Source organism: Micromonospora sp. WMMD1274 (assembly GCF_049179035.1).
Lineage (GTDB): Bacteria > Actinomycetota > Actinomycetes > Mycobacteriales > Micromonosporaceae > Micromonospora > Micromonospora tulbaghiae.
Genome location: NZ_JBMHMG010000001.1, coordinates 3,063,092 through 3,961,745 on the forward strand (window position 1 = coordinate 3,063,092; position 898,654 = coordinate 3,961,745).

General features: G+C 71.1%; 898 protein-coding genes, 6 tRNA genes, 25 pseudogenes and 2 riboswitches (2 of these 931 cut by a window edge). Of the genes and pseudogenes, 483 read left to right on the plus strand and 446 right to left on the minus strand.

Annotated elements, in window-relative coordinates; genetic code table 11:
* Nucleotides 1–1,263, minus strand: the 5' portion of a protein-coding gene (locus ACN27D_RS14180) for an NHL domain-containing thioredoxin family protein (RefSeq protein WP_421499267.1). Its footprint begins 576 nt before the window's first position; the window shows 1,263 of its 1,839 coding nt (coding positions 1–1,263); the start codon lies at nt 1,261–1,263; its stop codon lies beyond the left edge, outside the window.
* 633 nt (nt 1,264–1,896) lie between these two features.
* Between ACN27D_RS14180 and ACN27D_RS14185 the strand changes: the two genes are divergently transcribed.
* Both ACN27D_RS14185 and ACN27D_RS14190 read left to right on the plus strand, forming a co-directional pair.
* Nucleotides 1,897–3,141 (plus strand): IS256 family transposase, encoded by a 1,245-nt coding sequence (locus ACN27D_RS14185; RefSeq protein WP_421498797.1) that lies wholly within the window; start codon nt 1,897–1,899, stop codon nt 3,139–3,141.
* Between the two features lie 19 nt (nt 3,142–3,160).
* Nucleotides 3,161–3,649, plus strand: coding sequence for a hypothetical protein (locus ACN27D_RS14190; RefSeq protein WP_421499268.1), 489 nt, complete (start codon nt 3,161–3,163; stop codon nt 3,647–3,649).
* Between the two features lie 88 nt (nt 3,650–3,737).
* Here ACN27D_RS14190 and ACN27D_RS14195 read toward each other — a convergent pair whose 3' ends face one another.
* Entirely contained in the window at nt 3,738–3,983 is a 246-nt protein-coding gene (locus ACN27D_RS14195; protein WP_421499269.1) for a hypothetical protein, read from the minus strand.
* Nucleotides 3,984–4,324: 341 nt separating this feature from the next.
* On the opposite strand from ACN27D_RS14195, the gene ACN27D_RS14200 reads away from it, so the two are divergent.
* Entirely contained in the window at nt 4,325–4,570 is a 246-nt protein-coding gene (locus tag ACN27D_RS14200) for a hypothetical protein (protein ID WP_421499270.1), read from the plus strand.
* Nucleotides 4,571–4,675: 105 nt separating this feature from the next.
* Here the strand turns inward: ACN27D_RS14200 and ACN27D_RS14205 are convergent, their stop codons facing one another.
* From ACN27D_RS14205 to ACN27D_RS14230, 6 genes are all read right to left on the minus strand, one after another.
* Nucleotides 4,676–5,140 carry a hypothetical protein gene (locus tag ACN27D_RS14205; protein ID WP_421499271.1) on the minus strand — a complete coding sequence of 155 codons (465 nt, stop codon included), beginning with the start codon at nt 5,138–5,140 and terminating at the stop codon, nt 4,676–4,678.
* Nucleotides 5,133–5,381 carry a hypothetical protein gene (locus tag ACN27D_RS14210; protein ID WP_421499272.1) on the minus strand — a complete coding sequence of 83 codons (249 nt, stop codon included), beginning with the start codon at nt 5,379–5,381 and terminating at the stop codon, nt 5,133–5,135. Before ACN27D_RS14210 ends, ACN27D_RS14205 begins: the two co-directional genes overlap by 8 nt.
* A 254-nt stretch (nt 5,382–5,635) precedes the next feature.
* Nucleotides 5,636–6,127 (minus strand): hypothetical protein, encoded by a 492-nt coding sequence (locus ACN27D_RS14215; protein WP_421499273.1) that lies wholly within the window; start codon nt 6,125–6,127, stop codon nt 5,636–5,638.
* Between the two features lie 65 nt (nt 6,128–6,192).
* Entirely contained in the window at nt 6,193–6,396 is a 204-nt protein-coding gene (locus tag ACN27D_RS14220) for a hypothetical protein (protein WP_421499274.1), read from the minus strand.
* A 403-nt stretch (nt 6,397–6,799) separates the two neighbouring features.
* Entirely contained in the window at nt 6,800–7,396 is a 597-nt protein-coding gene (locus ACN27D_RS14225) for a hypothetical protein (RefSeq protein WP_421499275.1), read from the minus strand.
* 269 nt (nt 7,397–7,665) lie between these two features.
* Complete coding sequence (locus tag ACN27D_RS14230; RefSeq protein WP_420891099.1) at nt 7,666–8,985, minus strand: IS701 family transposase; 1,320 nt, start codon at nt 8,983–8,985, stop codon at nt 7,666–7,668.
* A gap of 1,788 nt (nt 8,986–10,773) precedes the next feature.
* Here ACN27D_RS14230 and ACN27D_RS14235 point away from each other — a divergent pair.
* Both ACN27D_RS14235 and ACN27D_RS14240 read left to right on the plus strand, forming a co-directional pair.
* Nucleotides 10,774–10,947 (plus strand): hypothetical protein, encoded by a 174-nt coding sequence (locus ACN27D_RS14235; protein WP_421499276.1) that lies wholly within the window; start codon nt 10,774–10,776, stop codon nt 10,945–10,947.
* A gap of 288 nt (nt 10,948–11,235) precedes the next feature.
* Nucleotides 11,236–11,376 (plus strand): hypothetical protein, encoded by a 141-nt coding sequence (locus ACN27D_RS14240; protein ID WP_421499277.1) that lies wholly within the window; start codon nt 11,236–11,238, stop codon nt 11,374–11,376.
* A gap of 100 nt (nt 11,377–11,476) precedes the next feature.
* Here the strand turns inward: ACN27D_RS14240 and ACN27D_RS14245 are convergent, their stop codons facing one another.
* Nucleotides 11,477–11,878: a hypothetical protein gene (locus tag ACN27D_RS14245; RefSeq protein ID WP_421499278.1), complete on the minus strand. Its 402-nt coding sequence runs from the start codon at nt 11,876–11,878 to the stop codon at nt 11,477–11,479.
* 795 nt (nt 11,879–12,673) lie between these two features.
* On the opposite strand from ACN27D_RS14245, the gene ACN27D_RS14250 reads away from it, so the two are divergent.
* A protein-coding gene (locus tag ACN27D_RS14250; RefSeq protein WP_421501148.1) for an IS5 family transposase occupies nt 12,674–13,539 on the plus strand; the annotation gives its coding sequence in 2 pieces (ribosomal slippage) (nt 12,674–13,013 and nt 13,013–13,539; 867 coding nt in all).
* Between the two features lie 82 nt (nt 13,540–13,621).
* On the opposite strand, the gene ACN27D_RS14255 is transcribed toward ACN27D_RS14250, so the two are convergent.
* From ACN27D_RS14255 to ACN27D_RS14305, 11 genes are all read right to left on the minus strand, one after another.
* On the minus strand, nt 13,622–15,169 hold the full coding sequence (locus ACN27D_RS14255; RefSeq protein ID WP_421499279.1) for a recombinase family protein: 1,548 nt from the start codon (nt 15,167–15,169) through the stop codon (nt 13,622–13,624).
* Nucleotides 15,170–15,213: 44 nt separating this feature from the next.
* Nucleotides 15,214–15,336: a hypothetical protein gene (locus ACN27D_RS14260; protein ID WP_421501232.1), complete on the minus strand. Its 123-nt coding sequence runs from the start codon at nt 15,334–15,336 to the stop codon at nt 15,214–15,216.
* A 119-nt stretch (nt 15,337–15,455) separates the two neighbouring features.
* Nucleotides 15,456–18,236: an LppU/SCO3897 family protein gene (locus ACN27D_RS14265; protein WP_421499280.1), complete on the minus strand. Its 2,781-nt coding sequence runs from the start codon at nt 18,234–18,236 to the stop codon at nt 15,456–15,458.
* 346 nt (nt 18,237–18,582) lie between these two features.
* Entirely contained in the window at nt 18,583–18,720 is a 138-nt protein-coding gene (locus ACN27D_RS14270; protein ID WP_013283356.1) for a hypothetical protein, read from the minus strand.
* 223 nt (nt 18,721–18,943) lie between these two features.
* Nucleotides 18,944–20,407 carry a dihydrolipoamide acetyltransferase family protein gene (locus ACN27D_RS14275; RefSeq protein WP_421501149.1) on the minus strand — a complete coding sequence of 488 codons (1,464 nt, stop codon included), beginning with the start codon at nt 20,405–20,407 and terminating at the stop codon, nt 18,944–18,946.
* Between the two features lie 5 nt (nt 20,408–20,412).
* Nucleotides 20,413–21,402, minus strand: a complete 990-nt coding sequence (locus ACN27D_RS14280; protein WP_030269708.1) for an alpha-ketoacid dehydrogenase subunit beta — start codon at nt 21,400–21,402, stop codon at nt 20,413–20,415.
* Nucleotides 21,402–22,580 carry a pyruvate dehydrogenase (acetyl-transferring) E1 component subunit alpha gene (gene pdhA / locus ACN27D_RS14285; protein WP_013283359.1) on the minus strand — a complete coding sequence of 393 codons (1,179 nt, stop codon included), beginning with the start codon at nt 22,578–22,580 and terminating at the stop codon, nt 21,402–21,404. The genes ACN27D_RS14280 and pdhA overlap by 1 nt, the downstream gene beginning before the upstream one ends.
* Before the next feature lie 611 nt (nt 22,581–23,191).
* Entirely contained in the window at nt 23,192–23,818 is a 627-nt protein-coding gene (locus ACN27D_RS14290; RefSeq protein ID WP_421499281.1) for a hypothetical protein, read from the minus strand.
* Nucleotides 23,819–24,029: 211 nt separating this feature from the next.
* A complete protein-coding gene (locus ACN27D_RS14295; RefSeq protein WP_120572386.1) occupies nt 24,030–25,256 on the minus strand; it encodes a hypothetical protein in 1,227 nt (408 codons plus the stop codon).
* A gap of 52 nt (nt 25,257–25,308) precedes the next feature.
* A complete protein-coding gene (locus ACN27D_RS14300) occupies nt 25,309–26,967 on the minus strand; it encodes a GTPase (protein ID WP_421501150.1) in 1,659 nt (552 codons plus the stop codon).
* A 136-nt stretch (nt 26,968–27,103) separates the two neighbouring features.
* A complete protein-coding gene (locus tag ACN27D_RS14305) occupies nt 27,104–28,921 on the minus strand; it encodes an ABC transporter (protein WP_421499282.1) in 1,818 nt (605 codons plus the stop codon).
* 210 nt (nt 28,922–29,131) lie between these two features.
* Between ACN27D_RS14305 and dnaK the strand changes: the two genes are divergently transcribed.
* The 5 genes from dnaK to ACN27D_RS14330 all read left to right on the plus strand — a co-directional run bounded on the left by dnaK (nt 29,132) and on the right by ACN27D_RS14330 (nt 33,892).
* Nucleotides 29,132–30,994 (plus strand): molecular chaperone DnaK, encoded by a 1,863-nt coding sequence (gene dnaK, locus ACN27D_RS14310; protein WP_071097240.1) that lies wholly within the window; start codon nt 29,132–29,134, stop codon nt 30,992–30,994.
* 48 nt (nt 30,995–31,042) lie between these two features.
* Nucleotides 31,043–31,780 carry a nucleotide exchange factor GrpE gene (gene grpE, locus ACN27D_RS14315; protein WP_120572383.1) on the plus strand — a complete coding sequence of 246 codons (738 nt, stop codon included), beginning with the start codon at nt 31,043–31,045 and terminating at the stop codon, nt 31,778–31,780.
* A 79-nt stretch (nt 31,781–31,859) separates the two neighbouring features.
* Nucleotides 31,860–33,044, plus strand: coding sequence for a molecular chaperone DnaJ (gene dnaJ, locus ACN27D_RS14320; RefSeq protein WP_357898308.1), 1,185 nt, complete (start codon nt 31,860–31,862; stop codon nt 33,042–33,044).
* A 24-nt stretch (nt 33,045–33,068) separates the two neighbouring features.
* Entirely contained in the window at nt 33,069–33,509 is a 441-nt protein-coding gene (locus ACN27D_RS14325; protein WP_091413778.1) for a heat shock protein transcriptional repressor HspR, read from the plus strand.
* Between the two features lie 176 nt (nt 33,510–33,685).
* Nucleotides 33,686–33,892 carry a hypothetical protein gene (locus ACN27D_RS14330; RefSeq protein ID WP_013283368.1) on the plus strand — a complete coding sequence of 69 codons (207 nt, stop codon included), beginning with the start codon at nt 33,686–33,688 and terminating at the stop codon, nt 33,890–33,892.
* 53 nt (nt 33,893–33,945) lie between these two features.
* Here the strand turns inward: ACN27D_RS14330 and ACN27D_RS14335 are convergent, their stop codons facing one another.
* The 3 genes from ACN27D_RS14335 to ACN27D_RS14345 all read right to left on the minus strand — a co-directional run bounded on the left by ACN27D_RS14335 (nt 33,946) and on the right by ACN27D_RS14345 (nt 36,264).
* The gene (locus ACN27D_RS14335; protein ID WP_013473407.1) at nt 33,946–34,374 is read right to left on the minus strand and encodes a hypothetical protein; all 429 of its coding nucleotides are present in this window, start codon (nt 34,372–34,374) and stop codon (nt 33,946–33,948) included.
* Between the two features lie 166 nt (nt 34,375–34,540).
* Nucleotides 34,541–35,758, minus strand: coding sequence for a cation:proton antiporter (locus tag ACN27D_RS14340; protein ID WP_421499283.1), 1,218 nt, complete (start codon nt 35,756–35,758; stop codon nt 34,541–34,543).
* 5 nt (nt 35,759–35,763) lie between these two features.
* Complete coding sequence (locus tag ACN27D_RS14345; protein WP_091416018.1) at nt 35,764–36,264, minus strand: cation:proton antiporter regulatory subunit; 501 nt, start codon at nt 36,262–36,264, stop codon at nt 35,764–35,766.
* 316 nt (nt 36,265–36,580) lie between these two features.
* Here ACN27D_RS14345 and clpB point away from each other — a divergent pair, with 316 nt between their 5' ends.
* The 14 genes and pseudogenes from clpB (at nt 36,581) to ACN27D_RS14415 (ending at nt 48,975) form a co-directional block, all read left to right on the plus strand.
* Nucleotides 36,581–39,172, plus strand: a complete 2,592-nt coding sequence (gene clpB, locus ACN27D_RS14350; protein ID WP_350814376.1) for an ATP-dependent chaperone ClpB — start codon at nt 36,581–36,583, stop codon at nt 39,170–39,172.
* 264 nt (nt 39,173–39,436) lie between these two features.
* Nucleotides 39,437–39,814 carry a hypothetical protein gene (locus ACN27D_RS14355; RefSeq protein WP_174532844.1) on the plus strand — a complete coding sequence of 126 codons (378 nt, stop codon included), beginning with the start codon at nt 39,437–39,439 and terminating at the stop codon, nt 39,812–39,814.
* 85 nt (nt 39,815–39,899) lie between these two features.
* Nucleotides 39,900–40,538, plus strand: coding sequence for a DUF4178 domain-containing protein (locus ACN27D_RS14360; RefSeq protein WP_302904760.1), 639 nt, complete (start codon nt 39,900–39,902; stop codon nt 40,536–40,538).
* 1 nt (nt 40,539) lies between these two features.
* On the plus strand, nt 40,540–41,034 hold the full coding sequence (locus tag ACN27D_RS14365) for a DUF2617 family protein (protein ID WP_120572373.1): 495 nt from the start codon (nt 40,540–40,542) through the stop codon (nt 41,032–41,034).
* Nucleotides 41,031–41,456, plus strand: a complete 426-nt coding sequence (locus ACN27D_RS14370; protein WP_421499284.1) for a DUF4247 domain-containing protein — start codon at nt 41,031–41,033, stop codon at nt 41,454–41,456. The genes ACN27D_RS14365 and ACN27D_RS14370 overlap by 4 nt, the downstream gene beginning before the upstream one ends.
* A 31-nt stretch (nt 41,457–41,487) precedes the next feature.
* Nucleotides 41,488–41,910, plus strand: coding sequence for a DUF350 domain-containing protein (locus ACN27D_RS14375; protein ID WP_030269725.1), 423 nt, complete (start codon nt 41,488–41,490; stop codon nt 41,908–41,910).
* A complete protein-coding gene (locus ACN27D_RS14380) occupies nt 41,910–42,683 on the plus strand; it encodes a hypothetical protein (RefSeq protein WP_350814373.1) in 774 nt (257 codons plus the stop codon). Before ACN27D_RS14375 ends, ACN27D_RS14380 begins: the two co-directional genes overlap by 1 nt.
* Nucleotides 42,680–44,248: a polyamine aminopropyltransferase gene (locus ACN27D_RS14385; RefSeq protein WP_358170752.1), complete on the plus strand. Its 1,569-nt coding sequence runs from the start codon at nt 42,680–42,682 to the stop codon at nt 44,246–44,248. The genes ACN27D_RS14380 and ACN27D_RS14385 overlap by 4 nt, the downstream gene beginning before the upstream one ends.
* A 64-nt stretch (nt 44,249–44,312) precedes the next feature.
* Nucleotides 44,313–45,311: a hypothetical protein gene (locus ACN27D_RS14390; protein ID WP_199733234.1), complete on the plus strand. Its 999-nt coding sequence runs from the start codon at nt 44,313–44,315 to the stop codon at nt 45,309–45,311.
* Between the two features lie 67 nt (nt 45,312–45,378).
* On the plus strand, nt 45,379–46,155 hold the full coding sequence (locus tag ACN27D_RS14395; RefSeq protein ID WP_421499285.1) for a hypothetical protein: 777 nt from the start codon (nt 45,379–45,381) through the stop codon (nt 46,153–46,155).
* A gap of 72 nt (nt 46,156–46,227) precedes the next feature.
* Nucleotides 46,228–46,875 (plus strand): annotated as a pseudogene (locus ACN27D_RS14400) (hypothetical protein); the annotation flags it as partial.
* Between the two features lie 161 nt (nt 46,876–47,036).
* A complete protein-coding gene (locus ACN27D_RS14405) occupies nt 47,037–47,846 on the plus strand; it encodes an SDR family NAD(P)-dependent oxidoreductase (RefSeq protein ID WP_421499286.1) in 810 nt (269 codons plus the stop codon).
* A 154-nt stretch (nt 47,847–48,000) separates the two neighbouring features.
* A complete protein-coding gene (gene pyrE / locus ACN27D_RS14410) occupies nt 48,001–48,540 on the plus strand; it encodes an orotate phosphoribosyltransferase (RefSeq protein WP_091413808.1) in 540 nt (179 codons plus the stop codon).
* 57 nt (nt 48,541–48,597) lie between these two features.
* On the plus strand, nt 48,598–48,975 hold the full coding sequence (locus tag ACN27D_RS14415; protein ID WP_007454255.1) for an ArsR/SmtB family transcription factor: 378 nt from the start codon (nt 48,598–48,600) through the stop codon (nt 48,973–48,975).
* A 173-nt stretch (nt 48,976–49,148) separates the two neighbouring features.
* Here the strand turns inward: ACN27D_RS14415 and ACN27D_RS14420 are convergent, their stop codons facing one another.
* The 4 genes from ACN27D_RS14420 to ACN27D_RS14435 form a co-directional block, all read right to left on the minus strand.
* Nucleotides 49,149–49,931, minus strand: a complete 783-nt coding sequence (locus ACN27D_RS14420) for a DedA family protein (RefSeq protein ID WP_393156960.1) — start codon at nt 49,929–49,931, stop codon at nt 49,149–49,151.
* An 80-nt stretch (nt 49,932–50,011) separates the two neighbouring features.
* Nucleotides 50,012–52,528, minus strand: coding sequence for a polynucleotide kinase-phosphatase (locus ACN27D_RS14425; protein WP_421499287.1), 2,517 nt, complete (start codon nt 52,526–52,528; stop codon nt 50,012–50,014).
* On the minus strand, nt 52,525–54,012 hold the full coding sequence (locus ACN27D_RS14430) for a 3' terminal RNA ribose 2'-O-methyltransferase Hen1 (protein ID WP_421499288.1): 1,488 nt from the start codon (nt 54,010–54,012) through the stop codon (nt 52,525–52,527). The genes ACN27D_RS14425 and ACN27D_RS14430 overlap by 4 nt, the downstream gene beginning before the upstream one ends.
* A 78-nt stretch (nt 54,013–54,090) precedes the next feature.
* Nucleotides 54,091–54,300 carry a hypothetical protein gene (locus ACN27D_RS14435; RefSeq protein ID WP_120572362.1) on the minus strand — a complete coding sequence of 70 codons (210 nt, stop codon included), beginning with the start codon at nt 54,298–54,300 and terminating at the stop codon, nt 54,091–54,093.
* A 138-nt stretch (nt 54,301–54,438) separates the two neighbouring features.
* Between ACN27D_RS14435 and ACN27D_RS14440 the strand changes: the two genes are divergently transcribed.
* Both ACN27D_RS14440 and fbaA read left to right on the plus strand, forming a co-directional pair.
* Nucleotides 54,439–54,822 (plus strand): phage holin family protein, encoded by a 384-nt coding sequence (locus ACN27D_RS14440; RefSeq protein ID WP_073826809.1) that lies wholly within the window; start codon nt 54,439–54,441, stop codon nt 54,820–54,822.
* Nucleotides 54,823–54,984: 162 nt separating this feature from the next.
* Nucleotides 54,985–56,007: a class II fructose-bisphosphate aldolase gene (fbaA, locus tag ACN27D_RS14445; protein WP_120572360.1), complete on the plus strand. Its 1,023-nt coding sequence runs from the start codon at nt 54,985–54,987 to the stop codon at nt 56,005–56,007.
* Nucleotides 56,008–56,061: 54 nt separating this feature from the next.
* Here fbaA and ACN27D_RS14450 read toward each other — a convergent pair whose 3' ends face one another.
* A complete protein-coding gene (locus ACN27D_RS14450) occupies nt 56,062–57,276 on the minus strand; it encodes an LOG family protein (RefSeq protein WP_421499289.1) in 1,215 nt (404 codons plus the stop codon).
* A 262-nt stretch (nt 57,277–57,538) separates the two neighbouring features.
* On the opposite strand from ACN27D_RS14450, the gene ACN27D_RS14455 reads away from it, so the two are divergent.
* Nucleotides 57,539–57,967: a DUF3151 domain-containing protein gene (locus tag ACN27D_RS14455; protein WP_349879615.1), complete on the plus strand. Its 429-nt coding sequence runs from the start codon at nt 57,539–57,541 to the stop codon at nt 57,965–57,967.
* Between the two features lie 57 nt (nt 57,968–58,024).
* On the opposite strand, the gene ACN27D_RS14460 is transcribed toward ACN27D_RS14455, so the two are convergent.
* Both ACN27D_RS14460 and ACN27D_RS14465 read right to left on the minus strand, forming a co-directional pair.
* On the minus strand, nt 58,025–60,103 hold the full coding sequence (locus tag ACN27D_RS14460; RefSeq protein WP_421499290.1) for a chromosome partitioning protein: 2,079 nt from the start codon (nt 60,101–60,103) through the stop codon (nt 58,025–58,027).
* Nucleotides 60,104–60,177: 74 nt separating this feature from the next.
* The gene (locus tag ACN27D_RS14465) at nt 60,178–61,176 is read right to left on the minus strand and encodes a diacylglycerol kinase family protein (RefSeq protein WP_421499291.1); all 999 of its coding nucleotides are present in this window, start codon (nt 61,174–61,176) and stop codon (nt 60,178–60,180) included.
* Nucleotides 61,177–61,297: 121 nt separating this feature from the next.
* Here ACN27D_RS14465 and ACN27D_RS14470 point away from each other — a divergent pair, with 121 nt between their 5' ends.
* The 3 genes from ACN27D_RS14470 (at nt 61,298) to purD (ending at nt 65,094) form a co-directional block, all read left to right on the plus strand.
* Nucleotides 61,298–62,587 carry an adenylosuccinate synthase gene (locus tag ACN27D_RS14470; protein WP_120572356.1) on the plus strand — a complete coding sequence of 430 codons (1,290 nt, stop codon included), beginning with the start codon at nt 61,298–61,300 and terminating at the stop codon, nt 62,585–62,587.
* Nucleotides 62,588–62,832: 245 nt separating this feature from the next.
* Nucleotides 62,833–63,756 carry a type IV toxin-antitoxin system AbiEi family antitoxin domain-containing protein gene (locus tag ACN27D_RS14475; RefSeq protein ID WP_358170761.1) on the plus strand — a complete coding sequence of 308 codons (924 nt, stop codon included), beginning with the start codon at nt 62,833–62,835 and terminating at the stop codon, nt 63,754–63,756.
* Nucleotides 63,757–63,846: 90 nt separating this feature from the next.
* Nucleotides 63,847–65,094, plus strand: a complete 1,248-nt coding sequence (gene purD, locus ACN27D_RS14480) for a phosphoribosylamine--glycine ligase (protein WP_121684971.1) — start codon at nt 63,847–63,849, stop codon at nt 65,092–65,094.
* Here the strand turns inward: purD and ACN27D_RS14485 are convergent.
* The 4 genes from ACN27D_RS14485 to ACN27D_RS14500 form a co-directional block, all read right to left on the minus strand.
* Nucleotides 65,078–66,598 carry a N,N-dimethylformamidase beta subunit family domain-containing protein gene (locus tag ACN27D_RS14485; protein ID WP_421499292.1) on the minus strand — a complete coding sequence of 507 codons (1,521 nt, stop codon included), beginning with the start codon at nt 66,596–66,598 and terminating at the stop codon, nt 65,078–65,080. The genes purD and ACN27D_RS14485 overlap by 17 nt on opposite strands.
* A 77-nt stretch (nt 66,599–66,675) precedes the next feature.
* Nucleotides 66,676–68,241 carry an AMP-binding protein gene (locus ACN27D_RS14490; RefSeq protein WP_120572353.1) on the minus strand — a complete coding sequence of 522 codons (1,566 nt, stop codon included), beginning with the start codon at nt 68,239–68,241 and terminating at the stop codon, nt 66,676–66,678.
* A 167-nt stretch (nt 68,242–68,408) separates the two neighbouring features.
* Nucleotides 68,409–69,623 (minus strand): acyl-CoA dehydrogenase family protein, encoded by a 1,215-nt coding sequence (locus ACN27D_RS14495; protein ID WP_357385148.1) that lies wholly within the window; start codon nt 69,621–69,623, stop codon nt 68,409–68,411.
* 1 nt (nt 69,624) lies between these two features.
* Nucleotides 69,625–70,077 carry an SCP2 sterol-binding domain-containing protein gene (locus ACN27D_RS14500; protein ID WP_120572351.1) on the minus strand — a complete coding sequence of 151 codons (453 nt, stop codon included), beginning with the start codon at nt 70,075–70,077 and terminating at the stop codon, nt 69,625–69,627.
* 79 nt (nt 70,078–70,156) lie between these two features.
* On the opposite strand from ACN27D_RS14500, the gene ACN27D_RS14505 reads away from it, so the two are divergent.
* Nucleotides 70,157–70,795, plus strand: coding sequence for a TetR/AcrR family transcriptional regulator (locus tag ACN27D_RS14505; RefSeq protein WP_199733199.1), 639 nt, complete (start codon nt 70,157–70,159; stop codon nt 70,793–70,795).
* A gap of 6 nt (nt 70,796–70,801) precedes the next feature.
* On the opposite strand, the gene ACN27D_RS14510 is transcribed toward ACN27D_RS14505, so the two are convergent.
* From ACN27D_RS14510 to ACN27D_RS14545, 8 genes are all read right to left on the minus strand, one after another.
* Complete coding sequence (locus ACN27D_RS14510) at nt 70,802–71,419, minus strand: DedA family protein (RefSeq protein ID WP_121684967.1); 618 nt, start codon at nt 71,417–71,419, stop codon at nt 70,802–70,804.
* 24 nt (nt 71,420–71,443) lie between these two features.
* On the minus strand, nt 71,444–72,703 hold the full coding sequence (locus ACN27D_RS14515) for an adenylosuccinate synthetase (protein ID WP_421499293.1): 1,260 nt from the start codon (nt 72,701–72,703) through the stop codon (nt 71,444–71,446).
* Entirely contained in the window at nt 72,700–73,659 is a 960-nt protein-coding gene (locus ACN27D_RS14520) for a hypothetical protein (protein WP_421499294.1), read from the minus strand. Before ACN27D_RS14520 ends, ACN27D_RS14515 begins: the two co-directional genes overlap by 4 nt.
* Nucleotides 73,660–73,669: 10 nt before the next feature.
* Nucleotides 73,670–74,617 carry a serine/threonine protein kinase gene (locus tag ACN27D_RS14525; protein ID WP_421499295.1) on the minus strand — a complete coding sequence of 316 codons (948 nt, stop codon included), beginning with the start codon at nt 74,615–74,617 and terminating at the stop codon, nt 73,670–73,672.
* Nucleotides 74,614–75,372 (minus strand): NUDIX hydrolase, encoded by a 759-nt coding sequence (locus ACN27D_RS14530; RefSeq protein ID WP_358170771.1) that lies wholly within the window; start codon nt 75,370–75,372, stop codon nt 74,614–74,616. Before ACN27D_RS14530 ends, ACN27D_RS14525 begins: the two co-directional genes overlap by 4 nt.
* Nucleotides 75,373–75,452: 80 nt before the next feature.
* Nucleotides 75,453–76,514 (minus strand): MaoC/PaaZ C-terminal domain-containing protein, encoded by a 1,062-nt coding sequence (locus ACN27D_RS14535; RefSeq protein ID WP_421501151.1) that lies wholly within the window; start codon nt 76,512–76,514, stop codon nt 75,453–75,455.
* Entirely contained in the window at nt 76,514–77,872 is a 1,359-nt protein-coding gene (locus tag ACN27D_RS14540; RefSeq protein ID WP_350814356.1) for a 3-oxoacyl-ACP reductase, read from the minus strand. The genes ACN27D_RS14535 and ACN27D_RS14540 overlap by 1 nt, the downstream gene beginning before the upstream one ends.
* Before the next feature lie 9 nt (nt 77,873–77,881).
* Nucleotides 77,882–78,172 carry a helix-turn-helix domain-containing protein gene (locus tag ACN27D_RS14545; RefSeq protein ID WP_421499296.1) on the minus strand — a complete coding sequence of 97 codons (291 nt, stop codon included), beginning with the start codon at nt 78,170–78,172 and terminating at the stop codon, nt 77,882–77,884.
* Between the two features lie 114 nt (nt 78,173–78,286).
* On the opposite strand from ACN27D_RS14545, the gene ACN27D_RS14550 reads away from it, so the two are divergent.
* The 21 genes from ACN27D_RS14550 (at nt 78,287) to ACN27D_RS14650 (ending at nt 92,213) form a co-directional block, all read left to right on the plus strand.
* The gene (locus tag ACN27D_RS14550) at nt 78,287–78,484 is read left to right on the plus strand and encodes a helix-turn-helix domain-containing protein (RefSeq protein WP_421499297.1); all 198 of its coding nucleotides are present in this window, start codon (nt 78,287–78,289) and stop codon (nt 78,482–78,484) included.
* A gap of 98 nt (nt 78,485–78,582) precedes the next feature.
* Complete coding sequence (locus ACN27D_RS14555) at nt 78,583–79,014, plus strand: hypothetical protein (RefSeq protein ID WP_421499298.1); 432 nt, start codon at nt 78,583–78,585, stop codon at nt 79,012–79,014.
* Nucleotides 79,011–79,382, plus strand: coding sequence for a hypothetical protein (locus ACN27D_RS14560; RefSeq protein ID WP_421499299.1), 372 nt, complete (start codon nt 79,011–79,013; stop codon nt 79,380–79,382). Before ACN27D_RS14555 ends, ACN27D_RS14560 begins: the two co-directional genes overlap by 4 nt.
* Entirely contained in the window at nt 79,379–79,831 is a 453-nt protein-coding gene (locus ACN27D_RS14565) for a hypothetical protein (protein WP_421499300.1), read from the plus strand. Before ACN27D_RS14560 ends, ACN27D_RS14565 begins: the two co-directional genes overlap by 4 nt.
* A gap of 97 nt (nt 79,832–79,928) precedes the next feature.
* A complete protein-coding gene (locus ACN27D_RS14570) occupies nt 79,929–81,173 on the plus strand; it encodes a DUF7666 domain-containing protein (protein WP_421499301.1) in 1,245 nt (414 codons plus the stop codon).
* A complete protein-coding gene (locus ACN27D_RS14575) occupies nt 81,173–81,451 on the plus strand; it encodes a hypothetical protein (protein WP_421499302.1) in 279 nt (92 codons plus the stop codon). Before ACN27D_RS14570 ends, ACN27D_RS14575 begins: the two co-directional genes overlap by 1 nt.
* Nucleotides 81,448–82,812 (plus strand): ATP-dependent DNA helicase, encoded by a 1,365-nt coding sequence (locus ACN27D_RS14580; protein ID WP_421499303.1) that lies wholly within the window; start codon nt 81,448–81,450, stop codon nt 82,810–82,812. The genes ACN27D_RS14575 and ACN27D_RS14580 overlap by 4 nt, the downstream gene beginning before the upstream one ends.
* Nucleotides 82,809–83,441, plus strand: a complete 633-nt coding sequence (locus ACN27D_RS14585) for a hypothetical protein (protein ID WP_421499304.1) — start codon at nt 82,809–82,811, stop codon at nt 83,439–83,441. Before ACN27D_RS14580 ends, ACN27D_RS14585 begins: the two co-directional genes overlap by 4 nt.
* A complete protein-coding gene (locus ACN27D_RS14590) occupies nt 83,438–84,643 on the plus strand; it encodes a hypothetical protein (protein ID WP_421499305.1) in 1,206 nt (401 codons plus the stop codon). Before ACN27D_RS14585 ends, ACN27D_RS14590 begins: the two co-directional genes overlap by 4 nt.
* A gap of 25 nt (nt 84,644–84,668) precedes the next feature.
* Entirely contained in the window at nt 84,669–85,370 is a 702-nt protein-coding gene (locus tag ACN27D_RS14595; RefSeq protein WP_421499306.1) for a hypothetical protein, read from the plus strand.
* Between the two features lie 80 nt (nt 85,371–85,450).
* Nucleotides 85,451–88,285 carry a hypothetical protein gene (locus ACN27D_RS14600; protein ID WP_421499307.1) on the plus strand — a complete coding sequence of 945 codons (2,835 nt, stop codon included), beginning with the start codon at nt 85,451–85,453 and terminating at the stop codon, nt 88,283–88,285.
* Entirely contained in the window at nt 88,282–88,461 is a 180-nt protein-coding gene (locus tag ACN27D_RS14605; RefSeq protein WP_421499308.1) for a hypothetical protein, read from the plus strand. Before ACN27D_RS14600 ends, ACN27D_RS14605 begins: the two co-directional genes overlap by 4 nt.
* The gene (locus ACN27D_RS14610; RefSeq protein WP_421499309.1) at nt 88,458–88,769 is read left to right on the plus strand and encodes a hypothetical protein; all 312 of its coding nucleotides are present in this window, start codon (nt 88,458–88,460) and stop codon (nt 88,767–88,769) included. The genes ACN27D_RS14605 and ACN27D_RS14610 overlap by 4 nt, the downstream gene beginning before the upstream one ends.
* Entirely contained in the window at nt 88,766–89,284 is a 519-nt protein-coding gene (locus ACN27D_RS14615) for a hypothetical protein (protein ID WP_421499310.1), read from the plus strand. Before ACN27D_RS14610 ends, ACN27D_RS14615 begins: the two co-directional genes overlap by 4 nt.
* Before the next feature lie 10 nt (nt 89,285–89,294).
* The gene (locus ACN27D_RS14620) at nt 89,295–90,116 is read left to right on the plus strand and encodes a hypothetical protein (RefSeq protein WP_421499311.1); all 822 of its coding nucleotides are present in this window, start codon (nt 89,295–89,297) and stop codon (nt 90,114–90,116) included.
* Between the two features lie 3 nt (nt 90,117–90,119).
* Nucleotides 90,120–90,356 (plus strand): hypothetical protein, encoded by a 237-nt coding sequence (locus ACN27D_RS14625; protein ID WP_421499312.1) that lies wholly within the window; start codon nt 90,120–90,122, stop codon nt 90,354–90,356.
* Nucleotides 90,353–90,532 (plus strand): hypothetical protein, encoded by a 180-nt coding sequence (locus ACN27D_RS14630; protein WP_421499313.1) that lies wholly within the window; start codon nt 90,353–90,355, stop codon nt 90,530–90,532. Before ACN27D_RS14625 ends, ACN27D_RS14630 begins: the two co-directional genes overlap by 4 nt.
* A complete protein-coding gene (locus ACN27D_RS14635) occupies nt 90,529–90,765 on the plus strand; it encodes a zinc finger domain-containing protein (RefSeq protein WP_421499314.1) in 237 nt (78 codons plus the stop codon). The genes ACN27D_RS14630 and ACN27D_RS14635 overlap by 4 nt, the downstream gene beginning before the upstream one ends.
* Before the next feature lie 8 nt (nt 90,766–90,773).
* Nucleotides 90,774–91,442, plus strand: a complete 669-nt coding sequence (locus tag ACN27D_RS14640; protein ID WP_421499315.1) for a hypothetical protein — start codon at nt 90,774–90,776, stop codon at nt 91,440–91,442.
* Between the two features lie 331 nt (nt 91,443–91,773).
* On the plus strand, nt 91,774–91,941 hold the full coding sequence (locus ACN27D_RS14645) for a hypothetical protein (protein WP_421499316.1): 168 nt from the start codon (nt 91,774–91,776) through the stop codon (nt 91,939–91,941).
* Complete coding sequence (locus ACN27D_RS14650) at nt 91,938–92,213, plus strand: hypothetical protein (RefSeq protein WP_421499317.1); 276 nt, start codon at nt 91,938–91,940, stop codon at nt 92,211–92,213. The genes ACN27D_RS14645 and ACN27D_RS14650 overlap by 4 nt, the downstream gene beginning before the upstream one ends.
* Nucleotides 92,214–92,369: 156 nt before the next feature.
* On the opposite strand, the gene ACN27D_RS14655 is transcribed toward ACN27D_RS14650, so the two are convergent.
* Nucleotides 92,370–92,546: a hypothetical protein gene (locus ACN27D_RS14655; protein ID WP_421499318.1), complete on the minus strand. Its 177-nt coding sequence runs from the start codon at nt 92,544–92,546 to the stop codon at nt 92,370–92,372.
* 104 nt (nt 92,547–92,650) lie between these two features.
* On the opposite strand from ACN27D_RS14655, the gene ACN27D_RS14660 reads away from it, so the two are divergent.
* The 22 genes from ACN27D_RS14660 (at nt 92,651) to ACN27D_RS14765 (ending at nt 112,173) form a co-directional block, all read left to right on the plus strand.
* Nucleotides 92,651–92,848: a hypothetical protein gene (locus tag ACN27D_RS14660; RefSeq protein WP_421499319.1), complete on the plus strand. Its 198-nt coding sequence runs from the start codon at nt 92,651–92,653 to the stop codon at nt 92,846–92,848.
* A 48-nt stretch (nt 92,849–92,896) separates the two neighbouring features.
* Nucleotides 92,897–93,022: a hypothetical protein gene (locus ACN27D_RS14665; protein WP_276469463.1), complete on the plus strand. Its 126-nt coding sequence runs from the start codon at nt 92,897–92,899 to the stop codon at nt 93,020–93,022.
* A 212-nt stretch (nt 93,023–93,234) separates the two neighbouring features.
* A complete protein-coding gene (locus ACN27D_RS14670; RefSeq protein ID WP_421499320.1) occupies nt 93,235–93,717 on the plus strand; it encodes a helix-turn-helix domain-containing protein in 483 nt (160 codons plus the stop codon).
* A complete protein-coding gene (locus ACN27D_RS14675; protein WP_421499321.1) occupies nt 93,714–95,012 on the plus strand; it encodes a PBSX family phage terminase large subunit in 1,299 nt (432 codons plus the stop codon). The genes ACN27D_RS14670 and ACN27D_RS14675 overlap by 4 nt, the downstream gene beginning before the upstream one ends.
* Before the next feature lie 15 nt (nt 95,013–95,027).
* A complete protein-coding gene (locus tag ACN27D_RS14680) occupies nt 95,028–95,336 on the plus strand; it encodes a hypothetical protein (RefSeq protein ID WP_421499322.1) in 309 nt (102 codons plus the stop codon).
* Complete coding sequence (locus tag ACN27D_RS14685) at nt 95,336–95,593, plus strand: hypothetical protein (RefSeq protein ID WP_421499323.1); 258 nt, start codon at nt 95,336–95,338, stop codon at nt 95,591–95,593. The genes ACN27D_RS14680 and ACN27D_RS14685 overlap by 1 nt, the downstream gene beginning before the upstream one ends.
* 12 nt (nt 95,594–95,605) lie before the next feature.
* Nucleotides 95,606–97,177, plus strand: coding sequence for a phage capsid protein (locus tag ACN27D_RS14690; RefSeq protein WP_421499324.1), 1,572 nt, complete (start codon nt 95,606–95,608; stop codon nt 97,175–97,177).
* Between the two features lie 6 nt (nt 97,178–97,183).
* Nucleotides 97,184–99,325, plus strand: a complete 2,142-nt coding sequence (locus ACN27D_RS14695; RefSeq protein WP_421499325.1) for a phage minor capsid protein — start codon at nt 97,184–97,186, stop codon at nt 99,323–99,325.
* Between the two features lie 62 nt (nt 99,326–99,387).
* Nucleotides 99,388–100,230, plus strand: coding sequence for a hypothetical protein (locus ACN27D_RS14700; protein ID WP_421499326.1), 843 nt, complete (start codon nt 99,388–99,390; stop codon nt 100,228–100,230).
* Between the two features lie 10 nt (nt 100,231–100,240).
* Complete coding sequence (locus tag ACN27D_RS14705) at nt 100,241–101,209, plus strand: major capsid protein (protein WP_421499327.1); 969 nt, start codon at nt 100,241–100,243, stop codon at nt 101,207–101,209.
* Between the two features lie 114 nt (nt 101,210–101,323).
* A complete protein-coding gene (locus ACN27D_RS14710) occupies nt 101,324–101,767 on the plus strand; it encodes a hypothetical protein (protein ID WP_421499328.1) in 444 nt (147 codons plus the stop codon).
* A gap of 65 nt (nt 101,768–101,832) precedes the next feature.
* The gene (locus ACN27D_RS14715) at nt 101,833–102,201 is read left to right on the plus strand and encodes a hypothetical protein (protein ID WP_421499329.1); all 369 of its coding nucleotides are present in this window, start codon (nt 101,833–101,835) and stop codon (nt 102,199–102,201) included.
* Nucleotides 102,202–102,207: 6 nt separating this feature from the next.
* Nucleotides 102,208–102,555, plus strand: coding sequence for a hypothetical protein (locus tag ACN27D_RS14720; protein WP_421499330.1), 348 nt, complete (start codon nt 102,208–102,210; stop codon nt 102,553–102,555).
* A gap of 3 nt (nt 102,556–102,558) precedes the next feature.
* Nucleotides 102,559–102,912, plus strand: coding sequence for a hypothetical protein (locus ACN27D_RS14725; protein WP_421499331.1), 354 nt, complete (start codon nt 102,559–102,561; stop codon nt 102,910–102,912).
* Between the two features lies 1 nt (nt 102,913).
* Nucleotides 102,914–103,360, plus strand: a complete 447-nt coding sequence (locus tag ACN27D_RS14730; RefSeq protein WP_421499332.1) for a minor capsid protein — start codon at nt 102,914–102,916, stop codon at nt 103,358–103,360.
* A gap of 15 nt (nt 103,361–103,375) precedes the next feature.
* On the plus strand, nt 103,376–104,113 hold the full coding sequence (locus ACN27D_RS14735) for a phage tail tube protein (RefSeq protein ID WP_421499333.1): 738 nt from the start codon (nt 103,376–103,378) through the stop codon (nt 104,111–104,113).
* 5 nt (nt 104,114–104,118) lie between these two features.
* Complete coding sequence (locus ACN27D_RS14740) at nt 104,119–104,664, plus strand: DUF7426 family protein (protein ID WP_421499334.1); 546 nt, start codon at nt 104,119–104,121, stop codon at nt 104,662–104,664.
* A 182-nt stretch (nt 104,665–104,846) separates the two neighbouring features.
* Complete coding sequence (locus ACN27D_RS14745) at nt 104,847–107,222, plus strand: hypothetical protein (protein WP_421499335.1); 2,376 nt, start codon at nt 104,847–104,849, stop codon at nt 107,220–107,222.
* A 145-nt stretch (nt 107,223–107,367) separates the two neighbouring features.
* Nucleotides 107,368–109,539 (plus strand): hypothetical protein, encoded by a 2,172-nt coding sequence (locus ACN27D_RS14750; protein WP_421499336.1) that lies wholly within the window; start codon nt 107,368–107,370, stop codon nt 109,537–109,539.
* 18 nt (nt 109,540–109,557) lie between these two features.
* Nucleotides 109,558–110,013, plus strand: a complete 456-nt coding sequence (locus ACN27D_RS14755) for a hypothetical protein (RefSeq protein ID WP_421499337.1) — start codon at nt 109,558–109,560, stop codon at nt 110,011–110,013.
* A gap of 5 nt (nt 110,014–110,018) precedes the next feature.
* On the plus strand, nt 110,019–111,659 hold the full coding sequence (locus tag ACN27D_RS14760) for a peptidoglycan-binding protein (RefSeq protein ID WP_421499338.1): 1,641 nt from the start codon (nt 110,019–110,021) through the stop codon (nt 111,657–111,659).
* A 274-nt stretch (nt 111,660–111,933) separates the two neighbouring features.
* On the plus strand, nt 111,934–112,173 hold the full coding sequence (locus ACN27D_RS14765; protein ID WP_421499339.1) for a hypothetical protein: 240 nt from the start codon (nt 111,934–111,936) through the stop codon (nt 112,171–112,173).
* Here ACN27D_RS14765 and ACN27D_RS14770 read toward each other — a convergent pair whose 3' ends face one another.
* Nucleotides 112,174–112,491 carry a hypothetical protein gene (locus ACN27D_RS14770; RefSeq protein WP_421499340.1) on the minus strand — a complete coding sequence of 106 codons (318 nt, stop codon included), beginning with the start codon at nt 112,489–112,491 and terminating at the stop codon, nt 112,174–112,176.
* A 29-nt stretch (nt 112,492–112,520) separates the two neighbouring features.
* Here ACN27D_RS14770 and ACN27D_RS14775 point away from each other — a divergent pair, with 29 nt between their 5' ends.
* Complete coding sequence (locus ACN27D_RS14775; protein WP_421499341.1) at nt 112,521–112,769, plus strand: hypothetical protein; 249 nt, start codon at nt 112,521–112,523, stop codon at nt 112,767–112,769.
* A 146-nt stretch (nt 112,770–112,915) separates the two neighbouring features.
* Here ACN27D_RS14775 and ACN27D_RS14780 read toward each other — a convergent pair whose 3' ends face one another.
* Nucleotides 112,916–113,197, minus strand: a complete 282-nt coding sequence (locus tag ACN27D_RS14780) for a hypothetical protein (RefSeq protein ID WP_421499342.1) — start codon at nt 113,195–113,197, stop codon at nt 112,916–112,918.
* 66 nt (nt 113,198–113,263) lie between these two features.
* Nucleotides 113,264–113,455: a hypothetical protein gene (locus ACN27D_RS14785; protein WP_120572301.1), complete on the minus strand. Its 192-nt coding sequence runs from the start codon at nt 113,453–113,455 to the stop codon at nt 113,264–113,266.
* A gap of 142 nt (nt 113,456–113,597) precedes the next feature.
* Here ACN27D_RS14785 and ACN27D_RS14790 point away from each other — a divergent pair, with 142 nt between their 5' ends.
* Nucleotides 113,598–113,798, plus strand: coding sequence for a helix-turn-helix domain-containing protein (locus tag ACN27D_RS14790; protein ID WP_421499343.1), 201 nt, complete (start codon nt 113,598–113,600; stop codon nt 113,796–113,798).
* A 60-nt stretch (nt 113,799–113,858) separates the two neighbouring features.
* On the opposite strand, the gene ACN27D_RS14795 is transcribed toward ACN27D_RS14790, so the two are convergent.
* From ACN27D_RS14795 to ACN27D_RS14820, 6 genes are all read right to left on the minus strand, one after another.
* Entirely contained in the window at nt 113,859–114,347 is a 489-nt protein-coding gene (locus ACN27D_RS14795) for a hypothetical protein (RefSeq protein ID WP_421499344.1), read from the minus strand.
* On the minus strand, nt 114,347–114,868 hold the full coding sequence (locus ACN27D_RS14800) for a hypothetical protein (RefSeq protein ID WP_421499345.1): 522 nt from the start codon (nt 114,866–114,868) through the stop codon (nt 114,347–114,349). Before ACN27D_RS14800 ends, ACN27D_RS14795 begins: the two co-directional genes overlap by 1 nt.
* Before the next feature lies 1 nt (nt 114,869).
* Nucleotides 114,870–115,103 carry a hypothetical protein gene (locus ACN27D_RS14805; protein ID WP_421499346.1) on the minus strand — a complete coding sequence of 78 codons (234 nt, stop codon included), beginning with the start codon at nt 115,101–115,103 and terminating at the stop codon, nt 114,870–114,872.
* Nucleotides 115,103–115,456: a hypothetical protein gene (locus ACN27D_RS14810; protein ID WP_421499347.1), complete on the minus strand. Its 354-nt coding sequence runs from the start codon at nt 115,454–115,456 to the stop codon at nt 115,103–115,105. Before ACN27D_RS14810 ends, ACN27D_RS14805 begins: the two co-directional genes overlap by 1 nt.
* A gap of 78 nt (nt 115,457–115,534) precedes the next feature.
* The gene (locus ACN27D_RS14815; protein WP_421499348.1) at nt 115,535–115,777 is read right to left on the minus strand and encodes a hypothetical protein; all 243 of its coding nucleotides are present in this window, start codon (nt 115,775–115,777) and stop codon (nt 115,535–115,537) included.
* Nucleotides 115,774–116,682, minus strand: a complete 909-nt coding sequence (locus tag ACN27D_RS14820) for a DUF2637 domain-containing protein (protein ID WP_421499349.1) — start codon at nt 116,680–116,682, stop codon at nt 115,774–115,776. Before ACN27D_RS14820 ends, ACN27D_RS14815 begins: the two co-directional genes overlap by 4 nt.
* Before the next feature lie 104 nt (nt 116,683–116,786).
* On the opposite strand from ACN27D_RS14820, the gene ACN27D_RS14825 reads away from it, so the two are divergent.
* Nucleotides 116,787–117,023, plus strand: a complete 237-nt coding sequence (locus ACN27D_RS14825) for a hypothetical protein (RefSeq protein ID WP_421499350.1) — start codon at nt 116,787–116,789, stop codon at nt 117,021–117,023.
* Between the two features lie 68 nt (nt 117,024–117,091).
* Here the strand turns inward: ACN27D_RS14825 and ACN27D_RS14830 are convergent, their stop codons facing one another.
* The 4 genes from ACN27D_RS14830 to ACN27D_RS14845 all read right to left on the minus strand — a co-directional run bounded on the left by ACN27D_RS14830 (nt 117,092) and on the right by ACN27D_RS14845 (nt 118,939).
* Nucleotides 117,092–117,268 (minus strand): hypothetical protein, encoded by a 177-nt coding sequence (locus tag ACN27D_RS14830; RefSeq protein WP_421499351.1) that lies wholly within the window; start codon nt 117,266–117,268, stop codon nt 117,092–117,094.
* A gap of 62 nt (nt 117,269–117,330) precedes the next feature.
* On the minus strand, nt 117,331–117,516 hold the full coding sequence (locus ACN27D_RS14835; protein ID WP_421499352.1) for a hypothetical protein: 186 nt from the start codon (nt 117,514–117,516) through the stop codon (nt 117,331–117,333).
* Nucleotides 117,517–117,781: 265 nt separating this feature from the next.
* On the minus strand, nt 117,782–118,606 hold the full coding sequence (locus tag ACN27D_RS14840; RefSeq protein WP_421499353.1) for a tyrosine-type recombinase/integrase: 825 nt from the start codon (nt 118,604–118,606) through the stop codon (nt 117,782–117,784).
* A 117-nt stretch (nt 118,607–118,723) separates the two neighbouring features.
* Nucleotides 118,724–118,939: a hypothetical protein gene (locus ACN27D_RS14845; protein ID WP_421499354.1), complete on the minus strand. Its 216-nt coding sequence runs from the start codon at nt 118,937–118,939 to the stop codon at nt 118,724–118,726.
* Between the two features lie 195 nt (nt 118,940–119,134).
* Here ACN27D_RS14845 and ACN27D_RS14850 point away from each other — a divergent pair, with 195 nt between their 5' ends.
* Nucleotides 119,135–120,427: an acetyl-CoA C-acetyltransferase gene (locus ACN27D_RS14850; RefSeq protein ID WP_121682931.1), complete on the plus strand. Its 1,293-nt coding sequence runs from the start codon at nt 119,135–119,137 to the stop codon at nt 120,425–120,427.
* 54 nt (nt 120,428–120,481) lie between these two features.
* Here ACN27D_RS14850 and ACN27D_RS14855 read toward each other — a convergent pair whose 3' ends face one another.
* Complete coding sequence (locus ACN27D_RS14855; RefSeq protein WP_421499355.1) at nt 120,482–122,773, minus strand: PKD domain-containing protein; 2,292 nt, start codon at nt 122,771–122,773, stop codon at nt 120,482–120,484.
* Nucleotides 122,774–122,976: 203 nt separating this feature from the next.
* On the opposite strand from ACN27D_RS14855, the gene ACN27D_RS14860 reads away from it, so the two are divergent.
* The 3 genes from ACN27D_RS14860 (at nt 122,977) to purB (ending at nt 125,753) form a co-directional block, all read left to right on the plus strand.
* Nucleotides 122,977–123,492, plus strand: a complete 516-nt coding sequence (locus tag ACN27D_RS14860) for a SigE family RNA polymerase sigma factor (protein ID WP_357796429.1) — start codon at nt 122,977–122,979, stop codon at nt 123,490–123,492.
* A complete protein-coding gene (locus ACN27D_RS14865; RefSeq protein ID WP_421499356.1) occupies nt 123,489–124,241 on the plus strand; it encodes a hypothetical protein in 753 nt (250 codons plus the stop codon). Before ACN27D_RS14860 ends, ACN27D_RS14865 begins: the two co-directional genes overlap by 4 nt.
* An 87-nt stretch (nt 124,242–124,328) precedes the next feature.
* Complete coding sequence (gene purB, locus ACN27D_RS14870) at nt 124,329–125,753, plus strand: adenylosuccinate lyase (RefSeq protein WP_421499357.1); 1,425 nt, start codon at nt 124,329–124,331, stop codon at nt 125,751–125,753.
* A 96-nt stretch (nt 125,754–125,849) separates the two neighbouring features.
* Here the strand turns inward: purB and ACN27D_RS14875 are convergent, their stop codons facing one another.
* Nucleotides 125,850–126,425, minus strand: coding sequence for a YbjQ family protein (locus ACN27D_RS14875; protein WP_421499358.1), 576 nt, complete (start codon nt 126,423–126,425; stop codon nt 125,850–125,852).
* Nucleotides 126,426–126,437: 12 nt separating this feature from the next.
* Nucleotides 126,438–127,121, minus strand: a complete 684-nt coding sequence (locus ACN27D_RS14880; RefSeq protein ID WP_120572283.1) for a S1 family peptidase — start codon at nt 127,119–127,121, stop codon at nt 126,438–126,440.
* A gap of 470 nt (nt 127,122–127,591) precedes the next feature.
* Between ACN27D_RS14880 and purS the strand changes: the two genes are divergently transcribed.
* The 4 genes from purS to ACN27D_RS14900 all read left to right on the plus strand — a co-directional run bounded on the left by purS (nt 127,592) and on the right by ACN27D_RS14900 (nt 132,065).
* Nucleotides 127,592–127,855, plus strand: coding sequence for a phosphoribosylformylglycinamidine synthase subunit PurS (gene purS / locus ACN27D_RS14885; RefSeq protein ID WP_013473439.1), 264 nt, complete (start codon nt 127,592–127,594; stop codon nt 127,853–127,855).
* Nucleotides 127,852–128,535 (plus strand): phosphoribosylformylglycinamidine synthase subunit PurQ, encoded by a 684-nt coding sequence (gene purQ, locus ACN27D_RS14890; protein WP_120572282.1) that lies wholly within the window; start codon nt 127,852–127,854, stop codon nt 128,533–128,535. Before purS ends, purQ begins: the two co-directional genes overlap by 4 nt.
* Before the next feature lie 64 nt (nt 128,536–128,599).
* Entirely contained in the window at nt 128,600–131,305 is a 2,706-nt protein-coding gene (purL, locus tag ACN27D_RS14895; RefSeq protein ID WP_421499359.1) for a phosphoribosylformylglycinamidine synthase subunit PurL, read from the plus strand.
* 10 nt (nt 131,306–131,315) lie between these two features.
* The gene (locus ACN27D_RS14900; protein WP_421499360.1) at nt 131,316–132,065 is read left to right on the plus strand and encodes a 2-phosphosulfolactate phosphatase; all 750 of its coding nucleotides are present in this window, start codon (nt 131,316–131,318) and stop codon (nt 132,063–132,065) included.
* Nucleotides 132,066–132,156: 91 nt separating this feature from the next.
* Here the strand turns inward: ACN27D_RS14900 and ACN27D_RS14905 are convergent, their stop codons facing one another.
* A complete protein-coding gene (locus ACN27D_RS14905; RefSeq protein WP_421499361.1) occupies nt 132,157–134,427 on the minus strand; it encodes a carboxypeptidase-like regulatory domain-containing protein in 2,271 nt (756 codons plus the stop codon).
* Between the two features lie 160 nt (nt 134,428–134,587).
* On the opposite strand from ACN27D_RS14905, the gene ACN27D_RS14910 reads away from it, so the two are divergent.
* The 5 genes from ACN27D_RS14910 (at nt 134,588) to amcA (ending at nt 139,250) form a co-directional block, all read left to right on the plus strand.
* Nucleotides 134,588–134,941, plus strand: coding sequence for a sterol carrier family protein (locus ACN27D_RS14910; protein ID WP_421499362.1), 354 nt, complete (start codon nt 134,588–134,590; stop codon nt 134,939–134,941).
* A 168-nt stretch (nt 134,942–135,109) separates the two neighbouring features.
* Nucleotides 135,110–136,627, plus strand: a complete 1,518-nt coding sequence (gene purF, locus ACN27D_RS14915) for an amidophosphoribosyltransferase (RefSeq protein WP_091414138.1) — start codon at nt 135,110–135,112, stop codon at nt 136,625–136,627.
* 57 nt (nt 136,628–136,684) lie between these two features.
* Nucleotides 136,685–137,839 (plus strand): phosphoribosylformylglycinamidine cyclo-ligase, encoded by a 1,155-nt coding sequence (gene purM / locus ACN27D_RS14920; RefSeq protein ID WP_120572279.1) that lies wholly within the window; start codon nt 136,685–136,687, stop codon nt 137,837–137,839.
* A gap of 126 nt (nt 137,840–137,965) precedes the next feature.
* Entirely contained in the window at nt 137,966–139,057 is a 1,092-nt protein-coding gene (amcB, locus tag ACN27D_RS14925) for a cyclophane-forming radical SAM peptide maturase AmcB (protein WP_205776150.1), read from the plus strand.
* Complete coding sequence (amcA, locus tag ACN27D_RS14930) at nt 139,038–139,250, plus strand: multiple cyclophane-containing RiPP AmcA (RefSeq protein WP_120572278.1); 213 nt, start codon at nt 139,038–139,040, stop codon at nt 139,248–139,250. The genes amcB and amcA overlap by 20 nt, the downstream gene beginning before the upstream one ends.
* 145 nt (nt 139,251–139,395) lie before the next feature.
* Here the strand turns inward: amcA and ACN27D_RS14935 are convergent, their stop codons facing one another.
* Together ACN27D_RS14935 and ACN27D_RS14940 are read right to left on the minus strand one after the other, a co-directional pair.
* Nucleotides 139,396–139,611 (minus strand): DUF3073 domain-containing protein, encoded by a 216-nt coding sequence (locus ACN27D_RS14935; RefSeq protein WP_013283429.1) that lies wholly within the window; start codon nt 139,609–139,611, stop codon nt 139,396–139,398.
* 290 nt (nt 139,612–139,901) lie between these two features.
* Nucleotides 139,902–140,984, minus strand: a complete 1,083-nt coding sequence (locus ACN27D_RS14940) for a Glu/Leu/Phe/Val family dehydrogenase (RefSeq protein ID WP_120572277.1) — start codon at nt 140,982–140,984, stop codon at nt 139,902–139,904.
* A gap of 174 nt (nt 140,985–141,158) precedes the next feature.
* On the opposite strand from ACN27D_RS14940, the gene ACN27D_RS14945 reads away from it, so the two are divergent.
* Nucleotides 141,159–141,998, plus strand: a complete 840-nt coding sequence (locus tag ACN27D_RS14945; protein ID WP_013283431.1) for a hypothetical protein — start codon at nt 141,159–141,161, stop codon at nt 141,996–141,998.
* A 256-nt stretch (nt 141,999–142,254) separates the two neighbouring features.
* Entirely contained in the window at nt 142,255–142,464 is a 210-nt protein-coding gene (locus ACN27D_RS14950; protein WP_007073996.1) for a BldC family transcriptional regulator, read from the plus strand.
* 55 nt (nt 142,465–142,519) lie between these two features.
* Here ACN27D_RS14950 and ACN27D_RS14955 read toward each other — a convergent pair whose 3' ends face one another.
* The gene (locus tag ACN27D_RS14955; RefSeq protein ID WP_120572276.1) at nt 142,520–142,918 is read right to left on the minus strand and encodes a PPOX class F420-dependent oxidoreductase; all 399 of its coding nucleotides are present in this window, start codon (nt 142,916–142,918) and stop codon (nt 142,520–142,522) included.
* Nucleotides 142,919–142,973: 55 nt separating this feature from the next.
* On the opposite strand from ACN27D_RS14955, the gene ACN27D_RS14960 reads away from it, so the two are divergent.
* Complete coding sequence (locus tag ACN27D_RS14960) at nt 142,974–143,750, plus strand: class I SAM-dependent methyltransferase (protein ID WP_120572275.1); 777 nt, start codon at nt 142,974–142,976, stop codon at nt 143,748–143,750.
* Nucleotides 143,751–143,792: 42 nt separating this feature from the next.
* On the opposite strand, the gene ACN27D_RS14965 is transcribed toward ACN27D_RS14960, so the two are convergent.
* Nucleotides 143,793–144,080, minus strand: a complete 288-nt coding sequence (locus ACN27D_RS14965) for a hypothetical protein (RefSeq protein WP_013283434.1) — start codon at nt 144,078–144,080, stop codon at nt 143,793–143,795.
* 163 nt (nt 144,081–144,243) lie between these two features.
* Here ACN27D_RS14965 and ACN27D_RS14970 point away from each other — a divergent pair, with 163 nt between their 5' ends.
* A complete protein-coding gene (locus ACN27D_RS14970) occupies nt 144,244–145,101 on the plus strand; it encodes a 3-hydroxyacyl-CoA dehydrogenase family protein (protein ID WP_120572274.1) in 858 nt (285 codons plus the stop codon).
* The gene (locus ACN27D_RS14975) at nt 145,098–145,841 is read left to right on the plus strand and encodes an enoyl-CoA hydratase/isomerase family protein (protein WP_120572273.1); all 744 of its coding nucleotides are present in this window, start codon (nt 145,098–145,100) and stop codon (nt 145,839–145,841) included. Before ACN27D_RS14970 ends, ACN27D_RS14975 begins: the two co-directional genes overlap by 4 nt.
* Before the next feature lie 58 nt (nt 145,842–145,899).
* Here ACN27D_RS14975 and ACN27D_RS14980 read toward each other — a convergent pair whose 3' ends face one another.
* Nucleotides 145,900–147,237 carry an ABC transporter substrate-binding protein gene (locus ACN27D_RS14980; RefSeq protein WP_120572272.1) on the minus strand — a complete coding sequence of 446 codons (1,338 nt, stop codon included), beginning with the start codon at nt 147,235–147,237 and terminating at the stop codon, nt 145,900–145,902.
* Nucleotides 147,238–147,403: 166 nt separating this feature from the next.
* Here ACN27D_RS14980 and ACN27D_RS14985 point away from each other — a divergent pair, with 166 nt between their 5' ends.
* A complete protein-coding gene (locus ACN27D_RS14985; protein WP_120572271.1) occupies nt 147,404–147,793 on the plus strand; it encodes a hypothetical protein in 390 nt (129 codons plus the stop codon).
* Nucleotides 147,794–147,838: 45 nt separating this feature from the next.
* Entirely contained in the window at nt 147,839–148,543 is a 705-nt protein-coding gene (locus tag ACN27D_RS14990; protein WP_120572270.1) for a DUF2786 domain-containing protein, read from the plus strand.
* A 6-nt stretch (nt 148,544–148,549) separates the two neighbouring features.
* Here ACN27D_RS14990 and ACN27D_RS14995 read toward each other — a convergent pair whose 3' ends face one another.
* Nucleotides 148,550–149,062, minus strand: a complete 513-nt coding sequence (locus ACN27D_RS14995) for an SRPBCC family protein (protein WP_162959239.1) — start codon at nt 149,060–149,062, stop codon at nt 148,550–148,552.
* Between the two features lie 282 nt (nt 149,063–149,344).
* On the opposite strand from ACN27D_RS14995, the gene ACN27D_RS15000 reads away from it, so the two are divergent.
* A complete protein-coding gene (locus ACN27D_RS15000; protein WP_358170788.1) occupies nt 149,345–150,376 on the plus strand; it encodes a hypothetical protein in 1,032 nt (343 codons plus the stop codon).
* A 149-nt stretch (nt 150,377–150,525) separates the two neighbouring features.
* On the opposite strand, the gene ACN27D_RS15005 is transcribed toward ACN27D_RS15000, so the two are convergent.
* Together ACN27D_RS15005 and ACN27D_RS15010 are read right to left on the minus strand one after the other, a co-directional pair.
* Entirely contained in the window at nt 150,526–150,894 is a 369-nt protein-coding gene (locus tag ACN27D_RS15005) for a winged helix-turn-helix domain-containing protein (protein WP_120572268.1), read from the minus strand.
* 2 nt (nt 150,895–150,896) lie between these two features.
* On the minus strand, nt 150,897–151,643 hold the full coding sequence (locus tag ACN27D_RS15010; protein WP_120572267.1) for a hypothetical protein: 747 nt from the start codon (nt 151,641–151,643) through the stop codon (nt 150,897–150,899).
* Nucleotides 151,644–151,807: 164 nt separating this feature from the next.
* On the opposite strand from ACN27D_RS15010, the gene ACN27D_RS15015 reads away from it, so the two are divergent.
* Entirely contained in the window at nt 151,808–152,245 is a 438-nt protein-coding gene (locus ACN27D_RS15015) for an ArsI/CadI family heavy metal resistance metalloenzyme (RefSeq protein ID WP_120572266.1), read from the plus strand.
* 57 nt (nt 152,246–152,302) lie between these two features.
* Here ACN27D_RS15015 and ACN27D_RS15020 read toward each other — a convergent pair whose 3' ends face one another.
* The 5 genes from ACN27D_RS15020 to ACN27D_RS15040 all read right to left on the minus strand — a co-directional run bounded on the left by ACN27D_RS15020 (nt 152,303) and on the right by ACN27D_RS15040 (nt 155,995).
* The gene (locus ACN27D_RS15020) at nt 152,303–152,932 is read right to left on the minus strand and encodes a hypothetical protein (RefSeq protein ID WP_120572265.1); all 630 of its coding nucleotides are present in this window, start codon (nt 152,930–152,932) and stop codon (nt 152,303–152,305) included.
* Nucleotides 152,929–153,525, minus strand: coding sequence for an RNA polymerase sigma factor (locus tag ACN27D_RS15025; RefSeq protein WP_120572264.1), 597 nt, complete (start codon nt 153,523–153,525; stop codon nt 152,929–152,931). The genes ACN27D_RS15020 and ACN27D_RS15025 overlap by 4 nt, the downstream gene beginning before the upstream one ends.
* A gap of 95 nt (nt 153,526–153,620) precedes the next feature.
* Nucleotides 153,621–154,607 carry a hypothetical protein gene (locus ACN27D_RS15030; RefSeq protein WP_358170792.1) on the minus strand — a complete coding sequence of 329 codons (987 nt, stop codon included), beginning with the start codon at nt 154,605–154,607 and terminating at the stop codon, nt 153,621–153,623.
* A gap of 153 nt (nt 154,608–154,760) precedes the next feature.
* The gene (locus ACN27D_RS15035; RefSeq protein ID WP_358170794.1) at nt 154,761–155,171 is read right to left on the minus strand and encodes a RidA family protein; all 411 of its coding nucleotides are present in this window, start codon (nt 155,169–155,171) and stop codon (nt 154,761–154,763) included.
* Nucleotides 155,171–155,995: an NAD(P)-dependent oxidoreductase gene (locus ACN27D_RS15040; RefSeq protein ID WP_358170795.1), complete on the minus strand. Its 825-nt coding sequence runs from the start codon at nt 155,993–155,995 to the stop codon at nt 155,171–155,173. The genes ACN27D_RS15035 and ACN27D_RS15040 overlap by 1 nt, the downstream gene beginning before the upstream one ends.
* A 79-nt stretch (nt 155,996–156,074) precedes the next feature.
* Here ACN27D_RS15040 and ACN27D_RS15045 point away from each other — a divergent pair, with 79 nt between their 5' ends.
* Both ACN27D_RS15045 and ACN27D_RS15050 read left to right on the plus strand, forming a co-directional pair.
* The gene (locus ACN27D_RS15045; protein WP_358170796.1) at nt 156,075–156,971 is read left to right on the plus strand and encodes a LysR family transcriptional regulator; all 897 of its coding nucleotides are present in this window, start codon (nt 156,075–156,077) and stop codon (nt 156,969–156,971) included.
* 272 nt (nt 156,972–157,243) lie between these two features.
* Entirely contained in the window at nt 157,244–157,570 is a 327-nt protein-coding gene (locus ACN27D_RS15050) for a hypothetical protein (RefSeq protein ID WP_120572259.1), read from the plus strand.
* A 7-nt stretch (nt 157,571–157,577) separates the two neighbouring features.
* Here ACN27D_RS15050 and ACN27D_RS15055 read toward each other — a convergent pair whose 3' ends face one another.
* Nucleotides 157,578–158,063: a tyrosine-type recombinase/integrase gene (locus tag ACN27D_RS15055; RefSeq protein ID WP_120572258.1), complete on the minus strand. Its 486-nt coding sequence runs from the start codon at nt 158,061–158,063 to the stop codon at nt 157,578–157,580.
* A gap of 29 nt (nt 158,064–158,092) precedes the next feature.
* Nucleotides 158,093–158,311 (minus strand): hypothetical protein, encoded by a 219-nt coding sequence (locus tag ACN27D_RS15060; RefSeq protein ID WP_244933153.1) that lies wholly within the window; start codon nt 158,309–158,311, stop codon nt 158,093–158,095.
* A 627-nt stretch (nt 158,312–158,938) separates the two neighbouring features.
* Between ACN27D_RS15060 and ACN27D_RS15065 the strand changes: the two genes are divergently transcribed.
* Nucleotides 158,939–159,265, plus strand: a complete 327-nt coding sequence (locus tag ACN27D_RS15065) for a hypothetical protein (protein WP_120572257.1) — start codon at nt 158,939–158,941, stop codon at nt 159,263–159,265.
* Here the strand turns inward: ACN27D_RS15065 and ACN27D_RS15070 are convergent.
* The 9 genes from ACN27D_RS15070 to ACN27D_RS15110 form a co-directional block, all read right to left on the minus strand.
* On the minus strand, nt 159,262–159,588 hold the full coding sequence (locus ACN27D_RS15070) for a tyrosine-type recombinase/integrase (protein ID WP_358170798.1): 327 nt from the start codon (nt 159,586–159,588) through the stop codon (nt 159,262–159,264). The two genes, ACN27D_RS15065 and ACN27D_RS15070, sit on opposite strands and share 4 nt — an antisense overlap.
* A 256-nt stretch (nt 159,589–159,844) precedes the next feature.
* Nucleotides 159,845–159,918 (minus strand) — tRNA-Phe (locus ACN27D_RS15075).
* Between the two features lie 76 nt (nt 159,919–159,994).
* Nucleotides 159,995–160,068, minus strand: a tRNA-Asp gene (locus tag ACN27D_RS15080).
* A gap of 33 nt (nt 160,069–160,101) precedes the next feature.
* Nucleotides 160,102–160,174 (minus strand) — tRNA-Glu (locus ACN27D_RS15085).
* A gap of 143 nt (nt 160,175–160,317) precedes the next feature.
* Nucleotides 160,318–161,106, minus strand: coding sequence for a polysaccharide deacetylase family protein (locus tag ACN27D_RS15090; RefSeq protein WP_358170799.1), 789 nt, complete (start codon nt 161,104–161,106; stop codon nt 160,318–160,320).
* A 76-nt stretch (nt 161,107–161,182) separates the two neighbouring features.
* Complete coding sequence (locus ACN27D_RS15095; RefSeq protein ID WP_358170800.1) at nt 161,183–162,130, minus strand: MerR family transcriptional regulator; 948 nt, start codon at nt 162,128–162,130, stop codon at nt 161,183–161,185.
* Nucleotides 162,120–162,713: an isopentenyl-diphosphate Delta-isomerase gene (gene idi / locus ACN27D_RS15100; protein ID WP_358170802.1), complete on the minus strand. Its 594-nt coding sequence runs from the start codon at nt 162,711–162,713 to the stop codon at nt 162,120–162,122. Before idi ends, ACN27D_RS15095 begins: the two co-directional genes overlap by 11 nt.
* Nucleotides 162,710–164,191 (minus strand): phytoene desaturase family protein, encoded by a 1,482-nt coding sequence (gene crtI / locus ACN27D_RS15105; RefSeq protein ID WP_358171369.1) that lies wholly within the window; start codon nt 164,189–164,191, stop codon nt 162,710–162,712. Before crtI ends, idi begins: the two co-directional genes overlap by 4 nt.
* A gap of 29 nt (nt 164,192–164,220) precedes the next feature.
* The gene (locus ACN27D_RS15110; RefSeq protein ID WP_358170803.1) at nt 164,221–165,375 is read right to left on the minus strand and encodes a polyprenyl synthetase family protein; all 1,155 of its coding nucleotides are present in this window, start codon (nt 165,373–165,375) and stop codon (nt 164,221–164,223) included.
* A 64-nt stretch (nt 165,376–165,439) separates the two neighbouring features.
* Between ACN27D_RS15110 and ACN27D_RS15115 the strand changes: the two genes are divergently transcribed.
* On the plus strand, nt 165,440–166,366 hold the full coding sequence (locus ACN27D_RS15115; protein WP_128136589.1) for a phytoene/squalene synthase family protein: 927 nt from the start codon (nt 165,440–165,442) through the stop codon (nt 166,364–166,366).
* The gene (locus ACN27D_RS15120) at nt 166,363–167,685 is read left to right on the plus strand and encodes a cryptochrome/photolyase family protein (RefSeq protein WP_358170805.1); all 1,323 of its coding nucleotides are present in this window, start codon (nt 166,363–166,365) and stop codon (nt 167,683–167,685) included. Before ACN27D_RS15115 ends, ACN27D_RS15120 begins: the two co-directional genes overlap by 4 nt.
* A gap of 350 nt (nt 167,686–168,035) precedes the next feature.
* On the opposite strand, the gene ACN27D_RS15125 is transcribed toward ACN27D_RS15120, so the two are convergent.
* Complete coding sequence (locus ACN27D_RS15125) at nt 168,036–169,136, minus strand: serine hydrolase domain-containing protein (protein WP_358170807.1); 1,101 nt, start codon at nt 169,134–169,136, stop codon at nt 168,036–168,038.
* 92 nt (nt 169,137–169,228) lie between these two features.
* Here ACN27D_RS15125 and ACN27D_RS15130 point away from each other — a divergent pair.
* Nucleotides 169,229–170,713, plus strand: a pseudogene (locus ACN27D_RS15130) (dihydrolipoyl dehydrogenase family protein).
* Nucleotides 170,714–170,717: 4 nt separating this feature from the next.
* Here the strand turns inward: ACN27D_RS15130 and ACN27D_RS15135 are convergent.
* Genes ACN27D_RS15135 through ACN27D_RS15145 form a run of 3 tightly spaced genes read right to left on the minus strand, consistent with a single transcriptional unit; the run spans nt 170,718 to nt 172,154 of the window.
* Nucleotides 170,718–171,482 carry a crotonase/enoyl-CoA hydratase family protein gene (locus ACN27D_RS15135; RefSeq protein ID WP_120572247.1) on the minus strand — a complete coding sequence of 255 codons (765 nt, stop codon included), beginning with the start codon at nt 171,480–171,482 and terminating at the stop codon, nt 170,718–170,720.
* 40 nt (nt 171,483–171,522) lie between these two features.
* Entirely contained in the window at nt 171,523–171,948 is a 426-nt protein-coding gene (locus ACN27D_RS15140) for a PIN domain nuclease (protein WP_358170809.1), read from the minus strand.
* Nucleotides 171,945–172,154: a type II toxin-antitoxin system VapB family antitoxin gene (locus ACN27D_RS15145; RefSeq protein ID WP_030500628.1), complete on the minus strand. Its 210-nt coding sequence runs from the start codon at nt 172,152–172,154 to the stop codon at nt 171,945–171,947. The genes ACN27D_RS15140 and ACN27D_RS15145 overlap by 4 nt, the downstream gene beginning before the upstream one ends.
* Before the next feature lie 110 nt (nt 172,155–172,264).
* Between ACN27D_RS15145 and ACN27D_RS15150 the strand changes: the two genes are divergently transcribed.
* Nucleotides 172,265–173,116 (plus strand): Rieske 2Fe-2S domain-containing protein, encoded by an 852-nt coding sequence (locus ACN27D_RS15150; protein WP_120572245.1) that lies wholly within the window; start codon nt 172,265–172,267, stop codon nt 173,114–173,116.
* Between the two features lies 1 nt (nt 173,117).
* On the opposite strand, the gene ACN27D_RS15155 is transcribed toward ACN27D_RS15150, so the two are convergent.
* Genes ACN27D_RS15155 through ACN27D_RS15210 form a run of 12 tightly spaced genes read right to left on the minus strand, consistent with a single transcriptional unit; the run spans nt 173,118 to nt 182,067 of the window.
* Entirely contained in the window at nt 173,118–174,134 is a 1,017-nt protein-coding gene (locus ACN27D_RS15155; protein WP_358170810.1) for a LysM peptidoglycan-binding domain-containing protein, read from the minus strand.
* A 15-nt stretch (nt 174,135–174,149) separates the two neighbouring features.
* Nucleotides 174,150–174,581: a pilus assembly protein TadG-related protein gene (locus ACN27D_RS15160; RefSeq protein WP_120572243.1), complete on the minus strand. Its 432-nt coding sequence runs from the start codon at nt 174,579–174,581 to the stop codon at nt 174,150–174,152.
* Nucleotides 174,578–175,051: a TadE/TadG family type IV pilus assembly protein gene (locus tag ACN27D_RS15165; RefSeq protein WP_358170812.1), complete on the minus strand. Its 474-nt coding sequence runs from the start codon at nt 175,049–175,051 to the stop codon at nt 174,578–174,580. The genes ACN27D_RS15160 and ACN27D_RS15165 overlap by 4 nt, the downstream gene beginning before the upstream one ends.
* Nucleotides 175,048–175,530, minus strand: coding sequence for a TadE family protein (locus ACN27D_RS15170; RefSeq protein ID WP_120574049.1), 483 nt, complete (start codon nt 175,528–175,530; stop codon nt 175,048–175,050). Before ACN27D_RS15170 ends, ACN27D_RS15165 begins: the two co-directional genes overlap by 4 nt.
* Nucleotides 175,530–175,739, minus strand: coding sequence for a hypothetical protein (locus ACN27D_RS15175; protein WP_013283462.1), 210 nt, complete (start codon nt 175,737–175,739; stop codon nt 175,530–175,532). The genes ACN27D_RS15170 and ACN27D_RS15175 overlap by 1 nt, the downstream gene beginning before the upstream one ends.
* Before the next feature lie 23 nt (nt 175,740–175,762).
* On the minus strand, nt 175,763–176,608 hold the full coding sequence (locus ACN27D_RS15180) for a type II secretion system F family protein (RefSeq protein WP_120574048.1): 846 nt from the start codon (nt 176,606–176,608) through the stop codon (nt 175,763–175,765).
* 17 nt (nt 176,609–176,625) lie between these two features.
* Complete coding sequence (locus ACN27D_RS15185) at nt 176,626–177,579, minus strand: type II secretion system F family protein (RefSeq protein WP_374668778.1); 954 nt, start codon at nt 177,577–177,579, stop codon at nt 176,626–176,628.
* Nucleotides 177,522–179,060 carry a CpaF family protein gene (locus ACN27D_RS15190; RefSeq protein WP_120572241.1) on the minus strand — a complete coding sequence of 513 codons (1,539 nt, stop codon included), beginning with the start codon at nt 179,058–179,060 and terminating at the stop codon, nt 177,522–177,524. The genes ACN27D_RS15185 and ACN27D_RS15190 overlap by 58 nt, the downstream gene beginning before the upstream one ends.
* Nucleotides 179,050–179,883 (minus strand): ParA family protein, encoded by an 834-nt coding sequence (locus ACN27D_RS15195; RefSeq protein WP_421499363.1) that lies wholly within the window; start codon nt 179,881–179,883, stop codon nt 179,050–179,052. The genes ACN27D_RS15190 and ACN27D_RS15195 overlap by 11 nt, the downstream gene beginning before the upstream one ends.
* Complete coding sequence (locus ACN27D_RS15200) at nt 179,883–180,551, minus strand: SAF domain-containing protein (protein WP_121685431.1); 669 nt, start codon at nt 180,549–180,551, stop codon at nt 179,883–179,885. The genes ACN27D_RS15195 and ACN27D_RS15200 overlap by 1 nt, the downstream gene beginning before the upstream one ends.
* Entirely contained in the window at nt 180,548–181,507 is a 960-nt protein-coding gene (locus ACN27D_RS15205; protein ID WP_421499364.1) for a hypothetical protein, read from the minus strand. The genes ACN27D_RS15200 and ACN27D_RS15205 overlap by 4 nt, the downstream gene beginning before the upstream one ends.
* The gene (locus ACN27D_RS15210; protein ID WP_358170817.1) at nt 181,501–182,067 is read right to left on the minus strand and encodes a hypothetical protein; all 567 of its coding nucleotides are present in this window, start codon (nt 182,065–182,067) and stop codon (nt 181,501–181,503) included. Before ACN27D_RS15210 ends, ACN27D_RS15205 begins: the two co-directional genes overlap by 7 nt.
* A 570-nt stretch (nt 182,068–182,637) precedes the next feature.
* On the opposite strand from ACN27D_RS15210, the gene ACN27D_RS15215 reads away from it, so the two are divergent.
* Complete coding sequence (locus ACN27D_RS15215; RefSeq protein WP_358170819.1) at nt 182,638–183,414, plus strand: A24 family peptidase; 777 nt, start codon at nt 182,638–182,640, stop codon at nt 183,412–183,414.
* A gap of 109 nt (nt 183,415–183,523) precedes the next feature.
* Nucleotides 183,524–185,899 carry a glycoside hydrolase family 65 protein gene (locus ACN27D_RS15220; protein WP_358170821.1) on the plus strand — a complete coding sequence of 792 codons (2,376 nt, stop codon included), beginning with the start codon at nt 183,524–183,526 and terminating at the stop codon, nt 185,897–185,899.
* Here the strand turns inward: ACN27D_RS15220 and ACN27D_RS15225 are convergent.
* Entirely contained in the window at nt 185,872–186,354 is a 483-nt protein-coding gene (locus ACN27D_RS15225; RefSeq protein WP_358170823.1) for a hypothetical protein, read from the minus strand. The genes ACN27D_RS15220 and ACN27D_RS15225 overlap by 28 nt on opposite strands.
* A gap of 116 nt (nt 186,355–186,470) precedes the next feature.
* Between ACN27D_RS15225 and ACN27D_RS15230 the strand changes: the two genes are divergently transcribed.
* Entirely contained in the window at nt 186,471–187,241 is a 771-nt protein-coding gene (locus ACN27D_RS15230) for an SAM-dependent methyltransferase (RefSeq protein WP_421499365.1), read from the plus strand.
* A gap of 10 nt (nt 187,242–187,251) precedes the next feature.
* Here the strand turns inward: ACN27D_RS15230 and ACN27D_RS15235 are convergent, their stop codons facing one another.
* On the minus strand, nt 187,252–187,545 hold the full coding sequence (locus tag ACN27D_RS15235) for a hypothetical protein (RefSeq protein ID WP_121686276.1): 294 nt from the start codon (nt 187,543–187,545) through the stop codon (nt 187,252–187,254).
* 26 nt (nt 187,546–187,571) lie between these two features.
* Nucleotides 187,572–188,453 (minus strand): RNA polymerase sigma-70 factor, encoded by an 882-nt coding sequence (locus tag ACN27D_RS15240; RefSeq protein WP_358170825.1) that lies wholly within the window; start codon nt 188,451–188,453, stop codon nt 187,572–187,574.
* Nucleotides 188,454–188,620: 167 nt separating this feature from the next.
* Between ACN27D_RS15240 and ACN27D_RS15245 the strand changes: the two genes are divergently transcribed.
* The gene (locus tag ACN27D_RS15245; RefSeq protein ID WP_358170826.1) at nt 188,621–189,106 is read left to right on the plus strand and encodes a carboxymuconolactone decarboxylase family protein; all 486 of its coding nucleotides are present in this window, start codon (nt 188,621–188,623) and stop codon (nt 189,104–189,106) included.
* A 9-nt stretch (nt 189,107–189,115) separates the two neighbouring features.
* Here the strand turns inward: ACN27D_RS15245 and ACN27D_RS15250 are convergent, their stop codons facing one another.
* Nucleotides 189,116–190,207 (minus strand): epoxide hydrolase family protein, encoded by a 1,092-nt coding sequence (locus tag ACN27D_RS15250; RefSeq protein WP_358170828.1) that lies wholly within the window; start codon nt 190,205–190,207, stop codon nt 189,116–189,118.
* A 93-nt stretch (nt 190,208–190,300) separates the two neighbouring features.
* On the opposite strand from ACN27D_RS15250, the gene ACN27D_RS15255 reads away from it, so the two are divergent.
* The 5 genes from ACN27D_RS15255 to ACN27D_RS15275 all read left to right on the plus strand — a co-directional run bounded on the left by ACN27D_RS15255 (nt 190,301) and on the right by ACN27D_RS15275 (nt 193,500).
* Nucleotides 190,301–190,762, plus strand: a complete 462-nt coding sequence (locus ACN27D_RS15255) for a MarR family winged helix-turn-helix transcriptional regulator (RefSeq protein ID WP_120572229.1) — start codon at nt 190,301–190,303, stop codon at nt 190,760–190,762.
* A gap of 71 nt (nt 190,763–190,833) precedes the next feature.
* Nucleotides 190,834–191,436 carry a helix-turn-helix domain-containing protein gene (locus tag ACN27D_RS15260; protein ID WP_244933151.1) on the plus strand — a complete coding sequence of 201 codons (603 nt, stop codon included), beginning with the start codon at nt 190,834–190,836 and terminating at the stop codon, nt 191,434–191,436.
* Nucleotides 191,436–191,807: a hypothetical protein gene (locus ACN27D_RS15265; RefSeq protein WP_120572227.1), complete on the plus strand. Its 372-nt coding sequence runs from the start codon at nt 191,436–191,438 to the stop codon at nt 191,805–191,807. Before ACN27D_RS15260 ends, ACN27D_RS15265 begins: the two co-directional genes overlap by 1 nt.
* Nucleotides 191,804–192,709, plus strand: coding sequence for an ABC transporter ATP-binding protein (locus ACN27D_RS15270; protein ID WP_120572226.1), 906 nt, complete (start codon nt 191,804–191,806; stop codon nt 192,707–192,709). The genes ACN27D_RS15265 and ACN27D_RS15270 overlap by 4 nt, the downstream gene beginning before the upstream one ends.
* The gene (locus ACN27D_RS15275; protein ID WP_120572225.1) at nt 192,706–193,500 is read left to right on the plus strand and encodes an ABC transporter permease; all 795 of its coding nucleotides are present in this window, start codon (nt 192,706–192,708) and stop codon (nt 193,498–193,500) included. Before ACN27D_RS15270 ends, ACN27D_RS15275 begins: the two co-directional genes overlap by 4 nt.
* Here ACN27D_RS15275 and ACN27D_RS15280 read toward each other — a convergent pair.
* Both ACN27D_RS15280 and ACN27D_RS15285 read right to left on the minus strand, forming a co-directional pair.
* A complete protein-coding gene (locus tag ACN27D_RS15280) occupies nt 193,493–196,846 on the minus strand; it encodes a helicase HerA domain-containing protein (protein ID WP_358170829.1) in 3,354 nt (1,117 codons plus the stop codon). The genes ACN27D_RS15275 and ACN27D_RS15280 overlap by 8 nt on opposite strands.
* Nucleotides 196,843–197,499, minus strand: coding sequence for a hypothetical protein (locus tag ACN27D_RS15285; protein ID WP_358170831.1), 657 nt, complete (start codon nt 197,497–197,499; stop codon nt 196,843–196,845). The genes ACN27D_RS15280 and ACN27D_RS15285 overlap by 4 nt, the downstream gene beginning before the upstream one ends.
* Before the next feature lie 388 nt (nt 197,500–197,887).
* On the opposite strand from ACN27D_RS15285, the gene ACN27D_RS15290 reads away from it, so the two are divergent.
* Together ACN27D_RS15290 and ACN27D_RS15295 are read left to right on the plus strand one after the other, a co-directional pair.
* Nucleotides 197,888–198,205, plus strand: a complete 318-nt coding sequence (locus tag ACN27D_RS15290) for a CU044_2847 family protein (RefSeq protein ID WP_036345426.1) — start codon at nt 197,888–197,890, stop codon at nt 198,203–198,205.
* Nucleotides 198,206–198,220: 15 nt separating this feature from the next.
* The gene (locus tag ACN27D_RS15295) at nt 198,221–202,324 is read left to right on the plus strand and encodes a hypothetical protein (protein WP_421499366.1); all 4,104 of its coding nucleotides are present in this window, start codon (nt 198,221–198,223) and stop codon (nt 202,322–202,324) included.
* A gap of 16 nt (nt 202,325–202,340) precedes the next feature.
* On the opposite strand, the gene ACN27D_RS15300 is transcribed toward ACN27D_RS15295, so the two are convergent.
* Nucleotides 202,341–203,255, minus strand: coding sequence for an NADP-dependent oxidoreductase (locus ACN27D_RS15300; protein ID WP_358170834.1), 915 nt, complete (start codon nt 203,253–203,255; stop codon nt 202,341–202,343).
* A gap of 116 nt (nt 203,256–203,371) precedes the next feature.
* On the opposite strand from ACN27D_RS15300, the gene ACN27D_RS15305 reads away from it, so the two are divergent.
* The 3 genes from ACN27D_RS15305 to ACN27D_RS15315 all read left to right on the plus strand — a co-directional run bounded on the left by ACN27D_RS15305 (nt 203,372) and on the right by ACN27D_RS15315 (nt 205,990).
* The gene (locus ACN27D_RS15305) at nt 203,372–203,803 is read left to right on the plus strand and encodes a winged helix-turn-helix transcriptional regulator (protein ID WP_121686290.1); all 432 of its coding nucleotides are present in this window, start codon (nt 203,372–203,374) and stop codon (nt 203,801–203,803) included.
* 289 nt (nt 203,804–204,092) lie between these two features.
* A complete protein-coding gene (locus ACN27D_RS15310; RefSeq protein ID WP_358170835.1) occupies nt 204,093–205,559 on the plus strand; it encodes an endo-1,4-beta-xylanase in 1,467 nt (488 codons plus the stop codon).
* A gap of 131 nt (nt 205,560–205,690) precedes the next feature.
* Nucleotides 205,691–205,990 (plus strand): hypothetical protein, encoded by a 300-nt coding sequence (locus ACN27D_RS15315; RefSeq protein WP_252452001.1) that lies wholly within the window; start codon nt 205,691–205,693, stop codon nt 205,988–205,990.
* A 15-nt stretch (nt 205,991–206,005) separates the two neighbouring features.
* Here ACN27D_RS15315 and ACN27D_RS15320 read toward each other — a convergent pair whose 3' ends face one another.
* The 3 genes from ACN27D_RS15320 to ACN27D_RS15330 form a co-directional block, all read right to left on the minus strand.
* The gene (locus ACN27D_RS15320; RefSeq protein WP_358170836.1) at nt 206,006–206,524 is read right to left on the minus strand and encodes a cupin domain-containing protein; all 519 of its coding nucleotides are present in this window, start codon (nt 206,522–206,524) and stop codon (nt 206,006–206,008) included.
* Nucleotides 206,525–206,621: 97 nt separating this feature from the next.
* Nucleotides 206,622–207,359, minus strand: a complete 738-nt coding sequence (locus tag ACN27D_RS15325; RefSeq protein ID WP_358170837.1) for a class I SAM-dependent methyltransferase — start codon at nt 207,357–207,359, stop codon at nt 206,622–206,624.
* Nucleotides 207,360–207,494: 135 nt separating this feature from the next.
* Nucleotides 207,495–207,998, minus strand: coding sequence for a winged helix-turn-helix transcriptional regulator (locus ACN27D_RS15330; protein WP_013473486.1), 504 nt, complete (start codon nt 207,996–207,998; stop codon nt 207,495–207,497).
* A 119-nt stretch (nt 207,999–208,117) separates the two neighbouring features.
* Here ACN27D_RS15330 and ACN27D_RS15335 point away from each other — a divergent pair, with 119 nt between their 5' ends.
* The gene (locus tag ACN27D_RS15335) at nt 208,118–208,786 is read left to right on the plus strand and encodes a DUF899 domain-containing protein (RefSeq protein WP_355111279.1); all 669 of its coding nucleotides are present in this window, start codon (nt 208,118–208,120) and stop codon (nt 208,784–208,786) included.
* Nucleotides 208,783–209,307 carry a pyridoxamine 5'-phosphate oxidase family protein gene (locus ACN27D_RS15340; protein ID WP_187690094.1) on the plus strand — a complete coding sequence of 175 codons (525 nt, stop codon included), beginning with the start codon at nt 208,783–208,785 and terminating at the stop codon, nt 209,305–209,307. The genes ACN27D_RS15335 and ACN27D_RS15340 overlap by 4 nt, the downstream gene beginning before the upstream one ends.
* A 433-nt stretch (nt 209,308–209,740) precedes the next feature.
* Here the strand turns inward: ACN27D_RS15340 and ACN27D_RS15345 are convergent, their stop codons facing one another.
* Nucleotides 209,741–210,040: a hypothetical protein gene (locus ACN27D_RS15345; protein WP_091330427.1), complete on the minus strand. Its 300-nt coding sequence runs from the start codon at nt 210,038–210,040 to the stop codon at nt 209,741–209,743.
* A 1,057-nt stretch (nt 210,041–211,097) separates the two neighbouring features.
* Here ACN27D_RS15345 and ACN27D_RS15350 point away from each other — a divergent pair.
* Both ACN27D_RS15350 and ACN27D_RS15355 read left to right on the plus strand, forming a co-directional pair.
* Nucleotides 211,098–212,354 carry a nitric oxide synthase oxygenase gene (locus ACN27D_RS15350; RefSeq protein ID WP_358170839.1) on the plus strand — a complete coding sequence of 419 codons (1,257 nt, stop codon included), beginning with the start codon at nt 211,098–211,100 and terminating at the stop codon, nt 212,352–212,354.
* Entirely contained in the window at nt 212,318–212,782 is a 465-nt protein-coding gene (locus ACN27D_RS15355) for a hypothetical protein (protein WP_358170841.1), read from the plus strand. The genes ACN27D_RS15350 and ACN27D_RS15355 overlap by 37 nt, the downstream gene beginning before the upstream one ends.
* Before the next feature lie 112 nt (nt 212,783–212,894).
* Here ACN27D_RS15355 and ACN27D_RS15360 read toward each other — a convergent pair whose 3' ends face one another.
* The 5 genes and pseudogenes from ACN27D_RS15360 to ACN27D_RS15380 form a co-directional block, all read right to left on the minus strand.
* Nucleotides 212,895–213,890, minus strand: coding sequence for a hypothetical protein (locus ACN27D_RS15360; RefSeq protein ID WP_358170843.1), 996 nt, complete (start codon nt 213,888–213,890; stop codon nt 212,895–212,897).
* Nucleotides 213,887–214,252, minus strand: a complete 366-nt coding sequence (locus tag ACN27D_RS15365; RefSeq protein WP_421499367.1) for a PadR family transcriptional regulator — start codon at nt 214,250–214,252, stop codon at nt 213,887–213,889. The genes ACN27D_RS15360 and ACN27D_RS15365 overlap by 4 nt, the downstream gene beginning before the upstream one ends.
* 79 nt (nt 214,253–214,331) lie before the next feature.
* Nucleotides 214,332–215,585, minus strand: coding sequence for an MFS transporter (locus ACN27D_RS15370; RefSeq protein WP_421499368.1), 1,254 nt, complete (start codon nt 215,583–215,585; stop codon nt 214,332–214,334).
* An 80-nt stretch (nt 215,586–215,665) separates the two neighbouring features.
* Entirely contained in the window at nt 215,666–216,247 is a 582-nt protein-coding gene (locus ACN27D_RS15375; protein ID WP_358170847.1) for a hypothetical protein, read from the minus strand.
* 16 nt (nt 216,248–216,263) lie between these two features.
* A pseudogene (locus ACN27D_RS15380) lies at nt 216,264–216,641 on the minus strand (amino acid permease); the annotation flags it as partial.
* A 65-nt stretch (nt 216,642–216,706) separates the two neighbouring features.
* Here ACN27D_RS15380 and ACN27D_RS15385 point away from each other — a divergent pair.
* Nucleotides 216,707–217,557: pseudogene (locus ACN27D_RS15385) on the plus strand (IS5 family transposase).
* Here ACN27D_RS15385 and ACN27D_RS15390 read toward each other — a convergent pair.
* On the minus strand, nt 217,540–217,911 hold the full coding sequence (locus ACN27D_RS15390; protein WP_358170848.1) for an amino acid permease: 372 nt from the start codon (nt 217,909–217,911) through the stop codon (nt 217,540–217,542). The pseudogene ACN27D_RS15385 and the gene ACN27D_RS15390 overlap by 18 nt on opposite strands.
* The gene (locus tag ACN27D_RS15395) at nt 217,908–218,432 is read right to left on the minus strand and encodes a MarR family winged helix-turn-helix transcriptional regulator (protein ID WP_358170849.1); all 525 of its coding nucleotides are present in this window, start codon (nt 218,430–218,432) and stop codon (nt 217,908–217,910) included. Before ACN27D_RS15395 ends, ACN27D_RS15390 begins: the two co-directional genes overlap by 4 nt.
* A gap of 291 nt (nt 218,433–218,723) precedes the next feature.
* On the opposite strand from ACN27D_RS15395, the gene ACN27D_RS15400 reads away from it, so the two are divergent.
* Both ACN27D_RS15400 and ACN27D_RS15405 read left to right on the plus strand, forming a co-directional pair.
* Nucleotides 218,724–218,972: a hypothetical protein gene (locus ACN27D_RS15400; protein ID WP_358170850.1), complete on the plus strand. Its 249-nt coding sequence runs from the start codon at nt 218,724–218,726 to the stop codon at nt 218,970–218,972.
* Nucleotides 218,973–219,579: 607 nt separating this feature from the next.
* Complete coding sequence (locus tag ACN27D_RS15405) at nt 219,580–220,011, plus strand: hypothetical protein (protein WP_358170851.1); 432 nt, start codon at nt 219,580–219,582, stop codon at nt 220,009–220,011.
* 508 nt (nt 220,012–220,519) lie between these two features.
* Here ACN27D_RS15405 and ACN27D_RS15410 read toward each other — a convergent pair.
* The 3 genes from ACN27D_RS15410 to ACN27D_RS15420 form a co-directional block, all read right to left on the minus strand.
* Nucleotides 220,520–220,867 carry an STAS domain-containing protein gene (locus ACN27D_RS15410; protein WP_358170852.1) on the minus strand — a complete coding sequence of 116 codons (348 nt, stop codon included), beginning with the start codon at nt 220,865–220,867 and terminating at the stop codon, nt 220,520–220,522.
* The gene (locus tag ACN27D_RS15415) at nt 220,864–221,385 is read right to left on the minus strand and encodes an ATP-binding protein (RefSeq protein WP_358170854.1); all 522 of its coding nucleotides are present in this window, start codon (nt 221,383–221,385) and stop codon (nt 220,864–220,866) included. The genes ACN27D_RS15410 and ACN27D_RS15415 overlap by 4 nt, the downstream gene beginning before the upstream one ends.
* Before the next feature lie 644 nt (nt 221,386–222,029).
* A complete protein-coding gene (locus ACN27D_RS15420) occupies nt 222,030–225,899 on the minus strand; it encodes a hypothetical protein (RefSeq protein ID WP_358170856.1) in 3,870 nt (1,289 codons plus the stop codon).
* Between the two features lie 147 nt (nt 225,900–226,046).
* On the opposite strand from ACN27D_RS15420, the gene ACN27D_RS15425 reads away from it, so the two are divergent.
* Together ACN27D_RS15425 and ACN27D_RS15430 are read left to right on the plus strand one after the other, a co-directional pair.
* The gene (locus ACN27D_RS15425; RefSeq protein WP_358170857.1) at nt 226,047–227,960 is read left to right on the plus strand and encodes a DUF7380 domain-containing protein; all 1,914 of its coding nucleotides are present in this window, start codon (nt 226,047–226,049) and stop codon (nt 227,958–227,960) included.
* A 109-nt stretch (nt 227,961–228,069) separates the two neighbouring features.
* Nucleotides 228,070–228,672: a hypothetical protein gene (locus ACN27D_RS15430; protein WP_358170859.1), complete on the plus strand. Its 603-nt coding sequence runs from the start codon at nt 228,070–228,072 to the stop codon at nt 228,670–228,672.
* Between the two features lie 600 nt (nt 228,673–229,272).
* Here the strand turns inward: ACN27D_RS15430 and ACN27D_RS15435 are convergent.
* Nucleotides 229,273–230,802 (minus strand): helix-turn-helix domain-containing protein, encoded by a 1,530-nt coding sequence (locus ACN27D_RS15435; protein WP_358170860.1) that lies wholly within the window; start codon nt 230,800–230,802, stop codon nt 229,273–229,275.
* 153 nt (nt 230,803–230,955) lie between these two features.
* Nucleotides 230,956–231,684 (minus strand): TIGR02391 family protein, encoded by a 729-nt coding sequence (locus ACN27D_RS15440; protein WP_358170862.1) that lies wholly within the window; start codon nt 231,682–231,684, stop codon nt 230,956–230,958.
* A 324-nt stretch (nt 231,685–232,008) separates the two neighbouring features.
* Here ACN27D_RS15440 and ACN27D_RS15445 point away from each other — a divergent pair, with 324 nt between their 5' ends.
* Nucleotides 232,009–233,097, plus strand: coding sequence for an IS630 family transposase (locus ACN27D_RS15445; RefSeq protein WP_358170864.1), 1,089 nt, complete (start codon nt 232,009–232,011; stop codon nt 233,095–233,097).
* Here the strand turns inward: ACN27D_RS15445 and ACN27D_RS15450 are convergent.
* Nucleotides 233,094–234,203 (minus strand): helix-turn-helix domain-containing protein, encoded by a 1,110-nt coding sequence (locus ACN27D_RS15450; RefSeq protein ID WP_358170866.1) that lies wholly within the window; start codon nt 234,201–234,203, stop codon nt 233,094–233,096. The genes ACN27D_RS15445 and ACN27D_RS15450 overlap by 4 nt on opposite strands.
* Complete coding sequence (locus ACN27D_RS15455) at nt 234,200–234,898, minus strand: hypothetical protein (protein WP_358170868.1); 699 nt, start codon at nt 234,896–234,898, stop codon at nt 234,200–234,202. The genes ACN27D_RS15450 and ACN27D_RS15455 overlap by 4 nt, the downstream gene beginning before the upstream one ends.
* A gap of 201 nt (nt 234,899–235,099) precedes the next feature.
* Here ACN27D_RS15455 and ACN27D_RS15460 point away from each other — a divergent pair, with 201 nt between their 5' ends.
* Genes ACN27D_RS15460 through ACN27D_RS15480 form a run of 5 tightly spaced genes read left to right on the plus strand, consistent with a single transcriptional unit; the run spans nt 235,100 to nt 240,467 of the window.
* The gene (locus ACN27D_RS15460) at nt 235,100–235,687 is read left to right on the plus strand and encodes a hypothetical protein (RefSeq protein WP_358170870.1); all 588 of its coding nucleotides are present in this window, start codon (nt 235,100–235,102) and stop codon (nt 235,685–235,687) included.
* Nucleotides 235,684–237,831, plus strand: coding sequence for a DEAD/DEAH box helicase family protein (locus tag ACN27D_RS15465; protein ID WP_358170872.1), 2,148 nt, complete (start codon nt 235,684–235,686; stop codon nt 237,829–237,831). The genes ACN27D_RS15460 and ACN27D_RS15465 overlap by 4 nt, the downstream gene beginning before the upstream one ends.
* Nucleotides 237,824–238,105, plus strand: a complete 282-nt coding sequence (locus tag ACN27D_RS15470; RefSeq protein ID WP_358170874.1) for a hypothetical protein — start codon at nt 237,824–237,826, stop codon at nt 238,103–238,105. Before ACN27D_RS15465 ends, ACN27D_RS15470 begins: the two co-directional genes overlap by 8 nt.
* Nucleotides 238,102–240,057, plus strand: coding sequence for an AAA family ATPase (locus tag ACN27D_RS15475; protein ID WP_421499369.1), 1,956 nt, complete (start codon nt 238,102–238,104; stop codon nt 240,055–240,057). The genes ACN27D_RS15470 and ACN27D_RS15475 overlap by 4 nt, the downstream gene beginning before the upstream one ends.
* Complete coding sequence (locus tag ACN27D_RS15480; RefSeq protein ID WP_358170877.1) at nt 240,054–240,467, plus strand: hypothetical protein; 414 nt, start codon at nt 240,054–240,056, stop codon at nt 240,465–240,467. Before ACN27D_RS15475 ends, ACN27D_RS15480 begins: the two co-directional genes overlap by 4 nt.
* On the opposite strand, the gene ACN27D_RS15485 is transcribed toward ACN27D_RS15480, so the two are convergent.
* The 6 genes from ACN27D_RS15485 to ACN27D_RS15510 all read right to left on the minus strand — a co-directional run bounded on the left by ACN27D_RS15485 (nt 240,464) and on the right by ACN27D_RS15510 (nt 245,536).
* Entirely contained in the window at nt 240,464–241,504 is a 1,041-nt protein-coding gene (locus tag ACN27D_RS15485; protein WP_358170879.1) for a DNA-methyltransferase, read from the minus strand. The genes ACN27D_RS15480 and ACN27D_RS15485 overlap by 4 nt on opposite strands.
* Before the next feature lie 1,699 nt (nt 241,505–243,203).
* Complete coding sequence (locus ACN27D_RS15490; RefSeq protein ID WP_358170881.1) at nt 243,204–243,611, minus strand: Imm1 family immunity protein; 408 nt, start codon at nt 243,609–243,611, stop codon at nt 243,204–243,206.
* Nucleotides 243,608–244,048 carry a DddA-like double-stranded DNA deaminase toxin gene (locus tag ACN27D_RS15495; protein ID WP_421499370.1) on the minus strand — a complete coding sequence of 147 codons (441 nt, stop codon included), beginning with the start codon at nt 244,046–244,048 and terminating at the stop codon, nt 243,608–243,610. Before ACN27D_RS15495 ends, ACN27D_RS15490 begins: the two co-directional genes overlap by 4 nt.
* A 158-nt stretch (nt 244,049–244,206) precedes the next feature.
* Entirely contained in the window at nt 244,207–244,734 is a 528-nt protein-coding gene (locus tag ACN27D_RS15500; protein ID WP_358170884.1) for a DUF6244 family protein, read from the minus strand.
* A 243-nt stretch (nt 244,735–244,977) separates the two neighbouring features.
* Nucleotides 244,978–245,274 carry a hypothetical protein gene (locus ACN27D_RS15505; RefSeq protein WP_358170885.1) on the minus strand — a complete coding sequence of 99 codons (297 nt, stop codon included), beginning with the start codon at nt 245,272–245,274 and terminating at the stop codon, nt 244,978–244,980.
* A gap of 64 nt (nt 245,275–245,338) precedes the next feature.
* Entirely contained in the window at nt 245,339–245,536 is a 198-nt protein-coding gene (locus ACN27D_RS15510) for a hypothetical protein (protein ID WP_358170887.1), read from the minus strand.
* A gap of 432 nt (nt 245,537–245,968) precedes the next feature.
* Here ACN27D_RS15510 and ACN27D_RS15515 point away from each other — a divergent pair, with 432 nt between their 5' ends.
* The gene (locus tag ACN27D_RS15515) at nt 245,969–247,060 is read left to right on the plus strand and encodes an ATP-dependent DNA ligase (protein WP_421499371.1); all 1,092 of its coding nucleotides are present in this window, start codon (nt 245,969–245,971) and stop codon (nt 247,058–247,060) included.
* A gap of 448 nt (nt 247,061–247,508) precedes the next feature.
* Nucleotides 247,509–247,895 (plus strand): histone-like nucleoid-structuring protein Lsr2, encoded by a 387-nt coding sequence (locus ACN27D_RS15520; protein WP_358170891.1) that lies wholly within the window; start codon nt 247,509–247,511, stop codon nt 247,893–247,895.
* A gap of 311 nt (nt 247,896–248,206) precedes the next feature.
* On the opposite strand, the gene ACN27D_RS15525 is transcribed toward ACN27D_RS15520, so the two are convergent.
* Both ACN27D_RS15525 and ACN27D_RS15530 read right to left on the minus strand, forming a co-directional pair.
* Nucleotides 248,207–250,420, minus strand: coding sequence for an ATP-dependent RecD-like DNA helicase (locus tag ACN27D_RS15525; protein ID WP_421499372.1), 2,214 nt, complete (start codon nt 250,418–250,420; stop codon nt 248,207–248,209).
* 121 nt (nt 250,421–250,541) lie between these two features.
* On the minus strand, nt 250,542–251,240 hold the full coding sequence (locus tag ACN27D_RS15530) for a peptidase A24 (protein WP_358170894.1): 699 nt from the start codon (nt 251,238–251,240) through the stop codon (nt 250,542–250,544).
* 454 nt (nt 251,241–251,694) lie between these two features.
* Here ACN27D_RS15530 and ACN27D_RS15535 point away from each other — a divergent pair, with 454 nt between their 5' ends.
* From ACN27D_RS15535 to ACN27D_RS15595, 13 genes are all read left to right on the plus strand, one after another.
* Nucleotides 251,695–252,294 (plus strand): hypothetical protein, encoded by a 600-nt coding sequence (locus ACN27D_RS15535; protein WP_358170895.1) that lies wholly within the window; start codon nt 251,695–251,697, stop codon nt 252,292–252,294.
* Complete coding sequence (locus ACN27D_RS15540; protein WP_358170897.1) at nt 252,288–253,151, plus strand: hypothetical protein; 864 nt, start codon at nt 252,288–252,290, stop codon at nt 253,149–253,151. The genes ACN27D_RS15535 and ACN27D_RS15540 overlap by 7 nt, the downstream gene beginning before the upstream one ends.
* A gap of 47 nt (nt 253,152–253,198) precedes the next feature.
* Nucleotides 253,199–253,819 carry an SAF domain-containing protein gene (locus tag ACN27D_RS15545; RefSeq protein WP_421501152.1) on the plus strand — a complete coding sequence of 207 codons (621 nt, stop codon included), beginning with the start codon at nt 253,199–253,201 and terminating at the stop codon, nt 253,817–253,819.
* Nucleotides 253,820–253,844: 25 nt separating this feature from the next.
* Nucleotides 253,845–254,591, plus strand: coding sequence for a hypothetical protein (locus ACN27D_RS15550; RefSeq protein ID WP_358171370.1), 747 nt, complete (start codon nt 253,845–253,847; stop codon nt 254,589–254,591).
* Nucleotides 254,588–255,898, plus strand: a complete 1,311-nt coding sequence (locus ACN27D_RS15555) for a CpaF family protein (RefSeq protein ID WP_421499373.1) — start codon at nt 254,588–254,590, stop codon at nt 255,896–255,898. The genes ACN27D_RS15550 and ACN27D_RS15555 overlap by 4 nt, the downstream gene beginning before the upstream one ends.
* Before the next feature lie 2 nt (nt 255,899–255,900).
* Nucleotides 255,901–256,743, plus strand: a complete 843-nt coding sequence (locus ACN27D_RS15560; RefSeq protein ID WP_358171371.1) for a type II secretion system F family protein — start codon at nt 255,901–255,903, stop codon at nt 256,741–256,743.
* Complete coding sequence (locus ACN27D_RS15565; protein WP_358170903.1) at nt 256,740–257,609, plus strand: type II secretion system F family protein; 870 nt, start codon at nt 256,740–256,742, stop codon at nt 257,607–257,609. Before ACN27D_RS15560 ends, ACN27D_RS15565 begins: the two co-directional genes overlap by 4 nt.
* Before the next feature lie 14 nt (nt 257,610–257,623).
* Nucleotides 257,624–257,830: a hypothetical protein gene (locus ACN27D_RS15570; RefSeq protein WP_358170905.1), complete on the plus strand. Its 207-nt coding sequence runs from the start codon at nt 257,624–257,626 to the stop codon at nt 257,828–257,830.
* Between the two features lie 56 nt (nt 257,831–257,886).
* Nucleotides 257,887–258,243 (plus strand): TadE/TadG family type IV pilus assembly protein, encoded by a 357-nt coding sequence (locus ACN27D_RS15575; protein ID WP_358170907.1) that lies wholly within the window; start codon nt 257,887–257,889, stop codon nt 258,241–258,243.
* Between the two features lie 36 nt (nt 258,244–258,279).
* A complete protein-coding gene (locus ACN27D_RS15580; RefSeq protein WP_358170908.1) occupies nt 258,280–258,747 on the plus strand; it encodes a TadE/TadG family type IV pilus assembly protein in 468 nt (155 codons plus the stop codon).
* A complete protein-coding gene (locus tag ACN27D_RS15585) occupies nt 258,744–259,187 on the plus strand; it encodes a pilus assembly protein TadG-related protein (RefSeq protein ID WP_358170909.1) in 444 nt (147 codons plus the stop codon). Before ACN27D_RS15580 ends, ACN27D_RS15585 begins: the two co-directional genes overlap by 4 nt.
* Before the next feature lie 41 nt (nt 259,188–259,228).
* The gene (locus ACN27D_RS15590; protein WP_358170911.1) at nt 259,229–262,333 is read left to right on the plus strand and encodes a BTAD domain-containing putative transcriptional regulator; all 3,105 of its coding nucleotides are present in this window, start codon (nt 259,229–259,231) and stop codon (nt 262,331–262,333) included.
* A gap of 107 nt (nt 262,334–262,440) precedes the next feature.
* Nucleotides 262,441–263,412 carry a DUF2637 domain-containing protein gene (locus tag ACN27D_RS15595; protein ID WP_421499374.1) on the plus strand — a complete coding sequence of 324 codons (972 nt, stop codon included), beginning with the start codon at nt 262,441–262,443 and terminating at the stop codon, nt 263,410–263,412.
* A 293-nt stretch (nt 263,413–263,705) separates the two neighbouring features.
* Here ACN27D_RS15595 and ACN27D_RS15600 read toward each other — a convergent pair whose 3' ends face one another.
* The 20 genes from ACN27D_RS15600 to ACN27D_RS15695 all read right to left on the minus strand — a co-directional run bounded on the left by ACN27D_RS15600 (nt 263,706) and on the right by ACN27D_RS15695 (nt 280,187).
* Entirely contained in the window at nt 263,706–264,167 is a 462-nt protein-coding gene (locus ACN27D_RS15600) for a DUF4262 domain-containing protein (RefSeq protein ID WP_358170914.1), read from the minus strand.
* Nucleotides 264,164–264,553 carry a hypothetical protein gene (locus ACN27D_RS15605; RefSeq protein WP_358170916.1) on the minus strand — a complete coding sequence of 130 codons (390 nt, stop codon included), beginning with the start codon at nt 264,551–264,553 and terminating at the stop codon, nt 264,164–264,166. Before ACN27D_RS15605 ends, ACN27D_RS15600 begins: the two co-directional genes overlap by 4 nt.
* Before the next feature lie 143 nt (nt 264,554–264,696).
* On the minus strand, nt 264,697–265,290 hold the full coding sequence (locus ACN27D_RS15610; protein WP_358170917.1) for a hypothetical protein: 594 nt from the start codon (nt 265,288–265,290) through the stop codon (nt 264,697–264,699).
* A gap of 239 nt (nt 265,291–265,529) precedes the next feature.
* Nucleotides 265,530–266,555 (minus strand): hypothetical protein, encoded by a 1,026-nt coding sequence (locus tag ACN27D_RS15615; protein WP_358170918.1) that lies wholly within the window; start codon nt 266,553–266,555, stop codon nt 265,530–265,532.
* A gap of 47 nt (nt 266,556–266,602) precedes the next feature.
* Nucleotides 266,603–266,896, minus strand: a complete 294-nt coding sequence (locus ACN27D_RS15620) for a hypothetical protein (RefSeq protein ID WP_421499375.1) — start codon at nt 266,894–266,896, stop codon at nt 266,603–266,605.
* A 266-nt stretch (nt 266,897–267,162) separates the two neighbouring features.
* Nucleotides 267,163–269,262 carry a hypothetical protein gene (locus ACN27D_RS15625; protein WP_358170920.1) on the minus strand — a complete coding sequence of 700 codons (2,100 nt, stop codon included), beginning with the start codon at nt 269,260–269,262 and terminating at the stop codon, nt 267,163–267,165.
* Nucleotides 269,263–269,412: 150 nt separating this feature from the next.
* Nucleotides 269,413–269,844, minus strand: a complete 432-nt coding sequence (locus ACN27D_RS15630; RefSeq protein ID WP_358170921.1) for a DUF3085 domain-containing protein — start codon at nt 269,842–269,844, stop codon at nt 269,413–269,415.
* 27 nt (nt 269,845–269,871) lie between these two features.
* Entirely contained in the window at nt 269,872–271,047 is a 1,176-nt protein-coding gene (locus ACN27D_RS15635) for an FAD-dependent monooxygenase (RefSeq protein WP_358170923.1), read from the minus strand.
* A gap of 253 nt (nt 271,048–271,300) precedes the next feature.
* Nucleotides 271,301–271,777, minus strand: a complete 477-nt coding sequence (locus tag ACN27D_RS15640) for a hypothetical protein (protein ID WP_358170924.1) — start codon at nt 271,775–271,777, stop codon at nt 271,301–271,303.
* A gap of 312 nt (nt 271,778–272,089) precedes the next feature.
* Nucleotides 272,090–273,688, minus strand: a complete 1,599-nt coding sequence (locus ACN27D_RS15645) for a VWA domain-containing protein (protein ID WP_358170925.1) — start codon at nt 273,686–273,688, stop codon at nt 272,090–272,092.
* 28 nt (nt 273,689–273,716) lie between these two features.
* Nucleotides 273,717–274,832: an AAA family ATPase gene (locus tag ACN27D_RS15650; protein ID WP_358170926.1), complete on the minus strand. Its 1,116-nt coding sequence runs from the start codon at nt 274,830–274,832 to the stop codon at nt 273,717–273,719.
* Nucleotides 274,833–274,953: 121 nt separating this feature from the next.
* Entirely contained in the window at nt 274,954–275,535 is a 582-nt protein-coding gene (locus ACN27D_RS15655) for a hypothetical protein (protein WP_358170928.1), read from the minus strand.
* A 334-nt stretch (nt 275,536–275,869) separates the two neighbouring features.
* Nucleotides 275,870–276,262, minus strand: a complete 393-nt coding sequence (locus ACN27D_RS15660) for a hypothetical protein (protein ID WP_358170929.1) — start codon at nt 276,260–276,262, stop codon at nt 275,870–275,872.
* A complete protein-coding gene (locus ACN27D_RS15665; protein WP_358170930.1) occupies nt 276,249–276,914 on the minus strand; it encodes a hypothetical protein in 666 nt (221 codons plus the stop codon). The genes ACN27D_RS15660 and ACN27D_RS15665 overlap by 14 nt, the downstream gene beginning before the upstream one ends.
* A complete protein-coding gene (locus ACN27D_RS15670; RefSeq protein WP_358170931.1) occupies nt 276,914–277,198 on the minus strand; it encodes a histone-like nucleoid-structuring protein Lsr2 in 285 nt (94 codons plus the stop codon). Before ACN27D_RS15670 ends, ACN27D_RS15665 begins: the two co-directional genes overlap by 1 nt.
* Nucleotides 277,199–277,319: 121 nt before the next feature.
* Entirely contained in the window at nt 277,320–277,586 is a 267-nt protein-coding gene (locus ACN27D_RS15675; protein ID WP_358170933.1) for a hypothetical protein, read from the minus strand.
* The gene (locus ACN27D_RS15680; protein WP_358170934.1) at nt 277,579–278,688 is read right to left on the minus strand and encodes a DUF4314 domain-containing protein; all 1,110 of its coding nucleotides are present in this window, start codon (nt 278,686–278,688) and stop codon (nt 277,579–277,581) included. The genes ACN27D_RS15675 and ACN27D_RS15680 overlap by 8 nt, the downstream gene beginning before the upstream one ends.
* Entirely contained in the window at nt 278,685–279,251 is a 567-nt protein-coding gene (locus tag ACN27D_RS15685) for a hypothetical protein (RefSeq protein ID WP_421499376.1), read from the minus strand. The genes ACN27D_RS15680 and ACN27D_RS15685 overlap by 4 nt, the downstream gene beginning before the upstream one ends.
* 8 nt (nt 279,252–279,259) lie before the next feature.
* A complete protein-coding gene (locus tag ACN27D_RS15690) occupies nt 279,260–279,478 on the minus strand; it encodes a hypothetical protein (protein WP_421499377.1) in 219 nt (72 codons plus the stop codon).
* A gap of 205 nt (nt 279,479–279,683) precedes the next feature.
* Nucleotides 279,684–280,187 carry a hypothetical protein gene (locus tag ACN27D_RS15695; RefSeq protein WP_358170936.1) on the minus strand — a complete coding sequence of 168 codons (504 nt, stop codon included), beginning with the start codon at nt 280,185–280,187 and terminating at the stop codon, nt 279,684–279,686.
* A gap of 99 nt (nt 280,188–280,286) precedes the next feature.
* On the opposite strand from ACN27D_RS15695, the gene ACN27D_RS15700 reads away from it, so the two are divergent.
* The gene (locus ACN27D_RS15700; protein ID WP_358170938.1) at nt 280,287–280,673 is read left to right on the plus strand and encodes a hypothetical protein; all 387 of its coding nucleotides are present in this window, start codon (nt 280,287–280,289) and stop codon (nt 280,671–280,673) included.
* Between the two features lie 22 nt (nt 280,674–280,695).
* Here the strand turns inward: ACN27D_RS15700 and ACN27D_RS15705 are convergent, their stop codons facing one another.
* From ACN27D_RS15705 to ACN27D_RS15785, 17 genes are all read right to left on the minus strand, one after another.
* Nucleotides 280,696–281,808 carry a C40 family peptidase gene (locus tag ACN27D_RS15705; protein ID WP_421499378.1) on the minus strand — a complete coding sequence of 371 codons (1,113 nt, stop codon included), beginning with the start codon at nt 281,806–281,808 and terminating at the stop codon, nt 280,696–280,698.
* A complete protein-coding gene (locus tag ACN27D_RS15710) occupies nt 281,805–282,314 on the minus strand; it encodes a hypothetical protein (protein ID WP_358170941.1) in 510 nt (169 codons plus the stop codon). The genes ACN27D_RS15705 and ACN27D_RS15710 overlap by 4 nt, the downstream gene beginning before the upstream one ends.
* A 51-nt stretch (nt 282,315–282,365) precedes the next feature.
* The gene (locus tag ACN27D_RS15715) at nt 282,366–282,614 is read right to left on the minus strand and encodes a hypothetical protein (protein WP_358170943.1); all 249 of its coding nucleotides are present in this window, start codon (nt 282,612–282,614) and stop codon (nt 282,366–282,368) included.
* Nucleotides 282,611–283,192 (minus strand): hypothetical protein, encoded by a 582-nt coding sequence (locus ACN27D_RS15720; RefSeq protein ID WP_358170944.1) that lies wholly within the window; start codon nt 283,190–283,192, stop codon nt 282,611–282,613. Before ACN27D_RS15720 ends, ACN27D_RS15715 begins: the two co-directional genes overlap by 4 nt.
* 94 nt (nt 283,193–283,286) lie before the next feature.
* A complete protein-coding gene (locus tag ACN27D_RS15725; protein ID WP_358170945.1) occupies nt 283,287–283,928 on the minus strand; it encodes a GGDEF domain-containing protein in 642 nt (213 codons plus the stop codon).
* 98 nt (nt 283,929–284,026) lie between these two features.
* Nucleotides 284,027–284,797: a MarR family transcriptional regulator gene (locus ACN27D_RS15730; protein ID WP_421499379.1), complete on the minus strand. Its 771-nt coding sequence runs from the start codon at nt 284,795–284,797 to the stop codon at nt 284,027–284,029.
* Between the two features lie 128 nt (nt 284,798–284,925).
* Nucleotides 284,926–285,846 (minus strand): hypothetical protein, encoded by a 921-nt coding sequence (locus ACN27D_RS15735; protein ID WP_358170948.1) that lies wholly within the window; start codon nt 285,844–285,846, stop codon nt 284,926–284,928.
* 294 nt (nt 285,847–286,140) lie between these two features.
* Entirely contained in the window at nt 286,141–286,710 is a 570-nt protein-coding gene (locus ACN27D_RS15740) for a hypothetical protein (RefSeq protein WP_358170949.1), read from the minus strand.
* 128 nt (nt 286,711–286,838) lie between these two features.
* The gene (locus ACN27D_RS15745) at nt 286,839–287,672 is read right to left on the minus strand and encodes a hypothetical protein (RefSeq protein ID WP_358170950.1); all 834 of its coding nucleotides are present in this window, start codon (nt 287,670–287,672) and stop codon (nt 286,839–286,841) included.
* A gap of 548 nt (nt 287,673–288,220) precedes the next feature.
* On the minus strand, nt 288,221–289,171 hold the full coding sequence (locus tag ACN27D_RS15750) for a replication-relaxation family protein (protein WP_358170952.1): 951 nt from the start codon (nt 289,169–289,171) through the stop codon (nt 288,221–288,223).
* Nucleotides 289,172–289,434: 263 nt separating this feature from the next.
* A complete protein-coding gene (locus ACN27D_RS15755; RefSeq protein ID WP_358170954.1) occupies nt 289,435–291,924 on the minus strand; it encodes a helicase HerA domain-containing protein in 2,490 nt (829 codons plus the stop codon).
* Nucleotides 291,921–293,717 (minus strand): VirB4 family type IV secretion system protein, encoded by a 1,797-nt coding sequence (locus ACN27D_RS15760; RefSeq protein WP_421499380.1) that lies wholly within the window; start codon nt 293,715–293,717, stop codon nt 291,921–291,923. The genes ACN27D_RS15755 and ACN27D_RS15760 overlap by 4 nt, the downstream gene beginning before the upstream one ends.
* A complete protein-coding gene (locus ACN27D_RS15765; protein WP_421499381.1) occupies nt 293,714–294,688 on the minus strand; it encodes a PrgI family protein in 975 nt (324 codons plus the stop codon). Before ACN27D_RS15765 ends, ACN27D_RS15760 begins: the two co-directional genes overlap by 4 nt.
* A gap of 180 nt (nt 294,689–294,868) precedes the next feature.
* Nucleotides 294,869–295,048, minus strand: coding sequence for a hypothetical protein (locus tag ACN27D_RS15770; RefSeq protein WP_358170956.1), 180 nt, complete (start codon nt 295,046–295,048; stop codon nt 294,869–294,871).
* A gap of 39 nt (nt 295,049–295,087) precedes the next feature.
* Entirely contained in the window at nt 295,088–296,005 is a 918-nt protein-coding gene (locus ACN27D_RS15775; protein WP_358170957.1) for a hypothetical protein, read from the minus strand.
* A gap of 7 nt (nt 296,006–296,012) precedes the next feature.
* Entirely contained in the window at nt 296,013–296,396 is a 384-nt protein-coding gene (locus ACN27D_RS15780; protein WP_358170958.1) for a pilin, read from the minus strand.
* A gap of 648 nt (nt 296,397–297,044) precedes the next feature.
* The gene (locus ACN27D_RS15785) at nt 297,045–297,914 is read right to left on the minus strand and encodes a hypothetical protein (protein ID WP_421499382.1); all 870 of its coding nucleotides are present in this window, start codon (nt 297,912–297,914) and stop codon (nt 297,045–297,047) included.
* A gap of 774 nt (nt 297,915–298,688) precedes the next feature.
* On the opposite strand from ACN27D_RS15785, the gene ACN27D_RS15790 reads away from it, so the two are divergent.
* The 9 genes from ACN27D_RS15790 (at nt 298,689) to ACN27D_RS15830 (ending at nt 305,139) form a co-directional block, all read left to right on the plus strand.
* Entirely contained in the window at nt 298,689–299,564 is an 876-nt protein-coding gene (locus ACN27D_RS15790; protein ID WP_358170960.1) for a hypothetical protein, read from the plus strand.
* A gap of 34 nt (nt 299,565–299,598) precedes the next feature.
* Nucleotides 299,599–300,537 (plus strand): TRM11 family SAM-dependent methyltransferase, encoded by a 939-nt coding sequence (locus ACN27D_RS15795; RefSeq protein WP_358171376.1) that lies wholly within the window; start codon nt 299,599–299,601, stop codon nt 300,535–300,537.
* A complete protein-coding gene (locus ACN27D_RS15800; protein WP_358170961.1) occupies nt 300,534–301,412 on the plus strand; it encodes a hypothetical protein in 879 nt (292 codons plus the stop codon). Before ACN27D_RS15795 ends, ACN27D_RS15800 begins: the two co-directional genes overlap by 4 nt.
* 19 nt (nt 301,413–301,431) lie before the next feature.
* The gene (locus ACN27D_RS15805; RefSeq protein ID WP_358171378.1) at nt 301,432–301,953 is read left to right on the plus strand and encodes a DNA cytosine methyltransferase; all 522 of its coding nucleotides are present in this window, start codon (nt 301,432–301,434) and stop codon (nt 301,951–301,953) included.
* Nucleotides 301,922–302,803, plus strand: coding sequence for a hypothetical protein (locus tag ACN27D_RS15810; RefSeq protein WP_421499383.1), 882 nt, complete (start codon nt 301,922–301,924; stop codon nt 302,801–302,803). The genes ACN27D_RS15805 and ACN27D_RS15810 overlap by 32 nt, the downstream gene beginning before the upstream one ends.
* Entirely contained in the window at nt 302,800–303,810 is a 1,011-nt protein-coding gene (locus ACN27D_RS15815; protein ID WP_358170963.1) for a DNA-methyltransferase, read from the plus strand. Before ACN27D_RS15810 ends, ACN27D_RS15815 begins: the two co-directional genes overlap by 4 nt.
* Nucleotides 303,699–303,950 (plus strand): site-specific DNA-methyltransferase, encoded by a 252-nt coding sequence (locus tag ACN27D_RS15820; protein WP_358170964.1) that lies wholly within the window; start codon nt 303,699–303,701, stop codon nt 303,948–303,950. Before ACN27D_RS15815 ends, ACN27D_RS15820 begins: the two co-directional genes overlap by 112 nt.
* On the plus strand, nt 303,947–304,399 hold the full coding sequence (locus ACN27D_RS15825) for an XF1762 family protein (RefSeq protein WP_358170966.1): 453 nt from the start codon (nt 303,947–303,949) through the stop codon (nt 304,397–304,399). Before ACN27D_RS15820 ends, ACN27D_RS15825 begins: the two co-directional genes overlap by 4 nt.
* Before the next feature lie 161 nt (nt 304,400–304,560).
* Nucleotides 304,561–305,139, plus strand: coding sequence for a hypothetical protein (locus ACN27D_RS15830; RefSeq protein WP_358170967.1), 579 nt, complete (start codon nt 304,561–304,563; stop codon nt 305,137–305,139).
* 106 nt (nt 305,140–305,245) lie between these two features.
* Here the strand turns inward: ACN27D_RS15830 and ACN27D_RS15835 are convergent, their stop codons facing one another.
* Entirely contained in the window at nt 305,246–305,539 is a 294-nt protein-coding gene (locus tag ACN27D_RS15835; protein WP_421499384.1) for a hypothetical protein, read from the minus strand.
* A 68-nt stretch (nt 305,540–305,607) separates the two neighbouring features.
* Between ACN27D_RS15835 and ACN27D_RS15840 the strand changes: the two genes are divergently transcribed.
* Together ACN27D_RS15840 and ACN27D_RS15845 are read left to right on the plus strand one after the other, a co-directional pair.
* Nucleotides 305,608–305,913, plus strand: coding sequence for a helix-turn-helix domain-containing protein (locus ACN27D_RS15840; protein WP_421499385.1), 306 nt, complete (start codon nt 305,608–305,610; stop codon nt 305,911–305,913).
* A gap of 85 nt (nt 305,914–305,998) precedes the next feature.
* Nucleotides 305,999–307,477, plus strand: coding sequence for a site-specific integrase (locus ACN27D_RS15845; protein WP_421499386.1), 1,479 nt, complete (start codon nt 305,999–306,001; stop codon nt 307,475–307,477).
* Between the two features lie 958 nt (nt 307,478–308,435).
* Here ACN27D_RS15845 and ACN27D_RS15850 read toward each other — a convergent pair.
* From ACN27D_RS15850 to fxlM, 7 genes are all read right to left on the minus strand, one after another.
* Nucleotides 308,436–308,511 (minus strand) — tRNA-Lys (locus ACN27D_RS15850).
* Nucleotides 308,512–308,749: 238 nt separating this feature from the next.
* Nucleotides 308,750–309,652: a protein-L-isoaspartate O-methyltransferase family protein gene (locus tag ACN27D_RS15855; RefSeq protein ID WP_421499387.1), complete on the minus strand. Its 903-nt coding sequence runs from the start codon at nt 309,650–309,652 to the stop codon at nt 308,750–308,752.
* Between the two features lie 225 nt (nt 309,653–309,877).
* Nucleotides 309,878–310,285 (minus strand): hypothetical protein, encoded by a 408-nt coding sequence (locus ACN27D_RS15860; protein WP_358170973.1) that lies wholly within the window; start codon nt 310,283–310,285, stop codon nt 309,878–309,880.
* A gap of 183 nt (nt 310,286–310,468) precedes the next feature.
* Nucleotides 310,469–310,999, minus strand: a complete 531-nt coding sequence (locus ACN27D_RS15865; RefSeq protein WP_421499388.1) for a hypothetical protein — start codon at nt 310,997–310,999, stop codon at nt 310,469–310,471.
* Nucleotides 310,996–311,880 (minus strand): phosphotransferase, encoded by an 885-nt coding sequence (locus tag ACN27D_RS15870; RefSeq protein ID WP_421499389.1) that lies wholly within the window; start codon nt 311,878–311,880, stop codon nt 310,996–310,998. The genes ACN27D_RS15865 and ACN27D_RS15870 overlap by 4 nt, the downstream gene beginning before the upstream one ends.
* A 124-nt stretch (nt 311,881–312,004) precedes the next feature.
* Entirely contained in the window at nt 312,005–312,634 is a 630-nt protein-coding gene (locus ACN27D_RS15875) for an AAA family ATPase (protein ID WP_358170978.1), read from the minus strand.
* A complete protein-coding gene (fxlM, locus tag ACN27D_RS15880; protein ID WP_421501153.1) occupies nt 312,631–313,896 on the minus strand; it encodes a methyltransferase, FxLD system in 1,266 nt (421 codons plus the stop codon). The genes ACN27D_RS15875 and fxlM overlap by 4 nt, the downstream gene beginning before the upstream one ends.
* 515 nt (nt 313,897–314,411) lie before the next feature.
* Here fxlM and ACN27D_RS15885 point away from each other — a divergent pair.
* Together ACN27D_RS15885 and ribD are read left to right on the plus strand one after the other, a co-directional pair.
* Nucleotides 314,412–315,563, plus strand: coding sequence for a hypothetical protein (locus ACN27D_RS15885; RefSeq protein ID WP_358170981.1), 1,152 nt, complete (start codon nt 314,412–314,414; stop codon nt 315,561–315,563).
* Nucleotides 315,563–316,477: a bifunctional diaminohydroxyphosphoribosylaminopyrimidine deaminase/5-amino-6-(5-phosphoribosylamino)uracil reductase RibD gene (gene ribD / locus ACN27D_RS15890; RefSeq protein ID WP_358170983.1), complete on the plus strand. Its 915-nt coding sequence runs from the start codon at nt 315,563–315,565 to the stop codon at nt 316,475–316,477. The genes ACN27D_RS15885 and ribD overlap by 1 nt, the downstream gene beginning before the upstream one ends.
* Before the next feature lie 355 nt (nt 316,478–316,832).
* Here the strand turns inward: ribD and ACN27D_RS15895 are convergent, their stop codons facing one another.
* From ACN27D_RS15895 to ACN27D_RS15975, 17 genes are all read right to left on the minus strand, one after another.
* Nucleotides 316,833–317,615 (minus strand): 3-deoxy-manno-octulosonate cytidylyltransferase, encoded by a 783-nt coding sequence (locus ACN27D_RS15895; protein WP_421499390.1) that lies wholly within the window; start codon nt 317,613–317,615, stop codon nt 316,833–316,835.
* A gap of 101 nt (nt 317,616–317,716) precedes the next feature.
* Nucleotides 317,717–319,420, minus strand: a complete 1,704-nt coding sequence (locus ACN27D_RS15900; protein WP_421499391.1) for a hypothetical protein — start codon at nt 319,418–319,420, stop codon at nt 317,717–317,719.
* A gap of 3 nt (nt 319,421–319,423) precedes the next feature.
* Entirely contained in the window at nt 319,424–320,125 is a 702-nt protein-coding gene (locus tag ACN27D_RS15905; RefSeq protein WP_421499392.1) for an HAD family hydrolase, read from the minus strand.
* A gap of 171 nt (nt 320,126–320,296) precedes the next feature.
* Nucleotides 320,297–321,094, minus strand: coding sequence for an aminoglycoside phosphotransferase family protein (locus tag ACN27D_RS15910; RefSeq protein ID WP_358170990.1), 798 nt, complete (start codon nt 321,092–321,094; stop codon nt 320,297–320,299).
* The gene (locus ACN27D_RS15915; protein ID WP_358170992.1) at nt 321,091–321,744 is read right to left on the minus strand and encodes a histidine phosphatase family protein; all 654 of its coding nucleotides are present in this window, start codon (nt 321,742–321,744) and stop codon (nt 321,091–321,093) included. The genes ACN27D_RS15910 and ACN27D_RS15915 overlap by 4 nt, the downstream gene beginning before the upstream one ends.
* A gap of 16 nt (nt 321,745–321,760) precedes the next feature.
* A complete protein-coding gene (locus ACN27D_RS15920) occupies nt 321,761–322,501 on the minus strand; it encodes a phosphotransferase (protein ID WP_358170994.1) in 741 nt (246 codons plus the stop codon).
* A gap of 12 nt (nt 322,502–322,513) precedes the next feature.
* On the minus strand, nt 322,514–323,017 hold the full coding sequence (locus ACN27D_RS15925) for a topology modulation protein (protein ID WP_358170996.1): 504 nt from the start codon (nt 323,015–323,017) through the stop codon (nt 322,514–322,516).
* A 50-nt stretch (nt 323,018–323,067) separates the two neighbouring features.
* A complete protein-coding gene (locus ACN27D_RS15930) occupies nt 323,068–324,102 on the minus strand; it encodes a hypothetical protein (RefSeq protein ID WP_358170997.1) in 1,035 nt (344 codons plus the stop codon).
* Complete coding sequence (locus tag ACN27D_RS15935; protein WP_358170999.1) at nt 324,096–325,814, minus strand: carbamoyltransferase; 1,719 nt, start codon at nt 325,812–325,814, stop codon at nt 324,096–324,098. Before ACN27D_RS15935 ends, ACN27D_RS15930 begins: the two co-directional genes overlap by 7 nt.
* Entirely contained in the window at nt 325,811–326,767 is a 957-nt protein-coding gene (locus ACN27D_RS15940; RefSeq protein WP_358171001.1) for a thymidylate synthase, read from the minus strand. The genes ACN27D_RS15935 and ACN27D_RS15940 overlap by 4 nt, the downstream gene beginning before the upstream one ends.
* Nucleotides 326,755–327,774 carry an NAD-dependent epimerase/dehydratase family protein gene (locus tag ACN27D_RS15945; protein WP_358171002.1) on the minus strand — a complete coding sequence of 340 codons (1,020 nt, stop codon included), beginning with the start codon at nt 327,772–327,774 and terminating at the stop codon, nt 326,755–326,757. The genes ACN27D_RS15940 and ACN27D_RS15945 overlap by 13 nt, the downstream gene beginning before the upstream one ends.
* Nucleotides 327,775–328,831: 1,057 nt before the next feature.
* Nucleotides 328,832–329,065: a hypothetical protein gene (locus ACN27D_RS15950; protein ID WP_358171004.1), complete on the minus strand. Its 234-nt coding sequence runs from the start codon at nt 329,063–329,065 to the stop codon at nt 328,832–328,834.
* 34 nt (nt 329,066–329,099) lie between these two features.
* Nucleotides 329,100–329,558 carry a PPC domain-containing DNA-binding protein gene (locus ACN27D_RS15955; protein ID WP_358171005.1) on the minus strand — a complete coding sequence of 153 codons (459 nt, stop codon included), beginning with the start codon at nt 329,556–329,558 and terminating at the stop codon, nt 329,100–329,102.
* On the minus strand, nt 329,551–330,636 hold the full coding sequence (locus ACN27D_RS15960) for an asparaginase (RefSeq protein ID WP_358171006.1): 1,086 nt from the start codon (nt 330,634–330,636) through the stop codon (nt 329,551–329,553). Before ACN27D_RS15960 ends, ACN27D_RS15955 begins: the two co-directional genes overlap by 8 nt.
* Before the next feature lie 40 nt (nt 330,637–330,676).
* Entirely contained in the window at nt 330,677–332,236 is a 1,560-nt protein-coding gene (locus ACN27D_RS15965; protein WP_421499393.1) for an XRE family transcriptional regulator, read from the minus strand.
* Between the two features lie 255 nt (nt 332,237–332,491).
* Nucleotides 332,492–332,713, minus strand: coding sequence for a DUF397 domain-containing protein (locus tag ACN27D_RS15970; RefSeq protein ID WP_358171008.1), 222 nt, complete (start codon nt 332,711–332,713; stop codon nt 332,492–332,494).
* Nucleotides 332,710–333,597: a helix-turn-helix domain-containing protein gene (locus tag ACN27D_RS15975; protein ID WP_358171010.1), complete on the minus strand. Its 888-nt coding sequence runs from the start codon at nt 333,595–333,597 to the stop codon at nt 332,710–332,712. The genes ACN27D_RS15970 and ACN27D_RS15975 overlap by 4 nt, the downstream gene beginning before the upstream one ends.
* 500 nt (nt 333,598–334,097) lie before the next feature.
* Between ACN27D_RS15975 and ACN27D_RS15980 the strand changes: the two genes are divergently transcribed.
* From ACN27D_RS15980 to ACN27D_RS16050, 15 genes are all read left to right on the plus strand, one after another.
* Complete coding sequence (locus ACN27D_RS15980; RefSeq protein ID WP_358171380.1) at nt 334,098–336,617, plus strand: nitrate- and nitrite sensing domain-containing protein; 2,520 nt, start codon at nt 334,098–334,100, stop codon at nt 336,615–336,617.
* Nucleotides 336,617–337,027 carry a roadblock/LC7 domain-containing protein gene (locus ACN27D_RS15985; RefSeq protein WP_358171012.1) on the plus strand — a complete coding sequence of 137 codons (411 nt, stop codon included), beginning with the start codon at nt 336,617–336,619 and terminating at the stop codon, nt 337,025–337,027. Before ACN27D_RS15980 ends, ACN27D_RS15985 begins: the two co-directional genes overlap by 1 nt.
* A gap of 22 nt (nt 337,028–337,049) precedes the next feature.
* Complete coding sequence (locus ACN27D_RS15990; protein ID WP_358171013.1) at nt 337,050–337,643, plus strand: hypothetical protein; 594 nt, start codon at nt 337,050–337,052, stop codon at nt 337,641–337,643.
* Nucleotides 337,644–337,670: 27 nt separating this feature from the next.
* Nucleotides 337,671–339,017, plus strand: coding sequence for an ABC transporter substrate-binding protein (locus tag ACN27D_RS15995; RefSeq protein WP_421499394.1), 1,347 nt, complete (start codon nt 337,671–337,673; stop codon nt 339,015–339,017).
* A gap of 19 nt (nt 339,018–339,036) precedes the next feature.
* Nucleotides 339,037–339,852, plus strand: a complete 816-nt coding sequence (locus ACN27D_RS16000; RefSeq protein ID WP_358171016.1) for a class I SAM-dependent methyltransferase — start codon at nt 339,037–339,039, stop codon at nt 339,850–339,852.
* 27 nt (nt 339,853–339,879) lie between these two features.
* A complete protein-coding gene (locus tag ACN27D_RS16005) occupies nt 339,880–340,758 on the plus strand; it encodes a branched-chain amino acid ABC transporter permease (protein WP_358171018.1) in 879 nt (292 codons plus the stop codon).
* Entirely contained in the window at nt 340,755–341,747 is a 993-nt protein-coding gene (locus ACN27D_RS16010) for a branched-chain amino acid ABC transporter permease (protein ID WP_358171019.1), read from the plus strand. Before ACN27D_RS16005 ends, ACN27D_RS16010 begins: the two co-directional genes overlap by 4 nt.
* Entirely contained in the window at nt 341,744–343,255 is a 1,512-nt protein-coding gene (locus ACN27D_RS16015) for an ATP-binding cassette domain-containing protein (RefSeq protein WP_358171020.1), read from the plus strand. The genes ACN27D_RS16010 and ACN27D_RS16015 overlap by 4 nt, the downstream gene beginning before the upstream one ends.
* Nucleotides 343,256–343,454: 199 nt before the next feature.
* Complete coding sequence (locus ACN27D_RS16020) at nt 343,455–343,898, plus strand: hypothetical protein (protein WP_421499395.1); 444 nt, start codon at nt 343,455–343,457, stop codon at nt 343,896–343,898.
* Complete coding sequence (locus ACN27D_RS16025; protein WP_358171023.1) at nt 343,895–344,647, plus strand: class I SAM-dependent methyltransferase; 753 nt, start codon at nt 343,895–343,897, stop codon at nt 344,645–344,647. The genes ACN27D_RS16020 and ACN27D_RS16025 overlap by 4 nt, the downstream gene beginning before the upstream one ends.
* Nucleotides 344,648–344,660: 13 nt before the next feature.
* Entirely contained in the window at nt 344,661–345,575 is a 915-nt protein-coding gene (locus tag ACN27D_RS16030; RefSeq protein WP_421499396.1) for a hypothetical protein, read from the plus strand.
* A gap of 137 nt (nt 345,576–345,712) precedes the next feature.
* Nucleotides 345,713–346,357 carry a GNAT family N-acetyltransferase gene (locus ACN27D_RS16035; RefSeq protein WP_421499397.1) on the plus strand — a complete coding sequence of 215 codons (645 nt, stop codon included), beginning with the start codon at nt 345,713–345,715 and terminating at the stop codon, nt 346,355–346,357.
* 19 nt (nt 346,358–346,376) lie between these two features.
* Nucleotides 346,377–347,345, plus strand: a complete 969-nt coding sequence (locus ACN27D_RS16040) for a tetratricopeptide repeat protein (protein WP_358171026.1) — start codon at nt 346,377–346,379, stop codon at nt 347,343–347,345.
* Between the two features lie 784 nt (nt 347,346–348,129).
* On the plus strand, nt 348,130–349,296 hold the full coding sequence (locus ACN27D_RS16045; protein WP_358171028.1) for a sensor histidine kinase: 1,167 nt from the start codon (nt 348,130–348,132) through the stop codon (nt 349,294–349,296).
* Nucleotides 349,293–349,955, plus strand: coding sequence for a response regulator (locus ACN27D_RS16050; RefSeq protein ID WP_120572150.1), 663 nt, complete (start codon nt 349,293–349,295; stop codon nt 349,953–349,955). Before ACN27D_RS16045 ends, ACN27D_RS16050 begins: the two co-directional genes overlap by 4 nt.
* A gap of 59 nt (nt 349,956–350,014) precedes the next feature.
* On the opposite strand, the gene ACN27D_RS16055 is transcribed toward ACN27D_RS16050, so the two are convergent.
* Complete coding sequence (locus tag ACN27D_RS16055; protein WP_120572149.1) at nt 350,015–350,398, minus strand: DUF6223 family protein; 384 nt, start codon at nt 350,396–350,398, stop codon at nt 350,015–350,017.
* 183 nt (nt 350,399–350,581) lie between these two features.
* Between ACN27D_RS16055 and ACN27D_RS16060 the strand changes: the two genes are divergently transcribed.
* Nucleotides 350,582–350,881, plus strand: a complete 300-nt coding sequence (locus ACN27D_RS16060) for a hypothetical protein (RefSeq protein WP_120574039.1) — start codon at nt 350,582–350,584, stop codon at nt 350,879–350,881.
* 36 nt (nt 350,882–350,917) lie between these two features.
* A complete protein-coding gene (locus ACN27D_RS16065) occupies nt 350,918–352,000 on the plus strand; it encodes an NAD-dependent epimerase/dehydratase family protein (RefSeq protein WP_120572148.1) in 1,083 nt (360 codons plus the stop codon).
* Between the two features lie 389 nt (nt 352,001–352,389).
* On the opposite strand, the gene ACN27D_RS16070 is transcribed toward ACN27D_RS16065, so the two are convergent.
* The 5 genes from ACN27D_RS16070 to ACN27D_RS16090 all read right to left on the minus strand — a co-directional run bounded on the left by ACN27D_RS16070 (nt 352,390) and on the right by ACN27D_RS16090 (nt 357,095).
* Entirely contained in the window at nt 352,390–353,538 is a 1,149-nt protein-coding gene (locus ACN27D_RS16070) for a hypothetical protein (RefSeq protein ID WP_358171381.1), read from the minus strand.
* A gap of 139 nt (nt 353,539–353,677) precedes the next feature.
* Nucleotides 353,678–354,427, minus strand: a complete 750-nt coding sequence (locus tag ACN27D_RS16075) for a ZIP family metal transporter (RefSeq protein WP_120572146.1) — start codon at nt 354,425–354,427, stop codon at nt 353,678–353,680.
* Between the two features lie 39 nt (nt 354,428–354,466).
* Nucleotides 354,467–355,666, minus strand: a complete 1,200-nt coding sequence (locus tag ACN27D_RS16080; protein ID WP_421499398.1) for a GNAT family N-acetyltransferase — start codon at nt 355,664–355,666, stop codon at nt 354,467–354,469.
* Between the two features lie 52 nt (nt 355,667–355,718).
* On the minus strand, nt 355,719–356,438 hold the full coding sequence (locus ACN27D_RS16085; RefSeq protein ID WP_099162983.1) for a PP2C family protein-serine/threonine phosphatase: 720 nt from the start codon (nt 356,436–356,438) through the stop codon (nt 355,719–355,721).
* 93 nt (nt 356,439–356,531) lie between these two features.
* Nucleotides 356,532–357,095, minus strand: coding sequence for a helix-turn-helix domain-containing protein (locus ACN27D_RS16090; RefSeq protein WP_120572144.1), 564 nt, complete (start codon nt 357,093–357,095; stop codon nt 356,532–356,534).
* A 58-nt stretch (nt 357,096–357,153) separates the two neighbouring features.
* Between ACN27D_RS16090 and ACN27D_RS16095 the strand changes: the two genes are divergently transcribed.
* A complete protein-coding gene (locus tag ACN27D_RS16095; RefSeq protein ID WP_358171030.1) occupies nt 357,154–358,365 on the plus strand; it encodes a benzoate/H(+) symporter BenE family transporter in 1,212 nt (403 codons plus the stop codon).
* 66 nt (nt 358,366–358,431) lie between these two features.
* Here the strand turns inward: ACN27D_RS16095 and ACN27D_RS16100 are convergent, their stop codons facing one another.
* From ACN27D_RS16100 to ACN27D_RS16120, 5 genes are all read right to left on the minus strand, one after another.
* Nucleotides 358,432–359,157, minus strand: a complete 726-nt coding sequence (locus tag ACN27D_RS16100) for a DUF3800 domain-containing protein (RefSeq protein WP_349879498.1) — start codon at nt 359,155–359,157, stop codon at nt 358,432–358,434.
* A 79-nt stretch (nt 359,158–359,236) separates the two neighbouring features.
* The gene (locus ACN27D_RS16105) at nt 359,237–359,602 is read right to left on the minus strand and encodes a hypothetical protein (RefSeq protein ID WP_357823109.1); all 366 of its coding nucleotides are present in this window, start codon (nt 359,600–359,602) and stop codon (nt 359,237–359,239) included.
* A 29-nt stretch (nt 359,603–359,631) separates the two neighbouring features.
* Nucleotides 359,632–359,880 (minus strand): hypothetical protein, encoded by a 249-nt coding sequence (locus ACN27D_RS16110; RefSeq protein ID WP_121684401.1) that lies wholly within the window; start codon nt 359,878–359,880, stop codon nt 359,632–359,634.
* Nucleotides 359,881–359,958: 78 nt separating this feature from the next.
* Entirely contained in the window at nt 359,959–360,429 is a 471-nt protein-coding gene (gene mscL, locus ACN27D_RS16115; RefSeq protein ID WP_013283518.1) for a large conductance mechanosensitive channel protein MscL, read from the minus strand.
* Between the two features lie 40 nt (nt 360,430–360,469).
* A complete protein-coding gene (locus ACN27D_RS16120; protein ID WP_358171032.1) occupies nt 360,470–361,153 on the minus strand; it encodes a FadR/GntR family transcriptional regulator in 684 nt (227 codons plus the stop codon).
* Between the two features lie 49 nt (nt 361,154–361,202).
* On the opposite strand from ACN27D_RS16120, the gene ACN27D_RS16125 reads away from it, so the two are divergent.
* Entirely contained in the window at nt 361,203–362,471 is a 1,269-nt protein-coding gene (locus ACN27D_RS16125) for an MFS transporter (protein ID WP_358171033.1), read from the plus strand.
* A gap of 10 nt (nt 362,472–362,481) precedes the next feature.
* On the opposite strand, the gene ACN27D_RS16130 is transcribed toward ACN27D_RS16125, so the two are convergent.
* The gene (locus tag ACN27D_RS16130; RefSeq protein WP_091414301.1) at nt 362,482–362,838 is read right to left on the minus strand and encodes an STAS domain-containing protein; all 357 of its coding nucleotides are present in this window, start codon (nt 362,836–362,838) and stop codon (nt 362,482–362,484) included.
* Between the two features lie 159 nt (nt 362,839–362,997).
* Here ACN27D_RS16130 and ACN27D_RS16135 point away from each other — a divergent pair, with 159 nt between their 5' ends.
* From ACN27D_RS16135 to ACN27D_RS16180, 10 genes are all read left to right on the plus strand, one after another.
* On the plus strand, nt 362,998–363,858 hold the full coding sequence (locus tag ACN27D_RS16135; protein WP_357898176.1) for an STAS domain-containing protein: 861 nt from the start codon (nt 362,998–363,000) through the stop codon (nt 363,856–363,858).
* Entirely contained in the window at nt 363,858–364,268 is a 411-nt protein-coding gene (locus tag ACN27D_RS16140) for an STAS domain-containing protein (RefSeq protein WP_421499399.1), read from the plus strand. Before ACN27D_RS16135 ends, ACN27D_RS16140 begins: the two co-directional genes overlap by 1 nt.
* Nucleotides 364,265–364,684, plus strand: a complete 420-nt coding sequence (locus ACN27D_RS16145) for an ATP-binding protein (protein WP_121684395.1) — start codon at nt 364,265–364,267, stop codon at nt 364,682–364,684. The genes ACN27D_RS16140 and ACN27D_RS16145 overlap by 4 nt, the downstream gene beginning before the upstream one ends.
* Nucleotides 364,681–365,694 carry an ATP-binding SpoIIE family protein phosphatase gene (locus ACN27D_RS16150; RefSeq protein ID WP_358171383.1) on the plus strand — a complete coding sequence of 338 codons (1,014 nt, stop codon included), beginning with the start codon at nt 364,681–364,683 and terminating at the stop codon, nt 365,692–365,694. Before ACN27D_RS16145 ends, ACN27D_RS16150 begins: the two co-directional genes overlap by 4 nt.
* Nucleotides 365,691–367,037 (plus strand): ATP-binding protein, encoded by a 1,347-nt coding sequence (locus ACN27D_RS16155; protein ID WP_421499400.1) that lies wholly within the window; start codon nt 365,691–365,693, stop codon nt 367,035–367,037. The genes ACN27D_RS16150 and ACN27D_RS16155 overlap by 4 nt, the downstream gene beginning before the upstream one ends.
* A 2-nt stretch (nt 367,038–367,039) precedes the next feature.
* Nucleotides 367,040–368,578 (plus strand): SpoIIE family protein phosphatase, encoded by a 1,539-nt coding sequence (locus ACN27D_RS16160; RefSeq protein ID WP_358171035.1) that lies wholly within the window; start codon nt 367,040–367,042, stop codon nt 368,576–368,578.
* Between the two features lie 98 nt (nt 368,579–368,676).
* Complete coding sequence (locus ACN27D_RS16165; protein ID WP_030273517.1) at nt 368,677–369,243, plus strand: TIGR03086 family metal-binding protein; 567 nt, start codon at nt 368,677–368,679, stop codon at nt 369,241–369,243.
* A 73-nt stretch (nt 369,244–369,316) separates the two neighbouring features.
* Nucleotides 369,317–369,853 carry a PadR family transcriptional regulator gene (locus ACN27D_RS16170; RefSeq protein ID WP_120572135.1) on the plus strand — a complete coding sequence of 179 codons (537 nt, stop codon included), beginning with the start codon at nt 369,317–369,319 and terminating at the stop codon, nt 369,851–369,853.
* On the plus strand, nt 369,850–370,551 hold the full coding sequence (locus ACN27D_RS16175) for an ABC transporter ATP-binding protein (protein WP_421499401.1): 702 nt from the start codon (nt 369,850–369,852) through the stop codon (nt 370,549–370,551). The genes ACN27D_RS16170 and ACN27D_RS16175 overlap by 4 nt, the downstream gene beginning before the upstream one ends.
* A complete protein-coding gene (locus ACN27D_RS16180) occupies nt 370,548–372,059 on the plus strand; it encodes an FtsX-like permease family protein (protein WP_421499402.1) in 1,512 nt (503 codons plus the stop codon). Before ACN27D_RS16175 ends, ACN27D_RS16180 begins: the two co-directional genes overlap by 4 nt.
* A 4-nt stretch (nt 372,060–372,063) precedes the next feature.
* Here the strand turns inward: ACN27D_RS16180 and ACN27D_RS16185 are convergent, their stop codons facing one another.
* Together ACN27D_RS16185 and ACN27D_RS16190 are read right to left on the minus strand one after the other, a co-directional pair.
* Nucleotides 372,064–372,204 carry a hypothetical protein gene (locus tag ACN27D_RS16185; protein WP_252451919.1) on the minus strand — a complete coding sequence of 47 codons (141 nt, stop codon included), beginning with the start codon at nt 372,202–372,204 and terminating at the stop codon, nt 372,064–372,066.
* Nucleotides 372,205–372,219: 15 nt separating this feature from the next.
* The gene (locus ACN27D_RS16190) at nt 372,220–374,313 is read right to left on the minus strand and encodes a S9 family peptidase (RefSeq protein WP_421499403.1); all 2,094 of its coding nucleotides are present in this window, start codon (nt 374,311–374,313) and stop codon (nt 372,220–372,222) included.
* 100 nt (nt 374,314–374,413) lie between these two features.
* On the opposite strand from ACN27D_RS16190, the gene ACN27D_RS16195 reads away from it, so the two are divergent.
* Nucleotides 374,414–375,916, plus strand: coding sequence for an FAD-binding oxidoreductase (locus ACN27D_RS16195; RefSeq protein ID WP_350814294.1), 1,503 nt, complete (start codon nt 374,414–374,416; stop codon nt 375,914–375,916).
* Nucleotides 375,917–376,377: 461 nt separating this feature from the next.
* Here ACN27D_RS16195 and ACN27D_RS16200 read toward each other — a convergent pair whose 3' ends face one another.
* A complete protein-coding gene (locus ACN27D_RS16200; protein WP_421499404.1) occupies nt 376,378–378,438 on the minus strand; it encodes a SpoIIE family protein phosphatase in 2,061 nt (686 codons plus the stop codon).
* A 170-nt stretch (nt 378,439–378,608) separates the two neighbouring features.
* Here ACN27D_RS16200 and ACN27D_RS16205 point away from each other — a divergent pair, with 170 nt between their 5' ends.
* Together ACN27D_RS16205 and ACN27D_RS16210 are read left to right on the plus strand one after the other, a co-directional pair.
* Complete coding sequence (locus ACN27D_RS16205) at nt 378,609–382,973, plus strand: HAMP domain-containing protein (RefSeq protein ID WP_120572130.1); 4,365 nt, start codon at nt 378,609–378,611, stop codon at nt 382,971–382,973.
* Nucleotides 382,970–383,527: a response regulator gene (locus tag ACN27D_RS16210; RefSeq protein WP_013473514.1), complete on the plus strand. Its 558-nt coding sequence runs from the start codon at nt 382,970–382,972 to the stop codon at nt 383,525–383,527. The genes ACN27D_RS16205 and ACN27D_RS16210 overlap by 4 nt, the downstream gene beginning before the upstream one ends.
* A gap of 4 nt (nt 383,528–383,531) precedes the next feature.
* On the opposite strand, the gene ACN27D_RS16215 is transcribed toward ACN27D_RS16210, so the two are convergent.
* Nucleotides 383,532–384,056 carry a GbsR/MarR family transcriptional regulator gene (locus ACN27D_RS16215; RefSeq protein WP_244933140.1) on the minus strand — a complete coding sequence of 175 codons (525 nt, stop codon included), beginning with the start codon at nt 384,054–384,056 and terminating at the stop codon, nt 383,532–383,534.
* A 53-nt stretch (nt 384,057–384,109) separates the two neighbouring features.
* Between ACN27D_RS16215 and ACN27D_RS16220 the strand changes: the two genes are divergently transcribed.
* Together ACN27D_RS16220 and ACN27D_RS16225 are read left to right on the plus strand one after the other, a co-directional pair.
* Complete coding sequence (locus ACN27D_RS16220) at nt 384,110–385,036, plus strand: ATP-binding cassette domain-containing protein (protein WP_421499405.1); 927 nt, start codon at nt 384,110–384,112, stop codon at nt 385,034–385,036.
* Entirely contained in the window at nt 385,033–386,625 is a 1,593-nt protein-coding gene (locus ACN27D_RS16225; RefSeq protein WP_393156871.1) for an ABC transporter permease, read from the plus strand. Before ACN27D_RS16220 ends, ACN27D_RS16225 begins: the two co-directional genes overlap by 4 nt.
* A 93-nt stretch (nt 386,626–386,718) precedes the next feature.
* Here the strand turns inward: ACN27D_RS16225 and ACN27D_RS16230 are convergent, their stop codons facing one another.
* Entirely contained in the window at nt 386,719–387,051 is a 333-nt protein-coding gene (locus tag ACN27D_RS16230; RefSeq protein WP_013283540.1) for an STAS domain-containing protein, read from the minus strand.
* Nucleotides 387,052–387,196: 145 nt separating this feature from the next.
* Here ACN27D_RS16230 and hemL point away from each other — a divergent pair, with 145 nt between their 5' ends.
* From hemL to ccsB, 6 genes are read left to right on the plus strand one after another with little or no spacing between them, the layout of a single operon-like run.
* Nucleotides 387,197–388,534, plus strand: a complete 1,338-nt coding sequence (hemL, locus tag ACN27D_RS16235) for a glutamate-1-semialdehyde 2,1-aminomutase (RefSeq protein ID WP_421499406.1) — start codon at nt 387,197–387,199, stop codon at nt 388,532–388,534.
* A 4-nt stretch (nt 388,535–388,538) separates the two neighbouring features.
* Nucleotides 388,539–389,186 (plus strand): histidine phosphatase family protein, encoded by a 648-nt coding sequence (locus tag ACN27D_RS16240; protein WP_013283542.1) that lies wholly within the window; start codon nt 388,539–388,541, stop codon nt 389,184–389,186.
* Nucleotides 389,186–389,761 (plus strand): TlpA family protein disulfide reductase, encoded by a 576-nt coding sequence (locus tag ACN27D_RS16245; RefSeq protein ID WP_421499407.1) that lies wholly within the window; start codon nt 389,186–389,188, stop codon nt 389,759–389,761. The genes ACN27D_RS16240 and ACN27D_RS16245 overlap by 1 nt, the downstream gene beginning before the upstream one ends.
* Nucleotides 389,761–390,597 (plus strand): cytochrome c biogenesis CcdA family protein, encoded by an 837-nt coding sequence (locus ACN27D_RS16250; protein ID WP_120572125.1) that lies wholly within the window; start codon nt 389,761–389,763, stop codon nt 390,595–390,597. Before ACN27D_RS16245 ends, ACN27D_RS16250 begins: the two co-directional genes overlap by 1 nt.
* Nucleotides 390,597–392,213 carry a cytochrome c biogenesis protein ResB gene (gene resB, locus ACN27D_RS16255; RefSeq protein ID WP_421499408.1) on the plus strand — a complete coding sequence of 539 codons (1,617 nt, stop codon included), beginning with the start codon at nt 390,597–390,599 and terminating at the stop codon, nt 392,211–392,213. The genes ACN27D_RS16250 and resB overlap by 1 nt, the downstream gene beginning before the upstream one ends.
* Entirely contained in the window at nt 392,213–393,187 is a 975-nt protein-coding gene (gene ccsB, locus ACN27D_RS16260; protein ID WP_421499409.1) for a c-type cytochrome biogenesis protein CcsB, read from the plus strand. Before resB ends, ccsB begins: the two co-directional genes overlap by 1 nt.
* Here ccsB and ACN27D_RS16265 read toward each other — a convergent pair.
* Nucleotides 393,156–393,380, minus strand: a complete 225-nt coding sequence (locus ACN27D_RS16265) for a hypothetical protein (RefSeq protein WP_047891625.1) — start codon at nt 393,378–393,380, stop codon at nt 393,156–393,158. The two genes, ccsB and ACN27D_RS16265, sit on opposite strands and share 32 nt — an antisense overlap.
* A gap of 44 nt (nt 393,381–393,424) precedes the next feature.
* Nucleotides 393,425–393,895, minus strand: a complete 471-nt coding sequence (locus tag ACN27D_RS16270) for a MarR family winged helix-turn-helix transcriptional regulator (RefSeq protein ID WP_421499410.1) — start codon at nt 393,893–393,895, stop codon at nt 393,425–393,427.
* 62 nt (nt 393,896–393,957) lie between these two features.
* Here ACN27D_RS16270 and ACN27D_RS16275 point away from each other — a divergent pair, with 62 nt between their 5' ends.
* The 3 genes from ACN27D_RS16275 to mqnP are packed head-to-tail and all read left to right on the plus strand — an operon-like array spanning nt 393,958 to nt 396,925.
* Nucleotides 393,958–394,515: a carboxymuconolactone decarboxylase family protein gene (locus ACN27D_RS16275; RefSeq protein ID WP_421499411.1), complete on the plus strand. Its 558-nt coding sequence runs from the start codon at nt 393,958–393,960 to the stop codon at nt 394,513–394,515.
* Nucleotides 394,516–394,562: 47 nt separating this feature from the next.
* The gene (locus tag ACN27D_RS16280; RefSeq protein WP_030273542.1) at nt 394,563–396,020 is read left to right on the plus strand and encodes a menaquinone biosynthesis decarboxylase; all 1,458 of its coding nucleotides are present in this window, start codon (nt 394,563–394,565) and stop codon (nt 396,018–396,020) included.
* Nucleotides 396,020–396,925 (plus strand): menaquinone biosynthesis prenyltransferase MqnP, encoded by a 906-nt coding sequence (gene mqnP, locus ACN27D_RS16285; protein ID WP_091414355.1) that lies wholly within the window; start codon nt 396,020–396,022, stop codon nt 396,923–396,925. Before ACN27D_RS16280 ends, mqnP begins: the two co-directional genes overlap by 1 nt.
* A 27-nt stretch (nt 396,926–396,952) precedes the next feature.
* Here the strand turns inward: mqnP and ACN27D_RS16290 are convergent, their stop codons facing one another.
* On the minus strand, nt 396,953–397,918 hold the full coding sequence (locus ACN27D_RS16290; protein WP_421501154.1) for a terpene synthase family protein: 966 nt from the start codon (nt 397,916–397,918) through the stop codon (nt 396,953–396,955).
* A 143-nt stretch (nt 397,919–398,061) separates the two neighbouring features.
* Here ACN27D_RS16290 and ACN27D_RS16295 point away from each other — a divergent pair, with 143 nt between their 5' ends.
* Complete coding sequence (locus ACN27D_RS16295) at nt 398,062–398,706, plus strand: UbiX family flavin prenyltransferase (protein ID WP_421499412.1); 645 nt, start codon at nt 398,062–398,064, stop codon at nt 398,704–398,706.
* A gap of 56 nt (nt 398,707–398,762) precedes the next feature.
* On the opposite strand, the gene ACN27D_RS16300 is transcribed toward ACN27D_RS16295, so the two are convergent.
* Complete coding sequence (locus ACN27D_RS16300) at nt 398,763–399,029, minus strand: BldC family transcriptional regulator (protein WP_013473529.1); 267 nt, start codon at nt 399,027–399,029, stop codon at nt 398,763–398,765.
* A gap of 257 nt (nt 399,030–399,286) precedes the next feature.
* Here ACN27D_RS16300 and ACN27D_RS16305 point away from each other — a divergent pair, with 257 nt between their 5' ends.
* From ACN27D_RS16305 to ACN27D_RS16315, 3 genes are read left to right on the plus strand one after another with little or no spacing between them, the layout of a single operon-like run.
* Complete coding sequence (locus ACN27D_RS16305) at nt 399,287–399,745, plus strand: Lrp/AsnC family transcriptional regulator (RefSeq protein WP_120572118.1); 459 nt, start codon at nt 399,287–399,289, stop codon at nt 399,743–399,745.
* A gap of 42 nt (nt 399,746–399,787) precedes the next feature.
* Nucleotides 399,788–400,630, plus strand: coding sequence for an SDR family NAD(P)-dependent oxidoreductase (locus ACN27D_RS16310; RefSeq protein WP_421499413.1), 843 nt, complete (start codon nt 399,788–399,790; stop codon nt 400,628–400,630).
* A 10-nt stretch (nt 400,631–400,640) separates the two neighbouring features.
* Nucleotides 400,641–401,735 (plus strand): PLP-dependent cysteine synthase family protein, encoded by a 1,095-nt coding sequence (locus tag ACN27D_RS16315; RefSeq protein WP_120572116.1) that lies wholly within the window; start codon nt 400,641–400,643, stop codon nt 401,733–401,735.
* Nucleotides 401,736–401,751: 16 nt separating this feature from the next.
* On the opposite strand, the gene ACN27D_RS16320 is transcribed toward ACN27D_RS16315, so the two are convergent.
* Together ACN27D_RS16320 and ACN27D_RS16325 are read right to left on the minus strand one after the other, a co-directional pair.
* Nucleotides 401,752–402,372 (minus strand): putative glycolipid-binding domain-containing protein, encoded by a 621-nt coding sequence (locus tag ACN27D_RS16320; protein ID WP_120572115.1) that lies wholly within the window; start codon nt 402,370–402,372, stop codon nt 401,752–401,754.
* 94 nt (nt 402,373–402,466) lie between these two features.
* A complete protein-coding gene (locus ACN27D_RS16325; RefSeq protein ID WP_036311366.1) occupies nt 402,467–402,682 on the minus strand; it encodes a helix-turn-helix transcriptional regulator in 216 nt (71 codons plus the stop codon).
* Nucleotides 402,683–402,869: 187 nt separating this feature from the next.
* On the opposite strand from ACN27D_RS16325, the gene ACN27D_RS16330 reads away from it, so the two are divergent.
* Nucleotides 402,870–403,121 (plus strand): flavin reductase, encoded by a 252-nt coding sequence (locus tag ACN27D_RS16330; protein WP_421499414.1) that lies wholly within the window; start codon nt 402,870–402,872, stop codon nt 403,119–403,121.
* Nucleotides 403,114–403,335, plus strand: coding sequence for a hypothetical protein (locus ACN27D_RS16335; protein WP_355111335.1), 222 nt, complete (start codon nt 403,114–403,116; stop codon nt 403,333–403,335). Before ACN27D_RS16330 ends, ACN27D_RS16335 begins: the two co-directional genes overlap by 8 nt.
* Nucleotides 403,336–403,411: 76 nt before the next feature.
* Here the strand turns inward: ACN27D_RS16335 and ACN27D_RS16340 are convergent, their stop codons facing one another.
* The 3 genes from ACN27D_RS16340 to ACN27D_RS16350 form a co-directional block, all read right to left on the minus strand.
* Nucleotides 403,412–405,298, minus strand: a complete 1,887-nt coding sequence (locus tag ACN27D_RS16340) for a DEAD/DEAH box helicase (RefSeq protein ID WP_421499415.1) — start codon at nt 405,296–405,298, stop codon at nt 403,412–403,414.
* A gap of 190 nt (nt 405,299–405,488) precedes the next feature.
* Nucleotides 405,489–407,354 (minus strand): hypothetical protein, encoded by a 1,866-nt coding sequence (locus tag ACN27D_RS16345; RefSeq protein WP_421499416.1) that lies wholly within the window; start codon nt 407,352–407,354, stop codon nt 405,489–405,491.
* A 109-nt stretch (nt 407,355–407,463) separates the two neighbouring features.
* Nucleotides 407,464–409,104, minus strand: a complete 1,641-nt coding sequence (locus ACN27D_RS16350; protein ID WP_421499417.1) for an NlpC/P60 family protein — start codon at nt 409,102–409,104, stop codon at nt 407,464–407,466.
* Between the two features lie 222 nt (nt 409,105–409,326).
* Between ACN27D_RS16350 and mqnE the strand changes: the two genes are divergently transcribed.
* The 3 genes from mqnE to ACN27D_RS16365 are packed head-to-tail and all read left to right on the plus strand — an operon-like array spanning nt 409,327 to nt 411,231.
* Nucleotides 409,327–410,496: an aminofutalosine synthase MqnE gene (gene mqnE, locus ACN27D_RS16355; protein ID WP_421499418.1), complete on the plus strand. Its 1,170-nt coding sequence runs from the start codon at nt 409,327–409,329 to the stop codon at nt 410,494–410,496.
* A 7-nt stretch (nt 410,497–410,503) separates the two neighbouring features.
* On the plus strand, nt 410,504–410,932 hold the full coding sequence (locus ACN27D_RS16360; RefSeq protein WP_120572109.1) for a hypothetical protein: 429 nt from the start codon (nt 410,504–410,506) through the stop codon (nt 410,930–410,932).
* A gap of 26 nt (nt 410,933–410,958) precedes the next feature.
* Nucleotides 410,959–411,231, plus strand: a complete 273-nt coding sequence (locus ACN27D_RS16365) for a DUF4229 domain-containing protein (protein ID WP_091414468.1) — start codon at nt 410,959–410,961, stop codon at nt 411,229–411,231.
* Nucleotides 411,232–411,303: 72 nt separating this feature from the next.
* Here the strand turns inward: ACN27D_RS16365 and ACN27D_RS16370 are convergent, their stop codons facing one another.
* Nucleotides 411,304–412,644 (minus strand): C39 family peptidase, encoded by a 1,341-nt coding sequence (locus ACN27D_RS16370; RefSeq protein WP_121682971.1) that lies wholly within the window; start codon nt 412,642–412,644, stop codon nt 411,304–411,306.
* Between the two features lie 205 nt (nt 412,645–412,849).
* Here ACN27D_RS16370 and ACN27D_RS16375 point away from each other — a divergent pair.
* The 4 genes and pseudogenes from ACN27D_RS16375 to ACN27D_RS16390 all read left to right on the plus strand — a co-directional run.
* Nucleotides 412,850–414,172: pseudogene (locus ACN27D_RS16375) on the plus strand (M14 family metallopeptidase); the annotation flags it as partial.
* A gap of 120 nt (nt 414,173–414,292) precedes the next feature.
* Nucleotides 414,293–414,386: riboswitch (cobalamin riboswitch) on the plus strand.
* Between the two features lie 106 nt (nt 414,387–414,492).
* Nucleotides 414,493–415,425, plus strand: coding sequence for an ABC transporter substrate-binding protein (locus tag ACN27D_RS16380; RefSeq protein WP_374538383.1), 933 nt, complete (start codon nt 414,493–414,495; stop codon nt 415,423–415,425).
* Nucleotides 415,426–415,511: 86 nt separating this feature from the next.
* Nucleotides 415,512–416,594, plus strand: a complete 1,083-nt coding sequence (locus ACN27D_RS16385; RefSeq protein ID WP_374538386.1) for a FecCD family ABC transporter permease — start codon at nt 415,512–415,514, stop codon at nt 416,592–416,594.
* The gene (locus tag ACN27D_RS16390; protein ID WP_120572105.1) at nt 416,591–417,370 is read left to right on the plus strand and encodes an ABC transporter ATP-binding protein; all 780 of its coding nucleotides are present in this window, start codon (nt 416,591–416,593) and stop codon (nt 417,368–417,370) included. The genes ACN27D_RS16385 and ACN27D_RS16390 overlap by 4 nt, the downstream gene beginning before the upstream one ends.
* A gap of 339 nt (nt 417,371–417,709) precedes the next feature.
* Here ACN27D_RS16390 and ACN27D_RS16395 read toward each other — a convergent pair whose 3' ends face one another.
* The 3 genes from ACN27D_RS16395 to ACN27D_RS16405 form a co-directional block, all read right to left on the minus strand.
* On the minus strand, nt 417,710–418,468 hold the full coding sequence (locus ACN27D_RS16395; protein ID WP_120572104.1) for a VOC family protein: 759 nt from the start codon (nt 418,466–418,468) through the stop codon (nt 417,710–417,712).
* A gap of 94 nt (nt 418,469–418,562) precedes the next feature.
* Nucleotides 418,563–419,300, minus strand: coding sequence for an ABC transporter permease (locus ACN27D_RS16400; RefSeq protein WP_421499419.1), 738 nt, complete (start codon nt 419,298–419,300; stop codon nt 418,563–418,565).
* 9 nt (nt 419,301–419,309) lie between these two features.
* Nucleotides 419,310–420,197 carry an ABC transporter ATP-binding protein gene (locus ACN27D_RS16405; protein WP_120572102.1) on the minus strand — a complete coding sequence of 296 codons (888 nt, stop codon included), beginning with the start codon at nt 420,195–420,197 and terminating at the stop codon, nt 419,310–419,312.
* Between the two features lie 148 nt (nt 420,198–420,345).
* Between ACN27D_RS16405 and ACN27D_RS16410 the strand changes: the two genes are divergently transcribed.
* Genes ACN27D_RS16410 through ACN27D_RS16425 form a run of 4 tightly spaced genes read left to right on the plus strand, consistent with a single transcriptional unit; the run spans nt 420,346 to nt 422,570 of the window.
* Nucleotides 420,346–420,666, plus strand: a complete 321-nt coding sequence (locus tag ACN27D_RS16410) for a type VII secretion target (protein ID WP_120572101.1) — start codon at nt 420,346–420,348, stop codon at nt 420,664–420,666.
* A gap of 10 nt (nt 420,667–420,676) precedes the next feature.
* Nucleotides 420,677–421,603 carry a WXG100 family type VII secretion target gene (locus tag ACN27D_RS16415; RefSeq protein WP_421499420.1) on the plus strand — a complete coding sequence of 309 codons (927 nt, stop codon included), beginning with the start codon at nt 420,677–420,679 and terminating at the stop codon, nt 421,601–421,603.
* 9 nt (nt 421,604–421,612) lie between these two features.
* The gene (locus ACN27D_RS16420) at nt 421,613–421,966 is read left to right on the plus strand and encodes a YbaB/EbfC family nucleoid-associated protein (protein ID WP_120572099.1); all 354 of its coding nucleotides are present in this window, start codon (nt 421,613–421,615) and stop codon (nt 421,964–421,966) included.
* Between the two features lie 4 nt (nt 421,967–421,970).
* On the plus strand, nt 421,971–422,570 hold the full coding sequence (locus ACN27D_RS16425; protein ID WP_421499421.1) for a hypothetical protein: 600 nt from the start codon (nt 421,971–421,973) through the stop codon (nt 422,568–422,570).
* Nucleotides 422,571–422,609: 39 nt separating this feature from the next.
* On the opposite strand, the gene ACN27D_RS16430 is transcribed toward ACN27D_RS16425, so the two are convergent.
* Nucleotides 422,610–424,655 (minus strand): HelD family protein, encoded by a 2,046-nt coding sequence (locus ACN27D_RS16430; protein WP_421499422.1) that lies wholly within the window; start codon nt 424,653–424,655, stop codon nt 422,610–422,612.
* Between the two features lie 345 nt (nt 424,656–425,000).
* On the opposite strand from ACN27D_RS16430, the gene ACN27D_RS16435 reads away from it, so the two are divergent.
* From ACN27D_RS16435 to ACN27D_RS16450, 4 genes are all read left to right on the plus strand, one after another.
* Nucleotides 425,001–425,321: a helix-turn-helix domain-containing protein gene (locus ACN27D_RS16435; protein WP_120572095.1), complete on the plus strand. Its 321-nt coding sequence runs from the start codon at nt 425,001–425,003 to the stop codon at nt 425,319–425,321.
* 55 nt (nt 425,322–425,376) lie between these two features.
* A complete protein-coding gene (locus tag ACN27D_RS16440) occupies nt 425,377–425,958 on the plus strand; it encodes an ArsR/SmtB family transcription factor (RefSeq protein WP_120572094.1) in 582 nt (193 codons plus the stop codon).
* A gap of 40 nt (nt 425,959–425,998) precedes the next feature.
* A complete protein-coding gene (locus ACN27D_RS16445) occupies nt 425,999–427,252 on the plus strand; it encodes an MFS transporter (RefSeq protein ID WP_421499423.1) in 1,254 nt (417 codons plus the stop codon).
* Between the two features lie 68 nt (nt 427,253–427,320).
* A complete protein-coding gene (locus ACN27D_RS16450) occupies nt 427,321–428,172 on the plus strand; it encodes a menaquinone biosynthetic enzyme MqnA/MqnD family protein (RefSeq protein ID WP_120572092.1) in 852 nt (283 codons plus the stop codon).
* 33 nt (nt 428,173–428,205) lie between these two features.
* Here the strand turns inward: ACN27D_RS16450 and ACN27D_RS16455 are convergent, their stop codons facing one another.
* Both ACN27D_RS16455 and ACN27D_RS16460 read right to left on the minus strand, forming a co-directional pair.
* Entirely contained in the window at nt 428,206–429,144 is a 939-nt protein-coding gene (locus ACN27D_RS16455; RefSeq protein ID WP_421499424.1) for a hypothetical protein, read from the minus strand.
* Nucleotides 429,144–430,124: a hypothetical protein gene (locus ACN27D_RS16460; protein ID WP_120572090.1), complete on the minus strand. Its 981-nt coding sequence runs from the start codon at nt 430,122–430,124 to the stop codon at nt 429,144–429,146. The genes ACN27D_RS16455 and ACN27D_RS16460 overlap by 1 nt, the downstream gene beginning before the upstream one ends.
* A 359-nt stretch (nt 430,125–430,483) precedes the next feature.
* Between ACN27D_RS16460 and paaA the strand changes: the two genes are divergently transcribed.
* The 5 genes from paaA to paaE are packed head-to-tail and all read left to right on the plus strand — an operon-like array spanning nt 430,484 to nt 434,190.
* Nucleotides 430,484–431,548 (plus strand): 1,2-phenylacetyl-CoA epoxidase subunit PaaA, encoded by a 1,065-nt coding sequence (gene paaA / locus ACN27D_RS16465; protein ID WP_421499425.1) that lies wholly within the window; start codon nt 430,484–430,486, stop codon nt 431,546–431,548.
* Nucleotides 431,545–431,832: a 1,2-phenylacetyl-CoA epoxidase subunit PaaB gene (gene paaB / locus ACN27D_RS16470; protein ID WP_013283588.1), complete on the plus strand. Its 288-nt coding sequence runs from the start codon at nt 431,545–431,547 to the stop codon at nt 431,830–431,832. The genes paaA and paaB overlap by 4 nt, the downstream gene beginning before the upstream one ends.
* Nucleotides 431,833–431,852: 20 nt before the next feature.
* Nucleotides 431,853–432,611: a 1,2-phenylacetyl-CoA epoxidase subunit PaaC gene (paaC, locus tag ACN27D_RS16475; RefSeq protein ID WP_421499426.1), complete on the plus strand. Its 759-nt coding sequence runs from the start codon at nt 431,853–431,855 to the stop codon at nt 432,609–432,611.
* Complete coding sequence (gene paaD, locus ACN27D_RS16480) at nt 432,605–433,081, plus strand: 1,2-phenylacetyl-CoA epoxidase subunit PaaD (protein ID WP_120572087.1); 477 nt, start codon at nt 432,605–432,607, stop codon at nt 433,079–433,081. Before paaC ends, paaD begins: the two co-directional genes overlap by 7 nt.
* A complete protein-coding gene (gene paaE / locus ACN27D_RS16485) occupies nt 433,078–434,190 on the plus strand; it encodes a 1,2-phenylacetyl-CoA epoxidase subunit PaaE (protein ID WP_252454315.1) in 1,113 nt (370 codons plus the stop codon). The genes paaD and paaE overlap by 4 nt, the downstream gene beginning before the upstream one ends.
* A 12-nt stretch (nt 434,191–434,202) precedes the next feature.
* Here the strand turns inward: paaE and ACN27D_RS16490 are convergent, their stop codons facing one another.
* The 3 genes from ACN27D_RS16490 to ACN27D_RS16500 all read right to left on the minus strand — a co-directional run bounded on the left by ACN27D_RS16490 (nt 434,203) and on the right by ACN27D_RS16500 (nt 436,023).
* Entirely contained in the window at nt 434,203–434,853 is a 651-nt protein-coding gene (locus tag ACN27D_RS16490) for a hypothetical protein (RefSeq protein WP_244933139.1), read from the minus strand.
* Between the two features lie 155 nt (nt 434,854–435,008).
* Nucleotides 435,009–435,536 (minus strand): hypothetical protein, encoded by a 528-nt coding sequence (locus tag ACN27D_RS16495; RefSeq protein WP_120572084.1) that lies wholly within the window; start codon nt 435,534–435,536, stop codon nt 435,009–435,011.
* Nucleotides 435,537–435,570: 34 nt separating this feature from the next.
* Nucleotides 435,571–436,023, minus strand: a complete 453-nt coding sequence (locus ACN27D_RS16500; RefSeq protein ID WP_421499427.1) for a hypothetical protein — start codon at nt 436,021–436,023, stop codon at nt 435,571–435,573.
* Between the two features lie 122 nt (nt 436,024–436,145).
* On the opposite strand from ACN27D_RS16500, the gene mqnC reads away from it, so the two are divergent.
* From mqnC to ACN27D_RS16595, 19 genes are all read left to right on the plus strand, one after another.
* The gene (gene mqnC, locus ACN27D_RS16505; RefSeq protein ID WP_013283595.1) at nt 436,146–437,336 is read left to right on the plus strand and encodes a cyclic dehypoxanthinyl futalosine synthase; all 1,191 of its coding nucleotides are present in this window, start codon (nt 436,146–436,148) and stop codon (nt 437,334–437,336) included.
* A gap of 387 nt (nt 437,337–437,723) precedes the next feature.
* Complete coding sequence (locus ACN27D_RS16510; RefSeq protein ID WP_350816367.1) at nt 437,724–438,434, plus strand: demethylmenaquinone methyltransferase; 711 nt, start codon at nt 437,724–437,726, stop codon at nt 438,432–438,434.
* 74 nt (nt 438,435–438,508) lie between these two features.
* Complete coding sequence (locus ACN27D_RS16515) at nt 438,509–438,727, plus strand: hypothetical protein (RefSeq protein ID WP_018787811.1); 219 nt, start codon at nt 438,509–438,511, stop codon at nt 438,725–438,727.
* Between the two features lie 134 nt (nt 438,728–438,861).
* Nucleotides 438,862–440,136, plus strand: a complete 1,275-nt coding sequence (locus ACN27D_RS16520) for a geranylgeranyl reductase family protein (RefSeq protein ID WP_421499428.1) — start codon at nt 438,862–438,864, stop codon at nt 440,134–440,136.
* A gap of 133 nt (nt 440,137–440,269) precedes the next feature.
* Nucleotides 440,270–440,635, plus strand: a complete 366-nt coding sequence (locus ACN27D_RS16525; protein WP_013283601.1) for an NADH-quinone oxidoreductase subunit A — start codon at nt 440,270–440,272, stop codon at nt 440,633–440,635.
* Nucleotides 440,636–440,646: 11 nt separating this feature from the next.
* A complete protein-coding gene (locus tag ACN27D_RS16530) occupies nt 440,647–441,327 on the plus strand; it encodes a NuoB/complex I 20 kDa subunit family protein (protein WP_013283602.1) in 681 nt (226 codons plus the stop codon).
* The gene (locus ACN27D_RS16535) at nt 441,324–442,058 is read left to right on the plus strand and encodes an NADH-quinone oxidoreductase subunit C (protein WP_252454321.1); all 735 of its coding nucleotides are present in this window, start codon (nt 441,324–441,326) and stop codon (nt 442,056–442,058) included. Before ACN27D_RS16530 ends, ACN27D_RS16535 begins: the two co-directional genes overlap by 4 nt.
* A 55-nt stretch (nt 442,059–442,113) precedes the next feature.
* Nucleotides 442,114–443,439 (plus strand): NADH-quinone oxidoreductase subunit D, encoded by a 1,326-nt coding sequence (locus ACN27D_RS16540; protein WP_120572080.1) that lies wholly within the window; start codon nt 442,114–442,116, stop codon nt 443,437–443,439.
* Nucleotides 443,436–444,548 carry an NADH-quinone oxidoreductase subunit NuoE gene (gene nuoE, locus ACN27D_RS16545; protein WP_421499429.1) on the plus strand — a complete coding sequence of 371 codons (1,113 nt, stop codon included), beginning with the start codon at nt 443,436–443,438 and terminating at the stop codon, nt 444,546–444,548. Before ACN27D_RS16540 ends, nuoE begins: the two co-directional genes overlap by 4 nt.
* Nucleotides 444,545–445,861: an NADH-quinone oxidoreductase subunit NuoF gene (gene nuoF / locus ACN27D_RS16550; RefSeq protein ID WP_252454323.1), complete on the plus strand. Its 1,317-nt coding sequence runs from the start codon at nt 444,545–444,547 to the stop codon at nt 445,859–445,861. The genes nuoE and nuoF overlap by 4 nt, the downstream gene beginning before the upstream one ends.
* Nucleotides 445,862–445,916: 55 nt before the next feature.
* A complete protein-coding gene (locus tag ACN27D_RS16555; RefSeq protein ID WP_421499430.1) occupies nt 445,917–448,358 on the plus strand; it encodes an NADH-quinone oxidoreductase subunit G in 2,442 nt (813 codons plus the stop codon).
* Nucleotides 448,355–449,710, plus strand: coding sequence for an NADH-quinone oxidoreductase subunit NuoH (nuoH, locus tag ACN27D_RS16560; protein WP_120572076.1), 1,356 nt, complete (start codon nt 448,355–448,357; stop codon nt 449,708–449,710). Before ACN27D_RS16555 ends, nuoH begins: the two co-directional genes overlap by 4 nt.
* A gap of 1 nt (nt 449,711) precedes the next feature.
* The gene (gene nuoI / locus ACN27D_RS16565; RefSeq protein ID WP_120572075.1) at nt 449,712–450,359 is read left to right on the plus strand and encodes an NADH-quinone oxidoreductase subunit NuoI; all 648 of its coding nucleotides are present in this window, start codon (nt 449,712–449,714) and stop codon (nt 450,357–450,359) included.
* On the plus strand, nt 450,356–451,126 hold the full coding sequence (locus ACN27D_RS16570) for an NADH-quinone oxidoreductase subunit J (protein WP_120572074.1): 771 nt from the start codon (nt 450,356–450,358) through the stop codon (nt 451,124–451,126). The genes nuoI and ACN27D_RS16570 overlap by 4 nt, the downstream gene beginning before the upstream one ends.
* A 55-nt stretch (nt 451,127–451,181) precedes the next feature.
* A complete protein-coding gene (gene nuoK, locus ACN27D_RS16575) occupies nt 451,182–451,481 on the plus strand; it encodes an NADH-quinone oxidoreductase subunit NuoK (protein WP_013283611.1) in 300 nt (99 codons plus the stop codon).
* A gap of 7 nt (nt 451,482–451,488) precedes the next feature.
* Nucleotides 451,489–453,450 (plus strand): NADH-quinone oxidoreductase subunit L, encoded by a 1,962-nt coding sequence (gene nuoL / locus ACN27D_RS16580; RefSeq protein WP_120572073.1) that lies wholly within the window; start codon nt 451,489–451,491, stop codon nt 453,448–453,450.
* A 64-nt stretch (nt 453,451–453,514) separates the two neighbouring features.
* Nucleotides 453,515–455,047, plus strand: coding sequence for an NADH-quinone oxidoreductase subunit M (locus tag ACN27D_RS16585; RefSeq protein ID WP_120572072.1), 1,533 nt, complete (start codon nt 453,515–453,517; stop codon nt 455,045–455,047).
* Nucleotides 455,044–456,597, plus strand: a complete 1,554-nt coding sequence (nuoN, locus tag ACN27D_RS16590; protein ID WP_120572071.1) for an NADH-quinone oxidoreductase subunit NuoN — start codon at nt 455,044–455,046, stop codon at nt 456,595–456,597. The genes ACN27D_RS16585 and nuoN overlap by 4 nt, the downstream gene beginning before the upstream one ends.
* A gap of 89 nt (nt 456,598–456,686) precedes the next feature.
* Nucleotides 456,687–457,727 (plus strand): polyprenyl synthetase family protein, encoded by a 1,041-nt coding sequence (locus ACN27D_RS16595; protein ID WP_421499431.1) that lies wholly within the window; start codon nt 456,687–456,689, stop codon nt 457,725–457,727.
* 159 nt (nt 457,728–457,886) lie between these two features.
* Here the strand turns inward: ACN27D_RS16595 and ACN27D_RS16600 are convergent, their stop codons facing one another.
* On the minus strand, nt 457,887–459,065 hold the full coding sequence (locus tag ACN27D_RS16600; RefSeq protein WP_421499432.1) for an MFS transporter: 1,179 nt from the start codon (nt 459,063–459,065) through the stop codon (nt 457,887–457,889).
* Nucleotides 459,066–459,218: 153 nt separating this feature from the next.
* Between ACN27D_RS16600 and ACN27D_RS16605 the strand changes: the two genes are divergently transcribed.
* Entirely contained in the window at nt 459,219–460,001 is a 783-nt protein-coding gene (locus ACN27D_RS16605; protein WP_120572069.1) for an IclR family transcriptional regulator, read from the plus strand.
* A 117-nt stretch (nt 460,002–460,118) separates the two neighbouring features.
* Here ACN27D_RS16605 and ACN27D_RS16610 read toward each other — a convergent pair whose 3' ends face one another.
* Nucleotides 460,119–462,245 (minus strand): PhoX family protein, encoded by a 2,127-nt coding sequence (locus tag ACN27D_RS16610; protein ID WP_421499433.1) that lies wholly within the window; start codon nt 462,243–462,245, stop codon nt 460,119–460,121.
* Nucleotides 462,246–462,414: 169 nt separating this feature from the next.
* On the opposite strand from ACN27D_RS16610, the gene ACN27D_RS16615 reads away from it, so the two are divergent.
* Nucleotides 462,415–462,984, plus strand: a complete 570-nt coding sequence (locus ACN27D_RS16615) for a sigma-70 family RNA polymerase sigma factor (RefSeq protein WP_013283619.1) — start codon at nt 462,415–462,417, stop codon at nt 462,982–462,984.
* Nucleotides 462,981–463,670 (plus strand): anti-sigma factor family protein, encoded by a 690-nt coding sequence (locus tag ACN27D_RS16620; RefSeq protein ID WP_120572067.1) that lies wholly within the window; start codon nt 462,981–462,983, stop codon nt 463,668–463,670. Before ACN27D_RS16615 ends, ACN27D_RS16620 begins: the two co-directional genes overlap by 4 nt.
* A 106-nt stretch (nt 463,671–463,776) precedes the next feature.
* On the opposite strand, the gene rarD is transcribed toward ACN27D_RS16620, so the two are convergent.
* The 4 genes from rarD to eccE all read right to left on the minus strand — a co-directional run bounded on the left by rarD (nt 463,777) and on the right by eccE (nt 467,548).
* Nucleotides 463,777–464,712, minus strand: coding sequence for an EamA family transporter RarD (gene rarD, locus ACN27D_RS16625; protein WP_421499434.1), 936 nt, complete (start codon nt 464,710–464,712; stop codon nt 463,777–463,779).
* Nucleotides 464,709–465,197: a GNAT family N-acetyltransferase gene (locus ACN27D_RS16630; RefSeq protein ID WP_421499435.1), complete on the minus strand. Its 489-nt coding sequence runs from the start codon at nt 465,195–465,197 to the stop codon at nt 464,709–464,711. The genes rarD and ACN27D_RS16630 overlap by 4 nt, the downstream gene beginning before the upstream one ends.
* 104 nt (nt 465,198–465,301) lie before the next feature.
* Nucleotides 465,302–465,688, minus strand: a complete 387-nt coding sequence (locus ACN27D_RS16635) for a phage holin family protein (RefSeq protein WP_013283623.1) — start codon at nt 465,686–465,688, stop codon at nt 465,302–465,304.
* Nucleotides 465,689–465,745: 57 nt separating this feature from the next.
* A complete protein-coding gene (gene eccE, locus ACN27D_RS16640; protein ID WP_421499436.1) occupies nt 465,746–467,548 on the minus strand; it encodes a type VII secretion protein EccE in 1,803 nt (600 codons plus the stop codon).
* A gap of 245 nt (nt 467,549–467,793) precedes the next feature.
* Between eccE and ACN27D_RS16645 the strand changes: the two genes are divergently transcribed.
* Nucleotides 467,794–468,111: a WXG100 family type VII secretion target gene (locus ACN27D_RS16645; RefSeq protein WP_120572063.1), complete on the plus strand. Its 318-nt coding sequence runs from the start codon at nt 467,794–467,796 to the stop codon at nt 468,109–468,111.
* Between the two features lie 20 nt (nt 468,112–468,131).
* A complete protein-coding gene (locus tag ACN27D_RS16650; protein WP_120572062.1) occupies nt 468,132–468,425 on the plus strand; it encodes a WXG100 family type VII secretion target in 294 nt (97 codons plus the stop codon).
* A 61-nt stretch (nt 468,426–468,486) separates the two neighbouring features.
* Here the strand turns inward: ACN27D_RS16650 and mycP (ACN27D_RS16655) are convergent, their stop codons facing one another.
* Nucleotides 468,487–469,701 carry a type VII secretion-associated serine protease mycosin gene (gene mycP / locus ACN27D_RS16655; protein WP_421499437.1) on the minus strand — a complete coding sequence of 405 codons (1,215 nt, stop codon included), beginning with the start codon at nt 469,699–469,701 and terminating at the stop codon, nt 468,487–468,489.
* 152 nt (nt 469,702–469,853) lie between these two features.
* On the opposite strand from mycP (ACN27D_RS16655), the gene ACN27D_RS16660 reads away from it, so the two are divergent.
* Together ACN27D_RS16660 and ACN27D_RS16665 are read left to right on the plus strand one after the other, a co-directional pair.
* Nucleotides 469,854–473,192 carry an SseB family protein gene (locus tag ACN27D_RS16660; protein ID WP_421499438.1) on the plus strand — a complete coding sequence of 1,113 codons (3,339 nt, stop codon included), beginning with the start codon at nt 469,854–469,856 and terminating at the stop codon, nt 473,190–473,192.
* On the plus strand, nt 473,189–473,554 hold the full coding sequence (locus tag ACN27D_RS16665; RefSeq protein ID WP_121684991.1) for a hypothetical protein: 366 nt from the start codon (nt 473,189–473,191) through the stop codon (nt 473,552–473,554). The genes ACN27D_RS16660 and ACN27D_RS16665 overlap by 4 nt, the downstream gene beginning before the upstream one ends.
* 1 nt (nt 473,555) lies before the next feature.
* Here the strand turns inward: ACN27D_RS16665 and ACN27D_RS16670 are convergent, their stop codons facing one another.
* The 7 genes from ACN27D_RS16670 to acs form a co-directional block, all read right to left on the minus strand.
* A complete protein-coding gene (locus tag ACN27D_RS16670) occupies nt 473,556–474,488 on the minus strand; it encodes an alpha/beta fold hydrolase (RefSeq protein ID WP_120572059.1) in 933 nt (310 codons plus the stop codon).
* 126 nt (nt 474,489–474,614) lie between these two features.
* Nucleotides 474,615–475,943 (minus strand): vanadium-dependent haloperoxidase, encoded by a 1,329-nt coding sequence (locus ACN27D_RS16675; protein ID WP_358191775.1) that lies wholly within the window; start codon nt 475,941–475,943, stop codon nt 474,615–474,617.
* Between the two features lie 110 nt (nt 475,944–476,053).
* On the minus strand, nt 476,054–476,890 hold the full coding sequence (locus tag ACN27D_RS16680; protein WP_421499439.1) for a helix-turn-helix transcriptional regulator: 837 nt from the start codon (nt 476,888–476,890) through the stop codon (nt 476,054–476,056).
* Between the two features lie 187 nt (nt 476,891–477,077).
* Nucleotides 477,078–477,473 carry a hypothetical protein gene (locus tag ACN27D_RS16685; RefSeq protein ID WP_358191777.1) on the minus strand — a complete coding sequence of 132 codons (396 nt, stop codon included), beginning with the start codon at nt 477,471–477,473 and terminating at the stop codon, nt 477,078–477,080.
* Between the two features lie 179 nt (nt 477,474–477,652).
* Nucleotides 477,653–480,079: an immune inhibitor A domain-containing protein gene (locus ACN27D_RS16690; RefSeq protein ID WP_421501155.1), complete on the minus strand. Its 2,427-nt coding sequence runs from the start codon at nt 480,077–480,079 to the stop codon at nt 477,653–477,655.
* Between the two features lie 356 nt (nt 480,080–480,435).
* The gene (locus ACN27D_RS16695; protein WP_233585896.1) at nt 480,436–483,219 is read right to left on the minus strand and encodes an immune inhibitor A domain-containing protein; all 2,784 of its coding nucleotides are present in this window, start codon (nt 483,217–483,219) and stop codon (nt 480,436–480,438) included.
* 231 nt (nt 483,220–483,450) lie between these two features.
* Nucleotides 483,451–485,439 (minus strand): acetate--CoA ligase, encoded by a 1,989-nt coding sequence (gene acs, locus ACN27D_RS16700; RefSeq protein ID WP_421499440.1) that lies wholly within the window; start codon nt 485,437–485,439, stop codon nt 483,451–483,453.
* A gap of 201 nt (nt 485,440–485,640) precedes the next feature.
* Here acs and ACN27D_RS16705 point away from each other — a divergent pair, with 201 nt between their 5' ends.
* Entirely contained in the window at nt 485,641–486,387 is a 747-nt protein-coding gene (locus ACN27D_RS16705; protein ID WP_421499441.1) for an oxidoreductase, read from the plus strand.
* 12 nt (nt 486,388–486,399) lie between these two features.
* On the opposite strand, the gene ACN27D_RS16710 is transcribed toward ACN27D_RS16705, so the two are convergent.
* From ACN27D_RS16710 to ACN27D_RS16720, 3 genes are all read right to left on the minus strand, one after another.
* On the minus strand, nt 486,400–487,206 hold the full coding sequence (locus ACN27D_RS16710; RefSeq protein ID WP_120572053.1) for an HAD family hydrolase: 807 nt from the start codon (nt 487,204–487,206) through the stop codon (nt 486,400–486,402).
* Between the two features lie 334 nt (nt 487,207–487,540).
* A complete protein-coding gene (locus tag ACN27D_RS16715; RefSeq protein WP_421499442.1) occupies nt 487,541–488,506 on the minus strand; it encodes a phosphotransferase enzyme family protein in 966 nt (321 codons plus the stop codon).
* Between the two features lie 42 nt (nt 488,507–488,548).
* Nucleotides 488,549–489,244, minus strand: coding sequence for a hypothetical protein (locus ACN27D_RS16720; protein ID WP_421499443.1), 696 nt, complete (start codon nt 489,242–489,244; stop codon nt 488,549–488,551).
* Between the two features lie 246 nt (nt 489,245–489,490).
* Between ACN27D_RS16720 and ssd the strand changes: the two genes are divergently transcribed.
* The 7 genes from ssd (at nt 489,491) to ACN27D_RS16755 (ending at nt 494,508) form a co-directional block, all read left to right on the plus strand.
* The gene (gene ssd / locus ACN27D_RS16725) at nt 489,491–490,594 is read left to right on the plus strand and encodes a septum site-determining protein Ssd (protein WP_421499444.1); all 1,104 of its coding nucleotides are present in this window, start codon (nt 489,491–489,493) and stop codon (nt 490,592–490,594) included.
* Nucleotides 490,591–491,793, plus strand: a complete 1,203-nt coding sequence (locus ACN27D_RS16730) for a TadA family conjugal transfer-associated ATPase (protein WP_421499445.1) — start codon at nt 490,591–490,593, stop codon at nt 491,791–491,793. Before ssd ends, ACN27D_RS16730 begins: the two co-directional genes overlap by 4 nt.
* Nucleotides 491,790–492,698 (plus strand): hypothetical protein, encoded by a 909-nt coding sequence (locus ACN27D_RS16735; RefSeq protein ID WP_421499446.1) that lies wholly within the window; start codon nt 491,790–491,792, stop codon nt 492,696–492,698. Before ACN27D_RS16730 ends, ACN27D_RS16735 begins: the two co-directional genes overlap by 4 nt.
* On the plus strand, nt 492,698–493,426 hold the full coding sequence (locus tag ACN27D_RS16740) for a type II secretion system F family protein (protein ID WP_421499447.1): 729 nt from the start codon (nt 492,698–492,700) through the stop codon (nt 493,424–493,426). Before ACN27D_RS16735 ends, ACN27D_RS16740 begins: the two co-directional genes overlap by 1 nt.
* Nucleotides 493,427–493,448: 22 nt before the next feature.
* Nucleotides 493,449–493,616 carry a DUF4244 domain-containing protein gene (locus ACN27D_RS16745; RefSeq protein WP_013283643.1) on the plus strand — a complete coding sequence of 56 codons (168 nt, stop codon included), beginning with the start codon at nt 493,449–493,451 and terminating at the stop codon, nt 493,614–493,616.
* Between the two features lie 116 nt (nt 493,617–493,732).
* A complete protein-coding gene (locus tag ACN27D_RS16750) occupies nt 493,733–494,107 on the plus strand; it encodes a TadE family type IV pilus minor pilin (RefSeq protein WP_421501156.1) in 375 nt (124 codons plus the stop codon).
* Nucleotides 494,108–494,115: 8 nt separating this feature from the next.
* The gene (locus ACN27D_RS16755) at nt 494,116–494,508 is read left to right on the plus strand and encodes an Rv3654c family TadE-like protein (protein ID WP_421499448.1); all 393 of its coding nucleotides are present in this window, start codon (nt 494,116–494,118) and stop codon (nt 494,506–494,508) included.
* Between the two features lie 54 nt (nt 494,509–494,562).
* On the opposite strand, the gene ACN27D_RS16760 is transcribed toward ACN27D_RS16755, so the two are convergent.
* The 3 genes from ACN27D_RS16760 to ACN27D_RS16770 form a co-directional block, all read right to left on the minus strand.
* Entirely contained in the window at nt 494,563–495,141 is a 579-nt protein-coding gene (locus tag ACN27D_RS16760; protein ID WP_013283646.1) for a hypothetical protein, read from the minus strand.
* Between the two features lie 115 nt (nt 495,142–495,256).
* Nucleotides 495,257–495,463: a hypothetical protein gene (locus ACN27D_RS16765; RefSeq protein ID WP_013283647.1), complete on the minus strand. Its 207-nt coding sequence runs from the start codon at nt 495,461–495,463 to the stop codon at nt 495,257–495,259.
* Between the two features lie 255 nt (nt 495,464–495,718).
* The gene (locus ACN27D_RS16770; RefSeq protein WP_421501157.1) at nt 495,719–498,301 is read right to left on the minus strand and encodes a DEAD/DEAH box helicase; all 2,583 of its coding nucleotides are present in this window, start codon (nt 498,299–498,301) and stop codon (nt 495,719–495,721) included.
* A 91-nt stretch (nt 498,302–498,392) separates the two neighbouring features.
* Between ACN27D_RS16770 and ACN27D_RS16775 the strand changes: the two genes are divergently transcribed.
* The 6 genes from ACN27D_RS16775 to topA all read left to right on the plus strand — a co-directional run bounded on the left by ACN27D_RS16775 (nt 498,393) and on the right by topA (nt 506,198).
* Nucleotides 498,393–498,743, plus strand: a complete 351-nt coding sequence (locus tag ACN27D_RS16775) for an STAS domain-containing protein (RefSeq protein ID WP_013283649.1) — start codon at nt 498,393–498,395, stop codon at nt 498,741–498,743.
* Nucleotides 498,743–499,180, plus strand: a complete 438-nt coding sequence (locus tag ACN27D_RS16780) for an ATP-binding protein (RefSeq protein WP_013283650.1) — start codon at nt 498,743–498,745, stop codon at nt 499,178–499,180. The genes ACN27D_RS16775 and ACN27D_RS16780 overlap by 1 nt, the downstream gene beginning before the upstream one ends.
* A gap of 320 nt (nt 499,181–499,500) precedes the next feature.
* Nucleotides 499,501–501,849: a sodium-translocating pyrophosphatase gene (locus ACN27D_RS16785; RefSeq protein WP_421499449.1), complete on the plus strand. Its 2,349-nt coding sequence runs from the start codon at nt 499,501–499,503 to the stop codon at nt 501,847–501,849.
* Between the two features lie 101 nt (nt 501,850–501,950).
* On the plus strand, nt 501,951–502,493 hold the full coding sequence (locus ACN27D_RS16790) for a hypothetical protein (RefSeq protein WP_091414621.1): 543 nt from the start codon (nt 501,951–501,953) through the stop codon (nt 502,491–502,493).
* Entirely contained in the window at nt 502,484–503,092 is a 609-nt protein-coding gene (locus ACN27D_RS16795) for a hypothetical protein (protein WP_421499450.1), read from the plus strand. Before ACN27D_RS16790 ends, ACN27D_RS16795 begins: the two co-directional genes overlap by 10 nt.
* Nucleotides 503,093–503,360: 268 nt before the next feature.
* Nucleotides 503,361–506,198, plus strand: a complete 2,838-nt coding sequence (topA, locus tag ACN27D_RS16800) for a type I DNA topoisomerase (protein WP_421499451.1) — start codon at nt 503,361–503,363, stop codon at nt 506,196–506,198.
* Between the two features lie 46 nt (nt 506,199–506,244).
* On the opposite strand, the gene ACN27D_RS16805 is transcribed toward topA, so the two are convergent.
* Together ACN27D_RS16805 and ACN27D_RS16810 are read right to left on the minus strand one after the other, a co-directional pair.
* On the minus strand, nt 506,245–507,165 hold the full coding sequence (locus ACN27D_RS16805; protein WP_421499452.1) for a DUF559 domain-containing protein: 921 nt from the start codon (nt 507,163–507,165) through the stop codon (nt 506,245–506,247).
* A 123-nt stretch (nt 507,166–507,288) separates the two neighbouring features.
* Nucleotides 507,289–508,605, minus strand: coding sequence for a D-arabinono-1,4-lactone oxidase (locus ACN27D_RS16810; RefSeq protein ID WP_421499453.1), 1,317 nt, complete (start codon nt 508,603–508,605; stop codon nt 507,289–507,291).
* A gap of 219 nt (nt 508,606–508,824) precedes the next feature.
* Here ACN27D_RS16810 and ACN27D_RS16815 point away from each other — a divergent pair, with 219 nt between their 5' ends.
* On the plus strand, nt 508,825–509,400 hold the full coding sequence (locus tag ACN27D_RS16815; protein WP_013473587.1) for a TetR family transcriptional regulator: 576 nt from the start codon (nt 508,825–508,827) through the stop codon (nt 509,398–509,400).
* Nucleotides 509,401–509,478: 78 nt separating this feature from the next.
* Here the strand turns inward: ACN27D_RS16815 and ACN27D_RS16820 are convergent, their stop codons facing one another.
* On the minus strand, nt 509,479–510,687 hold the full coding sequence (locus ACN27D_RS16820; RefSeq protein ID WP_421499454.1) for an amino acid deaminase/aldolase: 1,209 nt from the start codon (nt 510,685–510,687) through the stop codon (nt 509,479–509,481).
* Between the two features lie 217 nt (nt 510,688–510,904).
* Between ACN27D_RS16820 and tmk the strand changes: the two genes are divergently transcribed.
* The 6 genes from tmk (at nt 510,905) to ACN27D_RS16850 (ending at nt 516,862) form a co-directional block, all read left to right on the plus strand.
* On the plus strand, nt 510,905–513,061 hold the full coding sequence (gene tmk / locus ACN27D_RS16825) for a dTMP kinase (RefSeq protein WP_421499455.1): 2,157 nt from the start codon (nt 510,905–510,907) through the stop codon (nt 513,059–513,061).
* On the plus strand, nt 513,058–514,326 hold the full coding sequence (locus tag ACN27D_RS16830; protein WP_421499456.1) for a DNA polymerase III subunit delta': 1,269 nt from the start codon (nt 513,058–513,060) through the stop codon (nt 514,324–514,326). Before tmk ends, ACN27D_RS16830 begins: the two co-directional genes overlap by 4 nt.
* Before the next feature lie 128 nt (nt 514,327–514,454).
* On the plus strand, nt 514,455–514,784 hold the full coding sequence (locus ACN27D_RS16835) for a YbaB/EbfC family nucleoid-associated protein (RefSeq protein WP_013473591.1): 330 nt from the start codon (nt 514,455–514,457) through the stop codon (nt 514,782–514,784).
* A 1-nt stretch (nt 514,785) separates the two neighbouring features.
* The gene (locus ACN27D_RS16840) at nt 514,786–515,091 is read left to right on the plus strand and encodes a hypothetical protein (protein WP_120572036.1); all 306 of its coding nucleotides are present in this window, start codon (nt 514,786–514,788) and stop codon (nt 515,089–515,091) included.
* On the plus strand, nt 515,091–515,759 hold the full coding sequence (locus ACN27D_RS16845; RefSeq protein WP_120572035.1) for a hypothetical protein: 669 nt from the start codon (nt 515,091–515,093) through the stop codon (nt 515,757–515,759). Before ACN27D_RS16840 ends, ACN27D_RS16845 begins: the two co-directional genes overlap by 1 nt.
* Nucleotides 515,760–516,019: 260 nt before the next feature.
* Nucleotides 516,020–516,862, plus strand: coding sequence for a PSP1 domain-containing protein (locus ACN27D_RS16850; RefSeq protein ID WP_151015791.1), 843 nt, complete (start codon nt 516,020–516,022; stop codon nt 516,860–516,862).
* A 130-nt stretch (nt 516,863–516,992) separates the two neighbouring features.
* Here the strand turns inward: ACN27D_RS16850 and ACN27D_RS16855 are convergent, their stop codons facing one another.
* The gene (locus ACN27D_RS16855; protein WP_421499457.1) at nt 516,993–518,723 is read right to left on the minus strand and encodes a metallophosphoesterase family protein; all 1,731 of its coding nucleotides are present in this window, start codon (nt 518,721–518,723) and stop codon (nt 516,993–516,995) included.
* Between the two features lie 133 nt (nt 518,724–518,856).
* On the opposite strand from ACN27D_RS16855, the gene ACN27D_RS16860 reads away from it, so the two are divergent.
* Nucleotides 518,857–518,930, plus strand: a tRNA-Thr gene (locus ACN27D_RS16860).
* 76 nt (nt 518,931–519,006) lie between these two features.
* Here the strand turns inward: ACN27D_RS16860 and ACN27D_RS16865 are convergent.
* Both ACN27D_RS16865 and ACN27D_RS16870 read right to left on the minus strand, forming a co-directional pair.
* Nucleotides 519,007–519,699: a hypothetical protein gene (locus ACN27D_RS16865; protein WP_421499458.1), complete on the minus strand. Its 693-nt coding sequence runs from the start codon at nt 519,697–519,699 to the stop codon at nt 519,007–519,009.
* Between the two features lie 82 nt (nt 519,700–519,781).
* Nucleotides 519,782–520,642: a helix-turn-helix transcriptional regulator gene (locus tag ACN27D_RS16870; protein WP_421499459.1), complete on the minus strand. Its 861-nt coding sequence runs from the start codon at nt 520,640–520,642 to the stop codon at nt 519,782–519,784.
* A gap of 96 nt (nt 520,643–520,738) precedes the next feature.
* Between ACN27D_RS16870 and ACN27D_RS16875 the strand changes: the two genes are divergently transcribed.
* Entirely contained in the window at nt 520,739–521,461 is a 723-nt protein-coding gene (locus ACN27D_RS16875) for an SDR family oxidoreductase (RefSeq protein ID WP_421499460.1), read from the plus strand.
* Between the two features lies 1 nt (nt 521,462).
* Nucleotides 521,463–521,885, plus strand: a complete 423-nt coding sequence (locus tag ACN27D_RS16880) for an Atu4866 domain-containing protein (protein WP_421499461.1) — start codon at nt 521,463–521,465, stop codon at nt 521,883–521,885.
* 52 nt (nt 521,886–521,937) lie between these two features.
* Here the strand turns inward: ACN27D_RS16880 and ACN27D_RS16885 are convergent, their stop codons facing one another.
* Nucleotides 521,938–522,765 carry a TrmH family RNA methyltransferase gene (locus tag ACN27D_RS16885; protein WP_421499462.1) on the minus strand — a complete coding sequence of 276 codons (828 nt, stop codon included), beginning with the start codon at nt 522,763–522,765 and terminating at the stop codon, nt 521,938–521,940.
* A gap of 238 nt (nt 522,766–523,003) precedes the next feature.
* Here ACN27D_RS16885 and ACN27D_RS16890 point away from each other — a divergent pair, with 238 nt between their 5' ends.
* Nucleotides 523,004–525,163 carry an acyltransferase family protein gene (locus tag ACN27D_RS16890; protein ID WP_421499463.1) on the plus strand — a complete coding sequence of 720 codons (2,160 nt, stop codon included), beginning with the start codon at nt 523,004–523,006 and terminating at the stop codon, nt 525,161–525,163.
* Between the two features lie 5 nt (nt 525,164–525,168).
* Here ACN27D_RS16890 and ACN27D_RS16895 read toward each other — a convergent pair whose 3' ends face one another.
* Complete coding sequence (locus ACN27D_RS16895) at nt 525,169–525,789, minus strand: pyridoxamine 5'-phosphate oxidase family protein (protein ID WP_120572027.1); 621 nt, start codon at nt 525,787–525,789, stop codon at nt 525,169–525,171.
* Nucleotides 525,790–525,956: 167 nt separating this feature from the next.
* Between ACN27D_RS16895 and ACN27D_RS16900 the strand changes: the two genes are divergently transcribed.
* The 3 genes from ACN27D_RS16900 to ACN27D_RS16910 are packed head-to-tail and all read left to right on the plus strand — an operon-like array spanning nt 525,957 to nt 528,125.
* The gene (locus ACN27D_RS16900; protein ID WP_120574022.1) at nt 525,957–526,463 is read left to right on the plus strand and encodes a DUF2231 domain-containing protein; all 507 of its coding nucleotides are present in this window, start codon (nt 525,957–525,959) and stop codon (nt 526,461–526,463) included.
* Entirely contained in the window at nt 526,460–526,996 is a 537-nt protein-coding gene (locus tag ACN27D_RS16905) for an Hsp20/alpha crystallin family protein (RefSeq protein WP_421499464.1), read from the plus strand. The genes ACN27D_RS16900 and ACN27D_RS16905 overlap by 4 nt, the downstream gene beginning before the upstream one ends.
* 7 nt (nt 526,997–527,003) lie before the next feature.
* The gene (locus ACN27D_RS16910) at nt 527,004–528,125 is read left to right on the plus strand and encodes a glycosyltransferase family 9 protein (RefSeq protein WP_350816738.1); all 1,122 of its coding nucleotides are present in this window, start codon (nt 527,004–527,006) and stop codon (nt 528,123–528,125) included.
* Here ACN27D_RS16910 and ACN27D_RS16915 read toward each other — a convergent pair.
* Both ACN27D_RS16915 and rfaE2 read right to left on the minus strand, forming a co-directional pair.
* Nucleotides 528,100–528,972, minus strand: a complete 873-nt coding sequence (locus ACN27D_RS16915) for a glycosyltransferase (protein ID WP_421499465.1) — start codon at nt 528,970–528,972, stop codon at nt 528,100–528,102. The genes ACN27D_RS16910 and ACN27D_RS16915 overlap by 26 nt on opposite strands.
* Nucleotides 528,969–530,840: a D-glycero-beta-D-manno-heptose 1-phosphate adenylyltransferase gene (rfaE2, locus tag ACN27D_RS16920; protein ID WP_421499466.1), complete on the minus strand. Its 1,872-nt coding sequence runs from the start codon at nt 530,838–530,840 to the stop codon at nt 528,969–528,971. Before rfaE2 ends, ACN27D_RS16915 begins: the two co-directional genes overlap by 4 nt.
* A gap of 123 nt (nt 530,841–530,963) precedes the next feature.
* Here rfaE2 and ACN27D_RS16925 point away from each other — a divergent pair, with 123 nt between their 5' ends.
* Together ACN27D_RS16925 and ACN27D_RS16930 are read left to right on the plus strand one after the other, a co-directional pair.
* Complete coding sequence (locus ACN27D_RS16925; protein WP_121685807.1) at nt 530,964–531,521, plus strand: type 1 glutamine amidotransferase domain-containing protein; 558 nt, start codon at nt 530,964–530,966, stop codon at nt 531,519–531,521.
* A 54-nt stretch (nt 531,522–531,575) separates the two neighbouring features.
* Complete coding sequence (locus ACN27D_RS16930) at nt 531,576–533,243, plus strand: MDR family MFS transporter (protein WP_252449878.1); 1,668 nt, start codon at nt 531,576–531,578, stop codon at nt 533,241–533,243.
* 7 nt (nt 533,244–533,250) lie between these two features.
* Here the strand turns inward: ACN27D_RS16930 and ACN27D_RS16935 are convergent, their stop codons facing one another.
* Nucleotides 533,251–533,742 (minus strand): NUDIX domain-containing protein, encoded by a 492-nt coding sequence (locus tag ACN27D_RS16935; protein WP_393159361.1) that lies wholly within the window; start codon nt 533,740–533,742, stop codon nt 533,251–533,253.
* A 100-nt stretch (nt 533,743–533,842) separates the two neighbouring features.
* Here ACN27D_RS16935 and ACN27D_RS16940 point away from each other — a divergent pair, with 100 nt between their 5' ends.
* Nucleotides 533,843–535,477, plus strand: coding sequence for a fatty acid--CoA ligase (locus ACN27D_RS16940; protein ID WP_421501158.1), 1,635 nt, complete (start codon nt 533,843–533,845; stop codon nt 535,475–535,477).
* Between the two features lie 180 nt (nt 535,478–535,657).
* On the opposite strand, the gene ACN27D_RS16945 is transcribed toward ACN27D_RS16940, so the two are convergent.
* The 4 genes from ACN27D_RS16945 to ACN27D_RS16960 form a co-directional block, all read right to left on the minus strand.
* Nucleotides 535,658–536,671, minus strand: a complete 1,014-nt coding sequence (locus ACN27D_RS16945; RefSeq protein WP_318332036.1) for an NADPH:quinone reductase — start codon at nt 536,669–536,671, stop codon at nt 535,658–535,660.
* 51 nt (nt 536,672–536,722) lie between these two features.
* Nucleotides 536,723–537,391 carry an HAD family hydrolase gene (locus ACN27D_RS16950; RefSeq protein WP_421499467.1) on the minus strand — a complete coding sequence of 223 codons (669 nt, stop codon included), beginning with the start codon at nt 537,389–537,391 and terminating at the stop codon, nt 536,723–536,725.
* A gap of 31 nt (nt 537,392–537,422) precedes the next feature.
* Entirely contained in the window at nt 537,423–538,271 is an 849-nt protein-coding gene (locus tag ACN27D_RS16955) for an SCO6745 family protein (protein ID WP_199733279.1), read from the minus strand.
* 139 nt (nt 538,272–538,410) lie between these two features.
* Nucleotides 538,411–539,067, minus strand: coding sequence for an FKBP-type peptidyl-prolyl cis-trans isomerase (locus tag ACN27D_RS16960; RefSeq protein WP_421499468.1), 657 nt, complete (start codon nt 539,065–539,067; stop codon nt 538,411–538,413).
* Nucleotides 539,068–539,223: 156 nt separating this feature from the next.
* Between ACN27D_RS16960 and ACN27D_RS16965 the strand changes: the two genes are divergently transcribed.
* Nucleotides 539,224–539,616, plus strand: a complete 393-nt coding sequence (locus ACN27D_RS16965; RefSeq protein WP_120572015.1) for a PPOX class F420-dependent oxidoreductase — start codon at nt 539,224–539,226, stop codon at nt 539,614–539,616.
* 48 nt (nt 539,617–539,664) lie between these two features.
* Here the strand turns inward: ACN27D_RS16965 and ACN27D_RS16970 are convergent, their stop codons facing one another.
* Entirely contained in the window at nt 539,665–540,684 is a 1,020-nt protein-coding gene (locus ACN27D_RS16970) for a Ku protein (RefSeq protein ID WP_421499469.1), read from the minus strand.
* An 87-nt stretch (nt 540,685–540,771) separates the two neighbouring features.
* Between ACN27D_RS16970 and ligD (ACN27D_RS16975) the strand changes: the two genes are divergently transcribed.
* From ligD (ACN27D_RS16975) to ACN27D_RS17010, 8 genes are all read left to right on the plus strand, one after another.
* On the plus strand, nt 540,772–541,710 hold the full coding sequence (ligD, locus tag ACN27D_RS16975) for a non-homologous end-joining DNA ligase (protein WP_121685815.1): 939 nt from the start codon (nt 540,772–540,774) through the stop codon (nt 541,708–541,710).
* A complete protein-coding gene (gene ligD, locus ACN27D_RS16980) occupies nt 541,700–542,614 on the plus strand; it encodes a non-homologous end-joining DNA ligase (protein ID WP_357899496.1) in 915 nt (304 codons plus the stop codon). Before ligD (ACN27D_RS16975) ends, ligD (ACN27D_RS16980) begins: the two co-directional genes overlap by 11 nt.
* 76 nt (nt 542,615–542,690) lie before the next feature.
* Nucleotides 542,691–543,410 (plus strand): TIGR03089 family protein, encoded by a 720-nt coding sequence (locus ACN27D_RS16985; RefSeq protein ID WP_421499470.1) that lies wholly within the window; start codon nt 542,691–542,693, stop codon nt 543,408–543,410.
* A gap of 353 nt (nt 543,411–543,763) precedes the next feature.
* On the plus strand, nt 543,764–544,621 hold the full coding sequence (locus tag ACN27D_RS16990; protein ID WP_357899502.1) for a GNAT family N-acetyltransferase: 858 nt from the start codon (nt 543,764–543,766) through the stop codon (nt 544,619–544,621).
* Complete coding sequence (locus ACN27D_RS16995; RefSeq protein WP_357899505.1) at nt 544,614–544,910, plus strand: hypothetical protein; 297 nt, start codon at nt 544,614–544,616, stop codon at nt 544,908–544,910. Before ACN27D_RS16990 ends, ACN27D_RS16995 begins: the two co-directional genes overlap by 8 nt.
* 78 nt (nt 544,911–544,988) lie before the next feature.
* Entirely contained in the window at nt 544,989–545,204 is a 216-nt protein-coding gene (locus ACN27D_RS17000) for a toxin HicA (protein WP_047892551.1), read from the plus strand.
* On the plus strand, nt 545,204–545,545 hold the full coding sequence (locus ACN27D_RS17005) for a type II toxin-antitoxin system HicB family antitoxin (protein ID WP_047892552.1): 342 nt from the start codon (nt 545,204–545,206) through the stop codon (nt 545,543–545,545). The genes ACN27D_RS17000 and ACN27D_RS17005 overlap by 1 nt, the downstream gene beginning before the upstream one ends.
* Before the next feature lie 142 nt (nt 545,546–545,687).
* On the plus strand, nt 545,688–546,647 hold the full coding sequence (locus ACN27D_RS17010) for a zinc metalloprotease (protein ID WP_421499471.1): 960 nt from the start codon (nt 545,688–545,690) through the stop codon (nt 546,645–546,647).
* An 821-nt stretch (nt 546,648–547,468) separates the two neighbouring features.
* Here ACN27D_RS17010 and ACN27D_RS17015 read toward each other — a convergent pair.
* Complete coding sequence (locus ACN27D_RS17015) at nt 547,469–549,181, minus strand: hypothetical protein (RefSeq protein ID WP_421499472.1); 1,713 nt, start codon at nt 549,179–549,181, stop codon at nt 547,469–547,471.
* Between the two features lie 270 nt (nt 549,182–549,451).
* On the opposite strand from ACN27D_RS17015, the gene ACN27D_RS17020 reads away from it, so the two are divergent.
* On the plus strand, nt 549,452–550,027 hold the full coding sequence (locus ACN27D_RS17020; protein ID WP_421499473.1) for a tetratricopeptide repeat protein: 576 nt from the start codon (nt 549,452–549,454) through the stop codon (nt 550,025–550,027).
* Between the two features lie 4 nt (nt 550,028–550,031).
* Nucleotides 550,032–551,297: a glycosyltransferase gene (locus ACN27D_RS17025; protein WP_421499474.1), complete on the plus strand. Its 1,266-nt coding sequence runs from the start codon at nt 550,032–550,034 to the stop codon at nt 551,295–551,297.
* A 30-nt stretch (nt 551,298–551,327) separates the two neighbouring features.
* Here the strand turns inward: ACN27D_RS17025 and ACN27D_RS17030 are convergent, their stop codons facing one another.
* Nucleotides 551,328–553,007, minus strand: a complete 1,680-nt coding sequence (locus tag ACN27D_RS17030; RefSeq protein WP_350816728.1) for a DNA repair helicase XPB — start codon at nt 553,005–553,007, stop codon at nt 551,328–551,330.
* A 194-nt stretch (nt 553,008–553,201) separates the two neighbouring features.
* Between ACN27D_RS17030 and ACN27D_RS17035 the strand changes: the two genes are divergently transcribed.
* Together ACN27D_RS17035 and ACN27D_RS17040 are read left to right on the plus strand one after the other, a co-directional pair.
* The gene (locus ACN27D_RS17035; RefSeq protein WP_421499475.1) at nt 553,202–554,077 is read left to right on the plus strand and encodes a L,D-transpeptidase family protein; all 876 of its coding nucleotides are present in this window, start codon (nt 553,202–553,204) and stop codon (nt 554,075–554,077) included.
* 121 nt (nt 554,078–554,198) lie between these two features.
* Entirely contained in the window at nt 554,199–554,435 is a 237-nt protein-coding gene (locus tag ACN27D_RS17040) for a hypothetical protein (RefSeq protein ID WP_091414684.1), read from the plus strand.
* Between the two features lies 1 nt (nt 554,436).
* Here ACN27D_RS17040 and ACN27D_RS17045 read toward each other — a convergent pair whose 3' ends face one another.
* Nucleotides 554,437–556,902, minus strand: a complete 2,466-nt coding sequence (locus tag ACN27D_RS17045; protein ID WP_364806154.1) for a helicase-associated domain-containing protein — start codon at nt 556,900–556,902, stop codon at nt 554,437–554,439.
* Between the two features lie 37 nt (nt 556,903–556,939).
* Between ACN27D_RS17045 and ACN27D_RS17050 the strand changes: the two genes are divergently transcribed.
* A complete protein-coding gene (locus ACN27D_RS17050; RefSeq protein ID WP_121686356.1) occupies nt 556,940–557,563 on the plus strand; it encodes an HAD family hydrolase in 624 nt (207 codons plus the stop codon).
* Between the two features lie 28 nt (nt 557,564–557,591).
* Nucleotides 557,592–557,978 carry a cold-shock protein gene (locus ACN27D_RS17055; protein ID WP_026267952.1) on the plus strand — a complete coding sequence of 129 codons (387 nt, stop codon included), beginning with the start codon at nt 557,592–557,594 and terminating at the stop codon, nt 557,976–557,978.
* Here the strand turns inward: ACN27D_RS17055 and ACN27D_RS17060 are convergent.
* Both ACN27D_RS17060 and ACN27D_RS17065 read right to left on the minus strand, forming a co-directional pair.
* Nucleotides 557,939–558,769, minus strand: a complete 831-nt coding sequence (locus ACN27D_RS17060) for a 1,4-dihydroxy-6-naphthoate synthase (protein WP_013473740.1) — start codon at nt 558,767–558,769, stop codon at nt 557,939–557,941. The two genes, ACN27D_RS17055 and ACN27D_RS17060, sit on opposite strands and share 40 nt — an antisense overlap.
* 34 nt (nt 558,770–558,803) lie before the next feature.
* On the minus strand, nt 558,804–559,514 hold the full coding sequence (locus ACN27D_RS17065; protein WP_421499476.1) for a TetR/AcrR family transcriptional regulator: 711 nt from the start codon (nt 559,512–559,514) through the stop codon (nt 558,804–558,806).
* A gap of 116 nt (nt 559,515–559,630) precedes the next feature.
* Between ACN27D_RS17065 and ACN27D_RS17070 the strand changes: the two genes are divergently transcribed.
* Nucleotides 559,631–560,614: an NAD(P)-dependent alcohol dehydrogenase gene (locus tag ACN27D_RS17070; protein WP_421499477.1), complete on the plus strand. Its 984-nt coding sequence runs from the start codon at nt 559,631–559,633 to the stop codon at nt 560,612–560,614.
* A gap of 58 nt (nt 560,615–560,672) precedes the next feature.
* Here the strand turns inward: ACN27D_RS17070 and ACN27D_RS17075 are convergent, their stop codons facing one another.
* On the minus strand, nt 560,673–561,377 hold the full coding sequence (locus tag ACN27D_RS17075) for a futalosine hydrolase (RefSeq protein ID WP_421499478.1): 705 nt from the start codon (nt 561,375–561,377) through the stop codon (nt 560,673–560,675).
* The gene (locus ACN27D_RS17080; RefSeq protein WP_047892540.1) at nt 561,374–562,990 is read right to left on the minus strand and encodes an MFS transporter; all 1,617 of its coding nucleotides are present in this window, start codon (nt 562,988–562,990) and stop codon (nt 561,374–561,376) included. The genes ACN27D_RS17075 and ACN27D_RS17080 overlap by 4 nt, the downstream gene beginning before the upstream one ends.
* 87 nt (nt 562,991–563,077) lie before the next feature.
* Here ACN27D_RS17080 and ACN27D_RS17085 point away from each other — a divergent pair, with 87 nt between their 5' ends.
* Complete coding sequence (locus ACN27D_RS17085) at nt 563,078–563,917, plus strand: DUF3027 domain-containing protein (protein ID WP_120571996.1); 840 nt, start codon at nt 563,078–563,080, stop codon at nt 563,915–563,917.
* Between the two features lie 4 nt (nt 563,918–563,921).
* Here ACN27D_RS17085 and ACN27D_RS17090 read toward each other — a convergent pair whose 3' ends face one another.
* Nucleotides 563,922–564,185, minus strand: coding sequence for a DUF2530 domain-containing protein (locus ACN27D_RS17090; RefSeq protein ID WP_421499479.1), 264 nt, complete (start codon nt 564,183–564,185; stop codon nt 563,922–563,924).
* A 94-nt stretch (nt 564,186–564,279) separates the two neighbouring features.
* Here ACN27D_RS17090 and ACN27D_RS17095 point away from each other — a divergent pair, with 94 nt between their 5' ends.
* The 5 genes from ACN27D_RS17095 to thpR all read left to right on the plus strand — a co-directional run bounded on the left by ACN27D_RS17095 (nt 564,280) and on the right by thpR (nt 568,768).
* Nucleotides 564,280–565,761, plus strand: a complete 1,482-nt coding sequence (locus ACN27D_RS17095; RefSeq protein WP_421499480.1) for an NCS2 family permease — start codon at nt 564,280–564,282, stop codon at nt 565,759–565,761.
* Between the two features lie 61 nt (nt 565,762–565,822).
* Nucleotides 565,823–566,272 carry a MarR family winged helix-turn-helix transcriptional regulator gene (locus ACN27D_RS17100; RefSeq protein ID WP_030274920.1) on the plus strand — a complete coding sequence of 150 codons (450 nt, stop codon included), beginning with the start codon at nt 565,823–565,825 and terminating at the stop codon, nt 566,270–566,272.
* 68 nt (nt 566,273–566,340) lie between these two features.
* Nucleotides 566,341–567,627 (plus strand): MFS transporter, encoded by a 1,287-nt coding sequence (locus ACN27D_RS17105; protein WP_120571995.1) that lies wholly within the window; start codon nt 566,341–566,343, stop codon nt 567,625–567,627.
* A 75-nt stretch (nt 567,628–567,702) separates the two neighbouring features.
* A complete protein-coding gene (locus ACN27D_RS17110) occupies nt 567,703–568,212 on the plus strand; it encodes a hypothetical protein (protein WP_013283716.1) in 510 nt (169 codons plus the stop codon).
* 4 nt (nt 568,213–568,216) lie between these two features.
* On the plus strand, nt 568,217–568,768 hold the full coding sequence (gene thpR / locus ACN27D_RS17115) for an RNA 2',3'-cyclic phosphodiesterase (RefSeq protein ID WP_421499481.1): 552 nt from the start codon (nt 568,217–568,219) through the stop codon (nt 568,766–568,768).
* Nucleotides 568,769–568,944: 176 nt separating this feature from the next.
* Here the strand turns inward: thpR and ACN27D_RS17120 are convergent, their stop codons facing one another.
* The 4 genes from ACN27D_RS17120 to ACN27D_RS17135 form a co-directional block, all read right to left on the minus strand.
* A complete protein-coding gene (locus tag ACN27D_RS17120; RefSeq protein ID WP_120571993.1) occupies nt 568,945–569,931 on the minus strand; it encodes an aldo/keto reductase in 987 nt (328 codons plus the stop codon).
* A gap of 63 nt (nt 569,932–569,994) precedes the next feature.
* Entirely contained in the window at nt 569,995–571,083 is a 1,089-nt protein-coding gene (gene sepH / locus ACN27D_RS17125) for a septation protein SepH (protein ID WP_421499482.1), read from the minus strand.
* A gap of 191 nt (nt 571,084–571,274) precedes the next feature.
* Nucleotides 571,275–572,402 carry a phosphoserine transaminase gene (gene serC, locus ACN27D_RS17130; RefSeq protein ID WP_421499483.1) on the minus strand — a complete coding sequence of 376 codons (1,128 nt, stop codon included), beginning with the start codon at nt 572,400–572,402 and terminating at the stop codon, nt 571,275–571,277.
* Between the two features lie 249 nt (nt 572,403–572,651).
* Nucleotides 572,652–573,758: a citrate synthase 2 gene (locus ACN27D_RS17135; RefSeq protein ID WP_013283721.1), complete on the minus strand. Its 1,107-nt coding sequence runs from the start codon at nt 573,756–573,758 to the stop codon at nt 572,652–572,654.
* 273 nt (nt 573,759–574,031) lie between these two features.
* Between ACN27D_RS17135 and pdxH the strand changes: the two genes are divergently transcribed.
* From pdxH to ACN27D_RS17170, 7 genes are all read left to right on the plus strand, one after another.
* Entirely contained in the window at nt 574,032–574,661 is a 630-nt protein-coding gene (pdxH, locus tag ACN27D_RS17140; protein ID WP_421501159.1) for a pyridoxamine 5'-phosphate oxidase, read from the plus strand.
* Entirely contained in the window at nt 574,658–575,950 is a 1,293-nt protein-coding gene (locus ACN27D_RS17145; protein ID WP_350816720.1) for an MFS transporter, read from the plus strand. The genes pdxH and ACN27D_RS17145 overlap by 4 nt, the downstream gene beginning before the upstream one ends.
* A gap of 16 nt (nt 575,951–575,966) precedes the next feature.
* Nucleotides 575,967–576,893 carry an aldose 1-epimerase family protein gene (locus ACN27D_RS17150; RefSeq protein WP_358171146.1) on the plus strand — a complete coding sequence of 309 codons (927 nt, stop codon included), beginning with the start codon at nt 575,967–575,969 and terminating at the stop codon, nt 576,891–576,893.
* Between the two features lie 2 nt (nt 576,894–576,895).
* On the plus strand, nt 576,896–577,498 hold the full coding sequence (locus tag ACN27D_RS17155) for a nitroreductase family protein (RefSeq protein ID WP_421499484.1): 603 nt from the start codon (nt 576,896–576,898) through the stop codon (nt 577,496–577,498).
* 53 nt (nt 577,499–577,551) lie between these two features.
* The gene (locus ACN27D_RS17160) at nt 577,552–577,857 is read left to right on the plus strand and encodes a type II toxin-antitoxin system VapB family antitoxin (RefSeq protein ID WP_013283726.1); all 306 of its coding nucleotides are present in this window, start codon (nt 577,552–577,554) and stop codon (nt 577,855–577,857) included.
* 31 nt (nt 577,858–577,888) lie between these two features.
* Nucleotides 577,889–579,049 (plus strand): acyl-CoA dehydrogenase family protein, encoded by a 1,161-nt coding sequence (locus tag ACN27D_RS17165; protein ID WP_091414735.1) that lies wholly within the window; start codon nt 577,889–577,891, stop codon nt 579,047–579,049.
* 115 nt (nt 579,050–579,164) lie between these two features.
* The gene (locus ACN27D_RS17170) at nt 579,165–579,941 is read left to right on the plus strand and encodes a DUF4230 domain-containing protein (protein WP_120571985.1); all 777 of its coding nucleotides are present in this window, start codon (nt 579,165–579,167) and stop codon (nt 579,939–579,941) included.
* 83 nt (nt 579,942–580,024) lie between these two features.
* Here the strand turns inward: ACN27D_RS17170 and ACN27D_RS17175 are convergent, their stop codons facing one another.
* Entirely contained in the window at nt 580,025–580,228 is a 204-nt protein-coding gene (locus ACN27D_RS17175; RefSeq protein ID WP_013473752.1) for a PspC domain-containing protein, read from the minus strand.
* A 529-nt stretch (nt 580,229–580,757) separates the two neighbouring features.
* On the opposite strand from ACN27D_RS17175, the gene ACN27D_RS17180 reads away from it, so the two are divergent.
* The 6 genes from ACN27D_RS17180 to ACN27D_RS17205 all read left to right on the plus strand — a co-directional run bounded on the left by ACN27D_RS17180 (nt 580,758) and on the right by ACN27D_RS17205 (nt 589,425).
* Complete coding sequence (locus ACN27D_RS17180) at nt 580,758–582,128, plus strand: L-serine ammonia-lyase (RefSeq protein WP_421499485.1); 1,371 nt, start codon at nt 580,758–580,760, stop codon at nt 582,126–582,128.
* 66 nt (nt 582,129–582,194) lie between these two features.
* Entirely contained in the window at nt 582,195–583,022 is an 828-nt protein-coding gene (locus ACN27D_RS17185; RefSeq protein ID WP_120571984.1) for an ABC transporter permease, read from the plus strand.
* A complete protein-coding gene (locus ACN27D_RS17190) occupies nt 583,023–583,766 on the plus strand; it encodes an ABC transporter ATP-binding protein (protein WP_030503547.1) in 744 nt (247 codons plus the stop codon).
* On the plus strand, nt 583,763–585,757 hold the full coding sequence (locus tag ACN27D_RS17195) for a DUF5941 domain-containing protein (RefSeq protein WP_421499486.1): 1,995 nt from the start codon (nt 583,763–583,765) through the stop codon (nt 585,755–585,757). The genes ACN27D_RS17190 and ACN27D_RS17195 overlap by 4 nt, the downstream gene beginning before the upstream one ends.
* Nucleotides 585,758–585,773: 16 nt before the next feature.
* Nucleotides 585,774–587,957, plus strand: coding sequence for a bifunctional glycosyltransferase/CDP-glycerol:glycerophosphate glycerophosphotransferase (locus tag ACN27D_RS17200; RefSeq protein ID WP_358171150.1), 2,184 nt, complete (start codon nt 585,774–585,776; stop codon nt 587,955–587,957).
* Nucleotides 587,958–588,114: 157 nt separating this feature from the next.
* Nucleotides 588,115–589,425, plus strand: coding sequence for an ABC transporter ATP-binding protein (locus ACN27D_RS17205; RefSeq protein ID WP_120574019.1), 1,311 nt, complete (start codon nt 588,115–588,117; stop codon nt 589,423–589,425).
* Nucleotides 589,426–589,458: 33 nt separating this feature from the next.
* On the opposite strand, the gene ACN27D_RS17210 is transcribed toward ACN27D_RS17205, so the two are convergent.
* Nucleotides 589,459–589,791, minus strand: a complete 333-nt coding sequence (locus ACN27D_RS17210; RefSeq protein ID WP_091414746.1) for a hypothetical protein — start codon at nt 589,789–589,791, stop codon at nt 589,459–589,461.
* Entirely contained in the window at nt 589,788–590,048 is a 261-nt protein-coding gene (locus ACN27D_RS17215; RefSeq protein WP_421499487.1) for a hypothetical protein, read from the minus strand. Before ACN27D_RS17215 ends, ACN27D_RS17210 begins: the two co-directional genes overlap by 4 nt.
* A 158-nt stretch (nt 590,049–590,206) precedes the next feature.
* Here ACN27D_RS17215 and ACN27D_RS17220 point away from each other — a divergent pair, with 158 nt between their 5' ends.
* Genes ACN27D_RS17220 through ACN27D_RS17230 form a run of 3 tightly spaced genes read left to right on the plus strand, consistent with a single transcriptional unit; the run spans nt 590,207 to nt 592,094 of the window.
* On the plus strand, nt 590,207–591,007 hold the full coding sequence (locus ACN27D_RS17220; RefSeq protein ID WP_350816712.1) for a helix-turn-helix domain-containing protein: 801 nt from the start codon (nt 590,207–590,209) through the stop codon (nt 591,005–591,007).
* The gene (locus ACN27D_RS17225) at nt 590,998–591,186 is read left to right on the plus strand and encodes a DUF397 domain-containing protein (protein ID WP_350816711.1); all 189 of its coding nucleotides are present in this window, start codon (nt 590,998–591,000) and stop codon (nt 591,184–591,186) included. Before ACN27D_RS17220 ends, ACN27D_RS17225 begins: the two co-directional genes overlap by 10 nt.
* The gene (locus tag ACN27D_RS17230) at nt 591,183–592,094 is read left to right on the plus strand and encodes an aminoglycoside phosphotransferase family protein (RefSeq protein WP_421499488.1); all 912 of its coding nucleotides are present in this window, start codon (nt 591,183–591,185) and stop codon (nt 592,092–592,094) included. The genes ACN27D_RS17225 and ACN27D_RS17230 overlap by 4 nt, the downstream gene beginning before the upstream one ends.
* Before the next feature lie 11 nt (nt 592,095–592,105).
* On the opposite strand, the gene ACN27D_RS17235 is transcribed toward ACN27D_RS17230, so the two are convergent.
* Together ACN27D_RS17235 and ACN27D_RS17240 are read right to left on the minus strand one after the other, a co-directional pair.
* Nucleotides 592,106–592,489 carry a nuclear transport factor 2 family protein gene (locus tag ACN27D_RS17235; RefSeq protein ID WP_357899768.1) on the minus strand — a complete coding sequence of 128 codons (384 nt, stop codon included), beginning with the start codon at nt 592,487–592,489 and terminating at the stop codon, nt 592,106–592,108.
* Between the two features lie 21 nt (nt 592,490–592,510).
* Nucleotides 592,511–593,221, minus strand: a pseudogene (locus ACN27D_RS17240) (hypothetical protein); the annotation flags it as partial.
* Here ACN27D_RS17240 and ACN27D_RS17245 point away from each other — a divergent pair.
* Nucleotides 593,220–594,176 (plus strand): sulfotransferase family protein, encoded by a 957-nt coding sequence (locus tag ACN27D_RS17245; RefSeq protein WP_421499489.1) that lies wholly within the window; start codon nt 593,220–593,222, stop codon nt 594,174–594,176. The pseudogene ACN27D_RS17240 and the gene ACN27D_RS17245 overlap by 2 nt on opposite strands.
* A gap of 13 nt (nt 594,177–594,189) precedes the next feature.
* Here the strand turns inward: ACN27D_RS17245 and ACN27D_RS17250 are convergent, their stop codons facing one another.
* The 3 genes from ACN27D_RS17250 to ACN27D_RS17260 form a co-directional block, all read right to left on the minus strand.
* A complete protein-coding gene (locus ACN27D_RS17250; RefSeq protein WP_358171155.1) occupies nt 594,190–594,477 on the minus strand; it encodes a hypothetical protein in 288 nt (95 codons plus the stop codon).
* Between the two features lie 104 nt (nt 594,478–594,581).
* Nucleotides 594,582–595,106: a hypothetical protein gene (locus tag ACN27D_RS17255; RefSeq protein ID WP_421499490.1), complete on the minus strand. Its 525-nt coding sequence runs from the start codon at nt 595,104–595,106 to the stop codon at nt 594,582–594,584.
* 87 nt (nt 595,107–595,193) lie between these two features.
* Nucleotides 595,194–596,372 carry a Fic family protein gene (locus ACN27D_RS17260; protein WP_350816707.1) on the minus strand — a complete coding sequence of 393 codons (1,179 nt, stop codon included), beginning with the start codon at nt 596,370–596,372 and terminating at the stop codon, nt 595,194–595,196.
* Nucleotides 596,373–596,503: 131 nt separating this feature from the next.
* Between ACN27D_RS17260 and ACN27D_RS17265 the strand changes: the two genes are divergently transcribed.
* From ACN27D_RS17265 to ACN27D_RS17275, 3 genes are read left to right on the plus strand one after another with little or no spacing between them, the layout of a single operon-like run.
* Nucleotides 596,504–596,971, plus strand: coding sequence for a DUF4442 domain-containing protein (locus ACN27D_RS17265; protein WP_091414765.1), 468 nt, complete (start codon nt 596,504–596,506; stop codon nt 596,969–596,971).
* 47 nt (nt 596,972–597,018) lie between these two features.
* Nucleotides 597,019–597,771, plus strand: a complete 753-nt coding sequence (locus ACN27D_RS17270) for an HAD family hydrolase (protein ID WP_269696001.1) — start codon at nt 597,019–597,021, stop codon at nt 597,769–597,771.
* Nucleotides 597,768–600,140 (plus strand): glycoside hydrolase family 65 protein, encoded by a 2,373-nt coding sequence (locus tag ACN27D_RS17275; RefSeq protein ID WP_393159410.1) that lies wholly within the window; start codon nt 597,768–597,770, stop codon nt 600,138–600,140. The genes ACN27D_RS17270 and ACN27D_RS17275 overlap by 4 nt, the downstream gene beginning before the upstream one ends.
* A gap of 42 nt (nt 600,141–600,182) precedes the next feature.
* On the opposite strand, the gene ACN27D_RS17280 is transcribed toward ACN27D_RS17275, so the two are convergent.
* From ACN27D_RS17280 to ACN27D_RS17290, 3 genes are all read right to left on the minus strand, one after another.
* On the minus strand, nt 600,183–600,362 hold the full coding sequence (locus tag ACN27D_RS17280) for a hypothetical protein (protein ID WP_120571974.1): 180 nt from the start codon (nt 600,360–600,362) through the stop codon (nt 600,183–600,185).
* A 101-nt stretch (nt 600,363–600,463) separates the two neighbouring features.
* Entirely contained in the window at nt 600,464–600,811 is a 348-nt protein-coding gene (gene trxA, locus ACN27D_RS17285; RefSeq protein ID WP_228531255.1) for a thioredoxin, read from the minus strand.
* A complete protein-coding gene (locus ACN27D_RS17290) occupies nt 600,781–601,173 on the minus strand; it encodes a MerR family transcriptional regulator (RefSeq protein ID WP_013283752.1) in 393 nt (130 codons plus the stop codon). The genes trxA and ACN27D_RS17290 overlap by 31 nt, the downstream gene beginning before the upstream one ends.
* A gap of 370 nt (nt 601,174–601,543) precedes the next feature.
* Between ACN27D_RS17290 and ACN27D_RS17295 the strand changes: the two genes are divergently transcribed.
* Entirely contained in the window at nt 601,544–602,197 is a 654-nt protein-coding gene (locus ACN27D_RS17295) for a dienelactone hydrolase family protein (RefSeq protein ID WP_421499491.1), read from the plus strand.
* A gap of 154 nt (nt 602,198–602,351) precedes the next feature.
* Here ACN27D_RS17295 and ACN27D_RS17300 read toward each other — a convergent pair whose 3' ends face one another.
* Complete coding sequence (locus tag ACN27D_RS17300; protein ID WP_421499492.1) at nt 602,352–603,503, minus strand: AI-2E family transporter; 1,152 nt, start codon at nt 603,501–603,503, stop codon at nt 602,352–602,354.
* 130 nt (nt 603,504–603,633) lie between these two features.
* On the opposite strand from ACN27D_RS17300, the gene ACN27D_RS17305 reads away from it, so the two are divergent.
* A complete protein-coding gene (locus ACN27D_RS17305) occupies nt 603,634–603,816 on the plus strand; it encodes an antitoxin (protein WP_073825939.1) in 183 nt (60 codons plus the stop codon).
* A gap of 119 nt (nt 603,817–603,935) precedes the next feature.
* Here the strand turns inward: ACN27D_RS17305 and ACN27D_RS17310 are convergent, their stop codons facing one another.
* The 8 genes from ACN27D_RS17310 to eccB form a co-directional block, all read right to left on the minus strand.
* A complete protein-coding gene (locus tag ACN27D_RS17310) occupies nt 603,936–604,547 on the minus strand; it encodes a C39 family peptidase (protein WP_120571971.1) in 612 nt (203 codons plus the stop codon).
* A 146-nt stretch (nt 604,548–604,693) separates the two neighbouring features.
* Nucleotides 604,694–605,107: a pyridoxamine 5'-phosphate oxidase family protein gene (locus ACN27D_RS17315; RefSeq protein ID WP_120571970.1), complete on the minus strand. Its 414-nt coding sequence runs from the start codon at nt 605,105–605,107 to the stop codon at nt 604,694–604,696.
* Between the two features lie 12 nt (nt 605,108–605,119).
* A complete protein-coding gene (locus ACN27D_RS17320) occupies nt 605,120–605,464 on the minus strand; it encodes a YkvA family protein (protein ID WP_357899551.1) in 345 nt (114 codons plus the stop codon).
* Between the two features lie 170 nt (nt 605,465–605,634).
* Nucleotides 605,635–606,465: a hypothetical protein gene (locus ACN27D_RS17325; protein WP_121684456.1), complete on the minus strand. Its 831-nt coding sequence runs from the start codon at nt 606,463–606,465 to the stop codon at nt 605,635–605,637.
* A 156-nt stretch (nt 606,466–606,621) separates the two neighbouring features.
* Entirely contained in the window at nt 606,622–607,077 is a 456-nt protein-coding gene (locus tag ACN27D_RS17330) for a hypothetical protein (protein WP_421499493.1), read from the minus strand.
* A 161-nt stretch (nt 607,078–607,238) separates the two neighbouring features.
* Complete coding sequence (locus ACN27D_RS17335) at nt 607,239–608,525, minus strand: WXG100 family type VII secretion target (RefSeq protein ID WP_252449933.1); 1,287 nt, start codon at nt 608,523–608,525, stop codon at nt 607,239–607,241.
* On the minus strand, nt 608,518–608,856 hold the full coding sequence (locus ACN27D_RS17340) for a hypothetical protein (RefSeq protein WP_233585692.1): 339 nt from the start codon (nt 608,854–608,856) through the stop codon (nt 608,518–608,520). Before ACN27D_RS17340 ends, ACN27D_RS17335 begins: the two co-directional genes overlap by 8 nt.
* Nucleotides 608,857–609,005: 149 nt before the next feature.
* Nucleotides 609,006–610,475, minus strand: coding sequence for a type VII secretion protein EccB (eccB, locus tag ACN27D_RS17345; RefSeq protein ID WP_121684412.1), 1,470 nt, complete (start codon nt 610,473–610,475; stop codon nt 609,006–609,008).
* A 162-nt stretch (nt 610,476–610,637) separates the two neighbouring features.
* Here eccB and ACN27D_RS17350 point away from each other — a divergent pair, with 162 nt between their 5' ends.
* The gene (locus tag ACN27D_RS17350) at nt 610,638–611,810 is read left to right on the plus strand and encodes a type VII secretion protein EccE (RefSeq protein ID WP_121684413.1); all 1,173 of its coding nucleotides are present in this window, start codon (nt 610,638–610,640) and stop codon (nt 611,808–611,810) included.
* On the opposite strand, the gene eccD is transcribed toward ACN27D_RS17350, so the two are convergent.
* Complete coding sequence (gene eccD / locus ACN27D_RS17355) at nt 611,794–613,191, minus strand: type VII secretion integral membrane protein EccD (RefSeq protein ID WP_358171167.1); 1,398 nt, start codon at nt 613,189–613,191, stop codon at nt 611,794–611,796. The genes ACN27D_RS17350 and eccD overlap by 17 nt on opposite strands.
* A gap of 170 nt (nt 613,192–613,361) precedes the next feature.
* On the opposite strand from eccD, the gene eccCa reads away from it, so the two are divergent.
* From eccCa to ACN27D_RS17390, 7 genes are all read left to right on the plus strand, one after another.
* Nucleotides 613,362–617,327 (plus strand): type VII secretion protein EccCa, encoded by a 3,966-nt coding sequence (gene eccCa, locus ACN27D_RS17360; protein WP_121684414.1) that lies wholly within the window; start codon nt 613,362–613,364, stop codon nt 617,325–617,327.
* 73 nt (nt 617,328–617,400) lie between these two features.
* The gene (locus ACN27D_RS17365; protein ID WP_358171168.1) at nt 617,401–617,811 is read left to right on the plus strand and encodes a YbaB/EbfC family nucleoid-associated protein; all 411 of its coding nucleotides are present in this window, start codon (nt 617,401–617,403) and stop codon (nt 617,809–617,811) included.
* Nucleotides 617,812–617,829: 18 nt separating this feature from the next.
* On the plus strand, nt 617,830–618,123 hold the full coding sequence (locus ACN27D_RS17370; protein ID WP_421499494.1) for a hypothetical protein: 294 nt from the start codon (nt 617,830–617,832) through the stop codon (nt 618,121–618,123).
* A 31-nt stretch (nt 618,124–618,154) separates the two neighbouring features.
* Nucleotides 618,155–618,883 carry a hypothetical protein gene (locus ACN27D_RS17375; protein WP_121684416.1) on the plus strand — a complete coding sequence of 243 codons (729 nt, stop codon included), beginning with the start codon at nt 618,155–618,157 and terminating at the stop codon, nt 618,881–618,883.
* A 12-nt stretch (nt 618,884–618,895) separates the two neighbouring features.
* Complete coding sequence (locus ACN27D_RS17380; RefSeq protein ID WP_252449938.1) at nt 618,896–619,165, plus strand: hypothetical protein; 270 nt, start codon at nt 618,896–618,898, stop codon at nt 619,163–619,165.
* Nucleotides 619,166–619,379: 214 nt separating this feature from the next.
* Entirely contained in the window at nt 619,380–619,688 is a 309-nt protein-coding gene (locus ACN27D_RS17385; RefSeq protein ID WP_013283772.1) for a WXG100 family type VII secretion target, read from the plus strand.
* Nucleotides 619,689–619,716: 28 nt separating this feature from the next.
* Nucleotides 619,717–619,998, plus strand: a complete 282-nt coding sequence (locus ACN27D_RS17390) for a WXG100 family type VII secretion target (RefSeq protein ID WP_013283773.1) — start codon at nt 619,717–619,719, stop codon at nt 619,996–619,998.
* 60 nt (nt 619,999–620,058) lie between these two features.
* Here the strand turns inward: ACN27D_RS17390 and mycP (ACN27D_RS17395) are convergent, their stop codons facing one another.
* On the minus strand, nt 620,059–621,297 hold the full coding sequence (mycP, locus tag ACN27D_RS17395; RefSeq protein ID WP_233585693.1) for a type VII secretion-associated serine protease mycosin: 1,239 nt from the start codon (nt 621,295–621,297) through the stop codon (nt 620,059–620,061).
* Between the two features lie 56 nt (nt 621,298–621,353).
* Nucleotides 621,354–621,695, minus strand: a complete 342-nt coding sequence (locus ACN27D_RS17400) for a helix-turn-helix transcriptional regulator (protein ID WP_120571957.1) — start codon at nt 621,693–621,695, stop codon at nt 621,354–621,356.
* Nucleotides 621,696–621,861: 166 nt separating this feature from the next.
* On the opposite strand from ACN27D_RS17400, the gene ACN27D_RS17405 reads away from it, so the two are divergent.
* On the plus strand, nt 621,862–622,515 hold the full coding sequence (locus tag ACN27D_RS17405; RefSeq protein WP_120571956.1) for a carbonic anhydrase: 654 nt from the start codon (nt 621,862–621,864) through the stop codon (nt 622,513–622,515).
* 57 nt (nt 622,516–622,572) lie between these two features.
* Here ACN27D_RS17405 and ACN27D_RS17410 read toward each other — a convergent pair whose 3' ends face one another.
* The 4 genes from ACN27D_RS17410 to ACN27D_RS17425 all read right to left on the minus strand — a co-directional run bounded on the left by ACN27D_RS17410 (nt 622,573) and on the right by ACN27D_RS17425 (nt 625,963).
* Nucleotides 622,573–623,601, minus strand: coding sequence for a coiled-coil domain-containing protein (locus ACN27D_RS17410; RefSeq protein ID WP_120571955.1), 1,029 nt, complete (start codon nt 623,599–623,601; stop codon nt 622,573–622,575).
* Between the two features lie 4 nt (nt 623,602–623,605).
* A riboswitch (cyclic di-AMP (ydaO/yuaA leader) is annotated at nt 623,606–623,736 on the minus strand.
* A 154-nt stretch (nt 623,737–623,890) separates the two neighbouring features.
* A complete protein-coding gene (locus ACN27D_RS17415; protein WP_121684420.1) occupies nt 623,891–625,165 on the minus strand; it encodes a YibE/F family protein in 1,275 nt (424 codons plus the stop codon).
* Between the two features lie 163 nt (nt 625,166–625,328).
* Nucleotides 625,329–625,508, minus strand: a complete 180-nt coding sequence (locus tag ACN27D_RS17420) for an SHOCT domain-containing protein (RefSeq protein ID WP_357797555.1) — start codon at nt 625,506–625,508, stop codon at nt 625,329–625,331.
* A 155-nt stretch (nt 625,509–625,663) separates the two neighbouring features.
* Nucleotides 625,664–625,963, minus strand: a complete 300-nt coding sequence (locus ACN27D_RS17425) for a metal-sensitive transcriptional regulator (RefSeq protein WP_013283780.1) — start codon at nt 625,961–625,963, stop codon at nt 625,664–625,666.
* An 80-nt stretch (nt 625,964–626,043) separates the two neighbouring features.
* Here ACN27D_RS17425 and ACN27D_RS17430 point away from each other — a divergent pair, with 80 nt between their 5' ends.
* The 4 genes from ACN27D_RS17430 to ACN27D_RS17445 are packed head-to-tail and all read left to right on the plus strand — an operon-like array spanning nt 626,044 to nt 629,771.
* Nucleotides 626,044–626,250: a heavy-metal-associated domain-containing protein gene (locus tag ACN27D_RS17430; RefSeq protein ID WP_421499495.1), complete on the plus strand. Its 207-nt coding sequence runs from the start codon at nt 626,044–626,046 to the stop codon at nt 626,248–626,250.
* Nucleotides 626,251–626,285: 35 nt separating this feature from the next.
* Nucleotides 626,286–627,257 carry a hypothetical protein gene (locus ACN27D_RS17435; RefSeq protein WP_421499496.1) on the plus strand — a complete coding sequence of 324 codons (972 nt, stop codon included), beginning with the start codon at nt 626,286–626,288 and terminating at the stop codon, nt 627,255–627,257.
* 17 nt (nt 627,258–627,274) lie between these two features.
* Nucleotides 627,275–629,539, plus strand: a complete 2,265-nt coding sequence (locus ACN27D_RS17440; protein WP_421499497.1) for a heavy metal translocating P-type ATPase — start codon at nt 627,275–627,277, stop codon at nt 629,537–629,539.
* Nucleotides 629,540–629,597: 58 nt separating this feature from the next.
* Nucleotides 629,598–629,771 carry a CsbD family protein gene (locus tag ACN27D_RS17445; RefSeq protein ID WP_013283784.1) on the plus strand — a complete coding sequence of 58 codons (174 nt, stop codon included), beginning with the start codon at nt 629,598–629,600 and terminating at the stop codon, nt 629,769–629,771.
* Between the two features lie 66 nt (nt 629,772–629,837).
* Here the strand turns inward: ACN27D_RS17445 and ACN27D_RS17450 are convergent, their stop codons facing one another.
* The 3 genes from ACN27D_RS17450 to ACN27D_RS17460 all read right to left on the minus strand — a co-directional run bounded on the left by ACN27D_RS17450 (nt 629,838) and on the right by ACN27D_RS17460 (nt 632,735).
* Nucleotides 629,838–631,088, minus strand: a complete 1,251-nt coding sequence (locus ACN27D_RS17450; protein ID WP_421499498.1) for an RNA polymerase sigma factor — start codon at nt 631,086–631,088, stop codon at nt 629,838–629,840.
* Entirely contained in the window at nt 631,085–631,444 is a 360-nt protein-coding gene (locus tag ACN27D_RS17455; RefSeq protein ID WP_233585707.1) for a YciI family protein, read from the minus strand. Before ACN27D_RS17455 ends, ACN27D_RS17450 begins: the two co-directional genes overlap by 4 nt.
* Before the next feature lie 100 nt (nt 631,445–631,544).
* The gene (locus ACN27D_RS17460; RefSeq protein ID WP_358171178.1) at nt 631,545–632,735 is read right to left on the minus strand and encodes a DUF2786 domain-containing protein; all 1,191 of its coding nucleotides are present in this window, start codon (nt 632,733–632,735) and stop codon (nt 631,545–631,547) included.
* 204 nt (nt 632,736–632,939) lie between these two features.
* On the opposite strand from ACN27D_RS17460, the gene ACN27D_RS17465 reads away from it, so the two are divergent.
* The gene (locus tag ACN27D_RS17465) at nt 632,940–633,722 is read left to right on the plus strand and encodes a DUF3152 domain-containing protein (RefSeq protein ID WP_421499499.1); all 783 of its coding nucleotides are present in this window, start codon (nt 632,940–632,942) and stop codon (nt 633,720–633,722) included.
* Between the two features lie 42 nt (nt 633,723–633,764).
* Here ACN27D_RS17465 and ACN27D_RS17470 read toward each other — a convergent pair whose 3' ends face one another.
* Both ACN27D_RS17470 and ACN27D_RS17475 read right to left on the minus strand, forming a co-directional pair.
* A complete protein-coding gene (locus tag ACN27D_RS17470; RefSeq protein ID WP_120571945.1) occupies nt 633,765–634,190 on the minus strand; it encodes an ATP-binding protein in 426 nt (141 codons plus the stop codon).
* 38 nt (nt 634,191–634,228) lie between these two features.
* The gene (locus ACN27D_RS17475) at nt 634,229–634,984 is read right to left on the minus strand and encodes an SAM-dependent methyltransferase (RefSeq protein WP_421499500.1); all 756 of its coding nucleotides are present in this window, start codon (nt 634,982–634,984) and stop codon (nt 634,229–634,231) included.
* An 85-nt stretch (nt 634,985–635,069) separates the two neighbouring features.
* Between ACN27D_RS17475 and ACN27D_RS17480 the strand changes: the two genes are divergently transcribed.
* Nucleotides 635,070–635,288 carry a hypothetical protein gene (locus tag ACN27D_RS17480; protein ID WP_120574013.1) on the plus strand — a complete coding sequence of 73 codons (219 nt, stop codon included), beginning with the start codon at nt 635,070–635,072 and terminating at the stop codon, nt 635,286–635,288.
* A gap of 8 nt (nt 635,289–635,296) precedes the next feature.
* Here the strand turns inward: ACN27D_RS17480 and ACN27D_RS17485 are convergent, their stop codons facing one another.
* The gene (locus ACN27D_RS17485; protein ID WP_120571943.1) at nt 635,297–636,007 is read right to left on the minus strand and encodes a GAF and ANTAR domain-containing protein; all 711 of its coding nucleotides are present in this window, start codon (nt 636,005–636,007) and stop codon (nt 635,297–635,299) included.
* Nucleotides 636,008–636,152: 145 nt separating this feature from the next.
* Entirely contained in the window at nt 636,153–636,545 is a 393-nt protein-coding gene (locus tag ACN27D_RS17490; protein WP_233585696.1) for an STAS domain-containing protein, read from the minus strand.
* A gap of 195 nt (nt 636,546–636,740) precedes the next feature.
* Between ACN27D_RS17490 and ACN27D_RS17495 the strand changes: the two genes are divergently transcribed.
* From ACN27D_RS17495 to ACN27D_RS17555, 13 genes are all read left to right on the plus strand, one after another.
* A complete protein-coding gene (locus tag ACN27D_RS17495; protein ID WP_121684427.1) occupies nt 636,741–637,445 on the plus strand; it encodes a GAF and ANTAR domain-containing protein in 705 nt (234 codons plus the stop codon).
* A 74-nt stretch (nt 637,446–637,519) separates the two neighbouring features.
* Nucleotides 637,520–638,479, plus strand: coding sequence for an ATP-binding cassette domain-containing protein (locus ACN27D_RS17500; RefSeq protein WP_421499501.1), 960 nt, complete (start codon nt 637,520–637,522; stop codon nt 638,477–638,479).
* An 86-nt stretch (nt 638,480–638,565) separates the two neighbouring features.
* Entirely contained in the window at nt 638,566–639,108 is a 543-nt protein-coding gene (locus ACN27D_RS17505) for a hypothetical protein (RefSeq protein ID WP_421501160.1), read from the plus strand.
* A gap of 451 nt (nt 639,109–639,559) precedes the next feature.
* On the plus strand, nt 639,560–639,940 hold the full coding sequence (locus tag ACN27D_RS17510) for a hypothetical protein (RefSeq protein ID WP_421499502.1): 381 nt from the start codon (nt 639,560–639,562) through the stop codon (nt 639,938–639,940).
* A 184-nt stretch (nt 639,941–640,124) separates the two neighbouring features.
* Entirely contained in the window at nt 640,125–640,214 is a 90-nt protein-coding gene (kdpF, locus tag ACN27D_RS17515; protein ID WP_036343797.1) for a K(+)-transporting ATPase subunit F, read from the plus strand.
* Nucleotides 640,214–641,869 (plus strand): potassium-transporting ATPase subunit KdpA, encoded by a 1,656-nt coding sequence (gene kdpA / locus ACN27D_RS17520; protein WP_121684430.1) that lies wholly within the window; start codon nt 640,214–640,216, stop codon nt 641,867–641,869. Before kdpF ends, kdpA begins: the two co-directional genes overlap by 1 nt.
* Before the next feature lie 20 nt (nt 641,870–641,889).
* Nucleotides 641,890–644,064 carry a potassium-transporting ATPase subunit KdpB gene (gene kdpB, locus ACN27D_RS17525; RefSeq protein ID WP_421499503.1) on the plus strand — a complete coding sequence of 725 codons (2,175 nt, stop codon included), beginning with the start codon at nt 641,890–641,892 and terminating at the stop codon, nt 644,062–644,064.
* The gene (locus ACN27D_RS17530) at nt 644,064–644,945 is read left to right on the plus strand and encodes a potassium-transporting ATPase subunit C (RefSeq protein ID WP_421499504.1); all 882 of its coding nucleotides are present in this window, start codon (nt 644,064–644,066) and stop codon (nt 644,943–644,945) included. The genes kdpB and ACN27D_RS17530 overlap by 1 nt, the downstream gene beginning before the upstream one ends.
* A gap of 71 nt (nt 644,946–645,016) precedes the next feature.
* Entirely contained in the window at nt 645,017–647,563 is a 2,547-nt protein-coding gene (locus tag ACN27D_RS17535; protein WP_120571938.1) for a sensor histidine kinase, read from the plus strand.
* Nucleotides 647,560–648,240 (plus strand): response regulator, encoded by a 681-nt coding sequence (locus ACN27D_RS17540; protein ID WP_091414872.1) that lies wholly within the window; start codon nt 647,560–647,562, stop codon nt 648,238–648,240. The genes ACN27D_RS17535 and ACN27D_RS17540 overlap by 4 nt, the downstream gene beginning before the upstream one ends.
* 58 nt (nt 648,241–648,298) lie before the next feature.
* On the plus strand, nt 648,299–649,405 hold the full coding sequence (locus ACN27D_RS17545; RefSeq protein WP_121684433.1) for a magnesium and cobalt transport protein CorA: 1,107 nt from the start codon (nt 648,299–648,301) through the stop codon (nt 649,403–649,405).
* A gap of 180 nt (nt 649,406–649,585) precedes the next feature.
* Entirely contained in the window at nt 649,586–650,464 is an 879-nt protein-coding gene (locus ACN27D_RS17550; RefSeq protein WP_255498983.1) for an ion transporter, read from the plus strand.
* A gap of 111 nt (nt 650,465–650,575) precedes the next feature.
* Nucleotides 650,576–650,845 (plus strand): GlsB/YeaQ/YmgE family stress response membrane protein, encoded by a 270-nt coding sequence (locus ACN27D_RS17555; protein WP_073825816.1) that lies wholly within the window; start codon nt 650,576–650,578, stop codon nt 650,843–650,845.
* 49 nt (nt 650,846–650,894) lie between these two features.
* Here the strand turns inward: ACN27D_RS17555 and ACN27D_RS17560 are convergent, their stop codons facing one another.
* From ACN27D_RS17560 to ACN27D_RS17575, 4 genes are all read right to left on the minus strand, one after another.
* Nucleotides 650,895–652,478 carry a DUF4139 domain-containing protein gene (locus ACN27D_RS17560; RefSeq protein WP_421499505.1) on the minus strand — a complete coding sequence of 528 codons (1,584 nt, stop codon included), beginning with the start codon at nt 652,476–652,478 and terminating at the stop codon, nt 650,895–650,897.
* Nucleotides 652,479–652,514: 36 nt separating this feature from the next.
* Complete coding sequence (locus ACN27D_RS17565; protein WP_358171196.1) at nt 652,515–653,360, minus strand: hypothetical protein; 846 nt, start codon at nt 653,358–653,360, stop codon at nt 652,515–652,517.
* A complete protein-coding gene (locus tag ACN27D_RS17570) occupies nt 653,357–653,866 on the minus strand; it encodes a SigE family RNA polymerase sigma factor (protein ID WP_252449960.1) in 510 nt (169 codons plus the stop codon). The genes ACN27D_RS17565 and ACN27D_RS17570 overlap by 4 nt, the downstream gene beginning before the upstream one ends.
* Nucleotides 653,867–653,950: 84 nt before the next feature.
* Nucleotides 653,951–655,369: a PLP-dependent aminotransferase family protein gene (locus ACN27D_RS17575; protein ID WP_421499506.1), complete on the minus strand. Its 1,419-nt coding sequence runs from the start codon at nt 655,367–655,369 to the stop codon at nt 653,951–653,953.
* A gap of 108 nt (nt 655,370–655,477) precedes the next feature.
* Here ACN27D_RS17575 and ACN27D_RS17580 point away from each other — a divergent pair, with 108 nt between their 5' ends.
* The gene (locus ACN27D_RS17580) at nt 655,478–656,761 is read left to right on the plus strand and encodes an MFS transporter (protein ID WP_421499507.1); all 1,284 of its coding nucleotides are present in this window, start codon (nt 655,478–655,480) and stop codon (nt 656,759–656,761) included.
* Between the two features lie 83 nt (nt 656,762–656,844).
* A complete protein-coding gene (locus ACN27D_RS17585) occupies nt 656,845–657,195 on the plus strand; it encodes an STAS domain-containing protein (RefSeq protein WP_421499508.1) in 351 nt (116 codons plus the stop codon).
* Here the strand turns inward: ACN27D_RS17585 and ACN27D_RS17590 are convergent.
* Nucleotides 657,178–658,449 carry a PP2C family protein-serine/threonine phosphatase gene (locus tag ACN27D_RS17590; protein WP_421499509.1) on the minus strand — a complete coding sequence of 424 codons (1,272 nt, stop codon included), beginning with the start codon at nt 658,447–658,449 and terminating at the stop codon, nt 657,178–657,180. The genes ACN27D_RS17585 and ACN27D_RS17590 overlap by 18 nt on opposite strands.
* A 203-nt stretch (nt 658,450–658,652) precedes the next feature.
* Here ACN27D_RS17590 and ACN27D_RS17595 point away from each other — a divergent pair, with 203 nt between their 5' ends.
* From ACN27D_RS17595 to ACN27D_RS17615, 5 genes are read left to right on the plus strand one after another with little or no spacing between them, the layout of a single operon-like run.
* Nucleotides 658,653–660,251 carry an ABC transporter substrate-binding protein gene (locus ACN27D_RS17595; RefSeq protein WP_421499510.1) on the plus strand — a complete coding sequence of 533 codons (1,599 nt, stop codon included), beginning with the start codon at nt 658,653–658,655 and terminating at the stop codon, nt 660,249–660,251.
* Nucleotides 660,248–661,252: an ABC transporter permease gene (locus ACN27D_RS17600; protein ID WP_120571929.1), complete on the plus strand. Its 1,005-nt coding sequence runs from the start codon at nt 660,248–660,250 to the stop codon at nt 661,250–661,252. The genes ACN27D_RS17595 and ACN27D_RS17600 overlap by 4 nt, the downstream gene beginning before the upstream one ends.
* A complete protein-coding gene (locus ACN27D_RS17605; RefSeq protein WP_421499511.1) occupies nt 661,245–662,111 on the plus strand; it encodes an ABC transporter permease in 867 nt (288 codons plus the stop codon). Before ACN27D_RS17600 ends, ACN27D_RS17605 begins: the two co-directional genes overlap by 8 nt.
* A complete protein-coding gene (locus ACN27D_RS17610) occupies nt 662,108–663,076 on the plus strand; it encodes an ABC transporter ATP-binding protein (protein ID WP_421499512.1) in 969 nt (322 codons plus the stop codon). The genes ACN27D_RS17605 and ACN27D_RS17610 overlap by 4 nt, the downstream gene beginning before the upstream one ends.
* Nucleotides 663,073–663,783, plus strand: coding sequence for an ABC transporter ATP-binding protein (locus ACN27D_RS17615; protein ID WP_421499513.1), 711 nt, complete (start codon nt 663,073–663,075; stop codon nt 663,781–663,783). Before ACN27D_RS17610 ends, ACN27D_RS17615 begins: the two co-directional genes overlap by 4 nt.
* A gap of 7 nt (nt 663,784–663,790) precedes the next feature.
* Here ACN27D_RS17615 and ACN27D_RS17620 read toward each other — a convergent pair whose 3' ends face one another.
* The 3 genes from ACN27D_RS17620 to ACN27D_RS17630 all read right to left on the minus strand — a co-directional run bounded on the left by ACN27D_RS17620 (nt 663,791) and on the right by ACN27D_RS17630 (nt 666,469).
* Nucleotides 663,791–664,231: a hypothetical protein gene (locus ACN27D_RS17620; protein ID WP_358171210.1), complete on the minus strand. Its 441-nt coding sequence runs from the start codon at nt 664,229–664,231 to the stop codon at nt 663,791–663,793.
* A 110-nt stretch (nt 664,232–664,341) separates the two neighbouring features.
* A complete protein-coding gene (locus ACN27D_RS17625) occupies nt 664,342–665,139 on the minus strand; it encodes a S1 family peptidase (RefSeq protein ID WP_357793836.1) in 798 nt (265 codons plus the stop codon).
* 169 nt (nt 665,140–665,308) lie between these two features.
* Nucleotides 665,309–666,469: a peptidoglycan DD-metalloendopeptidase family protein gene (locus ACN27D_RS17630; protein ID WP_121684446.1), complete on the minus strand. Its 1,161-nt coding sequence runs from the start codon at nt 666,467–666,469 to the stop codon at nt 665,309–665,311.
* A gap of 168 nt (nt 666,470–666,637) precedes the next feature.
* Here ACN27D_RS17630 and ACN27D_RS17635 point away from each other — a divergent pair, with 168 nt between their 5' ends.
* Complete coding sequence (locus tag ACN27D_RS17635; protein ID WP_421499514.1) at nt 666,638–667,129, plus strand: TspO/MBR family protein; 492 nt, start codon at nt 666,638–666,640, stop codon at nt 667,127–667,129.
* On the opposite strand, the gene ACN27D_RS17640 is transcribed toward ACN27D_RS17635, so the two are convergent.
* A complete protein-coding gene (locus tag ACN27D_RS17640) occupies nt 667,130–667,996 on the minus strand; it encodes a helix-turn-helix transcriptional regulator (RefSeq protein WP_421499515.1) in 867 nt (288 codons plus the stop codon). It abuts the gene before it with no gap.
* Between the two features lie 132 nt (nt 667,997–668,128).
* On the opposite strand from ACN27D_RS17640, the gene ACN27D_RS17645 reads away from it, so the two are divergent.
* The 3 genes from ACN27D_RS17645 (at nt 668,129) to ACN27D_RS17655 (ending at nt 670,526) form a co-directional block, all read left to right on the plus strand.
* Nucleotides 668,129–669,034 carry an oxidoreductase gene (locus ACN27D_RS17645; protein WP_421499516.1) on the plus strand — a complete coding sequence of 302 codons (906 nt, stop codon included), beginning with the start codon at nt 668,129–668,131 and terminating at the stop codon, nt 669,032–669,034.
* Between the two features lie 87 nt (nt 669,035–669,121).
* Entirely contained in the window at nt 669,122–670,189 is a 1,068-nt protein-coding gene (locus ACN27D_RS17650; RefSeq protein ID WP_421499517.1) for a DUF2855 family protein, read from the plus strand.
* Nucleotides 670,190–670,307: 118 nt separating this feature from the next.
* Complete coding sequence (locus ACN27D_RS17655; protein ID WP_358171219.1) at nt 670,308–670,526, plus strand: hypothetical protein; 219 nt, start codon at nt 670,308–670,310, stop codon at nt 670,524–670,526.
* A 22-nt stretch (nt 670,527–670,548) separates the two neighbouring features.
* On the opposite strand, the gene ACN27D_RS17660 is transcribed toward ACN27D_RS17655, so the two are convergent.
* Nucleotides 670,549–671,841, minus strand: a complete 1,293-nt coding sequence (locus tag ACN27D_RS17660) for a GAF domain-containing protein (protein ID WP_421499518.1) — start codon at nt 671,839–671,841, stop codon at nt 670,549–670,551.
* A gap of 180 nt (nt 671,842–672,021) precedes the next feature.
* Between ACN27D_RS17660 and ACN27D_RS17665 the strand changes: the two genes are divergently transcribed.
* Nucleotides 672,022–673,407 (plus strand): glycoside hydrolase family 6 protein, encoded by a 1,386-nt coding sequence (locus ACN27D_RS17665; RefSeq protein ID WP_421499519.1) that lies wholly within the window; start codon nt 672,022–672,024, stop codon nt 673,405–673,407.
* A 54-nt stretch (nt 673,408–673,461) separates the two neighbouring features.
* On the opposite strand, the gene ACN27D_RS17670 is transcribed toward ACN27D_RS17665, so the two are convergent.
* The 3 genes from ACN27D_RS17670 to ACN27D_RS17680 all read right to left on the minus strand — a co-directional run bounded on the left by ACN27D_RS17670 (nt 673,462) and on the right by ACN27D_RS17680 (nt 675,297).
* Complete coding sequence (locus tag ACN27D_RS17670) at nt 673,462–674,136, minus strand: NADPH-dependent F420 reductase (RefSeq protein WP_421499520.1); 675 nt, start codon at nt 674,134–674,136, stop codon at nt 673,462–673,464.
* A gap of 10 nt (nt 674,137–674,146) precedes the next feature.
* Entirely contained in the window at nt 674,147–674,545 is a 399-nt protein-coding gene (locus ACN27D_RS17675; RefSeq protein WP_421499521.1) for an ester cyclase, read from the minus strand.
* Between the two features lie 65 nt (nt 674,546–674,610).
* Nucleotides 674,611–675,297, minus strand: coding sequence for an SDR family NAD(P)-dependent oxidoreductase (locus tag ACN27D_RS17680; RefSeq protein WP_421499522.1), 687 nt, complete (start codon nt 675,295–675,297; stop codon nt 674,611–674,613).
* Between the two features lie 115 nt (nt 675,298–675,412).
* On the opposite strand from ACN27D_RS17680, the gene ACN27D_RS17685 reads away from it, so the two are divergent.
* Nucleotides 675,413–676,036, plus strand: a complete 624-nt coding sequence (locus ACN27D_RS17685; protein WP_358171224.1) for a TetR/AcrR family transcriptional regulator — start codon at nt 675,413–675,415, stop codon at nt 676,034–676,036.
* 160 nt (nt 676,037–676,196) lie between these two features.
* Nucleotides 676,197–677,249, plus strand: a complete 1,053-nt coding sequence (locus ACN27D_RS17690) for a sporulation protein (protein WP_421499523.1) — start codon at nt 676,197–676,199, stop codon at nt 677,247–677,249.
* Nucleotides 677,250–677,471: 222 nt separating this feature from the next.
* Here the strand turns inward: ACN27D_RS17690 and ACN27D_RS17695 are convergent, their stop codons facing one another.
* From ACN27D_RS17695 to ACN27D_RS17705, 3 genes are read right to left on the minus strand one after another with little or no spacing between them, the layout of a single operon-like run.
* Nucleotides 677,472–678,308 carry an LLM class flavin-dependent oxidoreductase gene (locus ACN27D_RS17695; RefSeq protein ID WP_421499524.1) on the minus strand — a complete coding sequence of 279 codons (837 nt, stop codon included), beginning with the start codon at nt 678,306–678,308 and terminating at the stop codon, nt 677,472–677,474.
* 58 nt (nt 678,309–678,366) lie between these two features.
* Complete coding sequence (locus tag ACN27D_RS17700) at nt 678,367–679,035, minus strand: response regulator transcription factor (RefSeq protein ID WP_358171229.1); 669 nt, start codon at nt 679,033–679,035, stop codon at nt 678,367–678,369.
* Nucleotides 679,032–680,189 (minus strand): sensor histidine kinase, encoded by a 1,158-nt coding sequence (locus ACN27D_RS17705; RefSeq protein WP_421499525.1) that lies wholly within the window; start codon nt 680,187–680,189, stop codon nt 679,032–679,034. The genes ACN27D_RS17700 and ACN27D_RS17705 overlap by 4 nt, the downstream gene beginning before the upstream one ends.
* A gap of 169 nt (nt 680,190–680,358) precedes the next feature.
* Here ACN27D_RS17705 and ACN27D_RS17710 point away from each other — a divergent pair, with 169 nt between their 5' ends.
* Entirely contained in the window at nt 680,359–681,132 is a 774-nt protein-coding gene (locus tag ACN27D_RS17710) for an ABC transporter ATP-binding protein (protein ID WP_421499526.1), read from the plus strand.
* Complete coding sequence (locus ACN27D_RS17715) at nt 681,126–683,549, plus strand: FtsX-like permease family protein (RefSeq protein ID WP_421499527.1); 2,424 nt, start codon at nt 681,126–681,128, stop codon at nt 683,547–683,549. The genes ACN27D_RS17710 and ACN27D_RS17715 overlap by 7 nt, the downstream gene beginning before the upstream one ends.
* Before the next feature lie 441 nt (nt 683,550–683,990).
* Here the strand turns inward: ACN27D_RS17715 and tsaD are convergent, their stop codons facing one another.
* Nucleotides 683,991–685,175 carry a tRNA (adenosine(37)-N6)-threonylcarbamoyltransferase complex transferase subunit TsaD gene (tsaD, locus tag ACN27D_RS17720; protein ID WP_421499528.1) on the minus strand — a complete coding sequence of 395 codons (1,185 nt, stop codon included), beginning with the start codon at nt 685,173–685,175 and terminating at the stop codon, nt 683,991–683,993.
* A 3-nt stretch (nt 685,176–685,178) separates the two neighbouring features.
* A complete protein-coding gene (gene def / locus ACN27D_RS17725) occupies nt 685,179–685,724 on the minus strand; it encodes a peptide deformylase (protein WP_421499529.1) in 546 nt (181 codons plus the stop codon).
* A gap of 42 nt (nt 685,725–685,766) precedes the next feature.
* Between def and ACN27D_RS17730 the strand changes: the two are divergent.
* A pseudogene (locus ACN27D_RS17730) lies at nt 685,767–686,282 on the plus strand (alanine--tRNA ligase-related protein); the annotation flags it as partial.
* Nucleotides 686,283–686,328: 46 nt separating this feature from the next.
* On the opposite strand, the gene ACN27D_RS17735 reads toward ACN27D_RS17730, so the two are convergent.
* The gene (locus ACN27D_RS17735) at nt 686,329–686,781 is read right to left on the minus strand and encodes a Fur family transcriptional regulator (protein ID WP_421499530.1); all 453 of its coding nucleotides are present in this window, start codon (nt 686,779–686,781) and stop codon (nt 686,329–686,331) included.
* An 85-nt stretch (nt 686,782–686,866) separates the two neighbouring features.
* Here ACN27D_RS17735 and ACN27D_RS17740 point away from each other — a divergent pair, with 85 nt between their 5' ends.
* The 4 genes and pseudogenes from ACN27D_RS17740 (at nt 686,867) to ACN27D_RS17755 (ending at nt 689,558) form a co-directional block, all read left to right on the plus strand.
* Nucleotides 686,867–687,481 (plus strand): superoxide dismutase, encoded by a 615-nt coding sequence (locus ACN27D_RS17740; RefSeq protein WP_421499531.1) that lies wholly within the window; start codon nt 686,867–686,869, stop codon nt 687,479–687,481.
* Nucleotides 687,482–687,485: 4 nt separating this feature from the next.
* Entirely contained in the window at nt 687,486–687,752 is a 267-nt protein-coding gene (locus tag ACN27D_RS17745; protein WP_421499532.1) for a superoxide dismutase, read from the plus strand.
* Between the two features lie 586 nt (nt 687,753–688,338).
* Nucleotides 688,339–688,785 (plus strand): annotated as a pseudogene (locus ACN27D_RS17750) (IS110 family transposase); the annotation flags it as partial.
* A gap of 236 nt (nt 688,786–689,021) precedes the next feature.
* The gene (locus ACN27D_RS17755; RefSeq protein WP_421499533.1) at nt 689,022–689,558 is read left to right on the plus strand and encodes a transposase; all 537 of its coding nucleotides are present in this window, start codon (nt 689,022–689,024) and stop codon (nt 689,556–689,558) included.
* 2,634 nt (nt 689,559–692,192) lie between these two features.
* On the opposite strand, the gene ACN27D_RS17760 is transcribed toward ACN27D_RS17755, so the two are convergent.
* Together ACN27D_RS17760 and ACN27D_RS17765 are read right to left on the minus strand one after the other, a co-directional pair.
* Nucleotides 692,193–692,474, minus strand: coding sequence for a hypothetical protein (locus tag ACN27D_RS17760; protein WP_421499534.1), 282 nt, complete (start codon nt 692,472–692,474; stop codon nt 692,193–692,195).
* 570 nt (nt 692,475–693,044) lie between these two features.
* Entirely contained in the window at nt 693,045–693,428 is a 384-nt protein-coding gene (locus tag ACN27D_RS17765; RefSeq protein WP_244933126.1) for a hypothetical protein, read from the minus strand.
* A 509-nt stretch (nt 693,429–693,937) separates the two neighbouring features.
* Here ACN27D_RS17765 and ACN27D_RS17770 point away from each other — a divergent pair.
* A complete protein-coding gene (locus ACN27D_RS17770) occupies nt 693,938–694,138 on the plus strand; it encodes a hypothetical protein (RefSeq protein ID WP_120571900.1) in 201 nt (66 codons plus the stop codon).
* An 813-nt stretch (nt 694,139–694,951) separates the two neighbouring features.
* Here the strand turns inward: ACN27D_RS17770 and ACN27D_RS17775 are convergent.
* From ACN27D_RS17775 to ACN27D_RS17790, 4 genes are all read right to left on the minus strand, one after another.
* The gene (locus ACN27D_RS17775) at nt 694,952–695,113 is read right to left on the minus strand and encodes a hypothetical protein (protein WP_421499535.1); all 162 of its coding nucleotides are present in this window, start codon (nt 695,111–695,113) and stop codon (nt 694,952–694,954) included.
* 59 nt (nt 695,114–695,172) lie between these two features.
* Nucleotides 695,173–695,310, minus strand: coding sequence for a hypothetical protein (locus tag ACN27D_RS17780; RefSeq protein WP_421499536.1), 138 nt, complete (start codon nt 695,308–695,310; stop codon nt 695,173–695,175).
* 986 nt (nt 695,311–696,296) lie between these two features.
* Nucleotides 696,297–696,536, minus strand: coding sequence for a hypothetical protein (locus tag ACN27D_RS17785; RefSeq protein ID WP_421499537.1), 240 nt, complete (start codon nt 696,534–696,536; stop codon nt 696,297–696,299).
* Nucleotides 696,537–696,952: 416 nt separating this feature from the next.
* Nucleotides 696,953–697,189: a hypothetical protein gene (locus ACN27D_RS17790; RefSeq protein WP_358171242.1), complete on the minus strand. Its 237-nt coding sequence runs from the start codon at nt 697,187–697,189 to the stop codon at nt 696,953–696,955.
* A 504-nt stretch (nt 697,190–697,693) separates the two neighbouring features.
* Here ACN27D_RS17790 and ACN27D_RS17795 point away from each other — a divergent pair.
* Nucleotides 697,694–697,939: a hypothetical protein gene (locus ACN27D_RS17795; protein ID WP_421499538.1), complete on the plus strand. Its 246-nt coding sequence runs from the start codon at nt 697,694–697,696 to the stop codon at nt 697,937–697,939.
* A gap of 752 nt (nt 697,940–698,691) precedes the next feature.
* A complete protein-coding gene (locus ACN27D_RS17800) occupies nt 698,692–698,937 on the plus strand; it encodes a GntR family transcriptional regulator (RefSeq protein WP_120571895.1) in 246 nt (81 codons plus the stop codon).
* Between the two features lie 462 nt (nt 698,938–699,399).
* Here the strand turns inward: ACN27D_RS17800 and ACN27D_RS17805 are convergent, their stop codons facing one another.
* A complete protein-coding gene (locus ACN27D_RS17805) occupies nt 699,400–700,206 on the minus strand; it encodes an APH(3'') family aminoglycoside O-phosphotransferase (RefSeq protein ID WP_421501161.1) in 807 nt (268 codons plus the stop codon).
* A 289-nt stretch (nt 700,207–700,495) separates the two neighbouring features.
* Here ACN27D_RS17805 and ACN27D_RS17810 point away from each other — a divergent pair, with 289 nt between their 5' ends.
* The gene (locus tag ACN27D_RS17810; RefSeq protein ID WP_420891099.1) at nt 700,496–701,815 is read left to right on the plus strand and encodes an IS701 family transposase; all 1,320 of its coding nucleotides are present in this window, start codon (nt 700,496–700,498) and stop codon (nt 701,813–701,815) included.
* 347 nt (nt 701,816–702,162) lie between these two features.
* Nucleotides 702,163–702,459: a hypothetical protein gene (locus tag ACN27D_RS17815; protein WP_421499539.1), complete on the plus strand. Its 297-nt coding sequence runs from the start codon at nt 702,163–702,165 to the stop codon at nt 702,457–702,459.
* 140 nt (nt 702,460–702,599) lie between these two features.
* Here ACN27D_RS17815 and ACN27D_RS17820 read toward each other — a convergent pair whose 3' ends face one another.
* The 5 genes from ACN27D_RS17820 to ACN27D_RS17840 all read right to left on the minus strand — a co-directional run bounded on the left by ACN27D_RS17820 (nt 702,600) and on the right by ACN27D_RS17840 (nt 709,054).
* Complete coding sequence (locus tag ACN27D_RS17820) at nt 702,600–703,235, minus strand: GNAT family N-acetyltransferase (protein WP_421499540.1); 636 nt, start codon at nt 703,233–703,235, stop codon at nt 702,600–702,602.
* A 427-nt stretch (nt 703,236–703,662) separates the two neighbouring features.
* Nucleotides 703,663–703,785 carry a hypothetical protein gene (locus tag ACN27D_RS17825; RefSeq protein WP_421499541.1) on the minus strand — a complete coding sequence of 41 codons (123 nt, stop codon included), beginning with the start codon at nt 703,783–703,785 and terminating at the stop codon, nt 703,663–703,665.
* Nucleotides 703,782–704,189, minus strand: coding sequence for an IS110 family transposase (locus tag ACN27D_RS17830; protein WP_421499542.1), 408 nt, complete (start codon nt 704,187–704,189; stop codon nt 703,782–703,784). The genes ACN27D_RS17825 and ACN27D_RS17830 overlap by 4 nt, the downstream gene beginning before the upstream one ends.
* A gap of 494 nt (nt 704,190–704,683) precedes the next feature.
* Entirely contained in the window at nt 704,684–705,436 is a 753-nt protein-coding gene (locus ACN27D_RS17835) for a hypothetical protein (protein ID WP_421499543.1), read from the minus strand.
* Nucleotides 705,437–708,505: 3,069 nt separating this feature from the next.
* Entirely contained in the window at nt 708,506–709,054 is a 549-nt protein-coding gene (locus ACN27D_RS17840; RefSeq protein WP_421499544.1) for a low temperature requirement protein A, read from the minus strand.
* A 7-nt stretch (nt 709,055–709,061) separates the two neighbouring features.
* On the opposite strand from ACN27D_RS17840, the gene ACN27D_RS17845 reads away from it, so the two are divergent.
* The gene (locus tag ACN27D_RS17845) at nt 709,062–710,462 is read left to right on the plus strand and encodes an IS1380 family transposase (RefSeq protein ID WP_421498291.1); all 1,401 of its coding nucleotides are present in this window, start codon (nt 709,062–709,064) and stop codon (nt 710,460–710,462) included.
* A 117-nt stretch (nt 710,463–710,579) separates the two neighbouring features.
* Here ACN27D_RS17845 and ACN27D_RS17850 read toward each other — a convergent pair whose 3' ends face one another.
* Nucleotides 710,580–711,455: a low temperature requirement protein A gene (locus ACN27D_RS17850; RefSeq protein ID WP_421501162.1), complete on the minus strand. Its 876-nt coding sequence runs from the start codon at nt 711,453–711,455 to the stop codon at nt 710,580–710,582.
* 613 nt (nt 711,456–712,068) lie between these two features.
* Between ACN27D_RS17850 and ACN27D_RS17855 the strand changes: the two genes are divergently transcribed.
* From ACN27D_RS17855 to ACN27D_RS17875, 5 genes are all read left to right on the plus strand, one after another.
* Nucleotides 712,069–713,091: an FUSC family protein gene (locus ACN27D_RS17855; RefSeq protein ID WP_421499545.1), complete on the plus strand. Its 1,023-nt coding sequence runs from the start codon at nt 712,069–712,071 to the stop codon at nt 713,089–713,091.
* A gap of 255 nt (nt 713,092–713,346) precedes the next feature.
* Complete coding sequence (locus tag ACN27D_RS17860; protein ID WP_421501163.1) at nt 713,347–713,835, plus strand: orotidine 5'-phosphate decarboxylase / HUMPS family protein; 489 nt, start codon at nt 713,347–713,349, stop codon at nt 713,833–713,835.
* Nucleotides 713,836–713,871: 36 nt separating this feature from the next.
* A complete protein-coding gene (locus tag ACN27D_RS17865) occupies nt 713,872–714,204 on the plus strand; it encodes a hypothetical protein (protein WP_421499546.1) in 333 nt (110 codons plus the stop codon).
* A 274-nt stretch (nt 714,205–714,478) separates the two neighbouring features.
* Nucleotides 714,479–714,733 carry a transposase gene (locus tag ACN27D_RS17870; RefSeq protein WP_421501164.1) on the plus strand — a complete coding sequence of 85 codons (255 nt, stop codon included), beginning with the start codon at nt 714,479–714,481 and terminating at the stop codon, nt 714,731–714,733.
* A 175-nt stretch (nt 714,734–714,908) separates the two neighbouring features.
* Nucleotides 714,909–715,037, plus strand: a complete 129-nt coding sequence (locus ACN27D_RS17875) for a hypothetical protein (protein WP_421499547.1) — start codon at nt 714,909–714,911, stop codon at nt 715,035–715,037.
* Here ACN27D_RS17875 and ACN27D_RS17880 read toward each other — a convergent pair.
* Both ACN27D_RS17880 and ACN27D_RS17885 read right to left on the minus strand, forming a co-directional pair.
* A complete protein-coding gene (locus ACN27D_RS17880; protein ID WP_421499548.1) occupies nt 715,027–715,323 on the minus strand; it encodes an STAS domain-containing protein in 297 nt (98 codons plus the stop codon). The two genes, ACN27D_RS17875 and ACN27D_RS17880, sit on opposite strands and share 11 nt — an antisense overlap.
* 197 nt (nt 715,324–715,520) lie before the next feature.
* Nucleotides 715,521–715,871 (minus strand): hypothetical protein, encoded by a 351-nt coding sequence (locus ACN27D_RS17885; RefSeq protein WP_421499549.1) that lies wholly within the window; start codon nt 715,869–715,871, stop codon nt 715,521–715,523.
* A gap of 680 nt (nt 715,872–716,551) precedes the next feature.
* Here ACN27D_RS17885 and ACN27D_RS17890 point away from each other — a divergent pair.
* Nucleotides 716,552–716,779 carry a hypothetical protein gene (locus tag ACN27D_RS17890; RefSeq protein ID WP_421499550.1) on the plus strand — a complete coding sequence of 76 codons (228 nt, stop codon included), beginning with the start codon at nt 716,552–716,554 and terminating at the stop codon, nt 716,777–716,779.
* Nucleotides 716,780–717,611: 832 nt separating this feature from the next.
* Nucleotides 717,612–718,010 carry an ATP-binding protein gene (locus ACN27D_RS17895; RefSeq protein ID WP_421499551.1) on the plus strand — a complete coding sequence of 133 codons (399 nt, stop codon included), beginning with the start codon at nt 717,612–717,614 and terminating at the stop codon, nt 718,008–718,010.
* Between the two features lie 619 nt (nt 718,011–718,629).
* Here the strand turns inward: ACN27D_RS17895 and ACN27D_RS17900 are convergent.
* The 4 genes from ACN27D_RS17900 to ACN27D_RS17915 all read right to left on the minus strand — a co-directional run bounded on the left by ACN27D_RS17900 (nt 718,630) and on the right by ACN27D_RS17915 (nt 721,779).
* Nucleotides 718,630–718,968, minus strand: coding sequence for a hypothetical protein (locus ACN27D_RS17900; protein ID WP_421499552.1), 339 nt, complete (start codon nt 718,966–718,968; stop codon nt 718,630–718,632).
* Between the two features lie 652 nt (nt 718,969–719,620).
* Nucleotides 719,621–720,424: an SAM-dependent methyltransferase gene (locus ACN27D_RS17905; protein ID WP_421499553.1), complete on the minus strand. Its 804-nt coding sequence runs from the start codon at nt 720,422–720,424 to the stop codon at nt 719,621–719,623.
* Between the two features lie 750 nt (nt 720,425–721,174).
* On the minus strand, nt 721,175–721,342 hold the full coding sequence (locus tag ACN27D_RS17910; protein ID WP_421499554.1) for a hypothetical protein: 168 nt from the start codon (nt 721,340–721,342) through the stop codon (nt 721,175–721,177).
* A gap of 194 nt (nt 721,343–721,536) precedes the next feature.
* Entirely contained in the window at nt 721,537–721,779 is a 243-nt protein-coding gene (locus ACN27D_RS17915) for a hypothetical protein (protein WP_421499555.1), read from the minus strand.
* Nucleotides 721,780–721,987: 208 nt separating this feature from the next.
* On the opposite strand from ACN27D_RS17915, the gene ACN27D_RS17920 reads away from it, so the two are divergent.
* The 3 genes and pseudogenes from ACN27D_RS17920 (at nt 721,988) to ACN27D_RS17930 (ending at nt 724,354) form a co-directional block, all read left to right on the plus strand.
* Nucleotides 721,988–722,209, plus strand: coding sequence for a low temperature requirement protein A (locus ACN27D_RS17920; RefSeq protein WP_421499556.1), 222 nt, complete (start codon nt 721,988–721,990; stop codon nt 722,207–722,209).
* Between the two features lie 31 nt (nt 722,210–722,240).
* Nucleotides 722,241–722,974: pseudogene (locus tag ACN27D_RS17925) on the plus strand (low temperature requirement protein A).
* A 153-nt stretch (nt 722,975–723,127) separates the two neighbouring features.
* On the plus strand, nt 723,128–724,354 hold the full coding sequence (locus tag ACN27D_RS17930; RefSeq protein ID WP_421499557.1) for a low temperature requirement protein A: 1,227 nt from the start codon (nt 723,128–723,130) through the stop codon (nt 724,352–724,354).
* Between the two features lie 561 nt (nt 724,355–724,915).
* On the opposite strand, the gene ACN27D_RS17935 is transcribed toward ACN27D_RS17930, so the two are convergent.
* Complete coding sequence (locus tag ACN27D_RS17935; RefSeq protein WP_420891099.1) at nt 724,916–726,235, minus strand: IS701 family transposase; 1,320 nt, start codon at nt 726,233–726,235, stop codon at nt 724,916–724,918.
* Between the two features lie 603 nt (nt 726,236–726,838).
* On the opposite strand from ACN27D_RS17935, the pseudogene ACN27D_RS17940 reads away from it, so the two are divergent.
* The 3 genes and pseudogenes from ACN27D_RS17940 to ACN27D_RS17950 all read left to right on the plus strand — a co-directional run.
* A pseudogene (locus tag ACN27D_RS17940) lies at nt 726,839–727,240 on the plus strand (copper transporter).
* A gap of 199 nt (nt 727,241–727,439) precedes the next feature.
* Nucleotides 727,440–727,682: a copper transporter gene (locus ACN27D_RS17945; RefSeq protein ID WP_421499558.1), complete on the plus strand. Its 243-nt coding sequence runs from the start codon at nt 727,440–727,442 to the stop codon at nt 727,680–727,682.
* 250 nt (nt 727,683–727,932) lie between these two features.
* Nucleotides 727,933–728,549 (plus strand): annotated as a pseudogene (locus ACN27D_RS17950) (IS5 family transposase); the annotation flags it as partial.
* A 77-nt stretch (nt 728,550–728,626) separates the two neighbouring features.
* Here ACN27D_RS17950 and ACN27D_RS17955 read toward each other — a convergent pair.
* Both ACN27D_RS17955 and ACN27D_RS17960 read right to left on the minus strand, forming a co-directional pair.
* Nucleotides 728,627–729,034 carry a hypothetical protein gene (locus ACN27D_RS17955; RefSeq protein ID WP_421499559.1) on the minus strand — a complete coding sequence of 136 codons (408 nt, stop codon included), beginning with the start codon at nt 729,032–729,034 and terminating at the stop codon, nt 728,627–728,629.
* A 1,466-nt stretch (nt 729,035–730,500) separates the two neighbouring features.
* Nucleotides 730,501–731,278: pseudogene (locus tag ACN27D_RS17960) on the minus strand (transposase family protein).
* A gap of 351 nt (nt 731,279–731,629) precedes the next feature.
* Here ACN27D_RS17960 and ACN27D_RS17965 point away from each other — a divergent pair.
* The 5 genes from ACN27D_RS17965 to ACN27D_RS17985 all read left to right on the plus strand — a co-directional run bounded on the left by ACN27D_RS17965 (nt 731,630) and on the right by ACN27D_RS17985 (nt 736,299).
* On the plus strand, nt 731,630–731,809 hold the full coding sequence (locus tag ACN27D_RS17965; RefSeq protein WP_421499560.1) for a hypothetical protein: 180 nt from the start codon (nt 731,630–731,632) through the stop codon (nt 731,807–731,809).
* Between the two features lie 267 nt (nt 731,810–732,076).
* Nucleotides 732,077–734,554, plus strand: coding sequence for a nitric-oxide reductase large subunit (locus ACN27D_RS17970; protein WP_421499561.1), 2,478 nt, complete (start codon nt 732,077–732,079; stop codon nt 734,552–734,554).
* Entirely contained in the window at nt 734,551–735,213 is a 663-nt protein-coding gene (locus ACN27D_RS17975; RefSeq protein ID WP_421499562.1) for a hypothetical protein, read from the plus strand. Before ACN27D_RS17970 ends, ACN27D_RS17975 begins: the two co-directional genes overlap by 4 nt.
* Nucleotides 735,210–736,025 (plus strand): slipin family protein, encoded by an 816-nt coding sequence (locus ACN27D_RS17980; RefSeq protein WP_421499563.1) that lies wholly within the window; start codon nt 735,210–735,212, stop codon nt 736,023–736,025. The genes ACN27D_RS17975 and ACN27D_RS17980 overlap by 4 nt, the downstream gene beginning before the upstream one ends.
* Nucleotides 736,015–736,299, plus strand: coding sequence for a hypothetical protein (locus ACN27D_RS17985; RefSeq protein ID WP_421499564.1), 285 nt, complete (start codon nt 736,015–736,017; stop codon nt 736,297–736,299). The genes ACN27D_RS17980 and ACN27D_RS17985 overlap by 11 nt, the downstream gene beginning before the upstream one ends.
* Before the next feature lie 133 nt (nt 736,300–736,432).
* Here ACN27D_RS17985 and hemG read toward each other — a convergent pair whose 3' ends face one another.
* From hemG to ACN27D_RS18020, 7 genes are all read right to left on the minus strand, one after another.
* Nucleotides 736,433–737,797 carry a protoporphyrinogen oxidase gene (gene hemG / locus ACN27D_RS17990; RefSeq protein WP_421499565.1) on the minus strand — a complete coding sequence of 455 codons (1,365 nt, stop codon included), beginning with the start codon at nt 737,795–737,797 and terminating at the stop codon, nt 736,433–736,435.
* Nucleotides 737,798–737,890: 93 nt separating this feature from the next.
* Complete coding sequence (locus ACN27D_RS17995) at nt 737,891–738,586, minus strand: YwiC-like family protein (RefSeq protein WP_421501165.1); 696 nt, start codon at nt 738,584–738,586, stop codon at nt 737,891–737,893.
* A gap of 74 nt (nt 738,587–738,660) precedes the next feature.
* Nucleotides 738,661–740,037, minus strand: coding sequence for a multicopper oxidase domain-containing protein (locus tag ACN27D_RS18000; protein WP_421499566.1), 1,377 nt, complete (start codon nt 740,035–740,037; stop codon nt 738,661–738,663).
* Complete coding sequence (locus ACN27D_RS18005; RefSeq protein WP_421499567.1) at nt 740,034–741,272, minus strand: hypothetical protein; 1,239 nt, start codon at nt 741,270–741,272, stop codon at nt 740,034–740,036. Before ACN27D_RS18005 ends, ACN27D_RS18000 begins: the two co-directional genes overlap by 4 nt.
* Entirely contained in the window at nt 741,269–742,414 is a 1,146-nt protein-coding gene (locus tag ACN27D_RS18010; RefSeq protein WP_421499568.1) for a hypothetical protein, read from the minus strand. The genes ACN27D_RS18005 and ACN27D_RS18010 overlap by 4 nt, the downstream gene beginning before the upstream one ends.
* Nucleotides 742,411–743,121, minus strand: coding sequence for a helix-turn-helix transcriptional regulator (locus ACN27D_RS18015; protein WP_421501166.1), 711 nt, complete (start codon nt 743,119–743,121; stop codon nt 742,411–742,413). The genes ACN27D_RS18010 and ACN27D_RS18015 overlap by 4 nt, the downstream gene beginning before the upstream one ends.
* A gap of 53 nt (nt 743,122–743,174) precedes the next feature.
* Complete coding sequence (locus ACN27D_RS18020) at nt 743,175–743,318, minus strand: hypothetical protein (RefSeq protein ID WP_421499569.1); 144 nt, start codon at nt 743,316–743,318, stop codon at nt 743,175–743,177.
* 360 nt (nt 743,319–743,678) lie between these two features.
* Here ACN27D_RS18020 and ACN27D_RS18025 point away from each other — a divergent pair, with 360 nt between their 5' ends.
* On the plus strand, nt 743,679–743,966 hold the full coding sequence (locus ACN27D_RS18025) for a DUF2249 domain-containing protein (protein WP_421499570.1): 288 nt from the start codon (nt 743,679–743,681) through the stop codon (nt 743,964–743,966).
* A 303-nt stretch (nt 743,967–744,269) separates the two neighbouring features.
* Here ACN27D_RS18025 and ACN27D_RS18030 read toward each other — a convergent pair whose 3' ends face one another.
* The 3 genes and pseudogenes from ACN27D_RS18030 to ACN27D_RS18040 form a co-directional block, all read right to left on the minus strand.
* Nucleotides 744,270–745,277, minus strand: coding sequence for an Acg family FMN-binding oxidoreductase (locus ACN27D_RS18030; RefSeq protein ID WP_421499571.1), 1,008 nt, complete (start codon nt 745,275–745,277; stop codon nt 744,270–744,272).
* Between the two features lie 249 nt (nt 745,278–745,526).
* Nucleotides 745,527–746,784 (minus strand): annotated as a pseudogene (locus tag ACN27D_RS18035) (aminotransferase class V-fold PLP-dependent enzyme).
* Between the two features lie 70 nt (nt 746,785–746,854).
* Nucleotides 746,855–748,273, minus strand: coding sequence for a nitronate monooxygenase (locus tag ACN27D_RS18040; protein ID WP_421501167.1), 1,419 nt, complete (start codon nt 748,271–748,273; stop codon nt 746,855–746,857).
* 635 nt (nt 748,274–748,908) lie between these two features.
* Between ACN27D_RS18040 and epsC the strand changes: the two genes are divergently transcribed.
* Nucleotides 748,909–749,499, plus strand: a complete 591-nt coding sequence (gene epsC / locus ACN27D_RS18045) for a serine O-acetyltransferase EpsC (protein WP_421499572.1) — start codon at nt 748,909–748,911, stop codon at nt 749,497–749,499.
* A gap of 35 nt (nt 749,500–749,534) precedes the next feature.
* On the opposite strand, the gene ACN27D_RS18050 is transcribed toward epsC, so the two are convergent.
* The 3 genes from ACN27D_RS18050 to ACN27D_RS18060 form a co-directional block, all read right to left on the minus strand.
* Nucleotides 749,535–750,008 carry a hypothetical protein gene (locus ACN27D_RS18050; protein ID WP_421499573.1) on the minus strand — a complete coding sequence of 158 codons (474 nt, stop codon included), beginning with the start codon at nt 750,006–750,008 and terminating at the stop codon, nt 749,535–749,537.
* 82 nt (nt 750,009–750,090) lie between these two features.
* Nucleotides 750,091–750,393 carry a putative zinc-binding protein gene (locus ACN27D_RS18055; RefSeq protein ID WP_421499574.1) on the minus strand — a complete coding sequence of 101 codons (303 nt, stop codon included), beginning with the start codon at nt 750,391–750,393 and terminating at the stop codon, nt 750,091–750,093.
* 128 nt (nt 750,394–750,521) lie between these two features.
* Nucleotides 750,522–751,760 carry a TIGR04053 family radical SAM/SPASM domain-containing protein gene (locus ACN27D_RS18060; RefSeq protein WP_421501168.1) on the minus strand — a complete coding sequence of 413 codons (1,239 nt, stop codon included), beginning with the start codon at nt 751,758–751,760 and terminating at the stop codon, nt 750,522–750,524.
* 494 nt (nt 751,761–752,254) lie between these two features.
* On the opposite strand from ACN27D_RS18060, the gene ACN27D_RS18065 reads away from it, so the two are divergent.
* On the plus strand, nt 752,255–752,473 hold the full coding sequence (locus ACN27D_RS18065; protein ID WP_421499575.1) for a pyridoxamine 5'-phosphate oxidase family protein: 219 nt from the start codon (nt 752,255–752,257) through the stop codon (nt 752,471–752,473).
* Nucleotides 752,474–753,524: 1,051 nt separating this feature from the next.
* On the opposite strand, the gene ACN27D_RS18070 is transcribed toward ACN27D_RS18065, so the two are convergent.
* The gene (locus tag ACN27D_RS18070; protein WP_421499576.1) at nt 753,525–754,076 is read right to left on the minus strand and encodes a hypothetical protein; all 552 of its coding nucleotides are present in this window, start codon (nt 754,074–754,076) and stop codon (nt 753,525–753,527) included.
* A 567-nt stretch (nt 754,077–754,643) separates the two neighbouring features.
* Here ACN27D_RS18070 and ACN27D_RS18075 point away from each other — a divergent pair.
* Nucleotides 754,644–754,832: a hypothetical protein gene (locus ACN27D_RS18075; protein ID WP_421499577.1), complete on the plus strand. Its 189-nt coding sequence runs from the start codon at nt 754,644–754,646 to the stop codon at nt 754,830–754,832.
* Between the two features lie 257 nt (nt 754,833–755,089).
* On the opposite strand, the gene ACN27D_RS18080 is transcribed toward ACN27D_RS18075, so the two are convergent.
* Entirely contained in the window at nt 755,090–755,701 is a 612-nt protein-coding gene (locus ACN27D_RS18080; protein WP_421499578.1) for a hypothetical protein, read from the minus strand.
* 70 nt (nt 755,702–755,771) lie between these two features.
* Between ACN27D_RS18080 and ACN27D_RS18085 the strand changes: the two genes are divergently transcribed.
* Nucleotides 755,772–755,975, plus strand: coding sequence for a hypothetical protein (locus tag ACN27D_RS18085; RefSeq protein WP_421499579.1), 204 nt, complete (start codon nt 755,772–755,774; stop codon nt 755,973–755,975).
* Nucleotides 755,976–756,047: 72 nt separating this feature from the next.
* Here ACN27D_RS18085 and ACN27D_RS18090 read toward each other — a convergent pair whose 3' ends face one another.
* From ACN27D_RS18090 to ACN27D_RS18135, 10 genes and pseudogenes are all read right to left on the minus strand, one after another.
* Nucleotides 756,048–758,102 carry a cytochrome c oxidase assembly protein gene (locus ACN27D_RS18090; protein WP_421499580.1) on the minus strand — a complete coding sequence of 685 codons (2,055 nt, stop codon included), beginning with the start codon at nt 758,100–758,102 and terminating at the stop codon, nt 756,048–756,050.
* A gap of 237 nt (nt 758,103–758,339) precedes the next feature.
* Nucleotides 758,340–758,897 (minus strand): copper resistance CopC family protein, encoded by a 558-nt coding sequence (locus tag ACN27D_RS18095; protein WP_358171397.1) that lies wholly within the window; start codon nt 758,895–758,897, stop codon nt 758,340–758,342.
* Between the two features lie 26 nt (nt 758,898–758,923).
* Nucleotides 758,924–760,156, minus strand: a complete 1,233-nt coding sequence (locus ACN27D_RS18100; protein ID WP_421499581.1) for a Dyp-type peroxidase — start codon at nt 760,154–760,156, stop codon at nt 758,924–758,926.
* Complete coding sequence (locus ACN27D_RS18105; RefSeq protein WP_421499582.1) at nt 760,153–760,740, minus strand: copper chaperone PCu(A)C; 588 nt, start codon at nt 760,738–760,740, stop codon at nt 760,153–760,155. The genes ACN27D_RS18100 and ACN27D_RS18105 overlap by 4 nt, the downstream gene beginning before the upstream one ends.
* 87 nt (nt 760,741–760,827) lie before the next feature.
* Nucleotides 760,828–761,580 (minus strand): zf-HC2 domain-containing protein, encoded by a 753-nt coding sequence (locus ACN27D_RS18110; RefSeq protein ID WP_120571874.1) that lies wholly within the window; start codon nt 761,578–761,580, stop codon nt 760,828–760,830.
* A gap of 78 nt (nt 761,581–761,658) precedes the next feature.
* Entirely contained in the window at nt 761,659–762,219 is a 561-nt protein-coding gene (locus ACN27D_RS18115; protein WP_421499583.1) for a sigma-70 family RNA polymerase sigma factor, read from the minus strand.
* A 226-nt stretch (nt 762,220–762,445) separates the two neighbouring features.
* Nucleotides 762,446–763,100 (minus strand): annotated as a pseudogene (locus tag ACN27D_RS18120) (nucleotidyl transferase AbiEii/AbiGii toxin family protein).
* A 2-nt stretch (nt 763,101–763,102) separates the two neighbouring features.
* A complete protein-coding gene (locus ACN27D_RS18125; RefSeq protein WP_358171276.1) occupies nt 763,103–763,669 on the minus strand; it encodes a hypothetical protein in 567 nt (188 codons plus the stop codon).
* 384 nt (nt 763,670–764,053) lie between these two features.
* Entirely contained in the window at nt 764,054–764,842 is a 789-nt protein-coding gene (locus ACN27D_RS18130) for an ABC transporter permease subunit (RefSeq protein ID WP_421499584.1), read from the minus strand.
* Nucleotides 764,835–765,749 carry an ABC transporter ATP-binding protein gene (locus ACN27D_RS18135; protein ID WP_358171280.1) on the minus strand — a complete coding sequence of 305 codons (915 nt, stop codon included), beginning with the start codon at nt 765,747–765,749 and terminating at the stop codon, nt 764,835–764,837. Before ACN27D_RS18135 ends, ACN27D_RS18130 begins: the two co-directional genes overlap by 8 nt.
* A gap of 81 nt (nt 765,750–765,830) precedes the next feature.
* On the opposite strand from ACN27D_RS18135, the gene ACN27D_RS18140 reads away from it, so the two are divergent.
* Nucleotides 765,831–766,283 (plus strand): GbsR/MarR family transcriptional regulator, encoded by a 453-nt coding sequence (locus ACN27D_RS18140; protein WP_421499585.1) that lies wholly within the window; start codon nt 765,831–765,833, stop codon nt 766,281–766,283.
* Nucleotides 766,284–766,532: 249 nt separating this feature from the next.
* Here the strand turns inward: ACN27D_RS18140 and ACN27D_RS18145 are convergent, their stop codons facing one another.
* The 3 genes from ACN27D_RS18145 to ACN27D_RS18155 form a co-directional block, all read right to left on the minus strand.
* Nucleotides 766,533–767,093, minus strand: coding sequence for a hypothetical protein (locus ACN27D_RS18145; RefSeq protein WP_358171284.1), 561 nt, complete (start codon nt 767,091–767,093; stop codon nt 766,533–766,535).
* 63 nt (nt 767,094–767,156) lie between these two features.
* Nucleotides 767,157–767,333 (minus strand): hypothetical protein, encoded by a 177-nt coding sequence (locus ACN27D_RS18150; protein WP_358171402.1) that lies wholly within the window; start codon nt 767,331–767,333, stop codon nt 767,157–767,159.
* A gap of 230 nt (nt 767,334–767,563) precedes the next feature.
* Nucleotides 767,564–768,397, minus strand: coding sequence for an SAM-dependent methyltransferase (locus ACN27D_RS18155; RefSeq protein WP_358171285.1), 834 nt, complete (start codon nt 768,395–768,397; stop codon nt 767,564–767,566).
* A 455-nt stretch (nt 768,398–768,852) separates the two neighbouring features.
* Here ACN27D_RS18155 and ACN27D_RS18160 point away from each other — a divergent pair.
* Nucleotides 768,853–769,566, plus strand: a pseudogene (locus ACN27D_RS18160) (S-adenosylmethionine synthetase N-terminal domain-containing protein); the annotation flags it as partial.
* Nucleotides 769,567–769,851: 285 nt separating this feature from the next.
* On the plus strand, nt 769,852–770,178 hold the full coding sequence (locus ACN27D_RS18165; RefSeq protein ID WP_421501169.1) for a methionine adenosyltransferase domain-containing protein: 327 nt from the start codon (nt 769,852–769,854) through the stop codon (nt 770,176–770,178).
* Here the strand turns inward: ACN27D_RS18165 and ACN27D_RS18170 are convergent.
* The 8 genes from ACN27D_RS18170 to ACN27D_RS18205 form a co-directional block, all read right to left on the minus strand.
* Nucleotides 770,142–770,486 carry an antibiotic biosynthesis monooxygenase family protein gene (locus ACN27D_RS18170; protein WP_358171286.1) on the minus strand — a complete coding sequence of 115 codons (345 nt, stop codon included), beginning with the start codon at nt 770,484–770,486 and terminating at the stop codon, nt 770,142–770,144. The two genes, ACN27D_RS18165 and ACN27D_RS18170, sit on opposite strands and share 37 nt — an antisense overlap.
* Nucleotides 770,483–770,734 (minus strand): acyl carrier protein, encoded by a 252-nt coding sequence (locus tag ACN27D_RS18175; protein WP_358171287.1) that lies wholly within the window; start codon nt 770,732–770,734, stop codon nt 770,483–770,485. Before ACN27D_RS18175 ends, ACN27D_RS18170 begins: the two co-directional genes overlap by 4 nt.
* Before the next feature lie 96 nt (nt 770,735–770,830).
* Nucleotides 770,831–771,826: a Gfo/Idh/MocA family protein gene (locus tag ACN27D_RS18180; RefSeq protein ID WP_358171289.1), complete on the minus strand. Its 996-nt coding sequence runs from the start codon at nt 771,824–771,826 to the stop codon at nt 770,831–770,833.
* Complete coding sequence (locus ACN27D_RS18185; protein ID WP_421499586.1) at nt 771,823–773,196, minus strand: NDP-hexose 2,3-dehydratase family protein; 1,374 nt, start codon at nt 773,194–773,196, stop codon at nt 771,823–771,825. The genes ACN27D_RS18180 and ACN27D_RS18185 overlap by 4 nt, the downstream gene beginning before the upstream one ends.
* A 40-nt stretch (nt 773,197–773,236) precedes the next feature.
* Nucleotides 773,237–773,974, minus strand: coding sequence for an SDR family oxidoreductase (locus tag ACN27D_RS18190; RefSeq protein ID WP_358171292.1), 738 nt, complete (start codon nt 773,972–773,974; stop codon nt 773,237–773,239).
* Nucleotides 773,975–774,025: 51 nt separating this feature from the next.
* Nucleotides 774,026–775,243: a ketosynthase chain-length factor gene (locus ACN27D_RS18195; RefSeq protein WP_358171294.1), complete on the minus strand. Its 1,218-nt coding sequence runs from the start codon at nt 775,241–775,243 to the stop codon at nt 774,026–774,028.
* Nucleotides 775,240–776,541, minus strand: coding sequence for a beta-ketoacyl-[acyl-carrier-protein] synthase family protein (locus ACN27D_RS18200; protein ID WP_358171296.1), 1,302 nt, complete (start codon nt 776,539–776,541; stop codon nt 775,240–775,242). Before ACN27D_RS18200 ends, ACN27D_RS18195 begins: the two co-directional genes overlap by 4 nt.
* 8 nt (nt 776,542–776,549) lie before the next feature.
* Nucleotides 776,550–777,797 carry a cytochrome P450 gene (locus ACN27D_RS18205; RefSeq protein WP_358171298.1) on the minus strand — a complete coding sequence of 416 codons (1,248 nt, stop codon included), beginning with the start codon at nt 777,795–777,797 and terminating at the stop codon, nt 776,550–776,552.
* Nucleotides 777,798–777,994: 197 nt separating this feature from the next.
* On the opposite strand from ACN27D_RS18205, the gene ACN27D_RS18210 reads away from it, so the two are divergent.
* Both ACN27D_RS18210 and ACN27D_RS18215 read left to right on the plus strand, forming a co-directional pair.
* The gene (locus tag ACN27D_RS18210) at nt 777,995–778,435 is read left to right on the plus strand and encodes an anthrone oxygenase family protein (RefSeq protein WP_421501170.1); all 441 of its coding nucleotides are present in this window, start codon (nt 777,995–777,997) and stop codon (nt 778,433–778,435) included.
* Between the two features lie 68 nt (nt 778,436–778,503).
* Nucleotides 778,504–778,926, plus strand: a complete 423-nt coding sequence (locus ACN27D_RS18215) for a hypothetical protein (protein ID WP_358171302.1) — start codon at nt 778,504–778,506, stop codon at nt 778,924–778,926.
* Nucleotides 778,927–778,981: 55 nt separating this feature from the next.
* Here ACN27D_RS18215 and ACN27D_RS18220 read toward each other — a convergent pair whose 3' ends face one another.
* Nucleotides 778,982–779,824: a class I SAM-dependent methyltransferase gene (locus ACN27D_RS18220; RefSeq protein ID WP_358171304.1), complete on the minus strand. Its 843-nt coding sequence runs from the start codon at nt 779,822–779,824 to the stop codon at nt 778,982–778,984.
* A gap of 28 nt (nt 779,825–779,852) precedes the next feature.
* Nucleotides 779,853–780,629, minus strand: a complete 777-nt coding sequence (locus ACN27D_RS18225; protein ID WP_358171305.1) for an AfsR/SARP family transcriptional regulator — start codon at nt 780,627–780,629, stop codon at nt 779,853–779,855.
* A 613-nt stretch (nt 780,630–781,242) separates the two neighbouring features.
* Between ACN27D_RS18225 and ACN27D_RS18230 the strand changes: the two genes are divergently transcribed.
* From ACN27D_RS18230 to ACN27D_RS18240, 3 genes and pseudogenes are all read left to right on the plus strand, one after another.
* The gene (locus tag ACN27D_RS18230) at nt 781,243–781,596 is read left to right on the plus strand and encodes a hypothetical protein (protein WP_358171403.1); all 354 of its coding nucleotides are present in this window, start codon (nt 781,243–781,245) and stop codon (nt 781,594–781,596) included.
* Nucleotides 781,580–781,654: pseudogene (locus ACN27D_RS18235) on the plus strand (hypothetical protein); the annotation flags it as partial. The gene ACN27D_RS18230 and the pseudogene ACN27D_RS18235, both read left to right, overlap by 17 nt.
* Nucleotides 781,655–781,779: 125 nt before the next feature.
* Nucleotides 781,780–782,393, plus strand: a pseudogene (locus ACN27D_RS18240) (acetyl-CoA carboxylase biotin carboxylase subunit); the annotation flags it as partial.
* A gap of 118 nt (nt 782,394–782,511) precedes the next feature.
* Here ACN27D_RS18240 and ACN27D_RS18245 read toward each other — a convergent pair.
* The 4 genes from ACN27D_RS18245 to ACN27D_RS18260 are packed head-to-tail and all read right to left on the minus strand — an operon-like array spanning nt 782,512 to nt 784,071.
* On the minus strand, nt 782,512–782,841 hold the full coding sequence (locus tag ACN27D_RS18245) for an antibiotic biosynthesis monooxygenase family protein (protein ID WP_358171307.1): 330 nt from the start codon (nt 782,839–782,841) through the stop codon (nt 782,512–782,514).
* The gene (locus tag ACN27D_RS18250; protein WP_421499587.1) at nt 782,838–783,323 is read right to left on the minus strand and encodes an SRPBCC family protein; all 486 of its coding nucleotides are present in this window, start codon (nt 783,321–783,323) and stop codon (nt 782,838–782,840) included. Before ACN27D_RS18250 ends, ACN27D_RS18245 begins: the two co-directional genes overlap by 4 nt.
* Nucleotides 783,320–783,715, minus strand: coding sequence for a cupin domain-containing protein (locus tag ACN27D_RS18255; RefSeq protein WP_358171308.1), 396 nt, complete (start codon nt 783,713–783,715; stop codon nt 783,320–783,322). Before ACN27D_RS18255 ends, ACN27D_RS18250 begins: the two co-directional genes overlap by 4 nt.
* A gap of 14 nt (nt 783,716–783,729) precedes the next feature.
* Nucleotides 783,730–784,071 (minus strand): TcmI family type II polyketide cyclase, encoded by a 342-nt coding sequence (locus tag ACN27D_RS18260; protein WP_358171309.1) that lies wholly within the window; start codon nt 784,069–784,071, stop codon nt 783,730–783,732.
* 116 nt (nt 784,072–784,187) lie between these two features.
* Between ACN27D_RS18260 and ACN27D_RS18265 the strand changes: the two are divergent.
* Together ACN27D_RS18265 and ACN27D_RS18270 are read left to right on the plus strand one after the other, a co-directional pair.
* A pseudogene (locus ACN27D_RS18265) lies at nt 784,188–784,562 on the plus strand (AfsR/SARP family transcriptional regulator); the annotation flags it as partial.
* A gap of 241 nt (nt 784,563–784,803) precedes the next feature.
* A complete protein-coding gene (locus ACN27D_RS18270; protein WP_358171311.1) occupies nt 784,804–785,094 on the plus strand; it encodes a BTAD domain-containing putative transcriptional regulator in 291 nt (96 codons plus the stop codon).
* A gap of 61 nt (nt 785,095–785,155) precedes the next feature.
* Here ACN27D_RS18270 and ACN27D_RS18275 read toward each other — a convergent pair whose 3' ends face one another.
* Together ACN27D_RS18275 and ACN27D_RS18280 are read right to left on the minus strand one after the other, a co-directional pair.
* Nucleotides 785,156–786,778 carry an FAD-dependent monooxygenase gene (locus ACN27D_RS18275; protein ID WP_421499588.1) on the minus strand — a complete coding sequence of 541 codons (1,623 nt, stop codon included), beginning with the start codon at nt 786,776–786,778 and terminating at the stop codon, nt 785,156–785,158.
* A 39-nt stretch (nt 786,779–786,817) separates the two neighbouring features.
* A complete protein-coding gene (locus ACN27D_RS18280) occupies nt 786,818–787,858 on the minus strand; it encodes a methyltransferase (protein ID WP_421499589.1) in 1,041 nt (346 codons plus the stop codon).
* A 280-nt stretch (nt 787,859–788,138) separates the two neighbouring features.
* Between ACN27D_RS18280 and ACN27D_RS18285 the strand changes: the two genes are divergently transcribed.
* Together ACN27D_RS18285 and ACN27D_RS18290 are read left to right on the plus strand one after the other, a co-directional pair.
* Nucleotides 788,139–789,116, plus strand: a complete 978-nt coding sequence (locus ACN27D_RS18285; RefSeq protein ID WP_358171314.1) for an aldo/keto reductase — start codon at nt 788,139–788,141, stop codon at nt 789,114–789,116.
* A gap of 76 nt (nt 789,117–789,192) precedes the next feature.
* Nucleotides 789,193–790,296: a nucleotide disphospho-sugar-binding domain-containing protein gene (locus ACN27D_RS18290; protein WP_358171399.1), complete on the plus strand. Its 1,104-nt coding sequence runs from the start codon at nt 789,193–789,195 to the stop codon at nt 790,294–790,296.
* Between the two features lie 3 nt (nt 790,297–790,299).
* On the opposite strand, the gene ACN27D_RS18295 is transcribed toward ACN27D_RS18290, so the two are convergent.
* On the minus strand, nt 790,300–791,031 hold the full coding sequence (locus ACN27D_RS18295) for a PIG-L deacetylase family protein (protein ID WP_358171316.1): 732 nt from the start codon (nt 791,029–791,031) through the stop codon (nt 790,300–790,302).
* Nucleotides 791,032–791,201: 170 nt separating this feature from the next.
* Between ACN27D_RS18295 and ACN27D_RS18300 the strand changes: the two genes are divergently transcribed.
* Nucleotides 791,202–792,440: a cytochrome P450 gene (locus ACN27D_RS18300; protein WP_358171317.1), complete on the plus strand. Its 1,239-nt coding sequence runs from the start codon at nt 791,202–791,204 to the stop codon at nt 792,438–792,440.
* A 49-nt stretch (nt 792,441–792,489) separates the two neighbouring features.
* A complete protein-coding gene (locus ACN27D_RS18305; protein ID WP_358171318.1) occupies nt 792,490–792,834 on the plus strand; it encodes a DUF6176 family protein in 345 nt (114 codons plus the stop codon).
* Here the strand turns inward: ACN27D_RS18305 and ACN27D_RS18310 are convergent.
* Both ACN27D_RS18310 and ACN27D_RS18315 read right to left on the minus strand, forming a co-directional pair.
* The gene (locus ACN27D_RS18310; protein WP_358171319.1) at nt 792,782–794,227 is read right to left on the minus strand and encodes a M20/M25/M40 family metallo-hydrolase; all 1,446 of its coding nucleotides are present in this window, start codon (nt 794,225–794,227) and stop codon (nt 792,782–792,784) included. The genes ACN27D_RS18305 and ACN27D_RS18310 overlap by 53 nt on opposite strands.
* An 11-nt stretch (nt 794,228–794,238) precedes the next feature.
* Nucleotides 794,239–795,474 carry an activator-dependent family glycosyltransferase gene (locus ACN27D_RS18315; RefSeq protein WP_358171321.1) on the minus strand — a complete coding sequence of 412 codons (1,236 nt, stop codon included), beginning with the start codon at nt 795,472–795,474 and terminating at the stop codon, nt 794,239–794,241.
* 247 nt (nt 795,475–795,721) lie between these two features.
* On the opposite strand from ACN27D_RS18315, the gene ACN27D_RS18320 reads away from it, so the two are divergent.
* From ACN27D_RS18320 to ACN27D_RS18345, 6 genes are all read left to right on the plus strand, one after another.
* Nucleotides 795,722–796,882 carry a hypothetical protein gene (locus tag ACN27D_RS18320; RefSeq protein WP_358171322.1) on the plus strand — a complete coding sequence of 387 codons (1,161 nt, stop codon included), beginning with the start codon at nt 795,722–795,724 and terminating at the stop codon, nt 796,880–796,882.
* A gap of 70 nt (nt 796,883–796,952) precedes the next feature.
* Nucleotides 796,953–798,182: a hypothetical protein gene (locus tag ACN27D_RS18325; RefSeq protein WP_421499590.1), complete on the plus strand. Its 1,230-nt coding sequence runs from the start codon at nt 796,953–796,955 to the stop codon at nt 798,180–798,182.
* Between the two features lie 3 nt (nt 798,183–798,185).
* Nucleotides 798,186–799,490, plus strand: coding sequence for a lipopolysaccharide biosynthesis protein RfbH (gene rfbH, locus ACN27D_RS18330; protein WP_421501171.1), 1,305 nt, complete (start codon nt 798,186–798,188; stop codon nt 799,488–799,490).
* 53 nt (nt 799,491–799,543) lie between these two features.
* Complete coding sequence (locus ACN27D_RS18335) at nt 799,544–800,704, plus strand: DegT/DnrJ/EryC1/StrS family aminotransferase (RefSeq protein WP_421499591.1); 1,161 nt, start codon at nt 799,544–799,546, stop codon at nt 800,702–800,704.
* The gene (locus ACN27D_RS18340) at nt 800,701–801,423 is read left to right on the plus strand and encodes a class I SAM-dependent DNA methyltransferase (RefSeq protein ID WP_358171325.1); all 723 of its coding nucleotides are present in this window, start codon (nt 800,701–800,703) and stop codon (nt 801,421–801,423) included. Before ACN27D_RS18335 ends, ACN27D_RS18340 begins: the two co-directional genes overlap by 4 nt.
* Complete coding sequence (locus ACN27D_RS18345; RefSeq protein WP_358171326.1) at nt 801,420–801,998, plus strand: dTDP-4-dehydrorhamnose 3,5-epimerase family protein; 579 nt, start codon at nt 801,420–801,422, stop codon at nt 801,996–801,998. The genes ACN27D_RS18340 and ACN27D_RS18345 overlap by 4 nt, the downstream gene beginning before the upstream one ends.
* 50 nt (nt 801,999–802,048) lie before the next feature.
* On the opposite strand, the gene ACN27D_RS18350 is transcribed toward ACN27D_RS18345, so the two are convergent.
* Together ACN27D_RS18350 and ACN27D_RS18355 are read right to left on the minus strand one after the other, a co-directional pair.
* A complete protein-coding gene (locus ACN27D_RS18350; RefSeq protein ID WP_358171328.1) occupies nt 802,049–802,873 on the minus strand; it encodes an ABC transporter permease in 825 nt (274 codons plus the stop codon).
* 14 nt (nt 802,874–802,887) lie between these two features.
* Nucleotides 802,888–803,787 (minus strand): ATP-binding cassette domain-containing protein, encoded by a 900-nt coding sequence (locus tag ACN27D_RS18355; protein ID WP_358171330.1) that lies wholly within the window; start codon nt 803,785–803,787, stop codon nt 802,888–802,890.
* Nucleotides 803,788–803,969: 182 nt separating this feature from the next.
* Here ACN27D_RS18355 and ACN27D_RS18360 point away from each other — a divergent pair, with 182 nt between their 5' ends.
* Nucleotides 803,970–804,470, plus strand: coding sequence for a MarR family winged helix-turn-helix transcriptional regulator (locus ACN27D_RS18360; protein ID WP_120571825.1), 501 nt, complete (start codon nt 803,970–803,972; stop codon nt 804,468–804,470).
* Between the two features lie 11 nt (nt 804,471–804,481).
* On the opposite strand, the gene rfbA is transcribed toward ACN27D_RS18360, so the two are convergent.
* Nucleotides 804,482–805,363, minus strand: coding sequence for a glucose-1-phosphate thymidylyltransferase RfbA (gene rfbA / locus ACN27D_RS18365; protein ID WP_358171332.1), 882 nt, complete (start codon nt 805,361–805,363; stop codon nt 804,482–804,484).
* A gap of 181 nt (nt 805,364–805,544) precedes the next feature.
* Between rfbA and ACN27D_RS18370 the strand changes: the two genes are divergently transcribed.
* Together ACN27D_RS18370 and ACN27D_RS18375 are read left to right on the plus strand one after the other, a co-directional pair.
* Nucleotides 805,545–806,144 (plus strand): malonic semialdehyde reductase, encoded by a 600-nt coding sequence (locus tag ACN27D_RS18370; RefSeq protein WP_120571823.1) that lies wholly within the window; start codon nt 805,545–805,547, stop codon nt 806,142–806,144.
* A gap of 999 nt (nt 806,145–807,143) precedes the next feature.
* Nucleotides 807,144–808,208, plus strand: a complete 1,065-nt coding sequence (locus ACN27D_RS18375; RefSeq protein ID WP_358171334.1) for an IS110 family transposase — start codon at nt 807,144–807,146, stop codon at nt 808,206–808,208.
* Nucleotides 808,209–808,675: 467 nt separating this feature from the next.
* Here the strand turns inward: ACN27D_RS18375 and ACN27D_RS18380 are convergent, their stop codons facing one another.
* The gene (locus ACN27D_RS18380) at nt 808,676–809,989 is read right to left on the minus strand and encodes a reverse transcriptase family protein (RefSeq protein WP_205775926.1); all 1,314 of its coding nucleotides are present in this window, start codon (nt 809,987–809,989) and stop codon (nt 808,676–808,678) included.
* A 285-nt stretch (nt 809,990–810,274) separates the two neighbouring features.
* On the opposite strand from ACN27D_RS18380, the pseudogene ACN27D_RS18385 reads away from it, so the two are divergent.
* The 8 genes and pseudogenes from ACN27D_RS18385 to ACN27D_RS18420 all read left to right on the plus strand — a co-directional run bounded on the left by ACN27D_RS18385 (nt 810,275) and on the right by ACN27D_RS18420 (nt 815,708).
* Nucleotides 810,275–810,810 (plus strand): annotated as a pseudogene (locus ACN27D_RS18385) (RNA polymerase sigma factor).
* Nucleotides 810,807–811,592: a zf-HC2 domain-containing protein gene (locus ACN27D_RS18390; protein WP_421499592.1), complete on the plus strand. Its 786-nt coding sequence runs from the start codon at nt 810,807–810,809 to the stop codon at nt 811,590–811,592. Before ACN27D_RS18385 ends, ACN27D_RS18390 begins: the two are co-directional and overlap by 4 nt.
* Nucleotides 811,589–812,344, plus strand: a complete 756-nt coding sequence (locus ACN27D_RS18395) for an ABC transporter ATP-binding protein (protein WP_358171338.1) — start codon at nt 811,589–811,591, stop codon at nt 812,342–812,344. The genes ACN27D_RS18390 and ACN27D_RS18395 overlap by 4 nt, the downstream gene beginning before the upstream one ends.
* A 77-nt stretch (nt 812,345–812,421) precedes the next feature.
* Nucleotides 812,422–812,730, plus strand: a complete 309-nt coding sequence (locus ACN27D_RS18400) for a hypothetical protein (protein ID WP_358171339.1) — start codon at nt 812,422–812,424, stop codon at nt 812,728–812,730.
* A 71-nt stretch (nt 812,731–812,801) separates the two neighbouring features.
* The gene (locus ACN27D_RS18405) at nt 812,802–813,614 is read left to right on the plus strand and encodes a hypothetical protein (RefSeq protein ID WP_358171340.1); all 813 of its coding nucleotides are present in this window, start codon (nt 812,802–812,804) and stop codon (nt 813,612–813,614) included.
* A pseudogene (locus tag ACN27D_RS18410) lies at nt 813,611–814,247 on the plus strand (hypothetical protein). Before ACN27D_RS18405 ends, ACN27D_RS18410 begins: the two are co-directional and overlap by 4 nt.
* A gap of 37 nt (nt 814,248–814,284) precedes the next feature.
* Nucleotides 814,285–814,866, plus strand: coding sequence for an RNA polymerase sigma factor (locus ACN27D_RS18415; RefSeq protein WP_358171342.1), 582 nt, complete (start codon nt 814,285–814,287; stop codon nt 814,864–814,866).
* Nucleotides 814,863–815,708 carry a hypothetical protein gene (locus tag ACN27D_RS18420; RefSeq protein WP_358171343.1) on the plus strand — a complete coding sequence of 282 codons (846 nt, stop codon included), beginning with the start codon at nt 814,863–814,865 and terminating at the stop codon, nt 815,706–815,708. The genes ACN27D_RS18415 and ACN27D_RS18420 overlap by 4 nt, the downstream gene beginning before the upstream one ends.
* Before the next feature lie 41 nt (nt 815,709–815,749).
* On the opposite strand, the gene ACN27D_RS18425 is transcribed toward ACN27D_RS18420, so the two are convergent.
* Entirely contained in the window at nt 815,750–816,310 is a 561-nt protein-coding gene (locus ACN27D_RS18425; protein WP_421499593.1) for a hypothetical protein, read from the minus strand.
* A 541-nt stretch (nt 816,311–816,851) separates the two neighbouring features.
* Between ACN27D_RS18425 and ACN27D_RS18430 the strand changes: the two genes are divergently transcribed.
* Nucleotides 816,852–817,373 (plus strand): IS110 family transposase, encoded by a 522-nt coding sequence (locus ACN27D_RS18430; RefSeq protein WP_358177800.1) that lies wholly within the window; start codon nt 816,852–816,854, stop codon nt 817,371–817,373.
* On the plus strand, nt 817,370–818,041 hold the full coding sequence (locus ACN27D_RS18435; RefSeq protein WP_358177802.1) for a transposase: 672 nt from the start codon (nt 817,370–817,372) through the stop codon (nt 818,039–818,041). Before ACN27D_RS18430 ends, ACN27D_RS18435 begins: the two co-directional genes overlap by 4 nt.
* Nucleotides 818,042–818,311: 270 nt before the next feature.
* Here the strand turns inward: ACN27D_RS18435 and ACN27D_RS18440 are convergent, their stop codons facing one another.
* Both ACN27D_RS18440 and ACN27D_RS18445 read right to left on the minus strand, forming a co-directional pair.
* Nucleotides 818,312–819,457, minus strand: coding sequence for a DUF4238 domain-containing protein (locus tag ACN27D_RS18440; protein ID WP_358177805.1), 1,146 nt, complete (start codon nt 819,455–819,457; stop codon nt 818,312–818,314).
* 195 nt (nt 819,458–819,652) lie between these two features.
* The gene (locus ACN27D_RS18445; protein WP_421499594.1) at nt 819,653–820,828 is read right to left on the minus strand and encodes a hypothetical protein; all 1,176 of its coding nucleotides are present in this window, start codon (nt 820,826–820,828) and stop codon (nt 819,653–819,655) included.
* A 222-nt stretch (nt 820,829–821,050) separates the two neighbouring features.
* Here ACN27D_RS18445 and ACN27D_RS18450 point away from each other — a divergent pair, with 222 nt between their 5' ends.
* Both ACN27D_RS18450 and ACN27D_RS18455 read left to right on the plus strand, forming a co-directional pair.
* Nucleotides 821,051–823,753 carry an AAA family ATPase gene (locus ACN27D_RS18450; RefSeq protein ID WP_421499595.1) on the plus strand — a complete coding sequence of 901 codons (2,703 nt, stop codon included), beginning with the start codon at nt 821,051–821,053 and terminating at the stop codon, nt 823,751–823,753.
* A gap of 113 nt (nt 823,754–823,866) precedes the next feature.
* Nucleotides 823,867–824,349: pseudogene (locus ACN27D_RS18455) on the plus strand (transposase); the annotation flags it as partial.
* An 18-nt stretch (nt 824,350–824,367) separates the two neighbouring features.
* On the opposite strand, the pseudogene ACN27D_RS18460 reads toward ACN27D_RS18455, so the two are convergent.
* The 3 genes and pseudogenes from ACN27D_RS18460 to ACN27D_RS18470 all read right to left on the minus strand — a co-directional run bounded on the left by ACN27D_RS18460 (nt 824,368) and on the right by ACN27D_RS18470 (nt 826,344).
* A pseudogene (locus tag ACN27D_RS18460) lies at nt 824,368–825,218 on the minus strand (IS5 family transposase).
* Nucleotides 825,219–825,268: 50 nt separating this feature from the next.
* Nucleotides 825,269–825,736: pseudogene (locus ACN27D_RS18465) on the minus strand (transposase family protein); the annotation flags it as partial.
* 128 nt (nt 825,737–825,864) lie between these two features.
* Nucleotides 825,865–826,344, minus strand: coding sequence for a hypothetical protein (locus tag ACN27D_RS18470; protein WP_358177814.1), 480 nt, complete (start codon nt 826,342–826,344; stop codon nt 825,865–825,867).
* 798 nt (nt 826,345–827,142) lie between these two features.
* Between ACN27D_RS18470 and ACN27D_RS18475 the strand changes: the two genes are divergently transcribed.
* The 4 genes from ACN27D_RS18475 to ACN27D_RS18490 are packed head-to-tail and all read left to right on the plus strand — an operon-like array spanning nt 827,143 to nt 833,766.
* Entirely contained in the window at nt 827,143–829,173 is a 2,031-nt protein-coding gene (locus ACN27D_RS18475; RefSeq protein ID WP_421499596.1) for a hypothetical protein, read from the plus strand.
* Complete coding sequence (locus ACN27D_RS18480; RefSeq protein ID WP_421499597.1) at nt 829,151–830,662, plus strand: hypothetical protein; 1,512 nt, start codon at nt 829,151–829,153, stop codon at nt 830,660–830,662. The genes ACN27D_RS18475 and ACN27D_RS18480 overlap by 23 nt, the downstream gene beginning before the upstream one ends.
* Entirely contained in the window at nt 830,548–833,235 is a 2,688-nt protein-coding gene (locus ACN27D_RS18485) for an RHS repeat-associated core domain-containing protein (RefSeq protein ID WP_421499598.1), read from the plus strand. The genes ACN27D_RS18480 and ACN27D_RS18485 overlap by 115 nt, the downstream gene beginning before the upstream one ends.
* Before the next feature lie 54 nt (nt 833,236–833,289).
* Entirely contained in the window at nt 833,290–833,766 is a 477-nt protein-coding gene (locus ACN27D_RS18490; protein WP_421499599.1) for a hypothetical protein, read from the plus strand.
* Nucleotides 833,767–834,327: 561 nt separating this feature from the next.
* On the opposite strand, the gene ACN27D_RS18495 is transcribed toward ACN27D_RS18490, so the two are convergent.
* The gene (locus tag ACN27D_RS18495) at nt 834,328–835,146 is read right to left on the minus strand and encodes an ISAs1 family transposase (RefSeq protein WP_421499600.1); all 819 of its coding nucleotides are present in this window, start codon (nt 835,144–835,146) and stop codon (nt 834,328–834,330) included.
* A 396-nt stretch (nt 835,147–835,542) separates the two neighbouring features.
* Here ACN27D_RS18495 and ACN27D_RS18500 point away from each other — a divergent pair.
* Nucleotides 835,543–836,325, plus strand: a pseudogene (locus ACN27D_RS18500) (transposase family protein).
* Between the two features lie 7 nt (nt 836,326–836,332).
* Here ACN27D_RS18500 and ACN27D_RS18505 read toward each other — a convergent pair.
* On the minus strand, nt 836,333–836,662 hold the full coding sequence (locus ACN27D_RS18505; RefSeq protein WP_358177826.1) for a GNAT family N-acetyltransferase: 330 nt from the start codon (nt 836,660–836,662) through the stop codon (nt 836,333–836,335).
* 197 nt (nt 836,663–836,859) lie between these two features.
* Between ACN27D_RS18505 and ACN27D_RS18510 the strand changes: the two genes are divergently transcribed.
* Together ACN27D_RS18510 and ACN27D_RS18515 are read left to right on the plus strand one after the other, a co-directional pair.
* Nucleotides 836,860–837,030 (plus strand): hypothetical protein, encoded by a 171-nt coding sequence (locus ACN27D_RS18510; RefSeq protein ID WP_358177829.1) that lies wholly within the window; start codon nt 836,860–836,862, stop codon nt 837,028–837,030.
* A gap of 696 nt (nt 837,031–837,726) precedes the next feature.
* On the plus strand, nt 837,727–838,071 hold the full coding sequence (locus ACN27D_RS18515; RefSeq protein WP_358177832.1) for a hypothetical protein: 345 nt from the start codon (nt 837,727–837,729) through the stop codon (nt 838,069–838,071).
* A gap of 633 nt (nt 838,072–838,704) precedes the next feature.
* On the opposite strand, the gene ACN27D_RS18520 is transcribed toward ACN27D_RS18515, so the two are convergent.
* A complete protein-coding gene (locus ACN27D_RS18520) occupies nt 838,705–839,589 on the minus strand; it encodes a replication-relaxation family protein (protein ID WP_421499601.1) in 885 nt (294 codons plus the stop codon).
* A 390-nt stretch (nt 839,590–839,979) separates the two neighbouring features.
* A complete protein-coding gene (locus ACN27D_RS18525) occupies nt 839,980–840,642 on the minus strand; it encodes a hypothetical protein (protein WP_421499602.1) in 663 nt (220 codons plus the stop codon).
* Nucleotides 840,643–841,438: 796 nt separating this feature from the next.
* Here ACN27D_RS18525 and ACN27D_RS18530 point away from each other — a divergent pair.
* Complete coding sequence (locus tag ACN27D_RS18530) at nt 841,439–841,930, plus strand: DNA-binding protein (RefSeq protein WP_421499603.1); 492 nt, start codon at nt 841,439–841,441, stop codon at nt 841,928–841,930.
* Nucleotides 841,931–841,999: 69 nt separating this feature from the next.
* Here ACN27D_RS18530 and ACN27D_RS18535 read toward each other — a convergent pair whose 3' ends face one another.
* Entirely contained in the window at nt 842,000–842,446 is a 447-nt protein-coding gene (locus ACN27D_RS18535; RefSeq protein WP_421499604.1) for a hypothetical protein, read from the minus strand.
* A gap of 4 nt (nt 842,447–842,450) precedes the next feature.
* On the minus strand, nt 842,451–843,329 hold the full coding sequence (locus tag ACN27D_RS18540; RefSeq protein ID WP_421499605.1) for a hypothetical protein: 879 nt from the start codon (nt 843,327–843,329) through the stop codon (nt 842,451–842,453).
* A gap of 274 nt (nt 843,330–843,603) precedes the next feature.
* Between ACN27D_RS18540 and ACN27D_RS18545 the strand changes: the two genes are divergently transcribed.
* From ACN27D_RS18545 to ACN27D_RS18560, 4 genes are all read left to right on the plus strand, one after another.
* Nucleotides 843,604–845,064, plus strand: a complete 1,461-nt coding sequence (locus ACN27D_RS18545; RefSeq protein ID WP_421499606.1) for a site-specific integrase — start codon at nt 843,604–843,606, stop codon at nt 845,062–845,064.
* Nucleotides 845,065–845,145: 81 nt separating this feature from the next.
* Nucleotides 845,146–845,970, plus strand: a complete 825-nt coding sequence (locus ACN27D_RS18550) for a class I SAM-dependent methyltransferase (protein WP_421499607.1) — start codon at nt 845,146–845,148, stop codon at nt 845,968–845,970.
* A gap of 527 nt (nt 845,971–846,497) precedes the next feature.
* Nucleotides 846,498–847,862 (plus strand): DUF4365 domain-containing protein, encoded by a 1,365-nt coding sequence (locus ACN27D_RS18555; RefSeq protein WP_421499608.1) that lies wholly within the window; start codon nt 846,498–846,500, stop codon nt 847,860–847,862.
* The gene (locus tag ACN27D_RS18560; protein ID WP_421499609.1) at nt 847,859–849,292 is read left to right on the plus strand and encodes an argonaute/piwi family protein; all 1,434 of its coding nucleotides are present in this window, start codon (nt 847,859–847,861) and stop codon (nt 849,290–849,292) included. Before ACN27D_RS18555 ends, ACN27D_RS18560 begins: the two co-directional genes overlap by 4 nt.
* Before the next feature lie 61 nt (nt 849,293–849,353).
* Here the strand turns inward: ACN27D_RS18560 and ACN27D_RS18565 are convergent, their stop codons facing one another.
* The 3 genes from ACN27D_RS18565 to ACN27D_RS18575 all read right to left on the minus strand — a co-directional run bounded on the left by ACN27D_RS18565 (nt 849,354) and on the right by ACN27D_RS18575 (nt 852,700).
* Nucleotides 849,354–850,064: a hypothetical protein gene (locus ACN27D_RS18565; protein WP_421499610.1), complete on the minus strand. Its 711-nt coding sequence runs from the start codon at nt 850,062–850,064 to the stop codon at nt 849,354–849,356.
* 138 nt (nt 850,065–850,202) lie between these two features.
* Nucleotides 850,203–851,816, minus strand: a complete 1,614-nt coding sequence (locus tag ACN27D_RS18570) for a hypothetical protein (protein ID WP_421499611.1) — start codon at nt 851,814–851,816, stop codon at nt 850,203–850,205.
* Complete coding sequence (locus tag ACN27D_RS18575) at nt 851,813–852,700, minus strand: DEAD/DEAH box helicase family protein (RefSeq protein ID WP_421499612.1); 888 nt, start codon at nt 852,698–852,700, stop codon at nt 851,813–851,815. The genes ACN27D_RS18570 and ACN27D_RS18575 overlap by 4 nt, the downstream gene beginning before the upstream one ends.
* Before the next feature lie 226 nt (nt 852,701–852,926).
* Between ACN27D_RS18575 and ACN27D_RS18580 the strand changes: the two genes are divergently transcribed.
* A complete protein-coding gene (locus ACN27D_RS18580; RefSeq protein WP_421499613.1) occupies nt 852,927–853,373 on the plus strand; it encodes an NUDIX domain-containing protein in 447 nt (148 codons plus the stop codon).
* On the opposite strand, the gene ACN27D_RS18585 is transcribed toward ACN27D_RS18580, so the two are convergent.
* From ACN27D_RS18585 to ACN27D_RS18640, 12 genes are all read right to left on the minus strand, one after another.
* Nucleotides 853,356–853,943, minus strand: coding sequence for a histidine phosphatase family protein (locus tag ACN27D_RS18585; RefSeq protein ID WP_421499614.1), 588 nt, complete (start codon nt 853,941–853,943; stop codon nt 853,356–853,358). The genes ACN27D_RS18580 and ACN27D_RS18585 overlap by 18 nt on opposite strands.
* Entirely contained in the window at nt 853,940–854,686 is a 747-nt protein-coding gene (locus ACN27D_RS18590) for an SDR family NAD(P)-dependent oxidoreductase (protein WP_421499615.1), read from the minus strand. Before ACN27D_RS18590 ends, ACN27D_RS18585 begins: the two co-directional genes overlap by 4 nt.
* On the minus strand, nt 854,683–855,816 hold the full coding sequence (locus tag ACN27D_RS18595) for a hypothetical protein (protein ID WP_421499616.1): 1,134 nt from the start codon (nt 855,814–855,816) through the stop codon (nt 854,683–854,685). The genes ACN27D_RS18590 and ACN27D_RS18595 overlap by 4 nt, the downstream gene beginning before the upstream one ends.
* On the minus strand, nt 855,813–856,889 hold the full coding sequence (locus ACN27D_RS18600; protein WP_358176694.1) for a glycosyltransferase family 9 protein: 1,077 nt from the start codon (nt 856,887–856,889) through the stop codon (nt 855,813–855,815). The genes ACN27D_RS18595 and ACN27D_RS18600 overlap by 4 nt, the downstream gene beginning before the upstream one ends.
* Nucleotides 856,886–857,440, minus strand: coding sequence for a phosphoribosyltransferase (locus ACN27D_RS18605; RefSeq protein WP_047893060.1), 555 nt, complete (start codon nt 857,438–857,440; stop codon nt 856,886–856,888). The genes ACN27D_RS18600 and ACN27D_RS18605 overlap by 4 nt, the downstream gene beginning before the upstream one ends.
* Nucleotides 857,437–859,344 (minus strand): hypothetical protein, encoded by a 1,908-nt coding sequence (locus tag ACN27D_RS18610; protein WP_421499617.1) that lies wholly within the window; start codon nt 859,342–859,344, stop codon nt 857,437–857,439. The genes ACN27D_RS18605 and ACN27D_RS18610 overlap by 4 nt, the downstream gene beginning before the upstream one ends.
* The gene (locus tag ACN27D_RS18615; protein ID WP_358176688.1) at nt 859,341–859,781 is read right to left on the minus strand and encodes a DUF4254 domain-containing protein; all 441 of its coding nucleotides are present in this window, start codon (nt 859,779–859,781) and stop codon (nt 859,341–859,343) included. The genes ACN27D_RS18610 and ACN27D_RS18615 overlap by 4 nt, the downstream gene beginning before the upstream one ends.
* A 195-nt stretch (nt 859,782–859,976) precedes the next feature.
* Complete coding sequence (locus tag ACN27D_RS18620) at nt 859,977–861,104, minus strand: hypothetical protein (RefSeq protein WP_421499618.1); 1,128 nt, start codon at nt 861,102–861,104, stop codon at nt 859,977–859,979.
* A gap of 24 nt (nt 861,105–861,128) precedes the next feature.
* Nucleotides 861,129–861,722: an N-acetyltransferase gene (locus ACN27D_RS18625; RefSeq protein ID WP_421499619.1), complete on the minus strand. Its 594-nt coding sequence runs from the start codon at nt 861,720–861,722 to the stop codon at nt 861,129–861,131.
* Nucleotides 861,723–861,806: 84 nt separating this feature from the next.
* The gene (locus tag ACN27D_RS18630) at nt 861,807–862,487 is read right to left on the minus strand and encodes a GOLPH3/VPS74 family protein (RefSeq protein WP_047893056.1); all 681 of its coding nucleotides are present in this window, start codon (nt 862,485–862,487) and stop codon (nt 861,807–861,809) included.
* Between the two features lie 9 nt (nt 862,488–862,496).
* Nucleotides 862,497–863,501, minus strand: coding sequence for an acetamidase/formamidase family protein (locus tag ACN27D_RS18635; protein WP_421501172.1), 1,005 nt, complete (start codon nt 863,499–863,501; stop codon nt 862,497–862,499).
* Nucleotides 863,502–863,506: 5 nt separating this feature from the next.
* Nucleotides 863,507–864,913: an APC family permease gene (locus ACN27D_RS18640; protein ID WP_358176674.1), complete on the minus strand. Its 1,407-nt coding sequence runs from the start codon at nt 864,911–864,913 to the stop codon at nt 863,507–863,509.
* A gap of 377 nt (nt 864,914–865,290) precedes the next feature.
* On the opposite strand from ACN27D_RS18640, the gene ACN27D_RS18645 reads away from it, so the two are divergent.
* The 4 genes from ACN27D_RS18645 (at nt 865,291) to ACN27D_RS18660 (ending at nt 868,259) form a co-directional block, all read left to right on the plus strand.
* Nucleotides 865,291–866,760: a helix-turn-helix domain-containing protein gene (locus tag ACN27D_RS18645; protein ID WP_421499620.1), complete on the plus strand. Its 1,470-nt coding sequence runs from the start codon at nt 865,291–865,293 to the stop codon at nt 866,758–866,760.
* 13 nt (nt 866,761–866,773) lie between these two features.
* Nucleotides 866,774–867,406, plus strand: coding sequence for a 2'-5' RNA ligase family protein (locus tag ACN27D_RS18650; RefSeq protein ID WP_421499621.1), 633 nt, complete (start codon nt 866,774–866,776; stop codon nt 867,404–867,406).
* A gap of 499 nt (nt 867,407–867,905) precedes the next feature.
* A tRNA-Arg gene (locus ACN27D_RS18655) sits at nt 867,906–867,978 on the plus strand.
* Between the two features lie 20 nt (nt 867,979–867,998).
* Nucleotides 867,999–868,259, plus strand: a complete 261-nt coding sequence (locus ACN27D_RS18660) for a hypothetical protein (RefSeq protein ID WP_135243089.1) — start codon at nt 867,999–868,001, stop codon at nt 868,257–868,259.
* 618 nt (nt 868,260–868,877) lie between these two features.
* On the opposite strand, the pseudogene ACN27D_RS18665 reads toward ACN27D_RS18660, so the two are convergent.
* Nucleotides 868,878–869,333 (minus strand): annotated as a pseudogene (locus tag ACN27D_RS18665) (recombinase family protein); the annotation flags it as partial.
* On the opposite strand from ACN27D_RS18665, the gene ACN27D_RS18670 reads away from it, so the two are divergent.
* Nucleotides 869,223–870,038: a hypothetical protein gene (locus tag ACN27D_RS18670; protein ID WP_421499622.1), complete on the plus strand. Its 816-nt coding sequence runs from the start codon at nt 869,223–869,225 to the stop codon at nt 870,036–870,038. The pseudogene ACN27D_RS18665 and the gene ACN27D_RS18670 overlap by 111 nt on opposite strands.
* Nucleotides 870,039–870,468: 430 nt before the next feature.
* Here ACN27D_RS18670 and ACN27D_RS18675 read toward each other — a convergent pair whose 3' ends face one another.
* The 3 genes from ACN27D_RS18675 to ACN27D_RS18685 all read right to left on the minus strand — a co-directional run bounded on the left by ACN27D_RS18675 (nt 870,469) and on the right by ACN27D_RS18685 (nt 872,251).
* On the minus strand, nt 870,469–871,338 hold the full coding sequence (locus ACN27D_RS18675) for a hypothetical protein (RefSeq protein ID WP_421499623.1): 870 nt from the start codon (nt 871,336–871,338) through the stop codon (nt 870,469–870,471).
* Nucleotides 871,326–871,910 carry a hypothetical protein gene (locus tag ACN27D_RS18680; RefSeq protein ID WP_135243090.1) on the minus strand — a complete coding sequence of 195 codons (585 nt, stop codon included), beginning with the start codon at nt 871,908–871,910 and terminating at the stop codon, nt 871,326–871,328. Before ACN27D_RS18680 ends, ACN27D_RS18675 begins: the two co-directional genes overlap by 13 nt.
* A gap of 98 nt (nt 871,911–872,008) precedes the next feature.
* The gene (locus ACN27D_RS18685) at nt 872,009–872,251 is read right to left on the minus strand and encodes a hypothetical protein (protein ID WP_135243091.1); all 243 of its coding nucleotides are present in this window, start codon (nt 872,249–872,251) and stop codon (nt 872,009–872,011) included.
* Between the two features lie 458 nt (nt 872,252–872,709).
* Between ACN27D_RS18685 and ACN27D_RS18690 the strand changes: the two genes are divergently transcribed.
* Genes ACN27D_RS18690 through ACN27D_RS18745 form a run of 12 tightly spaced genes read left to right on the plus strand, consistent with a single transcriptional unit; the run spans nt 872,710 to nt 883,584 of the window.
* A complete protein-coding gene (locus tag ACN27D_RS18690; protein ID WP_135243092.1) occupies nt 872,710–873,357 on the plus strand; it encodes an SAF domain-containing protein in 648 nt (215 codons plus the stop codon).
* A gap of 1 nt (nt 873,358) precedes the next feature.
* Nucleotides 873,359–874,057, plus strand: a complete 699-nt coding sequence (locus tag ACN27D_RS18695; RefSeq protein WP_135243093.1) for a hypothetical protein — start codon at nt 873,359–873,361, stop codon at nt 874,055–874,057.
* Nucleotides 874,058–874,116: 59 nt separating this feature from the next.
* Nucleotides 874,117–875,382 carry a CpaF family protein gene (locus ACN27D_RS18700; protein ID WP_421499624.1) on the plus strand — a complete coding sequence of 422 codons (1,266 nt, stop codon included), beginning with the start codon at nt 874,117–874,119 and terminating at the stop codon, nt 875,380–875,382.
* 2 nt (nt 875,383–875,384) lie between these two features.
* A complete protein-coding gene (locus tag ACN27D_RS18705; RefSeq protein WP_421499625.1) occupies nt 875,385–876,209 on the plus strand; it encodes a type II secretion system F family protein in 825 nt (274 codons plus the stop codon).
* Complete coding sequence (locus tag ACN27D_RS18710) at nt 876,206–877,114, plus strand: type II secretion system F family protein (RefSeq protein WP_135243095.1); 909 nt, start codon at nt 876,206–876,208, stop codon at nt 877,112–877,114. The genes ACN27D_RS18705 and ACN27D_RS18710 overlap by 4 nt, the downstream gene beginning before the upstream one ends.
* A 56-nt stretch (nt 877,115–877,170) precedes the next feature.
* Nucleotides 877,171–877,365: a hypothetical protein gene (locus ACN27D_RS18715; RefSeq protein WP_135243096.1), complete on the plus strand. Its 195-nt coding sequence runs from the start codon at nt 877,171–877,173 to the stop codon at nt 877,363–877,365.
* The gene (locus tag ACN27D_RS18720; RefSeq protein ID WP_135243097.1) at nt 877,362–877,754 is read left to right on the plus strand and encodes a TadE/TadG family type IV pilus assembly protein; all 393 of its coding nucleotides are present in this window, start codon (nt 877,362–877,364) and stop codon (nt 877,752–877,754) included. The genes ACN27D_RS18715 and ACN27D_RS18720 overlap by 4 nt, the downstream gene beginning before the upstream one ends.
* 59 nt (nt 877,755–877,813) lie before the next feature.
* Nucleotides 877,814–878,275, plus strand: a complete 462-nt coding sequence (locus tag ACN27D_RS18725) for a hypothetical protein (protein ID WP_135243098.1) — start codon at nt 877,814–877,816, stop codon at nt 878,273–878,275.
* Nucleotides 878,272–878,700 (plus strand): pilus assembly protein TadG-related protein, encoded by a 429-nt coding sequence (locus ACN27D_RS18730; protein ID WP_135243099.1) that lies wholly within the window; start codon nt 878,272–878,274, stop codon nt 878,698–878,700. Before ACN27D_RS18725 ends, ACN27D_RS18730 begins: the two co-directional genes overlap by 4 nt.
* A 13-nt stretch (nt 878,701–878,713) precedes the next feature.
* Nucleotides 878,714–881,449 carry a BTAD domain-containing putative transcriptional regulator gene (locus ACN27D_RS18735; RefSeq protein ID WP_421499626.1) on the plus strand — a complete coding sequence of 912 codons (2,736 nt, stop codon included), beginning with the start codon at nt 878,714–878,716 and terminating at the stop codon, nt 881,447–881,449.
* Nucleotides 881,446–882,165, plus strand: coding sequence for a prepilin peptidase (locus ACN27D_RS18740; RefSeq protein ID WP_135243101.1), 720 nt, complete (start codon nt 881,446–881,448; stop codon nt 882,163–882,165). The genes ACN27D_RS18735 and ACN27D_RS18740 overlap by 4 nt, the downstream gene beginning before the upstream one ends.
* 42 nt (nt 882,166–882,207) lie before the next feature.
* On the plus strand, nt 882,208–883,584 hold the full coding sequence (locus tag ACN27D_RS18745; protein ID WP_135243102.1) for a hypothetical protein: 1,377 nt from the start codon (nt 882,208–882,210) through the stop codon (nt 883,582–883,584).
* Between the two features lie 185 nt (nt 883,585–883,769).
* Here the strand turns inward: ACN27D_RS18745 and ACN27D_RS18750 are convergent, their stop codons facing one another.
* From ACN27D_RS18750 to ACN27D_RS18775, 6 genes are all read right to left on the minus strand, one after another.
* Nucleotides 883,770–884,216 (minus strand): hypothetical protein, encoded by a 447-nt coding sequence (locus tag ACN27D_RS18750; RefSeq protein ID WP_135243103.1) that lies wholly within the window; start codon nt 884,214–884,216, stop codon nt 883,770–883,772.
* Between the two features lie 483 nt (nt 884,217–884,699).
* Nucleotides 884,700–885,314: a hypothetical protein gene (locus tag ACN27D_RS18755; protein ID WP_209310394.1), complete on the minus strand. Its 615-nt coding sequence runs from the start codon at nt 885,312–885,314 to the stop codon at nt 884,700–884,702.
* Between the two features lie 61 nt (nt 885,315–885,375).
* Nucleotides 885,376–888,018: an HsdM family class I SAM-dependent methyltransferase gene (locus tag ACN27D_RS18760; RefSeq protein ID WP_421499627.1), complete on the minus strand. Its 2,643-nt coding sequence runs from the start codon at nt 888,016–888,018 to the stop codon at nt 885,376–885,378.
* 934 nt (nt 888,019–888,952) lie between these two features.
* Nucleotides 888,953–889,330 carry a hypothetical protein gene (locus ACN27D_RS18765; protein WP_135243106.1) on the minus strand — a complete coding sequence of 126 codons (378 nt, stop codon included), beginning with the start codon at nt 889,328–889,330 and terminating at the stop codon, nt 888,953–888,955.
* A 127-nt stretch (nt 889,331–889,457) separates the two neighbouring features.
* Complete coding sequence (locus ACN27D_RS18770; protein WP_421499628.1) at nt 889,458–890,384, minus strand: IS3 family transposase; 927 nt, start codon at nt 890,382–890,384, stop codon at nt 889,458–889,460.
* A complete protein-coding gene (locus tag ACN27D_RS18775) occupies nt 890,381–890,692 on the minus strand; it encodes a transposase (RefSeq protein WP_067308719.1) in 312 nt (103 codons plus the stop codon). The genes ACN27D_RS18770 and ACN27D_RS18775 overlap by 4 nt, the downstream gene beginning before the upstream one ends.
* Before the next feature lie 417 nt (nt 890,693–891,109).
* Here ACN27D_RS18775 and ACN27D_RS18780 point away from each other — a divergent pair, with 417 nt between their 5' ends.
* The 3 genes from ACN27D_RS18780 (at nt 891,110) to ACN27D_RS18790 (ending at nt 893,712) form a co-directional block, all read left to right on the plus strand.
* Nucleotides 891,110–891,493: a hypothetical protein gene (locus ACN27D_RS18780; protein ID WP_135243109.1), complete on the plus strand. Its 384-nt coding sequence runs from the start codon at nt 891,110–891,112 to the stop codon at nt 891,491–891,493.
* Nucleotides 891,494–891,614: 121 nt separating this feature from the next.
* Nucleotides 891,615–892,487, plus strand: coding sequence for a hypothetical protein (locus ACN27D_RS18785; RefSeq protein WP_135243110.1), 873 nt, complete (start codon nt 891,615–891,617; stop codon nt 892,485–892,487).
* Nucleotides 892,488–892,938: 451 nt separating this feature from the next.
* Complete coding sequence (locus ACN27D_RS18790) at nt 892,939–893,712, plus strand: hypothetical protein (protein WP_135243111.1); 774 nt, start codon at nt 892,939–892,941, stop codon at nt 893,710–893,712.
* A 57-nt stretch (nt 893,713–893,769) separates the two neighbouring features.
* Here ACN27D_RS18790 and ACN27D_RS18795 read toward each other — a convergent pair whose 3' ends face one another.
* Together ACN27D_RS18795 and ACN27D_RS18800 are read right to left on the minus strand one after the other, a co-directional pair.
* On the minus strand, nt 893,770–894,615 hold the full coding sequence (locus tag ACN27D_RS18795; RefSeq protein ID WP_135243112.1) for a hypothetical protein: 846 nt from the start codon (nt 894,613–894,615) through the stop codon (nt 893,770–893,772).
* 368 nt (nt 894,616–894,983) lie between these two features.
* Entirely contained in the window at nt 894,984–896,189 is a 1,206-nt protein-coding gene (locus ACN27D_RS18800) for an IS110 family transposase (RefSeq protein WP_421499629.1), read from the minus strand.
* 244 nt (nt 896,190–896,433) lie between these two features.
* On the opposite strand from ACN27D_RS18800, the gene ACN27D_RS18805 reads away from it, so the two are divergent.
* Both ACN27D_RS18805 and ACN27D_RS18810 read left to right on the plus strand, forming a co-directional pair.
* Entirely contained in the window at nt 896,434–896,631 is a 198-nt protein-coding gene (locus ACN27D_RS18805; RefSeq protein ID WP_135243113.1) for a hypothetical protein, read from the plus strand.
* Between the two features lie 380 nt (nt 896,632–897,011).
* Nucleotides 897,012–897,353, plus strand: coding sequence for a hypothetical protein (locus ACN27D_RS18810; protein ID WP_135243114.1), 342 nt, complete (start codon nt 897,012–897,014; stop codon nt 897,351–897,353).
* A gap of 7 nt (nt 897,354–897,360) precedes the next feature.
* On the opposite strand, the gene ACN27D_RS18815 is transcribed toward ACN27D_RS18810, so the two are convergent.
* The gene (locus ACN27D_RS18815) at nt 897,361–898,380 is read right to left on the minus strand and encodes a C40 family peptidase (RefSeq protein ID WP_135243115.1); all 1,020 of its coding nucleotides are present in this window, start codon (nt 898,378–898,380) and stop codon (nt 897,361–897,363) included.
* 79 nt (nt 898,381–898,459) lie between these two features.
* Nucleotides 898,460–898,654 carry the 3' portion of a hypothetical protein gene (locus ACN27D_RS18820; RefSeq protein ID WP_167796855.1) on the minus strand. The gene runs 147 nt beyond the window's last position, so only the last 195 of its 342 coding nucleotides appear in the window; the start codon falls outside the window, past its right edge; its stop codon occupies nt 898,460–898,462.

Genomic DNA, 898,654 nt, shown 5'->3' on the forward strand with positions numbered 1-898,654 from the left:
GGCGATCAGGACCGAGCCGTCGGGCAGCGCGCACACGCCCAGCGGGTGCTGGAGCAACGCCTGGTCGGCCGGGCCGTCCACGTGCCCGAAGTCGAACAGGCCCTGACCGACGGCGGTGTGCATCTCACCGCTCTCGACCCAGCGGATCGCGCTGGTCTCGCTGTCGGCGACCCAGAGGCGGGCGCCGTCGGCCGACACGGACAACCCGGACGGCTGGGCCATCCACACGTCCGGCAGCGGGCCGTCGCGCAGCGCCTCGACAGTCGTTCCGGCGTACATGCCGGTGGTCCGCTTGATCGGGTCGAACCACCAGAGCTGGTGGATGCCGGCCATCGCCACGATCACCCGGTCGTCGTACCAGGCCACGTCCCAGGGGGAGGACAGGTCGACCGCGCGGGCGTCGTGCGCGTGGTCGTCGACAGTCGAACGCCACTGCCGCCCGGTGCCGGCCACGGTGACCACCTCGCCGGAGGACAGCCGCACGCCGCGCAGCAGGTGGTTGACCGTGTCCGCGACGACCACGTCGTAACCGGCGACCTCGGCCACGTGCGGCGGCAGCAGGCAGAGCCCCTGCGGCTCGGCGAACGTGGCGGCGGAGGCCGGGCCGTCCGTCCGGCCCCGGGAACCGGCGCCGATGCGGCGGACCACCGTCTCGCCGTCGGCGGCCAGCTCGACCAGAGAGTGCCGGGCCGAGTCGCTGACCAGCAGGTTCCCGCCGTCGAGCGGCAGCGCCTTGCCGGGGAAGCGCAGGACGGTGTCCGGCTCGGCCGGCGGCACGTACGGGCCCTCGCCCCGGTGCAGCGTGCCCTTCGCCTCGTGGGTGGAGATCAGCTCGTCGATCAGCCGGGCGAGCCCTTCGGCGTGCCCCTCGCCGGCCATGGTGGCGACCACGTACCCCTCGGGGTCCACCACGGCGAGCGTCGGCCACGCCTTGGCCGCGTACTGCTGCCACATGTCCATCTCGGCGTCGTCGAGCACCGGGTGGTGCACGCCGTACCGCTCGACGGCCGCGGCCAGCGCCGCCGGGTCCTTCTCGTGCTCGAACTTCGGCGAGTGCACGCCGATCACGACCAGGACGTCGCCGTACTTGTCCTCGAGCGGACGCAGCTCGTCGAGCACGTGCAGGCAGTTGATGCAGCAGAACGTCCAGAAATCTAGGATGACGCAGCGACCTCGAAGGTCCCGCAATGTCAGGTTTCGTCCGCCAGTGTTCAGCCAGGCGCGGCCCCGTAGCTCGGGCGCGCGGACGCGGGGTCCGGTCATACCGTCCAGCCTGCCACGGCGTCGCCGGGGACTTCCGCCAGGTCGATCAGGCCGGATCGGGCGAATCGCACGTAGCCGGCAAACGGCCCGGCCGAGAGCGTCTAGTCGGCCCTTTCCTCGGCGAGATCCGGGCGGTGCTGCCTGATCCATCGCTCTACCCTGCGACCTGACGGACCGCTTCCTCGGCTGGGCGCGCACGCAGCGGAGTAGCACGCGGCCGGGAACTGGTCGCTCACGCGGCCTGAGCGGGCCCATTCCGCTACTGGGTGCGACGGCGGCCGTCCGGCACGGTCGTGGGCCTCGCTTGCGGTCGGCGGCTACAGTCTCGCGGGTGGCCTAGGGAGGTCCCGTGAACTGGCGTCAATTTGCGGTCGCGATGGTTCAGGCGCTTGCATGGCCTGCCGTGGCGGTTTTGGTTCTTACGCTGTACCGCCGTCGAGTCTCCGACCTACTCGGAGACGGCCTCCGTAGGTTGAAGGCAGGTCCTATTGAGGCCGAGTGGGAACGGGTAGCCGGGTCGCGTCCACGGGAGTGGTGTACGACTTGCCCGTGATGGGCGTGTTGCGTAGATGAGAGACGGCCATCGCGTCGATCCTTCAAGACGACCAAGTCAGAGAAGGAAGAGAGAACGCGATGGCCGCATCAGAAAGTGTGAACCCTGTTGACCTGCTGCGCGAGCAGATCGCGGGCGCGTCGCCGGACGTGTTGCAGGCGATGATCAAGACGTTCGCGCAGGCGGTGATGTCCGCCGAGGCGGACGCGATCTGCGGCGCCGGTTACGGGCAGCGCAGCGACGAGCGGGTCAACTCCCGCAACGGCTACCGGCAGCGAGAGTGGGACACCCGTGCCGGGACGATCGACCTGGCGATCCCGAAGTTGCGCCAGGGCAGCTACTTCCCGGACTGGCTGCTGACGCACCGCCGGCGGGCCGAGCAGGCACTCGTGTCGGTCGTGGCGACGTCGTACCTGCTCGGGGTGTCGACGCGGCGAGTGGAGAAGCTGGTCGAGCAGCTCGGGATCCGCCAGCTGTCGAAGTCGCAGGTCTCGGAGATGGCCGCGCACCTGGACGCCCAGGTCGAGGCGTTCCGCAACCGGCCGCTCGACTCAGCGCACTACACGTTCGTGTGGATGGACGCGTTGACGATGAAGGTCCGTGAGCACGGGCGGACGGTCAATGTCCACGCGCTGATCGCTGTCGGGGTCAACGCCGATGGTCAACGCGAAGTGTTGGGCGTGGACGTCGCCTCCGACGAGGACGGCGCTGGCTGGCTGGCGTTCCTGCGGTCGCTGACCGCCCGCGGCCTGTCCGGTGTTCGCCTGGTCATCTCCGACGCCCATCCGGGCCTGGTGCAGGCCATCGGTGCGGCGCTGCCAGGGGCGTCCTGGCAGCGGTGCCGGACCCATTACCTGCGCAATCTGCTGACGAAGGTCCCGAAGTCAGCGCAGCCGTGGATCGCCACCCTGGTCCGCACGATCTTCGACCAGCCCGACGCCGACGCCGTCCGCGCCCAGTTCCAGCGGGTCGTCACGACGATCGAGGCGAAGTTCCCGACCGCGGCCGAGCACCTCGACGCCGCCCGCGACGACCTGCTCGCCTTCACTGCCTTCCCCCGCGAGATCTGGCGTCAGATCTGGTCGAACAACCCGCAGGAACGCCTGAACAAGGAGATCCGCCGTCGCACCGACGTCGTCGGGATCTTCCCCAACCGCCCGGCAATCATCCGCCTCGTCGGCGCGGTCCTGGCCGAGCAGACCGACGAGTGGACCGAAGGCCGCCGCTACATGGGCCTCGAACTACTCGCCAAAGCCCGCCTCGTCACCGTTGACGCCGACCAACGTGACACCGACCAGACCGGCCCCGCCCCGATCGCCGCATAACATCAGACCGGATCCCGCGATGGCCGTCTCCTACACCACCAACGCGGACGTGACCGGTAGCGCCGAGGAGGCTCGGGCCACCATTGAGGCTGTAGAGGCCGCGCCGAGCGAAGAGCCAGAGGGGCAAACCAGTCCAGAGGAAAATCTCTCCATTGCTCGGTTGGTTGTTGGCCGTCAGCCGTCGGTCGCCGTCGACTATGCCTGGCAAGCAGCGGAAGAGCTGGTGATTTCCTTGCTGCCTGCCGAGGAGCGGGTCCAGATGGTAACGGCGCGACAGCTTGTCCAAGCTGTGAAGGCACACAGGATGCTCAATCCGGGGGCCGTAGTGGTTCTCGAGCGGCTCGCACACCTGCGTGACATCGCGACCAATAAGCCCCCGACCACCGATCAGGCAGAGGGGTACATACAGCTCGTTGAGGAATTCTTAACCCTCATAGGCGAGCGTCGGAAGGACTCCCGCTCCATGCCGGTCGCTAACGCCTCTGAGAGTCGGCAGTCAGCGGGTTAAAGGGGCCGCCGCCCCCAAACAAGCGGACGGGAGCGTGTAAACGCACGAAGGCCCCCGCCGCCGGGCGCGGTCCGGCAGCGGGGGCCTTTCACTTGAAGAGCGCGATGATCGCGGCGACGGCGGCGACGAGCGCGAGGAGGGTGCTGGACCAGGCGAGCCAGTAGGCCCGGCGCGCGAGGCGGTCGGACGCCTCGATCGCGCGCCGGCGCTCTCGCCGTTCCAGCTCTTGCATGTAGTAGTCGGTACCGACGACGGTGTGGCGGGCATGTGCGTCATGCTCGGCTATGAGGACTTCGTCGGGGGTTTCGCGGAGTGCCTTGATGCTTCTAACCACGCTGTCCACGCTAGACGGCCTGTCACCCGCTGCGGTACGCCGAGGGGGCGGACGCCCGAGAGGCGCTGGCGACGGTACGTCAAGGGCGAGGCCGTCGGGCACCGGCGGACCAGACGCGCGACCCCGAGTAGGCCACGCGGGCGCGCCCGTTCCCCCGAGGGGCGACCGTAGGCGGCCGAGCGGGAATCGGCGGTAGTCCGGGGCCGGGGTGAATGTCCTAAGCCGACCTAGGGCGTGTTAGGCGAGCCGAATAGGACGACGGGAATGCTCGGGCACGGTGGCATGTTGTCGATCAACAGCGATTCACTGATGCCGCTCGGCGCGGCGACAAGGAGGAAGACATGTATCAGTTGCGACAGTCGGTTGAGGCTGTGCGGTATAGCAAGGAAAGCGAGCGGCAGGTTGCCGAGCTGGGCAAGCGCACGCGCCCTCGGGCGAGCTATGGACCCCACTTGGGTTCCTTCAGGTTTTTCAACGACGGGCCTGAAGTTTCTGTGGAGCCTGGGCAGTGGCTTGTCAAGATTGGAAACTCTCTCATTGTCGTCGACGATGACGAGTTCCTGGAGCTGTTCGAGCCGGTGGGGTAGGCCCTTGCGACCTCTATGCCCGTACGGACAGGGAGGCGCTATGCCGCTTCGGTGAGAGGCCCGACTGATCTCGGGCCCTCCCCCAGGTAGGTCACCGCCGCCGGGTCAGTGCGACGCTCCGATGCGTTGGGCAAGCTCTCGGGGATCGTAGGCGCTTTCGGCGACGTCGTTGGCCGCACGTCCCGGGGTGAGCCGGGGCTTCGGAAGCTCGGGCATCTCGGGGGCCGTCTGCGTGGCGGCGCTGAAGTCCGCGGCGACCTTCGCCGCGCTGGCCTCGATCTCCTCGGCGTTGTTCCCGGTGATGTATCCGGCCAGGCTCGCCGGGACGCCGTGCTTCGTGACGGCGGCGACGCGGGCGTCGGCGAGGTCGCGCGAGGCGACGACCTTCTCCAGTTCGGCGGCGCGCTCGCGCTCGGCGCTGAGGGCGCTCTTCGCCTCGGCCAGGTCGCGACGCAGCGCGGCGACCAGGCGGCCGGCGCGCTCGGGGTCGAACTCACCGTTCCACTCGACGGCGGGGGCCTGCTCGGGGGTGGGCGCGGTCTTGGCGGCGGCGTGGGCGGTTTCAGGCATTTGTGTTCTCCATCTCGTGTTGCGGGGTGAGAAGGGTTGGCGTGAGCGCGTGCCACGCCGCAATTTGCTCGGGCGTGCCGTTCTCTTGCAGGAAGGCGTACAGGCGGGCGTACTCGCGCTGACCGGCGAGCCGGCGGCGCTCTTCGCTGGCCCGTGCACGGTGGCTGTCCGAGCAGAACCGGCGGTGTGACCGTGATCCGTCGGGTAGCGGGGCGTTGCAGTACTCGCAGAAGTCGGCCACTGCCTATCTCCTTCGTAAGTTCGATTGGTGGGCAAGAGGGGGTCCGCCCCGGACGCCGGTTGGAGAGGCAGCTACTGACGCCCGGGGCGGAAGGAAGGTCACGAGGCGGTCAGGACCCGCACGGCCCCGGCGTTCGGGGTCAGGGTCACGGCCCCAGTGGTCTCGTTGACGAGCGGCAGAGGCATCGCCTTCGCGCCGACGAAGGTAGCCAGCAGCGACCGATCGGCGGCCTGAGTGCTGAGGTAGTCAGCGACCTACCGCAGCGCGAAGCCGTTCGCCGCGAAGCTGCGGCCGGTGGTCGCGCCCTGGGGAACGACCGGGGCTCGGACGGCGAGCGTGAAGGCGTTCGGGACGAACGCGATCACCTCGTCACCGGCGAGGCGGTTCGACTCGTAGACCGCGATTCCGCGCACCTTGCCCAATGCCTTGCCGGCGTCGGCGGTCGCGTTGCCGTCGGCGTCCCAGGTGCGGGCCGGGCCGTCCAGCAGTGCGGCGGCCACGTCAGTGCCAACCACGGCGCGGATCGGCATAGACGCCGGGACGCCGCTGTTTCGCAGGGTGGTCCGGATCTTCGTGAAGAGCTTCGCCGGGGCGGCGGCGTCCAGGGTGATCCCGACGCTCTCCGGGGTGGCCTGCATCGCGCCGAGGATGGAACGCTCGCAGTAGGCGACCAGCGCGTCAGTCTGGGGCTTCAGGACCTGACGGCCGAAGTCCTCCAGGTTGAGACTCATGTCGCTCTCGGACATCAGGACCGAGCTATACGCGAGGGTGTTCAGGGTGACCGGGATGGACTGCTCGGCGATCTCGTCATCTACGAGCGCGGTGGTCTTGTCGCTGCCGGCGCGGGTCCCGCGGGAAGGGCGCCAGGCACACGTACGCGAATGGTCTCGCCCGTGCCGCCGCCGAACTCGGCCGCGTAGTCACGGTGGACCAGGTCGCCGAGGACGAGATCCTTCTTCACCAGCTCGACCGCGAGCGCGGCGATGTGGTCGGCGTTCAGGAAACTGTTAGCCATGGGAAGTTCGCTTTCAGGTTGAGGTGAAGGGGCCGCCCAACCTGGGATCAGCCGTCGCGGAACGCTCTGCGCAGCGCGCGGAAGGATCGAAAGGGCGTCGGGGGTGCCCGGTGCCGGCGCTCTGCGCTGGCGGTGGAAGGAGGTGGGCGGCGTCCCGGCTCGCGGGTGACGAGTCCAGTCGTCACCGGGACGCCCTGGCCTCCCTTGGAAAGGCCCTCCCGCCGGAGGGGGAGGTTTTCGGGTTCAAGGGATGGCGCGTACCCGGGACCAACTGAAGCCGGCCCCGGCGGCACGCGACGACACCCTCGCGACCCTCCCGCCCACACGGGGCGGGAAGTTGTTTCGCGGGCGACCGGCCCAGGCCGAGCACAAACCCTGGGGAGCCTCGGCCAGTCGCACCGCTCTACCTGTAGACGAACTCGGACGCGCCTACCCGGTCGCCCAGCGGCGGCCCCATGTCCGGCGAGGTCTGTCCCTCGTCGCGCCGAGTGAGCCGGCGGGGGTCGCGGGTGCCAGGAACGTCGCCTTCGAGGCCGAAGCCGAACCCATACAGCGCGCCGCCGGAAAGCTGGGAGATCGCGCGCTCAATCGGCGACCGGCGCACGCCTCGGCGGCCAGGGGCGATTCCCAACGGCCATTCCTCGATCAGCTCGACCAGGCCGGCGGAACCGTTGCGGACGGCGTCGGCGTCCGCGGCCAGGGCGCGAAACTCGGCCAGCAGCGCGGGTGCCCATTCCTCGAACACTCCCGTCAACGGCGACCAGTCGTCGGGCTGTGGCGTGTCCGGCTCGCCGAAGAGGTAACCCATCACGTCGCCGAGGCTGGCGGCCCCGGCCGCCTGCGTGGCCTCGCGCCCACGCTTCTCAGCGCGTTCGAGCTTCTTCCGGTGGGCCTCGGAGCACGTCCGGCCGATCGGCCCCGACGGGCGCGGGGTGAAGGTGTTTGGGCAACCCGGCGCTCGGCACGGGCGCGGCGTGGAACGGTCGGGGTAGGTCGTCACGGCGGGTCCAATCGAGGGAGGAGGGGCGGTCGCCGTGGTCACCGGCGACAGCAGCGGGCGCGACGCCGCCGGGGGTCTGTGCGCCAGCGGCCGGCGGACTGTTCGCTTTCCTCCTTGTTAGTAGGCCAGCGCGGGCCTACCTGTTCACATGTCGCCGGCATCGGCGGCCCGGTGGGCCGTCGAGTGACGCAGTGACGCTCGTTTCGTCACTCCCGTATCTATGTCTAGGACGACTCCTCCTCCTCTAGTACGGCAGCCGCCGTTCGGGATCATGGCTGGAGTTCGAGGTTGAGGCGTCGGGCGTAGTGGGCTTGGCGGGCTCGGGCTTGATGGCGGCGGCGCCAGTCTGACCAGCGCAGACGGTGGGTGAGGTCGCGGATCGGGCGGAGTACGAGGGTGTTGATCAGCCGGCGGGTCTCGTTGACGGTCAGCTTGATCAGTCCTGTGTCGGTGGAGTCGTCGTCGGCGTCGGCGGCGCAGATCGCCAGAACGGCGAGGGCGGCCAGGGCCAGGGTGGTGAAGCGGTGCCAGGAGTCCCAGCGGCGGACCTGGTGCTGGTCGAGGCCGACCTGGCCCTTGGCGGCTTGGAAGCTTTCCTCGACTGTCCAGCGGATGCCCGCGACCCGCACGAGTTGGGCAAGAGTGGCCTGTTGCGGGGTCCAGCAGCGGTAGAAGGCCAGCTCGCCGGTGGTGGTGTTGCGGCGGATCAGGAGGCTGTGGTGGCCGCCGTCGTCGGGGTCGGCATCGGTGCAGACGTCGTCGAGCCAGGCCCAGTCGTAGAAGCGTGGCCCTTTCGACCCGGCGCCTGCGCTGCGGCGCTGCCACACCGAGGCCGGTAGGTCGGCGGCGACCCGGTCAGCCCGCACCCGAGTCTTGCCGCCGTCGAGAGGGACCAGGTGACTGCGGGAGACGCCCAGGACATAGCCCAGGCGGTGTTCGCGCAGGTGAGCGCGGAAGACGCTGCTGTTGCCGTAGGCCTCGTCCGCAGCCGCCCACGCGGCGGGGACGCCGGCGTCGACCGCAGCGGTGATCATGTCGGCGGCCAGCTCGGACTTCGTGGCGAAGACGACCTCATCGGGAACCCCGGCGGCCTGGCATCTGTCCCGGTCATCGGTCCACGACACCGGCAGGTAGACCCGGCGGTCGATCAGCGTGTGCCCGTGCCGGCTGGCGTAGCCGCAGAACACCCCTACCTGCGCGTTCTCGATCCTGCCGGCGGTGCCGGTGTACTGGCGTTGCACCCCGACCGAATGCGTGCCCTTCTTCAGGTCCCCGGTCTCGTCGACGACCAACACCGCGTCCGAGTCGCCGAACCGGGCCACGACCACGTCGCGCAGATCGTCGCGGACGGCGTCGGCGTCCCACACCGCCCGATACAACAGCCTCTGCATCGCGTCCGGCCGGGCATGCCCGGCCTGCTCCGCCAACTGCCAACACGTCTTGACCTCGACATCCGAGAGCAGCCCGGCCACGAACGCCGTCGCCGTGCGCCGCGGCTCGACCCGCCCGAACCGTCCCGCGAACGCCTCGCACACCCCGGCCAGAACCTGCCGCCACCGGGCAGGGTTTACGCTGTGGCACGCGGCCACCGCCAGATCTGAAGTTATGTCCACAGCAGACAGACGATCACGCGGTGGCCGCACCTCGTCTACCCGGCCCCACCAGCGACATCTCAAACGGCGGCTGCCGTACTAGAAGAAGTAATAGGGAGTGACGAAACGTCCGTCACTTCGTCACTCGCCCGCTCCGCGTCGCCCCGGCGGTTGGGCGCTGCCCGCCACCTAGCGCGGCGTGCATGGCCGGCGTGGGGGTCGAGAGAGGGTCAGGGACGGCCGTAGCGTGGCCGAGGGTGGTCCCGGTAGGGGTTGGTCCCACCGGGGCGTCTGAGGTCGTCCCTTGGGGGGCGACGGGCGTCAGGCTTTCCTCGGCGGCGGTGGGTTGCTCCCAGTACCGAAGCTCCCTGCGTTCGAATTGCCCGTTGACATACATGGCGAACGGCGGTCTAGACCGCCGTTTTCAGTGTTGCTCCGTGTTGCTCCATCCTGCTCCTGGTTGCTCAGTGATCCGGAGGGCGGCCAGCTCACCGGTGGACGCGCCGGACACGCCGGTCAACTTGAAAAACCGCACCGCGCACCCACCAATTGAGAAGGTGATTCGGAGTCGGACGGGCGTAAGTCGCTTGCAGGCTGGGTGCACCTACCGGCCGAGAGACAAAGGGCGTCGAGCACCGTTGGGCTCTATAGAGGACGGGACACAAGATCGATTAGGGCGGGTGCCACGGGATTGATGGTTCGGCGGGCTAGGCTCGCCGCGCACGGCATTAACCACGAGACTCCAAGGCTCGTCCCCAGCGCGCGCGGGGACGACGGAAGGTCCGTAGTCCCTGGACCTTGGGAGGTGGTTAGTGGGAAAACACAGGGCCCGCCCGTCGGGCCGTGGTCCGCGATTCAATGCCGACTGGCTGAGGAGAGCGGGCGAGGTAGCAGCAACCGCAGTGAAGATCGTCTACTACGTGGTGATGTTGGTCGTTACCCTGACCGACTCATCCGGGGGTGGGCCCACCTGACCCAACAGGTCGGCAGACCCACCACCACCAGCGTCAAGCCGTCGCCTGGGCCTGGAAAACTTCGGCGTCGGCCTTCGTGTCGCTCCGCCTCGTTGTAGCGCGTCCTAACGATTCGGACGATACATCGAGTGTAGGTCTAGACCTACGCCGAGGGCGAGAAGTGCACGTCGCCGTGACGGACATTTTTTGTACGGCACGGCTGCACGGGCCGGGGGCGGCAGTTTCGCCGTCCCCGGTTCCCGCTGCCGCCTTCTTCCGGCGACGTGATCGCTGCCGGGGCCGAGAGGCTAGGGCAACCAGGAACGAGAGGGTCGGGGCGTGGACGCCTTCGAGGAACATGCCGCCGCGATTAAGGCCAATCCAGATCAGTACCGTGAGCTTGATCGACTGACGTGTGACTGTTCGCAGCCACGCACCACGATCGCGGTCCTGTACGCAGCTGCGGACGGCCAGGTCTGGCTGTGGACGCCTAACGGCCGGGGCCCCATGAACCACTCCGACCAGCCCGCAGCTGGTCCGATCGCACCTAAACGAAGGCCTCCACGCGCGGTTCCGCTCCCGCGTCATCCAGGGGACGTTGCCTATTCGGCGCTGGCGATTTGCTCGCGCTGCCGGGCTGGCCGCTTGCTGTTGCCCGACATTGGCGTCATCCGCCAGGTTCCCCTTGGCGCGCCGACCTGGTCCCGTGTCGCCGAGTAGGTGCCGGGGCTGGGGTAGCCTGGGGATAGAACTTCATGCCTGACCGGGATCGGCGAACCTGACTCGCGTGCCTTGGCCGCCGCGAGGTTGACCCCAAGGGGGTTGCTTCGCCGTGCCTGCTCTTGAGCCATTTCTCACCGCTGGACCCTGGGCCCTGGTCACCGTTGCGCTGGTCTATGCCGTGCCGCGTCTCGTTGTTGCCCTCGTCGCGCTGTTCAGGGTGCCGCCGGACAAGCTGCCCGCCGTGCTGCGTGCGCTGGCCGAACTGTTCCGCCTCCGGCGCTGACCCCTGGGCCTGAATACACGAAGCGCCCGTCGCAGGGAGGGGCGGGCGCTTCCGCATGGAACGACGCGCAAGGCATAGCGCTTCGCGCGCCCGAATGCGCAGAGTCTGCGCGGCGAACGGCTAATCGGGCGCGTCACCCGAAGGGATAGATCAACTGAACTGCTGTGACTAGTTGTGAATAGCTCTCCGGCGGCAGTGACCGAGCGCGTTACGGCGTGAGTCCAGCGCGATGCACAGCGCAAATGGGCTGCGGGACAGTAACCCGGAAGCGCCCTACCGTCGGACAGCGTGACAACCGAAGAGCAGACCGGTGGCGGCCGGCACGCGATCATCCTCGAATACATGCGAACCGTCCCGGGCGTCCTCGCGGGACTGAGCGGCCTCCTCGCTGCGGTGACCGGGTTTGTCGTCGCACTGGCCGCACGATGACGGAGACCAGCTACCCGGCGGCCTCCTGGGCGTCGCGTCGCCGAAGGTACGCATCCCATACGGCGTACCCGGCGTCGTCGGGCGGCAGGTGAACGACACGTTAGGCGGCGGATACGACGGCGGCCCGGGGCCAGTGACGCTGACACGTACGGACCGACAGGCCGAGGGCGGCGGCGGCACGGGCGGGCGTCGCCCCCTGCTCGGCGGCGGCGGCCCGGATCGCATCGGCCGACGACTGGCGCGGCGACGACGCGGCGGCGACATGGGCGACCGCCGGTGACGGCGATACGTCGACCTCGGCGGGTGACATCGTGGCGGCCCGCCAATCGCCCACCCGGCCGGAATCTCGCACAGTGGTCACCACCTGCGGTCGAGCGTGCGAGGGCGTGAAACTCCCCGCCAGGGCGTCCCGGTTCGCGTCGGCGATATTGTCGGGCGACGCCTTGGCGACAGGGGCGACATGCTGGCGCGTCACGTCGGCGGCCGTCGCGGCAGGCGACACGTCGCCGGCCCATCGCCAGCAACGCCCCGGCGGCGATCAGCGCCAGGCCGTCCACGGCCAGCGGTCCGACCGTCGCCGTGATGACGTCCTCACCGTAGGCGGTCAGCAGGCCCGACAGGTGGCGGTCCGACACCGGGGCGGCGACCAGGGCCACCGGGAGGGCCCCGCCGTCCCGCAGCGCGGTCCAGCCTCGGCCGGACGGCCAGGCGACACGGGCCAGGATCTCCACGCAGACGAACAGGGCGACCGGCCAGAAGATCGACCCGACCACGGCCCCGTGCTGCCGGTCCAGTCGGCCGGGGCGTCCTTGGGGCGGACGTAGGAGTGTGCGACGTTCGCGGCGACGGACACGGCCCCGCCGAGGGTGGCCCCGATATAGGCCCAGCCTCGGCCGGCGGCGCGCTGTGGGGCGGTCGCGGCGGTCATCGGGTCACCCCCGAGAGCGTCGGCCAGGGTGACGACCGGGACACCGAACAGGGCCGGGTGAACGGCGGCCTCCGGGGGAGTCCTCAGCACGGGGGAGGGTCACCACAACGTCAGCGGTGCGGGCGGCGTCCATGTCGTCGGCGACCAAGGCGAGGAGGTCGTCAACATCGGCCGCCTCGGCGGCGGTCGCCGTGGTGACCAGGAAGCCAGCGGCGACCAGGGCGGCGGCCATGCCGTCGGCGGCGCGGGCGGGCCCGGCGAGGTAGGCGCGGAGGTGGGTAGGGTTGTGCGTCATGGCGGAAGCTCCGTTTCCGTCTAGGGCGTGTCCTGCCGATCTTGTAGTGGTTGATCGTTGACGATGTGTCGGTGGTGCGTCGTGGTGAACTGACCGATGAGGCGTGGGCGGTGATCGCGCCGCTGCTACCGGAGCCGGGCGGTGCTCGTGGGCGGTGGCGGGATCACCGTCAGGTGATCAACGGGATTTTGTGGAAGCTGCGCACGGGTGCGCCGTGGCGTGACCTGCCCGAACGTTTCGGACCGTGGAAGACCTGCCACGAGCGCCTGCGTCGGTGGAGCGCCGACGGGACATGGGATCGGATCCTCTCGGCGGCGCAGGTGTACGACGACGGCACACCGGTGCAGTGGACGATCAGCATCGACTCGTCGATCGTGCGGGCGCATCAGCATGCCGCTGGCGCCCGCAAAAAAGGGGCTCCCCGACAAGTGCGGCGACGCCTGGTACGCAAGATGGCGAGGCCATCGGCCGATCACGCGGAGGACTGAGCACGAAAATCCACCTCGCTGTCGACGGACGCGGCCGGCCGTTGTCGATCCTGCTCACCCCGGGCCAGGCCGGCGACAACCCCCAGCTTCTCGCCCTGCTCGATGCGATCCGCGTCAACGAGCCCGGACCGGGCCGGCCCCGCAAGCGCCCTGACGTGCTGATCGCGGACAAGGGCTACGCCCATGACTCCACCCGTCGAGCCCTGCGCCAACGCGGGATCCGGCACGTCATCCCCGAACGCGCCGACCAGATCGCCCGCCGCGCCGCCAAGGGCAGTACCGGCGGGCGACCACCCGCCTTCGACAAGGCGATCTACCGCAAACGCAACGTCGTAGAACGCTGCTTCAACCGACTCAAGCAATGGCGTGACCTGGCCACCCGCTACGCCAAACGCGCATCCCTCTACCGAGCCAGTCTGATCCTCATCGCCGCTGTCATCTGGCTTCCATGATCGACAGGACAGGCCCTAGGGCCTCGGGGGCGTTGCAGTCGCCTTTCCGGGGCCCGCCTTATTTGGTTGTCGGGGTGAGGTCTTAGGCGTCCGGGGACGCGGGATCGGGTTCGTCGGCCCACGTGAAGCGCAGGCGGGTGGCGGGGTCGAATCGCACGCCCCGGCGGCCGTTCGCGGGGGCGACGGTTACGGCGTTCAGGGCCAGGCCGAGGAGGTCGCGGCGGTCAGCGACGCTGGCGGCGTCCCACGCTTCCCGGGCCAGGACCGGGTCTAGTAGCGGGGAGATATCGGCCTCGGGCAACGGGAAGTCGGCCAGGTTGCGGCGCAGCCCCGCAACCCGGGCGGTCAGCCGTTCGTGTAGACGGGTCCACCGCTGGACGGCCTCGGGTCCGACGAACTCACCGCGCAGATAGCGGGCGTCCTCTAGGTCGACCAGGGCGGCGTTAGCTTCGTCCAGCGCGGTTGTGATCGTCGCCCGCTCGCGGATCACTTCCGGGTCATGTCGGGCTACCCAGCGTTCGGCGACGGCGTCTAGCAGGGTGTCCCCGGGCTCGGTCGCGGCCAGGCGGTTAATGAAGGCGTCGACTACGGCGCGGTCTACGGCGGGGACCATTGCCGTGGTGTGCGCCGGGCACGGGTGGCCGAGGCGACGGGCCTGGCAGACGTAGGACTGACCGGCGGCCGACATGCGACCCCCGCAGCCCCCGCACCGCAGATAGCCCGTCAGGAGGTGAGACGTTTGGGCCCGGACGCCCCGGGCGCGGCCCGTCGGGTCGGCGACGGTGCGGGCTTCCAGGAGGCGGGCGACCTGCAGCTGCTCGGCGGGGGTGATGATCCCCCGACCAATCTCGACGGTCTCGCCGGTCTCGGGGTCGCGCCAGGGGACGACCTTCCCCGTGTACTTCCCGTCGCGCTTGACGGTCTCTGGCAGTAGCCCGGCGAACGCAGGGGACTTGAGCAGAACCGACAGGGACCCGACGCCCCACTTTCCGCCGCGAGTCGCGGGGATCTCGCGGGCGTTCAGGTCACGGGCGATCTTCACCAGCGGCTCGCCGGACAGAGCGCGCTCGGCGATCTCACGGGCGGTCGGCGCGGTACGCGGGTCGTGGTCTAGGCGTCCGTCCTCGGTGACGGCGAGGCCGTACGGCGGCTGTCCGCCGATCCATCGGCCGAGGTTGCGTAGGTGGGCCTTCGCCGAGGCGACGCGAAGGCCGATGTTCGCGGATTCGCTGCGGGCGACCTCGGACAGGAGGGCCAGGACCAGGCGGGATTGCTGGTGCGACGTGTCGAGGCCGTCCCGTACGAAGACGATTCGCCCACCGACTTTCTCGACCTGGTCCAGGACCTGCCCGACCTGGCCCATGCCACGCCGGGACAGGCGGTCGACCTTCCAGACGACCAGGGTCCCGACGGTGCCGGTCGTGAGCGCGGACATCGCGGAGTCGAAGCCAGCGCGGTCGACGGCCTTGTAGCCGGAGCGGCCCCGGTCGATATGCACGGCGCGGACTTCCAGCCCGTTACGGGCGCACCAGGCTCGGCAGTCGGCCTCCTGGCGTTCGATCGCGGTTTTGCCCTCGCGGTCGAGGGATAGACGCAGATACAGGTCAGCGAGGTGTTCATGGTGAGACATGTCGAGGACGTTAGGACCCTCGGCGGGGAAGTTGCAAGCTTCTTCTAGGACTTCCAGAAGTCGAGCATAACGATCTTGCCCCGCAGGTCGGCCAGCGTGACGGCCCTGCCGCCGGTGTTCAGCCGGGCCCGACCCCGCAGTTCCGGTGCCCGTACGCGTGCGCTCATGCCCCCATCGTGCCGCACCGGCCCGGCGCGCTCCCGGCGATCCCGGGGTGAACAGACGCACACCGGAACGGCGCGGAGCGCCCACCCCGGCGGGGGATGGGCGCTCCGCGTACGTGCGGTTACTGGCCGGCGGGCTTCAGGCAGAGGACCCGGGTGGTCCCGCCGCCCTCGACCGACACCGAGGGCTGCGACAGATCGGCGCACTTGTCCTTGTTGTCCACCTTCGACACCACGCTGAACGCGCCCGGCTCACCGCAGTCGGCGGCCACCGCGCTCGTGCCGGACTGCTTCACGCAGGAGCCGACCGCCGGGTCGAAACCGGCCGGCTTGTCGTCGCCGACCTTGCCGAGCAGCGTCAGCAGACCGAGCGGCACGGCGAGGATGAGTACCGCCGCGACCAGCACGGCGGCGAGCACCCGGCCGTTGCGCACCTTCGGCGGGGGCGCCTCGGTCTGCGACTCGGTGGCATCCGGCTTGAACGCGTCGAAGCGGCCCTGCTCCGGCTCGGTGCCGGGCCCGTCCTGCGACCAGGCCGGCGGCGCCTGCTGGGGCGGCGGCGGGAAGGCGTTCGCGCCACCCGCCGGACCCTGGCCGGGTACCGCGACCGAGGCACGTCCACCGGCCGACGGGCCGAACCGGTCCGGCTCGCCGAACGGCTCCGGCCGACCGGCCGGGCTGCCGAACGGCGCCTGCTGCCCGCCGGGGCCGCCGAACGCGTCCTGCTGGCCGCCGGGGCCGCCGAACGGCTCGGGCTGGCCGCCCGGCGCGCCGAACGGGTCCGGCCGGCCACCCGGGCCGCCGAACGGGTCCTGGCCGCCGGGAGCGCCGTACGGGCTCTGCTGGCCGCCGAACGGGTCACGGCCGGCGTCGGGCTGCTCGCCGCCCGGGTGCACGCCGTTGGCGGGACGGGTGTTGCCGGGCGGGTCCACGAAGGACGGCACCCCGACCGGGAACGACGGCGGCGCGGCGGGCGAGGAGGGCGCGCCGGCGTACCCGTGCGGGCCGTCGGCGTCCTCGGAGCGCGACTGCGGACCGGGGAAGCCGTTGCCGGGCGCCCCGTCCTGGCCGGGGAACCCGGGCTCGTCCTGCTCGGGGGCGTCCTCGGGCTCCGGGCGGGCGGGCCGGCCGTACACCCGGGGCTGCGGCGTGGGGCCGCTGGTCGGCAGCGGCTGGTCGGACGGCGGGGTGACCCGGCTGGCCACCGGGACCGACGCGCTCGCCGAGACCGGGCCGCCCTCCGGGGAGGTACGCGGTCCGGGAACGGCGGGCGACTGCGGCTCCTCGGCACGGGACGCGCCCCAGGCACCGTCGCCGCGCTCCGGCTCGTACCCCTGGGGTTCGGTGCCCGGGTGGTCGGTGGGCGGCGACGCGGCGAGCGCGGCGCCCGGCACCCGCTGCTGCTGCGCCGGAAGCGGCACGGCGTTGCCGGGAGAGATGCCCGGCGCGGGGGCGGGCTGGTAGGCCGGGGCGGAGTCCTCGGACCGGCCCCACGCCTCGGCCGGCGACCACGGCTCGGGGGCACGCTCGTCCTGGTTGCCGCCCCAGCCGGCGGGTGCGTCGGTCGACGGCACGGACACGCTCGCGCGGGCCTCGGCCGGCGCGGCGGCGCCCCAGGCGGGCTGCGCCGGCTCGTCCGACGGCCGCCCGGGCTCGTGCTGCTGCGGTACGGAGGCCGCGCCGCTCCAGGCGCCGGCCTGCTCGCCGGAGTCACGCTGCTGCGGTACGGCGGCGCCGTCGCCCCAGCCGCCGGACTGCCGGTTCGGTTCCCAGCCGCCCGGCTGTGCCGGCTCGGCGGGGTTCGCGGCGCGCCCGGCGGCCCAGCCGCCGGAGCGGTCCGGGTCCTCGGTGCGGGCCGGCTCGTCCCAGCCGCCGGACCGGTTCTCGGCCTGCGGTGCGGGCCAGCCGCCGGAACGCTGTCCCTCGTCGTGCTGCGGCCCAGCGGTCGCCCGCCAGCCACCGCTGTCCTCGGTGGAGCGGTTGTCCTGATCGGACTGCTCCGGAGTGGACCAGGCGTTGTCCGGCCGGGCGGTGCCGGGCACCGAGACCGCGGCGGCGGCACGGGCGGGCGGGTCGGCCGGCGGCCAGGTGGCGCCGGTCTGCTGGCCCGGCGCCCAGGCCGGCTGGCTCTCGCGTGGGGTCCAGCCGCCCGAGCGGTTCGGGTCGTCGGGCGCGGCGGGCTGCTCGTCGCGCGGGGTCCAGCCACCGGAGCGGTTCGGGTCGTCCGGCGGCGGGGTGGCGGCCCAGCCACCGGCGCGACCGGAGGCGTCCTCGTGCTGCCCGCCGGTGGGCGCGAAGCCGCCGGAGCGGTGCGGGTCGTCCGCGGGGGCGGGCGTGACCCAGGTCTCGTTCGGCACGGTGGCCGGGGCGGGCACGTATCCGGTGCCGCGGGCGGCCGGGTCACCGGACGGAGACCAGCCCTGCTGCTGTTCGCCGGAGTTCCATCCGGGACGGTTCTGCTCGGCGGCCCAGGGGGCCTGCGACGGCTCGGCCGGGCTGCCCGGCGGCGTGGCGGCCCAGGCGGGCGGAGCCTGCTCGGCGCCGCGGTCCGGGCCGGACTGCTCCTGGCTGCCCCAGGCGGGGCCACCGGAACCGGCCCAGGCGGGACTGCCCTGGTCGGTGCCGCCCCAGGCGGGCTGCGGGACCTGGGCGGTGGCCCGCCCGGTCACCGGCTGGCCCGCGGGCGGGGCCCACGCGGGCGGCTGGTCGTCGTTCGCGGCCCAGGCCGGGGCCGGCTGCGCGGGCCGACCGGCCGGCGGGGGCGGTGCCCAGCCGAGGTCGGGCGCGCCGTTGTACCCGTTGTCCTGCTGCGCCGGCTGATCGCCGTACGGCACCGGTCCGCCGGTGCCCGGCGACACCTCGCCCGGCTCCTGGCCGGGGCGGTGCGGAGCCTCGGACGTCATGGGTGCGCCTCCTCCATCACAGGTCGGCCGCCGATGCCGGTCGGGGAACCGTCGGCATGGCTACCGGCGTCGCCGGCGGGTACCGGCCGTGCGGGCTCCCCGCACCGTATCCGGTGGTCGCCCGGAGCCGCCCGGGGAGCATCAGCCGTCACCGTCGGTCACCGGACGACGTCGATGGGTTTCACTTGCCCGCGTCGGCCCGGAACCAACCGGTTGGCGACCGTGCCAACCGTACCGGGCGGTGGAGCGAGGTGGAATCCCGGTGCCGACCGATGCCGATACGCCGAAGACCCGCCCGGTGCCGGGCGGGTCTTCGGACTGGAGGAGGTGAGAAAGGTCGATGGCGTCAGCTCATGTGACGCTGGGCGATGGCGAGAAGCTCCTCGCGGACCGCGGGCGAGTTGGCGGAGCGCAGCGCGTGCTCGATGGCGCGGGCGCGGCGGTTGGCGTCGCGGCGGGTGCGGATTCGCTCGATCATGCTCATCTTGGGTCTCTCCTCCTGGCTATTCGGTTGTCAGCCCCTTGATGTCTCTATTTAAGCGCACCGGGACGCCCATCGCCATCGATTATTAGGTGAGCTGAACCACGTACCTACGGATCGTAGGTGTTCACACCCTCAGATCCGACGAATCCGTTCCCAAAAAAGTCACGGCCGGTGTGCCGGGCGTTCACCCTTGGCACACCGGCCGTGACCGGAGCGTGGTGCGTCAGGTCCAGGCGAGCAGCGCCGCCTCCGGGTCGGCCAGGAAGTCGCCGATGTCGCGGAGGAACTTCGAGCCCAGCTCACCGTCGATGATCCGGTGGTCGAAGGACAGGCCCAGCGTGGTCACCAGGCGCGGCTTCACCTTGCCCTTGTGCACCCACGGCTGCTCCCGTACCGCGCCGAAGGCGAGGATCGCCGACTCGCCCGGGGGCAGGATCGGCGTACCGGTGTCCACGCCGAAGACGCCGACGTTGGTGATGGTGAGCGTGCCGCCGGACATGTCCGCCGGGGACGTCTTCCCCGACTTCGCGGTCTGCACCAGATCCGTCATCGCGTCCGCCAGCTCGCGCAGCGAGAGCCGCCCGGCGTCCTTGATGTTCGGCACGATCAGGCCACGCTCGGTGGCCGCCGCGATGCCGAGGTTGACGTACTCCTTCACCACGATCTCGTCGCCGGCCCAGGTCGAGTTGACCATCGGGTGCCGCTTGACCGCCAGCAGCACCGCCTTGGCGACCAGCAGCAGCGGCGAGACGCGCACGTCGCGCCACTCGCGCCGGTCGCGGAGCCGGTCCAGCGCCTTCATCGCCCGGGTCACGTCGACGGTCAGGAACTCCGTGACGTGCGGCGCGGTGAACGCCGAGCGGGCCATGTTCTCCGCGGTGAGCTTGCGTACCCCCTTGACCGGGATGCGCTGCTCGCGGTCCGCGCCGAAGCTCGCGGCCGCCGCGGCCGGTGCCGCGACCGTCAGCGGCTCGGCCGCCGCCGGGGCCGCGCTCGCCGCCCGCTGTACGTCCTCACGGGTGATCGAGCCGAGCGGACCCGAGCCGGTGAGCGTGGCCAGGTCGATGCCGAGATCCTTCGCCAGCTTGCGGACCGGCGGCTTGGCCAGCACCGGGCCGGAGACCCGGCCGTTGCCGTTGACCGCCGGCGCGGGGGCGGGCGCCACCGGGGCGGGAGCGACAGGAACGGGTGCCACCGGGGCGGCGGCCTGAGCCGGTGCCGGCGCGTCGCCCTTGCGCGGGCGGCGCTTGGCCGGGGCGTTGCGCGGGCCGTAGCCGACCAGCACCGCGGTACGCCCACCCGGGGCGACACCGCCGATCAGACCCGGCTCGACCATGCCCTCGGCGGGCGCGACCTGGACCGCGGCCAGCGACGCGGCCGACGGGGTGGGCAGCTCCGACGCCGGGGTGGCGGTGGTCGACTCCTCGATCGGCCCGGCGTTCGGGTCGGTGTCGATCGCGATGATCGGCACGCCGACCTCGACCGTCGACCCCTCCGGGTGGAAGATCGCCTGCACCCGGCCGGCCCACTTCGCCGGGATCTCGACCGCCGCCTTGGCGGTCTCCACCTCGACGATCGGCTGGTTCAGCTCGATGTCGTCGCCGACCTTGACCAGCCACGCGAGGATCTCGCCCTCGGTCAGGCCCTCGCCCAGGTCGGGAAGGTTGAACTCCTTGATCCGGGACATGCCGCTCACCAGCCGAACGTGCGGTCGACGGCGTCGAGCACCCGGTCCAGGTCGGGCAGGTACTCCTCCTCCACCCGGGCGGCCGGGTAGGGGGTGTCGAAGCCGGTCACCCGCAGCACCGGGGACTCCAGGGAGTAGAAGCACTCCTCGGTGATCCGGGCCGCGATCTCCGACCCGAGACCCAGGTTGCCCGGGGCCTCGTGCACGACCACGCAGCGGCCGGTACGCCGCACCGACTCGTACGCGGCGGTCAGGTCCAGCGGCGAGATCGTGCGCAGGTCGATGACCTCCAGCTCACGGCCGTCCTCGGCGGCGGCGGTGGCCGCGTCGAGCGCGGTACGCACCATCGGGCCGTACGCCAGCACCGTCGCGTCGGTGCCGGGCCGCGCGACCCGGGCCGAGTGCAGCGGGTACGCGTCGGCGATCGGCGCGTCCAGGTCCACCGGACCCTTCTCCCAGTAGCGCCGCTTCGGCTCCAGGAACACGATCGGGTCGTCCGACGCGATCGCCTGCTGGATCATCACGTACGCGTCCTGCGGGTTCGCGCAGCTCACCACCTTGAGACCGGCGGTGTGCGCGAAGTACGCCTCGGGCGACTCGGAGTGGTGCTCGACCGCGCCGATGCCGCCGCCGAACGGGATGCGGATGACCATGGGGATCCGCACCTTGCCCTGCGAGCGGTAGTGCATCTTCGCCACCTGCGACACGATCTGGTCGTACGCGGGGTAGACGAAGCCGTCGAACTGGATCTCGCAGACCGGCCGGAAGCCGCGGATGGCCAGGCCGACGGCGGTGCCGATGATGCCGGACTCGGCCAGCGGGGTGTCGATCACGCGCTGGTCGCCGAAGTCCTTCTGGAGGCCGTCGGTGATCCGGAACACGCCGCCGAGCTTGCCGACGTCCTCGCCCATGATGACGACCTTGGGGTCGTTCTCCAGGGCCCGCCGCAGGCCGGTGTTGAGCGCCTTGCCGAGGGTGAGCGTCTCCGTGGCCATCAGTGCGCGCTCCCCTCGAAGGACTCCATGTACTGCGTGAACCGGGCCCGCTGCTCGTCCAGCTCGGGAGAGCCGTTGGGGTAGACGTGGTCGAACATGGTCACCGGCTGCGGGTCGGGCATGGCGAGCACCCGCTCGCGCAGGTGCACGGACTCGGTGCGGGCCTGCTCGTCGACCTCGGTGAAGAACGACTCGTCGGCGATCTTCTGCTTGGTGAGGAACGCCTTCATCCGGGCGATCGGGTCCTTGGCCTGCCACGCCTCGACCTCGCTGGCGATGCGGTAGCGGGTCGGGTCGTCGGAGGTGGTGTGCGCGCCCATCCGGTAGGTGTACGCCTCGATCAGGCTCGGGCCCTGGCCGTTGCGCGCGTTGTCCAGCGCGTGCCGGGTCACCGCGTACGACGCGAGCACGTCGTTGCCGTCCACCCGGACGCCGGGGAAGCCGAACCCGCCGGCGCGCCGGTACAGCGGCACGCGGGTCTGCCGCTCCAGCGGCTCGGAGATGGCGTACTGGTTGTTCTGGCAGAAGAACACCAGCGGGGCGTTGAAGACGCTGGCCCAGACGAACGACTCGTTGACGTCGCCCTGGCTGGTGGCGCCGTCGCCGAAGTAGGCGATGACCGCCTCGCCGTCCTCGCCGCCGGTCTTGCCGTCCATGGCGACACCCATGGCGTACCCGGTCGCGTGCAGGGTCTGCGCCCCGATGACGATCGTGTACATGTTGAACTTGAACTCGTTCGGGTCCCAGCCGCCCTGGTCGACGCCGCGGAACAGGCCCAGCGGCATGATCGGGTCGATGCCGCGGCAGTAGAGCACGCCGTGCTCGCGGTAGGTCGGGAAGGCCATGTCCTGGGTGCGCAGTGCCCGGCCGGAGCCGACCTGCGCGGCCTCCTGGCCCAGCAGGCTGGCCCACAGGCCCAGCTCGCCCTGGCGCTGCAGGGCGGTGGCCTCGGCGTCCAGCTTGCGGACCAGCACGAGGTCGCGGTAGAGCCCGCGGTACTCCTCGTCGGTGAAGTCGACGCGGTACTCGGTCCCGTCCGGGCCGAGCGCGCTCTCGATCCGCTCACCCTCGGGGGTCAGCAGCTGTACGAGTTCCGGTTCACCGGTCGCGGCGGCGCGTCTGGTGCGGGGTGCGGCCCGCTTGCTGCGGGTGGCGGCCCCGGGGTCGCCCTTTGCCATCCGTCTCTCCCTGTCTGTCTGCGCCGGCGCCGGGGGTTACCCGAGCCGAGCACCTCGTGCGCCCGCCCGGCTGGTGCCGGGTCGGTCCCTGGCGACCGCGCCTGACCCCGGTAGGGGTTGCCGCGCGGCGTGAGCCGGAGTCGGTCGGTGACAGACCCAGGCCCGGGAGCGCCGGCGCCGTTCCGCACCAGCCGCGGGGTACGCGGAGGTGGCGGCTGCGTTGCCGTCGTGTCTGAATGATTGCAGAGGAGGTGAGCGGGCCCACAGTATGGCCTCCCTCGCCGGTGAGGTTCCATCGGGTTCATGACGGATAAGCGCTTTTGTCCGCAGTGGCGGGTGCGGCCGACGTACAAAATGTGTGTCGACACGCGGTTGCGGCTGGTGAACTGAGCGTCACTGGGTCAAGCTGGCGATGAGCCTCCGCGCGGCATTTGTCCTAATATCCGCGCGTGCTCTCCCGTCCCGTCCGTCGTGAGGAGTGTGCCGGTGTCCGAACCAGAGGGTCCGCCCGGTACGCCCTTCCTCGGCCGGCACCGGGCGCTGCCCGCCTCCCCGTACCGTCGGGTCGTGGGCGCGCACCGCGCCCCCGGAACAGGCGGCCCCAGCCGCGGCTACCTGCTCACCGTGGCGTTGCTCGCCGGCACCGCTTCGATGCCGATCCTCGCTGCGATCAGCACCGGATCGGCCAGCGTCGGCAACAGCGCCCTCCCCGACACCAGCACCCCGTTCCTGCCGACCCCCTCGGTCGGCCCGGTGGTCATCCCGATGCCCCGGGGCACCCAGGCCCCGGCGCCGTCCACGCCCACGCCCGCCGTCGACGTGACCTCGGTGCCCCCGGCCCGGCCGGTGCTCCCGGCGGCGCCGGCCCTGCCCGACGACAGCGACCTCGGCGCCCGGCACCGGTCCCGCCCGGTCGCCGCGCCGCCACCGCCGTCCGCGCCGGTCCGGCCCACCCCGGTCCGCCCGCCGCGTCCGTCCCCGGTGCCCTCGCCGACGCCGTCGCCGTCGCCGTCGGATCCGGGTACGCCGAGCCCGAGCCCGAGCCCGGAGCCGTCCGTCACGACCGCCGAGCCGACGGCCACCTCCGAGCCCTCGTCGGAACCGACGTCCGAGCCCTCCGGCCCATCGGGTACGTCCGGTCCACCGGATCCGTCCGGTCCCGCCGATCCGTCCGGTCCCGCCGGTCCGTCGAGCTCCGCCGATCCGTCCGGCCCGGCCAGCCGGTCGGTTTCCCCCACCTCATGATCGACACCACTTCGCCGTGGTGGTGTGGTTCCGACCGGCCCGATGCAGCCACTTCGCCGAGCTGGTGTGGATCAACGAGGGCGTGAGGTGGCCCGGGGATTGGCAGGGCGCATGATCGACACCATTACGGCGTGGTGGTGTGGTTCCGGTCGGGCTGATGCAGCCACCTCGCCGAGGTGGTGCCGATCATGCGGGCGCGAATGCCTAGGCCGGGTCGTCGGTGAGGCGGTGGCGGTTCGCCTCGATCCAGGCGTTCAGCGCCTCCGGGTCGTCCGGGTCCACCCCGTCCGCCATGAGCTGGGCCACCGCCGCGGTGGCCGGGCTGCGCCGCTCGCCGGTGCTGTAGAGCCGCGCGAACTCCGGGACCATCTCGGTGATCGCCTCGTCCGTCCGGGCGGCCGCCGACTGCGACAGCCCGCGCTGCCGGGCCGCGTACGCCGCCCAGGCGCGTAGCACCCGGGGCAGCATCGCCGCGTCGTCCATGTCCAGCACGGCCCGGCGGTGCACCCAGTCGAGCAGGAACAGCTCGGCGACCATCGGGCTCCACCGCATCGGGTCGGCGTCCGGGAAGCTGGCCGCGTGGTCGAGCAGTAGGCCGAGGCAGAAGTGCAGGGAGGCCAGCTCGCCGTCGGCCACCTCGGGCAGGCCGAAGCGGGTCGCCTCGGGCGAGTCGAGGAAGGCGCGGACCAGGCGGGTGCGCTCCTCGTCGGTGGGCGGCGGCACGACCGCCGGACCGGCCGGCGGGGTCGGCCCGGGCAGTGCGGCGAGGCGGGCGCCCACGAGCGCCCGGTCGGTGGCGAGCGAGCCCTGCGCGGGCAGCTCGGCGAGGTCGTCGGTGACCGCCAGGTGGCGGCTCACCTCGGCGTGCATCCGGGCCGGGTCCTCGGTGCGGAACCAGGTGAACTCGTCCTCGGTGCAGATCTCCCGGGCCTGCTCGACGATCCGTCCGGCCGGGCCGCCGACGAAGACGTCCTTGGTGATGCCGATGTTGTGGTCGACGAGGGCCACCAGGGCGTGCTCCGGGCCGCCCTCCTCCTCGTCGTCGTACGCGAACGTGGCGAGGTAGGAGGTCTGGTCGCCGTACACGTCGCCGTAGGCCCAGGCGCCGGTGACGCGCACCCGGCCGAGCTGGCCGGCCCACGACGGGGCGTACGCGCCGGGCCGGACCCGGGCGGCGCCCTCGGCGTCGGGCACCAGGGCGGCGAAGACGGCCCGCAGTGTGGTCGCGGCGGCGCTGCGGCGCCGGGACGTGGCGGCGAGGAAGCCGGTGACGAACTCGCGGACGGCCTGCTCCCGGTCGTGCTCCGCGACGGCGTAGACGCTGCCCAGCAACGCGGCGCCGAGCATCTCCGCGTCCAGGGCCGAGTCGAGCCTCGTCACGTCGCGCGCGGCGTGCAGCACCGCGTCGTAGGGGGTCTGTGGCGTGGCCATGCATCGACCCTACGCCGCACCGGCCGCCCCCACACCGGTCAGCACGCCGGGTTCAGCGCGGTCGCGCCTCGCGCAGCGCCTCCCGGGCCGTGCCGTAGCGCGCCAGCACCGCCCAGACCGGGTCCAGCACGTACTTCTCCCCGACGCTGCCCACCGAGGTGAGCAGGCGCTCCTCGGCCCGCCGCCGGGCCCGCCGCGCGGCCCACCCCACCACCGGCCGGGTGACCGCCGCGACGAGCAGCCCGGCCAGCAGGCCACCGAGCAGCAGGACGGTGGGCCAGGGCACCACGCCGAGCGTCGGGTGTTCCAGCTCCGGCAGGCCGAGCAGGCGCAGCGCGTACCCCAGGACCAGCCAGGCCAGGCCGGCCAGCGCGGCGAGGGTGACCACCCACTGGATCACGCCCACCACCCGCCACCAGGCGGGCCGCCGGTCCATGCCCAGGTCGGTCGCGGCGACCGCGTGGTCGAGCGCGCCCGGCAGGTCGGCCTGCCGGGCCCGGGCCGCGGCGGTCACCGCGGCCGGCCACGGCGCCGGCAGACCGGCGCCGGACCGGTCGGCCACCGCGCGGATCGCCAGCGTCAGCGCCGAGCGCTGCGCGGCTGTCGGATCGGGTACGGAGGTCGCCGCGACCAGGCTCTCCGCCGGCGCGTCCGGGTCCCGCCCGGAGAGGTGCAACCGGCGCAGCGGATCCGGCCGCAGCTTGCGCCAGCTCCGCAGCATCGGCCAGCCGGTGTTGCCGACCGCCCGGTGCCGGTACGCGCCCTCGACCGCCGCCGCCACCGTCGGCACCCCGGCCGCCCCGGCGAGGGCCCGGGTCAGCTCCTGCGCCGATGCGTCACCGGGCCGGGTGCGCGGCGGCTCCGGCCCCACGAGCGGTTCGAGATCGGCCACCACGGCGTCCACGTCGCCGGAGAGCCGGCGCAGGGCGGCCTGCCGTTCGGCGACCGTACGCTCCAGTTCGGCCCGCAGCCCGTCCAGCCCGTTCGGGTCCACCGCGACGGTCGGCAGCAGCGGCACCCCGCCCAGCCCGTCGGCGTCGAGCAGCCGGCGCAGGTCGTCGAGAACCTTCGGCAGCTCGGTCGGGTGCAGCCGGTCGGCCTGGTTGAGCACCACGACCGTGACGTCCTTGTGCCTGTGGAACTCGCGCAGGTAGCTGGTGTGGATCACGCGGTCGGCGTACTTCTGCGGGTCGACCACCCACACCACGAGGTCGACCAGTCCGAGCAGGCGGTCGACCTCCAGCCGGTGGCCGTGCTGCACCGAGTCGAAGTCGGGCAGGTCGAGCAGGACGAGGCCGTGCAGGTTCGACTCGTCGTCGGCGTCCAGCGGGCTCTCCCGGACGAACCGGTGCCGGGGCAGCACCCCGACCCAGTCGAGCAGCCGGACCGCGCCGTCGAGCGGGCCCCACACGCAGGCGTGCGCGACACCTGTCGTCGGCCGGCGTACGCCCACCGGCGAGAGGTCGAGCCGCGCCAGCGAGTTGAACAGGCTCGACTTGCCGCTGCCGGTCGCACCGGCCAGCGCTACCACCGTGTGCCGGCCGGAGAGCGCGAGCCGGTCACCGGCGCGCTCGACCACCGTGTGCGCGGCGACGAGCTGGGCGTCGGGCACGTCGCCGTCCACCGCCGCGAGGAACCGCTGGATCGCGGTCAGCCGTTCGATCAGGGTGTCCGGGTCGACCCGTTGCTCACCCCGCATCGCCTCGCGCATCCGTCCCACGATGTTGCTCACGGTGCCTTCCTTGCTCGCGACTGCGGGGCTCGCAGAACCGGCTCACTCCTCGCGCTCACGGGGCCGGTTTCTGCTCGCGACTGCGGGGCTCGCAGAACCGGCTCACTCCTCGCGCTCACGGGCGACCGTCCTGCTCGGGGCCCGGGAACAGACCGCTGCGGTGCCGGGCCCGCTCGACCTCTACGGCGGCCCAGCGCAGCGCCGCACCGGCGTTGGCGGCCGGGCGCTCGGCCTCGGTGCGGCTCAGGTAGCGCGCGGCCTCCTCGGCCAGCAGCTTGCCGACCCGGTCGAGCAGGTCGACGCGGGCCTTGCGGGCCAGGTTGCGGACCGCCTGGTCGCCGAAGATCGCCTGGAGCACGGTCTGCCCGGCCACCGCCGTGCCGGTGCCTGCGGCGACCTCCAGCCCGGTGGGGATGAACGCGGTGGAGGCGAACACGCCGATCATGACCGCGAGGCCGGTGGCGTTCACCGCGTATGCGGCCGTGCGGGCCACGAACCGCCGGTCGCCGCCCTCGACCCGGACCAGCTCCAGCACGCCGCGCTGCCAGTCGCGGACCAGCTGCTCGGCCCGCTGCGGCAGGTCGGCCGAGGGGTGGGCCAGGTCCGGCTCCAGCAGCGCCGCGCCCGCCGGGTGCGCCTTCCAGCCGGTGTACGCGTTCTCCGCCGCCTCGGCGGCCACCCCGCGCAGCAGCGTGACGAGCTGGGACTCGATCGCGGTACGCAGTTCCGAGGCGGGAGCGGGCCGCCCGGTGACCGCCGCGACCACCCGGTCGCGCAGCCGCCCGATGCGGGCCTCCAGCCCACGGAAGAAGTCGCCGGTGCCGATGAACTCCTGCCACCGGGCCAGTACCTCGCCGCGCAGCAGCCGGCCGTCCTTGAGCCCCTGGTCGACGCTCCGCTCCGCGCTCCGGTACGCGGCCTGGACCCGCTCGTCCAGCGCGTCGGCGGCGGTGACCTGCTCGTCGGCGGCCTCGGCCAGCGCCTCCACCACCGGCTGCAGTGCGGCGAGCGCGCCGTCGAGCGTCTGCCGGACCACAGCGGCGCGGGCCCCGGCGTCGGCGGCGAGCCGGGCGAACCAGTCGCTCAGCGGCGCGGTGATCCGGTCCGGCAGCAGCCCCTGCCCGTCCACCCAGGTCTCCGGGAGCACGAACAGCGGCGAGGCGCCCAGCTCCTGCTCGGCGAGCATCTCGGACAGGTGGGTGGCGATCTCGTCGGCGGCCTCCGGGGGTACCCGGTCCAGCACCATCGCCACTGCGGTGCCCCGGGCGCGGGCGCTGCGGAGCAGCTCCCAGGGGACGGCGTCGGCGTACCGGGCGGCGGTGGTGACGAACAGCCAGAGGTCGGCGGCGGCGAGCAGCTGACCGGCGAGCGCCCGGTTGGCGTCGACCACCGAGTCGATGTCGGGCGCGTCGAGGAACGCCAGGCCGGGCGGCAGCGCCGGTGCGGTGACCAGGTGCAGGGTGCCCGGCTGCTCGCTGGGCTCGGTGGTCCGGGTCAGGCCGGGCAGCAGCTCGCCCTGCCGGAACCAGGCCGCGTCGGTCGGGCTGCACACCAGCACCGGGGAGCGGGTGGTGGGGCGGAGCACCCCCGCCGCGCTGACCCGCGCCTTGACCAGGCTGTTGACGAGCGTCGACTTGCCGGCGCCGGTGGAGCCGCCGACGACCACCAGGAGCGGTGCGTCGAGCCGGGCCAGCCGGGGCAGCAGGTAGTCGTCGAGCTGGTCGGTGAGGCTCGCGGCGGCGTGCCGGGCCGGCTCGGCCGAGGGCAGGGCGAGCGGGAAGCGGGCCGCACTGATCGCCGCGCGCAGGCCGGTGAGCGCGGCGGGCAGGCCGTCGGCGGCGTGAGCAGGCTGGTCGTCGCCCGTGGTGGCTCCGGTGCGGGCTGCGACGGCGGGCGCGCCGGCACGGGTGGCGGAATCGCCATGCGTCGTCACCGCTAAAGCGTGCCCGACCGACGCAAGGTAAGACAACCAGACAGTAGTAACGGTCGGGTTGCGCCGGGTCGGCTCAACCTCGACTTGCGGATTGGCGATCGCGTGGCACTATTGAGTCAAGTTCACTCAACTTGTGGTGCGGTCGCTTCCGGGCGACCCGCCGGGCAGGCCGTCTGACCTGCTCACCCGTTACGAAGCGAGGAAGCGAACATGGCACGTGCGGTCGGCATCGACCTCGGCACGACGAACTCCTGCGTCAGCGTTCTCGAGGGCGGTGAGCCCACCGTCATCGCCAACGCCGAGGGCTCGCGTACGACTCCCTCGATCGTCGCGTTCGCCCGCAACGGCGAGGTGCTCGTCGGTGAGGTCGCCAAGCGCCAGGCGGTGACCAACCCCGACCGGACCATCCGGTCGGTCAAGCGTGAGATCGGCACCAACTGGACCGTCGACATCGACGGCAAGAAGTACACCCCGCAGGAGATCTCGGCGCGCACGCTGATGAAGCTCAAGCGGGACGCCGAGGCGTACCTGGGCGAGCAGATCACCGACGCGGTGATCACCGTCCCGGCCTACTTCAACGACGGGCAGCGCCAGGCCACCAAGGAGGCCGGTGAGATCGCCGGCTTCAACGTGCTGCGGATCGTGAACGAGCCGACCGCGGCGGCCCTGGCGTACGGCCTGGACAAGGGCTCCAAGGAGCAGACCGTCCTGGTCTTCGACCTCGGTGGCGGCACCTTCGACGTGTCGCTGCTGGAGCTGGCCGAGGGCGTGGTGGAGGTCAAGTCCACCAGCGGTGACAACCAGCTCGGTGGTGACGACTGGGACCAGCGCATCATCGACCACCTGGTGAAGACGTTCCGTGGCGAGCACGGCATCGACCTCTCGCAGGACAAGATGGCGATGCAGCGGCTCAAGGAGGCGGCCGAGAAGGCCAAGATCGAGCTGTCCGCCGCCACCACCAGCAACATCAACCTGCCGTACATCACCGCCGGTTCGGCCGGCCCGCTGCACCTGGACGTGACGCTCAGCCGCGCCGAGTTCCAGCGCATGACGCAGGACCTGCTGGACCGCTGCAAGGGCCCGTTCGAGCAGGCCGTCAAGGACGCCGGCATCAAGATCTCGGACGTCGACCACGTCATCCTGGTCGGCGGCTCGACCCGTATGCCGGCCGTGACCGACCTGGTCAAGCAGCTCACCGGCCGCGACCCGAACAAGGGCGTCAACCCGGACGAGGTCGTCGCCGTCGGCGCCGCCCTCCAGGCCGGTGTGCTCAAGGGCGAGGTCAAGGACGTCCTGCTGCTCGACGTGACCCCGCTGAGCCTGGGCATCGAGACCAAGGGCGGCATCTTCACCAAGCTCATCGAGCGCAACACCACCATCCCGACCAAGCGCTCCGAGGTGTTCACCACCGCCGACGACAACCAGCCGTCGGTGCTGATCCAGGTGTTCCAGGGCGAGCGGGACATCGCCGCCTACAACAAGAAGCTCGGCACCTTCGAGCTGACCGGTCTCCCGCCGGCCCCGCGCGGCGTGCCCCAGATCGAGGTCACGTTCGACATCGACGCCAACGGCATCGTGAACGTGCACGCCAAGGACCTGGGCACCGGCAAGGAGCAGAAGATGACGATCACCGGCGGCTCCTCGCTGCCGAAGGACGACATCGAGCGGATGCGCCGGGACGCCGAGGAGCACGCCGACGAGGACAAGCGTCGCCGTGAGGAGGCCGAGACCCGCAACGTGGCCGAGGCGCTCCAGTGGCAGACCGAGAAGTTCCTCGCCGAGAGCGGCGACAAGCTGCCCAGCGAGAACCGTGACCAGCTCAACGAGGCGCTCGGCGAGCTGCGCAGCGCCCTCGGCGGGCAGGACATCGAGAAGATCAAGTCCGCCCACGAGAAGCTGGCGCAGGTCTCCCAGCAGGCGGGCTCGCTGCTCTACGCCCAGCAGCAGGAGGGCGAGCAGACCGCCCCGGGCGCGGCCGGGCCGGGTGCCGGCGCGGGTGCGGCCGGTGGCCCGAAGGCCGGTGGCGACGACGACGTGGTCGACGCGGAGATCGTGGACGAGGACAAGAAGTGACTTCCGGTCCCGGACACGATTCGCACGGCAGAGGGATGAGGTAACCGCATGACGGACAAGCCACGAGCGGCCGACCCGGGTGCCACCGGGTCGGCGCCGGGCGCCGGCAAGGACACCGGCGACGAACCCCGGGTCGTCATCCGCGACAAGCGCAAGCTCGGCAAGGTGACCGAGCAGCCGGCGAACGACGCCTCGGCGGCCGACGCGGCCGCCGACGCGCCCGCCGAAGGGCTGGTCGAGGAGGCCGAGGTCGTGGTCGACGAGATCGGCGGCGAGGCCGAGGTCGGCGGTCCGACCGTGGTCGACTCGCCCGCCGAGCCGAAGGGCGGGACCGGCACGGACGCGCCGCTCGGCGCCGAGCTGGAGTCGCTCCGCACCGACCTGGAGGAGCGCACCCGCGACCTCCAGCGGGTGACCGCGGAGTACGCCAACTACCGCAAGCGGGTCGACCGGGACCGCAACCTGGTCCAGGAGCAGGCCACCGGGGCGGTGCTCACCGCGCTGCTGCCGATCCTCGACGACCTGGACCGGGCCCGCGAGCACGGCGACCTGGTGGGCCCGTTCGGCAGCGTGGCCGAGCAGCTCACCGGCGCGCTCACGAAGTTCGGCCTGACCGCGTTCGGCGAGAAGGGTGACCCGTTCGACCCGACCCGGCACGAGGCGGTGGCGCACCAGACCTCCGCCGACGTGACGGAGCCGACCTGCGTGCAGGTCATGCGGCGCGGCTACCAGCTCGGCGAGCGGCTGCTGCGGCCCGCCATGGTCGCGGTCGCGGACCCGGAGTAGTGCCGACCCGTGACGTCCCGCCCGCCCGCACCGGGCGGGCGGGACGACCGGGATTCGACCCGTGGAAGGGGGTGGACCGGTGAGTTCCAAGGACTGGATCGAGAAGGACTACTACGCCGCGTTGGGCGTGGACAAGTCCGCCTCCTCGGACGAGATCAAGAAGGCGTACCGCAAGTTGGCCCGGGAGTCGCACCCGGACCACAACCCCGGCGACACCGGCGCGGAGGAGCGGTTCAAGACCGTCTCCGAGGCGTACGCGGTGCTCGGTGACGAGAAGAAGCGCCGCGAGTACGACGAGATGCGCTCGCTGTTCGGCTCCGGCGCCTTCCGGCGCAACGCCCGCGGCGCGGGCCAGCCGGGCGGCATGCCGTTCGACGTCTCCGACCTGTTCGGCGGCGCGGGCGCCGGCGACAACCGGTTCAGCGGCGGCGGCTTCACCGACCTGTTCAGCTCGATCTTCTCCGGCGGCGGAGGCGGCGGCGGTCCGGCGCGGCCGCGCGGCCCGGCGCGTGGCCGGGACGTCGAGACCGAGGTGGCGCTCGACTTCGAAGACGCGGTACGAGGCGTCACGCTGCCGCTGACGCTGCGAGCTCCCGGGGTCTGCGACACCTGCCACGGCAACGGCGCGAAGCCCGGCACCCAGCCGGTGGCCTGCCCGGTCTGCCACGGCGCCGGGGTGACCACTCGCAACCAGGGGTCGTTCAGCTTCTCCGAGCCGTGCCGCAACTGCCAGGGCGTCGGCACGATCGTCGAGGAGAAGTGCCCGGAGTGCCACGGCACCGGCGGGGTCACCAAGACCCGCACGCTGAACGTGCGCTTCCCGGCCGGTGTGGCCGACGGGCAGCGGATCCGCCTGGCCGGCCGGGGTGAGCCCGGCGAGCGGGGCGGTGCGGCGGGTGACCTGTTCGTACAGGTGAAGGTCCGCCCGGACGAGCTGTTCGGGCGTACCGGGGACGACCTGACCCTGACCGTCCCGATCACGTACGCCGAGGCGGTTCTCGGCACGGACCTGCGCGTACCGACCCTGGACGGGACGGTGACCCTGCGGGTGCCACCGGGTACGCCCAGCGGGCGGGTGCTGCGCGCCCGCGGCAAGGGCGTCGTACGCAAGGACGGCCGCGCCGGTGACCTGCTGGTCACGCTCGACGTGGTGGTCCCGGCGAAGGTGTCGGACGAGGCGCGGGCGGCGCTGGAGACCTTCGCGGCGCAGACTCCGCCCGCCGCGCGGGAACATCTCGACGCGCGGGTACGTCGATTCAGTTGAGGTCGGCAGCGGAGGTGAGCGGGCATGTCGGAGGAGTACGTCGGCTCGGGTGACCCGGCCTACGAGGCCAAGGTCTTGATGATCTCGGTGGCCGCGCGGATGGCGGGGATGCACCCCCAGACGCTGCGCCAGTACGACCGGCTGGGCCTGGTGCAGGCCGGCCGGGCGTCCGGTGGCGGTCGCCGGTACAGCGTCCGGGACGTGGTGCTGCTCCGCGAGGTGCAGCGGCTCAGCCAGGACGACGGGATCAACCTGGCCGGGGTCAAGCGGATCATCGCGCTGGAGCGGCTGCTCGAAGAGGCGCAGCAGCGGGTGGCCCGGCTGGAGGCGGAACTCGACGCCGCGTACCGGCGGATCGCCGAGCTGGAGTCGCTCGGCGGCTTCCCCCGTGGCGACCTCGTGCCCACCAACCGCACGTCCACCGCGCTCGTCGTCTGGCGTCCGCGCCGCGCTCCCGACCGCTGACCTCGTACCTGAAGGCCGGCGCGCCCCGCTCCCCCGGGGCCGCGCCGGCCTTCGTCGTCCCCCGGGCGGTTCGCGGGCCGGGTCAGGGGAAAGCGGCGTACGGCAGGGTGGGGTCAACTACGCTTTTCCGCAGGGGCAAAAGCCCCAAAGCGGATTCCGGGCTGGCGGGGGGAGTCATGACGGAACCGGCGAAGAAGGTGGCCGAGCGCGCGGAGGAACGGCTGGAGAAGGTGGCCGAGAACGTCCGCGAGCGGTTCGACCGGGTCACCGAGGGACGCTTCAGCGACAAGGTCAAGGAAGGGCGCTTCGCCGACCAGACGGACCACGGCGTGGACCGGGCGCGGGACGACGAGCGGCGCAAGAAGCAGGGCGGGTCGACCTGACGATCCGCCGACGTGCGGGCCGGGATCCACGGGGGATCCCGGCCCGTTCGCCGTCAGAGGCGGCGGTTCTCGCGGACCAGGCCGCCCTCGCACCAGTCCCGGTAGACGAAGAGATCCGGCCGGGCGAGCAGCACCCGGCTGTTGTGCGCCCAGTTGCGCATCAGGTCGTCGCCGGACTTCTCGGCCTGCTCGACCAGCTTGCGGAACCGGCGCTTGGGGTGGGCGCGGAAGTTCGTCCGGATGCCGTCGGCGGCGTAGATGTAGAGGCAGTGCAGCGTGAACCGCCGCGCCGGGCAGCCCTGGTCCATCGCCAGATCGAACAACGTCTGCACCAGGTGGTCACCGGCGACCAGCAGGTCCCAGTCGGGCGGCATCGAGGTCAGCGGCACCGAATCCGGTTGATAGGCCCACGCCCGAAGCTCGGCGGGCGAGGGATCGACCGGATTGGCGAAGCCGCGGAACGTCTCTTCCTGCACGCTCACCGGCCGACCTTCCGCTTGCGCTGGCGGGGGCGCAGGCCACCCGCGGACCCTGGCTGCTGGGCCGAAACGTTAACGCGGTTGGACGGAGCAGGGGTAGACCTTCCCGGGATCAATTTGACAACGCCGGGCCGGATCTGCCCCACGGCTGATCCGGCCCGGCACCGGGTCAGTCGCCGGCGGCCAGGGGCAGCGGCGCGGGCGGCCGTGCGGCGGCGGCGCGGCTGCGCAGCCACTGCTTGAACCACGGGGTGTCGGGCAGCCGGGCGAGCAGCGGCCCGGTCACCACCGTGATCAACACGTACGCGGTGGCGAGCGCGGCGAGCTTCGGCTCCACCGGGTAGATGGCCGCGACGGCCAGCCCGGCGATGACGATGGAGAACTCGCCGCGCGGGGTCAGCGCCAGGCCGGCCCGCCAGCGGCCGGGCTCGGCGATCCCGGCCCGGCGGGCGGCCAGGTAGCCGGTGGCCACCTTCGTCGCCATGGTCACCACTGCCAGCAGCAGCGCGGGCAGCAGTACCGGCGGCATGTCCAGCGGGTTGGTCACCAGCCCGAAGAACACGAAGAAGACCGCGGCGAACAGGTCACGCAGCGGGGAGAGCAGCTCGGTCGCGTGGTGCGCCACCGGCCCGGACAGCGCGATACCCACCAGGAACGCACCGACCGCCGCGGACACCTGGAGCTTGGCCGCGACACCGGCGACCAGCAGGGTCAGGCCGAGCACCCCGAGCAGGAGTGCCTCCGGATCCTTGGCGGAGAGCGCGGCGGAGATCAGGTGGCCGTACCGGATGGCCACGGCCAGCACCACGACGACGGTGAACACCGCGATGGCGAGCGCGATGCCACCCTTCATCAGGCCGACCCCGGCGAGCAGCGCGGTGACCAGCGGCAGATAGAGGGCCATCGCCAGGTCCTCGATCACCAGGACGGAGAGGATCACCGGGGTCTCCCGGTTACCGACCCGGCCCAGGTCGCCGAGCACCTTGGCGATCACGCCGGACGACGACACCCAGGTCACGCCCGCGAGCACCACCGCCGCCACCCAGCCCCAGCCGAGCAGGAGCGCGAAGGCGAACCCGGGCAGCGCGTTGAACACCGCGTCGATCACGCCGGCCGGCGCGGCTGACCGGAGGTTGCCCACCAGTTCGTTGGCGCTGTATTCCAGGCCGAGCATGACCAGCAGCAGGATCACGCCGATCTCCGCGCCGACGGCGAAGAACTCCTCGCTGGCGTTGAGCGGCAGCAGCCCGCCGTGCCCGAACGCCAGGCCGGCGAGCAGGTACAGCGGGATGGGCGACACGCCGAAGCGACGGCTCAGCCGGCCGAGCAGGCCGAGCAGGAGCAGCAGCGCACCGACCTCGATGAGCAGGATTGTGGTTTCGTGCATACGCGTCAGCCGTCCGGATCGGTCTCGGCGAGGATCGCGGTCACGCCGTCGAGCCCCTGACGGGTACCGACCACGACGACCACATCGCCGGCCTCGAACCGGAAGGTGGGATCGGGCGAGACGTTCACGGCGCCCTGACGCAGCACGGCCACGATGGACGCGCTGGTCCGGGTGCGTGCCTTGGTGTCCGCGAGCCGCTTGCCGACGTACTTCGACCCCGCCGGGATGGCGATCTGCTCGGTCAGCAGCCCGGCGGCCTGCTCGCGCAGCCCGGAGAGCTGACCCAGCATCAGCGACGCGCCGAGGATGTCGGCCAGCGCCTCCGCCTCGTCGTCGGTCAGGGGTATGTCGTGTTGGCAGGAGTCGGGATCGTCCGGGTCGTAGAGGACCAGGTCGCGACGGCCATTGCGGTGGGAGACCACGCCGAGCCGGCGGCCGGACTCCGTCATCAGATCATGACGTACGCCGATCCCGGGCAGGGCGGTCTGTTCGACACGTACTCGCACGCGGGTGAGGCTACTCCGGGCGCGCACCTGCCGCGTCCGGGGTGGATCGGGCGCCCGGTGGTGCGGGATCAGGGGGCGTCGTCGCGAGCGGTGACATAGGTGCCCTTGCCCTGATGTCCCTCGACCAGACCTTCGGCCGCGTCTACCGCGTCGCTGAGATCTTGGTACGAAACGGCCCTTGGAGGGGCCGTTTCGTACCAAGATCTCTCCGGCCGGGCCGGAGGACGGTGACTCAGGTCACAGGGGTGGAGTTGAGCGGAATAGACTCAACTCTGGTTGTGTCATGTCCAGTGGACACGCCGATCCGGGGGAGCCCATGAACACGGAACGTCTCACCACCAAGAGCCGCGAGGCCATCACCGGTGCCGTCGCGCTGGCGAACCAGCGCGGTCACGCCACCGTGGAGCCCTGGCACCTGCTGCTGTCACTGCTGGACACCGAGGGCTCGACCGCCGCGGGCCTGCTGCGCGCCGTCGGGGCCGACCCCGCCGAGCTGCGCCGCGTCGCCCAGCGCTCGGTCGACGCGCTGCCCGCCGCGCGCGGGTCGAGCATCGCCGAGCCGACGCTGGCCCGCGAGTTCGTCAACGCCATCGGCGCCGCCGAACAGATCGCGCGGCCGCTGGGCGACGAGTACACCTCCACCGAGCACCTGCTGGCCGGGCTGGCCCGGGTCGGCGGCGCCGTCTCGGTCGCGCTGAAGAACTCCGGCGCCACCGAGGAGAACCTGGTCGCCGCGTTCCCGACCGTCCGCGGCGGGGACCGCCGGGTCACCACCGCCGACCCGGAGCAGACCTACCAGGCCCTGTCCAAGTACGGCGTCGACCTCACCGCCAGCGCCCGCGACGGCAAGATCGACCCGGTGATCGGCCGGGACTCGGAGATCCGCCGGGTGATCCAGGTGCTGTCCCGGCGTACGAAGAACAACCCGGTCCTGATCGGCGAACCGGGCGTCGGCAAGACCGCGATCGTGGAGGGCCTGGCCCAGCGGATCGTGGCCGGCGACGTGCCGGAGTCGCTGCGGGACAAGAAGCTGGTCTCGCTCGACCTCGGTGCGATGGTGGCCGGCGCGTCGTACCGCGGTCAGTTCGAGGAGCGGCTGAAGTCCGTGCTGGAGGAGATCAAGAACTCCGACGGCCAGGTCATCACGTTCCTCGACGAGCTGCACACCGTGGTCGGCGCCGGCAAGGGCGAGGGCTCGATGGACGCCGGCAACATGCTCAAGCCGATGCTGGCGCGCGGCGAGCTGCGGATGGTCGGCGCGACCACGCTCGACGAGTACCGCGAGCACATCGAGAAGGACCCGGCCCTGGAGCGCCGCTTCCAGCCGGTGCTGGTCGGCGAGCCGACCATCGAGGACACCATCGGCATCCTGCGCGGGCTCAAGGAGCGCTACGAGGTGCACCACGGCGTACGGATCACCGACGCCGCGCTGGTCGCCGCCGCCGCGCTCTCCGACCGGTACATCACCGACCGGTTCCTGCCGGACAAGGCGATCGACCTGGTCGACGAGTCCGCGTCCCGGCTGCGCATGGAGATCGACTCGCGCCCGGTCGAGGTGGACGAGATCGAGCGGGCGGTACGCCGGCTGGAGATCGAGGAGATGGCGCTGGCCAAGGAGCCGGACGCCGCGTCCGCCGAGCGTCTGGAGCGGCTGCGCAAGGAGCTGGCCGACAAGCGCGAGCAGCTCACCGCGCTCTCCGAGCGCTGGCAGACCGAGAAGAGCCACATCACCAAGCTCTCCACCGCCAAGGAGGAGCTGGAGCGCCTCGGCGGCGAGGCCGAGCGGGCCGAGCGCGACGGCGAGCTGGAACGCGCCGCCGAGCTGCGGTACGGCCGGATCCCCGCGCTGCGGACCGAGTTGAAGCAGGCCGAGGAGGAACTGGCCCGGCTCCAGGCGGACGGCGCGATGCTCAAGGAGGAGGTCGGCGCGGACGACATCGCCGCTGTGGTCGCCTCCTGGACCGGCATCCCCGCCGGGCGGCTGCTCGAAGGCGAGACGGCCAAGCTGCTCCGGATGGAGGAGTCGCTGCGCGGCCGCGTCGTCGGTCAGGCCGAGGCGGTCGGCGCGGTGTCCGACGCGGTCCGCCGCGCCCGGGCCGGCGTCGCCGACCCGGACCGCCCGACCGGCAGCTTCCTGTTCCTCGGCCCGACCGGCGTCGGCAAGACCGAGCTGGCCAAGGCGCTCGCCGAGTTCCTCTTCGACGACGAGCGGGCCATGGTCCGCATCGACATGAGCGAGTACGGCGAGAAGCACTCGGTGGCCCGCCTGGTCGGCGCCCCGCCCGGGTACGTCGGCTACGAGGAGGGCGGCCAGCTCACCGAGGCGGTACGCCGCCGCCCGTACTCGGTGATCCTGCTGGACGAGGTGGAGAAGGCCCACCCGGACGTCTTCGACGTGCTGCTCCAGGTGCTCGACGACGGCCGGCTCACCGACGGTCAGGGCCGCACCGTGGACTTCCGCAACGCGATCCTGATCCTCACCTCGAACCTGGGTTCGTCGGTGATCAGCGACCTGACGCTCACCGAGAACGAGCGCCGGGAGGGTGTGCTCGCGGTGGTCCGGTCGCACTTCAAGCCGGAGTTCCTCAACCGGCTCGACGACATCGTGGTGTTCGCCGCGCTCCAGGGCGAGGACCTGCGGTCGATCGTGGACATCCAGCTCGACCGGATGCGAACCCGTCTTGCGGACCGCCGGTTGGCACTGGACGTCAGCGACTCCGCACGCACCTGGCTGGCCGAGCACGGGTACGACCCGATCTACGGCGCCCGGCCACTGCGCCGGCTGGTGCAGTCGGCGATCGGCGACCAGCTCGCGAAGGCGCTGCTGGCCGGCGAGATCCGCGACGGCGACACGGTTCGCGTCGACCTGTCCGACTCCAAGGAGTCCCTGGCGGTGACCGCCGCCTGACCCGCACCACCCTTGCGAAGGCCCGGCCTCCGGCCGGGCCTTCGCCGTCCCACCGCACTCCGCCTGCTGCCGCCCCACCCGCCGGGCTCGCCTCAACCTCCACCTGCGTTGATCAAGGAGTTTGTGTCCTGTGGAGGCGCCGGCGGGGACACAAACTCCTTGATCAACGGGGAGAGCCGAGGGGGGAACCGAGGGGAGAGCCGAGGGGAGAGCCGGGGCGGGCGGCAGGGGTGAGGGGTTGGCGGGGTGGGCACATAGTGAGGCATGAGCGGGAGCTGGGAACGGGAACTGGACGCGGCCGTGCGGGAACTCGACGGTGCGGACACCCTCGCCTTCGGCGGGGTGGGGCTGGCGGGGCAGATCCTGCCCGCGACCGAGGCGTACCGGACGCTGGAGCAAGCGCTGCGGGAGCACCCGGAGGCGGCCCGTAAGCGCGTCGACAGGTTGCTCCGCAAGGGTTCGCCGGCCGGCCGGGCGTACGCGGCGACGCTGCTGGAAGCCGTCGACCCGGCCGCCGGGCGGGACGCCTGGGCGCGGCTGCGCGGCGACGACGGCGAGTTCACCACGTTCTCCGGCTGCCTCATGGGTCGCGCCACGCTGGGCGAATACGCCGCCGAGCGGCTCGCCGGCGGCGCACGGTAACTGAGCGCACACTCAGCGAACAGGACTTCATCAGGCGTGCGTGCGGTTGTTACCGTTCCCGCCGAGCAGGTTGGGGGAGGCGGTCGTGAACGGTTCGTTGGCGTACGTGGTGACCACGCTGGGGTGCCTGGTGGGGGTGGCCGGTGTGGTGATCGCCGTCATCGCGGTACGGAAGTCCCGATCGGCGTCGCGCCCGAAGACGAAGGCGGCGCCGGGTGACCCGTTCCGGGACCGGGACGCCGACGCGCTGCGTGGTGACCCGCGCGCGCTCAAGCCCGGCGACATCGTCGAGATCCGCACGGTGCCCTACACCGTGCGCGGCTCGGTGCACCTCGTCGAGGGCGGGTGGAGCTGGGCGGAGCATCTGCTCGACGACGCGGGCGGCGTGAAGCGCTGGCTCTCCGTGGAGACCGACCCGGACCTGGAGATGGTGCTCTGGACCAGCGAGCCGGGGGCCACCGTCACGCCGGGCGCCCCGACGCTGGAGATCGCCGGCCGCCGCTACAACTGGGACGAGTCGGGCCAGGCCCGGTACACCGCGACCGAGGGCACCGGCCTCGACCCGAGCGGCACCATGCGCTACTACGACTACCAGGCGCCCGGCGGCGCGCGGCTGTCGTTCGAGGCGTACGGGGAGGCCGGCTGGGAGGTCAACCTCGGCGAGGAGCTGCGCCGCGCCGAGGTGATGATCTACCCGCAGGGCGGCCCGGACACGGTGCGCTGACGTGCTCGTCTGTCTGGACGCGCCCTACGTGGACACCAGCGCCGCCGACCTGAGCCTGGCCCTGGGCGGCCCGGAACTGCCGGCGCTCGCCGTACGCGACATCGACCTGCCCGGCCTGCCCCGGCTGCGGCTGCGCCTGCTCGGCGCCTCCCACCAGGTCGTGCTCGGCACGCTCACCGAGACGGTCGCCTGCCTGCCCGGCCGCCCGCCGCACCTGCCCGGCACGCTGCACGACGAGACGGCCGGCTACCGGTTCCTCGCCACAGTGCTCCGGCCGGAGGGCGACGGCCTGCGCACCCGGGTCGCGGCGCTGCGCGCCGAGCTGGCCGAGGACCCGTACGCGCTGATCGGGGTCTTCCCCGGCGACGAGGACGCGGTCACCGCGCTCTCCGTCCGGCCCGGCCCGCCGGACGGCGCGCTCGCCTGGCGCACCTGGCACGCCTACCCGCAGACAAACGAGCTGGTCCTGACCGAGACCGTGGTGGAGGAGCTGTGACGTACCGACGGTGGTTCGTGGTGGGCGTGGCGGTCGCCGTCATCGGCGCGCTCATCGCCGCCTTCACGATCTTCTACGGCAACTTCTCGCCCCGGGGCTACGTGGAGGACAACTTCTCCCGCGCCACCGGGCGGGACATCGGCTCGAACGCGATCGCGTACACCTCGAACAAGGCGCCGAGCGACGTGTCCAAGCAGATCACCGACGCCTGGAAGCCGGCCGACCAGTACGTCGACGGCAGCGGCGTCTACCTGCGCTACGACGACGACTCGGTGGTCATCCTCCCGCTCGCCATCGGCTCGGTGATCCTGCTGGAGAAGATGACCACCGCCTACCCCCGGTACCACAGCGTCGTCGGCAACAGCTGGGGCTGGGGCCGAGGCAGCACGGTCCGGGGCGGCGGCCCCGGTTCCGGCAAGTAGCCCCTCCGACCCCCTCACCCTGGAGTCTCCTGTGCAGCATCTCGTCACCGACCTGCTGGTCACCCTGGCCTACGGCGCGGTCGGCGTCGTCCTGATGGCGATCGGCTACGTCCTGGTCGACCTGGCCACCCCCGGCAAGCTCCACGAGCTGATCTGGACCGAGCGCAACCGCAACGCGGCGCTGCTGCTCTCGTCCAACCTGCTCGGGGTGGGCACGATCGTGGTCGCCGCGATCGTGGCCAGCGACGACGACTTCACGCTGGGACTGGTCGGCGCCGCCGCGTACGGGATCCTCGGCCTGGTGATCATGGCGGCGGCGTTCGTGCTGCTCGACGTGGCCACCCCGGGCAAGCTCGGTGAGCTGCTCGTGGACCCGGAGCCGCACCCGGCGGTGTGGGTCTCCGCCACCGTGCACCTCGCCACCGGTGCGATCATCGCGGCCGCGATCATCTGATGAGCGGCAAGCCCGCCAAGCACCAGGTGGGGAAGGACAAGCGCACCCAGACGGTGATCTGGTCCGTGGTCGTGGGAGTCGTGGTGGTCGTCTGCGCCATCGGCGCGTTCAGCGGCGACTCGGACACCTCCGTCCCCGCGCCGGCGGCCGACGAGCGCTCCGGCACCGTGCCGATCCTCCGCGCCGCCGCCGACAGCCAGGGCATCTGCTACGGCTGGGAACTGCTCGACGTGTACGACGAGGTGAGCGTCGGCTCCAACCTCGGCGACGGCACCACAGTCGTCGACGCGCCCGGCTGCACGCGCTGGCTCGCGGTCTCCGCCAACGTCAGGTACACCTCGTCGAGCAGCGAGTCGGAGGACTCCGCCACGATCCGGATCAAGGGCTCGGACGACATCGACTTCGCCGACCTCGCCGCGATCGAGACCCGGCTGGGCCGGTTCGGGCTGGACGAGGACGCGTTCGTCGACGACCCGGGCTGGGCCGTCACCCGGGCCGCCACGATCCTGCCGCTGCTCGCCGCCGAGCGCGGCCTCGCCGAGCCGGCCGCGACACCCACCGCCGCGCCGTCGACAGCCGCCGCCCCGCTGCCGGACGCCGGCAACGACTTCTGGCGGGACCGCTGGATCTACGTGCTCAGCTCGGTCGGCCTGTTCCTGCTCGCCGCGCTGTTCCTCGCCGTGGGCGTGCGACAGCGCCGCAACCACCGGGTACGGGTGCCCGCGCAGCGCGCCGGGGCGGGAGCCGCCGGACGTACCCGGAGCAGACGGTGACCGCCGACGTGGCCGCACGGCCGCGGTGGCGCCTGGCCCGCGCGGCGGTCCTGCTCGCGGTCTTCGTGTGCGCGGCCTGCGGCCTGGTGTACGAGCTGGCGCTGGTCGCGCTCGGCAGCTACCTGATCGGCGACACGGTCGGTCAGGCGTCGATCGTGCTCGGCGTGATGGTCTTCGCGATGGGCGTCGGCGCGCTGGTGGCGAAGCCGTTGCAGTCCCGGGCGGTGGTGTCGTTCGCGGTGATCGAGCTGACGCTGGCACTGCTCGGCGGCCTGTCAGTGCTCGGGCTCTACGCCGCGTTCGCCTGGCTCGACCTGTACGGCCCGGCGCTCGTCGGCACCGCGTTCGTGCTCGGCCTGCTGATCGGCGCGGAGATCCCGCTGCTCATGGTGATGCTGCAACGCATCCGGGAGCAGTCCGCGGGCAGCGCGGTGGCCGACCTGTTCGCCGCCGACTACGTGGGCGCACTGCTCGGCGGGCTGGCCTTCCCGTTCCTGCTGATCCCGGTCTTCGGCCAGCTCAAGGGCGCGCTCGTGGTGGGCGCGGTGAACGCGGTCGCCGGGGTGGTGCTCGTCTTCACCGTGTTCCGCGCCGAACTCAGCCGCCGGGCGCGGGCCGCGCTGGGCGCGGCCACCGTCGTGGTCGGCCTGCTTCTCGGGTACGCGTGGGTGACCGCCCACGACTTCGAGGTGACCACCCGCCAGCAGCTCTACCGCGACCCGGTGGTGCACGCCGAGCGCAGCCGATACCAGGAGATCGTGCTGACCCGCTCGGTGCGCGAGCCCGGCCACTCCGACACCGACCTGCGGCTGTTCCTCAACGGCGACCTGCAGTTCAGCTCGATCGACGAGTACCGCTACCACGAGGCGCTCGTGCACCCGGCGATGCGCGGGGCGCACGGCGACGTGCTGGTGCTCGGCGCCGGGGACGGGCTGGCCGCGCGGGAGATCCTCAAGTACCCGGACGTGCGCTCGGTGACGCTCGTCGACCTCGACCCGGCAGTGGTCGAGCTGGCCCGCCGCGAGCCGCAGCTGCGTGAGCTGAACCGGGAGTCGCTCACCGACCCCCGGGTACGCGTGCTCAACCTGGACGCGTTCGCCTGGCTGCGTACCGCCACCGACCGCTTCGACGTGGTGATCGCCGACCTGCCCGACCCGGACGAGACGGCCACCGCGAAGCTCTACACGATCGAGTTCTACACGCTGGTCCGGCCGGTGCTGGCCCCCGGCGGGCGGCTCGTCGTGCAGTCCGGGTCGCCCTACTTCGCGCCCCGGTCGTACTGGTCGATCGAGCGGTCGGTGCGCGAGGCGGGCTTCGCCACCGTGCCGTACCACGTCGACGTGCCGAGCTTCGGCGACTGGGGGTTCGTGCTCGCCGCGCCGGGTGACGTCGCGCCGGAGCTGGCGCTGCCGGCCGATCCGCCGCCGCTGCGGTTCCTCACCCCGGAGGTGCTGGCCGCCGCCGGCACGTTCCCCGCCGACCGGGCCCGGCTGGACGTGCCGGCCTCCACGCTATTGCGGCCCAGGGTGCTGGACTACGCCCGCGAGGAGTGGCGCGGCTACTAGGTTTCGGGACATGCCACCCGAATCGCCGCGCCACCGACCGGGCATCGGCTGGCTGGTCCGCCGGCTGCCGACCCGGGCGGTCGAGGCGGCGTCCTACCTCCAGGCGTTCGTGCTCTCCGGCGTGGTCACCGTGCTCGCCGTACGCGCGTACCTGAAGGCCACCGACTATCCGCAGCTCGGTGGCGGCGGGCTGCACATCGCACACGTCCTCTGGGGCGGCCTGCTGCTCGCCGTCGGCCTGGGCGTCCCGCTCGTCTTCCTCGGCGGCGGCGCCCGCACCGGCGGCGCGGTGATCGGCGGCATCGGGTTCGGGCTGTTCATCGACGAGGTGGGCAAGTTCGTCACCACCGGCACCGACTACTTCTACGCCCCCGCCGCCGCCATCATCTACGTCGCGTTCGCGCTGCTGGTCCTGCTCACCCAGGCGGTACGCGGACGGACCGGCCGGTCCCGGCTGACCCCGGCCGAGCGCACCGCGAACGCGCTGGACATGGTGCTCAGCGGCCTGCCGGGCGGGCTGACCGATCGCCGTCGCATCGCCGTGCTGCGGCTCGTGCAGGGCACCGGGCCGGCCACCGAGACGGCGATGGCGCAACTGCTGGACGCCGTACCCCATCGGGAACCGCCGCCGGTGCCGCTCTGGCAGCGGGCGGCCGATCGGGCCCGGCGCCTCGCCGTCTGGGCGGCCGGACGCCGCTGGCTGGTCTGGCCGGTGGTGGTCTACCTGGTGGTGGAGCCGGTGCTCACAGTGGTGGCGGTGTTCGTCGACGGCGTGACCGGGAAGCTGGACCAGGAACGGGAGTGGGGCGCAGTGCTCGGTGTCAGCGCCACCGCGCTGATCACCGCCGTGCTCGGCCTGTGGGCCGCCTGGCTGCTGCGCCGCAACCGGACCGAGGCGTTCCGCCTGTTCAAGCTGGCGCTGCTGGTCGACCTGCTGTTCGGGCAGGTCTTCAACTTCACGGTGAACCAGTTCGGGGCGGTCTCCGCGGTCGCGCTCGATCTCGCGCTGCTCGGCGTGGTCACCGCCGAGCACCGCCGGTTGCGGCGCGCCGCCGAGAGGTGACCCGTTCCGGCGTGCTGAGCTGGTCGAAGATCGCTACGGTGGGCTTCTCATCCAGGAAGGGAGAATCATGGTCGATGCTCCGGGCACCCCGCCCCGCACGCGTCCCGGCGTGGTGTCGCTCTCCAGTTGGCTGCTCATCCTCGTCGCCGCGATCCAGGTGCTGAACCTGATCGTGGCACTGAGCGTCGTCGGCAAGATCCGCGACGTTCTCACCGACGCGTACGCGGGCACCTCGGCCGAAGGGGCCGCCGACATCGCGTACGCGTTCAGCATCATCACGGCGGTCGTGTCGCTGCTGATCGCGGCCGGGCTCGTCGTCCTCGCGCTGTTGAACAACCGGGGCAAGAACGGCTCCCGGATCACCACCTGGGTGCTGGGCGGCATCCTGTTCTGCTGCACCGGCGGCGGCCTGCTGACCGGTCTCACCGGCGGCATGACGGGCGGCGGCACCACCGGTGACGTGCCCAGCTCGGAGGAGATCCAGCGCCGGCTGGAGGACGCGCTTCCGTCCTGGTACACCCCGGTCAACCTGCTGCTGGGCCTGGTCGCGCTGCTCGCCCTGCTGGCCGCGCTGATCCTGCTGGCGCTGCCGAAGGCGAACGAGTTCTTCCGCAAGCCCAAGGCCGGCTGGGAGCCGCCGGTGCCCGGTGGCGCCTACCCGGCGTACCCGTCGCACCCGGGCCAGCCGGGGGATCCGGCGTACCCGTCGTACCCGCCGGCTCCCGGCACGCCGCCGTCGACGCCCGGCGGTCAGCCGCCGTCCGCGCCGGGTGGTCAGCCGCCGTCCGCGCCCGGCGGTCAGCCGGGTGAGCGCCGCGACCCGGAGCCGCCATCCGGAAGTTGACGTCCGGATTACAGCGACGCCGACGATCCCTCCGAGTAGGTTGCAAGCCGACGCCTACCGGAGGGATCAGTCGTGTCGTACCCCGATCGGGCCGCACCCCGCCGGCCGGGCACTGTCCTCGCCGCGGCGGCGCTGCTGCTGGCGATGGCGGTCGGCGCCGTGGCGTACGCGGTGGCCAACCTGGCCGTCGGCGGTGGCACGGTGGACCGGTTCCGGGACGCGGCGGCGGAACGGACCGGCGCGAGCGGTGGCGACATCGACCAGGTGGCCGGCCTGCTGCGCGGCTCCACAGTGCTGGCCGCCGTGCTCGGTGTGCTCGCCGCGCTGCTGCTCGTCGGGCTCGCACTCGGCCTGCTCGCCGGTCGTTCCGGCGCCCGCACGGCGACCTGGGTGGTCGCCGGGACGGGCCTGCTCTGCGGTTGCTGCGGGCTGGCGGTGCTGGTCGGCCAGCGAGCCGCCCCGCTGCGGCTCGGCGCGGACGACCGGATCACCGCCGACCTGCTGGGGCTCGTCGGGGACGCCTACCCGTCGTGGTGGATCCCGGTGAACGCGACGGTGTCGGTGGCGCAGATCCTCGGCTACCTGGTGGTCGCCGTGCTGCTCGCGCTGCCGTCGTCCGGCGCGTTCCTGCGCCGCCGCACCGCGCCGCTGCGGCTGTCCGGCTACGGCTCGACCGTGTCCGGCGCGACCGCCCCCGGTCCGACGCCCTGGGGACCGCCGCCCGGCCTGAACCCGCCCGCCTCCGCCCCACCGGCCTCCGCGCCGCCCGTCTCCGGTCCGTCGCCGTACGAGCGGCCCGCACCGCCCCCGTCCGCACCGCCCCCGTCCGCACCGCCCGCGCCGCCGCCGGGTGGGTTCCCGCCGCCTCCCGAGGACCGCCGATGACAGGTGACACCGACCCCTCCCGGCGCCGTGCCCTGGTCACCGGCGCCAGCCTGGGCATCGGCGAGGCGTTCGCCCGCCGGCTCGCCGCCGACGGCTGGGACCTCGTCCTGGTGGCCCGGGACGCCGCCCGGCTGGACGCGCTGGCGGCCGAGCTGTCCGGCCGGCACGGCGGCGACGCCGAGACGATCGCCGCGGATTTGTCCACCGAGGACGGATGTGCGGCGGTCGAACGACGGCTCACCGCCGGTACGCCGATCGAGCTGCTCGTCAACAACGCCGGCATCAGTCTGAACACGTCGTTCGTCCGCTCGTCGGTGGCGGACGAGGCGCGGCTGGTCCGGCTCAACGTGCTCGCGGTGCTGCGTCTGACCCATGCCGCCCTCGGTCCGATGATCGAGCGAGGCCGCGGGGCAGTGATAAATGTCTCTTCCGTTGCCGGCTTCGGTGTCCCCATGCCGGGATCCACGTACTCGGCCAGCAAGGCGTGGATGACGAATTTCAGTGAATCGATCGGCCAGTCCGTCGCGCCGCTCGGCGTGCGCGTGATGGCGCTCTGCCCCGGCTACACCCGAACCGGAAATCACGAACGGGCGGGCATCGACATGTCCCGCCTACCCGCCTGGGCCTGGCTGCGGGCCGACGATGTGGTTGCCGAAGGGCTGCTTGACCTGCATAAAGGTAAGTTCGTGAGTGTCCCGGACTGGAAGTACAAGGTGGCGGTGGCCGGGCTGCGGTACGCGCCGAAGCGCCTGCTGCGCGGCTTCCGGCGGGACAGCCGGGGTGCGGTCGGCCGGCAGGGCGGCTGACCGGCGACCACCCGTACGCGGGCCGGTACGGCGGCCGGCCGGGATGGACGGTCGCACAGCGTAGCCGCTCCTCGCCACCCGCCCGTCGCCCGCAGGGTTGACCAGGGCAGACCCGAAACACGGCGCTCAGACTTGCGAAGTACGCTCTTGGGCCATGGGCGACCACGACGACCTGCGCAAATTCATCACTGACCTAGCTGTGGTGCACGGCCGGGTGGTGCTCTCGTCGGGCCGCGAGGCGGACTGGTACGTGGATCTGCGTCGCGTCACGCTCCATCACGAAGCGGCTCCGTTGATCGGCCGGGTCATGCGTGACCTCACCGCCGACTGGGCGTACGACGCGGTCGGTGGGCTGACCCTGGGCGCCGATCCGGTGGCCGCCGCCATGCTGCACGCCTCGGCGGGCACCGGTCGCGCGGTCGACGCCTTCGTGGTCCGCAAGGAGGGCAAGGCCCACGGTCTCCAACGCCGGATCGAGGGGCCGGACGTCTCCGGGCGGCGGGTGCTCGCGGTCGAGGACACCTCCACCACCGGTGGAAGTGTGTTGACGGCGGTCGAAGCATTGCGTGAGGCGGGGGCCGAGGTGGTGGGTGTGGCGGTTATTGTTGATCGAGGTGCCGGCGACACGGTGCGAGCCGCCGGATTGCCCTATCGGGCGGCCTATACGTTGGCTGACCTCGGCCTTGTGGCGTAAAAGTTTGCCGATTCGGATCTGCTGATATGCAGGCGGATCGATGCTGCTGGTGGAAGGATGGAATACGTGGGAACTGCGTTGGCTGAAATGACCATGCCTCAGATCTCGCCGCTTGCCGGCGAGCCGATCGAACGCGCCGACGCCGAGCGGCTTGCGGGGGTCCTCAAGGCCCTCGCTGACCCCGCCCGGCTGCGGCTGCTCAGCCTGATCCAGTCGGCTCCCGAGGGGGAGGCGTGCGTGTGTGACCTCACCGCGCCGCTCGGCCTCTCGCAGCCGACGGTCAGCCACCACCTGCGAATCCTCACCGAGGCCGGCTTGCTGGAGCGGGAGAAGCGCGGGGTCTGGGCGTACTACCGGCTGGTGCCGTCCGCGATCGCCACGATCGCGGATCTGCTCACCCCGCCGCGGAAGCGGGCCACCAAGAAGGCTCGCTGAAACCTTTCGGGCCGGCCCGAGCGAGGGTCGTTCCGACCGGGTGACCGGTGGCGTGCGAGGGGTGGCGCCATCAGCGCACGGTGACGGCTGTCGTCGTCCGTGTGACCCGGCGAGATCAGTGATGTCGAAGGCCGGTCCTCGTCCGAGGGCCGGCCTTCGGCGTCCGTACGCGCTCAGCGGCGGTGCTGCCCGCCGTCTCCGTGCCCGGGCCGGTGCTCCTCGATGCCCTCCCGGGCTGCCTCCACAGTGCCGGCCACCGTCGCCGCGGTGATGACGGCGACCGCCTCGCCGCGCTTGCGCGCCCGCCGGTCGCGGAGGAACTCGAAGAAGATCGGCAGCACCGAGATCACGATGATCAGCGCGACCACCGGCAGGATGTACCTGTCGATCTTGTCGCCGATGGCGTCGTAGATCTGGCGGGCCAGCAGGTAGCCGATCAGCAGGATGCCGTCCACCCAGAGGATCGCGCCCACCACGTTCCACACGAAGAACTGGCGGGCCGACATGCCGAGCACCCCGGCCACCGGGTTGAGGAACGTCCGCACGATCGGGATGAACCGGGCCAGCACCACGGCCTTCGCCGGGCCGAACTTCTGGAAGTAGTACTCCGCCTTCTCCACGTACTCCCGCTTGAACAGCCGGGAGTTGGGCTTCTCGAACATCCGTCGGCCGTACCGGGCGCCGAGCCAGTGCCCGAGCTGGGCGCCGGCGATCGCGCAGAGCGGACCGCCGATCATCAGCCCGGCCAGGGACAGGCGGGTGCCGTCGCCGAAGATGGCGTCGGCCACCGGGGAGGCGGCCACCCCGGCCAGGAACAGCAGCGAGTCGCCGGGGAAGAAGAAGCCGACGAGCAACCCGGTCTCGGCGAAGAGGATCACCCAGACGCCGATCATGCCGAAGGTGTGGATGAGGTCCTTCGGATCGAGCGGGTTCAGCGCCACGCTCTCGGAGAACATCCGGGTCTTCTCTGCTGTGTCCACGGCCACACAGGGTACCCCGGCCCGGTCCGGCATTTCGGCCGGACCGGGCGTCCTCGTCAGAGGCGGGGGTCGACCGGCTCGGACTCGCAGGCGAGGATCGCGAACACCAGCTCGTGGCGGCGCCAGAGCGGAGCGTCCTCGGCCAGCGCGTCCAGGGCGGCCAGGCCCAGGCCGTGCTCCCGCAGGGCGAGCCCGCGCTTGCGTCCCAGCGAACGGCGGCGCAACGCGGCGAGCTGCGCCGCTTCGGTGTACCCGGGACCGTAGATGATCCGCAGGTACTCCCGCCCCCGGCACTTGATCCCCGGCTGGAGCAGCGAGCCCTTCGGCGACCGGGCGGCCAGGCCCGCGTACGGCTTGACCACCATGCCCTCGCCGCCGGCCGCGGTGAGCGTCAGCCACCACTGCGTGGCGTCGGCCACCGCCGACTCGTCGGCCAGGTCCACCACCCGCCGCCGGGTCGGGGTGAAGAACTCCGGGTCGGCGGCGCAGAGCCGGTCGGCCAGTGCCAGGTGCCAGCCGTGGTCGCGGTCGGCGTAGCTCACCCCGGCCCCGGCCAGCACCGCGAACGGCGCCAGCGTCACCCCGCGCAGCCCGTCGGTCGGCCGGACGTACGCCCGGTAGGCCGCCGAGTAGGCGGTGACCTCGGCGGCCCGCCCGGCCATCCGGTCGCGCAGCGCGTCCACCGGCAGCCCGCGCCCGGCGGCGGTGTCCAGCGCGGCGAGCACCGCCGGCAGGGCGGCCCGCCCGGCCGCGCCGACCCCGGCGTACTGCTCGCGGATCAGCCCGCCCGCCTTCGCCGACCAGGGCAGCAGCTCGGCGTCGAGCAGCAGCCAGTCGGTGTCCAGCTCGGCCCAGAGGCCGGCGGCGGTGACCGCCGCGCTCACCCGGGCCAGCAGCTCGTCGTCGAGCGGCGGGCCGAAGAACGGCCTTCCGGTACGGGTGTGCACCACGCCGCCGCCGAAGCGGCCCGGCTCCCGCTCCACGAGCACCACCGCCCGCGAGCCCATGTGCTTCTCCTCGCAGACCACCCGGTCGACGCCGGCCGCGCGGTAGTCGGCGAACGCCTCGGCCGGGTGCTCCAGGAACCCGTCCACTGTCGACGTCGAGCAGGGCGCCATGGTCGGCGGCAGCCACACCAGCCGGCCCGGATCGACCGCGAAGCGGCTCATCACCTCCAGCGCGGCGGCGGCGTTCTCGGCCGGCACGGTCAGCGACCCGTACGCGTGGGTGAGGTGCCGCCGCCCGGTCACGTCCGCCAGGTCCAGCACGGTGTCCGGACGCGCGGGCGCGACCGGGAACAGCGGACGGGCCGGGGCGTACCACTCCTTCACCGCCGGAACGGCCACCAGCTCCTTCTCCGGGTAGCGCAGCGCGGTGAGCTGCCCGCCGAACACGCAACCGGTGTCCAGGCAGATGGTGTTGTTCACCCACTCCGGCTCGGGCGTCGGCGTGTGCCCGTACACGACCATCGCCGAACCCCGGTAGTCCCGCGCCCACGGGTAGCGCACCGGCAGGCCGTACTCGTCGGTTTCGCCGGTGGTCTCGCCGTAGAGCGCGAACGACCGCACCCGGCCGGACGCCCGCCCCTGGTACGCCTCCTTCAGACCGGCGTGCGCCACCACCAGCCGCCCGCCGTCGAGCACGTAGTGGCTGACCAGGCCGTCGATGAACGTCTCCACCCCGGCGACGAACTCCGGCGGCTCGGCGGCGAGCTGCTCCATCGTCTCGGCCAGGCCGTGGGTCAGCCGGACGTCCCGGCCGCGCAGCTTGCGCAGCAGCTTCTGCTCGTGGTTGCCCGGCACGCAGATCGCGTGGCCGGCCGCCACCATGCCCATCACCAGGCGCAGCACGCCGGGCGAGTCCGGGCCGCGGTCCACCAGGTCACCGACGAACACCGCGGTACGCCCCGACGGGTGCGCCGCGTCCACCGGGCGGCCCGCGTCGTCGTGCCGCAGCACGTAGCCGAGCCGGGACAGAAGCGCCTCCAGCTCGGTCCGGCAGCCGTGCACGTCCCCGACCACGTCGAACGGGCCGGTCAGCTCCCGCCGGTCGTTGAACAGCTTCTCGTAGCGGACCTCCGCGGCGTCGATCTCCTCCACCCCGCGCAGCACGTGCACCTTGCGGAAGCCCTCACGGGCCAGCCGTCCGTACGACTGCCGCAGGTCGCGGCGCATCCGGTTGAGCACCTGCCGGCCGTGCGTCCGGTCGGCGCGCGCCTCCGTACGCTCCCAGGCCACCGTCTCCGGCACGTCCAGCACGATCGCCACCGGCAGCACGTCGTGCTCCCGGGCCACCCGGATCAGCCCGGCGCGGGCGTGCGGCTGGAGGTTGGTCGCGTCGACCACAGTCAGCAGTCCCCGCCGCAGCCGGATGGCGGCGACGTGGTGCAGCGCGTCGAACGCGTCGGCGGACGCTGACTGGTCGTTCTCGTCGTCGGCCACCAGGCCGCGGAACGTGTCCGAGGAGAGCACCTGGCTGGGCGCGAAGTGCCGCCGGGCGAACGTGGACTTGCCGGAGCCGGAGACGCCGACGAGCGCCACCAGTGCCAGCTCGGGGATGTCCAGGACGGTCATCGGTTCGTCGCCTCCTTCCGGTCGGTGCTGTCGGTGCTGTCGTTGTTGTCGCGCTGGCCGGAGCGGTCGTCGCGGGTGAGCACCGCCATCTGGGTCGGCGTGCCCACCTCCGGGTCGTCGTCGCCGACGCCGCCGAGCACCGCCGTGTAGCCGTGCGCCGCCGCCACCCGGTCCACCCAGGCGGCGAACTCCGCCCGGGTCCACTCGAACCGGTGGTCCGCGTGCCGGAACCGGTCCGGCCCCAGCCCCTCGTAGCGCACGTTGTACTCGACGTTCGGCGTGGTCACCACCACCGTGCCGGGCCGGGCGTGACCGAACACGGCGTCCTCCAACGCCGGCAGGCGCGGCGGGTCGAGGTGCTCGACGACCTCCATCAGCACCGCCGCGTCGTACCCCCGGAGCCGGTCGTCCCGGTAGGTCAGCGCGGACTGCCACAGCCGGATCCGGTCCCGCTGCCGCTCCGGCAGACGGTCCAGGCGCAGCCGCCGGGCGGCCAGGCCGAGCGACCGGTCCGACACGTCGACGCCCACCACCTCGGTGAACCGCCGGTCGGCGACGAGCGCGGTGAGCAGCGCGCCGCCACCGCAACCCAGGTCCAGCACCCGGCTCGCGCCGCTGACCCGCAGCGCGGCGAGCACCGCCTCCCGCCGCCGTACCGCAAGCGAGGCGCGGCGGACGTCCTCCACCGCCGCGACTTCTCCGGTGGCGGGCTCGATGCTGTCGTCGGCGGGCGGCTCGTCGGCCAGCCGCAGCTCGGTCAGCCGGGCCATCGCCTCGCCCGCGAGCGCGCGGCGGTGCGCCAGGTAGCGGCGCGTGATCAGGCCCCGCTCCGGGTGACCGGCCAGCCATCCGGCGCCGGCGCGCAGCAGCTTGTCCACCTCGTCCGGCGCCACCCAGTAGTGCTTGGCGTCGTCGAGCACAGGCAGCAGCACGTACAGGTGGTTGAGGGCGTCCGCGAGCCGCAGCGTGCCGGTCAGCGTCAGGTCGACGTAGCGGCTGTCACCCCACTCCGGGTACGTCTCGTCGAGCGGGATCGGGGTGGCCGTCACGGTCCAGCCCAGCGGCCCGAAGATCCGTACCGCCAGGTCGGCGCCGCCCCGGCAGCGCAGCACCGGCACCCGTACGGCCAGCGGGATCGCGCTCGCGGCCAGCTCGGGACGGTCGCGCGACTCGCCCCGCAGGGCGGAGCGGAACACCTTCGCCAGCGCCGACGAGAGCAGGCTCGACGCCGCGTACGGGCGGTCGTTGACGTACTGCCCGAGCGCGAATCCCTCCGGCGCCCGGTTCTTCCGGCCGCCGCCCAGCTTGAGCGGATCGACCTCGACCAGCAGCGCCGCGGTGCAGCGCGCCTCGTCCGCCTCCGGGTAGAACACATGCGCGGCACCGGCGGGCAGGTCGAAGCTCTGCACGCGGTCCGGATGCTTCACCAGGAGGTGTCCGAGGTCGGTCGCCGGGCGATGGGTCGTGGTCAGGGTCAGCAGCACCCATCGATGATCTCGTGATCGCCTGGTTCCTGTCGCGGGGGTTTCCGGCCGAACCGCCCGCGGTGACCGGGCGCCGGATCAGCGGTAGTCGTCCTCGTCGGCGGTGACGACGCGGGCCTGCTCCATGGCGTCCCAGTCGTCGACCTCCATGCCCCGGTGCGGCTCACCGTCTGTCTCGTCGGTCACCGTGGTGGCCTGCTCGACCGCGTCGGCCGGCTCGGCCTCCAGATCCCGCTCCTCCGGGGCGAGGTGGTCACTGGGGGCGAAGTCCTCGTCGGGCTGACCCATCGTCCCTCCCTGTTCTCCGTGCGGGCATCGTCCCCACCACCGTACGGGCTGCTCCGGGCCGCCGCTGGGTGGCGGGCGGAACGGCGGAGTCGGCGATTGTCCCGCTCCCGGCGCGCGGCCGGTGCCAGGATGGGAGGCATGGGCTTCCTGATCCGACTGGCGATCACCGCGGTCGCGTTGTGGATCGCGACGCTGATCGTGCCCGGAGTGGAGGTGAGCGGCCGTAACACCGGCAACAACGTGCTCACCCTGATCGTGGTGGCACTGGTCTTCGGTGTGGTCAACGCGGTGCTCAAGCCGCTCATCAAGGTGTTCGGCTGCGTGTTCTACCTGCTCACACTCGGCCTGTTCGCGCTCGTGGTGAACGCGCTGCTGTTCCTGCTGACCGACTGGATCGCCGGGGTGCTGAAGCTCCCGTTCCACGTGGACGGCTTCTGGGCCGCCTTCTGGGGCGCCATCGTGGTCGCGGTGGTGAGCTGGCTGATCAGCGTCGTCGTACCGGACCGGCTGGAGAATCGGTGAGTGGCGTCCGGGCCGGTTGTGCCCCTCTCGCGCTCCTACGGGATACTGCCCGCGGTGGACAGCGCGGTCCGGCGCAACCGTGGACGTGAGCGACCGGAACGGTCGCGCCCATGGAAGACAGCGGCCTGCACGGCCGAGAGCGGTAAGTAAGGAGCGTTCGACATGCCCATCGCTTCCCCCGAGGCTTACGCGGAGATGCTGGACCGGGCCAAGGCCGGCCGGTACGCGTACCCCGCGATCAACGTGACCTCCTCGCAGACGCTGAACGCGGCGCTCAAGGGCTTCGCCGACGCGGAGAGCGACGGCATCATCCAGGTCTCCACCGGCGGCGCGGAGTACCTGTCCGGCCCGTCCGTGAAGGACATGGTGACCGGCGCCGTGGCGTTCGCCGCGTACGCGCACGAGGTCGCCAAGAAGTACCCGGTGAACATCGCGCTGCACACCGACCACTGCCCGAAGGACAAGCTGGACAAGTTCGTCCGGCCGCTGATGGCCATCTCGCAGGAGCGCGTCAAGGCCGGCCAGGAGCCGCTGTTCCAGTCGCACATGTGGGACGGCTCGGCCGTGCCGGTGGCGGAGAACCTGGAGATCGCCGAGCAGCTCCTCACCGAGGCCGCCAAGGGCAAGATCGTCCTGGAGATCGAGGTCGGCGTCGTCGGCGGCGAGGAGGACGGCGTCGAGAACGCCATCAACGACAAGCTCTACACCACCGTCGAGGACGGCCTGGCCATGGTCGACGCGCTCGGTCTGGGCGAGAAGGGCCGCTACATGGCGGCGCTGACCTTCGGCAACGTGCACGGCGTCTACAAGCCGGGCAACGTCAAGCTCCGCCCCTCGGTGCTGCACGACATCCAGGTGGCGGTGGGCGCCAAGTACGGCAAGGACAAGCCGCTCAGCCTGGTCTTCCACGGCGGCTCCGGCTCGCTGCTGTCGGAGATCCGGGAGGCGCTGGACTACGGCGTGGTGAAGATGAACATCGACACCGACACCCAGTACACCTTCACCCGCCCGGTCGCGGACCACATGCTCCGCAACTACGACGGCGTGCTGAAGGTCGACGGCGAGGTCGGCAACAAGAAGATGTACGACCCGCGCGTCTGGGGCAAGGCCGCCGAGGCCGGCATGGCCGCCCGCGTGGTCGAGGCCTGCGAGCACCTGCGCTCCACCGGCACCACCATGAAGTGACGCCTCGCGCGTGAACGGAAGGCCGGCACCCGGACGGGGCCGGCCTTCCGTGTGTCACCCGGCGGTCAGCACCCGGACGGCGTCGCGGACGTCGTCGGTCAGATGGATCGTGTGCGACAGGTCGCCGAACGGGGACGCCGCGAACAGCGGCCGCAGCAGCGACTCCACCGGCAGCTCCGTGGTCCAGTACGTGCGGTCCAGGAAGACGTAAGCCCCGCTCGCCCCGTCGGTGCCGTAGAACGTCTTGGTGGCCGCCTGGAACACCTCCTGCACGGTGCCGGCCTTGCCGGGCGCGAACACGATCCCGCCCCGGGCCAGCCGCAGGATCGTGTCCTCCCGGATGGCGTTGGAGAAGTACTTCGCGATCCGGCCCGCGAACAGGTTCGCCGGCTCGTGGCCGTACAGCCAGGTGGGGATGGCCAGCCCGCCGGACCGGGCCCACTCGGTGCCGGGTGCCGACGGGCGGGGCGAGGGCAGCGACGGGCCGTCCGCGTACCGCTTGCGCACCGCCAGCGCCGCCGCCGTGTACCGGTCGTGGTCGGTGAAGTCCGGCGCGACGGCGAGCACGTCGATCGCGGCGGTCAGCTCCTCGGCCGGCCAGGCCGCGAGGAACGCGCCGAGGTTCGCCGCCTCCATCACGCCCGGACCGCCGCCGGTGACCACCAGGCGGTCGGCCCGCGCCAGCTCCCAGCCCAGCACGGCGGCCATCCGGTACGCGACGCTGCCGCGCGGCACGGCGTGCCCGCCCATCACGCCCACCACCGACTGCGGGCCGTGCGCGGCCAGCCACGACCGGGTGGCGTCGGCCAGCGCGTTGTCCACGCCGTGGTCGTGCAGTCGCTGACCGAGCGCCTCACGTACGTCCGGCAGCGCGCCGCCGTGCGCCCGGAAGTGCGCGTACACCCGGGTGTCGTACATCTCGGCGAACCCGCCCTCGGCGAACCCGGCGGCCAGCTCGTCGGCGGTGTAGAGGTGCGACGGCTGGGTCGGGTAGGGCAGCCCGGAGAACGGCGGGACCACGTTGGCGCCCCGGCGGACCAGGTCCGCGCCCACCTCGCGACCGGCGAAGCGGCAGCCCACGAAGAGCGTGCCGGTGACGTCGACGTCGCGCAGGTCGGGGACCGGGTCGAGGTCGAGGCGCAGGCCCTGCACGGTCAGCCCGGCCAGGGTGCCCCCGGCCAGCCGCTGCTCGAACGCGGTGCGGGTCTCGATCTCGTTGGCGTGGGGCGCGTGCGGCTCGATGACGTCCGCGGGTGGTGGGGTCGGCACCAGGTCATCCTGCCCCCGCACGGCAAGTGCCGAAACCGGGGGCGCGAACGACAGGAGCCCGGCGGGCACGCCGCCGGGCTCCTGCGTAACCGGGTCCTGGGGAGGCTCCGGATCTGTATTTGTAGTGCAAGAACCACGGCTGCGGCATGGGCCGCGGGTACGTCCGCTCCCGCCGCAGGCGTGACGAAACCCTCAGCCGTTCAGCCAACCGTACGGGCGAGGCCCCTCGCGTACCCGAGGGCGAAGCGGGTTGAATGGGGCGATGCAGAACCTGTTGCCTGAGCCACCGGCCACCCTGCTCCCGGCCCACGAGGAGGCCGACGCCGCGCTGGCGGCGGCGGCCGAGCAGGGCACCGACGAGGCGTACGCCGAGGTCGCGGCCCGTTTCCCGACCTACAGCGCGGCCTGGGCGGCGCTGGCCGGCCGCGCGCTCGCCGCGGATCAGGTCGTCACGGCGTACGCGTACGCCCGCACCGGCTACCACCGGGGCCTCGACCAGCTGCGCCGCAGCGGCTGGAAGGGCCACGGCCCGGTGCCGTGGTCGCACAAGCCCAACCGGGGCTTCCTCCGCTGCCTGTACGTGCTGTCCCGCGCGGCGGGGGAGATCGGCGAGGCGGACGAGGCGGCCCGGTGCGCCCAGTTCCTCCGCGACTGCGACCCGGCCGCCGGCGACGCGCTGTCCGGCGACTGACCACTGCCGCGACGGCCGGCCCTCTCGGGGGTCGGCCGTCGCGCCCGTCCTACAGTCCTACAGCCCCTCCGCCACCGACGCGGCGATCTTCAGCCAGGCGTCCCGGGTGGCGGAGGAGAGCTGCCCGTACCGCAGCGGCTCGCCGGTGTCGATGAGCCGCTCGTACGGCGCCAGCAGCACCGCCCGGGTCCGCGCCGCGAAGTGGGCCTGGATCGCGGGCAGGTCGATCTCCTTGCGTGACGGCGGCATCGAGACCACCGTGACCGCCTGCCGGACCAGCCGCTGCCGGCCGCTCTGCTCCAGGTGGTCGAGCATCCGGGCGGCCGTCTCGGCCGAGTCGTTACGGGCCGACATGGTGACCACGAGCTGATCGGTGGCGTCCATCGCGGCCTGCCAGTTCTGCGCCCGGACGTTGTTCCCGGTGTCCACGAAGATCAGCTTGTAGAACCGGCTGACCACCTCACGGATCTCCGCGAACGCGGCGGCGGTGAGCATCTCGCCGCCGGTCGCGGACTCGTCCGAGGCGAGCACGTCGAACATGCCCTCGCCCTGCGAGCGGACGTACTGCGACAGGTCACCCACCCGGCCGTGCGGCCCCTGGAACTGGGCCAGGTCGCGCAGCATGTCCCGCACCGTGCGGGCGTGGAAGTCCTGCTGCGCCCGCATGCCGAGGGTGCCCTGGGTCTCGTTGTTGTCCCAGGCCAGCACGTATCCGCCGCGCTTCTGACCGAACGTCATGGCGAGCAGCAGGATCGCCACCGTCTTGCCGGCGCCGCCCTTCGGGTTGACCACCGTCACCTGGCGCAGGCCGCCGAAGTTGCGGCGGACCATCTCGATGTCGCGCTTCATCTCCTGCTCGTGCCGCCCGGGCGCGAGCCGGACCAGCCCGATCTTGTTGACCACCGCGCGTACGCCCATGGTGGCCACCGGGTCGACCGGCCGGGCCTGGCGGCGGCGGGCGAAGTCCTCGGCGGTCGGGGGCACCGCCTGCTGCGGCGTCCAGCCCTGCTCCGGGTGGGCGGGAGGCTGGTGCGCCGGCGGGGATGCCACCGGGCCGGACACCGGCGCCTGCGGGGGCACCGGGCCGCCCGGCTGTGGCACGCCGGTCTGGGGCGCCCAGCCGGGCGGCGGGTACCAGCCGGGCTGACCGGGTTGCGGCTGGTACCCGGGCTGACCGGGTTGCGCCTGGTAGCCGGGCGGCGGGTAGCCGTTGCCGTACGGGGACGGCTGCGCCGGCACGCCCGGCGACGGCGGGAACGGCCCGAGGCGGGGCGGCGGCTCCGGCGCGGGCTCGCCCGGCCCGGCCGGTCCGGTGCCGGATTCCGGCGACGGCTGGTTCGGCATCCCTGCGACAGTGGCCCGGCCCGCGGCCACGCCGTCGGTGGGAAGGGCGTCGGACGGCATGGGCGGTGCCACGGCGGCGCAGCCGGATGCGGTGCCGTCGGTGGGGAGGGCGTCGGACGGTGGAGGTGGTGCCACGGTGGCGCGGCCGGAGGCGGTGCCGTCGGCCGGGAGGGCGTCGGACGGCAAAGGCGGTGCCACGGTGGCGTGGCCGGCGACGGTGCCGTCGGCCTCCGCCGCGTCGGGCGGCGGAGCCGTGCCGTCGGTGGGGTCCGGCGTGGTGGCGGGGTCCGACCCGGCCCGCTGCGGCGGCTGTGCCCACGGCGAGGTGGTCCGTCCGTTCCCGGCGGCCTCGCCGGCAGAGCCCGAGCCGGTAGAACCCGAGCCGGTGGCGGGCGTTGTCGTCGGTGCGGGAGCCGCCTGCGGCGGCGGGCTCACCGGTGCCGTGGCCGGCGAGCCGGCCGTCGCCGGTACACCAGGCGCCGTCGGCGCATCGGGCACCACCGGGGAGCCGGACGCCACGGGCCCCGGCGGGGCCGGTGCCGGGCCGGACGTCGCCTGGTCGAGCGTGAACGGCAGGTCGAGGTCGACAGCCGGCGCCTGGGGCGCCGGGACGTCCGTCGCCGCGGGTGTGGGAGCGTCGGCCGGCGGGAGCGGCCAGGGCACCGACGCCCACGGCGGGATCGTGGCCGCCGCCGCGTCGGTCTCCTCCGGCGGCCAGAGCGGCTCGACGTCCCGCTGCGGCACCTGCGGTCGGCCCGGTACGTGGGCCCGGTCGTCGTTCTCGTGCGCCACGGTTCCTCCCCATTCCTTCCGCCGAGGATAGGCGGTCCGGCCAGCGCCGCGAGCCGGGTGGGAATCGACCGAGGTCAGCCCGTCCAGACCGCCCAGGCGCCCGGCTCGGTCCACCAGGAGCGCTTGCGGTTCAGCTCGCCCTCGACGCCGTCGTCGAGGAAGGGCACCTTCTCGTCGCGGGGCACCACCGCCACCGCGCGGCCCCGCGCCCGGCGTACCTCCAGCCGGACCTTCTTCCGGCCCAACGCCGACCGGGTCACCACTGGTACGGCGACGCCCACCGTCACCCGCCCGTCGGCCGGATCCGGACCGCCCAGCAGGTCGACCTCGCCCAGGCGCGCGTACCCGCCCGCGTTGCCGATCGCGCACGCGGTGATCGGCTCGGAACCGTCGCTGAGCACCGTGCCGTCGACCTCGACCCGGGCCCGCCAGTGCAGCGGTCGGCCGCCATCGTCGGCGGCGCCGAGCAGCGCCCCGTCGAGCGTCACCGAGCCGCCGTCGTTGCGCAGCAGATCCAGCCGCCGGGCGGTGCCGTCCAGCACCGCGGCGGCCACGCCCGCCGGATCCCGGGGCAGCCCGAGCTGCGCGGCCAGGTCCCGCGCCGTCCCGGACCGGGCCGGATCGAGCGGGAGTACGCCGACCGGGGGCAGATCGGGCACCGTGCGGTTGTCGGCCAGGTCCGCGGGGCGGCGACTCGGCGGCGGAGCGTACCGGCGGACCAGCCGGCGCAGGACGGCGCGCAACTGACCGTCACTGGCAGTGGCGACGATCAGCCGGGTCTTGCCGTCGGAGTCCGGCCAGGTGAGGCCGTCGGCGCGCGGCGGACCGTCGAGGCGGGCCAGCACCTCGTCGATCTCGGAGTCCGACCGGGCGGTCACGGTGGTCACCCGGGCACCCCGGGCGGTCAGCTCGTCCGCGCAGGCCAGCACCGGTACGCGCGGCGTCTCGCAGCGCTCCTCGCCGGTCCCCGCGGAGGTGTCTTCCGCGCCGCCGCAGCAGGCGCCGCCGCTGCCGCAGCCACCACCGGGAGCGTCCCGCTCCGAGCCGAGGGTGAGCAGCACCACGTCGTACACGAAGGAGCCTCCCGCTTTCCGACCAACCCCTGCTGGTCCCGCCGTCACTACTTGTTAGCCTGACACCCCGGGCTCGCTGACCGGTCGCCACCTGGCACCCGAGCCTTCTGGAGGCGAGAAGATGCCAGCGATCGTGCTGCTCGGCGCCCAGTGGGGCGACGAGGGCAAGGGCAAGGTTACCGACCTGCTGGGTGAGCGGGTCGACTACGTCGTGCGCTACTCCGGCGGCAACAACGCAGGCCACACGGTGATCACGCCGGACGGCCAGAAGTACGCGCTGCACCTCATGCCGTCCGGGGCGCTGTCACCGAGCGCGATGATCGTGATCGGCAACGGCGTGGTGGTCGATCCGAAGGTGCTGCTCCAGGAGATCGACGGGCTCGCCGAGCGCGGCGTGGACGTGTCCCGCCTGCGCATCTCCGGCGACGCGCACCTGATCATGCCGCACCACCGGGCGCTGGACCGGGTGGTCGAGCGCTACCTGGGCAGCTCCCGGATCGGCACCACCGGCCGGGGCATCGGCCCCGCGTACGGCGACAAGGTCGCCCGGATGGGCATCCGGCTCCAGGACCTGCTCGACCCGGGCATCCTGCGCAAGAAGCTGGAACTGGCGCTCCGCGAGAAGAACCAGCTGCTGTTCAAGATCTACAACCGCAAGGCGATCGACGTCGAGGAGACCGTCGAGGAGTACCTCCAGTACGCCGAGCGGCTGCGCCCGTACATCGCCGAGACGCGGGTGATGCTCTGGGACGCGCTCGACCGTGGCGAGACCGTGCTGCTGGAGGGCGCCCAGGCCACCATGCTCGACATGGACCACGGCACCTACCCGTTCGTGACCTCGTCGAACCCGACGGCCGGCGGGGCGTGCGTGGGCGCGGGCATCCCGCCGACCGCGATCACCAAGGTCATCGCGGTGAGCAAGGCGTACACGACGCGGGTGGGCTCCGGCCCGTTCCCCACCGAGCTGTTCGACGACAACGGGCAGCACCTGCGCAAGGTCGGCCACGAGTACGGCACCACCACCGGCCGGGAGCGCCGCTGCGGCTGGTTCGACGCCGTGGTGGCCCGGTACGCGTGCCGCCTCAACGGCGTCACCGACCTGGTGGTCACCAAGCTGGACGTGCTGACCGGCCTGGCCAAGGTGCCGATCTGCGTCGGGTACGAGATCAACGGCGAGCGCTTCGACGACATGCCGATGACGCAGACCGACTTCCACCACGCCACGCCGATCTACGAAGAGCTCGACGGCTGGTGGGAGGACATCACCAAGGCGCGGACCGAGGACGAGCTCCCGGAGAACGCCCGCCGCTACATCGCCCGCATCGAGGAGCTGACCGGCACCCGGGTGAGCGTGGTAGGCGTAGGCCCAGGCCGAGAAGAAAACGTCCTCCGCCACCCCCTCCTCCCCTAACTCCCCGCGCGGTACCCCCTCCCGCCCCCCTCCCCTCCGGCTCCCACTCCGGTGATCAAGGAGTTTGTGTCCAGTTCGGCGTCGGATCCGGACACAAACTCCTTGATCACCGGGGCGGGCACCGGGGCGAGCGCCGGGGCGGGCGCCGGGGCGGGTGGAGGCGGGACGGGCTGTGGGAGGGCGATTGTCCACAGGGTTGTCCACAGGGGTGTCGGCTGTGGGGCGGCGCGGGGGAGCCTGCGCGTGTGGGTGAATTCGACGAGCTGACGCGGCTGGCCGCAACGCAGGGCGGGTTCGTGACGGCGGGGCAGGCGTTGCGCCTGGGCCTCGGCCGGGAGCAGATCCGGTATCTCGTCCGGTCCGGGCGATGGACCCGCGTCTCGCGCGGCTGCTACCTGCCCTCCCCGGCCGGGCCCGCGCCGGTAGCGCTGCGACGTGCCATCATCCGCGCCACGATCGCGAGCCTCGGGCAGGGCGCGGTCGCCGTGCTGGGTACCGCCGCGGAACTGCACGGCATCGCCGGCCTTCCATCGACGGCGGCGATCCACGTCTCGGTGCCGCCGGATCGACCGCACGTGCAGCGCCGAGCGGAGCCGGGCCTGACGGTGCACCAGTTGACGCTCGCCGACGCGGACGTGTGCCGGGCCGGCGATGTACCGGTCACCACACCGGCGCGCACCGTCGCCGACGTGTTGCTACGCGCCCGGCGCTACCCGGCGGTGTGTGTCCTCGACTCCGCGCTCAACCAGGGGATCCTGGCCGAGAGTGACCTGTCCCTGGTGCTCGCGCACCTTGCCGGACGCCGAGGGGCGGTCGCCGCGCGGGGATACCTGGCCGAGGCGGACGGCCGGGCCCAGTCGCCCCTGGAGACCCGCGCCCGGCTCCGGTGCGTCGACGGTGGCGTCCCGCCGGACGTCCTGCAACTGCCGGTACGGGACGAGGACGGTTACCTGCTCGGCATCGGGGATCTGGCCTGGCGGGGCGCGCGCCTGATCGCGGAGGCGGACGGCCGGGCCCCGCACCTGACGCCCCAGGCCGTCTACGCCGACCGCTTCCGGCAGAACCGCCTGGTCAACGCCGGCTGGCGGATCCTCCGCTTCACCTGGTCCGACACACTGCGCCCCGACTACATCCCCCAGACGGTCAAGCACGCGCTGAAGCGCCGGTGATCAAGGAGTTTGCGGACCCCATCACGTCAATCTGAGACGCAAACTCCTTGATCGACGGGGTGGGGTGGGGTGGTCAGTAGGATGCCGGTCGTGCGCGTACTTCTTGTGGGTGGTGGTGGGCGGGAGCACGCTCTCGCGCTCGGACTCGCCGGGGATCCGGCCGTCGAGGCGCTGTTCGCGGCTCCGGGGAATCCGGGGATCGCGGCGGTGGCGCAGCTGCGGGAGGTGACACCCACCGACCCGGCAGCCGTGGCGGCCCTCGCCGTCGAGGTCGCGGCCGACCTGGTGGTCATCGGGCCGGAGGCGCCGCTGGTGGCGGGCGTCGCCGACGCGGTACGTGCCAAGGGCATCGCGGTGTTCGGCCCGAGCGCGGAGGCGGCCCGGCTGGAGGGCTCGAAGACGTTCGCGAAGGACGTGATGACCGCCGCGGCGGTGCCGACCGCCCGTGCGTACACCTGCGAGGACGCGGCTGCGGTTGCGCGCGCGCTCGACGAGTTCGGCGCGCCGTACGTGGTGAAGGACGACGGGCTCGCCGCCGGCAAGGGTGTGGTGGTCACCGACGACCGGGCCGAGGCCGAGCGGCACGCCGCGGAGTGCGGCCGGGTGGTGATCGAGGAGTACCTGTCCGGCCCCGAGGTCTCCCTGTTCGTGGTCACCGACGGCGAGGCGGCCGTGCCGCTGCTGCCCGCGCAGGACTTCAAGCGGATCGGTGACGGCGACACCGGGCCGAACACCGGCGGGATGGGCGCGTACACGCCGCTGCCGTGGGCCCCGCCCGGCCTGGTGGACGACGTGATGCGCGACGTGGTGCACCCGACGCTGGCGGAGCTGCGCCGCCGGGGCACCCCGTTCGCCGGCCTGCTCTACGTGGGCCTGGCGATCACCCCGTCCGGCCCGCGCGTGATCGAGTTCAACGCGCGCTTCGGCGACCCGGAGACGCAGGTCGTGCTCGCCCTGCTGGAGACGCCGCTGGGCGGGCTGCTGCACGCCGCCGCCACCGGCACGCTGGGCGCGCACCCGCCGCTGCGCTGGCGCGACGGCGCGGCGGTCACAGTCGTGGTGGCGGCCGAGGGCTACCCGGCGGGCCCGCGTACCGGTGACGTGATCACCGGCGCGGACCGCGCCGGGATCATCCACGCCGGCACGCGCCGGGACGCCGACGGCACGTTGCGGTCCGCCGGTGGCAGGGTCCTCTGCGGTACGGCGACCGGACCGGACCTGGCCGCCGCGCGCGACGCCGCCTACGAGCTGGTACGCGAGGTCGAGCTGGCCGGTTCCCACCACCGCACCGACATCGCTTCGGCGGCGGTGGACGGCCGGGTCACGATCCCGGGCTGACCGAGCCGGGGCGGCGGCCGGCCATCCGGTTGAGCACGTTCGCCGTGGCCCGCTCGATGCGCGGGTCACGGTGCCCCTGCCGGTCCAGCGCCAGGGTCCAGCCGAGCGTGCCGCTGGCGAAGACCACAGCGCCGCGTGCCGTCTCGTGGACGTGGCTGTTCTGGACCCGCCGCCCGCCCTGCTGGGCCGGGTACGGCGACGAGCTGAGCGTGGTCCCGGCGGGCCGGGGTAGGGCGGCGTGCACCCCGTCCGCCTCGCCCGCGATCACCCCCGGGATGCGGTCGCCGTCGGCGACGCCGGTGCCGGCCCACACCCAGTGGTCGGCGGCGCGCACCACGAGCGGCTGCGGGGTCAGCACGATGCCGTTGTACTGCACGCCGAGCAGCGCCTGTTCCGGCTGGTCGAGGCTGCGCCAGGTCAACGTCGGGTCGCTGCCGTCGGCACCCCGGCTGGGGTCGGTCTTGGCGCACTCGACGACCCGCTCGGGGCGGCCGTCGGCGGCGGGGTGGATGCGGGCGTGCCAGTAGACGCTGTTCGCGCCGAGGAACGCGAGGCTGGTGCCCCCGGCCAGCCCGGCCTCGGTGGCCCGGCGCATCTCGGCCGACCAGTACTCGTCGTGCCCGCAGAAGACCAGGCCCCGGTACCGGGCCGGATCGAGCCGGCCGGAGTGCAGGTCGAAGCTGGTGGCGTAGCTGACGTCGTACAGGTTGCGTTCCAGCCACCGGATCGCGGCCTCGTCGCGGTCGAAGTGGAAGGGCCGGCCGGCACCGGAGTAGGGACGGTCGAACGTGACAGCGCGGGCCCGCAGCTCGGGGTCGCGCCGCCCGTCGGGCCGGTAGCCGCCGTACAGGCTCTTGCCGACCCGCCGGTCGCGCGGCCACTGGTTGTACGCCTGCCAGGTGGTCACCGGCAGCACCACGCACAGCGCGGCCGGGCGCCGGTCGTCGCGCACCACGAACGGCGTGCAGGCCCGCCAGCCGTCGGCCGAGGTGAAGACCGCCTGGTAGACGCCGGAGGGCCAGCCGTGCGGGACGGGCAGCCGCCAGGACACCGGCCACCGGCAGTCGAGGACGCCGGTGTCGGGGTCGGCGATCGGCACCGGATGCGGCACGCCGCGCAGCTCGGGGCTGGTCAGCATCGTGCGGGCGCCCGCGCCGCCGTACCAGCCGAGGCGGTGCACGCTGATCCGGAACCGTCCGGCCGGGTTGACCGCGACGTGGAACTCGATCTCCTCGCCGGGGGCGACGCTCGTCGTCGACGCGTACCCCTGGATCTGGCGCCGCCGGTCGTCGGCGGCCCGGCCGTCGTCTTCCGGCCACCACGGCTCACCGGGGGCGCGGTTCTCCCGCTCGACCGGCGAGACCGGCGGGATCGGCGGGATCGGCAACCGGTTGGGTGAGTCGCCGGGCCGGCCGCCGAAGACCGGGTCGAGCGGGCCGAAGGCGGCGGCGGACGCGCCGCCGACGAGGAGGCCGAGCGCGGTACGCCGCCGAAGTCGGTCCATTGTGGTGCTCCCCGTCTCCCCGTTCGATCGGGGGAGACGGTAGCACCGGGAGGCCCGAGCTGTCTGACCGATGTGGATCAGTCGAAGTAGCGGCGCAGCTCCCGGCTGAGCACCTTGCCGGTGGCGTTGCGCGGCAGGTACTTGACGAACACCACGTCGCGGGGCACGGAGAAGCGGGCCAGGTAGCGCCGGACGTACTCGCGGACCGCCTCCGGGTCGAGCGTCTCGCCGGTGCGCAGCGCCAGGAACGCGGCCAGCCGCTGGCCGTAGTCGGGGTCCGGCACACCGATCACGGCGACCTCGCGGACCTGCGGCAGCCGGGCGATCAGGTCCTCGACCTCGGACGGGAAGACGTTCTCGCCACCGGAAACGATCATGTCGTCGGCGCGGCCGTCGACGAAGAGCAGGCCGTCGGCGTTGAGCCGGCCCAGGTCGCCGGTGTCCAGCAGGCCGTCGCGGCTCTCCCGGCCGGCGCCCGAGGTGTAGCCCTCGAACAGCATCTCGTTGCCCACGAAGATCCGCCCGACCTCACCGTCGCGGACCGGCCGGCCGTTCTCGTCGAGGATGGCCAGCCGGGTGCCGTGCGGCGGCCGGCCGGCGGTGGTGGGCGCGGCGCGCAGCTCGCGTGGGCCGGCGATGGAGGCCCAGGAGACCTCGGTCGAGCCGTACAGGTTGTAGAGCACGTCGCCGTAGCGGTCCATGAAGGCGACGGCCAGGTTGCCGGGCAGCGCGGATCCGCTGACCGCGACAACCTTGAGCGGCGGCAGGGGCTGCGGCGGCGCCACCTCCATCAGTCGTTGCAGCATCACCGGTACGGCGAACATCGCGTCGCACCGCTGGTCGACGAGTGCGGCGAGCGTGGCGGCCGGGTCGAAGCGCCGGTGCAGTACGACCGTGGCGCGCAGCGCGAACGAGACCTGGAGCGCGGCGTACCCCCAGGTGTGGAAGATCGGCGCGGCGATCATCACGGTGTTCTTCGCGTGCAGCGGGATGCGGTCGATGATGGACACCAGCGGGCCGAAGCCGTGCGGGGTGGGCCGGCGGGCGCCCTTGGGCGCGCCGGTGGTGCCGGAGGTGAGCACTATGGTGCGCCCGTCGCGCTCCGGGGGCTGGAGCTTCTCGCCGGGGACCGCGGCGGCGATCAGCTCCTCCTGCCGCCGCTCGTCGACCCGGTGCAGCTCGGCCGGGAGGCCGAGGACGCGCTCGGTGAACTCGCCGTCGTGCACGAGGGCGCGCAGGCCCTGTTCCTCGGCCACCGTCACCAGTTGCGCGGCGGACAGGCCGGTGTTGACCAGGACGGCGTCCGCGCCGAGCAGCATCGCGGCCACTATCGCCTCGATCAGCCCGTGGTGGTTGCGGCAGAGCACACCCACCCGGTCGCCGGTCTGCACGCCGAGGTGGGACCGCAGCGACCGGGCCAGCCGCTCGGAGCGGTCGAGCAGTTCCTGGTACGTCATGGTGGCGCCGCGCTCGTCGACGACGGCGATGCGGCCGGGGTCGCGGGCGGCGGCCTGGCGCAGCTCCCCGGCGAGGCTCCAGCCCCACCGGCGCAGCGCGTTGAGCTGGGAGACCACGCGGATCGGTCCGCCCGGGGTGAGCAGTCCACGTCGGGTCAGCGTGGCGGCGATGAACGGCAGGTCCAAGGCGCAACTCCTTCGCGTTCGTGGTTCGTCGACCAGGCTCCGGACGGTCGGCCGTCCGGTTCGGCATGATCTTGTGCCCGATCGCGGTTCGGGTCGGCCCGGGAGCGGCGGCCCGGCCCGCGACGGCGCGAGGCGTCGTCACGGGTCGGGCCGCGGCCCGCCGGCGGTCAGCGGATCTGCATCCCGGAGATGGCCCGGGAGATGACCAGCCGCTGGATCTCGGAGGTGCCCTCGAAGATGGTGTAGATCTTGGCGTCGCGGTACCACCGCTCGACCGGGTGGTCGCGCAGGAAGCCGGCGCCGCCGAGGAGCTGGACCGCCTTGTCGGTCACCGAGACGGCCACCTCACCGGCCTTGAGCTTGGACATCGAGCCCTCGCCGGCGGTGAACGGCCGGTTGTTGCGGCCCATCCAGGAGGCGCGCCAGACCAGCAGCCGGGCCGCGTCGATCTCCATCTTCATGTCGGCGAGCGCGAACGCGACCGCCTGGTTGGAGATGATCGGCCGTCCGAACTGGACCCGCTCCTTGGCGTAGTCCAGGGCGTACTCGTAGGCGGCGCGGGCCACGCCGAGCGCCTGCGCGCCGACCGTCGGGCGGGACAGCTCGAACGTCCGCATCGCCGCCTGGCCGGAGGCGCGCTGCCCGGACCGGGCGCGGGCCAGCCGCTCGTCGAGCGCGTCCTTGCCGCCGAGCAGGCAGCGGCCGGGCACCCGGACGTCGTCGAGGAAGACGTCAGCGGTGTGCGAGGCCCGCAGGCCGAGCTTGCGCAGCTTGCGGGTGGCGGTCAGACCGGGCGTGCCTGGGGGTACGACGAACGCGGCCTGGCCGCGCGAGCCCAGCTCGGGCTCGATCGAGGCGGTGACCACGTGCACCCCGGCGATGCCGCCGTTGGTGGCGTACGCCTTCTGCCCGTTGAGCACCCACTCGTCGGTGGCCTCGTCGTAGACGGCGCGGGTACGCATCGAGCCGACGTCGGAGCCGGCTTCCGGCTCGCTCGTGCAGAACGCGGCGACGGCCGGGGAGTCGACGTCGCCGAAGCACTGCGGCACCCACTCGACGAGCTGGTCGGGGGTGCCGGCGCCGTAGATCGCGGCGACCGCGAGGGAGGTGCCGAAGATGCTCAGGCCGATGCCGGCGTCACCCCAGAAGAGTTCCTCGCTGGCGATCGGCAGGGAGAGGCCGGTGGGGTCGGCCCAGCAGGTGGCGAGGAACTCGAACCCGTACAGGCCGACCTTCGCGGCCTCCTGGATGATCGGCCAGGGAGTCTCCTCCCGGGCGTCCCACTCGGCCGCGGCCGGGCGCACGACCTCGGCTGCGAAGCCGTGCACCCAGTCGCGAAGGTCCCGCTGTTCCTCGTTCAGGTCTAGCGAGAACTCGGCCATGTCAGGCCTTGGGGATGTCGAACAGGTTGGCGATGTTGGCGGCCAGACCCAGGTCGCCCTTGGCCTTCAGCTTGCCGGTCATGAACATCATCACCGGGTTGGCGCCACCGGAGACGATCTTCAGGAACTCGACCGGGCCCATGGTGAGGCTCAGCTTCGGGTCGCGGGTCGCGGTCTCCGAGGCGGTGCAGGTGCCGTTCTCGATGACGATCTCGTAGGTGTCGGTGCCACCGTCCGGGCGGCCGGTGATGTTCCAGTGGATGACCGCGTTGGTGGAGCCGGCGCGGTCGGCGCGGAACAGCGCGGGCATCCGGTTGAAGACCTCGCTGAGGATCTTGCCGCGCGCCTCGCCCGACATGATCTCGGCGATCTTGGCGTCCGGCGTGGTCTTGACCAGCTGCGCGAACTCCTTCGGGCCCACGTTCGCGAAGTTGGCCGGGTCGAAGTCAGTCATGGGGGATTGCACCTCTCGGGCGGAGCCGACTTTGGTTACTCTGGCGTAACCTTACGCACGGGTAGGTATGCTCGCAAGGGTGTCCAGCACGCCGACCTTCAAGCGCCTCCCTCGAGCCGTACGCGAGCAGCAGATGCTCGACGCGGCGGTGAAGGTGTTCTCCCGCCGCGGCTTCCACGCCGCCAGCATGGACGAGATCGCCGACGACGCCGGCATCTCCAAGCCCATGGTGTACGCCTACCTCGGCACCAAGGAGGAACTCTTCATCGCCTGCCTGCACCGGGAGAGCACCCGGATGATGGAGGCGATCGCCGGCGCCGCCGCCCCCGACCTGCCCGCCGACGAGCGGCTCTGGCGCGGGCTGCGCGCGTTCTTCGGCTTCGTCGGCGCACACCGGGACGGCTGGGCGGTGCTCTACCGGCAGGCCCGCGGCTCCCAGCCGTTCGCCGCCGAGCTGGCCGCCATGCGGGGCCGGCTGGTCGAGGTGGTCGCCGGGATGCTCGACCACGCGCTGCGCGCCTCCGGCCGCGAGGTCGGCGCCACCGACCTGGAGGTGGTCGCGTACGCGCTCGTCGGCGCCAGCGAGTCGCTCGCCGACTGGCTGGCCGACCACCCGGAGGCCGACGCCGGCAAGACCGCGACCCGGATGATGAACGTGGCCTGGCTCGGCGCCGACCAGTTGCTGCGCGGCGTCAGCTGGCATCCGCCGGTGGCGTGACGCCGGTCAGCGGCGGGCGGCGGCCCGCCGGCGGGCCCGCCGACGGCCCCAGCGGACTGCCTCGAACAGGCCGGTGACGGCCAGCGAGATCGCGACGCCGGCGAGCAGCCCGGACAGCGGGTTGTGCTCGAACGCCAGGCCGCCGAAGTAGCCGAGCAGCCCGCAGTAGATCCCCCAGGTGGTACACGCCAGGCCGTCGTAGAGCAGGAACGTGCGCGCCGGGTAGCGGACCGCACCCATGGTCAGCGTGACGGCGGTCCGGCCGCCGGGGACGTACCGGGCGGTGGTCAGGATCATCCCGCCGCGCCTGTCGACCGCCCGGCGGGCCCACTCCGAGCTGGCCCGCCGCCTGCTGTCCGCCGGGAAGCGGGCCAGCCGGTGCGCGCCGCCGCCACGCCCGATCGCGTACGAGATGTGGTCGCCGAGGAGCGCGCCGAGCGCGGCGGTCACGATCACGAGCACCAGGTTCGGCTCGCCGCCCGCCGCGAAGACGCCGGCCGTGATCACCACCGTCTCGCCCGGTACCGCCGGGAAGAACGCGTCGACCGCGGTGACCGCGATGATCAGCAGATACACCCACGGCGACGTCACCGTGTGGTGCAGCAGGTCGAGCACGTCCCCCATGCACCCATGCTCGGTGGTGCGGTGTCAGGCAGGGGCGCTTCTCAGGCAAAAGGCGTCGAGCAGGGGCCCTTCCTTCGCCTCGGCCGTGGGGCCGCGCGAGGTGAGCACCACGGGCGCCCCCAGCGCCTCCGAGACGGCGGCCGGCCAGTCGTCCGGCGCCTCGTCCAGCACCGGCCGGGCGCGCAGCAGCCGCCGGGTGAGCGCGGCCTGCCGGTCCAGGTCACCGGCCGGGCCGGGGACGAGCCGGTCGGTGTCCTCGTACCGGCGGCAGATCCGCAGCTCGGGACCGGCCAGGTCGAGGTGGGTGAGCGCCAGCCCGTCCACGCCGCCCGCCACCTCCAGCGCGTACCGGTGGGCGACCGCGTCGAAGTGCCCGAACCGGAACCGGCCCTGCCAGGGATTCGCCGAGTTGTGCCGGTCGGTGAACGGCAGCGCCGCGTCCTCGGTGACCAGCGGCCCGGGACCGTGCCGGGTGGTGGTCGTCCGAAGCACGCCGAGCCGCTGCGCGGTCCCGGCCATGCCCGCCTCGGCGAGCAGCGTCTCGGCGTTGGCGAACGTCGTGGTGCTCCACGTCGTGTACGGGTGGAAGCCGTGCCACTCGTCCAGCAGCACCCCCTGCGCGCCCTCGAACACGCAGGTGCCCTCGCGCAGCGCGCCCGCGAGCCAGGTCCGGTCGACGATCGCCACCCGGCGCGCGAAGGCCGCGTACGCGGGCAGGCAGTCCTCCACCGGCGGCGCGTCGAGCGGTCCGAGCTCGGCGGTGAGCCGGTCGCGCAGCGCGGTCAGCCGCCGGCGAAGCACCGCCGGGCGGCGGCAGTCCGCCACCCGGGGTGCCTCGTCGGGGTGGGCGAGGCCGTACGACACCGCCTCGCCCACCCCGAGCCCGCAGGAGCCGTGCCGGTCGGCTCCCCGGGCGATCTCCCGGGCGCGGTTGGCGGCCCGGTGGTACGGGGTGGCGAGCAGCGCCTCCCCGTCCACTGTCAGACGGTCGAGCGCGTCGGGCACGCCGACCGCCGCGAGGTGGTCGGCCTCGGCGGCCAGCGCCAGCGGGTCCACCACCACGTGCCGCGCCAGGTGCGTCCGTACGCCCGGACGGAACGTCCCGGCGCCGAACTGCGCGAACGTGTGGTGCCGCCCGTCGCGCAGGACGACGTTGTGCGCCGCCTGCGCGCCCCCGTTGAACCGGACCACCGTGTGGACCTGCCGGGTGGCGCAGAGCAGGTCCACCACTGTGCCCTTGCCGGCGTCGCCGTACCCGAGGTCGACCACCATCACGTGGTTCACAGCCGGGTGACCCCGCTTCCGCCGCCGGCCGGGCTGAACGGCAGCGTCGCCACCGCGCGCCGGCCGGAGCCGAGCCGGGCCAGCGCCTTCGACACCGTCCGGGTCGCGGTGGAGCCGGCCCGGTCCAGGTCGCGCAGCCCGGCGTCCAGGTCGATGGCCTGCTCGCCGAGGCCGACGGTGAGCGCGATCGTCTCGCAGACCGCGTCCAGGTCGTCCAGCTCGACCGCGTTCTGCCCGAGCAGACCGCGCCAGAAGTCGAGCACCTTGCGGTTGCCCGCGTAGTGGCTGCCGGCGGGCAGCAGGTAGTAGGTGTCCCAGCGCGCGGTGGCCTCGTCCACGATCTGCCGGACCGGCACGTCCTCGCGCAGGTCGTCGCCGATCAGCCGGGTCACCTCGGCGGTCTTCACCGCCGGGTACGCCAGCTCGTCGCCGATGATGAACAGGTAGCCGCGCCGGCCGCGCTTGTCCCAGCTGTCGGTGGCCGTGTGCCGGGCCATGAAGTACAGCGCCAGCTCGTACGACTCCATCATCTGGCCGCCACCGCCGCCCTCCAGCACGATCCGGCCGAGGTCGTCGTCCATCCGGTTGTCGGACTCGAACTGCCCGACCTGCAACGGCACCCGGTCGCAGGTGGCGTCGCCGATGGCGCCGAACATGACCTGCGGGTCCTTCGCGTACCCCTGGCGCAGCAGCAGGCCCAGCAGCTGCGGCAGCTTGCTCTGCAGCACCCGGGGCACGTGCCCCATCGAGCCGGTGACGTCGAACAGCACGGCGATCGGCGTCGACTGCGGGTGCTCGGCGGAGTCGCGGCTCTCCCGCAGCGCGTCGCGCGGGTCGAGCGCCGGGTGCACCTTCCGTGCGCCGCTGTCGCTGTACGAGAACGCGCTCTTGCCGGTGCGGCGCCGGTAACGGTCGGCGGCGTCGTACACGTCGGTGGACCAGATTCCACTGCCCATGGCAGCCTCCCTACGGGTTGAGGGTGAAGGGTCGGAAGGTGCGCGGCCCGTACAGCCGGTGCAGCACCTCGTCCAGTTCGCGCAGCAGCCGCCAGGCGTCGTCCGGCCGGGTGGCGAGCGCGGTGCCCCGGCAGCCGTCGGCGAAGGCGCGCAGCTCGCGCGGCGCGCGGTCGCCCATCAGCCAGGTCATGCAGCGGGCGGCCATCGCGATGTCGGTGCCCGGGCCGCACTGCCGCTTCGCGGCGACCTCCGGCGGATACCAGTCCTCGTGGCCGGGCACCAGCGCCGGCACGAGCCCGCCCGGCTCGGCCGAGAAGCACCAGTCGACGAGCACCACGCCGTGCGCGTCCGGCTCGATCAGCACGTGCCGGGGCAGCACCGCGCCGTGCACCACGCCGGCCCGGTGGGCCAGGCCGAGCGCCACCAGCAGCCGCCGCCACATCCAGGCCGCGTCGCGCGGGTCCAGCCCGTCCGGGTACGCGCGCCGCACGTCGTCGAGGCTGTGCAGCCCGGGTACGGTCACCAGCTCGTTGACCTGCCGTTGTACGCCGGTCGACGGGTCACGCGCCGGGTAGGAGTCGACGAGCCGGGGCACGTACGCGAGGTGCCGGGCGTCGCCGTGCTCGGCGATCCGGCGCAACGCGCGCGCCTCGCGGGCCATCAGGTCGTTGTCGCCCGGGTGCCGGGCCACCTTGAGCAGCCGCCCGTCCCCGTGGTCGTGCAGGTCGGCGACGTCGCCCGCGTACATCGGGGCGGGGGTGCGCCACCGGGTGGTGACGGTGACGAGAGCGTCGGCGGCGGCGGCGGCGGCGCGTACCCCCGGGTCGGCCGCGCCCAGCCGGTCGGGGTGCAGCGCGCCGACCAGCTCGCGGTAGCGGCGGGCCGGCTCCTGCGTGCCGAACAGGTCGGCGTCGGTGCGCGCGGCGGTGACCAGCCGGATCGCCTCCTCGGTCCTCACCGCACCGTCTCCTCCCGGGCGGGGCGCAGCAGCGCCGGGTGCAGCAGCCGGGCGTCTCCGGCGCGGTAGAGCTTGGCCCGGGGGCCGCCGCGCGCGCCGCCGCGTTCGGTGCTGGCGCCGGTGCTCTCCACGAAGCCGGGCACGGAGAGCACCTTGCGGTGGAAGTTGCCGGCGTGCAGCGGGTGGCCCCAGACCGTCTCGTAGACCTCCCGCAGCTCGGTGATCGTGAACTCGGGGGCGAGGAACCGGGTGGCCAGCGGCGTGTACTCCAGCTTGGAGCGGGCGCGCTCCAGGCCGTCGTCGATGATCCGGCCGTGGTCGAAGGCGAGCTGCCGGCTGGTGAGCGCGGTGACCGGCAGCCAGATCGCCTCGTCGGCGTCGGTGTCGGCGACCGGGTCGGGCAGGTCGGGGGCGAACGCCAGGTGCGCGACCGAGACCACCCGCATGCGGGGGTCGCGGTCCGGGGCGCCGTAGCTGCCGAGCTGTTCGAGGTGCACCCGGCGCAGCCGCTCGCCGCCGAGGCCGGTCTCCTCGGCCAGCTCGCGCCGGGCGCCTGCGGCGAGGTCCTCGTCCGGCTGGACGAAGCCGCCGGGCAGCGCCCAGTGCCCCGCGTAGGGCGGCGCGCCGCGGCGGATCAGCAGCAGGTGCAACGCGCCCTCGCGGATGGTCAGCGCGACCACGTCGACGGTGACCGCGACCGCCGGGTAGTCCCGGGGGTCGTACCCGGCGAGGAACTCCTGCTCGTTCACGGCCACTCACTCTCTCATCTTGAGAACAACTCAATCTGAGAACAACTTAGCGCCGAAAAGAGGGGACGGCAAGTCCCCTCTTTCACTCAGCGCACGGAGCCGGCCAGATGCGGTCTCCCGTCCCGGGCGCTGTGCAGCGCGAAGTCCCAGCCCGCGCCCGCCGCCGAGGCGCTGAACGCCACAGTCGACGGCAGCGGCACCGGCAGCTTGAACGACACGTCCACGGTGTACGCCTCGGGCAGCCGGGGCTCCAGCGCGGCCAGGCAGCGGGCCTTGCTCCACATGCCGTGCGCGATCGGGCGCGGGAAACCGAACAGCCGCGCGCCCAGCTTCGAGGTGTGGATCGGGTTGTGGTCGCCGGAGACGCGCGCGTAGTCCGTACCCACCCGGGGCGTCACCCGCCACCGCGCCGAGGAGTCCGGCGGCGCCGGGCGGTCACCCCGGTCGCGCCGCGGGCCGCCGCCCGCGGCGCGCTCCTTCCCGAGGTACGTGGACACGCCGCGCCACACCTCCTCGCCGCCGATCGACCCGATCAGCACCACGTCGAGCTGACGGCCCCGCTCGTGCGGGCGCAGGTTCTCCGCGTACGTGTGGAAGTCGACGCGCTCGCCGACCTCGACCGGCCGGTGCACGGTGATCCGGTTGGCGACGTGCACCACGCCGGTCAGCGGGATCGGGAAGCCCGGATCCGTCATCAGCCGCAGCGACAGCGGGAACCCGAGCACGTGCAGGTATGTCGCCGGCAGCCGGTCGGTCAGCCGGAACCCGCACACCCGGTCGTAGTCCGCCAGATGCCCCTGGTCCACCGAGACCCCACCGACGGCGAGTTCCAGCGCCGGCACGTCCGTCCCGCGCCGCCCCCCAACCCCGGGCACCGCCCTCAGAAGCGCCCGCCGGTAGAGCCCTCCACTGGCAGGCAGCCCGTCCAGCTCCACCCGCCGCCGCCCCGCCAGCCCCGCCCCTTCGCTCGGTCGATCATGAAGTTGGCTGCCTTGTGGATCTCCAGAAGTGCCGTCAACTTCATGATCGTCGGAGGTGGGGCGGGCGTTGGTCTGGGCGAGGGCGGCGGCTCGGGCTGAGGTCAGGTCGCGGGTGGGGCCCTCGATCAGGTCGTGCAGGGTCAGGTCCTCCTCGTGGTCCTTCGCCATCACGCCCCCAGCAGACTCTGGCCGCAGACCCGGACCACGTTGCCGCTCACCGCGCCGCTCGCCGGCCAGGAGAGCCAGCCGATCGTCTCGGCCACGTCCACCGGCAGGCCGCCCTGGGCCATGCTGTTCATCCGCCGTCCCGCCTCGCGGATGGTCAGCGGGATACGCGCGGTCAGCCGCGTCTCGATGAAGCCCGGCGCGACAGCGTTCAGGCTGATCCCGCGCTCGCGCAGCACCGGGGAGAGCGAGTCGACCAGGCCGATCACGCCGGCCTTGCTCGTCGCGTAGTTGGTCTGCCCCCGGTTGCCGGCGATCCCGGCGATCGACGAGACCGACACGATCCGGCCGCCGGCCGGGATCAGGTCGCGCTCCAGCAGGACGTCGTTGATCCGCTCCTGGCTGGACAGGTTCACGTCGATCACCGAGTCCCACCGGTCGGCGTCCATCCGGCCCAGCGTCTTGTCCCGGGTGATGCCCGCGTTGTGCACCACGACGTCGACCCGGCCGTGCCGGGACGCCAGATGCTCCGCCAGCCGGGTCGGCGCATCAGGCGCGGTCAGGTCGAGCTGCACCGCGCTGCCGCCGATCTCGTTGGCGACAGCGGCCAGCTCGTCCCCGGCCGCCGGGATGTCCAGCGCCACCACCTGGGCGCCGTCGCGGGCCAGCACCTTCGCCAGCGCCGCGCCGATGCCCCGGGCCGCGCCGGTCACCAGCACCACCTGCCCGTCCAACGGCCGGTCCCAGTCGGCCGGCGCGACCGCGGTGCCGGTGCCCACGCGTACGACCTGGCCCGAGACGTACGCGGAGCGGCCGGAGAGCAGGAACCGGAGCGTGGACTCCAGGCTCACCGGGGTGCCGGCGTCACCCTCGCGGGTCACGTAGACGAGCTGGGCGGTCACGCCCCGGCCGAACTCCTTGCCGATGCTGCGGGTCAGGCCCTCCAGCGCGCGCTGGGCGGTAGCCTCCCGGGGAGAGCCGCACTCGGCTGGCGGGGTGCCCAGCACGATCACCCGGCCGCTGGGCAGCAGCGACCGGGCCTGCGGGTGGAAGAAGTCGTAGAGCTGGCGCAGCCCGGCGGAGTCGGTGATCCCGCTGGCGTCGTACACCAGGGCCGCGAAGCGGCGGTCGGCGTCGTGGGCGGCGACCGGGTCGGCCAGCTCGACCCCGGCGGCGGTCAGGATCTTGCCGGCCGGCTCGGCGATCCGGCCGCCGGCCGAGGAGCCGAGCAGGACCGGCCCGGGAACGAGCGGGTCACCGGGCGTGTGCCGGCGCAGTCGGGGCGGGTCGGGCAGCCCGAGGCGCTTGACCAGCGCGCGACCGGCCCCCGTCTGGACGAAGCTCGCGTACCTGTCGGTCATAGGCGTAGCCTACTGGCGAGTAGGTACGCCGTCACCTCCGCTGCCGCCATCCGGCCCGAGCAGCAGCCACAGATAGTCACAGCCCGTCTCGGTGCTGATCTGCTTGGCGACGGTTCTGATGCGATGCGGCTCTCGGCCGTCCAGCTCCCAGGAGCGCCATGTAGCTGCGGGTAGACCACATGCCCGGGCGGCTTCCTTGATGTTCCATCCCATCCTCAGCCGGACCAGCGCGAGGCGTGCGCTGAACGTCGAGTCGTCGACCGTCCACCCCGTGGATGCGCGCTGCGCGGTAATCGTCATGGGACACAGCATACAGCTATTGACACAGTAGGCAACTAAAGCGGACGTGCCGGTCTTTACGCGCCGAGACTTGTCCTTGACACAAGTGACGGCAGTTGCCTAGCGTGGTTGTCCATGGAACAACTTCCGGACCTCATGACCGTCGCTGAGGTCGCCGAGGTACTGCGGCTCAGCGACGAGACCATTCACCGCTGGGCGCGCATCGGGAAACTGCCGTACATCGACGTCCTGGGCGTGAAGCGGTTCCGCCGGGACGTGATCGAGGACCTCATCAGCGGTCAGCCGCAGGCGGCCAGCCGCGCCACCGCATGAGAGCGCTCTCTCGCCTGCCGTAAAGCGAGCCCCCAGCCGCGCGAACGACTGAGGGCTCCGCACCCGGACCAGCCAACCCGAACAGAACTGGAGTCCAGATGCAAGACCAGACCGTACCGCAGACCACCGCCACCGAGCCGGCCACGCCGGACTACTGGGTGACGATGGCGGCCGACCTTCGCGCCGCCGCCGACCACATCGCCAGCCTCGCCGGCACGCCAATGCCCCACGGCTTCCTGCCGCCGCACCTCTCGATCGCCTACGCCTTCGACGAGCACAAGGCCGAGAAGACCGTGCCGGTCATCGACGCCATCGCCGCCGCGTTCGGGTTCACCGCCGAGACCAAGACGGAGGGACGCGGCCGGGCCCGCGAGCAGACCCGGCATGCCTCGGGTCGGGTCGGCCGACTCTCCGTCAACGCGAAGGCCAACATGCCGGTCCCGCCGACCCGGGCCCAGACCCGGGCCGAGCTGGAGGCCAAGGTTGCCGAGCTGGAGGCGCAGCTCGCGCAGGGCGGCGGCACGCGATGAGTCAGCCGATCGGCCTGACCTACCCCGGCCCGAACCCGCCCACCCTGGCCGGCCCGTGCCACAGCGCGCTGCGCTACGACCGCGCCGACCTCGACGACACCATCCCCGTCCCGCCCGGCGTCCAGACCGTCCCGTGCGGCACCCGCCACCACGCCACGATCGCCGTCGCGGATCCGCTGTGCGGGCACCTACCCGGCGAGCCTCACGACGACGAGTGCGCGTACTGGCGCGGAGTGGCGCTCGGCCAGTACCCGGCCCCGGACGGCCTGCCGGGCCCGGTGGCGCTGCCGCCGTTCAACCTGCGGCAGCTCGCCACCCAGCATGTCACCGCCGCCGAGCAGGACCGCCGCGAGCGAGGCGCCGCATGATGGACCTCTTCCCGACCCCGGCCCGCCTTGACCTGCTTGACCAGGTCAACGCCGGCAACGTCTTCCGCGACGCGATCGGCGAGTCATACATCTCCGGCGACCGCAAGGTAACCCACGCGATCCACGAGATGCAGGCCGCCAGCTGGGTCACCCTCGACGCTGCCGGATCCCTCGATTACTGGCGGTTGACCCGGCTCGGTCGCGCCGTGCGCGCTGTCCGGCTCATGGACTACGGCACTCACGTCGTGGCCGAGACCGGCCCCACCGACGACCCGACGTTCATCGGCGAGGTGCGTCCCGACCTGGCCGACCCGGGCCGGTGGGTGGTCCTAGTGGGCGCGGACACGGCCACCGGCCTGCGCCGTCAGGTCGCGGTCGCCTCGCTGCGCGGGATGGCCGTCCAGGCGCTCGTCGACCTGGAGCACGACGCCCTGGACGGCGCCGCATGACCCGCCGCCGCACGTGGGGCCTGGCCCTGCTCGCCAGCCTCACCCTCTGGGCCGCCCTCTTCCTCCTCACATCCACCGCCATCTAGGAGTCCTGATCATGTCCTGCATCACCGTGACCGACCAGCAGCAGCTCGACGCCGCGCTGGCTGATGCCTCCACCACCTGTGTGCATGTCGAGTCGGAGCGGGGGGTGTGGCTGCGGGTGTCGTCCGACTCGGCCACCGTCCGGGCGTACGGCTCGGCCACCGTCCGGGCGTACGACTCGGCCACCGTCGAGGCGTACGGCTCGGCCACCGTCCGGGCGTACGGCTCGGCCACCGTCCGGGCGTACGACTCGGCCACCGTCCGGGCGTACGGCTCGGCCACCGTCCGGGCGTACGACTCGGCCACCGTCCGGGCGTACGACTCGGCCACCGTCCGGGCGTACGACTCGGCCACCGTCGAGGCGTACGGCTCGGCCACCGTCGAGGCGTACGACTCGGCCACCGTCCGGGCGTACGACTCGGCCACCGTCCGGGCGTACGGCTCGGCCACCGTCCGGGCGTACGACTCGGCCACCGTCCGGGCGTACGGCTCGGCCACCGTCCGGGCGTACGACTCGGCCACCGTCGAGGCGTACGACTCGGCCACCGTCCGGGCGTACGACTCGGCCACCGTCGAGGCGTACGACTCGGCCACCGTCGAGGCGTACGACTCGGCCACCGTCCGGGCGTACGACTCGGCCACCGTCGAGGCGTACGACTCGGCCACCGTCCGGGCGTACGACTCGGCCACCGTCGAGGCGTACGACTCGGCCACCGTCGAGGCGTACGACTCGGCCACCGTGCACGCCCACCGCTGCGCGACCGTCACCGCCGGCAGCCACACCGCCGTGCACCTGCACTCCGGCCAGGCCACCGTCACCGGCGGCGTCCTCATCGACGTCACCCAGCTCGACCTCGCCAACCCGGCCGCATGGTGCGACCACCACGGCGTCACCGTCACCGACGGCACCGCCGTCCTCTACAAGGCCCTCGGCGACGACCTCACCGCCGGCCAGGAGTACGGCAAGCCGACCGTCTACACCGTCGGCCAGACGGTCACCTGCGACGACTGGTCCGACACCAACGACTGCGGCGGCGGCCTGCACTTCTCCCCCACCCCGCACCAGGCCAGCCAGTACTGCTTCGACGCGAGCCGCTGGCTGGCCGTGGAGGTCGATGTGGCGACGCTGCGCCCGATCGACGGCGGTACGCCGAAGGCGAAGGCGAAGAGCTGCCGGGTGCTGCGGGAGGTCGACGCGTTCGGCCGCCTCATCGCCGGTGAGGTCACCGCCACCGCGACGATCACGCGGGAGGGCTGATGACCACCACCGAGCCCCGCCGCATCACCACCATCCAGTACCTCAAGGCCGCCGTCGCCGCCCGCCTCGGCCTGGAGGCGGAGCACCAGGGTGCGACCCCGGAGTGGGCCGAGCTGCTCCGTACCGGCCTCAACGATCGGCCCGCCCGCCACCGCCCGCCGACCGCGATCGCCGCCGTCCCGCACCGCGAGGTCGTCGACGAGCACCTCGGCGTCATCCGCGTCGCCGGCCAGGAGCCCGCCCGCATCCACGACGAGATGACCGGAGCCACCGCATGACCGACACCGACCTGCGACTCACCGACCTCGTCGGCACCGAACCGCCACCCCCGCCACCAGCGCCGACCGTCACCGATGAACTCGAGTTCGCCCCGCAGCAACAGGAGGCCATCGACCGCATCACCGACTGGTACGCCGACGAAGCCAGCCAGGTGTTCCGGCTGTTCGGCTACGCCGGCACCGGCAAGACCACCCTCGCCCGGCACATCGTCGAAGGCCTCGGCGTGTCTGCCCTGTACGCCGCGTTCACCGGCAAGGCCGCCTACGTCCTCCGGTCGAAGGGCTGCGACGGGGCGTCGACCGTCCACAGCCTGATCTACCAGCCTGTGGAAAAAGCCCGCAAGCGGCTCGACGAGCTCAAGGCGAAGCTGCGTGACACCGACGACCCGACCGAGCGGGCCGAGCTGGCCCGGCACATCGCCGTCGAGCAGGCGAAGATCGACAGCCCGGACTGGATCCTCCGCGACGAGACCGAGCTGACCGCCGCCAACCTCCTCGTGCTCGACGAGGTGTCGATGGTCGGCGAGCGCATGGCCTACGACCTGCTCTCCTTCGGCACGAAGATCCTGTGCCTGGGTGACCCGGCGCAGCTGCCCCCGGTCGACGGCGGCGGCTACTTCATCAACCACGCGCCCGACCACCTGCTTACCGAGATCCACCGCTCCGCCCTCGACAGCCCGGTCACCCGCATGGCCACCGCCATCCGCAACTCGGAGCCCGGCGAACGCTCCTACGGCATCGCCGGCCGCGACGGCGACTCCGGCCGCTTCGACCGGCTGTCCATCGCCGACCTGCTCGCCTTCGACCAGGTCCTCGTCGGCCGCAACGCCACCCGCTGGCAGGCCGTGCACCTGCTGCGCGGGCTGCGCGGCCTCGTCGGTGCGCCGCAGGCCGGTGACCGGATCATCGCCCTGGCCAACTCCGGCGAGGCCGAGGTGTTCAACGGCCAGCAGTTCGACGTCCTCGACACCCTCCCCTCCGACCGGGAGGACCGGCATCGCCTGGTCGTCCGCGACGACGAGGGCGGCGAGCGCTACCTCACCGTCTGGGCGTCCGGCTTCCGGGACCTGGAAGGCGAGAAGCAGGCAAAGCGGGACGGCCGCGGCACCGTCGTCGCCGCCACCTTCGCCCAGGCCATCACCACCCACAAGAGCCAGGGCAGCCAGTGGCCCCGCGTCCTCGTCGTCGACGAATCCTCCGTCTTCTACGGCGCCGCCTACCGGGAACACGCCAAGACGCTCGGCCCGGCCGCCGCGTCGATCGAGGGGCACGTCAACGGCCGCCGCTGGCTCTACACCGCCGTCACCCGCGCGGCCGAGCGCGCCGTCATCGTCCCCAGCCTGAACGGAGTCCTCGCATGACCGCCACCACCGTCGACGTCGGCGACCTGCGCCGCGCCCTCCGGGTGACGCTGCCCTTCACCGACCGCGGCGGCATGCCGGTCATGGAGTGTGTGCACCTGGAGGCCGCCCACAACAACCTGGTCGCCACCGCCACCGACCGCTACACCCTCGGGCATCTGCGGATCCTCGCCGCCGGCGACCCGCTGCCGTCCACGCTGCTCAACCGCCGCGACGCCCGGCTCCTCCGCCGCGCCCTCGACGACCAGCCCGGCCAGCACACCGCCCGGATCCGCCGGGTACGCAAGCTCGACGGCCCCGACCGGCTGGAGGTGGAGACCGAGCGACTGACCATCCGCCTGGAAGTGGTCAAGGGGAAGTACCCCGACGTCGCCCACCTCTTCGAGGTCAAGGCCGACGACCCGAGCGGACTGGACGCCCCGGCCAACCTCAACCCGGAACTGATGCGCCCGTTCGCCAAGGCGGCCAAGGTCCTCAACGTCCCCGACGTCGTCCGCTGGACCTTCCGCGGCACGAAGAAGCCGGTGCGGGTCGAGATCGGCCGCACGTTCGTCGGCCTGATCATGCCCCGGTCTTTCCCCCACAACTTCGACCCGGCTCCGGTGCCGGTCGGGCTGGTGAAGGCATGACCTCCGCCGTCGACACCGAGCTCGCCGCGCTCATCGCCTCGCTCCGGATCGAGCAGCCGCCCGCGGCCGCCGCCCCGGCCGAGCCGCGCTGCGCGGTCACCGAGCTGCTCGTCGCGCAGTGCTCGCACTGCCGCCCGGCCGCCGAGGAGCCGAGCCGCCTCGGCCCGTGGATCAGCGCCACCTACCGCGGCCGGTGCGGGAACTGCGGCACCACGATCGAGGAGCTCGACGACATCCGCGCCGACGGTGACGGCGGATGGCTCTGCCACCGTTGCGGCCAAGCCGCCGAGAAGCCGTCCACCGTGCCGAGCGCTGACGAGCTCATCGCGCCGCCGTCGACCGCGAGCGAGATCGCCCCGGCCGTGGCCAAGCTGGTCGGTCCGGCCCTGACCGGACCGCCGCCTTCGACGGTGGCCGAGATGCGCGAGGTCTTGGGCGACCTCGACGCTTCCCGGCCCCGCAGCCAGCAGGTCCGGCTCGGCCCGTCCGAGCTGGGCACGCCGTGCCAGCGGCAGATCGCCATGAAGCTCGCCGGCATCGTCCGGCAGCCGGAGGACAAGCGGCCGCCGTGGGCGCCCATGCAGGGCACCGCCATGCACGGGCTGATGGAAGAGGCGCTGCGCTTCCACAACGCCCAGCTCGGCCGCGAGCGGTGGCTCGTCGAGGAAGCGCTCGTCGTCGACCCGGGCCTGCCCGACGTCGACCCGATCACCGGCCACGGCGACGCCTACGACACCGACCACGGGATGGTCGTCGACTGGAAGTACGTCGGCGTCACGACGCTGCGAGAGGTCAAGCGCAAGACGATCCCCAACGAGCAGCTCGTCAAGCCCGAATACCGGGTCCAGGCACACCTGTACGGCCGCGGCCACGAACGCGCCGGCCGCGACGTCCGCTACGTGCGGCTCGTGTTCCTCGCCCGCTCCCACGACTACGCCGACAGCGCGGAGTGGACCGAACCGTACAAGCCGGAGATCGCCGAGTGGGCGGTCGACCGGTTCTACGCCACCCACGACCTCATCGGCCCGCACGGCCTCGACCTCGCCACCAACCCCGAGCTGTGGCCGGCGGTGCCGGCGGCGCCCGGGAAGGCGTGCGATTGGTGCCCGTTCCGCCGGGTCGGCGGCCCCGCCGACGCCACCGGCTGCCCCGGCAACACCGACCAAAAAATCGACAAGCAGCTTTCCGGCCTCATCGCCTAACCAACCAGAAGGAGCACAACAACCCATGGACGCCAACGACCTGCTCATGAGCGGCGGCATCAAGTCCATCAAGTGGAAGGACGAGCCGATCGGATACACCGTCATCGGCACCATCGTCGACCAGCCGAAGGTCGAACAGATGAAGAAGTACGACTCCGACGAGCTGGACTTCTGGCCCTCCGGTGACCCCAAGATGCAAATCGTCGTCACCCTCGGCACCGAACTGCGCGACCCGGCCAACGCCCAGGACGACGGCAAGCGGAAGCTGCACATCTCTCCGCGCATGATGAAGCCCGTTCGGGAAGCGGTGCAGCGCGCCGGCGCGCCCGGCCTGGCCATCGGCGGCCGGCTCGCCGTACGCCGCACCGGCGGCACCGGCGCCACCGGCTCTCCATTCGAGTTCGCCGCCGAGTACGCGCCTCCGGCCGTCGACCCCGGAAGTCTCCTCGGCGGCAACGCGGCTGCCGCACCTGTCAGCCCCGCCCCGCCCGCGGCACCCATGCTCACCCAGCCCCAGCCCCAGCCCCAGCCAGCTACAGCGCCGGCATCGGCGGCGGCCCAGTCCCTCGGCATCACCGGGCCAGCCCAGCCGATGACGATCCCCTGCCCCCAGGGCATGGACCCGGTCAAGTGGGAGGCCCTGCCGCTCACCCAGCAGCAGGCCATCGTCGCCGCCATGGCCCCGGCCCCAGCCGCCGCCGGGGCCGGTCAGATCCCGCCGTTCTGATCCTCATCGCTTCGCCTGTTCCACCGCCGGCCCCGCCCCAGCCCCGGGGCGGGGCCGGACCCCCCAAGATCGGAGCATCGATGACCATCACGGCGAACCGGCAGGCCGCGGCCCCCGTCTTCGACCCGGCCGCCGTCCGCCAGTGGCTCGGCATCCTCCACGGCGACAGCCCGGGCCACGTCCACATCTGCTCCACCGACGACTGGGCCGGCCGCCTCTTCGGCGACCTCGACGCCGCCACCAAGTACGTCACCTACCTCGACCAGCAGGGCCGCGAAGGCATCTACCTGCGCGTCACCACCCTGCGCACCGACCGGACGATCGGCGGCCGCGGCGGCGCCGCCGACTCCGCCGCGCTGCCCGCCCTGTGGGCCGACCTCGACCTGGCCGGCCCCGGCCACGCCGAGCAGGACCTCCCGCCCGACGAGGCCGCCGGCCGCGCCGTCATCGACGCCACCGGCCTGCCCGAGCCCACCATCTGGGTGCACTCCGGCGGCGGCCTCTACCCGATCTGGCTGCTCGACCAACCCCACACCCTCACCCAGGACAACCTCGACCAGGCCAAGGCCCTGGCCAAGGACTGGCAGCGGGTCATCGAGCACGCCGCCGCCTCCCTCGGCTGGCGGTACGGCCGCGGCGTCGGCGACCTCGCCCGCGTGCTGCGCATCCCCGGCACCGTCAACCGCAAGGAAGGCCTCGCCCGCCCCTGCCGCATCATCGCGGCCATCCCCACCCGCTACACGGTGCAGCAGCTCGTCGACGCCCTCGCCGCCGCCATGCAGCGCATCGCCCCCGCCGAGCCGGCCGGTCCCGCTGACGTCGGCAACGCACTGGTCGGCACGCCCGCCGGGCCCCGCCCGGACGGCCAACTGGCACCGGGGGAGGACTTCAACCAGCGCGCCGAGTGGCCGCAGATCCTCAGCCCGGCCGGCTGGCGCGAGCACTACCGCTCCGACGACGTCACCTACTGGACCCGCCCCGGCAAGCCCACCGGCACCTCGGCGTCGACCAACGCCCTCGGCACTGACCGGCTATACGTCTTCACCACCAACGCCGACCCCCTAGAAGGCAACGAGTCCTACTCGAAGTTCGGCGCGTATACGGCCCTGCACTTCGGCGGCGACCACAAGGCCGCCGCCCGGGCACTCGGCCAACAGGGCTACGGCAGCCCGCTCCCGGACCCGGCCACCGAGCAGGCCGCGATGATCCGCGACCTCATCGGCCATCTCGACCAGCCCGGCCTCAGCATCACCCAGCCGCCGGCGACCACGCCGGCTACCGCGCCGGCCGCCGACCATCCCGCCCCGGCGCAGCGGCAGCCGCCGCGGATCTGGGCGCCCGAGATCGACGTGTCCAACAGCGCGGTCGCTGCTGACTGGCTGCGAGAGGAAGCCGGCCGCGGACGGCTCGCCGGGCTCTTCAAGCGCCTCGACGCCGTCGTGCACACCCCTCGCGAGGGTGAGGACGGGTACGTGCCGCTCACCGACGACGACGCCAACGACGACGGGCCTGCCCAGATCCGACCCGTCAACGATTCCAGCCTGGCCAGCCGCATCACCTACACCTACGGCTGCTTCCGCTGGACGAAGAAGGGCGACCAGGACATCCCCGTGCAGGCCCTGTTCCCGCGCCCGGCCGCCCGCACCGCCCTTGACGTCCCCGACATGCTGCCCAACCTCCGCACGCTGCGAGGCGTCATCCACACCCCTGTCGTCCGCGCCGACGGCAGCCTCATCGAGGCGCCCGGCTACGACCCCGCCACCGGCCTGCTGCACCTGCCCGAGCCGGGCCTACACGTCCCGCCCGTGCCGGACACCCCCGGCCCCGGCCAGGTCACCGACGCGGTCAAGCTCCTGCTGGAAATGATCGACGGATTCCCGTTTGTATCCGAGCACTACCGGGCCAACTACCTCGGCGCCATGCTCACCCCGCTACTGCGCGCCCTCACCCCGCCGCCGTACAAGCTCCACGCCATCGAAGCCCACCAGCCCGGCAGCGGCAAAACCCTGCTCGCCAACCTGGCCAGGCACATCCACGGTGGCGTGTTCCGCGCCGAGATGCCTGAGGACGACACCGAGCTGCGCAAGCAGATCACCGCCATCCTCGGCATCACCACCGGCCCCGTCGTCGTCCTCGACAACGTCTCCGGGCAGCTGCGCTCCAGCACCCTCGCCGGCCTGCTCACCACCGACCTGTGGGACGACCGCCCACTGGGCTCCACCGCCTGGACCCGCGCCACCAACGACCGCGTCTGGACCATCACCGGCAACAACATCGCCATCGGCGGCGACCTGCCACGACGCACCATCCGCACCGTCATCGACCCGGGCCGCCCCAATCCGGAACTGCGCACCGGATTCGCCATCTCCAACCTCGAAACGTGGGTTCGGGAACGGCGCGGAGAACTGCTGCACGCGCTTCTCACCCTCGTCCGCGCCTGGGTCGCCGCCGGTAAACCGCTACCACCGGAGCGGGCCAGTGATTCGTACGCCCGCTGGGTTCGCACCGTCGACGGCATCCTGCGGATCGCCGGAATCGAAGGGCAATTCGACCACCCCTCCACGCAGATCGACGTCGGCACCGACGACGACGAATGGGGCATCTTCCTGACCGCCGCCTATCAGGCATTCAAAGAACGGGAATGGACCGCCAAGGATCTGCTCGGCCAGGTCGACACCGGCGCGCTGCTCACCCCCGGCCAGATCCCCGGGGACGCCCTGCCGGACGAGCTCGCCGCCAAGGCTAATCGGCACCCGAAGGGTCCGACCGGCATCGCCAAGTCCCTCGGATGGTGGCTGCGCAACCGAGAGGGCCGCTGGGCCGGCGGGTTCGCCGTGCGTCGCGCCGGGCTCGACGTCCACAAAACTCAGCTCTGGCAAATCCACACAAGTCACGGCGGAACGGACGCCCCATGAACAAGATCATCCGGGTTTCGGGGTTTCCCGGGTTTCTCTCCGTCCCCCGCGCGCACCTGTCTGACGAAGCGAATACGGAGCGTAACGAATTCGTGGATGAGGTTTCACAGACCGGCGACAGAAAACCCGGGAAATCCCGAAACCCGGATGATCTTCAAACCGAGGAAACCCGATGACCCGCCACCTCATCTCCACCGTCGCCACCGACCACCGCTGCGACCGCTGCCACACACCGATCATCACCGCCCTCGACGACGGCATCCCCGCCCGAGTCGACGCCACCCCACTCCCAGACCGCCAAACAGAAATCGACGCCCTCCTCAACGGCAAATTCACCTACACCCTCACCCTCAACCGACACCTCATCCACCGCGACGCAGACCGCATCACCGCCAACACCCTCACCGGCACCATCCACGCCGAACACAAATGCACCGCCCCCGCCCAACTCACATTCGACGACCTAATGAACGGAGCACAATGAACACGCCGCGCGTAGTGGGACTCGACCTTTCGATAACCGCCACCGGAATCGCATGGTGCGACGGCACCACCTACACCATCACCCCGAAACGAGACGGCGACGCCCGTCTCCTCGAAATCGAATCCGAAGTCGCCCGCGCCATCGACGGCCGCGCCATCGACCTGGTCGTCATCGAAGACCTGCCCATCAACGCCAAGTCCGCCGGCATCACCGGCATGGTCCACGGCACCATCCGAACCTGGCTACGCCGCAACGCCATCCCCTACGCCCTGCTCAGCCCCGCCACGCTCAAGAAATACGCCACCGGCAAAGGCAACTGCGGCAAACCCGAGATGGCAGTCGCCGCCTACAAGCGGTTCACCCGCGAACCCGCCGACGACAACCAGGTCGACGCGCTCTGGCTCCGCCACGCAGGCCTCGACCACCTCGGCCACCCCGACACCGCCATGCCCGCCGCCCAGCGTGCCGCCCTCGCCACCGCCAAGTGGCCCGCCCGACTCAACACCACCGTCTGAGGAGCCCGCCGTGACCACCGACCACACCTTCGCCGCCCACCTCACCGCCACCGCGTCTGGCCTCGGTTCCCCGTGTCGCGCGCAGGGAATCCGTCCGGCCGACTGGCAGCAGAAGGCAGTCGACGCCGCCCGAGACGCCCTCACCCAGGCGTGGGGGTGGTCCGACGACAGCGTGATGCCCGCCCGGATCGCTGAGGTGGCGGTCAGCGCGATCATCGACGCCGGGCTGGCCGGTGCGGGCGGACGCTGCCCGACGTGCGGGGAGACGTACCCGCGGACCATGCCGGCGGGTGAGGACCAGCGGTGCTGGACGTGCTCGACGGAGGAGGTTGCCGGGCTGCCGGAGTACGGCGGCGGCGAGCAGAGCCTCACCGACCGGCTCGCGGCTGCCCTCAAGCGGCTGATGCACCTACTCGACCAGCACGCCCAACAGCAGCAACTTCCCGAATACCACTGGGGCCGCGCCTGGAGCCCCACCCAAGACGAGGCCACCTGCCCCTGCCCGAAAGCGCCCTGCGGCTACGTCATCCGCTCCAGCGAGCCGACCGGGTGTGAGCTGCACGGGCCGATGCAGACGATGCGCGGTGGTCACCCCGCCGACCGGTGCCCGGCGAAGTCGGCCGAGGCGACCGCCGTTTCCAGCGTCATCGCCGTCCCCAGCCGGTTCGCGCGCGCCGCCGGCGCCGCCCACGGCCAGAACGACGCCCGCGACTGGGTCCGCCTGTACACCGGCTCCGGCCGCCAGTACGAGGGCTACCGCAGCGCGTCGTGCCCGGGTGACGGGGTTGCCGGGCACCAGCACGACGTCCGCTGCGTCGACCGGGAGGGCTGACCGGTGATCTGCGACGTGTGTGGCCTCCCCGACCCGTACAACGGCGACGGCGACGGCATCGGGTCCTGCGACTGCCCCCGCTGCGACCACGGCTGCGGCGTCGCCCGCAGCTCCTACCTGTGCCAGGGCCCGGACGACGACGACCCCGACGCCGGCTGGCCCGACGACGACGAGCCGTGGCCCGACGACGTCGTCCCCCGACCCGTCGAAACCGTCGAGCTGCCAGGAGTCAGCCGATGACCTGTCGAGCATGCCGCGGCACCGGACGATGCCCGCTCTGCAAGGGCCAGTCCGCCGGGATCCTGTTCGTCTGCGGAGCCTGCGCAGGCACGAACCGGTGCTACATGGAGTGCCGCGACGAGCAGCTACCGCTGTTCGAGGTGCCCGTCGAGCTGCCCCGCCGGATCAGCCGATGACCCGAGCCCGCCCCGCCACCCGCCGCGACCAAGCCGTCAACAGTGCGCTCGCCACACCACCACTCGCCACCAAGCCCATCCCCCGCGCCTGCCCGAAGTGCGAGGCCCCCGCCGGGAAGCCCTGCCGCCGCTGGATCGCCGGCAGAGTCCGCGGACAGGACATCGGCGGCGGCTACTGGAAGCCACTCAAGGGCGTCCACGCCGAGCGTAAGAACCACCGCACAACCCGCTGAGGAGCACCGTGACGCCCCACCACCTCCACGCCCTGGCCGCCGCCTGGTCCCTCCACACGGCCCGCCAAGTGCTCGCCGTCCACGTCGACCGGGAGAGACGCCACAACGCCAACGGGCTCCTCGACGCCGCCCCCATCCTCCGCAGCCCCACCTACGGCACCCGGCACGCCCCCGGCGACCACGGCGACCCCACCGGCACGCTCCTCCTCGACACCCGCCCCACCCGGGACACCACCTGGAGCGACCTCCACCGGCGGCTCACCGGCAAGCTCCGCTGGCTCGCGCAGCAGATCGACGCGCCCGGCGCAGGCCTCGGCCTCGACCCGCTCGCGCTCCTGATGACCGCCCTGCCGCGCCTCCAGCCCGGCACCGCCGCCGCCATCGGCCGCCACCTGGTCGACGAGGAGCGGTGGGTACGCGACGCCATCCGCCAGCCGCGCCCCACCCAGCCGCTCGTCGGCATCCCCTGCCCCCACTGCGGCGAACGCCAGCTGGTGGTGCAGACCGCCGGCCCCATCGACGCCTGGACCGTCGTGTGCGCCACCGGCCGCCACTGCACCGGCCCGGACTGCCGGTGCGGGATGCCGGGCGCTGTCGAAGGCGTCACGCACATCTGGCCCCGCAGCGTCGTCCTCGGTCCGGTCGCGGGAAGCGCGCCGACCACTGGGGCAGGATGAACTCATGCCGAAGATGTACAGAGCTGAGGAGAGACCGCACCACCTGGCGAAGAACTGCCCCGAATGCGGGGAGCAGGAAGTCACCCGAGGCTGGACGGAGGACAGCCGGCTGGTGGGCACCTTCTACCTGCCGAACGATGTCTGCACCAACTCCGATTGCTCACGGGGCGCACAGACCAGCGCCTTGTGATCATCCCGGCCCGGAGCGCGCACTCCCGCGCTCCGGGCCATTCGCTGTCCGATGTGCCCGAAACGCGCTACACCATAACCACCGCTATGGTGTAGCGCTCGCGCGCGGGCAGGTATCAGCCTAGGAAGGTACGATGAGGACGTGACCGAGCCGCACGACGACCTCGCCGACGACCAGGCGATCGCCGAGCTATTCGCCCGCGCCTTCTGCACCTGCCCCAACCCTGTGGAGATCACAACCTCAGCCGACGCCGACCGGAGATACCTCTGCCCGGCCTGCGGAGACCAGTGGACTGAGCGGCGACCATGATCTACCACCACGGCCACGAATACGGCACCGCCGCCGACATCGCCCACCGCCTCGGCCCCGACATCACCCCCGCCAAAGTCCGTGACTGGGCCACCCGCGCCACCAACCCCGACGACCGGCTCCACGGCCTCCTCGACCGCCACCACATCCCCGGCCGAGGCCGCGGCACCACCTACTACCGCCTCGACCAGGCCGCCACCGTTGAGCGCATGACCCGCACGTCGACGCGCGGCGCGACCCGCCGGCTTGACAGCAGCCTGCTCGCTGCCTGATCATTTCCGTCATCCACCAACAGGTGGGGTGTGCCCTCAGCCCGGTCGAGCCTTACAGCTCCCGGGCTGTTGTGCGTCCAGGGTCGGGACGCCGAGGGTGCGGGGAGAGCGGGCAGCCTGGCCCCCGCGAAGACCAGGCTGCCCGCATACCCGACGTCAGCTCTTGCTGGCCGGCGCCTCACCCGGCAGCTTGCCGTAGTGCAGGATCGCGTAGCCCGTGGCGAAGTCCAGCGCCGACTCGTGCAGCCCGGCCTCCGCCGCTTCCTTGGCCGCCTCCAGAAACGACTTCTTGGTCTCGGTTACGAGCTGAATCTCGTCCTGCTCACGGTTCATCGCCATCTTTGTACTCCTCATCGGACTTCGCCCGGCCAGCCGCCGAACACTGAAGGAGATCAACCTCCCCGCCAGCCGGGGAATTCCCAGTCCTCGGAGCAGCCGTGCCCGACCCACCCGCCTCGGTCAAGGTGGATATCACCGTCGCCGGCCACACCGTCATCGTCGAGGCCACCGAAACCCTGGACGTTGTCGCCGCGAAAGCGCTCGACCTGTTTCGGCAGACCACCGACGAAGCCCGTCGTAGCCCTACCGGCTTCACTGCCCCGCCGGCACACGTCGAGTTGTCACCCGACCTCTGACGCGCCCGCTACGGCGTCGACGTCGGTGACGCCCCACCATCCACACCCGTGACCGCCCCAATCGTGCCGCTGAACATGCAACCCGCACAGCACAACAAGACCACCACCAGCGGCCCCACAAGCCACGCCACGATCACCCAGATCCCCACCGTCGCCGCCTTACTCGTCTGCTGATTGACGACCACAGCCGGCGGCGGAGGCAGCGCGTGCGGCCCCATCGGAGGTGGAGGCGGAGGGTACTGCTGCGGCGAATACGGCTGGGGCTGCTGGTATGGGTCCTGTGGATGCACGTCGGTCATGGTCCCGGCGATGCACTGCCAGCGGATATAGCAGCTCACCGTCCGATTTCCTGATGACCTGGCGAGGTGAACGCCGTGAGGTGACCCGTGGCCCCCTTCACCGACCGCGAACGCGAACTCGTCACCCAGCTACACGCCGACGGCAAAGGCCGCAACGCAATCAGCCGCGAAACCGGCATCCACCAAAAACGCGTCTCCGCCATCGCCGCCGAACTCGGCCTCAGCTTCCAGCGCGGCGGCGCCCGCACCGCCGCCGCCACCGAAGCCCGCAAAGCCGACGCCGCCACCCGCCGAGCCGCAATCGAAGAACAAGCACTCGCCGCCGCCGAAAAACTCCTCGACCAAATGTTCTCCAAGGCCAAGGTCTTCAACTTCGGCGGCAAGGAGAACGACTACAACGAGCGTGACTTCGACGAGCCGCCCTTCGCCGACAAGCGGGCCATCGCCACAAGCGTCCAGGCGCTCATGCAGACCGCCCTGAAGATCGCCGAACACGACCGCGCCGACGTCGCCACCTCCGGCGTTGATGCCTGGCTGGAGCACATGACCGAAGACGGCACCGACGAATGACGTACAAGCCGCTCAGCGGGAAAGCCAAGCGCAGCGTCCAGCTGGCCACCGCCCGCTTCAACATCTGGGAGGGCGCCGTCCGGTCATCGAAGACCGTGGCCTCCATCGTCCGCTGGATGAAGTACGTGCGGACCGGACCCGGCGGCAACCTCGTGATGATCGGCAAAACCGAACGCACGCTGAAGCGCAACGTCATCGACCCGATCATCGAGATGGTCGGCACCAGACGCTGCCGCTACCTGGCCGGGGCCGGCGAGGTGTACCTCTTCGGCCGGCGGATCTACACCGCTGGCGCGAACGACATCAAGGCCGTCGAGAAGATCCAGGGCCTGACGCTGGCCGGCGCCTACGGCGACGAGATCGCCAACTGGCCCGAGGCGCTCTGGGACATGCTCGGCACCCGCCTCAGCGTGCCGGGCGCCCAGGTCTTCGCCACGTGCAACCCGGCCGGCCCCGTGCACTGGCTCAAGCGGAACTGGCTCGACCGGTCCGCCCTGTGGATCGGCCACGACGGCACCACCTCCACCGGCCACGCATCGGACCCGGTCGACCTGCACCGCTTCTCGTTCACCCTCGACGACAACCCGCACCTGTCCCCGGACTTCGTCGAGTCGCTGAAGCTCCAGTACGTGGGCCTGTTCTTCAAGCGGTACATCCAGGGCCTGTGGGTGCCCGCCGAGGGCGCCATCTTCGACATGTTCGACGAGAAACGCCACGTCACCGACGGTCTACCCGCGATCTCCCGGTGGATCTCACTCGGCGTCGACCACGGCACCCGCAACCCGTTCCACGCCGTCATCCTCGGCCTCGGCGCCGACCGGAAGCTGCACCTCACCCGCGAATGGCGGTGGGACTCCGCGCAGAAACGCCGGCAGCTCTCCGACGCCGAATACTCCCGCGAGCTGCGGCAGTGGCTGACCAGCGTGCCGGTGCCCCGCTCCGACCTGACCGGCGTCGCCCCCGAGTACACGATCGTCGACCCGTCGGCGGCCAACTTCCGGGTGCAGCTGCACAACGACGGCGTGTCCGCCCGTCTGGCCGACAACAACGTCCTGCCCGGCATCTCCACCCTGTCCACCCTGTTCGCTCTGGGGCTGCTCGACGTGCACGAGTCGTGCCGGCATCTGCTGCTGGAGCTGCCCGGCTACTGCTGGGACGACAAAGCGGCAGAGAAGGGCGAGGACAAGCCGATCAAGGTCGCTGACCACGGCATCGACGCCGCACGGTACGCGGCGCACACGACCCGCGCGGTGTGGCGGCCGATCGTCCGCCCCGGCCTCCCAATCGCCGCCTAACCGAAAGGAGCCACCATGCAGCCCACCATCGGCGACATAGTCCACTACCGGCTGAACGACGCCGACGTCGCGGCCATCAACGCCGGCCGCGACACCATCGCCGTCCAGAAGCACCGCAACCCGGTCAGCCCGGGCCAGGTCTACCCGGCGACGATCACCGCCGTCTTCGATCCGGCCTCCGGCACCGCCAACCTTGTCGTCCAGCTCGACGGCCTCCAGCAGCACTGGGCGACCTCACGCAAGAGGGGCGAGCCGGCGGACGGAAACGAGCCGACCGGCGGCACGATCCCGCCGGGCACCTGGCGCCGGATGCCGAGCATCTGATGCGCCCCACCAGCATTCCCGACGAACAGGTCACCGCCCATCCCGGATCCATCAAAGGCGTCATCGCCGGCCCACCCGGCGTCAGCCCCGTCGAAGCCCTCTTCGACGGCCTCGTCGACGGCGGCTTCGAACGCGCCATGATCCGCTGCGCCCTCGAACCCGGCGACATCGAAAAACTCCAAGCCGGCGGCCACGTCTGGCTCATCTTCGCCGGCCCCATCCCCGTCTTCGCGCTGAACGTCACCCCACCCGAGTAGGAGGGATCCGCCATGCCGCTGCCCTCCGACACCCGGCAGGCATGGCCGCCCCGGGACCTGGCCCCCGTCTTCGCGAAGATCGACGAGTGGACGGCCTGGTACGCCGGACAGCCCGACCAGCTCGCCCACACCTACGACCGGTCGAAGCCCCGCGACCGGCCCGCCCAGTACCGCGGCGGCATGGTGGGCCGGGCCGCCCGCTGGTGGTGGGGCGAACCCACCCCGGAAGGCGAGCGGCGGGCGAAGCTGCACATCCCCCTCGCCGCCGACATCGCCCAGACCAGCGCCCGGCTGCTGTTCTCCGAGCCCCCGACCCTGACCGCCACGAACGTCGACACGCGGAAGCGCCTCGACGAGCTGGTCGACGACGGCGCCCACGCCACACTCCTCGGCGCGGCCGAGACCGCTTCGGCGAAGAGCGGCACCTACCTGCGGATCGTCTGGGACCGCAACCTGCGGCCCCGCCCGTGGATCGCCCGCGTCGACGCCGGCCAAGCCGTTCCCGAGTTCCGGTGGGGTGTCCTCACCGCGCTGACGATCTGGAAAGAGCTGGAGCGCAGCAACAACACGGTCGTGCGCTACCTGGAACGTCACGAGCAGGGCGTGATCTGGCACGGCGTCTACAAGGGCACCCTCGACCAGCTGGGCGACCTGGTCGACGTCGGCGGCTGGCCGGACACCTCCTGGCTGAAAACCCTCGAAGGCGTCCAATGGAGGGGCCGCGCCGTAGCCGTACCGACCGTCCAGGGCCGCCTCACAGCCGTGTACGTCCCCAACGTCACCCCGACCCGCATCTGGGCGAACATCCCGGCAGCGGTCGACTTGGGCCGCTCCGACTACGACGGTGTCGAGCCGATGCTCGACGGCCTCGACGAGGCCTGGTCGAGCCTGATGCGGGACCTGCGCCTGGGCGTCGCCCGCCTGTACGTGCCGGAGGAATACCTCGTCAACCTCGGTGTCGGCAAGGGCGCCGCGTTCGATGCGGCCAAGGAGATCCTGGTCGGCTTCAAGACGCTCGGCGACGACGACCGCGGCCTGAACATGGAGATGGTGCAGCCGGACATCCGGGTGGAGCAGCACCTGCGCATCGCCGACCAGCTCACCCGCAACATCGTCGAGACGGCCGGCTACTCGGCGGAGTCGTTCGGCATGAAGGACGGCGGGCAGGCCATCACGGCCACGGAGGTGGGGGCGCGGCGTAGCGAGTCGTGGGTGGGCCGCGACGCGAAGATCATCCACTGGCGTCCGGCGCTCGGCGAGATCTTCGAAACCCTCCTCATGATCGACGCCACTGTTTTCGGTACCTCGGTCACGCCGGAGGTGCCGCAGGTCGACTTCGGTGACACGGTCTCCGTGGACCCTGAGAAGCAGGCACGCACTCTGGCCCTGCTCGACGGAGCTGGGGCCATCTCGACCTGGCTGAAGGTCAAGACCCAGCACCCGGACTGGGACGACACGCAGATCGCCGTCGAGGTCGACCGGATCCGCGCCGAACGTGGCGGGCAGGTCGAGGATCCAGACACCTTCACCGGCGGCAACCCGGGCGGACAGGGCGACCCGGCACAGCCGCCGCCGGAGGAGTGATGACGCATGCCGGTCAGCCGCACCATCGCCGAAGACCTGGCCCGCGTCCTTGTCGAGCTGTACGCCGCCGCTGAAACCCAGCTGGCCATCGACATCGCGCGCCGTCTCAGTGAGGGCATCGACTCGCCCGACTGGGCAGACCGGAAGCTGACCGCACTCGGAACGCTGCGACGGTGGGCAGAGCAGCTGCTCCGACGCCTCAACGGCGCGATGGCCGACGAGGTCGCCCAAGCGATCGTCTTGGCCTACATCCGCGGCGGTAACGCCGCCATGCAAGAACTGGCCCGGCTCCAGTCCACCCACCCGGAGTGGATACGCCTAGCCCGAGTGACCAGCGTTTCGCCAGCACTTCAAGAAACGATCACAGCGCAGACGGCCCTGACCGCTGCCGCCCTGGCTCAGGTCAGTGTCGCGCTCCCTGGCGTCGAGGCATCACAGAGCCTGGCTTTCAGCCTCGTCAGCAAGCTACAGGGCACCCATCTGCGAATCCTGCGATGGGACCTCGACGCCTACCGGGAAGTTGTCGCCCGAGCCTCGCAGGACGTGCTGCTCGGCACCGCAACCCGCCGCCGGGCGGCCCAGGTGGCGTGGGAGCGGCTCTTATCCCGCGGTGTGACCGGCTTCGTCGACAAGTCCGGCCGCAACTGGGAGCTGGCCTCGTACGTGGAGATGGCCGTACGCACCACCGTCGCCCAAGCGGCCGTGCAAGGCCACCTCGACCGGCTCGCCGCCGCTGGCCTAGACCTCGTCATCGTGTCCGACTCCCCGCAGGAGTGCATCAAGTGCCGCCCGTGGGAGGGCAAGGTCCTCGCCCGCGTTGGTGTCGGTGCTCGCACGCTGAAGGTGCCGCACACCACCCGGGCCGGTCAGACGGTCACTGTCGAGGTGGCTGGGTCGGTCGCCGAGGCGATCACCGCCGGGCTGATGCACCCCAACTGTTTCCCGGCTGAGGTGCTGGTCTCAGCGCCCAGCGGTGTCGTAGCGGCGGACGCTCGACGGTATGAGGGTCCGCTCGTCGTCATCCACACAGCCAGCGGCGATGAGCTGCCCGTCACCCCAAACCACCCGGTACTGACGCCGGAAGGATGGGTTCCGGCGGGACAACTCCAGGTAGGCCAGAGCGTCCTGCGCTACTGCGGCGACGTCGAGCGTTCGGCCCTGGGTGCACCAGACGATGAGCAGGTTCCAGCCCGCATCGGCGATGTATTCGACGCGCTGCGGAAGGCGAGCCCGGTGCCGGCCGTCCGCGTGCCAGTTACCTCCGAACAGTTCCACGGCGACGGGCTCGGCTCCGATGTCGATGTTGTACTTACCGATGGCCTGCTGAGGGACGGCCCTGGGCAGGAGTGCAGCCACCGCCAACTCATCAGAGGTGGCGTGCGCGCGCGTTCGCTGCTTGCCGGCGGCACGCTTGACGAGATCTTCCTCGGTGCGCTCCACCCCGCGCACGGCCTCATGGGCGGCAGCGAGCTGGGCAGTGCGCTGCTCGGGGCTCATATGAGCCCACTTGCGGCGCTCAGCCTCGCCCCGGTCGGTGCGGTAACCACGACGAATGAGGGCGGCACTGACGGTCGGCTGCTTACGGCCAACCTGGGCGGCGATCTCGGACTGCGGCACCCCGTCCAGGTGGAGCCGGATGGCGGTCTCGATCCAGTCGCCGGTGCGCCGGGTGGGGACGCCAGCCGCGCGCAGCTTCCGGTCGAGGGTGGCGCGGTTGACTCCCATGGTGGCCGCGATCTCGTTGGGGCTCTCTCCGGACTGGTAGCGGCGGATCGCGTCGTCGAGGTTGAACAGCGGCGAGAGTGGGCGGGGCATGTCTACAACCTCCAGACGCGCGACGGCTGGTACGTCGCTGGCGGAATTGTAGTGCACAACTGTCGGCACAGCCTCAGCGCCTACCTGCCCGGGATCACCCGTGCGCCCACCAACACTGAAGACCCGGAGGGTGACCGGGCCCGGCAGCATCTGCGCTACCTGGAACGGCAGGTTCGTGCGTGGAAGCTGCGCCAGGAAGCCGTCATCGACCCGGCCGCCGCCAAGACAGCCGGCGTGAAGGTCCGCGCCTACCAGGCCAGGATCCGCGATCACGTCGCCGCGACCGGCCTCATCCGGCAGCCGGCCCGCGAGCGCATCGGCACCGCCCGATAAGACGTCCGCCGCAATCCTGCGACGGCAGCACCACCCCAACCCGAGAGCCTTGGAGGCTCACTGTGACCCAGCCCGCCCAGCAGCCGCAGACTGCGCCGCCCGCCGCGCCGGCTGCCCCCCAGCAGGGGCAGCCCGTCCAGCAGCCGCCCAGCCAGCCGCCCGCTCCGCCGGCACAGCCCACCCAGCCAGCGCAGGCATGGCCCGGCTACGCGCCGCCGCCCGCGCCCCCGCAGCAGCCTCAGCCCGCCGTCCCGGCGTGGCTCCAGCAGCCTCAGGCGCCCGGTCAGCCGCCCACCCAGCCCGGTCAGCCCGCACCCCAGCCGTACGCGCCGCAGCCGTACCCGCAGGGCCAGGGGTATCCGCAGCTCCCGGCCACCTACCCGCCACCGCCGGCCCCAGCCGACGGTGACGACGGTCAGGGCGGCTACGACTTCACCCGCCTGCCCAAGGGCGCGCGGGAGGAAATCGAGCGGCTACGCGCCCGCGACCAGCAGCACACCACACAGCTGAAGGTCGCGGCCGTGTCCCAGCAGGCGTGGGCGCTCGCCCCGCAGCTGGGTGTCAACCCGCAGGCCCTGGTCGGGTCGATGGCCTGGCAACAGGCCGCGGCACAGCTGGACCCGAACGCTGCGGACTACGCGCAGCGGCTGCCCTGGACCATCCAGGGTGTCCTGGCCGCGAACCCGTGGATGGCCGCCCCCACCCAGCCGGCACCCGGCCAGGGCGGGCAGCCGGCGCAGGGCCAGCCGACCGCACCACCGCCGCAGCCGCCGCCGGCGCCGCAGCCCACCGGGCCGGCGCGCTCCGGAGGCGACTTCAGCGGCGCACCGGCGGGCGGCGCAACGCAACACGTCGGAACAGGCATCGACCGGCTCCGGCACGCCTACAGCCAAACCTCACCCTAGGAGTCCACCCATGGCGGTGACCCTCGCGCAGGCCGCGCTCCTGTCGCAGAACGATCTTCAGCGTGGCGTCATCGAGACGTTCGTCCAGGCCTCGCCGATCCTCGACCGCATCCCGTTCATGGACATCGAGGGCAACGCGTACGCCTACAACTCGGAAGGCTCCCTGCCCGGGGTCGAGTTCCGGGCCGTCAACGACCAGTACACCGAGTCGACCGGCGTGATCAACCAGGCCACGGAGTCTCTGGTCATCCTCGGTGGCGACGCCGACGTCGACACCTACATCGCGAAGACCCGTGGCAACCTCAACGACCAGCGGGCCGTCCAGACCGCGATGAAGGTCAAGGCGGCCTCGTACCGGTTCCAGGACGCCTTCTTCAACGGCGACGTCGCCGGCGGCGGTGACGCCTCGAAGGGCTTCGACGGCCTGCGTAAGCGGCTCGTCGGCGCGCAGGTGTTCGCCCCCGACGCCAACGGCATCCCCGTCATCGGCAACGGCGGCTCGGACGCTCACGTCTTCTTCGACGCCCTGGACAACCTGCTGTCGCGGGTGCCGGGCATCAACGCGGAGAACGGCGCGATCTACGCCAACAGCTTCATCAGCGCGAAGATCCGCAGCGCGGGCCGGCGCATCGGTGGCGTCGACATCGTCAAGGAAGACCTCACCAGCAAGCGGGTCCTCACCTACAACGGCATCCCGGTCCTCGACCCGGGCGACACCGCCGCCGGCGTCAACATCCTGCCGCAGACCGAGACGCAGGGCACCGCTGGCGCCACCACCAGCTCCATCTACGCGGTCAAGTTCGGGCAGGACGAGGGCGACAAGGGCGTCACCGGCCTCACCAACGGCGGCGTCGACGTCCGCGACCTCGGCGAGCAGCAGGTCAAGCCGGCCTACCGGACCCGTATCGAGTTCTTCTGCGGCGTCGCGGTGTTCGCCGGTAAGGCCGCCGCTCGTATGACCGGCATCAAGAACCTGTGATCGAGGACATTTCGCGGGTCCGCAAGGTCTTCGGGATCCGCAGCCACGACGAGGCAACTGCGTACGTCGTCGACGAGGCGTACCTCACCGACTTCGACTGAAGGGAGGGCGGCCATGCCGGCTGCCAAGACCACCAACAAGTCCGAGCAGGGCTCGGACAAGCCGACCGCGCAGGAAGTGGCGGACAAGGTCGCCGCCGAGGGCCACACCCCGGGGGAGCGGCCCAACGTCACCATCGTCGAGGGCCAGCAGCCGGGCGACCCGTCGGCGGTCGCGCCGGGAGACGCTCCGGCCGACACCACGGACCCCCGGGAGCGGGTGTCCACCGTTCCGGTCGACGCGGCCAAGGCGGCGGAGGCGGCGAAGGCCGGTCAGGGGCCGGTGGCCGCGTACGTCAAGACCGGTGACACGCCCGTGACCGGGCAGGCGGACCCGGACCGGGACGTCAAGAAGGACCGGTACGAGGAGTACGAGCACCAGGGCGTCAAGCTCCGCCGCAACATGGAGACCGGCAAGTCTGAGCGGGTCAGCCCGAAGGGTGAGTCGAAGCCCGAGTGATGCAGGGGGCGGCCGGGGACTGACCTGGCCGCCCCTCGCACAGATCTCCGCCCGAGGGAGGGCACGTGGCGTACGCGACCATCACCCAGCTCAACGACAAGCTGGGCCGCACCCCCAGCAACGCTCAGCAGCTCCTCGACCGGGCTTCCCGCGACGTGGACCGGGCACTCCTGTGCGCCGTCTACGACGCGCAGGACCCGGTCGTGGTCACCGCGCTGCGCGAAGCGACGCTGGAGCAGATCGCCGCGAACCTCACCCATGGCAACAGCACCGGCCTCGGCGGCACCCGCCGCGGCGGCTTCTCCATCGGCCGGCTGAGCGTGCAGGCCGGCAGCAGCGACGACCCGCCGGTGAAGATCGGCACCCTGTGGGAGCAGGCGTGGACGATCCTCCAAGCCGCCGGGCTGACCGGCCATCAGCCGCAGAGCCGGTGAGCAGCCGTGAACTGGGCCGAGTTCATCACGGAGTGCATTCCCGAGCCACGCACGGTCAGGGTGGAGGCGTACGAGGGCTCCGGCGCGTACGGCGACACGTACGCGGCCCCCGTCGACGTGGCCCCGTGCGTCGTCGACGACACCAACCGCCGGGTCGTCGCGCAAACCCAGGGCGCCCAGGGCGGCGAGGTTGTCTCGTCGACCACCGTTTTCGCGCCGCCCGGCACGGTGGCCCCGCCGGGCTCCCGGGTCACCCTGCCGTGGTCGGGACGCGTCACCAAAGTCCTAGCCACCTCCGTGCTCGAAGATCACGGTCTTGACCTGCCCGAGCACGTCGAGCTGTCCCTGGAGTGACCCGTGGCCGATGACGTGGACGTCGACTGGAACGGCCCGGAACTCGAGACCCTCATCGAGGGCGCGGAACCCGCCGGGCTGCTCCTGGCCGCCGAGCACCTCCTCCAGGTGTCCCGCACCGAAGTGCCCCTCGAGGAAGGAACGCTGGAGCGTTCCGGGACCGCCACGGTCGACGAAAGCGACCGCGTCGCCGCCGTCTCCTACGACACCCAGTACGCGGTCCCGCAGCACGAAGAGATGGACTGGCGGCACGCCGCAGGCCGCAAAGCGAAATACCTGGAAGACCCCATGAACAACGAGCGCGACACCATGCTGGAGTTGGCCGCCGCGCCCATCCAGCAGGCGCTGGGAGGCTGACATGGCCACAGGTGACGGCTGGACGTCCCGGCTCCTGACCGGCCTCGCCCAGCACATCCACGCCGCCGGCGTCGCCGTGTGGCGGCCGACCGGCGGCTATCAGCCCACCGAAACCGGCATCGTCGTGCGTGGCATCCCCAGCAGCCCTGACCGGATCATCACCCTCGCCCCTTACCCGGTCACGACCACCCCCGGCGTCGCCGATGTGACGCAGGGCGTGCAGCTGCGCCTACGCGGCACCACCGACCCGCGCGTCGTCGAGGACCTCGGCGACGCCCTGTTTGACCTGCTGGACTCCGCGACCGGACTCGTCTGGTCGGGGATCCCGGTCGTGCACGTGTACCGGCAGTCCTACGCGGCGCTCGGCGCCGACGGCAACGGCCGCTGGGAATCGAGCCACAACTACTACGTCGACGCGATGCGCCAGACACCTAACCGCACCATCTGAGCCGGGAGGCACCTGATGACCCAGCCCGTCGACTACGTCACCGCCCTCGCGCGCCGGTTCGCCGTCGAGGTCGACCTCAACCCGTCCGGCGTCGCGAATTGGCAGCCGCTGATCGGCGTCGAGGATTTCAAGCCGGGCCGCACGCAGCGTAAGCAGGCCGACGAGGCGTATGACGACGCCGGCGCGGAGCGGCAGGCGATCACCGGGTCGTCCTGGACGATCGACATGAAGCTCATCCACAGGACGGGTCTGGATGGGGTGACGTTCAACGCCGTCCAGGAGCACCTGCGGGTCAAGAGCGAGGCGTCCGACGCCCTGACGGGTGAGGCGCACGTCCGATGGTTCGACCGGTCCGGTGTGGGTGAGGCGTGGGAAGGCCGCTGCCTCGTCGACTGGGTGCCGGACGGCGGCAACGGCGGCGCCCGCGACACGATCAGCGTGAAGCTGAACGGGCAGGGCGCCCGGGTGGCGATCACCAACCCGAACGCGTCGCCGCTGCCGGTGGTGGCGGGTCTCGCGCCGACCGGTGGCGGCGTGGCCGGCGGCACCCTCGTCGAGATCCGGGGCCGCAGGTTCACGGGCGCGACGGCCGTCACGTTCGGCGGCACCGCGGCCACCAGCTTCCGGGTCGTGTCGGACACCCTCATCGTGGCCGTGGCCCCCGCCAAGGCCGCGTCCACGGTTGACGTGCTGGTCACCACCCCGGGCGGCACCAGCGCCAACACCGCCGCCGACAACTACGTCTACGCCTGATCCGCATGGCGAAGTTCGACGATGTCACCCAGTACTTCGATCCCGGCCTGACCCTGACCGTCAAGGGCCGGGACTACCGTGTGCCGCTGCCGTCGGCGGAGCTGGGGTTGTGGTGCCGCACCATGACGGTGGTCAGCGACCTCGACAGCGACTCCACCGAAGAGCAGATGCAGGCCGCCGCCGAGCAGATCGCGAAGCTGCCCCCGCTGCCGGGCCCGAAGACCATGCCGGAGCACCTCCTCGGCGACGTGCACGCCCGCATGGTCGCCGACGGCGTCGAGGATCCGTACATCGAGTTCTGCGCGATGACGGTGTTCTTCTGGATCATGGGCGGCGAGCAGGCCGCCCACCGGTACTGGACCACCGGCGGAGGCCACCCGGAAGCCAGGGGCCCGGACAACCGGGCCTCCCGCCGGGCGAAGAGCACCCGGAAGACCGCTACGGCCGCGGCCAGCGGGACCCCCACACCGGCCTCTACGAGTGGTACGAGTTCCCGCCCGAGATCCGGCAGGAACGGCAGGCGGGGCGGGTCACGTGGGCGCAGATCCTGACCCACTGGGTCCTCGTCGAGTGTGACCTCCAGGACGCCGGCGTCGACGCCGGAGACCCCGACCTGATGCGGTCCCGGTCGTGGCGGTGGCTGGAGGTCCGCATCCTCGGCCTGCTGTCAGCCGACACGCGGCTGTCCAGGGCACTCAAGCCCGATCCGCCCGACTGATTGTGGAGGTGGCCCGTGTCGCTCAAGCTCGGCGAGCTGGTCGCCTACCTCAAGACCGACAACAGTGGCCTGAAGCAGGGCCTGGCGGCCGGGAAGGCCGAGGTTGACGGCTTCACCCGGGACATCAACGGCAAGCTGCGTGACAGCCGTGGCCGGTTCGTGCGCGAGGGTGAGCAGATCGGCCGGGGTGTCGGTGAAGGCCTGGGCCGCGGCGTCAAGGGCCACACCGGCTGGCTGGGGGCCGTGCAGTCCGCGGTACGGTCCCTGGCCAGCAACGTCGGGGAGGCCGGCAGCTGGCTGCGGTCCACCGGCCAGCGCGCCTCAGACCTGTTCGGCATCGTCACCTCAGGCGTGGGGAGCCTGTGGACGTTCGTCACGGTCCTCGGCGCCCTCGCGGCCGGCGCCGCGGTCGCGATCCCCGCGATCAGCCTCCTCGGCGGGGTGCTCGGTTCCCTGCCCGCGCTGGCCGGCGGCGCCGGCGTCGGGATCGGTGCTCTCGCCATCGGCTTCGCGGGTCTGGCTGATCATTTCAAGGAGACGGCGTCTGCTGGTGGGGCGGCGGTCGACCGGACGTGGCAGGTCCACCAGGCGGTTCGGGCCCTCGCTAACGCGCAGCGGGAGGTGCGGGCCAGTCAGGAGGCGTTGACGCGGGCCCGCGCCGCCGAGGTCGAGCGCCTGTCGGACCTGAACCGGGAGCTGCGTGAGGCCCGCCTCAGCGCGGAAGAGGCCGCGCTCGACGAGGAGGACGCCGAGCGGCGTCTCGCTGACGCCAAGAACGCCGTCCAGATCGCCCAGGACAAGGTCAACCGGGCTAAGGCGTCCGGTGACCTGGATGAGGTGCGGCGCGCCACCCAGGAGCTCCTGGACGCGCAGCGGCAGCAGCCGGGCGAGATCCGCCGCGCCGAGCTGGCCTACGAGCGGGCGAAGCTGGCCACCGAGTCCGCGAAAGACTCCGTCGACGACCTGACCGTGGAGCAGCGCCGCGCCGCCCAGGTGGGCGTGGAGGGCTCCGATCAGGTGCGGGCGGCCCGGGAGCGGGAACGCCGCGCGGTCGAGGCCGTGGAGGCCGCTGAGCATGCGCTGGCCGAGGCCCGCAAGCCCGCCGGCGGCGGTGGGGGCGCCGGTCAGGAGCTCACCAGGCTGGCGCCGGCCGCGAAGGAACTGGTCGACACCCTCAAGGCGCTGAAGCCGGCGTGGGAGGACCTGCGCCTGGACGTGCAGCAGCGCCTGTTCGCCGGTGTGGGCGGGGAGGTGCGGGACCTGGCGCGGGCGTGGCTGCCCACCCTGAAAGACAAGCTGGGCCAGTCCGCCGACACCGCGAACAGCCTGTTCAAGACGTTCTCGAAGAGCGCCCAGGAACCGGAGTTCATCAAGAACATCTCGACCGGGTTGGACGCGGTGGACCGCCTGGTCGGCAAGATCGGCAAGAGTCTTGCCGGGCCTGGCGTGGACGCCTGGGGGCGCCTGTCGGCCGCCGCGGCCCCGTTCCTCGACGTGGTCGGTGACGAGGTAGCCGGCCTGGTCGAGGACTTCGCAGCGTGGATCAAGAAGGCCGACGAGTCCGGCGCCCTCGAAGACTTCTTCGAACGTGCCGGTGACTTCTTCCACGACGTGGTCGACATCGGCAAGGACGTCGGCGGGATCATCGGTGAGATCGTCTCCGCGATTTTCACCGACCCGGAGAACGCCGACGGCGGCGACGCGTGGACCGGTTTCAAGCAGACGCTCAAGGACGTGCGGGCGTGGTTTGAGGATCCGAAGAACAAGGAGCAGATCCGGGATTGGTTCCACAAGCTGGAGACCGCCGCGAGGATGCTCGGGAAGATCACCGGTTGGCTGATCGCGCTGATCCTGTGGTTCGACCGGACTGACACGAAGCTACGCGACTGGGCCATGTCGATGAAGAAGCGGGCCGGTGACCTGGTCGACTGGATCGACGACCGGTGGGACAAGCTCGTGCGAGGGGTGGGCCGGCTGCCGGGCCGGATCGGCCGGGCGGCGCGGGGCATGTGGGACGGCGTGAAGAGCAGTTTCCGTTCCGCGCTCAACTGGATGATCGGCCGGTGGAACGGGCTCAGCTTCACCATTGGTGGCGGCTCATTCCATGGCATTCCGGTGCCCTCGCACACCTTCCACACCCCAGACATTCCGATGCTGAAGGACGGCGGTGTCGTCCGGGCCACGCCGGGCGGGCGGATCGTCGGCGTCGGCGAGGGTGGCGAGGACGAGGCCGTGATTCCGCTGTCGAAGCTGAGCAGTGTGCTCGGCGGGATGGTCCGGATCGAGGTGAGCGGGAAGCTGCGGGCGGAGGGCCGGGACCTGGTGCTGGTGCTGCGCGAGGACATCGCGCAGGCCGGCGGGAATGTGCAGAAGCATCTTGGCGAGGAATGACCGTTCCCGGCGCGACGACTCCGCCGGGACGGGCCGAGCAGGCCATGTTTCGTAGGTCTGGTGCGGCCACTGCGGAGGCCGCGGCTGCGGTTGTTTCACCGGCCCAGTGTCGTAACGGCAACCAGAGGAAGAAAAGGGGGTAGCGGTGGCGTATACGGACGGCGACCCCCTGGTGGTGCGGATTCGGATCGCGTTCGGGGCCTCCATTGCTGCCGACCCGAACACGTGGGCATGGACGGATGTCACCGCCTGGTGGCACGCATCCGACGAAATCCGGATCGAGTGGGGGCGTTCACCTGGGGCGCAGCAGGCAGAGACATCGAAAATGTTCTTCACGCTGAAGAATCCTGACCCCCGGTTCACAGCTTTCGACGCCCGATCTCCGTACTGGCCGAACGTCCGAAAATGGACACCCATCCAATATGACATCGACTTAGGTGATGGCTCGGGGTGGCGTAACCGATTCTCCGGCTACATCCGGAAATGGCCGCTGACGTGGCCGGGTGGTTCCGGGAAAATGGCGCTCGCCAAGATCGAAGCGGTGGGTGTACTCGGTCGCCTCGCCCGGGGGAAGCCACCTCGCCGGTCAGCGCTGCGTCGCACCATCGCCGCCACCTCGCCGGTTGTCTACTACCCGGGCGAGGACGGTGTTGTGGCCGGGCAGGCCGGTTCGGAAGTCGCTGGTGCGGGCCCGCTGGCAGTATCCGGCGTGGTCGAGTTCAAGCCGGTCGATGACTACAAGCTCAGCACTAGCACCGTCCGCTATGGCACGTCCGCAGTTCCGGACCTGTCTGGCGGAGGCACGCTGTCGGCGACGTTCCCCGGCATCGCTGCGGCGACCGGCAGCCAGTGGACCGTCCACGCCATGGCCAAGATCGAGCCGTCTAACGCGTCCGACAAGATTGTCGTAATGGAGTGGACGACTCCAGGGGGCACCAGCGGTAGATGGCAGCTGGTGGTCACGAAAACCAGCCGGATCCAGGTGTTCGCATTCGACGCGGCCGGAGCGAGCACAATGGTCGTCGACTACAGCGGTGTCATCATCACTTTCACCAGCATCGCCGTGTCCGCCCAGCAGGTCGGCGGGAACGTCCAGGTGACGGCGCGACAAACCGGTTTCGACCTCGCTACCGGCACCATCGCCGGCACCATCGCCGGGGTCACCTCCATCACCGTCAACGCCACAGGCACCACCTCCACGGCGCCGATGCCCGCCGGACACATCGCCGTCTGGGCCACCACCAACGTCCCTTACCGGACCTCCAGCGCCCAAGACAGCTACGTCGCCGAGTACGTCAGCGAACCGGCCAAGTCGTATCGGCAGGAAGCCGCAGTGAACCGGCTGGCCCGGCTCACCGCCGAGGACGGGGTGCGGCTCACCGCTCCGCCCGTGCCGGCCAATATGGTGACCCGCATGGGTTGGCAGGCACCCGACGTGCCCACCGCCCTCTACCAGGAGTGCGAAGACGCCGACCTGGGCCTGCTGTACGAGACCGGGTTCGGGCTCGGCTACCTGCCCCGGGCCGCCCGCTACAACGCTCCGGTCGCCCTCACCATCGACGCTGCGGTCCGCCAGCTCGGGGCGTCGTTCGAACCGGTCGACGACGATCAGATGCTGCGGAACCGGTGGACTGTGGAGCGCCGGGAGGGCTCCACCGCCACCGCCGAGGACAAGGACTCCATCGACAAGCAGGGCGAGCTGGAAGGCACCAGCAACAACCTCAACCTGGCCACCGACCTGACCCTGCAAGACCAGGCCAGGTTCCGGCTCCGTCTGGCCACCGTCCAGGAGCCCCGCTACCCGAACATCAGCTTCACGCCGAGCAACAGCCGCGGCCTGGCCGCCGCATGGTGCGCCTGCAAGCCCGGCTCCCGCGTTCAGGTGATCAATCCCCCGGCGCAGCACGTACCCGGGGTCGTGGATCAGCTGATCGTCGGGGCGACGGAAATTTACGACGGGCGGCGGTCGTGGAAGGTCACGTTGAACACGGTGCCCGCCAGGCCGTGGGACGTGGCCACGGTCGACGGCCCCCAGCGTGTCGCCGCCGACGGCACCACCCTTACCTCCGACGTCACCGCCGCCGCTCTGTCGGTGCAGATCACCAGCACGGCGGCGAACGGCCGTTGGACCACCAGGCCGGCAGCGTTCCCGCTGGACATGCTGATCGGCGGCGAGCACGTCATCGCCACGGCGATCACCGGCACCGGACTCACCCAGACCGTGACCCTGTCCGCGCGGGCCGTCAACGGGGTCGCCCGGTCGTGGCTGGCCGGCACTCCGGTCACCGTGCTCCGGCCGGCAGTGCTCGCACTCTGACACGACAGGAGACCCCCGGTGCCCCTGTACTCCGGTGACTACATCACCCCTGCTGAGGCCAATGTCGGCCGGCGGGTCGGTGACCCGACGGTCCGCACGTCCGACTCGGCCGCGTTCACAGGGGAAACAGTGATCGATTCGGTCACTGTGCCTGTTGTGTCCGGGCGCACGTACAAGATCCGGTGGACGGTGGCGTGGGGGTCCACCGTCGCTGGTGACAGCGTGTTCAGCCGGATCCGGGTAGACGACCTGGCCGGCGCCCAGTTGCAGATCATGCGGGTCAGTGTCGTCGCTACGGGCGGCGCGGGCACCCGCTGGGACGGCACGGTCGAAGGGGAGTACACGGCCGTGTCTACCGGCAACAAGACGTTCGTGGGTACGGGGGCCAGGGCGACTGGCACAGGGAACATCAGCGCGAAGGCGGCGTCCGATTTCCCGATCCGGCTCTATGTCGAGTGCGTGGCGGTGGGGTGATGGCGGTGACGTTGGTCGGTTGGTGTCCGGGTGGGCGGCCGGTGGCGGAGATGCTGGCCCGCTTCGAAGGCACGGGCGTGGGGCGGATCTTCGTCGGCCCTGGTGATCCGCTGCCGTCGTGGGACGGGCCGGTCCTCGGCCCGCTCGTCGCGGCCGGCGCGGTCGTGCACCTGTCGTACAAGACGAATCCCCTGGCGGACGTGCTGGCCTGGGTGGCCCGCAAGCCGCCGGGACTGCTGCTGAAGCTGACGCGCAGCCACGAGCCGGAGCAGCAGCGCGGCGGCGACCCGACGGTCGCGCAGTTCCACGCCGCGTGGGCGGAGCTGGTGGCGGCGCTGGCCGACGTACCGGGCCGCGACGAGATGCTGCTCGGCCCTGTCTACACCCGGTACTGGTGGGAGAAGCACCCCGGTGACCGGCGGTGGCTGCTGCGTGTGCCGGTCGATTTCGTCGGCTGGGACGTGTACTCCGACCTCGGCTACCGCAGCCCGGCGGATCTGCTGTCGATTCCCCGGCAGGTGGCCGTCGAGACGGGGCTGCCGTATCTGGTGGCGGAGCTGGGGGCGTTGCCGGGTGCGGGGCGGGCGGCGTGGATGCGGGCGATGGTCGCGGCGATCGCGGCGGACGGCGGGCTCACGGCGTGTTGGTACCACCGGGAGGGCTGGGATCTGACGGGCCAGCCGGACCTGCCGGTCTGGCAGGCGATCATCAAGGAGGCGACCGTGACGACTGCTCCACCGAATCTGCTCGCTGTCCGCGCGCTGTTGCTGGCCGAGTTGGGCCCGCACGGCCTGGCTCCGGGCGAGGTGGGCATCGTGGGCGACCCGGCTCACCGGGGCGGGTACCACTGTGGCCGGGACCGGGTGGTGTCCGGCGACTACTCGGTGGTCGAGTCGTCCCGGGACCGGGCCGGCCTGTCGGGCTACGCGTGCGCGTTGGACGTCGGCCAGTTCGAGGTGACCACGCCGAAGGGCCGCTTCGACCTGCCCCACTACTCCCGCTGGCTGGTCGCGCAGTGCGAGGCGAACACGCCGGACACCCGGGACATCCGGGAGGTCATCTACTCCCCGGACGGGCGTACGGTGCGCCGCTGGGACCGCCTCGGCAAGCGCAGCAGCGGCGACGACTCGCACCGCTGGCACACGCACCAGAGCTACTTCCGCGACGCGATCAAGGCGGGCCGGGACCAGACCGCCGTGATCCGCCGCTACCTGGCCGAGATCGGCCTCACCACCAGCGAAGGGACCGCCCAAATGTTCTGCAAGCACGGTGACCGGGGCGAGAACGTGCGCGCCCTCCAGTACGCCCTCCACAACATCGGCTTCCCGGTCGGGACCATCGATGGCGTCTACGGTGACGCGACCGCCGCGGCGTTGAAGAAGGCCGAGGCGTCGATCGGGGTGACCTCCGACGGCAGGACCTACGACGCCGACTCGTACACCCGGATCCAGGCCCTGTTCGTCAAGCGGTTCGCTGGCGGCGGTGCGCAGGGTCCGCAGGGTGAGCCGGGGCCGCGCGGTCCGGCCGGTCCGGAGGGACCGCAGGGTCCGCAGGGTGAGCGCGGCGAGCCGGGCCCGGCTGGCGGTCTCACGATGGAGCAGGTTGCCGCAGAGATGGCCGCCCGCCTGGGGCAGGCACGTGGGTGACCGGCGAGCGCATCAGGCAGGCAGTTCGGGACTGGTGCTGCGTCCTGCTTGGCCTGGGCATCATCGCGCACCAGGCGTTCATCCTGCCTCCGGGCAAGGCGTCGGAGCTGCTCATCGTGACCGGCATGGCGCTGGTCACGGGTCCGGCCCTCGGCGGGGCAGTGCAGCTCCGGCGGGAGGCCAGTGGGGACGCATCTGGCTCTCCGCCGTCGCCCTCGCCGTCGCCGTCGCCATCCTCGTCCTGTCCGCCGTCGTCCGGGGCGGGTGAGCCGTCGTGACGTGGAACGGATGGCGGGTGCTGGTGCTCTGCCTCGTCGCGTCGATGGCATCGGGGGGCGCGGCGATCCTCTACACCAACGCGTCGGCGCGCCAGTCGGAGCAGCAGTGGTGCGAGGTCCTCACGACTCTCGACGACATCTACCGGGAGATCCCGCCTCGCACGCCGCAGGAGAGGAAGCTCGCGGCGGCGATCCACCAGCAGCGCGCGGGGTTCGGCTGCCCGCCGGGCCGGTAGCTACTCGTCGGGGTAGCGGACGCCCTGCCGTCGCATCCGCTCCCGCACCTCCACCGCGTGCCCGGCCGCGACCGCCATGTCCGCGCCGGCCGCCTTCAACAACCTCGCCGTCTCCCCGCTGATCCCCTGCGGATCGGCCAATGCGACCCCCGCCTGGATACCGAGCAGCCGCCCGTCGGTCGTCACCGCGCGGATCGCGGCGATCGCCTCATCGCGGGGCCGGTCGCGGTCGACGCCGGTGCCGTAGCGGCCGGCGACGCCGGACAGCTCGGCGAGGATCAGCCGCTCACGCTGCGGCAACGACGGCACATGCACCATGCCGAGACCGTACCGAGGAGGTACCTCTGATGAGTCGTCCCCGTCCTGTTCTCTACCTCACCATGGCCTTGGCTGGCCTCGCCGCCGTGACCGGGTTCGCCGGCCTCGCCGATCTGCTGCCGAAGGTGGCCATCCTGTGGCTGCTGCTGGTCCAGGCCGTCGCGGTCGCGGTGGCTGGCGTGTACCTGCAGTCGGTGGTGACGCCGCTGTCGGACCCGCGTGACAATGACGGCCGCCGGCTGAGGCCCTCCGGCGCGGGTCGCATCGACGGCCGGTAGGATCGTCGGCGCGGTGCCCCGGTGACGTCCCGGCCAGCACCGACCAACATGCGAGCGGCCCCGTCCTCCTTGGGGAGGGCGGGGCCGTTTTCGGCGTGAGCGTGGGAGCGCTCCCGGAAGGGTGAGGGGGTGGAGCCCTTGCCCCCTCACCCCCAGGTAATCAGGTGGTTGTCCTGGCCGCCGTACCGCACCGCGTACATCCGCGCCGTCGCGGTCAGCGTCTTCTGGTTGCTCTCCGGGGCGATGATCACCCGCCGGTCCGTGCGGGCCAGGTGGCGGATGCCCTCGGCCATCTCGGCGGGGGTCAGGTCCACCCGCTCGGCCAGGCGGGCGATGGCGGTCCAGTCGCGGCCTCCGTGCTGGGTGGCGGCCACGTCGTAGGCCCGGCGGATCTCCTTGGCGGCGTCCTCGGCGGTGATCTCGCGCATGTCCGTCTCCGTTGCTCGGTCTGGGCTGGCTGGCTGGGGCCCGGTTTCCCGGGCCCCTCGGGGCTTTCAGGCGGTGGCCTGCCACTCGGCGCTGGCGGTCCAGCTGCGCTCCCGGTGGGCTTCGCGGACTGCCTGGGCCTGCGACATGTTCGGGTTGGCGCGGAGCTTGTCGAGGGCGACCTGGGTGTCGGCGTCGGCCTCGGCCCGGTGCATCTGGAAGATTCTCTCGCTCTTCTGGGCGATGGTCTTGAGGTTCATCTCTGGCTCCTTCTCTCGCTCCCTTGTGACTTCAGTCTACGGGGATCGGTTGACGTTTGTCAACCAGAATTAGCAGGGAGGGGTAACTTTCTCTGCACGAGGCCAGTTGACGCATGTCAACCGTGCTGCGTACCCTCTACCCATGAGCACCGAGCCCCGCGATCCGCGCATCCCCGACCTCATCTCCCTCCAGGAGGCCGCCGACATCCTCGGCATCAGCAAGCAGGCCGTCCACAAACGCGCCGAGCGTGGCCAACTCCTTGGCGCCCGCGCCGGTAACGCCTGGGTGTTCCGCCGCGCCTTGGTCGAAGCCGCCCGCCAGCCCGCACCGGCCGATCAATAGCCCCACGCACAACAGCGCCCCCGCACCGGCCGGAGCCGAGCAGGGGCGCTTCCCCGTCACTCAGCCGCCCTGCCGGACAGCCCGCACCTCCCGGATCCGCCGCTTCGCCGTCGCCTCCGACACCCCGTACACCTCCATCACCCGGCGCACGATGTCCATGTACTGCACGCCCTGCCGGTCCATCCGGTCGACGGCGGTCTCCAACGTCTCCGGCGCCGATCCCGGATCGGCCAGGTCGAGGTCCACGTCGTGGTCGCGGGGCAGCTCGTCGACGCGGATCCGCCGGCCCCGATGCTCGACGATCCGCCCCCACCAGCCGGTGTCACGATCGGTGTCATCGGTGTCTGACACCGCGCTGACCTGCGCGTTGACACCAGTACCGGTGTCATCCTCGTCGGTGGGGGAGGGGAGACCCCGGCGCTCACGCCACATGTAATGCAATGTGGCTCCGGCGATGTAGATGGCCGCCACGATGGCCAGGGCGATCGGTCCGCCCCACCCCCGGCCGGGTTCCTCGGTAGCGGCGGCGGCGATGGTCGTGGTCAGCATCAGGCAGCTCCGAACAGCAGGGCGGGAAGAGGCGCGACGAGGCTGGTCACGATCTCCAGCAGCGTGCGGGTGAGGTCACCGACGAGACCGTTGGGCAGGTCAGACATCATGCCGAGCAGCGCGGCGACGGTCCACATCTTCCAGTTGATGCGGTACAGCGGGCTCTGCGGCCAGCTCAGCGTCGCGAAGCGGCCGAGTTTCTTGCTGCTCTTGATTGGCAGGAGGCAGCCGATGGCGTAGATCCACAGCAGGCCGATGGCGACGCCGAGGATCGCGTTGACGCTGGCGCCGGCGATATAGGCGCCGCCGGTGGAGTCGAGCAGGCTCTGGATGGCGCCGCCGGCGGCCGCCACGGTCTTCTGGTCGGCCGGGCTTCCGTCGAAGCCCTCCTTCAGGGCGGGGACGGCCATGACGAACGCGAGCCGGTCCCGCAGGCTGTTGGGGCCGATGCTCATGTAGTCGACGATCAGGGCGAGGAGCAGCAGGATCGCGACTGCGGTAGGGGACATGGTGTGTGCCACGTCAGGCTCCGTTCCAGTCGAGCAGGATGGCACCGGTCTTCGGGTCGCAGATTTCCAGCCGAGGCGCGTCCATCGGCTCGTTCTCAGCCGTGCTGGCCAGCCGGGTGAGGGCCTGGAGGAGCCGGTCGAGGGCACCGTCGACGCCCGGGCCTTCCAGGTCGAGCTGGTAGGTGAGGGTGCGCTTGTGCAGCACCTCGTACGCGCCGTCGAAGACGTGCACCCGGTAGATGGGCATCAGGCGTTGTCCTCCGCCTCAAGGTGGGTGAGCACCGGGAACAGGCTCAGGCCGAGCAGCAGCATGCCGCCGGCGGCGACCAGCGCCGAGGTGTGGTGGCCGGTGAGGATCGCGGCGAGGGCGGCGACCAGCTCGGCGAGCACCCCGGCGGTGAGCGCGACGGCGATCCGGGTCCAGTTCACCGGCCGGGGCACGGCGACGACGAACGGTCTCGCGCCGGCGGTGCGGAGTTCGCCGATCCGGTCGGCGAGCTGCGCCAGGCCGTGCGCGGGCAGGGTGACGACGTGTCCGGCGAGGGCGCGGGTCGGCGAGTTCGGGGGGATGTAGCCGCACACGTGGTGGGTAGGGGGCATGATGAGGGCTCCTTCCTTGCGAGGGGAGGACCCGGGGGCGCGGCTCACTGTCCAGGCTGGAGCCGCGCCCTCGGGGCGCTACGGGGTGAGGGTGTCGGCGGGGCGGCGGATGGCGCGGTCGCCGTCGGCGAGGACCGCAGCGTCGATGAGCCGCACGCCGATCATTCGCGCCTCGTCGGGGGTCAGCTCCCGGCCGTCGAGGATGACCTGCGCGGAGGCGGTGTCGACCTCGATCGGTACGGGTGAGCCGAGAATGTCGGCGTTCAGGCGGGTGGGCGTGGCGCCCTGCCGCCAGCGCGTGTAGTTGCGCAGCACGGTCACTGTCCCTTCGTGGTGGTTGTGGCGGCCAGCTCGTGTGAGTGGCCGTTGGTCTGCTGCTGGAGTCGGGTGCGCAGCGTCGACTCCGGGACGTCTTCCGCGCGGGCTGCCGCGCGCTGCTTCTCGCCTGCGCGGACCCGCGCGATCGCGCGTTGCAGGGCTGCTTCGCGCTGCTCGGCGGTGGGCTCCGTGGAGGGTTCGGCGGGGGTGCGCGATACGACGTGGCCGCGCCGCGCGGGGGCGACGTCTACCCGCGCGACTTGCGGTAGTGCCATCTGCGCGGGGATGCGCAGCGCCAGTGGTTCGGGTGCGCGGTGCGGCTGCGCAGCCTGCGCGGCCGTTCCGGCGGGCGGCTGGTCGGGCTGCGCGGAGGCGAACGTTTTGCGCGGGTCGGTGACGTCGAGGGCGAGCCGTCGCCAGTCGCGCAGCGTCGACCACGGCGCGAGCGCAACCCGGATGAGACGTGGTGGTGTGACCGCGACCGGGCCGGGTTGACCGCGTCGGCGGAGCACCTGTCGGCGCACCTCGGCGAGGAGCACTTCGAACGCGATCATCGCGACGACGGGCACGCCTGCGGCGAGGACGACGGTCTGCTTGTCGCCGGCGGAGCGGGTCCAGGCCCAGGCGCCGTTGCTGGCGGAGCTGGCCGCGATCGCGATGGCGGTGGCGAGGCGTGCGAACGTGGCGGGTCGGGCGTCGAGGCTCGCGGCCCAGGACACGGCGGCCATGGCGATGGCCATGCCGTCGAGGACGAGGGCGAGCAGCTGGGGGATGTCGAAGCCTTTGGCGTCGGCGTAGCGGGTTTGTTCGTCGAAGGACCAGACAGCGCCGGCTACCCAGACTGCGGCGATCAGCAGGAGGGCGATGCCGAGGGGGACGTGTCGGGTCCATGGTCGACGGTCACTCATGACGGCAGTATGCCACACTTGCATCGCACGCCACAGTTGCCACACTACGGAGGATGATCGTGCCGGTACTCGCCACGCAGGCCACAGCCGCTACGATCACCACGATGGCCGGCACAGCTGAAGAGCTCGAAGCCCGCCTCGACCGCGGCGACTGGTTGCTCCCCGGCGAGGTGGCGAAACTGCTCGGCATCGACCGGACCACGGTCATCCGCGCCTACCTCAACCCGGACCCGCCGAGGATCCGCTACCGGCGGCGGGCCGGCGCCGGCGGATACCGGGAGTGTCACCCCGACGATGTTCGCCGAGAGCTGAACGCCCGCCGCCAGGTACACGGCGAGTAGCCCCGCTGACGGCGGAGCGCCCCCACCCGTGCGCGGGTAGGGGCGCTCCTATTTATCGGCCAGGGCGTCTATCGGGTCTCGATACCCTGGCCGGCCTGTTGGCACCGCTCGACGTCCCGCAGGCACTCCCTGAGTTCGTCGATCTGGCGCTGGCGGCGTTCCTCCTCGGTGGCCGGCCGCACGGTGCGGGCCGGGGTCTGCTCGGGCCGGCGGTCCGCGCCTCCACCGCCGAGAAGCATCAGCATGACGCCGATGATCACGGCGACGAGGGCGGCTTGCACGGCTGTAGCGCGCCGGGCGCGGCGGGTCACTGGTCGCCTGTCCGCTGGTGGGGGATGCGGGCACGGGACTGCTCGCGGTAAGCGGCGAGAGTTCGGGCGGCGTAGGCGCCGGTTTCGCACTGCCCCGCGGCGCAGGCCTCGCAGCCCTGGTGGGTGGCTACGAGGAACGCTGCGACCGCCGGATCCCCGCCGGGTTCGTACATGGAGGTCACCGGCGGGCTCCTGACGTCGGCATGGGTGAGCTGATGCCGGTGCGGGTGCGCTGGTGGGCCGGCCCCCCGCCCGGCCGGGTTGCCTTCCGCGTGACGCCCGGGCCAGCCGGAAGGTAACCCGCTGTCCAAGCTAGGTCACTCTGTGGCCATTAGTCAAACAGTGCGTGAGGTCTCTCGGCCTACGTGTTGAACTCCTCCCGAAAACGACGAAAACGCATCCCCGCCCCCTGGGGAATTGGGGGCGGGGATGCTGTACTGGTGGCGCCTAGTTGCTCGTAGCAGGGTGCTGGGTGAGCGGAGTGGGCAGCGACCGGATGGCGAGTCTGCGCTGTCCACTCCGCACCTTCGTGTAGATCTGCGTCGACGTGACCGACGAGTGCCGTAGCGCCTCTTGGACGGTCCGCAGCGACGCCCCGGAGTCCATCAGCGTGGTGGCGAACCAGTGCCGGAAGCGGTGCATGTGCAGTCCGGGCAGGCCGATGCGGCGGAAGTGCGCGGCCTGGTGCTGGGATAGCCACCGGCCGGTGATGTCTTGTCCGGAGGGTCCGCGAACGAGCCGGCCTGGTGGCCGGTCCTTGACGTGCTTCCAGACCACCGGGTGGGTGTAGACGATCTCGGGGTCGCCGCCTTTGCCGATGAGCCGGATGTGGTCCTCGCTGACGTCGGCGCGGGTGAGTCGGCAGATCTCGCTGGCCCGCAGGCCTTCGTGGGAGGCGAGGAGGATGGCGGTGTACCAGGGGTCGGTGGAGCGGTTGAGGGCCTGGATGAGTTCGTCGTCGGTGACGGGGTGGGGCAGGCATTTGGGGTTGCGGGGTTTGGCCATGTCGATGCTGGGGTCGCCGTCGAGGTGGCCGCCGGCGGTGGCCCAGCGGTAGAAGCCGCGGATGTGCATGGCGTAGGTGGCTCGGGTCCAGCGGGACCAGCGGGGGTGGGCTAGGAAGTGGTCGAGTTCGTTTACGCTGGCCCAGGCGAGGCCGTAGGGGAGGTGGTCGTGGAGGCGGCGGATGATCTGGTCGCGGGCTTCAATGGTGCGGTCGCTGTGGCCTTTGGCTCGTAGGTGGGCGATGTGCTCGGCGATGAGTTCGCTCATGGCTCGATCGTCGGGGCTGCAACTTGCAGGATGCAATACGCGTAACATATTAGTGACTCTCTGTAGCTGACTTGCTGCGTAACAATCAGTTCGCCGTGCACAGCCTGTTAACGCCGATCAGCAATCTGAGACAGACTCTCCCGCATCGTGGGCGGCCTGAGCACACGCTTTCAGCAGGTCACGCAACTGTTGCTCCCGCCACTGCCGCTCCTCATCCGGCGTCGACAGCCTCACCTGCTGCACGTTGTGCCGCGGTGCCGGCGCGACCAGCTCGGCAACACCCTGAGCGACGAACCATCCCCCTGTGAGCGTCAGCGCGACCAGGTAGACCACGGCGCTGACCGTCCCGGGCCGGCGGCGCCTCACGCCGCGCACGCCTGACCGCGGCGAGCCGACGTGATGGGCTGCGTACGGCGCACCGGGCGGCGAGATGACCGCTGCTCGTCTGCGCCCATGGTGGCGACCAACCGGGCCCGTCCGAAATACTGGCGAGTAGGGTTCGGGCAACAGTTTCGAGGGAGGCCGATCGTGCAGAGTGTCCGGCGGGTCGCGGTCATCGGGGGCAACCGCATCCCCTTCGCCCGGTCCAACTCGCGCTACGCGCACGCGTCGAACGCCGACATGCTCGGCGCCGCGCTCGACGGGCTGGTCGCCCGGTTCGGGCTGGCCGGCGAGCGGGTCGGCGAGGTCGTGGCCGGCGCGGTGCTCAAGCACTCCCGCGACTTCAACCTCACCCGCGAGGTGGTGCTCGGCTCCCGGCTCGACCCGCACACCCCCGCGTACGACATCCAGCAGGCCTGCGGCACCGGGCTGGAGGCCGCCATCCTGGTCGCCAACAAGATCGCCCTCGGGCAGATCGAGGTCGGCATCGCCGGTGGCGTCGACACCACCTCGGACGCGCCGCTCGCCGTCAACGAGGACATGCGGCGCACCCTGATCCAGCTCAACTCGGCCCGCACGCTCGGCGAACGGCTCAAGATCGCCGCGAAGCTGCGCCCGCACCAGCCGTTCAAGCCGGACATCCCGCGCAACGCCGAACCCCGTACCGGGCTGTCGATGGGTGAGCACGCGGCCCGGACCGCGCTGCGCTGGAACGTCGACCGCACCGCGCAGGACGAACTTGCGCTGCGCTCGCACCAGCGGCTCGCCGCCGCGTACGACAAGGGGTTCTTCGACGACCTGATGACCCCGTACCTGGGGCTCACCCGCGACCAGAACCTGCGGCCGGACACCAGCCTGGAGAAGCTCGGCTCGCTCAAGCCGGTCTTCGGCGCCTCCGGCGCGGACGCCGAGCGGGCCACCATGACCGCCGGCAACTCCTCGCCGCTCACCGACGGGGCGTCCACCGTGCTGCTCGCCTCCGAGGAGTGGGCCAAGGCGCACAACCTGCCGGTGCTGGCCTGGTTCTCCTGGTCCGAGGCCGCCGCCGTCGACTTCGTGCACGGCGACGAGGGCCTGCTGATGGCCCCCGCGTACGCCGTGCCCCGGATGCTGGCCCGGGCCGGGCTGAGCCTCCAGGACTTCGACTTCTACGAGATCCACGAGGCGTTCGCCTCGCAGGTGCTGGCCACGCTGGCCGCCTGGGAGTCGCCGGAGTTCTGCAAGGAGCGCCTCGGCCTGGACGCCCCGCTCGGCTCGATCGACCGGGACAAGCTCAACGTCAACGGCTCGTCGCTGGCGGCCGGGCACCCGTTCGCCGCCACCGGCGGCCGGATCGTCGCCACGCTGGCCAAGCTGCTGGATCAGAAGGGGAGCGGGCGCGGCCTGATCTCCATCTGCGCGGCCGGCGGGCAGGGCGTGACCGCGATCCTGGAGCGCTGACGGGCGACGCCCGCCCGGCGAGCAGCCGGGCGGGCGTCGGGTGTCGAGGACGGCTCAGCCGCCGACCGTGAACTTCTCCCAGAGACCGATGGTGGTCCGGTTGGCGATGAGCGGGTTGGTGCCGACGTTGTCGGCGCTGACGTACCTGCTGTTGATCGTCGCCTTGAGGCTGGTGGTGCCGTCCGCGTTGCGGGTCACGGTGAACTTCTCCCACGCGCCGGCGCTCGTGCGGTTGGCGATGAGCGGGTTGAGGCCGACGTTGTCCGCGCAGACGAAGCGGCTGTTGGCGTGCGAGAAGACACCCACCTGCCCGGAACCGAGATCCGCGAGGTCGAACGTCTCCCAGGGGCCGGCGGTGTCGCGGTTGGCGATCAGCGGCTTCGCGCCGGCGCTCTCCGCGCTGACGTACTTGCCGTTGACGGCGGCCTTGAGCGTGCGGTTCGAGTCGGCGACGTTCACCCGGTAGAACTTCTCCCGGGTGTTGATGGTGGAGGCGACAGCGGTGAGTGCGGTGCTCGACGAGACACCGACGTAGCCGCCGTTCTCCCCTCGCAGACTGACCGTGCCGTCGGCGTTGCGGAGCAGCTCGAACGTCGAGTTCGAGGCCACCGTGGGGAAGAGCGGCTTGATCGCGTCGCCGTTGTTGCTCAGATATTTACCGGTGGCACGGGAGAAGAGGGCGATCCGCCCGTTGCCCGCGTCCATCAGGTCGAACTGGCCGCCCGCACCCATCGTGGCCTGGTCGGCCTGCACGTCGGATCCGGCGGTGGGCGCGTTCGCGAAGCGCAGGTTGTGCAGCGACAGCAGACCGATCGACCCGGTACGCGGCAGCACGCTGACCAGCAGGCCGAGCGAGCCGCCGACGCGGCCGTCGCTGCCGGAGACCTTCACCGAGACGGTGAACGTGCCGGTCCGCGTGTAGGTGCGGGAGGCGACCGGCTTGTCCTGGGTCACCACGGTGCCGTCACCGAAGTCGAACACGTACGTGGTCAGGGGGACGTAACCGGGAGTCGACGCGGACGCGTCGAGCGTGACCGAGGAGGTGTCCGGGTCGTACCTGATGTCGAGGACGGCCTGCGGAGTGCCGAGGAGTTCGGTCGGTCCCCGGTCGGCCCACGGGACCGGGCCCGCGCCGGTGTTCGGCACCGCCGGGTTGTCCGCCCGGCCCGCTCCGGTGCGGTCCGTGGCCGGGTAGCCGGGCGCGGCCGAGTTCGCTGAGTCCTCCCGGACAGCGGCCCCGCTGCCCTCCCTGTCGTGAGCGGCCTGCCCGGACACCGTCCGGAAGCGGGCCAGATCCATCGTGGTGCCGTTCCAGGAGTAGCTCGACGCGCTCGGGACGAATGTCTGAGCGGTGTTGTTGTAGTCCACGGTCACCCGCTTGCCGGAATCGTCGTACAGCTCCAGCACCGGCTTGTCGGAGCAGGTCGTAGCGACGTTGCTGACCAGGACGTTGTTCTGCACCGACGCGCCCGCCGACGAGCCGTCGACGCGGACGGCCCCCGAACAGCGGCCCTGGACCTCGTTGTTGCTGATCGCCGTCCGGGCGGCCCCGTTGTTGTGGATCCCGATGCCGTCACCTTCGGACACCTGGTTGTTGACGACCTCGGTGTCGGCGGCGTCGGGGCCGACCAGGACGGCCGCGCCGTCGAAGCCCGAGATGGTGCTGCTCGACACCTGGTTTCCCGGCCCGTCGACCCGGGCACCCGTGCCGGGCCCGACGTCGGCGCCGAGCCTGCCCCCGGACAGCACCAGGGACCGGAGGGCGACGCCGGTCGTCGCGGCGTCGAGGACGATGCCGTTGCCCGGTGTGGTGATCGTCGTCTGCGACAGGGTCGACCGGGTGACCCCGGCGAACCGGACGACGGGCGTGGCGGACCTGCCCGACATGGCGTACCACCCGCCCTGCACAGTGATTCCGCTGGAGTCCCGCAGATCGAGGCCGGGCACGTCGGCGAGTGCGGTCATCCACAGGTCGCGGAGCACGACGTCGTGCTGCCCGTCGACCAGCACCCCGGCCTCCGGCCCGCTGATGCGGCCGTTGCTGCCGGCGGTGTTCCGGATGGTGATCGGCTGGTCGGGCGTGCCGGAGCGGGCGAGCGTCACGCGCTCGGCGTACGTGCCCGCGCCGATGTCGACTGTCTGCCCGGCGTCGACCCGGGCCACCGCCGGACCGATCGAGCAGAACGGAGCGGCCTGGGTGCCGGGCCCGGTGTCGGAGCACGCGGCCGAGTTCTGCCGGACGTAGAGCGTCGTCGCGTCGGCTGCCTGGGCCGGTGTGGCCAGGGGCAGCAGGGAGCCGCCGGCCAGTGCGGCTACGGTCAGCCCGGCCAGGGACGGTCTGCGCATCTGGATCCCCCATGAAGAAGAGAACGGTCCGGATCGATCCGGACCGGACGATCGTCGCGTGAGCCGCCCGGCGCGGCTGTCCCGCCCGACATGTCGGAACGGCCGGATCACGATCAGCGGCGGGGATCGGTGACGGTCGCCGGCAACCCGTCCGGTGCTCCGTTCCGTCCCCTGGGTATGAGGCGAACGAGGGGCGGCACTCCGTGACCGGGCGTGACGAGGAGTTCCGCGACTACGTGACCGCCCGGCTGGAGCCGCTGCGCCGGACGGCGTACCTGCTCTGCCGGGACTGGCACACGGCGGACGACCTGGTGTCGATCACGTTGAGCAAGCTCTACCGCAACTGGCGGCGAGCGCTCGGCGCGGACAACCTCGACGCGTACGTCCGGGGGATGCTCACCAACGCGTGGCTGGACGAGCGGCGCCGGCCGTGGCGGCGGGAGCGCAGCACCGACGATGTGCCGGACCGGGTGGACCTGGCAGCCGGGGAGCCGGCGGTCGGTGAGCGGGAGATGCTGCTGGAGATGCTGGGCCGGCTCGCGCCGCGGCGACGGGCGGTCGTGGTGCTCCGCTTCTACTGCGACCTGTCAGTCGAGGAGACCGCGCGAATTCTCGGCGTCAGCACCGGCACCGTGAAGAGTCAGGCCGCCCGTGCGCTGGAGACGCTGCGGCTGCTCGCCTCGCACCATTCGGCAGTGGAGAGCGGGAGGCAGAGATGACGTACCGGCAGATCTTCGACGAGGCGATCGGTGACGCGCCGCCGACGGCGGTGGACGTGGACGCCCTGGTGGCGCGGGAGGGCCGGCGTCGGCGGCTGCGGGTGGGGACGTACGCCTCGGCGACGGCGGTGCTGGCACTGGCACTCGGCGCCGGCGTGGTCGTGCAGCCGGGTGCTTCAGGTGGTCCGGCGCCCGCCTACTCGGCCGCGTCCGCCACCGCCCGGACCCAGCCGGAGCGCCTGCGGTCGGCGATGCTGGCCGCGCTCGACCGGGAGGCCGCGGACCTGCGGTGGGTACGGGGCGCCGATCCGGTCACCGACCACAAGACCTGGAACGGCCCGCTCACCGACGACCCTCAGTGGTCGGTGAAACCGTTCCGGTGGGAGTCCATGACCGGCTGGTTCGGGGTGGGTGTCGCTGCCCGGGGCACCGTTCGGTCCTACCTGGCGGTCAACGTCGGGCGGCCGCTTCCGGGTCGGGCGATCGGCCCGGACGAGTGCAGGGAGGGCATGATCGATTGCCGGTCCTTCACCGGGCCCAACGGCGAGCGGGTGCTGACGTACGACGTGGAGGGCTACCGTGCGCCACCCGCGTCGCCACGGCAGCGGGTCGCCGTCCGGTACGCGCACGTCGAACGGACCGACGGCACCCAGGTGACAGTGCAGGCGCACTCGTCGAGCGACCGGCACCTGCTGACGGCCGAGGAGATGGCCGCGGTCGCGCTGGACCCGGAGATCCGGCTGGGCTGACGGCGCCCCCGGTCCGGCCTGCCCACAGGCCGGACCGGGTACCGGCGTCGCCGGAGCCGGCCCGGGCGTCATGAAAGACTGAGGTACGTGACGACGATCCCGAACGTGCTCGCCAACCGGTACGCCTCGCCCGAACTGGTCGCTCTCTGGTCGCCGGAGGAGAAGGTCCGGATGGAGCGCCGGCTCTGGCTGGCGGTGCTCAAGGCCCAGCGTGATCTCGGCGTGCCGGTGCCGGACGGGGTGGTCGAGGCGTACGAGCGGGTGGTCGACCAGGTCGACCTGGCCTCGATCGCGGCCCGGGAGCGGGTCACCCGGCACGACGTGAAGGCCCGGATCGAGGAGTTCAGCGCGCTCGCCGGGCACGAGCACGTGCACAAGGGGATGACCTCCCGCGACCTCACCGAGAACGTCGAGCAGCTCCAGATCCGGGCCTCGCTGGAGCTGATCCGGGACCGGGTGGTCGCCACGCTGACCCGGCTGGGCTGGCACGCGGGCGAGTACTCGGCGCTGGTGATGACCGGCCGGTCGCACAACGTCGCCGCGCAGGCCACCACGCTGGGCAAGCGCTTCGCGTCGGCGGCGGAGGAGCTGCTGATCGCGTACGAGCGGCTGGAGGACCTGATCGGCTGGTTCCCGCTGCGCGGGATCAAGGGGCCGGTGGGCACCGCCGCCGACCAGCTCGACCTGTTCGACGGCGACGCCGGCAAGGTGGCCGAGCTGGAGCGCCGGGTGGCCGAGCACCTGGGGTTCAGCCGGGTGCTGGACAGCGTCGGCCAGGTCTACCCGCGCTCGATCGACATGGCTGTCGTCGCCGCGCTGGCCCAGGTGGCCGCCGCGCCGTCGTCGCTGGCCACCACGATCCGGCTGATGGTCGGTCAGGAACTGGTCACCGAGGGCTTCAAGCCGGGCCAGGTCGGTTCCAGCGCGATGCCGCACAAGATGAACACGCGCTCGTCGGAGCGGGTGAACGGCTTCGCGGTGATCATCAGGGGTTACCTGTCGATGGTCGGCGAGCTGGCCGGTGACCAGTGGAACGAGGGTGACGTCTCCTGCTCGGTGGTGCGCCGGGTCGCGCTGCCCGACGCGTTCTTCGCCGCCGACGGGCTGTTCCAGACGTTCCTCACCGTGCTGGACGAGTTCGGCCCGTACCCGGCGGTGATCAACCGGGAGCTGGAGCGCTTCCTGCCGTTCCTCGCCACCACGAAGATCCTGGTGGCGGCCGTACGCCGGGGTGTGGGCCGGGAGGTCGCGCACGAGGTGATCAAGGAGCACGCGGTCGCCGTGGCGCTGGCCATGCGGGAGAAGGGCGCGCCCGAGAACGACCTGTTCGACCGGCTGGCCGCCGACGGCCGGCTGGGCCTGACCCGGGCCGAGATCGACACCCTGGTGGCCGACCGCAACGCCTTCGCCGGCGCCGCCACCGACCAGGTCGCCCGGGTGACCGCAAGAATCACCAAGGTCGTCGAGTCCCACCCCCAGGCCGCCGCCTACTCCCCACCCCCCATCCTCTGACCTGTTCTGGTCGATCATGAGGTTGGCGGCACTCAGGGAGATCGTTCCTGCCGTCAACTTCATGATCGACCCGGTGAAGGCGGCAGGCAGCGTTGGTCAGGGGCCGGTGGGGGTCTCGGCTGCGGAGCTCAGGTTGGGGGCGCTGGCCGGTTCGGCGATGCCGCCCGGGGCGGAGGCGATCTCCGGGTCGTGGGCGGTCTCGGCCGCGATCGCCGGCTGGTCCGGCGGCATGACGTCCGGCATCTTCGGCGCGACGATCACCGCCGTGCCGTACGCGCAGATCTCCATCCACATCTCGCCGCAGTCGCGGCTGTCGAAGCGCATGCCGATCACCGCGTTCGCGCCCAGGCGGCGCGCCTCCTCGCCGAGGCGCGCCACCGAGTCGGTACGCCACCGCGTCAGGTTGTCCGGCGCCAACGGGTCGTAGGCGCCACCGCGCAGGTTCTTGACCCCCTCGCGGTACGGGTTGCGGGTCCTCGCCATCGAGGAGACCACTTCGCCGAGGATCTGGCGGATCTCGTAGCCGGGCAGTTGATCCGTCGTCACGACCAGCACGCTTCCGATGCTGTCAGTCCCCGGCCGGGTGGTTCGCGAGCCGTGTTCAGCTGACCGGATGCTGAAAAACGGCGCGGCGCGGACGGTCGGGTCGCACCCGGCCGATCCGCGCCGCATCGGCATCAACCGTCAGACACCGGCCGTCGAGGTGATCCAGGACCGGTTGTACGCGACACTGCCGTAGTTCTGGATGCTCTGGCCGTCGGCGGTGGAGGCGACGCCGACCTGCCGGCCGTTGTAGAACTGCGGGCCGCCCGAGTCGCCCCGCCACGCGTTGCCGTTGATCCGGGTGCTCCGGATCGCCTGGCCGCCGTACGCGTCGGTGGCGCTGTTGCTGGTCACCTGGACGCTGGCGGTCTTGAGCTGCGACGACGCGCTGCAGCCGCTGTAGCAGGTCATGCCCCAGCCGTAGATGGTGTTCGTCGAGCCGACCGGCGGGTTGCTGCTCGCCAGCGACACGGCGGAGGTGCTGACCGTGCTGGACAGGCGCAGCAGGGCCAGGTCGTAGCGGGTGTAGGAGGCGCTCACGGTGCGGGTGACGCCGCCGGAGGCGCGGTAGACGCTGCCGACCCGGACCGACATGGTGCCGCTGACGCAGTGCCGGGCGGTGAGCACCCACTGGGGCGCGATCACGCTGCCGGAGCAGGTGAACGAGCCGTTGCTGAACACGGCGGCGGCCCACGGGGCGGACGAGACGGTGCCGCCACCGATGATCGGCTGCGGGCCGGCCGGCGCGGCGGTGGCGCCGGAGGCGGTGGCCAGGACGCCGGCCAGCGCGGTGGTCAGCACGGCGAGCAGGGGACGGAGGCGCATGTCGGGGCTCCTTCTGCGCGGACGCCCGGGGGTGCCGGGCGGGGGGTGACACCCGCCGGATGGGGTGGGCCGGCGAGGGACGTCGATCTAACTCATCGACGTCTGACGATGCATGCTACGGCCGCGCTGCCCTCTGTCACAAGATGCGGATCGAATCAGGCCGATGGCGTGACGCGCGCCGCGTGCCCCGCGGGCCCGCTGTCGGATACCGGTCCAAGGTGGGGTGTTTCGCGGCAGAATGCCTGCTGGGAGGCGTTGCTGAGGGGTGCCCACGAGCACGGAGCGCAACGAATTCGCATCGACGCCGCAACGAACGGGCAACGGTGTCCGTCCGGCGCCGCCGGCGGGGCCGATCGGTGCCGGAACTGCCCCCGGCCGGTGCGGGCCGGGCGGTATCTGCCAGGTAGGCTGGCTGCGCTCGCCCGATTGTTGGGCCGGCACCCAACTGCGTACACAGTCAGGAGTGCCCAGTGCCTCGCGTCGTAGTCGACGTCATGCTCAAGCCCGAGATCCTCGATCCGCAGGGCCAGGCCGTCGCAAACGCGCTGCCCCGCCTCGGCGTCAGTGACGTCGCCTCGGTTCGGATCGGCAGGCGGATCGAGATCGAGTTCACCGGCGAACCGGACCTGGACCGGGCCCGGGAGATCGCCGACAAGCTGCTGGCCAACCCGGTCATCGAGGACTTCACCGTCCGCGTGGTCACCGCCGACGAGACCGCGGGCGCGCAGTCGTGACCGCCCGGGTCGGTGTGGTCACCTTCCCCGGCTCCCTCGACGACGGGGACGCGGCCCGGGCCGTACGGATCGCCGGCGCCGAGGCGGTCCGGCTCTGGCACGGCGACCCGGACCTGCACGGGGTGGACGCGGTCGTCCTGCCCGGTGGCTTCTCCTACGGCGACTACCTGCGCTGCGGCGCCATCGCCCGGTTCGCCCCGGTGATGGAGACGATCGTCCAGGCCGCGCGTGGTGGCCTGCCGGTGCTCGGCATCTGCAACGGCTTCCAGATCCTCTGCGAGGCGCACCTGCTGCCCGGCGCGCTCACCCGCAACCAGCACCTGCACTTCCGCAACCGGGACCAGGTCCTGCGGATCGAGAGCACCGGCACCGCCTGGACGAACGCGTTCCAGCCGGGCCAGGAGGTGCTCGTCCCGGTCAAGAACGGCGAGGGCTGCTACGTCGCCGACACCGCGACGCTCGATCGGCTGGAGGGCGAGGGCCGCGTCGTCGCCCGCTACGTCGGCGGCAACCCCAACGGATCGCAGCGCGACATCGCCGCGATCACCAACGAGGCCGGCAACGTCGTCGGCATCATGCCGCACCCCGAGCACGCGGTGGAGGCGCTCACCGGCCCCTCCCTGGACGGCCTCGGCTTCTTCACCTCGGTGCTCAAGCATCTGGTGGGAGCGCCGGCGTGATGGTGGCCGGGAACATCGGTCGGCCCATCCGCCGCACCGGCGGCGAGCGCAGCAAGGAGACGTCATGACCACCCATCCGGACCCGGCCCTGCGCGAGCCGCAGGGCGTGGTGCCGCAGGCCGGCCCGACCGACGACTGGGCGCTGGGCGTGGACACCGTTCCCCGGGCCGCCGACTCGCCGGAGGAGCTTCAGCCGTACGCCGAGCTGGGCCTCCGCGACGACGAGTACGACCGGATCCGGCACATCCTCGGCCGCCGGCCCACCCAGGCCGAGCTGGCCATGTACTCGATCATGTGGAGCGAGCACTGCTCCTACAAGTCGAGCAAGGTGCACCTGCGCCAGTTCGGCGAGAAGGCGCCCCCGAGTGACCGGCTGCTCGCCGGCATCGGCGAGAACGCCGGCGTGGTCCGGGTCTCCGACGAGCTGGCGGTGACCTTCAAGGTCGAGTCGCACAACCACCCGAGCTTCGTCGAGCCGTACCAGGGCGCGGCGACCGGCGTCGGCGGCATCGTCCGCGACATCCTCGCCATGGGCGCCCGCCCGGTCGCCGTGATGGACCCGCTGCGCTTCGGCGCGGCCGACCACCCGGACACCGCCCGGGTGCTGCCCGGCGTGGTCGCCGGCGTCGGCGGCTACGGCAACTGCCTGGGCCTGCCCAACATCGGCGGCGAGGTCGTCTTCGACCCCTGCTACCAGGGCAACCCTCTGGTCAACGCGCTCTGCCTGGGCGTGCTGCCGGTCGACCGGCTCCAGAAGAAGGACGCCACCGGCCCTGGCAACATCGTGGTGCTGATGGGTGCCAAGACCGGCCGTGACGGCATCGGCGGCGTGTCGGTGCTCGCCAGCGCCACCTTCGACGAGGGCAGCGAGCAGCGCCGCCCGTCCGTGCAGGTGGGCGACCCCTTCATGGAGAAGCTGCTCATCGAGGCGTGCCTGGAGCTGTACGACGCCGAACTGGTCGTCGGCATCCAGGACCTCGGCGGCGCCGGCCTGACCTGCGCGCTCACCGAGACCGCCGCCTCCGCCGGCACCGGCATGCGGGTCTGGCTGGAGCGGGTGCCGCTGCGCGAGCCGTCGATGGAGCCGCACGAGATCCTGGCCAGCGAGTCCCAGGAGCGGATGCTGCTGGTCGTCTCGCCGGACAAGCTCGACGCGGTGCTCAAGACCGCCGAGAAGTGGGGCGTCTGGGCCACCGCCATCGGCGAGGTCACCGCGCCGTCGGCGGACGGCCAGCCGGGCCGGCTGATCATCACCTGGCGCGACCAGCTCGTGGTGGACGTGCCGCCGGGCTCGCTCGTCGACGACGGCCCGGTGTACGCCCGGCCGATGCGCGAGCCGGCCGACCTGATCCTGCTCCAGGCCGACCGCGCCGAGACGCTGCCCCGGCCGAGCACCCCGGAGGCGCTCCGGGAGACCGTGCTGCGCATGATCGCGTCGCCGAACCTGGCCGACAAGACCTGGGTCACCGAGCAGTACGACAGGTACGTGCTCGGCAACACCGTGCTCGCCCAGCCGGAGGACTCCGGCGTGATCCGGATCGACGAGCGCAGCGGCCTCGGTGTCGCGCTCTCCGTCGACGGCAACGGCCGGTACGCCCGCCTCGACCCGTACCACGGGACGAAGCTGGCGCTGGCCGAGGCGTACCGGAACGTGGCGGTGACCGGCGCGAAGCCGATCGCGGTGACCAACTGCCTGAACTTCGGCTCGCCGGAGGACCCGGGCGTCATGTGGCAGTTCGCCGAGGCCGTGCGCGGCCTGGCGGACGGCTGCCTGGAGCTGGGCATCCCGGTGACCGGCGGCAACGTCAGCTTCTACAACCAGACCGGCGCCGCGGCCATCCACCCCACCCCGGTGGTCGGCGTGCTGGGCGTGCTGGACGACGTCGCCGACCGGGTGCCGATGGGCTTCGTGCCGCGTCCGGCCGGCGACCACGACCAGCTGTTCCTGCTGGGTGAGACGCACGTCGAGCTGTCCGGCTCGGAGTGGGCCTGGGTGACCCACGAGCACCTGGGCGGCATCCCGCCGCAGGTCGACCTGGCCCGCGAGCGGCAGCTCGCCGAGCTGCTGGCCGAGGCGGCCCGGGTCGGGCACCTCAGCTCCGCGCACGACCTGTCCGACGGCGGCCTGGCGCAGAGCCTGGTCGAGTCGGCCCTGCGCCGCGGCGTGGGCGCCCGGGTCGTGGTGCCGGAGCACTTCGCCGGTGGCTCGATGCCGTTCGTCTTCCTGTTCAGCGAGTCCGCCGGCCGCGTGCTGGTGTCGGTGCCCCGCGGCCACGAGAAGGCGTTCACCGCCCTCTGCGCCGAGCGCGGCGTGCCGTGGGAGTTCATCGGCGTCACCGACCCGGCCTCCGGCGCGCTGGAGGTGCACGGCCAGTTCCGGATCGGCCTGGACGAGCTGCGCGAGGCGCACACCGGTACGCTCCCGCGCCTGTTCGGCGCGGCCGAGGCGGCCCGGGTGGAGGTCGAGGCGACCCGTACCGGGACGACCACTGTGCTTCCGGCCACGGCCGAGCAGCCGGTCGGCGTGGACCCGGCCGCTGTCGACGCCGAGCCGATCGCCAAGGCCGGCCGGGACACCCCGCCGGCCGACGCCGAGTCGTCCGCGCCCGTCGCCGCGGCGGAGTCCGAGTCGCCCGCTGCGGCGTCCGACGAGGCGACGCCGGCCGACGGTACGGCGGCAGTCGACGGAACCCCGGCCCAGGACGAGTCGGCGGCTGCCGACGGGTCCGACGGTCCGGCTTCCGGTGAGCCGGCGCCGGGTCAGCGCTGAGGCGCTGGCCTTGGCCGTCTTCACCCAACCCGGCTCAGGTGCCCGGTTCGACTGGGGACTGACCGGGGCGGCGGAACTCGGCCGGGTCTGTGCCGCCCTGGTGGTGGTGGACGTGCTGTCGTTCACCACCGCCGTGGAGGTGGCGGTGAGCCGTGGCATGCGGGTGCACCCGTTCCCGTGGGGCGAGCAGGCCGCCGACTACGCCCGCCGGGTGGGTGCCGTGGCCGCTGTGGGCCGCCGGAAGACGACGGCGGAGCACCAGTGGTCGCTGTCCCCGGCGGCGCTGCGGGCCGCGCCGGTCGTCGCCGACCTGGTGCTGCCGTCACCGAACGGTTCGGCGATCAGCGCCGCCGCGAGCGCCACCGGACTGCCGGTGGTCGCGGCGTGCCTGCGTAACGCACCCGCCGTCGGGCGCTGGCTGCGCGCCGAGGGGTACGGCTCGAAGGACGCGCCGGTGGGCGTGGTGGCGGCCGGGGAGCGCTGGCCCGACGGGTCACTCCGGCCGTGCGTGGAGGACCAGCTCGGTGCGGCGTGCGTGCTAGACGCGCTCGCCGGGGTGCCCGGCGGGCTCTCGGTGGAGGCCGCGATGGCGCTCGCCGCGCTGGCGAGCACGCCGGACGTGCCGGCGGCCGTCCGGGGATGCGTCTCCGGGCGGGAGCTCGCCGAGGGCGGCTTCGCCGAGGACGTCGCGGTCGCGACCGAGGTCGGTGTCTCCGACGTGGTGCCGGTGCTCCGCCAGGGCTACTTCGCCCCCGCCTGAGCGCCGCTTCCGCTCCCGTCCTGCGGGGTTCGCTGACGACTGTGGCCGCCCGCTGTTCGCGGGCGGCCACAGTTCTCACATCTGGTGGCTGTCAGTCGTCCAGCCAGTCGAGGCGTCGTCCGCCACGGTCCGCCTGCCCGTCCGGGCGCGCGCGACCCGCCTGCGCCGGGTCGTTCGGGTAGGCGTTGTCGTAGCCGCCCCCGCGCTGCTGCGGCGGCTCCTGGCCGTAGCCGCCCTGCTGGCCGTAACCGCCCTGCGGGGCCTGGCCGTAGCCGTCGCCGTACCCGCCGCCCTGCTGACCGTAGCCACCGGACTGGTGGCCGCCGTCGTAACCGCCACCGGCGTTGCCGTAGCCGCCGGCCGGGTCGCCGTAACCGCCCGGCTGGCGGCCACTGTCGTACCCGCCGGTCGCGCCGCTGTCGTAGCCACCCGCGCCCTTGTCGTAGCCACCCGCGGGGGCGTCGCCGTATCCACCCTGCTGACGGCCACTGTCGTAGCCGGCCGGGGCGTCGCCGTAGCCACCCGTGGGGGCGCTGTCGTAGCCGCCGGTCGCGCCGTCGCCGTACCCGCCGCCCGCCGCGCGACCGCCGCCGTAGGCCGGGGCGTCTCCGTATCCGCCGGTCGGGTTGTCGCCGTAGCCACCGCCCGCGGCGTTGCCGTAGGCGCCGGCGGGCTCGCCGTACCCGCCCTGCTGACGGGTGCTGTCGTAGCCGCCGGTCGCGCCGCTGTCGTAGCCGCCCGACGCGGCGCCGTAGCCACCGCCCGCGCCGTAACCGTCGCCCTGCTCCGGGCCACGGCCGTACGGGGCCGCGCCGGCCTGGTCGTAGCCGCCGCGGTCCTGCTCCGGCTGGTAGGTGCTGGTCGGGTACGGGTCGGCGGCCGGCGCGTACTGCGTGCTGTCACCGGTGTAGCGGCCGGTGGGCTCGTCGAAGCGCTCGTTGCCGTAGCCGGCGCCCTGGGCCGCGTAACCGGCCGCGCCGGCCGCGGCACCTGCCGCGTAGTCCGGGCTGCCGTAGCCGGCACCGGAGGAGGGGCCGTTGCCGTAGCCGCCGCCCGAGGAGGGCGCGTTGCCGTAGCCGCCCGCGCCGCCGTAACCGCCCTGGCCCGGTGCGTCGTCGCCGTAGCCGTAGCCGCCCTGGCCACCGGCGCCGTACGCCGGGCCGGGAGGTGCGCCGTACGGGTCCGGCGGGACGTCGTCCACGACCGGCCGCTGGAGCATGGTGGGGGCGTCGCTGATCGAGGGGCCGCCGACCATCGTCGGGGACGGCCCGGCGCCCATGCCGTTGACGACCCGGGTCTGGTCGTCGGTCCCGTGGTAGGCGCCCCGGGCGCCCGGGATCGCACCGCCCGCGCCGGGGCCACCCGGACCGGTCGGGCCACCCGGGCCGTCACCGTAACCGTCGTCGCCCTCGTTCTTGCGGCGCATGTAGAGCAGCACGATGGTGCCCACGCCGGCGGCGACGAACAGGCCGCCGAGCAGGATGAGCAGCCAGGAGCCGAAGCCGCCGGAGTCCTCGTTCGCGGCCGGCTGCTGCGCGGCGGGCGCCTCGGCCGACGGGGTGTCGGTCGCCTCCTCGTCGAGCGGCTCTTCGGACGGCGGGGCGGACTCACTCGCCGACGGGCTGGCGCTCGGACTGGCTGAGGCTCTCAACTGGATGCTGAGCCGGACGCCGGTCACCGACTGGCCGGCGTTCGCGTTGATCGACCGGGCGACGGGCGAGGCGCCGCCGGTGGAGGCGCCGAGGTCGATCCGGCCGGGCGCGATCGGGTTGGACCCGGAGCCGCTGAAGCTGAAGTTGCCGTTGCCGCTGGTGTTGGTGCGGCGTTCCTTGCCCGCGCTGTCGCGGAGCATGACGAGGGCGCCGGAGATCGGCTCGCCGTCGGCGTTGACCACCTTGCCGGACACCGTCTTGACGGTCTGCGGCTGCTGCGGCGCTTCTGGACCGTTCACCGTCATGTTGCGCGAGTCGCCACCCTGGTCTCCGCCGGCTCGTGCGGAAACCCGGACCTGCCCGGACTTGTTGGCGCCCGGTGCAAGGTTGTCGGCGATCAGCGTGACGTTGAACTCTGCGCTTTCCTGTGCGGGAATGGTCTGCGCTGGCACCCGGCACTGACCCTGACACCTCAGCCCGTCGAATACATCCACGTTGACGCTGAAGACGCTCGTCGTGTTGTTGTTGTTCGTGACGGTGAACTTCATGGGCGTCGATTGACCGCTGGACAAGGCGCCTGTCGGCAGGCTGGTGATCTGCACGCCCGGGTTCTCCGCGAAGGCGGGAGCGGGGACGGTGAGCAGGGCGCCGAAGACCAGCGCTACGACCACACCGGCCCGCTGCTTCCAGGCACGTCGGTGTGTTGACACGTCCACCGCCTTCCGGGTCTGATCTCCCTGCCGGCCACTTGGCCGAGGTTGATCACTCACGGTACGAATAACGCCGTCGGCAACTATGCCTTGTCTGACCGGATTATCTCTACCCAGGGCCGCCGTCGGGCGGCCTTCTGTCGGGTCGTATTGTCCCGCTGTGTCCTCTTCGTACGATTATTCGGAAGCGGTACTCGCCGCACTGGAGGCGCTGGACGAGGGGCGTACGCCCGAACGGCCGGTGCTCCGGGAGGCGGTCCGGGCTCTCTTGGCTGCCCTCGCGGCTCGCGCCCCCGGTCGGTCGGTGGAGGTGCGCGTGCCACCCTACGGTGCGGTCCAGTGCGTGAGTGGTCCACGACACACCCGCGGTACGCCGCCGAACGTGGTGGAGACGGATCCGGAGACCTGGCTGGCGCTCGCCACCGGGCGCCGGGGATGGGCGGAAACGGTCACTGAGGGTCGCGTCCGGGTGTCCGGAAGTCGGGCTGACCTCTCCCCGTACCTCCCTATTTAGGCCTCAAGCAGCGCAAACTCTGCTCACGCTGAGCGGACGCTTCGTGACTGTCGGTATCGACTGCTGGTCGCGTACACTGAGACCCGACGACGGTCCCGGCCCATGCGTGCGGAGCTGACCCCCCGACTCCGCCAGGCCAGTCCAGACCCCACTGCGAGGGAGCGGCAGGTGCCCCGAGGCGATGGCCGGCTGAGCCACGACCTTGACCCCCAGCGACCCGGCCCACAGGACGCGTGCGGCGTCTTCGGCGTCTGGGCGCCGGGTGAAGAGGTCGCCAACCTCACCTACTTCGGGCTCTACGCCCTCCAGCACCGCGGTCAGGAGGCCGCGGGCATCGCGGTGAGCGACGGCTCCGGTGTCGTGGTCTACAAGGACCTCGGCCTGGTCGCCCAGGTGTTCGACGAACCGACGCTGGCGAGCCTGCGCGGGCACGTCGCGATCGGGCACGCGCGCTACTCCACCACCGGCGGTTCGACCTGGGAGAACGCCCAGCCGACCATCCGGGCCACGAGTGCCGGCACCACAATCGCGCTGGCGCACAACGGCAACCTGGTCAACACCGCCGAGTTGCAGCGCGAGGCGGCCGTGCGAGGGCTCGACTCCGACGGCTCGACCAACGACACCTCGCTGGTCACGATGCTGCTGGCGAGCCGGCCCGACCTGTCGGTCGAGGCGGCCGCGCTGGAGGTGCTGCCGCAGCTGCGCGGCGCGTTCAGCTTCGTCTTCATGGACGAGTCGACGCTCTACGCGGCGCGTGACGCGCACGGCGTACGCCCGCTGGTGCTCGGCCGGCTCGAACGCGGCTGGGTGGTGGCGAGCGAGACCGCCGCGCTGGACATCGTCGGCGCGAGCGTGGTCCGCGAGGTCGAGCCGGGCGAGCTGATCGCCATCGACGAGAACGGGCTGCGGTCCAGCCGGTTCGCCTCGCCCGAGCCCAAGGGCTGCCTCTTCGAGTACGTGTACATCGCCCGGCCGGATGCCACCATCGCCGGCCGCAACGTGCACGCCGCGCGGGTGCAGATCGGCCGCCAGCTCGCCAAGGAGCACCCGGTCGAGGCCGACCTGGTGATCCCGGTGCCGGAGTCCGGCACGCCGGCCGCGATCGGCTATGCCGAGGAATCCGGCATCACCTACGGCCAGGGCCTGATGAAGAACCCGTACGTCGGGCGCACGTTCATCCAGCCCTCGCAGACGCTGCGCGCGCTCGGTGTCCGGCTGAAGCTGAACCCGCTGCGGCAGAACGTCCGCGGCAAGCGCCTGGTGGTGGTGGACGACTCGATCGTGCGGGGCACCACCCAGCGGGCGATCGTCCGGCTGCTGCGCGAGGCGGGCGCGCTGGAGGTCCACGTCCGGATCTCCTCGCCGCCGGTGAGCTGGCCCTGCTTCTACGGCATCGACTTCGCCACCCGCGCCGAGCTGCTCGCGAACGGGCTCGACAACGAGGGCATCCGGCGGTCCATCGGCGCCGACTCGCTCGGTTACGTATCGCTGCCCGGCCTCATCGCCGCGACCGAGCAGCCGAAGAGCCGGCTCTGCCGGGCGTGCTTCGATGGGGAGTACCCGATCGAACTGCCGGCCGGGAACCTGATCGGCAAGCACGTGCTCGAAGGAGTGGGACGCCGGGTCGCCGCCGAGGCGGCCGGGCCGACCGGTCCGCTCGTCGCCACACCGACCCACCACCCGTAGCACCACCGACGCGGGTCCGGCCGCTCCGGGCCCGCGGGAACCACAAAGGGGAGAACCGTGACGCACGTGTCCGAGCGCAGCGGCGCAGGATCCAGCCCGACGGGCGCCGGCGGCGACCGCCAGCCCTGGTCGGCGGGGTCCGGCCGGACGCAGCGCAAACGCTCGGTCTCGTACGCCGACGCCGGGGTGTCGATCGAGGCGGGCGACCGCGCGGTCGAGCTGCTCAAGTCCAAGGTCAAGGAGACCCGGCGCCCCGAGGTCATGGGTGACCTGGGCGGCTTCGCCGGCCTGTTCCGGCTGGACACGAAGAAGTACAAGAACCCGATCCTGGCCTCCTCGACCGACGGTGTGGGCACCAAGCTGGTGATCGCCCAGCAGCTCGACATCCACGACACGGTCGGCATCGACCTGGTCGCCATGGTCGTCGACGACCTGGTGGCCTGCGGTGCCGAGCCGCTGTTCCTGCTCGACTACATCGCCACCGGCGAGGTCGTACCGGACAAGGTCGCCGAGATCGGCGCGGGCATCGCGGACGGCTGCCGGTACGCCGGCTGCGCGCTGCTGGGTGGCGAGACCGCCGAGCACCCGGGCGTGCTGCGCCCGGACGAGTACGACATCTCGGCCACCGGCGTCGGCGTGGTGGAGGAGAGCGAGATCCTCAGCCCGGAGCGGGTCGAGGTGGGCGACGTGGTGATCGCGATGCGCTCGTCCGGCCTGCACTCGAACGGCTACTCCCTGGTCCGGCACGTGCTGCTCGGCGCCGGCCGGATGCGGCTGGACGTGGTGATCGACGACTTCGGCCGCCAGCGGACGCTCGGCGAGGAGCTGCTCACCCCGACCAAGATCTACGCGCAGGACTGCCTGAAGCTGATCGCCGAGGCCGAGGTGCGGGCGCTGGCCCACGTCACCGGCGGCGGCATCCCCGGCAACCTGGTCCGGGTGCTGCCTGAGAACGTCGACGCGGTGGTGAACCGCTCCACCTGGAAGCCGCAGCCGATCTTCGACCTGATCCAGTCCAAGGGCCGGATCGAGGACCCGGAGATGGAGGCGACGTTCAACATGGGCGTCGGCATGTTCGCGATCGTCTCCGCCGAGGACGCCGACCGCGCGCTGGCCACCCTGACCGGCCGGGGCGTGGACGCCTGGCAGGCCGGCGAGATCATCGAGGGGTCCGGCAACGTGCAGATGGTCGGGCAGCACACCCGAGGCTGATCACCCTGCGCCGATCGGCCGGGCACGTGATCGGGGGTTCACCCGAGCGGTCGCCGCGGCCTAGCCTGGAGGTTCGGTTTCAGGCAGGCGGGGGAGGTGCTGATGGCTGCGCGCGCGCCCGAAGGGATGCGGGGGATCGCCGCCGTCCCGTCGTACGTGGTGATGCAGCCGACGACGCTGTGCAACCTCGACTGCGCCTACTGCTACCTCCCCTTCCGGGCGGCCGACAGGCGGATGCCGGTGGCCGTCGCCGAGGCGGTGGCGGCGTCGGTGAACCCGTGGGCGGCGGGCGGCCGCTTCTCCGTGGTCTGGCACGGCGGGGAGCCGCTCGCGGCCGGCCGGGAGCACCTGGCCGCGCTGCTGGCGCCGTTCGGGCCCGACGTCGAGCACCACGTGCAGACCAACGCCACGCTGATCGACGACGCCTGGTGCGCGTTCTTCGCCGAGCACCGGGTGCGGGTCAGTGTCAGCGTGGACGGGCCGCGGGCGCGCAACGGCGAGCGGGTCACCCGGGGCGGGCGGCCCGCGTACGACCGGATCGTGGCGGGCGTGGCGGCGCTGCGCCGTCACGGCCTGCCGTTCTCGGCGCTCGCTGTGGTCTCGCGGCCGGAGCCGGGTCTGGCGACCGAGCTGTACGACTACTTCCTCGACCTGGGCTGCGACGTGCTCGGCGTCAACATCGAGGAGACCGAGGGCGTCAACACCCGGACGAACGCCCGCGACGAGGGCGCCGTCACCGGGTTCTGGGCGGAGCTGGTGGCGGCGTGGCGCCGGGATCCGCGGATCCACCTGCGTGAGGTGGAGTGGTCGCTGCGGTACGCGGGCGCGGTCCTGGCCGGCACCGCCGACGACCTGCTGCCCCGCAGCCTCGACCCGATCCCGACGGTCGGGCACGACGGTGCGGTGGTGGTGCTCTCGCCGGAGCTGGCCGGCTTCACCGACGCCCGGTACGGCGACTTCACCAGCGGAAACGTGCTCACCACGCCGCTGCGCGACATCCTCGCCGGCGCGGCCGGCACACCGTGGGTGGGCGAGTTCCTCACCGGTGTGGAGGCGTGCCGGGCGTCCTGCGCGTACTTCGGGTTCTGCGGCGGCGGGCACGCCGCCAACCGTTACTTCGAGCTGGGGCGTTTCGACGGTACGGAGACCGAGCACTGCCGTAACAGCAAGATCCGCCTACTGGAGGGAGTGTTGGAGCATGCCCGAGACCATCAGTGACACCGACCGGGAGGCGGTCGCCGACCGGGTGCGGGACGCCGCTGCGGGGCTTACCGCTCTGCTCCACGAGGCGGAGGCGGCGCGGCTGCTGCGGGCGGAGGTGTCCGGCGGGGACGGCGCCCACGCGGTCTGCGCGTGGAACCACTTCGAGAACATCCCGACGTTCTACAACTGGAACAACCGGCCGCGCTGAGGGACGGTCCGCGATCAAGGACCTGCCGACGCGTCGGAGCGTGCGCCCCGGGGCGGCAGGTCCCTGATCGTCGGTCGTACGCCGGCTCAGCAGAGCACATGCGTGAGCACGCGGGGGTTACCGCGTGCTCAGATGTGACCGGAGGTCAGCGGGTCGGACGAGCCCAGGTGTCCGGGTCGTCGTCCGCGTGGTCCTCGTCATCGTCGTCGACATACTCTTTGTAGTCGTCGTCGAAGTTGTGCTCAGACTTTCCACTACCCGCCAGTTCGCGCTGCAAGGCGGTTAGGTCGGTGTTCGGGGAGTGGTACTTCAACTCCCGGGCCACCTTCGTCTGCTTGGCCTTAGCACGGCCGCGCCCCATGGCTCGACCCCCTCGCACAGAATGCGGGGCAGCCCGAAGGCGGGCCCCGATGACGTCAGGCATCTCTCGTGGCTCTTACGGTACATGGGGATGCCATCGTTCGGCACCTCGGGTCACCGTCGACCGGACCTGCGCGTCGCAGTGGTCCAGCCGTCACAAAGTGTACCGGTAAGGGGTAAGCCCCGGGGCTGGCCGTGACACCGGACATACCGGTACGAACAAGCCCGAGAATCAGCTTAACGCGCGTCGCCTCCGGGGGTGGAGCACCGCCCCGCCCCCGGAGGTGAGCTTCACCGCAGATGGATCGCGCGCAGCCGGCCGACCTCGACCATCCGGCGCTCGGCGAGCCGGTCCGCGGCGACCGCCGGCGGCACGCCCTCGTCGTCGGCGAGCTGGAGGATCTGCCGGGTGGTGTCGAAGATCCGGGTGGCGCGCAGCTTGGCGCGGTCGAAGTTGAAGCCCTCGATCTCGTCGGCCACCTGGATCACCCCACCGGCGTTCACCACGTAGTCCGGCGTGTAGAGGATGCCCCGGTCCGCGAGCACCTTCTCGATGCCCGGGTGGGCGAGCTGGTTGTTCGCCGCTCCGGTGACCACCTTCGCCCGCAGCACCGGCACGGTGTCGTCGTTCAGCGCGCCGCCGAGCGCGCACGGGGCGTACACGTCGATGTCGGAGGCCACCAGCGCCTCGGTGTCGTCGACCAGGGTGACCTGCGGGTGGGTGGTGCGCGCCCACTCCTGGGCGCGCGGGTTGACGTCGGTCGCCACGACCTCGGCGCCGTCGTCGAGCAGGTGGGCGGTCAGGTACTTGCCGACCTTCCCCAGCCCGGCCACGCCCACCCGGCGGCCGGACAGCGTCGGGCTGCCCCAGACGTGCTCGGCGGCGGCCCGCATGCCCTGGAACACGCCCCAGGCGGTGAGGATCGAGGAGTCGCCCGCGCCGCCGTGCTCCACGCTGCGGCCGGTCACGTAGCGGGTCTCCCGGGCGATCACGTCCATATCCGCCACGTAGGTGCCCACGTCGCAGGCGGTGTAGTAGCGGCCGTTCAGCGACTCGACAAAGCGACCGTACGCGCGCAGCAGCGCCTCGCTCTTGATCTGCTCGGGGTCACCCCAGATGACCGCCTTGCCGCCACCGAGGTCGAGGTTCGCCAGGGCGTTCTTGTAGGCCATGCCGCGCGAGAGGTCGAGCACGTCGGCGAGCGCCTCGGCCTCGCTGGCGTACGGGTAGAACCGGGTGCCGCCGAGCGCGGGGCCCAGCGCGGTGGAGTAGATCCCGATGATCGCCTTCAGGCCGGACTGCTTGTCCTGGCAGAACACGACCTGCTCATGCCCTGTGGAGACGGGGTCGTCGGTACTGGCGAATACGCCCATGGCTGACTCCTGTGTCGGTGTGCGCCCTTGTGGGGCGCGGAACCTGGTGGCACGCCGGCGGGATGCTGCCGGTGTCGTCGAGCCTAATATCGGCCCGAACCGTACTGTCGCGCATGTCACGCCACGGGCCCGAGGGCGGCGACGGGCGGTCCCGTCTCGTGGGAGGATCGCGCCGTGCCGTCGCTCTTCGCTTCATACCTGCGCGTGTACGAGCCGCTCACCGCCTTCGACCGGGACCGGCAGTCGTACTGGCGCCGGTACGTCAGCGAGGGCCGCGCCATCGCTCCGCTGGAGGGGCCGGTACGGCAGCGGACCGCGGTGATCGAGGCGCTCGGCGCCGGCTGGACCCGGCTGCCCGACCTGCCAGACGAGGCGTACGTCCTGGAGTCCGACGACGCGCTGCTGGTCTGCCCGTGGAACCTGCGCATCCGGGTCGCCGAGGCCGCGCTGAGCGCCCGCGACGGCGTGCCCTCAGTGCTGGCCGACGCGTTCGTGCCGCCGGTCCTCGCCGGGCAGGCCAAGGCCGTGGTGGAGGACTGGCGCAGCGGCGCCCGGGTGCTGGAGCACGGGGTGCCCCGGGTGCACGAGCAGATCGCCACCTGGGGCGTGCCGCTGCGCTGGTTCGTGCTGTTCGAGGCCGGCGAGCGGCACCTGGTGACCGAGCCGGAGCGGCGTGCGCTGCGCTACCGCACCGAGATCTCCAAGGCGCGCCGCCGGGCGTCGCGGGCGCTGTCGGTGCTGCGCAAGTCGATCGGCGAGGCGCCCATCACCGAGGCCGTCGAGGAGGCGGCCCGGTGGCTGGAGGAGTTCCACCCGCGCTCGGTGGTCGAGCTGGACTACGGCGGCCTGGTGCAACTGCTGCCGGACGAGACGCTCGAAGCCGACGACTCGACCGAGCTGGTGGCCACCGGACTGTCCGGACTGGGCCGGGGCGAGGCCGAGGAGGCGTCCGCCGCGTACGACAAGCTGGTCGCCCGCTGGCGCGCGGTGCAGCTGCTGGAGCGCTGCAACTGACGCCCGGTTTGCCCGGCTAAGTGGCCTTGGGCACGAGAGTGTCTCGTAGCTGATGCGTCACGAACCGTGATCATGAGTCCGAATAAGGTACTTTCTGCGGCATAAAAGTCGTAAAAATCGGGCATGGTTCATCCGTCCGTCTAGCGACCTTCAGCCGTTCGGCCCATGTCGGACATCGGGGACTAGCCGGACCATGGGAGACGCGTCGGCCGGCGGGACCCCGGCCGATGTCTATACATGTGGAGGAGTGACCCCGATGGCATCGCGAACGCACGAACCTGAGCCGCTACTCACACCGGCCGAGGTGGCGTCGATGTTCCGTGTCGACCCGAAGACGGTGACCCGGTGGGCCAAGGCTGGCAAGCTCAGCGCCATCCGGACCCTCGGCGGTCACCGCCGCTACCGCGAGTCGGAGGTTCGGGCCCTGCTGCAGGGGCAGATCCCCCAGCAGCGCCAGGGAGACTGACGAACCGGCGTTCTCCGGCGTTCCGATCAGGGGCGGTGCCGTCGCGGCGCCGCCCTTAATCGCGTCCGGGGCCCGGGCCGTCCAGCACGATCCGCAGCCCCACGGTGCCGCGCTCACCCCGGCGCAGCCGGCTGCCCAGCAGGCTCAGCCGCCCGATCAGCCGGTACTTCTGCTTGAGCAGCCCCCGGACCCGGTTCGTGCTCTCCGGGTCGGCGATCGTCGCGTGGCCCGGCACCGCCTCACCGTGCGGCCGGCCGCGCACGTCGCACGGCGCCACGGTCACACGACCGTCGCGCCGGATGCGCTTCACCTTGCCGGAGTCGGCCACGGTCCACACCGCCAGCCCGTCACCGTCGCGCACCGCCCACACCGGAGTCGGCACCGCCCGGCCGTCCTTGCGGAACGTGGTGAGCAGGACGTACTTCTCCGCCGCCAGGCGGTCCAGGTCGGTCACGCCGCCAAGGATACGGCGGCGACGGCGCCGCCGACCCCCGGATAGCGTTGCGGGCATGACCGGGGAACCCGAGATCGGCGACGTGTTCGGCGAGATGATCCGCGACGCGTACGCGGTCGCCACCGGGATCGGACCGCGCCCGATGGCCGGCGGCCGTCTGCCCCGCCCGGTCATCGAGATCATCGAGCGCGACGACGGGCTGATCAACGGCGCGCCGGCCGAGCACTACCTGGACCCGCCGCAGCGGTGGCAGCCGCACGACCACCGGGCCGTGGACCGGGTACGCGGGCACGTGCTCGACGTCGGCGTCGGCGCCGGCCGGATCGCGCTGCACCTCCAGGAGCGCGGCGTGCCGGTCACCGGGCTGGACACCTCGCTCGGCGCGCTGCGGGTCAGCCGTCACCGGGGCGTACGCGACCTGGTGCACGGCACCGTCGACGAGCACGCCGCCGACGGGCCGCGCTACGACACGTTCCTGCTGCTGGGCAACAATCTCGGGCTGTTCGAGGGGCGGGAACGTGCCCCGGCGATGCTGGCCGCGCTCGCCGCGCTGGCCCGACCCGACGCCCGGGTGATCGCCCACGGCACCGACCCGTACGGCACCACCGACCCGGTGCACACCGCGTACCACGAGCGCAATCGCCGGCGGGGCCGGATCGGCGGGCAACTGCGGCTGCGGCTGCGCTACCGGCTGCTCGGCACCGAGTGGTTCGACTACCTGGTCTGCTCGCCCGACGAGTTCGCCGAGCTGGTCCACGGCTCACCGTGGCGACTGACCGACGTGGACGACGCCGACCACCCCTACTACCTGGCCACGCTGACCCTGCGGTGAGCGGCGGAGCCGCCGGGATCCCCGGCGGCTCCGGCGCACCACTCAGACCTGGACGGTGGGGGTGGTCTGCTCCGGGGGCAGCCCGCCGTCGCCGTCGACCACCTCGTCCGGCGTGCCGTCCTCGTCGATGTCCACCATGGTGATGTCCACCTTGCCGTCACCGTCGGTGTCGAACTGGAACAGGTCGGCCTTGCCGTCGCCGTCGGTGTCCACCACCCAGACGTCGGTCTTGCCGTCGTTGTTGGTGTCCGCACGGAGCAGGTCCACCCGCTCGTCGCCGCGGGTCTCGACCGTCTCGGTGCTCTCCGCGCTCTCCGGTGCCTGGCTCATCTCGTTCCTTCCTTCGGCGTTGACGGCCGTCCTTACCCCGTCCGCTCCGCCCCCACGCATCCCCGGCGGCCCGGCCATGCATAGGGTCGCATGCAGGAACGAGCGAGCGGACGGGCCCGGCGGCGGACACCCCGCGCGCCCCCGCCGCGGCGAGGGGACGTGGATGAGTGGTCGTTTTGTGGTCGTCGGGGCCGGCACCATGGGCCTCGGCATCGCGTACGTGGCGGCCGGCGCCGGGTACGCGGTCGAACTGGTCGAGGTCGACCCCGCCCGGGGCGCCGAGGCGCTGCGCCGGCTCGGCGAGCTGTGGGACCGGGGCGTGCAGCGCGGCAAGCTGACCGAGGAGGCCGCCACCGCCAACCGTGAGCGCGTCACGCTCCGGGCCGGGCTCGCCGAGGTGGCCGAGGGCGCCGACGTGATCGTGGAGGCGGTGCCCGAGCGGCTCGACCTCAAGCGCGCCGTGCTGCGTGAGGCGGAGAGCCGCCGGCCCGCGCTGCTGGGCAGCAACACGTCCAGCATTCCGATCGCCGAACTGGCCGCCGGGCTGGAACGTCCCGCCGACTTCGTCGGGTTGCACTTCTTCAATCCGGTGTGGGCGATGGCGCTGCTCGAGGTCGTGGTCGGCCCGGCCACCGCGCCGCCGACCACCGAGGCGGCCGTCGCGCTCGCCGCCCGGCTGGGCAAGGACCCCGTCGTCGTACGCGACATGCCCGGCTTCGCCACCTCCCGGCTCGGCGTCACGCTCGGCCTGGAGGCGATCCGGATGGTGGCCGACGAGGTCGCGAGCCCGGCCGACATCGACAAGGCGATGGTGCTCGGCTACCGGCACCCGATCGGCCCGCTGGAGCTGACCGACCTCGTCGGGCTGGACGTGCGGCTCGACATCGCGCGCACGCTCCAGGCCGCGTACGGGGACCGCTTCGCGCCGCCGCCGCTGCTCGTCGAGATGGTCGCCGCCGGGAAGCTGGGCAAGAAGTCGGGTCAGGGCTTCTACACGTGGAAGGACGGCCAGAAGAAATGAGCGGGCTGCGGATCGAGGAACTGCCGGACCGGCTCGTGGTGACGCTGGACCGGCCGGAGAAGAGCAACGCCATCGACGCCGACCTGGTGGGCGAGCTGCACGCGGTCTGCGCCGACCTGGAGGCGCGTCCCCGGCTGCTGCTGCTCACCGGCGGGACGGCGGGCATCTTCGCCGGCGGCGCCGACATCGCCCAGCTCCGCGAACGCGGCCGGCTGGACGCGCTGGCCGCCATCAACCAGGGCGTCTTCGCCCGCATCCGGGCGCTGCCGATGCCCACTGTGGCCGCCGTCGACGGGCCGGCGCTGGGCGGCGGCGCCGAGCTGGCGTACGCCTGCGATCTCCGGGTGTGCACGGACCGCGCGGTGTTCGGTCAGCCCGAGGTGCGGCTGGGCATCCTGGCCGGCGCCGGCGCGACCTACCGGCTGCCGGCGCTGGTCGGTGAGGCCCGGGCCAAGGAACTGCTGTTCACCGGCCGGCGGGTGGACGCCGAGGAGGCGCTGCGGATCGGGCTGGTGAACCGGGTGGTGGCCGACCCGGACGAACTGCTGCCCACCGCGCACGGCCTGCTCGACGAGATAGCCAAGGGCTCCGCGCTGGCGCTGCGGTTGACCAAGATGGCGGTGGACGCCCCGGCGGCCGCGCACCCGCAGCTCGACCTGCTCAGCCAGGCGGTGCTCTTCGAGGACGAGGAGAAGCACCGGCGGATGACCGAGTTCCTGGACCGGCGCCGGGCACGCTGAGCCGAACGACGAGGGCCGCACCGGTGTCTTCCGGTGCGGCCCTTCGCGTCGGTGCGGCTCAGTGCTTGATATCGACTCCCGCGTCGTCCAGCGCGGTGATCGCCGGCGCGGACTCGGCGAAGCCGATGAGCAGCAGCGCCTCCGGTCCGAACGCCTTGATCTCCTTGGCGGTGCCGGTGAAGTCGACAGGCGTCTTCGGGTCGGCCGGCGGATCGTAGGTGAGCAGCTTGATCCGGTCCGCGCCGATCCCGGCCTTCTCCAGCTCCGAGCGGACGTTCTCCTGGAGGCCCTCGCCGTAGGAGTCCTTGCGGGCCAGGATCGCGATCTTGCGCGGCCCGTCCCGGAGCATCACGTCGGCCAGCGCGCGACCCTGGAGGCTGTCCGGCGGGGCGGTACGGAAGTAGAGGCCCCTGTCGTCCACAGCGCTCAGCCCCGCGTCGGTGTTCGACGGGGAGAACAGGATCCGGCCGGCGGCCACCACGTCCGGTAGCACGGCCCGCGAGATGCCGGAGCCACCCGCGCCGATGATGACCTGGACGCCCGTGCTGACGTGCGAGGCGACCGTGGCCTTGGCGACCTCGGGGTTGGTGCCGTCGTCACCCTCGATCCACTTCACCGGCTCACCGAGCACCCCACCGGCGGCGTTGACCTCCCGGATCGCGAGCGCCGCCCCGGCCGCCAGCGGCGGGTTGGCCAGCGCCAGGTCACCGGTCTTCGGCAGCAGCCCACCGAGGACCAGCGGGGCGTCCTTCGCCTTCCCGTCGCGCAGCTTGCGGCCATGCGGCGGCGTCTTGGTGCTCGCCCCGGACTCCTCACCGGCGCCGACGAACTCAGTTTTGCTGTCGTCGATCTTCTGGTTGTCGAAGTGCATCGTGCCGTAGCTCGCGGTGGCCGGCTCGCCGGTGTCGGTGAACCCGGCGCGGGTCAGCGACACACCCCGGTACTCGATGTCCCGGCCCGCGCGGGCGAGCAGGAGGCAGGCCGCCACCTCGTCGCAGCGCTCGCCGCCGGTGGTCACCCCGACGATCTGCTCAGCGATCGCGGCCGGTGCCGTGGTGCCGGCGAGCTGGGCGGCCAGCGCGCTGATCACGACCGCGTCGTACGACTCGCCGGCGTAGAGGAAGTCGCCCAGCTCCGGGTCTACGGCGAGTAGTCGTTCCTTGAAGCTCTCGGCCAGCGGAGTGAGGGGTGTGGTGCCCTTCATCCCGTTCACCAGGTCCGCCCGGTCCTTGAGCTCCGCAGCGTACGAATTGAGCATGTTGCCGTCGGTGCCGTAGAGGCGTACCTGGGTGGCAGGCGTTTCCTCCGGCTCGTCGCTCCCGCAGGCGCTCGTGGCGAGCAGGAGCGCCGCGCAGGCCATGGACAGGGCCGCGCGCGACGTGCGTGTTCTCAGCATGGTCGTCCTTCCTCCGGCGAAGGTCCGCTGCGCACCTTAGCGTGCTCGCGCAGCGTGCGGGACTGTGGAGTCGCCTCCGTAGGCATCCCGACTGCGGGTATTACTCTGCGTGTTCGACGGGCCGTTTCCTGGTCACCGCTTGACCCCCGGCGATACTGTTCCGCGGGTGAACGACGAAGCACAGCAGACGCTCGACGACGCGACCGCCGTGCTCCGTTCCGCCCTCACCGGTGACGGTGCCGGCGTGGTGGGCACGTTCGACGCGGTGGTGGACCGCTCCGGCCTCGCCGGGGCGTACGGAGTGGCGTGGTGCCTCGCCGCCACCATGCTCGGCGACGACACCCCGGGCGGCGGCGCCGCCCTCGACTTCCCCGGCATCGACCAGGCCGACTACGACACCCGCTGGGTGGCCCGCTTCGTCAGCGCCTGCGCCAACGACGACGCGGACACCGGCGAGGCGCTGTTCGGGGCGGCCGCGGCCGACGGGCTGCTGCCCGACTGCCTGCTCACCCTCGCCGGCTCGACCATCGCCACGCTGCGCAGCCGGTCGGACTGAGCCCGGCGCGCCGCCCCGCGCCCCGGCTGTGGTAGCTCTGGGTGCATGTCCGAGGCGATGCTCAGCAAGGTGCGCAAGCTGCTCGCCCAAGCAGAGGACCCGGCGTGCACGCCCGCCGAGTCGGCCGCCTTCATGGCCAAGGCCACCGAGCTGATCGCCCGCTACGGCGTCGACCGGGCGCTGCTCGCCGCCCGCGACCCGGCCGTCGACCCGGTCGGTGACCGGACCGTCGAGGTGGTCGCGCCGTACGCCCGGGACAAGGCCGGCCTGCTCGCGGCGGTCGCCGAGCCGCTGCGCTGCCGATGCGTACGTCGCCGGCAGGGCAACTGCTTCGTCATGCACCTGTTCGGCTTCGCCAGCGACCTGGAACGGGTCGAGCTGCTGTTCACCTCGCTGCTGGTGCAGGCCGCACACGGGCTGGCGGGTGCCGTCGTACCGGCCGGGGACCACCCGGCGGCGTTCCGGCGTACCTGGCTGGCCGGGTTCGCGTACGTCGTCGCGGAACGACTGCGCGCGGCCGAGAGCAAGGCGGTGGCGGAGGCGGGTGGACCCTCGACGGCACTGGTGCTCGCCGACCGCTCCGATCGCGTCCAGCGGCGGGTCGCCGAGGCGTACCCCCGGTTGCGCACCGCCCCGCGACGGCGGCTGGCGGGCGGTGGCTTCGGTTCCGGCGCGGACGCCGGCCGCCGGGCCGACCTGGGCGGCACCGGCGTGGGAGGAACCGGCGCGGTGCCCGGTATCGCCGGCTGACCGATCTCAGGCGGTGCGGGCGACGGTCGCCAGGTAGCGGCAGAGCAGTTCGTGCCAGCCCGCGGTGAGCGCCTCGCGGTAGCCCTCGGCCGCACTGCCGTGCCGGTCGAAGTAGCGGTGCTCGACGTCCACCCGGGTCCGCTCCGGACCGTCGGCGTGGAACAGGACCTCCACCTCGCTGGCCCGCGCCGGATCCGGCACCGGCACCCGGTCCGGGCCGATCTGCCAGGTGAAGACCAGGCGCCGCGGCGGATCCCAGGTCAGCACGCGGCCCCAGTCGTTGCGGAAGCCGTACGGGCCGATCTCGTAGAGCATGCCGCCGGCCCGCGGCTCGATGCCGATCGCGGCGAGCGCATCCGGGCCGGACCAGGTGTATTCACGCACCCACCAGTCGGCGAGCGCGCCGGTGAAGGCGGCGTACGCCCGCTCGGCGGACGCCGGGACGAGCAGGCTGCTGCGGAGGGAGAAGCGGTCGGATTCCTGCCGGACCTCATCCGGATCGGCCATCTCCTGTCCCATAGGTCCGGACCATACCGGCTCATGTCTCGGTGTGCAGCTTCCGTACGGCCCGCTTCCGGACACCGGGAACTCCGGTTCCCGACAGCGGCATCCGGCGGGATCGGCGGCCCACGGGAGGCACCGTTCGGCGCATCCGCGCGGCGCTGAGAGGGCTTCCGCGCGGTGCCGGCGGCGCTTCCGTGCGGGCGCGGGCGGAGCGGGCGTCGTCGGCCGGGGCGCGGCGGATGCCGTACCGGAAAGCGGGTATGCGCCGCCGACCGGACCGATGGGAGAGCGGGGAGCATGAGCGACAGCCGAGCCACCGAGCCAGTGCCGGACCCCGGCTACGAGCGGCCCACCTCGCCGGCCGGCGCGGAGCCGGAGCCGGACGTCCTGCTGGACGTGCCGGAGCTGACCGTCGACGAGATCCGGCTCACGGTCGACAGGCTCGACGCCGACCTGTCGCTGCGCGCCCGGCTGGCCAACCTGCTCCAGCTCGACGCCGGCGTCCGGGTGCACCTGGAGGGCGTCGAGCTGGACATCACCGGGGTGCGCGCCGAGGCGCTGCTCAAGGTACGGCTGGAGAAGCTGGTGCAGATCCTGGACCGGGCGCTGACCACCATCGACCGCAACCCGCAGCTGATCGACGCGCTGGCCCGCTCGGCCGGGGTCGCCCTGGAGGACGTGCACCGGGTCGCCGCGCCGGTGGTGGACCAGACCGGACGTACGGTGGCCGCGGCCGGCGAGGTGGTCGGGCGCACCGCTCCGGCGGTGGTCGACCGGGCGGCGCCGGCGGCCGGTGAGGTGGTCGACCGGGCGGGTCATGCGGTGCCCGGCCCGATCGAGGCACCCGAACCGCCCCAGCGCCCGGCCCGGACGGAGTCGCCACCGGCGGCCGGTGGTGATCGCGAGAGGCCCTCACCGGCAGCCGGCGCCCGGCGCCCGGAACCGCCACCGCCGTCCAGCGGCGATCGGCCGAAGCCGTCACCCGCACCCGGTGCCGGGCGGACCGAGCCGCCGCCCAATGCCGGGCGGACCGAGCCGCCCAATGCCGGACGGGCGGAGCCGTCACCGTCGTCCGGTGCCGGGCGGGAGGGGAAGGCGCAGTCCGAGCGTGCCGCCGGATCGCGGCCGGACGCCGGCGAGGGCTCGTCGGCCGACCGGTCCGGGGAGAAGAAGCGCGGCTCGGAGCGAACCGGCCAGCCGGCGAGCGCCGCCGCCGAGGCGGCACAGCTGGCGGGACAGGCCGGACAGGCACTCCGGCAGGCGGGCCGAAGCGTCTGGGAGGCGATCCAGGGCAGCCCAGGCCAGAACCGCCGCCCTCCCAAACCCTGACCGCTCGGTCCCTCCCGCCCGGCCCTCGCCCAGCCCACCCTCAGCCCGTTGATCAAGGAGTTTGTGTCCGGTTCACCCGCCCTTGATGAAACAAACTCCTTGATCAACGGGGCCGGCGGGGCCGAGCGCGGGCGGGCGGGGAGATGGCGTTACGCGGGTGGGAGGTTGTCCGGAGCTGCGGTGGCGGCCTGCTGGTGGCGGCGCAGCAGCTCCTGGAGGGCGGCGATCTCGGAGTGCAGGGCCTGACGGCCCTCCCGGGTGATCCGGATCCACGTCCGTGGACGACGGCCGTGGTAACCCTTCTCCACCTCGATCAGGCGTGCCTCCTCCAGCACGGCGAGGTGCCGGGACAGGTTGCCCGCGGTGAGTTCGAGGGCCTCCCGGAGATAGGCCACCTCCACCCGTTCGCCTTCGGTGGCGATGGTCAGGATGCCGAGCCGGTGCCGTTGGTGGACCGTGTCGTCGAGGCCGTTCGTCGGGAATTGCCCGCTCGCTCGAGGATCGTCCACGGTGCTCACGACTACCGATTGTGCTGCTTCTTCGCGGCGGCGAGCGCCAGACCCCCGCCGATCAGCAAGATCGGTGCCGGAAGCATGGCGGCGAGCATGAAGCTGAACCGGGTCAGATCACCCGGTTGCAGGTCGGATACCTGGAACCAGGCGTTCACGGCGACGAGCACTACTGAGTAGAGGCCGACCACCACCCACAGGCGCCGGCTGCGTTCCAGGCGGGCGAGAACCGCCAAACCCACGGCGATCACGAGGTGCGGCAACATGCCCCGGTTGGCGAGGCCGAGCAGCGGACCGGTCAGCCAATTGGTGCCGCCCTGCACCGGTCCGCTGGTGTTGAACAGCAGGAACTCCAGGACGATCGGAAGGGCGAGGCCGACGAGCGTGCCCGCGATGCCGGCGACGACGTACGCCCGGGTTGGGGTCTGGACGCCGGCTCGCCGGCCGTGCCAGCGGTACCAGGCCAGGCCGGCCAGGTAGCCGCCGACGAGCGCGGCCAGCCAGTACCAGCCCAGCGCGACCGACTTCTCCAGGAAGCCGCCACCGAGACCGGTCAGGGCGGGGCCGTCGGACCCGGCGCGCAGCGCGGGTGGCTCCACCGACTCGACGTACAGCGGCGCGGCCGCCGCGATGAGCACCCCGAAGAGCAGGAGCGGCAGCCAGTACGCCTGACGGGCCGCCCGGGCCTGCCGGCGGAGTGTGGTCATCGAGGCGAGCAGTTCCTGAGCACTGTCCTCGCGTGGTGACTCGGACGGCATGGTTCCTCCCGGCAGCCGATGCGCTGTGACCCAAATAGGTTTGCATCGCAAACCTAGATAACGCAAGCGACAGCTCTTGCTTCGACATTCCTCTAGGTTGACAGACGTCAAAACAGGAGGCAAAGTTGGCCCTGCTTCGATAAACATCTAGACAGGGAGTTCACATGTCCCGCGTCCAGCTCGCCCTGCGCGTGTCCGACCTCGAAGGCTCCGTGGCCTTCTACAGCAAGCTGTTCGGCGTCGAGCCGGCCAAGCGCCGCCCCGGCTACGCCAACTTCGCGGTGGAGAACCCGCCGCTGAAGCTCGTACTCCTCGAAGGTGAGCCCGGCCTGCCGACGGTGATGGACCACCTCGGGGTCGAGGTGTCCACCACCGACGAGGTCAACGCGGCGACCAGCCGGCTCACCGAGTCCGGCCTGATCACCCTGGAGGAGAACGACACCGAGTGCTGCTACGCGCTCCAGGACAAGGTCTGGGTGCGCGGCCCCGGCGACGAGCCGTGGGAGGTCTACACGGTCAAGGCCGACTCGCCGCAGCTGGAGAAGGTGACCGAGAGCGCCTGCTGCGCCTCGGACACGGCGGCGCAGCCCGCCGCTGTCTGAGCCGAATACCGCGAGGTCCCCACCGGCTCGTCTGCCGGTGGGGACCACGCCGCCGGCTCAGCCGCCGTTGCGGGAGAAAACCGGACCGGGAACTAGCTCACACGGGGAGACCGGCCCAACGGCAAGTTGGGAGTGACCCGCCGCGCTCCACGCGTCGTCGCCCGGGTCTCCGACGATCGTGGTCGTGTAGACGAAGGTCCGGCCTTCCCCGATCTTGTCGGGGTGCAGGCGCCAGTACGCGCCCTGCGGGCTGTCGCTGTCCTCCGGGTCCATCACCGTGAGCAGACCCTCCGGGTGTTGCGTCGGTGGGACGTAGGTCGCCCGGGGCTCACGGCACTGCTTGCCGTTCGGCACGTAGTCGATGACGGCGGGGACGCCGAGCTGGCGCAGCCGCGCCTCCAGACCCTTCGGGTCGCGGTACTCCCGGATGTAGATGCGGATCGAGCCGTCCGGGTCGCGCTCGGCGGCGTACGCCGGACCGTTCCCGGTGCCGAGCAGCGCGGGGACGCCGACGCCCGCCGCGACAGCGAGAACCGCCGCTGCGGCGAGCCCGATCGCGATGCGGTTGCGGTAGCGGTAGCGCAGGGTCGGGGTCTGCCGGGGCACGGCGGCGCGCTCGGCGACGACACCCTTGAGCTCGGAGAGCAGGCTCTCCTCGTACGGGGCGAGGGAACGATGCGTCGTCATGATGCTCCTTCGATCAGCTGCTGCGCGAGAGTGGGAACCGGGTGCCTGGTGAGGGCCTGCAATCTCCTTCGGGCGCGGAACATCCGGGCGCGGGCCACGAGCGGCGTGAGACCGACCGCTGCTGCCGCCTCGGTGACGCTCAACCCGTCCACCGCGACCAGTTCGATGAGCTGCCGGGTCGACTCCGGCATGCCGCTGAGCGCCTCATACGTCCGGCGGGCCGCCGCCTCGGCGTCGGCGCGGTCCTCGATGCGCTCGACGTCCTCCGTGCCGAGTGTCCGCCGTCCGCCGGCCCGCCACGCGGCGTTCTGCTCGCGGGCCTGCCGCTTCGACTCCCGGGCGATGACGTGACGGGCCACCCCGTGCAGCCAGCCGGCGACACTGCCGCGCTCGGGCCGGTAGGTGTGCGCGGACGTGATCACCGCCAGGAACACCTCGGAGGTAAGGTCGGCGACCGTGTGTGGATCGGATACCCGCCGGGCGATAATGCGGCCCACGAGGTCCGCATGGGCTCGGTAGAAGCGTTCGAACGCCTCCGGATCACTCCCGACGGCGCTGATGTCCTCAGCGCTCTCCTGCTTGATGTCTGCCATGGATGTCCTAGGTCTGGGTGGCGTCTTACCCGTACTTGAGCCGCTGAGCGGCTCGCGTTACGCCCTGATCCCGAATTCCTCGACCCGGCCGGAACCTACCGTGCTTCGGCGAACCTCAGCCGTCTGAAGCCCTCGACGTAGACGAACCGCTTGCCGTCCGGAGAGAAGCTCGGGTCGTCCGCGCGGGCGCCGTCGGCGATCCTCGTCTTCTTCCCGGTGCCGACGTCGACCGACCAGACCCCGCCCACGTGGTCCGACGAGACGGCGGCGATCACCGACCGGCCGTCCGGCGACACCGCCAGGCCGGCGAGGCCGGGAAGCTCCGTGACGAACCTGGCCGTGGCCGATCCGACGTCCCACTCGGTCAGGTGCCAGGTGAGATCGTCCGGACTCACCTCGGGAGGCAGCGGCAACCTGCCGAGGGAGTCGGGTGCGGTGATGAAGAACAGCCGGTCACCCAGCGCCGCGGGCGACCGTGCCAGCACCGTCGCCTCGCAATCCGTGTCACCGCCACTGAGGTTGAAGGTCGCCCCGCCCACCGTCACCGGAGAGCCGAACTCGTACGCCTTCCCGTCGGCGAGCAGCTGGATTCCTCCCGGACCGCACTCCCGGGGTGCCTGCACAAATCCCCGGTCGGCACCGTGCACGAGTGCGGCGTCGACGAGGAAGGGTGTCGACGCCAGCGGCTCGAACGTCTTGTCGGCGGGCGAGTAGCTGAGCAGTTCGGTGCCGTCCCAGCCGCATTCGAGGCCCACCCCGAGGTCGCCGCCGGGGCCTGCGAACAGGAAGCTGAACAAGCCCGCTTCGCAGGTGGATACCTCGGGCGCGCGCGTGAGAACGGGTTCCTCGGCGCTCCCGTCGGGTCGCTGCCGCCACACCTCGGCTACCCCCGAGCCCGAGGTCGAGGTCACCTCCCGCAGGTAGTAGACCCAGCCGTCGGCGGCCCAGACCGGATGGAACAGGGAGACACGGTCCAGGAGCCCCGAGACCCGGCCACACCCGCCGAGCAGGATCACGGCCAGTACGAGGACCGGCGCCAGAGCCGTACGCAGCGTCCGCACATGCGACCTTCCGGTGCCCACCTGCCTCATTCCGTCAGTCGCTCAGCGGGCTAACCATAGGCGCCGCCGCCGTTGCCGGGGTGCGTACCGTACACCCGGCAGGTATTCCGGCGCAGCGACCCGTGCCGGCCGTGGATCCGGCCCGTCGACCGGGAAGCGCAACCGTCGCGACCCCTAGCGGGACCGGACCACGGCCGTCACCTCGACCTCGAGCACAGCGCCCGGCAGGAAGAGTCTGCTGATCTCGACAGTCGTGCTCGCCGGCGGCGGTGTCCCCGGGAAGAGACGGCGCCGGACGGCCGCGTACGCCGGAAGGTCAGCCAGGTCCGTCATGAACGTGCGGATGTGCAGCACGTCGTCGAAGCTCGCCCCGTGCGCCGCGAGCACGCCGCCCACGATCTCGAAGATCCGTTCGGCCTGGGGGCCAGGGTCTCCGGGGGCCACCACCTCGCCGTCGTCGTCGACGGCGACCTGTCCGGCGAGCATCAGCAGCGCGCCGCCGCCGACATCGATCCGGGCGACGTGCGCGAAGCGGTCGCCGAACGGAGCCGCGACGGATGCGGGGTTGTCCAGGGTGAGGTGCATCAGCATCCCTTCAGGAAGTCGGCTGAGACGAGGCAGGAGAGATCCGCGTCCTGGTCCGGCGCGGCCCGCATCAGGTCGAGGGCGGCCTCCAGCACGGGAGCCGGCACCGGGCGGCGCAGCGCCAGCCGTGCGTCCTTCGCCGCCAGCGCGACTGCGAACGAGGCGCCCGGCGCGGTGACCCGCCCGACCGCACCGCTGAGGGCCCCTCGGCCGAGCACGTCGAGGGCGGTCTGTCTGTCGACACCGAGCGCTGCGGCGACAGCCAGCGCGTCGTGCAGCGCGGCGACACCCGTCACCAGGCCCGTGTTCGCGACGAGTTTGACGGCGGCACCTGCGCCGATCGGCCCGCAGTGACGGACCGAACCGAGTTGTTCCAGCACCGGAGCCGCCCTCTCCACGGCATCGGCGGTGCCGCCTGCGAAGATCGTCAGCGTGCCGGCCCGGGCGGCGTCGACGCTGCCGCCGACGGGGGCGTCGAGGAGTGAGACGCCCGCCGGAAGCCGGCCGGCCACTGCTCGGACTTCGTCCGGCCCGATCGTCGACATCTGCACCACGACCGTTCCGGGCCGGAGCGCGGCGGCGGCGCCGTCCGGCCCGAACAGCACCGTCTCGACCGCGCCGGCGTCGGCGAGCATGACGACGGCGACGTCGGCTCCGTCGATCGCGGCGGACGGGCTCGCGGCCACCGTCGCGCCGACTGCGGCCAGCGGCTCCGAGCGCTCCGGGCTGCGGTTCCACACTCTGACCCGGTTGCCGCCGGCCAGGAGGCGGCGCGCTGTCGGCGTACCCATGTGTCCTGTCCCGAGGACCGCGATGATCTTCACGCGGTAACGCTAGGCCGGGGAGAGCGATGCGACCAACGAATGTCTCGCATGTCTGCCATGCGTGATTACCATGCCTGCCATGGAGACTCAGCTGCTGGAGGTGTTCCGCACCGTCGCGCGGTACGGCTCGATCACTACCGCCGCACGCGCCCTCAGCTTCACCCAGTCGGCTGTCTCCCGGCAGATCGCCGCGCTCGAGGCCGACATCGGCGCTCGGCTCTTCGACCGGCTGCCCCGCGGCGTCGCCCTCACCGAGGAGGGGCGAGAGCTGCTCCCGCACGCCGAGGCGGTCCTCGACCGGCTCGACGCGGCCCGGCGTGACCTCGACGACCTGCGCGGGCTCGGCCGAGGGCGGCTGCGTGTGGGCGCCTTCCCGACCGCTGTCGCGGCTCTCGTACCCCGGGCGATGGCGTCGTTCCGCTCGGCCCATCCCGAGATCTCGCTGTCGCTGGTCGAGGGCGTGACGCCGCGGCTGCTGGAGCGCCTGCTCGCGGACGAGGCGGATGTGGCAGTGGTCAGCACCTCGCCCACGGGCGAGCTGGATCGCGAACGATTCGACCTGCGACATCTGCTCGACGAGCGGCTCCTGGTCGCGGTCGCGCGCGACCACCGGCTCGCGCGCCGCCGCTCGGTGCGCCTGGCGGACCTCGCCCAGGACGCGTTCGTCGTGGGCTCGGCCACCGCCGAGAACAGCCTGCTCCGGGCAAGCCTGCCCAGCGGCTTCTCGCCGCGCATCGACATCGTCGCCGCCGAGTGGACCGGCAAGCTGGGATGCGTCGCCGCCGGGCTGGGGGTGGCCCTGGTTCCGGCCCTGGCGGTACGCGGAACCCCGCCGGACATCGCCCTGCTACGCCTGCATCCGGACGACGAGTCGGTACGGCAGGTATTCGCGGCGACCGTGCGGGGCAGGACGCCGTCGCCGGCCGTCACGCACTTTCTCGAGCATCTGCGGGCGGAGGCGGCCCACCTGGGCTGACCACCTCGCGTCGTCCACGCCCGGACCGGACGGACGGGCGGGCGTGCCGGGAGAAAGCAGAACGCCGACCTGCGTCTCCGCTGATCGGCGTTCCTGTAGCCCGGCGAAAGGCTATGTGGCCAGGGGCGGGGTCGAACCGCCGACCTTCCGATTTTCAGGCACCCGCATTTCCGCAGCCCAGCGACTCGCGGCAGTCCGTTGTGCAACGGGTGTGCAACTAGCGCCGCGGTGGTGGACCCTCAGACCGCCGTGCGACATGGGACGATGACTTGATGAGCCTGCGTGACACGAACGGGACGTTTGTTGCCATCCAACTTGCGCTCGCGGCGCTGGGCGTCCTGCTGCTCGTCTTCGGCCTTCGGCTAGCGGTGACGCGACGGCCCTACAAGGTTGAGTCCAGCTCCGGACAGCCGACGTCAAGCGAGCAGATCCAAGCATTTCGCCTCAGTAGCGGTATCGCGTTGTTGGGCGCAGGTCTCCTTGCCGGGCAAGTCGTTGTGGCTTTGGACATGCCCTATCTGGGTCAGTACGTTCTTTTCGGAGTAGCGCTGCTCACGACCCTTGGTGCAGTGGGTTTGTTCCTGCCCTCTCGGAGCTAACCGTCACTCAGCCACGCATCGTGATGTGCCGGGGCAGCCGTGCAACGTCGCCATGCGCCGCCAGATCGGAGAGGGCTTTCGCGATCTCCCGATCACGCCCGTCAACGGCGTGCAGGTAGCGACGTGCTGCCGCCATGGACGAGTGGCCGAGCCGCTTCATCAGGTCCGCCAGCGTCGCGCCAGTCTGAGCGGCCAGAGTCTGACCTGTGTGCCGCAGGTCGTGGAAGGTCAGATCATCTAGACCTACCTTCTTCCTCGCCCGAACGAACGCCTGATACAAAGTGTCCCCCCGCAGTGGTGATCCGTCACGGCTGATGAACAGGCGATCTTTGCCCGCGTACTCATCTAGATGCAGGCGGATCAGCGGTACGACGTGCGGCGGGATGGCAATCGTGCGCTTCCCCGCCTCAGACTTGGGATCTTTGTCGAACGCCCTTCCCCACGGTGTGGTGGTGGTGTGGTGTGGGTCGGCGGCAGACAGTGAGGATGGCAGATATGAGGTTGTCGGAGCGTGAGGTGCGCCTACAGGCCGATGCCACCGTCGGGCATCTTGTTCCTCTCCGAGATGCCGGACGCTAAGTGACGCTTTGCGTCGTGCCGATGCTTGTCGCTGGCAGCTTGGCGGGAAGCAGTCGAATCCACATCCGAAGCGAGCTGATTGCGCTGCCGCCGATCCAAGAAAGCGATAATCCCGCCCACCAGCACCAATAACACCACGAGAGAAACCACCACCGTCGTCATACCATTGACGCTACGTTACGCGCGCCAGCTCTGGCCACGACCGGTAGCCGTACAGCCAAGGCCACCCGCTCACGCCGACGCCACCCGACAACACCAGAAGGGCTGACCAGGCGCGCAACCACCTGACCGGCCATCCGCGATCTTCTTCTAACAGGTCGTCAGCTAGTCCTAGCGGTCCGCATCCAGTCCGCAAGAGGTCGACGACGGCGGGGGAGTGGTGAGAGATGCCGAGAGGTGTTTCCGCTGGTAGAGGCCCAGGTGTCCAGGTCGCCGGGTCGCTCATTTTGATCTCATAACTCTTCGGTCGCCAAGCCGAATGCTCTACTAGCAGGACGGCCGGCCGTGCGATCCACGTGCGATAAGGGCCGGCCCCGAGCGGGATTCCGGGGTCAACGAGGGTCAGACCGGACAGGCGGGACCGTGAGGCGCAAAGCAGAACGCCGACCGGCGTTTCCGCTGGTCGGCGCTCCTGTAGCCCGGCGAAGGGCTATGTGGCCAGGGGCGGGGTCGAACCGCCAACCTTCCGATTTTCAGGCATCTACATTTCCGCAGTTCAGAGTGCCACCCGAGGTCGTCGTGCGATCTGTCGGACGATTGCGGCCTTGACGTGCCTTCGATGATGGGCGCATGAGTCTGGATGACGGTGACCCGGTCTTGACCGGTTTGAGCCTTGCGGCCGTGGTCCTCGGCCTCGCCTGGGTTGTACTCGGCGTGCGTGTGGCTGTGTCACGACGGTTTCCCGCAGTCTGGATTCGGTTGGCACGCCCGACGCCGAGCCAGCGGGCCCAGCCCGTACGTATGGGCTGCGCCCAGGCCATGAGCGGTGCGGGCCTGGTCGGTTTTGGGGCCACGTTCCTCATCCCTATGCCCTATCCAGTTGGAGTTGCCCTGATCGCGGTGTACCTGTTGCTTCTACTGACTGCGGCGGGATCGGTGGCGCTGCTCCGCCGCTAGCCGCGCATGGTGATGTGCCGGGGCAGTCGCGCGACATCACCGTGCGCGGCCAGCTCGGACAGGGCCTTGGCGATTTCGCGGTCGTGGCCGTCGACGGCGTGCAGGTACCGGCGGGCCGCCGCCATGGACGAGTGCCCGAGTCGCTTCATCAGGTCGGCCAGGGTCGCGGTCTGCGCGGCGAGGGTCTGCCCGGTGTGCCGTAGGTCGTGGAAGGTCAGGTCATCAAGGCGGCCCGCAAGCGGACCGCGCCGGCCCGGCCCCGGCCTGCTGGCGACCTCCGGCCGGGCATCGGCCGGGCCGGCCGGCCACGCTGACGGATGCAAGAGCTGTTTGCCCTCCGGGCGGGGATCTTCGACAGAGATGGGGGATTTCCGTCCGGATGGTGCGGTGGTCAGTGGTTGCGCGGGTCGCCGTGTGAGGAAGGGCACGCGTGCGATCTACGTGCGATAGGCGGCGGCAATCAGCGGCCAAGAGGGTCAGCCACGGGCAACACCGCTCGATGCCGGACGAGGGCATAAAACAAGGTCCCCACCGGCGTTTCCGCTGGTGGGGACCTTTGTAGCCCGGCGAAAGGCTATGTGGCCAGGGGCGGGGTCGAACCGCCGACCTTCCGATTTTCAGTCGGACGCTCGTACCAACTGAGCTACCTGGCCGTGGTGCTCGACACATGCTACCGCACGGGCCGATACGCAGAACGCCGCGCATCGAGCTGCGCGGCGTCAGCGCTTGCGGTCCTGACGGGACTTGAACCCGCGACCTCCGCCTTGACAGGGCGGCGAGCACTCCAACTGCTCCACAGGACCTGGCTGGTGTTGCATCCGGCGCGAGCCGGACCGTGCCCCCAACGGGATTCGAACCCGTGCTACCGCCTTGAAAGGGCGGCGTCCTGGGCCGCTAGACGATGAGGGCGGCCCCGCCATCATTGCACACTCGCAACTTCAAGCGGACTTGCTCCCATCCGGCCCCGCCGGAGGCAGGAGAAGCATATGTCATGCCTGCGCGGACGACCAAACCGGTATGGGCCTGGCCGTGGAGCGGCGTAAAACCGCAGTTCAGCGCGGTAGGGCGATGCCGAATCTCCGCTTCAGGTCCGGAATCAGGTGCCGGCAGGCGGCCATCGTCTGGGCCCGGTCGCCGCCCGCGTCGTGCATCAGCACGACCGAGCCGTGCCGGGTGGCACCCTTCACCCGCTTGATGATCGTCTTCGCCGGTGGGTGGTCCCAGTCCTGCGGGTCCACGCTCCAGTGCAGCGGGCGCAGGCCCATCTGCTTGGCGATCGTGACCTCCTCGGCCGTCCAGCGGCCGCCGGGCTGGCGGAACCAGGTGATCGGCGCCTTGGGCGCGGCGGCGTGGATGGCCTCGTTCGTCCGTTCCAGGTCGGCCCGGATCTCGGCGGCGGAGCGCCGGCCCAGGTTCACGTCATGGTGCCAGCTGTGGTTGCAGAGCTGGTGCCCCTCGCGGACGATCCGGGCGACCAGCTCCGGGTAGCGCTTGGCCTGCTGCCCGACGACGCAGAAGGTGGCCTTCACGCGGGCTGCCCGGAGCTGGGCCAGGATCTGCGGGGTGTAGCGGGGATCCGGCCCGTCGTCGAAGGTGAGCGCCACGCCGTTGCTCCCGCTGGCTCGGTGCAGGCCCGCCGGCAGCTTCTTCGGCGCCGGGCGCAGCTTCGGCTTCGCGGGAGTGGTGGGGGTCGGTGAGGGCTTCGTCACCGGCGTCGGGGACGGCGACGCCGAGGCCGACGGCGGTGCGGCGGCCTTTTCGAGTGACTTGCCGGCTTCGCCGCAGCCGGTGATGAGGAGCACCAGGCCCAGAACGAGCGCCGACAGGGCGCGTGGACGCATTCGTCGCTCCCGGAGGGGTCGGGGTCAGACGGACTTTCCGACCGTAGCGGACGCCGACCCGGAACGGGAGAGGGGCTCAGCTCGTCGTCGACTGGTCCAGCGAGTCCCGTACCGCCAAGGCCAGCGACAACGCCTCGGCCAGGTCCACCGGCCGGACCACCCCGGCCGGCAGCGAGTCGGCCCGCCAGCCGGGCCCGGCGGCGAGCACCAGCAGCGGCCGGCGCGGGACGGTCAGCAGCGCGGTGAGCTGGCAGGGGTCGGCCGTCGCGCGGGTGTGCGACCAGAGCACCACGGCCGCCGGGCCGGTCCGGTTGACCGCCTCCACCAGGGCGGGTACCGGCACCCGGGCACCGAGCATGCGATAACTCACACCGGCCTCGGCCAGTGCGGCGGCGAGCGCCTCCAGCGGCAGCGAGTGCTGCTCCTCGTCGGCGCAGGAGAGCAGGATCCGGGGCGGCCCCGTGGTCGGGTGGGCCCGGGCCACAGTGGCGAACGCCACCGAGACGCACCGGGACATGAGGTGTTCCACCTCGATCAGCGCGGAGGTGGCGGCGTGCCGCTCCCCGATGCCGGCGAGCACCGGCCGCAGCAGCCCCTCCCAGGTCGCCACCACCCCGTCGGTGGCCAGCGCGTCGGCGATGGTCCGGCCGATGGTCACCGAGTCCAGTCGCATGGCGGCACGGGCCAGCCCGCGCGCCGCCGGACCGGCCCGCCCGACCGGGATGGTGGTGCCGCCGCCGTCGCGTACCGTCGAGGCCCTCGCCTTGAGGCCGCGCCGCTCCGGAGGCAGCACGGCCGGCGCCTGCCGGGCCCAGCGGGCGGCCTCGGCGGGTGCCACCCCCTCGGCGGTCAGCCGGCGCATGATCTCCAGCTGGGCGAGGTCGGCCGGCGTGTAGCGCCGGTGGTGGCCCGGCACGTGCTCGCTGGGGCCGAGACCGTAGCGCTGGTGCCAGGTACGCAGCGTGGTGACCGCCACGCCCAGTCGGCGTGCGACGGCCCCCGCGCTCAGCGCCTCATCGGCCACCCGACCGCTCCGGTGCCTCGGTGGCCGGTACGCCCGGCCGGGACGCGTCGGTCGGGTGCAGCAGCCGGTTGACCACGCCGCCGAGCCACGGGGCGTACTCGCGGGGGTTGGCGTCCAGGTCGGCCACCACCGCGCCGGGGTCGACCCAGCGCAGGTCGGCCACCTCGTCCGGGTCGGGCCGCGTGACCAGGTCGGCCGGTACGTCGGCGCGCAGCACGTGGTCGTACTCGAACTCGACGCGTCCGGTGGCCGGGTCCTCCGCGTAGTAGAGGTAGACGCCCACCTCGGTGAGGTCGACCGGGTCGACGCCGAGTTCCTCGGCGAGCCGCCGGTTGGCGGCCTCGGACAGCGACTGGCCGGGCAGCGGATGGCCGCAGCAGGAGTTCGCCCAGCGCAGCGGGAACCGCGTCTTGACCGCGGCCCGCTGCTGCAACAGCACCCGCCCCTCGGGGTCGACGAGGAGCACCGAGAAGGCGCGGTGCAGCCGTCCGGGTGGCTGGTGGGCGGTCGCCACGGTGGTCTCGCCGACCACCCGGCCGTCGTCGTCGACCAGCTCGACCAGGTGGGTCTCCCGTTCGCTCACGACATCGTCCCGGTGATCCGGGCGGCGGCGAGCTTGCCGCTGATCAGCACCATCGGCACGCCGACGCCCGGCTGGGTGCCGGAGCCGACGAACACCACGTTGTCCAGCGTGCGGTGCAGGTTGGAGGGGCGGAACGGGCCGGTCTGGAAGAGGCTGTGCGCGGCGGCGAACGGGGTGCCGGCGGCCATGCCCTGCGCCGCCCAGTCGGCCGGGGTGACGGCCTCCATCACCTCGATGCCGTCGCCGAAGCCGACGTAGCCGCGCTCCTCGAGCGTGGTCACGAGCTGCTCGGCGTACCGCTGCGTCAGGTCACCCGTCCAGTCGAACGGCGCGCGTTCGAGGTTCGGCACCGGTGCGAGCACGTAGTAGGTGTGCTTCCCGGCCGGCGCCACCGACGGGTCGGTGCGGCTCGGGTTCGTCACCAGCAGCGACGGGTCGGTCATCAGCTCGCCTCGGCGGATCACCTCGTCGAACGTCCCCTTCCAGGAGCGCCCGAAGTGGATGTTGTGGTGGGCGATCTTGCCATAGCCCTGCGTCGAACCGATGTGCAGCACCACGCAGGACGGCGAGTAGGTCAGCTTGCGCTGCCGGCTGGGCGGCAGCAGATCCTGGTAGGCGACCGGCAGGTCCGGGTTGAGCACGACCGTGTCGGCGGGGACGAAGTCGCCGTCCGCGGTGACGACGCCGGTGGCGCGGCCGTTGGCGGTCTCCACCCGGGTCACCGTGGTGCCGTACCGGATCTGCACGCCGTGCTTCTCCGCCGCGCCGGCCATCCCACGCGAGACCGCGTGGATGCCGCCGCGCGGGAAGCACACCCCGGCCACCGAGTCGAGGTACGCGATGACCGTGTAGATCGCCAGCGCGTCGTGCGGCGACAGGCCCGCGTACATGGCCTGGAAGGAGAAGATCCGCTGGGTACGCGGGTCACGGAAGAACTGGTTGATCTTCGTCTGGAGTCGCCGGAAGGCGCCGTTGGCGAACAGCTTCAACAGGTTGCCGGTGAGCAGGTCGGTCGGCGCGTCGAGGTTGCGCTCGATGAAGTCGGCCCGTTCCCACTGCCACAGGTTGCGCGCGTAGTCGACGAAACGCAGGTAGCCGTCGGCCTCCCGGGGGCCGCAGACGCGGGCGATCTCGGCGGCCATCCGGGTGGTGTCGGTGATGACGTCGAGCGTCGACCCGTCCGGGTAGTAGGCGCGGTACGCCGGGTCGAGCGGGCTCAGGTCGAGCCAGTCGGTCAGCTCCTCGCCCACCGCGCCGACCGCCTCGGCGATCAGGTCGGGCATGGTGAGGACGGTCGGGCCGGTGTCGAACTCGTACCCGTCGACGCTGAGCCGCCCGGCGCGCCCGCCCGGCACCGGCTCGCGTTCCAGCACCGTCACCTGCCGGCCGCTGCCGGCCAGGTGCAGCGCGCAGGCCAGCCCACCCAGCCCGGCGCCGACCACTACCACCCGGTCGGTCCGTCCCTTGACGGTACGCATTCCGGCCCCCTTGCTCACGAAGTTGCTCATCATGCCCGCCGCGCCGTGGCGGCGGTGGCGAGGCCGGTCAGCGCGGTGCGCGCCGTCTCGTCGATCGGTGCGGTGCCGAGCGCGGCGAGCGCCTCGGTCACCCGGTCGGAGATCATCCGCTCCACCCGGGCCGTGGCCCCGGTGTCGCGGACCACGTCGGCCAGCCGGTCCACCTCGCGTGCCGAGGTGACCGAGCCGGCCCGCTCCAGGGCGCGGCGCTGCGCCGGGTCGGCGAGCTGCCGGGCCAACATCAGCAGCGCGGTCGGCTTGCCGGTACGCAGGTCGTCCCCGGCCGGCTTGCCGGTGGTCTGCGGGTCGCCGTAGACGCCCAGCAGGTCGTCGCGGAGCTGGAACGCCTCGCCGACGGCCAGCCCGTACCGGGTGTACGCGGCGATGAGCGGGTCGTCCGCGTCGGCGCCGGCCAGGCAGGCGCCGAACAGCAGCGGACGCTGGACGGTGTAGCTGGCGGTCTTGTACCGCGCCACCCGCAGCGCCCGGTCGACGGTCCAGTTCGCCGAGTCGTTCTCGCCGAGCACGTCCAGGAACTGCCCGGCGACCGTCTCGACCCGCATCTGGTCGTAGCAGCGGCGCACGTCGAGCAGCCGGTCCGCCGGGACCGCCGCGTGTGCCATCAGCCGGTCGGCCCACACCATGCAGAGGTCGCCGATGAGGACGGCGACGGCTTCGCCGTACCGGTCGGGGTCGCCCGTGTGTCCGGCGGCCCGGTGCCGGGCGGCGGCGGCCCGGTGCGCGGTGGGCAGTCCTCGCCGGGTGTCGGAGGCGTCCATCACGTCGTCGTGCACCAGCGCGAACGTGTGCAGCAGTTCGAGCGCGGACAGGGCCGGGAGCACCGAGCGCAGCGGTTCCTCCCCGCCGACCACGCCCCGCCATCCCCAGTACGCGAACGTGGGGCGGACCCGCTTGCCGCCGGCCAGCACGCAGTCGCGCGCCGTCGCGGCGAAACCACCCATCGCTGCGTCGATCTCGGTGAGCGATTCGACTTCCGCGGCCAGGAACGCCGCGAGCGTCTCATCGACCCCTTTGATCAGGTCTTTCGTGAACGCGGCCAGTACGCCGCGGACCGGATCGTCCGTCGCCCCGGGCTGAGCCGGCGCGACGCGGAGCGCATTACCCGCAACTGCGTCGTTGGCCATGTGGGCGAGCGTACCCTAGGGTTACGAGTTGCGTCGATTGCTGCGTCGAAACTGAGGAGGGCCGATGGACACGGATCTGACCGCTGCCTATGACCGCTGCCGCGAGCTGCACCGGCGTCACGGCCGTACCTACTATCTCGCCACCCGGCTGCTTCCCGCCTGGAAACGGCGGCATGTGCACGCCTTGTATGGATTCACCCGCTACGCGGACGAGATCGTCGACCGCACCGAGGACCTGCCGCCGGCCGAGCGAGCCGCCAGGCTGCGCGAGTGGTCGGATCGATTCGTCGCCGGGCTGCACGGTGCGTCGGTCGACGACCCGCTGCTGCCGGCCGTGCTGCACACCATCGCCGTGTTCGACCTGGACCGCGACGACTTCGCGTCGTTCCTGCGCAGCATGGCGATGGACCTGACGGTCATGTCGTACCCGACCTACGACGACCTGCTCGACTACATGGAGGGCTCGGCCGCGGTCATCGGCACCATGATGCTGCCGATCCTCGGCAGCTCCGACCCGGCCGCCGCCCGCGAGCCCGCCCGTCAGCTCGGCTTCGCGTTCCAGCTCACCAACTTCATCCGGGACGTCTCCGAGGACCTGGACCGGGGCCGGACCTACCTGCCCGACGAGGACATGGCCAAGTTCGACCTGACCCGTGACGACCTGCTCGCCGCCAAGGCCGCCGGCCGCACCACGCCGCGCATCCGCGAGCTGATCGAGTACGAGGTGACCCGCGCCCAGGCCCACTACGTCGCCGCCGCGCCGGGCATCCCGCTGCTCGATCCCGCCTCGCAGGCGTGCATGCGCACCGCGTACGCGCTCTACGGCGGCATCCTCGACGAGGTGGCCGCGCAGGACTACGACGTCTTCGTCCGCCGTGCCCTGGTGCCGCGGCGGCGCCGGATGGCGGTGGCCGCGCGGGCGCTGCTCACCCCGTCGGGCACGCCGGTGCGGGTGCCCGGCCCGGCACTGGAACCGGCCCTGGCCGGATGACCGGCCGGACGGCGGTGGTGCTGTTCACCCGCGACCTGCGGGTGCACGACCATCCGGCGCTCGCCGCCGCCTGCTCCGCATTCGACCGGGTGGTGCCGCTCTACGTGCTCGACCCGGCGTTGCAGAGGCTCTCGCCCAACCGCACCCGGTTCCTGCACCAGAGCCTGGCCGACCTGCGCGAGGCGCTCCGCAGGCGCGGCGGCGACCTGGTGATCAGGCGCGGCGATCCGGTGGCCGAGACGGTCGCGCTGGCGCGGAAGGTGGGCGCCGAGGGCATCGGGCTCTCCGCCGACGTGAGCCGCTACGCCCACCGCCGGGAACGCCGCCTGCGTGCCGAGTGCGAGCGGCACCGGATGTTCCTGCGCGTGTTCCCCGGCCTCACGATCGTCGAGCCCGGTGCGCTGCGCCCCGGTGGCGGCGACCACTACCGCGTCTTCAGCCCCTACTTCCGGGCCTGGCAGGGCGTGCGGTGGCGCGACGAGCTGGCCGCGCCGAAGCGGGTCCGGCTGCCCGACGGCGTCGACCCCGGCCGGCTGCCCGACCCGCCGAGGGGCGACAGCCCGGATGCCGCCGTCGGTGGCGAGACCGTCGCCGGGCGCCGGCTCACCGCCTGGCTGCCCACCCTCCATCGGTACGACGACATCCACGACGACATGGCCGGCGACGAGACCTCGCGGCTCAGCCCGTACCTGCGCTTCGGGTGTGTGTCGCCGCTGGCGGTGGCGAACCGGGCGGGTGACCGGGACGGACCCTTCGTCCGGCAGCTCTGCTGGCGCGACTTCTACCACCAGGTGGTCGCCGGTTTCCCCGACCTGTCCACGGTCGCCTACCGGCGCGGTGCGCGCGAGGACTGGCGCGACGACCCGCACGCGCTCGACGCCTGGGCCGAGGGGCGGACCGGCATGCCGATCGTGGACGCCGGCATGCGCCAGTTGCGCGCCGAGGGCTGGATGCACAACCGGGCCCGCCTGATCACCGCCGGCTACCTGACCAAGCACCTCGGACTGGACTGGCGGCCCGGCCTGGAGGTCTTCTTCCGGTGGCTGCTCGACGGCGACCGGGTCAACAACTCGGGCAACTGGCAGTGGGTGGCCGGCACCGGCAACGACACCCGGCCGTACCGGGGCTTCAACCCGGTACGGCAGGCCGAGCGCTACGACCCCGACGGCGCGTACGTACGGCGCTGGGTGCCGGAGCTTGCGTCGGTGGCGGGCAAGGCGGTCCACCAGCCGTGGCGGCTGCCCGACGAGGTGCGCCGCACGATCGACTACCCGCCGCCGTTGGAGGTGTCCGGCACCGACCCGGTCTGGCTCCGCTGACGCTGACGCTGCCGCTCGCCGCTCGCCGCTCGCCGCTCGCCGCCCGCCGCCCGCTGGTCGCGGCCCGCCCCCCGGTCGCGGCCCGCCGCCCGCCGGGGTAACGCTCAGTGATTCCCTGCCCGCCGCGGCCTGCTGCCTCTCGTCCCCTTTGCTCTGCAGCCATATCCGCATCGGTTGCAGAAAGTGACCGTCCCGGTCTTGCGCGGGTTTCGGACCTGCGAGGAAAGCCCTGCTCGGCGCCGTGCTGCGCCGATGGCTGCAGAGCAAAGGCGGAAAAGGGAAGACACCGCCGCCCGGCCGGCCGAATGCGCTGCGTGACGACGCCCCGGATCACCGAACGTGACGGGAGATCAGAGGCAGGAGTGCAACGCCTCCACCAGCTCCTCCACCCGGTCGTGGTCGGCCAGCCGGGCTGTCGCGTACGCGAAGGTGTAGCCGCGCTCCGGGTCGGCCCAGGCGCTGCTGCCGCCGATCCCGCCCATGCCCCAACTGCCGTCCGGCTCCCACTGCATGCCGAGCGTCCAGTCCACCGGCCGGTCCAGCAGCAGGTCCGGGCCGGAGTACTGCACCCGCGTCGCCTCCGCGACCAGCTCCGGGCTGAACAGCCGTACCCCGTCGAGGGTGCCGCCGGCGAGCAGGCCCGCGTACAGCCGGGCGAGCCCGGCGGCGGTGGCGTGCAGGTTCACCGCCGGGATCTCGGCGGCGCGCCACAGGTCGCTGTTCACCATCGCGACATCCAGCCCTCCCGGCGGGTTGTCCAGCGCCCGCGCCCGCAACGAGCCCGGCTCGCCGCGCATCGCGTCCGGCCAGGCCGGATCGGCGTACGACAGGTCGGCGCACCGCCGCCGGTCCGCCTCGTCCAGCCCGAAGGCCAGGTCCAGACGCCACGGACCGGCGATCTCCTCGGCCAGGAACCGGCCCACCGGCCGCCCGTCCACCCGGCGGACCAGCTCGCCCACCAGGTGCCCGTACGTCCAGGCGTGCTCGCCCGCGACGGCGCCCGGCGTCCACTCGGGGTCGGCGGCGGCCAGGTCGGCGCAGAGCAGGTCCCAGTCGGCGATCGCGGTGGCGGGCCGGGGCACCGGGAAGGCGGGCAACCCGGCGGTGTGGGCGAGCACCTGCCGCACGGTGGCCGGGGCGCGGAATTCCGGCCAGTACGCCGACACCGGCGCGTCCAGGTCGACCCGCCCTCGATCGACGAGCAGAAGCAGGCAGAGCGCGACCACCGGCTTGCCGACCGAGTAGACGTCGACGAGCGTGTCCGGCAGCCACGGACAATCTGCCCCGGCGGCCGGTACGACAGTGCCGGGCGGCACCGCGGCGGTGGTGCCACCCACCAGTTCGATCACCGGTACGCCGTCGTGCCACACCGACAGCGACGCGCCGGTCTCGCGGCCGGTCGAGAACAGGCCGTGGAAGCAGTCCCGGACCGGGGCGAAGCGCGCGCGCATGCGGCCACGGTAGGTGGTCGCATGCGTTATCGGCGCGGGAATTCCGGGCCGGTGCGGTGGCCGGTGCCCCGCAGGTGCGGAATGCTTGCGGAATGGCGGAGCCGGAACTGGTGGACGTAGTAGTGGTCGGGCTCGGCGTCGGCGGCGAGGAGGTGGCCGGGCGGCTCGCCGAGGCCGGCCTCACCGTGGTCGGCATCGAACGGGACCTGGTCGGCGGCGAGTGCCCCTACTGGGGATGCGTGCCGAGCAAGATGATGATCCGGGCGGCGAACGCGCTGGCCGAGGCGCACCGGGTCAACGAGCTGGCCGGTTCCGCCCAGGTGCGGCCCGACTGGGCGCCGGTGGCGAAGCGGATCCGGGCCGAGGCCACCGACACCTGGGACGACAAGGTGGCGGTGGACCGGTTCACCGGCAAGGGCGGCCGGTTCGTCCGGGGCAGCGGGCGGCTCGACGGCCCGAACCGCGTACGCGTCGGCGACCAGGTGTTCCAGGCCCGCTACGGCGTGGTTCTCGGCACCGGCACCCGGCCCTCGGTCCCGCCGATCGACGGGCTGGCCGACACGCCGTACTGGACGAACCACCAGGCCATCGAGGTGGAGGAACTGCCCGGGTCGCTGCTGGTGCTCGGCGGCGGCGCGATCGGGCTGGAACTCGCCCAGGTCTTCGCCCGGTTCGGCGTCCGGGTGACGGTGATCGAGGCGGCCGACCGGGTGCTCGCCGTCGAGGAGCCGGAGGCGTCCGCGCTGGCCGCCGACGCGCTGCGCGCCGACGGGGTGGAGATCCGCACCGGGGTCAAGGCCGGCCGGGTCGGCCACGACGGCGACACGTTCACCGTGCACGCCGACGGCGCCGAGTTCACCGGCGAGAAGCTGCTCGTGGTGACCGGCCGCAAGGCGCACCTGGAGGAGCTGGGCCTGGACACCGTCGGGGTGGACGCCGGGCAGCGCTACCTGCCGGTGAACGACCGGATGCACGTCACCGACGGGATCTAGGCCGTCGGCGACCTCACCGGCGAGGGCGCGTTCACCCACATCGCCATGTACCAGGCCGGCATCGTGGTGGCGGACGTGCTCGACCACATGCGGCGTACCAAGGGAGGCCCGGACGCCAGCGGCACCGCGAGTGTGGTCGGCGGCGCGGCCGGGGTGGTCAGCGCGGTCGGCGGCGCGATGAGCGCGGGCGGATCGACTGCCGCGCCGGGCAGCGTCCCGGTGGCCGACTACCGGGCGCTGCCCCGGGTCACGTTCACCGACCCTGAGGTCGGCGCGGTCGGCCTCACCGAGCAGCAGGCCCGCGAGCGCGGCGTCAACGTCCAGGTCGGGTACGCCGACCTCACCTCGTCGGCCCGGGGCTGGATCCACAAGACCGGCAACGCCGGGTTCATCAAGCTGATCGCCGACGCCGACCAGGGCGTCCTCGTCGGTGCCACGTCGGCCGGACCGGCCGGTGGCGAGGTGCTCTCCGCGCTCGTCGTGGCGGTGCACGCGGCGGTGCCGATCAGCCAGCTCCGGCACATGATCTACGCGTACCCGACGTTCCACAGGGCCATCGAGGACGCGTTGCGCGCGCTGAAGTGACGCCTCAGCCGGCCGGCGCGCCGTGCCGGCCGGCGCCGTCGGCGAACCGGCCGGCGCCGCGTACCCCGTCCACCGCGAGCGACTCCAGGCCGTAGGTCAGCTCGGCCGCCATCGCCTCCGGCTCCGGCAGCCCCGTGCCGGCCAGCACCGCCGCCCGGTCGTTGCGCAGGCACGTCTGCGGGGACCGGGCGATCCCGGCGGCCAGTTCCTCGGCCGCCGCGCGAGCCTCACCGGGCGCGACCAGCCGGTTGACCAGACCCATCGCGTCCGCCTCGTCGGCGCGCACCGGACGGCCGGTGAGGATCAGGTCCATCGCGCGGCTCTCGCCGATCAGCCGGGGCAGCCGGACCGTCCCGCCGTCGATCAGCGGTACGCCCCAGCGTCGGCAGAACACGCCGAGCGTCGCGTCCGACTCGGCGACCCGCAGATCGCACCAGAGCGCCAGCTCCAGCCCGCCGGCCACCGCGTACCCGGAGATCGCGGCGATCACCGGCTTGGACAGTCGCATCCGGGTGGGGCCCATCGGCCCGTCGCCGTCGGGCTCGACCCGGTTGCCGCGCGGCGTGCCGACGGCCTTGAGGTCGGCACCGGAGCAGAACGTGCCGCCCGCGCCCCAGAGCACGGCGATCGCCGCGTGCGGGTCGGCGTCGAACGCGCGGAACGCGTCGGCCAGGGCTCGCGCGGTCGGCCCGTCCACGGCGTTACGTGCCTCGGGCCGGTCCAGGATCACAGTGGTCACGGCACCGGCGTGCTCGACGCGTACCCCCATGGGCTCAGCATGCCCGCGACGGCGTCGTCGTGGCTACCGCCTATTTGATCGTGCCGGGCCGGGTCAGCCAGCGCATCGGCTGGCCGGTGACGGCTCCGACCTGGTCGAGGTCCCGGTCGTAGTGCAGCAGCGAGAGCCCGTGGTGTTCGGCGGTGGCGGCGATGACCAGGTCGACGGCGCCCGCCGAGCGGTGGGTGCCCCGCGCGGTCAGGTCGCCCTGGATCTCGGCGGCGCGCTCGTAGATCCGGTCCGGCATCACCACCCAGCCGAAGGCGGCCCGGAGCTGCTCCGCCAGGCGCGTCCGGTCGGCGACGGACCGGGCGGTGTAGAGGAACTCCAGCTCGACCAGGGGGCACACGGCGAGCAGGCCCGCTGTCACCTGCTGCTCCCAGCGCGCCAGCACGTCCGGATCACGCAGGAGCCGGACGAGGGCACTGGTGTCGATCAGGTAGTCGGCCAGCTTCACGAGCGGTAGGCGCCCTTGTCGAGCAGTTCGTCGAAGTCACCGGCCTGCCCGCGCTCGGCCAGTTCCGCCAGCGCGCGGGCGCGGCGCAGTCTCGCCGCGCCCTCGCGGAGCGCGACGTTCACCGTGTCCTTCTTGGTCTTCGTGCCGAATGCTTCGGCGGCATCCGCCAGCGCCTCGTCGTCGACGTCCACCAGGATCTTGGTCACCGCGGCTCCCTATATACGGTCGACCGCCTGAGTATATCCGGCGGGGGTTCCGTGCGAGGGAATTCCGGGGCGTCCGGTTTGGGGGCTCTCCTGCCGGGAAGTCGGAACAGGTGCGCGAACTACTGACGAAGATCGAACAGGCCACCGGTCTCGACCGGGTGGGTGACCGGTTGCAGCGCGCCGTCCAGGGCACGCTGCGCTCGCAACGGGTGCGCGACGCGCTGCACGGGGTGTGGCTCGGCCATCCGCTGCACCCCGCGATGGTGCAGGTGCCGGTCGGTGCCTGGATCTCCGCCGCCGTGGTGGATCTGCTGCCCGGCCAGCGCCGGGCCGCCACCGCGCTGGTGGGTCTCGGTACGGTCAGCGCGGTGCCCGCGGCGGTCGCCGGGCTCAACGACTGGGCCACGCTCACCCGCGACCAGCGCCGGATCGGGCTGGTGCACGCCGCCGCCAACACGGTCGGCCTGGCGCTGTACGCCGGCTCCCTGGTGGCCCGGCTCAACGGGCGGCACGGGCTCGGCCGGACGCTGTCCTATCTGGGGCTGTCCGCCGCGAGCGGTGGGGCGTACCTGGGCGGGCACCTCGCGTACAAGCAGGGTGCCCAGGCCAGCCAGAGCGTCTCCGAGATGCACCTGATCAGCGACGGGTGGCACCGGGTCGGCGACCTGGGCAGCCTGCCCCGGCACGAACTGGTCACCAAGAAGATCGACGACGTCCCGGTGATCCTCTACCGGGACGGCGACGACGTCAGCGTGATGCTGGAGCGCTGCCCCCACCAGAGTGGCCCGCTCGGCGAGGGCAAGGTGGAGCAGATCGACGGCCACGCCTGCGTGGTCTGCCCCTGGCACGGCAGCGCGTTCCGGCTCGACGGCGGCGAGGTGGTGCACGGCCCGGCCGCCAACGACCAGATCGTGCTGCCCAGCCGCGTGGTGTCCGGCCAGGTCGAGGCCCGGCTGCCCTGAGTCAGTCCCGTCGGTGCCGTCCGCTCGACAGCGCGCGGGCGGGCACCGGCCGCTTGCGCAACCCGAGCAGCGCGCCGATCTGCGCACCCACGATGCTCGCCACGGCCAGCACCGCCGAGATGGCCAGCGGACGGTTGATGCCCTCCTCGGCGGTGGCCCGGGATGCGCCCGCCGACATGGCCGGCGGCTGACCGATAGGCGCCTCCACGGTGGGCGTCGCGTCGCGCGGCGTGGGCTTGGGCTTCGCCTTCGGGGTGGTCGAGGAGGCACCGCCGCCACCGGGCTTGACGGGTGCCGTCTCGGCCGGCTCGGTGACCACGATCCGTCCGGTGGCGTGCCGCCGGGCACCCGAGTCCGTCGCGCCGTCCGGCAGCGTGATGAGCTGACCCGGGCGGATCCGGTCCGGGTCGGCGAGCCGGTTCAGCCGGGCCAGCTCCTTGTATCTGTCGAAGTCGTCCAGGTAGCGGTCGGCCACCTCGCCCAGGTAGTCGCCCTTGGCCACCCGGTACACGGCCGGTTCGCTCGCCTCCGCCGCGACCGGGGTCGACGGGGTGACCTGGCTCGCGGTCACGGCCGGCGAGGTGACGGCGGCGACCACCGGTTGCGGGGCGGTCAGTGCGGCGGCGCTCGCCGCGGCCGGGCTCGCGACCAGGATCAGCGCGACCGAACCGACGAGCGCGGCTGCGGCCTTCTGCTGGCGGTGCATGCCGGGCAGCTTCGGTGCCGGCCGGCGTACCGCCGCGGCGAGCAGCTCCACCACGACGGAGAACGCGAACGTGGCCCAGCCGAACCAGCCCACCACGGCCAGCGCGCGCAGGAAGAGTTGACCGTCGTCGCGGCTGGTCAACGCCGTACCGACCTCGGCCAGCGTGGGCAGATGATCCGGCAGCGGGTTGCCGGCGAACGCCAGCAACGCGACCGGCCCGCCGGCCAGCACGCCGACGAGCACGACGAGGGCGCCGAGGCCGGTGAGAACCTGGCCGGCGCGGCGGACGGGGGAGCGTCGGGGTGCGCCCATGGCGGCCTTCCCTTCCTACGGTGGGCCGGTGAGTGCCCGAGCGGTGGCCTCACCGGTGACGGTGGCGGTCTTCTGTGCGCCGAACAGACTCAGCAGGTCCCGGCTGTAGGTGATCTGCACGCGTACCCGGATCTGGGTCTCGGTGCCGACCACGGGGAAGTCGACCTCGTGGTCCTGGACGCCGCCGGCGGCGCCGAGGTAGGCGGCGACCGCGGCGCGGGCGGCGACCTGGTCGATCCGCTTCGGGCCGCCCTCGATGGCCCGCGCGCGGTCGATCATCTGGCCGCCGGCGCGGGCCGCCTCGGCGGCCAGGTTGTCCGCGCGCTGGAGTGTGCGCAGTTGACCGGCGCCGTCGTAGGCCAGGCCGATGATCGCCAGTACGCCGGTCATCGCCACGGCCAGGAACAGGCTCACCCGGCCGCTCTCCGCCTCGCGCCGCCCGGTCATCCGCGACTCCGGTAGGTGTCCAGCGGCGAGGTGAACCTCGCCGAGACGGTCTTGCCGCCCGGCACGCCGGGCAGGCCGGGCGCGCTCAGGTCGTCGAAGGAGACGGTGCAGGTCACCGTGACCGTCACGGTCGCCGGCACGCCTGCGGCGCTCTGGTACGCGGCGGCGAAGCTCGTCGTCGTCCCGGCCACCGAGCCCGCGAGATCGATCCGGGGTGGGCCGGTGCAGTTCAGCCCCGCCCAGCCGAGCTGGTCCTGGGCCGCCGCCTCGGCGGCCTCCGCACCGTCGTCGGCGTTGCGGGCCAGCGAGGCGGCCCGGGCGGCGTCGTGGGCGGCCGACTCCACCGCCTCGTCCGCGACCGCGGTCCGCCCGGCCACGCCGGCCAGCATCATCAGGCCGATGAAGGCGGGCGCGAGCACCGCCACCTCGATCGACACGGAACCCCGGTCCCGTCGCGGCCCGGCGTTCATCCGGTGGTCCAGCGTTCGGCCGGGCCGTGCGCGGTCTGCGTGACCTCGAACGAGACGCCCGGGATGACCGACAGGGAGCGTCCCTGCACCGTGCAGGTGACGCCGGTGGCGGTCTCGACGCAGGTCGGGCCGGTCTGCTCCCAGCCGACCAGCCAGTCCCCGGACTGTTGCAGGAAGCTGATCGCCCGCTGCCGTCCGGCGTCCGGCCCGGCGTCGATCGTGCGCTGGGCGTTGACAGCGGTCTGCGCGGCGTTCAGCGCGGTGGACCGGGCCACGAACCAGACGGCGACCTGGATCGAGCCGAACAGCATCACCAGGATCACCGGCATCACCACGGCCAGCTCGACCGGGTTGGCGCCCCGCTCACCCTCGGCCAGGCGGGCGCGCAGGGCAGCGGCGAACCGCCCCGGACCGGGCGGGCCGGCGGGCCGGCCGGCAGACGCCGGCCGGCTCCGGACCGTACGGGCGGGGCTGGGCATCACGGGGCCTGCGGCGCCGTGTTGTTCGGGATGGCGTTCATCCAGTTGTTCGCCTTGGCCAGGGCGAGCCCGGTGACCGCCATGGCCACCGCGACCAGGCCGAAGATGATCACCGCGGTCGGCACCGGGCTGTCGCCGCGCTCGGAGTCCCGGCGCAGCTCGGCGAGGCGGGTGCTCACCGCCACGTACAGGTAGGCGTAGAGGTGCATGGTCGTCTCCTTCTCGGGTGGGTTCACAGGCGGGCGAGGAACGGATAGACGGCGAAGCCGAGCAGGACGAACACCAGCAGCGAGCCGGGGATGTCCAACTTGCTGGTGACCCCCTCGGCCCGGGCCAGGTTGTCGGTGCGGATCTGGTCGCGCAGCGAGTCGGCGCGGGACCGCAACGTCTCGTGCACCTGGGCGCCCTCGCTGCCGGAGGAGCGCATGATGGCGCCCACGTCGCCCAGCTCCGGGATGCCGATCCGCTCGGCCAGCTCCTGCAACTCGTCCCAGGGCGAGTGCATCTGGAGCTGGGCGAGCCGCAGCGCCTCCCGGATCCGGTCGAAGACCCAGCCGTCGCAGACCGCCGCCGCGCGCTCCAGCGACTGCACCGGGCCGTGCGCGGCGGAGAGCTGCAACGCCACCAGGTCGAGGTAGGTGCAGACCGCCTGCCGGAACTCGTCCCGGGCGGCGTCCGCCTTGGCGAGCACCGCGCGGTGCGCGAGCAGTCCGGCGCCGAGCGCCAGGCCCAGGCTGGCCACCACCGGTACGGCCACCGGCAGCGCCACCCCGCCGACGAAGAGCACCGCCGAGGCGACCGCCGGGGTGGCGAACCCGACGAGCGCCGACAGCAGCACGGACAGGGCGTACTGCTCGGGGGTGCGGTCGAGCAGCGCGAGCTGACGGTGCGGCGGGCGCAGCCAGCGGGCGAACCCGCCGAGCCAGTCCGGTCCGGCGCCGGCGGCCGGGGGCTGGCCGGGTGGCTGGTGCAGCCGGCGCAGCGCCGGGCCGAGCGCCGGGGTGGCCGGCAGCGCCTCGCGCACGACCAGGAACAGCCCGAGCCCGACCGCGCACCCGCCGAGCACCCCGATCGCCATCTGCCAGTTGAGGACGCTCACGCGATCGCCTCCTCCGGGTCGGGCGCCGGCAGGAACCGCGCGGGCCGGGGCGGCTGGCTCATCGAGCGCACCCAGACCAGCAGCCCGACGAACGCGGCACCGAGCACCGCCATCACGAGCTGACCCGTCACCGTCCCGTACGGACGGATGTATTCGCTGTTCACCAGCCCGTACGCGAGCGTCGCCAGTGTCATGCCGGTGAGGAAGCGGACCGCGAACCGGGGCTGGGTGCGCTTCGCCTCGACCTCGCGCCGGGTCGCCACCTCGGCCGAGGCGGCGGTGGCGATCGACCCGAGCACGTCGCCGAGGCGCTCGCCCCGGTCGGTGAGGTGCAGGATCAGCGCGGCCACCACCTGGTCGGCGACCGGGTCGGCGATCTCGTCGGCGAAGGCGAGCAGCGCGGAGCGGGCCAGCCAGCCGGCCTGGAGGCGGGCGGCGAGCGTGCGTACCTCCTCCTGGATCTCCTCCGGCGCGGTGGCGATGGTGCCGATGATCGCCTGCTGGAGTCCCTGGCCCGTGGCCGAGATGTCCTTGAGCCGGCGGGTCCACTCGCCTACGGCTTCGACCCGGGCGATGGCCCGCTGCTCGGCCCGGCCGACCGCGAACAGCCACGGCACGCCCGGCACCGCGAGCGCCACCAGCAGGCCGACCACCGGCAGCCCGGTGAGCAGGAACGCCACCGCACCGGCGACCACCGCGGCGCCGAGCAGGAGCTGGTAGCGGCGCTGGTCGGCGCGGCTCGCGCCGGAACCGGTCCAGAGGCGGCTCAGGCTCGGCCCGGCACCGGGCGCCGGACCGGGCGGGCGGCGGGTGCCGACGAGCGCGACGACGGTCAGCACCAGCCCGGCCACGCAGGCCGCGCCGGAGACCAGGGCGATCAGTTCGATCTGCGTCACGCCGGGCCTCCGCTCGGCCGCGCCCCGAGGCGGGTGTGCCGGGGGCGCCGCCACGCGCCCACACCGGCCTCGACGAACCGGGTGAGCAGGCGGGCGTCGTAGCCGACGCGCAGCAGCTGGTCGCGGATGCGTTCGGGCAGGTGGCGGGGGACCGCGCGGCCGTCCGGCCCGGGGCCGAAGACGGTCGTCGTGGTGATCCGGTTGCCCTCGCCGACGCCGATGACCTCCTCGACGTGCGAGACGAAGCGGTGCTTGCGTCCGCCGATCGCTGTCTCGTCCTCGACCGTGACGTAGACGATCAGGTCGAGCGCGTTGCCGGCCATCCGGCGGGCCTGGTCGACTGTCATCTCCCGGCCGTGCGACAGCGCCAGCTCGATGATGCGCTCGCTCACCCCCGAGGGGGTACGGGCGTGGATGGTGCACATCGACCCGCGGCTCGTGGTCATCGCCTGGAGCATCGGCACGATCTCCCGGGACCGCACCTCACCGACGATGATCCGCAGCACGCCCATCCGCAGCGACACCGGGATCAGGTCGGCGATGCTGACCTCACCCGCCGGCCGCCCGTCCGCGCCGCGCTCGCCGTGCCCCTCCCGGGACTCGAAGCTCATCACCGCACGGTGCTTGTGCCCGCGCCGGGCCGGCAGGAGTTCCCGGCTCTCCTCCAGCAGCACGTACGGCTCGTCGGCCGGGATCTCGTCCATCAGCGCGCGGATCACAGTGGTCTTCCCGGCCCCGGCGAGCCCGGCGACCATGATGTTCAGCCCGGCGCGCATGGACGCGCGGAGGAAGTCGCGCAGCAGCGGGTCGATCATCTCGTCCAGGTCGGGCCGGCCGCCCGCGATGTCCTCCAGGCTCACCTCGAGCGTGTTGTGCTTGCGGATCACCGCGTACGGGCGGTGGCTGACCAGGAACACCGCGGCGAGCCGGCTGCCGTCGGGCAGTTGCAGGTCGAGCGTGGGCTTCGACGTGGACAGCGACCGTTCGGTGGCCCCGGCCCGGCGGGCCGCCGCCTGAAGGATCTCCACCAGCTCGTCGTCGGTCTCGGCGATCGGCTCGGCCCAGTCGACGCCGCCGCCGTGCCGGGTGATGCGCACCTGGTCGCAGCCGAGGATGTGCACCTCCTCGATGCTGTCGTCGACGAGCAGCGTCTGGAGGCGGCCCAGCCCGACGAGTTCGGCGGTGACCTGGTCGAGCAGCACCCGTTCCGAGTCGGCGGCCATCGGCGTGCCGGCCCGGCGTACCGAGTCGGCGTACGCGGACACCACGGCGACCGCCAGCCGGGCGCGCTCGACCTCCTCGGCGTCGGCGTCGAACTCGCGTCCGCGCTGCCACTGGGTGAGCCGTTCGCTCAGCTCCCGGCGCAGCTCGCGGACCACCGCGAAGTCGACCCGGGGGCGCGGCGGTGGCGGGGGCGCGGCGGGCACGGGTCCGGGGACGTGGTGCCGCCCGTTCGGCGGGGCGAGCGGCGGCACGGTGGAGACGACGCCCGGCTGCTGCCCGCGTGGGTCGTGCGAGACCGGCTCAAACCGCACCGGACACTCCCGGCACGCTCGGCGCGGTCACCGCGCGCGGTGCGGTCGTCCCGGGCCAGTCCAGCCGGGCGCGCCGCCGGTCCAGCAGCGCCCGGACCGGCACCTCCAGGGCGCCGGCCGCGCGCATCAGCGGCCGGTTCGCGCGTACGGTGCCGCCGTGGGCGAGCACCTCGGCGGTACGCGGGTCGTGCGGCAGGCGGGCGATCACCGGCAGCCGCAGCGCCTTGCTGATCTCGCTGGTGCCGTGCCCGTCCCCGACCACCAGCAGTCGCAGCGTGCCCGGCGGTACGCGGTGCTCGGTGAGGTCCCGCTCGATCGCGCGGGCGGTGGCCCGGGTGGCGGAGAGGTCGGGCAGGTGCGCGCGGGTCACCAGCAGTACCACAGCGGCGGCCCGCAGCAGCGGCCACGGTGGACCGCCGACCGCCAGCCGGCCGCAGTCGACGAGCACGTCGTACGGCGGTTCGCCCCGCTCCAGCCCGGTGAAGTAGTCGGCGAAGCGCTGCCAGAGCGGGATCACGCTGCCGGCCTGGGCCGGGTCCACCACACCGGGCAGCAGCAGCCGTTCGCGGCGGGGCGCGTCCAGGTCGACCAGCTGGGACCAGAACGCGTGTTCCAGGCTGCCGTCGCGCAGCTCGCCCACGGCCAGCTCGCCGATGCCGCGCGGCCCGTCCAGCGCCCCGCCGAGGTAACCGGCGAGGATCGAGCCGCCCGCCGGGTCGCACTCGGCCAGCACCAGCCGCCGGTGCCAGCTCAGCGCGGCGGCGAGCGCGGCGGTGGTGACGCCCGGCGACCCCTTCGCCGAGACCAGGGCGATGATCGCCATCAGGCCGCCTCGGTGAGCACGAGCGCGATCCGGTCGTCGGCGGCGAGCGCCACGACCGCCGGCACGTCCCGTACGGCCAGTGCCAGGTAGACCACCACGTCACCGTTCTGCGGCGTGGCGGTGTCGATCACGGTCCCCTCGAATCGGGTGCCGCCGCCACGGGACGCGTCGGAGCCGCCGCCGGTGGCGTTCGAGGGCGTGCTGACCAGCAGCACCTTGTCGCCGGGGTGCAGTTTGCGGGCCGGCACCTGCTCGGGCTCCAGCCCCAGCGCGAGCTGCTGCTGACCGGCGCCGAGCAGCGGGGCCTCGGTGAGCTGCGCCGGGGTGAGCAGCGTGCCCGGGGTGAGCCGGACGGCCGCCCGCAGCCCGAGCACCTCGTCCATCCGGTCGGCGGACACCGGCTGGAGTTCCCGTCCGCCGGATACGCGTACCGGCACCAGGTCGTCGGCGGTGAGCTGCTGTCCCACGTCGACGGGCCGGGCCACGGCCAGGTACGTGCCGGTGGAGCGGACCGACGTGACAGCGAACGCCGCGCCCAGCCCGCCGAGCGCGATCAGCAGGACCGCCAGGCCGAGCAGGCCGGGGCGGACGCGTCGTTGCCGGACCACCTTCGGCGGTGCGACGGGTGCCTCCACCGGGGTTCCGTTGCGGGCTGCCACGACACTCATCGGGTCACCACCTGAAGCTCGTTGATCTGTACCGAGATGACGCCGCTGGACCGGCTCTGGGCGATCACGCCGCTCCCCCCGCCGCCGGACCACTCGACGGTCCAGAACGTCGTGGCGCTCACCTGGTAGGTGCCGGCCTCCGGATAGCCCTGGTCGAGACCGCAGTCGGGCGAGGTGGACCCGGCTCTCGGCCCGTTCGCCCGGTACGGCGTGCCCGGTCCGTCGCAGGGGACGTCGATGTCGTCGGACATGTGCCAGACGATCCGGTCCACCTTCGCGGTGATCTCCACGGTCAGCCCTCGGTCCGAGGCGGACGCGGACAGCGGACCGAAGTAAGAGGCGCCCGGGCTGGCCCACATCCAGACGGGCAGCCCGACCAGGCCGGGGCCTTGGCTGCGCCGGGGCGCCACCGAGGCCCGGGGCGGGAGCAGCGAGATCGAGGCCAGCGCGCGGCGGGCCAGTTCCTCCGGGTCCGGCGGTGCGCCGTAGCCGGGCGGCGGGGCGTCGAGGAGTTCCTGGCGCATGCTGCCCGGGCCGGTGTCGCCGCCGTTGCAGGTCAGTTGGTACCACTGCTTGCCGGGAGGCGCCTCGTCCTGCGGCTCGGCGAGCTTGTAGTAGCAGCCGTCGGCGTTGTTGAACCAGCCGAGCGCCGCGTTGTAGCAGGGGATGGCCCGGCCGTTCCACTGGCACTTCGGCGTGCCGCCGCCGTTGCCGCCCCCGCCGCCGTTGTCCCCGCCGCCACCCGGTCCGCCCGGGCCGCCCGGCGTGCCGGGGTCGTCGTCCCAGACGTCGCAGTCGGTCTGCTCCGGCGGGCAGGAGCCGCCCGGGTCGGCGGCGCGTGCGGGTGCGCCGGTGAGCGTCAGCAGCGCGGCCAGGCCGGCGGCGAGCAGCAGCCGGCGGGGCGTCCCGGCCCGGGTCGGGCGGGCCGGGACACCCCTTCCTCCCCAGGTCAGCACGGCTGGTCCTGGTGCGCGGTGCCGCCGTTGACCAGCCACCGGCCGTCCGGGAAACGGACCGCTGTGGCGGTGGCCAGGTAGCGCCCGCCGCGGGTGCCGGGCACGACCTTGCGGTTCTTGGCGTAGACGAGCCGGTAGCCGCTCGCGTCCAGGCAGTCCTGGATCTCGACCGTGGGCGGGCGGGCGGTCAGGTCGACCGATACGACCTCGGGGTCGGAGAGCAGTTTCCCGGTACGCATCGCGCCGTGCTCCTTCGCGTCGAGAATCGCCATTCGCACCCGAGTCAGCAGCGGATCAGCCAGAAATCGGGTCAGAGCGGGATGGGACGGATCGCTGCGCGCACTGGCTGCCCGGGACGCGTCGAGATAGCCGGAATAGGCGGCCAGGGCCGCTTTCCCGGCGGCGTCCTCCTCGGCGCTGGAATGGGCGGCGGGTGCGGCGGCGCGGCCGGTCAGCGGACGGGTGGCCGCCTCCGGCTCGGTGCCGCAGCCGGCCGGGCCGACCACCAGCACGACGCTGAGCAGGAAGATTTCCCATCGGCGGGATTGCCGTGTGCGCAACGCCGATCCCTCCTCGGTGCCGGCCCGGGGCGATCACGCCGACCCGCCCCGGGCATGCGGAAGCGCGCCCGGAACTGTCACTCCGGGCCCCCGTCGCCACCACTTGTATTGACCTGTACTGATCGCTGCGGATTCTGTGCTCTGGTGCCTCCGACGCCAATTGATCGGGGGTTGCGTCGTACCCAAGGGGCGAGCATAGGCTCACGTCCGCCGATGCAACAGAGGTAATTCACGTGAACACGGTGAGTGAAGACGGGAGGTGGTGGCCGGTGTGTGTCGTCACGATGACGAGCGGGCTTCCGCGCGGCTCCGGGCCGGCGGGCGTGTGCTCACCCGCACGCGCCGCGACGGCGGTGACGAGCCGTCGGAGCGCCGCCGGTATGGGTGGGGAGCATGCCGCTCGTCCGATCCGTCCCGCCGGTTCGCCGAGGGTCACGCCACGACCCGCCCCGGCCGCCGCCGCGTCGCATCAGACGCCCCGATGCGCCTCAGCCGTCACATCCGCGCGAGCGAGAACTCACTCTGCGTGCTCCACGATGGAACGCACGGCCACCGGACAGGGGAGCCGGCATGACGGCTGAACGGGTACGGCGCACCGGCCGGGTGACCGATGCCCGCCGTCCGAGCGCCCGGCTGATCGCCGCTCTGACGGTCGTACCCCTGCTCCGGCTGGCGGTGGCGCGCTACGCCGTACCCCCGGGGTCTCCGGACCGGACGGGGTGCGGCGGCTGCGGCGCCCCGATCGGGCTGGACCGGCCGCTGCCGGCGCTCGGCCCCGCCGCCCGCTGCCCGGCCTGCCGGGCCCGGGTCGGCGCGGCACCCGCAGTGGTGGAGGTGGCACTGCTGCTCGCGGTGCCGGTGCCGGTGCTCGCCGGCGGCGCGCCCGCCGCGCGCCTGGCACTGGCCTGGTGGCTGGTCTGGGCGGTGCCGATGACGATCGTGGACGCGATGGCGCACCGGCTGCCCGACCGGCTCACCTGGCCGGCGGCGGCCGGCGCCTGGGTACTGCTCGGGGTGGCCGCACTGACCGGTCCGGGCGCGGACCCGTGGATCCGCGCGGTCCTGGCCGGGCTGGTGCTCGGCGGCGGGTTCGCCGCCACCACGCTGCTGCTCGGACGACGTGGCTTCGGCCTCGGCGACGCCAAGCTGGCGCTGGGGGCGGGCGCGCTGCTCGGCTGGTACGGCTGGCCGGTGCTGGTGGCCGGGCTGGTGCTCGCGCTCCTCCTCGCCGGGCTGGCCGGGGTGGTGCTGCTCGCCGCCCGGCGGGTCCGCTGGTCCGGGCATCTGCCGTTCGGGCCGTTCCTGGTGCTCGGCACCGCCGCCGCGCTGGTGCTCGTCACCGTGTGATCGGCCACCCGCAGGTGCGGGCGGGCGTCGCCACGGGTATCGGAGTCCCAGCCACCTCCCAGCCGGGTCTGGTTCGGTGGCGGTCCAGGCTTCGGACTCGGGAGGGCACGTGCCGCACGGCGACGACGGTTGGCGGATCCGGCGCACGAGCGCGGACCTGGACCGGCTGGGCGAGACCGAGTCCGTCTTCGCGCTCGCCAACGGCTGGGTGGGCTGGCGCGGGACGCTCGACGAGGGCGAGCCCTGCGGGATGCCGGGCAGCTACCTCAACGGGTTCCACGAGCAGCACGACCTGACCTACCCGGAGAGCGGGTACGCGTTCCCGGAACGCAGCGACACCGTGATCAGCGCGCCGAACGCCGCCCTGATCCGGCTCTGGGTCGACGACGAGCCGCTGGACCTGCGGACCGGCACGATCCGGCGGCACCACCAGGAGCTGGACCTGCGTGCCGGGGTGGTCCGCCGGGAGACCGAGTGGGTCTCGCCCGGCGGCCGGGGCGTGCGCATCCGCAGCACCCGCCTGGTCTCGCTGACCCGCCGTCCGGTCGCCGCCGTCGACTGGACGGTCGAGCCGCTGGACGAGACGGTCCGGCTGCGGATCGGCGCCGACCTGCTCGCGAACCAGCGGGTGCCGGAACGCGCCGACGACCCCCGGGCCGCCTCGGTGATCCACGACCCGCTCACCAGTGAGATCCGCCGCGACGACGGCCTCGACGGTGTGCTCGTGCACCGCACCGGGCGCAGCGGCCAGCGGGTCGCCGTCGCCGTCGCGCACCGGGTCGAGGCGCCCGACGAGATCGCCACCGACACCGAGCTGACCGCCGACCGGTTCCGGCTGGCGCTGTCCGGCCCGGTACGCCCCGGCGACCGGATCCGGGTCACCCGGTTCGCCGCGTACGAGTGCGCCGACGTCGACGGCACCCCGGCCGGTGAGCTGGCCGACCTGGTCGTCGCGGAGGCGGACACGGCCCGGGACGACGGGTTCGACGCGCTGCTCGCCGAGCAGCGCGCCGCCCTGGACGGCGCGTGGGCCACCGCCGACGTCGAGCTGGACGGCGACCCGGAACTGCAGCTCGCGGTCCGGTTCTCAGTGTTCCACCTGCTCCAGTCCGGCCGCGCCGACGGCGACCGGACCATCCCGGCCAAGGGACTGACCGGCAACGGCTACGACGGGCACGTGCTCTGGGACACCGAGGGCTACGTGCTGCCGGTGCTGACGTACCTGGCGCCGGAGCTGGCCCGCTCGGCGCTTCGCTGGCGGCACGCCCACCTGCCCGAGGCCCGCGAGCGGGCGGCCGAACTGCGCCTGACCGGCGCCACCTACCCGTGGCGGACGCTCAGCGGCCGGGAGTGCTCCGGCTACTGGCCTGCCGGCAGCGCGGGCCTGCACGTCAACGCCGACATCGCCGACGCGGTGCTGCGGTACGTCGCGGCCACCGGCGACACCGCGTTCCTCGCCGAGTGCGGCGCCGAGGTGCTGATCGAGACCGCCCGGCTGTGGCACGGGTACGGCCACTTCGACGACGGCGGCGCGTTCCACCTGACCGGCGTCACCGGCCCGGACGAGTACTCCGCGCTGGTCGACGACAACGTCTTCACCAACCTGATGGCCCGGCGCAACCTGCGCGGCGCCGCCGACGCCGCGCAGGACTGCCCGGAGGTGGCCGCGCGGCTCGGCGTCGACGCCGCCGAGGTGGCCGGCTGGCGGGCCGCCGCCGACGCGATGTCCGTCCCGTACGACGGCAAGCGCGGCGTGCACGAGCAGTCGGCCGGTTTCACCGCGCAGCCGGAGTGGGACTTCGCCGGCACCGGCGAGGACGACTACCCGCTGCTGCTGCACTTCCCCTACCAGGAGCTGTACCGCAAGCAGGTGGTCAAGCAGGCCGACCTGGTGCTGGCCATGCTGCGCTGCCCGGGGGAGTTCACCGCCGAGGAGAAGACGCGCAACGTCGCCTACTACGAGGCGCGGACCGTCCGGGACTCGTCGCTGTCGGCGTCCGCGCAGGCGATCCTCGCCGCCGAGGTCGGGCACCTCGACCTGGCGTACGACCTGTTCGCCGAGACGGCGCTCCAGGACCTCGCGGACCTCGGCGACAAGACCGCCGACGGGCTGCATCTGGCGTCCCTGGCCGGCGCCTGGCTGGTGGTGGCGCAGGGCTTCGGCGGGCTGCGCGACGACCGGGGCGTGCTCGCGTTCGAGCCGCGCCTGCCCCGGCCGATCACCCGGCTCGTGTTCCACCTGCGCCGGCACGGGCACCGGCTAAGGGTCACGCTCACGCCGCGGGAGGCCCGCTACGAGCTGCCGGACGCCGGGCCGGGCGACGCGGTGGAGCTGTGGCACCACGGCGAACAGCTCCGGGTCACCGGCGACGAGCCGGTCACCCGGCCGATGCCGCCGGTGCCCGATCCCGGCCCCGAGCCGCAGGCCCCACCCGGCCGCCGTCCGGAACGGCGCGCTCAGGAGGCGGCCGGCGGCGACGACTGAACCAGCGGGCCGGACATCCGGGCGACGACCTCCTCCAGCGCCTCGAACGCGTACGCCCAGTTGTGGCACTTGAAGCTGCGCAGCCCGGTGATCGGGGTGCGGCAGTCGGCACAGTGGACACCGGGGATCCCGTCCGGCACCTCGGTGTTCACGTACTTGCGCTCGCCGAGGATCACCCGCGCGATCATCGTGTGGTCGTGCACGCCGTGCAGCGCGGACGCGACGATGTCGTACCAGGTGACCCGCCGCCCGCACTTCGGGCAGTCCGGCTCGTCGCCGCTGACCCACAGCGGCGCGCCGATGCTGCGCGCCGGCATGTTCAGCAGCTTCTCCAGCCGTCGCACGTCCGCCTCCGGGGTGGTCCACTGGTGCCGCCCGGGCAGTGACGCGGGCGAGTCGTAGACGGCGCGGAACACCACCGGCTCGACCTCCACGGTTTCCCGTCCACCTGTCATCGGGTACCTCCTCGCGCCGGTGTGTCCCACCGTCGTACCAGGTGGAGACCGGGATCGGCCGGATCATCGACACGACGGGTCAGCGGTGTGTCGCCCAGAGTGCTAGACATCGAGGGGTGACGGAGGCTGAGAACCGACCCAATGTCGCCCGCATGTACGACTACTACCTCGGCGGCTGCCACAACTTCGCCGCCGACCGGGCCGCGGCCGAGGAGATCCTGAAGATCTTCCCGGACACCGGCGTCGCCGCGCAGAGCAACCGCGCGTTCCTGCGCCGGGTCGTGCGCTGGGCGGCCGAGCAGGGCGTACGCCAGTTCCTCGACATCGGCGCCGGCCTGCCGACCCAGGGCAACGTGCACGAGGTGGTCCGCGCGATCCGCCCCGACGCCCGGGTGGTCTACGTCGACCACGACGAGGTCGCGGTCGCGTACGCCCGGCGGTTGCTGCCCACCGACGGCCGCACCGTGGTGCTCCAGGGCGACCTTCGGCGTCCCGGCGAGCTGCTGGCCGACCCGACGCTGCGGGCCACCATCGACCTGAGCGAGCCGGTCGCGGTGCTGCTGCTCGCGGTGCTGCACTTCGTGCCGGACGCCGACGACCCGTACGCGGCGGTGGCGAAGCTGCGTGACGCCACGGTGCCGGGCAGTGTGCTCGCGCTGTCCCACCTCACCCTGGACGGCCTGCCGACGCTGCCCACCGAGCAGGGCACGGCGATCTACCGCCGCAGCTCCCCGCTGGTGCCGCGCAGCCGCGACGAGGTGGCCCGCTTCCTCGACGGATACGAGCTGGTCGAACCGGGCCTAATCAAGGTGGCGGCCTGGCGGCCCGACGGGGAACCGCAGGCGGCGGTGTCGCACGGGTACGGCGGGGTGGGCGTCCGCCGCTGACCCGTCGTCGTCAGTCCAGGCCGCCGTGCGCGGCCCACAGCGCGGCGGCCCGGTCGGCCGCCGCCGCCACGAGCGCAGCCAGCTCCGGCCGGTCGGGTACCCGGAACGACACGTACGCGCCGCGTCCGCCCGCTGTGGGCCGGCCGTACGCCTTCGCGGCGAGGCGCCCGTCCGGCAGCAGCCGGATGTTGAGCGTGGTCAGCGTGAACTCCTCGCCGCGCCGGGTGTCGGTCCAGCGCAACTCCTCCGGCACCGTCACGTTGATGGCGAGGGCGCTGACGTCGGGGGAGTCGGGGCTGCTCATCCGGCGATGGTCGCACGATCGCGTGCTCACCGGCGCAGCGTGGTCTCCCGGGTCATGTGGGACAGCTTCTCCGGGTTGCGCACCGCGTAGAGCCCGCTGATCAGGCCGTCGTCGAGGCGTACCGCGACGACGGTGTCCAGCTCGCCGTCGAGGCGTACCAGCAGCGCCGGGTAGCCGTTGACCTGCGCCGGCTCGATCGACGCCACGGCGGCGACCCGGCGCCAGCCGCCCGCGAGCAGCCGGGCCACCTTGTCTCCGCCGGTGACCGGCCGGGCGATCGCCTGCTTGATCCCGCCGCCGTCGCCGACGAGCACCGCGTCCGCCGACAGGACGCGGAGCAGCCCGTCCAGGTCGCCGGTCTCGACCGCCCGCCGGAACGCGTCCAGGGCGTCGCGGGCCTCGGCCGCCGGGACCGTACGCCGGGGGCGGCGCGCCGCGACGTGGGCCCGCGCCCGGTGCGCGATCTGCCGCACGGAGACGGGACTCCGCTCGACCGTCTCGGCGATCTCGTCGTAGCCGACGTCGAACACCTCCCGCAGCACGAACACGGCCCGCTCGGTCGGCGTCAGCGTCTCCAGCACCAGCAGCATCGCCATCGACACGCTCTCCGCGAGCGCCACGTCGTCGGCCACGTCGGGCGCGGTGAGCAGCGGCTCGGGCAGCCACGAGCCGACGTACGACTCCTTGCGCCGGCCCAGCGTGCGCAGCCGGGACAGCGCCTGCCGGGTGGTGATCCGGACCAGGTAGGCGCGGCGGTCCCGAATCTCGTCGAGGTCGACGCCGGCCCAGCGCAGCCAGGTCTCCTGCACCACGTCCTCCGCGTCGGCGGCGGAGCCGAGCATCTCGTACGCGACGGTGAAGAGCAGGTTCCGGTGCGCCAGGAAGTCCTCGGTGGCCGGGTCCGCCATGGCTGGCTCCTTCGCTGCTCGGCTGCGTTCTCCACCAGACGCCGGCCACCGCCGCCGTGTGACATCCGGTCGCTGTGGCGGTCCTCACCCGGCGTCGCCGTCACGCCGGACGCGTCCCCGGCATCTCGTGTTCGTCCCACCTCCACCCCAGCAGAGAGGGCGCAACCATGCAGACCCGATTCAACCTGTTCGAGAACCCGGTCTCGGCGACGTTCATGAAGCGCTTCGCCGGTGCGGGCCTGATGATCCACCAGTCGTCGCTGCCCCGCACCGTGCAGGAGCTGGTGTCGCTGCGGGCCAGCCAGATCAACGGCTGCGGCTGGTGCATCGACATGCACACCAAGGAGGCGGTGGCCGGGGGCGAGAGCGCGGTCCGGCTGAACCTGGTCGCCGCCTGGCGTGAGTCGACAGTGTTCACCGAGGCCGAGTGTGCGGCGCTGGCGTTCGCCGAGGAGGGCACCCGGCTCGCCGACGCCCATCAGGGCGTGCCCGACGAGACGTGGGAGCAGGTGCGCAAGCACTACGACGACGACCAGGTCGCCGCGCTGGTCTGCCTGCTCGGGCTGATCAACGCGGCGAACCGGTTCGCGGTGCTCGTGCACCAGCGTGGCGGCTCGTACGAGCCGGGCATGTTCGCGGCGGCCATGGGCTGAGCACCGCTGTCATCGCAGGTTCCAGAAGAACGACCGGACGTCGTCGGCGAACAGCTCCGGCACCTCCAGGGCGGCGAAGTGACCACCCCGGTCGAACTCGCTCCACTGCCGGATCGTGTACGTCAGCTCGGCGATCGGCCGTACGGCCCGGGTGATGTCGTGCGCGAACACGGCGACGCCGAGCGGGGGCGGGCAGGGCGCGGGCGGGCCACCGAACGCGCTCTCCCGCACCAGCCGCGCGGACGAGGCGGCCGTGCGGGTGAACCAGTAGACCGAGACGTCGGTGAGGACGCGGTCCACGCTGATGCTGGATCGGGGGTCGGCCCACTCGGTGAACTTCTCGGCGATCCACGCAAGCTGCCCGACGGGTGAGTCGTTGAGCGCGTACGACACGGTCTGCGGCCGGCTGGCGTAGAGCACCTGGTGGGGGTGCCGCTGCGTCTTGAGCCGCATGATCCGGGCGAGCCGGTCCCGGTCCCCGTCGGACAGGCCGGCCTCCCCGGTCCAGCCCGGTGGCGGGGGCGTCGGCAGGTAGTTGAGGTGCACGCCGACGACGTGCTCCGGGTCGATGCCGCCGAGCCGGGTGGAGATGACCGAACCCCAGTCGCCGCCCTGTGCGCCGTACCGTCGGTAGCCGAGCCGCCGCATCAGCTCGGCCCAGGCGCGGGCGACGCGGTCGACGTCCCAGCCGCGTTCCCGGGTCGGGCCGGAGAAACCGAACCCCGGGATCGACGGTACGACCAGGTGGAACTGTTCGGACAGCGGGCCGAGCACGTCGAGGAACTCCACGACCGAGCCGGGCCAGCCGTGGGTGAGGATCAGCGGCAGCGCGTCCGGGTCGGCGGAGCGTACGTGCAGGAAGTGGATGTTCTGCCCGTCGATGGTGGTGGTGAACTGCGGATACCGGTTCAGCTCGGCCTCGGCCTCCCGCCAGTCGTACGCGGTGCGCCAGTGCTCGGCCAGCTCCCGTACCCGGGCCAGCGGGATGCCGTAGTCCCACCCGGCGCCGGGCAGTTCGTCGGGCCAGCGGGTGCGGGCCAGGCGGTCGGCCAGGTCGTCGAGGTCGGCCTGGGGGACGTGGACGCGGAAGGGCTCGATCACGGAAGCTCCGATCGTTGGTGCCACTAACGTTGGCGCGACCAACGATAACGCAGATCGTTGGGGGCGCCAACGTTTTACGGTTAGGCTGGGCACGTGGAGAACCCGGAGCCGGACCTCGTACCGACCCGTCTGGCCGGCCTGCCGAGCTGGCTGATCACCCAGACCGCCGTACGCGCCGGCCGGCTGGTCGCCGACGGCCTCGCCGCCGTCGACGCGCGGGGTTACCACTTCCGGCTGCTCGCCACGCTCGACGAGTTCGGGTCGGCCAGTCAGGCGGCGCTCGGCCGGCGCAGCGGCATCCACGTCAGTGACGTGGTGGCGGCGCTCAACGAACTCGCCGAGCGGGAGTTCGTCACCCGCAGCCCGGACCCGGCCGACCGGCGGCGCAACGTCGTCACCGTCACCGCGGCCGGGCGGCGGCAGTTGCGGCGGCTGGAGAAGCGGCTCGCCGCCGTCCAGGACGACCTGCTCGCGCCGCTGTCGCCGGACGAGCGCGCGGACCTGACCCGGCTCCTGTCGCGAGTGCTGGCCCACCACACCCGCCCGCCCGCCTGACCGCCGCCTTCCGGCGCGATTCTCGCCCACGCCCTATCATTATCGTTCTCGATAGTGATAACGTCTGTGGCGTGACGACGTCGATGGAGCGGTGGGCGGAGACCGCACTGCACCCGGTGCGGATCCGCATCCTGCGCGCGGCCGCCGGAGCCCGGGTGACCACTCACGACCTGGTCGAGCTGCTGCCCGACGTCCCGCAGGCCACGCTCTACCGGCACCTGGCGACGCTCGTGAAGACCGGAATGCTCGACGTGGTGGAGGAGCGCAAGGTCCGCGGCGCCGTCGAGCGGGTGTACGCGCTGCCCGCGCACGGCGCCGCGCTGGACCCGGCGGCCCTGGCGGCGGCGACGCCGGAGGACCACGCGCGCTACTTCACCGCGTTCGTGTCGAGCCTGCTGTCCGAGTTCTCCCGCTACCTGGCGCGGGACTCCGTCGACTTCGTCGCCGACGGCGTCGGATACCAGCAGCTCGTACTGCACCTGACCGACGCCGAGCTGCACGAGTTCGCGGCCGGGCTCAACGCGCTGGTCGGCCCGTTGCTCGCCAGAGGGCCCGGCGACGGACGGATCCCCCGGCTGCTGGCGACCATCCTGATGCCCGCCGACCGCCAGGCGACCCCCGGCGACACGCACACATCAGCGCACGACTCCGACACGACGAAGGGCGACGACTGATGGCCACCGTAATCCTCGACGGCGATGTGATCGACATCCGGTTCACCGGATGGGAACGGATGTGGGTCGGGCGGGAGCGGTTCGCGCTACGCCTGGCCGCCGTGCGGCACGCCGCACCGGTGGACGAGCCGATCCGGCTGGCCCGTGGCGCCCGGCGCGGGTACGCGGTGTCCGGCTTCGCCAAGATCGGCGTCTGGGGCATCTTCGGCGGCCCCCGGCAGCTCGTGGCGGCCCGGCGGGGTCAGCCCGGCCTGCACCTGGTGCTGGACCGAGCGGCGGCCGGCGGAGAGTTCGACGAGGTCGTCGTCTCCGACCCGGCCGCAGCGGGCCTCGCCGAGACGATCGGGCGCGCGACGAGGAGCCGGCCGTGACCGGCGACCACCTGTCGATCGAGGCGTCGGGCCTGACCAAACGCTACGGCGACGTCACCGCCGTACACGATCTGACCTTCACCGTGCGGCCCGGCGCGGTCACCGGCTTCCTCGGCCCGAACGGTGCCGGCAAGACCACCACGCTGCGCATGCTGACCGGACTGGTGACGCCGACCAGCGGCACCGCCACGATCGGCGGGCAGCCCTACGGCCGGCTGACCCAGCCGTCGCGGACCGTCGGCGCGGTGTTCGACCGCAACGCGTTCCACCCCGGCCACACCGCCCGTGACCACCTGCGCCTCTACGCCGCGATGGCCGGCTGCCCGGACAGCCGCGTCGCGGAGCTGCTGGACCTGCTCGGCCTCGCGCACGCCGCCGACCGTCGTACCCGGGGGTTCTCCACCGGCATGCGCCAACGGCTCAGCCTCGCCACGGCGCTGCTCGGCGATCCTCGCGTCCTGCTGCTCGACGAACCGTCGAACGGCCTGGACCCGGAAGGCATGTCGTGGCTGCGCGGCCTGCTGCGCCGGCTCGCCGACGAGGGCCGCACAGTGCTGGTCTCCAGCCACGTCCTGCACGAGGTCCAGCAGGTGGTGGACGACGTGGTGGTGATCCGGCGCGGCGAACTCGTCGCCGCCGGGCCGTGGTCCCGGCTCACCGGCCCCCCGACGGTGCTCGTCACCTCGCCGGACGCGACAGCCCTGGCCGCCGCACTGGCGGCCGCCGCCGGGTCCGTCGAGGCCGCCGGGCCCGGCCGGCTGCGGGTACGCGGACTGGACGCGCCACGCGTCGCCGACCTCGCCGCGGACCACCGTCTGCGGATCCATGAGCTGGTCACCGAGACCACAAGCCTCGAACAGCTCTTCCTCGACCTGACCACCGACCCGGCGGAGGCCCGATGAACCTGCTCAGAGCGGAACTGCGTCGGGTGCTGGCGACCCGGATGTGGGGCGGGCTGCTGCTCACCGCCGTCGCGCTCGGCGGCGGCCTGGTCGGGCTGATGGCGCTCGTCGGACCGGAGAACTTCGACCCGCCGATGCCCGGACTGCACACCGAGGAGGGCCTGCGGTCGATCCTCGGCATCCTCGGCTTCACCGCCTTCGTGCCGGCCGCCGCCGGCGCCCTCGCGGCCACGTCCGAATACCGGCACGGCACCGCCGCCGTCACGTTCCTGTTCGCGCCGCGCCGAGGGCGGGTGCTCGCCGCCAAACTCGCCACCCACGCGATCGTCGGCCTCGGCTACGGGATCGCGCTGGCCAGCTCCGCCGCGGTGGCCCTGTTCGCGGTCGCCGCCGTGCGTGGCGTGTCGCTTGGCCTGCCCGCTCCCACGGTGCTGGCGCTGCTCGCCCGCATCGGCGTCGCGATGGCGGTCTACCTGCTCGTCGGCACCGGCGTGGGCGCCCTGCTCCGCAACCAGATCGCGGCCGTGTGCGTGGTCGTCGGCTACCTGTACCTGGCCGAGCCCGTCCTGATGATGATCCCCGGCGTCAACGCGATCTACCCGCTCCTGCCCGGCGGAGCCACCGCCGCGCTCACCGACTTCACCTACGTCGCCGACGCGATGTCCGCGCAGCTCGGAAGCGACGCCGTCGCCCTCCTGCCACCGGCGGCGGGTGCCCTGCTGCTGACCGGGTACGCGGTCGCCGCCGCCGCGATCGCCGTGGTCGTGCCGATGCGCCGCGACATCACCTGAGCGTCGCGAGCCGGACGATCTCCTCCGCGGTCAGCGGGCTGCGCGGATGGTGGGTCAGGCACATCGGCGCCTGCATCTTGACGAACCGGGCACCCTCCACTGTGGCGTAGAACTGGCCGGTACGCAGCTTGCCGATGTCCGGGACGTCGGTGCCCTTCGCCCTGGCCACGTCCCGGGCCGCCTCGATCTGCACCGGCACGGTGAGCAGGCCGAAGAACTGCGTGGCGGCGTTACCGGGGATCTGGTTGTGCAACGCCTTCGGCGCCTGGGTGGCGAAGACCAGCCCGAGCCCGTACTTGCGGGCCTGCGAGGTCAGCGCGAGCGTGCTCTGGGTGCAGGCGGTCACGGCACCGGACGGGGCCAGTGTCTGCGCCTCGTCCATGACGAAGAGTCCACCGAGTGGCCGGTCCCCGGCCGGATGGCGCTTGATCCAGGTGAACAGGGCGAGCTGCAACTGGTTGACGAAGCTTTGCCGCTGATTCTCCTCGGACAGCCCGGCGAGGTTGATCACCGAGACCCGGGCGCGGCGACCGGGCGGCGGGGTGAGCAGTTCGCCCGGGTCGACAGGCGTTCCGACGCCGCCCAGGAGCGGGTCGTTGATCAGGGCGGCCTTGAGCAGTTGTGCCATGCCGGCGGCCAGCTTGGGCGCGCTGTCGAGCTGACTCACCCCGTCCGGGAGGTCGTTGAGGACGTCGGTGAACTCACGCAGGTCGCTTGCGCCGCTGCGGGCGTAGCCGATCAGCGCCTCGCGCAGCACGGCGCGGCCGAGCCGGGCCTTGTCGGTTCCACCGTCCACCCGGGCGTGCGGGGCGAGCGTGGCGACGGCGGCGTTGACGGCCGAGGTGAACCCGTCCGGGTCGTCGAGCACGTCGGCGAAGGCCGGCAACGGCTGGAAGCTCAACGGTCGACCGGCCTGCCGTCCCGGCGTCCAGACGACCACGTCGGTGCCGGCCAGATATTCCGCCGCGCGGCGGGCGTCGTCGGTGCCCCAGCCCGGCGGCGGCTCGGGCCAGGCCTCGCCGAGCCGGGCCAGGTCGTTGTTGGGGTCGAGCACGATGGCCGACACGCCGCGCAGGGCGCACTCCTCGATCAGGCGGCGGATCAGGACGGTCTTGCCGGAACCGGAGCCGGCGAAGATGACTGTGTGCCGGCGCAGCGCTTCGAGGTCGATGCCGACCGGGTCCGGCCGCCCGGTGACCGTGCCGATCTCCATCCGCTCCGGGTCGATGCCCGCCACCGGCGGCAGGGCAGCGATCATCGGCGGCACCGGGCCGGAACCGGCCGAGCGCGGCGGAGGGACGGACCGGACGGGCCGCGGCGGAGGGACGGACCCGACGGTCTGCGGCGGAGGGACGGAACCGGCGGAGCGCGATGCAGGGACGGGACCGGCGGAGCGCGGCGCAGCGGTGACCGGCGGTGGCGTCCCGACCGAGGGCCGGTCCGGCGCCTCCCCCGGCCGCTCCTCGGCCCGGACGGCTTCCGGCACGCCCGGCCAGTCGCCCAGCGCCTCCCGCAGACAGGTGATGTCGGAGGCCGGCCGCCGATCGGCGAACCAGGGCCGCAGCGTCTCCCGCCCGTAGTCCTGGATGAGTTGTTCGAGTGCGGCCAGCCGGGCGACATCCGGTGCGTCCAGGCGAAGCCGCCGGCCGCCGGCCCGCTCGAACGCGTCCAGCACCTCCCGGGTACGGGCGCCGGTCGACCAGTCCGCGCTGCGCAACAGGAAGAGCCGTCGTTTGGCGACCCCCTCGGTGAGTCCGGCGGTCGTGATCGCGTTGCGGATCCGGTTGAGCACCGCGATGTGATGCGGTGCGGAAATCGCCCGGAACGACCAGTGCTCCTCGTCCTCGCTGTCCTCACTCAGGCTGTGCCGTAGCCGCGCGTGCAGCGCCGGCTTGGTCCCGGCGGGAATCGGATCGAGGCTGAACGCCTCGACGGCCGCGCCCTGCGCGGCGATCCACGCGGTCAGGCCGGCTTCGAGCAGGCGTGGGACGCGGGCATCCTCCGACTGCGGGGACAGGGCGGAGGCGGTGTCGGCGGCGGCGACCAGCTCCGCGTACCGGGCGTCGATCTTGCCGAATCCGTTCGCCCGGTTCTCCGGCGGCGGCCCGGTGACCGGGGCGTGGACGAGCCCGTCGGCGACGCGATCGCCGCTCGCGTGCAGCAGGTGCCGCAGTTCCCGCGCCTCGCCGTCGGCCAGGCAGGCCCGGACGTGTGTGTCGATCCGCCGCAGCAGCTCGCGCGGGGTGAAGCCGACGACCTCCTGGAACGCGTCCGGGTGGACCGGCCAGGTGGGGTGGGGCGGCGTGAACCCGAGGCCGTCGAAGAGCACCGCGAACCGCTTCTCGACCAGCTCGCGGCCCACCTCGACGGACGGGATCTCCTTGAGCGGGGCGGCCTCCCGGAACCGGTCCTGGACGGTGTCCGTCGCCTGCTGCTGGATGCTGCGCCACGTCTGCGGGAGGCAGGAGACGACGGACAGGGTCCGGCGCGTGGTCTCGCGCAGCGCCATCAGGCCGCTGGCGACCTGTTCGAGCAGGAGCGACGTCTGCCAGTCCGCCTCGCCCCGGGCGTCCTGGTTGGTCGCCTTCACGGACTGGGCGATCATCAGGTCGATCTGGTCCACCGCGATCACCGTCGGACCGACGACGGCGAGCAGCCGGGAGATGTCCCGGACCACCTCCTGGGGGGCCCGTCGGTTGCGCCGCAGCCCCCACCCGGCCCGCTGGCCGGGCTCCTCCTCGTCCATCGAGGACAGGAAGTCGTAGCCGATGTCCTGCACCGCGGACTGCTCGGCCGCGTAGAGCACCAGGGCCCGCGCGGTGTCCTGGCACTCCGTGCCGATCTGCCGGTCCTTCTTGCGGATCAGGTCGGCGAACGCGTCGAGCGTCGGACGGCTGAGTTCGGTCTCGCCGGCGACCGCGCGCCGTACCGTCCGGGGTGCCCCCACCTCGTCGGCCAGCCGGCGCAGGAACGTCCGTAGCTGGGTCGTGTCGTCCGGCATCGGCCGGACCAGACCCTCCAGCATCGAGATCGCGGTGCGTTGCCAGAACGTCCGGGCTTCGAGCAGCTCGACCAGGAAGAAGAACCCACCGCGGCCCTGTACCTGCTGGCGGACCGTGCCGATGAGGTGGGTCTTGCCGGTGCCGCGCTGGCCGAGGATGGCCACGCCCACCGGACTGGAGTCGGTGCTGGCCTGGGCCTCCGCGAAGCTGTCCAGAACCGTCGTGACGACGTCGTGGTGCAGGCCCTCCACATGGAACGGTGTGGGTTTCCAGACGTCGTCCGGGGTCGGAGCCCAGTTGAACCTCAGCGCCGCCAGGGCGCGGCGTTGCTCGTCACCGATCATGACGAGATGGCGACCAGATGCTTGTCCTGGTTGCCGATGGTCACCGCCGCCGCCCGCTCCTGCGGCTTCAGCACCTTCTGGTTGGACTCGGGCACCAGGTGTACGCCGCGCTCCCGGTTGAGCGTCAGGAGCGCGGCGTCGAACTCGGGGCGGGACAGGTCGGAGAGGGCGTCGCGAAGATCGGCCAGCATGACGTAGTCACCGGGCTTGGCGGCCAGCTCGTGGTACGCCTGCCGGATCAGCGCGACCGCGTCCGCGGCCGGGGAGGCCGACGACGCCACCGGCGGTGCGACTACCTCGTCCCGGTTGATCTGCATCCGGAACAGGTCGTCGGCGCGGGTCCCGGAGTGGTCGATCAGCCGGCGCAGAAAGTCGAGCGCCACATAGAGCGTGCCACCTGCGGTACCGGCGCCCTTTGGCGGTTCCGCGCCCAGCTCCTCGGTGGCCCGATCCCATCCCTTGTCGGTGAGCGCCAACGTGATCGGCTTCTCCGTGACCTCGATCAGACCGAGTGACTGAAGTCGACGGCGGTGATCCGCCTTCAGCCCGATACCGGCCACATTGGTGAAGTAGGTCTGCGGCAAAGGCGCCGCCTTCACCATCAGCGTGACAAGAATGCACCGGTCGACGAGGGTCAGTTCCTTTTCCGGCATGCGGATGCTCCTCTGCGGCACGAGCTCTCACCGCGTCGACGGTGTGATCGAAGGCTCGGAAGGGGTGGCCATGATCGAGGTGAGCAACGGGGACGGCCCCGGCGCACGGGCCGATTCTGCCGACGGTGCCGGACGCGCGCAAGGTCACCGATCTCGCTGACGAAAGCCGACAGGACCGCGCAGTTGATCTCCAGCGGTCCTGCGTGGACGCACCGATTGAAACGCCTGTTCGGGCGCTTCGGCGCGGTTCGCCGGCCGGACCATTGCGAAGTGACAAGGACAACGGGCAGCATGGCAGACCGGCGAGAGGGCCGGAGTTTCCGCTCCGCCGCGACCCCTCCCGCCTGTTCTCCTGAAATACGTCACGGAGGTGACCGTGCAGTCTGAGGTGGTCCGCTACCAGGTCGACGACGAAACGGTTGCCTTGATCGAAGTCGAGCCGACGCCCGGTTTCCAGCCCGCCGGCTTCGGCGACGTCGCCGGCTGGGTACGCGAATCCGCGGCGCCGGCGGTCGCCGCCGCCCGGGAATTGCTGGAACAGGTCAAGACCGTCTCTCCCGATGCGGTGGAGGTGCGCTTCGGGATCAAGGCCACCGGCACGGCGAGCTGGGTGGTGGCGAAGGCGACCGGAGAGGCGAACTTCGAGGTCACACTCGCCTGGCAGCCGGAGGGCCCCACCGACCGCGGCGCCGGCCCACGGCGCTGACGGACGGGCCGGCCCGTGACAACGGCCCCGGACGAGTGCTCGTGGGCGGTGGCTCTGCACCGTGAGGCGGACCCGCACACGGCGCTCGGCACCGGCATCGTCATCGCCACCAACCTGGTGCTCACCTGCCACCACGTGGCGTTCACCGCCGACGGCACCCTCCGCCCCGATCTCACCGTCGCCTTTCCGCGCGCACCCAAGGTCGCCTACTTCGACCGGCGCAAGGTCCGGCAGTGCCGGCACGACGGCATGCGGGAGGCGTACGTCGACCTGGTCGTCCTCGAGCTCGTCGAGCCGGTGCCGGCGACCGTCACGCCGGCCCGGCTGCGCTGCCTCGCCCCCCAGCCGCTGCTCGACCGGCCCTTCTGGGCGTACGGCTTCCCGGCCGGAGTGGTCGGCGGCCTCCAGGCGACCGGTTCCGTCGTCGAAGCCGGCGGGTACGGCCACGTCACCATCGACAGCGGCGCCGCCGGGCCGCTCAGCAAGGGGTTCAGCGGGGGCGCCGTGTGGTCCCCGGAGTATCAGGCGGTGGTCGGCGTGGTCGTCACGGCCGACGGCAAGGGAAAGGGCCAGGCGGTCACCCTGAGCCACGCCGACGAACAGGTGCCGGCCATGACGTTGGGCGCGTTGTCGGCCTGGCGGGTCGAGGACGCCGACGACGCCGCGCTCTCGGCCTGGGGGTGGACGTTGAGCACCGACGGCGAGGCCGGCCGGCACTGGCTGCCCCGGGCGCGGGGCGTCGCCGTGGACACCGAGGGTGGCGCGCGGTTCCGGGGGCGTGCGGCCGCGCTCCGGCGGATCGTCGACTTCATCGACGGGGAGGCGCCCGTGACCGGGCCGCTGATCGTCACCGGCTCACCCGGGGTCGGTAAGTCCGCCGTCCTGGGACGCGTCGTGACGACGGCCGACCAGCAGATCCGGGACAGCCTGCCGGGCGGCGACAACGCCGTGCGGGCCACTGTCGGCTCGGTGTCCTGCGCCGTGCACGCCAAGGGCAAGACCGCGCTCGAGGTGGCGGTCGAGATCGCACGGGCCGCCGCCGTCGACCTGCCGGCTGCGCCGGCCGACCTGATGCCGGCGGTACGTGACCGGCTGGCGCGTCGTCCGGCTCGCTTCGCGCTCGTCATCGACGCGCTGGACGAGACGGCCGACCCCGGTCAGGCGCGGCAGGTCGTCGACGACCTCCTGCTGCCGCTGGCCCGGGAGTGCGGCCGGTACGGCGCCCGGGTGGTCGTCGGCACGCGGCGCGGCGACGACCGGGGCGACCTGATCTCCTGCTTCGGTGGCCCGGTCGAGCTGGTGGATCTGGACACGCCCGAATACTTCGCCGAGGCCGATCTGGTGAACTACGCCCTGGCGACCCTGCGGCTGCTCGGCGCGGAACGGCCGGGCAATCCGTACAACGATCCGGCGGCGGCTGCCCCGCTGGCCCGCCGCATCGCCGAGCTGGCGAAGGGAAACTTCCTGGTGGCCGGTCTCGTCGCCCGGGCACACGCGCTGCGCGACATCGCGCCGGTCGACCCGGCCTCGGTGTCGTTCACCGCGACAGTGGCCCATGCGCTCGACTCCTACCTGGCCGGGTTGCCGGCCGCCGGCTCGGCCTCCGCCCGGCTCGCCCTCACCGCCCTGGCGTACGCCGAGACGCCGGGTCTGCCGCTGTCGCTCTGGCGGACCGCGGTGACCGCGCTCGGCGGCACGGTCACCGAGGACGAACTCCTCGCGTTCGCCCGTACGTCGGCGGCGAACTTCCTGGTCGAGACCGGCGGCGGTAGCGAGCCCGCGTACCGCCTGTTCCACCAGGCCCTCAACGACGCGTTACTGGCCGGGGCGACCCGCCGGGACGACCAGCGACGGCTGGTCGCCGCCTGGACGGACCTGGCGGCCGAGGTGGGATGGGCCTCGGTGCCCGACTACCTGCGGCGCTCTCTGCCCCAGCATGCCTCCCGCGCCGGGCTCGTGGAACGGCTCCTCGCCGACGAGGGCTACCTTCTGCACGCGCACCTGGAGCGGTTGCTCTCGGTCGTCGACGTGGAGAGACCACTGGAGCCGCTGTCCCGATCACGGGTGCGGCTGCTGCACCGCACGCCGCTCGCGGTCGCGGCGGCGCCGGCGGAGCGCGCCGCTCTCTTCTCGGTGGTCGACCGGCTCGACGGGTTGGACAGCGGGATCGAGGCCGACGCCGCGCCGTACCGCGCGCGCTGGGCGCACACCCCGCCCCGGCAGGAGCGCAGCGTGCTGGACGGGCATTCGCAGGCCGTCTACGACGTGGCGGCCGTCGAGCTGGACGAGCGGTGGTTGCTCGCATCCGCCGGGGACGACGGCACGGTCCGGCTCTGGGATCCGTTGACCAACCAGGCCGTGGCGGTCCTCACCTGTCACGACGACACGATCCGCGGGCTGTGCGCCGTCCGCACCGGGGCCGGCGAGACGCTGATCGCCACCGCCAGCCACGACGGGACCGTCGGCCTGTGGGATCCGCGTACCGGTCAGCGCCGGCACGAACTGCGCGGGCACGACGACTGGGTCCGCAACATCTGCGTCATCCCGTTGCCGGACGGCGACCTGCTCGCCTCGGCGGGCGACGATCGGACGGTCCGGATCTGGGATCCGGTGACCGGGACGCAGCGCTACGCGTTGACCGGGCACTCGGGCTGGGTGACCGCCGTGACGTACGTCCCGGCGGGCGGCCGGCACCTGCTCGCGTCCACCGGTTTCGACGGCGTGGTACGGGTCTGGGAGCCGACATGCGGCACGCGCCCGACGCTGACTCTCACCGGACACGTCGGCTGGGTGACCACCCTCTACGCCGTTCGTGCGCCGGGCGGCACGTTGCTCGCCTCGGCCGGCTACGACGGCACGGTCCGGCTCTGGGATCCGCAGAGCGGCGAATGCGTCCACGTCCTGGAAACCGGCGGGCCCGTCACCGATCTCTGCACGGTCGAGGTCGACGAGGGCTGCCTGCTCGTGTCGACGGGTGAGGACGGGCTCATTCGTGTCTGGGATGTGCCGACCTGGACCAGCCGGCCGAGCCTGCGGGGACACGCGAGCTGGATCCGTGCGGTCTGCGAGCTGCGCACGGCGAAGGACCGGATGTTGGCGACGGCGGGTGACGACGGCACGGTGCGGCTGTGGGACCCGGCCGGCGGCCGACCCGACGCGGTCGCCGAGCGGGACCGGCTCGGGCCCGTGCACAGCCTCTGCGCGGTCCCTGACGAGCGACCGGGCCTGGTCGCGTCCGGCGGTGCCGACGGCCGGGTGCGGATCTGGGACGCCGCCACGGGCGAGCGGCTGAAGGAGATTCCGACTCCCGGAGGGCCGGTCAACGCGATGTGCGCGGTCGACGACGTCGAGGAGCCGCTGCTCGTCACCGCGCAGGACGACAACACGGTCGGGACGTGGAGTGTGCGGCACGGCGTTCAGGAGGGGGCGATGACCGAGCACCACGCCCCGGTGGCGGCGGTCTGCCCGATCGTCATCGGCGGTGAGACGCTCGTCGCGTCGGCCGGCGACGACCAGGCCATCCGGCTCTGGCACCCGCAGACCGGCGTCGTCCGGGCGGTCCTGCTCGGGCACGTCACGCGTGCCTGGGTGACCGCCCTCGCGACGGTCCGGTGGCCCAGCGTGGAGGCGCTCGCGTCGGCCGACAAGAGCGGCACGGTGATGCTGTGGGGCGGTGGTGACACACCGGTTTGGACCCGGCAGGGACACCAGGATGCGGTCACCGCGCTCTGCGGCCTCGTCGTGGCGGGTCGCCGGATGCTGGCGTCGGCCAGCGCCGATCACACGATCCGTCTGTGGGACGCCGAGTGGGGCGAACCTGTGGGCGTGTTCACCGGCCACACGGCTGCCGTCACCGGGTTGAGCCTGGTGCGCGTCGGTGGCCGGGATCTGCTCGCCTCGACCAGCCGGGACCGGACGGTGCGGATCTGGGATCCGTCCACCGGACGGGCAGTGCACACCATTCCCGTCTATCACCCGGCGCTCACCTGCTGCACGGTCGGCGGCACGTTGCTCGTCGGCCTTGACCAGGGCCTGCTGGCGTTGGACGTCGGCGGTCAGAGCGACCTGCCACCCGAGGCCGCCGACCGTGCGGTCGCTCGGGTGGCGGTGCGCTGCTGATCGGCGTCGCCGCTGGTCAGGGGCGCAGCACGTAGCGCCCGCGTACCCCGCCCTCGGCCATCGACCGGTGCGCGTCCGCCGCCCGGTCCAGCGGCAGCACCGCGTGCACCCGGGCCGGCAGTTCACCGGCCGCAGTGCGGGCGAGTAGGTCGGCGAGGCGTACCCCGTCGGCGCGGGTCTCGATCACGCGGACGGTGACGCCGCGCTCGGCGGCCGGCTGCGCGTTGGGCCGCACGCCGACGAACGCGCCGCCGTCGCGGACCAGGGCGAGCGCCTGCTCCTGCCACGCGGCGGCGTCGGCGACCGCGTCCCAGCCCGGTTCGGCGGCGGTGGTGAAGTCGGCGCCGAGGCTGCGGACGAACTTCTCGTCCGCGGCCCGCGCCAGGCCGGTCACCCGCCATCCCCGGGCCGGGGCGAGCGCGAGGACGTAGCCGCCGACCGCGCCGGCCGCGCCGGTGACCAGCAGCCGGCCGCCGGCGGGCGGCTCGCCGAGCAGATCGACGACCTGCGCCGCGGCCAGGCCGTTGAGCGGCACTGTCGCCGCCACCACCAGGTCCAGATCATCGGGTACGACGGCGAGGTCGGCCGCGGGCACGACGAGCTGTTCGGCGTACGTGCCGTAGTCGCGGTCGAACCCGACCACCAGACCGGCGACCCGGGTGCCGGCGGTCAGGCCCACGCCCGGGCCGACAGCGTCGACGGTGCCGGCGAAGTCCCAGCCCAGGCCGGTGTGGTGCGGCTGGTCGATCAGCCCCAGCGAGTGGAAGAAGCCGCCCGCCACTCCGAGGTCGACGGGGTTGACCGCCGCCGCGGCGACCGCCACCCGGACCTCGCCGGCCCTCGGCTCGCGCTCCGGGACGTCGACGATCTCGATCGCGTCGGGTCCGCCCGGGGTGCGGACGACGGCGGTGCGGAAGGTACGCGTACCCATGGTCGGGTCTCCTTTGTTCTTGAGGGGTGACCTGCTCCACGATGGAGGGGTAACTTTCTTTCGGGAAGTACGCACTTCGGAGTGCGTTGGGTACCCCGGGGTGGGAGGCGCGGACGATGCCGACGCAGACGGCGGCGCAGAAGCGGGCGCAGGCGCGGGCCGAGTACGACGCGTTCCTCGCCGGCTGCCCGAGCCGGCAACTCCTGGACCGGATCTCCGACAAGTGGGTGGCGCTGATCCTGGCCGCGCTCGGCCGCGACGGTCCCGATCACAATGTCGAACCGCAGGTCATGCGCTACTCCGAGCTGTCCCGCCGGCTGGCCGGGGTCAGCCAGAAGATGCTCACCCAGACGTTGCGCTCACTGGAGCGCGACGGCCTGGTCACCCGCACCGTGACGCCGAGCGTGCCGGTGACCGTCACCTACGAGCTGACCGACCTGGGCCTGTCGCTGCACCGCTTGACGTACGGCATCAAGGTGTGGGCCGAGGCGCACATGGACGAGGTGCACGCCAACCGTGAGCGCTACGACGCCGCGGTCGATCGCTGACCGGTCGCGCCGGTATTTTCCGAAACTTTCGGTCTTCGCCGCGGCTCTCGTCGCGCTTCGTTCTCACGGACATCTGTGGACTCCCGCGCTGATCAGCCGGTTGAGTCCATGTTCGCGTTGACATCGACATTGACCGATCGTGCCGTCGCGGATATCTTCCCAGGGAAGTTACCGGTACAGCTTCGAAAAGTTTCAGGGCAGTGACGCGGGGGTGGGCGCACCGCCGGCTCCCACCCGCGTCCAGCCGGGCATCGCCAGCGCATCATCGTCCGATATGCAGAGGAGTGTCATGAAACATCTACCGAGGCGCAGCCACCGCGTGGTGCTGGCCGCCGTCACCAGCGCGCTGGCACTTGCCGGTGCCGCGCTCGTGGTGCCCAGCCTGGCCCAGGCGGCGGCGAGCACGCTCGGTGCCGCCGCGGCACAGTCGGGCCGTTACTTCGGCACCGCCATCGCGGCGAACCGGCTGGGCGACTCCACGTACAGCACCATCGCGGCGCGTGAGTTCAACATGATCACGGCCGAGAACGAGATGAAGCCGGAAGCGCTGCAGCCCAACCGGGGCCAGTTCAACTTCTCCTCCGGCGACCAGATCTACAACTGGGCGACCCAGCGCGGTCTCCAGGTCCGCGGCCACACGCTGGCGTGGCACGCGCAGCAGCCCGGCTGGATGCAGAGCCTGAACGGCAGCAACCTTCGTCAGGCCATGATCGACCACATCAACGGCGTGATGGCCCACTACCGGGGCAAGCTCGCCGCGTGGGACGTGGTCAACGAGGCGTTCAACGAGGACGGCAGCCGCCGCAGCTCCAACCTCCAGGGCACCGGCAACGACTGGATCGAGGTCGCGTTCCGCACCGCGCGGGCCGCCGATCCGTCGACCAAGCTCTGCTACAACGACTACAACATCGAGAACTGGTCGTACGGCAAGACGCAGGGCGTCTACAACATGATCCGGGACTTCAAGTCCCGCGGCGTCCCGATCGACTGCGTCGGCCTGCAGACCCACTTCACCGGGGGTAGCTCGCTGCCCGGCAACTTCCAGACCACGCTGCAGAACTTCGCGGCCCTCGGCGTCGACGTGGCGCTGACCGAGGTCGACGTCACCAACTCGTCCACCAGCCAGTACGCCGGGCTGACCCAGGCGTGCCTGAACGTCCCGCGCTGCATCGGCATCACCGTCTGGGGCGTCCGCGACAGCGACTCGTGGCGCTCCAACGAGAACCCGCTGCTCTTCGACGGCAGCGGCAACAAGAAGGCCGCGTACAACTCGGTCCTCAACGCCCTCAACGCCGCGACGCCCAACCCCACCCCGACCGTGACGCCGACCGTGACCCCGACCGCCGGGCCGACCACGCCGCCGCCGACCAACGGCGCCAGCCGGATCGTCGGCAACCAGTCCGGCCGGTGCATCGACGTACCGAACTCCTCGCAGAGCAACGGCACCCGGGTGCAGCTCTACGACTGCCACGGCCAGACCAACCAGCGGTGGACCTACACCTCCAGCCGGCAACTGACCGTGTACGGCTCGATGTGCCTGGACGCCGCCGGCTCCGGCAACGGCTCGGCCGTCCAGATCTACAGCTGCAACGGCCAGACGAACCAGCAGTGGAACGTCAACTCCAACGGCACCATCAGCGGAGTCCAGTCCGGCCGCTGCCTCGACGTCTGGGGCACCGGCAACGGCCAGCAGGTGCAGATCTACGACTGCAACGGCCAGGCCAACCAGCGGTTCCAGCTCGTCGCGGCGAGCTGACCCCCTCGTACGGAAGGCGCGCGACGGGCGGGCCCGGTCTGAACACGATCGGGTCCGCCCGTCGCGTCTCTGAGCATTAGCCTGGCTCGGAGTGTGTGCGGCGGCCGCGCGCGAGGGGAGCGGAGACGGCAGTGGTCATCGTGGTCTTCGACGCCGACCGGGAGTGGTACATCCAGGGCCGCGTCTACGCGAACATCATCGAGTCGGTGCCGGCCGGGATGCTCCAGGACGACGACCTGGAGCTGCACATGTGGCCTGCCCGGGCGATGGGCCTGCTGAGGCTGCCGGGCATGGAACCGGACCGAGCCGAGCGAATTGCGGCCGCGCTCGCCGAGGGCGCGGCCCGCCGCCTGCGGACCATCGACCAGAGCGACACCGAGCTGGTCACGTTCTACGAAGGCCTGCGAGAGATCGCCGCCCGGCACGCCTGATTCGTGCCCGCCAGGTCAAGGGACAAGCAACTCCGAGCGGTATTCGGAGGCCAGCGCGGCGGCCCGGTTCCGGCGCTCGGCCTGCTCCTCGTCGGTGAGAGCCGGCGGCGGCGAGGTGGGACCGTCCACTCGGTCGCCCACGCGCAGGAAATACTCGTCCTGCCCGGCCGGCGTGCACATGCACAACAGCCGCGCGGGCTGGTCGAACGAGTTGCGGAAGAAGTGCGGCGCGTTCGCCGGGATGTTGATCGTCTCCCCGGCCCGCGCGACGGTCTGCTCGCCCCGGAACGTGAACTCCACCGCCCCGTCGAGTACCGTGAACATCTCCTCGAAGTCGTGCCGGTGCGGAGGCGGCCCACCGCCCGGCGGAACGCGCATGTCGATCAGGCAGTACCGGCCGGCCGTCTGCTCGCCGGTGACCAGGATCGTGTAGGTGCCGCCCGCGATGGCGAGGTGCGCGAGGGCGGGGTCGTCGGGACGGGCGTGGACGAGGGTACGGGTCGGATCGTCGGACGGGATCGCAACGCTGGCCATCGGCTCTCCTCGCTCGCGGGCCTGCTCATGGGGTCGCGGATCGATACCCCTCATAGCCATCCGGAAAGCCGCTAAACCTGGGTGCCTTGGTGGACCGTCACGCCGGTCGGCGGGCGACCACCGCCAGGGCCATGCCGAAGAACTTCAGCGGCGATCGCTCGACCGCGTCAGTCACCGGCCGGATACGACGCCCGAAGCCGGACCGGTCGAACGGCGGCATGATGTAGTCCACCGCTACCGGCTCCAGCCCGGCCCGCCGGAGCTGCGCGGACAAGCCGCGGGCGGTGAAGCAACGGGCATCTGCCAGCCGCCGGTGCAGCGGCACGATCCACGGCAGGAACGGACCCCGCGCGGGCCGGTACCGCTTCCCGCGGATCAGGAATCCATGAGTCTCGAACGGGAACCACCGGTTGGGCGTCGTCAGGGCGAAGCAGCCGCCGGGAACGAGCACGCGATGGACCTGCCGCAGGGCGGCATCGAGGTCGTCGATGTGCTCCACCACCTCGATGGCGGTGACCAGGTCGAAGCTCTCGTCCGGATAGTCCAGCTCGGTAGCGGACAACTCCCGCACGTTGATCTTCTGGGCCGCCGCCGGATCGTCGGCCAGCCGCTCCCGGAACAGCGCCAACCGATCATGCTGGATATCCACGGCCTCGATCTGCTCGAACGCGCCGACCAGCCGCATCGTGTACGTGCCGTCCCCGCAGCCGATCTCCAGTAATCGCCGGCCGGTCAGTGATGTGTGCCGGCTCAATGTGCCCAGCCGCTTCGCCACCCCACGCTCGCCGAACGCGCTGCCGTGCCCCAGTCCCAGGTTGCGACTCGTATTCACCATAGCCGCTGACCTTAGGCCTAACGAGCGTTTATGTGGGGGCACCGTTTTCGATGCGACGACCGCTGAGTGCGGTCGATGGTCGACCGGGTGACGAAGCTCGGCCGGCTTCCGGCGTGGCCTCGCGGAGACAGGCGCTCATCCGGGCTGCCGGCGTTCGTCTCGGTCGGGTAGTCCATCTTCGTCGCGCGAGTCTGCGCCGGGGCCGGGTAGTAGGTCGATGTCCGTGGCGTGCATGGGTTGTCCACACGCCGAGCACCGCAGTTCCACCTGGCTGGTCCGGCCGCAGGCGTGGTGGCGGTAGAGCACCGGCGGGCCGGCTTCGCCCGCCGTCCACCGGTCGCCCCACCGCACCATGACCAGGAGTAGATCGCACAGCTCCATGCCCTTGTCGGTGAGCAGGTATTCGTGGCGGACCGGCCGGGTGGAGTACTCACGCCGGGTCAGCACACCCTGGGTGACCAGCCAGTTCAGGCGCTCGGCGAGCACCTTGCGGGACACGCCGAGGCCCCGCTGGAGTTGCTCGAAGCGGTGTGTGCCGGCGTAGACGTCGCGCAGGATCAGCGGCGACCACGGTTCACCGATGACGTCGAGGGTGCGGGCGATCGAGCACGCCATCGCGCCGAACTGCGTTCGCTGCATGGCCCCACGATACTCATGATGGTTCCTTCAGGGAACGGACTCTGTTAACGTCACATCGGCATCGTTCCTTAAGGGAACGGGCAGACCTGATACCGCTGACGAGACGGGGAAGAGGCCGCATGAACCATCCACCGATCGTGCCGACCGAGGACTGGCAGACCGCGCTGGACACCCTGCGCAGCCGCGAGAAGATGCTCACCCGCCAGCTCGACGCGCTTGCCGCGGCGCGTCGCCGGCTGCCGATGACGCTGGTCGAGCAGGAGTACGTGTTCGAGGGCCCGGACGGGCCGGTCGGTCTGGCCGACCTGTTCCAGGGCCGCCGCCAGCTCATCGTGTACACCTTCATGTGGCACGGGGCCGATGACATCTGCTCGGGCTGCTCGATGTTCACCGACAACGTCGGCCACCCGGCCCACCTCAACGCCCGCGACGTCACCCTCGCGCTGATCTCCGGTGGCCCACTTGCCGACCTCATGGCGCTACGGCACCGGATGGGCTGGACCCTGCCCTGGTACTCGTCGCTGCACAACAGCTTCAACGCCGACATGGGAGCCGGCGACGGGTTCGCGCTGAACGTCTTCCTCCGCGCCGACGACCGGATCTTTCGTACCTACTCCACCACCGCCCGCGGCGTGGAACGGCTCGGCAGCAACTGGACCTTCCTCGACCTGACGCCGTACGGCCGGCAGGAGACCTGGGAAGACTCACCCGAGGGCTGGCCGCAGACCCAGCCCTACCAGTGGTGGCAGCTGCACGACGAGTACGACGACTCCACGGATCCGTCATGACCGTCAGTACGCCGATCGCCGAGCTGCTCTTCCGGCCGAAGGACGCGACACCGTTCGACACCGACGTGGCAACCATCAAGCCCTGGAGCCAGGCGTTGTCATGCCTCCGATCGGCGCACCGGGGCTGGCTGTCGACGGTGCGGCCGGACGGTCGCCCGCATGCCGCCCCGGTGATGCTGGTACTGGTGGACGGCGCGCCGTGCGTCGCGAGCCGCCCGGCCTCCCGCAAGGGCCGGAACCTGGCCCGCAACCCGCACACCGTCCTCACCGTCGGCGGCGAAGACCTCGACCTGGTGGTGGAGGGCAAGGCCCACCAGGTCGCAGGCGATGCCGCGCTGCGCGGGGTGGCCGCCGCCTTCGCCACGAAGTACGGCTGGGCATTCGACATCCGCGACGGTCGAGCCCACGACGAGAGTCTGCCCGGATCACCCCGGTACGCCTTCTACGAGATCTCTCTGGTCCGGGCCTTCGGCTACGGCTCGGACGGACTGACCGCGACCCGCTGGCGGTTCCACCACTGACGGGCCAACCCGCGACGGTCACTTGGCGTTGACGCTCTCAAGCGGCTCGGCAATGCGCTCGACCGATGACACCCCCTGTGTCAACCTCAGGCAGCGAGCAAATCGTTTTGTTCGGGTTGATTGAGACGTACTGCGTTGCCGTGCCGGGCCGGGTCGTAGGCGACACGGTCTTGCCAGCAGCGCCAGATCACGCGGATCCACGCTCGGGCGAGGACGCCCGAGTTCATCCGCTACCGCACGAACCTCGTCGAGCACGACGCCATGGGGTTGGAACACCGCGTCGATGTCCCGAGTCGCGCGTCGTAGGCCAGAGCCATGGCCGCCCCGCCGAAGATGTAGAGGTCCGCGACCACACCTCGCCTCGCCAGCCGGTCCCCGAGCCGGCGGAAGGCGTCTTCGATCGCGGGGCGGTCCAACAGTGAATCATCGAGGCTCACGCGACGTTCAACTCCTGCGCCGACACGTACACGCCTCGACGACGGAATGCTGCTGGCGCGTGTACCACCGCGTCGACCCGGGCGGCACGGGTGTTGAAGGGAAACCAGAACCGCCGGAGCGACCGCGTCTCGACCCACGGCGGCGCACCACGCCCGTCCTTGGCGGCCAGGTGCTCCGTCAATGCCGCGAGGAACACATCCCAGCGCTCGTCACCGGTAGAAGCTGGTTCCTGGTCCAACAGACCGGCGCGCACCTCGGCCGGTTCCCAGCGGTACTCCTCAAGGAACTCCGCCACCAGCCGCCACCGTCGCGTTTCGTCGGATCCAACGAGCAGAGCACCCAGGCGCGCCACCGTCAGTGGCTCGTACCTCGCAGCGCGGTTCCTCACCCCCCTGACGCTAGTACACACCGAGGCGGATCCGTGTCCAGCCGCAGCCCGCAACGAGCAGCCACGCAGGCCGTCGCGAAGCGTCGCGGCCGGCCGGTTCGCATGGAAGATCAACAAGGTGGGCCGCCAGGGACTCGAACCCTGAACCTATGGATTAAAAGTCCTCAGGCCGGCGCTCATCACATCGCCGATCTTCGATAAGATTGCGCCGTGAGCAGTACCTATTTCAGGGCTTCGACTCATTCATGCATCAGATACGGACGCTGGGTGATCCTGGGCTGATCGTCTGTCCGATGCCGTGCCAGTCCACGTCCACACCCGGGGTGTCCAGGACCGTGGGCACCAGTCCGGCCGTCGCCGGTATCAAGCCTGAGCCCCGGAGGGGTCACTCCGTCCGGCGTCTCGACGTTGTAGTTCGGTCGTGATCGAAAGGAGTCGCGGCTTCGACGTCGCTCCGGGCACGCCACAGACGACGAGCACCCCATGGAGTGCACCGAGTTAACCCCCGTTGCTACACGCGCCTCCAATGGATGCACGGTAGCGACGACGTCGCGGCGAAGAGTGGTTAGATCGCGCCGGCCAGCAGCGTGTAGCCAACTCCGACGACGAGGGCCAGCTCGAGGCGGTTGAGACAGGCAAGTCACCCAGGCCGGGCTTCTGGTCGAAGTCACCTCGGAGCCAGTAGAAGCCGATGTTGCATGGCGCGAGCGGACAGTGCGAGTGAAGGGCAGCGTTAGTCCGCCATCAGAGGCGTCGCCAAGTCCGACGAGCTGAGCACGGGGCGGTGACCGTGCCCGTCCGATCGGTTGCTCAGGTGATGTACACCCTACTAACTGCTGGTAGCTACTCGCACACCCAACGTGGATATCCTGGTGTCCCGATAGGGCACCCCCTACCTCCTGCACAGCCGCGACAGCGCCGTCTTCGCAAGCCGTGACCACATCACCGCGGGCAACGAGCGCTCATGACCACCGCGATGATCCCGCCGCACCCGGCCGACACCGTCGACGACCTGCTCGTGCAGGCGCACGATTTTCTGCGCCAGTGCCACGACGAGACCGGCACACCAGGGCTCACCCAGCGGTGGCGGACCGTGTGCGCCGAGATCAACGCCACCGGAACGTGGCGGCCCACCTACGAGGAACTGGCCTACGCGGCGCGGGTGGCCTGGCGTAACGCCGGCCGCTGCATCGGGCGGGCCCGCTGGTCCAGCCTTCTTGTCCGCGACCGCCGCCACACCACTCATCTGCCCAGGCTTCGGCGGGAGCTGATCGGGCACCTCGACGAGGCCACCAACGGCGGCCACGTCCGCTCGGTGCTCACCGTCCTCGCCCCCGCCGTCGGATCCGCCCCAGCCCCGTTGCGGGTGGTGAACCCGCAGCTGGCCCGCTACGCCGCCTGGCCCACCGACGGCGGCATCATCGGCGACCCCGCCAACCTGACCCTGACCGCACTGGCCACCGACCTCGGCTGGCCCGGCCCCGCCTACCGCAGCGACTTCGACCTCCTACCCTGGATCGCCGCCACCGCCGACGGGCGGCTGCACCTGCTGCCGACAGATCACCGGCACATCCAGGAAGTGCCGATCCATCACCCCGCTCACCCGTGGATCGCCGACCTCGGACTGCGCTGGCCCGCCGTGCCGGTCATCAGCAACATGACCCTCGACTTCGGTGGGCTGCGGTTCCCGGCACCGTTCAGCGGCACCTTCATGGCCAGCGAGATCGCCACCCGCAACCTCGCCGACCACCACCGCTACCACCAACTCCCTGCCATCATCGCCGGCCTCGGCCTGCCCGAACGCGACCGGCTCCGCACCGACAAAGCCCTGCTCACCCTCCACGAAGCCGTCCTGCACAGCTTCGAGACAGCAGGCGTGTCGATCACCGACCACCACCGCGAGAGCCGGTCCTTCGCCCGATTCGTCGAACACGAGGAAGCCGCCGGGCGCGCTGTGGCAGGCGACTGGAGCTGGCTCAACTCGTATCCGATGACGCCCCAGGACCCCTCCTGGAGCCGCTACTACGACACCAGCCAAACCCTCCCGGCGCTACGGCCGGACCCGTACGGCCTCGCCCTCACCGCCGGTGACCCGTGTCCCGGCCACGAACCCTCACCGCGTCAGCACGCCGCCGTCCCCCCGGCCGCTGCCGCCACACCCAACCGAACCAGCAGCGAGGACACATGTCCGCACGCACCACCGCACGACCGCACCGCCTGAGGAGCAGCCTGGCCGCGGCGGCCGTCACCCTCATGACCGTCACCGCCGGCCTCGTCGCCGCGTCCGCGCCCGCGCAGGCCGCCGGCTGCCGCTACGCCCCGTACAGCGCGAAACTGTCCGCTGCCGATGTGTTCATGCAGTACAGCGGCCCGGAGGTCATCAGCTACCCGACGTATCCCAGCTATTACCGCACCACCAGCCAATGCCGTGACATCCAGATCCGCAACACCGGCAACGGCACGGACTGGGGCCCCTTCGATGCCTGCATCAATTTCTACGGCCGTGCCACCTGCAACTACTGGACCCACGTGCCCGTCGGTCAGTGGCGCAACCTCGCCACCAACGTCAAGGACGGCACCAAGTTCTACGTCTGGGTCCGTATCGACATGGGCCGCTACTACGGGTTCACCGCCGTCGGTGACTGGTGATCGTCGGCTGGGGCCGCTACAGCGGCCCCAGCCGGCTGCGCTGCTGCGACTCGCAAGGCGCGGACCGACCCGACTGGTCTGCGCACGCCCTGTGGGCCGCGGTCCGTGAGCGCTATCTGCCACAGGCCGGGCACCGGTCGTGCACGGGTACTGCCGGTGTAGTGGCCGTCGCGCTGGAGCGTGCTCGAATCGCGATCGCCGCGGCCAGCGCGACGGCGCCGAGAATGACTATGGCGGCGGCCGTCGCGGTGATGACGCCGAAGTCGGCATAGCTGGCGTCGAATACGGGCGCGATGTTCTCGGTCAGGGGGTACAGAGCCAGCAGTCCGACCGGGGTGAGCAGGACAAGAAGAGCCCATATGCCTCGGGCGTCGCCGCGCAGGGACAGCACGGCCGCCGCGAGCATGGCGGTGACCAGCAGGACCGCGCCGGTCTCGGGGAGGAAGGCGCCGCCATAACTGAACCGGTAGAACCAGGTGCTTTCCCCGGACAGGACTCCGATTGCGATGAGGGATGTCGCTGGCGCTGTCGCCAGGGGGATGAGGCGGTGGGGTTGCGGCGTGTGGGACGGAATCGCCAGTGCCAACAGGCCCAGCGCAGCTTGGGGAAGCAGAACGAGCAAGAACGGGCGAGGTAGGTCGAGCACGGCGGCGACGGGCACCACGGCGACGGTGAGCATCAGGGCGAGTCCGATGGCGATGCGTCTCCACCGGGCCGGGGCAAGGACGTGAGCGACTGCGGCCAGCAACCAACCAGCCCACACGACGATGCCGGTGGTAGCGAAAGGCCCGAAGGCTGGCGCGCCCCACCCGTCTGCGGTGGTGACCACCTCGGCGGTGGCCCAGAAGCCAGCGAGAGCGGTCGCGGTGATGTAGCTCAGGACACCGGCGAGGCGCACGCCGGGGATGAGGTCGGCGGGGCCGGCGGCGCGCAGGCGCTCACGGACAGCGCCGGCCAGCACGTCGGCCACGTCAAGGATTGACGGCCAACGGCGCTCGGGTGCGGCCAGGTCGAGATACGTTCCCACGATCTCCGCGCCGCGTGCCTGCCGGTAGCCGGCGGGATCGAGCCGTAGCAGTTGTCGGTAGCGGCGCTCCAAGTCCCTCATGCCAATCCTTCCAAGGCACGCGGGGTGATGGGCCGGGCGGCGGGCGTCAGGGTGCCCAGACGAGTGGTCGCTACCGCCACGTTGTGCCGCAAGCGCTCCGTCTCGGCGGCGAGGGTCGCGCTACCACTGCGCGAGAGGCGGTAATAGCGACGCAGGCGACCGTCAACGACTTCTTCCCCGTCGACCTCGATGAAGTCGGTGTCTACCAACCGGTCGAGCGCGCCGTACAAGGTGCCGGGCCGCATCGACAGCCGGCCCCCGGACAGCGACGCCACCTCGCTGATGATGCCGTAGCCATGCAGTGGCCGACCGGCAAGAGCGGTGAGAATCCAGAAGGTCGGCTCCCGCAGCGGCGTATCCACCCCCGCAATATATTGACTACAAAGGTATGACAGGGACAAATTGCCCGAGCTGATCGGCCATGCTGGGTCTCCTTACCGTTCACGCGCAGGTCGTGCCGTCGGCAGGGCTGCGGCGGCGCCAGGCCGCAGGAAGGACGGCGACGGCCGCGAGTGACACGGTCGGCCCCCACGCCTGCCATAAGGAAGCGCACAGCGCGGCACCGCACCCGCCGCCGAGGAAGGTTGCGAGGGTGAGGAGGCCGATCGCGCCGCCGCGAGCGTGGACCGCGGCGTTGTCGGTGGTGCGCGCGGTGAGCAGTATCTGCGCGACGGCCGAGGCGGTGAACGCCGCCGTGCAGGCTGCCGCGACCGGCAAGGTTCGCGGGTCGACCGCGGCGTAGCAGAGCGCGGCGGCCACCAGCACGTTGACCCCGGCCAGCAGACGCCCAGCGGGCGGGCGGCGGGCTACCCGTGCGGCGAGCCGCGCCAGCACCGCACCGATCACCGCGCCGGGAAGGAGCAGCGCACCGATGCTCATGGTGCTGTGCCCCTGTCGGCTGAGTAGGTGAGGAGCGGCGTAGAGAACGGCGAACAGGCCCGCGTACACGCCGGCACCCGTGATCGCCGCACGCCAGAACCAAGCGGCGGACAGGATCCCCCGGGGCGGGATCCCGAAGGGGCGGCTGCGGTGGCGTACCGCGAGACTCGCGGCGGCGGCTGCCGTGGCGACGGCGGCAATCACCGTGCCTTCCCAGGCGGCCTGTTGCGCGGCGGTCTGTACGGTCAGGAGCAGTCCCGCGGCGACGGCCGCGAGAAGACCCGCGGCGAGCCAGTCCACCCGATCGATGCGCCGAGAACCGGCGGTCAGGGACCAGCACAGGGGAACAGCGGCGAGGGACAGCACCGGCAGCACTATCGCCGCCCGCCACGACCCGTACGCCGCGACCGCTCCAGCCAGCGGCGCGGTCGCGGAGAATCCGGCGAGGCAGGCGCCGAAGGCGGCGAGGGCCTTCTGGCGCCGGGCAGCCAGCTGGGCCACCCCGGCGAGCGCGGTGACCATGAGCGCTCCGGAGCCGACCGCGAGCAGGACACGGCCGATGACCACAGCGGGCAGGGTGGAGGCGACGGCGCAGACCAGGGCACCGACGGTGAGCGATGCCGCGCCGGTCAACAGGACCGGCCGGCTGCCTCGCAGGTCGACCAACCGCCCGGCGGTGACCGCGCCGACACCGACGCCCGCGGCGTAGGCGGACAGGAGCCAGGCCAACCCGGACCCGCGGACGTCCAAGTGCTCGGCGGCGTCGGGCAGGGCGACAGCGGCAGCGCTGACTCCATAGACGGCCGGCCCGTACAAGACACCCAGCCGCCATCCCGACGCGGACCTGCCCGTCACAACGCTGGCGGCCGACCTGGCTACGGCCAGCGGGCGAGTGGTCATCGGAGCCGGGCCAGCATCGCCAACGGGTGCGCATGCAGGCCGCTGACAGCGTCCTGCCGCGCCCTGTCCGTGACCGGCGACGGCGGATCGGTCGGGGGTGTAGGGGTGTGGCGTCGCCGCAACACCACCGCGATGGCCACGGCAGCGGGGGCTAAGAGGAACGGACCGCTGAGCGCGGCGACGGCGGCGACGGCGAGCGCGGCCACCGCGGCGCAGGCACGCTGGCGCGGCAGGGGCAGCAGCCGCACCGCCGCGACGAGACCGACCAGGGTGACGCACGCCAGCAGCGCCGCGAACAGACGCATCAGCGTCTCGACGGTAACCACGTGCGGTGCCCCGGTGGCGGCTACCGCGACGATCGCGGCGGCGGCGCCCTGCACCGCGACGCTGCGCCGGGGCTCGCCATCGCGACCGGCAGCGGCGAGGGTGGCGGGCAGGACGCGGTGGCGGGCCAGTGACATGCCGGCGCGGGCGCCGGCGGCGACGAAGGTGACGCTGGCCGCCACGGTGAACAGTACCGCCGCCACCGCGACCACCCCGGCTGCCCACGGCCGGTCGGAGGGGGCGAGCAGGCGCATCAGCGGTACCGCGGTGTCACCCGCCTCGTCGCCCGAGGACCCCGACCGTGCACACGGCCAACCCGGTGTAGAGCGCGACAACGACCGCCAGGCTCGCTCCGGCGGCCCGCCGCACCTGTGCGGGATGGGTGAACTCCGCGGACAGGTTGGCCGTGGCCTCCCACCCACAGATCGCCACGAACAGCACGGCGACCGCGCTGCCGACGCCGGCGATGCCGTGGGGCGCGAACGGGGTGATCCGCTCGGCGTCGACGCGCGGCCCGGCCATGGTGACCACCGCGATGAGCAAACTGACCAGCACGCCGGTCATACCCAGCTGCACCCGCGCGGACAGCCGCAGCCCGACCATGTTCGCCGAGAACACCGCGGCCAGCAGCGCCACCGCCATCGCGGCGGTCGCCGTCGCCGAGTTCCCTAGGCGGTGTCTTCAAAGGATCTTGGTGTCGGATGATGTAGCGCGTGGGTCGTCGCTACGAGTTGTCTGACGTCGAGTGGGAAGCGTTGGCGCGGTATCTGCCGTCGGCGGTGACCGGTGGCAGGCCGCGGGTTGATGACCGGCGGGTGCTCAACGGGATCGTATGGAAGATCCGGGCCGGGGCGGCGTGGCGGGATGTGCCCGCCCGTTACGGGTCGTGGCAGTCGATCTATACCCGTTTCCGTAGGTGGGCCCTGGATGGCACGTTCGAGCGGATGCTCGCCGGGGTCCAGGCCGACGCGGACGCGGCCGGGGACATCGACTGGCTGGTGTCGGTCGACTCCACGATCGTGCGAGCTCATCAGCACGCAGCCGGCGCTAAAGGGGGCGCCGGGAATCGGACGAACCACAAGATCACGCCCTCGGTCGAAGTCGAGGTGGACTGACCACCAAGATTCACCTCGCCTGCGACGGCCTCGGCCGAACCCTGGCGTTCGTGCTCTCCGGCGGCAACGTCAACGACTGCACCCGCTTCGCCCACGTCATGGCCGCCATCCGTGTCGGACGGCCAGGTCCCGGCCGGCCTCGGGTCCGACCCGAGCACGTCATCGCCGACAAGGGCTACAGCTCCAAGGCCATCCGAGCCGACCTGCGTCGACGCGGCATCGGGCACACCATTCCCGAACGCGCCGACCAGCAGGCCAACCGCCGCAGGCGCGGCAGCCGAGGCGGCCGACCACCGGCCTTCGACAAACAGCTCTACAAGCGGCGCAACGTCGTCGAGCGCTGCTTCAACCGGCTCAAGCACTGCCGCAGCGTCGCCACCCGCTACGACAAGACAGCCACGTCGTACCAGGCCACCGTCACCATCGCCGCGCTACTCCAATGGTTGTGAACCTTTGAAGACACGGCCTAGCGCGGCGGAGGTGTAGCGGGCGCCGGCGATGGCGCCGGCCACGACGCCTGCCGGTACGGCCGCGTAGAGCCAGCAGCCGACTACCGCGGCGGCGCGGTCGCCAAAGGCTCGCTGGGTGAACGCGGCGACGCCGCCGGCGTCCGGGTAACGGGCCCCCAGGGTCGCGAACGATGTCGCGATCAGCGCGGAGACACACAGCAGCGCCGCCCACGCCAACAGGGACGCCGGTCCCGCGGCGCGCACCGCCATCGCCGGCAGGACCAGCACCCCGGGACCGAGAACGGCGCCGACGCAGAGGGCCGCACCCCGCGCGGTGCCGATACCGCCGGTCACCGGATCGCCTCCGGACCTGCGTAGCCGCCGTCTGGGCGGAACCGGTCGGCCAGGACCACGAGCGCGGCGGCGAAGTCGTCCTCGCGAGGCATGCCGGGGGCGGCGAACATCTGCGCCTGCCGCGCCTCGACCCGGCGCCTCAGCATCCCCGCCAGCGCAGTGCCCGCCTGGGTGGGCCGTACTACCACCCTCCGCTGGTCATGCTCGTGCGACTCACGCTGCACCAAGTTCCGGTCGCTCAACAGGGCGAGAGCGCTGGTCAGGGTTGCCCTGGCGATACCTGCCTGCGCCGCGATGTCCGGAGGTTCGATCACCTGGCGGGCGCAGACGAGCACCAGCACGTCGTAGGTCGTCCACGTCATCCCCGCCTCGCGCAGCACCGTGCGCTCCAGATGCGCGCGCACCGTGTTGGCGGTGCGGCACAGCTGCGCCACCGTGTCCGGCTCCGCCCGCGGGGCGGCGCGGCCCGTCACCGGCGGCCGGTACACCCCGACAGTGCGGCGGCGCGCACCCGCGCTCACCGCGACCACCTCAATTGACGAGGGCGACGTACGGTCTGTCGATCACGGCGCCGGCCACGGTCACCGCGCCGATCGGCGGGCATCGGCGCCCGCGGCAGCACCCCGCGTGACTGGTGGGACTGTTCCGAATGCATGCGTGGACCCCGTTCCTCGCGGTGAATTCGTAGGACTGCGGTACCTGGCCGCTGAAGCCACACCTGCCGGGCGCGGCAATGCGGCGCTGCGGCCTCGTGAAGGCGGCGCTGCGGGCGAGATGCCGACGATATCAGCCCTGCCGACACCACCTCAGTGATGCTGCGGCTCGTCACCTCGCACAGGCGGCGCACCGAGCGCGGCGTTGACTCGCTGACCGAGCAGGCGCAGCTGGTGATGTACCTCCACCAGCGCCGCCCGACCCGACACGGTGGTCTCGCGGCCCGCCGCGTTGAGGAGAACCTCGATGTCGCCGCGCAGTCGCTGCAGGCTCCGACCGGCGGCGGTCAGCGGCAGCGCAGCGCCTCTGGTTTTTACGCTGCTGCGACGCCGTCTGGTGACACGTGACGCCGCTACCCGTCGCCGGCCTAGCCGACGATCATCCTCAGCCGCGTCCACCTGTCGTAGTTTGACCACTGCTGCCTCATCTCCTTGTCTCCACGCTTTGCCTGCATGCCCCTGCGCCTGCGGTGAGGGCGCGCGAAGGCAGGAAGCCGTCCGGGCTCAGATGGATCGCTGTGTGGGATGGGGGACCCGCGGCAGAGCCCTCACTCCGCCTGCCGGGTCCCCCCACTCGCCGCTGCCGCCCCCACGGGGGTGAAGGACGGGACGGTGAGCTAGGCGGCATGGTCACAAGCCCTCCCCCGTCGCCTCTTCTTGCGGCGTGACGGCAGCGGGCAGCGTCAGGGTGACGCAGGCCAGGTCAGGCGGTGCTGCCGCGAGACGTGGCGGACAGATGACACATGCGCCCAAGCGACGACAGGTCCCCCTCTGGCAGTCGTCGCCCGCAGTCGGGGCGCCTATCGCGCACGGCTTCCCGATCCGCTACGCTCCAACAAACTTCAGTTCGGTCTACCCGAACCGCAGTTGCCGAGGCGATACCGAGAGCTAAGCACGGGCCGCCGCTCGCGTCAACCACAGTTTGCAGGTCTTCAACCGTAGTTGGGAGGGCTTCGTGAGTGACACGCCTGCCGACCAGGCCGAGGACGTCACCTCCCGGCTGATCCAAACCCGCCTTCGAGAGCTCTTCCAAGCCCCCGGCGAAGACCGGCCGCCCTACACCGAGGCCGAAGTCGCCCGCGAACTCACCGCACGCGGCCATCGCATCACCGCCGAAGGCATCCGCAATCTCCTGCGATCGCCCCGGATCAACCCCAAAGCCACAACGCTGCGCGCCCTCGCCGAGTTCTTCAACGTCCCCGCCGGTCACCTCCTGGGCGATGACGAGCCCGAAGCGGCAAGCCGGGAGGCGCGAATCATGGCCCGGTCTTTCGAGAGGCTGAACCCCAGATCCAGGAGGAGCCTCGCTCGGGTCATCGACGAGTTCCTACAACTGGAAGAAGCCGCCCGCGATAGTGCATCGGAACCTCCGCACCCGGCTGAATGAAGGACCACACCGCCAGCGGTGCGCTCCAGCTCACCGTAAATATGAAAGAGGTCCGCCAACCGAGGCGGGGGCAGTCTCACCGAGACGACCAATCGCACCGGTAGCGCCCCGTGATCTCCCCAGCCCAGAAATCACTGGATGCAAAGCCACCCGAACGAGTGGCCGGCCCAACACCAGCGGGCAAAGCCAGCGCAGATCGATAGAGTCGCGAGCGTTGGAGCGGCGGGCACACCACAAGGGGAGCGGCTTTTGCGTGCCGTGCCCGCCGCTTCCACCTATCGCCCCGAGGGAGGATTAGCTTGGCACAGCCGGGCTTCCTGCCGTCCGCTCAGGACGTCGTGATGGGGCGACGAGCTAACCCGGGACCGCGGCAGCGACGGATTAGCCCGTCGCTCCGTTGCCAATTCACCGCACCCGATACCGCCTCTCAAGAGCCGCGCGGATGGTCGGCACCGCTTCGGCGCGGTGGTGCTCGGGGGGTAGGTGCTTGATCGCCGCGTAGACCGCCTCATTGGCCAGCGCCGAGATTGCCGAGGCCGTCCTCAGCAGACAGAGTGTCCAGTACGCCGGTGATCTGAAGAGTGCGGCGGACGCGGCCGGCGGGGTTGACCAGAACGATTCGGCGGCCGGATGCCCTGGCCGTGTTCCGGGCGGTGATCAGGGCGCTGATGACGGTCGAGTCGATGAACTCCACAGCCTGGATGTCGACCTCGACCAGGTCGGCAGTGTCGATTGTCCCCTTAAGGAGGTCCAGCAGTCCGGCGGCGGCGTTCATATCGATCTCCCCAGACAGCGTAACGACACGGCGATCGTTTTCAACGCGCACCGTGTGCTGCCATGTGGGGGTGGGCATCATCGCTCGCCGTCCTCCGCTCGCTCCGTGAAGTAAGCCTCGAACGCCTCAGCGCCTGCCGCCCGGGGGATCGTCCTGCCTGCGGGCGAGAGGCGAGCGGTCACTGAGGCGGTCATGCCGTCGGGCCGACGGTGCAACGTCAACCCCCCGGTCAACTCTTCGGCCAGCCACAGCCCTCGCCCCCCGGCCACATCTGCCGCCGGTAACCGCACCGGCATGCTGCCGGCGGCGGCGCCGTGGTCACTGACCTCGCAGACCAACACGTCATTCCGCTGGCGCAGCTCGACGTGCCCATGTCCGCCGCCGTGGCGCACCGCGTTGGCGACCAACTCGTGCACGGCGAGTACGAAGTCGTAGCCGGCGTCCTGCGGCATCCCCACCGCGGACACCAGCGCCTCCAGCGCATGCCGCACCTCGGTGACCGTGGCGGCGGTGAAATCCTGCGACATCAGCGCCAGGTCGACGGTGACGGGCCCCCGCGCGCCGACATCCCACCCAGGGAGCTGGCGGTGGCCGCTCATGCGAGGCAGGTTACCCAGTGACGACGGATCCGCGACCCTTGCTCAACAGCAAATACACGTCTCACCGACGGGCACCCCCCACCTCGATACCCGGCTCAACAGCGGCGGGCCGCGCCATGTAACGGCGGCACCCGGCGCAGCGCCAGATGATGGGAGGCCGGGGTGCGCGGTCTGCCCGGCCCGGGCGGAACTCTCCGCGCCCCCTCGGATCCCGGAGTCCGCCCGGGCACCCACGACCCCAACCCGACGCCCGGAGAAGGCCATGGCCTCGCCCCCTCGATCCACCCCGCCCGAAGGGCCACCGCCCGCCGGCAGCCTCCCTGCGACCCCACCGCCGGGCTGGCACCTGCCGCACCCCCCGGCCGAGGCTGCACTGCCGCGAACCGGCCAGTGGTGGCCCTATGCCATGTTCGGCGGAATCACACTCCTCATCGGCTGCCTCGCACTGATCGTCGTTGCCGCGAGCAGGTGAAACGAGGCAGACCCGCCAGCGTGGATGTCGAGGGCTGTCGGCATGGCAGCCTTCAACGTTCCTCTGGCACAGGGTGCATGAGCGTGGTTCGGCGGATGCCGTCGGGGAATGAGACCTCTCTGCTGGCGCATGAGCGAGTCCTGACCAGAGGCAGCACTGGTCAGGGCTTCGCTTATTCCGCGCGCGAAGGACCCCGTTGGCCACGAGGAGGATATGCGGGCGCAGGGCCTTCTACCGGGTCGATCGGATTTTGGAGGACCTCAGATAGTTGATACGGCACAGTAAACGCGACCTTCGGATTCTGGACGTAGGCCGCGGGCTCAACGTGACGGGTCACGATCAATGGCACTACCCGCCAAGGATGTACTTCGGTAACACCGCAGGCGAGTGCGACGGCGTGAACGTGCCGCTGAATTTGTTCCGCTTTCTCAAGGAGCTTGCGCACAAACCGCTTTCCATAGGTGAACTGGCGGATATGGTGTCGCATTGCCGCGACGCTTTGGGGCGTCGCGAGGTCCTTGACTTCGCAGATCCACAGTCGCGAGTTGACGGGATCGGCGATCAGCACGTCGATCTCACCAATGGGGTTTCGGATGCCAAGGTTGGCCTGTTCGCCTTGATTAAACTGGAATCGATGCGGCAGGCCGAGGTCCACCGCGATGTCGCGGACCGTCGTTTCCAACTCGTCGTTGCGGCCCTTGCGGTGCTTGATCATCGCGTCGGAGACACCCGGAGGCAGCACGTTGGCCGGATGCGGCAGCCGGGCCGCTGCGAGGTAGCTGTTGTGGAGTTCAAGGGCGGTATGGATCAGCCACGGAATAACCAGGATCCGGCCGTCGATCATCGGCAGTGGCCGTGCCAGCAGGCGATGGGATCGCTGCTCGACGTTGAGGAACCGCCGGGCACCACCTTGCTGGAGTTCGACAGGGTCGATCTGGAGTAGTTGGAGGGCAGCTCGGATCTGGACGTCGGGGAGGGCGGACCAGTCGGCGGCCTCACGGATGAGGTCGCCCGGGTTGACAGTGGCGATACCGTCCCCGTCGGTTGGCCAGTCGGCGGCGGTGCCGAGCACGGCCGCGAGGCCGTCGAGCCCGGTGCCCCATCCGCAGGCGAGCAACGCATCGGCCTTGAGCAGGGATGGCTCGGCGAACGTGGCCAGCCGCTCGAAGGGGACGCGGTCGCGCTGTTGGACGGCGTGGGGAAGCCGGGTGCCCTCCTGGCTGGCCTGGTGGGCGAGGTCATCGATCGTCCACGGGTCTTTGGCGGCTACCGCGATGAGGTGGTCGAGCTGGGCGCGGTGGTATGCCGCGAGGTCGAGGTCCAGGGGCGGATCGCTGCTGATGTCTCGTTGGTCGGCGATCACAGGCACGCCCTGTACGACGAAGACGCCGTCGTCGTTGATGTCGACCTGGAGACCGTGCAGGTCCCGTTCGTACCCGTAGTCGGCGGCAGCGGCGAGGACGAGCAGTTCAGCGAGGGCAGCGAGTTCACCGAGGTCGAGCGCGTCGACAGTCCGGATCCCGGTGGGCGGGTCTGCCAGCGCTGCCTCGAACAGCGCCTGCAGCGAGGTCATGGTGGCAGAGCGGTCGCCGTCGCGGGCTGCGTCGTGCCAGTTGGCCGCCCACGGCCCAGCGAGCGAGTGCATGATCTGGTGGCTTCGGCGCAGGTACGTGGCGCAGGCGGCGTTGAGCCGAACCGCGAGCTTGTACAGCAGGGACGGGTCGCACGCGGCGATCCGTTCACGGAGCGTCTCCTCGATCGTGGGCAGAATCGTGTCCTGGCAGATGGTGTGTGCGCGCGCGTCGCTGTAGGTACCAGGGGCGACACGGTGGCGGATGCGATCGGCCACGGCGCGCAGCGCCCGCGCCCGAATCGCCGGCGTCCGCGGCAGGGTGTCGACCGGAGCCGCCGCTGGCCGGCCACTCGCTATAGCGTGCAGCGTCATCAGCGGTCCCACCTGCTCCCACGCATCGAGGAACGTCTCCGCCGATGTTTTAGGGTCTGCGTCCCGGTCTACGCGGATGCGACGGACGAGTTCGTGCAGGGCGCCACCGAGCACGTTGTGGCCGGTCATCGGCTCTGTATGGAGCAGTTCGAGGACGTCGGGTCCGATGATGACGCTCAGCATGGCGCGCTCCGCCGCGTAGGCGACCCGCAGGCCGTATCCGCGGCTGGGATCGGGGGCCGGGTCGTCGGTGAGGCCGAGCATGATGGTGAGGGGTGTGTCGTGGAGCCGGAAGTGTGACGCGACGTCGTTCCGGCGGGTGATGCAGTAGCGGACGGCGTCGGCGAGCTGGAAGTACATGTCCGCGTCAAGGTTCAGTGTCGCGGCGTCCGAGCCGTCGATGAGGATGACCAACGCCGGGTCGGTGTTGACCAGAGCGATCTCCGCGTAGGGCGTGGTGAACAGGTTTGCGGTGCCGTCGGCGTCGCTGATCGCGATCGGCCAGTCGCGATGCTCCGGCATGCCTGCGGCAGCCAGAATCGCGTCGATCGCCTCCCATCCGGCGGCCTGGACCCAGGTGGCGTCGTATTCGGCTGCCACGACGTGCAGCACTGTCTCCTCGTCGGCGTCCTCACCCGCGTCTTTGCCTGGCCGCGTCTCGTCAACCGGGCCGGGGTCGTCCTGGTCGGCGGGAGAACCGATGCGCCCCCAGTCCCGCCAGGCCGTCCACACGTCCAGGATGTCCTGGAAGACGACAACGTCATGCCCGGCGTGTTCGCCGAGATCCTGAAGGAAGCATTCGACGGTGGCCCAGTCACCGCCAGCCGCGTCAACGAGTTCGACGAGCTCCTCGATGTGAAGCACGATTACATCCCGTACCTGGTGCAAGTTGATGACCGGCGGGCCCCCGTACACGACCACCTTGACGAGGTGATCAACGCGCAGAGAAGCGGTTACCAAGGCCGACTGATCGCCCATGGCGTGCCAGATGTCGGTCTCGACCTGCCGCCGATCGAGGAGATCAGTGGCGTGCTCGATCGCCTCGATGAGCATGCCCGGATTCAAGGCGCTGACGACCGTAGCCACCGTTCGTGGGCCGACGATGATCGGCGGCGTGCCGAGGTCGATCTCTAACGGCGCCGACCGGTCGACCCACCGCTTGTTGAACACCGCGAAGGCGTGGCCGCACGTCAGCGCCTGGAGACGGACGGCGTCGGCGCCGCCAATCTCGGGACGCCGGAGCAGCATGTCCGCAGCCGCGTTCAACACGTCCAGTGTCAGACTGGCCGGAACCGGGAACACCGCGTCGCCCGAACGCACCCGGAGAACGGGTCCGAGCATCGGGAGCCCGGGTGTATCGGCGACGGTTACCTGCATGGCGTCGCGGGTGAGCCAGTCCAAGGCCCGGGCGGCGCGTTCGGGATGGCTGCACCGGTTGGTGATGGGGCGTGGGTCGCCCAGCCTTGCTATGGATTGTCGGACTGCGTCGACCTCGGTCGTCGACACGGCCGCAGCACGGGCGGCGGTACTGCCGGCGTCGTCGCCCGTCGCCTCGTCGGCCACGGCGCTCCACGCCTCGGCTAGCCCTTTCAGGATGTCGGCGCCGTGCGCCAGCACCACTTCGATCACATCGGTCAAGGTGAACCCGACGGCGTCGAGCAGCGTGGGATCGACAGCCTGTGCCGTGGTGGCAAGCCGCCGCAGCATCATCAGCGGGTAAAGATAGTCGCCGGGATGGATCCGGCACCGACGTCCGGCGATCATGAATCCGACCGGCTGCCGTGGATCACTCGACACGCCCGGCGGTAGCACGGGGTACCGGGCGACCTCCACGGCGGCATTCACCAGTACGGCGAGGTCCGGGTCTGTGGCCGGTCGGCTCCCGGCCGGTGGCACGCCAACAGCCCGCAGCCACAGCAGCGTCAGGTGCTGCTGCCACGGCCGCGACCACGGAGCGTCGATCGCGGCGCCCAGCAGCGGAATCACGGACGCAGCCGTGAACCTGCCCAGCGCCTCGTCGATCGCTGCCCAGTCGTCAGGCCCCATACCCTCGACACGGTCGGACTGGCCGCCGTTGCCGCCGCTCTCGGAAAGCACGGCGTCTATCGTCTCGTGGACGGGCCCGGTTTCCCGACCCATTTACCGACGGCCGGCGCGGCGGTGAACTCCCGAAAGTCGGTTGGCGTTCGAGCCGGCGGTTGCTTGACTGGGTAACGGCCACCGACGAGGGGGATAGGGATCCACATGAGCGGGCACGGGAATCCCGCACCGGCTACGGATGACAGCAGTGACGAGCCCGACGACACAGGCCGGCCGGTGTCGTACCGGTATGACCCGACGGTGATTCCCGCGTTGGCGCGGCTGGCCGACCTGGCGTGCGATGGCGTCGAAGATCCTCATGATGCCGGCCTGCGGGTCGAGGGTCTCGCGATGCAAGCGGACCCACCGATCGAGCCTGCCGCTGCGAAAGCGCTGTTCACGACCTTCATGTACCTCATCCAGGTAGCTTCGCCCGACGAGCCGCCGGACGCCCGGCTCGGCCCTGCCAATGGGCCGTCCCTCTTCCCGGTGGCCCTCCGCGAGGCCAGCGGCGACCTTCGCCAACTATGGCTCGGCCTGGCTGGCGAGGTCCGGCACCCGGTGGCACGTGCCCGGTGCTGGGACATCGTGTTCACGCTGCACCTCATGCCCAACCGGCGAGACGCTGGCGAGCGCGCCGTTCGCGCCTACCTCGACTCGACGAGCACGCCGCTGACACCTGAGGAAAAGGCCAACGGCCTGTTGCGGGCGTGGACCATGGCTCGGCTCGTCCGCCTCACCGATCTTGAGTCGGAGATCGTCGCTGCGATGACGGCCGTCGCCGAAGCCGCAGTGGATCAGAAGGAGAATCCCTACGCGGCAATGACGGTCCTCGGCGCGTTGACCGCCCCGCCGCTGGGCAGGGCGGCTCGTGTCGCCGATCCCGCCGTGGACGACCTCCTCGATCGGGCGCTCACCACGTACGCCCAGGTCCACATCATTCAGGGGTTCGCGATCCTGGTGCGCAAGAGCGCCGGGAGCGGGTCCGCCCGTATCGAACGTGCCAATCGGCACGAGGTCGAGGCGATGATCGCCGAGGCCGAGGCCGCCACCGACCCGATGATCATCAGGACCCAGTTCAGCAACGCGGCCTCGGCGGCGCGGCGTTACGGCGTGGCGGACCTCGAACGGGTCGCCGTCGCCCGGCTCCAGGTAGCCCCACCGGTGAGCTGGGAACGCACCGAGTGGTCGTTCGTCACCCCGAAGGCGTTCTTCAACCTGTACTTGCCCGGTTTCAGCGCAACGACCGACTGGCGTCGCGCGCTGTCGATCTGGTTGCATTCCGGCCCGCCAAGCGGGAACAAGGAGACGAACGAGGCCACCGCCCGACAGGCCATGGGCCAGTCGATCATTCGCTTCCTGGCCACCACGGTTCTGTTCCGGGACGGCGACCTGCCCAGCCGCACCGTCACCGGCGACGCCGCCGCGTTCGACCGCGAACTCGTCCGTGCCGAGCAGCACGCCCTCGCCATGAACGGGCGGTTCCTCGCCAGAGCCCTGTGGCAGATTCGGGAGCGGTTCGGGATTCCGTCCCACGACGACCTGACCGAGTTTCTCCGCTTGTTCAACGCCGATCCGGGGATGGTGCACGATCTGGCTGCGGCGCTGCAGTTGTACTGGATCGGCGAGTACGACGCCAGCTGCCACCTCGTGGTGCCCAAGGTGGAGGCCGCCGCGCGTGCGCTGCTTCTGCAACTGAACGAGCCGATGTACCGCACCGCCATCGGCGACAAGGCCGGGCAGTTTCCGGGGCTCGGCGTCCTCCTGCCGTTCCTGCTCGACAACACCTTCGACCCCGACTGGGAACGCTTCCTACGGACCTTCCTGCTCAACGATGGCGCGAACGTCCGCAACCTCATCGCTCACGGGTTCGCCCGCAACGTCGGCCCCATCGAGGCCGCCTTGGCACTTCGGGCCGGCGCGGTGCTGATCCTGCTCACCACCGACCGTGCAGTAACCCGGGATGTCGAGGCTGTCCGAGCCGCCGTCGCCGCGCCTGTGGGTGGCACCCGTCACCGCCCGTGGCGCCAGCGCCTCGTCGCCGCTGTCTGGGCGGCCCGCCGTGAGCTCCGCAACTAATTAGAGCTGCAGCTCGGCGTCGTCACCGCCATGGCAACGGTTCGGCGTCCGAGAATGTCGCTCCTCCCACCTACCCTCACGACGAAGAATGGCAGGAGGAATGTGGCCGATGTCGGAGCAACTCGACAAGCTGCTGCAGCACCGCTACATCTACGTGCCGCGGGGCCAGACCAAGGACACGATCGAGCCGGGTAAGCGGCTCGGCCTCGCCGTGGCGCGAAGTCGCCGCGCTCGCCTGACGGTTGTCGCACCCCAAAAGAACTCGGCCACCCATCACCCCGAGCTGGCCAAGTTGGAGATCGTCACCGAGCGGAGCGGCTCTCCACGAGACGGTGGAGTAGTTCTCGCCTGGTGTCCGACCTACAAGGTCATGGAGAAGGTCCAGCGCCTGGAGAAGAGCGTGGTGGTCCTGGTCGAGTGGATTCCCGGCGAGTTCGACGCATGGGCGAAGCTGCGCGGCGCGTACAACGTCGTGACGCGCCAGGTCATGGACTCCGGTCTCCGACCGGAGGCGATCAAGGTGCTTGAAGGCATCGTGTACGAGGGCTACAACGGCTGGCACGGCGACATCGCCGCCCGGATGACGCGAAGCCATCTCGAAGACCTGACCAACGCCGGCGCCTACGACAGAGAACTGGTGCTCGCCTACGCCCGTCAGACCAAGTCCGAGACGAGCATCAAGCGGCTCAAAAAGATAATCGACAGGTCGTAGGCGCGCCGGCGGCGGTCTTCGATGGCGTCAGCCGGCGGTCCAGAACGCCGTAGTGAGTGGATAGCTACGTACGCCGTGGGATTCGTACAGTCACCCACCCACCTCCAGCGGTCATCGAAGTCATTGGTGATTACGCAGCGCTGAGGGCCTACGGGGCTCCGTCCGCTGCCAGTTGACGGTTGGCGCCGAGGGGATGCGGGGCGTCGCTGCTGCAGGTACAGCCGGGCCGGGTCGACGTTGCTGCCGACGATGGCGGCACGTGCCTGTTGCAGGGCAGCGATGAGTTGGTCGACGCCAAGAACGTTGGGATCGGCGCCTTCGCCATTTGTGTTACACGTATGGCGGGCGGTTCCGGTCGTCCTCGTGCTCCAACGCGACCTTGACGTACGACTCACGGCGACCCTCGCCTGGCACACCGTCGATGACCATGGAGTGTATGAGGATGTTGCCTGGTGTTCGTGCGTCCAGGGGGTCGGCCGTCCGGGCGGGAGAGCGCAGCGGCACGCGTCAGTTCCGCCGAAACTACCGGGGAGCAGTTCGGACGGGGCAAGGGCGCAGCGGAGCGGCATGGGCAAGCGCCTGACCTGTTGTATCTGACTCCTACGTCGTGTTCGTGGCGTGCTGGGCGAGGTAGGCCATAACGGCTGGGTTGTTGGTGTAGGCGAATCCTTCCCAGCCGTCGTAGCGGAACCCGGCCCGTCGGGCCATCGCGTCGATCGCGACCATCGCGTCAGCGAGTCGCTTGTCGTTGCCACCGACGAGTTGTTGACGCATCACCGGGTCGCCGACGAGGTCGACGAAGATCTGCTCAGTGCGGTGGTGGCGGTACCGCGCGAAGTTCGGGTGGTAGCTGGGGCTGCCGGAGCCGTCGGGGTCGGCGAGGAAGACGATGCCGGTCAGTGCGTCGAATTGGCAGAGGCTGTCGAGTACTCGGTCGGACTCTGACGGCGCGTCGGTGTGCAGAGCGGGGGATTCACGGATGATGTTGTGGGCCCGGCCAATGATGTCGACGTTGGGCTGGTCGAGGAGGTTGGCACGGGAGGCGTAGAGGATGGCGTGGCGCAGCCAGTTGCGGTAATAGTCGAACTCGGGCCCCTGGGGCTTCCGGTCGGCGAGCGTCCGGACCGCAGTCCAATTTTTGGCGCGGACCGCCTGCCCGCCCAGCGAGTAGGCGTGGGCGGCGATCAGCAGCCGCCGGTGGAGGGCGCTGAGCTGGTCGGCCGTTAGCGAGGGCGATTCGTAGATGCGCACCAGAGCGGTGACCGCCTCGGTGAACCATGGGTCTTGACCGTAGGTCAAGGCGAGCGCGGCGATGCTCGTCACTCGATGCAGCAGGGTACCGATCTCCGCTAGATCGGACGGTGAGATCTCGGCCGCGTCGGTGATGGCTTGCAGTAAGGCGCGTCGCAGGGGGATGTCGTCGTGGCGGCGCATCAGTTCCAGCGCCAGTTCGTCGAAGGCGCTAGCGTCGAGCCGCCAGGTCATCGCGGAGGCCGGCAGTTGTTGCAGGTTGTGCGCAGCGAGCCGGACGCTGATCAGTGCGCTCATCTCTTCGCGGTACTCGGCACGCCACTGTTCCTTCTGCCGTCCGACGATGGCTGCGATGAGCCGCTCACGATCGGCGGGTTCCCACACCACGCTCGAGGTTCCCCGCCGGACGTACACCTCGCCCCGGCGGAACTCGAACCCCTTGCGCTTGCCGCCTTTGGCCTGCGGGTCGTCAATCTCGTACTCGCCGTTGCGGGTGAAGATGTGGAAGCCGCGGGGACTGGCCGCGACGTAGAGCAGCACCATCGGGCACCCGTCGATGGTGTGCCGGGCGACGCCGAGTTCGAGCGGTTCGGTGATGTATTTACCAATTTTCGCGCGGAGGCGGGACTCGTCGAACAGTTCGAGGTGTCGTCGGGTCAGACCCGTCACTGGGGTGCCATCGTCGGCGACCCCGATGATGATGTAGCCGCCCTGATCGTTGCCGAGCATCGCCGCGACGTCTTTGACCAGCGCGACCGTGTCGTATGTATGGCTGAGATCGCACATGGTTTTGAAGTCCAGGCAGGACTGCTCGCAGCCCTCGGCCAGCAGTGACCGGAGTTTCTCCTCCGTCAGCACTGGCTCCACCACCGCTGCCACGAACCCTCCTCGTCGCGAAGCTGAGCGCCGCCGGGTGTCGGTGGTGCCCTGTCATTCATCCGGATGGTGCCTGCGGTACCTGTTGCGGCGTGGGCTCGTGGCTGTCCGTGGGGCCAACTGCCCGGAGTGTGTCGGCGCGCTGCGTCGCTCTGGTCAGGTCCGGCCGAGCCGGACTGCGGTGCGGTCGAGCATTCGCAGCAGGAGGTCGCCGAAGAGCACGACCTCGGAGGCGACGGTGGGATCGGCGTACTCGACCTGTCGGTGCGAGCTGGGGTTCTTGAACACGCCGATGGCCCCGGCGAACAGGGCGCCCAGCGCCTCGCGTTCGCCGGGGTCGAGGGCAGGGTCCGCCAGCGGCCCTTGACTGCCGAAGGCCTGCCGCATCAGCTTGACCCCGATGTCGGAGTCGGTGGCGCCGGCAAGTTCCCGCACGCGGATCTCCACCTCGCGCAGAGTCGCGAAGGCCGCCAATTCGTACTCGCCAAGCAGGAACTGGGTGCGCACCGTGGTCGCGATCCGCGGATGCAGCTCCACGTTCAGCCGCTGCTCGGCACGAACGAGAGCTATCCCGTCAGATGCTTCGATGACCGCTCGCCCACGTCGGGTTATGTAGCAGTGCGCGGGACTCTGCTCCGGGTCGGCGGCCAGCAGTCCATGGGTGCGCAGCCAGTCGAACGCCTCGCCGAGGGCGCGCAGCGCCTCGGCGTAGTCGCTGACGCGGTTCGCCGCGTACGCCTGCTTCGCGCCTTGGATCATGCTGTTGCGCTGGAAGAGTCCTCCGGTGCTCGCGGCGAAGTGCTTCAGCAGGACGAGAGCCAGGCGGTCGACCGGCAGGTTCAGCGCCTCTTCCACCGACGCCGGTGGGGTGTAGGTGATCTGCACCTCGGCGAAGGTATCTCCAACCGACGGAGAGGACAACTTGGTTCCACCTCTCCCGGGTCGGGTTATCCAGGTCGGCGCTGCAGTGCGTCAAGCCGCAGGCGGCCTGGTGTGGCGCCCATCGGCCGAGGCGTCAGGTGTCTCGGTGGCGTGAGGTGTCTCGCCGTTGGTCATCGGCCGGGTTTCCATGGGCCCAGCCATACGCAGAGGAAGGCTGATGTGTGCAACCACCTCGTCGCCCAGTGGCGTGAACTTCACCCCGGTGTGGCTTGGCACTGCCGGCACCCCGCTAGTGTCCTGAGTCGTTAATTCGCCTACACTTTGTTTATACCAGGGAAGGCGCAGGGGTCGTTGGTGCTGTCCGACGACGAGCGGCAGACACTGCTGCGGTGGACGCGACGGGCGAAGTCGTCGCAGGCGTTGGCGATGCGGGCGCGGATTGTGTTGGCGTGTGCGGACGGGACGCCGAACACGCGGGTGGCCGCGCAACTCGGTGTGTCACGGGACATGGTGGGTAAGTGGCGGTCGCGGTTCATCGCCAGGCGGCTGGAGGGCTTGTCGGACGAGCCTCGCCCGGGCGCGCCGCGCAAGGTGACCGACGACGTGGTCGAGGCGGTGGTGGTGGCCACGTTGGAGCAGGCGCCGCCGCGCGGCGACAGCCACTGGTCGACACGGTCGATGGCCAAGGCGGTCGGGTTGAACCAGACCGCGGTGTCGCGGATCTGGCGGGCTTTCGGGCTCAAGCCGCACCTGGTGGACGACTGGAAGCTGTCCACCGACCCGCGGTTCATCGAGAAGGTCCGCGACATCGTCGGGTTGTACCTCGACCCGCCGGTCGGGGCGATGGTCCTGGCGGTGGACGAGAAGAGCCAGATGCAGGCCCTCGACCGCACGGCGCCGGTGCTGCCGATGATGCCGGCCGCGCCGAGTCGCCAGACCCACGACTACGTCCGTCACGGCACCACCAGCCTGTTCGCCGCGTTGGACCTGGCCACCGGCCGAGTGATCGGGCAGACCCAGCGCCGACACCGGCATCAGGAGTTCCTGCGGTTCCTGCGCACGATCGACCGGGCTACACCATCGGATATGGACCTGCACCTCATCCTCGACAACTACGGCACCCACAAGACGCCGCAGATCCAGCAGTGGCTGGTCAAGCATCCGAGGTTCCACCTGCATTTCACGCCGACCTACTCGTCATGGCTCAACATCGTGGAACGCTGGTTCGCCGAACTGACCAACCGGAAACTGCGCCGTTCCACCCATCGCAGCGTCGCCGCTCTCGAAGCCGACGTGCGCGCATGGATCGACGCCTGGAACGCCGACCCGAAACCGTTCGTATGGACCCGCACCGCCGACGAGATCCTCGAATCCCTCGCCGCGTACTGCAGACGAATTAACGACTCGGGACACTAGCCCTGAATGGTCACGCGTTCCGCCCTGTCCGAGCCTGCCGACAGCACGACGCGCAGCAGGTCGATCGACATCCCCGCCTGGGCCGCGACGGTATCAGCGCTGCACTGTTGCTCGGCTAGCAGATCTGCGGCCTTGCCCAGCAGGGAAGGCTGTTCGCGAGGGCCCAGATCACCAGGTTCTGGGTACCCCCAGTCGGCGAGCATGGTCATCGCCCGCCGATAGGTGTGGTCCCGGTAGATGCCCATGGCGTGCCCCCGGTAGACGAGCGCCTTGAGCGACAAGCCCCACCGCCCTTTCATCTGCTGCAGGCGCTCGAAGTCGAGCCGGCCTGGTAGTTCATCGCGCAGGCGGCTGCTCGGCGCGAGGAACTCCGAGCCGAAGGCGGTGGCCTGCCGCTCGAGAATCTGGCTGCCGGGTTCGGCGTCGTGGTGTAGCAGCAGGTGCGCAAGCTCGTGAGCGGCGTCCATCCGGGAGCGGGCCTTATCGTTCTTGCTCGGGTTGACAAAGACGAACGGCCGTGTCCCGTACCAGTGGGAGAAGGCGTCGACCCGGTCGGAGACGTCGGGCAGGGTGAGTACCACAACGCCTCGGGCTTCGAGCAGGCGAACCATGTGTGGCACGGGCTCTTCGCCCAGGCCGCAGGCGCGGCGTGCGGCGAGAGCCGCGACCTCAAGGTCGCGGCTGTGGGCGTCCTCGGGTAGGTCCACCGAGGGCAGATGCAGCTCGGGCAGATGAAGGTGTCGTTCCATGACGTCGACGACCCGCCAGGCGATCTCCCCGAAGGCGAGGGCCTGGTCCCGCTCGGCCTGAGTGGTGGTACGTAGGCTGCGGAAGTGGGGCTGGCCTGCCATAGCGGGGGCGGGGAAACCGGCGGCGAAGAACTGGACCGGCGTGGCGAGGGCGAGTGCGAGGCGGGCCATCACCGCGGGCGAGGGCCGCGACTGTCCCAGCTCGTACTGGCTCACCGCGGCTGCGGTGACGCCTACCTGCTGAGCCAGTTCCTTTTTGCGCATCCGGCGCCACCGTCGCGCGAGCGTCAGGGCGTGTGGCTGGAACGCCGCCACCGCCAGCGCCGGAGCTTCGCTCCGGCTGCCGGCCGCCCTCACGCCGACGCTGACAGCGAGCCGCGCGCCCCGCGCCGCTGCGGGCGAACCTGCACGTCGAGTTCGGGTATCGGCGTCTCGCCGGGAAGCCGCAGGGCGTCGTTCACTCGCCTGTCGTTGACGACGTGCGGGACGGCCGGCGCCGGCTGTCCGAACCAGAGCTGCACCTGGAACCAGGGCGACCCGCCGTCGCGGTTGTCCCTGGGCAACCCGAGGTAGGCCACGGCTTCGCCGGTGTCGATGTCGCCCGCGTGTGCGATGCGCACGTGCCGCCTGCGGGGAACCACCCCGGCGAAGGTGTCGGGGAACTGCTCTTCGTCGTCGAGGGCGAGCTGGCCATGCCGGCTGTTCTCCACCGCGCCGCCGAGCCGGGCCTCGCTGCCCTCCCAACGGATCGACTCCACGCTCGCACCGGTGCCGCCCTGCAGGGAGTACAGCCGCACGATATAGCCCGCGCAGAGGATCTCCAGGGAGTTGTCCTCAATTCGCGCGTCCACCCCGGGGAGCCCGGCGAACTGCGCCACACCCAGGTTCGTGAGGTTCCGCCAGACCGTGGTCCCAAAGCTCATCGCGTCGTCGCCCAACTCGGGTTCGTGCCGGTCGGCCGCCCGCCGGTACACCTGCCGAATCAGGTCCGCCAGAGGGGTGAGGGCGCCGCCCTCATCGAGGATGGCGACGGCTTCGCTCAGATGATCCACGAACGGAAACATAGCAGCAGCGGCTGTTGATGTTGCGGAAGTCAAGTGCTGGTACGTCCTCCTCGCCGCCCTCGGACCGCCGCAGCTGCACTCCAGCGCGGTCTGCCGGTCGCTCTTGTGCCAGCAGTTTGTCCGACGGGACCTGTAGGGTTCGAACGTCCAGACGTCGTGCTATCGCGATCGAGCCATTAGCCTGTGTCGGTGAGGGAGTGGACACCCAGTGAGAAGCGGCGGCTGCCCTCGCTGCATCGGTTCTTCGGCGAGAGCCTCGGTGACATGTTGATCACCGACCTCTCGACCGCTCCGCTGGACGCCAAGCCGTTGGACTTGACGTGTCGGCCGCCATTGCCGCCACATCTGCGGCTGTACCTGTTCAACTGCACCGACCACCCTTCCGAACGCAGAGCCGGCGACTTTCGGATTCAGCTGCGGCTTCCCGGCCAGGAGCGACGCCAGCGGGGCCAACTCGCCCGGGCCCCGGGGGCGCTGCTGGTCCTGGCGGGGTTCGTTGTTGAGTTCGACGTCTTTGTCCTGTGGGATGCCAATGCGCACCAGGACTTCCCCTACTCGAAGGGCGTCCAGGTGGCCGCATCCACGGTTCACCATGCCGCCATTCATGGCTTGGCGGAGCAGCAGCGAGACGTGCGCGGCAACGGGTATCGCGAACAGGTGGTAGCGGCACGTGCTGATCGCCTCGCTGAGGGTGTACGTCGACGGGAGGAGTTGAGCCGGCAGGCGCTCCTCGGTGATCCCCCGTCGCAGCCGGCATCCTCAGGGGAGGCGATATGAGCACCCTTCGCGATCGGGAGTACGCCCCGAGCTATGACAAGAGCGTCGATAACATCGCTGAGGAGTTCTACCTGCCGTGTATGCGGGCAGCGTTGCGCTACGACCGGATCTCCGGTTACTTCTCCTCCGCAATTTTCTCCATCGCATGGCCAGCACTGAAGGAGTTCGTCAAGGCGGGCGGCCGGATGAGGCTTATCTGCTCCCCGGTGTTCTCCAGCACTGACGTGGGTGCACTTCGGCAGGGGTATCAGGCCCTCACCGACGCGGAACTCAGCGCGGCGCTCATTGCCGAGCTGCGCGTGCTGCTCGACGCAGAGCGGTCCCGCAAGCCCGCGCAAGTCCTAGCCGGCCTGATCGCCGCCGGCGTCGTTGACGTCCGCCTGGCAATCCTGACCGCCGCCGCTGGGCCCGGGGATCGTAGGCTGTTCCATGACAAGGTCGGCTTGTTCACCGACACCGTCGGCGACGCCGTCGGCTTCCGCGGTTCGATGAATGAGACCTACCTGGGGCTGTCCCCCGACGGAAACCTGGAAAGTATCGATGTTTTCCCGTCTTGGAGCGGTGGCCGGGATGCCCAGCGCGTCAGCGACGCTCAGCACCGATTCGACGCGCTCTGGCGTAACGAGATCGACGCCGTTGATGTCCGCCGAGTACCCGACAGTGCCGCGCAGGTAATCAGAGACGCAGGACCGGCGGACTGGGAGGTGCTAGTCGACGAAGTGCTAGCCGAAGCTGCGGTCCGACATCTGACGCCCGACAACGCGCGTCCACTGAGGGATCACCAGGTGCAGGCACTGGCCACCTGGGAGTTACACCACCGCCGCGGGCTCCTCGAACACGCGACCGGCAGCGGCAAGACATATACCGCGGTGCAAGCCGTGCGCACTGTGCTCGGAGAGGGTGGCATCGCCCTCGTACTTGTCCCGAGCGCCCTGCTACTGCAGCAGTGGCATCGGGAGCTGAAACAGCATCTGGCCGATCTCGCACCCCAGATCCTCCTCGTCGGAGCCGGCAACGACGCCTGGCGCAGCGAAGAACTGCTGCGACTGTGGAGCGCACCGTCGAGCGCCCGACCGGCGCCCCGCATCATCGTGGCGATGATCCCCACTGCCGCCACGGACGCCTTCCTGACACGGATGACCCCCAACGACCGCCTGCTAGTCGTCGCTGACGAGGCCCACCGGCTCGGCAGTCCCAGCGCCCAGCGGCTCTTCGAACTGAGCGCACCGTGGCGCCTCGGCCTGAGTGCCACGCCTGTCCGCGCCGGCGACCCAGATGGCACAGCCCTGCTCATGAACTACTTCGGAGGCATCCTGCCGCCGCCGTACACGCTGCTGGACGCCATCCGCGACCGAGTGCTGACGCCCTACAACTATGTGCCGCACGAGGTCGAGCTTGAGCCGGCCGAACAGGCCGGCTACGACGACCTGTCTCGCAAGCTGCGCCGAGAGGCCGGGCGACGAGGTGACGCCCTCGACGATCTGAACAGCAACGAGAGACTGCGGATGCTCGCCATCGCCCGCGCCCGCATCCTCAAGCGCGCCGCCGGGAAGGTACCGCTAGCCGTCCGAGTGCTCTCTGAGCATTACCAACCGGGCCAGCGGTGGCTCGTGTACTGCGACGGCCTCACGCAGCTCCGGCAGGTGCGACAGGCGCTGGCGACAGTGGGCCTGGAGTCACTTGAGTACCACACGGCGATGGCCGGTGACCGACAGGCAACACTGGCGGAAATGGACATCAATGGCGGGATTCTGGTGAGTGTGCGCTGCCTCGACGAGGGCGTCGACCTACCTTCTGTGAGCCACGCGCTGATCCTGGCGAGCAGTCGTAATCCCCGCGAGTTCATCCAGCGTCGGGGTCGGATCCTGCGCCGCTATCCAGGCAAGACGCTCGCCTTCCTGCACGACGCAATCGTCGTACCGGCCCCGGATGCTGACCGGCCCGCAGTCGGCGGCGACCGCCTGCTAGCCGGTGAACTGCACCGTGTGCTGGAATTCGCGCATGGGGCCGCCAATCCCCACGCGCTCACGCAGGTCGAGGCGCTCTGCATCCGCTACGGTGTGCCGATCGAGTTGACTACCGACGCCGCTGGCGCAGCCGGACTGGAAGACGACACCGACGGAGACGAGGGCGACAATGCCTGAGCCGCTAGTACCCGATGCCACCGGACAACCGCTCCTGTCGGCGGCTCGGGTCGAAGATGTCTTCGCCGCCACCGAGGAGCTGCGCGCAGCCGAATTCCCAAATGTCCCCGCCCAGCTACTCGCGGACGTCCTCGCCGCCGAGCGGGACAACCTCGACAACCGGCCGGCTGCGGCACGGGCCGTGGGCCGCGTCGTCGACGGCTATCTGATCAGCGCGCCCGCGCCCACCTTCGTATCAACCGGTGAGCCCGCACAAGAGGGGGACAGCGCGTGAGACTTGTGGCGCTCGAAGTCACGGACTTCGGTCCCTACCGCGGAACCCAGCGGTTCAGCTTTGCCTCCGAACCTGGAGTGGAGCTCGTGTGGGGAGAGAACGGACGCGGCAAGACCAGCTTGCTCAACGCGGTCCGGTGGGCATTGTTCGGCGTCGTCCTGGGACGAGCATCTAGCAAGATCGATCCGAGTACCGTGGGGAATCGTGATGACACCGACACCTCAACAGTTCGGCCCTTCAAGGCGACGTTGACCTTCACGCACGGCGGGCACACCTACAAGCTGACTCGGGCCTACCTCGAGGAGCCGGACTGGACGGGCGCCGGGGCTTTTCGGCAGCGAAAGAGCCTAGTCAAAGACGGTGACGTCCTGGGCCCTGAGGACCGCGACCGAGAGCTGGCCAGGCTCCTACCCGAGCAGATCGCGCGGTTCTTCCTGTTCGACGCGGAACTGTTGCAGGAGTACGAGCAGCTACTAACACCGGGCAGCGACGCTGGCGAAAAGCTTAAGGCGTCGATCGAACGCGTCCTCGGCCTGCCAATACTCACTCAAGCCCGCGATGATATCGCCGCTCATCTCGCGGTCGCCCGCACCGAACAGGCCAAGGCAGCGCAGAAGGACAAGACGACGCTGAATCTTGGCAACGACCTGCAACTAGCCTCCGACGAGGCCGAGAATGCCCGCAAAAACGTCGCGGCACTTGCGGAACTACTCGAAGGCCTGCAGAACGACGTCAACGAGATGGAAAAGCAGCTCACCTCCAGCAACCGGTTCCGCGGGCTCCTCGCCACCCGCAACGCCAAACGCGAGGAAGTCGAGCGACTCGCCGTGCGGAGCAAGGATCGCAACGACGAACTGGACGCCGCCGCAGGCGACGTCTGGCGTGCTGTGCTTGCGCCGCTGGTAGCGCAGGAGCTGGCCTCCATCGAAACGCAGACTGATGCGGTGAATTACCGCTTAGTGGCAGCGCTCGCCGCCCACCAGGCCGCCCGCGCGGTATCGACGGGAGTGTGCCCGACCTGCCAGCAGACGGTCGACGCCGACCTTGCCCGAACCCTGCATGATCATGGCTCTGCCGAAGACCCCGACACGGTGCAGGCCGAACTGACCACGCTTCGGGCGCGGCGGGACGTCCTCCGCAAGCTGCGGGCCGACGGCAATCGGATCGCGCGCCTCGAGGAGGACGCCAACCAGGCCCGGGTGGACCTGTCCGATGCTGAAGGGCAACTACGCGACCTGCAGGCACAGATGGACGAGGCGCCTGCGGGTACCGCCGAGGCCGTAGGTGCACTGATCGACATGCTCGGACAGAAGAACGTGAGCCTGGCGAACACCCGGAGCCGGCTGAAGGAGAGCCGCGAGGACTTGCAACGCAAGGATCAGGCTGTGGTCGCGTTATCGGAGAAGTTACGCAGGCTCGGGACGGCGAGCACCGGTGCCGAAGACCGCAAGGTGAAGCTGCTCGTCGAACTGCAAGCGCTTCTATCCGCCGCCGTCGCGGAGTTCCGGGACCGCCTTCGGGACCGCATCGAAGACGAGGCGAGCAAAGTGTTCCGCGCGCTGTCGGCGGAGAAGGACTACGACCGGCTACGTATCAACGACAACTACGGCCTGACAATCCTTTACGCCGACGGCACAGAGGTCCTCAACCGGTCCAGCGGCTACGAACATGTCGTTGCGCTGTCGCTGATCGCCGCCCTGCAGCGCTGCTCACCCATGGCCGGCCCGATCATCACTGACTCCCCATTCGGACGTCTCGACGCCACCCACAAGAAGCACGTCCTCCAAGCGTTGCCTCAAATCACCGACCAGGTGGTGCTGCTCGTGCACGACGACGAGCTCGACCGCCAGAGCGCGGTGAACGAGCTCAACACCCATCTTGTCGGCGAACATCACCTACGACGAGTGTCCGGCCGGCACACCGAGATTGAGGCAGGAGCGCACCCGCGATGACGCAGTCCGCTAACACCGCCCGGACCGGGGGCCGGGTTAACATCGCTTTCACAGCCGCTGCTGAACAAGCTGCCCATCGGCTGGTCGCCCGGTTTCCCTTTGCCAGCCCTCTGGATGTGGCACGAGTCGGGGCAGCGTTCGCATTACGCGAGAGGCTACCCCTCACACGGCCCGGCGACTTCGGGGCAGCCAACGGATCGAACTACAACGTCGGCTCGGTCGACCCGCAAGGCGAGCTGAGGGATCTACTGCTCGCACTGCATCCTGAGATCGACGAGGACCCCTACCGGATTATTGAAACCTTGATGAGCGTCGGCACGATCGAACTGGACAAGCGCGTCGCCGAAGGACAAATCCTTTCGCTCCGGGACCTCATCACCCCACCCGCGGCCGGAACACCGGTCAACTAGTCATTCGGACTGACCCACGAACTCGGCTCCTTCGCGGGCTCACCGCCGTGACCGCGCGAGTGCAGCCGCGCGGTAGTGCCGGTGTTCATCGTCTCCAGCACGGCGCGAACCGCGTCCAGGTCTTCGCCTTCCAAGAAACGCAGAGCTGAGAGTGCGGCGAAGTCTTTGTCCAGCTCAAAGGACAGCCAACGCCGATCAGCAAGTTCCGCGACATGACCGGTCGTATTCGACCCGGAGAAGATGTCCACGACGAGATCACCTGGGTCGGTCAGCATCTGAATGAAGAACCGCGGCAAGCCGGCCGGAAACCGTGCGGGATGGCTCTGAAGTTCGAGCTGCTTGCAGGTGCGCAGGTAGTAGGAGTTGCTCTCCGTGTTGGACATGGTTAGCAGGTTCGGCGGGATCGCTCCGCCGTTATTGCGGCGAAATCCTTTGCTGATGTCGTGGCCTGACGGTCGCAGGCGAGGTGAGTAAAAGCTCTCCGCGCCCTTGAGTAGCTGCTCCATGCGCGGCGAGTAGGGGCCAAGGACCTTACGCACGTCCGCTTTCGGGTGCTCAGTCTTCGACAGCCACCAAACCGTGTTTACCGAGTCCTTGACCCGGATTTTGCGCTTGTTTACCCACTCGATGGGAGAGGGCAGCTTGGCCGGGTTGTGCCAAAAAAACTCCTGCGCGAGGTGATAACCGAGATCATCGACGAAGGTGATCAGTACCTTGTAGTTGTACAGGCTGCGCACAGGGACACCACGCTGGTAGGCGTGCCCGAGATCCAGTACCAGGCTGCCGCCTGGCTTGAGGACCCGCAGCGCCGCCTTACCAAATCCGGCTAGCCACTGGACATAGGCCGCTTGAGGTTCGTTACCGTAACTCTTCTCCCGCAGCAGAGAAAACGGCGGACTGGTCACGATGAGATCCACGGACTCTTCCGGCAACAACGGGAGAAGATCCAGGCTGTCCCCGACAACCTGCGCACCCAGATGCGTGCCGTACAACACCGAGCCGGGCTCGAACACATCCAGCGGGGCATGAGCGGTCAACAGGCCAGGTGCGACAGCTTCCTCGCCCGCCGCATCTGCTGCCGGTCGCCGTCGCCGAGTTCCACCCACAGTACAAGCCTCCCGGCTACGTCGTCCGTAAGCAAGTTGACGCACTGGTGCACACCCCCGCGCGAGCAGGCGCTGGGGCGATCCCGCTCACTCGACAGCACCCCGGATCAACCGCGGCGTATCGCTACTTCTCGCACCCGTTGCGAAGATCTTTTCCTAGACCCTCGCGGCCGGTCAACCTACCGCTCCGGCTATCAGCGTGCTCGCCGTAGCAGTGATAGTCGTCTAGCCTGCCCGTGTCAACGCAGACGACGTGTTAGGCACGGCACGGCACGGAGCGTCCGTGCGTCCACTGCCGGTCCGCCCCCCCCCGGGACTCTGTCCTCGTCCTGTCCGGCCGACTGGTCGGAGCGGGCTACCAGAGGACCGCCTTGACCAAGGCCAGATCCACGATGCCCCTCATCAGTTCCGCTTACGGGTCCTAGCCGACCCCGGGCCTGGGGACAGGGGCTTGCGACGTCAGGAGCTCCCCGGCCGAAGGGTTCCACAGCCACTTCGGGGCGGATGTCCAGAGTGTCGGCGGCTCCGGCCAGGCCTCGTCAAAAGGATCGCTGCCATCGCTGAGTTGTCCGCTGATCCGATTGATGTAGGGGCCCCAGCCGGGCGTGGGCTGCCAAGAGCTGTCGCCGATAAGGATCGCGGCTACGGACTGGGGCGTCAACGTAAGGTAAGGCTGCTGCGGAGCAAGGGGGACGCGCCATTCGCGCTCATGAGTCCAGTCAGACCAGCCCTCGCCCGGGTCCGCCTCGAGCCGGACGGCGAAGGGCTTGTCCTGGCGCTGCCGTGCGTCCCATCGCGCCTTCCGCATGTAGGACACAGGTTCGCCTCCCTGGTCGTACACCCACTGGCGAGGGAAAAGCAGCCCCCAGGGCTGCCAACCACGCTCCAGCAGATGGATCAGGTGCGGTAGTGGGCTTTCAGAGAAGCAGACTGTGGGCTGATCGGCCTCAGCGCCGAACGGAGGGAAGCCCTTTATCTGGCCAGTCGTTAGAATCCGGTCAAGCCGAGCGGCGGCTGACGCACTAACGATGTCCGGCGGCACGTGCGGAGTCTGACGCGTGTTGGAAGGACGGCCGCACAAGTGCACGAGAAGGTCAGACTGCGCCGGGCCAGTCCAACCCAGACCACCTTGGCTCACAACGACCGCCTCGCGTTCCTGCCTGCCGTGCTCGACGCTTCGACGGCCTGCCTGTTCCAATTTTACGGAGACGGCCGCCAGCGGCAGTATCGGTACCAGATTCGAGCCGCGAGCTCGCAGGGTAGCAAGCATGCCAAGGCTCGACCGTCGGCTCCACCACCGCCTTCTGAGCACCCACCACGCCATGGTCAGGCGGCCGGCCCTTCGCGGGCTAGCCGACTACTTTCAGGATCCATAGAAGCAGCGCCAGGCGAGACAGTCGTCGAGGGCAGGCGACGCGCTCCCGCCGCGGCCGTAGGCCGGAACAACCTGCGAAGGGGCCTAGACGCACCGGCCGGGTGGCCGTCACCTCGTAGAAGCTCGCGTGTTCAGGGCGGGGCATCCGGCGCTGGAGCGGCATGGACGGAAGGTGTGGTCGGCCGACTACGTGCACCAATCAGACCAGCGGGGAAGGAATCTCTATGCGATCGCCGCTACTAGATCATGTGCGGCCTACGACGCAACCGACTCCTCGTACTTCCATGGCACGTTCGCAGGGCGTCGACCAGTGGCCACGTATTTCACGACTGCATCCCGGGCTGTCGCCACGGCCACCCGCGCAAAGTCGGCAGGAACGTCCAGCAAACCTGTGTCGGGCGACTCGTAGACGGTGATTGACGTGTCGGGCTCCAGGTCGGCGGCATAGGCGCCGTCGGGCAACCAGCGCACCGCCGCCCGGTCGGCGTCGATGTCGATGTCGATCCGCAGCACGGGCTGTTCGGCGGGGCCAATCGTCATGGTCTGCCCGCACCCCCCATGGGGCATGATCGTCTCAACCTGCTCATCGAAGCGATGGCCGGCCTCATCAGGGCTGCCCAAGGGGTACGGATGGCCGTGGTAGTCACGAAGCAGCAGCGTCATCGTCTGATCCTTTCTCCGGTTCCGGTGTAGGTACGGTGCCACCAGGTGTGCCCGCCGTCACGGGTGACCCACAGTCGCAGGCGACTTCCCGAGGGAAGAATGGCCGGGAGGATCCTGTCGCAGGTCCAGGAGTAGCTCCGGTCACGGTCGTTGGTGCCGCAGACGGTGTTGTCGATCGCCAGGTCGGCCTCGGCCGCGGCGGTGCGGCGCAGGTGGGCGGCGGCCTTCGACTCCACATGGTCGTAGAAGGTGACCGGGGGGCCTCGCAGCGGGTCGTGTACAAGGTCGGCAGCCAGCGACCGGTCTCCTCCTCCGGATGTAACGGCCTCGTCGTTGAGCAGGCCGGCAGTGGGGCGAGTGCTGCCGGCCGGCCGTGGCTCGAACCGGCCGATCGCACGCCGGAGCGTGTCGGGCAGGGCGGCCGGGTCAACTCGCACCCAGACGGGGTCGGCCGGCTCCGGAATGTCGGCGAGTCCCTCATGCACCTGCCCGCCGCTCGTCGTGGCGGGGTCGGACCCAGTGCGATCGGGTGCTGGCGACAGATTCTCAGTGGCGTCACGGGCGGCGGGCGGTCGGCAGATGCCGCCGCCCGTCGTTAGTTTCCCAGGTCACCCACCTGCCGAGCTTGCGCCAGCGCCGCTTCGACATGGTGCCGCGCCTCGCCTCCTCGCGTCTTGACGGCCGTGAGGGTTTGGCCGAGTTGCTGCAGGCGCGCCAGGGTGGGGCCGGGTTGACCTCCCTGCAGCGCCGTTGCAGCGAGGCGCCGTGCTTCCTCGATTCCGGCCGCCGCGGCTGTGACGGCGGAGTCAACGGTCGAGAGGGCGGCCACGACGGGCGTGAGCGCGCTGATGGTTTCCTGCGGTGATGGCTGCTGCGGCACCGCAGCGATCGAGCGCGACGCCTCGCCCAGGACTGCACCGACCGTCGTCAGCCGTGTCCGGACCTGCCCGACCACCTCGCGTACCCGTGTCAGCCCCACCGCGATGCCCGCGAAGCCCGCAGCGACGGCCCGAGCGGCGATCTGCTCAATGGCGTGGTCGACCGCGGCGGCTTCCTGCTGCGCGGTGCTGACGCCTGCGCCGATCGCCTGCAGGTTCTCACTGATGTTGTCGGTCAGCGACATTCATCCTCCCCCGCCCTGGCGCCGCCGAACGAGTGGCAGCCTAAAGATCGTGCTCTATCCGGCACAACCGCCGTCCTGCCGCTGTAGCACGAGCTTCGCCAGCTTTCGTTAAGTGGCGAGCTGCAGAGGTCGCAGCAGCGATGTGGGGGGGAAGGACGGGCGCAGCGGAGTGAACGTGTCGGGCAGGACCGTGCAGACGAATCGCGGTTTCAGCCGCTTCGACTCATGCCGGTATTGGGCTCTTCACTCGCGGCTTCCGGGGGAAGGCGGCCTGCTGCCGGGCTCATCGTTGACGACCGCTTGGGGCGTGGCCCTGGGCTGTTGTTCACGCCACTGCCCGGCGGTGTCGGCGCGAAGGAGGCGCTCCACCATCAGGCCGGCGTCCCGCTGCGTGTCGAAATCCCACCGCAGCACCTTGCCTGTCTCGCTGTCTCCGGCGCGGGCAATCACGCTCCAGCGCGTCTGGCGGACCAGCCAGACGTCGCGGCGCGCGAGGCGCCCCCATCTGCCGTTCCACCACCTCCGAACCACCTCTTCCACTCCGCGATCGTACGCATGTTCGACTAACTGTCGTCCGGGTGCCGGTGAAGGCGAGGCACTGGGGCTATTCGCAGCGGTCCTGAGCACCTCGGCCGTAGGGTTCGCAGCAGTCGCCGTGGTGCCGGTAGACGCGCAGGTCGCGGCCGTGCCGATGCTCGAACTCTGACGTGATCTCGTACAAGCAGGCCTGCCACACAACGATCTCCCCGCCGCCAGGCACTTCCTGCCCGTCGCCGGGTCCACCGCGCAGCAGCACCTCCATGCTCCGACCGTACGTCCGCTCAAGCCCCCGAAGCCGCGTAGGAGACACTGGCACTGGAGTGCGCGGCGCTGCGCGGGCAACGGGGCTGGTCCCCGCGAGCAAGGCCGCGGAGACCAGCCGTCGGTGGCCTGCGGCCGAAGCTGCTCCACCTGCCCGTGGCCGTGGCCAGCAGATGAGCGGTGGCCTCGCCGACGGGATTCAGGTTCGCTGCCGGTTCCGTCGTTCGCCAGCGGCCGGCGACGCGCTGTGGATAAGTGCGACGTTTGTGGATAACCCCCTGATCATGGCCGAATGTGGTAGCGGCCTCGGGATGTCCAGGCCGAACCGCAGCCCCGCTCTGCTCCTCACTGACTCATCCGTTCTTGCGGATCTCCGCCCGACGTAGCCCGCCTGCCTCCCACGATGACGTGGGGAGGCCAAGATGAGCGGCACATGCGGCCGATGCAGGTGCGGCTGGCAATGACTCCCAACCGCCCAAGCCCAAGGAACGCGCCGCCGGTGTTGCGGCGGCCGGTCGTGCCCATGTTGGCGGCCCCGGTCGACGCCGTGCCTGAGGGGCCGGGCTTGGTGCACGAGCCGAAGTGGGATGGGTGGCGATGTATCGCCTTCCGCGACACCGACGGGGTGTATTTGCAGTCGCGGGCTGGCCGGAACCTCACCGGGTACTTCCCGGACATCACCCGTGCGATCGGCGCGGGTATCCCGCCCGGTGCCGTGCTCGACGGTGAGTTGATCGTCTGGGATCGTGGCCGGACCAACTTCGCGCAGTTGCAGCGGCGTGTCACCGCAGGCCGTGAGCTGCCGCAGCTGGTGCGTGAGTGCCCCGCTCACTACGTGGTGTTCGATCTGCTCGCGGACGCCGGTGGTCGGGTGATCCTGGATCGGCCGTTGTCACAGCGGCGTGCGTGTCTGGTGCGGATGCTGGCTGAGGCGCCCGCGGCACTTACCGCGACTCCGCAGACGGTCGACATTCGGGAGGTGTCGGACTGGTTGCTGTACTGGACCGTTGCGGCCGGCATCGAGGGTGTGGTCAGCAAGCGTCAGGGCGGCCGATACCAGCCGGGGCGGCGGGGCTGGGCGAAGTTCCGTACCCGGATGGTCACCGAAGCCATCGTGGGTGGCGTGACCGGTAGCGTCAGCGACCCGGAGACCGTGCTGCTCGGTCGGATCGATCGGCGTGGGCGTCTGCGGTACACCGGCCGCTCCCACCCGCTGGCTCGGGATCAGCGGGTCGCGTTGGCCGAGTTGCTCTCACCGCCGCCCATGTCGGGCCGCGGCGCGGTCGCGCACCCGTGGCCGCAGCCGCTGCCGGCGTCGTGGTCCGGACAGCTCGACCGGCCTGAACCGACGCGCTACGAACAGGTGGACCCTGCCGTGGTGGTGGAGATCGCCGCCGACACGGCCTTCGAGCACAGTCGCTGGCGTTACCGAGTTCGGTATACGAGGATCCGGCCGGACTTGTCGCCCTCCGACGTGCCATTCCTGCTCGGCGAGGAGGAGGGCTACTTCGGCGATCGCAGCTGAACGTCCGGGCGCCTGCTCCCGACTTCTTCGCGACCGGAAGCGGCGCGTCGAGCGCCAGCGCAGATTACTCAACGGCTGCTGAGGGCTGCGCACCATCCGGCGTGGGCGGCCCGTTGCTGTCGCGGTTTCCGCGCGGGAGTTGGGTTCGGAGACACACGGTGAGCAGGTGTCGCACGGAGGGTTCACGACGTGGTGGTCAGGCACGTCCGAAGCGACGTGGGCTCGACGGCCGAGGCGGGCAGGGTGGGTCGATGGAGACTCCTTGTGGCCGTCCACGCACTCGTTGACGACAATTAGCATCTTGGAATTTGAGCGGTTGTCTAATCCCTCTTAGGCGCCGCGCTGCTGCCGCCTGGTTGATTGCCGCATTCCTCTTTGGCGCCGAGCATGTAACCCGTTACTGTGCAGGTTGTTCCCCGCGCCGCTCGGGGCTGAGAGGAATGAAGACATGGCCAAGCAGATCATTCACAAGCTGGTTGACGACCTGGACGGCGGGGATGCCGACGAGACCGTCAGGTTCGCCCTTGACGGCGTCAACTACGAGATCGACCTGTCCGTGGCGAATGCCAAGAATCTGCGCGAGGTATTCGCGCCGTACACCGCCAACGGCACCAAGGTTGCCCGCGGTAGCGTCGTCGGCGTGGGCAGGACCACCCGTGGCATGGTGGGCGTTAGCGAGGGGCGCACCGCCCGCGCCAGCAGGGGCGCGGCTGCCGACAAGGAGCAGAACAAGGCCATCCGGGATTGGGCCAAGAAGGCCGGCAAGGACGTCTCCGATCGGGGCCGCATTCCGCAGAACATCGTGGACGAGTACCACTCGAACGCTAGCCGCTAATCCAGCCATCAACGTGGGGCTGCCTGGCCGCGCTTGATCTCCACGTCGATCGCGTTGGGGCATCCTCTACGGCACCGAACAATCGCTGGGAGCAGCGGTAGACGAAGAGTGCGTTTCTCTTGCCGTCCATCGCCTGCGACCTCACCGGCAGTCACCCTGTCGGCCAGTCCGGGCCACGCGTTCGTCCGTGGTTGCCCACGGTCCCTGTGGTGCCCGCGATGGCGGTGCTGCCTGCTGAGGATGATCAGTAGGAGCCGGCGCAGGCGGAGTAGCGGGACGGGCGTTGGGGGAACGCCAGGCCCAGCCACGCCTCAGGTGAGGCGGTGGTCGAGGGCGGTGTGGCGGCGTCCGGCGCCGACGGTGCGTACGGCGGCGGCGAGGGCGCGGCGGGAGCCGACGAGGACGACGAGTTGTTTAGCGCGGGTGACGGCGGTGTAGAGCAGGTTGCGTTGCAGCATCATCCAGGCGCTGGTGGTCAGGGGAATGACCACGGCGGGGTACTCGGAGCCTTGGGAGCGGTGGATGGTCATGGCGTAGGCGTGGACGAGTTCGTCGAGTTCGTCGAAGTCGTAGTCGATGCTCTCGTCCTCGTCGGTGCGGACCGTCAGGGTCTGCTCTTCGGTGGACAGGGATGTGACGATGCCGAGGGTGCCGTTGAAGACCCCCGCTTGGCCCTTGTCGTAGTTGTTGCGGATCTGGGTGACCTTGTCGCCGACGCGGAACACCCGACCGCCTATGCGCCGCTCGGGCTGGCCTTCACGGGGCGGGGTGAGCCGCTGCTGCAGTAGGTTGTTGAGGGCGCCAGCGCCGGCGGGGCCGCGGTGCATGGGGGTGAGGACCTGCACGTCCCGGCGCGGGTCGAGACCGAACTTGGCGGGGATCCGGGTGCAGGTCACGTCGACGGTGAGGGCGGCGGTGGCGTCGGTGTCGTCGCAGGCGAACAGGAAGAAGTCCGGCAGCCCTTGGAGCAGGGGTGGGCGGCCGGCGTTGATGCGGTGAGCGTTGGTGACGACACCGGACTGGGACGCCTGGCGGAAGATCTGGGTCAGCCGCACTCGGGGGACGGTGGGGGCGGCGAGCAGGTCGCGCAGGACCTCGCCGGCGCCGACGGAGGGCAACTGGTCGACGTCGCCGACGAGAAGCAGGTGCGCACCGGGTGGGACGGCTTTGACGAGTTTGTTGGCCAGGATCAGGTCGAGCATGGAGGCCTCGTCGACGACGAGCAGGTCGACGTCGAGGGGGTTGTCCCGGTCGTAGGAGGCGTCCCCGCCGGGGCGGAGCTGCAGCAGCCGGTGCACGGTGGCGGCGGGGTAACCGGTCAGCTCGGACAGGCGTTTCGCGGCCCGGCCGGTCGGGGCCACGAGGGTGACCTTGGCCTCCTTCGCGGCGGCAAGTTCGACGATCGAGCGGACGGTGAAGCTCTTGCCGCAGCCCGGCCCGCCGGTGAGCACCGCGACCTTCGAGGTCAGCGCGAGGCGGACCGCCTGTTCCTGCTCCGGGGCGAGGTCGTTGCCGGTGCGGGCCTTCAGCCAGGTCAGGGCTTTGGCCCAGTCGACGCCCGCGAAGTGGGGTAGCCGGTCGGCCCGGTCGCGGAGCAGCCGGGTCAGGGAATTGGCGAGGGACTGCTCGGCGCGGTGAAACGGCACCAGATACACGGCCTGCACCGGCTGGCCGTCGGCTGCGGGCAGCGTCTCGCGGACGACGCCTTCGTCGGCGACGAGGTCGTCGAGGCAGCGGGTGACGAGGTCGGCGGGCACGTCGAGGATCTTGGTGGCGTCGGCGACGAGGTCGGGTTCGGGTAGGTAGCAGTGGCCGTTGTCGGTGGCCTCAGACAGGGTGTACTGCAGGCCGGCCATGACCCGCTGTGGGCTGTCGTGCGGAATGCCGACGGCCTGGGCGATGGTGTCGGCGGTCTTGAAGCCGATGCCCCACACATCCGCGGCCAGCCGGTACGGCTCCTTGGTGACAACGTCGGTGGATGCGTCGCCGTACTGCTTGTAGATCCGCACCGCCAGAGATGTGGAGACGCCGACGCCTTGCAGGAAGACCATCACCTCCTTGATGGCCTTCTGCTCCTCCCATGCCGCGGTGATCTTCGCGGTGCGTTTCGGGCCGAGCCCGGGCACCTCGACGAGGCGGGCGGGCTCTTCTTCGATGATCCGCAGGGTGTCCAGGCCGAAGTGCGCGACGATCCGCTCGGAGAACACCGGGCCGATGCCCTTGACCAGGCCGGAGCCGAGGTAGCGCTGGATGCCTTGGATGGTGGCCGGCAGCACGGTGGTGTAGGAGTCGACCTCGAACTGCCGGCCGTACTTCGGATGCGAGGACCACCGCCCGTGCAGCCGTAGCGTCTCGCCCGGTTGCGCCCCGAGCAGCGCGCCCACCACGGTGAGCAGGTCACCGCTACGGTCGGTGGCGACGCGGGCGACGGTGTAGCCGGTGTCCTCGTTGACGTAGGTGAGCCGCTCCAGCACCGCCTCGAGCGTCGCCGAGGTGGGACGGGGAGCGGCGGTCACGTCCGACATCCTGCCGTATGGCAGTGACAGGAAGACATGTGCGATCCGGTGGTGCGTCGGCGGGATATCTAGGCCTGGCCTGGCGTCGTCGGCCTTGGTGGCGTTGCCGTCCCGAGCCGCTCCGTTGCGGTCAATGGTCAACGAGGGCGATCGCCAGGAGGGCGCCTGCCAGAAGGTACGGGCCGAAGGCGAGGTCGTGCGGTCGGCGCAGCACGAGCCGGGCAAGGGCCTCGGGAACGGCCAGCAAATGGGGCAGCAGGCCGCCGCACAGCACCGCGGGCCATCCGAGAGCACCCAGCGCCGCGCCGAGCAACGCCGCCAGCCGGACATCGCCCAAGCCGACCGCGCTGCCGCCGACGATGGCCAGAAGCAGGTAGCCGCCTCCCAGCACGCCGGCCGCCGACAGCGCGGTGACCAGGACGTGCGTCTGGCCGGTGGCCAGCGCGTGGCCGGCAAGTGCGATCCCCACGGCGAGCGCCGCGACACCGATGACAGGTGTGGGGAGCCTGCGCGTCGCGATGTCGACGACGGCGAGCAGCGCGCCCGCGTACAGCACGAGCAGCCACACGGCGACCAGCAGCGGCCCGCCGGGCCGGTCTCCCACCAGCCACGCGATGCCAGCCGATGCGGCAGCTGACGCGAGGGCGCTCCCACCCGCAGCCAGCAGCGGCCACCACCGGCGGCCGGCGGCGCGGCCGGGCTGCGTAGGTGCGGTCCGGTCGGTGTGGGGGTGCGGTCGCAGCCTGGCCGTTGTTCGAGCGCAGGCGTGTGGCAGGGCCGCGCCGGTCAGCACTCCGCACAGGGCGCCACACCAGATCAACTCGTTCATGGCAGAACGCCATGCGTCCCGGGCATGCCCGCGCGGGGAGAGGCTCCCGACGGAACCCGACTGGCCCGTTCCGCGCGCCGGCCGGCAGCGGCAGCGCGTTGGAGGTCTGCGGTGTCTGGGGACTGCGATGGGTGTGACATCACGGCTCGATACGACACAACCATGGAAACAACCATAGTTTGCTGGACGCAAACTGCGGTTGACGCCTCGTGGAAGTGTGTGCTTAGCTCGCCATAGCGCCTTTCAACTGTGATTCGGGATCGCTTAACCGTAGTTGGCGGACGGGATGCGGTGGGTGCCTCGCCGCCCCTGCGGCGGGACTACGTGTCGCTTCCTTCGCAGGCGGGGCCCTCGCGGTCCGGCCAGCCAGCCCTGAGGCGAGCCGTTCGTCAGGTACCGAGACGTCCAGACCGCGAGACCGCCGTCTCGCCGTCACGAGGAGACACGATCACGCATGACGACACGCATCCTGCACAAGCACCGCCGCGCCGTCCGGCCGGGAGGCCGGTGGGCGCGCCTCGTCGCGTTTCCTCTCGGCCTGTGCCTCGTGGCGGCGATCGGCGCCTGCGACGGGGGCGAGGCCGGCGAGGACTCGGCGCCGACAGCGCCCGCATCGCCGAGAGAGCTGGACGCGGGACCGACCGGGAGCCCTGAGGAGGCGGCGCTGGCCGCCTACCGGGGGATGTGGCAGGCATACGCCAAAGCCGGGCTCACCGCGGACCCGAACGAGTCGGACCTCGCCAGGTTCGCCAGCGGTGACGCGCTGACAACGCTCAAGAAGGGCTTGTCCTCCTACCGGAGCAAAGGCCACATCCTCAAGGGCGACTACGCCCTGAGCCCCCGTGTGGCACAGGTGTCGCTGACGTCGACCTCGCCGAGCGTGACAGTGACGGACTGCCTCGACGACACCCACTTCCTCGTCTACACGGCATCGGGCGAGCCGATCAACGACGAGCCCGGTGGCCGCCGAGCCACCCGCGCGACCGTGACCGACCTCGGCGCGCAGGGGTGGAAGGTCGCCACCTTCGGCGTGCGGGAGGTCGGGACATGCTGAGACGTAGCCGTGCTCTGGCCCTGGGCGTCGCCGCTGCTGCCGCTGTCATGGCCTCCGCGGGAGTCGCCGAGGCGGATGGAGGGTTTGGCGACGTCGACTGCACGCAGAACCCGTCGGCGTCGGGATGCGAGGTCACTGCCGGCAACCCCGGTGGTTCAGGGGTGTCGGACGGCGGTTCCGGCGATGGCAGCGGCGGCTCCGGCACCGGCTCCGGAGGCGCCGACGACACCTGCTATTGGGCGCCGGTTGCGGGCAATCGCCCGCCGCCTGTCGGGAAGGGGCCGGAGGGCGGCTGGTACGCACGCACCTGCAACACCAACGGCATCGGCTCGCAGGGCACTGCGGTGTGGCTCGACCAGCCACCAGGGATAAGCGTGGCGGCGCTGGCGCAGACGGCCCGGTCGCGGCTGCGCCTGCCCGCACCGGCGATCCGCACGAATCCCGACGGTACGCCGTTCGTGCTGGTGCGGGTCCCGGTCTGGTTGTGGGTGGATCCGGTGACATGGGGCGCCCGCTCGGCGACGGCGACGGTGCCTGGGGTGACGGTGACCGCGACGGCGACACCCACGAGCGTGCGGTGGTCCTTCGGCGACGGCACCGCGGATCTGACCTGCGCGGGCCCGGGTAAGCCGTGGAAGCCCGGGACGGACCCGCGGGCGGCTTCGCCGTGCGGGCACACCTACACCCGCTCGTCGGCTGCCGCGCCGGGTGAGGTGTTCCGGTTGCGGGCGACGGTGACCTGGTCGGTGGCCTGGTCCGGGCCGGGCGGCGGGGGCACGCTCGCGCCGTTGACGACGACGTCGACGACGGCGGTGCGGGTCGCGCAGTCGCAGGCGATTGTCGAGAGTGCCCGGTGAGCGTCACGACGGCCCGCCCCCAGACGGCCGATGCCTCGCCGGCGGCGGTGCCACGGCGGGCGGGGCGGCGCAGTGGTCGGCGGGTGGCTGCCGGGGTGCTGCTGGTGCTCGCGACGGTGGTCACGTTCTGGCAGGTCGACCTGCGCCGGCATGCCGAGCAGCGGTTCCTGGCAGTGGCGCGGCCGGTGCCCGCGGGGGCGGTGATCGGCGACGCGGACGTGCGGGTGGTGCGGGTGGCGAGCCCGTCGGGCCTGGCGCTGGTTGGCGCGGATCGCCGTGACGAGGTGGTGGGGCGTACGGCGGCGGTGCCTCTGGCGGTCGACAGCTTGGTGGTGTCGTCGCAGGTGGGGCCGCCGGTGTGGCCGCCGGTCGGGCAGGCGGTGATCGCCGTGGCGGTCAAGGCGGGCCGCGCGCCCGCCGGCCTGGCGGCGGGGGCGCGGGTCGTGGTGCTCGTGGCGCCGGAAGCCGGCGCCGATCAGGCGGGTGGGAGCCCGCCGGCTGGGCAGCCGGCGGGGACGCGGCGGGCGGTGGCCAGCGTGGTGTCGATCGCGGGCGCGGATCAGGCCGGCGCGGCGGTGGTGACGCTGTTGCTGGCGGCTCAGGAGGCGGAGGCGGTGGCCTCGGCGTCGGGGGACGTGGCGCTGGTGCAACTGGGGCCGGGCCAGTGAGAGACGCACGGGGAGGGTTCGCGTGATGTTGGTGATGGTCGCGTCGGTGTCCGGCGCCCCAGGGGTGTCGACGGCTGCCGTGGGGGTGGCCGCGCTGTGGCCGAACATGCCTGGCCTGTTAGTGGAGGCCGACCCGTGCGGCGGGGTGGTCGCGGCGCGGTTCGGGGTGCCGCAGGAGCCGGGCTTGGCCGCGTTGGCGGCGGCGGCCCGCCACGGCCTGCCGGCGGCCGGCCCTGCCCAGTTCGTGCAGGCGCTGCCGTTGGGAGTGCACGCGGTCGTGGGGCCGGGCGCGGCCGAGACCGCCGCGGGGGCGGTGTCGGTGCTCGCCGGCCAGCCGGAGGCCCTCGCCGGGTTGGCGCCGGTCGTGGTGATCGATGGCGGCCGTCTCTATCCGGGTAGCCCCGCGCACGGTTTGTTGCGGCGGGTGGACGCACTGGTCGTGGTGACGGCCGGCGACACCGAGCACCTCGATCACGTCGACACCCGGTTGGCGGGCCTGCGCGCCAGCGTGCGGACGTCGCAGGTGGGCGTGGCGATGGTCGGCAAGTGCGCCTACGAGCCGCAGGAGATCAGCGGACGTCTCGGCGTGCCGGTGTGGGCGCACCTGCCCACCGACCGGTGGGGCGCGGCGGTGCTGGCGGGGCGGTTAAGCGGGCCGGCGTGGACGCGCACGAGGCTGGCGCAGGCGCTGCGCAGCCTGGCCGCCACCCTCGCGGCGCACCCGCCCCCGCAGCCGCAGCCGCCCCGGGCGGTACTGGAGGTCGTCCGGTGAGCGCCCCTACGAGCAGCAGCGAGACCACCGCGGTGGCGCCGGAGCTGGTGGCGCGGCTGCGCGCCCGGGTCAGCGACCGCCTCACCGGACACGGCGCGCAGCTTCCCGACGCACAGCGCCAAGCGGTGATCGCCTCCTACATCGCCGAGGAACTCCTGGCACACGCCCGCGAGAACATCAGCGCGGGACGCGAGCCACTGACCCCGCACGCCGAGGCGGCGCTGGCGCGGGCGCTACGCGACAGCTTCACCGGCCTGGGCGGGCTGCAGCGGTTGCTCGACGACCCGCAGGTGGAGGACATCTTCGCCAACGGCTGCGACAACGTGTGGGTCCGCACCACCGGGGGTCGAACGCTGCGGGTGCCGCCGGTCGCCGCGTCGGACGAGGACCTCATCGATCTCGTGCGCGTCGCGGCGGCGCGCAGCGGCCAGGAGGAGCGGCGCTTCGACCGCGGCTCCCCCGGCCTGTCACTGCGCTTGCCCGGCGGGCAGCGGCTGTTCGCGGTGATGGCCGTGGCCAAACGCCCGTCGGTGTCGATCCGCCGCAACGTGCTGCACCAGGTCACCCTCGACGACCTCGTGCGCCGCGGCGAACTCACACCCGGATTGCGGGAACTGATCGCGGCGATGGTGCGCGCGCGCAAGAACCTGGTGATCTGCGGGGGCACCGGCGCCGGCAAGACCACCCTGCTGCGCGCCGCCGCCGGAGCGATCGACCCGCACGAGCGGATCGTCACCGTCGAGGACGCCTTCGAACTCGGCCTCGACGAAGACATTGGCGCGCACCCGAACACGACCGCGCTGCAGCAGCGCGAACCCAACCTCGAAGGTGTTGGGGGAATCGACATGGCGACCATGGTCAAGTGGGGGCTGCGGATGCGCCCGGACCGGGTCATCGTCGGGGAGTCCCGCGGCGCTGAGGCCGTGCCGATGCTGCTGGCCATGTCGCAGGGCAACGACGGGTCAATGTGCACCCTGCACGCCTCCTCCAGCAAGCAGGCGCTGACCCGCCTGGCGATGTACGTGATGCAGGCACCGGAGAAGCTGACCTTCGACGCGGCGAACGTGCTCATCGGCCAGGCCGTCGACTTCGTCCTGCACCTCGACGTGGCCACCGACGGCACCCGCGTCCTGTCCTCGATTCGGCAGGTCCTGGAGACCGACGGCACCCAGGTGCCCTCGAACGAGATCTACCGGCCCGGGCACGACCGCCGCGCGGTCCTGGCCGCGCCGATGCGCACGGACACGTTCGAACAGCTCACCGCAGCCGGTCTCGACCCCGGCGCGCTCGCCCGGGACCGGTGGTGACGATGAACCTCCTGCCGATCGTGCTGGGCTTGGGGTGCGCCGCCGGGCTCGTCCTGATTGTCGACGGGCTGCGCCGGCGCCCGCGCGGTTCCCTGCCGGCCGGTCGACGGCGAGCGTGGAGCAGCGCTGACCGGAATCGGCTGCTGGCCGCCGCTGGGGGCGGGGTGGTGGCGGCGGCGGTGACCCGCTGGCCGGTGGCGGCGCTGCTGTCCGCCGCCGCGGTGTGGGCGCTGCCCCGCGTGCTCGGTCCCGACCGCGAACACCAGCGCGCCGTCGCCCGCATCGAGGCGATCGCCACCTGGGCGGAGCTGCTGCGTGACACCCTGTCGTCCGCGGCCGGGTTGGAGCAGGCCATCACCGCCACCGCCCCGGTCACCCCGCAGCCGATCCGCCCCCAGGTGCAGGCCCTGGCCGCCGCCGTGCGGGGCGGCGCCCGGCTGCCCGACGCGCTGCGCGTGTTCGCCGCCGACCTCGCCGACCCGACCGCGGACCTCGTGGTGCGGGCGCTGACGCAGGCCGCCGGCTACCACGGCGGGCAACTGTCGCAGTGCCTGACCAGTCTGGCCGTCACCGCCCGCGAGCTGGCCGGGATCCGGATGCGGGTGGCGACGAAGCGGGCCGCGACGCGCACCGCCGCGCGGGTGATCACCGGCACCGCGGTGGCGATGGTCGCCGGGCTGATCGTGCTCAACCGCGGGTTCCTCGCCCCCTACCGCAGCGTCACCGGGCAGATGGTGCTGCTCGTTGTCGGGGCGGTGTTCGGCGCGGGGTTCTGGTGGCTGGCCCGCGCCTCTCGCCTCCCGCAGCCACCACGGGTGCTCTCGAAAGCGGGGAGCCCGTCATGAGCATGGTGCTCGCCTGCGGGCTCGTCGCCGGACTCGGCCTGCTCCTCATCGGCACCGGCCTGCTGCCGGCTCGGCCCAGCCTCAATGAGGCCCTCGACGCGCTGCGCCGCTCACCGGCGGCACCGGAGCAGTCGACGCCGGCGAGGGCCCGCCTGCTGGCCGCGCCGCTGCGCGCCCTCGGCCTGCCTCGGCGGCGGATGCGCGCTGACCTTGCCGTCCTCGAACGCCCCGTCGCGTTGCACCTGGCCGACCAGATGCTCGCCGTTCTCGCCGGACTGGTCCTACCGCCGGTAGCGATGGCTGTGCTCGTTACTAGTGGGGTCACTTTCGCCTCCGGCATGCCGGTGTGGGCGTCCCTGGCCGGCGCGGCGGGGGGCTGGTGGCTGGCCGAGTCAACTGTGCACGCCGAAGCCGGGCGGCGCCGCGACGAGCTGCGCTACGCCCTGTCCGCTGTTCTCGATCTCGTCGTGATCTCCCTCGCCGGCGGCGCCGGCCTCGAACAGACCCTCGACCACGCGTGCGCCGACAGCCACGGCTGGGCCGCGCAGCGGCTACACCGTGCGGTCGACACGGCCCGGCTGCTGCGGGTCGCGCCCTGGCAGGCCCTCGGCCAGCTCGGCGCGGACACCGGCGTGATCGAGCTGCAGGAGCTGGCCGCGACGATGAGCCTCGCCGGATCCGAAGGCGCCCGCATCCGCGACTCCCTGACCATCCGCGCCGCCACCCTGCGCGCCCACCAGGCCGCCGCCCTCGAAGCCCGCGCCAACGCCGCCACCGAACGCATGTCGATGCCGGTCATGCTGCTGGCCGCCGCCTACATGCTGTTCCTCCTTTACCCGGCTGTCACCGCCGTCGACACGTTCTGACAAGGAGGCCGACCATGCGTCTGAGCAGACTGCTCGCCCTGCTGACCATGCTGCACCTGACCATGACCGACCGGATGCGCAGGCTGCGCGAGGGCGGCGACAGGGGCAGCGAGACCACCGAGAAGGTCATGTGGATCGCCTTGCTGGTCACCCTGGTCCTGACCATCTTCGGCATCTTTCGCTCCAAGATCCTCAGCAAGATCAACGGGATCAGCCTGTGACGACTCCCCGAGCGCGTGGCCACGGCGGGCGCCGGCGCGGCGGGGACCACGGGTCGGTGAGCACCGAGGTAGTGCTCTACGCCCCGCTGCTGTTCCTGCTCGTGCTCATCGGTGTGCAACTGGCGCTGTGGGCGCTGGCGCAGCTCGGCATTCAGCACGCCGCCAACCACGCCCTGCAGACCACCCGCGTGTCCGGCGGCACCGCCGCCGCCGGGCACGCCGACGCCAACGCCGTGCTCGAGCAGGTCGCCGGCCGAATCGTCACCGACCCGCGAGTGTCGGTGGGCCGCACCGCCGACACCGCCACCGTCGCGGTGTCCGGCCGCGCCCCCGCCGTGCTGCCGTGGCTGCGCCTGCCCGTCAGCACCCAGGTCAACGCGCCGGTCGAGCGTTTCCGGCCTGACACCGAATAACACCCACCACGTCCGCCATCGGAAGGAGGCAGCACGGTGACCAGGCGAAACCTCAACGGTCATACCAGCTCGGGCCCTCGACGGCGCGCCGGCCCGCCCGCGGATCGAGGGTCGGTCAGCGTCGAGATGGCCCTCGCATACGTACCCCTGATGGTGCTGGCCATCCTCGCCGTCGTGGCCTGCGCCCGGCTGGCATCCGCCGCGATCGACGTGCGCTCCGCCGCCGCGGCCGCGGCACGGCAGGCATCGGTGGCCCGCACACCCACCGAGGCGCGCACCACCGGCGGCGACGCAGCCTCGTTCACGCTCACCGGACGCGGGGTCACCTGCCAGCCGTCCACCGTCACCGTCGAGCCCGGCTCGTTCCTTCCCGGCGGGCAGGTCAGCGCCACAGTGACCTGCAGCGTCCGGCTCGAAGACCTCTACGGGCTGGGCCTGCCCGGCGCGGTCACCATCACCAGCACCTCCCGCCAGCCCCTGGACGCGTTCCGGAGCCAGCCGTGAGCGCCCGCCTCACCGCCTGGGCATTCCGGGCGCGCCGCAATGATCGAGGGCAGATCACCCCGTGGACCGTGGTGGGGACCCTGATCGTGCTCATTCTCGCCGGACTCGTGTTCGACCAGGGCATGGCCATGGCCACCAAGGTGTCCGCGTACGACACCGCCCAGGCCGCCGCCCGCGCCGGAGCCCGCGAAATCGACCTGGACCTGCACCGCACCACCGGCGCGACGCAGCTCGACCCCGCCGCCGCGACCACCGCCGCCCGGACCTTCCTCGCCCAAGCCGGCCAACCCGGCAGCGTGTCGGCCACCACCGAGCAGGTCACCGTCACGGTCACGACAGGCCACCAGACCCAGCTGCTGCACCTCGTCGGCATCACCGAGATCCCGGTGTCCGCCACCGCCACCGCCACGCCGGCCACCGGCGTCACCACCGCCACCTGAGAAGCCGAGCCCTCGCCCTACGCCCCGGCGAGATCGTCATCGTGATCGCGACGCTATCCAAGGCCGCCAGCCGCGCCGTCGGCGGCGCGGCCCTGGCGCTGCTGCTCGCCGGCGCGCCGTACGCGCTGCTGCGCTACCTCGACGCGCCGCTGCCCGAGCAGCCACCCACCTGGCACACCGTCACCACCGCGCTGACCAGCCCCCTGACCGACGAGATGATCGGCACAATCCTCACCGCGCTGCTCTGGGCCGCCTGGGCATCGTTCGCCTGGTCGGTGCTCGCCGAACTCGCTGCCGCCCTGACCGGCCGGCGGCTGCCTCAACCTCGGGTCCTCACCCCCGGCCGTGGCCTCGCCGCGCTGCTCGTCGCCGCGGTCACCGGCGGAGTCCTCGCCACCGCCGCGCAGGCCGCCACCCCACCCCTGACCGGGTCCGCCCACGCGAGCGCTTCCGGCGTAGCCGCGGCCACGGTGATTGCCACGCACCACGAGCCTGTCCCCGTCACCGCCAGCACCCCGCTGGCGCGGGCCGTCGCGGCGCCGGAGCGGACACTGGACCACGGCGAGGTCACCCTCGTCGCGAACGGCCGCGAGTACACCCACACCGTCAAACGCGGCGACACCCTGTCGAAGATCGCCGAGCAGTGGCTCGGCGACGCCAACCGCTGGCCGGAGATCTTCGCCCTCAACCGGGGCACCCACTTCGCCGACGTCGGCGGCACCCTGCGCAACCCGAACGTCATTTACCCCGGCTGGACACTCGACCTGCCCGCCGACGCCGCCCCACCCGCCGGGCAGCAGCCACGACCGCCAGCCGCCCCTGCGTCAAGCCAGCCCGATGTAGATGACGCGTCGCCCAGCACGGGGACGCCCCCGTCCCCAACGACGCCCTCGGCCGTCACACCGGGCCAGCAGGGGCCTGCGCAGACGGCCCCGGCACCCGCTGGCACGTCACCCGGCGACGGCGCCACTGTCCCCGCACCCGCAGCATCAGCAGCGGATGCGGCCAGGCCACAGACCAGCGACACCGTTCAAGCCGAGCGGGCTAACCGAGGTGTCTGGCTGCCCAGCGGCAGCTGGGTCGACCTTGGCCTGGCCCTCGCGATCGCCGCCGCAGTCGCGCTGGTCTGGGCTCGCCGGCAACACCGCTACGTGCCCCGAAAGCCTTCGGCCGGGCCCCGCCTTGACGACCCGTCCCTTGCCCCCATGCCTGCCACGGTGCAACAGATCCGCCGCGGCCTGCGCCGCGCCGCAGCCGGCCACCCCGACCCCTACGAGCCCACCGAACTGCCCACCGTCAACGCCGACCGGCCGGACCCCGACGAGGAAGAGGAACTCGGCGCCGAGGCCAGCGGCAGTGCGGACCCCACACCCGAGGACCCTGACGACGTCGCACCGACCACTGGCGGCGACGTCAACGGCAGTGCACCGGTGCCGGTGTCGCCGGCGCTGGACAACCCGCTGTCGACGCTGTGGCCCGCCGCAGGCCTGGGCCTTACCGGGCCCGGCGCGGAAGCCGCCGCCCGAGGGTTCCTCACCGCCGCGCTGGCCTCCGGCGGGGTGGAGCATCCCGAATCGCGCACCGAGGTCGTCATCCCGTCGATGACTGCGGCGACGCTTCTTGGCGCTGCGGCGGTGACCCTGCCCCGCACACCCCGGCTGACCGTGACCGCCGGGCTTGAGGACGCCTTGGATCTGTTGGAGGCGCAGACGCTGGAGCGCACACGCCTGGCATACCGCCATGAGGTTGACAGCGTGGCCGAGCTGCGCCGCGCCGATCCCTACGAGCAGCCTCTCCCGCCGGTCATGCTGCTGGCCGACGTCACCAGCAGCCACGAACGCGCCCGCGTCGCTGCCCTGCTGGCGCAGGGCCAGCGGCTGGACATCCATGGGGTCCTGCTCGGCGCCTGGCCTGACGGAAACACCGTTGCCGTCGCGCTTGACGGCACTACCGCCTGCGGTGACGGTGACGGTGCCCGCCACGGCGCCCACCCCGCCGATGTCGGCCGGCTGACGGTGCTCGACCCGATCGAGGCCGCCGACGTACTCGCCACACTCGCGGAATCCCACACCGGCTTGCCGCCCACCCCCGCTCCCACCGAAACCACGCCCGCTGCAGCCGTCCATACGCGCGGCTCCTCCACAGTCGAGGATGCCGGCGACATCCAGCCTGCCGGCATCACTGAGTCAACCGCCGAGCAGCAGCAACCGACCGAGAGCACTCCGCGCCCCGCTGATTCACCGGCGGAGCACCCCGAAGAGCCCATCGCGCCAGCTAGCGACGTCGAGGAGCCGCACACGTCAGGAGGACTGAGCACCGAGATCGCCTCCAGCGGGCAAGCGGAGGACGACGCCGACGGCGTGCAGCAGGTGCGGGTGCGGGTCCTCGGGACGCCCGGTGTCGTGGACGGCGATCCGCAGCGCACGCCGCGCGCCAAGTCTCTGGAACTGCTGGTGTACCTCGCGGTGCACGACGGCGTCGCTTCGAGCGAAGCGATCCTCGATGATCTGCTTCCCGACGCCCCATCCAGCAAGGCTGCCGCCCGGCTCTACACCTACGTGTCCGGATTGCGCGCTGTCCTACGCCACGCAGGCGGATCCGGTGGACATATTCAGCACCCCGATCACCGATACCTACTCAACCGGGACCTGCTCGACGTAGACCTGTGGCGCATGCGCGAGGCCATCCGCGACGCCGCACGAGCCACCGACGCAGAGGACCGCCTCGCCGCGCTGCGCCGGGCGGTCGACGCCTACGCCGGACCCCTCGCCGAGGACTGCGACTACGAATGGGTCGAGTCCTACCGAGAGGCGGTACGCCAAGAGGCCCTCGACGCGTCGCTTGCCCTCGCTGACGCCCTCACCGGTCAACCCGCGCAGCAACTCGCCGTCCTCGACGCCGCGATCGTCCAGAACCCGCACCACGAAGCCCTCTATCAGGCGGCCATGCGCGCTCGCGCGGACCTCGGCCACGCCGACGGCATCCGTCAGCTGCGCCGCACCCTGACCCGGCGTCTCAGCGAGATAGACGCCGAGCCCGGCGATGACACCATCACCCTCGCCGACCGGCTCATCGCCGACCTACGCCGTCAAGGCGGCGCCGCTGGCACCCGCCGCCCACCAGACAAGGACGGCCCCACGCCATGACCGCAAGCGCCACCAGCATCGACGCCCCGCTGGACACGTCAGATAGCGGCGCCGGCACACATCTGCGACGGCTGCGGTGGGCGGTTCGGGCCACACTCGCCCTCGGCGTGGCCGCGTCGGTGGCGGCGAACGTTCTGCACGCCCGTCCGAACCCGATCAGTCAGATAATCGCCGCGTGGCCTCCCTTGGCGCTCCTTCTCACCGTAGAGCTGATCTCCCGGGTACCCCACCACCGGCGCCTGCTCGGCGCGATCCGCATCGCCGCGACCGCTGTCATCGCCGCCATCGCCACCTGGGTGAGCTACTGGCATCTCGCCGGGGTGGCCGCCCGCTATGGAGAAACCGAACACGGCGCCGCGCACCTGCTGCCCATCTCCGTAGACGGGCTTGTCATCGTCGCCAGCGTCAGCCTCGTCGAGATCACCGCCAAGATCCGGACCGCGGCTCGCCCACCAGTTGCGTCCGCGCTGACCCCCTCCTCGCCCATGAACGCACCGGCAGCGGCGGTCTCCATCTCCCCAGCGCTGACAGGTGGGGCAACCGCGGGCACCACGACCGGCGCGCCGACCAGCGTCGAGCAGGCCGCGCAGGCCGACCAGGACCTAATCGACCGCTCTACCTCTGCGTCGACAACGTCCTCACACGGCGACCCAAGCGCGGAGGAGTCGGCCGCCGACGGCACCGGGGTCCCTCCATCTACCCACCGACACCACCCGCACCACGACAACCACCCGCACGAGGCGGATGCACCCACCGCCACCCCCAGGCCCGCGCCCTACCTCAAGGCAGACAACGGCGACCTGAGCGACTACGCATCGGCGCAGGCATCACCTCCACCACCAGGCACGAGCCACGCCGAGGCGGCGGGCACTGCAGACGACGAGCGAACAGATGACGTTCCGGCCGACACCGCCGCCGCCGTGGCCTACTGGCGCCGCCGCGACCCAGATCTACTCCCGGCGGACATCGCGGCTCGGATTGGCAGGTCGGAACGCACCGTCTACCGCTACTGGTCGCCGCCAGCAGCAGACGGCACCGTAAACCTCAACGGGCGCCCCGCCGACAGCAACAGCCACTGACAGCAGAAATGACTTCCCCACCCACGGCGTCAAGGAAGCACCTGCAAGCACGACAGCCGCAGGCTCTGGTTCACCCACTCGCAACAGGGCCCGGCACCCGAGGCAGCAGCCGCTGGCCGAGCCGGCACGGCTCCCAAACGACTGAAGGACCTCGACACCTGCTCCGGAGGGCGCGGAGGTGGCTACCGAAGGAGCGCCGTCAGGCTGGCAGACGCGCACGCGGCGCCGGGCCGGGCAGAACCGATCCGACGCCACGTCGCGCGCTGAGGGTGGACGCCGCCAATGTCCCTGGCTTACGGCCGCCCTATCAGCGGCTGCACCGTCGACGGGTACGCGTAGCCGTCTTCCCAGGGGAAACGGCCCGCCGGGTCCGGCCAGACGATCTGCTGCACGCGGACCTGCTGGGGGCCGTATCGGGCGATCGCCGCACCCAGGTGCAGGTGACCGGCGGGAAAGCCGTCGATGATCGCGGCGTCGTAGCCGTCGATGAGGTCGCCGACGCGCTGGCCGTGGCTGAACCGTTCGGCGCGGTCGTAGACGCGGGCAGCTAGGTCGTTGAGCAGGTGATGCGCGATGGCGGGATCGAGTCCTGCGATCAGCAGCTCGGGGCAGCCGTGGGCGGTGAGACCGACGGTATAGGCGAACGGCCCGCTGTCGTCGGTGTCGTCCGCGCCGGGGTGCACCAATGTCACCGCCCAGCCGACCCGGTCGATGATCTCGCTCTGGCGGCGAAGGAACGCCTCCTTGCCGGTCACCGGTCAGTTCCTTCCGCGGTGTCGTGACGCTCGGTCAGAGAGGGTGGATCGACTTCGACAAAGCCCCAGAGCCGCTCGATGATTTCCAACGCCTGGGTGCGGTAGCGGTCGGCGAAACCGCGGCAGATCGCCGGCTTCGCCTGCGGGTGTCGGTAGTGCGGCAAGGTGTCATGACAGATGATGTAGCTGCCTCGCTCGCGGGCGTCGGCGACGAGGTCGCGGAGCTGCCCTGGCTCGAGGTGCATCCGGTTGCCGGGGGCGAAGATGCAGGTGTCGCATTGTCGCGACAGCAGCCGCGACCTCCCGAGGACCGGGTCGCCGACGTTGAGGGATTCGTCGAGGTACGGCTCGACGGGATCGTCGCCGGGGTGGGGCATGTGTTTCATAGTGTCTGCCTTGTTCAACGGGCAGGGGGCGCCGCCTGATGGCGACGCCCCCTGGTGTCGGATCGTGTTGTGGTGGGATCGGTTGCTGCCGCCGGTGGTAGATCGGGTCAGCTGCGTCGTGCTCGCCGGTGGTCGAGGCGCGGTCACTGCCTCGTGACGGGCGCGTGGACGGCGAGCAGGAGCCGGTCGGCCGGTGGCCACCCGTCGGCGGCGGGCTGCCAGGCGTCGGCGGCGTCGATGGTGGGAAACGGTCCGACGACGGCGATTTGGGCGCGGTCGCGGTCCAGCATGGCCAGCGCGACGCGGTCGGCGTCGAGGGTGGTGGTGCGGGCGGCGTGGGCGATGTCCGGTGGTACGGAAGTCCACTCCTCGTCGCTGACGTGTGGTTCGTCAGGGTCGTGCAGGGAGACCGGTGTGGTGGCGGCGATGTCGGCGTCGTGCATGGCTAGGTGGGGCGCGTAGTCGGCGGTGGCGGCCCGGCCGGGGATCGGTCCGTGCAGGGACAGGGCGTTGGTGGTGGTGACGGCGAGCAGGGCGTGGGGCTGCTGGTCCTCGGCGGTGTCGAGCAGGGCGAGGCTGAACGCGTCGCGGCTGCCGATGTCGATCAGGGTGATCATGGTCGGTCGTTCGGTGTCGGCGTTGTTCCAGCCGACGATCTCGAAGTGGTCGCTGGCGAGGGTGAGGAAGCGCTGGTAGGCGCGGTTGCTGGTGTCGAAGGGGTATCCGATGTCGTTCACTGGTTCTCCCGGTTCCAGACGCGGTGCACTTGGCGCCGCGCGAGTCGTGAGGCAGATGGAAGGGTTCGAGGCGTGGGGGTGCAGCCACTGATGACTCGGCACCGGCCGTGTCACTACCTACGGCGCACATGGCAAGCGGCAGGAGCAAGGTCGCCGGCTACGGAGGTGACAGGCGCTCGTCATCGGTGACTGCGCTCATAGCGGTACGGGTAGAGGTTCGTTGGGCCTGCCCGACGGGGTTATCGGGCGAGGACGGAGACGGTTTCGCCGAGGAGCAACGGCGCTCCGTCAGGGCCTTTGATGTGGGCGTGGATCCAGATGCGGTAGGGCTGCCCGTCGGTGTTGGTGAGGCGCCGCCAGTGGCCGCGCACGACGAACCGCACCCGGTAGTGCCACTTCGCCTCGCCGGTGGGTTCGGTGGCGGGTGTGGTGCGCCGGAGCATGACCACGCGGGTGTCGTGGCGGAGGTGGGCACGCAGGGCGCGCCGGCGGGCGGGCCGGTCCAGGGGCGGTCGGGCGACGGTGGCGAGGGGCTGTTCCTGGATGCGCCAGAACGCGTAGAGCACGGCGGCGACGGCTCGCATCCGCAGTGATGTTTCGTCGATGCAGAAGCGCCCGTCGGGGGCGGTCTCCCAGTCCCGGTCGACGGCCTCGGCTGCTTTCCCGGCAGCGGTGATCGGGACGCCGATGGGGATTTCGGCGAAGGAGTGCAGCACGTAGGGGCCGAACTGTGCGGCGAGTTCGGGGGCTTCGGTGAGTTGGCGGCGGCGGCGGGCGGCGGCGGGGTCGAGGGGGTCGTCGCGGTCGGCCCAGCCGGTGATCCACCAGCCGGTGCGTCCGTTGCTGGTGTTGTGGAACTTCGCCCAGGCGATCGCGCCGATCGAGGTGACCTGGCCGTGAACGCCGCGTTCGTAGATGGGCTCGGGAAGGAACAGCACGCCGGCGTCGCTGGGGGCGACGTCGTTGCCGATGATGTCGCCGGTGAGGTCGAGGGCTTGGGCCGCTGCGGCGATGATCGCGGTCATGGCGGGGGCGAGAACGTAGGGTTCGCCGTCTTGCCACGGCTGGTGAGCGGCGCGGCTGAACGCTTCGGTGGCGCGTCCGCCGGTGTCGGGGCCGCTTCTGGCCGGGTCGACGGCGGGTTCGAGGAACGCCTTCAGGTACTGCTGGGCGAAGCGGCTGCGGGTGTAGTCGGTCATGCGGGCGCGCAGGTCGACCGCTGCGCGGGCGTAGCCGGCGAGGGTCGACTCACTCCGGAAACTCACGGTACCTCGCTGGATGTGGTGATAGTCGGGTGTGGGAGTCGGCGCTGTCAGGCGACGCGGGGCTGGGTGCGTGAGGGCTGGAACCAGCCGGTGGTTGGGGCTGGCGCGGTGACCCGGGCGCGGCCTTGCGCGCGGGGTTGGGGACGGGTGGCGGCCTGTTGGGCGCGGTGGGCGTCGCGTGCTGGCGGGCAGGGGTATGCCTGGTCGGTGCAGCGCGGGTTGGCGCAGCGGTCAGGGTGGTGCGGCTGGGGTTGGTGGGCGGTGGCGACGTCGCTGGCGAGCAGCCACAACAAGACGTCGGTGACCGTGCGCGGTATCGCGCGGCGGTGCCGGGTAGTCATGCGCTGGTGTCCTCTCCGGTTGTGATCGGCGATGTGGGCCGCCACCGCCCATGCGTGGCGGTCGCGTTCGGGTACGCCGCGGGCGGTGGCGGGCCGGGGTGCAGTCACGCTCGACTTCGCGTATTGATCAAGTCGCCGGCTGGTAGGCGGGCCACGACGATGCGGGAGTTGAGTGCTGTGCCGGCCGAGGTGCCACCGCCCGCCTGGCGGGCGGTGGCGTGTCCTTGGGGTGTCGCCCTCAGGGAATCTGGCTGGCCGGGGTTGGGTCAGGTGGTGAGGTTGAGGCGGCGGCGTTCGGTGGCCAAGAGGGCGCGGGCGGGCTGGTGCCAGGTGTCGTCATCGAGCAGGGCTGCGGTGGTGCCGTCAGCGAGAGCATTCAGCGCGGGTACCTGCTCGGCGTAGGGGCCGCCGAGTGCGGTCAGGTCGGTGCAGGCGCGTGCAATGTCGGCGCGGGTCTTGGGGGTCCAGGGTCCGGGTCGGCCCCAGGTTTCGCGTCGGCGTCCGCGGATGGGGCCTTCGCAGAGGTGGTAGCCCAGCCACACCACGGGTGGGTGCAGGCCGGCGGCTTCGGCGAGCAGGGCGACGTTGTCGTAGTCGCCGGCCTGGTCACCGCGGATCGGACGGTAGCCAACGGGACGGGGGTTGGTGAGCAGCCGCCAGTAGCCGGGGTACACGGCGGTGGAGGCGACGAGGTCTTTGGCGTCGCGGAACCCGCCAGCGGTCAGGGCCTGCGGGAGTTGGTCGAGCAGCAGGTGGGCCAGTTCGCGGCGGACGGCCGGCACGCTCGGGTCGTCGGCCCGCCAGTGCCGGCCCCGCCTGCCTGCCGTGGTGGCCTTCGAGGTGCCGATCTGACCGTCGGCGCTGACGGTTTCGGTGTCGAGGGGTGGTAGGCCGTTGCCGTCGGCGAGCTGGCCGAGCAGGCGGGCGGCGAAGTCGGAGAGCATCTGCTCGAAGCCGCGGCTGCGGTCGTAGTAGTCCTGCACGGGTGTCCAGTGGCCGCCGCCGCGGTGCGCGACGCGGTGCGCGGCCTCGTGCAGGAGTACCAGCCGGGTACGGTGTCGGTCGGTGAGCGCGTCGCGGTGCACGGCCACGTCTCCGGTCAGCGGGCGGTAGAAGCCCTCGGCGCACGGTGACTCGTCGCTGTGGTCGTACACCTTCACCCGGTCCAAGGCGAACGGGCCGATCGCGCGGCGCACCAGCTCGCAGCCCTCGCGCAGCACGTCGCGCTCGGCGTCGGTCAACGCCTTCAGCGTCACCCAGCTGGTGCGGTTGCGGTTACGGGCGTAGTGGCGCTGCTGGCGGGCTCTGGCCATCTCCACGCCCAGCAGACCCATCACGGCGGCCTGCTGGTGCCCGGCGAGGCCGGTGGTGATCAGCTCGGTGTAGCCGTTGTCCTTCAGGTCCAGCGCCGCCTCCTCACCGCCGGGGACCGTGTAGTAGGTCTGCTCAGGTAGGTGGGCGCGTCCCCAGGTCCGCCACGCGGCGCGAGGACGGGGCAGTCGCACTTCGGTGAAGAACTGTTCCTGCTCGCGGAGTTTCCCGCCGCCGAGCACGTGCCGGGCGAACAGGCCGATGAGCGAGGGGTCGTCGCTGCTGGCGAGGATGTCGCGGACCGCGGTGCGCAGCGCGGCGGCTTCCACGACGGTGCGGTCGCGGTTCTGCAGCGCCTTGTGGTTCAGCGACAGGTCGTAGGAGGCGAGGAAGCCGGGCATGCGGGTGACGAGCACTCCGCCGATCCACATCCGTCCCGGTTCGCCGTCGCGTACGCACACGCCGGGCGATGCGGGTGGCTGGTAGCCGGGCTCGGCCAGGGCGCGGAACCGTCCGATGGCCTCCTGCGCCAGGTCGCGGGAGCATTCGATGGTGAACGCGGTGCCGCCGGTGCGGGTGTTGGGGTGGAAGTGGTAGACGAGGACCTCGCTGCCCTGCTGGGTGCGCGATGGGATGAGCCCGCCGAGGAGCTTGCGGCGCTCGACGGTGGGCACGAACCCGTAGGACACGGTCTCGCACCGCACGGCGCCGATCTCGTGGCTGCGTGCCAGCACGAGGCAGGCGAGCTTCTTGCCCTCACCGAACTGGCCGATCTGCTCGTCGGTCTTGCTCGACATGCCGAGGATGAGGCCTTCCTCGGGGATGCCGGGGCCGTCGTCGGTGATGGTCAGGACGCCGTCGGCCCAGCTGACCGCCGCGTGGGGGTCTTCATCGAGGGCGTTGGCGATCAGTTCGGAGATCGCCCGCACGGGCGTCCACGACTTCACATACTCCGGTGAGATGGGGTAGGCGAGGCTGTCGGCGTCCGCCGCGGTCTGGCTTGAAGAGGGCGCTGTGGCACGTCGGGTGCCGGTGGCGCCGGTGGTGTCGGACACGAAATTCCTCCGCGGAAATGGAGAGATCCGCGACCGGGATCGGTCACGGATCAGCGATGTGGGAGAGGCTCTGGTCGATGTGGGGTGTCGGGTGGAGCGGTGATCGGGCGGCCCTGCCGCTGCATGCGGCGGGGCCGTCGGCTGGGTTGGTCAGGCGAGGCGGGGCGTGCGGGTGAACCGCGTGGTGAAGGTGTCGGCGCTGACCACCAGGTCCAGCCACTGGTAGCCGAAAGCGTGGGCGCCGCGCAGTTCCTCGATCAGCGCACCGGGTCGCTCGGTGAGGTGCAGGTGCTCGACGAAGTCGTCGCCGCCGAGGTCGAGGTCGCTGCGGTGCCCGTCGAGGCGGGGGTTCCAGCCGTAGGCGTAGACGGTGAGGTTCGCGCCGGGCCGGTTTGGGTCGGTCAGTCGGGGAAGGCCGTTGGACATCAGGTACACGCCGTCGTCGTGGACCCACTCCAACGCCCCCGCACAGGGGATGCCGTCCTCTGTCTCGGTGAGGCTGGCGACGTGCTCGCCGGCGGCGACGGCGTGTTCGGCCAGCCGCAGCGTCTCGGTCAGGTCGAAGTACAGGTGCAGTGCCATGAGGGACTCCTGTGTCGGTTTCGGTGGTCAGGGTTGGGTGGTGCCGAGGTGGGCGCCGAGGCGCGGTCCTTGCTGCACGGCGGCGATGGCACCGGGGAGTTGGCGGCGTTGCCAGCCGTGCAGCGCGGTGGCCAGGTCGGCGCCCCACCGGTGGTGCTGTGTCAGGGCGGTGGTGAGGGCGGCGGCCTGCTCGATGCCGTTGTTGGCGCCTCTGCCGGTGTGTGGGCGGACGGGGGCGAGGGCGTCGCCGATCAGCACCGCCCAGCCGGCGCCGACGGGCCAGGCCATGCGGGTGGGTGCGTCGATGTCCATCACCGGCGCGGCCATCCGTTGGGTGGTGGCGTGCACGGTCGCGGCGTGCGGCGCGGGTAGAACGAGGGCGGCATGGGCGTCGACCAGGGCGCGGGCGATGTCGGAGGCGTGGTGGGGCAGGGCGAACGTGCGCCGCTGCGGTGGCGCGCCGAAGCAGCGGGTGTAGTCGGCGGCGCTGCAGGTGAGGTACAGCGTCCAGTCGAGGCCGTCAGGAATCGGGGCGACGGTGTACTGGCAGCCGGGTCCGGGTTCCAGGCGCAGGAAGTCCCGCACCGGCGCAAGCCCGCTGGCGGCGTGTCCGCGGTGGGCGACGTAGCCGGCGTAGTGAAGCCGGCGCCCGGAGTCGAGCAGCCGGCGCCCTGTGGAGGCGCGGCCGTCGACGAACACCACCAGGTCCGCGGCCGCGTAGGTGCCGTCGGCGAACACCAGGTGCGGGCGCCCGCCGCGCTCCGCGAGGCCGGTGACGCGCCGCCCGGCCTGCAGGACGCCGCCGGGTAGGCGGCGGGTCAGGGCGTGGTGCAGCAGCGTCCAGGTGGTGTTGCGCCCCGGATACAGGTGCCGGGCGGTGTGGATGGGCTGCCGGTGGCGGACGGTGATTTCCAGGACGGTCTCGGAGGGATGCGCGACGACCTCGTCCTGGTCGATGCCGAGACGGTCGAGGACGTCCAGGGCGGGGTGTTCCAGGCCGATCAGCCCGCCGCCACGGGGCGCGGCGGAGTGGGCTGCCTCGTAGACGGTGACCTGGAAGCCGGCGTGCAGCAGGAGCAGGGCGGTGGTGGCGCCGGTCAGGGAGCCACCGACCACCGCGATGCGTGGTCGCGGCGGCGTCCCGACTGATCGGGCGGGGACGGGCCTCGGTGGGTTGGCGGGAGGGGTGTGCGGCTGCGTCATCCGGGTTTCCTTCCGATGAGGGGGAAGCCCGGGCACGGCCGTACGGCCGTGCCCGGGCGGGTGCGCGTGGTGCGCGAGGCCGGGCATCGGCCGTGATGGGTGTGGTTCAGGTCAGGTCAGCGCCCACGGGCGGCCTGGTCGGCGCGCCTCGTGGTGGGCGTGACGGGAGCGGAGGTGCGGGACAGGTTCACCGTGAGGGGCCGCTCAGGTGCTGATGCGGGTTCGCGGCGGGGTGTGGCGGCTGCCAGACCGCTCAGGTACCGGGATGCAGCATCCGCGCCAGCGAGCGCAGCAGGTCGAGGACCTCGCTGGCGCCGGCCTGCGGCTCCTCGTCGACGGCGATGAGCCCTTCGGGTTGGTCGCGGAAGCGGGTGAGGACGTAGGCGGTGCCGTCGGCGTCCACAGCCTCGACGTAGCGGACCATTTGAGGCGGGTCCACGGCGTCGGTGACGGCGGCGTGCATGAACACCCAGGCCACGATGCGGACTGGACCGGTGGCCGTGACGAGGTTGGCCTGCACGACCGGGTTGTGCAGCTCGGCGGCGGCGTGACGCAGCACCGCGACGGCGTCGTCGATGTTCGCCTCGTCGGCTGCCGCGGTAGGCGCGGTGGCGACGCTGACGTGCCGGGCGGTCGGGTCGGGATGCCCGGGGACCGGGGCTTCCCGCAGCACCGCCAGCACGGTCGGACGGCCACGGATAGGCGCGGTCAGCGTGCTGGTCCATGCCACGCAGGCAGTACGAGATGGCTTGTTGTCGTGGGGTGAACACTTTGTCTCCAATCGTGGTGACGAGACCACTGGACTTGTGGGTCATCTGGGAGGCGTAGGCGTTGGTGAGGTGGGCCGCGACTCCGCATGGCGGGTCGCGGCCGGCGCCGCACAGTGGCGCTGTCTGGTGTCGTTGTCATCGGCGTCGGGTGGTGGGGCGCAGTTTGGCGGCGTATCGACGGGCGCAAGCGGTGACCGACGGGACCGGCGCAGCGATCAGGTTGAGCAGCCGCCCGCGGTCGGCGTTGGCAGCCGCAGCGGGCATCCGATGGGTTACGCCTGTTCGAGTGCAGTGACGGCGGCGTCGGCGATCGCGTCGACGGCCGCAACGGGGTCGTCGACGAGCAGGGTGGTGGTGTGGCCGAAGGTGTGTCCGCTGAGGTCGGCGGGGCGTAGCCACAGCACCGCGCAGCCGGATTGGTGCAGGGTGGTGATCAGCCGTTGCGCGGGTTCGATGTCGGGCAGGTCGCCGTCGGAGACGACGGCGAGCATCCGCAGCCGTCCGGGTTGGCGCAGGTGCAGCAGTTGGTCGGCGAGTTTGACCGCGTCGCCGAACGCGGTGGTGCCGCCGACCGCCGGCATGTCCAGGACGTGGGTGGGGTGCTGACGGGGCGGCACGAGCAGCGTTGCGCTGCTCCCGAAGCCGATCATGGTGGTGATGGCGTGGTTGGTGCGGGCGGCCTGAGCGAGTATCCAGCCGGCCGAGGACATCGGCGCCGCGTAGGAGTGCATCGAAAAGGACGTGTCGACGAGTACGGCCAGGTGCAGGGTGGGCTTCGGTGGCGGGATCTGGGAGCGGCGCTGCCAGGGTGTGGCGGTGGGCAAGCTGCCGGCGGCAATCTGCGCTTTCGCGGTGATGGCGTGGCGGGTGCGCAGCCGCCCGGGCGGGATCGGACTGGGTCGGCTGTCGGGCTCGGGTACGTGAGTGCGGGCTCGGCGCAGCCTGGCGGCGAGGTGGCGGGCCGCGGTCCGCTCCGTGTCGGTGGGGTCGCGGCGCGTCCACCACGCGGGCGCACCGTGCTGGGACTGGATCTGCTGGGCGGCGTACTCCGCCGGTGTGACGCCAGTAGCGTGCGCGAGGTAGTCGGCCAGGGCCTGGGCGAGCTGGCCGGCGAACGCGCCGGGGTCCGGCTGCGGCGGTTCCGGCCGCTGGTGCGGGTCGATGCCGAGGATGCGGCACCACCGCCAAGCCAGGTCGATCATCGCGGTGGCGTCGGTGTCTTCGACGGTGTGCGCCTCGCGCCACACGTCACGCAGCTGCCGCAGTGTCTTGCGGCCGAGGACCGCGGTGACGGCGGCCCGGACGCCCTTGATGTCTTTGGCGGTGATGATGCGCGCGTCCACGCGGGCCAGGAGCAGGCCGGCGAGGTGGGCGGCGTGCCAGGCGTCGTCGACCGGCGCGTCACCGGGGTCGAGCAGGGCGGTGACGGTGTGGCGCAGCCACCGGCGGTCGCCGCGGCGCCTGCCGCGCTGCCGGTTCTCGGCGCGGGATTCCTCGAGCAGGTCGGCGACGGCGGCCACGACCGGCGGCGTTCCGACGGGTGCTGTCCACAGGCTGTGGGCGGCGTGCGCGGCTTCGTGCACGAGCAGCCCGTAGGCGGTCGGCACCAGCCGCTTGTGGCCGGCCTTGTGCGGGTCGGCGACATCGGGTGCGCCGATGTGGGTGGCGTCGACCTCGACGCGGCGGGCGTGCGGGTAGAAGCAGGCCGGGGCGCCGCCGCCCGCACCGGGGGCGACGGTGACGCTCAGGTCGTGCCGGCCGGTCAGGGTGGGGATGTGCCGGGTCCAGGCGTCGCTCCACGCGTGCCAGTCCGGGGCGCTGGCCGCCGTGGTGCCGGAGCCGGCACTGCGGTGGCTGGAGGGATGCGGCATCGGGTTGTTCTTCCTTTCGAGAGGGGGGTTAGCGCTGTTTGCCGAGGGTCAGTGGGGTGATGTCCGCGCCGAACTGCTGCTTGAGGGCGGCCAGGACCTGCTCGCGGTCCTCGAGTGGGGCACGGCCGACCAGGTTCGCCACCGCCGCGGCGGAGCCGAGGGTTTTGCTGACGCGGGTGAAGCCGAGTAGTTCGCGTAGCTGCGGCGCCCAGCTGACCCGCCCGGCGGCGAGGTCGGTGTTCAGCGCGATGGCGGCCTCGACGGCGGGTCTCGGGACGCCGAGGTGGCGGGCGAGGTCCCAGTCGGTGGTGACCTCGATGTGCACGTCGAAGCGCGACGCGAGCGCCTCGGTGAGGATCGCCCCGTGCACGCCCGGGTTGTGCCCGGCGATCACATAGAACCCGTCGGCGGCTTCGACGCGTTCGTTGCGGTAGCCGGGGATCGTGATGACGCGGCGGCCGTCCATCGCCGGGTAGAGCACGGCGAGGACCTTCGGTGTGATGAGGGTGGCGTCGTCGACCAGCAGCGCCCTGCCTTCGCGCATCGCCACGACGAGGGGGCCGTAGACGAACTCGAACCCGCCGTCGGGCAGGGGGATGAAGTTGCCGAGGAAGTCCTCCACGACGGTGTCGCCTGTTCCGGCGACGGTGAGCAGGTCACCGAAGGCGGCCTCGACGAGGGCGGTTTTGCCGGTGCCGGGTGGGCCGTAGAGCAGCACGGGGATGCGCTTGTCGCGCAGCCGTCGCAGCACGTCCACGTCGGTGGCCCCGGCCAGCCTGCGCGGGAAGTACAGGTCGCCGTTCGGGCGCGGCACCGGTTGGCGCCGGGTGGAGCGGGTGCCGCCGGTGCCGGGAGCACGCGGGGCGGGCGGGGGCATCGTCCCGGCGGCGTCGATCCCGGCCTGCGTGATCTGGTACCGGTGCGGGCCGGTCAGGTGCGTGGCGTAACCGGCCTTGGCCATCTTCTTCAGCACCTCGGAGACCGCGCCGGTCGAGGGGACAGCCAGCGCTTTCGTGATCTCTCCGACCGTGAGCAGCCGATCGGGGTGAGCGGCGAGGTGCGAGGCGACCTTGTGGTACAGGTAGCCGGGGCGCCTGCCATCGGCCGCGGTCGGCGTGGTGGCAGGTGCGGTGGTGGGGTCCATGCGGGTCCTCCTGACGTCAGGGATGGGCCCGCGCACCCGTCTCCGGGTGCGCGGGCAGGAACGAAGTCCGCGCAGCGGAGACAGGAACAGTCAGAGCGGCGTTACGGCAGGGCGCCGGGTGTCATCGGTCGCGAGCCAGGTGCGCCAGCCGGGTCAGTCCGGCCGCGATCCGGGATCCGGCGACCCGCGGTGGCGCCGCTGCCCATGCCTCGACGGTCGTGGTGCTGGCCCCTCGGACTCGCATGACCCGGTAAGTGCGCAGGTCGATGTCGACGGCCGCGACGACGCGGGTCTCGACGCGGGCGGTCGCGGGGGCTTGGGCGAGGTCGCCGTGCCGGTAGCCGGACGTGACCTGGCCGGCCCACGCTTCGAAGACCATGGCGAAGCCGATGCACCGACGTCCGTTCTGGTGCAGCCAGGCGCGCAGCGTGTCGCGCATCGGGGCGCTGCCCATGGTCGTGACCAGGTGGTGCAGGACCACCGCTGGTGGGAGGTTCTCGTCGCCGCCGGCACGGCTCGGGTCGTGCCAGACGCTCGACTCGACCAGGTCGGCGTCGACATGGACGCGGTGCGGGTCGGCGGACATTGGCCGGTCGAACAGGCCGATCAGCTCAGGCGACAGGTCCCAGCCGTGCTGCTCGTGCAGCGCTTCGACGTCGGTGAGCGTGCGGGTGAGCGCGTCCTGAGTACGTGGATGAAGCATCAGGCCTCCTTGAGAGATTTCAGGGGTGTGGCTGCTGCCGGTTCGCGGCAGCCGGTCGTGGTGTGCGTGATCTCGCCGTGCAAGGGCTGCTGAGGCGGGTTGCCTGCAGGGCAGCCGCCGGCGAGGGTCTTCCAGCGGTAGGGCTGCCCGGCGGCATGACGGATCCCCGGGTGGCGGCCGTGCGGCCGTACCCGGGGAGCTCGGGTGGTGCGGGAAGGTCTTCCTCATGTGGCCCTGTGACCGGGGGGCGACAAGCCACAGCGGAGGGGGTTAGTCCCTGTCGCTCCGCTGCGCGAGGCGGCCCTAATGGGGAGGAAGTAGGTCTACTTCCGAGTTAGGCGTGTCCGACGACGCGGTCGCAGCGTCGGGGGTCGACGGGCAGCCAGGACAGTCCCCAGCCGATGCGGTAGCGCCCGGCGGTGGGTTCGACGAGGTGGACGCCGCCGCCGAGGGACAGCGGGCGGGCGATGGTGAGAACCTCTCCGTCGAAGCTGGCCGTGCGCCAGTCCCCGCCCACGTACTCGGCCATCTCGTCGAGGGTCTGGGCGAGGGCGGCGACCGCCTGTGCGTCGATGCTGAGTTCGAAGGTGCCGTTCCACCGGCCGATCACCGTGGCGGTGTAGCCCTGGTAGTAGCGGTGGGATCCGCGCGTCGGTTCGTAGCGCAGCCAGGACCCGGAGAAGACCGCAGTATCGCCCCGCCGCAGGTGCTGGTCAGGAGTGGGCATCGACGACCGCCACCGACCAGTCGGCCGGTGTGAACCGGGCGTGGCGTTGCCGTGGGCGGCCTGGATGCCGCCACGGCGGGGACCAGTCGGCCGGGGTGGGCCTGCGCCGTGATGACGCCAGGGTGGGGTCGGGGTTGCGTCGTCCGGCCACTAGGTCGGCGAAGACCGACCGCAGGCGTGGTGGGACCGCGCCGGTGTCGGTGCCGGTGAGGATCGCCTCGTCGACGCCGAGCCACACCACGCCGGCCAGGTCGACCCACGCCGATGGTGTGCGGCCCGGCGGGAACCGCCAGCCGGGGTGCAGCAGCCTCGGCAGCCCCACGATGTCGCCGGGGTACCGTGCCCAGTCGGTGTAGCTGAAGGGCAGCACGGTGCCGGGCCGACGGCCGGCCGCTACGGCGTCAGCGCATGCGGGGCACTCGACATCCTGGACCCGGGTGGTGGCGCCGCACGTCTGGCAGGTGTGCCAGTTGCGAGGCTCGATGTCGGGCTTGTAGTCGGTGCTCCACGCTCCGGTTACCTGCCCGCCGAGCCGGTAGGCGTCGATGAGGCCCGCGTGCAACAGGGGACGCATCGGCTTGATCAGGTGCGCGTCAACGGTTGCCACGCTCGCGGAGGCGCGGACGAGGACCGCGAAGAGACGGTGTCCCATCAGCGCGTCCCCCGACCCGTCTGCTGCTCGTGGGTGGCCTTGCCCTGATGGGCGTCGGCCGGGCGGCCGGCGCGGGTGGCGGGGCCACGCCGGCGGGCGGTGGGGCGCGGGAGGCGGCGTCCTGCCGCGACGTACGGGGCGAGTGCCTCGCGCATCCGCTGTTGGTTGCTCGGGGACAGGTCGATCTCGTACTCCACGCCGTCCAGGGCGAAGCGGTAGGTCCGTACGTTGTCGGTGCTGTGGTCCAGGTCGTCGGTGACCACCACGATGGTTCTGGTTGCCATCAGCCTGCTCTCCTTATCTTGGACATGGCGAAGCCCCGACGCGGGCAGACGGCGTCGGGGCTGGTGTGAACGGGTGCCGGCGTGCAACGAGGTGGGCGCCGCGCCGGAGCCGGGGGTGCCGCTAACCGGCGGTGTAGGCGGCCTCGCCGTCGGCGTCGGTCACGCGGATGATCGACAGCGGCGCCGCGGGGATGAGGTCCTTGCGGTGGACGTTGGGCCACTGGTAGCCGTCGCCGCCCAGGCGGGCGACGGTGTACCGGGGATCGAGGAATCCGTCGACCACGACGTACAGGTACCGGCCCATCTCCGCAGCCAAGGCCGATGCGACGGTGACGATCTCGCCTGGCTGCAACGACCGCTGGTTCTCCTCCGACAGATGGTCAGTCATCGGTCACGTCCTTGCCCCGGAGGCCCTGGTCGGCATCGGCAGGTGGGGCGGGGGTGGTGCCGGCGATGCGGTCACAGTCGTAGGGATCCACGAGGGTCCAGGTCCACGACCGGCCCATCACGATGTATCGGCCGTCGGTGTCCGGGCCGATCCGCTCGATCGCGTCCGGGTCATCCTGCACGCGGGTCTCGTCGGCGACGATGACATCGCCGTCGAAGAACATCCGCCCGACGGACTGGTCCGTCCTGCGGTCCAGGTCCGCCTCGGGGCAACCGGCCTCGGCCAGGGACTGGCGGAAGCGGTCGCGGACAGCCTGCTGGTCGGCGACGATCGCCTCGGCGACGTCGCGGGTGCAGGTGAACACCGCCCACCCGTTCCACCGGTCGACCAGGGTGCCGACGAACCCGACCGGGACCCGCATCTGCCCGTCGGCGTTGGGCTGCCACGCCCAGTCGCCGGCGAACACCCCCGGCCCGCCCAGGCGCACCCGGTCAGGACGCAGGTGGGTGAGGTCCCGGTCGTCGCCGTCCGGGTGCAGGAGCATGCGGCACTGGCGGGCCGCCTCGGCGTTCGCGGCGTCGTCGTAGCCGTCGCACCACGCCCACCGCGCCTGGTCGCACTGCCGCGCGGTCAGATGCTCCCAGGGCGGCGCGTCGGTCGGGGCGTGCTCGGCGTACCGGTCGGCGTCCTCGGCGAGGTGGTAGCGGTCGGCGGCCGGCAGCCCGTCGAGGACCGCCGGGTCGACGTCCTCGACACCGTTCAAGACCTGTCGCGCGACGGCGCTGACGTCGCCCCGTGCGCGGCCTCCCAGACTGTGCTGCGCCCACCAGCCGGCGGCATCGCGCCCGGCATCCGCCCCCGCGGCACGTAACGCGTCCAAGACCCGCTGCCACCCGTCAGCGGTTACCGGGGCGGGCAGGATCCGGACCCGGTCGCCCTCGGCGAGCAGAAGCGACAGGCGGGAACCGCTGTCCCAGGCCACATCGAGAACCTGGCCCTGCGGGTCGTAGCGGCGCACGGTGCCTTCGTCGCCGGGGCGCAGGAGAGTGTGCGGGTCGGTGGTGTGTTCCAGGGCTACGCGGTCGCCGGGCTGGTAGGTCACTGGTTCTCTCCCTTCCCCGGGGTGGGCAGGAGCCACCACGACCAGTCAGGCACGGCGACGTCGAGCAGGAGCAGCCCGTCGGCGTCGCGGCGCAGCCGGTGCGGACCCCGACGGTCGGGCCACACCAGGTCGAACTCGACCCCCACTCGGCGCAGCCACGGCTCACGCCGTGCGGCCTGCTCCTCGGTGGGGGCGGTGGCAGCGCAGATGGCCTGCGCGGTGGCATCGGTGAACCGCCATACCGGCGCGTTGTGGGGGTGCCGGGCGAGGCAGATCTCGGCGGCCAATCCGGTGCGCGCGTCTGGCAGCCACAGGTGCGCCGGCTGCCAGTGGTGCCCGTGCAGGGTGTAGCCGCCGCAACCCAGCACCGGTTCGGCGGCGTCGGGGTCGAGCGGGGCGGTGCTGTGCCGCAGCCACCGGCCGCGGCGGGTCGCCTCGTACACCTGCACCGATTCGGTGGCGACATCGACCAGGTACATGCGCTCCAGCCGCTCGTCGACTGGTGCGTCAAGCCGCTCGCGGCGGATGCCGTCCAGCGGGGCGGTGTCACTGACATCAGCCACCGGATGGGTTACGCCGGCCCGGTCGGGACGGCCAGCCGCGGGGTGCGGCCACGCCCAGTCGTGTCGCAGCACGTGTCGGCCAGAGCCTTGGTGTTGCCGTTGAGGGTGTACTGCCAGACGAGCCGCAGCAGCGGGATCACCGCCTGAGGGTGGCTGTCCGGGTGCAGCAGCCGAGCGGCGTAAGCGCCCTCGAGGGCGGTGACGCCGATCAGGGTTAAACGATTCACGACGGTCCTCCGTTGAAGATGGATGACGCCGCCCGGCTGGCCGGACGGCGTGAAGGGTGTGATGGGTGGGGCAGCGCCACAACAGGCGGGTGCCGCCCCGGAGCGTCCAGCCGACGTCGACCTGGTCGGCTGGCGCGCGGCGGCGGTGAGGAAGCGGCGTGGCCGCGTGCTGCCGGTGTCGCTCACCGCAGTGCGGGGATGGTGGTCAATCCGCGCAGCCTTGGATGCAGCCGTCCGGGCTGCACTGCAGGCCCTCGGCCATCCGGGCCAGCATCTGCCGGTCTCCGGGATCGTCGAGGAGGTCGGTGATCGGCCAGCCGAGGCCGGAAGCGAACACGCTCACCTTCGGCGCCCCGTACATGGGGTAGCCGGCGGCGTCCATCGCGGCGGCGACGTCGTCGCGGCCGAGCAGCCACGCTAGCTCCGCGAGCTTGGTGACCGAGCGGCTCGCCGAGCCACTGCGGTGGTCGAGGATCTTGCCGATCGCGAACTCGAGGTACCAGCGGGCGTAGTTCTCGGTGTCGCTGTGCTCGCTCCACCGCTGCTGGTCCCACTGCGCCGCGGTCGTTGCGGGGAAGAGGAACTGCTGGGCGTGTTCGAAGTCCAGCGCCTCCATGAGGACCTCTTGGGCGAATCCGAGCAGGTCGTCGTCGCTGGCGCGGATCGCGTGGATCCGCGCGGCGATGTCCTGCGGCGATCGCATCGTCATGGCAGGTACTCCTTCAGTAGTTGGTTGGTGTGTCGTGGATTTGTTGGCTGCTGACGCGGTGCGCGTCGGGCATGCTGGTGACCCGAATGGGGATGGGGTGTGGACGTGCATCGGGCGCTGCTGGCGTACGGCTACGACGGCGAGTTCGACGTCGATGAGGCGCGGGCGCTGCTGCTCACGGCCGCCCAGTTGGAGGGTCGGCTGCACCAGGCCAGCGCGGACGGGCTGCTCGACGGCCCGGACGCCCGCGACCCGCAGTACCAGCTGTCCCTGCTCGGCCTGCACGTCGAGCGGTGGGGCGACGGGCACAGCGACCAGGCAGTGATCGCCTGCCGAGTCGACATCGCCGAGCTGGACGACCTCGTCGGCCTCGACCTCGCCGATCCGGTCGCCGACGGCGAGCGCGAGAGGCTGAACTGGGCGATGAAGACCCTCGGTCTGCCCGCTGACGACGAGCCGGGGTGGATGCTGGCCGTGCAGGCGTGAGGCTTGCACCGGCGGCGCATCATCAGCGCTGAGCGACGATCCGCCGGACGGCAGCCAGTTGACTGGCCCACGCGGACAACTTGCTGATCTTGACGACGTCGCCGCTGTGCGGGGCCTGCACGATCAGTCCCTGCCCGAGGTACATGCCGACGTGGCCGGGGCGGGTGGCGCTGCCGCGGCTGCCGGCGATGAACAGCAGGTCCCCGGGCCGCAGATCCCGGTGGTCGCCGACGGCGGTGCCGGCGTGGATCTGCTCGCTGGTGGTGCGGGGGATGCCGATGCCGGCGGCCCGGTAGGCCTGTTGCATCAGCGACGAGCAGTCGCACTGGTGCCGGGCGATGCCGGAGTGCGGGGCGGTGCAGTCGCCACCGAAGGTGTAGGGCGAGCCGAGTTGCTGCAGGGCCCACCCGATGGCGGTGACCACCTGCGGCGGGGTGCCTGGTGGCAGGGTGAATCCTGCTGGCAGGGGCACCTGTTCGGCGCCGGGTTGGCCGTCGCCTGCGTCGAACAGGCACAGCGGGTTGCTCATCGCCTGTTCCAGGTCGGCGGCGACAGGCCCGGCGGGGGTGCCGCCGGTGAGGACGCGGACCAAGGCGATGGCGTCGTCTTCCCATTTGGCGTAGGCGCCGGGGTAGGCGGATCGCTGCACTGCCTGCGCGGCGTCGGTCAGCGCCATGGCCTGCCACCCGTCGACGGCCAGCAGGGCGGTGTAGAACTTCCCGGCCGCGTAGGCGGGGTCCTGCAGTTGCGCAGGAGTGCCCCATCCTTGCGAGGGGCGCTGCTGGAACAGCCCGACAGAGTCACGGTCCCCGCCGGGCAGGTTGCGCAGGGTGGATTCCTGCATCGCGGTGGCCAGGGCGACGACCCAACCCCGCGGTGGCACCTTCAGCCGCTCGCCGACGGCGACGAACGCGGCGGCGTTGCCGGTCTGCTCGCGGTCCCACCCGCCAGTGCCGGCGGCGGGCGGGGACACGGCCAGGGTGGGCAGCAGCGGCTGCCCGTCCGGGCCGACCGCCCCGTAGCAGGCGGCCGATGCGGTGCCACCGCCGGTGAACAGGGCGCCGATCCCGCCCGCGCAGAGCACCAGCACGGCGATGACTCCGGCGGCGACCGCGGCGAGGGCGCGGGCGCTCACCGCGGTGCTCCCGCCGCCACCGGCGACCCGCACGACTCCTGGTCCGGACCGCTGCTGGCGGGGTGCAGGCAGCTGATGAGCTGGTAGGTGGCGATGCGGGTGCCGTCGCTGGTGTGCACGCCGATGGTGGAGGTACCGGCCCCTATCAGGTACACCCATTCGACGTCGAGGTGCCCGGCGTGGCAGAGCGGGAACACGGTGACCGGCTCCGGCGCGTCGATGACGCCGTCGGTGCTGCTGGCAAGGGTCATCCCGACGCCCGGCACCGGCTGCTGACCGGCGAAGCCGGATGCGGTGGCGGCGGTGGTGTCCGGGTCGAGGTGCTCCCAGTCGTGGGCGAGGACCGCGCTGATCAGCGCGGCGGTGTCGTGGTGGGCGTGGCGGGACCAGATCGCGGCCAGGGTGGGCAGCACCACGGTGGGGTGCCCGTCGAAGAGCACGTACCGGGCGTGCACGAGGTGTGGGGCGTCGGCGCTGGTGGCGCCGATGAAGCAGGAGGTGCTCACGAGACTGGACTCCTTCAACGATGAGGCGTGCGAAAGCAGCGGGTCTGGCTGTCAGTGCTGGTGGTGCTCGTCCGGGCCCGGCCGGGTGGCGGGCGTGGCGCGCCAGCCGAAGATCGGGTCGGTGGTCTCGGCAGATCCGCAGCGGTTGCAGCGCGCGGAGGTGTCCTCGCCGAAGCCGGCCATCGACGGCAGTTCGGTGAAGGTGACCTCGTCGACCGCGCCGCAGATCAGACAGCGAATCGACGCCCCGTCCGGCCCGCACGTGCCGAACACCGGCTCGTCCGGGTCGAGGCCGGTCATGACGCGCCGCCTGCGTGACCGGCCGCGGTGTAGCCGACGGTGGCGGCCAGCAGCGCGGCCAGCCCTGGGTGGGTGGCAGGGATGTCGGCCGGGTCGGGGGTGCCGTCGACCAAGACGAGGGGGTGGTCCTCGCCGCGCAGGTGGGTGAGCTGGTAGAGGCGCCCGTCGATGTCGACAGCGTCGACCCGGCGAACCTGCCGGGGTTCGCCGTCGCGGGTGTGGATGTCGTCGTAGCAGGCGGCCCAGGCCAGCAGCCGCGCGTCCGGGGCGGTCGCGCGCACCCGGGCGATCATCGTGTGGAGGATTTTCTGGTAGGGCGTGGGCGTCGCTGGGTGGCGCAGGCTGTCGGCGAGGCGGTGCAGCAGCGCGGGTAGCCCGGCCGGGTCGGTGAGCAGGTCCTCGGGGTGCAGCGGGAACTGCAGGCTGCGCATCTGGCGTCGCCGTGGGGATGCGGGGTTGAGGGGCCAGTCGTGGACGAGTAGCAGTGTCGGGGTTTGGCCCCAGCCGAGGTGTTCCGCGTCGGCGTCAGCGTCGACGAGGCCCGCGGTGAGGGTGTGGACGGCGGTGAAGGACAGCACGGGGGTCTCCCATCTCAAGGTGCAAGACGTCAAGGACCCCGCGGCCGAAGTGGCTGCGGGGTCCTTGACGTGTGAGGTTCGGGCGGGGATGGGTTCAGTGGCGCTGGCGGTCGCGGCTGCGCACCGTCGCGGTGCGGTGGGGCAGGTACTCGCGAACCCCACCGTCAGCGGTCTTGGCCTCGTACATCGCGCTGTCGGCCTGGGTCAGCAGCTGCCGCGTGCTCATGGTGGGGTGGTGGGTGTGAGTGTGGGTGTAGCCGACCGAGGCCGTCACGTGCAGGTCACCGTTGACCACCCGGATCGAGTCTGCGGCGATTGCCTGCCAGGCGGCGTTGGCCGCGGCGGCGGTGTCCTCGCGACCGCCGGTGACGAGCAGCGCGAACTCGTCGCCGGAAAGCCTCGCGGCGATTCGCATGGGGCTGGGGAGGCTGGCCAGGCGACGGCCGACCTGGTCGAGCAGGTCGTTGCCCACCTCGTGGCCGAGGGAGTCGTTGACGGTCTTGAAGTTGTTGAGGTCCAGCAGCACGACCCCGGCCGGTGTGTTGTCGGCCAGCGCGGCGCGCAGATGGGTGAGGAACAACCGCCGGTTGGGCAGGCCGGTGATGTCGTCGTGGGTTGCCACCCAGCGAGCCCTCATGAGGGCTCGCTGCTGTCGCCACAGCAGGGGGACGGCGAGGGCGAGACCGGCGAGGATTCCGCCGACGCAGGTGAGCATCTGTTGCACGATTTGCGACACTGGTATGGCTCCTTGTCTGTGAAGGAGCACCGGGGGCGGGCGAGCAGCGTCCAACTTCACGCCCGCCCCTGGGCTGCCTGACGAGTGGGTGCAGCCGGCTATTCGGCGGGGGCGAGTTGGAAGGTCGCGGGCTTGTCGACGGTCTGCACGACCTTGCCTTCGCCGACCAACTTGACCGCCGCGTTCACGACCGCGCCCGGGCGGGCCTTCAGCACACCGGTGCCGGCCTCGGCGGCGTCGATGAGCTTGCACAACTCGCCGGTCTTGTAGGCCCGGTCGGGGTGCGCTTCGAGGATGTCCAGCACCGCTGCACGCAGGGAGCCCTTGGCGCGGCGGCTATTCGCCGTCGACGGTCCCGTCGAGGCGGTTGCGTCCGGCTCGGCGTCTTGGGACGCCGCGGCACGGGGCCCGCTGTCGTCGGGGGCCGCGTCGGGTTGGTGCGCGTCGGGGTCGGGCGCGGTCGGTGCTGCCGGCGGGGCTGCCGTGGCGGCGGGTTCGGTGTCGGTGGGGTTGGCGGGCGGCTCCTCGTCGGTGGTGTCGGCCGGCTCCGGCAGGTCCTCGTCGGGGGCCTGCGCCGGCGTCACGGGTGGCGTGTCGGTGCTTGTGTCGGCGGCTGGCGGCGGGGTGCGATCGGCGCCGACGGTGGTCCGGCCGGCGTCGGTTAGGCGCCACACCGCGCGCTTGTCCTCGGTGCGCACCGGCTCGGCCTGCCCGGTGTGCTCCAGCGCGCGCAGTTTCGCGGTGGCGGTGGAGTAGCCGAGCCCGGCCTTGTCGGCGACGGCGGCGGCGGTGGCTTCACCGAGTTCCGCGAGTGCTGCCAGGACCTTGAACATGGCGTGTGGCGATACCGGTTCGGGGGCGTCGCTCATGGGCGTCTCCTTGTGTGAGGTGGGTTCGGCACTGATCCACGCTTCATCCGCTGCGCGGATCAAGTGCGATGGCCGGATCTCGGGACTCCGAGATCCGGCCAGGGGGCAGGTTGGGCGGGGTCGCCGCATCAGAACGGCGGGTCGTCGTGCGCGGCGGGCGCGGGCCGTGGTCGGCGATGGTTAGGGGCGCGCTCGCGCAGCCGTGCGGACAGGGCGGTCAGGTGCAGCCGCAGCCGATCCCGCGCGGGCATCGCGGCAACGACCGGTGAGGTGTGCCAGGGCCACCGGTAGGCGCCGATGCTGTAGTAGCCGTCCCGGTCGGGGTAGTAGCGGTCGTCGACGTCGAGCCGGATCCCCGCACCGACGTCTTCCTCCTCGAGCAGCAGTACGGTGGTGCCGTCGAAGCGCAGCAGCGGGCACTCTCCCGGCATCATGTACGCGCGCCACGGCCCGGCGAGGTCCGCGGCCATCTGCCGGACCGCCCGCGGATGGAACCGGCAGATCAGGCGGTCGTCTCCGCCCGCGACGTACCCGTCGGCGACCAGAGCGGGGTAGTCGCGGCCGTCGATCACCGATGAGGTCACCATGACCGGCCGCCACCGCGCGCCCGGTGGTGCGATGTCCGCGCGGTGGTCGAACAGTTCCACGTGTTGGGTGCCCAGCGCGCATCCGGGCACGGCGTCGGTGTCGATCGCGACCCAGGTGCGGCCGAGGGCGCGGCCGGCGCGCAGGACGTCGATCAGCCGGCGCCCGTCAGGGCCGGCGTGCCGCAGCGGCAGGTACAGGTGCTCATCCGGCTCCGCAGCCGCGTCGAGGCGCCGCCACGAGCCGCCGTAGGCGAATTGCTCGCCGTTGTGGGGGGTGTACCAGAGCGGTGCGCCGTTGGAGCGCAGTTCGCCCTTGAATCCAGAGCGGCGCAAGATCAGGGCGGGGGTGTTGTGCTCCCCGGCCGCGACTTGCGCTCGGGTGAGGCGGTGGGTGGGGCAGGCGAGGGCGTGTTCTGCCAGGGGCAGCACGTCCTCGACCCGGAACCACAGTCGTGCGGACATGGTGAAGGGACCTCCTCAGATGAAGGGGAAGGGCTGGAAGAGGAACAGGGCGGCCTGTCTCAGGCCGGGTCGGTGCGGGCGCCCCATGCCCGGGGCGCCCGGCATAGCCAATGCCCGCTGCCGCGGCCAGAGCGGCGACACCCCTGGCTCAAGGGGGCGTGGCGGGCAAGCGGTGAGCGGTTCGCCGCGATGGGGACTGCGGCGCGGGGCGCGTGCGGGTGGGCGTGGTGACCCGAGCAGGCGCAGGTGTCAGCGGATCGGAGGCGGTCTGCGGTGAGGCCGACTCGGCTGTGGTCAGGCGCGGGCTGCGGTGAGCAGGCGTCGCAGGCTCGCCGCGATGACGCTGGGATGCATCTGCGAGGTCGGGCCGTCCATAGTGACGCTCGTGGTGGCAGCGCCGCGCTTACGCACCAGCTGGTAGACGCGGCCGTCGAGGTCGTAGGCGGTCACCGCGCGTACCGGGATTCCGTCGGGGTCGGCGGGCAGTCCGAGGGCGGCGGCGGCTTGGCGGCCGTTGTCGCTGGTGTCGAGTCCCTCGCCGAGGAACGCCATGGCGACCAGGGGTCCCAGTTGCGCGCGGGTCCACTGCCTCAGTTCGAGGGCCTTGACGGTGGTCAGGGTTTCGGCGGTGGCACCAAGGCCGATCCAGTAAGGCAGTGACACGCGGGCGCCGGGCGTCGCGTGCAGCTGCCACACCGATGGGTCGATGGGCAGTTCCTCGACGTCGAGGCTTCCCACGCCGGTGTGGGCGGTGGTGTCGAACAGGCCGAGCAGCGCGGGGTGCGCATCCCAGCCCTGAGCGTCGGCTAGGGCTTCGACGGCGCTCAGCGCGGCCGTGACAGCGGCGGCGTGGTCTGGCTTCATGATGTGGCCTCCTTGGCATAGACGGGGAACAGGAGCGGTCAATGCGCCTGTGAGGAACCGGCACCGCCGGGCGGCGCGCCTCGATGTCCCCTGGGTGCAGGGATCAGGGCGCGCCGTCCGGACGGGTGTCATGCGGTGGTGTCGAGGGCGACCGTGAGGAGCCGCTGGCCGGGCTCGAGGGTGTCGAGGTGGCGCAGGGCCTGCTCGAGGTAGGTCACCCGGTGGGTGAGGGCGTCGCTGGTAGGGGCCAGCTTGCGGCCGTCGATGGTGAGCATCGCGTCGCCGACGACGGCGCTGGCGGCCCGGTAGTGCTGGTAGGCCATCTGGCCTGCCTGATACATCTCCAGTTCTCCGACGCCGGGTTGGCCGGTGCCGGGGGTGGCGGCGGCGTGCAGTCGCATGGCGTTGACGCGGGGCTGGGCGTGGAAGTCGGCCACGGCCGTGTCGTACGGGTACTTCTGCGGGTCGGTCAGGTGGCGGGTTTCGAAGGTCGGCCACGGGGTGGCCGCTCGGGTGCCGTGCACCGCCTGCTGCCACATCTGGTAGCGGATCGCGGCGCCGATGGCGGCGGCGTGACGCATGCCCTGCAGGTCGAGCAGCCGCACGGGTCCTCCCGCGCAGGAGGCGGGGCGGCCCTTGCGCAGGCCGATCATCTGGTGGCGCTGCCACAGCCGCAGCTGCGGAACTGCCCAGAACAGCGGGGTGAGGGTGCCGGTAACACCGAAGTGGGTGCGCAGTTGGTGCGCGGTGAGCGCCTCGGCGGGCAGCTCGTCGGGCAGGCAGATGACCATCGTGGCGATGGTCGGCGCCGGCGTGACGGGCGTGCGAACGACACTGCTGACCCGGGCGGGGGCCGGTGGGCGCGCGGGCGCTGCGGTGGCCTTCGCGGGGGCCTGTCGGGTGGGGGTGGCGGGCACGCGGCTGCCGTGACGGGTCAGCGGGGTGCCGTTGACAGCGGACATGGTGGGGTCCTCCTTCGGGTTGGGTGGTGCGTGTTGGGGGCGCGCGGATCTGACCGGCTCACTGGGTTCGTGGGTCGGGTCAGGTCGGCAAGGGGATGGAGATCGCGCGTGGCGCGCGGGGCGACCGGGCCATTGGGTGCGTGGCGCGGGCGGTGGTGCGGGTGGCTGGGTGCGACCGTCAGGGGGTCGCCGCGGGTGCGCGTGCCGACCGGCGTAGGCGGGTGGGCGGGGCGTACCGGGTGGTGCGGCGAGGATCCCTGGGGTGGGACCGAACCGGGTGGAGCGATATGTGGGGTGTGGTAGTGCCGAAACGATAGCGGGAGGGTCTGTCAGCGGCTTTTGCCTCGTGTGGTCGCCGAGACGCGCTCTGAGCTGGGCTGTTAGACGCTCGGGGCGTGTTGCGGGCGGTGCAGGCGGGTGGTCTGTCAGACCGGCCGGATCTGACAGGGGCGCGAGGTGTCTGACAGAGACTCCCTGTGCAGGTCACCGCCGAGGACTCATCGTTGCTGGCGGTGACCTGCCCCTGTTAGGTCATGGTTCGGGTGGTGTCAGTCGTCGTCGGGGTGGGTGAAGCGGTGGGGGTTGGTGGCGGGGTTGTCGGGGCCGTGGTCGCTGGGCAGTTCGTGCAACCAGCGGCGCAGGCCCGGCTCGGTGGTCAGGGTCCAGGCCGGTCCGGCGGGGTGTTCGTCGTGGACGCCGGTGGCTACCGGCATGGCGGTGGGAACGCCGGCCAGGGCGCGTAGGAGGTTGTCCTCGCGGCGGCGGCTGCGTACCCGCAGCAGGACCGGGTAGCGGGGTCCGAACTGGGCGAGGCGTTCGTAGGCGCGCAGCTTGCGCAGCACCCGGTTGAGGTTCTCGGTGTTGTTGTCGTGTTCGAGGAAGAACCCGACACTGCGCTCGCCGACGGTCCAGACGCCGTGGGCGTCGGGGCGGATGTCGGCGGCGGCGTAGGCGGCGGTGGCGTGCTGTTCGGACCACCACCGCTGCAGGCGGGCGTTCGGGTCGGTGTGGGTGTAGGCGTACAGGTCGACGAAGAGTTGGTTGACGCCGAGCAGGTGGCGCAGCTTGGCGCTGCCGATGATGCGTTCGGTGCGTTCGATGCTGCTGCGCGGTGGGCGGGCGGTGGGCCGGTCGGGGTCGGTGTAGGCGGTGGGGTGCAGCACGGCGCCGAGCGGTCCGAGGGCGTAGAGGTACTGCTGGGTGCCGGTGGTGACGTCCACGAAGCGGGTGACCGCGCCGATGTGGCGCAGGGTTGCCAGGCGCAGCAGGGCCGAGCGTCGGGAGGTGAACAGCGCGGTGGTGATCTGGTCGGTGGACAGCAGGTAGTGCTCGGCGAGCCAGCTGAGCAGGGTGCGGTCGCGCAGGGTTAGCCGCCTCAGGTGCTCCAGGCGCTCCGGTCGCGACGGCGGACGTGTAGGCGGCGGGGATGAGTCGGGTGAGCTTCGCGGATTGGATTCGCGGGAGTCGGGGCAGGTCGGGTCGTCGGATTCGGCTGACATGATGGGTTTTCCCTTCAGGGGACAGTGGAGGACCCCTCTGTGGGAGGGGTGTCTGGATTCGGCGGTGACTGAGGCGGCGGGCGCTCAGGGCTGGTGTGCGGCGCTGACAGATGTATTCGGGGGATCTGTCAGCTGCGGTTCGCGCTTCGGTGGTGAACGGGAGGCGAAGGGCCCGGCGAAGGGGCGGTGAAGCCCCGCACCGATGGCGGTGACAGATACGCCGGACTCGCTACCGTCTCGGTTTTGCCGTCGGGAAGGGCGCGTCAGCGCTTGCCTCTGGTACCCCTGCCGTCTGTGGCTGGGGTGTCACCTACGGGTTTGGACAGGCGGTCGGCCAGGGCGTCGATGGCGGTGCTGTCCTGCGGGTCCACAGTTCGCGCGGCGCGTTCGCGGATCGCGGTGGCTTCGCCGACGACCGGCTGGGGCGGGCGGGTTTTGAGGGTGAATGCTGGTGTCTGCCGGCCGTCGACGACCAGGCGCGTCGCGGCGGTGTAGGCGTCGAGGTGGGTCAGGTCGTGCTCGTCGAGTTCCGGCAGGGTGTGGCGGGCCAACACGCGGGCGTCCTCCGGCGCGCACGAGAAGTAGATCTTGTTGCGGGCGTTGGCGGAGACGGCGGCCAGGAGGTCCTTGGGGAACTGGGCGAGGTCCTGGTGGGCGAGGACCATGGACAGCCGGTACTTGCGGGCTTCGGCGAGCATCGTGTCCAGGCTGTTGGCGAGGGTGAGGAAGTTCTGCGCCTCGTCGATGATCAGGGTGGCGTCTCGGCGCTGGTCGGGGGCGACGCGGGCGCGGGCGGTGGCGGCCTGCCACACCTGTGCCAGGATCAGGGAACCCAGCAGCTTGCTGGTGTCCTCCCCGAGCTGGCCCTTGGGGATGCGCACGAGCAGTGCCCCTCCGTCGAGGACCTTGCCCATGTCGAAGCTCGACTGGGGGTAGCGCATGGTGCGTTTGACGAAGTCGCGCAGCAGGAACGCGCGCAGCCGCGCGAGGACGGGTCCGATGACCTGGGAGCGCAGGGCGGGGTTGAGTTCGTCGTACCACTGCCAGAACCCGGAGAGGCCCGCCGGGTCGTCGAGGTCGACGGTCATCGCCGAGCGGAACTGCGCCGAGTTGAGCAGCGGCGGGATGTGTTGCAGGGTGACGTTGGCGTGACGTAGCAGGGTCAGGCAGGCCACGCGCATGACGTCGTCCATCCGCGGTCCCCACGCCTTGGCGAAGATGTTGCCGAAGATCGACACGATGTTGTCCACGACGAGGTCGGGGTCGGTGCCGGACAGCGGATTGATCGTCGGCGGGTTGGGCTGGTCGGGATCGAAGAGCACCACCCGGTCGGCGACCGATGCCGGGAGCCGGTCGAGGATGTCCAAGACCAAGTCGCCGTGCGGATCGATGACGACGGTGCCGCGGCCGGCCTTGATGTCGTCGACGGCCATGTTCACCAGCAGGGTCGTCTTGCCCGAGCCGGTGGATCCGACGACGTGCAGGTGGTAGCGGGCGTCGGGCACCGACAGGGCGATGCCGTGGCCGCCGACCTGCGCGTCACCGATCATCTTCGTGCCGCGCCCGCCGGTGGGTACGGCGACGGGGCTGGGCATGGACTTCGCGCGTGCCCGGTCCAGGCCGGGCACAGCCAGGTCGCGAGGCAGCGCGGCGAGCGCGGCCAGTTCCGGGGTGCAGGTGAGGAACCCGACGCCGAGGCGCCGTTGGGCGAGAACGGCAGCCGGCTGCGGCATACGGGTGCGGTGGGCGAGGCGGTTGCGGCCTGAGTACACCGCGAAGGCCGCGGCGATGGTGTCGGCGACGCCCCGCAGCCGGGGGCGCTGGTCGGTGTCGGCGCGTCGGCTGTCCTTGCCGACGCCGTAGCGCACCGCGGTCTCCCACAGCGGGTGGGAGGTCTTGTCGAGGATGGCCCGCACATCGCGTTCGATGCCGGGATCTCGTCGGCTTGCCCGCGCAGGCTGCCCGGGGCTGGAGGCGCGCCCGGGTAGGAACGCCTCGATGAGCCACAGCAGCGGCGCGGCCGGGTTGATATTCGGCAGGGCGGTTCTGCCGTCGCGTAGTCGCGTCGCGGCGCGTCGGGCGCGCAGCGCGCGGCGGCCGGTGGCGGGGCGGGCGAGGATCTGCACGCAGGCGTGCTCGTCGGCGCGCAGCCCAGACCCGGCCGATATTAGGGCGCGCAGCGGGTCGTTGTCGTGGTCGGTGGCGAAGGGCAGCCATTCGGCGGCGGTGGGCAGCAGGTGCCCGCCCACCGCGGTCGTGTCGGCGGGAATCGGTGGGTCGGGGTTGTCGTCGGTGGTGCAGGCGGCGCCGGGCCAGGCGGCGCGCACGGCGGCTTCGACGGCGCCGGGTGGGACGGTGCCCGGCACCCACACGCTGATCAGCAGCCGCCGACCTGTCCAGACGTACTGCCAGGCCACGTGGGGGCTGCCGTAGAGCAGCCGGCGGTGTCGGGACGTGGTGAGGATTCCGGTGAGGTTGGCCCACAGCGCCGGCGCGCTGTGCGGGTCGACCTCGGGTGGCGGGGCGATGGTGATGAGCCGGGCGCCGTCGGCGTGCCGGCGGTGCCGCCACAAGGCGAGGAGGTTACGGCCGGCGACGTGGGTGATCAGAATGGTCGCGGCGACGGCGAGCAGCCAGGGCCGTTGCACGGCCCAGGCGGCGGCGTCGAGCAGCCACCGCGCGGGGTCGGTCGCCGTGGTGGGCACGTCGGTCTCTGGCAGGGACGGGGGCGAGGTGGTGAGGGGCGGTGTCATAGGTCGTCTCCTTCGGTGTCGAGGTCGACCAGGTCACTCGGGCGGGTGGTGCAGAGGTGGTGCTCGGCGTCGGAGGCGACGGCGTCGAAACTGGTCCGGTTGGTCCCGGAGATCAGCAGGCCGGTGCCGACCCGGGCGGCGAGCAGCAGCCGCCGCTCGCCGGCGGTGAGACCGAACGCGTCGCCGACGGCGTCAATGGCCTGCGGCGCCTGTTTGAGCAGCACCTGGGTCGCGGCGTTGGCGACGACGGCTTGGCCGAGGTCGGTGCCGAGGACGTCGGCGACGTCCTGGGTGATCACGGCCAGGCCGGCGTGGCGTTTGCGGGCGGCCTTGGACATGCGAAGCAGGAACCGTGCGCCCTCGCCGTCGCGCATCAGCAGCCACGCCTCGTCGACCACGACGAGGCGTCGTGCCGGTGACCGGCTGGGGGCGTCGACCTGCCGCCAGATCGCGTCGAGGGCGAGGAGGGTGCCGACGGCGCGCAGTTCGTCGGGCAGGTGCCGCAGCGACCACACCACCAGGTGCCCGTCGGGACGGGTGGTGGTGGGGCCCTCGAACAGGTGCGAGAACGAGCCGTGTACCCATGGGGCGAGGCGTGCGGCGAGCTGCCGCGCGGCCGGGTCCTCGTCGGCGCGCAGGCAGGCTTCGAGGTCGCGCAGCAGCGGCGCGGGCCGGTGATGGGTGGCCGGGTCGGCGGTGATCCCGGCGTGGCGGTAGGCGGCGAGGATCGCCCGGTCCAGCGCCGCACGCTCGGCCGGGGGTGGCTGCTGGCCGAGTAGAACCGCGATGAGGGTGTGCAGGAACAGCCCGCGGCGGGTGAGGACGTCGGGTCGGCGGTCACCGGTGGGCAGGTCCAGGGGGTTGATCTTGACGCCAGCCACACCGAGGCGCACCGCGGTGCCGCCGACGGCGTCGGCGAGGCGCAGGTACTCGTCTTCGGGGTCGATGACGGCGACCTGGACCTGCTGGTAGAGGTTGCGCAGGATCTCCAGCTTGACGAAGTAGGACTTCCCGGCGCCGGAGCGGGCCAGGACCACGGAGTTGTGGTTTTCCTGCGCCCAGCGGTCCCACCACACGATGCCCTGCGAGTCGGGGTTGACCCCGTAGAGCACCCCACCGTCGGCGGGTGGCTCGCCCGGCAGTGGGGCCGGCAGGTCCGCCGAGGCGAGGGGAAACGCGGCGGCCAGGGCGGCGGTGTCCATGGTGCGGCGCATCCGCAGGCTGTCGGTGGCCAGCGGCAGGGTGGTCGTCCACCCGGCCAGGTGCCGCCACGTCGCCGGCTGCACTTCGATGAGGGTCGACGCGGCGGCGGCTTTGACCTGCGCGCAGGCTTGCAGCAGTTCGTCCTCGGTGCGGGCGTGTACGGTCAGGTACAGCCCGACGCGGAACAGTTTCGCCGCGCCGCGGGCGAGCCGGTTGGCCAGGTCCGCGGCGTCCTCAGCCGCTGCCTCCACCATCGGGTCGGCCAGCTTGCCGCGCTCGGCGTCGGCCCGCCGGGATGATTCGTAGCGGGCCCGCTGGTTGCGCAGCCGCGTGGCGGCGACCGGCGCGGGCAGCGGATCGATGTGCAGGGCGAGGTCGAGACGACCAGGCCAGGACAGCAGAGGCTCCAGCCAGGCCGGGCCGACCTCGGCGGGGTAGCCGGTCACCACCAGCGTGGCGGCGTAGCCGTCGCCGACGCGCAGCATCCGCGGGGTCACCTCCACCGAGGCGGGGGCGACGGTCGCGGCCAGCCGGTGAGGCTTCCGCCGGTCGTCGTGCTCGCCGAGCGGGGTACGAGAGCGCAGTTTCATGGGTGTTGTCTCCTTGCGGGTCGATGCCCTGGTCGCGGCTTGAGCGAGGTGATGACGGCGTCCGGTGCGGCAAGACTGCCGGGCCGGTGCGGCCGGTAGGGGTCGGCGGCGGCGGCGATCGCTGAGGTCACCGCCGCCCCGTCCAGGGCGCGGGTGGTGACGCCGAGGCCGGACAGCGCGCGAACGGTGTCATCGGCGCGGCGCCTCGCGGCGTGCTCGCCCCGCTCCCCGTCGCTGGTGCGGGTGACGATGAGGACCTGCCGGCGCAGCGGATCCCGACGCTCGGCCAGGTCGTTCAGGAACCGCGCGTGGTCGGCCGCCGCGTCCGCCAGCGCCGGATGTTCGAGGTGCTCTCCGGCTTTGGCGAGAGTGCGGGCGGCGGAGCGCAGGTCTACCGGCTGCGCGGACACCACGATCTGCGTCGGGGTGGACAGGCTGTTGAGCCAGCGGCCGAACGTGTCGATCAGCGCGGCTTGCTCGTCAGCGGTGCGCAGCGCCAGGTTCACGTTCGACGCGGCGACCATCGCCGCCCGCCCGCCCCCAAGAGAGATCTCGCCGCCGTCGTCGATCGCGTCGGCGGGCAGCCGCAGTGGCGCTGGCAGCATCACCGCGCTATTCGGTGCTTGCACCCAGTGCGGCGTCGTTGAGGTCGTGTCCGTCGTCGACAACGCGCGAGGCGCCCGCGCGTGGCGCACGGCGGCGAGCAGCCACACATCCAGCGGCAGCCCGTCGCGGCGGCCCACGGCGATGCCGAACGCGAGACCGCCCATCACCACGGCGGCGCCGACGAGCACGGGCACCGGCACCACCTGGTGCAGGGCCCGCCACGCCCCGTAGAAGGCCAAGGCGGCGACAGAGAGAATCGCCAGTTGCCGGAACGTCAGCCCGTAGGCGACCGTGTCGGGGGCGTCGACGTCGGCGGGGATACGAGTTCTATAGGACTCCGTTGCCGAGTTCTTCGTTGGGTTCATCGGTGGTTACGCATCCTTTCCACCGGTAGGCGGGTGATCAGTTGCCGGTGTCGGGCACGGCCGAGATGGCCGGGCCGGATCGCGTCGTGAGAGGCGGGCCGTTCGACACCGAGCCGCGTGGATTCGCCCGGTTCGACATGCGTCGCGACGCAGAACGCCGGGCTTCTGGTCCGGTTGCCGTCACGGCGAGGTCGACGCGAGCATCGGAGTGAAGGTGTCCCAGCTGACGAGCTGGCTCGACTCATCGACACGCTGCTTGAGCAGCGTCGACGACATGAACGACCTGCCGGATCGACTGATGACCGCGGAGGGGGCCATCTGCATCTGGTCGCGAGGCCGCGTGAGAAGGACCGTCGACATCAGCGCTCACCCGACTCGGTACGGTGCGGTCGTGGGCGCTCATCGGCTCACCGCTCGCAGTCCGCGACCCAGGCCGGGAATCGCGCGGGTGGCCTGCTGCACGACGACCACCCGCACCGCCGCGCCGATCATGTTCGCGCCCCGACCGTTGCCGGTGGAGACGAGGCGCCTCATCATCGCGGGCACCCGCAAGGTGGTCCAGAGCATGACCATCACCACGAACAGGTTGATCACCCCGCCCGGGTCCACCGGCAGCCCGAGCACGGGCAGCAGGTTGTCCGGGTCGGTGAGCATCCACTGCCCGGCGTAGAGGGTGAAGCCCTGCACGATCGGCACCGCGAGGGTCCCGGCGTACGCCTTCCACCACAGCCGGGCGATCGCGTCGGTATGCGGCAGGGCGTGACAGGCCAGCGCGAGAGGCGCGAACGCGGTCAGGACCAGTACGGTCGCGAAGCGCACGATCACGCTGAACGCGGTGGCCGCCAGCAGGACCGCGATGATGGCCACGCAGATCACAAACAGCAGCACCGCGGTCTTGTCCTGTCCCGCGCTGATGTGGGTCTTGATCGCCCGCAGCGCGCCGTCGCTGTCCCCGTCGCCGGTGGTGAGCGCACCGGTCAGGGCGTTAGCGAGGCCGATGAGCATGCCGCACCACAGCTGTGAGAAATGCGCGGCGACGAACCCCACGATCAGCCTCGGCGCGAGGTCCTTGATCGTGTAACGGGAGGTTTCGCTGCCGCCGGCGGTCATGGTGAGCACACCGGCGGCCAGGAAGGCCAGGACGAAGACGGTGTCGACGACGAAGACCGAACGGCCGGTCAGAGCCTGCACCTGGGGCAGGGCGGTGACGTCCGGGGTGATCAGCAGCGCGCTGCTGATCACCCCGATCAGCGCGTCCAGGGTCGCGAGGATCGCCGCCGCCAGCCAGTCGAGAATTTGGTTCAGCACGTAGCCCATGACGGCATCAGCCTCCGACGATGCCCTTGGCGATCTGCAGCAGGATCGGCGCCAGCACGGCGAGGGCGTAGCCGATCAACGCGTTGCGGAACGTGCTCTTCGCCTTCTCGACCTGGGCGGTGTCACCGCCGGCCGTGGCCCAGTAGACACCGGACAGGACAAGGAACAGGGTCGCGATCGCGAAGAGAATTCCCATCAGCCAGGCCTGCAGATTCGCGATGACGACCGGCAGGGAATTCGCCGCCAGCAGCGGCGCGCCGCTGTCGGCGTACGCGGCGGCGGGCACAGAAAGCACCAGCAGCACCTGCCCGGTGACGGCGGTGACGCGGCCGGTTACGCGGACCGCGCGGGAATGGGTGAGGGCACGAAGTCGTGCCGGGATGCGGGACATGAGCGGGTTCACCTCCGGCCCCGCGTCGGCTGACGGCGGGGCGGTAGTCGGCGGTCAGTGGTGGACCGCCGCCGAAGGGGCGCAGACGCGCACAGCGCCACGAACACGGGCCGTCTCCGGGAGGAGCACGTCCTCCCTTGTCGGGTAGCGATGTTCGATGAGGTGTCAGCGCACCAAACTGCGCGGCACCCGGAGACGTCCGGTACGTGGGGCGGTCACGAACTCGGCCCCTTCGGCGGCGGACGGAAGCCCTCGCATGCGCGGCCAATGAAGGCCCTGCTGGGGAACTTCCGCACCCTCAAAACGGGTCTTGTCAGCTCTGGCGAACGCCCCTCGGGTCTGACACCGGTCTGACAGGCCCTTTTCGGTTCTGACACCGATCTGACGGGACCTCTGACAGGACGATCAACGGGACCGCGCGGCGGAGCGCACTCGCCATACGAAAAGCGCGACGTCGCACAGGGCAGCACGCCCAGCTCACGTGGGGCTGCGGCCTCCAGCCACCGGCGTAGCTCACGATGAACGTCGGCGTCGGCGCCGGCGCCGGTGGGTCGCGACATACGGGAGCGTCCGAGCGGTGCCGCACCAGCATGGCCACCAATGGGGGCGGGCCCGACCAGGAGGTCGGGCCCGCGCGGATCCTGGTGCTTAGGCGGCCAGCCGGGCCGGCTCTTCGGGTGTCGGGTCGGTGCTGGTGGCGACCGCGGTGCGGGTCCGTTGCCGGTGTGAGGCGTTCGCGGCCAGTTCGGCGGCGGCCTGCGGGGATGCCACACCGGTGAGCAGTCCGTTGGCCAGCGCCCGTGCGATGCGCTCGTCGATGCGCCGCAGCCGCATCCGTAGGGCGTCGACGGTGATGCCCATGGCCGCGGCGATCGGCTCGATCGCCCTACGGCCCAGCCTCAGGTCGATGTAGGGCTGCTCGTCGCAGGCATCCAGCAGACCCAGCTGGACCGCCCGCTGCACCAGCAGGTCGGGATGGCCGTAGGGAACGCTAGGGGTGCGAGGTCCCACTATGCGTTCCACATCGTCGATGGGCACCGCCTCACCGACGCTTTGGCGTAGCTCGAATCCGGCCCGCCACGCAGCCATGCACAACGACGCGTACGGCGCCGGCTGGGACAGATCCACTCGGTCGCGCAACGCCGCCAGGAACCCGGTGAGGATCTCCGAGTCGATGTCATGAGCATCGCCGGACCATCCGACGCGCAGCTGCCCTGCGCAGCGGCGCAGGGCCGGCAGGGCCATTCCCGCCGCCGCCACCACCCACGTGGGCCCGTCCAGGCGCGCCCGTAGGATCAACTCACGCCACACGGCGGCGCGAGCCTTGTAGGCGTGCGGATGCGCCAACAGCCAGTCGCGCAGCGCCGACAGAGTCATGTCCCCCCGCGGCAGACCGGTGCCGACGCCGCACCTGTCAAGATCGAATGTCATCGGATCGGGCTCGCAGGTCAACGCCACGAAGGCCGCGTCGAGGGCGTCCAGCGGCGAGTGGGGCCAAGCAGTGTCAGACGAAGCCATCTCCACAACTCCATGTCAACGAAGGAAGTCGATGACACGTCGGTGCGTGTCATCGCCGCGAATGCGGTGACAGCGATTGCGCCACGACGACCTCACAGACCTCTGACACCGCAGCTCAGCGCAATCTGCGCCGCTATGCACCGGCGTCTGACACGATCTGACAACGACCAGCGCACCAGGACCGCCGCGATCTGACAGAGCGCACTGACCTGCGGATTCACCGATGCCGGCCCGCTTTCGCGCCACCAGACGCGGGGGCGCGACACCCAACCGGCGCGCAGCCTCACAACACGGTCGCCCGGTCTGACAGGTACGACTGTCAGACTCACAGCGGCACCGGATGCCAGGCTCCTGTCACCACGGCAGGAGACCGGACAGACGATCCGCGCGACGCACTTCGGCGTCGTCCGACACGGCGCGATGACCGTGACAGACAGGCCCCGGCGCAGGAGCGCGGTGTCGACAACCGTCCCCGCGATGCGTCTGGAGCGTCGCTGTGACAGACACGGCGGCACTCTGACAGCACCGCGGCGATCACGGTGTCACCGCCGCCGGTGGCTCACCCGCCAATGCCTGTCGTCACGCTCGACGGCGGACAGCCGCGTCTCTGTCCGTCCCAGCGAAAGTCCAGCGGCGAGGACGCGCGCCGAGGCTGTCAGACCATCAGAGGTCGCTGTCAGAGTGCTGTCACACCTGGGGGCGTTCGCCAGAGCTGACAAAACCCGATTTGAGGGTGTCAGCGCACTACATGCGCGGCGCGGAGCCGACATCCACATGAGCGAGCACACGCCGCAGCACCACAACGACCCTATCCACCCGCTCGGCCCGCCCGCGGCCGACCCGACCCTGATCGACCTGATCGCCGGCGACCCGCCCGTGCCGGTCACCGTGTGGCGCACCACCCACAGCGCGGCCGACGCCGGGCGCAGCATCGGCGCCCGCCTGGCCTACCGGCTCATCGCCGCCTACACCCGCCCCGGCGAGACCGTTGTCGACCTCACCGCCGACCACGCCCTGACTACTGTCAGCGCGGCGGGCAACCGGCGGCACCACCCGGGCTGGTTCACCGACGCGTCCAGCCTGATCATCGGACCGGCCACGCCCGCGGCCCACCCCGACCCCGCCGCGCTCGGCGAGGACGGCGACAACCTGCCGGACATCACCGCGTGGTTCGGTGACGACCTCACCGACCCCGACCTGACCACCGAACCTGCCACCACCGTCGCCGGGCACGCGTCCCTCACCGGGGCGACGAGCCTGGTCGTGGCCTGCTGGCCGCTGAACCCCGACGACGCCACCAACCGGATCCGGCTGGCGTGGCTGCTGACCGCGTGCGCGCGGCTGCTGCGCCCCGGCGGCTGCCTCGTCCTCGTCGTCACCGTGCCCACCGCCGCAGCCGGCGCGCCGGAGGACTTCACCCCAGTGGCCACCGCCGCCGCGCAGGTGGGCCTGGGCTACCTGCAGCACATCGTCGCCGTCGCCGCAGACACCGGCGGCGACGCGTTCGTCTACCACGTCACCGACGAGGAACTGTTCACCCTGGCCCACCCGCAGTGGGTGGCGCACCTGCGGGTCCACGCGGACCTGCTGGTGTTCTCCCCCACCGCGCCGCGACAGCAGCGCCGGGACGGCGGTGAGCGCCGTGGCTGAGCACACCCCATTCCCCACCGACCCGCACCAGCCTATTAGGGACACCGCCCAGAGCCAGGACAGGCAGCGCGGCGCGGCTCAGCCGGAAGTCCTATCGGTGTGGGCGACCGCCCAGCGCACCGGACCGGTGCAGCGCCGCGGCCGGTACGTCCCGGAGTCGGTCAAGCATCCGGCCAGGATGCTCCCGGCGATCGCCGCCCACGCCGTAAACGCCTACACCCGCCCCGGCGACCTCGTTCTCGACCCCATGTGCGGGATCGGCACCACCCTCGTCGAGGCCATCCACGCCGGCCGCGACGCCATCGGCGTGGAGTACGAGCCGCGCTGGTCCAACATCGCCGACGCCAACATCACACACGCCCACCGCCAAGGCGCTGCGGGGCGGGCGTCGGTGGTCCGCGGCGACGCCACCCGCCTGTCCGCTCTCCTGCCCACCGCCCTGGCGGGACAGGTGTCTCTGGTGGTCACCTCTCCGCCGTACGGGCCGACCGTGCACGGACTGGTCCGACCCGGCGAGGACGGGGTGGCGAAGTTCGACAACGCCTACAACGACGGCACCGACCGCGGCAACCTCGCCTACCGCGACCTCACCGGCCTCGCCGACGGGTTCGAGCAGATCCTGCGCGGCTGCGCGGGGCTGCTGCGACCCGGCGGCACCGTCGTGGTGACCGCCCGGCCGTGGCGCGAGAACGGGCAGCTAGTCGACCTGCCCAGCGCCGTGATCGCCGCCGGCGTCCGCGCCGGCCTGATGCCCACCGAACGGTGCGTCGCGCTCCTCGCGGCGGTGCGCGACGGGCAGCTCGTCGCCCGACCGTCGTTCTTCCAGCTCCAGGCCGTGCGCAAGGCCCGCGCCGGCGGCACCCCGCTGCACCTGATCACGCACGAGGACGTGCTGATCTTCCGCCGCCCGCTGGCGGTGGACCACTGGGGTTCAGGAATCCTGAACGCCGGCGAGGGCGGGGTGATCGCGTGAGCGCACCCGCCCACCGATACTTGAGCCTCGGCGCCGGAGTCCAGAGCTCCACCCTGCTACTGCTCGCTGCGCGCGGACAGGTCCCCACCTTCGACGCGGCGATCTTCGCCGACACCGGATGGGAACCCGCTCCGGTCTACGCCCACCTGCGACGGCTGGAGGAGCTCGCCGCCCGATCGGGGATTCCGGTCGTGCGGGTCGCGGCGGGCGACATCCGCCGCGACGCCCTCGACCCGGCCCACCGCTTCGCCTCGATGCCTCTATTCACCCTGGGACCCAACGGCGAGCGGGGTATGGCACGCCGGCAGTGCACGGGCGAGTACAAGATCAAACCAATCAAGGTGGAGGTGCGGCGCCGCCTCGGCTACCCGCACCCCGCCCGGGTCCCCGCCGGTGCGGTCGCCGAGATGGCGATCGGGATCAGCCTCGACGAGATCGGCCGGGCCCGCGACGCCGACGTCGCCTACATGCGCAACACCTTCCCGCTTCTCGACCTCGGCTGGCGGCGCCAAGGACTGCCTGGGCTTTCTAGCCGCGCACGGGTGGCGGACACCCCACGCAGCGCGTGCGTCGGCTGCCCGTTCCGCACCGACGCGGAGTGGATGCGGCTGCGCCGCGACGACCCGACCGGGTGGACGGACGCGGTGGCGTTCGACGCGGCGATCCGCCACGGGTCGGCGCGGGCCAACGCCGCCGGACAGCCGTTGCGGGGCCAGTTCTTCCTGCACCGCCAGCGCGTCCCCCTCGACCAGGTCACCCTTCGCCCGAGGACTGAGGCGGGGATGGATGTGCCGGGGTGCGGGCCGTGGACCTGCCCGCACACCGACCCACCGATCGACGCGGCGGCGACGCCGGGACGGGAGGTGCGCCATTGAGCAGCACCTTCCGCCCCGGATCGGGTCGGTCTGCACCGGCTACGGCGGCCTCGACATGGCCGTCGAGCTGGTGCTCGGCGGCCAGCTCACCTGGTACGCCGAAACCGACCGACACGCCGCCGCCGTCTGCGCCCACCACTGGCCCGGCGTGCCGAACCTCGGCGACATCCGCGCCGTCGACTGGAGCAGCGTCGCACCCGTCGACATCCTCACCGCCGGCTTCCCCTGTCAGGACATCAGCAACGCCGGCAAGCGCGCCGGAATCACCGGAGCGCACTCCAGCCTGTGGAGCGCTGTCGCCGACGCCGTTCGCGCGCTTCGACCGCCGCTCGTCTTCGTGGAGAACGTCGCCGCGCTCCTCCGACGCGGCTTCGACGTCGTCGAAGCCGACCTGGCCGCGCTCGGGTACGACACGAGCTGGACGTGCCTACGCGCATCCGACATCGGCGCCGCCCACCGCCGCGACCGGCTGTTCCTGCTGGCCACACCCGCCCAGCGGTGGACAGGGGGTGCGGACGTTGCCGACGCCGTGCGCCCGTGACGGCAAAGGCCCTGGCTACGAGTACGGGCTGCCCGACCTGATCGAACCGTCCGGCACCCGCCACGGCCTGCTGCCCACCCCGACGGCGGTGGCGTACGGGTCGAACAAGTCCCCGTCGGCGGGAGCGGCCCGCCGGCCCGGCCTGGCCGGCGTCGCCGGGCAGCTCCTGCCCACCCCGACGGTGGCCGACAGCCGATCCTCAGCCAACGTCACCGCCGGCCGCGTCACCCCGATCGATCACCAGGGCCGGACGCTGACCGACGCCACCCGGCTACTGCCCACCCCGCGGGCCAGCGACACCGGCACCCCCGGACGCAAGGCGGGGGCCGGCTTCCGGCCCCCGCTATCGCAGGTACTGCTGCCCACCCCGCGCGCCACCGACGGGGCGAAAGGCTGCCCCGGCCAACGCGGCAGCCACGGCGACCTCACCCTCCCGTCGGCGGCGGTGCGGGTACCCGCCCGCACCCTGCCCACCCCCCGCGCGTCCGACGCCCACGGACCCGGACGCCACGGCGACGGCGGCGCGGACCTGCGCACCACCATCGCCGGCCTCGGTCACCTCGACCAGGACCGGTGGGGCGGCTACGCCACCGCCGTCGCCCGCTGGGAGCTGCTGCTCGGCCGGGCGGCGCCCGAGCCCACGCAGACCGGGCAACACGGCAAACCCGTGCTCGCCCCGCCGTTCGTGGAATGGCTCATGGGCCTCAACGACGGCCACGTCACCGACCCCGTGTTGGGGCTGCCACGCACCCTCGCTCTGCGGGTCCTCGGCAACGGCGTCGTCCCCCAGCAGGCCGCAGCCGCGCTACGGGTGCTGCTATGCCCTCACCGCTGGCAGGTGCCGACGTGAGCGGCGGTCTGCGCGACCAGCGGCCAGACGGCCTGACCGGTTACGAGTACCACCGGGCCGGTCCGGTCACCCTCTACCTCGGCGACGCGCGGCGGGTCCTCGCGGCCATGCCCGACGCGTCCGTCGACGCGGTCGTGACCTCACCACCCTTCTGGTCACTGCGCGACTACGGCACCGGGCGTTGGGTCGGCGGTGATCCCGGCTGCCTCCACGCCGCGACGCAAAGGCTCCTCAACGGCGCACCTTGCGGTCGCTGCCCGGCGGTGTGGAGCGACCCGCAGTACGGCCTGGAGGCCACCGTCGAGCAGTACGTCGACCGGCTGGTCGGCGTGTTCGACGAGGTCCGCCGCGTGCTGTCCCCTACCGGCACCTGCTGGCTCAACTTGGGAGACAGCTACAGCGCGCCAGGTCGGCGCGCTGAACAGACCCTTGGCGTCAATCCGGTCCCCGGCAGCGCGTCGACGCTGCCGGTGAAGAACCTCATCGGAGTGCCCTGGCGGGTCGCCTTCGCCCTGCAAGCCTCGGGCTGGTGGCTGCGCAACGCCGTCATCTGGTCCAAGACCAACCCCATGCCGGAGTCGGTCCGCGACCGGCTGTCCACCACCTACGAACTGCTGTTCCTGCTCACCACGTCACCGACCTACTACTTCGACCTCGACCCGATTCGCCTGCCGCTGGCCCGGCCCGAAGCCGTAGACGGCACGCGGATCATTGGTGGCGCCCGGAAGGGCGCCACGGGCGGCGTCGGAGCCACCGCCCGCCGGCGTGGTGCCACCGCCTACGGCGGCAATACGCCACCGACACCGCAACCGAACCGCGTGCGGCTGCGGGCAACCTCAAGCCGCTCGGGCACGCCCACACCGCCGCGCACCCGCGGGGCCGCAACCCCGGGGACGTGTGGCGCATCGCGACTCGCCCCTACCGCGGCTCCCACGTCGCCCCTTTCCCCATCGACCTTCCCCTGCGGGCCATCGCCGCCGGTTGTCCACCCGGTGGCGTGGTCCTAGACCCGTTCTCCGGTGCCGGCACCACCGGCCTGGCCGCCGTTCGACTCGGCCGGCGCTACATCGGCGTCGACATCGCCGAGGGGTTCCACGACGAGGCGATCACTCGGCTGGGCCCTGACCTTTCCGGGGGCGCCGGATGAGCCTTCGGCTCGTGCCGGTGACCTTCGCCCAGGCGGCGGATTTCATCGGCGACTGGCACCGCCACCACCGCCCACCCCAGGGACACAAGTTCTCCCTGGGCATCGCCGAGCACGAGGTGCTCGTCGGGGTGGCGGTGGTAGGCCGGCCCGTAGCCCGGCTGCTCGACGACGGGCACACCCTCGAAGTCACCCGCGTCGCCGTCGCCGACGCCATCCCCAACGGCTGCAGCATGCTCTACGCCGCCGCATGGCGGGCAGCTAAGGCACTCGGCTACCGCCGCCTAGTCACCTACACCCAGCACGGCGAATCCGGTGCGAGCCTGCGCGCGGCCGGCTGGCGCGTCATCGCCACACGCCCCCCGACCGCCGGCTGGTCGCGCCCCGCGCGGCCCCGCGCCGACCACGGCGTCGACCACATCGCCCGCCTGCGCTGGCAGCCAATCCCCTAACCCGCAGCGCACCGCCTCGGGCAGGGGTGGACGCCAGTGACGCGCGGACGACCACCCCTGCCCGTCCTACGACCCATGGAGCAACCATGCGTTCCCGTCCCGCACACCCCCTAGCCGCCTTCACATCTACCGCACCCCCGACCAGGACAGTCGCCTTCCGGGTGCCGGTCGCCGCCCGCGTGAACCACGAGGACGACGAAACCGACATCGGCGTGTTCGAGAACCTCCTCGAAGAGGCACTCGACAGCACCATCCACTTCGACGGCTGCCCCGACGGACACACCCTCACACCGCCAGGACCCGCCGACCCGTACACCGAACGCCGCCTCCGCGTGGTGGCGGCCGACGCGCGCGTCACCGTCACCAGTCGCGGTAGCGACCTGACCGGTGATCCCACCAAAACTCTCACGGCTCGTCTCAAGAGCCTGCGGGATCACGGCCTGCGACTGCTGGAAGCGCCCACCTTGTGGCACGACAGAGAGTCGGTCCCCGACGAGCAGGTCCTGCTCAACCCCGACCACCCCGACCACGACGTTCCCGGCGACAACGTGCTCGACGACAGCGACATCGAGGAAGACGACGCCCTCGCCCACTGCGTCGTGTTCCTCGGCGGACTGGACCTGCTCGCAGCAGACGACCGCCGCGGGGGCGAGGAGCCGGGCTACGACCGCGAGGACGACCCCGCCGACCACACCTACCGACGCAGCGGTTTTACCCGGCGAGACGAACCCCGGCCGTGACAGGCGATGCCGTCTACCCCGACAACGCCCTGCGCCAGCCCCCACCCGCTCACACCTCCCGACAGAAACCGCCGCGCCCCGACCCGCGATCCCACGCCGCCGAGTGTCAAAGCCAGGCAGTGGCGGTCCAAGCGGACACAAACCGGCCGCCGCCGCCCTGGCCGCCGAGGTCCGCGTCCGAGACCGCACCATCCGAAGGCCAGCGCGGCGGCTGCGGTACGCCGCCGAGAGCCTGTGCCAGTCGGCCGACGGCATTCACCTGAACGATGTCCCGCCACAACCTGCCGCGATTGCTGTCCTGGCCCGACCAGGTCAGCCAGACCGGCGACACCTGACCCGCGGGCAGGCCCTGACCCCGTGCGGGCGTGCGCCGCGCCGGCGCGGCAGCGCGCCGTGCCATGCCGTTGGCCTATCCCAACCCGGCCGGCGGCTTCTCTCACCCCACGTCCTCGAAAGGACCGCACTGCCATGACCAAGCCCAACCACAACCTCACCGACCACCCCAGCCCAAGGAGCGGGCAGCCCGACACCGCCGCCTGGACCGTCGAGCGGATCCGCGCCCTCGGCCTGATCACCGACATCGCCACGGCGGCGCAAATCTTCGGCCTGTCCCGCGCCGCCGCCTACGAACTCGCCAAACGTGACCAGTTCCCGGTCGCCGTCCTGCGCTTCGGCAGCCGCTACCGCGTACCGGTCGCGGCGATCCTGCACGCCCTGCACCTGCCCACCGACGACGAGCAACCACCCGACCCACCCCCGGCGCCGGCGACTTGACCTGTCCGCCGAAGGCACGCGTCGATCACCTGGAACGAAATCCGCAGCCACCGGCTGCCCCATAACCCCGAGGAGCCACAGCACCATGGCGGAAGGATCCATCCACAAAATCTGCACCTGCCGCGACCCCGACGGTAAGAAACTCGGCCCACGGTGCCCCCAGCTCCGCCGCGCCGGAGGGGCATGGAACTCCCACCACGGCAAGTGGGGATACCAACTCGAACTGCCGAGAAGGATCGACGGCTCCCGTCGGTCCCCGCTACGCCGCCACACCTTCGACAGCCGTGACGACGCCGCCAAGGACCGCAGCCAGGCCATCGCGCTGCTGGCGCTCGCCGGCGACGACACCGCTCTCGCAACCGAGATCGCCGACCTGCTCCAGCAGGTCAAGGCCGGCGCCCCAATGCCCGACCGCGACACCATCGCCAAGCGGGTCAACGCCGGCCTCCCCGCCAGCGTCGACATGACCGTCGGCACCTACCTGCGGCAGTGGCTGGAGTCCCGCCGCAACATCGAGCCGAGCACCAAACGCCACTACGGCTGCCACATCCGGGTGCACCTCATCCCGCACCTCGGCGACATCCCCCTGGTGAAGCTGCGGGTCGAGCACATCTCGGCGATGTTCACCGCGATCACCGACCGCAACGCCGCCATCGAGATCGCCCGGCACAATGAGGACCCGCAGATCCGCGCCACCGTCCGAGGGATACGGACCACCAGCCCGGCGACCATGCAGCGTATCCGTGCCACCCTGCGCAAGGCACTCAACGACGCGATGGCACGGACCAACAACCGGCTGATCGACTTCAACCCGGCCAAGCATGTCGAACTGCCTTCGGCGAAGCAGCCTAAGCCCCGAGTGTGGACGGACAAGGCCGTCGCGCGGTGGCGCGAGACCGGGGAGAAGCCCAGCCCGGTCATGGTATGGACCCCGGATCAGGCCGGAGTCTTCCTCGACTACGCCCAGGATCACGACATCGCCCTCTACCCGGTGTTCGTGGGCATCATGCACCGCGGGATGCGCCGCGGCGAGGCACTCGGCCTGCGTGACACCACCGTCGACCTCGACGGTGCCCTGGTGACCGTCGACCTGCAGCGCACCACCGTCGGCTACGAGGCGGTCGACAAGAAGGTCAAGTCCGAGTCCGGTAACTGCACGTTCGCGCTGGACAGCTTCACCGCCGCCGCCTGGCGCGCCTACCTCGCCCGCCGGGCCCGCTGGCAGCTCGTCAGCGGCAGCAAGTGGCCGGACACCGGGTGGTTCTTCGTTCAGCCCAACGGCGACAAGTGGCACCCGGACACCGTCAGCAAGCGTTTCGACAGCCTCGTACGCGACGCTGGACTGCCCCCGGTCCGGCTGCACGACCTGCGGCACTGCGCCGCGACGTACCTGAAAGCCTCCGGCGCCGACCTCACCGACGTCAAGGAACTCCTCGGGCACTCCACCATCACCATCACCAGCAACACTTACACCTCCGTCATCGTCGAACTCGAAGTGGAACGGGACAAAGCGGAGGCCGCCGCCGCGCTAGTTCCCCGCCGCCTACGCCCACGGGCCGCCTGACCGGCACGATCAGCTGACACGACATCCCGTCCTCGACCCGGTCCCCGCACAGCTGACCCGCGGGATCGCTACGCCACACCACGCCCTCGGTCGGGCTGTGACCCATGGCCAGTGCCGGATGCGTCCGACCACCGCAAGGCCGACCGCATCCGGCTCGCCACAGGGGCAGAAGGGCCGACGCCACACCTGAAGCCAGACCACGCTTACCCGTCCAGCTCCGCACGGCCCGCGGGGTGGCTCGTTGTCGCTCGCCGTCTTGGCTGGTGCGAAAGGCCGATGCGGTCCCAATCCCGGCGCACGCTTCGTGCCTCCACGGCGAGCATCAGCAGCTCGCAGCAGGTGGCCCACGCCTACCGGCTCGCGCGGCATCACGCGGATCGAGGTGGTCACCGAAGGCCTGTTGAACCGCAACTGGCGCGCCACCACGACAACCGACGAGAGGGCGATCACAGGTCCTCCACGTCGACTCCGCCGTAGCCCGCCAACAGCACCGCGCCACCGTGGCCCCGGCGCGCCTCAACCTGCCCGCACCCGTACCGTCACCACTGGCGACGACACGGTGGCCGTCGTCGGCGGCGCTGTCGGCGCGGTCCTGCCCGGGCCTGGGCGGTGTCGACCCCTGCTACGGCCAGCGCGGCAGCGCGAGTCGTGAACCCACCAGTCGGCGCCCACATCAACCACCAGCGCTGCCCAGCCGCGCAGGCGAGCCACCCTGATCACCTGGTGGAGGCACTTACATCACGGCGCGGACACCAGCCGGACCAGAAGACGGTTCATCCGGGGCGTAGGCAAGCGACGCGCACGGTGAGATCGACATTCGCACGGCCGGTCACGACCACTTCAGCGCCGACCGTCACCGCGACACGTCGCCCATCGAGACCAGACGCCAACGCGTTCACCGCATTCGATAGACATCGACTGGATGAACGCCTATATTCGCAGGTCAGGAGCTATTCTTTGGTGGGCCGCCGGGGGCTCGAACCCCGAACCTACTGATTAAAAGTCAGCAGCTCTACCGATTGAGCTAGCGGCCCGCTGCGCCCCAAGGCTACCCGAGGTCCTGCCGAGAAGGCACCCGGCTTACCTGCCACGTGCCTCAAGCTGTTGCGGGGCGAGCAGGGCCCGGGGCGACGGCGCGCATCCCGGGATGGGTGCCGTTCGCGTCGAGTCCGCGCTACGGACGTCTGGCAGCGGTCGCCTGACCAGCTCGCGCCTTGCTGCGCTACACGTCTCGACTACCTCAGCTGCTCGCAGGCGTACGAGCCGCCAACCTCAGCCGGCGGTGATCTGGAGGTCCCAGCCGGGCAGTTCGTCCTCTTCATTGGGGACGAGGCTTATGCCGAACCAGTCCGGGCCGGGTCGGCCTGCCTGCTCCCAATGATTCAGCCAGGTCCGCAGGGCGGCCAGGGAGGGAGAGTCGGCGGTGTCGGCGAGGATGGTGCCGTCGGCCAGGATGATGGCCGCGGTGCTCGCGGTGGTGTGCCCGATGCCGCGTCTGCCGTCGTCGAGGGCAACGAAGCTGCGTTGTGATCCGCCGACGATGACGGAGTAGGCGGTCCACGACAGCCAGTCCAGAGGCGCGCGTTGGTAGGTCTCGGTGTGACCAGGGCGCCGCAGGAGGTTGAGGGCCGCGCGAGCGCCGGTGTGGTGCGGGTCGTCGTGCTCGCGCCAGCCGATGGATACCCATGCCGGTTGGGGGTGGCCGGTGTGGTGATCGACCCAGCGGCCTGGGAGTGTCAGGGCGTCGTCGACGGCGGTGGCGGTGCTCTGGGCGTAGCCGCCGAAGGTGACCGTTTCGACGTGTGGTTGTCCCGCGCTCAGGGTGATGGTGGCGATCAGTGTGGTACACGGCTGTTCGGCGATGGGCAGGCAGGCCACGATCCGGCCGTCCGGGGTGAGTTGTTCCACCCACGCTCGGGGCAGCCGTGGGGGCGCGCACCAGGCCGCGATGCGCTGGTATGGGGCGTGCGGCGGGTAGCCGTTCAGGCCGTCGGCGGTGTGGCAGGTGATTGTGGTGACGCCGCGTCGCTGGTGCAGACGGGTCGCCCACCCGACGAGGTCCTCGCTGATGTCGACGCTCGTCACGCGCCCCGACGCCCCAGCTCGGATGGCGAGCAGCGCCCCGGAGTATCCGGTGCCGGTGCCGATCTCCAGCACCTGGTCGCCTTCGCGCACGCAAGGGCGAGCACGTCGCGATGGATGGCTTCCGCCGCAGAGCGGTGCAGTGTCTCCCCGCGTTCCTCGTTGTGGACGTACATCTGCTCGGGAACGCTGGCGAGCAGCGGGTCGGTAGCGGTCACAACACTCCTTCGGCGCGGCGGACAGTGGTGACGGCTGAGCCATGGGATGAGCAGCAAGCTGCGGCCCGCTCGGGGCGTGTCGCTGACAGGCGGGCGCGGTTCATCGAGAGTGGTGCTTGGGTGTGGCTACGATGCGTTCGAGTGCCGGGTTGCCGGGCTCTGGCGTCCATGGCTGGAGGCGGTGCGCGAGGTAATCGCTGAGCGACGTTGCCTGTGGCACGTCCGGATCGGTGGTGGCCCCGGCGGGGACGTAGTGTGTGTTCCGCAGTTCGACCACGAGCTCGGGCAGCGGCGCGCCGGCCTGCAGACTGGTGGTGATCGCGGTGGACAGCGCCTCGGTCAGGCCGGCCAGGGTCGAGCCATGTTTACCGACGCGCAGATCGACGTAAGCGAGCCGCCCATCTGAGCCGGCGGTGAGGAGGCACCCCGGGGTGCCGCCGAGCACAAAGTCGACCGTGATGCCTGCGTGACGGCGGCTTGCCCGCCCGTGAGTGCTGCCATCGTTCATCCTGTGCTCTCCCTCGGGTTGGGATTGGGGTTGTCACGACGGTAGGCGCGTAGCTGGACGCCCCACCTGAACGACACGCGCTGAATTGGTACATGTGATCGAAGAGGGATGGGCGGTGTGCGACGGCGGACACGTGCGGAACTGGACGGGGGCGCTGTCGCCCGGCTGGTCGTTCGCCGCTGGTCACCTCCTGGTGTTGTCCGTCTTGACGAGCGGCGTGAAGTCGCCTGTCGCGCTGGGCTCCGTAATGCGGTCACTGGGCGCCGCGGTGGTGGGCGGCGCCGGGGCAAAAAAGTGCGATGTCGTTGCCGGGGGACTGGCCTCGGTTGCTGTCCAAGGCAAGAACGCGGCGCTGGCGATGGTCAGGGCGGCGGCTGCGGTGAGGGCGGTGCGGGCGTTGGTGGCGGCGTAGCCCAGCAGGTCGGCGCCGACCATGACGGGCCGCATGCGGCGGATTTCGATGAACGGTCCCAGCGGCAGGATGATGACCGCTGCGGCGAGGCCGGAGACCACCGCGAGTAGGGGCACCTGCAGGCTGGAGGCGTCCAGTAGCAGGATCGCGATCAGTGGCAGCGCGCCGGCCCCGACGGCGGAACCCAGCTCGCTCAACGAGTGGGCGCCCCACAATCTGCCGAAGTCGGGGCCCAGGAGAGGCGACGTGCTGGTGCCGCTGTCGCGTATCGGCGGGCCGGTTACTGGCTGGTTGCTGGTCATCGGGCGAGCGCCCGAACCTGTCGGCGAGCCTGGTCGGCCAGCTGCCGCAGGAACGCCAACCGGGAGGTGGCTGGATCCTCGGGTGGCAGGCTGGTGTGCAGGCGAATCTCCCGGCAGGTCAGTAGGAGCAGGTTGACCTGGTAGGCGGTGGCGATGCCGGCGGTGCGCACGCGTGCGGTGACCGCGGCGGCCAGGGTCGGGCTGGCGGCGGCGCCGACGATGTGTAGCAGCGCCAGGTCGTAGCCGGGCAGGTAGCGGCCGGTGTGCTCGAAGTCGACCAGTGCACATTGCCGGTCGTCGAGGAGCAGGTTCGTCGGCAGCGGGTCGCCGTGGGCGGTGATCCGGGCCGGGCCGAGTTGCTCGACGAGGGCGTGCAGGGCGGACCGATCGTCCTGGTCGAGGAGGCCGGCGGCGTGTTCGGCGTCGATGCGGCCGTGGTAGTCGATCGCCGCCGGCAGGCCCGGTGTCGGCATCCACGCAGCGAGGGTGTCGAGGGTGTCTAGGAGCTGCCGAGCGGTGCAGGCGCTGACGTCGCGGGTGAGGTGACGGGCATCGTGCAGACGCCGCCCGGGCAACTGTGTCAGGACGGTCAGATGCTCGTCGGACCACAGCGCCTGCGGCACCGCCACCGGTGGCGGCTGCGCGGCGAACAGTTCATACAGGCGCAGTTCGTGGCAGCGCCGACCCACCCAGTACGGATCGCGGGTGCCCAGCAGCTTGACGATCACGGGCCGGCCGTCGAGACGTCCGGTAGCGACGACGGCCTTGTCGGTGCGGTGCAGAACCCGGCCGACACCCACCCCGGCCCGTCCGGCGCGGGCGACCAACGCCGCGAACTGCTCGGCCGCCGTGCCTGCCGTGCCGCTCGCGTTGGCCCGCATCGGCGGGATATGGCGCGGTTACGCGACAGTCGGGCACAGGGTGTGGTTGTGGCACTTGGAGGTCCTCCTTCGGGCCGCCTCGCATCGTCGAACGGCCCCGCTGGTCGAGTAGCGCAGCAACGGGCTAATGGGTGGTGGCAGGGGCACCGTTTTCGGCTTTGCGCGCGCAGTGCCGACACCGCCGGGGACACGGAGTCTGCGGCGCCGCCGCGGTGAGGCCGCTGATGTGCAGGATGGTTGTGACCGTTTGCTCGAAGGTGCTTGGCTCGGGGATGACGGTCTCACCGGCAACACCGAGCAGGTCGCGGTGGCTGTACCACTCGCGCATCTGCTCGGCGGTGACGGGAATGGGTTCGGCGCGGGTGAGGTGCCGGCGGACGGTTTCGTCGTAGGCCACGTCGAGGTAGAAGACGGCGACCGGCCCGGGATGACTGTCGATGAGCTGGTGCAGGGTGTCGGCGTAGCGTTCGGTGTGCAGGATCCCTTCGAGGACGACGTGGTAGCCCAGGTCGAGGGCGGTGCGAGCGGTCGCGGTGATGAACGCCGGCGCGACCGGGTCGATGTGGGCGCTGTCGTGCTCGCGCAGGATGGTCCGGCGCAGGTAGTCCTGCTCCAGCAGCGCCGCCCCGCGGCCGTAGCGACGGCGAACCTCCCGCGCGGCTGACGTCTTCCCGCTGCCTGAATTGCCGCGGATGATCACGAGGGTTGGCAACTGCGGGGAGAACCGTTCGACGTGCGACGGGTCGGTGGTCACCGTGGTTGCTCCGAGGCGGACCAGGTGACCATGATCGCGGCGTGGCGGCGGGTTACGAGCAGTTGGGGGCCATCGGGTTCGGGCGGGTGCGTGCCGGTGGGGTGCACGGTGATTTTCGGGCCGGGGCTGTGCCGGTGATGGTGGTCCCAGACCGTGATGAGGTCGAGCATGTCGGTGGCGAGGGTGTCGGCATCGGGTCCGAAGCCGTGGGTGCCGAACTGCCAGGTGGTGTCATCGAGCTTGCGCATCGCGAGGTAGGCGAAGCTGTCGGCGGTGAGCAGGGTGGGGCAGACGAACCGGTCTTGAGGGTCGACCAGTCCGGCGGAGCGCTCGCGGTCTACGGCGAGAGTGCCGAAGGGCCGGGGTTGGCTGGCCAACCACAGGTGCAGCGACTCGAAGGAAGAGCCTTCCTCCATCGTGATGGTGACCGGCGACCAAGCTTCCAACCGCTGCGTGTGCAGCGCCGCGGCCAGTGCGTCCAGGCTCACCTCGGCGGTGGTGTCGTCCAGGACCACGACGACGTCGTCGCCGCGTAGAGCCAGACGGCGGGCCGGGCTGCGCCCGTCGCCCTGCATCGGCACGAACCCGCATTGCAGCGCGGCAGCAGCGAGAAGGTGATCCTCGTGGCGTCGCAGGGTGAGGCACCGAGTCATGCCGCGCATCCGCAGCGGCACGATCAGAACACCGGCCGGGGCGAGTTGGTCGAGCCAGGCCGGTGGAAGATCCGGTGTCTCCACGGTGACGATGATGGCGTCATACGGGGCGCCGGGCTGGTGTCCGTACTCGCCGTCGCCGTGTACCGCCGTCACCTGCTGATAGCCGGCACGGTCCAAGCCGGTGCGGGCACGCTCGATGACGTTGGCGTCGATGTCGATGGTGACGACCGTCCCTTCGGGGCCGACGACGTCGGCGATCAGCGCGGCGTTGTAGCCGCCGGAACCGACTTCAAGGACCCGGGCGCCGGGCCGCAGCCCGGCCTGCTCCAGCATGTAGGCCTGCAGCCACGGCGCGGAGATCGAACTCGTCGCGCGCCCGTCCGGACCGCGACTGGTGATGACAACGTCGTCGGCGTACGCGGCGTCGATGCTGATGCCGTGGGTCGCGAACAGATGTCGCGGCACTCGACGAAACGCCGCCTCCACCGCTGGCGAAGTGACCCACCGGCGGGCGAGCAGCTGGTCGGCGAGCCGGGCGCGGGCCTCATCGGTGGAGCTGGTGTCGAGCGCGGAACCAGCCATGGGTTGACCTCCGTGAACGGGCATCGGCGGGAATGCGGATGTGCGGCGACAATATCGGGCGCATGTGACAAAATGCGCCCGGCTGAGGTTGTCTCGTAGGGAGGTCCCCGGCCTCCCGCCAGGGAAGGCTGTGAGCGCCTGGCTGCCCCCACAAGCCTCGGAGGCGACGAGAGCGGCTCCGTTGTACACCGTGGACGCCTTATCCGGGTCGTGCTCGCGTTGGGCGGTCTCGGCGAGCTCGGCGAGGCGTGCGACCGGCTGCCGCCTAAGCCTTACCGGCTACGCCTCACACGATCAGTCATCGTGAGAAGTACGGGAATACCGACTTGCGGTCCGACTTCGCTGTGACTGATGTGCATCAGGGCGGGACAGCGTGAGAGCTGGATCATCTAGACAAGCGGTGGCATAGTCGGCAGGGGTCGGCATGCTGGGTAGAGGGAGAGTCGGTGCCTCGTCATCCGGACACCACCATCAGCCCAAACCACGTGCTCTGTGGTGCCCGGCGGCGTCTGCCCTCGCCGAGGCGACCGGGTCAGTGCATGTCCCGCAGTGAACTGGCCGAGGCGATCAACGCGGCGCTCGACCGGATTTGCTCGGGCCGTGATGTCACCGCCCATTACGTCGACTTCCGGTGGGTTGGCAAGCTGGAGCGCGGTGAGCATCGGTGGCCCAGTGAAGCGCGGCGAGCAGCGCTGCGCCAGGTGCTTGGCGCCGCCACGGACGCGGATCTTGATCTTTACAGTCCCCGTCGGAGCGATGAGGCGTACCTCGGTGCTGGTATGGCCGAGCATCGACCAGGCAGCTTTGATGAGACCATTTATCTTCTGCGTGAGCAGTGGCATCTCCTGGTGCAGAACGACAAGATGTTCGGTCCCGAGTACGCGCTGTTGGGCGTCACCAGACAACTGGCGAGGATTGAGGACCTTCCGAATGAGGTGCCCCAGGCGCTACGCCCTGCAGTCATCCGCCTCGCTGCCCAATACGCCGAATCCGCGGCCTGGCTTCACCAGTCCCTCAACGACCACGCCGCAGGCCACCGCTGGACACAACAGGCACTCGCCTGGGCAGGCCAGATCGCTGACCCGACCATGACCGCCTGGGCCACCTACCGCAGCAGCCAACAATGGTTGACCAGTGGACACCCCGCCCAAGCCGTCAAGCAGGCCGAAGCGGCGCTGCTCTACGACCAGAAGCTCCCCGGACCGATGCGGGCGGCGCTGCGTGTTCAGCACGCGCACTCCCTCGCCGCCACCGGCGAGCATCGCGCGGCGATGCGCCTACTCGACGCCGCGCACCGCTGGGCAGCAGACCGCTACCCGGGAAAGCCGGAAGGTGAGCACGGCTCCTACTGCACGAGCGGCTACATCGAGGTGCACCGAGGGGCATGTCTTCGGCTGGCGCAGAGGCCACAGGAGGCAATCAGCGCAATTGACGAAGCTCTTCCTGCGATTCCACGCGGGCATCGCCAGGACTTCGCGTCCGCCCTGCTGAACAAGGCGATGGCCCAGGCCGCAGCGAGCCAACCAGGCCAGGCAGCGGCGACGGCACACCACGCCTTGCCGATCGTGCGTCGAGCGGGATCACGACGGCTCCTGCAACAGCTCGCGCACCTCGGCGCCGCAGTCGACGGGCACCAGCAACTGCCAGAGGTCCGCGACTTCCTCCACGATCTCCAGAGGAGACCTGACTGATGGCATCGGACGTCGAGCTAGCCGCGATGCGACAGGCGATCGCCCTGTCGTCATTCGGCCTCGGTACGGCAAGCCCCAACCCGCCCGTCGGCTGCGTGATCCTCGATCGCCACGGTGTGGCTGTCGGTGCCGGCTACCATCGACGCAAAGGAGAATCCCACGCCGAGGTCAATGCGCTCAAATCAGCCGGCGCGGCAGCGCGAGGTGGCACCGCCGTCGTCACGCTCGAACCCTGCAACCACACCGGCGTCACTCCGGCCTGCCGCCAGGAGCTCATCAACGCGGGCATCACCCGGGTGGTCATCAGCGTTATCGATCCGACATCCCGAGGCGACGGAGGTGCCGCCATGCTCACCGCCCACGGCATCGACGTGGAAACCGACGTGCTCCCCAACGAGACTCTGACCGTCCTCGGCCCCTGGCTTACCGCCACCCGTCGCCGCCGGCCCCATCTGACTTGGGCCTATGCCCTCGACGATCAGGCCTGCCGCTACGTCAACGGCAAACTTGCCGCGGAACTGCGCAGTAGGGCAGACCTCGTGCTAGGCGAGGAGGCCCTTGAGGAGGGCACCTCAGGTGGTCACGCTCCTGAACATTTCGCGCTGCCTGGCGGCCCAATCGGCGATCTCCGCCAGTGGCTCTCCGCCTGCTACGTCGCCGGCGCGCGCGTCGTTCTCGCCGTTGGCGCTGACGCTGGCGCACTTCGCGACAATCTGGACTGCGTCGACGAAATTGTGATCGCCGTCGGGAAGCCTCCGCCGACGAGCGGTCTCGGGGCAGCCGCCGTAGACCTCGCGCCGGCCTGTTTCGAGTTGGTCGACATCTCGCCCGGCAGCACTGGCGTGCAAATTCGCCTTCGCCGGGCCGAGCCTTCTTCTATGCAAGCCAATAGCGCACAAACAGCGACGTCCTGATCCCCGTCTTAACCGATTGCTTGTTCGCGCGGAGCGAGCCGCCAACTCCCGTTCGGCGGGAACCCGCAGTAACGAGAGATAGCCGCAGGCGGCAGCGCCGTCGGCTGGGCCTACGGCGGCGGGGCTGACGCGTGACAGGGAGATCATCGCCGGCCCGGCGTGCGCTGTCACCGATCAGCCGTGACCGACGGCGGTGAGCGCACGGCGCGTAAGGGTGGTGAGACCAGCGTTGTGCGAGGCCGTCTTCGTGTGCGTCGAAGGCCCTCAACCTGCCTAATGGTATGGCCAGGGACGTGGCTGCGCCGGCGTCGCGTTCGCCGGGGGTCACGGGGACGGGTGTCCTGCTGATGCGCGATCATTGTGGCGCTGAATGCCGCATTGATTGGCGCAGTATCTTCTGGGCGGCGAGTAGGTCACTGGGTGTGTCAACAGAGGGCCCTGCGTGTCGCGCCAAAACCATTTTAATTGCGTGGCCGTGCTCGAGGAGCCGAAGCATTTCTATAGATTCTGCTCGCTCAAGTGGGCCTCGGGGCAACGAGGAGAACGTCTGCAGGGCATCTGCCGTCATGCCGTAGAGCCCGAGTTGCCGGAGGTAGCCCGGATGGTCGCCACAGTCGTAGGGTATTGGGTGGCGAGAGAACATCAAGACCCGCCTGTCGTCCCCGTGAACAACCTTGACCACACTCGCACTCCGAATATCGGCAGTGTCCTCGATGTAGGAGCAAGCGTTGACTGCGGCGACCGAATCGCCATGCTGTGCTAGTGCTTGGGAAACCGCGTCGATAGCCAGCGGATCGATGAAGGGCTCGTCGCCTTGAACGTTGATGTATCCGTCGGCTGCAATTCGACGGGCGCATTCGGCAACGCGATCGGTTCCCGTTTCGTGTGAATCAGTGAGCACATGCGGAACGCCCAACTCTTCGCTCGTCGTGGCGATGCGGCGGTCGTCGGTAGCCACCACGGCCCCTACGATCGATCGGGACTGGAGGCACCGCTGGTAGACGTGCCAGAACAGCGGCTTCCCGCCCAGCGCTGCAAGGGGTTTGCCGGGGAATCGAGTTGACCCCCACCGGCAGGGGATGACGGCGAGGTGGTTCGGCACTTTGGGCCTCGTGGTGTCGGGCGCGAAGCTGTTCATGACTGCTCCTATCGATGCGCGGCTTAAGGGTGGTACGGCTATGGACTCTCGCCCACCGTGTGGCGGTCGTGCTCGGCCCCAGACCGTGCCGCTTGGCTGCCTCATGAAGCGTCCGGCCGCTCGGAGTCGACGATCCGGAGAATGAGGTCTGCGATGTCCCGGGCGGTGGTGCCTCTCCATCGACAAACCGCATCTTTAACCCGGACGGGTGTCTCATGGCGAGATCGGGTGATTGTGTTGAGCGCTGCGTTGATGTCGTCGCTGGTGCGGCAGGCGAGCGCGGCGCCGTGGTCAGCAAGACCCAGGGTGGGTTCATCGCCGGTGATGATTTCGAGTACTGGTAGACCCAGCAGCATCGCTTCCACCCCGCAGGTGGATGAGACGCTGGCCAGGGCGTCGGCGCCTCCGAGGCAGCCTCGTGCACCGACCTGCGCGTCGGCGAGAACTACAGGTACTTGAGCTGGCCTGATCAGGTTCTGCAGAAGGGCTGGTTCCTGCGCGGGATGGGGTGCGAGCACCAGGCCCCATCGCTCCTGAGCCTTCCTGAGCCCGTCGACAAGGAGCGCGATGTGTCTGTTGATGCGTTGAGGCATGGCTGGCTGACAGGCGAGGACAATGACGTGGTCTACCCGGGCGTGGCCGGCGGACTGCAGCAACTGCAGCAGGTAGCGGCGTTGCCTGCCGCGATCGATCGCCTTGAGGGTGTCGAAGCGGGGTTGCCCGAGCACGTGGATCTCAGCTGCGGGGTGTCGCACCCATGAGCGCGCGAGGACGGCGTCTCGGTCCCCTGTGACGATCTGAATTCGTGCATGCAGGGCGGGACGCGATATCGCGTCGGCTGTCCAGGCGCCGTGCTGCACGTTCGTAGTGGCGACGCTCAGACGTTCGGCGACGTGGACCGCGAGCGCTCCGAGGGGACCGATGTCGTCGGCGACCATCAGCACCTGAGCCTTGGCGGACGTCAGCAGGTTAGTCAGCCAGCTCTCGATCGCGACGGTTGCCAGCCACGATGGTTGTGTGCAGCCGGCGCTCATCTGGACGAGGGTGGCTGCCAGCCGCTCAAGTCGGCCGAGACACACGGGATGCCCGGCGGTGACGAGGTACTGATTAACTGAGTCCGCCCGATCGCTGATTAGGTAGGGAATGCCTCCGTCCAACTGCAAGAGGGTTGTGGGCCCACGGTGAACTGGCATGCCGGACGGGAGTATCTGTTGTGCCGGGTCGGTGGCCAGGTCGAGGAGCATGGTGCTTTGTCCCAAGCGGCGCAGCTCAGCCAGCACTGGGAGCAAGGTGTCGGCGTGTCGAGAGGACCAGGTTAAGGCGACCACCTCGGCCTTCTCATTGCCGGGCTCGGTGAGACGACTACTGGTCTGCCGTGCGGCGGCTGTGGCGAGCTTGAGTGGATGCGGTTCTTGTAGGGGGTCGCGGCGCGTTGGTGCGCCGAGGATGTACGCCAGGCCGGACCAGCTGATGGTGTAGTAGACGTACTCGCGTGCGTTGCCGGCGCGTGTGGTGATCAATCCTTCGTCGACGGCAGAACGAGTGAGTTCGGGCGGTACGGCGATGGGTGTGTGGGAATGAAGCTCTAGCAATTTCCGGACGACCTGTCCGAGTAGCCTACGCACCGGAATGTGATGGATGTGCAGCCACGAAGCGCGTCCGGGAGTAGTGACTCCGGCTTTGACGAATCCTTCGAGCGCCGTCATGAGCTGCTCGGTGAGTCGGCGGACGGTCTGACGGTCGGCGGACTCGATCTCAAGCTCGGTCGCCGGCAGGGCCTCGCGTCCTTGTTCCTCCTGTGCCATTGATCAGGCTCCGAGAACTGTGGCCGACATCGCATCGTGCGGCGACAGCAGGCGCAGCAGATCTGCGGGGGTGTGGGCAAGGGCTGGGGGCGGTGGGTCTGCCTGACCGTAGCCCCATCCAGCGTGTACGAAGCCGACGCCGGCACGGTAGGCGGATTCCTTGTCAACGTTCATGTCGCCCACATAGGTCGCCTGGCTGGGATCGATGCGGAGATCAAGGAGTGCGAGCAGTATGGGGTCGGGGGCGGGCTTGCCTCTCTCGGCGCCGGGCGTGCGAACCGTAGCGAACGGGACGTCAATGCGATCGAGCAAAGGTGCTGCCCTGTGCAGCGGTTTGGAGGTGACGACGCCGAGCAGCCAGCCACGGGCGGCCAAGGCTTGCAGGGCGTCCTCGATTCCGCCGCATACCTCAACCTCGTCGGAGGCGGCGCACGCGGCTTCGTCGTACGTTGCTTGCAGTTGCTCGGGGTTGGGCAGTCTCAGCAGGCGCATGATGTCGGGGAAAGTGCGGCCCAGGTGTTGTTGGTATGCCGCGAAGGGCAGGTCAACGTGGTGCGCGCTGGTAACCGCCGTCCATGCCTTCCGCATGACGGGCAGGCTGTCGACCAGAACGCCGTCCAGATCGAGTAGCAGCGCGTGGACGGACTCGGAGTGGTCGTACATCGCCGCACCTTGTCGATCTTCCAGCGGTATGCGTTCCGGCATCAGCACTCCTTAGGCGAGTGGCGGAGTCGAGATACGTCGAGATGAAATTCGGTTGGAAATCGCGTTCGCAGTCATATGGCAGCGGTCGAATTCCCTCCGGTGCTAGGTCCGCAGAATTTGTGAGGGGTTCGCCGGGGTCGACGGCGAACCGACGGGTAGCACATTGATCGTCTAGCTGCGCAATCTTTGATGTGCACGTACGGCGAGGGTGAGTCGGTCGAGGTAGGTGCAGTGTTCGATGACCTGTCGGTCGAGGTCTGTGAGCTGTCCGAAGCCGTCGAGGAATGCCTCTTCGAGGTCGGGACGGGTGGGCCAGATCCGATCGGCGAGGCGTACGAGGTCGCGGGCGGCTAGGTCGTAGCGGCTGTGCTCGAAGTCGATCAGGGCGAGCCGCCGGTTGGGCTGCAGGATCATGTTGCGGGGCATGAAGTCGAGATGGCAGGGGACGGCCGGGACGGAGGGAAGTCGGGTGAGGGCGCTCAGGTGAGCGCGGATTTCGGCTTGTAGCGGCGCTGCCATGAAGGCTTGGGCCTGGTGTAGCCAACGCTCGCCCCGTTCGGCGATCGTCAGCGTCATGGCGAGATCGGCTCGTGGCGGCGTGGCGCGGTGGAGGCGGCGCAGCAGCTCGCCGGCCTGTCTGTGTGCGGTCGCTTCGTGGTGCGGTGCCTGCGCCGTCTCGGCCAGCGTGTCTCCCGGCAGAGCGGTGATGATGATCGCTTGCGGGTCGGCGCAGACGGCGAGTAGGCGCGGTGCGCGGTCGTCGAGTGTCATGGTCCAGTGCCGGTAGGCGTGCACCTCGCGGTGATGGCGCTCGGGGCTTCGGTGTGCCTTGACGATGACAGTGCCCGCGGTGGTTCGTGCGCGCAGGGCGATGGTGCTGTCATGCCCGGGGTGCACGGCGATCGTGTGGGCGTGTGGGTCGAGAGATCGCTGGCAGATACCCAAAAGCGTCGTGGCGGACGGGTTCACCGGGAACGCTCGTGGAGATGGCTGGTGTCGTTGTGCGTGACGAGTTGCCAGGTCCGCCGGTCGAATCGGTTGAGTTGCTGCTGCCAGCGGCTGATGCAGGCGTGATCGGTGACGTAGGCGATGCCGGTGCGGACGTCTGCAGGTGGTTGGAGGAGCAGGGTGTGGGCGGCCTCGATGGTCTCGCCGTGAGCGACGATGAGGATTCTGCGCTCGGCGTGCCGATCGAGTATGTAGCAAAGAGCGCTCGTGGCGCGGTCGAGGTACTGGTTCCAGGTCTCAGAGCCGGTCGCGTAGGGCTGGTCTGGCTTGTGCTGTGGGGGTCCGCCGAACGCGGTCTTGATCTCCCGCCACGTTTGGCCGTCGGCTGCGCCGTGGTCGGGCCCGCGCAGATCGTGCTCCATGATCGGGTGCATCTGTAGGGCCTTGCCGACGATCTCGATGCTTTCGCGAACGCGACGCCGGGGTGTGCCGTAGAGGACGTCGAAGGGCCGGGATCGGTGTTCGGCCGCCAGCCGGGCGGCGACCTGTGCGACCTGGTGACGCCCGTGAGGGCTGAGGCCGGTGCAGCCGATTTCTCCGCCGACGGTTCCGGTGACGTTGTTGTTGGCCTCGCCGTGGCGGACCAGGACGAGTTCGGTGGTGACGGGCATGTGGCGTCCTCCAGCGTCAGGTCGGTTCGGACCGCACTGTCGGCCAGGCGTGGTGGTAGCCGTTACGGTGCAGGTAGGGGACGGTGAGCAGGTGATGGATTTCGCAGTAGCGGGCGAGGTCGCCGTTGGTGCAACCGATCCGCGGGCCACCGTTCATGGCCAAGGTGCGGTTGTAGGCGGCCAGGGCTGTTTCGATCGAGGTGCCACTGAGCCGCCCGTGGGTCATGGCGGTGGAGACCACGAGTTTCGCGAGGTCGTAGCCGAATGGTGCGAGGGTGAGGTCGTCGAAGTCCACGACGGCGACTCCGTCGGGGGTAAGGAGGAAGTTGCGCAGGTTGGCGTCCTTGTAGAACGCGACGGGTGCCAGCGGAGGGTCGATTTCGCACTTGATAAGAGTCTGGCTGCGTCTGCGGTGGAAGTCGGCGATGGTGACGCCGTCGCTGCCGGCGAAGGGCTGATCGAGGCGGGCGGCGTACAGGTACCTGCGGTATGCGCTTGCGTGAAGTTGGCCGAGCGCAACGGCCACCTCGGTGAGGTCGCCAGGTCCTGGGTGTCGACCGGGGAGGCGTTCCATGACCATGTGGGCGGCGGTTCCTGGGTAGAGGTGGGGGAGTCTGACGCCGGACGCGAGGCTGTGCAGCCAACGCAGGTGTCGGCTGGCGGCAACGCCGCGGGCGGGGTCGGTGTAGTGCTTGACGAACACGGTCGACGTCGTGGCCGGGTGTGCGGTGCGGTGGTCGCGGTCTGTGCTCGTCATGGCGCCTCCAGGTCAGTGGGTGCCGAGACGACGCAGGAATCGGTTGGTCTGCGTTCGGCTGGTGAGGGTCACGTACTGGGTGTGTTGTCCGTGCTCGCGGACGATGGTGGCGACGCGGGGTCTCATCTTCTTGCGGTAGCCGATGACGTATCGGATGAAGGAGAGGGTGATGCGGTCGTAGACCCCGTCGGGGTGTTGGCCGCCGCGGTAGCGCCAGCGGCGCTGGAGGATGCCCCAGAGACACGTCCTGGCGGGCAGGTCGAGGAAGATGACGGTGTCGGCCCGCTTCACCCGGATGTGCAGGGTGGATGCGTGGTTGCCATCGATGATCCAGCGGTCGGCGGTCACCATTTCGCACTGGATGGCCGCGAACTCGTCCTTGGTCTTTTCTTGCCAGTTCTCGTCGTAGTAGATGGCGTCGAGGTTGATGACTGGGAGGTCGAGCAGAGCGGCGAGGCGGCTGGCCAGAACAGTCTTTCCGGCGCCCCCGCAGCCAATGATGGCGATTCGCTTCATGGCCGGCGACGGTAGTGACGGTGCCGGAGCGGCGGGTGGAGGCAGGCCGTTCATGTGGCGACGCAGCCGGCGTGGGCGTCGAGGACGCGGTCGATGACCTCCAGCTGTCGGGACAGGCGGAACAGGTCGAGCTGGTCGAGGCAGCCGCGCAGTAGGTCCGCGTGTCTGGCCGAGCCGGCGATGTTGCGGAGCTCGGTGATCATGGTGGCGGTGTGATCGCCGCCGGTGACGTGCAGGGCGGGTGGTGTGAATCGGGCGGCGTCGCGGATGGTGGTCGGTGTCAGTGGCAGGCAGCCTGCGAGGACGGCCTCGGCGAGGCGCTGGGTCATTTGGCCGGTGCGCTGGTAGCGGTCGGGTAGGAGCAGTACGGTGCTCAGCGCCTGGCGGTAGAGCCGGTCAACGTGATCGAACCCGAGCCGACCGAGGTAGTTGACGTGTGGCCAGCGTTCGGTGCGGGTCCACTTCCCTGCGACAACGTGTTCGTGGCTGCGGGCTGCTGGTGCGAAGTATTGGTGGAAGGCTTCGTCGCGGTCGTACTGGTTACCGATGTAGACCAAGGGGAGATTGCGGGACAGGCCGATCAGAGCGTCGGGGTCGGCCGTGTCGAGTGTGTGGTCGTCGACGGGAAAAAGCAGCCGAACGGCGCCCGAGGTGGGGTGCAACGCCGCCTCGCAGACAGTGACAGTGTTCATCGCCCGTAGCCGGTGGTGTGCGGGTAGTTGCTGGTCTTTGTCCCAGAGCAGGGTGGGGGTTCCGGCGTCGGTGTAGTGCGCGAGGAGGTGTTGTTGTCGGTGCAGGTCGCAGGTGTGCCCGACGGTGCCGCACACGGTGGTGTTGCGCCCGTCAATGGGCCAGCGCCATTCGAGGAAGAGCGCATCGATGGTGGGTAAGCCGGCGTCCCACCGGTAGGTGCCGGTCAGGTCGTGGCCGGCCTCGTCGAGGTCGCGGTTGTGCTGTAGGAAGACGATTTCGTGGCCGCGTGCGCGGAGGCCGTCGATCAGAGGGCGGCGATGGCTGCGACCGCCGTCGGGTGTGTCGTGGGTGCCGGTGCCAAGGAAGCCCCAAAAGCTGTAGCCGATCAGCACTTGGTCACCCACCAGCCTTCCAAGAGCAGGGCGTCGAGTCCGCTCTCGGCCAGGCAATCCAGGGCCATGTCGGGTGTTCCGCAGATCGGTTTGCCCTTGATGTTCAGGGAGGTGTTGATCAGGACGGGATGACCGGTGAGCGCGGCGACCTCTTCCAGCAGTTCGGCCAGGAACGGGTTAGCTTCGGGCGTGACCGTCTGAAGGCGGGCCGTGTCGTTGGTGTGGACAACGCTGGGGAGGGCGGCGCGGGTCAGGTCGGTGACGCGCGAGGCGAAGGACATGTACGGGGCAGGTTGCGCGAGGGTGAAGTACCTGGCTGCCGCGCTGGCCAGGACGACCGGGGCGAACGGTCGGAAGGGCTCACGGAACTTCACCGTGGCGTTGAGTCGGTCGACGACGTCCGGCAGCAGCGGCGACGCCAGGATCGATCGGTTGCCCAGTGCCCGGGGGCCGGCTTCCAGTGCGCCCTGGAACAGCCCGACCGTGTGGCCTTCGGTGAGCTTCATGGCCAGGTGTTTGATCGGCTCGGCGGGCCGCAGCGCCCTCAGTCCCGGCCGGGGGTGCTCCGGAAGTTCGAGTCCCTTGAAAGACGGCCCGAGGTAGCAGTGATCGATGACTGCGGCGGGCGATGGTTCGGTAGAACGCAGGGCGACTGATAGTCCGGCGCCGATCGCGGTTCCCGAGTCGCCTGGGGCTGGGGGCACATGCACTTCGTCGAAGATTCCCTCTTCGACGATCTTAGCGGTGGCGACACAGTTCGCGGCGACACCTCCGCCCACGCACAGCAGCCGCATCCCGGTGATGGCACGGGCCCGTCGGGCAAGATGCACCATCACCTCGTCGGTGCGTTCCTGCAGGGCGGCAGCGACGTCGGCGTGTACCTGCTCGATGGCATCCTCAGGGTGGCGGGTGGGGCAGGTGGCGGCGACGAGCTCGTCGCTTACTCGTGAATACCCGCTGGTCATGACTCGTAGGGGAAACCAGCGCGGATTGAGGTTGAATCCGCGGTCGGTCAGCGGGATAGCGTCGCGCAGTAGCGCCCCAAAGCGGCTCGGGTCACCGGTGGCCGCCAGGGCCATCACGGTGCCCTCCTCGTCGTTACGTCGCCAGCCGAGGTGCTCAGTGATCGCTCCGTAGGCGTAGCCCAGCGATGCGGGATCGGTGATCTCTTCGGTGATCGTGTACCGGACACCGCCGCCGTTTATCCGAAGTCCGTTGCCGATGGTGGTGCTCTGCACTTCGCCGAGGCTGTCCACGACTAGGACGGCGGAAGCGTCGTAGCGGCTCGACGCGAAGGCGTAGAGGCCGTGAGCGCGATGGTGCAACACCGGTGTTATCACCGCATGTGGGAACCTATCCCGCAGGATGGCCATACGCCTGCCGAACCGGGCGTGGACCTTCCGGAAGCTGTCTGCCCGTGCCTGGGCCCGATCGCGGGTGTGGGGAATCTGCGCCCAGAGCTCTGTCGCGGGCAACGCGTCGAGGTACCGCTCGCCGTCGAAGTTGTAGGCCACTGCGGTAACCGCGTTCGGATCTAGTTTGGCGCGGGCCAGGAGCCAGGCGACCGCGCGTTCGGGGAAGGCCCGAGTGTGCTTCTCGCCCGAGAGTCGCTCTTCCTCAGCGAAGCCGACCAGCGCGTTGTCGATGAACAGCGCTGCTGCGGAGTCATGGGTGAACGAGCAGAGTCCGAGCACGATGTTGCCCGCGGTCATCGGGAGGCTCCCGTCGCAGCCGCCGGCTGACTCAGCCGGCTGTACCAGTCGCGTAGGGCACGACCGAGATCCCCCTCGACGGTGGCGGCTGTCTCGCGTGCCGCAGGTCGGTCTCCCGCGCTCCACCGACGGTAGCTAGCCAAGGTGGCCGCCATGTCGCGCCAGGGCGAGGGGTGCTCAGTGACGGCGGTGTCGTTGACGACCGAGGTCAGAAACTCTGTCGTCCCCTCGGCGGGCGCGGCCAGCGAGGGCATCACCGGCGACGGCGCCACCGGCGACGACACCAGATCGGCGGCACTCTGAGCGTGCTGGTCGTAGAGATGCAGCGAGTCAACATGGTGGTGGTAGCTGCCAAGCTTGACACCGAGCCAGCCTGCCATCAGCTCGTGCAACATCGTCGCGGTAAACAGGTCGTACGGCAGGCCAAGCCACACGTCGTTGCTGCGCATTGTGGTGTGCATCTGCAGCCGACCGCCGCGCAGGAAGAATCGGTAGTTCAAGGTGCATGGCACGTCGCGGTGCCCGAGCGTGTCCTGCTGCGGGTCGTAGATCTGAATGACGGCCTGACGGCTTCCCGGGTCACGGCTCAGAGCTGTACGTACGTGGTCGAGTTGATCGGTTTGCCCGGCCCAACGGCGAATCCGAGGCCCGTACGCGCCGCGAAGCCTGCCGTTATCGGCGTACTGCTTCAGGGAGCGGTTGTAGGTGAAGATCCACGGATCGTCAGACCCTGAGAGGATCCAGAGGGCTTCCGCGACCGCGAACGCCGGGTTCAGCACCCGGGCGGGCGGGATGAAGACGAACCGACGTCGCGGTTCGGTGAGACACAGATGTGCCCCGATCACCTCGGTCGTCGCCATCCCGCGAGGATTCACCCGCTGTCCCTGCCGCATGACCTCACGGCACACCGCCACGTACAGATTGTTCGCCGAAGTGGCACTCAAACGCAGCATGCCGCAACCTCCTGAGAAAGCGCAGGCGGGACGTAGCTATTCATCAGCTCCGGGGGAAGCTGACGCAGCCAGTTGACGTGCCTAGAAAGTCCTGTCCGCAGATCCACCTTCGGCCGGTAGCCGAGCACAGTCCGGGCCAGCGTCAGGTCCGCCTCGGTAACCGTCACATCGCCGAACTGGGTCGGTGCGACCCTGACCGAAACAGGGTTTCCGGTGACCTCTCGGGCCATAGCGATCAGATCGATCATCGAGACGGTTGTGCCGCCGCCGACGTTGACCACCGCCTCGTGCTCCGTGACAGTCGCCGCGGCGATTGTGGCGTCCACGACGTCGCTGACGTAGGTGAACTCCCGGCGCTGTGCCCCGTCGCCGTGGAGCGTGTACTCGCCACCGGTCAGCGCTGCCGCCAAGACCCGACTGGTCGCCATATCCGGTCGCTGCCGTGGCCCGTACACCGTGAAGTACCGCAGGGCCGTGACTCCCAAGGCGCTGCCTGGGCGCCGCGCATAGGCCAAACTCAGCTGTTCTCCAGCGAGCTTGCTGACCCCGTATGGCGATATTGGTTGTGCGACGTCGCCCTCGCTGCTAGCGGAGCTGGTCTCGCCGTAGACGCTGGACGAGGACGCATACACCAGCCGTGGAACTCCAGCCTCCGCACACGCCGACAACAGCCTGCTCGTACCTTCGATGTTCGCCGAGACGTAGTCCTCGAACCGAGTCCACGACGGCCGAACACCCGGGACCGCCGCGAGATGGAAGACGCAGTCGACACCGCCGACCAGACGACGAAGATCGGCCGTCAGTAGATCGGCGGTGATCATGGCGAAGGATGGTTGGGGCAGGAAACGGCGGGCATTATTGGCGGCGACTGGATCTAGATGCGGGTTGCGTCGGTCGAGCCCAGTAACCTCAAGGTCGCGGCTGAGCAGGGCTTCAACAAGATGAGAGCCGATAAAGCCCATCGCGCCGGTAACCAAGGCTCTCGAACGGTGGGTCCTCCGCGTCATAGGGGTTCACCTCTCGCGTTGAAACTCGACTGGCGGGTGGCTGCGCTTCCGGCACCGCCGATGCTCGCAATACAGAAGACCCGGTGTTCGCGGGCCGGGGGGCCATGCAGACGTGACCGAGGTAAGCCGCACCGGCGCCTTCCTGAGGTGGGTAGCCCGTGCGGAAACGAGGTTCGGGAGAATTTCGGCTATCGACGCAGGGGGCGACGAGACGCTCGACGATGTGCGGGCCGGTGAGCGGAACACCATTGGTTTAGTCAATCGAGGGAGTCGAACTCCCAAGCCATTCAGGGCATGCGTCAAGGGTTGCTCATCCTGAGGAGTCTGGGAATACCGACTTGTGGCCCGACCTAGCGTGCCGACTTGCGGTCCGACTTGGCCCTGAGCTGCCCAGACCCGGGGCATGGGAGAGGACCTGACCCATGCGCTTGGGTGTTCGAACTTGCAGAAGGACCGTCGCTGCTTCTAGGACAAAGCCCGACCTAACACGAGGTAAGGACGGTCCGTCAGTTTACGCCGACGACCAGGCAGCGGGATTGATCGACCCTTCAACGGTCCGGTTTCCGCGGCGCTCGATGTCGAGCCAGAGCGGCCTGGCGACCAGGGCTGAACACCCCTCGTTGACCAGCCAACGTGATGCGCCACCCGCATTAGTCTGCCAGGCTTACTCGGAGCGCTGTACGTGAAGTGGTCAAGCTTTCGAACACGTCGTCGCTATAACCCAGCGGCCCATGCAGCCAATCGGGAGCTGCGCGTGTGAGGGCCGGTATGGCTGTCGCCAGAACCTCATAATCCTGATCTAATGATCCTAACGGAAGTTGCAGTACACGATCGTGGCATCATCGTGGATCTTCCCTCTGGTCGCTTCAGAGGGGTGATCACGGTGACTGAACCGTTGCCGAGGAAGGCCGAAGCCGCAGCGTCATCGATCCCACCTCGGGAGGCGGCCGACAGCGGGTCAGGGACGGCTGTATTCCACGTCGTGCGCCGTGGAATGTACAAGCCAAGGTCGACGTCGTCGGTCGCGCGCAATACATGTCGTAGGGCGGCGCGACGCTCAGGGGCTGGGCCAGCGATGTTCCCCGCGTTCAAGCTTGCCCACCCAGTGACGGTCGACGTAGCGGGCGCCGAGGTCTCGGTCGAGGTAGAGCTGCGTGAGGGCGGAGTTGATGAGGTCAGCTAGCTCGCCGCGAGACGTGGGCTGCTCGGGCCGCCGGGGTGATGGAAGCCGTTCGCGGGCCTTCGTGAGCAGCGTGTTGGGCGTGATGATGGTGTCGGGGTGGCGGGCCATCCTGTACCTCCCTCCGAAGCCCGGTCCGGGAGCGCTAGTCGAGATGTAGTTGTGGAACGTCGTAGAGGGTGCTGTTGGGTAGTCGACGCATGGCGGGTGAGGCCACCTCGATGATGAGCATCTCTGTAAGGAACTGGACGGTGGCGTCCAGCAGGTGGCTGGTGTGGGCGGTAGCGCTGTGTTCCTTGAGGCCAGCGGTGAGGTGGATGTGCGGGAGGATCCTCTGGTTGGTGTCGTCCCAGGCGATGGTGCCGCCGCCGAGCGCTTCGACGTTGGTGAGGTCGACGTGCGTCCAGACGGGCGCATCGGGGTTGTCGAGGCGTTGACAGGTGCCGACGATCTTGGCGGTAGACAGGCCGGCGATGAACATCGGGATGTAGCCCTGCTTGATGTCGTGGGCACGGCACGCCTGGGCGAGGGCGGTGAAGAAGTCGTCGCCGTGGTCGAAGACCACACCGATCATCCGTCGTGGTGTCAGGTTGTGGCTACGCATGCGCCGCAGCTGCCTCCGTTTGATCGACGGTTTGGGATGATGTCGGCCAGGGCCACGAGGACGGTTCATCGAGGTTACCGGCAACGGCGAATGCTGGGACGATGTCCTGCGGCTTGGTCTGGGCGGCAAGGAGGGTGCGGAGCAGGATGCGGGCTTTGTAGGCGTGCAGCCAGCCGGCGGGGATAAGCCCTCGAGTAAGAAGGTCGCGCTCCGAGCCGGAGAAGCCGTAGGTGCGGGTGAGTGTCGGGCCGGACGGGGTGCGTGAGGCGAGGACGACGGGGATTCGTTCGGCCAGGGTGGTGAGGATGTCGACGAGGGGTTCAGGTACGTGGCCGACTCCGAATCCGGCGACGACGAGGCCGTCGCAGTGCTGGCCGATGGCGTCGAGGAGGGTGGGATCTTCGTCGAGGCTGACTGTGTAGAGGCCGACGGGGGCGCGTTGGGCCGGGTCCGGGGTGGGGATGGTGAGGCGGTGCGGCACGCGGGTGAGTAGCTTTGCGGCGCCTTCCATGACGTATCCGAGGGGGCCGGTGTCGGGCGAGCGGAAGGTGGCGCCGTTGGTGGAGTGGGTCTTGATGACCCAGCGGGCGGCGTGGATCTCGTCGGCGAGAACGACGAGGCAGCCTTGGTGCCGGGCGGTCGGTGATGCCGCGGTCTGGATGGCGGCGAGGAGATTGGCCGGTCCGTCAGCGCCGGCCATGGTGGGATTACGCATTGCGCCGGTGACGACCACGGGCTCGGGCCGGTGGTGTAGCAGGTCGAGCAGGTACGCGGTCTCCTCGATCGTGTCGGTGCCCTGGGTGACGACCACTCCAGCGGCGCCTGCGGCGAGTTCGTGGGTCGCCGCGGTGGCGAGCGCGGCGACGTCCGCGAACGTGAGGGACGCCCCGGGGCGTCGGCGGAAGTCCACCATCTCGATATCGATTCCGGTCGAGGCCAGCCCGGGTACAGCGTCAACCAGGTCGCGTGCGGACAGCGTGGGACGGACGCCTTCGCTGGTGCCGCTGGTCATGGCGATCGTGCCGCCGAGGCCGAACACCACCACCTTTGGCCCGGGCGCTGTCGGGTTCGAGGGCACGGCAGTTCCTTCCGGCGGTCGCGGCGTGGTGCGCAGGAGCCTAGTACGGCAGGCTCCCGATGAAGCGGCATGCCTGGTCGACGCCGTCGAGGGACAGTAGACGGCTGCGGGGCTCGGCGAGGCCCGCGAAACCGTACTGGCCGAGGTCGGCGCAGCGGCCTTGCAGCCAGTGCCAGTCAAGGCTCAAGTAGTCGGCGAGGTGGTGGAGCCGTCCACCGGGCGTGGCGCCGGCCGCGACGGAATGAGCCTGCACATGGCCGAGGGCGTCACGGTAGGCGGCGACGGTGTTGCCGTGGTCGGCGAGATCGACGTGCCAGACGTCATCGGCGCGAATCCAGGTGGCCACAATCGCACGCCGCTTGTCCATGACGAGTCCGGGCAGCGCGCCGTACTCCGGGTCATCGGTGACCGCGGTGTGAATCCCGAGGGATTCCATCAATGCCACAGCGAGCAACAGCAGGATCCGTTCAGACGCTGACGAGGCGGCCACCGCGTGCTGGGGGAGGCAGAACATTCTGGTCATCGGCTGGGACGCGCTTCGGAACCAATCGGCGGTCTCGCGCAGGTACCGCAGCTTGTGTCGGAACAGCAGCCACGTGCTGGCTTCCTCCCCGCGTTGCTCCCGCGTCCAGTAGACGGGCACGTCGGATAGGACATGGCTGTGGCGGCGGATGTGGTCGGCGCAGAATGCCGACCCGATCCACAGCCGTGACACCGAATCCAAGTCTTCGGCGATGTCGCGGCTAGCGGCCGACCTGGCCATGTCCCTGTACGGGGATGCGGCGGCTTGGGCGGCGTCCAACCGGGCGTCGTCCAGCAATAGCGACAAGTCGAGGTTCGCCACCGCCCACAGAACCCCGGCGGTGATCGCGTCGAGCTGGTACACGCGAGGGATGAGCAGGCGGGCATCCCGATCGGCTTCGACCAGGTGCCGATCCGCCTGCCGCGAATCGAGCGCGAAGACACCGGCACGATCCAGGGCGTCGACATGCCCCAGGATCAGCCGCCGCTGAACGGACCGGCGCCAGCTCCGTTCTGTGGCGTACGGGGCGATGGTGGCGAGGATACGGCCGTCGTCGACCGCCGGGTAGACCTCCACGTCGATCACCACGCCAGGAAAGTGTTGTCCTCCCGGGGCCGAGATCGTCCGGTGCAGACCCCCGTCGGGCAGCAGTTGATGCCCAGGCGTGGGGTTTCCGAGTTGCAGCAGATTGCCTGAGGAAGACAGGTCGGGCCCTGAACCGGACGCGGCGAACTGCCGCTGGTCGACGGCGTCCCGTCGTCCCCTGCCGGAGCGGCGAGGGCTGTACAGGTCGAGATCGGCGTCACTTGCGGCGCCAAGGGCGCGTCGTAGCGCGGCCCGCCGCTCATCGCTAGGCCACCGGTGCTCTCCGCGCTCCAGCTTGCCGATCCAACGGTGGTCAACATAGTGAGCGGCGAGGTCGCGGTCTGGGTAGAGCCGAGCCAGGGCTATGTTGACGGCATCGGCCAACTCGGTCCGGGACATGCGCTGTCCGGGTCGCCGCGGCGACGGCAGGCTCGCGCGCTTCTCGGTGAGTAGCGCGTTCGGAGTGATCACCGTCTCCGGATGACGAGGCACCGACACACCCTCCCCGTGGACTCGACCGGACCCAAGCGGGGGTGCGAGCTCGCCTGGCGTCCTGAGTTGAGGCCGTGTAAGCAATCGCGAGGCCCGCTGCTGTCATCGTGGTGGCAGGCTCACCCAGAGTCAAGGAGATCTTGGGTGGCGTCGCCGAGACCGGTAGGCCGGTCTCGGCCACCCGGGTGCCGGAAGCGGCGGGGCGAGGCGCTCAAGCCCGGCGCGCCGCCCCGTTGGGAACGCTAGAAGGTTCCGCTACCACCCCTTGGCGGTGTTGGGAGATGAGAATCCGCCATCACGAACGGCTTCGGTGAAGGCGTGCCATCGCTCGGGGGTGAATCGCAGCACCGGCCCGACACTGTTCTTCGAATCGCGCACCAGGACCGGTTCGTGGGTGGAGGCGACCTCGACGCAGTTGCCGTCGTCGCTGTGACTGGACTTGCGCCAGATGAGCTGTGTGTTGGGCTGACGGGTCATACTGAGGCTCCTTCGGTGGGTGTGAGGTTCTCCGCCGCGGCGCGGAGGAGACGGATACTCGATTCGGGAGAGAGCGCCGCGGCCTTGAGTCGGCTATGCAGGTTCACATAAGGGTCCAGCTCATCCGGATCGATGTGAATCACGTCGTGGGTCAGCGTGTCGACCGCGACAGCCCGTGAGCCGTGCGGGTCGCGATAGCGGTAGATCGAGTACGCCGATCGTGGTGCGCTGTGCGCCCGGATCGAGGCGTCGACCGGCAGCACCTGGACGATCACCGACGGGTGGTTCGCGCACAGGGACACAACGTGCCGAAGCTGCTCAGCGACGACGAGGGGATCAGCGGCGCGCCGACGGATCGCGATCTCGTCGATGACAGCCTCGTAACGCGGCCCGCCGGCGGCGAGGACCAGGCCCTGGCGGCGAGCGCGGGCGGCGACCGCGGCGGCAGGGTCGAACCTGTCGCCGTGGCGGGCGGGTTCGCTGCGTAGCCGAGCATCGGCGAACGCGGGCGTCTGGAGTAGGCCGGGAATCAAAGAGATGGCGAACTCCGTAATGGTTTTCGTGCCGCTCTCCAGGTCGGCGTAGATTGCCTGGCGGATACCCATCCGTTCTGCCTCGGCCACCCACCACCCACGCGCCCAGCCGTCGGCCGCCGCGTCCATGATCGCAGTCCGCCGGTTCACGCCTACGGCGAGGTAGTCACAGATTCCGCTGACGAGATCGATGTCTGGGCCGAGATGACCGTTCTCCAAAGCGCTGATTTGCTGGCGCGGAAATCCCAGCGCACGGGCAAGCGACTCTCCCGTCACGCCATGTTCCTCCCGCAGACGGCGGATTTCGCGTCCGAGCCACCGTCGGCGGACGTACGGACTAGGACGATTCATCGGCAGCCTCCGGGGACCACACCAGCCCGGTCGGCGGTACAGCCGGCCGGGGTGAGGTCACTGTAACCCCCCCAATCGGGTGGATGACCCTGACGTGCTGACGGTTCGCCGCTGTTTTCGCAGGTCAGATGTTAGTCGAACCGCAAGTCGGTATGCGAGGTCGGACCGAAGGTCGGTATTCCCAGCGCGAACCCCTAGTCGGCATGATCCTCGTGAATGACTTATGGCTCAGCTTGAGCGCTTATTAGCGAATCGGGATTGACGGTCACTCAGACGGGCGGTGCCGCCGTGTTGGTACTGACGATTGCAGTCCTGGTCAGTCTGGCTATCGGCTGGTTGGCCGGGATGGTCACCTATCGGTCTTCCCGAAGGTGGTGTGGACGGTGCGGTGGTTCCCTTCGCTGCGCTGCCTGTGAAATGGCCCCTGGCGGCAACCAGTTGATTCATGAGATTCAGCAGCAAATTTGATCACCAGCAGAACCAGGGCAGAGGTGACGGGGTTGAGAAGCGCTGCGAGACGAAGCATCGCCGCGAGGGTACGCCCATTGGCGGACCTTCCTGTTCGGCTCAAGGCGGCACTGATTGTGGTGCCGACCGTGCTGGCTGCGGTGCTCTCGACGGGGTTCGGCCTCTGGGCCTCTGTGAGAGAGGCTGGAGCTACGCAGCGCGCCGGTGACATGTTCATCGCGGGTGGAGCCGCTGCAGAGGTGACACAGCGGCTACAGGCCGAGCGGATCGCTGCGGTGGGTCTGCTGCTGCCGGGCGCGAAAGTCACTCCAGCGGATTTCGAGCGCGCGGTCCAAAACACTGATCGAGCGGTCTTGCTCTTCCGTGAGCAGCGTGACCGGCTTGGTGAGCTTCCGGAGTCTGTGCGGGTGGTGCTGGCCAGGGTGGACGCCGGTTTGGCGGACGTAGGGGCGCAGCGGCAGCGGGTGCGGGGTGACGGGTTGGTGTCGCTGTCGGCGGTGGCGTTCGGGTACCGAGGGGTCGTCGCTGATCTGGACGACTTGCTGCCCGCGGTGGCGCAGAGCGGCGTTACTCCTCAGCTCGCTGATGAGATGCGAGCGTCGGCGGCGTTGTCGCGGGCCCGGGAGTCGGTGGGTCAGCAGCAGGTGGCGGTGTTGCAGGCGGTGGCGGCGCGGCGGTTGACGCCGGCGCTGCATGCCGAGATTGTGGCGGCCAGGTCTGCGCAGGATGAGGCGTTGCGCGAGTTCGATGGTCTCGCGCGGCCGTTGTGGCAGGCGTTGTTGGGTCGGACGTTGACCGGCCCGGACGTGCTGGCCGGTGTGCGGCTGGACGGGGCGGTGTCAGGCACGGGTGTGTACGAGCCGGTGCGGCTGGCGGGTGGAGCTGACCAGTGGAGCCGGGTGATGACCACCCGGGCGGACCTGCTGGCCCAGGTGCAGGCGGCGGTCAACGGTGACATTGAGGCCGCTGCCGATGACCTTTGGATGGAGCAGGTCCGCGCTGCGGTCCTTCAGGCCGGTGTGCTGACGGTGATGTTGGCCGTTGCCGTGCTCACCGCGTTGCGGGTGGCGCGGTCACTGGTCGGCCAGCTGTCGATGTTGGAGCAGGGCGCACGGCGGGTCGCGGACGCAGAGCTGCCGGCGCTGGTCGGGCGACTGCGGGCGACCTCGGATCCTGTGGCGGCGCAGCGGTTGGCCGTGGGCGCAGGTGGGGTGGCGGTGCCGGTGGTCGGCCGGGATGAGGTGGGCCGGGTCGCAGACGCCTTCAACCTGGTGTTGCGCTCTGCTGTCGACGCGACGGTGGATCAGGCGCGGGGGCGGGCGCTGGTGAGCGCGATGATCACGTCGATCGGCCGGCGGGTGCAGGCGTTGACCGCCCAGTTGCTGGGCAGCATCGACGACCTTGAACGTGATGAGGAGGATCCGGACCGACTTGCCAGAGTTTTCGCCGCTGACCAGCAGGCGACTCGGCTGCGGCGTTACGGCGCGAACCTGTTGATCCTGGCAGGCGGCGGCTCAGGCCAGGTGCAGCGTGAGCCGGTCGAGCTGGGGGATCTTGTCAACGCGGCGTTGTCGGAGATCGAGGGCTTCGCGCGGATCAGAATGGGGCGGCTGGTCGAGGCCGAGGTCGACGCCCGCGCGGTCGACGCCGTCAAGTCCATCCTCGCGGAGCTGCTGGACAACGCGACGCGGTTCTCCGCCGACAAGGTGCGGGTGGTCGCGGAGTGGGCCGGGCGCGACGTGCAGGTGCTCATCGTCGATTCTGGCCTCGGGCTGACCACGGAGCAGCTGACGCGCGCCAACCGGTTGCTGGCGAGCCCGGAGATGGATGTTGCCGTCACCGACCAGATGGGCCTGGTCGTGATCTCCCGCCTCGCCCGCGAGTTTGGCGTGAGTGTGTGCCTCAAGCCGAGCCAGCCGACGGGTGTCACGGCCGAGGTGACGGTGCCGGCCGAGTACGTGACCCGGGTGCACGTACGCGAGATCGTCGTGCCCAGCCAGATCCAGCAACGGCCTCAGCCACCGTCGGCGCCACCGGCCAACCCGGCTCCCGCCCCGATGCCGCCCATGTCGGTGCCCCACACCGGTAGCGGCTGGACCGGGCCCACCCAGACGTTTCCGAGGGTGCCGCCGTCGGACGCGACGATGGAATTGCCACTGGTGCGCCGCGAGCGTGGTCCGCTTCCGCTGCCGGCGGGCACCGCCCGGCCAGCGGACACCCCGATGTTCCGGGAGATGGCGGCCCGGTCGCCGTGGCTGTGGCCGCAGAGCGACGACGGCCACGGCGGGTTTCGGACCGCGGCCGACGCGGGCTGGCAGGCCGCGGCGTCGACCGCCGAGCCGGCCACTGACGGGCGTACCACGTCTGGTCTGCCACGGCGTCGTCCGCAGGCGCACGTGGTGCCGGGTGGGTTGCCGACGCAGCGCACCGGCTCCGAGCCTTCCGGGCCGATCGATCCCGCGGCGATCCGGGCGCAGGTCGCCGGCACGTTACGCGGTCTGCGGGCCGCGTCTGTCACCCCTCTCTCCCCCCTTTCGACAGGAGAACGCTGATGAGTGTCACCACCGCCACACCCCGCGATCCTCAACTGTCGCCGGTCCTGGACGGCCTGGCCCGGCAGATGCCGGCCGTTGCCCACGTCGTCGCGGTGTCCGCCGACGGGCTGCTGCTGGCCAGTACCGCGAGTCTGGACAGGAACCGGGGCGATCAGCTCGCCGCGATCGTGTCCGGGCTGGTCAGCCTGGCGCGCGGCGCCACCGACCTGCTGGAGACCGGCGGCGTCCTGTTCCAGATGCTGATGATGAATGCCGGCATTCTGGTGGTGCAGCAGGTGCCCGACGGGACCTCGCTGGCGGCCCTGGCCCGACCCGACTGCGACCCGTCCCAGGTCGCCTACGAACTGGCGGCGCTCGCGAACCGGATCGGTGAGCAGGTCAAGCCGGGACCCCGCACAGCCGGCTGACCCGGTGCCGGCGGTGATGAGCATGAACAGGGACACCGGCGTGACCGACGGCCGGGTGGTCACGGTCCTGGTGGCCGGCGGTGCGGGGGCAGGCAAGACGTGCTTCCTGCGCGCCGCCGGCCACGGCCGCGCGGCGCTTGCGGGTCCGGGCAGCGTGTGGGAGACCGGCTACGCCACGCTGCCGAACGGTGTCACCGTCGCCCTGCGCACGGCGCCGGATCAGCGGCGCTGGTGGTGGATGTGGGACCGGGTCAGCGCCGGGGCGTTCGGCGCCGTGGTGCTGGTCGACGCCACCCGCTTACCGGCCTCGTATCCGGCGCTGGACTACTTCGACGCTCGCCGCCTGCCCTACCTGGCCGCCGTCAACCGACCGCTCGGCGGTACGCGCAACCGCCACGAGATCCGCGAGGCCCTACGGGTCGCGCCCCAGGTGCCGGTCTTGACCTGCGACGCCACCGAGCCAGCCTCCGTCTTGGCCGTCCTGCACCACCTCATCACCGCCGAGCACACCGGCCGCTACCACCGGGTGATGCCGCCGGCATCACCTCTGAGCGCAAGGAGCCACCTCAGCACCCCCGGACACCCGAGTCGCGACCCACGTCCGTTCCCCTCCTGAAACGCACCCCTCGACGAAAGGACTCCTGTGACTTCTCAACAGACCCCCGGCCGGTCTCGGTGGCGGCTGGCGATCGCCACCGTCGTCGCCGCCGTGCTCCTCGCGATCTCGGCATGTACCGGGTCGAGCCTCGGCGACTCGGACACCAGCGGCGAGGAGATCCGCATTGGCCTGATCGTGCCGAAGTCCGGCCCCTACAAGGCGATCGGCGACGACCAGGCCGCCGGGTGGCGGCTGGCCCTGAACACGCTGGGCGGCAAGCTCGGCGGCCGACCCGTCAAGGTGATCGAGGCCGACGAGGGCGACGGCAAGACGGTCGCGCTCGCGTCGGCGCGCAAGCTCATCGAGCAGGACAAGGTCCTCGCCCTGGTCGGCGGGGGCACCGCGGACACGGTGCAAACCCTGTACCCGCTGCTGAAGGAGGCTGGGGTGCCGCTGATCGGCACCGGCGGCCGGCCGTCCACCGTCGCTGACACCACCTACCTGTGGTCGACGTCCTGGTTGAGCCAGGAGACCGGCGCGTCGATCGCCGACTACCTGCGCCAGAAGGTGGGCGAGGGTCGGGTGTGGGTGATCGGCCCGGACTACATCGGCGGACGCGACCAGATTGGCGGGTTCGTCGACGCGTTCCGCAAGGCCGGCGGGAAGCTGGCCAACCCGGGCGGCGAGCCGACGTGGACGCCGTGGGTGCCGGCCCCCACCACCGAGTTCTCCCCATACCTGACCAAGATCAAAAACAGCGGGGCGGCGGCGGTCTACACCTTCTACGCCGGTGCCAGCGCGGTGGAGTTCGTCAAGCAGTACCGGCAGTACGGCGTGGACGTGCCGCTGTACGCCTCGGGGTTCCTCACCGAAGGCCCGTCGCTGGCGGCCCTGGGCCCGGCGGCCAAGGGGATCTACACCGCCCTGAACTACTCCACCACCCTGGACAACGCGGCGAACCGTGACTTCGTGCGCCGCTACACCGCGGCCAACGACGGGAAGCTGCCGAATCTTTACCACGTCACCGGGTGGGATGCGGCGCTCGTGCTGGACAAGGCCATCGCCGAAGCGCTCGCCCGCCCCGACGCCCCGGCGGCCACACCTACCACTACCCGCACGGGGGCGCAGGTACCGAGCAGCCCCACGGCGGTCAGCCCGGCCGCCTCGTCCTCCTCGCCCGCCGCGCTGGGCGGGGCGAGCGGTGAGCTGACCGGGCGGTCGCTGACGGCGGCGCTGTCGCGGGTCGGAGCCATCGACTCGCCACGCGGGAGCTGGCAGTTCGGCTCGCAGAACCACACGCCGGTGCAGGCGTACTACCTGCGCGAGGTCGCCCAGGACGGCCAGGTGTGGGTCAACCGCACCGTTCAGACGTTGACCACGCTCGGCTCCTGATCCAGAAGGGACAGACACGATGACGACGACCACCGCCAGCGGACAGAGCGCCGGGTACATGTTCGACAACGCCACCGACGAGGCCGCCAACCAGCTGCGCCACCTGGGTGAGATTCTCGACTCCGGCACCCGCCGGATCCTGACCGAGGCCGGAATGGCGCCGGGCTGGAACGTGACCGACGTCGGCGCCGGGGCGGGCACGCTGACCGCCTGGCTGTCCGACCAGGTCGCCCCGGGCGGGCACGTCACCGCCGTGGACCTCGACCCCCGCCACATCCCGACCGGCCCCAACATCACCGTCCGAGCCGGCGACATCCGCCAGATCGAACTGGACGGGTCGCAGCAGGCGGTCGTGGCGCGGCTGGTGCTGATGCACCTGCCCGAACGGGAGCAGGTCCTCGCCCAACTGACGCAGGTCCTCGCCCCTGGTGGGGTACTCGTGGTGGCGGACTGGGACTGCACCTGGCGGGACATGATCCGCCGCAGCCCCAGCCCCCGCGCCACCGAGCTGATCGAACGCTTCCACGACGGCCTGCTCGCCTTCGGCGAGGCTCGGGGAGCGGACATGGGCTGGGCCAAGCGGGCACCGGAGGCGATGGTGCGCGCCGGCCTGGTCGACGTCACCAGCCACATCGAGTCCCGTTCGTGGCGCGGCGGCACCGGCACCTGCCTGCTGCACCGCTCCAACTCCCTCCAGCGCGAGGCGCAGCTGCTCGACGCCGGCATGACCCGCGACGAGCTGACCGAGCTGCGGGAGGTGCTGATGGACCCGGAGCTGATGTTGTCGGGCTACCTGATGCACACCACCGTCGGCCGCCGACCCACCACCGCCTGACCGGCCCAGCGGACGAGGAGGAGTGCCGTGGGCCTGGACGGGCTCGTCAACCCCTACACGATCACCGCGCTAGACGGTGTCGCGTACGGGCTGCTGCTGTTCACCATCGCCGCCGGGCTGACGTTGATCGTCGGCGTGGCCGGGGTGCTCAGCATGGCCCACGGCACCCTCTACCTCGCCGGCGCCTACCTCGCCTGGCACCTCGCCGACGGCGGCTGGACCGGCCTCGCCCTCGCCCTCGCCGCCGCAGTGGTAGTGGGCGCGCTCGGGGGAGCGGGTCTGGCCGCCGCCGTGCGCCCGCTCACCGACCGGCCGCTCGATCAGGTGCTGGCGACCCTTGGCGTCGCCTACATTGCCGCCGACCAGTTCAGCGCCGTGTTCGGCGCGGAGCCGCGCTCGGTCGACCCGCCCCGTGCGGTGGCCGGGTCGGTCAGCCTGGAGGGCTTCCAGTATCCGGTCTACCGGCTGGGGTTCATCGCGGTCGGCGTGCTGCTGGTGGCGGGGCTGTTTTGGTTCGTCGAGCGGTCTCGCGCCGGGGCGGTGGTGCGCGCGGTGGTCGCTGACTCGGGCATGGCCGCCGCCACCGGCCTGCGCAACGGCATCGTCCGGACCGGCGTGTTGGTCGGTGGAGGAGTCCTCGCCGTGGCTGCCGGGGTGCTGGGCGCGCCGGTCATCGGCCCGTCGCCGGGGGTGGACACCACCATCCTGGTCTACTCGCTGATCGTCTGCGTCGTCGGCGGCCTCGGCAGCATCCGCGGCGCTCTGCTCGCCGCGCTCGGCGTCGGGCAGATCCTCACCCTCGGCGTCGCCCTCGTCCCCGGTGCTGCCGCGTTTCTGCTCGCCGCCGCCATGCTCGCCGCGCTCACGATCCGCCAGCGCACCGGACTTCCGGGACGGCCCGCATGACCGCGACCCTCACCCCCACCTCCGCGTCCACCAACAGCTCGGCCCGCCGGCCGTTTCGGCTGCCGTCCTGGGTCATACCCACCATCGGGGCCCTGGGCCTGGTGACGGCGATGGCGTTGCCGTGGCTGGTCAACGCGTACGTGATCTCGCTTGCCGCCACCGCCCTGGTGATGGCCGTCCTCGCGATGAGCGCTCAACTCCTGGCCGGGCTCGCCGGGCTCGCGCCGCTGGGACAGGCCGCCTACCTGGTCGTCGGCGCGTACACCGCCGCGAGCGTCGCCACGCTGACCGGCCTCGGCCCCCTCCAACTCCTCGCGGCTGCCGCCGCCGGGGCGCTCGCCGCCGCCGTCACTGGCTGCCTCGCCGTACGCGCCCGGGGCACCACCTTCCTGATGGTGACCTTCGGCCTGGGTGAGCTCGTCCACGCCGCCGCGAACCAGTGGGCCCCGGGCGGCAGCGAAGGCACCCACGCACCGCCCGTCGTGGCGTTGCCCGGCCTGCCGGCGATGGTGCGGCCCGGTTGGGTGTACCTGTACGTGCTGGCCTGCACTCTGCTCATCGGCGCTGCCGTCGCCGGTGTCGCCCGCACGCGCTTCGCTCTGCTGCTGCGCGGCATCGCCGCTCACGAACCCCGGGTGCAGGGCGCCGGGCAGCACACCGGCCGTCTGCTGCTCGCCGGGTACACGATCGCCGGGGGTATCGCCGGCGCGGCGGGAGCCTTGTTGATCGCGGTCACCCGGTACGTGTCGCCCGCCGACGCTGCCATGGGCGTCTCCGCCCTCGCGCTGGCTGCCGCGCTCATCGGCTCCGGCAGCATGATCGGCGCCTGCGCCGGCGCGATCCTTCTGGTCGCCGCCCGGGACTGGGTCGGCGGCCTGCTCGGCGGCTACGGTCCCACCCTGCTCGGCCTGGCGTTTCTGCTGCTGGCCTACCTGCCCCGGCACCGCCTGGCCGGCCTCACCAGCCGACTGTCCGGGAGGCGGACATGAGCGTCCCGCTGCTGCGCCTGGAGGCCGTCAGCCGCTGCTACGGCGCCCGCCGCGCTGTCGATGAGGTCAGCGTCGAGCTGCGGCCCGGGGCCCGGCACGCGATTATCGGCCCCAACGGCGCCGGCAAGTCCACCCTGCTGCACCTCGTCGCCGGGACCCTGCGCCCCACCTCCGGCCGCATCCTCTACGCCGGCCGCGACATCGGCCGCTGGCCGGCACACCGCCGGGCCCGCGCCGGGATCGCCCGCACCTGGCAACATCCGGCCCTCGCCCGTCCGCTCACCGCCATGCAGAACGTGCTGCTCGCCGTCCCCGGACAACGCCTCGCCGCGCTGCGGCCCCAGCCGCGTGCCGTGACGGCGGCCCACACGGCGCTGGCCCAGGTCGGCCTCACCGTCCACGCCGATCGGCCCGCCGGTCAGCTCGCCTACGGCGACCAACGCCGCCTGGAGATCGCCGTCGCGCTGGCCGCCCGGCCCCGGCTGCTGCTGCTCGACGAACCCTCCGCCGGCCTCGCCACCGGCGAGGTCACCGGTCTTGCCGGGCTGGTCCGCGCGCTGCCGGACGACATCACCGTGCTGCTGGTCGACCACAACCTCGACTTCGTCGCCGCCGTCGCCGACACCGTCACCGTGCTGCACCACGGCCAGCACATCGCCACCGGCACCCCCGCAGCGATCCGCGAGCACCCCGACGTGCGCCGCGTCTACCTCGGCACCGACACCCCCACCAACCCCGCACCCGACAGCCCAGCCACCACGGCGGCCGTGGCCGGGACGCCGGTCCTGCGGGTGCGGAACCTGAGCGCCGCCTACACCGGCGCGCCGGTGCTCACCGATGTCAACCTCGACGTGCGCGCCGGGCGGGTGACCGCGGTCGTCGGCCGCAACGGCGCCGGCAAGACCACTCTTATTGACACCATCGCCGGCCTGCACCCAAGCCAGCCCGGCACCGAGATCGTTCTGAACGGACACGTCGTCACCGAGATCCCGGCACGGCGTCGCGCCCGTTCCGGTATCAGCCTTGTTCCCCAGGGCCGCCGTCTGTTCGCCGGGCTCACTGTCGACGAACACCTCGCCCTGCCCCGACCGCACCCCACCCGGTCCAGGACCGTCGACGCCTGCCAGGTGCTCGACCTGTTCCCGGGCCTGGCCGAGCGACGCCATCACCAACCCCATCAGCTCTCCGGCGGCGAGCAGCAGATGCTCGCCCTGGCCCGCGCGCTGGTCGCCGCCCCGGACGTGCTGCTGCTCGACGAGCCGTCCGAAGGACTCGCCCCCGCCGTCGTCGGGCAACTCGCGACGATCATCACCGGCCTCGCCGCCGACGGCACCGCGGTCCTGCTCGCCGAGCAGAACCTCGCCCTGGCCTGCCAGGTCGCCCACAGCATCGCCGTTCTGGACCGGGCCCGCATCATCCGCCACGTCGCCACGGCCGACATCCGCGAGTACCCCACCGAACTGCATGACCTGCTCACCGTTCCGACCACCACACGGACACCGTCATGACTGCAACCCGCGATCATCACCGACCCGGCGAGGTCACCCCCGTGCCTCGCCGTCGTCCACCGGGCGCGGCACACCTTCCGCGCCCGGTGGACACCCCCACCCGCACGGCGCACCTCGCTGCGGGAGGCGGCGGGTGGTTGGCGACGCTGACCCGAACACCGTCGCCAACCACCCCACCCACCATGCGGCTGGTGACGCCGTGACCGACGACGATGACACCAGCCTGTGGCTGCTCACCGACCTGGCCAGATGCACCACCTGCTGGCTAACACTCCAGCCCTTCACCTGCGCGACCCGGCGGCGCTTCTACATCTGCTTCTGCCGAACGCTCTACGACGCCGGGCATCTGGAGGCCCTCGTCGTCGGATTCACCGCCGCCTACGACCGGCGCACCGCCACCGAACGGCCCCTCATCACCTACGCCCGGTGGCACCAGTCGACCCGGGCAGGGCTGCGCCAGCACCTGCTCCGCGTGGTCGACCACGCCTTCGTCCACACACCAGACCGCGTCGAGCTGCGCTGGCACCCGCACGTCCGCGCCGCCACCGCGTCTACCAGCCATGACCAGGAAGACCCTCACCACCAGCGCCCACTGATGCCGCCGGCATCACCCACCACGCCGACGACCGGAGGATCACCATGACAACGACACTGCCGGCCCGTTCCGGGCCGATACACCAACTGCTCAACCCGAGCATCCACAACATCTTGGACCGGATCGACATCCGCACCAACCAGCGGGTGCTGGAGATCGGCGCCGGCACGGGCGAAATCACCGACCGCCTGGCCCAACTCGTCGGCCGCTACGGGTCCGTCACCGCCGTCGACGCCGACACCAACCACCTCACCGGCACCGCCGTCATCGACATCCAGCAGCGCGACCCGAACCGCGACCTCCTGCCCGGCCAGGCCCACAGCTACGACCACATCGTCGCCCGCTGGCCCCACGGCACCCTGCGCGACCCGGCCGACGTCATCGAGCAGATGACCGCCCGCCTGCGTCCGGGCGGCTGGCTCGTCCTCGCCGACATCACCCCCACCCCACCCCGCATCTACCGGGCGCCCGACGACGAGTCCGGCACCCTGATCCACTCCGTCATGCAGCAGGTCCACCACGCCGTCACCGGCCCGCATGGCGCGACCTGGACTGCCGACCCCGAAACCCTGCTCCTGGGCCACGGCATGGTGCAGCACTGCGTCCACACCGCCACAGAGACCTGGACCGGCGGCGGCCCCGGATGCCGGCTGTTCGGCGACGTTGTCACCGACCTCCGCTCCAGCCTGGACATGACACGCGAGGACGCGGACCGATTCGCCGACCTCATGACCGATCCCCGCGTACTCCTGGGCTCCTACGAACGCCGGGTCATCCACGCCCGCGAGCGCACCTGAAGGCACGAGGACCATGACCCACCTGACCCTCACGGCCCGCCGCCGACTTGCCGCGCTCCTCGGCGGCAGCGTTGTCCTGCTCACCGCGTGCCAGAACGCCGGCACTGCCGCACCAGGACCGGCCGGCGTCCCGCCCTCCGCATCGCAGCCGGCCAGCACACCAGCTACGGCCGCCACCGCCGCCGGGCTCACCACCCGGCAGCGCCTGGACCTGCTCGCCAGCGCCATCAGCACCGCCCCAGCCGACACCACCGCCGGGCTGCCCTACACCTACCTGCATCTCCAGACCTGGGCACGCGCTACCAACACGATCGTCCGCACTGATGTGCGGCGCTGGCGGAAAGACGCGGACGGATCCGGCCGAGAGATCATCCGCCGGGCACCGGACCTGCGCGGCGTGAACCACCACCCCACCGCTGAGGAACGCCAGGAACTCAGCCGGGCCGCGCCGCAATCGGTGCACCACGGGATCAATCAACTGCATCCCTACCTCCCCGAGGACATCCCGGCCGAGCCGCGCGAACTGGCCAGGCTGCTCGCGCCGCCCGCGCTGGTCGACGAGCCCGCCTACCCCAGGATCCTGACCAGCGGTGTCGTCGGACTGGCCACCAGCCAACACCTCGATTCGCGGCAGCGCGCGACGACCCTGCGCGTCCTGGCGGCGGTCCCGGACATCACCTACCGGGGCACCACGACCGACCTCGCCGGCCGGACCGGGCTCGCCTTCCAGGTCACCGCCGACGGCTCCACCTCGACGTTGGTCATCGACCCGGCCACCGGCGAACTGCTCGCCGCGAAGGAGTGGATCGACGGCGGGCGCCGGCCCGGCCTGTTCTCCTGCAGCCTTCTGCTGGACAACGGCCGCGCGAGCAGCACCGACGAGCCCACTTCACCCACCGCCGCCGCAGCCGCGACCCCCCTGCGGTGACATGCCGACCGGCCGCCGCACCTAGGGGGTAGGACGGCGGCCGGTCCTCCAGGCCGGCGGCAGCGGGTCCCACGTCCCCTGCCGCCGGCCACCCAAATCCAGCACGACGACACGCAGCAAGAAAGGTAGGGCACGAGGTGAGGCATCAGATCCGGGCCGCGCGGTGGCGGGAGCAGGGCATTGTCGCCGCGGTGATCGGCGAGGCCCTCCACCCCACTCCCATCGGCGCCTGGCTGGTCCCCGACGAGGAGCACCGCCGCCGTGTCCTGACCGACGTCGCCGCCATCTGGGTGGAGCACGCCATGTTCTACGGCGACGTCCACGTCACCAGCAGCCTCACCGCCGCCACGGTCTGCTTCCACCGGTACGGGCCCCTTCCACCGCCGGCCAACTACGCCACCCGCCTCGCCACCGCTGCTGGCCCGTACGCCGAGAAGTTCCGCGCCCTGGACGAGATCATGGACAGCCGGCAGCCGACCAAGGCCCACTACCACCTCGCCTACCTTGCCGTGCGCCCGGACCACCAGCGGACCGGCCTGGGTCGGGCGCTGACGGAGCACCTGTGCAGCCGCCTCGATTTGATCGACCTGCCATCCTGGACCCTCACCCTTCCCGCCGGGGAACACCTTCTCGTCCAGGGCGGCTACGAGGCCCACCACGCCATCGAGCGCCCGACCGACGGCGTGACCCTGCAACCGATGAGCCGCCGCCCCGCCCAGCGTGACGAGACCGCCTCCGCAGCCCTCCGCCCTTCCGGCCGCCGTCAAGGCTCCCGAGTCTGACGCCCGGCCCGGAGCCCTCATGGACCTACCCGAGACGTACCTACCCGCCGGACTGCTGCGCTGCGGACACTGCCACGAGCCCATGGTCCGCATCGACGCCAGCTTCGAGCCAGGCTACGAATGCCAGCCCGGCTGCCGGCCGACGCCGGTCGACGCCGCTCAGATCACTGACACCATCGGCCGCGCCATCCTGCACCACACACCCCAGATCGTGCCCGTCGCCACCACGCCGACCCTCCCGCATGTCGCCGCCACCTACGCCGACCGGGTCCTCAGCCACGTCACCGTCAGCAAAACTTCCGCCGACATCGCTCTCGCCTGGCGCACCGCACCCATCCTGCTACCCGACCCACACCAGAACGTCCGAGCCCACCGGATCGCCGCCGCCCGACACCTTGCCGACCGCAACCCCCAGCGAGCCCTAGACCTGCTCCAGAAAAGCCTGACCGGCATCAACCCCGCCACCGCGCCTGCCGAGCTCGTGCACGCCGAAGCCGCCGCACTCCTCGCCGCGGTGCACCTCACCCTCGGCCGTCCAAACGCCGCCATCACCTGGGCCTCCTACGCCCACGAAAGCCTGACCCAACTCCGAGGACCCACCCACCCAGACACGATCAACAGCCTGCACCTCCTTGCCACCGCACACCGCAGCGCCAACCATCACCAACAAGCGCTGCGCTTCCTGCGGCAACTCGCCGACAACCTCACCACCACCGACGGCCCGACCGCCCACCGCACCCTGGCCACCCACGCCACCATCGCCCTCGTCCTCCATTACCTCGGCCACTGCCAACCCGCCCGTGCCCTCCTCGCCGACACGATCACCACCCACCACCAGCAACACCCCGGCCACCCGGCCACCACCCGCATGAAACAGCACCTCACCCGCATCCGGCGCGACTGCGATTCCCAAGGCCACGACCATCCCGAATCGAGTAGGCCATTGATGCCGGTGGCATCACCCCGGAGCCCGAGAGATCCCCTCTGAGCCGTTGACAGTGGCGGCAGCAGACGGCCGGCGATCACCGGCCGGCACCGTCTGAAACCTCTACCGTGCCAAGCCACCGATCCTGGAAAGGACCGACCTATGGAGAGCTTGCGCCGGCGTCACGCACCGATGGCCTGCTGGGCGGGAGGACTACCACTGGCACATCCTCCCGGCAGAGCAGCACACGCGGGCGCGTGCTCCGCCCGGCCCGGCGCCCCGGCACGTCGGCTGTGGCAGGCCGCCACAGAGGCCACCACCGCCGTGATCGGTGACCGGGCACCGCTGCTCCCGGCGTGTCGAGCGCCTGTCCATCGACGACGATCCCTGCACGAGCGAGCGGCATTGCACCCGCCGCGGCACCGTACACGCCCCTTGCTGGGGGCCTAGTTGACGGGACATGGGTGCTCCGTGGGTGTTCGGATGCCAGCGACCCTAAATGGATTCCACGCCTAGAATCTGGATTTGCGCCAGTAAAGACGGCCAACGATTCGAATACGATGAGTTACGGGGCCTCTGACCTGCTGATACTCTACGACCTCTGCCTGGATTAGCGGGCAAGAAGTCGGACAGAGATGCTTCACGCTCGGTAGCGAACGCGTGAAAGGATAGCTGAGGATTAAAAGTCCACAGCTCTGCCATTGAGCTAGCGGCCCGCACGGCACAGGTTACCCGAACCCGATCAGCCCGGCGTGCGTCGAGCACCGACCCTCCCGAGCACTCTCCGGCACGCCACGACGCCGCTGCGGGGCCCTCCGCTGCGTCCGCGGACCGCTACGCTTCGGCAATGTCGAGCTGGTGCCGGCACGGCCCCAAGGCGGAAGCGGCAGTGGTGCCTGCCGTCGCGCTGGTGGCCCTCCTCGGCCTGATCGTGCAGTCGGACGGCATCGACACCACCGCCGAACTCGTCGCGCTGCTCGTCGTCCTGGCCTCGTCCGCCGCGCTCTACCTGCGCCGGCGATACCCGGTGGCGGTGGGCCTGGTGGCGCTCGCCGCGGTCGCCGCGTACGGGGCTCTGCTGCACCGGCCCGGGCCGATCATGCTGGTGTTCGTCGTGGCGCTGTACACGGTCGTCGACGAGGGGCACATCGCGGTCGCGGTGGGCCTCGGCCTGGCCTCGGTCGTCTCCTTCGCCGTCGCCGACAGCTACACCCGGACCGGTGTCAGTGGCAACGGCGCGACGCTGCTGCACGCCGGCTGGCTGGTCGCGGTCATCGTCGGCGTGACCCGTAACCGGCGGGCCTATCTGGCCGAGGTGCAGGCCCGGGTGCTGGCCGCGGAGCAGCGCAAGGAGGAGGAGGCCCGCCACCGGGCCACCGAGGAGCGGCTGCGGATCGCCCGCGAGTTGCACGACCTGCTCGGCCACCATCTCTCGCTGATCAGTGTGCAGGCGAGCGCCGCGTTGCACCGGCCCGATCCGGAGCGGTCGGCGGAGGCACTTACCGTGATCAAGCAGACGAGCCGGGAGACGCTGCGGGAGCTGCGGGCGGCGCTCGGCGTGCTCCGGCAGGAGGGTACGACGCCGAGCCACCCCGCACCCGGTCTGGACCGCCTCGACGAGCTGGTCACGACGGCCGGGCGGCGCGGGCTGACGGTGCGTACCGAGGTGACGGAGACCGGGCCGCTCCCGCCGGAGGTGGACCTGTCCGCGTACCGGATCGTCCAGGAGGCGCTCACCAACGTGAGCCGTCACGCGGGCGCGAGCACGACGGTGGTCCGGGTCGTGCCGGACGGCGACGAGGTGCTGGTGGAGGTGGCCGACGACGGCGCCGGTCCCACGGGTCCGCCCGGGAACGGGATCCTCGGCATGGGCGAGCGGGCCCGGGCGCTGGGTGGCTCGCTCACCACCGGGCCGGGGCCGGACGGCGGGTTCCTGGTGCGGGCCCGCCTCCCGCTGCGGCCCGTCCCGCTGCCGGTCCCCGCGCCACGCACGGAACGGGGGGAGACGACGTGATCCGGTTGCTGCTCGCCGACGACCAGACTTTGGTACGCGCGGGCTTCCGCTCCATCCTCGACGGCGAGGACGGCATCGAGGTGGTCGGCGAGGCCGCCGACGGCGCCGGTGCGGTACGGCTGGCACGGGAGCTGCGGCCGGACGTCGTCCTCATGGACATCCGGATGCCGCTGCTGGACGGCCTGGCCGCCACCCGGGACATCGTCGCCGGCACCGACGCCCGGGTGATCATCCTGACCACCTTCGACCTGGACGACTACGTCTACGGCGCGTTGCGGGCCGGCGCGAGCGGCTTCCTGGTCAAGGACACCGAGCCGGCGGAGCTGATCCACGGCGTACGGGTGGTGGCGCGGGGCGACGCCTTGATCGCCCCGGCCGTCACGCGCCGGCTGATCGCCGAGTTCGCCGCCCGGACCCGGCACCCGGACCCGGGCCCTCGCCTGAGCGCGCTGACCGAGCGGGAACGGGAGGTGCTCGCCCTGGTCGCCGCCGGCCTGTCCAACGACGAGATCGCGGCCCGGCTGGTGCTGAGCCCGGCCACCGCGAAGACGCACGTCAGCCGGATCATGACCAAGACGCGGGTACGGGACCGGGCCCAGCTTGTGGTGCTCGCGTACGAGTCGGGGCTCACCGTGCCGGGCTGGCTCACCGCCTCCTGACGCCGGAACGGAACGAGCGGCCGGCGGAACCAGCGCGCCGGGACAGGACGAGCGACCGGTCAGGCGGTACGCCGGGAACGGGCCAGCGCCAGCCCGCCCAGCACCGCGCCGATCAGCCCGAACGCCACCCCGGCGACCGCACCTGCGCGTCCCTGACCGCTGCCGAGACCCTCGGTGGTCAGCGCCAGATGCCACGCGCTGAGGACCAGGCTGACCAGGCCGGCCGCGGCCGCCACGAGGGCCTGGATCCGCCCCTCGCCCGGCCCGCGGCGGGAGCGGCTGAGTGCCAGCCCGCCAACGACCACGCTCGCCAGGCCCACCACGGCGATGACTGTGGCGCCGGCCCGGCCGGAGCCGCCGATGCCCCCGGCGGCGAGCGAGGCGTGCGCGGCCGGGGCGAACTCTCCGACGACAGTGGTGGCGAGCAGGTGACGGATGGACATTCTGGGACTCCCTGGGGTTGCGGCAAGTGGTGACGGCGGCAGCGTATGGACGCGCATCGCCGCCGGTCGTCGCCCCGGAGTCGTCGATCGGGCTACCACCATGGGAGTACGCGCTCCGCCCGCGTACCCCAGGGGTTGTCGCCGCCAGGCGTGAACGGCGGCGGCCGGGGAACCTGGGCGACCATGCGAGTCACGACCACCGCCGCCGTGGCGGCGTCCCGCGAGGTGCCGGGCGACGACGGCGTACGCCGGCCCGGCGGTGAGGTGCACGCCTGGCTGCCGGGGCAGAACCAGACGCTGTGCGGGCTGCCGCTGAGCCGGACCCGGCTGCGCCGCTTCCCGCACGTGCCGTTCGACTACTCCGGTACCGACGTGCTCACCGAGGCCGACCCGGAGAGCTGGCTCTGCCCGCGCTGCCTGGCCGCCACCGCCGGTCGCCGCGAACGGGAGAAGGGCTGGGTGCGCACGAACCCCCGTCCGTGAGCGGTTGCTGCCCGGTTCAGCGGGTACGGCACGACCATGCGCATCGTGATCGTGGGGGCGACCGGCAACGTGGGGACGGCAGTGCTGCGCCGGTTGCGGCGGGAGACGGGCACCGAGCTGGTCGGCGTGGCCCGCCGGCTGCCCGGGCCGGACGCCGGTGAACCGTACGACGACGTGGAGTGGCACTCCTGCGACATCGGCGCGCCGGGTGCCGCGGACCAGCTCGTGCGGATCTTCGCCGGGGCGCGGGCGGTAGTGCACCTGGCCTGGCAGATCCAGCCCAGCCACGACCGGCGCACGCTCTACCGGACCAACGTCGGCGGCAGCCGCGCGGTGATCGAGGCCGCCGTCCGGGTCGGCGTTCCGGCCCTGGTGTACGCCTCATCGGTCGGCACGTACGCGCCCGGCCCGAAGAACCACCCGGTCAGCGAGAACTGGCCGGCGACCGGGGTGGAGACGTCGTCGTACAGCCGGGACAAGGCGGAGGTAGAGGCGCTGCTCGACGGCGTGCAGCGGGAGCACCCGAACCTGCGGGTGGTACGGCTACGGCCGGGACTGATCTTCCAGCGCGAGGCCGGTACGGAGATCAGCCGCTACTTCCTCGGCCCGCTGGTGCCCGTGCGCCTGCTGCGGTACGGCCGGATTCCGCTGGTGCCGTCGAACAAGCGACTCCGGATGCAGGCGGTGCACGCCGACGACGTGGCCGACGCGTACGCCCGGGCGGTCGTGGGGGACGCGAGCGGCGCCTTCAACGTGGCGGCCGACCCGGTGCTGACGCCGGAGCTGGTGGCCCGGCACTTCCACGGCTGGACGGTGCCGGTGGCGACTCCGGTGCTGCGCGCCGCGGCGGCGGTGACCTGGCGGGCGCGGCTGCAACCGGTCGACACCGGCTGGGTCGACCTGGCGCTGAACGTGCCGCTGATGTCGAGCCACCGCGCCGAGACCGAACTCGGCTGGACGCCGGCCGTCGACACGGTCACAGCCCTGAAGGAGCTGTTCGCCGGCATGGCCACGAGAGCGGGCACCGACTCCCCGCCGCTGTCCCCGGACCCGGCCCTCCCCGGCCGCCCGGCAGCCCTGACCCGAGGCCACCTCCCCGGCCACCCCAACCCCTACTGACCCCGCCCCACCCCGCCCTGCCCCGCCCCTCCCCGCCCTGCCCCTCCCCGCCCCGCCCTGTTGATCAAGGAGTTTGTGTCCCTCCCAGAGATCGACTAGGACGCAAACTCCTTGATCACAAAGTCAAGGGGTCACGCGCGAGGTGGGGCCGACGGGGCGGGCGCCCGTCGGGTCGGGGCCTGGCTGGTGATCATGAAGTTGGCGGGGCGACACGCCGATGACGGAACCGTCAACTTCATGATCGACGAGGCGGGGTGAGAGCGGCGCGCGCAGGCCGAGGGCTCAGGCGGCGATCATGAGGTTGGGCGCGACACGCCGACGGGGAGGCCGCCAACTTCATGATCGACGGGACGGGGCAGCGCCAAGGCGGGGCGGGAAGAGGTCGGACGTCAGGAGATCTGGGCGCCCAGGAAGAAGATGCCGGGGTGGCCCTTTGTCTCGAAGCCTCTGCTCGGGTTGCGGCGCAGCGTCGAACTGTCGATCTTCAGCGTGCCGGTGCGGTTGTTGCTGACGAAGAAGATCGCGCCGCCGCCCTCGTTCGCGCTGTTGTCCTCGATCACCGTGCCGGCGATCCGCACCGCGAACTCGTTGCCATCGCAGTAGATCGCGCCGCCACTACCGCCGCCCGGCGTTCCGCCCCGGGCCGGGTTCGCGCCGGTGCCGACCGCGCGGTTGTCCCGGAAGACGCTGTTCAGCACCGTCCAGGAGACGCCGATGCTGCTCAACGCCCCGCCGTTGGCGCACACCCCGCCAGTGAAGGTGCTGCTCACCACGTACACCGGTTTGTTCTCGAACTGGCTGAGCACGCGCAGCGCGGCGCCGCCGAGATCCGGGCCGGTACGGTCGCAGCGGTTGTCGACGAACCGTGAGTTGATTACGGCGAACCGCCCGCCGCGTACGAAGATCGCGCCGCCCCCACCGCCCTCGGTCCGCTCGCCGGTGGCGTCGCCGTCGGCGAACGTCAGGTTCTGCACGGTGAGCCGCGGGTGGTCCTGGTTCTGGCAGTGCGAGGTGGTGAAGCCCTGCGCCTGGTCGCACGTGTTCATGTAGAGGATGCGGCGCTTGCCGCCGCCGCTGAGCGTGACCTTGCCACCGCCGTCCAGTACGACGCGCGGGCCGTGCGAGTTCACCACCTTCGCGGTGGCCTTCATCGTGATGGTCACCGGCGCGGGCCCGCAGTCGAACGTGATCACACCACCGGCCGCGACGGCCTTCACGACCGCCTCCGAGGTGCAGCTCGCCGGGGTGCCGCTGCCGACGGTACGGGTCGGGCGCGAGGTGTCCACCGGACGCGCCTCGGCCGGCACGCTCGCCCGGCCGGCGGGGTTGCCGGCGCGGAACGCCACGGTGGCGGGGGTGGGGCTCGGCCGGGCGCTGCCCAGTCCGGAGCGCCCATTAGGGGTGGGCGACGGGGTGGCTGCCGGACCGGCCGACGAGCCGGCTGCGGCGGCGTCGGGCGCGGGGGCCGGATCATCGCCACAGGCGGGCAGCGTCGCCGTCGCCAGGGCGAGGACGAGCAGAGTGACAGCCGACTTCACGCGCACCGCCCGATGCTAGGAGGACCGTCCGTCCCGGCACGACCCCACAGCCGATCCTTAACCCGCCGCTAAGCCGCAGTCGGCACCTGAGCCCGCGACCGCGTGGCAGGCAGCGCCCCCCGGGCACCGCGTGCGACGGTCAGGCGTGCGACAGCGCGAACGCGACCAGGAAGCCGAGCACGGTGATCAGCCCGACCAGCAGGTGCGCGTCCGCGAACGCCTCCGGGACCATGGTGTCGGTGATCATCGCGAGGATCGCGCCGGCGGCGAGCGCGGTGATCGTCGCCAGTACCTCGGGCGGCGCGCCGCCGAGCAGCGTGTACCCGGCCAGCGACGCCGCCCCGGAGATCAACGCGATGGCCGTCCACAGCCCGAACACGTAGCGCCGGGTGCGTCCGGCCTGCCGCATGCCGGCCGCGCTGGAGAGCCCTTCCGGCACGTTGCTGAGGAACACCGCGATGACAGTGACCAGGCTGACCGGGCCGCCGGCGAGCAGGCTCGCGCCGATCACCACCGATTCGGGTACGCCGTCGAGCAGTGCACCGACCGCGATCGCCGTACCGGAGCCGGGCTGTTCCCGCTCGGAGGGCTGCTCGTCGCCGGAGCGCTTGCGGTGCCGCGCGCCGTGCCGGGCCAGCAGCACGTTCGCCCCGGTGTACGCCAGCGCGCCGGCCGCCGCGCCGATCGCCACCGGCAGCAGGCCGCCCTGCTCGTGCGCCTCGTCGATCAGCTCGAACGAGACGGCGGACAGCAGCACGCCCGCCCCGAACGCCATCACCGAGGCGGTGACCCGGCGCGGTACGCGCGCGAAGAACCCGACGGCCGCCCCGATCAGCAGGGCCGACCCGGCGAGCAGGCCCCAGAATCCCGCTTCCAGCCACTCCGGCACGCGCTGGACCCTACCCCCGGCGCGGCGCCGTCAACCGGGTCAGAAGTCGGCGAACAGGTGCGGCAGTTCACGGGGGAAGAGATGGCGCAGCTCACCGGCCGCGTCCACCGGCACCTCACCCAGCCCGCGTACGACTACCTCGGCCGGGTCGAGCACCCCGTACGCCAGGGCGGACAGCCCGGCTGCGGTGAGCCGCGCGGTCGGCACGCTGCCCTCGGCGGCGGTCTGTGCCGGCAGCACCGCGAGCTTGCCGGTGGTGCCGTCGAGCAGGTGGCGGCCGGCGAGCCAGCGGTCGCCGAACAGCTCGATCAGCACCCGGCCGACCCCGACCGGCTGGTCGGCGAGCGCGTCCAGGCTGAGCAGCCGGGCCATCGGCGCGGTCGGGTCGGGCCGGGCCACCCGCGCCTCCACCTGCACGTCGAGGTCGGTGAGCCACAGCTCGGGCAGTTCGTCGGGGGTCACCTGGACGCTGATCCGGGCCACCTGGTCGACGTGCCGGGCGAAGAACTGGAGCACCGACGCGCGGGCGTAGGCGTCGTCGACCAGCAGGTCGTCGGCGAACAGCGTGCCGGCGTGGTCGTCGATCCGGTAGGTCACCGCGCCGACCGTCTCGCCACCGCGAACCACGCTGACCAGCCAGCGGTCGTCCCGGTCGCGCAGGCCGACCGCGCGGAAGTCCGGGAAGACCGCGAAGCCGTGCCGTTCGCGCAGGCACCGCTCGGTGTACGCGCGCCACCGCGCATAACCGGCGCCGATCCGCTCCCAGACCAGCTCGTCGGGCAGCTCGGCCCGCAGCAGCGGCGCCAGGTCCGCCGGGTTGAAGACCGCGGTACGGCGCCGGGGCAGCCCGATGTAGCCGAAGCGCTCGTAGAACGAGGCGCGGAACGGGTGCAGCGCGGTGAGCTGGTGCCCCTCGTCGCGCATGCCGTCGAGGAGCTGCTGCATCAGCGTCCGCACGTGGCCGCGCCGGCGGGCCAGCGGATGGGTGGCCACGCCCGCCACACCGGCCATCGGCAGCACCGCGCCGCGCAGGTTCTGCCGCATCGGTATCGCCGACACGGCCGCCGCGGTGACCCCGTCCTCCTCGGCCACCAGCGTCGTGTTCCCGGCGTTGTACGGCAGGTACGCGCGGAACTGGTCGGTCCGGGAGGCGCCCATCGGCGAGGCCTCGAACGCGTACGCCTGGAGCGGGAAGCTGGTGGTCAGTCGTTCATCGGCGGCCAGCCGGCGGATGTGCATCCGTTCATCCCAACCGCACCCGGCGCGGTCCGCAACCGGAAAGGGCGCCCGCTCACGCCTCGGTGACGTCCGAGATGACCACAGTCACGTTGTCCGGCGCGCCGGCCTGGTGGGCCAGCTTCACCAGTTGCTCGCCGCACTGCTGGCGGTCCCCGTAGGTGGCGAGCGCCGCGGCGATGGCGGCGTCCTCCACGTAGTCGGAGAGGCCGTCGCTGCACAGCAGCAGCCGGTCGCCGGCGAACACGGTGAGCGCGCCGACGGCGGGTGGCGCGTCGGAGCCCTGCACCGCGCGGGTGACGAGCGAGCGCTGCGGGTGGTGCCGGGCCTGGTCGCGGGAGAGCGCGCCCTGGTCGACCAGCGCCTGGACGAACGTGTCGTCGCGGGTGAGCTGGGTCAGCTCGTGGTCGCGCAGCAGGTAGCAGCGGGAGTCGCCGACCTGGGCCAGGACCAGGGTGTCGCCGGCGAGCAGGGCGGCGGTGAGCGTCGTACCCATGCCGTCGCGGGCCGGGTCCACCGTGATGGCCGCGCGGATGCGTTGGTTCGCGGTGCTCACGACGGCGCGCAGCGCGTCGGCGGCCTCGTCGGCGCCGGTGGGCGGCGTCAGCTCGTCCAGGATCCGGATGACGATCTCGCTGGCCACCTCGCCGGCGGGGAGCCCGCCCATGCCGTCGGCCACCGCCACGAGGCGGTCACCGGCGAGGGCGGAGTCCTCGTTGTTGGTCCGGACGAGGCCGACGTCGTTGAGGATGGCCGAGCGGAGGATGAGCGTCATGAGGACAAGCTTGCCAAGAAGAACGGCTCCGCGTCTGCACGCGCTGGCGGGTCTGCTGAAAGAAATGTCATCAGCTTGCATCCTGGGTATGCGTCAACTGTCCAGTGTGGATGGACGAGGATAGCGCAGCAGGAGGCTCGCGTGGACCTCCTCCTCGCCCACCGCCGCGTAGGTGTGCGGCACGTCGGAGGTCCACCGCAGGTAGCCCCCGGGACCGGCGGTCAGCGGGGCGTCGACCGGCCCGGCACGGAGCACGCCGGAGAAGACCGTCACGTGTTCGGTCACACCGCTGGAGTGGGCGGGGGAGAGCTGCGCCGGGCCCGGGGTGACCCACATCCGGTACAGCTCGTAGGTCGCCTCCCGGTCGCTGAACACCTCCAGCAGCGTGCCTCCCACCGCGGCCCCGCGCAGGGTCGGCGCCTGGTCGGGCGTGGCGAGGACGGCGGTCAGCGGTACGCCGAGCTGCGCGGTGATCGCGTACAGGGTCTCCAGCCGGGGGTTGCGCACGCCGTTCTCCAGACCGGAGAGCGTGGCCTTGCCGACGCCCGCGAGGCGGGCCAGCTCGGACAGGGAGATGCCCCGCTCGGTACGGAGCGAGCGGATGCGCCGGCCGACCTCCCGGGCGCCCCGGTCATCGGCTGGTGCGGCGGCTGTCATGAGGGCTATCGTGCTACACCGTGCCGTTCCGTAAACGGAACGGTCGGAGGAGGAGAGCATGGGCGGTCGGCTCCAACCCGTCCTGGCCGGCGTGGTGACCGCCCTGGTCGGCTTCGCCAGTTCGTTCACAGTCGTCCTGGCCGGGCTGCGCGCGGTCGGCGCCGAACCGGAGCAGGCCGCCTCCGGCCTGCTCGCGCTCTGCGTCGCCAGCGGCGCCTGCGCGGTCTGGCTCGGCCTGCGGCACCGGCTGCCGCTGTCGATCGCCTGGTCCACGCCGGGCGCGGCGCTGCTGGTGGCCACCGGGCCGGTCGCCGGCGGCTGGCCCGCGGCGGTCGGCGCCTTCCTGCTCGCCGGGCTGCTGATCATCGCGGCCGGGCTGATCCCCGCGCTCGGCCGCGCGGTCGCCGCCATCCCCACCCCGATCGCCTCCGCCATGCTCGCCGGGGTGCTGCTGCCGCTGTGTACGGCGCCGGTACGCGCCCTGGTCGAGGTGCCCTTGCTGGCCGGGCCGGTGGTGCTGGTCTGGCTGCTGCTGCACCGGTTCGCCCGCCGGTGGGCGGTGCCGGGCGCGCTCGCCGTGGCGGTGGTCGCGATCGCGCTGACGACCTCCGGGCCGGCCCGGCTGGACGCCGCACCGGTCGTCGCGTTCACCGCGCCGGCCTGGACGCTGCCCGCCGTCGTCGGGCTCGCGCTGCCGCTGTTCCTGGTCACCATGGCCGCGCAGAACGTGCCCGGCACCGCGGTGCTCGCCGGGTACGGCTACCGGGCCCCGCTGGGCTCGGCGCTGCGGGTGACCGGGCTCGCCACCGCGCTCGGCGCCCCGGCGGGCGGGCACGCGGTGAACCTGGCCGCGATCACCGCCGCCCTGGCCGCCGGCCCGGACGCCCACCCGGACCCGAAACGGCGCTGGATCGCCTCGGTCACCGCCGGGATCGGCCTGGCCCTGCTCGGTTTGGGCGCCGGCGTGGCGACCGCCCTGGTGCTGCTCTCCCCACCGGTGCTGGTCGAGGCCGTCGCCGGGCTCGCCCTGCTCGGCGCGCTCGCCGGAGCCGTCACGGCGGCGGTCGCCCAGCCGGACGCGCGGGAGGCGGCGGTGGTGACGTTCGTGGTCACCGCCTCCGGGGTGACCCTGCTCGGAGTGGGCGGCGCGTTCTGGGGACTGGTCGCGGGCTGGCTGATGCTGCTGCTGTTCCGCCGCCGCGCCGCGCCCCCGCCGGTCGAGCCGCCCCAGACCGAATCCGCCCCGTCGCTTTCCGGCCGGACCGGGTGACGAACTGTTAACCTGGAGTGCGCAGGAGGCCCGTGAGGGTTCCCGCAACCGCCTTAGGGCCCGCTTTCAAGCGGGCCCTTCGTGCGTCGGCCGTCCGGTCGGATGCCAGCACCAGGAGTGGTACCGGCGCGGCTCGACCCAGGACCACAACCGCGTGTTGGTCGTCGCCTCCCGAGGGTCCGCGCCCGTCCCGCTCGCCATCCTGCGGAACAGGAAGGTGACCAGGTCGACGGCCTGCACCAGCCGGGATGCGTGCGACGGGGCGAAGTGCAGGGTGTCCACGATCCGGCTGAGCCGCCGCGAACGGTAGCCCCCGGTTCCGTCGACCCGGTAACGGGTCAGGTCCGAGCGGTGAATGGCGGGGTTGTCGACCTCGTCCGCGATCACCAGGGCCAGTTCGTCCCGCATCGCCGCGTACCCGTCCACCCGTTCCAGCAGGTGTGACAGCACCACCTCGTGAGCGGGTCGGGTGAGCCCGTAGCGCCGGGCGAGGCCGTGCCGGTCGACACCGCGCAGGATGACAGTGACGTCGTACGTGCCGATCGCCTTGAGCGCCGCGTTGTAGACGGCGATCCGGGCGCGTGGCGGCACGCCCGCCCAGGACATCCGCCCCTGGAACAGGTCGTACCCGTGGAGTTCGGCGGCTCGGTCGATGCCGTATGCCTTGGCCGCGTCCGTCATCACCTCGTCGAGCGCGGTGCTGAGCGGGATGGCCACAGCCTCCGGGACCAGAAGCGCGCCGATCCAGTACCAGCGATCGGTGTACGACTCGTCCACATAGGTCAGGAGCACCCGACGAGCGTAGGCCGCTTCCCGAGCGCGGCCGCCTCGACGCGCAGGACCGCCCAAACGGCGCATTCGACCCTGGGCGTCACTCCTCGGCGGGTAGCTCCGTGACCGGGACGGTGAGGCGTACCGCGCCGTCGCTCACCGCGGCGATCCGGCCGGCCGGCACGTAGACCGCGCCGGTGCGGACCAGCTCGGTGGAGACCTTGAGGTAGCCGTCGCGCAGCAGCCGGGCCGCCAGGTCGGCCGGAACGTCCGGCTCCTCGGCCGCGGCCGACTCGATCAGCTCGTCCAGGCTGCTGCCCGGGTCGACAGGGGCGGGCGCCTGCACGGTCACCGCGGCCGGGTCGCCGCGCTGCACGAGATCGACTGTGCCCACCTCGACGCCCGCGGAGTCGACCACACGCATGCCGGTGGTGACCCGGGAGACGGTGTCCTGCTGCTGGCTCATGCAGCAGCGGTTCCCGGGGCGCGCGGGCGCTAAACGGAGGGGGCCCAGCCGCCCGGCGGGCGGGGGGACAGCTCGCGCCAGGTGTCGGTGCCGTCCAGCAGCGCCCGGATCGTCTCCTCGGCCTCCTCGACGCTGGCGTGCTCGTAGAACCGGGAGACCCCCTCGGCGCCGCCGGCCCGCTGCTCCACGTGCCAGCGGTCGCCGTCCACCCGGAGGAAGACGTCACGCCGGGCGAGCCGTCCCCATTTCCCGTTCCACCAGTGCCTACGCTGCTCCATGCCCGGACTCTATCGAACATGTGTTCGATACACGTCGGCCCCCGCGAGATCGTTGCGGGGGCCGATCGGCTATGGCGTTCAGCGCGGCGCGGGCGGCTCCTGCCGGCGGCCGAGCACGTCGTCCAGGGCGCTGCGCTGGCCGGGCGTGCCGTGGTTGCCGGCGAGCAACGCGTCACGGATCTCGGTGAGCAGCTTGACCTCCTCGCTCGGGGCCGACGGCGGCGGCTCCTCGCCGCGCTTGCGCCGCTCGGCGAGCCTGTTCATCGGGTAGACGACGAGGAAGTACAGCGCCGCCGCGGTGAGCACGAACGTGATCGCCGCGTTGACGAAGGCCACCCAGTCGAACGGGATGCCCCGGAACTTGGGCGTCGAGCCGCTGAGGCCGTCCTTGCTGCCGGTGATCAGCGCGATGAACACGCGTACCAGCGGTTCCAGGAACGACTTGGTGAGCTGGGTCACCACGCCGGTGAACGCGGCGCCGATGACGACACCGACCGCCAGGTCGACGACGTTGCCGCGCATGATGAAGTCTTTGAAGCCCTTGAGCATCCGTACTCCCGTGCCCTGATGAGTCTGCGTCGGGGACAACCTATGCCCAGGCGGGCCCTTCGAGAAAAGCACCGGCCTCGATCGCCGCCCGCTGCGGGTCGCCGGCCCGGATCGCCTCGACCAGCCGACTGTGATCCACGTACCGCTCGGGGGTCAGCGCCTCGCCCATCGCCTGGGCCACCGTGCTGCGCAGCGCGGCGCCGACCGAGGCGTACAGCTCGGCGAGCATGGCGTTGTGCGCGGCGGCCACCACGACCGTGTGCAGCGCGGCGTCCGCCTCGACGAACTCGTCCACCCGGCCGCCGCGCCACGCGGCCTCGCGGGCCGCGAGCGCGCCGTCGAGCGCCGCCAGATCCTCGGGGGTACGCCTCAGCGCGGCGAGCCGGGCGGCCTCGACCTCGAACGCGCGCCGGACCTCGATCACCTCGGTCATCCGGTCGTCGGTGAGCCGGCGGGCCACCACCGGCGCCAGCTCGTCGGTCGACACCACGTAGGTGCCGGAGCCCTGCCGGCACTCCAGCACCCCGGCGTGCGCGAGCGCCCGGACCGCCTCGCGGACCGTGTTCCGCCCCACGCCGAGCGCGGCGACCAGTTGCGGTTCGGTGGGGATGCGCCCGCCCACCGGCCACTCGCCGCCGAGGATCCGTTCCCGGAGCTGCTCGATCGTCTGCCGGACCCGGTGACCGCGCGGAGGCGCGGCGACGGAATCCCGGGCGGGTGTCACCGGTTACACCTCGTGCCGAAATTCATCCCATGATTGTAGGTTCGAGGTCATGACTCCGCCACCTGCGCCCGCCGCGACAGTGCCCGCACCGGGCGTCACCCCCGCGGCCGGGCCCGCCCCGGCCGCCGGCCCGGTCCGGGGCGGCCTGCTCGTCCTGGCCGGGATGCTGCTCGTCGCGCTGAACCTGCGGGCCGCGGTGACCAGCCTCGGCGCGCTGCTCGACGAGATCCGGGTCGGGCTGGGCCTCTCCGGCGCGATGGCCGGCCTGGTCACCACGCTGCCCACGATCGCGTTCGCCGGGCTGGGCGCGCTCACCCCGTGGCTGGTCCGCCGCTGGGCCGCACCCCGGGTGCTGGTGCTGGCCATGCTGGCGCTCACCGTCGGGCAGGTGCTGCGCGCGGTCACCGGCTCGGCGGCGATCTTCGTGCTCACCAGCGCGCTCGCGCTCGCCGGCATCGCGGTGGCGAACATCCTGCTGCCGATGCTCGTCAAGCAGCACTTCCCGCACCGCACCGGACTGGTCACCGGGGCGTACACGATGGCCCTGACGGTGGGCACGACGGTGGCCGCGGCGGCCGCCGTGCCGGTGGCGCACGCGTTCGGCTCGTGGCGGGCCGGACTCGGCGTCTGGGCCGGGCTGGCCGCGCTGGCCGTACTCCCGTGGGTGCCGCTGGCGCTGCGGGCCCGCGCCGCGCGACGGGCTGGGCCCCCGGCGGTGGCGGTCGCCGCCCCGGCCCGGGTGCAACCGGCCCGGACCCGGCTCGGCTGGGCCATGGCGGTCTACTTCGGGGCGCAGTCGCTCAGCGGGTACGCGATCATGGGCTGGCTGGCCCAGCTCTTCCGGGACGCCGGATACCGGCCGGAGGCAGCCGGGCTGCTGCTCGCCGGCGTGACCGCGCTGGGCGTGCCGGTGGCGCTGATGATGCCGGCGTTCGCCGGCCGGCTGGCCACGCTCCGGCCGCTGGTGCTGTCACTGACCGTGTTCTCCGCCGCCGCGTACACCGGTCTGGCGCTGGCCCCGCACGGCCTGGCGCCGCTGTGGGTGCTGCTGCTCGCGCTCGGCCAGGGCGCGTTCCCGCTCATCCTGACCACGATCGGGCTACGTGCCCGGACCGCCGAGGGCACCGTGGCGCTGTCCGCGTTCGCGCAGAGCACCGGGTACGTGATCGCGGCGCTCGGACCGCTGCTGGTGGGCATCCTCTACGAGGCGACCGGCGGCTGGACCGCCCCGATCGGCTTCCTGCTGGTGGCGCTGGCCGTGCAGACGGCGGCGGGCATGGTGATCGCTCGTCCCCGCTACATCGAGGACGAGCGCTGAGCCGGATCGGTCAGGAGGAGGCCGGGGTGGGGTCGCCCGCGACGGCCTGCTCCACGGTCGGGTACGTGTGCAGCACCTCGACCAGCCCGCTGACCTCGAGGATGCGCAGCACGCCGCGCTGCGGGGCGGCCAGCCGGACGACGCCGCCGGCCTCGTCGCAGTTGTTCTTCGCCCGGACGAACACGGACAGACCGGTGGAGTCGCAGAACGACACCTCGGCCAGGTCGAAGACGAGGCGGTTGCGCCCCTTGTCCAGCAGATCCGTGATCTGGTCCTGCAGCTGCGGTGCCGTGGCCATGTCCAGCTCGCCCGCGACCGACACGACGACCACGTCGCCGCGCTGTTCCGTGTGCACCGTCAAGGACATACGTCGACCTCCTGTGTTCGGGGAAACGGTATCCCACGATGGGCGCGCCGCGCAGAACGGGAGCGGTCACGGGTGCGGCCGATCATTCTTTGCTCCGCGACAAGTACCGCGTCAGCCTCCGGTGATAGAGTCCGCCCGTCCAAATCAGGGAGGTCAACCATGGCGTTGAGCGCCGAACAGGGTGATCGGCTCGCCCACCTGCTCACCGAGCACGCGGAGCGGTTGACCAGTCGCTGGACCGAGATCGTCGCCGCTTCGCTGCGTGGTCGTCTGAGCCGCGCCGAGCTGGCTCGCCAGATGCAGGAGCTGCACCGCGCGCTGGTCGATGCCGGTCGGCACGGCGTCTCCGACCTGGCCGGCGAGCACGGCGGTGAGCTGCGTGCCGTGCTGTCCGAGCTGTCCACGAACCGGGCCCGCCAGGGGTTCTCCGCGACCGAGACCGCGATCAGCGTCTTCGCGTTGAAGGAAGCCCTGCTGGAGCTGATGGAGGAGGAGAAGGGTGACGACACTCTGCGTGACTTCGTCGCCTACTCCGCGCTCATCGACCAGATGGGCCTGTTCACCTTCGAGACGTTCGTCCGGGCCCGCGAGAGCCTGATCGCCGACCAGGCGGAGCAGCTGCTGGAACTCTCCACCCCGGTGGTCAAGCTCTGGGAGGGCGTGGTCGCCGTCCCGCTGGTCGGGACGCTGGACTCGGCCCGCGCCCAGGTGGTGATGGAGCGGCTGCTCCAGACGCTCGTCGACACCGGCTCGCCGTACGCGATCATCGACATCACCGGCGTGCCGGCGGTGGACACGCAGGTCGCGCAGCACATCCTCAAGACCGTGGTGGCCGCCCGGCTGATGGGCGCCGACTGCATCATCTCCGGCATCCGCCCGCAGATCGCCCAGACGATCGTGGCCCTCGGCATCGAGTTCGGTGACATCGCCACCAAGGCGAGCCTCGCCGACGCGCTGCGCCACGTGCTGCGCCTGACCGGCGTCGAGACCACCGCTCGCCGCCCGCGCCGGGAGTCCTGATGGAACGGGTGCCGATCCTCAAGATCGGCGACATCCTGCTGGTCTCCATCCAGGTCGACATGTCCGACCAGACGGCGATCCAGTTGCAGGACGACCTCGCCGAGCGGATCGTCGCCACCGGCTGCCACGGCGTGATCATCGACATCACGGCGCTGGACATCGTCGACTCCTTCGTAGGCCGGATGCTGTCCACCATCGCGTCCATCTCGAAGGTGCTGGACGCCGAGACCGTGGTGGTCGGCATGCGCCCGGCCGTCGCCATCACGCTGGTCGAGCTGGGGCTGTCGCTCAACGGCATCCGTACCGCGCTGAACGTCGAGCGCGGCATGGAGCTGATCGCGGCCAGCCGCGCCGACGAGTGGGACGAGACGGCCGACGACGGGGACACCGAGACGACGGCGACGGCATGACCACGGGCGTCGACCTGGGTGTGCCGGCGACCCAGGCGATCCGCAGCGACGAGGACGTGGTGCGGGTCCGGCAGTTGGTGCGTACCACGGCCGTCGCGGTCCGGCTCTCCCTGGTCGACCAGACGAAGCTCGTCACCGCCGCCAGCGAGCTGGCCCGCAACACGCTGATCTACGGCGGTGGGGGCAGCGCCGAGGTGAGCACCGTGTCCGACGGCCGCCGCCGCGGCGTGCGGATCGTCTTCGCCGACGAGGGGCCGGGCATCCCCGACCTCGACCTGGCGCTCACCGACGGCTACACCACCGGTGGCGGGCTGGGTTTGGGACTGAGCGGCGCCCGCCGGCTCGTCGACGACTTCGACATCCGGACGGCTGTCGGTGAAGGGACGCGGATCACCGTCACCAAGTGGTCGCGATGACCGCCGAGGTGGTGCCCGACCACGGCATCTGGTTCCGGGTCGACACCGGCGCGACCGCCGGCAGCGTACGCCGGGCGGCCGAGCGTCTCGGCCGGCAGCTCGAACTGAGCGCGTCGCGCGTCGCGGACCTGGCGATCGTCACCGCCGAGATCACCAGCAACCTGGTCAAGCACGCCCGCGAGGGCACGCTCCTGATGCGCCCGGCGCGCCGGGGCGGGCAGGCCGGCGTGGAACTGGTGGCGATCGACTCCGGCCCCGGCATGGCCGACCTGACGCTCTCCTCCGTCGACGGCCACTCCACCGCCGGCACGCTCGGCATCGGGCTCGGCGCGATCGCCCGGCAGTCGAGCCGGTTCGACGGCTACTCGGCGCCCGGCCGCGGCACGGTCCTCGTCGTCCAGGTCTGGGACGCCGCACCGCCGGAGCCGGACTGGGCGGCCGGACTGGCCCGGCCGATCACCGGCGAGCAGAGCAGCGGCGACGGGTACGCGGTCCGCCGGCTCGGCAGCCGGCGGCAGGTGCTGGTCTCCGACGGGCTGGGCCACGGACCGCTCGCCGCCGCCGCGACCGGTGCCGCCGTGTCCGCGTTCCGCTCCGCGCCGGACGGGCCGCCGGACGTCGTGGTGCGGCACCTGCACGCCGCCATCTCGCACACCCGGGGCGCCGCGCTCGCGGTGGCGGAGCCGGATCCGGCCGCCGGAGTGCTCCGCTACGCAGGGCTCGGCAACATCGCCGCGATGATCGTCGCGCCGGGCGAGCGGCGGCGCGGGCTGGTCTCGCTGCCGGGCATCGCCGGGCACCAGCGTCCGGTGATCCGCGGGTACGACTACCCCTTCTCGCGCGACGCCACCCTGGTCATGCACAGTGACGGGGTGGTGGATCGCTGGGATCTCGACGACTATCCCGGGCTGGCCGGGCGCAACCCGTTGCTGGCCGCCGCGACGCTGCTGCGCGACGCCGGCACCCGCCGCGACGACGCCTGCGTCCTGGTGGCCCGGGAGGCGGCATGAGTGAGCCGCTCCTGCACCTCGCGCTCCGGGTCGAGCAGGACATCTTCCTGGTCCGGCAGCGTGGCCGGGAGGTGGCCGCGGCGGTCGGGCTGGAACACCAGGACCAGGTACGGATCGCCACCGCGCTGAGCGAGGTGGCCCGGGAGCTGTTGCGCGGGGTCGACGGCGCGGACGTGACGTTCGCCCTCGACCGGGACGCCGTGGGCCGCCGGGTGCTCCAGGTCGACCTGTCACCGCTGCGTCCGCTGCCCGGCGGCCGGTACGAGCCGCAGTCCGGCGGCGTCGCGCGTCTGGTGGACACGTTGCGGGTCGTGGCCGTCGAGGGCGATACCGTCGTGAGGATGTCCAGACGGGTGCCCGACCACGCCGAGGAGCTGACGCCGGAACGCGCCGGCCGGCTCCGTGCCGAGCTGGCCGAGCGCGCTCCGGGCTCCGCGCTGGACGAGCTGGCGGCACAGAACTCCCAGCTCATCGCCGCCCTCGACGAGGTGCGCAGTCAGCGCGACGAACTGGCCGTGCTCAACTCGGAGCTCCAGGAGACCAACCAGGGCGTGATGGCGCTCTACAACCAGCTCACCGAGGAGCTGGAGGAGACCAACCGGGGTGTGGTGGCGCTCTACGCCGAGCTGGAGGAGAAGTCCGCCCAGCTTCGCGCCGCGAGCGAGTCGAAGAGCCGGTTCCTGGCCAACGTCAGCCACGAGCTGCGCGCGCCGGTGACCGCGATCATCGGTCTGGCCCGGCTGCTGGCCGACTCCGCCTCCGACCCGCTCACCAGCGAGCAGGCCCGCCAGGTGGGGCTGATCCGCTCCTCGGCGGGCGACCTGCTGGGGCTGGTCAACGAGCTGCTCGACCTGGCGAAGGCGGAGTCGGGGCGGATCGAGCCGGACTGGTCCGAGGTCGACCTGCGCGCGGTGTTCGGGCAGCTGCGCGGCACGCTGCGGGCGCTCACCACGCGCTCCGAGGTGGAGCTGGTGGTCGAGGAGCCGCCGGCCCCGGCGACGCTCCGCTCGGACGAGGTGCTGCTCGCCCAGGTGCTGCGCAACCTGCTGCACAACGGCCTGAAGTTCACCGAGCGCGGCGAGGTGCGCCTGCGCGCCGAGCGCCGTGGCGAGCAGTGGACGCTGTCGGTCACCGACACCGGCGTGGGCATCCCGCCGGAGCTGCACGAACGGGTCTTCGAGGAGTTCTACCAGGTGCCCGGCACGACCCGGGTCGGTGGCACCGGGCTCGGCCTGCCGTACGCGCGGCGGCTGATCACGCTGCTCGGCGGGACGCTGGAGCTGACCAGCGAACCCGGCCGGGGCAGCACGTTCACAGTGGTCCTCCCCGCGGGCGGAGCGTGACGGTGGACAGCGGGCCGGTGACCGTGCTTGTGGTCGACGACAGCGGCCCCAAGCGATACCTGCTGGTCAACTGGCTTACTCGGGCCGGCTTCGTCACCGTCGAGGCCGAGAACGGCACGGCGGCGCTGGACCGGGTGGCCCGGGAGCACGTCGACCTCGTGGTGCTCGACGTGCGGCTGCCCGACATGAGCGGCTTCGAGGTGTGCGAGCGGATCAAGGAGGAGTACCCGTACATCCCGGTCATCCACGTCTCCGCGCACGCGGTCGACGTGGTCGACCGGGCGCAGGGTCTCACCCGGGGCGCGGACGCCTACCTGGCCGAGCCGATCGAGCCGGAGGAACTGGTCGCCACCGCCCACGCGGTGCTGCGCTACTACCAGGCCCGGCTGCGGGCCGAGCAGCTCGCCGAGCGGCTCGCCGCGCTCGCCGACGCCACTGTGGAGATGCACGCGACGCCGAACTTCGTCCGGCTGCTGGAGGCCGCCGCGAGCGGCGCGGCGCGGATCTTCAAGGCCCCGGCGGCGGTGGTCGCCGAGACGTTCGACGGGGACTGCCTGGCCGGGGTGGCGGCCGACCCGCACACGCCGGCCCGCATCGTGCCGTGGGTGGTGGACGACACCGGAGTGCCGATCGGCACCCGGGTGCGCGTCGACGAGCCGGCCAACTGGGCGGTGGCGGGCTGGCCGGACGGCGACACCGTGACGGTGGCCGCGTCCCGGCTGCGCGAGGACCGCGCCCCGCTCTACGTGGTGGTGCCGACCGCCACCCAGACCGTACGCACGCCGGTGCTGGTGCAGCTCGCCCAGGCGGTCGCCTCGGCGGTGGAGGCGCAGCGGTCCTTCGACGAGGAGCACCGGATCGCGGTGACGTTGCAGCGCAGCCTGCTGCCGCAGCGGCTGCCCGACGTGAACGGCCTGGACCTGGCCGTCCGGTACGAGCCGGCGAGCGCGCAGACCGAGGTGGGCGGCGACTTCTACGAGCTGGTGATGCTCGACGGGCACCTGCTGGTGGCGATCGGTGACGTGGCCGGGCACTCGCTGCACGCCGCCACGGTGATGGCCGAGCTGCGGCACGCGGTGCGGGCGTACGCGGTCGAGGGGCACCAGCCGGGCGTGATCCTGGACCGGGTCAACGAACTGATGCGCACCCTGCTGCCGACCGAGCTGGCCACCATCTGCGTGCTGCTGCTCCACCCGCCGACCGGGCTGGTGCGGTTGGCCAGCGCCGGGCACCTGCCGGCGTTGCTGAGCCGGGACGGGCGGGTCGAGTTCGTGACGCAGTCCGCGCCGCTGCTCGGCGTGCGCGCGCCGCGCCCGCCGGACCTGGAGTTCGTGCTGCCGGCCGGGGCGACCCTCGTGCTCTACACCGACGGGCTGATCGAGCGGCGGGACGCCACGATCGACGACGGCATGGCGGCGCTCGGGGTGGCCGCCACCCGGGTCGACGACGACCTGGACGACTTCTGCCGGCGGCTGCTCGTCGAGCTGGCGCCGCCGGAGATCCACGACGACGTCGCGGTGGTAGCGGTCCGCCGTCGCTGAGCGACCGGCGCGGTCGTCGCGGCGGCCGGCCGGTGCCGGAACCGGACCCCGCCGGTTCGTGTCCCGTTTCCTCGCGACAGTCCTCATAGGCTGGCCCGATGACTACGAAGACCAGTGAACTGCTCGCCGTCGCGGCGCCGCGTACGGCCGCGATGGTGCGCGGCGTCTCCGACGACCAGCTCGTCCTGCCCACCCCCTGTCCCGACTACACAGTGCGCGACCTGCTGGGCCACCTGTTCGACGTGGTGGTCAACTTCCAGGCGCTGGCCCGCCGGGAGGAGGTCGACTGGTCCGGCAAGACCGATCACCTGACCGACGGCTGGCGGGACCGGTTCGCGACCGAGGCGGCCCGGCTGACCGAGGCGTGGTCCGATCCGTCCACGCAGGAGGGTGTCTCGCCGGGCATGGGACTGCCGCAGGAGACGGTCGGCCTGATGGCCCTGATCGACCTCACCATCCACGGATGGGATCTGGCGCGGGCCACCGGCCAGGATCTGACCGTGGACCCCGCTGTGGTGGCGGCGGGGCACGAGTTCATGGACCGGATGGGCGACACGGGGCAGAAGATGGGCGCGTTCGGCCCGCCGGTGCCCACCGACGCGGCACCGGACAGCATGGACGCGCTGCTCGGCCGGGCCGGGCGCGACCCGGCCTGGACCCGCTGAATCCGAACGGCCCGCGTGGTACGCCGCGCGGGCCGTTCTTGACACCGCTATTCACTCAGCGAATAGTAGGGCCGTGTCCACATCGCACGTCCTGCTCGGGCTGCTCGCCGCCGGCCCACGCCACGGCTACGAGCTGAAGCGCGCGCACGACGAGCGGCTGCCCCGCGCCCGTCCGCTCGCCTTCGGGCAGGTCTACGCGACGCTGGCGCGTCTGTGCCGCGACGGCCTCGTGGCCACGGCCGGCCAGACCCGCGAGGGCGGCCCCGACCGCACCTCGTACGCGCTCACCGACGACGGGCGGGCGGCGCTGGACCACTGGCTCGGCACCGTCGAACCGCCGATGCCGTACGTGGCCAGCACGCTGTTCGCGAAGGTGGTGGTCGCGCTCCTGGTGGCCGACGTCGACCAGGCCCGCGCCTACCTGATCGCGCAGCGGCAGGCGCACACGCAACGGCTGCGCGAACTGACCGCGCTCAAGACGGCCCCCGGCGCCCGCCTCGACGAGGTGGTCGCCGCCGACTTCGCCATCGCCCACCTCGACGCCGATCTCCGGTGGCTGCACACCACCCTGGACCGGGTCGCCGACTGGCACCGGGAGGTGCGCTCGTGACGTTCCTGCAAGCGCGCGGAGTCGTCCGCGCATACGGTCACACACCCGCGCTGCGCGGTTTGACGCTCGACGTGGCCGAAGGCGAGATCCTCGCGGTCACCGGCCCGAGCGGCTGCGGCAAGTCCACGCTGCTGCACTGCCTCGCCGGCATCCTGCGTCCCGACGCCGGTCAGGTGACCTGGCGCGGGGAACGGATCGACACGTGGTCGGAGGCGGCCCGCTCGCGGCTGCGCCGTACCGAATTCGGGGTGCTGTTCCAGTTCGGTCAGCTCGTCGCCGAGCTGACCGCCGCGGAGAACGTCGCACTTCCGCTGTTGCTCGCCGGCACGGGGCGGCGAGCGGCACGGACCGCGGCGCTGGCCTGGCTGGACCGGCTCGGCGTGGCCGACGTCGCCGACGCCCGGCCCGGTGAGATGTCCGGCGGGCAGCAGCAACGCTGCGCGATGTCCCGGGCGCTCGTCACCGAACCACGGGTGATCTTCGCCGACGAGCCGACCGGCGCGCTCGACACGCTGGCCGGCGAGCAGGTGCTCACCCAACTGGTCCGGCTGGCCCGCGAGCAGCGCACCACGGTCGTGCTGGTGACGCACGAGCCGCGCATCGCCGCGTACGCGGACCGGGAGGTGACCCTGCGCGACGGCATGGTCGACCACACCGGGCTCGGGCTCGACCCGGCGCTGCCGGGCGGGTCACGGTGAGGCCGGGGACGCTGCTGCGACTCGTGCTGGCGGGCACCCGCACCGACGTCGCACGGGTGGTGCTCACCGCGGTGAGCGCCGCGCTCGCGACACTGGCCGGGCTGGCCGCGCTGACAGTGCTGTCGGTGGTCAAGCCGGCCGGCCATGCCTGGACGCAGTCCGAGCAGTACACCAACGCCCTGCTCCGGGAACCCGGCCTGCGCCCCGGCGTCGCGCTCGCGTTGCTGCTGCTCTGCGTACCGGTGCTGGGGCTGGCCGGGCAGTGCGCCCGCCTCGGCGCGCCCGGCCGGGACCGACGGCTGGCCGCGCTCCGGCTGGCCGGTGCCACCCCCGGGCAGGTCACCCGGCTCGCGGTCGCCGAGACCGGCGTGGCGAGCCTGATCGGCACCCTCATCGGCCTGGCCGTCTTCCTGGCCGGACGCCGGCTGCTGCACCGGCCCGACGCGGACGGGCGGCTGCCGCTGCCCACCGACGTGCATCCGGCCCCGGTGGCGGTGGCCGCCGTCGTGCTCGGCCTGCCGCTGGCCGCCGCGCTGGTGAGCGCGTTGCTGCTGCGGCGGGTCGCCACCACCCCGTTCGGCGTCGTGCGCAGGGTCCGCACCCGGGCGCCCTGGCCGTGGCCGGGCGTGCTCATCCTCGCCGCACTGGCGATGTTCGCCGCGATCCGCCCGCTCCTGCTCTGGTACGAGCGGCGTGGCGCCGTGGCACCCGACTGGCTGGTGCCGACGCTGCTGGTCGTCGGCGGGCTGACCGCGATGATCGGCGTCGTCTCGGGCACCGGCTGGATCTCGTACCAGACCGGGCGGCTGCTGCACCGGCACGGACGCGGCCCGGCCGCCCTGCTCGCCGCCCGCCGGCTGGCCGCCGACCCGTGGGCCGGCAGCCGCACCTTCGCCGCGTTGCTGGCCGCGCTGATCTTCGGCGCCGGTGCCGCGGCGCTGCGCGCCGACTTCCGGGCCCAGGCCGAGGTGACCCGTCGCACCGGCTCCGGACTGGCCGACCCGGACTTCTTCCTCGGCGCGATGGACCTGGTCGACCTCGCGGTCGTGGTGGCGATGGCGATCGCCGGCGGTGGGCTGCTCGTGGCCGTGGTCGAGGGGATCACCAGCCGGCGACGGGCGTACGCGGCGCAGGTGGCGACCGGCGTGCCACGCGCCACCATCGGCCGGTCGCTGCTCTGGGCCGCGCTCGCCCCCGCCGTACCCGCGATCGGGCTCGCGCTGACGGTCGGCTACCTGCTGGTCCGGGGCGTCATGCCGGCACCGAGCAACGGTGGCTTCGCGCAGACGATCTGCGACGCCGGTACTGAGCTGTGCGGCGACCCGGCCACCGCGGCGCGGTACACCCGTACCGAATGGGTGCCGAAGACGACTGTCCCGCCGGACGTACCGTGGGATCAGCTGGCCTGGCTCGCGGCGGGCGGGCTGGCGGCGGTGCTGTGCACGGTCGTGGCCGGCCTGCTGTTCCTGCGCGCCGCGACCTCGGTGGAGGAACTGCGCAGCACCTGACCGGTCAGCGGCCGAGCAGTCCGGCGGAGCCGGCGACGGCCAGCCCGATCACCGTCGAACAGCAGCAGACGACCAGCGCACCGGCGACCACCACGAGGAGCAGCCAGGCCGGCGCACGCCGGCCCGGCTGCTCCTCGTCGCTCATCTGCTCCGGAACGGGTCAGGCCCGGCCGACGCGGTCGAGGATCCAGGCGTTCACGAACGCCTCCTCGCGCCAGGAGTCGTACCGGCCGCTCGGGCCGCCGTGGCCCGCGCCCATCTCGGTCTTGAGCAGGTAGTCACCGGCCGGCGCGAGCGACCGCAGCCGGGCGATCCACTTGGCCGGCTCGTGGTAGAGCACGCGCGTGTCGTTGAGGCTGGTCACCGCCAGGATCGCCGGGTAGTCGGCGGCGGTGACGTTCTCGTACGGCGTGTACGACTTCATGTACGCGTAGACCTCGGGGTCGTCGAGCGGGTTGCCCCACTCCTCCCACTCGGTGACCGTCAACGGCAGCGACGGGTCGAGGATCGAGCTGAGCGCGTCCACGAACGGCACCTGCGCGACGATCCCGGCGAACGCGTCCGGGGCGAGGTTCGCCACCGCGCCCATCAGCAGGCCGCCGGCCGAGGCGCCCCGGGCCACCAGCCGGTCGCTCGCCGTCCAGCCCGCCTTCACCAGGTGCCGGGCGCAGGCCACGAAGTCGGTGAACGTGTTCTTCTTGGCCAGCAGCTTGCCCTCGTCGTACCAGCGACGGCCCAGCTCACCGCCGCCCCGGATGTGCGCCACCGCGAAGATCACGCCGCGGTCGAGCAGGCTCAGCCGGGCGATCGAGAACCACGGGTCCATGCTCGCCTCGTACGAGCCGTAGCCGTAGATGACGGCGGGCGCCGAACCGTCGCGCGGGGTGTCGCGGCGGCAGACGAGCGAGATCGGTACGCGGGTGCCGTCGTCGGCGAGCGCCCAGTCGCGGTGCTGCTCGTAGTCGGCCGGGTCGTACGCGCGCCCGTCCGGCCCGGGACGGACCGGCTTCTGCCGGCGCAGCGTCAGCTCCCGGGTCACCAGGTCGTAGTCGTAGACCGAGTCCGGGGTGACGAGCGAGGTGTAGCGCAGCCGGACCTCGTTCGTGCGGTACTCCGGGTTCGCGTCCAGCCCCACGCTGTAGATCGGCTCGGGGAAGTCGATGTCCCAGCTGTCGTCACTGCCCACCGGCAGCACCCGCAGGCCGGTCAGGCCGTTGGCGCGCAGCGACACCACGAGGTGGTTCTCGAACGCGTCGACCGCCTCCAGCCGGGTGCCCGGGGTGTGCGGGATCAGCGGCTCCCACTCGCCCGGCGCGTCCGCCGAGGTGTACGCCAGCGCGAAGTCCTCCGCGCCGTCGTTGTGCAGGATCAGGAAGCGGTGGCCGTGGTGCTCCACCGCGTACTCGATGCCCTGACGCCGCGGGGCCACGACGGCGGGCTCGCCGGTCGGGTTGGACGCCGGGATCACCCACACCTCGCTGGTGATCTTGCTGTGGATGTCGATGACCACGAAGCGCTCCGAGCGGGTCAGCTCGACACCGACCCAGAACCGCTCGTCGTCCTCCTGGTACACCACCACGTCCTCGGTGGACGCCGTGCCGACTGTGTGTCGCCAGACCCGGTTCGGCCGCCACGCCTCGTCCACGGTCACGTAGAACAGCGTGGACGCGTCGCTGGACCAGGCCGTGCCGTAGAACGTGTCCGGCACCTCGTCCGGCAGCGACTCGCCGGTGGTCAGATCCTTGATCCGCAGCGTGAACCGCTCGTCGCCGGAGAAGTCGGTGGAGTAGGCCAGCCAGCGCCCGTCCGGGCTGACGTCGAACGCGCCGAGCGAGAAGAAGTCGTGCCCCTCGGCGAGCTGGTTGCCGTCGAGCAGCACCTCCTCGCCGTCGAGCGGGGCGCCGTCCGCGCTGACCGGGGGCGCCGTCTCGCCCGGCCGGACCGCGCGCCGGCAGTGCACGCCGTACTGCTGACCCTCGACCGTGCGGGTGTAGTACCAGTAGCCGTCCTTGCGGGTCGGCACCGACAGGTCGGTCTCCTGGGTGCGCCGGCGCGTCTCCTCGAACAGCTCCGCGCGCAGCCCGGCCAGGTGGGCGGTGCGCGCCTCGGTGTACGCGTTCTCGGCGTCCAGGTACGCGATCGTGTCCGGGTCGTCCTTGGCGGCGAGCCAGGCGTACTCGTCGAGGACTGTGTCACCGTGATGGACGCGCTCGGTCGGGACGCGCTTGGCGACGGGCGGTGGGGTTTCGGTCACGGCGCCACGTTACCGGTCGCCGGGCCGCCGCCGGGCTCGCCCGCCGACCGAATCCCGCGACTCGCCGCCAGGTCTTTCGAACATGTGTACGATAACCGCCATGGCGGATGCGGCACGTTCCACCGACCGACTCGAAGCCCTCGACATCACCCGGAAGCTGGCCGCGATCTGCGGTGACCCGTTCGCCCGCTTCGCCGGCCCGGCCGACGAGGTGGCCGGCCGTACCGCCCGATGGGTGGCCGTGCCGGGCGGCCCGCACGCCGCGGCGGAGGTGTTGCGGCTGGCCGCCGCGCACGACCTGACAGTGGTGCCCCGGGGCGCCGGCACGAAGATCGACTGGGGTGCCGCCCCCGCGCAGGTGGACATCATGCTCGACACCGGCCGCCTCGCCGGGGTCTGGCACGAGCCGCGCGACGCGGCGGTGGCCGAGATCGGCGCCGGCACGCCACTGCGCGCGGTCCAGGCCACGCTCGCGCGCACCAACCGGCGGCTGCCGGTCGACGCCCCCTCGCCGGGCGCGACGCTCGGCGGGGTGCTCGCCGCCGACGAGTCCGGTCCGCTGCGTCACCGGCACGGCAGCCCGTGCGCCCAGCTCGTCGGGGTGCGCTACCTCGATGCCGACGGCGAGTTGGTGAGCGTCGGCGAGTCCGGCACGGAGGCGCTCGGCCGGGCCACCCCGGGCAGCGGGGGTGGTCGTGCGAGTGAACGGGGTCCGGCGGGCGATGGCGGTTCCGCGGGCTGGGGCGCCGGTGGTGCGTTCGGCGACGGTCCGGGTGGCGGGGACGCGATCCTCGGTCGGGGCGAGGTGCCCGGGCTCGACGTGGCCCGGCTGCTCTGCGGCTCGCAGGGCGGGCTCGGCGTGCTGGTCTCGGCGACCATGCGAGTGCACGCCGTGCCTGCCGGCCGGCTCTGGGTGTCCCGTCCGGTCTGGACGCCGCTGGAGGTGCACGACCTGGTCCGGGCCGTACTGGCCGCAGGCGTCGATCCGGCCGCCGTCGAACTGGACCTGCCGGTGCCGGTGCCGCTGCCCCGGCGTCGTATCCCGGCTACGCACCCGTCGGTGATCAACCGCCCCGACCATCCCGCCGTGACCGGGCGACCCGCGGCGGGCAGCCTGGTGGTGCTGCTGGAAGGCGGCCCGGCCGACGTGACCGAGCGGGCCGAACGTCTCGCCGCCGTCCTCGGCGCCGAGGCGATGATCAGCCACCACGCGCCGGAATGGTGGGGGCGTTACCCGTTCGCGCCCGGCGACACCGCGCTGCGCATCGAGGTGCCGATCAACGACCTGCACGCCGCCGTCTACGCGTTGCGCGACGCCACCGGCAGCCCGGTGCCTGTACGCGGCTCGGCCGGCTCGGGCACCGTCCACGCAGCCCTGTCCGGCGCGCTGCCGCCCGAGCGGGTCGCCTCGATCCTCACCGCGGTCCGCAGTGTGCTGATCGCCCGGCGGGGCCGGTGTGTCGTGGTGGCCGCGCCCGCGGCGGTACGCCGTGCCGTCGACCTCTGGGGCGAGCTGCCCACGTTGCCGCGCCTGCGCAGCGCCAAGGCCCACCTGGACCCGCACCACCGCCTGGCCCCCGGCCGCCTCCCCGGAGGCCTCTGACCAGCCCTCACCCGCCCGGGCACCAGCCTGCCGATGTCCGGCTCACCCGTGCCGGTGCCCTGCTCGACGGGAGCGCCCGCCGGACGCCCTCGCCTGCCCGGCGCCCCCGCCCGTCTGGACGCCCTCGCCTGTCTGGACGCCCTCGCCTGCCCGGCGCCCCGGCCCCCGCACAGCCTCGGTGCCACCCGCGTCCCCCGCCTCCGTCCACGCCCTGCCTCGCCCGGTGATCAAGGACTTTGCGTCAGATTTCGCGCCCCCGGAGAACACAAACTCCTTGATCACCGCCGAAGGGCGACCTGAAGCGCGACGACGGGCGCCTGAGGCGCCCCCCGGCGTGCCGGAGTGGGTTGACCATGAAGTTGACGGGGAGGAAACGGGCGAATTGAGCGGCCAACTTCATGATCGACGGGGTGCCCGCCCGGGCGCGGGGCGTCCCGCCCGGGCGGGGAAGGCGGCGGGGGTTAGGGGGTGTCGTTTCGGAGGACCAGGATGGCTATGTCGTCGCGTGGGGGCTCGACCGAGAAGGCGATGGTGGCGGCGCGCAGCCGGGCGGCCACCACATCGGCCGAGTACCCGGCCAGCGGCGCCGCCGACTCGCGCAGCCGGTCGGTGCCGAACAGCTCCCGTCCGCGCCGCCGCTCGGTGACCCCGTCGGTGTAGAAGATCAGCGCGTCGCCGGGCTTGAGCGTCAGCTCGGCGGTCGGCGTGGTGATCGTGTCGAGCAGGCCCAGCGCCGTACCGCCGGCCCCGACGAACGTCGCGCCGCCACCGCCGTGCAGCAGCACCGGGCGGTCGTGGCCGGCCAGGTGCAGCGAGACGTCGAGCTGGTCGCCGTCGCCGGGTGCGACAGCCGCCAGCGCCAGCGTGCAGTAGCGTCCGCCGCCGCGTTCGACGAGCGTCTCGTTGAGCCGGCCGAGCACCTCGGGCAGCGGTTTGCCGTCGCCGACGAGCACCCGGATCACGTCCCGGACCAGCCCGGTCACGGCGGCGGCCTGTACGCCCTTGCCGGATACGTCGCCGACCACCACGAGCCACCGGCCGTCCGGCAGCGGGAGCACGTCGTAGAAGTCGCCGCCGACTTCCGCGTCGTCGCCGGTCGGGACGTACTCGGCGGCGAAGCCGATGCCCTCGACCACCGGGAGCACCGGCGGCAGCAGGGACTGCTGGAGCGTCTGGGCGACCCGGCGGCGCTCGGCGTGGATGCGGGCGTTCTCGATGGCGAGGGCGGCGCGGCGGGCCACGTCCTCCAGCACCGACACCTCGTCCGGGTCGTGCCGCTGCCGCTGGTGCCGGCCCACGGCCAGGGTGCCGAGCCGCTGGCCACGGGCGATCAACGGTACGGCGAAGCCCTCCATCGGCCCGCCGAGCGGCACCTGGGCGGCGTTGCGGGACGCCTCGCGCAGCCGGGACTGGATCGAGTCGGGGCCGGTCTCCTGGAGGATCCGGTGCAGTTGCGGCAGCATCGCCTCGTCGGCGTGGCTGGACGCGGCGAGGCGCAGCCGGCCCCACTCGTCGGTGGTGTGCACGGCGCACCACTGGCCGAGCCGGGGCACCACGAGCTGCGGTACGAGCGCCATGGTCAGTTCGACGTCGAGCGACTGGGCGAGCAGTTCACTGGCCTCGGCCAGGAACGTCAGCCAGGTGGAGCGGCGCACGTCGGCGCGGCGCAGCCGGTCGTTCTCCAGGTGCAGCGACAGCCGTTCGGCGGCCAGTACGGCGAGCGGCCGGGCGTACGCCGAGGGCGCCGCGTCCAGCTCCAGCTCGCCTGAGTACGGGCGGTGCACCGCCAGCGGTACGCGCAGCAGCTCGTTGCCCTCGCGCGGCGGGCGCCCGTACCGGGCGAAGACCTGGGTGCCGAGTCCGTCGCCCCGGTCGAGCCGGACCGTGCCACCGGCGGCGCCGACCATCTCGGCGACCCGGGTCAGCAGTCCGGTGGCGAACTCGGGCAGTGGCTCGTCGGCGTACGAGTCGGGGGTGAGCTGCATCAGGTCGCTCATGGCCGCGGCGCTCGGCGTACCGTCGCCGTTCCGGTCCGGTTCGGCGACGCGCAGCGGGCCGGCCGACGGCCGGGCGGACCCGCCGGGGCCGGGCCGGTCGAGGCGGAACCAGACGCCCTTGCCGGTGGGCAGGTAGGTCGTGCCCCACCGGCTGGAGAAGTGGTCGACGAGCAGCAGCCCGCGCCCTCTGGTGGCCACCTCGGTGATGTCGGACGTGGTGTTGCGCACACCGACGATCAGCTCGTCGACCGGGCCGGAGGCGAAGTCGGTGACGGTCACGGTGAGGCCGGTGCGGTCGGTGTCGACCTCGATGTCCAGTTCGGTACGCGCGTGTTCGACGGCGTTGGTGGTCAGCTCGGTGGTGAGCAGCAGCGCCTCGTTCAGCAGTTCGGGCAGCCGCGCTTCGAGCAGCATGGTGCGCACCAGCGCGCGGGCCGCCGCGGGGGTGCGGCGGTCGGCGGGGAGGCGGACCCGGCGGACGCGCTCGTCCGCGCCGCCGCTGGCCGGCCCTGCCTCCGCTGACACCTTCGTATCCTCCACCGCGCCCACCCCGGGTGCCAAGCGTCCCGGCGAACCCACCACCCGGGTTGATACCGCACGTGACGCGCGATCACACGCGGTGACCTCGACGGATCGCGCGGCACAATGATGGGATGGCCCGTGTGACCGCACGAGCCCGAGCGGAGCGAGGAACGATGGCCACGGTGAATCAGTCGCTGACCGCGGACCCGTCCGCGTCCGACCACGAGGTGCTCCTCGGTGAACTGGTCGAGGCGTTGCGCCGGGTGGGGCGCGGTGATCTCCGGGTGCGCCTGCCCCGGCGGGCGGGTCTGCCCGGTGAGGTCGCCGACGCCTTCAACGACGTGGTGTCGTTGCAGGAACGGCAGCACCTGGACCTGCGGCGGATCAGCCGGATCGTCGGCCGCGACGGGCGGCTCACCGAGCGCCTGGACGACGAGGGCCTGGACGGCTCGTGGGCGGAGGGGCAGCGGGCGGTCAACTCGCTCATCGACGACCTGGGCCGCCCGACGACCGAGATCGCCCGGGTCATCGTGGCGGTGGCCGACGGCGACCTGTCCCAGCACATGGCGCTGGAGATCGACGGTCGTCCGCTGCGCGGTGAGTACCTGCGTATCGGCCGGACCGTGAACACGATGGTGGACCAGCTCTCGTCGTTCGCCGACGAGGTGACCCGGGTGGCCCGTGAGGTGGGCACCGAGGGCAAGTTGGGCGGCCAGGCCGACGTGCGCGGGGTGGCCGGCACCTGGAAGGACCTCACCGACTCGGTGAACACCATGGCGTCGAACCTCACCGGGCAGGTTCGGTCGATCTCCCAGGTGGCGACGGCCGTCGCGAAGGGCGACCTGTCGCAGAAGATCACGGTCGGGGCGCGCGGCGAGGTGGCCGAGCTGGCCGACACGATGAACTCGCTCACCGACACGCTGCGGCTGTTCGCCGAGCAGGTGACCCGGGTGGCCCGCGAGGTGGGCACCGAGGGCAAGCTGGGCGGCCAGGCCGAGGTGCCGGGCGTGGCGGGCACGTGGAAGGACCTGACCGACAACGTCAACTCGATGGCGTCGAACCTGACCGCGCAGGTGCGCAACATCGCCCAGGTGTCGACCGCTGTGGCGAAGGGTGACCTGTCGCAGAAGATCACGGTGGCCGCCCAGGGCGAGATCCTGGAGCTGAAGGACACCGTGAACACGATGGTGGACCAGCTCTCGTCGTTCGCCGACGAGGTGACGCGGGTGGCCCGTGAGGTGGGCATCGAGGGCAAGCTGGGTGGCCAGGCGCAGGTGCGCGGCGTCTCCGGCACCTGGCGCGACCTCACCGAGAACGTCAACCAGCTCGCCGGCAACCTGACCAGCCAGGTCCGCAACATCTCCCAGGTCTCCACGGCCGTCGCCAAGGGCGACCTGGGTCAGAAGATCACCGTGGACGCGCAGGGCGAGATCCTGGAGCTGAAGAACACGGTCAACACGATGGTGGACCAGCTCTCGTCGTTCGCCGACGAGGTGACGCGGGTGGCGCGTGAGGTGGGTACCGAGGGCAAGCTGGGTGGTCAGGCCCAGGTCAAGGGCGTCTCGGGTACGTGGCGTGACCTGACCGACAACGTGAACTCGATGGCGTCGAACCTGACCAGTCAGGTGCGGAACATCGCGTCGGTCACCACCGCTGTGGCGAAGGGTGACCTGTCGCAGAAGATCACTGTGGACGCGCGGGGCGAGATCCTGGAGCTGAAGTCCACTGTCAACACGATGGTGGACCAGCTCTCGTCGTTCGCCGACGAGGTGACGCGGGTGGCGCGCGAGGTGGGCACCGAGGGCAAGCTGGGCGGCCAGGCGCAGGTGCGCGGTGTCGCCGGCACCTGGCGCGACCTGACCGACAACGTGAACTCGATGGCGTCGAACCTGACCGCACAGGTGCGGAACATCGCGCAGGTGTCGACCGCCGTCGCCAAGGGTGACCTGTCGCAGAAGATCACTGTGGACGCCCGGGGCGAGATCCTGGAGCTGAAGTCCACTGTCAACACGATGGTCGACCAGTTGTCGTCGTTCGCGGACGAGGTGACGCGGGTGGCCCGTGAGGTGGGTACCGAGGGCAAGCTGGGTGGTCAGGCCCAGGTCAAGGGCGTCTCGGGTACGTGGCGGGATCTCACCGACAACGTGAACTCGATGGCGTCGAACCTGACCAGCCAGGTCCGGAACATCGCGTCGGTCACCACCGCCGTGGCGAACGGCGACCTGGGCCAGAAGATCACAGTGGACGCGCAGGGCGAGATCCTGGAGCTGAAGAACACAGTCAACACGATGGTCGACCAGCTCTCCTCGTTCGCCGACGAGGTCACCCGCGTGGCCCGTGAGGTGGGCACCGAGGGCAAGCTGGGCGGTCAGGCCCAGGTCAAGGGCGTCTCCGGTACGTGGCGCGACCTCACCGAGAACGTCAACCAGCTCGCCTCGACCCTGACCACGCAGTTGCGCGCCATCGCGCAGGTCTCCACGTCGGTGACCCGCGGCGACCTGACCCAGCGGATCAACGTGAAGGCGCAGGGCGAGGTCGCCGAGCTGAAGGACAACATCAACCAGATGATCGTCACCCTCCGGGAGACGACCAAGAAGAACGCCGAGCAGGGCTGGCTGGACTCGAACCTGGCCCGGATCGGCGGTCTGCTCCAGGGCCAGCGCGACCTGGGCGAGGTCTGCCGCATGATCATGCAGGAGGTGACCCCGCTGGTGGACGCGCAGCTCGGCGCGTTCTTCCTGGCGGACAGCTCCGAGGGCAGCATGCGGCTGCGGCTCACCGCCTCCTACGGGTACGTGGCACGCGGCCACGACGTCACGTTCGGCCCGGGTGAGGGGCTGGTCGGGCAGGCCGCCCTGTCGCGCCGGACCATCCGGGTCAAGGCGCAGCCGGACGGGCGCCTCGTCGTGCGGTCCGGGCTGGCCGACACGCCCCCGGCCGACCTGGTGGTGCTGCCGGTCCAGTTCGAGGGCGAGCTGCTCGGCGTGATCGAGTTCGCCGGCGTGGCCACGTTCTCCGAGCTGCACCTGGCGTTCCTGGAGCGGCTGGTGCTCACCATCGGCGTCGCGGTCAACACCATCCAGGCCAACCGGCGTACGGAGGAGCTGCTGGCGCAGTCGCAGCGGCTGGCGCACGAGATGCAGGACCAGTCGGCCGAGTTGCAGCGCACCAACGCCGAGCTGGAGGACAAGGCGAAGCTCCTGTCCGAGCAGAAGGCCAACATCGAGACGCAGAACCGGGAGATCGAGCTGGCCCGCCTCGGCCTGGAGGAGAAGGCGCAGCAGCTCACCCGCGCGTCGGCGTACAAGTCGGAGTTCCTGGCGAACATGAGCCACGAGCTGCGTACGCCGCTGAACTCGCTGCTCCTGCTGGCCCGGCTGCTCGCCGAGAACCCGGAGCGCAACCTCAGCGCGAAGCAGATCGAGTTCGCCCGGACCATCCACGGGGCCGGGTCCGACCTGCTGTCGCTGATCGACGACATCCTCGACCTGTCCAAGATCGAGGCGGGCCGGATGGACGTGGAGCCCACCGAGATCCAGTTCGCCGAGATCCGCGGTTACGTGGAGCAGGCGTTCGCGCCGCAGGCTGAGGAGAAGGGCCTGGACTTCCAGGTACGGGTGAGCCAAGACCTGCCGCCCGCGCTGGTCACCGACGCCCAGCGGTTGCAGCAGATCCTGCGCAACCTGCTGTCCAACGCGGTGAAGTTCACCGACAACGGCGCCGTGACGCTGCGCATCGGCCCGGCGGCGGAGAACGCCGTCTTCGACGTGCCGGCGCTGACCAACGCGCAGCGGGTGATCGCGTTCACCGTGATCGACACCGGCATCGGGATCTCCGACGACAAGCTGTCGCTGATCTTCGAGGCGTTCCAGCAGGCGGACGGCACCACCAGCCGCCGCTACGGCGGCACCGGCCTCGGGCTGTCCATCAGCCGTGACCTGGCCCGCCTGCTCGGTGGCACGATCACCGTCTCGTCCGCGCCCGGTCAGGGTTCGACGTTCACTCTCTTCGTACCCGATGTGCTGGCGCCGGACGCGGTGGTGGCGCCGGCGCCACCGTCGCCGAGCCGCGCGGGCCTGCCGTCTTCGCTGCTCATGCCGATGGAGCTGCCGCAGCCGCAGGAGACGCCCGCGACCCGGCGCCTGGACGGCGTGACAGTGCTGATCATCGACGACGACGTGCGGAACGTGTTCGCGCTGACGTCCGCGTTGGAACTGCACGGGATGACCGTGTTGTACTCGGACAACGGGGCGGACGGCGTCCGCCAGCTCGCCGAGCACCCGGAGGTGGACATCGTCCTGATGGACGCCATGATGCCGGACCAGGACGGGTACGAGACGACCGCGCAGATCCGCCGCAACCACCGGTTCGCGGACCTGCCGGTCGTGTTCCTGACCGCGAAGGCGATGCCCGGTGACCGGGAGTCGGCGCTCGGCGCCGGCGGCAGCGACTACATCACCAAGCCGGTGGACCTGGACGAGCTGATCGAACTGATGGCGTCCTGGATCGGCCGGAGCCGAGGCGAGGAGAACGCGTGACGCAGACGGCCAAGGCCCTGCTGGTGGACGACCGGCGGGAGAACCTGATGGCGCTGGAGGCGATCCTCCAGGGTCTCCCGGTGCAGTCGGTCGCGGTGGAGAGCGGCGAGGCGGCGCTCAAGCAGCTCCTGGTGGACGACTTCGCGGTGATCCTGCTGGACGCCCAGATGCCGGACATGGACGGCTTCGAGACGGCCACCCACATCAAGCGGCGTGAGCGCACCCGGCACGTACCGATCATCTTCCTGACCGCCGCGGACAAGGACGCGCAGCTCGCGCTGCGCGGCTACGCGGCCGGCGCGGTCGACTACCTGACCAAGCCGTTCGATCCGTGGGTGCTGCGGGCGAAGGTGACCGTCTTCGTCGACCTGTGGGTGAAGACGCGGCAGCTCGCCGCCCAGTCGGACCTGGTGCGGGAGCGGGATCTCCAGTGGCGGCACCTGACCGACGCGGTGGACGAGGCGACAGCGCTGCTGCGCGCCGACGACGACCCGTCGGCCCGGGACCGCGCGGTGGAGCTGCTGGAGCAGGCGCGCTGGGGCAACACCCGCTGACGGTTCAGCCGCCGGCCGGGCCGCCGTGCCCGGTCGCGGCCCGCCGGGCCCGCCAGCGGTCGCCGAGCGACTCCAGTTCCTCCTGTACGAAGAGGAAGAAGTCGCGCATCTCGGCGACCCGCTCGCCGGCCGGGGTGCTCCGGCCGCGCAGTGCGTCGACCCCGCCGGCGGCGATGTCGATGAAGTTCTTGTAGATCGTGGTCTTGGTGATCGTCGCCTCGTACCACGGGTTGTCGGGCATCCGGTAGCGGTCGCGCCGGGAGCCCTTGACCGGCTCGCGGACCAGCATGGCGAACTGGGTCAGGTAGCGCACCGCGCCGCTGACGGCCGCCGCGCTGACGCCGAGCCGCTCGGCGATCTCACCCGCGGTGAGCGGGTCGTCGGCGCTCATTACGGTGAACAGGACCCGGGCGGCCATCCGGGGGAAGCCCACGTCGGCGAAGGCCATCGCCATCCGCTCGACGAAGAGGTGGACCTCTTCCTCGTCGTGGTGGGGCGGCACGTTCATGGTCGGCTCCTCGACGCTCACCCCGTGACCCTACAGTCTTCACAAGTTTGTGAAACGAGCGTAGCTTCTGAAGTATGGAAACGGCAATCGATGTGTCCGGCCTGGTGAAGACCTTCGGCCGCACACGGGCTCTCGACGGGCTCGACCTGACCGTCCGCACCGGAGAGGTGCACGGCTTCCTGGGCCCGAACGGCTCCGGCAAGTCGACCACCATCCGGGTGCTGCTCGGCCTGCTGCGGGCGGACGCGGGGGCCGTCCGGCTGCTGGGCGGCGACCCCTGGCGCGACGCGGTGGCGCTGCACCGCCGCCTCGCTTATGTCCCCGGCGACGTCACGCTCTGGCCCAACCTCAGCGGCGGCGAGGTGATCGACCTGCTCGGCCGGCTGCGCGGCGGGCTCGACCCGACCCGCCGTGCCGAGCTGCTGGAGTCGTTCGAGCTGGACCCGCGCAAGAAGGGGCGCACCTACTCCAAGGGCAACCGGCAGAAGGTCGGCCTGGTCGCCGCGCTCGCCTCCGACGTCGAGTTGCTCATCCTCGACGAGCCGACCTCCGGGCTCGACCCGCTGATGGAGGAGGTCTTCCAGCACTGGGTCCGCCGGGCCCGGCAGGACGGGCGCACGGTGCTGCTGTCCAGCCACATCCTTGCCGAGGTGGAGGCGCTCTGCGACCGGGTGACGATCATCCGGGCCGGCCGGACGGTGGAGTCCGGCACGCTCGGCGACCTGCGCCACCTGCACCGCACCGCGATCGACGCCGAGGTCGCCGCGCCGCTGGACGGCCTGGCCGACCTGCCCGGCGTGCACGACCTGCGGGTGGACGGGCAGCGGGTCCGCTTCGACGTGGACACCGCGTCGCTCGACGCCGCGCTGCGCCGGCTCACCGAGCTGGGGGTACGCAGCCTGGTCAGCACGCCGCCCACGCTGGAGGAACTGTTCCTGCGGCACTACGAGACGGCGCCCTCCTCCGGCGCCGCGCGTTCCGAGACGGCGGACCGGTCATGAGTGCGCTCACCGGCACCCGTCACCTGGTCCGGCTGATCCTGCGCCGGGACCGCCTCCTGCTGCCGCTGTGGGTGCTGATCCTCGCGGTGCTGCCGATGACGTACGCGGCCAGCTACTTCGAACTGTTCCCGACCGCCGCCGAGCGGGCCGCGTACCTGGAGGGCACCGCCCGCAACCCGTCGATCGTCGCGCTGCTCGGCCCGGCGTACGGCGACAGCATCGGCGGGCTGACCGCCCAGCGCAGCGGCTTCCTGCTGCTCATCGTCGCGCTGGCGAGCCTGCTCACGGTCATCCGGCACACCCGCACCGAGGAGGAGGCCGGGCGGCGAGAACTGCTCGGCGGCAGCGTGCTCGGGCGGCACGCCGGGCTGACCGCCGCGCTGCTCGTCACGTACGCGGCCGGCCTGGTACTCGGGCTGCTCACCGCCGCCGGCCTGGTCTCGACCGGGCTGCCGGTGGGCGGATCGGTCGCGTACGGGCTGGTCACCGTGCTGACCGGCGTGGTCTTCGCGACGCTCGGCGGGCTCGCCGCCCAGCTCACCGAGACCGCCGGCGGGGCGCGGGGAATCGGCCTCGCCGGTCTCGGCGCCGCGTTCGGGCTGCGCCTGGCCGGGGACACAGCCGGCAACGACTGGCCGAGCTGGCTGTCCCCGCTGGGCTGGGGCGCCCGCGTCCGGCCGTACGAGGGGGAGCGGTGGTGGGTGCTGCTGCTGCCGCTTGCCGCCACGGTGCTGCTCGCCGCGCTCGCGTACCCGATCTCGGTCCGCCGCGACCTGGGCGCGGGCGTGCTGCCGCCCCGGCTCGGCCCGGCCACTGCGGGCGGCGCCCTTTCCGGTCCGTTCGGGCTGGCCTGGCGGCTGCACCGGGGGCAGATCCTCTGGTGGTCGGTCGGGTTCGGCCTGCTCGGGCTGATCCTCGGTGGTGCGGCCGAGGCGGCCGGCCGGTCGGTCGAGGGGAGCCCGCGGATGGAGGAGATCGTGGCCCGGCTCGGCGGGGCGTCCGGGATGGCCGACGCGTACCTGGGGGTCACGCTGAGCCTGGCCGGGCTGGCCGCGGCCGGGTACGGCATCCAGGCCGCGCTGCGGATGCGCGCCGAGGAGTCCGCCGGGCACGCCGAACCGGTGCTCGCCACCGGGACGCGGCGATCGACCTGGCTGCTGTCGCACGTGGCGTTCGCGCTGCTCGGCCCGGTGGTGGTGCTCGCGGTGACCGGGCTGACGACCGGCCTGACGTACGGGTTGAGCACCGGTGACGTGCCCCGCCAACTGGGCCGGATGTTCGCCGCCGGCCTGGCCCAGGTGCCGGCCGCGTGGGTGCTGGCCGGGCTCGCCGTGCTGCTCTACGGCCTGCTGCCCCGGCTCGCGTCCGCCGCGTGGGTGGTGCTGGCGGTCTGCGTGCTGCTCGGGCAGCTCGGCGCCGTGCTGGAGCTGGACCAGTGGCTGCTGGACGTGTCCCCGTTCACGCACACCCCGCAGGTGCTGCGCGACGCCTGGACCCCCACCCCGCTCTACGTGCTGACGGCCCTGGCGGTGACCCTGGCCACAGCCGGCCTGCTCACGTTCCGCCGCCGCGACCTCCCCGTCCTCTAGCGGCGTTGATCTTGCACTTGTGGCCCCGGCGAAAGGGGTGAATCACCCCGGTCGAGGGCCGCAAGTGCAAGATCGCGGGGGAGGGGGCCGAGGTCAGGGGGTGGCTTCGTTGCGGATCATCAGGGCGCTGCGGAGGCCGGTGATGTCCAGGACGCGGATCAGGAAGTCACCGACGTTGGTGAGCATCAGCAGGCACTGGGTGTGACTGGCCTTGCGGCTGAGCACCACGAGCGTGCCGAGGCCCTGCGAGTCGCAGAACGTGACCCCGGCCAGGTCGAGCACGATGCGCGGGGGCGGATCCGCCAGCACCTCGTTGACCACCGTCGAGAGCTGGGCGGCCGTGAGCATGTCGATCTCACCGGCCAGGCGAAGCACGGCTTCGTCACCCGTCCGGTGTACGGTGATGGACAGTTCGGCACGATCCACCCGGTCAGCCTATCGCGATCTCGACCGACGGGCCTGTCGAGCGGATCGCCGTCGGCCGTCGCGCCGCTCACGCGGGTGAGCCTGGTTACCCCCGTCGCGGGGTGCCTGCCAGGCAGCACTCCGGCGCTGACACAATGGCCCCATCGTGACCGAGACGCATTCCGCCGGATCCGGCCGCTACCCGGCCGACGCTCCGGCCTCCGAGGCCCTGTTCGACCGCGCCAAGGCCGTCGTGCCCGGCGGGGTCAACTCTCCCGTGCGCGCGTTCCGTGCTGTCGGCGGCACCCCGCGCTTCATGGTCCGGGGGGAGGGTCCGTGGCTCTTCGACGCCGACGGTCGTCGCTACGTCGATCTGGTCTGCTCCTGGGGCCCGCTGATCCTCGGCCACGCGCACCCGGCGGTGGTGGAGGCGCTGCGTGAGGCGGCGGCGCTCGGCACCAGCTTCGGCACCCCGACGCCGGGTGAGGTCGACCTGGCCGAGGAGATCATCGCGCGGACGCCGGTGGAGCAGGTCCGCCTGGTCAACTCCGGCACCGAGGCGACCATGTCGGCGATCCGGCTGGCCCGCGGCTTCACCGGCCGCTCCAAGATCATCAAGTTCTCCGGCTGCTACCACGGCCACTCGGACGCGCTGCTCGCCGCCGCCGGCTCCGGCGTGGCCACGTTCGGCCTGCCCGACTCGCCCGGCGTGACCGGCGCGGCGGCCGGCGACACGATCGTGCTGCCGTACAACGACCTGCGCGCGGTCGAGGAGGCGTTCGCCGCCGAGGGGCAGCACATCGCCGCGATCATCACCGAGGCCGCCGCCGGCAACATGGGCGTGATCGCGCCGCGCGACGGCTTCAACTCCGAGCTGGCCCGGATCGCCCACGCCAACGGCGCGCTGCTCATCGTCGACGAGGTGATGACCGGGTTCCGGGTGTCCCGCGCCGGATGGCACGGCCTCGACCCCTCGGACGCGGACCTGTGGACGTACGGGAAGGTCATGGGTGGCGGCCTGCCCGCCGCGGCGTTCGGCGGGCGCGCGGAGATCATGGCGAAGCTCGCTCCGGCCGGCCCGGTCTACCAGGCCGGCACGCTCTCCGGTAACCCGCTGGCCTGCGCGGCCGGACTGGCCACGCTGCGGCTGGCCGACGACGCGCTCTACCGGCGGCTCGACGAGACCGCCGCCGCGCTGGGCAAGCTCACCACCGAGGCGCTGTCCGCGGCCGGCGTGCCGCACCGCCTCTCCACCGCGGGCAACATGTTCTCGGTCTTCTTCACCGACGCGGACGTGCACGACTACGACAGCGCCCGCACCCAGGTGGTGCCGGCGTTCAAGGCGTTCTTCCACGCGATGCTCGCCGCCGGCGTCTACCTGCCGCCGAGCGCGTTCGAGTCGTGGTTCGTCTCGACCGCGATCGACGACGCGGCGTGGGAGCAGATCGCCGCCGCCCTTCCGGTCGCGGCGCGGGCGGCGGCAGCGGCAGGACACGGGGGGTAACCAAATGGCGGAGACCGTGGTGCACGTGCTGCGGCACGGCGAGGTGCACAACCCGGACGGCATCCTCTACGGCCGCCTGCCCGGGTTCCGCCTCTCCGAGCTGGGCGTGCAGATGGCCAAGGCGGCGGCGCAGGCGCTCGCCGACCGGACCGTCGTGCACGTGGTGGCCAGCCCGCTGGAGCGCGCCCAGCAGACCGCCGAGCCGATCGCGGCGCAGTTCGGCCTCTCCGTCGGCGTCGACGAGCGCCTGATCGAGAGCGCGAACTGGTTCGAGGGCAAGAAGGTCTCGCCAGGAGACGGATCGTTCCGCGACCCGCGCAACTGGTGGGTGCTGCGCGACCCGGTGACCCCGTCCTGGGGCGAGGCGTACCGGGCCATCGCCGAGCGCATGTTCGCCGCGCTGCACGCCGCCCGGGTCGCCGCCGAGGGGCGGGAGGCGGTGCTCGTGTCGCACCAGCTCCCGATCTGGACGCTGCGCCGGCACGTCGAGCGCAAGCGCCTCTGGCACGACCCGCGCCGCCGCCAGTGCGGCCTGGCCAGCCTCACCTCGTTCCACTTCGACGGCGCCAAGATCGTCGGCATCGGGTACTCCGAGCCGGCGGCCCACCTCGTGTCGATCTCGCCGACCGCCCGGACGGCCAAGGGGGCCTGATGCTCACCCGGAGGCTCGCCGCCGCCCTGCTCGCCGCCGTGACCGCCGGTACGGCGCTGGTCGGCTGCTCCTCCGGCAGCCAGGAGAGCCGGTGCGCGGCCGACGGCTCCACCGTCACCTGCGCCCCCGGCCAGCGGTCCAAGACGCCGAAGGTGAGCGGTGAGCTGCTCACCGGCGGCAGCTACGACATCTCCCGCGACCGCGGGCAGGTCGTCGTGGTCAACTTCTGGGGTTCCTGGTGCGCGCCCTGCCGGGCCGAGGCGGACGACCTGGAGGCCACCTACCAGGCCACCAAGGGCTCCGGCGTGACGTTCCTCGGCATCAACGTGCAGGACAGCAAGGACAAGGCGATCGCCTTCGAGGAGGGCCGGGTCACGTACCCGAGCATCTTCGACCCGGCCAGCCGGCAGGCGCTGAACTTCGACATCCCGCCGAACACCACCCCGGCCACCGTCGTGCTCGACCGCGAGGGCCGGATCGCCGTGGTGATCCGCCGGGCCGTCACCCGGGACGAGCTGCGGCCGATCGTCGAGGACATCGCCGCCGAGTCGCCGCCGCCGAACGGCTCCCGCTGATGGGCGAGACGTTCCGCCAACTCGCCGAATCCGGCCCGCTGCTGCTCGCGGTCGGCGCGGCCGCCCTGGCCGGACTGGTCAGCTTCCTGTCGCCGTGCGTGCTCCCGCTGATGCCCGGCTACCTGTCGTACGTGACCGGCCTGGCCGGCACCGACCTGGAGGGCCGCCGCCCGGCCCCGCCGCAGTCGCCGGACCCAACGCCGACCGGGGGCGGCGTCGCCGTGGCGGAACGGACGCAGGCCCGGACCACCGCCGCCGTCAAGGGCCGGGTGCTCGCCGGCACGCTGCTGTTCATCGCGGGCTTCACCGTCGTGTTCGTCGCCACCGCGATCCTCTTCTCCGGCGTCGGCAAGCTCTTCTTCCGGTACGAGCGCACGCTGGAGATCGTCATCGGCGCGCTCGTGGTGGTGCTCGGGCTCGGCTACCTCGGGGTGATCCCCGGGATGCAGCGGGAGTTCCGCATCCGCTGGCTGCCCTCCGCCGGGCTGCTCGGCGCACCGGTGCTCGGCGCGGTCTTCGCGCTGAGCTGGCTGCCCTGCACCGGCCCGACGCTCGGCGCGGTGCTCGGCATGGCGGCCACCGAGGGCGGGACCGACCGGGCCGTGGTGCTCGCCGTGGCGTACTGCCTCGGGCTGGGGATACCGTTCGTCGTCTTCGGGCTGGGCTTCCAGCGCCTGCTCGGGGTGTTCCGCGCCGTCCGGCGCAACAGCCGCTGGGTGACCCGGATCGGCGGCGCGCTGCTGATCGCGATCGGCCTGGCGCTGATCACCGGCGGCTGGGTGAACGTGGTGATCTGGTTGCAGACGAACGTGGGCGTGGGCGAGGTGAGCATCTGATGACGACCGTCGACGACCGGCCGTCGACCCCCGCGCAGGCGCCCCGGCGGCGGGTCAACCCGGTGCTGGCCCTGCTGCGCAACTCGTGGCGGCAGCTCACCAGCATGCGGACGGCGCTGATCCTGCTGTTCCTGCTCGCCATCGCGGCCATCCCCGGCTCGGTGCTGCCCCAGCGCGGCGTCAACCCGGAACGCGTCAACCAGTGGTTCGTCGACCACCCCGACCTCGCGCCCCGGCTGAACCAGATCGGCGCGTTCGAGGTCTTCGGCTCGGTCTGGTTCTCCGCGATCTACCTGCTGCTGTTCACCTCGTTGATCGGCTGCATCCTGCCCCGCGCCCGCGACCACGTCCGCGCGCTGCGGATGAGGCCACCGGCCGCGCCGAAGCGGTTCGACCGGCTGCCGCAGCACGCGGTGCTGGAGGCCCCCGCCGCCGCCGACCCCGAGGCGATCGCGGCGGTGCTGCGCCGCCGCCGGTGGCGGGTCACCGTGCGCGGCAACGAGGTCTCCGCCGAGAAGGGCTACCTCAAGGAGACCGGCAACCTGCTCTTCCACGTGTCGCTGGTCGCCGTCCTGCTCGGGGTGGCGCTCGGTTCCTGGTACGGATGGCACGGCAACCGCATCCTGGTGGCCGGCGAGGACAACGCGTTCTGCAACACCCGCCAGCAGTACGCCGAGGCGTCGCTCGGCCCGCGCGTGGACAGCTCCGACCTGCCGCCGTTCTGCCTGACGCTGGAGAAGTTCGAGGCCGACTACCTGCCGTCCGGGCTGGCCTCCCGCTACTGGGCCACGGTGACAGTGGACGAGCCGGGCGGCGCGGAACGGACCGCCGGGTTCTCGGTCAACTCGCCGCTGCGGCTCGGCTCGGCGAACGTCTACCTGCTCGGCAACGGCTACGCGCCGCTGCTGAAGTACACCGACAAGTACGGCCGCAGCCAGACCAGCGAGGCACCGTTCCTGCGCACCGGCGACTCCAACGCGACCGAGGAGGGCGTGGCGATCTTCCCGGACGCCAACGTCGACCCGAAGACCGGCGCGCGGGCCCCGGACCAGCAGATCGCCTTCGACGGGCTCTATCTGCCGACCGCGCCGGAGAGCGCGCCGTACGTCTCGTCGCAGTACCCGGCCGAGCGGAACCCGGCGGTGAACCTGACCGCGTACCGGGGCAACCTCGGGCTGGACGCCGGCATCCCCGGCTCGGTCTACGCGCTGGACCGGCGGCAGATCGACGACGGCAAGCTCAAGGAGATCGGCACCAAGCTGCTGCGGCCGGGCGAGAAGTGGACCCTCGACGACGGCAGCACGCTGGAGTTCGTCGGCACCAAGCCGTACATCACGCTCGCGGTCCGGCATGCGCCCGGGCAGACGTTGCTGCTGGTGGCGAGCGGCACGTTGCTGCTGGGCCTGATGGGCTCGCTGTTCGCCCGGCGGCGCCGGGTCTGGTTCCGGATTTCGCCCCCCGAGGGCGGATCTCCGACGAGCGGTAGTAGTTTGGTGGAGGCCGGTGGGCTGCCGCGCACCGAGCACCCTGGGTTCGCCGACGAGTTCGCGCAGCTCGTCGCCGCCGTGAGCGGCGACGCGCCGGACGCGCGGCGGGCGCGAGAAGGAGACGACTGATGTCCGCACTCTCCGACCAGCTGGTCGCGTTCGCGATCCTGGCGTACCTGATCGCGATGATCAGCCACGCGGTGGAGTTCGCGCTGGGCAACGCGCGGAAGGTGTCCGCGGCCGCGCCGGCGCGGGAGCTGGTCGGCGCGGGCGTCGGCGGAGCCGGCGGCACGATCGACGAGCCGGCCGTCGCGGCGACGCCGCCGCGCCCGGACCGCACCGGCGCGCGGGCCGTGCTGGCCGGCCGGATCGCCGCCTGGCTCACCGTGCTGGCAGCCGCCGTGCACCTGGGCGCCGTGGTCACCCGGGGCCTCGCCGCCGACCGGATGCCCTGGGGCAACATGTACGAGTTCGTGCTGACCGGCACCTGGATCGGTGTGGCGGCCTGGCTCGTGGTGCTCTGGAAGCAGCCGTGGCTGCGCCGGCTCGGGCTGTTCCTGACGCTGGTCATGGTGCTGCTGCTGGCCTTCGCCGAGCTGAAGCTCTACGTGCCGATCGAGCCGCTGATGCCGGCGCTGCAGTCGTGGTGGTTCATCATCCACGTCTCGACGATCATCTTCGCCTCGGGCATCTTCCTGCTGGGCGTGGTGCCCGCCGCCGCGTACCTGATGCGGTCCGGCTGGGAGCAGGGGCGGCGCAGCTTCCCGTACACCCTGGCCCGCCGCCTCCCGGAGGCGGTCGGGCTGGAGCGGCTGACCTTCATGCTGCACGCCTTCTCGTTCCCGATCTTCACCTTCGCGGTGATCGCGGGGGCGATCTGGGCCGAGGCGGCCTGGGGTCGTGCCTGGGGCTGGGACCCGAAGGAGACCTGGGCGTTCATCTCCTGGGTGGTGTACGCGGGCTACCTGCACGCCCGGGCTACGCCGAGCGTGAAGCGCAACGTGGCCACCTGGATCTCCATCGTGGGCTTCCTGACCGTGATGATGAACCTGTTCGGCGTGAACTTCTTCTTCACCGGTCTGCACTCGTACGCCGGGGTGTAGTGGCCGGGCGCGCGGTCAGCACCTCGTCCACCCGGCGCGTGATCTGGTAGGCCACCTCGGGCAGGTCGGCCAGTTCGAGGCGGTCCGCCCGGAGCGCGAACTGGGCGTGCAGCTCGCGGGCCACCGCGTCGCGGATCTCGGCCTGGAGCGGGCTGAGGCCGTCGGGGTCACCCACCACGTATGCGTCATCCATCCGCCGATGATGAACCGCCGACGGCGAAGCTGTCAGTGACGAAGTCATCCGCCGAACCAGCCGGGGACATCGAGGCGGAATACGTCGGCGGGGACCATCCGGCGCAGGTCGTCCTCGATGGCGGCGACCCGGTCCGCGCCGAGCGTGGCCGCCCAGCGGTCGCGTAGTTCGTCGAAGACGATCGCCGAGCGGTGCAGCCCGTCGCGGCCCTTCGCGGTCATCCGGACCAGCTTGCGGCGGGCGTCGGCGGGGTCGTCCACGCGGTCCAGGTAGCCGAGCGCGACCAGCCGGTCCACCGTCTTGCCCGCTGCCTGCTTGGAGACGCCGAGGCGTTGCCCGAGGTCGGAGGCGGTGGTGCCGGCCGGGCCGACGGCCTGGAGGACGAAGCCGTGGGCGGGGCGCAGCTCGGGGTGCCCCTGGCGGGCCAGTTCGGCGTGCAGGTCGTCGATCAGCGCACGGAAGCCGGCGAGCAGGAGCAGCGGCAGCGCGAAGCCGGGGCGATCAGGCGTTGCCATGTTCGACAACCACGTTTACTATTTCGTCAACCATGTTGACTATCTTACGAGAGGGCCCTGTCATGTCCCGCTTCACCACGTACGAGCCGGAGACCGCGCCCGCCGCCGCCCGCCCGGTCATGGCCGGGGTACGCCGCTCGCTCGGCCACCTGCCCGCCGCCGTCGGCCTGATGGCCGGCTCGCCCGAACTGCTCAAGGGCTTCCTCGCCGCCAACGCCGCGTTCGAGGCGACCGACCTCGACCCGGTCGCCCGCGAGGTGGTCGTGCTGACGGTCGCCACCCGCAACGGCTGCCACCTCTGCGTGGCCATGCACACCGCGACGCTCGTCCGGCACGCCGCCGCGCCCGAGCTGATCGAGGCGTTGCGTGCCGGTACGGCGCTGCCCGACCCCCGGCTGGAGGCGCTGCGCCGCTTCACCGACGCCGTCCTCGACCACCGGGGCGCGGTCCCCGACGCCGACCTGGACGCGCTGCTCGCCGCCGGATGGCAGCCCCGGCACGCGCTGGACGTGGTGCTCGGCGTCGGCACGTACACGATCTCCACGTTCGCCAACCGGCTCACCGAGGCGCCGCTCGACGAGCCGCTGGCCGCGTACGCCTGGACGCCCGCCCCCTGTTGACCGGGGGCGAGCCCGGCCCGAGGAAGGCGGTACGGGAGGATGGGGGCATGGCGGCTCGCTTCCCGTACACCGATCTGAAGGACTTCCTCGCGGCGCTGGAGCGTGCGGGCGAGCTGCGGCGGGTGAGCGCGCCGGTCGACCCCACGCTGGAGATCAGCGAGATCGTCACCCGCACCGTCCGGGCCGGCGGGCCCGCGCTGCTGTTCGAGCGCCCCACCCGCGGTGAGATGCCGGTGGCGATCAACCTGTTCGGCACCGAGAAGCGGATGGCGATGGCGCTCGGGGTGGAGCACCTCGACGAGATCGGCGAGCGCATCGGCGACATGCTCAAGCCGGAGCTGCCGCAGGGCTTCTCCGGGATGATGGGCGGCCTGGGCAAGGTCATGCAGCTCAAGTCGATGCCGCCGAAGAAGGTCAAGACCGCCCCCTGCCAGCAGGTGGTCTACCGGGGCGACGACGTCGACCTGAACCGGCTGCCCGGCCTGCAGGTGTGGCCCGGTGACGGCGGGATCTTCCACAACTTCGGGCTGACCCACACCAAGCACCCGGAGACCGGCAAGCGCAACCTCGGGCTCTACCGGCTCCAGCAGCACAGCCACAACACGATCGGCATGCACTGGCAGATCCACAAGAACTCCACCGCGCACCACGCGGTCGCCGAGCGGCTCGGCCAGCGGCTGCCGGTGGCGATCGCGATCGGCGCGGACCCGGTGGTGGCGTACTCGGCCAGCGCGCCGCTGCCGGCCGACATCGACGAGTACCTGTTCGCCGGGTTCCTCGCCGGTGAGCGGGTCGAGATGGTGGACTGCTTGACCGTCCCGCTGCAGGTGCCGGCGCACGCGCAGATCGTGCTGGAGGGCTACATCGAGCCGGGCGAGCGCCTGCCCGAAGGGCCGTTCGGCGACCACACCGGCTTCTACACGCCGGTCGAGCCGTTCCCGGTGATGCACATCGAGTGCATGACCATGCAGCGCGACCCGGTCTACCACTCGATCGTCACGTCCCAGCCGCCGCAGGAGGACCACGGCCTCGGCAAGGCCACCGAGCGGATCTTCGCGCCGCTGCTGCGCTTCCTCATCCCGGACATCGTCGACTACGACCTGCCCGCCGCCGGCGTCTTCCACAACTGCGCGATCGTGTCGATCCGCAAGCGCTACCCCAAGCACGCGCAGAAGGTCATGAACGCGATCTGGGGCGCGCACATGATGTCGCTGACCAAGCTGATCGTGATCGTCGACGAGGACTGCGACGTGCACGACTACAACGAGGTCGCGTTCCGCGCCTTCGGCAACGTCGACTACGCCCGCGACCTGATGGTCACCGAAGGCCCGGTCGACCACCTCGACCACGCGTCGTACCAGCAGTTCTGGGGTGGCAAGGCGGGCATCGACGCGACCCGCAAGCTGCCCGAGGAGGGCTACAGCCGGGGCTGGCCGGAGGAGATGCGCATGTCGCCCGAGGTCGTCTCGCTCGTCGACAAGCGCTGGAAGGAATACGGGATCTGATGACGGCGGCAGTCCAGGAACGGCCCGGCCGGGTCTCGTCCTTCCTCAAGCTCGTCGCCATCGAGCACTCGGTCTTCGCGCTGCCGTTCGCGTACCTGTCGGCGCTGACCGCCATGCAGCTCGACGGCGGCCGGGTGCGCTGGCTCGACCTGCTGCTGATCACCGTGGCGATGGTCGGCGCGCGGACGTTCGCCATGGCCGCGAACCGGATCCTCGACCGGCGGATCGACGCGCGGAACCCGCGTACCGCGAACCGGGAACTGGTCACCGGCGCGGTGAGCGTGCGGACGGCCTGGACCGGCGCGGCCGTCGCGCTCGTGGTGTTCCTGGCCGCCGCCGCCCTGCTCAACCCGCTCTGCCTGGTGCTCGCGCCGCTCGCCGTGGTGCCGCTCGTGGTCTACCCGTACGGCAAGCGGTTCACGAACTGGCCGCACGCCATCCTCGGGGTGGCCCAGGCGGTCGGCCCGGTCGGCGCCTGGCTGGCGGTAACCGGCACGCTCGACGGCTCCGGCCCGGCCTGGCTGCTCGGCGCCGCGGTCGGCCTCTGGATCGGCGGCTTCGACCTGATCTACGCCTGCCAGGACGCCGACGTGGACCGGGAGATCGGCGTGCACAGCGTCCCCGCCCGGTACGGGCTGCGCTTCGCGCTGCACGCCTCCACTGTCGCGCACGTGGTGACGTTCGCGCTGTTCATCTGGTTCGGTGCCTGGGTCGGCTTCGGCTGGCTGTGGTGGATCGGGCTGGCGCTGACCGCTGTCGCCTTCACCTACCAGCACATGGTGGTCAGCCCCACCGACCTGAGCAAGGTCAACCGGGCGTTCTTCACCGCCAACGGGTTCGTCGGCATCGCGTTGTTCGTCCTCGCGCTGCTCGACCTGGTGATCCGGCTAGGCCTGCGGCCGTAACGGCGACGACCGGGCCGCCGCACCCGGTCAGGACGCCGCGGCGACCGGGTAGCGGGCGCTCTCCAGCGTCCAGTCGACAGTGCCGCGCACGGCGGCGGCCAGCCCGTCGAGATGGATGGCGACCGCGTCGTCGAGCGTCGGACCGAACGACGGCGCCGCCGCCAGGAGCGCCGCGAACCGGTCCATCTCGGCCCGCCAGTGCGCGGCCACCAGGTCGACCGCCGCCGGCACCGGCACGCCCCGCTCGGCGGCCGTCGCCAGCACCAGGTTGTGCCCGCCGCCGGTGGCCCGGTCGCGCTCCAGCGAGGCGATGTCGTTGAACCAGGACAGCAGGTCGTTGGCGAGGCCGGCGAGCCGCCGCAGCGCCGGATGGTGGTAGACCGCGTCGGGCAGCGGACGCCCGGACGCGAACTCGATCAGCGGGTACGACACGTACGCCGCCGACGTGGCCCGGCGCAGCCGCACGTACTCGGCGACGCCCGGTGGGCGGCCGGACGTGGTGGCGGTGGCCTCCCGGTACACCCCGTCGAGGTGGTCGGCGACCGCGTCGGCGAAACGCAGCCGCCACCGGGCCGGCATCCGGCGGCGCGGCTCCCGCCACGCCTGCACCAGCAGACGGCGCAGCGGGCCGGAGAAGCCCGGATGGCGGGCGCGCGGGCCCTCGCGCAGCAACGCGAGCGCGCCGTCACGCAGCGCCCGGATCTGCGGCGGGGGCAGCCCGTCCCGCCCGTCGCAGGCGTCGTCGACGAGGAAGAACCAGGTGAACAACGCGGTCAGCACCCGCAGGTCGGGCTCGGTGGCGTCCGGGTAGAGGCGGCCGGCGTACCGGGCGAAGCCGGCCCGCGCCAGCCGTCGCCGGGTGGCCGGGTCAGCCGGCAGGCCGAGCCGGTCGACGAGTTCCACCAGCCAGCCCTGCACGTCGTCGGCGTACGGGGAGAGGCGGGGCGGGATCGGGCAGTCGGAGCGGAGCGCCCGCAGCACCGCCGCCGTCATCACCGGCCCCTCCGTGGAAGTGGATCGCCGGTCGAAGAATTTCATGTCGCGGGACGTTCCGTGAACCCTCTGGACATCCCGGGCGGGCCGACCGCAAGGGGGTCGCTGCCCGCCGCCTGCGGCGACCAGGCACGCTTGAGGGCATGCGCGAACCATGGGTGGTGGGTGTCTCCGGCGCGTCCGGGACACCGTACGCGGCGGCTGTCGTCCGGGGCCTGCTCGACGCCGGCCAGGCGGTGGACCTGATCGTCTCCCGGGCGGCCCGGCTGACGGTGCTGGACGAGACCGGCCGGCCCTTCCGGGACGCGCACTGGGCCGAGGACCTGGCCGCCTGGCTCGACCGCGACCTCACCGGCGCGGACCTGCGGCACTGGCCCGCCGGTGACCTGGCGGCGGGCCCGAGCAGCGGCTCCTACCCGGTACGCGGCATGGCGGTGGTGCCCGCGAGTACCGCCGCGTGCGCGGGCATCGCGATCGGGCTGTCCAAGGATCTGCTCCAGCGCGCCGCCGAGGTGAACCTCAAGGAACGCCGCCCGGTCGTCGTGGTGCCCCGGGAGACGCCGGTTACCCGCAGTCACCTGGAACATCTCATCGCGCTGCACGACGCCGGCGCGGTGGTGCTGCCGGCCAGTCCGGGCTTCTACGGTGCCGGCGCGGCGGCGTCCGCCGCGCAGCTCGTGGACTTCGTGGCCGGGAAGGTGCTCGACGCGCTCGGTGTCGAGCACACGCTGTTCCGGCGGTGGTCCGGCGAGCTGGCCGCCGGTCGCCGTGAGGCGGATCCGGACTGACCGGCCCGGCTGCGACGTACGGGGCGCGGCCCTCGGCCGGACCGCGCCCCGTACGTTCAGTACATGCCGGCGTTCGCCGGTCCGGGGCCGGTGGAAGCGGTCGGGCCCATGTTGCGGGCCTTGCCCATGTCCTCCGCCTCGTCCAGCATGCCCTCCCCCTCGAGCAGGGCCCGCACCTCGGATTCCCGAAACCGGCGGTGCCCTCCTGGAGTCCGGATACTGCCGATCCGGCCGGCCGCTGCCCATCTGGTCACGGTCTTCGGGTCCACCCGAAACAGCGCAGCGACCTCACCCGGTGTCAGCAGGCGATCTCCAGTGTCCACAGCCCCCTCCTCGCGTCGACGAAGCCCCCGGCTGAACACACTGCCCCCGGCCGGTGCGAGCCCAGAGCCGTCATGAGGGACGTATGGCAATTACAGCACCGGCTACCGGACGTGTCCGCCAAACGCGAAAAACGCACACACTGGGAAGGATAGGAAATGGTACCGGCGGAGAACCCCCGTCATCGTACGTTTGTGAAGGGTTGATCCACGGGTACCGACAGTGTTCCGTGGTCGCCGAACGGATAGGGTCACTCTCCGTGGACACGATCGACCTGAGCCTCGTGGAGCTGTTGCGGGGCAACGCCCGTCTGTCGTACGCCGAGCTGGCCCGTCAGGTCGGCCTCTCCGCCCCGGCCGTGCACGAGCGGGTCGGCAAGCTGGAGTCCAGCGGCGTGATCCGGGCGTACCGGGCCGAGGTCGAGCCGGAGTCGATCGGGCTCGGCGTGACAGCGCTCATCGGCATCATCGAGGACTCCGACGCGGACACCGACGACGTGCTGGAGTCGTTTCGCCGCATCCCCGAGATCGAGTCCTGCTACTTCATGGCCGGCGTCGAGTCCTTCCTGCTGAAGGCGCGGGTCGGAACGATCGCCGAGCTGGAGCAGTTGATCGTCCGGCTGAACCGGACGGCGGGTGTGGCGTCCACCCGCACCAGCATCGCCCTGTCGACCAAGTGGGAGAACCGCCCGCAGCCGCTGGAAGCGCCCACCGCCTGACGCCTCTGGCCCCGGGCCGCCGGTTGCGGTTACCGTGCGCCGATGACGAGCTCGGGACGCGGTGCCGCAGTGGTGACCGGAGCGGCCGGCGGGCTGGGGCGGGCCATCGCCGCCGCGCTGCACGCCGACGGCTGGAACGTGCTGCTCACCGACACCGACGCCGGGGCCGCGTCGGCCGCCGCCGCGTCGCTGGGCGGCTGGTCCCGCCCGCTCGACGTACGCGACGAGTCCGCCTGCGCGGAGGTCGCCGCCGAGGCGGCGGCCGCGCCCGGCGGCCTCGGGCTCTGGGTGAACAACGCGGGCATCCTGGTGACCGGCCCGTCGTGGGGACACGACGCCCCGACCCGCCGCGCGGTGGTCGAGGTGAACGCGCTCGGCGCGATGAACGGCACGCTCGCCGCCGTCGCGGTGATGCGCGGACAGGGCCGCGGCCACGTGCTCAACGTCGTCTCGCTGGCCGGGCTGATCGCCGCGCCCGGCGAGACGGTGTACGCGGCCAGCAAGCACGCCCTGCTCGCGTTCAGCCTCGGCACCCTGAGCGACCTGCGGATGGCCGGCGTCCGGGGCGTACACGTGTCGTGCCTGTGCCCGGACGGGATCTGGACGCCGATGCTGCACGACAAGCTGGACGACCCGGGAGCGCTGGCGTCCTTCACCGGCTCGCTGCTCACGCCGGAGCGGGTGGCCGCGCGGGCCGTGCGGCTGGCCCGCCGGCCCCGGCCGGTGGTCAGCCTGCCGCGCTGGCGTGGCGCCCAGGTGCGGCTCCTGGACGCCTTCCCCCGGCTCGCCCTGGCCCTCACGCCGGTGATCCGGGCCACCGGACGGGCCGGTCAGCGGCGGCAGGCCCGCCGGGTCCGGGAAAACCCGAGCCCACCTCGCTTGTAACGTTGCCGACGTGACTCACTTCGACCGGTGCGACGAGGCCAGCCGGCGCTGGGTGACCGAGGCGATCGCCACTGTCGAGGCGGACGCCAACCGCTCCGCCGACACCCACCTGCTGCCGTTCCCGCTGCCCCGCGAGTGGGGGATCGACCTCTACCTCAAGGACGAGTCGGTGCACCCCACCGGCTCGCTGAAGCACCGGCTGGCCCGCTCGCTGTTCCTCTACGGGCTCTGCAACGGCTGGATCGGCCCGGATACCACGATCGTCGAGGCGTCGTCCGGCTCGACGGCCGTCTCCGAGGCGTACTTCGCCCGGATGCTCGGGCTGCCGTTCATCGCGGTCATGCCCGCCTCCACGTCGCCGGAGAAGATCGCCCAGATCGAGTTCCAGGGCGGGCGCTGCCACCTGGTGGACGACCCGTCCAAGGTCGTGGTGGAGGCGCGCTGGCTCGCCGAGGACAGCGGCGGCCGGTTCATGGACCAGTTCACCTACGCCGAGCGGGCCACCGACTGGCGGGGCAACAACAACATCGCCGAGTCGATCTACGCCCAGCTCGCGCTGGAACGGCACCCGGTGCCCGCCTGGATCGTGGTCGGCGCCGGCACCGGCGGCACCAGCGCCACCATCGGCCGGTACGCCCGGTACCGGCGGCTGCCCACCAAGCTCTGCGTGGTGGACCCGGAGAACTCCGCCTTCTACCCCGCCTGGCAGGCCGGCGACTGGTCGGTGCGCACCGACCGCGGCTCCCGGATCGAGGGCATCGGGCGGCCCACCGTCGAGGCGTCCTTCCTGCCCAGCGTGGTGGACCGGATGGTGCAGGTACCGGACGCCGCGTCGCTCGCCGCGATGCGGGCCGGCTCGGCGGTGCTCGGCCGCCTCGTGGGCGGCTCCACCGGCACCAACCTGTGGGGCGCGTTCGGGCTGATCGCGCAGATGCGCGCGGCCGGGCGTACCGGCTCGGTGGTCACGCTGATCTGCGACCCGGGCGACCGGTACGGCGACACCTACTACTCCGACGAGTGGGTGGCCGCGCAGGGCCTCGACCTCGCACCGCACCTCGCCACCATCGACCGGTTCCTGACCGACGGCACCTGGCCGGCGGCCTGAACCGGACCCCGGACGGTCAGCGCGGGTCGACCCGCTCGGCCAGCCCCGGGTAGCGCACCACGAAACCGTCCGGGTCGACCTCCAGGTCGGCGGCGAACGTGTCACTGGAATACCGGACCCGGCCCGGGCCCAACGAGGTGTAGACCTGCTCGGCGGGCACCACGGCCAGGCCGGGCAGCAGCACCCAGGCCACCGTCACGGCGGTGGCCAGGTCGGCGGGCAGCCGGCCCAGCCCGATCCGGCGGATCGGCAGCGTGTTCGTCAGCGGGGAACCGCCCAGATCCACGTCGAGCGCCTCGGCCAGCCGGCTCGGGTCGTCGGTGCCCGGCAGGCCCGCCGGTGGGTGGCCCGCCGCGCTCAGCGCCGCGTCCAGGTCACCCTCCTCGCCGGTACGCACGCGCCACCCGTCCCGGCCCCGCTCCAGGCGTACGCTCCGCGACCAGCCGGCACCCTCGGACTCGACCTCCAGCCGGTTCGTCGACCAGTCCGGGCCGACGGTCAGGCGGTACCGGCACGTGTACGGGATCGGATCCACGGCGAGCGCCACACCCTGCGCGGTCAGCCCCTGACCGTCGTCGAGCACGACGTGCTCGGAGCCGGCGGTGTCGGTCCGGGCCCAGAAGAGCGACTTCGGCATGGTCCGGACGTTACGCGACCCGGCCGTCGGCGGCAGCGGATGCGCGAACGCCGCCGCCGGGAGTCAGGAGACGTACGGGTCATACCTCGTCGGGCTACTCGTCGTCGTCCGCCGGCCGGGGCGGTCGGTGTTCCCGGATGTACCGCTCGACGTCCCGCTTCAACCAGACCGCGCCGACCGACAGCTCTTGATACGGCGCGGGGAATGCGGGATGCCGCCGGATCTCGCGGAATCTCGATCTGCCCACGCCGAGCATCTTCAAGATCTCACCGGCCGCGACAAGTTCGCCCGGTCCCGTCTCCTTGGTCACGACTTCGAAGGTAGGAGCGGTCCGACCCGACCACTGTTACGCGAACAAATAAACCCACCTATATGGGCCCGTCAACGTTGACAGGGGGCCAAGTGGGCGATCTGATGGATCAGGCCCCCCGCCCGGTGGCGAGTTTCGCGGCGGACGGGGGTGCCACCTGGACGCCGAACCATGCAGGAGGCCCCGAGTGACCCAGCGCCACGCTCCGCTGAAACCCCTCTGGGTCTGTACGGCAGACCTGCTCAACTGGCCGTGCGAGAACGCCAAGGCCGAGTTGGTCGTTGACTACGAGCACGACCGACGCCACCTCGCCGTCGATCTGGCCGCCCTGATGCGGCAGGCAACCGATGACCTGACCAGGCTCTACTCCGAGCCGCCGGACCCCGCCGAGATGCACATCCGGTTCCTGGGCTGGCTGCGGTCGGTGCGCAATGTCTGACCCGATCGGCACCGGGCTGCTCCTGGCCGCCGTCATCGCCCAGGCGTTCGGCTGCTGGGTCGCCTGGTCGTGGGGCCGGTCCGCTCGGCGCAGCCTCCGGCAGACCATCGACAAGGCCACCCCGACGCCACCGCCCGACTGGCGGCCTCGTCATCGCCTGTCGCTGTGGAATGAGCCGACCCGGCGATATCCCGTCCTCACACCGCGCAGCTAGAACGGGAGCCGAAATCACCCCGGACGCACCGCCGCCGCCGAGCGGATGCTCGGCGGCGGCAGTGGGTGCGCTCAGATCAGTGGGTACGTGCCGGCGGGCGCCCGCCGAAGCCGCGCCTGTCGTCCCGGCCCCGCCCCTCGGCCCGGAAACCGCCGGCCCGGCGCTCAGCCGGACGCGCGTCGCCCCGGTCACCGAAACGCCGCTCGGCGTGCGGGCGGTCGTCCTGGCGCCGGTCGCCGAAGCCGCGCGAGCCGCTCGGCCGGTCGTCGTACCGCCGGTCGTCGCGGTCGTACCCGCGTCCGGTCGCCGGGCGCTGCCGGTCCCCGTACGGCCGCTCGGACCGCTCGCCGAAGCGCCGGTCGTCGCCGCGCGGGCCGCGGTCGTCGGACCGCTGCTCGCCGACGCTCCGGCCGTCGAACCGCCGGTCGCCGAAGCTGCGGTCGTCGCGACGCTCCGGCCGCCCGAAGCGGCGCTCACCGCCGCCGGACCGCTCGCCCGAGTAGCGCTCGCCGGCCGGCCGGTCGCCGAACCGGCGGTCACCGCCCCGGTCCGCGAACCGGTCGCTCGACCGCTCGCCCGCGGGCCGGTCGCCGAAGCGGCGCTCGCCCCGGCCGTCGCGGTCGCCGAACCGGCGCTCGCCACGGTCGGAGAAGCTCCGGCCGCCACGGTCGAAGCCCCGGGCGTCCCGGTCGCCGAAGCGGCGCGAGCCGCCGCGCCGCGGCTCCGGCTCGTCCCGGACCGGTACGCCGCTGGGCTCGCGCGCGCCGGTCAGCTCGGCCAGCGCCTCGTCGCCCGCCCGGACCCGGGTCTCGGCCGGCTCGACGCCCGCCTTCTCCATCATGGCCAGCGTGGTGCGGCGCTGCTTCGGCAGCACGAGCGTCGCCACCGCGCCCGACTCGCCGGCCCGGGCCGTACGGCCGGCCCGGTGCAGGTAGTCCTTGGGGTCCTTCGGCGGGTCCACGTGCAGCACCAGCGAGACGCCGTCGACGTGGATGCCCCGGGCCGCCACGTCGGTCGCGACCAGCACGGGCGTCCGGCCCTCGCGGAACTCGGCGAGGGTCTTGGTGCGCATGCGCTGGGTCTTGCCGCCGTGCAGCCCACCGGCCCGCACACCGACGGCCGCGAGCTGCTCGACGAGCCGGTCCACGCCGAGCTGCGTACGGGCGAACAGCATGGTGCGGCCCTCGCGGGCGGCGATGGACGCCGCGACCGCGAACTTGTCGTGCGGCGGGATCAGCAGCAGGTGGTGATCCATGGTGGACACGGCGGCGGTGGCCGGTGCGGTCGAGTGGGTGACCGGGTCGGTCATGAACCGCTTGACGAGCGTGTCGACGTCGTTGTCCAGAGTGGCCGAGAACAGCAGCCGCTGCGCGTCCGCCGGGGTCTTCGCCAGCAGCCGGGTGACCTCGGGCAGGAAGCCCATGTCGGCCATCTGGTCGGCCTCGTCCAGCACGGTGATCTCGACGTCGTCGAGCCGGCACACGCCGCGCTCGATCAGGTCGCCGAGCCGTCCCGGGGTGGCCACGATGATCTCCACGCCGCGGCGCAGCGCGTCGATCTGCCGGTCGTACGGCACACCGCCGACGGCGGTCTTCAGGAACACGCCCACCGACTTGCCGAGCGGCACGAGGGCGTCGTTGACCTGCATGGCAAGTTCACGGGTGGGGACCAGGACCAGGGCGCGCGGGTGCAGCGGCCGGGCCCGGTTGCGGTCGGCGACCCGGGCGATGACCGGCAGGCCGAAGGCGAGCGTCTTGCCCGAGCCGGTCTGGCCCCGGCCGAGGACGTCGCGGCCCGCCAGCGAGTCGGGCAGCGTGGCCCGCTGGATCTCGAACGCGGTGGTGATGCCCTGCCGGGCGAGCGTCTCGACGAGCTGCTGGGGCAGGCCGAGCGAGGCGAAGTCGACGGTCTCGGGCGTCGGGTCGATGGACGGGGACGTGCTGGATTCAGCGAACGTGGTCAAGAAATACCTCTCGAGCGGGGCGCATCTTCGCGATGGCCCGCCGCGGCCTGTCACGCCGCCGAATCGCCCGCAAGATCGCCCATGGGCGCGCGCAGTCGGGCGCGCCGGGTCAATGATCAGAGACAAGTGTACGGCGCATCGACGACTCCGCCACGGCAACGCGAGACCGTAGTGGGCGGGCTCACCCCTGTCACTCGATGAGCATGGTCCCGGTCAGTCCGCTCAGCGCGTCGTTGGCCAGGAAGACCACGAGCAGGCTGATCGCGATGAGCATGATCAGCGCGACCGCCAGCACGATGACCACCTTGGTGTTGCCGCCCCGGGCCGCCGGGCTCTCCTCGGACCAGCCCTGGGCCAGGATGTGCCCGGTCAGCGATCCGGAGTTCTCCAGCGGGTTGCCCTGCGGGAACGACACGGTGGCGAAACCCGGCCCGTCGGTCCCGCCGTACGCGGCGGTGGCGAGATCCGGATCGGCGGGCTGCGGGCGTACCGGACGGGTCGTGTCGGCGTCGCGGCCGGGCGTGGCCGGCGGCGGCCAGGTCGGCAGCGCCGGGGCCGGCACCACGGGCGGCGGCGGTGCCGACACGGGTGCGGCGGCCCACGACGGCAGCGCACCGTCCGGCGGGCCGGCCGGCGGCGACAGGGGCGTGGCCGGCGGCACGACGGGCGCGGCCGGCGGCGACAGCGGCGCGGCCGGCGGCGACAGCGGCGCGGCCGGCGGGCCCGGTACGGCGGCCCGCGCGGGCGGGAACGACGGGCCGGTCGCCGGGGCGGGGAACAGCGGCGCGGGCAGTGGGCCCGGCCCGCCGGTCATCGCCGGTGGCGGCGGGAACGGCGGTGCGGGCATCGGACCCGGCGGGGGCGGCGGCGGGGGTACGGGCGGACCCGGCGGCGGCACGGGCGGCCCGGGGACCGGTGGCACCGGCCCGGGCGTGGGCGTGGGCGTCGGCGGGGTGGGCGCGGGCGGCGTCGGCAGGGGTGGCGTGGGCCGGAGCGGGGGCTCCGGCTCGGGCACCGGCGGCGCGGGCGACGGCGGCGTGGGACCGGGCACCGGGGTCGGCGCCGGCTCGGGCTCCGGGCCGTTCGGCGCCGGGGGCTGCGCGGGCTCCGGCGGCTGGACCGGCTCCGGCGGTTCCGGGTTCACCGGTCCGGCCCGGTAGACAGTGGCGGCGGCGGGCGGCGCGGCCACCACGGAGGCGGCGACCTCCTCCGCGGAGACACGGCTCAGGCCGGGCACCGACGCGCTGGCCCGGGCGGGTGCGGGTCCGGCCTGCTCGGCGGGCGGGGAAGCGCCGGTGAGCGGGGCGGGGCGGTCGGCGGAGGCAGGTGCCGAGCCGGCGGACCCGACCGGCAGGGAGTCGGCGGACCCGACCGGCGGTACGTCGCCGGACGTGACCGGCGGCGCGCCTGCGGACCCGGCCGACGCTGCGGTGACGGGCGGCGGAGACTCGCCGGAACCGGCTGCCGAGCTCTCGGCGGCGGAGGAGGCTCCGGAGCCGTCGTGCGGCTCGGAGGCGGCGTCCGCCTGCCGGGCCGGCGCGGCGTCGCGGTCCGCCGGGCCGGCGGCGTCGGCGGGCACTGCGGCGTCCGCTGCCGCCGGGTCCACGGCTGGGGCGGAAGGAGCAGGTACGGGCACGCGTGCGGACCCGGAGACGCGGGGAGCCGGGATGGCCGCCGGAGCGCTGCCGGGCGTACCCGGGGAGGCGTCGCCGTCCGCCGCCGGCGCGGCGGCGGGCTGGGGTGTCGCCGGGCGGTCGGCCACGGCGAAGGCGGACCAGCTGGACGGCGGCACCGTGGCGCCGGGCAGGCGCCGGTCCAGCGGCGGTGGGGTGTCCGCCGGGGTGCCCGCCCGGTACGTCGTGGGACCGGCCTGCGGAAGCGGCTGCTCGTCACCGGCGGGCGGCGGCACTGCCGAACCGGCGACCGACACGCGCGCCCGGGCGACGGCTACCGGCCCGGGTGAGGCCGAACCGCGGTCGTCGTCGCCGGCCGGGTCGGCGGGGCCGGGCGTCGGTCCCGGGTGGACCTTCTCCGCCGGAACGTCCTGCTCGCCCATCTCGCCCCTCCGCACCCACGCTCGCCTCCAGCCGTGGCGCCGACCGGAAGTGCCTGGATCTCACCGTGCCATATTCCGGCCCGGGAGCACAGCCGGAGTGGCGGTTGGGTCAGTCCGCGCTGCTGCTCGGGCTGGCGGAGCCGCTGCCGGCCGTGCTGCTCGACGGGGCGGCGCTGCTGCTGCTCGGCGCGGCGCTGCTGGTGTCCGGCTCGGCGCTGGCGCTCTGGCTCGGCGTCGGGTCGGGCGAGTCGGTCGGGCTCGGCGGCGGCGTGCTGGGCGCGGGGCTGGACGTCGTCGGCTTCGGCGTCGGCGTGGTGGGCTTCGGCGTGGTCGGCGTCGGCTTGGGCGTGGTCGACGGCTTCGGCGTGGTGGGCGTCGGCTTGGGGGTCGTCGACGGCTTCGGCGGGGTGGCCGGCACGGTCGGCGGCGGCGCCGGGGTGGCCGGGGCGGGTACGGCGCCGATCACCCGGGTCGCGGCGTAGAGCCGGGACCAGCGGACCACCGAGATCTTGACGACGTCGCCGGTCCGCGGCGCCTCCACCATCTTGCCGTTGCCGATGTACATGGCGACGTGGTGGACGCTGGTCCAGCTGCTGCCCGAGGCGAAGAACAGCAGGTCACCGGGGAGCAGGGCGTTCGGCGAGACGGTGCGGGAACGGGTGGCGAAGTACTGGTCCTTGGCGACGCGGGGCAGGCCCCGGTAGCCGGCCGCCTGGTAGGAGGCGAGCATCAGGCCGGAGCAGTCGAACCGGTCCGGGCCCTCGGCGGCCCACAGGTAGGGGTCACCGAGCTGGGCGAGGGCGTAGCGCACGGCGGCGAGCGCCCGCGGGTCCGCCACCAGGCCGTCGATGCCCTGGTCGACCACGTACGAGGTGCCGAGCCGCTGCTCGGCGGCGTCGGCCAGGCGCTCGATCTCCAGGAGCTTGGCCGCGTTCTCCTTGCGCAGCGCGACGAGCGCGGTCTCCTGCTTGCGCAGGTCGGCCTCGGCGCGGGTGAACTCGGCGGCCTTCTCGGTCGCCCGCCGCTGGGCCGACTCGTGCGCCTCCCGCGCTATCTGCTCGGCGCTCGTGGCACGGAGGAGTTCGCCGGTCACCGACGTGGTGGCGCCCTCGGCCTTGTCGCCCCGGGTGATGCGCTGGAGGTTGGCGAACTCCCGCAGGCTGGCGCCGAACTCGCCCGGCGGCAGCGCCGCGTCGGCCTTGACCGCGTCGGCGGCGGCGCTCTTGGCGTTGTCCTGGGCGCGGCGGAGCGCGTCCACCGCCTCGGTGAGCCGGGCGGCGGACTGGGTCAGCTCGGTCTGTGCGGCGTCCCGCTCGGTCTTGATCCGGAGCAGTTCCTCGCCCAGCAGGGTGACCCGGGCGTCGAGCTGGTTGATCTGGGCGATCAGTGGGCCGTCGGCCGGGTTGGTCACGCCGGTGGTGGCACCCGCGCCGGGCAGGCCCGGGACGGTGACACCGGGCAGACCCGGGACGGTGCCGGGGAGGCCGGGGACGGTGCCCGGCACGCCGGGAACGGTGCCGGGCACGCCACGGACGCCGCCGGACGAGCCGGGCAGTTGCAGGGGGCCGGTGACCTGGGGCCGGGAGCCGGTGTCGGGCACGACGTCGGGCAGCGGGTCGGCCCATGCGGGTGTGGCGAGCGCTGCGGCCGCGACCGCCCCCAGGAGGGCGGACCAGAGCGCCGGGCGCAGGATCGGTGAGATCACCGGCTGCCGTCCTCGTCGCCGTCGGGCCTTGGTGCTGTGAGCCATACCGCTCCCCGTCCGGTCTGGGGTCCGTCACGCGTGCTTGGGGCGTGTCGGGACAGGACGGCCCTGGTGTGTGTTCCGCCCCACCCTGTCTTACCTCACCGGTGCGACGATGTCGATGTGCGGAGCGTGACGACCGGTGAACCGGCGCGACCACGTCGGCGGCCGGTCGGGCCCGCGACGTACGCTCGATCGGGAACCCAGGTGGAAGGACGTGGCTTTCGGATGGACGCCGGACTCAAGCGCGAACTCGAGGCGAAGGTGTACGCGGGGGAGCGGCTGACCCGCGAGGACGGCATCGCCCTCTACGACAGCGACGACCTGACCTGGCTGGGCCGGCTGGCCCACCACAGGCGTACGGAACTCAACGGCGACCGGGTGATGTTCAACGTCAACCGGCACCTGAACCTGACGAACGTCTGCTCGGCGTCGTGCGCGTACTGCTCGTTCCAGCGCAAGCCGGGCGAGAAGGACGCCTACACGATGCGTATCGACGAGGCGGTCCGCAAGGCCAAGGAGATGGAGGACGAGCAGCTCACCGAGCTGCACATCGTCAACGGCCTGCACCCGACGCTGCCCTGGCGCTACTACCCGAAGGTGCTGCGCGAGCTGAAGGCCGCGCTGCCGAAGGTCAACCTCAAGGCGTTCACCGCGACCGAGGTGCAGTGGTTCGAGAAGATCAGCGGGCTCAGCGCCGACGCGATCCTCGACGAGCTGATGGACGCCGGCCTGGAGTCGCTCACCGGCGGTGGCGCGGAGATCTTCGACTGGGAGGTCCGGCAGCACATCGTCGACCACAACTGCCACTGGGAGGACTGGTCGCGCATCCACCGGCTGGCCCACTCGAAGGGCATGAAGACGCCGTCGACCATGCTCTACGGCCACATCGAGGAGCCCCGGCACCGGGTCGACCACGTGCTGCGGCTGCGTGAGCTGCAGGACGAGACCGGCGGTTTCCAGGTCTTCATCCCGCTGCGCTACCAGCACGACTTCGTCGACTCGGCGGACGGCAAGATCCGTAACCGGATCCAGGCCCGGACCACGATGGCCTCGCCGGCCGAGTCGCTCAAGACGTTCGCGGTCTCCCGGCTGCTGTTCGACAACGTGCCGCACGTCAAGTGCTTCTGGGTCATGCACGGGCTGTCGGTCGCGCAGCTCTCGCTGAACTTCGGCGTCGACGACCTGGACGGCTCGGTCGTGGAATACAAGATCACCCACGACGCCGACTCGTACGGCACGCCGAACACCATGCACCGCGACGACCTGCTGCACATGATCTGGGACGCCGGATTCCGTCCGGTCGAGCGGAACACCCGCTACGAGATCGTCCGCGAGTACGACGGTCCGCCGTCGCTGGCGGAGCGCCGGTCCGAGCCGCAGCAGGTCTGGGCCTGACCTGGCGATGAGCGACGAGGAACAGCAGCGCGGCTTTCCCCGGCGCGACGCCGAGGGGCGCATCCTCACCCTCGGTGACCTGCTCGGGGTGAGCCTCGCCGGCCTGGTCATCGGGGTGCTGGCGCTGCTGGTCTTCGAGTTCGCGTTCGCCACGGTGGGCGACAGCGGCTTCGGGGGTACGAACGGCTGGCTCGCGGTGATCCTGCCGCTCTGGCTGTTCTGGGACGAGTTCCGGGCCTGGGAGTTCGGGGCTGCCCGGGTGGTGGCCGCGCTGGCCGGGCTCGGGCTCGGCGTCGTCGCCGGTCTGCTGGTCGCGGGCCTGGCCTCCGGGCTGCCCGCACTGTTCACCGGCGCGTCGGCCGCGGCGGTGTTCACCGTGGTCTACGCCGTCATCTGGTTTCATGGCGTGCACTGGCTGGCCCGGCGTACGGGCTGAGGCACGGAGAGAGTGGGAATGCGGGAATGAGCGCGGCGGTCAAGTACACGCTGGGCCGGGTCGGGCTGTTCGTCGCCGTGCTGGCAGCCCTCTGGTTCGTCGAGATGAACATGTTCCTGCGGCTGATGGTGGCGCTGATCTCCTCGGCCGCGCTGTCGTTCTTCCTGCTGCGCAACTGGCGGGACGAGATGGCCGGGGAGATGGCGGAGGCGTCGGAGCGGCGTCGCGCCGAGAAGGACCGGCTGCGTACCGCGCTCGCGGGCGAGGACGAGCCGGACGCCGAGCGCCGCGACGGCTGAGCGGACGAACGAGAGGGCCCGGCGCCGGAGATGGCGCCGGGCCCCTCGCCGTTCATCGGTCGGCCGAGCCGCTCACCAGTTGGTCGAGCCCGGGACGACCGGCCACGGCCGGTCGGCCGGCTTGATCAGGTACGCGATGCCGCCGGAGCCGGAGGCCACGGTGCCGTTGGCCCGGTAGCGCTTGGTGCGCAGCCAGATCTGCTCGAACTGCTCCCGCTTGTAGACGTTGCGGACCGCGTCGTTGGACGAGGACGCCGGGTCGTTGACGATCACGTCGCCGTCGGCGGTGAAGCCGACGATCACGAACAGGTGCCCGGAGGTGCCGTAGTTGGCCCCGTCCAGCTCGCTGGCGAGGAACGACTGCGAGGTCACCACCGGGATGCCCGCCCTGATGAAGCGTTCCGCCTCGTCCAGCGAGTGCAGCCGGGTGACCCGCGCCTCCAGGCCGGGGAAGCTCGACGCGTACGCGGTGTTGAACGGCCAGTTGCCGGCGCCCTCGTACTCGTAGTCGTAGGTCATCCGGGCGGCGTGGTCGACAGTCGGGTCGGGGTAGGTGGGGTCGACCCAGGAGGTGTCCTCGGCCGAGGGCTTGCGACCCCAGTACTCGACCACCATCTCCGTCGAGGTGGGCGAGCACCACGCCTCACCGCCGCCGTCGTACTCGGGGTACTCGCCGATGTGGATGTTCTGCGAGTAGCGCGGCACGGCCAGCTCGGTGCCCCAGGCGATGCCGCCCCGGCTCGGGGTGACGGTGAACCGGTCCGGCACGTTCGACGCCATCGCGCCGACCATCCGGACCTGCGGCGCGGCGGCCTGACCGGGCGCGCGGTAGAGCGTCAGCCGCAGCTGGTACGAGCGCAGCAGCACCCCGGCGTCGGCGTCGTCGATCGAGAACGTGTCGGTCCAGATGCTCGACCACGGGTCGCCCTGGCCGTCCAGCGTGGAGCGCTTGATGTCCTGGTCGCCGGAGGCCCAGCGGCCCATGACGTACCACGGGGTCTGCGCCCCGGTGTTGTACGTGCCGTGCAGCTCGACCTGGATCCAGGTGCCGGCCGGGGTGGCGGCGTTCCACGACGCGACCATCTCGGTGGCGTCGAAGCCGATCCGCCGCTCCGGCGAGGTCCAGGTGGCGTACTCCCAGGTGCGGGTCGTGCCGGTGTGCTCGTCGGTGAACTCGGTGGTGCCCGCCGGGCGGTCGATGGTCAGCGCCGGGTGGCGGCCCGGTACGGCGCGGGTGCCCTGGTGGGTGCCGGTACGCCAGTCGGGGAAGCGGGAGAACTCCTGAAAGGTGATCTGTTCGTCGTGTGTGACGCCCGGTCGCGCGGCTTGCGCCTGGACCGGTGCGCTCGTGGCGAGGAGGGTGAGCGCGGTGAGGCCGGCGAGGGCGGCCGCGCGCATGGGTCGTCCGAACATGGCAGCTCCACAGGGAGACGGCATCGTTGCCGTTCACTGTCGCGCCTGGCGGGAAGTTTCGCCAGATGTTCAGGCATAGAAAATCATTGCCGAAGTGACGATCAGGTCGGGATGGCTAAAGAGAGAGACAGATATTGATATGACCATGTGTCTCCTGGTGGAGTGTGCGGACAACGGGATCTCCCGTACCCCCAGGAGGTTGTCCATGGCCTTCCGCACCTCTCCGCTCCGCCGCCGGCTGGCGCTCGCCGCCGCCGTCGGCCTGACCATCGTCCTCACCGCGGCCGCCGCGCCCGCCGTGGCCCGGCCCGCGCCGGAAGGCTCCGGTGAGCCGGCCACCGTCGCCTACCGGGTGCTCGGCCCGCGTACGGCGGCCGACCGCACCGCCGTCGCCTCCACCGGCGCCGCGATCGACTACTCCGAGCACGGCGTGCTGCACGTCACGGCGACCAAGGCCGAGGCCAACGCGATCACCCGGCTCGGATTCCGGCTCGAGAAGGACGTCGCGCCGGAGCACACCCACGCCGACGGGGGCATGACCGCGAACGCGTTCCCGCCGGCCGACTCGAACTACCACGACTACGCCGAGCTGACCGCCGTGGTGAACAAGGTGGTCGCCGACCACCCGACGATCGCCCGCAAGCTCAGCATCGGCACGTCGTACCAGGGCCGGGACCTGATGGCGGTGAAGATCTCAGACAACGTCGCCACCGACGAGGCCGAGCCGGAGATCCTGTTCAACGCCCAGCAGCACGCCCGTGAGCACCTGACCGTGGAGATGGCGATCTACCTGCTCAACCTCTTCACCGACAACTACGGCAGCGACTCCCGGATCACCGGCATCGTCAACTCCCGGGAGATCTGGATCGTCCCCACCGTCAACCCGGACGGCAGCGAGTACGACATCGCCACCGGCTCCTACCGCTCCTGGCGCAAGAACCGGCAGCCCAACAGCGGTTCGACAGCCATCGGCACCGACCTGAACCGCAACTGGGCCTACCAGTGGGGCTGCTGCGGCGGCTCGTCCGGCACCAAGTCGTCGGACACCTACCGCGGCCCGTCCGCCTTCTCCGCCCCGGAGACCGCGGCGCTGCGCAACTTCGTCAACAGCCGGGTCGTCGGCGGGGTGCAGCAGATCAAGGCCAACATCGACTTCCACACCTACTCGCAGCTGGTGCTCTGGCCGTACGGGTACACGTACAACAACACCGCCACCGGGATGAACGCCGACCAGTACAACACCTTCGCCACCATCGGGCGGCAGATGGCGGCGACGAACAACTACACCCCGGAACAGTCGAGCGACCTCTACATCGCCGACGGCACCAGCATCGACTGGATGTGGGGCGCCCACAAGATCTGGGCGTACACCTTCGAGATGTACCCCGGCTCGGCCTCCGGCGGCGGCTTCTACCCGCCGGACGAGGTGATCCCGGCGCAGACCTCACGCAACCGGGAGGCCGTGCTGATCCTGTCCGAGTACGCCGACTGCCCGTACCGGGCGATCGGAAAGCAGAGCCAGTACTGCTGACCTCACCACCGGGTGGGAACCCCGGTTCCACCCCCGCCGGGGTTCCCACCCACCCCCACCGTCCGGACGATCTCCGCTGGTCGTGCGCTACCGTGGCACCGACCGTGCCACAGCGAAGCCGGTGTGAAACCGGCGCTGTCCCGCAACTGTGATGCCCCGTACGCGCGGCGCCGGCCTTCCGCCGGCGCCGACGGACGTGGGACGAGCCAGGTCGCCTGAGGCCCGGTCGCGACACGCGCTCTCGAGGAAGGGCGCCTCGCGGACGGGCCTTTCCCCTGTCGGCGAAGCACCACACTCCTCGACCGACAGGAGGCCCCATGTCCAGACGTACCCCCCGGCTCTTCGCCACCGCGCTCGCGGCCGGCGTGCTGCTTCTCGGCGGCTGCGCCGAGAAGACCTCGACCGACACCCCCGCCGCCGGCGGCTCCGGCGGCGCGTTCCCGGCCACCGTCGGCAAGCTGACGCTGGAGAAGCGGCCCGAGAAGATCGTCTCGCTCTCGCCGACCTCCACCGAGATGCTCTTCGCCATCGGTGCCGGCAAGCAGGTCACCGCCGTCGACGACCAGTCGAACTACCCGGCCGAGGCGCCCCGCACCGACCTGTCCGGCTACCAGCCGAACGCCGAGGCGGTCGCCTCCCGGAACCCCGACCTGGTGGTGATCTCGGACAACCTCAACAAGATCGCCGACCAGCTCGTCGCGCTGAAGATCCCGGTCCTCCAGATCCCCGCCGCGGCCACGCTCGACGACACGTACCGGCAGCTCACCGACCTGGGCACGCTCACCGGCCACCGGTCCGAGGCGGACGCCGTGGTGCAGAAGATGAAGGACGACATCACCGCGCTGACCAAGGACCTGCCGAAGCGTACGGAGAAGCCGACCTACTACCACGAGCTGGGCCCGGAGCTGTACACGGCGACCAGCAAGACGTTCATCGGCACCATCTACGCGCTCGCCGGCCTGGAGAACATCGCCGACGCGTCCGACGCCGACGGGAAGAACGGCGGCTACCCGCAGCTCTCCCAGGAGGTCATCGTCAAGGCGAACCCCGACTTCGTCTTCCTCTCCGACACCAAGTGCTGCAAGCAGAGCGCCGACACGGTGAAGGCGCGCAGCGGGTGGTCCGGCATCACGGCCGTGAAGAACAACCAGATCGTGGAGCTGGACGACGACATCGCCTCGCGCTGGGGCCCGCGCGTGGTCGACCTGCTCAAGGTGATCGTCGACGCCACCGCCAAGGTCCCGGCCTGACCGTGGCCGTACGACAGGCGGACTCCGCCCCTCGCCCGGCCGGGACGCCCGACGCGTCCCGGCCGGGTGCCCGGCTGCCCCGGCCCCTGCGGCGTGGGTCGCGCGGCGCGGCCGGCGCCCCGATCCGGCCCGCCGGGCTGCGCAAGCGCTGGCTGCTCGCCGGTGTCGTGGCGGTGCTCGTCGCGCTGGTCGCGGGCGTCTCCCTCGGCCCGGTCAGCCTGCCGCCCGGCAGCGTCGCGGCCGAACTGCTCAACCTGCTGCCCGGCGTGCACCTGGACAGCGGGCTCACCGAGCGGGAAGTCGCGATCATCACCGAGCTGCGGCTGCCGCGGGTCGTGCTCGGCCTGCTCGTCGGCGCGCTCCTCGCCCTGGCCGGCGGCTGCTACCAGGGCGTCTTCCGCAACCCGCTGGCCGACCCGTACCTGCTCGGCGTGGCGGCCGGAGCCGGATTCGCGGTCACCGCGGCGATCGTCCTCGGCGCCGGGGCGGGCGGGGCGCTGACCGGGCTGCCGATCACCATTCCGCTGGCCGCGTTCGTCGGGTCGCTCGGCGCGGTCGTGCTGACGTACCTCCTCGGCGCGGCCGGCGGGCGGGACCGATCACCCGCCACACTGATCCTGGCCGGCGTGGCGGTCTCCGCGTTCTTCGCCGCCGGGCAGACGTACCTGCTGCAACAGCACTCCGACAACATCCAGCAGGTCTACTCCTGGCTGCTCGGACGGCTGGCCACCGCCGGCTGGCACGACGTGTGGCTGGTCCTGCCGTACTTCGTGCTCACCTCCGTGGTGGTGCTGCTGCACCGGCGCGAGCTGGACGTGCTCTCCGTCGGCGACGACGAGGCCGCCGGTCTCGGCCTGCACCCGCAGCGCTCCCGCTACCTGCTGATCGCCGCCGCGTCGCTGGGCACCGCCGCCGCCGTGTCCGCGTCCGGGCTGATCGGCTTCGTCGGCATCATCGTGCCGCACACCATGCGGCTGCTCGCCGGTTCCAGCCACCGCGTGATCCTGCCGCTGTCGATGCTGTTCGGCGGCGCGTTCCTGGCCCTGACCGATGTGGTCGCCCGGACCGCCGCCGCACCCGCCGAGATCCCGATCGGCGTGGTCACCGCGCTGCTCGGCGGCCCGTTCTTCGTGCTGGTCCTGCGTACCGCCCGCCGGGTGGCGATGTGAACGCCCCCGCGGTGCGCGTCCACGACCTGCGGGTCGCCCTCGGCGGCACCCCGATCCTGGCGGGCGTCGACCTCACGGTCGCCGCCGGCGAGTGGGTCACCGTGATCGGACCCAACGGCGCCGGCAAGTCCACCCTGTTGCGCGCCGTCGGCGGCCTGCTCACCGGCCCGGGCGAGGTGGCCCTCTTCGGTACGCCGATCGGCGCGCTGCGCCGACGCGACCGCGCCCGGATCGTGGCCACCGTGGCGCAGTCCCCGGTCGTACCGATCGGCATGTCGGTGTTCGACTACGCGCTGCTCGGACGCACGCCGTACATCCCGCCGCTGGGCCGCGAGTCGGCCGCCGACCTGGCCGCCGTGCACGAGGTGCTGGACCGGCTCGACCTCGGCCCGTTCGCCCACCGCGAGCTGGCTACGCTCTCCGGCGGCGAACGGCAGCGCGTCTTCCTGGCCCGGGCGCTGGCCCAGGGCGCCACCCTGCTGCTGCTCGACGAGCCGACGAGCGCGCTGGACATCGGGCACCAGCAGGAGGTGCTGGAACTGGTCGACCAGCTCCGCCGCGCGCACGGCCTGACGGTGCTCGCCACCATGCACGACCTCTCCATCGCCGGCGAGTACGCCGACCGCCTGGTCCTGCTCGCCGACGGCCGGGTGGCCGCCGCCGGCCCGCCCGAGGACGTGCTGACGGAGGAGCTGCTGGCCCGCCACTACCGAGCCCACATCCGGGTGATACCAGGCGACCACGGCCCTTTGGTAGTCCCCGTCCGCCCAACCTGACCCGTCCCGCCCTCACCCCGCCCCCTCCTCCCCGGTCGATCTTGCACCTTCCGCCCCGGCAAAAGGCGCATAAACCACGCCTGAAGGGCCGCACCTGCAAGATCGGCGGAGGGGTCCGGCTGCCGGGGTGGCAGGTAGATCTTGGTACGAAATGGCCCTCCTGGGGGCCGTTCCGTACCAAGATCTCGACCGTTCCCGCCCCGCCGCGTCGATCTTGGACTTTCGGCCCGGGTAAAAGGTGCGTATGCCCCACCATGAGGGCCGCAGCTGCAAGATCGGCGGGGCGAGGCGGGGGCGGAGGGGGCGGGGCGGAGCGGGCGAGGGTGGGGGCGGGCGGGGTCAGCGGAGGGTGGAGATGGAGAAGAGGGCGCCGGACGGGTCGCGTAGGGCGGCGCTGCGGCCGGCCGGGTTGTCGCGCGGCGGGACGAGGATGGTGCCGCCCAGCTCGGCGGCCCGGGCGGCGGTGGCGTCGGCGTCCTCCACCGCGAAGTAGACCGCCCAGTACGCGGGCAGATCCGCCGGCATCGGCTCGGCCCGGGGCAGCATCCCGGCGACGATCCGGGCCCCGCAGCGCCACCCGGTGTACGCGACCGGTCCGGCCGGACGCTCCTCCGGATGCCAGCCGAAGACCAGCGCGTAGAACTCCTTCGCACTGTCGGGGTCGGGGGTGACCAGCTCGTTCCAGCACATCGCACCCGGTGCGTTGTACAGCTCGGCCCCGCGCATCGCCATCGGCTGCCACACGCTGAACACCGCGCCGGCCGGGTCGGCGAGCACCGCCATCCGGCCCTGCTGGGCGACGTCGAACGGGGAGACGACGACCTGCCCGCCGGCCGCCTCGACCCGGGTGGCGACCAGGTCGGCGTCGTCGGTCGCCACGTACGTGGACCAGACCGGTACCTGGTCCGGCGTGCCGGGTGGGCCGGCCCCGGCGACCGCCTTGCCGTCCTTGCGGAAGACGGTGTAGCCGCCGGCGTCCGGTTCGGGGGAGATCTCCCCGGTCCAGCCGAACAGCTCGGGGTAGAACCGTCGTGCGTCGTCCAGACCGGGCGTGGCCAGGTCGGTCCAGCAGGGCGTGCCGGGCTCGACGCCGTTCACGGTGACCCCTCTCGCCGGGGGCGGCTCCGCTCGCCCGCCCTGTCGGCATCGTGGCACCGCCGGGTCGGCCACCGGGCCGGAACCGGACAAAAGGTCAGCTGAAGCGGCGGCCCTCGTCCCGCCGGTACGCCCAGCCGGCCGCTGCGGCGAGCACGAGCACCCAGACCGCGAGCATCACCAGCGCGCGGGTGTCCGGCCGGAAGTCGGTGACCGCCGCCCAGAGCAGTTCCACGGCGCCCCGGGTCGGCAGGTAGGGGGCGATCGCCTTGATGAAGCCGGGCGCGTCGTCCGGCCCGGAGAGCAGGCCGCCGCCGAACGCGAGCGGGAAGAAGATCACCTGCGCCACCACGATCGCGGCCTTGCTCGGCAGCGAGTAGCCGATCGTCAGGCCGAGCAGCGTGAACGGCACCGAGATCACGGCGACCGCGCCGAGCCCGAGCAGGAACTGGAGCGCGCCGACCCGCGCCTCGGTGGCGACCGCCGCGATCACCACCACCGGGATCATCGACACGTACGTCAGCACCAGCCCGGCCAGGATCCGCCCGGCCAGCCGCGGTGCCGATCCGGCCGGCAGCGTCCGGGTGTACGGGTTCCAGGGCTGGTCGCGGTCCTCGGCGACGCCCACGCCGTACTGGAAGATGTTGGCGCTCATCACCGCGAAGGTCACCATGGCGGCGGTGGCGTAGGTGGCGCCGGTCGGGTCGTCGCCGGCGAACGGCACCACGAAGAACAGCATGGCGGCGGCGGGGAAGAACGCGCTGCCGACCACAGCCACCGGGATCCGGATGATCTCCAGGAGCTGGTAGCGGGCGTGGACGAGGGCGAGCGGCACGGCGGTCTCCTAGACGGGGGTGGGCGCGGGCCGGTCGTCGGCCGTGATGGCGAGGAACGCCTCCTCCAGCGAGGTGGGCCGGACCTCCAGGTCGCGGAACGCCACCCCGGCGGTGACCAGGTCGCGGACGAGCTGGTCGGCGTCGGTGGTGAGCAGGTGCACCCGCCCGTCGGCGCGTTCGGTGGCGACCACTCCCGGCAGCGCCGGCAGGTCGTCGGCGACCAGGCTGACCCGGCGTACGCCGACGATCCCGCGGATCGCCGCCACCGAGTCGTCGGCGAGCACCCGCCCGTGGCCGATCACCACCACCCGCTGCGCGAGCGCCTCCACCTCCTCCAGGTAGTGGCTGCTCAGCAGCACGGTGCCGCCGTCGGCGTGGAAGCCGCGGATCGCGTCCCAGAGCGCGTGTCGCGCCTCCACGTCGAGGCCGGTGGTCGGCTCGTCGAGCACCACCAGCCGGGGACGGCCGACGAACGCCAGCGCCACGGCGAGCCGGCGACGCTGCCCGCCGGAGAGACCACCGGTCTGCCGGCGTACCTGGTCGGCGAGGCCGAACCGGTCGAGCAGCTCGCCGCGCGGCACCGGGTCGGGGAAGTGCGCGGAGACGAAGTCGACCACCTCGCCGACCCGCAGCGTGCCGGGCAGGCCGGTCTCCTGCGGGGTGACGCCGAGCTGCCGCCGGCTCGCCGGGTCGCGCGGGTCGCCGCCGCACAGCTCGACCCGGCCGGCGGTGGGGCGGCGCAGCCCGACCAGCAGGTTGATCAGCGTGCTCTTGCCGGCGCCGTTCGGGCCGAGCAGGCCGACCAGCTCCCCGGACCGGACGGTCAGGTCGACCCGGTCCAGTGCCAGCACCTCGCCGTAGCGGCGGCTGACCTGTTCGGCGCGGGCCAGGATCATCGGCGATCTCCTCCGGCGGGGGACGGTGCATCCCCTGTCTACCGTGCGTGCGCCGGCCGCGGTGTCCCCTGACCGGGTGCTCGTATCCCCTAGTCTGGTGGCGCCGTCGACGACGGTGGAAGTTCCAACCGGACACTGGGGAGGGTCCGTGACCAGTCCGAGCAGGAATCTCGACGTCCAGCCGGAGGCGCTGACGGCGTTCGCCGCCGCCTCCCGGGACCGGGCCGGCCGGTTCCGTGAGCTGCACCGGGCGTTCCGCGACGGCCACGTGGCCCGGCACTCCTTCGGCGTGATGCCCGCCTCGTTCAGCCTCGCCGCCGCGTACGAGCAGCAGTTCGAGGCGTGCCTGGAAGGGCTGGCGGACGGCGCCGAGGTGATGGCCGACATCGCCGAAGGGCTCGACGACACCGCGGACGCCTACACCGGTACGGACGTGGCGAACACCGACATGTTCAAGCCAGGCGTCTGAGGGGGGCGGGATGAGCACCGAGGCGCTGCAGCGCAACAAGACCTACTTCGAGCAGATCGTGTCGGGCACGCCCGACCCGTTCAAGCCGCTGTCGAACGCGGTGCTGTGGCCGTTCGAGCAGCTCCTGGAACTGGTCGCCGGTGAGCCGGACGACCTGATGCGGGCGGCCCAGCTCGCGCTGACCACGGGCGAGGCGGTCCGGCGGATCGCGGGGGACCAGGTCGCTGACCGGGCCCGGCTGCGCGGCGCCTGGGACGGCGACGCGGCGGACAAGTTCCACGCCTCGATGGAGTCGGTCGAGGAGGCGATCGAGGAGCTGGCGAAAGGGCTGGACGGCACCAAGGAGGTGCTGGTCGACGCGGCGAACGCCGCTGTGGACGCCTTCAACCTGCTGGTGGAGCTGATTCTGGAGTTCCTGCTCTGGTTCCTGACCGAGGTCATCATCGCCGCGGTGGCGGCTGTGCTGAGCGCCGGTGTGACACTGGCGGCCACAGTGGTGCGCGTGCTGGCCCGGCTGGCCACCACCGTCGGCCGCATGGTCAAGATCGTGGCCCGGTTCGCGGAGATCCTCACCAAGCTGGTCACCAAGCTGGAGAAGGTCGCCGAGTTGCTCATGCGCTACCGCCGGGTGGTGCTGGAGCTGCGGCAGGCCAAGAAGGCGTACCGGGCGTGGAACAAGTCCGGCTACACCAAGGAGGCGTTCGCGTTCAAGATCAAACGCGCTGCGATCCTCTTCCCCGGCAAGTTCGCCATCAACCAGGCGTCCCCGGTGAACATCCCCGGCATCGGCGGCGCCCTGCTCGACACCGGGATGGGCCTGCACGACGTCTCCGACGGGCGCAAGGACCGCAACTACCTGGTGGACGGCACGTACCGCGAGGATCTGGGCCCGTACACCAAGGGCGTGCAGAACGTGTTCGACTCGATCGTGAACTGAGAGGCAGCAATGACGTTCCCGGCCCTGGACCGGATCGAGGCGCTGGCCCGCAACCTGGACGGGTGGCAGCGCGAACTCGGCGCGCGGATGGCCGAGCTGGAGCAGAGCAGCGCCCAGGGGGTGAGCGACTCCGGCCTGGTCACCGTCGTGGCCGCCGCCGACGGCAAGATCCTCTCCACCGACATCAACGCGCGTGCCATGCGCTTCGACTCGTACACGCTCGCCGAGGAGATCACCTCGGCGGCGAACCGGGCGCAGGAGGCCGCCGCCGCCCGCGTACGCGAGATCGTCGGCGAGGTGATGGGCGACGCCCCGGCCGCGGAGCGCCGCGCCGACGACGGCTACGGCCACGACCGATACTGAGCCGATGGACGAGACCAGATACCGCGACCCGATCGACCGGCTCGTCGAGCCGGGCGAGCGCGTGCTGGCCCACGCCAAGGCGGACGTCGGCCAGGGGCTCGCTCCGGCGCCACCGCCCGAGCCGGAGTCCACAGTCGCGCCGGGCTGGCGGACGGTCGGCTCGGTGCTGCTCAACGTGCTGCTGCCACTGGCCACCTGGGACCGTGGCGATCGCCTGGTCGACGCGATCGGCTGGGGGATCGCCGGGCGCGGCGCCCCCGGCTCGGCCGCCTCCCGCCTGCACCGCGCGCTCCGTCCGCCCCGGCCCGACCTCCAGGTCCGGGAGACGCTGCTCGCGGTCACCGACCGGCGGTTGCTGGTCTGCCGTACCGGCGGGGTCAAGCTGCTGGCCGGGCGCGAGGCCGAGGAACGCGCGCTGGCCGAGACCTCGGTGGCGTGGTCGGCCACCCGGGCGGAGATCGCCTCCGCGCGGGTGGGCTGGCACCGGCTCAACCCGAAGCGGCTGCGGATCGACTTCACCGACGGTTCCTGGCTGTCGTTCACCGTGCCGATCGCCGACTCCGGCCGGCCGCTGCGCGAGGTCGCCGCCGCGTTGTCCGCCTGACCGGCCCCGCTTCCCGGCGACCCCGCCGGTCCGCCCGGGTCAGGCCGTCAGCGGCTCCGGCAGCGGCTCGCTGTGCAGCACGGCCAGGCGGGAGACCGCCCGGGTCAGCACCACGTAGAGGCGGTGCAGCCCGCGCGGCTCGGCGGCCACGATCGCGGCCGGCTCGACGACCACCACGTGGTCGTACTCCAGGCCCTTGACCAGCGTCGCCGGGACCACTGTGACGCGCGCCGCGGCCTCGACGTCGTCGGCGGTCGCGGTCTCGACGCCCGCGTCGGCGAGCGCCGCGCGGAGCCGGTCGACCGCGTCGTCGGCGGCGATCACACCGACCGAGCCGTCGTGCGCGAGCGCCGCCCGCACCTCGGCCACCGTCGCGGCCGTCAGGTCGTCGGCGGTACGCACGTCCAGCGCGCCGTCGTTGCGCAGCGACCGGGCCGGGGGTACGTCGACGGCGAGCGCCGGCAGCAGCCGGTTCGCGAACGCCACCACCGCGGCCGGAACCCGGAAGCCCACACTCAGCGGCACCACGGCGGCGTCCGGCTTGCCCAGGTGGGCCAGGGATTCCCGCCAGTCGGTCGCCGCCCACGGCGCGGTGCCCTGCGCCAGGTCGCCGAGCAGCGTGATCGAGCCGTGCTCGCTGCGCCGGGCGATGGCGCGGCACTGCATCGGGGAGAGGTCCTGCGCCTCGTCGACCACCACGTGCCCGAAGCCGGCGGGCCGTTCCAGCAGCCCGGCCACCTCGTCGATGAGCACCGCGTCGGCGGCGGTCCACCGGGTCGCCTTCGCGGTGCGGGCGACAGTGCCGGACCGGAACAACTCCTGTTCCTCGGGCGTGAGCAGGCCGTCCGCGGCGGCGGCCAGCGCGTCCGCGTCGGTACGCAGCCGGTGCAGCAGCCCGTCGGGCGTGAGCGCCGGCCAGACCGCGTCGAGCAGGTCGGTGACCGGCTTGATCCGGCTCATCCGGCGCAGCCAGGCGTCGCTCGGCGACTCCGCCCGGCGGGCCTCGGCCTGGCGTTGCAGCAGTCCCACCACCCGTGCCCGGACCCGCTCCCGGCCGGTCGCGTAGGGCAGCCCCTCCTGGCGGGTCTCGGTGACCAGCCGGTGCAGCGGGTCGAGCCCGATCCGCCACCGGTACGAGCCGTCCGACACCATGATCGGCTCGGTCGGCGTACCGATGTGGGCGTCGACGGCCCGGCGCAGCACCTCGGCCATCCGGACGTCGTGCTTGAGCGCGGCGGCGGCCGGGTCGTCGACCGCGCGGACCGGCACGCGCGCGACCAGGTCCTCCACAGTGGCCTGCTCGACCTCGACCTCGCCGAGCGCGGGCAGCACCGCCGCGATGTACGACAGGAACGCCCGGTTCGGCCCGACGATCAGCACGCCCGAGCGGCGCAGCCGTTCCCGGTGCAGATAGAGCAGGTACGCGGCGCGGTGCAGCCCGACCGCCGTCTTTCCGGTGCCCGGCGCGCCCTGCACGCAGATCGAGTCGGCCAGGTCGGCCCGGACCAGCTCGTCCTGCTCCGGCTGGATGGTGGCGACGATGTCGCGCATCGGGCCGACGCGGGGGCGCTCGATCTCGGCGGTGAGGATGCGGCTCGCGGCGCCGAGTTCCTCGCCCCGGTCGAGGTGCTCGTCCTCGAAGCTGGTCAGCGTCCCGGCGCTGAACCCGAACCGGCGGCGTACGGCGACACCCTGCGGGTCGCGCGCGCTGGCCCGGTAGAACGACCGCGAGACCGGGGCGCGCCAGTCCAGCACCAGCGGTTCGCCCAGCTCGTCGGTGACGTGCCGCCGCCCGACGTGGTACTCCCGCCCGGCGTGGTCCGGGTCCGCCTCCCCGAAGTCGAGGCGGCCGAAGAACAGCGGGGTGGTCGGGTCGTCGGCCAGCTCCTTGACCCGCCGGGCCATGTGCCGGCCGAGCTGCTCGGCGGTGTACGAGTCACCGGCCACCTTGTCGCCGGTGGCGAAGAGCGCCTGGGCGCGTTCCCGCATCCGGGTCAGCGCGGCGCGGGAGGCGTAGAGGTGGGCGCGCTCGGCGGCCAGCTCGGCGTCGAGGCCGGGTGTGGCGTCAAGATCGGTTGCGGGCACGATGAACTCCGATGGCTCAACTGAGGCTCGCTCGCGTGTCCAGGGCGGTTGGCCTGCTCCCGGCGCGGGGACGTCCGCTGCGGTGCATGCTCACCGCGGCCGTCGGGCGGTCCTCCACGCTACGGGAGCACCGCAGGTCGCGCCAACGAATTTCGTGGTGGCAGGCGATTCGCTCGACCCACCTCCGTCTTAAGAATATTATTAAGTCCGGAGGTGGGGATGGATTGGGAGATCCATGACCGGGCAGGTGGAGGAGCTGCGGCCCCCGTCAGCGGGGCGCACCGAGATCAGGATTCTGTTCGTCTTCGATCCTTGGCGTTCGGCGGTGCTGCAGGAGGAGAGCCGATGAGCGGCGTCAAGCGCTGGCGGGACACCACGCACCTGGACCGCGCGATCGACACGGCCGGCGGACCGCGCGCGTTCGAGGCCGAGGTCGGGGAGATGCTCGATCATGCTCGCGGGTGGCGGCTCGCCGAGCTGCGCAAGCGGCGGGAGATGACCCAGGAGCAGGTGGCGTCGAGGATGGGTGTCTCGGTCGCCCGGGTCTCACAGATCGAGGCGGGCAACGTCGCGACCCAGGAGGTGCTCGCGCGCTACATCGGCGCGCTCGGTGGCACCCTCAAACTGATCGCCGACTTCGGTGACGAGCAGCTCAAGGTCGCCTGATCCGATGGGTTCCACCGCTGGATCCCGGCGTCCGCGGACGCGGGATCATTGAGGTATGACCGAGGCGCTTCCCGGCAGGAGCCGGGTGACGATCAGTGATCCGCAGGTGATGCGGGCGCTCGCTCACCCGGCCCGCATGGCGATCATGGAACATCTCGGCACGCTGGAGGGCGGTGCGACGGCCACCGAGTGCGCCGAGATCGCCGGGCTGTCGCCGAGCGCTACCAGCTACCACCTGCGCGAGTTGGCGAAGTTCGGGCTGGTCCGGCAGGCGCCGGGCCGGGGTGACGCCCGGGAGCGGGTGTGGCAGGCGGTGAACCCGTCGTATCACGTCGAGGTGGGGCCGGACGCCGACCCGGAGGCGCGTGCCGCCGAGGCGGCCCTGGTCGAGGCGCACATGGTTCGTGACGCCCAGCGGGTCCGGGAGTGGTTGCGCCGCGCGCCGGACGAGTCGCCGGAGTGGTACGCGGCGACCTGGTTCAGCGACAGCGTGCTGCTCATGACCGCCGAGGAGCTGACCGAGCTGAACCAGGCGGTCCAGGCGCTGATGGAGCCGTACCGGCGGCGGACCCGGACCGATCCGCCCGCCGGGGCCCGGCCGGTGGCGACGCAGTACCGGGCGATGCCTCTCGACTGACGGGTTGCGCACACCATTTGTGAAGGATTACTTTCGAAGTATGTCTTTCACAACTGGTGAGTCGCGCTGGCCGGACGTCTGGCTCGCGGCCACCGCGCGCGGCATCTCCAGCTGCGGAGACTTCCTCGCCGCCGCCACGCTCACGCTCGCGCTCCAGTCCGCCGGCGCCGGCGGACTCGCCGTCTCCGGGCTGCTGCTCGCCGCGACGCTCCCGCTCGTGGTGCTCGCGCCGCTGACCGGCCGGCTCGCCGACCGGGTGGACAGCCGGGTGCTGCTCGTCGCCGCCGGTCTCGTCCAGGCCGCGGTCTGCCTGGCGCTCGCGTACGCCCGGGACCCGGTCCTGGTGATCGCGCTCGTGGCGCTGCTCGCGGCCGGGCTCGCGGTCACCCAGCCGGCCATCGCCGCGCTGGTGCCGGTGATGGTCCGGCCCGAGGACCTGCCCCGGGCGGGCGCGCTCAACCAGACCGCCGGGACGCTCGGCGCGCTCGCCGGCCCGGCGCTGGCCGGGCTCCTGGTCGGGCAGTTCGGCACCCGGGTGCCGCTGCTCGTCGACGCGTTCAGTTACCTCGCGCTGGTGGCGGCCGGGCTGCTCATCCGTACCCGCAGGGGAGGGCGCCGGACGCCGGCCGGCGTCGCGGCGGCGGTCGCGCCACCGTGGCGGCTGCGCCGCGACCCGCTGCTGACGATGATGGTCGCCAGCGTGGCCGCGGTGGTCGGCGCGGTCGGCGCGGTGAACGTGATCGAGGTCTTCTTCATCCGGGAGACGCTCGGCAGCAGCACCACCGTGTACGGCCTGGTCACCGGCTCCTGGACGCTCGGCATCGTGCTCGGCGCGTGGCTGTTCGCCCGGGTCGCCCGCCGGCTCGCCGACGACGGCGCGCTGCTCGGCGCCGGGCTGGTGCTGCTCGGTGGCTGCTGCCTGGCGGTGCTGGTCTCGGCGGCGGTGCCGTCGGCCTGGCTGCTCGTGCCGATCTGGCTGCTGGGCGGCGTGGCCAACGGAGGCAACAACGTCTTCGACCAGTTGCTGCTGGCACGACGGGTGCCGGAGGCCGCCCGGGGCCGGGCGTTCGCGGTCTTCGGGGCGGCCGTTCAGGGCGCCGCGATGGGCGGCTACCTGGTGGGCGGCCTGCTGCTGGAGGTGGCCGGCCCGCGCGGGCTCGTCGCCGGCTGCGGCGTGGCCGGCCTGCTCGTGGTCGTGGCGCTGGCCTGGCCGGTGCGCCTGGCGGTACGCGCCGAGCGGGCCGCCGTCGCCCGCGCGGCCACGCCCGCCGCCGTCGCCGTGCCAGGCGGTTAGGTGCGGACTTCACCACTCGATCGGATCCCCCGGCGGCAAGGCCGGAGCCACGGCGATACGGTCGGGTCATGGCCGACCGCATCGCCCGCCCCCGCGTGGGGCACATCCAGTTCCTCAACTGCCTGCCCATCTACTGGGGGCTGATGCGGTCCGGCGCGCTCATCGACGTCGACCTGCACAAGGACTCGCCGGACCGGCTGAGCGCCGACCTGGTAGCCGGTGACCTGGACATCGGGCCGATCACGCTGGTGGAGTTCCTCAAGCACGCCGACGAACTGCTGCTCCTGCCCGACCTGGCGGTGGGCAGCGACGGGCCGGTGCTCTCGGTGAACGTGGTGTCCACCCGCCCGCTGGGCGAGCTGGACGGCGCCCGGGTGGCGCTCGGTTCCACCTCGCGTACCGGGGTGCTGCTGGCCCAGCTGCTGCTCGCCGAGCGGCACGGGGTGCGGCCGGAGTACTTCCGCTGCCCGCCGGACCTGACCCAGATGCTGCTGGAGGCCGACGCCGGGGTGCTCATCGGTGACGTGGCGCTGCGCGCGCTCTACGAGGCGCCGGCCAAGGGCCTCGAAGTGACCGACCTGGGGCAGGCGTGGCACGACTGGACCGGGCTGCCGATGGTGTTCGCCGTCTGGGCGGTACGCCGCGAGTTCGCCGCCGCCCACCCGGGCCTGGTCAAGGAGGTGCACGAGGCGTTCCTGCGCTCGCGCGACCTGTGCCTGGCCGAGCTGGACCAGGTGGCGGAGGCGGCGGCCCGCTGGGAGACGTTCGACGCGGCCACGCTCGCCACGTACTTCCGGGCGCTCGACTTCTCGCTGGGCGAGCGGCAGGTGGCCGGGCTGCGCGAGTTCGCCCGCCGGGCGGCCGCGTACGGGGAGGTGCCGGCGCTGCCGGCCGACGGCCCGGAGTTCTTCCAGGGCTGACCGCGCGCCGCGCGGCTCAGGGTGCCCGGCGGCTCAGGGTGCCGGGCGCAGCAGCGCCTTGGTGATCCGTTCGCAGGCGTCCATGCCGTACTCCCAGCCGCCCTCGACGCCGAACGGGGTGCGCAGCATCACGCCCATCGTCCAGGTGTCACCGATGGCCAGGCAGTTGACGTGGTACTCCTCTTCCTTGTCCCGGTCGATCCACCCGTTCTTGATGGCGATCTTCTTCTGCTGGGCCGCCGGGAACGCCTTGCGGATGCCGAAGTCGCCGGGAGCGCGTACCAGGCGCATCTCGTTGAGCAGCCACTTGGTCCACTTCGGCCCGGCCGCGCGGCCGTCGTCGATGCACTGACCGAGGCGGGCGGTGTCCCGGGGGGACAGCTCGGTACGGCTCCAGCCGCCGTCGGAGGCGACCTCGCTGTCGGTCAGCTTGCAGATCGAGATCAGCCGCTCGATCGAGTCCGAGCCGCCGACGTTCTCGTAGAACTCCTGCGCCCTGGTGTTGTCGCTGTCCCGGATGATCTTCGTGGCGTCGGCCAGCTTCGCGTCGCTCGGCGTCTTGCCGTCCTCGGCGCTCAGGCGCAGGTAGTCGGCCACCACCCAGGACTTGATCAGGGACGCGGTGGTGCTCGTCTCGCCCATGTTCGACGAGCCGATGATCTTCCCGGTGCGCTTGTCCAGCACGGACCAGCCGTACCAGCCCTTGATCTTGAGGCTGTCCAGGTTCTTCGCCTCAAACGGCAGAGGTTCGAGGGACCGTGAGGGGGCGACCCGCGGTTTCGCGTTGCGGTCGACAGTCTGCTGCGCCGACCGCTCGCTCGTCGGCCCGGGATGCGAGTTCGCGGTGGCCTCCAGCGGCGAGCCGGGGATCACGCGCAGGGAGAGGCCGAGCAGGCCGACGAGGACCGCAGCGAGGGCGCTGAACGCGAGCGGGCGCCGATAGCTGCCGGGCCGACGCCGGGCACCGGCCATCAGAGCTTCCCGACCGGCTGTTGCGGCACCTTGAGCGCGGCGCCGGGCAGCGGCGTCACGAGCTGGGTGGCGACGGCGGCGCACATCTTCGCACCGTACGGCAGACCGGAGCGGCCCGGGTACCGCATCATCACGGCGAGACTCCACTTGTCGGTGAACGCCAGGCAGCTGACGTGCCAGTTGCCGTCGTAGGCGAGCTGGGTCCAGCCGTTCTTCATGTGCACCGGACCCTGCGACTTGATCGTCGCCGGCAGGCCGTCGATGATGCCCCACCGGCCGCCGCCGGACCGCGCGCCCTGCTTGTTGACGCTGCCGGCCACCTTGGTCATCTCGCTGAGCAGCCACTTGGTCCACTTGGGCCCGGCGGCGCGGCCGTCGGCGATGCAGTCGCCGAGGCGGGCCGCGTCCCGCGGGGACATCTCGGTGAAGCTCCACCAGCCCTTGTAGTCGGGCACGTCGCCGGGCTTGGTGTCGGTCAGACCGCAGATCTGGATCGCGCGCGCGATGACCGGGTCCGGCTTGCCGCCGGGCTGGGGCCGGTAGGAGCCGCCCGCCGCCCGGTAGACCGCGTTCGCGCCGTCGTCGTCGCTGTCCCGGATCGCGAGGATCGCCGCCTTCTTCAGACCGGCACTCGGCTGCTTGTCGCCGAGCTGGCGAAGGTAGTCCGCGACGATCCAGGCCTTGAGCATCGACTCGGTGGAGCTGGTCTGGTTCATGTTCTCCGCGCCGGTGACCGTGCCGGTCTCGCGGTCCATCAGGGCCCAGGAGAAGAACTCGCCCTTGAAGTTCACCGACACCGGGGCGTCGGCGAGCGTCGGGGCCGCCGGCGCGGTCGGCGCCGGCGCCGGGACCTGCTCGCCGCCGCCGATGCCGCCCACGCCGTCTCCGTCGGAGAACTTCGCGTACGCGGCCGGCACCAGCATGACGCCGCCGATGAGGACCGCCACGATGGCGAGCACCAAGGTCACGCGAGGTCGCATGAGTGGTGAGCTCCAGATGTCTGGCCGGGGGGACCGGCGCTTCCGCATGGGTTCGACTCGGTCGCCACTAGGCCGGGGGACGGTGGCCTGAACGGTGACGATCATGAAGCCGAACGGTTTGCCGGTCGGAAGTCTACTTCCGGACAGCTCTGATGCCAGGTCTCGACACCCGTGACTTTGTCGGGTGGGCGGGATATTGAGGTGCTTTGCCATCATTGGGGGATTTCTTCTATTCGAAGTGATCGACATCACAGCCACCAGGGCCGATGGCGGCGCGCGCATGGCCGGTGACGCGAGGTGGTACCCGAAACCTGTTACACCCTCTGGTGTCATTCGTGGCGAGCTGTAACACTGGCTGCATGTATGGCAACGACTTCGCCCCGCCGGAGGACGCTCCGGGCGGCGGCCTGCTCGGCGAGGTGGAGGCGGCGGAGGCCGCGCTGCGCGAGGCGGCGGCGCGGGCCCGGCGTGGCGGCGCGGCCCCGGACGAGGACGTCGAGGCGTACTTCGCCGACGTCATCAACGCGGACCAGAAGATCGAGCCCCGCGACTGGATGCCCGACGCGTACCGCCGGACGCTGATCCGGCAGATCGCCCAGCACGCCCACTCCGAGATCATCGGCATGCAGCCGGAGGGCAACTGGATCAGCCGGGCGCCCTCGCTCAAGCGCAAGGCGATCCTGCTCGCCAAGGTGCAGGACGAGGCCGGTCACGGCCTCTACCTCTACGCGGCAGCCGAGACGCTCGGCATCAGCCGCGACGAGCTGGTGGACCTGCTGCTCGACGGACGGCAGAAGTACAGCTCGATCTTCAACTACCCGACCCTGACCTGGGCCGACGTGGGCGCGATCGGCTGGCTCGTGGACGGCGCGGCGATCGTCAACCAGGTGCCGCTGTGCCGCTGCTCGTACGGTCCGTACGCGCGGGCGATGATCCGGGTCTGCAAGGAGGAGTCATTCCACCAGCGGCAGGGCTACGAGATCCTGCACACGCTGGCGCACGGCACCCCGGCGCAGAAGGCGATGGCGCAGGACGCGGTGGACCGCTGGTGGTACCCGTCACTGGCCATGTTCGGCCCGCCGGACGGCGACTCGACGCACAGCGCCCAGTCCATGGCCTGGAAGATCAAGCGCTTCTCCAACGACGAGCTGCGCCAGCGCTTCGTCGACATGTGCGTCGGCCAGGCGGAGGTGCTCGGCCTCGCCCTCCCCGACCCGGACCTGCGCTGGAACGACGAACGGCAGGCGTACGACTACACCCAGCCCGACTACGACGAGCTGATGCGGGTGATCAAGGGCAACGGGCCGTGCAACCGGGAGCGCATGGCGCACCGGCGCAAGGCGCACGCCGACGGCGCGTGGGTACGGGAGGCCGCCGCGGCGTACGCCGCGAAGCGGGCGGAACGAAAGGCGGTAGCGGCATGAACAGCGCGTCCTCTCCCCTGTGGGAGGTCTTCGTGCGGGCCCGCCGTGGCCTGTCGCACACCCACGTCGGCAGCCTGCACGCCCCCGACGCCGAGCTGGCCCTGCGCAACGCCCGCGACCTCTACACCCGCCGCCAGGAGGGCGTCTCCATCTGGGTGGTGCCGGCGAGCGCGATCACCGCGTCCAGCCCGGACGAGAAGGACGCGTTCTTCGACCCGGCTGCCGACAAGGTCTACCGCCACCCCACCTTCTACGAGGTCCCCGAAGGGGCGGCCCACCTGTGAGCGCGAGGAGTGAGCCGGTTTTGCGAGCCCCGCAGTCGCGAACGGAAGGCGGCGCTGTGCCGTTGTTCGACTTCACGCTCGCCGTCGGCGACGACGCGCTCATCGCGGCGCAGCGCCTCGGCGAGTGGACCTCCCGCGCGCCGGAGATGGAGGAGGACATCGCGCTCGCCAACATCGCCCTCGACCAGCTCGGCGCGGCGCGTCTGCTGCTCACGTACGCGGGCGAGCTGGAGGGCGCGGGCCGCGACGAGGACGACCTGGCCTATCTGCGCGACGACCGCGAGTTCCGTAACTGCCTGCTGGTCGAGCTGCCCAACGGCGACTTCGGCGTGACCATGGCGAAGCTGTTCTTCCTGGCCGCGTACCAGTCGCCGCTCTACACGGCGCTGGCCGGCTGCGCCGACGAACGACTCGCGGCGGTCGGCGCGAAGGCGCGCAAGGAGTCGGCGTACCACCTGGACCACGCCGCGCTGTGGGTGAAGCGGCTCGGCGACGGCACCGAGGAGTCGCACCGGCGCATGCAGGACGCCGTCGACCAGGTGTGGCCGTACGTCCACGAGCTGTTCGCCCCTGATCCGGCGGCGCCGGTCGACCCGTCCACCCTTCGGGCCGACTTCGACGCCACCGTGTCCGCCGTGCTGGACGAGGCCACGCTGACCCGGCCGGAGGTCGGCTGGGCACCCGGCGGCGGCCGGGACGGCCTGCACACCGAGCACCTCTCCTATCTGCTCGCCGAGATGCAGGTGCTGCACCGCGCCCACCCCGGAGCCACCTGGTGAATGCCAGGGCGGCCGCGGCGGCGGTGGTGGACCCGGAGATCCGGGTCATCACCATCGACGAGCTGGGCATCCTGCGCGCGGTCGACGAGGAGCCGGACACCGGCCGGGTCGTCGTCACCATCACCCCCACCTACACGGGCTGCCCGGCGATGGACGTGATCCGGGAGGACATCCGGCGGGCGCTGGCCGCCGCCGGGCATCCGGACGCCGAGGTCCGTACCGTGTACCACCCGGCGTGGAGCACCGACTGGATCTCCGAGGCCGGCCGGGCGAAGCTCGCCGCCGCCGGCATCGCCCCGCCCGCGCCGCGCGGCGACGACACGGTGGTGCCGTTGACGCTGGCCGTGCGTTGTCCGCGCTGCGGGTCGCCGGAGACCACACAGATCAGCCGCTTCGGCTCCACCGCGTGCAAGGCGCTGTGGCGCTGCCGCTCCTGTTCCGAACCCTTCGACCACCTGAAGGCGCTGTGACTGTCACCATCACCCGGCCGGTGCGCCGCCGGCCGGTCTTCCACCCGCTGCCCGTCGCCGCCGTGGACCGGCTCACCGACGACTCGGTGTCGATCACGTTCGCGGTACCGGAGGAGCTGCGCGAGACGTTCGCGTTCTCCGCCGGGCAGCACCTCACCGTCCGCCGCCCGGCCGACGGCGACGGCGAGGAGGTGCGGCGGTCGTACTCGATCTGCTCCACCCCCGACGAGCTGGCCCGGCACGGCCGGTTGCGGGTCGGGGTGCGTGAGGTGCCGGGTGGGGCGTTCTCCGCGTACGCCTGCGGCGCGCTGCGCGGCGGCGACACCGTCGAGGTGCTGCCGCCGCTGGGCCACTTCACCTCCGCGTTCACCCCGGACCGGGCCCGCCGGTACGGCGCGGTGGTCGCCGGTTCCGGCATCACCCCGGTCCTCGGGCTGGCCGCGACCGCGCTGGCGACCGAGCCGCGCAGCACGTTCACGCTCGTGTACGGCAACCGCACGGCGAACTCGGTGATGTTCGCCGAGGAGCTGGCCGACCTGAAGGACCGCTACCCGACCCGGCTGCACCTGGTGCACGTGCTGTCCCGGGAGATGGGCGAGTCGGCGCTGCTGTCCGGGCGGATCGACGCCGATCGGCTGACCCGGCTGCTCGACACACTCGTACCCGGTGACGAGATCGAGGAGTGGTTCCTCTGCGGCCCGTACGGCATGGTGGTGGACGCCAAGGCGGTGCTCGCGGGTCGCGGCGTGCCGGACGCGGCGGTGCACACCGAGCTGTTCCACGTGGACGCCCCGCCGGAGCCGGTCCGGCGCGAGACCGACCGGCCCGGGGCCGGCACCGAGGTGACGATCCTGCTGGACGGGCGCTCGTCCAGTTTCACGATGGGCCGGGACGAGCGGGTGCTCGACGCGGCTCTGCGGGTGCGCGGCGAGTTGCCGTACGCGTGCAAGGGCGGCGTGTGTTCGACCTGCCGGGCCAAGGTGACCTCAGGTGAGGTGACGATGGCGCGCAACTACGCGCTGGAGCCCGACGAGGTGGCCGCCGGTTACGTGCTGACCTGCCAGTCCAGCCCGGTCACCGACGAGCTGACAGTCGACTACGACGCGTAGCGGCGCCGCCGCTCAGATCACCACCGGCGGTGCCGTGGCGGCGCGGCCACGGGCTCGGCTGACGTGGCCGCGCCACCCGCCGACGAGCGCGAACAGCGTCCATCCCGCCGCGCCGAGCACGAGCATGCCCCGCTTCCCGTCCGGGTCCACGTCCTGCGCGTCGGTCAGTTCCACCTCGCCCCGCGGGTCGACGAGTACCGTCAGGCGCTGGCCGACCCGGTAGCCGGGGGAGCTGCCCCGGTAGACCAGCGGCTCGTCGAGCCGGCCGGCGTCGCCCTGGAGGGCGAACTCGTGCCGCTTGCCGACCGTCTGCACGTCGACGATCGTCACCGGCTGGGCGACACCGCGCTCCCGGAGCACCGACTCCGGGGCGAGCTGCACGGCGCCCACCAGCACGAACAGGGCCGGCACCACCGACAGGAGAGTCAGCCACCAGCCCCGGTGCAGCAGGCGCAGGCCGACCGCGAAGGCGAGACAGCCGACCAGGCCGACGCAGATCGGCACCGCGATCGGCAGTCCCACGGTGAGGTGGCCGACCACCGTGGTCACGGCGATCACGGCGAGGCCGAAGCCGACGAGCACGGCGGTCATGGTGAGGGACCAGAGGGCGGAGCGGGCGCCGGCCACGCGTACGGGGGTGGGCGGGGGCGATACGACTGACACGCCGAGAGCGTAGACGCGGCCTGCCACGTCCATTTCTTGTCCGAACGGTTCGGACAGCGGTAACCTTCAACTGCCAGGGGCACTAGCCCCGTGGAAGTGGACCCGGCAGCCTTCCGGACGGTGGGTGAGCCGGGTCTCGCGCTGTCTGCGCCTCGTCAGACCTGCCGCGACTCACTGATCATGCGGCGGATGGAGTCCTTCCAGCGCCCGCCTTTGGCCCAGCACCAGGCCAACGCGTCGGGAACGGCCAGCAGACACTCCTCGTGGGCGCGTAGCTGGTCGTACCGCAGCCGCCCGTCCACCCCGCACTTCCTGACCTGCTCGAAGAGCAGGCGCTGATCGGCCTGGAAGGTCGAGTCGTCGCGTTCCAGGACGAGGCGGGCAGCCCCGATCTTCGCCGTGTGCTCCACCAGAGAGACGAGGCAGGCTTCGCGAGCGACCCGGGCGTTGCGATGGTCCTTCGCGTCGAAGATGACGGCGTGCGCGGAGAGCGCGAGAAACCCGTCGATGATCTGACGGCGCCGGTCGTCTCTCTCCTTGTGGAAGTGGATGCGGCGCTGGCCGGGCAGGATGAGATCACGAATCGACCGCCGTGCAGCGTTCAGGTCGGCCGGGTGCATGACCACGGCGGCGACGAGTAGCCCTCGCTCCTTGGTCTCGTCGACGAAGACGTGCGCGGTCATGGGACGAGGCTCTCCTGTCGCTGCTCGGACCCGGTCAGGCGTTGACGATTTCCCTGATGCGGTCGAGCTTCTGCCGGGCGGTCAGGCCGGCGGGGTTCTTGGTGCCGATGACGTCCAGCTCCGCTCGGACGTCACAGTCGTCCGGCTGAAGGATCGCATCGATCACACGTGCTCGGGGGCCGCCGTCCCGGACGTAGATCCAGACCGTCTGCGACTGCCGTGGCTCGGTGTTGAGCGCCGCGTCGAGCCGGTGGGGAGGGAAGAAACCGAGGCCGGTCGCCCTGAGCGTGTCGGCGATCTCGGCCAGGACCCAGCGGCCGAGCTTGCGGTAACCCAACTCGTCCCGCAACGCGCCGAGGGTCGCTTCCGTTAGTCCTCCGTCCGCTCGGCAACGGGCCGCGATGCCTGGAGCGGTGTCCGTCTCGCTCACGTCCCACCCCAATGGCGTCGATGGATGTCGAACAAGATGATGCGAGATGCTCAACATCTTGTCAACGAATCACCGATGTTTTATTTCGATCTTGAGGATATTTTCGGGGAAGTGGGTTCGGCTCACACCGGAGGGCCCGGTACGGCGGCATCCACCGGTCGCGACGTACGCTCGGGGATGTGACGGCGAACCGGGAGATCGACGACATCCTGCAACGCGGCGCGGACGGCGGGCGGATCACGCCCGAGGAGGCGCTGCTGCTCTACACCGACGCGCCCTTCCACGCGCTGGGCGAGGCGGCCGACGCGGTACGGCGGCGCCGCTACCCGGACAACATCGTCACGTACCTGATCGACCGCAACATCAACTACACGAACGTCTGCGTGACGGCGTGCAAGTTCTGCGCGTTCTACCGGGCCCCCAAGCACAAGGAGGGCTGGACCCACCCGACCGAGGAGATCCTGCGCCGCTGCGGCGAGGCGGTCGAGCTGGGCGCCACCCAGGTCATGCTCCAGGGCGGGCACCACCCGGACTACGGCGTCGAGTACTACGAGGAGCTGTTCTCCTCGGTCAAGAAGGCGTACCCGCAGCTCGCCATCCACTCGATCGGCCCGAGCGAGATCCTGCACATGGCCAAGGTCTCCGGCGTGAGCCTGGACGAGGCCATCGCCCGGATCAAGACCGCCGGCCTGGACTCGATCGCCGGTGCCGGCGCCGAGATGCTGCCGGACCGGCCGCGCAAGGCGATCGCGCCGCTGAAGGAGTCCGGCGCCCGCTGGCTGGAGGTCATGGAGCTGGCGCACCGGCAGGGCCTGGAGTCGACCGCCACCATGATGATGGGCACCGGCGAGACCAACGCCGAGCGCATCGAGCACCTGCGGATGATCCGCGACGTGCAGGACCGCACCGGCGGTTTCCGGGCCTTCATCCCGTGGACGTACCAGCCGGAGAACAACCACCTCAAGGGCCGCACCCAGGCGACCACGCTGGAGTACCTGCGCCTGGTCGCAGTGGCCCGGCTGTTCTTCGAGACGGTGCCGCACCTGCAGGCGTCCTGGCTGACCACCGGCAAGGACGTCGGGCAGCTCGCGTTGCACATGGGCGTGGACGACCTCGGCTCGATCATGCTGGAGGAGAACGTCATCTCCTCGGCCGGCGCCCGGCACCGGTCCAACCTGCACGAGCTGATCGGCATGATCCGGTCGGCCGACCGGATCCCGGCCCAGCGGGACACGCTCTACAACCGGCTCGCGGTGCACCACACGCCCGCCGACGACCCGAGCGACGACCGGGTGGTCTCGCACTTCTCGTCGATCGCGCTGCCCGGCGGCGGCGCCGGGAAGTCGCTGCCGCTGGTCGAGGTCAACTGACCCGGTTCCGCCGTTCGGCCGGTCGGCGTTCGTCGTGCGGCCGGAGCTCCGCCCGTTTCCGGTGAAGCTTGCGCCAGGGGTCTTCACCTGCGTGATCACCGACGGCTAGCCTGCCCGCGCGACACCACCGATCCGGGCCGCGAGCAGGCAGGTAACAGGTCGGCGGCGACCCGGTCGAGCACGGCCCGGTGAGCCGACGACGCCATTACGCTTGCGGCGTCCGTCGGACCGTCGTCCTCCATCGGCCCATGAGGGCCGTTCACATAACGCACCGCGGCAGGGGCGGGATGGGTGACCATCCCGCCCCTGCCGTCTGCCGGGATCGATGGGAACAACGGCCGCGTACCCGGGGGGAGGCGGGGGCGGCGCGGCTGGCAGAGTGGAGGGGTGAGCCGTACCCCGCAGGGCCAGCGCGCCAGCCTGGACAAGCAGCCGCACGAGGTCGCCGCGATGTTCGACGGCGTCGCCGCCCGCTACGACCTGACGAACACCGTGCTCTCGTTCGGTCAGGACCGGTCGTGGCGGCGGGCCACCCGGGCGGCGCTCGGGCTGCGCCCGGGCGAGCGGGTGCTGGACGTGGGCGCCGGCACCGGTGTGTCGACCGAAGAGCTGGCCCACTCCGGGGCGTACGCGGTCGGCGCGGACCTCTCGCTGGGCATGCTGTCCGCGGGCAAGCGCACCCGCCCGTCGGTGCCGCTGCTGGCCGGGGACGCGCTGCGACTGCCGTTCGCCGACGCCAGCTTCGACGCGGTGACCATCTCCTTCGCGCTGCGCAACGTCAACGACACCGACGCGGCGCTGGCCGAGCTGGCCCGGGTGACCCGGCCGGGCGGGCGGCTGGTGGTGTGCGAGTTCAGCACTCCGGTGAACCCGGCGTTCCGCACCGTCTACCTGTCGTACCTGATGCGGTCGTTGCCGGCGGTGGCCCGCGCGGTGTCCAGCAACCCGGACGCCTACGTCTACCTGGCCGAGTCGATCCGCGCCTGGCCGGACCAGGCGGCGCTGGCCGCGCGGATCGGCGCGGCCGGCTGGGGACGGGTGGCGTGGCGCAACCTGACCGGCGGCGTGGTGGCGTTGCACCGGGCCGTCCGAAACTGACCGTCCGGCCAGCAGACGCTGGTCATTTCGTGAATATCCGATTCTGGTCTACTTTGTCCCGTAGGCTCGCCCCCATGACGGGACCAGACCAGGCCGCCACCGACGACGACGCCGCCGAGCTGATCGCGCAGCTCCGCGAGCTGGCCGGCGCGGATCCCGCAGATGTCCGGCAGGTCGTCGCCGAGGTGCTCGCCGCGCTGGACCGGGCCGCCGGCGGCGCGTTGCGCGACCACCTGCCCGAGACCATCCGGCTCGACGCCGGACTCGGACCGGCCGCGCAGGCGCGCCCGTGACCGGTCTCGACGCTCTTACCGGCGCGTTTCCGCGAAGTTAGGCCCCCCTCAGCGCGTACTGGTGTAACGCCGGTCATAGACTCCAACCGGATCGGCTTGTGAAGCATTTCACGAGCATGCGGGAGGAGGCGCGGATGACCGCGGTGGAGAACGACGCCGACGTCATCGTCGTGGGCGCCGGTCCCGGAGGATCGGCCACGGCGTACCACCTGGCGCGGCACGGCGTACGCGTGCTGCTGCTGGAGAAGACGGAATTTCCCCGGGAGAAGGTCTGCGGTGACGGGCTCACGCCCCGCGCCGTGCGGCAGCTGATCCGGATGGGCGTGGACACCTCGCCCGAGGCGGGCTGGCTGCACAACAAGGGCCTACGGGTGATCGGCGGCGGAGTACGCCTGGAGCTGGACTGGCCCGACCTGGCCAGCTTCCCCAACTACGGCCTGGTGCGCACCCGGCTCGACTTCGACGACCTGCTCGCCCAGCGCGCGGTCGCCGCCGGGGCGAAGCTCCAGACCAGCGTCAACGTCCTCGGGCCGGTGCTCGGCACCGACGACCGGGTGATCGGCGTGCAGGCCGAGGTCGGCCCGGACAAGGAACCCGCCACGTTCCACGCGCCGCTCGTGGTCGCCGCCGACGGTGTCTCCGGCCGCTTCCCGCTCGCCCTCGGGCTGGCCAAGCGGGAGGACCGCCCGATCGGCGTGGCCGTCCGCCGCTACTACCGTTCGCCCGCCAAGCACGACGACGACTACCTGGAGTCCTGGCTGGAACTGCGGGCCAAGGGTAACGACGCGCTGCTGCCCGGCTACGGCTGGATCTTCGGCCTCGGCGACGGCCGGGTGAACGTCGGCCTGGGCGTGCTCAACTCCTCCTCGGCGTTCGGCAAGACGAACTACCGCAAGCTGCTCACCGACTGGCTCGCGAACACCCCCGAGGACTGGGGGATGACCGACGAGTCCAACGCGGAGGGTCCGATCCTCGGCGCCGCGCTGCCGATGGGCTTCAACCGGGTACCGCACTACACCCGCGGCGTCCTGCTCGTGGGCGACTCCGGCGGCATGGTCAACCCCTTCAACGGCGAGGGCATCGCGTACGCGATGGAGTCCGGCGAGATGGCCGCGGAGGTCGTGGTGCAGGCGCTCGCCCGCCCGGCCGGCGCGGAACGGGAGCGGGCGCTGATGGCGTACCCGCAGGAGCTGAAGGCCCGCTTCGGCGGCTACTACCGGCTCGGCGGCGTCTTCGTGAAGCTCATCGGCCGGCCCGAGATCATGCGGATGGCGACCAAGCACGGCATGCCGCACCCGATGCTCATGCGCTTCGTGCTCAAGCTGCTGGCCAACCTGACCGACCCGCGCGGCGGGGACGCGATGGACCGGGTCATCAACGCGATGACGAAGGTGGCCCCGGCCGTGTAGGAGACGACCGGCCCGGGGCCCGACGCCCACGAGCCGGACATGGATCGACCCCGCCGACCGAGGTCGTGAGGGACGTGAATAGTGTGATTTTGGCCAACCACCGAGGTCAGGGAAGGACGAGCAGGGGACAACGATGACGCTCTCTCCTTACGCACCCATCATCGGGCTGTTCGCCCTCGCTGCGGCGTTCGCGCTGTTCTCCGTGGCCGCTGCCCGACTCGCCGGCCCGCGGCGTCTCAACAAGGCCAAGCTCGAGGCGTACGAGTGTGGCATCGAGCCGAGCCCGCAGCCCGTCGGCGGCGGCCGGTTCCCGATCAAGTTCTACCTGACGGCGATGCTCTTCATCGTCTTCGACATCGAGATCATCTTCCTCTACCCCTGGGCGGTCTCCTTCGACGCCCTGCCGATCTTCGGCTTCGTGGAGATGGTCCTGTTCATCGTCGCGGTCTTCGTCGCATACGCCTACGTCTGGCGGCGCGGCGGCCTGGACTGGGACTGAGGAGGTAGCAGATGGGCATCGAGGAGAAGCTCCCCTCCGGCGTCCTGCTCACCAGCGTCGAGAAGCTGGTCAACTGGACGCGGAAGACCTCGGTCTGGGGCGCCACGTTCGGGCTGGCCTGCTGCGCCATCGAGATGATGGCGGCGGGCGGCCCGCACTACGACATGGGCCGCTGGGGCATGGAGGTCTTCCGCGCCTCGCCCCGCCAGGCGGACCTGATGATCGTGGCCGGCCGGGTGAGCCAGAAGATGGCCCCGGTCCTGCGCCAGATCTACGACCAGATGGCCGAGCCCCGCTGGGTCATCTCGATGGGTGTCTGCGCCAGCAGCGGCGGCATGTTCAACAACTACGCCATCGTGCAGGGCGTCGACCACGTCGTCCCGGTCGACATGTACCTCCCCGGCTGCCCGCCCCGGCCGGAGATGCTCATCGACGCGGTGCTCAAGCTGCGCGAGAAGATCATGCACGAGCCGCTGGGCCCGAACGGCCGCAAGATGCTGGAGGCCCGCCAGGCGCGCGGTGACGTGCCGGTGGTGCCGTACGGCTCGATGCCCTCGTCGTACCGCAGCGACAAGGCCCGCCGTGCCGAGTGGACGAAGGCCGTCCGCGAGGGGCGCGAGGAGCAGCTTCGGATCGAGAACTGGATGAAGGCGCAGAACCACCTTCAGGCGTCGCATAGGGGCCCGAAATGACCGCACCGAACGACAAGAACAACGACGGCGGGGTGCCGGTACCCACCACCCCGGCCGGTGCCAGCTCCACCGCCCCGGCGGAGTACCCGCCGGCCAGCCCGGCCGGCCGGGGCATGTTCGGCAACCAGGGCACCGGTGACGTCTCCGGCTACGGCGGCCTGGTCCGCCAGCGCAAGCCGATCGAGGAGGCGGCCCGGCCGTACGGGAGCTACTTCGACGAGGTGCGGGACGCACTGGAGGAGGCGTACCCGGACTTCGGCGACGCGATCGAGAAGGTCGTGGTCGACCGGGGTGAGCTGACCCTGCACGTCCGCCCGGAGCGGATCGCCGAGGTCTGCCAGGTGATGCGCGACGACCTCGCGCTGCGCTTCGAGCTGCTCTCGTCGGTGTCCGGCGTGGACTACCTGGGCGCGGAGCGCCGCCTGCACGTGGTCTACCAGCTCACCTCGATGACCTACCGGCGCATGGTCCGGCTGGAGGTGGCGGTCTCCGCCGAGGAGCCGCACGTCCCGAGCGTCACCGCCGTCTACCCGACCGCCGACTGGCAGGAGCGGGAGACGTACGACATGTTCGGCGTCGTCTTCGACGGCCACCCCGCCCTGACCCGGATCCTCATGCCGGACGACTGGGAGGGGCACCCGCAGCGCAAGGACTACCCGCTGGGCGGCGTCCCCGTCGAGTACAAGGGTGCGGAGATCCCCCCGCCGGACAAGCGGCGGTCGTACCAGTGAGCGCGAGGAGTGCAGCGAAGCGGAGCCCCGCAGTCGCGAACGGAGGGTTGGCACTGTGACCACGTCGAACTACGCGACCGAGCGCGAGACGACCGAGGGCAAGGTCTTCACCGTCACCGGCGGGGACTGGGACGAGGTCGTCTCCGGCACGGACCCGATCAACGACGAGCGGATCGTCGTCAACATGGGTCCGCAGCACCCGTCCACCCACGGCGTGCTCCGGCTGGTCCTGGAGCTGGAGGGCGAGACGGTCCGCGAGGCCCGCTCGGTCGTCGGCTACCTGCACACCGGCATCGAGAAGAACCTGGAGTACCGCAACTGGGTCCAGGGCTCGACGTTCGTGACCCGGATGGACTACCTCTCGCCGCTGTTCAACGAGACGGCGTACGCGCTCGCGGTGGAGAAGCTGCTCGGCATCACCGACGACATCACCGAGCGGGCCACCACCATCCGCGTGCTGATGATGGAGCTCAACCGCGTCTCGTCGCACCTGGTCTGGCTGGCGACCACCGCCATGGAGCTGGGCGCGATCAACATGATGCTGTACGGCTTCCGCGAGCGGGAGTACGTCCTCGACATCTTCGAGACCATCACCGGTCTGCGGATGAACCACGCGTACGTGCGGCCGGGCGGCGTGGCGCAGGACGTGCCGGACGACGCGATCCGCAAGATCCGCGACTTCCTCCAGCTGATGCCGAAGCGGCTCAAGGAGTACGAGAACCTGCTGTCCGGCCAGCCGATCTGGCTGGAGCGTACGCAGCACGTGGCGGTGCTCGACGTGACCGCCTGCATGGCGCTCGGCGTCACCGGCCCGGTGCTGCGGTCCGCGGGCCTCGCCTGGGACCTGCGCAAGACGATGCCGTACTGCGGTTACGAGACGTACGAGTTCGACGTGCCGACGCACACCGACGGTGACGTGTGGGGCCGCTACCTGGTGCGGGTGGCGGAGATCCGCGAGTCGCTGAAGCTGATCGAGCAGGCGCTGGACCGCCTGAAGCCCGGCCCGGTGATGGTCTCCGACAAGAAGATCGCCTGGCCGGCGCAGCTCGCCATCGGCGTGGACGGCATGGGCAACTCGCTGGAGCACGTCGCCAAGATCATGGGTCAGTCGATGGAGTCGCTGATCCACCACTTCAAGCTCGTCACCGAGGGCTTCCGGGTTCCGCCGGGCCAGGTGTACGTCGGCATCGAGTCGCCCCGCGGCGAGCTGGGCGTGCACGCGGTGTCCGACGGCGGCACCCGGCCCTACCGGGTGCACTACCGGGAGCCGAGCTTCGTCAACCTCCAGGCCCTCCCGGCGATGGCCGAGGGCGGCCTGATCGCCGACGTGATCGCCGGCGGCGCCTCGCTGGACCCCGTGATGGGTGGTTGTGACCGATGAGCTTTTCCGAAACGACTCGCGTCCGGGCGCGGGAGATCATCGCCCGGTACCCGGCGGACCGGTCCCGCTCGGCGCTGCTGCCGCTGCTGCACCTGGTCCAGTCCGAGGAGGGCTACGTCTCCCCGGCCGGTGTCGAGTTCTGCGCCGAGGTGCTCGGGCTGAACAAGGCCCAGGTCGGCGCCGTCGCCACCTTCTACACCATGTACAAGCGCAAGCCCACCGGTGACTACCTGGTGAGCGTCTGCACCAACACGATGTGCGACGTGCTCGGCGGGCAGAAGGTCTACGACACCCTCGCCGAGCACCTCGGCGTCGGGCACGAGGAGACCACCGCCGACGGGAAGATCACCCTGGAGCACGCCGAGTGCCTGGCGGCGTGCGACTACGGCCCGGTGATGACCGTCAACTACGACTTCTTCGACAACGTGGAGCCGCAGGCCGCGCTCGACGTGGTCGAGGAGCTGCGCGCCGGCGGCCGGCCGATGCCGACCCGCGGGGCGCGGCTCTGCACGCTCAAGGAGATGGCGGTCCAGCTCGCCGGTTTCGCCGACGAGCGCGACGGCGCGGTGGCCGACGGCGGGCCGGGCGAGCCCAGCCTGCGCGGCCTGCGCCTGGCCGAGCAGCACGGCGTCTCGGTGCCGGGCTTCGACCCGAAAACGCCGATCCGCAGCAAGGCCGAGGCCGACCGGGCCGCCGCCGAGGAGAAGGCGAAGGCCGAGGCCGCGAAGCCGGCCCCCGCACCCGAGCCGGCCAAGGCAGTAGAGCCGGCCAAGCCGGAGGCGGCCACCGGCAGCACCGCGCCGGACGTGAAGGCGCCGGACGCCAAGTCGCCGCAGGTGCGTACCGCCGAGACCCGGCAGCCGGACGCGAGCACCGCGGTGCCCGACGCGCCCGGCACGAAGATGCCGGTGGACGGCCCGGCCCCGGCGCCGCGCGACGCGCGGGCGGCCGAGGCGGCCGGCGCGGCGGCGAACCCGCCGGCCGGCGACGGCAAGCCCGCCGGCGACGCGGCCGGCGCGCAGGAGCGCAACCTCAAGGAAGCGGGATCCGGTACGGGCGCGGACGGCGGCGACCCGGCGGACGCGAGCGGAACGGGGGTCCGGAAGTGACCACTCCTCGGCCGGAGACGCTGGCCAAGCTCACGCCGGTGCTCACCAAGCGCTGGCTCTCGCCGGACGCGTGGCGGCTCGGCACCTACGAGAAGCTGGACGGCTACGCCGCCCTGCGCAAGGCGCTCAAGGCGCACCCGGACGACCTGATCCAGCTGATCAAGGACTCCGGACTGCGCGGCCGGGGCGGCGCGGGCTTCCCGACGGGTCTCAAGTGGGGGTTCATCCCGCAGGGCGACGGCAAGCCGCACTACCTGGTGGTGAACGCCGACGAGGGCGAGCCGGGCACCTGCAAGGACCTGCCGCTGATGACCCACGACCCGCACTCGCTGGTCGAGGGCGTCATCATCGCCTCGTACGCGATCCGGGCCAACCGGGCGTACATCTACATCCGCGGTGAGGCGGTGCACGCCGCCCGGCGGCTGCGCAGCGCTGTCGACGAGGCGTACGCCAAGGGTTACCTCGGCCGGAACGTCCTCGGTTCGGGCTTCGACCTGGACCTGGTGGTGCACTCCGGCGCCGGGGCGTACATCTGCGGTGAGGAGACCGCGCTGCTGGACTCGCTGGAGGGCTTCCGCGGCCAGCCCCGGCTGCGCCCGCCGTTCCCGGCGACCCACGGCCTGTACGCCAGCCCGACCGTGGTCAACAACGTCGGCACCATCGCCAGCGTGCCGTACATCGTGCTCGGTGGCGCGGACTGGTGGAAGACGATGGGCACGGAGAAGTCGTCCGGCCCGATGATCTACTCGCTGTCCGGCCGGATCGCCAACCCGGGCCAGTACGAGTGCTCGATGGGCATCACGCTGCGCGAGCTGATCGAGCTGGCCGGCGGCATGAAGCCCGGGCACAACCTGAAGTTCTGGACCCCGGGTGGCTCGTCGACGCCGCTGCTGACCGCCGAGCACCTGGACGTGCCGCTGGACTTCGAGGGGGTGGCGGCGGCCGGCTCGATCCTGGGCACCACCGCCACGCAGATCTTCTCCGACCAGGACTGCCCGGTGTACGCGACCTACCGTTGGCTGGAGTTCTACCACCACGAGTCGTGCGGCAAGTGCACCCCGTGCCGGGAGGGCAACTACTGGATGGTCCGGGTCTACCGGCGCATCCTGGCCGGCCAGGGCACCCACGAGGACCTGGACACCCTGCTCGACACCTGCGACAACATCCTCGGCCGTTCGTTCTGCGGTCTGGGTGACGGCGCGACCAGCTCGGTGACCTCGTCGCTGAAGTACTTCAAGCAGGACTACCTCGACTACATCGAGGGACGTACCGCGCCGAAGCTGTCGGACAAGCAGCTGGTGGGAGCTCACTGATGAGCGCGAGGAACGAGCTTGCGAGTCCCGCAGTCGCGAATGGAAGGCGGCGCTGATGACCGACGTAGCCAAGCAGACCGAGACCGTCACGCTGACCATCGACGGCGTCGAGGTCACCGCGCCCAAGGGCGCGCTGCTGATCCGCGTCGCCGAGCAGCTCGGCACCGAGATCCCGCGCTTCTGCGACCACCCGCTGCTGGCCCCGGCCGGCGCCTGCCGGCAGTGCCTGGTGGAGGTGGAGGGCCAGCGCAAGCCGGTCGCCTCCTGCACCCAGACCGTCGCCGACGGCATGGTGGTGCGGACGCAGCTCACCTCCCCGGTCGCCAAGAAGGCCCAGGAGGGGGTGATGGAGCTGCTGCTCCTCAACCACCCCCTGGACTGCCCGATGTGCGACAAGGGTGGCGAGTGCCCGCTGCAGAACCAGGCGATGTCCACCGGCCGGACGGACTCGCGGTTCCACGAGCACAAGCGGGAGTACCCGAAGCCGCTGCCGATCAGCACCCAGGTGCTGCTCGACCGCGAGCGTTGCGTGCTCTGCCAGCGGTGCACCCGGTTCTCCGAGGAGATCGCCGGCGACAAGTTCATCGACCTGATGGGACGCTCCTCGCACGAGGAGATCAACATCTACCGGGACGAGGAGTACGGCGAGGACGGCGACGCCGGTGACGTCCCGTTCAACTCGTACTTCTCCGGCAACACCGTGCAGATCTGCCCGGTGGGCGCGCTGACCGGCGCCCAGTACCGGTTCCGGGCCCGCCCGTTCGACCTGGTCTCCACGCCCAGCGTCTGCGAGCACTGCTCGGCCGGCTGCGCCCAGCGCACCGACTGGCGGCGCGGCAAGGTCCTGCGCCGGCTGGCCGGCGACGACCCGGCGGTGAACGAGGAGTGGAACTGCGACAAGGGCCGCTGGGGCTTCCAGTACACCCGCGCGTTCGATCGGATCAGCACGCCGATGGTGCGCGACGAGAAGACCGGTGAGCTGCGCGAGGCGTCCTGGAGCGAGGCGCTCACCCGGGCCGCCGAGGGGCTGCGCGCGGCCCGCGACGGCGCGACCGGCACGGCGGTGCTGACCGGCGGCCGGCTCACCGTCGAGGACGCCTACGCGTACGCGAAGTTCGCCCGCATCGCGCTGCACACCAACGACATCGACTTCCGGGCCCGCCCGGTCTCCCGCGAGGAGGCCGACTTCCTGGCCAGCAGCGTCGCCGGGGTCACCGACGTGACCTACACGGACGTGGAGAACGCGCCCGCCGTGGTGCTGGTCGGCCTGGAGCCGGAGGAGGAGTGCCCGATCCTCTTCCTGCGGCTGCGCAAGGCGTACCTGAAGAAGAAGCTCACGGTGTACGCGATCGCGCCGTTCGCGACCCGCGGCCTGGAGAAGCTCGGCGCGAAGCTCGCCCGGGTCGTGCCCGGCGAGGAAGCCGGCGTGCTGGCCGAGCACGCCACGGTGGCCGAGGCGCTGGGGCAGCCCGGCGCGATCCTGATCGTCGGCGAGCGCCTGGCCGAGGTGCCGGGCGGGCTGTCGGCGGCGGCGGACGTCGCCCGGCGTACCGGTGCCCGGCTGGTCTGGGTGCCGCGGCGCGCGGGTGACCGCGGCGCCGTCGACGCGGGCTGCCTGCCCAACCTGCTCCCCGGCGGCCGGGTCGTCACCGAGCCGGCCGCGCGCGCGGAGCTGGGCGAGGCGTGGGACATCCCGGCCGGGGTGATCCCCAGCCAGGCCGGCCGCGACACCGACGGCATCCTCACCGCCGCCGCGAACGGCAAGCTGGGCGCCCTGGTGGTGGCCGGCGTCGACCCGGCCGACCTGGCCGACCCGCGCCTGGCCGAGTCCGCACTGGACGCGGTGCCGTTCCTGGTCAGCCTGGAACTGCGGATGAGCGCGGTGTCCCGCCGCGCCGACGTGGTCCTGCCGGTCGCGCCGGTGGTCGAGAAGGCCGGCAGCTTCCTGGACTGGGAGGGCCGGCTGCGCACGTTCGAGAAGGTGCTGGACACCGGCGCGATGACCGACGCCCGCATCCTCGACGCGCTCGCCGCGCAGCTCGACGTGCGGCTCGGGACCGGCGACGTGCCGGCCATCCGCCGCGAGCTGGGCGCGCTGCCGCGTACCCGGGTCGAGCGGCCGTCGGCGCCCTCGGTCGAGCCGGCCGCCGTGCGGCAGCCGGGACCGGGCGAGGCGGTACTCGCCACCTGGCACCAGCTGATCGACCTGGGCAGCCTCACCGACGGCGACGAGCACCTCGCCGGCACCGCCCGCCCGCCGGTGGTCCGGCTGGGCAAGGGCACCGCCGAGGCGCTGGGCGTCGCCGACGGTGACCCGGTCACGGTGGGCACCGACCGCGGCGCGATCACGCTGCCGGCGGCGATCACCGAGATGCCCGACGGCGTCGTCTGGCTGCCGACCAACTCACCCGGCTCCACCGTGCGGCGCGGCCTCGGCGCGACGTCCGGCGACGTGGTGAGCGTCTCCGCAGTCGGGAACGAAAGGTGGGTGCAGTGAACCCCGTCATCCTCGCGGCGCAGGACCCGACGCTTGCCGACTTCGGCAAGGACCCGTGGTGGCTGGTCCTCGGCAAGATCCTGTTCGCGTTCGTCGTCGCCGTGGCGGCCACGCTGCTCGGCGTCTGGTTCGAGCGCCGGGTCGTCGGCCGCATGGCGGTGCGGCCCGGCCCCAACCAGGCCGGCCCGTTCGGTCTGCTCCAGACGCTCGCCGACGGCGTGAAGCTGGCCTTCAAGGAGGACATCCTCCCGCGCAAGGCCGACAAGGTCGTCTACTTCTTCGCCCCGGTGATCTCGGTGGTCTGCGCGGTCACCGCGCTGTCGGTGATCCCGTTCGGGCCGATGGTGAGCATCTTCGGGCACCGCACGCCGCTCCAGGTCACCGACGTGTCGGTGGCGGTGCTGGTGGTGCTGGCCTTCTCCTCGCTCGCCGTGTACGGCATCGTGCTCGGCGGCTGGGCCAGCGGCTCGACCTACCCGCTGCTCGGCGGCCTGCGCTCGGCGGCCCAGCTGGTCTCGTACGAGGTCACCATGGGCCTGAGCGTGGTCGCGGTCTTCATGACCGCGGGCACCATGTCGACGAGCGGGATCGTCGCCGCGCAGGGCGACGGCACCCGGCTGAGCATCGGCGGCTTCGACCTCGCCGCCCCCGGCTGGTACGCGATCCTGCTGCTGCCCAGCTTCATCATGTTCTTCATCGCCATCGTCGGTGAGACGAACCGGGCACCGTTCGACCTGCCCGAGGCGGAGTCGGAGCTGGTGGCCGGCTTCCAGACCGAGTACAGCTCGCTGAAGTTCGCGCTGTTCATGCTCAGCGAGTACGTCGCGATGGTGACCATGTCGGCGTTCACCGTGACGCTGTTCCTCGGCGGCTGGCACGCCCCGTGGCCGATCACGATCTGGTCGGGCGCCAACGAGGGCTGGTGGCCGATGCTGTGGTTCTTCGGCAAGGTCATCATGCTGGTGTTCGTCTTCGTCTGGCTGCGCGGCACGCTGCCCCGGCTCCGCTACGACCAGTTCATGCGGTTCGGCTGGAAGGTGCTGCTGCCGCTGAACCTGGTCTGGATCATGGTGCTCGCCGGGCTGCGCTCGATCGAGGACTGGGAGACCCGGGACCGGCTGCTCGTCACCGCCGTCGGCGCGGGCGTGCTGCTGCTGGCCACGCTCTTCTGGCCGTCGCGGAAGAAGGAGCCGAAGCCGTCGCTCCAGGAGCAGGCGGACACCCGGCCGTACGGCAGCTTCCCGCTGCCGCCGATGGATCTTCAGGTTCCGCCGAGCCCGCGTACGAAGCGCGTGCTCGCCGAGCGGGAGCCGGCCAACGTCGTCGCCGGCCCGGACTCCAGGGAGGTGTGACGTGGGCGCGATCACCGGAACGTTCAAGGGCTTCGGTGTCACCTTCTCGCACATGTTCAAGAAGGTCGTCACCACCGACTACCCGTTCAAGCCGCCGGTCTCGGCGCCGCGCTACCACGGGCGGCACATCCTCAACCGGCACCCGGACGGGCTGGAGAAGTGCATCGGCTGCGAGCTGTGCGCCTGGGCCTGCCCGGCCGACGCGATCTACGTGGAGGGTGGCGACAACACCGAGGAGCAGCGCTTCTCCCCGGGTGAGCGGTACGCCAGCACCTACCAGATCAACTACGCCCGGTGCATCTTCTGCGGGCTCTGCATCGAGGCCTGCCCGACCCGTTCGCTCACCATGAGCAACGAGTACGAGCTGGCCCGGGACAACCGGCAGGACCTGATCTTCACCAAGGAGCAGCTGCTCGCGCCGCTGCTCGAAGGCATGGAGCAGCCGCCGCACCCGATGCGGCTGGGCGACAGCGAGAAGGACTACTACGTCGGCGCGCTCACCAACCCGGGCACCTCGGCCGGCGCCGAGCGCTCGCCGATGGGCCCCGGCCGGTACCACGTGGAGGAGCACCCGGGCGTGACCTTCCCCGGCGCCGAGCAGGCCGAGCAGCGGTCCGCCGCCGCGGCGGGCAAGGGAGGCAAGGCATGACCTCGGCAACGGTGCTCGCCGCGGCGGGACAGGTGTCCGGGGGTGAGGAGGTCACCTTCTGGATCCTCGCGCCGCTGGCCCTGCTCGGGGCGGTCGGCATGGTGTGGGCCCGCAACGCGGTCCACTCCGCGCTCTGGCTGGTGCTGACCATGCTCTGCCTGGGCGTGTTCTACGTGCTCCAGGCCGGGCCGTTCATCGGCATGGTGCAGATCATCGTCTACACCGGCGCGATCATGATGCTGTTCCTGTTCGTGCTGATGCTGGTCGGCCGGGACGCGTCCGACTCGCTCATCGAGACGCTGCGCGGCCAGCGGGTCGCCGCCGTGGTCCTCGGGCTCGGCTTCGCCGGCCTGGTGGGCACCGGCCTCTACCGCGCGCTCGACGGCGTCCAGGCGGTCGGGCTCGACCAGGCCAACGGCGAGGGCAACGTCCAGGGCATCGCCCGGCTGCTGTTCACCAAGTACGTCTTCGCCTTCGAGCTGACCTCGGCGCTGCTGATCACCGCCGCCGTCGGCGCGATGGTGCTGGCGCACGTGGAGCGGCGCAAGGCGGACCGGATGGACCAGATCGCCACCATGAAGGCGCGGTTCCGCCCCGGCAACTACCCCGGACCGAAGCCCGGCCCGGGTGTCTACGCCACGTCCTCCTCGGTGGCCACCCCGGCCCGTCTGCCCGACGGCCGGCTGACCGACCGCAGCATCCCGGAGATCATGCCGGTGCGCGAGCTGACGGCCGAGGAGACCGCACCGAAGGGGACTGATCGGTGAGCGCGAGGAGTGCAGCGAAGCGGAGCCCCGCAGTCGCGAACGAAAGGCTGGCACGGTGACCCCGGACTACTACCTCATCCTCGCGGCGGTGCTGTTCACCATCGGCGCCGTGGGCGTGCTGGTCCGGCGCAACGCGATCGTGCTGTTCATGTGCATCGAGCTGATGCTCAACGCGGCCAACCTGACCCTGGTCACGTTCAGCCGGATCAACGGCGACCTGAACGGCCAGATCATGGCGTTCTTCGTGATGGTGGTGGCGGCGGCCGAGGTCGTGGTCGGGCTCGCGATCATCATGGCGATCTTCCGGACCCGGCGCTCGGCCAGCGTCGACGACGCCAACCTGCTGAAGTACTGAGGGGCTCGTGGTGGAACAGATTCTGACGATCGCCCAGTCTGAGCCAGCCGAAGCCGTCACCTTCGCCACGGCGGACGGGATGCTGGGCAGTGTCTGGCTGCTGGTGGCGATCCCGCTGGTCAGCGCGGCGATCCTGCTGCTGCTCGGCAAGCGGGCCGACCGCTGGGGCCACTGGCTGGGCGTGGGCGCCATCGGCGCCGCCTTCGTGCTCGGGCTCACCTACTTCTTCCAGCTCCGCGGGCTGGAGAACAAGCAGGTCGAGCTGAGCCTCTGGGACTTCATGGCGGTCGGCAACCTGAAGGTGGACTTCGGTCTGCTCTTCGACCCGCTGGCCGCGGTCTTCGTCCTGCTGATCACCGGGGTGGGCTTCCTGATCCACCTCTACGCCGTGGAGTACATGGCGCACGACGCGGGCCGGCGGCTGTTCTTCGCGTACTTCAACCTGTTCGTCGCCGCCATGCTCCTGCTGGTGCTCGGCAACAACTACGTGATGCTCTACTTCGGCTGGGAGGGCGTCGGCCTGGCGTCGTACCTGCTGATCTCCTTCTGGTACGGCCGGCCCAGCGCCGCCACCGCCGGCAAGAAGGCGTTCCTGATGAACCGGGTCGGCGACGCCGGCCTGGCCATCGGCATCTTCATCATGTTCGCCATGCTCGGCACCACCCAGTACGACGAGGTGTTCAACGGGGTCGGCTCGCTGACCTCGACCACCGTGCTGGTGCTCGGCCTGCTGCTCCTGCTCGGCGCGGCCGGCAAGTCCGGCCAGTTCCCGCTCCAGGCGTGGTTGCCGGACGCGATGGAGGGCCCGACCCCGGTGTCCGCGCTCATCCACGCGGCCACCATGGTCACCGCGGGCGTCTACCTGATCGCCCGCTCCAACGCGATCTTCTCGGCCAACGAGACGCTCCAGCTCGTGGTGGTCAGCGTCGGCGCGCTCACGCTGCTGATGGGCTGCATCATCGGCGCGGCCAAGGACGACATCAAGCGCGTGCTGGCCTGGTCGACGGTGAGCCAGATCGGCTACATGTTCCTGGGCGTCGGCCTCGGTGGTGCCGCGTACGCGCTGGCCATCGTGCACCTGCTGGCGCACGGCTTCTTCAAGGCCAACATGTTCCTCGGCGCCGGCTCGGTCATGCACGGCATGAACGACCAGGTGGACATCCGCCGCTTCGGCGGGCTGTCCAAGTACATGAAGGTCACCTGGCTGACGTTCATGATGGGCTGGCTCGCCATCATCGGCATGTTCCCGTTCTCCGGCTACTTCTCCAAGGAGCCGATCATCGTGGCCGCGTTCGAGCGGGAGGGCTGGACGGCCTGGCTGTTCGGCATGGCCGCGCTGCTCGGCGCCGGGCTCACCGCGTTCTACATGACGCGGCTGTTTGTGCTCACGTTCCACGGCCCGAAGCGCTGGACCGAGGACATCGAGCACCCGCACGAGTCGCCGAAGCTGATGACCATTCCGCTGATCCTGCTGGCGATCGGCTCGGTCGGCGCGGGCTTCCTGCTCGCCACCTCCGTGCCGGACTGGCTCACCGCCACCAACGGGCTCGGCGCCGAGAGCGGGGAGCACGCGCCGGTACTGGCGCACTGGCTGCTCACCGCGCTGTCGCTGCTGGTCACCGTGCTGGGCGCCGGGCTGGCCTGGTTCCTGTTCCGCTCCGGTACGGCCACCGAGCCGCAGCCGGCCGGCGTGGTGGTAACCGCCGCGCGCCGGAACCTCTACACGGACGCCTTCAACGAGGCGGTCTTCGAGAAGCCGGGCATCTTCCTCACCCGGGCGCTGGTGTTCCTCGACAACCGGGGCGTCGACGGGCTGGTCAACGGCCTGGCCGCCGCCGTGGGCGGGGGCTCGGGCCGGCTCCGGCGGCTCCAGACCGGCTTCGTGCGGTCGTACGCGACCTCGATCCTGACCGGCGCGCTGCTCGTGGTGGCGGCGTTCCTGGCGGTGCAGGCGGGGTGGCTGGCGTGATCGACCTCAACGCGGCCGCCCCCGCCGGCGGGCCACGCAGTCACGACGGAGGTAAGGCCGAATAATGTCCAACTTCCCGTTCCTCTCGGTGCTGACCGTGGCGCCGCTGGTCGGCGCCCTGGTGGTGGCACTGCTGCCCCGCAGCCGCCCGGACCTGGCCAAGCTGGTCGCGTTCGGCTGGTCGCTGCTGGTGCTGGTGCTGTCGGTGGTGATGTGGTTCGCCTTCTCCGCCGGCGGTGACCGGTTCCAGTTCCGCGAGTCGTACCCGTGGATCCCGAACTGGGGTGTGAGCTTCACCTTCGAGGTGGACGGCATCGCGCTGGTCATGCTGATGCTGATCGCGATCCTGGTGCCGCTGGTGATCCTGGCGTCCTGGCACGACGCCGAGGCGTCGAAGCGCTCGGTGCCCGCGTACTTCGCGCTGCTGCTCGTCCTCGAGTGCACGATGATCGGCGTCTTCGCCGCCGCCGACGTCTTCCTGTTCTACGTGTTCTTCGAGGTCATGCTGGTGCCGATGTACTTCCTGATCGGCAGCTACGGCGGCCACCAGCGGCAGTACGCGGCGGTGAAGTTCTTCCTCTACTCGCTGGTCGGCGGTCTGTTCATGCTGGCCGCGGTGATCGGCCTCTGGGTGGTCGGCGGGAAGACCTTCGACTGGCAGGCGCTGAGCCAGGCCGAGTTCGCCACCGACACGGCCCGCTGGCTGTTCCTCGGCTTCTTCGTCGCCTTCGCGATCAAGGCGCCGTTCTTCCCGTTCCACACCTGGCTGCCGGACGCCGGTGGCGCGGCGCCGGCCGGTGCCGCCGCGCTGCTGGTCGGCGTGCTGGACAAGGTCGGCACGTTCGGCATCCTGCGCTACTGCCTCCCGCTGTTCCCGGAGGCGTCGCGCTGGTTCGCGCCGTGGGCGCTCGCGCTCGGCGTCATCGGCATCATCTACGCGGCGCTGCTGGCGGTCGGCCAGAACGACCTGAAGCGGCTGGTGTCGTACACCTCGATCGCGCACTTCGGGTTCATCGGCGTCGGCATCTTCGCGTTCACCACCCAGGCCGGCACCGGCGCGGTGCTCTACATGCTCAACCACGGACTGGCCACCGGCCTGCTGTTCCTGGTGGTCGGCATGCTGATCGCCCGGCGCGGCTCGGCGCTGATCAGCGACTTCGGCGGCGCGGGCAAGCTGGTGCCGGTGCTGGCCGGTGTGCTCTTCTTCGCCGGTCTCGCCTCGCTGGCGCTGCCCGGTACCGCGCCGTTCGTCTCCGAGTTCCTGGTGCTGATCGGCACGTTCACCGTCAACAAGCCGGTCGCGGTGATCGCCACGCTCGGCATCATCCTGGCGGCGGCGTACGTGCTGTGGATGGTGCAGCGCACCACGCAGGGCACGCTGAACCCGGCGCTGACCGAGGTCGAGGGCATGCGCCGCGACCTCACCCTGCGCGAGAAGGTGGTCGTCGCGCCGCTGATCGCGCTGATCGTGCTGCTCGGCTTCTATCCCAAGCCGGTCACCGATGTCATCAACCCCGCCGTCCAGGCGACCATGCAGGACGTCGGCAAGTCCGATCCCGCCCCTGAGGTCGGCAGCGTCCAGGAGGCTGCGAAGTGAGTGAACTGAGGCTGCCGTCGATCGACTACGGGGCGCTCGCTCCGATCCTGATCATGCTGGGCGCGGCGCTGCTCGGGGTCCTGGTCGAGGCGTTCGTACCGCGCCGCCTGCGCAACGCGGTGCAGCTCGGGCTCGCCCTGGTGGCGATGCTCGCCGCGATCGTCATGGTGATCCTGAACGCCGACGACCGGCTGATCACCATCGGCGGCGCCATCGCGATCGACGGCCCGACGCTGTTCCTGCAGGGCGCCATCCTGGTGCTCGCCGTGATGGCGCTGCTGCTCGTCGGCGAGCGCACTGTCGAGCGGGGCGGCGCGTTCGTGGCGCACGCCGCTGTCACCGCCGAGTCGGCGGAGGACCGGCGGCAGGCCGAGGGCGTCGGTGGCGCCACCGAGGTCTACCCGCTGATGTCGTTCGCGATCGGCGGCATGCTGATCTTCGTGGCGGCGAACGACCTGCTGACCATGTTCGTCGCGCTGGAGGTCTTCTCCCTGCCGCTCTACCTGCTCTGCGCGCTGGCCCGCCGCCGGCGTCTGCTGAGCCAGGAGGCGGCGCTGAAGTACTTCATGCTCGGCGCGTACGCCTCGGCGTTCTTCCTGTTCGGTGTCGCCCTGATCTACGGCTTCACCTCCGGGATCCCGGGCCGCGCGGCCGGCGTCGACTTCGCCACCGTGCACGCCGCGGTCACCGAGTCGCCGTCCAGCCCGGTGCTGCTGTTCGCCGGCATGGCGCTGCTCGCCATCGGCCTGCTGTTCAAGGCCGCCGCCGCGCCGTTCCACGTCTGGACGCCGGACGTCTACCAGGGCGCGCCGACGCCGGTCACCGGCTTCATGGCGGCCTGCACCAAGGTCGCCGCGTTCGGGGCGCTGCTGCGCGTCTTCCACGTGGCGTTCGCCGGGGCCTCCTGGGACTTCACCCCGGTGCTCGGCGCGATCGCGGTGCTGACCATGCTGGTCGGCGCGGTGCTGGCGGTCACCCAGACCGACATCAAGCGCCTGCTGGCGTACTCGTCGATCGCCAACGCCGGTTACCTGCTCGTCGGTGTGCTGGCGCCGAGCCGTGAAGGGCTCTCCGGCACCATGTTCTACCTGGCCGCGTACGGCTTCTCGGTGCTCGCCGCGTTCGCCGTGGTGACGCTGGTGCGCGACGCCGACGGGGAGGCCACCCACCTGTCCCGCTGGGCCGGGCTGGGCCGCCGCTCGCCGTTCTTCGCGGCGATCTTCACGTTCATCCTGCTGGCCTTCGCCGGTATCCCGCTGACCAGCGGGTTCACCAGCAAGTTCGCGGTCTTCGGCCCGGCCCTGGAGGCGAACCAGGCGTGGCTGGTGATCGCCGGCGTGCTGACCAGCATGGTGCTGGCCTTCCCGTACCTGCGGGTCGTGGTGATGATGTGGCTGTCCGAGCCGGGCGAGTCCACCCCGACGGTGACCGTGCCGGGCGCGCTCACCTCGGCCGCGCTGGTCATCGGCGTGCTCGCCACGCTGGTCCTCGGCGTGGTGCCCGGCCCGCTGCTCGACCTGACCACCGGTGCCGCCGAATTCGTCAGATGACAGACGTGATCCCACCGGGGGCCGGTACGCCGTGGCGTACCGGCCCCCGGCCCGTATCCCCGTCGACGAGCAGGTCGAACGGGTGTGGCATGGTTGAGGACGTGGCGAACCCGGCTGGCGAGCGTTTAGGTCAGTTCGGCGCGCTCGGCCTGCACCTCGCCGAACCGCGCGTCGAAGCCTCCGTGCTGGGCGTGCTCGACCGGGTCGAGGCGAGCCTGCGGGCGAGCGTGGCGAGCGCCGACCCGCTGGTGACCGAGGCTTCCCGGCACCTGGTCGAGGCCGGCGGCAAGCGGTTCCGTCCGCTTCTGGTGGCGCTCGGCGCGCAGTTCGGCGACCCGGACGCCGACCAGGTCGTCCCCGCCGCCGTGGTGATGGAGCTCACCCACCTGGCGACGCTCTACCACGACGACGTGATGGACGAGGCCGCGGTGCGGCGTGGCGCCCCGAGCGCCAACTCCCGCTGGACCAACTCGGTCGCCATCCTGGTCGGCGACTACCTCTTCGCCCGGGCCGCGGACATCGCCGCCGACCTGGGCCCCGAGGCGGTACGCCTCCAGGCGCGCACGTTCGCCCGCCTGGTGCACGGCCAGATCGCCGAGACGGTCGGCCCGCGGGACACCGACCCGGTCGCGCACTACCTGCACGTGATCGCCGAGAAGACCGGCTCGCTGATCGCCACGTCGGCCCGCTTCGGCGGCATGTTCGGCGGCGCGTCGCCCGAGCACGTCGAGGCCCTGGCCGAGTACGGCGAGATCATCGGCGTCGCGTTCCAGCTCTCCGACGACCTGCTGGACATCGCCAGCGAGTCGGTCCAGTCCGGCAAGACGCCCGGCACCGACCTGCGCGAGGGCGTACCCACCCTGCCGGTGCTCTACGCGATGGCCTCCGACGACGCGGACGCGGCGAGCGTACGGCTGCGCGAGATCCTGGCCACCGGCCCGCTGGTGGACGACGCGCTGCACGCCGAGGCGCTGGGCCTGCTGCGGGAGTCCCCGGCGCTCAAGCGGGCCCGGGAGACGGTGCGCAGCTACGCCGAGGACGCACGGGCCCGGCTGGCCCCGCTCCCCGAGGGCCCGGCGCGTCGCGCGCTGGAGTCCCTCTGCGACTACATCGCCGACCGCACCAGCTGACCCCCTCCCCACCCCACCCCACCCCACCGCACCGCCTGCCGCCCCCCCCGGCCGCCCCGTCGATCATGAGGTTGACGGGCTCGGGGACGGCGTGTCGCGCCGCCAACCTCATGATCGACGCGAGGGGTCGGGCGGGGTGGGGCGGGGACGGGGCGGCGATCAGGTGGGGCGTAGGAGGCGGGCGCCGAGCAGCATCAGGAGGGCGGCCAGGAGCATCGCCGCGGCGGCCGTCAGCCACATCGCCGGGTAGCCCGCCGCGCCGGCCAGCGCGCCCAGGCCGAGCGGTCCCAGGCAGCCGCCCGCGTACACGCTGGTCTGGGTGATCGAGGTGGCGGCGGCCGGTGCCTGCGGGTGGAGCCGGACCACGGCGAAGTTCATCAGCCCCGGCCAGGCCCAGCCGAGACCGAAGCCGAGCACCACGCCCGCGACCAGCGGTGCCGAACCGGCCACCGCGAGCAGGATCAGGCCGATCGAGCCGGTCAGCAGCATTCCGGCGATCAGTCCGACGTGCCCGCTGGTGCGCCGGTCGGCCAGCCAGCCGAGGCCCACCCGGGCGAGCACGCACACCACGCTGCCCAGGGTCAGCGTCAGGCCGGCCAGGCCGGGGGAGAGGCCGCGCGCCGCCGACGAGTCCACCAGGAACGTGCCGAGGGCGTTCGCCGCGGCCGCCGCGAGCGTCGCGGCCAGCCCGATCACCACGAGCGGGCCGGTGCCACCGTTGCGACGGCCGGAGGCGGTCCGGGCCCGCCGGTCCCGCCCGGCCCGGGGTACGGCCGGCAGCACGGCCAGCGCGGCCACCGCTGCGGCCACGAAGGCCCAGCGCCAGCCGGCGGTGAGCGCGACAGTGGGGACCGCCAGACCGGCCAGCAGCGTGGCGGCCGGTACGGCGGCCTGCTTCACGCCGAACGAGAGGCCCTGCCGGTGGGCGGGTACGTGCTCGGCGAGCGCCGCGTTGCTGGCGAGCTGCCCGAGGGCGTTGGCGGCGGCGCTGAGGGCCAGCAGCGCCACCAGGACCGGGTACGACCGGGCCAGCCCGGCCACTGCCAGCAGCGAGGCGGCGGAGAGCAGGATGGCGGCCCGGGCGACCGGGGCCGGGCCGAAGCGCTCGACCAGGGCGCCGGAGGGCACCGAGGCGAGCGCGCTCACGCCGAAGTAGATCGAGACGGCCAGGCCCAGCCCGGCCGGGCTGAAGCGGAGTTCGTCCGCGAGCTGTACGGCGAGACCGCCGACCAGGAAGACGGGCAGAACGCACACGATCGTGGTGAGGGTGGCGCCCGCGCCCACGGAGACGGCGTGTCGGGCCTTCGGCGGGTCGGTTCGCGAAACAGTTTCGGTCATCGCGAGCACACCTTACGCCGGAACGTTTTGGCTGCTCATCGTGTCCGTCGGCACACGGTCTGTGTCCGGTCTTCTGGCATCCTCCATCCGAACAGGCATTTCGCACTCGGCCGGTTTTTCATATGGTGTAAGTCCCCGGCGGCGGAGGTGGTTGTGCGCGACCCCCTGGCGGAACCTTCGGACCTGATCCGAAGCGTGTCCCGCGCGCTTCGAGTGCTCGAGTCGGTCGGCCGTGCGCCGAGAGGGCTCACCGTGAAGCAGATCGCCCGGCGCTGCGAGTTGACAGTGGCCACCACGTACCACCTGGTGCGCACGCTCGCGTACGAGGGCTACGTGATCCGGCGCGAGGACGGGACGTACATCGTGGGGTTGGAGGTGGCCGACCGCTACCGCGAGCTGGTCACCGCGTTCCGGGGGCCGCCGGCGGTGGGCGAGGCGCTGCGCCGCGCGGCGACCGACACCGGCTGGAGCCACTACCTCGGCCGTTTCGTCGGCGGACAGGTGGCGGTGACCGCGTCCGCCGAAGGGCCGCGCTCGCCCTACATGGAAGACCTGGTGCCGGGCTTCGACGAGGGCGCGCACGCCACCGCGCTGGGCAAGAGCCTGCTCGCCACGCTCACCACCGAACAGCGCTTCCGCTACCTGCGCGAGTACGGCATGCGCCCGTTCACCACCGCCACCCTCACCACCGTCGAGGCGTTCGAGGCGGACCTGGCCGCCGGTGACCGTCGCGGCATGCAGCTCGAACTCGGGCAGTTCCGGCAGGGCGTGGCGTGTGCCGCGGTGCTCGTCAGCCCGGACAAGGACATCGAGCGCCGGGTCGTGCTGGCGTGCGCGCTGCCGGCCGGCGAGATGATGACCTCGGCCCGGGTGGTCCGCGCCAAGCTGCTCACCGCCGCGCGGGCCATCGCCGACGGGATCGCCTCGGAGAACTGACGAGCCGCGTGCCGTCGCGGACGAGGTGGCCTCCGAGAACTGACGAAGGGCCGCCGACCTGGTGGGTCGGCGGCCCCTCGCGGGAGCGGTCCAGCGCCGGACCGCCCCCGGGGTGGGTCAGCTACCGACCGGGCCGCCGTCGAGGCGCCAGGTGACCACCACGCCGGGCTTGGCGAAGTCGCCGTCCGGCCAGGTGGAGGCCGGGTTCTCCACCGACGCGCCGGTGACCTCGCCCGGGTGCTGCACCGCCACGAAGACCGAGCGGTTGTCGCCGGTGATGAACGGGCCGCAGGTCTCCGCGCCGAGCGGCACGGTGAGGAACTGCTTCAGGTGGCCCCGCTCCGGACCCTCGACGGCGGTGGCGAACAGGCCGTCGTTGCTGCCCAGCGCGTTGCCGTCGGTCGAGATCCACAGGTTGCCGGTGGCGTCGAAGGCGACGTTGTCCGGGCAGGAGATCGGGGAGACCTTCGTCTTGTCGTACCCGGCGAAGTAGGTCGACGCGTCGGCCGGGTCGCCGCAGACGATCGGCAGCGACCAGGCGAAGGTCTCGGCGGTGTTGTCGCCGCGGTCCTCGACCAGCTCCAGGATCTGCCCGTGCTTGTTGCTGTTGCGCGGGTTCGCCTCGTCGGCGGGCGCCTTGCCGGCCTTGCCGCGGTCGCTGTTGTTCGTCAGCGCCACGTAGACCTTGCCGGTGAGCAGGCTCGGCTCGACGTCCTCGGGCCGGTCCATCTTCGTCGCGCCGACCTTGTCCCCGGCCAGCCGGGTGAAGGTGAGCACGTCCGCGGCGGTCATGCCGTCGACGTACGAGCGGTTGCCGCTGACCAGCTTGATCCAGCGGCCGCGGCCACCGAAGCCGCCGTCGGCCGGGAGCGTGCCGGAACCGTCGATCTCGGCGGCCGGGCTGTCGCCCTCGATCTTCGCGACGTAGAGCGTGCCCGACTCCAGCAGCGTCAGGTTGTGCCGCCGCGCCACCGAGGACTTCCCCGGCATGAACTTCTTGTCCGAGACGAACTTGTAGAGGTAGTCGAAGCGCTCGTCGTCGCCCATGTACGCGACCACCCGGCCGTTGCGCGCCACGATGACGTTCGCGCCCTCGTGCTTGAACCGGCCCAGCGCGGTGTGCTTGCGCGGCTTGGCCTGCGGGTCGAACGGGTCGATCTCGACGACCCAGCCGAACCGGTTCGCCTCGTTGGGGTGCCGGGCCAGGTCGAAGCGCTCGTCCGCCCGCTCCCACTTGCGGCTGCCGCTCGGGTGGCGCACGTCGGTCGGGATGCCGTACCGGGCCAGCTTCGGCTTCTGCTCCTCCGGCGCGCCGTCGCCGCCGACGAAGTACTGGTTGAAGTTTTCCTCGCCGGAGAGCACAGTGCCCCACGGGGTGACGCCACCGGCGCAGTTGTTGAGCGTGCCGATCACGGTCCGGCCCTTCGGGTCGGCGGCGGTACGCAGCCACGCCGAGCCGGCGGCCGGGCCGGTCAGCTCGAACTTCGTGGCCAGCGCGGTGACCCGGCGGTTGTACTCCCGCCGGCCACGCCGTACCGGCCGCCACTGCCCGGTGTTCTCCACCCGCTCCAGCTCCACCACTGACATGCCGTGCGCGGCCATCGCCACCCGTACCTGCTCGACCGTGAGCGCGTCCTGGCCGGTGAAGCCGGGGAACATCAGGTCCTCGTTGGTGTACTCGTGGTTCACCACGAGCAGCGCGCGCCGACGGTCGATCGGCAGCACGCCGACGAAGTCGTTGTTGTAGCCGAACTGCTTCGACTGGGCGGCGGCGGTCTGCCGGCCCAGGTCGAACGCGGGTGCGCCGGGCACGACCTCGTCACCCCAGCGGATCACGACGGAGTGGTCGTACCCGTTGGGGACCACGAGGGTGTCGAGCTTGTTCGGCGGGATCGGCTTGAACGTCAGCGCGCCGCTACCAGGGCGGCCCGCCCCGGCGGGCGGCACCTCGCCGCCGCCGGGAACCGGCGGGGCGGCGGGCGCGGCGGCGGCCGGCGCGGCGCCGGCGAGCGCGCCCGCGGCGGCGCCGCCGAAGCCGAGCACCAGCGCGCCGACCGCGCCGGCCCGGACCACGCCGCGCCGGGAGATCTCGGTGCCGACCACGTCCCCGAAGTACGGGTTGTCGGTCGGGTTCGGCACCGGGTGGTCACACGCGTTGCCGCACCGGTACAGACAGGTCATCGCGTCGCGGCTGCCGTGGCGGGTGCCACCGAGCAGCGGAAGCAGGCGAGGCCGGTCGCTCATGTGGTGGAGCCTCCTGATTTCAACGTCGGAAGGCGCGCGGGTGATCGGCTCGCGCGCTCACCCGCCGGACGCTGCCAGGGCACGGTGAGCGGCGATCGGCCCGGACCTGAACCGGACGTGAACAGCTCCGCGCTGACCTGCGGATGAACCGTTCGGCGTCACGGCACGTATGGAAGGGCGAACGCATCGCCGGTTTCCCCGCCGCCGGAAGCGAGGTACCGCCATCAGTGACCACGACGCCCAACTGCTGCGCGCGCTGCACGACGAGCATGCCGACGCGCTGTACGCGCACGCCCTGCGGCTGGTCAACGGCGATCGGCCCAGGGCCGAGGATCTCGTACAGGAGACGCTGCTGCGCGCCTGGCGGCACCCCGAGTCGCTGGACCCGCGACGCGGCTCGGTACGCGCCTGGCTGTTCACCACCGCGCGGAACCTCGCCATCGACGCCTGGCGGCGGCGCTCGGCCCGGGTCGGCGAGGTCTACACGGACGAACTGCCCGAGACCGCCGAGACGGTCGACGAGACCGAGCGCGCGGTGGAGGCGTGGACGGTCGCCGAGGCGCTCAACCGGCTCAGCCCGACGCACCGGGAGGTGCTGGTCGAGTGCTTCTACCAGGGGCGTTCGGTGGCGGAGGCGGCGGCGCGGCTGGGCGTACCACCGGGCACGGTGAAGTCGCGCACCCACTACGCGCTGCGCTCACTACGGTTGGCGCTGGCCGAGATGGGGGTGACCGGGTGACACGCTGCGAGTTCGCGCACGACGACGGGGCGTACGTGCTCGGTGCCCTCGCACCGGCGGACCGGGTCGCCTACGAGCGGCACCTGGCCGGGTGCGCGCAGTGCCGGGAGGCGGTGGCCGAGATCGCCGTGCTGCCCGGCCTGCTGGGCCGGCTCGACCCGGCCGGGCTGGAACAGTTCCTGGAGGTCGGGCCGGAGACGTCGCGGGTGCCCGCGCTGCTCGACGCCGCGCGCGAGCGCAAGCGCCGCGACCGGTCCCGCTCCCGCCGACGGTACGCACTGACAGCGCTCGCCGCCGCCGCGCTCGCCGTGCTGGCGGGCGTCGGGGTGGGGCTCGTGCAGTCGCCCGCCGAGCCGTCGAAGCCGCCGGTGGCGCTGGCCTCCATGCGGCCGGTGGCCGGGACGGTGCCGGTGCACGCCGAGGTGGGGCTGACCGAGACGCCGTGGGGCACCGAGGTCACCATGCACTGCGGGTACGACAGGAGGGCCGGGCACCGGGAGGCGTACACGTTCCGGTTGGTGGCGCACGGCCCGGACGGCGCGACGGAGCAGATCGGCTCCTGGCTCGCGGCCCCCGGCGACGACCTGCGCTTCTCCGGCGTCACCCGCTTCACCAAGGGCGAACTGGTCCGCCTGGAGCTGCTCCGAGGAACAAACGCCCCCGTCCTGGCCTACGACCTCCGCTGACCCCGCCCGTCGCCCTCACTCTCCCGCCCGCTCTCCCCGTTGATCTTGCACTCTCGGCCCTCGGCGCGGCCTTTTCGTCCCTTTCGCCGGGGCGGCAAGTGCAAGATCAGCGAGACGGGGTGGGGGTGGAGGTGGGGACGGGGGTGGGGGTGCGGGCGGCTACGCGGGTGCGGTGGGAGTGGCGCAGGGCGTCGGCGGTGAAGACCACCAGGGCGAGCCAGACCAGGGCGAAGCCGGCCAGCCGGGCCGGCGGCATCGGCTCGTGGAAGATCAGCACGCCGCAGCCGAGCTGGAGGATCGGCGCGAGGTACTGCAGCATGCCGACAGTGGACAGCGGCAGCCGGTTCGCCGCCCCGGCGAACAGCAGCAGCGGGATCGCGGTGGCGGCGCCGGCGAGCACCAGCAGCGCGGTGTGCCCGGCCGACACGTGCCCGAACGTCGAGTCACCGCGTGCCGACAGCCACCCCAGGTACGCCAGGGCGGGCAGCGCCAGCACCGCCGACTCGACGAACAGCCCTTCCGTGGCGGGCAGCGCGAGCTGCTTCTTGACCAGGCCGTATCCGGCGAAGCTGAACGCCAGCGTGAGCGCCAGCCAGGGCAGACGGCCGTAGTCGACGGTGAGTACCGCGACCGCGAGCGCGCCGACGCCGAGCGCCGCCCACTGGGCCCGGCGCAGGCGTTCCCGCAGCACCAGCACGCCGAACAGCACCGACACCAGCGGGTTGATGAAGTAGCCGAGCGCCGTCTCCACCACCCGGTCGGAGTTCACGCCGTAGATGTACGTACCCCAGTTGACGGCGATCAGCGCGGCGGCGAGCCCGATGCCGACGAGCGCCCGCGGCCGCCGGGCCAGCTTGCGCAGGAAGCCGGCGTGCCGCGTCGCGGCCAGCAGCAACGCCACGAACGCCACCGACCAGAGGATCCGGTGCGCGAGGATCTCCACCGGCCCGGCCGGGCGCAGCAGCTTCAGGTAGATCGGGAAGAAACCCCAGATCAGGTACGCGCCGACGCCGTACAGGTAGCCGAGCCGGAGCTGGTTCACCGCTCCACCGTAAGTGGTGGATCGCTGCACTGGTCCTTATCGGTGACCGGCGTCACCCGCTGGTCCAGCTCCATCCACCGATCCGGCGCGACCGGCCGGAAACCGATCTTCGCGTAGACCCCGTGCGCATCGAGCGTGGCCAGCAGGATCCGGCGTACGCCCAGCTCGTTCAGGTGGTCGCGGACCGCGCCGGCCAGCCAGGTGCCCAGCCCGCGACCCCGCTCGGCCGGGTCCACGTACACGTCGCAGAGCCAGGCGAACGTGGCCCCGTCGGTGACCACGCGGGCGACCGCCACCTGCCGTCCGTCGCCGGGCCGGTAGACGCCGAAGCCGATCGAGCCGGCGAAGGCGCGCGCCACCGTCTCCCGCTCCCGCCCCAGCGCCCAGTACGCGTCGGTGGCGAGCCAGACGTGCACCCGGTCCAGGTCGATCCGGTCCGGGTCGGTGCTGATCTCGTAACCGTCCGCGCGGGTCACTGTGAACACGCGGCCGAGGCTAGTACCGCCACCGGGCCCTCTCGCCAGCCAATTCCCTACTGCTGGCCTGGTGACCCCGGCCGGCCGCCACGGCGACCGGCCGGGCCCGGACGTCAGTCGCGGTCGAGGACGGCGCCGAGGATCCAGGTGACGATGCCGACGAAGAGCGCGCCCAGCACCGCCTCCGGCCAGAACCCGTCCACGTGGAAGGGCAGCCCGGCCTCACCGGCGATCCAGCTGGTGAGCAGGAAGAGCAGGCCGTTCACGACCAGCGCGATCAGGCCGAGGGTCAGCAGGTAGAAGCCGCACCCCACGGTCTTGATGATCGGCTGGAGCACCGCGTTCACCACGCCGAAGATGACCGCGACGAGCACCAGCGTGATCACCGTCTCGGTGGCCGAGTCGGAGTCGAGCGAGATGCCCGGGATGAGCAGGGTGGCGAGCCAGAACGCCACCGCCGTCGAACCCACGCGAATCAGAAGACCCTTCAGGAAATCCATGGCCGGGATCGTGCCACGGCCGTACCACCAGGGGAAGTCGCCCGGCGGCGCGTTCCGTCAGTGCCGGGCCGGACGACCGACCAGTTGCGACTCGACAGGTGTGGGCGAGAGCAGCGCCCAGCGCAGGGCCCGCCGGTTGACCACCGCCACCATGTCGTCGCGGATCCGGGTCAGCCACTCCGCGGAGCCGCCCAGGCCCAGCGCCGCGCCCGCGAGCGCGGCCTCGTCCGGGTCGAGCGGCTGGAGGATCGCCAGGTCGGCGCGGGCCAGCGCGGGAGTATCGGCCGGGGTCAGCTCGTCACGGACCACCAGCACCGACTGCCAGGCGGCTGCCGGTCCGGCCTCCGGCGGCACCGGGCCGGCGTCCACCACCACCAGCAGCGGATGCAGCGGCGAGCCGGGCGCGCCACCGACCGGACGACCCGGCGGGAGCAGCGGTACGCCGCCGCCGACCGTCCCGACACCCCGCACGAACGGTTCCCAGATCCGGGGACGGCCGGTCTGCACCACCACGCGCGCGCCGAGCGCCAGCGCCCGCAGCACGAGCAGTTGCGCCGCGGGCACGCCGCCGACGAGCAGCACCCGCGTCGTGGCCGGCCGGAACAGGCGGACGGTGAGCGCGGCGCCGTGCCGGTTCGCGCCCACCATCAGGCCCGCGGCGGCCGGGGGCAGGTCCAGCACGGGCGGGGGCGACCCGGCGGGGGACGCGGCCGCACCGGTCACCGCCAACGGCAGCGTCGCGGCCAGCCCGGCCAGGTGCTCACCGTCGAGCCGGCGCAACTCGCCGCCGACGTCACCGGCGACCCGGCGCAGCGTGCGTTCCGCCGTCGACAGCTCGGCCGCGCTCCCGGCCGCCACCCGTACCGCAAGATCGGCCGGGACCGGCGCCGCGCCCGTGCGCGGACCGACCGTGAGCGCGACTGTGGTGGCGGTGGCCGGCAGCGCGAGCAACCGGCCCACCAGCCCTCGCGCCGCCTCGCCGCGCGGATCCGGCCACCGGCGCAGTCGCCAGGTGGCCTGCGTCAGGCCACCCACTGTGAGCTGGGGCCAGGTCTCCCGCACCGGGGCGCCGGGCTCGTGGTGGGCCAGTTCGGCGACCACCCGCGACGCCGCGTCGCCACCCAGCGGCCGGGCGCCGAGCGGGCCGAGCCGGCGGACGAGCCGCCGCAGGGTGCCGGACAACGCCCGCAACAGGTCCTCATCCGGCCAGCCGTCGGCGCGCAGCACCTGGACGGCCAGCACCACGCGCGCCCGCCCGGCCACCCGCCCGTCGGTGAGCTGGCGGTACGACGTCCCGGCCGGACCGCCGGCCACAGCGGGCGCGGGTGCCGGCGAGGACGAGAACACCAGTCGCAGCCGGATCGCGGGGGCGTCCGGCCCGGCCGGCGGAAGCAGGCCGAACGGCGAGGGCAGCTCGTGCGCGTGGTCGCCGAGCAGGTCGTCCGGGTCGCCCAGCTCCAGCAACGCGGTCAGCCCGTCGGCGTCGTGCAGCACGGCCGCCCCACCGGACGCCTCCGTCGCGCCGACCACCGCCCCCGGCCGGAGCAGCGCCAGCAGCGCCGCCGGATCGGCCGCCGGTGGCAGCGCGCGCCGCCGGGTCAGGTACGCGGCGGCGGTGGCGAGCCACTCGTGGAGCCAGCGGCCGCGCACCCGCACCCACGCGGCGGGAAGCAGCAGGGCCGCCGACAGCAGCGCGACGGCCGTCGGCACGACACCCCGCCCGACGGCCGCGATCAGCACTGCCGCCGCGATCTGGGTCGCGACGATCTGGCCGGCGCGCAGCCGTGCCGTCGGACGGCTCGTCCACTGTGGCGTGCGGACCGCGACGGACGCGGGCCGCTCGGACGTGCTGGCGGTCACCGCACCTCCTCGCCGGACCTCCGCGTGACGCTGCCGTGGCTCATCGTAATGGGCGAGTTGTCCACAGGGGAGCCCGAAGGGGTAGCAGAACCGAAGTCGGACGGCTACCGTCAGCGACGAAATCGTCGAGTTGCGTGTCCGCCGCCGCCGGGCTTCCCCCTTCACCGGCCCCGGGCCCCCGCCGACGAGTCCACGGTGGTCACACGGTGACCAGCCACGACCGAGGAGACGAGGTGACGTCCGGGATGTCCCAGACCCAGGCAGAAGCCGCTGTGATGCAGCAGACCGCCGCGAAGTTCGAGCAGGTCGACCAGTCGCTCCAGACCATGCTCAGCGGCCTGATGGCCGAGCTGGAGGTGTTGCAGCAGGCCTGGCGGGGTGCCGGTGGGCGCTCGTTCGCGCAGGTCAAGCAGCAGTGGGCGCAGGACCAGGCCGCCCTTCACCGGGCGCTGCGCGAGACCGCCAACGCGATCCGCACCGCGGGCCGGCAGTACGACGTCTCCGACACCGAGGCCGCCGGCCGGGTGGCGGGCACCAACCGCGGCATCCAGCTGCCGCTCTGACAACCGGAAGGATCGAATCCATGGAGCACGGTGTGCTGGTCGTCAACTTCGCCGCCCTGCAACAGGCGGGCGCCGACATCCAACGGGCGCTGTCCACGCTGGAGAGCCAGCTCGGTCAGCTCGAACGCGACGCCGCCCCGCTGGTGGCGAGCTGGAACGGCGAGGCCCGCGAGGCGTACGAGGTGCGGCAGTCCCGGTGGCGGGCCGCCTCCCAGGATCTCCAGGCGATGCTGCGTGACATCAAGCTCGCGGTGGCGGACTCCGCGACCGACTACCTCGACACCGAGAAGCGCAACGCCAACCTGTTCCAGTGAGCCGACGCCGCGCGGCCCGGGCAGGTGACCCGGGCCGCGCGGCGTCGCACGTGACCGCCGGTCATCTCGGAGCCGCCGGGCCGGCCGCCCGCCAGCGCCTGCGCGCGCCGCGCGGCAGCACCAGGGCGAGCGCCGCCACCAGTGCCACCGCCCCGCCCGCGACGGCGGCGGCCGGCAGCGCCCGGTCCCGGGCCGAGTCCCGGCGGGACTGGCGGGCCAGCGCGGCCGGATCCGGCCGGTCGGCGGGAAGCGCCGCTCCCGGCCGGGTGCGCGAATCGGTCGCGCCGGCCGACTCGGTCACCGCCCGGTACGGATTGAGCACCCCCGCGCCGTAACCCGCGTCCCGCCCCGGCGCCGGGTCGGCGGCGGCCACGATCCGACCGGCCACCTCGTCCGCGCGCAGCCGGGGCCGGTACTGGCGCAGCAGCGCCGCCGTACCCGCCACGAACGGAGTGGCGTAGCTGGTCCCCTCCGCCCGCTGGTGCCCCGACCGAGGTGCCGCCATCAGCACCTCGCTGCCCGGGGCGACCACGTCCACGTACGAGCCGGTCTGGGAGAACGCCGAGCGTGTCCCGTCCCGCCCGATCGCGCCGACGCCGAGCACCCCGTCGTACGCCGCCGGATAGGGCCGGGGATCACCGTTGTCGTGCAGATTCCCGGCGGCGGCCACCACGACCACGTCCCGCCGGACCGCGTAGGCGACGGCGGCGCGCACGGCCGGGTCGTCCGCGTACAGCACCACCGAGAGGTTGAGCACGTCGGCGTCCTGATCCACGGCCCAGCGGATGGCCCGGGCGAACCCGGCCGCGTCGACCGTACGCCCCGACTCCCGCCCCTCGACGACCTGCTGCTCGCTCACCCGTACCGGCAGGATGCGCGCGTCCGGCGCGAGGCCGCGGAACGCGACGCCGGGCTGCGGCGCGGCGGCGATGATGCTCGCCACCCCGGTGCCGTGGCCGGCGCAGTCCCGGGTGCCGTCCCCGCCCCGGTCGAGGAAGTCGGCGCCGTCGAGAACCCGGCCGGCCAGCTGCGGGTGGGACCGGTCCACTCCCGAGTCGACCACCGCGACCACGATCCCGGCGCCCGTCGCGAGCGGGGTGAGCCGGTCCGGGGCGTACCGCTGCTGCGGCCACGGCTGGTCCGCCACCGGGCGGGCCGGCGCGGGCGGTGAGGCGCAGCCGGTGGGTGCGCGAGCCGCCGCCGGAGCGGCCGGAACCGCCGTGACGAGGAGCGTCGCCAGGGCGGCCACGGCGGGGTACGCGACTGGCCGAGACATCGACGACCTCCGTAACGTGTCGGCTCCGGAACGGGATGTTATCGGCTCCCTGACGTCGAGGCCGACCGTCGATGGCCAGAAGTCCTGATCTTGTTGCCACCTTGTAGGTTGTAGGCGATGCCTGTGGCCTGTTCGCGGAGGGAGAGGTGGCCGTGACCGGATGGGAGCCGGCCACCGAGGCCGAGGTGGCGATGCGGGACGCGCTGCGCGCGCAGGACCAGCAGCAGTACTTCCGGGTGCTGACCCGTGTCGATCTCCTGCTTCCGGTCGCGAGCGGACCGACCGCCGGATGGGGCACCTGGACCTCCGGGGGGCGCACCCACGTGCTGGCCTTCACCTCCGTCGCCGCGCTGCGCGCGAGCCTCGGGGAGAACGCGGGGCCCACCCGCCGCGTCCCCTACCCGGATCTGGCCACCGGCTGGCCCAACCCCGAGTGGTGGCTCGCGGTCAATCCCGGCCTGCCGATCGAGGGCTACCTGCCCGCCTGGTACGTGGCTCAGCTCTCCCGGGGCGACGTCCGGCTGCCCGGCCGCACCATGGGTGCCCGCGCCCGGCTGGAACGCGTGGAGAACGCCACCCGGGGAGCCCGGAACGCGGTGCCCGAGGCGGCGCCCCGCCCGCCGGCCGTGCCGGTGGCGCCGGCCGCTGTCACGCCCGCCCCGGTGCCTCATGCCGCCGTCCCGCCGGCCGCGGTTCCGCCTCCCGTCGTGCCGCCACCCGCGGTGCCGCCACCGGCTGTTCCGCCGCCCGCGGTGCCGCCTCCGGTCGTGCCGCCGGTTGCCGGCGCGCCCGGCCGGGACGAGCGGCTGATGAAGACCGACGAGCCGCCCACGGTGCCGATGCGGGCCGCCTCGGTCCTCGGGCGGCGGCTGCCCACCGTGCCGCCCCGCCGCCGAGCGCCGGACAGCGACGTCCCGAGCCGGACCGCCCCCGGCGCCGAGCCGGACACGGACGCCCTCGACGGCTGGCTCACCGATCTGCGCCGCCGCCCCGACGAGCCGGACCCGTTCGCCACCGCCCCGGCGGCACCTGCCGACGAGCCACCGGCGGCCGCCGTCCCACCGCCGTCCCGCTCCTTCTTCGAACCCTCGTCCGGTGGCCGCTCGGCCCGGCGCCCGTCGCCGCTGGACCCGTCGCGCGGGGCCGGCGACCGGGCCACCCCGCCGACCCGGTTCGCCGGCGGGCAGCCGTTCCCGCGCCGACGGCCGCTGAACGAGCCGGTACGCGAGGGCCGGACCCACGCCTTCCCGAGCCGGACGGGCGAGCCGTCGCCAGCGCCTCGGTCGGAGGAGACGACCCAGGCGTTCCGGCCGACCCGCCCGACCGAGGACGCCACCGAGGCGCTGCCCCGGAGGCACGCCGGACCGGCCGCTGCGACGGACGCCGGATCCGCTGCCGCCGCCGGACCGGCCACTGCCGACGGATGGGGGGCCGCGCCGGGCGGCACCGAGGGCGAGACCACGCGGTGGGAGACGATCGACGAGCCGGTGGAGGAGCTGCCCCCGTCGATCGCCGAACCGGTCTCCGCGCCGCCCGCCGCACGCCGCGACTTCACACCCATCGTCATCGAGGGCACCGTCATCGAGGCCCGCGACCTGACCGCGCCCGCACCGCTCTGGTCCGCGCAGCAGACCGGTCCGGTGCGCGCGGAACCGGCCGAGGGCGCGGCCACGCCGTGGGCCGGCACCGACCCGACCATGCCGCTCTCCGCGGACCCGCCGGTCGCCGACGACACGGTGAACCTCGCCGAGCCGACGCCGGCACACACCGGGACCACCGGCACGACGGACCGGAGTACGCCGCGCGACGAGCCGGCCGTGTCGTTCGCGTCGTCGTCCGAGCCCACGACGTCGCCGTTCGAGTCGCCGTCCCCGGCAAGCGAGGCCACCGCGCCGCTGTTCACGCCGCCGGCCTCGGCCGAGCCGACTGTCTCGTTGTTCGACCGGGTGCCGGCCGAGCCGACCGTGCCGCCGGCCGGCCCGGGTGAGGCCGAGCCGACGGTGTCGCTCGCGTCGGAGTCCGAGCCGACGACATCGCTGTTCGAGTCGCCGACTCCCGCAGCGGACGCCACCGCGCCGCTGTTCACGTCGTCGCCGTCGGCCGAGCCGACGATCTCGCTGTTCGATCCGGCGCCGACCGCGTCGCCTGCGCCGGCGGCCGGCCCGGTCGAGGTCGAGCCGACTGTCTCGCTGTTCGATCCGGCACCGGCTGAGCCGACCGTTTCGTTGTTCGATCCGGTGCCGTCCGAGTCGACGTCGTCGCTGTCCAACTCCGCACCGGACGACCCGACCGCGCCACTGACCAGCCCGGCATCGGCCGAGCCGACCGTCTCGCTGTCCGACTCCGTGCCGGCGGAGCAGCCGACCGTCTCCCTCTTCGCGCCGGCGACCGGCGACGAACCGGTCACCGCGCCGCTGTTCGCGCCCGGCGAGCCGACCGTGGCGCTGTCCACGCCCGCAACGGACACCGCGACCCCCGCCACGACAGCCGGTCCGCCGGCCGGTCACGGATCGAGCACCGCGGACCGGCCCGCCGAGTTCGTACCGGCGAACGACGTCGAGGAGGACCTGCTGGCCGCCGCGGGCAGCGGCAGCACCGACGGTTTCCTCACCACGCTGCTGCTGGCCCGGGTGCTGATGCCCGTCGCGCCCGACTCGGCCGCCGGCAGCCGGCCGGGTGACAGCGGCTTCGTCTGGCACGCCGATCAGGTCGACGGCGAGCGGTGCGTCTCGGTCTACACCTCGCCGGAACGCCTGGCCGAGCACACCGAGGGCCAGGTCGAGACGGTACGGGTCAAGTTCGTCCAGCTCATCCGCAGATGGCCGGACGTGGCGTGGTCGTTCCGGGTCAACCCGGGCAGCCCGGTCGGCGCGACGTACCCGGGGGAGCAGGTCCTCGCGCTCGCCAACTGGGCGGCCGAGGTGGGCCTCGGCGACGACCCGGAGCCGGCCGCCGCGCCGCAGCCGGCGGAACGACAGCGCCCGCAGGCGCCCACGATCGCCGCGAACCGGCCGGTGACCATGCAGAAGGCGATCGCGGCGAGCCAGCTCGCGTACTACCTGGAGCGTGGCTACGACCGGGTCTCCGGATTCGTGCACCGGGCCGGGGAGCTGGCGCATCTGCGTACCCCGGCGGAGCTGTACCGCGCGCTCGGCCTCGGTCACCCGGGCTCGCCGTTCTCCCCGGACGACGAGGAGATCTACCTGCTGCGCTGGCCCGCCTACCGGCCGAGCCTCTACCGGATCCCGTACGGCGGTCCGAACGAGGCGGCGATGCGGGCGATGGAGGGCTGGGTGATCGAGCGGCCCCCGTTCCGCGGCAACGGCTTCGCGCCGGGGGAGAGCAGCGACGTGATCGCCGAGTTCAAGGTGGACAGCGCACGGCTCCCGCACGGCGCCGAGCTGTGGCGGGTCGGCGCGGACGGCGACAGCAAGCTGGTCGCCGTCCTGGACACCGACGAGCTGCTGTGGCGGAAGGCGGGCGAGGCGTGAGCCGCGACGGCTACGTGGCCCGCTGGCGGGGCCGGGAGTACCAGGCCAGCCCCGACGGCGACGACATCCGCCTCTACCAGCCCGGCCCTGGCGAGGGCTTCACCGAGGTACGCCCCGGCCGGTACGTCCGGGTGGTGCCGGCCGCCGAGGTCGACGATCTGGCGTACGTGCGGACCACCTGCACCTGGCAGGGGCAGCCGTTCATCGTGCTGGCCGAGCACGAGGGCTGGCTGCGTGTCGAGTACACCGGTGGGCGCTGGCCGGTGGCCGAGGCGATGGGGCTGGAGGCGTTCGACTTCGGCGTCTACCAGGGCTGGGCGCCCGCGGCCGAGGTGGCCGACCTGGGCGAGCAGCGGGTCTGAGTCAGGACTTCGCCCAGCGCAGGATCTCGCCGAGCACCACGTCCCGCGCCTCCACGTGCGGGAAGTGGCCCACGTCGTCGAGCAGCCGCCACTCGTACGGGGCGGTGACGTAGCGGCCGGAGCCCTGGGCGGTACGGGGGAGCGAGGCCCGGTCGAGTGCGCCGTGCAGTTGCAGGGTCGGCGTGACCAGTGGCTTCTGCATCAGCTTCACGAAGCGGTAGCCGTGCAGCCGCAGCACCGAGCGGAACGCCCAGCGGTAGCCCTCCATCGCGCAGAAGGCGGCCTGCGGGATCTGCATCGCCACCCGGCAGCAGTGCGCGTAGTCGGCGAAGTCGGGGCCGGACACCCAGCGCGGGCCGCCCCACCGGCGCAGGATCTCCTCCACCTCGGCGGCGTCGTCCCGGGCCAGGACGTGCTCGTAGCGGGGGAGCTGGAACTTCAGCGTCGCGGTGGCCGAGGTGAACTGGCCGCGCGGGTCGGCGAAGATGGCCGCCCGCAGCCGCAGCGGATGCGGCGCGCCGAGCACCACGAGCCGGCGGACCAGGGTCGGGTGGAAGGAGGCGGCGGTCCAGCCGATGAGCCCGCCCGCGCCGGTGCCGACGACGGTGGCCGACCGTTCACCGAGCGCGCGGATCAGGCCGGCGACGTCGGCGGCGAGCGTGTAGCCGTCGTACCCCCGGGGTGGCTTGTCGCTCGCACCGTAACCGCGCAGGTCGACCGCGACCGCGCGGAAGCCCGCGTCGGCGACCGCGGGCAGCATCTCGTGCCAGGCGTACCAGTATTCGGGGAAGCCGTGCAGGAAGAGCACCATCGGGCCGGTGCCCGCCTCGACGACGTGGAACCGGCTGCCGTTGGCGCCGACGAACCGGTGCGTCCACGGCCCTTCGGGCAGGACGCAGGACTCGTCGACGGGTCCGCCGCGCTGGTCGGTCATGGGGCACAGCCTAGGGCCGCCGGTCACCCACCGGCCCCGCAGGTGACCAGGATCAGGGATTTCTCCGGGAGGCCGGGACGGGCGACGCGGGCCGGCGAGGATCCTCGCCGGCCCGCGTGCCTGCCGTCAGCGGAGGTAGGTGCCGAACACCCGGTTCGCGACCGCGTCACCGGTGGCGAGCCCGGCGTCCGCGTCCCACCGGTAGTGCACACCGAGCCAGAGCCGGCTGAGCGCGTTCTCGTTGGCCGCGGCGGAGAAGGAGGTGAAGGTGCGCTGCACTCCCACCGCCTTCGGGTCCTCGGTGGTGGCGGTGAAGGTGACCGCGTCGGTGCCGTAGAACCGCTTCATGATGCCCGCCCAGGCCCCGGCGAACGTGGCGTGCCCGGAGACGTACGCCGGGAAGTTCGGCGAGAAGTGCGTTCCGTTGGCCGCCGTGGAGAGCGGCTGCCAGGACGGGTCGGGGGTGGTGCCGGAGTTGCTGTCGGTCTGCGGTTCCTCGATCGCGGTGTCGGGGCGCCACAGGTCGATGCCGGTCTCGTACTTGGCGTCCCAGGCGGCGATGGCGGCGTCGGCCATGGCCATGGCGACCAGGGCGAAGAGCTTGACGGTCGTGGTGCCCTTGGCCTTCGCGATGATCTGGGTGTGCGCGAAGAGCTGGCCCGGGGGCTTGTACGTGCCGTCCAGGTCGTTGGCCCAGAAGAAGGCCGCCTGGGTCTGGTCGGCGGTGCGGGTGGACCCGGTCGCCGCGCCGAGCCGCCGGACGTCGTTCACCTGGGCCGCATAGGCGGTGCTGGTGAGCATCGTGGCGATGTCCGGGAAGCCGCCCGGCAGCGAGGGCCGGAACTGCGACGACGAGGTCAGCGCGAACGGCTTCACCCGACCCCAGTTCGGGCTGGCCGCGCTGGTGCCCGCCTCGGTCGGACGCCACTGTCCGGCGGCGATGGTCGGGGTGTACGCGGTGTTGTTCGCCGAACCGTCGTTCACCCGCGCGTTGATCATGTTCTGTGCGGTGCCCTCGCCGACGCTGGTGCTCCAGCCCTCGGGCCCCGGCTCGCCGATCGGCGGGTAGACCCGTGAGCCCTGGTAGTCGGCGGTGAAGTCACGGCCGGGGAAGACCGACTGCAGCACCTTGAACGCCGCCCTGTCGATGTTCATGTCCACGTCGTAGCTGAAGTTCGGGGTTCGGTCGACCTTGGCCAGGTAGGTCGACCCGCCGGAGAGTGAGGCTGAGGCGTCGTACATGGCGAGGTGCATCATGGCCGCGGCGCGGGACAGGACGGTCGGCGGACCACCCACCGCCCGGTAGGTCTTCAACAGGACGTTGTTCCAGTAGATCGTGTGGTCGAACCCGGCCGGCACGGCGGCGGCCGGGGCCTGGACGGCCACCAGCCCGCCGACGAGCGCCACGGCGCTGAGCGCGAGTGCGGCGAGCCGCCGCAGAGATGTCCTTCGCAAGGTGATCCTTCCCCGATGATCGATGGAACTTCCATCAACCTCCATCGATCATCAGGCGGCGGGGTGTCCCGGCGGCAGGGCAGAGCTGCCCCTGTCCGCAAGTTGCAAGATCAGATCCAGCCGCGCCGGACGGCTGCGATGCCGAGGCTCATCCGGTTGGTGGCGCCGAGCTGCTCCTCCAGTAGCTCGAAGTGCCGCCGGACCCAGCGGGTGCTCCGCCCCAGGCTCCGGGCGATCGAGTCGTCCTTGGCCCCGACCGCCGCCAGTCGCAGGATCTGGAGCTGGACCTCCGACGGGCGGTCGTCACCAGTGGACTCCCGAGCCTCCATCGGAAGCCCGTCGATCCAGGCCGCCTCGAAGAACTGGGTCGCGAGCCGCACCAGCTCCGGATGCCGGAGCAGCAGGCCCGACGGTCCGTCCGGTTGTGGCAGGGAGAGCAGTGTGACCCCGTCGGCGAGCTGCAGGGTGATCGTCAGGTGGGGCAGGACCCGGTGCCGGTGGGTCGATCGCGCGGCCTCCTCGACCGCCTGCCGGAAGGCCGGCTGCTCCAGTCGTGCCCGGGCGAGCACGCTGCGGTGGGCGGTGTCGCCGGGCCGTGGCACCGGGTGTTCGTGTGCCTGTGCGCCTGTCGTCCCGCCGTGCAGGAGGCGGCAGCCCGTCCCGTCCCGGGCGCACAGCCGGGCCGAGAGGCGGTGGAACTCCGTGGCGTCCGGCACGGTTTCGGCCGGGACGCCGGCGCCGGCCTCGCGGACGAGCCGGTGGGTCCACCCCTCCAGATCGGCGTGGGCCTCGGTGAGCTGCCGTTGGGCCCGCCGCAGGTCCTGCTGGCTGGCGGCGATGGATCGTCGCAGATCGTCGAGGAGTGGGCGCGTCGTTGCGGCGTCGGCCTCCGAGGCGCGCCCGGTCGTCGGATAGTCGGTGTCGTCGGCCAGCACTGTCGTGGACATGGTCGCCACCCCCGTGGACGGCGGGGGTGGACCGCCGGGCGCATGACGCGCGCCGGTCGTCTGTTACCCCCGTACCAGACATCCACGATCATGGTTGTCCTGCCGGTGGTGGTCAATCAGCCGTTCCGCCCTTGCCGCCCGGCCGCGTGTGTGCCTTCGGTACGCATGCCGCTACCGCGGGTGACGTTCAGTCGGTGATCCGCATCGGCACGCCCGGTCCGCAGTCGACCGAACGGTCCCGCGAGGTGAGCCGCAATGTGACGAACTCGCCCTTGCGCAGCTCACCGGCGTCCGGGCCGTACACGGCGTACTCCTTGCCGTTCTCGTCCATCAACCCGTAGCAGGGCCCGGACCCGCCGCGGGTGATCCACCCGCCGACGACGCCGCCGGGCCGGTTGTCGGTCGGCTTCTTCGGCGGACCGGCCGGACGCCGCAGCGTCGGGAGTTCGGTGGCGGACAGCGGCGTGGGGCGGTCGGCCGGAGTGCCCGCGCCGCTCGCGGCCGGCGCGTCGGCTCCCGACGCGGGCGGCGTGGCAGGGACGGGAGAGACGGGCGGGGCGGGCGGCTGGCGTTCGTCGGGCACTGATCCTCCGTTTCCGGCGCAGCCCGCGGTGGCGAGCAGCGCCGTGGCGAGGGCAGCCGGCAGGGCGGTACGGGGCGTCACCCGGATGGGACGCGGGCGGGGTCCCGGGGGTTCCCCGGAACGGGCGATGCCCGGGCGGTGAGCCCGCCCGGGCATCGCGTGGTGCGTCGATCCGTGGATCAGGAGATGCGGATCTTCATCGAGGTGCCGTTCTGCTCGACCACGCGGATCTTGACCCCGTTGTTCGGGACCTTGACGCCGTGGTTCGGCAGCTCCGGGAACCAGTACTGCTTGCTGTCGTCGAACAGCGGAGCAGCAGCCTGGCCGCGGATGTACTGCGGCTGGCTGTTGAGGTGCAGGGTGAACGAGTCCGCCTTCTTCAGGCTGAACGGCGCGTCGTACACCTGGACACGGGCCCGCCAGGGCTGGCCGGTCAGGTTGTAGATCGGCCGCGGGTGCGCGTCGATGTACAGGTTCCGCCCCTCACCCGGGTGACCGTTCGGATTGGTGGGCGACGCCGGAGCGGTGTTGTTGTCCGCCCAGCGCAGGTTCCAGTACGAAATCAGCAGACCCTCCTGGTACGCGTAGTGGTCCACGTAGTCCGGGCGGGTGTTCGCGTACCCGAAGAAGTACGGGCCGGTCTTGAGGTACTTGTCGTACGAGACGTACGACCGGTTGCCGGCGATGTAGTAGTTGTCGAACTTGCGGGTGTAGGTCTCCTCGGCGATGGTCCAGCCGTTGAGGGTCCAGCCGCTGGCACCGGTCTCGGCGCCGTCGGTGAGCACCGTCTGGCCGTCGGCCGTCACGGTGATCGCGTCACCGTAGAAACCGCCGTCCGAGACGCCGCCGTCCGTCTGGTAACGGAGCCGGAACTGCACGACGTTGCCGGCGACCGCGTCCATCGGGATGTTGATGTCGACCCACTGGTCGTCACTGGAGCCGTCCAGGGCGTAGCGCCCGGGGGAGATCTCCTTCAGCGCGTTGCCGTTGGCAGTGCCGGGGAGCGAGGTCCAGGTCTGGCCACCGTCGGTGGACGCCTCGAAGAAGAGGTAGTCGTAGTCCGCCTCGATGTTGTAACGACCCTTCATCGACAGCGCGGCACTGGTCTTCCCGGTGAGGTCGACGGTCCGCGTCATCGTGGTGTTCAGGTCGTCCGCGTTGCCCGAGAAGAACTGCTTCGTACCCTCGAACGGCTTGCCGTTTTGGAACGTGTACTCCCGCTGCGGCAGCACCACCACGACGCCCTGGGGCTTGGCGGAGTTGTACTCCTGCGGGCCGATCTCCATGGTGCGCTTCTGACCGGCGACGACCACCTCGTAGTCGAGCCAGCCGAGCTGGAGCTTGTTCCACGCGCCCAGGTCGCCACCGCGGTCACCGATGCCGGCGTCGTTCTTGGCGCCGAGCCGGCTCTGGGCCATCAGGGTCCAGTGCTCGTTGTTGTTGTCGGCGCTGGTGCCGGTGTTGTAGTCGTCCGGCAGACCGAGGTCGTGGCCGTACTCGTGGTAGAAGACGCTGCGGCCACCGTTCTCCGGCTGGATCGTGTAGTCACCGATCCAGACGCCGGTGTTGCCGATCTGGGTGCCGCCGGCCGGGAAGTTCTCCGGGCCGGTGTTGCCCTGGTCGCTGGCGAAGGCGTACCACCGGTGGCTCCAGATGGCGTCCTCACCCTGGTACGGGTCACCGTCGGCCTGGTCGCCGCCGGCGTGGACGATCTGGAAGTGGTCGATGTAGCCGTCCGGCTCGTTGAAGTCGCCGTCGCCGTCGAAGTCGTACCGGTCCCACTCGTCCATCGCCTTGACGTCCGCGGCGATCTCCGCGTCGGAGCGGCCCTGCGCCTTCTGGTCGGCGACCCACTGGTTGGCGGCGTCGCGGACCAGCGCCCAGGTGTTGTTGCAGACGTTCGAGGCGCACGGGTAGCCGTCGGAACGGCCGTAGCGGGCCTCGTTGTACCGGACCTTCACCCAGTTGGTGACCTCGCCGTCGACGCTGTACCGACCCGAGGACTGGGCCTCGTAGTACTGCTTCAGCGACTCGTCACCGGGGGCGGTGCCGAAGTACAGCTTCCGGTAGTGGTCGGCGCTGTAGTCGGCCTGCCACACGGTGGAGTTGTCCACCGCCCGGTTGGGCTGGGGGATCTGGTTGCGGAGCGGGCCGTCGAACCGGGTCGGGCCCGGGGTGTCCGGGTCGGTGTCCTGGTCCGGGTAGTTCGGGTGCCGCTCGTCGCCGAACTCCGCGAGGATGACGAAGATCTTGTCGGTCCGCTCGCGGGAGAGTTCGACGTACTGGTCCTTGGTCGGACCCTTGCCGGCCTTGGTGCTCTTGGCTGCCTTGCCCGCCGCGGGACCGGCGACAGCCTGCTCGCCGACCTTGACGACCTTGCTGCCGTTGATCTTCTGGGCCTTCGCCCTGCCGGACAGGACCTCGCTGAGGCCCTCCTGGCGCAGCGCGCGCCGCTTCTCCTCGAGCGGGTTGGGCAGGTCGTGCTCAGCCTGCGCAGGCTCGGCCACCGACGGGGCGGCGGCCGGCAACTTCGGCGTCGGCGCGGCGCTGGCGGACGTGCCTGCCACCAGTCCCGTCGCGGTCAGCGAAAGCCCGAGCAGACCCACTGCGACTTTGCGCACGTGGTACCTCCGGTGTGAGGGAACCGGCCCAACTGGGGGTACGGGCCGGTGGAACGTCCCACTAGTGGGACCAAAGGTGAACATAGACACTGCTGCGACTGCTGGGAAGATGTGTGCGTCGATTTGTAGCAACTTTTTGTTGGGAATGCTTTTCACCGTCACATGTCGGCCGGTCACCAAGCCGTTGACCAGCGGCGATGTATGGATCACGCGGCGCAGTGACAGTCATGGATTAACCGGCTACGCGGAAGGGTCGGGAGCGCTCACGCTCCCGACCCTTCCCCCATCGAGCCTCTTCAGCTCATTTTCCGGTCATTCCGGTTCCGGTTTGAACGTACGGCTCAGCTCCGCGGCGGAACCACGTACACCTGGGCGTACGAGTTGTCCTTGGCGGCCCGCTTGATGATGATCGAGACGCCGTACTGGACGCCCGCGTCACCCGGGTTGCCGGTGCCGAGCACGATCGCCCCGCCACCCAGCGTCGAACCGTAGTAGTCGGTCGCCGGGGTGCCGTCCGGGTTCACCACCCGGGTCGTGTACTGCTGGTTGCCCCGCGACGGGATGACCACCGAGGCGTCGTTGTCCCGCGAGTACGCGGCGCCGTCTCGGATCTCGATGCCCGGGTACCAGCCCTTGGCGTCGGTGAAGCCACGCACCGGAGCCTGCGGGCCGAACTTCGTGCAGTACTCGCTGTACGGCTCGTCCGCCGCCTCCAGGCACTCCTTGAACGGGTACGTCGGCTTCAGGCCGAACGCGGCGTTGGAGGACTGCGGCCGGCTGGGCAGGTTCTTCAGCACCGACGGGTCCTTCTCGGCCGCGACGCCCTTGCGGCGCAGCGGGTCGTTGTGCGAGTCGACGATCAGCAGGCCGCCCTTGGCGCCGTAGCTGGGCAGCGCGGTCATCTGCGCGGTGACGTGGTTGACGTCGCCGAGCTGGGTGTCCCGATACCAGACCAGCATGCCCGGCGCGTTGTACGCGATCCGGTCGACCTTCCAGGCCTCGTGCGAGTAGACGGTGTCGTAGGTGTACTTCAGGCCCTTGTCGAAGCCGTCGAAGTTACGCCACTCGGCCAGGTAGTAGTGCGACTTCACCTGGGTGCCCGAGTCGATGAACCAACCCGCACCACTGGTGTCGGTGAAGGTGCCGCCGGTCTGGGTCCAGCCCGCCGCGCCGCTCTCCACGTCGTCGCTCCAGGTGGTGGCGCCGCCGCCGGTCACCGAGAAGTCGTCGGCGAACCAGCCGCGCTCCTGGAACGCCTCGTCGGTGGCGTAGCGCAGCCGGACCTGCACGGTCTGCCCGGCGTACGACGACAGGTCGACGTAGTCGTGCCGCCAGCCGTTGGTGCTGCCGGTCAGGCCGTACTTCTTGTTGCCGAAGTCGACCATGCGGCCGTTCGGGTCGGCGTAGCCGTCGTTCGTGGAGACCAGCGCACCGCCCTCGGCGTACACCTTCTGCTCGCTCCAGGTGGCGCCGCCGTCGGTGGAGACCTCGACGAAGCCGTAGTCCCAGTCCGCCTCGATGACGTAGTTGTTCCACATCCAGAACTTCGCATCAGCGGCGTTCGGGACGGTCACCGTGCGGCTGAGCTTGATATCCGCCCAGGCCTGGTCGGCGCCGGAGTACCACATGTTCGAGCCGCTGTGCGGCGTGGCCAGTGAGATCACCTTGTCCGGCAGGTCGATCTTGATGCCGTCCTCGGTGCCGACCGGCGTACGCGAGGTCTGCCCGAGCTTGACCAGCTTGGCCCGGTCACCCGGCCCGAACGTCTTCGGCTCGGCCCAGCCCAGCACCCACTTGTCCCAGAGGCCCATGTGGGTCGGCAGCGCCTGGAAGATCTCGCCGGAGTGCGAGCCGGACGCCATCAGGTCCCAGAAGTCCACGTCCGAGTCGGCGTTGCCGGAGGTGTCGTACAGGTCCGGCAGGCCCAGGTCGTGCCCGAACTCGTGGGCGAAGACGCCGACGCCGGCGTCCTCCGGCTGCACGATGTAGTTCGACACCTTCAGGTTGGTGCCCGGGATCGTGTAGCCGCCGGTCACGGTCGAGGAGTGCGCCCAGACCGAGTAGATCCCGACGTCACCGCCACCGCGGGACTTGCCCTGGTTGGCGTGCACCAGCACCAGGTGGTCGATCACGCCGTCCGGCTCGTGGTAGTTGCCGTCGCCGTCGCGGTCGCTCTGGTCCTCGATGTCGTAGTCGGCCCACGGGAAGTTCGGGTCGGCCGCGGCCAGCGCGTCGATCGCGTCGGTGGCGAGCCGGCCGGCGCCCTGCGGGTTGTCCGGGTGGCCGTTCATCGACTGCTCACGCCCGGCGACCCAGTTGCCGTTCTCGTCCTGGAAGCAGCGCGAGGCGGCGTACCAGCCCTCCGAGTGCGGCACCGTGATCCACGGGCTGGCCTGCCCGTCCACGGTGTACGCGTTCTTGGACATCTCCAGGTACATGTTGTGCATGGTCCGCCCGGCGAGGCTGATGCCCGGCTTGCCGTCCGGCCCCTTCAGGTCCTTGCGGACCCGCTCGGTGATGCCCTTCTTGCTGTACAGCATCTTGTCGTAGTGGGCCGGGGAGAAGTCCGGCACCCACATCGAGTTGTTGTCCTTGTGCGGCAGCGTGGCCGGGTTCGGGATCGTGTTGTGCCGCGGCCCGTTCTGCACGGTGCCGGGAACGCAGGTGCGGTCCTCGAACACCGTCTTCGGGACCATCACGTCGGTGAAGTCGTCGTTGGCCTTGTCGTTGAACTCGACGAGCAGCGTCAGCAGCTTGGCGGTCTGCGTGCTCTTGGCCTTCTTGATCTTCCGAGGGCTCTGGCCGGTCCGGATGGACTTGGCCTCCAGCTTGGCCAGCTCGCGCGCCGCGATCGGGTTGCCCCCGGCGTACTTGCGGTCGTAGGCGCGGGCCTCGTCCGCCGGCGAGGAGAAGATGCCGTCGCGGCCCTTGACCTCCTTGCCGCCGGTGTCCGGCTGGACCTCGGGCTCGGCGTAGTTGATGTAGTGCTCGTCCGCCCCGATCGTGACCGGTGCGGACCGGGCCGGCTGAGCCGCCGCGCTGCCCGTCACGGTCAGCGACGTGGCCGCGAGCGCGATGGCGGGCAGTGCGACGAGTAAGCGTCGCCGTGCCCTGTGCTGCGACATGGGGAGCATGCCACTCCGTTCGTAGGGAATGGTGAGGGACCGGCCGTCTCAGTGACGCTCGTCGAAATCCGCCGGTGGGCTGAACGTAACCGACGACGAGCGACATCGACAGAGGTGATCAGGCCCTCTGGCCGATCAGGTCAGTCCCGGATCCCCCGATCGACGGCGCGGATCCCGGATACGACGAAGGGGCGGACCGCCCGGCGGCCCGCCCCTCGTCATCAGTCGACGTCAGTCCTCGTCGGACTTCCCGCCGCTCATCCCCGACGAGATCATCTCCATGACCGAGGAGTCCTGGAGCGTGGTCACGTCGCCGAGCGAGCGGTTCTCCGCCACGTCCCGCAGCAGCCGGCGCATGATCTTCCCGGAGCGGGTCTTCGGCAGCTCGGGCACCAGCATGATCTGCCGCGGCTTGGCGATCGGGCCGAGCGTCTTCGCCACGTGGTTGCGCAGCTCGGCGATGAGCTGCTCGCCCGCGTCACCCGAGATGTCCGCGCTGCCGCGCGGGATGGCGAACGCGACGATCGCCTGGCCGGTGGTCGGGTCGGTCGCGCCGACCACCGCCGCCTCCGCCACCGACGGGTGGCTCACCAGCGCCGACTCCACCTCGGTGGTGGAGATGTTGTGGCCGGACACCAGCATCACGTCGTCCACCCGGCCGAGCAGCCAGATGTGCCCGTCGTCGTCCTTCTTCGCGCCGTCACCGGCGAAGTAGACCCACTCGTCGCCGGTGTTCGAACCCGCGCCGAACCGGGACCAGTACGTCTCCAGGAACCGGTTGTCGTCGCCCCAGATCGTCCGCAGCATCGACGGCCACGGCTCCTTCAGCACCAGGTATCCGCCCCCGCCGTTCGGCACCGACTGGCCCTGGTCGTCGACCACGTCGGCGACGATGCCGGGCAGCGGGCTCATCGCCGAGCCGGGCTTCGCCTCGGTCACGCCGGGCAGCGGCGAGATCATGATGGCGCCGGTCTCGGTCTGCCACCAGGTGTCCACCACCGGCAGCTCGCCGCGGCCGACGTGCTGCCGGTACCAGATCCACGCCTCCGGGTTGATCGGCTCACCGACGCTGCCGAGCAGGCGCAGCGACGACAGGTCGTACCCGGCCGGGATGTCCTCGCCCCACTTCATCATGGTGCGGATCAGCGTCGGCGCGGTGTACAGGATGGTCACCTTGTACTTGTTGACGACCTCCCAGAAGCGGCCCTTGTGCGGGGTGTCCGGCGTGCCCTCGTACATGACCTGGGTGGCGCCGTTGGAGAGCGGTCCGTACACGATGTAGGAGTGCCCGGTCACCCAGCCGATGTCGGCGGTGCACCAGTAGACGTCCGTCTCCGGCTTCAGGTCGAAGACCGCGTGCGTGGTGTACGACGTCTGGGTCAGGTAGCCGCCGGTGGTGTGCAGGATGCCCTTCGGCCGGGCGGTCGTGCCGCTGGTGTAGAGGATGAACAGCGGGTGCTCGGCGTCGAACGCCTGCGCCTCGTGCTCCGGCGACGCGGTCTCGACCGTCTCGTGCCACCAGTGGTCCTTGCCCGACCAGGCGACCTCCTCCCCGGTACGGCGGACCACCAGCACGTGCTCCACCGACGGGCACTTCGCCACCGCCTCGTCCACCGTCGGCTTGAGCGCCGACGGCTTGCCCCGGCGGAAGCCGCCGTCCGCGGTGATCACCACCTTGGCGCTGGCGTCCTGGATCCGGTTGGTCAGCGCGTCGGCGGAGAAGCCGCCGAACACCACGCTGTGCGTGGCGCCGATCCGGGCGCAGGCGAGCATCGCCACCGCCGCCTCCGGGATCATCGGCATGTAGATCGCCACCCGGTCACCGGCGGTCACGCCCAGCTCGGTCAGCGCGTTCGCCGCCTGACAGGTGAGCTTGTGCAGGTCGGCGTAGGTGACGGTACGGGTGTCGCCCGGCTCGCCCTCCCAGTGGATCGCCACCTTGTCGCCGTGGCCCGCCTCGACGTGCCGGTCCAGGCAGTTGTACGCCACGTTGAGCCGGCCCCCGGTGAACCACTTCGCGAACGGGGCGTTCGACCAGTCGAGCACCTGCTCCCACGGCTGGGCCCAGGCCAGCCGGCCGGCCTGGCGCTCCCAGAAGGCCAGCCGGTCCCCGGCCGCCTCCTCGTACGCCTCGGCGGTCACGTTGGCGTTCGCGGCGAGTTCAGCCGGCGGCGGGAACTGGCGCGTCTCGTTCAGCAAGTTGGCCAATGCCTCGCTCATGCGGTGACTCCTTCGTCGCGTGACCTGCGTCTCCTACTCCGGGGAAGGTTAGTCCCGCCGTACCCCCGTCGCGACCGCCCGCCCCCTCACCGCGCGCCGAGCGGCCCGGTCCCCGCGCCGAGTGCACCGCGCGACGCCGACGGCGTCACTTTCCCGGCGGGCGGAGGCGGATACCGGCCCGCCGGTCGCTAGCGTGACGGGGTGACCACCGATCCGCTCGCCCCGCTGCTCGCGCTCGCCGACGTCGCCCCCGCCGTCGAGCGGGCCCGCGAGCGGGTCGACCTGGCCCACCGGCACCGCGCGCTGCGCCGCCAGGGCGGCCAGGTCGCCGCCGAGGTCAGTCTCCGCTCGGCAGTGGCCAGCGCCGCGCTGGAGGGCCGCGTCCACGACCGCGAGGAGGTACGCGCCGGGACCGTCACCGACCCGGTGCTCCAGGGCGCGCTCCGGGTCGCCGGGGCGCTGCCCGGACTGAGCGACCTCTGGCCCAAGGCACCCCGGCAGGTGATGGCCCGGCTGCACGTGCTCGCCGCCCGCGACGTGGTGACCGAGGAGGAACTGGGCCGGCCGGTCGCCGACCCGGTGGTCGCGGCCCGCCTCGACGGCCTGGCCGCCCTGGTCGCCGGCGGCACCAGGGTGCCACCGCTGGTGCTGGCCGCCGTCGTCCACGGCGAGCTGCTGAACCTGCGCCCGTTCCCCGGCCCGTCCGGGGTGGTGGCCCGCGCCGCCGCCCGGCTGGTGCTGATCTCCACCGGGTTCGACCCCCGCGGGCTCGTCGCGGTGGACGTCGGTCACCGTGAGCGCGAGCCGGAGTACGTGGGCGCGGCCGGCGCGTTCGCCACCGGCACGCCCGACGGCCTGCGCTCGTGGCTGCGGCACTACATGAGCGCTGTGGAGGTCGGCGTCGACCAGATCACGCTGATCGGCGACGAGATCCTCGCCGCGTCCTGACGGTTGCGGGTGTCAGGCGGTGGGTGCGGCGGTGCGGGTGCGGCGGTGCCGGCCGTACCAGGCGATGCCGATGGCCACGCCGACGCCCACGCCGAGCGCCGCCGCGGCGACCGGCACCGCCGGCCGCTCGCGCAACCGGCGGCCCAGCGGGATCGGGTGCCGGAACTCCAGCACCGGCCACGCGTTCTCCACCGCCAGCTTGCGCAACGCCCGGTCCGGGTTGACCACCGTCGGATGCCCCACGCACTCCAGCAGCGGCCGATCGGAGTACGAGTCGGAGTACGCGTACGAGTCGGCCAGGTCGTAGTCCCGCTCAAGAGCCAGTTCGCTGACCGCCTCGACCTTGCTCGGACCGGCCGCGTAGAACTCGACCTCGCCGCTGTACCGCCCGTCCACCACGCCCATCCGGGTGGCGATCACGTCGGTGATCCCGAGCAGCTCACCGATCGGCCGGACCATCTCGTCACCGGACGCGGAGACCAGCACCACGTCCCGCCCGGCGGCCTGGTGCTCCTCGATCAGGGCGGCCGCCTCGGCGTACACATAGGGGTTGATCAGTTCGTGCAGCGTCTCCGCGACGATCTGGCGGACCTGTTCCACCGGCCAGCCCTTGCAGAGTGTGGCCAGGTAGTCCCGGGTGCGGGCCATGGTCTGCTCGTCGGTGCCGCCCAGCCGGAACATCAACTGCGCGTACGCCGACTTGACCACGTCACGCCGGGTGATCAGCCCGTCCCGGTAGAACGGCCGACCGAACGCCAGGGCGCTCGACTTGGCGATGACGGTCTTGTCGAGATCGAAGAAAGCGGCGCTGCGGCCCACGGCGCGAAAGTCTAGCCCGACGAGAGGCGTGGAGGCGTCCGCCCGGGTAGCGAAAGCCGATGAGCACCCGGTGGAGTGACGGCGGTCACAGGTATCTATCGATGAATTTAGCTTTGCGTGGAGTGAACAACACTCGACGTATAAGGGTCGACTGCGGCATGCTTGTGCTCGCGACGGGAGTTCGCATACCCGGCGTCGATGGGCCTCGGCGGTTGCACCCCCCGTAACCGCTGAGTCGGTTCGGCTCGACCCCCCCGGAGCCGAACCACAAGACGACCCCCGTCTCCCCCCGACGGGGGTCGTCCCTTTGCGGTATGAGCGTTCCGCGTCCGGCTCAGGGCGCGTATCCGGGGTCGGCGACCGCCTCGGCGATCCGGGTGAGCCAGTACAGGTCGTTGGCCCGAGCCTCCGCGCTGGCCTCCGAACTGAGAATGCTGCCCAGAAACACGGCCACATCGTCGAGATGCCGCTCGCTGCGGTAATAGCTCAGCAGGACCGGGTCCGGCTCCAGCGCCCCATAGCCCTCGCGGAAGAGTTCGGCCCGGCGCCCGTTGATCGGGTGGTCCCCGAAGTCGGCGCTGTAGACGAACATCAGGTCCCGCTCGCGCGGCGCGAGGATCGGCGCGTCCCAGTCCACGACGTGCAGGGGACCGTCGCCGTCGGCGATGAGGTTGCCCGGATGGATGTCGGCGTGGCAGATGACGTGCCGCCCCCGTGTCACGCGCGACGCCAGCTCGTCGACGGTCTCCGCCAGCCGACGCAGCGCGGCGCCGTACCGGTCCCAGAAGTCGCCCAGAACCTCGCTCGTCGAGGCGTGCCCGCCGAGGGTTCGCAACCGCTCGCCCGCGCTCGACCGGTACGTCTCGGCCGGCAGGACGGCGGCGACCTCGGCGCTCGGCGTGACCCGGTGCAGCCGGCCCAGGAACTCGCCGTACTCGATCCACTGGCGGTCGGTGAGGCCGCGACCCCACAGGCTGCCGCCGTCGTGGAACGGGTAGAGCAGTAGCCGATAGTCCCCGAACTCGCGCCCGGCACCGCCCTCGGGGAGGTCCAAGGGTGCGACCACCTGCCGAAGGCCCTGCGCGCGCAGAAAACGGGGCAGCAGGACGGCGGCCGGGGTGAAGTCGCCGCGGCGTACCTTGAGGAAGTAGCGCCTGCCGTCGGACGTCTCCACCCGGTACGCCCACGCGTGCCCGTCGAGCCCGACCGGCATGAACGCCAGCTCGGTGACGTCCACCGACCAGGCGGTGGCAACCTCGGCCGCCAGCGTCCGCTCGTCGATGTCCGGCTTGTCGATCACCCGACGGAGCGTCGCAGCCGCGGGTCGGGCCCGGCAAGGGAGTTATCGGATCACCGCGCGCAGCGTCTGCCGGGCCGGCTCGAAGCACACCAGTCCGCGGCCCCGCTCGTCGGCCACCACCCACGGATGACCGACGTACGTCTGCTGCCGGTAGGACTGCCCGGGCCGGAGCACCGCGTACTGCTGCCGCCGGCCCTCGTAGTTGATCCAGTGGACCACGACTGTCGACCCGTGGTTGTTGACGAAGTCGACGAACGTCGACGGACCGCCGCCGTGCGAGCGCAGCCGCGATTCGCGCGAGGCCGGCAGTGGGGCCAGTTCCCCGGGTCCGACCACAGGCGGCTTGGACCGGGGGGTCGACGGCTTCGGTGAGGTCGACCAGCTGCTCGGGGTGGCGCGGCGGGTCGGTGCTGCGGTCCGGGTCGGCGCCACGGCGCGGTTGGAGAACGACACCGACGGCGGTGCGTAGGACTCGGCGGGTGCCTCCGTCACCAACTCCGCCCTCGTCGGGGACGCCAGGATCGCCTGGCCCTTGATCGGCGGCGGGAGGTCGGGGCGACGTGGCGTGGCGAAGACGCTGACGATGCTCGCCAGCACCACGACCACGAGGCCGACGGCGATCGCGGCGAGCAGTGTCGGCGACGGATCGCGTAGCCAGACCCCGTCTTCGGTCCTCCGGCCGGATCGCGAGTGGCGTCCATCCGAGCGGATCGCCAGGGGGTGCGGTGAATCGGTCATGGCCTCGATTCCGCAAGCCGGTGCCGTCCATCGGGCGGCGAAGGGCCCCGATTATCCGTTACCGATCATCCCTGTCGTCAATGGCCGATTGCCCACCCGTTGGCTCCGTCTCCGGCACATAGCAGATCAACCGGGTCCCCGAGGTCTGTCCACAACGGCCTCCGTTGTCCACAGGGCGCCGATTCCGCATCCCCCGGCCGGGCAGGCTCACCCCGGCACGTCCGAGTCCGACCGATGGAGGCCGCCATGCCGCCCCGCACCCCGCTCCCGCCGTACCGTCGCCTGCCCCTGCTCGTCACCTCCGACGGCGATCTGCTCGACGAGCTGTTGCGACTCGCGGCGGCCGGCGGCACCGAGGTCGAGCTGGCGGCCGATCCGGCCGCCGCCCGGGCCCGCTGGGCACCGGCGCCGCTGGTGCTCATCGGCGCCGACCAGGCGGCGGCCTGCCTGCGGGCGCGCCTTCCCCGCCGCGCCCGCACGGTCCTGGTCGGTCGCTCCGGAGAGCTCGATCCGGGTACGGAGTTGGCCGAACTCATCGGCGCGGAGCACGTCGCGACGTTGCCGGCGGCCGAGCCCTGGCTGGTCGACCGGTTCGCCGAGTGCGTGACCGGTCCGGCCGGCCCGGGTCAGGGCCGGGTGGTGGCGGTGCTCGGCGGCCGGGGCGGCGCCGGAGCCAGCGTGCTGGCCGGTGGGCTCGCCGTCAGCGCGGCCCGGTCCCGGCTGCGGACGCTCCTGGTCGACGCGGACCCGCTCGGCGGCGGTCTCGACCTGGTGCTCGGCTGGGAGCAGCTCGACGGGCTGCGCTGGCCGGAGCTGGCCGGCACGGACGGGCGCGTCGATCCGCCGTCGCTGATCCGTGCGCTGCCCAGCCGAGGCGACCTGGTGGTGCTCTCCTGGGATCGGGGCGACCTGCGGCACCTGCCGGCCGAGGCGATGGCCGCCACAGTGGACGCCGGGCGGCGAGGGCGGAACCTGGTCGTACTCGACCTGCCCCGGCACCTCGACGACGCCGCGGTGGTCGCGCTCCAGGCCGCCGACCGCGCGCTGCTCGTCGTACCGGCCGAGCTGAGGGCGGCAGCCGCGGCGGCCCGGGTCGCGGCCGTGGCCGCGCCGCACTGCGTCGACCTGTCGGTCGTCGTGCGCGGTCCGGCACCCGGCCGGCTGCGGGCGGCCGAGGTGTCCCGGGCGCTGGGGCTGCCACTCGCCGGCACGCTCCGACCTGAGCCGGGGCTGTGCCGCGGACTGGAGCGGGGCGAGGCACCGGGCGCGAGCGGGAAGGGGCCGCTCGCCGCGCTGTGCCAGCGGATCGTGGACGAGCTGGTCGGGTCGTCGGCCGCGGGTGCGGCATGACCGGCCGGGGAGAGCTGGCCGCCCGGGTCCGGCACCGGTTCGCCGCCGAGGCCACGCCGGTCACACCGGCGGCGATCGTCTCCGCGGTACGCGCCGAACCGGCGACGGCGGTGCTCGGTGACACCACGCTGCTGCGGATCGCCGACCGGGTGCACGACGACCTGGTCGGCGCCGGTCCACTGGCTCCTCTGCTCGCCGACCCGCAGGTCACCGACGTACTGGTGAACGGCGTTCGGGTCTGGGTCGACCGGGGGCGGGGCCTGCGCCAGGTCGCCGTGCCGCTGGGCACACTCGACGACGTACGCCGGTTGGCGCAGCGCCTCACCGCGGCGGCCGGTCGCCGGCTCGACGACGCCTCGCCGTACGCCGACGCGCGGTTGCCCGACGGCACCCGGCTGCACGCGGTGCTGCCTCCGGTGGCGACCGACGGGCCCTACCTGTCGCTGCGTACCTTCCGGCAGCGGCCGTTCACCCTCGACGAACTCGTCGAGCGGGGCACAGTGCCCCGGCCGATCGCCCCGCTGCTCGCCGCCCTCGTGGCGGCCCGCCTCGCGTACCTGGTCAGCGGCGGCACGGGCTCGGGCAAGACGACGCTGCTCAACACGCTGCTCGGGCTGGTGCCCGGCACCGAGCGGATCGTGCTGGTGGAGGACGCCGCCGAGCTGCGTCCGGTGCACCCGCACGTGATCGGCCTGCAGGCGCGGACGGCGAACGTCGAGGGCGCCGGTGCCGTCGGGCTCGGCGACCTGGTCCGGCAGGCGCTGCGGATGCGGCCGGACCGGCTGGTCGTGGGTGAGTGCCGGGGCGCCGAAGTGGTCGACCTGCTCGCGGCGTTGAACACCGGCCACGACGGTGGGGCGGGAACGCTGCACGCGAACGCCCCGGCCGACGTTCCGGCCCGGCTGGAGGCACTCGGGATGCTCGGCGGCCTGCCCCGGCTCGCACTGCACGCGCAGGTCGCCGCCGCGTTGCAGGTCGTCCTCCAACTCCGCCGCACCGGCGAGGGGCGCGTACTGGACTCCATCGGCCTGCTGCTGCCCGACGGACCCGACCGGGTGGTCACAGTGGTCCCGGCCTGGGCGCGCGGCCGGGGTCTCGCCCCGGCGGCCCAGCTGCTCGCCGGCCTGCTGCGGGAGCGGGGAGCACCGTTGCCGCCGATCCTCCAGGCGGCGTGGCCCACCCCGGTGGCACCGTCGTGACCGGCCACCTCTGGCCGGCGGTCCTGCTCCTGGCCGCCGCGGCGGTCGCCGTCGCCTGGCCGGTCCGGGCCGGTCGCGCCCGGCGCCTGGCGGTCCTGGGTGGTGCGGGCACCCGGGGCGAGCGGGTGACGGGTGCGCGTCCAGCATCCCCGGAACCGCCACGACGTCCGCTCGACTCCGGGCCGAGGGCGTCCGCCCGGCCGCCCGGCCGGGACAGGGAACGGCGTCGACCAGGTGCCGGGCATCAGGTGAGGCGATGGACGGACCTCGTGTCGGTGCCGGTGACATTCTCTCCGGCGTCGGCTCCCGCGCTGGCGCTCTCCGCCGGGCGCGTACTGCCGGTGGCGGCGCTGTGTGGTGCGGTGACCGGGGCGCTGCTCGGCGGTCCGGTGGCAGCCGTAGTGCTCGCCACCTACGCCGTGCTCGCGGCCCGGGCGGTGCTGCGCCGGCGTACCCACCGGTTGGCCACCCTCGCGCACCGCCGCGATCTCGACCACCTCGCCGCCGTGGCCGCCGACCTGCGGGCCGGGCTGCCCGCCGGCAACGGTGACGACGACGGCCCGGGACGCGTCGCGCGGCTGGCCCGGGCCGCACGGAAGCTGGCCGACCAGACGGGTGCGCCGCTGGCCGATCTGCTGGAACGGATCGAGGCCGACGCCCGCGCCGCCGACCGGGGCCTCGCCGCTGCCGCCGCCCAGGCTGCCGGGGCGCGGGCGACCGCGTGGCTGCTCGCCGCGCTGCCGCTCGGCGGAATCGGTCTCGGCTACGGCATCGGGGTGGACCCGGTGGAGGTGCTCCTGCACACGCCGGTGGGTGCCGGCAGCGCGGTGACGGCTGTCGTGTTGCAGGTCGGTGGGTTGCTCTGGGCCGAGCGGCTCGGCGTCACGCCCGGGCGGGCCGCCTGATGTCACGGCAGGTGCTGGCCGCCGTCTGTCTCGGCGGCGCCGCGTCGCTCCTGGTCGTCGCCGGTCCGGCCGTCCGCCCGGCACGGCGGCTGCGCCGTCTCGTCCCGGCGCCGCGACCGGACCGCCCGGCGTGGTTCCCGGATCGGGTACGCCTCGGCGCAACGCTGGCCGGGATCGCGGTGGCGGTGGTCGTCGGCGGGGTGACGGGCGTATTCCTCGGGCTGCCGGCCGGTGTCGCCGCCGATCGTCTGCTGCGCCGGATCGAGCCGCGCGCAGCCCGGGAACGGCGGCTGCGGGAGACCGCCGACCTGCCGCTGGCAGCGGATCTGCTGGCCGCCGCGCTGCGGGCTGGGGCGCCGGTCGACCGCTCGGTGCTCGCCGTCGCCGAGGCGCTCGGCGGGCCACTCGCGGACCGGCTCGGCCGGGTCGGCCGGACGCTACGGCTCGGTGGGAGCCCCGGTGAAGCGTGGGCGCACCTGGACGGCGTCACCGGGGCCGAACCCGTGGTCGCGGCGGCGGTCCGCTCGTCGAACAGCGGTGCCGCACTGGCTCGCGCACTGACCCGGCTGGCCGACGACCTGCGGGCCGAGCGGTCGACCGCGGCCGAGGCGGCGGCCCGCCGCGCGGGCGTGCTCATCGTGCTGCCGCTCGGGCTGTGCTTCCTGCCCGCCTTCATTCTCGCCGGTCTGGTGCCGGTGATCGTCGCCGTCCTCGGCGACGTGCTGTGAACCATCGAGAAGGGACGTACGAATGCGCAAGCTCCTCACCCGCCTGCGGGGTGACGCCGGAATGAACACCGCCGAGTACGCAGTGGGCACCCTCGCCGCGGTCGCCTTCGCCGGGATCCTGCTGAAGGTGCTCACCTCCGGCAACGTGCAGTCCGCGCTGACCGCCGTCATCGACCGGGCCCTGAAGTGATCGCGCGCCGGCGGGCCGGTCGTCGTGGTCGGTGGCTCCACGAACCAGCGGTCCCGTTCGACGTGTCGGCCGAGCCCGGTCTGATCCTGGGAGCGGCCGGCACCCGGGCCGGGACGGTGTGGCGCCGGTGGCGCTCGCGGGTCGCGTGCGAGCGGGGTTCCTTCACCGCTGAGTTGGCGGCCGGCCTGCCGGCGCTCATGCTGCTCCTCGTCGCCGGGCTGACCGCGGTGAACGCGGTGGGCACCCGGGTCGCGTGTGTCGACGCGGCCCGGGAGGCGGCTCTTGCCGCGGCCCGGGGCGAGCCCGGCACCGTCACCGGAACCCGGTACGCCCCCGAGGGCGCCGAGGTGGCCGTGACGGTGACCGGTGATCGGGTCACGGCGACGGTCTGGGCGCCGGTCCGGACGTTCGGTGCGCGGTTGCCCCGCCTGGTCGTGTCGGGGGAGGCGGTGGCCGCCGTGGAACCCGGCGCGCCAGGGCCGGTGCCGTGAGAGCCGGCGTGCCCGTGGAGAGCGGGGAGCGCAGGAAGTCAGCCGGCGGTACGCCTCAGGCCGACCGGGGCGGCGCGACCGTCTGCCTGCTCGCGATCGGGTTGGTGTTCGTGCTGGTCGGTGTGTTCGGCGCCGCGCTCGGGGCGGCCCGGTGCGCGCGGCATCAGGCCCGCAACGCGGCGGACTTCGGAGCGCTGGCGGGTGCCGCCCAGGTGCTCGACGGCGCCGATGCCGCCTGTGCTCGCGCCGCCGAGCTGGTCTCGGCCAACGGCGGCCGGATGACCGGGTGTCGGGTCGACGGACTGGATCTGATCGTCACGGCACGGGTACGTGTCGCACCGCTGCCGAACCTGACCCGGGACGCCGTCGCGACGTCCCGGGCCGGCCCGGCCCGGTCCTGACGGGCGGACGCCAGTGCCGGAACCGAGAGCCGGGCCGGGCCCGAGTGCCGCAGGTCAGCGGGACTGGAGGGCGTCCAGTCCGACCGCCATGGCGATCACCAGCCGACGGTCGATCTGCGGGTGCTGGATCTCCACGTTGTACCGGTCCCGCAGGCCCCACTTCCGGTCGACCGAGAACACCGGCTGGCCGCCGGCCATGAAGTCGAAGTGGTACGGCAGCCAGGAGAGCGAGTCGACGAACCGGCGCAGCAGCGCGACCGGCAGGCTGCGCTCCTGCCCGGTGGCGGGCGGCAGGCCGGGCTGCTCCACGTGCCACGTCGAGCGCAGCAGCGACTGGGCGAAGTCCTTGCGGAACAGCCCGATGGGGTTGCCCGCGTGATCGGTCACGTCGTAGGTGGCGCCGAGGTCGAGCCGCTGACGGGCCTTGAAGCCGAGAAGGGGGTACTGCTTGGAGTCGTCGGTGTAGATGGTCACCTGCTCCTTGAAGGCGAGCCGCTTCTGCTGCGCGAACGCGAGCAGCCCACCCTCGGAGCCGTCGGGCGCCACCGAGTGCACCTCGTACTGGTTGACCATCATCCGGAGTCGCTGACGGATGATGAACCGGTGCTGGGCCTGCAGATTGTCGGGCGACATGGGCTCTCCTTCGAGGGGTCGCCGGAGTCTTGCACAGCGGGCCGACGACCGCTCGCCCGAGCGCACCCGCACAGCGCGACGTCGGCGCGCCGGGCGAGGCGCACGGTCAGCAAGATCAGCGGCCGCCGTCGACCGTGGCCTTCATCGCCCAGCTGTTCAGCACCTGATGGATGCCGCGCAGACGCTCGTTGATCTGCTCCAGCCGTTCCGCCTGGGCGAGCGTGGCCATCGCGGTGCCCAGCGCTATCTGCTGGTCGGGCGTGAGGTTTTCCTGGTCGATGGTGTAGAGCAGCTCGACGGTCTCGGCGATCGTGTCGGCCACGGCGGCACCTCCGGCGGGACGGGTCTCGGGTCACCTGCGCGCTACCGGAAATGATGCATGGAAGCGCTCCCATGCATCAATGCCCCGACGGCCCTACCCTCATGCACCCGTCCCACCAACCAGACACCTGGCACCCGCGGAGCCGCACGGCCCAGCTTGATCGACACCAGTTCGGGGAAGTGGCGGGGTCCAGCACCTGTCGATACCGCAACCTCCCCGAAGTGGCGGCGGGCAGCCCCAACCGGCCCGGTGCGGTCAGGCGGGTGGGGCACCGGCCGCCTGAGCTGGGCGGGCCGTCCGGTCGTCCTGCCGGGGCAACACCTCGCCGCGCTCCGGGCCGCCCGCCTCCGGGCCGCCCGCCTCCGGGCCGGCCACCGCCTCCGGGCCGCCCGCCTCCGGGCCGGCCACCGCCTCCGGGCCGCCCGAGTCCGGGCCGGCACCCGCCGCCGGGCCGGCACCCGCCGCCTCGCCGCCGACCGTGGCGAGGTTGGTCAGCACCACGTCGAGGACCTTCACGGCCTCCGCCTTGGCCAGCGGGTTGTTGCCGTTGCCGCACTTCGGGGACTGGACGCACGACGGGCATCCGGTCTCGCACCCGCACTCGGCGATCGCGTCCCGGGTGGCGCGCAACCAGGCGGCGGCGGTGCCGTACGCCCGCTCGGCGAAACCCGCACCGCCGGGGTGACCGTCGTAGACGAAGACGGTGGGCGCCTCGGTGTCCGGGTGCAGCGCGGTGGACAGCCCGCCGATGTCCCACCTGTCGCAGGTCGCCATCAGCGGCAGCAGGCCGATCGCGGCGTGCTCGGCGGCGTGCAGCGCGCCCGGCACGTCCGCCGCCTCGACACCGACGGCGGTCAGCGACTCGGGGGAGAGCGTGAACCACACCGCGACGGTGCGCAGTTCCCGGGCCGGCAGGTCCAGCGGGCGGGTGTCGATCACCTCGCCGGTGGCGATGCGCCGCCGCTGGTACGACACCACCTGGCTGGTCACGTCCACCTCGCCGAGGAACAGCCCGACCGGTCCGGCGTCCACGTACGAGCGGACCGACACCACCGACAGCGAGGTGACGTCGCGGGCGTGGGTGGACCAGTCCGGCTCCTCGGCGTGCACGAGCGCGCACCCGTCGGCCAGGTCGAGGGAGTCGACCACGTACGAGACGCCCTGGTGCAGGTAGACCGCGCCGGTGTGCAGCAGGAAGTGCGCCGACCCGCCGTCGACGGTGCCGAGCAGCCGGCCGGTGGACTCCTCCACCACGCACACCGGGGCGCCGCCCTCGCCGCGCAGGTCGACCTCGGGGCGTTCCCGGTGCCGCCAGTACCAGCCGGTGGGCCGCTGCCGCAGCGCCCCCGCCTCGACCAGCGAGTCCACCGCCTCCTTCGCGCCCTCCCCGAACAGGTCCAGGTCGGCCCGGGTGAGCGGGGACTCGTGGGCGGCGCAGGCGAGCTGCGGCGCGAGCACGTACGGGTTGGCCGGGTCGAGCACTGTGGCCTCGACCGGCCGCCCGAACAGCGCCTCCGGGTGGTGCACCAGGTAGGTGTCGAGCGGGTCGTCCCTCGCCACCAGCACGGCGAGCGCCTCGTCGCCGGAGCGCCCGGCCCGCCCGGCCTGCTGCCACAGCGACGCGCGGGTGCCGGGCCAGCCGCAGATCAGCACCGCGTCCAGCCCGACCAGGTCGACGCCGAGTTCGAGCGCGTTGGTGGAGGCCAGCCCGAGCAGGTCGCCGTGCAGCAGCGCCCGTTCCAGCTCGCGGCGCTCCTCGCGCAGGTAGCCGGCCCGGTAGGCGGCCACCCGGTCGCCGAGCCCGGGCACCGCCTCGTCGAGCGACCGCCGGGCGTTCGCGGCCACGACCTCGGCGCCGCGGCGGGACCGCACGAACGCGAGCGTGCGTACCCCCTCGACCACGCTGTCGGCGAGCAGGTCCGCGGTCTCCCGCAGCGCGGAGCGCCGGACCTGGACGAGGTCGGCGTCGGGAGCCGAGCCGGTGGGCGGCAGCAGCGGCGGCTCCCAGAGCGCGAACGTCACCCCGCCGCGCGGCGAGGTGTCCTCGGTGACGGCGGTGACGGGCAGGCCGGTGAGCCGCACGGCCGCCGTCGCCGGGTCACCCGACGTGGCCGAGGCCAGGAGAAACACGGGGGTACGCCCGAAGCGGGCGCACTGCCGGCGCAACCGCCGCAGGACGTGCGCGACGTGTGAGCCGAAGACGCCCCGGTAGGTGTGGCACTCGTCGACCACCACGTACGCGAGGCGGCGCAGGAACCCGGACCAGTGGGCGTGCCCGGGCAGGATGCCGTGGTGCAGCATGTCCGGGTTGGTCAGCACGAACCGGGAGTGCCGGCGGATCCACTCCCGCTCGGCGCGCGGCGTGTCGCCGTCGTAGGTGGCGGGGCGTACCCCGTCGAGTTCGAGACCGGCGACGGCGCGGAGCTGGTCGGCGGCGAGCGCCTTGGTCGGCGCCAGGTAGAGCACCGTGGCGCGCGGGTCGGCGAGCAGCGTGCTCAGCGCGGGAAGCTGGTACGCCAGGGACTTGCCGGACGCCGTGCCGGTGGCGACCACCACGTGCCGGCCCGCGTACGCCAGCTCGGCGGCCTCGGCCTGGTGCCGCCACGGGGCGACGACGCCGCGCCGCGCGAACGCCGCCCGCAGGTCCTCCGGGGCCCAGCCGGGCCACCCGACCGGCTCGCCGGCGCGGGCCGGGACGCGCTCGACGTGGGTGACCGGGTCGGTGGCGTGACGCAGCCGCAGCCGGCGCAGCAGCTCGCCCGGAGCACGTCGCGGGCCGGGGCTGTGGTCGGTCACGTCCTGCACTCTCGCACTGGTGTTCGGAATTGGGAACCGCAGGGTGGGGGTATGGGGAGGGCGTGGCCGGTGACCGAGGGGGCCGCACGGGGAGATGGTTAGATGCCCAGGAGAGTTTACCGAGGAGGGGCCGATGGAGCTGTCGCTGGCGACCCGCGCCGTGGGTGAGCACACGGTGCTCGAGGTCGGTGGTGAGGTGGATGTCTACACCGCCCCCCGCCTGCGGGAACGGCTCCTCGAACTGATCGACGGCGGAGCCCGCCACGTGGTGGTCGACCTCGGCCGGGTGGACTTCCTCGACTCGACCGGGCTGGGTGTGCTCGTGGGCGCGCTCAAGCGCCTGCGCTCGGCCGGTGGTTCCTTCGCGCTGGTCTGCGACAAGGAGCCGCTGCTCAAGATCTTCCGGATCACCGCCCTGGACCAGGTCTTCCCGCTGCATCCGACGGTCGACGCGGCCATCGCCGCCGACTCCACCGGCGCGTGATGGCCACCGTCAAGCTGTCCTTCTCTCCGGCCCCGGTGCACGTGCGCACCGCCCGCCTGGTCGGCGTCGCGGTGGCCCGGCGGGCCGGCGTGCGCGAGGACCTGCTGGACGAGGTGCGCCTGGCCATCGGTGAGGCGTGCACCCGGGCGGTCGCGCTGCACCGGCAGTACGGCCTCGCCGACCCGGTGTACGTGGAGATGTCCGACGGCGGCGGCTACACGGTCCGGGTGGTGGACCGGGCCCCGATCGAGGCGGGCCTCGGCCTGGCCGCGCTCGGCCCGGACGAGCTGGCCAAGGAGTCGCTGAGCGAGGACGCGCTCACCACCGGGGTGGGCTTCGCGCTGCTCGCCGGTTTCGTGGAGGACCTCCAGGTCCGCCCGGTCGACGACGGCGTCGGCACCGAGGTGCGGATGTCCTGGCCGGCCGGTCGCGCCTGACCCGATTCGCACACGCAGGCCGCGTTCCCCGAAGGGGAGCGCGGCCTCGTCGTATTGGTCGCGCCATATATCAGATTTCTTCGCATAACACAGTTACGAAGATCATCGAGACACGGTGCCCCCTCGGTGTGACCCTCGCCACGCCGGAGGGCTACAGTACCCGGGTTGTCAGCAAGTGATCCCATCCCGTAGCCAGCGGGAACGGGAGTTCATCGCTGGTCCGCCGGGGTGGGTTGGCGCGCGCTTGCGAGTCCGCATCCAGGCGTCGGCCCGTGCGTCTCCACGAGCCGGCGCGAGTTGTTCGGTACAGGAGGACATAGATGTCCGGGACCTTGGCCGCCGACGGCGGCGCACTGTCCCTTACCGGAGCCAACGTGACGTACGTCGTCATCGCCGCGGTCATCGCGCTGGTGGCGCTCGTCTTCGCGGCCGCCCTCACCAGGGCGGTCCTGGCGGCCGGTAAGGGAACCACCAACATGCAGGAGATCTCCGGCGCGGTGCAGGAGGGCGCGTCGGCGTACCTGCTGCGACAGTTCCGCACGCTGGCGATCTTCGTGGTGGTCGCCGTCGTGCTGCTCTTCCTGCTGCCGGTGCACGACACCGACGGCAACGAAACGCTCGTGAAGGTCGGCCGCTCGGCGTTCTTCGTGGTGGGTGCGCTGTTCAGCGCGTTCATCGGCGGCGCCGGCATGTGGCTGGCCACCCGCGCCAACCTGCGGGTGGCGGCGGCCGCGCGGGAGCGAGAAGGCGGCCGTGAGGGCGCCATGAAGATCGCCTTCCGCACGGGCGGCGTGGTCGGCTTCCTCACCGTCGGCCTCGGCCTGTTCGGTGCGGCGCTGGTCGTGCTGATCTTCCGGGGCGACGCCCCGACCGTGCTGGAGGGCTTCGGCTTCGGTGCCGCGCTGCTCGCCATGTTCATGCGGGTCGGCGGCGGCATCTTCACCAAGGCCGCCGACGTCGGCGCCGACCTGGTCGGCAAGGTCGAGCAGGGCATCCCGGAGGACGACCCGCGCAACGCCGCCACCATCGCCGACAACGTGGGCGACAACGTCGGCGACTGCGCCGGCATGGCCGCCGACCTGTTCGAGTCGTACGCGGTCACGCTCGTCGCGGCGCTGATCCTCGGCCGGGCCGCGTTCGGCGAGACCGGCCTGGTCTTCCCGCTGATCATCTCCACCATCGGCGTGCTGGTCGCGATCGTCGGCGTCTTCATCACCCGGCTGCGCGCCAGCGACCGCAACGGCCTGACCGCGATCAACCGGGCCTTCTACCTGTCCGCGCTGATCGCCGCGGTGCTCGTCGCGATCGCCGCGTTCGCGTACCTGCCGGCCACGTTCGCCGAGCTGGAGGGCGGGCTGACCGACGTCGACCGCAACCCGCGGCTGGTGGCCATCGGCGCGGTCGTGATCGGTATCGTCCTGGCCGCCGCGATCCAGGCGCTGACCGGCTACTTCACCGAGACCAACCGGCGCCCGGTGCAGGACATCGGCAAGAGCTCGCAGACCGGCGCGGCCACCGTCATCCTCGCCGGCATCAGCGTCGGCCTGGAGTCGGCCGTCTACTCGGCGCTGCTGATCGGCGCCGGCGTCTTCGGCGCGTTCCTGCTCGGCGGCAGCTCGATCACGCTGTCGCTGTTCGCGGTCGCGCTGGCCGGGACCGGCCTGCTCACCACCGTCGGCGTCATCGTCGCGATGGACACGTTCGGCCCGATCTCGGACAACGCCCAGGGCGTGGCCGAGATGTCCGGCGACATCGACGAGCACGGCGCGCGGACGCTCACCGAGCTCGACGCCGTCGGCAACACCACCAAGGCGATCACCAAGGGCATCGCGATCGCCACGGCGGTGCTGGCCGCCACGGCGCTGTTCGGCTCGTACACCGACACGCTGCGCTCGGCGTACGAGGACGCGGGCGTGGGCGACGTCGGCAACGAGATCCTCAACTCGCTCAACGTCGCCAACCCGCGCAACCTGGTCGGCCTGATCATCGGCGCGGCTGTGGTCTTCCTCTTCTCCGGCCTGGCCATCAACGCGGTCTCCCGCTCGGCCGGCGCCGTGGTGATGGAGGTACGCCGCCAGTTCCGCGAGCTGCCCGGCATCATGGACCGCACCCAGCGGCCCGAGTACGGCAAGGTCGTGGACATCTGCACCCGGGACGCGCAGCGCGAGCTGATGACCCCCGGTCTGCTGGCCATCCTGGCCCCGATCGCTGTCGGCTTCGGCCTCGGCCCGGGCGCGCTGGCCGCGTACCTGGCCGGCGCGATCGGCGCGGGCACGCTGATGGCGGTGTTCCTGGCCAACTCCGGCGGCGCCTGGGACAACGGCAAGAAGCTGGTGGAGGACGGCGCGTACGGCGGCAAGGGCTCCGACGCGCACGCCGCCACAGTCATCGGCGACACCGTCGGCGACCCGTTCAAGGACACCGCCGGCCCGGCGATCAACCCGCTGATCAAGGTGATGAACCTGGTCTCGCTGCTGATCGCGCCGGCCGTGGTGGCCTGGAGCGTGGGCGACGACAAGAACAACCCGCTGCGCATCACGATCGCCGTGGTGGCCGCGCTGATCATCGCGGCGGCCGTGGTGTTCAGCAAGCGCAAGGGCGTGGCGATGTCCGACTCGGACAGCGGCGCCGGCACCCCGGACCAGCGTCCGGAGACGGTGAACGCCTGATCGCACGCGACGGTTCCCGGCCGGCCCCGGCCGGCCGGGAACCCCGTGCCCGGCAAACCTGACCGGTGGCGGTTCGGCCCGGAGGTCGTACGCTGCTTCGCATGCGTACGCGCCGGGCGGCAACCGCCGGAAAGCTCACGGTGGTCCTGGCCACGCTGGTCCTCGTCGTCACCGGGTGCGGCGGCGGTCCCAGCCCTCGGGTCTGGGCCGCGTCGGTGTGCCAGGCGCTGACCCCGTGGCGCGCGGAGATCTCCAAGCTGACCAGCAGCACCCAGCAGCAGATGACCGCGCAGACCACTCCGCCGCAGGCCAAGGAGAACCTGGTCCGGCTCTTCGCCGGTGCCGAGCAGGCCAGCGAGACGGCCCGGCGCAAGGTCGAGGAGGCGGGCGTGCCCGAGGCCGAGCGCGGCGAAGAGGTGTCCGCCGGGTTCCTGGGGTCGCTGAGCAAGATGCGCGACGCGTACGGCCGGGCCCGGGACACCGTCGACCGGCTCGACACCGCCCAGGCCGGTCCGTTCTACGACGGCGTGCGCGCCGCCGTGGACACGCTCAACAAGGAGTACGACGCGAGCGCGCTGGACACCAGCAAGCTCAACTCGACCGAGCTGAAAGAGGCCTTCGACGAGGTCCCGGAGTGTCGCTGACCCCTCCCACCCCGAAACCGGCCCGCCAGCCCTCGCTGTTCTCCACCGAGGCGGCCGATCCCGCGCTGGCGGACCTCGCCGGCCTGCTCGCCGGGCCGGGTGAGGTGGGGCGGATGGGCGGCACGGCCCGGATCTCCGTGGTGGTCGACGCCGCCTGGCGGGTGCACGTGCTGGTGGCCGAGCTGAGCGCCCGGGGCGTGCCGGCGAGCTGGGAGCCGACCGAGGACGGGCGGCACCGGGTGCGCACCGCGTACACGAGCATGCTGGCGCCGCTCGCGCGGGCCTGGCTGCGCGGCGCGGCGAAGCGGCCACCGGCCCGCTTCCACCTGGACGGGCGGCGGCTGCGGCTCTGGGCGGCGGCCGCCGGCACGGCCGAGCCGGCCGGGTTCCGGCTGCGGCTCGGACCGGCCGACGAGCAGTCCTGGCCGGTGGTCCGCGCCGCGCTGGCGGCGGTGGGCCTGCCGGCCGCGTTCGTCGAGCCGGACGAGAGCGGGCCCGCGTTCCGGATCGGCGGACGGCGGATGTCGCGGCTCGCGGAGCTGGTGGGGGAACGGCCGGCGGCGGCCCCGGTGACGGACTGGCCGGGGCCGCGGAGCTGACCGCCGCTGTCCGAAGCCGGACACCCGGCGAGGGCTCCGCCGGGGGTACGCGATCGTCACAGTGACCCGCCTGTCGCCCTACCCACGGTGTACCGTGACGCCGTCCGGCAGGGTGCGGCCGGCGGTCGCCGGGAGAGCGGCCCGTTTGCCGCCCACGAAACCCGGAACGCGGACGGCGCGTTACGTTGGACATCCGGACCGCCCGTGGTCCGGGTGGCGCAACACGGCCCGAAGCGGGCATGGCGTAGGAGTGAGGTCGGGGAGAGACGTGCCGAGCAACGCTGGAACCACCCGTCTGGTCATCGTCGAGTCACCGGCGAAGGCCAAGACGATCTCGGGCTACCTCGGCCCGGGGTACGTCGTGGAGGCCAGCTTCGGCCACGTCCGGGACCTGCCCCGCAACGCCGCCGACGTCCCGGCGAAGTACAAGGGTGAGCCGTGGGCGCGCCTCGGCGTCGACGTCGACAACGGCTTCCACGCCCTCTACGTGGTGTCGCCCGACCGTAAGCAGCAGATCAGCAAGCTGGTGAAGCTGGCCAAGGAGGTCGACGAGATCTTCCTGGCGACGGACGAGGACCGCGAGGGCGAGGCCATCGCCTGGCACCTGGTGGAGACGCTCAAGCCCAAGGTGCCGGTCAAGCGGATGGTCTTCCACGAGATCACCAAGCCGGCCATCCAGGCCGCCGTGGCGAACCCCCGGGAGATCGACCGCGACCTGGTCGACGCCCAGGAGGCGCGGCGCATCCTCGACCGTCTCTACGGCTACGAGGTCTCGCCGGTGCTGTGGAAGAAGGTCATGCCGAAGCTGTCGGCGGGCCGGGTGCAGTCCGTGGCGACGCGGATCGTGGTCGAGCGGGAGCGCCAGCGGATGGCGTTCCGCACCGCCGAGTACTGGGACATCCTGGCCACGCTCGCGGTGGCGAAGCCGGGCGAGGGCCCGCGGACGTTCAACGCCACGCTCGTCGCGCTCAACGGGGACCGGATCGCCACCGGCAAGGACTTCGAGCCGACCACGGGTCGTGTCCGCGCTGGCGCGGGTGTCGTCCACCTCGACGAGGGCGGGGCCCGGGGGCTCGCCGCCCGGCTGGCCGACCGGCCGTTCACCGTCACCCGGGTCGAGGAGAAGCCCTACCGGCGCCGCCCGTACGCGCCGTTCATCACCTCCACGCTCCAGCAGGAGGCGGCCCGCAAGCTGCGGTTCTCGTCGCAGCAGACGATGCGCACCGCGCAGCGCCTGTACGAGAACGGCTACATCACCTACATGCGTACCGACTCGGTGAACCTGTCCGAGACGGCCATCGCGGCCGCCCGCCGGCAGATCGTCGAGCTGTACGGCGAGCGCAGCGTGCCGCCGGAGCCGCGCCGCTACACCGGCAAGGTGAAGAACGCGCAGGAGGCGCACGAGGCGATCCGCCCCGCGGGCGACAACTTCCGCACCCCGGGCGAGGTGGCCAAGGAGCTGTCCGCCGAGGAGTTCAAGCTCTACGAGCTGATCTGGCGACGCACCATCGCCTCGCAGATGACCGACGCGGTCGGCTCCAGCGTGTCGGTGCGCATCCGCGCCGTCTCCTCCGCCCAGGAGGAGGCCGACTTCGGCGCGACCGGCAAGACCATCACCGACCCGGGCTTCCTGCGCGCGTACGTCGAGTCCAGCGACGACGAGAACGCCGAGGCCGAGGACGCCGAGCGGCGGCTGCCCACGCTGGTCAAGGACCAGCCGCTGACCGCCGACGAGCTGGCCGCGCAGGGCCACCACACCCAGCCGCCCTCCCGCTACACCGAGGCGTCGCTGGTCAAGGCGCTCGAAGAGCTGGGCATCGGCCGGCCCTCCACGTACGCGTCGATCATGCAGACGATCCAGGACCGCGGGTACGTGGTGAAGCGCGGCCAGGCGATGATCCCGTCGTTCCTGGCGTTCGCGGTGATCGGGCTGATGGAGCGGCACTACCCGCGCCTGATCGACTACGACTTCACCGCCAGCATGGAGAACGAGCTGGACGAGATCGCCGGTGGTGACCACGCCGCCGTCGACTTCCTCACCTCCTTCTACTTCGGCAGCACCAACGGCACCGGCGACCAGGCCATCGCGCACGCCGGTGGCCTGAAGAAGCTGGTCACCGAGAACCTCAGCGAGATCGACGCGCGCAGCGTCAACTCCATCCCGCTGTTCACCGACGACGAGGGCCGCGAGGTCGTCGTCCGGGTCGGCCGGTACGGGCCGTACCTCCAGCGGGCGCTGCCCGGCGCGGTTTCGGGCTCGGCCCCGGCCCCGGCCCCGGCCTCGGCCCCGGCCTCGGGTGAGGGTGAGGGCGAGGAGGGCGGCTCGCAGGGCGACCGGGCGCCGATCCCGGAGCGACTGGCCCCCGACGAGCTGACCCCGGAGAAGGTGCACGAGCTGTTCCTCGGCGGCGGCGGTGAGCGCAAGCTCGGCGACGACCCGTCGACGGGCGAGCCGATCGTGCTCAAGTCCGGCCGGTTCGGCCCGTACGTGGCCAGCGGCGAGCGCAAGTCCTCGCTGCTGCGCTCGCAGTCGCCGGACAGCCTCACCCTGGAGCAGGCGTTGCAGCTGCTGCGCCTGCCCCGGCTGATCGGCGTGGCCCCGGACGGCGCCGAGGTGGTCGCCAACAACGGCCGCTACGGCCCGTACGTCAAGCGCGGTGACGAGTTCCGCTCGCTGGACTCCGAAGACAAGATGTTCACCGTCACGCTGGACGAGGCGCTGGCGTTGCTGGCCGCCCCGAAGACGCGCCAGCGCCGGGCCGCCGCACCGCCGCTGCGGGAGATGGGCAACGACCCGCTCACCGAGAAGCCGCTGGTGATCAAGGACGGGCGCTTCGGGCCGTACGTGACCGACGGCGAGTTCAACGCGTCGCTGCGGCGCGGGCAGACGCCGGAGGAGTTGACGCTGGAGCAGGCGTCGGAGATGCTGGCCGAGAAGCGCGCGAAGGGTCCGGCGCCGAAGAAGAAGGCCGCGAAGAAGGCCGCCCCGGCCAAGAAGACGACGGCGGCGAAGAAGACCACGGCGGCCAAGAAGACGACGGCCGCGAAGAAGACGACGGCCAAGAAGGCCGCCCCCAAGAAGGCGACCTCAACCCCGAACGAGTGATCTTGGTACGGAGGCGCCCCTGGAAGGGCGGTTCCGTACCAAGATCTCAGCCGGGCCAGCCTGAGGATCTCAGGGCGGCGCGCAACTGGGTCACGACGCGGGTCGGGTCGTTGCGGACGGCCCACGCGGGGAAGCGCAGGACCCGGTCACCGGTGGTCCAGACGTCGTTCTGCCGCTGCATGTCCGCCCACGCGGTCTTCGGGTCGAGGTGCTGCCCACCGTCGATCTCGACGTGCACCCGCCACCGCTCGAACCAGACGTCCAGGTAGCGCCGCCGCCCGGTGGCGTCACGCCGGACGACCTGGAGGGACGGTTCGGGTAACCCGGCCCGCCGGACGAGATCGAGGAAGTCGATTTCGGCGAGGGAGTGAGCGCCGCCGGCCGCGTCCGTGGCGGTCGCCAGGATCAGCCGGCGCCGACGTGCGCGAGGGAGCCGCTCCAGCACCCGATGCAGGTCGTCGCCCCAGACCAGGCGTTGCTGGAAGCCTGCCGCGATGACAGCCCGTGCCTCCTCGTCGGTCGCCGCCCACTGTGCCGCGTCGACGAGCGAGCGGGCCGGCATGGTCCGGCGGGGCTTGCCGACGTCCAGCACGTCCTCCGGCGGCAGTGCGGTGGTGCGATGGATCCGCACACCCGGGGGCAGGGTTCGCGTCTGATGCCGGGCCGGCAGCAGCAGATGCACCAGCCGGCTCTCGTAGCGCCGCAGGCCCCATGCCTGGGCCGCGGTGAGTCCACCCAGCGTCGCTGCCGGTCCCGCCGCGAGCACCGCCACCCAACGCCACTCTTTCGGACCCACCGGCCCGTTGTGGGTGACGTAGACGCGCCGGTGCGCCTGCCGCCAGCGCCCGCTGCCCAGCCGGTGCCGGATCGCCTTCTCGGACAGGAACCGTCGAGCCTGCGTCGCTTCGAGCACCCGTTCCTGATGGAACAGCAACCAGCTCAACTCGTCCGCGTCATCCCCCGGCATCTCCACACATGAATCCCACCCGCTGTCCCGTCGTCCCTGTTGCCCCTGTGGACAGCCGCCGAGATCTTGGTACGGGAACGCCCTTCAAGGGGCGGCCCCGTACCAAGATCCCCGCTAGGCGGGTCAGGCGCCCAGGACCTGGGTCAAGTAGGGGTTCTGGAAGATGTGGGAGGGGTCGAGGCGGGCGCGGACGGACTGGAAGTCGGCGAATCTCGGGTAGGCGGTGGCCAGGGACTCCGCGGTGCGCCAGTGCAGCTTGCCCCAGTGCGGGCGGCCGCCCAACTCCGTCGCCACCTGCTCGAACGCGCGGAAGTACGGCTCGTACGGCATGCCCACGTACTGGTGCACGGCGATGTACGCGGAGTCCCGCCCGTACGAGTGGGACAGCCAGATGTCGTCGGCGGCGGTGAACCGCACCTCGACCGGGAACAGCACCTTGAACGGAAGCCGGTCCACGATCCGGCGCAGTTCGGCCAGCGCCGTGGGCAGCGCCTCGCGTGGCAGCCCGTACTCCATCTCCACGAAGCGGACCCGGCGCGGCGTGCAGAACACGCGGTCGGAGCGGCCGGTGTAGGTGCGTTCGGTGAGCGCGCGGGCGGAGACGGCGCTGATCCGGGGTGCGAGGGCGGGTACGGCCCGGCCGAGGCGGCAGGCGCCGGCGAAGACGGTGTTGGAGAGGAACTCGTCGTCCAGCCAGCCGCGCCAGCCGGGCAGTGGCTGGTCGTCGGCGGGTACCCGGTCGTTGGTCTTGACCTGCACCCGGTCGGTGTACGGGAACCAGTAGAACTCAGCGTGGTCGTGCGCCTCGTACAGGCCGGGGAGGTCGTCGAGTACTTCGGCGAGCGGGGCCGGGCGTTCGTGCGCGCGCAGCACGAAGGCGTCCACGCAGCGCAGCGTGACCTCGACCAGCACGCCCACCGCGCCGAGCCCGACCCGGGCGGCGTCGAAGACGTCGCGGTTCTCCTCGGCCGAGCAGCGCAGCACCTCGCCGGTGCCGGTGACCAGCGTCAGCCCGGCCACGAAGGTGGACAGGCAGCCCAGCTTCGCTCCGGTGCCGTGGGTGCCGGTGGAGAGCGCACCGGCGATGGTCTGGGCGTCGATGTCGCCGAGGTTCGGCATCGCGAGGCCGTGCCCGGCGAGCAGATCGTTGAGCGTGTGCAACGTCATCCCGGCCGGTACGGTGACCAGGCGGCGCGCCACGTCGACTGTGACGTCGGTCTCCAGCTCGGCGAGGTCGATCCGGTGCCCGTCGGCGACGGCGGTGGCGGTGAACGAGTGGCCGCTGCCGGTGGCCCGGACGGTCCGGCCCGCCGCGGCGGCCTGGCGGACCGCCTCGACGACGTCGGAGACGCTACGCGGGCGCACGGTGAGGAGCGCGGTGCTGTGCTGGTTGCCGGCCCAGTTGGACCAGGTGGCGGTGGTACCGGTCATCGCGGCCACTCCTCGACATGAATATGAACTGAATTCATATCAGGAACGTTGTGCCTGGTAAATACCGCAATCGAGCCCGGCTCGTTGTACCGGTAGTCACAGACTCGTGACGTGCAGATATGTTCATCCGTCGAAGGGGGGTGGCGCCGAGTGTCCACACCAGCCGCCACGACCGGGCCGCTGCGTCGAGTACCGGTGCAGGGCCGAAGTGTCGCGCGGGTCCAGCGGATGCTGGACGCCTGCGCCGAGCTCGTCGACGAGGTGGGGTACGAAGGGCTGACCACGACCCTGCTCGCCGAGCGTGCCGAGGTGGCGATCGGGTCGGTATACCAGTTCTTTCCGGACAAGCGGGCGATCGTGCAGGCACTGACCCTGCGCACCATGGAGTCCTACCTCCAGCGGCTCGACGAGCGGTTCTCCTCGGACGACCTGACCCACTGGTGGGACGGGGTCGACGCGGCGATCGACGAGTACATCTCGATGCACCGCACCGTTCCCGGCTTCCGTACCCTGCACTTCGGCGACGTGGTCGACCTGCACCTGCTGGACGACCAGCGGGACAACAACGGGGTCATCGCGGAGCAGCTCGCCCGCGTACTCACCGAGCGTTTCGGCCTCGCCGGGGTGCCCGACCTGCGGTTCCACCTGGAGGTCGCGGTGGAGGCCGCGGACGCCCTGATCAAGCTGGCCTTCCGCCGCCGCACCGACGGCGACGAGCGGGTGCTGGTCGAGGCGAAGGCGCTCATCCGGGAGTACCTGCACCGGCAGGTGAACGCCCCCACGGAGGTCGCCCACCAGGGCTGAGCGGCACGTTGAACGGCGGGTTCTGAGAGTGCGTCGGAGCCCGCCGTCGTCACGTGGTGGGGCAGAGCCGCGGGCGGCTCAGAGGAACGCGTGCCCCTCGCCCCGGTAGGTCGGCACGGTGGCGACCACCGCGTCCCCCTCGACCAGGTGCACCTCGTTGACGTGCTCGCACAGCTCGCCCGCCTTGGCGTGGCGGAACCACACCCGGTCGCCGACGCGCAGGGTGTCCGCGGCCTTCCCGGCCAGCGGGGTCTGCACCTCGCCGGCGCCCTCCGCGCCGAGCAGCTTCAGCCCGGCCGGCAGCCACGGCCGGGGCAGCCGGCTGGTCGCCGCCTGGCCGGAGGCGATCCAGCCGCCACCGAGCACCGTCGCCAGCCCGGGCGCCGGGCGGCGGACCACCGCGCAGGCGAAGAACGCCGCCGGGGTGGGCCGCCAGGCACGGTACGCGTCGAACAGCGTCGGCCCGTACAGGCCGGAGCCCGCGGTGACCTCGGTGACGGCGGGGTCCGCGCTGGTGGCGGCCACGCTGCCGGTGCCGCCGCCGTTGACGAACTCCAGGTCGGCGTGCTCCCGGACCGCGCTGACCGCGGCGGAGCGGCGGGCCAGCAGTTCGCGGTACGACCCGCGCTGCGCGACCCGGATCGCCGAGCCGAGCACCGCCTGTCCGGGCGGCGCGTCGCCGAGGCCGGCGATCTGTGCCTCGTACGACATCAGGCCGACCAGCCGGAAGCCCGGCCGGCCGGCGACGGCGGCGGCGAGCGCGCCGGCCGCCGTGGCGCTGTGCACCGGGGAGCGGCGCACGCCGACGTGCACCCGGCCTCCCAGCGGGCGCCAGGAGGCGTCCAGGTCGAGGCAGACCCGCAGCGCGGGGCGGCCCGCGGGCGGGCACACCGCGTCGATCAGGTCGAGCTGCCCGGTGTCGTCGATCATCAGCGTCACCGCGTCGGCGAGCGCCGGGTCGGCGGCCAGTTCGGCGAGGCCGCCCCGGTGGGCCGTCGGGTACGCCACGAGCACGTCGTCGCTGACCCCGGATCGGACCAGCCACAGCGCCTCGGGGAGCGTGAAGGCCATCACGCCGTGCCACCCGGGCCGCTTGAGTGCCCGGGTCAGCAGCTCGCGGACGCGTACCGACTTGCTCGCCACGCGCAGCGGCTTGCCGCCGGACCGGCCGGCGAGCGCCTCGGCGTTGGTGTCGAACGCGGTGAGGTCGACGACGGCGTACGGCGGGTCGAGGTGAGCGGTCGCCCGGTCGAGACGATCGCGAAGTTTGTCACGGTCGATGGCCACGTCTGCACGCTAACTGTCTGGACGGCAATGCGAAATACCCTCGCGTCTGTCCGGGCTGCGGGCGGTGGTCCCGGCGGCCTAGGCTCGGCGAGCAGGTGAATGTCGCGGGGGACGACCCTTCCTGCGCGACTAGAGTGTTCCACCGGGGATGCCCAGACCTGGGCCGGCACGTGGAGGTACGGCCATCGAAAGCCAGAACAACGGCGAGTCGCCCGGCGTGTCGTCGCCCGGGACAGCCGCCGACCACTCCGGTGCCGCCGCCATCCGGTCGGTGCTGCGCATCCGGCCGTTCCGCCGGCTGTGGATCGTGCTCAGTGCCGCCTCCTTCGGTGACTGGCTCGGCCTGCTCGCCACCGCGCTGTTCGCCGCCTCCCAGGTCTCCGGCAGCACCGCCCAGGGCGCCGCGTTCGGTGGCGTGACCGCGATCCGGCTGCTCCCGGCGCTGGTGCTCGGCCCGGTGGCGGGTGTGTTCGCCGACCGGTTCGACCGCCGGTGGACGATGGTCATCTGCGACCTGCTGCGCTTCGTGCTGTTCGCCTCGATCCCGCTGTACGCGCTCACCGGCGCCGCGGGCGGGCTGGTGGTCGGCTGGGCGCTGATCGCCACGTTCCTGATCGAGTCGATCACCCTGCTGTGGATCCCGGCCAAGGAGGCGGCGGTCCCCAACCTCATCCCGCGTACCCGGCTGGAGGCGGCGAACCAGCTCACGCTGATCACCACGTACGGCCTGACGCCGGTCGCGGCGGCCATCGCCCTGGCCGTGCTGACCCGCGGCCTGCCCGGCGCGTTCGGCGGCGACCTGCCGAACTGGGCCGAACCGGCCCAGCTCGCGCTCTGGTTCAACGCCTTCTCCCGGCTGGCCACCGCGCTCGTGGTGGCGTTCGGGATCAAGGAGATCAGCGAGGCCCAGCGCGGCGAGGCGGAGCGCACCGAGCAGAGCATGTTCCGGCAGTTCTCCGAGGGCTGGAAATACATCGGCCAGACCCCGCTGGTGCGTGGCCTGGTGCTGGGCATCTTCGGCGCGTTCGCCGGCGGCGGGATCGTGGTCGGCACGGGCAAGTTCTTCGCCAACTCGCTCGGCGCCGGTGACGCCGCGTTCTCGCTGCTCTTCGGCGCGATCTTCGTCGGTCTGGCGCTCGGCATCGGGCTCGGGCCGATGATCGTGCGGGACATGTCCCGCCGCCGCTGGTTCGGCATGAGCATCGTGCTCGCCAGCGCCTCGGTGCTGGTGCTCGCCTTCGCCATCCACCTGTCCATGGCCATCCTCGGCGCGATCCTGGTCGGCGCGGGCGCCGGCATGGCGTTCCTGGCCGGCACCACGCTGCTCGGCGGCGAGGTGGCCGACGAGGTGCGCGGCCGGGTGTTCGCGGTGGTGCAGATCGGCACCCGGCTGGTGCTGATCCTGGCCATCGCGCTCAGCAGCCTCCTGGTCGGCGTCGGCGGCTCCCGCCAGCTCACCATCGCCGACCTGGGCATCTCCATCTCCTCCACCCGCCTGCTGCTGCTCGCCGCCGGCGCGGCCGGAATCATCGCCGGGATCAGCGCGTTCGGCCAGATGGACGACAAGAAGGGCGTACCGGTCCTCGCGGACCTCTGGGGCTCGATCCGGGGCCGTCCGCTGATGCCGGCCGAGCCGTTCGTCTCCAGCGGCCTGTTCGTGGTCTTCGAGGGCGGCGAGGGCGCAGGCAAGTCCACCCAGCTCGCCCAGCTCGCCGACCGGCTGCGCGCGCAGGGCCGCGACGTGGTGGTCACCCGCGAGCCGGGCGCCACGCCGGTCGGCGAGCGGATTCGCTCCCTGGTGCTCGGCACCGCCCCCGACGAGGCGCCGTCGCCGCGCGCCGAGGCGCTGCTCTACGCCGCCGACCGGGCGCACCACGTGGCCACTGTCGTCCGCCCGGCGCTGGTGCGGGGCGCGGTGGTGATCAGCGACCGGTACGTCGACTCGTCGCTCGCCTACCAGGGCGCCGGCCGGACGCTCCCGGTGGACGAGGTCTCCTGGCTCTCGTCCTGGGCCACCGGCGGCCTCAAGCCCGACCTGGTGGTTCTGCTCGACGTCGAGCCGCGTACCGGCCTGAGCCGGGTCGAGGACCGCGCCGAGGGCACCGACCGGCTGGAGGCCGAGTCGCTGACGTTCCACGAGCGGGTCCGGTACGCCTTCCTCGACCTCGCCGCCGGTGACCCGAAGCGATACCTGGTGCTCGACGCGTCCCGCCCGATCGCGGAGACCGCCGACGCGGTCGCCCGCCGGGTGGGCGACCTGCTGGCCGACCCGGGCGGCATCGTGCACCCCCGTCCGGCGCAGGGCCCGGACACCTCGGTCCAGCCCGAGTTATCCGACGCGGAGCTGGTGACGATGGAGCAACCCCGGCGATGACCGACGTCTTCGGCGATCTGGTCGGGCAGGACGAGGCGGTGGCCATGCTGCGGCGGGCCGCCGCCTCGGCCGCCGCCCTGCTGCGCGCGCCGGTGACGGCCCCCGCGGGCGGGCACGACGACCTCGACGCGCTCGCCGAGGAGTACGACGGCGACCCGGCTCCGGCACCGGCCGATCCGGGCGCCGGCATGACCCACGCCTGGATCTTCACCGGCCCGCCCGGATCGGGCCGCTCGGTGGCCGCCCGCGCGTTCGCCGCCGCCCTGGAGTGCGTGCACGGCACCGGGTGCGGCACCTGCCCCGGCTGCCACACCACGCTCACCGGCACTCACGCGGACGTACGCCTCGTGGTGCCCGAGGGCCTGTCCATCGGCGTCAACGAGATGCGCGCGCTGGTGCTGCGAGCGGCCAGCGCGCCCTCCGGCGGCCGGTGGCAGATCGTGATCATCGAGGACGCAGACCGGCTCACCGAGGCCGCCGGCAACGCGCTGCTCAAGGCGATCGAGGAGCCGCCGCCGCGTACCGTCTTCCTGCTCTGCGCCCCGTCCACCCACCCGGACGACATCTCCGTGACCATCCGGTCGCGCTGCCGGGTCGTACCGCTGCGGCAGCCGCCGCCGGCCGCGGTGGCCGAGGTGCTGGTCCGCCGCGACGGCATCGCGCCCGACGTGGCCGAGTGGGCCGCCGCGGCGGCGCAGGGGCACGTGGGCCGGGCCCGGCGGCTGGCCCGCGACCCGGAGGCCCGGCAGCGGCGCGACGCGGTGCTGGCCGTGCCGCGCCGGCTGACCGGCGTGGGCGCGGCGTTCGACGCGGCCTCGGCGCTGATCGAGGCCGCCGAGGCGGAGGCCGCCGCCTCCGTCGCGGAGATCGACGAGGCGGAGCGTACGGCGTTGCAGACGGCGCTCGGCGCGGGCGGCACCGGCCGGGGCGCGGCCGGCGCCATGCGCGGCGCGGCGGGTCAGCTCAAGGACCTGGAGAAGCGGCAGAAGTCGCGGGCCACCCGCGCCCAGCGGGACGCGCTGGACCGGGCCCTGGTCGACCTGGCCGGGTTCTACCGGGACGCGCTCGCCATGGCCCTGCGGGCGCCTGTCGCCCCGGTGCACACCGACACGGCGTCGCTCGCCTCGGCGGGCGCGCAGAAGTGGGACGCCGAGGGCTCGCTGCGCCGCCTGGAGGCGGTGCTGGAGTGCCGCGCGGCGATCGAGGCGAACGTCAAGCCGCGGATCGCCGTGGAGGCGATGATGCTGGCCCTCTGGCGCGGCTGAACCGGGCCCTCCCGCACTGTCCACAGGCCATCGACACGCGCGATTGCCGTGCGGTACGGTCCGGTGATGCCGCGGTGACCGAGGCGGCACGCTCAGTGAAGGCCGGACCGGCCGGGAGGAGTCCGCCGATGCCGCGGGGCGAGATCGACGAGGCCTGGATCGAGGAGGCGGTGCGGCGCTACCGCCGGATCGAGAACCTGCAGGCCGAGTTCGACCAGGCGGTCGCGACGGTCGAGGTCACCGTCCGCTCACCCGACGGGCTCGTCGAGGTGGTGGTGACCGCCGGCGGGCGTATCACCGACGTGCGCTTCCTCGGCCCGCTGCACCACCGCAGCCCGCGCGACGTGGCCGGCTCGGTGCAGGCCGCGGTCACCGCCGCCGCCGACGCGGCGCAGTGGGCGCGGGAGAAGCTGCACAACGAGACGTTCGCGGCCTACCGGCCGCTGGCGGGGGCCTGACATGGAGACACTGCGTGCCCTGGCCGCCCGTCTCGACGAGGCCGGCGCGACCCTCGCCACCCTGTCCCGCACGGTGACCGCCACCGACCCGCCGCATCCCGCGTTCGGCGCGCACGCCACCGGCCGCCCCGGCGAGGTGGGCCGCGCGCTGCACCGCCAGTGGACCCTCGCCACCGCCGACCGGGCACGCGAGGCGCAGGCCGCCGCCGTCCGGATGGCCGCCGCCGCGGCGGCGCTGCGCAGTGCCGCAGACCGCTACGCCGCCGCCGACGACGCGGTCGCCCGGCGGCTGGCCCGGGAGGCCTGATGGACGCGCTCGACCGCCTCGCCGAGCCGGGCCTCGACCTGCTCGCCCGCGTCGACACGCTGCTTGCCGCCGGCGCGCCCGAGGGCCACCGGCTCTGGCCGCTGCTGCGCCGCATGCAGGTGCTTCCCGGCGCGGCCGTGCGCGAGTTCCTCGACCTGCATCCCGCGCCGCTGACCGGCGCCGGCCACGCGGTGCGCCGGCTCGTCCGGGGGTACGACGACACCTGCGCCATGCTGGCCGACCAGGTCGCCTGGTCCGGCGCCGCGGCGTCGGCGTACGACGAGGCACGTGCCGCCCTGCTGCGGCACCTGGACGAAGGCCCGGAGAGCCTGGTCGGGCGGCTGGAGTCGACGGCGGGCTACGCCGACGCGCTGGCCGGCTGGGTGGAGGGCAGCCGGGCCGCGCTGGCCCGGGCGCTGGCCGAGGTGCTGGGCTCGGCCGAGGCGGTGGCGGTGCACGCGGCGACCCGGCCCGGCGCCGAGGCCGGACGGGCCGGGGCGGCGGCCGCGGCGGAGATCGCCACGAGGGTCTTGGGCGTGCTCGGGGTGGCCTACGACGGCGCCGAGACGCTGCTGCGCCAGTGGGGGCCGAGCCTGGCCGAGACACAGTGGCGGGACCGCGCCACCACCGCCCCGCGCTACGGCGGCACCACCCGGATCGGCTACTGACGGTCCACGGCGCCGCGCGCCGGTCCGGCCGTGGCCGGGTGACGGCGGCGGCGCCGTGGCCTTCCCCTGCACCCCCCGCAGGTATGCCTTCACTCAACGCGTCCGGGCGGTGTTTGTCAGGGGCCCGCCGGAGATTCAGCCGTCCGGGCGAGGCGATGGGGCCGGTTCGGCCGGGTCGTCGACGGTGATCGCTGCGGTGGGTGACCGGGCGGCGACAGGTGCGCCGTGCGGCGGGCGTCGATCCGCGTAGGGTGTGGCGTATGGGCATGCTCTGCGCGGTCAGCTTCAACCGGTACGGGCGCCTCTACTACCTCGACCCGGGCGAGTGGCGCCCGCAGGTGGGCGACCGGGTGCTGGTGCCCACCGACGAGGGGCCCGAGGTGGCCGAGTGCGTGTGGGCCGCGCAGTGGGTCAGTGAGGACACCGACAGCTTCCCGAAACTCGCTGGGATCGCCGGGGACGACGACCTGCGCCGCGACGAGATGCTGCGCCGGCGCAAGGCCGAGGCGAAGGTGGCCGCCAAGCGGCTGATCCGCGAACACGGCCTGCCGATGAAGGTGGTCGCCGTCGACCACGTCCTGGCCACGCCGGAGAACGGCAGCGACCGCACCACCATCTACTTCACTGCGCCGCACCGCGTCGACTTCCGCTCGCTGGTCCGCGACCTGGGCGCCACGCTGCACTGCCGGGTCGAGCTGCGGCAGCTGTCCGCCCGCGACTCCGCCCGCGTGCAGGGCGGCATCGGCTCCTGCGGGCGCGATCTGTGCTGCGCCACGTTCCTCACCGACTTCGAGCCGGTGACCATCCGGATGGCGAAGGACCAGGACCTGCCGCTCAACCCGCTGCGCATCTCCGGTGCGTGCGGGAGGCTGATGTGCTGCCTGAAGTACGAGCATCCGCTGTATCAGAAGTTCCAGGAGTCGGCCCCTGCGGTCGGCAGCCGGGTGTCCACGCCGCAGGGCGAGGGCAAGGTGGTCGGCCACAGTGTCCCGCGCGACGCGGTCACGGTCCGCCTGGACGCGGACGGCTCCCGCTCGATGTGCTCCCGCGCGTCGGTCTGCGGCCCGAGGCAGGCCCACGACCAGCACTACCCCCAGCCCTAACCCCCACCCCACCCCCACCCGCCCCGCCCCTCTCCCGCCCCCTCTCCGTCGATCATGAAGTTGGCGGTCGAAATTGTGATCGACTTCGCCGCTAACTTCATGATCGACGGGGTGAGTCGGCCGGGCGGGGTCAGCGGATGACTATGGGGGGTTCGGCCAGGCGGGGGGTCAGGGGGGTCTTCGGGGTCAGCCAGGAGGCGGTGGGGGACTGGTCGGGGTTCAACTGCCAGTTGTGGGACACCCTGTCGACGGCGATCGGGTAGATCGTCAGCGTGCCGTCCGGGTCGATCCGGAACCGCAGGAACGCCTTCGAGTCCTCGATGCCCTGCCCCGCGAACAGCTCGTTCAGGTTCACCCCGAACGCGCCCGCCACCAGCAGGTAGAGCGCCACGAGCTGGCTGGCGGCCAGCCCGCTCACCGGCCCGTAGAGCACCACGGCGGCGACCGCCGGCAGCGGCCACGGCCAGTCGTAGAACGGCAGCTGCAACCAGACCCACGTGCCCCCGGCGGCGAGCGCCACCTGGGCCAGCCCGTGCGCCACCCCGAGGATCCAGTGCCGGGCGTGCCGTTTCCCGCCCGCCGTGGGCGGCTTGGCGAAGAACACCGCGCCCATCATCGCCACCACCAGCATGATCGCCAGCGGCACGCTGAACAGGCGCTGCTCGGTGGTGCCCACCCGCTGCACCGCCACCCCGGCCATCGCCAGCATCAGCAGCGTGTGCAGCGTGCCGAGCAGCGTGGTGAAACCCGGGTTGCGGAACGGCAGCCGGGCGAAGATCCCCCAGCCGTACCGGCGGGAGCGCGCCTTGTCCGGATAGCGCGCGGCCAGGTCGTACTCCCGGGTGTTGCTGGCCCGCCGGGTCAGCGTGTCACGCGGCGGCACCTCCAGCTTCTCCGGCAGCCGGTGCGTCGGATAGAGGTAGGCGCCGCCACCGCCGCACGTGATGAGCTGCCGGTCCGGCCCGGCGTAACGGGCGTAGTGGTGCAGGTCGCCGGAGACCAGCACCTTTACCTGCGCCCCGGTCGGCGCGACGAGGGTACGGATGAAGTAGTCGATCGAGTCGTACGCGTTGGGGTGGTCGACGGCCTTGACCCACGTCGGCGCCGGCACCGCCAGGATCACCTTGGACTCCGGGGTGAGCTTGCGGGCCACCTCGTCGAAGTAGGTGAGCTGTGGGTCGTCCAGGTACGACCCGGACTGGTCGTCGAGGCCGAGCAGCCACCAGCCGGCCGGCAGCTCGACCGCGAAGTACGAGCGGGACTGGCCGGTGCCCCAGCCGGCGAAGTGCCGGTCCCGGGTACGCACGAACAGGCGCAGGAATGCGGTCAGCCCGTCGTACCAGTCATGGTTGCCGGGCACCGCGAACAGCGTCGGCTTCTCCGGCGGGGCGACCGGCAGCGCCGCCTGGTACGGGCCCTTGCACCGGTCCTCGTACGCCTCGTAGCCCGCCGCCGGGTAGACCTGGTCGCCGCCCATCACCAGCGTCTGCGCGCGGGGGAGCCGGTGCCCGTCCACTGTCAGCTCCGGCTGGGCGAGCAGGTACGCCACCGAGTACGTGGCGTCGAAGCCGTCACCCAGGTCGGCCACGTAGTCGAGCCAGAGCCCGCCGTCCGGCCCGACCTGCCGGAACGTGCCGTCGCTGAACGCGTTCTGCAACTCCCGCTTGTCCAGGTAGGCCCCGAACAGCATGGCCAGCAACGTACGCAGGCCGGTGCTGATCAGCAGCAGTGGCGCGAGCCAGGGCACCGGCCGGCGCGGGGTGAAACCCAGCTCCCGGGGGTCGATGCGGCGGGGGCGGCGGGTGGCCCGCTCGCCGGGATGCGCCTCGGGAGCCGGTGGTCGCGGCGGTTCGTCGGTCACCCGCCGCAGGGTAGTCCGGAGCGGGCGGGAAGTCTCTCCCGTGACGGGGCGGATATGGTCCGGTGTCCGGGTTCGGGGACGGGGGGATCCGGTTCGGCTTCCGCCGGGGCGTGCCGTACACTTGACGATCGTTGCCGCCTTAGCTCAGTCGGCTAGAGCGACGCACTCGTAATGCGTAGGTCGACGGTTCGATTCCGTCAGGCGGCTCGGTACAGAAGCCCAGGTCACAGGCCTGGGCTTCGCCGTTTCCGAGGCCGATTGCCCCTCCGCCGACGGGTGCCGGTCAATCGTCCGCGCCGCGACTGCTTCGACCGGCCGGTCGGCGACCGCATCCGGGGCAACCCGGCCGGCCGGGCCAGCCGGCGGCAGCCGCCCAGGCCAGCAGTACGCCCATGGTCAGGCCGGGAGGCAGGTACCAGAACGTGAGGAAGCCGGCCGGTGGCGTCAACGGCAGTGCCGCGACGAGCGCCCACGCGACGCGGCGTGGCAGCACACCGCGATGCAGCCCTTGCAGGCCACACCAGACGGTGCCCGCCAGCGCCGTCAGCAGGGCCGCGAGGTCGAACACCCACCCGTATCCGGGGCTGTTGTATTCCAGGCCGATCGCGATGGCGGCGGCGAGGAGCCCGTACCTCGTGAGGCGCCGAGGCGTCGCGGTGGCGTGGCCGGTCACCGTCCAGACGAGCGGCAGCGTCAGCAGCACCGACACGAAGAAGGGCCCACGCCAGATCCAGGCCGGCTCCCCACCGTCGAACAACGGCAGGTTCTCGGCCATCCATCGCGCCGGAGCGGGGAGAGAGCTGACGGCTCGGCCGCCGCCGACCTCCCACTGCGCGGCCATCGCGGCGCCGAGCACCGCTGCGACCAGCGGCGCGAGAATCGCAAGGGCGCGCCGCCAGCGGGCGACCGCCCACCTGCCGTCGACACCGGGCGTGCCGGTGCGGTCGGGTACGTGCTGCGGATGCTCCTGTCGCATCGGATGATCGTCCTCGCGTCGCTGGGAAATCCCATCAGGAGAACAGTCGGGACCACCAGTAGCGTTTCGGCTGTAGGCGCGGTTACGAGGCCGCCCGTGCTCTTCTGCCCGGAGCGGGCAGTTCGGCGGCGACCGTGCCCAGCAGCGCCAGGGCCTGCGCCGAACGGCTGCCGGCCTCGGCCTGGTAGACGACCAGCTGCTGGCCGGTCGCACCGGCGACGGTCAGGGAGTCGTACGTGAGAGTCAGCTCGCCGACGTCGTGATGGTGGAACAGCTTCGCCTCGTGCGTCTTTCCCCGTACGTCGTGGCGAGCCCACAGCCGGCGGAACTCCGGGCTCTTCAGCGAGAGTTCCCCGACCAGTTCGGTGAGCCGCGCGTCGTCGAGCATGTCGGCTGCGGCGGCCCGCAGCGCGCCCAGGCTGGACTGCGCGACCCGGTCCCAGTGGGGATAGAAGGAGTGGGCCGCCGGGTCGAGGAAGACGAACCGGACGAGATTGGGCTCGTCGGCCTCGAACAGCTTGGCGAACAGGGCGCGCCCGAGCCGGTTGGCGGCAAGCACGTCCATCCTGCGGTCGACGATCAGCGCGGGGGTGTGCAGCCAGCCGTCCATCAGGCGCAGCAGGCTCGGCCGGACGGTCTCCCGCGTACCCCGGCGGACAGACGTGCGGCCGCTCCTGGCCAGCAGGTGCAGATGCGCCGCCTCCTCGGCGTCGAGTCCGAGGGTGCGGGCCAGCGCGTTCAGCATCTGTTCCGACGGATGCTGTTCCCGCCCTTGCTCCAGGCGGGCGTAGTAGTCGGTGCTGACCCCGGACAGCTGGGCGACCTCCTCGCGCCGCAGACCCGGCGTGCGGCGCCGGCCCGAGGAGACGATTCCGGCCTCCGCCGGACTGGTCGTCTCACGCCGGGCACGCAGGAACTCGCCGAGCGGATTGCTGCCGTCCACCACCCCAACATAACCGCGGGCGGCAGGCCGCCAGGAGCCTCAGCCGGGGTGTGACGCACCCTGGTTGCGGCCGGCCGTACTCCGCACGGTGGACTCATGGAATCCACACAGAAGGTCGTTCTGGTCACCGGCGCGAGCAGCGGCATCGGCGAGGCGACCGCACTGCGCCTGGCCGCCGAGGGGCACGCCGTGGTCGCGGGCGCGCGGCGCCGCGAGCGGCTCGCCGCGCTCGCCCAACGGCACGACAACATCAGCGTACGGCGGCTCGACGTGACGGACCGTGACGACGTTGCGGCGTTCGTCGACAGTGCGGTGGCCGAGTTCGGACGGGTCGACGTGCTCGTCAACAACGCGGGTCTGATGCCGTTGTCCCGGCTCGACGCCCTGCTGGTGGACGAGTGGGATCGGATGATCGACGTCAACGTCCGGGGTCTGCTGCACGGCATCGCGGCCGTCCTGCCGGTCTTCCAGCGGCAGGGCAGCGGCCACCTGGTCACTGTCGCCTCCGTCGGCGCGCACGAGGTGGTGCCGACCTCCGGGGTGTACTCGGCGACGAAGTTCGCCGCGTGGGCGATCACCGAAGGTCTGCGACTGGAGGCCGATCCGAGCCTGCGGGTCACCACGATCACGCCCGGCGTCGTCGAGTCGGAGCTGGCCGAATCGATCACCGATCCGATGGCCCGGGAGGCGATGCGGGAGTACCGCCGGCACGCGATCTCACCGGACGCCGTCGCGCGTGCCATCTCCTACGCCGTCGACCAGCCGGCGGACGTGGACGTCAACGAGATCATCATCCGTCCGACCCGGCAGCGAGGCTGACATGTCAGGCACCCACCACCGCAAGGCCGCCACCGTCCTCCTGACGGCGGCGCTCACCGCCTGCGGCACGGAGACACCGCCCGTACCGCAGGCCGCCCCGTCCGCGACGCAGGCGCGGCCCTCGGCCTCCGGGGCCCTTCATCCGTACGTCGGGATGTGGGTCACCGCCGACGGCTACATCCGGCAGGAGCTGCTGCCCACCGGCCGGTACGACGAGGCGCGCGGTGATCGGGCGAGCGCCTACACCGGCCGGTACGAGGTGCTCGGCGAGCACATCGAGTACTGGGACGACAGCGGGTTCACCGCCGACGGCCGATTCGACGGCGACGTCCTGCACCACGGCGGCTACCTGTTCTACCGGGAGGGCAGTGCGGCCCACCGAAAGGCGGTCGCGGAACGGGCGTCCACCCGCCCGTCCGGATAGGGGAGCGCGCCGACGGACAGGGAGCGCTGGGAGTCCGGTGGCGGCGCAACCGCTACCGGCGCTCGGCCCGCTGCCGGGCGGCCTCGTACAGGGCCACCGTTCCGGCCGCCGCCGCGTTCAGCGAACTCGCCGCCCCCACGATCGGGATGCGCACCATCCGGTCACTGGCCTCCTGCCAGCCCTTGCTGAGCCCGTGCGTCTCGTTGCCGACCAGCAGGAGCGTGGGGCCGGTCAGGTCGTGCTCGGCGATGTCCACGTCCCCGTGCTCGTCCGTACCGATGATCTGGACCTGCGGAAGCCCGTCCGCACGCACCGCGGCGACCCAGTCCAGGACGTCGCGGTGGCCGCCGACGCGCACCACCGGTACGGCGAACAGCGACCCGGTGGTGGCCCGGACCGCCTTCGGGTCGTACGGGTCGGCGGCGTGGCCCGTGATGATCACGCCGGAGGCGCCGAAGGCGTCAGCGGAGCGGATCAGCGTGCCGATGTTGCCCGGGGTCTTGGGGCGGTCGAAGACCACCACGAGCATCGCCGGCCCGACCGGGATGCGGGCCAGGTCGTCGGCGGGTTGCGCCACCACTGCGAGCAGTTCGGGGGACTCCTCCTCCTTGCCGCTCAGTTCCCGCATCAGCTCGGGCGCGAGGGCGACCCGCCTGGCGTCGGCGCGGTCGAGCAGGTCACGGCACCAGCGGGACAGGGGCTGCCGGTCCGGGTGGAGGAGGGCGCGGATCTCCCAGCCCTGCTCCAGGGCCACCGTGATCGGGCGTACCCCCTGGACCAGGAACTCCCCGGACCGCTGCCGCTTGGTGCGGTTGGTCAGCAGCGCCTGCCACTGCTGGAAGCTCGCGTTGCGGGTGGTGATCGTCAGGGTCTTCGCCACCCGCCGATTCAACCCCATCGCCTGCCGGCGTGACCCGCCGTATCCACCCTGCCCCCTACGCCGCCGGGCGACGGTCTAGGGTCGGAACGCCTGCTCGTCGCGCCGGAGCGCCCGCCCGCCGCGCGGCGGCATCCGCTCGACGAGGCGGTGCGGCGTGATTGTCCGCCGCCTGACCAGCCGCTATCGTTCCCTCGCCCCCAGCCCGCAGAGTTTGAGGATCGCGATGACTTCCCCGCCGTTGACGAAAGTTACCGATCGGGAAGGTTCACCGGTCGAGGAGCCGGGCGGTACGACGACCGGACGCGAGCCGGGCAGGGAGGCGACGCCGAGCCGGTTCCGGGCCGACGTCGCCGGGCTCCGGGCCGTCGCCGTGGGGCTGGTGCTGCTCTACCACGCCGGCCTGCCGTTCATTCCCGGTGGCTTCGTCGGCGTCGACGTCTTCTTCGTGATCTCCGGCTTCCTCATCACCGGGCAGCTCATCTCCGAGATCGAGCGCAGCGGGCGGGTCTCGCTCACCGGTTTCTACGCGCGCCGGGCCAAGCGGATCCTGCCCGCGGCAACGGTGGTGCTGGCGGCCACCGCAGTCGCGGTCCGGCTGTTCGTACCCCGGGGTGAGTGGCAGGTCATCGGCGGCGACATCGCCGCCGCGGCGACCTACGTCGTGAACTGGCGGTTCGCCGACCGCGCTGTCGACTACCTGGCCGAGGACGTCGCGCCGTCGCCGGTGCAGCACTTCTGGTCACTCGCCGTGGAGGAGCAGTTCTACCTGCTCTGGCCGCTGCTGATCGTGCTGGCCATCCTCGCCGCGCGCAGGCTCCGGCGGGCGAACGTACGGCCGGTCCTGTGGGTCGGTCTCGCGGTGCTGGCGGTGCCGTCGTTCGTCTGGTCGATCGTCGAGACGGCCAACTCGCCGGAGCGCGCGTTCTTCGTCTCCACCACGCGGCTGTGGGAGCTGGCGGTCGGCGCGGCGGTCGCGCTGCTGGCGGTCCGCGCCGCGCGGATGCCCCGGTCGGTGGCGGTCGTCCTCGGGTGGCTCGGTCTCGCCGCGATCGTGGCGGCGGCGCTGCTGGTCAGCGGGAAGACCGCATGGCCGGGGTACGCGGCGGCGCTGCCCACGCTCGGCGCGGCGGCGGTGATCGCAGCCGGCGGCGCGGCCGGCGCCCGGGGGCCGGTGATGGTGCTCGGCCTGCGTCCGTTCCAGTGGATCGGTGACCTGTCGTACTCGCTGTACCTGTGGCACTGGCCGATGCTCGTGGTGGCCGCCGCGCACTTCGGTGACCTGTCGGTGACCGAGGGTCTCGTCGTGGCGCTCGCCTCGGTGATCCCGGCCTGGCTCACGTTCCGGCTGGTGGAGAACCCGCTGCGCTACTCACGGAAGATCTCCACGTCGCCGCGTCTGGCGTTGAGCCTGGGCGGCAACTTCACGCTCGCCGGCATCTGCGCCGGCCTGGTCCTGGTGCTGATGGGCGCGTGGGCCGCCGCCGCGACCACGACCAAGAGCCGGTACGCCCCGGGCGCCGCGCTGTTGTCCACAGCGCCCGGCACGGCGCCGATCGGTCCGGTGCCGGAGCGGTTCGACGCGATCACGCCGGACCCGCTGCAGATCCGGCAGGGCTTCATGGACGTGCCCGACACCAACCGGGACAAGTGCTTCCAGCAGGTCGAGGGCGCCGAGGTGCTGTCCTGCACGTACGGCGTGCCGAACGGGTCCACCACCGTCGCGCTCGTCGGCGACTCGAAGATGGACCAGTGGCTACCCGCGTTCCAGGTGCTCGCCACGCAGAACGACTGGAAGCTGCTGATCATGGCGAAGGCGGGATGCGCCTTCACCAGCGCCCAGGTGCTCAAGGGTGACGGGTCCGGCAAGCCGTACACCGACTGCATCGAATGGAACCGCGCGCTGCTGGACCGCCTGGTGCGGGAGCGCCCCGACTACGTGGTCACCTCGCAGTCGGCGTCGACGGCTCTGGACAGCGGGGGCAAGCGCGCCACTGTCGCAGCGATGGTGTCCGGCGTTCGGGCCTCGTGGAAGAAGCTCGACTCGGTGGGGACCAAGGTCGTCGTGCTCGCCAACAACCCACATCCGGGCGCGGCGGTGGCCTGTGCCGACAAGAACCGCAAGCGCCTGTCGGCCTGCGCGTTCGACCGGGAGCGGCACGACCAGGACCCGGGGTACCGGATGCAGCGGCAGGCGGTCGCGGGCGCGCCGAAGGTCAAGATGATCGACCTGTTCGACGCCGTCTGTCCGACCGACAGGTGCCCTGTGGTGTTCGGCAACGTGCTCATCTACCGGGGTGGCTCGCACATCGGCGCGGCGTACGTGAAGACCACCGCGCCGCACCTCGCCCGCGCCCTGTCCGACGTGGGCGTGCCGACGCGCTTCACCCCGGCGGGGTAGCGGGGTCAGCGGTAGAGCGTCTCCAGGTAGGCCGGGCCGTAGTGGCGTTCCAGGTCGGCCAGGCTCTCCGCCGGGGCCTCCACCTCCTTGATCAGCCGGGCCCGCGTCGGCAGCGCGTCCGGCTGCCAGGTCTCCGGCTGCCACAGCTCGGAGCGCAGGAACGCCTTCGCGCAGTGGTAGAAGATCTCCTCGATCGCGACCTCGACGGCCAGCAGCGGCCGGTGGCCCTTGACCTCCATGTCGGCGAACCACGGCGCGTCGGCGATCAGCCGGGCCCGGCCGTTGATCCGCAGCGTGTCGGTGCGGCCCGGGATCAGGAAGATCAACCCGACGTGCGGGTTGGTCAGGATGTTGCGGTAGCCGTCGGCCCGCCGGTTGCCGGGCCGCTCCGGGATCGCGATCGTGGTGTCGTCGAGCACCAGCGCGAAACCGCGCGGGTCGCCCTTGGGGGAGACGTCGCAGGTGCCGTCCGCGCCGGCGGTGGCGATCAGGCAGAACGGCGAGGCGGCGAGCCACTCCCGGTCGCGTTCGTGCAGCTTACGGCGCTCCTTGGTGGCCGCCCGCGCCATCGGTGTGCCGATCAGCTCGCGTAGTTCGGCCTCGCTGGTGATCTCCCGGGTCGTCACGTCTTCCTCCCCCGTCCGTTGACCTTGACGGCGGTTCCGCCCCGCGACGGGCCGTGATCCGCCACTGTCAGCCTAGGAGAGCGCGTCGAGCGCCGGGTTTGCCCCCGGGGCCGGCGGGTAGGGACCGGTTCGCAGCGTGCGTCCGGACGCGACGGATGGAGGCCGAGATGGAGAGCCGACTGAAGGTGCTCGGCCATCCCGTGCATCCGATGCTCGTGATGTTCCCGGTGGCGCTCCTCGTGACCGCGGTGATCTTCGATGTGGTGGACACCGTGGGCGGGCCGGACTTCCTCGGCGAGGTCGCGTACTGGAACATCACAGTCGGTCTGATCGGTGGCCTGCTGGCCGCGGCGGCCGGGGCGTTCGACCTGCTCGCCCTGCCGGCCGGCACCCGCGCCAAGCGGGTCGGGCTCACCCACGCCGCCGCCAACGTCGCGGTGATCCTGCTGTTCGCCGCCGTCTGGGTGGTCCGGCTCAACGCCGACTCCCGCGCGGCGGGCGGCGCGCTGATCGCCATCGAGGTGGTCGCCGTGGCGATCCTCGGCGTCAGCGCCTGGCTCGGCGGCGAACTGGTGGACCGGCTCGGTGTCGGCGTCGACCCGGAGCACGACCTGAACGCGCCCAGCTCGCTGCGACCCCCCTCGGCGACCCAGCGGATCGGAGACGTGCGATGACCGAACAGAGCGGCGGACGAGGCTGGCGTGGCCGCCAGCAGGGCTGGGATCCGATGGGCGAGCTGCAGTCGCTGCGCTCCGAGCTGAGCCGGCTGGTCGGCGGACGCTCCGGCAACCAGGACGTGGATCTGGCCGAGACGGCCGACGGCTGGGAGGTGGTCGTCCGGCTTCCGGGCGTCGCGCCGGAGGAGGTCGCCGTCGAGCTGGACGACCGGGAGCTGTGCGTACGCGCCCGGTCGGAGGCCGAGGTGAACGCCGACCACGGCATCCCGGGCGGGTTCACCACCCGGGGCTTCGAGTACCGCGTGGATCTGCCGTCCCGCGTGGACCCGGACCGGATCGACGCGGTGATGGACCACGGCCTGCTCCGGGTGCGCCTGCCCCGGGCGTCCCGGTCCGCGCCGCGCACCATCACCGTCGGCCGCACCGGCCCGCGACCGGGCGCCGACCGTACGCCGATGCCCGCCGACCCGGCCGCGGACCGGGAGATGCACCACCCGGACACCGCGCTCGACGAGATCGACAGGCCGTAGGGGCCGCGTGACCAGCTCAGCGGTGCTCGGTCCGGTCGGCGAGCGCGTTCCGGACGTCGAACGGATCGCCGTGCTGCGCGCCAACGCGCTCGGTGACTTCATCTTCGTGCTGCCGGCGCTCGACGCGCTGCGGTCCGCGTACCCGTCGGCGGAGATCGTGCTGCTCGGCGCGCCGTGGCACGCGGCGCTCTGGCGCGACCGGCCCGGCCCGGTGGACCGGGTGCTGGTGGTGCCGGCGGCGCCGGGCATCCGCGATCCGGGGCCCGGCGAGTCACCCGGTGACGTGCCGGCGTTCCTGGCCGCCGCCCGCGCCGAACGGTTCGACCTGGCGTTGCAGGTGCACGGCGGCGGTGCCAACTCGAACCCGTTCGTCGCCGGGCTGGGCGCCCGGGTCACCGCCGGCCTGCGGGCCGAGGGCGCGCCGCCGCTGGACCGGTGGCTGCGCTACGTCTACTACCAGCACGAGGTGATCCGCTACCTGGAGGTGGCCGCCCTGGTCGGGGCGCCCGCCACCACGATCACCCCGGCGCTCGCGGTCACCGCGGCCGACCGGGCGGAGGCCGCCGCCGTGCTCGGCGAACCCACCCGGCCCCGGGTCGCGTTGCACCCGGGCGCCACCGACACGCGGCGCCGCTGGCCGCCGGAATGCTTCGCCGAGGTCGCCCGCGCGCTCACCGGAGACGGGTACGAGGTGCTGGTCACCGGTACGCCCGCCGAGCAGGAGACGGTCGACGCGGTGGTGGCGGCGGCCGGAGTGCCGGTGCGTCCCCAGGTCGGCACGCTCGGTCTGGGCGCGCTGGCCGCCGCGTACGCGGACTGCGCGCTGGTGGTCTCCAACGACACCGGCCCGCTGCACCTGGCCGCCGCCGTGGGCGCGCCGACAGTGGGCGTCTTCTGGGTCGGCAACCTGATCAACGGGGCGTCGCCGCTGCGCGGACGGCACCGCCCGATCGCCGCCTGGACCACTCTCTGCCCGGTCTGCGGCGTCGACTGCACGCCCGGGATCTACCCGCACCGGCCGGGCGACGGCGAGTGCCCGCACCGGGTGTCGTTCGTGGCCGACGTGCCGGCCGCCGAGGTGGTCGAGGCGGCCCGCGAGCTGCTCACACCTCCGCAGGCGACTCGCTGAGCACCACTTCCCACGCCTCCACGTCGCGTTCGGTGACAGTGGTCGGTGACTCCAGGTGGTACGCCCCGCTGGGCAGGACACCGGCGCCGCCGTGGCGCTCCAGCACGGCGAGTTGGGCGGCGACGTCCTCGCCCTGGTGCCGCTCGGGCAGCCGCTCCCAGAAGTCGAAGCCGCCGGAGTCGACGAGCTTGGCCCGGTCGTAGAGCACGCACCCGCCGATCCAGGAGACCTTGTACGCCCGCCACTCGCCCGCCGCCAGGTCCAGCTTCTCGGTGACGTGCAACAGGTTCGCCGCCGGGTGGATGGACGCCCGGTGCCACTCCGGCGTGCCGGGCTGGATGCGTTCCGGCACCGGCGGCCCGGTCCACTCCTCGTAGTGCTGGTGCGCCTCCGGGCGGACGTCGTCGGCGTAGGAGAGCCCGTGCACCGCGTTGCCCACGAACCCGCAGCCCAGCTCGTCCAGCGCGGTCACCAGCCGGGACAGCGCGCCCGGCTCCAGCCACACGTCGTCGTCGAGGCAGAGCACGGCGTCGGCCGCCGACTGGGCCAGCAGGTAGGACCGGTGTTCGGCCAGGCCGCGCCGGGGCAGCCGCCGGGTCAGCAGCACCGGGTGCCCCCGGTGCCGCAACGCCCGCACCATCGTGGCGGCGGCCGGGTGCGCGTACGCGGGCTCGCCGTCGGACTGGTCGCTGACCACCACCCCGAACCCGGGTACGCCCTCCTGGGCGGCCAGCCCGGACAGCGTGACAGCCAGTTCGGCGGGCCGGTTGCGGGTGGGGATCAGCACGTCGAGCCGCCGGTGCTGCCGGAACCGCCCGGGCGTGCCCGGGTCGAGCGGACGGGTCACGCCGGCCTGCCCTCGCCCACGGCGGGGCTGTGCTGCTGGTCGGGCACGGACTCACGGCTCTCGCTCATGCTGTGCGACTGGGCGCGGATCCGGTCGATGATCGCCGAGGTGGAGCGGTCCGGCACGTACCCGAGCGTGCGCACCTGCCCGCCCAGCCGCCGTACCAGCGGCGCCTCCGGCACCATCTCCGGCGGGTAGTCGCCGCCCTTGACGTAGACGTCGGGGCGGACCGCCTCGATCAGCCGGGCCGGGGAGTCCTCCTCGAAGACCACCACGTGGTCGACGCAGGCCAGCGCCGCCAGCAGGGCGATCCGGTCCTCGACCGGGTTGACCGGCCGGTCCGGGCCCTTGAGCCGCCGTACGCTGCCGTCCGAGTTGACCGCCACGATCAGCAGGTCGCCGAGCGCGCGGGCCTGCGTCAGGTAGCGGACGTGCCCCGGGTGCAGCACGTCGAAGCATCCGTTGGTGAACACCACCGACCGTCCGGCCTGCCGGTGCTCGTCCACCAGCGCGGCCAGCTCGTCGGCGCCGACCAGCGCCGGATGCCCGCCCTCGTCCGCGCCGGTGCCGAGCGCGGCCAGCAGATCCTGCCGGCGGCACACGCACGTGCCGGTGTCGGCGACCGTGATGGTGGCGGCGAGCTGGGCGAGCTGGGCGGCGGTGGGCAGGCCCGCGTCGGCGGCGAGCGCCAGCGTCATGGCCGCCAGGTACGCGTCCCCGGCGCCCACCGCGTGGCTGGCCGGGACCGGGGTGCTGTGGCTGCGCCGGGGCTCGCCCTCGGCGCCGCCGACCACAGCGCCCTCGGTGTCCAGGGTCACCGCCACCACGTCGGCGCCGGTGTGCTCGCGCAGCTCGGGCAGGCGGGACTCGGCCAGCACGGCCCGGTCGACGCCGGTGCCGGCCGCCGCGCTCACCGTCACGCCGGTCCCGGTGACGCTCAGCCCGTCGCCGGTCAGCGCCACCCGCTCCTCGCCGGGCGTCGGCTCGCCGGTCGGGCCGGTCGGGGTCTCGGCGGCGGGCGTACCGGAGGTCGGGTGCGGGCTGCCCGGTACGCGCTCACCGGATCCGCCGGGCGCGGCGCCCACCATCAGCTCGGACGGGCCGTCGGCCTCCGCCGGGTGGTTCAGGTGCAGGTCGTCGCCGCCGGGGACGGCACCCCGTTCGGCGTGCGCGAACCCGGCGGCGGCGCGGGCCAGCAGCCGGGTCGCCTCGGCGAAGCTCGGCGTCACCACTGTCGGGTTCAGTCCGCGCCAGTCGGCCAGGTCGTGCGCGTCGAGCGCCACGGTGCCGTACCGGTCGCGGTTGGCGACCAGCCAGGCGCGTACCGCCGAGGGCAGCGCGCCCAGGCCGTAGTCGCAGACGACGAGCGTGAGCGGCTGACCGGCGGCCACCGCGCGCAGCTCCTCGGTGGCGCAGTGCAGCGCGGTCAGCAGGCGGGCCACCCCGTCGGCGTCCAGCCCGTCCTCCGGGCCGCCGGAGTCCTCGCGGAGCAGGATCTGGTTGCCGGCGAGCATCCGCCGCTTGACCGGCGTGGGCCGGCCCGGCTGGCTCACCGTACGGTCCCAGACCGCCGCCCGGTCCAGGCAGTCGTGCAGTTCGTCGCCGGCCACGTCGGCGCCGACCGGGGCGACGAGCGCGGCCCGGCCGCCGAGCGCCGCGACGTTCACCGCCGTGTTGGCGGCGCCCCCGGCCGCGGAGATCCGCCGCCGCAGGGTGAGGACCGGTGCGGGCGCCTCGCGGCAGAGCCGCTCCGACTCGGCGAACCGCCACTCGTCCAGCATGGCGTCCCCGACGACCAGCACGGGACGCTGCTGCCAGCTCGCCACCACGGTGGCGAGCCGGCGCTCTTCCGCTGCTGCTCCTGCCATGCCTCTGCGGATCCCCCCGGGCCGTCTGGCCAAACATGGTGCGACGCGGGCCACCCGATGCGTCCGGTTTCGCGGCATCGGGCGGGGGAACCGTGCAGACGTACCCCGGAGAGGAGAAGCAGCATGGCAGCGACACTTCAGGGCAAGCGCATCGCCTTCCTGGCCGCCGACGGCGTCGAGGAGGTCGAGTACACCAAGCCCCGGGAGGCGGTGGAGAACGCCGGCGCCCAGGTCGAGCTGGTCTCCATCGAGTCCGGCACGATCCAGGCCTTCAACCATCTCGACCACGGCAAGCAGTACCAGGTCGACGTCACCACCAAGGAGGCGGACGCCGGGGCGTACGACGGCCTGGTCCTGCCCGGTGGCGTGGCGAACCCCGACTTCCTGCGTACGGACCCGGAGGCGGTCCGGTTCGTCAAGGCGTTCTTCGACGCCGGCAAGCCGGTCGGCGTGATCTGCCACGGCCCGTGGACGCTCGTCGAGGCGGACGTGGTGCGGGGCCGCACCATCACCTCCTGGCCGAGCCTGCGCACCGACCTCACCAACGCCGGCGCGAACTGGGTCGATCAGGAGGTCGTCACCGACAACGGGCTGGTCAGCAGCCGCAAGCCGGACGACCTGCCGGCGTTCTGCGCCAAGATCGTCGAGGAGTTCGCCGAGGGTCGGCACACCGCCCGCTGAAAACTCACAGTCCCACCGGGGGCATGATCCGCCCCCGGTGGGATAGGAAGCGGGATGACCGCCCAGGCCGCCCGTCCCGCGTTGCCCGCCCGCCAGATCCGCCTGCTGATGTTCGGTCTGATGACCGGCATGCTGCTGGCGGCGCTGGACCAGACCATCGTCGGGACCGCGCTGCCGACCATCGTCGGCGAGCTGGGCGGCATCAACCACTACTCGTGGGTGGTCACCGCGTACCTGCTGGCCTCGACCGCCTCGACGCCGCTGTACGGCAAGATGGCCGACCTGTACGGGCGCCGGCCGGTCTTCCTGTTCTCCATCGGGATGTTCCTGCTCGGTTCGCTGCTGGCCGGGCTGTCGCAGAACATGACCCAGTTGATCGTCACGCGCGGTGTGCAGGGCCTGGGCGCCGGTGGCCTGATGACGCTGGCGTTCACCATCATCTCGGACGTGGTGTCGCCCCGGGAGCGTGGCCGCTACCAGGGGTTGTTCGGCGCGGTGTTCGGCGTCTCGTCGGTGGCCGGACCGCTCGTCGGCGGCTACTTCGCGGAGAACAACTGGCGGTGGATCTTCTACATCAACGTGCCGCTGGCGATCCTCGCCATCGTGGTCTGCTGGCACGTCATGCGGCTGGTGCCGTTCGAGCGGCGGGAGCACACAGTCGACTGGATCGGCGCGGCGCTGCTGGTCGCCGGCGTGAGCTGCCTGCTGCTGGCGCTGAGCTGGGGCGGCGCCGAGTACGCCTGGGGCTCCGGCGTGATCGTCGGGCTGTTCGTCGCGGGCGCGGTGCTGGGCGTGCTGTTCGTCGTCCAGGAGGCCCGGACCAAGGAGCCGATCCTGCCGCTGCGGCTGTTCCGCAGCGCCACGTTCGCGCTCGCCAACGGCGCGGGTTTCGTGCTCGGCCTGGTGATGTTCGGGTCGATCATCTTCATCCCGCTCTACCTCCAGATCGTCAAGGGCGCCTCGCCGACCCGCAGCGGTCTGCTGATGCTGCCGATGATGGCCGGCGTCATCGTCACCTCGGTGCTCACCGGCCGGGCGATGAGCCGGATCGGCAGGTACAAGTGGTTCCCGGTGGCCGGCGCGGCCGTGCTGGTGGTCGGCATGCTGCTGTTCCAGCAGCTCCAGGTGGACACCACGCTGTGGGCCGCGTTCGGCTACATGGTGGTGATCGGCGTCGGGCTGGGCCTGTGCATGCAGTCGCTGATCCTGGCCGTGCAGAACGCGGTGAGCGTCCGCGACCTGGGCGCGGGCACCTCGTCGGCGACGTTCTTCCGGTCGCTCGGCGGTTCGTTCGGCGTGGCCATCCTCGGCGCGGTGCTGTCGTCCCGGCTCACCGCCGAGATGTCCGCGCGGCTGCCCGGCGCGCTGGCGCAGCTCCCGCCGGAGCAGCGGGCCGCGGTGACGGCCGGCGGGGACTTCTCGATCAACGACCCGGCGGCGATCCTCGCGCTGCCCGCCCCGGTACGCGCCGCCGTCCAGGCCGCGTTCGTCGAGTCGCTGCACCTGGTCTTCCTGACCACCGGGCTGATCGCCGTGATCGCCGTCCTGGTCACCCTGGCCATGCCGAACCTCCAGTTGCGCGGCACCGGCCCGCAGGGCGCCACCGGCGGCGCCGACCCGCTCGGCGGGAAGGCGCCCGCGCCCGGCGGCAAGCCGCTGACGAAGGAGTCGAAGGACGAGGCCGCCGCCGACATGGAGGCGAAGTCGCAGACGATGCTGTGACCTGCGGCTACTTGAGGATCAGCCGGTTGGTCTGCTCGAACACGTCGAGGTCGGCGAGCGTCTCGTGCACGCTCGACGACAGCGGGTGCGGGAAGTCCGCCGGGTGGAAGAAGCCGGAGTCGGTGGTCTCGTCGGTGAACCGGGCCAGCTCGCCGTCCCACTCGTCGACCCGGAACGCCGTGGTGAAGACCTGGTACGTGTGCCCGTACATGTTGGTCTGGGTGCGGTCCGGGCCGGTGTAGAGCGCGAACGCGCTGACCCGCAGCGCGCGCAGCCCGGTCTCCTCGCGGACCTCCCGGACCGCGCAGTCGGCGATCGACTCGCCGAGTTCCATGGCACCGGCCGGCAGGGCCCACTGGCCGTTGTCGGAACGTTGGATCAGCAGCACCCGGGCGGCGTTGTCGCGTACGACGGCGCGGGCGCCGACGAACATCAGGGTGCGGTCACCGGCCAGGGCGCGGAGCTGCCCCACGTACGAGTCGGCCCACGAGATGCTCACCCGGACAATCTACGCATGATCCGTGATCACCTCGGCGAATCCGGGGGGTTCCGCAGATGTGACCGCCGCCACTACTTTGTTACCCATGCGTAGCACGATGATGGATGCCCCTCTCCAGGTCGCCCGGATCCTCGAACACGGCTCCACCGTGCACGGCGCGGCGGAGGTGGTCACCTGGACCGGTGCCGAACCCCGCCGGATGACGTACGCGGAGGTCGGTCGCGCCGCGGCCCGGCTGGCCCATGCGCTGCGCGACGAGTGCGGGGTGACCGGCGACGAGCGGGTCGGCACGTTCATGTGGAACAACAACGAGCACCTGGTGGCGTACTTCGCCGTACCGAGCATGGGCGCGGTGCTGCACACGCTCAACATCCGGCTCTTCCCCGACCAGGTCGCCTACATCGCCAACCACGCGCAGGACCGGGTGGTCCTCGTCGACACCACGCTCATCCCGCTGCTCGCCCGGGTGATCGGCGAGATGACCACCGTGGCGCACGTGGTGGTCGTCGGCGGTGGCGACCCGGCCCCGCTGCTGGCCGCGGCCGGCGACCGGATCACCGTGCACCACTGGGACGCGCTGCTGGCCGACCGTCCGGACCACTTCGACTGGCCGGAGGTGGACGAGCGCGACGCCGCCGCCCTCTGCTACACCTCCGGGACCACCGGCAACCCCAAGGGCGTCGCCTACTCGCACCGCTCGATCTACCTGCACTCGCTCCAGGTCTGCATGCCGGAGGGCTTCGGGCTCGGCCCGAACGATCGCGAGCTGGCGATCGTGCCGATGTTCCACGCCATGTCGTGGGGCCTGCCGTACGCGGCGTTCCTCTCCGGCGCCTCGCTGATCATGCCGGACCGGTTCCTCCAGGCCGAGCCGATCGCCGCGATGATCGCCGCCGAGCGGCCCACGCTCGCCGGTGCGGTGCCGACCATCTGGACCGACCTGCTGGCCTACCTGGACGCGCACGAGGTGGACCTCTCCTCGCTGAAGGAGGTCATCGTGGGTGGTTCGGCCTGCCCGCCGTCGCTGATGCACGCGTTCCATGACCGCTACGGCATCGACGTCATCCACGCCTGGGGCATGACCGAGATGTCGCCGCTGGGCTCGGTCTCCCGGGCGCCGGCCGGTGCCACCGGCGACGACGCGTGGCGCTACCGCTACACGCAGGGCCGCGTACCGGCGGGCGTGACCGCGCGGATCGTCGGCCCGCTGGGCGAGCCGCTGCCCGCCGACGGGACGTCGGTGGGTGAGCTGGAGGTACGCGGGCCGTGGGTGACCGCCCGGTACATCGGCGACGACGCCCCGGATCCGGAGAAGTTCCGGGACGGCTGGCTGCGGACCGGTGACGTCGGCACGCTCTCGCCGGACGGCTACATCACGCTCACCGACCGCGCGAAGGACGTGATCAAGTCGGGCGGGGAGTGGATCTCCTCGGTCGAGCTGGAGAACGCCCTGATGGCCCACCCGGCGGTGCTGGAGGCGTGCGTGGTGGGCGTACCGGACGAGCGCTGGGACGAGCGGCCGCTGGCCACTGTGGTGGTCCGCGAGGGCGCCTCGGTGACCGCCGAGGAACTGCGCGACTTCCTCGCCGGCTCGGTGGCCCGCTGGCAGTTGCCGGAGCGGTGGGCGTTCATCGACGCGGTGCCGAAGACCAGCGTCGGCAAGTTCGACAAGAAGGTGGTGCGCTCGCGGTACGCCGACGGCGGGCTCGACGTGCGGGAACTGACCGCGTCGTAACGTTTCGCGGCGTACCGTCGCCTACACGGGCAGGAACATGTTTCCAACGGGCATTCCTCCCAGAGGGCGGCCCCGGCGTTCGCACCGCGCCGGGGCCGCCCGTCCGTTACGGGGTGACCCGCACCGTCATTGTTGCGAAACTTGTTCGCGTCTGTCCGGCTGTCGGGGAAATCCGGTCGCCTACTCGTCGGCGGTGCTCACCAGCACCTTGCCCACCACGCTGTCCTGCACCGCCTGCTGTGCGGCGGCGGCCTCCGCCAGCGGATACCGGTGCAGCGGCAGGCCGGCCTCCTCGCCGACCCGGATCGCGCCCTGCGCCACCGCCGCCGCGATGTCCGTGACCGCCTGCGCCTTCGCCACCTTCGGCGCGGTGTAGATCAGCACGAACTGCCAGCGCGCGTTCGGGCCCATCAGCGGCCGGATCGGCAACGTCACCTCGTCGCCCCCGTCGTCGGCGTACACGCAGACCGCCCCGCCGGTGCGCAGCATCCGTACGTCGGCGGCGGCGTTGCGGGCGGCGGACACCTCGACGATCGTGTGCACCCCGTCGGGCGCGACCTTGCGGACCTCCTCGACCACGTCCTGCTCGCGATAGTTGATCACGAAGCTGGCCCCGGCCGCCGCCGCGAGCTGCGCCTTCTCCGGGCTGCTCACAGTGGTGATCACACACGCGTCGGCCCAGCGGGCGAGCTGGATCGCCGCGTTGCCCACCGCGCCCGCGCCGCCCTGCACCAGCACCACGTGGTCGCTCAACGCGCCCGCGTGCAGCTTGTCCGGCATGAACTCACCGGCGGTCAGGCAGCGGTGCGCGGTCATGAACGGGATACCGAGCGCCGCACCCAGGTCGAACGAGGCCGGACCGAGCGGCACCGCGTGCCGGACCGGGACCAGCGTGTACTCGGCGGCGGTGCCCCACGGGCGCTGCCACGCCGCCTCCCACACCCAGACCCGCTCACCGATGAGCGTCCGGTCCACGCCCTCGCCGACCGCCTCGACCACCCCGGCGCCGTCCTGGTGCGGGATCTGCCAGCCGGCCGGCAGCGGCCACGCCTGGCGGGCCTTCCAGTCGGTCGGGTTCACCCCCGACACGGCCATCCGCACCAGCACCTCGCCCGGCCCGGGTTCCGGCACCGGCCGTTCGACCACCTGGAGCACCGAGGCGTCCCCGCTGCGCTCGTACACGATCGCCTTCATCGCTGTCCCCTCACCGTCGTCGCGTGATGGCGCTACCCCGCCGCCTACCGATCATTCCGCCGGCCGCCCGCCGAGTGACTCGACCACCTCGGGCGTGAGCGCGCCGATCGAGGGGAGCAGCACGGCCGCGAGCGCCTCCGCGTCCGGATCGAGTGGGTACGAGCCGTGCGGCACCGCCACCACCCGGCACCCGGCGGCGGCCGCCGAGCGGACCCCGTTCGACGAGTCCTCCACCGCCACGCACCGGGCCGGGTCGACGCCCAGCCGCTGCGCCACCGCGAGCCACACGTCGGGCGCGGGCTTGCCCCGGGCGGTCTCCTCGGTCGACAGCGTCGCGCCGAACGCGCCGGCCAGGCCGGTCGCGTCCAGCGCCGCCGCGATCAGCCGGGTCGGCGAGGAACTGGCCAGCCCCAGCGGCCACCGCACGGCCATGCCGCGCACGACCGCGTCGGCGCCGTCGATCAGCGGTACGCGCTGCGCGTACCGCCGGGCCATCTCGGTCACCACCTCCGTGGCGACCTGCTCGGCCGACCTGTCGACGCCCAGCTCACCGCTCAGGTAGCCGGCCCACTCGGCGGTGCTCATGCCCATCAGCCGGCGCTGGGTGTCCGGCTGCCAGGTGCCACAGTGCTCGGCCACGTACGCCCGCCGGACCTCCTCCCAGACCGGCTCGGAGTCCACGATCACGCCGTCCAGGTCGAAGAGCACCGCGTCCACCATGCCGCCATCCTGCCCCAGCCGGCGGCCGGACTCACCGCGGCAGCGCCGCTCCGGCGGAACGCTGCGCCGGAAGGCCGATCGGTGCCTTCGCCGGGATGATCGTGCGACAGCGCGTCGCGATCGGTTCCAGCAGCTCCCGCAGCCGGGCGGTACGCTCCGCGCCCAGCGCCCGCCACGGACCCGACGCGGCCCGGTCGGTGGCCTCCTCGACCACGCGGAACGTGTCCGTGGCGTACGGCGTGGGGCTCAGGTCGGCAGTCAGCCAGCCCTTGTCCACCAGGCGCTGCTCGGCGGCGGTCCACTGCTCGTCGGTCCAGCCCCGGGCCGGCTGGTGGAACTCGCGGGACTGGTCGACCCGGCACCGCCAGGCCACCACCTCGACCGGTTCCAGCCCGGTGGTGACCAGCGCCGCCACGTGGCCGTCGCCGCGGTGCTCGCGCAGCGTCGCGGCGGCCTGCCAGAGCCGGGCCAGCGGGTACTCGCCCCGGGGCAGGGCGGCGTTCACCGCGCCGAGCACCCGCCCGGCCGTGTCCACCAGCCCGGCCGCCTCCTCCAGCAGGTCGGCGGCCTCGACCAGGTGCGACTCGGGCAGCTCGTAGGTGAACTCGGCGAGCGCCTGCACACCACCGGTGAGCCGGGCCCGCAGCGCCTCCTCCGGGGTGGCCAGACGCCACACCGACGGCAGGGCGCGGGCCACCATGGCCGGCGCGAAGCTGAAGAACGCGGCAGTCACCGCCGGCGCGTCGACCGCCCCGAGCGGCGCGGCCCGGCCGGCGAAGTAGCCGCGCCAGTAGCCCCGCAGCCCGACCGCCTCGAACGCGGCCCGGGCACGGGGGTGGAAGTAGGTCACCGCGTGGACCGGCTCGTAGAGCGTCCACATCTGCCGGGTCACCCCGGCCTCGTCCAGCGCCGCCACGTGCACCTCCGCGTCGGTGGGCAGATCACCACGGGCGGACGTGCCGCCCGTGGTGACCATGAACCTACTGCCGCTGGGTGACCGGACGGAAGCCCGGAGTGATCTACTGCGCAGCCAGCACGTCGACGACGAAGCGCAGCGGCCCGGCCGGACGACCGCCCGCGGCGTCGTTGCCGTACGCCAGCTCGGCCGGAAGGTCCAGCTGGACCCGGCTGCCCACCGGCACGCCGACCAGGCCCTGGTCCCAGCCCTTGATGACCTGGCCCACGCCGATCTGGAAGGTGGCCGGCTGGCCGCTGTCCCAGGACGCGTCGAACTGCTTGCCGTCCTTGTAGAAGACACCCACATAGTTCGTGGTGATGTTCTGACCCGCCTTCACCGCCGGGCCGGTGCCCTTGACGAGCGTGGTGACAGTGAGCTTCTTCAGCTCACCGGTGCCGGCCTGCACGGTCGGCTTGGTCTTCAGCGCCGGGTCGAAACCGGCGGGCAGCTCCTGGGCGGGCGCGGTGGGCTCGGCCGGCGCGGTCGGGCTGGCCGAGGAACCGGCGGTGGACGCCTTGTCGTCGTCCCCGCTGTTCAGCCACACCAGGCCGCCGACCAGGGCCACCACCGCGAGCACGCCCACCGCCGCGCCGAGGATCGACTGCCGGCGGCGACGCGCCTCGGCTGCCTTCTTCTCGGCCAGCTGGGCGGCCAGCCGCCGCTGTGCCTTGGTGGCCGGGGCCTGGCCCGCCGACCGGTTCTCCACACGCTCGCTCACGTCGACTCCCTGCAGGGTGGGTGGGTGCGCCCCCGGCGGGCCGCCGCCGAGGCCAGCGCACACGGTACCCGCCCGGAGCCCCAGCGTGCCCCTACGGCCGCCACGATCCGGACACGAAGCCCGATACGAGGGCACCGCGCGGGGTAGTTTCCGACCATGGCGATCCTCAACGAAGAAGACCTGGCCCTGCTCGGCGAGCCGCAGCTCGCGCACGTGGCGACGGTCGAGGCCGACGGCACCCCGCACGTCACCCCGGTCTGGGTGGACACCGACGGCGAGCACGTCGTGTTCAACACGGCCAAGGGCCGGCAGAAGTACCTGAACATGTCCCGCAACCCGGTGGTCGCGGTGTCGGTGGCGGACAAGGCCGACGACTACCGCACCCTGTGGATCAAGGGCACCGTCGAGTTCGTCACCGAGGGCGCCGACGAGCACATCGACCGGATGGCGAAGAAGTACCTGGGCCAGGACACCTACCCCTGGCGCCGCCCCGGCGAGGAGCGCGTCATCGTCCGCGTCACCCCGACCGAGAAGCTCGGCCGCGGCTGAGCGGCGCGGCCCCGCCGTCCATCGAGGGCGGGGCCTTCGCCGTACGCGTCAGGCGCTCTTCTTCGCGGCCGTCTTCTTCGCGGGGGCCTTCTTCGCGGCGGTCTTCTTGGCCGGTTCGGCCTTCTTCTCCGCCGCCTTCTTGGCCGGGGCCTTCTTCGCGGCGGTCTTCTTGGCCGGTTCGGCCTTCTTCTCCGCCGCCTTCCTGGCCGGCGCCTTCTTCGCGGCCTTCTTCGCGGATCGGGCCGACGAGATCGGGGTCGGCTCGGCACCGCCACCGGACGGCGCCTCGCCCCGGGCGGCGCGGGCCCGCTCGACCGACGCCTTCAGCGCCGCCATCAGGTCCACCGCGGCGGCCGGCGCGGCCTCTTCCTCCTCCGGCTGCACCACCTCGCGGCCCTCGACCTTCGCGTCGATGACCTCCTGCAACGCCGCCCGGTAGTCGTCGGTGAACGCGTCCGGCTCGAACTCCCCGGCCATCGAGTCGATCAGCGAACTGGCCATCGCCAGCTCCGGCGGGCGCACCTTCAGGTCCTCGTCCAGGAAACCGAAGTCCGGCCGGCGGATCTCGTCCGGCCACAGCATCGTGTTGAGCAGCAGCACGCCCTCACGGACCCGCAGCGTGGCCAGCTGCTCGCGCTGGCGCAGCGCAACCTTGACGATCGCCACCCGCTCCGAGTCGGACAGCGCGTCGCGCAGCAGCACGTACGGCTTCGTCGCCGAGCCCTCCGGCTCCAGGAAGTACGCCTTGTTGTAGAGGATCGGATCGACCTGCTCGGCCGGTACGAACTCCAGCACGTCGATCGCGTGCGACGTGCTCAACGGCAGGTCGGCGAAGTCGGAGTCGGTGAGGATGACCATTTCGCCGCCGCCGATGTCGTATCCCTTGGCGATGTCGTCGTAGGTGACCTCCTCGCCGCAGACCGAGCAGGTGCGCTTGTAGCGGATCCGGCCGCCGTCCTCACGGTGCACCTGGTGGAAACGGATGTCCTTCTCCTCGGTGGCCGAGTAGACCTTCACCCCGATCGACACCAGGCCGAACGACACCGCTCCTTTCCAGATCGCCCGCATTCCCGCGCTCCTCTCCCCGGTTGACCACCAGAATCGCAAACGATCGAACGGGACGCACGCGCTTCCGTGCGCAACTACAGTCAGGAGGTGCCCGGCGCGCCGTTGAAGCCGATGCTCGCGACGACCGGGCAGCTCCCGGCCGGCGCCGCCTGGTCGTACGAGTTCAAGTGGGACGGCGTACGCGCGCTCGCCGACATCTCCCGCGGCGACCGGCACTTCTACGCCCGCTCCGGCGTCGAGATCACCACCGCGTACCCGGAACTGCTCAACCTGGCCGAGCAGGTCGACGACGCGCTGCTCGACGGCGAGGTGGTCCTCTTCACCGACGGGCAGCCCTCGTTCACCGCGCTCGCCGAGCGGATGCACGTGCGCAACCCGGCCAAGGCGGCGCGGCTGGCGGCGACGGTACCCGTCACGTACATGATCTTCGACGTGTTGCGGCTCGACGGCGTCGACCTGACCGCCCGGCCGTGGCGGGAGCGGCGGGCGGCGCTGGAGTCGCTCGGGCTCGGCGCCGCCCGGTGGGCGGTACCGCCGGTCTTCGGCGACGGCCCGGCCACCTACGCGGCGGCCGGCGAGCACGGGCTGGAGGGGGTGATGGCCAAGCGGGTCGACTCGCTCTACCGGCCCGGCGTGCGCTCGCCGGACTGGGTGAAGGTCAAGCTGGAGGTCACCGCCGACTTCGTGGTCGGCGGCTGGCGGCCCGGCGCGCGGCGCGTCGGCGGCCTGCTGGTCGGCGTGCCCGGCCCGGACGGTCGGCTGATCTACCGGGGGCGGGTCGGCGGCGGGATCGGCGCGGCGATCGAACGGGAACTGCTGCGCGAGCTGGAACCGCTGCGCGCCACCGACTCGCCGTTCGCCGCCGGTGTGCCGCGCGAGGATGCCCGGGGCGCGATCTGGGTAACTCCCCGGATCGTGGTGGAGGTCAAGTACGGCCAGCGCACGCCGGACGGCCGGCTGCGCTTCCCGCGCATCCTGCGCCTGCGCCCGGACAAGCCGCCCGAGGAGGTCGACGATGCCGTCTGACCGGTTCAAGGTCGAGGTCGAGGGGCGCTCGCTGGAGTTGTCCAACCTGGACAAGGTGCTGTTCCCGAAGGCCGGCTTCACCAAGGGCGAGGTGATCGACTACTACACCCGGGTCGCCCCCGTGCTGCTGCCGCACCTGCGCGACCGCGCGCTGACCCGGATCCGGTTCCCCAACGGCGTCGACGGCGGCTCGTTCTTCGAGAAGAACGCACCCGCCGCGACCCCCGGTTGGGTACGTACCGAGAACCTGCCCGCCCCCGGGTCGACGAAGGGGCGGGAGACCATCGACTACGTGGTCTGCGACGAACTCCCGACGCTCGTGTGGCTGGCCAACCTGGCCGCGCTGGAGTTGCACACTCCGCAGTGGAAGATCGGTGCCCACCCGGACATGATGGTCGTCGACCTGGACCCGGGCGCCCCCGCGGCGCTCAAGCAGTGTTGCCAGGTGGCGGTGCTGATGCGCGACCGGTTGGCTTCCGACGGGATCTCCTCGTTCCCCAAGACGTCGGGGAAGAAGGGCATGCAGCTCTGCTGCCCGATCGCCGGTACGCAGGACGCCGAGATCGTCTCCGACTACGCCAAGCGGATCGCGCAGGAGCTGGAGCAGGAGCACCCGAAGCTGATCGTGTCGAAGATGGCGAAGAACCTGCGCCCCGGCAAGGTCTTCATCGACTGGAGTCAGAACAACGCGGCGAAGACGACAGTGGCGCCGTACTCGCTGCGGGCCCAGTCGGTGCCGTCGGTGTCGACGCCGCTGACCTGGGACGAGGTCCAGGCCGGGGCGACGGGGAAACGGCCGTCGACGCGGCCGTACACGGCGGGTGAGGTGCTCAAGCGGGTGGAGAAGCAGGGCGACCTGCTGGCCCCGCTGCTCGACGGCGGTCCCGAACTGCCCGCGCGCTGACCCGGGCTGCTTCGGCTGCGCCGGACGGGCGGCTCGGACGGTTAGGGTGGGCGGACCGGCAGACAGGAGTCCGCGCATGGCCCACCAGGCAACCGTCGCCGTCACGCCCGACGCGGTCGGATACCCGCTGCTCAGCTACCACGACGACGCGACCGGGGAACGCACCGACCTCACCGCCGCGCAGCTCGGCGAGTGGACCGCCCGCAGCGCCGGACTGCTGCGCGACGGATGCGGACTGCGCCCCGGTGACCGGGTGGCGGTGCTCCTGCCGCCGCACTGGCGTACCGCCGCGGTGCTGCTCGGGGCCTGGTCGGTCGGGTTGACGGTCTCGTTCCGGCCCCGCGCGCTGGCCGGGCTGCCGGTGCTGGAACCGGGCGCGGACCGGCCGTACGACGCGGTGTTCGTGACCCCGGAGCGCCTCGACGACTGGTTGGAGGATGTGCCCGAGGGGACGCACCGCTATCTGGTGGGCACCGGGCCGGGCCTGCTCGCCGAGGTGGCGCCGGGCTGGCTGGACTGGTCCGCCGAGGTGCTGCGGCACCCGACCGACCCGCCGGACTACACAGCCGTCGACCCGTCCGACCCGGCCACGCCGGACGGCACCAGCTTCGGCGCGTGGCGCCGCCTGGCCGCCGAGATCGCCACCCAGCTCGACCTGCACCCGGGCGACCGCCTGGTGATCGACCCGACCGAGGACGAGCAGCCCCTGAAGTGGCTCCTGGCCCCCTTGTCCGCCCGAGCCACGATCTTGATCCACGCCAACCCCACCCTTACCCCCTCGCCGCCGTCTCGCTGATCTTGCAGTCGCGGCCCTCTCGGTGCCGGATTTATGGCTCTTGCCGGGGCCACAACCGCAAGATCAACGGCGTGGGGGTGGGGGCGGAGCGAGTTGCGGCGTTCAGGCGTGCACCTTGGGGGGCCCATACCCGTTCGCCGGGCCATCCTCGGCGGCATGTCCCGTCGATCTTGGAGTTGTGGCACCTCGTGTAAGCCGCTAAGCGGGCATCTGAGGCGCCACAACTCCAAGATCGACGAGGGGGCGGTCGGGCGGGAGGGTGGGGAATGTGGTTGACCTTCACGGTTGGGGTGGGGCCTACTGCCTCGGGGAGCTGGACCGTGGGGTCGGGCTCGGCGGTGGCGGGAGTGGGCGTGAGCGGGATCGATGGGCTGGTCTGGCGGGAGTTCGGCGAGGACGACCTGCCCGCGTTGACCGGGCTGGCGCAGGCGTGTCTCGCCACTGACGGCGGGTTGCCGCTGTTCGGGCGTACCCCGTTGGCACGGGCGCGGCTGCTGCAGACGCGTACCCACGGCGCCTGGTCGGGCGACGACCTGGTCGCGGCCGTCGGGGTCGGCACGGCGCGGACGCCGGCCACCGCCACCGGCCTGGTGCACCCGGCGTGGCGCGGGCGCGGGCTCGGCGGCGCGCTGCTGGACTGGGCGGAGGGGCAGGCGGGCGACGCGGGCCTGCTGGTCACCACGGAGACGTGGAACGCCGCCGCGGAGGAGTTGTTCGCGGTGCGCGGCTACACGCGGACGTTCCTGGAGTGGGTGCTGCGGCACGACCTCGACGCGCTGCCCGAGGTCACGGCGCCGGACGGCGTGACTGTGGAGCAGGCCACGCTGGGGCCGGAGCTGTTCGCCACCTACCGCGCGTCGTTCGCCGACCGGCCCGGATTCGTCGAGCCCGAGGCCGGCGAGTGGCTGGGCGACCTGCGTGACGACGAGGACTTCCGTCCGGAGTTGACGCTGCTCGCGCGCGGCCCGGACGGTGAGGCGGCCGGCTTCGTCACAGTGCTCGACGACTGGATCGACCAGGTCGGCGTGGTGCCCGGGTGGCGCGGGCGGCGGGTCGGGGCGTACCTGGTGGCGCGCGTGCTGCGCGGCCTCGCCGACGCGGGCACGGACGCCGCGTGGCTCTGCGTCAACGACGACAATCCGGCGGCCGGCCTGTACCGGCGGCTCGGCTTCCGCGACTTCGGCCGTCGCGCCCGCTACCTCCATGCCTGACGCGACCCGTGCGGCGATCGTGCGGGCCCTCGGCGACCTGTGGGCGAACGGCTGCCCGGTGCCCGCGCCCGAGCACCAGGAACGGCTCGCCGACGTGGGCGTGCGCCGCTGGCGCAGCGTCGCGCGCCGGCACCGGGGGCGGCGGCTCAGCACGGACCAGCGCATCCAGGATCTGGTACGTGGACTGGTCGCCGCGTTCGAGCCGGACCGTGCGCTGGTCGGGCCGCTGGTACGCGACTACGAGTGCGTGGCGCGCGCCATCGCCGGCGTCATGACGTCGGCCGAGTAGCGCCGTCGCATCCCGCGCTAGTGGTACTGCTTGCGGTACTATGTGTTGGTGCCCTCCATAGCCAGGATCGTCGAAGCGATGCGGAAGACCCAGCAGAACGTGGCGTACAACGATCTTTACCGGGTCTGTGAGCACTACTTCGGCAAGCCGAGGCAGTCTGGGACATCCCATGCGGTGTTCAAGATGCCCTGGGCTGGCGACCCGCGCGTCAACATCCAGGACGACAAGGGCAAGGCCAAGGCTTATCAGGTACGTCAGGTGCTCAAGGCGATCGACAAGAAGGAGGCCATGTGATGTCCGAGTTCCGTCCCGAAATCTCGCACTACACCTACCGCGTCACGTGGTCCGCCGACGATCAGGAGTTCGTCGCCACCTGCGCGGAGTTTCCGTCTCTGTCGTGGCTCGCGACCTCGCAGATCGAGGCGCTGCAAGGGCTCCAAGAGATGCTGCGTGAGGTGATCGCCGACATGGCGGAACAGGGCGAGCAGATCCCCGAGCCGCTGTCGGAGCGCACTTACTCGGGCAAGTTCAACCTTCGTGTCGGCGAGAGCCTGCACCGCGAGCTGGCCATTCATGCCGCCGAGGAGGGCATGAGCCTCAACCAGTACGTGCTGCGGAAGCTCAGCGCCGCCTGACCTGTCCCAAGGCGGCGGACTCGCCGGGGACTGTTGCGGATGCCCATTGACGTGGTCTTATGGCGGGACGACGACGTCATCGATCCGCAGCTTTGACAACCCCGCGTCGGTACTCCTTTCATGCCTCTCGAAAGGTGCAACGATGCACAGGAAACCGACGATCCACCTGGCAGTGCTCGTCGCTGCCGCCGCCACCTTCCTGACCGCCGGCGGAGCCCCCGTCGCGGCCACGGCCGCACCCGTGACCGCCTCGCCCGCCGCCGCCGAGTGCGAGCCCGGCGCCGACCACCACAGTGCCGCCCGGGTACGCGAGGGCGCCACCACCAAGGAGCCCGCGCTCTACTCGACGAACGAGGCCAAGGCGTACGGCGTCATCAAGGACTCGCCGCGCCTCGCAAACGGCAGCGTCACCGTGCCGACGATCTTCCACATGATCTCGGACCACGAGCTGAGCGCCGCCGAGAAGGCCCGCTGGAACACGCTCATCTCGGCGCAGATGACGGTGCTCAACGACTCGTTCGCGGGTCGTACGGCGGCCGACGCGTCGGACACGCCGTTCCGCTTCTCGCTCGTCGACACCACCTGGACCGTGAACAGTGCCTGGTACACGGTGGTGCCGGGCAAGAACGAGCGGGACATGAAGAAGGCGCTCAACACCGGCGACTCCCGCACCCTGAACGTCTACGCGGCGAACATCGGTGACGGCCTGCTCGGCTGGGCGTACTTCCCGAAGGGCTACAACAACGGCCGCGACTACATCGACGGCGTGGTGATGCTCGACGAGTCGATGCCGGGCGGCACGGCCGGCAAGTACGCGCTCGGTGACACGCTGACCCACGAGGTCGGGCACTGGCTGATGCTGGAGCACACGTTCGCGCACGGCTGCTCCGCGTCCGGCGACTTCGTGGCGGACACGCCGCGTGAGGCGGCGCCGCAGTTCAACTGCCCGATCGGGGCGGACACCTGCACCGCGCCGGGTCTCGACCCGATCCACAACTTCATGGACTACACGCAGGACTCCTGCATGAACATGTTCACCCCGGGCCAGGCCGACCGGATGAGCGACGCCTGGGTGGCGTTCCGCGCCGGCGGCGCCGGGTAGCCAACTGGAAGTCGGTGCCGGCGGGTCGCTCTGCGGCGACCCGCCGGCCCGTCTGCTTCACCCTTCCGCTGGAGCCCGACCAACTCGATCCAGAGCCCCGGGCAGTCGGAGCCGATCTGGTTAGTGCTGGTGGTAGCCGCGAAGCGCTCTGTGCCGCTGGAGGACGTCCTTGAGTGTCCGGCCGCAGGCGGTGTGCACGCCGAGAACCTTGTCGGCCGTGACCAGCCCGTCGACGAGACTGAACCTCGGACCCCGGCGTCGGCCGCGGGCAGCTTGTCGAGAATCCGCTCCTACCGCCCGAGGTCCCGGATTCCGAATGCGAGTCCGTAGTGGCCCGGCTTGTCCGGAAGCGGTGCGATCAGGGTCGGAGGCATACCTTCGGAGCCACCGCTCCTACCTCGGCGTTTCTCGCCGGGCGAGCGTCAGCCGGCCGTACGGGATCGGACGGTCGTGCGCGCACGGTCGCCGCGCGTTTCGCCAAGTCGATCCGCCCGGGGAAGACCGGGCACGGTGCTGGCCGGGCGCGGGTAGCCGGCGCAGCCGCGCATGCTGCCTCACGGGATCGCGCGGGCGCCGGAGCGGCCGTGGTCGGCGTACCGCCTGCGGAGCGGCGGTCAGTTCTGGCGGCTCAAGGAGTCTGAGGAAGTCGAGGAACCGCTGGGTGAGCAGGGCGGCAACCGCCGGTTCGTACGTCGGCAAGGCGGAGTCGGCGAACAGGTGCTGACAGCCGAGATATAGGGACAGTTCGGCTCGGCCGGTCGACTCGGCCAGGGCGCGGCGGCGTCCAGGCCACCCCCGTCGACGAAGAACGGGTCCGGGGGTCATGCGGTGGTCTGACGCAGCGTGCGGAGGCGATGCCCAGGGGAGAGACCTCTCTTGGGTGTTTCATGCGTCTTTGGGCCTAAAACTACTTTTGCCCGGTATCGAGTGCGGCCGCCGATATTGTGACTTCTGCGCGTCCTGGGAAGGATCGCGATGCGCCGACCCGTTCCGGTGGAGGGGACATGATCGAAAAAACGGAACGCAAGCCGCTGGCGAGTCTCAGGCACGTCAAGGCCGCGTCGGGCTTCAGTTCCGTGATGATCATTGCCGGGATGACCACCGGCGTGACCCCCGCTCAGGCGGCCGAGGTGGTTCACAACGCCCGCGCCGAGCGCAGCTACCAGGGCACGCCCGGGCCGGCCGGGCAGGCGCGCGTTTGGCAGCCCGGCACAACCCTCGTGCGAGACGGCGGCCCCGACGGATGGTCCGATCCGCAGGGTTGGCAGTGGCAGGACCAGGAGCCGGGTCGGCGCCGCCATGATGGCAGCAAGGTGGGTCCGCAGGGTCCGCAAGGTGCGCAGGGCGAGCGCGGGCGGCGTGGCCCACGTGGCTTCCAGGGTGCTGCCGGCCCGCAGGGCTTCCAGGGTGAGCAGGGTCCGCAGGGTGTGGCCGGTTCGCCCGGTCCGCAGGGCTCGTCGGGTCCACAGGGTCCACAGGGTGTGACGGGCGCGCAGGGCCCGCAGGGTTTTCAGGGTCCACAGGGTGTGACGGGCGCGCAGGGCCCGCAGGGTGAGCAGGGTCCGCAGGGCGTGGCCGGCTCGCCCGGTGCGCAGGGCTCGCCGGGTCCGCAGGGCTCGTCGGGTCCACAGGGCTCGTCGGGTCCACAGGGTCCACAGGGTGTGACGGGCGCGCAGGGCCCGCAGGGTTTTCAGGGTGGGCAGGGTCCACAGGGTGCGACCGGCTCGCCTGGTCCGCAGGGTGAGCAGGGTCCGCAGGGCGTGGCCGGCTCGCCCGGTGCGCAGGGCTCGCCGGGTCCGCAGGGCTCGTCGGGTCCACAGGGCTCGTCGGGTCCACAGGGTCCACAGGGTGTGACGGGCGCGCAGGGCCCGCAGGGTTTTCAGGGTGGGCAGGGTCCACAGGGTGTGGCCGGCTCGCCTGGTCCGCAGGGTGAGCAGGGTCCGCAGGGCGTGGCCGGTTCGCCGGGTCCGCAGGGTCCGCAGGGTTTCCAGGGTGAGCAAGGCCCGCAGGGTGTGGCCGGCTCGCCTGGTCCGCAGGGTGAGCAGGGTCCGCAGGGCGTGGCCGGTTCGCCGGGTCCGCAGGGTGCGCAGGGTGCGCAGGGCTCGTCCGGTCCGCAGGGTCCGCAGGGCGTGGCCGGTTCGCCGGGTCCGCAGGGTGCGCAGGGTGTGACGGGTGCGCAGGGTGCGCAGGGCTCGTCCGGTCCGCAGGGTTTCCAGGGTGAGCAAGGCCCGCAGGGTGTGACCGGCGCGCCTGGTTCGCAGGGTCCACAGGGTGTGGCCGGTGCGCAGGGTTCGCCCGGTCCGCAGGGTTTTCAGGGTGAGCAGGGTCCGCAGGGCGAGCAGGGTCCGCAGGGTTTCCAGGGTGAGCAAGGCCCGCAGGGTGTGACCGGCGCACAGGGTCCGCAGGGCTCGTCCGGCCCGCAGGGTCCGCAGGGTTTCCAGGGTGAGCAAGGGCCACAGGGTGTGACCGGCGCGCAGGGCCCGAGCGGCCCGCAGGGTCCACAGGGTGCCCAGGGTGCCCTGTCGGGCGTTCATGTCGTCTCTTCTGATGAGCCTGCGACCGGCTTCCAAAGCGTCAGCTGCCCCACCGGCGAAGTGGCGACGGGCGGCGGCTACATCACCAACGGGACCGTGAACGTGGATGCCCCGCTCGTAGACGGAGACACGCCGGTCGGATGGCAGGCCAACTTCTTCGGGACAGAGCCCGGCCTCGTCTACGTCATCTGCGCGCCCGCCGCACCGTGATCGGCGAAGCACACATCTAGAATGATCGGCAGGAAGAGGAAGACAGTGAGAATGCGACAGGTGTTCGGCACACTTGCCTGCGGCTCCGTACTACTGGCCGGGGTGGGTGCGTGCAGTAACGACAAGACACCCGCAACGAAGGGATCCGGCGGGACCGTCGCTCCAGGGGCCGCACAGGGTGACCCGAAGGTCCTGCTCCAGGAAGGTATCGAGCAGGGTCAGGCCGGCAAGTCCGACGAGGCGAAGGCAACCTTCGAAAAGGTGGTCGCGCTTCAGGGGGACAACAAGTTCGCCTGGTTCAATCTCGGCTACCTCGCCCAGTCGCGTGACGCAACCGACGAAGCGGTGGCGGCCTACGACAAGGCGCTGCAGATCGACGGCTCCTACCGGCCCGCCCTCTACAACAAGGCGATCCTGCTGGAGGAGGCGAAGCCGGACGAGGCGGTCGCGCTGTATCGCAAGATCGTCGATGCGGATGAGGGCGCTTCCACGGCGTACCTGCGGCTGGGGTTGATGCTCGTCAAGCAGAGCGACCGGACGGGTGCCCGGAAGGCGTTCGCGTCGGCGATCGACGCGGATCCGAAGCTGGCGCCGGCGGTCCCCGAGGACTTCCGCCCGCAGAAGACAAAGAGGTGATCGCGTGGTGAAGGCGCCACACGTCACGGTTTTCACGGGTAGCAACCGAACCCGCTTCCTGGACGATTGTCTGCAGTCTCTGCTGGCGCAGACGTACGCGGACTGGGAATGGGTGGTCATTCTCAACCAGGGCACCCGGTGGCGCCCCGAGGCGAACGATCCACGGATTCGCCTCCTGGTGCGGGACGGGCTGTCCGGTGTCGGTGCGGTGAAGCGACAGGCCTGCGCCGAGGCGTACGGGGACATCCTCGTCGAACTCGACGACGACGACCTGCTCAGCAGCGACTGCCTGGCGGAGGTCGTGGCCGCCTTCGACGCGAACCCCGAGGTGGGCTTCGTCTACAGCGACACGGCCCAGATCAGCGAGGACGGCGGGCGGGACGACTCGCGGTTCGCCGCCGCGCACGGGTGGCGCTACCGCGACGAGCGGGTCGACGGGCGTGAGGTGTCGGCCTGCTGTTCGCTGGAGCCGACGCCGCACAACGTCAGCTACATCTGGTACGCCCCGAACCACGTCCGGGCGTTCCGACGGGATCTGTACGAGAAGGTGGGCGGCTACAACGAGGAACTCGACGTGGCCGACGACCTCGACCTGATGTGTCGGCTGTACCAGGCGGCCGAGTTCCACCAGATCCCCAAGTGCCTCTACCTGCAACGGATGCACACCCGCAACACCCAGCGCGACCCTGAGGTCAACGCGCGCATCCAGCGGCGGTCCGTGGAGATCTACGACCGCAGCATCCAGTTCAACGCGTTGGCCTGGGCGAAACGGCGGGACCTGCTGGCCCTGGACATGGGAGCGGCACACAACAAGCCTGAGGGTTTCCTCGGGCTCGACCGCCGCGCCGGGGACGGCGTGGACATCGTCTGCGACGTCACGAACGGGATCGACCTGCCGGACAACAGCGTCGGGGTGATCCGGGCGGTCGACTTCCTGGAGCACGTCCCGGACAAGATCGGACTCTTCAACGAGTTGTACCGCGTCCTCGCCCCGAACGGGCTGCTGCTGTCCCTGACGCCCAGCTCGGACGGACGGGGCGCGTACCAGGACCCGACGCACGTCGCGTTCTACAACGAGAACTCGTTCTGGTATTTCACCAACGAGCAGTACGCGCGTTTCGTGCCGGAGATCCGCTGCCGATTCCAGGTGTCTCGCCTGGGCACGTACTTCCCGAGCGATTTCCACCAGGCGAACAACATCCCGTACGTCGTCGCGAACCTGATCGCGGTGAAGGACGAGACCCGCAACGGAGGTCTGCTGACGATCTGAGCGGACCAGCCGAACGGGCGCGACAAGATCTCAGTCGACGGTCGGCAACTTCGGGCCGAGGACGTCGTCGGCGTCGACGATGGTGTACGCGTACCCCTGCTCGGCCAGGAACCGCTGGCGGTGCGCCGCGTACTCGGTGTCGATGGTGTCCCGGGAGACCACCGTGTAGAAGTGCGCCTGCCGGCCGTCCGCCTTCGGGCGCAGCACCCGGCCCAGCCGCTGCGCCTCCTCCTGCCGGGAACCGAACGTGCCGGACACCTGGATCGCCACCGCCGCCTCCGGCAGGTCGATGGAGAAGTTGCCCACCTTGGAGATGACCAGGGTGCGGATCTCGCCGGAGCGGAACGCGTCGAACAGCCGCTCGCGCTCCTTGTTCGTGGTGGAACCCTGCACGATCGGCGCGTCCAGGTATTCGCCGAGCTGGTGCAACTGGTCGAGGAACCCGCCGATGACGAGGACCTGCTCGGACGGGTGCCGGTCCACCAGGGCCCGCACCACAGGCAGCTTGGTGCGGGCGGTGGCCGCCATCCGGTAGCGCTCCTCCGCCTCCGCCGTCGCGTACGCCAGCCGCTCGGCGTCGGTGAGCGTGACCCGCACCTCGGTGCACTCCGCCGGGGCGATCCAGCCCTGCTGCTCGATGTCCTTCCACGGCGCGTCGTACCGCTTCGGGCCGATCAGGCTGAACACGTCGCCCTCGCGGCCGTCCTCGCGTACCAGAGTCGCGGTGAGGCCGAGCCGGCGACGGGCCTGGAGGTCCGCCGTGAAGCGGAAGATCGGCGCGGGCAGCAGGTGCACCTCGTCGTAGACGACCAGGCCCCAGTCGCGGGCGCCGAACAGGTCCAGGTGGGTGAACGCGCCGCCGCGCCGCGCGGTGAGCACCTGGTACGTGGCGATGGTGACCGGGCGGATCTCCTTGCGCTCGCCGGAGTACTCGCCGATCTCCTCCTCGGTCAGCGACGTGCGGGCGATCAGCTCCCGCTTCCACTGCCGTCCCGCCACCGTGTTGGTGACCAGGATCAGCGTGGTCGCCTTCGCCTCGGCCATCGCCGCCGCGCCGACGAGCGTTTTGCCGGCGCCGCAGGGCAGCACCACGACGCCGGACCCGCCGGCCCAGAACGCCTCGACGGCTTCCCGCTGGTACGACCGCAGCGTCCACGGTTTGCCGCCGTCGGAGCCGGACTCGGCCAGCTCGATCGGGTGCGCCTCGCCGTCCACGTACCCGGCGAGGTCCTCGGCCGGCCAGCCCAGCTTGAGCAGCGCCTGCTTGAGCCGTCCCCGCTCGGACGGGTGCACCGCGACGGTGTCGTCGTCGAGTTTCGCGCCGAGCATGCCGGCGAGCTTCTTGCTCTTGGCGACCTCGATCAGCACCACCCGGTCCAGGGCGCGCAGCACCAGGCCGTGCACGGGGTCGTTGGCGAGCTGGAGCCGGCCGTACCGGTCCATCGTCTCGGCCACGTCGACGAGCAGGCCGTGCGGCACCGGGTAGCGCGAATACTTGATCAGCGAGTCGACGACGCCCTCGGCGTCGTGGCCGGCCGCCCGGGCGTTCCACAGGCCCAGCGGCGTGAGCCGGTAGGTGTGCACGTGCTCGGGGGAGCGTTCCAGCTCGGCGAACGGCGCGATCGCCATCCGGCACGCCTGCGCGTCGGGGTGATCCACCTCCAGCAGCAGTGTCTTGTCCGACTGCACGATCAGTGGTCCACCGCTCACGCCAGCGTCCTCTCGCATCGCCCGGAACCCCGGAACCTCGCGGCCCGGCACCCGTCGCCACCCGGGCTGACCTGCCGCGGGCCGACCATCCAGTGTTGCACGCCGGAGGGTGCGGCAAAAAAGTCTCGCTGGACAGGCAACGTCATACTCGTCCCACACGTCTAGCTAGCGGGACGACTGTCCAGGGAGGGCCCATGCAGCGTGTCCGGTTTCTCGCCCGGGCCACCGCCCTGGCGTTGGTCGTGCTGGTCGGTGTCGGCGCCTGTGCGCTCGATCCGCAGGCGGAAGGCGCCGGGGGAAGCACCCCCGGCCCGGTCGGGCTGACGGAGGGAGCATCGGGGGCGAGCGCGTCGCCCACGCCGGAACAGCCGGTCACGTCCCCGTCGGCGCAGCCGAGCCGGACGGCCTCGCCGAAACCCTCCCGGTCGCCCGGGGCGACGAAGACGACGAAGCCCGCGCCGAAGCCGAGCGCGTCCGCCGGGTGCCCGCAGGGGGAGCACCAGCGGGCCGTGGAGACGTACCTGACCCGGCTGGGCGGCTTCGGGACGCTGACCGTGGACGGCGAGCAGTCCCCCGCCGACTGCGCCGCGATCAAGAAGTTCCAGATCCGGTACGGGATCAGCCCGTCCTCGGGTCGCGCCGGCCCCACCACGTACGACGTGGCGAAGCGGCTCGCCGCCACCGACACCGCGCGGTGCAACGCCGGTTCCCGGCTCACCTTCTGCGTCGACCTGACCCGGCAGACGGTCTGGGCGACGCGCGGCGGGAAGGTGGTGATGGGACCGACCGTCACCCGCACCGGCATGTCCGGCTACGCCACTCCGGCCGGCACGTACTCGGTGGGCCGGAAGAACCCGCGCGAGTGGTCCAACCCGTACGAGGTGTGGCTGCCGTACTGGCAGCAGTTCAACGGCGGGATCGGCTTCCACGAGACCACCACCTACCTGCACAACGGCGCGATCGGTTCGCACGGCTGCGTGAACCTGCTGCACCGTGACGCGGTACGCCTGTGGGAGCTGGGCTCGGTCGGCACCCGCGTGGTCGTGATCGGCCGCCGCCCCGGCACCTGAGCCCCGGAACCCGTTCCACCCGTGACCGGAGCGCCCGGATCAGGGTTTTAACCCCTGTCCGCGCGCTCCGGTTGGTGTAACCCTGGAAGCCGGGTCCATGCCGGGACGGGGAGGGACTGTCATGACCGTTGACCAGGACGTGCTTCCCGAGGACGAGCGGACGCGGCAGCAGGAGGTGCCCACGGCGGTCCTGCTCGCCTACGCGGCCGCCGCCGCGGGGGTGTTCGGCTGGTTCCTGTTCGGGCTGCTGGTGCAGCAGCAGGGCTTCGTCGACTCGGTGGGCGAGTCGGCCGGTGCCGCGTTCGCGTTGCTGCTGGCCGTGTCGGTGATCGGCACGCTGCGCCGCAACGGGGAGTAGCTCACTCCTCCAGCACGGCGGCCGTGATCCGGTGCAGCGCGAACGTGTGCAGCATCTCCGTCCGGTCGTCCTCGGCGCGCAGGTAGCCGGCGCCGATGGACACCGGGCGGACCAGCCGGGACGCGGTCGCCCCGTGCGCGTCGACGTAGCCCACCCAGACCAGCGCCTTGTCCCGTACCGCCTGCTGGAGCACCGCCAGCGCGTCGCCGTGCCCGGACACGGGCGTGGGACCACCCGTCGCCGCCGGGGCGCCGCGGACCACCGCCGGGGCCCGTCGTGCCGCCCGGGCCGCCGCCTCGCCGCGGCGGATCTGCTCCACCACGCCGAGCAGGCGGGGCATCGGCAGCTTCGGCGTGGCGAGCGGGTCCACCGCACGGCCGATCGCGGTACGGGCCGGCGCCCGCCGGGTCTTCGTCCGCGCCAGCACCATCGTTCCGCTGGCGTCCTCGGGCACCGGGGCGTACCCGGCGTCGCGCAGCGCGGTGAGCATCCGGTTGACCTGGTACGGGGTGACCAGCACCGTGGGCGCGAGCCGGCGGAACGCCAGCGGCTCCAGTCGCCGGTCCGCCTGCACCTCGGTGAGCAGCGCCTCGTCGTCGCTGCGCACGTACGCGCCGGCCGACCCGACGCGCAGCCCGCCGTGCTTGCGGGCCACGTCGTCGACCAGATAGGTCAGGCCCTGCGGGACCGGGGTACGCGAGCGGCGGCGGAACAGCGCGTGCAGGTCGTCGGCGGTGTAGCCGGCGTCGAGCGCCCGCCGGATGCTCGCCGTGGTGACCCGGTGCACGCTGGCTCCGCCCGCCGACTCGTGCTCGGCCACCACGTCCAGCTCGGCGGCGAGCGCCGGGTCGGGCGGGCCGGGCACCACCACTGACAGGTCGGCCTGCACCAGCACGTGGTCGACCGGTGCGGGCAGCAGCCCGTCCAGCGCCCGTACGGTCGTCGACGCGTCGCCCGACTCGGCGTCGGAGCGCAACCCGAGCGGGTCGTCCCCGCGCTCGTCGGCCTCGGTCAGCTCGGCGAGCAGCAGCCGCCCGTACGAGGTGAGTGCGCCGAGCCCGGTCACGCCCAGCGTGGCGGCCTCGGCCAGTACCTCCCGGTGCGCCGCCTCCCGCCCTCGGGCCCGCCGGGGCGCGCGCCAGTCCAGCAGCTCCAGCACCTCGTCGGTGGTCGGCGCGGTTCCGGGCGGCAGGTCGGCCAGCACGGCCAGCACCGCGCGCCGGGCGGCCGGCGCGCCGGCCCGTTCCGCCTCGGCGGAGAGCACCGAGATGGGCCGGTCCCGGTCGTCGCGCTGCCCGATCAGGCCGGCCTGGCGGGGCATCGACATCCAGGCGCGGGCGAGCTGCTCCCAGCGTTGGGCCAGCGACACCGCGCGCCACACCTCGTATCCGCCGGTGGGCAGGATCTGCTGGTCGCCGCCGTACCGGGTGGTGGCCGCGCCGGTCAGCTCCATCTCCCCGGTCAGCCCCGCCGCGTACGCCACCTCGAACAGCAGCGCGGTGGTCGGCTCGTCCAGCCCGAGGCCACGGGCGAGTCGCCGCAGGTCGCGTACGCCGACGCCGCCGGAACGCAGGACCGGTGCCGGTTCCGCGGTCAGCGCCTCCAGCATCGCCTCGGTGTGCCGGACCATCTCCATGGTCTGCCCGGCCCCGGCCGAGTCGACGGACTTGACCTCGCGCGGCGGGCCGGACACCACCGGCGGGCCGGTGCGCAGCGGGCCGAGCGGACCGGCGTCGCGGCGCAGCACCAGCCCCACCTCGCGGGGCAGCTCGACGGTGCCGTTGCGGCCGCCGGACATCCGGACCAGGAGCCGGTGCTCGACCAGCCAGCGGATCGGGGAACCGGTCGGCGCTCCGCCGTTGACCAGGTCGGGTGGCAGCACGTCCTCGGCGCCGGTGGCGGGGGCCTCCAGCGCACCGGGGGCGACGGTCCCGACCGGCGGCCCGGCGGCGAGCCGGTCCAGGACCGCCCGGGCCGAGGGCGGCGCGGACAGCAGCGTCCGCCGCAGCTTCGCCGGGTCCGCGCAGAGCGCCGCCGCGCGCGGGTCCAGCTCCGCCGCCGGCCGGCCCAGCCCCGCCGGGTACGGGGACACCTCGTCGATGCCGCCGGCCACGCACAGGTCGTGCTCGGGGCCGTACAGCAGGAACCGGGCCCGGAGCCGGTCGACGGCGGCGCGGACCGCCGTCGGTGCGGGCGGCTGCGGCCCGGCGGTGGCCATGGCCAGGATCTGGTCGGTGGAGGTGGCGCCCTCGGGGCTCCGGGTGAGCCGGGCGGCGTCGAGGATCTGGAGGGTGAACTGGTCCAGCCCGTCGAGCGCCCGGGCCACGGAGACCCGGGACTGGGCGCGCAGGGCGAGGGCGGACACGTCGGCCGGCACCGGCACGACGAGGTCGGGCCGCAGCTGGAGCAGGGCGGCAAGCGACTCGTCGGGGAGGGCCCGCAGGTGGTCGGCGAGTGAGGTGGTCATCGTCGTACCACGCTAGCCCGCTGGGTAGGTTCTCGGCATGTCTCCGCTGATGGTCGGCTTCGACCTCGACATGACCCTGGTCGACTCCCGGCCCGGGATCGCCGCCGCGTTCCGGGCACTGACCGCGCGCACGGGCGTGCACGTGGACGGGGAACTGGCCGTCTCCCGGCTGGGCCCGCCGCTGCGTACCGAGCTGGCGCACTGGTTCCCGCCGGAGCGGGTGGAGGAGGCGGTGGCGCTGTACCGGGAGCTGTATCCGGCGTACGCGATCACCCCGACCGTGCCGATGCCGGGTGCGGAGGCCGCATTGCGCGCGGTGCACGCGCGCGGCGGCCGGACGATGGTGGTGACCGCGAAGATGGGCCGGCTGGCGAAGCTGCACCTGGACCACCTCGGGCTGCCGGTGGACGAGCTGGCCGGGGACGTGTTCGCCGAGCAGAAGGCGGTCGCGTTGCGCGAGCACGGCGCCACCCTCTACGTGGGCGACCACGTGGCCGACATGGCCGCCGCGCGGGCCGCGGGAATCCCGGGCGTGGCGGTGGCGACCGGCCCGTGCACGGCCGACGAACTGACCGAGGCCGGGGCGTACCTGGTGCTTGATGATCTCGTCGAATTCCCGAGGGCGCTGGACCGGATCATCGGGCTAGCCTTGGAGGGGTAGACGGTTCGAGTGGAGCGGGGTTCAACAGGTGCCGACGGGTCGAGTGAAGTGGTACGACGCCGCCAAGGGGTACGGGTTCGTCACCAGTGACGAGGGTGGCGACGTGTTCCTGCCGAAGGGCGCGCTACCGGCGGGTGTCGCCGACCTGAAGGGTGGCCAGCGGGTCGATTTCAGCGTGGTCGACAGCCGGCGGGGCGCCCAGGCGATGGGGGTCAAGCTGCTGGAGGCGCCGCCGTCGGTGGCGGAGCTGCGCCGCCGGCCGGCCGAGGAACTCCACGGCCTGGTCGAAGACATGATCAAGGTGCTGGAGGCGAAGGTCCAGCCGGACCTGCGCCGCGGTCGCTTCCCGGATCGGAAGACCGCCCAGAAGATCGCTCAGCTGGTCCACGCGGTGGCGCGCGAGCTGGAGGTCTGAGGGACGAGCCCGGCGTCGGCGGCCCGGCCCAGCAGCGCCTCCACGGCGGCGAAGCCGGCCTCTCCCAGGTCGGCGGTGAACTCGTTGACGTAGAGGCCGATGTGCCGGTCCACCACGTCGGGCTCCATCTCCTGCGCGTGCGCGAGGACGTACTCCCGGCTGGCCTCCGGGTCGGCCCACGCCTGCCGTACCGACTCGCGGATCCAGGCGGCGGCCTCGACCGGGTCGACGGCGCCCCGGCGGGCCAGGATCGCGCCGAGCGGGATCGGCAGCCCGGTGTCGCCCTCCCACCACTCGCCCAGGTCGACCAGCGCGGTCAGCCCGTGCCGCGGGTAGGTGAAGCGCGCCTCGTGGATGACCAGACCCGCGTCGTACCGGCCGGCGGCCACGCCCGGCATGATCTCGTGGAACGGCACCACCTCGATGCGCGCCGGGGCCTGGTCGGCCGCCCAGAGGCGGAACAGCAGGTACGCGGTGGTCCGCTCGCCGGGCACCGCCACCGTCGCGCCGGACAGGTCGGTCCGGTCGCCACGGGTCAGCACCAGCGGGCCGCAGCCGCGGCCGAGCGCGCCGCCGCAGGGCAGCAGGTGGTAGTCGTCGAGCAGCCACGGCAGCGCGGCGTAGCTGACCTTCACCAGGTCGAACGCGCCCCGCTCGGCGGCGGTGTTGGTGACGTCGACGTCCGCGTATGTCACCTCGACCGCCGGTGCGCCCGGCACCCGCCCGTGCACCAGGGCGTCGAAGACGAACGTGTCGTTGGGGCAGGGGGAGATCGCCAGGGAGAGCGCCACGGTCCCACCGTAACCCCGGCGTCCGGCTGACCCGTCACCCCGTCCGGTGTGACGTCCAGCCGTTCCGGTGCAGCCGCTCGATGCCGTCCAGCAGCAGGTCCAGCGCGAACTCGAACTCGTACTGGTCGTCGCAGCCCGGCCCGACGACCGAGTCGCCGTCGTGGGACGCCGCGGTGGCGACGGCCGCGAGGTTGGGGAACCGGGCGGCCACCTCCGGCGGCAGGTCGGCCGGCGCCTCGGGCGCCGTCGCGCCGGACCGGCCGGCCTGCCGGGAGGCGTCGAACAGTTCCTGGCTGAAGCCCAGCACCCGGCTGCCCAGCGCGTGCATGACGTGGTGGGCCAGGTCGGTGGAGAACCCGCCCGCCCGCAACGCGCCGACCGTCGAGTCGAGGTACGCGAGCACGGCCGGCGTAGCCATGGTCCGGGACTCGATCGCCAGCGACGCCCAGGGGTGGCGGAGCAGCATCCGCCGCGCCGACAGGACGCGCCGGCGGATCGCCTGCTTCCAGTCGCCGGCGGCCGGCGGGTCGATCTCCCCGACGACGATGTCGATCATTCCGTCGAGCAGTTCGTCCTTGTTGGCGACGTGCTTGTAGAGGGCCATCGGCACGACGCCCAGGTCCTGCGCGAGGTTGCGCATGCTGAGCGACTCGATCCCGGTCTGGTCGGCGAGCGCGACGGCGGCACGCAGGACGCGGTCCCTGGTCAGGGGTGCCCGGCGCACCGTCTCCACCTGCTCAGCCATGTCGTCCCCAGTCCTCCCGGTGGCCGTTGACACAGTAACCGTCTTGACGGGTGTACGGCGTACACCTAGCCTGGTCCCATCACGGTGTACGCCGTACACCTGGGAGGGAGCGGGACATGAAGGCGATCGTCCAGGACCGGTACGGCCCCCCGGAGACACTCACGCTCGCCGACGTCGAGACGCCCGAGCCCGGCCCCGGTGACGTCCTCGTCCGGGTCGAGGCCGCCGCGGTGAACGCGTACGACTGGCACGTCATGCGCGGCGACCCCCGGCTGTCGCGGCTGGCGCTCGGCCTCGGGCGGCCCCGGACCCGCGTCCGTGGCCGCGACTTCGCCGGCCGGGTCGAGGCCGTCGGCACCCAGGTGCGGCAGGTACGCCCCGGCGACGCCGTCTTCGGCGACCTCGGCGAGGCCGACGGCGCGTTCGCCGAGTACGTGCGCGTACCCGAGCACCTGGTCGCGCCGCGGCCGGCGAACCTGACCCCGGCGCAGGCGGCGGCCCTGCCGCTGGCAGGCGTCACCGCGCTCCAGGGGCTGCGCGACGCCGGGCAGGTCCGGCCCGGTCACCGCCTCCTGATCAACGGCGCGTCGGGCGGCGTCGGCACGCTCGCCATCCAGCTCGCGAAGGCGCTCGGCGCGACCGTGACCGGCGTGTGCCGCACCCGCAACGTCGCGCTGGTCCGCTCACTCGGCGCGGACCACGTGGTCGACTACACCCGCGACGACTTCACCCGCGCGGGGGACCGCCACGACGTGGTGTTCGACCTGGTCGGCAACCGCTCCCTCACGGCGTTGCGGCGGACACTGACGCCTTCCGGGACGCTCGTGCTCTCCGGCGGCGGCGTCTACCGCGGCGGCAGCCTGCTCGGCCCGATCGGGCTGCTGGCCCGCGGACGGCTGACGGCGCCGTTCGTCCGGCAGCGCGTCGTCGTCCTCGCCACCTCACCCGGCCGGGCGCACCTCGACGCGCTCCGCGAGCACGCCGAGGCGGGCCGCCTCACCCCCGTCGTCGACCGCACCTACCCGCTGCGCGAGGTGCCCGACGCCGTCCGCTACCTCGAAGGCGAGCACGCGCGCGCCAAGGTCGTCATCACGGTCTGAGGCTCCGCTGTCCCCAGCCCGACGGGTTGTCCACAGGGTTGTCCACAGGTGGACAAGATCAGTGGAGGGCGGCAGCGGCGGCGGTGAGCGCGGCGAACGCCTCGCGCATGCGCCACGCGCTCCGGTCGCGCGGGCCGATCGGGTTGGAGACGGTCCGCAGCTCGGCGAAGGGCACACCGGCGTGGGCGGCGGCGACCCCCACGCCGTACCCCTCCATGGCCTCGGCCACCGCCTCCGGGTGCCGCTCGGCGAGCGCCGCGGTGCTGGCGGCGGTGCCGGTCACCGTGCTGACGGTGAGCACCGTGCCGACCGTGGCCCCCGGCAGCGCGGCGCGCAGACGGGCCAGCAGGGCCGGATCGGCGAGCACGGTCCGGCCGCCGCCCAGCAGCTCGGGAGGCATGCCGAGATCCTCCACCGGGATGAAACCGGCCGGCGACTCGGCGCCGAGGTCGGCGGCGACGCTGCGGTCGGCGAGCACCGTGCCGCCCACAGCGACCCGGCCGGCGAACCCGCCGGCGATGCCCGCGCTGACCACCGCCCGGTACGGCCGCCCGGCCGCCTCGGCCAGCGCCAGCAGCCGTGCCGTGGCGGCCCCGGCCACGGCCGGGCCGACCCCGACCGGCAGCACCGTCACGTCCGACGGCACTGTCCCGTCCGACGGCACTGTCCCGTCCGACGGTGCCGGTGCGGTCGATGCGGCGAGGCCGGCACGGATCGCCTCGGCCTCGGCCGGCACGGCCGTGACCACGAGCAGACCGGTCACGCCACCGGCCCCCGGGGATCGCGGCGCTCGGTGTCCTCGACGCCGCCGGGCCCGCCCACCGATGAGGACGGCCGGTAGATGTGGAAGCCGGGCGGCGCCAGCCCGTCGTCGTCCGGCGGCGGGCCGGAACGCTGGGGCGCCGGTGACGTGGGCGCCGGATCGTCGAACGAGGTGGCGGCCGGTTCCTCGGCCCGGGTGGCCTGCTCCGCCGCCAGCTCCTGGTCGCCGAGCGGACGGCCGACCAGATGCTCACCGCGCAGCTTGCCCGCGACCAGCACTCCGCGTACGGCCACCAGCGCGGCCACCGCGGCGGCGACCGTCACGCCGATCAGCCCGGTGAACGGCACCAGCCCGAGCCCGCCCCCGGCCACGAACGCCAGCATCAGCGCGGTCTCCGAGTGCGCGAACGAGCTGGCGCGCAGCCGCTCCGGGATGCGTTCCTGGATCGAGGCGTCCACGGCGAGCTTGGCGATCCCGCTCATCATCGCGGCCACCAGGCAGAGCAGCGCCACCATGGGCAGCGAGAACTTCAGCGCGGCGAGCACCGCCACACCGGCCACCACGATCGTGCCGCTGGACTGGAGCGCTGTCGGCCGGTGGATGCGCAGACGGGTGCCGATCGCGGTGGCCAGGAACGTGCCGACCGCCAGCGCGCCGCCGACCAGGCCCAGTGCGCCCTGGGCGCCGAGGTCGCGGCCGAAGAAGTCGGTGGTCAGGTCACCGGCCTTGATCGCGAAGGCCAGGAACAGCAGCAGGAAGCCGTAGAGCCCGCGCAGCGCGGCCGCGCCGATCAGCGTGGCGATCACCAGCCGGCCGCTGGGACGGCCCCGGCCCAGCGGCCGCTCGCCGTCGCGGCGGCGCATCGCGCGCAGCGGGTGCGGCATCCGCTCCGGCGGCTCGGAGTCGGCCTTCGGCGGCAGCCGGAGCGAGATCACCATGCCGATCAGGAAGATCACCGAGGCGACCCGCAGCGGCCACTGCGGCCCGAACCAGAACGCGGCCAGGCCGATCGGCGCTACGAGCGCACCGGCCACCGTGCCGTAGACGCTCGCGCGCGCCCCGACCTGGGACAGCCCGAGCCCTTCGGGGAGCAGCCGGGGGACCGCCGCCGAGCGGGCCACCCCGTACGCCCGGGAGAGCGCGAGCACGCCGAACGCCGCCGGGTAGAGCCCGAAGCCGCCGATGTAGTCGGAGATCAGCCAGGCCAGGAACGCCCGGCCGAGCATGGTGGTGGCGAGCGCGTACCGCCGGCCGTGGCGGAAGTGGTCGAGCAGCGGGCCGACCACCGGGGCGAGCATGGCGAACGGGACCATGGTCACCAGCAGGTAGAGGGCCACCTTGTTGCGCGCCTCGCCCAGCGGCACGTCGAAGAAGATCGTCCCGGCCAGGCCGATCGCGATGAGCGTGTCACCGGCGCAGGAGAGCGCGTGCAGATCGAACAGGCGGACCATGCCCACCTCGTTGCCGGCGCTGCGGGCCCGGGCGGTGCCGGCCCGCCGGGTCATCCAGCGCCCGCCGTGCAGCGAGCCCCGCAGCAGCAGCCGGGTGGCGCGGATGCCGGTGCCGACGGTCCGCCCGAGGAAGGAGCGGCCGGAGCGGGAGGACAGCGCCATGCGTCCCATCCTCGCCCATCCTTTCCACGTGCGCCGCATCACCCGGAGAGAATGACTCCGGGGAGTGCCTGTCGCCCGTGGACGGGCATGGGGAACAATGGTCCGGTGACCAGGCCCGCCTCCGCCCGCGCTCCCCGGCTCGACCAGGTCTGCGCCGCCGCCGTCGAGGTGGCCCGCGACGCGATCACCGAGGTGGAGCCCACCGACATCGGTGATCATCTCCAGGCGGTCGCCGAGGGCGACCGGGTCGTCACCCACTACTTCGAATGCCGGATGGCCGGTTACCGCGGCTGGCGCTGGGCCGTCACGGTGACCCGGGTGCCGCGCAGCCGGCACGTCACCATCTGCGAGACGGTGCTGCTGCCCGGCCCGGACGCGCTGCTGGCTCCCGGCTGGCTGCCCTGGCAGGAGCGGCTCAAGCCGGGCGACCTGGGCCCGGGCGACCTGCTGCCCACCCCGGCCGACGACGAGCGGCTCGCCCCCGGCTACCTGCTCTCCGACGACCCGGCAGTGGAGGAGACCGCCTGGGAGCTGGGCCTGGGCCGGCCCCGGGTGCTGTCCCGGGAGGGCCGCGCCGAGGCCGCCCAGCGCTGGTACGACGGCGACCACGGCCCGGACGCCGCGATCTCGGTCGCCGCGCCGGCCGCCGCCCGCTGTGGCACCTGCGGCTTCTACCTGCCGCTCGCCGGCTCGCTGCGCCTGGCGTTCGGCGCCTGCGGCAACTTCTACGCCCCGGACGACGGCCGCGTGGTGAGCGCCGACCACGGGTGCGGCGCGCACTCGGAAACGATGATCGAGTCGGCCGAGACGCCCGTCGACGAGCTGCCCACCGTCTACGACGACAGCGCGGTCGAGGCGATGACCGTCAGCCGGGCCCCGGGCTCGGTGGAGGCGGCCGAGCCGGCGGAGCCGTACGGCCACCCCTGACGGGTCAGCGCTGTCGCTGCGCGTCAGCCGCGCGCCGGCGACGCCGGTTGGCGTCGTGCCGCATCATCACCGCGAGGCCGGGAAAGCCCCACAGGAAACCGGCCAGGCAGGTCCAGAGCCAGTTCTGACGCCCGGATTCGGTGAGCCAGTCCCGGAAGAAGACCAGTAGCACCAGGCCGGCCACCGCCCAGGCGATCAGCCCGGCGACGGCGAACGGCACCATCGGCGGGTCGAGCGGCTCCGGCCGCGGCTGTTGCTCCTGTGACACCGGCCCAGCGTACGTGATCGTTCTTCCCTGTCCGCCAGGTGATCTGGGACGATGCGCGCGACAAAACCCGGCCGATGACCTAGATGAGGACCCCATGTCCATTGCTCCGCCGCCGGATCACGGCACGCCGCCCGATCCCGCGCATCCACGAAACGCCTTCGACCGCTTCTTCCTGATCTCGGCGCGCGGGTCGACGCTGAGCCGGGAGCTGCGGGGCGGCTTCGCCACGTTCTTCACGATGGCGTACATCGTGGTGTTGAACCCGCTGATCCTGGGCAGCGGTAAGGACGGCGACGGCCGTTCGCTGGCCATCCCGGCGCTCGCCGCGGCGACCGCGCTGGTCGCCGGTCTGATGACCATCCTGATGGGCGTGGTGGCCCGGTTCCCGATCGCGCTCGCGGCCGGTCTGGGCGTGAACGCGCTCGTCGCCTACGAGATCGCGCCGCAGATGACCTGGGCGGACGCGATGGGCCTGGTGGTCATCGAGGGTGTGCTGATCGGCATCCTGGTGCTCACCGGACTGCGTACCGCGGTGTTCCGCTCGGTGCCCACGCAGCTCAAGACCGCGATCGGCGTCGGTATCGGTCTGTTCCTGACCATCATCGGCCTGGTCGACGCCGGTTTCGTGCGGCGCGTGCCGGACGCCGCGAACTCCACGGTGCCGGTCGGGCTGGGCATCAACGGCAAGATCGTCAGCTGGCCGATGCTCGTCTTCGTGGTCGGCCTGCTGATCACGCTGGTCCTGGTGGTACGCCGGGTCCGCGGCGCGATCCTGATCGGCATCCTGGCCTCCACCGTGCTGGCCATCGTGGTCGAGGCGATCGCCAACATCGGCCCGTCCTTCGTCGACGGCAAGCCGAACCCGAAGGGCTGGGCGCTGAACGTGCCCGAGTTGCCCAAGCAGATCGTGGATCTGCCCGACCTGTCGTTGCTGGGCCAGTTCAACGTGCTGAACTCGTGGAGCCGGGTCGGCTGGCTGGTGCCGCTGATGTTCATCTTCACGCTGCTGATCACGGACTTCTTCGACACCATGGGCACGATGGTCGCGATCGGCCAGGAAGGGGACATGCTCGACGAGACGGGCACCCCGCCGAAGGCCAAGGAGATTCTGCTGGTCGACTCGATCGCCGCCGCCGCGGGTGGCGCGGCCTCGGTGTCCAGCAACACGTCGTACATCGAGAGCGCCGCAGGTGTCGCGGAGGGTGCCCGGACCGGTGTGGCCAACCTGGTCACCGGCGGGTTGTTCCTGCTCGCCATGTTCCTGGCGCCGCTGTCGCTGATCGTGCCGTTCGAGGCCGCCTCGACGGCGCTGGTGGTGGTCGGCTTCCTGATGATGACGGCGGTCCGCACGATCGACTGGACCGACTACGAGATCGCCATCCCGGCGTTCCTCACCATCGCGCTGATGCCGTTCACCTATTCGATCTCGAACGGCATCGGGGCCGGCGTGATCAGCTTCGTGCTGCTGAAGGTAGCCAAGGGTAAGGCCCGCGAGGTCCACCCGCTCCTGTACGGGGTCGCCGTGCTGTTCATCGTGTACTTCCTGCGCGGGCCGGTCGAGTCCGTGTTGCTCTGACGCTGGTGAGCCTGGTCATAACGCATGTCGTTAGCCAGGCTCATTAGTTAAGCTAACGAGTGTGACGGAGCGGACGGTGACGGCGAAACGCGTGCCACCGGCGCAGCTGGCGCCTCAGCTGCGAGATGCGATCACCCGGCTCAACCGGCGGGTCCGACAGGCCCGGCCGGTGGGCGACCTCACGGTCACCCAGCTGTCGGCGCTCACCAGCCTCAATCTGGCGGGCGCCCTCACGCCACGGGAACTGGCTGATGTCGAACGGGTGCAGCCGCCCACGATGACGAAGATCGTCGCGAAGTTGGAGGAGCGCGGCCTCGTGCAGCGCACTCCCCATCCGACCGACGGACGGCAGGTCATCCTGGCGGCGACCGAAGGGGGACGGGCCGTACTCGACCAGTTCGAGCGGGCCCGCAACGAGTGGCTGGCCACCCGGCTGGCCGCGCTGACCGAGGACGAACGCGAAACGCTACGGCGTGCCGCGGACATCCTCCAGGGCATCGCTCGCGCCTGACACCGCCGCCCGCGGTTCGCTTCGTCAGCTGTGGATGAAGCGTACCGACGCAAGGAGGCGCACCTAGAGTGCAGGCCAAGCTGAGCACGATGTTCCAGTCCCTACGAGTCCGTAACTACCGGCTCTTCGCCACCGGACAGCTGATCAAACTGATCGGCGTCTGGATGATGTTCATCGCCCAGGACTGGCTCGTCCTCGAGCTCAGCGACAACTCCGCGACCGCACTCGGCGTGGTCACCGCGTTGCAGTTCACGCCCGTACTCCTGCTCACGCTGCTGTCCGGCCGGCTCGCCGACCGCTACGACAAGCGGATGCTGCTCTTCGTCGCCAACGCGTTCTGGACCGTGCTCGCGCTGGCCATGAGCATCCTGGTCCTCACCGGCCTGGTGCAGCTCTGGCACGTCTTCACGTTCGCCGCCCTGCTCGGCGTGTCCAACGCGGTCGAGACGCCGGTCCGGCAGGCGTTCGTCTCCGAGCTGGTCGGCATGCCGCTGCTGCCGAACGCGCTCTCGCTCAACGCGGCCGTGTTCAACTCCGCCCGGATCGTCGGCCCGGCCGTCGCCGGCCTGGCCATCGCCGTCGTCGACGTCGGCCCGGTCTTCCTGGTCACCGCGCTCAGCTCGATCGCCCCGCTGGTGAACGTGGTCCGGATGCGTACCGACGAGCTGCACCGCAAGGAACTGCCGCCGGTGGGCGAGCGGGACCAGGCCCGGGTGGTCGACGGCCTCCGGTACGTGGCACGACGCCCGGACATCCTGCTGCCGATGGTCCTCATGTCGGTGATCGGGATGAGCCTGTTCAACTTCCAGCTCACCCTCGCCGCGCTCGCGAAGACCGTGTTCAACACCGGCGCCGCCTCGTTCGGCCTGTTCAGCACCGCGCTCGCGGCCGGTGCGCTGGTCGGGGCGCTGGCCGGCACCGGACGGCGCAGCCGGCCCTCGGTCTGGCTCGTGCTCGGTGCCGCGATCGGTTGCGCCGTCTTCGGCACGCTCGTCGGGCTCGCCCCGGCGTACTGGATGGTCGTGACGCTGCTGCTGCCCGCCGGGTTCTTCATGATCTACTTCGCCCAGGCCGCCAACCAGCGCGTACAGCTCGGTGTCGACGCGTCCTTCCGGGGACGGGTGATGGCGCTGTGGGTGCTGGTGTTCCTGGGCACCAACCCGGTCGGCGCGCCGCTGATCGGCTGGGTCGCCGAGACGTACGGCGCGGGCGCGAGCATCTGGGCCGGTGGTCTGATCTCGCTCACCGCCGCGCTGCTGGCGCTCACCTGGCAGCTGCGCCGCTCCGGCGCCCGGCTGCGCATGCGGGTGCTGCCGATGCCCCGCTTCTACGTGGTGTCACCCGGCGCCAAGTAACGCCGATAGCCGGTCGTACCGGCCCGATTACCCAAACGGGTGGCGGGCCGGTGCGGCAGGGCTTAGCGTCGATGTGTGGAAGTGGGGCAGGGACTGCTGCTGGCGCTGGCGATCCTCGCCGTCTGCTGCCTGCCTGCCCTGTTCGCGCTGCTGTTCTGCGCCGACGAGATCATCGATCGGGTCGCCTGCGGATGGGCCGAGTGGCGGGAGCAGCGACGGGAACGCCGCACCATCGCGCGGCTCGACCGGGCCATCGAGGCCGAGGCGCTGACCCGCGACATCGACCTCACCGAGTTCGACAAGGACGGCCGCCGCCCGCTGGAACAGCTCGCCACCGACCTGCGCCGGCTCGGCGGGCACCGGCTCGCCGCCGCCGACCGCAGCGTGGTGTGGCACGGCGCGGTCATCGAGGCGTACGACGAACGGCTGCGCGCCGCCTGTCACGCGCTCGGCATCGCCGAACACCTGGCCGAGCTGGACGGCGTCGACCGGGAGATCGAACGGGTACGCGTCGAAGGGCTGCTGCACGCCGCCGGGCTGACCCTGCCGGCCGCCCGCGCCGCGCACCACCAGCGGCACCGCTGACCGGGTGCGTCTCTTCGCGGCGATCTACCCGCCTCCCGTGGCGGTCGCGGACCTGACCGCCCGGATCAAGGGCCTGCGGGTCGCATCCGCCCGCCACGCCCGGCTCGCCGACCCGGCGAACCTGCACCTCACGCTCGCCTTCCTCGGTGAGGTGCCGGACGTCCGGCTGCCCGATGTGGAGTCGGCGCTCGCCTCGGCCGCCCGGTCGGCTCGCTCCCCGCGGCTACGCCTCGCCGGTGGCGGCAGATTCGGTCAGAGTCGGTCCACTGTGCTCTGGGTGGACGTGCGTGGCGAGGTCGACGCGCTCGACGCGCTCGCCCGGTCGATCCGCGACGGGCTGCGCGGGGCCGGGCTGTCCTACGACGACAAGCCGTTCCGGCCACACCTGACCATCGCCCGCCCCGGCGACCGGGTGCCCGAGTCCGAGCTCCGCGCCGACCTGGCGACCCTGGGCGACTACTCCGGCCCGGACTGGCCCGCCGACCGCCTGACCCTGGTCCACAGCAACCCAGGCCCACCCACCCGCCACACCCGAGTCACCACCTGGCCCCTCTAGCCCGCCCCCACCCCCGCCCCGCCCCCGCCCCCCGCCCTCTCCCTCGCCCGCGATCTTGCAGTTTGTGCCCGGGCAAAACACCCGAACCGCCCCGAGTGGAGGCGCAAAGTGCAAGATCAACGGGGCGAGGGCGAGGGCGAGGGCGAGGGCGCGGGCGAGGGCGGGCGGGCCGGGGTTTACCAGGCCCAGGCCTCGGGGCCGGGGCCGCCGTTGCCCACGGGCGGGAACAGCTCGTCGAGGCGGGTGAGGGTGGGCTCGTCCAGGTGGACGTCGAGGGCACCCAGGTTGCGGTCGAGCTGGTCCATGGTGCGGGGGCCGACGATCGGGGCGGTCACGCCCGGCCGGGACAGCAGCCAGGCCAGCGCCACGTCGGCCGGGTCGTGGCCGAGGTCGGCACAGAGCTTCTCGTACGCCTCGATGGTGTTCCGGTGCTCGGCCAGCGCGTCGGCCGAACGGCCGGTGGTGCCGCGCGCCGCGCTGCCCTCGGCCATCTTGCGGATGATGCCGGAGAGTAGCCCGCCGTGCAGCGGCGACCAGGGGATGATGCCCAGCCCGTAGTGCTGGGCGGCCGGGACGACCTCCAGTTCGACGTGGCGGGTCAGCAGGTTGTAGATCGACTGCTCGGAGACGAGGCCGAGGAAGTTGCGCTGTCCGGCGGCGGCCTGCGCCTGGGCGATGTGCCAGCCGGCGAAGTTGGACGAGCCGACGTAGATCACCTTGCCCTGGGCGACGAGCGTCTCCATCGCCTGCCAGATCTCCTCCCACGGCGTGGTCCGGGAGATGTGGTGCATCTGGTAGAGGTCGATCGTGTCGGTCTGGAGCCGGCGCAGCGAGTCCTCGCAGGCCCGGATGATGTGCCGGGCGCTCAGGCCCTGCTCGTTGGGCCACTCGCCCATCTTGCCGTACACCTTGGTGGCGAGGACGACCTTGTCGCGGCGCCCGCCGCCCTGCGCGAACCAGCGGCCGACGATGTGCTCGGTGACGCCCTCACCGAGCTTCCAGCCGTAGACGTTCGCGGTGTCGAAGAAGTTGATCCCGTGTTCGAGCGCCCGGTCCATGATGGCGAAGCTGTCCGGCTCGTCGGTCTGCGGACCGAAGTTCATCGTGCCGAGGCAGAGACGGCTCACGGACAGACCGGTGCGTCCCAGGTTCGTGTACTCCATGCCTCCACCCTGGCACGCCGGCACTTCGAGTGCCTTGCCGACGAGCCAGGGTGGAGCGATGGATCAGGATGATTCGCGGGCCGCCGGGCCGGTGCCGAACAGCACGTCGTCCCAGCTCGGCAGCCGCTTGCGCGGCTTGCCACCGGCGTCGGTGGACTCGGCGGACGCACCGCCGGTCGCCGCCGCGGGGCCGGTGCGACGGGGCCGCAGCACGGCCAGCGAGGGTACGGCGGGGATCTCCTTCGGCGCGTCCGAGTCGTCGTCGAAGGCCGAACCCTGCCCACCACCGAGCAGCGCGGCGGCACCACCGGCGACGGCCCGCTGACGGGGCGCCTCCTGCCCGGCCAGCGCGGCCGGGGAGCGGCTGTCGAGACCCCGCCCGGACGTGCCGCCGAGCGGCCGGTCCAGTGAGGCGAGCAGCGCGTCCCGGCCGGCGCGGATCGGGTCACGCCCCGGACGGGCGTGGTCGGAGGCGGCCGGCAGGCCGTGCCCACCCCGGCTCGGCTCACCGCGCGACGGGCCGGGCAGCGCGTGGCCGCCCCGCTCCGGCGCCGGCTCCTGGCCGAGGATCGGCGTGGGCCGCTCGGCGCACAGGTATTGCGCCATGTCGTCGTGCGGGGCGACGTTCTGCCGGGTCTTGTCCAGATCCCACACCGCCTGCGCGGTGGCCTTGCCGGACGGCCAGGTCGCGATGATCCGCCAGGTGCCGTCGTCGCGGCGGTAGGCGTCCCACGAGATCTTCTCGGTGTCGATGCCGTGCTGGGCCAGCCGGCCGTTGACGACCTCGGCCAGCGGGGTCGGCTTCTCCGCGCCCTTGAGCCGGGTGCGGCGGGCGTGCTGGGCGAGCATGGCCCGCTCCTGGAGCACCGGGCCGGCGTAGCGCAGCACCCGGTCGACCGGCACACCGGCGATGCGGGCGACGTCCTCCGCGGACTCGCCGGACCGGATCCGGGCCTGGATGTCCCGTGGGGACAGCGACGGCGTCGGGTCGGTGGCGCTCGGCACCACCGCGAGCGGCGGGGCGCCCGGCTCGGCGTGCAGCGCCGACGCGATCCGCTCGTCGATGGGCAGCGCCAGCAGGCGCCCCACCTCGTCGGCGAGCACCAGGGCCTGGCCGTCCTCGGAGAGGGCGACGAAGCGTACTGGGCGCATGGGCTTGCCTCCGTCCCGCTTCGCTGGCCGTCACGCCACGGGAGCCGGCCACCCGGGCGTCTCGCACCACCGTACGCTCATCTACCCGCCGATGGGGACTGCGACACCCCGGCATGTCGTGACTGAGCTGCGGTAATGATCACGGTGGGTGGCCGCCGGAGCCCCGACGGCCACGCACCGTGACCAAGTGATCAGAGTCGCTCGACCACGTAGTCGATGGACGCGGTGAGCGCCTCGACGTCGGCCGGCTCGACGGCCGGGAACAGCGCCACCCGAAGCTGGTTGCGGCCCAGCTTGCGGTACGGCTCGGTGTCGACGATGCCGTTGGCGCGCAGCGCCTTGGCGATCGCCGTCGCGTCCACCCCGTCGGCGAAGTCGACGGTGGCGACCACGTTGGACCGCAGCGCCGGGTCCGACACGAACGGCGTGGCGAACGACGAGCGCTCGGCCCAGCCGTACACGATGCCGGCGCTCTCGGCGGTGCGCTTGGCCGCCCAGGCCAGCCCGCCCTGGGAGTTCATCCAGTCGGTCTGCTCCGCGGCCAGGAAGATGGTCGCCAGCGCCGGGGTGTTGTACGTCTGCTCCAGCCGCGAGTTGTCGATCGCGGTGACCAGGTCGAGGAAGGCCGGGATGTAGCGGCCCGACTCCTTGACCTCGGTGGCCCGGGCCAGCGCGGCCGGCGACATCAGGGCCAGCCACAGCCCGCCGTCGGAGCCGAAGCACTTCTGCGGGGCGAAGTAGTAGACGTCGGTCTGGGCGACGTCCACGTCCAGCCCGCCCGCACCGGAGGTGGCGTCGACCAGCAGCAGCGAGCCCTCGTCGGCGCCCGCGACCCGGCTGATCGGCACCGCGACACCGGTGGAGGTCTCGTTGTGCGGGGTGGCGTAGACGTCCACGCCGGCCTCGGCCACCAGGGCCGGGGCGCTGCCCGCGTCGGACTTGCGGACGGTCGCCTCACCGAGGAACGGCGCGTCGGAGACCGACTTGGCGAACTTGGCGCCGAACTCGCCGAAGCTGGCGAACTGGGCCCGGTCGCGGATCAGGCCGAACGTCGCGACCTCCCAGAACGCGGTGGTGCCGCCGTTGCCGAGCACCACCTCGTACCCCTCGGGGAGGGAGAAGAACTCGGCCAGGCCGCGGCGCAGCCGGGCCACCTGGTCGCGGACCGTCTTCTGCCGGTGCGACGTGCCCAGGTAGCTGGTGGCGACGTCGGAGAGGGCGGAGACCGCGGCCGGACGGACCTTGGACGGGCCGCAGCCGAATCGTCCGTCGGCGGGCCTGATCTCGTCGGGAATCCGGATGGTCGGTGCGTCAGCCACGGTCTTGAAGATCCTTCCGCATGGGCGAGAGGTGAGCTGGCAGGGCGCGGACGATGTCCTGCCGCGTGGCGGCGGGCGTCCGAGCCCGTTCCGGCGACACTGCCACGGCCATCCTCGCACCTGCCCGGGCACGTCCGGCGGGCTGTCCCACCCCGGTCGGTGAGGCGTCCGCCACACGCGCGGCGTGCCGGTCCCGGAGATGCCGGAGCCCCGCTCCACCGGCTGGGGAACGGGGCTCCGGGCGAGACGTCAGACGCCGTGCGGGATGGCGTCCCAGCCCTCGACCTGCTGCGGCTTGCGCGGGCCGTGGCCGACGTACGTGGCCGACGGCCGGACCAGCCGCTGGAGCTTCTTCTGCTCCAGGATGTGCGCCGACCAGCCGCCCATCCGGGCGCAGGTGAACATCGAGGTGAACATGTGCGCCGGCACCTCGGCGAAGTCCAGCACCACGGCCGACCAGAACTCGACGTTGGTGGCGAGGACGCGGTCCGGGCGGCGGGCCTGGAGCTCGGCCAGCGCGGCCTTCTCCAGCGCCTCGGCGACCTCGAAGCGCGGCGCGCCCAGCTCCTTGGCGGTACGCCGCAGCACGCGGGCGCGCGGGTCCTCGGCCCGGTAGACCCGGTGGCCGAAGCCCATCAGGCGCTCGCCGCGGTCCAGGACGCCCTTGACGTACCCGTCGGCGTCGCCGCTGCGCTCGACCGCCTCCAGCATGCTGAGCACCCGGGACGGGGCGCCGCCGTGCAGCGGGCCGGAGAGCGCGCCGATGCCGGAGGAGATGCAGGCCGCGGCGTCCGCGCCGGTGGAGGCGACGATCCGGGCGGTGAAGGTGGAGGCGTTCAGGCCGTGCTCGGCGGCCGAGATGAAGTACGCGTCGACGGCCTTGACGTGCCGCGGGTCGGGCTCACCCCGCCAGCGCTTCATGAACCGCTCGACGATGGTCTCCGCCTTGTCGATCTCCTTCTGCGGCACGGCCGGCAGGCCCAGGCCGCGTGCCGACTGGGCGACGAAGGACAGCGCGGTGACCGACACCCGGGCCAGGTCCTCGCGGGCCTGCTCGTCGGAGATGTCGAGAAGCTGGTTGAGCCCCCAGTACGGGGCCAGCATGGCGACCGCGGACTGCACGTCGACGCGGATGTCACCGGAGTGCACCGGCACCGGGAACGGCTCGGCCGGCGGCAGGCCCGGGCCGAACCGGCCGTCCACCAGCAGCGCCCAGACGTTGCCGAACGAGACCTGGCCGATCAGGTCCTCGATGTCCACGCCCCGGTAGCGCAGTGATCCCCCCGCGCGGTCGGGTTCGGCGATCTCGGTCTCGAAGGCTACGACGCCCTCCAGGCCCGGTTTGAAATCGGACATGTCGTCTCCTGGCTTCGGCTCGGCGCGCCCGGGCGGGCTGATCGAGCCCCGCAGCTCAGGCGACCCTTCAGGGATGTGGTTCGGAACATCTTGCCCGGTGGGTAACGCGCTGCGCGACCCACAGCCACTGTGCGCCACGCGACATCCCCGCCGGTGGACGCCCGTTCGGGAAGGAGAAGACTGGGTACCGGGGCCTGGCCAGCGTCGGGGGACGCCGGCACGCCCGGGAGAGGGACTACCACAGTGACAGGCGACACACCCGCCCCGGCCGGCATGCGTAACGAGTACGCGGCCGACCTGGGCCTGACCGAGACGGACCTGGCGCCGGACTGGCACACCCAGTTCGCCCGCTGGTTCGCCGACGCGGTGGCCCATCCGCTGCCGGAGCCGAACGCGATGGTGCTCGGCACCGCCGACGCCGAGGGCCGGCCCAGCGGGCGCACCGTGCTGCTCAAGGGGTACGGCCCGGAGGGCTTCGTCTTCTACACCAACCACGGCTCGCGCAAGGGCGCCGAGGTGACCGGGAACCCGTGGGCCAGCCTGGTGTTCCCCTGGTTCCCGATGCAGCGGCAGGTGATCGTGACCGGCCGGGTCGAGCAGGTGGACCGCGCCGAGACCGAGGCGTACTTCGCCGGCCGGCCGCGCGGCTCGCAGCTCGGGGCGTGGGCCAGCGCCCAGTCGACGGTGGTGCCGGACCGGGCCGCGCTCGACGCGGCGTACCGGGCGGCGGCCGAGCGGTTCGCCGACGTCGACCCGATCCCCGCGCCGCCGTACTGGGGCGGGTTCCGGGTCCGGCCGGAGACCGTCGAGTTCTGGCAGGGCCGGGCCAGCCGGCTGCACGACCGGCTGCGCTTCCGGCGTACCGGGGACGCGGTCTTCGTCGTCGAGCGGCTCGCACCGTGACCGACGTCACGTCGGCCCGGCGGCGGGGCGCGCGCCGCTGGGCGATCGACCTGCGTCCGCTGCGGGTGCCCGCGTACCGGCGGGTCTGGACCGGCAACGCGATCGCCATGTTCGGCTTCCAGTTCACCGCCGTGGCGGTGCCGGTGGAGATGTTCGACCTGACCGGCGGCTCGCTCTGGGTCGGCCTGCTGGGCATCGCCGGCTTCGTACCGTTGCTGGTGTTCGGGCTGTGGGGCGGCGCGGTCGCCGACGCCCGGGACCGCCGCCGGGTGCTGCTCGCCGGCGGCTGCGTGCTCTGGGCCTCGACGCTCGGGCTGCTCGTGCAGTCGCTGGCCGGCGTGCGCAGCCCGCTGCTGCTCCTGCTGCTGGTCGCCCTCCAGTCGACGGCCTTCGCGATCACCTCGCCGGCCCGTAGCGCGATCCTGCCCCGGCTCGTGCCGGCCGAGCTGGTCCCGGCGGCCACCACGCTGAACTTCACCACGTTCACCGCCGCCGCCGTCTTCGGCCCGCTCGCCGCCGGGCTGATCTTCGCCGCCTGGCAGGTCGGGGTGGCGCTGCCCATCGCGTACGCGGCGGACGCGCTGCTGTTCACCGCGTCGCTCTGGGCCACGTTGCGCCTGCCTGCGATGCCGCCGTCGCCGGACCCGGACGGCGGCGTGCGCAAGGCCGGGTTCGCCAGCATCGTCGACGGCTTCCGCTACCTGGCGACCACGCGGGTGCTGCTGCTCTCCTTCGCCATCGACCTGATCGCGATGATCCTGGCCATGCCGCGGGCGCTGTTCCCGGAGCTGGCGCAGGAACGCTTCGGCGGTGCCTCGGCGGTGGGCTGGCTCTACAGCTCCATCGCCATCGGCGCGATGCTCGGCGGCCTGACCTCGGGGTGGATCGGCCGGGTCCGCCGCCAGGGCCTCGCGCTCACCGTGGCGGTGGTCGGCTGGGGCGTGGCGATCGCGCTCGCCGGGCTGGCCGGGCAGTTGTGGGTCGCCGTGGTGCTGCTGGGTGTCGCCGGTGCCGCCGACCTGGTCAGCGCCACGCTGCGCCAGTCGATGCTGCTGGTCTACGCGCCGGACCGGATGCGTGGGCGTCTCCAGGGCGTGAACACGGTGGTGGTAGCCGGCGGCCCGCGCCTGGGCGATCTGCGCGCCGGTGCGATGGCCGCCGGTTTCGGCACCGGCTTCGCCATGGTCGGTGGCGGCCTGGCTGCCGCCGTGCTCGCGGTGGTGCTGGTGGTGGCGTTCCCGGCGCTGTTGCGCTATCGCTCCACCACCCCCGCCGAGGAGCGCCGCTGACGGTAGGGTCGCCGACATGGGGATCGACGTGCAGCCACCGTCCGGTACACAGTGGACCATCGCGGCCGACGGCCACGAGGCCGTCGTGGTCGAGGTGGGCGGCGGGCTGCGGGCCTACCGCTACGACGGGGTGGACCACCTCGACGGGTACGCCGAGGACGAGGTCTGCCCCGGTTCGGCCGGGCAGGTGCTGGCGCCCTGGCCGAACCGCATCCGGGACGGCGTCTACACGGTCGGGGAGCGGTCGTTGCAGCTCGACCTCACCGAGCCGGAGCGGCACAACGCCCTGCACGGCCTGGTGAACTGGGTGCGGTGGCAGCCGATCGAGCAGTCGGCGGACAGCGTGACCATCGGCTACGACCTGCCGCCGAGCCCCGGCTACCCGTGGGCGCTGCGGCTGCGGGCGCGGTGGAGCGTCGGCCCGGACGGCCTGCGGGCCGAGCACGAGGCGACCAACCTGTCCGACGAGCCGGCGCCGTTCGGCTTCTCCGTCCACCCCTATCTGCAACTGCCGAAGGTCGGCGTGGACGAGCTGCGGCTGCACCTGCCGGCCCGGCGCCGGGTGCTGGTGGACAGCCGCCTGCTGCCGGTCGCCGCCGCGGAGGTGACCGGCTCCGAGTTCGACTTCACCAGCCCGCGCCCGATCGGCGACCTGGTCCTCGACACCGCGTTCGGTGACGTCGAGCGGGACGCCGACGGCGGCTCGGCGGTGGTGCTCAGCGCGCCGGACGGCTCGTCCGGGCTGCGGATCTGGGCGGACCGCGAGTTCGGCTGGTGGCAGGTGTTCACCGGCGACACGCTCGGCGGGGAACGGCACCGCCGGTCCGTGGCGGTGGAGCCGATGACCTGCCCGCCCGACGCGTTCCGCTCCGGCAAGGATCTGATCATGCTGGAGCCGGAGCAGACCTGGCGGGGCGCCTGGGGCGTCCGCCCGGAGGTCTGAGCGTGGAGTTCGCCGAGGTCGTCCGGCGCCGCCGGATGGTGCGCAACTACGACCCCGACCGGCCGGTGCCGCCGGAGGTGGTGGACCGGCTGCTGGACCACGCCGTCCGCGCCCCGTCGGCCGGGTTCTCGCAGGGCTGGGGCTTCCTGGTGCTGGAGGAACCCGAGGACCGGGAACGGTTCTGGGCCGCGACCACACCGGGTGGCGGCGGCCGGGAACGCTGGCTGTCCGGGATGCGCCGGGCGCCGCTGATCGTGGTGCCGCACGCCAACCGTGACGCCTACCTGGACCGCTACGCCGAGGCGGACAAGGGCTGGTCGGACCGCGCCGAGGAGCGCTGGCCGGTGCCCTACTGGTACGTGGACACCGGTTTCGCGGCGCTGCTGATGCTGCTCACCGCCGTGGACGAAGGACTGGGCGCCTGCTTCTTCGGCATCCCGCCGCAGCGCATCGGGGCGTACCGGGACGCGTTCGGGGTACCGCCGGAACTGCACCCGATCGGTGCGATCACAGTCGGTTATCGAGCCGTTGACCACCGGTCACCGTCGCTGCGCCGCGGGCGGCGTCCGGTGCAGGATGTGGTGCGGCGGGGACGGTGGACCTGAGCGGTTAGGCTGACATCCACATTGTCAGCCTGGCCTGGGGAGGAGAGCACGCCGTGATCTTCAGGGCGGTCCGGGACGGGCGTCCCTACCCGGAGCACAACCTCACGCTGAAGCAGTGGGCCGAGATTCCGCCGCGCCCGCTGCGGCTTGACCAGCTCATCACCACCAAGCGCGAACTCGCGCTGGACAAGCTGCTCGCGGAGGACTCCACCTTCTACGGCGACCTCTTCCCGCACGTCGTCCAGTGGAACGGCGGCCTCTACCTGGAGGACGGCCTGCACCGGGCGCTGCGCGCGGCGCTCCAGCAGCGCAACCAGATCCACGCGCGGGTGCTCGTGCTCGGCGACCAGGGCGAGTGACGCCTCCCTGAGGCTTGGTTAAGGTGACGCCATGACTCCTCTCGACCTGCTCGACATCGACGCGTCGCTCAGCGAGGAGGAGCGGCAGATCCGCGCCGTCGTGCGCCGGCTCGTGACCGACCGGGTACGCCCGCACGTCGCCGGATGGTACGAGGACGGCCAGGTGCCGGCCCGCGAACTGGCCCGCGAGTTCGGCAAGCTCGGCCTGCTCGGCATGCACCTGACCGGCTACGGCTGCGCCGGCTCCTCGGCCGTCGCGTACGGGCTGGCCTGCCTGGAACTGGAGGCCGGCGACTCCGGCGTCCGGTCGCTGGTGTCGGTGCAGGGCTCGCTGGCCATGTACGCCATCTGGCGCTTCGGCAGCGAGGAGCAGAAGCAGCGCTGGCTGCCCGCGATGGCGGCCGGCGAGGCGATCGGCTGCTTCGGGCTCACCGAACCCGACCACGGCTCCGACCCCGGGTCGATGGCCACCCGGGCCCGCCGCGACGGCGACGACTGGATCCTCAACGGCAGCAAACTGTGGATCACCAACGCGCCCATCGCCGACGTGGGCGTGATCTGGGCGCGTACCGACGAAGGGGTGCGCGGCTTCGCCGTACCCATGGACACGCCGGGGGTGACGGCGCGCGAGATCCGGCACAAGATGTCGCTGCGCGCGTCCCTGACCGGCGAGATCGCACTCGACGACGTCCGGCTGCCGGCTGATGCGCGACTGCCCGAGGCGATCGGGCTGAAGGCGCCGCTGGGGTGCCTGACCGAGGCCCGGCACGGCATCGTCTGGGGCGCGCTCGGCGCGGCCCGCGACTGCCTGGAGACGGCCCTGGAGTACGCGACCACCCGCACCCAGTTCGGCCGCCCGCTCGCCGGTTTCCAGCTCACCCAGGCCAAGCTCGCCGACATGGCGGTGGAGTGGAACAAGGGGATGCTGCTCGCGCTGCACCTGGGCCGCCTCGCCGACGCCGGCTCGCTGCGGCCCCACCAGGTGAGCGTGGGCAAGCTGAACAACGTCCGCGAGGCCCTCGCCATCGCCCGGCAGTGCCGCACGATCCTCGGCGCCAACGGCGTCTCGGGGGAGTACCCGGTGATGCGGCACGCCAACAACCTGGAGAGCGTGCTCACCTACGAGGGCACCTCCGAGATCCACCAGCTCGTCATCGGCCAGCGGCTCACGGGCGTGTCCGCGTTCGCCTGACCTGCAGTTTCACCCGATCGAGGCGCTCGGCGAGCGACTGTCGCACGGTGGCCGTACCGTCATTGTCAGTCGATGTGTCGGACGAGGACTCTGTCGGACGAGGACGGTGAGGGCGATGGCCCGCGACGGTGACATCAACGAGCCCACCCGGGAGTTCCCGGACTACCCCACCAGCGAGTCCCTTCGCGACCGGGCGGAGGGCTCGCCCGACCACGACCGCGAGTACGCCCCGGGCGCCCCGGCGTCGGGCGGCGGCCCGGTGCGCGGCCTGCTCTGGGTGCTCGGCGCGGCGGCGCTGGCGGTGGTGGTGCTGCTCGGCGTGCAGGCCACCGGTCTGCTGCCCGACTTCCGCAACCCGTTCGCCAAGGAGCAGACCGACCGGAGCCAGCCGCCGCTGCTCAAGTCGATCCGGGACCTGAGCCGCTACGTCGCCGCCGAGGGCAACTTCCAGGTGGTGGTCGACGTGCAGAACGACAGGCGCAACGTGCCCGACTTCCTGCTCAACGAGCGCACGCTGTTCGTCGGGGCGGGCCGGGTCGAGGCGTACGTCGACTTCGCGAAGATCGCCGACGGTGCCGTCGTGGTCTCCGAGGACGGCAAGTCCGCCGAGATCAAGCTGCCCGCGCCGCAGCTCGGCGAGACCGACCTGGACATGGACAAGAGCTACGTGTTCGCCGAGCAGCGCGGCCTGATCAACCGGCTCAACGACCTGGTGGCCGGCGATCCCAACCGGCAGCAGCAGATCTACAAGCTCGCCGAGGACCGGATCACCGCCGCCGCCCGGGACAGCGGGCTCACCGCCCGGGCCCAGGAGAACACCCGCAAGATGCTCGAAGGACTGCTGCGCTCCCTCGGGTACGAGAAGGTGACTGTCACCTACACCGCGCCCTGACCTCGCTCGGTACGCCGCGCGCCCGCCCCGGTTCTCCGGTGCGGGCGCGTCGCGTGTGTGCCGGTGTCCCGGCTCATGTCGCGTCAGCGGGTGGCGAGGTAGCGGTCCTCGTTCGGCATCAGGATCCACAGGATCAGGTAGATGATCACCTGCGTGCCGGGCAGCAGCAGCGACAGCAGGAACAGCAGCCGGACCATCCCGGCCGACATGCCGAACCGCTGTCCCAGGCCGGCGCAGACACCGGCGATCATGCGCCCCTGGCGGGGCCGGACCAGTTTGCGACTCATCGTCGTCTCCCACTTCTGCGGCGATCCGCCGCGCTGATTCCACGGTAGAAAGGGGTACGCGCCGCGCCCTCAGCCCCGAGGAGGATCGGCGACCCGGGCACCCGTAGGTGCATACCCCGGACCCTCCCCACCGACGCACCCCCGCTCCCGCCCCGCTCCCGCCCCGCTCCCGCCCCGCTCCCGCCCCGCTCCCGCCCCGCTCCCGCCCCGCTCCCGCCCCGCTCCCGCCCCGCTCCCCGCGATCTTGCAGTTGCGGCCCATGTTCTGCCCGATTCGCACCGTTATTGAGGGCCACAACTGCAAGATCGCGGGAGTTGTGGGGTGGCGTCCGCGCGACCCGGGAGCCCTCGGCGGGGGAGTGGGCGGGCGGGTATGGGGTGGAGTGGGGGCGGGTATTCACCGGGGCGAGGTAGGCTCGCCGGTCGGGCGCTCCCACCCCGGGCGCCGGCCGTCCACCCGCCCGGCGGGCGCGGCACCCACGCACCGGCTCGGAACCGCACAACGGGGACGACGGCGAGGAAAGCAGCCAATGATCAGTGTTTTCGATCTTTTCAGCGTCGGTATCGGGCCGTCCAGCTCGCACACCGTCGGGCCGATGCGGGCCGCCCGTACGTTCGTGGCGGGCCTGAAGGCCGACGGGCAGCTCGCCGACGTGGCGCGGGTACGGGCGGAGCTGTTCGGCTCGCTCGGCGCGACCGGTCACGGGCACGGCAGCGACCGGGCGGTGCTGCTGGGGCTGGAGGGCGAGGTCCCGGAGACCGTCGACACCGACTCGGTCGGGCCGCGTGTGGAGCGGATCCGCACCCAGGGGCGGCTCGACCTGTTCGGCAGCCAGGGGATCGACTTCGACCCGGACGCGGATCTGGTGCTGCATCGCCGGCGCTCGCTGCCGTACCACCCGAACGGGATGACGTTCGCGGCGTACGACGCGGCCGGGAACGAGGTGCGGTCGCGCACGTACTACTCGGTCGGCGGCGGGTTCGTGGTGGACGAGGCGGCGGCCGGGGCGGACCGGATCAAGGCGGACACCACCCGGGTGAAGCACCCCTTCCTGACCGGCGCGGAACTGCTCACCGTCACCACCGGCACCGGGCTGTCGATCAGCGGAGTGATGCTCGCCAACGAGCTGTCCTGGCGCAGCGAGGCGGACGTACGGGCGGGGCTGCTGGAGATCTGGCGGGTGATGCGCGAGTGCGTGGAGAACGGCTGCACCCGTGACGGCGTACTCCCGGGCGGGTTGAAGGTCCGGCGGCGCGCGGCCGAGATGCGGCGCAGCCTGGAGGCGGAGACCGGCAGCCAGGATCCGCTGCGCGCGATGGACTGGGTGACGCTGTTCGCGCTGGCGGTCAACGAGGAGAACGCGGCCGGCGGGCGGGTGGTCACCGCGCCGACGAACGGCGCCGCCGGGATCATCCCGGCCGTGCTGCACTACTACACCCGGTTCGTGCCCGGCGCCTCCGAGGAGGGGGTGGTCCGGTTCCTGCTGGCGGCGGGCGCGATCGGCGTGCTGTTCAAGGAGAACGCGTCGATCTCCGGGGCCGAGGTGGGCTGCCAGGGCGAGGTCGGTTCGGCGTGCTCGATGGCGGCGGCCGGTCTGGCCGAGGCGCTCGGCGGTACGCCGGAGCAGGTGGAGAACGCCGCCGAGATCGGCATGGAGCACAACCTGGGGCTGACCTGCGACCCGGTGGGCGGCCTGGTGCAGATCCCGTGCATCGAGCGCAACGCGGTGGCGAGCATCAAGGCGATCACCGCGGCCCGGCTGGCGTTGCGCGGCGACGGGGTGCACCACGTGTCGCTGGACAAGGTCATCAAGACCATGCGGGAGACCGGCGCGGACATGAAGGTCAAGTACAAGGAGACCGCGCGGGGCGGGCTCGCCGTCAACGTGATCGAGTGCTGACCTCGTTGGGGTGATCCCGGCCCGCACCCGGCCCGGGAGCGCTACTGACAAAGCGACCATCATGCGGTGACGTCAGGCGTCGCGGCGCTCTGGTCCGCCCGCACCTCGCTGCGCATCCTGGTCCGCCGGGATCTCGCGGTGAAGTACCAGCAGTCGGTGCTGGGCTACTTCTGGTCGCTGATCGAGCCGCTCGGCATGGGCCTGATCTACTGGTTCGTCTTCGGCGTGCTCTACTCCGGCGCGACCCGGCGGCACCTGGGCGAGGCGGCCGGGTCGTACCCGCTGTTCCTGATCACCGGGATCTTCGCCTGGATGTGGGCGAGTTCGGCGCTGACCGAGGCCGCGAACGCGCTGACCGGGCAGTCCCGGCTGATCACCACGATGAACCTGCCCCGGCCGATCTTCCCGATCGGGCGGGTCACCGGGCGCTTCGCCGAGTACCTGGCCGGGCTGCCGATCCTGGTCGCCGTCGCGGCGCTCTACGCGAGCCAGGGGAAGATCCGCCCCGGCTGGAGCCTGCTCGCGCTTCCGCTCGCGGTGGCGGTGCAGTTCGTGCTGCTGGTGGGCCTGGCGCTGCTGCTGTCGGCGGGCAACGTGCTGATGCGCGACATCGAGCGCACGATGCGGCTGGTCATCCGGCTGCTGTTCTACGCGACCCCGATCATCTACCCGCTCGACCTGGTCCGGGAGTCGGGCATGCCGGGCTGGCTCAAGATCGGGTACGAGCTGAACCCGCTGGTCGGGATCTTCCAGCTCCACCACGCGGTCTGGTATCCGGACGAGTTCCCCGACGCCCGGCTGCTCACGATCACGGTGTCCGGCAGCGTGCTGGTGCTGGCGCTCGGCTGGTGGGCGTTCCACCGCCTCGAACCGGCAGTGCTGAAGGAACTCTGAATGGCACCGATCATCGAGGCGGACGGGCTCGGCATCCGGTTCGTCCGCAACCGGCGCCGCCAACTGCGGCTGCGGGAGCTGATCGTGCACCGGGGCGCCCGCGACCCGGACGCGGGCCGGTTCTGGCCGTTGCGCGACCTGTCGTTCCGGATCGAGCCGGGCGAGACGGTGGGCGTGGTGGGGCGCAACGGCACCGGAAAGAGCACGCTGCTGCGGCTGATCGCCGGTGTGCTCATCCCGGACGAGGGCTCGATCCGGGTGCACGGCCGGGTGGCGCCGCTGCTCGAACTGTCCGCCGGGTTCTCCGGCGACCTGACCGGCCGGGAGAACCTGTACCTGGTGGGCGGCCTGCACGGCCTGTCGTCGGCGTACCTGCGGGAGCACTTCGACGAGATCGTCTCGTTCGCCGGTGAGCAGGTGGAACGCGCGATTGACACGTCGGTGCGGCACTACTCGTCGGGGATGAAGGTGCGGCTGGGCTTCGCGGTGATCGCGCACCTGCCGCACCCCGTACTGCTTGTGGACGAGGTGACAGCGGTCGGGGACGCGGAGTTCCGTGCGAAGTGCTATGCGACCATCGAGCGACTTCTCGCGGAAGGGCGCACGCTGGTGCTGGTGTCACACAACGACAAGGACCTCACCCGGTTCTGCCGTCGGGGGCTCTACCTCGACGCCGGACGGCTGATCGTCGACGGGACGATCGACGAGGCGCTGGCCGCCTACGCCGACGCGGCGAAGCGGTGACGCTCGCGATCGTGCTCGCCGCCGAACCGGCGGCGGGCCACCTCACCGAGCCCGGCCGGCCTGCCGGGGAACCGCTCACCGAACGCCTGGCCGCGCAGTGGCGCCGGGCCGGGGCGGACGACGTGCGCGTCGCCGCGGACCTCACCGAGCTGGCCGACCTGGTGGCCGGCGCGACCGGCCCGGTGCTGGTCAGCGGCGCGGATCTGGTGGCGCACACGGCCGTACTCAAGCACCTCGCGACCAGCCCGGTCGGGCCGACGGTGGCGCTGGTGCTCACCGATCCGCCCGCTCCCGGGCAGGCCACCGTGCGCGAGGAACGCGGCCAGGTGGTCGAGGTCGGCGCCACCGACCCGAGCGGCGTGTTCGGCGGCGCGCTGCGGGTCGGCGCGGCCGACCTGCCGGCGCTCGCCGAGGCCGCCCGCCGCGCCGCGGGTGCCGTCCCCGACGTGCCGCCGTCCGACCTGGCCGCCCCGGCCGCGCCCGGCACCGCCGGGGGTGGGCCGCTGGGCGCGGTGGACCGGCTCGTGGCCGGCCTCGCCGCCCGCGGCACGCTGATCTTCGCCCAGCGGGTACGTCTGCTCGTGGCGCACCGGGTCGGCGACGAGGCGCAGCGGGAGGCGGCCGAGGCCGCGGTGACCGCTGTCGACGAGGACCGGGCCGAGCTGAAGCTGTCGGTGAAGGAGCGGGACGACTTCTTCACCACGTTCTTCGTCAGCACGTGGTCTCCGTACGTCACGAAGGCGGCGGCCCGGATCGGGATCGGCCCGACCGGGGTCACCATGGTCTCGGTGGCGTTCGCGGTGGCCGCGGCGGTGCTGTTCGGCGCCGGTGGACGGCCCGCGCTGGTGGCCGGCGCGATCCTGCTCTACCTGGGCTTCGTGCTGGACTGCGTGGACGGGCAGCTCGCCCGCTACACCCGGCACTTCAGCGCCTGGGGCGGCTGGCTGGACACGATGGCCGACCGGTTCAAGGAGTACGTGGTCTACGCCGGTCTCGGCTTCGGGGCCACGCACGCCGGGTTCCGGTACGGCTGGGCGCTGGCCCTGGCCGCGATGACGTTGCAGACCGTGCGGCACATGACCGACACCTGGTACGGCGCGCTGCACGACGAGGCGGCCCGGCGGCCGAAGGTGGCGAGCGCCGACGCGGGCGGTATCGGCGGGAAGCTGAACGCCGCGTCGACGCGGGTGCAGGCGGACACCGGTTCGGTGTCGTACTGGCTGAAGCGCACGGTGGTGTTCCCGATCGGTGAGCGGTGGGCGCTCATCGCGATCGCCGCTGCGCTGTTCGGACCGCTGGTGGCGCTGGTCGCGGTGCTGGTCTGGGGGACGCTGGCGTTCGCGTACACCGGGGGGTTGCGGACCTTGCGGGCGCGGTGGATGCGGGTGCCGGTGCTGACCACTGTGGACGCGGGTCTGCACCGCGACGACGGCCTGCTGGCCCGGACGCTGCCGACCGCGCGGCGGCCGCTGCTGCTGGCGGTGCTCGGTGCGCTCGGCGCGGCGGGGACGCTGGTGTGGGCGCTGCTCGCGGTGCACGGCGGCGGCGACCTGCCGGTCTGGGTGCCGGTGCTCGCGCTGGTGCTGCTGCTGGGTGCCGCCCAGGGCTCGCGGGCGCCGCACGACGGGTCGCTGGACTGGCTGGTGCCGGCCGCGTTGCGGGCCGCCGAGTACCTGTTCGCCATCGCGGTCGGGGTGGCGGGCCGGGCGCCGGCCTGGCTGATCTTCGGGTACGTCCTGGTGCTCACGCTGCTGCACTACGACCTGACCGCCCGGCTGGAGAAGCGGCAGGTGGCGCCGCCGCTGCACGCCGCCACGCTGGGCTGGGCGGCACGTTCTGTGTTGCTGGCAATCGGGCTGATCGCCGGATATGCGAGTATCGCTCTGGCTACACTCGGTGCGTACCTTCTCGTGGTTTTTGTCGCGAGCGTGGTCCTCGCCTGGGTGGTCCTGCCGGCCCGCGCCCGTGGGGGTGTGCGCTCGCCGGGCTGACGGAGGGCGGGCCGGGGTGACCTTGATCAGCTTCGTCGTGCCGGCCTTCAAGGTGCAGGGCTACCTGCGGGAATGTCTCGACTCGATCCTCGACCAGCCGTTCGGCGACATCGAGGTGATCGGGGTCGACGACGCCTCCCCGGACGACAGCGGCGAGATCCTGGCCGAGTACGCGCTGCGCGACCCCCGGGTCCGCCCGGTGCGCCTCGCCGAGAACGTCGGGCTCGGTCCGGCCCGCAACATCGGGCTGGACCGGGCCGTCGGCGAGTACGTGTGGTTCGTCGACGGGGACGACTGGCTGGTGCCCGGCTGCCTGCCGCACGTCGCGGACCGGCTGCGCGACACCGCGCCGGACGTGCTGATCGTGGACCACGTCCGGGCGCACTGGAACAACATCGGCACCCGCAGCGCGATGCGCGACGTGTTCCCCGAACCGCCGGGCGCGACCACGTTCCCGCTGCGGGACCGGCCGGAGACGCTGAAGCTGCTGCACACCGCGTGGAACCGGGTGGTGCGCCGGGAGTTCCTGCTCGAACGCGGGCTGCGCTTCGAGCCGGGCTGGTACGAGGACGTCTCGTTCAGCTATCCGGCGTTGATGGCGGCCGGGCGGATCGGCGTACTCGACCGGATCTGCCTGAACTACCGGCAGCGCCGCACCGGCGCGATCACGAAGACCCGGGGGGACCGGCACTTCGAGGTCTTCGCGCAGTGGCACCGGGTGTTCGGGCTGATGGACCGCTGGAGGGTGACCGGGCTGCGGCCGGCGGTCTTCGAGCGGATGATCTGGCACTACCTCACGGTGCTCGGCAACGGCGACCGGATCGCGCCGGAGCTGCGGGCACCGTTCTTCGCCCAGATGCACGCCGACTACGTGCGGTTCCTGCCGCCCGAGGGTTATCCGGTCCCGCCCGGCGCGGAAGGGCTCAAGCACCGGCTGGTGGCGGCCGGGCGCTGGCGGACGTTCAGCGCGTTGCGCGAGGCGCACCAGGCGGGGGAGACGGCCCGGCGGACCGCCCGGCGGGCCCGGCGGCGGGTGACGCCGGTGGTGCGGCGTACCGCCCGGCGGGCCCGCGACCTGGCGCTCGGCGAGTACTACCGGGCCGAGCTGCACCGGCCGGTCGACCCGACGCTCGCCGTGTACGCGGCCTACTGGTACCGGGGCTACTCGTGCAACCCGGCGGCGATCTACGAGGCGGCCCGCCGGCTCGCGCCCCAGGTGCGCGGTGTGTGGATCGTCCGCCGGGACCGGGTGGCCGCGTTGCCGCCGGGTGTCGAGTACGTGGTGGCCGGCAGTCGTGAGTACCACCGCGTCCTGGCCCGTGCCCGCTGGCTCGTCAACAACGTCAACTTCCCGGACTTCGTCCGCAAGCGGCCCGGCTCGGTGCACGTGCAGACCCACCACGGCACGCCGGTGAAGGTGATGGGGCTGGACCAGCAGCGCTACCCGGTGGGCGCGGTGGGGATGAACTTCGCCGGCCTGCTGCGCCGCGTCGACCGCTGGGACTACAGCATCACCTCGAACAGCTTCTCGACGCAGATGTGGGAGCGGGCGTATCCGGCGGAGTACACCACGCTGGAGGTCGGCTACCCGCGCAACGACCGGCTGGCGCTGGCCACCGCCGAGGACCGCGGCCAGGTCCGCGCCGCGCTGGGCATCGCACCCGACGAGTACGTGGTGCTCTACGCGCCCACGCACCGGGAGCATCTGCCCGGGTGGCGGCCGCCGTTCGACCCGGACCGGATGCTCGACGTCCTCGGGCCGCGGGGCCGGCTGCTGATGCGCAGCCACTACTTCCACGACCGGGAGCGGAACCCCCGGGGACCGGCGGCGGACGGCGTGCTGGACGTGAGCGCGTACGACCGGGTGGAGGACCTCTACCTGGCGGCGGACGTGCTGGTCACCGACTATTCCTCGGCGATGTTCGACTACGCGGTGCTGGACCGGCCGATAGTGGTCTACGCGCCGGACTGGGACGCCTACCGGGTGGCCCGTGGCGTCTACTTCGACCTGCTGGCCGAGCCGCCCGGCGCGGTCGCGCTGGACTTCCCCGGGCTGCTCGACGTGTTCCGTTCCGGCGCGGTCGACGACGAGGCGGCCGAGCGGGTCCGGACGGCGTTCCGGTCGCGGTTCTGCACGCTCGACGACGGGCACGCCGCCGAGCGCGTGGTGCGCCGCGTGTTCCTCGGCGAAACGCCGTAAAAGTGGTTACTGGCTGGTCACTTAACCGTCGAGCCCGGCGAATACCGCTTAATAGGACTGTCACGAGCCGAACATGGCACGTTTACCCGATGTGCGAATCAGATGATCCTGGTCACAGTCATTCCCGGGTTTGGGGCGAAGAACTGGGGAGGTGACGGTGGCGACCGTCGCGCTCAAGGATGTCACCAAGGTGTTCCCGGACGGAACAGTCGCGGTCGACACCATCAATCTGGACGTCAACGACGGCGAGTTCATGGTGCTGCTCGGTCCGTCGGGATGCGGGAAATCGACAGTTCTGCGCATGGTGGCCGGGCTGGAGGACCCGTCCTCCGGCGCCATCATGCTCGGCGGTGAGCTGGCGAACGACCTGCCGCCGCGCGACCGGAAGATCGCCATGGTCTTCCAGGACTTCGCGCTCTATCCGCACATGACGGTCGGCGACAACATCGGCTTCCCGCTGCGGCTCTCCGGCGTCGAGCCCGCCCCGCGCGGCGAGCGGATCCAGGACGTGGCGAGCGCGCTCGGCATCGGCGACGTGCTCGGGCGCAAGCCCAGCCAGCTCTCCGGCGGCCAGCGGCAGCGGGTCGCGATGGGGCGGGCGATAGTGCGCCGGCCCGGCCTGTTCCTGATGGACGAGCCACTTTCCAACCTGGACAGCGGGCTGCGCGCCGAGCTGCGGGCGGAGATCTCCGGACTCACCCGCGAGCTGGGCGTCACCACCATCTACGTGACCCACGACCAGGCCGAGGCGCTGACCATGGCCGACCGGGTCGCCATCATGCGCAAGGGCGTGCTCCAGGACGTGGGCACCCCCACCCAGGTGTACGGGCGGCCGGCCACGCTCTACGTCGCCGCGTTCCTGGGCAGCCCGCGGATGAACCTGCTGGAGGCGTCGGTCTACGTCCACCTCGACCGGTACGTCGCGCTGAACCTCGGCGAGCAGTCGCTCTACCTGCCCTGGGACGACATCCGCAGCCGGGCGGTGGCGCACTACCACGGCGAGCGGATCGTGGTCGGCATGCGCGCGGAGGCGCTCACCCCGGTCGCCCCGGACACCGCCGGTGACGTGCTGCACGGGCGCATCCGCTACCTGGAGCACCACGGCCACGAGTCGCTCGCGTTCCTCGACATCGGCGCGACCGCCATCGTCGTGGACGAGATGGGCACACCGGTCGAGCAGGCCGCACCGGGCCAGCGCGGCCTGCGCCGGTTCAACCAGGTGATGCAGCGGCTCACCGGCCGCGCGACGGAGGCTCCGGCGGCGGCCCCGGAGGCCGGCGGGGGCGGCAACCGCACGAGCGTGCTGCCCGACCCGGGCCGCCACCACCGTCGTCCGGCGGAACTGGCGGTACGGCTCGCGCCGTACCCGCAGGTGTCGCCCGGGCACCCGCTCGCCGTGCAGGTACGGATGGACGCGCTGCACTTCTTCGACGAGCGAGGCGACCGCATCGACGTCGGCTGGCGGTGAACTGCCGGTCGCATCCGCGGACGGGCGGACGGCTCATCCGCGGATGATCGGCCGCCGGTGCGGGCCCCAGGCGACGAAGCGGGCGAACATGTCGGCGGGGGCGGGCGCGTCGTCCGGGTTCAGCCGGTAGAGGTCGCGCGTCGCCTCGTAGAACAGCCCGCACAGGTAGATGGCCAGGCCGATCTGGTTGTCCTCGTACTCCGTCTTGAGCAGCAGCCGGGCCATCGGGCACGGCCACGGCCGGCCGCAGGCCCGGCAGCACCACATGGGACGCAGCGGCGTGTGCGGGGTGGCGTGCAGCGGGTACGGCCGGGGGCGGTCCGGCGTGGGTCCGTCCGGCGGCTGCCCGAGCTGGTGGCTGATCACCGGCGCTCCTCGTGGTGGCCGTCTCTCGGGAGCTGCTCCGGGTGACCGCCGTTGGTTCCGCGCTGCTGCGGGGCGGACCAGCGGCCGCCGTTGGCCCGCCACTGCTGGGCCGGGGTGAGGTTGCCGACCCGGCCGGGCCCCATCGTCGGCAGTGGACGCGTCGGCTGCCGCATCCACTCCGGCAGGTTGTCGCCCCGTACCCGGTGGGGCAGTGTCGGTGCCGACGCACCCCGGCAGCGGAACCAGCGCAGTCGCACGGCGCAACTCCTCTCGGTAGCGGGAACCGGACGAATTCGGCTCCACTGCGTGACAGTCTCGTCACCGCGCCGCTAGGGTCGGAAGGCGTTCCACCCCCACCTTCCTGGCCGTCCTACCGGCCGTCTTTCCGTGTGCAGCCGTGTGCAGAGGTGTGCAGATGATCCGTGTGCCGTTGTGGGAACTGTTCGCCGGTGAGCTGCGCCGGTTACGTACCGATGCCGGGCTGACCCAGGAGGCGCTGGGCGAGCGGGTGAGCTATTCGGCGTCGCTGGTGGCGGCCGTCGAGCAGTGTCGCCGTGCGCCGCGCGCCGAGTTCACCGAGCGCTGCGACGAGGTGCTGAACGGCGGCGGCCTGCTGGTGCGGATCCGGGACGCGCTGATGCAGGAGGCACTGATGCCGTGGTTCCGCGAGTGGGTGAGCATCGAGCAGGAGGCTGCCTCACTGCGGAGCTTCCAACCGCTGGTGGTGCCCGGCCTGTTGCAGACCGAGGAGTACGCCCGCGCGCTGCACGAGGGCGCTAGCCCACTTGTCGGTGACGCTATGGAGCAGCAGGTGGCCGCACGGATGGCGCGGCAGGTGGTGCTGGACCGTCCGGCTCCGCCGCAGTTCGTGGCAGTGCTCGACCATTCAGTGCTCACTCGCGCCGTCGGCGGCCCCAAGGTGATGCGGGAGCAGTTGGAGCATCTGGTCGAGGTGGGTCGTCGGCCTCGCGTGCACCTGCACCTGGTGCCGGAGACGGTCGGTGCCTATCCGGGGCTCAACGGCGCTTTCGTGCTCGCGACCCCGGCCGACGGCGACGACGTTGGCTACCTGGACAACCAGTTGCACGGCACGATTGTGGAGCGGCACGCGGACGTAAAATCACTTCGGCAAACCTGGGAGTCGGTGCGCGCGGAAGCTATGCCGCACGGGGCGACTCTGGCGGCGATCACGGAGGCGGCGAAGCGATGGAGTTGACCGGCGCGATCTGGCGCAAGAGCACCCGCAGCAGCGGCAACTCCGGCGACTGCGTCGAGGTGGCGGACAACCTGCCCGGTGTGGTGGGGGTGCGGGACAGCAAGGACCGGCAGGGGCCGGTGTTGGCGTTCACGCCGTCGAGCTGGGCGGCGTTCGTCGCGTACGCCAAACGGGCGTGAGTGCCGTACCGGATCTCGGTCCCCCACCACGGCGCACACCCGTCGACGTGGAGCAGGTGCGTCGCCTGGTCGCCGACCAGTTCCCGCACCTGGCCGGCCTCCGGATCGAACCGGTAGCCAAGGGCGGCTGGGACAACTGGACCTTCCACCTCGGCCCTGAGCTGCTGGTGCGCCTGCCCAGCGCTGCCGAGTACGCCCTGGCCGTCGAGAAGGAACACCTGTGGCTCCCGGCCCTCGCCGCTCGACTGCCGCTACCCGTCCCCGCGCCGCTGGCGAAGGGCGAGCCGGGTGCGGGCTACCCGTATCCGTGGTCGATCTACCGCTGGCTCGACGGCGAGACCGCAGCCGTGGACCGGATCGCCGACCCGGTGCGGTTCGCCCTCGACCTGGCCGACTTTCTCGCGGCCCTGCACGGCGTCGACGCCACCGGCGGGCCGCAGCCGGGTATCCACAACTGGTTCCGGGGCGGCACTCTGCGCACGTACGACACGAAGGTCGAGCGTGCGCTCGCGGCGCTGGGCGGCCACGTCGACGGCGAGCTGGTCCGCGAGATCTGGGCGCGGGCACTCGACTCCCGCTGGGACGGGGTGGACCGCTGGTTCCACGGCGACATCGCCCCGGGGAACCTGCTGCTCGCTGAGGGCCGGCTGGCGGCCGTCATCGACTTCGGGACATGCGGCGTCGGTGACCCGGCCTGCGACCTGGCGATCGCCTGGACTTTGCTGACCGCCGAGGGCCGGGAGGCGTTTCGCGAGCGCCTGTCGGTGGATGACGCGACGTGGGCGCGCGGACGTGGCTGGGCCCTCTGGAAGACCCTTTCCACCTACTCCCGCTCTTTCGACGACCCCGACGACGCGGAGGAGTCAGCCGAGGCGCAACGCATCCTCGGGGAGATGTTCGCCGAATAGACGGCCGGTTCTCACCCGGCGCCGGCGGCCTGCTCTCCCGGCGCGAACGGCCACTCCTCGAACGACAGGCACCGGCCGTCCTCGGCGAACCGCATGATCCAGAGATCGCGCCACTCCTGGTCGACGGGGTCGCCGTACCGGACCTGGACCCGGGCCACAGCGGTGTCGCCGTCGACGGCGACCACCTCCGCTGTCATCTCGAAGATCTCGTCGGGTCCGTCGCGCTCGCTGTCCCACATGCGGGTGATGGCGGGCAGGCCGACGACCGGGTCCCGGTACGGCCCCTGCTGGTAGCTCGCGTCGGACGTGAACATCGTGCCGAGCGCCGCCGTCCCCGGTGTGCGCCACGCCTGCTCGTACGCCGCGATCCAGGCGGCCACCCGATTCCGGTCCATGGTTGCCAGCCTGCCATCAGCGCGTGCCCGGATCTCCCAGATCGGCTGCGCGGGGTCGTCGTTGTGCACGACGACGTCGGCGTGCTCGACCGGGCGGGCCTTGGCGAAGTAGAGCCGCTGGGCGGGGAGGTAGCGCTCGCGCCAGCGCCGTTCGACGTCCGCGCGCGGCGACACCTGGCGCTCACGGATCACGGCACGATCCACGGTCCGGTCGAGCGCGGTCGAGACGAAGACGCGCAGCTCCCACCGGTCGACCAGCTCCGGGCGCAGGAGGAAGACGCCGTCGACGATCAGCACGGCGTCCGCCGGGGCGGTCGTGAGCGGCGGGGACAGCACCGTATCCGTGGCGTGGTCGTAGACCGTGCGCCGGAAGCGTCGATCGCCGCCCGGGCCGAGCGGATCGAGCAGCACCCGCTTCAGCGCCCCGTGGTCGTGGGTGTCGACGTAGCAGCCCTCGGCCGAGAACTCGCCGCGTCGATAGCGCCGCGCCCGGGGGAAGAGGAAGTCGTCGACTGTCGCCCGGATGACGTACCGGCCGCGGGCGCGCAGGACGTCGGCCAGCTCGTCGGCGAGCGTGGTCTTGCCGGCTGCGGGCGGCCCGTCGACGGCGACCCGGATCGGGTGCGCCACTGTGACGGACCCGATCGCGTCGGCCAGGATGTCGACCAGCTGATCGCGGTGGGGATAAATGGATTGCCGCTGCGCCGGGCCGGGAGTTTGACTGCCGTCCATGCCGTCTCCCTCACCGGTCTTCGTCGCGGGCACGGGCCGTTCGGGCACGTCGCGGATCGCCGACATCATCGGCCAGCATCCGCTGATCCACCGGATCCCGATGGAGACCAAGTTCCTCGTCGAACCCGGTGGCCTGCGGGACCTGGCCGACGCGCTCACCGACCGGTACGACCCCATCGTCGGCGAGGACGCCCTGCACCGGCTGAGCGACTTCCTCACCGTACGCGTGCCCGGGCGGCGTGACGACCGTGGCAAGACAGTGCCCGAGCTGGTCGGCGAGCGGCGTTACCGGGACGCCGTACACCAGCTCTGGCCGCGGCTGATCGCGCACGCCTTCGAGGAGCCCGTGCCCGCGGAGGGCTTCGGCGACGGCGACCGCCCGGCCGGGCCGTTCGGGCCGGCCAGCCGACGGCGGGTCGTGCCGAGGTACTTCCGCGACCGGGGCGAGCTGATCGCCGTCCTGCGGGGCCTGGTCGAGACCCTGTTCGGCGGGGCGGCCGCCGACGCGGGCAAACCGACCTGGTGCGAGAAGACGCCGTTCAACCTCTTCACCATGGACTTCCTGTGGGAGCTGGTCCCCGAGGCGACGGTCGTGCACATCAAGCGTCACCCGGTGGCGGTGTTCGCCTCCCACCTGGCCCAGCCGTGGGCGCCGTCCACTGTCGACGGGGTGCTCGCCTACCTCGTGCCGGTCTACCAGCGATGGCTGGCCTGGAAGGACGCGGCCGATCTGACGAGCAGGCGATACGTCGAGGTGAAGGCGGAGGACCTCGCGGCCGACTGGCCCGGGCAGCGGCGGGCCCTGTTCGAGCGGCTCGGCGTCGAGGACGCCGTCACCGCGTCGACGTTCCGGGCGGACAAGCTGGCGCACCGCGACGACCAGTTCGACGCCGGCACCCGCGCGTACGTCGAGCGGGAACTGGGCGAGATCATCCCCGCGATGGGATACGAGTGACGGCTGATCGGCCTCAGCAGGAGCCGGCCCGATCGATCGTAACCATCAGGCCGGCACTCACTGCGATTCCCAGTACGGCGACCGCCAGCCACGGCCAGGGGTTCCGGACCCGTGACCGGGTGCCTACCCGGGCCACGACGACGGAGAGGACCGCCGTCGCCGTCATCGCCAGGACCAGCAGGGCGTACGCGTCCCTCGCCGCCTGCGCCGAAGCGTAGGTGTCACCGTCGCACGGCGCCGAGGGCGCCAGGAGCGGGATGCAACTGAGACAGCTCGCGACGACGAGCAGTGTGCCCAGCACGGTCACCAGAGTCGCTGCCGCCTTCGCCCCACGGGATCGCATCGACTGGACAGTAGGGCCCCAAGGTCTCGGAGCTGACACGACCGGGCAACAGCAAGATCGGGTCACGCCTTGTGGCGCAGTTCGCGGAGTACGCCGTGCCGGCGGAGCGCCCACCCCAGGCGCCGTGCGCCGGGGTGCCTGACGAACAGCACCGCCGCCCGGCGGATCAGCCCGAACCGGTTGTCGCTCACCTGGTCGTCGACCGCCCGCCAGATCAGCTCGCGTACGCCGGCGCTGTCCAGCATCGCCCGTACCTCGTGGCGTACCCGGGGATCCTCGGCCGCGGACGTGACGGCGGTGACCAGGCCGGGCCGGTCGGCGAGCGGCTCCACCGCCGCGGAGACCAGCGGCCGGCGTACGGTGTCCCGCTCCAGCAGCAGCAACACCGCCTCCCGGACCTCGGTGCTGTCGAGCCCGGACCGCAGCAGGCCCAGCGCGCTCCGCTCGACCTCGCGGTCACGGTCCGGCAGGGACAGCGCAGCCAGCAGCACCGTCACCTCGTCGAGGTCGACGAGGTGACGCAGCCCGTCGCGGAACTCCGGCAGCGCCCACGCCACCGTCAGGCCGCGCGCGAGATCGCGGTTCATGGGCCACTCGCTACCCGGAGTCGGCAGCCTCCGAAACGCCGCTGGACTGATCCACCGGGCCGGACAGCGCCGTGAAACGGACCGTGGTTACAACCGCTCACCTGAGCCGGTCGTATTGGCAGCCTCGGTCGCGAGAACGACCGGCATGGCCGGATAGGGGTCGCTGATCGGCTTGCGCTGAGCATGGACCCGTTCCCGCACCATCACCAGCGTGGGGCCGGCGACGTAGTGCCTTCCCCGCCGTTCGCCACGTGCTTCCAGCAGCCCGTGCTCGACAAGGTTGGCCAGATCACGAGATGCGGTCCGATCCTCGACATCGGCAAGTTTGACGTACCCGGAGCGGCGGATGCGATAGCCCAGGACTGCCTCGTAGAGCAGATCGGTCACCCGCTCAGGGAGCCTGTTCTCGCCAACGATCGCGTCCAACTCCGACCAGATGCCAGACGCCTCACCGAAGCGGCGCGCCACGGTCTGCGCCTGCATGTGATGGGCGCGCAGGTTGAACGACACCCAGAGGTGCGCCGAACCCTCGGGGTTCCAGCGGCCACGCCCGGTAACCGCCAGCACTCGGTAGTAGTCCTCCGTGTTGCTGCCCAGCCATTCCTCGATGCTGGAGAAGGCCGGCTCAACGATTGCGCGCCGGGAAAGCACCAGCGTCTGAAGGGCGCGTGCCATCCGCCCGTTGCCATCGCGGAACGGATGGATCATCACCAGGTTCAGATGCGCCATGGCTGCTTTGACGAGCGGGGAGGCGGTCACGTCCGACCGTAGATCTTCGGTCAGTTCCTCCATGAGTTGAGGTACGTGGTCGGCGTCCGCGCCCTCGTACACCCGCTCATCGGTCCGCTCATCGTGTACATAGATCGGGCCCTTGCGATATTGCCCCGGGCTCTTGCCCAAATCGTGCGAGAGCATCATGTAGTGCATGCTGCGGATCACCGACGTCTCGAAGCGGAAGTGCGGATCCCCGGCGGTTTGCAGCACGTATCCCAGAGCCTGCCGATAGCCCCGGATCTCGGCGAAGGTCCGGTCGTCGGCGCTCAGCGGTTCCTCGTCGTCCAGCGCGGCGGCGGCGTCGTCCTCGGCGACCACGTAGCCCTCAATGCTGTTGGAGCCGAGAATCGCGCGGGCCAACATCGTGCGTCGGAGGCCACCGGTCCACCGGCGAGGACTGCGCAGGACATCGGCGAGGGTGCGGCGCATGTCATGCACCTCCGCCAGCACGGTTTCGTCGTGATCGCTGAGTTCTGGGGTGGCGTAGATCATCTCATGTCCTAATGTCTCTTAATAAGAGACAAGCCTAGCGTTTGTCGGCGCGGATGTCACTTAGTTAGTGACATTGGGCCATCGTGACCCGATACCTTGCCGGGGAAGTTACTGGCGAGTAGCGTTCGGGCATGAGCATCGACTCTCGCCAGGTGGCGGCCGGTCTTCTCGACGCCGTGCCGTTCGCCCGCACGCTCGGAATCGAGTTCGTCGAGGTGGCGCCCGAGGCCGAGGGTGGGGTCCGGGCCGTGGTCCGGCTCCCCGACGACCCGGCGCACCACAACCACGTGGGCGGCCCGCACGCCGGGGCCATGTTCACGCTGGGGGAGACCGCCTCGGGCGCGGTTGTCCTGGCCGCGTTCGGGCAGGTGCTCGACCGGGCCGTACCCCTGGCCGTGACCGCGACCATCCGCTACCTCAAGGTGGCGGTGGGGCCGGTGCTGGCGACCGCGCGGCTCGGCGGCGTACCCGCCGAGGTGCTGGCGGAGCTGGACGCCGGACGGCGGCCGGAGTTCCCGGTCGAGGTGGAGGTCCGCACCGAGGACGGCACGCTCACCTCCTCGCTCACCGTGATCTGGACGCTCCGGCCGAACCGCTGAGCCCGGAACGGGGTTTGCCCGGCGCGGGGTCTGGTTAGATTCAAGCGATGCTGGGCCTCCCCGCGCACGTGCGCGCTTGTCTCTTCGATCTGGACGGTGTGCTGACGCAGACCGCCAAGGTGCACAACGCCGCCTGGGCGGAGACGTTCGACGCGTACCTGCGGCGACGGTCGGCCGAAACCGGCGAGCCGTTCCACCCGTTCGACCCCGGACCGGACTACAACCGGTACGTGGACGGCAGACCGCGCGCCGACGGGGTGCGCACATTCCTGGCCTCGCGCGGCATCACGCTGCCCGAGGGATCGCCGGACGACCCGCCCGAGGCGGACACCGTCAACGGCCTCGGCAACCGCAAGAACGTCGTCCTGCTCCAGCAGATCGAGCAGCGCGGCGTCGAGGTGTACGAGGGTTCGGTGCGCTACCTGGAGGCAGCCACCACGGCCGGGCTGCGCCGCGCAGTCGTCTCGGCCAGCGCCAACTGCGCCGCCGTCGTGCACGCCGCCGGGCTGGACCGCTGGCTGGAGGCGCGGGTGGACGGCGTGGTCGCCCGCGCGAGCGGGCTGCGCGGCAAACCGCACCCCGACACGTTCCTGGAAGGCGCCCGGCTGCTCGGCGTCGAACCGGCGCAGGCCGCCGTCTTCGAGGACGCCCTCGCCGGGGTGGCCGCCGGGCGGGCCGGCGGATTCGGGTACGTGGTCGGCGTCGACCGGGTCGGCCAGGCCGACGAGCTGCTGGCGCAAGGCGCCGACGTGGTGGTCACCGACCTCGCCGACCTTCTCGCCCCGGAGCCGGCCGCGTGATCCGGGAACGGGCATACCCGGTCGAGCCCTGGCACGTCCGGGAGATGCAACTCGACATGGACGTGCTGGCCCAGTCCGAGTCGGTGTTCGCGCTGTCGAACGGCCACATCGGGCTGCGGGGCAACCTCGACGAGGGCGAGCCGCACGGGCTGCCCGGCACCTACCTGAACTCCTTCTACGAGCTGCGCCCGCTGCCGTACGCGGAGGCGGGCTTCGGTTTCCCCGAGTCCGGGCAGACCATCGTCAACGTCACCAACGGCAAGCTGATCCGGCTGCTCGTGGACGACGAGCCGCTCGACGTGCGCTACGGCGAACTGCTCGCCCACGAGCGGGTCCTCGACATGCGCGCCGGCACGCTCCACCGGGACCTGCACTGGCGCTCGCCGGCCGGCCGCGAGGTCAAGGTCCGCACCACCCGGCTGGTGTCGTTCACCCAGCGCTCGGTGGCCGCCATCCACTACGAGGTGGAGCCGGTCGACGGGCCGCTGCGCCTGATCCTCCAGTCCGAGCTGGTCGCCAACGAGTCGCTGCCGCCGCAGAGCCGCGACCCCCGGGTGGCCGCCGTCCTGGAGTCGCCGTTGCAGGCCGAGGAGGAACTGACCACCGACGACGGCGGCCAGCTCATCCACCGGACCAAGGTCAGCGGCCTGCGGGTCGCCGCCGCGATGGGCCACGACGTCGACGGGCCCGAACGCACCACGATCGAGAGCGAGGGGTACGAGGACTGGGTCCGCACCACCATCGGCTGCGTGCTCAAGCCCGGCCAGAAGCTGCGGGTGGTCAAGTACCTCACGTACGGCTGGTCCAGCCGCCGGTCCCTCCCGGCGCTGCGCGACCAGGTCGGCGCGGCGCTCGCCGCGGCCCGGCTCGACGGCTGGGACGGCCTGCGCCGGGCCCAGCGCGAATACCTGGACGCGTTCTGGGACGCCGCCGACGTGCGCGTCGAAGGCGACCCCGAGGTGCAGCAGGCCGTCCGCTTCGGCCTCTTCCACGTCCTCCAGGCCGGCGCCCGCGCGGAACGGCGGCCGATCTCGGCCAAGGGCCTCACCGGCCCCGGGTACGACGGCCACGCGTTCTGGGACACCGAGATGTTCGTGCTGCCGGTGCTCACGTACACGCAGCCGGGAGCGGTCCGGGACGCGTTGCAGTGGCGGTACGACACGCTGGCCCAGGCGCAGGAACGCGCCCGCACGCTGAACCTCGAAGGCGCTGCCTTCCCGTGGCGCACCATCGAGGGGCCGGAGTCGTCGGCGTACTGGCCGGCCGGCACCGCCGCGTTCCACATCGCCGCCGACGTCGCCGACGCGCTGCGCCGCTACGTGCTGGTCACCGGCGACGAGGCGCTGGAACGGGAGATCGGGCTGGAACTGCTGGTCGAGACCGCCCGGCTGTGGCGCTCGCTCGGCCACCACGACCGCGCCGGCCGGTTCCACATCGACGGCGTGACCGGCCCGGACGAGTACACGGCGGTGAAGAACGACAACGTCTACACCAACCTGATGGCCCAGCGGAACCTGCGTACCGCAGCGGACTGCGCGATGCGCTACCGGGACCAGGCGCTCGACCTCGGCGTCACCGAGGAGGAGGCCGCCGCCTGGCGGGACGCCGCGAACGACATGCACGTCCCGTACGACGCGGAGACCGAGGTGCACGAGCAGGTGGAGGGCTTCACCCGCTTCCAGGAGTGGGACTTCGAGCACACGCCGCCGGAGAAGTACCCGCTGCTGCTGCACTACCCGTACTTCGACCTCTACCGCAAGCAGGTCGTCAAGCAGGCCGACCTGGTGCTGGCCATGCACTGGCGCGGCGACGCGTTCAGCGCCGCCGAGAAGCTGCGCAACTTCGTCTACTACGAGCGGCGCACCGTACGCGACTCGTCGCTGAGCGCCTGCACCCAGGCGGTGCTGGCGGCCGAGGTCGGACACCTCGAACTGGCCCACCGCTACCTGCGCGAGGCCGCGCTGATGGACCTGCACGACCTCAACGAGAACACCCGCGACGGCGTGCACATGGCGTCCCTGGCCGGTGCCTGGATCGCGCTCGTCGCCGGGTTCGGCGGGCTGCGGGACCACGACGGGACGCTCTCCTTCGCGCCCCGGCTCTCCAGCCGCCTCAGCCGCCTGGAGTTCTCGCTCCAGTGGCGAGGGATGCGCCTGCGGGTCGACGTCCGGCCGCACCAGACGACGTACTCGCTGCGCAACGGCGGCCCGGACACCGTCGTGGAACTGCGGCATCACGGCGAACCGCTGCGGGTCACCTCCGCGCAGCCGGTCACCGTGGCGGTGCCACCGGCACACCCCAGCGGGCCGCAACCGGAACAGCCGCAGGGCCGCGCGCCGCTGATGCACCTGCCGGAACGCATGGACTGAGCGGCCCCGCCACGAAGGGCGGGACCGCTCGGTACGCGTACCTCAGAACTGGCGGCCGTTGGACGGACGCCCGCCGGCGTCACGCGGCGCCGTGGCCCGCGGATCGTCGGCGGTGCGCGCCGTGGCGGCGCGGTCGGCCCAGTCCGGCGAGTCCTTCAGCTCCTGCTTGCGGCGTTCCTGGTCGGTGAGTTCCTGTTCCCTGGACCTGTCCTGTTTCGCCATGACGATCCTCGCGATCGGTCGGGGTCCGTGGTCACCCCGCGCGTTCCCGCCCGGCGGCGGCTCAACCGTCCCGGCGAGGGCTCAGCCGTCCCGGCGAGGGCTCAGCCGTCCACGTGCTGCGCGAAGCTGCGGCGCAGGTGGTCCTTCGGGCGGGAGCCGACGATCGAGCCGACCACCTCGCCGTCGCGGAACACCAGCATGGTCGGCGCGGACATGATCCGGTGGGCGCGTGCGGTGGCCGGGTTCTCGTCGGTGTTGAGGGTGACGAAGCGCAGCGCGTCGCCGAACTCCTCGGCCAGCTCGGCGAGGTGCTTCGACACCACCCGGCACGGCGGGCACCACTCGGCCCAGAAGTCCACCACCACCGGCCGGTCGGCGGCCAGCACCGTGGCCGCGAACGTGTCGTCGGTGACCGGGTTCAGCCGGCCGGTCCCCGTGTCCTGAGGCATGTTTCCTCCCGTTGGGCGATCGCGTGGGCGAGCTGGTCGTGCAGCCGGCGGCGGACGTCGCCGAGCCGGTCGAGGTAGTCGTCCACCTCGGCGAGCTTGCGCCGCAGCACCGCCACCGAATCGGGGCAGACGTCACCGGAGTCGTTTCCGGCGCGCAGGCAGGCGACGAACGGGCGGATGTCGTCCAGGCCGAAGCCGATCGCCAGCAGCGACCGGATCTCGCGGACGACGCGCAGTTCCGCCTCGTCGTAGACCCGGTATCCGTTGGCGGACCGGTTCGGCCGGACCAGCCCGTGGGCCTCGTAGTAGCGCAGGGTGCGGGTGCTCGTACCGGCCCGCTGCGCCAGCTCCCCGATCCGCATCCGCCGCCCCCGTCCCTCACTGCCAGGTCGACGCTAAACCTTGCCGCCGACGTCAACGCAACCCACACGCGCGCGCTTTCCCCCGGGGGCTGTCCCCGTCGATCATGAAGTTGGCGGCGTTTTCGATCTCGGAATCCGCCGCCAACTTCATGATCAACCCCGTCCGGGGCGGTGTTGCGGGGTTGGGGCTTGTGGATCTTGGTACGGAATGGCCTCTCCAGGGGCCGTTTCGTACCAAGATCTGCCCCGAGGTCTTCCCCGGTCGGATTGATCATGAAGTTGGCGGGGTGGGGGAGCGCTTTCTGGGCCGTCAACTTCATGATCGTCGGGGTGGGGGGTATGCGGTGGGGGAGAGCGGGGGGTGAAGGAGATGCGTGAGGTCTCGGTGCCTGTGGTGGACGGCGGGCTCGTGGGGGACGTGGTGGTGCCTGCCGGGGCGCGGGGGGTGGTGCTGTTCGCGCACGGGAGCGGCAGCTCGCGGCACAGCCCGCGCAACACGGCCGTCGGGCGCGCGCTCAACGAACGCGGGCTCGCCACGATGCTCGTCGACCTGCTCACGGCCGACGAGGAGGCCCGGGACGAGATCACCGCCGAGCTGCGCTTCGACATCGGGATGCTGGCCGAGCGCCTGGCCGGGATCGTCGACTGGATGGGTGCCGAACCGGAGCTGGGGCGGCTCCCGATCGGGCTGTTCGGCGCCAGCACCGGCGCCGCCGCCGCACTCGTCGCCGCCGCGGCCCGGCCGGACCGAGTGGGCGCTGTGGTCTCCCGCGGCGGCCGGCCCGACCTTGCCGGCAGCTCACTGACTGCGGTACGCGCACCGACGCTCCTGCTCGTCGGCGGCCTGGACGAGCAGGTGATCGTGCTAAACGAGCAGGCCCGGGACGCGCTGGGCGAGGTCGCGAAGCTGCGCGTCGTGCCCGGCGCCACGCACCTGTTCGAGGAGCCCGGGACGCTGGAGCAGGTGGCCGACCAGGCAGGTACGTGGTTCACCACGCACCTGCGCCAGCCGCATCCCGCCTGACCGGCACTCGCGCCGGCCCGCATGGAACGGCCGCGGCGGCCGGGCGGCCCTCACCTCGTGCGGCCGCCAGCCCGCGCCACGCGCTGTCGGACCGCGCCGGCAGCCGGACCGCGCCGGCCGTCGGACCGCGCCGGCCGTCGGACCGCGCCGGTCGTCAGCCCGCTGCCTCGGCGGCGCGGCCCGGGTCGGCGGTCGGTGCGGGAACGCCGGTGCCGCTCCGTTCGGCGGCGCGGTGCCGCTGCACGGTGTCCAGCACCCGCCACAGCACCGCCGCGATCGGCACCGACACGAACGCGCCGGCTACCCCGGCGACCAGCGTGCCGGCCGTGACCACCACGAGGATGACCGCCGGGTGCAGCTGCACCTGCCGCCGCATGACGAGCGGCTCCAGCAGGTTGCCCTCGATCTGCTGGACGGCGATCACGGCGGCCAGGGTCAGCAGGGCGGTGGTGGGACCGTTCGCGGCCAGCGCGACGAGCACCGCCACCGCACCGGCCACCGTGGCGCCGATGATCGGCACGAACCCGCCGAGGAACGTGATCAGGGCGAGCGGCAGGGCCAGCGGGACACGCAGGACGACCAGGGCCAGCCCGATGCCGATGGCGTCGATGGCCGCGATGATCATCGTGCCCCGGCTGTACGAGCCGAGCGTCCGCCAGCCCGCCCGTCCCGCCTCGGCGGTCAGCTCCCGGCGCGGGCCGGTCAGCCGGCGCAGCACCCAGTGCCACATCGAGCGGCCGTCCTTGAGCAGGAAGAACAGCAGCACCAGGGCGAGCAGCATCGCGCCCGCGACCTCGGCGACCTTGCGCGCCCCGGCGACCGGGTCGGGCGCACCGCTGCTCAGGCCCTGCCGGATCTGCTCCACGAGCCGGTCGAGCTGCTGGTCGGTGACCGGCAGGCTGGACGTGACGAAGTCGCGGGTGCGCTGCAACCCCTCGTCGAGCTGCTGGCTCAGCTCGCCGAACTGGCTCGCGGTGAGGTTCCAGACCAGGACGCCGGCGCCGCCCAGGATGCCGAGCAGCAGCAGGATGCTCAGCAGCGCGGCGAGCCCGGCCGGCACCCGCAGCCGGCGCAGGCGCACCAGCACCGGGTCGAGCAGCGCGGCGAGGAAGAGCGTGCCGGCCAGCGCCACCGCCAGCGGCGCGAGCAGGACGGCGATCTGCCCCAGCAACCACAGCCCGGCCGTCACCACCAGTAGGCAGGCGCTCCAGGTGACCGCCGTCCGTACCGGCCAGGGCAGTCCGGCCCAGGTCTGCCGCCCTCCGGCGGCCGGTGCCCGCCCGGGTATTCCAGCGTCGTCGTCCACGTCGCCCTCCTCGATCGTGGCCGTTGGTACCCGACGCGGGTCGATCCGACACCAGGGCCGCAACCGCCCACCCGGTGTTTGTGCCCCCGGCCTTAGGGAAGGCATTCAACGTATCGAAGGGAGATCCGACATGAGCGACTTCATGGACAAGGCCAAGGACTTCGCGGACAAGCACGACAAGCAGGTCGACCAGGGCATCGAGAAGGCGGGCGACGCGGCCGACAAGCGCACCGGCGGCAAGTACGACAACCAGATCGACAAGGGTGTCGACGCCGCGCAGCAGCGCACCGGCGAAGGCGACACCGGTCGCTGACGTACGCCCGCTCAGAGGCCGGAACACGACGGCGGCCACGCCCCCGAGGGGAGCGTGGCCGCCGCGGCGTCGGGCCGGCCTCCACAGCGGAGACCGGCCCGTCCGTCAGGCGTCGCGGGTCAGGAGCTGTAACCGCGGCCGGCGATCCAGTTGGCCAGCTCGGTCACGTCCATCCAGTACGTCGGCTCGTCCGGCCGGGCCGGGTCGGCGATCAGCACCCGGTCGCCGTCGCCCTCGTATCGCACGACAGTCACGTAGTGGCCGGGGTAGCTGTGCTCCACCCCGTCGATGTCCCGGGCGCCGCCCAGGATGTTCGCCACCACCGGCCGGTCGTCGTCCACAGCGGTACGGATGTCCGCGCGCAGGCGTTCGACCTGCTCCCGGGTGGCCACGTCGTCGCGGATCTCGGTGGTCCGGTACTTGCCTCCGGTGTACTCGTTGAGCACCCGGGTGATGTCGATGGCCGAGTCGGTGCCGTTCTCGGTGGTGCCGAGCTTGGCGGCCAGCTCGTCCTGGCTCACGTCCTTGCCCTCGGCCGACAGCGCGATCCGGGTCGAGGCGGGACCGCAGTAGAAGAAGTTCGGCTGCGCCTGGTACTCGTAGTCGGCGGTGCGGTCGCCCTTGCCCTTGACCGGGGCGGCGTGGGCGGCGGCGGCCGGACCGGCGACGGCACCACCGGCGGCGGCCAGACCGGCGACGGACAGCACACACTTACGGATGATCGGGTTCATGGTCGAGGCTCCATTCGGGGGTCGACGGCTCCGTGCGGGAGACGCGGCACCAGGAGTGGCGCTCGGCGTACGGAGAGTTCAACCGCCCTGCCGCGGCAGCCCATTTCCGGGCGTGACCGGGGCCACTGCGGAACCGGACAGACGCCTCAGCCGGGGAGACTTCCCAGGAGCCCGGTCACCGCGATCTCGATGACCACGCGCTCCGGATTCGGACGCGGCGTGCGATACCGCTCGGCGTACCGGCGCTCCGCCTCGGCCACCGACTCCGGGTCGCGGCGCAGCACCGCCCGGCCCTCCACGGTCAGCCACCACCGGCCGTCGACCTGGCACACCGCGACCGGGACGCCGTCCGGTCCGGCCGCCGCGACGTGCCGGGCCTTGGCCGACCCGGCTGAGGTGATCACCCGGGCCAGCCGGGCCGCCGGGTCGAAGGTCACTCCCACGGGTACGACGTGCGGGGTGCCGTCGGCGCGCGGTGTGGTGAGCGTGGCGAGGTGCCGGTCCGCGAAGAAGCGGGCCACCCGCTCGTCGTGCGGGTCAAGCCGGTGATGCCCAGCCATGCTGTCTCCTCGTCAGGGACGGTCGGACGGGCGCGGCGGGGCTGCGGCCAGCGGCACCGCCGGGGCTGACTGGGCGGCCCGCTGCTCGGCGCGGTGCTTGGCGACCAGCCGGCCCAGGTAGAACAGCGCGCCGGCCAGCACGCCCATGTCGTCCAGGTAGATCGGGTCGGGCAGCAGGTCCACCGGCAGGATCGTGTAGATCAGCGCGCCGTAGAACGCGACCTTGCCGCCGGCGCCGAGCGCGCCGAGCATGCGGCGGGTGCGAATCACCCGGATGGCGAGCAGCACCGCCCCGGCCAGCATGGCCGCCGCGAGGACGGCGGCGAGGACGACCAGCACCCAGGTTTCACGGGACACGCCACCACGCTAGTCGAGCCGGGCCCGCCACGCCCGGCGGTCGTCCCCGCCGCGAGGGGCGCCCGCCCGTGGCCGGGTCGCGGCCGGGGCGACGTCCCGTCACGCCCCTGCCGGGTGGCATCCCGTCAGGCCGCTGCCCGGCGACGCCCGTGAGGCCGCTGCCGGCGTCCTCAGGTCGCCACGGCAGCCCGGCCGCGCGCCACCGGCGGCAGCTCGCGGGTGACGTCGGTGCCCGTCCCGGCCGGCAGTTCCCGGGTGGTCTCCGGGCCGGCGAAGCCCACGATGGAGAGCGCGGTCTGCGGCTCGGCAACCGGGTGCAGTGCCGCGAACGCCTCGTCGCGCAGGCTCTGTGCCGCCGCCGCGGCCCGCTCGGCTGCCTGCCAGGCGGCCTGCTCCCGCTGCGTGGCGGCGCGGTGCCGTGCCGCCATGTTGTCCCGGACCAGCCGGCGCAGCAGCAGTTCCTGCTCCACCGGGTGCCGGCTCGGATCCCAGCCGTTGCCGCCGAGGATGTCGCTGAGCTGTCGCACCGTGATCTCGTCGCGCCACTGGGCGTCCATCGCGGCCCGGTGCAGCCAGCGCTCCCGGTCGGCGTACTCGGCCGGGGTCTTGGCGGTCCGGGGTAGCGGCAGAGCCGCGGCGGCGCTCAGGCGCCGGACGTCCTCCTCGGCCGCCTGGTACGCCTGCCAGGCAGCCTCGGCCTCCTCCTGCGCGGTCAGCCACTCGGCGCGGCTCCGCTCGGCGGTCGCCGTCGCACGGGAGGCCGCCACGGCCACCTCGTCGGCGTAGCGGATTCGCTCCTGGTCCCGTACGCGGGCCCGCTCGGCGCGTTCGATGCTGCTCGGCCGGGCGGCGTCACTGATCCGGTCGACCAGTTCGGAACGGAACCGGGACGGGCGGACGATCAGCGCGGCGACCACTGTCGCGGCCACGGCGAGCAGGACCAGCCAGATCACGGCGGCCGCGGGCATGTCGGGCAGGACGGTGGAGAAGACGGTCTGCATCACCAGCACCTCGTGGTGGAACGAAGGACGATCAACGGTTGTGGCCCGGACATCCGGGCGGGTGTGCGTCGTGACTTCAGACGCGACGGGACGCGCGCAGGGCGCGAGGCGTGCGGCCCGTGGGACCGCGCCGGGGCGTACCGGAAAGGCGCCCGGTCAGGCGCGCGGCGGACCGCGACGGGCGATGTCCGCCCGGCCGGGGTCGGCGGCGGCGACCACCTCGACGCCGGGAACGGGCCCGGCGGAGTCGGCGGAAGGCGCTTCGGTGACGGCCGGGCCGGTGCCGGGACCGGTGGTCCGCAGCGCGGTGGTCGGGGCGTCGGTCGCCGTGAGTTCGGCGGAACGTGCGGCGCCGGTCGTGATCGCCTGTCGCGTCGCGGCGTGCTCGACGGCGGTGACGTGCTTGATCGCCCCGACGTGCTCGATCGCCGTGACGTGCTCGGTGGCGACGGCGTGCGAGGCGATGCTGGCGTGCGAGGCCGCGTCGGCGTGGGCGGGTGCGGCGGCGATGCCCTGGAGGCCGACGATCAGCACCAGGCCGGCCACGGCCGTGCGGGCGATTCGGCGCAGCGTCGCCGTCCAGGTGGACGGGGCGAACGCTACGGGCAGCACCGTTTCAACCTATCGGTCGGCGGAGGATCTCGCAGCTCAAGGATCTTGCGGTTTACGTGAGCCACCCCACGGGTCGGTGTGGACGGAGGCCCACGCGGGGCACGACGCGCGACGGCGCGGCGCCCCTGCCGGGGTGCCGCGCCGTCGCGTGGATGCCGGGGTCAGTTGCCGCCGAGCACCGGCGGCGGGGCGGCGTCACCGTCGCCCCAGACCATCTCGTCCTCGGTGAGCCAGGTCAGCCGGCCGTCGGACTCGTCGTCGCCGTGGCCGCCGCGCCCGCCCAGCACGCCGCCGCGGCCGGCCATCGCGGGCCGCCCGGTGGCGCCGCCGGTGCGCTCGGCGGACTTGCTCCCGGCGTCGACCACGAGGCCGCGACCGGAGGTGAGCCGGCCCGTGCCGGCGGCGGAGCGGTTGTCAGCGCCGGGCATGCCGCCGAGCCGAGCCGCCGACGCCGAGTTGGCGCCGGTGCCCGCGAGCGAGCCGGTGCTCAGGACGCCGGGGGCGCCGTAGAGGGCGCCACCGCCTCCACCTGCGGTCATCGTCGTCGGGCCGGCGCCGCCGGGACCGAAGCCCGGGCCGCCGCCGATCGTCGGACCGCCGACGGTGCTGGTCAGCGGAGCGGCGCCGGCGAGCGAGGTGCCGCCCGGGTCGACGGTGCCGCCGACCGGCACCGAACCCGGAGCACCGGCGCCGGGCTGGCCACCAGGGGTGCCCGCACCCGGCGTGCCCTCGCCCGGCGTGCCGCCGGTCGGGGCCGTGTGGTGCACGCCCGACGTGGTGGCGGTGGCGCTCGCGCCCGGGCCGAAGCTGCCCAGGCTCGGGCCGGACGACGGCGTCTTCACCGACGGCCCGTTCTGCAGCGTCGGGTCACCGTTGCCGGTGTGGCCGGGCAGCTCGGTCTCCGGCGGGTCGGGTACGACGATCCGGCCGTACGCCGAGAAGTCGTAGCCCTCGGCGAGCTTCGCCACGACCTGCACCATCCGCTGGTGCGCCTTCTCCTGCTCGGCCTTGTCCTGCTGGTGGCCGACGATCCCGCCGATCACCGCGCCGGGGGCGCCACCGATCAGGAAGCCCTTGCCGGCACCGGAGAGCAGCTTGTCGTTGTCGTCGGTCTTCTCCGGGCTCTCCGCCTTGGACTGGGCGGCCCGCAGCTCGCTGGACATCATGTCGAGGCCCTGTCGGATACCCGTCATGCCCTCGGCGAGGTTGCCGGAGTAGCGGACGACCATGTCCAGCCGGCGGTGGAACTCGCGCGCGGCGTCGCCGGTCCAGGTCTTCGCCAGCGCCTCCAGGTCGGCGGTCAGGTCGCGGCCGAGATCGTCGAGCGTGCCCTTCAGGGAGGTCCACTGGGCGCTGAGCGCCTCGATCTGCTTCGGGTCGCCGGCGTTGACGCCCTGGTAGAGCTCTTCGTGACTGACGTGCTCGTAGCGCCGGGTGTACTCAGACACGCGGGTCCTCCTTCGGCTGCTTCATCGCCTCGTTCAGCCCGGAGAGGGCGGCGGCGATGTCGGCCGCGGCGGCGGCGTTGCGGGCCTCGGCGGTCTTGTAGTTCGTCATGATCTTGTGGGTCGCCTCGCGGGCGGCCAGGATCGCCCGGCGCAGCCGGTCGACGTGGTTGACGTAGCTCTGGTGGGTCTCGGAGTAGCGACGTGCGTTGTCGGTCGCGTCGGTGAACGTGCCGAGCGCCGGCGGGCGGCACTGCATCTGGGTGTTGAGCTTGCGCAACACCGACTCCGCCTCGTTCAGGCGCCGCTCGAGCCGCTGGTGAAAGTCCTCCAAGGACAGTACGTCTACTGTCGTGCGCCCCGTCATGGCTGCATCCCCGTAGTCATCGTCGATAACCGTTCGCCGTACTCAGGTTAGTCGAAGCGAGCCAACCCGGGCGACCCGTGACGGAGATCCTCCACTTCGGATCGGCCCGGAGCCGGTCAACCGCCCTGGACCTGCGCCGCCGCGCCACCGGCCGAGGGCGTCGCGGTGGCCCCCGGTGGCGTCGACGCATCGAAGTAGGTCATCGCGTCCTCGCGGGACAGCGTCGGACCGGTCGGCACCAGCGCCAGTAGCGAGGCGGGTACGGCGAGCGGCGTCACGTCGCCGTACCCGAGCGCGCTCTTCGCGTCGCCCCCGGCGGTGCCGAGCGGATAGCGGATGCCCTGGGCGGTGATCAGGTAGACCGTCGAGCCGGCCGCCGCCTTGCCGCTCTCCCCGGCCGTGGCCTGCACCAGCACGCCCTTGCCGCCGGGCAGCAGCACGCTCTCGGCGGTGCGTACCGCGTCCCGGGCACCCTGCCGGGCCGGCATCGCGGTCGCCGAGGTCAGCTCGGCCGGCGGGGAGTCGAAGACCTCCAGCGTGGTGGCCGGCGGCTGACCGGCCGGGCCGGGACGGTAGGTGGCGCAGAGCACCGTCCGTCCCGGACGGACCTCGTGCAGCGTCGGCAGCCGGGCCGGCAGGCCGTCCGCGTCCAGGCGCTGGTCGGTGAGGAGCCGGCCCGCCTCGTCCGGAGTGATCTGCGTCACCTCGCCGCCGCCGCCGAGCAGCAGCAGCGCGGTCACCTCGCGGACGGTCGCCAGCCCCTGCCGGGTGAGCACGTAGTACTGGCCGGCGGCCTGGTAGACCTGGCCGATCCGGGCCGGCCGGTCGGCCACCGTCAGCCCGCTGGCGCTGCCGTCCCCGGCGATCGTCGGCTTGCGCAGCACCGGCCCGACCGGCACCGCGTTCAGCAGTTGCTGCCCGACGGTCAGGTTCGTCGCGCCGGCCATCTTCAACGCCACCAGCGCCTGCTCGTCACCGGCGACCCGCAGCCGGGAACCGCCGGTGAGCAGGTAGCGGGCGTCGCTGGTCCGCACCACCACGGCACGGTCGGTGAGCGCCGTGCCGCCGGGCAGCGCGCGGTCGATCACCAGGTGCGTGGTGGAGCGCTGCGGGTCGTTCGGATCCGGCACGTCGCACACCGACCAGGGGAGCCCGACCAGCGACTTGCGGTCCGGCAGGTCGTCCGGGGCGCCCACGATGCCGACCAGCCGCCCGCGTGGACGGTCCTTGATCGACGCCTGGGACATGGTGCGCGGCTGCGCCGCGGCGTCGTTGACGATCAGCCGCGCCGAGGCGTAGTTGAGCGTCGGGCGCAGCACCTTGTCCTCGCCGAAGTAGTACGTCGCGCCGGTCTCCCGCTCGATCACCAGCGTGTTCGGCTCCAGCGGCGCGGAGTTGCTGGTGAGCTGCCCGTACGCGCCCACGCCGCCGAGCACCACGGCCGCCGCGATGACGCTGCCGAACACCGCCATGCCGAGGCGGCGCATCGGCAGGTCGTTGGTCTCCGGATCACCGGAGAGCAGCGCCGAGACGATGCGGCGGGTGACGAAGCGGTACGCCTGCACCTGATCGCGGCGGGTCCGCATGACTAACCTCCGGCGGGGGTGGGTCCACGGCGACAGGACCGAACGGCGCCGCGGGCTTCCCTACGATAAGGGGCCGTCGGGGGTGCGCCGGACCCCGTCCGCCGCCCGAACGACCGCACCCGCCCGGCGGATGCCCAGGATGTCCAGAAGGGACGCACACCGATGACGCAGCTCCAGGCGCCACCCGGTCGTACCGCCACCGTTCCCGCCGTACCGCCGGACCGGCCGGTCACCCCCGCCGACAAGCGCCGCCGGGGACGGCTCGGCCCGGTCGTGGTCGGGCAGCTCGTGGTGGTGGAGTGCGCCGCGCTCGCGGTCTGGTTCGCCACCGCCGGCCCGGCGTGGCTGCTCGGGGTGGTCGCCGTCCTGGCGCTGCTGGCGGTGGTCGCGGCGTTCGCGCGCCGCGGCGGCCGCTGGTGGTACGAGGATCTGATGCTCCGCCGCCGGCTGCGCCGGCGCCGCGACCGGGCCCGGAGCGCGGCGCCCGGTGGTGACCCGAGGCTGGCCGCGCTCGCCCCGGAGCTGACGGTGGTGGAGCTGACCGAGCGCGGCACCCGGCTCGGCATCGGGCAGGACGACCGGGGCTGGTTCGCCGCGCTGGCGCTGACCGGCCGTCCCGGCGCGCCCGCCGGCTCGATCGAGGCGGCCGTGGTGGACCGCGCGCTGGCGGTGCTCGCCGACTTCTCCGGCCCGGTCACCCAGACCCAGGTCGTCTCGCACACCCTGGTCTGGTACCCGGCGCCCGGCGCGCCGCCGTCGGCGTACCGGACCGTGTGGGTGGCGCTGCGCCTGTCGGTGTCCGACGCGCGGGCCGAGGCGGTGAGCCGTGGCGGCGGTCTGCGCGGCGTGCACCGCACGGTGGCGGCCGGGGTGGGCCGGCTCGGCAAGGCGCTCAACGCCGCCGGCCTCGGTCACCGGGTGCTCGACCGGAACGAGCTGCACGCGGCGGTGGTGTCCGGAGCCGGGCTCGACCTGGCGCCGGAGTCCCCGGTGGAGACGTGGACCAGCCTGCGCGGAGGCGGCTGGACGCAGCGCTGCCTGGCCCTGCGGGTACGCCCCAACGGCTCGCTCGGCGCGCTGGTGGACGCCGTCACCGCCACCTCGGCGCCCTCGCACACGGTCGCCGCGGTGGTGCTCCCGGGCGGCCGGCAGGTGCCGCCGCTGCTGCGGGTGGCAGCGATGGACGGGCACGCCGAGGCGCTGGTGAAGGCGGTCCGGGAGATGGCCCGGCGCGCGGGCGTGCCGGCCCGCCCGCTGGACGGCCAGCACGGCCCCGGCGTCTACGCCACCGCGCCGGTCGGCACCGCGATGGGGACCGTCACGGTCGAAGGTTGACGATCCAGCCGTACGCGCCGCACACCCAGACGGCCAGCGGCACCAGCGCGATGATCAGCAGGATCTCGACGATGTCCAGGGTCCGGCCCCAGACCGGGGAGATCCGCTTGCCGGCCACGGTCAGGCCGTAGACCAGGCTGATCACGGCCAGCACGGCCAGGCCGCCCAGGATCAGCCCGAGGCGTACCGCCAGCGAGCCGGCGGCGAACGTCGCGGCGGCGACCAGCCCCAGGCCGACCGTGCCGGACAGCAGCACCGGCGTGCGCTGGGCGCGGCTGAGGAACGGTCGTGCCCGCAGCAGCGACAGCAGCGCCAGCACCAGGCAGAGCAGGACCGCCGGGAGCCGGCCGTTCCCGGCCAGCACCACCTCGCCGCCGAGCACCAGCAGCGAGACCGTCCAGAGCAGACCGGTGAGGAACGCGTCCGCGCGCTCGCTGTTGCGCAGCACCGACGGCCCGTCCACCGACTCGGTGTCGGTCTTGAGGTCGTCCGGGCCGGTGGGGATGGACGGCACCGGCAGCCGGGCCAGGCGGTAGGCGAGCATCGGCAGCGCGGGCAGCGCGCCGAACGCGACCGTCGCGACCACCGCCGCCGAGGCCGCCGCGCCGATGTCGAAGGCCAGGCTGAGCACCGCGCCGAGGCCGACCGCCGCACCCACGCCCACCGCGCCGAGGAACAGCGGCAGGCGGTCGCCGACGGCGAGCGCGGCGACCGCGCCGAAGACCACCACGGCGGTGCCGGCGAGCAGGACGTGCGGACTGGCCAGCTCGCCGAGCGTCCGGTCCCCGGCCAGCACCAGCAGGCCGCCGACGCCCGCGTAACCGATCCCGACCAGGGCCAGCACCGCGCCGGTGCGGCTGTCGCCGGCGGCGCGGGACAGCACCGCGGCGCCGACCAGCAGCGCCACCGCGACCACGAACGCGGCGGCCGCGCCGGGTAGCTGCGGCGGGCCGGTGAGCAGCGTCGCCACCGCGCCCGCGGCGAGCGCCGAGGCGGCCAGCAGGACCGCGAACGTCCGCGTGGTGCCGACCTGCCAGGCGCCCGCCCGCTGGGTGGTGGAGGTGGCGACCGCGTCCACCACGTCGTCGAAGACGATCTCGGGGGCGGTCGCGGCGCGCGGGTTGAAGTAGAGCACCTCGCCGTCGCGTACGCCGAGCTGCGCGGCGGTCCGGCCGCCGTCGAGCGGCTGACCGCCGAGCCGGGACAGGGCCCAGCCGCCGTGCCGTACGCCCTCGTCGGCCAGGTCCTCGCCCGCGTACCGCAGCAGCGTGGGAAGCAGGTCGGCGAGCGGCACGTCGGACGGCAGCGCCAGATCCATCCTGGTACGCGGCGCCACGATGGTGATCCGGCTCAGCCCACCGGTCGCCGTCTTCGTCGCCACAGTGGCCTCCTCGTGCTCGCATACGATCCGCTGGGCCGTCGGCGTCGCCCCCCACGGGTCCACGACGCCACCGGGAGATTACCTACGATGGCGGTCGCACAGGTTGCCCACCCGACGCTCACCGGCGGTGGCAGACCACGATCAGGGCCACTTCTGGGGAGGGGAGAGCCGTGAGTACGGTGGTGTTCCGCCGACTTCCGCGTCAACCGGGGCCCGCGCTGCCGCGCGGCGAGGTGCTGCTGGAATCCCCGCCCGAGCTGCCGGAGCCGCAGGCCAAGGGCATGGGCCAGGTCCTGATGATCCTGCCGATGCTCTGCGGCGTCGGCGCGATGGCGTTCCTCTACGCCGGCCGTGGCGGCGGCATGATGACGTACGTCGCGGGTGGCCTGTTCGGTGTGTCCATGTTGGGCATGGCGATCGGCACGCTCGGCAACGGCGGCAACGACAAGGCCGAGCTGAACGCGCAGCGGCGCGACTACATGCGCTATCTCGCGCAGATGCGCAAGCGCACCCGCCGGGCGGCCGAGCAGCAGCGCGCCGCGATGACCTGGCGGCACCCGGAGCCGGACGCGCTCTGGTCGATCGCCGCCTCCCGCCGGCTCTGGGAGCGGCGGATCACCGAGGACGACTTCGGCGAGGTGCGGATCGCGCTCGGCCCGCAGCGGCTGGCGGTGGAGATCGTGCCGCCGGAGACCAAGCCGGTGGAGGACCTGGAACCGATGAGCGCGATCGCGCTGCGCCGGTTCGTCCGGGCCCACTCCAGCGTGCCGGACCTGCCGACCGCGCTGTCGCTGCGCGCGTTCAGCCGGATCGCGTTGCGCGGCGACCGGGAGCCGGTGCTCGACCTGACCCGGGCCGCGCTGGGCCAGCTCGTCACGTTCCACGCCCCGGAGGACCTCCTGGTGGTCGTGGTGGCCGCGCCGGACCGGCAGGCGGCCTGGGACTGGGTGAAGTGGCTGCCGCACGCCCAGCACCCGGGGCGTACGGACGCGGCGGGCGCGCGCCGGATGGTGTTCGCCGCGCTGGACGAGGCGGAGACCGCGCTGGCCCAGGATCTGGGCGGTCGGCCCCGGTTCGCGCCGGAGGCGAAGCCGCTGACCACCGCGCCGCACGTGGTGGTGGTGCTGGACGGCGGCGAGGTCTCGGCGACGTGCGCGCTGACCGGGCCGGGCCTGCTCGGCACGACCGTGTTCGACCTGTCCGGCGCGGTCCCGCGCGACGCCGGGCGCTGGCTGCTCTGCCTGGACGCCGGGGACGGCACCGGGCTCGACCTGGTCCGCGGCACCGCCACCTCGCGGCTGGGCCGGCCGGACCGGCTGTCCCTGAGCGCGGCCGAAGGGCTGGCCCGGCAGATCGCCCCGTTCCGGCTCTCCCAGCAGCAGGGCGCCAGCACCGAGGAGCCGCTGGCCCGCAGCATGGAGCTGCCCGACCTGCTCGGCGTCGGCGACGCCGCCACAGTGGACACCCGGCAGACCTGGCGTCCGCGCAGCCACCGCGACCGGCTGCGCATCCCGCTCGGCCTGGGACCGGACGGCAACGTGGTGGAGCTGGACTTCAAGGAGTCCGCGCACGAGGGCATGGGCCCGCACGGCCTGGTGATCGGCGCGACCGGTTCCGGCAAGAGCGAGCTGCTGCGTACGGTGGTCGCGGCGCTCGCGGTGACGCACTCGTCGGAGGAGCTGAACTTCGTCCTCGTCGACTTCAAGGGCGGCGCCACCTTCGCCTCGCTGGACGCGTTGCCGCACACCAGTGCGGTGATCACCAACCTCTCCGACGAGCTGCCGCTGGTCGACCGCATGCGGGACGCGCTGGCCGGTGAGATGAACCGCCGGCAGGAGGTGCTGCGGGCGGCGGGCAACTACGTCTCCCGGTACGACTACGAGAAGGCGCGGGCCGCCGGTGAGCCGCTGGAGCCGATGCCCAGCCTGCTGATCATCTGTGACGAGTTCTCCGAGCTGCTGGCCGCCAAGCCGGACTTCATCGACCTGTTCGTGATGATCGGCCGCCTCGGCCGGTCGCTCGGCGTGCACCTGCTGCTCGCCTCGCAGCGGCTGGAGGAGGGCAAGCTGCGCGGCCTGGACACGCACCTGTCGTACCGGATCGGTCTGCGCACGTTCTCGGCGGTGGAGAGCCGGATCGTGCTCGGCGTGCCGGACGCGTACGAGCTGCCCAGCGCGCCGGGTCACGGCTACCTGAAGACCGACACCGCGACCATGTTGCGGTTCCGCGCCGCGTACGTGTCCGGCCCGTACCGGGCGCCGGGGCAGGTGCAGCGCTCCACCCGGGCGCAGGTGCAGCGCCGGATCGTCCCGTACGGCATCGACTACGTGCCGGTGCCGGCCCAGCCGAGCCCCGCCGAGGCGGCCCCGGAGCCGGAGCAGAGCGGCGACGGCAAGGCCGTGGCGATGCTGGACGTGCTGATCGACCAGCTCAAGGGCCGGGGCAAGCCGGCGCACCAGGTCTGGCTGCCGCCGCTGGCCGAGCCGTCCGGGCTGGCCGAGCTGCTGCCCAAGCTGAGCGTGCACCCGACGTTCGGCCTGACCACCGCCGACTGGCCGGGCCGCGGCCGGCTCGCCGTGCCGGTCGGCATCGTGGACCGGCCGTACGAGCAGCGCCGTGACCCGATGATGGTCGACCTGGCCGGGGCCGGCGGCAACGTGGTGATCGTCGGGGCGTCGCTGAGCGGCAAGAGCACCATGCTGCGCTCGATGCTGGCCTCGCTGGCGCTGACCCACACGCCGCGCGAGGTGCAGTTCTTCTGCCTCGACTTCGGCGGCGGCGCGCTGCGCAGCCTGGACGGGCTGCCGCACACCTCGGGTGTCGCGGGCCGGCGGGACGTGGAGGCGGTCCGGCGGACGGTGGCCGAGGTGGTCGCCGTGATCGACGAGCGGGAGAACCGGTTCACCCAGCACGGCATCGACTCGGTGGCGAGCTACCGGCGCCGCCGGGCGGCCGGTGAGTTCGCCGACGACCCGTTCGGTGACGTCTTCCTCGTGGTGGACGGCTGGAACACGCTGCGCCAGGAGTACGAGGAGCTGGAGCAGACGATCACGAACCTGGCGAACCGGGGTCTCGGCTTCGGCGTCCACGTGGTGATCACGGCGGTGCGGTGGGCGGAGATCCGGATCAACATGCGGGATCTGCTCGGCACCAAGCTGGAGCTGCGGCTGGGTGACCCATCGGAGTCGGAGATCGACCGGCGGGCGGCGCAGAACGTGCCGGTGGGCGCGCCCGGCCGCGGCCTGACCCGGGACAAGTTGCACTTCCTGACCGCGATCTCGCGGATCGACGGCAAGCGCGACATCGAGGACCTGACCGAGGCGTCGGTGGCGCTCGCGGGTCACGTCGCGGCGAACTGGCCGGGGCAGCCGGCGCCGAAGGTCCGGCTGCTGCCGCGCAAGCTGACGGTCACCGAGCTGGCGAAGGTCATCGACCGGTCGGCGCCGGGCATCCCGATCGGCGTGAACGAGTCGGCGCTCGCCCCGGTCTACCTGGACCTGGCCGGCGAGCCGCACCTGACCGTGTTCGGCGACGCCGAGTGCGGCAAGACCAACCTGCTGCGGCTGATCGCCCGGGGGATCGCCGAGCGGTACACCCCGGCCCAGGCGCGGCTGGTCATCGCCGACTACCGGCGCGGTCTGCTGGGCGCGGTCGAGGGTGACCACCTGCTCGACTACGCGCCGTCGAACCAGGTGTTCAGCCAGGGGCTCGGCTCGATCCGCAGCGCGTTGCAGAACCGGCTGCCCGGCCCGGACGTGACCACCGCGCAGCTTCGCGACCGGAGCTGGTGGAAGGGCCCGGACCTGTACGTCCTGGTGGACGACTACGACCTGGTCGCCTCCGGTGGCAGCAACCCGCTGAGCGCGCTGCACGAGCTGCTGCCGCAGGCGCGGGACATCGGCCTGCACCTGATCATCACGCGCCGGGTCGGCGGTGTGGCCCGGGCGCTGTACGAGCCGGTGCTGCAACGCCTGCGTGAGCTGGACTCGCCGGGCCTGCTGATGTCCGGCAGCCGGGAGGAGGGTGCCGTCTTCGGCAACCTGCGGCCGACCCCGCAGCCGCCGGGCCGGGGCACGCTCGTCCGCCGCCGCGACGGCCAGCAGCTGATCCAGACCGCGTGGACGGAACCGGCCTGACGGGACGGACGCCGGACGCCCGGTCCGGTAGCGTCGGCGCGATCGATCGTCGCGAGTGGAGAGGGGCGCGCAGGTGAGCAGCCCGTCGGGTTTCGGTGCGGCCATGGAGGGCCTGCTGCGGCAGGCGCAGGAACAGCAGCGCCGGCTGGCCGATCTCCAGCGGCAGCGCGCCGAACTGCGGGTCACCGGGGAGAGCCCGGACGGGCTGGTGCGGGTGACGGTGGACGGCGACATGAAGGTCGGCGACATCGAGCTCGACGCGCGGGCGATGCGGCTGGACAGCTTCTCCCTGGCCGAGGCGATGCAGGCGGCGATCGACGCCGCCTACGCGGCCTTCGAGGAGCGCCAGCGCGAGATGCTGAGCGAGATGCTCGGCGACTCCGAGATGGTCCGCCGGGCGCAGGACGGCACGCTGACCCCGGAGGACTGGTTCCGTCAGTTCGGGGTGGACGTGTCCGACCCGACCCGCAACCTGCGGCGCTGAACGAGAGGAGAGCCGGCGATGCCGAACACCGTCGACGTCGACGCGATCCGGAAGGCGGGCAGGATGCTCGACGCCCCGGACGGCCCGACTCAATACCTCCGCAACGTGGAGACGTTGCTGGGCGAGGTCAAGCTGCCCGGCGGCGCGCTGAGCTGGTTCGGCACCGGCGCGGTGGAGCGGCACAACGCGGCTGTGGACGGGCACCTGGACAACGTCCGCACCGGCGTGGAGCATCTGCGCAAGGCCGCCGCGCAGCTCGAACAGAGTGCGAAGAACTGGGAGAGGTCGGATCAGCCCTGGGTGGTCAAGTGACCGGCCGGGTCCGCCACGGGAAGGACACCTGATGCCTCCGGAGATCCTCATCGCCAACGCCTCGGGGACGGTGACCGGCACCGTGACGGTCGCCGAGACCACGGCTCCGGTCCGGTCGGCGGCGGCCATCGCCAAGGGCAACGTGGTCTGGATCGTCGCCTCGGCGGCGCTGATCGGCACGATCCTCTACCTGGAGTCGTTCGACAACCAGCAGGTCAACGAGTCGATCAAGAAGTGGGACGAGGCGGCCCGCCTGCTCGGCGCGGACCAGTTCGGCGCGGCCATGGCGGCGGTTCCGCCGGACGCGGCGGAGTGGGACTTCGACGACCGCGACGCGTTCGACCTGTTCCTCCGCAAGCTCGGGGCGGAGATCAACTCGCTGGCCGAGGCGTTCGCCGCCAACCGGGACACGCTCACCGCCGCCCGGGACGCGTACAACGACGCGATCTCCGGGCTGGCCCAGGCGCTCATGCCGATCCTGGTCGCGGTGATCGCGTCGATCGCGCTCCAGTTCTTCCCCGCCACCACCGCACTGGCGCAGGCCATCGGCATCGTCGGCCTGACCGCCACCGCCGCCGTGCTGGTCCTGGTCTTCGGCGAGATCAGCGCGCTGCTGCACGCGCTGCTGGCCGCCTTCCACACGGACAACCGGTTCACCTTCACCGCTGACTCCCGCCCGGGCTGGGCGCCGACCGGCTCGGACCCGGACATCAAGGACATCAAGATCGACTGGGTACGGGACGCCAAGTTCTACGGGTGACGGGAGCGACGCATGGACACCCTGCTCTTCTCGCTGCTGCTGTACGTCCTGCTGACCATCCCGGTCTTCGTGGTCCTGATGCTGTTCGCCGCGCTGACCCGCTCGGCGCGGCTGCGGCGGGCCGCCGAGGTGGTGTCGCTGAGCACCTGCGCGGCGCTTCTGGTGCTGTCGTTCCAGCGCGCGTTCGAGAAGCCGATGCTGTGGGCCGTGGTGGTGCTGCTGGTCGCGGTGCTGGTCTTCGGCGTGTCGATGATCGTCAAATCGTCACGCGAACGGTCCTGACCTCGGGCTTGACCGTCCAACCCGTACTGAGGGTGCGAGAACGCGTCTGTCGACAGTGGGATGTCGGAATACGACGATGGGCCAGCAGGGCTGCGCGGGTTGGACATCGTCCGCTACGGTTCGGATGAAGTGTCCGTCGGTGGGGTGTGTACGCCTTGCCGCGGGGGAGGGCGCGGCGGAACCGCCGCCACAAGATGACGGAAGGGTGTGAAGCATGGCGTTCGAGGTCAGTGCAGCGACTCTGCACACCGCCGCGAGTGACGTGCGGTCCACGCGCAGCGATGTCGACGGCGAGCTCAAGAAGCTGTGGAACGTGGTCGACGACCTGGCGATGGCCTGGAAGGGCCAGGCGTCCACGGGCTTCCAGAGCCTGATGACTCGCTGGAACGAGGACACCACGAAGCTGCTGACCGCGATGGACAACATCGCGGATCTGCTCGACAAGTCGGGCACCACGCACCAGGTCAACGACGAAGAGCAGCAGCAGATGCTGGACAAGTTCCACGCTGCTCTCAACCCGTGATCCGCGAAGACAGGCAGAGGAGGAATCGATGAGCATCAAGGTTGATTACGCTGTTCTGGAGAGCAGCAACCAGCAGATGCAGGCCATCTCGCGGACCATCGACGAGAAGCTGGACACGCTGCGGGCGATGCTGACCAAGCTCGAGTGGGAGGGCCAGGACCGGGCCGCCTACCAGCAGCACCAGGCCCAGTGGGACGCCGCCGTGCGGGACATCAACAAGGTCCTGAACGAGATCGGCGGCGCCGTGGGCATCGCGCGTGAGAACTACATGACCACGGAGATGAGCAACTCCAAGGTCTGGGGCAACTGACCCCCGACCGGTCCACAGCGGCTCCGCTCCGGCTCGCGCCGGGCGGAGCCGTCGTGTTTGTCAGGCGTCCTGCGGGACGTCGCGCCGGCCGGGCCGCCACCCGCGCCGGCGTCCGCGTACCACGATGGGGCGCAGCGTCAGCAGGACGCCGGCCAGCAGCGCGCCGACGACGGCCACCCAGATCGCGACGGTGCGCTGCCAGGCCAGCGGATCGGTGGGCGGCGCCGGTGGCGGCATCGCGCCCAGCGGCGGATCGCTCCGGGTGCCCAGCAGGCTGGTGACCGCCCGGTACGGGTTGACCATCCCGAAGCCGACCTCGGCGTTGTGCCCGTCGGGCGGGTTGTCGGCGGTACGGGTCAGCCGGTAGGCGACCTCGTCGGCGCTGATGTCCGGGTGTGCGGCCCGCACCAGCGCGGCCACCCCGGAGACGTACGCGGTGGCGAAGCTCGTCCCGCCCTGCGGCTCGGCCCGGTATCCCGATCCCTGCGGCGCGGGACCGACGATGTTCAGGCCGGGCCCGGCGATGTCCACATAGTCCCCGCTGACCGAGCTGCCGACGTGCCCGCCCTGCTCGTCGATTCCGGCGACGGCCACGACACCGTCGTACGCCGCCGGATAGGCCGGCCGGTCCTCCCGGTTCTCCTGCCGGTTGCCGGCGGAGGCGACGACCACCACGTCCTTGGCGAGCGCGTACTGCACCGCGGACTTCAGCGCCGGGTCGTCCAGCGTGACCAGGGACAGGTTGATCACGTCGGCGTCGTGGTCGACGGCCCAGCGGATCGCCTTGCCGATCTCGGCCGGCACGTCCGGGTCGAAGTTCTCCTTGTTCTCGGCCAGGACCCGCAGCGGCAGGATCTTCGCCTCCGGCGCGATGCCGGTGTACGGCGAGCCGGTGCCCTCCCGGCCGGCGATGATGCCCGCGACCATGGTGCCGTGGCCGACCAGGTCGCACTGCCCCTTCAGGCGGACGAGCTGGTTGAAGTCCTCACCCGGCAGCACCCGCCCGCGCAGCAGGGGGTGGGCCGGCGAGACCCCGGAGTCGATCACCGCCACGGTGGTTCCCGCGCCCTTGCCGATCCGCCACGCGGCGGCCGGGTCGAGGCGGCTCAGCGCCCACGGCACCTCGGTGGGTGCGGGGCCGCCGGCCGGGCCGCACTTCGGGGCGGCCTGCGCGGGCGCGGGCACCGCCAGCGCGCCGCCGAGCAGGGCGGTGACCGTCGCTCCGGAGAGGACGGACCTGATCCGGTGTCCGGCCCGGACGCGTCCCGTGGTCGCGCCCGGCCGCAAGCTGTCGCGCACGCGGTGAGATTACCCGCCGCGCCCGCCCGTGCGGGCACTCGTGGTGCCGGTCCGGGTCACCTGTCGGCGGTGGCGTCCCCGGCCGGCTCGGCGGCGAAGAGGGCCAGCAGGGCGCCGACCTGCTGGTCGGCCTCGGCCGGGTGCCGGAAGCGGCCCTTCGGGTTGATCGTGTACTCGTTGCGCCGTCCCACCCGCGTACGCCGCAGGTAACCCCCGGCCTCCAGGTCGGCGACGATGGCCTGGGCCGCCCGTTCGGTCACGCCCACCTCGTCGGCCACGTCGCGCAGCCGGGCGGTGGGGTTGCGCGCGATCGCGAGCAGCACGTGGCCGTGGTTGGTGAGGAAGGTCCAGTTACGGCGGCTCCCGTCCTCAACTGGTGTGGTCGCCATGGTGGTCATGCTATGGCCACCGCCGCCACCGGCCGAATCGGCGCGGGCCGAGGCGGGTGGCAACGGGAAAGTATGAAATGCGTATCACGAATCTTGACGGGCCCCGAGGTGCGTGTGACCGTGGGTCGCGAGGCCGTTCGGCCCGGTAGTTCCCCAGGTAGACGAGGTGAGGGACATGACGCCGAGCACCCCGGAGCAGGCACTGACCGAACTGCGTGCCGGTAACCACCGGTTCGTCACCGGTGCCCCGCAGCATCCGAATCAGGACGCCGGGCACCGCGCGGCTGTCGCCGACGGCCAGCATCCCTTCGCGGTGATCGTCGGCTGCTCCGACTCACGGCTCGCCGCCGAGATCATCTTCGACCGTGGTCTCGGTGACCTCTTCGTGGTGCGTACGGCCGGGCACACCGCCGGGCCGGAGGTGCTCGGCAGCGTCGAGTACGCGGTCACCGTGCTCGGCACGCCGCTCGTGGTGGTGCTCGGGCACGACTCGTGCGGCGCGGTCCAGGCCGCCCGGGAGGGGTTCCGGACCGGTTCCGCCCTGGTCGGGCACCTGGGCGCGGTGGTGGACGCGGTCTCGCCCAGCCTGCTGCGCGCCTCCCGCCAGGGCGTCGACGACCTCGACGGCATCATCGACGTGCACATCGCGCAGACCGTCGAGACGCTGCTGGCCCGCTCCGCCGTGCTGGCCGAGCGGGTGGCGGCCGGGCGGTGCACGGTGGTGGGCATGTCGTACCGGCTCGCCGGCGGCGAGGTGCGGACCGTGGCGCAGTCCCCGGCCCCGCTGCCCGCTCCGGCGGCGCCCGCCGATCCGGCGCTGGCCGGCTGAGCCGTCGGGAAGACGAAAAGGGGCCGCCCGAGGGCGGCCCCTTTCACCGTGTCCGGGTCAGAGCAGCGACATGTGGACGTGGTCGGTGTGGTTCGACGGTCCGCTGTACGAACTCCAGCCGGTGGCCGGGAACCAGATCTGCCGGTTCCAGATGACGTAGTAGATGCCCAGCCGGTCGGCGTTGCGGATGAGGAACGCGGCGACCTCGTTGCCGTACCGGCGGGTGTCGTTGTTGTGCCAGGGCGCGAAGCCGCTGTTCTGGAGCGACCAGTCGCACGCCTTGCCCTTGGGGTGCTCCCACGGCCCGCCGGGCCGGTAGCAGCCCACGAAGCGCTTGAAGCCCGCGCGGCGGACCTCCTTGTACGCGTGCAGCGTGCGCGGGGTGACGCAGCCCGACGTGGTCGGGTCGTCCTCGCTGCACGACTCGGCCTTCCAGCCGCCGTCGGCCGTGCGGCCGGGGGCGATCTTGGCGACCGGTGAGGTGGCGGAGACCAGGCCGCCGGTGAAGCCGAGACCGCCGACGAGCTTCAGCGCGCGCTCGGCCTGCACCTTCTCGCGCTCCATCGCGTTCTTCTGCTTCTCCTGCTCGCGCACCTCGGCGTCGAGCGCGATCTTGGCCTGCTCGGCGCGGGTCTTGACCGCGTTGATGGCGGCCAGGCGCTGCGCGTTGAGGAGGTTCAGCTCGTCCAGGGCGTTGACGCGGCGGACGAACGAGTCGGGCGAGTTGCTCTCCAGCAGCATCGCCATCGCGCCCATCCGGCCGGTCCGGTAGGACTGGGCGGCGAGCTGGTTGACCTGCGGGCTGAGCGCATCCAGCTCGGCCTGTGCCGTCTTCACCTCGGCCGCCAGCCGCCGCTGGCGGTCCTGCGACTTGGCGAGCTTCGCCTTGGCCTGGAGGAAGTTCCGGTTGGCGGCGTCGATCGCCTCGGTGATGAGCGGCGGTTCGCCGTCCTCCTCGTGGCCCGAGGGGGTGCCGGGGGCCGCCGCGGTGGGTGCCGCGGTCGCCGGAGTCGGCCCGGCCAGCACTGCCAGCGAGGTCAGCACGGCCACCACGGGTGTCAGCCAGCGGCGCAGGGGTGCCGTCACAGTGTTCCCTTCCGTCGGCCGCCGACCGGGTTAGCTGACGGGTTCGGGACGGAAGTGGCCCCTACCGCTGTCGCGGATTCACCCCATGTACCTGGTTCCCCGGCTCGCCCGCGGGCGATTGGGCGGCGGCACCGCTGGCGCCGGTGCGCGCCTTCGGCGGTGACCGGCAGCGAGGTTACCTGACAGCACTCCTGAGGATCTACGTCCGGAAGCCGACCAATAGCGAGATTTCGCCGTGGCGCACCGTGACCAGCGTCGCGTTTGAAATCGATGGTCACGCTGCGGAGTGTCACCATGCGGCCTCCGTACTCTTCCCGCCGCCGAGCGCCTCCAGCGCGTCGTCCCGTCCGGCCGGCGGCCGGGCCGCGGGTGGCGCCGGCTCCGCGCCGCGCGAGCGCCGTCCGGCGGTGGTCACGACCGCGGCCAGTCCGGTCGTCAGCGGTACGGCGGCGATCAGGCCGAGCGTGGCCACCGCGCTGCGGACGATCTCCTGGGCGAGGAACTCGCTCGTGAGGATCTCGCTCACCGGGCGGGAGTCGGCGACCAGCAGGAGCAGCAGCGGCAGCGAGGCGCCCGCGTACGCCAGCACGATGGTGTTGACGGTGGACGCGATGTGCGCCCGGCCGACCCGGGTCGCCGCCCGGTAGAGCTGCCGCCGGGACAGGCCGGGGTTGGCGTGCGCCAGTTCGGTGACGGTGGCCGCCTGGGTGACCGTGACGTCGTCCAGCACGCCCAGCGAGCCGATGATGATGCCGGCCAGCAGCAGGCCGTGCAGGTCCACGTCGCCCTGGAACATGGACAGCGTGGTGGCGTCCTCGCTGCCGAATCCGGTCAGGTGGGTGGCGGACGTGGCGAGCAGGCCGAGCACGCCGGTGACCACCAGGCTGCCGAGCGTGCCGAGCACCGCCACCGACGTCTGCGCGGTGACGCCGTGGGTCAGGTAGAGCACCACGAACATGATCAACGCGGCGCCCACGATCGCCACCAGCAGCGGAGGCTGGCCGGCGCCGATGCCCGGCAGCACGAAGCCGAGCAGGATGGCGAAGCTGGCCACCAGGCCGCCGAGCGCGGCGAGACCGCGCCAGCGGCCGAACGCCACGATCGCGGCGGCGAAGAGCACCATCAGCCAGATCAGTGGCGTGCCGCGCTGGTGTTCGGCGATGTTGTAGGACTTCACCGCCGGGTCGGCCGGGTCGGTCAGCTCGACCAGGACGACCTCGTCGCCGACCGCGACCCGGGGTGCGCCCGGCCCGGCCGGGATCGGCGTCTCGACCTGCCGGCCCGCGTCCGGGCCCTGCTCGACGGTCGCCGTCACCGTGCCACAGGGGCCACCTGCGCCGTCCGGGGACTCCGGGGTCGGCGGGCAGGGTTCGGTGACCACCCGGGTCACGGTGCCGTGGTAGCGGGGGACGTCCGCGCCGCCGACCGGCTCCCGGTCCTGCCGGGGCCAGAGCACCAGCGCCGCGATCACGGTGATCACGAACAGCGGCACCACCACGGCGACGAGCAGCCGTCGTACGCCCGGCGGCGCGGCGGGTGCGGGGTGGGTGTGGTCGGCACCCATGGCGTCTCTCCCAACGGTCGCGGCGACGCCTGGTCCGCCGGACCGGTCTGGTCACCCGGCCGGCGTGGACGTGTCGACCACGTCCGGGTCGTCGCCCGGCCATGGTAGGCAACCCGGCCGGGCGCTTCCGGGCACCGTGACCGTGACGCGCGCTCCGCGCGGATCAGCCCAGGCCGGCCCGGCGTCGCCGGTACTCGTCCTCGTCGATCTCGCCGCGGGCGTACCGCTCGTCCAGGATGCGCCGGGCCGTCGTCGGGCCCAGGTACTGCGGGCCGGTCCACCGCACGGCCGCCCAGACGAGCCCCGCCAGCACCGCGAGCACCAGCAGGGACCAGATCCACATCCAGCCCATCATCGGGCTCTGCCACATCATCGGGCCGCCCTCCGTCCGTCGCCGCGGGTCCGCCGGGCCGGCCTGCCCGCCACTTCGACGGTACGACCGGCACGACCGCGTCGGCGCGGGTCGATGTGCCCCGCTACGAGGGCCGGAGGTCCCGCTCAGCCGCGCTTCATCAGGCGGCCGACGGCGGCCATCATCTCGGTGGCCATCTCGTCGGCCCGGCCCTCGGCGGCGCCCTCGTGCATGCAGTGCCGGGCGTGGCCGTCGAGCAGGCCCAGGCCGACCTTGTCCAGCGCCGCCTGGATGGCCGAGATCTGGGTCAGCACGTCGATGCAGTATCGGTCGTCCTCGACCATCTTCTCGATGCCACGGACCTGGCCCTCGATCCGGCGGAGCCGGGCGAGGAGTTGGTCCTTGCTGGCGGTGTAGCCCCGGGTCGGGCTGGACGGCGCGGTCATGAAACCGAGGATAGCGTACCCCTCGGGGGTATGCTAACGTTCCGAACGTACCCCTGGGGGGTATCAGATCGGAGGGCGAGATGGAGACCACCTACCAGGTGAGCGGCATGACCTGCGGGCACTGCGTCAACTCGGTGAGCACCGAGCTGAGCGCGCTGCCGGGCGTCACCGACGTCCAGGTCGACCTGGCCAGCGGCCGGGTCACCGTCACCAGTCAGGACCCGCTGGACGCGGACGCGGTCCGCGCGGCGGTCGACGAGGCCGGCTACGACCTCGTCGGTGCGTGACGGGTCCGACGACCCGTAGAAACCGAGGAGACACCATGAACACGGCGACGAAGCTCAGCGGCTTCGCCCTCGGCCTCGTGGCGGTGTTCGGCGCGGCGTACGGGATCGGCAACCTGGCCGATCCCGTCGCCCCGGCCGCCGAGACCCGCCACGACGACAGCGACAGCGACCACGGGGCCGGCGACACCGGCCACGGTGACGAGAGCGGCCCCTCCGCGCACCTGCCCGGCGGGCTGCTCGTCTCCGAACGCGGCTACACGTTCCAGCCCGCCACCGCCCCGGCCGGGCAGTTCGCCTTCCGGATCACCGGCCCGGACGGCGCGCCGGTCACCCGCTTCGAGGTGGCCCACGACAAGCGCATGCACCTGATCGTCGCCCGCCGGGACCTGTCCGGGTTCCGGCACGTCCACCCGGAGATGACCGGCGACGGCACCTGGCGGGTCGCCTCGCCGCTCGGAGGCCCCGGCGTCTGGCGGGCCTTCGCCGACTTCACCCCCGAGGGCGGCGAGCCCCTGACCCTCGGCCTGGACGTCACGGTCCCCGGCGAGCTGACCGCCCGGCCGCTGCCGGCGCCGGTGACCAGCACCACAGTCGACGGCTACACGGTCACCCTGGCCGGAACGCCGGAGCCGGGCCGCACCAGCCGGCTCACGCTCTCCGTCAGCCGCGACGGGCGGCCGGTCACCGACCTTCAGCCCTACCTCGGCGCGTACGGGCACCTGGTGGCGCTGCGGCAGGGCGACCTGGCGTACCTGCACGTGCACCCGGAGGGGATGCCCGGCGACGGGCGCACCCCCGCCGGTCCGGCGATCACGTTCGCGGCCGAGGTGCCCTCCGCCGGGGCGTACCGTCTCTACCTGGACTTCCGGCACGGCGACGCGGTGCACACCGCCGAGTTCACCGTCCTGGCCGGCGACCGGACCGCGCCCGCGCCCGCCGCGCCGGCATCCACCACCGCACCGACCCCGGACGCCGGACACGGCACCCCGGGGCACGGGCACAGTTGAGCGCCGGAGGTGCCGCGATGACTGCCACGGGAAAGGCGCTGCCCACCGCGCCGAACCTGATCGAACTGGCGATCGGCGGGATGACCTGCGCGTCCTGCGCCGCCCGGATCGAGAAGAAGCTCAACCGGATGGACGGCGTCGAGGCGACCGTGAACTACGCCACCGAGAAGGCCACCGTCCGGTACGCCGACGACATCGCGCCGGCCGACCTGATCGCCACCGTCGAGAAGACCGGCTACACCGCAGTGGTGCCGCCGCCGCCCGAGCAGGCGGACGCCGCCACGGCCGGGGAGCCGGTGGACGAGCTGCGCACGGCGCGTACGCGGCTCTGGGTCTCCGCCGTGCTCACCCTGCCGGTGATCGTGCTCGCCATGGTTCCGGCCTGGCAGTTCGACTACTGGCAGTGGGCCTCGCTCACCCTGGCCGCCCCGGTGGTGGTCTGGGGCGGGCTGCCGTTCCACCGCGCCGCGCTGGTCAACCTGCGGCACGGCGCCGCGACCATGGACACGCTCGTCTCGCTCGGCACGCTGGCCGCGTTCGGCTGGTCGCTCTGGGCCCTGTTCCTCGGCACCGCCGGCATGCCCGGGATGACGCACGCGTTCAGCTTCGCCATCACCCGCGGCGACGGAGCCGGCAACATCTACCTGGAGGCCGCCGCCGGGGTGACCGTGTTCATCCTGGCCGGGCGGTACTTCGAGGCCCGCTCCAAGCGCACCGCCGGGTCGGCGCTGCGCGCCCTGCTCGAACTCGGCGCCAAGGACGTGGCGGTGCTGCGCGACGGGCAGGAGACCCGGATCCCGGTCGGCCGGCTCGCGGTCGGTGACCGGTTCGTGGTCCGGCCCGGCGAGAAGGTCGCCACCGACGGCGTGGTCGAGGAGGGCACGTCCGCAGTCGACGCCAGCATGCTCACCGGCGAGTCGGTGCCGGTCGAGGTGGGGCCCGGCGACGCCGTGGTCGGCGCGACTGTGAACGCCGGCGGTCGCCTGGTGGTCCGCGCCACCCGGATCGGCGGCGACACCCAGCTCGCCCAGATGGCGCGGCTGGTGGAGCAGGCGCAGACCGGCAAGGCGGCGGTGCAACGGCTCGCCGACCGGATCTCCGGCGTGTTCGTGCCGATCGTGATCGCGCTGGCCGCCGGCACGCTCGGCTGGTGGCTCGGCACCGGCTCCGGGCCGACCGCCGCGTTCACCGCCGCGGTGGCCGTACTGATCATCGCCTGCCCGTGCGCACTCGGCCTGGCCACGCCGACCGCGCTGCTCGTCGGCACCGGGCGCGGCGCGCAGCTCGGCGTGCTGATCAAGGGGCCGGAGGTGCTGGAGTCCACCCGCCGGGTCGACACAGTGGTGCTGGACAAGACCGGCACCGTCACCACCGGCCGGATGGCGCTGGCCGAGGTGCTGCCGGCCGACGGAGAGGACGCCGCCGAGCTGCTCCGGGTGGCCGGCGCGCTGGAGGCCGCCTCCGAGCACCCGATCGCGCGGGCCGTCGCCGAGGCTGCGGCCGAGGCCGGGGCGCTGCCGCCGGTCGGCGAGTTCGCCAACGCCGAAGGGCTGGGCGTGACCGGCACCGTCGACGGCCGGACCGTGGTGGTCGGCCGGGCCCGGCTGCTGCGGGAGCGGGGTCTCGACGTACCCGAGGAGGTCGTGCGGGCCGCGACCGGCGCGGAGGCCGCCGGGCGCACGGCGATCCTGGCCGGCTGGGACGGGCGGGCCCGCGGTGTGCTCGCGGTGGCCGACGCGGTGAAGCCGACCAGCCGGGCGGCGGTCGCCCGGCTGCGTGAGCTGGGCCTGAAGCCGGTGCTGCTCACCGGCGACAACACCACCGTGGCGAAGGCGGTGGCGGCCGAGGTCGGCATCGACGAGGTGATCGCGGAGGTGCTGCCCGCCGACAAGGTCGACGTGGTCGAGCGGCTCCAGCGCGAGGGCCGGGTGGTCGCCATGGTCGGTGACGGGGTGAACGACGCCGCCGCGCTGGCCCGGGCCGACCTCGGGCTGGCCATGGGCACCGGCACCGACGCGGCCATCGAGGCCGCCGACCTGACGCTGGTCCGGGGCGACCTGATGGTCGCGGCGGACGCCATCCGGCTCTCCCGCCGGACGCTGGCGATCATCAAGGGCAACCTGTTCTGGGCGTTCGCCTACAACGTCGCGGCGCTGCCGCTGGCGGCGGCCGGGCTGCTCAACCCGATGCTTGCCGGGGCGGCCATGGCGTTCTCGTCGGTCTTCGTGGTGGGCAACAGCCTGCGGCTGCGGCGCTTTCGCCCGATCGGGCGAGGGGATTGAGCCGACGGCCGACGGGGTAACCAGTTGTCGTCAGGCAACCGCATCAGTGGAGGTCATCATGGGTCTGGACGACAAGATCGACAACGCTTCCCAGGACACCGCGGGCAAGGTCAAGGAGGGCGTCGGCCGGGCGACCGACAACGAGCGCCTCGAGGCCGAGGGCCGCAACGACCAGGCGGGCGCCAAGCTCAAGCAGGCCGGCGAGAAGATCAAGGACGCCTTCAAGAGCTGAGTACGCGACGCACACACACCACCGGGTCGGCCCACGGGCCGGCCCGGAGTGCTGTCCGGGCGCGGGTCAGCGCGGCCGGTCACCGGCCAGGCGCGCGGCGCGTACCTCCAGGTAACGCCGTTCCGGCAGGCTCGTGGTGGCCCGCGCGGCGGCCAGGTACGCGGCCCGGGCCGCCGTACGGTCGCCGGCCAGGTCGAGCAGGTGCGCGCGGACGGCGGCGAGCCGGTGGTGGCCCGCGGTCCGATCGTCGCCGTCGAGCGTGGCCAGCAGCGCCAGCCCGGCGCGCGGGCCGTCCACCATGGCCACCGCGACGGCCTGGTTGAGCGTGACCATCGGGTTCGGCGCGACCCGCGCGAGCACCCGGTAGAGCGCGACGATCTGCCGCCAGTCGGTGTCCTCGGCGGTGGTTGCCTCCGCGTGCACCGCGGCGATCGCCGCCTGCACCTGGTACGGCCCCGGCGCCGACCAGGTGAGCGCCTCGGTCACCAGCGCCACCCCCTCGGCGACGGCGTTTCGGTCCCAGCGGGTGCGGTCCTGCTCCGCCAGCGGCACCAGCTCGCCGTCCGGCCCGGTACGGGCGGCCCGGTGCGCGTCGGTGAGCAGCATCAGCGCCAGCAACCCGGCCACCTCGCCGTCGTCCGGCAGCAACCGGCGCAGCTCCCGGGTCAGCCGGATCGCCTCCCCGGTCAGCTCGGCCCGGTGCAGCGCCTCGCCGCTGGACGCGGTGTAGCCCTCGTTGAAGATCAGGTAGAGCACGCGCAGCACCGCGCCCAGCCGCTCGTCCCGGTCGGCCGGCGAGGGCAGCGTGAAACGCGCGCCGGCCGCCTCGATCCGCTGCTTCGCCCTGCGGATCCGCTGGCTCATCGTCGCCTCCGGCACCAGGTACGCGCGGGCGATCTCGGCCGTGCTCAACCCGCCCACGGCGCGCAGCGTGAGCGCCACCTGCCCGCTCACCGGCAACGCCGGATGGCAGCAGAGGAACAGCAGCTTCAACGTGTCGTCGGCGCCGGGCGGCTCCTCGTCGGCGGGCGGGGCGACAGCCGCGTACGCGGACTGCCGGACCGCCACCGCCACCTCGCGTTCCCGGCGGGCGTGCTCGCTGCGCCACTCGTCGGTGAGCCGGCGCATGGCCACGGTGACCAGCCAGGAGCGGGGATGGTCCGGCAGGCCCTGCTCCGGCCACTGCAAGGCGGCGGCGAGCAGCGCCTCCTGGACGGCGTCCTCGCAGGCGTAGAACTGGCCGTGCCGGCGGACCAGCACGCCGAGGACCTGCGGCGCGAGCGTGCGCAGCAGGTCCTCGACCACAGGTGCTGTCACATCTCCGTCCCGGCCTGCTCCATCACCGCGCGCACCTCCAGCACGCCGAAACCGTGCCGGACGTCCGGCCAGCGCGCGGCGATCTCGGCGGCCCGTTCCGGGGTCTCGCAGTCGACGGTCAGGTAGCCGGCGAACTGCTCCTTGCTCTCCATGAACGGCCCGTCGGTGATCTCGACGCCGCCGGCCGCCGGGCGGGCCGTACGGGTCTGCGAGGGATGGGCCAGCGCCTCGCCGCCGACCAGCTCGCCGGACTCGGTCAGCTCCTTCATGATCTCGTCGACCTCACCGAAGATCGCGGTGCGCTCCGCCTCGGTCAGCTCCTCCACGAAGCCGGGCCGGTTCCAGATCAGCAGCATGTACTTCACGGTGCACTCCTCGGATGCGGGCCACCGGCGGTGGCGCCTCGCAGACGGGTCGGAGCCGGTCCGCCCGATCCGACATCATCCCCCGGGAAGTTCAGCGACCCCCGCGAAGCGGACGGCGCGCCGGTCGGCCCGGGTCGAGCGAGGCCCGGTCGGCCGCGCTGGTGCCGGAGACCCAGCCCTGCTCGTCGCGCACCTGGAGCCGGTGCCGGGTGGTGCCCGGGAAGAGCTGGTCGACGCGTTCCCGGACGGCGTCCGAGCGGGCCGCGAGCACCGGCAGCAGGCGGTCGTCGTCGAGTTCCTCGGCCGCCGCCGCGCTCGCCTCCCGCAGCCGGTCGCCGATGCGCAGCGCGAACGCGTTGAGGAACGACTCGTCGTAGCCCTTCGTGCGCCGCCCGCCGGCCCGGCCGCGCTCACCCCGGCCGCGCAGCATCGCGGCGGTGGCCTGCACGAGCAGCGAGGTGTGCAACAGCTCGACCGCCGCCAGATCGGCCGGGAAGCCGAGCACCGTGGCGAAGCCCAGGTCGTCGGACCACACCGACTCGCACCGGTTCGCCGCCGCCACCTCCTGGATCAGCAGCGCCTTCGCCGCCGCGTACGGGGCGTCGACGCCGATCCGCACGCCGCCCGGGCCGCCGGGCCGCTCGGCCCCGGCGTCGAGCAGCGCCGCGTCGATGCTGTGCCGGGCCATCAGCTCCTGTGCCTTCGCGGTGAACGCCTCCGCCTCGGCCGGGTAGCCGGTCGACTCGGCCTTGGCGAGCAGCGCGCGTACCCGGTCGAGCATCCGGGAACCGCTCGGCGTCGCGGCGGCAAGTGCGGTGCCGGCCGAGCCGGGTGGCGGGCGGAGCGCCGCGACCGGCGGCAGCCCCGCCACCAGGACGACCGCGTCCACCGCGTCCCGCAGCGTGGTGATCCGGTCGCCGTCGGCCCGCCGGTCCAGCCAGCCCGCGTCGTCGTCCCAGCGGGCACCGGTCTCGGTGAGCTGTTCGTCGAACCAGGCCGGAACCGGCGCGGGCAGGGTGCGCCGCTGCGCGGCCATCGCGTCGCGCAGCAGCCGGGCGCCGCGCGGGGTGAGCCGTCGGGTGGCGAGCCGGTCCAGGTCGGCGGGCTGCCAGCCACGCGGCCAGAGCCGGCCCACGTCCCGGGTCAGCCGGGCGAGCAGCGCCGCGTCCACGGCCGCGCCGTCGGCGACCACGAGCCCGTCGAGGGCTCGCTCGGCAGCGCGTACGTCGGTGCCGCGCGCGGTCGCGACGGCGGCGTCGAGCAGTTGCTCGGCTGGTGACACGGGTGGCTCTCCCTGGACTCCGACAGGCGGCAGGTCGTCCACCCCGGCACCGACGGTACCCGGCCGCCCGTTCAACCGTCCGGGCCCGGCGTCCGTACTCCTGCCCGGAGCGGGGCGGGGCGACGGACGGAGATCGACGTGGGCGGGCATGACCGGGGGCTGCACCGGCGACGGCGGAGGTCGCGATCAGGGCGGTTCCTGGCGGTGGTCCTGGTCGGTGCCGTGCTCGCCGCCGGCGGGTACGCCGCGCGGCATCCGGACCTGCTGGACCGCATCGAGGTCCGGCGGACCGTGCCGGCGGCGGCACCGAGCGCGCCCGCACCGGGCGCCCGCCCCACGCCGACTGCCGCGCCGACGCCGGTCCCGGCGGCCGGCCGGGTGGCCCCCGGCATCGGCTATCCGGCCCGGGGCGCCGGCACCTTCCGGACCGCCGACACGGTCGGCGCGGTCGCCGGTAGCGCCGGTGAGCTGCTGCGCTACCGGGTCGCGGTCGAGGACGGCATCCGCAACGTGGACGTGGAACGCTTCGCCCGGGACGTGGCCGCCACCCTCGCCGACCGGCGCGGCTGGACCGGCGACGGCCGGTGGCGGCTGCAACGGGTGGGCCGCGACGACCGGGCCGACTTCACGGTGCTGCTCACCACGCCGGTGACGCGCGGGCGGTTGTGCGGCGACCCGAGCGACCGCTACACGTCCTGCCGCAACGGCGACCGGGTGGTGATCAACGTGGCCCGCTGGGTGTACGGGGTGCCGCACGTCAGCGACCTCTCCCGGTACCGGCAGTACCTGCTCAACCACGAGGTCGGTCACCGGCTGGGCCGCGGCCACGAGCGCTGCCCCCGCGCCGGTGGCCCGGCGCCGGTGATGGTGCAGCAGACGCTCGGCCTGCACGGCTGCACGCCGAACCCGTGGCCGCTGGTGGGCGGGGAACCGCTGGCCGGGCCGCCCGGTCAGTACGACGACCCGGTCCCGGCCGGCGACCGCTGAGCCGGCCCGGCGGCCGGGCCGACGCGTGGCCCGGCCGGGCCGTCACCGGGAGAACGAGGCCCAGATGTTCTTGGTCTTCTCGGTGGCGTACCAGCCCACGTCGAGCGAGACCGACTGGGCCAGGAAGAGGCCCCGCCCGCCCGAGTCCGTCGGGCTGATGTCGGTCAGCTCCGGCACCGAACTGACGTCGTGGTCGGCCACGTCGAGCAGGAACCGGTCGTCGGTGGCGAGCAACGTGATGATCGTGGGCGGGCGGCCGTGCCGCAACGCGTTGCTCGCCAGTTCGGTGGCGACCAGCACGACCAGGTGCGGCACCTCGTCCAGGTCCTCACCCTGCACCAGCCCGTGCCGGTTCAGCGCCTCGCGCAGCGACGCGCGCAGGCCGCGCAGATCCTCGGGACTGTCAAGCACCCATCGCTCCAGCTCCGAGGCCTGTGGTGGCGGCGGCGAGGTGCGCAACTGTCCCATGATCTGGCTTTACCCTGCGTAGCCGTTCGTTAAGCAGATCAGCGCCGCAGCAGCGCGAAGACGCCCCACCCCAGGTACTCGCGCTGGAAGCGGACGTACCGCATCGGATCCTCGGTCAGCTCCCGCCGCAGTTCCGGGGCCAGTTCGTCGTCCGGGTTGGCGTCGAGCCAGCGGCGCAGGTTCAGCCAGTGCGCGGCGGCGTACCGGTCCCAGCTGTCCTGGTCGGCGAGGACCATCTCGACCAGATCCCAGCCGCAGTCGCCGAACGACGCGACCAGGCCGGGCAGGTCGGTGAACTCGTCGCGGGACCGGGCGTGCGAGCCGGTGACCGCCTCGTCGTCCGGCGGGTCCCGCCGCCAGTAGGGCTCGCCGACGAGCGCCATGCCTCCCGGCCGCAACGCCCGGTCGAGCAGCTCCAGCGTCCCGGGCACCCCGCCGCCGATCCAGGTCGCGCCGACGCAGGCGGCCACGTCGACCGGCCGCTCCGGGGTGTACGCCGCGGCGTCGCCGTGCACGAAACGTACCCGGTCGGCCACGCCCAGTTCGGCGGCGCGTTCCCGGGCGGCGGCGGTGAAGACGGTGCTCAGGTCGACCCCGGTGCCGGTGATCCCGTGGTCCCGGGCCCAGGTGCAGAGCAGTTCCCCCTTGCCGCTGCACAGATCCAGCAGCTCGTCGCCGGGGCGCAATCGGATCGCCCGGCCCAGTGTGGCCAGCTTGACGTCGTCGATCGGGTTGAGGACGCGCAGCTCGCCCTCGCGGATGGTGAACTGGCGCGGCAGGTCCGGTGAGGTCATCCGTGGAGGGTGCCGCCGCCCGGTGACGCGGAGCAACGGAATTCCGGTCTGGGCCGGTCCGGGTGTCCTGGGGTACGGTCACCGCATGGTGGTCGAGGAACACTGGTGGAACGGCGTCAGCAACCCTCGCGGACGGCGCGACGTATACATCCGTACCGACGGAAGCCAGTGGCAGGTCCAGGCGCAGATCGGCGGGGCGAGCGGCCGGTCGAAGATTCAGCAGTGCCCGAGCCGCGGCTCGGCGACGATCCTGGCCGGCGCGTGGCGTGCGAGCGGCTCCGGCTGGCGCGAGATGCCGCGCTGACCGCACGCTCAGTCACGAGGGCCGTGCACAGCGCGGTCGACGAGTGACTCGGCGACCTCCCGCAGCTTGCGGTTGGAGTCCTGGGACACCCGGGCCAGAATGGCGAACGCCTCGTCGGCCGTGCAGCGACGCTGTCCCATGATGATGCCCTTCGCCTGCTCGATCACGGCCCGGCTCTGCATCGCCTCCTGCATCTGCTGCGCCAGCGTGGCCGTGCTCTCGTAGAGGTGGACGTTCGCGAGCGCGATCGCGGCGTACCCGGCCAGCGTCTGTGCCAGCTCGACCTGCCGGTCCAGGACGCCCGGCGCCGCGCCGTAGATGTTCAGCGCGCCGACCACGGCCTCCTGGATGGGCAGGCCGATGGAGAGCGAACTGGCGGCGCCCGCCCCGTGCGCCCGGGCCGCCCACTCCGGCCAGCGGCTCTCCGCCGCCATGTCCGACACCAGCATGGCGGTGCCGGTGGTGGCGGCGTCCAGGCACGGGCCGCGGCCGTGGGCGTACTGCCACTCGTCGAGCGTCAGCGCCAGCTCGCCGGTGTACGCGGCGGTGTGCGCCTGCGTGCCCTGGACCAGGGTGACCGAGACCTCGGCGGTCCCGGGCAGGGTGTCCTTGGCGACTTGGACGATGGTCGACAGCACCACGTCGAGGTCGACCTCGTCGTACTTGATCCGACCGAGTCTGATCAGGGCAGCGGCGAGGTCGGGGTGGGCCTGCGGCATGAGCGGTGACGTCCTTGGGGGAAGCGGCGGGGATCGGCCCGTGGTGACGGACCGGCACCCCGATACCGGCATGGTTCGGGACCGGCGCCGCTTCTTGACGCTCGTTCGTGACGCCCCGGACGGGACGTCGACGATCAGGACAACTCTACGACCCGGAGCGGGTCGGTAGGACGGGACGTGCCCACCCGTCGGCGGCGGCCGGTAACGCGGGCCGATCGACGACCTCGAACGCGGTGAGCGTGCCGGTGACGCCGAGGACGCGCCGGACCACCTGGGAGGGCCGGTGCAGGACCAGCCGCCGGCCGTGTCCGGTGAGCACCCGCTGCGCCAGCACCAGCGCATTCGTGCCGTACGCGCCGAAGAAGCTGACCTCTGCCAGGTCGATCACCACGAGCGGGGCGGGCGCCGCGACGGCGGACTCCACGAGTTCCGTGAGCAGGTGGGCGTTACTGAGGTCCACCTCGCCGGCCACCGAGATCTGGGTCACGTCCGTGCCCACGTGGCAGCTCAGCCACATGATCGGCTGTTCGTCGGACACGGCACCCCCACCTCAACGTCCGAGGAACTCCCGGCGGCGCTCGCCGGGAGCAGGAGGGCGCATGTCTTGACCCGTACCCGAAGATACGCCGACGGGGTGGACATCGCAGCGTGGGACGAGTTCGGACCCACCGGTCCCGGGTACCGTCATCGCAACGAGCGCTGCCGATGATCCCCGTCAGGACAGGACGAGAGCATGGAAGCCCCCCGCATCGACCCCGGCGAAGCCCTCGCGGAGCTGAGCCGGATCCGGCTCGACGAGGTGGCGCTCGACGCCGTCCTGGCTCGCGTCGCCGACCTGGCGAACCGGGCGGTGCCGGGCAGCGCCGAGGTGTCCGTCTCCCTGGTGCAGGCCGGCGCGAACCGGGCCATCGCCTACACCAGCGACCTGGCCCGCAGCCTCGACGAGTGGCAGTACGAGCACGACGACGGCCCCTGCCTGGACGCCTCGGTCAGCGCGGTGAGCATCTCCTTGCCCGACCTGACCGACGAGCCGCGCTGGCCCGGCTGGGCGGCGCGGGCCCGCGCCGCGGGCATGCAGAGTTCGCTGTCGATCGGGCTGCCGATCCAGGAGGCGGTCACCGGGGCACTCAACGTCTACGGGGGCACGACACACGCGTTCGACAAGGCGTCGATCGAGCTGGCGGAGGAGTTCGCCGCGTACGCGGCGGTGGCGCTCGCCAACGCCCACCTCTACGAGAGCACCGCGACGCTGGCCCGGCAGATGCAGGAGGCGATGCGCAGCCGGGCCGTGATCGAGCAGGCCAAGGGCATCATCATGGGGCAGCGGCGCTGCTCGGCCGAAGAGGCGTTCACGCTGCTCGCCAAGCTTTCCCAGGACTCCAACCGCAAGCTGCGCGAGGTGGCCGAGGCGCTCGTCTCGAAGGCCGCCGCCCGCTGACCCGCCCACGTCGTCACGGGGCGTGAAACCGTCGTGAAACCGCGCTGATCCCGCCGGCCGCCACGGTTGCGGGCATGACGACGACTACCTCCCCCGGCGCGATGATCGAGGCGTCCGGGCTGCGCAAGGCGTACCGGAGACAGGTGGTGCTCGACGGTGTCGACCTGCGCGTACCCGAGGCCACTGTCTTCGCGCTGCTCGGCCCGAACGGCGCCGGCAAGACCACCACCGTGCAGATCCTCTCCACGCTGATCCGCCCCGACGCCGGCACCGTCCGGGTCGCCGGCCACGACCTGACCGCCGAACCGGACCGGGTACGCGCCGCGATCGGTGTGACGGGCCAGTTCTCCGCCGTGGACTCGCTTCTCACCGGCGCGGAGAACCTGCGGCTGATGACCGACCTGCGGCATCTGGGCCGGGTCGAGGGACGGCGGGTGGTGGACGACCTGCTGGCCCGCTTCGACCTGACCGATGCGGCGGGCAAGCCGGTGGCGGCGTACTCGGGCGGGATGAAGCGCCGGCTGGACCTGGCGATGACGCTCGTCGGCCGCCCCCGGCTGATCTTCCTGGACGAGCCGACGGCCGGCCTGGACCCGCGCAGCCGCCGGGCCATGTGGCAGATCGTCCGGGAACTGGTGGCCGAGGGCGCCACCGTCTTCCTCACCACCCAGTACCTGGAGGAGGCCGACCACCTGGCCGACCGGGTCGCGCTGCTCGACGGCGGTCGCCTGGTCGCCGAGGGCAGCCCGGCCGAGCTGAAGCGGCTGGTGCCCGGCGGCCACGTACGCCTGCACTTCACCGCCGCGGCGCACCTGGCCGCGGCGGCCGGGCTGTTCCCGGCGGCCACCCGGCACGACGACGACCTCACCCTGCGAGTGCCGGGCGACGGGAGCGTCAACGGGGTACGGGCGCTGCTCGACCGGCTCGACGAGGCCGGTGTCGCGGTCGAGTCGCTGAGCCTGCACACCCCCGATCTGGACGACGTCTTCCTGGCCCTCACCGGCCACCCCACCGAGGAGAAGGTGACAGCATGAGCACGCTCGCCCACACCGTCGCGGATTCGGCGACCATGCTGCGCCGCAACCTGAAGCACGCGGTGCGCTACCCGTCGTTGACAGTCATGGTGATCGCCCTGCCGGTGATCTTCCTGCTGCTGTTCGTCTACGTCGTCTTCGGCGGCACGCTCGGCAACGGGCTCGGCGGTGTGGCCGGGGGCCGGTCCGCGTACGCCGACTACGTGACCCCCGGCATCCTGTTGCTCGCCATGGCCGGCGCAGCACAGGGCACCGCGATCGCCGTGGCCATGGACATGACCGAGGGCATCGTGGCCCGGTTCCGCACCATGTCCATCGCCCGCGCGGCGGTGCTCACCGGCCACGTGGTGGGCGCGGTGACGCAGACGTTGCTCGGGCTGGTGGTGGTGGTCGCCGTGGCGTTGCTGGTCGGCTTCCGGCCGGACGCCGGTCCGGCGCAGTGGCTCGCGGTGAGCGGATCGCCCTCGCCCGGGTCGTCGCCGGGCGGTCCGGCCCAGTACGCGAGTCCCGCCTCCGCCTCGGCGAGGGCGGCCGCGTGCTCACCCGCGCGGGCGTGCCGGGCCGCCGCCGAGGCGTGCCGCAGCACCGCCGCCGCGTCCACCTGCGCGTCGGTGAGCGCCAGCCGGTAGCCGGTGGCGGTCCGGACGATCAGGTCGGCGCCCAGCTCGGCGCGGGCCCGGGAGACCAGGATCTGCAACGCCTTCACCGGATGCCGGGGCGGATCGTCCGGCCAGAGCGCGTCCACCAGCGCGCCGGTGCCGGAGCCGAGCCGGTCGGCCAGCAGCGCCAGCAGGCCGCGCAGCCGGGCACCGCCGACCGGCACACCCCGGCAGACCACGTCCGACAGCAGGGTCAGTTCGGTGGTCACCGGGCCAGCGTAGGCGGCGGACCGGCCCGTCACGGTCCCCGCGCCGGGTGGGTGCGTGAAGGCGGCGTGAAAAGCGGCGGGTGGCCCGTACCGGATGTGTCAAAGCCGTCGACCGTCCGCACCCGGCCCGGCTGGTATGGCCCGCAAAGCACGTACTGACGCGGGAGGCGGAAGTGGTACGAGATCGGGCGGACGGGTGCACCGGATTCCGGGTGGCCGCCGGTGCCGTCGTGGTGGTGGGCGCGGCGCTGGTGGCGGCCGGGGTTTTCGCACCGGACGAGCGGCCCGGGCGGGTCCTGGTGATGGCGGGCGTCGTCGGGGCGTACGCCGCTGTGGTGGCCGATCTGCGCGCGGTCGCGGCGGTGGCCGCGTTGGGTGCGGCGGTCTTCGTCGGTTTTCTGGCGCACCGGTACGGCGAGCTGATCGGGACGGGTGATGCCTGGTCCCAGGCCGTGCCGATCGGGTTCGCCGCGGTGCTCGGCACCGGCTACCGGCATCTCCGGTCGATCGGCGCCGAGGCCCGTGCGGTGACCCGGATCACCGGCCAGGGAGGCGGCGTGAAAAGCGCGTCAAGAAACCGCGGCCCCGCGTGATGGTCGCGTCAAGAACCCTGTCCGTCCGGCGGATCCGGCGTTGTGATTGCCCGGCGCGGCCGGGAGGCGGTCGCGAGGACATCTTCCGCTAGGAGAGATCAGCCGTGTCTGACGTGCTGTTCGTGTTGCTGACGGTGGGGCTGTTCGCGGCTCTCGCCCTCGTGGTGAGGGGCGTGGAGAAGCTGTGAGCGCCGTCAACGCCGTCGGCCTGGTGCTGGCGATCGGCCTGGGCGTGTTCCTGGTCGTCGCCCTGCTGTTCCCGGAGCGCTTCTGATGAGCATGACCACAGCCGGCGTGCTCTTCGTCCTGTCGCTGGTGGCGGCGCTGGTCGCCGTGCACCGGCCGTTCGGCGACCACATGTACCGCGTGGTCGCCGGAACCCGGTCGTCCCTCCTCGAGCGGGGGATCTATCGCCTGGTCGGGGTCAACCCGGCCGCCGAGCAGACCTGGGGCGTGTACGCCCGCTCGGTGCTGGCCTTCTCGGCCGTCTCCCTGTTGTTCCTGTACGCGTTCCAGCGCCTGCAGAACCACCTCTGGCTCTCGCTGGGCTTCGACCCGGTGGTGCCGCACGGCGCCTGGAACACCGCCGTGTCGTTCGTGACCAACACGAACTGGCAGTGGTACTCGGGTGAGTCGACGATGGGCCACCTGGTGCAGATGGCCGGCCTGGCGGTGCAGAACTTCGTCTCGGCCGCTGTCGGTATCGCCGTGGCGGTGGCGCTGGTCCGGGGTTTCGCCCGCAGCCGCACCGGCGAGCTGGGCAACTTCTGGGTCGACCTGACCCGGGTCACGCTGCGGATCCTGCTGCCGATCGCGGTGCTCGGCGCGCTCGCGCTGATGCTCGGCGGCGTGGTGCAGAACCTGTCCGGCGGCACCGACGTGACCACGCTGACCGGCGGCACCCAGACCGTCACCGGCGGGCCGGTGGCGAGCCAGGAGGTCATCAAGGAGCTGGGCACCAACGGCGGCGGCTTCTACAACGCCAACAGTGCCCACCCGTTCGAGAACCCGACCGCGTGGACGAACTGGCTGGAGATCTTCCTGATCCTGGTGATCCCGTTCAGCCTGCCGCGGGTCTTCGGCCGGATGGTGGGCCAGAAGCGGCAGGGCTACGCGATCGTCGCCGTGATGGCGATCCTGGCGGTCGCCAGCATCACTCTCACCAACGTCTTCGAGCTGACCGGCGACGGCACCGTGCCGCAGGCGGTCGGCGCCGCGCTGGAGGGCAAGGAGGTGCGCTTCGACGTGTCGAACTCGGCCACGTTCGCGGCGGCCACCACGCTCACCTCCACCGGCGCGGTCAACTCGTTCCACGACTCGTACACCGCGTTGGGCGGCATGATGACGCTGGGCAACATGATGCTCGGCGAGGTCGCCCCCGGCGGCGTCGGCGCCGGCCTGTACGGGCTGCTGATCCTCGCGGTGATCACGGTGTTCGTGGCCGGCCTGATGGTCGGGCGCACCCCGGAGTACCTGGGCAAGAAGATCGGCGCGCGCGAGATCAAGTTCGCCTCGATGTACTTCCTGATCACCCCGGCGCTGGTGCTCGCCGGCACCGCTGCCGCGTTCGCCACCGGCAACGCCTCGACAGCGCTGAACGTCGGGCCGCACGGTCTGTCCGAAGTGCTCTACGCGTTCACCTCGGCGAGCAACAACAACGGCTCCGCGTTCGCCGGCATCACGGTGAACACGCCGTGGTGGAACATCGCACTCGGGCTCTGCATGCTGCTCGGCCGGTTCCTGCCGATCATCTTCGTGCTCGCCCTGGCCGGCTCGCTGGCCCGCCAGCAACCCACACCCGCCTCCGAGGGCACCCTGCCGACCCACCGGCCGCTGTTCGTCGGCATGGTCGTCGGCGTCACCGTGGTCCTCGTCGCGCTCACCTTCCTTCCCGCACTCGCGCTCGGCCCGCTGGCCGAAGGGCTGTGACCACCATGAGAGACAAGGACATGACCGCACCTCTCCAGACCGCCGACGCGCCGGTCTCCGGCACGCCGGGCCGCCGCGACGGCCGGGTCGGCGGCGGACTGCTCGACCCTCGCCAGTTGCTCCGGTCGTTGCCGGACGCGCTGCGCAAGCTCGACCCGCGCACGCTGTGGCGCAACCCGGTGATGCTGATCGTGGAGATCGGCGCGCTGTTCACCACAGTGCTCGCGGTGGCCGACCCGTCCGTCTTCGCGATCGCGATCACCGTCTGGCTCTGGCTCACCGTGATCTTCGCGAACCTGGCCGAGGCGGTCGCCGAGGGACGCGGCAAGGCGCAGGCCGACACGCTGCGCCGGGCCAAGCAGGACACCATCGCCACCCGCCTGGTCGGCTGGACGCCGGGTGCCGCCGCGAACGCGTACCGGGACGAGGCGGTGCCCGCGCCGCAACTGCGGCAGGGTGACGTCGTCCTGGTCGAGGCCGGACAGGTCATCCCCGGCGACGGCGACGTGGTGGAGGGCATCGCCAGCGTCGACGAGTCGGCGATCACCGGCGAGTCCGCCCCGGTGATCCGGGAGTCCGGCGGCGACCGCAGCGCGGTCACCGGCGGCACCCGGGTCCTCTCCGACCGGATCGTCGTCCGGATCACGCAGAAACCCGGCGAGAGCTTCATCGACCGCATGATCGCGCTGGTCGAGGGCGCCAACCGGCAGAAGACGCCGAACGAGGTCGCACTGAACATCCTGCTGGCCGCGCTGACGATCATCTTCCTGCTCGCCGTCGTCACGCTCCAGCCCATGGCGATCTTCGCGAAGGGCTACCAGGGCGCCGCGCCCGACACCGCGGCGATCACCGACTCCGGCGTCACCGGCGTCGTCCTGGTGTCGCTGCTGGTCTGCCTCATCCCGACCACCATCGGCGCGCTGCTGTCCGCGATCGGCATCGCCGGCATGGACCGGCTCGTGCAGCGCAACGTGCTGGCGATGAGTGGCCGGGCGGTCGAGGCGGCGGGCGACGTCAACACGCTTCTGCTGGACAAGACCGGCACGATCACGCTCGGCAACCGGCAGGCCGCCGAGTTCCTGCCGGTGACCGGCGTGGACGCCGCCACGCTCGCCGACGCGGCACAACTGTCCAGCCTGGCCGACGAGACCCCCGAGGGCCGGTCGGTGGTGGTGCTGGCGAAGAACGAGTTCGGGCTGCGTGAGCGCGAGCCCGGCCTCATCCCGCACGCCACGTTCGTGCCGTTCACCGCGCAGACCCGGATGAGCGGCGTCGACCTGGACGCCGACGGCGACATCAGGCACGTCCGCAAGGGAGCCGCCGCCGCGGTGATGAAGTGGGTACGCGACAACGGCGGCCACCCGACCGAGCAGGTCGGTGAACTGGTCGACGCGATCAGCGGCACCGGCGGCACGCCACTCGTGGTGGCCGAGCACGTGGCCGGGGAGCCGGCCCGGGCGCTCGGCGTCATCCACCTCAAGGACGTGGTGAAGGCCGGGATGCGGGAGCGCTTCGACGAGATGCGCCGGATGGGTATCCGGACCGTGATGATCACCGGCGACAACCCGCGTACCGCGAAGGCGATCGCCGACGAGGCGGGCGTGGACGACTTCCTCGCCGAGGCCACGCCGGAGGACAAGCTCGCGCTGATCAGGAAGGAGCAGGAGGGCGGCCGGCTCGTCGCCATGACCGGCGACGGCACGAACGACGCGCCCGCGCTGGCCCAGGCGGACGTCGGCGTCGCCATGAACACCGGCACGTCGGCCGCGAAGGAGGCCGGCAACATGGTCGACCTCGACTCCGACCCGACCAAGCTGATCGAGATCGTGGAGATCGGCAAGCAGTTGCTGATCACCCGGGGCGCGCTGACGACGTTCAGCATCGCCAACGACATCGCGAAGTACTTCGCGATCATCCCGGCCATGTTCGCCGGCATCTACCCGTCGCTGGACCGGCTCAACGTCATGCGCCTGGCCAGTCCCGAGTCGGCGATCCTCTCCGCCGTCGTCTTCAACGCGATAGTCATTGTCGCGTTGATCCCGCTGGCCCTGCGCGGTGTGCGCTACCGCCCGGCCAGCGCCTCGACGCTGCTGCGCCGCAACCTGTGGCTCTACGGCCTCGGCGGCATCGTGGTGCCGTTCGCCGGCATCAAGCTCATCGACCTGCTCGTCCAGTTCGTCCCGGGGATCTCGTGATGCGCCTTCCCAGTTGGCTCTCCCAGCACCTGGCCGCTCTGCGCGCGGTGCTCGTCTTCACCGTGCTGCTCGGCCTGGTCTACCCGCTCGCCCTGGTCGCCGTGGGCCGGCTGCCCGGCCTCGACGGCAGGGCCGACGGCTCACTGCTCACCGTCGGCGGCCGGACCGTCGGCAGCTCACTGATCGGCCAGTCGTTCACCGACGCGGACGGCAACCCCGTCCCGCGCTACTTCCAGTCCCGCCCGTCGGCCGCCGGGGACGGCTACGACCCGACCGCCACCGCGGCGAGCAACCTCGGCCCGGAGAGCGTGGTGGACACGCTCACCGGCGACGAGGAGACCTCGGCGCAGAGCCTGCTCACCCAGGTCTGCGCCCGCAGCAAGGCGGTCGGCGAACTGGACGGCGTGGACGGGCGGCGCCCGTACTGCACGCCGGACGGGGTGGGCGCGGTGCTGGCCGTGTTCCGCGCCGACGGCCTCACCGGCCAGATCACCCGCGTGGTGAGCGTCAACCAGGCCGCGCCCGCGACGCCGTTCCTCACCACCTGGCAGGGCGTGCCGGTGGAGGCGGCCCGGCCCGGCCACGACTACGTGGCCGAGGGCGGCATCGTCACCCCGGTACGCGGGGATGCCCCGGCGCGCCCCGCCGTACCGGCCGACGCGGTCACCGCCAGCGGCAGCGGCCTCGACCCGCACATCTCCCCGGCGTACGCGGAGATTCAGGTGGCCCGGGTGGCGCGGGAGCGCGCCGCGGACCCGGCGGCGGTACGGCGGCTGGTCGCCGAGCACACCACCGGGCGGGCGCTGGGCTTCATGGGTGAGCCCGGTGTGAACGTGCTGGAACTCAACCTCGCGCTGGACGAGGCGTTCCCGGCGCGCTGACGCGACAGTGACCGGAGCGGCCCCGGGGAAGACCCGGGGCCGTTCCCGGCCGGTCAGGGAGGATGGACGCTGTGGGCAGGGGTGAACTGCGGATCTATCTCGGGGCCGCCCCGGGCGTCGGCAAGACGTACGCCATGCTGGAGGAGGCCCAGCGCCGGGCCGAGCGCGGCACCGACGTGGTGGTCGGCCTGGTCGAGACGCACGGCCGCCGGCACACCGCCGAGATGATCGGCGATCTGGAGGTGGTGCCGCGCCGCTCGATGACCTACCGGGGCGTCGAGTTCACCGAGATGGACCTGGACGCGGTGCTGGCCCGGCGGCCCGAGGTGGTCGTGGTGGACGAGCTGGCCCACACCAACGTGCCCGGCTCCCGCCACGACAAGCGCTGGCAGGACGTGCAGGTGCTGCTCGACGCCGGGATCAGCGTGCTCTCCACCGTCAACGTGCAGCACCTGGAGTCGCTCAACGACGTGGTCGCGCAGATCACCGGCACCACCCAGCGGGAGACCGTGCCGGACCAGGTGGTCCGGGCCGCCGAGCAGGTCGAGCTGGTGGACATGACGCCGGAGGCGCTGCGCCGCCGGATGGCGCACGGCAACATCTACCGGCCCGACAAGATCGACGCCGCGCTCGGCAACTACTTCCGGGTCGGCAACCTCACCGCGCTGCGCGAACTGGCGCTGCTCTGGCTGGCCGACAAGGTCGACGAGCAGCTCGACGCGTACCGGGCCCAGCAGGGCATCTCCGACACCTGGGAGGCGCGGGAACGAGTTGTCGTCGCGCTCACCGGCGGCCCGGAGGGCGAGACGCTGATCCGCCGGGCCGCCCGGATCGCCGCCCGCAGCAAGGGCGCCGACCTGCTCGCCGTGCACGTGGCCCGCAGCGACGGGCTGGCCGGCGCCGACCCGGCCCAGCTCGCCCGGCAGCGGGTGCTGGTGGAGAGCCTCGGCGGCACGTACCACCAGGTGCTCGGCACCGACATCCCGGCATCGCTGCTCGACTTCGCCCGGGGCGTCAACGCCACCCAGCTCGTGCTCGGCGCGAGCCGCCGGGGCCGGTTCGCGCAAGTGTTCGCCCGGGGCGTCGGGGTGACCACCACCGCGCTGTCCGGCCCGATCGACGTGCACCTGGTCACCCACCCGCAGGCGGGACGCGGGCGCCGGGGCACGGCCGTGCCCGCCGCGCTGTCGCGGCGGCGACGGCTGATCGGGTACGCGCTCGCGGTGCTCGGCATGCCGCTGCTCACGCTCGTGCTGCGGACGCTGCCCGACCTCACCCTCACCAACGACATCCTGCTGTTCCTCGCCGGTGTGGTGGGCGTGGCGCTGGTCGGCGGGCTGTGGCCCGCGCTGGTCGCCGCGCTCGGCGGCTCGCTGCTGCTCAACTGGTTCTTCACCCCGCCGTACCGGACGCTGACCATCGCCGAGGCGGACAACCTGCTCGCCCTGGGCGTGTTCGTCGGCGTCGCCATCGCGGTGAGCTGGGTGGTCGACGTGGCGGCCCGGCGTACCCGGGAGGCGGCGCGGGCCTCCGCCGACGCGCAGACCCTGGCCACCGTCGCGGGCAGCGTGCTGCGCGGCGAGCGCCCGCTGCCCGCGCTGCTGGACCGGCTGCGGGAGACGTTCGGACTGCGCGCGGTGAGCGTGCTGGAGCTGACCGACGAGGCCGGTGGCCGCCCGGCACGCGCCCGGGAGGCGGACGCCTGGCGGGTGGTGGCGAGCGTCGGCGAGCGGCCGCCCGGCAGCCCGAGCGCGGGCGAGACGGTGGTGCCGGTCGACGACCGGCTCAGCGTGGTGCTCGCCGGCCGGCGGCTGGAGGCGGCCGACCGGCGGGTGGTCGAGGCGTTCGCCGCGCAGGCCGCCGTCGCGCTGCGCCAGGAACGGCTGGCCGAGGAGGCCGCCACCGCCCGCCCGCTCGCCGCCGCCGACCGGATGCGGACCGCGCTGCTCGCGGCGGTCAGCCACGACCTGCGTACGCCGCTGGCGTCGGCCAAGGCGGCGGTGAGCAGCCTGCGCAGTCACGACGTCGAGTTCGACGCGGACGACCGGGAGGAGTTGCTGGCCACCGCCGACGAGTCGCTGGACCGGCTGGGCCGGCTGGTGGCGAACCTGCTCGACATGAGCCGGTTGCAGGCCGGGGCGCTGGGCGTGAGCGCCACCGCGATCGGGCTGGAGGACGCCGTACCCCTGGCGCTGGACGAGCTGGGCCCGGCGGCGGCCGAGGTGACCACCGACATCCCGGCCGACCTGCCGGCGGCGCTGGCCGACCCGGGCCTGCTGGAGCGGGTGCTGGTCAACATCGTGGCGAACGCGCTGCGGCACAGCCCGCCCGGACACCCGCCGACGATCACCGGCAGCGCGCACGCCGGGCAGGTCGAGCTGCGGGTGATCGACACCGGGCCCGGTATCCCGGCGGACCAGTGGGAGCACGTCTTCCTGCCGTTCCAGCGCCTCGGCGACCGGGACAACCAGACCGGTGTCGGCCTGGGCCTGGCGCTGTCCCGGGGACTGGCCGAGGCGATGGGTGGCAGCATCACCCCGGAGACCACGCCCGGTGGCGGTCTCACCATGGTGCTGCGGCTGCCGGCCGCCACCCAGCCGGAAGGGCCGCGGGAATGACCCGGATCCTGGTCGTCGACGACGAGCCGCAGATCCTGCGCGCGCTGCGGATCAACCTGCGGGCCCGGGGCTACGACGTCGAGGTGGCCGACAGCGGCGCCGCCGCGCTCAAGGCCGCCGCCGGTCACCCGCCGGACCTGGTGGTGCTCGACCTCGGCCTGCCCGACCTGGACGGCACCGAGGTCATCCGGGGGCTGCGCGGCTGGACCGCCGTGCCGATCATCGTGCTCTCCGGCCGGGCCGGCAGCGAGGACAAGGTGGCGGCGCTCGACGCGGGCGCCGACGACTACGTGACCAAGCCGTTCGGGGTCGACGAACTGCTCGCCCGCATCCGGGCGGTGACCCGGCGCCTCGCTCCCGCCTCGCCCGCCGTGCCCGCGCTGCGGATCGGCCGCAACACCGTCGACCTGGCCGACCGGACCGTCACCCGGGACGACGGCGTCGAGGTCAAGCTCACCCCCACCCAGTGGGCCATGCTGGAAAAGCTGCTGCGCAACCCGGGCAAGCTGGTCAGCCAGCGCCAGTTGCTGCACGACGTGTGGGGGCCGGAGTACCACCACGAGACGAACTACCTGCGGCAGTACATGGCCCAGTTGCGGCGCAAGCTGGAGGACGACCCGGCCCGGCCCCGCCACCTGATCACCGAACCGGGGATGGGCTACCGCTACCGCCCCTGACGTTTGCGCCGGCCTCGGCGGGGGACTCGGCGAGCCGGCCGAGCAGCGGGGGAGGGGCATGGCGGACAACCGGTCCTCGGAGGGGTTCGGCCGCCGCCTGGACGAGCACGCCATCGACGCCGGCGCGGCCGAGCCGGAGCGACCCGACGGGCTGGTCGACAGCGGCGTCTACGTCGGCGGCGTACGCCGGGCGTCGCCGATGAGCCTCGCCGACACGTACCGCTGCCTGCAACAGCTCGACGACGCGATGGCCTGGATCGGGCTGCGCCGGCCGGGCCGGGAGGAGGTCGCCTCGCTCGCGGCCGAGTTCCAGCTCCCCGACCTGGCCGTCGAGGACGCGATCAACGCCCACCAGCGCCCCAAGCTGGAACGCTACGGCGACACCCTGTTCGTGGTGCTGCGGGCCGCCCGCTACCTGGACGAGCGGGACGCGGTCGAGTTCGCCGAACTGCACCTGTTCCTCGGCCCCGGTTTCGTGATCACGGTCCGGCACGGCGGCACACCCGACCTGGCCGGGGTGCGGCGGCGGCTGGAGGCCGAACCCGAGGTGCTCGCGCTCGGCCCGGAAGCCGTGCTCTACGCCGTGCTGGACCGGGTGGTGGACGGCTACGCGCCGGTGGTCGCCGGGCTGGAGAACGACATCGACGAGATCGAGACCGAGGTGTTCGGCGGCGACCCGAACGCCAGCCGCCGCATCTACGAGCTGAGCCGCGAGGTGATCCAGTTCCAGCGGGCCGCCCGGCCGCTGCTGAAGGTGGTCGACGCGCTCACACACGGCTTCGACAGGTACGGCACGGACGAGGAACTGCGCCGCCGGCTGCGCGACGTGGCCGACCACCTGACCCAGGTGGTGGAGCGGGTGGACGGGTTCCGGCACCTGCTCCAGAACATCCTCACCGTCAACGCCACGCTGGTGTCGCAGGCACAGAACGAGGAGATGCGCAGCCTGACCGCGGCGAGCTTCGAGCAGAACGAGGAGATCAAACGGGTCTCCGCGTGGGCGGCGATCCTGTTCGCGCCCACCCTGATCGGCACCGTCTACGGGATGAACTTCAGCCACATGCCGGAGCTGGACTGGCGGTACGGCTACCTGTTCGCGGTGGCCCTGATGCTCGCCGTCTGCGGCGCGCTCTACCTGCTGTTCAAGCGCCGCGGCTGGCTGTGAGCCGGGCCGGGCGCGCCTCGGCCGCAGCAGTTCGCCGTCGGTGATCCACTAAAGTGTCCGGGTGGCTACCCCCTGTCGTGCGCGCGTCGTCCGGTTCCGGCGCTCCGGAGGGGAACGCTGATCGGGGACACGGTTCCGGCACCGCGCGGCGGGCGCCGGACCGCCACCGGCAAGCGCGGGCTGGCCGGCCACTGTGCCCGGATCGTCGCGTCCCGGCCGTTCGAGGTGGCCATCGTGGTGCTCATCATGGCCAACGGGGTCGTGCTGGGCATCGAGACGTACCAGGATCTCGGCGCCGCCGGGCCGGTGCTGCGGTGGACGGAGTGGATGTTCCGGGCGGTCTTCGTCGTGGAGATCACCATCCGGGTGCTCGCGTACGGCCGCCGCCCGCAGGACTTCTTCCGGCACGGCTGGAACGTCTTCGACCTGCTGGTCACCGCCGCCATATTCATCCCGGGCCTGCACGGCGACTCCGCGGTGCTGCGGTTCATCCGGGTCGCCCGGGTGCTGCGCCTGGTCCGCTTCTCGCCCGGCCTGCGGACCATCGTCGCGGCACTGTGGCGCAGCCTGCCCGGCGTCGCGGGTTTCCTCGCGCTCGCCGCCGTCACGCTCTACGTGTACGGCATGGCGGGCTGGCTGATCTTCGGCGACCGCTATCCCGAGCAGTACGGCGACATCGGTCGCTCGCTCGTCACGCTGTTCGTGCTGCTGTCCCTGGAGACGCTGCCGGACCTGCTGGAGCAAGGGCTGGAGGTGTCGCCGTGGACGCTGCTCTACTACGTCAGCTTCGTGATGATCGCGGTGAACCTCCTGCTGAACATCCTCATCGCCGTCATCGTCAACTCGATGGAGGAGGCGCGGCGGCTGGAGATGACCGAGGGGCTGGCGTCCGACTACGACTCCGACGGGGACGGGATACCGGACGAGTTGGACCGGATCGCGATCAGCCAGCGTCTGGACGACCTGCGCATGGTGATCGCGGAGCTGGAGCGGGAACTGCGCATCGACAGGGAGGAGCCGCCCGGCGCGCCGCGCCGCCGGCAGCCCTCGGATCACTGATCAGGGACGGTCATGACAGTTCCGTGACGAAAGCGGTTCCCGGGTTTGGCCGTGTGGTTGATCGGGGCAACCAGCGAGGCGTCAACACATCCGAGGGAAGGGACGCCTCTCGTGGAGATCACGGGCTTCTTCACCGCGCTCATCATCGGCCTCGTCATCGGTGCGCTCGGGCGCCTGGTGGTGCCGGGCAAGCAGAACATCCCGATCTGGCTGACCCTGCTCATCGGTGTGGTCGCCGCGTTCGTCGGCACGCTGGTGGCCGGCGCGTTCGGCGTCGACGACACCCCCGGCATCGACTGGATCGAGCTGGCGCTCCAGGTCGGCTTCGCCGCCATCGGTGTCGCCGTCTTCGCCGGCCTCTACGGCCGCCGCCGCGTCTGAGGCACCCGCCGGGGCCGCTTCCGCACGTCGCGGAAGCGGCCCCGTCGTGTCACTCCCGCCAGCCGGTCAGCTCGACGCCCTTCGCCAGCTCCACCCGGAAGCCGAGCGCGATCTCGCCGCTCTCACCCGGCGCCAGCGACAACCGCCAGGTCAGCTCGCCCAGCTCCGTACGCTCGGCCGGGGGCGGCGTGAGCGCGGTCTCGCGTACCACCACGGACTCGTCCCGGGACACCGGCAGCTGGTCCCGCACCTCGACGGTGGCCGGGCGGGGCGTGTGGTTCGCGACAGTGATCCGGTACTCCACCTCCCGCCGCCGTGTCGACCCGAGCGCGGCCTTGCTCTCGGTGCGCCGGGACAGCTTCCGCTCCACCCGTACCCGGTCGTCGATCCCGAGCGCCAGCTCCGTCTCCTCGCCCGGAGCCCAGGTCTTCAGCCGCGTCGCCGCCACGAAGTCGGCGCCGTGGAAGACCGACGCCGGGCCGGGCAGCAGTGTGTGGTCCGACGTGTTGCGGACCGTGGCCCGCAGGTGCGCCTCGGCGGCGCGCACCGGCACGCTCACGTGGTCCAGCCGGGCCGGCAGCTCCAGCACCGCGATGGTGACCCGGTGCGCGCTGCCGTCGGCGGGCACCGCCACCGGCCGGGCGGGGCGGTAGGTAGCCGCCGTCACGCCCTGCTCCACCTCGGCGACGCTCTCCCGCACCTCCGGTGCCGCGGCCCGCGCCGCCCGGGGACGGCCGGCCGGCGCCGCGCCGGGCGCCGGGGGCGGCACCATGCCGCCGAACGACGCGGCCGACACGGCCGTCGGCGGCTCCGGCCGGAACCGGTCGAGATACCAGGGCGACAACTCGGGTACGCCGCTCGCCGCCGCCGGACGGGCGGTGGAGAGCTGGAGTTCGCAGTCCGGCCAGTCCTCCCCGGTGCCCTGGCTGACCAGCCCGAACCAGGTGACGGTCATGGTGTCCTCGACCAGCCGCAGGTCGTAGGAGGGCGTCCAGCGGGCGTCGTCCACCAGGTACGTCAGCTCCAGCTCCACCTCGGTGTCGTCGGCGTCCACCGAGACGGACACCTCGGCGGCCAGCCGGTCCGGCTCCCGCTTGCCGCGCGCCGCGTCCAGTTCCCGGTCGACGGCGGCCAGCTCCTCGGCCAGCTCGGTGCGCCGCCGGGCCAGCCCGCGCCGCCGGGCCCGGGACTCGGCGAGCTGACCGGACACCGAGTCGGTGAAGGCCGCGACGTCGGCCGGGGCCGCGTCACCGGCGGCCAGCGCCCGGGCGTACGTGCCACCGGCGCGCTCGGCCAGCCGGGTGAGGAACTCGCCGCGCTGTTCCTCGACCGCGTCGGTGTCACCGGCCTCGGCCAGCTCGTCGGCCAGCTCGCGGCGCCGCCGTTCCAGCTCGACGACCTGGGCGTCGGTGCTACGGGCCTGCCGCCACGCGCTCACGTCCACCCCGAGCACCGTCACCGCGCCCCGGCCACCCACCCGGATCGAGTCCCGCCGCAGGCCCAGCGGGAGCGGGGCGACGCGTACCCGGTGGTCGCCGGCGGCCAGCCGGACGCCGCCGCGGCGGGTGACCCGGGCGCGGTCCGGGTAGACGGTCATGCCGATGACCGGCGCATCGATCTCCACAGTGTCCACGGCGGCGAGGGTAGTTCAGGCGCGCCCGCGGCGGGGCTACCGAAGGTGCAGCCGTTCGTCGACGGCGAGCGCCGCCAGTTGGCGCGCGGTGAACGGCAACGGGGACGCGGGCGCCTGCCGGTCGTACGCGCCCTGCGCGACGAAGACGACCACGCCGTCGGGATGCCGGTAGGCGGCCCACTGGTCGAACCGGTCGTCCGAGCCGGGCCGGACCACCACACCCACAGTCGCCTCGCCGACGGTCATCGGCTGGCACTCGCCCCCCATGCCCCAGAACTCACGCGCCAGGTCGCACGGTTCGGTCGGCAGCAGATTCCCCGGTGTGTGCACCTCGGTGAGCAGGCGTCCCCTCCACGTCCCCTTCGTCACGTCGACCGAGGCCATGTAGCTCCACAGCTCGACGCCGTCGGCCCGTCCGCTGAAGTTCGCCTCGTGCGTCCCCAGCGTCTCCTTTCCGGTTCCGGTGGAGGCGGTCTTCTCGGCGGTGTACCCGTCGGGCACCACTGTGACGAGCCGGTCGAGCAGCAGTGCGGCCTGGTCGTACCGGGTGCCCGCCCGCGCGGTGCGGTCCTCCTGCGGCAGGCCGTCGGGCCCGGTGGGCATCGGCTCGGCGCTGCCGTCCGACGACGGCGGCGGGGCGGCCTGGGGCAGCGCGGCCGGCGGGCGCCGGTCGCCACCGTCCGGGGTGGAAAGCGCCACGACACCCGCGACGCCCGCGACCGCGAGTACCGCAGTCGCCGATCCGGCGCAGGCCCGGACGGCTCGGCGCTTGGTGCGGGCCCGCCGGGCGGAGCGCAGCATGCCGTCAACGTTCAGGTGCGGTGGTGCGGTGACGCTGAGCATCTCGTCGCGAAGCGCCTCGCGCAGCTGGTCTCCGTTCATCGTTGCCCCTTCTCGCTCGGTGAGTGCATGGGTGACAGGAGGCCGCGCAACGTGTCCAGACCGCGGGCGGACTGGCTCTTCACCGTTCCCGGCGAGCAGCCCAGCAGCGCCGCCACCTCGTCGACCGGCAGGTCCTCCCAGTAGCGCAGGACCAGGACGGCCCGTTGCCGGGGCGGTACGGCGGCGAGTGCCTGGAGCACCACGAGCCGGTCCTCGGGCGGACTCGCCGGCACCGGCGGATCGGTGTCGGGCGTGCCCACCCGTTCCCGCCGCCACCAGCCCCGCCGCCGTTCGTCGAGGAAGGACCGGACGATGATCTGGCGCAGGTAGGAGTCGAGCGCCTCGTGCCGGGCGACCCGGTTCCAGACCAGGTACAGCTTGGTGAACCCGGTCTGGACCAGATCCTCCGCGCGGTGCCAGTCACCGCAGAGCAGATACGCGGTGGCGCGCATGGCGTGGTGCCTCGCGGAGAAGTACTCCGCGAACGCCGTGTCGCGATCACTCATTCGGACCTCCGATCGGATACGGGATAGTCACGCCAGGTGTGGCTTCCGGGGTTGCTCGGCGGGCGGAGTGAATTCGTGGCGCGGTCAGCCGCGGAAGCTGCGGGCGAGCAACCGGAGCCCCTCCGGTACGTCGGCGGTGGCGACGGCGCCGTAGCCGAGCACCAGGCCGGCCGGTCCGGGCCGGCCCGCCTGGTAGCCGGCGATCTCGCGTACCGTGACGCCTGCTTCGGCCGCCCGCGCGACGACCGCCGGCAGGTCGACGCCGCTCTCCGGGCGCAGCCGCGCGCACAGGTGCAGGCCCGCTGTGGACGGCACCGGGTCGAGCCAGCCGGCGAGGTCGGAGCGCAGCGCGGCGTCGATCAGCTCGCGCCGCTCGGCGTAGACCCGGGTCGCCTTGCGGATGTGCCGGGCCAGTTCGCCGGAGTCGATGAACCGGGCCAGCGCGGCCTGCGTGGTGTGGTCGCCGTGCCAGTCGGCGAGCTGCCGGGCGGCCAGCAGCGCGGGGCGCAGCGACGCCGGGGCGACCAGGAACCCGAGGCGCAGCATGGGCAGCAGGGTCTTGGAGAACGTGCCGACGTAGACCACCTTCCCGGCCCGGTCCAGCGTCTGCAACGGGTCCAGCGGTCGTGCCGAGAAGCGGAACTCGGTGTCGTAGTCGTCCTCGACGATCACCGCGTCCCGGGCCGCCGCCCAGTCCAGCAGCGCCGCCCGGCGGGCCGGCGACATCCGGACGCCCAGCGGGAACTGGTGGGACGGGGTGACGTAGACCAGCCGCGCGTCGCCTGGTAGCGCGCGTACGTCGATCCCCTCGTCGTCGACGGGCACTGGCACGACCCGCGCGCCGTGGCCGGCGAACAGCCGCCGGGCAGGGGGATAGCCGGGATCCTCGACGGCCACCCGGTCGCCCGGTTCGAGCACGACCCGGGCGATCAGGTCCAGCGCCTGCTGCGCGCCCTGAGTGACGACGACGTCCTCCGGCCCGGCCCGTACCGCGCGGGCCAGCCCCACGTACCGGGCGACGGCGGCACGCAGGCCCGGGTGCCCGGCCGGGTCGTCGTACCCGCCCCGGATCGTCGCGGTGCGCAGCTCACCGGCGACCAGCCGACGCCAGGTGGCCAGCGGGAACAACCCGGTGTCCGGGGTGCCGGCCCGGAAGTCGTAGCCCGGCCGGGGCGTGGCGGTGGGTGCCGGTGCGGCGGACGCCCAGAACGCGCGGGGGCGTACCCCACCGGCCGGCGCCGGACGGGGCCGGGCGCGGGCGACCGGCTCGTCGGCGACGAACGTCCCCGCGCCGACCCGGGCGGTCAGCAAGCCCTCGGCGGTCAGCCGCTCGTAGGCGACCGCGACCGTGTTGCGGGAGACGTCGAGCCGCCGGGCGAGTTCGCGGGTCGGTGGCAGCCGTTCGCCGGGCCGCAGCCGGCCGTCCAGGATCGCCTCCAGCAACTGCCTGTGGATCCGGGTGGCGCGGTCGCCGGGCCCGGCCAGGCTGACGTGTACGTCCACGGCGCCGACCCTACATTGGCCCAATCGGATCGCCGGGAATCGGCGCTTCTGCGAGCCAATCCGCGGGTCTTGGATGGAGGAGCGAGCACGGCGAACGGGGGACGAGCAATGACCGATGTCGACACCGGCCACCGGGTCCGGGTCCGGGTGCTGGCCCTGGCCCAGCTCGCGAACTCGGTGGGCGACGGCGCGTTCTACGCCTGCTCGGCGCTGTTCTTCATCCGGGTGGTCGGGCTGTCCCCGGCGCAGGTCGGGATCGCCCTCACCGTGGGCTGGTCGACGGGCATCCTCGCCGGGGTGCCCGCCGGCCAGTCGGCCGACCGCTACGGCGCACGGCGGATGACGGGCGTCTTCGCGGTCGCCACCGCCGCCGCGCTCGGCGGCTTCCTCGTGATCCGCTCCTTCCCGCTGTTCGTGCTGCTCGCCTGTTGCTACGCCGCCTGCCAGGCCGGGCTCACCGCCAGCCGGCAGGCGCTGCTGGTTGGGCTGATCGGGCCCGCGCGGCGCACGGCGGTACGCGCGCGGTTGCAGTCGGTCTCGAACGCCGGCCTAGCCGCCGGGGCCGGGCTGGGCGCGCTCGTGCTCTGGGCGGACAGCCGCCCGGCGTACCTGTCGGCCTTCGTGCTGGACGCGGCGAGCTTCCTGATCGCCGCCCTGCTGGTGCGCCGGCTGCCCGAGGCAGCGGCGCCGGTCCCGGCCGGACCCGAGCCGGGACGGCTGGCCGTGCTGCGCGACCGTCCGTACGCGCTGATCACGCTGCTGAACGCGGTGATGTGCCTGAACATGCCGCTGCTCAGCCTGGCGTTGCCACTGTGGATCGCGGAGCGGACCGACGCCCCGGCGCCGATGGGCGCGATCGTGCTCACCGTGAACATGCTGTGCGTGGTGCTGTGGCAGGTCCGGGTGGCCCGCCGGGTGACCGATCCGGGCACGGCGGCCCGGGCCAGCGGGCACGCCGGCTGGGTGCTGCTGGTCGCCTGCGGCGCGTACGCGGTGTCCGGGATGGTCGGCGGCGCGTGGGTGGCCTCGGCGGTGCTGCTCGCCGCAGCCCTGGTGCAGGTGTTCGGCGAGATGGTGCAGGCGGCCAGCGGCTGGGAGGTCGGCTTCACCCTGGCCCGCCCCGACCGGCAGGGGCAGTACCAGGGCTTCTTCGGCATGGCGCCGCAGCTCGCCCGGATGCTCGGCCCGGTGCTGCTGACCTCGCTGCTGCTCGGCTGGGGCACGCCGGGCTGGCTGGTGCTCGGCGGGCTGTTCGTGGTCGCGGGCCTGGCCATGCGTCCGGCGGTACGCCTCGCCGAGCGCCGTCGGGCCGCCGCCGCGGTGCGGATTCCCGATCCGGTGCGGCGGACCGGCACCGAGGTGTCGTCCACCACGTCCCGGGAAGACCGCTGAGCCGGCGTACGCCCCACGGGAGGCGGTAGGGGCCGGTTTCTGGCACGGTGTCGGGTAGCGAGGTACGCGGTTGAGGGGGAGTGGTGGAGTTCTCGGCGACGAGCAGACAGGGGCGTGTCGGCGCGGTGGTCGAAGTCGTCGGCGACCTGGACATGAGCACCACTCCGCAGTTGCGCGACCGGCTGCACGAGCTCACGGAGGGCGGCGCCCGGGTCGTCGTCGTAGACCTGACCGGCGTCGGATTCATGGATTCCAGTGGCCTGGGCGCGCTCGTGGTCGGCTACAAGAGCCTGCGCGAGCGCGACGGCTGGCTGGGCCTGGCCGGAGTCCGCCCGTCCGTGCGCAGAGTCTTCTCGATCACCTCGGTGGACCGCGTGATCCCGCTGTTCGACACCGTGCCGGAGGCGGAGGACGCGTCACCGCTGGTGCCGTGAGCGCTCCTCGCCGGGGCGATCGCTGGTGCGGGTGAGGTCGGCGCCGGCGGTGCTGCGCCGTGGCCCGTGGTCGCCGTACCAGTCGACGACGAGCAGCGTGGCGTCGTCGGCCAGAGCCGGCCCGGCGATCTCCAGCACCGCGTCGGACAGCGCCCGGACCGCCTCGCGGGGGTGCAGGTCGGCGAGACGGGGCAGGGCGGCGGGCAGGTCGAGGTCGGCCGCGTTGCGTTCGCGCATGCCGTCGGTGACCACCACCAGCCGGTCGCCGGGCCGCAGTGGCAGCTCCGCGCTGCGGTAGCTCTCGCCGGGGAACATGCCCAGCGGGAAGTTGCCCGGTAGTTCCACCGGTACGACCCGGCCGTCCCGGACCAGCAGCGGTGGGACGTGCCCCGCGTTCAGCAGCTCGCAGCGCCCGGTGGTCAGGTCGATGCGGCCCAGCACGGCGGTGACGTACGCGCCGCGTACGTTGGCGTGCTCCGCGACGGCCCGGTTGGCCTCCTCGGCCTGGGCGACCAGGCCGGCGCCGCGCCGTCGGGTGTTGCGCAGGCTGCCCACGCCGAGGGTGGCGGTGAGCGCGCTCGCCACGCCGTGGCCCATCGCGTCGGTGACGCTGAGGTGCAGCAGGTCCCGGGCGAGGCTGTAGTCGAACGTGTCGCCGCCGACGCTGGCGGCGGGTTCCAGCCAGCCGGAGAGGGCGAAGGCGCCGGCCTCGCAGGTGAACGAGGCGGGCAGCAGGCGGCGCTGGATCTCGGCGGAGAGGGTGAACGGCGTGGTCCGCTGTCCCCACTCGAAGAGGTCCGTGTGCCGGCGGTTGGCGATGACCACGAACGCCAGCGCGTGCGCGGTACGGGCGACCCAGTTCACCGCGTCGTCGTCCGGCTCGTCGGGCAGGTCGATCTCCAGCAGGCCGATCGCCTCACCGCGGTCGGTAACCGGCGCCAGCACCGTCCACGTGCCGTCGCCGGGGACGACCCGGGGAGTCTGCTGGCGTAGCGCCTGCTCGCAGGGCCCGCCGTCGAATGGGAGGACCTCGGCGTCCTCCTCGCCGTGGCGCCGGCCGGGACCGCCGCCGGCGGGCTGGTGGGTCAGCCGGACCAGTGCCCGGCCGCTGAGGTCGGCGATCAGCAGCGAGGCACCGAGCGCGTTCAGCGCCGTGGCGATGACACCGGTGACGGCCTCGACCGCCTCCACCGGGGCGGCGTCCTCGGCCGACTGCAACATCCCGGTCAGCACCGCCTGCTCGCTGTCCTTCACCCCCTGAGCATATTCAGCGCGCCGGACGTCCGCCTCGCGAGCGACATCGGGGGCGGCGGGTCGCCGTCATCGACCAGAGGTTATTGCATATAGTTGGCAACTACCGAATAGTGGCGGTAGCGGGCGCTCCGGCACGCGATGATCGATCCTCGCCGGAGCGCCCGCCCGCTGCCACCCGCAGACGAGTGTTCGAGGAGTTGCCGGTGGCGATCAGGCCCAAGCCCGTACGCGTGGCCGTGGCGCTCGCCGCCGCCCTGCTCGCCGTCACCGGCTGCTCGTCGCCGACGGCCTCGACCGGCGGGACGGGCAGCGCCGGCACGCTGGTGGTCGCCACCGCGGGCGAGCCGGACACGCTCAACCCGGTGCTCAACTACGGCGTCGACGGCGCGTCGCTGATCTTCGACGGGCTGGTCGCCCGGGACGCCCGCAACGAACTCGTGCCCGCCCTGGCCCGTGAACTGCCCACCGTCTCGGCGGACGGGAAGACGGTCACCGCGAAGCTGCGCGAGGGCGTGCTGTTCCACGACGGCAGCCCGCTGACCGCGCAGGACGTGGTGTTCACCTACCAGGCGGTGCTCGATCCGGCTGTCGACTCCACGCTGCGCTCCGATCTGGACATGCTCGCCTCCGTCACCGCGCCCGGCCCGGGGACAGTGGTGTTCACGCTGCAGTACGCGTACGCGCCGTTCCTGCAACGGCTGGCGCTGGGGATCGTCCCGGCGAAGGCGTTCGCCGGGCAGGACGTCAACAAGGCCGGCTTCAACCGCAAGCCGGTCGGCACCGGCCCGTACCGGTTCACGTCCTGGACCCCGGGTGACCGGCTCGTGCTCGCGGCGAACGAGACGTACTGGGGCGGCAAGCCGGCGAACTCCGGCGTCGTGGTGGCGTTCGTCGCCGACGACAACGTCCGGGCCCAGCGGATGCGGGCCGGAGAGTTCGACGCGGCGGAGCTGGCACCGAAGCTCGCCTCCGGGTTCGAGAGCCGCGACGGCTACCGGGTGCACAAGGTGCCGACCGCCGACTACCGGGGCGTCATGCTGCCGATGGGCAACCCGGTGACCGCCGACCCGGCGATCCGGAAGGCGCTGAACGTCGCGGTGGACCGGCAGGCCATGGTGACCGGCGTGCTCGGCGGTGCGGGCGAGCCCGCGTTCGGGCCGGTGCCGCCGACGTCGGAATACGCCGAGCCCTCGATCGCGGGCAAGCCCGGCGCCGACCTCGCCGCGGCGACCGCCGCGCTGGACGCCGCCGGGTGGAAGCCGGGCCCCGACGGCATCCGGGTCAAGGACGGGCGTACGGCGGCGTTCGCGCTCCTGTACCCGGCCACCGACAGCCTGCGCAAGGAACTGGCCCTGGCCGTCACCGCCGACGCGAAGAAGGTCGGCATCACTGTCACCCCGGAGGGGCTGACCTGGGACGCGATCACCCCGCGGATGAAGAACGACGCGCTGATCATGGGCTACGGCACGCCGTACGACCCGGACTTCGTCTCCTACAAGCTGTTCAACTCGGCCTTCGCCGGGCAGGGCTTCTTCAACCCCGGCTCGTACCGCTCGGCGGTCACCGACGCCGCGTTGCAGGCCGGCCGGGACAACGCCGACCCGGCCGCCCGCAAGGCCGCGTACGCCACGTTCCAGAAGCAGCTCGCCGCGGACGTGCCGTGGGTGTTCCTCACCTACCTCCAGCACACCTACGTGCTGAAGGACGCCGTGACCGGGGTGACGCCGCGGGTCGAGCCGCACGAGCACGACGTCGCCAACAGCATCTGGTGGAACGTGCACACCTGGACGAAGACGTCGTGACGTCACCCGTGACCGGCCGGCGGCGACTGGCCGGTGCGGGTGCCGTGGTCCGGCGGCGGCTGCTGGTCGCCGTACCGGTGCTGGCGGCCACCAGCATGGGCATGTTCGCCCTCGGCGCCGCCTCCCCGATCGACCCGGCCCAGCAGTACGCGGGCGCGGCGGCGTTCACCACCAGCGAGGAGAACCTCGCGCAGATCCGCGCCAACTGGGGTGTCGACGACCCGCTACCGGTGCAGTACGCCCGCTGGGTCGGCAACCTGCTGCGCGGCGACCTCGGGTGGTCGACGAGCCGGCACGAGCCGGTCACCTCGGTGCTCGCCGCCCGGGCCGGCTGGACGCTGCTGCTCGTCGGCACCGCGCTCGCCCTGGTGCTGGTGGCGAGCGTGCTGCTGGGCACGCTGGCCGCGTACCGGCGTGGTGGCTGGTTCGACCGGGCGCTGCGCGCCGTCGCGTACGCCGTGCAGTCCATGCCGGTGTTCTGGATCGGCCTCGCGGCGATCGCCGTGTTCGCCCTCAGCCTCGGCTGGCTGCCCGCCGGCGGGCTCACCGACATCACTGCCACCGGCACCGACCCGGCCGACGTGGCCCGCCACCTGGTGCTTCCGGTGACAGTGCTGGCGATCTCCCAGGCGCCCTGGTTCGTGCTGTTCGTCCGCGACGCGGTCGCCGAGAGCCTGCGCGACGACCACGTCCTGGCGGCCCGCGCCCGCGGGCTCCCCGGCCGGGTCGTCCTGTTCGGACACGCGCTGCGCACCGCGCTGCTGCCGTTCCTCACGCTGGTCGGCACGCACCTGCCCGAACTCGTCGGCGGCGCCGTCCTGGTGGAGACCGTGTTCTCCCTGCCCGGCCTCGGCGCGGTCACCGTCGAGGCCGCGCTGGGCGCCGACTTCCCGCTGCTCGCGGCCACGACGCTGGTCACCACCGTCGTGGTGCTGACCGCGAACCTGCTCACCGACCTCGCCTACGCCGCCGCCGACCCCCGGGTACGCCTCGATGACTGACCTCGCCCTTCCCGCGCGCGTCCGGCGCCTGCGCCGCCCCGGCAGCGTGGGCACGACAGTCGCCGTCGTGGTGCTCGCCGGTGTCGTCGCCGCCGCGCTGCTCGCCCCGGTCCTGTGGCCACTGGACCAGAGCGCCGTCGACCTCTCCCGTACCCGGCTCGCGCCCTCGCCGGAGCACCTGGCCGGCACCGACGACCTCGGCCGCGACGTGGCCGTGCGCAGCCTCTACGGCCTGCGCGTCTCGCTGCTCGTCGGAGCGGTCGCCGCGCTCGTCGCCGCCGTCATCGGCGGCCTGGTCGGTGCCGTCGCCGGCAGCGTCGGCGGCTGGGTGGACCGGGCGCTCATGCGCGTCGTGGACACCGTCGCCGCGCTGCCGCACCTGCTGCTGGGCATCTTCATCGTGGCGATGCTGCGCCCCAGCCTCGGCGCGGTGATCGCGTCCATCGCGCTGACGCACTGGCTGTCCACCGCCCGGATCGTCCGGTCGGAACTGCTCAGCCTGCGCAACCGGCCGTTCGTCGACGCCGCGATCTCCGGCGGCGCCGGGCGCGTCCGGGTGCTCACCCGGCACCTGCTGCCGCACGTGCTGCCGCGCCTGGCGCTGGCGACCACGCTCATGGTGCCGCACGCCGTCTGGCACGAGACCGCGCTGTCGTTCCTCGGCCTCGGCCTGCCCCCGCACCTCGCCTCGATCGGCAACATGATCAATGACGGGCAGCGGGCGCTGCTCACCGGTGCCTGGTGGGCCAGCATCGTCCCCGGTCTCCTGCTCGTGGCGGCCACGCTGGCGCTGGCCGTGCTCACCGGCCGGTGGCGTGACCGCCTCGACCCGCGCGTACGAGCGGAGCTGCACCTGTGACCGTCCCGGCGCTGCTGACCGTCGACGGGCTGACCGTCCGCTTCCGGCTGCGCGACGCCGTCGTGCACGCCGTCACCGACCTGAGCCTCACGCTGCGGCCCGGCGAGCTGCTGGCGGTGGTCGGCGAGTCCGGGTGCGGCAAGTCGGTCCTCGCGCACGCCCTGCTCGGCCTGCTGCCGCGCAACGCCACCGTCACCGGGCAGGCCCGCCTGCACGCGCCGGGCCGCGACGAGGCCGACCTGATCGGCGCGGGGGAGCGGCACCTCGCCCGGCACGTACGCGGCCGGGGCGTCGGCCTCGTCCCGCAGAGCCCCGCCACCGCGCTCACGCCGGTGCGTACCGGGCGGAAGCTGCTGGAGGAGACGCTGCGCGCGCACGGGCACAGCCGCCGCGACGCGCCCGCCGCCGCCGACCGGATCGCCGCCGACGTCGGCCTCGACCCGGCCGACCTGAACCGGTACCCGCACGAGCTGTCCGGCGGCATGGCCCAGCGGCTCGCCACCGCGCTCGCGCTCGCGCCCGACCCGCCGGTGCTGCTCGCCGACGAACCCACCACCGGCCTCGACCGGCCGCTCGTCGACCACACGCTGGACCTGCTGCGCCGCCGCTGCGACACCGGCGCCGCCGTCCTGCTCATCACGCACGACCTGGCCGCCGCGCGCCGTGTCGCGGACACCGTCGCCGTGATGTACGCCAGCCGGATCGTCGAGCACCGCCCCACCGAGGCGCTGTTCGACGGCCCGGCCCACCCGTACACCGCCGGTCTGCTCGACGCCCTGCCCGACCGCGCCTTCGTGCCGGTGCCGGGGCACCCGCCCACGCTCACCGACCTGCCCGGCGGCTGCGCCTTCGCCCCGCGCTGCGCCCGCGCCACCGACACCTGCGACAGGCTGCCCCGACTCGCCGCAGACGGCGCGGGCCGGGTCGCCTGTCACCACCCGCTGCGCGAGGAGGTACCGGCATGACGATCACGCTTCCCGGCGCCACCGACGCCGCCGCCCCGGGTGACGCGGCGGCCGGCGGACTCGCCGCGCACCAGGTCTCCGTCGCGTACGGCGGGCAGCGCGTCCTCGACCGGGTCGACCTGCACGTCGCCCCCGGCGAGACGGTCGGGCTGCGCGGCCCCTCGGGCAGCGGCAAGTCCACGCTCGCCCGCGTCCTCGCCCTGCTGCACGCCCCGGACAGCGGCCACGTCACGATCGACGGGCGACCGCTCGGCGGCGTCCGCCACCGCCTGCCGGCGGAACTGCGCACCCGCGTCGCGATCCTGTTCCAGAGCCCGCGCGCCGCCACCGACCCGAGGCTCAGCCTCGCCGACATCATCGCCGAGCCGCTGCGTGCCACCGGCACACCGCGCGAGCAGGCGGCCGCCCGTACGGCGGAACTGGCCGACCTGGCCGGCCTGACCCCCGACCTGCTGACCCGCCGCCCGCACGCGGTGAGCGACGGGCAACTGCAACGCGCCTGCCTGGCGCGCGCCCTGGTCCACCGGCCGGACTACCTGCTCTGCGACGAGGCCACCGCGATGCTCGACGCCTCCACCCAGGCGCACGTCGCCGCCGTCGTCACCGACTACCAGCGCCGGCACTCCGCCGGGGTCCTGGTCATCACCCACGATCCGGCGCTGATGGCCCGCTGGGCCACCCGGGTGGTGGACCTGCCGGCGGCGTGACCCAGCGTCACTCCTCGGCCGGGCGGCGTACGGTGCCCAGCGCCCCGGCGACGACCGCCCCGAATCCGACCGCCATGAGCGGCATCCCCATCTCGAACGGCAGCTCACCGACCCAGTTGATGCTGTCGCGCTCCGGCAGCGCGCCCAGGCTCACCGCGACCACCGCACCGGCGAGGAACATCCCGGCCACCGCCGCGCCGACCGCGAGCTTGGCGCACGCCACGCTCCGCCCGGCCCAGAGGCCGGCGAGGACGGCGATCACGAGGGACACCACGACCAGCCAGGTCCAGCCGCCCTCGGTCTCCAGGTAGGCCCAGCCCGAGTACGACCACTGGTGGAGGCGGCTGGCGCGGAACCACGGGATCAGGTAGCCGAGCAGCGCGGTGGCGCTGCCGGCCGTGAGCAGCACGTCGGGGGCCGGGCGGTACCAGCGAGGGGAGTCGTCCATGCGTCCGGAAGTTAGCAGTCGACGTCACCGTCGTGAGCGGGCGGCGGATCCGCGCGGACATGGCGGTGACCCGGCCGCTTCGCCGCGACCGGGCCACCGCGCGTGCGTCATCAGCCGCCGAGGCTCGCGGCGGCGGACCGGATCGCCGAGGCGAACGTGCTGACCTGGGTGTAGACGCCGGGGTAGTTGGGGCGGGCGCAGCCGTTGCCCCAGCTCACGATGCCCACCTGGATCCAGGCGCCGGCGGCGTCCCGGCGGAACATCGGGCCACCCGAGTCACCCTGGCAGGTGTCGACACCGCCGCTGGCGTAACCGGCGCAGATCTCCTCGCTGGGGATCACGTCGCCGCCGTAGTAGCGGTTGCAGGTGGTGTCGTCGACGAACGGCACCGTGGCCTTGAGCAGGTAGCGCTGCTGCGCGCCGCCCTCCCGCGCGGCGCCCCAGCCCGCCACCGTGAACGTGCCGTTGTCGTACGCGGTGCTGGTGGCGATGTTGAGCGTGGCGAGCGAGGTGACCGGGGTGGCGAGCCGGATCAGCGCCCAGTCGTCACCGTTGCCGTTGTAGCCGGGGGCCCGGTAGACGTAGTTGGAGCGGACCTGGATCCGGCTGGAGGACTGGAGGTCCACCACGCCCAGCGTCGCGGTGATGCTGGTGTTGGCGCCGGTACGGCCGACGCAGTGGGCGGCGGTGAGGACCAGTCGCGGGCTGTAGAGCGCTCCGCCGCAGCCCATCGAGAGCCGGACCATGAACGGGAACTCGCCCTGCGCGGCCCGGGTGCCGCCGACGACGTACGGCGTCATGTCCCCGGCGGGTGCCGCTGCGGCGGGCGCCACCGCGGTGACCGCTCCCGCGGTGACCACTGCCAGAACGGCCGCCATCCGGCCGAGGAATCTGCGCCAACGGACCATGGTTCCCTCCAGACATCGACGCTGTGCCGCCCCGCCGGGCCGCACTCGCGGTGGCAGGGAGCCTATGGGTAGACATCGATGAACGGCAATGGATGGGGGCATCCCGGCTGCGTCATACGCCGCGCGTGCCGACGCCGTGTCCGGCGCCGGCACGTGTCTCGCGGCGTGGTCAGCACCAGCCGTTGATCGGCCCGTTGACCCCGGTGGAGAGGTAGGCGTCGGACACCCAGCTGCCGTCGCTGAGCCGGTCCCACAGTGCCGTGGTGCCGTACCGGCCGGTGTGCGAGGTGCCGTTGGCGGAGCAGGAGACGGTGACGGTGGCGCCGTCGGCTATCGACCCGACCGCGCCGTATCCCGTGCCGGGGCCGGAGCGCCGGGTCAGCGTGCCACCGCCGTTGGCGTCGACGACTCCCTGGTTGAAGCCGAGCGCGCCGTAGTTGTAGACGCCGCCACCGCCGCCGACGTAGGCGGACCCGTGCCGGGCGCCGCCCTGGTACGCGGCCGCGCCGCTGACGAAGTCCCACTTGCCGATGCCGTGCCCGGCGATCGGCACGTACGCCGAGTTCTGCCGCAGCCCGAAGTGCACGTGCCGGCCGGTGGCGGAGCCGCCGCAGGTGACGTCGGTGCCGGTGTAGCCGAGGTACGCGCCCTGCGCGACGGCGGCGCCGTTGACGGAGATGCTGCTCCACAGGTGGTAGTAGTCGGTCGAGTAGCCCCGGTCGTGGATGACCCGGATCCACCCGGTGCACATCGTGTACGCGGTTCCGGCCCGCGCGGCGCGAACCACCTGGTCACCACCGGCGAGGTCGACCGAACTCCACGGCGCGGCGGCCCCGCCCCAGCCGTGCGGCCCGGAGGTCAGCGTCCACGTCTGCCCGACCGCGAACGGCAGTGCCATGCCGGTGCGGAAGTCCCCGCCCGCGGCCAGTGGCGCGACCGGCGTGCGGAACACGGCCTTCTCGTTCTCGCTCACCAGCGGTGACGCGGCGGCCAGGTCGCCGAACGACGCCTCGCCGTCGAAGGCGACGGTCCAGCCCTTGGTGTCGGACCGGGCGAGGAAGACCGATCCGGTGGGGTGCGCGTCCTCGGACCGGTCGGCCAGCAGTACCGCGGTGCCGAACGCCCACCGGCCGTCGGCGCGGGTGACCGTGACCCGGGTCCGCTGCGGCCCGGCGGTCCGGGTCGCGGCGTCGGCCTGGCCGAGGAGTTTCGCGGTCACCGCGTCGGTGACGGGCGCCGGTGCCGGGCGGGGTGCGGCCGAGGCCGGTGCCGGCACCACGGCCCAGGCACCGATCGTCGCCAGCGTGAAGGAGAGCACGAGCCGTCGCATGGAGCCTCCTATCGACAAGCATCACTGAATGGCGAGGCTATCGAAGGGCATGAAAATTGTCTACGAGTTCTGCACCCTCTGATGAAGGATCTGTGCGCCGGGGGTGTCCGGAAGTGGCTCTTCCGGTGGTGCGGGTTTATCCGCCGCTGGCCGGGTAGCTGACCCGGTATGCGAGTACCGACCCTGGTCAAGACCGCGGCAGCAGTCGCCGCGACCGCCGCCGCGGGCGCCGCCGCCACCTCCACCGGCACCTCGTCGCGCTGGTACCGCCGCCTGCGCAAGCCCGCCTGGCAGCCGCCGTCCACCGCGTTCCCCCTGGTCTGGACCCCGCTGTACGGGCTGATCGCGGTGGCCGGCGCCCGCGCGCTGGACCGCTCCGAGGGGCCCGAGCGCGCCGCCTTCGCGCGCGGCTACGCGCTCAACCTGGCGCTCAACGCCGGCTGGAGCGCCCTGTTCTTCGGCGCCCGCAGGCCCGGAGCCGCACTGGCCGAGATCGCCGCGCTCAACGTGTCCAACCTCGTGCTGCTGGGCCGCGCGGCGCGCACCGACCGTCCCGCCGGGGCGGCACTCGCCCCGTACGTCGCCTGGACCCTCTTCGCCACCGCCCTCAACGGCGCGATCGTCGGCCTCAACCGGGGACGGGGACCGGCGTCCGCGTGATCAAGCGGACGCCGGGCCGGTCGCGCGCCACGACGCCAGGAGCCGTAGCCGATCGGCGTCCGGGCTGCCCGGCTCGGCGGTGAAGACGAGCACGACCGGGCCGGGACTGCCCGGCAGCGGATAGGTGTCCCAGTCCAGGACGATGTCCCCCAGTCCGGGCACCCGGAACGTCTTGGTACCGCTCACCGAGGCGCGCACGTCGTGCCGTGCCCACAGCCGCCGGAACTCCGCGCTGCGGATGCTCAGCTCGCCGACGATCGCGGTGGCGCGGGGATGGGTCGGGTCGTCCGCGACGGCGGCACGCAGCATGCCGATGTAGTCCAGCGCCTGCCGCTCCCAGTCCGGGCAGCTCCGTCCCCCGGTCAGCGCGTCGTCGAACAGCAGCAGGAGCATGTTGAGCCGGCCCGGCGGGTGGTCCGCCGGGTCACCGAGCAGCGCCTGCGCCATCGGGTTCCAGTCGAGCAGGTCCAGATGCCGGCCGAGGACGACAGCCGGCGTGTCCATCACCCGCAGCAGCCGCCGGGTGCCGTCCGGCACCCTCTCCGGCCCTCGGTCGACGCGGGCGGGCACCGGCCGCCGGGCGGCCCGGGCCAGCGTGAACAGGTGCCGGCGTTCGGTGTCGTCCAGACCGAGGGCGCCGGCGAGCGCGTCCAGGACGTCGTCCGAGGGGCGTACCTCCCGGCCCTGCTCCATCCGCTGGTAGTAGTCGGTGCTCAGCCCGGCCAGCAGGGCCAGTTCCTCCCGCCGCAGGCCGGTCACCTTGCGCCGGCCGCCCGGCTCCAGGCCGACGTCGCGGGGGCGCAGCCGGCCGCGCCGGGCGCGGAGGAAGGCGCCCAGCTCGCGTGCGTACGGATGCGGGCTGCTCATGCCGCCAGTCTGCCGTGACGCCGCGCGCCCAGGGTAGGTCCCACGGACCTAGGCAACCGCGAACGACCGAGACACCCCGGACCGCTCCTAGCGTCATCGCTCGACGCCAACCCCGCACCCGAGGAGCAGCAGATGACCGGATGGACCGCCGACCGCATCCCCGACCAGCGCGGCCGGGTCGCCGTCGTGACCGGCGCGAACTCGGGCCTCGGCCTGGTCACCGCCACCGAGCTGGCCCGCCACGGCGCCCACGTCGTGCTGGCGGTGCGGAACACCGCCGCCGGCCGGCAGGCCGCCCGCCGCATCGGCGGCGACACCGAGGTACGCGAGCTGGACCTGGCGAGCCTCGATTCGGTAAGCGCGTTCGCCGCGAAGCTGACCGCCGACCACCCGACGATCGACCTGCTGGTCAACAACGCCGGTGTGGTGCTGCTCGGTCCGCGCCGTACCTCCGCCGACGGCTTCGAACTCCAGTTCGCCACCAACACGCTGGGCCCCTATGCGCTCACCGGCCTGCTGCTGGACGCCCTGGCCGGGGCGCGGGCGGCGCGGGTGGTGAGCCTCAGCTCCCTCACCCACCGCAACGCGCGCCTCGACTTCGGCGACCTGATGTCCGAGCGCGACTACCGGGCCTCTGCCGCGTACGGCCGCTCGAAGCTCGCCACCACCGTCTTCGGCGTCGAGCTGGACCGCCGCCTGCGCGCGGCCGGGTCGCCGGTCGTCAGCGCGCTGGCGCATCCCGGTCTCACCCGCAGCAACCTCACGCCGCGTGCCTGGGCACACCGGGGCCGGCTGGGGCGGGTGATCGGGCGGCTCGGCCTGCTCGCCACCCAGCCGGTCGAGCGGGGCGTCCTGCCGCAGTTGCGGGCCGCGACCGACCCGGAGGTACGCGGCGGTCAGTTCTTCGGCCCGTCCCGCTTCTTCGAGACCTGGGGTCCGGTGACCGAGGCGCGGCTGAGCCGGCAGGCCGCCGACCCGGCCGTGGGTGAGCGCCTCTGGGCTGCGGCGGCGGAGCTGACGGGTATTCGTTATCTCTGAACCGCCGGCGCGCAACGGTGCTGCCGAGTGGGATTTTGCACTCCCAGTGCACTTGTCTGGAGTTTGGCGGCTGCCTAACGTCAGGCCATGGCTGACTCGTGGACGTTCGCTGTGGCCCGTGACGACCTCGCTCGCACCACACTCGTCGACGGCGCCGTGCCCGGCCTCGCCGACGGCGAGGCGCTGCTGCGCGTGGACCGCGTCGGCCTGACCGCCAACAACGTCACCTACGCGGTGCTCGGCGAGGCGATGCGCTACTGGGAGTTCTTCCCGCCGCAGCCCCGTGGGCTCGACGGTGGGTGGGGGCTCCCGCCACTGTGGGGCTTCGCCGAGGTCGTGACGTCCACAGTGGCCGGTGTCGAGCCGGGGCAACGGGTCTACGGCTACCTGCCGCCCGCCGGCCACCTCGTGGTACGCCCGGACCGGGTGGACGCGTCCGGATTCCGGGACGCCAGCCCGCACCGGGCCGGCCTGCCCTCGCCGTACAACTCCTACCGGTCGACCGACGGCGACCCCGCCTACCGGGCGGAGCAGGAGGATCTGCTGATCCTGTTCCGGCCGCTGTTCTTCACCTCGTTCATGCTTGCCGACCAGGTCGTCGACGAGGACGGCTACGGGGCGCGGTCGCTGGTGCTGTCGTCCGCGTCCAGCAAGACGGCGTACGCCGCCGCGTTCGAGCTGCACGGCCGCGGCCCGCGCCTGATCGGGCTCACCTCGCCCGGCAACCTCGCCTTCACCCGGTCGCTGGGCTGCTACGACGAGGTCCTCTCCTACGACGACATCGGCGCGCTCGACGCCGTCCCGACCGTCTACCTCGACCTGTCCGGCTCACCCGCGACCCGCGCCGCCCTGCGGGCGCACCTCGGCGACCTGCTCGTCCGGGACATCGCCGTCGGCCTCACCCAGCAGACGCCGAACGCCGGCGCCGCCGGAGAGGTCTTCTTCGCGCCGGTACGCATCCGCAAGCGGAGCCAGGACTGGGGCCGGACCGGTCTCGACGAACGATTCGCCGACGCCTGGCAGCGGTTCTCCCAGGTGGTGAGCGGATGGCTCGACGTACGGGTCGGCGCCGGCCCGGACGGGCTGCGGGACGCGTGGCTCGACGTCCTCGCGGGCCGGACGCCGCCCCGGGTGGGTCACGTCGTCCAGCTCTGAGAACGTCACCGGTTTCGGCCGTGGCGCGCCCGTCCGGCCGATGCGCGCTAGGCTGTCGGTACGGGGTACCGACGGCTGATCGCCGACCCCTTGCTTCTCCCACGGTTTCCCAGCCGCGATGACTGAGTCGAGCGCTGCCGTGCAGATTTCCTTGGAGCACCACGTGCCCGACAACACTTTCGCCCTGAACCCCTTCCGCGTGGAAGGGCTCGGGGCCACCGACGACGAGCGCAGTCCGATCGCGGACGTCAGCGCCGAATCCATGACGCGTCTGCGGAGCCCGTTCACCGCGGCGAGCACCGCTCGCGAGTCGGCCGGCGCGCCCGTCCGGCGCTAGGCCCGTACCCGGGCGTGTCCGGTCAGCGGTTGACGTAGGCGGCCAGGCCGCCGAGTTCCTCGTTGGCGATGAACACCGAACGGACGTTGATGATCGCCTCCTCGACGTGGACCGGGCAGCCCCACGCCGCGTCGCCCCACGAGTCGGCGATCTTGATCTCGGCGGGTGCCGTGCAGCCGTCGCTGCCGCCGAGCTGACACCGCTCGGGGCGGGGAGAGGCGGCCTGCGCGGCGGCAGCGGTGCGCAGCCGGGCGGTGAGTTCCGCGGCTGCGGCGGCGCGCTGTTCGGCCTCGGCGCGTAGCTCCCGCTCCGCCCGTACCACCCGGGCCAGCTCGTCGTGGGCGGCTCGCGCGCGGGCGTCCGCGGCGGCCTTCGCCTCTTCGATGTGGTGGCGTTCGATGGCCAGGGCGGCGGTGCCGGTGAAGACCCGGGCGAGGGCCAGGTCGGTGTCCCGCGGGACGCGCGGGGTGCGGTGGTACATGGCGAAGGTGCCGAGCAGGCTGCCGTCACGGGCCAGGATCGGCGTGGACCAGCAGGCGGCGAGGCCGGCCCGCTCGGCCAGATCGCGGAAGTCGGCCCAGAACGGGTCGGTGGCGATGTCGGTGACGACGACCGGTTCCCGCCGGTGCGCGGCGGTGCCGCACGAGCCGACACCTTCCCCGGTGGCGATCCCGTCGATGGCCTCGTTGTAGAAGTCGGGCAGGCTGGGCGCGGCGCCGTGGCGCAGGTGCCGGCCGTCCGCGTCGGCGAGCAGGACGGAGACGAGGACCTCCTGCGGTGCGAGGTTCTCGATGCAGCGGGCCATCCCGTCGAGCACCTCGGCCAAAGGCGCCTGCCGGGCGATCTGCTCCAGCATCGCGCGGTGTTCGGCCATCAGCCGTTGCGCCTGCTTGACCTGCGTGGTCTCCACCCCGATCACCCGGATGCCGGTCACCGTGCCGGCGGCGTCGCGACGTGCCTCGTAGGTGAAGTCGAAGAACGACTCCCGCGCCTGCGATCCGGTGCCCAGCATGATCCGGGCGTCATGGCCGGTGTAGGGCTCGCCCGTGCGGTAGACCTCGTCCAGCAGGGCGATGAAGCCCTGGCCGTCCAGTTCCGGCATCAACTCGGCGAGCGGAACGCCGGTGCGTGCGCGTTCCTCGCCGATGGCGGCGAAGAACGCCGGGTTCGCCGCCTCCACCACGTGCGTCGGCCCGGCAAGCGCCGCGAAGACGGCGATGGACTGCCCGAACAGTGTCCGCAGATCCTCGTCGGCGGGCCGCCCGGCGGCCGGTGAATCCGCCGCGGCCGGACGCTGGCCTGGTAGCGCCGTCATGCCTGGTCTTCCTCCCGCGCCGGTTCGTCGGTCGACTGGCGGGCCTTCGCCCGGTGATCACCCCAGATTACGGGGCAGTGGCCGGCGTTCACATCTTGGCATCGACGCCCGCCTCCGTTACCGTCGTGGGAACGCTCCCATGAACTTAGATACGTCTATGTGATCAGGAGGAAACACGACGTGGCTATCCTCTCGTCCCGCCGCGGTTCAGCGGCCATCAGCGTGGCCGCCGTCGCGGGGCTCGCCGCGGCCGGCGTCGGTCTCGCCGTCGACGGCGCGTCCGCCGGCACCGTGTCCGGATCGCTCTACCGCGACCCGTCCTCGGCGGTCGTCCGCTGGGTCGCCGCCAACCCCGGCGACTCGCGTGCCGCAGTCATCCGCGACAAGATCGCCAGTCAGCCGCAGGCCCGCTGGTACGCCAACTTCAACCCGTCGACCATCCAGTCCGAGGTCTCCGGCTTCGTCGGCGCCGCCAACGCGGCGCAGCAGATCCCGGTGCTGTCGGTGTACGAGATCACCAATCGGGACTGCGGCGGCGCCAGCGCCGGTGGCGCGCCGGACCTCAACCAGTACCAGACCTGGGTGTCCAACTTCGCCCGGGGACTCGGCAACCAGACCGTCCTGATCATCCTGGAGACCGACTCGCTGGCGCTCCAGACCTGCCTGAGCACCGGTGAGCTGAACGCCCGCAACCAGGCGCTCACGACGGCGACCCAGACCATCAAGTCGGCGAACCCGAACGCCAAGGTGTACCTCGACGGCGGTCACTCGACCTGGAACAGCGCCAACGACACGGCCAACCGGCTCCGGGCGGCCGGCGTGCAGTACGCCGACGGCTTCTTCACCAACGTGTCGAACTTCAACCCCACCTCAAGCGAGGCGAACTTCGGCCGCGCGGTCATCTCCGCGCTCAACGGAATGGGCATCTCCGGCAAGCGGCAGGTCATCGACACCAGCCGCAACGGGGGAGCCGCCGGGGACTGGTGCGCCGACGACAACACCGATCGGCGCATCGGGCAGTACCCGACGACGAACACCGGCGACGCCAACATCGACGCGTACCTCTGGGTGAAGCCGCCGGGTGAGGCGGACGGCTGCCGCTACACGGCCGGTTCGTTCCAGCCGGACCTGGCCTTCAGCCTGGCCAACGGCGCGCCGAACCCGCCGACCACCGCGCCGCCGACGACCAACCCGCCGACGACCGCGCCGCCGACCACCGCGCCGCCGACGACCGCGCCGCCCACGACGGCGCCCCCGACCACGCCGCCGCCGACCGGTAACGGCTGCTCCGCGTCGGTCGCGATCAACCAGTGGAACGGCGGCTTCACCGCGAGCGTGAACGTCACCGCGGGCTCCGCGGCCATCAACGGCTGGACCGTGACCGTCGCGCTGCCGGGCGGCGCCGCGATCACCGGCACCTGGAACGCCCAGGCCAGCGGCACCAGCGGCACCGTCCGGTTCACGAACGTGGGCTACAACGGGCAGGTCGGCGCCGGCCAGACGACCAACTTCGGCTTCCAGGGCACCGGCACCGGCCAGGGCGCGACCGCGACCTGCGCCGCCTGACCGGACCCGACGCCAGGGCCCGGCGCGGAGGATCGCTCTCCGCGCCGGGTCCTGTCACTTCCCCGCTGATGTCCGCGACGGAGTGACGAACCGCCGCGCACGCCTCAGGTTGAGCGCCAGCTCCTCGCGGTTCTGGTGCGCGTGGCGGATCCACGCGGGCTGGCCGGGGCCGGTACGCCAGGACTCGCTCAGCGGACTGTTGTCCACAGTGTCGAAGCCGAACCGGTCGTAGAGCCGCGTCACGAGTTCGACCGCCTCCGGGTGGTCGCTGGAGACGGACAGCGCCAGCCGGTCCGGCGCGCCGGCGGGCCGGGCCGAGGTGAGCAGCCGCGGCGCCTGGATGTGGGTGAACGCCTTGGCGACCTTCGACGTGGGGAGCTGTTCCTGGCGCAGCTCGTGGACCGTCTTCTCACCCGAGTCGAGCACCGGGATGTTCCCGTCGCGCCAGACCATGTAGTTGTTCGTGTCCAGCACGACCTTGCCGGCCAGCTCCTCGACCGGCATGTCGTTCACGACCTTGAGCGGCACGGCGACGATCGCGAAGTCGCCCGCTGCCGCCGCCTCCGCGGCGTACGCCGCCCGCGCCGACGGCCCGAGTTCGGCCACGAGGTCCGTCAGCGTGTGCGGCCCCCGGGAGTTGGCGATCACGACCGCGTATCCGGCGACTACCGCCGCGCGGGCGAGCTGGCTGCCCACCTCGCCCGCGCCGATGATGCCGATGGTGGTCATCGTCGGTCCCTCAGCGGGCGGCGGTGAGCTGCCGGAGCATCTCGGCCGAGTCGTGCAGGGCGGTCATCTGCACGAACCGCCCGTCGCTGACCTTGTAGATGGCGTACTCGACGATCTCGAACGAGGCGCCGGAGGGCGGTACGCCCAGCCACTCCTTCACCGGCGTGCCGTAGTTGATCGCGCGGACGGCGATCCGGTCGCGGTCGAACAGCAGCTCCTCGACCTTCCAGCGGAGGTCCGGAACGGCGTCCACGTCATGCTTCTGCACCGCGATGACGTCGTCCCGGGTGCCCGGCTCGCCGTTCAGCACCACCGTGTCGTTGATGAACTCGTCCATGCCGTCGAACTCGTGGGCGTTGAGCGCGGCGACGTAGCGCAGGTACCAGTTGCGGAGATCGTTCTGAGTCATGTCACTTTCCCTCTGATGTGCGGGTGATGTGCGGACCCCGGCCGGGTCGCGGTCGGGGCGGACGGCTACCAGCTCAGGAGCCCGGAGTCGTCCTGGAGGGTTCCGGTCGGGCCGTCGGGGGGCAGCGTCGCCAGGCGTACGACGGTCCGGGCGCTCTCCGCCGGGGTCCTGCCGCCGCCGATCGCGGCGGTCAGGTCGGTGGCGGTGTAGCCCGGCTCGACCGCGTTGAACCTGATCCCCGGCTGGGACTTGGCGTACTGGACGGTGATCATCGTGGCGGCGGACTTCGACGCCGAGTAGAGCGGCGACGTCAGGTGGTACTCCGGCCGGTCGGGGTTGTTGACCGCCCAGAAGGAGCCGGCGCTGCTCGACACCGTGACCACTGTCGGATTGGACGACCGGCGCAGCAGGGGCAGCGCCGCCTCGGTGACCCGGACGATGCCGACCGCGTTGGTGTCGAAGACGCGCAGGGCGGTCGGGCCGTCGACGACGCCGTTCTCGGCGATGCCCGCGTTGTGGACGAGGACGTCCAGCCGCCCCTCGTCGGCGTCGATGGTCGCCAGCGCCCTGGCCACCGAGGCGTCGTCGGTCACGTCGAGCGGCACGAAGCGTGCCCCCAGCGCCGAGGCGGTCTCCTCGCCTCGCCTGGGGTCGCGCGCTCCGACGTAGACGACGTGCCCCAGATCGAGAAGCTGTCTGGCGGTCGCGAAACCGATGCCCTTGTTCGCGCCGGTGATCAACGTGATGGTCATGCTCTTCCCTCATGCCGCAGTTTTGTACTGATCGGTTCGTGATCACCGTAGCAGCTTTCTGTACCGATCGGTTCGTGGCTTGGGTCACTTCTGTACCGAGCGGTATAGTCGAGGCATGGGCACTGAGACTCCGACCCCGGGGCGGCCGCGCGCCTTCGACGAGCAGACGGTCCTCGACCGCGCCGCCGAGGTCTTCTGGCAGCAGGGCTACGAGGGCGCGTCGCTGAGCTCACTCACCAGGGCGATGGGCATCAACCGCCCGAGCCTGTACGCCGCGTTCGGCAGCAAGGAAGAGCTGTTCAAGCGGGCCTTCGACCGCTACCACGAGACCAACCTCGCGAACGCCCGCGCCGCCCTCGACCAGCCGACCGCGTACGCCGCGATCGAAGCCTTCCTGCGCGCCAGCGCCGACAACCTGACCGCGGGCGGCCACCCCGCCGGCTGCCTCTCCATCCAGGGCGGCCTGGCCTGCTCCCCGGAGAACGCCCGGATCTCCGAGATCCTCGCCGCCGGCCGGGCGGCCACCGAGGCCGCGCTCGAAGAGCGGCTGGCCCGCGCGGCGAAGGAGGGGGACCTCCCCGACGGCCTGGACAGCCGGGCGCTCGCGCGTTTCGTGATGGCGCTCAGCGAGGGTCACGCCGTCCATGCCGCGGCCGGCGCGAGCCGCGAGGACCTCCAAGCCTCCGTCGACGTCGCCATGCGGGCGGTAGCAGCACTCCACCCCGGTTCCGGAGAGTAACCCGCTGAGTTCACTCAGCTACTTCTCAGGTGGCGTTGGTAGCTTCCCCGCTCGACGGCTTCCATTATGGACGCCGTTGATCTCGTTGCGGCACAAGGGTTTCACGTGAATTCCTCACGATCCTGGTGTCGCGCGTCGGCGGTCGTCGAGGGAGGGGTTCGTGGTGTTCAAGAAGATGCTGGGCGCGTTCGGGGTGGGCGGTCCGAGCGTCGATACGGTCCTGTCCAATCCGAGCACGCGCCCGGGGCTCATGCTGGGCGGGCAGGTGAACCTGACCGGCGGCAGCCATGACGTGGAGATCGACCACATCACCGTCGGGCTGGTCACCCGCGTCGAGATCGACGGCGCGGAGGAGGAGTACGACGCCCTCGTCGAGTTCCACCGCGTCCAGGTGGCGGGTGGTCTGCACCTGCGTGAGGGTCAGCAGTTGTCGCTGCCGTTCCAGGTGGCGATGCCGTGGGAGAGCCCGGTGACCGACCTGTACGGGCAGCACCTGCACGGCATGACGATGGGCCTGCGCACCGAGGTGGCGATCCGCGGCGCGATCGACAAGGGCGACCTGGACCCGGTGTACGTGCACCCGCTGCCGGTGCAGGAGCGCATCCTCGAGGCGTTCGGCCGGCTCGGCTTCGGGTTCAAGGGCGCCGACCTGGAACGCGGGCACATCTCCGGGCTGCACCAGAATCTGCCGTTCTACCAGGAGGTCGAGTTCTACGCCGCCCCGCAGTACGCCCACGACGTCAACGAGGTCGAGCTGACCTTCGTGGCGAACGAGCACGGCGTCGACGTGGTGCTGGAGTTCGACAAGCGCGACGGCCTCTTCACCGGCGGCCACGACTCGTACGGCCGCTACCACGCCGCGCACGCCGACGCCGACCGCGTGGACTGGGCCGCGCAGGTCGACACCTGGGTCCGCCAGGCCCTCGACGGCTACCAGAGCCTGCACGTCGGCCACGGCTACGCCCCGCCCGCCCAGGGCTACGGCGCGCCCGGCTACCCGCCCCCGCCGCCCGGCTACGGGCACGCCCCGTACGGCCACCCGGGCGGTCACCACAAGGAGCACCACCACCAGGAGCACCACGGCGGTCCCGGCATGGGTGCCGTTGCCGCGGGCGTGGTGGGCGGCGCCGCCCTGGGCTTCGCCGGCGGCATGGTCGCCGACGAGGTCTTCGACTCCTTCGGCGACGACGAGGGCGGCGACGAGGAGGCGTGAGTCAGTCCTCGTCCAAAGTGGACTGACGCGCCCGCTCCGTGATCTAATTCGGCTGTTCTTGTCCGTAGACTATCGGTTTCCACCGATCGCGCGTTCGACATCACCACCGTCGGCGACCTGGGCCGTAACCCGTACTTCCGGACCGCCAACGCCCTGGTCGCCCTGACCGGCGCCAAGTAGCACCACCGCCGGCGAGCCCTACAACACACCCGATCCGGCCGGCTACCGCACCAGTGGACCGACCTGCTGTGCGGTGAACCGGACGAAGCCCTCGAGGTCGGGTTCGTCAGCGGTGGGCTGCAGGATCACGGCGTCGGCTCCGGCGTCCCGGTAACGGTTCACGACAGCGGCAACGGCGGCTGCGTCGCCGACCGCTGTGGCGTCCCAGCCGTCCGACTCGTCCCAGGACTCCAGCTCGCGTGCCATGCGCGCCTCGGCGTCGGGGCCGGTCGCCGCATGGACGTATACGGTGACGTCCTTGGCCGTCGACCTGACGGCGGCCACCTCCTGCGGAGGCGTGCCGGCGGTCAGCAGGATCCCGTCGGCGACCTCGCAGGCGAGAGCACGCGTCTTCGGCCCGGTCGCGCCGGCGTAGATCCGGGCCGTGCCCAGCGGCGGGTAGTCCAGCTTGACCTTGTCGAGCTTGACGTAGCGACCCGACGTCGTGACCGTCTCGCCGGCCAGCAGCGCCTTCAACGCCTCGACGTGCTCGCGCAGCAGCGTCAGCGGCGAGCCCACCCGCGCGCCGACCTGCTCCATCCAGTCCTGGACGCCGTGGCCCACGGTGAGCAGCACCCGGTCGGGGAAGAGCCGGTGCAGCGTGGCGGCCTCCATGGCGAGTGCCGCGACGTTGCGGAACGGCACCGGCATCAGCCCGATGCCCACCGCCAGCCGGTCGGTCCAGGCCAGGGCCGCGGCGGCGGTGGCGATGCCGCTTTCGAGGAAACAGTCCTCCCAGAGCCACAACTGGTCGAGGCCGGCTTCGTCGGCGGCGCGTGCGACCGAGCGGAGGCGTTCGGGTGGATTCTGGGGCCGGAACACCACACCGAGAGTCGTCATGACAGCCAAGCCTAGCCGCGGAGTGGCCCACCACCCTCTGTCCGGGAGGGCGACCCGCTCAGCGTGGCCCGCCCGGCCCGACCAGGCCGGTTTCGTAGGCGACGATGACCAGTTGAGCCCGGTCACGTACCGCCAGCTTGGTCAGTAGCCGCCCGACGTGCGTCTTCACGGTGGCCAGGCTGAGACCGAGGTGCCCGGCCAACTCCGCGTTGGACAGACCCCGGCCGATCAGCGTGAGCACTTCCCGTTCCCGCTCGGTCACCCCGTCCAGCCGTCGCGGCAGCGGCCGGGCCGGCTCGGGCCGACGTGCGAACTCGTCGATCAGCCGGCGGGTCACCGTCGGCGCGAGCAGCCCTTCGCCCGCGGCCACCACCCGGATGCCGGCCAGCAGGTCCGCCGGCGGGGTGTCCTTGAGCAGGAACCCGCTGGCTCCGGCGCGCAGCGCCCCGTAGACGTACTCGTCCAGGTCGAACGTGGTCAGGATGACGACCCGGGTGCCGGCGGTGGCGGGGTCGCCGCAGATCCGCCGGGTCGCCTCGATGCCGTCCATCTCCGGCATCCGCACGTCCATCAGCACCACGTCCGGCCGGTGCTCGGCGGTCAGCGCCACAGCCTCCACGCCGGTGCCCGCCTCACCGACAGTGGTGAAGTCCGGGGTCGAGTCGACCAACAGCCGGAAGCTGCCACGCAGCAGCGCCTGGTCGTCGGCGATCAGCACCCGGATCACGCGGCCCCCCGGTAGGGCAGAGTGGCCGTCACGGTGTAGCCGCCGCCGGAGCGCGGCCCGGCGTGGAACTCGCCCCCGTGCAACGTCACCCGTTCCCGCATGCCGATCAGCCCGTGTCCCGTCCCGTTGTTCAGGACCGGCCGGCGGCCGTCGTCGGTCACTTCGACCCTGACCTCGCGAGGCGTGACGGTCACCGTCGCCCGGCACGCGGCCGGCCCCGCGTGTTTCACCACGTTGGTCACCGCCTCCTGCACGATCCGGTAGACCGTCAGTCCCACCGACTCCGGCACCGCGCCGGACGGTTCCTCCCGCCGTACGTCGAGCCGTACGTCGACCCCGCCGATCGCCGCCTGCCGGGCGAGCGCGGGCAGTTCGTCGAGCCCGGGCGCCGGGGCGTACGGGGCGTCCTCGCGCAGTGCGCCGAGCACCCGGCGTACGTCGGTCAGCGCGTTGCGGCCGGTCTCCTCGATCACCCGCAGCGCCGCCCCCGCCTCGCGGGGGTCGGTCTCGGCGACGTGGTTTGCGACAGCCGCCTTCACCACGATGAGGCTCAGGGTGTGGGCGACCACGTCGTGCAGCTCCCGCGTCACCCGCAACCGCTCCTCGGCGGCGGCTTGACGGACCAGGTGCTCGCCCTGCCGGGCGGCGAGGGCGCGTCGCTCGCGGACCAGCCACCCGATCGCCCAGGCGGGCGCGATCATGACGGCGCCGTAGACGACGGCACCCGTCCGCGACCACAGATCACCCCCGGTCAGCGCCAGCGCGACGCTCACCAGAGCGAGACAACCGGCGGCACTGGGCAGCGACCGGCGGGTGGTCGTCGACACGGCCACCGTGTAGAAGGACAGACCGACGGCGAGTCCCGGCGCGGCGGCGGCGTAGTTGGGGATCACGCCGGTGATCAGGGCGACTGTGGCGACGGAGCTGATCACGGCGGCGACGGTGATCGGCCACCGGCGCCGGACGGCCAGCGGCAGCCCGAGGGCGAACCCGACCAGCACCGACACCCAGAGCGGCTCGCGTACGCCACCGTGCAGCGGCGACTCCAGCGCCGCATACGGACCGAGCAGCCCGCCGACCGCCACGGCGAGCACGGCGTCCACGATGTACAGCTCCACCGGCCGCAGTCGCCGGGTCAGCAGGGGAGCGGTCACCTGCACGACGGTATCGGCTGACCGGGCCGGACGCGTCCACCCGCGGGTCGTCATCCCGGAGGACGACGTACCGGCGATCGCGGGCCTTCGCCTCCGACCGGGGAAGGGCCGGAAAATGTCCGCGCCGGCACGACGCGCGGCACCCACCACGCCGGGCACCGTGGCGGTCATGACCACACACACGGTGACCCTGACGGGGCTGCGCGCGGTGTACGGCACCGGGACCCGGGGGGTGACGGCGCTCGACGGCGTGACGACCGGCTTCGCGAGCGGCACGTTCACTGCGGTGATGGGCCCTTCGGGCTCGGGCAAGTCCACCCTGCTGCACTGCGCGGCGGGACTGGACCGCCCGACCGAGGGGACCGTCACGATCGACGGCACCCGCCTCGACGACCTGGGTGAGGACGAACTGACCCGGCTGCGTCGGGATCGGATCGGGTTCGTGTTCCAGGCGTTCAACCTGGTGTCCACGCTGACCGCGGCGCAGAACGTCGAGTTGCCGCTGCGGCTGGCCGGCCGCCGCCCGCCGGCCCGGGACGTCGCCGCCGCGCTCGACGCGGTGGGGTTGGCCGACCGGGCCGGGCACCGGCCGAGTGAGCTGTCCGGTGGCGAGCAGCAGCGTGTCGCCGTGGCCCGAGCGTTGATCACCCGCCCGGCGGTGGTCTTCGCCGACGAGCCGACCGGCGCGCTGGACAGCGCGGCCTCCCGGCAGGTGCTCCGACTGCTGCGCGCACTCGTCGACGACCACGGGCAGACCGTCGTGATGGTGACCCACGATCCCGCCGCCGCCGCGTACGCCGATCGGGTCCTGCTGCTCGCCGACGGCCGCATCGTCGACGAGTTCGACGGCGGGATCACCGCGGCGGTGGTCGCCGCCCGGATCGCCGAGCGTGCGGCCGTCCCCTCCCGGCACGCGGCGACGCCTGCGGGGCCGTCGTGCTGAGCATCCGGCGGTCGCTGAGCGCGTTCGTGGCCGTGGCCATCGGGGTCACGCTGGTAGCGGCGGCCACGCTGCTTCTCGCCTCCGGGCACCCCCAGGTGCCGGATCGGCTCGCGCGGGCGGCGGTCGTGGTGCAGAGCCCCGAAGCGGGCGCTTCGGCCGACTCGTTCGTGCCGACGCGGCCCTGGTCCGCGACCACGACGGCGGAGCTCGTCCGCCGCCTGGCCGCCCTGCCCGGGGTCGCGGCGGCCGTGCCGGACCGGACCTTCTACGCGCAGCCGCTCGTCGACGGCCGCCCCGCGGGCACCGACGGCCGGCGGGAGGACGCCCACCAGGGGCACGGCTGGTCCAGCGCCCGGCTCGGTGGACTGCGCCTCACCGACGGCGAGCCGCCCCGCAGGCCCGGCGAGGTGGTCGTGGACCGTGCACTCGGGCTGCGCCCCGGCGTGCCGGTGGCCCTGCTGACGGCGGCCGGCCCGCAGCCGTACACCGTCACCGGTCTGGTCGACGGGCCCGGCGTCCATGTCGCCGACGACGTGGCCGCCACGCTCGCGCCCGGCGTCCGGGCCGTCGGGCTGGTGCTCGCGGCGGGCGCCGACCCCGAGCGGGTCGCCACGGCGGCTCGCGGAATCGTCGGCGCGGACGGATCGGTTCTGACCGGCGACGCGCGTGGCGCGCTGGAGCCCCGCAACGACGCCCGCACCCGCTGGATCGGCATGCAGGTGCTCACCGCCACGGCGGCCCTCGCCGGCTTCGTCACGGTGTTCGTCGTGGCCTCCACCTTCGCGTTCACCGTCGCGCAGCGCCGCCGTGAGCTGGGCCTGCTGCGCGCCGTCGGCGCCACCGGCCGCCAGGTCCGCCGCATGGTGTACGGCGAGGCGCTCGTCGTCGGCACCGCGGGCGGGATCGCCGGCCTCCTGGCGGGCGGAGGGCTCGCGCCGCTGCTGGGCCGGCTTCTCGTCGACGCCGGATTCGAACCGTCGACCTTCCGGGTCGGGTACGAACACTGGCCGGTCGCGCTCTCGCTCGTCGCCGGCCCGGTGATCTCGCTGCTGGCCGTCTGGTCGGCCTCGCGCCGGGCGGCACGGATCCGACCGTTGGAGGCGTTACGCGAAGCGGCGGTCGAGCAGCGACCGATCGGACGGCTGCGCATCGCCACCGGTGCGCTGCTCGTCGCGGTGGGGGTCGCGCTCAGCGTCGGTACGGCGACCGCCGACGAGGCCCGCGTCGCGGCGCAGTACGCCCTGTACGCGGTGATGGCGCTGGTGGCCGGTGCCACAGTGCTGGCCCCTGCGGCCGTCGGCCCGCTGGTGCGGATGCTGCGGTGGCCGGTGCGTCGACCGGGGGGCGCGATCGGGATGCTGGTCCGGGCCGGAGCGTCGACCGCGACCCGGCGGACGGCTTCGATCGCCGCCCCGGTGCTGCTCACTGTCGCGTTCGCGGTGCTGGTCGCCGGAATGGTGCGCACCACCACGGCTGCCTACGCGGCGGGCCGGGCCGACAACGTCAACGCCGGCTGGATCGTCGTGCCCGACCGCGCACCGGGCCTGTCGGACCAGGCCGTCGCGGCGATCGGGGGCACGGCCCTCCTCCCGACGACGGTCTTCGAGAACTACCCGAAGTCGTCGCCGGAGAACCGGCCACTGACCGCGCTCGGCGTGGACCCGGCGGGCTTCGCCGCCGCGAACCGGGCACTCACCGTCGTCGCCGGCACACTGGACGACCTGAGCGGCGACGACACGGTGGTCCTTCCCGCCTCGGCGAACCGGCGGCCGACCGAGCCGTACGCGCTGGTCTTCGCCGACGGGGAGGTGGTGTCCCTGCGCGTCGTCGCGGTCGTCACCGACGACTCGATCCCCGGCGACCTGCTCCTGCCCCGATCCGTGGTGCGGGCGCACGACCCCTCGGCGCTCACCTCCGCGGTGTACGTCCAGGACCGGATCGACCCCCCGCTCGGCGGGAGGATCGTGGACGTGGCCGGGTGGGCGGCCGAGGCGGACCGTGCCGAGGATCGCCTCGTCTGGCTCTTCACGCTGCTACTGATCGGTGTCTCGGCCGGCTACGGGGCTGTCGCGGTGGCGAACACGTTGCTGATGGCCGCCGCCGGCCGGGTGGCCGACCTGCGGCTGATCCGGTTGGCCGGTGCCACCCGAAGGCAGGTCGTCTGGCTGGTCACGGCCGAGTCCGCCCTGGTGGTGCTGCTCGGTGCGCTGCTCGGCGGGGCTGTCGCCTTCGTCGGTCTGCTGAGCATCCGCGCCGGCCTCGCCGAGCAGGCCGGCGTACCGGTCGACCTGGTGGTGCCGTGGTCGGTGGTCGGCGGGGTGGTGGGGCTCTGCCTGCTCCTGGCGATGCTGGCGAGCGCACTGCCAACCTGGCGGTCGCTGAGCCGTCCTGCCGCGCGGTCTGTCGGGTTGGGGTGAACCCGCACCACCGTCTCCCAGGACCGAGGTTCGTGTGCTCCGGGTTGGTCCTGGGCTGGGACAACGCTGGTTCGGGGACGTGGGTGAACGTCGGCCGCTCCCTGCCACCTCGGGTGAACCCCCAGGTCGCTAGACTGGGCGCTCGCGCCCTCGTAGCTCAGGGGATAGAGCATCGGTTTCCTAAGACGACGCTCTATCTGTACCTGGCGGCGAGCTACCTGCGGGTTCCTATTCTATTTCCATTTTTCCGGGTCGCACACCCGCATTGCTGTGCTCGCTTGCCGAAGATCAGCAACCAGGCGTAAGTCCTGCTCAGGGGCGTGCTTCGGCCGGTCTGGCAGTCCTTGCCGAGATCCGGCGAAGTCACCTCGCCGCGTCAGTCTACGATGCCGCGAGAGTGTGGGCCAGCAGCGCGGTGAGTTCGGCTGGCCGTGCCGGGTGTTAGTGATCGACCCCCGAGAAATCGTCGGATGAGGTATTGGGCAAAGTCGGGGTGGCCGGTGCGGTCTGCGTGGTGGGCTGCGGCCGGCCGGTCCACACTGGTCTGCGGCGTTCCCGCCGGTCGACGGGTGCCTCCCGTTCGGGCGGTTCAGTTCGGATCCTGGTGAATAGGGCATGGGTCAGCCGGGCGTTGGGGTCGGCGCCCAGGGTCGGCGGTGACGGTGCGATGCCGGCGCGCACGAGGAGGTCGCCGATGGCGGCGATCATGGCGCCGTTGTCGGTGCACAGTCGTGGTGCGGGGACGCGCAGGGTGATGCCGGCGGCGGCGCAGCGGTGTTCGGCGAGGGCGCGGACGCAGCTGTTGGCGGCGACGCCGCCGACGAGCAGCAGGGTGTCGACGCCGTGGTCACGGCAGGCGGTGACGGCCTTTCGGGTGAAGGTGTCGGCGACGGCTTCCTGAAAGGAGACGGCGATGTCGGCGATGGGCAGCGGGCCCGGATGCCGCTCGACATGGCGGGCGACGGCGGTCTTCAGGCCGAAGAACGAGAATCGGTACGGCGGGTCATGTGGTCCGGTCATCGGGCGGGGAAAGGCGATTGCCGTGGGGTCACCTTCACGGGCGACCCGGTCGATGGCGGGGCCGCCGGGGTAGGGCAGGCCGAGTAGGCGGGCGACCTGGTCGAAGGCTTCGCCGGCGGCGTCGTCGGCGGTGTCGCCGAGGTGGATGACGGGATCACGGGCGAGGTCACCCAGGAGTAGGAGCGAGGTGTGGCCGCCGGAAATGATCAGGGCGATGCTGCGCTCGGGGAGCGGGCCGTGGTCGAGGATGTCGACGGCGGCGTGGCCGGCGAGGTGGTGCACGCCGTAGAGGGGGACACCGAGGGTCAGCGCGTAGGCCTTGCCGGCGGCAAGGCCGACCTGCACGGCGGTGGCGAGGCCGGGCCCGGCGGTGGCGGCGACGGCGTCGATGTCGCCGAAGCCGATCCCGGCCTTGTCGAGGGCGTGGCGCACCATCGGGGTGATGGCGTGCAGGTGGGCGCGGGCGGCGATCTCAGGGACGACGCCTCCGAAGCGGGCGTGTTCGTCCATGCTGGTGGCGAGGGCGTCGCCGAGCAGGACGCCGTCGGCGACGATGCCGACTCCGGTTTCGTCGCAGGACGTCTCGATGCCCAGGATGACCGGCACCGGTCAGTCCTGTCCGGTGCCGACGCCCACCCCGGGGTGCTCTGCGGCGGCGGCCAGGAGTCGCTTGCGGGTGCGGGCGGGCAGGCGATCGACGTAGGCGAGGCCGTCGAGGTGGTCGACCTCGTGCTGCAGGCAGCGGGCGAGCGTTCCGGTGCCGTCGATGCGGATGTGCTGGCCGTGCAGGTCGACGCCGACGACGGTGGCGGTGGCTGGGCGGGTCACCTCGGCGTACTGGCCGGGTACGGACAGACAACCCTCGGAGTCGGTGGCGAGGTCACGCTGCTCCGGTAGACGTAGGACCGGGTTGATCACGTGGGCGACGGTGTGGGCGCCGGTGGCGTCGGGGCAGTCGAGGACGAATATCCGGGCGTCGACTCCGATCTGGTTGGCGGCCAGGCCGACGCCGTGGGCTGCGTACATGCTGGCGAACATGTCCGCGACCAGCTGGGCGAGGGCGTCGTCGAAGACGGTGACCTCGGCGCAGCGGCGGTGCAGCACCGGGGTGCCGTATCGGGTGATGGGTCGTGGGGTGCCGGTCGGTGTCTGCACAGTCGCCCATACTATGCAATTGCTAAGGACTTGCAGTAAGGGATGGGGCGGTATGCGCACGCGGAGATCAAGTGGCGGTGCCTCGCGCACTTCGAGGCGAACGGCCATGCCGTGGTGCCGTCCGCTCCGCTGCCCGCCATCAGCGACCCGAACCTGCTGTTCATCAACGCGGGCATGGTGCAGTTCGTGCCCTACTTCCTGGGCCAGCAGACCCCGCCGTACGCGCGGGCGACGAGCGTGCAGAAGTGCATCCGGACGCCGGACATCGACGAGGTCGGCAAGACCAGCCGGCGCGGCACGTTCTTCCAGATGAACGGCAACTTCTCCTTCGGTGACTACTCCAAGGACCAGGCGATCCCGTACGCCTGGGACCTGGTCACCCGGCCGATTGCCGAGGGCGGCTTCGGGCTGGACGCGGAGCGGATCTGGCCCACGGTCTACCTCGACGACGACGAGGCGTTCGCCATCTGGCGCTCGGTCGGCGTACCCGCCGAGCGGATCGTGCGCCGGGGCAAGAAGGACAACTACTGGTCGATGGGCATCCCCGGCCCAGCCGGCTCAGCGTTCGGATCGGCCGACGGTCGGGCACGCGCGGCCGGCGCGCTCAGGTGGTCGTGGTGCGGCACGCCGGGCACCGCCCGTACACGACGACCCCGCCGCTGCCGCCGTCCATCTCGACGCCGACCTCCCGGGCCACCGCGACACTGGCCGCCACCGCCGGCACCGGCAGCTGGCGCATGCCGCCGCAGCCCTCGCACACCGCGTGATGGTGCGGGTGGTCGGCCAACCCGAACGTGACCGCCCCGCCCACCGGCACGGCATGCGCCACGCCGAGGTCGACCAACTGCCCCAGGACGCGGTGCACCGTCGACAGCTCCACCGCCAGCCCTCGGCCGGTGAGCCGCTGGTGCACCTCGCCGGCGTTGAGGTGTCGCCGCTCGACCGCGGCGTCGCCGAGCGCGTCCAGCACCGCACGCCGGCCCAGGGTCGTGCGCAGGCCGGCCCGGCGCAGCCGATCCAGCGCCGCGTCCACCCGATCGGCCCGCGATGTGATCAATCCCCGCTCCTCCCGCCACCCACCGTCTTGTTGCAATATAATGGCAATAACAAAACTATGGCAGCATCTCCGAAAGAGGGATCTGATGGCGGTCTACACCCTGCCCGACCTGACCTACGACTACGGCGCGCTGGAGCCGGCGATGTCGGGGCAGATCCTCGAGCTGCACCACGACAAGCACCACGCCGCGTACGTCAAGGGCGCCAACGACGGCCTGGAGCAGCTCGCCGAGGCCCGCGACAAGGGCGACTTCAGCAAGCTCGTCGGCCTGGAGAAGACGTACGCGTTCAACCTGTCCGGGCACGTCCTGCACACCATCTTCTGGAACAACCTGTCCCCGGACGGCGGCGACCGCCCCGATGGCGAGATGGCCGCCGCGATCGACGAGCACTTCGGCTCCTTCGACGCCTTCGCCGGGCAGCTGTCGGCGGCGACGAAGAGCGTGCAGGGCTCCGGCTGGGGCGTCCTGGCCTGGGAGCCGCTCGGGCAGCGGCTGATCGTGGAGCAGGTCTACGACCACCACGGCAACGTCGGGCAGGGCTCCACGCCGCTGCTGGTGTTCGACGCCTGGGAGCACGCCTACTACCTGCAGTACAAGAACGTCCGCCCCGACTACGTCGACCGGCTGTGGAACCTCGTCAACTGGTCCGACGTGATCGCCCGCTTCGACGCCGCCCGCGCCACGAGCCCGAAGATCTGACCGAATGAGCGCAGCCACTCCCGCCGCGGCGGAACTGCTCCAACGTGCCGCCGGGGTCATCGCCGCCAAACACCGCGGTGACCCCGCCGGCGCCGAGGAACTCCTCGCCGCGTTCCCCAGCGACCAGGCCCGCACTCTCGGCTTCTACCTGCTCGCCGACCTCGCGCTGGGCCTGGTCCGGACCCAGAGCGACCAGAGCATGGACGACCTGGTCCGCGAGCTGTCCCTGCTCGTGGCCACGACCGCGGGAAGCCCACCGGTCACCCCGTGACCCCAACCCCGCTCCACCGCAACGGCCTTGTTGCAAATACTTGGCAATTGCCGCAATATGGCCACAGGTAAGGCCCGCGAGCGGGCGCACCTCGCAGGCGGTCCCCCGGCACGCGATGATCCGCACCACCGCCGGGGGTGACCACCGCCCACATGCCACCGTGTCGCCGATCCCCGACGAAACGCGACCACATTCCCTCCCCGGATCACCGTGTGACTGCCTTCCCCGCAGGGCAGCGGACCAAGGCGCGCAAGATCATGGACCGCGGCCTTCCGGCGCGACACCTCGAACATCCGACGTCGGCGGCGGTGGGCTCCAGGTCCGTCGGGAACCCGCAACCACACATCGAGGCGTGTCGTTTGCCGTGTGGACCCGGAGGGTCGGGTGACTGTCTGGGTGTGTGCTGCCGATGTCACGGCCAGCTAGGAGTAGGACGCACCGCCCCTCGATGATGACCGCCGTATCAGCACTGGATGGAGACTTGCGACCGATCGCCCTTTCCGAAGTTGTGACTACTGAACCGCGGCGGGTCCACGACCCCTGACCAGAACAACCGAAGAGGGAGGGTGGTGCCCTGTGGGCCGGCGTGGACGTCGGCAAGACTTACCACCACGTGTGCGTCGTCGACGACGACGGCACCGTGGTGATCTCCGAGAAGATCCCCAACGACCAGCAGGCCATCTCCGGCATCGCCGGACGGCCCGGCAAACGCCGCAATCCGATCCGCTGGGCCGTCGACCTGCGCGGCGGGCCCGCCTCGCTGCTGCTGGCGGTCCTGTTCGACCGGGGCGTGGACGTCCGCTACGTCAGCGGCACGGTCACCTCGCGGATGGCGGAGGCGTTCCACTGCGAACGCAAGACTGACGCCCACGACGCCTACGTCATCGCTCAGACCCTGCGCATGCGCGGCGATCTACCGACCCTCACCCTCGCGGGCGGGGTGCAGCAGCAGTTGAAGCTGCTTGTCTCCCGCCGCCTCGACGTGGTCGCCGACTGGGTTCGCATCACCGCCCGCATTCAGGACCTCCTGACCATGATCAGCCCCGCCCTGGAGAAGACGCTGAACCTGCGCAACAAGGGCGCGCTCCGGCTCCTCGCGCAGTGGCAGACCCCCGGCGGACTGCGCCGCGCCGGCGAAGCTCGCATCCTGGCCTACCTACGCCAGCACGGCGTGCGGGCCGCCAAGGCTCTCGCCGCCAAGGTTCTCACCGCCGCGGGCAGACCGTCGCCCTCGCCGCAGAGGCCACTGCGGCCGGGATCGTGGCGCAGATGGCCGCCGACTTGGAAGCGGTCAACGAACGGATCACCGCCATCGAGGAAACCATCGCCGGCATCGTCGCGGAGCACGAGCTGGGAGAGATCGTCACCAGCCTGCCCGGCATCGGCACCACCCTCGCGGCCGAGTTCCTCGCCCACGCCGGCACCCTCACCACCTACCCGAGCGCCGCCGCACTCGCCGCGCACGCCGAACTCGCGCCGATCTCTCGCGACTCCGGGCACCGGCAAGGTCACCAGATTCGGCCCCACCGCTACCACCGTGGTCTGCGACGGGTGTTCAGCATGTCCAGCTTCACCGCCCTGACCCACTGCCCACGATCACGCGCCTACTACGACAAGAAAAGAGCCGAAGGAAAGACCCACCGCCAAGCCACCGCCGCCCTGTCCAGACAACGCCTCAACGTCCTCTGGGCCTGCCCCCTACCAGCCCAAACCATCAAGATCAGCAGAGGTGGCGCCGTGCGAACTCGCGTAGAGACTCCGCTTGCCGAAGATCAGCAGACTGGGCGTAAATCCTGCTTAGGCTAAGCTTCGGCAGTCCGGCATCCCTTGCCGAGGTCAGGCGAGGTTGCCGCGCCGCGTCAGTTTACGGTGCCGCGAGAGCGTGGGCCAGCAGCGTGGCGCGTTTGACTGAGGGACAGCGACGGTTCGATCTCGGCCCACACCTTGTCCCAGACGATCCACGGGGGCTGCTCACCCCACCTCACGTTCAGACAGAACGGTCTCACGTGCAACTGGGTACGCCCGATGTCATTCAGTTAGGAGCTGTTGCTCACGCGAATCGCGTCGGGAGGGTTAAGTGCCGCCCATGCGGCCGCCGCAGCTGCATCGACATCCGCAATCACGATGGACCGCTCGCCTACGAGCTGCGGATAGTACGAAGGTTTCGCTCTGCACATCCAGCCGATTAGGGCCGACATTGCCGTAACTGAGAGCAATTCCAGGACCGCGAGCATCCGGGTGTCTGGGAGCCATCGAGGGGATGCGACTACTGAGGCGAGCAGGAGCACGGCGGCCCGCCGCGACGAGCATTGCCATTGAAGTCAAGGCAGGTCTCACCGCTTCGAACCGCCGTATCCGAGACGCCGCCGTGGAGTCGACTGGGAGCCTCACGAGAACGTGCCTCAGGTTCTGGCCGAGGACGCGCACGTCAATGGTCGTCGGGGCAAAGCTGCCATCGGTGATCGCGCGGTCTGGAAGACGCATGGTGGTGCGATAGTCGACGTCCAGCATTAGTCGTGCCACTACGGCGTCCTCCACAAGACGAACAACGAGGGATGTCCGCCCAGCCGGACCAGTGTTGCCTGGCGCGCCCGGCTCCGGTATCCCCCCAAGAAAGGGCGCCAGTTGGCCGGCTGTTCAAGGGGTGAAGGACCGCACTGATTTTATGAGTTCGCAGGCGGCGACTTTGCGCTGCCTGAACCTGGGCTACGTGAGTTGGCGGGTGATCGACCTTCTTCAGAGACTCGGGCCGGGTGTTGAGGGCATGGAGATCAGCGTGGTACGAGACGAAAGAACTCGCCCGTGCCTAACCGAGCTTTCATGAAAAGACCATCCAGCGATTCCAGCAGGCCTCGTCGCGTGTCCGATCGTGAGTTGTGCCGGGAGCGGCTGCCGACCCGGCGTGCACGACGGAATGGTGTCGTCGCTGCTCTGGCGGGCGACGAGAAAATTCCCAACTCTGGTGCCCGGGTACGGGCTTTCACGGCTACGCCAGAACCGTCACGTAAGCAGATCAACAATTTTACGCGACTGCGGTAGGTGACGTCAACGACCGTGAGGCATCCCGGACAAAAAACATGGCCCGGCCGTCCATCATCGGGTAGCCGGAGCCATTTCACATATCAGGGTAAGAAAGCATCGTCTGCACGGCGGATTCGCGTTGTTTCTAGCCTGTTCCTCGGTGATCCGATACCAGCCATGGACCGGTAGGCCGCACCAGGTCAGTTCCACCCTGGCTGGGTCCAACAGATGGAAGATGGCTAAGGGTATTAACGTCGGCACGACCACAGACGCCGGCACCGTTGCGCCTCCTTTTTGGAGCAGTGGCCCTGTCGTTTCTGCCTCCCTGGGGGTAGGGGCTCGAATCGACAGGGCCACCGCGTACAGGCGCCGGGAGATCGATCATCGTTGTCGCGCCGCCGAGGTTACAGTAGATGCACCTAGTTCAGTAGGTCAATGGCGGAGTCTAGAGCGCTCCGCTATACGTGATCTGACCCTGATCGCCACGGCCCAGCGTGCCGTGATGGTGCTCCACGCGGGCGAGGCGCTCGTGGAAGGCCCACCGCTACGCCGCGTTGATGCGGGCAGCGGTGAGTTCGGGAACGGCTCCCTCCCAGCGCTGGCGGAGCTGATGCGGCAGAGCCGCCAGAGAAGGTCGGCATCATGTGTTCAGATCCTCGACTGTGCCGGCTTTCGATGAGCACCACTTTGTACAGCCTGGTTAGGCGGCGGTCCGGTTCAGGTCATACTCGGCGTGCCCGGACCCGTCGAGGTGATGCGGAAGCGTCACCATGCCGTCGATCGACCGTGCAGCGCGGCGGGGTTTCGGTCACCACGTGGGCTTCCGGTCGCCGTTGGCCCGGTAGTCCGCCGGCGGCTGGGGGATGTCCGGCGCCGGCTGATGTTGGTCGCCCGCCGGACTTCCGGTCGTAGCGCGGGGCGGATGGCCTCCCGCGTGTATCCGGTGACCCGCTGCAGATCCACCGCTCGCCAGCTGGACGTATCGAACACCCATGGCTGCTCGTCCCGCTCGGTCAACGCGGCCGTGCGCCTCGCCTCGTACGTGGAGACAACCGCCTACAGTTCCTCTTTGGAGAACCGGCCCATGATCTTGGCTACCATGCTAGGCCTCGCGTGCATGGAGTTTGGTGTTTCTCTGTGACCGGCGGGGCCGGTGTTGGCGGCCGACGAACTCATCGCCATGAAGAGATCCCGCGGGTACGGCGACACTGCCGTACAAACTCGTCGTTGACCTGCACGACCTCGGCGAACGCGGCGGGGAAAGCGCCGACGCCGGCTGGCCGCGCTGCGGGCGGTGCACGCGTAAGCCCAGCCCGCTCGAACGCCTCCACATCGCAGGCCTGGACACCTGAGGCACGGGGCGCCTGATATGCGTTTCTCTGCGCTGGCTCGTGGTCGCAGGTGCAGCGGATCTCGTGATCACCTAGGGTTTCGTGGCCTGACGCGGGCCAGGCGTGCGGCGAATCTTGCCGCGCGGCCGGTCCGGCGCCGGGTCGCCGTTTCGCGGTACGCGGCCTCCATCTGGGTGAGTAGCCGCGCCGCAGGGCGGCCGGGTTCGTGCGCTGACCTGACGCACGCGACGATCCCGGCGAGCTCCGCCAGATCCGCCGGCTCGTATGTGTCGGCGAGCGCGCGGGCCACTGCGTCTAGGTTGGTCGGCTCGCCGATCCGCTGGGCCGTCCCGAAGATGCGCGGCGTCATGTCGCGAGGCTACCCGGAGCCGGCTTATACGCCGGTTCTGTCTGCCGAAGTCCGAGACAGGGTGGCGTGTCGTGGAAGCGGAAGCGGCACCTGGTCGAACAGGAGATGATCGTGACGACCGCACCACTTAATCTGCGGGCCGTCGGCACGCCGCTGCTGGCCGAGTTGGGCCCACACGGCCCGGCCTTGGCCGAGGTTGGCGTCGTGGGAGACCCCGCCCACCGGGGCGGCTACCCATGCGGCCGGGACCGGGCCGGCCTGGATGTGGCAGCGATGTCGAGTTGTTGCGGCGGGAGGCCGCCTGTAGGCGCATGTTCGTAGTGGAGGGTCGAGTTGATCAGTGGTCGGCTGGTCGTTGTTGTGGTCGCCGGGCTGCTGGGTGCCGGCGCTCTGGTGTGGGTGTTGGTCTGCGGGTTTGCGTTGCGGTGCCCGGGCTGCCGAGCGGGCGGCGTTGGCCGCTTTAGGTCGCTGCGCCGGGGAGGGCGAGCGGTTGGCCGCCGGGAAGGTCTGCGCGCTGAGCTTCTGGCGCCAGGTCGCCGGCCGGTACGCCTATCAGCTGCGCTGCGCCGGTCACGAGCCGGACCCGCCGAACCCGATCCCGCCGAATCTGATCCCGCTGGCCCAACGGGGTGACAGATCCTCGTGGGGATAGCGGGCGCCCTGCCGTCGCATCCGCTCCCGTACGTCCATCGCGTGTCCGGCTGCGACTGCCATGTCCGCGCCGGCCGCTTTCAACAGTCGCACCGTTTTTCCGCTCATCTGACACGGGTCGGCCAGCGCCACCCCGGCCTGGATGCCGAGCAGCCGCGCGTCGGTGGTGACTGCGCGGATCGCGGCGATCGCCTCATCCTGGGAGCGGTCCCGGTCGACGCCGGTGCTGTAGCGGCCGGCGACGCCGGACAGCTCGGCGAGGATCAGCCGCTCACGCTGCGACAACGCCGTCACCTGCACCATGCCGAGACCGTACCGAGGAGGCAACCCTGATGCATCGTTCCCGCCCTGTCCTCTACATCACCATGGTCCTGGCTGGCCTCGCCGGCTTGCTGCCCGCCACGGTGATCCTCTGGCTGTTGCTTGTCCAGGCCGTCGGCGGTCGCCTTGCCCGGCGTCTACCTTTAGCCGATGGTGACGCCGCTGTCCGACCCATGACAAAAGGCGGCCGCCAGCTGAGGGCACTACCGCCTCGGTAACGTCCCGGCCAGCGCCGACCCGTATGCGAGTGGCCCCGTCCTCCGTCGGGAGGGCGGGGCCGCTTCGTCTAGTGGCGGTCCGAGCCGGCTCTCGTCAACCCGGACCGCCACTGCCATGTGGACGAGGCTCAGCCACGATAACGCCAGTGCCCCCCTGAGCACATACAGTGATCGACTCCTTATGGCAAAGCGGTATGGCCAACGGTCACTTTGCGGCCCGGTCCTCCCTGGAGGATGGCGGGGCCACTCGGTCGCATCTGCCACCATCACGGCGTGACTAGCCGACTCGAACGCGCCGCCCACGCCTACCACCAGGCCAAGGAGGCCCTGGACAAGGCCCGCCCCGAACTCGCCGACGCCATCGTCGACGCCGCCCGCGCCGGTACCAAGCACACCGACATCGCCCGTGTCTCCGGCTACACCCGTGAGCAGGTCCGCCGTATCTGCCGCGCCGCCGGTCTCGAAGCCGAGTAGCCCTAGGCATAGCTCCCGGCTGTCGCGGGGTGCAGTCGCTGGGCCTCCGGCGGCGCTCCGGCTTCAGGATGGCCGGGGCTTCGTCGGCCGGCCACGGTCCGTGAGTGGTTGCGGAGGGAAGGTACCCACCGTCGTCGACCCGGGCGAGCCGAGCAGACCCATCCGCACGACCCGTCAGCGTCCGCACGAGCCGTCAAGGTCCGTTGACGTGGCGTGCCGTCTGTCGGCTGCCGCCGCCGCCCAACCGGAGCTTGCCGTCCGCGCCTTCGATGAGGCCGCGGCGTCCTTCGCGAAACGAGGGATCACCAGCCTCAGCAGTAGCTGAGTGACTCTCTGGGTGACCACGAGTGGGAGCAGCGGTGGACGCCCAAGCATTTCGGCGGAGAGCCGACCCGCCATGTTGCGGGAGGGCGGGCTCTTCCGTCGTGTCCATCAGCCTTCGCGGGCGCGATCGTCTACGGCCTGCCTGCCATCCCTCATCGCGCGTACGGTCGGTGGCGGCGGCACCAGCTCAAGTGGGGATCTGCCGCCTGGCGCAGCTGCACATCAGCCGCAACCGCCTTACGCAGCAGTCGATCTGAATCGGGCTGCGGCCCGACCACGGCGCGGCTACTCAACTTTTCCCGGATACGCATTTCAAGCTCGTCGTACACGGCACCTCCAGTCCAGTGACAAAGAACCAGCGGCGGCTCCGCCCCCAACCGCCTCGCCGCGCTGCTCACACGTGGAAGACGCCGCCGCGCACGTCGCGCGATGACGAGGCGTCGAAGGCAGCCGCCCTGGGCGACGCGGTTACTGCCGTTCTGCGGGGCCTCACCCTGGTGGCTGCTGGCGACACTCGGTCGACATGGTCATGGCGCGCAGTGCGTCCTGCGGTGCGGCCCGGGTCAGGTAGTCGCGACGCCACTGCCGCCGCTTGCGCCGGCACGGACGGCACGCCCGCGGCAGCAGCTTGTGCTTCCCCAGGTCCAGCACGCCGTCACGAGCAAACCGGGGTCAGGCCGACGCGAGGGCTGTGCCGCGCACGTGGATAGTCAGCCACGCGATGCGATGTAGAAGAAGACGGCAGCGGCGACGAGGGCGGCGGCGATCACGGCCAGGCCAAGGGCAGGCGACCGCCAGAAGGGGGTGGGCCTACCCTCCGCCGCCGGTTGGTGCTGGTCGGTGATCATGATGCCCCCCCCGCGCGCTGAATTGCGGATAGTGGTCGGGCAAGCACGCTACTGCCGCATCTGCTGGCGTCCGTCGTTCTGCCAGTATTCGATGTAGCGATAGGGCGGGCTTTCAGGTCTTGGTCCGGCCCGCAGGCTTTGCCGGATTCGCCCTCTCCGCTGACTGCTGGCGTAACACCGCTGGCAGCTACTCCTACCAGCCGCGACTGGCAGGCGTGGACCACGTTCCCCCATCCCACCCGCCGACGATCCGGCAAGCCGAGCAGACCACGCCCAGCGTGTAGGTGAGGTTGACTCGCATCAACAGGTGTCGTTGTGTGCTTTGATTCGTTCATGGAGCATTATGTCCGCCCTGACGACGCCGATGACCCGACACCTCCGACGCCTGCCCGACGGGAGCTACTGCACCAACGGCTTGCGCGCTGGCTGTCGTCCCTCATGGCTGATCGCGGGCCCGCAAAGCAATCACCGAACCTCATCCGCAAGTCGGACGGAACCAGCGCCGCCGTTGTCTCTGGCAGTGGTGATGGCGGTGGGGGCGGGCAGTAGAAGATCATTCAGCAGATGCGTTCCCGCGCCGGCCGAACCAAGCCGAGCGGGGGCGCTTCTCGTGACTCAGCCGCCCTGCCATGCAGCCCGCACCTGCCGGATCCGCCGCTTCGCCGGCGCCTCCGACACCCGGTTAGACCCGCATATGGCCCGGCGCACGATCCCCCTGTACTGCACGCCCTGCCGGTGCATTCGGTCGACCGTGGTCTCCAGCGTCTCAGACGCCGCCAGGTCCAGGTTCACGTGGTGGCGGGGGAGCTCGTTGACGCGGAAGCGTCGGCATCGGTGTTCGACGATCTGCCCCCATCAGCCGATGTCACGATCGGTGTCACCGGTGTCTGACACCGCGTTGACCTGCGCGTTGGCGCCAGTGTCAGTGCCACCGCCTTCGGTGAGGGAAGGGGAGGCGGTGCTGCTGCTGTCACACGTAGTGCACGTCAGGCTCCGTTCCAGTCGAGCACGGTGGTGCCGGGGCGGGCATCGCGGATTTCCAAGCGAGGCGCGTCCATCGGTTCGTTCTCGGTGGGGCCGGCCAGCCGGGTGAGGGCTTGGAGGAGCCGGCCGGGGGCACCGTCGACGCCGGGGCCTTCCAGGTCGAGCTGGTAGGTGAGGGTGCGCTTGTGCAGGACCTCGTACGCGCCGTCGAAGACGTGCACCCGGTAGATGCGGCTGACCATCAGGCGTCGTCCTCCGTCTCAAGGTGGGTAAGCACAGGGAACTGGCTGATGCCGAGCAGCAGCATGCCGGCGGTGGCCACCCACGCGGAGGTGTTGTGGCCGGCGAGGGCGGTGGCCAGCTCGGCGAGCGCCCCGGGCCGTGGGCGCGACGGCGATCCGGGTCCAGTTGACTGGCCGGGGCACGGCGACGACGATCGGTCGTGCGCCGGCGGCGCGGAGTTCGCCGATCCGCTCGGCGGGCTGCGGCAGGCTGTGGGCGGGCAGGGTGATGACGTGTCCGGCGACGGTGCGGGCCGGCGAGTTCGGGGGGATGTAGCCGCGCACGTGGGTGGGGGCATGATGATGGTTCCTTCCTTGCGCGGGAGGGACCCGGGGTGCGGCGCGTCCTTGGCCGGGTGGAGCCGCACCCCGGGGCGCTACGGAGTGAGGGTGTCGGCGGGGCGGCGGATGGCGCGGTCGCCGTCGGCGAGGACCGCAGCGTCGATGAGCCGCACGCCGATCATTCGCGCCTCGTCGGGGGTCAGCTCCCGGCCGTCGAGGATGACCTGCGCGGAGGCGGTGTCGACCTCGATCGGTACGGGTGAGCCGAGGATGTCGGCGTTCAGGCGGGTGGGCGTGGCACCCTGCCGCCAGCGGGTGTAGTTGCGCAGCATCACTGCTCCTTTGTGGTTGTGGCTCGGTCGATCAGACCGCGACGCCGTAGAGGCCTGCGGCGCTGTCCGGAACGTGGACCGGTTCCATGCGGCTCTTCCGGAAGATGCGGACCGCGTCGGTCGTGTCGTGCTTCCCGCAGCCATAGCGGTCCGCCACCGCCCGAACCGGCTTCAAACCAGGTAACCCAGCGAGGTGATCCGCGTAAAGCGTCTCTACGAGAAACCACCCGGGGCGGGGGCCGCTTCGCCGCGGCGTGCGGCTTTCCGGCGGCGGCTGGCCATCGGTCCGCTTTCGGCGCGGACGAGGCCCGAGGGGCGGCGCGGGCCATGGCCGGTGGTCCACGGACATGGAGCGGTGCGGGCTCCGGAACATGGACCGGGCTAGTCGCCGGTCCATTGGTGGCCCGCTTGGCCAGGCCGATCGCCTGCATCGCCGCCGAGCACACCACCATCAGGCCGTCGATGCGACGCACTACCTCTGGGAAGGGGGTGAAGGAGTGGGCGATGTTCGCGGCGGTGGAGGCGACCACTCCGAGACGCGCCGATCGGCGCGATGGCCTGGAGCTGGAGACCGCGCTGCGCGGCGGCGAGTGGGTGCGTCCCGGCGACGTCGCCCTGTTGCTCAACGTCTCCAACAGCACCGTCATCCGGATGCTCACCGCCAACCCGCCTGAGATCCGGTTCCGCCGCAAGTCCGGCACAGCTCGGCACCGGGAGTGTGCCACCCCGACACTGTTCGCCGAGAGCTGAGCGCTCGCCGCCAGGTGCACGGCGGCGGGTAGCGGGCAGGCGGAGCGCCCCCACCCGTGCGCGGGTGGGGGCGCCCCTATCTATCGGCGTGGGGCATCTATCGGGTCTCGATGCCCGGGCCGGCTTGTTGGCACCGTTCGACGTCCCTGAGGCACGTCCTGAGTTCGTCAACCTGGTGCGGGCGGCGTTCCTCTACGGTGGCCGGCCGCACGGTACGGGCCGGGATCTGCTCGGGTCGTCGGTTCGCGCCTCCACCGCCGAGAAGCATCAGCATGACGCCGACGATCACCGCGACGAGAGCGGCGTTCGTGATCGTGGCGCGGCGAGCGCGGCCGATCACGTGTCACCTGTTCGCTGTTGGGGGATGTCGCCAGGGTCTTTTGCGCGTTCCGGGCGGAGAGCGGCGAGGGTCCGGGCGGCGGAGGCGCCGCTTTCACAGTGCCCGGCGGCGCAGGCCTCGCATTCCTGGTGCGCCGCTACGAGGAGCGCCGCGACTACGGCATCGCCGCCTAGGTCGTCGTAGATGGAGGTCACGCGCGGGCTCCTGACGTCGACGGGGAGGGCTGGTGCCGGGCGGGTGCGCGTTTTGGTGGACCGGCCCCCGCCCGGCCGGATCACCTCATGCCCAACGCCAGCCAGGTAGAAGGTAACCCGCTGTCCAAGCTAGGTCACTCTATGACCATTGGTCAAACAGTGGTTGAGGGTTATGGACATGCGTGATGAAATCTGGATCGCCAGCCAGGGAGATCATCATGCCCATACCCATGTCCTCGCGTCAGATCGCCGACGACCTGACTGCCCGCATCCGAGGCCGCGAGTACCAGCCAGGCGAGAAACTGCCGTCGCTGCGGGAGCTCGCCGACCTGTACTCGGTGAGCGTATCCACCATTCAGCGTGCCCTGGAGCTGACACGCGACCGTGGCCTCACCGTCGGCCGCCCCGGCGCCGGCGTCTATGTGGCCGAACAGCAACAAGACGCGAACTCCTTCCGAAACTGACGAAATTGCATCCCCGCCCCCTGGCGAATTGGGGGGGGCAGGGATGCTCTACGGGGGTGCCTAGTTGCTCGTAGGGGTGCTGGGTGAGCGGAGTGGACAGCGACCGGATTGCGATTCTGCGCTGCCCACTCCGCATCTTCGTGTAGAGATCTGCGTCGAGTGATCGAGGAGTGCTGTAGCGCCTCCTGGACGGTCCGCAGCGACGCCTCGGAGCCCATCGGCGGAAGTGCGCGGTCTGGTGCTGGAACAGCCACCGGCCGGTGATGTCTTGCCCGGAGGGGCCGCCAGACGAGCCAGCCGGTCCTTGACGTGCTGGCAGCGACGGGGTGGTGTAGACGACTCGGGGTCGGCGCCGTTGTGTGAAAAACATGGGCGGGCCTGTTAAGCGAACGGCACCTCTTTGTTGCCAGCGCCCTGACACAGAGAGGTGCCGTTCGTCTCACGGTCCCTACGCTGCGTCGGCTACCAGGTCAGCGGATCGAGCCGGAGGTAGAAATCCAGTCTTTCGGGGTCGAGCGTGATGCCATACCGGGAGACGAAGTCGTCATCCGCACGGCGGGCGGCGTCCTCGTCAGGCCAGACCTCCCGGGCGTTCGCGAGTAGGAGAGCGATGTCGGCATAAGGGTCCGCGCGCCCGAGTCGTCCGAGATCGATGAGCCCGGTGACGAGCGAGGTATCGGTATTGATGAGGATGTTGGGGAGGCATAAGTCTCCGTGGCAGACCACCGCGTCGGAGGCCTCTTGCTCCTGGCGTGACGAGAGATCGCGTTCCAGGCCTTCGAGGATCACGACCGGCGGGGTGCCGATGAGGTGCTGGGGTAGGAACTCGGCGTGGACACGGTTCTCGGCGACGGTCGCGCGGGCCAGCGCCATCATCTCGTGCAGTGTCCTGTCGTACAGGCACGAGCTGGCGGGGACGCTGTGCAGCCGGACCAGGGTGTCGATGATCGACGGCCAAGCCTGCGCGAGCTGGGCCGCGTTTAGCCGGTCAGCGGGGACGCCCGCTACGGCGCTGGTGATGAGACAGACGCCGTGCTCGGTGGCACGCCAGTCGAGCAACCTGGGTCCGGGGATTCCGGTGCCCGCCAGCCACTCGATCCGATCGCGCTCACCCTCGAGCCTGGTCGCATCGGCAACCGACACCACTTTGGCGAACCGATCCTCGAGCATGTGACGCAGCACGATCGCGCCTGACTCCCCGTCCGCCACGGCCGTCCACGCCGCACCATCAGAGAGCAACCCAGCCAGTGGCACCGAGCGAATCATCATGCCGTTAGCATCTCGTGCCCGCCGGTCCTTCACGTGGACCGCGCCGCCTCGGCCCAAGGTCGACGGAGCGGTGCGTCCTGGTGAGGACGCGAAGGCCGAAGTGCATGGCGTTCCAGCGGAGGCGATCACCTCGTTCACGCTCGTCGCCTGTCCCCTCAGCGATGCGATCGGTCGACGCCGCATCTAGTACGGCAGCCGCCGTTTGAGATGTCGCTGGTGGGGCCGGGTAGACGAGGTGCGGCCACCGCGTGATCGTCTGTCTGCTGTGGACATAACTTCAGATCTGGCGGTGGCCGCGTGCCACAGCGTAAACCCTGCCCGGTGGCGGCAGGTTCTGGCCGGGGTGTGCGAGGCGTTCGCGGGACGGTTCGGGCGGGTCGAGCCGCGGCGCACGGCGACGGCGTTCGTGGCCGGGCTGCTCTCGGATGTCGAGGTCAAGACGTGTTGGCAGTTGGCGGAGCAGGCCGGGCATGCCCGGCCGGACGCGATGCAGAGGCTGTTGTATCGGGCGGTGTGGGACGCCGACGCCGTCCGCGACGATCTGCGCGACGTGGTCGTGGCCCGGTTCGGCGACTCGGACGCGGTGTTGGTCGTCGACGAGACCGGGGACCTGAAGAAGGGCACGCATTCGGTCGGGGTGCAACGCCAGTACACCGGCACCGCCGGCAGGATCGAGAACGCGCAGGTAGGGGTGTTCTGCGGCTACGCCAGCCGGCACGGGCACACGCTGATCGACCGCCGGGTCTACCTGCCGGTGTCGTGGACCGATGACCGGGACAGATGCCAGGCCGCCGGGGTTCCCGATGAGGTCGTCTTCGCCACGAAGTCCGAGCTGGCCGCCGACATGATCACCGCTGCGGTCGACGCCGGCGTCCCCGCCGCGTGGGCGGCTGCGGACGAGGCCTACGGCAACAGCAGCGTCTTCCGCGCTCACCTGCGCGAACACCGCCTGGGCTATGTCCTGGGCGTCTCCCGCAGTCACCTGGTCCCTCTCGACGGCGGCAAGACTCGGGTGCGGGCTGACCGGGTCGCCGCCGACCTACCGGCCTCGGTGTGGCAGCGCCGCAGCGCAGGCGCCGGGTCGAAAGGGCCACGCTTCTACGACTGGGCCTGGCTCGACGACGTCTGCACCGATGCCGACCCCGACGACGGCGGCCACCACAGCCTCCTGATCCGCCGCAACACCACCACCGGCGAGCTGGCCTTCTACCGCTGCTGGACCCCGCAACAGGCCACTCTTGCCCAACTCGTGCGGGTCGCGGGCATCCGCTGGACAGTCGAGGAAAGCTTCCAAGCCGCCAAGGGCCAGGTCGGCCTCGACCAGCACCAGGTCCGCCGCTGGGACTCCTGGCACCGCTTCACCACCCTGGCCCTGGCCGCCCTCGCCGTTCTGGCGATCTGCGCCGCCGACGCCGACGACGACTCCACCGACACAGGACTGATCAAGCTGACCGTCAACGAGACCCGCCGGCTGATCAACACCCTCGTACTCCGCCCGATCCGCGACCTCACCCACCGTCTGCGCTGGTCAGACTGGCGCCGCCGCCATCAAGCCCGAGCCCGCCAAGCCCACTACGCCCGACGCCTCAACCTCGAACTCCAGCCATGATCCCGAACGGCGGCTGCCGTACTAGCGCACGGGCGCCCCGTACAGCACGTTCGCCCCGAGCGGGACTACATCACCGAAATTGACCGGCTTCTGTCCAAACTCGCTGAACAGGATCGTGGAGCCTGAGCGCGGTTGGCGGAGCCTTGTAGGCGGTGCGTTCCCATGCTGGTACGGAACTAACTGCAAAGGCAGCAATGGTGCTCAGAGTCGCGGTGTGTATAAGTGGCGGAAATTTAAGGGCTCGTGGGGTCGCTCGTGCACCACTGCATGGGGTACTCGCAAGGGTCGCTGTAGTCAACAGCTCGGGAGGGGCTATAATGCCGATTTGGCAGGCCCGAAGGGGGCACGTGAATACGGTTGCCTTTATTGTGCAACTCGGTGGCGCTGCTCCCTTTGCGTATGCTGTTGTGGTCGATGGGATTAAGGGCGAGTGCCCACGGAACGCCCGCCTGTGGGGAAAGGCCGAACGGCTCTCGCGGAAGAAATTTGCCGCGTATTTCGGCTCGCTCGGTCTAGCCCTCAGTCACGCAGTATTTCTGCTTATCAACTTCCGTAGCGATGATCTCCTTATGCTCGCCACAGGGGCCTTGGCTGTTGTGGTGATTGTGCTGTTGTTCAACTGGTTGCTGAGGCTACGTCGTTAGGCGTGCCGCTCGTTGAACGTCGCTGGCGGCTGGATCACCCCGATGTGTGCCCTGACCGCCAGCGGCCAAGTGGATCCGGCGCCGCGGCGTTCCATGCGAAACGTAGGCGGGGCGTGGGATCCCGCAGCGCAGGCGCTGTTTCACCGGGCGTCCACCGACGAGGCACTTCCGGCGCCTTCATCGAGTTCTCGGCACATGAAGAGGGCAATCTCTCCTTCCGATGCTGTTCCTCGGTAAAGAGAGGCGTCCAGACCGCAGAAATCGAATCCGATCCGGCGGTAGGCGCGGATAGCGGGCGCATTGATATTCGTGACCTCGAGCCAGATGACTCTCGCGTCCCTCAAAAGCCCTTGTTGCGTGGCGGTACTCATAAGGTGCCGAACGACACCTCGGCCGCGGAGTGTCCGGTCGACTACTACGTTCTCGACAATCAGGCGCCGATGCCATTCCTCGTAGCTCAGCTCGATTACGCCACGGATGACGCCATGTTGGTCAACAGCAACGAACCGATCGGTGTCACCGACGTCCTTGTTCACATCTTCGTCTGGGAAGTGCTTCACGATTGGAGCCGACAGCATTCTTTCGCGGATGCCGAACCCGATGTGCGTGCGGACGACTTCGAATACCGCGTTGGTGGTGAAGGAGCTGTCTAGCTGCTCGATGAGAACCTCGTCCGCTGAGCGAAATCGTCGGACGGTGATCTCGCCAAGGAAGGAGCGGGTGCGCTTCATCCCGTCACTCATATTTCCGCCTTCCCTAAATGCATCGACCGCCACTCATCCCGATTGTAGCTTCGCTCCCCCGGGAGAGAGGTGTGCCGTGCTCAAGATTGGACCGCCAGGGAAGGGAATTTGCCGGCTCCGCCTGATTCCCAATGCTGTTTGTCGGCGAAGGCGGTGAAGGGTTTGGCCTTGGTCGTAGGGACGGTCGTCGCGCAGCATCGCCCCGAGCGCTTTGACGCGGCGCCGTGCGAGGGCGAGGACGGCGTGACCGTGGCGTTTGCCTGAGCTCGTTTGCGCTCGTGGAACGACTTGGATGCAGGGCTGCACTGGATGCTGGTCAGCGCTGATGTGTAGAAGACGCGTTGGAGCTGGCGGTTGTGTCGCTTTGGGCGGCGAAGTTGCCGACGCGTCGGCCGGCGTAGCCGGCGAGGTGGTCAGCGGACGCGAATCCGTCAAGGTTGCCGCCGGTGGCGACGAGAAACTACGCGCCGAGGAGATCACCAATGCCAACCATGCTGGTGATCACCGGGGCGTGGTGGTGGCGGTGAGATCCGTCAGCGATGTGCTTGTCCAGCTCGGTGAGCTGCCGGTCGAGGTCGATCACGTTGTCCGCAAGTCGGCCGACGATTCCCCCGCCATTTCCTCACCCGGAACGTGCTGTGCTCCGGCGGCTTGCCTCGCTGCTGTGGCCAGCTTGTCCGCGTGGCGGACCGTGCGTTCGCGGAGTAACCGCTGCACCTCATCTCGCCCGGCTGCGATCAGAGCGGCCGTTGTCTGGAGCTGGCTGATGAGCACAAGCGGCCCACGGTTGGTGAAGTCGACGCGACGCTCCAGGGCGGGGATGAAGCCGCGCAGCCGCACCCGTAGCCGGTCGATGGTGCGGGTGTGATCGGCCGCGAGGCCGGCGCGGTGTGCGGTGAGCATGCGAAGTTCAGCGAGCAGGGTGTCCTCGAGGAGCGGCTCGCGCAGGTCAACGCGCATGCGGGCCTGGTGAGCGATGACTGCCACGTCCTCGGCGATCGGTCTTGCCCACGCCGCGGTAAGGATCGGCAATTCAGTTCACCGCGCTCGGCAGGTAGAGGACCCGCCAGCCGCACTCGAGCAGAAGCGCGATGGCAAGAGCGGCTGGACCGTCGGCCAGGTCAACGGCCCAGGTCACCTTCTTCGCTCGGGCGAGGACGGTAGCGTCACGGCAGCCAGCGCGGGTTCATCGTTGGGCAGCCGCTGCGACAGCAGGCGGCGCCCTTCGCTGTCGATGACCACCAGGCGGTGGCCCTTGCCGGGTCGACCCGGCCCATGCGTGCTCGACCGTCTGCATCCAGCCCTCTCCCTGTGGACGGGGGCTGACCTTGCCTCAGCGCATGCAGGCGGTCTCGTGTAGGCGATCAAAGATGATGCGGTCGACTGAGGAGGCCAGGTAGCGGTCGCATGGGTAAGCCAGACCATCTCCTCGATCTCGCTGTTGGGCTACAAAACGCGTTGGTAGTCAGCGGTGTAGTAGGTCATGCGGACCAGCGTCCGCCGCCGGGCCGGGCGGGCAACTCGGCCAGGAGGCGTTGGTGCTCCGCGTGGCTGCCGATGGCGGCCCGGTGATCGGGGTGGCGGACGTAGTGATGGATCGCGGCGGCGAGAAACCGGGGATCGACGTTGTCTGTGCGCAGTGCGTGGCGGCGCCAGGGAATGCCGCGCTGTCGTACCAGCTGGGGTTCAGCGTAGGCCAGCCGCAGCGCTGCGGCCTGTTCGGCAGGCATGGCCGTCTGGGCGACGGGTAGCGCCTCCCATGGCACAGTGAGCGAGCCGAGAATCCAGCTCTGCTGTACGCCGTGAGGGCGCAGCTGCACCCCCCGGCCACGCCAAGCCTCAGCAAGCAGCAGGGCGACCAACAGTAGCCAGGAGATATCGAGGATCAGCTCGGGCGGCCACAGATTGTCCTGCCTGATGGAGCGAATCAGTGCGCCGACTTCAGCTGAGACTGGCAGAAGGAGGCATACGCCCAGCCCCGCCCTCCACGCGGGCACGGGGGTGCCGAAAGCTGGTATTTGTGGCTGCACCACGAAGCAAGCCGGACGATTCTGGAAGCTGAGCAGCCCCAGGACCAGGAGCGCCAGGGCAAGGACGACCAGCGGAAGGAACAGGAGCTGCGCCATGGAGGGCGCGAACGCGATGGCCGCCGCATTCCCGACCGCCAGGACCACGCCCAGCATCAAGACGCTGAGCTGACGGCGCACCGCTGCAGCGAGAACTCTGCCCATCATGCCCGTGACCTTACGGGCATCGATCAGCCAACCCGTTGGCCGACCCAACCGACACTGCACAACGAAACCGATGAGCATGTCAAGCATCGGCTTGCCTGATGGGGCTTCGCCGCAGCGTACGGCAGCAACGAGGCGGTCGGCGCGCTGCCCGACCAGTCCGACATCGCGGCGTCTATGGAGTGCTGGCTCGCCAGCGAGCCAGCACGAGCGCGGACACCGACGGAACCGCAAGCAATAGAACACTGTGACCGCTATTTCCGGCTCTCGGCAGTCAGAACAGTGTTTCTCAGCGCTGGCGGCCCTCAGACGAAGGTCTATCCCCCGACGGCCGGAACAACTCCGGCGTGAGCCACAAGATGGCGATGGCAGTCACGAGCCCAACCAGCGATCCGACGGCCGATTGGACGACACCGGCGAGGATCCCCGCGCCCACCGCGGCACTCAGCCCCAACGCCACCAGCCGGCCTCGGGATGTGTTGACACGACCATGCAATATAATTCGTGATCGACATAGCCTCTTCTTACTCCGCAGGGCGATGACCTTGGCGCTACCGCGCGAGGACGGGTGCGCCGGCAGCGACGACTACCCCGCCCGAGGCTGGGTATCCCCGGTGTCGGCTGGGGGAGGCGTCGCAGGGCATGGGTTCGTGAACTGGCCCGTCGGCCTGTCGTTCGCCCCCGCCGGGCTCGGCGGCGGAACCGAGCCCGCCGAGGCCCGGGCCGCCCCCGCCCACTAGGTCGCCAGGGGGCCTGCGGTTCGAGGAGGATTTGGTACATGGCGCCGGTGGAGGCGTCCGGTGTGCGTCGGCGAGATCCGGCGACCAATTTGGCAGCGGCACCACTAGGTGGCCAGCTGGCGAGCATCATCGCCGCCGACGATATCCGGGGCTCAGTAGCGCTACGGCAGACCGGCCGCGACCCGCCGGTGCCTTGAACACCACGCCGCCGTGCGAGAAGCACTTCCAGGAACAGGGACGGCGGGGCGCCGCGGATGGGTGCGGCGGGCCCCGCAGGCTACAGGTGAACCCCACTGCCAAGAGGATGGCGAACAGCGGTATCGAGTCATCAGACTGGTGGCAGCGCGCGTGCTGCTTAACATCCTGATTTACCCATGATGTTCGTACGTGTAGTGGCCGTCCCTATCGACTGCGGGCTGACCCGTTCCAGGATCAGTGCGTAGCGTGTACGTGACAGCGCGCGTCCTGGACCTGTGCTCCTGCGAGGTGGAGGCGGTCCAATCCTTTGGCAAGGAGACGGTGCAAACGATAGGCAACTCCCGCTGAATGCGCCTCTGCCCATCCAGCGGACCGCCGCAAAACTGCACGATCATGACGCCCTCCATATCGTTAGCTTGCCCTATCCCGAGGAAGTGGGCGGCGCATTGACATAATCGGGAAGGCAGGCTGCAGACGCGCTCCGTGGTCAAAGCCTCGGTTTGGTGCAGTTGGGAGTATTACGGCAAGGCTCTTCAGTTCCACTGACTGGTCGGCGTCGAGCCGGCTTCGGCCCGGCCGAGCCCTCAGCCGGGCCCACCCACATCGCATCGCCTTGACAGTATCGTCCGAATCGCAGGTCGTCCTCCCCTGCCGGCGACACCATCACCAGCGCGTCCGCACTCGCCGCCTGAGCGCGCCACCTGATCGTGAGCCAGCTCGGACGGCAGGTTGTACGGATCGTCAGCCCAGGACAGCCAAGCCGCCTGCCTTCGCGGACTCGGCAACGTCCACGGCGCTGAACGCAAGCGCCGACCTGGGTTGACGTGCTGGTTGCCGATGCTCAAGCTCTTGCGGATCGGGCTGTTGCTGAACTGCTAGACGCGGATATCGACTGGTCGAAGGCAACCGACGTCTCGAATCGGTGACCGCAACGCAGAGCCGGGTGGCAGCGTCGCTGTGCCGCTCGGGTCAGCAGCAGACATCAGCCGCATGGTCGAGGACGTACCCGGAGTCGAGTCTGTCGACGGTTTGTATCGGGCGGAGCCGGCACACCTCGGGAGATGTTTGCCCCGGCGAGCCAGCAGTAGAAGTTTGGGCCTGGGTACAGCCAAAGGTGAAGGGCCAGGCTGGCCACTGCACGCGACGAACCTGCATAGACGTGAGGCGACCGCAGTTCCAGGTCGCTGCCCGATACACCATCATCCACACCCGGCGGGCCACTGTTGATCTCCACGCGCGTCACCGGGCCATACGGCCATCCGATGCCCTGGCCCGCCCTGCGGCGGAGCAGCGCATCCGGCCTCCGGGATCCCGAGCATCTAGATCTCGCCCGAGATCGGCGCGCATTCGCAGATCAGTTGGCCGACGTGTGCCCTACATCGGCCGACGGAGACAGTGCAGCCGGTGATCTATTGCCGCATCGGCCTGTACTGGATCAGGCAGCCCGCAAGCGGGCCGCGCCGGCCCCGGCCACGCTCCGGAGCAGAGGCTCGGAAGACCTCGGGGCTCCCTCCCGAACCCTGGACTTCTTCAGAGATCCCCTTCAGTCAGCGGGCCGACTCCACCTACTTTGCCCTTCCGGCCAGGTACCACAACCCGGCGTGCTGCGGGTCACGAAGCCACCGGACGCGCGATGTCTCATCGGGGCGAGGCTTCCAATCGCGGTAGGGCAAGAAGGCCAGACGCCAGGCGATGACCGCGAATATGTAAAGGCCTGGCCCAACCAGCCACAGAAGTGCATCTCGCCGGCGGTAGGAAGCGTGCGGTGCAAGCCAAGCCGTAGCGGCTGCCGGCACTGTTATGAAGCCGATATCGGCCAGCGGGCCGTCTCCCATCCTGGCCTTGATCAGCTCGCGGATCGTGAGAGCCGGCGCCGCCACCCCGAGGACAAGCAGAGCCGCGATCACCATACGCGGCACGCGGTCCAGTGGCGAGTTGGAGCTGGGTGGATCAACGGCCATGACCCGGAGAATACGGGCCAGTAGTGTCACGATGCTGAGGGATGGCAGCGGTCTCTATCCTCTGAACGTCGGCCACGCACTGCTGGCGTTGGCCAAGTTCGCCGGCGTGGCAGGCCCCGTTCCTTGATCCGGTGAGGCGCCGGCGGCAGAGGGCTTCGTGTCATCACGCTCGCTTACAGCCGTCTAGGCCATAGCCAGGCGGGCTCTGCAGCTGGCTTGGGCTCCTCAGGGGGGCGGCGGGCGGCCTGCCGGCTGTCGACCAGCGCGATGCCAAACAGAACGACTGCGGCAATCACCGCCGAGACGAGCGGCGGAGCGGATAGCAGCGGCGGTCCGGCGGCGAGCAGTACGGCAATGCCCACCCAGCGTCGGTGGGCGATTCGCGCGAAAACGGCACGTTCCAGCGCGGCCCGGCCGAGCAGGAAACACGCGGGGCCGCCGAGAATCATGGCGAGCCATGCTGGATAACTGTGCCCGGTAGGGCGCGTCTGGACGATGCCATGACCGATTGAAGTGCCCATAATTCCAGCGATCATCACAAAGTGGGTAGATCCAGCGAACCGGCCTAGGTTGGCCGGATCCCGGGCAGCGTATACCGCGTCGCCTAGCCTCAGCCCTTCGTTAAGGGCTGTCCACGGGTTGGGCTGGAAACGCAGAAGTGCCTTCTGATCAGGGAAAATAGGGCTTGTCGAGAGTCCTGATCGTCCCGTCACGGAAGGCACTTGCTGGGTGAAGGCTACCGCAACACGTCCGAAGATCGTGGTGACCGGCGACGGGCGAGGGGTGGTCGGTCACGTCGGTGCCCGCCTGCTCGCCGATGTGGCGGACGCGACCGGGTTGACCAGCGCGTTCAGTGAGGCTCTCGCCGGGTTGCGGCAGCGGCAGGGCGGTCACGATCCGGGCCGGATCGCGGTCGATCTGGCGGTGATGCTGGCCGACGGCGGCGAAGCGATCGCCGATCTGGCGGTGCTACGGGATCAGGCCGGCCTGTTCGGGCCGGTCGCCTCCGACCCGACGGCGTGGCGGACGCTGTCACAACTGGACGAGACGCTGCTGGCCGAACTGCGGGCCGCGCGGGCTCAGGCCCGGCAGACGGCGTGGGCCCAGCACGCCGAGACCCACGACCAAGCCTTCCCGCAAGTCAGCGTGGCTGGGCAGATCGTTGCAGGCCTGATCTTGGACATGGACGCCTCGATCGTGCTCTGCCATTCCGAGAAGGAATCGGCGACCCGGACCTGGAAGAAGACGTTCGGATATCACCCGTTGTTCTGCTTCCTGGACAACACTGGCGAAGCACTGTCCGGCCTGCTGCGCGAGGGCCGGGCCGGGTCCAACACCACCGCCGATCACATCACCGTGCTCGACCAGGCCCTGGCCCAGATCCCGGATGAGCACCGGCACGGCGTCCCGATCCTGATCCGCAGTGACTCCGCCGGCTCCAGCCACGGCTTCCTCGCCCACATCCGCGGCCTGCGCGAGCAGCACCTGGACGTCCGGTTCTCCGTCGGCGCCGCGATCACCGAACCCGTCCGGCAGGCCATCACCGCCGCCGCCGGCTGGGTCCCCGCCCTCGACACCGACGGTGAACTACGCGAGCACGCCGAGATCTGCGAGATCACCGGACGGTTCAATGCCACCGGCTGGCCCGAGAGGACCCGGTTCATTGTCCGCCGCGAACGCCCGCACCCCGGCGCCCAGCTGTCGCTGTTCGACACCATCGAAGGCTGGCGTCACCAGCTGATCGCCACCGACACCCCGCCTGGGCAGGGCGGCATCCAGTTCCTGGAGGCCCGCCACCGCGCTCACGCCCGCGTCGAGGACCGCATCCGCTGCGGCAAGAACACCGGCTTCGGCCGGTTCCCCTCCCGACACTTCCCGATCAACCAGGCCTGGCTCCTGCTGGCCCTGACCGGCATCGACCTACTCGCCTGGGCTCAGAACCTGCTCCTCGACGGCGACCTGGCCCGCGCGGAGCCGAAAAAGCTGCGCTACCGGCTGCTGCACGTCGCCGCCCGCCTCACCCGCACCGCCCGCCGAACCCGCCTCGCCATCGCCGCCGGCTGGCCCTGGACGAAAGCGCTGGTCACCGCGTTCGGGCGCCTCGCTGCACTACCACGCCCCGCCAGCTGAACCAGCACCCCCAACGCTCGACAACCGCCACGGAGGAACCCGGCCCACGCGCCGGGCCTTCACCATGCCTGCACCCAGCACGGGCATCCTCAAGCCGGGTTCATCGAGTCGCACCTATCAAAACGCGCCGAAATGAAAGACCGAGGCTAGCACGAGTCCCGCTCGGTGAAAATAGATCCGCCACAGCAGCACCGCCGTCAGGAACGCCACGAGCAGGCCGAAGATCTCGGTGAGGGTGACCCGGCCGCGGCCGCTGGCAAATGTTGCCCCTACAGACAGTATGGTTTCCCCGAGGGCGATGAGGACGAGTTGCTGGTACCGCTCAGCGAGGTAGTGCGGCCGCAGGGCCCACGCCCAGGCCCGCTCCCGTCCCAGGCCGGGCAGCGGCCAACCCAGCCGTGCCGACCCCAGCTCGATGACCACCGCCACACTCCATAGCGTCATCTGCTCCATGCCGGTCGTGAACGCGCCGATGAGCCAGAACACTGCCGCCAGGGAGAACCAGGCCAGATTCCGGAAGTACAGATCACGGAGGGGATGGGCGCCTAGTGCCCGGACGAGGACCAGGACGCGGCCGGTCTGGGCCACCACGTAGGCCAGCGCGAAGACAAGTCCAGCGCCGTCGAAGGCGTCGGGCAAAGCCGTGCCCATCACGAGCATGGCGAATGCTCCCAGTAAGACTGACTGTTGGGTTCCTCCTCTATACGGTTCAAACCTAGTGGTTATGTATGCCGTGGTCGTCCACGCCCAAATCAGTGGCGTGAACAGCAGCAAGGCCTTCCAAACCGCTATCCACTCGAAGGAAGAATCCACACTGCCGGCGCCATTGAGCGCGAAGGCAACCAAACGGTTGAGGGCGAACACCATGATCAGATCGAAGAACAACTCAAGATAGGTGGCCTGTTGACTGCTCTCCCTCGTACGCAGAAGCCCTCCTGCGCGCCCTCGCGTCCACCAACCGTGATCCTTCCGCATTGCCTCATCGCAGCTCATTTCCTCTGAAACCCGCACGCAAATCGATGGTCATCCCCATGCCCACCGACCCCTCCCAGATCCGGCCGCAGTGGCGCTCGTCCAGGCGACGTGAGAAGTTTGCGCCGATCCGGCAAACGGCCCCGGCACTTGCCGCCGTGCCGTGAGGTGAGCAGGAGCAAAGACCCCAAACCTTGATCAAATGAAACAGTCCTGAACTGGGGCCTTAGGGCAGAGCGCGTCGGAATCCGCCCCTACCGACCAGCTGAAGCAAGGACGGCATGAACCGCTGTAGGCGACCGACCCGCGCGGCCTCGTGCAGGTCCGTACGGGCCAACTGCGGATCACGCACCGGGCCGGCTCCAGGCGGAGAACCGTTCGCCATGGGGCCTGTCACAGAGCCGCCGTGGCCAAAGGGTGTAACCGTCAAGCCCAGGAGCTCCCACAGCGGCGCCGACAGGGTTCTGGGGAGCCGGAGGCCAGCTGCTGTGGATACCGACGCGCCCGCGGGGTAGGCGGCGCCATGTCGTCGTCTCGATCCAGGAGGCAGGCGTGGGTTGGCCGGCTGCGTTCATGGCTCTGCGTCGCCGCTCAGCGTAGCTATCGCCACCTGCAGACGTATCTCCTGGTAGCGGTGCAGACAGGGCTGGCGGCGGCCCTGGCGTGGCTGGTGGCTCGGGAGGCGCTGGGCAACCCGCAGCCAACCTTCGCGCCGCTGGCCGCTGTAGGTGTGATCGGCTCGGCTGTCGGTAACCGCGCGCGCCGCGCCGTCGAACTGATCGTCGGAGTGGTGATCGGCATCGCGGTCGGCGATCTGCTCGTGGCCGTGCTGGGAACGGGGCCGTGGCAAACCGGTGTGATCGTTTTCCTGGCAGTCGCCATCGTGGCCGCGGCACGGAGCAGCGGCGCGCTCATGGTGCAGACCGGAGGTACGGCCGTGCTGGTCGCAACCCTCACACCGACCTCACCCGATCTGGAACTGCCGCGAACGGCTAACGCGTTGGTCGGCGGGGCGGTCGGTCTGCTGGTGGTCCTCGTATTGGCACCACTGAATCCGGTGCGTGCCGTGCGCCGAGTCGCCGACTACTCGCTGGACCGCTTCGCCCGCGAGATGAGCGCCTCGGCCACCGCTCTGACCCGCCGCGACGCCGACGGCGCGGAACGGATCCTTGATCGCATGCGTGACGCCGATGCAGAGCTGAGCCAGATTACGGAAGTGGTGACCGCCGCCGACGAGGTGGCCCGGTTGTCCCCGCTACGGTGGCGCCGCCGACGGTTACTGGCAGCCTACCGGCAGGGCGTGGAGCACCTCGATCGCGCCTTCCGCAACAGCCGTGCCCTGGTACGCCGACTAAGCGCCGCACTGCGAGACGACGAACCGGTGCCGCACGAACTCCCTGTCGCGATAGAACAACTCGGTGAGGCGATCCGCATACTGCACCAGGAATTCCTCGCCGCCCACGAGCCACTGGCCGCCAGGGAGCGCGTACTGCAGGCAGTGCGCCACGCCGGCGCGGCCTGCCGCCAGGACATGGGTTTCTCCGGCACCATCGTCGTGTCCCAAACACGTCTGGTCGCCAACGACATCCTGCGTGCTACCGGCCTGCCCCGAGACACAGCCCGACGGATGGTGCGACAGGCGGCCGCAGGCAACTGATGCTAACCCGTGGCGGAAGCGCTACCACAGGTCTCGCCGCTCCCGAAATGTCTGCCCCCGCCAGCACTCACCCGACCACAACGCCACGATCAGCATCTCCGATCCGCCGCAGCGCGGTCCGCGACCAGCTCCTGAAGCAGCGCGTGATGGACAGTCCAGGTCAGGGCCAGCACAACACGATGTCGCGGAACAACTCGATGGACCTGGACGCCAAGGCCGCTCCGGCACCCGGACTACGCGATGAAATGACTAGCGATCCCAAAACAACTAGAACCCCATAATTCGAGCGGTAGCGCTGCTACTCGAAAGCGCGTCTTCAAGCCGCCGACTTGTCGATGGAGAGCTCTTACGTTAGTTCAGGTCGCGCTCGACGTCCGTGACGTCAACCACGCGATCACTGTCGCCCAAGCCGCTGCCAGCGCGGGTGTGCCATTCATCGAGATCGGCGACCCGCTCATCAAGAGCGTCGGCTTCCAGGCCATCAGCGCGGTCAAGCACCCGACTCCCGGCGCGTGGATCGTCGCCGAGATGATGTCCGCAGACTGGGGACGCGACCAGGTGGTCCTCGCGGCCGAGGCTGGCGCTGACGTCGTACTGCTCATCGGACCCGCCAGCATCGCCAGCGTGTCCGCGGCGGCCGATGCGAGCAGGCGCTTGGGTATCCCCGCCATGATCGACGTGCCCGAAGGCCGGCTGGGCTTGCCGACCGCATCGATCCGCTACGAGGAGTCCAGCTTTCGCTGATCCTGCCCGCCGGCATCCGCGCGATACCGTGTGCCGATGGGATCCGTGGACCTGGTCTTAGCTGCCGTGGCCGCCGCGGCCAACCTCGCCGTCGCCGCCGTGCTGCTCGCCAGGAGTCGTGCCGGCATGGCGATGCCTCGGATCTTCGGCCGCCCGCAGCCCTTCCCGCGCCTGCGGGCCGCAATGCACGCCTGCCTGGGTCTGGGAATGGGCGTAGGCTGGCTCATTAAGAACATCTTCCCGCCCCACTCCACGGGTGACATGATGCTGTTCATCGTGACTAGGATCCTGTTGGTGACTGGCCTCCTCACCGCCCTGCTGGTCGCCTTCCAGCACGCGCGAGCCATTCGTGACAAGGCCGTCCGCTAGCGCGTTGGCCACTATGAGTTCGTCATGAAGACGGTCGATGACGAAGCCTTGGCTGGTCTGGGATGTTCGGCGTGTCCGCGGGCACGGGAACGGCCGACCCGCGATCATCGTCGGCTTGTGGAAACAATGGAAGATCCTGTGGCGGCCGCTGGGCGCAGCGTAGAAGCCGAGGGGCGGCTGGACGAGTTCACGCTCGGTTCGCGGTGATCGCTGGGACGGTTCGGGCGGGTGGAGCCGCGAGGGCGCCAAGCAGCGGGCCGGTTACCTCACCGAACTGCGTAACCGCGGCGTTGAGGACGTGTTCATTGTCTGCTCCGACGGACTCAAAGACATGACCGACGCGATCGAGCAGGTCCGGCCCTTCGCGGCGCACCAGCAATGCGTCGTTCACTCGGTGCGGGCCAGCCTGCGCTACACCAACCGCAAGGACTGGCAAAGGATCACCCCCGTGTTGCGGGACACCTACACGGCTCCGACCGTCGCCGCGGTCGAGGCCCGGTTCCATGAGATGCGCCACGCCGTTCGGTGACCAATACCCGGCCGCGATCCGGCTCTGGGGCGCCTCCTAGCCACAGTTCGCGCCGTTCCTGAACTACGACCCGAGGGCCGCAAGGTGCTCTCCACCACCAACATCATCGAGAGCTGAACGCCCGGTTCCGTCAGGCCCCCGTCGACGTGGACACTTCCGGACCGAGCGGGCCGCGATGAAGGCCCGCTACCTCGTCCTCCAGCAAAAGCGCAAGGGCGGCGGGAGCATGACCGGCCGGGTCTACGGTTGGGCCAAGGCCCGCGGCGCCCTGATCCTCGCCTACGGCGACCGGATCACCAGCTAACAACCTCGATCACACCACAGGACCAAACACGGAAATCGACACACCTCCCGCCGATTGCATGTCCGTCGAACAGGCCGAGCAAGCCGGCGGCGAACAGTTGCCGGCGGACCGCAGGAGCGATGTTCGACAGCCGCAGGATGCCGCCGCGTACGTGCGTGGCCATGCGGCAGGCCACCAGCGTGCTGGTAGCGGCGGCAGCGAAGCAGTCGAGGCCAGTGAGGTCGAATTCGACGTCCCGGACTGTGTCGGTGCCCAGCGCGGCGAGCAGGCGTCGTAACGGGGCCACTGGTGGCTGCGCCAAGTCGGCCGGTCAAGCTCAGACAAATGGGCGGGCCCGCTGCTGGTGATCGTCACGTCTGTGACCCCTCGCTCCGCACCTCGCCGCCAGCAGGAGGGGGTCGCGATACGCGGCGAGGTGCTCGATGACACTTGCGGATTGTGCTGCGCGTCGGCGTGGCGTCCGACCGCGACGGCCCGGCCGCGTCAGTCGGCGAGGGGTGGTAGATCAATGGCGTCGTCGGTGTCGGGCAGCGGCACCCAACCCGGGCCGTCTACAGCGGGCATCAGGTGCGCGGCGGCCATCCGGGAGCGGGCCCAGGCAAGAACGGTTTCGCGGGTGCCCTCGATTCGGTCGATGCTGGTAGAGCGGCCGTTGATCTCATCCAACCAAGCGGCGACCCAGACGACACGCCGGTGCAGATCGCGCCCTTTGTGCACGTAGACGATCCCGTAACGGGAGCAGGGCTCGGCGACAAGTTGCTCGGGTGCGATCTCCTGGTCACGCAGCTCGGACGGCAGATGGGAGGCGTTCTCGCGTCGGCGTGGGGTGTCCACGACCCGCATCGTAATGTCGCCGCGCGGAGCAGGCCGCCCCGGCGATGGAGGCTCACTCGGACGACGTTGGTGAAGGAGGCTGCGCCCGCCTGAGAGGGCTTAGGTCACGCGGCGCGGTGGCAGAGTGTGAATCGAGCGGAGACCTCTCTGTTGCCAACGCCTTGACACTGAACCGCCCCGCGCTTGGTAGCGGCTAAATGGGTTGGGATTCCAGCTGGATCAGCCGGTGTCCGGGGGATCTAGAGGGCTTCGAAGGCGGCTGGCGGTAGGCCCGCGGCTCCGCTGTGGGGTGGCGGTGGTTGTGCTAGTCGACGTACTCGAGAGTGGCGATCTCCGCCTGGTTGCAGGTCCGCCACGGCCCGTGGCGTTTGATCAGTCCGGTCTTGACCGGGCCGATCGTGGCCTCTCGTCGACGCGTCTGGCTCGATGGGGGACTTTGCCGCGCCGATGTCCTCCGTCGCGTGGATCATCGCGCGCGCCGCGACCTGCGTCGGAGCCGCCAGCGCGACGTTTGCCTACAGCGACCGGATCGCCGTCCTGATCCCACCCGCCGCGACCTGCCAAGGTCCGCGACATGCGCGCCGGATGCCGGCACGGCACGGAACGGAACGGTTCATTGAAGCCTGCGACGAGCCGACCGGCTCCTGCGCCTGTCCACACCCGGCACCGCGCGACTGCTTGTGGTCGTCTCTGAAGGCCACTACGTCAATCCCGACCTGAGCCAGGCCGCCATTATCCGCCTCGACCACACCGGCTGCGCCCATCCTCTGGATCGCGCCGGACAACAAAAGGATGGCCGTCCAGGGCCTTCGACCACACCACCACCACCACTCGTCGTCGCCGTCGACGATCCCACCACCTGCATTAACCTCATTAGCCCGGCCATCGACGTCCTTGCCCAGGCTTGAGCTATCGGCGCGCCGAGTTGAATCTCCCACGCCGCGCGGCCAGGCCGGATGTCGGCTTACCTCGCCGATTAAATGGCGCGGCGGCGCGGCCGTATCTGAGGAGCTCGGATCAGGCTTCCATTCGCCATGGATAATGCTATTGAAGTTAGTGACGCCGGAACCTATCGTGAACGGCGTGGAGGAGGCCGGTTCGGCGTAGGTCGTAGGCCAGCGTCCGGGTCTCGTGCGACGGCGATTCCGGCTGCGTTTGGCATTGCAGCCGGTGCGATGTGATCGACCCTGAGCGGCTTAATGCGGGAAGTGGCTGAGCATTGGGGCCGCGTGGGGCGACGTAGCGTGCGGCCATGCTCAGCGGAGCCGCTGCGGACGGAAATGGAGGCATCAGGACCGGTCCGGACAATCGGTGGCGGTGACGGGTCCAGCGCCGAGCAGAAGGCGTTGTGGTAGCTTGTGGGGCAAGCTTGATATCGCCCAGCGTGGATGACCCGCGTAATCGGTTGACCGTCACGATCGAGGTCACCCGGTAGTCGAGCTCGACCTTGCCGCCGTGACGTTCGTCGACTCAGGGTCATCTGCGTGCGGGTAATCGCTCACCACGTCGCCAAGACCGCCGGTGGCAGGTTGATATTGATCAACTTGCACTGGTCATGCCCGCCGCGTTCTTAAATCACAGGCGTTCTGCCGCTGCTCAGCCCTGACGCCACCACCTGCGAGCCGTCGCCGAGCGACGTCTGACCAGGTGCCGCGCTGTCCGGCGATGTTTCGCCTGGCCAAGCCGGGTGGCGGTGCTGACTGTCAGGACGGGCGGACCTCAATAGAGGGGATCACTGCCGTGAGCGAGCTGACCGCACACCTGGACCTTCCCGGCGGCGTCGACGCTCTTACCGCCGCACGGGAGGTCACCAGGACCGTCCTGACAGGGTGGCGGCTCGGCGACCTGCAGTGGGTGGACGACGCGGTGCTGATCGCCGACGAGTTGGTGGCTAACGCGGTGCGCCACGGCGGCGGCTGCCCACGCCTGTACATTCACGCTGACGGCACAAGCGTGACGATTGCAGCAGTGGACGGCTCCGCCATCGTCCCGCGCCGCCGCGACCCCGACCGCGACGGCGGCCGGGGTTTGGCGATCATCGAAGCCCTGGGCGCCGAGTGGGGTGTCACCGATTTCAGTGACGGTCACAAGCGCGTCTGGGCCCGGCTGACGGCGCCGTCGACCGCCACCGCCGACTAACCTCTGCACCGATCGCCGGAGCTGCGAACAGCATCGAGGACGAACGGCGCGGGTAGCGTCAGCCGTGTTGGGACGGCGGGTGCAGCCAGGCGGCTGGCTTCCTCCTGAGCGCCCGCTGCTCTCACTCGGTCCACGAAGGGACCGCGAGCCCGGCAGTGTCCGGTCTCCAGACGCCGCCTGCCGTCTGATGTAATAACGGGGCGCCGGGCACGCCGCCCACGACAGCAGTCTGTCGCCCCATCGCCACAACACCGTCCCGGCCCCGCGCCGCTGCTTGGTCGCACCGCGTCTGCTCGGCACCCGGCGTGGTTACTGCGGCGGCAGGATCTCCAGGTCAGCGCTCATGCGGGTGACGACGTCGGCGTCAAGTTGCCGACCGTGGGCGAGGGGCCAGCCACCATCGCGGAGGTTGGCGATTGTTTGGGTGAGGGGCGCGCCGTGGGTACGCGGCGCTCGCGTCGCTCCAGAGTACGACGGTGCCCTGGGCTGTGGTGTGGCTGTTGCCGCCCGCTTCGCCGAGCAGCGTCAGGCAGTTGCTGGCATCGTCGAGGACACCGACGCTCTTGTCGCGGCGCCCGTCCGCCAGCCGATCATGGTTGAGACTGACGCACCGCACCGCCTAGGCAAGGGAGGCGATGACCCGGCCGGCGCCCTCCAAGCTGACCACTGCGAGGCAAGCCGCGGCCACCTCGCGTTTCTGCGCGTCGTCCGCCTGCTCGACGTGGGCCACGAGGTCGGCAACGCCGACAGGCGAAAGGTGGGACCGCACGAAGATCTCCTCGCGGATCCCCAGCATGTCGGCGGGGGTGGTGACGAGGGCGGCGAGGATGTCCTGCGCGGCAGCAACCGAGATGTCGAGACCCTGACGGCGGCATTCCTCGTGCAGCCGCTCGACCGTCTGCTGGCGATTCCTCATCCGACCCACGTGGTCCTCCTGCAAAGCGATCGATCCGGACATTAGCCGTAATCATCGGTGCGTCGGGAAGCAAGAAGCGCTCAGGCGCCTGGACTCCGCCGGTCCGGTGCCACCAGCCACACATCCTCGGCCGTCGTAACCGACGGCTTATCGCGGTTGCTCGGCCACCCGGCGGAGCGTCGCGGTGACCAGATTGAGGGTGTAAATGCCCGTGTCGGGGGAGGGTGAGCCGCTGCTCGGGAGACTGCGGTGGGAGTGGAGATGAACCGCTGCGGGCCGGCGGGTGGCGACCCGCCATCTCTGTGGGCCGGTCAACATGCTGCGTCGCCAGCGAGCAGTGCGGCGCTGGGAAGTGTGGACTCGCCGTCGAGCATCAGCGGAACAAGGAAACCGGCTCCCGCTACAACAACGGCTGACATGAAGTCTGCTGCGGGCGGTCGCGGTTATGGTGCCGCCCGGCGACGTGAAGATCGTGGAACAGTCAGCCGCCTACACCGCTGCACGCCTTCACCGCAGCGATGTACCCGGCCTGCCGCCTTGTGTCGACGAGCAGCGGGACAGCCCGTACAGCGGTAGGTGATCCGTCCGACGTGTTCGGTCACCACCACTTGGCAGTTTCGGAAGAGGCGGTCTGCGGCTCTGGCGTGCCGTCGGATGCCGTGCTGAGGTACCGATTTGCGGGATACCCGTGCCGTTAGTTGTTCTTGCGGGCGACGCCGCAGTACTCGGAGGCGGGCGTCGTGTCGTTGCCGTTGGGACGCCAGCGCGAGCAGGTGACGAGCCCGGGGTTGATCAGTTGCAGCCCGGCGAACAGGCGGGTGATCTGCGCTGGGGAGCGGATCGCCATCGGCGCTGAGCCGGTGGCGTTCCACATTCGCACGGCCCGGTCGACGGCCTCCGGGTTGACCTCGCGGGTCGGATGGGAGATCACCAGGTGGCTGCCGGCTGGGACAGCGTCAAGCAGCTGGTGAACGATGCGGGCCGCCTCCGCGTCGTCGACGACGAAGTTGAGAATGCCAAGCAACATGATCGCTATGGGTTGATCGAAGTTCAGGGTGCGGCGTGCTTCGGTGATGACCCGTTCGGTATCCCTGATGTTCGCGTCGATGTAGTCGGTGGCACCCTGCGGGCTGCTGGTCAGCAACGCGCGGGCGTGAGCCAACACCATCGGGTCGGTATCGACGTAGACGATGCGCGAGTCAGGTGCGGCGCTCTGGGCGACTTCATGAGTGTTGTCCGCGGTGGGAAGGCCGGTGCCGATGTCGAGGAACTGCCGGATCCCCACCTCGTCGGCGAGGTACCGGACCGCGCGGCCGAGGAACTGCCGGTTGAAGCGGGCCGACTGCACCAACTCCGGCATGAAGGCGAGGACCTGCTCGGCGGCCTCCCGGTCGGCGGCGAAATTGTCCTTACCTCCCAGGAGGTAGTTCCACAGGCGGGCGGAGTGGGCCACGCTGGTGTCGAGCTTGTCGTACGCAGACGAGGATGTGTTCGTCACCGGGGCTCCTTCAAAGCGGACCGCGGTACGGGAGCAGCGATCGCGTGTCCGGGCAAGCCTAATGCTTTCGTGCGCCATAGTGGATCCCTGGACATCGATGCCACTGCGGGCAACGTGGTTGCCGCGCGCCTGCGGCGGTGTGGGAGTGTCGATGTGACGATGATGGCGCTGCGGTGGGTCGTAGCGTGGGCATCGTTTTCGCCCTCCAACCGTGGCGGTCCGCATCAGACGCGCCGAGGCCGGGAGGGTGATGCGGGTGGTGCCGCGAACCCGGGCACTACCAAGGCGTGCCCTTGAGGCCATTATCGGTGTGCTTGTCGTCGTGCATGGCCCCATCTACTGGCAGACAAGCTTCCGCCGGACCTGGTGCGTCGCCTGGTCGATCGGCTCACCGACCCTGGACCGTTGCCTGAAGGTGCCTCGGCCGGCCTCGGCCAGCGCATGCACTGGGCAATGGCGGAGGACTACGGTGACTACCCTGAGTCGATGCCTCGCCGAACCACCTACCACCTCGACGTCCCTGACGAGGCAGTCGACGTCTGCGTAGCGGGACTGGCCGATCTCGGTGGTGAGGTCAGCCTCCAACCGACCGAAGACGGGACCCACTCAGGCCGTCGGCGAATAGCGGCGGCCTTCCCCGACCTGCCACCCGACCCCAGCCACCATGTCCAGGTCGCCCAACTGTCATCGCTCGCGAATCGCTGCGGAGGCCACCATCTAGGCTTCAGGGCCTGACGCGCGCCGCAACGATCAGGCGTCGACATAGTCCTCGGCGCCGGTCAGCCGCAGCGCCCGTTCGTCGTGCTCGCCAGCGATCCACCCGTCTCCGAGGATGACATCGCCTCGAGCCATCTGCCGGGCTACCACCGCAGCCCGCAGGCATCCGGCAACATCGCAGACGGCTCCGGGCTCGGGCACGCGGCCGACGGTGAGAGTGATGACGGGAACGGGTGGCATCCTCCGGGGCCGACGATCGAATCTCCCGAGTATGCGAACCACCCTCGCGATCTCCCAGTTTACTCTTTCCTGCCCAGGGCCAGCATTTGATGACGCACGATCAAGGGGACGTCGCCTCTCGCTTAGGCCGTGCGAACCTGGGCTGCGCCGACTGCTCATGCCAGGCGAGTGCGGCGATGGGGGATCCAGTCGAGGAACCGGGCCCGTAGCGCCGTGACGGGTGTGGTGGGAAGGTCGGCGGGCGCGGCGGTGAGGCGGCAGCCGAGACGCATGAATAGGTCGATGGGGGTGTGGTCGGCGAGTAGTTGCTGCTTGCTGGCTGGGTGGGCAGGGCCGCGGTTGGCGGCAGTTTGCAGGGGCCCGGGCGGCCGGCTGATGCCGGTGTTCGTGCTGGTCACTGGCCATGTCGTGCCTCCCGCGCTTCCAACCGGGGTGAATGCACTCGCCCTCACGTAAAGGTCTTGATGCTGATAGCACGGTTCACGTTCGTCCGGTGGGATCGCCGCGATCGCGACCGCGCCGATGGGCCGGCGTGCCAGGGTGGCTGTGTGACGGGTCAGCGAAGCGGCGGCGGTGATGATGGCGGCGGCAGGGCGAGCCGAGACGGTGACTCGCAGACATGGGAGCCGGCAGCAGGCGACGTTCCTGGAACTGTTCTTCGACCTGGTCCTCGTCCTTGTCATCCAGCGGATCACCCTGCGGATCACGGAACGGTTGAGGCCGCCCGGCGTCGCCGACGGGTGGCATGCCTTCTCCGCCGCAGGCAAGACGCTGCTGCTCGTCCCACTGACCTGGGTGTGGACTCCTGGCGGCGTGGACGACCGCTAAGTGCGACCCGCGCCGGCCGCCCGTGCAGGCCGTGATCATCGCGGTCATGTTCGGTGTCCTGATCATGCCGGCGGGGCTGTCCACCGCGTTCCGCCAAGTCGGTCTGGCCTTCGCCGTACCGTACGTCGTCATTCAGACCGGCCGGGCCGCCGCCCTCATGATCATCCTGCGCGGGCACGAACTGTCACGCACCGCAGCCCGCGAGCTCGTCTGGTTCACGCTGTCCGGCATCCTGTGGCTCGCCGGCGCGTTCACCCTCGGCGGGACCGGGTGACGCTGTGGATCTGCGCCGCGGCGATCGACTATCTGGCGGCCAGACTCGGCTGGCCGGTGCCGCGGCTCGGCTCACTGCGCGCCACGGCGTGGGCGGTCGCCGGGGCGCATCTGGCTGACCGCTACCGGCAGTCCCTCCTGATCGCCCTCGGCGAGTGGGTCGTGGCCCTGGGATACACGAGGGGCCTGTACGGCGTCGAGTCGACCGCCGCGTTCGTGATCGGCTTCGCCACCACCGTGCTGCTGTGGCGGATCTACTTCTACTGGGCGGGGCAGATCCTCGGCGACGCCATCGCCGCGTCGAAGAACCCCGAGCACCTCGGCCGCGTGGCCGCCTTCGCCCATTGGATCACGGCCCTCGGCATCATCATCATCATCACCGCCGTCGGCGACGAACTGGTCATTCCCCACCCGCTCGGGGACACCATGCCTGCCTGGGCCGCGGTCATCCTCGGCGGCCCCGCCCTGTACGTGTCCTCGCCGCCCCGCTGATGGTCCTCCTGCCACCGGTGCCGGTGTTCCTCACCGCAGCGCTGGTCCTGGCCGGGATCGCCGCCACGGACGCCGCCCGCGCCCTCGGCAAGCCCCTAAAGGCCCGATCACCACCTAGATAAGCAGTTCGGCAGCAATGAATAGGTCCGCGCGGTGGAGACAGGGGTTCTGATGGTGGGTGAGGCAGGGCTGCTGCTCAGGCACGGGACCAAACGGCAGGCGACCTTCCTGGAGTTGTTCTACGACGTGGTGTTCGTCTTCGCTTTCACCCGGATATCGACCCGATCCGCCGATGTCCTCACCAGCCCCTACGGTCACATGCCCAGCGTTGTCGCCATGGGCCTGGGCAAAGCACTCCTGCTGCTCCTGGCGCTGTGGGCGGTTTGGCACCTCACCGCCTGGACCACCAGCCAGTACGACCCCTTCCACCACCGAGTCCAACTCATAGTCCTCAGCTCCTTGGTTGCCAGCCTGGTCATGGGAGTGGCTATATCCCGCGCCTTCGACGAACGCCGTCTGGCACTCGCCTGTGCCTACGTTCTCGCCCACGTCAGCCGATCTCTCATTCTGGCGGTCTCCCTGCGCGGCGAACGTGACAGGCGAAGCCACGAGCTACGCATGCTGACCACGTTCAGCCTGACCGGCGCCCTGTGGATCACCGGCGCCGTGCTGCCGCTCGACTGGCGGCTACCGCTGTGGCTGCTCGCACTGGCCACCGAGTGGATCACCGCACGAGCCGGCTTCCCCATCCCCGGCCTCGGCCGCTCCCCAGCTGCGAAACTACGCATGGAAGGCGAACACCTCGCCGAACGCTACCAACAATTCCTCCTCATCGCCCTCGGCGAAGCGATCCTGGTCACCGGCCTCGTTTACGCCGACGGCACCATCGGCACCAGCGAAACCGCCGCGTTCGCCATAGCGGTAGCCACCACCGTGCTCATCTGGCGCATCTACTTCCACCGCGCCGGACAGATTCTCCCCGAAGCGATCACCAAAAGCGCATCCCCGGCACGAATTGGCTGGTCCACCACCGACTCGCACCTGATCATGCTCGCTGGCATCGTCACCACCGCCGTCGGCTACCACCTGGCCATCGAACATCCGCACGGCGACACCAAGGCCACGTGGATCGCAGTCATCCTCGGCGGCCCGGCCCTGTTCACCGTCGGCCGGGCACGTTTCGAGCACGAGGTCTTCTCCCGCGTATCCCCCTCCCGGGTCATTGTCCTCCTCACCCTCGCCGCTCTCTTCCCCGCGATGATCCACCTGCCACCACTGGCCTCAGCAGGCGCCGCCGCCGTCGTACTGGCCGCAGCGGCCATCGCCGACGCGCGGCGCGCAAGGGGGCGCCCACCCGAACAACCCAAACCATCACCATGAAGGCCCAACACCGCAGTCTGACAAGGCCGCAGCCCACGTAGCTGCGAACCAGCCTGACCTCGCCGCGGCCACCGCACAGACCGCACTGCCGATTGCCCGGCGGGCAGGGTCACGGCGAATCCTGCAACAACTCGCACATCTGGTTGCGGAAGTCGGCCGGCATCGCTAGTTTCCTGATGTCCGTGCGCTTTTCGATGATCTTACGGAGAGCACCTGAGCGCTCTTCGTCGAGGACGGGCTCCCCGGCCGGCAGCGAGACCAGCAGCTGGATCGACGCGATGAGCCAGCTGTTCGCGATCGACGGCCCCTACGACCCCGCCCGCTGGGTAGCGCCGAACTCCTCAGCCGCTGGCAGCACACGGCCGCCGGGCCGTTGAGCGCGGCTGGCGTGGTTGTACGCACGGCTACTCGGCGTCCAGCCCAGCAGCGCGGCAGATGCGGTGTACCGCTCGCGGGTGTAGCCGGAGATACGGGCGACGTCGCGTCGACGATGGCGTGGCGAGTTCGGGCCGCGCCTCGTCGAGGGCCTCCTTGGCCTAGTACGGCAGCCGCCGTTCGGGATCATGGCTGGAGTTCGAGGTTGAGGCGTCGGGCGTAGTGGGCTTGGCGGGCTCGGGCTTGATGGCGGCGGCGCCAGTCTGACCAGCGCAGACGGTGGGTGAGGTCGCGGATCGGGCGGAGTACGAGGGTGTTGATCAGCCGGCGGGTCTCGTTGACGGTCAGCTTGATCAGTCCTGTGTCGGTGGAGTCGTCGTCGGCGTCGGCGGCGCAGATCGCCAGAACGGCGAGGGCGGCCAGGGCCAGGGTGGTGAAGCGGTGCCAGGAGTCCCAGCGGCGGACCTGGTGCTGGTCGAGGCCGACCTGGCCCTTGGCGGCTTGGAAGCTTTCCTCGACTGTCCAGCGGATGCCCGCGACCCGCACGAGTTGGGCAAGAGTGGCCTGTTGCGGGGTCCAGCAGCGGTAGAAGGCCAGCTCGCCGGTGGTGGTGTTGCGGCGGATCAGGAGGCTGTGGTGGCCGCCGTCGTCGGGGTCGGCATCGGTGCAGACGTCGTCGAGCCAGGCCCAGTCGTAGAAGCGTGGCCCTTTCGACCCGGCGCCTGCGCTGCGGCGCTGCCACACCGAGGCCGGTAGGTCGGCGGCGACCCGGTCAGCCCGCACCCGAGTCTTGCCGCCGTCGAGAGGGACCAGGTGACTGCGGGAGACGCCCAGGACATAGCCCAGGCGGTGTTCGCGCAGGTGAGCGCGGAAGACGCTGCTGTTGCCGTAGGCCTCGTCCGCAGCCGCCCACGCGGCGGGGACGCCGGCGTCGACCGCAGCGGTGATCATGTCGGCGGCCAGCTCGGACTTCGTGGCGAAGACGACCTCATCGGGAACCCCGGCGGCCTGGCATCTGTCCCGGTCATCGGTCCACGACACCGGCAGGTAGACCCGGCGGTCGATCAGCGTGTGCCCGTGCCGGCTGGCGTAGCCGCAGAACACCCCTACCTGCGCGTTCTCGATCCTGCCGGCGGTGCCGGTGTACTGGCGTTGCACCCCGACCGAATGCGTGCCCTTCTTCAGGTCCCCGGTCTCGTCGACGACCAACACCGCGTCCGAGTCGCCGAACCGGGCCACGACCACGTCGCGCAGATCGTCGCGGACGGCGTCGGCGTCCCACACCGCCCGATACAACAGCCTCTGCATCGCGTCCGGCCGGGCATGCCCGGCCTGCTCCGCCAACTGCCAACACGTCTTGACCTCGACATCCGAGAGCAGCCCGGCCACGAACGCCGTCGCCGTGCGCCGCGGCTCGACCCGCCCGAACCGTCCCGCGAACGCCTCGCACACCCCGGCCAGAACCTGCCGCCACCGGGCAGGGTTTACGCTGTGGCACGCGGCCACCGCCAGATCTGAAGTTATGTCCACAGCAGACAGACGATCACGCGGTGGCCGCACCTCGTCTACCCGGCCCCACCAGCGACATCTCAAACGGCGGCTGCCGTACTAGTGGTAGGTATGGGCGGCGTGTTCGAGTCGGCTGGTCACGCCGTGATGGTGGCAGATACGACGAAGCGGCCCCGCCCTCTCAGCGAGACGGGACACGCAGTGATTGCTGGTCATACCGCTTCGCCATAAGGAGTCGATCAAGGCGGGTGCTCAGGGGGCGCTGGCGTTACCGTGGCTGAGCCTCGTCTGGCAGTGGCGGTCCGGGTTAACGAGAGCGGGCTCGGACCGCCACTAGGCGCAACGGCCCCGCCCTCCTCCTGGAGGGGCGGGGCCCGCTTGACGTTCTATCGGTGTGGCCGGCGTGATCGAGCGTCCCGCTGCCGGATCTGTTGGATGCCGCTGACCCACGCCGAGGGTTGCCGTTGAGGTCAAGCCCCTGTCGCCAACCGCCGTAGTATCACCGGTTCCCACGCTTCTGCTGATCTCTCGCCGGCGGCGTGCGGGCTCGTACCAGAGCGTGGTGGTCCCCCGCACGCTTTTCGTCACTAACGTGTGCCGATGATCGACTTTCGCTACCACGTCATCTCGCTTGCTGCGGTGTTTATCGCTTTGGCGGTAGGTGCGGTATTCGGCAGTGCCACAGCGAACGGTTACGCCACCGACGCGCTTAGCGACCCGATGGACGCAGCGCACAAGACTAACGATCAGCTCCTTCAGAAAACCGACAGCCTGCAGGAGGAAGCAAGCCGTAAGGACGACTACATCAACGACACCGCGCCTGCTGTGCTAGGTGGGACGCTCGCGAATCGCTGAATCGTGGTGCTGACGACGCCGTCCGGACAAGGCCACGCCGAACGCGTGATTCAAAAGCTTGAACTGGCCGGCGCTGACGTCACCGGGCCCGTCCACATCCAGGAAGGATTCTTTGACCCGAAGAACAGCCTGGATCTGCTGCGCTAACTCGCCGTAGCGCTTCTCCGTCGATCACCCTGCCGGGTAACAGCAACGGGGTCGGAACAGCCAGCGCACTCCTGGCCGCGACCTTCCTCGGGGCCATCGACCGGCATTCCCCCCATCCAACGGGTGATACCTGCCTCGCGAGCGCCGGATACCTATCCGCGCCAGAGCAGGTCGATGGCCGCATGGACGGGGGGTCCTGGTGACCGGGGCACCCTACGTGAAGCGAAACCCAACCGAGCGAAACGCTGCGGTCGTGACCCTGGCCGCACAGATCGCCACGACCGGACGGATCGTCTTGGCGGGCACGGTCTCCGCTGACGGTAGCGCTATCGGGGCAGTGCGCGGCTACCAGGCCCTCAAGGCGCAGATCTCGACGATCGACGGTGTGGCCGGCACGCAGGGGCAGGTCGTAACAGCGCTCGCCCTGGTCGAGCCGGATTAGCGCCAACCAAGCAGGTCATTACGGCACGGCTGGCGACGCTGACTCCCTCGCACCGAAGAGATGATCAGGGTGGGTGATCTCGTCTGGCAGTGGCAGTCCGGGTTGAGAAGGGTTGGCTCGGGCCGCCATTAAGGCGTGTTGCAGAAGTCGTGGTGGCCGGTGAAGGTCGCGGCGTGGCGGTGATCGACAACTGAAGAGGTCTCCGGTGTCTGGTTCTGCGACCAAGCAAGAACGTCATACCGGAGACCTCGTGGCCACCTTAGCGGGGACGAGGCGGCACGACCTCACCGACGCTCAGTGGCAGCGGCTCGCCGCACTGCTGCCAGCCGTGTCGGTGAAGGGTCGTCCGCCGACGTGCGAGAGACGGCAGCTCATCGATGGGATCAGGTGGCGAATCCGGATCGGTTCGCCCTGGCGTGACGTCCCGGTCGAGTACGGACCCTGCAGACGGTCTACGGCCTGTTCCGTCGCTGGCAGCGCGACGGAACATGGGACAAGATCCTGGCCGCGTCACAGGCCACCGCAGATGCGCAAGGGCGGATCACCTGGACGATCAGCGTGGACTCGATGACCAGCTGCGGCCACCAACACGCCGCCGGCGCCCGCCAAGACGGCCACCTGCAGAAAGAGCCACCCGGCGGCGTGCACGACGAACCCGCCGATCACGCCCTCGGACGACCTCGCGGCGGTCTGACCACCAAGACGCATCTGGCCTGTGAGTAGGGGCAGAAGATCCTATCGATGGTCGTGACCGCCGGGCGCCGTGGTGACAGTCCGCAGTTCATCCCGGTCCTGCGTCGTATCAAGGTGACCCGTCTCGGGGTGGGCCGGCCCCGCACCTGCCCCGACCTCGCCCTGGCCGACAAGACATCCCACCCCCGCCCTCCCGGAGGAGGACGGGGCTGCCGCATGTTTGGTCGGTGCTGGCCGGGACGTTGATGCGGTCATGCTCCACCGTCCGGCATGTCGGTTTCCTCGTCGAGGGATACGCCGAGTTGTGAGGCGATCAGCTGGGTGGTGCGGCAGGGCCAGCCGGGATGCTCCCAGTCGTAGCCGTGGGCGTCGCAGCCCTTGCATTGCCACCAGCTGACGAGGCCGCTGGAGTGGATGCTGTGGGGTTCGGGCCGGTGGAGGGCGGCGACGTCGCGGAGGGTTCCGTCGGTGGCGGTGAGGAGAGCGCGGTAGGGAGCGGGGCAGAGGGAGTCGCTGGTGCTGACAGGGTGCCATCCCGCGTGGTATGCGCCGCCTCGGTATTCCTGGATGAGGCCGGTGTCCTGTTCGAGGACGCGGGTGCCGTAGGGCGGGCGGTGCGGCCTCGTTGTGGATGTGCAGCGGATCGGCTTGTCGGTCACAATGTGATTCTCTCTCAGGATGCCCTGGTCAGGGCGGTAACGAGAGGGCGGCCGGGGCCCCAGATATGCGGCACGTCGACATAACTGGCACACCCTCACCGTCGCCCGCCCGGTGTCTCTGCGGACGGTGCACTCCCACCACCGCCAGACAGCGACGCGGATCGGCCGACCTCACAGGACCAGTCGCCTCAGGCGGACAGCGACCTGAAGGAACCGGCCGTAACCGACGCCGAGGCCGCCCCCGGCCGACGCCGACACATCTGGTGAGGCAGATTCCGAACCCAGCACGGACCCGGAAGGCAGCGACGGCTTCACCGGGCCCAGCAGCTCAGCTGAGGCTGCGAGCGCGTCCGATGGCGGGAAGCCGAAGCCCACACCGGTCCAAGGGCAGCCTGCGCGGGGCCATCCTCGACGTGCTTGAAGCTCACCCAACCAGCCGCTCAAGACCAGCCGCCTGCTGCACATCGAGGCCAGCGCCGACCTCTCCGGCCGGGGCCGCCCGCCTTTCCTGCTGCTCGTCCAGGACCGGCCCGCCCCGTCCACAACAATGGCACGAGGCGCCAGATGCGCGCCGTGCATCTACCGCTGAACGACACTCGATCGGGTTGGCCCAGGAGGCGTAGGGCGGGGTGATACAGAGCTGAACGTTTTTCAGGACCGCCCGCCTGAGGGTCTTATGGGCTGCATCCCCATGTTCGTCGCCGGCCTCAGCAGGGTGAGGATCGTCGGCGTGTGCCAGCGCCTCGACAACCCCTGCGCCTCGTCTGGGCGCATGTCGACCTAACTAGCGTTGAAGCTCGGCGGCGGCACCACCGCCCGGACGAAACCACCCAGAGGATTCTCAGTGATATCCTTCGACAGAACACAGGCCTGCGCACGGGGTACTCGTACGAGGCGTGGGAACAGTGGTAGCCATTCGGCCGAGATTGTTCGCAGCGGTGACTGCTGCCTCTGCGGTTGTCGTGCTCGGGCTGCGGTCTTTGCTTCTCGCTGCCGAGGAGCGCAGTGTTGGCGAGGGCGCAGCGGTGGAGGGTTTGTACGCGGCTGCGAACAGACACGTTGTCATGTCCTGGGTACTTCTTCTGGGCGCATGCTGCTTGGTGGCTGTCACCATTGCCGCGATATGGCACTCGGCGAAGCGGGCAGAGTCGCAACCCGGATGGGCGATCCTCTTCCGGATGGTCGCTCTCGGGAGCGGTGCTTTCATCCTTCACGTAGCGTGGCGGGCGTGGCAGCATCTTACGTTTGAGCCAGACGGCGGGCAGCGGCTGCGCGCGAGCAGTGCGACCGCGGACGTGTACGACGTCTCGACTGTGCTCGAGCGACTTCACCAGTTGCCGTGGGCAAGGCCGAGTCTCGCAGGTCTATTGTTAATAGTTGCTTGGCTGATTGGCGTAGGGCTACTACTTCAGCCTAAAGGACGTCTCGTAACTCGGTGAGAGCGGTTGCCTGCAACGGTGCCGGTGTCACCTGGCGAGGATGGTGTTGTACAGGTTGGCGATCCCGGCAGCGGTGCCGGTCAATGTGTGTGCGGCGCGGCGGTAGTCGCGCAGGATCTTGAAGGTCTTCATGCGGGCGAGGAGTGTTCGACCTGGGCGCGGACGGTGCGGTGTTGCTTGTTCAGGTCCGCTTTCCGCTCGGGTAGTTCGCTGCCGTCGGCGGGTTTGGGGTGGGGGATGATCACGTCGGGATTGCCGCGGTAGGCGCCGTCGGCCATGACCGGCCGTCCCGCGAGTTTCTGGTCGATACCGGAGGTGCGGTAGACGATGGTGTCGTTGCGGTTGCCGGGTTGTGGGTCGCCGAGGGCGACGACGAGGCGGGTGTGGGTGTCGATGGCGACCTGCAGGTTCGTGCTGTAGCGGTAGTTCTTGCTCGGCGCGGCCAGCCGGTGGCCTCGGGTCGGGGTGAGGGTGCCGTCGACGATCGTGATCTGGTCGACCCGACGCCGGCGGACCGGGGCCAGGGCGAGTAGCGGGCTGAGGGTGTCGATGACCCGGTGCGCGGCGGAGTGCGACACCCCGAACAGCGGGCCGATCTGGCGCATCGTCAGGTCGTGCGCCAGTACGCGGCCACCAGCAACACCCGATCGGCGAGGTCAATCGACCGCTGCCGGCCTGGTCGACCGTCGGCGATCGCGTCCCCGCCCCGCTCGGCGATCAGACGGACCAGCCTGCGGAACTGGGTGGGCTGCAGCCGCGTGAGGGGAAGAGCCACTCCGGGCGGGGCCGCCGAGATCACCTGCACACCGACACGATCAACCATGGACGTACGGCCGAGTTACGAGACGTCCCTTAGCAGAGGACGTCTCCACGCGATTGTCGATAGCCGCACCCACCAGGACGTCCCGCGGTCCGGGGAGAGGTCGAAGACGGCACCATTGAGTGTTACCCGCACGGATCGAGGTTCGACCGGGAGACCGGCCGGGCGTTCGGCCCGCCAGCTATCAAAACGTCACCGTCTTCTCGCTCAGAGTCGACGGCGTCGACGTCTACGTGGCCTGCCGCGGCGGCCGGTGAGCGAAGAGCGAAACCGGCCCGGGCATTCGTGTCACCACCCCGGGGCGGACGTACTGCGCTACCCTGCCGACTCCCCACCATGGTCTGGCGCGACGTGTCCGGCGAGCTGCGGAAGGCATCACGCCCGGGATGGTTCGGGCTGGCGATGGCCAGCGGCATCATCTTGACGGTCTGCCTGGACGGTCACTTCGGGCTCTCGGTACTGCTCGTGGTCGTCTTGTTGTGTCCTTTCCTGATGTTGAGTGTGTTCACCGGATAGCGGTTACTTGCCTACCGACGCGGTTTCAGGCCTTTGCTGGGGCACACCAGACGCGGCATCGACGGCGGTGCGGTGCGGCAGCCGATGACGTGTCGGCGGAGGGTGTGGTGGTCGCAGGGTCATTGATCAGGAGGCGTGCGCGATGGTGACGCGCTACGAATAGCAGAGCCCTCCTTCCTGCCGCGCGCGCCGCAGGCGGTCGCGGGTAGTGCCCCGTCCGTCACCCTCCGTCCACGCCCCCTGTGTCAGGCCTTTCTCGCGCACCCGATGAGGGTACGGTCCGATACGGGTCGAGGTGCAGCGCTGGTGGGACGGAAGGCCGAGAACTTGTCTGGTCAGGTGCGGGTGAAGGGCTCCGGGCGGGCGGAGCTGAACCTTTCCAGGGGCTGGGTGCAGGGCGTCGCCTTGGTCATGGTGTTCGGGTTCTTCGTGATGGGCATGCTGGCGTTGCGCACCTATACCGACTCGATGCCGTTGCCGCAGCGGGTGACCGGTCCCGACGGCCAGGTGGTCTACAGCGGGGCGGACGTGACGGCAGGGCAGCAGACGTTCCTGCGTCGTGGGTTACAGCAGTATGGCTCGGTGATGGGTCATGGCGGGTACCTCGGTCCTGACTACACCGCTGAGTACCTGCGTATTTCGGCGGAGCACATCAAGGACGAGCTGACGGTCGCGGGGCAGCAGGAGCCCGTCGAGGCCGCCAAGCGGATGCTACGCGAGAACCGGTACGACGAGGCGAGCGGCGAGCTGGTGTTCACCGCGGAGCAGGTCTCGGCGTTCGAAGCGGCCACTCGGCACTACGCCGACTTCTTCGGCACCGACAGCACGAAGTACGGCCTCATCCCTCAGGTGATCACCGATCCTCGCGAGATCCACGAGCTGACCGCATTCTTCTCCTGGACGGCTTGGGCGAGCGCTGCGGAACGGCCTGGCCACAGCTACTCCTACACCAATAACTGGCCGCCGGAACGGCGCGTCGACAACACCCCGACCGCCGACATCGTGGTCTGGTCAGGCCTGTCGCTGACCGCCCTGCTGGTCGGCCTAGGCGCGTTGTTCGCGCTCTACGGGCGGTGGAGCCGCAACATCGGCTGGCACGCCGCCGAGCAGCCGTCCCTGGCGTTCCGCCAGCCCGGTGAGGTGCAGATCACCAAGGCGCAGAAGGTGACCGCGTGGTTCTTCTTCGTCGTCGCGGCGCTCTTCTTGGTGCAGGCGATGCTGGGCGGTGCGATTGAGCACTACCGGGCCGACCTGAGCACGTTCTTCGGCATCGACCTCGCGCAGGTGCTGCCGTTCAATTTGGCCCGTACCTGGCATGTGCAGCTGTCGCTGTTCTGGACGGCGGCGGCGTTCCTCGCGGCCGGCATTTTCCTCACGCCGATCATCTCGGGCCGGGAGCCGCGGCGGCAGCACTGGCTGGCGTGGGGGCTGCTCGGCGCGCTGGTGATCGTGGTGGTCGGCTCGCTGGCCGGCGAGGCGGTCAGCATTTTCGGCGCGGACTGGGCGAAGGGGTCGGTCTTCTTCGACCAGCAGTGGGAGTACCTGGACCTGCCGAGGTTCTGGCAGGCCCTGTTGATCGTGGGCTTGTTCCTGTGGATCGCGATCGTGTATCGCGGGATCCGGTCACGGCTGAAGACTGAGCACAAGCTCAACATGCCGTGGCTGTTCCTCTACGCGGGCCTGGCGATCCCGGCGTTCTACGCGGTCGGCATGCTGGCATCGACCGGAAGCCATCTGACCGTCGCGGAGTTCTGGCGCTTCTGGGTGGTCCACCTGTGGGTGGAGGACTTCCTCGAGTTGTTCACCACGGTGATGGTCGCGTACATCTTCGTGATGCTCGGTGTGGTCCGCCGGCGGGTCGCCATTCACATCGTCTTCCTCGACGTCATCCTGTACTCCGCTGGTGGCGTGATCGGAACGATGCATCATCTGTACTTCTCCGGCACGCCGGTGGAGCACATGGCGCTGGGGGCGTTCTTCTCGGCGCTCGAGGTGATCCCGCTGACCTTCCTCACCGTCGAGGCGTGGACGTTCCTGCAGCTGGGCGCCCGGCAGCAGACCCGCAGCAGTGCGCCGTTCCCGCACCGGTGGGCGGTGATGTTCCTGGTCGCTGTGGGTTTCTGGAACTTCGTCGGTGCCGGTGTCTTCGGCTTCCTGATCAACCTGCCGATCGTCTCCTACTATCAGATCGGCACGGCCCTGACCGCGAACCACGCGCACGGCGCGATGATGGGTGTTTACGGCATGCTCGCCGTCGGCCTGGCGTTGTTCGCGCTGCGCTACATCGTCCCGGCGGCGAAATGGCCCGACAGGTTGGCGAAGATCTCCTTCTGGTCGCTGAACATCGGCCTGGCGTGGATGGTGTTCGTGACGCTGCTGCCGCTGGGCATCCTGCAGCTGTGGCACTCGGTCAACGACGGGTACTTCGAGGCGCGCGCGTTGAACTACCTCACCGAGCCCGGCAACGCCCTGTTGGAATGGATGCGGATGCCCGGTGACCTCATCCTGATCATCGGCGGTGTGCTGCCGTTCCTGTGGATCACCTACCTTGGCGTCCGTCACGGCATCAAGGCGACGGCGACGCAGATGCCACCGGAGACGCTCTACGTTGAGGAGACCGCCGAGGCGGCGCACGACCGCACCGGCATTCCGGTCCGGGCCGGCTCTGCGGGCAGGGTCGCGCAGGTGCCCCGGTCGCGTAGCCGCTACGCCTCCGACCGGCGCGACGAGACAGACGAGCCGTGACCGGGTTCTCGGCCTCCGCCGTCGCTGTGGAGACGTGGCTGGCGGCCGGCTACTGCCTGGCTCTGGTGGGGCTCGCGTACGTCATCGACGCGCTGGCGCGCCGCGCGGCGTCGGTCTCGGAAGGCGGCCTGTCCGGCGGCTTCGTTTACCACCAAGATCACGACGCGTGGCAGTGCCCGCAGGACCAATGGCTGTGGCCGCAGTCCTTCGACGCGCAGAACCGCATCATGCGCTACCGCGGTACCCCGTCGGTCTGCAACGCCTGCCCGGTCAAGGCCACGTGCACGACCTCCGCCTCCGGGCGCGAGGTCCAGCGAGCGGTCGACTCGTGGCCAGCCTCCGAAGCAGCGAGGTTCCACCGTGGCATCGCCTGTGTGGTGGTCGTGCTCGGGCTGGTGTGGCCGATCGGTGTCGCGCTGACCGGACCGGGCTCCGACTCGCTGTTCGTCCTGATCATCGCCGTGGCGATGGCATCGCTGCTCAGCCTGCCGCTCTGGTCCCATCTGCGCCGCAACCCGGTGTTCATCCCCGAGGGGATGGCCCACCAATCGCTCGACGATGCGGTCGCCGAGCGGGAGGCCGCCGCGGACGCCCTGACCCGGCGGCGCTCCAGCTACGCATCCGACCGACGCGAACCCGGATCGGAGGTCCCCCAATGATCATCGCGAGCATGGTCGTCCTCGTGTTGCTGGTTCTTCTGCTGTCTTCGCTGCGAGTGCTGAAAGAGTACGAACGCGGTGTGGCGTTCCGGCTGGGGCGGCTGCGTGAGCCTCTCGGTCCGGGCGTCCGGCTGCTGCTGCCCGGTCTCGACAAGCTGGTCAGGGTGGACCTGCGAGTGGTCACGCTCACCATCCCGCCGCAGGAGGTGATCACTCGCGACAACGTCCCGGCCCGAGTCAACGCCGTCGCGCTGTTCCGCGTGGTCGACCCGGTGAAATCCGTGATGTCGGTGGAGAACCACGCGGTCGCCACCTCCCAGATCGCGCAGACCACCCTGCGGTCGGTCGTCGGCCGTGCCGATCTCGACACGCTGCTCGCTCACCGGGCAGACCTCAACGAGGATCTCGCAAAATCGATCGCGTCCATGACCGAGCCCTGGGGTGTCAAGGTCGACGTCGTGGAGATCAAGGACGTCGAGATCCCCGAGGCCATGCAACGGGCCATGGCACGCGAGGCCGAAGCCGAACGGGAGCGACGCGCGAAGGTGATCAACGCCCGGGGCGAGCTCCAGGCGTCGGCGGAACTGCGCGACGCGGCGAAGACCCTGAGCGAGAGCCCTGCGAGCCTGCAGCTGCGCTATCTGCAGACCCTGCTCGAGCTCGGTGCCGACCACAACTCCACCGTCGTCTTTCCTCTGCCGATGGACATCATCGGTCCGTTCCTGGACGCCGTGCGCGGCAGGGCCGTGCCCGGCGTCGACGGGTCTTCAGCCGTAAGCAACGCCGCGGAAAGGGCACATGATGACCACTGATCTCCATCCGAGTTCCGAGGAAGGCCGGCCGGTCCGGCTGACTCCGGTACCGGCGGGCGTCTGGCTGGTCATCATCGGCGCCGGGGTGACGGTCCTGGGTCCGCTCTTCGGTTTCCTGATCGGCACGATCCGCGGAACCGAGGGAGAGATGCTCGGCATGAGTCCGATCTTCCTGTTCCTCTTCCTCGGATTCCTCGTCGGCGGCGTCGGTCTCGGCATCGCGCTGCTCGGCGTCCGCCGCGTCCTCCGCAATCGGAAGACCATCGGGGACTGACCGGGAAGCGGATCCGGACTTGTCTCGGCGGCGGTGCCACGGAGCACGCGCCGAACCGTCACGGCGACGACCAGTCCGCAGTGTTCGCCGGTAGGCACGGCGTGCCACCGGGTCGCGTAGTTGCGCTGAGTCGTTACAGGCATTCGAGGTACTTGCATACCTCATCGGCGGCTGCCTCGCCGCTGCTGATGCAGGCCGGGATGCCGACCCCGTCGTACGCCGCGCCGGCGAGGGCAAGGCCGGGTGGCAGGCCGGCACGGACGGCCGCGATGCGTTCGAGATGCCCGGTGCGGTACTGGGGGAGCCCATTCTCCCAACGCTGCACCCAGAACGCAATCGGTGGTGGGAGCTCGGCACCGAGCAGCTTCCCCAACTCGGTGTGAGTCCGATCGGCGAGGGCGGCGTCGTCGTGTCGCAGTTGCTGCTCATCGCCGGCATGGCCGAGTGAGGCCCGGATGATCACCGATGCGTCGGACGCACCTGGCGCAGGCCACTTGCGGGTGACGAATGTTGCCGCCTTGACCAGCGTGCCCTCCGAAGGCGGCACGAGAAAGCCGGACAGTTCCGGCAGCGGGGTGTCGAAGGGCAGCGCCACCGCGACCAGCGCAACGCTCGCATAGTCCAACGCGCCGATCACGGCCGAGCCGCAGGTGTCTCCGGCGCTGCGCAGCAGTCGCGAGGCCGCCGCGGCGGGAACGGCCAGCACCACCGCGTCGACGTCCTCTACGTGCCCGGTCAACGCCGCCGTGAGCAGCAGCCGCCAGCCGTTCCCCGTTCGAACCAGTCCTTGGACCTGCCGGCCGAGGTTGATGCGAGCGCCGCTCGCTGCGGCGGCTGCCCCGACGAGCCGGCTCTGCCCTCCGTCTATGGTGGCCAACACCGCTCGTCCGGGCACTCGCACGGTGCCAGCCTGTGCGGCCCGCACGGCCGCGGCGAGAGTGTGCTGGGTGCGTGCTGCCGCGGCGAGCGCCGGCATGGTCGCCGCGAGCGATAGCTGGTCGGCGCGGCCTGCATAGACGCCGCCCAGCAGTGAGTCGACCAGCCGGTCCACTACGTCGTCGCCGAAGCGTGCGCGGACCAGTGCCCCCACCGTAACGTCGTCGTGCGGGCCTAGCAGCGGTGTGCCGGTGTCGTGGTCGTCGCCGTCCGACTCGCGGGGGATGCCCATCAGCGTGCCGGCCGGGATCGGTTCGAGGCGTCCGCCGACGGCGAGAGCGGCCTGCCCTGTCGATGGGTGCACGAGCGCGTCGCCCAAGCCCAGCCGCCGGGCGAGGCGTACGGCTGCGGACTCGGCTCCGTCCGGTGAGCCGGTCAGGAACGCTTCGGCGCCGCGTTCCACGTTCGCGCCGGTCAGTTCACCAGTGCGGAGCTTGCCGCCGAGCACGCCGCTCTGCTCGTACACAATGATGTCAGTCTCCGGCGGCGCCTGGCCGCGGACCCGCACCGCCGCGGCAAGCCCGGTGATCCCGCCGCCGATGACTGCTACGCGTTTGTGCATGTCTTCCGAAACCCTTCAGGAGGCACGGCTTTTTCTCGATCCGAACGTGCAACCGCCGCCCCAAGGTTTGTCACCGGCTGGATCGGCGGGCACTCATCGGGTGGCCACGGTGGTGATGAGCACGAGCGTAGAAGTCACGATTTCGATGATGCCGACGTGTTTCGGTGTCAGCCGGTAGCGGGGAAGGACGGCCGAGCGGGCCAGCAGCAGAGCAACAACCGCGGCGATCGGGACGCTGAGACAGGCCGCCACACCCAGCGCGAAGACGTGGTAGATCACCGATGCCCAGTAGTACGACGCGCTGCCGCGCTCCCGGATCATGGTCTTGACGTAGAGGACCGTTCCGGTGAAGTACAGCAGGACCACGGTGAAAGCCGGCGTGACCGGGCTGAGGCCGGCGCCGGCGACGCTGGCTGCGACGAAGACCATGAGGCAGCTCTGCACGACGAAGATGAGGTCGTTGAGCAGCGCCCGTTCCCGGCGGCGCCGAGCGTAGAAAACGTTGAGGGCCAGCAGCAGCGCGTAGGCGGGGGCGTAGGCCAACAGCTGTGGTCGGACGGCGACGACGAGCAGGCAGAGCGCGGCGGTGATCGGTCCGTACAGCAACAGTTGCGGCCGGAACCGGGACAGCCGGCGCGTCTTGACGGCCTGCAAGGCGTAGTAGGACAGCAGATAGCCGGTGAGCCATGCGCCGAGCAGCGGCACGTGCGCCCAGTGGAATCCCGCGACCAGGACCCCGGCGAGCCACGGGACGAGAAGCATGGCCCAGGCGCCGTGCTGCGGGGGGATGAACTGCCGTACCGACCTGCGCCGGGCCGGCCGCCTGCGGGTGCCGGTGGTGTTGCCGGTTCTCATCTGGCTGTTCACCTGACCTGGATGGCGCCGCGCGCGCCCCGTTCGGCGTCGACCATGAGGTGACTGACGAACGGGTACTGGCCGGGTTCGGTCAGGACCGTTTCGACGAACCCGCCGGCTGCCGGGGTGAGGTCGAGTACCTGCGCGGCCCCCGGGTCGCTGCGGCGTAGCTGCCATTGGCCTTCCCGGTACACGGTGTCGAAGTGAGCGCCGACGACGTGGAAGGCGCTGGTGCGGTTGGGGCCGGCGTTGAGCACCCAGATGCGCACACGCTGGCCGGGGTGGGCGGTCAGCGGACGGTGGGCGTACTGGGCGACGTAGCCGTTGAACACCACGGCATCGGGCTGCTCGGCCTGCATCTTGGCTAGGTCGCCGGGTTCGCCGTCGCCGCCGAGGTACAGCTCGGACTGTATGAGCACGTATTCGCGGTCCACGGCTGGCAAGTCGGGTGGGTCGATGATGACGGCGCCGTACATGCCGTTGCCGATGTGGTGCAGCATCGGCATGGTGGAGCAGTGATACATCCAGATCCCGGCCTTGGTGGCGGTGAATCGGTACGTGAGGCGCTGTCCGGGGTCGATCGGTCGCATCGGTTCGTCGGGGGCGAGAGCACCGGCGTGGAAGTCGACGCCGTGGTCCACCGTGCCGTCGTTGATCAGGGTGATCTCGAAGGTGTCGCCGACACGCCCGCGAAGCACCGGCCCGGGCGTGGTGCCGTTGAACGTCCACAACTTCTGTCGTACGCCCGGGGCGACCTCGCGCTGCACCTCGTGCACCCGCAGGCCGAGGCGGTGCAGCCGTCCGGCGGGCCGCGTTGGTGCGGTCGCGTCGCGGGCGACGAAACCGTCCCCCGGTTGGGTCATCGCGTCGAGGGCGGACCTGGTCGAGCCCGGGGCGGTCGTGTGGTCGTGACCGGCGGCTGCTGCTGGCGCGGTGGTGCCAGTGGCGGTGATGGTCAGCCGCATACCGGCCTGACGGTGGCCGGGTAGGGAGCACCAGCCCTCGACGGTGCCGCCGATGACACCGGCGTCCAGGCGCGCGGTGTGGCCGCTCGCCAGACTGGGGGACTTCGGGCCGGTGGCCAGGACGAGGTCGTGGCGGCGCCGGTCGGTGTTGGCGAGTTCGATGATCAGCCGGTTACCGGCCGGGACGGTGATGGTGTCGGGGTGGAAGCGCATTCTGTCGGCGGTGACCGTCACGGTGGTGGTGTTCCCGTTCCAGCTCACGTCGGGCGTCGCGGAGGCGAGTGTGGCCTGAGGGTTGGTGATGCGTTGGGTCGCCGCGCCGAGCAGCACGGCGACCAGGACGAGCGCGAGGCCGGCCGCGACGCCGCCCAGCGGGTGGGTCTGGGCGGGTGCCGGTGGGGGTGGGTGGGATGGTGTCATGGTCGTCTCCGGGCGAGCAGGATGCGGACGGCGGGAATGAGGAACTGCAGCAGGGCGGCGAGGATGAGCAGGGAGGTGGTGATCCGCACGTACGGCGGTGCGGGTAGGACGAAGACGACTAACGCGGCGTTGGTCATGGCCACCCGCTGCGCCCAGTGCCGGTCCAGCCGGCTCGTGCGTTCCCGCACGACGGCCGGGCCGCCACCAAGTGCCACGGGCAGCAGGTACGCCATCGCTCCGAGCAGGGTCTGTGCGACGAAGCCGACCAGCAGCGGGACCAGCACGGCACTGAAGCGGTCAGCCGCCGCTGCCGGGTAGGGGGCGGACAGCAGCGTCCATGCGTCGACGCCGAGGGCGATGAGCAGCCAGCCGCCGGCCGCGGCGATGGACCAGCCGGGGAACGAGGCCGGTGTCTTGCGGCGGGCGGTCTGCACGGCGGGGCGGGCGATGAGCCCGACGGCGACGCCGATCACTCCCAGTCCGCCGGCGGCCAGCATCGGCCACCAGGCGAGCACGGCGATGCCGAGTACCGCGAGCCCGGCCACGGCGACCGGCAGCGCGCGGCGAGCGGCGATGGTGGCGCCGTCGGCCATCCGGGTGCGCAGGATCGTGGGCCACAGCGTGAGCAGCGTGCCGAGCACGGTCAGCGTCACCCAGCCGAGCAGGTTGACCTGGGCGTGGAACAGCAGCAGCCGCGGCCGGCTGTCGTCGTCGACGAGCATCCAGGCGCCGACCGGAACACCGACCAACAATGCCGCTGCCGCAGCGACGTAGTAGTGCACGGTGACCGCGAACCGGGCCGGCAGCGCAGCCCTCAGCTGCGCGCCGAGCCACCGCAGGTGCGCGACGACCGCGGCGAGCACCAGCCCGGCGCCGACGACGCCCGGCCACGGCAGGTCGGTCGCGCCGCCAGCCAGAACACCGACCACGCCCGCGTTGAGCAGGACGAGCCGCAGCGCCTCGCCGCGTCGGCCGGCCGATGCCGTTGCGCGCAATACCGCGGTGGTGAAATGGGCGCTCCAAACCACGATGGCGTTGGTGACCGCGCCGAGCAGCAACAGATGGATGGCCAGCCACCGCCAGGACGGCAGAAACGGGTGGATCAGCGCGACGGCGACCAGCGCCGCCAGGTACGCCAGCGGCAGCATGCCGACGCGGCGATGCCAGCGGGCCCGCCCGGTGGAACCGGCATCGGTGTCGGCCTGCTGCGCGTCGTTGTCGGCGGTGGGCTTCATGGCCCGGCCACCACAGCGGTCGGTCGACTCGTCGCAGCGGCCCGCGGGACTTCCGTCGGTGCCCGGCGCAGCCACGACACGGTGACAGCGCAGGCGGCGAAAGCAAGCACCGCGACCACGTTGACGACGCCGGCCCAGCGCCACACCCGATCCATGCCCGCCGCGTCACCGAGACCGACGCGCACCAGCAGCGAGGCGTGCAGCAGGACCAGCGGGACGTACAACACCCGGTGGTAGGGCAACGGCCGGCGCAGCACGGCGGGCAGGATCACCGGAGCGTGCACGAAGATCATGGACATGGTGAAGCCGAGGAAGACCGCGTGCAGCGTGGCGTCGTATCGGGGGCCTTGCAGGGTGGTGCCGGCGCCGGCCCACAGCAGCCCGGCCAGCGTCAGCCATCCGTAGCCGGCCAGCAGACCTGCAGCGATGTATCGGGGCAGCGCTTTCGCTTGCACTGTGTGTCGGGCGACGTCGAAGACAGCGAGCCACGTCGTGACCGCGAGCAGCCCGGCGCCGAACAGGTGCGCTCCGCTCGCCGGCCACAGCGTGCTCGCGGTGGCGCCCGCCAGAACGGCGGCCAAGACGGCCAGGAACCAGCGCTCGGCGTGCCGGTCACGTATCGCGACGTGGGCCAGTTCGAGGCGCTCGCCGGCGATGGTCGCCACCACGAACACCACCATCCACGGCACGAGCTCCGCTATCGCGTATCCGGCCAGCCACAGCAACGTGGCCGCGTACCAGCCGAACGCGCCGCTGGCCTGGGCGAGCAACGCGGTGCTGGGCTGGCGACCCCACAACGCCCGGCAGATGCCGAGCAGCACCACCGACGCCATCATGAGCAGCGTCTTACCGGCCAGGTTGGGTCCGGTCGTTACCAGCACCAGCGCGCCGGCGCCGGAACACGCGGGGGCCAGAAGCGCCCATCGGGTGCCGAGCGCGGTGGTGCGTTCCAGGGCGATCAGGGTGCCGACGAAGCCGAAGACCATCAGCGGCCCGTGCACCTGCTCCACCGCCGCCGCAGGGGCGGGCACTGCGGCGCCGAGCAGCAGCAGGCCGGTGTACAGACCGGCCAGCAAAGCGAGGGCTCCGGCGGCCAGCGCGGGCAGCCGCCACCGGACCGGCACCCCTGCCGAACGGCTCACGACGGCTTTCCTGCCGCTGGGCGCAGCGCGGCCGGCAGCCGTACGACACACGCGGCCGGAGCTCCGAAGGGCTCCAGCATCACAGACTCGTGAGATGTGCCGGCGCGTTTCAGGATTCCACGCACGACGCCGAGATGGAGCCCGCACATGGCATCGGGGTTCTGACCCACGAGTTTCAGGAACGGGCAGGTGTACAGGTTCACCTGCGCGCCGTCGGCGGTGTCGGGCGGCTGACGGCGAGGACGGAAACCGAGCCCGTCCAACACGGTGATCACCGAGTCGACCGGATCGTCGTGAACGGGACTCACCGCGGCCAGATGGCGGCCCCACCCCTGACCCACCTGCGCCGCGGCCTCGCGGACATCACTGCCACCGCCGGACATCTGCTCCAGCAAGGCGGCGGCCAAAGCCCGGTACGGCGTCGGCGCTGGATCTGCTGCTGTCGCCCGATAGCGCCACGCGGGACGGCCCGGCCGGCCGCCGCTCGCGCGTGCCTTCACCAGCAGCGCGGCTTCGGCAAGCCGGTCCAGATGCGCACGGGTGGTCGACAGATGCTGCCCGGTCCGAGCCGCTACCTCGGCGGCCGTGACGCCGCTCTCGGCCTTCCGCACCAGCCGCAGGATCGTCACCCGGCTGTTCGAGCCCAACGCCCGGTAGAGCGGCGTGTCGATTGTGTCCCCGGTGGGGCCTGGCCGCCGTGTTTCCATGATGGTTAACGTTATAACGCTGAACGGCATCAAAACCATTGGAAGGTTCCATGTCACACTCCGATCAGATCGCCGCTCAGCAAGCCGCGGAGGCCGTCGTACGCCACCACAGCGAACTCGCCGCCACCCTGACCGACCATGTCACCCGGCTGATCACCGCCGCCGACGCCGGGATCCTGCGGCACGTGTGGGCTCACCGCGATGAGCTCACGACGTGGCTACACGACGAGTTGCTGCCGCACGCCTATGCCGAAGAGACGGCGCTGTACCCCGCCGCCGCGGACCTGTCGGCAGGGAAGCTGCTCGTCGACGGCATGCTTGGGGGAACACCGCGTCATCGCCGCACTGGTCACCGACCTGGAAGCCGCAGCGTCTCCCGTCGTGGCGGCAGCTGCCGCCCGCGCCCTGCAGGCGGTGTTCACCGGCCACCTCGCCAAGGAGAACGATCCGGTCGTGCCGCTGGTCGCCGCCGACGAGGTTCCGCTGGCCGGACTGCTCGACGGCATGCACGACCTCACCGGCGTGGAAACCGGCTTGCCGTCCGGGGGAGGCTGCGGATGCGGCGGCGACGCCCCCGGCGCGGCAGGGGCGAGGCGCCGACGCTGGCCATCGATCCGCGGCTCGACGTGCGCGACCTGCCGCACGGCGAGCGACACGCTCGCGTGCTGGCCGCCCTTGAGGCCCTGTCTGCCGATGCTGCGATGGTTCTGGTCGCTCCGCACGCCCCGTTGCCGCTGCTGGCGGAGGTCGAACACCGCTATACGGGGCAGGTCGCCGGCGAATGGCTGCAGGACGGCCCCGAGGTCTGGCAGATTCGCCGGCACCGGCAGCCCGTCCCAGCCTGAACGCGCCTTGACGATAGCGCCTGGGCGGCACCTTGCCGTCCAGGCGGGCCGGCATGGCCATCGCTCGGCTGCTGCGACCGGTGGATGTAGAGACTCTCGATCTACTGCGGGAACACATCTGCAAGGAGCATGGCGGTGTGTCTCCGGCAGCGCTGATCACCTTCAACAGCGCCGACAGGGACAGCGTCGACGCTGTCTGCACCAGATCGGGCAGTCCTCTGCCCTGTTGGCGAACGGCGACCGGCGATAGCGCGACGCCTCGACAACCATCTGCTTCGGAAGGCCATCCGCCCATCGCGGACGTTATGTGTGCGAGGGCAGGAGGACGTCGGATAGTGGGCGGCGAGGTGTGGTGGCGGCGGGACGGCCGTACCCGATGCGCAGGATCATCTGTGCCCAGATGCCGTTGGCCGTGTCGCTCAGCTGCCTACGGACGGCGGGGACCTCGACGGGTTGGCTGATCGGTGTGGTCGCGAGGTTGAAGTGGGTCGCGGTCAGCAGGACGCGTTGCAGTGCCTGGCCGGCGCGGACCCACTCCAAGGGGTCGTCGCCGGTCGTGGCCAGCACCATGAGCGTCGGATGGATCTCGAACGTTTCGGGCGCTCTGGTGAGGTGCGGCTGCAGGAGCCCGAAGTCGCGGATTGGCATGATCTCCATGGCATCCCAGGGGCCGATCGCCGATGGCGGTATGCCGTCGTGGTGCAGGACGCGGTGGGTGGTCCAGCGAGCCAGTTCCGCGCGGTATCCGCCGGTAGCTCGTTGCCTGCGGTCGGCGGCCTGGGACAGGCCGATGATCGAGTTGCGGCTGACCGGGTTGGCAACCGTCAGCACAGCGGCCTCCTGCCGGGCGGCGTCGATCAGCTGCTCGAGCGTTTCGGCAGGGACGGCGCAGGAGGTGAACGGGTATCGATTGGTGTGCCGGTGCGGAATCGCCGCGACGAGCGCCTCCTCTGCAGGGCTGGGCGGTGCGCGATGCCCGACGGTCACCCGCGCCACCAGGTCCGGCTGTCCGTCATCGGGAAAAGCGCCGACGTCCGCCCGGTAACCTGCTCCCCGCAGTGCCAGGGCCAGGGTGGAAACGGCCGCGCCGACGCTGATCAGCAGTTCCCGGCCGGTCGGGTCGAGGACTTCCAGTCGTCGGCGCCGGTCGGCGTACACGTCTATCACGCCCGCGCCGATTCGGAACAGCCATGGCTGACTGTTGTGCAGCGACGGTGCCGTGGTGGCCGACCGGATGCAGTTCTCTATCGCCTCCCGCTCGGACGGCGGGGGCCGGATGTCATCCGGCGATGGGGTGTGTCTGTCAGTCATCGTCGCTCCTTGGCCGGACGCCGGCGTCCGGCCGTGGCCAGCGCTGCCGTTTCGACTCGCTTCGGTGAGTGGTCGACTGCCCGGTGCCGATCACTGTGCCGTTGACTGTCGGTTGCTCACCTGAGCATCGGCGGGAGTTCCCCGCTAGAGGAAGAGCCTTCCGGCCCTATGCCGCGGTGCGTCGCGACGTGCGTGTACTGATCGCTTTGGGCTTCATCTTTGCCGTCAGGACTGTTGCGGAGAGGCTATCTATGGCGTTGCGATAGCGCGCACCGCGGTGACCAGTCGATGCACGTGCTCAGCGCTGGTGCCCGCGCCGAGGCTCGCGCGTATCGCGGTGCTCGGCACTGCGTTACGCGCGTCGAGGAGGTGGCGGGTCAGCGGGTGCGCGCAGAACAGCCCGGCGCGCACCCCAATGCCGTGCTCGTCGGCCAGCTGTTGGGCAACCTGTGCGGAGTCGAGGCGGTCGATGGTGAAGCTGGTGATTCTGACGCGCGGATGCGCAGGGGTGAACAGCCGCAGTTCCCGCACACCGGGGATGGTGGCGAGGCCTGCGCGTAGCCAGCCGAGGAGGTGGTGTTCCTGATCCACCAGGGCCTTCCAGCGCTGCGGGTCAGGACGTCGCATACGGCGGCGAGCGCGATCGCGCCGAGCAGGTTCGGGGTGCCCGCCTCATGCCGGGCAGGGCTCGCGGCCCAGGATGCCGTGCCGGCAGCGTCAACACGGGTAGAAGCGCCGCCGCCGCGCAGGTACGGCTGCGCGGCGTCGAGCCAGTCGGCGCGCCCGGCGAGGACCCCAGCGCCGAACGGTGCGTAAGGCTTGTGCCCGGACACGGCGACGTAGTCGACATCGAGATCGTCGAGGCTGACCGGCTGGTGCGCGGCGAGCTGCGCGGCGTCTACAGCCACGCGGGCGCCGTGCCGACGCGCGACCTGCGCAATGTCCGCGACCGGCCACACCTCCCCGGTGACGTTGCTGGCCGCGGTGACCGCCACCAACGCCGGGCCGTGTCGGTGCAGGGCCTGGCCGATCGCCGCGACAGCGTCGGCAAGGCTACTCGGCAGTGGTAGGCGGACCACGGTTCGCCAGGGCAGCAGGTTCGCGTGGTGTTCGGCGGCGAACGTCAGCACCACGGTGTCGGCCGGCACGGCGTGGGCGAGCAGATTCAGCGCGTCGGTGGTGTTACGAGTGAAGACGACCTCGTCGCCGGGGCGGCAGCCGAGGAACCGGCGCACGGTCTCTCGGGCCTGCTCGTAGGCCTGCGTGCACCGTGCGGACAGCAGGCCCGCGCCTCGGTGGACGCTGGCGTACGACGGCAACAGCCGGTTGACCGCATCGGCCGCAGCGACGGCGCACGGCGCGGTCGCAGCGATATCGAGGTTCGCGTACGAGACGTCCGGTTGCCGGTCACCGGCACCGTGATGTCGGCGCCCAGCACCGGCAGCGGCTTGGGCGACGAGGCGACGTGCACCGGAGCAGGGGTCACTGGAGCAGGAAACGGCGACATGGCGACTCCCGAGGTGTCCTGGACCGGCCCGCGCGGATTGTGCGGCCCGGCCCGGCGCGACCCGCCCACGTCAGTCGACGACTTCAAACCCGTTGGGCGTGCTCGGCGCGGCGAGCAGGTACCGGACGACATCGGCGGCAGCGAAATCCTCGGTCTGCCGGGTCAGGTGGGGCAGAAAAGTGAGGTCCTGTCCGAGGGTCACCAACGGCGGCTCGAGGTAGGCGTCGGCGCGCCGTTGGCCGAGGCCGATCGTGGCGACCAGGCCGTTGCACAGACACCGGCTGCCGACGGTTTCCTCGACCGCTCCGCCTTTGCGCACGTACTCGTCCACCGGTTCTGCCGGGCACCGAAAGCCGACTGCGCCGTCAGGCCGACGGTACGGTGTCCGAAGGTAGCCGAGGTCGCACAGTCGTGGCCGGTCGGCGTAGACCTCGTCGTCCGCGACAGTGCCCTGCAGGGAGACCATCTTGAAAGGGAATCCCGTCGGGGACGCCCGGACATCGTTGCGCACCACCAACGCGTCGTAGCCCGCTTCGCGCAGCAGTTGTCGTTTCAAGCCGCTGTCGAGGCCGGATTCGCGGCACAGCGCGAACGCCGTCCCGACCTGGATGCCCGCTGCGCCCGCGGCTTGGGCAGCGGCCAGCCGCTCGGAACTGCTTTGCCCGCCGGCAAGCCAGAACGGCAACCCCAGGGTGGCAACCTTCGCCACGTCGATCCGGTCACGCGGCCCGTACAGCGGCTCCCCGTCGTCGTTCAGGGCAAGCCGGCCTCGTGGCCGGGCGCTGTGTCCGCCGGCGACCGGTGTCTCCAGGACGAACCCGTCCGGGCGGGTCGCCGCGTCGCGGGCGAGGTAGAGGGCCAGGGTGGCGGAGGAGACGATGGCCAACAGCCGTGGCCTGCGCAGCGGCCCCGCCGCCTCACCCAACACCTCCTGTGGATTGAGTGCGACGTGGTGATCTTCGCCCGGCAGGGCGCCGTGCACGGTCACCGGCAACCGGACCGGGCGATGATCGGCCAGCGCGTCCAACAGGCCGGGGATCTCGGTCGGCAGACCCGCACCCATCAGGACGTAGTCGACGCCGGCGAGCATGGCTCCGTACACCGCAGCCGGGGTGGCTGTCTGAATTTTCTCGAGATAGTTCACCCCGATCACCCCGTCATGGCCCTCCTTGGCGAGGAACACTTCGACGAAGTTGGCGACGACGGTCAGCTGCTGTGCGTGGCGTCGGGTTCGCAGCCCCAGTTTGGGCACCGGCCGCATCGGACGGCCATCGGGCAGCCCTCCGGCAACGAAGTAGCGGTCCAGCACCGCCTGGGCCAGCGCCGGGATCGGGAACTGCATCAACGCATGCCGGACATGACCGCCGTCGTCGCCGGTCTGCAGGCGCCGCGCGAGCAGCGAGTCGAGGGCGACACCCGAGACGACCCCCAGCTGTCCGGTGCGGGCTACGGCCCGGGCCAGCCGCCAGCTGGAGACACCCACGCCCATCCCGCCCTGAATGATCGCCGGGTCGCGGCTCGGGTAAGGCGCCGCCTCCGAGGCACTCACCGGCGCCGGCCAGCGCCTGACACGGCGACCCGCACCGACAGGGTGCCGGTCGCCACGCGCGCAGGAGCTGGACCGGTACGCGCCGCCACGGTGTTCGCCATCCTTGGTCTCCCGTCCTCGCCCTGGCGGCATCGGAGAGCTCCTGACGTCCGCTCGATGGGATCATGTGGAGCGTGCGGACACGTGGGGTGGCTCTGGCAGAGGCAAAGGTCCTGTCAGATGGGTGATCTTCCTGTCCGGGCTGGATGGCCGGGGCTACCGGACGGCCGGCGCAGCTTCGCTGACCCCCGGCGTTGACGCCGTGACGGGACCTTGGACCCCTGATCGTGGCTGTTGTGCAGCCCTAGGGTCGGTCGCATGGATGAACCGAGCGTTGATCGCCCGTTGGCGGGTTGCCGGTTCGCCGTGCCGATGAGCGGCCAGCATGTGCGCCGTGTCTTCGACGAGTGGTGTCGGCTTTCCTGACAGGTCACCTTATGCTGCCGGCAGGTGGTTCCCGCCGCCCCGCACCCGTCACGGCCGATGAACTCCTGACGCGGCTGGTAACTGCCGTCAGCGCTCACCGCTGCCGCGGTGTGGCTATCACCTCCTCCAGGGGAACGCCCGTGTTCGAAGACTTACGCGCGGCATGCCGCCGCGATCCTGCCCTGTCGGGCATCGCTGTGCTCGAGGTTCTGCTCTACCAGGGCGTGTGGGCGGTGTGGGCGCACCGGGTCGCGCATCGCCTGCATCGGTGGGGGACACCGCTGTTTCCGCGGACGGTGTCGCAGGTGATGCGGCTGTTCACGGGCATCGAGATTGATCCCGGTGCCCAGGTCGGGCGCCGGTTGTTCATCGACCACGGCTCCGGCGTGGTGATCGGGCAGACCGCACGGATCGGTGACGACGTGACGATGTACCACCAGGTCACCCTCGGCGCCCGGGGCTGCCCAGCCGACAGCACGGCCGCCCAGCGTCATCCCATCGTCGGCGATCGGGTCGTCCTCGGCGTCGGCGCGACCCTGCTCGGCCCGATCCGGGTGGGCGACGACGTCCACGTGGGCGCGCACTGCCTGGTGACGCCCGACGTCCCGGCCGGTCGCCGGCTGCGTGCACCCACCGCCATCACCCAGTCTCACCACGGCGGTCTGCACCCCGTGTCCAACCCGACCAGGGCGCCAGCATGATCTACACCAACGTGACCGAGCTGATCTGCCGTCCATCAGGCTCCGCGCACGGCCAGTGCCAGGAACGCGGCGCCCATGGCGGTGAACACGGCACCCAGTGCGAGCACGAGCACGGTGATCTGCCAGGCCTGGTAGGCGCCGAGTAGCGCACCGCGCAGGCTCTGACCCATGAACGCGGTCTCGCGCAGCCGGGCCAGCCGTTCATCGGTCCGTCCGCCAGCCATCCATTCGTTGGCTATCTCGGAGTAGGTGCGGCCGCCGGTCGCCTTGGTCACGTGGACACCGATGAGGTCGGCGAACGCCCGCGCCTGCGTGCCTGTGTGCACGGGCGTTCCGGCGTAGCGGTGCAGTCCGGCGGGTAGGCCGTCGTCGGCAGGAAAGCTGATCCGCTGTTGCGTCAGCTCCTTGGTGATGCTTCTGCGTCCCACCAGGCCCTGCACGATCATGGCGGGGCCGGCGACGAGAAGGACTACTGCGGTCATGCCGAGAAGGATCGCAATCACGTCCACCAGCGTCGAGGTCCCGACGCCCGGGCGACAGGGCACGAAGTCCCACGATCGGTCCGGCCATAGGTCCCGTCGTGGCGCCCTTTTACGGGCAGTCGGAGGCAGACGCGGGCGCGTACGTGCTCGCCTCGGCGCCGCTGGATAGGGTCAAGGCAGCGGCGGCTTCGACGACCAACGGGAGTAGCCCTTCGGCTTCGACCTCGTCACAGTCGGCGTGCCGACGTAGCGTCGCCTCGACGCAGCCGGGCGGGCAGCCGTCCAGGGCCAGTACGGCGCGGCCCGAGCGCGCGAGGCGTACGAGGGAAGGTACGTCACCGCCGAGGCCGGCGACGCAGGACATCTCGGCGGCACCGAGGCGGTCGAGTTTGATCGCCAGGGCGTTCGCCATCTACGCCGCGCGGGAACAGCCCTAGCACGAGTAGACGAGCGGCACCTCACCAACCGGCCGATCGGTAGGGCGTACCGGGTGTTGACCGCCTCGGCCGGTATCGCCGGATCCCTGCCGGGTGCTGCTGGTCACGACTGGCCACCGGCAGCAGGCGGCAGGTCAGGCCTGAGCCCTGACGCGGCCAGCGCTTCTGCCAGGTCGGTAACGTAGGGAAATGAGCCGGGCCGATAGCCGCACGCCGGTTCTTCGGCATGGACGTCGCCGGTCACCGCGTACGCCCGGGCGCGGGATCCGCCGCATACGGTCCGGAACTCGCAGGCGCCACAGCGTCCCTTCAGCTGGGCGGCGTCGCGCAGGTCGGTGAACAGCGGCGTGTTGCGGTAGATGTCGGTGAGCCGTTGCGAGCGGACGTCACCGGCCGGTAGCGGGAGGAAGCCGCTGGGGTGTACCTGACCACGATGGCTGACGAAGACGAAACCATTGCCGGCGCTGACCTGTAGAGGTGGCCGCCGCGGCCGGTGTGGTCCGCCGGCCAGGCCCAGATCATCAAGGCGCTGCCGGAGCCGCTGGTACACCGGTCCCAGCTCGAGGGCCTCGACGGCGGGTATGCCGCGGCGGGCGAGGACCGCGCGCTGCAGGCAGACCCGCCGGAAGTGGTGGGCCTCGGTGGTCTTCACCGGGACGGTTTCGCCGAGATCGTAGAGAATGTTGAGAACGTCCTCGGTCTCGGCGGCGTCGAGGCCCGCCACCGTACGACCTCGTCCGGTGGGCACCAGGAAGAACACGCTCCAGAGCATGGCGCCGAGGTCGAGGACCTGAGCGGCGATGTCGGGCAGCTGATCCACGGTGCGGCGGGTGACGGTGGTGTTGATCTGGACTTTCAGGCCCAGTTCGGTGGCGTCGCGCCAGGCGCGGGCGGTCAGCGCGTACACCCCATCGACACCCCGGAACCTATCGTGCTCCGTCGCTGTGGCGGCATCGAGGCTCAGCGAGACCGCGTGGGCGCCAGCGTCTCGCAGACCGGCGAGTGCCTGCCGGGTGAGCGTCGGAGTGCCGGAAGGCGACACCGACACGGCCAGGCCGAGCTCGGTGCCGCGGCGGACCAGGGTTATCAGGTCGGGTCGTTGGAACGGGTCGCCGCCGGTGATGACGAACAGCGGCGCCGGATGACCGAACTGGGCTACCTGCTCCATGAGATCGCCGGCCTGATCGGTGGTCAGTTCCTGCGGGTCGCGCCGGGGCCGGGCGGAGGCGCGGCAGTGCCGGCATGCCAGCGGGCAGGCCTGGGTCGCTTCCCAGATGACGATGAACGGCCGGTCGGCTGTGGCGTGCCGCAGCTGGCGTACATCACGGCTCTGGCGGCGCAGCCTGAGGTCGGATGCGGCACGGTCGAGCGCGATGGACGGTTCGGCAGGCGGCACAGCGGCTCCTTGGTTGAGTACGGGAAGACTCTGCTTGCGGAAAGGTCCGCACCGACGTTTCCCGTAGTGGTTAACGTCGGCGCCACTTTGGCGGCCCGCTGACCGTGTTCTCGACACGCGTTCACTCTCGGTACGGCCCAGGCGATGAGGCAAGGGGAAAGACGCCATCAAAACGGGGGTCTAACGCCCCGAGATCTTCCGGATCTGCGGGGATCGCGGCTTCGGCGTCTGGCACCCTCCTGTGAGGTGTACACCGGGTTTTTGTTTCGTCAGTCACTCGTGCGCGTCCTGCCGATGGGTCCAGCGTCGGGACGCTCGGCCCTACCGCTGAGATCCCGTGGTCGTTTGTGTTGGACGTCTCAGTCCCGTCAGGGCTGGAGATGGCCCGACCGCAGAACGTATCGGCCGGCGCCTCGGCGGCCGATACGGCAAGGATTGTGATGGACGACCGACGCATACTGCAGGAACTGTCCCGACACGAGGCCCTGCGGCTGCTGGCCGGCGTCGCCATGGGCCGGGTGGTCTTCACACAGAGGGCACTTCCGGCGATCCGACCGGTGAACCACCTTCTCGATCAAGGAGGCGTCATCATCCGGACCAATCTCGCCTCGTCGGTCACCGATACCGTTATTCGGCGCCCGGACATCGCGGTCGCCTAGGAGATAGACGTGATCGACTCGGATACCCGGCAAGGATGGAGCGTGGTCGTCACCGGTATCGCTCGACTGGTCGACATCCCCGGGACCGGACCGGTACGAGACGTTGTTGCGCCCCTAGGTGCCGAACCAGGCAGACAATGTGCAGCGCATCCGCCCGGACATCGTCACCGGGTTCCGGCTTACGCCCCTAGCCGACTTACCGCTTCAACCATGCCGCATGGCCGCCCGGCAGAGGACCAACGACCCTCAAGGTCCGACCCGGTTGCTGTCACCGTAGCTGTCTGACAGCGAAATATTCGGCTACGTCGGCCGGTTTCGACTGCGGTGGTCCTGTAGCCATGCAACGGCGCTCGCTGCCGCGACCACCGTGCAGGCACCAAAGGTCACCGGCACCCGCCACGCGCCAGCCGGGTCTAGCGCTGTAGCCGCCGTCAGCCAGAGGCAGACCAGCGCAAGCAGGCACCACGCGATCGGGAACCACGGCACACCTCGTCGAGCTGCCAACGCACGCCCACCTAATCCGGCCAACCGTCTTGCACCAATCCGAGTAAGGATATAGAAGCTGGAGAATCACCATCAGCTTGGGAATCGGTGATATGCACCGTGAGCACCCATCCCGGATCGTGAATGAGTACGGAAGCGTCCAGGTCGCCGTTGCCCCTCGAGCACCGGGCACCCTGGTCATCGCTGGTCCTGGTGTCTGCTACACCAGGCAAGTCGACGGGACCACCGCCTACCTCCTCGTGTGGTCCCCCAGCGACCTGAACGGCCCTGGCCCTACCGAGCCGCAAGCACCCGCCGACCTTTACGGCGTTGAAATCACCGCCGCACACGACTGCGAGGCATGACGTTGATTTCGCTGGTCTAGCCGTCGGCCCTCTCGCCCAGCGGGGCTTGAATGCTTCGTCCCGAAAGAATGATCAGTCGCCGATGAGCTGGGCGAGCAGCCGTGGTGAGCTGGGGGCGCAGTCCACCACCGTCCGTAGGCGTCCGGCGTCGATCGCCCCGTTCGTCACCCAGTTGGTCACTCAGACGAGCGCCTCGTGCGTCATCACAGGTCTTCATCGTCTTCGTCTGGTGGCAGGTCGGTTTGCCACCAGATCCGCATCAGATACTGCTCGATGCCGGAGTGCTGTCGTTGCAGGTCGGCGATGCGCTCATCGTCGCCGTCAGTGCCCATCACCTTCAGAATCTCGTGGAAGGCCTCGTCTGCCTGCTCACGCCCGCGATGAAACAGCGCGACCGCATACCGGCCAGGCCCCCTTGGCGGGTCAATGCCAGAAATGGCCGTGCCGAAGATGTCGCCAACCTGCAAATTGCCGGTAGGACAGTCGAGGTCGAACGTCAGAGGGCCCGTCCATCCGGACGCGCTCAGGTCATCATCGGAGGCCTCGTTCCAGATCTCCACGTCGGCTCGTACCTTGATGAGGTCCTGGCTCACGACGATGTACATCTCGTATCCGGTGCTCGCTGCCACATTCTTGTTGGCCTCCCTGATAGCGGCCGTTGAGCCCACAGCGGCGTCGCAGTGGACGTCACGTAGGACGACCATCCGGTAGTTCGGGCTTAACGTCAGGCCATGACGGCTGTGTCGGGTCGGCATGGTTGCTCTCCTATGAACGGTCGACAGCTCCATACCCTCACACGGCAACCAAGAGCACCTTGCGGAACATCTTGCCATCCCGATGCTCCTATGGTGCCTGTCTCGTTTGACAGACCCCGCGTTCGTCGTCGATGCCTACTCCCGAGCGATCGCCAGCTGGTCTGCCCGCACGATGGCCCTCCGCGTGAAGGAGCCTGTCGGCGCTCCCGGCTGGATCAACGTCGTGATTCCGCGCATGTCGTCTAAGCTCGCCTGTTCATAAATAGAATGTGGCCAGTGGAGGGGCGAAGCTGTCGGCGGCTGGCCGGCGCTCGTCCTGGTCCTCGCCGTCCCGGTGCTGCTGGTGAGCGCTGTGGCCTGCATATCGGTGGCGGCGACGTCGGCGCCTGCCATCGGTGTGACAGCGGTCGCGGCGGCCGTCGTCCTGCTGGCTGCCGCCGGTGCCGCCGGCCTGTCGGCGCTGGCGATGGCGCGACTGTCCGTTCGCGTCAACACCTACCAGGTAGCCGTCCGGCTCCCCTGCTGCCGGGTCCCAGCGCGACGGTGCCGCTGCGCCAGGTCCGCCGGATGTCCGTTGTCCACGTGTCGGCCGGGCCGTGGACCATCTGGTGTTGCCCCTGGCCGGGCGGCTGGGGGCGCGCGGCGGTGATCCGCACCGGAGCCGCGCTCCGGCTGGAGCTGGCGTCCGGCCGCACCTTCGTGGTCAGCGTCGATGAACCGGAGGGAGCGGTTCGGGCCTTCCGCATACTGCGCTGACCACCGTCGGCCGCATCGGGTCCCTCGGCTCCGACCACTCAACGGCGCGCCGCTCGGGACGGGCGGCGCGCCGCCGCACGACTGGCCGTGTAGCGGTCACTTGCGACGGCCGGTGATGTGCTCGTCCCTCCGGGCCCGGACCGCTGCCGGACCCGTGGGCCGCTCGCGCGCGACCTGGACCCGCATGTACGCCGGAAGATGTACGGGTCGAGATGTGTCAGTCAGCCTCGGGGTGACCCGCCCTCCGATCCGGGAACTCAGGGACGGGATTCCTCGCGGTAGCGCGCGTCTTCGACATCGAGTTGGCGCTGGACATGCCGGCGGGTCGCCTCGCTGGCCGTGCCGGCGCCGTGCAGTCGCTCGAGCTCGGCTCGCTGAGCGTGAACCACGGTCCGGCGAAGGCGACGGTAGTCGGCCTCGACCTCGTCGGCCGCGCCCGAAGCCTCGTGTGCGAGTTCGACCCGGGCCCGCAGGCTGCGTCTGACTCCCTCGGCGACGACGGGCGCGACCGCCTCCATATCGGCCTGGGTCTCGACGTAGTCGACTCCCGCCTCGGCCAGGCGCAACCGCGAAGCGAGTTCGGCCTTCTCGTCGCTGGCCGCAACGGCCACGCCGGTCATCCGGACCAGCGGCGCCGGGGTGAATCCTTGCACCACCAGCGAGATGACGATGACTGCGCTCGCGATCACCTGCACCAGGTCGCGGAAGGGCAGTGGCGCACCGGCGGTGTCGGTGAGCGGGATGGCAAGCGCGGCGGCCAGGGGGACGACGCCACGGGCACCGGCCCAGGACAGCACCGCGGGGGCCCGCCACGCGTCTCGCAGCGACTCCTCCTGACGACCATGGCGCCAGCGACGCAGGACCGCCATGGGGGAAAACGTACGAGCCGCAGCGTGGCCGTGACCGCGAGAGCGGCGAAGAGCCAGGGATGCGCTACTCATGAACCGGATCGCGTTCGCCCGGGTGGCGACGATCGCCGCGGGCACCACCTCCGCCCAGCCTGTCGCCGCCGCGCAGAACAGCGGTGACGCCGACGCCGACAGCGGCAACCGCACCGTCTACGGCGTCGCCGGAATCCTCCTCAGCGTGGCAGGCCTGGCAGCCGGGCTCCTCGCCTACCGCCGCGGGAACCACGCGAACTGACTGCGTCGACCCTTCTCCGTCTTCTCGCGGACCTCAGATGCGGCGCGGAACAGTGACGGCAGCGCCGTCGGATCAGCTGCGGGTCGGGCGGTCGGGGCCGCGCGCGTCGATGTCGGCGCGTGTGGCGGCGGCCAGGAACCGGTTGTAGCGGGCTAGGTCGTCGTCCTCACCGGTGGCCTCGGCGCGGTCCGCGGCCCGGTCGGCCCGGCGCTGCTCACGCAGGTCGGCCCGGATCCACTGCCGAACCAGCAGGATCATGACGACGGCGGCGGGGATCTCGCCGAATGCCCAGGCGATGCCGGCGCCGAGTTTTTGGTCCTCGAGCAGGGAGGACGCCCAGGAGGGGTGGACGCCGAGGTACCAGTCGGGGGCGATGACGGTGGTGGTCTGCATGAGCGCGAGGCCGAAGAAGCCGTGGGCCATCATTGCCGCGAGGTGGAGGAGCACCAGGATCGGGTGGGGCAGCCGGGGCCGGCCGGGGTCGGTGCCGATGAGCACCCAGAACAGCAGGTAGCCGGAGACCACGAAGTGCCCCAGCATGGCCAGGTGTCCCAGGTGGGAGCGCATCAGCGTGCCGAGCAGGTCACTGAAGTAGAGGCCGAAGAGGCTGACGGTGTAGATACCGAGTGCCACCAGCGGGTGGGTGAGCGTCCGGGTGAGGCGGCTGTGCAGGGCGAGCAGCAGCCATTCCCGGGGCCCGCGTACCTGCGGTTCGGTGGGGCGGCGCAGGGCCCGTAGCGCGAGGGTGACCGGGGCGCCGCCGACCAGCAGGATCGGCACCAGCATGGACAGCACCATGTGCTGCGCCATGTGGGCGCTGAACAGCACGTACGCGTAGCGGGCGAAGCCCAGGCCGGTGGCGGCGGCGAGCACCAGCAGACCCCCCACCCAGCTCGCGGTGCGGGCCATCGGCCAGGGGTGCCCGGCCCGGCGCAGCCGGCGTACCCCGGCGAGGTAGCCGCCGATGCCGACCGCGGTGACGGTGAGGAAGAACAGGTCGGGTAGCGGCTGGCCGAGCAGGTGCGCAGGGGTGGGGGCGGCGGGCATGCCGAAGCCGAGCACCTCGGTCACCGGGTCGGCGTCGACCGGCTCGGTGACCGGCGTCGGGCTGCGGGACAGGGCCACGGCCAGGCCGACCGTGGCGGCGAAGGCCACCAGCTCACCGGCCGCGAGCCGTGCGAACGCGCCGCGCCGCCCGGCGGCCAGGGCCGGCAGGGTACGTGTGCGGTGCGCCGCGCCGAGCAGGCCGAGCACCACGAGCGCGGCCAGCTTGCCCAGCGCCAGCCACCCGTAGCGGGACTGCCACAGCTGGTCGAGCGCGCCGAGGCGTACCGCCGCGTTGGCCAGGCCGCTGACCGCGACGGTGACGAAGCACGCCAGTGCGAGCCGGCTGTAGCGGGCGGCGGCCCCCGGCAGGTGCCGGCTGCGCCGGATGGTCAGCAGCGCGGCCAGCCCGCCGGCCCACAGCGCGGCGGCCAACACGTGCAGCGCCAGGCTGGACACCGCGATCTGGTGGTTGCCCGCCCCGGCAGCGTGCCCGGTCAACGCCGGCGGCAGCAGCCCCACCAGCGCCGCCGCCGCAGCGAGCGCGGCCGTCCGGCGGAACAGTCCGACCCGGGCCGCCACGGCCACCACCGCTGCCAGCCCGGCCTGGGTGAGCAACGCTCGCCCCTGCGTGATGTCGACGCCGAAGCTGACCACGGGTGCCACGCCGAGCCGGCCGAGGGGGACGCCGAGCAGGTCGGAGACCGTGAGCACCAGCAGGGTCAGGGAGGCCGCCGCCCAGCCGGCCGCGGCGAGGCCGGCGCGGCGCAGCAGCAGCCAGCCGTGCGGGGAGACACTCGCCCCGTCACCGGGAAGCAGGAACGCCGCCGTCGCCGCGAAGCCGACGGTGAGGGTGGCCAGCCCGTCGACGAGCAGCCGCACCGTCGGCAGCGCCCATGTCGTGACGGGTCCTGGGTCGGGCAGGCCCGGGATCGCGGCGGCGAGCGCACCGCCGAGGCGCAGCGCCAGTAGCAGCACCGCCACCGCCGAACCGGCCGCCACCACCCCGACGAGCCAGCCACCCGCCGCCGGTCCGCTTCGGCCCGGGTTGGCCTGCCGGGCGGTTGTCGGGTTCCCGCCCACCCGTGCGGTGCTGCCGGACCCCGCGCCGACAGGCCGGCCGGCGACTGTTTCCCGGCTGCCCGGCCCGGCGGTGGCAGGCCCCGCGGCGACCGATCCGAGGCCGGTCGTTCCGGCCGCACCGGGGACGGCGGTGCCGGACGGGCGGGGGGAGCCGGGTGTCGGGGACGGCGACGCGGGCTGACGCACGGTGTGGACCTGGTTTCGGATCGGGGCGCCGGACGGGCCGGCGTCATGGGCTCAGGATGAGCGGCGGCGGCGGAACAGCAGCAGGGCCGCACCGGCCACCGCCACGACGGCGACCCCGCCGGCGGCCAGGAGGACCGACGGTGGCCCGTCGTCACCGCTCCCGCTGTTGGCCACCGGGCTGGCCGGTCCGCTGCTGCCGGTTACCGTCGCTGGCGGTGGGGGCGACGCCGCGGAGGCGGTCGGGTCGGCCACGGTGAACCGGTACGAGCCCTGTACCGGGTGGCCGTCGGCGGAGACCACCCGGTAGGCGACGGTGTAGGTGCCGTTGGCCAGCGGTTGGTCGATGGCGATCGTGCCCGTGGCGCCGTCGACGGCCGGCGGGCCGGTCGGCACCTTCCGCCGGCCGGCGTCGCTGAGCACGATGGTGGTGAACTGCGGGTCGAGCCGCTGCAGGAAGTGCAGTGTCACCGAGGTCGGTGCGGTGGGCACCCGGGCGTCCTGGGCCGGTGTGGCCGACCGCAGCGAGTTGTGCGCGGAGGCGGGCGTGGCCGGGACCAGCAGCAGCGCGGTGAGCAGCGCGGCGAGGGCCGCGGTGATACGGGTCCGCATCGAGCACGGGTCCTTCCGGGCGGCGGTCATCCGAGCACCTGCTGGCCGATCCAGCCGCCGTCGGGGCAGCCGGGCGGGATCGCGAAGACGGCGGAGCCGATCGGGGTGGTCCACTCGTTGAGCAGGTCCCGTTCGGCGAGCCGGCGCTGGATGGGCAGGAACTGGCGGGCGATGTCGGCCTGGTAGGAGGCGAAGACGAGGCCGCTGTCCGCGTTCCCCTCGGCGGTTGGCGCGCCGTCGTAGTTGTAGGGCCGGCGCAGGATCTTCTGCCGGTTGTCGGTGACGCGGGCCCGGGTCAGGTGCGAGAAGTCGGGGATGACGGTGAGTCCGTCCGGGCCGAGCGCGGCGAAGTCCGGCTCGTCGTGTTCGGCCCGGCCGGTCAGCGGCGCGCCGGTGTCCAGTCGCCGTCCGACGGCGAGTTCCCGGTCGGTGCGGCCCAGCAGGTCCCAGGTCTCCAGGTTCATGCTGATCCGCCGCACTACGAGGGTGGTGGAGTCGCGCAGCCAGTCCGGTCCGTCGGTCACCCACACGGCGGTGTCGGCGGGCGTGCCGGGCTTCGGGTTGGCGGTGCCGTCGAGCTGCCCGAACAGGTTGCGCTGGGTACGTCCCGGCTCGGCGCCGGCCGCCCGGCGGAAGCCCTGCTGCACCCACCGTACTGCGGCGAACGGGCGGCTGTCCTTGACCAGGACGCGCTGGGCGTGGGCGACGGTGAGCGGGTCGTCGGCGCAGATCTGCAGCAGCAGGTCCCCGCCGGACCAGCGCGGTTGCAGCCGGTCGACGCGAAACGCCGGCAGGTCGGCCACCGACGGCGGACGGCGCTCGGCGCGGCCGGCGGCGGTGTAGAGGCCAGGACCGAACCCGAAGGTGACGGTCAGCCGGGCGGGTAGCAGCCCGAGTTCCGGCTCGGTGTCGGCCAGCGCCGGGCGGCCCTGGGTGAGCCGGGCCGCGTCGTCGGAGAGCAGCCGCAGCATCCGCCCGAGCGCCGCCCGGTCGGTGCCGGGGCGCAGCGTGAACGCGACGAACGCCGCGTGTGCCTGCGGGTCGGTGGTGACGCCGGACTGCCGGGTGCCGTGGAACGACTCGACCGCGCCGCCCACCTTAGCCACCGGGACGGCGTCGTCGGGGCGTACCCCAGGATCGTTGCGACGGGCGGCGGCGATCGCGGCGCCGCCAGCGAGTGTGCCCCCGACGGCGACGGCGCCGCCGGTGAGCAGGCCACGCCTGCTCACCGGGCGGCCCGTGGAGGAGCCCTCGGTCATGAGGCCGGGCTCATGCTCATCTCCGGCATCGGGGAGTCGCCGTGCCCGGGCGCGTAGGACTCCTCGGCGCCGGTGAACGGCTTCGCCACCGCGGTGAACGTCTGGGTCCGGCCGTCGGCGAAGGTGAGCGTGACGCTCAGCTCGTCACCAGCCTTCACCGGCTTGGCGAGGTTCATCAGCATCAGGTGGTCGCCGCCGGGCTCCAGCGTCGCGCGGGAGTGCGCCTTGACCACGATGCCGCCCTGCTTGGGCTGCATGACCATCTTCCCGTCCTTCATGGTCATCTCGTGCAGCTCCATCGGCGACACCTCGGTCGACGCCGCGGTGATGGTCACGTCGGCGTCGCCGTCGTTGACCAGCGTGCCGAACGCGGCGGTCATGCCCTTGTCGGCGGCCTTGACCCACGGGTCACGGACCCCCAGCACCCCGGCAGCCGGGCTGGCCGACGTCGCGGAGGTGACCGTCGGCGTAGCGGTGGTGCCCTCTCCCGTGGACCCGCATCCCGCTGCGGCGACGGCCACAACGGCGGCGGTGGTGAGGAGGACGGCCGGGCGCAGCCGGCGAACGGACATGGAGTTGGGCATCAAAGGTCCTCTCGGTGGAACGGTGTCGGTTCGGCCGAGCGTGAGGCTCCGCACCAGCGGAGACCCACACACTCGGCAGGTAGGTGGTCAGGCCGCGGTACGGCCACGGTGGTGGGCCGTTCCGGGGTGCGGCGGTGGCAGCAGTCGCAGGGCCGGGGCGGAAGCCTCGTCCTCGGTGGGGATCCGCCAGCGCGGCCCGTCCGGCCGCGAACGCAAGGAGGGGTCACCGGGACGCAGCCGGGCCCGGGACATGGCGATGACGATCGCGTAGCCGGCCAGGAGGAAGGCGTGGCTGACCAGCCGGGAGGGATCGACCCGGCCGGTCGCCAGGTCGTTGACCGACAGCAGCACCAGCGTGGCGACGAACGCGCTCAACATCGGCACCAGCCCCGTCGGCGGCGTCCGCCGGGCCGCCACGAACAGGAAACCCGCGCCGACGGCCACGTTCCACGCCGCCGCCTCGTGCCACAGGTGCCCCGACGCCAACGGACCCGCCGCGTGCACGTGCGGGCCGGACGCGCCCTGGCCGACCTGCACCAGACCCAACACCACCTGTGCCGCGCCGATCAGCCCGAGCGCCACCCGCAGCGAGGCCGTCAGCCGCTCGCGCCACGCTCGTCCCGGCCGGGCGGGCAGCGCGCCGAGTACCAGGTCGGTGAGGTCGGGACCGGCGACGTGCACCGACATCCGCGCCCGCCGGGTGACCGCCGCCGCACGGTCCAGCCACACCCGGCAACCGTCACAGCCGGCCAGGTGCTCCTCGGCCCCGCCGCGTTCCTCGGGCGACTCCTGCCCGTCCAACTGCGCCGACAGCGCCTCACGCCACTGGTCACACCCCATACACCGGTAGTCGGTCCCCGCGGGGCAGCGGTTCCCGCGAGTTCAGATGTCGGCGCAGGTCACACCACTACGGTCGGCTTAGCCGGCGGTCGAATCGCCCTTGCGCCCGACCCGGGGGTCGCTCATCGCCGCGACGAGATCCTCACGAGCCCGCGCTACCCGCGACCGGATCGTGCCCACCGGGCAGCCGCACACCTCGGCGGCCTCGACGTACGACAGGCCCAGCACCTGCGTGGCGACGAAGGCCTCCCGCCGCTCCGCCGGCAACCCGGCGATCAGCCGCTGCACCACCACCTGCCGGTCGAACTCGCCCCGCACCGTGTCCGCCACCTCGCACCCGCCCGGCAGCGGCACCGTAGGCGGCCGCGACGTCGCCGTCCGGACATGATCCACCGCGACCCGACGGGCGATCGACAACAACCACGTCCGCGCCGAGGACCGCCCCGCGAACGACGGCAACGACCGCACCGCCCGCAGGAACGTCTCCTGCGCCAGATCCTCCGCCTCACCCTCGGAGATCAACGCGGCCAGAAACCGGCGCACCTGATCCTGCGTGGCGGCGACGAACCGGGCGGCAGCCCTCCGATCGCCCCGCCCCGCGGCCAGCGCCCACGCGGTGACCTCCGCGTCGTCCACCATCGGATACCTCCGGCCGAGCCGACCCGAACGGCAGCACGACACGTTGTAGTAGTGACTGAGTGGCAGCGTACCGTAGGCGACGGTGCCTGCGATCCGCCCATCGGTACGGAGCCGGCCGCGACGGATCAACGTGACGCTCGGTCGACCGCCTCTGCCACACGAGCCCACCCAGGATCGCCACCGGGCATCACCCCCACGTCAACGCTGCCGCGATTTGGGAGCCGACTCATCCTCGGCGCTTCTTCTCGTCGAGTAGTTCGCGGCGCCATTCGGCGAATTGGCTCCGGAGATCGTCCAGCGCTCGGCCGGTGACGCCGTACTGGGCGAGGTCGTCAGGGTCGAGCTGGGTGGCTTGTCCGAGGGCGTCGGCGAAGATGCGCGGGTCGAAGCCACGGTCGGCGCGCTGGGCGAGAGGTGAGGAGGGTTTCGCGGGTGTAGCGGCCGGATCGGAGGGTGGCGTCGATGTCGATGAAGTCGCGGGCGAACGCTCGTCCGTAGAGGGCGCTCATCTTGTTAGCGACCGCGTCGTCGGGGTGGAGGACGGGTCCGATGGCCATGAGGATCGGTTCGTTGGCGCGCCAGTCCACGCCGAGTTCGACCTTGGCGACCCGTGCGCCGTCGGTGACGGCCAGCCGGGCGAACGTGTCGTAGTGCCGCTCAGTCTCGACGGTGAGGCCGTCGTCCCGGCAGGCGTGCACGACGGCGTTGACCGCGGCGGTGAACTCGCTGCGGCGGTCCCAGGCGGTGAACAGGTCGACGTCCTCACTGGCCCGCTCGACGAGCCCAGCGGCCTGGACTGCGTAACCGCCGGCCAGCGCGAAGCCGTATCGGTCAGCCGCCGCGAGCCCGGTACGGGCGAGGCGTTCGTGGAAGGGGTCCACCGCTACGCCGCGTCGCTGCGGGTGGCGGCGAGTTCGGGGAAGGCGTCCTCCCAGCGCTGACGGAGCTGGGGTGGCAGCCAGAGGGTGGGCCAGAGCCGCCGGAGGAGGCCGGCGTCGAGCCAGGTGTGCAGATCCTCGACGGTAGCGGCTTCGGTGAGCACCACCTTGTACATGCTGGCCAGGCGCGCGGTCCGGTTCAGGTTGTACTCGGCTTGCCCTGACCAGTCGAGATGACGCGGAAGCGTCACCGTGCCGCAGGTCGGGCCGCGCAGTTCGGTGAGAGTCGCGGCCACCACGTAGGGCTTCCGGTCGCCGTAGGGCCGGTAGTCCGCCGGCGGCTGGGGTGACGTCCTGCGTCGGCTGAGATTGGTCGCCCGCCGGACCTCCGGTCGTAGCGCCTGGCGGATCGTCTCCCGGCTGTACCCGGCGACCCGCTGCAGATCCACCGGCCGCCATCCGGCCGCGTGAAACGCCCGCAGCTGCTCGTCCCGCTCGGTCAACGCGGCGGCTCGCGTCGCCTCATACCGGGAGACAACCGCCTGCAACTCATCCTCGGAGAATCGGCCCACGGCCGCTAGCCCGCCAGGCTAGGCCCAGCACGCTTGGCCTCTGGCGGCACCCTCTTTGCCGGAGTCATAAACCTGAGCCGGCTGCGGCGAGCAGGCTGCGCTGGGCTGGGTCAGCTGTAGTGCTACCGAGAGTGGAACCTGACGGCGCAACGGTCATAAGAGAGTGTGAGCGAGAGGGCGGAGATGATCCGGACCGACGACGGCGAGCTGTGGCAGTCGGGCACGCCAGGGGGAGGCCGAGTGCCTCGGTGTGCCGTTCGACCGACACGGTGGGGCGGTCCGGGCGTTCTGTGCTCGCCGGACCGGCTCGATCGACGCCGCCGACGATCTGGTCTCCATCGTGTTCCTGTAGGCGTGGCGTCGGCGGGGTGAGGGCAATCGGGTTCAACTGGTCAGGTCGCGGCGGTTGAATGCCGCTACTGCGACGGTCAGCAGGACCGCTGTGGTGGCGGTCAGGATGGTCAGGTCGGCCCACTGGAAGCCGTTACGCAAGGGTTCTCCGCCGATGTAGTAGTGGAAGGGGGAAACGTAGCGCAGGACGTCGGCGCCTATATGGGTGGCGAGGGTGCTGGCGGCGTAGGTGAGGACGGCGATGCCTGCGGCGGCGGCCAGGGCGGCGGCTCGGCTGCCGGTGGCCGCGCCGACCGTGATGGCGATTGTCCCGAAGATGATGATCAGCAGGGCCAGGGCGAGACTCTGGGCGGTGAACTGGCCGACCGTGATGCTGTCGAGTTGTGCGCCGGGCCGGACGGCCAGCATGGCCAGCAGGACCACCGCCGCGATGAGGATGGCGCCGGCGGTGAGCGCGGCGAAGCGGTGCAGTAGCAGGCGGGTGCGGCTGATCGGGTGGGCGAGGAACAAGCCGAGGTAGCCGGCTTCCTCGTCGCCGGCGATGGCGCGGGTGCCGGTGGTGATGCCGAAGATGACGGCGACCAGGGGCACGATGATGCCGAAGACGCTGGAGCCGAGATAGCCGGCGGCGGAGGAGAGGTCTTCCATCCGTAGCGCCTCGCGGAGCGCGGGGGAGAAGCCTTGGACGGCTTGTCCCATCGCGCCGTCGGCTACCTGGGGGTAGAAGCCGGCGTACATCGCTGCGAGCAGGGCGGTTCCGGCGGTGAAACCGGCCAGGGCCCGCCGGCCGTCCCACAACGTCTTGGTCAGCAGGTTAGACATGCGTGGTCTCCTTGCTCGCGGCGTCGGCCTGGTAGTAGGCGAGGAACAGTTGTTCCAGGTCGGGTTCGGTGGCGCGGAGGCTTGCGACCCGCTGCTGGGCGAGTACGCGGATGAGCCCGTCGGGGCTGCCGGTGAGGTGGAACCTTGCGGTCGGGCCGTCGATGGTCAGGCCGGTCACCTCCGGCAGGGCGGCGAGTGCGGTTTCGTCGATCGGGTCGGCGAAGGTGACCTGGAATTCGTGCACGCTGTGGGCGCGGAGTCGAGCCACCGCATCATCCGCGACGAGATGGCCGTCGCGGATGATGCCGACCCGATCGGCGACCGCCTCGACCTCGCTCATGATGTGCGACGACATGAACACGGTCTGCCCGTCGGCTCTGGCTTCGCGGACCAGGTCAAGGAAGGTCTGCTGCACCAGGGGGTCCAGCCCGGATGTCGGCTCGTCGAGGATCAACAGCTCGGGGCGGTGCATGAATGCCTGCACCAGGCCGATCTTCTGCCGGTTGCCCTTGGACAGGGTCTTGATTCGTGCCGTCAGATCCAGTTCCAGCCGCCCGGCCAGCTCGCCGATGCGGGCCTTCGGTACGCCTCCACGTAGGTCAGCCAGGAACGTCAGGCACTCACCGACGTGCTGGCGGGGGTTGACCACGAACTCGCCTGCGAGGTAACCGATGCGCCGGCGCAGCGCCACCGCGTCGCGGCGCGGGTCGTGCCCGAACACCAGCGCGCGTCCGCTGGTCGGTCGGATCAGGTCCAGCAGCACGCGGATGGTGGTCGACTTGCCGGCCCCGTTCGGACCCAGGTAGCCGAACACCTCACCCTCGGCGACGGTCAGATCGAGGTCCCGCAGGCCCCTGCGGCGGCCGTACGTCTTGGTCAGCTTCTCCAGCTGGATCACATAAGCCATAGCTCGCAGAGTATCGAATATTCAAAGATCTTTGAAGACTGCGAGATGTTAGGGTTTGGTTGGGCCGAGTAGGGGGCACAGATGGCGTTGAGTGATCCGGCGGAGAAGCTCGCACTGACCCTCACCGAGGGCGGACTGCAACGGATGACGGCGCGAGTGCTGGCGGCGTTGCTGTTCACCGAGCAGGAGACGATGACCGCTGGCGAGATCGCGGGCACCCTGGCCATCAGTTCCGGCAGCGTGTCCACCGCCATCAAGTCCCTCACCACCGTCGGGTTGATCGAACGAGTGCCCGCCCCGGGCAGTCGCCGTGAGCACTTCCGGCTGCGCGAGGGCGCGTGGGCCACCCTCATGTCCGGCCACAACGCGATGATCAGAACCATGCGCGAAGCCGCCGAAGAGGGCATCACCGTCACAGGCGAAGGCAGCCTCGCCGCAGCCCGCCTCGCCGAGATGCGCGACTTCTACGATTACCTCTGGCGCAAACTACCGGCGCTCATCGACAGGTGGCGGGACAACAAGGGCGATCAGTAGGCCTCTACTGCGCACGTGGATGTGTCCAAACCCCGCGGGCGGCTCCATCGGCTACCTATGGTGGCGCGCGTGGGGGCATCACGCGGCTGCGGGCCGTGACCGTTACCGTCGGTTGCGCGGGTTCAATGTGCTCGTCGGTCTCGAGCTGGCCGCCGAGGGGTCAGGTTCGTCGACCCGTCTACCGTCCGGCTACCGACCAATAACCAGAGGTGCGCGAACCTTCGGACCGGCTCGGTCCTGGTTGGGTCGTCACTCCCGGACGAGCCCCGGTGGCAGCGCGTCCTCGTCGGTTCGGACCTGGCGGGCGTTGACCACGGGGTCGCGCTCCAGGGTGTGGATCAGTGGTGCCGGGCCGCCGACGCAGGTCCAGGTGTCGTCCCAGAGCGCGGAGACTAGCCATGACCGGTCGGCGGGGAAGAACAGGTCGGGTAGGGCGCCGTGAGGGTGGCGGATGTGCCCACCGGTGCGCCAGGTGAGGGCCTGCTCGGGGCCGGCCTGGACCAGCACGTACGGCCAGTTCCAGTAAAGGAACACCCGCGGGGCGTGCGGGAAGACGAGGTCGTGGGCGCCGGTGTCGAGGTAGGCGAGCCACCAGGGCTGGTCAGGAGTGTGCGTGGTGAGGTCCTCGATCAGGGCGTGCTCGTAGGCGGCGGCGGTGACCTGGTCGGTCTGGTACGTGGTGGCGTAGGCGTCGAAGACCGGTGGGATGGCGGTGGTGATCGTGACGCCGGCAGTGGTGTACCCGGCGATCCAGCTCACGTCGGCGGCGGTGCCGATGCGCCAGTCCCGCTCGTCCTTGTTGACCTGCACATCGCTATTCAAGCCGCTGCAGCGACGGTTGGCGTGAGGACCAGTTGATCAGTTCCGACAGCGTCAGGTCAGCGGGATCTGCCGCATCGTGGTTCGGGTGGCTGCGTAGATGAAGGGTGGCGGCTCGGCGAGGCAGCGCTCGATATCACGCCAGCGACTCACCACGACCTCCAACTGGCCGGAGACGCTCCCCCCGTCGGCGGCTGTGAGAGCGACCATCTTGGCCCGCTGCTCTCGCACGGCAGCGATTTCTAGCGGGTGCTCCTGGATGTGGCGGTCCCGGGTGATGATCAGCCAGCCGCGGCCCGCGACCTCGTGCTCAAGGATCGCATCGAGGTCGACCTGCCCGGCCGGCCGCCGACCACGATCGGCTGACCGGCCGTGTTCGAAGGCCGCAGCGACACATCGCTGCGGCTTTGCCGAACCCGGAGGAACGTTCGGGTGGGTAAGCCCCCAGTCCTGCCGTTTGACTACGCGGGCTTGCGGCCCACGGCGACCAGGTAGCCGATCTCGGGTGTCTCGGCTAGCGAGGCATAGGCGGCCTCGATACCGGCGACGATGTCGGTGCCGGTGGTCGCACCCAGGTCCTCCTTCTTCGTACGCAGCGTGCTGAGGAAGAAGTCCGACGTACTGGTCATCGTCTCGTCGGTGACGTCGATTACCTCCGTCGGCTCCAGTCCGGCCTTGCGCAGCAGAGCGGGGTAGTCGTCGAAGGTCACCAGGGAGCGCACGCCGAAATTGTCGAGGCACGCGTCGTACTGCTTCCGCCGATCCGGGGTGATCGTCAGGCGCTGAAAGGGCTCGGCAATGGCGATCCGCGAGCCCGGACGCATGAATCCGGTGGCGCGCGCCAGAGCGGTGGCCCGGTCGGGCATGAACATGATGGACTCGAAGAACCAGGCAGCGTCGAAGCTCTCCGCCGGGAACGACATCTCCATGGCATCGACGCAGAGAAAATTGGCCTGCTCCGACAGTCCGGTGCGCTCGGCGTTCTCCGTCGCCCGCCGGACCTGTTCGGCGCTGACCGTGACGCCTTGGACGTGTGCGCCGGTCGACTGGGCCAGCAGCAGGGCAGGGCCGCCGATGCCACACCCCACGTCTAGCACGCGGTTTCCCTTGCCGACCCTGATCTTCTGGATCATCAGCGCGGTGAAGTGATCGTTGGCTGCCTCCATGGTGGTGGTCTCGGCGTCGGGCCAGTAGCCCACGTGCATGCCGTGCCCGGAGATCTCCGGCCACACATCCGCGGTCTGGTCGAAGAACTGGCCCACCGCGGTGCCTGTGGCGAATACGTTCGATCCCACTAGCTGTCCTCCTCGGTCGCTCGACGCAGGAGATCCGCGTCCAGGACTGCCATCGCTCATGCGCAGTCCATGTCCGCTTGCCACGGTGCTGGGCTCGTCTCGCATGCCGTTGTAGAACCGCTGGAGCCCGGGCCACCGCCGGCGCGAGCCAGCCTCGAGCCGGATTCAACGATCCGGGGTAACGCTCGGCGGGCAGCGTCGCGAGGAGGATCCGATGCCCGCCAAGAGTGCGCCGTCGTGGGGCGGGCGGGTCGCCGCCTGGCTGTGGCAGGCTCTGTCCTACCTCGGCGCGGCGCTGGCCTGCATGGATGTCGAGTACATGACCGCGAACGCGTACCCCGCCGGGCCGGCCCCCGAACGGGGTCGACCGGCGGCCCCGCCCTCGATGCCGGAGGAGCCCGGGGGACGGCGCTCGCGCAAGCCTCCGCACCGCGTCAGATACCGAAGGGGTTCCCATGGCACGCCGCCTGTTCACCCCCGAGTCGGTCACCGAAGGCCACCCGGACAAGATCGCCGACCAGATCAGTGATGGGATTCTGGACGCTGCTGACGTATGACCCGCACAGCCGGGTGGCCGTGGAGACGATGATCACCACGGGCAGGTGCATGTCGCCGGGGAGATGAGCACCGCGGCCTACGTGGACATCCCGGGCATCGTGCGCGACGTGGTGCTCGGTATCGGGTACGACTCGTCGACCAAGGGCTTCGACGGGGCCTCCTGCGGGGTGAGCGTGTCGATCGGATCACAGTCGCCGGACATCGCTCGCGGCGTGGACAGCGCGATGGAGGTGCGGGCCGGCGACTCGGCCGACGTGCTGGACCGGCAAGGGGCCGGTGATCAGGGCATGATGTTCGGCTTCGCCTGCTCGGAGACACCGGAGCTGATGCCGCTGCCGATCGCGCCGGCACATCGCCTTGCGCGGCGCCTCGCGATCGTCCGCAAGAATCGCCTCGTGGACTATCTGCGGCCGGACGGCTAGACGCAGGTGACGATCGAGTACGACGGCGAGCGTCCCGTCCGGCTCGACACCGTAGTGGTGTCGTCGCAGCACGCGTCCGGCACCTCGCTGGAGAATCTGCTCACGCCTGAGATCCGTGAGCTGGTCATCCAGCGAGAGCTGGCCGGGTTCGACATCGAGACCGAGGGCTACCGGCTGCTGGTGAACCCGACCGGCCGGTTCGAGGTCGGTGGCCCGATGGGGGATGCTGGCCTGACCGGCCGGAAGATCATCGTAGGGCACCTACGGTGGGTACGCTCGGCACGGTGGTGGCGCGTTCTCCGGCAAGGATCCGTTGAAGGTCGATCGGTCCGAGGCGTACGCGATGCGCTGGGTGGCCCAGAACGTGGTCGCTGTCGGCCTGGCCGAGCGGTGCGAGACCCAGGTCGCGTACGCCATCGGGACGGCGTCTCCGGTGAGCCTGTCGGTCGATACGTTCGGCACCGAGCACGTACCATGGAGCGGATCGAGCGGGCGATCAGGGAGGGCTTCGATCTGCGGCCCGCAGCGTTCGTCCGTGACCTCGACCTGCTGCGGCCCATCTACCGGCAGACCGCGGCGTACGGGCATTTCGGACGGGAACTGCCCAGTGTGTTGTGGGAGGGCACCGAGCGGGCGCGGAACCTCAAGAGCGCCCACCGGAGCCTGAGGCCTCCGGACGGCCCCGCCGTCACCGGAGCGAATCAGCATACCGGCGGTGACGAACCGCAGCGGGCCGGGCGGTTGGCCCCGCCCGCCGCCGGTTCTCACGACGCACCGGTTGCGGTGTTGCTCAGGTGGTAGACGGATTCCATGGTGACCATCGATCCGGCAACTCGGTACGGGTGCAGGTGCGCCCGGTGCTCCACGTGCTGCGGGCTGTTCTCGAAGCGCCGGAAACTCGCCTCATCGATCCAGTCGCTGACGATGTAGTAGACGTCGTCCTCGTCCTGGCTGCGCAGCAGCCACTGGGCCAGATTGCCGGGGTCGTCGGTGACCGCGCTGCCGACCCGCAGCCAGGTACGTTCGAACTCGTCGCGGGCCTCCGGCCGGATCACCATCCGCAGCAGGATGCGGAAGAACCGTCCGGCCGGCTGATCCTTCTCGGTCATCGGACCGTCGTCCCGTTCACGTGCTCCACGAAGGCGCGTGGGGTACGCAGTTCGACGATGATCTCGTCGGCCAGTTGGACGCCGAACTCGCGTTCCACCCGGGTACTGACCTCCAGCAGCGCCAGCGAGTCGTACCCGAGGTCGTCGAATGCGACGTCCAGTGCATCCTCGGTGAGCTCGGTTCCCTCCGGTTCGCCGCCCGCGGCGCGTAGGAGACGGAACATGTCGTCGGGGGTGAGCAGGGGCATGGGGGTACACCTCGGTTCGTCGGGGCTCCTGCGGCACGCAGTCGCCGTACGGTGATGGGGTGGTCGGTTGTCTAGGACCGTTGCCGCCAGCGGGGATCATGGAGGTCCGGTCCCGTACGGGACCGCCTGGGCAGCTGCGTTCTTGGTCTCTTCGATGAGGCGTGCCTGGGTCGCGATCGCCGGGTCCGCCGGGGTGCCCGCCATGACCGCCGCGCGGAACTGGGCGACCGCGTTGGCGTATTGGTCGTCCGCGGGCAGCCTCAGGCGTTCGCGGGCGTCGCGCCGGCGCAGCCAGACCCGTGGTGGTTCGTCGGCTGGTGTGGCGAAGGCGTGCTCCACCCGGATCGAGCCGGTGCTCCCGACGAACTGGTACGCCGCGAGGTAGCCGTGGTCGAGGCCGAAGGTCAGCTGTGCCGTCACCCCGTCCGGTCGGGTCAGCAACGCCGCGCCGCCGATGTCTACCCCGGTGGCCGGGTCGGACCGGAGTGTGGCGCCGGCGACGGCGAGCTGCGGCCCGAGCAGGTGCTGGGCGGCGCGTACCGGGTAGCCGGCCACGTCGAGCAGCGCCCCACCGCCGAGCCGGGGGTCGAGGCGGATGTCGCCGGCCGGCCGGCCGGGAATGGTGAAGGCCGCGGTGAAGGAGCGCGGTTCGCCGATCGCCCCGTCGCGGATCAGCCGGTGCACGTGCTCGTGCTGAGCGTGGTGGACGAACATGTAGTTTTCCTGGACGACCAGGCCGTTTGCCTGAGCCAGTTCCAGCACGCCGGTCGTCTCTCGCACGCTGGTGGTGAGCGGCTTCTCGGCCAGTACGTGTCTGCCGGCCTGCAGCGCCCGGATGATCCAATCGGCGTGCAGGGCGCTGGGCAGCGGCACGTACACGGCGTCGACGTCCGGGCGGCCCAGCAGGGTGTGGTAGTCGTGCACCGCGGTCGCGCCGAAGTGTGCCGCTGTCGCCTCGGCCTTGGCCAGGGTCCGACTGGCCACCGCGACTAGCTCGATGCCGGGCGTCCGCAGCACCGCCGGTAGCACGCGCCGCGTCGCCACATCTGCGCAGCCGATCACGCCCAGTCGGACGAGGCCCGGCGTGTTCACGGGCGGACACCCGGCCCTGCCAGGCCGAGCCCGTTGCCGGCCGTGACCCGTTCTTGGCGGGCCAGCCATCCGTGCAGGCAGGCCAGCAGGGAACGTGCTTCGACGCTGACGTGGCTGCCGTACCGGACGATCCCGGCGAGCTGCCGCACCGAGATCCAGATGAAGTCGTCCCCGGCCTGGGTCGGGAAATCGTCCGGTACGTCGACAAGCAGGTAGCGGTTCTGCGCGTGGTAGAACCGGCCACCCTCCTCGGAATGTCGGACGTCCACCTTGATCTGGGACGCCGGCGCGGCCAGCACGTAGTCGAGGAACCTGGGCCGCCGGGCCGGCGGTAGTCCGTCGTAGTTGGCGGGAGCGCAGTTCACCGTCGGAGAAATCTCGACGACGTCGGCGGTCCCGGCCTCGGTACGCACCTGGACCAGGACGTGGTAGGTGGTTCCTATCCATCGGCCCACGAACGCCACCACACCCTCGTGCAGTGGCGCCAGCATCGGTTGGGACCAGCGGCTGACCTCCCGATTGGTGGCTTCGACGTCGATGCCGACGACCCGGAAGTACATGTCCCGCTCGTGGGCAATCCGGTCGGGCGTCCGGGTCCAGTTGCGGACCGCGGCCAGCGGGAGGCGCCGCCGGTCGAGCAAATACCGGGTCTTGGCCTCGGTCAGCCAGCTGAGGATCTGCTCGGTGGGGTACAGCGCACCCTCGTCGTTGTGTACCCGCTGCGGGCCACTCGTCCCAGGTGGGGGCAGCCCGGCCAGCACCGTCCTGGAATCCATGTTGACGAGGTTCTCCACCAGCAGCAGGTCGTGCAGTTGCCGCAGGCTGAGCCAGCAGAAGTCGTCACCGACCGGCACGTCGCCGGTCACCTCGACGATCAGGTTGCGGTTGCGTTTGGCCAGGAACCAGGACCCCTGCTCCGACTGCAGTGCGTCGAACACCACGCGGCCGCGGCGTGGCGCGATGAACTCGTCCAGATAGGGGACCGCCTGCCCTTGGTGAACTCGCGAGTAGTTGCTGCGGGTCGCCTGCACGGTCGGCGAGAGTTGGACGGTGTTGATGTTGCCGGGTTCCATCTTCGCCTGCATCAGGCAGTGCGGCACACCGTCGAACTTTTTGACAAGGATGCCGAGGATGCCGATCTCCGGCTGCACGATGATCGGCTGCGACCAGGACTCCACCTCGCGATGGTCGGTGCGGACCTCAAGGCCTTCGACGGAGAAGAACTGCCCGGTGCGGTGGGCCAGGTTGCCGGTGTCCGCGTGGAAGTGCCAGCCGTCGAGGTCGTCCAGGGGGACGCGCGAGATGCGGCAGGCGTTGGCCCGCCGGCGGGCGGCGAACCATGCGTGGAACTCGGACAGGTCACCGAACACGGGGCCTCCAACCCGAGGGGGTGTGCATGCCGGGCAGCTCTCAGATCCCGCCGTCGACCTGCACGGTCTCGCCGGTGACGTAGCCGGCCAGGTCACTGGCGAGGAAGGCGACCACACCGGCGATCTCCTGCGGCCTGCCGAGCCGGCGCAGGGAGGTCATGCCCTCGTAGCGGGAGCGTTGCTCCGGGGCGAGCCGGTCGACCGCCGGTGACTCGATGACGCCCGGTGCCACCACGTTGATCCGGATGCCGCGCGGGCCGAGCTCCTTGCACAGGGTGCGGGTGAGGCCGATTAGCCCGGCCTTCGCCGCGGTGTAATGGGCCCGCGACGGTATGCCCACGGCGGCGACCTTCGAGCCGATGTTGACGATCGAAGCGCCCGGACCGAGCAGGGGCAGCATCCGCTGGACGACCAGGTACGCCGCGGTGAGATTGCCGTCCAGCACCCGGTGCCATTCGGCGGGTTCCAACTCGCCGAAAGGCACGTGGCTGATGGCTCCGGCGTTGTTCACCACCACGTCGAGCCCGCCCAGCCGGTCGTGACACTCCTCGGCCAGCCGGCTGACGTCCCCGGGCCGGGTCACGTCGGCCCGCAGTACGTGGTGGCCGTCGCCGAGGGCCTTGAGCTCCGCCGCCGTTTCGGCCGCGGCGTCCTCGTCGCTGTGGTAGCCGGCGATCACCCGCCCACCCGCCTCGGCCAAGCCGAGCGTGATCGCGCGTCCAATGCCCTTTGTCCCGCCGGTGACCAGTACGCGGCGGCCGTTGAGGTCGAGTTTCACGTGTCCTCCAGACTTGTCGGAAATGGCGGAGCGGGGCCCCGCCACCAGTCGCTACGGCACCGCCTGCAGCACCAGAGCCGAGTTGAATCCGCCGTAACCCCGGGCGAGCACGAGCGCGGTGCGTACGGCGGCCGGTCGCGGCCGGTCGCGGACGAGATCCAGCCGCAGATCGGGGTCGGGACGCCGGATGTTGATCGACGGCGGGATGAGGCCGTCGCGGATGGCGAGCAGGGCCGCCGCGACATCGAGCGCGGCCCCACCGGAGTAGAGCCGCCCTACCGCGGTCTTCGGCACGGTCACCGGGACGCCACCCGGCCCGAACGTGTCGGTCAGCTCCGACGCCTCCTGCCGGTCCAGCTCCAGGACACCGGCGCCGTCGGCGAAGACCACATCCACGTCGGCGGGCGTGACACCGGCGTCGTCCAGCGCGGTTTGCAGGGCCCGTCCGAGCGCGGGCGGGCGTCCGGAGCCGGGCGCGGGGTCGAAGGTGGCCGCGTAGCCGCTGATACGGCCGTAGATCCGGGGCGCGCCTCGCTCGCGGGCCTCGTCGAGATCTTCGACGATGAACATGGCGCCGCCCTCGCCGGGCACGTGTCCCGTGCCGCCGACGTCGAACGGGAGGTAGGCGCCAGCCGGGTCGTCGGCAGTGCTGAGCCGGCCGCTCGCCAGCTGGCAGACCACGCCGTACGGGCTCAGCGCCGAGTCGGTGCCCCCGCACACGACCACGCGCGCGTCATCTGTCAGGGCCCGCCGCGCGAAGTGCAGGCTGTCCAGCCCTCCGGCGCCTTCGCTGACCACCACGTCGCAGCAGCCGCGCATGCCATACCGGATCGACACCTGCCCGGTGGTCGCGGCGTAGAACCAGGCGATGGACTGGTAGGCACCGACGAACTTGGGACCGTGGGCCCACAGCTGCTGGATCTCGCGCTGGCCGAACTCGACGCCGCCGGCGGAGCTCGCTGTCACCACGGACAGCTCGTACTCGGGTACGGTCGCCGGCTCGAGTTCGGCGTCGGCGAGTGCCAGGTCGGTCGCGGTCAGTCCCTGCTGGGTCCAGATGTCGGTCTGCGGGAGCAGCCTAGAGGGCACTCGGTCACGGGGCTCGAACCCCGGAAGTTGGCCTGCGACGCGTACTGGATAGGGGTTGGGGATGAAGCGCGAGAGGGGGGTGATGCCCAGCTCGCCGCGCAGTGTCGCGGACCAGTAGTCCTGGTGACCGAGGCCGGTGGGTGCCAGCACCCCGATGCCCGTGATGACGGCCTGGGTCATCGGGTTCTCCCGTCCGCGCGCAATAGCACGGCGCTCTGGAACCCGCCGAAGCCGCTGCCCACGCTGAGTACTGTCCGGACCGGCTGCTGCCGGGCGATATAGGGCACGTAGTCCAGATCGCATTCGGGGTCGGGGTGATCGAGGTTGGCCGTCGGCGGCACCGCGCCCCGGTCGATGGCCAGTGCGCACGCGGCGAGTTCGATCGATCCGATGGCACCGAGAGAGTGGCCGACCATGGATTTGATCGAGCTAACCGGGATACGGTAGGCGTGGTCGCCGAGAGCGGCCTTGAACGCTGCGGTCTCGTGCCGGTCGTTCTGCCTGGTGCCGGAACCGTGGGCGTTGATGTAGTCGACGGCAGTGGGGTTCAGCCGAGCCCGGTCCAATGCCACCTGGATGGCCTCGGCCATCTCCCGGCCATCGGGCCTGAGGCCGGTCATGTGGTAGGCGTTGGCTCGGCTGGCGTAGCCGGCGACTCTCGCGTACACGTGCGCGCCGCGGTGACGGGCATGCTCTTCGTCCTCCAGCACCAGGACGGCGGCGCCCTCGCCGAGAACGAACCCGTGCCGGTGCAGGTCGAACGGCCGGCTGGCGTGCGCGGGATCGTCGTTGTCCGGCGAGGTCGCCTTGATCGCGTCGAAGCAGGCGACCGTGATCGGTGAGATGGGGGCGTCGGAGGCACCAGCGAGTACGACGTCGGCGGTGCCGTCCTCGATCAGCCGGGCGCCGTGCCGGACGGAGTCCAGCCCCGAGGTGCAGCCGTTCGAGATCAACGCGACCGGGCCTTCCGCACCGGCCTCCAGGGCGACCTCCGCCGCGATGCTGCTCGGCACCAGATACGAGTGCAGCTGGGGCACGGCGGCCGTGTGGTCGACGAGCCAGTGCCGGCCGTCCGCGCTGACCTTGACGTACTCCTGCTCCAGACCGGTGGTGCAGCCGACGGCGCTGCCGATGCTGACCGCCGTGCGGGCCGGGTCGGCGACCGGCCGGGTGGCCCCCGCATCCGCCATGGCCTCACGGGCGCAGGCGATAGCGAACAGAGCCGCCCGGTCGGTGCGAGCCGCCCGCCCGGCGTCGATGCCGTGCTCGGCCGGGTCGAAGTCGCACTCCGCCGCGATGCGGGAGCGGAACGGCGCCGGATCGAAGCTGGTGATGGTGCGTGTGGCCGTACGCCCGTCGGTGAGCATCTGCCAGAAGCCCTCCCGGCTCGAGGAACCAGCGGCCAGCACCCCGATCCCGGTGATCACGACGTGCCGGCGGCGCGGGTCCGGAGAGCGGGGAACGCGTGGGCCGAGCATGGTTCTCCTCACGGGTAACCGATTCCCCAGGAGACGGGCAGTTTCCGGATGATCACGTGCAGGCCGGGCAGGTACCGGATCTCGTCGGTGGCGAGCCGTATCCCGGGCAGCCGCCGCGTCAGCGACAGCAGGGCGGTCCGGAAGATGCTGCGGCCCAGCGCGGCTCCGACACAGGAGCGGGATCCGTGGCCGTACCCGAAGTGCTCGGTCGAGGGCCTGCTGATGTCCAGCTCGTCGGCGCGCTCGAAGACCGACTCGTCGCGGTTGGCGGACTGGTACGCCACCATCAGCTCGGTGCCAGGCGGCAGGTCGACCCCGCCCACGGTGACGTTCTTCGTGGTGCGCCGCATCAGGCCGCGCAGCGGCATGTCGAAGCGGGCCAGCTCCTCGATGGCGCGATCGGCCAGTTCGGGCCGCTGGCACAGCAGCTCCCACTGGTCGCGCCGGTGCAGCAGTTGGTAGATCCCGGTGCCGACCATCGCGGTGGTGGTGAAGTGGCCGGCAGCGATCAGCCCGGTCATCGCGTTGACCAGCGCCTTGCGTTCGGCGACGGTGAGTGGTCTGCTGCCGGGAGCCATGGCGGCGACCAGTTCGCTGAACAGGTCGTTGCGCGGTTCGGCGCGGCGGCGCTGGGCGTAGCTGTCGAGCAGCCGCTGGTAGTCCACGACCCGCCGGGCTTTGGACACCTGCAGATTGACCGGGAGCTGAGCGGCCACCGAATGCAGCTCCATGAAGTCGTAGGTTCCCTGGACGAAGGCGTCGAGGTCGTTCGCTTCGATGCCGAAGACCGGCGCCTTGACGCGAACCGGGAGTTGCCGGGCGAACTCGGCCATCAATTCGGCGTGCCCACGGTCGGCGAACTGGCCCACCAGGTGGTCCACCTGCTCCTCGATGAAGTCGCGCATGCCGTCGACGGCCTCGTCGGAGAAGGCCCGCAGGATCGGTGAGCGCGCTCGCTTGCGGGCCTCGTCGACCGCGTCCTCCCGGATCGCGACAGGAACCTCGGCGAACGTCTTCGCCAGCTCGGTGTAGGCCTCGGGCGAAAGCACCGCCAGTGAGTCGGGGACAGTGGCCAGCGAGAACGCCTTGGGATTGCCGAGCACGTCACGCACGTCGGCGTAGCGGGTCACCACCCAGGCGTCCAGAGCGGGCGAGTAGAAGACCGGCTGCTGGGTGCGCGCCCGCTTGTACAGGGGATACATGTCCTGCGCGGTAAAGGGGACGAACTCGTCACCCAACTGTGTCCGTGTGTCCACCCGATCAACCTCCCTGTTGGGTGCCGGCCCACCGGTCCGACAGGTAGAGGTCAGCACAGCGGTCTCGAGGATCCGTCGAGGCCAGATGCATCCGGAGACCACGGGCGCCCTCCAGCCGGCCTGTACGGGCCCTCGAGAGGGCACCGGCACGGTGAAACCGGCCGTCCGGTGGAGAGAGGTGCTTGATGGTGGCGGAGATGTTGACGGTGGTGGCTGTCACCGGTGCCGGGTTGACGGCAGGGGTGCTCTTCTGCGTGGCGATCAGCCTGGTTCCCGGTTTCTTCGCCCTGCCGGCGTCGGGTTACGTCGAGGCGCACAAACTGTACGGGCGCTATTTCGACCGGATCATGCCGCCGATCGTGGTGACCACCACGGTGCTGACCGTGATGCTGGCCGTGCGCGACCAGCCCGGCGGTTCCAGGCCGCTGTTCATCGTGGCGGCGCTGTCGTTGCTCGGCGTTTCCCTGGTGTCCCAGTTCGGCAATGTGCCGATCAACCGGGCAGTGAAGCGTCTCACCGCGGACCGGGTGACGTACGACTGGCAGGACCCGCGGCCGGTGTGGCGCACCTGGCATCTGCTGCGGACCGCGTTGGCCCTGCTCGCACTCGTGCTGCTGGCGCTCGCCGGCGCGAGCTGACCAAGCCCGGTGCACGATTGGATGGGGCGGGTGGCCGGTCTCCGCCGCCGAGGAATATCGTGTGCGTTATGCACGCATCCAATGAAGCGAGACCGAACCTGCTGGACGTGGTCGAGGGCTGGCACCGCGCTGTCAACGATGGTGACTCCGAGCGCCTGCTCGCTCTCGCCAGCCCCGACATCGAGATGGTCGGGCCACGGTCCGTCAGCCGGGGACACGGAGTGCTGGCGGACTGGCTGTCCCGGGCTGGGCTTTCCTACGTGCCGGTCCGGTGGTTCTCCGACCGCGTCGAGCGGGTCGTGGTGGAGGAACGAGTGACGTGGCGCGACGTCGACACCGGCGAACTGGTGGACGAGAAGCTCGTCGCCTCCCGGTTCGTGCTGGCCGGGGGAGTGGTCACCCGCTATGCGCGCCACGATGACGTCGCCTCCGCGCTGGAGGCCGCCGGCCTGGGTGAGGGCGACGAGGTGGCGGCTCCGACGGCACGGTGAACCGGCTGCCGGTACTCGCGACGACTCGCGGGTACCGGCAGCCGGAATCGGTTCCTCAGCTGGGCCGGCGGGCCGTCACGAAGCGGACCGGGACCGGGAGCGTCACCGTGCCGGGGCCGCGGGCGACCGCCTGAACCGCCTGCGCCACCCGCGCCCGGACTCCTGCGTGCTGCGCCGGCGGGATGCGCTCCCAGGCGGCGCGTAGACCTGTGGACATCGACCAGTCCGCCCACTGGCCACCGTCGGCGAGCGTCATCGAGAAGACGTCCTCCTCGACCCGGACGCCCTCGAATCCACGAGCGGTGAGGGCACCGATCGTGCTCTCCACGGTGCTGGACCAGCTGGCAGTCCCGCGCTCCCGCGGGTTCGGCCCGGCTGGGAAGTGCGGCTCCAGCACGGCGAAGGCGGCGGCTGGTACGAACGGCGGCAGCCCTTTGTCGTCGACGAGGTCGGTGAAACAGAACCGCCCTCCTGGCCTGAGCACCGTCAGGTAGGCCGTCAGCGAGTCCGGCGCGAGTGGCATGTGCATGATGCTGAAGCCGGCGAGCACGACGTCGAAGCTGTCGCGAGGGAACCGCGGACGTTCCCCGTCCATGACCTCGAGCGTCACGTTCGTCAGGCCGCGCCGCTGTGCCTCGTCCGCGGTCAGCCGGACCATCTCGGCGGAGATGTCGATGCCGGTGACCGTGCCTCCCGGCCCGACGCGGTCGCGCGCCGGGAAGAGGCAGGAGCCGCGGCCGCAGCCGACATCGAGGATGTGCTCGCCCGGTTCGGGCGCCGCGATCTCGACCAGCCGGCGCCCGAGGGGGGTGAAGAACGGCACGCCGGACTGGTCGAACTCGGCGGCGGCCTGGTCGAAGACGGTTCCGATGGCGTGCTTGTGGCTGGTGACGTTCATGTCGCCTCCGGTGGCCGTGTCCGGGCGGTCATACGGCATCGGCGCGGCCCGGGACCACCGAGTCGCGCGGCCTGGAGGCCGGGGTGTCGCCGAGCAGTGAGCGTACGTCAGGCGGGGTGTCCGAGGTGGCACGCAGCACAGCCTGCTGGGTGTGCTGGATGGACCAGGACGGTTCCAGGCCGAGATCATGGATGAGCACCGATCGCAGCCGCTGGTAGACGTCGAGCGCGTCGGAACGGCGTCCGGAGAGGCAGAGTGCCGACATCAGATGCGAGTGCAGCCCCTCGTGCAGCGGATGCTTCGCGGTCAAGGCGGTCAGCTCGCTCACCAGCTCCCGGTGCCGGCCGAGCCGCAGGTCAACCTCCACGCACCATTCGAGGGTGGTGAGCCGGACCTCCTCCAGTTCGATGGCGTGGACCTTCAGCCGTGGGCCAAGGTGAACGCTGGCGAATGCCTCACCGCGCCATAGGTTGAGCGCCTTGCGGAACAGGGCCGACGCGACCGCCAGTTGGCCCTGTTCCACAGCCCTGCGGCCCTCGCGGACCAAGCGGCGGAAATCCAGCAGGTCCGACTGGCCGGGTCCGAGTCGCAGCACGTAGCTGAGCGGCTGGGTCATCAATATCTCCCGGGCGTGGACCGGTTCCGCCGACTCCTCGGCGAGTCGGGTCAGCATCTTGCGCAGCTGGAAGATGTATGTCTGCAGGGTCGTCAGCGCGCTTGCCGGCGGCTCGTCCTCCCACAGCTCCTCGATGAGGGTGCCGGTCGACACCGTGGCATTCGCATCGGCCAATAGCAGGGCGAGCACGGTACGCGGTTTCGCTGCGGTTAATTGCGAGGGAACTTCGCTGCCCCGTATTTCCAATGGTCCAAGTACCTGGAAATGCACAATTTCCTCCCGCGATTCTGCTTATGGGATGCCCGGCTGCGAGGTGCTGCTGCGCTGGTTTCGGACCTATCCGAGGCGCGGCTCTGAACGGCTCCTCTCGGTCGGGGTCATCGGAGGTTCGCCGGGCGTCTGGTCGCGTCCTGACCGGTCGGGCCGCAGACTGGCCTGCCGGTTTGCGCTCTTGCGGTTCGCCAGGATGTGGAGCCGATCTTTTGTCGCTTACCTTCTGGGCGGCTCGAGCCGCCGCGTCGAGCGGTCGCCGTTGCGGCTCCGTTCGCACTGTGGCGCGACCGCCGCTTGATCCGAGCGTGTCAATCTGCAGGGCAAAAATACCCGTGCCGATTGCACGTAGTCAACTGTTGGTGATCGTGCCGTCACGACACTGTCCCCCCATGTGGTCCGCGTCGATGCGACATACGAGGTCACCGGTACATGCAAGAGCGGCTCCACCGATCCTCAAGGCCACCCTGACGCGCGCCGACGAAGGTGGCCGCAGATCGGCACACGACTCCGCGGCACGAGAGGTGGTTCGGTGATCGAGACAATCCAGAAGACGCGTGCGGTCCAGACGGCGACGGAACCGGCCTGGCTCCTGTGCCGGGATTGCCGCCAGCCGCTGTACCTCCCGCGGTTCGTTCACGACCTCCGGGTGTGCGAACAGCGTAGCTGGCACGGCGCCATGACGGCGTCCGAGCGCTTGGATCACCTTTTCGACCCGGGCAGCCGGACGGACCTGACGGCACGGTCGGCGGTGGACGACCCCCTCGGCGTCGTCGACGTGCGCCCGTACCGTGATCGCTTGTACGCCGCGCGGGCCGGGACTGGGCTGGTCGACGGGGCTGTCGGTGCTACCGGGAAGCGCCGGGCCGGTGACATCCGAGCGTGACGCGGTCAGTGAGGCCGAGGCCGTCGGCTGCCCGCTTATCGTCAAGGACGTTGCGGGCGGCGGCGGGCGCGGCATGAGCGTCGTATCCGCCCCGGACGACCTCATCCCCGCCTATCGGCAGGTACGGGCCGGGCCACCGCGCAGGCCGCCTTCGGCGACGGGCGGGTCTACCTCGAACGTTACGTGCGCGACGCGCGGCACATCGAGATCCAGGTGCTGTGCGACCGATACGGTGCCGGCATCGACCTCGGCGAACGGGAGTGCTCCGTCCAACGCCGGCAACAGAAGCTCATGGAGAAGAGCCCAGCGGTCAACGTCCCGGAGCGGGTCTTGGAGCAGCTGCGGCGATCCGCCGTGGCCGGTGCCTTGGCCTGTGGTTACACCGGAGGGGGCACGTTCGAGTTCCTGCTGGACGCGGAGGACGGCACTACCTTATCGAGGTTAACTGCCGAATTCAGGTCGAGCACCCGGTCACCAAGATGGTGATCCAGGTGGATCTGGTCCGCGAGCAGATCAGCGTCGCCGCGGGCCAGCCGTTGCGGCTGTTGCAGGAGGACGTACGGCCGCGCGGCGCGGCTGTGGAGTGCCGGGTCAACGCCGAGGATCCCGCCAGGGACTTCGTGCCGGCGCCGGGACTGCTGGAGACGTTCCGGCCGCCGGGTGGCCCGTTCACCCGGGTGGACAGTCACGCGTTCACCGGCTATCGGGTGCCACCCGACTACGACTCGCTGCTTGCCAAAGTGATCACCTGGGCGCCGGATCGCGAGCAGTGCCTGAACCGGATGGAGCGAGCCCTGGCGGAGTTCGTCGTGGCCGGGCCGGCGGTACGGACGACCATCCCGTTCCTGGAGCAGGTGCGGTGCGGTGCGGTGCCGGGCCGGGCCGGGCCGGCGGGACGTCGCCGGCCCGGTCTGATCAGTACGCGGCCCGGACACGGTACAGGTCGTAGACCCGGGGCCGGGCGGTGTCCTGGTAGGGGCGTAGCGGCGCGGTCATCGCCCGATGCTCCGACCCCTGCTCCCAGCGTCGGAAGGCCGCGAAGCTCTCCCATTCGCTGACCACCTGCCACCCGCCGGGGTCGAGCAGCGATTCCAGCAACGCGTTGCCGAGCAGGCCCTCGGTGCCGCGCAGGCGGGCGCTGACCTGGTGGTATGCGGCTCGTAGCGGCTCCGCGCCGGCCGCTGGCTGACGGCACCAGACCACCACCCGCACCGGGCCGCAGCCGTCGTCGTGTTCGGCGGTCACTGTTGCTCCGCTGGTGTGGCATGCACGCGCGAGTCCCGGTGTGCCTGCTCGACCAGACCCTTGATCCGTTTCATCTGGATGCGGGTGTTGCAGTTGATCCGGTCAGCCATGCCGGCGTCGTCGACCGGTGCGCCGGGCTTCATCTGGAACTCCTGGATCCAGCGCATCTCGATGCCGTCCTGCACCGTGCGGTACGTCCAGTGGATCCTCATGAATGCGAACGGGCCGGTCTCCACCCGCTGTGCCCGCACGGTCCGGCCGACCGGGTCGCTGGTGCGTTCCGACACCCAGCTCCACACCGTGCCGTTCTCGTCCGGATGCATGGTCAGCCGGAATCGCACGGTGTCACCGCGCCGTTCCAAGATCTCCACGGAGGCGTACTCGCTGAACAGGTGCGGCCACTGCGGCAGGTCGTTGGTCATGTCCCAGATCATTTGCAGCGGCGCGTCGATCACGATGGCGTTCTCGGTTCTGCCGGTCATCGGGATTCGTCCTCCTCGGTCACGACGTGGCCCAGCTTCGGATCGGGGGCCAGGCCGGCGTGCGCGAAGACCAGAAAGGCCGTGTCGGATCCGGTCACCTGCACACTGTGCCGAACCGTGCGCCGGATCAGCACGGCGTCGCCCGCGCTCGCGGGGACCGGCTCGTCGTCCAGCCGGACCTCCACCTCGCCACTGACCACGTACAGGGCCTCCTCGGAATACGGGTGGTAGTGCTCGCGGATGCGCTCGCCGGGTCGCAGGGTCAGCACACCGAACAAGCCCTTCTCGGCACCGACCGTTCGCGGGCTGATCAGGACCCGCAGGTCACCGCCATGATTGCGGTTCGGGGAAACGTCTGCCGCGGCGATCTTCACCGGTTCCACTACGGTCACCTCTCTGCCGGATATCAACTGTGCGTGGTGGGCCGGCCATCGGCCGGCCAGTGATAGAACGGCTCAGCCATGGCGTCCCGCGGACCGCGCCACGTCGGCGAGTACGGCGTGACGTGCTCAGCCAGCCGCCGGTTGACCTCGTCGAACAACGGATGCCGCCGAACTGCTTCCAGCCGGGCGTCCAGCGGCGCCGTGCTGCGGATCAGATGGAAGTACAGCCCGTGGAAGCGGAACAGGGTGCGTTCCGAGACCTGCAGCAGATGCGGGAGCTCGGTCGCGTCGGACTTGCCGAAGATCTCCGCCACCGCCGGCGCGTCGTCGCCTGTCATCCTCGCCACGATCAGCGTGCTGTGCACGAGCGTCCTCCCCCGTACCCGTACGGCGCGGGCGGCCCCAGCCGGCCCGCCTGGTGTCTGGCCCAGTGTGAGCGGGCCCGCCCTGGGCTGGATCGAGGAACGATCCAGCCGGTTCTATGGCGGCGATTCAGCGTTACTCGACCGGTCGTCGGCTCGGCGGGCAACAGTGTTCGCGGGGACCTGAGGGCACGCGTGACCGAAGTGAGGGCAGGGCATTGGAACAGCTGCAGATCAGTGTGCTGGGTGTGCTCGAGGTGTTCGCCGACGGCAGCTTCACGCCGAGCGCAGCGCGTCTGCGTAAGACACTGTCCATGCTGGCGGTCTCGCCGGGCCAACTGGTGCCGACCGAGACCATCGCGCGGGAGCTGTGGCCCGACGTCCGACCGCGCAGCCCCGTCGCGACGATCCAGACATACGTGTACGAGCTGCGTAACGTACTCGACGGCCGTCGTCGCGCGCAGCGGGCGTATGTGTTGAGGACCGAAGGGTCCGGGTACCGCCTACGGATCGCCGACGACCAGGTCGACGCTATGCGCTTCGTGAACCTGGCCCGGGGCGACGCGTTGCTCGGTCAGAGTCGGCAGCGGCGTCAGCGCGGCGCACCGCCGCGGACGCCGTCGGAACCGGCTGCGGCCGCGGAGTTGCTCCGAGAGGCGCTGCAACTGTGGCGGCCGGTTTGTGGGAACGCCGACCGGCCCGAGGCTGAGCCGGCACGCACGCCTGCTGTAGGAGGTGTGGATCCGTGCCGTCGAGCGCCGCATCCGGGCGGACCTGCTGCTCGGCCGGTATCGGGAACTCGTCGGCGAGTTGCAGGCGCCAACCGTGGACCACCCGTCGAACGAGACGTTCCAAGCCCAGCTGATGGTCGTGCTGTACCGCGGCGACGCCCTGCAGGTGTACGCCAGAAGCCGGCAGGCGCTGGCTGACGAAGGGTTGGAGCCGTCCCAGCGGTTACGCTGGCTGCAGTACCGGATCCTCGGCGCGGACGGCTCGAACCCGCCGCTCAACGGGCTCGACGTCTGACCCGCCCGGCAGGCGGGCACGGCCGGGATCACTCGATCGCCGGCCGTACCCCCGGCGTCGTTCAGTCGCGGGCGGCGGCCAGTGACGGCTGTGACGCGGACCGGTGGAGCACGGCGGCGAGCGCCTCCGCGACGGCCTCGGGACGCTGCGCGCTGTCCGCGCGCCAGGCGATGAAGCCGTCCGGTCGCACCAGGACGGCGCTCTGCGGTCCGGCGCGGTAGGCCGCCGGCCACCGGTCCTGCGGATCCTGCAGTTCGCGCCCGGGGCCGACGAGATACGTGGCCAGCGGTACCTTGCGATCCGCCGCGTGTGCGCCGGCCGCCCGGGCCCAGTCGGCCGCAGCCCCGGCGAGCAGGACGAAGTGGCGGCCGAAGAGGTCCAGCACCGACAGGCGCCGGCCGTCTCGCACCAACTCCACGTGGGGTGCCCGGGAGCCTGGGCGGGCAGTGGGTTCGGCTGGGTCCTCAGGAGATCCGTCGCTGATCGCGCCGGCAAACGCCCCCGCGGAGTACCGGTAGCCGAACGACATGACGAGCTCGTCCAGCATCTCGCCGGCCACCTCCTCGAAGGCCCGGCCCTCCCGTACCTGGAACCGGATCATCGACTGCCGGACCATCAGTTCGGCGATCGGCCGGCGCTCGGCGTCGTAGCTCTCCAGCAGCTCCGGACCGGCGAGCCCGCGCAGCACGTACGCGATCTTCCAGGCCAAGTTGTGGGCATCCTGAATCCCGGTGCTCGCGCCGAAGGCACCGGTCGGCGGCATGACGTGCGCCGCGTCGCCGGCGATAAACACCGGTCCGTGCCGCATCGGCTGAGCGGACCGGGCGGCGATCTCCCAGGGAAGCCGGTCGGTGCTCTCGATCTCGACGGGCAGGTCGGGGTTGCCGACACCGAGCCGGACCAGCTCCACGCAGCGGTCCGTGGTGAAGTCGTCCGGGACCTCACCCTTCTCGGGATAGTAGGAGACATTGAACACCCATCGGTGCACGTTGTCCAGCGGCATGAACGTGCCCTTGACACGGTCGTTGTTGACGTACGCCGCGATGATACGGCGACCGCGCAGCGCCCCGCTCAGGTCCGCTCGGAAGAAGAAGCTCACCAGGTGGCTCAGTGTTCCCGGACCGGTGTGACTGATGCCGAGGCTCTGTCCGATCCGGCTGCGGTTGCCGTCGGCGGCGATGACGTAGCGGGTGCGTACCGTCTCCTCGGCGCCGGTCTCCCGGTCGAGCAGGACCACCGTCGCACCGTCGGCGTCGATGGTGACCCGCTTGGCGCGGACGTGGTATCGGATCCGCCCGCCGGACTTCTCGGCCCGCTCCCGCAGGAGCGGCTCGAGACGGTTCTGGTCGATCAACGACCACCCGCACGGGCTCAGCCGGCCTATCTCGGCCGGTTGTGGCCTGGGCAGCCGGACCCGCTCCTCGCCGGCCAGGGTCCGTACGTGCACCAGGTCGGTGTTGTCGGCGATGGGGGAGCGGTGGGCCGAAACCTCGGCCTCCAGCCCGACACTGCGGAGCAACTCGGTGGCCCGCGGATTGATGGCGCGGGCCTTCGGGTGCATCGAGGTGCCTCGATGCTGGTCGACCAGCAGCGACGGCATTCCGTGCCAGGACAGGAACACGGAGGCGGCCAGGCCGGTCAGGCCGCCTCCGATGATGAGTACCGGAACTTCGTGGGTCTGCATGCCGCCTCCCGGGGCGTGACGGAGCGGGTCCGGAATCGCTCAGCGGTGCGCGATCACAATGGTGTGGTCGTTGAGCACCGACGTGCTGGCGATGCGTTCGAAACCGGCTTCCCGCAACCAGCCGGTGCACTCTTCGACGCTGTACTCGGAGCCGCCCGCCGAGGCCAGCATGAAGGTCAGGCTGTAGAAGAGACGGTTCAGGTCCAGCGGGCTGCCGTCGATCATGCGGTCGTAGACGACCAGGGCGCCGCCCGGCCGCAACCGCTGGTAGGCCCGGGTGAGCAGGCCTTGGCGCGCTTCCGGTCCCCAGTCGTGCAGCACATGACCGAAGATCAGGACGTCCACCTCGGGGAGCTCGTCGGCGAAGAAGTCACCGGACTCGAACGTGACGCGGTCGGCCAGTCCGAGCCGTCCGATGTGCTCATCGAAGAACGGCCGGGACTGCGGGCGGTCGAAGCAGACGCCGGTGAGGTGCGGGTGCGCCTTGGCGATGACCGCGGCGAGGTTGCCGCGGGCGCCGCCGAGGTCGGCGAAGCTGTGGTACCCGCTCCAATCCAGCACATTCGACAGTTCCTCGCCCATACGGGTGCTGTGGCTGTCCATAGCGGTCATGAAGCGCCGTACCCGGTCCGGCTCCTTGGTGGCGTTCACCCGGAAAAGGTGCTGGTCGTCGTCCGGCGGCAGCGGTGCCTGTGCCTGCCCGGTCCGCAGCGCCTTGGTGAAACGGCCCCACGCCGGATAGAAGGTGTCGCTGGTCATCTCGGCGAACCCGACGATGTTGGTCGGCCGCGACCGGTCCAGGAATTGGTCTGCCAGCGCGGCGTTGCGGTACACGTCGCCGTCGCGCTCCAGGAAACCGAGCGCTTCCAGAGCGGACAGGAAGTGCCCGGCGAACCGGGGATGCAGGTTCAGCCGCCGGCGCAGCTGCGCCTCTGTCGCCGGTTCTTGCGCGAGGGTCGTGAAGAGATCGACCTCGACGGCGGACATCAACAGCTTCGACCCGCAGTACGCCATCAGCGTCTCGTGGACGGGCTGCGGCGTCAGCGGCTTGCCGGTCGGGTTCTTCGTGGTCGTGCTCACATGACCTCCCTGGTCAGCCGGCCCTCGGGGCCGCGTGGGTGGTGGCCCCCTGCCGGTGCTGTCCGACGCCGTGTCGCCGTGCCGGGAACCGCGGGCCGGTGCCGACTATCACCCCTCGTCGTCAAGGACGGCTTGAGAACGGGCACAGGCCCGGCATCTTCCACCGAGCTTCGAGGCTGCCTCGACCTCGTTCACCGAGCATGGCGGCGGAGGCTCCGGCGCAGAAGCCGGGGCGCCCCGACAGTGGGTCATCGCTCGGCGGCGACCGGAGGGGAACATTATGGAGACACGGTCACTCGGTGGGCTGACGACATCGGCGGTCGGCCTCGGCACCATGGGCATGTCCGGGGGGTACGGCGTACAGGATGAAGGCCTCTGCCTGGAAACGGTCGAGCAGGCGCTGAAGAGCGGCATCACGCTGATCGATACAGCCGATTTCTACGGCGGTGGGGAGGGCGAGAGGCTGATCGGGCGGGCGATCGCCGGCCGGCGCGACGAGGTGACCCTGGTGGTCAAGACCGGAATCCGTCCCGACCCGGCCGGCGGCATGATGCTCGATGGCCGCCCGGAGTACCTGCACGAGGCGGTGAACGGTTCGCTGCACCGCCTCGGCACCGACCACCTCGATGTCTACTGCCTCGCCTGGCGCGATCCCCAGGTGCCGATTGAGGACTCCGTGGGCGCTCTCGGCGAGCTGGTCACCGCGGGCAAGGTCCGGCACCTCGCACTGTCGGAGGTCTCCGTCAGTACGATGTGCGCAGCCCGGGCCGTGCACCCGGTGGTGGCGGTGGCCACCGAGTACTCGCTGTGCCAGCGGCACGTGGAGGACGGCATCCTGGCGGAGCTGCGGGCGTCTGGCTGCGGGCTGCTGGCCTACGCCCCGCTGGGCCGCGGCCTGCTCACCGGCACGGTCGCGCGTTTGTCTGACCTCGACCAGGGCGACTGGCGCAACAACTTCCCCCGGTTCGCCGACGGCAACCTGCAACACAACCTGGAACTGATGGAACCGCTCCGGGAACTGGCGGAGCGGACCGGGCGCACGCTCAGCCAGCTGGCAATTGCCTGGCTGCTGCACCGCGGCCCGGACATCGTGCCGCTGGTCGGCGCGAAACACCCCGACCACATTGCCGAGGACGCCGCCGCCACGTCGATCGAGCTGGGCGCCGACGACCTGACGGTCCTGGACCGCTGCTTCCCTGCCGGGCAGGTCGCCGGAGAACGGTATGCCCCGTCGGTCGCCTCACTGATCGATGCGTAACCGGCCGCAGATGAGGAAGGTGTCCGAAATGCGGGTATTGTTTGTCACCAGTCCGGCCGAGGGACATTTCTATCCCATGGTCCCGCTGGCCTGGGCCCTTCGTTCCTCGGGGGCGCAGGTCCTGGTTGCCACTCCGGCGAGCTTCGCTGACGAGGTGACGACCGCAGGGCTGCCGACCGCGGCGAACTGCGGGCCGCTCGACATGATCGAGACCATGCGGCCGGATCCGGGATCGGGCACGCCCCGGCAGGCGGCCACCGCCGTGGAGGTCCGCCGCAACACGGGCCGGGGCTTCGCCAAACTGGCCGCGCTGGCCCTGCCCGGCACCGTGGAGCTGGCCCGTTCCTGGGGCCCCGACGTGGTGATCGCGGAGTCGATGGCGCTCGCCGCGCCGGTGGTGGCGAGCATGCTCGGCGTGCCGTTCGTCGAGCACCGGTGGGGTCTGGCGGTGCGGCCGGAGCTCGCCGCGGTGGCACGCGACGAGATGAGCGCGGTCACCGGCGCCCTGCCGCCCATGCCGGCGGTCGAGGTGCTCGATGTGTGCCCGCCCAGCTTCCAGTTGCCCGGCGCGCCGTCCTCGTTCGCGTTCGCGTATGTGCCCTACAACGGGCCCGCCACAGTACCGGCGTGGACCCGCGAGCCACGGCGACGCCCGCGGGTGTGCCTGACCTTGGGCACCGTGCTACCCAGGTACGGCCGGGTCACCCCCTTGATGGATCTGCTGCTCAAGGCCCTGGTCCAGCTGGACGTGGAGGTGGTGGTAGCCATGCGCGAACAGGACCGGCAACGCCTGGAGAGTATCGACCTGCTGCCGGTGGAGGTCCGTACCGCGGCCTGGCTGCCGCTCAACGCGGTGCTGCCGGCCTGCGACGCGGTGGTGCATCACGGCGGATCGGGAACCACGATGACCTCGCTGGTGCACGGCCTGCCGCAGGTGGCGCTGCCGCATTTCGCCGACCAGTTCGTGAACGCCGGCCGGATCACCACCACCGGCACCGGGGTGGCGCTATCGCCTGAGGAGGCCGACGCCGACGCGGTGGCGTCAGCGGTGTCAACGGTCCTCGCCGACGACCGGTTCCGTGCGGCGGCCGCCGCGGTGCGCTCTGAGATCGCCAGGCTGCCCACACCGGCCGCCACGGTGGACGTGGTCCGCCGGGTCGCGGATTCGGTACCCGCCTGACGTTTAACCGAACACCGTCGCCAGGAAGCGTTCCGCCAACCTCCCCGCCGGCAGGCCGGTCGCGCCGGCCAGGTCAGCGTGTCGGTCGCGGAGCCGCTCCACCAGCACGCCGGCGTCACCGACCTGAGATCGGTGGGCCCGCAGCGCCGCCACTTTCCGGTCGAAGGTGTCCGTGATGTCCGGGTGGTGGTTGCTACGCGGACCGCCCATCACCCACAGCTCACGCACCGGCCACGCCGCGAGCTTCTCGTCGGTCAGCAGCCGTCGGTGGGCCAGCGGATTCCGGGCGTCCGGATACACTGCCCCGAGGGTCGCCTCACCGGTCGCGCGGTGATCCGGGTGACTGGCCGCGGGCATTTCCCAGGCGATCTCGGGACTGTGGGTGAGCACCCGGTTCGGCCGGACCTCGCGGATCACCCGGGTGATGTCGCGGCGCAGGTCCAGCGAGACGGTCAGCTCGCCGTCCGGACAGCCCAGGAACCGGATGTCGGTGACGCCCACCGCGCGGCCTGCCGCGAGCTGCTCGGCGCGGCGGATCGAGGCGCGTACCCGCCGGTCTCCGGCGTCGTCGTCGAAGCCCGCTTCACCGTCCGTCACGACGCAGTAGACGACCGTTGCGCCGGCCGCCGTCCACCGGGCCACCGTTCCGGCCGCCGCGAAGTCGACGTCGTCGGGATGCGCGACGACGACCAGCGCGCGATGCAAGTCCTGATCGGGCAGCAGTTCCGGGGTCATGCCGGCTCCTTACTGGCGGGGTCGCCGCAAGTCTGCGGCAGCGGCCTCGAGACCGGGTGGAGCCGGGCGCTCCACCGGTTGTTGAGGCCGCCACGACCGGGTCCGGTGAAACTGGCCGGGTGTGCGGGGCGTACCGCCGTCCCATACAGCAGGACGGAAGGAGAATGCCCGTGACCGCATCTGCCGTCAGCTCGGTCGGCGACGACTACCGGCCGAACGATCTCAGCGCGGACCCCTATCCCTTCTACGCCCGCGCCCGTCGTGAGGAACCGGTGTTCTTCTCGCCCGCCATGAACGCGTACGTCGTCACCACCTTCCGCGATGCGCGTGCCGTCCTGGCCGACCCGGACACGTACTCGCTCGCCGCCGTGCTACGCCCGCTGGAGCAGCTGCCACCGGAGGTGCGGGCCGAGATCGACGCCGCGGTCCCGGTGCTCCCGGCCAGCCACGGCGATCCGGGGGACGAGGCGCGCCGGCGCGCCGCCGAGGCGACCCGGCTGGCGTTCTCCCGCGCCGAAGTCGATCAGCAAGCCGAGCATCTGCGCTCGGTCGTGGCGGACCTGATCGACCGCTTTGCCGCGGCGGGACCCGGCGATCTAATGAGCGGGCTGGCCCGAGCCCTGCCGGTGCACGGCAAGGCCAAGACGCTGGGCATCGATCCGGCCGACGTCCCGGCGGTGGTCGACGGCAGCTATTCACTGACCTATCTGATGTCCGGCTCGGACAATCTCGACGCCGGGGAGCAGATGGCGGCGGCCCGCCGGGTGGCGGCCTACCAGCGGTTGCTCGACCGGTACGCCCAGCAGCGCCACGACCAGCCGTGCGACGACCTGATCAGTGCTGTCGTGGCGGCCGTGCGCCCGACGGACAGGTCCCTCCCGGTGGCCGCCCGACGGACCGTCATCGAATCGCTGACCGGGCTGATCGGTGCCGGGCAGAACACCACCACCGCCATGATCGGTACCGCGATGTGGCAGCTGCTGCGCCACTCCGCGCAGTGGGAGCTGTTGCGCAGCCGGCCGGAACTGGCGTCCGGGGCCGTGGAGGAACTGACCCGCTACGACCTGCCGCTGCAGGGTCTGTTCCGGCAGACCACTCGTGCGGTCCGGCTGGGCGACAAGGATCTCGCGGCCGGCGTACGCGTGATGGTGCTGTTCGCCTCAGCCAACCGTGACGAGACGGTGTTCGAACGTCCGGACGAGCTCGACATCACTCGCAAACCCCAACGGCACATGTCGTACGGCCACGGCCCCCGCTCGTGCGTGGGCAGCTATCTCGCGCGCCAACTGTTGCAGTACACGGTCGTCGGGCTGATCGACCGCTTGCCGGGGCTGCGGTTGGCCGGTGACGGACCCGTCTTCGTTCCCGGCATGCATCGCATCATCCACCGGCTCGACGTTGCGTGGTGAGGTGCGACCGTTCGGCTCCCGTCCGCAGTCAGAGTGAGGAGACCTTTCCATGGCCGTCCGCTGCATTCGGGTCATCCTCCGGCCCGGCACCGTCGACCGGGTCCGTACCCTGTTCACCGACCTCGGCCGACGGCGTGCGGAATTGCTGGACGCCTGTGAGCGCATGGGCATCCGGCGGGAACGGGTCTTCCTCGACGCCGCCAACCCTGGTGGGCCCTGCCTGCTGATGGTGCAGGAGAGCGACGACTTCGCAGAGACGTCCCGCCGGTTCCTGAGCTCCACTCATCCGATTGACGTCGACGCCCGCGCCATCCTCGCCGAGGTGGCCGCCACCTCGGAGGTCATCGAGCTGCTGGGAGCGCTGGACTCGGATCCGTCCCCGGCGGGACCGTGAAGCGAGCGAACATCCGGTACAACAGCTCGGCCCCGCGGCGCAGCTCGTCGACGTGTACCCGTTCGTCGTCGCCGTGCATCCGGACCATCGTCTCGTGGTCGACCAGGTAGGGGTAGAGGCCGTAGACCGGTACGCCCCGGTCACGCCACGGCTTCCCGCTGGTGCCGGCCTCGAACATGGCCGGTACCGCGGGGACGCCGGGGAAGGTCCGCCGTGCCGCGTCCTGCCAGGCGGCGAAGATGTCGGTGCCGGTGGGGGAGGGCGCCTGCGACCAGTCGCGTTCCCACCGGGCCAGGGTCTGTTCCGGTGTCTCGTACGGTGGGCCGACCGGTGCCGTGGTGGCGTCGTCATCGACCACCGTCCGTAGTTCGCCCAGCAGTTCACGGGGTGTCTGTCCGCCGGGCAGGAAGCGAATCTGCAGGAGCACGGACGCCCGCGCCGGGATGACGTTGGCGCGACGGCCGCCGTCCTGGGCCACGAACGCGACTGTCGCGCGCAGCATGGCGTTGTGCAGCCACGGGTACGGGCTGTGCTTGACCACCGCGTCGGCGGCAGCCGCGGCCGACCGGGGTGTGTCGGCGTCCAGCACCGCGGCGATCGCCTCGGCCAGGCGATCGTCGGTCGTGGAGCTCGCCAGGGCCGCGAAGTACCGGCGGTTCAGGTCGGTCAGGGTGACGGCGGGCTGCCAGCGGCCGACCCGCTCCACGACCTGAGCCAGCCGGGTGATCGCGCCGCCCGGCTGCGGCCGCGACGAGTGGGTGGCGACATGCTCGGTGGTCAGCCGTACCGCACCGAACGCGCGGTCCAGGCAGGACATCGAGGCGAGCATGGGCGTACGGCCGTCGGACTGGGCGAGGGTCCATCCTCCTTCGGTCACTACGGCGCCGGCGGCGACCTTGTCCCAGTGGTTCTCGACCAGCCAGGGTGTGCCGTACCAACCGCCCTCCTCGTCGCAATCGGCGAGATAGATGATGTCCCGGTCGAAGACGGCGCCCTCGGTCACGTGGCGCAGCAGCGCGTTCATGAACGCGGCGCCGGCGCCCTTCATGTCCAGGCTGCCGCGGCCGTACAGGAACCCGTCGTGCACCGCCGCTCCGAAAGGCTCGGTGCGCCAGCGTTCCCGCTGCACCGGGACGACGTCGGAATGCGCCAGCACCAGCAGCGGCGGCGCGATCCCGGTGCCCCGGATCCGGGCGAGGAAGTGGACGTTGCCGGGCTTCGGCGTGGCTATCGTCTCGGTGGGCACGTCGGCGTGTTCCCACACTGAGCGCAGCATCCGGGCCAGCGGCAGGGTGTCGGCACCCTCGCCGTCGTGCGACGTGTCGTGCCGGATCATCGACTGGGCCAGCGACAGCACGTCGAAGTCGGCGGGATCGTGCGAGATGTCGCTCACGGCTGCTCCCATCAGCGCCGGCGCTCGGCGGCGATCTTCTCGAGGGTCGGTACCAAGTCGTTGGGGCTCGGCCGGGCCTGGTTCTCCGCCTGCACCGCATAGGCACCGGTCCGGAAGGACGGATCACCGACTATGCGGATGAGGGCGTCGCGCATGGCCGCCGCGGAGAAACCGCCGACCGGCAGGTGCAGGCCCGCACCGCGCTCCTCCAGGAACATGGCCTTCGGGGTGGTGTCCCAGTAACCGTGCGGGACGATCAGCTGCGGTACGCCGTGCGCCAGCGCCGTGCCGAACGAGCCGGTGCCACCGTGGTGGATGAGCGCCGAACAGGACGGCAGCAGCGCCTGCAGCGGTACGAAGTCGACCAGCCGCACGTTGTCGGGTACCCGCCGGGCCGATCGGGCCTGCGCGGCGTTGAACGTGGCGACGACCTCGATGTCCAGGTCGGCCACGGCGTCGAACATTTCGTCAACGGAGAGGTCGCTGACGTCCCAGCCCTCTCTGGCGGTCAGACCGAGTGTGAGGCACACCCGCGGCCGGCGCGGCGGTTCGTGCACCCACGGGGGGCAGGAGGCCGGCCCGTGGTAGGGCACATATCGCAGGGGCAAGTACTCCAGGTCGACCGGTAGCCGCAGCGCGCTCGGCAGCGGGTCGACGGTGTACTGGCCGACCACGAGCTCCTCGTCGAACGCCAGATCGGTGCCCGGAACCGGCGTGGTCAGCAGCTCGGCAAGCGGGTCGTCACGCAGTTCTTCGGGCTGCCGGCGCAGCAGGTCCAGGAACATGGCGCGCATCTGGCCCATGAAGTCCAGGCCGACCAGCATCCGGACGTGCGCGGCCCCACTGGCCACGGCCGCCGCCGCCCCGCTGAAGCTGAACATGTCCCAGACCGCGAGGTCCGGCCGCCAGGCGCGGGCGAAGCGCACGATCTGTTCGCGCAATTGGTGCGGCTCGTAGTACGGGAACATCAGGCCGCTGAACACCGCGAACTTGCCGAGCATGTAGTTCCAGTCCAGGCTGGCCGGGCGGGGTTCCGCGTAGGTGAAGGCGTCGGAGGTCAGCCTTCGCGGCGTGGGCATCGGTGCGGCCACCGGAAGTGCCGTGAGACCGGTCGCCTCGATGCGGTCGGCGAGCTGACTGCTGCTGACGATCCGCACCTCGTGGCCCGCCGTGTGCATCGCCCAGGCAAGCGGGACCATGTTGTAGAGATGGGTCGACTGCGCCACCGTGGTGAAAAGAACCCGCACGTCTGCTCCCGTTTCGCCGAGCCGCTCTCCCCGGCCCGGTCCACAGGTGGCCGGCGGCCCCCGGGTGGAGATCCGCCCGTCACGCTAGGCGGGCAGGGTCGAGCCCCGGTCGAGGATCGCTGACCTCCGGCGCGGCGCCGGTCGGTCCGGTGCCAGGGCTCCAGCGGTTCTCGATTGCGATGCGACTCAGCCGCGGACGCTGCTGGCTAGCTTGTGGTCATCGGCAACCGGCGGGGAGGTACGGCACGTGGACCTGGGCGACCTGGAGCAGGACGGCCTGGACTGGGATGACCTGCGTTGCCTGATCGACGCGGCCGGATCCGGCGAGCCGGCCCTGACCGCCGTGGTGCGGCGCCTCGGCCCCGGGCGGGTGGCGTCGGTGCTCGTGCGGGAGCTGTCGGAGCGGATCGACGAGCATGACCTGGCCGGGCGCGAGCCCGTCACCGTACGTTTCGATCTTGCCTTCGACCGGTCGGTCGTGAGCAGCTCGATGCAATGCGGCCCGGCCGGCGCCGAGGAGTCCGCCCGGCCGCATCCCGATCCTCAGGTGACCGTCGAGCAGGACCTGACTGACCTGACGCGCGGCGTGTACGGCCCGGACGCGGTGCGGCGCAATCCCACGCGCCGCCTGGTCTGGCACGATCAGACGCCGATCAGCTCCTGGTCGGAGGTGCCGCACACGGCGCCGGTTGTGCAGTGCCTGCTGCGGGGCTCCGCGCCGCAACGTGCCGGGCTCGCCGAGCTGATGCTGCGTCACGGCTCGGACAAGTGGGGCCTGCACTTCTACCCTGAGCACTACGACCGCTATCTGGGCGGACTGCGGGACAGCCCTGTCGTGGTGCTGGAGATCGGCATCGGCGGGTTCCACGTGCCGGACGTCGGCGGCGGGTCGCTGCGAGCCTGGAGCCGGTACTTCCACCGGGGACTGGTCTGCGGTGTGGACATCGAGAGCAAGACCACGGTGCCCGGGCAGCGCATCCGCACCCGGTGCGGCGATCAGGCGGACGCGGAGTTCCTGCACTCGGTGGTACGCGAGATCGGTGCCCTCGACGTGATCATCGACGATGGAAGCCACCGCAGCGACGACGTGATCGCCACGTTCGGGACGCTGTTCCCGCTGCTGCGACCCGGCGGCCACTACGTGATCGAGGATCTGCAGACGTCGTACTGGCCGAGGTTCGGCGGTAGCAGCACGGACCTCACGAGTGCCCGGACCAGCATGGGCTTCCTCAAGCTGCTTGTCGACGGGCTCAACCACGAGGAGATCGGCCCGTCGAGCGGCCGACCGCCGACCGGCACCGACACTCAGATCAGCGGGGTGCATTTCCACCACAACCTGGCTGTAGTGACGAAGGGCCGCAACGAGGAGGGCAGCCTCCCACGCTGGCATCCGGCACGGGCGGAGTGACCGGCCGGCCCGGGCACGCACCAGCGGCTCGCCCCGTCCGGGCGAGCGCGGCCACATCGGAGGAGGAGAGATGACGCTGGCACCAGCGCGAGCGGAACCGACGGATGCGGAGATCGGAGAGTACCTGCTGGCGGCCCGCGGCCGGCAGTGGATCGCGGGAGCCGTGGGCGACGAGCGGGATCCTTGGTCGTTGCTGCTGCGCGGCGGTGACCGGGCGGAACAGGCGCACCGTGCCCGGCAGTACAGGGACGTGTACCGCAGCCCCGCCGGGTGCTGGGTGGTCACCGCCTACGACCGGTGCGCCGAACTGCTCGGCGATCCCCGGATGGGTCTGTGGTACCCCGATCCTGCACCGGGTCGCCGGTCGGCGTACGAGTTGGCGCAGCCGTTGCTGAGTCATCTGCTGTCGCTCGACCGCGCCTTTATGTGCCTGGACCCGGCCGAGTACCGGAACCTGACCGCCTGGACGGACCCGGTCCTTGGCGCCGAACCGGTGGAACACCACGTGGACCGGCTGACCGCGTTGTGTCGCGCCGAACTCGCCCGCCTGCCGGAGCGTTTCGACCTGATCCGGGACTACGCCCAGCCCGCCGCGGCGGCGGCACTGGCGGAGCTGATCGAGTTACCCGTGCCGCATCGGCCCACGCTGGCCGCGGTCTCCGCCGCTGCGGCGGTGGCTCTGGACGCGGTGCTGTGCCCTCCGCAGCGGCCGGTCGCGCTGGGGTTGCGCTCGGCCGTGGAGACGGCGCACGAGATCCTCGGCCGGGAGCGCGACACGGCGGCCGTGCCGCCTCGCGTGCTCACCGGCGTCGCCGGTGTCGAGATGGCGGCTCAGCTGACCGCGAACGTGCTGCTCGCCCTACTGCGCGACCCCGCCGGTCACGACCGTGTCCGCGCCGAGCCGCAGCGGATACCGGCGCTCGTCGAGCAAGCGCTGTGTGACGACCCGCCGGTGCGCGTGGAGCATCGGGTGGCCCTGGCCGACGTGCCGGTGGCGGGGCAGGTCATCGCCGCGGGCAGTGAGGTCGTTCTCTGGGTCGAGGCCGCGAATCCGGGGCGCGGTGCCGGGGCAGGCAACGGCCGGGTACGCCCGCCGCTGACCGTCGACGCCGGGCTCTACACGCGCTGTGTCGCCCCGTTCGCCCGGGTCGTCGCCACGGCCGCGGTCACCGCCGCCGTGTCGTCGCCCTACCCGGTGCGCCCGGACGGTGAGCCGCTGCGGCGACTGCGCTCGCCGGTCACAGCAGCACACACGCGGATCCCGGTGGCTGTCACCGCGATCCCTTCGACGGAGGGCTGACCCATACCGGACGACACGCGAGAGCTGATCCTCGAGGCGGTCCGCAAGTACCACCGCGAGCAGGAGACACCCCCCTTTGTGCCCGGCGTGACCCCGATCCTGTCGTCCGGCGCGGTTCTCGACGAGGACGACCGGGTTGCGTTGACGGCCGCGGCGCTGGACATGCGGATCGCCGCGGGACCCAGCGCCCGGCAGTTCGAGAGCCAGTTCGCCCGCCACATCGGCGTTCGCAAGGCCCACCTGGTCAACTCGGGATCATCGGCCAACCTGCTGGCGCTGTCCGCGCTGACGTCACCCAAGCTCGAGGACGTACGGCTCCGGCCGGGCGACGAAGTGATCACCACGGCGGCCGGCTTCCCGACCACCATCAACCCGATCGTGCAGAACGGGCTGACCCCGGTCTTCGTCGATATCGAAATGGGCACCTACAACGCCCCGGTGGAACTGGTGGAACGCGCCATCGGACCCCGAACCCGGGCGATCATGCTGGCTCATGCTCTCGGCAACCCGTTCGCGGCCGCCGAGATGGCCGAGCTGGCGGCGGCCCATGACCTGTTCCTGATCGAGGACAACTGTGACGCGGTGGGTTCCACATACCGGGGCCGGATGACCGGCACGTTCGGTGACCTGGCCACGGTGAGCTTCTATCCCGCCCACCATATCACCACGGGCGAGGGCGGCTGCGTGCTGACCGACAGCCTGGAGCTGGCCCGGCAGGTCGAGTCCTACCGCGACTGGGGCCGGGACTGCTGGTGCGAGCCCGGCACCGACAACACCTGCCGGAAGCGGTTCGCCTTCCAGTTGGGCACCCTGCCGGAGGGCTATGACCACAAGTACATCTTCTCCCACGTCGGGTACAACCTGAAGGCGACCGACGTGCAGGGTGCCCTGGCCCTGAGCCAGCTGCGTAAGCTGCCTGCCTTCGGCGACGCCCGGCGCCGCAACTGGCGCCGGCTGCGCGACGGCCTGCAGGACGTGCCGGGGCTGCTGCTTCCCACCGTGACACCGGGCAGCGATCCCAGCTGGTTCGGGTTTCTGATCACCGTGCTCCCGGACGCTGGTTTCACCCGCGCCCAGCTCGTCGCTTTCCTTGAGTCCCGTGCGATCGGGACGCGCCGCCTGTTCGGTGGCAACATCACCCGGCATCCGGCGTACGCCGACGTGCCTTACCGGGTCTCGGGTGAGCTGACCAACTGCGACGTGGTCACCGACCGGACGTTCTGGCTCGGGGTCTACCCGGGCCTGACCGCCGAGATGATCGATTACGTCGCCTCGTCCATCGTCGAGTTCGTCACCGGTAACCGCTGACCGTCTCGGCGCCGCGCCGGATCACGCCATGCCGCAAGCTGCAGGAGATACAGGTGATAAACGTATTCCAGCCGACCGTCGGTGCGGCGGAACTGGACGCGCTGTCGGAGGTCTTCGCCTCCGGCTGGCTCGGCCGCGGGCCGCGCACCGCGGCGTTCGAGGCGGCGTTCGCTGCGCACATCGGCGTCGAGCCGGCGCACATGACGTTCCTCAGCTCCGGGACGGCGGGGCTCTTCCTCGCCATCGAGCTGCTCGGGCTGGGCCCCGGTGACGATGTCGTGCTCCCGTCGGTCAGTTTCGTCGCGGCGGCCAATGCGATCACCGCGTCCGGCGCGCGCACCGTTTTCTGCGACGTCGACCCGCGGACCCTCAACCCGAGCTGTGACGATGTGGAGCGGGCCGTGACCGGCCGTACCAGGGCCGTCGTGATCCTGCACTACGGCGGCTATCCGGGCGACATCGCCGCCGTCGCCGACTTCTGCCGGCAGCGCGGCCTGATGCTCATCGAGGACGCGGCGTGTGCGGTGGCCTCGACGGTGAGTGGCCGGGCCTGCGGGACGTTCGGCGACATCGCGATGTGGAGCTTCGACGCCATGAAGGTCCTGGTCACCGGGGACGGCGGCATGCTGTGGGTCCGCGATCCGGAACTGGCCGCGCGGGCCGGTCGGCTGTCCTACCACGGGCTGGCCCAGGACAGCGGGCTTCGGTCCGCGGCCCGCGTGCCGCATCGATGGTGGGAGCTGAAAGTCCGCGACTTCGGTCGGCGCGTCGTCGGTAACGACGTCACCGCGGCCATAGGCGCTGTTCAGCTGAGCCGGTTGCCGGACCTGCTGCGGCGGCGGGCGGAGATCGTGCGGCTCTACGACGAGTTGCTCGCCGATACGCCGGGGGTGAGGTTGCCCCCGCCTCTGCCCGACGGACACACCTCCTCCTACTACTTCTACTGGGTGCAGCTCGACGCCACGGTCCGCGATGCGGTCGCCGCTGATCTGCTCCAACGGGGGATCTACACGACGTTCCGCTATCCGCCGCTGCACAAGGTACCCGTCTACGGTGCCCGGGTGGTGCTGCCTGAGACGGAGCAGGCTGCGGAGGAGACGCTGCTGCTGCCGCTGCATGCCGGTCTCGACGACGACGAGGTGCGGACCGTGGCCGGTGAGCTGCGCGCGGCGGTCCGGCGGCATGGGGCTGGCTACGAGGAGGAGCAGAGATGACCGGTACGGCGTACAGCGCGCGGCACGCCGAGATCTACGACACCGTGCACGCGGCGCGCGGACGTGACTGGGCGGCCGAGGCGGAGGAGATCGCCGGGCTGATTCAGCGGCTGCGCCCGGGTGCGCGTTCACTTCTCGACGTGGCCTGTGGGACGGGCGGTCACCTGCAGAGGTTCCGCGAGCGGTTCGAGCGGGTGGAGGGCCTGGAACTGTCCGACGGGATGCGTCAGGTGGCGGCACGCAAGCTGCCCGGGGTGACGCTGCACGGGGGCGACATGCGCTCCTTCCGCCTGGCGGAGCCGGTGGAGGTGATCACCTGCATGTGCTTCTCAATCAGTTATCTGCCCACGGTGGACGGTCTGTGCCGCGCCGTGTCCACGATGGCAGCCAACCTGGTGCCCGGCGGCGTCGTGGTGGTCGAGCCTTGGTGGTTCCCGGAGAATTTTATCGACGGCTTCGTGACGGCCAGCGTCGCTGAGGGCGACGGTCGGGTGATCACGCGGATGTCGCACTCGGTCGGGGCTGGCCGGCAGACCCGGATGACCGTGCGGTACACCGTCGGCGACGCTGGCGGGATCCGCGACTTCACCGAGCAGGAGCTCCTCACGCTCTTCACCGAGCAGGAGTACCTGTCGGCGTTCGAGCGGGCCGGTATCGCGGCACGCCATCAGCCGGGGCCCCCGAACGGCCGTGGCCTCTTCGTGGGAATCCGGGCGTGACGTCCACCGGGATCGAGGAGCTCGCGGTCCCGGGCGCCTTCCTGGTGACACCCGGCATGCACCGTGATGACCGGGGAGTCTTCTACGAGGCGGTCCGGACCGACGACCTGGAGCGACTGACCGGGCGTCCGTTCCGTCCTCGTCAGATCAATTACTCGGTGTCGCGCCGCGGTACTCTGCGCGGGCTGCACGGCGTCCGCGTCCCGCCGGGGCAGGCCAAGTTCGTTACCTGCGTACGCGGGGTGGTCCGGGACATCATCGTCGATCTGCGTGTCGGCTCGCCGTCGTTCGGCGCGCACAGCGTCACCGTCCTGGAGGCGGACTCCGGCCGATCGGTGTTGGTACCGGAGGGCGCCGGCCACGGGTTCCTCGCGCTGACCGACGATGCCTGCATCTGCTATGTGGTGTCGACGCCGTACGTGCCGGGCACCCAGTTCGAGGTCGACGCCCTCGACCCGGAACTGGCACTGCCCTGGGGGCTGACGGAGCCGCCGATACTGTCCGGCAAGGACGCCGCCGCACCCACCGTGGCGGAGGCAGCCAGCCGGGGACTGCTGGCCTCCTGGGCCGGCTGACCGGCCGGCCTCCGGCGTAATCGCGGGTTCCGCCGGAGACCGACCGGGGTCTACAACGGGCGCCGGAAACCGATGATGGCGGCGACCATACCGACGATCATGAGGGCGAGGCTGGCGACGAGGGTCAGGACCACGCTGTTGCCGACGGGCATGTCGAAGGCCAAGTTGCGGGCGGCGTCCACCAGGTAGGTGACCGGGTTGACCTTCGCGACGGCCTGCAGCCAGCCGGGCAGGTTGGCCACCGGCACGAACATGCTCGAGACGAACATCAGCGGGAACAGCAGCATGAAGCCCAAGGCCTGCATGCCCTCGGCGGTGCGCATCCAGGCACCGAGGGCGAGGAAGACCCAGACGACACCCCAGCTGACGGCGAGGGCGAGCAGGCCGGCGAGCGCGACGCCGGACAGCCCTCCCGGCGGATCGAAACCGAACAGCAGGATCGCGAGCACCACGAGCATGGTGATGACCAGGGTATTCCGGATCACCTCAGCGATGCTGCGGGCGAACAGCACCGAGATGTTGCTGATCGGCAGCGACCGGAACCGGGCGAGCACTCCGCTGTGCATGTCGGTGGTGAGGCCGACGCTGGCCTCGGATGCCGCGGAGAGACCGGAGACGGCGATGAACGCCGGCATCAGGAAGTCGACGTACGTGATACCGGCCGGGAAGTTGTCGGCGCTGGCCAGGCTGCTGAACACCTGGGTCAGCAGCACCAGGAAGACCACCGGCTGGGCCATCGAGATCAGGAGGAGTTGCGGGTTACGGACCAACCCTCGCAGGGACCGGCCGGTCAGGATGAAGATCTGGACGAGGACGTTCGTGCCCCGCCAGGTGGAGGTATCCACCCGGCTGGCGACGGCGCTGATGGTGGACATGACAGCCTTTCGGGTCACGCCGCGGTGGGCAGCGTTTTCCTGCCCGACAGCGACAGGTAGACATCGTCGAGGGTGGGTTCGGTGAGCACCAGACGGTTGATGGCGACGGAGGCGTCGTCCAGGGCCCGCACGACGGAGGCGAGACCGGTCGATTCCTCCAGTGCCACGTACAGCTCGGCGCGTTCGTCATCATGGTGCGGATCCAGCCGGATCCGTTCCAGCGCCCGCAGGGCGGCGTCCATCTGCGTTTCCTCGACCAGGGTGACGTGCGCGGTCAGCCGGCCGACCTGGGCCTTGAGCTTCTCCGGCGTGCCGGCGGCGATCACGCGGCCGCTGGAGAGCACGGTGATCTCGTCGGCGAGACGATCGGCCTCCTCCAGGTATTGGGTGGTGAGGAGCACGGTCGCGCCGTTGTGGGTCAGATCCTCGACCAGTTTCCACACCCCGTTGCGGCTGACCGGGTCCAGCCCGGTGGTGGGCTCGTCGAGGAAGATGACCTCGGGTTCCCCGACGATGCTGGCGGCGATGTCAAGCCGGCGGCGCATGCCTCCCGAATAGGTTCCCACCGGACGTTTGGCCGCGTCCCGCAGGTCGAACAGCTCGATCAGCTCGGCGGCCCGGGCGTGGGCGCCCGCTCGGCCGGAGCCGAGCAGACGCGCGAGGAGCACCAGGTTGTCCATGCCGGAGAGCTGTTCGTCAACGGCGGCGTACTGGCCGGTCAGCCCGATGCGGCGGCGAACCTCGCGGGGCGCGGTGGTCACGTCGTGACCGGCCACGACGGCTGTGCCATTGGCGGGCGGCACGAGCGTGCTCAGGATGTTGATCAGCGTGGTCTTGCCAGCGCCGTTGTGTCCGAGCAACCCCATGACCGAGCCGCGGCGCACCCGCAGGTCGACATTGTCGAGGGCGGTCACCTCGCCGAACCGTTGGTGCAGGCCGGTGGCCTCGATCATCAGATCCGTCATGGCCTTGCCCTTTCCGTCCGCGCGCCGGGGAGCGGCGCGCGACCCATGTTGGCAACGTGTGCTTTTTGCACATAGTAGGGGGAGGAAGGAGCCCGGTCCAGGCCGAGCGCAGCCGGGTTACCATTTCCGCGATGAACAGCGGCGCGGCGGACCCGGAGAGGCCGCAAACGGCACTCGGTGCGGACGGTTCGCAGCTCGGCCCGGGTGTTGCGCTGTTCAGGTTCATCCGTCACTGGGCTCGCCGCGCGCCTCAGCGGATCGCGCTGGAGGCCACCGGTTCGAGCAACGACGTCCGGCGTGTCGTGGTGGCCGACATAGTGGCCGCGGCGCAGGAGCCCGGGCACGCCACCGTCGACGTCCGGTCGGTCGCCGAGGCGCTCGGCATCGACCGGTCCGTGGCCAGTCGCATGGTGGCCGACGCGGTGAACGCCGGTCTGGTCAAGCGCGGCGTGTCGCTCACCGACAGCCGGCACGCCGCCCTCGAGCTGACCGATCAGGGTCGCGAGCTGGTCGCGGCGGCGCGCCAGTGGCAGAACAACGTGTTCGACGCCTACACCAGCGGCTGGACGCCGGAGGACCGGCAGAGCTTCGCTACGCTGCTCGTGCGTTTCGTCGAGGCCGCCACCCGCTGACCGCCGCGGCCTCAACGGATCGCCGACGTCTGCCAATCCAGAAGCCGCAGCAGGTAGTCGCCGTAGCCGCTCTTGCGCAACGGCCCGGCGAGGTCGCGGAGCCGGTGATCGTCGATGAACCCGGACCGCCAGGCCGCCTCCTCGACACAGCCGATCTTGAGACTCTGGCGTTCCTCGATCACACGGACGTACTCAGCGGCGTGCACCAGATCCGCGAACGTTCCGGTGTCCAGCCATACCGTGCCCTGTTCGAGCAGCGTCACCCCGAGGGTGCCACGCCGGACGTACTCCTGATTGACCGCGGTGATCTCCAGTTCGCCGCGGGCGCTCGGCCGCAGATCCTCGGCGATCTTCGAGACGTCCCCGTTGTAGAAGTACAGCCCGGGCACGGCGTATCGCGAACGGGGCCGGGCCGGCTTCTCCTCGATGGACAGCACCCGCCCGGCGCGGTCCAGCTCGACCACCCCGTACGCCTGCGGATTGGCCACTGGGTAGCCGAAGACTCGCCCGCCGATGACGTCGGCGTTGTGCCGCAGGTGCCGCCCGAGCCCGGCGCCGTGGAACAGGTTGTCACCGAGGATGAGGGCGACCGGGTGGCCACCGAGGAAATCGTCGGCGATGAGAAATGCCTGGGCAATGCCCTCAGGGCGCGGCTGAATCGCGTATTCGATACGCAATCCCCATTGACTACCATCCTCCAGTAGCCGTTGGAACTGTGTCTGATCATCGGGAGTCGTGATCACCAGGATTTCTCGGATACCGGCCATCACCAGCGTGGACAGCGGGTAGTAGATCATCGGCTTGTCGAATATCGGCATCAGCTGTTTCGAGACCGCCCGGGTGGCCGGCCACAGCCGGGAGCCGGTGCCGCCGGCCAGTAGGATCCCTCGCATCCGACCACGGTAAGAGGTGGCGGAAGCCGAAGTAAAGGCGTTCAGAACTGCGTTCGACGGCTATTCGAGGAATTCTCGATCGCGGCTTCATATCGTCATCCCGGGAATGTTCTCGCCACGTTTCCGAGCGGCATCGTTCACCTCGGCGCCGCACAGGCCACCGGACTCAAGGAGATGGCGGATGACGTCCGACCACGTGCTCATCGACGGTGCCGTGCAGGATCTGCTCTTCCGCGCGGCACGCACGCCAAAAACCTTCGCCGCCGAGCCGGTCGGCGAGGATCGGATCGCCGCGCTGTACGACCTCGTCAAGTGGGGGCCAACGTCGTTCAACCAGCAGCCGCTGCGGGTGGCGCTGGTGCGTTCCAGTGAGGCGATGAGTCGCCTACTTCCGCTGCTGCGCGAGGGCAATCAGGCCAGGACGGCGTCCGCGCCGCTGACCGCGATCCTCGCTGCGGACCTGGACTTCCACGAGGAACTGCCCGAGGTCCTTCCGTCGGTCCCGCACGCCCGGGAGGCCTTCGCCGACGAAGACCTGCGCACCGAGTCGGCTCTGCTCAACGCCACGTTGCAGATCGGCTACTTCATCATCGGAGTCCGTGCGCTGGGCCTGGCCGCCGGCCCGATGACTGGCTTCGACGCCGAGAAGGTCAGCCAGGAGTTCTTCCCGGATGGCCGGCACCGGGCGCTCGTGGTGATCAACATCGGCAAGCCCGGACCGGGCGCCTGGGCCGAGCGGCTGCCGAGACTGCCGTACGACCGGATCTTCACCAGCCACTGACCGGCCAAGCGTCGATCCCTGGCGAGGTGGCTCAACGCGGGACACTGAGATGCTTCTATAGCTGTCAAGGGGTGCTGGTAGCTGGTTGGGCGTTGTTGAGGGTTCGGAAGAGTTGCCTGCTGATGTAGCGCTTGAGGTTGCGCATGACCTCGCGTTTGGTGCGGCCTTCGGCGGTGCGGCGGGTGACGTAGTCGCGGGTACGGGAGTCATGGCCCATACGGACCAGTGCGACGGTGCAGTGAACCGCCCGGATCTTGTAGAGACCTTGATTTTTGGGGCTGGGTTGTAGGAGACGTGCCCAGTCCGAGTGGTCCCGACGGCATGCCCGATCGTCGCGGCGACGCTTTCGGGCGGTGTCGGTGATGCGGGTGTCCGAGGGGCCGGGGCAGGTGTACCGGCGGTGTGGCTGCCGTGATGAGGAGACGGGTAAGCAGTTCGGCGCTCGCTGCGAGCGTCTGACGGACCTCAGTCATGGCCGCTGGTACTTCCCTTTGCAGGTCACCGGCGTGGACGGCGCTCGTGATCGGGTTCGCCGGGGCGGGTTAGCCACCTTGGCCGAGGCGAAGCAGGCCTGCTGGGAGTTGGCTCAGTTGCCGGAGGCGGTGACGCGGACCTGGACGGTGCGGCGGTGGCTGCGTTTCTGGTGTCGGAGTTGGAGGGCCGGTTGAGGCCTACGACGGTGCTCAACTACCGCAGCATCGTGGAGACGCACCTGATTCGGGAGTGTGGATCTAACGGCACCTCTCTGTGTCAAGGCGTTGGCAGCAGAGAGGTCTCCAACTTGTTGGATTGGTGGCGGAGATCAGGGTCTGCAGCCATGATCTCCGAGGTTGTGGTCGGGGTCGCTCGGGAAACACCTGCCGCCTGTGGGCTGGCCCTCGAACGGCCTGCGCCCCGGCCACAACCGCCGGCGAGAGTGGCTCGAGAGAGGTTTGTTTAGCCCGAAGTTGGTCTGCCCTCCTCGCCGGATCACTTTCCCCGGTCCTGCAAGGAGAACCCGTGCCCGCCGCCGCACCGTCAACACCGCCCCGGGTCGTCATCGCGATCGATCCCCACAAGGCCTCCTGGACCGCCGTCGCGGTCGACAGCCGACTCCAGCCCCTGGCCGCGATCCGCGTCGAGGTCAACCGCGACGGTTACCGGCAATTACGTCGTTTCGCCGGCCGCTGGTCGTATGCCGTTTGGGCGGTCGAAGGCGCTACGGGCCTGGGTGCCACGTTGACCTCTCGTCTGGCAGCCGACGGCGTCGATGTCGTTGATGTGCCCGCGAAGCTCGCCCGCCGCGTTCGGATGCTCTCCAGCGGTCATGGCCGCAAGACTGACCAGGCTGACGCTCTATCGGTCGGAATCGCCGCGCACACCGCTGCTCGACTCAACACCGCCGTAGTGGATGAGGCCATCGCTGCCCTGCGGTGCCTCACCGAACACCGCGATGACCTCGTTCGCAGTCGTACCCAGGTCGTCAACCGCCTGCATGCGCTGCTGGCCCAGCTCATTCCTGCCGGCCTGTCCCGCGGACTGACCGCCGACAGCGCAGCCGCTGCGCTGCGCAGCATCCGCCCACGAGCCGTGCTGGCCCGCACCATGCGCCAGGTCGCCGTGGAACTACTCGGCGAGCTGCGCCGCCTCGACCGGCGCATCGCCGAAGCAACAGCAACGCTGTCCGCCGCGGTCGCGGCCTCCGGCACCACACTGACCGATCTACACGGCATCGGAGACGTCACCGCCGCGAAGATCCTGGCCCGCGCCGGAGCCGTCAACAGGTTCCGGTCGGAGTCCGCGTTCGCCTCGTACTGCGGCGTCGCGCCGATAGAAGTGTCATCCGGTGACATCCAACGCCACCGTCTCTCGCGAGCCGGCGACCGGCAGCTGAACTACGCCCTGCACGTCATGGCCATGGCCCAGATCAAACGAGCGACCCCCGGTCGGGACTACTACCAGCGCAAACGGGCCGCAGGCAAAACCCACAAGGAAGCGATGCGCTGCCTGAAGCGGCGCCTGTCCGACGTCGTCTACCGCACCATGATCAAAGACACGGAGACCTCTCTGCTGCCAACGCCTTGACACAGAGAGGTGCCGTTAGCGAGACAGCCCCGCGGCGAGGGAACCAGGAAAGTTGGGCGGATTCGGTGCCGCAGGGGTTTACCTATGTGGTGCGTCGATTGCGTTGACACTTCCTGGCGGCCAGTTGAGATGTCCCGGTGTCCGCGCCCGAGGCATCACTTCGTGACCGACGCATCGCAGGTCAGTCGATGCCTGCTGACGCCCTGCCGGCCACCAATGGGTGCCGATCCGGGGCACCGCCGGGTGTGTGCCGGAACTGACTTCGGTGGTGCACGGCGGTCCGACGGCGGCGTGAGTTGTGCGAAGGTGGGCCGCATGGGCATCTTCGATCACCAGGTAGCGGTACCGGACGTCGAGCCAGAACCGTTCAGACCGCTCCGTCCCGCCTCGATGAAACCTGAGGACGTGATCCCCGGTGTCGTGGCCGAGAACCATTTGCTGGTCCACACCGACCGCGCGGCGTCAGTCTACGGTGCCGCGAGAGCGTGGGCCAGTAGCGCGGCGAGTTTGGCTGCGCGTGCCGGATGGTGATGACCGACCCAGGCAACTCGCCCGATGAGGTATTGAGCGAAGTCGGGGTGACCGGTCCTGTTCTGCGCGGCGAGGCCGGTGCGGGCGGCGTTGTGGAGGATGGCGCGGAGCTGGTCGTACTCGTCGCGTGGTGTGGCGGGGTGGTGGTTGACGACGAGTCCAGCGAGGAGTTGCCGGTCGGCCCGGCCACGGACGCGGGTCTTACCTGTGTGGACTAGGAAGCCCTCGTCGCGGGCGATGTGGGTGACGGCGGCGATCAGGGCGTGGATTCGGCGGGTGGCGAGGTCGCCCGAGAAGGTGAGATCGTCGGCGTACCGGGTGTAGGTGATCTCGAAGGCATCGGCGAGGCCGGTGAGGCGTCGGTCGAGTCGGTAGGCGCACAGGTTCGCCAGCGCGGGCGAGGTCGGCGCGCCTTGGGGCAGGTGGCCGGTTCGCAGCGCGGCGAGCCTCGTCGCTCGGTGCGGTAGGTCGGTGGGTGCGCGGCGCAGCACGGGGTTCGGGGTACGGGTGGTGCACAGTCCGGTGAGGGTGTGGGCGACTGGTTCGGGATAGCCGGCTGCGCGGAACAGGCCGTGGACGCGGGTGGCGGGGATGTGGGTGAAGAAGGCGAGCAGGTCGATCCGGACGACGACCGGCTGCGCGGCGTGGACGGCGGCGAAGGTGTGCGCGGAGCGGCCGGGTACGAAGCCGTGCGCGGCGGGGTGGACCGGGATCGGCCCGAGGACCTCGGCGAGGAGCCGGCGTTGCAGAGCCCGAAGCCGGGACTTCGGTGCCTCGATCAGCCGGCCGCCCTCGGTCCACCGGTAGTGGTAGTGGTGCAGCCGGTGGGCGGTGGCGCGGCGGTTCATGGCACGTCGGTCGGCGTACCAGTCGAGGTGCTCGATGCTCAGGCCGAGCATCGCGGCCAGGTTGCCGACCGTGTCGATGACCGGAGTGTGCCAGGGACGGCGGACCGTTCGGGTTGGCGTCACGGGGCGCGTGTGGATGACGATCGGCCGCTGGTGCTGGCGAGCGGTGGCGATCGCCGCGCGTAGCGGATCGAGGGTGCTCAGGAGGATGGCCAGCTCGCGTGGCCGGTCGGTGGGTGGGCGTGGGTAGGCGGCCAGCACCGCGTCGGCGACCGGCCACAGCCATCGCCGCCGGATGCCGAGGACGAGCCCGCCCTGGTCGACGAGATCGGCGCGGCGCCAGCCGTCGCTTGCGAGGAACGCGTCGGCGAGCGCGGTGGCGAGGGCGTGGATGGTGGTCACGATCGGGCCGGTGGTGGCAGCGTGTCCCGACGATGCCCGGTCGTGCGGGTGCACAGGCTCGCGGAGCGTGCCGACGCACCTGTGATGTGGTGCCGAGGTGAGTGTCGCGTCCCCGGGGTTGCCCCGGAGAGACCATGACCGCACCCCACGCGGGGGGCCGGCCTGGTCAGCTCGGGACACGCTGCCATGGGAGCAGCCTAGAGAACGGAGACCGCGATCGGTGTCCGCGATGCGTGTGGCGCGGCGCAGAGAACCGTTTCGCCGAGTGATGCGTCCTAACCTCGCGTGATGGACGTGGACGACGAGGAGCTGTTGCGCCTCGTCGGGAAGGGTGACCGCGGGGCGTTTGACGTGCTGTATGCGCGTAACGCGCCGTGGTTGGTGTTGCGTCTGCGCCGCCGGTGTCGGGATCCGGAGTTGGTCCGGGAGGTGGTGCAGGAGACGTTCTTGACGGTGTGGCGGGCTGCGGCCGGCTACCGCGGGGACGGTGCGGCGGTGGGTTGGCTGTGGTCGGTGGCCGCTGGTCGGTTGATCGACGCGTGGCGTCGCGCGTCGGCCCGTCCGCAGAGTGTGGGGTGCCGGGCGAGGACGTGTTGGCGTGGTCGCCGTCGGCGGAGGGCGAGGTCTTGGCGGGCGCGTATGACGCCGAGTTGGAGCGTGCGCTGCATCGGCTTGCTCCGGAGTTGCGGGCGGTGTTGCAGGCGACCGTGCTGGATGGCCTGACGGTGCGGGAGGCCGCGGTGTTGCTGGGTGTGCCGGAGGGCACGGTGAAGACCCGGGCGATGCGGGCGCGCCGCGAGTTGAGGGCGGCCCTGTCGTGACCGGGTTCCACGTCGACGCCGGGGTGCTGGCGGCGTACGCCGAAGGCGGCCTCGCTGACGTTGACGCGTGGTCGGTGGAGGCGCACCTCGACCGCTGTGCGGACTGCCGGACGAGCATCGCATCGGACGCGTCCACGGCCCTGGTGGTGGAGGCCATCGCGGTCTCGCTGGGCGTCCGGCTGCCGACGCAGGGGCAGGTGCGGCGGGCAACAGGGTGGCGGCGGATCAGGGTGTTGGTGGGTGCGGGGCCTGCGGCGCGGGCGGCGTGGTTGCTGTCGGTGGCCGTCACCGGGGTGCTCACCGCGGGGTTGGCGGTCAGCCCGACGGTGGTCCCGCCGTGGCTGCTCCTGCTGATCGCGCCGGCACTGCCCGCTGTCGGTACGGCCCTGTCGTACGGGCGGCGAACTGATCCACTGCACGAGTTGATCGCGGGGACACCGCAGGGCGGCCTGCACATCGTTCTGTGGCGCACGTTGACGGTCCTCGCGGTCGCGGCGCCCGTAGCGGTCCTGGCTGGCGCGGTGACGGGCATCGGTACGCCGGGGCTGTGGCTGCTTCCCTGTATCGCGTTGACGGTCCTGACGCTGGCGCTCGGCTCGCTGGTCGAGCCCGTGGCCGCCGCGTTCGTGGTGGCGAGCGCGTGGGCGGTGGTGGTGCTGGCACCGCCGGTCGGCGGTCTGGCGGTTCTGGTGTCGAGCGGTCCGGGCTGGCTGGGCGTCACGGCGGTGGCCGCGGTGGTGGTGTATGTGCGTCGGGAACGGGTGGGGAGGCAACCGGCATGATGACGGTGAGCGTCGACGGCCTGCGGGTCAGCTACGGCAAGCGGGTCGTCTTCGACGACCTGGACCTCGAACTCGGGGTGGGGGTGCACGGGTTGCTCGGCCCGAACGGCGCCGGCAAGACCACCCTGATGCGGATCCTGGCCACGGTCCTTCGCCCCGACCGAGGTGAGGTCCGGCTGCTGGGCCACCACATCGGCGACCCTGCGGCGTTGCGGCAGGCGCGCCGCCAACTGGGTTACCTGCCGCAGGCGTTCGGCTTCTACCCGCGCTTCACCGTCCGGGAGTTCGTGGAGTACTTCGCCTGGCTGAAGGAGATGCCTCCGGAGCGGATCCCGCTGGCGGTGGACCGGGCGATCGAGCGGGTCGGCCTGCTAGAGCGCGCCGACGACCGGATGAAGCACCTCTCCGGCGGGATGCTGCGCCGCGCCGGCATCGCCCAGGCCATCGTGAACGACCCCCGGCTACTGCGGTTGGACGAGCCCACCGCCGGCCTGGACCCGGAGCAGCGGGTGCAGTTCCGGGCGCTGCTGTGCGAGCTGGTCCTGGACGCCGTGGTCCTGGTCAGCACGCACCTGGTCGAGGACGTCGTAGCGGCGTGCACCCGGGTGAACCTGGTCGACGGCGGGCGGCCGGTCTTCACCGGCCTCCCCGACGAGCTGATCGCCGCCGGTGGGGACGGCGACAGCGGCGACTCCCCGATTGAGCGGGGCTACACGGCGGTGCTGCGGGGCGCGCGGACGGCACCGCGGTGAGGCGCGCGCTGAGGGTGGAGCTCCGCCGGGGTACGGCGCCCTTAGCCGCTGCGGCGATGTTCGGATCCGGAGTGTGGATGCTGGCTGTGCATCCGGACGACTGGGCTGGCCGGTGGGCGGGTCTCGCCAACTACCTGCGGGTGTCGATGCTGATCCTGTGCGCTCTCATGATCGCTGCTGGGGCGTGGCAGTCCGGCCGGGAACGGCGGCGCGACATCGACGAGCTGATCGCCTCCACCCCCCGCCCAGGCTGGCAACCACTGGTGATGGCCTGGCTCGCCGTCACCGTGGCCGGTGTCGCCGGGCTGCTGGTCGCGTTCGCCGGAGCGGCGGTGCTGATCGCCGGGTCGCGACCTACACCGGCGGAGGCTGGTGGTGGACGCTGACCGTCGGTGTCCTCGCCCTGGCCGCCGCCGCCGCGGTCGGCGTCCTCGTCGGCCGGCTCGTTCCGCTGCGGGTGGCGGCCCCGATCGCCGGCCTCGCCACCTACCTGGGCCTGGCCATCGTCACCTACTGGGACGGCACCTCTGCGGCGTGGCTCTCGCCGATCTACGGCGGCTGGGCGGTGTATTCGCTCGTCCCTGGCCGGGTCACCGCGTTGCAGGCAGCCTGGCTGGTGGCCCTGACGGTCCTGCTGCTCGCCGTCGCCGCACCGCAGCGGCGAGCAGCCCTGCTGGCCGGCGCACTCGCCGTCGCCGTCGCCGTGCCGATCACCACCGGCCCGGGCACCCACCGCCTCCCGGCCGACCCGAACGCGGTCGAGTTGGTGTGCACGAACAGCGGCCCGCAGGTGTGCCTGTCCCGGATCAACGCGTTCCTGATCGACGACGTTACCAAGGTGGCCCAGCCGATCCTGAGACGTCTCGACGGGATAACCGGAGCGCCCCGGCGGGCCGCCGACCAGGCCACCCAGCCAGCCGGCCAGCCCATCGAACGGGATGACGGCACGGTCTGGCTCAACCTCGACTACCAGTCGACCGCGCTGGGCGGCGTGGCCAGCCGGAAGAGCCTGAGGGCGGACTTCCGGCAGGTGACCCGGGCCAGATGTGAGGACCCGTCCGGGACACGCCGCATCGACCAGCGGGTCTACCAGACCGACACTCTGGCCACCGACTGGATGCTCGACGAGGCAGCCACCCCCGAAGGCATGCCCCTCACCAGGCTCCGCGCACTACCGGAGCCGGCGCAGCGCTCCTGGTTCGCCGCCTACCTCGACGCCGCCCACCGATGCGACATCCCAGCGCTCATTCGCCTCGGCGAGCAGCCGTGACCGGCCGCCTGCTCACGTTTCATCTGCGCTCCCGCGGCGCGACCACGTTCGTGGCCGGTGTCGGCGTCATCACGCTGCTGGCCTGGGCCGCCGGAACATGGCTCGCCACTAGGCCCTACTTCGACGGGCCCCCGCCCGCGTCCCCGTGGTCGCACTCGCACCGCTGCTGGCCGCACTACTGCTCGGCCCCACCCTCGCCAGCGCTGACGAGGACCTCGAACGCAGCACACCCCTGCCGTGGCGGCCTGGCGAGCCAGTCACCTTCTTGTCGCCGCCCTCGCTACCGCTTTGGCGCTCAGCCTTGCCGGGTTGCGAGCGCCCGACACGTACGGCGCTCAAGAACTGGTTCGCAATGCTCTCAGTTGTTTCGGACTGGTCGCCGGCGGGGCGGTGCTGCTCGGCGCGCGGCTGGCGTGGCTGCCAGCCTTCGTCTACGTGAGCGCCGTCTACGCCGCCGCTCCACGCCAGAACAGCGCCGTCGTTGCGGCCTGGGCTTGGCCGATCCAGCCCTCCACCACGGCGGCATCCTGGTTGACCGCTGCCACGATCTTCGCCGTCGGCGCGGCGGGATACGTCCACGGCGGGGCCCGCGCCTCGGCTGGCCGCCGCGCTCGTTCGACAGGCGCGCCGTGAGCTGCAACAGAGTCGGCGTGGGCGGCCATAGTGTGGTGTGAGGCATCAGGTACGGCCGTCGGACGAGGAACTGTGGTCCTCGATCGCCGCCGGCGACGAGTCGGCGTTCGGTCGGCTCTTCGACCGGTACTCCCGTCCGGTCTACAACCACGCGTTCCGGCTGACCAGCTCGTGGTCGACGGCCGAGGACGTCACCCAGGCGACGTTCCTCGTCGCGTGGCGCCGCCGGCACGACGCGCGACTCGTGGACGGATCGGCGCTGCCGTGGTTGCTGGTCGTCGCCACGAACGCGGTCCGCTCCGAGTGGCGGTCGGCGCGCCGGTGGCTGGCGCTGCTACGGCGTCTACCGGGAGAGCGGTACGCCGATGGTGACCTCGCCGAGGACGTCTCTGCGCGGCTCGACGACGAACGGCGGATGACCGAGGTCCTCTCGGTGGTTCGCGGGTTGCCGCCTGCCGAGCGGGAGGCGGTGGCGTTGTGCCTGTGGTCCGGCGTGTCGTACCCGGACGCGGCGGCCGTGTTGGGCATCAGCGAGGTGGCGGTGCGGTCGAGGGTGAGTCGTGCGCGCAGCCGCCTGGCCCGTTTGATGCCGCAGGAGATCCAGGAGGGGAAACCGTGAACGACATTCTCGACCTGCCCGCGGAGCGGGACCTGCCACCGGAGGCGGCGCTCGCGATGCGGGCCCGGCTCCTCGGCGTCGCGAGCCCGCCTCCCGCGCGTACGCCACGACTGAGGATCGCTGCGGCTGTGGCGGCGCTGCTGACCGTGGCGTCCGGGGCCGCGGCGGTGGCGTGGGACCGGCCGGACCGCTCGACCGTACAGGTGCTAACCATGGGGCCCGGGGAGCTGTCTCCAACGCTGCAGAAAGCGGCCGAGCGGTGCCTGCAGCGGAATTCCCCGCAACGACAGACCCGGCGAAATCCGGGTGGGCAACCCGTCCCGGTGTCCCTGGCCGACCTCGCGGTGGCTACCGAGCGAGGTGACCGCGCGCTGGTGTTGTTCATGAACGACGTCGGCTACGCCACCTGCGACGGGGAAGGGGCGGGAACACCCCGGGAGTCCGGCGGGGGCGTCACTGAGCCGTGGCCGCACGGTGACCTGCTGCCCGGGCCGGTGCAGCGGCTGCTGCTGACCTCCACCGAGTTCGACGGCGGGGACGTCAGCGTCAGCGGCCGGGTCAGCGGCCGCGTCCACCGGCTCGTGCTCGACCACGGTGACGGCCACACCACTGCGGCCCGGCTATCCGCAGGCGCGTTCGGCCTGATGACCAGCGATGCCCGACTCAAGGCCGGCAACGACCCTGAACTGGTCAGCTACGACGCCAAGGGGACGGAGATCGACAGGCGTCCGCTGTTCCAGGCCGAAGACGAACTGGCGCACTGCTATGCGGGTCCGGACGGGAAGCCGATCTACGGCAAATCGACCAGCGGTTGCCGACCCGCCGAGAAGTGGCGAGGGTAGCCGTCATCGGAGGCTGACCGCTGCCCCGGGGGGGTGGGTCGTCACTCGCGGGTCAGCCCCGGTGGCAGCGCGTCCTCGTCGGGCTGGACCTGGCGGGCGTTGGCCACCGGGTTGCGCTGAAGGGTGCGGATCAGTGGTGCCGGGCCGCCGACGCAGGTCCAGGTGTCGTCCCAGAGCCCGGAGACCAGCCATGACCGGTCGGCGGGAAAGAACAGATCGGGTAGCGCGCCGTGCGGGTGGCGGATATGACCACTGGTGCGCCAGGTGAGGGCTTGCTCGGGGCCGGCCTCGACCAGCACGTACGGCCAGTTCCAGTAGAGGAACACCCTTGGAGCGTGCGGGAAGACGACGTCGTGGGCACCGGTGTCGAGGTATGCCAACCACCACGGCTGGTCGGGCGTGTGCGTGGTCAGGTCCTCGATCAGGGCCTGCTCGTACGCGGCGGCGGTGACGTCGTCGGTCTGGTACGTGGTGGCGTAGACGTCGAAGACCGGCGGGATGGCGGTGGTGATCGAGACGCCGGGAGTCGTGTGACCAGCGATCCAACCCACGTCGGCGGCGGTCCCGATGCGCCAGTCCCGCCCGTCCTTGCTGATCTGCACACCACTATTCAAGCCGCTGCAACGACGGCTGGCGTGGGAATCAGCCTGGTCGCGGGAACGGCGGCCGGCGGACCGGCGACCACGGGCAGCCATGCTGTACGCCTGCCCCGCGCTCGATGGAGCGCTGATGCTCGCAGGTCTCGCACATTTTGTCCGAGGCGCAGGCTGGCGACGGCGGGAGGCTGGGGTCGCCGTGCCCGCAGGGGCCGGGAGTGGGTATGGCTGTGTGTGTTCCGCCGTGTTCGTGGCTGAACTTCGAGGTGCCGCCCGCTCTCGCCTTGCGAACGGGCTGGTTGAACGGGCGCGGCCCTGGTGGCCGTAGACCCTGATGCCCGGAGGCGGTGAGTATGGCTGCGTGTGTTTCGCCCAGATTGCTTGGCTCACGGTAGGAGATGCCACCCGCCGCTTCGTCGTCTGTGAGATTCGGTAGACCGCTGATGGAGACCCGCGACCTGCGTTCGCATCATTAGAAGATGCCGGCAAACCCGAACCCCAGACGAGGCACATTCGAGCAAACCGACCGACGAAGGAGAGCGTGACGGTGGCGAAGCTGTGGATCGGCGTGGACATCGGCAAGACCCACCACCACGTAGCCGCCGTCGACGGCGACGGCCGGCTCGTCTACTCCCGCCGGGTCGCCAACGACGAAACCGCCCTCCTGGCGGTCATGGCGGAGGTGTCGACGCACGGCCGGTCGATGTGCTGGGCGGTCGGCGTCACCACCGGCCTGTCCGCCCTGCTGTTGACCCTGCTGTGGCGGCGTCAGGTCCAGGTCCGCTACGTCTCCGGCACCGTCGCGTTCCACATGGCCGCGGCGATCGCCGGAGAGAACAAGACCGACGTCCGCGACGCGGTCGTCATCGCCCAGACCATCCGTATGCGCTCCGACATTCCGATCCTGGAACCCTCCGACCGGCTCCTCGCCGAACTCACCGTCCTGACCAGCTACCGCGCCGACCTTGCCGGGCAGCGCGTCGCCACGCTGTTCCGGTTGCAGGAACTGCTCACCGGCATCAGCCCCGCCCTCGAACGGGCCGCGGACCTGAACCGGAAGGCCCGATGATAGTCCTCGCGTGCTGGCAGACACCGGCGGCGATCCGGCACGCCGGCGTCGACCGGATCACCGCCCTGCTCCGGCGCGGGCACGTCAAGAACGCAGTCCAAGTCGCCGAGGCGATGGTCGCCGCCGCCCGGCAGCAGACCGTCACCCTGCCCGGGCAACGCGCCGCCGCCGTGGTCGTCGGGCAGATGGCCACCGAGATCCTCGCCCTCGAACAACGCATCGCCGCCCTCGACGACCTCATCGCCGACCAACTCGACCAGCACCCCCTCGCACCGATCATCGGCAGCCTGCCCGGCATGGGACCCCTGCTCACCGCCGAACTGCTCGTCCACACCGCAGGCATGACCGAGTACGACAGCGCCGCGAAGCTCGCCGCCCACGCAGGCCTGGCACCCGTCTCCCTCGACTCTGGCACGGCCTCCGGCAACCATCGGCAGCCTCGCCGCTTCCACCGTCGGCTACGGCACATTATGTGGATGGCCGCATTCACCGCCGCCCGCGAATGCCCCATATCGCGTGCCTACTACGAGAAGAAACGCGCCGAAGGAAAGAACCACCGCCAAGCCATACTCGCCCTCGCCCGACGACGCGTCGACGTCCTCTGGGCACTCATCCGCGACCGTAAGACATTCACTCGACCGGCACCGGTGATCCGCGCCGCAGCCTGAACCAGCACGCTCCCGGCCGACGCAGCCCCTTCGCGCCGGCCGATCCACCCTGCCCATCAAGATCACCCAAAGTCACATAGAGACTCCTAAGACGACGCTCCGAGCGTAGCTGCAGGCGGGTGACCTACGGCTTTTCCTTTTCTCCCTGCGGTGGCCAGTCGCACAGCGGCGGGGCTGTGGTCGCCTGCTGAAGATCAGCTAGGCGCAGGAAGCGCCGTGGGGCGACGTCTGCCTGCCCGTCTGAGAACGATGCGAACATCGTGGCCCTCCTTAGCGACCACGGCGGCCTAACAGCTCGGGTTGTCGAGGTGCGGGTGGCTGTTGCAGCTCCCGGGCGAAGGCGGTGCCGCCGTCGCAGACATGGATGATGGGCCCAGGTTCGGGAAGTTCCATGTCGGTGAACGTGGGATGGGCGGGGTGAGCAGCGACCCATTGGTAGGCGTGAGCGAGGAGCCGGGAATTCACGTCGTTCGCGAGGGCGACGGCCGCTTCACCGCGAAACGGGTGGTGTGGTGCCACATCGGCGACGCCGTGCGGGCCGATGACGAGCATCGCTCGTGGTGTGAGCGGCAGGGCTGCCTCGTGCGCTTGGCCCACGCCGGGTCGGCTGGGGTACACATGGACCGTGTCGGCGTTGCGGGCGCGGCTTCTGCTGGGCTTACGCGCGTCCTTCTTCCTGCGCCGCTGGGGCTTCGCGCAGCTCGGCAGGTGCTGGACGTGGCTGACGTCCCCGCGGGTACGCAGGATCACCGGTTCGTCGCAGGTGATGAATAGCGGTTGGTCGATCGTGACGAGCGTTGCCGGGCGGCCGAAGAACGCCTGCGCGACTTTGGGAGCGTTCTTGGTGAGGTAGTCGAGGTGCAGGTTCGGGTCCGGAACCACCCGTACCTCGGTGATCCCGCGGATGTCCGGCCGCGACGAGCGGATGATGTAGTCGCCCATCAATTCGACCTCGCGACGGTGTCGGGGGGTGCGTAGCAGTTGGAAGCCGATGAAGATGCTCAGGTGCAGTGATTCCTCTGGCGTGAGCGGTCGCGGTGTCCGGAAGGGGTCGAGGATGCGGTCGATGACAGCGGCTGCCCCGTTCTCGATCACGCCGAGGATCCGTTCGAGCCGTCCGTCTCGCTCACCGTCGAGGTTGATGAAGGTGTAGAAGTCACGGATCGCGCCAACGTCCATGGTGTTGCGGAGGCTCGCCCGTCCTGTGACCCGGTCGCGGACGCGGATTTGGCCTGACGCGGAGAAGCGTTCGAGATAGCGGCGCGGGACGGTGTGGTGCCGGCTGCCGACCATCGGCACCGGCGAGGTCGTGTCCCACCAGTGCTGGATCTCTTCGAGGATGTTCGGATCCGAGTCGATCATGTCGTCGACCCAGCACCGCCACGGCTCGTCATCCCACCCGTTCTCGCCGACCATCCCGCCTTCTCACCGCACGTCCCGCCGCGACGCTTTGGCCGCTATCCCGATGGTCTACCTCGCGTCCGACATTGTCGAACCCGTTCATCCCCAGCGCGACTTGTCGCTGCTGAAAGGGAGCGCCTTGCGTTGGTTCCGCCTGCCACGGTCCGCCGAGCGGTCTCGACACGGCCACCAGACACGCGGGGCGTCAGTTCAGGACGTTGGCGTCAAGCCCGTGACGAACGTGATTTCGTCCAAACCCCGAGGATCGGTGCTGCCACGGTCGGTCAACTCCTGCAGGATCAGGGTCCGCAGGACGGCGCGCAGCTGGGCGGCGCTCAGGCGTGGACTTTCGCCAGCGGGTCGGTCCGTAGCCACGACGGACGCGAACACGTCACCGGCGAACGAGATCGCCCGCTTGCCCGCGTGCAGGAACTGGGACCGGAGCTTGTACGCGGTCTTGAGCGCCGCCTTCAAGACCGCCGGATCGTCGGCGAACACTGAGCCGCGCGGCTGCGGATCAGACCAGGAACCCTCCCGCGGGCGGGCGCTCATCGCATCTACGCCCCAGGTGTAGGAGCGCACGGGCTCCTGCCAGAATCCGGCTGGTAGCCGCGTCATGGCGTACGTCGCGAAGGTCTCGGCGAGCTTGATGTGCTTGTCCTTCATCAGGCGGGCACGCAGGGCTGCGGCCTGGGCCTCGGTGAAGTCCTGGCGAGCGATGAACTTCCCCCAGCTCGCCGACTCGTCCCAGTCGGCCCACTCGGTTGGGGGACTGCCGAAGTACTGCGCGAGGCACTCGATGCCCCCGACCAGCAGTGCGTACGCGCCCACAAGGTCACGGGTGGTCAGCAGGGAGGCGCAGTAGTGCATGTGGATCGCCGCGCTGAGGGCCCGCATGTCGTCGTCGGGGAGGCTGGTGAGCCGGGCTACCGCCTCGCGGAACGCCGCGTCGACCTGCGGCCAGGCAGGCATGGGCGCACCGAGATGAGTGTCCACCGTCCCGGCCAGCGGCAGCGCGAAGGAATGCTCCTGCCCCTCGACCCTCGCCATGACCTCCGGGACGACCTGGCAGCGACGGTCGGTCACCAGAGCCAGCAGGGCTCCGAACATCGCATCCCGGCCAACCGTGTCGAACTGCTCCGACGGCGAACCCGCGCGCATGTAGTGCAGCACCGTCACCGATTGGATGTGCTCACCCGGAACCTCCAGCAGGCCCTGGCCGTCCGCGGCGAGCAGCCCGTCCCCGTCGGCGGGCACCATTCCGGGGTGAATCATCCGCTGGAATTCGAAGGTAGGCGGCGTGCCCGGCGGGAGTTCTCGTAGGCCTTCAGTCCACTCCTTGAGCCGCGCAGCGCCGGTCGGGTCCTTATCGTCCAGCACTCCCACAAAGTCCTCCGAAGGTCAACTCGCCACGGAGTAACCATCATCGCGGTGCACAAATCCCAGGACAAGCCGAATATGCCGCCGCCAGGCCCAGCACGCCCACCAGCGCCTCCTGGCCGGAGTGCACGTCGAGGTTGAACGCCCAGGGTTGCTCACGGGGCTTCTCCGCAGCCGGCTAGTGATTCCAGTCAACGCCTGCCTGCGCGTCGCCGCCGGCCACTTGCGTTGACCGGCGGCGACGCACCGCCGGGCACGACGAACGCGCACAGCAGCATCAACGAGTCCCACCACGCCGACGCCCGTGGGCTGACCACCTCACCCGACGCCACCGCGGCCTTGGGGGTGACGGTGGCTGCTCGAGCCGCTACCCAGGTCTGCTCGATTGAGGACATCCCTGCCGAGCCGGGCCGGCGTGCTGGTGCCGCCGACACCGACGGCGCGTGCAGGGGCGTACGGCTCCCGGAAGGTACTGCAGAACTCGACCCAAGGTGTTTGGCGGGCAGATGTTGTCGCACCTGGGCAGTAGCATGGCCCCTCGCTGCTGATCGCCTCGAGCCGAAAGTGGGCATGATGTACATCTCCGCGGTATACATCCGCTTCTTCCGCTCGTTCAACTTCGACTATCTCCGCAAGGCGCACCGCGAATTCGCCCCAGACCCGTGGGATGTGCTGGAGCCGGACGGGCTGCAGTATCCGTTCGTCAAGGTGCCACTCGAGCGGGACGTGACCACCGTGGTGGGCGCGAACGAGTCAGGCAAGAGCCAGTTGCTGTCGGCGATCAAGCACGGGCTGACCGGGAAAGGCATACAGCGGGGCGACTTCTGCCGCTACTCCCAGTTCTTCGCGGTAAACAGGGCCATGGCGTTCCCCGACTTTGGGCTTGAGTTCAGACAACTGGACCTCAACGATCTTGAGATGCTGGGGAAGGCATGCAAGGTGAAGCTCGACGATGACACCGAGAGCTTCTCCATGTTCCGGGTCGGCGGGAAGGACCCAGTCGTCTACGTCCGACAGGGCGAGGACTGGACCAAGCATCCCATCAAGGACAAGAAGGCCCTCGAAGCGCTCATGCCGCAGTGGTTCGAGATTGATGCAACAGTCGCGCTGCCGCAGAGCGTGCCGATCAAATACCTGGCGGCGGCCGAGCGATCACTGCAGACGAGTCCTCGTAAGACCCGCTTGGGCTTGGTGAACACAATCCTCGAGAACGCACAGTCGTGGTTCGGCTCGGCCGAGGGCGTCACGGCGGCTACGCCGACGCTCCTGAGCACGTTCTCTAGCGCGAGCACCCAGAACGCCGAGCACGACAAGCAGCTCGCACTCGCGGATGACCTGTTGCTCAAGGTCGCTCGGATCGATCGGACCGCCTTCCAGGAACTCCTCAACGCCGTGGAGGAAGGTAAGGATGGATTCGCGAACGGGATCGTAGAGCGGATTAACCGCGGGCTCTCCGCAGCGCTCAACTTTCCGAAGTGGTGGTCTCAGGACTTGCACTTCCAGCTCTTGGTGACTCTACGCGACCAAGATTTGGTGTTCACCATCCGTGATCGGACCGGCACGGAGTACTCCGCAGACGAACGCAGTGGAGGTCTGAAGTACTTTCTCAGCTACTTCGTGCAGTACCTCGCCCATGAGCCACCCAAGTCGGGCGCTCGCGAGGTGCTGCTGATGGACGAACCGGACGCCTATCTGTCCAGCACCGGCCAGCAAGACCTGCTGCGAATCTTCGAAGACTTCGCCGATCCGCAGGAACCAGCGCGATCCTCCTGCCAGGTCGTTTACGTCACACACTCCCCATTCCTCATCGACAAGAACCACGGTGAGCGTATCCGTGTCCTGGAGAAGGGTGAAGGCGACGAGGGCACTCGCGTGGTGCGCAACGCTGCCCGTAATCACTACGAACCGCTGCGCTCGGCGTTCGGCGGGTTCGTGGCCGAGACCACCTTCATCAGCAACTGCAACTTGATGCTGGAGGGCATGTCCGATCAGGTCATGCTGGCCGGGATGTCCACGCGGTTGCGTCGGCAAGAAGCCCCGTCGACCGACAACCTAGACCTGAACACAGTGACGTTTGTGCCCGCCGGGTCTGCGCCGCACATCCCTTACCTGGTGTATCTCGCGAGGGGACGCGACGTTGACCGGCCCGCCGTGATCGTCCTGCTCGACAGCGACACCTCCGGCGATCAAGCGGTGAAGTCGCTGAGGAAGGGCCCGAACGGTAAGCCTGTGATCGACGCGAAGTTCATTCTGCAGTTAGGTGAGCTTCCAACTGATGCTCTGGTCAGCATTCGCCCTGGTGGCGTCGTCGCCATCGAAGACCTCATTCCACTTCCGATCTGCATCGCAGCCGTCAAGCGATACGCGGGCGATTTCCTCGACCCCTTAGAGTCGGCCAAGCTAGGTACCCTCAAGCCAAAGGACGTGAGCTTCGAGGATTGCTCGGGAACCCACGAGGCGCTCGAGCGTGCAGCCAAGACGAAACTCGAGGGATTCCATCTGGATAAGGTCGGCTTCGCTCGCAGTGTCCTGGACTCGGTGCGGGAAGATGAGACTCTCACCGGCGCGGCCGAAGTTTTGGACGCCAACTTCCGGGTCCTATTCCGGGAGCTCGGCCGCAGGCAGCGCCAAGCCATGCGACAGATGACCACGGAGAAGACGAGCTCCAAGATCAAGCGCATTAAGCGGTCATTCCTGTTGGATCACCCCACCAACGCCAGCAAGGAACAGGGCTTGTTGCTTCTCGAGGACATCGAGGCCGCTCTGGACAACTCGGTCGATGCGGAGGCGCTGAAGAGCCAGATTCGAACGATGCGGCGCGACTTCGAGCTCGATGAAGACCCTACCGAGCCAATCAACGACTTCGGTGCCTTCCGCGACGCGCTCGAGGCGCTGGCATACCGAGAGGTCAACGAGGTTCAAAAGCCCTAACTTGATCTTTAACCTTCGCGGGTCTTGTGGGGGTCCTGGCTGGGCATGGAAACAGCCCTTGGTCGATGATCTTCTTGTCTAGGGAAGAGCATCAATAACCAAGGGCTGTTCTGGTGATCAGTGTGCATGACCGTGGTTCGGCTGATGGCGTCGGGGACCTGGGCAGGTTCCGGCGAGAGTTCTACGACTGCTTGACTGCTCGGGCTGATGCGTTGTTCGACCTGACGGATGCGGTGTTGTGCGCCGACGGTCCGGTCCGGTCGTTGGTGGAGTTGTCGCTGGTGGGTGAGCACCGGCGGGGTCACGGGGCGTTGTACGACGCCCTCTCCTGCGGGCGGCTGGACATCGATCGGCTGCGTAGCGTCCTCGCCGCAGTGCCGCTACCGCGGGCGGCCGACGGCCGTCTCGTCTTGGCGGTGGACATCACGTGTTGGCTGCGGCCGGACGCGCATACCTCGCCGCAGCGGATCCTGTGTCACACCTACGGACGCGGCAAGGATCAGACCATCATGATCCCCGGCTGGCCGTATTCGATGGTCGTGGCCCTGGAATCGGGCCGAAGTTCGTGGACCGCGCCGTTGGACGCGGTGCGGCTAGGCCGTGTCTTCAAAGGTTCACAACCATTGGAGTAGCGCGGCGATGGTGACGGTGGCCTGGTACGACGTGGCTGTCTTGTCGTAGCGGGTGGCGACGCCGCGGCAGTGCTTGAGCCGGGTTGAAGCAGCGCTCGACGACGTTGCGCCGCTTGTAGAGCTGTTTGTCGAAGGCCGGTGGTCGGCCGCCTCGGTTGCCGCGCCTGCGGCGGTTGGCCTGCTGGTCGGCGCGTTCGGGAATGGTGTGCCCGATGCCGCGTCGGCGCAGGTCGGCTCGGATGGCCTTGGAGCTGTAGCCCTTGTCGGCGATGACGTGCTCGGGTCGGACCGAGGCGGGCCGGGACCCGGCCGTCCGACACCGATGGCGGCCATGACGTGGGCGAAGCGGGTGCAGTCGTTGACGTTGCCGCCGGAAAGCACGAACGCCAGGGTTCGGCCGAGGCCGTCGCAGGCGAGGTGAATCTTGGTGGTCAGTCCACCTCGACTTCAACCGAGGGCGTGATCTTGTGGTTCGTCCGATTCCCGGCGCCCCCTTTAGCGCCGGCTGCGTGCTGATGAGCTCGCACGATCGTGGAGTCGACCGACACCAGCCAGTCGATGTCCCCGGCCGCGTCCGCGTCGGCCTGGGCCCCGGCGAGCATCCGCTCGAACGTGCCATCCAGGGCCCACCTACGGAAATGGGTATAGATCGACTGCCACGACCCGTAACGGGCGGGCACATCCCGCCACGCCGCCCCGGCCCGGATCTTCCACACGATCCCGTTGAGCACCCGCCGGTCACCAACCCGCGGCCTGCCACCGGTCACCGCCGACGGCAGATACCGCGACAACGCTTCCCACTCGACGTTAGACAACTCGTAGCGACGACCCACGCGCTACATCATCCGACACCAAGATCCTTTGAAGACACCGCCTAGCGCCGGGTGCGGGCGGCGGTGAGGTCGTGGACCGCGCCGGGCAGCGCCGGCGACGCCCAGACCAACCGCCCGGCCGGGTCAGCCAGGACCTGCACGTTCACCCCGTGGCGCTTGTGGAGTAGTAGGGCCGCTGGTCAGCGACCCGGTCGATGGAAATCAGCGTGCCGTCGAGGATCGCGTACGCCAACCGGGCAGCCCGACGCATGGCGGCGGTGAGGTCGTCGGCGCAGGCGGCGAGCAGGTCGACGGCCTCGCGTAGGTACCGCCACACGGTGGCCACCGACACCTCGAAGCCGACCGCGAGGCGGGTGAGGGTGTCACCGTTGCAGATGGGCCAGGGCCATCAGCGCCTGCTGCTGCGCAGGCAGCCTCCGCCAGCGGCCGCCGAGCGCACGTCGACGGTCGCGGATCAGCTCGGTCAGGCGGGTCAGGCTGCGCGTGGACAGCGGGATACTGGCAGGATAGGTCAGCAACGAAGCTCCCGTGCTGGGCAGTGCGTCTTGGTCGACTGCTGTCCTACCGGGAGCTTCGTCCTATCCGGACAATCGACACGCCGCCCCCGCCTACCTGGTCAACCGCCCTTGATCACGATGAAAAGAGCTCACTGATGTAGGCAAGCCCCCGTAAGAGACTCGACCATGCCGGCGACATGGTCTCCGGGATGATTCGTCACCACCCATACCGGCGCGGTGCTACTGGCGAAGGTGCCGATCATCCCCGACAGCCCGAGGATCCCGCGGCTGAAGTTGCCGTTGCCCTCCTCAGTCCATGACGGATTATCACCATCGTCGCCGTAGTGGTTGCGATGCGTGACGGACGTGCCCGAAGCATTCTCGGTCCAAGAACGGTACCGGTCGGTGAGAGCGTCCAAGGTGTACGTTGACGCTCGGGGCCCCTGGGTGATCGACCGAACCATGTCATTGACATGATAGGTCATCTGAGAATCCACTGCCCCCGTCGGCATGTCCCCCGCCGGCGCAACCGTGGTACGGCCAAAGGCGTCAAGGGTGTACCCGGTGGTCGAGCGATCGGCACTGTCGTACTCCCAGCCCTTACTGAGCGCCAGGCTGGTGTTTGACACGCGCCATCCACTCCCGCGGCGTACGAGGCGACGCCAGTACGGTTCGAGCTTTCATCCAACGTGTAGATCGTCGTGATGCACTGACCGTCAAGGTGTCCCTCACCTCAGTTACACGTCCAGCAGCGTCGTAGTTCATGAGTTGAGCCGAAAGAGTGGATTGACGCGAGCGCTGTTCACCGTGACCACTCGAGTAGATCGTTTCACTGTAGAGAGTACAGTCGGCCTGGCCGCAGCCGTCCTTCACGTAGCTGACACCAGTGGTGGCGCCAGTCTCATCATAGTCAGAAGTCACCGTTACGTCATTTGGCCATACCTCCTTGACGAGGCGCCCATCAGCATTGTAATGACCGGTGGTCGTACCTGCCTGCGTGTCAGCGACCTGGGTTGCGATCGCTCGCCGCTCGCCGCTCGCCGCTCGGCGCCGACTCTAACGCTCAAAGAGTTCGGAGCTCTAAATCACGAGGAGACTGCCTCAGCGGACATCGCCGCGTGGGACGCCCTCGCACTAGCCGCACTCCCTCGGAACCGTCACCACTGGTGGGCCATCCGCAAGATCCTGAAGGCGGGGATTCGCAAGGCACGACTTATCGCCGGTTTCGATGGCGGCAGCGCAAAGTTTCGATTGACCTCGATTTCAGAACACCCGTACTGTGAGCTTCCGTTAGGCCTACGAGACGGGGAGGCCCGTTAATGGCTCCTGCAATCACGCGAACAGCAAGCTCAATAATCGGCTGTTCGAAGATGGCAACTAGTAGGTGGGGCAGGCTTCTGGCCGCCGGGATGGCCACCGTATTGGCGGTGACCCTCTCCAACGAGATTCCTGCCCGCCAAGCCCAGGCGGAACCGAAGAAAGCGCCGGAGCCGGTGTTGGAACGGCCAGACGAGATGGCCGCTCTGATTACTGCCCGGATGACGGATAAGCGGGTCTGGATCACGAATATGACCACGGAGTCGGCCGAGTACATCGCCCATCCGAACGGGCAGGTTGAGGCGACTGTCCACGCCGGTCCGGTTCGGATGCGGCGCGACAACCGCTGGGTGCCGATCGACCTCACCCTGCAGCCGGTGGCTGATGGTTCGGTGCGCGCCGTCGCGCATCCGCTTGACCTGTGGATCTCGGGTGCCCGTTCGGCCGCCGGGGAGCTGGCGGCGGTCGGCAAGGGCGACGGGCGACTCGCCCTCGGTTGGCCGGGCGCCCTGCCAGCACCGAGCCTTGACCACAACCGGGCGACCTACCGGGACGTTGTACCCGGCATCGACCTAGTCGTCGAAGTCACCCGGACTGGCTTCTCCGAGTACCTGACCGTCAAGGACCGCGCGGCTGTTGACCGCATTCCGTCGCTGGCGCTGCCTGTCACCGGTCACGGACTTTCCTCGTTCACTCAGGACCGCTCTGGCGGGCTCACCTTGACGGATGTCAAGGGCAAGCCGATGGCGGCCATCCCCGCTCCGGAGATGTGGGATGCCCAGCGCGTGCCGGGTTCCGAGGAGCCGACCCGCCGGACGATTGTTGCGACCCGGGCGGAGCGGCCCGCTAAGGACGCCAAACTTGCTGGCGGTAGGCTGACCATGCGGCTTACCCCGGACACAAGGTGGCTCAAGGACCCGGCTACCCAGTACCCGGTGACCATCGACCCGCAGATCAACCCGCTGTACACCTCCTTCGACACCTATGTCAGGGAGGGCGACACGGTCGACCGCAGCGGAGCAAGTGACCTGCAGGTGGGCCTGCTGAACCTCACACCAGCCGCGAAGTCTCGCGCGTTTGTGAACTGGCCGACGTCCTCGCTGGCCAGCAAGCAGATCACGTCGGCGACGGTCTATTTCTGGAACTTCTGGTCGCCGACCTGCACCCCGAATTCGTGGGAGATATGGACGACCGGAGCGGCATCCTCGGCGACCCGGTGGGGGACCCAGCCGGCGTGGATCCAGAAGGAGGCGACCTCGACCCAGACCAAGGGGTTCTCGTCGGCGTGTGACGACGGTTGGGTGAGCATCAGCGGCACCAGCTTCTTCCAGCGTGCGGCCACGGCCGGGCAGCCCACCGCGTACATGGGTGTGCGGGGCACGGACGAGACGAGCGTTAACAGCTTCAAGCAGTTCCGCTCTCGCAACGCGGTCGACACCTCCCAGGTGCCATACGCGGTGGTGACCTACAACTCGTACCCCACCGTGGGCATACGGTCGACGGTGCCCGAGGCGGCCTGCGCGACCGGCAGTGGCCGGCCGCAGATGAACAGTGCGACTCCGCAGTTGAAGGCGGTGATCTCGGACGGTGAGGCGTCGTCGGTCAAGGCGGAGTTCGAGTGGTGGACCCTGAACGGGACGACCAAGCTCGGCAGTACGATCACCGGTACCGCAGCTGCCGGTTCTACGCTGAGCGCCACGATCCCGTCCGGTGTCCTGGCCAACGGTTCCTCCTATAAGTGGCGGGTGCGCGGCAATGACGGCACCGTCGATGGTTCCTGGTCGTCGTTCTGCGAGTTCTCCGTCGACACCACGCACGCCAGCCCGCCGTGGACCAGCTCCACCACCTACCCGAAGAACGAGTGGGGCGGCGACGCTGGAGTTCCGGGCATTTTCACCTTCGACCCCAACGGCGCCAGCGACGTGGCCGCCTACGTCTATGCGATGGACGTCAACCCGCCCGACCAGGTGGTCAACGCCCCCCAGCCTGGGCGCACCCGCGTCGGTTACCCTGACCCCGCCCACCGCCGGTTTCCATACTCTCTACGTCCGCAGCCGCGACTCGGCGGGCAACCTTTCCAACGTGCGCGGATACCCGTTCAAGGTGGGCTCCGCGGCCGTGACCTCGCCGAAGGTCGGTGACATCACCGCGGCCAAGGTCGAGATCACCTCCGTGATCTCAACGACCATCACCGGCGTGCGCTACCAGTGGCGGCGAGCCGGCTCCGACACCTGGACGGTCCTGCCGAAGACCGATGTGACCTACGCTGTCGGCGGTGGCACCGTGGCCGCTTGGCCGATCCCGGCGTCCAACGGCACCATTCCGAAGGTCATCTGGAACGTGGCATCCACCCTCGCCGCGGCCGACCCGCAGGGCATTCCGCGAGACGGACCGCTGGAATTCCGGGGCCAGTACGACAACGTCGGTGAGCCGCCCATCCGAATCACCTTCGACCGCAACTTCGCCAGCGCCGACACCGCCCAGGTCGGCCCCGGTTCGGTCAACCTCATCACCGGCAACTACCAGCTTGCCCAGCCGGACGTGTTCGTGGCGGGCCTGTCGGTCGGGCGAACCTTCAACACCCGGCAGACCGGCGGCCTCGACCCACTGTTCGGGCCCGGCTGGACCTCCGGCGTCCTACTCAGCGAGGCAGACGCCCCATACACCAAGCTCACCACACACGAGAGCCTCGTCCAGGTCTCCCTACCGGACGGCTCCACCCTCGGCTTCACCAAGGCCGACACCAACGGTGTGACCTACCAGCCGCAGGTCGGCGCCGAAAAGTACAGTCTCACGTACGACTCGACCGCCAACAGGTTCACGCTCAACGACGGCGACGGCAACACCGCCACCTTCACCCGTGCCTCCACCGACCCGACGGGGGTCTACACACCAACGTCGGTCAGCGCTCCTGGCTCCGGGAATACGTCGACGTATTCGTGGGAGAAGGCCACCCTCGGCACCCAGGACGTCATGCGGCCAACCCGCCTGCTCGCACCAGTGCCGTCCGGGGTCACCTGCAACACCCTGGTCCGCGGCTGCAAAGCACTAACCTTCACCTACGCCACCACGACGACCGCCACCGGCACTGCGGCCAACACCTGGGGTGACTATCTCGGCCGTGTCAAGGAAATCTCTTACACCGCCTGGGACCCGGACCTTGCCACCCCGGCTATGCGCACGGTCGTCCTGGCCCGCTACACCTACGACAACGCTGGTCGTCTCCGTGCTGTGTGGGATCCGCGCCTGGACTACACCGACGGCAGCGGCGCCCATTCACTGCGCACCGTCTACGACTACGACGCCGATGGCATCCTCATCACGATGACGCCAGCCGCCCAGGAGCCGTGGCAGTTCACATACACCATCCTCCCCGACGACCCCGGCAAGGGCCGCCTCTACAAGTCACCCGATCAGCGCTCACCGCCGGCGCCGCCGTGGAGAGCGTCGTCTACCGAGTCCCCACCACGGGCAGCGGCGCGCCGTACGACCTGTCCGGCGCCCAAACCGCCCGATTGGGCCAGACCGAGCCGCCAACCGACGCCACCGCCGTCTTCCCCGCCACCCAGGTACCCACCGGCAACCCCGCCACCGGCACCCTGCCCAACTCGTACGAGCGGGCAACGATGACCTATCTGGACGCCAACGCACGGACCGTGAACTCGGCCGCACCGGGCGGGCACATCACCACGAGCTGGTACGACCAGTACGGCAACATTGTTCGGGAGCTGACCTCCGGCAACCGCCAACGGGCCCTGGAGGCGTCACCCAGCGACGACGCCACCGCCGAGGCCGAGATCGCAGCCAAGCTCGCCACCATCAGCGTCTACTCCGCCGACGGGCAACTACTGCTGGAGACCTTCGGTCCGGAACACGACGTGATGCTCGACTCCGGCACGATCGTGCGCGGCCGGCAGCACACCCGCCTCACCCATGACGAAGGCGCGCCCGGCACCGGTGGGCCGTACAGCCTGCCGTCCACCGAACGGCTCTCGGTCAGCTACGTCAACGCCGGACAGACCGTAGACGCGGACACCCGCACCACGGTCACTGGATACGACTGGGCGCTGCGCCAGCCGGTCAAGGTGACCGTCGACCCGGGCGGGCTGGACCTGATCACCCGCACCAGCTACGACAGCGGAGGACGCGTGACCAGCACCACGACCCCGGCCGGTGGCAGCGTGGACACCACCCCGGCAACCAGGATCACCGCCTACTACACGGCGGCGACCAACGCCACCTACCCGGAGTGCGGCAACCGGCCGGAGTGGGACGGCTTGGTCTGCCGTACCCAGACCGGCGGTCAGCCGGAATCCGGCCCGGAACTACCGGCGACGGTGACCACCTATGACATGTACGGGCAGCCACGCGTGCAGTCGAAGAAGACCGCATCGGGTGAACTGCGGCGAACCGAAGTCACCTACGATTCGGCTGGCCGTCAATGGGAGGTTTCGGTGACCGCAGCCGGTCTGGGCGAGGCGCTGGAAAAGCGGCGCACCGTCTATGACCAGGCCAGCAGGCAGGCCGTCCGTACTCAAACAATCAACGGCTCGGGCTCGGTGACGGCCGAGATCATCCGCGCCTACGACAGCTTGGGTCGGATGACCTCATACACCGATGCCGACGCGACGGTGACTACCAGCACCTTCGACATCGCTGGCCGGCCAGCCACCGTCAATGATGGCAAGGGCACCCGCACCTACACCTACGACGGTGGTACCGAGCGACGTGGCCTGCCGACGTCAGTGGCGGACACCCAGACGGGCACCTTCACTGGCGCCTACGACAGTGATGGGGCGACTGTCAGCCAGACCTGGCCCAACGGGCTTGTTGTGGACTTGACCACCGACGAGAGCGGCGCAGCCACCAGCATCACCTACACCAAACCCGGCTGCGGCCAGACCGACTGCACCCTCTACACCGAAGCCGTTACCTCCAGCGCTCACGACCAGTGGCGCAGCCGCACATCAACTTTGTCCGCACAGGTCTACACCTACGATCGCCCCGCCCGGCTCACCGGTGTCGAGGACACCGTCGCCGGCCAGTGCACCACCCGTAGGTACGACTTCGACGCCGCCACTAACCGCACCAGCCAGGTGGCATATGGCCCGGGGACGGGCGGCGCCTGTCAGACAACCACGACCAGCGCCATCCGGGAGTGGAGCTACGACAGCGCCGACCGCGCCAGCAGCACCGGCTACACCTACGACGCCCTGGGCCGTACGCTGACCCAACCGGCAGCCGACTCCGCGGTCTCCGGCGGCGCCAGCAGTACCATGACCTACCACGTCAACGACATGGTGCGCAGCATCACGCAGGGCACTCGCACCACCACCTACACCCTGGACGTCGTGCCCAATCGAATCCGCTCCCGGATCGACACCGCCGACGGCCTTATCAGGATTAACCACTACGGCGCCGATGGCGACAGTCCGAGCTGGACCGATGACGGCAGCGGCAATCACTCCCGGGCCATCGCCGGACTCGCCGGGATCGCCGGTCTGTTCACCAACACCACCGGGGTGGTCTGGCAGATCACCAATCTGCACGGTGACTTCGTCGCCGGGATGACCGAAACCGGCAGCGGGCTGGCGTACACCAGCGAGTACGACGAACACGGCAACGCCCGAAACCCCGCCGACGCCGGCACCCGCCGCTACGGCTGGCTCGGCACCCACCAGCGCGCCGCCGACACTCCTGACGGCTCGATCCTCATGGGTGCCCGCCTCTACAACCCCACCACCAGCCGATTCAAGTCAGTCGACTCCGTCTACGGTGGAAACGCCAACCCATACGAATACGCCACCGGAGACTCGATCAACAAGCACGATGTTTCCGGAAACATGTCATGCTGGCGTACCAGCTACAGCTCGCGTAAGTGGTACTACTATTGGGGCACGTGGGGAGGATATCGCGTCGACTGGCGCTGGCAATGCTATTTCTCGCACAGTGACGTGAAGTATTTTACCCGATGGGGCATTGCATACGGCGTCATCGCCATAGTTGTAGGTGTCTTTAACCCTCCTGCAGGGGCCGCGTTCGGTGTCGCGGGCGCCGTCTACGGGTGGCTGGTGTGGGAGTACAACGAAGCGTGCAGTCGGAAGCGAGGAGCCTATATCAGCGGGTCCTTCCGATGGTGGCTAAACAGAAGTGGGCGGTTCGATTGGGGATATGGGTGGATCAACAATAAGTTTTGTGCGTAGGCAAGTGGCAAAGTCTAGAAAGGCAGGCGGATGCGACCAAGGGTCGACGTGTGGGTGGCCGGCAAAACGGCAGGGGAATTGACACCTTCCCCGAGGTCGATCATCGATGGCAGCGAAGCTGCATCGGTGGTGGACACCTGCTGCCTAGGTCGATATGGGCTGAGCCGGTTCGTGGTTAGTCTCTCGGTCGACGCGGCAACGGCCAAACGGTTCACTCGGACATGTCGAATGGAAACCATTTGGAGACGCAAAATCGTACCGGCAGTTCTCGTCGTAACGGCTTTGATTGTCCTCGCGCACGTCGTCGACTCGGTGCGCAATGATGCGCAGCATATGGGGGTGACACTGCTGATAACACTCATCCTGGCGTTTACTGTGCTGGCCGGAAGGCTTGCGCTGAACCTGCTGCACTCACGGCATCACCCGAAAGAAGTAAGGGGAAATGTCTATATTCGCGGCGTTGACGGCGAGACAGCCAAGGTCTGGACCAGCCTTAATCCGGCAGGTGCCATCAAGATAATTGGCGGATAACCAAGCCCGGATCCTGAGGGCCTCCCAAAGTGGCTCGCTCATGCGGGAGTTATCGAAGAGCGAGGAACTGTGATTGCATCGTAGGCGGCTACATGAATGGAGTGCCGCTTGGTTGATGTACTGCGCCGACATTAGCCGGCATACGTGCAGGTAACACGGAATCCTGGGGTGTGCGCCAAGAATGTGGCGCCTACCCCAGGATCCGCAAAACAAGCGTGTGAACCTCGATCGTCGGAGCGTTTTGATCCCGGTCGTCCGTTTCGGCTTGACCATTTTGTCCCTCTTGGTGGGGGGTCGGGGCAGGGTCATTGCGGCCTGGGGTAACTGCTGGTCACGGCGGAGATCAGGTCGTGTGATCGGCGGTTGGCTCGGCGGGTAGCGCGGGCGATGTTGGTCGCGCCGGTGATGCGGTGCCAGCCGATCGCGGTGTTACGTAGCGTTGCGATGGCAGCCGGTCCGTTGCCTGTCCGGACTTGGTGGAGGTCTTCACGGAAAGTCACGTCGCGTACGTGATGGAGGCGGTTCTCGATGTGCCAGTGCCGGCGGATCCAGCTCTGCAGGTCACGGGGCAAAGCCTGGCCGGCGGGCAGTGACACGGTCAGGTAGGCGGTTTCGCGGCTGGTCTTGCCAGCGACGATGCGGGTGCGGGTGATCCGCACGGCTTGCTGGGCGTGCGGGAAGGCGATGCCACCGCGGGGTGGCGACGGTGACGGCTTTGACGGTGCGGGTTTCGCGGCGGCCGTGACCACGGTCGCGGGTCCGGTCACCGACCGGGATCTGCGCCCAGGGCAGCCGTTTGAGCTGCTTGAACAGGGCCGGCTGGTTGGCCTTGACCTGTACGAGCAGGTGCGCTCGGCGGGCGGTGATCTCGTCGGCGTGACCGGTCTGGGTGTGCAGGGCGTCGTCGATGAACAGCACCTCGGCCAGGGTGCCGAGCATCGCCTCGACGGCGTCGAGCAGCGGGGCGAACGCCGGGATCTCATTGTTCTTGGCGTCCACGGTCACCTGGGCGAGCACGATCCCGGTGGTGGTGTCCAGCGCGGCCAGCAGATGCACCTGGCGGGCGTCGCCCGTTCGGGCGCCGCGCAGTGTCTTGCCGTCGATGGCGATCACCGTGCGGTACCGCCTTGGCCTGGTCACCTCGACGGGAGTGCGGGTGCGCAGCCAGCCGGCTAGGACGTTGCCGAGCAGCGTGTCGTCGAGGCGCGTCAGGATCCGCCAGACAGTGCTGCCTTCCGGGACTCCTGCGGTGAACCCGAGCCGTTCCTGGGCGCGTTCGTCCAGGTCGTGTAGCCAATCCGTGATCGCGGCGCACGACGACGCCCCGGCCATGACGGCGCAGACCGCCACCGCGAGCAGCGAGGTCAGCGGGTAACGCACGCCTCGTGGGTCGCGTGGATCAGGAACAGCGGCGAGCGCGTGCAGCAGTCCGGCGTGTTCACCGTCGGTGACTGGCGTGGCCTCGGTGATGGAGGCGGGTGCTGCTACGGACAGTGCAGGGATGAGAGATGATGTCATCGGCGAGTGGGGTCTTCCTCGGAGTCGTGAAGCGTTGCAACTCCATGATCACCGATGCGGCCTCACCCGTTTCTTACGCCTCCATAGAGGCCGAATTCGTCTCGAAACTCCTGGTCAATGGCCCGCTGGCCGAGTATGGCCATTTTCGTCGTGACGGTGCAGGTCACGGGCGGCGCGGGAGGTCGATGTCCATGTAGGACAGGCTCCCGGTAAGACAGCAATCGGCCAAGATCAGATGCCCCAACCGGGAGCCTCGCTGTGCTGTCTTACCCTGCCGCGATTCCGTTGTCCACCCGCAGCCTGAACCACCTCGCCGCCCTCATCCGAACCCGCCGCCAGCAGCGACGGTCCCGGTGGCGACGCCTCGACCCCGGCCAGCAAGCCCTGCTCGCCCTCGCCCACCTGCGCAATGGTGACACCCCGGCACGCCTGGCCGCCGGATTCGACATCGGTGTCGCGACGGCCTGGCGTTATGTCCGCGAGGCCATCGACCTGCTCGCCGCGACCGCCGACCACGTGGCCACGGCCATGACCAGGATCCGTCTGCTCGCCTACGCAATCCTCGACGGCACCCTGATCCCGATCGACCGGGTCGCCAACCAGAAGCCGTACTACTCCGGCAAGCACAAGCGTCACGGCGTGAACGTGCAGGTCATCGCCGACGCGGCCGGGCGTCTCGTCTGGGCCTCGGCCGCGCTGCCCGGCTCGACGCATGATCTGACCGCCGCCCGCACCCACGGCATCATCGACGCCCTAACCGGCGCCGACATGACGACCTTCGCGGACAAGGGCTATCAAGGTGCCCACGGCAGCGTGCGCACCCCGTTCAAGCGGCGCCGCTTCCGGCCGAAGCTGTCATGCCGGCAGAAGGCCGTCAACCGGGCCCAGGCGAAGATCCGGGCTCGCGGCGAACGCGCGATCGCCACCCTCAAGACCTGGAAGATCCTGGTCTAGCTGCGCTGCTGCCCACACCGAGCGACCGCGATCGTGCGGGCCATCCTCGTGCTGCACCGCGTCGAAGCCAACCGCTACGCAGGATGAAAAGGGCTCACAGTTTGTCGATCCCGTAGTCCTGGCGGCACTTGACGCTTATGCCGGCCAGATCGTGATGCTTCGTGGAGAGATGTTCCACGAACATGGTGGCGATTCCGCTGCGGCGGTGCTCGGTGCTCACGCAGAGATGGGCGAGGCGGACTCGCTGGTAGGCGGTTCCATAGAGCGCGAATCCGATCACCTTGCCGTCTTGTTTGGCCACCAGCAGGTGCCCGTCCCCGGCGGCTTGCTCGTAGGCCCCACGCATCTGCATACCGAGTCGAGCCTTGAACTGGCAGCCGAGCTCGAATGCCTGCGTGACTGCGTCGCTGTTGCCAGGTCGCACCGTCTCTAGCTGGACAGGTCTGGGCGAGGTCGAAGTCGAGTCGGCATGCACGCAGTGTGCCGGTTCGGTCGCTCCAGCGACATCACCCGCGTGTCCTACAGATCGACACTCGACTGGCCAGTGGGACATGACATGCCGAAATCCAAGGCGAGTAACACCCTATACCGCTACTGCTGGCCCGCGACGTCGAGCAATTCGTGATCCCGCACCTGGGTCTGCTGGCCCTCGGCGGTCTGAACCCACGGCAGCTCACCGCCGCGTCCGCGCAGATCGCCGCCATCCGTAACCGGTCCGGGCAACCCCAGGCCGCCTGCACCCTGCAACACGTCCACACCACCCTACGGGCGGCGCGGTCCGCGAAGGGCTGATCACCAACAACCCGGCCTGCCGGGTGGAACTACCCCTTGTCCGCGTCCACAGGCCAAGGTCTGGGCCGAAGCCCGGGTTGCCGAGTGACAGGCCGCCGGTGAGCGGCCCGGCATCGCGGTATGGACATCGGCACAGATGGCCGCGTTCTTCGACCGTCTCCGCGGCGACGCCCTGTTCGCCCTGTGGTGGCTGATCGCCCTGCGCGGTTCTGCGTCGTGGCGAGGCCGCTGGCCTGCGCTGGAGCGAGATTGACCTACACGCCGGACAACTGGCGGTCGTGCGGCAGCGCACCACCGCCGGCTACAGCGTGCACGAAGGGCTACCGAAATCCGCGGCGAGCCGCCGCACGCAGTACACGCACGAAGGCGCCGGGAAGCGGGACGAGCCCGACCGTCGGGGTGTGGTCCAGTGCGGGCACCAGGGCCTCGCCGGCGGAAGTTCGGCAGACCTCCAACACGGATGGCGGTCGACGGCCGGTATGTGGTCCACAATTCCGCATGACGGGGGACTGGTGCTCCGTTGGTGCCCGGTTGTCAACGTGCTGCGTGCGTGAGGTTTCGTGCCGGTGTGAGCCGACCGGCACTTTGCGAGTCGCCTGGGTCTGGGTCATGGATGGACTGCACTGGCATCCGCTCAATCCTTTATATGCCCACCGGCCTCCGCTCGACGGCGTATAACCGCTATCCCCCTACGCCTTGCGCGACGCCGCTGATCTCGCCGACACCCGCAGCCGCTGCCCGGGCCTCGACACCGTCGCCGGCCTCGCCCGCGGGTTTGCCGCGCTGGTCCGCCACGAGGGGACCGGGCAGCACCTCGACGCCTGGATCAACCGCTCCCGCCACGCCGGATACCCCGAAATCCGCGGCTTCGCCGCGGGCCTGGCCAGCGACCGTGACGCCGTCATCGCCGATCTCAGCCAGTTCCTGGAGCTCAGGCCCCGGTCGAGGGCCAGGTCAACCGCATCAAGACCAGCAGGCGACAGATGTACGGCCGCGCGAACCTCGACCTCCTCCCGCGAGCGAGTCCTCACCACACGATGAGCCATCAACAAGATCAATAACAGGATGTGTGCCAGAGCACCGTGTGAGGCGGCGTTGACACGTTGGTCGTCAGGGGGCCGCCGGTGGGTGTCGGTGTTATGCGACGTGTCGCCGTGATGTGATCGGTCTTCGCCGGGGTCCAGGATCAGGCAGTTCGGTAGCCGGGGCTGGCTTGGGTGTCGTGAACCAGCCGATGAAGTCCCTGCTGGGTCGTGCGGGTGGTCTTGGTGCCGCTCCCCGCTGTGCTGGGAGGGGTGCGGGGTTGGCGGGGCGTGTGGCTGTTCGGGCGAGTGTGAGCGCTCGGCGGGCGTTGGATGCCGCGGTGCAGATGCCGGTTTGCCCGGCGCATTGCAGGTTGCGGCGGTTGCCGTCGTGTGCGGGTTGGTGGGCGGCGAGGACGTCAAGCGAGGCCGTAGCAGGGGGTCGGTGATGTCGTCGGGTGCTGCGGCGAGGCGTCCGGGTCGTTCGCGGTGAGGCTTGGGCATCGGTAGGCCCTTCGTCGGGTGCACCCTCATGGGCGCGGTTGCCTGATGCGCGATGGTCACTTGTCGCCGCGCGTCGGCTCTGGCGGGAGCCATCCACGCTCACCTTTTGGCGAAGGTCAAGTCGCCGGGGAGGTCGCCGCACGCTTGGTCAGCTCGGTGGTTTGTGGGTGGTGGGCGGGGTGGAGGTGGTGGTGGCGAGGTCGGCGAGGGTGAGTGGGCCGGGGTGGCCGTGGAGTTGCCAGATTGGTCCGGCGGGGCTGTGGCGGGTGTGGGTGGCGTGGTCGCGGCTGGCTGTGGCTACGGGAACGGTGAGGGGGGTGGTGGTGAGGTGTTGGTGGAGGTGGTGGGCGCGGGTGGCGGAGTGGAGCCAGAACAGCACCGGCCAGCGGGGGCCGCCGGCGGCGGCGAGTTGTGTGTAGCCGATGAGTTTGCGCATCAGTTCGGTGAGGGGTTCGGTGCCGGTGTCGTATTCGAGGAAGAACGGCAGCTGTGCGCCGTGGGTGGTCCAGATGCCGTGGCCGTCGGGGCGGATCGGGGCGGTCAGGGCGTGTAGGGCTACGGGGTCGCCTGGTCGGGCGAACGCGCCGGTTTGTGCGCAGCGGGACTCGGGCCACCAGCGGGTGAGGGTGTGTGCTGGGTGGGTGCGGGCGTGGCCGGCGAGGTCGGTGAAGAAGCCGTTGACGCCGAGTCGGTGGTTGAGGGTGCGGGCGGCGGTCCAGCGCCGCCGGTTGGTTTTGGCGTGGCCGGGGCGGGGTGGGGGTTGGTCGCGTTGGGCGGCGACGACTTCCGCGCCGAGTTGGTCGATGACGTAGTGGAAGGGGAACGATCCGCCGTCGGGGCGGAAGGGCCGGAACCGGTCGATGACCCGTAGCGCGGTGAGTCGGGCGAGTCGGTGTTGGGCGAAGTCCAGGGACGGGAACAGGGCGTGGGCGAGCTGCGGGGTGGTGAAAACGCCGTGGTCGGTGAGCCATTCGAGGAGGAGATGGTCGCGGGTGGTGAGTACGGACTGCACGCGCAGGACGTGGTCAGGCACGAGGGTTTCCTTCCGGTTTCGCGGTAGGGCAGAGATGACACCGGTGGTGTCTCTGAGCAGCGGGCCGGGACTGTCACACCGGCCCGGTGCTGCGCTGACAGACGCCGGTGCGGGTCCGTGTCACCGTCCACCTGAAGCGGGACCCCGACCTGGTGGGCAGCGCGGACCGGAACACGGACAGCAACCCCGGACCGAGCCGAATACAGCGCTGATGACCCGTCGAGGCAACGCCTCGCGGGAGACACCTGCCGGGCGCCGTGGTGACGCCGGAGGAGTTCCGCACCCTCAAACCGGCGTTTGTGAGCCCTGGCGAACACCTGCCGGTCCCACAGCGCTCCGACACGACCTCACCGATGTCTGACAGCCGTGGTCAGCGGCCCGGTCTGACGCTCATGTCGCTTCGGGGCGGACCGCTGTGGGCGTCGGCGCGGGAGTGCCACAGCCGCCGAGCGTCGTCCGATGGGCGTCACTGTCAGGTCGGTGAGGTTCCCGACTGGCGATCCGACAGTGAGCGCGACGACCTTCCCGCACCGGGGGTGGGCCGGTCGTCGCGGGTGGGAAGTGTCGGTTCGTCGTACGCGGTCGCCGGCCCGACCAGGAGGTCGGTCTCGCGCCGGGACCGCCAGCGGGACGGCCGGCGGTCAGGCCGCCACCAGCATCAGCGCCGTGTACGGCGCCGGGCGGGCCCAGGTTGACCCGGTCGCGCAGGGCGGTCAGGAAGGCGGTGAGGATCTCGGCGTCCAGGTCGTGGGCGTCGCTGGCCCAGCCGGTGTGCAGTCGGCCGGCGTAGCGGCGCAGCGCGGGCGGCGCCAGGGCGACCGCGGTGATGGCCCAGGCGGGCCCGTCGAGGCGGGCGCGGCGGATCAGCTCCTGCCACACCACGTCCCGCACCCGGTAGGCGCGGGGATGCTCCAGCAGCCACTGCCGCAACGCCGGCAGCGCGATGACACCCCCGGGCAGACCGCTGTCGTCGCCGAGTTGCCCGGCCAGCGTGTCGAGGTCCAGTGACAGCGGGTCGGGGTCGCAGGTCAGGTCGGCGAAGGCGGTGTCCACTGCGTTCAGAGGCGAGTCGGGTCAGCCGGCAGCGGCGGAGCTCATGTCACGATCTCCCATGTCAGCGGCAAACGTCGATGACGGGCCGGAGCGGTACGGCCGGCACGCCTGACCGCCGTTGCGCCACCGTGGTCTCGCGGACTCCTGACAGCGCAGGCTGCGTAGGCACGGACACCGGTTCGGCGGGGTCCGCCGCCCGTCGTGCACCGCTCACTGACGATCGACGTCGACGTGCGTCATCGTTTCGACAAAGCCACGCTGACCTGCCCGTTGACACGATCTCACAGCGCCATAAGGCGCAGCGGTGTCAGACCGCGACCGGCTTCACCGCCGCCTATCGGCATCCCCTCGGGCGCCGCGCGTCGGCGTGCCCGGCTGGCAGCGTCCGCCCGGCTGGCCGTGACGGTCTGACGAGCCGCCGTCCGACTGGCAGGCCCGGAGCCGGTGTCCTCGGTGACGCCGCTGCCGCCCTGGGGACCCGGACAGTGGTCTGACAACGCCGGTCAGCACTCCTGTGTCATCGGCGTACGTCGCTGTCATGGTTGAGGTGGTCGTAACCCTGGGTGTCTGACAGAGCTGGGTTGATGGTGGGCTCTGACAGTCTCCTGACGCTGCTCCGACGTCGTGGCGCCGGCGTCTGCAAGGGTGTCCCCGGGGGTCAGGACAGCCATGCGGATGGGAACCCGTTGTCAGACATCTGCGAGATCACCGTGAGAGGGGCAGGTGTTCGCCACGGCTGACAAACACCGGTTTGAGGGTGTCAGCGCACCACGGTGCGGCGCGGAGCCGACACCACATGAGCGAGCACACGCCGCAGCACCACAACCCGCATCCCGATCCCACCGCCGACACCGGTCCGTCGGCCGGGGTCGATCCGACACCGACCGACCTGGTCGCCGGTGACCCGCCGGTACCGCTCATGCGATCAGCACGACGAACCCGCAGGCCCGCCCCCGCCGCCAACCCACGGAGCGACGCCGCAGCTTGTACGTGGACCACGGAGCGCATCCTGGCGCTTGGGGCGACCACGGACCTCGCCACCGCCGCCGCGATTCTCGGCATCTCCCGTTCGGCGGCCTACAAGCTGGCCGCCCGCGACGCGTTCCCGGTGCCCCTGTTCCGGGCCGGCGCGCACTACCGCGTGCCGACCGCCCCGATCCTGCGGAAACTGCACCTCGAGTCCCCGCCGGTCTCGACAGCTGATGACACGGGCGGGGCGGGTGCCGACGGGGACGGCGGGTATTCGGGCGGGGACAGGGACACCACGGGCTGCAGGCCTACGTCTTGACCCCGCCCGGGGTAGTAGGCACGGTCCACCGGCACGGCTCCATACGCCGTGCCGGTGCAGTCGCGCCGACTACTGCTCGACGACGCCGGAGAGGAGCCGGACCAGGGCGCGACGCAACACCCGCTCGATGTCATCCACGACGGCTGACAGGTCATCTGTCGGCTGACCGGTGAGCGTGCGAAGCTCCCGAGAGCTCGGGTCGTCGCCGTGCATCTCGTCGTTGCGGAGCCGGTACCCCAGACGCAGGAGTGCCTCGAGCCGCTCGGGCGGCGCCTGCAGGACAGGATCGTCCGCCAAGAGCGCGGTCGCTCCGGCAACGACCTTGTCCTGCTTCCAACGATCCGCTGGCAGGCCCGGCAGTTTGATGAACAGCACTTCGGCGCAGACGATCAGGTCGATGAGCCGGTCGGTCGGTACCCGGTCGGCCCCGGCCAGGACCAGCCGGCGCAGCGCGGTCTGCAGACCCCGGTTCTCCCGGACCGCGGGATGCGCGAGGCGGGCGTAGACCTCGCGCACCGCCTCAACCTGCTCTCGCCCGAGGATTGTCGGTCGGTCTTCGTCGAAGGTGGGTAGCGCCGACAGTGACGCCGTCGGCCCCAGTCCCTGGGGAAAGTCGTCGTCCGGTGGGTAGCGGATCGCCCGAGTCGCGGTGACGGACCCACCGCACACCAGCCGCAGCGCAGCCACGAGACGGCTGGCTGGCTCGACCAGCGCGCCTGAATCCGGCGCCGTCGGTTGGGCGGGTACGTCCATGGCCGAGCACACCGGGTACGAGGTGCGGCGGGTCAGGGCCCACTGGTGGAACCGCGACACGGTCACCGAGGTCGGGCCGCCCGCGAAGGTGATCGGCGCCGCGAGGTAGCCGATCGCGGTGCTCACCTGCCGGTCCGCTCATCGCTTGCAGCACCAGGCCGTCCGGCAACGTGACCGCCTCGATGCCCGCGGTGGGGGTGAAGGCGTTGAGTGGGACCACCTTGACCAGCGGCGCCCGCGTGGCCAGCAAACCGTCCTCCAACCTGCTGTACGCGGCGTCGAATGCCTCTTGGTCGAACCGGTACCCCCGGACGGCGGCAACCATGGGTTCGAGGACGTGCTTAACCAGCGTCGGGCCCAGTTGCCGGAGCGTGAGGGCGAACTCCACGCCGACGAGGCAATCCACCCGCTCGAGCAGCACCTCATCGGCGGCCACGACGGCCCGCACCGCCCCGATCTCGGCGAAGGTGTTCAAGAATCGGTAGTCGGTGACCCGGGCCGGCATCTGCCAGGCGCCGCGGCGGATCGCGACGAACGACTCCTGCCCGTGGCGGTGCCACTCGCCGAAGTCGGGAACGGTCGCGAACACCGGCACGCCGTCGCGAGCGGCCAAGTCGCCGAGCACCGCCGCCATCAACTGGCCCACTGCCGCGTGCAGTTGTGGGCGCCGCACTCGGCCCCTCGCCACGTCATCTGTCGCCACCACTGGCCGTCCTCCATGCCCGATCTCACGCGAACCAGACAGGATCCCAGACTCCGCAGCAGGGTGCATCTGACGTTCGCCGGTCACCGGCCCCAGCGCATGGACCACCCACCGGACCTGGCACCGCGGCGACTTGATCGTGGCCGCCGGTCACGCGTGGATGTCGATCGACCAAACCGATGCCCCACCACCCAGACGAACGGGAGCACCACCTCCGATGCCAGACGGAAGCATCTTCAAGCGCTGCGGCTGCCGCCACCCCGACACCGGCAAACCATGGGGAAACGACTGCCCGAAACTACGACGCGCGAACCGAGCCTGGAGCTCCGACCACGGCCACTGGGCCTACCAGCTCGAACTACCACCCACCACCGACGGCGGGCGCCGGCAGCTACGCCGCTCCAGCTTTCCCACCCGCCGTGCCGCCGCCGACGAACTCGACCACGCCCGCGACCTGCTCGCCCTCGCCACCGGTGACCGGCGCCGCCGCACCGAGATCGCCGACCTGCTGCAAACCGCCGTACGCGCCAAACGTCCCCTGCCCGAGGTCGACCGCATCCGCCAGCGGCTGCGCGGCGACGGCGCGCTCGCCGACATGCCCACCGTCGCCGAGTACCTCACCGACTGGCTGACCCACCTCACGATCGACGCGAACACACAGCGCGGCTACGAATCGATCGCCCGGGTCCACCTGATCCCACACCTGGGCGACATCCCGCTGGACAAGCTGCGCACCACCCACATCCGCGCCATGTTCGCCGCCATCGAGCGCCGCAACGACGAGATCGCCGCCGCGAAGACAAGCAGCGACCCCGCCGTGCGCGCGTCCGTCACCGGCGTGCGACCCACCGGTGCCACCACACGCCAGCGCATCCGCGCCTGCCTGCGCAAAGCGATCAACGACGCCCTCGCCGACGAACTCATCGTCGGCGCCAACCCCGCCGCCCTGATCAAGGTCCCCGCCGACCGGCCCCTACCAATCGTGTGGGAGGACGAACGCGTGCAACGGTGGAAGGCCACCGGCGAGGTCCCCGGACCGGTGATGGTCTGGACCGACTCCCAGGTCGTGCAGTTCCTCGACTACGCAGCCGCACACGCCCCCGACCTGCACCCCATGTGGCACTACATGGCCTACCGCGGACCCCGCCGAGGCGAGGCGTGCGGCCTGCGCGACAGCGAGGTACGCCTGCACCGCCGCGAGACCACCATCAACAACCAGATCGCCACCCACGGCTACACCGCCGTGCAGAAACCACCGAAAAGCAGAGCCGGAAACCGCGACGTCGCCCTCGACACCGACACGACCAAAGTCCTCACCGCCTACAAGGCCCGCCGCGCCGCCTGGCAACTCGCCGCCGGCGACACATGGCCCGACACCGGCCTGTTCTTCGTCCGCCCCGACGGAAAGCCGTGGCACCCCAACGCCGTCACCCAACGGTTCCGCAAACTCGTCCGCAAAGCCGGGCTACCCCCGATCCGGCTGCACGACCTGCGCCACAGCGCCGCCACCATCGCCCTCGACGCCGGCATCGACATCAAGGTCGTCTCCGAGCAACTCGGCCACTCCACCACAACCCTGACCCGCGACACCTACCAAAGCGTCACCAAACGGATGCACCAGGACGCCGCCGATGCCGTCGCCAAGAAGATCAACCGGAAGCGCCGCAAGGCGGGGTGAAACCCACCTCCATCGAAGCGGCAGCGGACGACCGCGTGCGGCCACGCCCGACCCGGTCACCTAAGCGAATACGCTCGCGACGTGAGCGGCGACGACCAGCGGCTGAGCCGGCGGGGCAGCTTCGACGAGGACCCGGACAACTACCAGGCGGCCCGGCCGGGATACCCGCCGCGGGTGTACGAGGTGCTTGCCGAGCGTGGGCTGCGACCGGGTGCGCGCGTCCTGGAGATCGGACCTGGAACAGGGCAGGTGACCCGTCCCCTCGTGGACTCCGGTGCGTCGGTGCTGGCGGTGGAACTCGGTGGCCGGCTGGCGGCCCGGCTGCGAACGAACCTGGCCGGCCACGGCGTGACCGTCGTTGAGGGCGACTTCACCACCGTGCCGCTGCCCGACGACACCTTCGACCTGGCCGTCTGCGCCACCGCCTTCCACTGGCTGAACAAGGACGCAGCGGTGCGACGGCTGGCCCGCTTCGTCCGGCCGGGCGGAGGGTTGGCGGTGTGGTGGACGGTCTTCGGTGACCCCGACCGTAGCCCGCCCTGGCGCACGGAGCTGGACGCGGTGTACCGACGATGGCTACCGGGTCAGGGGCGCGGCCCCGCCGGTGTGCCAGCGCCGCTGCGGGTCGCCGAGCGCACGGCGGAATTGCGGGCAGGTAACTGGTTCGGCCCTGTCCAGGTCGAGATGATCCGCTGGGAACACCAGCTGACCCCGCACGGCGCACGCGGGCTGTGGGGGACCTTCCCGAACGTACGCGAGTTGAGCACTGACCAGCGCGAGGCGTTCCTCGACGGCGTCGCCGAGGTGGTCGCCCGCCAACCCGGCGGGACGGCGATCGACAATTACGTCACCGCGCTGTACACGGCACCGCGCCGAAACCACGATGCCCTTCCAGCCAGTTCCTGAGATTGTCCTGCGGACGTCCGAAGGGCGCCAGCGATCTATGCCCCTCGACAGGGCCTGAGCTAGCCGGGCCTGCTCAAGCGGGACACCACCACCGTGCTGTTCGAGGATCTGGACCGAAGCGTTCTTACTGGCATGGACCGTCCTGGGCTGGCTGCGGACGGAACAGCGGTCATCCCGCGTCCGGGGGGGGTGTTGCTGCTCGGCGTAGGTGCGCCCAAGCAAGCTGTCCCGGTGGTGGGTGGTCAGGTGCGGACGGTCTAACTGGCGCCGGGCGTGGCGGACGTCGCGATGCGCGTGGGATGACCCGACGGGCCGGGGTGAGCGGGGGCCTCGGGAGGTAGCCGTACCGGCGGTACACGTCCTGGCTGTTGGGGGTAGTCAAGAGCCGGTAGAAGCCAGTGATCCACACAGCCTCGTGGCGTCGACCAACGTCTGGCTCTCGGCTGGGTCCTGTCAGACCCCACCGGTAACCTGGCCGCGCTGCGGCAGGGCGGCGGGTAAATGCTCCTGCGAGGAGTGACGCCTTCATGTTCAGCGCGAGGGGCGACGTGAAGAAGATTGACAAGAGCGCGCACATCGGGGACAGTGGCATCGCGCTGATCCACCAGCTCGTTAACAAGATGGGCTTCGTCTGGCACGAACGCAAGCTTGATGCCGGCATCGACGGCCAGATTGAGCTACGCAACCCCGTCACCGGCGAGGTCGGCAACCGTTCGATTTTGGTGCAAAGCAAGGCCCGGGAACGGCCGTTCGCTGGCGAGAATGACCGGGGCTTCCACTACCTGTGCGATGCGGCGGACGTCGACTACTGGATGAGCGCTGACGTCCCCGTTCTGCTCGTCTGTTCACATCCCCAGACCGGCGAGGCATGGTGGATGTACGTGCAGGGCTGGTTCAGCGACCCGTCCCGCCGAGCATCCGGCCGAATCGACTTTGACAAGCTGACCCAGCGGTTCGATGCCGAGGCCGGGCACCGGCTACTCAGCCTTGCCGACCCGCACGGTCGCGCGCATGCCCCAGCGTCCATACCCCGGCCGGAGACCCTGACGAGCAACCTGCTCAGTATCGAGGTGCCAGACATCATCTACTGCGCCACCACAGACCTGCGGTTATCGCGCGAGGTCATGGCGCGACAGGCAGAGACCGCCGGTGAAGCCCGGGGTGACTTCATCCTGCGTGGCGACAAGATCTACACCTTCCGCCCACCTGAGTCGACCTCGTTGGCCGCGGTCCCCACGGGGCCGACGAATGTCATCCCCACCGACGAGTGGACCAACGGCGGCGACCCGGTATGGGAACGTGCGCTCACGCAGCTACTCAATTTCACCCTTCGTCATGACGTCCGAGCCGACTGCAACTGGCATGGCGGGCGCGAGGTTCTCTACTTTCGAGCAACCGAGGACATGTCACCACGCAGTATCCGCAGCAGCACAGGCCGCACCCGCCTGGTGTTCAACCCGAAGTACAAGAAGGCCGCGCCGGACGAGATCAGCTACTGCCAGCACGCCGCTCTGGAGTGGCAGTTCATCGCCATCGACGGCGCGTGGCACTGCGCATTGACGCCGACCTACCACTACACCCGGGACGGTCACCGCGACTCGCTGTTCCTTTCAGACCTGCTCGCGGGCATCAAGCGCCTTGACCGCAACCCCGCTGTCTATGGCCAAACCCGCATGTGGGCCGCGTATCTCCACGATGATGACAACGTGCTCGACCCGCGGGACACAGTGCTTGGCTACGGCACCCTGCTGACCTTCGAGTCCGACCGCGGTATTGACGACACGGCGTGGCTGGCCGACCCCCGCAAGACCGCAGACGCCGACGACGACCAGGACGCCCCCGATACGCACTCCAATCAGGACGAGCTGACCCTCTTCGAGGTGGAACCGTGAAGTTGACGATCCTGGAGGAGCCGCCGCTCGAGTTCGGCGGAGGTGCCCGCCACATCGACCCACGCCACGGAATCACCGACTATGGCCCGGCAGACGCAGCTGGCCCCCAGGCGATGCGCACCATCCGTGCAGGCATCGTCGGCACACCCGCCGCCATCCAAGGCCTGCGCCGCTGGCTCGACCGGTGCCGCCTGCCTATCGATGCGAAGGACAGCCGGCTCGGGCACCTGTTCGTTCCGTTCCCCGGATTCGACGCCGGCGCGGGATTCCGGTCAACGCTGGTATGGGACTCGCGGCTGGAACGCCCAATCCGCGACCGGGACCTCAAGCGACTCGCGGACCTTAAGCCGCAGGAAGCCACCCGGGAGGCCGTCGACCTCTACGCGGCAGAACTCGATGTTCTCGACGAGGAACCCGCGTGTGACGTCATCCTTATCGCTCGGCCCGACAAACTGGCTGAACGGCCCGCCCCACAGATCGACCCCGAGGCGCCGTGGCGCAAGGCACCGCCTCTTGAACCGGTCGACGACTTCAGAGCCCTCCTCAAAGCCGTCGCCATGCGCTACAGCCGGCCCATTCAGATCGTCCGCCGCAGCACGTGGGATCCCAGCTTCAAGCCGCCCGGGACCGACAAGCGGCGCCTTCAGGACGAAGCGACGCGGGCATGGAACCTACACACCGCCTTGTACTACAAGGCCGGCGGCGTGCCCTGGCGGCTGCCACGTAACCCAACTGATCTGACCAGCTGCTATGTTGGCGTGACCTTCTATCGCAGCAGCGACCACACAACCTTAGAGACCAGCGTGGCGCAGGTCTTCAACCAGCGCGGCGACGGCGTCATCGTCCGCGGCGCCGCCGCCACGGTCTCGCGGCACGACCGTCAACCACACCTCGATCGAGCCGACGCCCAGAAGCTGCTGACCGATGCTCTCAGCCGGTACCGGGCCGAGCACCGGACCCTGCCCGCACGAGTCGTTCTCCACAAGACCTCGTCATACACGCCTGACGAGATCGGAGGATTCCGGACCGCAGCCGACATCGCCGGAATCGACAGCATCGAACTGATCTGGCTACCAGCCAGCGACCCGGTTCGGCTCTTCCGCGACGCCGCCCACCCACCTCTACGCGGCACGCTGCTGAGCGTCGACGAACGACGCCATGTCCTCTACACCCGCGGCAGCGTTCCGTTCTACGGCACCTACCCCGGCATGTATATCCCATCCCCACTGCCGTTCCGTCTGGTAGACACCGAGTCCAGCCCCGAACAGATCGCCGAAGAGTTGCTCGCGCTAACCAAAATGAACTGGAACCAAACACAACTCGACGCTCGACAGCCCATCACCACTCGCACGGCAGACCGGGTCGGCCAGATCCTCCGGCACTTTCGACTCGACGAACGCCCGCAAGGGCGATACGCCTTCTATATGTAGACTACGGTCGTGTGCGATTCATCGAGGGATGCCCAGGCGGATCACGCCGTAAGAGGCCCGTTCATTGGCGCCCTACGGCATCCGGGTGCACCTCGAACCCGAAGGTGCGACCGGTCTCGCCAAGCGCGTGATTCCGTCCGCATACTGCGATCATGATCCAAACCTGCTCGATGGCGGTCGCAATCCGCTCGTTGAGCGCGCCGATGAAGCGATCCCACGCCTCGTTGTTGCCGATGTCGACTGTGGCGTCGCTGTAAGTTGCGGCGACCGCAGGATCGGCGAGCGCGGCGCTCTGGATCTGCTGCCAGGCAGCATCGGGGCTCATCCACGGTTGGGGGCAACCGCCGAGTTGATCGAGATAGTAAAACCGTCCCATCCGCCCGTACGTATCGAGGGCTTCGACAAGGGGCGGCACCACGGGGTCGGCCTCGACCTCGGCGACAAGCTCGCAAACGTACAGGCTCTTGTCGACGGTGCGGCTGTGTAGCTCCGTCAGGACGGCTTCGTGCATCGCGACGAGACGGTGGCGCCACGCCTTCGTCTCCGCGGCACTGGGCCACTTGTGGTCATGGTCAAGGGCGGCCAGCCCGAGTGTGAGCTTGTATAGCTTCTCCACTCCGATGGACAGCATCGTCATGATCGGATCGCGTGTGGTCTCGATGAAGGCACCCGCACGGAGGACGCGGATGCCGTACGCGAGCAGGTTCCTCGTCGAGGTCATCTCGGCGATGAGCGCGAACCCCTGTTGTCGATCCAAGTTCACGATGGCCACACCCACAGGATATTGGCCCATGAACAACCCCGCCCACAGCCAGAGGCCGGAGGGACGGCACCGGGCGAAGACTCTCCCATCCGTGGCGATGAGGCGGCAACCCGGGGTTCGGCGCCGCGACGTATGGCGTTGGTGCCGTCAGTACGGGAACGTGGTTTCGTCGATGCCTGTCAGGTCCCAGGACGCTGTGACGACGAGGTCGTTGTCGTTCGAAACCTGCGCGCGGTCCGGCGACCACGCTATGAAGCGTTCGCCTTCGGGAGGTTGGATCGTGTACTTCTTCGCTTGAGGGCCGACCTCCGGTGCGTCTCCGTGTTCCGTCGCCATCATGTCTGGGCGGCGCATGAGGATCGCCGGGGTAGGAACGAGGGTGCCACCGACGTCGACCGTTCCGGCTGCGGTGAGAATGACCTGTGGCGGATTGCCTGCCGGTGCCGTGACCGTTACAGGGTGTCGGATGGCATGCACGATCTGCCCCTCCCACATCAGGCGGGCGCGGCGCAAGCGCACGCGGTCCCGATCGTCGAACCGCCCATTGCAGGGATCGAGGGTCTGCCCGGTGAGGCGCTCGATGGCGACGATGTCAGCGACTGTCTCGGCAAAAACTTCGAGTTCGCGAACCTGGTCGGCCGAGAACGTCGATGGCCCCAGGGTAAGGATCTTCTCGTCGCGCACCTCAAACGTCATCGATGTGGCGCGGTGGAGTTGGATCAGCAGGAGCGTCGAGGAGAGCATGAGTTCGTTCGTCGAATCGAAGGCTTCCCACCCGAGGAAGTGGGCGTCGACCATCCGTTCGCCTTCAGTATCGAAGGAGAACTTGAAGATGACGCTGCCGACAACCAGCACGTCCCACTCTAGCGAAGTCTCCACGGGCATCCGCCGTGAGACTGCAGCGTCATACGACGCGATCGTTGACCCTGCAGCATCTCTCAGCACGACGCGGACATGATTCGTGGGGTCCTGGCGGAGCAGGTCCGTGACGGTGAAGCGGCTCCATTGCTCCCCGAATCCCAGCGAGTCTCGAAGGTCCGGAGCGGACGCGCCGACAGGAGCGACGAATGCCTGCGCCTCCTGTACGAACTCGGTAGCTCCGATTACGACATCGCCGTCCCAGGCCGAACCGGCAACCGAGAGCACGCCGCTGTCTCGTAGTGCCTGAACCAATCGCAGGGTTTCGACGGTCAAGGCGGCCAGGTGCGAAAACAGGCGCACGGCGGCTGCGTATCGCTCGCGCAGCGGGAACGCGAGCGCTTCCCGCTTCGGCCCCGTCGCGTCTGCGTGAACGAGATCCGCGTACAGCCAGGCGGCGGCGAGCTGGGTATCGGAGACCAGGTTGGTTGCTTCGGAGCCATCAATCCGCGCCGACTGCAGCGCGTACGCCTGCGCCTGCGTCCCCTGGATTTCAGCAGCCTCCCACGCTCGCCGAAGCTGCTGAAGCCGCTCCCGATGCGGCTCATCGCCCTGGCGATCGCCGAGCAGGCGGTCAATCGCGGTGAACACCTTGACGTAGTAGACCGGTTCGGACCTCACCGTTAGCGGTCGAACACGCGAGGCGAGCGACTCGAAGACCTCCTCGCGTTCAGGCAGGCGCCGCCTGATCGACATCCTGCCAGAGATATCGATGTTGACCTGGAACTCGCCTCTTGCGTGATACAGCAACTCATCCCAGTCTTGGACGAGCGAGTGCGCGTGAACTCTCCGAGCACGAAGTACAAAACGCCCCAGCAGCTCCTCGTCACTGATCTGTGTCATGCCGCTGGCTGCCTCATGCTGATGGTTCCCATGTAGCGGCCACGACGGCGGCTTCCAAGCTGGCAGCGACAGCCTCGAACGCGCTGAATGGTGGAGATCACGACGCTGGAGCTGCCCAGCATGCCGGCACTGGTCAGCTTGTCGACGTTGTACAGCTCGGTGAACCGCCGCCCGTCACCCGGGGTGCGGTAGTTCTGAAACTCTGCGAGGGTCTGGTCGGCCAGGTTGTTGCGGTCGACCAGGAACAGCACGCTCGTGAACCCGCCGTGCTTGAGCAGCCGGTAGCACTCGGTCACGGCCGTGTAGGTCTTGCCGGCGCCGGTGGCCATCTGCACCAGCGACCGGTCCAACCGCTGCTCGGCCAGCGACCGCTCGACACCCTCGATCGCAGTGATCTGCGCCGGCCGCAACGCCGCGACGTCCAGCGGTGGCAGGTGACGGACCTTCGCTCGCCACGTCGGCCGCTTCAGATCGGCCTCCGCACCACGGACGATCCTCGCCAGGGTGCCCGGCTGTGGAAAGGCGAAGATGCGCCGCGCCCTTGGCTGCGGGTCGTAGCCGTTGGTGAAGTGGGTCTCCGAGCCGCTCGCCTCGAACACGAACGGCAGCCGTCCATCGCGGGTCAGCGCCTTGAGCCGCACCGCGGGCGGCAGGCCCTCGGCGTACATGGCCGACTGCCACTCCACCCCCGACAGCGGGGTCCCCTCCGGCTTGGCCTCGATCACCCCGACGACCCGCTGGTCGACATACAGCAGGTAGTCGACCCGGCCGTGCCCCTTCGCCATGATCGCCTCACGAACAGCCACACCCGTGCCCGCGAAGAGGTTGATCTCGGCGCGGTCTTGCACGACCCAGTCGGCATCTCGAAGCTGCCGGTCGATCAAGACCCGAGCCCGCTGCTCTGCTTGAAGCCGGACATCGCTAGACATTGCCCCCACAGTCAAGAGAGGCTAGTCGATCAAGCGCACTGTCCGCATCCTCCTAGTGACCGACCATGACTTGTCGTGCGGAGTTCGAAGAGCGCCGTCAGGCTAGAGGTTTCGTCCTTGGTAGGTCACACGGTGTAGCGTCGGTTCGCCTGCGCCCTGCCAGCTGTCGATAGGGGTCTACATGCGTGAGGTTCTACGTCGGTCGGTGCGGGCGATCCTGTGGGACGAACGCAATCAGCTCGTGTTGATCAAGAGGACGAAGCCCGGCCAAGCCCCATACTGGACCGCGCCCGGTGGCGGCCTTGAACCGACGGACGCATCCCTCGATGCAGCCCTGCGACGTGAGCTGCGGGAGGAGTTGGGCGCGGAGGCAGAGCGGCTTAGCCAGGTGTTCTTGTTCAGCTCGCCGTCGGGCGAGGGAGTGTCCGTACAGCACTTCGTTTCCTGTCGGCTCACCCGGGTAGACGAGAGCGCCCGTACGGGTGCGGAGTTCACTGATCCGGGCCGTGGTGACTATGCCCTGGACCGCGTGGCTGTCGACCGCCTTTCTGAGGTGGACCTGAAGCCTGAGGCCCTGAAAGAGTTCATCCTCGCGAACGCCGATGCCTTGCTATCGGAGTTCAGCTAAGGCAGGCCAGATCCCTGCCGGTGCGAGCGTGAAGCGGCGCGCGGCTTGGAACACGTCCACAGGACGCCTCAGGCCAGCGGTGATCGCCGCGACGGCACCGATGAGCACTCGGTGCGAGACGATCAAGGCAGTGTGTCCTTCGACCGGGTGTCCGAGGATCGCCGAAGCGGCCATTGCCCGTTCGCAAAGTGCTGCAAGGCTCTCGCCTCCGGCCAGGGCCGAGTCTGGGTCGCGGAGCCGGCTCGTGCGCCAGGTCTGGTACTCGGCTGGGTAGTCGTCCGGTCCTTTGCCGAGGACGCAGTCGGGGGCGCGCCACTCGGCGTACAGCGGGTTGGGGGCGGCGAGCGGCACGCCGAGCAGCGCAGCCAGGATCTCCGCGCTGGTGGCGGCGCGCGGATGCGGGCTGGTCAACACGATTGCAGGCCGGACACCGCGGTCACGAAGTGCGTGGGCGGTGGCGGCGATCTGGGCCGCGCCGCGCGCGGTGAGAGGCGTCTCCGGGCGGGCGTGGGCGTGGGGACGGGTGATTCCGTCGAGGCTGGTTCCGTGACGGATCCAGAGGGTCGTCATGACAGGTGCCAGCCGCCGTCGACGTTGATCGCTTGGCCGGTGATGAATCCCGCTTCCGGGGTGGCCAGGAAGGCGATGGCGGTGGCGACGTCCGAGGGTTGGCCGCGCCGTTTGATGCACTGTCGGTCGAGCTGACGTCGGACCATGGCCTCGTGATCGGGTACGACGCTGTGCTCTGCGGGGACCTCTATCGAGCCGGGCCGCACGGTATTGACGGTGATGTTGTGGGGGCCGAGTTCGCGGGCGAGAGCGCGGACGAGTCCTTCCAGGCCGCTTTTCGCCGCGATGTAGCCGGCGAGGTCGATGCGTCCGAGTTGGGTCATGACTGAGGAGACGGCGACGATGCGGCCGTAGTTGTTGCTGATGAAGGCCGGTGTGGCGGCGCGGATGACGGTGGCGTGCGTGACGAGGTTGAGTTCGAGCTGGTCGCGAAGGGCGTTGAGGTCCGTCCGGCTCCACGGGATGCGGGGGTACGCGCCGGCGTTGCTGATTAGGACGGCGAGTTGGGTGGCGTGTTGCTCGATGGCGGCGCGAAGTGCGGTCTGGGTGTCAGCGGCGGTCAGGTCCCCGGTGACGGTGTGGGTCTGTGCGCCGTGGCGTCGGGCGGCCTCGACGACCGCGTCGAGGTTGGTGTCGTCGTATCGGTGGGTCAGAACGAGGTCGAAGGCGACTGACAGACGGGCGGCGATGGCCGCTCCGATGCCTGTGCCTGCTCCGGTGATGACGGCGATGGGGCGGCTCATGAGGGCGGCTCCGCTGGCGTCTGGGTGGTGAGTCTGAGGATCTGCTCCAAGTCGGCGTCGGGTGCGTAGAGGTCGGCGAGTAGGCCCAGCGACAGAGCGGCGTCGCGGGGTTCCAGGAGCTGTAGTGGGTAGACGGCGAGGATTCGCATGGCGAGGTATGGGCGTATCCAGGTGAGTAGGTCGGTGGCGGCGGAGCGTGCGAGCGGCCGGGCGAGCGTCGTGAGGTATCGGGTGATGGCCTGCTGCCGGGCCGGCGATGGTTGGTGCTGGTAGTCGATGCCGACGGCCCGGTGGGAGAGTCTTCTGAGCCGTACGGTGGGTTCGACAGCTTCGGCGAGTGCCTTCCTGTGGTCGGCGTAGGCGTCGGTGTTGTAGTGCGGGACGAGCCAGGCGCCGTGCAGTCTCTGGTACCAGAGGAAGCAGGCGATCTCGCCGGGGAGGGCGTTGAGGCCTGCGGTGTCGTAGTCGAACCAGACGGGCTCGTTGGCGGTGTCGAGGCCGACGTTGAAGTCGGTGGGGTCGCCCTGGGTCATCGCGGCCCAGACCTGCTCGTCCGGGTCGAAGGCGTCGCGTAGCTCGCTGACGAGGGCAGGAATGTCGAGCCGTCGGGGCCGTCCGTTGACTATGAGGGTGGTCTCCCGCAGGTCGGAGGGCCGGAGACCGTCGGCCTCGGTCAGTTTGAGCACGATCGGGTTGTGGCCGTAGTAGTGGTCCAGCCTGCCGCCGGGCTGGGCCCGGTCGCGGTAGAGCTTGCTGTTGGCGCGTGAGGCGGGGACTCGGCAGATGGTCGCGTCGATGGTTCGGCGGTAGTGCTGGAGGATCGTGTCGAGCCCGCGGTCGAGGTTGGCCGCGCTGTCGGGGCCGGTGGCCGTGAGAGCGTCGAGGAGCAGGCCGGTGTCCGGAAGATCGGGTTGGTGGCGGTCGTAGAGGGTGAGGGTCCAGTGCCCGACGCGGTGTTGGGAATGCAGACTCGGTAGCCGGTAGTGGTGGCGGATTCTGTGGTACCCGGCGACTTCGGCCGCAGCCTCCACGGGGTTCGGGTTCACCTTGGCGAAGAGGCGGTGTGCGCCGATGTCGAGGTGGAAGGTGCGGTTCATGGTGAAGCGGCGGTAGCGGCCGAAGCGGATCATCGAGTCCACCAGCCCGCGCACTGCCCCGCGAAGTTGGCTATGACCTTGGCGGGGATGGCGCGAAGGTCGCTCGCGGTGGACCAGAGCGTGTCGTCGTAGCGGTCTCGCACGGGACACGCGTCGGCGACCGACATCAGGTGCGAGAACGGGGTGGCCACCGCGTGGTGGCCTGCTGATCCGGTGATCCACTTGGCGTAGCCGTGCCGTCCGTAGAGGCCGACCACATTCGGCTGGGTGCCGTCCGCTCGGATGGTGAGTGCGGCGAGATGGGTCAGGCCGGTGTCGTTGCCGATGACCAGCTCGGCAGCGGCGAACAGGTCAATGCACTCGACCGCCGTTGGTTCGTGAATCACCTCAATCTGCCCTACGGATGCCGGAGGCTGGTGGCCCGGTGGTGTCACCAGGCTGAAGCGCCAGGTACCCGGGTGGCGGGCCGACAGGTGTTCGGCGAGGGCGCCGAAGTTGTCGATGCCGTAGTCCTTGCGGTCGGGACGACTCGTCGTGGCCACGAAGACCACGTGGAGTGGTTCCGGGGCTGCGACGGCCGCCCGGAACCTGGGGCATGGGTCATCGGAAGCGGGGAGCCTGATGCCGAGGGTTTGCTCGATGTCGAGGTAGTAGCGCATAGGCAGGGCCGCATGGACCTCGACAACGTCGGCGTCGATGAGGTCGAGCAGCGTTGGAGGCGATTCCGGTACCGCGTCGAATTCCAAAGCGTTGTCGCTGCCGAGCGTGCCCAGTTGGTGCCCGTCGCCGCCCGTGACCGTGACTGGAAGGGTGCACCGGGCGATCAGGTCCGCCCGGCTGCCGACGTACTCCAGCGTTCCGAACTGATCGTGTGTGGCGTCGTGAAGCGCCTGTGCCATGGCGAGGCCGAGCAGCAGGTCACCGAGTCCGCGAGAGCCGAAGTCGACGCGCCACCCGGTCTCACGAACCGCGTCGAGGCGTGCCCGCCGGGGTGGGGTCTGTCCGTTGGCCCGGCGATACGGCAGGAGCCGGCCGAGCGGTGCCTGTTCGCGTCGGACGAGGTACCGTCCGCCGCGGTGGCGCACCGGTTCCTCGATGAGGGTCACAGCGTTGTCAGTACGCACAGCGGGACCCCATTGCGTTCGAGTAGCTGTCGGCCCTCGCCAGCGGTGTCTTCGACGAGGCAGAGCGCGCCGGTGATGTCGGCGCCGGCCGCGCGAAGCGCCTTGACGAGATTGGCCAGAGTGAGTCCGGTGGTGATCTCGTCGTCCACGATGAGGACGCGCAGTCCTTCGAAGTCGCCGTAGGCGAAGACCTCGAGACGCCGGGCATGCGGCTCGTGGAACACGAGCTTCCCGGGTAGGTCGAGGTTGACCTTCCAGGCAAGCCGATACTGGCTACCGCTGGCCCAGGCCACCGCGATTGTCGGCACGATGCCGCCGGCGTCCAGGCCCAGGAGAAGATCGTGCGGCCGATACGCCGGGTGCTCGCTCCATCGCTTCCACAAGCTGCGTCCCGTCGCCAGGACCTGTTCAGCGGCGACGTCGGTGCGGATGCCATCGAGGCCGTGGACGACGCGGATCGGACGAGCGGTATCTCCTACCCCGAGCCGTGTCACCCGATCGGCGTGCAGAACCTCGTCAAAGGCGGTGGTCATCGAAGATCGGATCCTTCCGTCTGGGGCGTGTTGGACGCGACCGAGCAGCCGAGCGCGTCGTGGTAGGCGAGGATCTTGGCGGCGGCTCCGCGGACCCGGTGGGGGAGGGATTCGTCCTGTCGCCACCGGTCGTCACTGACCTCGGTCACCGCCGGGAGGTCGATGTCGGTGTCCGGATGGCTGGTGGTGAAGGCGAGACGGACCTCCTCGCTGGCGTCGAGGTTCACCCCGTCGGCGCGCAGGATGATCTTCATGATCAGCACGACGTGCTTGTAGACAGCGCGGATATCGGGCTCGGGTTTCGCGGCGAGTCGCCGCAGCACCATCGCCACGAGCGGCAGCTCGCTGCGTGAGGCGCGGTCGTCGGCTGGTGCGTCGAAGGCGTTGAGGACGAGGTCGCTTCGGCGGTAGAGCAGTCCGCAGCCATCGCGGGCTATCTGCCGCACCGCGTGCAGTACTCGGGGTGGGACCAACCCGGCGAGCATCTCCCGGGTGGTGAACGACGACAGTGCGATCTTCTCCCCCGCCGGTCCGCTCTGGGGGACACGCCTGGTCTGAAGCCAGTGCAGCGGCAGCGTGTCGCGTACGACAAGGAGGTCGATGTCGCTCCACCCGGATTGCCAGCCCTGATGGGCGAGGCTCCCCGTGGCGGCGACGAGCGCGGTCTCAGAATCGGTCAGTCTGGCGACGCACTCCGCGAGTACCGCTTGTAGCGCCTCCGGGATGGCCGTGTTCGCACGCGGTGGAACCTTGACCTCGGACCTGCGGTGAACAACTTCCGTAACCGCCCTCTTCAGCGCGGCGAGGCTGTGGCCGTTATCGATTACCGTATCGGCGATCGACGCGATGCGGTCTCCACCCCGGCTTCGCTTGATCGCGTCGCGGGCGGAGAGCGACTCCATGGTCTCGGTGGCGCGCTGCGCGCGAAGCCTGTCCGGGAGGCGGAGGAACACGATCTCGCAGCGCTCGCCCCAGATCCTGCGGAGGTGTGCTGTGGCCTCGAAGCGGTGCGCGCTCTCCAGGCTGATCCGGTGCGAGCCCGGGTTCAGCGCGGCGAACCGAAGGATCTCTTCTGTGAGCATCTGCGCCTGGGTCAGCTCGTCCCATTCGCGATACGGATCGGCCACCCCGAGCCGATCGGCGGCGAGCTGCATGAGGTAGCCGATCTTCAGCCGGGTGGCTGTGTGCTCCGTGCGCAGCAACTCGCCGACCGTGCTCTTGCCGCTCTCGGACATACCAGCGAGCACCCACAGGTGCTGGATCCGGTCTGGCGGCAGCGGAACGACGGGCACGTCGAGCTGCGTCAGGGCCTCACGGATTTCACGCTGCACGTCGAGGAGTGGGCGGTGCCCGCGCACCACGATGGCCTGGTACTCCCCGTCATCGACTTGGAGATCGATCGCCTCGGCCAGTCGCTGCTGGTACTCGACGTAGCGCTCGGTGGTCGGCACAGGCTCGCGTGCCACGGCGTGGTGCGCCTCGGCTGCCGGCTGGTCGCTGTGGCGCAGCAGTAGGTGCAGCTCACGGCGTGGCGCGGGGGCGTAGTGGCGTGCTCTGGCCTCAACGTGGGCGAGCGCCTCGGCGGTGGATGTGCCGTTCTTGACCGCTGCTGTCGCCGCGCAGGTCGCCACAAGCATCGGCCAACCGCGGTCCTCCAACGCCAAGGAGCCGCCGCCGGCACACCGTGCGGCGTGGGAGCGGAAAACGAGGTCGATGTGTTCGTCGGTGGTGCTGTCGACGAACCACCACTGACTGAAGTCTCGTCGCGACACCTCGGCCCATCGCCGGTCCCACCGATCGACTGTCCCGGTGAACTCGACATCTGGCATCGCCGACGCCAACCAGCGGGCGTTCGTGGTCTTGCCGACGTTGTCGGCGCCGTTGAGGGTGACGGCGGTCCTCATCGCGGCTCCCGATAGCTCTTGAGCGTGCGCCAGTGAGGAATGCGGCGGCGACCTTCATGAATGTCGAGCACAAGGGTGTCGAAAGCTTCGGTGAGTTCGGTGTACTGCTGGAGCGCCACCGAGGGATCGGCTTCGCTCGGGCCCAACTGGGCGGTCTCCGAGAATCGCCTCCACCGAACCCACGCGATGGCCAAGCGGTCGACCACGGAGCCGATCGTCTCGGTGTGCAACGGTGCCCCGCCCGGAGGCCGAATCACCTGCTCAACCCAAGAGTCGATCTCCCCGATGAGAGCCACGCGAGTGGCGTTGAGACGGTCGATCGATCTCTTGGCAGCAGCCACCACGTGGTCGTCAGCGGCCGGATCGCGGGAAATCGTCTCCGCTGCCCATTGTTCGCCGTGGTGCGAGGCGAGCCGGGACGCCGCGTGAAGGGGCACCGTCCAAACCTCTGGCAGAACCCGCGGACGGCCGCCAAACGTACTGATGATCAGGTCTGAGCTGGGCAGCGGTGTACCAGACTGCTGGTTAGGGATGAGTGGTGGGTCACCGACGGAACGGAGGGGCATTGGGTGGGCCTCCTTTGATCCTTCGCAGGTCTTGCTACGGGGCGCGGTCGGTGCCGAGGGCGGTGGTCAGCTCTCACCGTGCTCGTGGCGGTGACCCTTGGTGGCGCAGTCCTGTCGGATGCGGGCGAGGTGGTGGGTCATGCGGGCGGTGGTGGGGTTTCCGGGGTACTCACGGCGCTGCGTGGCGATGGTGCCGGCGAGAAGGTCCTGGGCGGCTTGGCAGTGGCCGAGGTCGTGCAGGACGAGGGCTGTTGTGGCGTGAACGGCGTGGGTGCGGTGGCCGCGTGGGCCGTCGCTGCTCGCGAAGTGCTCGCCGAGCTGCCGATAAAGGTGGTACGCGCGCTGATGGTGACCGGCACTGCGGTGAGCGGCGGCGAACAGGTGCAGGGCGTGCAGACTGCGCCGGTGCGTGGGGCCGTACAGGTGGTTGGCGCTGTGGTGGGCGTACCCGGCCCAGCGAATGGCGGTATCGAGCTCGCCGAGCCGCAGGTTCAGTGCGGCAAGGAGAGTGCCGGCTTCGGCATGCACCGCATGGGGTGCGGCGGTCGCGGGGTCGATGCCAGTGAGGCTGCCGTGCAGGAGTTGCCGGGCACGTAGGGGATCGCGGGCGGCGAGGTCGCGGGCAGCGGCGACACGCTTCGCGCGTTCGGTCTCCCAGCGGTTTGGGCTGGCCAACGGTGCCGCGCGCCAGGTCAGAGTCATATCGTGAGCGGCGGCGCCGACGGTGACACAGGCCAGAATGCGGTGAGCGTGCATGGCGGCCAGGTGTGGGCGTGCCGGTGTCCCTGCGGGGAGAGGGACGATCCGTGGCGCGTGTCGCAGGACCGCTCGACCGACATGATCGGCGATGACGACGGCGTCGAGTGGCTTGGGCCAGCAGTCGTTTCCGCAGAGGTACGCCGGTGCCGCGGCGGCCGTCTCAGCCAGAGCCACCGCTTGATGGCAGAACTTGCAGCGCAGGAGTCCGGGGACCAGGTAGTCGTGCCGCGGTCCGGTGCCGTCCGCCCCTCGGTCCGCCTGCTGCGCCTGCGGAGCCGTGGCCTTGGTGACCCATTTCTGCACGATGCGGGGATCGAGGTCCATCTGGCGGGCGACAGTGGTGACGGCGCCGTAGGCCTTGACGATGCGGGCGTCGGCGACGCGCTGGACGACAGCGTCAACGAGGTCGGGCGGGTATCTGCTGGGGAAGGCCATGATCTGTCCTATGCGGTGGACGGGTTAGGCGTGCTGGTCATGCCAGCGGTCACCGATCGGGCGCGCGGAGTTGGTCGGCATGGTTCTGCTGGCGTGGTGTGGGTTGCGGCGCATGGGGTGCAGGCTCGGCCCGTTCGGCACGGTGAGGGGCGGGCGAAGCGTGTACCCGTAGCGGGTGAGCAGGCGTTCCGCTTCGGCGGGGACGGTGGTCCAGGAGGGCAGGTCGATGCGGTCGAGGCGGGCGCGGTGATGGCTGAGCAGGGCGCTGCCGCAGCCGGTCTTCTGCCGCGTTGGGGATACGGCGAGCAGCGCCAGGTGGTAGTGCGGTTCGGTGGGCTGCTGCTGTGCGATCAGGCCCTCAAGGGCGGTGAAGCGCTCAGCGTGTGCTCCGGCGGCCTCCACGAGGCGGGTCGGGTAGTTGGCCGGTGGTGGGATCGGTCGGTAGCGGTGAAAGCCGACGATGGCGGCGGTGAGGTCGTCGGTGAGGTGTACGTCGCCGAAGACCAATCCGTGTTCCACCCACACCGCGACGACGTCGGTCAGCACCCGGCGGCGCTGCGCCGCGTCCGGTACGAGCCAGCCGGCGAGCGGGCTGGGGTGCAGCGTGTCGGTGATCAACGCGGCGACGGTCTGTCTGTCTGTCCAGCGGGCTGCGCGGATACGAATGCTGGAGTCCACGGTGTTGTCGTCCCTCTCGGCGGATTATCGGTAGGTGGCGGTGGCGAGGTCACCGATCGCGGCGTCGACGGCGGCGGTGATTTCCCGGACGGGGCGGTGGTGCTGGGCGGCGATGGTCTTCAGATGGGCGGTGAGGGTGGCGGTGTCGTCGTCGAGGTAGAGGTGGTCGGCGAGGCCGAGGACGGCGACGAGTCCGGCGAGGGCGGCGGTGTGGTTGTCCGGTTGTTCTCGGCCGGCGGCGAGGTAGCGCAGGCGGGCGCGGGCGATGACGGCCCATTTGGTGTCGGTGGCGAGGTAGGCGTCGGCGCGGACCAGGCCGCCGAGGCGGCGGCGGGCGGTGTGGCGCAGGATCCCAGCGGCGACGAGTCCGGCGCGGGTGCGCTCATACAGGTCGTCGGCGAAGCTACGCAGAAATGCCTTCACCGTCGGAGTCGCACGGGAGTAGCGGATCGCGGCGAGGGCAGTGTCGGCAATCAGGTCACCGACCGGCTGGTCGGAGTTCAGGCGTAGCCACCAGTCCGCAGCCGGATGCTCGGCGTAGGAGTCGAGGGTGATCCGTCCGGCGAGGAACAGGTCGATCAGCACTGCGCCGGCCATGCCGAGGGCCAAGGCTTGGCGGTGCAGGTGCGGCTGGCCGGTGTCGTCGTGGTGCCCGAGCAGGAACAGCTCGTCGCGCAGCGACAGGTGGGGTATCGACGCGGTCATCCCAGGCCCCTATCCCTGCACGGCGGCAAGGGCCCGCAGCCGGGCGTGCGCGTCGCGGTAGGCAGCCTGCCGCTGCGGGAGCACGGCTTTGTCGATGGCCGCCAGAACGGTGTAGTTGGGGTCGCAGACGTTGCCGATGGGCGCTCGCCCGGCCTGCGAGATGAGCTGATAGGCATCCAGCGTGTGCAGGCCGCACAGGTCGACGGTCCAGCCGGTGAGGTCCTGGTGGGCCATGCGGTAGGCGTCCTCCAGCGGGCGGGCGCAGCCGACCGACATGATCGCCGTGTCGGTTTCCAGACGCGGCCAGGCGGTGTCGGTACCCTTGATGACCTCGACGGCGAGGGTGGTGACGGTGGCGATCTCCACGCCGACACCGCAGACTTCGCCGTGGCCTTGGCGGGCGTGTCCGTCGCCGAGGGCGAGCATCGCCCCGTGCACGTTCACTCCGAGATACAGGGTGGTCCCGGCGCGCAGTTCCGGGGTGTCGAGGTTCCCGCCGTAGTAGTCCGGGACGATCGTGGACCGGGACTCCATGCCAGCGGGGGCGACGCCGATGGTGCCGATCATCGGATCCAGCGGCAGCTCGACCATGTGGTCACTGGCGGTGGCCCGGTACCGGACGACGCCCGCGTGCCCGTCGATGTCGTACACCCACACCCGCTCGTCCAGCGGCGGCTGCAGGGTGGCGGTGTGCGAGGTCGACGTGAGTGCCCCGAAGTAGGGGAACGTCGCCGACACACCCCAGTCGCGGGCCGGCTCGATCGACACGACGTGCACGGCGAGGGTGTCGCCGGGCTCGGCGTCCTCGACGAAGAACGGCCCCGACACCGGGTTCAGGTACGGCATGCGGCACACCTGCGACGGCAAGTCCGCCGGTCCTCGCACCAGGCCGCCGAAGCAGTCCTCGGTGTGCACGGTGAGCAGGTCGCCGGAGCGGAGGTGCGCCACCGGCAGTCGTCCACCGAAGGTGTAGGCCAGCTCGTCGCGGGCGGGACGGTAGGTGAAGTGGCTCATCGCGATCACACCCGCTCCATGTCACGCCCGGCGGCCTGGGTGGGGGCCAGGCCGGACAGCACCGGCCGGCGGCCGGTCAGGTACAGGCCGGCCAGGACGACCATGCCCAGGGCCAGCCAGGCCAGGCCGAGGCGCTGGGCGGCGATGTTGGCGTTCACCACCACGTAGGCGAGGATCACGAACCCGATGGCGGGCATGAGCAGGTGCGCGAACCAGTTGCCGCTGCGCCGGCGGATCAGGTGGTGCACGACCACGGAGACGTGCAGGACCAGGAACGCGACCATCGCCCCGAAGTTGATCAGCGACGACAACAGCATGATCCCATCCGCCCGCGTCGCCATGTACAAGCCCAGGGCGAGGGACACGACGCCGGTGAGCAAGGTCGCGTTGATCGGCACGCTGCGGCGCACCGACACCTTCGCCAGGAACGCGGGGAGTTGCCGGTCGCGGGCCATCGCGTACAGCAGCCGAGACGTGGCGACCTGCGCGACCATCGAGTTCGGCAGCCCCCACGCGATCGCCGTCGCCACCGCGCACACCGTCGCCAGCCAGCCTCCGCCGGCCACCGCGGCGGCGTCGTAGAAGGCGGTGCCGTTCACGTCGCCCTCGGCCAGCAGCCCGACGGGGTTGGGCACGAGCATCGCCGCCAACCACGTCTGCGCGATGAACAACACCCCGGCCAGGACGAGCACGGCCGCCATCGCCCGGCCGATCTGCCGGGCGCCGTCACGGGTCTCCTCCGCCAACATGGAGATGCCGTCGAAGCCCAGGAACGACAGCACCGCGATCGACACCGCCCCCGCGACGAGGGACCAGGTGAAGGTGTCGGCGTTGTAGAACGCATCCCAGCTGAACCGGCCGCTGCCCGTTGCGAGGGCCCAACCGGCGACGGCGAGGAAGATCGCCAGGACGATCAGCTCGCCGACGAGCATCACCCGGGTCACCATCGCGGTCATCCGGATCCCCACCGAGTTGACGACCGTGTTGACCGCGACGAACCCGAGCAACCACAGCCACACCGGCACCGCGGGCACGGTGGAGTGCATCGCCACCGACGCCACCAGGTACAGCAGACCGGGCACGAGCACGTAGTCGAGCAGGATCACCCAGCCGGCGAGGAACCCGACCGGCGGGCTGATGCCCCGACCGGCGTAGTTGTAGACGCTGCCCGACATGGGGAACGCCTTGACCATCTGCGCGTACGAGAACGCGGTGAACACCAGCGCCACCACACCGATGGCATAGGCGAGGGCCACCATGCCGCCAGAGCCCGCGTAGACGCTGCCGAAGATCGCCATCGGCGCGATCGGCACCATGTACACCAGGCCGTACGCCAACAGGTCCCGAAACCGCAGCTGGCGGCTGAGTTCCTGCCGATATCCGTAGCGGGCCAGGTCGTTCGAGGTTGTCATCGGTAATCCTCACGAGGATGAGAAGCGCGAGCAGGGCGCGGAGAGACGCCTGCCGGGTGGTCGTCAACGACCCGACGGCGACGGACATCCCGCGGTTGACGGGTGCTATGGCAGCCACTCCATTAGTCACTGCTGGTGGCTACATCCGGACCGACGGTGATCCGGCTCGGCAAGCTTGCCAAGCGCATCCATGTGAGTGGATCCCCAGGGGTGGTGAGATTTTCCCCCACCCGCGTACGCCTTTGACCTGCACGAACTCTGATCAATTAGCGGCTAGCTCCCCACCTCTGGGCCGGAGGCCTCGTCGCGCCCCGTACCGATTCCGATGAGAGGGGCGATACCGTGCGACAAGAGGCCGCACGCAGGGGGTGACCGCGATGGCAAGGACGACGGGCACCAAGGCGCAGCGTGACCATGTGCGCCAGACACTGGCCGGTTTCGGAGTGACCCCGCCCGCCATCGCCGCCGAGCTGCAGCGCCGCTTCGGGCTACGCCCCCGAGATGCCTTCCGCCAAGCCCATGGTTGGACCCAGGACGCGGTAGCCGAGAGACTGAACGCCAAAGGAAGCGGTTCGGCGACGTTCACCGGGGCGCGGATCAGCGACTACGAGCGATGGCCCTTCGGCGGTCGTCGGCCCACCCTGGCCGCCTTGAACGCACTGGCGCAGGTCTTCGGCACCGAACCGAGCAGTCTGGTCGACCTCGACGACCTGACCGCTATGCCGGAAGCAGACCGAGCGGCGCTGAGCGGCAGGAACGCCGCCCCGATGCCTGCACCACCGGTCGCATCCTCAACACCACCTGGCGCGATGGCTGAGCCTCTGCGATGGGACCTCGGCGCTCTGCAGGACGAGACGGAACTGGTGATAGCGGTGGCAGAACGTACGGCGAGCTTCGGCACATGGGCGCAAGCCTCCAACGTCGGGCCCTTCACCCTCGACGATGTCGCTGCCTCCACCCGCAGGATCGCCATCGACTACCTGACCGAGCCGCCCGTCGTCGTCTACGCGCGGGCCGGGCTCCTGGCCGACCGTGTCTTCCGCCTTCTCCAGACCGGGCGTCAGAACCCTGATCAGTCTCGGGAGCTCTACACCTGGGCGGGCTACCTCTGCACACTGCTCGCCTGGATGGCCGGCGATCTCGGCCACCCGGCGGCGGCCGAGTCCCAGGCACGCACCGCCTGGATGTGCGCCGAGACCGTCCGCGACAACACCCTCCGCGCCTGGGTTCTCTCCACGATCAGTAAGACCCACCTGTGGGAGCGGCGGTTCGAAGACGCGGCCAACGCCGCCGTGCGCGGCTACGGCCATGCCGCCGAAGGCAGCGCGGCGGTCATGCTGGCGTGCCAGGAAGCGGACGCGTGGGCGGAGATCGGCGCCGTTGAGCCGGCACGGGCAGCACTGCAACGGGCCGAGGAGGCCCGCCAACGTGCCAGCCGCGACCCGGTGGGGGGCCTTCTGGCCTGCGGCACGGTACGCCAACACAACTACGCTGGATCAGTGCTGCTCCGCATCGGCGAGGCCACCCACGCCATCGAACATGCCGAGCACGCCCTGACGGAAGCCGCCGCGGATCCCTCGATCGCCTACGGCACGCTCGCCCAGATCCGCATCTGGGCCGCCGCAGCACATCTCAAAGCCGGCAGCCTCGACGGCGCGGTCTCGGTCCTGTCGCCGGTGCTCGCTCTGCCACCCGAACAGCGGCTCGACCCGCTGGTGCACCGCCTGCGTGGCGTCGGGCGCAACATCGCCGGCAATCCGTCACTGCGCGCGAGCATTGAGGCCCGCAATGTCCAAGCAGCCATCACCGAGTTCTGCGCCACCGGCGCCGCCCGGCAACTTCCCTGAACCTGGAGAACCCATGGCAGTCCCGCACGCCACCGATATCCGTGATCACTGGTACTGGCGACCGGGTTGGGGCATCGGCTCCCGCTTCTACACCTGGCACATCACCTTTGACGGCCAGCCCGAGGTCGAGAAGCTCGCTGACCAGTACCGGTCCCTGCTGTCCCCGCAGCCCAGCCTCGACGTCATTCCGAACCGATGGCTTCACCTCACGATGCAGGGCATCGGCTTCGTCCAAGCCGTCGCCACCGACGACGTCGACGCCATCGTGGCCGCTGCCACCGACCGGTGCTCGCGCCTGTCACCTTTCAAGCTCACCATCGGCACCCCCCACGTCGATCCCGAGTCCATCCAGATCGCCGTCGAGCCGATCGAGCCGGTGCGGCAACTCCGTGCCGCCATCCGTGCCGCCATCGCCGACGTCTGGGGGCAGGACCGCGTACCCGAGGCCGCCGAGCCCTACAACCCTCACCTCAGCCTGGCCTACACCAACACCGACGGTCCCGCAGCGCCGCTCATCGAGGCGCTCTCCTCCGCCCCGAAGATCAGCGCCGGCGCGCTGATCACCTCGTGCCAGCTCATCGTCCTCAACCGGGACGAGGGCATGTACGTGTGGGAACCGTACGCCACGGTAGAACTCGGTTCCTGAACCCTGTTACGTCCGCCATGTCACCCCGTGGTAAAGATTGCCGCCGCGATGGCTGTTCACTCGGCGGGCATTCGGGTGGAGAGAGGGCTCCCCGTCTTACGCGGAGGCTCCTGCCCCGGATGAGCGAGGGATGTTCCGCACTGGCGGGCTTGAACTACAGACCCATCCAAGCCGGTCCGATGAACGGTCCAGCCCTGACGCAGCTCCGGTCCTGGTGACGTGGCCTAACCTCCCGTGGGAGGCGACGCCAGCCGGGCGAGAGGGCAGCGCTCACATGATCTTCGGTGATGTGCGCGGTGTGTGCTCTCCAGCGGATGCCAACCCGGGTGAACCGGTGCCAACGCGGGTCACCGGGGCCGACCGCCGGTCGCAAACCGGGGTTCGTGTGCTCCGGGTGTGGTCCTGGGCTGGGCGAACAGGGGGCCGGGTGACGTGGGTGAACGTGGGCCACTCCCTGCCACCCCAGGTGAACCCCCAGGTCGCTAGACTGTGCCCTCGCGCCCTCGTAGCTCAGGGGATAGAGCATCGGTTTCCTAAACCGTGTGTCGCAGGTTCGAATCCTGCCGGGGGCACGTAGAACATGGGAACGGGTTTGACCGACAGGGGCGGACGCCAGCGCGTCCGCCCCTTCTGCTTCGCGTTCGGGCTGCCGCTGCCTCGGAACCTGCGGGGCCTTGCCCGTGGCGTCGGCAGCAGCCTGGCTGATGACGTCGATCATCTCGGCGCGTACGGCGACGCGCAGTGTGATCCGCTGGAGGTGTCGGTCGTACCGGATCTCCAGCTGGAAGGCGTCGAACAGCTGCCTCTGCATCTCGTCGGGCAAGTCGAGCACGTTCAGATCAACGTGCGGTAGTTGGTCCACCAGTTCACGTGTTCCCGCCCCCTTCGGCTGTGCGGCCTTGGCCAGCTCCTGGAGTTCAGCAGCGAGTACCTGCTTCCGTTTCGCGTTGTCGGCGAACTGCTGCTGAATGCCGGTCCGCCATTGCGCGTCGATCTCCGGGTCGCCCGAACTTGTCATCTGCTGAAGTGACAAAATCAGGTTCTTGTTGGCCGCATCAAGATCGTTGATCTGACGGGCGTAAGCGGCAGCCGTCGCCTCCGTGCCGGACCGGATGGGCTCGTCTGCCGGTCCCTCCAGGTAGTCCAGCCGGTGGGCGCCGAACACCCTCTCGTTGAAGAACCGTGCGACGAAGGTGTCAACGATGTCTTGATTCACGGTGAGAGCGGGTGGGTGAATTTCGTACCACATCTCATTCTTGTGGTGCTCGCGCTTGGTGACGCAGGCGTAGTACGTGTAGTCGGGGCGGGTCTTCCTTTGGTGCGTCTTTCCAAACATGCGTCGTGAACAGATGTCGCACTTGATGTAGGACCGGTATCGGTAGCTGCGCTTGGTGTTGGGGTGGGTGTTTGTGCTGGCCTTCGAGCGCGACCCTTGCCGGTACCGCCCGACCGGACTTCCTGCGTCGAAAAAGGCGCGGGTCGTCAGAGGCTCATGGGTGACGCTCGGCGACCATACCCATTCGCTGGGCGGGTTGACACGGCCTTTCACTCCTCGATCCGGCCGTGAGCGCTTGCGTCGGTTCCAGACCATGTATCCGGTGTACTTGGGGTTGTTAAGGATGTCTCGTACGGCGGTTGAGGTCCATGCACCGATAGCGGTGTTGTAGGACTCCCGCTTGACTGGTACCGGTGGCGGGTATCGGTCGAGGTCGGTGTTCAGCCGGTCGGCGATGTGCTGGTACGACAGTCGCTCCAGCGCTCGCCAGGCGAAGATCTGCGTCACCACAGGCCCGCAAGTGGGGTCTCTCACGAGCCGGTGCTTGGTGATGCCCTCTTCGCGCTTGGCCTTGACCGGGTGCGGATGGCGCTCTCCGATATATCCGTACGGCGGCTTGCCGATGTTCCAGCCCTGTGCGGTGTGCTGCATGAAGCCTTTCCACGAGAGTTCCAGCATTTGCAGGACGTACCACTCGGAGATGGCTTGCTTGACCCGCCGGGTCAGAACGGAGGTGGCGTTCTTCGGACCACCAGTTCCGCTCGGGCGTACCGCGTCTCGATCAATGCCCTCGTCGGCAGCGAGCAGGGCGACGCCGGCCTGTTCGAGTTCGTGCTCGATCTTCGTGCCGTAGTAGGTCGTGCGAGCGATGCGCTCAATGGATTCGCAGACGACCGCGACGAATCGCCGGTCGGGCCGCTGGGCCTCTGCGAGCAGGTCAGCGATGCTGCCGTCGCGCGGCACAGGGATGTCGAAGGCTTGGTACGCGTCGCTCTGACCGCGCAGGTCCAGGAGCGTCCGGCCAGATTCGATGTCATAGAAGTGGGCCACGATCACGAAGCCGGGCGGCAGCTTGACGTTCACGCTGTCCAGCTGACGCGGGATGGCGAGCGTCGGATCTTGCCTGTCCTCGGTCGAGGTACGGGCGAGGAAGGCGACTGGCACGATCGTCGGAACGTCGTCGTTCGGCCGGTGCTGGTCGGCCATCTGCATGAGCCAATCAAGGATGCCGACGTCCATGTTGTCGGCTTCATCTGCGACTGCTGTCATTTTCCCTCCCCAGGGTTGTCGTCGCGGGCCTGCTGCTCGATGGCCCACCGCAGGGCGTCGCGAATGGCGCGAGCTTGTATCGCCTGAAGCTTCTCTCCCTCGCGCCCCGAAATAGCGACTATTTCGAGGCGGAACGAGATGCCACCTTCGGCCGAATTGCTGTCGTCCCGATCCCCAATCGCGTTGATTGGCGACCGTTCCGCCGTCTGTTCATCGTACATTTCATTGGATTCGTGGGCAGTGGCATCAACCACGCTATTCCCCCTGTTTTCGCAGCGCACAGCGGTGCACTGAATCGCGAATCAGCCATGGGGAACCCCCTTTCAAATGACGAGGCAAGCACTCCTTGTGAACGCTCAAATAAAGCCGCTCTGAATTCGAGCAAGAAGAAAGCCCGCAGAGCGCGTGCTCTGCGGGCTTCCTGTGAGCTAGGTTGTTTGCGGAAGAAGCGAAGACCCCTGAGCCGAGAACGGGGGATCTCGGCTCAGGGGCCTGTCTGGGGCGAGCGTGGCTCCGGTTAGCGGACTACCACGGCTCGTTGTTCGGTGACGGTGACGCTGACCGTCGTCGTGGTGGTAATCGCGGGTTCGGTACCAGAGAAGCCACCGCCGCTCCACGACACGTCCCAGGTGGCGACGGCCCGGAGGGTGAACTTACCGCCGGGACTGTCCGCGGAGGTCTTCGTGTAGGTGTGCCCGCAGGTCGGCGAGGCCGACAGGGGGTTGGCCGAGGTCGTCCAGGGCGTGCCCGGCCCGTTGCACACGGCGGACGAGCCGTCCCCCGCATACCACGTGATCTTTCGCGGTACCGCCTTGGCCTCAATGGTGAGCCCACCAGCCGAAGCGCGTGCGGTCTGGGTCTGCCACCAGCCGGGCTGCACCCACCACCACACGGGGACGTGGACGAACTGCGTCGCGGTCAAGGAGGGGTTGGCGGCGATGACCGGTCGGGGAATCGTGAGGTTGTCTACGGCTCGCTGTGTGACCACGCCGAGGGCCGCTGGCGGCTGGAACAGCGTGACGATGGTCAGCCCGGGAAGGGGATCGCCGGTAGCGGGGTCGAGGCATGTCTTGATCCACTGGTTGGCGGGAAGGAAGTTGCCGTCGTCCTTGCCGTAGTAGCAGCCATCTTTACCGAGCCAGCCGAAGGCGTTGTGGCACTCGACGACGTTGCCGCCGACCTTGCAGACGGTGTTCCCGCCGCCCCCTCCACTGTTGCCGTTGCCGCCGCCGGTGTAGGTCACCGTGACGACACATTGCGGGGCGTCCGGGGTGACGGTGCAGTTGGTGTCTCCGTAGGAGTCCGCGTGCGCTGGGGCTACCGCTGCGAACGCCATCGTCAATGACGCGGCGGCGACGGTGAGCAGGCGCAGCGCTAGAGCTTGCATGATCCCACCTCTCTGATGCCGATGCCTGTCACCTTCCATTCGCCGCCGATGCGTTCCACGTCCGCCAGAACGAGGCGCATGCCGCCGGGCGAGTCCTTGTAGGGACCGCCGTCCGCCTTGTAGCGCTCGGTTTTGCTGGTGTCCATGCAGTCCTGCACGGACGCCTTGGTCGGCGCGGCCGGGGGCGACAGCGACGCGATCTTCGGATGGAAGACAGCCTCGCCGCGCGACAGCAGTCCCTGCGTCTTGGCCGACTTGAGTCCGTTCGTGAACAACTTCAGGGCATCGCCGGTGCCGTACTTGGCAAGATCGGGGAACTCGGGGTCACCGGCGGCGCCAGCCTTCTGGAACGCGGTCTGGAACCCGAGGTAGGCGTCGATCGCGTGCCGCTTGGCCTGATCCGGTGTCTCGGCCGCCGCGGACGGCGAAGCCGAAGGGCTCGCTGACGCTGATGCCGGCGCGGCCGAGGTCGGAAGTGTGGTCGGTGTCTTGTCGCTATTGGTGCAGCCAGCGAGCAGCGCTCCCAGTGCCGCTGCCGCCATGAGTCCTGTGCGGGTAACGGTGCGTTTCACTTGTCCTCCAACGCGAGAGGCCCCGTAGATCAGTCGTACCGCACGGTCGGCGGGGCGCGCTACCGACAGTTGTGTACGTACATGCTGTCAGTAGCGCGTCAAGCTGCGCGCTTGCCGTCGAGTCCACCGTGGACTGGGCAGGCCCCGTCGCAGTCGTCGCGTGACATGTTGACGTGCGCGAAGACGCGGGCAAGGGCCTCGTAGGTGACGAGGTAGCTCTCACCCTTGTCGGCCAGGGCGTAGGTCTTGATGATGCGGCTGCCGAAGTGCTTGCTGTCGGCGCGGATCGCGCCGGCTTTCGTGAGGCGGTGGAGGCTGCGCGACACTGCGTTGTCGTCCACGTGCTCACCGAGGTGCGTTTCCAGCCGTGTGTGAAGCGCCCGGTACCTGTAGGGCCGTTCGGCCAGCACCGCGACGACCGCTGGGTCCAAGCGGTGGCGGAACAGGTCGGCAATCCGGACTAATGCATCGATGTCAATCTTTGTTCCCCCATGGATGCAAGTTGCAGAACGAGCTACCAACCTGCCACGGAGGACTTGGAGCGGCAAATGATATCGAGCCGTGTGCCTTGGGGGATCACACATTGCGCTTTTTGGCCTGATAACCCTGGGCTCTTTGAGCGATGCCGAGTCCTGACATGTCATGAACTGCGAATAGCGCCGCGCGCGTGCGGCCTCTACCTGCATGTCGTACGTACATCGCGTACGTACGCAGCCTACGTACTCACATGTCCGTGGCGGCGATCCTTCGCACTCAGGTACGACGAAGATTCGGACTTTTGCAACGGGGGTGAGGAACCATGACCGCGGTCGCCGAACGCACCAAGACACCGGCACGGCCGAGCATCAGTACGGCGCAGCCGAAGCGGCGCTGGTCGCTACTGGTCGGCGGTTTGCTGCTTGTTCTGTTGTCCGCAGGCGTCTTCGCCGTGATCCAGCTGGGCGGTGATGCCCGGGTTCAGGTGCTTGCGGTCGCGCGGCCGGTGGCCGCTGGGCAACCTATCAGCGCTGCTGATCTTCGGAGCGTCGGGGTGGTTCCCGACCCGACCGTCAGGCTCGTCGCGGCGGGGCAGGCGCAGCAGATCGTCGGCCGCACGGCCGCCGTTCCGCTGGCCGAGGGCGTCCTGCTGACCGAGTCACAGCTCGGCCCGGCCAGCTGGCCCGACGCCGGGCAGGCGGTGGTGGCCACGGCGCTCAAGCCGGGCCAGGTCCCGGCGGGTATCGCACCGGGAAGTCGTGTCCTGGTGGTCATGGTCGCCAAGGACGGCGGTCCCGCCGACCCGGCTCTGCCGTCCGCACCGGTGTCGGTTCCGGCCACGGTGGTCGAGGTCGTGCCGGGCGCTGACGGCGCGGACACCACCGTGGTGTCGCTGCTTCTGGGCCGTGACGATGCGACCAAGGTTGCTGGTTCCGGCTCGGCGGTGTCCCTGGTCGTGGTGGGCAGCTGACATGTTGATCGCTGTCACCTCTCTGAAGTCCGGCGGAGCAACCACCGTCGCCGCCGCGCTCGCGGCCGTGTGGCCCGAGCCCGCGTGCCTGATCGAGGCCGATCCGGCGGGTGGTGACCTCGGCGGCTGGCACCGTCTGCCGGACGCCCCGGGGCTGGCGTCGCTGGCCAACGCGTGCCGCACTGGGCAGGCCGATCTCACCGAGCACGCCACGCGGCTGCCGTTCGGCGTCGACGTGGTGCTCGCTGCCGCCGGTCGCCCGCAGGCCAGCGCCGCGATTGGGCTCCTTGCCGACACCGAACCCGCACGCTGGGCAAAGGAACGCCCGATTGTCCTCGATGTCGGCCGTCTGGAGCCCGGTTCCCCGGCGCTGCCGCTGCTGGAGCTGGCCGACATGGTCCTTGTCGTGGCCGGCGGCGACGTGCTGTCCCTTCTGCGGGTCTCCCTCGCCGACATCCCGGTCCGGCGAGCTGGCCTGGTCACGGTCGGGCCGCTGGCCCATCCGCGTGAAGACCTGGCTGGGTTGCTGCCGCTGCCGCTGGTGGCCGCGATGCCGTGGGACCGCCACAGCGCGGAGGTCATCGCCGGTACCCGCAGGCCCCGGCGGGCGTGGACCCGCGTGGGTCTGCCCGCCACCGCCCGCGCCCTAGCCGTATCCCTTGCCACACCGACGATCCCCGCAGGAGGTGACCCCCGATGACCATGCCGTCGAACCCGGCCGACACGGAGGCCGCGCTCGTCGCCGACCTGCGCGCCCAGGTGAGCCAGGCGCTGGCCGGACACGCCGGGGGCGGGCCGCTGCCTGCCGCCGAGCGCCGCCGCCTGGCAGAGCAGTACACCGGCGAGGCTCTCGACGCCCACGCCCAGCAGGCTTTGGGGGCCGGGCGGGCGCCGCTGTCTGCCAATGTCGAGGCCCGCGTCGCCCGCGCCGTGATCGACCACCTGGTCGGCGCGGGCGGGCTGCAGCACCTGCTCGACAACCCCGACATCGAAAACGTGCACGCCAACGGCTGCGATGAGGTGTTCATCCGCTACGCCGGAGGCAAGTCGGAGATCGGGCCGCCGATCGCCGAGTCCGACGAGGCGCTGATCGAGATGATCCGGGCGCTGGCCACCGAAGCCGCGTTCGGCGACGACTTCTCCGGCCACGGCGAGGAGCGCACCTTCGACCGCACCAACCCGGTCCTGGATCTTCGGCTGCGCGACGGGTCGCGGCTGTGCGCGGTGATGTCGGTGTCGCGCCGCCCGTCGCTGTCCATCCGCCGCCCGACGATGATCAACGCTGACCTGGAAGACCTGGTGGCCAAGGGCACCCTCGATGAGTCGCTGTGCCGGGTGATCCAGGCCGTCATGCGCGCCAAGCTCAACATCATCTTCTCCGGCGGCACCAACACCGGCAAGACCACCCTGGCGCGGGCCGCTGCCCGCGCGATCCAGCCCAATGAGCGGCTGATCACCATTGAGGACAGCTACGAACTGGAGCTGCACGATCCGGTGGCGCACCCCAATGTCACGGCGCTGCAGGCCCGCCGCCCGAATCTGGAGGGCGTGGGGGCGGTGTCGATGTCGGCGCTGGTGCGTACCGCGCTACGGATGGACCCCGACCGGGTCATCGTCGGCGAGGCGCGCGGCGACGAGGTGATCGACCTGCTCAAGGCCATGAGCCAGGGCAACGACGGCTCCTTCGCCACGGTGCACGCGAGCTCGTCGGCGCAGGCGTTCAGCCGCCTCATGATGTACGCCGTCCAAGCGCCCGAACGGCTCAGCTTCGAGGCATCGGCGATGCTGATCGCGGAGAGCCTGAACCTCGTCGTCCAGCTGTCCTGGTCGCCGGACAAGACCCGGGTCGTCAGCAGCGTTCGCGAGGTCGTCGGATTCGACGGCAGGGACGTCATCAGCAACGAGGTGTGGCGGCCCGGCCCCGGGCAGCGGGCGGTGCCCAACACTCCGTTGCGGGCCGACACCATCGAACGCCTCGAAGCAGCCGGGCTCGACCCTGCCGTCATCGACCGGGTCGGGTGGTAGCGGTGACCGCACTGTCCGCACTGCTCGGCGCGGGTTTCGGCCTCGGGCTGATCGCCATGCTCGCCGGGCTGCGCCGTCCCGCCGCCACCGACCGGCCGCGTACCGCTGGCGTGCGCGTGACCCGCGAGCAGGTCATCCGCCTGGCCGTCGCGCTCGTCGTCGCCGCGCTCGCGGGGCTGCTCACCGGCTGGCCGGTCGGGGCAGTGCTGGCCGGGATCGGGGCGTACGCGCTGCCGATCGCCCTCGGCACGGACAAGCACGCCGCTCGCGCTCTGGCGCGGACGGAGGCGATTGCGATGTGGGCGGAAATGTTGCGCGACAACCTGTCCGCCGCCGCCGGTCTGGAGCAGGCCATCCTCGTGACCGCTCCGTACGCGCCGGCCGCCATCCGCGACGAGGTCGCCGAGCTGGCCGCCGCGGTGCGGCTCGGCCAGCGCCTTCCTGTCGCGCTGAGCGAGCTGCGTACGCGCCTGGACGACCCGACCGGGCGTCTGGTGGTGCGGGCGCTGATCCAGGCGTCGACCCGCCAGTCCCGGCAGCTGGCCGAGCTGCTGTCGGAGCTGGCCAGCCGCGCCCGTGCCCGAGCCACGCTGCGGCTGAAGATCGCACCGGGCCACGCGAAGATCCGCACGAACGCCAGGGTGATCACCGGTTTCACGATCGCGATGGCGGTCGGCCTGATCGTGCTCAACCCGGCCTTCCTCGCCCCGTACTCCAGCGTCACCGGGCAGCTGGTCCTCATCGTCGTTGGCGTCGTCTTCGCCGCCGGGTTCCTCGGCATCGCCCGCCTGGCGAAGGTCGGCGTCACCGAGGGAGGTCCCCGATGACGACCGCGATCATCCTCGGCCTGGCGACCGGCCTGGGGCTGGCGCTGCTGGCCGCGTACGCGTTCCCGCCCCGCCTCACCCTGGCGCAGGCGTTCGCCGCGCTGCACCCCCCCACGTCGATGATGACCGCGCCTACGCGCCCGGCCATCGCCGTGCAGCCGGGCGGGCGGCTGGCCGGTGTCGGCCAACCCTTCGTTCCGCTGCTGGCCCGCCTCGGCCTGCCCCGGGCCAGCGTGCGCGCCGACCTCGGCATCTGCGGCCGTGACCCGTCGCGGCACCTGGCCGAACAGGCGTCCATGGCCTTGCTCGGGTTCCTCATCCCGCCCGCGTTCGCCGCCGTGGTCACTCTCGGCGGTACGCCGATCGGCTGGCAGCTGCCGGTGTGGGCGTCGCTGATCCTGGCCGGGCTCGGCGCGTTCGTGCCCGACCTCGCCCTGGCGTCGGAGGCCGTCAAGCGCCGCGCCGAGCTGCGTAACGCGGTGTCGGGCATGTTGGACCTGGTCGTCATCTCCCTCGCGGGCGGCGCCGGAGTCGAGCAGGCGCTGCGCGACGCGACCGACGACGCCGATGGCTGGGCTCAGGCCGCTTTGCGCCAGGCGGTGGAGGCGGCGCATCTGCGGCGCCGGCCGCCGTGGCAGACCCTCGGTGAACTCGGTGAGACCGCGGGCATGACCGCCCTAGCTGAGCTGTCGGCGGCGCTGTCGATGGCAGGCAGCGAAGGCGCACGGATAAAGGCCACCCTGTCGGCCCGGTCGGCGGCGCTGATGACCCACCAGCTCGCCGAGGCCGAGGCCGCCGCCGCGTCGGCCACCGAACGCATGGTCCTGCCCCTGGTCCTACTCCTGGGCGGATTCATGATTTTTCTCATTTTCCCTGCTTTCGCGTCGATCTTGGGCGCTCTCTAGGACCCCTGCGCCGGAACGGAAAGGCCGCTCCGGCACTACCTCACGGGAGGAAAGACATGATCCACCAGCTGTATGCGTACGCCGCTGTCGTCGGCATGGAGCTGCGCGACCGGGCCCGGCGGCGTACCCCGGACGGCGGCTACTCCACCGAGGCCATCGCGGTGACGGCGTTCCTGGTCGCGCTCGCCCTAGCGGCGCTGGCGATCCTCGGGCCGAAGGTGATGGCGAAGGTGCGGGGCATCAACCTGTGACCGGACTCCGGCGGCGTCGTCGCAGGGACGAAGGGGCGGCCAGCGTCGAGCTGGTGCTGGCCACCCCGCTGCTCCTGCTGCTGATCATGGCGGGCGTCCAGTTCGCGCTGTGGGCGCACGCCCGCCACATGGCTCAGGCCGCCGCCAACGAGGGCGTGCAGTCCGCGCGGGCCTACCACAGCAGCGCCGCCGCCGGGAAAGCCGACACCGAGGCGCTGCTACGCGACCTGTCCGGCGGCTCGCTGACCGGTACCGCCGTGACCGCCAGCCGCAGCGCCACCACCGCCACGATCACGATCACCGGCCGCGCGTCGTCGGTCATCCCCGGCCTGACGTTCCCGATCCGGGTCACCGTCACCGCACCCGTGGAACGAGTGCCCGGCACATAACCATTGCGCTACGGCGCAACGCATCCGCCCGCATTGGCGCGGGCCGAAGGAGGTGCCTCTTGTTGAGCTTCAACGGTGACGGCCGCCTGCCTTGTGCGGGCGGCCCCCGCCGCCTTCGCGCGGCCAGCGACCGCGGCTCGGTCACCACCGAGATGGCGGTCCTCGTCGTGCCGTTCCTGATCCTGCTGGCCATGTTCATCGTCGTGGCCGCCCGAGCCGCCTCCGTCTCGATCGACGCGCGGGCCGTGGCCGCAGCGGCGGCTAGAGCCGCCGCCGACGCGCCGACCCCCGCCGCCGCCCGCACCGCCGCCACCAGCGCCGCCAACGCCATGGCCTCGGGCAGCCAGTTCCGCTGCACCACCACCACCGACACCGGCCAGTTCCGCCGGGGCGGCGCGGTCACCGTGAACGTGGCCTGCGTAATGCGCCTGGACGACCTCGGCCTACCGGGTGTCGGCACCACCAAGACCGCACACGCCTCGGCCACCGAGCCGATCGACACCTATCGAGCTGGGACATGAGAGCCGACCGCCGCAACACCGTCCGCCGTCTTCTGCGCCGCGATCGGGGCACAGTCACCGCGTTCACCGTGGTCTGGATCGCCACCGCGCTGCTGCTGGCCGGGCTCGTCCTGGACGCCGGGCTCGCCGTGTCCACCAAGGTCAGCGCCCGGTCGACGGCCCAAGCCGCCGCCCGCGCCGGAGCCCGCGAACTCGACGTGGCCACGCTGCGCCGCACCGGGGTCGCGCGCCTGGACCCGGTCAAGGCCCGCGCCGCCGCTACCGGCTGGATCGCTCGTGCCGGGCTTCGCGGCACGGTGACCGTCACGGCGACGAGAGTCATCGTCGAGGTCACCACCACGCAGCGCACGCAGCTGCTCAACCTCGCAGGGATCGACAGCATCCCGGTTCACGCCACCGCGACCGCCGAAGCGGTCACCCCCTAGGAGGAGGTCCGTGATGGTGTCCTGGCTGGGCCGCTGGCTGGTGCGCGCCAGCGCAGGCAGCGCCCTCGTTGCCGCACTGGGCGGAATTCCGACCTTCCTGACCATGGCGATCGGCTGGCCGCTGCCCCACGCCGTGCCCGACCGCGAGGCGCTGACCGGATTCCTCACCGGCGGGGTCACCGACCGCCTGGTCCTGAACCTGCTCGCCGTCGCGATCTGGCTCGTCTGGGCACTGTTCGCTCAAGCGGTGCTCGCCGAGCTGCACGACATCACGCGCGGGGTCAAAGACCTGCACCCTCGCCGCCACCGCAACCCCATGCGGACCACCGCCTCGCTGCTGATCAGCTCCATGCTTCTCGGCAGCGTCCTGACCGCGACCGCCGCCACCGCCACCCCAGCCCGCGCCCTCCCCGCAACCCCGGTCACCGCGACCGCGCAAGCCGCCCCGGCGCTCACCCAGGCCGCCGAAGGCCCGACGATCGTGCACGTCGGCAACGAGCGCTACGTCTACACCGTCAAACGCGGCGACTACCTCTCCAAGATCGCCAAGGCGTGGCTCGGCGACGCGAACCGGTGGCCGGAGATCTGCGACATGAACCGGCACCGCCACTTCCCGAAGGCCGGCGGGACGCTGCGCGACTGCAACCTGATCTACCCCGGCTGGGACCTTCGGCTGCCCGCCGACGCCCGGCCCCCGCACGGAGCCACGCCGGTCAAGCCACCTGTCACCACAACCCCGCCGCCGGTCGTCACCACGCCGACCCCGTCGACGTCGCCGAGCAGCCCGGCCGTCACCCCGAGCCCCACCATCACGGCGAGTCCGGGTATCACGGCCAGCCCCGGCGTGGACAGCCCGGTCGCCGTGCCCCCGGGTGTGCCATCCACCGTGCCCGTGTCGCCTTCGCCGAGCCCGTCGGCGTCCGGGTCGCAGTCAGCGTCTTCGAGTTCCTCGGCTTCGGTGTCGCCGGCCGCCAGGGACGCCGAAAGCGCGGACTCGGCCGATGAGCACGGGGTCCAGCTGTCCCCGTCGAGCTGGCTGCCCTGGGGGCTTGCCCTGGCGATCAGCGCCGCCGTGGTCCTGGTGTGGCTGCAGCGCCGCAGGCGTTTCACCGGCCAGCCCGACGACGACCCGCCAACCATGCTGCCCGAGCCGGTCGTGCGGGTACGCCGCGCGGTCGCCCGCCGCCCGGAACTGGCCGTGCCCGAGGACACCGACACTCAACAGCCTCCGCTCATGCCGGACCTCGCGCCGCTACCACCGGGCGGGACCGGTATCACCGGCGACGGCGCGTCCGCCGCCGCACGGGCCGCGCTGGTCGCCGTGCTCGCCTCCGGCGGTCCCCACCACCCCGACACACGCGGCGAGGTCATCATCGACGCCGCCACCCTGGCCACCCTGCTCGGCCCGGACGTCGTGACCCTCGGCGCGTGGCCTCGCCTGCACGTGGCCGACACCATCGACGAGGCCCTCACCGTCATCGAGGGGTGGCTGCTGCACCGCAGCCGCATCCTCGACGAACACGCCCTGACCGACCTGGACGAGCTGCGCCAGCACGTCCCGGACGAGGAGGCGCTGCCCCCGGTCATGCTCATCACCGAGACCCCGCCCGCCGGCGCCCGGATGCGGGCGAAGGTCGCCCTCGCTCTGGGCGGCGGCCTTCAGGTGACCGGGCTGCTGCTGGGCGAGTGGGCGCACGGCGCCACCATCGAAGTCGCCCCGGATGGGCACACCAAGCTCGTCGCGGGGCAGTCCGCCGACCCGATCCCGGCCCGGCTGCCCGTCCTCGATCCGGCCGCCGCAATCCAGATCCTGACCACTCTGCGCGAGGCGCAGACCGGCGAGCCTCCGGCGATCGTGTCCCCGGCCGTGCCGCTGACCGTCGTGCCCCTGCACGCCAGCCGCACCACCGTCGCGGCCGATGACGAGACGCAGCGCTCCGGCGAGGAGCAGCCGCATCCACCTGCCGACGATCCGGCCGCGCCGGCCGCGACGACCGGGCCGGTGAAGGCGAAGCTGCGGGTCATCGGCCCGCCGCGTATCGACGGCATCGTCCACGACGGCCGTGCGCTGCGCGCCAAAGCCAAGGAGCTGGCGGTGTTCCTGGCCGTGCATCCAGACGGCGTGGAGACCAGGACCATCGGTGACAACATCGAACTCGACGCCCGCATCAGCCAGGCCGCCCAGCGCGTGCACACCAACGCGAGCAACCTCCGGCATGTGCTCGGCCGGGCCGCGGTCCCCGACGCGCAGAACGCGTACGTCGTCAAAGGCGGCGGAGGGTACAAGCTCGACCCTGCGACCGTGGATGTGGACGTGTGGACGCTGCGTGACCTGATGCGCAAAGCCGCCATCGCCTCCGGCCCGGCTCGCCGCGAGCTGCTGACCGCAGCCTGCGACCTCTACACCGCGCCCCTCGCGGAGGGCGAGGACTACGAGTGGCTGGCCCCGCACCGTGAGACGGTGCGCCGCTGGGGCACCGAAGCCCACCTGCTGCTGGCCGACGAGCTGCTCGCCGACCACCACGCGCAGGAGGCATCTGACCTGCTCGACAAGGCCATCGGGCTGGACCGCTACAACGAGGCCCTGTACGTGCGGGCGATGCATGCCCGCCATGGGCTCGGTGACGCCGACGGCATCCGGACCCTGCTGCGTGCCCTGACCAAGGCGCTCGCGGATCTGGATGCGGAGCCGCAGGACGACACCCGGACCCTGGCGGCGAAGCTGCGCACCAGCCTGGAGCAGAGATGACCGCCACGACCGCTGCCCGCCGCATCGGCGTAGGCACGGCGCTGCCCGCGCTGGCCGTCGTCCCGCTGCTGCGCCACACCATCGCCGTGCACGCCGTGCCCGACGACCAGCCGTGGCGAACCGCGTGCCCGTGCGGTAAACCGCTGTGGCCCCACGCCATCGGACCGTCCGGCTGCTGTGCCGGATGCGGCGTGCGGGTCGGCGCACCGCCCTACGCGGTAGAAGCGGCCACGCTCGCCGGGGCGGCCGGGCTGGCGGTTTCCGGGCTCGGCGGCTTCGCCCTCGCCGGGTACGCGGTATGGACCGCCGCGATGATCGTGCTCGCGTTCGTGGACGCGGCCGTGATGCGGCTGCCGCACCGGCTCACCGCCGCCGCCACGGCCGGGTTCCTCGGCCTGCTCGCCCTCGGCGGCCCGGCGGACGCGTGGGTGCGGGCGGTGGCCGCCGGACTCGTCCTGGCCGCGTTCTTCGCCGTGCTGGCCGCCGTCTCGCGCGGGCAGCTCGGCTGGGGCGATGTCACCCTGGCCGTGCCGCTGGCCGCCGCGCTCGGCTGGCACAGTTGGACCGCCGTCTACGCGGGCGTCCTGCTCGGCCTCGGCACGGCCGCGCTCACCGCGATCACCCTGCGCCGCCTCGGCCGCTTGGCGCCCGGGACCTCGCTGCCGCTCGGCCCGTTCCTGATCGCCGCCGCCTACACCGTCGCCGTCTGGCCGTAAGGCCGTTACACCGCAATCGAACCACGGGGAAGGAATCCGGTCGTGAACTCCGACGACCTCACCGCGCTCTACCAGGTCAACCAGAACGTCATCACCGGCCTGGCGCTGCTGGTCCTGGTCGGCCTGCTGCTGCTGACCGCCAACCGTATGCGCAAGATGACCGCGCACCGCGCCACCCTGCTCGTCGCAAACCTGCTGACGATCGTCGCGGCGGGCCTGGCCACCGCCGTCAGCGCCTCGGGTATGTGGAAGTTCTTCACCGACATCCTCGGCGATTCACCGTTGCGGTACGCGTTCTTCTGGTTCATCGAAGTCGCCCTGTTCGCGAGCGCTCTGCTGGCCCGCGCACGGCTGCTGCGCGACCCGGCCAACGCCAGCACCGGCGTCGACGGCATCGCCGTCTGGGTCTTCGCCGCCCTCACCGCGTCCCTGTCGGCCACGGACGCCGACAGCTTCCGCGAGGTCTGCCTACGGCTGGCCGCGCCGCTGGTCGCCGCGTGGATGTGGGAGCGGGCACTCGCCGCCGAACGCAACGCCCGCACCGGCACCGCAACCCGGCGCATCCACCTGACCCTTACCCTGGAGCGCGTCCTGGTCTGGCTCCGCCTGGCCGAGGCTCAAGGCCGTGACGTGACCGAGGTCGACCGCGTACGCCGGCGTGCCCGCCTCGGACGAGCCCGCCTCCACCTGTACCTGTTGCAGAACAAGAAGAAGACCTCCGCGTGGCGGCTACGCCGCGCCCACACCAAGGTCATCCGGCGGGCGATGCAGGCCGCCGAGCACATCGGCCTGGCCGACATCCCCGAGGCGGCCAGCGAGCGCGAAGCCATCCAGATGTACATGGCCACCATCTACGGCATCATCGACGCCACCACCCCCGAGGCGGTCGCGCACCTCAACGCCTGGGCCAACCCCCAGGCCGCACCAGCCCACGAGGCGACCAGACTCAACGCCCCCGGCCCCGAGGCCGCACCGGCGCTTACCGAGCTGGCGCAGCGAGTCAACGGCCACGCGATACCCGCTACCGATGCCACCGGCACCGACCTCGGAGGCGAAGACACCCCGGAGATCGTCGTGGCCGCCACAGCCGCTGGCGGCCCCGGCGCGGGCGCGCCCGGAAGCGCACCCGATGGAGAATCCGCCAGCCACCAGCCTGACGGGGAGGTGATCGACGACGACCGCGACGACGACGCCGAGGACGACGACGAGACCCAGGACGACCTGTCGGCGGTCGCGGCGATGCGCCGGTTCTGGGACACCGAGACCAGCCAAGGCCGCATCCCCACCGGTGCGGAGCTGTCCCGCGCGGCTGGCGTACCGCCCGCCACGGGCCTGGGACGGCGCAAGCGGCGCGCCTGGGAGGCAGAACTGCCCGACCACCTCCGCCGATCGCTCGCCCACTCCGGTGACAGCCGGTAAAGCCCTGGCCTGGTGCATCGAGCGCGCACCGCGCGACCTTGACCACCCCAGCTGCAGGGCACGGAAAAGCCCTACGCCGATCCACGGGGGAAGACCGACGTAGGGCTCGGCTCAACGATAGCGGCAGTCTGCGCGGCGTCTGTCCCTCGCGGGGAGGACCGGCTGTCGTCCGAATGTGCCGAGGCTCATGGTGCCCGGCTCAGATCGGGATCAGGTGGCATCCAGGCTTCTTGCCAGAGGCGTGCCGCCCGCGACCGCATCGCAGCCCATCCTGGCCACCAGCGCCTCCGCGCGGGAGGAGTGATTGCTCGACGCAGCGTGACGACCATCGCGGCGATGGCACGAGCACCGGCGATGAGGTGCAGAGCCGTGATGATGTGATGCCGCGTGTCGGCTGCCAGGTCAGCCGCCCGCTCCAACGGCAGTTCCGTGCCAGGTTCGTCCTCGTCGGCCAGCGGCGCGGCCAGGTGGAGGATCTTCGCCGTCAGGTCGCTCGTCGCGGCGGCGGTGTCGAGCAGGTCTGCGACCGGGTGGCGGCCCGATTGCGCCAGTACGACACGGCACCGGTCTACAGCGTCGCGTACGGCCGCTAGGGCGTCGGCTACGGCCGGTGCATCGCGGCGATCAGTCATGATCAGGCCTCCCGGGGGTCGGATGGTACGGGCAGGTAGACGGCCCCGATTCCCGCTCCATCCGCGCCGCACGTCAAGCCAAACCCATGTACCACCGTGAACCTAGGTATGACCAGGGAAAACCGGCCCCTGGTGTGCGTCGGCTCGACGCGCCTTGTGGGCCTTCGCCAGAAGGACGATTCCGCTTCCGCGGTATGGCGCCAGATCGTGCAAGCGCTCGGAAGGCGGATGGTGCCGGGCCTCGCGGCGCAACGCTGGTTCGCCCACGACGAGTGCCGTCTGGAGTTACCGGCCACCGAGCCCTCGACCTTGCCCCCAGCCTCGCCAACGGCCTACGGATCGCCGACCTGACCATGAAGGCCCCTCACGCGGGCCGGCGAGGTGGACGCTCAAAGTCTTTGTATCAAGGTCTGCTTGGCGTGGCCGGGCGGGCGGCGGCCCGCTCCCCGGCAGAGCGGGTCGATGGCAGACAGTGGATGGTCCTCAGTGGTCGCTGACCGCGACTGCCCGCAGGTCGATGGTGTGATGCAACAAACGAAGCCGATCATGATGGCGGCTAGCGGTGAGATGAATGCGAGGCGACCATTGGGTCGGTATCTGCAGGCTGTGAGACGGACCGAGGTCCGCTTCTTCTGCGATGACGGCATTCACGGCAGTAATGGCATCGGGAGGTGCGTCGCGCAGAACATACCCCAACATGGCACCCAAGCCGTGACCATCAGACGAGTAGCGACCATCGATAAAGCGCCGCATCCCCTCTTGGACGTACTTTTTCGGCAAGCTATCACGCAGGTGCAGGCGCTTGGCCTCCACGTGCACCAGGGCAGAGCCGATCCGGACGTTCAAGTCGGGGCGCGAAGCCTTCGACGGGTCCTCAAGGCCGGCCCGCATGGCGCGGTTTGGCTGCGGCCCATCGTACTGAACGTGGATCAGCGCCCACTTTAGGCTGTCGCCTTCGATGACTCGACACGCACAGTCAAAAATCCGCACAGTGCACGGGACTTCACCGTCGCTGTACCTGCTAAATCCCTCCTGTTCCCACAGCAGGATCGCTTCAATTAGCAGCTCTCGGATAAGGCCGTCAACTCTGTTGGCCACGCGAGCTTTGAGGGTTACAGCAACCTTGCCCTCAACGCGAGCCCGTAGTCTCTCCAGCAATTTATTCGCCGAAGGCGAGGGCGGCCAGGATGCGCTCTGCATCATCGAGCGCCGCGTCCCTCGACCAGCGGTCGCGGTCGGCAGTCTTTACCACATAGACCGTATCGTCATCAACGAAAAAGCCGGCAGGCTGCGCCACGACTCCCGTGGAGGTAGCTCCCCGATCAGCGTTCATCTCGACGATCCTCTGCATATCGACCGTTGTGCCGCTAGGCCATGTATCTTGCACGACCGCGTCACCCTCCGTCAATGTCACGGTCACAGCCCGGTATGATCTATCCCTGAAGTGTCGAGCCTCGATGCGCAGGTCAGGCAGCGTTGCCGCTAGAACCTCTCGAATCGTTGCGGCGTACTGGCCCAGCCCATCGTCATCTATGGGTGCCGCGTAGGCCAAGGGGCGCTGGAACCGGTCCAGGCCGAAGGCCAGGCGATCATGGACCCGAAGCTGGTCAGCCGTCGAAAGCTCATACATGTCGAAGACAACGCTGTCGAGCTGGTCCCGCCAACCGGTGGTCCTGGGGTCGGAACGAACCCGAGAAAAGATGTCCTGAAGCTCTATGACGTGATCGGGGCCCGGCGTTGCCAGGGGCAGAGACAGGTGTTCGTTAAGCTCGACAAAATCCCGTTCAACGCCCCAAGATGCGCTTGTCATGAAATGGTAGTAGTTACCCAGTGAGGAAACGATGGTTGCCGCGAGCGCCATAAGAAGCGAACGATCGTGACGTGGGCCGGCGAAGCCGAGTAGCCCGTTCGGGAAGACAGCATCCTCTTCAACGAAGACTGCTGCCAATCTGCCCTGGTGAAGTGTTCGCCGCACCAAGACATGAGGAGAACGGAACAACTCCCTGTCTCTGGGGCGGTGGAGGGTCCGCATGCCGAAAGCTTCGAAGAGATCCGACTCAATCCGGAGGGGCTCAACCATCTCGGTGGGAATGATGGGGAGGCCTTGCAGGTGAGAGGCGTCATTTGCATCTCCACCTCCGACCTGATAGCCCTGGCCATAGACCCACCCGCGTTCGGTGGCAACTTCCTTGACCGGCGCGAATTTGATTCTCAGCCGGTCAAGGAGGTCGATGTCACGCAATCCTCCCCACAAAAGCACCTTCCAGATATCCGGCCGGTACGCGGCCTGACGCCTACTTAGCTCCGTGACCTCCTCAGGTGAAATTACGACAGCGTCGATGGCTGAATTCAGCGGCCGCGGATGGGCGGCAATGTGGAGCACCCGGTTTGAGTTCTGCCACGGCTCCAGGTCTGCCGGGATGCTTTCATCGGGCGCCCTTGCGACCACAACCGCTGCTGGCGCGATGGCAGTTGCAAAAAGAGCGCGGCGTATCGCGGATAAGTCGAGTACAGCTTGAACGTTGAGCTGCTCGAAGAGGGCAGTCCTGAAGGCCTGTGTAGATCTACTCCGGTTATGTAGGAGCGGCTTTGAGGGCATGACAAGGCCAAGGGTTCCGCCGGGCTTCAGAAAGCGAGCAGCCAGCCACAGGAATGCTTGTGCGATCTGCTGGTCCGCTATAGGTGCGCTGCTCTTCCTGACGAAACGAGCTGCCGCTGGCGTAAGCTTGCTCTTCCAAGGCGGGTTTCCGATTACGGCGTCGAAACGCATTTTGGACAAGGCATGGTCGTTGAACGCGTCTGAGACGACGACATTCCTGCCAAGTAGGCGAGGCAACACGGCGGTTTCCCAGACCGTTGGAGGATCAAGTTCCTCCAGTAAGGCAAGATATAGGCCGAAAGCAGCGATGCGAGCAGAGTCAGGGTTCAGTTCTACGCCGTAGATGCTCGACAGCAGGATGTCCTGAAGCTCCTGGTAGGACAGGTCCCGGCCGACCCGTGTTCGTTCTCGATAGGCGAGACGGCGGAAGGCCTCAGTCATAAACGCGCCGCTGCCGCAGGCGAGATCAATGACCTTCGGCCGTGATTGCCCGATCCAAGGAACAACTTCATCCAGGACAGTGTCCACGAGGAATCGTGGAGTGTAGTATGCGCTGTCGGTCGTCCTGTTGCCCTCAAGAAGCTGCTCGTAAATGCTGCTGACCAGATCGGCTGGCAGCACCGAGAAGTCATACGGCCACAGGGATTGTTGCCCGCTAGGGAGGTCGTCACCTCGAAGTAGTGCGGCTACGCCTGATAACTCGGCGTTAGAAATAAGGCCAAGCATCTCCGGAACCGGCCCGAAAACATCCCCATTGAAACGCTCAGCTAGACCTTCGAAGAGACGGCGGGTGGGATTGGATCCAAGTGCCAAGACTGTCTGCAGATCGGGAGCGCCGGACAGTTCGTCGATGTGATTTGGCGTCAGAATATCGCGGTCGGAGAGGTAGCTCGCGACCAAGCATCCGCCAATGATTACGTCCATTGCGGTGCGGAGCTCTGCATCGTCGCCACCGAAAGTGCGGCGGAGATAAGCGAGATTGCTGAGTAGAGCCCGATCCACGCGGGCAGCCTTCTTATAGGAGGCCCCGAACTCGGTTGCGAAATTGCCCGATTCGACTTCGGTGCGGTTGAACGCCCGTAGTAGGCCGTGGGCTGTGTCGGATCGACGACCGGCTTCAAGGACGCCGTCCTGCTTTGTCCTGCCCTTAGGGGGAAGAGACACGGCGTTGAATGCCTGAACTGACTCCTCGCTGACATTCACTAGCAAAGGGACGCGCCCGTAGTTCCAGAGCCGACGACGAAGGCCCGTCAGGCCACGAGGATCCGATTGAGCGCTAAAGCCCACCAAGGGCACCCCGTCACGAAAGAACGCGGCCTCAAGTCCAACCTTGCTGCGCAGGTCGCGCCACACGTAGTCTCGTGGGCCGGCCTGAGCGGGTGAAGCCGAGGTCACCAGGCCTTCGTGTCCGGAGTAGCCCAACTCCTCCAAGACACTCAGCAGGTGGCCCGGCGCACTCTCAGTCACCTGCATCGCCTTCGATGGGTGACCGGATCATGACGACACCATACGGTGAGGTTCACCCTGCCCACAATCGCACAGCGGCGCCGTTGGATGCTGCAACACGCGCCAACCACCATGAAAACCCTTGAAATCGACATCTGTCGGCTTTTGTCAGGTCTCTTCGCCACGTCCCGTGACAGGGGCTTGGCCTACCCCTGTAGCGCCTTCATGCTTCCGGCATCCCGGATCGACTCCGGTATGGCCGAGTCACGGAGGCGAACGGTGAGGCCGAAGGACCAAGCGGCATGTCGACTCCTCCGCTGGTGTAGGCCTCTTCGCCGAAGATCCAGTAGAGCAGGTCTCGCAACTCTGGCGGCCAGAACGTTATACCCGCCCCTCCTGCGTATCCTCGGCCATTCTTTCGGGCTAGCTGATGGAGCAGTGGAGCGAGACGCATACCGCTGGGACGGCCGGCTACAGCAGCCGTAGTGGCCGCAGTCACGATGTCCGCCAGTTGAAGGTGCGGGACGTGATGGGAGCCAGCCGTTAGCACAGGCAAGATAACTTTGCCTGCCTGCGTGTAGGCCGTGCCGTCGCTGGTCAGCGCAAGGGTCTGTTGAAGCCAGTGTGCTTCATCGGCCGACCCGCCTCCTGGTTTGTCGGCGATCATGACCGCCCCGCTCTGGTCCAACTCCTATGCCACTTTGTCGTAGGTCCACCTGAGCAACTCCTGGCCAACGTCGACCACGCTGCGGTCCCGGTACACGAGGCTGTGGTCCAGCACGTGAACTACTGAGGTGATCCCGCGATCAATCGCAGACCTAAGTAAACCTTCGCGTAGGTCGGTTGCCACTGCACCGCCCGCTCCTGCCAGGTACGAGCCCTTGTCTGGGTTCCACTTGACTTCCTCTTCGGCCGGAACCCCGAGCCTGGCCTTGATGGCAGCAAGGTCGGATGCGAACCCAATGACCTGGCTTTCAGGGACGATGACTGCTCCTAGCGCCACTAGCGTCCCCAGCCCCTCCCGTGCAGGTTCACGTTGGCTGCTGTCATCAATGAAGACGAGCTTCATGCGTAACCCCCAGTCTGCGAGAAGGCCCACACCCGAGCGCAGGAGATCGCAACAGTAGCTGGCAGGCGCATGACAGATGCGGCTCTGTCACTCAGTCTGAGTTCCCCCCGCTTTGATGGAGCGGTGGTTACCTGCTGCCGGCTGGCGCAGGGGTGGCGATAGGTGGTCCGGCTGGTTGCGTCTGGCGGCTGTGCCAGGCGGTCTCGTACTCGTTCGGGCTGAGGTAGCCCAGCTCGCGTTGGATGCGTCGGGTGTTGTACCAGCCGTCGATGTAGGCGAAGATCGCGTTCTCGGCCTCGTCGCGGGTCCGCCACGAGGTGCGGTAGACGAGTTCGATCTTCAACGTCGACCAGAAGTTCTCCATCAGCGCGTTGTCGTAGCTGTCGCCGACGGAGCCCATGGAGGGCAGGATCCCGTTGTCCTGTAAGCGTTCTGAGAAGCGGAACGACGTGTAGTTCGATCCCCTGTCCGAGCGGTGGATCAACTGGCCGTCGCGGACATCGCGCGACCAGATGCCGTACTCGAGGGCGGCGAGTATCAGGTCGGTGTCGCAGCGGTCGGAGGTCTTCCACCCCACGATCCGGCGGGAGAACACATCCCGGACCGCAGCCAACCAGAACACGCCTTCACCGCAGGGGATGCGGGTGGCGTCGGCGACCCACAGACGGTTCGGCCCGTCGGCGGTGAACTGCCGGTTGACCAGATCCGGCGCCGGCGTGTGCCGTGGATCCTGCCGGGTGGAGCCGCCGCGCCAGCCCCGACGCAGGAACGCGCCCTGCCAGCCCTGCTGCGTCATCAACCGCTCGACCCGCTTACGGCCCACGCCGATGCCGTCACGGCGTAGCTGCCGATGCACCCGGTCAGCGCCGTAGGTACGACCCGACGTCTCCCAGATCTCGTGGATGTTGGAGATCAGCCCCAGGTCGACCACGTCCCGGTCACAGGGCTGCGCCGTCTGCTTGACCCACGCGTAGTAAGTCGAGGCGCCAATGTTCAGGACCCGTAGCAGGAGCGCGACCGCGAACTGGTCACGGTGTTCGTGGATGAACCTCATGACCGTCGCCGGGTCGGGTCGAGCTCCGCCGCGAAATACGCGCTCGCAGCCTTCAGGATCTCGTTCGCCCGCCGCAACTCAGTGACTTCCCTGCGCAGCCGGCGGTTCTCCTCGGCCATCTCGCTGGTCGGCCGGTCGTGACGCTCGTCGGCGTCTGCCTCGGCTTGGCGGATCCAGTTCCTGAGCGCCTCGTGATGCACGCCAAGCTGCTCGGCCAGGCGCCGGATCACCGGCTTCGGGTCCGACTCGCGGTACAGGCGCACAGCGCGCTGACGGAGCTCATCGGGGTACTTCTTCGGTGCTGCCACGGACGACTTCCTCCCCCACGGCCATCAGACCATGGTCAAGAAGCTCCATGAAAGCGGGGGTGGCTCAGTCCGGGCCGGCTGAGCGGATTGGCTCCCGACAGCAACTGCGTCGATCGACGGCACACTAACAAGGGCTGGCATGGACGAGTTTCCGAGGCTGCGGCTAATCCAGGACGTGTGCGGACGCGGTGCACAGAGCTTGTAAACGAGGCGTCGCAATCCGCCAGCAGGCGAGCGGATGCCCCAGCCAGGGACGTCCGCGAGACGCGAGAGCCAGACGGTGAGCCAGAACCGGAGAGAGCTCGTCGGCCTCATGCCGGTGGGGATTCGCGGCAAGTAGTCAAGCCGCGAGAAGCTTGACGAACTCCTCGATCCGGGTCTTGCCAGACGGCTACGGGTTGGGGAAGCCTTGTCCCGGTGGGAGTACCGATCCCCGGCGTCGCAGACTGGCGGCCCTTCGAGGCGTACGCGCGGCAATACTTCTCGGAGCTCTGGCAGCTTGACCTACAAGAACGCCGGACCGACGTTGGCGGACTTGTGCCGTGGAAGTTCGACCTTGTCAGTCCTGATGGCAGGGTCGTCGGCGATGCCAAGTGGCTGAAGAACACCGCTGTGCCTGCGGCGAAGTGGCAGGCAATTGCCGAGTACGTCTGGCTCCTGCAGAAGCTCGACGCTGAGCGTGTGTTCATGGTTTTCGGCCAGGACGCCGAGGTTGCTGAGCGATACCTCAAGCGGGTGAGGCCCCTGACACCGCCGGTCGAGTTCTACTTCCTCGATGGGGCAGGTCATCGGCTCATATAAAGGGGAATCTGCGGCAGACCTGACCGGCGGTCCCCCGACTGGTGTCGCACCGCTCGGCGGCAGTCCGCATGCTTGCACTCCAGTTGACCGCTTCTCCGGCCCGCCGACGTAAGGTTCGTCTGTGCGCCAGTTCACCCCTGGATACCCGGACGACCTTCGGTCTGAGCGGAAGCGCCTCCGAGACTGGTCGAGCTATGAAGGCGACTTCGAGGGCGCCGCCGCCCGAGTAGTAGCCCGGCTCACGGCTGAGTATGTGGCGCTTCAAGATGACGGCAGTGCCGACGGTATGCCGGATCTCCGGATTGAGTACCGGGACGGCCGAACCGCGTACGGCGAGATCACTCAAGACCTAGACGAAGCCTACGCCGCTCTCGGCAGCGAAGTGCTCAAGCGCAAGTTCCAGGTTGCCGCTCCAACCCTGGGCAGGGTCTGGTGGGTCACCCTGGCAGCAAGAGCGCGAGTCAGCAAGTTGGAGCGATCACTACCGCTGATCCTGGAAAGGCTCGATGCAAGCGGCGACACGTTCGAAATCGCTGTCTTCGATCAACGCCTTGAACAACACCACAGCGCCGATGTTCGCCTTCTCGCGGATGCGGGGGTGGTACGGCTGGCCTCGAGGAGGATTAGGGCAGCGGAGACGCCGATGATCCACATCGCCGCCGAGGGGATCGGTGGTCCGGCGGAGTTGGACTGGGCCTTTTTCGGCGACTACCTTGCCTCGTTCGTCAGGGATGAGCGACGGTTCGACCTCCGGCGCAAGCTGGCGACTACGGGATCCGATGAGCGGCACGCCTTCATAGGCTTCTCGTTCAGCACGCCATGGCCCGCCTGGCATGCCCTCGACGAGGGCTACAACGAGCTGCCGACGGAGCCTCCGCATCTACCGAGAGAGGTCACGCACCTTTGGGTATGGGCCTACCCGCTCGGGCGATGCATCGCTTGGTTTCCCGATCTTGGATGGTTCGACCCGCGCAGCCGCTGGGCTACAGAGTGATCGTGGCCGATTCCCCCAGCGGTGCTGGCCGCGAGGCAGCAGAAAGGCCGCGTGAGTCTCGACGTAGGGTGCTTCCCTCCGTCGAACGGCGACGGTCGACACCTGCTCGTCGATGCGTGCCGCCACCAGATGGCAACGGCCGATAGTTTAGTTCCGCATCCCCCCGACGGGGTCAACATGTGAATGCCTGGCTCCGGCCGACGGCGACTTCACATCAGCGGTTGACACCAACGGTGGTGGCCGGAGCCAGACGAGTGCGGTCGGGTGCCCCGGGGCCGGGGACATGGACGTCAGCGGACGCTGTGACCTTTGCCGGAAGCGCCTTGTAAGCAAGACGTCGCTTGCTCCTTCGCGACGCTTGGTTCAAGGTGACGGAAGCAACGACCGCTGACCCACTCTAAGCGTCTGCTCACGGCTATACAGCGATGCCCTCGCATGACATCCTTGCTGGGTGAACTCTGGCATCGATGCGGAATGGCGACCTTGCTACGGGAGCATGGAGCATCAATTTAGATTCGACCCACTCCACTACGGAGCCGGCGGGGCCCGGCAGCGGGAATTTAAGCAACGCGTAGGCGAAGAACTGCGCTCTTACGGATTTTACTTCTCTGGCGAAGTTCGGCTCAGGTGGCACCTGTTCCTCGATGAGCAGGACCGGTGGGAGAGTCCGGGTGGTGCGGACGTAGACAACTTTGCAAAATTGCTCAACGACGCAGTGAAAGGCCCGGACGGGCTGCTCTTCGACGACTCGCAGGTTCAACGTTTGGAGATTGCCTGGCTGTCCGCCGACGAAGGGGAGTACTTCGAACTAACGGTGCACTGTGGAATGGAAGAGTTCGTTTCGCGCCCTGCCAGTCTCTACGAGATGGGAGATGGTCTGTGGTATCCCATCCAAGATGAGGTTATGGCGGACCCTACTGCTAAGGTCATGGTGCTCCCCCGCCTCGATTATTTGACTGTCAGAACGAAAAGGCTTCGCCACCTTTTAAGGCAAGGAGGCCTCCTGCGGCGAGAGGCATTCAGAGAGGCTAGGGTGGTGCAACCGATTGCCCGTGGCTTCCACTTCTCACGGATCGCCGAAAGCGGGTTTCCGTTAGTGCCGCGACGGGAGTGGCAGGCGCAGCTTGGCGATCAGGCCACGGGCTCTACCGATCCCGCTCAGGACGCACAGCGGCTGGCCGCGGAGATACTCGCTGCGCGCCACTCTTCCTCCCCCCGCGACTGAGAAGCTGCATGAGGCAGGGAGCGCCGGCGAATTCAGGCTGTTGCTGAGAATGAGTACTCAGGAGGTGCCGGGCGCGCCGTCAAGGTAACCCAACGACATCATGTAGTTGATCTGGTCTGCGAAGAAGGTCCCTTTGAAGTTCTCATCGTTTGGTGCGGAAATGAGTGTCTGGAAGACATCCCTGTCTGTCGCGCGTCGTTCCCATGCGTTCGCGATCGTCTCCATTCTTGCCCAGTGAAGCGGGCCAAACTCAAATGCCGATGCATTCGCATCCTCGGAAAGCTCTCGGAGGGTGCGCCTCGCGCGAAAGAGTGAGTCACGTGTGCCGCCGAGGAGGAGAAGCAAGCCGTCGGCGGTGCCGGTAGCAGCTAATTCTCTGCCGCGGACGCTACCGCCCATCCGGTTCCAGACTGGCCGGCGGCCGTGAAGGAGTCGGTATTTTTCGATTAGCTGCCCCTCGACTTCTACTGCGCTTTCCAGCCCACTCGTCTCATTTGAGGCGAAACCAGCGGGATACTCTTCATCGTAGTCTGCTCGCCTGTATTTGCCTCGCTCTCGATGGGTGTCAACCTGCGCCAGCGTGGATTGCACGAAGCATGAAAAACCCAGCCGAGGGTGCTGACTAAACCATCTGCGGATTTGCTCGCGCTTGCAGCCGTTTGCTGGGAACGAGATCAGACCGGCGTGCTGAGCGTAACGCTCCGACAAGTCGCGTGCGAGCCCGATGTACAGGAGGTGGCGACCAGCTGGCCCCGTCTCCCGGGACTCGGGGTCGTAGAAGGCATACACCCCGACGCTCGCCCAGCCGTAGGTATCAAGCGGTGAGCACAAGTCCTCGATCGCCGCATGAACGGCCTCACGCTCGTCCGCTTCAAAGACGTCATACAGAACGGTGCCGAACATGGACCCAAGTCTCCCAGAGCTGGCAAGAGCCAGAGGTGGAGAAACGATCTTCATCGGCGAGCGTGGACCGGCGGGGGCGCTCCCCTCTCCCCATTGGTTGTGAACTGAAGTCCGGAAGCAGCCGACAGCAGCGCTGACAGCAACCGGCCGGGACGAGGGCAACCCCCGGCTGCCGAGCGGGGACTGCCGCCCGAGGTCGCAGACGTCAACGGATCCGGCCGGACGGGGCGCACAGAGCTTGTAAGCGAGACGTCAGGCAGCGGGACCAACGCCACCTCCGGGCGGCCCTCGGCTTGTGCGACGGTGCCGGTGCAAACCTCGGACGGGCAGGCACGTGAATCCCAAGGGGGGTGTCCCTATGGGTTTCGTCAAGCGGGGACGGGTGCCTGATCTCTCGGCCGTGGTTGGTAGGGGATCTTGTCGCGGAGCATGGCGTATAGGACGTCGCAGCGGCGTCGGGCGAGGCAGATGAGGGCGGCGTTGTGACGCTTGCCTTCGGCGCGTTTGCGCTCGTAGTAGGCGCGGTTGACGGGGTCCGCGAGGGCGGCGAACGCGGCGAGGAAGAACGCGCGTTTGAGGTTCTTGTTGCCGCCGCGGGGTGGGTGTTCGCCACGGATGCTGCTGCCGGATCGTCGGGTGACGGGGGCGAGGCCTGCGTAGGCGGCGAGGTGGCCGGGGGTGGCGAAGCTGCTGCCGTCGCCGACTTCGAGCAGGATCCGGGCTGCGGTCCTGACGCCGATGCCGGGCATCGAGGTCAGGACCCCGGCAAGAGGGTGCGCATCAAGCATCCTCTCGACCTGAGTGGCGACCTGGTCGCGTTGTCTCAGGACGTCGCGGAGGCTGTCGGCGAGGCGGGGCAGGATCGTTTCCGCCGCTGTCGTGCCGGGGACGGTGACGGTCTGCTCGTCGAGGGCGGTCATGATCTGCTCGACGAGGCGTTGCCCCATGCGGGGTGCGTGGACGGCGGCGATGGACAGGAGTTTGCGGCGGCCGGCCTTGCGCAGACCGACGGGTCCGCCGCAGCGCGACAGCAACTCCAGGACGGCCTTGTGGTGCAGTTTCGGGCCGAGGACCCGTTCCAGGGCGGGGTGGATCTGGGTGAGCAGTCCTCGGATGCGGTTGGACACGCGGGTGGCTTCGCTGGCGAGGTCGTCGTCGAAACCGACCAGGACTTCCATCTCGGCCAGGGTCTCGTCGCCGGTGTCGACCCGCCGCAGCGTGTGCGGCAGTGTGCGGGCGGCATCAGCGATGACGTGAGCGTCGCGGGCGTCGGTCTTCGCCGAGCCTGGGTGCAGATCAGCGATGCGGCGCATGGCCAGGCCGGGTAGGTAGGCCACCTGATGCCCGCACGCCCGAGCCACCGCGACCGGCAGGGCGCCGATCGACGCCGGCTGGTCGACCACCACCAACAGCCGACCATGACGGGCGAGTTTGTCGAACAGTTGCCGCAGCCGGGCCTCGGTGTTCGGCAGCGCCGCGTCATGCAGCCGCTTGCCGTCCGGAGCCAGCCCGACTGCGTGGTGGTCACCCTTACCGACGTCCAAGCCGAGGTAGACGCCGTATTCGTCGTTCACCAGACCCGCCTCCACGCATCGTCCGTGGCCTCGGCCGCTGGTCCAGGCGTCGGACTGCCGGCAGCCACGTTACGAAGAGACCTACCCCAACACGGGTGGCCGTGTCCCTATCAGCGGTCCGCCGACGCCACCCGACCCGGCGACAACACCCCCCGGATCATCCGTACGACAGGGGCAGGAAGTCATACCGGGCCGGGCGACCGAGGGTCCCCGGCTGGGGACGATCAAAAAGGTAACGGGGTACGTGTCGGCTGCCCTGCTCTGCGCCGCCAGTGCTCTTTTCGGCCGTCTGGCCGCCGCCGGGATCACCCGGTGGCTCCTGATCTCCTACGCCACGATGGTGGTCCTGCACACCAGCCACCCGGACCGCCGCGCGACGACGTTGAAGATCCTCGAACTCGTCGTGCCCGGCCGCGCCGACCAGAGCGGCAAGGCGGCATAGCCGCGCGTGGGGTGCGGCCAAGCGGGCTGCACCCCACGCCGCCACCGCTACCAGGCAACTGGTGGAGTGCCTGTATGCGAACTAGGTCGTATTCGTGGCTCGGGGACCTCAGCCCGGCTGGGCCTCGCTATGTCTGTCGGACACCTCAACCGCGGTGAACGGGTGTTGCCGTCATCTGCGACATGACGATCATGGCGCAGGAGTACGAGCAGTGGATCCGTAGTCGCGGTTTGGCAGCGACCGACTGACGCAGGGCGGCCCGGTACGGGCGGCGCGGCCGTGGAGGACGAGGAGCGGTAGCGCGCAGCCGAGCAGTTGCCGACACACCTATTGTTCGGATCTGGCAGACTCCAGAACCCCACGGGAAGAGGGAAAAACAGGTGGATCGGCACGAGAAGAAGCGGCTCCGCGACCGCATCGGAGAGCACCTGGATGTCTCCGGTGCGCGCCTGAAGGACGACGAGGTGACTTTCCTGGCCAACTTCGTCGACGAGTACGACGAGACCTACAGGGGCCGTACGGAGACCCGCACCAGGAGCCGTGATGGTTGGAGCTCCGACGGGAAGTACACACGGCGGGAGACGTTCACCGACACGTTCACCGACGACGTCGGCATCCGCCAGGACTACGAGTACCAGGATGATGACGGTCAGAGCGGGGCGTCGTCGAACGAGATCAGGGATGCCCGAGGGATCCTGAACTGGTTCAGAGATCGCTCCTGACTGGTGATTAACCTTTAACGATCCTTCTGATCGCCGCCACCTGGTCAATCCATGACGAGAGCCGCGTGATCTTCACGACGTCTCCGGTCTTCGGGGCCTGGATGATCAAGCCTTGGCCGAGGTACATGCCGACGTGCCGCGGGTCGGACATGGTGCCTTCGCTGCCGGGGATGAGGATGAGGTCGCCGGGCAGCAGCATGGCCGGGTCCGTGATTTCCTTCCCGGCGTTGACCTGGTCCATGGTGACGCGCGGGATGGAGACTCCGGCGGCCCGGTACGCGGCCTGCATCAGCGAGGAGCAGTCGCATTGCTTGTCGGGGTCGCCGGAGTGGGGATCGGTGCAGGATCCGCCGAAGTGATACGGCGTGCCGAGTTGGCCGACCGCCCAGAAGATCGCGGTCATCACCTGCGGCGGGGTGTTGACCGGCAGGGTGAACCCGTCCGGCAGAGCCGTGAGGGCGTCGGTGGCGCAGTCGGCCAGGGTGCTGGTCAGCTGCTGGACGAACTGGATGGCGTCGTCGGTCCACTTGGCGTACGCGTCCGGGAATGCCGAGATCTGCACTGCCTGGGCGGCCGTGGTCAGCGGCATGGTCTGCCAGCCCGGGATGGTCAGCAGCTTGTCGTAGAACTTTCCGGCCTGGTACTCGGGCTTGGTCAGCTGCTCGACGGTGCCCCAGCCCTGGCTGGGCCGCTGCTGGAACACCCCGATCGAGTCGTGGTCGTTGCGGTCGCCGAGGTACGGCAGGTTGCGCAGGCCGGACTCCTGCATGGCGGTGGCCAGCGCGACGGTCCAGCCCCACTGGGGTACGCCTTTGGACACGCCGACGTCGATGATGGTGGCGGCGATCTCCAGCTGCTCGGTGTCCCAGTTGCCGGCGCCGGGCGGTTGTCCGGAGGCCAGCACCGAGACGCCGGTGGTGCTGCCGCAGCCGCCGGGGCCGCCCATGACGGCCGACAGCAGGAGCATCGGCAGGCCGAAGCAGCCGATGATGACGACGGTGACGATGCCGATGATGGCTTTGGTCATGACGATCTGCCTCTCGGTGAAAACAAAAAGGCCGGGCTTCGCGCGGGTGCGCGGCCGGCGGGAACGAGAAGAGCTCGGGCTACATGCGGTGGATGAGCGGCAGCAGCTCGGCGTGGGTGGCGTGCAGGAAGTCGGCGATCAGGTCGGCGGCGGGGTCCACGGGGTGGCCGAGGTCGACCGGTGCGGCGTAGCGCCAGTCCCAGTGCCCGGGTTCGAGCGCGGGCACGAACCACAAGGTGCCGTGCGAGTTGAGGAACAGCGCGCCGCCGATCTG

What these genes read in the sequence shown, in the direction of transcription:
- ACN27D_RS14185 (WP_421498797.1), top strand. Translation starts at nt 1,897, where the DNA reads ATGGCCGCATCAGAAAGTGTGAACCCTGTTGACCTGCTGCGCGAGCAG.
- ACN27D_RS14190 (WP_421499268.1), top strand. Translation starts at nt 3,161, where the DNA reads ATGGCCGTCTCCTACACCACCAACGCGGACGTGACCGGTAGCGCCGAG.
- ACN27D_RS14200 (WP_421499270.1), top strand. Translation starts at nt 4,325, where the DNA reads ATGTATCAGTTGCGACAGTCGGTTGAGGCTGTGCGGTATAGCAAGGAA.
- ACN27D_RS14205 (WP_421499271.1), bottom strand. Translation starts at nt 5,140, where the DNA reads ATGCCTGAAACCGCCCACGCCGCCGCCAAGACCGCGCCCACCCCCGAG.
- ACN27D_RS14215 (WP_421499273.1), bottom strand. Translation starts at nt 6,127, where the DNA reads ATGTCCGAGAGCGACATGAGTCTCAACCTGGAGGACTTCGGCCGTCAG.
- ACN27D_RS14220 (WP_421499274.1), bottom strand. Translation starts at nt 6,396, where the DNA reads ATGGCTAACAGTTTCCTGAACGCCGACCACATCGCCGCGCTCGCGGTC.
- ACN27D_RS14255 (WP_421499279.1), bottom strand. Translation starts at nt 15,169, where the DNA reads ATGTCTCACCATGAACACCTCGCTGACCTGTATCTGCGTCTATCCCTC.
- ACN27D_RS14260 (WP_421501232.1), bottom strand. Translation starts at nt 15,336, where the DNA reads ATGAGCGCACGCGTACGGGCACCGGAACTGCGGGGTCGGGCCCGGCTG.
- ACN27D_RS14265 (WP_421499280.1), bottom strand. Translation starts at nt 18,236, where the DNA reads ATGACGTCCGAGGCTCCGCACCGCCCCGGCCAGGAGCCGGGCGAGGTG.
- ACN27D_RS14270 (WP_013283356.1), bottom strand. Translation starts at nt 18,720, where the DNA reads ATGAGCATGATCGAGCGAATCCGCACCCGCCGCGACGCCAACCGCCGC.
- ACN27D_RS14275 (WP_421501149.1), bottom strand. Translation starts at nt 20,407, where the DNA reads ATGTCCCGGATCAAGGAGTTCAACCTTCCCGACCTGGGCGAGGGCCTG.
- ACN27D_RS14280 (WP_030269708.1), bottom strand. Translation starts at nt 21,402, where the DNA reads ATGGCCACGGAGACGCTCACCCTCGGCAAGGCGCTCAACACCGGCCTG.
- pdhA (WP_013283359.1), bottom strand. Translation starts at nt 22,580, where the DNA reads ATGGCAAAGGGCGACCCCGGGGCCGCCACCCGCAGCAAGCGGGCCGCA.
- ACN27D_RS14295 (WP_120572386.1), bottom strand. Translation starts at nt 25,256, where the DNA reads ATGGCCACGCCACAGACCCCCTACGACGCGGTGCTGCACGCCGCGCGC.
- ACN27D_RS14300 (WP_421501150.1), bottom strand. Translation starts at nt 26,967, where the DNA reads ATGCGCGAGGCGATGCGGGGTGAGCAACGGGTCGACCCGGACACCCTG.
- dnaK (WP_071097240.1), top strand. Translation starts at nt 29,132, where the DNA reads ATGGCACGTGCGGTCGGCATCGACCTCGGCACGACGAACTCCTGCGTC.
- grpE (WP_120572383.1), top strand. Translation starts at nt 31,043, where the DNA reads ATGACGGACAAGCCACGAGCGGCCGACCCGGGTGCCACCGGGTCGGCG.
- ACN27D_RS14325 (WP_091413778.1), top strand. Translation starts at nt 33,069, where the DNA reads ATGTCGGAGGAGTACGTCGGCTCGGGTGACCCGGCCTACGAGGCCAAG.
- ACN27D_RS14330 (WP_013283368.1), top strand. Translation starts at nt 33,686, where the DNA reads ATGACGGAACCGGCGAAGAAGGTGGCCGAGCGCGCGGAGGAACGGCTG.
- ACN27D_RS14340 (WP_421499283.1), bottom strand. Translation starts at nt 35,758, where the DNA reads ATGCACGAAACCACAATCCTGCTCATCGAGGTCGGTGCGCTGCTGCTC.
- clpB (WP_350814376.1), top strand. Translation starts at nt 36,581, where the DNA reads ATGAACACGGAACGTCTCACCACCAAGAGCCGCGAGGCCATCACCGGT.
- ACN27D_RS14355 (WP_174532844.1), top strand. Translation starts at nt 39,437, where the DNA reads ATGAGCGGGAGCTGGGAACGGGAACTGGACGCGGCCGTGCGGGAACTC.
- ACN27D_RS14380 (WP_350814373.1), top strand. Translation starts at nt 41,910, where the DNA reads ATGAGCGGCAAGCCCGCCAAGCACCAGGTGGGGAAGGACAAGCGCACC.
- ACN27D_RS14395 (WP_421499285.1), top strand. Translation starts at nt 45,379, where the DNA reads ATGGTCGATGCTCCGGGCACCCCGCCCCGCACGCGTCCCGGCGTGGTG.
- ACN27D_RS14405 (WP_421499286.1), top strand. Translation starts at nt 47,037, where the DNA reads ATGACAGGTGACACCGACCCCTCCCGGCGCCGTGCCCTGGTCACCGGC.
- pyrE (WP_091413808.1), top strand. Translation starts at nt 48,001, where the DNA reads ATGGGCGACCACGACGACCTGCGCAAATTCATCACTGACCTAGCTGTG.
- ACN27D_RS14415 (WP_007454255.1), top strand. Translation starts at nt 48,598, where the DNA reads ATGGAATACGTGGGAACTGCGTTGGCTGAAATGACCATGCCTCAGATC.
- ACN27D_RS14420 (WP_393156960.1), bottom strand. Translation starts at nt 49,931, where the DNA reads ATGTTCTCCGAGAGCGTGGCGCTGAACCCGCTCGATCCGAAGGACCTC.
- ACN27D_RS14425 (WP_421499287.1), bottom strand. Translation starts at nt 52,528, where the DNA reads ATGACCGTCCTGGACATCCCCGAGCTGGCACTGGTGGCGCTCGTCGGC.
- ACN27D_RS14435 (WP_120572362.1), bottom strand. Translation starts at nt 54,300, where the DNA reads ATGGGTCAGCCCGACGAGGACTTCGCCCCCAGTGACCACCTCGCCCCG.
- ACN27D_RS14440 (WP_073826809.1), top strand. Translation starts at nt 54,439, where the DNA reads ATGGGCTTCCTGATCCGACTGGCGATCACCGCGGTCGCGTTGTGGATC.
- fbaA (WP_120572360.1), top strand. Translation starts at nt 54,985, where the DNA reads ATGCCCATCGCTTCCCCCGAGGCTTACGCGGAGATGCTGGACCGGGCC.
- ACN27D_RS14455 (WP_349879615.1), top strand. Translation starts at nt 57,539, where the DNA reads ATGCAGAACCTGTTGCCTGAGCCACCGGCCACCCTGCTCCCGGCCCAC.
- ACN27D_RS14470 (WP_120572356.1), top strand. Translation starts at nt 61,298, where the DNA reads ATGCCAGCGATCGTGCTGCTCGGCGCCCAGTGGGGCGACGAGGGCAAG.
- ACN27D_RS14485 (WP_421499292.1), bottom strand. Translation starts at nt 66,598, where the DNA reads ATGGACCGACTTCGGCGGCGTACCGCGCTCGGCCTCCTCGTCGGCGGC.
- ACN27D_RS14495 (WP_357385148.1), bottom strand. Translation starts at nt 69,623, where the DNA reads ATGGCCGAGTTCTCGCTAGACCTGAACGAGGAACAGCGGGACCTTCGC.
- ACN27D_RS14500 (WP_120572351.1), bottom strand. Translation starts at nt 70,077, where the DNA reads ATGACTGACTTCGACCCGGCCAACTTCGCGAACGTGGGCCCGAAGGAG.
- ACN27D_RS14510 (WP_121684967.1), bottom strand. Translation starts at nt 71,419, where the DNA reads ATGGGGGACGTGCTCGACCTGCTGCACCACACGGTGACGTCGCCGTGG.
- ACN27D_RS14520 (WP_421499294.1), bottom strand. Translation starts at nt 73,659, where the DNA reads ATGGGCAGTGGAATCTGGTCCACCGACGTGTACGACGCCGCCGACCGT.
- ACN27D_RS14535 (WP_421501151.1), bottom strand. Translation starts at nt 76,514, where the DNA reads ATGGCGAAGGACCACGAGGAGGACCTGACCCTGCACGACCTGATCGAG.
- ACN27D_RS14540 (WP_350814356.1), bottom strand. Translation starts at nt 77,872, where the DNA reads ATGACCGACAGGTACGCGAGCTTCGTCCAGACGGGGGCCGGTCGCGCG.
- ACN27D_RS14545 (WP_421499296.1), bottom strand. Translation starts at nt 78,172, where the DNA reads ATGACGATTACCGCGCAGCGCGCATCCACGGGGTGGACGGTCGACGAC.
- ACN27D_RS14550 (WP_421499297.1), top strand. Translation starts at nt 78,287, where the DNA reads ATGGAACAACTTCCGGACCTCATGACCGTCGCTGAGGTCGCCGAGGTA.
- ACN27D_RS14555 (WP_421499298.1), top strand. Translation starts at nt 78,583, where the DNA reads ATGCAAGACCAGACCGTACCGCAGACCACCGCCACCGAGCCGGCCACG.
- ACN27D_RS14560 (WP_421499299.1), top strand. Translation starts at nt 79,011, where the DNA reads ATGAGTCAGCCGATCGGCCTGACCTACCCCGGCCCGAACCCGCCCACC.
- ACN27D_RS14565 (WP_421499300.1), top strand. Translation starts at nt 79,379, where the DNA reads ATGATGGACCTCTTCCCGACCCCGGCCCGCCTTGACCTGCTTGACCAG.
- ACN27D_RS14570 (WP_421499301.1), top strand. Translation starts at nt 79,929, where the DNA reads ATGTCCTGCATCACCGTGACCGACCAGCAGCAGCTCGACGCCGCGCTG.
- ACN27D_RS14575 (WP_421499302.1), top strand. Translation starts at nt 81,173, where the DNA reads ATGACCACCACCGAGCCCCGCCGCATCACCACCATCCAGTACCTCAAG.
- ACN27D_RS14580 (WP_421499303.1), top strand. Translation starts at nt 81,448, where the DNA reads ATGACCGACACCGACCTGCGACTCACCGACCTCGTCGGCACCGAACCG.
- ACN27D_RS14585 (WP_421499304.1), top strand. Translation starts at nt 82,809, where the DNA reads ATGACCGCCACCACCGTCGACGTCGGCGACCTGCGCCGCGCCCTCCGG.
- ACN27D_RS14590 (WP_421499305.1), top strand. Translation starts at nt 83,438, where the DNA reads ATGACCTCCGCCGTCGACACCGAGCTCGCCGCGCTCATCGCCTCGCTC.
- ACN27D_RS14595 (WP_421499306.1), top strand. Translation starts at nt 84,669, where the DNA reads ATGGACGCCAACGACCTGCTCATGAGCGGCGGCATCAAGTCCATCAAG.
- ACN27D_RS14600 (WP_421499307.1), top strand. Translation starts at nt 85,451, where the DNA reads ATGACCATCACGGCGAACCGGCAGGCCGCGGCCCCCGTCTTCGACCCG.
- ACN27D_RS14605 (WP_421499308.1), top strand. Translation starts at nt 88,282, where the DNA reads ATGAACAAGATCATCCGGGTTTCGGGGTTTCCCGGGTTTCTCTCCGTC.
- ACN27D_RS14610 (WP_421499309.1), top strand. Translation starts at nt 88,458, where the DNA reads ATGACCCGCCACCTCATCTCCACCGTCGCCACCGACCACCGCTGCGAC.
- ACN27D_RS14615 (WP_421499310.1), top strand. Translation starts at nt 88,766, where the DNA reads ATGAACACGCCGCGCGTAGTGGGACTCGACCTTTCGATAACCGCCACC.
- ACN27D_RS14630 (WP_421499313.1), top strand. Translation starts at nt 90,353, where the DNA reads ATGACCTGTCGAGCATGCCGCGGCACCGGACGATGCCCGCTCTGCAAG.
- ACN27D_RS14635 (WP_421499314.1), top strand. Translation starts at nt 90,529, where the DNA reads ATGACCCGAGCCCGCCCCGCCACCCGCCGCGACCAAGCCGTCAACAGT.
- ACN27D_RS14650 (WP_421499317.1), top strand. Translation starts at nt 91,938, where the DNA reads ATGATCTACCACCACGGCCACGAATACGGCACCGCCGCCGACATCGCC.
- ACN27D_RS14655 (WP_421499318.1), bottom strand. Translation starts at nt 92,546, where the DNA reads ATGAACCGTGAGCAGGACGAGATTCAGCTCGTAACCGAGACCAAGAAG.
- ACN27D_RS14675 (WP_421499321.1), top strand. Translation starts at nt 93,714, where the DNA reads ATGACGTACAAGCCGCTCAGCGGGAAAGCCAAGCGCAGCGTCCAGCTG.
- ACN27D_RS14680 (WP_421499322.1), top strand. Translation starts at nt 95,028, where the DNA reads ATGCAGCCCACCATCGGCGACATAGTCCACTACCGGCTGAACGACGCC.
- ACN27D_RS14685 (WP_421499323.1), top strand. Translation starts at nt 95,336, where the DNA reads ATGCGCCCCACCAGCATTCCCGACGAACAGGTCACCGCCCATCCCGGA.
- ACN27D_RS14690 (WP_421499324.1), top strand. Translation starts at nt 95,606, where the DNA reads ATGCCGCTGCCCTCCGACACCCGGCAGGCATGGCCGCCCCGGGACCTG.
- ACN27D_RS14695 (WP_421499325.1), top strand. Translation starts at nt 97,184, where the DNA reads ATGCCGGTCAGCCGCACCATCGCCGAAGACCTGGCCCGCGTCCTTGTC.
- ACN27D_RS14705 (WP_421499327.1), top strand. Translation starts at nt 100,241, where the DNA reads ATGGCGGTGACCCTCGCGCAGGCCGCGCTCCTGTCGCAGAACGATCTT.
- ACN27D_RS14710 (WP_421499328.1), top strand. Translation starts at nt 101,324, where the DNA reads ATGCCGGCTGCCAAGACCACCAACAAGTCCGAGCAGGGCTCGGACAAG.
- ACN27D_RS14730 (WP_421499332.1), top strand. Translation starts at nt 102,914, where the DNA reads ATGGCCACAGGTGACGGCTGGACGTCCCGGCTCCTGACCGGCCTCGCC.
- ACN27D_RS14735 (WP_421499333.1), top strand. Translation starts at nt 103,376, where the DNA reads ATGACCCAGCCCGTCGACTACGTCACCGCCCTCGCGCGCCGGTTCGCC.
- ACN27D_RS14740 (WP_421499334.1), top strand. Translation starts at nt 104,119, where the DNA reads ATGGCGAAGTTCGACGATGTCACCCAGTACTTCGATCCCGGCCTGACC.
- ACN27D_RS14770 (WP_421499340.1), bottom strand. Translation starts at nt 112,491, where the DNA reads ATGGTGCATGTGCCGTCGTTGCCGCAGCGTGAGCGGCTGATCCTCGCC.
- ACN27D_RS14775 (WP_421499341.1), top strand. Translation starts at nt 112,521, where the DNA reads ATGAGTCGTCCCCGTCCTGTTCTCTACCTCACCATGGCCTTGGCTGGC.
- ACN27D_RS14780 (WP_421499342.1), bottom strand. Translation starts at nt 113,197, where the DNA reads ATGCGCGAGATCACCGCCGAGGACGCCGCCAAGGAGATCCGCCGGGCC.
- ACN27D_RS14785 (WP_120572301.1), bottom strand. Translation starts at nt 113,455, where the DNA reads ATGAACCTCAAGACCATCGCCCAGAAGAGCGAGAGAATCTTCCAGATG.
- ACN27D_RS14790 (WP_421499343.1), top strand. Translation starts at nt 113,598, where the DNA reads ATGAGCACCGAGCCCCGCGATCCGCGCATCCCCGACCTCATCTCCCTC.
- ACN27D_RS14795 (WP_421499344.1), bottom strand. Translation starts at nt 114,347, where the DNA reads ATGCTGACCACGACCATCGCCGCCGCCGCTACCGAGGAACCCGGCCGG.
- ACN27D_RS14805 (WP_421499346.1), bottom strand. Translation starts at nt 115,103, where the DNA reads ATGCCCATCTACCGGGTGCACGTCTTCGACGGCGCGTACGAGGTGCTG.
- ACN27D_RS14810 (WP_421499347.1), bottom strand. Translation starts at nt 115,456, where the DNA reads ATGCCCCCTACCCACCACGTGTGCGGCTACATCCCCCCGAACTCGCCG.
- ACN27D_RS14820 (WP_421499349.1), bottom strand. Translation starts at nt 116,682, where the DNA reads ATGAGTGACCGTCGACCATGGACCCGACACGTCCCCCTCGGCATCGCC.
- ACN27D_RS14825 (WP_421499350.1), top strand. Translation starts at nt 116,787, where the DNA reads ATGGCCGGCACAGCTGAAGAGCTCGAAGCCCGCCTCGACCGCGGCGAC.
- ACN27D_RS14830 (WP_421499351.1), bottom strand. Translation starts at nt 117,268, where the DNA reads ATGCTGATGCTTCTCGGCGGTGGAGGCGCGGACCGCCGGCCCGAGCAG.
- ACN27D_RS14840 (WP_421499353.1), bottom strand. Translation starts at nt 118,606, where the DNA reads ATGAGCGAACTCATCGCCGAGCACATCGCCCACCTACGAGCCAAAGGC.
- ACN27D_RS14855 (WP_421499355.1), bottom strand. Translation starts at nt 122,773, where the DNA reads ATGCGCAGACCGTCCCTGGCCGGGCTGACCGTAGCCGCACTGGCCGGC.
- ACN27D_RS14865 (WP_421499356.1), top strand. Translation starts at nt 123,489, where the DNA reads ATGACGTACCGGCAGATCTTCGACGAGGCGATCGGTGACGCGCCGCCG.
- ACN27D_RS14875 (WP_421499358.1), bottom strand. Translation starts at nt 126,425, where the DNA reads ATGCGGCGCGGATCGGCCGGGTGCGACCCGACCGTCCGCGCCGCGCCG.
- ACN27D_RS14880 (WP_120572283.1), bottom strand. Translation starts at nt 127,121, where the DNA reads ATGCGCCTCCGTCCCCTGCTCGCCGTGCTGACCACCGCGCTGGCCGGC.
- purL (WP_421499359.1), top strand. Translation starts at nt 128,600, where the DNA reads ATGACCACCCATCCGGACCCGGCCCTGCGCGAGCCGCAGGGCGTGGTG.
- amcB (WP_205776150.1), top strand. Translation starts at nt 137,966, where the DNA reads ATGCGGGGGATCGCCGCCGTCCCGTCGTACGTGGTGATGCAGCCGACG.
- amcA (WP_120572278.1), top strand. Translation starts at nt 139,038, where the DNA reads ATGCCCGAGACCATCAGTGACACCGACCGGGAGGCGGTCGCCGACCGG.
- ACN27D_RS14935 (WP_013283429.1), bottom strand. Translation starts at nt 139,611, where the DNA reads ATGGGGCGCGGCCGTGCTAAGGCCAAGCAGACGAAGGTGGCCCGGGAG.
- ACN27D_RS14940 (WP_120572277.1), bottom strand. Translation starts at nt 140,984, where the DNA reads ATGGGCGTATTCGCCAGTACCGACGACCCCGTCTCCACAGGGCATGAG.
- ACN27D_RS14950 (WP_007073996.1), top strand. Translation starts at nt 142,255, where the DNA reads ATGGCATCGCGAACGCACGAACCTGAGCCGCTACTCACACCGGCCGAG.
- ACN27D_RS14960 (WP_120572275.1), top strand. Translation starts at nt 142,974, where the DNA reads ATGACCGGGGAACCCGAGATCGGCGACGTGTTCGGCGAGATGATCCGC.
- ACN27D_RS14965 (WP_013283434.1), bottom strand. Translation starts at nt 144,080, where the DNA reads ATGAGCCAGGCACCGGAGAGCGCGGAGAGCACCGAGACGGTCGAGACC.
- ACN27D_RS14970 (WP_120572274.1), top strand. Translation starts at nt 144,244, where the DNA reads ATGAGTGGTCGTTTTGTGGTCGTCGGGGCCGGCACCATGGGCCTCGGC.
- ACN27D_RS14975 (WP_120572273.1), top strand. Translation starts at nt 145,098, where the DNA reads ATGAGCGGGCTGCGGATCGAGGAACTGCCGGACCGGCTCGTGGTGACG.
- ACN27D_RS14980 (WP_120572272.1), bottom strand. Translation starts at nt 147,237, where the DNA reads ATGCTGAGAACACGCACGTCGCGCGCGGCCCTGTCCATGGCCTGCGCG.
- ACN27D_RS14990 (WP_120572270.1), top strand. Translation starts at nt 147,839, where the DNA reads ATGTCCGAGGCGATGCTCAGCAAGGTGCGCAAGCTGCTCGCCCAAGCA.
- ACN27D_RS14995 (WP_162959239.1), bottom strand. Translation starts at nt 149,062, where the DNA reads ATGGGACAGGAGATGGCCGATCCGGATGAGGTCCGGCAGGAATCCGAC.
- ACN27D_RS15000 (WP_358170788.1), top strand. Translation starts at nt 149,345, where the DNA reads ATGAGCGACAGCCGAGCCACCGAGCCAGTGCCGGACCCCGGCTACGAG.
- ACN27D_RS15010 (WP_120572267.1), bottom strand. Translation starts at nt 151,643, where the DNA reads ATGCCGTCCGAGTCACCACGCGAGGACAGTGCTCAGGAACTGCTCGCC.
- ACN27D_RS15015 (WP_120572266.1), top strand. Translation starts at nt 151,808, where the DNA reads ATGTCCCGCGTCCAGCTCGCCCTGCGCGTGTCCGACCTCGAAGGCTCC.
- ACN27D_RS15020 (WP_120572265.1), bottom strand. Translation starts at nt 152,932, where the DNA reads ATGACGACGCATCGTTCCCTCGCCCCGTACGAGGAGAGCCTGCTCTCC.
- ACN27D_RS15025 (WP_120572264.1), bottom strand. Translation starts at nt 153,525, where the DNA reads ATGGCAGACATCAAGCAGGAGAGCGCTGAGGACATCAGCGCCGTCGGG.
- ACN27D_RS15035 (WP_358170794.1), bottom strand. Translation starts at nt 155,171, where the DNA reads ATGCACCTCACCCTGGACAACCCCGCATCCGTCGCGGCTCCGTTCGGC.
- ACN27D_RS15045 (WP_358170796.1), top strand. Translation starts at nt 156,075, where the DNA reads ATGGAGACTCAGCTGCTGGAGGTGTTCCGCACCGTCGCGCGGTACGGC.
- ACN27D_RS15050 (WP_120572259.1), top strand. Translation starts at nt 157,244, where the DNA reads ATGAGCCTGCGTGACACGAACGGGACGTTTGTTGCCATCCAACTTGCG.
- ACN27D_RS15060 (WP_244933153.1), bottom strand. Translation starts at nt 158,311, where the DNA reads ATGACGACGGTGGTGGTTTCTCTCGTGGTGTTATTGGTGCTGGTGGGC.
- ACN27D_RS15065 (WP_120572257.1), top strand. Translation starts at nt 158,939, where the DNA reads ATGAGTCTGGATGACGGTGACCCGGTCTTGACCGGTTTGAGCCTTGCG.
- ACN27D_RS15090 (WP_358170799.1), bottom strand. Translation starts at nt 161,106, where the DNA reads ATGCGTCCACGCGCCCTGTCGGCGCTCGTTCTGGGCCTGGTGCTCCTC.
- crtI (WP_358171369.1), bottom strand. Translation starts at nt 164,191, where the DNA reads ATGCGTACCGTCAAGGGACGGACCGACCGGGTGGTAGTGGTCGGCGCC.
- ACN27D_RS15110 (WP_358170803.1), bottom strand. Translation starts at nt 165,375, where the DNA reads ATGGCCAACGACGCAGTTGCGGGTAATGCGCTCCGCGTCGCGCCGGCT.
- ACN27D_RS15115 (WP_128136589.1), top strand. Translation starts at nt 165,440, where the DNA reads ATGGACACGGATCTGACCGCTGCCTATGACCGCTGCCGCGAGCTGCAC.
- ACN27D_RS15120 (WP_358170805.1), top strand. Translation starts at nt 166,363, where the DNA reads ATGACCGGCCGGACGGCGGTGGTGCTGTTCACCCGCGACCTGCGGGTG.
- ACN27D_RS15125 (WP_358170807.1), bottom strand. Translation starts at nt 169,136, where the DNA reads ATGCGCGCGCGCTTCGCCCCGGTCCGGGACTGCTTCCACGGCCTGTTC.
- ACN27D_RS15135 (WP_120572247.1), bottom strand. Translation starts at nt 171,482, where the DNA reads ATGGGGGTACGCGTCGAGCACGCCGGTGCCGTGACCACTGTGATCCTG.
- ACN27D_RS15155 (WP_358170810.1), bottom strand. Translation starts at nt 174,134, where the DNA reads ATGGGCGCACCCCGACGCTCCCCCGTCCGCCGCGCCGGCCAGGTTCTC.
- ACN27D_RS15160 (WP_120572243.1), bottom strand. Translation starts at nt 174,581, where the DNA reads ATGACCGGGCGGCGCGAGGCGGAGAGCGGCCGGGTGAGCCTGTTCCTG.
- ACN27D_RS15165 (WP_358170812.1), bottom strand. Translation starts at nt 175,051, where the DNA reads ATGAACGCCGGGCCGCGACGGGACCGGGGTTCCGTGTCGATCGAGGTG.
- ACN27D_RS15170 (WP_120574049.1), bottom strand. Translation starts at nt 175,530, where the DNA reads ATGCCCAGCCCCGCCCGTACGGTCCGGAGCCGGCCGGCGTCTGCCGGC.
- ACN27D_RS15175 (WP_013283462.1), bottom strand. Translation starts at nt 175,739, where the DNA reads ATGCACCTCTACGCCTACCTGTACGTGGCGGTGAGCACCCGCCTCGCC.
- ACN27D_RS15180 (WP_120574048.1), bottom strand. Translation starts at nt 176,608, where the DNA reads ATGGCGATCGGGGTGCTCGGCGGGTGCGCGGTCGGGCTCGGGCTGTTC.
- ACN27D_RS15195 (WP_421499363.1), bottom strand. Translation starts at nt 179,883, where the DNA reads ATGGCGATCATCGCCCTGGTCTCGGCGAAGGGGTCGCCGGGCGTCACC.
- ACN27D_RS15200 (WP_121685431.1), bottom strand. Translation starts at nt 180,551, where the DNA reads ATGAGTGTCGTGGCAGCCCGCAACGGAACCCCGGTGGAGGCACCCGTC.
- ACN27D_RS15215 (WP_358170819.1), top strand. Translation starts at nt 182,638, where the DNA reads ATGACGGCTGAACGGGTACGGCGCACCGGCCGGGTGACCGATGCCCGC.
- ACN27D_RS15225 (WP_358170823.1), bottom strand. Translation starts at nt 186,354, where the DNA reads ATGACAGGTGGACGGGAAACCGTGGAGGTCGAGCCGGTGGTGTTCCGC.
- ACN27D_RS15235 (WP_121686276.1), bottom strand. Translation starts at nt 187,545, where the DNA reads ATGAGCAGCCCCGACTCCCCCGACGTCAGCGCCCTCGCCATCAACGTG.
- ACN27D_RS15240 (WP_358170825.1), bottom strand. Translation starts at nt 188,453, where the DNA reads ATGGCGGACCCGGCCACCGAGGACTTCCTGGCGCACCGGAACCTGCTC.
- ACN27D_RS15245 (WP_358170826.1), top strand. Translation starts at nt 188,621, where the DNA reads ATGCAGACCCGATTCAACCTGTTCGAGAACCCGGTCTCGGCGACGTTC.
- ACN27D_RS15265 (WP_120572227.1), top strand. Translation starts at nt 191,436, where the DNA reads ATGGCCACCGTAATCCTCGACGGCGATGTGATCGACATCCGGTTCACC.
- ACN27D_RS15275 (WP_120572225.1), top strand. Translation starts at nt 192,706, where the DNA reads ATGAACCTGCTCAGAGCGGAACTGCGTCGGGTGCTGGCGACCCGGATG.
- ACN27D_RS15280 (WP_358170829.1), bottom strand. Translation starts at nt 196,846, where the DNA reads ATGATCGGTGACGAGCAACGCCGCGCCCTGGCGGCGCTGAGGTTCAAC.
- ACN27D_RS15285 (WP_358170831.1), bottom strand. Translation starts at nt 197,499, where the DNA reads ATGCCGGAAAAGGAACTGACCCTCGTCGACCGGTGCATTCTTGTCACG.
- ACN27D_RS15300 (WP_358170834.1), bottom strand. Translation starts at nt 203,255, where the DNA reads ATGGGTACGCGTACCTTCCGCACCGCCGTCGTCCGCACCCCGGGCGGA.
- ACN27D_RS15305 (WP_121686290.1), top strand. Translation starts at nt 203,372, where the DNA reads ATGCCGACGCAGACGGCGGCGCAGAAGCGGGCGCAGGCGCGGGCCGAG.
- ACN27D_RS15310 (WP_358170835.1), top strand. Translation starts at nt 204,093, where the DNA reads ATGAAACATCTACCGAGGCGCAGCCACCGCGTGGTGCTGGCCGCCGTC.
- ACN27D_RS15320 (WP_358170836.1), bottom strand. Translation starts at nt 206,524, where the DNA reads ATGGCCAGCGTTGCGATCCCGTCCGACGATCCGACCCGTACCCTCGTC.
- ACN27D_RS15325 (WP_358170837.1), bottom strand. Translation starts at nt 207,359, where the DNA reads ATGGTGAATACGAGTCGCAACCTGGGACTGGGGCACGGCAGCGCGTTC.
- ACN27D_RS15330 (WP_013473486.1), bottom strand. Translation starts at nt 207,998, where the DNA reads ATGCAGCGAACGCAGTTCGGCGCGATGGCGTGCTCGATCGCCCGCACC.
- ACN27D_RS15335 (WP_355111279.1), top strand. Translation starts at nt 208,118, where the DNA reads ATGAACCATCCACCGATCGTGCCGACCGAGGACTGGCAGACCGCGCTG.
- ACN27D_RS15340 (WP_187690094.1), top strand. Translation starts at nt 208,783, where the DNA reads ATGACCGTCAGTACGCCGATCGCCGAGCTGCTCTTCCGGCCGAAGGAC.
- ACN27D_RS15350 (WP_358170839.1), top strand. Translation starts at nt 211,098, where the DNA reads ATGACCACCGCGATGATCCCGCCGCACCCGGCCGACACCGTCGACGAC.
- ACN27D_RS15355 (WP_358170841.1), top strand. Translation starts at nt 212,318, where the DNA reads ATGTCCGCACGCACCACCGCACGACCGCACCGCCTGAGGAGCAGCCTG.
- ACN27D_RS15360 (WP_358170843.1), bottom strand. Translation starts at nt 213,890, where the DNA reads ATGAGGGACTTGGAGCGCCGCTACCGACAACTGCTACGGCTCGATCCC.
- ACN27D_RS15375 (WP_358170847.1), bottom strand. Translation starts at nt 216,247, where the DNA reads ATGCGCCTGCTCGCCCCCTCCGACCGGCCGTGGGCAGCCGGGGTGGTC.
- ACN27D_RS15400 (WP_358170850.1), top strand. Translation starts at nt 218,724, where the DNA reads ATGCTGCGGCTCGTCACCTCGCACAGGCGGCGCACCGAGCGCGGCGTT.
- ACN27D_RS15410 (WP_358170852.1), bottom strand. Translation starts at nt 220,867, where the DNA reads ATGATGCCCACCCCCACATGGCAGCACACGGTGCGCGTTGAAAACGAT.
- ACN27D_RS15415 (WP_358170854.1), bottom strand. Translation starts at nt 221,385, where the DNA reads ATGAGCGGCCACCGCCAGCTCCCTGGGTGGGATGTCGGCGCGCGGGGG.
- ACN27D_RS15425 (WP_358170857.1), top strand. Translation starts at nt 226,047, where the DNA reads ATGAGCGGGCACGGGAATCCCGCACCGGCTACGGATGACAGCAGTGAC.
- ACN27D_RS15430 (WP_358170859.1), top strand. Translation starts at nt 228,070, where the DNA reads ATGTCGGAGCAACTCGACAAGCTGCTGCAGCACCGCTACATCTACGTG.
- ACN27D_RS15465 (WP_358170872.1), top strand. Translation starts at nt 235,684, where the DNA reads ATGAGCACCCTTCGCGATCGGGAGTACGCCCCGAGCTATGACAAGAGC.
- ACN27D_RS15470 (WP_358170874.1), top strand. Translation starts at nt 237,824, where the DNA reads ATGCCTGAGCCGCTAGTACCCGATGCCACCGGACAACCGCTCCTGTCG.
- ACN27D_RS15480 (WP_358170877.1), top strand. Translation starts at nt 240,054, where the DNA reads ATGACGCAGTCCGCTAACACCGCCCGGACCGGGGGCCGGGTTAACATC.
- ACN27D_RS15490 (WP_358170881.1), bottom strand. Translation starts at nt 243,611, where the DNA reads ATGACGCTGCTGCTTCGTGACTACCACGGCCATCCGTACCCCTTGGGC.
- ACN27D_RS15500 (WP_358170884.1), bottom strand. Translation starts at nt 244,734, where the DNA reads ATGTCGCTGACCGACAACATCAGTGAGAACCTGCAGGCGATCGGCGCA.
- ACN27D_RS15510 (WP_358170887.1), bottom strand. Translation starts at nt 245,536, where the DNA reads ATGGAGGTGCTGCTGCGCGGTGGACCCGGCGACGGGCAGGAAGTGCCT.
- ACN27D_RS15515 (WP_421499371.1), top strand. Translation starts at nt 245,969, where the DNA reads ATGCGGCCGATGCAGGTGCGGCTGGCAATGACTCCCAACCGCCCAAGC.
- ACN27D_RS15520 (WP_358170891.1), top strand. Translation starts at nt 247,509, where the DNA reads ATGGCCAAGCAGATCATTCACAAGCTGGTTGACGACCTGGACGGCGGG.
- ACN27D_RS15525 (WP_421499372.1), bottom strand. Translation starts at nt 250,420, where the DNA reads ATGTCGGACGTGACCGCCGCTCCCCGTCCCACCTCGGCGACGCTCGAG.
- ACN27D_RS15530 (WP_358170894.1), bottom strand. Translation starts at nt 251,240, where the DNA reads ATGAACGAGTTGATCTGGTGTGGCGCCCTGTGCGGAGTGCTGACCGGC.
- ACN27D_RS15535 (WP_358170895.1), top strand. Translation starts at nt 251,695, where the DNA reads ATGACGACACGCATCCTGCACAAGCACCGCCGCGCCGTCCGGCCGGGA.
- ACN27D_RS15540 (WP_358170897.1), top strand. Translation starts at nt 252,288, where the DNA reads ATGCTGAGACGTAGCCGTGCTCTGGCCCTGGGCGTCGCCGCTGCTGCC.
- ACN27D_RS15550 (WP_358171370.1), top strand. Translation starts at nt 253,845, where the DNA reads ATGTTGGTGATGGTCGCGTCGGTGTCCGGCGCCCCAGGGGTGTCGACG.
- ACN27D_RS15560 (WP_358171371.1), top strand. Translation starts at nt 255,901, where the DNA reads ATGAACCTCCTGCCGATCGTGCTGGGCTTGGGGTGCGCCGCCGGGCTC.
- ACN27D_RS15565 (WP_358170903.1), top strand. Translation starts at nt 256,740, where the DNA reads ATGAGCATGGTGCTCGCCTGCGGGCTCGTCGCCGGACTCGGCCTGCTC.
- ACN27D_RS15570 (WP_358170905.1), top strand. Translation starts at nt 257,624, where the DNA reads ATGCGTCTGAGCAGACTGCTCGCCCTGCTGACCATGCTGCACCTGACC.
- ACN27D_RS15605 (WP_358170916.1), bottom strand. Translation starts at nt 264,553, where the DNA reads ATGAAACACATGCCCCACCCCGGCGACGATCCCGTCGAGCCGTACCTC.
- ACN27D_RS15620 (WP_421499375.1), bottom strand. Translation starts at nt 266,896, where the DNA reads ATGACTACCCGGCACCGCCGCGCGATACCGCGCACGGTCACCGACGTC.
- ACN27D_RS15630 (WP_358170921.1), bottom strand. Translation starts at nt 269,844, where the DNA reads ATGGCACTGCACCTGTACTTCGACCTGACCGAGACGCTGCGGCTGGCC.
- ACN27D_RS15635 (WP_358170923.1), bottom strand. Translation starts at nt 271,047, where the DNA reads ATGACGCAGCCGCACACCCCTCCCGCCAACCCACCGAGGCCCGTCCCC.
- ACN27D_RS15645 (WP_358170925.1), bottom strand. Translation starts at nt 273,688, where the DNA reads ATGCCGCATCCCTCCAGCCACCGCAGTGCCGGCTCCGGCACCACGGCG.
- ACN27D_RS15650 (WP_358170926.1), bottom strand. Translation starts at nt 274,832, where the DNA reads ATGGACCCCACCACCGCACCTGCCACCACGCCGACCGCGGCCGATGGC.
- ACN27D_RS15655 (WP_358170928.1), bottom strand. Translation starts at nt 275,535, where the DNA reads ATGCTTCATCCACGTACTCAGGACGCGCTCACCCGCACGCTCACCGAC.
- ACN27D_RS15660 (WP_358170929.1), bottom strand. Translation starts at nt 276,262, where the DNA reads ATGCCCACTCCTGACCAGCACCTGCGGCGGGGCGATACTGCGGTCTTC.
- ACN27D_RS15665 (WP_358170930.1), bottom strand. Translation starts at nt 276,914, where the DNA reads ATGGGACACCGTCTCTTCGCGGTCCTCGTCCGCGCCTCCGCGAGCGTG.
- ACN27D_RS15670 (WP_358170931.1), bottom strand. Translation starts at nt 277,198, where the DNA reads ATGGCAACCAGAACCATCGTGGTGGTCACCGACGACCTGGACCACAGC.
- ACN27D_RS15675 (WP_358170933.1), bottom strand. Translation starts at nt 277,586, where the DNA reads ATGACTGACCATCTGTCGGAGGAGAACCAGCGGTCGTTGCAGCCAGGC.
- ACN27D_RS15695 (WP_358170936.1), bottom strand. Translation starts at nt 280,187, where the DNA reads ATGACGATGCGATCGCCGCAGGACATCGCCGCGCGGATCCACGCGATC.
- ACN27D_RS15715 (WP_358170943.1), bottom strand. Translation starts at nt 282,614, where the DNA reads ATGACCGGCCTCGACCCGGACGAGCCGGTGTTCGGCACGTGCGGGCCG.
- ACN27D_RS15730 (WP_421499379.1), bottom strand. Translation starts at nt 284,797, where the DNA reads ATGAGCGACGCCCCCGAACCGGTATCGCCACACGCCATGTTCAAGGTC.
- ACN27D_RS15735 (WP_358170948.1), bottom strand. Translation starts at nt 285,846, where the DNA reads ATGTCCGCACGACTGTGGTTCCGGGTCGAGGACGTGCTGCCCCTGGCA.
- ACN27D_RS15740 (WP_358170949.1), bottom strand. Translation starts at nt 286,710, where the DNA reads ATGAAGCCAGACCACGCCGCCGCTGTCACGGCCGCGCTGAGCGCCGTC.
- ACN27D_RS15745 (WP_358170950.1), bottom strand. Translation starts at nt 287,672, where the DNA reads ATGTCCGCTGTCAACGGCACCCCGCTGACCCGTCACGGCAGCCGCGTG.
- ACN27D_RS15750 (WP_358170952.1), bottom strand. Translation starts at nt 289,171, where the DNA reads ATGTCAGCCGAATCCGACGACCCGACCTGCCCCGACTCCCGCGAATCC.
- ACN27D_RS15755 (WP_358170954.1), bottom strand. Translation starts at nt 291,924, where the DNA reads ATGACACCGCCCCTCACCACCTCGCCCCCGTCCCTGCCAGAGACCGAC.
- ACN27D_RS15760 (WP_421499380.1), bottom strand. Translation starts at nt 293,717, where the DNA reads ATGAAACTGCGCTCTCGTACCCCGCTCGGCGAGCACGACGACCGGCGG.
- ACN27D_RS15765 (WP_421499381.1), bottom strand. Translation starts at nt 294,688, where the DNA reads ATGAACCCAACGAAGAACTCGGCAACGGAGTCCTATAGAACTCGTATC.
- ACN27D_RS15770 (WP_358170956.1), bottom strand. Translation starts at nt 295,048, where the DNA reads ATGTCGACGGTCCTTCTCACGCGGCCTCGCGACCAGATGCAGATGGCC.
- ACN27D_RS15775 (WP_358170957.1), bottom strand. Translation starts at nt 296,005, where the DNA reads ATGGGCTACGTGCTGAACCAAATTCTCGACTGGCTGGCGGCGGCGATC.
- ACN27D_RS15780 (WP_358170958.1), bottom strand. Translation starts at nt 296,396, where the DNA reads ATGTCCCGCATCCCGGCACGACTTCGTGCCCTCACCCATTCCCGCGCG.
- ACN27D_RS15785 (WP_421499382.1), bottom strand. Translation starts at nt 297,914, where the DNA reads ATGGCTTCGTCTGACACTGCTTGGCCCCACTCGCCGCTGGACGCCCTC.
- ACN27D_RS15790 (WP_358170960.1), top strand. Translation starts at nt 298,689, where the DNA reads ATGAGCGAGCACACGCCGCAGCACCACAACGACCCTATCCACCCGCTC.
- ACN27D_RS15825 (WP_358170966.1), top strand. Translation starts at nt 303,947, where the DNA reads ATGAGCCTTCGGCTCGTGCCGGTGACCTTCGCCCAGGCGGCGGATTTC.
- ACN27D_RS15835 (WP_421499384.1), bottom strand. Translation starts at nt 305,539, where the DNA reads ATGGCACGGCGCGCTGCCGCGCCGGCGCGGCGCACGCCCGCACGGGGT.
- ACN27D_RS15840 (WP_421499385.1), top strand. Translation starts at nt 305,608, where the DNA reads ATGACCAAGCCCAACCACAACCTCACCGACCACCCCAGCCCAAGGAGC.
- ACN27D_RS15845 (WP_421499386.1), top strand. Translation starts at nt 305,999, where the DNA reads ATGGCGGAAGGATCCATCCACAAAATCTGCACCTGCCGCGACCCCGAC.
- ACN27D_RS15860 (WP_358170973.1), bottom strand. Translation starts at nt 310,285, where the DNA reads ATGAACGATGGCAGCACTCACGGGCGGGCAAGCCGCCGTCACGCAGGC.
- ACN27D_RS15865 (WP_421499388.1), bottom strand. Translation starts at nt 310,999, where the DNA reads ATGACCAGCAACCAGCCAGTAACCGGCCCGCCGATACGCGACAGCGGC.
- ACN27D_RS15870 (WP_421499389.1), bottom strand. Translation starts at nt 311,880, where the DNA reads ATGCGGGCCAACGCGAGCGGCACGGCAGGCACGGCGGCCGAGCAGTTC.
- fxlM (WP_421501153.1), bottom strand. Translation starts at nt 313,896, where the DNA reads ATGCCCGTTCACGGAGGTCAACCCATGGCTGGTTCCGCGCTCGACACC.
- ACN27D_RS15885 (WP_358170981.1), top strand. Translation starts at nt 314,412, where the DNA reads ATGTCCCGCAGTGAACTGGCCGAGGCGATCAACGCGGCGCTCGACCGG.
- ribD (WP_358170983.1), top strand. Translation starts at nt 315,563, where the DNA reads ATGGCATCGGACGTCGAGCTAGCCGCGATGCGACAGGCGATCGCCCTG.
- ACN27D_RS15895 (WP_421499390.1), bottom strand. Translation starts at nt 317,615, where the DNA reads ATGAACAGCTTCGCGCCCGACACCACGAGGCCCAAAGTGCCGAACCAC.
- ACN27D_RS15900 (WP_421499391.1), bottom strand. Translation starts at nt 319,420, where the DNA reads ATGGCACAGGAGGAACAAGGACGCGAGGCCCTGCCGGCGACCGAGCTT.
- ACN27D_RS15905 (WP_421499392.1), bottom strand. Translation starts at nt 320,125, where the DNA reads ATGCCGGAACGCATACCGCTGGAAGATCGACAAGGTGCGGCGATGTAC.
- ACN27D_RS15915 (WP_358170992.1), bottom strand. Translation starts at nt 321,744, where the DNA reads ATGCCCGTCACCACCGAACTCGTCCTGGTCCGCCACGGCGAGGCCAAC.
- ACN27D_RS15920 (WP_358170994.1), bottom strand. Translation starts at nt 322,501, where the DNA reads ATGACGAGCACAGACCGCGACCACCGCACCGCACACCCGGCCACGACG.
- ACN27D_RS15925 (WP_358170996.1), bottom strand. Translation starts at nt 323,017, where the DNA reads ATGAAGCGAATCGCCATCATTGGCTGCGGGGGCGCCGGAAAGACTGTT.
- ACN27D_RS15935 (WP_358170999.1), bottom strand. Translation starts at nt 325,814, where the DNA reads ATGACCGCGGGCAACATCGTGCTCGGACTCTGCTCGTTCACCCATGAC.
- ACN27D_RS15940 (WP_358171001.1), bottom strand. Translation starts at nt 326,767, where the DNA reads ATGCTGCGTTTGAGTGCCACTTCGGCGAACAATCTGTACGTGGCGGTG.
- ACN27D_RS15945 (WP_358171002.1), bottom strand. Translation starts at nt 327,774, where the DNA reads ATGACGCGGAGGACCCACCGTTCGAGAGCCTTGGTTACCGGCGCGATG.
- ACN27D_RS15950 (WP_358171004.1), bottom strand. Translation starts at nt 329,065, where the DNA reads ATGGCCCGCCACCCCGACACCATCATCACGCCCAACACGCTGCTCACG.
- ACN27D_RS15955 (WP_358171005.1), bottom strand. Translation starts at nt 329,558, where the DNA reads ATGCGTAGCCACAACCTGACACCACGACGGATGATCGGTGTGGTCTTC.
- ACN27D_RS15970 (WP_358171008.1), bottom strand. Translation starts at nt 332,713, where the DNA reads ATGACCCGTCAGCCCAACACACAGCTCATCTGGCGCAAGTCCAGTCAC.
- ACN27D_RS15975 (WP_358171010.1), bottom strand. Translation starts at nt 333,597, where the DNA reads ATGAATCGTCCTAGTCCGTACGTCCGCCGACGGTGGCTCGGACGCGAA.
- ACN27D_RS15985 (WP_358171012.1), top strand. Translation starts at nt 336,617, where the DNA reads ATGAGTGTCACCACCGCCACACCCCGCGATCCTCAACTGTCGCCGGTC.
- ACN27D_RS15990 (WP_358171013.1), top strand. Translation starts at nt 337,050, where the DNA reads ATGAACAGGGACACCGGCGTGACCGACGGCCGGGTGGTCACGGTCCTG.
- ACN27D_RS16000 (WP_358171016.1), top strand. Translation starts at nt 339,037, where the DNA reads ATGACGACGACCACCGCCAGCGGACAGAGCGCCGGGTACATGTTCGAC.
- ACN27D_RS16010 (WP_358171019.1), top strand. Translation starts at nt 340,755, where the DNA reads ATGACCGCGACCCTCACCCCCACCTCCGCGTCCACCAACAGCTCGGCC.
- ACN27D_RS16015 (WP_358171020.1), top strand. Translation starts at nt 341,744, where the DNA reads ATGAGCGTCCCGCTGCTGCGCCTGGAGGCCGTCAGCCGCTGCTACGGC.
- ACN27D_RS16025 (WP_358171023.1), top strand. Translation starts at nt 343,895, where the DNA reads ATGACAACGACACTGCCGGCCCGTTCCGGGCCGATACACCAACTGCTC.
- ACN27D_RS16030 (WP_421499396.1), top strand. Translation starts at nt 344,661, where the DNA reads ATGACCCACCTGACCCTCACGGCCCGCCGCCGACTTGCCGCGCTCCTC.
- ACN27D_RS16040 (WP_358171026.1), top strand. Translation starts at nt 346,377, where the DNA reads ATGGACCTACCCGAGACGTACCTACCCGCCGGACTGCTGCGCTGCGGA.
- ACN27D_RS16045 (WP_358171028.1), top strand. Translation starts at nt 348,130, where the DNA reads ATGTCGAGCTGGTGCCGGCACGGCCCCAAGGCGGAAGCGGCAGTGGTG.
- ACN27D_RS16055 (WP_120572149.1), bottom strand. Translation starts at nt 350,398, where the DNA reads ATGTCCATCCGTCACCTGCTCGCCACCACTGTCGTCGGAGAGTTCGCC.
- ACN27D_RS16060 (WP_120574039.1), top strand. Translation starts at nt 350,582, where the DNA reads ATGCGAGTCACGACCACCGCCGCCGTGGCGGCGTCCCGCGAGGTGCCG.
- ACN27D_RS16065 (WP_120572148.1), top strand. Translation starts at nt 350,918, where the DNA reads ATGCGCATCGTGATCGTGGGGGCGACCGGCAACGTGGGGACGGCAGTG.
- ACN27D_RS16080 (WP_421499398.1), bottom strand. Translation starts at nt 355,666, where the DNA reads ATGCACATCCGCCGGCTGGCCGCCGATGAACGACTGACCACCAGCTTC.
- ACN27D_RS16085 (WP_099162983.1), bottom strand. Translation starts at nt 356,438, where the DNA reads ATGACGCTCATCCTCCGCTCGGCCATCCTCAACGACGTCGGCCTCGTC.
- ACN27D_RS16090 (WP_120572144.1), bottom strand. Translation starts at nt 357,095, where the DNA reads ATGACAGCCGCCGCACCAGCCGATGACCGGGGCGCCCGGGAGGTCGGC.
- ACN27D_RS16095 (WP_358171030.1), top strand. Translation starts at nt 357,154, where the DNA reads ATGGGCGGTCGGCTCCAACCCGTCCTGGCCGGCGTGGTGACCGCCCTG.
- ACN27D_RS16105 (WP_357823109.1), bottom strand. Translation starts at nt 359,602, where the DNA reads ATGAGCCAGCAGCAGGACACCGTCTCCCGGGTCACCACCGGCATGCGT.
- ACN27D_RS16110 (WP_121684401.1), bottom strand. Translation starts at nt 359,880, where the DNA reads ATGGAGCAGCGTAGGCACTGGTGGAACGGGAAATGGGGACGGCTCGCC.
- mscL (WP_013283518.1), bottom strand. Translation starts at nt 360,429, where the DNA reads ATGCTCAAGGGCTTCAAAGACTTCATCATGCGCGGCAACGTCGTCGAC.
- ACN27D_RS16125 (WP_358171033.1), top strand. Translation starts at nt 361,203, where the DNA reads ATGACTCCGCCACCTGCGCCCGCCGCGACAGTGCCCGCACCGGGCGTC.
- ACN27D_RS16130 (WP_091414301.1), bottom strand. Translation starts at nt 362,838, where the DNA reads ATGTCCTTGACGGTGCACACGGAACAGCGCGGCGACGTGGTCGTCGTG.
- ACN27D_RS16135 (WP_357898176.1), top strand. Translation starts at nt 362,998, where the DNA reads ATGGCGTTGAGCGCCGAACAGGGTGATCGGCTCGCCCACCTGCTCACC.
- ACN27D_RS16140 (WP_421499399.1), top strand. Translation starts at nt 363,858, where the DNA reads ATGGAACGGGTGCCGATCCTCAAGATCGGCGACATCCTGCTGGTCTCC.
- ACN27D_RS16145 (WP_121684395.1), top strand. Translation starts at nt 364,265, where the DNA reads ATGACCACGGGCGTCGACCTGGGTGTGCCGGCGACCCAGGCGATCCGC.
- ACN27D_RS16150 (WP_358171383.1), top strand. Translation starts at nt 364,681, where the DNA reads ATGACCGCCGAGGTGGTGCCCGACCACGGCATCTGGTTCCGGGTCGAC.
- ACN27D_RS16155 (WP_421499400.1), top strand. Translation starts at nt 365,691, where the DNA reads ATGAGTGAGCCGCTCCTGCACCTCGCGCTCCGGGTCGAGCAGGACATC.
- ACN27D_RS16165 (WP_030273517.1), top strand. Translation starts at nt 368,677, where the DNA reads ATGACTACGAAGACCAGTGAACTGCTCGCCGTCGCGGCGCCGCGTACG.
- ACN27D_RS16185 (WP_252451919.1), bottom strand. Translation starts at nt 372,204, where the DNA reads ATGAGCGACGAGGAGCAGCCGGGCCGGCGTGCGCCGGCCTGGCTGCTC.
- ACN27D_RS16195 (WP_350814294.1), top strand. Translation starts at nt 374,414, where the DNA reads ATGGCGGATGCGGCACGTTCCACCGACCGACTCGAAGCCCTCGACATC.
- ACN27D_RS16205 (WP_120572130.1), top strand. Translation starts at nt 378,609, where the DNA reads ATGGCCACGGTGAATCAGTCGCTGACCGCGGACCCGTCCGCGTCCGAC.
- ACN27D_RS16220 (WP_421499405.1), top strand. Translation starts at nt 384,110, where the DNA reads ATGGAAACGGCAATCGATGTGTCCGGCCTGGTGAAGACCTTCGGCCGC.
- ACN27D_RS16225 (WP_393156871.1), top strand. Translation starts at nt 385,033, where the DNA reads ATGAGTGCGCTCACCGGCACCCGTCACCTGGTCCGGCTGATCCTGCGC.
- ACN27D_RS16240 (WP_013283542.1), top strand. Translation starts at nt 388,539, where the DNA reads ATGGCGGAGACCGTGGTGCACGTGCTGCGGCACGGCGAGGTGCACAAC.
- ACN27D_RS16245 (WP_421499407.1), top strand. Translation starts at nt 389,186, where the DNA reads ATGCTCACCCGGAGGCTCGCCGCCGCCCTGCTCGCCGCCGTGACCGCC.
- ACN27D_RS16250 (WP_120572125.1), top strand. Translation starts at nt 389,761, where the DNA reads ATGGGCGAGACGTTCCGCCAACTCGCCGAATCCGGCCCGCTGCTGCTC.
- resB (WP_421499408.1), top strand. Translation starts at nt 390,597, where the DNA reads ATGACGACCGTCGACGACCGGCCGTCGACCCCCGCGCAGGCGCCCCGG.
- ccsB (WP_421499409.1), top strand. Translation starts at nt 392,213, where the DNA reads ATGTCCGCACTCTCCGACCAGCTGGTCGCGTTCGCGATCCTGGCGTAC.
- ACN27D_RS16265 (WP_047891625.1), bottom strand. Translation starts at nt 393,380, where the DNA reads ATGGATGACGCATACGTGGTGGGTGACCCCGACGGCCTCAGCCCGCTC.
- ACN27D_RS16270 (WP_421499410.1), bottom strand. Translation starts at nt 393,895, where the DNA reads ATGGCAACGCCTGATCGCCCCGGCTTCGCGCTGCCGCTGCTCCTGCTC.
- ACN27D_RS16275 (WP_421499411.1), top strand. Translation starts at nt 393,958, where the DNA reads ATGTCCCGCTTCACCACGTACGAGCCGGAGACCGCGCCCGCCGCCGCC.
- ACN27D_RS16280 (WP_030273542.1), top strand. Translation starts at nt 394,563, where the DNA reads ATGGCGGCTCGCTTCCCGTACACCGATCTGAAGGACTTCCTCGCGGCG.
- mqnP (WP_091414355.1), top strand. Translation starts at nt 396,020, where the DNA reads ATGACGGCGGCAGTCCAGGAACGGCCCGGCCGGGTCTCGTCCTTCCTC.
- ACN27D_RS16290 (WP_421501154.1), bottom strand. Translation starts at nt 397,918, where the DNA reads ATGACGGCGGCGGTGCTGCGGGCGCTCCGCTCCGACTGCCCGATCCCG.
- ACN27D_RS16295 (WP_421499412.1), top strand. Translation starts at nt 398,062, where the DNA reads ATGCGCGAACCATGGGTGGTGGGTGTCTCCGGCGCGTCCGGGACACCG.
- ACN27D_RS16310 (WP_421499413.1), top strand. Translation starts at nt 399,788, where the DNA reads ATGACGAGCTCGGGACGCGGTGCCGCAGTGGTGACCGGAGCGGCCGGC.
- ACN27D_RS16320 (WP_120572115.1), bottom strand. Translation starts at nt 402,372, where the DNA reads ATGCCGAAGTCGCTCTTCTGGGCCCGGACCGACACCGCCGGCTCCGAG.
- ACN27D_RS16335 (WP_355111335.1), top strand. Translation starts at nt 403,114, where the DNA reads ATGTCTGACCCGATCGGCACCGGGCTGCTCCTGGCCGCCGTCATCGCC.
- ACN27D_RS16345 (WP_421499416.1), bottom strand. Translation starts at nt 407,354, where the DNA reads ATGGGCGAGCAGGACGTTCCGGCGGAGAAGGTCCACCCGGGACCGACG.
- ACN27D_RS16350 (WP_421499417.1), bottom strand. Translation starts at nt 409,104, where the DNA reads ATGGCTCACAGCACCAAGGCCCGACGGCGACGAGGACGGCAGCCGGTG.
- mqnE (WP_421499418.1), top strand. Translation starts at nt 409,327, where the DNA reads ATGGACGCCGGACTCAAGCGCGAACTCGAGGCGAAGGTGTACGCGGGG.
- ACN27D_RS16360 (WP_120572109.1), top strand. Translation starts at nt 410,504, where the DNA reads ATGAGCGACGAGGAACAGCAGCGCGGCTTTCCCCGGCGCGACGCCGAG.
- ACN27D_RS16365 (WP_091414468.1), top strand. Translation starts at nt 410,959, where the DNA reads ATGAGCGCGGCGGTCAAGTACACGCTGGGCCGGGTCGGGCTGTTCGTC.
- ACN27D_RS16370 (WP_121682971.1), bottom strand. Translation starts at nt 412,644, where the DNA reads ATGTTCGGACGACCCATGCGCGCGGCCGCCCTCGCCGGCCTCACCGCG.
- ACN27D_RS16380 (WP_374538383.1), top strand. Translation starts at nt 414,493, where the DNA reads ATGTCCAGACGTACCCCCCGGCTCTTCGCCACCGCGCTCGCGGCCGGC.
- ACN27D_RS16405 (WP_120572102.1), bottom strand. Translation starts at nt 420,197, where the DNA reads ATGATCCTGGCCCGCGCCGAACAGGTCAGCCGCCGCTACGGCGAGGTG.
- ACN27D_RS16415 (WP_421499420.1), top strand. Translation starts at nt 420,677, where the DNA reads ATGAGCACCGAGGCGCTGCAGCGCAACAAGACCTACTTCGAGCAGATC.
- ACN27D_RS16420 (WP_120572099.1), top strand. Translation starts at nt 421,613, where the DNA reads ATGACGTTCCCGGCCCTGGACCGGATCGAGGCGCTGGCCCGCAACCTG.
- ACN27D_RS16425 (WP_421499421.1), top strand. Translation starts at nt 421,971, where the DNA reads ATGGACGAGACCAGATACCGCGACCCGATCGACCGGCTCGTCGAGCCG.
- ACN27D_RS16435 (WP_120572095.1), top strand. Translation starts at nt 425,001, where the DNA reads ATGAGCGGCGTCAAGCGCTGGCGGGACACCACGCACCTGGACCGCGCG.
- ACN27D_RS16440 (WP_120572094.1), top strand. Translation starts at nt 425,377, where the DNA reads ATGACCGAGGCGCTTCCCGGCAGGAGCCGGGTGACGATCAGTGATCCG.
- ACN27D_RS16445 (WP_421499423.1), top strand. Translation starts at nt 425,999, where the DNA reads ATGTCTTTCACAACTGGTGAGTCGCGCTGGCCGGACGTCTGGCTCGCG.
- ACN27D_RS16450 (WP_120572092.1), top strand. Translation starts at nt 427,321, where the DNA reads ATGGCCGACCGCATCGCCCGCCCCCGCGTGGGGCACATCCAGTTCCTC.
- ACN27D_RS16455 (WP_421499424.1), bottom strand. Translation starts at nt 429,144, where the DNA reads ATGGCCGGTGCCCGGCGTCGGCCCGGCAGCTATCGGCGCCCGCTCGCG.
- ACN27D_RS16460 (WP_120572090.1), bottom strand. Translation starts at nt 430,124, where the DNA reads ATGCGACCTCGCGTGACCTTGGTGCTCGCCATCGTGGCGGTCCTCATC.
- paaA (WP_421499425.1), top strand. Translation starts at nt 430,484, where the DNA reads ATGTATGGCAACGACTTCGCCCCGCCGGAGGACGCTCCGGGCGGCGGC.
- paaB (WP_013283588.1), top strand. Translation starts at nt 431,545, where the DNA reads ATGAACAGCGCGTCCTCTCCCCTGTGGGAGGTCTTCGTGCGGGCCCGC.
- ACN27D_RS16495 (WP_120572084.1), bottom strand. Translation starts at nt 435,536, where the DNA reads ATGACCGCGCACGTCTTCGTCGACGAGACCAAGGAGCGAGGGCTACTC.
- ACN27D_RS16500 (WP_421499427.1), bottom strand. Translation starts at nt 436,023, where the DNA reads ATGTTGAGCATCTCGCATCATCTTGTTCGACATCCATCGACGCCATTG.
- ACN27D_RS16515 (WP_018787811.1), top strand. Translation starts at nt 438,509, where the DNA reads ATGACGGGACCAGACCAGGCCGCCACCGACGACGACGCCGCCGAGCTG.
- ACN27D_RS16520 (WP_421499428.1), top strand. Translation starts at nt 438,862, where the DNA reads ATGACCGCGGTGGAGAACGACGCCGACGTCATCGTCGTGGGCGCCGGT.
- ACN27D_RS16525 (WP_013283601.1), top strand. Translation starts at nt 440,270, where the DNA reads ATGACGCTCTCTCCTTACGCACCCATCATCGGGCTGTTCGCCCTCGCT.
- ACN27D_RS16530 (WP_013283602.1), top strand. Translation starts at nt 440,647, where the DNA reads ATGGGCATCGAGGAGAAGCTCCCCTCCGGCGTCCTGCTCACCAGCGTC.
- ACN27D_RS16535 (WP_252454321.1), top strand. Translation starts at nt 441,324, where the DNA reads ATGACCGCACCGAACGACAAGAACAACGACGGCGGGGTGCCGGTACCC.
- nuoE (WP_421499429.1), top strand. Translation starts at nt 443,436, where the DNA reads ATGAGCTTTTCCGAAACGACTCGCGTCCGGGCGCGGGAGATCATCGCC.
- ACN27D_RS16555 (WP_421499430.1), top strand. Translation starts at nt 445,917, where the DNA reads ATGACCGACGTAGCCAAGCAGACCGAGACCGTCACGCTGACCATCGAC.
- ACN27D_RS16570 (WP_120572074.1), top strand. Translation starts at nt 450,356, where the DNA reads ATGACCTCGGCAACGGTGCTCGCCGCGGCGGGACAGGTGTCCGGGGGT.
- ACN27D_RS16585 (WP_120572072.1), top strand. Translation starts at nt 453,515, where the DNA reads ATGTCCAACTTCCCGTTCCTCTCGGTGCTGACCGTGGCGCCGCTGGTC.
- ACN27D_RS16595 (WP_421499431.1), top strand. Translation starts at nt 456,687, where the DNA reads ATGGTTGAGGACGTGGCGAACCCGGCTGGCGAGCGTTTAGGTCAGTTC.
- ACN27D_RS16600 (WP_421499432.1), bottom strand. Translation starts at nt 459,065, where the DNA reads ATGACCGAAACTGTTTCGCGAACCGACCCGCCGAAGGCCCGACACGCC.
- ACN27D_RS16610 (WP_421499433.1), bottom strand. Translation starts at nt 462,245, where the DNA reads ATGAGCGACCGGCCTCGCCTGCTTCCGCTGCTCGGTGGCACCCGCCAC.
- ACN27D_RS16615 (WP_013283619.1), top strand. Translation starts at nt 462,415, where the DNA reads ATGGAAGGGCGAACGCATCGCCGGTTTCCCCGCCGCCGGAAGCGAGGT.
- ACN27D_RS16635 (WP_013283623.1), bottom strand. Translation starts at nt 465,688, where the DNA reads ATGGATTTCCTGAAGGGTCTTCTGATTCGCGTGGGTTCGACGGCGGTG.
- ACN27D_RS16645 (WP_120572063.1), top strand. Translation starts at nt 467,794, where the DNA reads ATGTCCCAGACCCAGGCAGAAGCCGCTGTGATGCAGCAGACCGCCGCG.
- ACN27D_RS16650 (WP_120572062.1), top strand. Translation starts at nt 468,132, where the DNA reads ATGGAGCACGGTGTGCTGGTCGTCAACTTCGCCGCCCTGCAACAGGCG.
- mycP (WP_421499437.1), bottom strand. Translation starts at nt 469,701, where the DNA reads ATGTCTCGGCCAGTCGCGTACCCCGCCGTGGCCGCCCTGGCGACGCTC.
- ACN27D_RS16670 (WP_120572059.1), bottom strand. Translation starts at nt 474,488, where the DNA reads ATGACCGACCAGCGCGGCGGACCCGTCGACGAGTCCTGCGTCCTGCCC.
- ACN27D_RS16680 (WP_421499439.1), bottom strand. Translation starts at nt 476,890, where the DNA reads ATGTCCACGACAGTGCTGGCCGACGACACCGACTATCCGACGACCGGG.
- ACN27D_RS16695 (WP_233585896.1), bottom strand. Translation starts at nt 483,219, where the DNA reads ATGTCGCAGCACAGGGCACGGCGACGCTTACTCGTCGCACTGCCCGCC.
- acs (WP_421499440.1), bottom strand. Translation starts at nt 485,439, where the DNA reads ATGAGCGAGGCATTGGCCAACTTGCTGAACGAGACGCGCCAGTTCCCG.
- ACN27D_RS16720 (WP_421499443.1), bottom strand. Translation starts at nt 489,244, where the DNA reads ATGACCGATTCACCGCACCCCCTGGCGATCCGCTCGGATGGACGCCAC.
- ssd (WP_421499444.1), top strand. Translation starts at nt 489,491, where the DNA reads ATGCCGCCCCGCACCCCGCTCCCGCCGTACCGTCGCCTGCCCCTGCTC.
- ACN27D_RS16730 (WP_421499445.1), top strand. Translation starts at nt 490,591, where the DNA reads ATGACCGGCCGGGGAGAGCTGGCCGCCCGGGTCCGGCACCGGTTCGCC.
- ACN27D_RS16740 (WP_421499447.1), top strand. Translation starts at nt 492,698, where the DNA reads ATGTCACGGCAGGTGCTGGCCGCCGTCTGTCTCGGCGGCGCCGCGTCG.
- ACN27D_RS16745 (WP_013283643.1), top strand. Translation starts at nt 493,449, where the DNA reads ATGCGCAAGCTCCTCACCCGCCTGCGGGGTGACGCCGGAATGAACACC.
- ACN27D_RS16760 (WP_013283646.1), bottom strand. Translation starts at nt 495,141, where the DNA reads ATGTCGCCCGACAATCTGCAGGCCCAGCACCGGTTCATCATCCGTCAG.
- ACN27D_RS16775 (WP_013283649.1), top strand. Translation starts at nt 498,393, where the DNA reads ATGGAGCTGTCGCTGGCGACCCGCGCCGTGGGTGAGCACACGGTGCTC.
- ACN27D_RS16780 (WP_013283650.1), top strand. Translation starts at nt 498,743, where the DNA reads ATGGCCACCGTCAAGCTGTCCTTCTCTCCGGCCCCGGTGCACGTGCGC.
- ACN27D_RS16785 (WP_421499449.1), top strand. Translation starts at nt 499,501, where the DNA reads ATGTCCGGGACCTTGGCCGCCGACGGCGGCGCACTGTCCCTTACCGGA.
- ACN27D_RS16790 (WP_091414621.1), top strand. Translation starts at nt 501,951, where the DNA reads ATGCGTACGCGCCGGGCGGCAACCGCCGGAAAGCTCACGGTGGTCCTG.
- ACN27D_RS16805 (WP_421499452.1), bottom strand. Translation starts at nt 507,165, where the DNA reads ATGCCGGGGGATGACGCGGACGAGTTGAGCTGGTTGCTGTTCCATCAG.
- ACN27D_RS16815 (WP_013473587.1), top strand. Translation starts at nt 508,825, where the DNA reads ATGCTGGACGCCTGCGCCGAGCTCGTCGACGAGGTGGGGTACGAAGGG.
- ACN27D_RS16830 (WP_421499456.1), top strand. Translation starts at nt 513,058, where the DNA reads ATGACCGACGTCTTCGGCGATCTGGTCGGGCAGGACGAGGCGGTGGCC.
- ACN27D_RS16835 (WP_013473591.1), top strand. Translation starts at nt 514,455, where the DNA reads ATGCCGCGGGGCGAGATCGACGAGGCCTGGATCGAGGAGGCGGTGCGG.
- ACN27D_RS16840 (WP_120572036.1), top strand. Translation starts at nt 514,786, where the DNA reads ATGGAGACACTGCGTGCCCTGGCCGCCCGTCTCGACGAGGCCGGCGCG.
- ACN27D_RS16845 (WP_120572035.1), top strand. Translation starts at nt 515,091, where the DNA reads ATGGACGCGCTCGACCGCCTCGCCGAGCCGGGCCTCGACCTGCTCGCC.
- ACN27D_RS16850 (WP_151015791.1), top strand. Translation starts at nt 516,020, where the DNA reads ATGGGCATGCTCTGCGCGGTCAGCTTCAACCGGTACGGGCGCCTCTAC.
- ACN27D_RS16865 (WP_421499458.1), bottom strand. Translation starts at nt 519,699, where the DNA reads ATGCGACAGGAGCATCCGCAGCACGTACCCGACCGCACCGGCACGCCC.
- ACN27D_RS16875 (WP_421499460.1), top strand. Translation starts at nt 520,739, where the DNA reads ATGGAATCCACACAGAAGGTCGTTCTGGTCACCGGCGCGAGCAGCGGC.
- ACN27D_RS16880 (WP_421499461.1), top strand. Translation starts at nt 521,463, where the DNA reads ATGTCAGGCACCCACCACCGCAAGGCCGCCACCGTCCTCCTGACGGCG.
- ACN27D_RS16900 (WP_120574022.1), top strand. Translation starts at nt 525,957, where the DNA reads ATGGAGAGCCGACTGAAGGTGCTCGGCCATCCCGTGCATCCGATGCTC.
- ACN27D_RS16905 (WP_421499464.1), top strand. Translation starts at nt 526,460, where the DNA reads ATGACCGAACAGAGCGGCGGACGAGGCTGGCGTGGCCGCCAGCAGGGC.
- rfaE2 (WP_421499466.1), bottom strand. Translation starts at nt 530,840, where the DNA reads ATGGCAGGAGCAGCAGCGGAAGAGCGCCGGCTCGCCACCGTGGTGGCG.
- ACN27D_RS16925 (WP_121685807.1), top strand. Translation starts at nt 530,964, where the DNA reads ATGGCAGCGACACTTCAGGGCAAGCGCATCGCCTTCCTGGCCGCCGAC.
- ACN27D_RS16930 (WP_252449878.1), top strand. Translation starts at nt 531,576, where the DNA reads ATGACCGCCCAGGCCGCCCGTCCCGCGTTGCCCGCCCGCCAGATCCGC.
- ACN27D_RS16940 (WP_421501158.1), top strand. Translation starts at nt 533,843, where the DNA reads ATGGATGCCCCTCTCCAGGTCGCCCGGATCCTCGAACACGGCTCCACC.
- ACN27D_RS16945 (WP_318332036.1), bottom strand. Translation starts at nt 536,671, where the DNA reads ATGAAGGCGATCGTGTACGAGCGCAGCGGGGACGCCTCGGTGCTCCAG.
- ACN27D_RS16950 (WP_421499467.1), bottom strand. Translation starts at nt 537,391, where the DNA reads ATGGTGGACGCGGTGCTCTTCGACCTGGACGGCGTGATCGTGGACTCC.
- ACN27D_RS16955 (WP_199733279.1), bottom strand. Translation starts at nt 538,271, where the DNA reads ATGTGGACGCTCTACGAGCCGGTCCACGCGGTGACCTACTTCCACCCC.
- ACN27D_RS16965 (WP_120572015.1), top strand. Translation starts at nt 539,224, where the DNA reads ATGGCGATCCTCAACGAAGAAGACCTGGCCCTGCTCGGCGAGCCGCAG.
- ACN27D_RS16970 (WP_421499469.1), bottom strand. Translation starts at nt 540,684, where the DNA reads ATGCGGGCGATCTGGAAAGGAGCGGTGTCGTTCGGCCTGGTGTCGATC.
- ligD (WP_357899496.1), top strand. Translation starts at nt 541,700, where the DNA reads ATGCCGTCTGACCGGTTCAAGGTCGAGGTCGAGGGGCGCTCGCTGGAG.
- ACN27D_RS16985 (WP_421499470.1), top strand. Translation starts at nt 542,691, where the DNA reads ATGGCCCACCAGGCAACCGTCGCCGTCACGCCCGACGCGGTCGGATAC.
- ACN27D_RS16995 (WP_357899505.1), top strand. Translation starts at nt 544,614, where the DNA reads ATGCCTGACGCGACCCGTGCGGCGATCGTGCGGGCCCTCGGCGACCTG.
- ACN27D_RS17000 (WP_047892551.1), top strand. Translation starts at nt 544,989, where the DNA reads ATGCGGAAGACCCAGCAGAACGTGGCGTACAACGATCTTTACCGGGTC.
- ACN27D_RS17005 (WP_047892552.1), top strand. Translation starts at nt 545,204, where the DNA reads ATGTCCGAGTTCCGTCCCGAAATCTCGCACTACACCTACCGCGTCACG.
- ACN27D_RS17010 (WP_421499471.1), top strand. Translation starts at nt 545,688, where the DNA reads ATGCACAGGAAACCGACGATCCACCTGGCAGTGCTCGTCGCTGCCGCC.
- ACN27D_RS17015 (WP_421499472.1), bottom strand. Translation starts at nt 549,181, where the DNA reads ATGAACGCCCGACAGGGCACCCTGGGCACCCTGTGGACCCTGCGGGCC.
- ACN27D_RS17035 (WP_421499475.1), top strand. Translation starts at nt 553,202, where the DNA reads ATGCAGCGTGTCCGGTTTCTCGCCCGGGCCACCGCCCTGGCGTTGGTC.
- ACN27D_RS17040 (WP_091414684.1), top strand. Translation starts at nt 554,199, where the DNA reads ATGACCGTTGACCAGGACGTGCTTCCCGAGGACGAGCGGACGCGGCAG.
- ACN27D_RS17045 (WP_364806154.1), bottom strand. Translation starts at nt 556,902, where the DNA reads ATGACCACCTCACTCGCCGACCACCTGCGGGCCCTCCCCGACGAGTCG.
- ACN27D_RS17050 (WP_121686356.1), top strand. Translation starts at nt 556,940, where the DNA reads ATGTCTCCGCTGATGGTCGGCTTCGACCTCGACATGACCCTGGTCGAC.
- ACN27D_RS17065 (WP_421499476.1), bottom strand. Translation starts at nt 559,514, where the DNA reads ATGGCTGAGCAGGTGGAGACGGTGCGCCGGGCACCCCTGACCAGGGAC.
- ACN27D_RS17070 (WP_421499477.1), top strand. Translation starts at nt 559,631, where the DNA reads ATGAAGGCGATCGTCCAGGACCGGTACGGCCCCCCGGAGACACTCACG.
- ACN27D_RS17080 (WP_047892540.1), bottom strand. Translation starts at nt 562,990, where the DNA reads ATGGCGCTGTCCTCCCGCTCCGGCCGCTCCTTCCTCGGGCGGACCGTC.
- ACN27D_RS17085 (WP_120571996.1), top strand. Translation starts at nt 563,078, where the DNA reads ATGGGGAACAATGGTCCGGTGACCAGGCCCGCCTCCGCCCGCGCTCCC.
- ACN27D_RS17095 (WP_421499480.1), top strand. Translation starts at nt 564,280, where the DNA reads ATGTCCATTGCTCCGCCGCCGGATCACGGCACGCCGCCCGATCCCGCG.
- ACN27D_RS17120 (WP_120571993.1), bottom strand. Translation starts at nt 569,931, where the DNA reads ATGGAGTACACGAACCTGGGACGCACCGGTCTGTCCGTGAGCCGTCTC.
- sepH (WP_421499482.1), bottom strand. Translation starts at nt 571,083, where the DNA reads ATGCGCCCAGTACGCTTCGTCGCCCTCTCCGAGGACGGCCAGGCCCTG.
- ACN27D_RS17135 (WP_013283721.1), bottom strand. Translation starts at nt 573,758, where the DNA reads ATGTCCGATTTCAAACCGGGCCTGGAGGGCGTCGTAGCCTTCGAGACC.
- pdxH (WP_421501159.1), top strand. Translation starts at nt 574,032, where the DNA reads ATGCGTAACGAGTACGCGGCCGACCTGGGCCTGACCGAGACGGACCTG.
- ACN27D_RS17150 (WP_358171146.1), top strand. Translation starts at nt 575,967, where the DNA reads ATGGGGATCGACGTGCAGCCACCGTCCGGTACACAGTGGACCATCGCG.
- ACN27D_RS17165 (WP_091414735.1), top strand. Translation starts at nt 577,889, where the DNA reads ATGACTCCTCTCGACCTGCTCGACATCGACGCGTCGCTCAGCGAGGAG.
- ACN27D_RS17170 (WP_120571985.1), top strand. Translation starts at nt 579,165, where the DNA reads ATGGCCCGCGACGGTGACATCAACGAGCCCACCCGGGAGTTCCCGGAC.
- ACN27D_RS17175 (WP_013473752.1), bottom strand. Translation starts at nt 580,228, where the DNA reads ATGAGTCGCAAACTGGTCCGGCCCCGCCAGGGGCGCATGATCGCCGGT.
- ACN27D_RS17180 (WP_421499485.1), top strand. Translation starts at nt 580,758, where the DNA reads ATGATCAGTGTTTTCGATCTTTTCAGCGTCGGTATCGGGCCGTCCAGC.
- ACN27D_RS17190 (WP_030503547.1), top strand. Translation starts at nt 583,023, where the DNA reads ATGGCACCGATCATCGAGGCGGACGGGCTCGGCATCCGGTTCGTCCGC.
- ACN27D_RS17220 (WP_350816712.1), top strand. Translation starts at nt 590,207, where the DNA reads ATGATCCGTGTGCCGTTGTGGGAACTGTTCGCCGGTGAGCTGCGCCGG.
- ACN27D_RS17225 (WP_350816711.1), top strand. Translation starts at nt 590,998, where the DNA reads ATGGAGTTGACCGGCGCGATCTGGCGCAAGAGCACCCGCAGCAGCGGC.
- ACN27D_RS17235 (WP_357899768.1), bottom strand. Translation starts at nt 592,489, where the DNA reads ATGGACCGGAATCGGGTGGCCGCCTGGATCGCGGCGTACGAGCAGGCG.
- ACN27D_RS17245 (WP_421499489.1), top strand. Translation starts at nt 593,220, where the DNA reads ATGCCGTCTCCCTCACCGGTCTTCGTCGCGGGCACGGGCCGTTCGGGC.
- ACN27D_RS17255 (WP_421499490.1), bottom strand. Translation starts at nt 595,106, where the DNA reads ATGAACCGCGATCTCGCGCGCGGCCTGACGGTGGCGTGGGCGCTGCCG.
- ACN27D_RS17260 (WP_350816707.1), bottom strand. Translation starts at nt 596,372, where the DNA reads ATGATCTACGCCACCCCAGAACTCAGCGATCACGACGAAACCGTGCTG.
- ACN27D_RS17265 (WP_091414765.1), top strand. Translation starts at nt 596,504, where the DNA reads ATGAGCATCGACTCTCGCCAGGTGGCGGCCGGTCTTCTCGACGCCGTG.
- ACN27D_RS17270 (WP_269696001.1), top strand. Translation starts at nt 597,019, where the DNA reads ATGCTGGGCCTCCCCGCGCACGTGCGCGCTTGTCTCTTCGATCTGGAC.
- ACN27D_RS17280 (WP_120571974.1), bottom strand. Translation starts at nt 600,362, where the DNA reads ATGGCGAAACAGGACAGGTCCAGGGAACAGGAACTCACCGACCAGGAA.
- trxA (WP_228531255.1), bottom strand. Translation starts at nt 600,811, where the DNA reads ATGCCTCAGGACACGGGGACCGGCCGGCTGAACCCGGTCACCGACGAC.
- ACN27D_RS17290 (WP_013283752.1), bottom strand. Translation starts at nt 601,173, where the DNA reads ATGCGGATCGGGGAGCTGGCGCAGCGGGCCGGTACGAGCACCCGCACC.
- ACN27D_RS17295 (WP_421499491.1), top strand. Translation starts at nt 601,544, where the DNA reads ATGCGTGAGGTCTCGGTGCCTGTGGTGGACGGCGGGCTCGTGGGGGAC.
- ACN27D_RS17305 (WP_073825939.1), top strand. Translation starts at nt 603,634, where the DNA reads ATGAGCGACTTCATGGACAAGGCCAAGGACTTCGCGGACAAGCACGAC.
- ACN27D_RS17310 (WP_120571971.1), bottom strand. Translation starts at nt 604,547, where the DNA reads ATGAACCCGATCATCCGTAAGTGTGTGCTGTCCGTCGCCGGTCTGGCC.
- ACN27D_RS17315 (WP_120571970.1), bottom strand. Translation starts at nt 605,107, where the DNA reads ATGGCTGGGCATCACCGGCTTGACCCGCACGACGAGCGGGTGGCCCGC.
- ACN27D_RS17325 (WP_121684456.1), bottom strand. Translation starts at nt 606,465, where the DNA reads ATGCAGACCGTCTTCTCCACCGTCCTGCCCGACATGCCCGCGGCCGCC.
- eccB (WP_121684412.1), bottom strand. Translation starts at nt 610,475, where the DNA reads ATGCGGACCCGCCGCGATCAGGTGCAGGCGTACCGCTTCGTCACCCGC.
- ACN27D_RS17350 (WP_121684413.1), top strand. Translation starts at nt 610,638, where the DNA reads ATGACGCAGCTCCAGGCGCCACCCGGTCGTACCGCCACCGTTCCCGCC.
- ACN27D_RS17370 (WP_421499494.1), top strand. Translation starts at nt 617,830, where the DNA reads ATGCCGAACACCGTCGACGTCGACGCGATCCGGAAGGCGGGCAGGATG.
- ACN27D_RS17375 (WP_121684416.1), top strand. Translation starts at nt 618,155, where the DNA reads ATGCCTCCGGAGATCCTCATCGCCAACGCCTCGGGGACGGTGACCGGC.
- ACN27D_RS17380 (WP_252449938.1), top strand. Translation starts at nt 618,896, where the DNA reads ATGGACACCCTGCTCTTCTCGCTGCTGCTGTACGTCCTGCTGACCATC.
- ACN27D_RS17385 (WP_013283772.1), top strand. Translation starts at nt 619,380, where the DNA reads ATGGCGTTCGAGGTCAGTGCAGCGACTCTGCACACCGCCGCGAGTGAC.
- ACN27D_RS17390 (WP_013283773.1), top strand. Translation starts at nt 619,717, where the DNA reads ATGAGCATCAAGGTTGATTACGCTGTTCTGGAGAGCAGCAACCAGCAG.
- ACN27D_RS17400 (WP_120571957.1), bottom strand. Translation starts at nt 621,695, where the DNA reads ATGACCACCATGGCGACCACACCAGTTGAGGACGGGAGCCGCCGTAAC.
- ACN27D_RS17405 (WP_120571956.1), top strand. Translation starts at nt 621,862, where the DNA reads ATGACGCCGAGCACCCCGGAGCAGGCACTGACCGAACTGCGTGCCGGT.
- ACN27D_RS17415 (WP_121684420.1), bottom strand. Translation starts at nt 625,165, where the DNA reads ATGGGTGCCGACCACACCCACCCCGCACCCGCCGCGCCGCCGGGCGTA.
- ACN27D_RS17420 (WP_357797555.1), bottom strand. Translation starts at nt 625,508, where the DNA reads ATGTGGATCTGGTCCCTGCTGGTGCTCGCGGTGCTGGCGGGGCTCGTC.
- ACN27D_RS17425 (WP_013283780.1), bottom strand. Translation starts at nt 625,963, where the DNA reads ATGACCGCGCCGTCCAGCCCGACCCGGGGCTACACCGCCAGCAAGGAC.
- ACN27D_RS17430 (WP_421499495.1), top strand. Translation starts at nt 626,044, where the DNA reads ATGGAGACCACCTACCAGGTGAGCGGCATGACCTGCGGGCACTGCGTC.
- ACN27D_RS17435 (WP_421499496.1), top strand. Translation starts at nt 626,286, where the DNA reads ATGAACACGGCGACGAAGCTCAGCGGCTTCGCCCTCGGCCTCGTGGCG.
- ACN27D_RS17440 (WP_421499497.1), top strand. Translation starts at nt 627,275, where the DNA reads ATGACTGCCACGGGAAAGGCGCTGCCCACCGCGCCGAACCTGATCGAA.
- ACN27D_RS17445 (WP_013283784.1), top strand. Translation starts at nt 629,598, where the DNA reads ATGGGTCTGGACGACAAGATCGACAACGCTTCCCAGGACACCGCGGGC.
- ACN27D_RS17455 (WP_233585707.1), bottom strand. Translation starts at nt 631,444, where the DNA reads ATGCTGCTGATCTGGAACCGGCCCGGCTTCGTGGAGGAGCTGACCGAG.
- ACN27D_RS17470 (WP_120571945.1), bottom strand. Translation starts at nt 634,190, where the DNA reads ATGGGACAGTTGCGCACCTCGCCGCCGCCACCACAGGCCTCGGAGCTG.
- ACN27D_RS17475 (WP_421499500.1), bottom strand. Translation starts at nt 634,984, where the DNA reads ATGACCTCACCGGACCTGCCGCGCCAGTTCACCATCCGCGAGGGCGAG.
- ACN27D_RS17480 (WP_120574013.1), top strand. Translation starts at nt 635,070, where the DNA reads ATGGTGGTCGAGGAACACTGGTGGAACGGCGTCAGCAACCCTCGCGGA.
- ACN27D_RS17485 (WP_120571943.1), bottom strand. Translation starts at nt 636,007, where the DNA reads ATGCCGCAGGCCCACCCCGACCTCGCCGCTGCCCTGATCAGACTCGGT.
- ACN27D_RS17495 (WP_121684427.1), top strand. Translation starts at nt 636,741, where the DNA reads ATGGAAGCCCCCCGCATCGACCCCGGCGAAGCCCTCGCGGAGCTGAGC.
- ACN27D_RS17500 (WP_421499501.1), top strand. Translation starts at nt 637,520, where the DNA reads ATGACGACGACTACCTCCCCCGGCGCGATGATCGAGGCGTCCGGGCTG.
- ACN27D_RS17505 (WP_421501160.1), top strand. Translation starts at nt 638,566, where the DNA reads ATGGTGATCGCCCTGCCGGTGATCTTCCTGCTGCTGTTCGTCTACGTC.
- kdpA (WP_121684430.1), top strand. Translation starts at nt 640,214, where the DNA reads ATGAGCATGACCACAGCCGGCGTGCTCTTCGTCCTGTCGCTGGTGGCG.
- kdpB (WP_421499503.1), top strand. Translation starts at nt 641,890, where the DNA reads ATGACCGCACCTCTCCAGACCGCCGACGCGCCGGTCTCCGGCACGCCG.
- ACN27D_RS17530 (WP_421499504.1), top strand. Translation starts at nt 644,064, where the DNA reads ATGCGCCTTCCCAGTTGGCTCTCCCAGCACCTGGCCGCTCTGCGCGCG.
- ACN27D_RS17540 (WP_091414872.1), top strand. Translation starts at nt 647,560, where the DNA reads ATGACCCGGATCCTGGTCGTCGACGACGAGCCGCAGATCCTGCGCGCG.
- ACN27D_RS17545 (WP_121684433.1), top strand. Translation starts at nt 648,299, where the DNA reads ATGGCGGACAACCGGTCCTCGGAGGGGTTCGGCCGCCGCCTGGACGAG.
- ACN27D_RS17565 (WP_358171196.1), bottom strand. Translation starts at nt 653,360, where the DNA reads ATGAACGGAGACCAGCTGCGCGAGGCGCTTCGCGACGAGATGCTCAGC.
- ACN27D_RS17570 (WP_252449960.1), bottom strand. Translation starts at nt 653,866, where the DNA reads ATGAGTGATCGCGACACGGCGTTCGCGGAGTACTTCTCCGCGAGGCAC.
- ACN27D_RS17580 (WP_421499507.1), top strand. Translation starts at nt 655,478, where the DNA reads ATGACCGATGTCGACACCGGCCACCGGGTCCGGGTCCGGGTGCTGGCC.
- ACN27D_RS17605 (WP_421499511.1), top strand. Translation starts at nt 661,245, where the DNA reads ATGACTGACCTCGCCCTTCCCGCGCGCGTCCGGCGCCTGCGCCGCCCC.
- ACN27D_RS17615 (WP_421499513.1), top strand. Translation starts at nt 663,073, where the DNA reads ATGACGATCACGCTTCCCGGCGCCACCGACGCCGCCGCCCCGGGTGAC.
- ACN27D_RS17620 (WP_358171210.1), bottom strand. Translation starts at nt 664,231, where the DNA reads ATGGACGACTCCCCTCGCTGGTACCGCCCGGCCCCCGACGTGCTGCTC.
- ACN27D_RS17625 (WP_357793836.1), bottom strand. Translation starts at nt 665,139, where the DNA reads ATGGTCCGTTGGCGCAGATTCCTCGGCCGGATGGCGGCCGTTCTGGCA.
- ACN27D_RS17630 (WP_121684446.1), bottom strand. Translation starts at nt 666,469, where the DNA reads ATGCGACGGCTCGTGCTCTCCTTCACGCTGGCGACGATCGGTGCCTGG.
- ACN27D_RS17635 (WP_421499514.1), top strand. Translation starts at nt 666,638, where the DNA reads ATGCGAGTACCGACCCTGGTCAAGACCGCGGCAGCAGTCGCCGCGACC.
- ACN27D_RS17640 (WP_421499515.1), bottom strand. Translation starts at nt 667,996, where the DNA reads ATGAGCAGCCCGCATCCGTACGCACGCGAGCTGGGCGCCTTCCTCCGC.
- ACN27D_RS17645 (WP_421499516.1), top strand. Translation starts at nt 668,129, where the DNA reads ATGACCGGATGGACCGCCGACCGCATCCCCGACCAGCGCGGCCGGGTC.
- ACN27D_RS17650 (WP_421499517.1), top strand. Translation starts at nt 669,122, where the DNA reads ATGGCTGACTCGTGGACGTTCGCTGTGGCCCGTGACGACCTCGCTCGC.
- ACN27D_RS17655 (WP_358171219.1), top strand. Translation starts at nt 670,308, where the DNA reads ATGACTGAGTCGAGCGCTGCCGTGCAGATTTCCTTGGAGCACCACGTG.
- ACN27D_RS17660 (WP_421499518.1), bottom strand. Translation starts at nt 671,841, where the DNA reads ATGACGGCGCTACCAGGCCAGCGTCCGGCCGCGGCGGATTCACCGGCC.
- ACN27D_RS17670 (WP_421499520.1), bottom strand. Translation starts at nt 674,136, where the DNA reads ATGACCACCATCGGCATCATCGGCGCGGGCGAGGTGGGCAGCCAGCTC.
- ACN27D_RS17675 (WP_421499521.1), bottom strand. Translation starts at nt 674,545, where the DNA reads ATGACTCAGAACGATCTCCGCAACTGGTACCTGCGCTACGTCGCCGCG.
- ACN27D_RS17680 (WP_421499522.1), bottom strand. Translation starts at nt 675,297, where the DNA reads ATGACCATCACGTTGATCACCGGCGCGAACAAGGGCATCGGTTTCGCG.
- ACN27D_RS17685 (WP_358171224.1), top strand. Translation starts at nt 675,413, where the DNA reads ATGGGCACTGAGACTCCGACCCCGGGGCGGCCGCGCGCCTTCGACGAG.
- ACN27D_RS17695 (WP_421499524.1), bottom strand. Translation starts at nt 678,308, where the DNA reads ATGACGACTCTCGGTGTGGTGTTCCGGCCCCAGAATCCACCCGAACGC.
- ACN27D_RS17710 (WP_421499526.1), top strand. Translation starts at nt 680,359, where the DNA reads ATGACCACACACACGGTGACCCTGACGGGGCTGCGCGCGGTGTACGGC.
- ACN27D_RS17740 (WP_421499531.1), top strand. Translation starts at nt 686,867, where the DNA reads ATGGCGGTCTACACCCTGCCCGACCTGACCTACGACTACGGCGCGCTG.
- ACN27D_RS17745 (WP_421499532.1), top strand. Translation starts at nt 687,486, where the DNA reads ATGAGCGCAGCCACTCCCGCCGCGGCGGAACTGCTCCAACGTGCCGCC.
- ACN27D_RS17755 (WP_421499533.1), top strand. Translation starts at nt 689,022, where the DNA reads ATGGCCGCCGACTTGGAAGCGGTCAACGAACGGATCACCGCCATCGAG.
- ACN27D_RS17760 (WP_421499534.1), bottom strand. Translation starts at nt 692,474, where the DNA reads ATGACGCCGCGCATCTTCGGGACGGCCCAGCGGATCGGCGAGCCGACC.
- ACN27D_RS17765 (WP_244933126.1), bottom strand. Translation starts at nt 693,428, where the DNA reads ATGGTGCAGGTGACGGCGTTGTCGCAGCGTGAGCGGCTGATCCTCGCC.
- ACN27D_RS17780 (WP_421499536.1), bottom strand. Translation starts at nt 695,310, where the DNA reads ATGATCACCGACCAGCACCAACCGGCGGCGGAGGGTAGGCCCACCCCC.
- ACN27D_RS17785 (WP_421499537.1), bottom strand. Translation starts at nt 696,536, where the DNA reads ATGGTCAGCCGCATCTACCGGGTGCACGTCTTCGACGGCGCGTACGAG.
- ACN27D_RS17790 (WP_358171242.1), bottom strand. Translation starts at nt 697,189, where the DNA reads ATGCTGCGCAACTACACCCGCTGGCGGCAGGGTGCCACGCCCACCCGC.
- ACN27D_RS17795 (WP_421499538.1), top strand. Translation starts at nt 697,694, where the DNA reads ATGTTCGCGGCGGTGGAGGCGACCACTCCGAGACGCGCCGATCGGCGC.
- ACN27D_RS17800 (WP_120571895.1), top strand. Translation starts at nt 698,692, where the DNA reads ATGCCCATACCCATGTCCTCGCGTCAGATCGCCGACGACCTGACTGCC.
- ACN27D_RS17805 (WP_421501161.1), bottom strand. Translation starts at nt 700,206, where the DNA reads ATGATGATTCGCTCGGTGCCACTGGCTGGGTTGCTCTCTGATGGTGCG.
- ACN27D_RS17835 (WP_421499543.1), bottom strand. Translation starts at nt 705,436, where the DNA reads ATGATGGGCAGAGTTCTCGCTGCAGCGGTGCGCCGTCAGCTCAGCGTC.
- ACN27D_RS17850 (WP_421501162.1), bottom strand. Translation starts at nt 711,455, where the DNA reads ATGAGCTGCGATGAGGCAATGCGGAAGGATCACGGTTGGTGGACGCGA.
- ACN27D_RS17865 (WP_421499546.1), top strand. Translation starts at nt 713,872, where the DNA reads ATGGGATCCGTGGACCTGGTCTTAGCTGCCGTGGCCGCCGCGGCCAAC.
- ACN27D_RS17875 (WP_421499547.1), top strand. Translation starts at nt 714,909, where the DNA reads ATGAAGGCCCGCTACCTCGTCCTCCAGCAAAAGCGCAAGGGCGGCGGG.
- ACN27D_RS17900 (WP_421499552.1), bottom strand. Translation starts at nt 718,968, where the DNA reads ATGTCCGGATCGATCGCTTTGCAGGAGGACCACGTGGGTCGGATGAGG.
- ACN27D_RS17965 (WP_421499560.1), top strand. Translation starts at nt 731,630, where the DNA reads ATGGTCTGGCGCGACGTGTCCGGCGAGCTGCGGAAGGCATCACGCCCG.
- ACN27D_RS17970 (WP_421499561.1), top strand. Translation starts at nt 732,077, where the DNA reads ATGAGGGTACGGTCCGATACGGGTCGAGGTGCAGCGCTGGTGGGACGG.
- ACN27D_RS17980 (WP_421499563.1), top strand. Translation starts at nt 735,210, where the DNA reads ATGATCATCGCGAGCATGGTCGTCCTCGTGTTGCTGGTTCTTCTGCTG.
- ACN27D_RS17985 (WP_421499564.1), top strand. Translation starts at nt 736,015, where the DNA reads ATGACCACTGATCTCCATCCGAGTTCCGAGGAAGGCCGGCCGGTCCGG.
- hemG (WP_421499565.1), bottom strand. Translation starts at nt 737,797, where the DNA reads ATGCACAAACGCGTAGCAGTCATCGGCGGCGGGATCACCGGGCTTGCC.
- ACN27D_RS18000 (WP_421499566.1), bottom strand. Translation starts at nt 740,037, where the DNA reads ATGACACCATCCCACCCACCCCCACCGGCACCCGCCCAGACCCACCCG.
- ACN27D_RS18005 (WP_421499567.1), bottom strand. Translation starts at nt 741,272, where the DNA reads ATGAAGCCCACCGCCGACAACGACGCGCAGCAGGCCGACACCGATGCC.
- ACN27D_RS18015 (WP_421501166.1), bottom strand. Translation starts at nt 743,121, where the DNA reads ATGGAAACACGGCGGCCAGGCCCCACCGGGGACACAATCGACACGCCG.
- ACN27D_RS18025 (WP_421499570.1), top strand. Translation starts at nt 743,679, where the DNA reads ATGCGGCGGCGACGCCCCCGGCGCGGCAGGGGCGAGGCGCCGACGCTG.
- ACN27D_RS18030 (WP_421499571.1), bottom strand. Translation starts at nt 745,277, where the DNA reads ATGACTGACAGACACACCCCATCGCCGGATGACATCCGGCCCCCGCCG.
- ACN27D_RS18040 (WP_421501167.1), bottom strand. Translation starts at nt 748,273, where the DNA reads ATGGGCGTGGGTGTCTCCAGCTGGCGGCTGGCCCGGGCCGTAGCCCGC.
- ACN27D_RS18055 (WP_421499574.1), bottom strand. Translation starts at nt 750,393, where the DNA reads ATGGCGAACGCCCTGGCGATCAAACTCGACCGCCTCGGTGCCGCCGAG.
- ACN27D_RS18065 (WP_421499575.1), top strand. Translation starts at nt 752,255, where the DNA reads ATGGACGACCGACGCATACTGCAGGAACTGTCCCGACACGAGGCCCTG.
- ACN27D_RS18070 (WP_421499576.1), bottom strand. Translation starts at nt 754,076, where the DNA reads ATGCCGACCCGACACAGCCGTCATGGCCTGACGTTAAGCCCGAACTAC.
- ACN27D_RS18075 (WP_421499577.1), top strand. Translation starts at nt 754,644, where the DNA reads ATGTCCGTTGTCCACGTGTCGGCCGGGCCGTGGACCATCTGGTGTTGC.
- ACN27D_RS18080 (WP_421499578.1), bottom strand. Translation starts at nt 755,701, where the DNA reads ATGGCGGTCCTGCGTCGCTGGCGCCATGGTCGTCAGGAGGAGTCGCTG.
- ACN27D_RS18085 (WP_421499579.1), top strand. Translation starts at nt 755,772, where the DNA reads ATGAACCGGATCGCGTTCGCCCGGGTGGCGACGATCGCCGCGGGCACC.
- ACN27D_RS18095 (WP_358171397.1), bottom strand. Translation starts at nt 758,897, where the DNA reads ATGCGGACCCGTATCACCGCGGCCCTCGCCGCGCTGCTCACCGCGCTG.
- ACN27D_RS18100 (WP_421499581.1), bottom strand. Translation starts at nt 760,156, where the DNA reads ATGACCGAGGGCTCCTCCACGGGCCGCCCGGTGAGCAGGCGTGGCCTG.
- ACN27D_RS18105 (WP_421499582.1), bottom strand. Translation starts at nt 760,740, where the DNA reads ATGCCCAACTCCATGTCCGTTCGCCGGCTGCGCCCGGCCGTCCTCCTC.
- ACN27D_RS18110 (WP_120571874.1), bottom strand. Translation starts at nt 761,580, where the DNA reads ATGGGGTGTGACCAGTGGCGTGAGGCGCTGTCGGCGCAGTTGGACGGG.
- ACN27D_RS18115 (WP_421499583.1), bottom strand. Translation starts at nt 762,219, where the DNA reads ATGGTGGACGACGCGGAGGTCACCGCGTGGGCGCTGGCCGCGGGGCGG.
- ACN27D_RS18130 (WP_421499584.1), bottom strand. Translation starts at nt 764,842, where the DNA reads ATGTCTAACCTGCTGACCAAGACGTTGTGGGACGGCCGGCGGGCCCTG.
- ACN27D_RS18135 (WP_358171280.1), bottom strand. Translation starts at nt 765,749, where the DNA reads ATGGCTTATGTGATCCAGCTGGAGAAGCTGACCAAGACGTACGGCCGC.
- ACN27D_RS18140 (WP_421499585.1), top strand. Translation starts at nt 765,831, where the DNA reads ATGGCGTTGAGTGATCCGGCGGAGAAGCTCGCACTGACCCTCACCGAG.
- ACN27D_RS18165 (WP_421501169.1), top strand. Translation starts at nt 769,852, where the DNA reads ATGGAGCGGATCGAGCGGGCGATCAGGGAGGGCTTCGATCTGCGGCCC.
- ACN27D_RS18170 (WP_358171286.1), bottom strand. Translation starts at nt 770,486, where the DNA reads ATGACCGAGAAGGATCAGCCGGCCGGACGGTTCTTCCGCATCCTGCTG.
- ACN27D_RS18175 (WP_358171287.1), bottom strand. Translation starts at nt 770,734, where the DNA reads ATGCCCCTGCTCACCCCCGACGACATGTTCCGTCTCCTACGCGCCGCG.
- ACN27D_RS18195 (WP_358171294.1), bottom strand. Translation starts at nt 775,243, where the DNA reads ATGACCCAGGCCGTCATCACGGGCATCGGGGTGCTGGCACCCACCGGC.
- ACN27D_RS18200 (WP_358171296.1), bottom strand. Translation starts at nt 776,541, where the DNA reads ATGCTCGGCCCACGCGTTCCCCGCTCTCCGGACCCGCGCCGCCGGCAC.
- ACN27D_RS18210 (WP_421501170.1), top strand. Translation starts at nt 777,995, where the DNA reads ATGTTGACGGTGGTGGCTGTCACCGGTGCCGGGTTGACGGCAGGGGTG.
- ACN27D_RS18215 (WP_358171302.1), top strand. Translation starts at nt 778,504, where the DNA reads ATGCACGCATCCAATGAAGCGAGACCGAACCTGCTGGACGTGGTCGAG.
- ACN27D_RS18220 (WP_358171304.1), bottom strand. Translation starts at nt 779,824, where the DNA reads ATGAACGTCACCAGCCACAAGCACGCCATCGGAACCGTCTTCGACCAG.
- ACN27D_RS18250 (WP_421499587.1), bottom strand. Translation starts at nt 783,323, where the DNA reads ATGACCGGCAGAACCGAGAACGCCATCGTGATCGACGCGCCGCTGCAA.
- ACN27D_RS18275 (WP_421499588.1), bottom strand. Translation starts at nt 786,778, where the DNA reads ATGCAGACCCACGAAGTTCCGGTACTCATCATCGGAGGCGGCCTGACC.
- ACN27D_RS18285 (WP_358171314.1), top strand. Translation starts at nt 788,139, where the DNA reads ATGGAGACACGGTCACTCGGTGGGCTGACGACATCGGCGGTCGGCCTC.
- ACN27D_RS18290 (WP_358171399.1), top strand. Translation starts at nt 789,193, where the DNA reads ATGGTCCCGCTGGCCTGGGCCCTTCGTTCCTCGGGGGCGCAGGTCCTG.
- ACN27D_RS18295 (WP_358171316.1), bottom strand. Translation starts at nt 791,031, where the DNA reads ATGACCCCGGAACTGCTGCCCGATCAGGACTTGCATCGCGCGCTGGTC.
- ACN27D_RS18305 (WP_358171318.1), top strand. Translation starts at nt 792,490, where the DNA reads ATGGCCGTCCGCTGCATTCGGGTCATCCTCCGGCCCGGCACCGTCGAC.
- ACN27D_RS18325 (WP_421499590.1), top strand. Translation starts at nt 796,953, where the DNA reads ATGACGCTGGCACCAGCGCGAGCGGAACCGACGGATGCGGAGATCGGA.
- ACN27D_RS18340 (WP_358171325.1), top strand. Translation starts at nt 800,701, where the DNA reads ATGACCGGTACGGCGTACAGCGCGCGGCACGCCGAGATCTACGACACC.
- ACN27D_RS18350 (WP_358171328.1), bottom strand. Translation starts at nt 802,873, where the DNA reads ATGTCCACCATCAGCGCCGTCGCCAGCCGGGTGGATACCTCCACCTGG.
- ACN27D_RS18360 (WP_120571825.1), top strand. Translation starts at nt 803,970, where the DNA reads ATGAACAGCGGCGCGGCGGACCCGGAGAGGCCGCAAACGGCACTCGGT.
- rfbA (WP_358171332.1), bottom strand. Translation starts at nt 805,363, where the DNA reads ATGCGAGGGATCCTACTGGCCGGCGGCACCGGCTCCCGGCTGTGGCCG.
- ACN27D_RS18370 (WP_120571823.1), top strand. Translation starts at nt 805,545, where the DNA reads ATGACGTCCGACCACGTGCTCATCGACGGTGCCGTGCAGGATCTGCTC.
- ACN27D_RS18395 (WP_358171338.1), top strand. Translation starts at nt 811,589, where the DNA reads ATGATGACGGTGAGCGTCGACGGCCTGCGGGTCAGCTACGGCAAGCGG.
- ACN27D_RS18400 (WP_358171339.1), top strand. Translation starts at nt 812,422, where the DNA reads ATGCTGGCTGTGCATCCGGACGACTGGGCTGGCCGGTGGGCGGGTCTC.
- ACN27D_RS18435 (WP_358177802.1), top strand. Translation starts at nt 817,370, where the DNA reads ATGATAGTCCTCGCGTGCTGGCAGACACCGGCGGCGATCCGGCACGCC.
- ACN27D_RS18440 (WP_358177805.1), bottom strand. Translation starts at nt 819,457, where the DNA reads ATGGTCGGCGAGAACGGGTGGGATGACGAGCCGTGGCGGTGCTGGGTC.
- ACN27D_RS18530 (WP_421499603.1), top strand. Translation starts at nt 841,439, where the DNA reads ATGAGCGAGCACACGCCGCAGCACCACAACCCGCATCCCGATCCCACC.
- ACN27D_RS18545 (WP_421499606.1), top strand. Translation starts at nt 843,604, where the DNA reads ATGCCAGACGGAAGCATCTTCAAGCGCTGCGGCTGCCGCCACCCCGAC.
- ACN27D_RS18555 (WP_421499608.1), top strand. Translation starts at nt 846,498, where the DNA reads ATGTTCAGCGCGAGGGGCGACGTGAAGAAGATTGACAAGAGCGCGCAC.
- ACN27D_RS18570 (WP_421499611.1), bottom strand. Translation starts at nt 851,816, where the DNA reads ATGACACAGATCAGTGACGAGGAGCTGCTGGGGCGTTTTGTACTTCGT.
- ACN27D_RS18580 (WP_421499613.1), top strand. Translation starts at nt 852,927, where the DNA reads ATGCGTGAGGTTCTACGTCGGTCGGTGCGGGCGATCCTGTGGGACGAA.
- ACN27D_RS18585 (WP_421499614.1), bottom strand. Translation starts at nt 853,943, where the DNA reads ATGACGACCCTCTGGATCCGTCACGGAACCAGCCTCGACGGAATCACC.
- ACN27D_RS18590 (WP_421499615.1), bottom strand. Translation starts at nt 854,686, where the DNA reads ATGAGCCGCCCCATCGCCGTCATCACCGGAGCAGGCACAGGCATCGGA.
- ACN27D_RS18595 (WP_421499616.1), bottom strand. Translation starts at nt 855,816, where the DNA reads ATGATCCGCTTCGGCCGCTACCGCCGCTTCACCATGAACCGCACCTTC.
- ACN27D_RS18605 (WP_047893060.1), bottom strand. Translation starts at nt 857,440, where the DNA reads ATGACCACCGCCTTTGACGAGGTTCTGCACGCCGATCGGGTGACACGG.
- ACN27D_RS18610 (WP_421499617.1), bottom strand. Translation starts at nt 859,344, where the DNA reads ATGAGGACCGCCGTCACCCTCAACGGCGCCGACAACGTCGGCAAGACC.
- ACN27D_RS18620 (WP_421499618.1), bottom strand. Translation starts at nt 861,104, where the DNA reads ATGGCCTTCCCCAGCAGATACCCGCCCGACCTCGTTGACGCTGTCGTC.
- ACN27D_RS18630 (WP_047893056.1), bottom strand. Translation starts at nt 862,487, where the DNA reads ATGACCGCGTCGATACCCCACCTGTCGCTGCGCGACGAGCTGTTCCTG.
- ACN27D_RS18635 (WP_421501172.1), bottom strand. Translation starts at nt 863,501, where the DNA reads ATGAGCCACTTCACCTACCGTCCCGCCCGCGACGAGCTGGCCTACACC.
- ACN27D_RS18640 (WP_358176674.1), bottom strand. Translation starts at nt 864,913, where the DNA reads ATGACAACCTCGAACGACCTGGCCCGCTACGGATATCGGCAGGAACTC.
- ACN27D_RS18645 (WP_421499620.1), top strand. Translation starts at nt 865,291, where the DNA reads ATGGCAAGGACGACGGGCACCAAGGCGCAGCGTGACCATGTGCGCCAG.
- ACN27D_RS18650 (WP_421499621.1), top strand. Translation starts at nt 866,774, where the DNA reads ATGGCAGTCCCGCACGCCACCGATATCCGTGATCACTGGTACTGGCGA.
- ACN27D_RS18675 (WP_421499623.1), bottom strand. Translation starts at nt 871,338, where the DNA reads ATGCAAGCTCTAGCGCTGCGCCTGCTCACCGTCGCCGCCGCGTCATTG.
- ACN27D_RS18690 (WP_135243092.1), top strand. Translation starts at nt 872,710, where the DNA reads ATGACCGCGGTCGCCGAACGCACCAAGACACCGGCACGGCCGAGCATC.
- ACN27D_RS18695 (WP_135243093.1), top strand. Translation starts at nt 873,359, where the DNA reads ATGTTGATCGCTGTCACCTCTCTGAAGTCCGGCGGAGCAACCACCGTC.
- ACN27D_RS18710 (WP_135243095.1), top strand. Translation starts at nt 876,206, where the DNA reads ATGACGACCGCGATCATCCTCGGCCTGGCGACCGGCCTGGGGCTGGCG.
- ACN27D_RS18715 (WP_135243096.1), top strand. Translation starts at nt 877,171, where the DNA reads ATGATCCACCAGCTGTATGCGTACGCCGCTGTCGTCGGCATGGAGCTG.
- ACN27D_RS18730 (WP_135243099.1), top strand. Translation starts at nt 878,272, where the DNA reads ATGAGAGCCGACCGCCGCAACACCGTCCGCCGTCTTCTGCGCCGCGAT.
- ACN27D_RS18735 (WP_421499626.1), top strand. Translation starts at nt 878,714, where the DNA reads ATGGTGTCCTGGCTGGGCCGCTGGCTGGTGCGCGCCAGCGCAGGCAGC.
- ACN27D_RS18740 (WP_135243101.1), top strand. Translation starts at nt 881,446, where the DNA reads ATGACCGCCACGACCGCTGCCCGCCGCATCGGCGTAGGCACGGCGCTG.
- ACN27D_RS18750 (WP_135243103.1), bottom strand. Translation starts at nt 884,216, where the DNA reads ATGACTGATCGCCGCGATGCACCGGCCGTAGCCGACGCCCTAGCGGCC.
- ACN27D_RS18765 (WP_135243106.1), bottom strand. Translation starts at nt 889,330, where the DNA reads ATGAAGCTCGTCTTCATTGATGACAGCAGCCAACGTGAACCTGCACGG.
- ACN27D_RS18770 (WP_421499628.1), bottom strand. Translation starts at nt 890,384, where the DNA reads ATGAGGTTCATCCACGAACACCGTGACCAGTTCGCGGTCGCGCTCCTG.
- ACN27D_RS18795 (WP_135243112.1), bottom strand. Translation starts at nt 894,615, where the DNA reads ATGTTCGGCACCGTTCTGTATGACGTCTTTGAAGCGGACGAGCGTGAG.
- ACN27D_RS18815 (WP_135243115.1), bottom strand. Translation starts at nt 898,380, where the DNA reads ATGACCAAAGCCATCATCGGCATCGTCACCGTCGTCATCATCGGCTGC.